Source organism: Vannielia litorea (assembly GCF_019801175.1).
In the GTDB taxonomy this organism is placed as follows: Bacteria; Pseudomonadota; Alphaproteobacteria; order Rhodobacterales; family Rhodobacteraceae; genus Vannielia; species Vannielia litorea_B.
Genome location: NZ_JAHVJR010000001.1, coordinates 1,836,400 through 2,733,059, shown reverse-complemented (window position 1 = coordinate 2,733,059; position 896,660 = coordinate 1,836,400). Strand labels below are relative to the sequence as shown.

Sequence of the window (896,660 nt, the reverse complement as noted above, 5' to 3'; positions counted from 1 at the left end):
GGGCCAACCAGCCCGGGCGCGCCCTGCAACCGGGGCACCAGCGCCTCCTGCACCCGCTTCAGCACAACCGTGACCCCTGCCGTCAACGCCCCCTGCACCAGCGCCGCCCAGAGCGGCGCGGGCATCGCATGGCCGCTGTTGGCATAAAACGCCCATCCCCCCATCAGCGCCGCCCCCGCCGCGCCATGAGCCACCGAGGAGTCCATCAGCCCCATCAGACCGCCGACCAGAAGTAGCGCGTGAGGTGAAAGAAGATCGGCGCGGCAAACACCACCGAATCCATCCGGTCGATGAAGCCGCCATGCCCCGCGATCAGGTGGCCCCAGTCCTTCACCCCCCGGTCCCGCTTGATGGCCGAAAGCACCAGCCCGCCGAAGAACCCCATCGCCGTGACCGCCAGCGCCATCCCCAGCGCCTGCCACGTGCTGAACGGGGTGATCCAGTAGAGCGCCGTGCCAATCAGCGAGGCCGAGATCACGCCGCCCACCAGCCCTTCCCATGTCTTCGAGGGCGATACGGTGGGCGCCACCTTGGTCCGCCCCAGCAGCTTGCCCCATGTGTATTGCAGCACATCCGAGATCTGCACCACGATCACCAGCCATGCGATCAGCAGCACCTCGCGCCCCTCGTAGCCTTCGATCCTGAGCGTCAGCAGCGCGGGCACATGGCTCACGCAGTAAACGCAGATCATCAGCGCCCATTGGGTCTCGGCGATCCGCACAAGGGCGTCCCGCGTGTCGCCCAAAAGCACTGAAACCACTGGCAGCAGCAAGAAGGCGTAGACCGGCACGAAGATCGAGTAGAAGCCATACCATTCGTCCCAGACCAGCCAAAACTGCACCGGAAGCACCACGAAGAAGGCACCGAACAGCGCCCAATGGTCGGCCTCGCGCTTGGTGGTGAGGGTCAGCACCTCGCGCAGCGCCGCAAAGGAGATGAAGCCGAAGAGCACGATCACCCCGGTCTTTCCGGCCAGAAAGGCGAGGCCGAGCAGGGCGGCCATGCCCCACCATGCGTCGATCCGGGCGTTCAGGTTCTCGATCCCGGGGTTGGAGCGGTCGGGCGCGACCTGCTCGCGCAGCACCCGGCCCACCGCCGTGGCCAGCACCAGCACCCCGAGCACGCCGAAGAGCAGCTTGATCAGGTCCACCGCCGCCGCGCTCATCCCCGCACCTCACCGGGGGCCTGCCCCGCCGTGGCCTGCGGCCCGCCCTGCGGGCGCAGCGCCAGCAGTGCCTCGCCCGCGCGGGCCAGAAACTCCTCTCGCGTCTCCCCCGCCCGCACCGCCATCGGCCGGCCAAAACTGACTGTGCAGAGCAGCGGCACCGGCACCAGCTTGCCCTTGGGCAGCACCCGGTTCAGGTTCTCGATCCAGACCGGCACCATCTCCACCTCCGGCCGCTTGGCAGAGATGTTGTAGATCCCCGATTTCAGCGGCAGCAGCGGCACCTCAGGGTCCATGTTGCGCTTGCCTTCAGGGAAGATGATCAGGCTGTCGCCGCCATCCACCGCCTCTAGGATCTTCTCCATCGGGTCCACGTCGCGGCCCTCTTCGCCGCGATAGATCAAAACGGTGTTGAACACGTCGCGCCCGATGAAGCTGCGCCATCCGTTGGTCAGCCAGTAGTCGGCGGCGGCCACCGCGCGGGTGCGGCGGCGCAGGCGCGAGGGCAGGGCCGTCCAGATCAGTACGAAATCCCCGTTCGAGGTGTGATTGGCAAAATAGACCCGTTGCACAGGCACCGGCTCGCTGCCCTCCCAGATGCCGCGCACGGCGGTCACAAGCCACGCGAAGAACACGATCGCATGGCCCATGGTCTTGGCGGCAAAGGCGCGGGCGGCTGTCTTGAGGCGCATCATGCGGCGAGGTTAACCCTTTGCCCCGCCTTCGGGAATGGCCTGTGACAGCAGAACGATGAACTCCGAGCTGTCGCCCGAAAGCCCCTTGCCGCGTGACACGCGCTTGCCCTTAAGCGCAAACCCAGCCGCCACCAGCAGCCCCTCCAGTTCCGCTTCGCCGTAATAGGTGTAGAACCGCCCGATGCTGTCTGGCCCCTCGCCCTCGCCCAGCTTCATCCCCAGATGCAGCCAGCCGCCCGGCACCAGCGCCCGGTGCAGCCGCGCCAGATGGCCGGGGAAGGCATCCCGCGGCGCGTGCAGCAGCGAGAAATTGGCCCAGACGCCCGCATAGCAGGCCTCGCCCTCCACCTCTTCGAACAGCGCCTGCCGCGCCGCCACACCCGGGATCGCGCCTGCCCGCGCGACCATCTCCGCCGAGCCGTCCACCGCCTCCACCACAAAGCCCTGTTCCGCCATCACGGCGGCAGAGGCGCCGGGGCCGCAGCCAAGGTCCAGCACCCGCGCGCCAGCGGGCAGATGCGCCATGAAGGCCTGCAAATCGCGCCGTTCCTTCACTGCGGCACTCATCGCCACGTAATCCTCCACCCGCGCGTCATAGACGGCGAGGGTGTCTTCCGGCCTCATGCCCGCTCGAAGGCGAGCCGCAGGCCGAGCGCGGCGAAGCTGGCTGCAAAGGCCCGCCGCAGCCATGCCATCGCCCGCTCGCTCGCCAGCACCCGCGCCCGCATCGTGCCCGCCAGCAGCGCATAGCCGGCGAAGACGGCAAAGGTCATGGCCACGAAGGCGAGGCCGAGGCCCACGAGCTGCGCCGTGGCATCCGCGCCGGGGGTGATGAACTGCGGCAGGAAGGCCACGAAGAAGATCGGAATCTTCGGGTTCAGGATGTTCAGCGTGATACCCCGCCGCACGATCCTGAGCGCCGCGCCCGGCGTTTCGGCCTTCACATCGAGCGTGCCTTTGCCGCGCAGCGTGCCCCATGCCATCCAGAGCAGATAGGCCACGCCCGCCCATTTGATCGCCTGAAACAGCAGCGCCGAGGTGTGCAGCACCGCCGCCAGCCCGGCCATCGCGGCGGCAAGGTGGACCACGGTCGCCAGCGTGCAGCCCACCACCGCAAGGCCACCCGCCCGCCAGCCGCCGCCCAGCGTCATCGACAGCGTGTAAACCACGCCGATCCCCGGAGCGAGGCACACCAGAAAGGTGGTCACGAGAAAGGCTATACTCATGCGGTCAGTTCCTTTTCTTCTTCTCCGCCAGCCGGTCGGCATCGCGGTTCACCCGGCGAAAGTCGCGGATCGGCACGGCAGCGCGGATGGCATCGTAAACGGGTTTCATCCGGGCGGCATCCGCCGGGCTGACGAAGGGCGGCAGGGTCACGCCCTCCGCATTCACGCCCCAAACCCAGCCGGCCCGGGCCTCGCCGTAACTATCGGGTGGCGGGAGGGCGCGCGGCGGGCGCTGGTCAAACCCGGCCAGGGCGACGGCGGCCTCGATCGCATCCAGCTTGGCCGAGTCGGTCCGGCCCATGCGCGTCACGCAGTCCTCGTCCTCCGCCGCGCCCCGGCAGGCGACCAGCATGGCCGAGCCATCGACGAAGAACTCAACGTAAAAGCCCCGGAAGCCCGGGGTGCCGGTCGGTCCAGTCTCGTGGAAATAGCTCGCCACCATGGCAGGCGACTCGGCCCGCGCAGCGGCGGGCGCGAGCATCAGCAGGCAGAGCAGGAGCACACGAAAGAGGGCCATGCTTAACCCTGCCTCAGCCCGCTGTGTCTGAAAAGAAAATTCCCTACTGCCCGGCCTTCTTGTCGGCCTCGGCGTTCACCGCCTTGCGGGCATCTTCGGGCAGCTCTGCGTCGAGCGCGGCAAGCAGCGCCTCGACCCGCGCGGCATCTTCCCGGGCGGGCAGGGCGATGGCATCGTAAGTCGCGCCGCCCAGCACCACCTCGCCCCATGCCAGCCCGCCGCCGATGGGCGGCTCCGGGTCTTTCTGCGCAGGCTTCTCCGCCAGCCCCGAGGCGCGGGCCGCCGCCGCAATCCGCTCTGCCGCGCCGGGCCGCATCTCCGCCTCTAGGCTCACGCAGCCCTCCTCGCCATAGCCCCGGCAGGCGGTGAGCCGCACCTGCCCCTCATGGCTGAACGCGGCGCGAAATTCCTCGCGGTAGGGCGGGGGCAGGCTGCCGTTGTCATAGCCATAGGTGGCAAACACGGCGCCCTGCGGCCCCTCCGGCTCGGCCGATACGCAGGCCGCGGTGGCGCAAAAGGCCAGCAAGAGCGTGACATGTCTCATGCGGCGCAGATTGGCGGCACAATCCGGCGCTGTCACATGAAAACTCGCAATGGGATTCGGCGCGTGCCGAAAATCCGCCTCAGGCCGGCTCGCGCAGCACCCGTGGCACCTTGAACTCGACCCGCTCCTGCGCGGTCTCGACCAGTTCCACCGTCACGTCGTAGCGGTCGCGGAAGGCGTCGATCACCTCTTCGATCAGCACCTCCGGCGCGCTCGCCCCCGCGGTCACGCCCACGGTGCCGATCTGCCCCAGCGCCCGCCAGTCGATATCCGCCGCCCGCTGCACCAGCTGCGCATAGGAGCAGCCCGCGCGCGAGGCGACCTCGACCAGCCGCTTGGAGTTCGACGAATTCGGCGCACCCACCACCAGCAGCGCATCCACGCGCGGGGCAATCGCCTTCACCGCCTCCTGCCGGTTGGTGGTGGCGTAGCAGATGTCTTCCTTGTGCGGCCCCACGATGGCCGGAAACCGCGCCTTCAGCGCCGCCACGATCTCGGCGGTGTCATCGACCGAAAGCGTCGTTTGGGTCACAAAGGCCAGCTTCTCCGGGTCGCGAACCTGCAAGCCCGCCACATCCTCCGGCACTTCGACCAGCAGCACCTCGCCCTCTGGCAGCTGACCCATGGTGCCCACGGTCTCTGGGTGGCCGGCATGGCCGATCATCACCATCTGCAGCCCGTTCACCGCGTGCCGCTCGGCCTCGATATGCACCTTGCTCACCAGCGGGCAGGTGGCATCCACATAGACCATCTCGCGCTTGGCCGCCTCGGCGGGCACCGCCTTGGGCACCCCGTGGGCCGAAAAGATCACCGGCCGGTCGTCCGGGCACTCCTCCAGCTCCTCCACGAACACCGCACCCTTCTCGCGCAGCCCGTCCACCACGTATTTATTGTGAACGATCTCGTGCCGCACGAATACCGGCGCACCCCATTTCTCCAGCGCCATTTCGACGATCTTGATCGCCCGGTCGACACCGGCGCAAAACCCGCGCGGGGCGGCGAGGAGGAGGGTGAGGGGAGGTTTGCTCATGGCCTGAGAGGTAGTGCCTCAGGCCGCCCGCGTAAAGCGCGGGGCGTTGACGCAGGCGTGAGCACAAGGGGTCTTGCCTTCCCCCTGCTGGAAGCTGGCAGACCGCCCTTCAAAGAGGAGACCCCCGCCATGAAGACCCCGCTCATCGCCCTTGCCGCCGCAGCCGCCGCCACCGGCCTCTGGCTGGCATGGCCCGGACAGGCCGAAACCACCGCCGACCTGCTGCCCTACAAAGACCCGGAGGCCCTCGCGCTGGGCGAGACGCTCTATGCCGAGAACTGCGCCGCCTGCCACGGCGCTGCGCTGCAAGGGCAGGTGGCCAACTGGCGCGACCGCGACGCGGATGGCCTCATGCCCGCCCCGCCGCATGACGAGACCGGCCACACATGGCACCACCCCGATGCCATGCTCTTCGCCATCACCAAATACGGCACCGAGGCCGTGGTGGGGCAGGGCTACCAGAGCAACATGGGCGGCTTCGAGGGCGTGCTGACTGACGCAGAGATCCTCGCCACCCTCGCCTTCATCAAAAGCACATGGCCCGCCGAGATCATCGAAGCGCACAACGGCATGAACGCCCAATACGAGGCCACCCGAAACTGAAAAGGCCCGCCATTCCCGGCGGGCCTTTCAAATTCCGTGGGGTGAGCCATCGGCACACCGTCCCGATCAATCGCGGGCCGAAAGCTCCTCGGCGCCCGCAGGCTCGGGGCGCGGCTCGCGCGGCGGGCGGCCGATCACTTCCTTCAGCTCGTCCAGCTCGATGAAGTTGTCGGCCTGACGGCGCAGCTCATCGGCAATCATCGGCGGCTGCGAGCGAATGGTCGAAACCACCGAAACCCGCACGCCCTGCCGTTGCAGGCTTTCCACCAGCGGGCGGAAGTCACCATCGCCGGAGAACAGCACAACGTGGTCCACATGCGGGGCCAGCTCCATCGCATCGACCGTCAGCTCGATGTCCATGTTGCCCTTCACCTTCCGGCGGCCCTGGCTGTCGACGTATTCCTTCGCGGGCTTGGTGACCATCGAGAAGCCGTTGTAGTGCAGCCAGTCCACCAGCGGGCGGATCGGCGAGTACTCGTCGTTCTCCAGCAGCGCAGTGTAGTAGAAGGCCCGCAGCAGCTTGCCCCGGCGCATGAACTCCTGACGGAGCAGCTTGTAGTCGATATCGAAGCCCAAGGCCTTTGCGGCCGCGTATAAATTCGATCCGTCAATGAACAGAGCGAGGCGCTCATCACGGTAGAACATCAAATACCCTTTCTGTATATGGCTCCGGAGCTCCCCGCGCGGTGGTGGTGGTCGGTAGGGAGTGAGTGGTCTTGCCCCGAGAGCGTGGCGGAAAATAGTGTAAAAAAGTTGGGTCGCAACCCTCCAAACGTCATATCATGGTTACAAAAGCACTCATTGCCGTCGGGTCAAACGCGGCGTCACAAGCCGGTTTCTCAAATGTAACGGTCTTGTCGGCGATTTCCGCCGTAAACACCGATTCGTTAACCATCTTGGCAAAAAGCCGCCTCTTTGAGACCCCTGCGTACCCAAAAGGCGCCGGGCCTGACTTTGTGAACGCGGCGATTGTGGCCCAAACCACACTCTCGCCCGAAGCGGTTCTGGCCCGTCTCCATGAGGTCGAGGCTGCCTTCGGCCGGGCGCGGGCCGAGCGCTGGGGGCCGCGCACGCTGGATCTGGACCTGATCGGCTGGGGCGATGCCGTCCGGCCTGACCGCCCAACATGGCGCCGCTGGGCGCGGCTTTCGCCCGTCAGCGCGGCGCGGGAGACGCCGGGCGAGCTGATCCTGCCCCATCCCCGGCTGGCCGAGCGCGCCTTCGTTCTCGTTCCGCTGGCCGAGGTGGCCCCCGATTGGGCGCATCCCGTCACCGGCCTCACGGTGGCCCAAATGGCCGCCGCCCTGCCCGCAGCGGAGCGTGCAGCGGTCAAACCCCTGTCATAGTGCCGCAAGGGCCAGCAAAACCGGGGCCGGACCCCTTGCCAACCTGCCCACCCCCCGTTACATAGCGGCCTTCACCGCCCAACCCTCCCTGCAGGAGACATCCATGGCCCGCGTCACCGTTGAAGATTGCGTCGATAAAGTCCCCAACCGCTTCGAGCTTGTCATGCTCGCCGCGCACCGGGCCCGCGAGATCGCCTCGGGCGGGGCGCTCACCGTCGACCGCGACAACGACAAGAACCCGGTCGTCTCCCTCCGCGAGATCGCCGAGGAGACCCAGCAGGCCGAGGATCTGCGCGAGCGCATGATCGAGAGCTACCAGACCCAGATCGAGGTCGACGAGCCCGAAGATGATGCAATGGCCCTGCTGATGGGCGCCGAGCAGGACAAGCCGGCAGATGACGACATGTCCGAAGAAAAGCTCCTCCGCGCCCTGATGGAAGCCCAGGAACAGAAGTAAACGCGAGCAAAGGGCGGCAGGCATGGACTCCGACGGTCTCGTCGCCCTCGTTTCTTCCTACAACCCCAACTGCAATGCCAAGCGGATCGCCGAGGCCTTTGCCTTCGGCGAGCACATGCACGAGGGGCAGCTTCGCCAGTCCGGCGAGCCCTACTTTACCCACCCCGTCGCCGTGGCCGAGCTTCTGGCCCGCCAGCAACTCGACGATGACACTGTCATCACCGCCCTGCTGCACGACACGGTGGAGGATACCAAGGCCAGCTATACCGATGTCTCCGAGCGCTTCGGGCGCGAGGTGGCCGAGCTGGTCGATGGCGTCACCAAACTGACGAACCTCCAGCTTTCGTCCTCCGAGACCAAGCAGGCCGAGAACTTCCGCAAGCTGATCATGGCGGTCAGCCGCGACCCCCGCGTGCTGCTGGTCAAACTGGCCGACCGTCTGCACAACATGCGGACCATCAAGTTCCAGCGCCCCGAGAAACAGGCCCAGAAGGCCCGCGAAACGATGGATATCTTCGCGCCGCTGGCGGGCCGCATGGGTATGCAGTGGATGCGCGAGGAGCTTGAGGACCTGTCCTTCAAGGTGCTCAACCCCGAGGCCCGCAACTCCATCATCCGCCGCTTCATCCTGCTTCAGCGCGAGAGCGGCGACGTGATCGACAGCATCACCCGCGACATCCAGAAGGTGCTGAAGAAATCCGCCATCAAGGGCGAGGTCTATGGCCGCGCCAAAAAGCCGTTCTCGGTCTGGCGCAAGATGCAGGAAAAGCAAAAGAGCTTCTCCCGTCTGGCAGATATCTACGGCTTCCGCGTGATCGTCGGCTCCGAGGAGGATTGCTACCGCGTGCTCGGCGCCATCCACTCGCGCTGGTCGGCGGTGCCGGGGCGGTTCAAGGACTATATCTCCAACCCCAAGAACAACGGCTACCGCTCGATTCACACCACCGTGGCCGGGCGCGACGGCAAGCAGGTCGAGGTGCAGATCCGCACCCGCCAGATGCACGAGGTCGCCGAGGCCGGGGTGGCCGCGCATTGGAGCTACCGCGACGGCGTGCGCGCCGAAAACCCCTTCGCCGTCGATCCCGCCCACTGGATCAGGGCGCTCACCGAGCGGCTCGACGAAGAGGACCACGACGAGTTTCTCGAGCACGTGAAGCTCGAGATGTATCAGGATCAGGTCTTCTGCTTCACCCCCAAGGGCGAGGTCATCAAGCTCCCGCGCGGCGCCACGCCGATCGACTATGCCTACGGCATCCACACCCGCATCGGCGACAGCTGCGTCGGCGCCAAGATCGACGGGCTGCGCGTGCCGCTCTGGACCCGCCTGAAGAACGGCCAGCAGGTCGAGATCATCACCGCCGAGGGCCAGCGGCCCCAGCCCACATGGCTCGATATCGTGGTCACGGGCCGGGCAAAGTCGGCCATCCGTCGCAGCCTGCGCGAGGAAGACCGCGAGCGCTTCATCAAGCTGGGCCGCGAGCTGGCCCGCGTGGCCTTCGAGCATGTCGGCAAGCGCGCAACCGAGAAGGCCCTGACCACCGCCGCGCGCACCCTTGGCCTTCCGGCCCATGAAGAGCTTCTGGCCCGCCTCGGATCGGCGGAGCTGACCGCCCGCGACGTGGTGAGCGCGCTCTACCCTGACCTTGCCGAAGCCCATCGCGGCGAGGTGGTCGACGAGGCCCGCTCGGTCGTCGGCCTGCCCGAAGGGCAGATCTCGACCCGCGCGCAATGCTGCCAGCCGGTGCCCGGCGAGCGGATCGTCGGCATCACCTATCGCGGCAAGGGCGTAATGGTCCACGCCATCGACTGCCCGGTTCTGGTCGAGTTCGAGGACGAGCCCGACCGCTGGGTTGATCTGCACTGGCACTCCGGCCAGCACGGCGCGGTCAACACCGTGACCGTCGAGATCACCATCTCCAACGACGCAGGCGTGCTCGGGCGCATCTGCACCCTGATCGGCGAGCAGAAGGCCAATATCTCGGATCTGCACTTCATCGACCGGAAACAGGATTTTTATCGTCTCTTGATAGATGTGGACTTGCGCGATGTGGAGCATCTGCACATGGTCCAGACCGCGCTCGAGGCCGACAGCGACGTGGCCGAGATCGCCCGGGTGAAGAACACGGACCGCAAACCATGAACCAGCGGCCCCCGGAGAGGGGCCGCAGAGCAGGGGAAGAGGCTTGGTTTTCAGGCGCAGGGACAGACGAAGCTGGGCACGGATCGTGCTCGAGTTCTTCTACCCGCGCGGCGGTTGGTATCGGGCGGCGCAATACGTCCGCCACCGGCTGCGGCGGCTGCCCGACTCACCCAACCGCATCGCCCGCGGCATCTGGGCGGGGGTCTTCGTCAGCTTCACACCGTTCTACGGGCTGCACTTCCTTACCGCCTTCCTCGTCGGCAAGGTGATGCGCGGGAACATCCTCGCGGCCCTCCTCGGCACCTTCTTCGGCAATCCCATCACCTTCCCGATCATCGCCGCGCTCTCGCTGCGGCTCGGCCACGGCATGCTCGGCACCCGCCCCGTTTTCGGGCGCGGCCCCAACCCCGATGACAGCCACGGGCTGATGAAGGCGTTCTCCGGGGCGATGTCGGACCTCTGGCACAACTTCCTGTCGATCTTCACTCCCGAAACGGCCCACTGGGGCAAGCTGGCGGGGTTCATGGATGATGTCTTCCTGCCCTATCTCGTCGGCGGCCTGATCCCCGGCGTGATCGCCGCCACGATCTGCTACTACGTCTCCGTGCCGATCCTGACCGCCTACCAGCAGCGCCGCAAAGGCCAGCTGAAAGCCAAGCTGCAGGAGATCGCCGCCAAGCGGAAGAAGCAGGAGAGCGAGGTCGCGGGCGAGTAACTTGCCGCACTGGCTCTGGGGAGAAACGTCCTCCCAACGCGAGCCGGGCCGCGCCGTCCCGCGGGGTGGCGCATGCAACGGAGGTCCGGGGCACTTTATGGTGCAGTGGTCATCTGACCTCTGAGGGGAGAGATTGCCTCACCCAAGCGCCGCCCCGTCCCGCCAAAGGCGGGCCATCATTCGACGGCGCACCTCCGGTGCGACGGGCGGGACGGCGCTGCCCGGCGCCTGCGGCGCGCATCGGGCAGGGTCACTCCCCAACCGCCCTTCCAACCCGGCCAAACCCGCCCTAAGGTCCGCCACAACAGAGGGCCCGCTAATGACCGACCAACTCCGCCTCGGCGTCAACATCGACCACGTCGCCACCGTCCGCAACGCGCGCGGCTCGGCCTATCCCGACCCGCTCCGCGCCGCCAAGCTGGCCGAGGAGGCGGGGGCCGATGGCATCACCGCCCACCTGCGCGAAGACCGCCGCCACATCTCCGACGCCGACATCGAGGCACTGATGGAGGCGCTCACCGTGCCGCTCAACTTCGAGATGGCCGCCACTGCCGAGATGCAGGCCATCGCCCTGCGCCACAAGCCCCACGCCGTCTGCATCGTGCCCGAAAAGCGCGAGGAGCGCACAACCGAGGGCGGGCTCGAGGTCGCCCGTGAAGAGAACAAGCTGGCCCATTTTATCGCCCCGCTCGCCGAGGCTGGCTGCCGCGTGTCGATCTTCATCGCCGCCGACCAACGCCAGATCGAGGCCGCCCACCGCATCGGCGCGGCGGTCGTCGAGCTGCACACCGGCGCCTATTGCGACGCCCACGCCGAGGGCCGCTTCGACGAGCGCGATGCCGAGCTGGAGCGCCTGCGCAAGATGTCCACCTTCGCCCATTCCCTCGGGCTGGAGGTCCACGCCGGCCACGGCCTCACCTACGACACCGTCCAGCCCATCGCCGCCTTCCCCGAAGTGCGCGAGCTGAACATCGGCCACTTCATCATCGGCGAAGCCATCTTCCGCGGCCTCACCCCCGCGATCCACGAAATGCGCCGCTTGATGGACGAGGCCCGCAGCTAGAAAAATTTTAACGAAAATTTTTCCGGCCCGAAAATTCTTCGAGAAGAATTTTCACCCCTCAGTCTCACCCGTCGGCGCCCCCCAGCCCCTCGGCCTTCACCGCTCCCTTTATCCACCGCCGGAACAGCCGCGCGGGGTTTGAAAGGCTCCGCCCCTCCGCGTGCAGCAGCCAATAGGCGTGCTCGGTGTCATGCCAGCGCGGCACCGGCGCCACCACCTGCCCGCGCGCCAGCGGGTCATGCGCCAGCACCTCGAAGGCCAAGAACACCCCTTGCCCGGCCATCGCCGCGTCAAAGCACAGAGAAGCTTCCGAAAATTCCGGCCCACCCCCCAGCGTCACCTCCGCACCCTCCGGCCCGAGCCATGCGTCCCAGCCGAACATCGCGCTGGTGTCGCGGATAATCGGCAGGCGGGCAAAATCCTCCGGCCCCGCTACCCGCGCCGCCAGTTCCGCCGAGCACACAGGCACGATCCGCTGGCCGAAGAGCCGCTCGCAGCTCACGCCGCTGTAGCCGCCCGGCCCGATCCGCACCGCAATGTCGATGTCCGAGGCAGCAAAGTCGATCAGCCCGGGCGTCGAGTCGATCCGCACCTGAATGTCCGGATGCGCGCGGGTGAAGTCGCTCAGCCGCCAGATCAGGAACCGCGCGGCAAAGATCGGCGCAACCGAGACCGTCAGCACATGCGACCGGTCCCGCCGCGCGGCCTCTGCGGCGCGGGTCAGCCGGGCGAAGCCTTCGCGCAGGTTGGCAAACACCTCCTCCGTCCCCTCCAGCGGCACCATCCCGCCCGGCCGCCGCTCGAACAGCCCGCGCCGCAGCGCCGCCTCCGCCCGCGCCACCTGCTGGCTCACCGCACCGGGGGAAACTCCAAGCTCCGCCCCCGCCCGTGAGAGCGAGCCCAGCCGCGCCACCGCCTCGGCGGCGCGCAGCGCATTGAGCGGAATGTCGTTCAGGTCAGCCATATAGCAAATCTAAATACATATGCAGATCAGGCGCAATATGCAGGCGTCCTGCACGGGGCTAATTTCATCATAGCTAAAAGGAGCCACCCCATGTTCCGCCTCATTCGCACTCTCTTCACACCGCACCCCACGCTCAACCCCACAGACCCGCTCGCCCATCCCGCCCTCCGCCGGATGACCCCGCGCGAGCTGGCCGACCTTCCCCTGCCGCGCCCCGCCCGCTAGTCTGCGCCTCACCAAACGCAGATGGCCGGAGAGGAAAGCTATGCGGATCAGCCTGTTGCGCTACGCGGGCATTTACATCGCCACGGCCCTCGGCCTCGCCCTGCTCACATGGGTGCTCGCCAGCTTCGCCGGGGTGCGCCTGCCCACCGGCCTCTCCACCGCCCTGCCGCCGATGCTCGCGGCGCTGCTTGAAGGGCAGGCCTTCGCGCGTGAAACCCGCGAACCGCTCCTCAATGACGAGGCCTGGTCTGCCGCCTTTCGGATGACCCTCGTGGTGGCAGTCATCAATGCCGTCATCCTCGGCGGCGTGCTGCTCTTCACGCCCGAGCTGACCGACCCCGAGGTGCTCACCATCGTGGGTGTCGTCTTCCTCGTCCTTCTGGTCGTGGTCCTGCTGGTCAACCGCATCTTCCTCGGCATGGGCGCCAGGAGTCAGCTGAAGGCGCTGGAGTCCCGCAAGTGATCCGCGCCGCGCTCACCCTTCTGGCCCTCACCCTCCCCGCCGCCGCGCAGGAGGTCTCCGACTGCGGAGACTTCCGCACCGATGCCCGCAACATTCCCGAGCCGTGGGAGGCCAGCACCCGCAGCTTCGCCAATGGCGACGTGCGGCTCGTGCTGCTCGACACCATCGAACCCGCCGCCGCGCCCTATCACCTGATGATCCTCTCGCCACCCTACGACGAGGTCGGCGGCCGCCAGTGCAAAGTGCTCTCCCGTGAGAACCAATCCGGCTGGGCGGGGATGCAGTTTGACCAGCTCGAAGCAGGATACGATCCGGCCCTCGGCCTCACCTTTACCCTGCCCGCCATGATCTGGCTGCCCGAGAAGAATTTCGTCAATTCCACCGTGCTCACGATCACCCTCAACCAGTCCACCGGCGACATCACCGTCAGCCAACAACTCGGCAACGAGTGATCCGCCGATGATCCTGGGTATCGGCACCGATCTGGCCAACATCGAACGCATCGCCGCCACGCTGGAGCGCTTCGGTGACCGCTTCCGCAATCGCGTCTTCACGCCGGTCGAGCAGGCCAAGGCCGAGCGTCGCGCCGATACGCCGGGCACCTACGCCAAACGCTGGGCCGCCAAGGAGGCGTGTTCCAAGGCGCTGGGCACCGGCCTGCGCATGGGCATCGCCTGGAAGGATATGTCGGTGCGCAACCTGCACACCGGTCAGCCGGTGATGGAGGTCACAGGCTGGGCCGCCGAGCGGCTGGCGTCGATGACCCCGCCGGGCCACGAGGCGGTGATCCACGTCACCCTGACCGACGATCACCCCTGGGCGCAGGCCTTCGTGGTGATCGAGGCCCTGCCGCGCCGCGCGGAGGGGTAAGCGCCGTTAACGCGGCTCCGCTATGTCATCCGACATGCGCATGGAATGTGCATCGGATGTGCATCAGTTGTGCATGGCCCTGTGGCAACGGTTAACCCTGCCGTTAACCCCAATGCACGGTGCCGTCAGCCCGCCTTGACTCCCCCCTGCGCGCCCGCCATGTAGCTGCCGAGCGCAGAGACAGGCGAGGGAGCCGCATGGCCGAAAAATCCAAAGCCGGCGAGAGCTTTATGGAAACGATCAAGACCATCTTCTGGGCCCTGATCATCGCCGGCGTCTTCCGCACCCTGTTCTTCCAGCCGTTCTGGATTCCCACTGGCTCGATGAAAGACACGCTGCTGATCGGCGATTTCCTCTTCGTGAACAAAATGGCCTACGGCTATTCGCGCCATTCCTGCCCCTTCTCCGCCTGCCCGGTCTCGGGCCGGATCTGGGGCAGCGAGCCCGAGCGCGGCGATGTGGTGGTGTTCCGCCATCCCGTCACCGGGGCCGATTTCGTCAAGCGTCTGGTGGGTATGCCCGGCGACCGGATTCAGGTCACCAAGGGCCAGCTCACCGTCAACGGTACCCCCTACAAGCAGGAAGACGGCGGCCTTTTCACCGAGATCAAAGAGCCGCAGGGCAGCCAGGGCACCGAGCCCGCCTGCTCCAACGCCCCGGTAGGGCAGGGCGGCACCTGCGAAAAGCAGCGCCTGATCGAGACCGACCTGAACGGCAAGAGCTACGGCACCCTCGACGTAAACTACTTCCCGAACCGCCATCAGGATGAAACCAACGTCTACAACGTCCCGGAAGGCCACTATTTCTTCATGGGCGACAACCGCGACAACAGCCAGGACAGCCGCGTATCGCAGCAGATCGGTGGCGTCGGCTATGTGCCCTACGAAAACCTCATCGGCCGCGTCGACCGGGTGATGTTCTCCTCCGCCGGGCGCTCGCTCTTCTACTTCTGGACATGGCGCAGCGACCGCTTCTTCCACAAGGTCGACTGATCCGGTGCGCCGGGTTTTCTACTGGCTTTTCATCGGGGTAGGCGTTGCCATCGTGCTGGGCCTCCCCGCTTTCGCGCTGGCCCTGCGGCTGATCTGGGCGCCCTTCTACATCCCCGCCGGCTCGATGAAGCCTACCCTGCTGGTGGGCGACTATTTCTTCGTGAACGAGCGCCTCCCGCGCCCCGTCGAGCGCGGCGATGTGGTGGTGTTCCGCCACCCCGTCACAGGGGCCGATTTCGTCAAACGGGTCATCGCGCTGGAGGGCGACACCATCGCCATGCAGGGCGGCGTGCCGGTGCTCAATGGCGCGCCGCTGGCGCAGGAGCCTGTGGGTGATTTCGAGGAGGTCATGGAAGGGCAGGGGCCGCGCCGCAACCGCCCGCGCTGCGCCAATGGACCGGTGGGCGAGGGGGCGATCTGCCTCAAACCCCTGCTGCGAGAGAGCTTCCCCTCCGGCCGCAGCCACCACGTGCTCAACCTCTCCGATGGCGGCCCGATGGATACCACGCCCGAGGTCACCGTGCCGCCCGGCCATATGTTCGTGATGGGCGACAACCGCGACAACAGCCTCGACAGCCGCGTGCCCCAGCCGCAGGGCGGCCTCGGTTTCGTTCCGCTCGAGAGCGTCCGCGGCCATGCCGACAGGGTGATCTTTTCAGCCGCCGGGTCGTGGCTTTATGATTTTCGTAACTGGCGCGGCGATAGATACGGGAAAGTGATCGAATGAAGCTCTCGGCAGATGTTCAGGCCTTCGCCGCCCGGCTCGGCCACGCGTTCACCGATCCGGCGCTGCTGATCCGGGCGCTCACCCACCCCTCCTTCACCACCACGGGGCAGGAGAACAACCAGCGCCTCGAGTTTCTGGGCGACCGCGTGCTCGGCCTCGTGATCGCCGAGGCGTTGATGGAGGCAGACCCGCACGCGCCCGAGGGCCAGCTTTCGCCCCGGTTTCACGTGCTGGTCAACAAGGAGACCTGCGCCGAGGTCGCCCGCGAGATCGCGCTGGGCGATGTGCTCAAGCTGGGCCGCTCCGAGATGCAGTCGGGCGGGCGCCGCAAGGAGGCGCTGCTGGGCGATGCGATGGAGGCGGTGATCGCCGCCGTCTATCGCGATGCCGGTTTCGATGCCGCCCGCGCGGTGATCCGCAAGCACTGGTTGGGCCGGGTAAAGTCGGTCGAGGCCGATGCCAAGGATGCCAAGACGGCGCTTCAGGAATGGGCGCAGGCGCGCGGCTTGCCGCCGCCCAGCTACGAGCTGCGCAAGCAGGAGGGGGATGGCCACGAGTTCATCTTCCACATGGCCGCCGTGCTGGCCAACGGCAAGGAGGCCGTCGGCAAGGCCCGCCGCAAAAAGCTGGCCGAGCATGAGGCCGCCCGGGCGCTGCTGACCCGGCTGGAGGGCTGATGCGCCTCACCTGCCTCAACGCCTGGGGCGGGCGCATGCACGCCGAACTCGCAGACTGGCTCGCCCAGAACGACCAGGATATCCTTTGTATTCAGGAGGTTGTCCATGTTCCAAACACCCCCGCGCCCTGGCTCGATTACCGCGACGATGGCCGCAACCTGCCGCAGCGGGCCGATATGCTGGCCGATCTGGCCGAGGCCCTGCCGGGGCATGATGTCACCTTCTGCCCCGCCGCCCGTGGCCCGCTCTGGCATGGGCAAACTCAGGTCTGGTCGCACTGGGGCCTCGCCACCTGCACCCGGCGCGGCCTGCCCGTCACCCATCAGGCGCAGGGCTTCGTCCACGGAGCGTTCGGCGCCGAGGGCTTCGGCCCCCACCCCCGCTCGCGCACCGGTCACGCACTGCGCCTCTGGCGGCCCGAGGGCGCTGTCGTCATCGCCCATATGCACGGGCTGCGCGACCCAGAGGCCGGCAAGGCCGACACACCCGCCCGCGCCGCCCAGGCCGAGCGGCTGGCTGGGCTTGTCGAGAGCATCCGCCAGCCCGGCGACGAGGTGATTATCTGCGGCGATTTCAACGTGCTACCCGGCAGCGAGACCCTGCGCATCCTTTCCCGCCTCGCCCCCCGCGAGCTGGTCACCGAGGGCGGCCACCCCGGCACCCGCAACAGCCTCTACCCCAAACCCGGGCGCTACGCCGATTACATGATGGTCAGCGAAACCCTCGCCTTCACCAGCTTCGACGTGCTGCACCAGCCAGAGGTTTCCGACCACTGCCCGCTGCTGCTGACACTGCCCTAGCCCTCGGCCCGCGCGATCACCCCGAGGCAGGCGGTGAGCAGCCGTGACAGGGTGAGCGCCCCCAGCCCGTCCACATCCATCTCCGGCACGTATTCCACCAGGTCCATCGCCACGATCCGCCCCCGCGCGGCCACGCCCTCCACGAGGTCCAGCACCTGATAATAGCTGAGGCCTCCGGGCGAGCGCCCGATGACGCCGGGCACGATCGACGGGTCCAGCGCATCGGCATCGAGGCAGATCACCACCGCCGCCCCTTCGGGGATGCCCGCCAGCGCCGCCCCCACCCCCTCGGCGTGGAACTGCCGCGCCGGGATGATCTGCGCGCCCCAGTCCAGCGCATCGGCAAGGTCGTCCGGGTGGCCCGAGCCCACGCCCCGCGCGCCGACCTGGATGATCCGCTCCACATGGGCCATCTCCGAGGCCCGCCGCATGGTGGACGACAGCCCCATCCGCTCGCCCATATGCTCCTGCCGCCAGTCGATATGGGCATCGATCTGCAGCACCGTCACTGGCTGCCCCAGCGCTCCAAGCGCCTCCAACATCGGGATCGGAATCGAATCGTCGCCTCCCAGCACCACCGGCACCGCCCCCGCCGCCAGCACCTTGCCCGTCGCCTCGCGGATCGCGTTGCGGTTGGCGGCAAGGTCGCTCTCGCTCCAATCCAGATCGCCGCAATCCACCGCCGCCCGCGTGCCGGGCGGAAAGGTCGGGCCACCAAGGTCAAAGTTCATCCGGTCGATGTTCGCCGCGAGCTGCCCCGAGGCCCGCCGCAGCGCCGCGGGCGCGCCTTGGCAATAGGCCCCGACCGAGCCGTAAGGCGTGGCGCAGGGCGCCCCGAACAGCGCCGCCGAGGCCCCTTGCGGGCTGAAATCGGGGCAGGGGTCGAGGCCAAGAAAGGTCTTGGTGTCCGGCGCACCGAAGAGGGCGCCAAGATCGGGCGATTGCGGCATGGGGAGGGCTCCGTCTGAGGCTTTGCGCAACCCTGCGGCGGGTCGCCCCGGCCCGCAAGGCCCGCGCAGGCTTTTGCTGGCGAAACCCGCGCAAATCCTCTATTCCCGGCGCGTTCAACCAACAAGGCCAAGCCCCATGACCACACGCGCCGGTTTCGTCGCCCTCATCGGAGAGCCCAACGCGGGCAAATCGACGCTCACCAACCGCATGGTCGGCGCCAAGGTGAGCATCGTCACCCACAAGGTTCAGACGACTCGCGCCCGCATCCGCGGCGTGGCGATCGAGGGCGAGAGCCAGATCGTCTTCGTCGATACCCCCGGTCTCTTCCGCCCCCGCCGCCGGCTCGACCGGGCGATGGTGGCGGCAGCCTGGGGCGGGGCGGCCGATGCCGATATCGTCGTGCTGCTGGTCGAGGCCCATCGCGGGCTGACCGAGGGCGTGCAGGCGATCCTCGACGCGCTGAAGGAGCGCGCGGTCGAGGGGCAAAAGGTGGCGCTGGCGATCAACAAGATCGACCGGGTCAAGTCAGAGGTGCTGCTGGAGCTGACCGCCAAGCTGAACGAGGCTTACGCCTTTGCCGAGACCTTCATGATCTCCGCCGAAAAGGGCCACGGCGTGGACGACCTGCGCAAATGGCTCGCCAGCGAGCTGCCCGAGGGCCCCTGGCTCTACCCCGAAGATCAGATCGCCGACCTCCCCCTGCGCATGATCGCCGCCGAGATGACCCGCGAAAAGCTCACCCTGCGGCTCCACCAGGAGCTGCCCTACCAGCTCACCGTCGAGACCGAGGCCTGGGAAAACCGCAAGGACGGCTCCGCCAAGATCGACCAGATCGTCTACGTCATGCGCGACGGCCACAAGGGCATCGTGCTGGGCAACCGGGGCGAGACGATCAAGGCCATCGGCAAGGCCGCACGCGAAGAGCTGGAGGAGTTCCTCGGCCACAAGGTCCACCTCTTCCTGCAAGTGAAGGTCCGCCCGAACTGGCTGGAGGAGAGCGAGCGGTATGACGAGATGGGCCTTGATTTCAAGGACGGTAACGCTTGACTCGCCTGACCAGCGGCTTCTGGGTGCAGGCCTACCTCACCCGCCTGCGGCTGGCCGACATCCCCGCTTTCGTCGTCGCCAAGGGCGATGAGACGGCGGGCAACATCCTCATCAAGCAAAGCCCGCTCGACGGCACCGCACGGGCCTTCCAGCGCATTATGGCGATGGACGGCTCCCGCCCGTGGGATGTGCTGGCCGAAGGGCCGGAGGCCGAGGTGGATGCCGCCCTGCGCGATCAGCGCCGGTTTGACCCGGACCTTTGGGTGATCGAGGTCGAAGACCGCGAAGGCCGCCATCTGCTGGATGAGGAAGGGCTGGGCTGATGGAGTGGCGCGAGGAGGGCGTGCTGCTCACATCCCGCCCCCACGGCGAGAACGCTGCCATCATCGAGGTCTTCACCGAGGGGCGCGGTCGCCATGCCGGCGTCGTCCGCGGCGGCACGGGGCGGCGCATGGCCCCCATCCTGCAACCCGGCGCCCAGCTTGACCTCTCGTGGCGCGCCCGGCTGGAGGATCATCTCGGCGCCTTCACCGTCGAGCCGATCCGCGCCCGCGCGGCGGGGGTGCTGGGCGACCGCCGGGCACTTGCGGGTCTCGGCTCCGTCACCGCGCTGCTGTCCTTCGTCCTGCCCGAACGCGCCGCCTATCCGCGCCTCTACGCCCGCAGCCTCACCGTGCTGGACCTGATCGAGGAAGGCTCCGAGCACTGGCCGCTGGCCTACCTGCGCTGGGAGCTGGCGCTGCTCGACGAAATGGGTTTCGGCCTTGATCTCACCTGCTGCGCCGCCACCGGAGCCACCGAGGGTCTGGTTTACGTTTCGCCCAAAACCGGGCGCGCTGTCAGCGCTGAAGGGGCAGGGGAGTGGGCACCCAAGCTCCTGCCGCTGCCGCCCTGCCTCATGGGCGAGCCGCCAGAAAGCCCCGGAGAGCTTGCGCAGGGGTTTGAAACCACTGGCTATTTTCTGGATCATCAGCTGCGCACTTCGCTGGGCGAAAAGCCCCTGCCCGCCGCGCGGGGGCGGTTGGTTCGGGTGCTGGCGAAGCCTTAGGGATCGCGCCGAAACACCATCTCCCGCCCGTCTTCGTTGGACAGGATCAGCACCGGCCCGTTGGCCTCGGCCAATGTCATCGCGCCCAAAGCCTCAAAGAACTCCGCCTCGCCGTTCATGTGCAGGCAGGCCATCTTGGTCGCCATGATCGGCCCCGGCTTGAACCACGGGTAGGGCGCGGTCTGCTCCGCCGAGTAGCCGTTGCAGGGCGCCCGGCCAGAGATCCGGCCTTCCTCCCCCAACTCCAGCGTCGCGCCCCACTGAAAGGCCACGCCGTCGATCTCTTCGAGCTGGTAGGTGCCCTCGGCATAGCCCGTCAGGGTTTCATCCGCGCAGGCGGCGACCATTGGGGGGAGGGCGAGCAGGGTGGCGAGGGCAAGCGTTTTCATGGCTCACACATAGGTCGCCCGTCCCGCGCCGCCAAGCTGCCACGTTGCTGCCATGCTGCACCGGCAATCTGTAGCCCATGTTGCAAAGAGCCAGCCTCTTCATGGCCGTCGTCGCCATCGCCGCCCTGTCCTACTCGGGCGTTTCGGGGTTGGCACGGCATGACGGGGCAGTGCCCGGTGCCGTGCTGACCGGCCCGAGCCAGGCCGAGCTGGCGCGGGCGCATCCGCAGGCCTGGGAGATGCACCAGGCCTACGACGAATTCCACAACGGGCCGGACTGGTACGGCGCCTTCGCGGTGGGCGGGCAGGAAGCCTTCGGCGCCGTCTCGGGCTATGCCGATGCCGCGCTGGCCGAGGCTGACGCGCTTGCCCTCTGCGCCGATTGGGCTGCCGACTGCCGGGTGGTCGCCACCATCACCCCCGCCGAGCCGCAAGTGGCCGGGCTCTCCGGGCCGCAAGCGCGCGAGCTTGCCACTCTGCGGAGCAGTAGGGAGGGCGGGCGTGCGCTTGCGGTGGATGCACGGGGCCACTGGGGCAGCGCATGGGGTTATCCAAACCGCCATGACGCCGGACAAGCCGCAATGGCCGATTGCATCGCGGCCCAACAGACGCCCCGCGATGACACCGCCTGCCGCGTCGTCTGGACGCTCCGCTAGGGCGCGCCCTCAGGCGAGCAGCCGCCGCGCGATCACCTGCGCCTGAATCTCGGCGGCACCTTCGAAGATATTCAGGATCCGCGCATCGCAGAGCACCCGGCTGATGCTGTACTCCAGCGCAAACCCGTTGCCACCGTGAATTTGCAGCCCGTTGTCCGCCGCCGCCCATGCAACCCGGGCGCCGAGCAGCTTGGCCATCCCGGCCTCGAGATCACAGCGCACGCCATGGTCCTTCTCCCAAGCGGAAAAGTAGGTGAGCTGCCGGGCGATCATGATCTCTACCGCCATCATGGCCAGCTTGCTGGCCACGCGCGGAAACTCGATCAGGCTCCTGCCAAACTGCTTGCGGTCCTGCGCATAGCGCATCGCGATATCCAGCGCTGATTGCGCCACACCAATCGCGCGCGCCGCTGTCTGGATGCGCGCGCTCTCGAAGGTCTCCATCAACTGCTTGAAGCCCTTGCCCTCTTCGCCGCCCAGAAGGTTCTCTTCCTTCACCTCGAAGCCGTCGAAGCCCAGCTCGTATTCCTTCATGCCGCGATAGCCCAGCACCTCGATCTCCCCGCCGGTCATGCCGGGCGTGGGGAAGGGGGCCTCATCGGTGCCCGGCGTCTTCTCGGCCAGAAACATCGACAAGCCCTTGTAATCGCTCGTCGAAGGATCGGTCCGTGCCAGCAGGGTCATCACATGGGTCCGGGCGGCATGGGTGATCCACGTCTTGTTGCCGGTCACCTTGTAGGTATCGCCCTCCTTCACCGCGCGGGTGCGCAGGGAGCCGAGGTCGGAGCCGGTGTTCGGCTCGGTAAAGACGGCGGTCGGCAGAATCTCACCGCTGGCGATCCGGGGCAGCCAGCTTTCCTTCTGCTCATCGGTGCCGCCGCAAAGGATCAGTTCGGCGGCGATCTCGGAGCGGGTGCCAAGGCTGCCCACACCGATATACCCGCGTGAAAGCTCCTCGGAGACCACCACCATCGAGGCTTTGGACAGGCCAAGGCCGCCGAGGTTTTCGGGGATGGTCAGGCCAAAGACCCCCATCTCCGCCAGCTCCTCGATCACCTCCATCGGGATCAGCTCGTCCTTCAGGTGCCACTCATGGGCGTGCGGCTCGACCCGGTCCACCGAGAACCGGCGAAACTGCTCGCGGATCATCTCCAACTCGTCATCGAGCCCGCTGGCGCCCACGGTGATCTCGGCCGAACGCTCCTGCATCAGTTCCACCAGCCGCATCCGCGCCGCCTGGCTGTTGCCCCGCGCGATCAACTGGCGCACCGCATCGGTGATCAGCGCCTCGGTGCTCTCCAGCCCAAGGTCGGCGGGCCGTACGATCTCGCCTTGGCTCATCGGGATGCCCCCGGACATCTGCGCGAGGTATTCGCCAAAGGCGATCTGGTGCAGCAGCTTCTCCACCTCGCCAAATTTGCCTTCGCCTTCCAGCTTCTCGGCCCAGGCCTGCATCTGCTTGAGCGCCTGCACGTAAGTGGCAAACCATGCCAGCCCGTGGGTGGCGGTCTGGTTGGCGTCCACCGCCCCGCCAGAGACCCGGCCCTCTACCGCCAACTCGGCCTTCAACCCGGCTTTCGCCGCCTCCAGCAGCGCCTGCGCAGGGGCCACGGCGGCACCTGTGAGGTTGAGCAGATCGGGGAGAATGATGGCTTGGGCGGTCATGTCCTGTCCGTCATGGGGCATGGATTCGGTCCTCGTTGTCGTGCCCGGTCGGCATAATCCCTTCGCAGGTGCAGCGCAACTTAATTTCGCGAGAATAGACTTTGGTGCATAAAAATGTCGCGGTCGATTCCTGCTGCGGCAGCGGGAGCGGCGCGATATGAGGCAGTATGAGCTTTCTGCCCGATCTTCTGACCCCCGGCCTCATCGCCTTTGCGCTGGGTGTGACCCTGCTGGCGGGCGTGGTGAAGGGGGCAGTGGGCTTTGCCATGCCGCTGATCATGATCTCCGGCATGGGCATCCTGCTCGATCCAAAGCTGGTCATCGCGGGCATCATCCTGCCCATCGTGCTCACCAACCTGCTTCAGGTCGCCCGCTGCGGTTGGGCCGAGGCCAAGGCCGCGCTGCGCGATTACAAAGTCTATATCCTCATCGTCTGCGTCCTCATCCTGCTGTCGGCCCAGCTTGTCACGGTCATCTCGACCGGGGTGATGTATCTGGTCCTCGGCATCCCGGTGACCCTGCTCTGCGCAATCCAGCTGCTTGGGTTGAAGCTTGTGATTCCCGAGGCGCGCCGCCTGGTGGCCTCTGTGGTGGCGGGCATCCTCTCCGGCCTGCTCGGCGGGCTGGCAGGCACTTGGGGGCCAACCACGGTGCTCTATCTCGTGGCGATTGAAACGCCCAAAGCCCGGCAGATCGTGGTGCAGGGGGTTATCTATGGTCTCGGCTCGATCATGCTGCTGGCGGGCCACCTGAAGAGCGGCGTGATGAACAGCGAGACCGTCTGGTTCTCGGCCCTGCTGCTCCTGCCGGCGCTTGCGGGCATGTGGATCGGCTTCCAGATCCAGGACAGGATCGATCAGGCCACCTTCCGCAAGGCCACCCTCGCCGTGCTGCTCATCGCCGGCCTCAACCTGATCCGCCGGGGCCTCATCGGCTAAGGGCCGGGGACACTATCGCTCAGTCGAACTTCGCCGAAGGCGCCAGCACCGTAGCCTCGCCCTTCAGCACAACCTTCCCGTCCACCAGACAGCGGGTATCAAGCTGCACCCGGCGCTTGCGGTGGTCAATCTCCAGCACCTCCACCTCGGCCAGCACCATGTCACCGGGCCGCACCGGGGCCATGAACTTGAGCGTCTGCCCAAGGTAAACCGTGCCGTGGCCGGGCAGCTGCTCTCCGATTACCGCAGAGATCAGCCCGGCAGTCAGCATCCCGTGGGCAATGCGCCCCTCGAAGATGGTGTCCTGCGCATAGGCGTCATCCAGATGCACCGGGTTCCGGTCGGTGGAGACCTCGGCGAACATCTCGATATCCCGGTCGGTCACCTGCTTGCGCAGGCTGCGGATCATGCCGATCTCGATATCTTCGATGCAGATCGTCCCGCGGGGCATGTTGTCGAGCATCTCGGTCTCCTCCGTCATGGGGCGGGTATAGCGCCACCGCTGCATTGCGGCAATATGTCGAAGAAAGATAATTCCGCAAATGACACTTATGTCGCAATTATCGTGCGAGCACGATTGTCACTCGCCCGCCTCGCGGATCTCGTCCGAGCGGTCGCCCATCAGGTAGCGCGGCCCCGCGCCCCGCGTCGCCGCCTTGTCTTCCTTGTTGTAAAGCCTGCATTTTTCGAGGCTGAGACAGCCGCAACCGATGCAGCCGTCGAGATCGTCGCGCATCTTCTTCAGGGTCTGGATGCGCTGGTCGAGCGTGTCGCGGAACTGCTCCGAGATCTCCCGCCAATCCTTCGCTGTGGGAGTTCGCCCCTCCGGCAGCCCGGCCATCAGCGCCTTGATCTGGGGCAGGGTGTAACCGAACTGCTGTGCAATGCGGATAAAGCTGACCCGCCTGATGTCGGCTCGCCGAAACCGTCTCTGGCCCGAGGGCGCCCGCATCGGCGCGATCAGCCCCTCCGCCTCGTAGTAGCGCAGCGCACTCACCGCCAGCCCGGCCCGCTCGGCGAATTGCCCGATGGAGAGCACATCATTCGCCCTGAGTTTCGCGCTGCGATCGGCCATATCAGAAAACCCTTGAGCTAAAGTTAGCTTTAGCAATTACACAGGTGCCATCGCAGCTCAAGGAGATTCGCCAATGTCCGCCCAACTCGAACACGTCAACGTCACCGTTTCAGATCTCGACCGCGCCATTGCGCTGCTCGATGATCTCTTCGACTGGAAGCTCCGCTGGCGCGGCGCCTCGATCTACGGCGGCGAAACCGCCCATGTCGGCGGAGCCGAGAGCTACCTCGCGCTCTACCGCCACCACGATCAGGAGGCGGCCAAGCAATCCACCTATCATGTGACCGGCGGGCTCAACCATGTCGGCGTGGTCGTCGACGATCTCGACGCGGTGGAACAGCGGGTCAAGGACTACGGCCTCAAACCCCGCTCCCACGCTGACTACGAGCCGGGCCGCCGGTTCTACTTCGAGGATTGGGACGGGGTGGAATATGAGGTGATCTCTTACGCGTGAACCAAATCTTTACGCTCCGCGCCTAGACAGGCTGCAACGGTTCGCACCTTTCCCCCGAGGTCCATTCGAGCCGCAGCGGCGCGGGGTTTCCCTCCTCCCGCGCCCCCTCAAGTAGGGTGGGTGAAACCCACCGCCGTGCACACCGCATCACGCGCTCCCCAAGGCACGGGCCCCTAACGGTCGGCAGAACCCACCCTACAAAAGGCCCCCGCGCAGCGGGGCCTGCGTGCGCCCGCAGAGCAGGTGCAGCCCACCACCGCTGCCACAAGCCAAGCCCCCCGTTGACGCAGCACGCCCCCCTCCGCCATCCTCTACTCATGGCCAATGCCACCCAACCCACCGAGACCGACCCGCGCGCCTTCTGCGACACCGTCGCCCACCCCGGTCGCCGCGAGGATGCCCTGCGTCTGCTCGATCTCTTCGCTCAGACCACCGGCTACGCCCCGCGCATGTGGGGGCCGACCATCGTGGGCTTCGGCCAGTATCACTACACCTACGCCTCGGGCCGCACTGGCGACTGGCTCGCCACCGGCTTCTCGCCCCGCAAGGCCAACATGGTCGTCTACATCATGCCGGGCTACACTGACTTTTCGCACATCCTCGCCCGCCTCGGGCCGCACAAGATCGGCAAGTCCTGCCTCTACCTTGGCCGCCTCGGCAAGATCGACGAGGCTGTTCTGGCCGAGCTGATCCGCGCCGGGCTGGACGATCTCGCCACCCGCTGGCCCGTCTCCGCCTGACGCCGCGCCGCCGCTGAACTTGCCCCGCGCCCGCGCCCCGTGTAAATCGCGGCCCTGACGCCCGAGGATATCCCATGACCACCACCCGTTTTGCCCCGTCCCCCACCGGCTACCTGCATGTCGGCAACCTGCGCACCGCGCTGTTCAACTGGCTGATCGCCCGCAAGTCCGGCGGCACCTTCATCCTCCGTCTGGATGATACCGACCCGGAGCGCTCCAAGCCCGAGTTCGCCGACGCCATCCAGCAAGATCTCGAGTGGCTGGGCCTCACGTGGGACCGGGTCGAAACCCAATCCTCCCGGCTGGACCGCTACGAAGCCGCCGCCGACAAGCTCCGCGAGATCGGTCGCTTCTACGAGTGCTTCGAGACCCCCACCGAGTTGGACCTCAAGCGCAAGAAGCAGCTCAACATGGGCAAGCCGCCGGTCTATGACCGCGCCGCGCTGGAGCTGACCGAGGCGCAAAAGCAGTCCTACCGTGACGAAGGCCGCACCGGCCACTGGCGCTTCAAGCTCGACCACGCGCGCATCGAGTGGAATGACGGCATCCTAGGCGACATTTCCATCGACGCCGCCTCCGTCTCCGACCCGGTCTTGATCCGCGGCGACGGGCAGGTGCTCTACACGCTGGCTTCCGTGGTCGACGACACCGAGATGGGCATCACCAACGTGGTGCGCGGTTCCGACCACGTCACCAACACTGCGACCCAGATCCAGATCATCGAGGCGCTCGGCGGCACCGTGCCATCGTTCGCGCACCACTCGCTGCTCACCGGCCCGCAGGGCGAGGCGCTCTCCAAGCGGCTCGGCACGCTGGCCCTGCGCGATCTTCGCGAGCGCGGCGTCGAGCCGATGGCGCTGCTGTCGCTCATGGCCCGTCTCGGCTCCGCCGACCCGGTCGAGCTGCGCGCCACCCATGACGAGCTGATCGAAGGCTTCGACCTCACCAAGTTCGGCTCCGCCCCCACCAAGTTCGACGTGGAAGATCTCTTCCCGCTCACCCACCGCCACCTCGCCGCCCAGCCGCTCTCTGCCGTGGCGGGTGAGATCGAGGCGCTGGGCGTGCCCGCCGATCAGGCCGAGCGCTTCTGGGCCGTGGCCCGCGAGAACATCACCGTGAAGGCCGATCTTCAGGACTGGTGGAAGCTCTTCTCCGAGGGCGCGACCCCGCTGGTCGCCGAGGAAGACGCCGATTTCGTGCGCGAGGCTTTCGCCATGCTCGGCGAGCCGCCCTACACCGACACCACATGGAGCGAGTGGACTTCTGCCGTGAAAGAGGCCACCGGCCGCAAGGGCAAGGGCCTCTTCATGCCGCTCCGCAAGGCGGTGACGGGCCGCGAGCGCGGCCCCGAGATGGCCGACGTGATGCCGCTGCTGGCCCGCAAGCCGGGCTGATCAAAGAAGCCTGCACGGAATCAAGCCGAAGGCGCCGTGCAGCGCCGACCCGCCCCCCGGGGCGGCGCTTTGGTGAGGTTGGGGCTGACCACGAAACTTGAGCTACCACGGCACGATTAAGTGCCACGCACAGCCGTTGCGGGCGCCACCCCGCGGGCCGGCGCTGCAAGGCGCGCGCCGTTCCTCATGGCAACCTTCGCCCCCGTCGCGCGTTCCTCCCTCAACCGGCGCATCCCGCGCCCCGAGGAACCTCGACATGGCCACCAAGACCCTGCCCGAAGTCGCCGAGCTGATGGCGAAAATCGATTTCTGCATGATGGAAACCCTGGCCGAAGACGGCCGCATCGCCGCCCGTCCGATGAGCTCGAACGGTGACGTGGAGTATCGCGGCGAGAGCTGGTTCTACAGCCTCGACGATACCCGCAAGACCCGCCACATCCGCGCCGATCCCCGCGTCGGCCTCGCCTTTCAGGGCTCTGGCGGTGTGCTCGGTCTGGTCGGCAAGCCGGGCGCGATGGTCCACGTCCAAGGCCGCGCCACGCTCACCAGTGACCGCGCCGCGCTGCAAGAACACTGGGTGCCCGACCTCGAATACTGGTTCAAAGACGGTATCGACACGCCCGGCCTGCTGCTCATCCGGGTCGACGCCGAGCACATCCACTACTGGGATGGCGAAGAGAACGGCGTCGTCACGCCCTGACGGGGGCCGCGACCTTCTCCACGCCCAACCGCCGCAGCCCCGCATCCACAAAGTCGCGCTCCTGCGCGCTCACCTCGGTTGCCCGCGGGTAGATCGGCGCGGCCCGGTCATCCACCACCACCGGCGGCCAGCCCGCCGTCGTCTCGAAGAACCGCAGCGCCCCCGCTTCGCCGAACACATCGGCAAAGCCCTGCACCACCGTATCGACGTAGCTCAGCAGCACCGGGTGGGCCGCATCCGCCGCCATATGCTCGGGCGCAACGGCATACACCTCCACCCTGACCTCCCCGGCCTCATGCTCGCAATGCGCCGATACCTCGTGCCGCCCATAGGCCCGCTCGCGCACATCCAGCGCCGCCCAGTCGCCGCCCGGCACATGGGCCACCAACCCCTCCAGCACCGAGCCGTCCCACGGCTCCGCGCTCAAAAAGGCCACATCCCGCAGCACCGTGCTCTTCCAGACCCGCCGCCAACCCCGCAGCCGTGCGGGAAAAGACGGCGCATGAATATGCGTGGCGCGGTTCACAAGGCTTCCATAGCCGAAAAAATAGGCGTCGCTCATGCTGCGCAACCTGTCGGTCTCAAGCCATCTTGTCCAGCCGCCCGCGCCGCGCTAACCATGCACCACCCCGTCCGAGGAGAATCCGGCCTCGCGCCGGTGCCGAAGGAGCAACCGCCCCGGTAAACTCTCAGGCCCAAGGACCGGACGGAGAAAAGGACTCTGGAGAGTGGCCGCAAGGCCCGCCGAAGGGATAGCGATCTCAGGCGAAAGGACAGAGGGGGCACCGAAACGCACGGCGGGCGCCGTGCCGGGCTGTGTCTTGAAGGGGGCAACATTGACGGATCTGAAACGCACACCGCTCTACGCGCTGAACGAGGAGTTGGGCGGCAAGATGGTGCCCTTCGCCGGCTGGGAGATGCCGGTGCAATTCGCCCCCGGCGTGATGAAGGAGCACCTCCACACTCGCGCCGCCTGCGGGCTGTTCGACGTGAGCCATATGGGGCAGGTCATCCTGCGCGGGGCAGGGGCCGCCGAGGCGCTGGAGGCCCTCGTGCCGGTCGATATCGCCGGCCTCAAACCCGGCCGCCAGCGCTATGCGCTCTTCACCAACGACGCGGGCGGCATCCTCGATGACCTGATGGTGGCCAACTACGGCGACCGTCTGCTGCTGGTGGTCAACGCCGCCAACGCCGAGGCCGACATCGCCCACATGCGGCGCGCCGGGCTCGAGATCGAGCCGCTGGAAGACCGCGCCCTTCTCGCCGTGCAAGGCCCCGCCGCCGAGGCTGTGCTGGAGGCCGCCACCGGCGCCGTGCCTGCCCGCTTCATGGATGTGGCCGAGGTCGAAACCTCCTATGGCGATCTCTGGATCTCCCGCTCCGGCTACACCGGCGAGGATGGCTTCGAGGTCTCCGTGCCCGCCTCCCAGGCCGAGGCCTTCGCCCGCAAGCTGCTCGCCCACGAGGCCTGCGAGCCCATCGGCCTCGGCGCGCGCGATTCGCTCCGGCTCGAAACCGGGCTGCCGCTCCACGGCCATGACATCGACGAGGGCACTACCCCCGCCGAGGCCGCGCTCACCTTCGCGCTCTCCAAGGCCCGCCGCCCCGGCGGTGCCCGCGCGGGCGGCTATCCGGGGGCCGAGATCATCGCGGCCCAGCTCGAGACCGGCCCCGAGCGCCTCCGCACCGGCCTCCTGCCTGAAGGCCGCGCCCCAATGCGCGAGGGAGTCCAGCTCTTCGCCTCCGAAGAGGCCACCGAGCCGGCAGGCGCCATCACCTCCGGCGCCTTCGCCCCCAGCCTCCAGCGCCCCGTCGCGATGGGCTACCTGCCCACCGAGCTGGCAAAACCCGGCACGCAGATCACCGCAGAGCTGCGCGGCAAGCGCATGCCCCTTGCCTGCGCGCCCATGCCCTTCCAACCTTCCACCTACAAACGCTGACCAACAGGACCACGCCCATGAAATTCACTGAAGACCACGAATGGCTCCGCCCCGAAGATGACCTCATCGTCGTCGGCATCACCGAACACGCTTCGACCCAGCTGGGCGACGTTGTGTTCGTCGAACTGCCCGAGCTTGAAACCCAGGTCGCCAAGGGCGACGAGGTGGTGGTGATCGAGAGCGTCAAAGCCGCCTCCGATATCGTCGCCCCGCTCGACGGCGAGATCGTGGCCGTCAACGACGCCCTCACCGACAACCCCGCACTGGTGAACGAAGACCCGATGGGCGAGGCCTGGTTCTTCAAGATCAAGCCCGCCGACATGGCCGAGTATGACGCCTACATGGATGAAGACGCCTATCAGGATCTGATCTCCTGACGCGCCGGACCGGGGGCGGCCCTTCGGCCCTCCCGGTCCGCACCGCAGATGCCTAGCGGGCGCACGCGCGCCCGATGAGCTGCCCCTTGACCCGAACGCCGAGGCCAACATGCCCTTCACCCCCACCGCCTACGATCCCTACGACTTCGCCAACCGGCGCCACATCGGCCCCTCGCCCGAGGAGATGGCCGAGATGCTGGAGGTGCTGGGCGTGTCCTCCCTCGATGAGCTGATCGACCAGACCGTGCCAAAGCGCCTGCGCCAGTCCGACCCGCTGCCGTGGGAGCCGATGACCGAGGGCGACCTGCTGGTGAAGATGCGCAAGATCGCCGCCAAGAACCGGGTGATGACCAACCTCATCGGGCAAGGCTACTACGGCACCATCACGCCCCCGGCGATCCAGCGGAACATCCTCGAAAACCCCGCGTGGTACACCGCCTACACCCCCTACCAGCCCGAAATCGCCCAAGGCCGTCTCGAGGCGCTGCTGAACTTCCAGACCATGGTGACCGACCTCACCGGGCTGGAGGTCGCCAACGCCTCCCTGCTGGATGAGGGCACCGCAGCGGCGGAAGCGATGGTGATGGCCCAGCGGGTCGCCAAGTCCAAGGCCACCGCCTTCTTCGTCGATGAAAACTGCCACCCGCAAACCATCGCCGTGGTGCAGACCCGCGCCAAACCGCTCGATATCGAGGTGGTGGTCGGCGCGCCCGATGATCTGAAGCCCGCCGAAGTCTTCGGCGCGCTCTTCCAATACCCCGGCACCACCGGGGGCCTGCGCGACTTCTCGCCCGAATGCGCCGCCCTGACCGAGGCCAAGGCCGTCTCCGTCATCGCCACCGACCTGCTCGCCCTGACGCTCCTCAAGGCCCCCGGCGAGATGGGAGCCGACATTGCCGTCGGCTCCGCCCAACGCTTCGGCGTGCCGCTCGGCTACGGCGGCCCCCACGCTGCCTTCATGTCCTGCAAGGACGGCTTCAAGCGCCAGATGCCCGGCCGGATCGTCGGCGTCTCGGTCGACAGCCGCGGCAACAAGGCCTACCGCCTCAGCCTGCAAACCCGCGAGCAGCACATCCGCCGCGAGAAGGCCACCTCCAACGTCTGCACGGCGCAAGCCCTGCTCGCCGTCATGGCCAGCTTCTATGCCGTGTTCCACGGCCCCAAAGGCCTGCGCGCCATCGCCGAGCGCGTCCACCTCGGCTGCGCCGAGCTCGCCTCTGGCCTCCGCGAGGCTGGCTTCACCGTCACGCCCGAAAACCCCTTCGACACCATCACCGTCGAGGCCGGCCCGCTGCAGGGCGCCATCCTGCGCGCCGCCGAGACCGAGGGCATCAACCTGCGCAAGCTGCCCGAGGGCCGCATCGGCATCAGCGCCGATGAAACCGTCACCCCCGAGATCATCGAGGGTGTCTGGCGCGCCTTCGGCATCAGCGAAACCGCCAAGGGCGGCACCCCCGCGCTGCCCGAAGAGCTGCTGCGCACCTCCGATTACCTCACCCACCCCATCTTCCAGATGAACCGGGCCGAGGCCGAGATGATGCGCTACATGCGCCGCCTCGCCGACCGTGACCTCGCGCTCGACCGCGCGATGATCCCCCTCGGCTCCTGCACCATGAAGCTCAATGCGGCGGTCGAGATGGACCCGATCAGCTGGCCCGCCTTCGCCGCCATGCACCCCTTCGCCCCCAAGGAACAGGCGGCAGGCTACACCGAGATGCTGGAGTCGCTCTCCGACCGCCTCTGCCAGATCACCGGCTACGACGCCATGTCGCTCCAGCCCAACTCCGGCGCGCAGGGCGAATACGCGGGCCTCCTGACCATCGCCGCCTACCACGAGGCCAATGGCGAAGACCGCGACATTTGCCTCATCCCCACCTCCGCCCACGGCACCAACCCCGCCTCCGCCCAGATGGCGGGGATGAAGGTGGTGGTGGTGAAATCCGCCGAGAACGGCGACATCGACCTCGAGGATTTCACCGCCAAGGCCGAGGCCGCCGGTGACAAGCTCGCGGCGGTGATGATCACCTATCCCTCCACCCACGGCGTCTTCGAGGACACCGTGCGCGAGGTCTGCGACATCACCCACAAACACGGCGGGCAGGTCTATCTCGATGGGGCCAACCTCAACGCGATGGTCGGCCTCGTGAAGCCCGGCGAGATCGGCTCCGATGTCTCGCACCTGAACCTGCACAAGACCTTCTGCATCCCCCACGGCGGCGGCGGTCCCGGCATGGGCCCCATCGGCGTCAAATCGCACCTCGCGCCCTACCTGCCCGGCCACCCCGAAACCGGCGGCCAGACCGGCCCGGTCTCCGCCGCCCCCTTCGGCTCCGCCTCGATTCTCCCCATCAGCTACGCCTACTGCCTGCTGATGGGCGGCGCGGGGCTGACCCAGGCCACCAAGGTCGCCATCCTCTCGGCCAACTACATCGCCGCCCGCCTGAACGGCGCCTACGATGTGCTCTTCAAAGGCCGCAACAATCGCGTCGCCCACGAATGCATCCTCGACACCCGCCCCTTCGCCGACGCCGGGGTGACGGTCGATGACATCGCCAAACGGCTGATGGATTGCGGCTTCCACGCCCCCACCATGAGCTGGCCCGTCGCGGGCACCCTGATGGTGGAGCCGACCGAGTCGGAGACCAAGGCCGAGCTCGACCGCTTCATCACCGCCATGCTCGCCATCCGTGACGAGATCGCGGCGGTTGAGGCCGGCGATATGCCCGCCGATGACAACCCGCTCAAGCACGCGCCCCACACGGTGAACGACCTCGTCGCCGAGTGGGAGCGCCCCTATCCGCGCGAGCAGGGCTGCTTCCCGCCGGGCAGCTTCCGGGTCGATAAGTACTGGCCCCCCGTGGGCCGGGTCGACAACGTGGCCGGCGACCGCAACCTGATCTGCACCTGCCCGCCGGTCGAAAGCTATGCCGAAGCTGCCGAGTAGGCCGGGGTTCTTCCCGGCTTCGCGTCCATCAATCAGCATCGTCCTCGGGTCCGCCCGAGGACGACAACCCGCAAACCGGCCCACCGTACGCTGCATTAGTTAACGCCGCCCCGCCCATACGTGCGTATGCATGGAATGTGCATCGGTTGTGCATCACTTGTGCATCGCCCCTCCGCCACGGTTAACGCCCCTTTCTGACCCCACCGTGCGCCGCTCTTGAACCGCTCCGCGCGGCACATATATTCGACATACAGAATGTGTTTTGAGGCCCCTGAAATGCCTGCCACCCACACCCTTGTCTGCCCGTCCTGCACCGCCGGAAACCGCCTTCCGGCGAGCAAGCTTTCTGCCGGTCCCAAATGTGGCAGCTGCGGCGCGCGGCTGGCCGCGGTCAAGCCCTTCGCGCTGGACCCGGCGGGCCTGAAAAAGGCCGTGAAAACAGATACATTGCCCCTGCTGGTCGATTTCTGGGCGCCCTGGTGCGGCCCCTGCCGGATGATGGCCCCGGAGTTCGAGAAGGCGGCACAGGCACTCGCGGGCAGCGCCCGTCTGGCCAAGGTGAACACGCAGGATTTCCCCGAGACCTCAGGCGCCTACGCCATCCGCGGCATCCCCGCGCTGATCCTCTTTTCCGGCGGTCGCGAGGTCGCCCGTCTCGCCGGTGCCCGCCCCGCCGCCGACATCATCGCCTTCGCCCGCCAGCACGCCCCGGCTTGACACGCCGGGCGGCATATCCCAAATACCGCGCCAGTGGGGCCGTAGCTCAGTTGGGAGAGCGCGTCGTTCGCAATGACGAGGTCGTCGGTTCGATCCCGATCGGCTCCACCAAAACTCTCCGATACCCTTAAAACCTTAGCGCAGCGGCGCATTGATGCCGCATTCTCGCCCGCTCTTCATCGCGGTTGCGGGCCATACCCGGTGGCAACGCAGAACCAGCCATCGGAGCCGATTGCATGAAGAGTCCCGCCAAGATCGCAGCCCTCGCCGTTACCGCCGCACTCGCCTTCTCCGGCAGCGCCTCGGCCTTCGGCAAGGCCAAGTCCAACCCGCGCCCCCCGGCAGGCTATCAGGGCCAGTGGTACACCACCCCCGCGGGCTGCTCCTATTCTAAGGCGCAGGCCCCCGGCGAGCCGGTCCATTGGTATCTCATTATCAACCCCCATCACATCGGCCAGCCCCGGGCCAAAAAAGGGTGTCCCACCCGCCTTTAAGCTGCGCGCGAGAAGTTCGAGGGGAGGCCGGGCCGGTGTGGCAGCACCGTTGCCCGGCCGATTTTTTCGTTGCGCGGCAGTGTGTTGCACCGGGTCTAGAAGGTAATCTCGCAGTCCGCGTCGGCAAAGGCATTCATCGTCGCAACCGCCCTTCCGCCGCCCTCCAGCTCGTCATAGCTGATCCACCCGATCCGATAGCGCTGCTTCCCGCGCAGGAAGACCGAGAAGAGCACCATCTCCGAGGGTCCGAGGTATTCATGCTCGAAAAGCACCGAGAGCTTGAAGCCCTCGTCATGGGCGCGCAGCCCATGCAAACGCCCCTCCACCTCGCCAATCGTTAGCCCGATCACAGCGCCCTGATCGGACCACGCCAGCGTGGTCCGCTCTACGTATCCCGTGGCAGAGGTGACGTTGCGCACACAGGTGCCCGCTGTTGGCAAATCTGCGGCAGCCATGCCCGGAAAGGTAGCGACCGCGCAGAGCGCCAAAGCCGCGGCGCGAGTCACGTCCAATCCATCCCGTACAGCCGGTGCAGGGCGATCCGCTCGACCTGGTAGCAGGCCTCCGCCATCTCCTCGCCCTTGCTGTTATTCATTCGTTCATGGAATTTGCGGATGATGCCCGCCTTGTCGTGGTCTTTCACCGCGATGATGAAGGGAAAGCCGTTCTTTGCCACGTAGCGCTCGTTGAGGTCGGTCAGCTCGCGGCGTTCTTCGTCGGTCAGCGCGGTCAGGCCCGCGCCCTGCTGTTCGGCGTTGGAATGATCGGTCAGCCGGTCAGCCTTGGTGATCGCATCGCCGAGGTCGGGGTGCGCGCGCAGCACGCCGAGGCGCTCGTCCTCGCTGGCGCGGCGGAAGACCCGGGCCATCGCGTTGTGAATACCCTCCGGCGTGTCATGCGCCGGGCCGAGTTCCAGCTTGTGGGCGCGTTCCGCAACCCATTGAGAATGCTCGAAGATCGAGCCGAAACGGTTGGTGAAGGTGGTCAGGTCCATCTGGCTCGGGCGGGCCGACATCTTTTTGGGCGGGTGGGCCATCGTCCAGTGCCGGGCAATGTCGATCCGGCGGGCAAACCACACGCCCTCCTTGGCCATCGCATGGTCGATGAAACGTTTCAGCGCCATCAGCCGCCCGGGACGGCCCGCGAGGCGGCAATGCAGGCCGATGTTCATCATCTTCGGCGCCCCCGCCGCGCCCTCGGCATAGAGCACATCGAAAGTGTCCTTCAGATAGCGCTCGAACTGCTCGCCATCACCAAAGCCCGAGGCGGTGGTGAAGCGCATGTCATTGGCCTCGAGCGTGTAGGGGATGATCAGCTGGTCCTTGCCGGAGATATGCACCCAATAGGGCAGATCGTCGGCGTAACTGTCTGACAAATAGGCAAAACCGCCCAGTTCGGTCGCGATCTGCACGGTGTTCTCCGAGCAGCGGCCTACATAGAGCCCACGCGGCCTCGCGCCCACCACCTCGCGGTGCAAGGCAATCGCCTTTTCGAGGTGCTCCTTCTCCTCGGCTTCGTAGAAGTCCTTGTAATCAATCCACTTGTAGCCGTGGCTGGCAATCTCCCACCGGGCTTCCCGCATGGCGGCCACCTGATCGGGCGAGCGGGCCAGCGCAGTGGCAACACCGTAAACGGTGAGCGGAATCTTCATTGCGGTGAACAGCCGGTGCAGCCGCCAGAAGCCCGCACGGGCGCCGTACTCATACATCGATTCGATGTTCCAGTGCCGCTGGTTCGGCCATGGCACCGCGCCGATCACGTCGCTCAAGAAGGCCTCCGAGGCCTCGTCGCCATGCAGGATGTTGTTCTCGCCGCCTTCCTCGTAGTTAAGCACGAACTGCACCGCGACCTTGGCGCCGTTCGGCCATGCTGCGTTGGGCGGGCGGGGGCCATAGCCTCGCATGTCGCGGTCGTAACGGTCCATCTGGCTCTCCAATCCTTTTCCGGCCCAATCGCGCGGCCTCTCCGCCCAAGTTTTTACCCCTGCCCGGGGAATGGCAAGCACCTGCCGCCACGGCGGCTGCGCGGGGCATTGAGAATTGCGCGTCATGGCATAGAGTTGACCCAAACAGGGGACAGATCATGCTCGACGAAACCGAAAAGCGGCCACTGGTGGATGTCAGCCACCTGCGCGTGGAGTTCGATACCAACGACGGTCTCGTTGTGGGGGTGGAGGATGTGTCCTTCCACATCGATCCCGGCGAGACCCTTTGTGTCGTGGGCGAGAGCGGCTCGGGCAAGTCGATCTCTTCGCTGTCACTGATGCGGCTGGTGGAGTTCGGCGGCGGGCGCATCGCCAATGGTGCGCTCAAGTTCCGCCGCGAGAACGGCAAGGCGCTCGATGTCTCCGAGGCCGATAACAAGCTGATGCGCGACATCCGCGGCAACGAGATCGCGATGATCTTTCAGGAGCCGATGAGCGCGCTGAACCCGGTGTTCACCATCGAGCGGCAGCTCTCCGAGGGGTTGCGGGTGCACAAGAACCTCAGCAAGAAGGCCGCGGCCGCCGAGGCGCTGGAGCTGCTTAAGCGCGTGCGCATCCCCGAGCCGGAGCGGCGGCTCAAGCAGTACCCGCACGAGCTTTCAGGCGGCATGCGCCAGCGCGTGGTGATCGCCATGGCGCTGGCCTGCAAGCCGCGCCTTCTCATCGCCGACGAGCCCACCACGGCGCTCGATGTGACCATTCAGGCTGAGATCCTCGCCCTGATCGACCGGCTCAAGCGCGAGACCGGCACCGCCGTGCTCTTCATCACCCACGACATGGCCGTGGTGGCGCAGGTGGCGGATCGCGTCGTTGTCATGCTCAAGGGCAACAAGGTCGAGGAGGGGCCGGTCGAGCAGATCTTCGAGGCGCCCCAGCATCCCTACACGCAAGCCCTGCTCTCTGCCGTGCCCAAGCTAGGCGAGATGGAGGGCAAGAGCGAGCCGGAGCCGCTCAAGATCATGGGCCGCGAGATCGAGGCGCACCCGGTCGTGCCCGCCTCCGAGCGCAAGGTTTTGCTCGATGTGCAGCACCTCACCACCCGCTTCCCGGTCAAGGGCGGGCTGCTGCGCCGCACGCAGGCCAATGTGCATGCGGTGGAGGATGTCTCCTTCAGCCTCAAGACCTCTGAGACCCTCTCGCTCGTCGGCGAATCCGGCTGCGGCAAGTCCACCTGCGGGCGCTCGATCCTGCGGCTGGTGGAGCCGCAATCCGGGTCCGTCACCCTCGGCGGCAAGGATGTGCTGGCGATGAACCCGCGCGAGCTGCGCCGGGCGCGGGCCGATATGCAGATGGTCTTTCAGGACCCATTCGCTTCGCTCAACCCGCAGATGCGGCTGATGGATCAGGTCGCAGAGCCGATCCTAAACTACAACCTCGCCACAGGCTCCGAGGTGCAGGACCGTGTGGCCGCGCTCTTCGACCGGGTGGAACTGCCCCGCAGCTTCCTGCGCCGCTATCCGCACGAGATGTCCGGCGGTCAGCGCCAGCGCGTCGCCATCGCCCGCGCCCTCGCGCTCAATCCCAAGCTCATCATCGCCGACGAGGCCGTCTCTGCGCTCGATGTGAGCATTCAGGCGCAGGTGCTGAACCTGCTGATCGAGCTTCAGGCCGAGCTGGGCATCTCGCTCCTGTTCATCAGCCACGACATGGCTGTTGTGGAGCGGGTGAGCCATCAGGTCGGGGTCATGTATCTGGGCCGGATCGTCGAGATCGGTCCGCGTGCGGCGATCTTCGAAGACCCGCAGCACCCCTACACCCGCGACCTGATGAAGGCCGTGCCGGTCGCCGATCCGCGCCAGCGCAAGAGCGAGCGGGACCTCAACTTCAAGCCCATCCCCTCGCCGGTCTTCCCGGTCGGGCATGAGCCTGCACCCTCCGTTTACGATGAAGTAGCACCTGGGCATTACGTTCTGAAACCGCTGGACTGAGGCCAATGCCGGGGCGGCTCTTTCTGACCCGTCCGGGCGCCGAAGTGGCCGAGGCCTTCGGCAGTGACTGGCCGGAAGGGCAGGGGCCGAGGGCCAACATCGCTCCGGGGCAGCAGGTGGTGGTCTGGGATGGCGCGGCGCTGCGGCTGATGCGTTGGGGGATGATCCCGGTGGGCCGGGTCAACGCGCGCGGCCGCCCGGTGATGGAAACGATTGTTAACGCCCGCTCGGAGACGGTCTTCGCCAAATCCGCCTTCGAGAACACCCGGCGCGGCGTGGTGCCCTGCGACGGCTGGTACGAGTGGACAGGCAAGGCCCGCCGCAAGCAGCCGTGGCGGATTGCCCCGAAAGACGGCAGTCTGCTGGGCTTCGCGGCGATCTGGGATGTCTGGACGGCGCCAAACGGGGCCGAGCTGGCGCAGGTCGCCACCGTCACCTGCGCGCCCAACGGCGATGTGGCGCCGATCCATCACCGCATGGGGGTGATCCTTGCGCCCCACGAATGGCCGCTCTGGTGCGGCGGCAACACTTCCGAGGCCCAGGCCCTCTGCCATCCGTGGCCCGACGGTCGGCTGGAGGTCGCCCATGCCGAGGGGGTCGACTGGTCCGGTGCCTGATTCGGGCTAGGTCCTATCCCTTGCAACAAAGGGAGAGAGCCATGTCTGTCGCACGTGTCACCGAGATCATTTCGTCGTCCCCCACCTCCTTCGACGACGCCACCGAAAGGGGCATCGCCCGCGCATCGGAGACCCTAAAAAACGTACAGGGCGCATGGGTGAAGGACATGAAAGTCACCGTCGATGGCGGCAAGATCTCGGAATACCGGGTCGGCCTGATGGTGACCTTCGTGCTCGACGACTGACCTTTACGAGACCGCAGGAGCCTTCGGGCGCTGGATGAACCGGGGCCGTGCTGGCTTCTTGCCGCGGATCTCGTCGACCGCCTTGAAGCACTCCTCGAGCGCGTGCTCCAGCGTCTGCCAATCCTGCTTGGATTTGTCGAGTTTCACCACTCGCGTCTGTCCGTTGCCGGAGATGATGCAAATCTCGGTCTCGCCGAACTTGGCGAAATGCACCTTGATGTCGATCTTGGGCGGGTTCGCGTCATGGGCGCGGATCTTCTTGGCCAGATCCTGCGAACCCTTGTCGCCATAGCCGCTTTCGCCCAGTTTGGCCTCCGCCTGCCGAAAGGCCTGAACGGCGGCGGAGTGGTCATACATCGTCACCTCATCGCCCCAACGGGCCATGCCATCGGTGATGAACATGCCGAACATGATGCCATCGCCCGAAACGGCGATCGAGAACCCTCCTTGGGTGGTCATTGTGCAATTCCTTGTGCTTCCAAAATGAATGCACGGAGCTTAGCAGCGTGGGCACGGTGACCAAAGAAAAAAGGGCGCCACGGGGGCGCCCTTCCGGATTTGTCATCTGGCCGGTGGCTCAGATCAGGGTCAGGTTGGTCGCGCTCTGGCGGCCGTCACGGCCGGATTCGAGGTCGAAGGAAACCTTCTGATCGTCTTTCAGGCCGGTCAGGCCAGCACGCTCGACGGCGGAGATGTGCACGAACACGTCCTTGCCGCCCTCGTCGGGTGCGATGAAGCCGAAGCCTTTGGTGGGGTTGAACCATTTCACGGTGCCGTTGGGCATCTGTCTTCTCCAATGGGTGCCGCCCACGGTGTTGCGGCGGCCTGGCCAGAGCGTCTAGATCGAGACTGGCCGGTAAGGGAGACAGTGGGTCGAGTAGAAGGTAGCGGGAGTGCGTTTAGCTGCAGACCCGTGAGAACTCAAGAAAATTCGCCGTGATCGCCGGGCTGGGCGTGCGGGCCGTGAGGCGCTAGTCTCGGGCCGTGCAGCAGGGAGAGACCAATGGATTTGCTGGTTCCGATCACCACCGATGGCATCGCCCCCGAGGAGGACGCCCCGGTGCCTGACCGGGTGATTTCCGGCGCCCCCCGGTTCCGCACGTGGAACGTCGAGGAGCGCGATGGGCTTTACGCTGGGGTATGGGAAGCCACGCCCGGCAAGTGGATGATTTCGTATGAGGAATGGGAGTATTGTCGCATCCTCTCGGGACGTTCGGTCCTAAGCGAGGAAGGCGGCGAGGCCGTGGAGGTCGGACCCGGCGACAGCTTCCTCCTGCGCCCGGGCTTCAAAGGCACCTGGGAAGTGCTCGAAACCACGCGCAAGGACTACGTCATTCGCCTGTGAGGGGCAGGCCCACCCACCCCTCACCGGGCGTCGGCGCTGCTCAGAACACGTCGAGCAGGTACAGGATGATGATGATGGGGATCGGAATACCGATCGCCCACGCAAGAATGCCTTTCATGGCGATGTCTCCGTGAAGTGCTGGTTGAAGGGAGAACGCCGGGAAGCCACCGCCGGTTCCGCCGGCATGGTTACCGCCCGTTAACCCGCTGGCGATAGGCTAATCACGAGAAAAATCGTTCCGTAGCATCTTCGACGCGGTGGAGGCTTGAATAGGGAAATCACGCAAGAGCTCCGACCTTAGTTTCTCTCCTTTCTCGATAAGGTATGGAAATCGAGCCGCCGCCGCGCCTAGTTGGTCGACTGGGAAGCGAAGCGCCACACCAGTGCCATCGAAAGGCACTTTCCTGTGGTATTGCTTTCCGTTTGACAGCGTTAGGCAGTCATTATTGGATATGATGCGAAACTCACCGAAGTCTCCGAACAGGTTGCTTAATAGGTAGAGTCCAAACCCGGAGTTTCCCCAATAGTAATCCTGACTGCTTCGCTCTGAGCGTGAAACGCCGGTAACACCTGGAAATAGTGAAAGCTTAATTGCAGCAAGATTATTGGATGCGTTTATATACTCATTGTCCCACAAGGTTTCCGCAATCCCGATTCCGTCATCAAGCGATACAATTTCGGCTTCCCCCCGAGTTGGCCAGTACTGGCCCAAGAATGTGCAGTTTTTCCCACGGCTATGTTCGAAAGAGTTCCTGACTATTTCTCGGATCGAGAATTTCACCACGTCGAAAACATCACCGGTATCGGCCTGCATTAGCACTTTCGCCATTGAAGCGGCTAATTCGTCAATTTTTTCGGCAACGGGGCGATCGCCCGCTTGGCGTCTGACATCATCAATGCTCCATTGCATTATGGGAAAGTAGCTTGACGAACCGTATGCCTCCCCAACGCGGCGGCCGATTTCCTGTCCGATAAGGTCAAAGAAACCGACATGCGATGCATAGCCAAGGAATTGATTGCCGCCCCTTTCGGGCAGAATAGTTTTGATATCGACACCACTGTGTCTGAGCTTGTTCAGCCTGGCGCTTAGGTAGAGAAGTGGGAAGGGTTCCGCAAACTTGCACCATCTAAAGTCGAGCTCAATCTTCTCAAAGTGGTCAATTAGTGGACCAAGGGAACTTTCAATGATTTGCAGACTTCTGATTTGCGCAGGTAATCTGACCCTCTTGATTTTCAAATCTCACCTCACGAACTTCTTGTACTTCACCCGCTTCGGCTCCAGCGCGTCCGGACCCAGCCTGCGCGCCTTGTCTTCCTCATAGGCTTCGAAGTTGCCCTCGAACCATTCCACATGGGCCTCGCCCTCGAAGGCCAAAATGTGGGTGCAGAGGCGGTCGAGGAAGAAGCGGTCGTGGGAAATGATCACGGCGCAGCCGGCGAAGTCTTCCAGCGCGTCTTCCAGCGCCCGCAGGGTTTCCACGTCGAGGTCGTTGGTCGGTTCGTCGAGCAGCAGCACGTTGCCGCCGCTTTTCAGCAGCTTCGCCATGTGGACCCGGTTGCGCTCACCGCCTGAGAGCAGGCCGACCTTCTTCTGCTGGTCGCCGCCCTTGAAGTTGAAGGCCGAGCAATAGGCGCGGGAGTTCATGCTCGCGTCGCCCAGTTCGATCACCTCGGCCCCGCCTGAGATTTCCTCCCAGACGGTCTTGCCTGCATCCAGCGCATCGCGCGACTGGTCGACGTAGCTCAGCTTCACCGTGTCGCCATATTCCACGCTGCCCTCATCGGGCTGTTCCTGCCCGGTCAGCATGCGGAAGAGGGTGGACTTACCGGCGCCGTTCGGGCCGATCACGCCGACGATGCCACCCGGCGGCAGGGCAAATTCGAGGTCCTCGATCAGCAGCTTGTCGCCATAGGCCTTTTGCAGCCCGTCGACCTCGATCACCTTGCTGCCAAGGCGCGGGCCGTTGGGGATGACGATCTGGGCGCGGCTGATCTTCTCGCGCTCGGACTGCGCGGCGAGGTCTTCGTAGGCGTTGATCCGGGCCTTCTGCTTGGCCTGCCGGGCCTTGGCGCCGGCGCGGATCCACTCGAGTTCGCGCTCCAGCGTCTTCTGGCGCGACTTGTCCTCGCGGGCTTCCTGCTCCAGCCGTTTGGCCTTTTGCTCAAGCCAGGCCGAGTAGTTGCCCTCGTATGGGATGCCCCGGCCTCGGTCGAGTTCAAGGATCCAGCCGGTGATGTCATCAAGGAAGTAACGGTCGTGGGTGACGATCAGGATCGTGCCCTTGTAGTCGATCAGGTGCTGCTGGAGCCAGGCGATGGTTTCGGCGTCGAGGTGGTTGGTCGGCTCATCAAGCAGCAGCATGTCGGGCGCTTCGAGCAGCAGCTTGCAGAGCGCCACGCGGCGGCGCTCACCGCCCGAGAGGTTCTCGGGCATCGCCTCGTCGGGCGGGCAGCGCAGGGCCTCCATCGCCACGTCGATCTGGCTGTCGAGGTCCCAGAGGTTGTTGCTGTCGATCTCGTCCTGAAGCTTCGCCATCTCGTCGGCAGTCTCGTCGGAGTAGTTCATGGCGAGTTCGTTGTAGCGGTCGAGAATGGCCTTCTTCTCGGCCACGCCGTCCATCACGTTCTCGCGGACCGTGCGGCTCTCGTCGAGCTGCGGCTCCTGCGGCAGGTAGCCCACCTTGGCGCCGTCGGCGGCCCAAGCCTCGCCGGTGAAATCCTTGTCGATCCCGGCCATGATCCGCATCAGCGTGGACTTACCTGCGCCGTTGACGCCGACAACGCCGATCTTCACGCCCGGAAGGAACGAGAGGCGGATGTTCTCGAAGCATTTCTTGCCGCCCGGATAGGTCTTGGAGACGCCGTCCATGTGGTAGACGTATTGATAGCTGGCCATGGAATCCTCCGCGAAACTGGTGTTGCGGCACAGATAGGGGAGGCGGCGGCAAAGGGCAATCGGGCGGAAAGGTGCCACGTGCGGCAAATATATGCGCCGCGCATATTGCTTCGACTCACCCGGCCCGCTACCAAGCGCGCACCGAAACCTATCGGACCAAGGAGCGACCGATGATGAACCGATCCGCATATCTCGCAGGGGTAGCCCCCTTCTAGCGGTTCGTTCAGTGCATCATCGCATGACCCGAAGGCCGCTTTCCGACGCGGCCTTTTTCATGCGCTCCCAACTATCGTTCATGTCATCTGTCTGTCTCGGTGAGCGGCTTTCCTGACCAAAGGAGAGCAACGCAATGACCTTGAGTTTTGCAACATTTCTGACCGGGCCGGTGCAGGCCTGGAGCCGCCTGAACCTGAGCCTCTGGCGCGGCAAGCCCAATCTGCCAAGCGCAGATGCTGCCGAGGTGCCGGACTATCTCAGGCGCGATCTCGGGCTGTTGCCACCAGAGGCACCTCCATATCCGGCACCCGACAGGGTGACCTTTCTCTGATGCCAAGGCCCCGTCCCGCCCTGCGTGGGGCGGGGTGCTTCTCAGGCTGCCGGGTCGAGCGGCTGCGACAGCCAGACCTCCAGCGTGCCGTCTTTCACAAAGGCGCCAAGCCGGGTGAAGTCGCGCACGTAGATCGGGGTGTCTGGGTGCAGGCCGTGGATGGTTTGTGCAAGTTCGATGGCGGCCTGCCGGTCATCCGCCTTGAAGTAGCGCACCTCGTTGGTGGTAGGCCCCTTGTCGACCAACTCGCCACCCTTGTCCGCGCCCTGCACGTTCCAGTCGAGGTCAAGGAGTGCCGAGGCGAGGCCGGTGGCTGTGCCACGGTCGATCGGAGTGGAGAACTGCAAGAACACGTGGCCTGCGTGATCGGTGGCCACCGGTGTCACACCCTCCTGCGCCTGCCACAGCCGTTCCGGCCCGGCGATAGGGGCAAGCACCGGTGCGGCGCTGCCGATGCGCAAGTCATTGTCGGTGTTGCGCAGGTTCTCGATGCAGGTCTCCGGCAACTCGAAGAGAATGCGCAGGTAGCAGGGCGTTGGCGGCAGCGACGGCGGCACCCGGAAGACCGAGCCCACCAGCCCCAGCACGAACATGCCGAAGCCCGCAACGAGAATCCACGAGAGCACCGTGGTCATCCGGTTGTTGCGGGCGATGAAGGCCAGCAGCGTCACCACACAGGCAAAGGCCAGCACATAGGTCGCGGCGAGGCGGAGGTCTTCGAGGTTGCTGCCCCAACTGATGAGAATGGCCGCTGCGGCCATAACGCCGAGCCCGGCCGAGATGAGCTTTGCGGCATTGGGGTTGATCTTGAGGGTCTGCGAGAAGGCGTCAATCGGGTTCATGGTCGAGCTCCCGGGGTGAAATGGCGAGGGGTCAATGCACGCAAGGGTAGCATGAGTCGCCACCTGCTTGCCGTTACGGCAGCGTGATTAGCGCGGGAAATGTGGGGGTATCTGGCCCTAAGAGAGCCAGCCAAAGCCCAAAGCGGCGGCGATGAAGGCCAATAGGCCGAAGACGCCGACCAGCATGAGCCGGTCGAGATTGGCTGCTGGCGGAAGCGGTCCGATGCGTTTTGCCGCGATCACCATCCCGCGGGCCTTGTCGGGCTGCGAGGCATAGCCCATCGCGGTGAAGAAGGCCTGCGAGGATTTGTTATCGGGCCAGATCATCGCCAGCGCCGCTGAAAACCCCTGCCGCTCCGCCTCGGCCTCAGCGGCGGTCACCAGCGCACGGCCCACCCCATAGCCCCGGTCTCCCGCCCGCACCGAGATATCCGAGATATGCGCCGCCGGGCCGCCAGTGACGTTGGGCATCGGGTGCATCGCGATGTGGCCGGCAAAGTGCCCGCCGAGTTCCGCGACCAGCACGGTGAAGGGCGGGGCTTCGGCCTCTGGGTCGGTCAGATGCGCGGTGATCTGCGCGTCCCAAGGCTCGTCCGCGTAGCCTTCGATCATTGCGAAGTGTTCGGCATGGGTGGCCCGGTGGAGCGCCGCAATGGCCAGAGCATCCTCTGCCGTGGCGGGCCGCGTGGTGACCGTGCTCACAGCACCTTCTCGAAGAAGTGGTCGGGGTATGGGTCGTCGTTGAACCGGTCGATCTCGGCCCATCCGGCGTTGCGATACATCGCGACAGCCTCGGGCAGGGCGGAGTTGGTATCGAGCCGGAGCACCGTCATGTTCAGGAGGCGGGCGTAGGCTTCGAGTGCGTCCATCAGCCGGGTTGCCAGACGAAGGCCGCGAGCGGCGGGGGCGACCCAGAGGCGCTTCACCTCGCCAAAGGCCTGCCCGCCCTTCAGCCCCACGCAGCCCACCGGCAACCCGTCGGAGCGGGCCACGAAGAAGCTGCCGATCGGCGCACGCATGGAGTCCGCATCTGGGTCTCTTGAAAGGTTCACATCGAACCCGGTGTCAAAGCGGCGGCCGAGTTCGGCGTAGTATTCTTCAAGGCAATACCGGCTGTCTTCGGCCTGCGGGTCCTCCACCATGATCTCGATCCGGTGCTGCCCGAGGGCCGAGGCCACGAGGTCCATCGCGTCGAGCAGGGCGCGGGGGCGGGGGTGGTGCGCCAACAGCCCCGCGGCGCGGTCGTCGGAGAGTTGCTCATAGGCTGCGAACTCGGTTTGCCCCTGCGCTGTCAGCCGGGCCAGCCGTTTGCGCCCGTCGTCCGGATGCGGCCCGACCTCGATCAGCCCTTCACCCTCGAGCCCGCGCAGCAGCCGTGAGAGCAGCCCACTGTCGAGCCCCAGAAAGTCGCGAATACCGCCCACCTCCCGTCCGGCCTCGCCAGCCTGCCCGATGGCGTTGAGCACACGTGCGGCACCCAGCGGGCGGCCCCGGCCAAGAAAGCTGTCGTCCAGCGCGCCGGTCTCGGTGGTGACGGCGCGGTTGAAGCGGCGGATGCGGGCGATATCGGTCAACATGATCGCTGACTTAGGTCAGGCAAATTTCCCGGTCAAGCCGGAAAACGCCCGATCTCCATTGACTTGGCCCTGCGGCACCGCGCAACAAGCCCCGGATGAGATGGGATATTCCATATGCGGCGCCAGGGCAGGCGGTGGGGCTTCTGGGCGGCAGCTTCGACCCGGCGCATGAGGGCCACGTGCACGTGACCCGCGAGGCGCTGAAGCGCTTCGGGCTGGATGCCGTCTGGTGGCTCGTGAGCCCGGGCAACCCGCTCAAGGCGCGTGGCCCCGCGCCGCTGGAGAGCCGGATCGCCGAGGCACAGGCGCTGGTGCGCCATCCGCTCGTGACAGTCAGCGGTATCGAGGCCCGCCTCGGCACGCGCTACACCGCCGAAACCCTCGCCGGGTTGCAGCGGCTGTACCCGCGCGTGCGGTTCACTTGGCTGATGGGTGCCGACAATCTGGCCCAGTTTCACCGCTGGGACCGCTGGCAGGATATCATGGCCACCGTCCCCGTGGGGGTCATTGCGCGGCCCGGCCAGCGGCTCACTGCCCGGATGTCGAAGACGGCGCAGCGCTTTGCCGCCTACCGCCTGCCCGCCGCCGCCTCGCACCTGCTCCCCCATGCCGCGCCGCCCGCATGGTGCTTCATCAACATCCCGATGAGCCATCAGTCCTCCACCGCCATCCGCGCCGCCCGCGCCTCTGCCGGGGCGGCTGCAAAGAAGTGATTACGCCACAGCGCACGGAGGCTTGAGCCCCGGCGCGGCATTTGCTTTTGTCGCCGCCATGAGTGCTGCCCCCACCCTCTCCCGCCGTTTCGTTCTGGCCGGTCTGCTGACCTCCGCCGCCTCCTGTTCGCTTGCCGAGGCGCCCGAGCGCTCGCTCCGGCCCGTCTCCAAGCCCTCCGGCTCGAACGGACAGGCGCGGCATTCCACCGCCGCCGAGGCGCTGATCGAGGCCGCCAAGCTCGATGGCAAGGTGGGCTATGTGGTGGCAGACGCCCGCACCGGGCAGGTGCTGGAGGCGCACAACCCGCTGCTGCCCCTGCCGCCCGCCTCTACCGCCAAGGCGATCACCGCGCTCTACGCGATGGAGCGGCTCGGACCCGGCTTCCGCTTTGCCACCGATGTCATTGCCACCGGCCCGGTCTCAAACGGGGTGGTGCAGGGCGATATCGTGCTGGCCGGCTCCGGCGATCCGACGCTCGACACCAACCGCCTCGCTGACCTTGCCGCGCGGATGCGGCAGGCGGGCGTGACCGGCGCCACCGGGCGGCTCCGCATTTACGACGGGGCGCTGCCCCACCTGCGCACCATCGACCCCGAGCAGCCCGACCACGTGGGCTACTCGCCCGGCATCTCCGGGCTGAACCTCAATTTCAACCGCGTCCACTTCGAGTGGAAGCGCGCGGGCAGCGGCTATTCGGTGGCCATGGATGCCCGCTCCGACAAGTATCGCCCCACGGTGCGCTCTGCCCGGATGGAAGTCGCCAACCGCAGCCTGCCGGTTTACACCTACGAGCAACGCGGCGGGGTGGACCGCTGGACTGTCGCCAACCGCGCGCTGGGCAAGGGCGGCTCCCGATGGCTGCCGGTGCGCAACCCCGGCGCCTATGCGGGCGAGGTGTTTCAGGCGCTTGCCGCCGCGCAAGGGGTTCGGCTGGAGCTTGGCGACCCGGTTTCGCGCCGTCCGGGTGGCGATGTGCTGGCCCGCGTGCTCTCCGACGAACTTTCGACCGTGATGCGCGACATGCTGAAATTCTCCACCAATATCACCGCCGAGGTGGTGGGCATGGCCGCCTCCGCACGGGGCGGGAACATGCCGCGCAGCCTGCGCGATTCGGCAGGCGACATGAGCCGCTGGCTCTCGGCTCGCACGGGCAGCCGCAAGGCGCGGTTCGTCGACCACTCGGGCCTTGGCGATGCCTCCGAGATCTCCTGCCGTGAGATGGTCGACGCGCTCACGACCCTCGCGCCAAAGCTGGCCCTGCGCCCGATGCTCAAGCCGATCCCGATGCGCAATGCCTCCGGAAACGTGCTCGACGGCCACCCGCTTGAGATCGTCGCCAAAACCGGCACCCTCAACTTCGTCTCTGCCCTTGCAGGGTTCGTGCGGGCGCCCGATGGCACCGATCTTGCCTTTGCGATGTTCATGGCTGACGAACCGCGCCGTAATCGCCTGAGCAAGGCCGAACGCGAGAGCCCGCAGGGGGCGAGCGCGTGGAACAAGCGCGCCAAGAACCTGCAATTGCGGCTGATCGAGCGCTGGGGCGCGCTTTATTCCGGCTGACCGGCCCGCGGTTAACCTTTCAAAAAGCCTCGTCGCGTAAGGCTGGTGCAAAGGGGTGAGTCCGCTCGCCCACGTTGCAGCGGCGGAGGCCCCATGTCCGAACCCGAAGGTCAAAGGCAGCGTCCCAGCAAGGGCGAGGCGCCATTCGAATTTGACGAGATTTTCTTTTCGCGCACCGATGACCGGGGCGTCATTCAGTCCGGCAACTCGATCTTTCAAAGGGTGTCCGAGTACCCGTGGGACAAGCTGATCGGCGCACCTCACAAGGTGATCCGCCACCCCGACATGCCAAAAGGCTTCTTTCACCTGTTCTGGGAGCGGTTGAAGGCGGAGCGCATGGTCTCCGGCTACGTGAAGAACCGCTCTGCCGACGGGCTGCACTACTGGGTCTATGCGCTGGCCTCGCCGCTGCCGGGGGGAGGGTTCCTGTCAGTCAGGATCAAGCCTTCGGGAGAAACTTTCGACCATGTGGCGAAGGCCTATGCCGAGGCTCTCAAGCTCGAGGCGGAGCAGCAGATTACTCCCGCAGAGAGTGCGGAGTTAATCGTCGCGCGTCTCAAGACTCTGGGCTACTCTGATTACGAGCACTTCATGGCATCAAGCCTCGCCGAGGAACTCGCTGCGCGGGATGTAAAGCTGGGGCGCAAGGCCAGCGAGCGCGGGCTGCGCTTCTCGCAGGTGGCCAAATCGGTGAACGAGGCCATCGCCCATACCAACGCGCTGTGCGAGACCTTCAATGCCATTGAGGCGGTGCCGCACAACATGCGCATCCTCGCCTCCCGGCTGGAGGCTTCGGGCGGACCGATCGCGGCGATCTCGTCCAATTACGGCTCGATGTCGAAGGAGATTTCCGACTGGGTCGACAAGTTCATCCTCGGCGAGGAGAGCGCCTTTGCCACCCTGCGCGATGCTGTCAGCCGCAGCCGCATGCTCAGCGCCACGGCCCGGGTGATGGAGGAGGCGCGGGTGCAGTTCGACGGCGAGACCGGAGAGATGCCCACTGGCCTTGATCGCTCAGCCGAAAAGGCGCTGCTCCATGAGATTTCGCAGATCTACCGTAAATTGGCCGATGACTATCTGCACACCGTCGAGCGCGAGGCGATCGTCTTTGGCCGTGCCGTGGGCGACATGAAGCGCCTGATCGCCGGCCTCTCAACCACCCGGATGATGTGCAAGATCGAGAGCGCCCGCCTGCCGGACCATAACGAGAGCCTCCTTGCGATCATCGACCAGCTCGACAAGTTCCAGTCTGAGCTGGAAGACCGGCTCGACAAGATCGGCTCGATCACCAGCACCGTACTGACCGCCGCGCGCAGCCTCGAAATCGGCGGCACCGAGGCGGTGCAGCTTCCATCCGGCGCGAGGACCGAGGCAGCCTGAAAGCTGAAGGCCTACCCGCCGCAGGCCTTGATGATCAGATGGTGAGGTGCCGCGCCCGAGCGCCGCGTTCGATCGCGGCGCCATGCAGCCGGTCGATGTTAAGCTCGTAGCGCATCTCCTGAAGGAAGGCCAACTCGGCCTCCTGCAGCTTGCCGTCGGAAGCCGCCACATCGCAGGCCAACGCATAGGCGGTTTCATAGAGCCGCGCAGGCAGCCCGTCCCGGATCAGACCGAAGAGCGCATCCAGCCCGTCTTCCGCCTCGAAGAGATCGAAGACGGTGGCCGACACGCCGCGCACCCGGTCGAGGTCATAGTCCGCGAAGACCGGCAGATGATTCACGATCCGCTCGATGGTGAGCAGTTCTGTCGTCCGGATCGCCTCGTCCGAGGCCGAAACCGCGATCATCACCGCCACGAGGCAGTCCTGCGATGTCATCGAGGAGGTATCTTCGCTCACGTCTGGCCTCTTTCGTCTGCTTATCCGCTGCAATGCGCCTGTTTTATTGACCTTGCCGCAACGCCGCAATAGGGAGCGGGCGGCGGGTGGCGCATGGGGCGCGACCCGGACCAGACCTGATACGAGAAAGCACAAACCCATGTCCGACCTGCGGAACATCGCGATGGAAAGCAAAGCCTGGCCCTTCGAGGAGGCACGGGCCGTGCTCAAACGCATCGAGAAGAACCCGCCGGAAAAGGGCTATGTGCTGTTTGAAACCGGCTATGGCCCCTCCGGCCTGCCGCATATCGGCACTTTCGGCGAGGTTCTGCGCACCACCATGATCCGCCGCGCCTTCGAGGTGATCTCGGACATGCCGACCAAGCTCATCTGCTTCTCCGATGACATGGACGGAATGCGCAAGGTGCCCGGCAATGTGCCCAATCAGGACCGCCTGCGCGAGGATCTCCAGCGCCCGCTGACCTCCGTGTACGACCCCTTCGAGACCCACGAGAGCTTCGGCCATCACAACAACGCCATGCTGCGCCGGTTCCTCGATACCTTCGGCTTCGACTACGAGTTCATCAGCGCCACCGAGTTCTATAAGGAAGGCCGGTTCGACGAGGTGCTGAAACGCGCCTGCGAGCGCTATGACGACGTGATGAAGGTCATGCTCAAGAGCCTCCGCGAGGAGCGCCAGCAGACCTATTCGATCTTCCTGCCGATCCACCCCGAGACTGGCCGGGTGCTCTACGTGCCGATGAAGCATGTGGATGCACAGAACCACACCATCACCTTCGACGATGAGGATGGCCGCGAGTGGACCATGCCGGTGACCGGCGGCAACGTGAAGCTGCAGTGGAAGCCCGATTTCGGCGCCCGCTGGGCCGCGCTTGACGTGGACTTCGAGATGTATGGCAAGGATCACAGCACCAACACGCCGATCTACGACCGAATCTGCGAGATCCTCGGCGGCCGCAAGCCCGAGCACTTCACCTACGAGCTGTTCCTCGATGACAAGGGGCAAAAGATCTCCAAGTCGTCGGGCAACGGTATCAGCATCGACGAGTGGCTGACCTACGCCTCCACCGAGAGCCTCAGCTACTTTATGTATCAAAAGCCGAAGACGGCGAAGCGCCTGCACTGGGACGTGATCCCCAAGATGGTGGACGAGTACCACCAGCAGCTCCGCGCCTTCCCCGATCAGGATGCCAAGGCGCAGTTCGCCAACCCGGTCTGGCACATCCACGAGGGCAAGGTGCCCGCGTCGAACATGGTGGTGCCGTTCTCGATGCTGCTGAACCTCGCCAGCGTTTCGGGCGCGACTGACAAGGAGACCCTCTGGGGCTTCATCCGCCGCTATGCGCCGGGCGCCGAGCCTGAAACCCACCCCGACCTCGACGCCGCTGCCGGCTTCGCGGTGAAGTACTTCAAGGACTTCGTCGCCCCCACCCGCCAGTTCCGCGCGCCGACCGAGCCCGAGCGCGAGGCGCTGGAGGAGCTGCGCGACAAGCTGAAGGCTTGGGACGGCGGGCAGGATGCCGAGGGTCTGCAAGGCGTGGTCTACGAGGTCGGCCGCGAGCGGTTCGACCCGATGCGGGACTGGTTCAAGGCGCTCTACCAAGTGCTTCTCGGGGCCGATCAGGGCCCGCGGTTCGGCGGTTTCATCGCGCTCTACGGCGTGGATGAAACCGTGACGCTGATCGACAAAGGCCTCGCCGGCGAACTGGCCTGATTTGCCGAACCCACGCGCTGGGCTACCTTCCTTGAAGTCAAGGGAGGTAGCCTCATGCGTTTCATCGGTCTTTCACTCGCCCTTCTGCTCGCCGCCCCGGTGGCGCAGGCGCAAGAGGCCAGCGCCATCCCCGATGTGATCGGCAGCCAGCTCGAAGCCTTCGAGGCCGATGACTTTGCCCGCGCCTTCACCTTCGCCTCCCCGATGATCCAAGGCATGTTCCGCACTCCCGAGAACTTCGGCGCGATGGTGCGCGAGGGCTACCCGATGGTGCATCGCCCCGGCGCGGTCACCTTTGGCACCCAGCGGACAGAGGGCGGCAGCACCTATCAGACGGTCACTATCCGCGATGCCGAGGGGCGCTATCACGCGCTGGAGTACGAGATGATCCCGGGCGGCGAGGGCGGCTGGCTGATTGATGGCGTCAGCTTCATCCCCGCGCCTGACGTGTCTGCCTGAGTAGCGCACGGCAGGGTTACCAACCCTTTAACCTTCCCCCGTAAACACATCTGCGCACCGGCCACGCGCCGGACCATTCCGCCTATCGACACACAATCGAGACCTGCCTCGCCCGCGCGCGGCGGGTGCCGGGTGGTGGCCGCATGTCTGGAGCGGCCCAGAGCAGACAAAGGGGTTTTGCGATGAACAAGGCAATCACCGACGGAATCGTCTTCATGCCGCCGGCTTTCGCGGGCGGGCTGGACGTGTGGTCCAAGGAAGACGGCACGCCGGGCAGCGCCACATATGACGGCGACCCGAACGCGGCGCTGGTGCCCTCGGATGCCGACTTCGCCGGGTGCCTCGAGCTGATCAAGACCACCGGCACCCAGAAGCTGCGTTACATGGGCGAAACCCCCGTTTTGCCGGGCTGCTACCTGCGGGTCACGGCGCGGGTGAAGGCGGTGGCCGGCAACCTGCCCGCCGTCCGCATCGCCGCATGGGCCGGCGGCGCGGGCAGCGCCCATGTGACCGGGCTCGATGAGGTTGGCCCCTCCGTCAGTCTCACGTCTTACGGCGAGGTGGTCGAGGTCTCCGCCATCATCGGCACCACGGCCCGGACGGGCGTGAACATGCCGTGGACGCCCGAGGTGCTCTACGCCCATGTCGGCCTCGACCTGACCGGCCCAAATGGCGGCACCATCCGGATCGACGACCTGATCGTCGAAGACATCACCTCCGCCTTCCTGCGCGATCTGATGGATTGGGTCGATGTGCGCGATTACGGCGCAATGGGTGATGGGGTGACCGACGATGCCGCCGCCTTCAACGCCGCCGATGATGCCGCGAACGGCCGCTCGGTTCTGGTCCCCGAAGGCACCTACTACCTCGGCAGCACCATCACGATCGACAACCCCATCCGCTTTGTCGGCACCGTCACCATGCCCGACAACAAGCGCCTGTCACTGAAGAAAAATTTCGACCTGCCCACCTATATCTCGGCGTTCGGCGACGAGCTGGTGGCCTTCAAGAAGGCGGTCCAATCGCTGTTCAATTTCAACGATCACGACAGCCTCGATATGGGCGGCCGCAAGGTGGACCTCACCGAGCCGATCGACATTCACGCCGCCATCGACAATCAGGATGCCTTCCTGATCCGCCGTGTCATCCGCAACGGCCAGTTTCAGGCCTCCACCTCGACGGCCTGGGATGACACGGTGGTGACCTCTCAGGCGACCTACAGCACGTCCGACAACAAGACCCTAACTGGCGTGGCCAACGTGGCCAACATCGAGGTCGGCAGCCTCGTGACCGGCGCGGGCGTGGGCCGCGAGGTCTATGTGAAGGCCAAGAACGTCGGCGCCCAGACGGTGACGCTCAACAAGTCGCTCTACGGCGCGGCGGGCACGCAGAACTTCACCTTCACCCGGTTCAAATACATGCTGGATTTCTCCGGCATGGTGAACATGGACAAGTTCGTCTTCTCCGATATCGAGTTCCAGTGCTCCTCCAAGGCCTCCGCGATCATGCTGCCGCAGGACGGTCTGAACTTTGCGATCCGGGATTGCTACATCACCTCACCCAAGGACCGCGGCATTACCTCCATCGGCGGGGCCTGTCAGGGCATGCAGATCGACCGCTGCCAGTTTCTCTCCAAGGAGGGCAGCCAGGATGTGCAGGACCGCACCACCATCGCGGTCAACATCAATGCCAACGATGCCAAGATCCGCGATTGCCGTGCCGTCCGCTTCCTCCACTTCCTCGTGCTCGGCGGCAGCAACTACATCATCCAGTCCAACCACTGGTTTCAGGGCGACAGCGTTAACCAGGGCCTGCGCTCTGCGGGCATCGTCTTCACCAGCGTCCACGTGTCGTCCACCGTCAACTCCAACTACGTCGACAACAGCTTCATCGAGTGGACCAACGAGCATGACGCCACGCCCGATTACACCTCGGGCTACTCTTTCGGCGCGCTCTCGGTGCAGAACAACATCTTCTTCTGCACCAACGCCGCGCCGTGGTTCAGTTTTTTTGTGATCAAACCCTTCGGGGCCGATCACTTCATCCACGGGCTGACCTGCACCGACAACGTGTTCAAAACCGTGAACGGCGCGATCGACCGGGTGGAAAACGTCGATGAAAGCTACGCAGGCTTCGACTATGGCCGCTTCCGCAACATCCAGTTCCACTCCAACACCTTCAACGGCGTGAACCAGATGACCGTGAGCCCGGTGATGCTGCAGTTTGACCAGAACACCGCCGCCAGCACCTGGACGCTGAACTTTGGCGATTATATGCCCTTCGGCGGGCGGGTGCGGAACGTGATGAGCGTCGTGGCCGAAAACTCCATCGACCTCTCCGGCGGCGGCAAGCTCTGGTCCATGCCCTATGTCCGGGTCGAGCGCGGCGCGACCCAGCAGGAGGTCGATCTGGAGTGGGAGAGCGCCTGCACCGGCCGCGTGCATGTGACCGGGCGGGTCGACAACCCGAACTGACCGGCAGGCCGGAGCCCCGCGATGCGCCGCGGGGCTCTAGAGGCCCAGATCGGCAGGCGTGAGTTTGAACGCCTTGCCGAACCCGCCGTTCAGAAAGGCGCCCTGCACCTCCAGCGCGACAAAGCCGAAATCGCCGAAGTCGATGTAAAGCTTTGATTTCGGGTGGCTCTCCAGCCAACGGGCGCGCAGCGCGGCGTGGGTCTCGCTCTCCCGATCCACAAACCGGGCCTTGCATTGCAGCGACAGGCGCGGGTGGGTCAGCGGGTCTCCCCTATCGCCCGGTTCGCCCACCATCAGCGAGCAGGCCGGTTCTGCCCTCAGCGCGCTCGTGTGGGCGGAAAGCGAAGACACCAGCGTCACCGGTCCGCCGCCTGCATCGGTCCCCACCGCGATCCGGCTCACCACCGGCGCCCCACCTTCCAGCACGCCAAGCGCGCCGAACCGCGCCTCATCCAGCAGCCCCCGTGCCATGGCGCGGGCTTCGTCATCGGTGGGGCGGATCGGGTCTGTCATGATTCAGGTCAAGGTGGCTGCGACCCGGACAATCTATCCTGAAACCAGCAGACATGGACAGGAGGACCACCCCATGTATTCCAACATTCTCGTCCCCATCGCCTTCGAGGAAGGGCGCGACAGCAGCGGCGCGCTCGACATCGCCGAGGCCCTGCTCGCGCCCGGCGGCAGCATCACCGCGCTGCACGTGATCGAGGAGGTGCCGAGCTATGCTTCCACCTACGTCGACGAGGCGCTGATGACCGAGGCCCGCAAGAGCGTCGTCGAGGCGCTCGCCGTCAAACTGGGCAGCCATTCCACCGTGACCCCCAAGGTCGTCACCGGCCACTCCGGCCGCACGATCCTCGAGGAGGCCGAGAGCATGGGCGCCGATCTCATCGTCATCGCCTCCCACCGGCCCGGCCTTCAGGATTACTTCCTCGGCTCCACCGCCGCCCGCGTCGTGCGCCACGCCAAGTGCTGCGTTCACGTGATCCGGTGATGTGATCCGGCGCCAAGTTAATCGGCGCCGGGCTTTGTCGCGCCTCCTCCTTGCGCTACCCTCAAACCAGCCAGGGAGGAGGACCCCATGCCAACCATCACCACAGACACCACCCGCCAGACCGTGCTGACCACCTTCGAGGTCACGCCCGGCACCTGCGAAGACGTGCTCGACGCGCTGCGCGATGCCTATGCCAACGTGATCAGCCGCCAGCCCGGCTTCATCGCCGCTGCGCTGCACGTGAATGACGCCCAGACCCGCATCGCCAACTACAGCCAGTGGCAGCGGCGGGAGGACTTTCAGGCCATGCTCCGCACGCCCGAAATGCGCCAGCGCAACCGCGCAATCCACGCCGAGGTAAAGAGCTTTGAGCCAGTGATGATGGAGGTGGCGGCGGTTTTCCCCTGATCGCCCCGCGACCTCTCGCCACGCCTCTTCAAGACCGCTCGGGCACTGCCTACCTGTCCTGTAACGCATCGCGATACAAGGATAATCCAATGGACTGCCCGCACTGCAAAACCCCTCTCTCCATGGCCGACCGCTCCGGCATCGAGATCGATTTCTGCCCCACCTGCCGCGGCGTCTGGCTCGACCGGGGTGAACTCGACAAGATCATCGAGCGCAGCTCAGCCGAAGCCGCCCCCCGCCGCGAAGACCCCCGCCGCGCGCCCTACGAAGACCGCCGGACCCGCGACTGGGACGACGATGATGACGATGACTACCGCCGCTATGGCAAGGACCGGGACGGCAAGTATCACGGCAAGCGCAAGAAGAAGGGCATGGGCGCGATGCTGGGGGATATCTTTGATTTCTAAAGGCTAGCAGAACGGGGCTCGCCAGTGGGTTTGCCCCAATAGCCCTCTACGCCTAACGCTCGAACTGGTCAGGCGACGACGGACAACGGCGTCACGGGCAACTCTAAAAGGGTGGGTCGACGTGGCAGGAAGCAAAGTGGAAGGGCAAGGTTCGCTTCGTTAAGGACGAGATTTAACCTTTCATTTTGATGAAGGTGGGTGTTTCGCCCATCCTATTAAACATTATTTTTCGCAGGCTATGCCGTCACCATCTCTATCCAGTCCATAGACGTCTGGACCAACAACATACACGGGCCCTCTTACATATGCAGGCCCATTGCCCCTTCCGCCGGCGCAGTCGACGTCCGACGCTATGGGAACACAAGCTCCCTGATAACTGGTGTGACAGCCTTGCGCGAAGAGATGAGCCGGTGAAAGCAGGGCGATGGCGAAAATTATTTTGCGAAGCATTTCGACCTACATTAACAAATTATTAATATTCGTTAACGTGGTTGCTCACAGGGACGTGATCAAGTGGCTGGAGAGAACATTTCTGCGCTAGCTACCTCCCCCGCCTCTTAACATTCCCCCCACGCTGCCCCGGCCGTCCGGCGGTGCTACGACCCGAAGCCTTCTTCCCGGCCTCCACCGCAGCCTCCACCGCCGACTGACGCGCCAGCGGGTCCGATGACACCACCAGATCAACCGCCTCCAGCCGCTTCACCTCGTCCCGCAGCCGCGCGGCCTCCTCGAACTCGAGGTTCTCCGCCGCCTTCCGCATCTGCACTCGCAGCGCATCCAGATGGGCTTGCAGGTTCGCGCCGGTCCCGACCGAGTCCACCTTCGCGGTCACCCGGTTCATGTCCACGTCGCCCTTGTAGAGCCCCGCCAGAACGTCCTCGACGTTCTTCTTCACCGTCTCCGGGGTGATCCCGTGTTCCTCGTTGTAGGCCATTTGCTTGGCCCGCCGCCGGTCCGTCTCGCGCATGGCGCGTTCCATCGAGCCCGTCACACGGTCGGCATACATGATCACCCGCCCGTCGGCGTTTCGCGCGGCCCGGCCCACCGTCTGGATCAGCGAGGTCTCCGAGCGCAGGAAACCCTCCTTGTCGGCATCGAGAATGGCCACCAGCCCGCATTCCGGAATATCCAGCCCCTCGCGCAGCAGGTTGATCCCCACAAGCACGTCGAAGGCGCCCAGCCGCAGGTCGCGCAGGATCTCGATGCGTTCGATGGTGTCGATGTCGGAGTGCATGTAGCGCACCTTGATGCCCTGCTCGTGCAGGTATTCCGTGAGGTCCTCCGCCATCCGCTTGGTCAGCGTCGTCACCAGCGTGCGGAAACCCTTGGCCGAGACCTGACGGATCTCGTCCATCACGTCATCCACCTGCGTATCCACCGGTCGGATCTCGATCACCGGGTCCAAGAGCCCCGTGGGCCGGATCACCTGCTCCACGAACACACCGCCCGATTGCTCGATCTCCCAAGCCGCCGGGGTGGCCGAAACGAACACTGATTGAGGCCGCATCGCGTCCCATTCCTCGAACTTCAGGGGGCGGTTGTCCATGCAGCTCGGCAGCCGGAAGCCATGCTCGGCGAGGGTGAACTTGCGCCGGTAGTCGCCTTTGTACATCGCCCCGATCTGCGGCACCGAAACGTGGCTTTCATCCGCGAAAACAATGGCATGGTCGGGGATGAACTCGAAGAGGGTGGGGGGCGGCTCGCCCGGCGCGCGGCCGGTGAGATAGCGCGAATAGTTCTCGATCCCGTTGCAGACGCCGGTGGCCTCCAGCATCTCGATGTCGAAGTTGGTGCGCTGCTCCAGCCGCTGCGCCTCCAGCAGTTTGCCTTCGCCCACCAGCTGGTCCAGCCGTTGGCGCAGCTCCTTCTTGATGGAGTTGACCGCCTGCTGCATCGTCGGCTTCGGCGTCACGTAGTGCGAGTTCGCGTAAATCCGCACCCGATCCATACTGCCCGCCTTCTCCCCGGTCAGCGGGTCGAACTCCACCATCGCCTCAAGCTCCTCGCCGAAGAATGAGAGCCGCCATGCTCGGTCTTCGAGGTGGGCGGGCCATATCTCCAGCGCGTCGCCCCGCACCCGGAAGCTGCCGCGCTGAAAAGCCTGATCGTTGCGGCGGTACTGCTGGGCCACGAGGTCGGCGATCACCTTGCGCTGGTCGTAGTCCTTGCCGACATGCAGGTCCTGCGTCATCGCGCCATAGGTCTCGACCGAGCCGATGCCGTAGATGCAGGACACCGAGGCAACGATGATCACATCGTCGCGCTCCAACAGCGCCCGGGTGGCCGAGTGGCGCATCCGGTCGATCTGCTCGTTGATCTGCGATTCCTTCTCGATATAGGTGTCAGAGCGCGGGACGTAGGCCTCGGGCTGGTAGTAGTCGTAGTAGGAAACGAAATACTCCACCGCGTTGTCCGGGAAGAACCCTTTGAACTCGCCATAGAGCTGGGCCGCCAGCGTCTTGTTCGGCGCGAGGATGATCGCCGGGCGCTGGGTTTCCTCGATCACCTTCGCCATGGTGAAGGTCTTGCCCGTGCCTGTGGCACCCAGCAGCACCTGGTCACGCTCGCCGCCCTTTACCCCCTCCGAAAGCTCCACGATCGCTGTCGGCTGGTCTCCCGCCGGGGCAAACTCCGTGTGCATGACAAAGGCCTTCCCGCCCTCCAGCTTCTCCCGCGTCTTCACGTCGGGGGCAGGGGAGTGCAGGATCGGCGGCTGGCTCTCGGAGCCATCGTTATGGGCATAGGGCATGGGGCGGCGCTCCTTTGCTCCCAATGTGCGTCCTCAGGCCAAAGGTTCAACCCCCGCTCCTGACACCTTCATGTCAGGAGCCTGTCAGGGTGGCTCTCTGGGGCATTTTCCCGGCTTTCTCCTTGCGCGGCACCGGGATTTTCGCCCATATGTCAGGCGCACAGAGCCAGGAGATCCGCCCATGCGCGCCCGCATCTACCAGCCCGCCAAGACGGCCATGCAATCCGGCACCGCCAAGACCAAGGGCTGGGTGCTCGATTATGCCCCCGCCGAGAGCCGTGAGCTTGATCCGCTCATGGGCTGGACCGGCTCGGGCGACACGCAGGCTCAGGTGCGGCTCCGGTTTTCCTCCAAGGAGGAGGCGCTGGACTATGCCAAGGAGCACGGCATCGAGGTGCAGGTGACCGAGCCGCAAAAGCGCAAGCCCAAGATCCGCCCGGGCGGCTACGGCGAAAACTTCGCCACCGCTCGCCGCGAGCCCTGGTCGCACTGAGGCGTCATACCGCGCTGAACCGGCTCCGCGTCCGGTTTGCGAAGCCCACCAGCGAGAGCATCACCGGCACTTCCACCAGCACGCCCACCACCGTGGCGAGTGCCGCGCCCGAGTTCAGCCCGAAGAGCGAGATCGCCACCGCCACCGCCAGCTCGAAAAAGTTGGAGGTGCCAATCAGCGCGCAGGGCGCGGCAATCCGGTGCGGTACCTTCAGCGCGAAGGCGGCGGCATAGGCCACCACAAAGATCCCGTAACTCTGGATCACGATAGGCACCGCGATCAGCGCAATCACCTGCGGCCGCTCGAGGATGGTGCTGCCCTGTAGCGCGAAGAGGATCGCCACGGTGGCGATCAGCCCGATCACCGACCACGGCTTCACCCGCGTCTGAAATCCGGCAATCCGCTCTGGCGTGGCCAACCGCTTGCGGGTGAATACCCCGGCCACCAGCGGCAGCAGCACGAAGAGGAGCACCGAGAGCAGCAGGGTCTCCCACGGTACCTCGATATCGGTTACGCCGAGCAAGAAGGCGACGATGGGGGCAAAGGCGAAGACCATCACCACATCGTTCACGCTGACCTGCAGCAGGGTGTAGTTCTCGTCGCCCCGGGTCAGTTGCGACCACACGAAAACCATCGCCGTGCAGGGCGCCGCGCCCAGCAGGATCAGCCCGGCGGTGTATTGCGCCGCGTCCTCCGGCGCGATCCACGGGGCAAAGGCATGGTCGAAGAACAGCACCGCCAGCAATGCCATCGTGAAGGGCTTGATCAGCCAGTTCACCGCCAGGGTGATCGCCAGCCCCTTGGGCTGCTTCACCGCCGTCTTCAGCGCCGCAGGGTCCACGCCCACCATCATCGGGTAGACCATCGCCCAGATCAGCACGGCCACCACGAGGTTGACCCGCGCCACCTCCGCCGCCGCGACCAATTCCACCAGCCCCGGCAAGGCCGCGCCAAGGGCAATGCCGCCCGCCATGGCCAGCGCGACCCAAAGGGTCAGATACCGCTCGAAAACGCTCATGCCGCCACCGCCTCCGCGTCCAATCGGCCAGAGAGCAGCGCGGCCAGTGCCACCATTGCGGCGGCGGTGCCGAGCACGAGCGCCAGCCCGCCGATCTGGTAGGTCAGCCCCGAGAGCACCGTGCCTAAGAGCCGTCCGCCCGCATTGGCCATGTAGTAGAAGCCCACATCCATCGTCACCCGCTCCGACTTGGTGAAGGCGAGGATCAGGTAGCTGTGGAGCGAGGAGTTGACGGCAAAGATTGCCCCGAACGCCAGCAGCCCGGCCACCAGCGTGCCCGTCAGCCACAGCTGCGGCCCGGGCGCGGCCAGCACCGCGGCGGCCAGCGCGGCGGGCACGAGGGTCAGCGCCCCGGCCCAGCTGCGGGCCGCGCGCACCAGATCCGCCTCATCCCGCGAGGCCGCGCGCAGCAGCCTCGGCGCGGCAGCCTGCACCGCGCCATAGAGGATCACCCAGAGCGCCATGAACGTCCCGATCATGAAGAACGCGGCCCGGTTGCCCGCCTCGGTTCCGTCAGACAGCACGGCATAGAAGTAGATCGGAATGCCGACCACGAACCACACGTCCCGCGCGCCGAACAGGAACACCCGCGCGGCGGAGAGCCAGTTGACGTTGGCCGACTTCGAGAACACCTCCGAGAACTTCGCCCCCTTCCGTCCCGTCGGCAGCCCGCTCGGCATCAGCACCACGATCGCAGCCAAGATCGCCGCCAGAACCACGGCCATCGCCAACACCGCCCCGGTGAAGCCGACAATCGCCAGCAGCGCCGAGCCGAGCAGAAAGCCAAGGCCCTTCACCGCGTTCTTCGAGCCGGTCAGCACCGCCACCCACCTGAAAAGCCCGCCCTTCTCCGCTGGCGCTAGCAGCTTCACGGCGGATTTGGACGACATCTTCGCCAAATCCTTCGCCACCCCGCTCGCCCCCTGCACGCACATCACGAAGGCGACCGAGGCGCCAACCGCCCAGCCCGGATCGAGCAGCGTCAACGCCAGCAGTGCCACCACCTGCAATCCGAGGCCCGCGTACAGCGTGCTCACCAACCCGAAGCGCGCCGCGATCCATCCGGCGGAGAGGTTCGTCACCATCCCGGCGATCTCGTAGAGCACGAACAAATACGCCAGCTGAACCGGTGAAAACCCCAGCGTATGGAAGTGCAGCAGCACCAGCATCCGCAGCGCGCCATCCGTAAGCATGAAGGCCCAATAGGCCGCCGTGACGGCGATATAGGCCGAAAGCCCCTCCGGCTTGCTCACAAGGAGGCTCCCACCATCATCGCCACATCCACCAGCCGGTGCGCATAGCCCATCTCGTTGTCGTACCACGCATAAACCTTCACCTGCGTCCCGTTCACCACCATGGTCGAGGGCGCATCGACGATGCTGGACCTCTGGTCATTGGTGTAATCGGTCGAGACCAGCGGGCGCGTTTCATAGCCCAGAATGCCTTTCAACGGCCCCTCCGATGCGACCCGGAACATCTCGTTGACCTCCTCCACGGTGGTCTCCCGCTCCACCTCGAAGACGCAATCGGTCAGCGAGGCGTTCAGCAGCGGCACCCGAACCGCATGGCCGTTCAACCGGCCCTTCAGTTCGGGGTAGATCAGCGTGATCGCCGTAGCGCTGCCGGTGGTGGTGGGGATCAGCGAGTTCAGCGCCGACCGCGCCCGCCGCAGGTCCTTCGCCGGGCGGTCCACGATGGTTTGCGTGTTGGTCACGTCATGGATCGTGGTGATCGAACCATGCTTGATGCCCAGCCCCTCGTGGATCACCTTCACCACCGGCGCGAGGCAATTGGTGGTGCAGGAGGCGGCGGTGACGATGGAATGCGCCGCCGTGTCATAGCTGCCCTCATTCACCCCCATCACGATATTCGCCGTCGGCCCGTCCTTCACCGGAGCCGAGACCACCACCTTCTTCACACCCGCCGCGAAATAGGGCGCCAGCGCGTCCTCGCTCTTGAACACCCCAGTGCAATCGATCACCACGTCGACCCCCTCCAGCGGCAGCGCGCCGAGGTCGCGCGTGCCGATGAACGGCAGCCGCATACCATCAATCGTCACGCTCTCAGCGTCGCTTTCAAACGCCGCATCCCAGCGCCCATGCACCGTGTCGAACTCCAGCAGGTGGGCATGCATCGCCGCATCGCCCACCGCGTCGTTGATCCAGGCTATCTTTGCGCCCTGCGCCAGCAGCGGCTTCAGGGCGAGCTTTCCGATCCGGCCAAGGCCGTTGAGCGCGTAGGTGGTCATGCCGGGGCCTCCGATTGGGTGCGGCCGATGTCATCCACGGCAGATTGCAGCGCGATCCGGTCCAGCGTTCCGAGCGGCAGGGCGGTGAAGGCGGTGATCCGGTGCTTCAGCGCGCCGTAGGCCTGCTGAAAGGCGAGGCTCTTCTGCGCGTCCGTGCCTTCCACCTTCACCGGGTCTTCCATGCCCCAATGCCCGCTGATCGGCTGGCCCTCCCAGGCCGGGCATTCCTCGTTGGCGGCCTGATTGCAAACGGTGAAAACGAAATCGAGGTGCGGAGCCTCCGCGCCGGTGAATTCGCTCACGTTCTTGGCCCGCAGATGCGAAATGTCATGCCCCTTGTCCTCCAGCAGCCGCACCGCAAAGGGGTTCAGCTCAGAGCTGGGCCGGGTGCCGGCAGAATAGGCGTTGAACCGATCGCCGCCGATAGAACGCAGCAGCGTTTCGGCAAAAACCGAGCGGGCAGAATTTCCGGTGCAGATGAAAAGCACGTTGTAGGTGCGGTCGGTCATGGGAGCATGTCCTTCGGTGAGGAGGTCGGGGAAGATGGCGCAAAGCTCCGGGCGGCCCCGGCAGCAGTCGAGCAACAGGTATTCGAAGGTCTGTCGCACGCCTGCCATGTTGATCGCGTAGAGCAGCGATGTGCCCGCCCGCGTCTGCGAGATGAGGCCCACGGATTGGAGCGCCGAAAGATAGGCGCTGAGCGTGCTGGCCTTCAGCCCCAGCGCCGCCGCGATCTCCCCGGCAGGCAGGCTGTCGGGGTAGCGGCGCATCAACAGCCGGAAGAGCGCCAGCCGCTGCGGGTGGCCCAAGGTGGTTAGACGGTCGGGAATCATTTTTTCCATATTTCACGAATATGCGAAATAGTGGCTGAGGCCAAGTGACACTTCCATGACAGCCCCACCCGCCCCACGTTGACCGGCCCCCGCCGCCGGGCTACCACATCGCGAGCGGTCCCATAGCTCAACTGGATAGAGCAGCTGACTTCTAATCAGCAGGTTCGGGGTTCGAGTCCTCGTGGGATCGCCAGAGCTCAACGATGACCACCAGCGTGCCGATGCAAGTGCCGTAGCAGGCGAGGGCATGCCCGGCGCCCACCGCTCCATCGACACCCCGAAACATGGCAAACCCACGCGGTTAACCAAGCGTCAGGGCGGATAAAGAGCCCAAACGGGCCAAGCTTCTGACATAATCATTAAACAACTTCTGCGTTAGCGGACCCGCATAGATTGTGCGGTCGTCGCGTCGGTCATCTGTCGGATGCTTCTGGCAGGGCCAATGGAAACAAAGGAGCCAAAATTGCAGATCCTCGCAGTCGATGACGACAAAACCTTCCTGCAGCTTCTGCAGTCTGTTCTGGCGGCTGCGGGCTATGACGCGCTGGAAACCGCGCTCTCTGCGCCGGAGGCCAAGGAGCGCATCGATGAGGCCGAGAGCGCCTTCGATTGCGTGCTGCTCGACATCGACATGCCGGGCATCGACGGGATCGAACTCTGCCGCCAGATTCGCGCGGTGGCGGGCTATGAGATCACCCCGATTCTGATGCTGACCGCCAAGCTTGACGACGCTTCCATCGAAGGCGCCTTCGAGGCGGGCGCCACGGATTACGTGACCAAACCGCTGCGGGGGCTGGAGCTTGGCGCCCGAATCCGCACGGCCCGGCTTTTGACGGAGCAAATGCGGATCTCGGTGGGTCTCGAACGGTCGGCAGCCCAGCTTGCCTCCCGCCTTGGCGCCTCCGCCCGCAGGCCGTTGGAAGAGGCCTTCGTGGTGGAGGATGTGCCGACCTGTCTTTCAGAGAAGGACCTCGAGCGGGTTCTGTCGCTCCTGCCGGGCAACCTCTTTGCGATCGAAACCTTTGCGCTGCGGATCGAGGGCATCGAGAGCCTCTATGAAGAGGCCGACGCTGTGAGCTACGACGCCCTGATAAAGGACGTTGTGCAGAGTGTGTCACGCAAGCTTGCGCCGAGCCAGCACTTCATCGCCCACGCCGGAGACGGCGTTTTTGGCTGTGTGGTGGTGGGGCGCGGCCGGCAGGACCTCAACCGCAATCTCTACGAGCCGTTCTTCTGGAACGTCGAAACACCGGCTCTGGGGGATGGTCCCCGCGTGGTGCAGCTTTCGATGACCCGCGTCGGCCGCCCGAAGGTCGAGAGCGGCAAGACTTGTGTCGATACCCTCAGAACGGCCATAGCCACGGCCAGCGAAGACAGGTTGGTGCTGCGGCTGAAGGCGCTGCCCGATCTGTCAAAGCCCCGGCCCGGCCATATCGTGCCCAAACGCCCCCGGCTGGGAGCGCGTCGGCGCCCGCGGCCTGTGGCCAGCCAAGCCTCATAAGAAGAACTCGCCACGCACAAGCGTGGCATCAGAACGCTAGGGCAGGGGGCAAGCGCGCCGAGGCTCAGGCGCTTCTCTGGCTGTCCTTCCACACATCGACGACCTCATTGGCCAGCGACAGCGGGTCAAACGGCTTGGAGATGACCTTTTTCGTGCCCAGCTCCATCAGATGATCCACGTCGTCCGAATGGGTCTTCGCCGTCATGAAGACGACCGGCGTGGCCTCCAGGCCTGACAAGAGCCGGAGCTTCGCAAGCGTTTCCTCGCCGCTCATGTCCGGCATCATCACGTCCAGTAACAGCAGGTCCGGCCGATAACCCTCGGCAACCTCCAGAGCCTCCTCGCCGCTCGCGCATTGCAAAACGTCGAGTCCGCCGACCACCGACAGCGCGATCTGGGTGATCGCCCTGATGTCGTCGTCATCGTCCACGTGCAGAACGCGGGGCTGTTTCAATTCACCTTCAGTCATTCCGGTTGTCAGTGCGCTGTGTGGCACTCCATGTGTTGCGGGCGTGCAACTGAGGGTAGTGGAAAACCGCTATTAACAAAAGCTAGAAAGCTGACTTACCGCGTCAGATTTGCGGCGCTGTGGCATTGCTGACGTTGAACATTGCCGCCTGAGAGCGGTCGCCGTCCAGCTCGAACCGAGGGCCAACCGGCACCGCGTCCATCCCGATTCTCTTCAGCCAGCGTTGAAACACCGCAGGCACGATCCCGATCACGCTGTCCGCGCCCTCATCGCGCGCGGCGGCGGCCATCTTGAGCATCAGCACGCGCTGAACCTCGGCGCGTCGCTCGGCGGGCACGGTATCGAGCAGGAACAGCCGCGTGGCCTCCCAGATCGTGTCGGAGACCGGCGCTTCGGCAAAGAGCGGATCGAGCGGCAAGCCCTGCAACAGGCCGAGCTGCGCGTCTCTGATCATGTAGGAATGAAGCCCGCAGCGGGCTGTGGTGGGCGCGATCCGGATGCCGGCCAGCACCTCGCCGTCCTGATGAACGGCGATCCACCGGGCCTCGGGCGTGTCATACTGGTCAAACTCCATGCCCCGCGTCTCCGAGAGGCGCCAGCCTTTCGAGACGATAAACACCTGCCGCCGGGCCTGAAGGTATTTGACCATCAGGTCCCCATGCAGGTGCATGGTCTCCAAAGACATGGATGTGGCTTTCAGGCCGGTTTGCACCGGGGTTTCCACCGGTTTTGCGGGGGGCACGCGGCGCGGCACCTGCTCTTTGTGTGTGAAGTGTCTTACAACGCCCGGTGTTAACAGTTCCGGAAATACTCGTTCGGCCTTCGCGTGTTGAAAACCGTGTATTCGCCCCATGTTGCGCCAACCCTTGGTAGATTCCCTCGCAAACCAGTCATCTAGCTGGTTGCAAGCTTTTGCCACATTCTCGCCACGTAAGCCGCGTACTCGACTTATGAGTGTGTCGCAAAGGCACCGGTCGCGCGGCGATAGCAGTCTCGCGCAACGGACCCGAAGAGGCGAGTAGGACAAGGGTATGAACCGACTGGTTCCCGAGCTTGGCAAACGATGGAACGTCGTGCGGGCCGAGCAGATGAAGGATTATGCTGAGGTCGGGCGAAAGCTCGTCTGGCAGCGTCAAATGATCTTCGCGGCGGCTCTCGGGCTTGCGGGTTACTACTACAGCATCGCTCTCGCGGTCACGACGGGCATCCTGATCGCCCTGTCTGAAATCTACGACTTCATGGTGTTCCGGCGCGTCCTTGCATGGAACGGGCGCGATGCCGTGGTCGCCAAGAGCCTGCTGAGCCAGCTCTACTTCGGCACCGCGCTGAGCGCTTCGGTCATCGTGTTCTACTCGATCGCCATCGCCCAGGCGCAGGGGCCGGGGGCGCACTTCATGTCGCTGTTCTTCCTGTTCGCAGCGGCCCTCTTCGCGGCAATGAACAACCACCATGTGCTGCCAATCCTCATCCTCCGCCTCGGGCTCTACGCCGCCACCTTCATCTTCATTCCGGTCTACGACATCTGGGTCACCTCTGCGCCGGTCACATCGGAGCTTTGGGCGCAGCTCTTCACCAGCCTCTTCGTGCTCTACTTCGTGATCGACTGCTCCCGGGTCTACCTGTCGTTCTACCGCGGCAGCCTCGATCAGGTGGATGCGCTGACGGTCGAGAACCAGAAGGCGCAGCAGGCCTACAAGGCCAAGAGCGAGTTCATCTCGACCATGAGCCACGAATTGCGCACGCCGCTCACCTCGATCAAGGGCTCCATCGACCTCGCCCATGCAGGCCATCTCGGCCCGATCGGCGATCAGGCCCAGCAGGTCATGGGGATCGCCAAGCGCAATTGCAGCCGCCTGATCGAACTCATCGATGAGATTCTGGATATTCAGAAGATCGAAGCCGGGCGCATGCCCTTCCGGATGAAGCCCTTCGACCTGCGAGAGTTGGTTGAGCAATCGGTCGATTCCAACGGGCCCTATGCCGCCCGTCTTGGGGTGCGGCTCGACTGTAGCCACGACGACAGGCCTGTGCCCGTCGTCGGCGATGCGGCGCGGATCGAGCAGGTTCTGACCAACATAGTGTCCAACGCCGCCAAGTTCAGCCCCGAGGGTAGCACCGTGCATGTCGTGGTGGAGACCGAGGGCGAAATCGCCCGCGTCTCGGTCACCGATCAGGGGCCGGGCCTTACCGACCAAGACCGAGAGCGCGTCTTCGACAAGTTCAGCCAGGTCGATTCGTCCGACACCCGCAAGATCGGCGGCACCGGGCTGGGCATGAACATCTCCAAGCAGATCATGCAGGCTCATGACGGGCGCATAGATTATCAGAACAACCCCGGAAAGGGGGCCACGTTCTACTTTGAGATGAACCTCGACCTGTCCGGCGCAGCCAGCCTCAACGCCGAATCGGGCGAGAGCGCAGAGGTGCCGCAGGCCCCTGCATCTGCCGTTTCCAACCTCGCCGTTTGAGCAAGAAATCCTGTCCCTGAAGGTCCGCGCCAAGCTGACCTAAGGGAAATTGAGAAAAACTTCTCACAACCCAAGCGTGAACCCATTTCTGCCGCAATCCGTTTTTAAGAATCCCTTAAGTAGAAGGAGGGACGGAATGAAAGTCCTCGCAGTTGACGACGATCCAATTTTCAGAGCGGCATTCGAGGCCGTTCTCCGCCACCACGATATCGCCGATCTTGATATGGCCGCTTCCGGGCAGGAGGCACTGCGGCTCGTCAGCACGCAGACCGTTCCGTTCGACTGCATCTTCGTCGATATCCAGATGCCCGAGATGAACGGGATCGAGCTCGCGGGCATCCTGCGGGCGATGGACCCGGAGGGGCGCACCCAGATCGTCATGGTCACCGGCCTGTCGGACCGGCAATACATCGACCAGGCCTTCATGGCCGGCGCGGTCGATTACATCACCAAGCCGCTCGATGCGCTCGAGTTCAAGGCGCGGCTGTCGTCGATCCAGCGGGTTCACGAGAGCCGCCTGCGCGCGAATGCCGTGCAAGAGCAACTCGCCGCCGCTACCAACCTGCAGCACCAGATCGACTATGAAGATGCCCTCACGCCGCCCGACGTGAAGGGCCTGATCTCCTACATGGCGCTCCGCAACTACCTCAAGGCCATCGGCCGTCCGCGTTATGCCCTGAGCCAGCGCATCGGTATTTGCGTCGAGAACGCCGCCAACATCTTCGTGCGCACCAATGATGAAGACTTCCTCGATATCATGGCCGACGTGGGCGAAGTCATCGTCGAGACCCTGAAGTCGCAAAACCTCATGGTCGCCTACGCAGGCAGCGGCGAGTTCATCGCCGTCTCCTCCGCGATCTACCTCGCCTCTCCCGAACAGCTGGAAAGCCAGATCAGCACCGCGCTCGAGGCCTATCAGGAGGCCTACCTGATCGACGCCGTGCCAATCGTCCGTGTCGGCAAGGCGATGCGCGGCTCGATCTTCGCCCGCCGTTCGATTGACGAGGGGATCGACGAGGCCTTGCTCTCTGCGCGCGCCCGGCCGACCATGCACGGGTATTCCAGAGCGAGATCTGCCTGATGGACGGTTTCAGCAACAACGCCTCGCAGCGAGACGAGCCAGCAAAGGCCTTTGCCGCCATGCTGGCCCCTGTGCGCTCCGCCTTCCTTGCCTCCCTTCCCGATCACATCGCCGCCTTCGAAGAGTTCTGCGAGCTTGAGCGCGACGAAGACCGGCTCGAGCTGGCAGGCGGCCTTGCGCGCCGGGCGCACCGCATCTTCGGTGTCGCCGAGACCCTCAGCTTCCCGAAGCTTGGCCGCAGCGCCCTCGACCTCGAAATCAAACTCGGCGCCCGCACCGAAATCGGCGCGCTCGATGGGCTTGTGACCAACTTCGTCTCGGAGATGCGCCAAGCCCTCCACGCCTGACCCCCATTCCTCTCCCCTCCGAGGAAGGATAGCCGGACCGCAAGGCACCGGATGGATGCGGCTGCCCTCGTGGTGGCCGCATTCATCGTTCTCCACGTGACACTTCCACAACGTTCCGGCGGCCCCACAACCAACAGGGGAAGCGGCCATTGACAGATACCGCCGCCTCACCCAGCTTTGCGCGCAAAAAAAGAGCGATGAGGCGAGGAGTTGCGGTGCTAAAACAAGTCGATAGCGCGCCCGAGGGCGATCTGCCTGCGGATGCGAGGCATGATCATGCCCTCCGCCAGTTGTTCTACCTTTCGCTGGACCCTGACCTCGCCTTCTCCAAGAAGGTGTCGGAGCTGCTCGCGCTGGGGTGCGAGGCCCTGCAGCTCCCGCTCGGCATCGTCAGCCGGATCGAAGATGCCAACTACCGGATCGACCACGTCGAGGGCGAAGATTGGGCGCCCGCCGCCGGCACGGAGTTCGATCTGGCAGAGACCTACTGCACGCACACCCTCGCGGCCGATGCCGTGCGCTACTTTCACCACGCCGGTCAGTCTGAAATCGCCGAGCATCCCTGCTACACCTCCTTCGGTCTCGAAAGCTACATCGGCGTACCGCTCCGTGTCGGCCACGAGCGCGTCGGCACGCTCAACTTCTCCGGCCCTGATGCCAGAACGCCCTTTTCCGACAAAGAGAAAGACCTCGTCGACCTCTTCGGCCGCTGGCTCGGGCAGGAATGGCTCAAGGAGAAGCGGACGCAAGAGCTGGCCGAAAAGACGATGGTGCTCAACGCCATCATCGAAACCGTGCCGGACGCGATCATCGCCGTCGATGAAAACCGCCGCCTGACGCTTGTGAACCGCGCAACTGAGGCGACCTTTGGCTTCACCAAGGGCGAAATGATCGGACAGACCACCTCGATGTTCTTCGCCGATCAGGACTCTTTCGACCGGCAGGGCGAGGACATCTACAAGAAGGTCAGAGAGTCAGGCGACGGCCGGATCGAACTGGAGGTGAAGCGCCGGAATGGCGAGTTGTTCCCCGGTGAGCTCTTCATGGCCCCGCTCCGTCAGCCCGGCGGGCAGCGACTTGGGCTTCTGGGTGTTCTGAGAGACATCACCCACCGCAAGGCGCTCGACAAAGCCCGCGCAGAGCTGATCTCGACCGTATCGCACGAATTGCGCCAGCCGATCACCGCAGCCCACGCCGCGGTAAAGCTGCTCAACGCCGAACGGCAAAGGCTCTCTCCCCCGCTTCAGCCGACCCTCGACATCGCCGACCGCAATCTCGATCAGGTCGCCAGCCTCGTGGGCGATCTGCTCGACTTCGAGCGCCTCTCTGCTGGCCGGGTGCCATCAGATATGCGGCCCGTCGATCTGGAGCCTTTGCTTGCCAGCGCCATCGAAGATCTCGGCCCCTTTGCCCGCCAGCACGGTGTCGAGTTGAAGCTCGACGCCGAAGGCCCCGAACCGGGCCAGGTCGTCGGCGACAAGATCCGCCTGCTTCAGGTTCTGACCAACCTCGTCTCCAACGCCGTCAAAGCCTCGGAGGCGGGTGCGTCCGTGGTGCTGGGCACCAGCGCCACACGGCCTGGGTTCTGGGTCAGGGATCATGGCCGGGGCATCCCCGAGGAGCTTCGCCCAAGGCTCTTCGAGCGGTTCTCCCGCGCGCCCGAGAGCTATTCCAACGGCCATTCCGGCACCGGCCTCGGCCTCGGCATCGCCAAGGCCATCGTCGAGAGCCACGGCGCCAGCCTCGACTTCGAGACAGCCACCGGCAAGGGCACGACCTTCCGGGTTCAGTTCTGAGCGCAGTCCGTGCCGCGCCAGCTCGGCGCTACACTGAGGTTCGCCTTGGCCCGCATCCGGCCCTGATACCGATCAGCGCCCGCTATAGCCCCTCGCCCTCCACCGGCGGGCGGGCGCGCAGGGCGCGAACGCGCACGCGTTGGGCCATTTCGATATGGGCACGCATGGCGACCTCGGCCCGGATTCCATCCCGCGCCTGAAGCGCCTCCAGCACCTCTTCATGTTCCTTCACCGCCTCCGTGGCACGGGCAGGCTCGGTGAGCGTGGTCGGGCCGAGGATCATTAGCGACTTGTGCAGCCCGGCAATAGAGCGGGCCAGAAAGCGGTTCTTCGCAGCATCGAGCAGGGCGGCATGGAACTGGCGGTTCAGCACAAAAGCCTCCGGTCCGGGGCCGAGCTTTTGCAACGCGCGGTTCATGTCGATAAGCTCCTCGATCTCTATGTCCGAGGCCGCGCGCGCCGCCAGTCGCGCCGCCGTGCCCTCCAGCACCGTGCGCATCTCGTAAAGCTCCATCACCTCGGCATAGCCCAGCGTGCGGATCGCGGCACCCCGGCGCGGCAGATGGGTCACGATGCCATCGGCCTCCAGCTGCCGGATCGCCTCGCGCACCGGCGTCCGCGAGACCCCCAGCCGCTCGGCAAGCTCGGTCTCGCGCAAGCGGTCGCCGGGGTTCAAACGTCCGGCGCGGACCTCGTCGAGCAGGCGCTGATAGGTGGTTTCGCCCTGCGAGCCAGGCTGCGGAAGATCGTCGGTTTCGTCCATCTCGGCTCCGGTCACAATCGGATTGCGGATAATGTATCCAAGTGTATACAGTCGCACCCAAGGCAGATCAACTGCCCGAATCCGGAGCCTCCGTGACCTTTGCCGCCTTCTCCTCTCCCCTGCGCCAACGACTGCTGACCCTCGGCCTTGCCGCTCTGGGCACGGCGGTGTTCTGGCTGGCCGACCTGCCGCTGCCCTTCCTCTTCGGCCCGATGTCGGCCTGCCTCATCGCGGCCCTGCTGGGCGCACCGCTCAAAGGCTTCGGGCAGGTCTCGGTCGGCGCGCGAACGATTCTTGGCGTGGCGGTCGGCGCCTCGATCACGCCCGCGCTCTTTGCCCAGCTTCCTGCGATGGCGGCCTCGGTCGCGCTGGTCCCGCTCTACATCGCGCTCATCGGCCTGATCGGGGTGCCCTTCTTCCGCCGGGTCTGGGGGTTCGATGCGCCCACCGCCTACTATTCGGCCATGCCGGGCGGCTTGCAGGACATGGTGATCTTCGGCACCGAGGCAGGCGGCAACCCGCGCGCGCTGGCGCTGATCCACGGCACCCGCATCCTGATCATTGTCACGCTGGCGCCCGTCTTCCTCACGCTGGTCTACGGCGCCGGGCTGACCAACCCGATCGGCGCCCCTGCCGCGAGCCTGCCGCTGCAGGAGCTGGGCCTGATGGTGGCAGCGGCCTTCATCGGCTGGAAGGGCGGCGAGCGCATCGGTCTCTTCGGGGCCTCCATCCTCGGCCCCCTGATCGTGACCGCCGCGCTCTCCCTGACCGACCTCATACACACCCGCCCCCCGCGCGAGGCGATCCTCTTCGCGCAGTTCTTCATCGGCTGCGGCATCGGCGTGCAGTTCACCGGCATTACCTTGGCCGAAATCCGAAAGGTCGTGGCCGCAGGCGTGGCCTATGTGATGCTGCTCGCGGTGCTGGCGGCGCTCTTCACCGTGGTCGTCACCGCTTTGGGCCTTGGCCACCCCGTCGAAGCCTTCCTCGCCTTCTCCCCCGGCGGACAGGCCGAGATGACCGTTCTCGCCATCGTCACCGGCGCCGACCTCGGCTTTGTCATCACCCACCACCTCACGCGCATCCTGCTGGTGATCCTCGGCGCGCCCATCGTGGCACGGCTCATTACCAAGCGCCGCCCCGGCACCTGAACCCTGTCAGAACCGCGAGGCCCAGCAGGGGTGGATATCGTCGATGACGAGCGCGTGGCTGTGTGTCCGGTGGCCCTGCAAATGCGGGTGATCGAGCGGCAGGTTGTCGTGGGTGTGCTCCATCGCTTCCGCGCCAGTGTCGCCTGCAGGCCATTGCAGCAGGCAGGCCAGCAGCCCCGCGCCCGCCAGCACCGCGAGCGCGAGCAGCGTGGGCACCGTGCCGAAGGCCGTCATCAGCCAGCCCGCAAGCGGGTAGGTCAGCAGCCAGCAGGCGTGGCTGAGGGCGAATTGCGCGGCAAAAAGGGCAGGGCGGTCCTCGGCATGGGCCGAGCGGCGCAGCAACCGCCCCGAGGGGGTCAGTACGGCGGCATAGCCCAGCCCCACCACCGCCCATGTGGCCAGCAGCACAACCCAGTGCAGCCCTGCGGCCTGAACCAGCGCCGCCAGCCCGATGAGCGCCGCCACCATCGCGACCGCGCCTGCGAGCATCACTGCCCGGTCGGCCAACCGATCAAGCAGGCGAGGCAGCAGCAGCGCCCCCACCATCGACCCCGCGCCGAAGGCGAACATGGTCCATGCCAGCGCGGTCTCGGTCCGCCCCAGCAGCCCGACCACCAGCACCACGGAGTTGACGAGCACCATCGCCCCCGCTGCCGACACCACGAGATTGAGCGCCAGCAGCCCCCGCAGCCGCGGGGTGGCAAGGTAAATCCTGATGCCCCGCGTGGTGCGGTCGTAGATCCCGCGCGGCGCGGCGGGCTTCGGGCTGGGCAACACGACCGAGCCCACCAGCAGCGCCGAGCCGACAAACCCCAGCGCCGTGCCAACAAAGAGCGTGCTCCCCGCCATCACCGCCAGCAGCAGCGCCGCGAGGGTGGGGGAGATGATGTTCTCGAGGTCATAGGCCAACCGCGAGAGCGAGAGCGCCCGGGTGTAGCGCTCTTCCTCGGGCAGCACATCGGGGATGGTGGCCTGAAACGTCGGGGTGAAGGCGGCGGAGGCCGCCTGCAGCACGAAGATCAGCAGGTAGATCTGCCAGACCTCGGTGACGAAGGGCAGCGCCACCGCGCAGGCCGCCCGCACCGCATCGAGGGCCACCAGCAGGCGGCGGCGGTTGACCCGCTCGGCAAAGGCCCCGGCAATCGGGGCAATGCCGACATAGGCCACCATCTTGATCGCAAACACCGCGCCCAGCACCATCGCCGCGCCCTCTCCGGCAAGGTCGAAGGCCAGCAGACCCAGCGCCAGCGTGGCCAGCCCGGTGCCCAGCAGGGCCACTACTTGGGCAAGGAACAGGTGGCGATAGGTCCGGTCGGCAAGAACGCTGAGCATCGTTGGCCTCCTGTGGCGTGATCGGGCTTTCAGCATAGCTGATCCGGATCGCCCGCTCTGCACACAATGATTTTCCTCTCCGTTGCCAAGGAATATTCTACTTTCCACTTTCAGCCCCAAACGCCACGTTTTGCGAAAGGAAAACTTTGCCGGGCGGCCGCCGTGGCCCCCGGGTGTGAAGAGCCATTTCAAGGACGTGACATGACAGTTGAAACCACCGATACGCTGATCGTGGGCGCCGGACAGTCGGGCATCGCGATGAGCGAGCACCTGCGCGATCTGGGCATTCCGCACCTCGTGCTGGAGCGCAACCGGGTCGCCGAGCGCTGGCGGTCGGAGCGGTGGGACTCTCTGGTGGCCAACGGCCCCGCCTGGCATGACCGCTTCCCGAACATGGAATTCAACGATGTCGAGCCCGACAGTTTTCCGGCGAAAGAGCGGATGGCCCGTTACTTCGAAGATTACGCGTCGATGATCGACGCGCCGATCCGCACAGGCGTCGAGGTCAAGCACGTGCGCCGCGCCGAAGGCAAGCCGGGCTACCGGGTCGAAACCTCCCAAGGCGTGATCGAGGCGCAGCGCGTGGTCGCCGCCACCGGCCCCTTCCAGGCCCCAGCCATGCCGCAGATCGTGCCCGAGAGCGCCGGTCTGACCCAGCTCCACTCCTCCGCCTACAAGAACCCCGGCCAACTCCCCGAGGGCGCCGTGCTCGTGGTCGGCGGCGGTGCCTCCGGCTCGCAGATCGCCGAAGAGCTGCACCGCGCAGGCCGCAAGGTCTACCTCTCCATCGGTGAGCACTACCGCCCCCCGCGCAGCTACCGCGCCCGCGACTACTGCTGGTGGCTCGGCGTGCTCGGCAAGTGGGACGAGATCAAGATCGACGCCAAGAAGAAGCACGTCGCCTTCGCCGTCAGCGGCTACGACGGCGGCAAGACCATCGACTTCCGCCGCCTCGGCAATATGGGCATCACCGTCCTCGGCCTGACCCAGACCTACGAGCACGGCAAGCTCACCTTCGCCGACGATCTGGTGCAAAACCTCGCCGAGGGCGACCGCGCCTATCTCGATGTGCTCCGCGAGGCCGATGAATACGTGGCCCGCAACGGCATCGACCTGCCCGAAGAGCCCGAAGCATGGGAGATCCAGCCGGACCCGGACTGTGTGACCAACCCGGTGCTGGAACTCGATGTGCAAGAGGCCGGCATCACCTCGATCCTCTGGGCCACCGGCTTCAAGTTCGATTTCTCATGGCTCGACGTGCCCGGCGCCTTCCGCGATGGCATGCCCTTCCACAAGCGCGGCATCTCCGCCGAGCCGGGCATCTACTTTCTCGGCCTGCCCGAGCTGACCAACCGGGCCTCCTCCTTCATCTACGGCTGCTGGTATGACGCCAAGTATCTCGCCACCCACGTGATGGTGCAGCGCAACTACACGGCCTATGAAAAGGACATGCCGGTGCCGGGCACCCTCGCAGCCCGCCGCGCCGGGTGAAGCCCCGCACAAACCACCCCTTCATGACCGGCGCCGCCCCGCGCCGGTCAACGCATTTCTGACCCACTCCGAAAGGGACGCCATGCCCAAGATCGTCTTTCTCAACGGCCCCAACGCCAACCTCTACGGCCTCGACCCCAGCGGCACCTACGGGTCAGACAGCTTTCCGGTGATCGAGCAGAAGTGCCATGAAAAGGCCAAGGCGCTCGGGCTTGAGTTGGACTTTCTGCAAAGCAACCACGAGGGCCAGCTGATCGACTGGATCCAAGCCGCGCGGCTCGATGCGCAGGGCATCATCATCAATGCCGCCGGGCTGACCTATACCTCCATCGCCATTCTCGACGCGCTCATGGCCTTCGACGGCCCGATCCTCGAATGCCACATGAGCAACATCCACAAGCGCGAGCCCTTCCGGCACCACTCCTACATCTCCAAGGTCGCCACCGGCATCATCGCGGGCCTCGGCGTGCGCGGCTACCTGCTGGCGCTCACCGCCATGAGCGAGATGGTGGGGGAGGGGGCATGAGCCGCGACATCCTCGCCTTTTATTCCGCCGTCGATCCCTTCGAGCCGTGGCGCGATGCGCTGGCGCCCCACCTGCCGGATGTAGAGATCGCTCGCGCCGAAGATGTCACCGAGCCCGAGCGCGTCCGCTACACCCTCGTCTGGAAGCCCCCCGCAGGCTTCTTCGCCCGCTTCCCCAACCTGTCGATGGTCATCAACCTCGGCGCGGGCGTCGATCAACTCGTCGCCCGCGATGACCTGCCGAGCGTGCCCGTCACCCGTCTCTCCGATCCCGAGATGGGCCGGATGATGGCCGGTTTCGTGCTCTTCTCCGTTCTCCGCCACGCCCGCGAGATCCCGCATTTCGAGGTGGCGCAGCGCGAGAGCCGCTGGTCCTACCGCCACCCCAAGCGCGCCGCCGAAACCTGCGTGGCAATCCTCGGGCTGGGCGAACTCGGGCGCCTCGCCGCAGAAGAGGTCGCCCGCCAGGGCTTCGACACCCACGGCTGGGCCACCCGCCCCAAGGACATTCCCGGCGTCACCGCCCACTACGGCCCCGAGGCCCTGCACCCGCTGCTGGCCCGCGCCGATATCGTGGTTTGCATGCTCCCCCTCACGCCCGGCACTCGCGGCATGATCGACGCCGACCTGCTCGCCGCCTTCAAGCCAGGCGCCGCTTTCGTCAACGTCTCTCGCGGCGAAATCGTCGATGAACCGGCGCTGGTTTCGGCGCTCCAAAGCGGCCAGATCGGCAGCGCCACGCTCGATGTCTTCGCCGCCGAGCCGCTGCCTGAAACCAGCCCGCTCTGGCAAATGCCCGGCGTCCTCGTCACCCCGCACCTCGCCTCCGTCGCCATCCCCCAAACCGCCGCCGCCCAGATCGCCGCCAACATCCATGCGATGGCCGAGGGCAGGCCGGTCGAGAACCGGGTGGACCCTGCGCGCGGCTACTGATTTTCGCGCACGGCTGACCAAACTTTGGGCGGCCCGATTTTTCGCTCTCGAAACGCGGCCCTCCTCGGGCCGCGTTTTTCTTTGTTTTACAGGGTTTTATCGCCGGGAACGGAAAAGCCTAAGCAGCGAAAAGGAATATACAAGTTGTTGGAATTCGCGCCGCTCCGCAGCCTTGAGCCATGACCGGACGCCGGGCCAACCCCTTCCTGTCCAGATGCGCCCTGCGCCCGGTCTCCACCATAACCCGCCCCCAAGGCGGACCACGCGCCCAGAGCGCACCAACGGGAGACTACGATGAAACTTCTTTCCTTTGCCCTCGCCACGGCCCTCGCCGCGCTGCCCATGGGCAACGCGATGGCCGAGACGCCGATCAAGATGGCGGTCGAAACCCCGCCGGGCGATCCGCTCAACCTGATGCTCACCACCTTCCGCGACACGCTCACCGAAGGCGGTGGCTTCACCCCCGACTTCTACGAAAGCGGCGCGCTGGGCGACGAGGCCGCGCTGACCGAACTGCTCCGCGCAGGCCAGGTCGACGTGGTGCCGCTCGGCTCCGACGTGGTCGAGCTCGACAGCAAGTTCGCCGTCTTCGACCTGCCCTTCCTCTTCGATGACAAAGCCACAGCCCGCGCCGCGCTTGATGGCGCGCTGGGCGAAAAGCTCGCCGCCTCTCTGCGCGAGACCACCGGCCTCCAGGTGCTGGCCTTCGGCGAGCTGGGCTTCCGCGCCATCTCCAACTCCGTCCGCCCGATCGAAACGCCCGCCGACCTTGCCGGCCTCAAGCTCCGCACCCCCGGCTCGCAGACCCGCATCATGGCCTTCACCGCACTGGGTGCAGCGCCCACCCCGATGCCGCTTGGCGAGGTCTACGTCGCTCTGCGCCAAGGCGTGATCGACGGGCAGGAAAACCCGCTCTCAGTCGTGCAGGAGTTCTCCTTCGACGAGGTGCAGGAGTTCGTCTCGCTCACCAACCACGTCTACACCCCCATCACCCTCGCCATGGCCGGTTCGGCCTGGGATGCGCTCTCCCCCGAGGAGCAGGCTGCCGTGACCGCCGCCGCCAAGGCCGGTGCCGAGGCCACGCGGGTGAAGTCGGATGAAAGCGACGCCTCGCTCGTGGCCGAGTTCGAAGCCGCAGGCATGAAGGTAAACACCCCCGACCTCGCCGCCTTCAAGGAGGCCGCCGCTCCGCTGCGTGCCGAGTTCGCCGCAATTGTCGGCGAAGAGTTCCTCACCGAAGTGGAAGGCAGCCTGAAGTGACCGGTGCAACAGACCTCAAGACCGGGGGCCGCAAGGCCCCCGCGTTCGTGTATGACGGCGACGGATACCGCGCCCGCATCGGCCTGATCTTCATGGCCTCCTCCGTTGTGATGGAAAACGAGATGTGGGCGATGGCACCCGAGGGCGTCTCGGTCCACACCAACCGGATCAAGCTGCCCAAGGTTACGGTCGAGGGCATTCAGGCGATGATGGATGCCCCCGAGCTGGAGCAATCCGCCCGCCTGCTCGCCTCCGCCCCGCTCGATGTGCTCTGCTTCGGCGGCACCTCGGCTTCCTTCCTGCACGGCACCGCCTACGACAAGGCGCTGATCGAGAAGATGAAGGACTGGGCGCCAGGCATCCCCGTCAACACCGCCTCCACCGCCTCGCTCGCGGGGCTCCAGGCCGTTGGCGCCGGGCCGGTCGTTCTGGCCACGCCCTACGTGGATGAAGTCCATGCCCGCGCCATCCGCTTTCTCGAGGAAAACGGCCACAAGGTGCTGGCGAGCGACAACCTGAGGATCAGCGAAGATCAGGCGTTGGCCGAGGTCCCGCTCGAAAAGATCTTCGACATGATCTGCGAGATGGATACGCCCGAGGCCGAGGCCGTCTTCATCAGCTGCACCAACTTCCGCAGTGCAGGCGTGATCGACGCGCTGGAAAAGGAACTGGGCAAGCCGGTTGTCAGCGCTGTGCAGTCCTCCTTCTGGCACGCCCTGCGCCTCGCGGGCATTGAAGATGACTGCCCCGGCTACGGCCAGCTCTTCAAACAGCCCCTGCCGGAGCCGCGTGCATGATCGGCGCGGGTCAACAAACCGATGCGCCGCCTCCCGGCGGCGCTGCGGGCCGCTGGGCCACGCGCGGGCTGGAGGCGCTGGCCGCCACACTGATGGGCGGCATCGCCCTTCTGGTGCTGGCCAACGCGCTCGGCCGCTACCTCTTTGGCAATCCCCTGCCGTGGAGCGAGGAACTGGTCGTCACCGCCATGATTTGGGTCGCCTCCGTGGGCCTGCTGCTTGGCGCGATCCGCGGCTCCCTCATCACCTGTGATGTGCTCGTCGTCCGCCTCCCGCCCCGCGCCTGCCGCCTTCTGGCGGTGGCCTGCGGCGTGATCGGCGCAGGCGCGCTCGGCTTCTTCGCATGGCAGATAAAGGCCTACCTCGGCCTCTTCGGGGGTGACGTGACGCCTATCCTCCGCATGCCCAAGGGCCTAGGCATCTCGGCGCTGATGCTGGCGATGGCAGGCATGGGCGCGCTGCTCTTCTTCCGCGCCGCGCAGCTCCTGGCACGGGGGGCGCGGCCATGATGGGCCTCGCCGCCGCCACCATCCTCACCCTCTGCGGGCTGGCGATTGCGGGCTTCCCGATCATCGTCGCGCTCGCTGCCTCGGTGGTGGTCTTCCTAACCTTTTCCGGCGGCTGGATGCTGGCCATGCCCCAGCAAACCCTCGCTGGCCTCTCCGACCCCATCCTCGTCACCCTCCCGCTCTTCATCCTCGCTGGCGGCATCATGAACGCGGGCGGCATCGCCGACCGGCTCTTCGCCTTCGCAGGCGCCCTGCTGGGCTGGATGCGCGGCGGGCTGGCCCATGTGAACGTCGGCGTCAGTCTGATGTTCGGCGGCATGATCGGCACCTCGGTGGCCGACCTCGCAGGCAGCGGCTCGGTGGTCATCCCCAAGATGAAGCAGGCCGGCTACCCCGGCCCGTTCTCCGCCGCCCTCACCGCCACCTCCTCGGGCATCGGCGTGCTGGTGCCGCCGTCGTCCCCGATGATCCTCTATTCCGCCGTCACCGGCACCTCGCTCGGCGCGATGTTCCTCGCGGGCGCGGTGCCCGGCCTGCTGATGGCGCTGGTGCTCATGCTCACCGTGGGCCTGCTCGCCCGCAAGCACGGCTGGAAGCCCGCGCAAAGCTTCGAGTGGACCGAGCTGATGCGCACCGGCCGGGCCGCGATCCTGCCGATGGGCATGCCCGGGCTGATCCTCGGCGGCCTCGTCTTCGGCCTCTTCACCCCCTCCGAGGCGGGCGCCTTCGCCGTGGCCTACGCGCTCTTCCTGTCGATGGGCATCTATCGCAGCCTCGACCTGCGCGGCCTCTACCGCGTCGCCGTCGATGCCGCCGTGCTCACCGGCGAGGTGCTCATGGTGGTGGGCCTCTCCACCGCGCTCGGCTGGGCGCTCAGCCAGGCCCGCGTGCCGATGGCACTGGCCGAGCTGATGCAGGTAATGTTCCCCTTCGAGAGCGACGTGCTGCAAATCCTCGTGCTGCTGCTGCTCGCCCTCGTCGCTGGCATGGTGCTCGACCCGCTGATCCCCATGATCATGCCGGTCCTGCTGCCCTCACTGCTCACGCTCGATGTCGACCTCGTCCACTTCGGCGTGCTGATGGTGGTGACGGTCGCGATCGGACAGGTAACGCCCCCCGTGGCGCTCGCCCTGCTGGTGGCCGCCCGAATAGGGCAGGAGGAGGTGCTGGCCGTGACCCGCGCCAACATGCCCTTCCTCCTCGCCCTCATCGGCCTCCTGCTGCTGCTGGTCATGGTGCCGCAACTCTCGCTCTGGCTTCCGGGCTTCCTGATGTAACGGTCCTGCCACCACTCACGCAGCCAGAACGCAGGGGCACCCTTCCGGGGGTGCCCCTTCTGCTTACCCCGAGGGCCGGGTTCAGGCCGCTTCTACAGGGCGGAAATCTTGGGCAGACCGCCTTGGCGGCTGCCTAATTATCCATCACGCACATTCGGGCACTCCGCGCCCCGATGCTCCGACTTGCGCCAAACCCCAGTAAATTCAATGCCATGCCGCGCGCCTTCGGAGAAACCTTGCCAGCGCGAAGGATTATTGAAATGTCCCCCGCCGCGCCGGTCTGCAAACTTCTTAGGCATTGGAACAGGCACCACGGAAGGGGGCAGCATGATGGATCGACGAGGGGAGCGGTGCAGGACCGTCGCATCGCTGAGCCGCCCCGAAGCCTCCACCCCCTGACCCAAAGGCGGCCTCGCCGCCGCAGACCGACAACATGGAGACCCACATGAAACATCCTCTCGTCGCCGCCCTGGCGCTCACCGTCATCGGCACTTCCGCCGGGGCCGAAACCCTCACCGTCAGCACATGGGGCGGCTCGTTCCGCGATCTGATCGACGCCACCATCGCCAAGAAGTTCACCGAAGAGACCGGCGTCGAGGTGGAGTATATCACCGGCGGCACCATCGACAGGCTCAACGCCGCCCGGATGAACGCCGACAGCCCCGAGAGCGACGTGACCTTCACCACTTCGCACATCGGCTGGCTCTACCAGAATGCGGAGCTCTTCGAAGAGCTCGACATGAGCAAGATCCCGAACGCCGCCAACCTCGTGGAGCAGGCCAAGATCAGCCCCGGCCACATCGGCGCATGGGCCTATGTCTACACCATCGGCTACCGGCCCGACATGCTGCCCGAAGGCATCGACTTCGACAGCTGGGAGGATCTGTGGTCGCCCGAGCTTGAGGCCTCCATCGCCGCCCCCGATTTCGACCCCTCCCACATCATCGCCGTCTCCGCCATGCTGGCAGGCGCCGATGCCGAGAACTGGGAAGCCGGGCAGGAAAAGCTGATGGCGCTCAAGCCCAACTTCAAGGCCTTCTACACCAACGATGCCAACTCCCAGCAGCTGATCTCCACTGGCGAGACGCCGGTGCAGATCCTGCTCTCGATGAACGCCTACCACATGCAGAACGAGGGCGTTGATATCCAGCTGGCCATCCCCTCCGAGGGCGCGGTTCTGGGTGTCGATACCATGGGTATCACCGCAGGCACCGAGAAGGCCGAGCTGGCCTATCAGTTCATCAACGCGGCCCTCGACCCCGAGGTGCAGGCCGAGATCGCCAAGATCAAGAAGGGCAGCCCGGTCGTGACCGGTGTCGAACTGCCTGCCGAGGTCTCCGAGCTCCCCGGCGTCTTCACCACCGCCGAGCAGTGGGACAGCCAGACGCTGATCATCCCCCACGCCCTGCGCGCCGAGAAGACCGCCGAATGGCGCAAGTGGTTCTCCGAGAACATGATCGCCAACTGATATCCCCCGCCGGGCCGGGGCCCTCACCCCCCGGCCCGGCACCTTGAATGACCTGAAGAGTACCATGACCAAACGACCGTTCCTGGGCTGGTTCGTCACCCCCGCCGGGCTCATCGCCATCGGCATCGCCGCGTCGTTTCTGGCGATCCTGCAATACAGCCTGCGCGCCCATGTGCCGGGCATGCTCGATCCCGGCGGCTTCACCTTCGACAACTTCACCACGCTGCTGAAGCCCGCCTACGGCAAGGCCTTCATCACCACCGTGCTGCTCTGCTTCTGGACGGCGCTCTTTACCCTGCTCATCGGCTACCCGCTGGCCTTCGCCATGCTGCGCACCCGCTCCGGCTGGATGCGCGGGGCGATGCTCATCATCACCCTCACGCCGCTCTTTCTGGGCGAGGTGGTGCGCACCTATTCGTGGATCATCGTGCTCGGCAATCAGGGCTTTCTCAACTCGGCCCTCCTGGGGATCGGGCTGATCGACGAGCCGATCTCCTTCATGTTCACCACAATGGGCGTGGTCATCGCACTGGTGCACTTCACCCTGCCCATCGTCGTGATCATGCTGGCTGCCGCCATCGCCCATATCGACCGCAAGCTGGAGCAGGCCGCTTTCAGCCTCGGGGCAGGGCGCGTCCGGGTGTTTCTGACCGTCACCCTGCCGCTCTCGGTGCCTGGCATCGTCGCCGCCAGTTCCACCGCCTTCGCATGGACCTTTTCAGCCTTCGCCACACCCCAAATGATCGGCGGCGGGCAGGTCGTCACGATCTCTACGCTGGTCTATCAGGTCGGCTTCGCCTCCTTCAACTTTCCACTCGCCGCCTCGCTCTCCCTCGCGGGTCTGCTCTTCACCATCGCGGTGCTGAGCATCTTCAACCTCGGCATGCGCCGGATCGAGCGGCAGGGAGCCCACTGACATGAACCGCACACCCCTCGACCACTTGCTCACATGGTCCGGCCGCATCCTCGTGGCACTGATCCTCGGCTTCGTGCTGCTGCCCTTCGTGGTGGTGCTCATCGCCTCCTTCAACCACTCCAGCATCCTCACCTTTCCGCCGCAGGACTGGTCGCTGCGCTGGTATGCCCATGCCTTCGAGTATGACGACTTTGCAGATGGGGTTAAAAACTCCCTGATCATCGCCGCCTTCGGCTCCACCCTCGCGCTGGTCGCAGGCACCGGCTTTGCCTACGTCCTCAACCGCTACGAATTTCGCGGCAAGGCCACGCTCCACGCGGTGCTTATGTCGTCGCTGGTGATCCCCAACTTCACCATCGGCCTCGGCCTGCTGATCCTCGCGGCCTCGGTCTCGATCCCGCGCAGCATGGGACTGCTGGTCTTCCTGCACATCACCATCGTCCTGCCCTTCGTGGTGCGCTCGGTCTACGTCAGCCTGCAGAACTTCGAGCGCCAGCTTGAGGCCGCGGCCGAAAGCCTCGGTGCCGCGCCGCGCCGGGTGCTCTTCACCGTCACCCTGCCGCTGCTGCTGCCCGGCCTCGCCGCCGGCTGGCTCTTCGCCGCGATCCTCTCGTTCAACGAGTTCACCGCCTCGCTCTTCCTGGTCAACCAGCGCACCCAAACGCTGCCCGTGGCCATGTATAACTACGTGCGCGAATACGCCGACCCCACGCTCGCCGCCGTCTCGGTGATCTACGTTGTCGCCGTCGCCGCCATGCTGATCCTCGCGCACATCTTCTTCCGGCTCGAAAAGGTCTTGAATGTTGATTGATCCCAAGCTGCACCAGCCCGCCGAGGCCGTGCCCGGGCAGCCCCCCGCCCGCCCCGCCGTCAAGATCGACGGCGTGTCCAAAAGCTTCGACGGCACGCTGGCGCTGGAGCCCACATGGCTGAAAATCCGCAAGGGCGAGTTTCTCACCCTGCTCGGCCCCTCCGGCTGCGGCAAGACCACGCTGCTCAACCTCGTCGCGGGCTTTCTGGAGCCCGACAAGGGCGAGCTCTTCATCGACGATGCGCTGGTCACGCAGGTGCCCGTCCACAAGCGCGAGATCGGCATCGTCTTTCAGAACTACGCGCTCTTCCCACACATGAACGTACTGAAGAACGTCGAATACGGGTTGCGCACTCGCGGCGTTCCGGCCGCCGAGGCCCGCGATCGGGCGATGGAAACCCTCCGCCTCGTCAAGCTCGACCAATTCGCCGACCGGCGCCCCAAGCAGCTGTCCGGCGGCCAGCAGCAGCGCGTGGCATTGGCCCGTGCGCTGATAATCCGCCCCAAGGTGCTCCTGCTCGATGAGCCCTTCTCCGCGCTCGACCGTAACCTTCGGGCCGCCATGCAGATCGAGCTGAAGGAAATCCAGCAAAGTCTCGGCGTCACCACCATCTTCGTCACCCACGATCAGGGCGAGGCCCTGAGCATGTCTGACAGGATCGCCGTTATGTCCAAGGGCCGCGTCCGCCAGATCGGCACGCCTGAAGAGATCTACGCCAGCCCGGCAGACCGTTTCGTCGGCACCTTCGTGGGCGATGCCAACCTGCTCACCGGCACCGTCACCGCCCGCGACTCCGGCACCCTCACGCTCGACCTCGCAGGCACCCCCCTGACCCTCCCCCAAAGCGCCGCCCCCGAGGCTGCTGTGGGCGAGACGGTCGAGCTTTTTGCCCGCCCCGAGGCCTGCCAGCTCGTCGCACCCGGCACTCCAGGCGCCGTGCCCGCCACGGTCAGCTTCGCCGTCTATCAGGGCGCCCACGTCGAGTTGCACCTTGCCTGCCCTGCCGCCCCGGACGGGCCGATCATGCTGCGCGTCCCCGTCGCCAATGTGCCAAAGGTCGGCGCGGCTGTCGCCGTGGCCCTGCCCGAAGCCCCCGTCATTTTCACCGGAGAGGCGCAATGAAGGCCATCACCGCATCCCAGCCCGGCGGCCCTGAGGTGCTTGAAGTCACCGACCGCCCGCAGCCGCAACCCGGACCGGGCGAAGTGCTCATCGAAGTCGCCGCCGCCGGGGTGAACCGCCCCGACATCATGCAGCGCTCCGGCGCTCTGCCCGCGCCCCCTGGCGTCACCGACATTCTCGGGCTGGAAGTCTCCGGCACCGTTCTCGCCGTGGGCGAGGGCGTGCAATCCCCCGCCGTGGGCGAGACCGTGATGGCCCTGCTGAACGGCGGCGGCTACGCCGAATGCGCGCTCGCCTCCGCCGACCTCTGCCTCCCCGTCCCCGAGGGCCTCAGCCCCACCGAGGCCGCCGTGCTCCCCGAGGGCCTCTTCACCCTCTGGCACAACCTCTTCGAGCGCGGCCGCCTCGCGCCGGGCGAAACCGTGCTCATCCACGGCGGCTCCAGCGGCATCGGCACGCTGGGCATCCAACTCGCGCTGGCGACCGGCGTGCAGGTCATCACCACCGCCGGCGGGCCTGAAAAATGCGCCCGGCTCGAGGCCATGGGCGCCCGCGCCATCGACTACCGCACAGGCCCCCACGCCGAGGCGGTGCTCGACCTCACCCAAGGCGAGGGCGTCAACGTAGTGCTCGATATCGTCGGCGGCGCGGCGCTGGCCCAGAACCTCGACTGCCTCGCCCCCGAGGGCCGCCACGTGAGCCTTTCGTTCATGGCCGGGCCGCAGGCGCAGGTCGATCTGTCGAAGGTCATGCGCAAGGGCCTCTGGCTCACCTCCTCCACCCTGCGCCCCAAGCCCGCGCACGAAAAGGCCCGCCTCGCCCGCGCCGTCCGCCAGCACCTGCTGCCGCTTCTCGGCCCCGGCAAGGTGGCCCCCTTGCTCTCCCGCAGCTTCCCGCTGACGCAAGCCGCCGAGGCCCACCGCTTCCTCGAAAGCGGCCAGAACTTCGGCAAGATCGCCCTCCAGATCGCGCCCACCGAATAACCCAAGCCCGAACGGACCCAAATGGAACACCACCGCATCCGCCCCTTCAACACGGCCAAAACCTACCCCGAGCAGAAGCTCGACAACGACCTCGCCCAGGGCGTCGTGACCACAGGCGGCAAGATCGTCTGGCTGCGCGGCCAATGCCCGCAAGAGCTGGATACCGCCGTCAACATCCCCAGCCACGACCCGGTGGAGCAGACCCACAAGGTCATGCAGAACATCAAGCAGCTAATCGAAGAGGCAGGCGGCAACATGGAGCACCTCGTAAAGGTGGTGGTCTACATCACCGACGTGCGCCACCGCGAGGCGGTGTACCGGACGATGGGAGAATACATCAAAGGCGTGCATCCCGTGTCCACCGGCCTCGTGGTGCAGGCCTTGGCCCGCCCTGAGTGGCTGGTCGAGATCGACGGCACCGCCGTCATCCCTGACTGAGCGAGGCCCGCATGACCTTCTCCCTCGTTGCCCATTGTGCGCAGACCGGCCAGTTCGGCATGGTCGTCTCGTCCTCCTCCCCCGCCGTGGCCGCCCGCTGCGCCCATGCTCGCGCTGGCGTTGGCGTGGTCGCCTCGCAAAACGTGACCGACCCGCGCCTCGGCGCCCATGCGCTCGATCTTATGGAGCGGGGAGCCACCGCACGTGAGGCGGTCTCGATCCTCGAACGCACCGGTTCGCACATGGAGTACCGGCAGGTGCTCGCCGTCGGGAAATCCGGCCAAAGCGCCGTCTATTCCGGCGAGAACGTGCTGGGCCTCTGGTCCTCCGCGCAGGGCAATGACGTGGCCGCAGCGGGCAACCTGCTGGCCGACAGTGGCGTGCCCGAGGTCATGGTGGGCAACTTCCTCCACAGCACGGGCCACCTCGGCGACCGCCTCATGCAGGCCCTCCGCGCCGGGCTCGACGGCGGCGGCGAGGCCGGGCCGGTCCATTCCGCCGGTCTCCTGCTGGTCGACAAACAGAGCTGGCCGCTGGCCGAGCTGCGCATCGACTGGACCGAGGAGTGCCCGATCACCGCGCTGGAGGCCGCATGGGCCACCTACAAGCCGCAAATGGCCGATTACGTCGCCCGCGCGCTCGACCCCTCCGCCGCCCCCTCCTACGGCGTGCCCGGCGACGAGTGACGCCACGCACCCGGTGCAAACCGGCCATCGCGCTTTGCGCCCGCCCGCGCTAGGCTGGGCGCACCACTCACACACCGCGCCAGAAAGACCCGCCATGCCCCTGCGTTTCACCCTGCGACAGCTCGAATACTTCGTGGCCGTCGGCGAGGCGGGCAGCATCTCGCTGGCCTCCGAAAAGGTGAACGTCTCCGCCCCCTCCATGTCGTCGGCCATCGCCCAGCTTGAAGCGGGCTTCGGCGTGCAGCTCTTCACCCGCCGCCACGCACAAGGCTCGGTGCTGACCGAACCGGGGCAGGCCTTCATGGAGCAGGCGCTGAAAATCCTCGCCGAGGCTGACAAGCTCAACGACCTCGCCCACATCGTCTCCGACACCGTGCGCGGCTCGCTCCGGGTGGGCTGCCTGCGCACCTTCGCGCAAATCCTCATCCCCCAGCTGCGCCGCCAGTTCGAAGACAAATATGCCGATGTCGACTTCACCCAACTGGAGCTGGATCAGGCCGAGATATTCGAAGGCCTTCGCAGCGCCCGGATCGACATCGCGCTCACCTACGATCTTGCCCTCGTGAGCGACATCGCCTTCGAGCCGCTGGTCAAGCTCCCGCCCTACGTGATGCTCCCGCCCGAGCACCCGCTCGCCAGCCGCAGTACGCTGGAGCTGGCCGACCTTGTCGATCACCCGATGGTCCTGCTCGATCTGCCTCACAGCTCCGATTACTTCCTGTCGCTCTTCCGCAGCCTCGGGCGGCGGCCTCAGGTGATCGAGCGGACCCGCGAAATGGCGGTGCAGCGCAGCCTCGTGGCCAACGGCTTCGGCTTCGGGCTGGCCAACATCCGCACGGTGTCCGACACCGCGCCCGACGGCAAGCCGCTGATCTTCCTGCCGCTCTCCGGCAACCCCGAGCCGCTGAACCTCGGCATCGCCACCACCCGCGCGGTGCATGTGTCACGCCGGGTGCAGGCCTTCATCGACCATTGCCACGACCTCGTGGATGCCCGCCGCCTGCCCGGTCTCGTCGTCTGACCTCTGCCGCCGCAGGCCCACTCAATCGCCGCGCCGCCCGCCGATGGCAGGCGCGCGGGCGATCAGCACCGAGCCGGTGATGGCCGCCACCGAGGAGGCCAGCAGCACCGCCAGCTTCACGCTCTCCAACTGCGCGCCCTCGAAGGCCGCCGAGCTGATGAAGATCGACATGGTAAAGCCCACACCGGCCAGAAACCCCGCTCCGATCATCTGCTGCCAGCCGATCTCGGACGACAGCCGCGCAAGGCCCAGCTTCGTGGCGATGAAGACGATGCCAACGATCCCCAGCGGCTTGCCGATCAAAAGCCCCAGCATCACCCCCAACGCCTCGGGCGCCATCGGCGAAAAGCTCGACCCGATGATCAGCAGCCCGGTGTTGAAGAAGGCAAAGAGCGGCAGGATCAGAAAGTTCGACCAGTTCTCCAGCGCGTTCTGCAGGTGAAACCCCGGCTCCCGCAGCCGCTCCACCGCGTTCTGCAGCCGGTGCACCGCAGCATCGCCCAAACCGTCCTCCGCCGTGTCCGCCTCCACGATCGCGGCGGCCTGCGCGGCAATGCCCTCCGGGTCCGCCGGACGGCGCGAGGGGATCGCGGCTGCTGTCAGCACCCCCGCTAGCGTGGCATGCAGCCCCGACTCGTGGACGAAGTACCAGAGCACCACTCCAAGGATCAGGTAGGGCGCCCGGTTATAGACCCGCCCCACCGCCAGCCCGATCATCAGCGCTAGCACAAGCACCGCCACAAGGAATTCCGCCATGTGAAACCCGTGGCCGTAGAACACCGCGATGACGAGGATCGCTCCAAGGTCATCGGCAATCGCCAGTGCCGAGACGAAGACCTTCAGCGAGGTCGGCACCTTGTCGCCCAGCAGCGCCATGATTCCGAGGGTAAAGGCGATGTCCGTCGCCATCGGCACACCCCAGCCATGCGCGGTGTCTTCGCCCCAGTTGATGCCCGCGTAAATCAGCGCCGGCACCACCATCCCGCCCAACGCGCCGAGGATCGGCAGGATCGCCCGGTCCCGCGTGGACAACTCGCCAAAAACGATCTCCCGCTTGATCTCGATCCCGACCAGCAAGAAGAACAGCGCCATCAGCCCGTCGTTTATCCACGCTTCCAGCGACAGCCCAAAGCTGGCGCCGCCAAAGCTCAGGGCAAACTCGGTCTCGCGGAACTCTTCGTACCAGTCGTGCCAGCCGATGTTGGCGATGGTCAGCGCGGCGAGCGTGGCAAGGATCAGCACCAGCCCCGCCGAGGCCGCCCAGTGAAAGAAATCCTCGCTCGCCAGCGCCAGCCGCAGCCCCAGCGGCTTTTCCACCGCCTCGATCAGCGAGTCCTCGTCCCACGCGCCCTCATAAAACCGCCCGTCGATGAAGATCAGCGGCATCATGATGTCGTCCACCGCGCCAAGGCTCTCGCGGTCCTCGTCGATCCGGGCGCGGGTCTCGTCGGCGGCAAAATCGGCCCGAAAGCGCGCCATATCGAGGCCCAGCTTCTCGGCCAGGCGCTCCACCTTGGCGGGGGTAAACTTCGGCGGGCTCTCGAACAGCGCCTGATGCATCTCGATGAACCGGCCCTGCCGATGTGCGGCAATGGCGGCGCGGGCGGCGTGCTCCGATCCGTCCGTATCGTTTTCAGGCTCGATGAATCGCACCGCTGTCGAGGCGTTCTGCGCACCAAACCGCCCCGGCGAGCGCTGCACGATATCGCGGATGCGGCGGGTGTGCGGGCAGGCGTAGTCGACAAACCACACCGTCTTGACCCGCCCGGTGCCCTCGCCCAGCAGAATGTCGCGCTCGGCGTCGAAGGGCTTAGCAAGCGTCGGGGCCATCTGGGTCTCTCCTGCGGTCGCGCGTGTCAGACAGCTTAGGTGGGGCGCGGTGCGGCCATCTCAAGACACCCGCTCAGCTTTGCCGCGCCAGCACCCCCTCGGCCCAGCGGTCGGCGGCGGCGCCAAAGCAGTCATGCACCGAATCCACCGCGATCACGCTGCCCGAGGCCATCCGCCCCAGCACCGCCAGCCCCTCCGCCGGGCGGCCATCGCGGGCAAGTGCGCTGCCATCGGCGGCCACGGCGGCGCCCAGCCCCTCTGCCACCTCGTGCAGCCAGCCTGCATCGCGCAGACCCGCCAGCGCCGGGTCGGTCACCGGGCCGAGGGCAGGGGAGGGCAGCACCGCATCCACCATCGCCTCGGCGGTCAGCTCCGCCGTGTCGCCATCCAGCACCCAGCCCTCCGGCACCAGCCGGATGTCGGGGTCTTCCACCGCCCGCAGGTCCACCACGCCCGCCGCGATCAGTGCCAGAAGTTCCTCGGCAGAGCGCAGCGGTGGCCCGTAAGAGTAGCGCTTCAGCGCATCGTCGAATTTCAGCAGCGCGGCGGCGGTCTCCGGGGCCATCCGCGCAGGGTTGAAGCCTTGCCTGAGCGCGTTCTGCCACTTCCGCCAGAGCTGCCCCAGCGCATAGCCCACATCCGGCGCCCCGCCCCGTGCCATCTCCACATGAGCCTCCAGCGCCTCCACCGCGCCGCGCGTCTCCTGGCTGCCCGGAGCTTCGCGCTCCTGCGCCAGCCAGCCGCGCACCGCGCACTCCTCCACGCCCGCCAACCGCGCCACCGGGGCCTCCAGCGTGGCGCAAACCCGCTCCAGCGCCGCCTCCGACGCCATGCTCACGGCCTCCGCCAACCCGGCCTCGAAGGCCTCCGTCTCCGCCTCCAGCGGCTCAAAACACGCATCCACTTCGGCATTGGCTGGCTTCGGCGCCGGCGCCTGCCCATCCAGCGAGAAGGGTACGATCCGCGCAGGCTCGCGCCCCGAGCGAATGTAAGCGTCGCCCTCAAACCGCCCGCCCTGCCCAAGCGTCAGCAGCCGCAGCACATCGAGAGTCGAGAGGCCAAGCCCGCGCACCCCGACCACCTTGCCCGCCCAGTCGCGGGCGGCCTCTTCCAGCGCCGTTCCGGGGTAAGCAGGCCGCAGCGGCAAGCCGTGCCGCTCTGCATGATCCTGCCAGTCTGCAAGCTGCGGGTCCGGCGCGCTCTCGGCCTGGCCTTGCGTCAGCAGCACCTCGTCAAACGGCCCCTGCGCGTCACCCGCCTCCAGCCACCAGCCATCCTCACGCCGCTCGATCCGCGCCACCTTCTCGCGGTGCATCACCGGACGGAGCCGCGCCTCCAGCACGTCGAACCTTTCTGCAAAGAACCGCCCGAGCGCCGCCCGCGGCGGAAAATCCTCCGGGTCGCCGCCCAGCCACGCGCCAAAGGCCCCGCCGTCGATCCGCACCCCGCGCACTGGCAGGTTCAGCAGGCACAGTGGGCTTTCATCGGGCGAAAAGTTTGGCCCCGCACCGCAGGGCCGCACCGGGTCAAACAACTCCAGCCGCGGGGCATCGGCCCGCTTGGCCAGCGCCTCCGCCGCGCCAAGCCCCCTGGGCCCCATCCCAATGATCGCAATCCGGCTGCCGCCCTTCGTCTCACTCATGGGCGCGACTGTCGGCTATCCCCGCGCCGTGTGGAAGCCCGAAATGAGTTGCCGCAGCCCCAGCGCCGCGCCCGCGTAGATCGCGGCAAAGGTCAGCGGGGCCGACCATGCCAGCACCGAGAAGGCGCTGATCCCTTGTCCCACCGAGCAACCCACCGCAAGCACCGCGCCGGGCCCCATAAGCGCCGCGCCGATCATCTGGCGCTTCAGCTCGCGAGGGTCTTCGCAGGCCTCCCACCGAAAGTGCCCCTTGATCAGCGAGCCGGCAAAGGCGCCGATCAGCACGCCCGCCACCGAGCCCACGCTAAAGCTCAGCGTGTTGCCGCTCGCCGTCATCAGCCAGAAGATCGTGTCCCCCAAAGGCTGCGAAAAGCTGTGTGTGGTGATCCGCTCGCCATCGAACCCGGTGTGCGCCACCCACCACGTCCCGATCCAGCCCGAGAGCACCGCAAGGCCGACCACGATGCCCCAGAGCACATGGCCCGGCGAGCGCAGCATCTCCCGGCTGGCGAGGCCCAGCAGCAAGATCGCCCCGCCGATGGCCAGCGCCACCACCACGGGCGAGAGGCCCGTTGCCCCGCCGAGGCTCTCGGCAAACCCCTGCGGCGCCACCGCCATGTCGTCGACCGGAAAGAGCCAGACACGCGCATGGGCCAGCGGGCCGGACAGCACCGCATAAGCCGAAAGGCCCATCACCAGCACAATGATGAACCCGCGCAAATCGCCGCCGCCCAGGCGCGCCAGCGCTCCGTAACCGCAGTTGCCCGCAATCGCCATGCCGTAGCCAAATAGCAGACCGCCGATGATGCTGCCGAGCGGAGACCAGACGCGGCTGAGATAGAGCGTTTCGGTGGGGTCGAAGCTACCGCCCGCGCGGGCCAGCGCCGCGCCGATGACGGCGGTGCCGATCGCCAGCGCCCACATCCGCAGGCGGCGGCTGTCCCCGGCATAGAGCTGGTCTTCGATCGCGCCCAGTGTGCAGAACCGCCCGATCCGGGCCGCAAGGCCCAGCAGCAGGCCGCCCGCCAGCCCCACGAGGGCGACGGCGTTGGCATCTCCGATCCGGTCAAGAATGGTGTCGAACACCCGGCTCTCCTCCCAAAGGCCCGGACATCCGCAAAGGGCGCGTCAGCCCTCCTTGCAGAACATCTCGTAGACGACTTCCATCATCTTCTTCGGGCGGTCATCCGCGAGGCTGTAGTAAATCGCCTTGCCGTCCCGGCGCGGGGTCACGAGCCCTTCGAGCCGCAGCCGCGAAAGCTGTTGCGACACGGCGGCCTGCCGGGCACTCAGCAGCTCTTCCAGCTCGGTCACCGTCTTCTCGCCCGTGGCGAGGTGGCACAGGATCATCAGGCGACCCTCGTGGCTGATCGCCTTCAGAAAGTTGGCGGCGGCGGTCGCATTGGCCACCATGCGCTCCATGTCCTCGGCGCACATGTTCTTGTCGAACACCGGAAGGTTGGGTTTGTCGTCAAGCATCTCTCGCGTTCCCTCGCCTCTCATCCTTCAGCCCCGGCGCTCGCCGTCAGAGCCACCCCGTTCTGCTCCAGCATCTGCCCCAGTAGCCCCCAGAAAAAGTCCTCGCCCGGATAGCCCTCGATCCGCGCAAGCTCTGCGCCATCGCGGACCAGAACGAAGGTGGGCGTGAAGTGCAGACCACGGGCAAAGTCGATGTCACCGGGCGGCGCGCCAATATCCACACGCTGCAGCGGCGCGGCCTGTCCCTCGGGCGTCTTGCCGTAGATCGGGCCAATCTCCTTGTTCCACCGCGCACACCACGCGCAGCCGGCCTCTTCCACCATGACAAGCACCGTCTCGGCCCGTGCCGCAAGGGGCAGGACCGCGAGGGTGAAGGTCAGGAGGAGAGCCGCAAGCCGCAAGGGCGCCGATCCCGATTGACGTTCCATTCAACAAACATAATATGATAATGGGTCCGAAACAAGGCCCGTCGTCAGTGCGCTGCCCGCGCGCGGATGGCCCAAAATGACAGCCCGTAAAAAGGAGGAGGCGGCCATGCTGCTCGACGTCGGCATCTGGAGCGCCTTCATCGGCGGGCTCATCGTGTTCTTCTCGCCCTGCGTGCTGCCCATCGTGCCCTTCTACCTCAGCTACATGGCCGGGGTCGGCATGTCCGAAATCTCCGCCGATGGCACCCTCGCTCGCGGCGCCCGCCTGCGGCTGATCGCCTCCGCCATTATGTTCTCGCTCGGCATGATGACCGTCTTCGCGATTCTCGGGGCAGGGGCCTTTGCCATTTCCGAACTGTTCAAGACCTACATCGACTACTTCCGCTACGCCGCCGGGGCGCTGGTGCTGATCATGGGCCTGCACTTCCTCGGCCTCTACCGCATCGGCTTCCTCGACCGCACCCTCCAGATCGACGCGGGCGACACCTCCAACATGACCATCTGGTCGAGCTACCTCGTCGGCCTCGCCTTCATGGCCGGGTGGACGCCCTGTGTCGGCGGCGTGCTCACCGGCGTCTTCATGATGGCCTCCACGGGTGAGACCGCATGGCGCGGCCTGCTCATGGTCAACGTCTTCGGCGCGGGCATGGTGCTGCCCTTCATCCTCGCCGCGCTCTTCACCGCGCCCTTCATGCAGTTCGCCGGGGCCTTCCGCAAACACCTCGGCAAGATGGAGAAGGTCATGGGCGCCTTGCTCATCCTCTTCGCCGTCCTAATTCTCACCGGGACCGTCAACGCCATCGCATGGTGGCTGATCGAGAAATTCCCGGCCTTCACCAACTGACCAAGGAGGCACCCATGAAACGCCTGCTCACCTTCCTCGCTGCCGCCCTCATGGCCAGTGCTAGCCATGCCGCCGAACTGGGCGACGACGGGCTGCACATCGAGCCGTGGTTCCGCGACACCTTCAAGGACATGTCCGAGGATCTGGCCGAGGCGGGAGCCGAGGGCAAACGCTTCATGGTCATCATCGAGCAGCGCGGCTGCATCTACTGCACCAAGATGCACGAAGAGGTGTTTTCCGACCCGACGGTGAAACAGCTGATCGAAGAGAACTTCTTCGTCGTCCGCCTGAACATGTTCGGCGACATCGAGGTGACCGACTTCGACGGCGAGGCAATGGCCGAGAAAGACATGGTCAAACGCTGGAACGCGCTCTTCACCCCGACGATTCTCTTCTTCCCCGAAGATGTCGAGGACGGCAAAACCGGATCGCAGGCCGCCGTGGTCACCATGCCCGGTGCCTTTGGCAAATGGACCACCATGAACCTGCTGACCTGGGTGCTGGAAAAGGGCTACGAGGGCGATGAACCCTTTCAAAAATACCACGCCCGCAAGTTCGCCGAGCAGCAGGGCTGAGGCCAATGCTGCGCTGCAACATAATCAATAATTCAGGTAACTGAATTTGTTATTGCGGTGGTGCCCGGTTGTGCGCTACCGTATGCCGACAAAGGTAGCGGGTCCGCAGCGGCCCGGCCACCCAAGGGAGGGATCATGAACAAAACGCTTGGAGCGATCGCCGCCGCAACCGTGCTCGGCACGGCAGCCTGGGCCGAAACCGTCGCCCCCACCGCCGTTGCCTACGATGATTACGGCGCAGTCGAAGCCTCGCTCACCGGCGCGCCCGGTGATGTCGAGAATGGCGCGGTGCTGATGAACAAGGGCGCGGGCAACTGCGTCGCCTGCCACCAGATCGGCGCGCTGCCCGAACTGGCCTTCCAGGGCGAGATCGGCCCGGCGCTCGACGGAGCCGGCAGCCGCTGGACCGAGGCCGAGCTGCGCGGGATCGTGGCGAACGCCAAGAAAACCTTCGAGGGCACCATGATGCCGTCGTTCTACAAGACCGAGGGCTTCATCCGGCTCGGCAACGCCTACACCGGCAAGGCCCATGAGGGCGATGTCGCCCCGCTTCTGACCGCTCAGGATGTCGAGGATGTCGTCGCCTTCCTGATGACCCTGAAAGACGAATAACCCATTGCTCACCGGCCCGATCTGCGGGCCGCCAAGGAGGCTTCAATGACCCTTAGCAGACGAGACACCCTCTTCCTCGGTGCTGGCGCCGCTCTGGCCGCCGCCCTGCCGATGCCCGCCATGGCCGATGCCGTGGCCGATGCGATCTCCGCCTTCACCGGCGGGGCCGACGTGGCCGAAGGCGGCGTCACCATCGACGCACCCGAGATTGCCGAGAACGGCAACACCGTGCCGGTCGGCGTGTCCGCCGAAGGCGCAGAGAGCATCATGGTGCTGGCCACGGGCAACCCCACGCCCGCTGTCGCCACCTTCACCTTCGGTGCGCTCGCCGCGTCGCAGTCCGGCTCCACCCGCATCCGCCTCGCCAAAACGCAAGACGTGATCGCAGTGGCCAAAATAGCAGACGGCAGCTTCAAGCAGGCGTCCGCAACCGTGAAAGTCACCATCGGCGGCTGCGGCGGCTGAGGCAGAGATAGAGGAGACGAAAACAATGGCATCTGGTGTCAAACCCCGCGTCAAAGTCCCCAAGTCGGCCTCTGCCGGCGAGGCGATCACGATCAAGACCCTGATCTCGCACCCCATGGAGAGCGGCCAGCGCAAGGATGGCGACGGCAACCCCATTCCGCGCTCGATCATCAACCACTTCACCTGCACCTTCAACGGCGAGACCGTGATCGACGTGAAGATGGAGCCGGCGATCTCGACCAACCCGTATTTTGAGTTCGAGGCCACCGTGCCCGAGAGCGGGACCTTCGAGTTCACCTGGCAAGATGATGATGGCTCGACCTACACCGAGACCAAGGAAATCACCGTCGGCTGATCCCACGCCGCACACGTTCAGGGAGGGACGCGTGAACAAAGCAAGCAAGAGCGCAAGCTACATCGCACTGGTTGCGGCATCCGCCTTCGCGGTGGCTGCCCACGCCGGGCCGGATGAGGACAGCCTCACCATCAACGGCGAGACCGAGATCGTCACCGAAACCGCCGCGCCCGATCACCTGTCGGACGTGTTCGATACCATCTACTCCGGCTGGCGTTTCCGCACCGACGAGACCCAGTCGCTGGAGATGGACGATTTCGACAACCCCGGCATGCTGACCGTGGATGCCGCGATGGAGGCTTATGCCACCGCCGAGGGCACCGTGGGTGAAAGCTGTCAGGGCTGCCACGAGGGCGTAGAGACTTTCGCAGGCCTCACGCCCACCATGCCGAAGGTCGATGAAGAGACCGGCAAGCTGGTGACGATGGAAGATGCCATCAACGACTGTCGCACCGAGCGCATGGGCGCCGACGCCTGGAAGTGGTCCGGCAACGAGATGCAGGGCATGGTCGCCCTGATCGGCCTGCAATCGCGCGGCATGCCGATGAACGTGGCCATCGACGGGCCCGCCGCCCCCTTCTGGGAGCAGGGCAAGGAGATGTATTACACCCGCTACGGCCAGCTCGAGCTGTCCTGCGCCAACTGCCACGAAGACAACTACGGCAACATGATCCGCGCCGACCATCTCAGCCAAGGGCAGACCAACGGCTTCCCCACCTACCGGCTGAAGCAGGCCAAGCTGATCTCCAAGCACAACCGCTTCCGGGGCTGCATCCGCGACACGCGTGCCGAGACCTTCGCCGAAGGTTCCGACGAGTTCCGCGCGCTGGAGCTTTACGTCGCCTCGCGCGGCAACGGCCTTTCGGTCGAAACCCCGGCAGTTCGCCAGTAAGCTAGGCCCGCGTCGGAGCGATCCGGCGCGGGTTTTCTGTCCCTGACAGATGCACACATGCGCATATAAATACAGGATGAGCTTACAATGATCTCCCGCCGCGATTTCCTTCAGGTCGGCATGGCCGCCTCCGCCCTCCTCGGCACCTCCGGTTTCGGCAACTGGGCGCGTCTGGCCGCGCAGCAGGCGCTCACGCAGGATCAGCTGCTGGAGTTCGAAACCTTCGGAAACGTCTCGCTCATCCACGTCACCGATATCCACGCCCAGCTGAAGCCCGTCTACTTCCGCGAGCCTTCGGTCAACCTCGGCGTGGGCGAGAACAAGGGCGTCGTGCCCCACATTACCGGCGCCGATTTCCGCAAGCTCTACGGCATCGAAGACGGCTCGCCCTCCCACTACGCCCTTTCCTCCGGCGACTTCGCCGCGCTGGCCGCGCAATATGGCCGCGTCGGCGGGCTCGACCGCGTCGCCACCGTCATCAATTCCATCCGCGCCGACCGCCCCGATGCCCTCCTGCTCGATGGCGGCGACACATGGCACGGCTCCTACACCTGCCTGCAAACCCAGGGGCAGGACATGGTCAACGTCATGAACGCGCTCAAGCCCGACGCCATGACCTTCCACTGGGAGTTCACCCTCGGCTCCGACCGGGTGAACGAAATCGTCGAGGGCCTCCCCTTCGCCGCCCTCGGCCAGAACATCTTCGACGCCGAGTGGGATGAACCGGCAGAGCTCTTCCCGCCCTACGAGTTCTTCGAGCGCGGCGGCACAAAGATCGCCGTCATCGGCCAGGCCTTCCCCTACATGCCCATCGCCAACCCGGGTTGGATGTTCCCCGAATACTCCTTCGGCATCCGCGACGAGCACATGGCCGAGATGGTCGAGGAGGTCCGCAGCCAAGGCGCCGAGGTGGTCGTCGTCCTCTCCCACAACGGCTTCGACGTGGACAAGAAGATGGCCTCCGTCGTGCCGGGGATCGACGTGATCCTCTCCGGCCACACCCATGACGCGCTCCCCGAGCCGGTGGTGGTGGGCAACACCATCGTCGTCGCCTCCGGCTCCCACGGCAAGTTCGTCTCCCGCGTGGATCTCGATGTGCGTGACGGCCGGATGATGGGCTACCGCCACAAGCTCATCCCGATTTTTTCCGATGTCATCGCGCCCGACGCTGACATGACCGCCCTCATCGACGAGCAGCGGGCGCCCTACGAGGCCGAAATGTCCGAGGTCATCGGTCAGACCGACACCACCCTCTACCGCCGCGGCAACTTCAACGGCACATGGGACGACCTGATCTGCGACGCCCTCCTGTCGGAGCGCGACGCGCAGATCGCCATGTCCCCCGGTGTCCGCTGGGGCGCCTCGATGATCCCGGGGCAGGACATCACCCGCGAAGACATCTTCAACGTCACCTCCATGACCTACCCTAACGCCTATCGCACTGAAATGACTGGCGAATTCATCAAGGTCATCCTTGAGGACGTGGCCGACAACATATTCAACCCCGACCCCTACTACCAGCAGGGCGGCGACATGGTCCGCATCGGTGGCATGGGCTACCAGATCGATATCAACAAGCCGCAGGGCGAGCGCATCTCAGGCATGACCCTGCTCTCCACCGGCGAGCCCATCGACCCCGCCAAAAACTACACCGTCGCCGGCTGGGCCTCGGTCAACGAAGGCACCGAAGGCCCGCCCATCTGGGACGTGGTCGAAAGCCATATCAAGAAACTCGGCACGGTCACCGCAGGTGACCATGACAACGTGAAAGTGGTGGTCGACTGACCACCACCCACACCCCCGTGAATGAGGAGCACACCCCCATGAGCGACGATCTCAAACTCTCTCGCCGCGCCGTTCTGGCCGGCTCCGCCGCCGCCGCGGCAGGCACGCTGGCCGCGCAGGCCCGCGCCGAAGGTGATCCGCTGATCACCGAGCCGCAGGATTGGGCCATGAGCCTCGGCGAAGGCGTCGATGCCACCCCCTACGGCATGCCGATCGAATATGAGGGTGACGTGATCCGCCGCAACGTGCCCTGGCTCACCGCCGATCCGATCTCCTCGATCAACTTCACGCCCATCCACGCGCTCGACGGCACCATCACGCCTCAGGGCTGTGCCTTCGAGCGCCACCACTCCGGCGCCATCGAGCTGCGCAAGGAGGATTACCGCCTGATGATCAACGGGCTGGATCTTCAGCCACTGGTCTTCACCTATGCCGATCTCGAGCGCTTCCCGCGCGAGAACCACGTCTATTTCTGCGAATGCGCGGCCAACACCGGCATGGAATGGGCCGGCGCCCAGCTGAACGGCGCCCAGTTCACCCACGGCATGATCCACAACATGGAATATACCGGCATCCCGCTCCGCACCCTGCTGAACGAGGCCGGGTATCAAGGCGCCACCGAGGGCCGCTGGGTCTATGTCGAGGGGGCCGATGCCTCCTCCAACGGCCGCTCGATCCCGATGGAAAAGGCGCTCGACGATGTGCTCGTGGCCTTCAAGGCAAACGGCGAGGCTTTGCGTAAAGAGCACGGGTACCCGGTGCGCCTCGTCGTTCCCGGCTGGGAAGGCAACATGTGGGTCAAATGGCTCCGCCGCATCGAGGTGACCGACGCCGCCGTGGAGAGCCGCGAGGAAACCTCCAAATACACCGACACGCTGGCAGACGGCACCTCCCGCAAGTGGACATGGGTGATGGATGCCAAATCGGTCGTCACCTCCCCCAGCCCGCAGGCTCCCATTACCCACGGCCCCGGCCCGCTGGTCATCACCGGCATGGCATGGTCCGGCCACGGGCGGATCACCCGTGTCGACGTGTCCAAGGACGGCGGCAAAACATGGGAGACGGCCCGCCTTGGCCGCACCCAGGGCGACACCAAGGCCCTGACCCGCTTCTACCTCGATACCGAGTGGGACGGCTCCGAGATGCTGCTGCAAAGCCGCGCGATGGATGAAACCGGCTATGTCCAGCCGACCAAGGCCCAGCTGCGCGAAGTGCGCGGCCTCAACTCGGTCTACCACAACAACTGCATCCAGACCTGGCATGTGAACACAGACGGGAGCGCTGAAAATGTCGAAGTTTCTTAATATCTTCGCCCCCGCTCTGGGTGGCACCGCCACCCTGCTCGGCGCGGCCTACATCGCCGCCGACCAGTTCGTGGTCGATGTGCCCGCGCCGCTGCGCGGTCAGGCGATCCCCGCCGCCGAAGCGCAAACCACGCCCGAACCCGTGGCCGAAGAAGCAGCGCAAGCCACCGATGCGGCCCCCGCCGAGGTGGCAGCCGAGCCCACCGAAAGCCAGCCCGAGGCCCCCGCCGAGGCTGCCCCGGTGGTCCTCGCCAAATTCGGCCTCGGCCGCCCCGCCACGGATGATGAAATCGCCGCGTGGGACGTGAAGGTCATGCCTGACGGTCGCGGCCTCCCCGAAGGTTCCGGCTCCGTCGAAGACGGCGAGGCGCTCTTCTCCGAAAACTGCGCCGTCTGCCACGGCGAATTCGCCGAAGGCTCCGGCAACTGGCCCAAGCTCGCGGGCGGCGACGGTACCCTTGCCGACGAAGACCCGCTCAAGACGGTCGGCTCCTACTGGCCCTACCTCTCCACCACCTTCGACTACATCCACCGCTCCATGCCCTTCGGCGCGGCCCAGACCCTCTCGGCAGATGACACCTACGCCATCACGGCCTACATTCTGTATTCGAACTTCATGGTAGACGAGGACTTCGTGCTCACACGGGAGAACTTCCTTGAGGTCGAGATGCCCAACGCCGAGGGCTTCATCGTCGATGACCGCGCCGAAACGGAATATCCGCAATGGCGCGCCGAACCCTGCATGGAAAACTGCAAGGACATCGTCGAAATCACGATGCGCGCCACCGTGCTCGACGTGACCCCCGAGGAGGAGGGCGCAGCCGAAGAGGTGGCACAAGTCACCGAAGCGGCCGCCCCTGCCGACGAGGCGCAGGCCGAAGAGGCAACCGTCGAAACGGTCGCCGCCGAGGAGCCTGCCACCCAAGAGGCCGCCCCCGAGGAGCCCGCCGCCGAAGACACAATGGCCGCCGCCGACCCCGAGTTGATCGCGGCAGGCGAGAAGGTCTTCAAGAAGTGCAAAGCCTGCCATCAGGTCGGCGCAGGCGCCGAAAACAAGACCGGCCCCCAGCTCAACGGCATCATGGGCCGCACCGCCGGCACTGTCGAAGGGTTTAAATACTCCAAGGCCATGAGCGAAGCGGGCGAGGGCGGGCTCGTCTGGAATACTGAAACCCTCGCAGGCTTCCTCGCCAAGCCCAAGGCCTACCTGAAAGGCACCAAAATGTCGTTCAACGGCCTCCGCAAGGAGGATGACATCGCGGCGGTCGAGGCCTACCTCGGGTCCTTCGCCGAATGAGGTCGCTCCGCACCGCTCTCATGCTCACCGCGCTCGGCCTCCTGCCGGGCGCGGGCGCGGCATCGGAGGCGGGCGATGTGGAGCGCGGCGAAAAGGCCTTCGCCAAGTGCAAGGGCTGCCATCAGGTCGGCGCCGAGGCCAAAAACCGCATCGGCCCGGCGCTCAACGGCCTCTTTGGCCGCCGCGCCGGCTCGATAGACGGCTTTCGCTATTCCAAGGCCTTCATCCGCGCGGGCGACAAGGGGCTGGAGTGGCACGCCGATACGCTCGACGCCTTTCTCGAGACCCCAAAGCAGATCGTGCCGGGCACCCGCATGAGCTATCGCGGCGAGGATGACCCGCAGGTGCGCGCCGATCTCATCGCCTACTTGCGCACCTTCTCCGCCTCGCCCGCCAACATCCCCGAGGCCGACCCCACGGCCCAAGGCACCGACCACGATCTCGACCCGGCCACCCTCGCCCTCGTGGGCGACCCCGAATACGGCGAGTATCTCGCCTCCGAATGCACCACCTGCCACCAGGCCACCGGCGGGGATGACGGCATCCCCTCCATCGTGCTCTGGCCCGAGGAGGATTTCGTGGTGGCCATGCACGCCTACAAGCAAAAGAAACGCGAGCACCCGGTGATGAACATGGTCGCCGGGCGCCTCGGCGACGAAGAGATCGCGGCGCTGGCCGCGTATTTTGCGACCCTGGAGGAGTGAACGGGTCGCGCAGAACAGGGAGGACACCAGCATGAAACTGAACCGACGGACATTCCTCGGCACCGCTGCCGCGGGCACCGCCGCGCTCTCCGCACCCATGGTCAAGGCCGCCTCGCATGGCATGCCCCGCGTCGTGGTGATCGGCGGCGGGGCAGGGGGCGCCACCGCCGCCCGCTACATCGCGAAAGACAGCGAAGGCGCCATCGATGTGACCCTCATCGAGCCCACCCGCACCTATTACACCTGCTTCTTCTCCAACCTCTATATCGGCGGCTTCCGCGACCTGCAGAGCATCGCCCACAGCTACGGCACGCTGGCCTCGGAGTATGGCATCAACGTCGTCCACGATTGGGCCACCGGCGTTGACCGGGATGCCAAAACCGTGGCCCTCGCCGGCGGCGGCTCGGTCCCCTACGACAAGCTGGTGATCTCCCCCGGCATCGATTTCATCGATGGTTCGGTCCCCGGCTGGTCGCTGCTGAGCCAGAACAAGATGCCCCACGCCTACAAGGCCGGCTCCCAGTCGGAGCTGCTGAAGGCTCAGATCGAGGCCATGCCCGAGGGCGGCACCTACTGCATGGTCGCCCCGCCCAACCCCTACCGCTGCCCGCCCGGCCCCTACGAGCGCATCTCGATGGTCGCCCACGTGCTGAAGGAGCGGAACCCGACCGCCAAGATCCTCATCGTCGACCCCAAGGAGAAGTTCTCCAAACAGGGCCTCTTCGAGGAAGGCTGGCAAAACCACTACACGGGCATGGTTGAACGCATCGGCCCTGACTTCGGCGGCGACAAGGTCGAGGTGAACCCCGACGAGATGACCGTCAGCATCGACGGCTCGGTCGAAAAGGTCGATGTCTGCAATGTCATCCCTGCCCAGAAGGCCGGCCTCATCGCCGAGGCCGCCGGGCTGACCGATGGCAACTGGGCCCCGGTGAACCCCACCGACATGAGCTCGAAGATGGATGCCGACATCCACGTGCTGGGCGATGCCTCCGCGCAGGGCGATATGCCCAAATCGGGCTTCTCCGCCAACAGCCAGGCCAAGGTGGCCGCCAACGCCATTCGCGGCGCCCTCACCGGCAGCCGGGTCTTCCCCGCGAAGTTCTCCAACACCTGCTGGTCGCTCATCGCCACCGATGACGGCGTGAAGGTCGGGGCCAACTACGAGCCCACAGAGGAAAAGATCGCCTCCACCGACAGCTTCATCAGCCAGACCGGCGAAGATGCTGCCCTTCGCAAGGCCACCTTCGAAGAGAGCATCGGCTGGTACTCCGGCATCACCGCCGACATGTTCGGCTAAGCCACTCCGGCGGGGCGTTTGACACATGTCATGGCGCCCCGCCGCCCTATCTCCATTCTGAAGGCCCACCCACGGAGGAGACCCGCCATGAAACACCTCACCCTCGCCGCCGCCCTGACCCTCGCCACCCCCGCGCTGGCGCAGGATGCCGTGCTGCACGACTTCGAAGGCAGCTTCGATGATGCCACCTTCGCGGTGGAATCCGCCATCGTCGGTCAGGGCCTCGTGATCGACTACACCAGCCACGTCGGTGACATGCTCAACCGCACCGGCGAGGATGTCGGCTCCGATGTGAAGATCTTCGACGCCGCCGATATCTTCATCTTCTGCTCCGCCGTCGTCTCCCGTCAGGTGATGGAAGCGGACCCGATGAACATCCAGCACTGCCCCTATGGCATCTTCGTCACCGAGAAAGAGGGCAAGGTGCAGATTGGCCACCGTGACTACCCGGATGGCCCGATGGACGCCGTCGAGGAACTGCTTCAAGGCATTGTTGCCGAAGCCATCGGCGGCTGACCCGCGCGCCCGCTTGATCCCGGTCAAAGCCCTCCGCGCTGCGGCCTGATACCCCGGTCAAAACCGGAGGCATTGCCCGATGATCTGGCTCTTCGACACCCTCGGTGAGGCCCCCGCCATCGCCCTGCTCGGGCTGGCCGTGGGCCTCCTCTTCGGCGCGGCGGCGCGACGCTCGGCCTTTTGCTTGCGCGCCGCCACGATCGAGGTCGCAACCCTGCGCCCCGGCCCAAAGCTGGCCACATGGCTGATCGTCTTCACCACCGCGCTCGCACTGGTGCAGGGCGGCCTCGCCTTGGGCTGGCTCGACCTGTCAGACGCCCGCCAGTTCGCCCAACCCGGCTCGATCTCGGGTGCGCTGATCGGCGGGTCCATGTTCGGCGCGGGCATGATCCTCGCCCGCGGCTGCGCCTCCCGCCTGCTGGTGCTCTCGGCCACCGGCAACCTGCGCGCCCTCATCACCGGCCTCGTGCTCACCCTCGTGGCCCAGGCCTCGCTCACCGGCATCCTCGGCCCCGCCCGGCTCTGGCTCTTCTCCCTCTGGCAAGTCCCACCCGGCCCGGCCCGAGACCTCGGCGCGCTCGCGGGCCTCACGCCCGCCGCCACCGCTACCCTCTCGCTCGCCGCACTCGCTGCCGCGCTGATCTGGGCGCGCGCCGCCGCCCGCAAAAGCCCCGGTCAAATCCTCGCCTCCGCCCTCGTCGGCGTGGCCGTCGCCGCAGGTTGGTTCGTCACCTACAACGCCAGCCAGATCGCCTTCGAGCCGGTCTCCGTCAGTTCCATCAGCTTCACAGGCCCGGCGACCGACACGCTCATGGGCCTCGTCGGCACACCCTCCCTGCCACTCTCCTTCGGCCTCGGCCTCGTGCCCGGCGTCTTCCTCGGCTCCTTTGCCGCAGCCCTCGCCGCCCGCGAGTTTGCCATCCAGCGCTTCCAGCCCGACACCCCGATGGAGCGCTACCTGATCGGCGGCGCCCTCATGGGCTTCGGCGCCATGCTCGCGGGCGGCTGTGCGGTCGGCGCTGGCGTCTCCGGCGGCTCCGCCCTCAGCTCCACCGCATGGCTCGCCCTCACCGCCATGTGGCTCTCCGCCATGGCCACCCATCGCTTTCTGAGCCGTGCCCCGTCACCCGCCACCGCATAAGACTTGATTCAGATGCGCGCCCCCCCGCCAAACGGAACAGCCCACCCCCAAATACCTTTTCCAATTCGATTAAAATTGTCCCCACCCACCGACTGAGCGCCCGACCCGCCCCATTTTCTTGCTGAAAATATTCCCGGGGGTGTGGGAGCAGCGCCCCCACTCCGACAGATCAGCCAGCGCAAGTCCGAGCATTGCACCCCTACATCGCCACCCAGCGATACCCCTCGCCACCTTTCTCAACCCGGCCCATCCCGCCCGGCAGATGGAACCCCACGATCCCCAAACCGTCCGCCACGATCCGGTCCATCAACGCCACCCGCGTTGCCGCGCCAACCTCCGGGTCCTGGTCAGAGTTCACCTCCCACCCCGGCCGCGCGAAGGCCACGTGGTGGTTGCCGATCGCATCGCCCACCACCATCACAGCCTCGCCACCAGACCGCACCTCGAACCCCATATGCCCCGGCGTGTGCCCCACGCAGGCCACCGCCGCGACGCCGGGCAGCACCTCATCGCCATCGTCGAAAAACGCCACCCGGTCCTCGATCGCCTCCATTCGCCGCTTCGCTCCCACCGCAAAGGCCTGCCGCTCCGCGCCGATGGTGTCGACCGTCTCCGGGTTCCACCAATAGTCCCACTCGCCGCGGCCCATCGCGTAGCGGGCATCCGGAAAGAGCGGCTCATCGAAATCGTCCAGTAGCCCCCAAATGTGATCCGGGTGCGCATGGGTGAAGATCACATCGGTCACATCCTCCGGCGCAACCCCTGCGGCCTCCAGATTGGCGGCCAGCTCCCCGGCCGACGGCATGAAGTCCGGGCCCGCGCCCACGTCGAACAGCACCACCCGGTCGTCCATCCGCAGCAGCGTCACGTTGCAGGGCGGCTCCAGCGCCTCGATCGAAACGCCGAGAGGTGCCACGATCTCCGCTACCTCCGCTTCCGGCAGCCCCGCGAAGGTGAAGGAGCCGGGGAGCATCAGGTTGCCGTCGCTCACCACCGTCATCCGGGCCTCGCCCAGCATCATCTCCGCCATGGCGCGCCTTGGCAGCAGGCCGCCCGCCGCCACGCCCGCCGCCGCTCCGGCCACAAAACTCCGCCGCGTGATCCGCATCTCACTCTCCCATATCCATTTATCTGAATATGACTCGCCCACGCCGCCCCGGCAATGAAAGATGGACGCGCCCGCCCCGCAAGCTACCCTCCGCCCATGCGCCGCGCCCTCCGCCTCACCGCCCTCCTTCTTCTGGCCCTGCCGCTTCTGGCCTGCGCCCTCCACGTCGCCCATTCCGGCTCCGCCCCGGTGCCGCCACGCCCCGAGGGCACCCTCCGCGTCGCCAGCTACAACGTCCACTACATCGTGCTGAACCGCGACGAGGGCGATTGGTCCGTGGCCGACTGGAACCGCCGAAGGGCCCCCATGGCCGAGGCCCTGCGCACCATCGACGCCGACATCATCGCCTTTCAGGAAATGGAGAGCTTCAGCCGCGGCGACGATGGCTCAACCAACCTCGCCCGCGAGTATCTTCTCGCCGAACTCCCCGCCTACCGTGCCGCCGCCGCCGGCCCCTGGCGCAGCTTTCCGGCCACCCAGCCCATCTTCTATCGCGCTTCCCGCCTGACCCCGGTCGACGAAGGCTGGTTCTTCTTCTCAGACACGCCCGACGTGATCTATTCCCGCACCTTCAACGGCTCGTGGCCCGCCTTCGCCTCATGGGCCGAGTTCGCTACGCCCGAGGGCCAGCGCCTGCGCGTCGTCAACGTCCACTTCGAGTACAAAAGCCGCTCCAACCGCCGCCTCTCCGCCGCTCTCGTCCGAGACCGCCTCGCCCCCGTCATCGCGTCCGGAACGCCGGTGATCTTGCTCGGCGACCTCAACGCCATGCACGGCGCCCACACCCTCCGCACGCTCGAAGAGGCCGGCCTCACCTTCGCCCCCACCCGCGGCGCGACCTACCACCTGAACGCCGGCATCAACCTGCTCGGCGCCATCGACCACATCGCCGCCTCCCGCGGCATCACGGTCAGCAAGCCCCTTGTTTTGAGAGAAAAATTCCTCGGCGAATGGCCGTCTGACCATTACCCCGTCTACGCCGACATCAAGCTTTAAGGTGGGCTAAACCCACCTACCCGCGATACCGCGCCACGAAATTCCGCAAGATCTTCTCCGGCTCCGTCACCTCCGCCGCCCGGCACATGGCAATCAGCCCGTCCGCCTCCTCCGGCGCAAAATAGCCCTTGTTCCGATACACCCTGATCCGGGTCTCGAAACCCGCCGCATCCGCCTCGGGGTGGAATTGCGTGGCATAAACATTCTCGCCATACCGCACCATCTGGTTGGGGCAGGGGGCGCTCTCCACCAGCCGCACGCAGCCCTCGGGCAGCACCTCCATCGCCTCCTTGTGGCCGACGAAGGCATCAAACGTGCCGGCCACCCCCTCCAGCAACGGATCGTCCTCCACCACCCGGCAGGCGCTCGTCCCCACCGCCTCGCCGTAGCGCCCCTTGGCCACCACGCCCCCCAGCGCCTTGCCCAAAATCCCGATCCCGTAGCAGCAGCCGAGAAACGGAAAGTCGCGCGCTGCCACCTCGGGCATCAGCCCCAGCACGGCGGCCTCGATCTTCGCTTCCACCGGGCTCTTCTCCTCCGGCGGATCGCTCACGCAGCCCGGCCCGCCGCCGACGATTACGCCCGAATACTCTTCCAGCCGCACATCGCGTAGCTCTTCGCAGTCCAGCCGCACCCGGCGCACCTCGCCCTCCGCCAGTCCGCCCTTGGCGAGAATAGCGGCAAACTCGTCATCGCTGGCCTCGGTCTCGGGCCTCAGTTGCAACACAAGGAACGGCTTCACCGCGGCGCCCCGCCTTCAAATGCATTCGGCGCGTCATAGCGGCACGGCCCATCCTGCATCTCCAGATGCAAGCCTTCGCCCTCCCACGGATGCACCCGCGCCAACTCCTCATCCACCTCGATCCCCAGCCCCGGCCCCTCGGGCGGAATCACATGGCCATCTTCCACCCGGATCGCGCGCTTCACCAAATCGCGGTGAAACGCCGTTTCGATGCACTCCACCATCAGCAAATTCGGGATCGCCACGCCCAACGCGATATTGGCGGCAAACTCCACCGGCCCGGCGTAGAGGTGCGGCGCCACCTGCACGTTGTAGACCTCGGCCATCGCCGCCACCTTCCGCGCCTCGCCGATCCCGCCCACGCGCCCGAGCGCCGGTTGCAAGATCGCCGCAGCTCCGGCCCGCAGCACCGGCGCAAACTCCGCCTTGGTCGTCAGCCGCTCGCCCGTGGCCACCGGCACCGGCTGGCCGCTCGCGACTTTCGCCATCGCGCCCACATTGTCTGGCGGCACCGGCTCCTCGAACCAGAGCGGCCCGGTGTGGGCAATCGCCCGCCCCATTCGCAGCGCGCCTGACACGGAGAACTGCCCGTGGGTGCCAAAAAGCAGGTCTGCCCGGTCGCCCACCGCCGCCCGGATCTGCTCGCAAAAGGCCACCGACCGGCTGATATCGCTCATCGAAGGCTCATGCCCGCCGCGCACCGTGTAAGGCCCCGCCGGATCAAACTTCACCGCCGTCCAGCCCTCCTCGACGCGCTTCACGGCGACCTCGGCCGCCATCTCAGGGCTGTTCCAGAACTCCGGCAGCGGCATCCCCTCTTCGGGGTAAAGATAGGTATAGGCCCTCAGCCGCTCGTTCGTGCGCCCGCCGATCATCGCCCAGACGGGCCGCTCCCGCGCTTTGCCGAGAATATCCCAACAGGCCATCTCCAGCCCGCTGAAAGCGCCCATCACCGTGAGGTCAGGCCGCTGGGTGAAGCCCGCCGAATAGGCCCGCCGGAACATCAGCTCGATGTTCTCCGGGCTCTCCCCCTCCATGTGCCGCGCGAACACATCCGCGATCACCGCCCGCATCGCCTCCGGCCCGACCGAAGCCGAATAAACCTCGCCCCAACCCACGATCCCGCAGGCGGTGGTGAGCTTGACGAGAATCCAGTAGCGCCCGCCCCAGCCGGGGGCAGGGGGCGAGGTGACGATGATATCGAGATCGGCAAGCTTCATGGCGCTACCCTATGCGGCAGCCCGAAGAATTTTAACGAAAATTCTTCGACCCCAAAAAATCTTCGTGAAGATTTTTTCACCCATCAGCACGGTCAGAAAACAATCACGTTCCGCCGCGCGCCGCCGCCCCGCGTATCCGCAATTGCCTCGTTGATCTGCTCCAGCGCCCATGTGCCGCTCACCAGCTCATCCAGCTTCAGCCGACCCTGCCGGTACAGGTCCACCATCCACGGAATATCCCGCTTCAGCACCACCTCGCCCAGCAACGACCCTTCGATCTTCTGCCCCATCGCGGCTACCATCACCGGCTCCCAAGGCGCCGTCTCTCCCAGATGCGGCATACCCACCGCAAACACCCGCCCCCGGCTGCCCGCGTAATTCAGCGCCGTGGCATAAACCGGCGTTGCCCCCACGGTCACAAACACCGCATCCGCCCCCTTGGGCGCGATTTCCCGCAGCTTGCCCCAAGGCGCCTCCTCGCTGGCCAAAATCCCGTCCGTCGCGCCAAACTCGCGGGCAGCTTGGAGCTTCTCCGCGCTCATATCCACAGCCACGATCCGCGCCGCCCCGGCGATCCGGGCGCCCTGCACTGCGTTCAGCCCCACGCCGCCCGCGCCGATCACCACCACCGTCTCGCCGGGCCGCACCTTTGCGGTGTTCACCACCGCGCCGACCCCGGTGATCACCCCGCAGGCCAGCAGACAGGCCGATGTGGCCGGGATGTCCTCTGGCAGCGGTGCCAACTGGCTCTGGTCCACCACCACCCGTTCGGCAAAAGCCCCGGTCGAGAGCCCGTGGTTAATCACCGCCTCCCCCTGCCGGATCGGGCTGCCCGCCTGCCGGTCGTATGCCGTTTCGCAATACACCGGCGCACCGCCCGCGCAGCAGCCGCATTGCCCGCAGGCGCGCAGCATCGTCACCAGCACCCGGTCGCCTTCCGCCAGCCCGCGTACGCCCGGCCCGGCCCTGGCCACCCGCCCCACGGCCTCGTGGCCGTAAACCGCTGGCAGGCCGCCGCCCCATGCGCCCTCGGCAAAGTGGATGTCCGAATGGCAGATCGCGACCGCCTCCAGCACCACCTCCACCTCGCCCTCGCGCGGGGCGACCAGCTCGACCTCCTCGATCGCCAGCGGCGTGCCGAAGGCCCGCGCCACGGCGGCCCTGACGCGGGTCATGCCGCGGCCCTATTCAAAAACCGGATATGCATGGAATGTGCATCGGATGTGCATGAGATGTGCATTGGGCGTGTTTCCAGTTTTCCTGAAGAAATCTTCGTTTTCCGAAGGCATTCAAACATTATTGAATAGCGTCCCCGCCAAGCCGCAGATGCGCCATGATCTGCCCGTGGTCCGAGGCCAGTTTGTTGTAGGGCGCTTCGGGGTGCGAGCCATCGGTCAGATGGTCGTTGAACACGCTGAAATACTCCATGCTCCCGATCGCCCCGCCGAAGTCGGGGTGGAAGTGGCGGGAGAGCAGGATCTGGTCGATGCTCTCGTAAACCCCGCCAAAGGCCGCCGTATAGACCATGTCGCGCAAGCTCTTTCGAACAAACAGTTTTTCGGCGGAATGAAGGCGCATGGAGTCGACGCTTTCGGTGATCTGCGCCGCCTCTTCGACGCTGTAGCGATCACCCTGATGCTCCGCATCATGCCGCCGCATCCACGCGTAATTCTTGAACGGCGCCTCCCCGGTGATGATCTCGCTGCTGACGGCATGTTCCCCGTCGTTCAGATCGCCCATCACGACGACCGGGTTGCCCTTTTTCAACTCCGCCACCACCTCCCGCCGCAGCACCCAGGCCTCAGCCATCCGCCGCAACGCCGACCGCAGCGAGCCCATCGAGCGCCCCACGGCGTCATAGTCCAAGAGGTTGGCTTCCTTGGCAAAGTCCGCGCCCGGCGGGGTGATGAACTCGCCCAGCTTGCTCTTCAGGTGGCAGTTGAACACCGTCACCACATACTCACCCACGGGCACTTTCACCTTTAAAATCGGCCGCGAGGTCCGCTTCAAGGTAAAGCTGCCCGCTCCCTCTCCGCCGAGGTCTCGCAGCGGAATTTCCAGCGGCTTATCAAGCACCTGGATAACTTCCGGCGCGCCCGCAAACCCGTTGCGCGACAGCACAGCAACACCCGGCCGCCGCTCCCCCGGCCCGCCGTCCTGCGCATTCGGCGCAAAGGCCAGCGCCGCATCGCCATAGGGCTCATAGGCCAGCTTCCGAAAGATCGCCTTGCGGTGATAGGGCTTGCCCTTGTCCGGCACCGAAACCGCGTTGGAACCCTCACCCATCCGGTCGGCCTGCGCCACCACGGCCCGCAGCGCCTCCTCCTCGAAAATCTCTTGAAATCCAATGAGATCGGCATTCAGCGAGGCAACCTGATCGGCCAGCCAATTGGCTTTCCACGCGTATTCCTCCGGCGTGTATTTCTCGAAGCGGTAGTATTCCTTCTCCGCCCCGATCAGGTTTTTCACGTTGAAGCTCGCCACCGTCCAATCGGTCATGCCGCACCTCCGTAAGTGCTTATGGCGTCGGCAAAAACGCCCGGGTCCACATTGCCGCCGCTGACCACGACCACAACATCCTCGCCCTCGATGTCACCGCCATGAAACAGCGCCGCCGCCAGCGCCACCGCACCGCCGGGTTCCACCACGATCTTCAGCCGCATGAAGGCCAGCGCCATGGCCCGCAGGGCCTCTTCGTCAGTCGCTGTCATGCCCGGCCCGCAGAGGCGGTGCATGATCGGAAAGGTCAGTTCCCCCGGTTGCGGGGTCACGATCGCATCGCAGATCGAGCCGCTAAGGGTTTCGTTTCGCTGGATAACCCCGGCCGAAAGCGACCGCGCCACATCGTCAAACCGCTCGGGCTCCGCCGTGCGCACCCGAAAGCTCGGCGCGGCCTCTTCCAGCGCCAGCGCGATGCCCGAGGTCAGGCCGCCGCCGCCGCAGCACACAAACACATCGCCGCCGTCCACGCCCACCTCCGCCGTCTGCCGGGCGATCTCAAGCCCCGTGGTGCCTTGCCCGGCAATCACCAGTGGCTCGTCATAGGGCCGGATCAGCGTCAGCCCGCGCTCTTCGGCCAGCCTCGCACCAATCTCCTCGCGACTCTCGCTCGCGCGGTCGTAATGCACCACCTCGGCGCCGTAAGCCCTTGTATTCGCGACCTTGATCGCGGGCGCATCGGCGGGCATCACGATCACCGCCTCGCGCCCGTGTGCCTGTGCCGCTGCCGCGATCCCCTGCGCGTGGTTGCCCGAGGAATAGGCCAGCACGCCGCCCGCGGCCTCCATCGCCGACACCGCCGACCAGCCGCCACGAAACTTGAAGCTGCCGGTCACCTGAAGGCACTCGGCCTTCACCCAGACCCGACGGCCCGCGATCTCGTCTAGAAACGGGGAGTTCAGCAGCGGTGTGACCCGCGCATGGCCTTCGAGCCGCCCTGCGGCGGCCTCTATCATCTCGAAATTCAACGCATTTTCTCCAGCCACCGGTCCAGCGCCTTCAGCGCCTCCGGCTCGTCGAGGAAGGGGATATGTGCCCGACCGGGCACCTCGGCAAAGATCATCTCGGGGATCATCTCGCGCATCTTCCGGGCGGCTTCCGGCGTCAACAGGTCGGAGTTTTCGCCCCGGATCAGCGCCAGCGGCAACCCCTTCAGCTTCTCGAAGAGTGGCCAGGCCTCAGGGATATCACCCTCGAATGCCGCCAGAAACGCCTGACGAAGGGCCGGGTCGTAATTGATTTTTAACCCTTCTGGGGTCTCATCATAGTGTTTCCGCGCCTCCTCGAGCCAGCGCTCGGGTGGCACACCTTCAAAACCCGGCATCGCGCCGGGCAGGGCGGCCGCAAGGTCGGCGTGGGTCTTCGCCGCCGGGTTACGGCCCACGTAGTCAAAAATGCGCTCCAGCCCGTCCCGGCTGAGTGCCGGGCCCACATCGTTGAGGCAAAGGCCCATCACCTTGTCGCGCTGCATTCCCGCCAGCCCCATGCCGATCAGCCCGCCGCGCGACGTTCCGAGGATGGCAACCTGGCTCAGCCCGAGGTGCTCCAACAGCTCCAGCTGGTCCCGCGCCTCGACCGGCACCGTATAGGTCTCCGCGCCCGACCAGCCGGAGCCGCCGCGCCCGCGATAGTCGGGGCAGATCATGCGGCATCCGGTGAGATGCGGCGCGACATAGTCGAAGTCGCTGGCGTTGCGGGTAAGGCCGGCAAGGCAAAGCAGCGGCAGGCCTTCGCCTTCGTCGCGGTAGTGAATGCGGGTGCCGTCCGAGGCGGTGAAGCTGGGCATCAGAGCCTCCCTGCGAGGTCGGGGATGGGGGTAAGGTCGGTGAGTTCGTGGGCCGGGCGCCACGGCAGGCGATCCATCGGCAGGCCCGCGCGGTTGACCCATGCGGTCTGAAAGCCGTAGCCCGCAGCAGCGGCGGCGTCCCAGCCGTTGGAAGAGACGAAGAGCACTTCGGCAGGTTCCACCTTCAGCGTGGTTCCTACCAGATCGTAAACGCGGCGGTCGGGCTTGAAGACCCCAACGTCTTCGACTGAGATCACCGCGTCCAGCACCCCGCCAATTCCGGCAGAGGTGACCGCGCCCATGAGCATCTCGGGCGAGCCATTGGAGAGGATCGCCGTGGCGAAGCCGCCTGCCTTCAATTCGGCAAGCATCTCAGGCACTTCCGCATAGGCCGACAGCTCGAAGTAAAGCGCCATCAGCCGCTCGCGCAGCTCCGGGTCGGCCAGCTTTTGCTCGGCCATGGCATAGTCCAGCGCCTCGCCGGTGACCTGCCAGAAGTCGCAATGCGCCCCGGTGATCGCCCGCAGCCAGCTGTAGCCCAGCTGCTTGCCGCGCCAGGTCTCGGCCAGCGCCTGCCAGCACGCCGCCAGCGCCTCCCGGCCCGGCTCGGCGGCGGCCTCGCGGGCGGCGGCTGAAACATCGAAAAGCGTGCCGTAAGCGTCGAAAACACAGGCCTTGATCGTCATGGAGCCTCCCTTTCCCGCGGCAGACTGGCACAGCCCCGCCCGGGGCGGAAGGGCTTGTGATAGGCTGGGAAGGGATTCGCGCAGACGACAAAGGAGAGGCAGATGTCACTCAATCACGGAAAGGTCTGGTGGAGTGAGTTGATGACCCATGACGCGGCAGCGGCACGGGCGTTTTATGAGCAAACCTGCGGCTGGCGCTTCGAGACAGTTCGCATGTCGGAGGGCGACTATCACGTTGCCCACGTGCACGGCGCTGCGGTGGCCGGGATCATGGATCTCCCGGGCAGTATGGCCGGGGTCCCGCCGCATTGGTTCACCTATCTGGCAGTCGATGACGTGGATGCCAGCGTGGCGGCGATCGGCGATCTGGGCGGTGAGCTGGTGCGCGTGCCCTTCGATGTGCCGGAAGCCGGGCGCATTGCCATCGTCAAGGATCCATCCGGCGCAACCGTGGGGCTGATGACCCCGGTCGAGGCCCGCATCGGCGCGGTGAAGGGCGAGCCGGATGGTGACCCGCCGCTAGAGGACGTACCGCTCTAGCAGCGCCCACCCGCCCCAGAAATGCGCCGCCGTGGTAAAGAGATAGGCCGCCGCGGCCAACCCGCCTTGCGCCTTGGTCATCGGCCGCTGATACCGCGCTTCGTCCTGCCCGGTGAAGAGCGACTGGGAGGAGAGCAGGGCGAAGAAAAAGAGCATGGTCGATTGCAGCCAGAGGGCCGTGGCGGCGAAGGCCGCGCTCATCCCCATCGCCATCACCCGGCCCAGCGGGGGCCAGAAGGTTTGCGCGAGAATCTTCACGCAGCGCCCGCCGTCGAGCGGCCAGAAGGGCAGCAGGTTGAAGAAGTTCAGGGCCCCGGTGACGATGGCAAAGACCCACGCCGCATGGGCGATTTCGGGTGCCCGCCACGTGAAATACTCCGAGACGGCAAAGCCCAGAACCATCGGCGCAATGCAGATTCCCGGCCCCATCAGCGTGATGAAGAAGCTCTCTGCCTGCGTGTCCGGCAAACGGTTTGAGATCGCTACGCCGCCCATCAGCGGCACGAGGCGAAACCGGGCATCACTGTGGCCCGCCACCCGATAGGCCGCGACATGGCCAAACTCATGGACGACGACCGACAGCGTCAGCGCGATGCCATAGAGCGGCCCGAGGAACCATGCGGCGAGGCCAAAGGCGGCAAGGCCCAACATCAGCCCCTGCGTGTCGAGGCTGTGCACCACCAGCCCGCGCGGAGCCACGAGGCCGCCGCGCAGCGAGAACGCGGTGAAGGCGCAGAGCGCGAGGGCAAAGAAGAGCAACGTCATGCGGCAGGCATGGCTCTGAAATCAGGCCTCAATTTGGCGCTGTGTGGGAATTGCCTAGAGGTTCTCGGGCTGCGGCATGGAGAGCACATGAAAGCCCCCATCCACACGCACAATCTCGCCCGTGGTGCAGGCCCCGTAGTCGGAGGCGAGGTAAACGGCGGTGCCGCCCACGGCCTCCAGCGTCGCATTCTCGCGCAGCGGGGCGTTTGCGCCAGTAAAGCGGAAGGTCTTGCGCGCGCCTCCAATCGCCGCCCCGGCGAGGGTCTTCATCGGTCCGGGGGAGATTGCGTTAACCCGGATGCCATCCGGCCCAAGGTCATCGGCGAGGTAGCGCACCGAGCTTTCCAGCGCCGCCTTGGCCACGCCCATCACGTTGTAATAGGGCGTCACGCGGTTGGAGCCTTGGTAGGTGAGGGTCAGAAGGGTGCCGCCGTTCTTCATCAGCGGCGCCGCACGGCGGGCAACGTCGATGAAGGAGAAGCAGGAAATGCTGAGCGAATTCCGGAAGTTATCCCGCGTGGTGTTGATGAACCGCCCGGTCAGCTCGTTCTTGTCGGAGTAGGCGATTGCGTGGACGACAAAGTCCAGCGCGCCCCAGCGGTCGCCGATCAGGCCGAAGGCGGCATCCATGCTCTCGTCGTTCATCACGTCGACATCGAGCAGAAAGTCGGAGCCAAGGCTCTCGGCCAGAGGCTCCACGCGCTTGCCGAAGGCATCGCCCTGGTAGCTGAAGGCCAGTTCCGCGCCCTCAGCGGCCATCGCCTTTGCGATGCCCCAGGCAATGGACCGGTCATTCGCCACGCCCATGATGAGGCCGCGCTTGCCCCGCATCAAATCAGCCATAGTAACTATCCGTGATACTTGCTCAAAATAAGCGACCCGTTGGTGCCGCCGAAGCCGAAGCTGTTGGAGAGCACGGAGTCCAGATCAACATCCAACCGGGTCTCGGTCACGATCTCGCCAGGGTTCAGGCCCGGGTCGAGCTCGGTGACATTGGCCGAAGCCTGAATAAAGCGGTTCTCCATCATCAGGATGGAATAGATGATCTCCAGCACGCCGGTCGCGCCCTGGCTGTGGCCGGCCAGCGATTTGGACGACGAGATCGGCGGCGTGTTGCCCTCGCCAAAGACCCGCCGGATCGCCTCGACCTCGACCACATCGCCCACCGGCGTCGCGGTGCCGTGGGCGTTGATGTAATCCACCTTTCGGTCGCCGATGGTGGAGAGCGCCAGCTTCATCGCCCGCTCGCCGCCCTCGCCGGAGGGGGCGACCATGTCTTCGCCGTCCGAGGTGGCACCGTAGCCGGTGACCTCAGCGTAGATCTTGGCGCCGCGGGCCTTGGCATGCTCAAGTTCCTCAACCACCACCACGCCGCCGCCGCCTGAAATCACAAAGCCGTCGCGGGTGGCGTCATAGGGGCGGGAGGCCAGCTCGGGCGTGTCGTTGTACTTGCTGCTCATCGCGCCCATCGCGTCGAACAGGCAGCTCAGCGTCCAGTCCACCTCTTCACCGCCGCCAGCAAAGACAACGTCCTGCTTGCCCATCTGGATCTGCTCCACCGCGTTGCCCACGCAGTGCAGCGAGGTCGAGCAGGCTGAGGTGATCGAGTAGTTGATGCCCTTGATCCCGAAAGGGGTGGCCAGGCAGGCCGAATTGGTCGAGCTCATGCAGCGGGTGACCATGAAGGGCCCCATCCGCTTGGGCGAACCCTTTTCCTTCACGATCGAATGGGCAGTGAAGAAGTTGGAGGTCGAGGGGCCGCCGGAGCCCATGATGAGGCCAGTGCGGACGTTCGACACGTCGGATTGCTCCAGCCCGCTGTCCTTCACCGCCTGTTCCATCGCGATAAAGTTGTAGGCCGCGCCCGCGCCCATGAAGCGCAGGTTGCGCTTGTCGATGTGCTCGGCAACGTCGATGTCCGGCTTGCCGTGAATGCAGGAGCGGAAGCCGTGCTCCGTGTATTCCGGCGCGGCGGTGATCCCCGACCGCCCGGTTTTAAGGCTCTCAGTCACCTCATCGGCGGTGATCCCGATGGGTGAGACAATTCCGATCCCGGTGATGACGACGCGACGCATGAAACCTCGTGTGTTGCGGGGGCGGTGCCCCGGTTATTCGTCGGAGAACAGCCCGACCTTCATGCCTTCGGCAGTGAAGACGAGCTTTCCATCCGCGAATATCTTGCCGTTGGCGATGCCGAGTTTCAACTTCCGGTCCATGACGCGGGTGAAATCGACGTGATAGACGATCTGGCTGTTCTTGGGGGTGATCATGTCGGTGAACTTCACCTCACCCACGCCAAGCGCACGGCCGCGGCCCAGCATGCCGCGCCAGCCGAGGTTGAAACCGGTAAGCTGCCAGAGGCCATCGAGGCCAAGGCAACCGGGCATCACGGGGTCGCCGGGGAAGTGGCAGGAGAAGAACCAGAGGTCAGGCGTGATGTCGAATTCCGCCACCACATGGCCCTTGCCGTTCTCGCCGCCATCGGCGGAAATCTCGGTGACCCGGTCCATCATCAGCATGGGCGGCTCGGGGAGCTGCGGATTGCCCGGCCCGAAAAGTTCACCCCGGGCGCATTTCAGCAGGCCTTCCTTGTCGAATGTATTCGGATGCTCTGCCATGCGGCTCTGCTCCCCCTTCTGGTGTGCCCTTGGTCGCGCCCCCTCTAGCACCCGCCCGGACGCGGGCGCAATAGCGCCGCGGCGCGACCAGAGCACGCAGTTGCGAACCATTTTCATTTGAATTCAGTGTGGATGCACGGATATAAGGCAAGTCAGGCAGGACGATGGAACCCAACCGGATGAAAACCCAGGCGCAACAGCGCGGCTCGACATGGCTCGAAACAGGTGGCTTGCGGCCTACGCGCCAGCGCCTTGCCTTGGCGACCTTGCTGGTAGGCGACGGTCACAACCGCCACGTCACCGCCGAGAGCCTCTTCGATGCGGCCCGTGCCTCGGGCGAGAAGGTGTCTCTGGCAACCGTCTACAACACGCTCCGCGCTTTCTGCGACGTGGGTCTGATGCAGGAGATCACGGTCGACGGCTCGAAGAGCTACTTCGATACCCGCACCGACGATCACCCGCATTTCTACTGGGAAGACAGCCAGAAGCTGACCGATGCGCCGACCGAGCAGTTGCGCTTGGCCAGCATCCCCGATGCGCCTGAAGGCACCGAAATTGCCAAGGTCGATGTGGTGATCCGCCTCCGCCGGGTGTGATCCCCTAAGCGCGTTCAACACGCCCGCTGCCTTACATCCGCGTCAAAACCACTGCCCCGGCTCCATCAGGCCGAGGTCCAGCAATTGCTGCGAATGCCACTCGAACTTGGTCGAGTTGTGCCATTTGAAGGTGTCGATGTCGTAGCGACTACCGGGGTTGGCCTTGAGTGCCTTGGCGGTGCGGAACGAGCAGATGGTGGCCGTCAGGTTGTGATGCCACGGGCAGGCGTAGGTGTTGTATTCCTCGTCCGAGAAGGTGTGAGTGGGCAGCAATCTCAACCCGGGTTTGGTGCGGAACAGCGCAATCCGGTCGATCCGCCGCCGCTCCCTGTCCACATGTTCCTCGAACCGCCACCGGAGCCCGCCAAAGAAATCCAGCTGGCGCTCCTTGGGGTGGTTGTGGTTGGCCGGATCGGGCCGCGCGAGGGCGTAGTAGCCAGACTTGTCGAGATGCGCCTCCTCGATCGACACCGCATCGGGAAAGCGGTCCAGATCGTCGGCGTAGAGATCGACCACATAGGTCAGCATCGCATCGCGCCGCTCTTCGAGGTGGAAGGCCAGCATTTCGCCAATGGTGCGGTTTTCGCAGAAGGGAAAGAACAGGTATTCGGCGTTGTAACAGTAATAGAGCCACTGGCCGGGCGCGGTTGCATCGATGATCTGGTTCATCGCGAGCGCGAGGGCATCGTCGGCGTGCATGTCATAGGGCACCCGGTGGACGAGGGCTTCCAGCGTTTCGGTCAATTCCAGCATGTCCGGCGCGAGCAGGATGATCTCGCGAAAGCCGATCATCCGGTGATGGCGAATGGTCGTATCGACCTCGCGCAGATCTTCGACGCAAATCACTGCAATCGGGCCCTTCGCGAGCGCCGCCTTGCCCTGTTCGAGGAAGTCACTGAGAGAACTGTATTTCATGCCACCGGCTGCCCATGCCCGTTGTTGTGCCATTTGTGAGTTAACAGCGCCTTGAGCGCAACCGTTGCGAGGGCAGGGGGCATGAGGTAGACACCGCCCGATCTTTCCGGGAAACGCGCGATGACCAAGAAGCTCTATATCAAGACCTATGGCTGTCAGATGAACGTCTATGACAGCGAGCGCATGGCCGAGGCGCTGGAGGGGTATGAGCAGGTGCATAGCCCGGACGGGGCCGACATGATCCTGCTCAACACCTGCCACATCCGCGAGAAGGCGGCGGAAAAGGTCTATTCCGAACTGGGGCGCTACAAGGATCTGAAGGCGGCCAAGCCCGACCTGAAGATCGGCGTGGCGGGCTGCGTGGCGCAGGCCGAGGGCGAGGAGATCATGCGGCGGCAGCCGATGGTCGACCTCGTGGTCGGTCCGCAAAGCTACCACCGCCTGCCGGAGCTGGAGGCAAAAACACGGAGTGGCGAGAAGGCGCTCGACACCGATTTCCCGGAAGAGGACAAGTTCGAGAAGCTCAAGGGCCGCCCCAAGGCGCAGCGCGGGCCGACTGCGTTTTTGACGGTGCAGGAAGGCTGCGACAAGTTCTGCGCCTTCTGCGTGGTGCCCTACACGCGCGGGGCCGAGGTGAGCCGCCCGGTGGCGCGGGTGCTGGCGGAGGCCGAGGAGTTGGTGTCGCGCGGGGTGCGCGAGATCACCCTGCTGGGCCAGAACGTGAACGCCTATCACGGCGAGGATGCCGGCGAGACATGGGGGCTGGCCCGGCTGATCCGGCGACTTGCCGAGATCGACGAGTTGAAGCGCATCCGCTTCACCACCTCGCACCCGAACGACATGGAAGATGACCTGATCGCAGCCCACGGCGATTGCGAAAAACTGATGCCCTACCTGCACTTGCCGGTGCAGTCGGGTTCCGACCGGATCCTCAAGCGGATGAACCGCAAGCATACGGCGGCGAGTTATGTTGAACTCATCGACCGCATTCGCGCAGCGCGGCCCGACCTGCTTCTCTCGGGCGACTTCATTGTCGGCTTTCCCGAGGAGACCGAAGAGGACTTTCAGGCCACGCTCGATCTGATCGAACAGGTGCGCTACGGCGCGGCCTATTCGTTCAAATACTCCTCCCGCCCCGGCACACCGGCGGCGGAACGGGCAGAGGTGGAGGCCGCCGTGGCCGATGAACGGCTCCAGCGGTTGCAGGCGCTGATCACCCGCCAGCAACGCGCGGCGCAGGATGCGATGGTGGGGCGCGAGGTGCATGTGTTGATCGAGAAACCGGGGCGCCTGCCGGGACAGATGGTGGGCAAGTCGGACCACCTGCACGCCGTGCATATCACCGGAGAAAACCTCTCGGTCGGCGACCTCGTGAAAGTGCGCATCACCGATTCTGGCCCCAACTCCCTCGCAGGCGCGCTGCTCTGACCCTGCCAGAATTTCGCCGCAATTGATCGGCGATAGCGCAACAATGGGCGTGCGCGGCGATTTCTGTTGCCTAACGCTTTACAATATAACGGGAATAGCGCTTTGACGGCCCCGGGAAAATGCTAAATTTGCCAACAATAAGGCAGGAGCTTTTGCCGGACCTCTCACCGTGGCTCCGCATTTCAAGAATGGAAAGGACGGATGCTCGTGACCCAGAGATTTCTGAAGCCGTTCCGAACCCTCGCCTGCGGTGCCGTGGCGCTGATGGCGGCGGTCGGGTTATTTGCCAGTGAGGCCGCCGCGCAATCGCGGAAGGCCGGTGAAGATTACATCCCCGGCGTTTGGGTAGACCCGGACGGTTGCGAGCACTGGGTGATGGATGATGGTGCGGAGGGCTACATGACCCCGCACGTCACCCGGCAGGGCATTCCGGTCTGCCGGCGGGGCAATGTCTGCGGCGTGATGAACTCCGACCAGCTCTTTGCGACCGACAGCGCATCGATCTCGGCGTCGGGCAAGAAGCGCCTTGCGGGGTTCTTCCGTTCCTCCAAGGCACGCGCCTACATCATCGCCGGCCACACCGATGCGCGGGCGAGCGACGAGTACAACATGAACCTCAGCTACCGCCGGGCGGCCAGCGTGGCGAAGATCGGCAAGGCGACTGGCGCCAAGATCGTCGACGTGCGCGGCTACGGCGAGCGGATGCCGGTGGCCTCCAACCGCACGGCCGGGGGCATGCAGAAGAACCGCCGCGTCGAAATCATCTGCATCCAGTAACCGGGAGAAGCGCCATGAACATCCTCAAGATCACCGCGCTCCTCGCCGTTGCGGCCGGGATCAGCGCCTGTAGCGAGAAGATCGACAAGACCGTGGATCGCGGGTTCGACAGCAAGGATCTGACCCAGCTGAAAGCCGGTGTCTGGATCGACCCGAATGGCTGCGACCACTGGATCATCGACGACGGGGTGGAGGGCTACCTCAGCCAGCGGCTCGACAAGTTCGGCAAGCCGGTTTGCTCGGGTGCCGGGCCTTCGAGCACCGCCACCGGTGATTTCAAACGAGGCTCCGGCTTCCCCGATCCGATCTGAGTCGCGCCGTTTGGCGATTGCCGCTTTATGCAGCCTGAGGCCGCGAGACACGCTCACGCGGCCTCTTTTCGTGTCAATTGCGTGAAATCTTTGCACAGGCCGCTTGCGCGATGGCCGCGCTCTTGGCAACCTGACCTTGTGAGACACTATATCTAGCGTACTGCTAGCCAGCTTATGGAGAAGCGCTTTTTGGGAATCAGTGCCCTGACCGCCCCGCCAAACCCCAAGGATATTCTGGAAACTCCGCTGGAATTCCCCGACAATATGTTGCTCATCGAGCTTTGCGGTGAGTTTGATCGCAACCTCGCGCAGATCGAGCACGCAGTGGGTGTGCAGATTTTGCGGCGTGGCAATCAGCTGGCCATCATCGGCGAGGCCGGGCCGCGGAGCGAGGCGGCGGTGATCCTTCAGGAGCTTTATGCCAAGCTGGAGGCGGGCCGCCCGATCGAGCCCGGCGATGTGGACGGGGCGATCCGGATGGGCCGCGAGACGGCTGGGGATGCCGCGACCGCGCGTGATGGCGACCAGCTCGAGATGTTCCAGGGCGGCCGGGTGGAGATCAAGACCCGCAAGAAGATCGTGGAGCCGCGCACCGAGGCGCAGAAGGCCTATGTGCGCGCGCTGTTCGAAAATGAGCTGGGCTTCGGGATCGGGCCTGCGGGCACGGGCAAGACCTATCTGGCCGTGGCGGTGGGCGTGAACATGTTCCTCGCGGGCCATGTCGACCGGATCATCCTGAGCCGCCCGGCTGTGGAGGCGGGCGAGAAGCTGGGCTACCTGCCGGGCGACATGAAGGACAAGGTCGACCCCTACATGCAGCCACTCTATGACGCGCTGAACGACTTTCTGCCGGCCAAGCAGGTGCAGAAGCTGATCGAGGAAAAACGCATTGAAATCGCGCCCTTGGCCTTCATGCGGGGGCGGACGTTGGCAAATGCCTTCTGCGTGCTCGATGAGGCGCAGAACGCGACGACCATGCAGATGAAGATGTTCCTGACCCGCCTTGGCGAGGGCAGCCGCATGGTGATTACTGGCGACCGGAGCCAGGTGGACCTGCCGCGCGGCGTGCAGTCGGGGCTGCGTGAGGCGGAGAAACTGCTCGACGGGGTGAAGGGCATTTCCTTCAACTACTTCACCGCCAAGGACGTGGTGCGGCACCCGCTGGTGGCGCGGATCATCGAGGCCTACGACAAGGCCGAGGCGCAGGGGTAGCTTTCAGGTTAACCACTGGTTAACCGCGCGCCTGCGGCGCACATGATTTATTGGTGATTGGGGGCGCTGCCCCCAAACCCCCGGAGATATTTGAAGCAAGAAAATGGAACTGGACGTCGTTCTGGAAGACGACCGCTGGGAGGGGGCGGGATTGCAGGCCATTGTAGAGGCCGCCACGCCCGTGGTGCTGGCCTTTCACAACCTGCCGCCTGACATCGAGCTCACTGTGCTCGGCGCGGATGACGCGCGCATTGCAGAGCTCAACGGCGACTTCCGAGGCAAGCCGCAACCGACCAACGTTTTGAGCTGGCCTGCCGAAGACCTGGCCGCCGACACGCCCGGCGATGACCCGCTTGCCCCTGAGCCCGACCCGGATGGCACTCTGCCGCTTGGCGACATCGCGCTCGCCTTCGAGACCTGTGCCCGGGAAGCGGAGGCGGGCGGGATTGCGCTGCGGGACCATCTGACGCACCTCGTCGTTCACGGGATGATGCATCTTTTGGGTTACGATCACATTAATGATGCAGACGCGGAGCTGATGGAGGCCCGTGAAGCGGAAATACTTGCCAAGTTGGGTGTGAAGAACCCATATGACTGACAGCCCCGGCGATGGGGCGTTTGATGGAAAGGACCGATGGGCGAAAGTTCGGACGGGTCTTCTAGCGCCGCGCAGGGCGCGCTGGAAACCGACAGTAGTGAGGGCAAGGGCCTTTGGGGCCGGCTTGCCGAGGCGATTTTTCCGCAGGATGAGACCGGCGCCGAGGAAGGGGCCGAACCACGCAGGAGTGGCGGGCGCGAGTCCGTCGCGATGCTTGGGCTGGGCAACCTGCACCGGATGCGGGTGGAGGATGTGGCGATTCCCAAGGTGGAGATCGTCGCCGTGCCGCTCGATATCGGCAAGGATGACCTTGTGGCGGTGTTCCGTGACAGCGGGATGAGCCGCTTGCCAGTGTTCGAGGGCACGCTCGACAGCCCGGTCGGCATGGTGCACCTCAAGGACCTTGCGCTGAAATACGGGTTCAACGGCAATGGCTCTGACTTCGACCTCAAGCCGATGTTGCGGCCGTTGCTCTATGCGCCGCCGTCGATGCCGATTGGCGTTCTGCTGCAGAAGATGCAGAGCGACCGGATGCACATGGCGCTGGTGATCGACGAATATGGCGGCACCGACGGGCTTGTGACCATCGAGGACTTGATCGAACAGGTGATCGGCGAGATCGAGGACGAGCACGACATCGAGGAGGGCGACCTCTGGACCGAGGAGAAGCCCGGGCAGTACCTCGCGATGGCGCGCACCCCGCTCGAGGATTTCGAGGAAGAGACCGGCGTGGCGCTGGCCGATGCCGAGGATCTCGAAGAGGTCGATACCTTGGGTGGGCTCGTGTTCATGCTGACGGGGCGGGTGCCGACCCGGGGCGAGGTGGTGCCGCATCCAGGCGGGGCCGAGTTCGAGGTGCTCGATGCCGATCCGCGCCGCGTGAAGCGGCTGCGGGTGCGGCTGCCCGAGGCCAGCGCACGGCAGGACGCAGGTGCCGAGGCCGATTGACCTGACAGAACGGATGGCCGGGTGGCTGGCTGGGCGGTGGTCGAGCTTTGTGCTCTTCGCGCTGCTTGGGGCCTTGGTGGGCACCGGGCAGGCACCGCTGGGCTTTGTCTGGCTCGCGGTGGCGGCCTTTGCGTTGGCCTTTGCGCTCTTCGCCCTCGTGCCGCAGCCCAAGGCGGCGGCGTGGCGCGGCTGGGCGATGGGCGTGGGCTATGTGGCGGCGACGATGTTCTGGATCGTCGAGCCGTTTTTCGTGGACCCGTGGCGGCATGGCTGGATGGCCCCCTTTGCGCTGGCGGCCCATGCGGGTGGCTTCGCGCTGTTTTGGGGGCTGGCCTTTGGCGCGGCGGCGGCACTTGGGCGGGGCCGCTGGCACCGGGCGCTTTGGGCCGCGGTGCTGCTGGCGGCGACCGAGATGCTGCGCGCCCATTTATGGACGGGTTTCCCGTGGGCGCTGCTGGGCCACATCTGGATCGGGCAGCCACAGATGCATCTTGCCGCGCTGGGCGGGCCACATGCGCTGACGCTCTTCACCACGCTGGCTGTGGCCCTGCCAACGGTCTTCGGGCTGCGGCGGGCGGCGCTTGGGGTGATCACCGCCATCGCACTGCTCGCGCTGCCAGTGCCCTACGGCCTCTGGCGGCTTGGGCAGGAGCTGGAGGTGCGCGCGCCTGCGACGGTGCGGTTGGTGCAGCCCAATGCGCCGCAGCACCTGAAATGGCAGCCGGAGATGCGAGAGACCTTCTTCAACCGCGGGCTGGCTTTGTCGGCGGAAGTGCCGGAGGGGCCGCAGCCGGACCTTGTGGTTTGGCCCGAGACCTCGGTGGCCTATTTCCTTGCGCCCGGCAATGGCACGGCGGAAGTGCTGGCCGATGCCGCGCGGGGGGCGATGGTGGTGGTGGGCATTCAGCGGCTGGAGGGGGATGACGCGCGCAATTCGCTGGCCGTTGTGACCCCAGGTGCGGATGTGACTGACATCTACAACAAGTCCCACCTCGTGCCATTCGGTGAATACATGCCCGGTGCAAGCTGGCTTGGGCGATGGGCGCCGAAGGGGCTGGCCGAAGCGGCGTTATCGGGTTTTGTGCCCGGCAACGGGCTTCGGCTGATCGACCTTGGCGAGGGGCTTGGCGAGGTGCTGCCGCTGATTTGCTATGAGGCGATCTTTGCCGAAGAGATCATCGCCGCGCCGCGCCCGGATTGGGTGCTTCACATCACCAACGACGCATGGTTCGGCACCGTCTCCGGCCCCTATCAGCATCTCGCGCAGGCCCGGCTCAGGGCGGTGGAGCAGGGGGTGCCGGTGCTGCGCTCGGCCAACACCGGGGTATCCGCTGTGATTGATGCGCAGGGCCGTGTGCTGGACAGTCTCGCGCTGGGGGAAGCCGGGTTTATCGACGTGGCCCTGCCGCCGAGGCTCGCCGCCGCGCCGCCCTACCGGATCTGGGGCGATTGGGGGGTGATGGGCCTTCTGATCCTGCTTGGCCTGGTGCTGGCCGCCATCCGCCCGCGTGCGGTGCAGGTTGACCCCAAGGACGCAACAGACTAGCCAAGAAGATACCTGCTGCCACAACGGCTTCCTGGCGTGGCGGTGAAAACCCAATGGAGCACTATCCCAAAATGTCTCGTAGCGAATATACCTTCACCTCGGAGTCCGTGTCCGAGGGTCACCCCGACAAGGTCTGTGACCGAATTTCCGATGCCGTGCTGGATGCCTTCCTGTCCGAAGATCCGCAGAGCCGCGTGGCGTGTGAAACCTTTGCCACCACCGACCGCGTGGTGATTGGCGGTGAGGTCCGAGGGCCGGGCAGGGTGATCAAGCGGGTCGAAGAGATCGCGCGGGATTGCGTGCAGGATATCGGCTACGAGCAGGAGGGCTTTCACTGGGCCAACATGAAGGTCGACAGCTATCTTCATGCCCAGTCGGCCGACATTGCCCAAGGCGTGGATGCTGCGGGCAACAAGGATGAGGGCGCGGGCGATCAGGGCATCATGTTCGGCTATGCGGTCGACGAGACCGAAGAGCTCATGCCGGCCCCGATCCACTATGCCCATGCGATCCTGAAGAAGCTGGCCGAGGTGCGGAAGAACGGCACCGAGCCCAAGCTTGGGCCGGACATGAAGAGCCAGCTCAGCCTGCGCTACGAAGGTGGCAAACCGGTGGAGGCGACGTCGCTGGTGCTCTCTACCCAGCACCTCGACCCGAGCCTGTCGTCGGAAGACGTGCGGGGCATCGTGGAGCCCTACATTCGCAGCATCCTGCCTGAGGGTTGGCTGACCGATGCGACCGAATGGTGGATCAACCCGACCGGCAAGTTCGTGATTGGCGGGCCGGATGGTGACGCGGGCCTGACGGGCCGAAAGATCATCGTGGATACCTATGGAGGCGCGGCGCCCCATGGCGGCGGCGCCTTCTCGGGGAAGGACCCGACCAAGGTGGACCGCTCCGCCGCCTATGCGGCCCGCTATCTGGCCAAGAACGTGGTGGCCGCCGGCATGGCCCAGCGCTGCACGCTCCAGCTTTCCTACGCGATCGGGGTCAGCAAGCCGCTCTCGATCTACGTGGATACCCACGGTACCGGCGAAGTGCCTGAGGCGCAGATCGAGAAGGCGGTGGCCAAGGCGATGGACCTCACCCCGCGCGGCATCCGAACCCATCTGGAGATGAACAAGCCGATCTACCAGCGCACCGCGGCCTATGGCCACTTCGGCCGGGCACCGGAAGCGGATGGCGGCTTTTCTTGGGAGAAGACCGATCTGGTGGACGCCCTCAAGGCGGCGGTCTGACTGGTGTGACAAATGGCGGATCGCGGCGCTCAAGAGGGATTGCCGCGGCCCGCACACCCGCTGACTCCTGTGCCCGATAGGTCGCATTCGCCGCAATTTGCCGGGGTCAGGTGAAAATTGGCCGCAAATTAGCCGAACTTTCATGTTTTCCTTTTACCCAGAAGGGTATGGAGGGCTTGGCATGGCGATCAAGTCGGTCGAAGTTTTTTACAATGTGAATCGCATCCCGGGTCTCTACCCCGGCGACTGGGATGCCGCCCTCGACTTTCGCAACGCTGCCATGGAACTCATCGAGAACGCGCTGATCGAGGCGCGGGCGGGCGAATGGGCCGGAGCCGAGATTGGCTCCTGCGCCCGCACCGGCGAGCCGGAGGTGAACTTCGGCTTCGATGTGCAGGATTTCGACATGGCCGAGGAGATCATCCGCAATGCGGTTGCGGGCACGCCCTATGAGGGCATCCGCGAGATCACCCGGCAGGAGGTGGACGAGAGCGAGTTTCACTAAGGGCAGGTGCGGCACAGACATGGCGCACCTTGCCCTGAGGGCTGCGCGGCTCTAAACCGCCGCCCCATGAGCGAGAACCATTCCAGCAAGCACCGCAGCGGCGCCCCGTGGCGCAACTTCTATGGCCGTCTCAAGGGCAAGGGCCTGCGGGCAAGTCAGGAGACCTACCTCGACGAGGATCTGTCCGCGTTGTCGCCGGGCGCGGTGGGTTGGGAGGAGAACCCCGACCGCACGCCGCTGGACCTAGAGGCGCTGTTTCCAGGCAAGGAGGTCTGGCTGGAGGTGGGCTTTGGCGGCGGTGAGCACATGGTGCATCAGGCGGCGCAGAACCCCGGCGTGGGGATCATTGGGGCCGAGCCCTACATCAACGGCGTGGCGATGCTGCTGGGCAAGATCCGCAGGGCGGGGGTGGAGAACCTGCGCGTGCATCCCGGCGACGTGCGCGACCTTTTCGATGTGCTGCCCGAGGGTTCGGTCTCCAAGGCCTTCCTGCTCTACCCCGACCCCTGGCCGAAGAAGCGCCACCACCGCCGCCGCTTCGTGACGCCCGATTACCTTGAGGCGCTGGCCAAAGTGCTGAAGCCGGGGGCGGAGTTTCGGGTGGCGACGGATATTCCGGACTATGTGCGCCAGACGCTGGAGCAGGTTCCGCGGCATGGCTTCGAGTGGCTGGCCGAGGGGCCGGACGACTGGCGCCAGCCGTGGAGTGATTGGATTTCGACCCGCTATGAGCAGAAGGCGCTCCGCGAGGGACGGGTGCCGCATTATCTGACGTTCCGCAGGGTTTAAGCCGCCCCCGAAAGCGGCTATGCGGTTCCGGCAATTCAGAGGAGCCCGCCCATGTCGTCTCACGGCACGCCCACCCCGATGATTTCCCGCAAGGCTGCGCCGCTGAAGGGCGTGGCGGAGGTGCCGGGCGACAAGTCGATCAGCCACCGCTCGCTGATCCTTGGCGCGATGGCCGTGGGGGAGACGAAGATCACCGGGCTGCTCGAGGGCGAGGACGTGCTCGATACGGCCAAGGCGATGCGGGCGCTGGGCGCCGAAGTGGTGCAGCATGGGGCTGGAGACTGGTCGGTGCATGGCGTCGGTGTCGGCGGGTTCGGTGAGCCGGAAGACGTGATCGACTGCGGCAACTCCGGCACCGGGGTGCGGCTGATCATGGGGGCGGTGGCGACCCATCCGTTTGCGGTGACGTTCACTGGCGATGCCTCCCTGCGCTCGCGGCCAATGGGGCGGGTAACGGAGCCGCTTTCGCTCTTCGGAACAGCATCTTACGGTCGCACGGGCGGGCGGTTGCCGCTGATGATGGTGGGGGCCGAAAGCCCGGTGCCGGTGAGCTACACCACGCCTGTTCCCTCGGCGCAGGTGAAATCGGCGGTGCTGCTGGCCGGGTTGAACGCGCCGGGCGTGACGGTGGTGACCGAGAAGGAAGCCACGCGCGACCATACCGAGCGGATGCTGGCCGGGTTCGGGGCCGAGGTGACGGTGGAGGACACGCCGGAGGGGCGGGTTATCTCCTTGACCGGCCAGCCGGAATTGAAGCCGCAGGTGATCGCCGTGCCGCGCGACCCGTCGTCGGCGGCCTTCCCGGTTTGTGCCGCCCTGGTGGTGCCGGGGTCGGACGTTTTGGTGCCGGGGATCGGGCTGAACCCGACGCGGGCGGGGCTCTTCACCACGCTGCGCGAGATGGGCGCAGACCTGACCTATGAGAATGAGCGCGAAGAGGGTGGCGAGCCGGTGGCGGACCTGCGGGCGAAATTCTCGCCCGATATGAAGGGGATAGAGGTGCCGGCGGAGCGGGCGGCCTCGATGATCGACGAATACCCGGTGCTTTCGGTGGTGGCGAGCTTTGCGGAGGGGGTCACGAAGTGCCCCGGCGTGAAGGAGCTGCGGGTGAAGGAATCCGACCGGATCGACGCGATGGCGGTGGGGCTTAGGGCCTGCGGCGTGGAGGTGAACGAGGGCGAAGATTGGTTTGCGGTCAAAGGCTTGGGGCCGGAAGGCGTGCCCGGCGGGGCGCGGGCGGAGGCGCGGCTGGATCACCGGATCGCCATGAGCTTCTTGATCTGCGGAATGGCCGCGCAGAAGCCTGTGGAGGTGGATGACGCGGGGCCGATCGCGACCTCCTTCCCGATCTTCATGGACCTGATGGGCAACCTTGGTGCGAAGCTGGAAAAGGCGAACGCATGAGGCTGACGGGCGGGTGCCTGTGCGGGGCGGTGACCTATGCCTCGGAAGGGCCGTGGCGACCGGTGATCGCCTGCCATTGCAGCCAGTGCCGCAAGACCACGGGGCACTATGTTTCGGCCACCTCTGTGCCGCGCGAAAGCCTTGCAATCATGGGCGAACCGAAGTGGTTCACCTCGTCGGACGATGCCCGGCGCGGGTTTTGCGGCACCTGCGGGAGCCAGCTGTTCTGGGATGGCGCGGGGGCCAATATCTCGATCATGGCGGGCACGCTGGACGGGCCGACGGGGCTGGAGACCAAGGGACATATCTTTTGCGCCGACAAGGGCGATTACTACGAGATTCCGGGCGGTGTGCGGCGGGCGGAGGGCTATGACCCTGACCTGACGACACGGGTGGATTGAGCCGCCGGGAGCGGGCAGGGTAAGCGAAAGGTTAACCGGGCGACCGGTCTGCAACTGCATGAATGAGGGCGCGATGAAAATCACGGTGGCCATCGACGGGCCGGCTGCGGCGGGGAAGGGGACGATCTCGAAGGCCGTCGCCAAGGAGTTTGGCCTCGCGCATCTTGATACCGGCCTGCTCTACCGTGCGGTGGGGGCCAAGGTGCTGGCGGGGGCCGACCCGGTGGAGGCGGCAGAGGCGCTCACCCCCGATGATCTGACCCCCGAAGATGCGCTGCGCACGCCCGAGGTGGCCCAGGCCGCGAGCCGTGTGGCCGCCGACCCGGAAGTGCGGGAGAAGCTGCTGGAATTTCAGCGCAATTTTGCCCGCCGCGAGGGTGGCGCGGTGCTGGACGGGCGCGATATTGGCACGGTGATCTGCCCCGATGCGGAGGTGAAGCTCTTTGTCACCGCCAGCGCCGAGGCCCGTGCGGAACGGCGGTTTCTGGAGCTTCAGGGCAAGGGCCACGCGGTGACGCGGGAGCAGGTTCTGGCCGATGTGAAGGCGCGGGACGAGCGGGATGCGAGCCGGGATGCGGCGCCGATGGTGGCAGCCGCGGATGCGGTGGAGCTGGATACCACGGAGCTGAGCATAGACGAGGCGCTTGACCGGGCGCGTACGGCTATCCGGCTGAAAGTAAACTAGAAAATTCAGGGTTAACGCTGGTGTTGCGTAAATCGGCAGGCGGAAATCCGCCATGCACAACTGATGCACATTCCATGCACATCTTATGCATATGTCAAAAGACGCAGCGCTCGCGGGGTTAACCATGCGAGGGAGTGTCAGTTGACATCCTCGCGCCGGGTGACGCGAAAAAGTTAACCAGACCTGAACAAAGAATATTGCCCCCGAGAGCAGAATCCCTTTTCTGTTCTTGGCCCCCAGAACCGGGTGAGACCGTGAGGAAGAAAGGCAGAAGGACCACACCGGACATGCATCAGTTGCTCTATCGTTCGATCGCAAATGAAGAGGAATTTGGCGATTCCGATCTCGACATTCTCCTCAAGGCGCTGGAGTTCAACGCCGCCAAGGGCATCACGGGTTATCTGTGGCGCGGACGCGGGCAGTTCTTTCAGGCGCTGCATGGGCCGCGTGTCGAGGTGCTGCCGCTGATGGAACGGATCAGCGCCGACCCGCGCCACAGCGAGGTGGAGGTGCTGATCTCGGAAGATGGCGATGCGCCCTCGCCCTTTGCCGAGTGGGCGATGGGCTACGACTACGTGGCCGAGGACGTGCTGGGAATCTCCTTAGAGGAAGACAACAGCCGCCCGATGATCAGCCCGGCGAAGGCGCGGGAGATCTGGGGCAAGATGATCGAGCAGTCGCACAGCGAGGCCGAATGGGGCGGCGCCTCGCCCTACAGCCGCAAGCCGACCGAGAGCATGGACGCGTGGATCAAGCGGCTTTCGGCGGCGCGGGGCCGGTAGGTCCGCAAGGCTAGGGCGCGGCCTCGACGAACCTCAGCACATGGGCGAAGAGGCTCTTGCGGGTCAGCAGGAGCAGGTGCCCGTCATCCGCAAAGCCGATGAGCCGCCCGCCGCCTGCGCGGCGGCGGAGCGTGTCTGTCTGCCGGGTCGAAAATACCGGGTCTTCGAGGCCGACGAAGAAACCGATGCGGGCGTGGCTCAGGTCGGCGCCTTCGGACAACTCCCAGCGGCGCAGGCTGGCGGAATGGGCCCGCACCAGTGCAGGGCTCGGATCGGAGATTTGCGGGGCGTGCTCGGCGGAGAGGGTCTCGATCTGCTCCGAAAAGCCGGGGTCGGCGCGGTTGTTGCGGCCGTAGAGCAGGGTCTTCCAGTATTCGTCCCAGATGGCCTTGCGGGTGAAGCGCTCGGCGCGGGTGGCAGCTGAGATCACGTCGCCCGCGCCGCGCAATATGGTCTCCATCCCGCCCGCGTGCTCGGGCGAGGGTGAGATAGCCGCCACGGTGACGGGGCGGGGCGCGAGCAGGGCCGCGGCCTCCAGCGCAATCGCACCGCCGGCGGAGTAGCCGACGAGGGTGAGGTCCTTGTCGGGGTAGCGGCGGGCGAAGCGGGCGATTTCTTCTGCTGCGCCGGTGATCGAGAGCTGGTGGTCGAGCGGCAGGCCGTCCATCCCCGGAAAGCGGTAGTAGGCGAGGCCGCGGCCGCGCGCGGCCCAATGGTTGGTGGGGGCGAAGATATCGACCGAGGCGAGGGCGCCGGGGATCATCACGGTGAGCCGCGGCGCGGCCTCAATCTGGGCGGATCGGGCCGGGTTGATCGCAAGCGGGCTCTCGCCCTCGGGCAGGGCGGGCGGCGCGGCGCAGGCGGCGAGCAGGAGGAGGGGGGCGAGGAGGGCACGCATGGGCGCGACCTTAGGGCGGCGCGGGGCCGCCGAAAAGCGGTGAAACCCCTTGCCATGCGGCGTTTGAGCGGCTAAACGCCCCTTCGTCAAGCCGCCGTGAGAGCTGCTGGCGGAGAACTCGGGCAGGGTCGGAGCCTTCCGGCCCTGTATTGTTTTTGCCCCTGTTCTTTTCCGGCAGCGCCGAACGGCATCAGACCAACCCCAAGACCGGCGGAGACAACCGCACGGCCAGAAACCACTAGTAAGGATATACACGCCACATGGCTCAGAACGCATCCATGGAGGAATTCGAAGCCCTCCTTTCCGAAAGCTTCGAGATTGACACGCCCGACGAGGGCTCTGTTGTCAAAGGCAAGGTCATCGCCATCGAGGCGGGCCAAGCCATCATCGACGTGGGCTACAAGATGGAAGGCCGCGTTGATCTGAAAGAATTCGCCAACCCCGGTGAAGCCCCCGAGCTGGCCGTCGGTGACGAGGTCGAGGTGTTCCTCGATCGCGTCGAGAACGCCCGCGGCGAGGCTTCGATCTCCCGTGACAAGGCCCGCCGCGAAGAGGCTTGGGACCGTCTGGAGAAGGCTTACGCCGACGAAGAGCGCGTTGAAGGCGCCATCTTTGGCCGCGTGAAGGGTGGCTTTACCGTCGATCTCGGCGGCGCCGTGGCCTTCCTGCCCGGCTCCCAGGTTGACGTGCGCCCCGTGCGCGACGCCGGCCCGCTGATGGGCCTCAAGCAGCCGTTCCAGATTCTGAAGATGGACCGTCGCCGTGGCAACATCGTGGTATCGCGCCGTGCGATCCTCGAAGAGTCCCGCGCCGAGCAGCGCGCCGAGGTGATCGGCAACCTCTCCGAAGGCCAGACGGTCGACGGCGTGGTGAAGAACATCACCGAATACGGTGCCTTCGTGGACCTCGGCGGTGTCGACGGCCTGCTGCACGTGACCGACATGGCATGGCGCCGTGTGAACCACCCCTCCGAGATCCTCTCTATCGGCGAGACGATCAAGGTGCAGGTCATCAAGATCAACAAAGAGACTCACCGCATCAGCCTCGGCATGAAGCAGCTGCAGGACGATCCGTGGGATACCGTGGAAGCCAAGTTCCCGCTGGATTCGGTGCACACCGGCCGCGTGACCAACATCACCGACTACGGTGCGTTCGTCGAGCTGGAGCCGGGCGTCGAGGGCCTTGTTCACGTGTCCGAAATGTCTTGGACCAAGAAGAACGTGCACCCCGGCAAGATCGTCTCCACCTCGCAGGAAGTGGAAGTCATGGTGCTGGAGATCGATAGCGCCAAGCGCCGTGTGTCGCTGGGTCTCAAGCAGACCATGCGCAACCCGTGGGAGGTCTTCTCCGAGACCCATCCCGAGGGCACCGAGGTCGAGGGCGAGGTCAAGAACATCACCGAGTTCGGTCTGTTCATCGGCCTGCCGGGCGACATCGACGGCATGGTTCACCTCTCCGACATCAGCTGGGACGAGCGTGGCGAGGATGCGATCCAGTCGTACCGCAAGGGCGACGTGGTCAAGGCCGTTGTTACCGAGACCGACGTGGACAAGGAGCGCATCTCGCTCTCCATCAAGGCGCTGGGCGGTGACAAGTTCGCCGAGGCCGTTGGTGGCGTGAAGCGTGGCGACATCATCACCGTGGAAGTGACCGCGATCGAGGATGGTGGCGTTGAGGTGGAGTACGAGGGCATGAAGTCCTTCATCCGCCGCTCCGACCTGAGCCGCGACCGTGCCGAGCAGCGCCCCGAGCGCTTTGGCGTGGGCGACAAGGTGGATGTGCGCGTGACCAACGTGGACAGCAAGACCCGCCGTCTGGGCCTGTCGATCAAGGCACGCGAGATCGCCGAGGAGAAGGAAGCCGTGGAGCAGTATGGCTCGTCGGACTCCGGTGCCTCGCTAGGCGACATCCTGGGCGCCGCGCTGAACAAGGACGACTGATCCTTCAGCCGGGCGTAAAGCCCGAAAGATTTGGGGCCTCCGCTGCTGGCGGGGGCCCTTTTTTGTTGGGCCGGTCTTGTGTTGGACCGGGCGCGGGGGCGGCGCTCCCACCCGCCCACCCCGCGCCGCCCCGGCGCAGAATGGCACCGTGATGCCCGGCTTTCGGCCGGTGCACGGGCGGCGGGGGCGGGTTGGAGAATTTTCAGCAAGAAAATGCAAGAGGGTGGCGCCCACCGGGTGGGCAGGCGCCACGGGGTTTTGGTCAGCCCGGGGAGCGCAGGCGGAGGACCGGCTGATCGAAGCGCGGGTCGTGCCGTTCGCCCAGTTCGGTGAAGCCGTAGCGGGCGTAGAAGCGGCGGCCGATCTCGTTTCGCTTGAAAACGTCGAGCTCGAGCGTGCACTTGCGGCGGAGCGCGTCATCCATCAGCGCCCTGCCGTGACCTTGGCCGCGGTGGGCCGGGTCCATGAAGAAGCCGCCGACCTCGGTAGGTGTGCCGGGGATGAGGGCGATGAAGCCGCGTGGCCCGTTGCCATCATCCCAGACATGGGTTTCGGCATTGGGCAGGTAGAGGCTGCGCACCTCTTCTGCGGCCTTGCGGATGAAATCTTCGCCCAGAAAGCCATGCGCGAGGCGGCTGGCTTGGGTGAAGATGCGCACGATGGCGTCGTCGTCGTCGCCGGGAGAGTAGGGTCGTATCAATGGTTTGATCCCGTGATGTTGGGTGTCATGGAGGCACAGGGCCAGCTGCCGCCGCGAGGGCGGGCTGCGCGTGGGCGGGTGCCCGGGGTGGCACCTCAGCGGGGTGCCGGCAGAACCATCAGTGCATCAAATCTCCATTGATGGGGGCTGTGTAGCGGCGCGGCGGGTGTGCGGCAAGGCTTGCGGCTCGGGCAGTTTCATGGCTGGTTGGCGCCATGCTTTTGGCCCGCAACCGAAATTTCCGCCTGCTGTTTTCTGCCACTTCGGTCTCGAATCTCGGAGACGGGGTCTCGGCTCTGGCGGTGCCGTGGCTGGCGACGCTGTTGACCCGCGACCCGCTGCTGATCGCGCTGGTGCCCTTTGCCGGCTCCCTGCCGTGGATGCTGTTTGCGATCCCGGCGGGGGCGGTGGTGGACCGGTCGGACCGGCGGGCGCTGATGGTGCGGGCCGATGTGCTCCGGGTGCTGTTGACGATGGGAATCGTGGCGCTGGCGCTGCGGATGCCCGAGGGCGGCGGAGCCTTGCCGGTGATGGCGCTGGCGGGGCTGGCGTTTTTGCTCGGCAGTGCCGAGGTGGTGCGGGACAACGCCGCGCAGACCTTTTTGCCCGCAGTAGTGGAGCCGGGCGATCTGGAGGCGGCGAACGGACAGCTCTGGAGCGCTGAGCAGGTGGCAGGGCATTTCGTGGGGCCGCCGCTGGCAGGTCTGCTCATTGCCTGGGCTGTGCCTGCGCCGTTTTTGCTCGATGCGGTGACATTCGCGCTGGCCGCCTGGCTGGTTTGGGCGATCTCGGTGCCGCGGCGGGTGGCGCCGACGCGGCGGCGACTATGGGAGGAGTTGGGCGAGGGCTGGCGCTGGCTGCGCGGGCAGGCGCTGCTCTTTCGGCTGGCGGTGATGCTGGGACTGATCAATTTTGTCCACATGGCGTCTCTCACGGTGCTGGTGCTCTTCAGCCAAGAGATTCTCGGACTGTCGGCGGCGGGGCATGGGGTGTTGCTGGCGGTGGGCGCGGGCGGGGCGGTGCTGGGCGGAGTGCTCGGGCCGCGAGTCAGCGCGCGCTTCGGGGCGACGGCCACGGTGCGGCTGGCGCTTTGCCTTATGCCGCTGCCGTTCTTCATGCTGGGGCTTGGCGCCTCGCCGCTGCTGGCCGGCCTGGCGCTGGTGCTGGAGGCGGTGGCCGCGATGCTGTGGAACATCGTCACGGTGAGTTGGCGGCAGCGGATCATTCCCGATGCGCTGCTGGGCCGGGTGAATGCGCTCTACCGGTTCTTTGGCTGGGGCATGATGCCGCTGGGCGCGCTTGCAGGCGGGGCGCTGGTGGCGCTGGCGGAGCCGGGGCTGGGCCGCGAAATGGCGCTGCGGATGCCCTATGTTCTGGGCGGTGCGGGCATGCTGGCGCTGGCGCTCTACGGCATCGCACGGCTGCGATTTTAGCCGCCTCCGATTCGGGCAATGCTGCGTTGCGGCACCTGTGCGCAGGGCATGCTGCGCCGCCAAAGCCTTGGTTTTTCAGGCGGAAAATGGAGCATGGGCGCGTAAAAGACGTGAATTGACGCAATCGCCCCGTTTCGGATGCTGAAAATTGTGCCTATAGTCGGGGCAGAAGCCAGACATGGAATCGTGGCCGAAAAAGCGTCCTTTAGGGGGGAAGCATGATCCGATCGGAATTGATTCAGAAAGTCGCTGACGAGAATCCGCATCTCTATCAGCGTGACGTCGAGCGGATCGTGAACACCATCTTCGAAGAGATCATTGGCGCGATGGCCAGCGGCGACCGTGTGGAGCTTCGGGGCTTCGGGGCGTTCTCGGTCAAGAAACGCGATGCCCGCGTGGGCCGCAATCCGCGCACCGGAGAGGCGGTGGACGTGGAAGAGAAGCATGTGCCCTTCTTCAAGACCGGCAAGCTCTTGCGCGACCGCCTGAACGGCAAGTAATCTGCCCGCATGATCCGTTATCTTCGCTGGGGCTTTCTGGCCCTCCTCGCCATTGTTCTCATCACCCTTGCCCTGGCCAACCGTGAGCCGGTGACGCTGAAGCTGTTGCCCGGCGAACTGGCCGATCTGCTGGGGCTGCCCTACCAGATCACGCTGCCGCTGTTCGTTTCGCTCTTTGCGATGATCGCGCTGGGCATCCTAATCGGCTTCGTCTGGGAGTGGTTCCGCGAGCACAAGCACCGGGCCGAGGCGGCGCGGCAGGCGAAGGAAGCGCGGCGGGCGAAGAAGGAGCTCGACGCGGTGAAGCGGGAGACCGGGCAGGAGCAGGACGAGGTTCTGGCGCTGCTGGACGACCGCAAGGCGGGCTGAGATGGCTGACATCCGGGTAAAGATCTGCGGGCTGAAACGCCCGGAGGACATGGCTGCCGTGGCGGAGGCCGGGGCGGCCTATGTGGGGCTGAACTTTTTTGAGCCGAGTCCGCGTTACGTGAGCCCGGATGAGGCGCGTGATCTGGCGCTGCTGGCGCCTGAGGGGTTGGCGAAGGTCGGCCTCGTGGTGGATGCGGGTGACGCGCTGCTCGACGAGATCGTGGGCGCGGTGCCGCTGGATATCATCCAGCTTCATGGCAAGGAGAGCGCCGAGCGGGTGCAGCAGGTGCGGGACCGTTACGGATTGCCGGTGATGAAGGCGGTGGGCGTGGCCACAGAGGCCGATTTGCCGCTGCTGGACGACTATGGCCGCGTGGCCGACATGCTGCTGGTGGACGCCAAGCCCGCGCCGGGAGACGAGCTGCCGGGCGGGAACGGGCTGCCGTTCGACTGGCGGCTCATTGCCGGGCGACGCTGGCCGGTGCCGTGGATGCTGGCGGGCGGGTTGCATGCAGGCAACGTGGCCGAGGCGGTGGCCCGGACGGGCGCGCGGCAGGTTGATCTCTCTTCTGGCGTGGAGCGTGAGAAGGGGGTGAAGGATGCGGGCCTGATCCGCGCCTTCCTGGAGGCCGTCGCCGGGGTGCCTGCGTGAGCGTGAGCTTCCGCGAGGCGCGGCGCGAGGATGTGCCGGCCGTGGTGGCGATGCTGGCGGATGACATGCTTGGGCAGGGCCGCGAGAAGGCCGATCTTTCGATTTACTATGCCGCGTTCGACGCGATGGCCGCAGAGGGCGGCAACCTCGTGATCGTGGGCGAAGAGGGCGGGGAGGTGGTGGCGACCTATCAGCTCACCGTTATCTCGGGTCTGTCGCTGGCAGCGGCCCGGCGGGCGCAAGTGGAGAGCGTGCGGGTGGCGAGCCGGATGCGCGGGCAGGGCGTGGGGCAACAGATGTTTGCCGATGTCGAGGCGCGCGCGAAGGCGGCGGAGTGCAGCCTTGTGCAGCTCACGATGAACGCGAGCCGGGTGGACAGCCACAGATTTTACGAGGGGCTGGGGTTTGAGGCCAGCCACGTGGGGTTCAAGAAATATCTGTGAGGCGTGTGGTTTGCGGTGTGTCGGGACGAGTCCCGATTTACGCGGGCAGCACTTTCAACACGGCCTGGGTGGTGCGGTCGATGTGGTCTTTCGACAGGCGGATCGCCTCGGGGGCCTGCCGGGCGAGGGTGGCCTCCATGATCGCGGCGTGCTCGGCCTGAAGGTCGCGGGCCGGGTCGGGGTTGGTCAGTGATATCCGGCGGTAGCGCTCGTGCTGGTAGTAGATCAGGCTGCGCAGCCGCTTGAGCCACGGGCTGTCGCAGGCGGCGACGAGGGCCTCGTGGAAGGTGCGGTTCTTGTCTTCCCAGCTGTCGGAACCTTCGGCGGGGTCGGTCTTGCGGCGGGTGTCGGCTTTGCTTAGCGCGTAGTAGGCGGCGACGATCCCGGCCTCCCATGCGTCATCCCCGGCTTCGATGGCACGGTGCAGCGCCTCGCTCTCCAGCTCGCAGCGGACGCGGGATATATCGCGCAGTTCGTCCGCGGAGACGGGTGCGACGGAGAAACCGCGCTGGGGTTCAAACAGCACAAGAAACTCGGAGGTGAGCTTGGAGAGCGCCTCGCGGAGCGGGCTGGCGCCGATGCCGTAGGTTTCGGAGAGCTGGGCGATGCGGAGGCGGGATTCGGGGGCGAGGCGGCCGGAGACGATATCGCCGCGCAGCATGGCATGGGCGCGGTCTGAGAGGGTTTCCTGAGCGATGTTCATCGGGCGGCCTGTGCTTTTGTGCGACGCTAGCAGCGCTGAGTTGAGCGATCAACGATGGAGCCGGGCAACATCGCGCAAAGGCGGATTGTCGATAATTGGCGGCGGCTGGGACGATCAGGCAAGCCGGGCGCCCGGGGCGATGGTGGGCGGCGCGGCGTTGAGCGCGTCGCGGGCGAAGCCGGCGGCGGATTGGTAGCGGGCCATGAATTCGGCGCGCTCGGCGGGCGGAATCACCGCGTCGATCTCGTCGAAATGGCCGCCGCAGCGGTCGTTCACCATGTTCAGCAGGCCGAAGGGGCCGGCGCCGCGGTTGCGCAGGATCACCTCGGAGATGGGGCCGCAGAGCTTGGCGTTATAGGCGGCGAGGGCCTCTGGCGTGACGCCGTGGGCCAACAGTGCCGCGCCGATCTCGCGGGCATCGACCACGGCTTGGCTCGCGCCGTTGGAGCCGGTCGGATACATCGCGTGGGCGGCATCGCCCATCAGCGCCACCGGGCCATCGACCCATGTTTCCACGGGGTCACGGTCGATCATCGGGTTTTCGAAGGCGGTGTCGGCGCCCGAGATCAGGGCGGGCACATCGAGCCAGTCGTAGCGCCAGTCTTCAAAGTGATGGATGAAGTCGGAGATCGGGGCGGGGCGGAACCAGCCGGACTTGCGCGCCTCGGCCTCGTCGAAGGTGACCTCGGCGATCCAGTTGATCAGGGCGAGGCCGGTCTCCGGGTCGGGGTGGGAGATCGGGTAGATCACCATGCGCTGGCGGTGGGTGCCCAGCCCGATGAAAGAGGACCCGGTGCGGATGGGTTTGGCCAGCGTGGTGCCGCGCCACATCAGCGCGCCGCCCCAGTGGATTGGCGGCTGGCCGGGGTGCATTTGCGCGCGCACGGCGGAGTGGATGCCATCGGCGCCGATGAGCAGGGTGCCCTCGGCCTCGGAGGTGGTGTTGTCGGTGTGCTCGACATGGGCAGTCACGCCGCTCTCGGTTTTGCTGTAGCCGGTGATGCGGCTGCCGAGGCGCAGGGCCTCGGGGCCTGCCCGCTCGATCAGCGTATTGGCGAGCAGCATGTGGAGCTGCCCGCGATGGGCGGCGTATTGCGGCCATTTGTACCCGGCATCCAGCCCGCGCGGCTCGGCATAGATTTCCTTGCCGTTCAGCCCGACGAGCGCCCACTCGCGGGCGGGCAGGCCAACGGTATCGAGCTGCTCCGCGCCGATGCCGAGATCGTAGAGCTCGCGCACCGCATTGGGTTGCAGGTTGATGCCCACGCCGAGCGGCTTCAGCTCGCGGGTGCTCTCGAAGACGGTGCAGGGCACGCCGATCTGGTGCAGCGTCAACGCCGTGGCCAGCCCGCCGATGCCGCCGCCTGCGATGAGAACGTGGGGATGTGTCATGCGCGTGGTCTCCTCCCGAGGTCGCGCGGTTTTAGCAGCTGGGCCGGGGTGAGCAAGGCGCGGCGGGCCGGGGTGGCCCGGTGGCGGACTGCTAGAACAGGCTCGCCACCGCGCCGACGATGAGCGGTATGGGCAGCGAGATGGCCAGCCGCAGCGCCATGGTGCGGCCACCCATGAACGGCAGCTCGTAGGCCAGCAGCTTGGTCAGTGAGAAGAGGCTCCACGAGGTGACATAGGTGAGCGCCGCGGCCGGGGTTGCGCCGAGTTTCAGCGCGGCGGCGGCCAGCGCGAAGCTGACGAATGCGCCGCCGGGGGTGACCGGGCCGAGCAGGGTGGCGAGCAACAGGGCAGTGAGGCCCGCGCCAGCGCCGAAGAGGGCGCGGATCTGGTCGGCGGGCATCAGCTCGGCCAGCAGGGCCGCGCCGATCATGGCAGTGAAGAGCCGGGGCAGGGTGAAGGCGGCGAGGTTGGCTGCGCCGCTGAGGGCGGCGCGGCGGCTCGATGGCGTGGCCAGCTTGTGCCAGGTCAGCGCGGCGAGGGCGAAGAGCAGGACGGTGCCGATGAGGATGTTCATGGCCCGGCCCTCCGGCGCCGCAGGGTCAGCGCCCGTGCCGCCAGCCCCACCGCCAGCGGTGCGGGCAGGCAGAGCGCGATGCGAAGGGCGACGAGGTGCCAGTCGAGAAAGGAGAGCTCCCAGATCAGGGTGCGGTTCAGCGACAGCAGCGACCAGCCGGTGACGAAGGCCAGCGTTGCGCCGATGTCGGCCCCGGCGGCAAAGAGCGCGGCGGCGAGCGGAAAGGTCATGCCCGGCCCGCCGGGCAGCAGCGCACCGGCAGCGGAGGCGAGCAGCAGGCCGCGCCATCCGCTCTCCTGCCCGATCAGCGCCGAGACCTTCTCACGCGGGAGCAGCAGCGGGATGGCCGCGGCCACGAAGAGGCCCGCACCGACCTTGGGCAGAAGCACGGCGATGAATCCGAGCGCCCCGAGGGCAGTGGCGAGCGCATGGGCGGCGCCGTATTTGGCGGTGACCAGTGCGGCGGCCAGCAGGGTGACGGCGAGTAGCACGATGAACCCGCCGTCGATGATCTTGCGGCGGGGCGGTGGGCTATCGGTGCTGGTGTGAGGCGCGCTGCTCATTGGCCCCGTTGTCGGCCCTGCCGCGCCGCGCTGCAACCGCTAACCGGGTTTCGCCCGCGCCGAGAGCCGCGCGATCAGCGCCCGTGCCTCGGGCGGCGGGGCGGTTTCGGCGCGGCGATAGTCGCTGCCGTCGGGGTTGCGGGTGAGCAGGCCCATCCCGATCAGCGAGCGCCGCAGGATCGCGGCATCGTCGAAGAGGTGGGCCTTGTTCAGCGCCCCGTTCACCTCGCGCTCGTGCAGGGTGGTCGCGGCGGGCAGGCGGGCCCAGAGCGCCCAAAGGCAAAGCTCCTGCACCGCGCGGCGGGCGGGCCATTGGCGCAGGCGAGCGGCGGCGTCCCATTGGGCGAGGGCGCGCTCCACGCGGGCGTGGTCGGCGGGTGGCTCGGGCAGGGCGTCGAGCCGGGCGCGGGCGGTGTTGGCAGCGATCAGGTGCTGGTAGTTCCGGAAGCCCGACGCGCGGGCCAGCATGTTGAGCAGGCTCTGGTGGCCCGGGGCTGGGGCCAGCTGGCGGGAAAGGGCGCGGGCAAAGGCCGAGAGGTCCGGCACGGTGAGGGGAACGGGGGTTTTGGGCATGACATATCCTCGGGCGCGCCGGGTTGCTGTCGGTGGTCGCCGGCTTCCGACGCGGCGCTGGGGATGTCAGGCACGCGAAGATCAGAGGCTGCTTTCAGCTTGCCCCGGAGGGCACGGCGACGCCTGGGCAACAGCCTGCCCTGACCGAGGGGTAGCGCGGCGCGGCGGCAAAGGCAATCCGCGCGGATTTTAGGCGCCGGTGAACCCTTCCTTAAGGTGGCGGGTGTTACGGGGGCGGAGAATTCATCCAGCCATGGAGACAGAGATGAGAGCCTTCCGCAGATTCGCCGCACCGCTGGCCGCCCTCCTCCTCGCCAGCCCTCTTGCGGCCGCCGACGGGGTCGAGGCCGATGCCGTGACCTTTGCTCAGGTGGCCGCGCTCGAGGGCCCCGCCGCCGCGCTGGGGCAGGGCATGCGGGCCGGGATCACCGCCGCTTTCGAGGAGGCGAACCGAGCGGGCGGCGTGCATGGCCGCAAGGTGATGCTGGACGCCTTCGATGATGGCTACGAGCCGGATCGGTCGGTCGCCCATGTGCTCCATGTGATCGAGGGGCGTGCCCACATCGGCTTCATCGGCCCGGTCGGCACCCCAACGGCGCTGGCGACCCAGCCCGAGGCGACGGCGGCGGGGATGCCCTATGTCGGCCCCTTCACCGGCGCGGGTTTTTTGCGGGCGCCGGAACTGACCAACGTGGTGAACGTGCGGGCCACCTATGGCGCCGAGACCGAGGCCTGGATCGCCCATCTGGTGGACGAGCTGGGCATGAAGAACATCGCGATCCTTTATCAGGATGACGGATTTGGCCGGGTAGGCCTTGATGGCGTGACCGCCGCGCTGGAGAAGCGCGGGATGAGCCTTGCCGCCTCGGGCAAGTACACCCGCAACACGGTGGCGGTGAAGTCGGCGCTGCTCGACATCCGCAAGGCCAAGCCGGATGCGGTGGTGATGGTGGGAGCCTACAAGCCGATTGCCGAGTTCATCCGGCTGTCGAAGACGCTGAAGTTCGAGCCGACCTTCGTGAACATCTCCTTCGTTGGCTCCGAGGCGCTGGCTGGGGAGCTGGGAGATGCGGGCGAAGGGGTGATCATCAGCCAGGTGGTGCCTTTCCCGTGGGATGGCGCGTTGCCCATCGTGGCCGAGTATCAGGCGGCGATGACGGCGATGGACCCGGCGGCGCACCCCGGCTTCGTCACGCTCGAAGGCTACCTGACCGGCCGCGTTGCGCTGCGGGCGCTGGAGGCTGCCGGCCCCGAGCTGACCCGCGAGCGCTTTCTGGCCGCGCTGAACGGCCTTGGCACCTTCGACCTCGGCGGCCTCGCCTTCACCTACGGCGCGGGAGACAACCAAGGGCTCGACACGGTGTTCCTGACCCGGATCACGGCGGACGGCGGCTTTGAAACGGTCGTGAGCGGCGGCGGCTCGTAACGCCGTTGGCATTCATCCGGGCGGGGCGCTGTGCCTCGCCCGCTCCCCATTCCTTGCCCAGCAGCGGAGACACAGCGTGACCCGTATCAACTCCATCTTCGGCAGCATCGCGGCGAAATTCGCGATCATCCTCGTGGCGCTGGGCGCGATGACGACCGCGGCCATCGTGATCGGCTTGCTGGTCTTCGGCGCGCTCTCGGACGGGCTGGAGGCCTTCATCGAAGAGAACCTGCCGGGCATCGAGGCCAGTGTGGATGTGACCGCGCGGACAGGCGAAGTGCAGGGTGCGCTGACCGATGTGCTCTTGGCGCAGGAACCCGAGGCGCTGAAGGCCGCGGGGGTGGAGTTGAGTGATGGCGTGGTGGCGCTGAAGACCGCGGCCCGTACATTGCCGGTCGCCGCGCGAGACGAGATCGAGCCGCTGCTTGCCGAGCTGGATGTCGCCAACGCGGCGATGGTGCGCGCGCTGGAGCGGCGCTTTGCCGAGCAGGCGCGGGTGACTTCGCTGATCACCGCCTTCGTCCGCCTGTCCGATCAGGCCAACGGGGCGTTGGTGAGCATGGCGGACGATGCCTATTTCGAGCTGCAGATCGGCGGCGAGGAAACGGTGGAGACGGTCACCACCACCCTCCGCGGCCTTGTCGAGCGTGAGTTCGCGCAGATGGTCGCGCTGATGGAGGTGCGCGGCGAGATCAACCTGTTGACCGGGTTGACGCTGGTGCTGGCGGATGAGCCGGACATGTTCATCGAGGCAATCCTCGGGGATCTGGCCAGCTCGAGCCTTGGCCAACTCGACGCGGCGCTGGCCAAGCTGCCGCCAGAGGCTGTGGATGCAGAGCAGATGGGCCAGATCCGCGAGGTGGTGGCATTCTTCCGCGAGCGACAGGAACTCAAGGACTACGCTGCCCCGAACTTGAGGCAGGATGTTCTCGGGCGTCGGCAATCGAGCGCGGCGGCGGTGAACAGCGCCATCGATGACATGAGCTTTGCCCTCGCCATCCGCGCGCAGGAAGCGGCCAACGGCAATGAGGCGGCGATCCGTCACCTGATGGATGTGCAGGTCAACCGGATGCGGCTCTCTGGCGAGATCGGCATCGCGATCAAGGCGGTGCTGGCGCAGGCGCTTCTGGGGGTGGCCTCGCAGGATCCGGGCACGGCTGCGGGCGCGCAGGCCACCGTGGATGGCGCGCTGCAGCATCTGGACGACCTGCTCGAAGGGTTCGACCTGCCGGAACAGCTTGTGCCCATTCTTGATGAGATGCATCGGATCGTCTCGCCCGACGACGGCGTTGTGCGCGCCCGCCGCAGTATGCTCGATAGCCAGATCGCCGCCGCGCAGCGCTCGGCGGTGTCCGGCGAGGCCATTGCGCGCATTTCCGAGGCGGCCCGCCTCAATGCGAGCCACGCGGTCACCGAAGTGGTCGGCGGGAGCGAGGCGATTCTGGGCCGAACGGATCGCGCCCGCAGCCAGTTTCAGCAGATCGCGATCGCCGGCCTCGTTCTGCTGCTCATCGCGCCGGTGGTGACATGGGCGCTCATCCTCCGCCCGATGGCGCGGGTCACGGCAGCGACCGAACGGCTCTCCCGCGGCGACCTGTCGCCGGTGGAGGGCTTCGAGCGAACCGGCGGCGAGATCGGCCGGATGGCAGGCGCCTTGAAGGTGTTCCGCGACGGGATGATCGAGCGTGAGGAGATGCAGGCGGCCGAGCGTGAGCGCGAGGCACGTGAACTGGAGCGCCAGCGCAAGGAAGAGACGGAGAAGCAGATCCGCGAGGCGGAGGCCCGCGAGGCCGAGCGCCGCCGCGAGGCGGAGGAACGCGCGCGCGAGGCCGCCGAGGCGGAAGAGCGCGAGAAGATCCGCGCGGCGGCGGAGGAAGAGCGCCAAGCCCGGGCCGCCGAGCAGCAAGAGGTCGTCGACCGCCTTGCCGCTGCCCTCGACCAGCTTGCCGCCGGCGACCTGACCGTGGCGATCGAGACCGAATTCGCAGGCACCTACGAGAGCCTGCGCCAGAATTTCAACGCCGCGGTGGCAACACTTGAAGACCTCATCACCGCGCTGGCCGGCAGCGCGGGCACGGTCCGGACCACCTCGCAGGATATCAGCGCGGCCGCGAAAGACCTGGCCCGCCGGACCGAGAGCAGTGCCGCGACCCTCGAGCAGACCTCTGCTGCGGTGACGGAGCTGAGCGAGAGCGCTGGCTCCACTGCCGAGCGCGCGAAGGAGGCGGACCGGATCATGCAGGTCACCCGCGAGAACGCGGTGACCAGCCAGGGCACGGTGCGCAATGCGGTCGAGACGATGACGGAGGTGGAGGCCTCCTCGGCGGCGATTTCCAAGATCGTCGACCTGATTGACGACATTGCCTTTCAGACCAACCTGCTTGCGCTCAATGCGGGCGTCGAGGCGGCGCGCGCGGGCGAGCAAGGCCGGGGCTTTGCTGTGGTCGCGATGGAAGTTCGCTCGCTGGCCCATCGGTCCTCCGATGCCGCCAAGGAGATCAACGATCTCATCAATTCCACCCGCGACCGGATCACCCGGGGGGTGTCGCAGGTGGGTGAGGCGGGCGATGCGCTGGATGGCATCCTCGAACTGGTCAGCTCGGTTTCGGAGCAGATCACTGCGATTGCAGGGGCGGCCAACGAGCAGTCTTCGGGCGTGCGCGAGATCAGCCTCGCCGTGGCCCAGCTTGACCGGGCCACGCAGGACAACGCGGCGATGTTCGAGCAATCCGCTGCCTCCAGCCAATTGCTGACCGAGGAAGCCAGAACGTTGTTCGACCTCTCGGCGCGGTTCCGCACACGCGACACCGCCGCGCCGGAAGGCGCGGCCACCGAGAGCCACGCGGCCGAAGGCTGCGCCACGGCGCCTGCGGCGCCTCTGCCCCAAGCCGCCGCAGGCGGCGATGAGGAACTCGGCGAAGCCGAGGCACAGGCCGTGCCATTCGCGCGGAGCGCCTAAGCCGTGTGCCCGGAGGGGCGCGAGGCGCGTTTGTGATACGTACGCCGCGCGGACCATTCCGCAAGGCCTCGGCAGAGGCCGCGTTGTCATGAAAGTTTGATCCAAACGTCACAGATCCTTTGTGGCACCCCTGCTAGCTGCCCCCGAAAAAACCGGGGGACCGCTCTGCATGCTCGTCATCGACAAGCTGACCAAGCGCTTTGGCGCAAACACGGCCGTAAGTGCCGCCAGCTTCACCGTGGACCAGCCGATGATGATCGGCATCATTGGCCGGTCGGGCGCGGGCAAGTCGACTCTTCTGCGGATGCTCAACCGGCTGACCGATGCCTCCGAAGGCGCGATCCGTTTCGAGGGGCGCGATGTGCTGGGGCTCAGCGGCGCGGCCCGCCGGGGATGGCAGGCCGACTGCGCGATGATCTTCCAGCAGTTCAACCTCGTGCCGCGGATGGACGTTGTCTCGAACGTGCTGCACGGCACGCTTGGTCGTCGCTCGACGCTGTCCACCTTCTTCAACCTCTACCCGCGCGACGACATCCACCGCGCCATAGACATTCTTGACCGGCTCGGTATCGCCGAGCAGGCGCCAAAGCGCGCCGAGGCGCTGAGCGGCGGGCAACAACAACGCGTGGCCATCGCCCGCGCCCTGATGCAGGACCCCAAGATCATTCTCGCCGACGAGCCCATCGCCTCGCTCGATCCGATGAACGCCCAGGTCGTCATGCAATCGCTGCGCCGCATCCACGAGGAAGACGGTCGCACCGTCATCGCCAACCTCCACACGCTCGATACCGCGCGGCGCTATTGCGACCGGGTGATCGGCATGCGCGACGGGCGGATCGTGTTCGATGGCACACCCGAGCTGCTGACCACCGACATGGCGCGCGAGATCTATGGCGCCGACGAGAGCTTCAGCGAAGAGGCGACCTCGACCGAGATCCGCGACCACGACCCGCAAGCCGCGATGCGCGGGGCGATGACGCCCCCGCCCGTGCGCGCCTGAGTTTCCAACCCGCCCCGGCAAAGCCAAAGGGCACAAAGACCAAACCGGAAAGAGAGAGACAGATGAAACACCTGATTGCTGCCGCCCTGGCCACGACCGCGCTCGCAGGCGCCGCCACCGCCCAGGACATCACCGAGTTCAACATCGGCATCCTTGGCGGCGAAAACGCCCAGGACCGGCTGAACAACCACGAATGCCTGAAGGCCTACACCGAAGAAGCCCTCGGCGTGCCGGTCAAGCTCTTCGCCCCGGCCGATTACAACGGCGTGATGCAGGGCCTGCTCGGCGGCACGCTCGACATGGCCTGGCTCGGCGCCTCCTCCTATGCCGGCGTCTACCTGCAAGACCCGGAGGCCGTGACCCCGGTGCTCGTCAAGATCAACCTCGACGGCTCCTACGGCTACCACTCCATCGGTTTTGCCCGCAAGGACAGCGGCATCACCTCGCTGGCCGACATGCATGGCAAGACCTTTGGCTTTGGCGACCCCAACTCCACCTCGGGCTACCTGATCCCCTCGGTCGAGATCCCCACCGCCGGTGAGGGCATCACCATGGAGAGCGGCGAGTACTTCGGTGAGGTCAAGTTCACCGGCGGCCACGAGCAGACCATCGTTGCTGTGAACAACGGCGACATCGACGCCGGCGTGACCTGGGCCGACGGCCAGGGCGAGTGGGAAGACGGCTTCAACTCCGGTGCACTGCGCAAGGCGGTGGACGCGGGCCTGATCGACATGAACGAGCTGGTCGAGATCTGGCGCTCCAAGCCAATCCCCGAGGGCCCGATCGTGCTGCGCACCGCGCTGCCCGAAGAGGTGAAAGTGAAGATGACCGCGCTGGTCGATGGCCTCTATGACGTGGATCAGGAGTGCACCTACAACATCTCCGCTGGCGAGAGCCTCGGCTTCGACCCGATCGACCATGCCGCCTATGAGTCGATCGTCGCCGCCCGTCAGGCGAAGAGCAACTAAGCGGCCCCGCCGCACCGGCCCCGCCCGACATCCGGGCGGGGTCATCCTTTTCAGGGCATCCCAATGGCAGATATCTCGCAGCATGGCCCCAAGGGGCTGGACGCCACCCGCGCGCATTACCTTGCGCTGGTGCAGAAGCGCCGCCTCTATGGCGGGATCACGTTGGCGATTTTCGGGCTGCTGCTGGTGTCCGGCTTCATGCTGGCCGACGAGCGCAACGCGGGCGGGTTCTGGAACGGGCTGCCCCATATGTTCGACTTTCCGGCGGATGTGGTGGCCGACACGCTGCCGCGCCTGCATCTGCTGCCCGAACACCTGCTGAACTACCTTCCGGCGCTGCTGGAAACCATCAACATCGCCGCCGTCTCCACCCTGCTGGGCGCGGTCGCGGCGATGGTGTTTTCTCTCCTTTCCACGCGTGGCCTTGCCCGCTGGCCTCGCGCAATCCCCCTGTTCCGGCGGATGATGGACATCATGCGGGCGGTGCCGGAGATCGTGATCGCGCTGATGCTGATCTTCGTGCTCGGCGGCGGGCCGGTGCCAGCGATGATCGCGATTGCCTTCCACACCGCCGGGGCGCTGGGCAAGCTGTTCTCGGAGGTGGCGGAGAATGCCGACCTCAAGCCGGTGGAGGGGCTCTCTTCGGTGGGGGCTACGTGGACCCAGCGGATGTGGCTGGGGGTGATCCCGCAGGTGGCGCCCAACTGGCTGAGCTACGGGCTGCTGCGGTTCGAGATCAACATCCGCGCCAGCGCCATCCTCGGCTTCGTCGGGGCGGGGGGCATTGGCTACGAGCTGAAGAACGCGATGAGCTGGGGGCAGGGCAAGTTCGATGAAGCGGCGGCAATCTTCATCCTGCTGTTTCTCACCATCGTCCTGTTCGACCAACTCTCCAGCATGGCCCGCCACAAACTCGCAGGCCCGGGAGCGCACTGATGGACCTTGCCGCACGATACGCCGAGGCCGAGACGGCCATCTCCCGCAAGAAGCTGCTGGCCTTCGCGGTGCCGGGGCTGATCCTGCTTTACTTCATCTACATCTTCTTTGCTTTCGACGTGCCGGGCCTGATCGACCGGGCTCGCCCCGAGAACGCGCAGATCCTTCTGCGGGACACGTGGAGCTACAAGACCCATGTGACCCGCGACAACCGCAATGGCGAGCTGAGCTACGCCGTGGAGGGCGAGCGCAAGGGGGCCTACCCGGAGGGCGAGCGGCCCGATTGGGTGAGCGGCAGCGGCGAGACCACGGTGATCGACCTTGGCCGGGGCCGGGTGGCGACATTTCTGCCCGGCAATGCGGTGGAGCTGGTGATTCCGGGCGAGCGCACCATTGAAGCGCGGCTCGACGGGCGGCGGGTGGTGACAAACCTCAGCGAGCCTTACCCCGATTACGTATCGTCCTCGAACTCCCGGCTTCAGGTGACGCTGCCGGGCGCACGGCTGACATTCACACGGTCGCGCAGCGAGACCTTCCGCTATTTCACCGGATGGGAGCTCTTCTTCTTTACGCTGGACAGCCCCTATCACGGGCACGGCTTGGGCAGGATCTTGTTTGGCGCGCAGATCGACCCGGAGCGGGGCAACCTGGCCGGGGCGTGGCATGACTTCTGGCAGAACCCGATGTGGATGCATTCGGCGGTCGCCTGGGCGATGTTCGAGACCGTGCTGATGGCCTTTCTGGGCACCTTCGGCGCGGCGATCATCTCGCTGCCCATCGCCTTCATGGCAGCCAAGAACTTTGCGCCCTTCGCCGCCGTGCGCTTCGCTTTTCGCCGGGTGTTCGACTTTTTGCGCGGGGTAGACGGGCTGATCTGGACGATCGTGCTGAGCCGCGCCTTCGGGCCGGGGCCGCTGACCGGAAGCCTTGCCATCTTGCTCACCGACACCGGCAGCTTTGGTAAGATGTTCTCGGAGGCGCTGGAGAACGTGGACAAGAAGCAGATCGAAGGGGTGGCCAGCACCGGTGCGGCGCGGCTCCATCGCTATCGCTTTGGGGTGATCCCGCAGGTGGCGCCCGTGCTGTTGAGCCAGGTGCTTTATTATCTGGAGTCCAACACCCGCAGCGCCACGATCATCGGGGCGATCACCGGCGGCGGGATCGGGCTGCTGCTGACGCAGGCGATGATCACCCAGAAGGACTGGGAAGAGGTCACCTACTACATCGTGCTCGTGGTGCTGATGGTGATGCTGATGGACAGCCTCTCGGGCTGGCTCCGGCGGCGGCTGATCAAGGGTGCATGAGGGCGCGGGGCCCCGCGCAAGGGTTTGCCATGAAACTCTCTGAACATGAGCCGGTCATCGAACCGGAGTGCGCTATCGAGGGCTCCACGTTTGGCCGGTTCTGCGAGGTGAAGCGGGGCAGCCGGGTGGCGTGGTCGGCGTTTGGCGATTACGCCTATTGCGACCGGTATTGCGACATCGCCAATGCGAGCGTCGGCAAGTTCTCCAATATCGCGAGCTTCGTGCGGATCGGCGCGACGGATCACCCGCTGGATCGGGCCTCGTTGCACCACTTCATGTATCGCTCGGCGGCACTCTGGGACGATGCCGAGGACGATGCCGCATGGTTTGACGCCCGCCGGGCGCGGCGGACGGTGATCGGGCATGACACGTGGATCGGCCACGGCGCGATGGTGAAGCCCGAGGTGACGGTGGGACACGGCGCGGTGGTCGCGGCGGGGGCGATCGTGACGAAGGATGTTGGCCCCTATGAGATCGTCGCGGGCAACCCAGCGCGGGTGCTGCGGTGGCGCCAGCCGGAGGCGGTGGCTGAGCGGCTCATTGCGCTGGCGTGGTGGGACTGGTCGCATGACGCGATCCGGGCGGCGCTGGAGGATTTTCGCGGGCTGAGTGCCGAGGCGTTCTTGGAGAGGTACGAGTAGCGCATGGCGTGACTGCGCACCCTATGGGGTGTCGTCATGGCTGACCGTCAGCACGACCCGGTCGCCGGCGAACCATGTTTCCCCGTGTTCCACCGGGCGGCCATCGAGATCTCGGTTGAGGCCGGTGGTCTTGAGCAGCGGGTCGCCCTCTCGGACGGCGAGGTGCAGGGCCTGTGTGGCGCTGGCGCGCTCGGCGGTGAGGCGGGTTTCGGCGCGGATATAGTCCGACAGGCCTTCGAGCCGGAGCGCCTCGGTGACGGAACTGGTCTCCTCCAGCCGCGCGGCGAGGCCGGGGAAGCGGGCGGCAGGGAAGGTGGAGGTGAAATGGGCGATGGGGCTGCCGGAGGATAGGGATAGACCCTCGTAGACCACTACCTGCGCGTTCGGGGCGAGGCCGAGCGATGCGGCTTCGGCCTCGGTCGGCGGGCGGGTTTCGACCCGGAGCACGCGCTTTTCAGGCAGGCGGCCAGAGGCGCGGATGTTCTGGTGAAAGCGCACGCGGCGGCCGATGGGATATTCGGTCGGCGGGGCCTCGACGAAGACGCCGGAGCCGCGTCGCGAGCGCACAACCCCGGCCTCGGCCAGAGCGGCCAGCGCGTGGCGCACGGTGTGGCGGTTCACCCCGAAGCGGGCGGCGAGCGCGGCCTCGGTCGGCAGTTTGTCACCGGCGCGGTAGAGGCCCTGAGCGATTTCGCCCTCGAGGGTGGCGGCGATGGATTTCCAGACGGGTGTGCGGGCCATTTGTTACCGAAGTTTCATGAAGGGGCACTGGACGCGGAGGGCGACTCAGGCGTATGATTTGTCTAGTTGTATAGATTCCTAGACAAATCGGCAAGTTGTCTCATGAGCGAAGAGCGCAAGACATGGATGGGCACCCTGGCCACCGCGAAACCGGCGGACCTGAAGGCGGCGGTAGACACGCTGGGCGCGTTGCCCGGTTTCAGCTGGCTGCGCCGCCCGGAGGTGGGCGGGGTGATGGTGCCGGGCCGGATGGGCGGCACGGGCGCGGCCTTCAATCTTGGTGAGATCACCGTCACCCGCTGCGCGCTGAAGCTGGAAAGCGGCGAGGTGGGGCATGCCTATGTGCAGGGCCGCGACAAGGCCCATGCCGAACGGGCGGCGCTTTGCGATGCGCTGATGCAGACGGGGCGGGCGGACGATGTCAGGCGCCTCGTGCTGACCCCGCTGGCCGCGGCCCGGGCAGAGACGCGGCGGGCCCGCGCGGCACGTGCGGCGGCCACGAAGGTGGAGTTCTTCACGATGGTCAGGGGAGAGGACGCATGATTGCGCTCGAGGGCGGCTTTGCGGATGCGCCGGTGGAGGGCAGCCGGGCCTTTCGCGCGGTGCTGGAAGCGATGGCCCGGCCCGGACGGATCGAGGCGGTGACGGGTGCGCAGGCACCGGGCCTCTCGGTGGCCGCCTCGGTGGTGGCGCTCACGCTGATCGACGGAACGACGCCGGTGTTTTTGGCTGAGGATGTGGACAGCCCGGCGCTGCGGCAATGGCTGGCCTTTCATACCGGCGCGCCGGTGGTGGCGCGCGGCGCGGCTATGTTCGCACTCGGCGGCTGGGCGGCGCTAGGGCCTCTCGGGAAATTTGCTCAGGGCACGCCCGAGTACCCCGACCGCTCGGCCACGCTGATCGTGGAAGTGGAGCGGCTGGAGAATGCGGGCGCAAGGCTCACGGGGCCGGGGATCGAGCGGGAGGCGTGGTTGAACCTGCCGGAGGTGGAGCCTTTCGTGGCCAACCGGGCGCAGTTTCCGCTCGGGGTGGACTTCATCTTCTGCGCGGGCGACCGGCTGGCCGGCCTGCCGCGCAGCACGCGGGTGGAGGGCTAGGCGATGTATGTTGCGGTGAAAGGCGGCGAGCGGGCGATTGATGCGGCCCATGAGTGGCTGGCCGAGGAGCGGCGGGGCGATGTGAGCGTGCCCGAGCTGAGCGTGGCGCAGATCCGCGGGCAGATGGCGCTGGCGGTGAACCGGGTGATGGCGGAGGGCTCGCTCTATGACCCCGACCTTGCGGCGCTGGCGATCAAGCAGGCGCGGGGTGACCTGATCGAGGCGATCTTCCTCATTCGCGCCTATCGCACCACGCTGCCGCGCTTCGGCTCGGCGGAGCCGGTGGAGACCGGCGAGATGGCTTGCGACCGGCGGATCAGCGCGACCTTCAAGGATGCGCCGGGCGGGCAGGTGCTGGGGCCGACGTTCGACTATACCCACCGGCTGATCGACTTTGCCCTGGCGGCCGAGGGTGAGCCGCCCGCCGCGCGAGAGGCGCTGGCCGAGGAGGCGCCGATGCCCCGCGTGACCGAGATGCTTGGCCGTGACGGGTTGATCCAGCAGGAGGCGGCGAGCGAAGAGGTCCCACCCGACCTGACCCGCGCGCCGCTGGAGTTTCCGGCCGGGCGGCCGCTGCGACTTCAGGCGCTGACCAGGGGCGACGAGGGCTTCGTGCTGTCGATGGCCTATTCCACCCAGCGCGGCTACGGGCGCAATCACCCCTTCGTGGGAGAGCTGCGCATCGGCGCGGTGCCGGTGGAGATGGAGATCCCCGAGCTGGGGTTCTCGGTGGAGATCGGGGAGGTGGTGCTGACCGAGTGCGAGACGGTGAACCAGTTCACCGGCAGCAAGACCGAGCCGCCGCAGTTCACCCGTGGTTACGGGCTGGTCTTTGGCCAGACCGAGCGCAAGGCGATCTCGATGGCGCTGGTCGACCGGGCGCTGCGCTGGGAGGAGCTGGGGGAGGACAACCTCGGTGCTCCCGCGCAGGATGAGGAGTTCGTCATCGCGCATTCCGACAATATCCAAGCGACGGGCTTTCTGGAGCACATCAAGCTGCCGCATTACGTGGATTTTCAGGCCGAACTTGAGCTGGTGCGGAAGCTGCGAGCAGAGGCGACGGCCGGGCAACAGCAGGAGGCGGCGGAATGAGCCTAGCGGGTCTTCGTCAGGGCAAACCAGAGCACCCCGGCCACGGCGAGGCCGGAGAAAAACCCCATGAGGTAGCTGCCGATATCCATATTGCGGCTCCTTTCAGCAAGGAAAACGCAGGCATGGACGAGAGTGTTCCGGGCGGGGCCTACAACTTCGCCTATCTCGACGAAGAGACCAAGCGGATGATCCGCCGTGCGATCCTGAAGGGCATCGCCATCCCCGGCTACCAGGTGCCCTTTGCTTCCCGCGAGATGCCCATGCCTTACGGCTGGGGCACCGGCGGGGTGCAAGTGAGCGCGGCCTGCCTCACCCCCGACGACAGCTTCAAGGTGATCGACCAAGGCGCCGATGACACGACGAACGCGGTCTCCATCCGCAAGTTCTTCGAGCGGACGGCGGGGGTGGAGACGACCGAGCGCACGGCAGAGGCCACGGTGATCCAGACCCGCCACCGTATCCCCGAGACGCCGCTGACCGAGGGGCAGATCCTCGTGTATCAGGTGCCGATCCCAGAGCCGCTGCGCTTTTTGGAGCCGCGCGAGACCGAGACGCGCCGGATGCATGCGCTGGAGGACTACGGGCTGATGCACGTGAAGCTCTACGAGGACATTGCCCGCCACGGCGAGATCGCCACCGCCTATGCCTACCCGGTGAAGGTGGAGGGCCGTTACGTGATGGACCCGAGCCCAATCCCCAAGTTCGACAACCCGAAGATGGAGATGGCGGCGATTCAGCTTTTTGGCGCGGGCCGCGAGCAGCGGATCTACGCGATCCCGCCCTATACGCAGGTGGTGAGTCTCGACTTCGAGGATCATCCCTTCGTTGCGGGCAAGGCGCCGCACGATTGCGCCCTCTGCGGCGCTTCCGACACATACCTTGACGAGATCATCACAGATGACGCGGGCAGCCGGATGTATGTCTGCTCCGACACCGACCATTGCGCCACCCGGCAGGAGGCAGCCGCATGACTCCGCTCCTCTCAGTTCAGGGAATCCGCAAGACCTACGGCTCCCGCATCGGCTGCACCGATGTCTCTTTCGATCTCTACCCCGGCGAGGTGATGGGGATCGTGGGTGAGAGCGGCTCGGGCAAGTCCACGCTGCTCTCCTGCCTTGCTGGGCATCTGACGCCGGATCAGGGCAGTGTGGTGTTCGACACCCGCGCCGAGGGACCGCGCGATACGGTGACCATGAGCGAGCCGGAGCGGCGGATGCTGGGGCGGACGGATTGGGCCTTTGTGCATCAGAACCCGCGGGACGGGTTGCGCATGAGCGTCAGCGCGGGGGGCAATGTGGGCGAGCGGCTGATGGCGGTGGGGGCGCGGCACTATGGCCAGATCCGCGAGACGGCGACGGACTGGCTGGGCCGGGTCGAGATCACCGAAGACCGGATAGACGACCGCCCACGCGCCTTTTCGGGGGGCATGCAGCAGCGGCTCCAGATCGCCCGCAACCTCGTGACCGGGCCGCGGCTGGTGTTCATGGATGAGCCGACCGGTGGACTGGATGTGAGCGTGCAGGCGCGGCTGCTCGACCTGCTGCGCAGCCTCGTGCGCGAGATGGGGCTTTCGGCGCTCATCGTTACTCATGACCTCGCCGTGGTTCGCCTGCTGGCGCATCGGCTGATGGTGATGAAATTGGGCCGCGTGGTCGAGACCGGGCTGACCGACCAGGTGCTGGACGATCCGCAGCATCCCTATACCCAGCTGCTCGTCAGCTCCGTTTTGCAGGTGTGACATGATCGAACTTCGCGACGTTTCAAAGAGTTTTACCCTGCACAATCAGGGGGGTGCAGTGATCGAGGTGATGCGCGGGGCCTCGCTTAAGGTGGCGCCGGGCGAATGCGTGGCGCTGACCGGCGAGAGCGGGGCGGGCAAGAGCACGCTGATGCGGATGATCTGGGGCAATTACCTTGCCGCCTCGGGTAGCATCATGGTTGGCACAACGGATGTGGCCCGCGCCGAGCCGCGGGAGGTGCTGGCATTGCGGCGGGAGACCCTTGGCTATGTCAGCCAGTTCCTGCGCGTTGTGCCCCGGGTGCCGACCCGCGAGGTGGTGGCCGAACCCCTGTTGGCGCTGGGCCGCAGCAGCGAAGAGGCGCTCGGTCGGGCGGAGGAGTTGCTTGAACGGCTGAACATTCCGCGCACGCTTTGGGGCCTGTCGCCCACCACTTTCTCGGGCGGCGAGCAGCAGCGGGTGAATATCGCCCGCGGCTTCGCCCACGCCTTTCCGGCGCTGCTGCTCGATGAGCCGACCGCCTCGCTCGATGCCACCAACCGCGAGGTCGTTCTGGCGCTGATCGAAGAGGCCAAGGCGCGGGGCGCGGCGATCGTGGGAATCTTCCACGATGAGGAGGCGCGGGGCCGGGTTTGTGACCTGGTGGTCGATGTGACGGGGTTCACCCCGGCGAGGGCGGCATGAGTATTTTTGCCGTCGTCGGCCCCTCGGGCGCGGGGAAGGACACGCTGATGGCGGCGGCCAAGGCAGCGCGGCCGGAGGTTCACCTGACGCGGCGGGTCGTGACCCGCGCGGCCGCCACCGGAGAGGACCATCGCCCGGTGACGGAAGACAGTTTTCGCCAGCTGCGGGCCGACGGGGCCTTTGCGCTCAGCTGGTCGGCGCATGGCCTCTCTTACGGCATCCCACGTGAGGCTGCCGAGCGGGCGGCGCGGGGCGAGACCGTGCTGTTCAACGGATCGCGCGCCATGCTGGGGGCCGCCGCGGCGGCCTTTCCGGGCCTCCGGGTGCTGCATGTGACCGCCTCGGAAGAGGTGCTGCGTGCGCGGCTCACCGCGCGGGGCCGCGAGAGCGCGTCGCAGATCGAAGGACGGCTGGCGCGCGCGAACCTGCCGCTGCCGGAGGGCCTCGACGTGACCACCATCGACAATTCCGGCGCGCTGGAGGAGGCTGTGGCCCAGCTCCTCGCCGCGCTGGACCTCAAGGAGACCACCCCGTGATGGATATGCAAGCCCCTGCGGAGACCGTTCTGACCAATGCCCGGATCGTGCTGGAGGGTGAGGTTGTGCAGGGTGCCGTGCGGATGCAGGGCGGCGAGATCACCGATGTGTCCACCGCGACAGCGATCGGGGAGGATATGGGCGGCGACCTACTGATCCCCGGCCTGATCGAGCTGCACACCGACAACCTCGAGCGCCATATCCAGCCGCGCCCGCAAGTGGACTGGCCGCATGATGCCGCGATCCTCGCCCATGACGGCGAGTTGGCCAGCGTCGGCATCACTACGGTGTTCGACGCGCTGCGGGTTGGCTCGATTCCGGATGCCAAAACCGGATACGGCGAATATGCCCGCAGGCTGGCCAGCGAGCTGATGCAGCTGCGCGGGGCCGGGGCGTTGCGGATCAGCCATTTCCTGCACCTGCGGGCCGAGGTGTGCTCAGCCACGCTGGCCGAAGAGCTCGATGCCTTTGGCCCTGACGACCGGGTCGGCATTGTCAGCCTGATGGATCACACCCCCGGCCAGCGCCAGTTTGCCGATATCGACCAGCTGCGTGCCTATGTGCAGGGCAAGCGCGGGCTTTCGGATGCCGAGTTCGAAGCGCACGTGACCCAGCTCAAGGCGTTACGCGAGACCTATGGCGAGGCGCATGAAGCGGCCACGGTGGCGGCGGCGGGGCGGTTCGGCGCGGTGCTGGCCAGCCATGATGACACCACGGCGGCCCATGTGGCGACCTCGGCGGGCTATGGCATCCGGCTGGCGGAGTTTCCCACCACCGAAGAGGCCGCCCGCGCCTGCCACGCCCATGGCATCGCGGTGATGATGGGCGCACCCAACCTGATCAGGGGCGGCTCGCACTCCGGCAACGTGGCGGCGCAGGCGCTGGCCGAGGCGGACCTGCTCGATATCGTCTCTTCCGACTACGTGCCTTCGGCGCTGCTGACCTCCGCGTTCCGGCTTGCCGCGCTGTGGGATGACCTGCCGCGCGCGGTGGCCACGGTGACCTCCACCCCGGCCCGCGCCACGGGCCTCAGCGACCGGGGGCGGATCGCGCCGGGGCTGAAGGCCGATATGGTGCGAGTGTCGCTGCTCGGCGACACGCCGGTGATCCGCGCAGTCTGGAGCCACGGGCGGCGGGTGGCCTGAGGCGCGGCCTAAGGGGTAATCAGCGGCAGCGAGGTGATCTGGCGGGAGAGGCCGGGCGCGAGCGGGTAGAGTGTGGCCTGAAGCGCGTGGTAGATATCCGGCTTGCCCTTGAACTGGGTCTCGACCGGCTTGCCCTTGGCGTTCAGCGCCGGATACCAGCCGCCGCGCTTGTGGTCGATGAAGTGCTCATGAGCGAAGGTCCAGAGCCTGCGATACCACTCTTCGTAGATCTCCTGCGGGTCGAGCTTGATCAGCGAGGCCAGCACGCCGATGCCCTCCGTCACCGGCCACCAGTAGCGGTCGGTCAGCAATGGGGCGCCGTCGAAATCCACGGTGTAGATCAGCCCGCCGTCGTCGGCCCAGCCATCGGTGAGGGCCTGCTGCGCGAGGTCGTGGGCGACGGAGGGCGCCTCGTTCTCGGGGCGGCCGGAGAGATCCCAGTGTTGGAGCAGGAGGCGGGCGAATTCGAGGCTGTGGCCGGGCGTGGTGCCTGCGGGGCGGAACATCGGGTCGCCATCGTAGCCAAGGTCGACTGACCAGTCGGGGCCATAGTGCTCGGGGATGCGCCAGCCGTAGGCCGGGGCCATCTGGCCGAGGAAGAAGCCGAGGATGCCGCCTGCGCGGTTGAGGTAATCTTCCCAGCCGGTGGCCTCATAGGCGGCTAGGAGGGCCTCGACCCCGTGCATGTTGGCGTTCATGCCGCGGTAGCTGTCGAGCGGGCTCCAGTCCGGGCCGAAATCGGCGCCGAAGAGGCCCGGCTCCTCCTCCCAGAAATGGTCTATCAACACCTGCGAGGCCTGATCGATCAGCGGCTGGCCGCCGGGGTGGCCGATGAGGTGGGCGGAGGAGGCGGCGAGCAGCACGAAGACATGGCCATAGGCCATGCGCCGCCGATCGGAGGGGGCGGAGCCCTCGGCGCCCCAGGCCCAGCCCTCGCCATCGGCATGGCCTTGGGCGAGGTATTGCATGCCGTGATCGACCATGTCGGCCCCGCCCGCGCCGCAGAGCTCGGCCATCGCATAGGTGTGGATCATCCGGGTGGTGCTGTGCAGCTCCTGCAGCTGGCTGCGCAGGGGTTTGCCCTTCCAATCGAGGGTGTGAAAGCCGCCGTCCTTGCGCTTGGCCTTGCGGAAGAACTCGAACTGCTTGAGGGCGTCCGCCGCGAGCCAGTCACGGTGCGCCTCGTTTTCAAGCCAGAAGCCCGGTGCATCGGCGGGGCCAGGGCCGGTGGGGCCGCTTCTTGCGAGGAGCTTGCCGGGGCCTTTCATGACAGCTCGTAGACCGAGATTTCGACCCGGATGGCACGGCGGCCACCGATGCCGATGAAGAGCTGGCGGTTGACCCATGCGTAGCGCGGATCGCCCGTTTCAAGGCGGCAATGGGTGCGCATGTAATACTCCGCCGGGTCGACATCTTCGCCCGCCGCGACGCGGGCCATCACCTCGGGCGGGCCGTGGCGGAGGCCGAAGTTGATGATCTCGATCACCGCGCCGTCATGGGTGCGCATGGCGTAGCGCGTGTCGAGTTCGGCGAGGCCGCTATCGAAGATGGTCTGCCAGTCGGCGCCGAGGTTGAGGACTTCGCCGCAGATACGCTCGCCGGTGACGGTGCCGCCGATGATCGGGATGATCCGGCGCTGCCCGGCGCGGCCCGGACCCATCTCCATGATCGGGTCCAGCTCGACGCGCAGGTCGAAGGCGTGGGTCAGCGGGGGCGGGTCGAAATACATGGGTGCTCCTCGGGCGGTCTCCTCGGAGCGCGACCCTAGCGGGGTGGAACGGGGAGGGGAAGCGGGGCCCTCAGCGGGCGAGCCAGCCGCCGTCGACGTTGATGACCGCGCCGTGCAGGTAGTCCGAGGCGGGCGCGGCGAGGAAGACGGCAGTATCGGCGATATCTTCGGGCTGGCCCCAACGGCCTGCGGGGATGCGCTCCAGAATGGCCTTGTTGCGCTGCGCGTCGGCCCGCAGGGCCTCGGTGTTTGCGGTTTCGATGTACCCCGGCGCGATGGCGTTCACGTTCACGCCCTGCGCCGCCCATTCATTGGCCATGAGCTTGGTCAGCCCTGCCACGCCGTGCTTGGAGGCGGTATAGCTGGGCACCCGGATGCCGCCCTGAAAGCTCAGCAAGGAGGCGATGTTGATGATCTTGGCGGGGCGCTCCTCGGCGAGTGCGGCCTTGGCGAAGGACTGGCAGGTGAAGAAGAGAGCCTTCAGGTTCACGTCGATCACATCATCCCAGTCGGCCTCTGTGAAATCGACCGCATCGGCGCGGCGGATGATGCCGGCGTTGTTGACGAGGATGTCGTAGCCGGCACCGGTGAAGGTGTCGCGGGCCGCCATCGGGTCGGCGAAGTCGAGCAGGAGTTCGTCGCCGCCGCCGATCATTTCCAGCGTCTCACCGCAGCCCCGCCGGCCCGCGCAGGTGACATGGGCGCCCGCGCGGGCCAGACCCAAGGCGATGGCCTGGCCTATGCCGGCGTTTGCCCCGGTGACGAGCGCCTTGCGGCCTTCAAGTGAAAATCGGTTCATCCTGCCCTCCATTGCGGCGCACCATGGCGGCGCGGGCGCGGGATGGCAACGGTAGTTGACAGCGCGGCGGCGGGCAGAAAGTTTCGGCCGGGGAGGGCCGCCATGAAGATCGACGCGCATCAGCATTTCTGGAAGATCGACCGGGGTGATTACGGCTGGATGGACGAGAGCGTGGCCGCGATCCGGCGCGACTACGGCCCCGAGCATCTGGCGCCCTTTGCAGAGGCCTGCGGCGTGGGCGGCACGGTTCTGGTGCAGGCGGCTCCGACGGTGGCGGAGACCGAGTTTTTGCTCGCGATCGCCGAGGAGAGCCCGCTGGTGCAGGGCGTGGTCGGCTGGATCGACCTCGAGGGCGACGTGCCGGGCCAGCTTGCCCGCATCGCCCATCCGGCGCTGAAGAGCCTGCGCCCGATGCTGCAGGATATCGAAGACACGGAGTGGCTGCTGCGGCCCGCCGTGGTCGAGGGGCTGCGCTATGTGGCCCGCGCGGGGCTGCGGTTTGATGCGCTGGTGACACCCCGGCACTTGCCGATGCTGGAGCGCTTCGTGGCCGATGTGCCCGAGCTGCCGGTTGTGATCGACCATTGCGCCAAGCAGGTGTTCGACGGCACCGATCCGGGTGCGGCGTGGCGCGAGGGGATGGCGGCGCTGGCGGCGCATCCGCAGGTGCATTGCAAACTTTCGGGGCTGGCCAATGAGTACGGGCCGGGCTGGGGTGCCGAGACTTTGCGCGAGGTGGCGGGCCATGTGCTGGATGTCTTCGGCCCGGCTCGCGTTATGTGGGGCAGCGACTGGCCGGTGCTGGAGCTGGCAGGCGATTACGAGGGCTGGTTTGCCGCGGCGCAGGTGCTCACGCGGGGGCTTTCTGAGGCCGAGCGGGCCGATGTGTTCGGCGGTACGGCGACACGGTTTTACGGGTTGGATGGATAGGGAGGCGCGCATGCAGCGGATGGGATTTGTGATCGGGATCGCGGCGGAGAATATCCCCGAGTACAAGCGGCTCCACGCCGAGATCTGGCCAGAGGTGGCCGAGCGGATCAAGGCGTCGAACATCACCAAATACTCGATCTTCCTGCGCGAGCCGGAGAACCTGATGTTCGGCTACTGGGAATATGTCGGCGAGGATTTCGAGGCCGATATGAAGGCCATCGCCGCCGATCCGAAGACGCGGGAGTGGTGGGCCGTTTGCGGGCCGATGCAGAGACCGCTGGAGAGCCGGGAGGAGGGCGAGTGGTGGGCCGGGATGGAGCAGGTGTTCTACCTGCCGTAGCTCACCCTGGGCGGTACTCGCGGTTGGCTTCCGGATCTTCGGTGGAATAGCCGAGGTTTTCGAGCTCGTCCCAGACCTCGGCGGGAATATCCCACTCGGCCCAGCCGACGGTTTGCGCCACCCGCTCGGGGCTGGACACGCCGATGACGGTGGAGGCGATGCGGGGGTCGCGGAGCGAGAATTGCAGCGCCACGGCGCCGGGCGGCACCTGATGGCGGGCGCAGACCTCTTCGATGGCGCGGACGGGGGCGAGCGCGTCGTCATCGGCCTTCTGATAGGTGATCTGCGGCATGACAGCCGAGCCCTTGGCCAGCACGCCGCCGGCGTAGGGTGCGGCGTTCAGCACCGTCATGCCAGCCTCATGCGCCCAGGTGAACATCTCGTCGGCCGCGCGGTTGAGCAGGGTGTAGCGGTTGTGGTTGAGGATCACGTCGAAGGGGCGCTCCTTGACCAGCGGAAACATGATGTCGAGCCGGCCCATCGCGAGGCCGACCGCACCGGCGATGCCTTCGTCCTTCAGCTTGAAGAGCTCGTCCAGCGCGCCGCCCTTGCCGCGGATTTCATCGAGGTCGCGGGCGTGCTCGGGGTCGTGCAGGTGCAATACGTCGACCCGGTCGACGCCCAAGGCTGTGAGGCTCTCCTCGATCGACTCGCGGACGCGGGCCGCGTCGAACCGGCCGGTCTCCATGTCACGGTCGAGCTTGGTGGCGAGCACGAAGCCTTGCGGAAGGCCGCCGCGCTCGGCGATCGCTGCGCCGATCCGCTCTTCGGAACGGCCGAAGCCGTAGTTCCGGGAACTGTCGATGAAGTTGCAGGGGCCGTCGAGAATGGCGCGGAGTGTGGCGGCGGCGCGGTCTTCGCTCACCGCGTAGCCGTAGGTATCGGGCATGTCGCCAAGAGCCGAGGTGCCGAAGCAGATGGAGCTGACGGCGGGGCCACTGGGGCCGAGTGTTCTGGTGGTCATCGCATCCTCCCTTGCGCCCGATGGTTCTAGCGCAGGCCGTCCGGCTCGGACAGGGGGCAGGGGCGCATGGTATACCAAAAACTGAAATTTTCACTTTCCTCCTGCTGGCAGAAAGGCTTCTATGAGCCGGCAACCCGCCGTGCCGGACCGGCTCTTGAGGAGGAGACCGCGGCAGCAGAAGGCGGGTGCAACGGGAGGATCACAATGAGCGAAATGGCGCGCGCGCCCATCGTCGAGTTGACGGGAATCGGCAAGTCCTTTCCGGGCGTGCGGGCGCTCAACGAGGTGAAGCTCGACCTTTATCCCGGTGAGGTCGTGGCGCTGATGGGCGAGAACGGCGCGGGCAAATCCACCCTGATGAAGATCATGACCGGCGTGTATCAGCCCGACGAGGGGGAGATCCGCGTCGATGGCGAGCGCGTGACCCTGCCGGGACCGACGGCGGCGCAGGACCTCGGCATCAGCATCATCCATCAGGAGCTTTTCCTGATGAACCATCTGACGGCGGCGCAGAACATCTACATCGGGCGCGAGCCGCGCAAGGGGATGGGGATGTTCGTGGACGAGGCGAAGATGAAGGCGGATGCCGCGAAGATCTTTGCCCGGATGAAGGTGGATATCGACCCCGGGCAGGAGGTGGGCGAGTTGACGGTGGCCCGCCAGCAGTTGGTGGAAATCGCCAAGGCGCTGAGCTTCAACGCCCGCGTGCTGGTGATGGACGAGCCGACCTCGGCGCTGAACGAGCGCGAGGTGGAGCACCTGCACACCATCGTCGATGACCTGAAAGCGCAGGGCGTCGGGATCATCTACATCACCCACAAGATGGCCGAGGTGAAGCGGATCGCCGACCGGATCATGGTGATGCGCGATGGCGAGTACATCGACACGCTGCCAGCCGCCGAGACCTCGCTGGATACGGTGATTCAGATGATGGTGGGCCGCGAGCTGGCCAGCCAGCACCGCGCCGGCGGCGAGGCGCAGGCCGAGGAGGTGCTGCGCGTCGAGGGGCTGAACCGGGGTCGGATGGTGGAGAACGTCAGCTTCTCGCTGCGCAAGGGCGAGATCCTCGGCTTCGCTGGCCTTATGGGCGCGGGGCGGACGGAGGTGGCGCGGGTGATCTTTGGCGCCGATCCGCTGGAGAGCGGCACGATCCATGTGCATGGCGCCCCTCGGCAGATCGACAGCCCGAAGGACGCGGTGGAGAACGGCATTGCCTATCTCTCAGAGGACCGGAAGCAGTTTGGCCTCGTGACCGGCATGACCGTGCGGGACAACATCACCATGCCCTCCTGGAAGCGCTTCATCAAAGGGCGGTTCTTCATGCGGGACGGGGCGATGAACAAGGTGGCCCGCGAATACGTGGCCAAGCTGAAGGTCAAGACGCCGACCATCGATCAGGAGACGAGGCTGCTCTCGGGCGGGAACCAGCAGAAGGTGGTCATCGCCAAATGGCTGCTGCGGGATTGTGACATCCTGATCTTCGACGAGCCGACGCGGGGCATCGACGTGGGCGCCAAGGCTGAGATTTACACGCTGCTGGAGGATCTGGCGGCACAGGGCAAAGCGGTGATCGTGATCTCGTCGGAACTGGAGGAGGTGCTGCGGCTCTCGCAGCGCATTCTGGTGATGTGCGAGGGCCGGATCACCGGTGAGCTGGATGGCCGGACGGCCACGCAGGAAGACATCATGACGCTGGCGACAGTGCGCCATGACGAGGTTGCCTGACAGGGGCGCGATAGGGGACGACGCAGAATGACAGAGGCCGCAACAGCCACACCCTCAGAGCAGGCCCGCAAGGGGCTGATGACCGTTGGCACCCTGCAGAAGGCGGTGGCCTTCGTGGTGCTCGTTCTGCTGCTCGGGTTCTTCTCGATCTTCGCGCCGAACTTCGCGCAGTGGTCGAACATGGTGAACATCATGCAGGCCACGGCAGTGAACGGTGTGCTCGGCGTGGCGGTGACCTTCGTGATCATCACCGGGGGCATCGACCTGTCGGTGGGCACGATGATGACCCTTACGGCGGTTGTTGCGGGCCTGATCCTGACCAACCTCGGCCTGCCGCTGCCGCTGGGCATTGCGGGCGCGGTGCTGTTCGGCGGGTTCATGGGCTCGATCTCGGGCTTTTCGATCGCCAAGCTGAAGATCCCGCCGTTCATCGCCACGCTGGGCATGATGCAGATCGCGCGGGGGCTGGCGCTGGTGTTCTCGGGGGCCAAGCCGATCTACTTCAACGACACACCAAGCTATTATTACATTGCCTCAGAAAGCTCGATTTCGCTGCTGATCCCGGGGCTGGAAATTCCGAACGGCGTGCTGATCATGTTCGGCGTCGCCATCATCTCGTCCATCGTGCTGACCCGCACCATCCTTGGCCGCTACATCTTTTCGCTCGGCTCGAATGAAGAGGCGGCGCGCCTTTCCGGCGTCAACGTCGACCTGTGGAAGATCGTGACCTATGGCGTCAGCGGCATGATCTGCGGCGTGGCTGGGCTGCTGATTTCGTCGCGGCTCAATTCGGCGCAGCCTGCCCTCGGGCTTGGATACGAACTCGATGCCATTGCCGCGGCGGTGATCGGGGGCACCTCGCTCTCGGGCGGGCGCGGCACGGTGCTGGGCACCATCATCGGCGCTTTCATCATGTCTGTCCTGACCAATGGCCTGCGGGTCATGGGGGTGCAGGAAGAATGGAAGATCGTCATCACCGGCGTGATCATCATCGCCGCCGTCTACGTAGATATCATGCTCCGCAAGAAGGGCTGATCCCGGGAGGAAACGGGGCGTCCGGGCGCCCGCATGTTGAAACGGTTATCTGGGAGGAAACCACCATGAAGAAACTGATTGCGGCCCTCAGCGCGGCCACCGTTCTGGCCGGCCCCGCTGCCGCGCAGGACACCTATTTTCCGATCATCGCGAAGGGCTTCAGCCACCAGTTCTGGCAGGCGGTCAAGGCCGGGGCCGATGCCGCCGCCGAGCGCAATGGCGTGAGCATCACCTTCGAGGGGCCGAACACCGAGGCTGAGATCGACAAGCAGACCGACATCCTGAATGCCGCCATCGCCAAGAAGCCGCAGGGCCTCGGCTTTGCCGCGCTCGACAGCCAGGCCCAGGTGCCGGCGCTGCGCAAGGCGGCCGATGCGGGCATTCCGATCGTGGCCTTCGACTCGGGCGTGGAATCCGACCTGCCGCTGACCACCTGCACCACCGACAACCTCGCCGCCGCCGCCGCTGGCGCGGACGGGCTGGCAGAGGCGATTGGCGGTGAGGGCAAGGTGGCCGCGATCATTCACGACCAGACCTCGGCCACCGGCATCGGGCGGCGTGACGGCTTCCTCAACCAGATCGAGGCGGCTTATCCGAATATCGAGATCGTCGATGTGCAGTATGCCAACGACGCGCTGAAGGCGACCGAGACGGCCAAGGCGATGCTGCAGGCCAACCCTGACCTGAAGGGCATCTTTGCCTCCAACGAGGGTGCGGCCATCGGCCTTGCGGTGGCGATCAAGGAGAGCGGCTCCGATATCGTTGGCGTGGGTTTTGACTCCGGCAAGAGCCAGAAGGACGCGATCCTCGACGGCACGCTGCGCGGCTCGATCACCCAGAACCCGGTGGGCATTGGTGAGTGCGTGGTGGACTCGCTGGCAAAGGCGATGAAGGGCGAGGAGCTGCCCGAGGTGATCGACACCGGCTTCTACTGGTACGACAAGGACAACATGGACGACCCGCAGGTCGCCGCCGTGCTTTACGACTGATCGCCGCTCACGGCATCAACGGCCCTCTCCCGCCGCGTGCGGGGGAGGGCTTTTTGTTGCGCATGTGAGGCTCAGGCGGCGTGAAAAATGAAGGACCGCATGGAGACGGAGCCGAGATCGATGGCGTCGGTCATCCATGTCAACTCGTCGCCCGCGCCTGCTGCCCCTGCGATGGTGAGCGCGGGCAGGTAATGGTCGTGGCTCGGGTGGGCCATCTTGAGCAGGCTGCCCAGTTTCTCGCGGTCGGCCAGCGTGGCCATGTCGCGGGCCTCCAGCCGGTCTGCGAAAAGGGTGTCGAACTCTTCGGCAAAGTCGAGCGGTGCGCCGCCGGGGCGCATGGCCCGCAGGTTGTGGACGACGTTGCCGGAGCCGAGGATCAGGACGCCACGGTCGCGCAACTCGGAAAGCAGCGCGCCGATTTCGAGCTGGTCGGAGAGTGGGGCCGTCATGTCTATCGAGACTTGAAACACCGGCACGTCGGCGCCGGGGTAGAGGAATTTCAGCACCGCCCATGAGCCGTGGTCGAGGCCCCAGCTTTCATCGCTTTCGCCGTGGTGGCTGGCCAGCAGGCTGGTGACCTCCCGCGCCAGTTCGGGTGCGCCGGGCGCGGGGTACTGCATGTCGTAGAGCGGTCCGGGGAAGCCGTAAAAATCATGGATCGTCTCGGGCTTGGCCTCGGTCGCGACCAGCGTGGTTCCCTTGCTCATCCAATGGGCCGACACCACGAGGATCGCCTTGGGGCGGGGCAGGGTGCGGCCCAGCTCGCTCCATGCGCGGCTGTAGTCGGTGTCTTCCAGTGCGTTCATCGGGCTGCCGTGGCCGAGGAAGACCACGGGCATCCGGTCGGACCGGGCGAGGCTGTCGCGCAAGCGGCGCAGATCGGTGACAAAGCTCATGGGGCGGCTCCAATGGGTGCAGGCCCAGTATAGGCCCTGTGGCTCATTAGGATAATAGGTTCGGTGAGGCGCAAAAGGGGCGTATCAACACAGCACTATCGGCAAATGTGCACATATGAAATTTCTGCGACGGAGTTGCCGCGGTGCAGCGTTTGATATCCAATATATCCGAATACTCTTCCCCTCAGGTGATTACATGTCCGATCCGAAAGCGGCGCCGCGCCGCCCCTCCACCCTTCTGGCCGCCGCCTTGGCGGCGCTCATCCTCGCGCTCGCCGTAGCCGTTGCCAATGCACAGGGCATGCCGCCCGGCGCAGGCGGGCGCGCGCCGACGGAAGTGGGGGTGATGGAGTTGGAGGAGGCCAATGTGCCCTTTTCGGTGACCCTGCCGGGCCGGGCGGTGGCCAGCGCGCAGACCGAGATCCGCCCGCGCGTGGGCGGCATGGTGGAAGAGATACTCTATGAGCCGGGCCGGCGGGTGGAGGCGGGCACGCCGCTGTTCAGCCTTGAGCCCGACAGCTACGAGGCGGCCTTTGCCGCAGCCGAGGCCGAGCAGGCCAGCGCCGAGGCGGCGCTGAGCACGGCGCGGGCCACGGTGGAGCGCTACGAACGGCTTGAGGGCGTGGGGGCCACGGTGTCGGAGGTGCAGACGGCGCGGGCCAACGTGGCCTCCGCGGAAGCGGCGCTGAAGAGTGCCGAGGCCGCGGTGCAGACCGCCCAGCTCGACCTTGACCGCGCGGTGCTGAAAAGCCCGATTGCGGGCGTGGTGGATGTGGCGGCGGTTTCGGTCGGGGCCATCGTTACGGCCAACCAGACCGATGCGCTCACCACGGTGACCCAGCTCGACCCTGTTTACGTGGACGTGGTCGAGAGCGCTGCCCGGATGACCCGCATCCGCGAGCGGATCGACAGCGGGGCGATGCAACCCGGCGACCGGCTGGAGGCCACGCTGACGCTGGAGAGCGGCACCACCTACGAGGGCATCGGGCGGCTGGTGTCGCCGGGCACGAGCGTCTCGACCACCACCGGCTCGATCGACGTGCGCTTCGAGTTCGACAATGCCGAGCGGATGATCCTGCCCGGCCAGTTCCTGCGGGTGCAGATCGTTGTCGGAACGCAGCGGGCGGTGCTGGTGCCGCAACGGGCGACCACCCGGCAGGCCGATGGCACGCTCACCGTGTTTCTGGCGGTGGACGGCAAGGCGAGCCAGGTGGAGCTGGAAACCTCCGGCACCCATGAGAACGCGTGGGTGGTGACCTCGGGCGTGGAGGCGGGCGATCAGGTGATCCTCGACGGGCTCTCGAACCTTTCGGACGGGGCCGAGATCAGCCCTGTGCCGGTGACCATCAGCGCGACGGGCGTGGTGGAAGATGCGGTGCCCGCCGATGCGGCTGAGGAAGCTCCCGCCGAGCAGGCCGAAGAGGCCGCCTCCGAGGCACAGGCCGAAGGCAACTGATCCATGGCACAATTCTTCATTCACCGCCCGGTCTTTGCCTGGGTGCTCGCCCTCGTCACCATGCTGGCGGGGCTCTTTGCCTTCACCCAACTGCCGGTGTCGCAATACCCCGACATCGCCCCAACCACCGTGCGGGTTTCGGCCAGCTACTCCGGCGCCACCGCCTCGGCGGTTGAAAACTCGGTCACATCGGTGATCGAAGATGCCATGACCGGGCTGGACGGGGTGCTCTACATGGAGAGCACCTCGCGCGAGGGCTCTTCCTCGATCAGCCTTGTCTTCGACGAGAGCGTGGACCCGGTGGATGCGCAGAACAATGTGCAATCCAAGGTCAGCCAGGTTGAGGGCCAGTTGCCCGATACGGTGCAAAGCTCTGGCGTGAGCGTGACACGGTCGACCTCGTCGATCCTGATGGTGGGCGCCATCGTTTCGGAAAACGGCTCCTACTCCACCGTCGAGCTGGGCGATCTGCTCGATACCCGGGTCTCCGGCCCGGTGCAGCGGACGGAGGGCGTGGGCTCGATCAACATCTTCGGCTCGGGCTACGCGCTGCGGGTCTGGCTCGACCCGCTCAGCTTGGCCGAATACCAGCTGACCCCTTCGGATGTGACCACCGCGATCTCGAACCAGAACACCACGGTGTCGGTCGGCTCGCTGGGGGCCGTGCCGGTGGTCGAGGGGCAGCAGTTTACCGCCACGATTACGGCGCAGAGCCAGCTCACCTCGGTCGAGGAGTTCGAGAACATCCTGCTGAAGTCGGAAGAAGGCGGCGGTCAGGTGCGGCTGGGCGACGTGGCGCGCATCGAGATCGGGCAAGAGAGCTACGGCGGTGATGCGCGGTTCAACGGCGAGAACGCCTCTGGCTTCGGGGTAAACCTCGCCACCGGCGCCAACGCGGTGGATACCGCCGAGGCCGTGCGGGAGACACTTGCGGAGTTGGAGGCCTCGCTGCCCGAGGGCGTGCATTTTGAAACCGCCTACGACACCTCGCCCTTTGTCGAGCTTTCGATCGAGAAGGTTTACCACACGCTGGCCGAGGCGATCGGTCTGGTCTTCATCGTGATCCTGCTGTTCCTGCAGAACTGGCGGGCCACGGTGATCCCCATTCTGGCGGTGCCGGTGGTGCTGGCGGGCACCTTCGCGGTGCTGGCCGCGCTGGGCTTTTCGATCAACACGCTGACCATGTTTGCCATGGTGCTGGCCATCGGACTTTTGGTCGATGACGCTATCGTGGTGGTCGAAAACGTCGAGCGGGTGATGGACGAAGACGGGCTGGAGCCGATGCCCGCGACCGAGAAGAGCATGGGCCAGATCACCGGCGCACTCATCGGTATTGCGTTGGTGCTCTCTGCCGTGTTCCTACCGATGGCCTTTTTCGGCGGCTCGACGGGGGTGATCTACCGCCAGTTCTCGGTGACGATCATTTCGGCGATGGTGCTATCGGCCCTCGTGGCGCTGATCCTGACACCGGCGCTCACCGCCTCGCTGCTGCGGCGCGGCCATGGCACCAGCTTCGCCCCGGCGCAGTGGTTCAACCGTGGCTTCGACCGGATGACCAATGGCTATGCGGGCGTGGTGAAGCGGCTGGCAAAGGCGCCGCTGGTGGCGGTGCTGATCCTCGCGGGCATTATCGCGGCGGCGGGGGCCACCTACTCGCGGCTGCCATCGTCCTTCCTGCCGCAAGAGGATCAGGGAGTGATGATGGTCATGGTCAACCTCTCCGAGGGCACCACCACGGCGCAGACGGCGCAGGTGGTGGATGAGATCGAGACCTACCTGCTGACCGAAGAGGCCGAGGCGGTGGACAGCACCTTTGCCTCGCTCGGCTTCGGTTTTGGCGGCTCGGGGCAGAACGTGGCGATGCTCTTCGTGAAGCTGAAGGACTTCGAGGAGCGGAAGGGCGACGACCTTTCTGCCGCCTCGGTGATCGGGCGGGCCACGGCCAAGTTCGGCAACAACCGCGCGGGCCGGGTGATCTTTGTGCAGCCGCCGGCGATTCAGGGGCTGGGAAACACCTCGGGCTTCTCGATGTATCTGGTGGACTATGGCGCCAGCGGCACCGAGGCGCTGATGGCCGCCGCCGAAGAGCTGGAAGCCGTGGCCGGGCAGGATGCGCGCCTGTCCAACGTACGGGCCTCGGGCACCGACAGCGAAGCGGTGCTGCGGCTGGTGATCGACCAGCAGAAGGCAGAGAGCTTCGGCGTGTCGGTGAGTGGGGTGAACAGCATCCTCTCGACCATCTTCAGCGGTCGCTCGGTGAACGACTTCGACAAGGACGGCTCGCTGCGCCCGGTGATCGTGCAGGCCGATGCGCAATACCGGATGCAGCCGGAGAACGTGGAAGACTGGTTTGCCGTCAACGCCTCGGGCGAGATGGTGAGCTTTGCCAGCTTCATCACCACCGAGTGGGTCTCGACCACGCCCTCGCTGGCGCGGATCGATGGCACCTCGGCGATCTCGATCTCGGGGCAGCCCGGCAGCGGGGTCTCGTCCGGCGAGGCGATGGATGCGATTGCTGAACTGGCCGAGGGGCTGGAGGGCGGATACGGCGTGGCCTGGACCGGGCTCAGCTATCAGGAGCAGCAATCGGGCAGCCAGGCGCCGTGGCTCTACGCGCTCTCGGCGCTCGTCGTGTTCCTCTCGCTGGCGGCGCTCTACGAGAGCTGGTCGATTCCCTTTGCCGTGATGCTGGCGGTGCCGGTCGGCCTGGCGGGCGCGCTCGCCTTTGCGCTGATCTTCGGGCAGACGAACGATGTGTATTTCAAGGTCGGCATTCTGACGACCATCGGGCTGGCGGCGAAGAACGCGATCCTGATCGTCGAATTCGCCCGCGATCTGGAGGTGGCAGGGCGCACGGCGGTGCAGGCTGCGATCGAGGCGGCGAAGATGCGGTTGCGCCCAATCCTGATGACTTCGCTGGCCTTCATGCTTGGCGTTCTGCCTCTGGCGATTGCCACCGGGGCCGGGGCCAAGGCGCAGAACGCCATCGGCATCGGAGTGCTGGGCGGGATGACGGCGGCGACTTTCATCGGAATTTTCGTTGTTCCGGCCTTCTACGTGCTGGTCCGCAAGCTCTCTGGTGGCAGGCCCGCGGGGTAGGTTTCGAGGGCTGGACATTTCCGACTTTTATAGTCAGGATTTAGCCCGAATGACGCTTTGGGGGGCTTTGCCGGGCGGTGCCGCGTGGTGCCGATGGTGTGGCTTTTAGGTCAACCCCATGCGCCTGCACGGAAACTCAGGGCAGCCGCCGCGCGTGATGCGCTGCGCGCCCGATAAGGAATAAGCCGATGATCCTTGGCGGACAGGCCATGCGCCGAACCCTTCTAGCCCTGGCCTTGGCCGCTCTTTCAACCGGAGCCGGGATCGGGACGCTACACGCGCAGGACACGGCGCCGGATGTTACCCAAGATGCGCCCGCCGCACCTGCGGCCCCCGAGGCCGCCGATTCGGCACCTGCGGTGAGCGGAGGGGCCGACACGGCGCCGAGTGCCGCGAGCGAAACCCCGCCGGCTATTGGTGGCTCCGATGCCGGAGCGAGTGGTGCTGAGGCGGGCGAAGCCGCCGAGCAGACAGAAGCTGCGGCGCCTGCCGAGGAGGCCACTCCGGCCGCGGCCGAGCCTGCCGAACCCGCAGAGCCGCAGTTGAGCGCTTTGGAGCGCATGACCGACTTTCTTATTCAAGGCGGGCCGGCGATCTGGGCGATTTCGGCGCTTTCGGTGCTGACGCTCGCGCTGATCCTCTGGAAGATCTGGCGCTTCTCTGCCGCCGGGGCGTGGTCTCGCAAGCATTCCTTCCGGGCGGTTGGGATGTGGACGGACGGGCAGCGGGATGACGCGCTCTCCAGCCTTGCGCGGCGGCGCGGGGTGCGCAGCCGGATGACCCGCGCAGCGATGCTGGCGCGGCGCGAGCTGGATGAGGAAAGCGCCCGCGAAGAAGTTTCACGCGTGGCCAAGCGCGAGCTGTCGCGCCTCTCGGGCGGCTTGCGGGCGCTGGAGTTGATTGCCACCATCGCCCCGCTGCTCGGCCTTCTGGGCACGGTGCTCGGCATGATCGACGCCTTCCAGACCTTGCAGGAATCCGGCAACCGGGCCGACCCGGCGATGCTGGCGGGCGGCATCTGGGAGGCGCTGCTGACCACGGCGGCGGGCATGGCGGTGGCGATCCCAGCCTCCATCGCGCTCACATGGTTCGAGTCGATCCGCGACGGCGTGCGCGAGGACATGGAAGACATCGCCGCCCGGCTCTTTGTGGCCGATGCCCCGCCCCAAACCCAACTGGCGCGCGCAGCGGAGTAACGGCGTGACCCTCTTCGACGCGCCCCGAAAGCCCAGACGGCCCAGCCTGACCCCGCTGATCGATGTGGTCTTTCTGCTGCTGGTCTTCTTCATGCTGGCCTCGCGCTTTGGCACCGATGTCATGCTGCCGATGCCCTTGGCGGGCAGCGGCGGGGGCACGGCCTACAGCGGCCCGCCCCGGCTGGTGGACATCACCCCGGAGGCGCTTCGGCTGAACGGGGTGGAGACTGGCGAGGCGGTGCTGGCCGAGGCGCTGGCCGGGCTGGTGGAGCAGAGGGGCGACACGATCATCCTGCGCGGGCGTGACGGCGCCGATCTGCAACGGGTGATCTCGGTGGCCGAGGCGCTGCGCGCGGCGGGCTACACCGGGTTGGTGCTGGTCGAATGATGGATTTCTCGGATCAACCCCGCCGCACCTCGGGCGAATCCGTGGTGCCGATGATCAACGTGGTCTTCCTGCTGCTGATCTTCTTCCTGATGACCTCCAGCCTGACCCCGCCCGAGCCGATCGAGGTGGAGCCGCCGGTGGCGCAGGGCGAGGAGGCGGAGACCGGGGTGGCGACGCTCTACATAGGCGCAGACGGGGCTCTGGCGTTTGAAGACCTGCGCGGGGAGGCCGCGGTGGATGCCTTTGTGGCCGCAGGCGCGGACAAGGCGCAGGTGCGAGCGGATGGCAAGGTTGAGGCCGCCGCGGTGGCCCGAGTGATGGCACAGCTTTCGGCGGCGGGGCTGACCCGTGTCGAGCTGGTGGCGGTGCCGCAATGAGGGCGGATTTTCCGGTTTTCGTCGGCGTTGCCGTGCTGTTGCACATCGCCATTGCCTTTGCGTTGCCAAAGCCGGAGGGCGGCGCGATGACCGGCGGCGAGGGCGGCGAGGATGCCGCCTCGATCACCGCGGCCAGCGCGACCACGGCGGCAATGGTGGAAGAGTGGGAGCGCCCGCCGGAGCTTGAGGAGCCTGTTTCGCAAGCCCAGCCTGAGCCGGTCGAGCCGGAGACGACCCCGCCCGAGATGGCTGCGTTGTCCGAAACCTTGCCGCCTACGGAGGCGCCGCAGCAGGTGCAGCCCGACGCGGCGGAGGCGGCGCCGCAGATGGATACGGAGCCGGTGTTGCAGGAAAGCCCGGTCTCGCCTTCTGTCGAGGTACCGCCCGCAGCTATGGCTCCGGCGCAACTGCCCGCCACTCCGGACCTGCCGCAGGTGGCCGCGTTGCCCGAAACGATGCGCCCGACATTGCCCGAACAGCCGCGTGCCACGCCGCCTGCGCCCGCAGAGGTGCCTGACATCGACACAGCCAATGCCGAGCCGCAGCAACCCAAGACTGCGCCCGATCGCAGCATCCGGCCCCGGAAGATGCCGCAGCGGCCCGAGCCGCCGGTGGCCGAAGCGCCCAAACCAGAGCCGAAGCGCACGGCCCAGCCAGCGCGGAAGCAGGCCACCCAGCAGGCGAGACCGGCGCAGGAGACGGCTCCCGCGCGTGCAGGGGCAAAGTCAGCCGGGTCGGGCGGCTCGTCTCAGGCGGGAATTGCGAAGAATGCGGGGGCGCGGCAGCTATCGGCCAGCCAGAAGCAGAATCTGATGGCGCAATGGGGCGCGCAGATCCGGTCGCGGATCGAACGGCGCAAGCGCTCGCCGGGTGGCCGGGGGCGGGTGGTGATGCGGATCAGCGTTGCCGCCTCGGGGCAGGTGACCGGCGTGGGTATTGTGCGCTCGTCCGGCAATGCCCGGCTCGACAGGGCGGCTCTTCAAGCGGTGCGGAGCGCGGGGCGGATGCCGCGCGCGCCGAAGCAGCTTGGCGGCGGGACCCAGTCGTTCAATCTTCCGATGGATTTCAACTGAGCCCCTGCCGGGTTGGTCGTTTTGGTGGTCAGGCGGCCCGTACCAGTGGCGGGGCAACGCCTTCGACCAGGGCACCGTGGAGCGCGGCAATCGCCGGGTCCAGTGCCTCGCGGTCGAGGATGAATTGCACATCCACATTGCGCGGGCCCTGGCTGGCGCCGATGGCCTCCAGCCCGGCTTCCGCGATGGATTGCAGCCCGCGGGTGAGCACCGAAAGCCCCGAAAGGTCACGCCCGATCACCGAGGCCATCGAGATGGCGCGGGTGCTGATCTCTGCGGACGGATAGAGCTTGGCGAGGTCGTTCTCGACCCGGCGCAGCACCTTCATCGAACTGTCCACGTAGTGGGTGATCGTGTTGGCGTTGGAGACCTTGGAGACAATGCGCACGCCGTGACGGGTGAGCACCTCGAGGATGGCCGCGTCATAGCCCTTCACGCCGACCATATCCTGCTCGAAGACCTCCAGTGCGAAGAGATCGAGACCGGTCACGATTTCCACCGCAGCCGTCTCGGCGGGGCGGTCATCGATCAGCGTGCCGGGATCTTCGGGCTCGAAGGCATTGGTCACCCGCAGCGGCACCTCGGCCTGACGCAGTGTCTTTGCCGCCTTGGGGTGGATCGCCTCCATTCCGAGGTTCGAGAGCTGGTCGGCCACGTCGTAGTTGGTGCGGCCCAGCTTGCGCGCCGCGCCTTCGCCCACCAGCTTGGGGTCGGCAGAGGAGAGGTGGAACTCCTTGTGGATGATCGCCTCGCGGGCGCCGGTGAGGGCGGCCAGCTGCGAGAAGGTCACCTCGGAGTAGCCCCGGTCGAACTCGTTCATCAGCCCTTCGCGGCATTGCGCGTAGCCGGTGACGATGGGCATCTCGCGGCTCATGTCGACGCCCTTGAGCGCGCTGGTGATCCGGTCGCTCAGGTCGAGGCCGCCTTCATCCCGCCAACCTGAAAGGTCGATGAAGCGGGCGTTCACCCCGGCGCGTTGGAGCAGAAGGGTGGTGACATAGGCCGAATGTGCCTCGCCCAGCCCGGCCAGTAGCTCGCGGGTGTGCGCGAGGTTTTCCGACAGGCGGAAGTGGCCGTGGCGGCAGAGACGGCGCAGGTTGAGCAGGCTGGTGCGGGCACCTTGGATGCGGTCATCGACGAAGGCATCGGCCTTCACCCGGTCCTCGCCCTCGTCCAGCACGCGGGCGTTGGCCGCGCGCATCGCGTTGGCCACCGCCGTCAGCCGGGCCTCCCAGCCCTCGCCCTCGGCATCGTCGCCACGGGCATAGGCGGCATAGACACCGGGCGCGCCGGTTTTCTTGTGTTCGAGCAGCAGGTTGGTGATGCCGCCGAAGGCCGAGACCACGAAGACCCGGCCGTAGAGCGCCTCCGCGCCACGCCCACCGAGGATTAGCGTGTCGCGCAGGTCATGAATGCGGTCCATCGAGGTACCGCCGATTTTTTCAACCGTATGGGTCATTTCAGGCCTCCTCGGCCTCCTCCGCAGGGGCATAGGAGCCGTCCTCGCGGTGAACTTCTGTGCCGGTCACGGGCGGGTTGAAGCAGCAAGCCATCACCAGCTCTTCATCGGCCTTCAGCGTGTGCCGGTCGTGCTTGTCGAGCGCATACATGACGCCGGGCTTGATGTGATGGGTCTCGCCGGTGGCCAGATCGGTGATCGAGCCGGTGCCCTGCATGCAATAGACGCTCTCGAAGTGGTTCTTGTACTCGAAGGTGTGCTCCGAGCCCGCTTCGAGGAAGGTGATGTGGAACGAAAAGCCCATCCCGTCCTGCGCCAGCAGCATCCGCACCGAGCTCCATTGCGCGTCGGATACCACGCGGTCGCGCTCGTCTTTGACGATCTCGTTGAAATCTCTGACAATCATCGGGTTACTCCGCTGCAATCTTGGCTTGGCCGTCCAGCACGCCACGGGCGGCGGACAGCAGGATGTCGAAGCCTTTCGAGAAGGTCTCGACAGGCGTTGTGAGGGGGGCGAGCACCTTGACCACCTGATCCTCGTTGCCCGAGGTCTCGATCACGAGGCCCAGCTCGTAAGCGCGGGCGCAGATGGCACCGGCCAGTTCGCCGGAGCCCACATCGACGCCTTGCATCAGGCCACGGCCCTTGAGGGTCGCGCCGGGCACCATGGCGGCGAGGTCTGCCAGACGGTCATGAATCAGCTGCTGCTTCTCGGCCAGCTCCTTGGTGAAGGCTTCACCGGCCCAGAACTTCTCGATCGCCACGCGGGCGGTCACGAAGGCATGGGTGTTGCCGCGGAAGGTGCCGTTGTGCTCGGCGGGGCCGAACACGTCATGCTCGGGGCGCACCAGCACGGCGGCGAAGGGCAGACCGAAGCCCGAGAGGCTCTTGGCCATGGTCACGATGTCCGGCGTCACGCCCATCTCCTCGAAGGAGAAGAAGGTGCCGCAACGGCCGCAGCCGGCCTGAATATCGTCGATGATCAGCAGGGCGCCATGCTTGCGGGCAATCGCCTCGATGTGGCGGACCCACTCGGGGCTGGCGGCATTGAGGCCACCCTCGCCCTGCACGGTCTCAAGGATGATCGCGGCGGGCGCATCGACGCCGCCGGAGGCATCGGAGAGCATCTGCTCGAGTTGTGCGGCGGTGTCCACGCCCTCGCCGAAGTAGCCGTCGAACGGCATGCGGGTCACGCCCGCGAGGTCCATCGCGGCGCCGCCACGGTGGTAGCCGTTGCCGGTGGCTGCCAGCGCGCCGTTGGTCACGCCGTGGAAGCCGTTGGTGAAGGCGATGATGTTGGTGCGGCCGGTGACCTTGCGGGCGATCTTCATCGCCGCTTCAACCGCATTCGCACCGGTCGGGCCGGTGAACATGATGCGGTGATCCATGTCGCGCGGTGCGAGGATGTGGCGCTCGAAGGCCTCGATGAAGCCAGCCTTGGCATCGGTGTGCAGGTCGAGCCCGTGGGCGATGCCATCGGCGGTGATGTGCTCCACCAGCGCGGCCTTCATTTCGGGGTCGTTGTGGCCGTAGTTCAGAGAGGAACAGCCGGCGAGAAAGTCGATCCAGCTGTTGCCGTCGGCGTCGATCAGTTCGGAGCCGCGGCCCTTGGCGAACATCGCGGGCATACCACGGCAGTAGGAACGGGCCGCGCTTTCGCGGCGGGTGAAAATGTCATCGGTCAAGGTCATGTCCTTGGGCATGAGGAATCCTTTCAGGATTGAATCCGGTCTGTGAGGGAGAGGTCGATCAGGCTGCGCGCGCCAGCGCACCGGGGGAGGGCAGGCTGATCGTCACCATATGTTCGGTGTCGTGATGACCGTCGAAATGCGCGTCACGTTCGAAGTGCGGCTCGTCGGTCAGTTCGCCGCCGATGGACCGGGCAAAGCTGCGGAACAGCGCCCAAGAGGCGGCATTGTCTTTGGTGATGGTGGTCTTGAGGTGGTCGGCCTCGTCGCAGGCGTCGCGTTCCAGCAACTCGGCCAGCATCTTCTTGCCGAGGCCCAGCCCGCGGGCCTTGGGGCTCACCGCCACCTGCCAGACGAAGAGTTCGTCTTTCGCCGGGACCATGTGGCCGGAAATCCAGCCCACGATATCGCCCTCCAGTTCGGCCACCACGCATGTATCGCGGAAGTGGTCGGCCTGGATCAGGTTGGCATACATCGAGTTCTCGTCGAGAGGCTTGCAGCTTTTGACAAGCGCCCAGATATCGGCCCCGTCCGTCGCATCGGGTTTGCGCAGGCGGGGCGTCCGAGTTCGGGGTTCGGCGAGATCTCTTGGCATCGGCAGGTGTCCTCATTTGTTTCGTATGGCTAAGTAAGCGGCTTTGAATTGTAATTCAACAAGCGAAGGAAAGTTTCACAAAATCTTCGCGAAACCAGAGAAAAATCCAGATTTATGTGTGAAATATACGCCTATCCAGGGCTCTCTTCGTTTAGCTTGTTGAAGCATCCTGCGCGTAACGCTTTGGGGATTGAAGAGTTTTTTGCTGCCGTGGCACACTTCAGCCATGACAGCCTCGCCCGCAGACCGTGTTGATGACAGCCTGATCGCCCTGCGGCGCATCATCCGGGCGATCTGGCTTTATGATCGGGATCTGGCGCAGGCTGCCGGGGTGACACCGGCGCAGCTCAGGGTTCTTCAGATTCTGCGGGGCAGGCCCGAGGGCAGCGCCACGCCCAAGGCGCTGGCCGACCAGATGGGCGTGGTGCAGGCCACCGTCACCGCGCTGGTCGACAAGTTGCAGGCGACCGGCCATGTCAGCCGCGAGCGCTCGCAGACCGACCGGCGGCAGACCAACGTGGTGATCACCGAGAGCGGGCGGGAGACTGTGCGCGAGGCACCGGACGCGCTTCAGCAGCGGTTCGTGCGATCCTTCGACGAGATGGCCGACTGGGAGCAGGCGCAGCTTGTGGCCTCGCTGGAGCGGGTGGCAGCGATGCTGGACGCCGAAGAGATCGACGCCTCGCCGGTGCTCACCGCCGGGGCCATCGACAGCCCGCAGAAGGCGCGCTGAACCGCCTAGCCGCGGCCCGCCACGCTGGCCTGATAACCTTCCAGTTCCTTGATCAGCGCCATCCCTTCGGGCCGCTCCATCCGCGCGCAGAACTCCTGCCAGACCGCGCCATAGGGCATGTCTTTCAGCTCTTCGGTCAGCATGAAGCGGGTGGAGAAATCGAGCGCGGTTTCGGCCTGCTTCAGCCGGTCCAGTGGCAGCAGCAGTGCCCGGAGCAGGGCCTTTTGCATGTTGCGCGTGCCTATCACCCAAGCCGCCGTGCGACTGATGGTGGCATCGAAGAAATCCAACCCGATATGGGTGCGGCCCAACAGATCGGCGCTGACAAGCTCGTTGGCCATGGCCTGGATATCATCGTTCAACAGGATCACGTGGTCGCTGTCCCAGCGCATCGGGCGCGAGACGTGCAGCAGGATATCGCCCAGCGAGAGAGCGCAGGCCGAGAGCTTGTCGGCGATGTTCTCGGTGGGGTGGAAGTGGCCCATGTCGAGGCAAAGGAGCGTTCGCTTGCGGATCGCGTAGCCGAGGTAGAACTCATGGCTGCCGACGGTGCAGGCCTCGACCCCGATGCCGAAGAGCTTGCTCTCGACCGCGTCCAGCATGTGGGTGGCGTTCAGCGGCTCGGAGAACATGTCATCCAGTGAAGCTTCGAGCCGGGCGCGGGCGGCCATACGGTCGATCGGGGTGTCCTTGTAGCCGTCCGGCACCCAGACGTTGTTGATTGCAGGCGAGCCGAGGGCCTTGCCCATCTCGGCGGCGATCTCGCGACTGCGGCAGCCGTGCTCGACCCAGAAATCGCGGATGCCCTTGTCGGGGTGCGAGAGGGTGAGGTTATCATCTGCCTTTTCGTGGGCAAAGAAGGTGGGGTTGAAATCCAGCCCGATGCCGGCCTCGCGGGCCCAGTCGACCCAAGGGGCGAAGTGGCGAAACTCGATCTGGTCGCGGCCCGGAGTTTCGTCGGTGTCCATGTAGATTGCGTGCAGGTTCAGCCGGTGGCTGCCGGGGATCATGGAATAGGCAAAGTCGAGGTCGGCGCGCAGCTCGGCAGGGGTGCGCGCGCGGCCGGGGTGGTTGCCGGTGGCCTGAATGCCGCCGCCCGAGGTGCCGGACTTGGGCTCGAAGCCGACCACGTCATCACCCTGCCAGCAGTGCATCGAGATCGGGATTGTGGCGAGGCGGCTCAGGGCGGCTTCGGTATCGACGCCCCAATTGGCGAATTGGGCCTTGGCGCTTTCGTAACTCATGCTTCCCTCCTCCTCAGCGCGTGAAGGCCTGAACGTTGCCGGCATCCACGTTGAGGATGTTCCCGGTCGATTTGGCCGAGGTTTCGGCGGCGAAGAAATAGGCGGCTTCGGCAATGTCCTCGGGCAGGACGGAGCGTTTGAGCATGGAGCGGTTGCGATACATCTCCTCCAGCCCCTCCTTGTCGGTGCCATAGGTCGAGGCGCGCTGGTCTAGCCATTCGCCCTCCCAGATCTTGGAGCCGCGCAGCACCGCATCGGGGTTGACCACGTTCACCCGGATGCCCGCCTCGGCGCCTTCGAGCGCAAGGCAGCGGGCGAGGTGGATTTCGGCGGCCTTGGCGGTGCAATAGGCAGAAGCGTTGGGCGAGGCGGCGAGGCCGTTCTTGGAGGCGACGAAGACGATGGCGCCGCCCATCTTTTGCACCCGCATCAGCCGGAAGGCCTCCCGGCTGACGAGGAAGTAGCCGGTGCTGAGGATGTCCATGTTCTTGTTCCACAGCGCCAGCGAGGTCTCCTCGACGGGCGCGGAGGAGGCGATGCCGGCGTTTGATACCAGAATGTCGATGCCGCCGAACTCCACCGCCGCCTCGGCGTAGGCGCGGGCCACGGCGGCCTCGTCGGTGACGTTCATAATGACCGAGCGGACCACGTCGCGCCCGTGGCGCTGGGCGAGTTGCTCCTGTGTGGCCTTCAGCCCGTCTTCGGCGATGTCGGCCAGCACCACGCAGGCGCCCTCGGCGAGGTAACGCGCGGCGGTGGCCGCCCCGATGCCGCCCGCGCCGCCGGTGATCAGCGCGACACGGCCCGCGAGGGATTTGGGCTTGGGCATCCGTTGCAGCTTGGCCTCTTCGAGCAGCCAGTATTCGATATCGAAGGCCTCCTGCTCGGGCAGGCCGGTGTATTCGCTGACCGCTGAGGCGCCGCGCATCACGTTGATTGCGTTGACGTAGAACTCGCCGGAAATGCGGGCGGTGGCCTTGTCCTTGGCGAAGGTGATCATGCCGACGCCGGGAACGAGGTAGACCACGGCGTTGGGGTCGCGCAGGGCCGGGGAGTTGGCGTGTTTGCAGCGCTCGTAATAGGCGGCGTAATCGTCGCGGTAGGCGGCGACCTGAGCGGGCAGACCCTCAAGCACCTCGTCGACGTTGCCCTTGGCGGGGTCGAACTCCACCACCAGCGGGCGGATCTTGGTGCGCAGGAAGTGATCGGGGCAGGAGGTGCCGAGGGCGGCCAGCGGGCGCATGTTCTGGGCGTTGACGAATTCGAGCACGGCGGGCTCGTCGTTGAAATGGCCGACCATGTGCTGGTTGCCGGAAACGAAGCCGCGGATCGCGGGCATAAGCCGGGCGGCAACGGCGCGGCGCTCGGCTTCGCCGAGGCTCTCGTGCAGGGGGCCGCCGAAGGCCGGCACATCGGCCGTGCGCTGGGCCAACCAAGCGGTGGCCTCGTTGATGACCCCGATGGTTTTGTCATAGCAGGTGCGGGCGGTATCGCCCCAAGTGAAGAGGCCGTGGCTTTCAAGCACAACGCCATCGGCCTTGGGGTTTTTGAGGCAGAACTTCTCCAGCCAGAGACCCAATTCGTAGCCCGGGCGCTTCCACGGGAGCCAGCCGATCCTGTCGCCGAAAATCTCTTGGGTCAGCGCCTCGGAGTTTTTGGAGGCGGCGATGGCGATGATCGCGTCGGCGTGGACATGGTCGACATGTTTGCGCGGCACATAGGCGTGCAGCGGTGTGTCGATGGAGGCGGCGCGGGCGTTGAGGTTGAAGGTGCAATGGGGGAGGTAGCCGACCATCTCGTCTTCATGCTCGGGGCCGCGGTAGAGGGCTTTGAGGGCCTCCAGCTTCTCCATGTAGAGCGTGGCGAAGCCGTCGAGCTTCATCGAGCCGATGTCTCCGCCCGAGCCCTTGACCCAGAGCACCTCGACCTCCTTGCCGGTGAGCGGATCGACCTCCATCACCTTGGCGGAAGTGTTGCCGCCCCCATAGTTGGTGACGCGCTTGTCGGAGCCGAGGATATTGGAGCGGTAGAGCAGCAGCTCCGACTCGCTCATGCCGGCGGCATCGGCCTCGTTCCAGCGGTTCTCAAGAAGCTGATTTTCCGAAGTTTTTCCGGCGGTCTTCAACATGGCATCCTCCCGATGGGCGCCCGCAGCCAGCGCCTGTTCCTCGCCGGGAACCTGACGGCGCTGCGGCGGAATGTCAATCTCAAACGATCAAAACCAATCATGCTGCGGCGCAGAATGACTGTTTGTGATCGGTAATGATTGACAATCCCGCCGAATCCGGCAAATCTCGCCGCTCAACGGGAGGTGCCAATGCACGAGAAGGAACGCCACAGGATCATCCTTTCCGCCGTTCAGGACCGGCCGGTCGTGACGGTGGTGGACCTGTGCAACCTGACCGAAGCCTCCGAAGCCACGATTCGCCGTGACATTGCCGCGCTCGATGCGCAAAAGAAGCTGCGCCGGGTGCGGGGCGGGGCGGAGGCGATCACGCCGCCGCAGTTCGTCGGGCTGGCCGGGCGGCCCTTTGCCGTCAGCGAAACCATGCACAGCCACGAGAAGCAGGCGATTGCCCGCGCGGCGGTGGAGCTGTGCGACGACGGCGACTCGATCATCATCAATGGCGGCACCACGACCTTTCAGATGGTGCACCCGCTGGCTTCGCGCCGGTGCCAGGTGTTCACCAACTCCTTCCCGATCGCCGAGCACCTGCTGAAGCATTCCAAGAACACGGTGATGCTCTCGGGTGGCGTGATTTACCGCGAGCAGAACATCATCCTGTCGCCCTTCGACAATGATGTGACGCGCAATTTCTATGCCCGCCGGATGTTCATGGGGGCGCAGGGCCTCGGGCCGCTGGGGCTGATGGAGGCCGACCCGCTGCTGATTCAGGCCGAGCAGAAGCTGATCGGGCAGGCCGACGAGCTGGTGGTGCTGGTCGACAGTTCAAAGTTCGCCAACCGGTCCAGCCTTGTGCTGTGCCCGCTGACCCGGATCGACACGGTGATCACCGACGAGGGGATCCCCGACAAGGCCGCCGCCATGCTCGAGGCGGCAGAGGTGACGCTGATCGTCGCGCAGAGTGGCGCGGCCCAGCAGGAAGAGGCGGGCTGACCCGCCGGAACATGCATCGTGATCTCAGGGAGGAAACCATGATCCGTCGCAACTTTACCAAACTTCTCGCAGGCGCCAGCCTCGCTGTCAGCCTCATGGGCACCAGCGCGATGGCGCAGGACAACATGCGCATCGCGCTGGTGGTCAAGGCGCTCGGGATCGGCTTTTTCGAGGCCGCCGCCAAGGGGGCCGAAGAGGCTGCTGGCGAGCTGGGCAACGTGGAGATCATCTACACCGGCCCGACCGACACCACCGCCGAGGGCCAGATCGAGGTGATCAACGCGCTGATTGCGCAGGGTGTCGATGCCATCGCGATCTCCGCCAACGACCCCGACGCGCTGGTGCCTGCGCTGAAAAAGGCGCAGCAGCGTGGCATCACCGTGATTTCGTGGGATAGCGGCGTGGCCGAAGAGGGCCGCTCTATGCACCTCAACCCCTCGTCCAACCCGCTCATTGGCAATATGATCATTAAGCTGGCTGCCGATCACCTGCCGGACGGCGGGCAGGTGGCCGTGCTCTCGGCCTCTGCCACGGCGACGAACCAGAACATCTGGATCGAAGAGATGAACAAGGTGCTGCCGGACTATCCGGGCATCGAGGTGGTGGGCACCGTCTATGGCGATGACCTTGCCGACAAGTCCTACCGCGAGGCGCAGGGCCTCATGCAGTCTTACCCCGATCTCGACGCGATCATCGCGCCGACCTCCGTGGGGATCGTGGCCGCCGCGCAGGCAGTGCAGGACGCCGGCAAGGCGGGCGAGATCAACGTGACCGGTCTTGGCCTGCCCTCCGAGATGGCCGGGGCCATCGAGAGCGGTGCCTCCAAGTCCTTCGCGATCTGGAACCCGATCGATCTTGGCTACTCGGCCACGATGATCGCCCATGCCCTCGCCTCAGGCGCGGCCACCGCCGAGCCGGGCGCGTCCATCCCGATGGGCCGCATGGGCGAGGTGACGCTGGATGAGACGACCTCGGGCGCGATGGCCGACCCGTTCGTTTATGACAGCTCGAACATCGACGAGTTCAAGTCGATCTTCTGATCGGTAATGCCCCGGCGCGGCTTGGCCTGCGCCGGGGCACAGTTTCCGGCCAGCGGGGCAAGTCCCTGCGCGCCGGACCATTCGCGCAATCGCAAACGGTTAACACGGGCTCCTGCGCGGGCCCCGATGGAGCGGGCATGCTGATGCAATCCCAGGCCGATCAAGCCCAAGCCGATGAGGCAGCTGCCAACGGCAGCCCCGTGCTGGCGCTGGAGGGCATCACCAAGGCCTTTCCGGGCGTGAAAGCGCTCGATGGCGTGTCGCTCCGGCTCTACCCGGGCGAGGTAACGGCGCTGGTGGGCGAGAACGGGGCGGGCAAATCGACCGTGGTGAAGACTCTCACGGGCATCTACCAGCCGGACGGTGGGGCCATTCTGGTGGATGGCGCGCCGGTGCAGTTTCCGACCGCGCAGGATGCGGCCCGCGCCGGGGTGACGGCGATCCATCAGGAGACCGTGCTGTTTGACGAGCTTTCGGTCGCAGAGAACATTTTTTTGGGCCACGCCCCGCGCGGGCGGTTCGGCCTGATCGACTGGCGCAGCATGCAGGCGCGGGCGGGCGAGATCCTGCGCGGTATCGGCGCCGAGATTGACTCGGCCACCCGGCTGCGCGACCTCGGCATCGCCAACAAGCACCTTGTTGCCATCGCCCGCGCGCTCTCTGTCGATGCCCGCGTCGTGATCATGGACGAGCCGACCGCCGCGCTCTCTCACAAGGAGATCGAGGAGCTTTATGAGCTGGTCGAGAAGCTGAAGGCACAGGGCAAGGCCATTTTGTTCATCAGCCACAAGTTCGACGAGATCTTCCGCATCGCGGACCGTTACACCGTGTTCCGCGACGGGCAGTTCATCGGTGACGGGCTGATCTCGGAGATCGACGAGGCGGCGCTGGTCAAGATGATGGTCGGCCGCGATGTGAGCCAGGTCTTCCCCGACCGGCAAAGCGCGCCGGGCGAAGAGGTGCTGCAGGTCGTGGGCTACAGCCATCCGACCGAGTTTGACGAGATCGGCTTTTCACTCAAGCGCGGCGAGATCCTTGGCTTTTACGGGCTGGTTGGTGCCGGGCGCTCGGAGTTCATGCAGGCGCTCTTCGGCATCACCCGGCCCTCCAAGGGGGTGACGAAGATCGAGGGAGAGCTGGCCGTTGTGCGCTCACCCGCCGAGGCGATTGCGCAGGGCATCGTCTATGTGCCGGAGGACCGCGGCAAGCAGGGCGCGATCACCGCCATGCCGATCTTTCAGAACGTCACGCTGCCTTCGCTGGGCCGCACCTCGCGCCGGGGCTTTCTGAAGCTGGCCGAGGAGTTCCGGCTGGCGCGCGAATACACCGAGCGGCTCGACTTGCGGGCCGCTTCGCTGGATACCCCGGTGGGCAGCCTCTCGGGCGGCAACCAGCAGAAGGTGGTGATCGCCAAATGGCTCGCGACCAAGCCGCGGGTGATCATCCTAGACGAGCCGACCAAGGGCATCGACATTGGCTCCAAGGCGGCGGTGCATGAGTTTATGGCCGAACTGGCCGCACAGGGGCTGGCGGTGATCATGGTCAGCTCCGAGATCCCCGAGATCCTAGGGATGTCGGACAGGGTGATCGTGATGCGCGAAGGCCGGATTGCCGCCGAGTTGGAGGGCGACGACCTGACCCCTGAAACCCTTGTCCGCCATGCGGCGGGCATTTGAGAGCGAGGTGGGCGCCATGTTGCAACGCCTGATTTCATCGCGCGAGGCGCTCCTGCTGGGGGCCATCGCGGTGCTGCTGGCGCTGATCGCCACGCGCTTTCCGGGCTTCATCGCGCCGGGCAACCTTGCACATGTGTTCAACGACACTTCGCCGCTGATCCTGCTGGCCATCGGCCAGATGATCGTAATCCTGACCAAGTGCATCGACCTGTCGGTGGCCGCCAATCTTGCGCTGACCGGCATGGTGGTGGCGATGATCAACGTCAGCTTCCCCGGCGTGCCGGTGGCGGTGATCCTCGCCGTGGCGCTGGCGCTGGGCACGCTGATGGGCATGGTCAACGGCCTGTTGGTCTGGAAGCTGCAAATCCCGCCCATCGTGGTGACGCTGGGCACGATGACGATTTTCCGGGGCATCATCTTTTTGATCTCGGACGGCAAATGGGTGAACAGCCACGAGATGAGCGAAGGGTTCAAGGCCTTCCCCCGGGCGGAGCTTCTGGGCCTGCCGATGCTCAGCTGGGTGGCGCTGATGGCTGTCGCGGTCTTTGCCGTGGTGATGACCCGCACGCGCCTTGGCCGCGCCTTCTACGCGGTGGGCGGCAACCCCCATGCGGCGGTCTATACCGGGCTGGACGTGGGCCGCACCCAGTTCTGGGCCTTCACCATCTCGGGCGCTCTCGCCGGGTTCACCGGCTACCTCTGGGTCTCGCGCTACGCGGTGGCCTATGTCGATATCGCCGGGGGCTTCGAGCTCGATGTGGTGGCCGCCTGCGTCATCGGCGGCATCTCCATCGCGGGCGGTGTGGGCACGGTGGGCGGGGCGCTGCTAGGCGCGCTCTTTCTCGGCGTCATCAAGAACGCGCTGCCGGTGGTCGATATCTCGCCGTTCTGGCAGCTTGCCATCTCCGGCGCGGCGATCATCATCGCTGTTGCGGTCAATGCCCGTGCGGCACGGGTGAAGGGGCGGATCATCCTCAAATCGGCGGAGCAGGCGGCATGAGCGAGACGACGACACGGCATATCCCCGACCGCTTGCGCTCGCCGCTGGAGGCGCGGCTGAAAAGCTGGGAGAGCCTGCTGCTGCTGGTGGCGGTGGCGATCTTCATCGCCAACAGCTTTGCCTCCCCATACTTCCTGAACGCGTGGAACCTCTCGGACGCGACCTTCAACTTCACCGAGAAGGCCATGATCGCCTTTGCCATGGCACTGCTCATCATCTCGGGCGAGATAGACCTGAGCGTGGCTGCGATCATCGCGCTGGCCTCCACGGCGATGGGGGCGGCGGTGCAGTTTGGCGTCGGCACGCCGGGGCTGGTGCTGATCGGGCTGGCGACCGGGCTGGCCTGCGGCGCGTTCAATGCGGTGCTCGTCACCCGGCTCGGGTTGCCCTCGATCGTGGTGACGATCGGCACCATGAGCCTGTTCCGGGGGATCAGCTATATCGTGCTGGGCGATCAGGTCTACAAGGGCTACCCGGCCGACTTTGCCTTCTTCGGGCAGGGCTACGTGTTCTGGGTGATTTCCTTCGAGCTGGTGCTCTTTGCCCTGCTCGCGGTGATTTATGGCGTTGTGCTGCACAAGACCAACTTTGGCCGGGCCGTCTATGCCATTGGCAACAACCCCACCGGTGCGCTGTTCTCTGGCATCCGGGTGGCGCGGGTGAAGTTCATCCTCTTCCTGCTCACCGGGCTGATGGCCGGGGTCGCGGCGGTGTGCCTGACCTCGCGGCTCGGCTCCACCCGGCCTTCCATCGCCTTCGGCTGGGAGTTGGAGGTGGTGACGATGGTGGTGCTGGGCGGGGTGAACATCCTCGGCGGATCGGGCAGCATCCCCGGTGTGGTGATCGCCGCCTTCGTCATGGGGCTGGTCACTTTCGGGCTGGGGCTGCTGAACGTGCCGGGCATCGTGATGTCGATCATGATCGGCCTGCTGCTGATCGGGGTGATCGCGCTGCCCCGTCTGTGGGAAAAGTGGCGCCGCCGCGCCGCGCGGGCCTAAGGGGAATGACATGGAGAAATATGCCTTCAGGATGAGGCTCAACCCCGGTTGCCGCGATGAGTACAAGAAGCGGCATGACGAGATCTGGCCCGAGCTGGTGACGCTGCTCAAAGAGGCCGGGGTGAGTGACTACTCGATCCATCTCGATGAGGAAACCGGCCTGCTCTTTGGCGTGCTCTGGCGCACCGACGACCACGGGATGGATGCGCTGCCGGGCCTTGAGATCATGCAGAAGTGGTGGGCGCATATGGCGGACATCATGGAAACGAAGCCAGACAACGAGCCGGTGGCGGTGCCGTTGACGCCCGTCTTCCACATGCCATGACTGCGGGCCACATCGCCGTCATCGACGTTGGCAAGACCAACGCCAAGCTGGCGCTGGTCGATCTGGAGAGCCTTGCCGAGGTGGCGGTGCTGACCCGCCCCAACAGGGTGCTGTCCGGCCCGCCCTGGCCGCATTTCGACGTGGAGGGGCATTGGGCGTTTCTGCTGGAGGGGCTGTCACAGTTTCAGGCCGCGCATGGGGTGGATGCGATCTCGGTCACGACCCACGGGGCATCCGCCGCGCTGATCGGGGAGGGCGGCGTGCTGGCCGCGCCGATCCTCGATTACGAGCATGCCGGGCCGGACGGGCTGGCGGCGGAGTATGACGCGATCCGCCCGGATTTTGCCGAAACCGGCGCGCCCCGGCTCGGGACGGGGCTGAACCTCGGCGCCCAGCTGTTCTGGCAGTTCAGCGAAGATCCGGGGCTGAAAGCGCGGGTGCGTCATATCGTGACCTACCCGCAATACTGGGGCTATCGGCTCACCGGGGTTGCTGCCAGCGATATGACCTCGCTGGGCTGCCATACCGACCTGTGGAACCCCTTTACCGGCGCAACATCGAGCCTTGTGGAGCGGCTTGGCATTGCCGGGCTGCTGGCGCCGACGCGGCAGCCGGGGGAGGTGTTGGGTAAGGTCCTGCCGGAGATCGCGGCGCAGACGGGGCTGGCGGCTGACACACCGGTCTATTGCGGCATCCACGACTCCAACGCTTCGCTCTTGGCGCATCTGCTGGCGCGGGAGGCGCCCTTCAGTGTGGTCTCGACCGGCACATGGGTGATCGCCATGGCCATCGGCGGTGCGCCGGTGGCGCTCGATCCGGCGCGCGACACGCTGGTGAACGTGAACGCCTTCGGCGACCCGGTGCCTTCGGCCCGTTTCATGGGGGGGCGGGAGCATGACCTGCTGATGGAGGGGGCGCAGGTGGAACCTTCCGCTGACGAGTGCGACGCGGTCTTGCGGGAGGCGGTGATGCTGCTGCCCGCGGTGGTGCCGGGCAGCGGGCCGTTTCAGGGGCATGAGGCACAGTGGCTGGGAGGCGAGCTGCCCGCAGGCTCGGGCGCCCGGAGTGCGGCGGTGGGTTTTTACCTCGCCCTTGTCACCGACGCCTGCCTGCGGCTGATCGGGCATCGCGGGCCGATCCATGTGGAGGGGCCCTTTGCCCGCAATGCCTGCTATCTCGACATGCTGGCCGCCGCGAGCGAGGCGGAGGTGCATGCGATGACCAGCGCCACCGGCACCAGCGAGGGCGCGGCCCTGTTGCACCCCGGTGTGGACCGCAGCCTGATCGCGGGGCGGCAGGCGAGCGGCGTTCACCACGGAACGGCGGAGATGGCCCGTTATGCGGAGGTTTGGCGCGGGCGGGTCGGCTGAGGCGTCAGCCCACCCACGTCCATATCTACGCGGTTCCCGCTAGCAGCGTCGCGATCTCCACCGGCTGGCCGGTTTCGGCGCTGCGGGTCGCGGCGACGCCTGTGAGGACCGATAGCGCACCGGCGCGGGAGCCGGCGCGCTGGCCTGCGGGGTCGTCCTTTTCGGGCGTGAAGAGCGCGCGGTGCAGCAGCGGGTCGCCGCCGAAGTGGCCGCCCGGCCCATGCTCCACTACGATCCGCTCCACCGAGCGATCGGTACCGAGCACCAAGATCTCATCTTGCCCGGACGGCGCATCGAAGGCCTGCTTTTCATACATGCGCACCTCGATTCGGCCATGGGTGCCGTTGAAGGCGAGGTGGTAGCCCTCAATGGGCATGGCGGCATTAAGCGAGTAGCTCACCTGCACGCCGTTCTCGTATTCGAGGGTGGCCGACATAGTGTCGTAGATGTCAATATCTTCGCGGAACACGCAGCCATCCCGCACGTAGCCGTCCTCTGCCGAGGGCCCCTCGTAGAGCGCATCGAGGTCGGGATTGGCGCTCATGTCCCAGTAGAACCGGCACTCGGCGGCGTGATCACAGCCCTTGCAGCGAATGCCGCGGAACGGGCCGTTGTGGCCGTAGACGTTGAGCGCGCCTTGGGCGAAGACCCGCTTCGGGTCGCTATCGATCCACCAGTTCAACAAGTCGAAATGGTGGGTCGCCTTGTGGACGAAGAGCGAGCCGGAGTTCTTTTTGTAGGCATGCCAGCGGCGGAAGTAGTCGGCGCCGTGGGAGGTGTCGAGATACCAGTGGAAGTCGCAGGAGGTCACCTTGCCGATACGCCCGGAGGCGAGCAGCTCTCGGATTTTGCGCGAGGTCGGTGCGAACCGGTAGTTGAAGGCCACATCCACCCGGCGGCCGGTGCGAGCCTCGGCCTCGACGATGGCGCGCACGTCTTCAGCGGTGGTGGCCATGGGCTTTTCGGTGACCACGTCGATCCCCGCCTCCAGCGCCTTCACGATGATGCCGGCGTGGGTGTCGTCGCGGGTGCAGACGAGCAGGGTGTGCGGCTTGGTGGCGGAGAGCATCTCATCGAGATCGGTCGAGACCTGCGGCTCCCCTGCCGTGCGCCCGCGCGCCACGGCGAGGCGGGCGGCGTTGAGGTCGGACAGGCCGACGAGTTCGATCTCGTCGGCGCAGGTTGCGGGGGCATCGGTGCCCCAGGTACCGGTGCCGCGATGCCCGGTGCCCACGATGGCGACCCGGCGCTTGTTAGTGGCTGAGATCATGCTACTCCTCCCAAAAGTAACTCGCTGGTTACTATGTATGGTCAATCCGGGGTGTCAACGGATATGCTGCGGCAGGAGGGTTTGGCCATGGATCAAACGGCAAAGCCGAAAAAGCGGGAGTGGAACCGCGAGAAGACCACGCGCGACATTCTGGACAGCGCCCGGGTGGAGTTTGTCGAATACGGGCTGGAGGCGGCGCGGATGGATCGCGTGGCCAAGCGGGCCGGGGCCAACAAGCGGCTGATCTACGAATATGTCGGCTCCAAGACCGAGCTTTATACGGCGGTCCTGCTGGAGGCCTATCAGGATATCCGTGCCGCCGAGCGCAAGCTCGATCTGGGCGCGCTGCCACCCTATGACGCGATGGCCAAGCTCGTTGGCTTCACCTTCGACCACTTCCACGCCAACCCGTGGTTTCTGCGGCTTCTGGCGACCGAGAACATCCAGCGCGCCCGATTCGTGGCCGAGATGCCGGAGCTGAAGGAGATGAACTCTCCGATCATCGGGCAGATCCGGCATGTTCTTGCCGAGGGCGAGGCTGCTGGCGTGTTCCGGGGCGGGGTCGATCCGGTTCAGATGTACATCACCATCGCCGGGCTCAGTTACTTCTTCTTCTCGAATATCCACACACTTTCAGTGGTTTTCGATGCCTCGCTCAACTCCGAGGTCGGCCTCGCCGAGCGCCGTGCTCACGCCGTGGACGTGGCGATGAGCTACCTCAGCTTCAAAACAGTTGCCAGAAAGTAACCAGCGAGTTACCTTTTTTCTGCCGGGGTCTGGGAGGGCCCTCCGGCCGGGCTCGGAGGAGGAGCCTGCTCAAAAGAAATTTGGGAGGAAATCATGACACTGAAGATGGATCGTCGCGGATTCGGCCGCCTGATGGGCGGCGGCGCGTCACTCTGGGCGCTGGCCAGCACCGGTGCTCTGGCACAGGCAAACGGCAGCGTGCGCCTGATCTGGTGGGGCAACCCGGAGCGCGACAAGCGCACCAATGCCGTGGTCGAACTCTACGAGGGCGGCGGCATGGGTGAGGTGGTGCCCGAAACCTACGCATGGGGCGACTACTGGCAGAAGCTGGCCACGCAGGCCGCGGGCAACAGCCTGCCCGACGTGCTCCAGATGGACTATCGCTACATCTTCGAATGGGCGCGGCGCGGCCAGCTTGAGCCGCTTGACGGCTACTTCGGCAACGAGATCGACGTGTCGGACTACGACGAGAACCAGCTCAAGGGTGGCATGGTCGACGGCAAGACCTACGGCATCTCGCTGGGCGCCAACTCGATGACCCACGTCTACAACAAGGCCGTGCTCAGCAACATCGGCTACGAGCTGCCCGACAGCACCACGTGGACAACCGAGGACTTTGTGAACATCGGCAAGGAGCTGAAGGATCAGCTGCCCGATGGCATGGCCTTCTCGGAGAACATGGGCAGCCAGGAGCCACGGCTGCAAACTTGGGTCCGGTCGCGCGGCAAGGATCTTTACACCTCCGAAGGCGAGCTCGGCTTCGATGTGCAGGACGTGATCGACTACTTCGTCTACTGGAAGATGATGCAGGACGAGGGGCTGACCCAGCCTGCCGACGTGCAGGCGCAGGACAGCGGCAAGATGGAAGAGCGGATGCATGTGAACGGCAAGTCGCTGTTCGGCTTCATCCATTCCAACCAGCTTGTCGGCAACCAGCAGCTGATGACCGACGAGGTGGATATCGTGATGATCCCCAACGCAGGCGACAGCCCGGGGCATTACATGAAGCCTTCGATGTTCTTCTCGATGTCGGCCAATGCGGGCGACAAGGCGGCTGCGGCGAAGTTCATCAGCTTCTTCGTCAGCGACGAGGGCGCCAACGACATTCTGCTCATCGAGCGTGGTGTGACCGCCGATGCTTCCATCCGCGAGCGCATCACCCCCGGCCTCACCGAGACCGAGCAGAAGATCATCCGTTTCCTCAACATGGTCGACACCCGCGTGGGTGCGCTGCCGCCCCCGCCGCCGGCCAATGCCGGCGAGATCGACCGCGCCCTGCGGCCGGCCTGGGAGTCGGTGGCGTTCGGCCAGGTCACGCCGGAAGAGGGCGCAACCGCCTGGTATGACGACGCCGCGCGTATCCTGAAGCGGTAAACTCCAGTGACCAGTGTCAGCACCAATCCGGGAGGGCGTTCTGCGCCCTCCACCGAGGGAAGGTTTGCCCGTATCTGGCGCCGCAATGGCGCGGGCTACCTGTTTCTCCTGCCATGGCTCGTGGGTTTCCTCGGGCTGACGCTGGGGCCAACGCTGGCCTCGCTCTACCTGTCGTTCACCGATTACGACCTGCTGACCTCGCCGCGCTGGTCAGGGCTTAAGAACTACGAATACGCCGCCTTCTATGACCGCCGCCTCGGCAAGGCGATCGAGGTGACATTCACCTACGTGCTGTGGTCCGTGCCGCTCAAGCTCACGGTCGCGCTCCTGCTGGCCATGGTGCTCGACCGGTCGGTGCGGGGCGTGGCCTTCTACCGTGCCACCTTCTACCTGCCCTCGCTGCTCGGCGCCTCGGTGGCGATCGCCGTGCTCTGGCGCCAGCTCTTTGGTGCGGACGGGCTGATCAACCAACTGCTGTTCTTCGTCACCGGCATTCAGGGCCCGGCCTGGATCACCCACCCCGACTACGCGCTTTCCACGCTGATCGTGCTGGCGATCTGGCAGTTCGGCTCGCCGATGATCATCTTCCTCGCCGGGCTCCGGCAGGTGCCGCAAGACCTCTACGAGGCCGCCTCGATGGATGGAGCCTCGGGCTGGCGGCAGTTCTGGAAAATCACCCTGCCGCTGCTCGCGCCGGTGATCTTCTTCAACCTCGTGCTCCAGACCATCGAAGCCTTCAAGGCCTTCACCCAGGCCTACATCGTCTCCGGCGGTCTCGGCGGGCCGGTGGACAGCACGATGTTCTACTCGCTTTACCTCTACCTCGAGGCCTTCGCCAACTTCCGCATGGGCTATGCCTCTGCGCTGGCTTGGATCCTGCTGGTGATCATCGCGATCTTTACCGCCATCGCCTTCGGCACCTCGAAATACTGGGTCTATTACGAGGATGAGCAGCGATGAAAGCCTTCAACGAAAGCCGCGCCACAAAGGTCCGTCGCCAAGTGCTCCGGCACTTCGTGCTCGGGTTCGCCTCGATCCTCATGATCTACCCACTGCTGTGGATGGTCATGTCGAGCTTCAAGCCCGACGAGCTGATCTTCTCCGACCCGACGGCCCTGCCCACCAGCTTTGACCTGACGAGCTACTTTCAGGGCTGGTTCACCTTTCGGGAGAGTTTCACCACCTTCTACATGAACTCCTTCATCATCGCCTTCTTCGCGGTGGTAGGTAACCTGATGGCCTGCTCGATGACGGCCTATGCCTTCGCGCGGCTGGAATTCCGGGGCCGGAAGATCTGGTTTGTGCTGATGCTTGGCACGCTGATGCTGCCCTATCACGTGACGCTGGTGCCGCAGTATGTGCTCTTCCTCAAGCTCGGCTGGGTCAACACCTTCCTGCCGCTGATCGTGCCGAAGTTTCTTGCCGTCGATGCCTTCTTCATCTTCCTGATGGTCCAGTTCTTCCGCGGCATCCCGCGCGAGATCGACGAGGCGGCGATCATGGATGGCTGCGGGCCGTGGCGGATCTACTGGAAGATCATGCTGCCGCTCTCCACGCCGGTCATGGCCACCGCCGCGATCTTCTCCTTCATCTGGACCTATGACGACTTCCTCGGCCCGCTGATCTACCTGAACGACATGAGCCAATACACCGTGCCGCTGGCGCTCCGGGCCTTTGTCGACAGTTCCGGCGGCGAGAGCCTCTATGGCGAGCTGTTTGCCATGTCCACACTTTCGCTCGTGCCCGTGTTCATCGTCTTCCTCGCCTTCCAGAGGCTCATCATCCGCGGCGTCGCCCTCGGCGCGCTCAAGAGGTAAATCAATGTCTTCAGAGCCCTTCGACTTTGCCGTTGTCGGCATCAACCACAACCACATCTACGGCCAAGTGGATGCGATGCTGGGAGCCGGCTGCCGGTTGACCAAGTTTTACGCCGTGGAAGACGACCTCGCCGCGATCTTCTCGGGCAAGTATCCGCAGGCCGAGCGGGTGGCCGATGAGCAGCAGATCATGGAGGACGAGGCCGTTTTGCTGGTGGTCGGCGCGGGCATTCCGGTGGACCGGGCGCCGATGGCGCTGCGGGCGATGCGGGCGGGCAAGGACGTGATGATCGACAAGCCCGGCTGCACCACCTTCGCGCAGCTGGACGATCTGCGCCGGGTGCAGGCCGAGACCGGGCGCATCTGCTCGATCCTCTATTCCGAGCACTACCGGCAGAAATCTACCGCCCGCGCGCTGGAGCTTGTGCGGGCCGGGGCGATTGGCCGGGTAATCTCCACCACCGGGCTGGGGCCGCATCAGCTGGGCAACAATCCTCGGCCAGACTGGTTCTGGGACCCGTCCCGCAACGGCTCGATCCTGACCGATATCGCCAGCCACCAGTTCGAGCAGTTCCTCTCGATCACCGGGGCCACCGAGGCGCGGATCTTGCACGCGGTGGAGGACAATTTCGACAACCCGGATCACCCCGACTTCCTCGACTACGGCCATGCCGTCGTGGCCGCCGAGGGGGCCACGGGCTTTATCCGGGTGGACTGGTTCACGCCCAACGGCTCGCCTGTCTGGGGGGACGGACGGCTCTTCATCATGGGCACCGAGGGTGTGATTGAGCTGCGCAAGTACATGGATGTGGAGGGCCGCGCAGGAGATAACCACCTGTTCCTGACCGACGCAAAGGGCACGCACTACATCGACGCCTCCGATACCGAGCTGACCTATGGCGCGAAGCTGCGGGACGATGTGCGCAACCGGACCGATACCGCCATGACGCAGAAGCACTGCTTCCTCGCGATGGAGCTTGCCTTGCAGGCCCATGCGATGGCCGAGCGGGTCGGCGGCAGCCGTCCGGCTGGAGGTGCGGCATGAGCAAGCGTCTGCGCGTCGGCATCGTCGGCTCCGGTATCGGCCGCAGCCATGCCGAAGGATACGGTGAGTTTCCCGACCTCTACGAGGTGGTGGCGCTGGCCGACATCTCGCCCGAGCGACAAAACAAGGTGGCCGACATGTTCGGCATCCCCGAACGCCCGGACAGCATGGAAGCGCTTTACGATCTCGGCCTCGACCTGATCGACATCTGCACGCCCTCGGGCCTGCATTTCGATCAGGCCACGGCGGCGATGGAAGCTGGCTTTGACGTGGTGATCGAAAAGCCCGTCGCCCGCTCGCTGGCGGAATGCGATGCGCTTATCGCCACGGCGGAAAAAACCGGCAAGCGAGCCTGCCCGATCTTCCAGTATCGCTTCGGCCACGGGCTCCAAAAGCTGCATCATCTGGTGGGCAAGGGGCTGGCTGGCCGCCCCTCCGTGGCCACCGCCGAAACTCATTGGTATCGCGGTGAAACCTACTACTCCCGCGCCTCGTGGCGCGGCACGTGGGATGGCGAGACGGGTGGCTGCTTTACCACCCATGCGATCCACATTCACGACATCCTCTGCGAGGTGCTCGGCCCGATCAAATCGGTCAACGCCCGCACCTCGCGCCGGGTGAACGGCAACGAGACCGAGGACATGGGGCTGCTGAGTCTCGAGTTCGAGAGCGGGGCCATGGCCTCTTCGTCGGTCACGCTCGGCTCGCGCGAGGAGATGTCGCGTCTGCGGTTCTGCTTTGATGATCTTGCCGCCGAGAGCGGACGCCGCCCTTATCACCCCGATCACGACCCCTGGACCTTTCCGCATGACGACCCGGAGGCCACGGCGAAGATCGAGGCCGCACTGGAGGATTTCGAGCCTCTGCCCGAGCGGTTCGAAGGCCAATTCTACCGGATGCACGCGGCGCTGACGCAAGGCACCGAGCTGCCCGTCACTCTAGCCGACGCGCGCCGCTCCATCGAGCTGCTCACGGCGGCCTATTGGTCTGCCCGCAGCGGCGAGAGCGTTTCCCTGCCCATCGGGGCAGATCACCCCTTCTATAACGGCTGGCTCGACACGATGAAGAAAGACACCGCACATGGCTGAACTGGAGCTTCAGAACGTCATCAAGGAATTCGGCGGCCTGCGGGTGATCCATGGGATCGACCTGAAGGTGGAAGACGGCGAGTTCGTGGTTTTCGTCGGCCCCTCGGGCTGCGGCAAGTCCACCCTGCTGCGCATGATCGCGGGACTTGAGGAGATTTCGGGCGGCGATGTGTTGATCGATGGCGCCGTGGTCAACGAGATGCCCGCTGCCAAGCGCGAGTTGGCGATGGTGTTCCAGTCCTACGCGCTCTACCCGCATATGTCGGTGCGCAAGAACCTCGCCTTCGGGCTTGAAACCATGAAGGTGCCGAAGGCGGAGATCGAGCAGAAGGTGCAGGAGGCGGCCGACATCCTCCAGATCAACGAGTTGCTCGAGCGCAAGCCCGGCCAGCTCTCGGGCGGGCAGCGCCAGCGGGTCGCGATTGGCCGGGCCATCGTACGCGAGCCGCAGATCTTCCTCTTCGACGAGCCGCTCTCCAACCTCGATGCCGAGCTGCGGATGCAGATGCGCGTCGAGATCAACCGCCTCCACCGCCGCCTCGGGGCGACGATGATCTTCGTGACCCACGATCAGGTCGAGGCGATGACGCTGGCCGACAAGATCGTGGTGCTGCGCAAGGGGCTGATCGAGCAGGTCGGCACGCCGCTGGAGCTTTATAACACGCCTGCCAACGTGTTCGTCGCGGGTTTCCTCGGCAGCCCCCGTATGAACTTTCTGCCCGGCACGATCACCTCGGTCAGCGGCACCAGTGCCACGATCGAGCTGGAAGGCGGGCACAGTCTTACGACTGAAATCCCCAACCCGCCTGCGCAAGGCGAGGTGGTGACGCTCGGCATCCGCCCCGAGAGCCTCGTTCCCGTGCCCGAGGCTGAGGCGGTGCTTTCGGGCGAAGTGCAGATCGCCGAGCAGCTCGGCGGTGAAACCTATGTCTACGTGGCCCTCCCCCACGGCGGCACCGTGACGGTCGAGATCAAGGGCCAGGCCCGCGTCGAGGCCGGGGACAAGCTCTTCCTCGGGTTCGAGGGCGGCAAGTTCCACATCTTCGGTGCCGATGAAAAAGTCATCCGTCACGCCTGAGGGCGGGCGGCAAGAGAGGTTTGAAATGACTGAAAAACGTATCGGCATCATCATGCATGGTGTCACCGGGCGCATGGGCTACAACCAGCACCTCGTCCGCTCCGTGAAGGCGATCATGGAAGATGGCGGCGTGGTGCTGAAGGATGGCACCCGCCTCATGCCCGACCCGATCATCGTGGGCCGCAACGCTACCAAGATCGAGCGGCTGGCGAAGGAGGAGGGCATCGAGCGCTGGTCGGATGATCTGGATGCCTGCTTGGCAAACTCTGATGACACGCTGTTCTTCGACGCGGGCACCACGCAGATGCGGGGCGGGCTGCTGCGCAAGGCGATCGAGGCGGGCAAGGCGGTGTACTGCGAAAAGCCAACCTCGGACGATCTGGGCGAGGCGCTCGCCGTGGCCAAGCTGGCCCGCGAGAAAGGCATCAAGAACGGCGTGGTGCAAGACAAGCTCTTCCTTCCCGGCATCATGAAGCTAAAGGGCCTGATTGATAGCGGCTTTTTCGGGCGCATCCTCTCGGTGCGCGGCGAGTTCGGCTATTGGGTCTTCGAGGGTGACTGGCGCGAGGCGCAGCGGCCCTCGTGGAACTATCGCAAAGACGACGGCGGCGGGATCATCCTCGATATGCTCTGCCACTGGCGCTACGTGCTCGACCATACCTTCGGCGCGGTGAAGAGCGTGAGCTGCCTCGGGGCCACCCATATCCCCGACCGCTGGGATGAGAACGGCGATCACTACACGGCGGATGCCGATGATGCCGCCTATGCCACCTTCGAGTTGGAGGGCGGGATCATCGCGCAGGTCAACTCCTCGTGGTGCACCCGCGTGCAGCGCGACGATCTGGTTACCTTCCATGTCGATGGCACACACGGCTCTGCCGTGGCGGGCCTCACGAGTTGCGTGTCGCAGCACCGGGTCAACACGCCCAAGCCGGTCTGGAACCCCGATGTGCCCAACCCGCTGGATTTCTACAAAAACTGGGACGAGGTGCCGACCACGCAGATCTTCACCAACGGCTTCCGTGCGCAGTGGGAGATGTTCCTGCGGCACGTCGCCGAGGATGCGCCCTGGGAGTTTGACTTGATGGCAGGCGCGCGCGGCGTGCAGCTGGCGCAGCTGGGCTTGCAAAGCTGGGCCGAGCGGCGCTGGCTCGACGTGCCGGATCTGGTGGCCTGAGATGGCGGGCCTCATCCTCCCCGGCCCGGAGGGGCTTGCCCCCTACACCCCCGGCGCGGCGTCCGACTTCGCCGCGCCGGGGGTGCCGATGACCCGCATCGCCTTTGCCGCCGCCCATGTCGTTGCCGACCCGCTGGCCGACGTGGACCCGTGGCTCACCCCGGCCATCGACTGGGAGGCGACGCTGGCCTACCGCCACCACCTTTGGGAGCACGGCTTTGCCGTGGCCGAGGCGATGGACACCGCGCAGCGCGGCATGGGGCTGGGCTGGGAGGAGGCGCAGGAGCTGATCCGCCGCTCGGTGGCCGAGGCCAGGGGCGTGCCGGGGGCATCGGTGTTCTCTGGCGTGGGCACCGATCATCTGGTCCCATCGCCCGAGCTTGGCATCGACGCGATCATCGCCGCCTACCTCGAACAGCTTGCGGCGGTTCAGGGGGCCGGGGGCCGGGTGATCCTGATGGCCAGCCGGGCGCTGGCGGCGGCGGCGCAATCCGCCGAGGATTACGCCCGCGTCTATGCTGCAGTGCTAGCCGAGGCGACCGAGCCCGTCATCATCCACTGGCTGGGGGATATGTTCGACCCGGCCCTCGCAGGCTACTGGGGCTCGGATGATATTCCGACCGCAATGAACACCTGCCTCGCGATCCTCAAGGAGAATGCGGGCAAGATTGACGGCATCAAGATCAGCCTGCTCTCCAAGGAAGCCGAGATCGACATGCGCCGCCGTTTGCCCGACGGGGTGCGGATGTATACCGGCGATGATTTCAACTATGCCGAGCTGATCGAGGGGGACGAGCACGGCTATTCCGACGCGCTCCTTGGTATCTTCGATGCCATCGCCCCGGCGGCCTCTGCGGCGCTCAAGCACCTCGCGGCGGGCAATGCCGACCGCTTCAATGAGATCCTTGCCCCCACCGTTCCGCTCTCGCGCCATATCTTCAAGGCGCCCACGCGGTTTTACAAAACAGGCGTGGTTTTTCTGGCCTGGCTCAACGGCCACCAGAGCCATTTCACCATGGTTGGCGGGCAGGAGAGCACCCGCTCGACGCTGCATCTGGCAGAGCTGTTCCGGCTGGCCGACAAGGCTGGCCTGCTGACCGACCCGGACCGTGCCTCTGCCCGCATGGCGGACCTGATGCGCACGCGCGGGGTGGCCTGATGCCCGATATCTCGCAACTCTCGATCAACACCGCCACCGTGCGGGCGCGCTACAGCCTGCCGGAGATTCTGGAGGCGGTGGCCCGCAACGGCATTCCCGCCGTCTCGCCGTGGCGCGACCAGATTGCCGAGACCGGGCTGGCGGAGACCTCCCGCCAGATCCGCGACCTCGGGCTGAAGGTCTCCGGCGTCTGCCGGGGCGGAATGTTTCCGGCCAGCACGCCAGAGGGCCTCGCCGCCGCGCTTGAAGACAACCGCCGCGCCGTGGATGAGGCAGCCGAGTTGAACGCCGACTGCCTCGTGCTGGTCTGCGGCGGCTTGCCCGAAGGCTCGCGCGACCTTGCCGCCGCCCGGGTGCAGGTGCGCGATGGGATCGCGGCACTGAACGACTATGCCCGCCCCGCCGGGGTGAAGCTCGCCATCGAGCCGCTGCACCCGATGTATTGCGGCGACCGCTCGGTTGTCAGCACGCTCGGGCAAGCGCTCGACCTCTGCGACGAGATCGGCGGCGGCATCGGCGTGGCGGCGGATATCTATCACATCTGGTGGGACCCGGAGCTGGAAGCCCAGATCGCGCGGGCCGGGAAGGACCGCCTCCACGCCTGGCACATCTGCGATTTCAAGCGGGAGACCAAAGACCTGCTGCTTGATCGCGGGATGATGGGCGATGGCTTGGCCGATATCGCCATGGTCCGCGGCTGGGTCGAGGCGCAGGGCTACACAGGCTTCCATGAGGTCGAGATCTTCTCGAAGGACGATTGGTGGACCCGCGACATCGACGAGGTTTTGCAAACCTGCATCGCTAGGCACCGCGAGGTGTGTTGAACCGCCCGCGCCCGCTGTCACGCCCGGCGTGAGCTATTGGGTCTTCTTATAGCAAGGATCGGCCCAAAGTATTTGCGCTATAGGCAAAACCTGTCACAACACCGGCACTCCCGCATGACGAGCAGAGGCCAGCCGCGATGAATTTTCTCGAAGACGACTATCAGGACATCCGCGAAGGCGTGCAGGCGCTCTGTGCGCAGTTCTCGCCCGAGTATCACCGCAAGGTGGACGAGCAGAAGGCCTACCCGGAGGACTTTGTCGAGGCGCTCACCCGGGAGGGCTGGATGGCGGCGCTGATCCCCGAAGAGTATGGCGGCTCCGGCCTCGGGCTGACGGAAGCCTCGGTTATCATGGAAGAAATCAACCGCGCAGGGGGCAACTCGGGCGCCTGCCACGGCCAGATGTACAATATGAACACGCTTGTCAGGCACGGCTCCGAGGAGCAGCGCCAGCGTATCCTGCCCAAGCTGGCCTCGGGCGAGTTGCGGCTGCAAAGCATGGGCGTGACCGAGCCGACCACCGGCACCGACACGACCCAGCTAAAGACCACGGCCGTGAAAAAGGGCGACCGCTACGTGATCAACGGCCAGAAGGTCTGGATCAGCCGTGTTCAACACTCCGACCTGATGATCCTGCTCGCCCGCACCACGCCGCTGGCGGAGGTGAGCAAGAAGTCGGAGGGCATGTCGATCTTTTTGGTCGATATCAAGGAGGCGATGAAGGGCGGCATGGAAGTGAAGCCCATCGCCAATATGGTCAACCACGAGACCAACGAGCTCTTCTTCGACAACCTTGAAATCCCCGAGGAAAACCTGATCGGGGAGGAGGGCAAGGGTTTCAAATATATCCTCACCGGCCTCAATGCCGAGCGCACGCTGATCGCCGCCGAGTGCATTGGTGACGGCTACTGGTTCACCGACAAGGTGACCGCCTATGTGAACGAACGGAAGGTCTTTGGCCGGCCCATCGGCCAGAACCAGGGTGTGCAGTTCCCGATCGCAGAGGCCTTCATCGAGGTCGAGGCGGCCAACCTGATGCGCTGGAAGGCCTGCGCGCTTTATGATGCCGGCAAGCCCTGCGGCGCCGAGGCCAACATGTCCAAGTATCTCGCTGCCAAGGCGAGCTGGGAGGCCGCCAACGCCTGCATCCAGTTTCATGGCGGGTTCGGCTTTGCCAACGAGTATGATGTCGAGCGCAAGTTCCGCGAGACCCGGCTCTACCAAGTGGCGCCGATCTCGACCAACCTGATCCTAAGCTACGTGGCCGAGCATATCCTCGGCATGCCACGCTCGTTCTGACCCTGCCGGGAGCGCCCATGGACATTCGCAACCTGCGTTACTTTCTGGCCATTGCCGAGGCGCCCTCGCTCTCGGTGGCCTCGCAGGTGCTGGGCGTGGCGCAGCCCTCGCTCTCGCAGAATGTGCAGAAGATGGAGGAGGAGCTGGGCGTCAGGCTGCTCGACCGCTCCCCGCGCGGCATCCGGCTGACCGAGGAGGGGCGGGTGCTGCACGCCCACGCCAAGCGCATCTGCGCCGACATGGAGCGCTGCGTGCAGGACTTGCGCGACCTCAGCGAAACGGTGAGCGGCACCGTCTCCTTCGGCATGCCGCCCTCGGCCTCGATGGTCCTCTCCGTTCCGCTGGCCGAGACCATCCGGCTCGAGTATCCCGACATCCGCCTGAAAGTGGTGGAGGCAATCAGCGGCTACCTGACCCCGTGGCTCGATGACGGCACGGTGGATATGGCGCTGATCTACGACATGAAGGATATCGAAAAATACGAGGGAACCCATGTCATCGACGAGGAGCTCTATTTCTACTCCGCGCCCGATGCCTGGCCCTTCAAGCAGCCGCCCGACCAGCCGATCCCCTTCAGCGCGCTGAGCGGGGTCGACATGATCCTGCCGACCAGCGGGCTGCGCAACACCATCCGGCGCTACGAAGAGGCCCATGACGTGGCGCTGAACGTGGTGATCGAGATGGACGCGATGCAGCAGATCATCGAGCTGGTGGCGCGCGGCTCGGGCTATGCGATCTTTGCCCCCGCCGCGACGCAGAAGCAGGTGGAGCGGGGCGAGCTTTTGCAGGTGCCGATCTGCCAGCCGGTGATGACCCGCCCGGTGCAGCTTGTGCACCACCCCGAACGGGTTTCTACCCGCGCCGGACGCACGGTGGAGGAGGTGACCCTGCGGATCATCCGCGAGTTGGTGGCGCGAGGGCTGTGGCAGGGCAGGGTGGTCTGACCGCGCCCATCCGGCCACCGGGCCGATGGCTCAGCTGAACCGCGCCTCGGCCTTCATCGCAAGGTGGCCCTCGGGCGTGCAGGCCCAGGCCTCTGTCAGGCCATCATTCTGGCTCAGGTAGATGCCGAAGTCGGCGGTATCGAACAGCGGGCTGACGGCCCGAAAGCTGAAGCTCTCCATCCGCCCTTCCGATTTGCGGCGGGCGAAATCGGCGAGGAAAGTGGCGGTCAGCGGTCCGTGGAAGACGAGGTCCGGGTAGCCCTCCACCTCGCGGCAATAGGGCCGGTCGTAGTGAATGCGGTGGCCGTTGAAGGTGAGCGCCGAGTAGCGGAAGAGCATGACGATGGAGGGCTGCACCACCTCCTGCTCGGTGAACGCCTCGGGCGCAGGGGCGGGGGCGGGCTTGGGCTGACCGGGCGCGGGATCTTCGCGGTAGACGATATCATGCTCCTCGCGCCAGAGGGTCTCACCGCCCTGAAGGTAGCGGTGCTCGACGGTGACAAAGCAGAGCCTGCCGCTGCGGCCTTCCTTCTGTGCGACCTTCAGGATTTCGGAGCGTTTTTGCACCGCCTCGCCAATCCGCAGATCACCGGGAAACTCGAAGCGCCCGCCCGCCCACATGCGGCGCGGCAGGTCCACCGGGGGCAAAAAGCCGCCCTTCTTGGGGTGGCCGTCGCGCCCGAGCTGGTCCAGCGGGGCGGGCTGGTGAAAGTAGAGCCAGTTCCACAGCGGCGGCAGCACATCGCCGGTCTGGAGCGGCGCGCTGTGGGGCAGGATGCTCTGCATCAGCCGGGCCGGGCGCAGATCGAGCGTGTCTTCCGCCGTCTCGGTGCGGCCAACCCAGCTTTCGAGTGCGGGGGCGGTGTCTGTCATGTAGGGGCGCCTTCCGGTCAGATTGCGGCTGCGTTTTGCCTAGCTGCTCATGCCGGAACGTCATAGTCAAAACCACGAATGGGCAATGATGCGATAGGCGCGGCCAATGCCGGCAATCCTGCGTGGCTATTCCCCCGCCCCGGAGCCTGCTGCAAAGATTGCCCGCGCCCGGTGCTTCAGGCAGAACACGGGCCAGTTTGCCCGTGCCGGGCATGCGGATGGTGACACCAGGGAGACTGACATGACAAAAGATCTCGAGGGCCTGCTGGTCGTCTCCATCGAGCAGGCGGTGGCCGCGCCCTACCTCACGGGCCGTCTGGCCGAGGCAGGGGCGCGTGTGATCAAGATCGAGCGCGAGGAGGGCGATTTTGCCCGCGCCTACGATCATCTGGTGCATGGCGAGAGCGCCTATTTCGTCTGGCTGAACCGGGGCAAGGAATCCATCTGCCTCGATCTGCGGGCGGAGGCCGACAGGGCGGTGCTGGAGGTAATGATCGCCAAGGCGGACGTGTTCGTGCAAAACCTCGCCCCCGGCGCCATCGACCGGCTGGGCTATGCGCCGGAGACCCTGCGTGCGGCCAACCCCCGGCTGATCACCGTGTCGATCTCGGGCTATGGCGACGAGGGGCCCTATGCGAAGTTGAAGGCCTATGACCTGCTGGTGCAGGCCGAGAGCGGCCTTTCTGCCATCACCGGCAACGAGGCGGGATCGGCCCGTGTGGGGGTGTCTGTCTGCGATATTGCCTGCGGGATGACGGCGCATCAGGCGGTGCTGCAGGCACTGATCGGGCGCGGCATCACCGGCAAGGGGCGGCACATCGCGGTGAGCCTCTTCCATGCCCTGACTGACTGGATGAACGTGCCCTATCTGCAATACGCCTATGGCGGGAAAGAGCCCGCGCGGAACGGCCTCAGCCACCCGACGATCGCGCCCTACGGCGCCTTTGCCGGGTCCGATGACAAGCTGGTGCTGCTCTCGATCCAGAACGAGCGCGAATGGGTTAAGTTTTGCGAAGGCGTGCTGGAGCGGCCAGAGATCGCGACCGACCCGAAGTTTTCCAGCAATTCCGCGCGCGTGGCGAACCGGGCAGAGCTGGATGCGCTCATTTGCGAGATCTTTGCCGAGCAGCCGCGCGACGCCCTGTCAGACAAGCTGCACGCGGCGGGCATCGCCAATGGGCGCGTAAGCACGATGGAGGATCTCGCTCGCCATCCGCAAAACCGCTACGTCGAGGTCGAAACGCCTACAGGCCCTGTGCGGCTCTTGTCGCCGGGCGCACTGGCGGACGGGCAGGTGCCGGAGTTCGGGCCGGTGCCCGCGCTGGGCGAGCACACGGCGGCGCTGCGGGCAGAGTTTGGCGAGAGCGCCTGACGGGCGCCTAGCGCAGCCCGTCGCGGGCAAGGGCCACCACGAGGCGACCAACGGCGGCGGTGCGGGCGGCGGCCACGGTGGAAGCGGTCAGCTCACCCTGAATCGGCGCCTCCACGGCAAAGCCACGGGCAACCTCGCGGCCCTGATCCTCAGGTGCCACGTAATACTGCCCGGCCACGCGGAAGGTGCCACGCCGTGTGGCATGAAAATCTTCCACCCGCACGTCGATCCGCGCATCCGCCGGGTCGCGGAAGGGCCAGGGCTCGGGCGCAACGACACGGCCGGTGACAACGCCCAACTCCCGCGCGAGTTGGAGCGTCATGGCGCGGGCCGGTTCATCGGACCAGAGCGCGCCCAGCGGCACCAGCGTGCCGCCTTCTGCGGCGACCATGATCTCTTCGGTGGTGGCATAGGTGGGCATGGTGACCAGCACCACCTCGACGCTGCCATAGCGAATGCCAACACGCTCGCTGGGCGGTGCGGGGGCGACCTGCCCGCCGGGGGCCACGCGGATATCGTCTCCGGAGCAGGCGGTAAGGGCGAGGGCGGCCAGCAGGGCGAGCAAACGGGGCATGGGTCAGCGTCCGATCAGAAGGGAGTTGGGGTTTCGGGCGATCTGGCGGGCCAGCCTTTCGAGCGCCGCCGCGGCGGCCTCGATCTGGCGCAGCGCCGAGGAGAGCTCGCGCCCCGCCTGACCATCGCGCCCGTAGTTATCAACCGCTGCCCCGGCCTGCCCGGCGAGCCGGTTCAGCCGGGCCGACAGCTCGGGCAGCGACTCGCTGGCCTTGGAGACGGACTCGGCCGCGCCCCGGGCAGAGGCCAGCGTGGCATTGGCGTTTTCCACCAGCCCGCCTTCGCGCAGGGTGGCGAGCGTGCTGCGCAGCTCGGTCAGCGTGGCGTTTAGCTCTTCTGGAAGCGCCCGCGTGCTGTCTTGGTCGAGCACTTTCTCGGCGGAGGTGAGCAGCGCCTCGGCGCGGTCGGCGAGGTCCTGCAACGAGAGCTTCTCGGCCTCGCTCAGCACCGCGCTGGCCTGCTTGGCGAGGCCGGGCAGGGTATCGGCAGCAGCGCCCACGGCGGCGATGGTCTCGGTCAGCTGCGCGACCACGGCCTTTTCCTCGACATCGACCACGATGGCGTTGATCCGGTTCGCCGTGTCCTGAAGGCTGGCCGACAGCGCGGCGATCTCGCCCGGAAGCGCGGCGATTTCCTCGGATTCCACCAGCGAGCGGGTGCTTGAGATGGTCTCACGCAGCTCGGCCAGCGTGGCGGCGATCTCGGTCGGAATGGCTTGCGAGTCTTCGCTGGCGACGATCTTGGTGGAGGCATCGAGGAAGGCGATGGCGCTCGACATCACATCCTCCACCGGCAGGTTATCGATCCGTTTCAGCAGGTCCTGCACGGTCGTCGTCACATCGGTCACATTGGGCGCGACGGTCGGGATTTGCGGAAAGGGGTCTGCCGAACGGTCCAGAATGGCCGAGGTCGCCCCCGGCGCGATGAAGAGCTCGACCTGAAGCTCATTGGTCAGCAGCGCCACATTGGCCAGCCGCGCCCGCAGCCCCTCGTTCACCCGGCGCTCGAGAAAGTCGACAAAGGCGGCCTCGTCGTTGCCGTCATCGTTTCCAGTAAAGCCGATCCGCTTGGGCACGAGCCGCAGGGTGGTGAGCAACCGCACCCGGCCATCGCCGAAGCGGGCCTCGTCGGTCACGCCGGTGATGGTCGTCACCTCGCCGATCTGCACGCCGCCCAGCTGAACCGCCGAGCCGATGCGCAGGCCCGGAAGGTTCTGGTCGAAGATCGCCAGAAACTCGATGCCGCCGACCTCGTTGTCGATCAGGAAGCTCTGCCGCGCCTCCTGCTCATCGGCATAGAGCGAAAATTCCCGCCCCTCCTCGATCTGAGCCCCGCCGGAGCCGAGGGTCTCGAAGGTGACACCGCCGGAGATGAGCGAAGCCAGCGAGGAGAAGTCCACCTTCGCCCCGGCGGCCCCGAGCGAAAAGCTGATGCCGGAGACATCCCAGAACCGCGTGGTGGTGGAGACGAGTTGGTCATGCGGCGCAAAGATCACCGCGTCGGCCACAATGGTCTGGCCGTCATCGGCAATGGTCGACTCGCCAAGCTCGCCGACCTTGACCCCCCGGTAGAGGATCGGCGTGGCCGTGGGCGGCAGGCCCGCGGTGGAGCTCAGGGAAATGAGCGTGCCGGTCTGCCCGCCGGTCAAAAGCGGCGCCTTCTCCAGCGCATCGAAGCGGGCGGCTGGCGTGCCTGCCTCGCCATCCCAGTCGCCCTCGATGTAAACGCCCGAGAGCACCGTATCGAGGCCCGAGACCCCTTGCGTGGTCACTACGGGGCGCACCAGCCAGAACTGCGAGTCTGCATCGACGAAGGGCGCGATCTCCTGATCCACCCGGATGCTGACGATGACCTGATCGAGCGCATCGGTGAATCGCACCTCCTCGACCTGCCCCACGGCAATGTCACGGTAGCGCAGCTCGGTTTCGTCGGGGTGCACGCCGGTCGCATTCGGGAAGGCCACCTCGATCAGCGTGCCTTGGTTGGCGTAGTTCTGCCATGCTACCCCGACCGCGATAACCAACGCCAGCACCGGCACCACCCAGACAAGGGAGATACCCCTGCGCCCGCCGCCGGGCTGCACCTTCAACTCGTCGATCGCCTCGCTCATGGCGCACGGCTCCCGGCCCGGGTGGGCAGGTAGTCCCAGATCAGGCGGGGATCGAAGGATTTGGCGGAGAACATGGTAAAGATCACAGACAGCGCAAAGGCGAGGGCAGCTGGCCCCGGTTGGATGGAGGCCACCACCGAGAGCTGCACCAGCGCACTCAGAATGGCAACCACGAAAACGTCGATCATAGACCAACGCCCAATGAACTCAATGACTTCAAACAGGTGCATCCGGCCCACCGGGGTTTGCTGTGAGCGCAGCTTCACCGACAGGCCGAGGTAGGCGATGGCGATGAATTTCACCACCGGAATGAAGACCGAGGCGATCAGCACGATGAGCGCGATGCCAAGGTCGCCGTGCTTTGCAATGTCGATGGCGCCGCCGATGATCGTGCTTTCGGAGCGGCTGGTGAGGGTTTCGGTCACCAGCATCGGGTAGAGGTTGGCGGGGATGTAGCAGGCCACCCCGGCGATCCACCACGCCCAGACCCGCTGCAGGCTCAGCGCATCGCGGGAGGAGAGCCTTGCGCCGCAGCGCCCGCAGGCCTCTGCCATGCCCGGCCAGACCCGGGCGCAAGTGCGGCAGGTCACCAGCCCCTCTTCGCGTGCCGTGGTCATTGCCGTACCCGTCGCGCCGGTTGCCTGCGCGGCTTCTTCTCCGCCTCGTCCAGCGCCGACCAGATCGACCATGTGCAGAGCGACCGATCGACGAGGATCACGAAGGCCGAGAGCGCGATGAACATCCAGAACGCAGGCCCGAAGTTGAGCCGGGCAAGCCCCGCCACCTTCACCAGCGCCACCGCGCAGCCGATCACGAAGATCTCGGTCATCGCCCAAGGCTTCAACTCCTGCGCCACCCGAAAGGCCCAGCGGGCGCCCGTATAGGCCCGGTGCTGGAGCGCGAGCGGCGTGAGCGCATAGGCCAGCAGGAGCGCCCGCAAGAGCGGCACCAGCAGGATCATCGCCACCGAGGTCACGGTCACCACAACCAGCGCCCCGGTGCCGAAGCTGGTGGCCACATCCAGCAGCGACACGCGGTTCACGATCCCGGCGGCGTGGATCTCGAGGAACGGGTGAAAGACGGCAGCCGTGACGAGAATGAGGTTGGCCACGGAGAGCGCCAGTGCCCGGCTGTAGGCCGCCGCCCGCGGTGCGATCAGTACCGTGTGGCACCGCTGGCACACGGCACGCTCGCCCTCGGCGATAGGCTTCGCGCGGTGCAGCAGGTCGCAATTGGGGCAGCCGATCAGATCGGCCCTTGGAACATCACTCGTAACCGTCATGCCGGTGCGGGGCTTTCGTGAGGGTGCAGGCGAGCCTAGCCTCGCCCCGGTGGGGTCACAAGCATTAACCCGGCCCGATCACGCAGGGGTGCATGCGGCGGCAAACCCGGCCCGCCGCATCCGATGGCACGCCAAGCCTCGCCTTGACGCTGCCCGCCGCTTCAACTAGACCGCACACCTGCTGAGCGGGCGTTGTGTAGTGGTAAGACCTTAGCCTTCCAAGCTAATGACGCGGGTTCGATTCCCGCCGCCCGCTCCAGCCGTTTCTCCTGCCATCACCGCCCTACTGACGCCGCGCGAGCAGCCAGCTTTGCCAGCCTTCGAAGCTGCCGCCAAAGGCATTCAGGTCCACCTTGCCGGCCACGCCGGGCACAATACCGGTGCCGGAATACTGCCAGAAGCTCCAACGCTCGTCCGGGTAGCCTTCCGACGGGTGCTTGGTGACCGCACGCAGCCAAAACTCCTGCCCGCGCATCTGGCCGAGGTCGTTGTCCTTGTAGAAATCGGGCGTGGTGTAGATCACCGGGCGGGTGCCGTAGTGGCGGCCGACGATGGCGGTGAAACGCTCGATCTGGTCGCGCACATCGGCGGCGCCGGGGCGGGCCGAGCAGGTGCGGGACTGGTGGTTCCACTCCATATCGAGCACTGGCGGCAGGTCTCCCGCCACGCGGCCCACGTTCTGGATGAACCACGCCGCCTGCTCTTCGGGCGTGCGGCAGAAATAGTAGAAGTGATAGGCCCCCACCGGCACGCCGGCCGCACGGGCGCGGGGCGCGTTGATCGCATAGCCCGGATCAAGGTGATCGCCGCCCTCGGTGGCCTTCAGCCATGCAAAGCGGATGCCCGACTGGCGGGCCGCGAAAAAGTCGATCTCGCCCTGATAACGCGAGGCGTCGATGCCGTGCACCTGGTAGTTGGCCGGGCTGATCGCGCCCCATTCATGGGGCTTCACATCGCCGAAGCCGCGCGGGATGCCCGGCGCCGCACTGGCGCTGACGTGGAGTTGGGTGGCCTTCTCGCCCTCTGCCATCCGCGGCATCGAGGGCGCGGCAGGCCCGTCGAGCTGGGGGTTGCCGCAGCCTGCCAATATCAACGCAAACAGCACCGCCAGCCCCGGGGCGCTCAATTTCACTGTCCGCACGATCAGTCTCCTGCTGTTTTCATGCTTTATGCCTCGCTGGGTTTATACCAAGCCTCGCCCTGCAATGCACATCACGTTTGGGGCCTCGCGCGTCACAATGCCCCTCTTGGCAGGGGTCCGCCTGCCGGGTAAGCCCCTCGGGCGAAGAGGAGACGGCATGGCACGCGCCCCACAGACCAGCACCGACGATCGCCCCGGCTCGCGCCGCGTGGGCGCACTCCGGGCGCTGGGCCCGTTCTTTGCGCCCTACAAGCTTATGGTCGTGGCCGCGCTCTGCGCACTCGTGCTCACCGCGGGCGTCTCGCTGGTGCTGCCGATGGCGGCCCGCCGCGTGGTCGATAACTTCGGCACCTCCGACGTGGCCCTGCTCGACCGGTACTTCTTTGCCGCCATCGGCATCGCGCTGATCTTCGCGCTGGGCACGGCGCTGCGCTACTGGCTGGTCACGCGCCTCGGCGAGCGGGTGGTGGCCGACATCCGCAAAGCGGTGTTCGATCGGATGATCGGCATGTCGCCCGCCTATTACGAAAAGCTGATGACCGGCGAGGTGCTGAGCCGGATCACCACCGACACCACGCTGATCCTCTCGGTGATCGGCTCCTCGGCCAGCTGGTTCCTGCGGAACATCCTGCTCTTCGTCGGCGGGCTGATCCTGATGTTCTTCACCACGCCCAAGCTCTCGCTGATGGTGCTGGGTATCATTCCGGTGGTGATCGTTCCGATCCTCGTTCTGGGCCGCCGCCTCCGCACGCTCTCCCGCGAAAACCAGGATTGGATCGCCGCCTCCTCCGGCAATGCATCCGAGGCGTTGCTGGCGGTGCAGACAGTGCAGGCCTTCACCCATGAGGCGCCCTCCAAGGCGCAGTTTTCCGGTGTCACCGAAAAAAGCTTCGAGAGTGCGAAATCCCGCATCACGGTGCGCGCGGCGATGACGGCGATCATCATCTTCGTGGTCTTCTGCGGTATCCTCGGCGTGCTCTGGATCGGCGCGCGCGACGTGCGCGACGGGGTGATGAGCGCGGGCGAGCTAGTCCAGTTCGTCATCTACGCTGGCATCATGGCCGGGGCCGTGGCGGCGCTTTCCGAAATCTGGGGCGAGCTGCAACGCGCCGCAGGGGCGACCGAGCGGCTGATCGAGCTGCTGGTGGCCGAGGATACGGTGAGAGACCCCGCAGAGCCGCTGGCGCTGGACGGCCGGGCCAAGGGCGCCATCGGCTTTCAGGACGTGGTGTTCCACTATCCCACCCGCCCCGGCGAGGCCGCGCTCTCGGGCGTCAGCTTCGATGTTCAGCCGGGCGAGACCGTGGCCCTCGTCGGCCCTTCCGGTGCAGGCAAGTCCACGATCTTCCAGCTGCTCCTGCGCTTCTACGATCCCGCCTCGGGCGAGATCACGCTGGATGGCACCCGGCTCGATGCCACCACCCGTGAGGCCCTGCGCGCCCAACTTGCGCTGGTGCCGCAAGACCCGGTGATCTTTGCTGCCACCGTGACCGAGAACATCCGTTTCGGCCGCCCTGAAGCGACGCAGGCCGAGGTCGAGGACGCCGCCCGCGCCGCCGCCGCCCATGAGTTCATCACCGAGCTGCCCGAAGGCTACGAGACCTATGTGGGCGAGCGCGGGGCGATGCTGTCGGGCGGGCAAAAGCAGCGCATCGCCATTGCCCGTGCCATCCTGCGTGACGCCCCGGTGCTGCTGCTCGACGAGGCCACCTCGGCGCTTGATGCCGAGAGCGAGCAACTGGTGCAGCAGGCGGTCGAGGCGCTTTCTGCCGAGCGCACCACGCTCATCGTCGCCCACCGGCTGGCCACGGTGAAAAAGGCCGACCGCATCCTCGTGTTCGAAAAGGGCCAGATCGTCGCGACGGGCACGCATGACAGCCTCGTGGCACAGGGCGGCCTCTACGCCCGTTTGGCCCGACTCCAGTTCACCGAGGGGCTGGCGGCGGAGTAGGGCGCAACGCGTTGCGCCACCCTACAACCCCCGCGCGAATCCGCTAGACACAGCCCGCCACATCCCGCATCTTCCGCCCCGATGGTGTCCGGCCCCGAAAGGCCGGCTGAAAAGGGAACGCGGTGCGGGCGAAAAGCCCTAATCCGCGACTGCCCCCGCAACTGTGAGCGGCGAGCGACCCCCGAAATGACCACTGGGCCAACGGCCCGGGAAGGTCGGGGGAAGTGACGACCCGCAAGTCAGGAGACCTGCCATCACCAGCGCGTGGTCCACGCGTTGCAGTCACCTTGAGACCCGGGCGGGGTGCCCTGGGGTGGAGAGACGGGATGAAGCCAACAAGGCCTTTCACATCGCCAGCCGCCACCAGCCCCCGCCTTCTTGCGCGGAGGGCGCGATGCTTCTGGAACGGACGATCATTCAACTCGATATAGGCCCGCTGCCGCCAGACGAGGCGCGGCAGCTTGGCCAACTTGGCTTCATGCAATGGCTGGCGGGGCTGCCCGGCGCGGCGGACTACCCGAGCGCAGCGCGCGCGGCCCACGCCCGGGCAACGCCCTTCGCCGCAGGCTCGCCAGCGCTGGCGGAGTTCTGCGCGCTGCTGACGGCCTCGCTCTGCGGGCCGATTGCCCCGCTGTCGCTGGCGATGCCGGCACAGCGGCGGCGCGGCGGGGCGGCGGCCAAACGCAGCTTGCGAATGCCTCTCTGACATCTTGCGAACCCGGCCGCGCGGCACCCGCGCGGTCAGGCCGAGGACCATTGCAGCGGGCCGCCCAGGCGGACCCGCGAGGCTCGGCGTTCCCAACGATGGTCACGGACGGATCGACAGGAAAGGACTGATCCATGAGTGAGAACCAACTGACAAAACGGCTCGACGAAGGGCCGGTAATCTGCGCCGAAGGCTTCCTCTTCGAGCTGGAGCGGCGGGGCTATCTCAGCGCCGGCGAGTTCGTGCCCGAGGTGGCGCTCGAACATCCCGATGCCCTGCGCGCGTTGCACGTGGATTTCCAGCGCGCGGGCAGCGATATCGTCGAGGCCTTCACCTACAACGGCCACCGCGAAAAGATGCGCGTGATCGGCAAGGAGGATCTGCTTGAGCCGCTGAACAGGGCAGCGCTGCGGATCGCCCGCGAGGTGGCCAACGAGCGGCCCGGCAACCTGATGGCGGGCAACATCTCCAACACCAACATCTGGGCACCGGACGATCCGGCGCGGCAGGCCGAGGTGCGTGCGATGTTCGAGGAGATGGTCGGCTGGGCCGTCGAGGAGGGCGCCGACATGATCATCGGCGAGACCTTCTACTACGCCGGGGAGGCGCTCTGCGCGCTGGATGTCGCCAAGGCCTCCGGCCTGCCGGTGGTGCTGACGCTGGCCCCGATGGCGGGCGAAGAGATGCGCGACGGTCGTGGCATCGTCGAAACCTGTCAGGCGCTGGAGCAGGGCGGGGCCGATGTGGTCGGTCTCAACTGCTTCCGCGGGCCGGAAACGATGATGCCCTGGCTACGGGCCGTGCGGGCGGCGGTGTCGTGCCATGTGGGCGCGCTGCCGATTCCCTATCGGACCACCGAGGCGGAGCCGACCTTCTTCAACCTCAGTGATGACAGCGGCTGCACCTGCCCGGCGCCGCATGGGCGGGCCTTCCCGACCGCGCTCGATCCGATGTTCTGCAACCGCTACGAGGTCGGCGCCTTCGCGCGGCAGGCGCAGGAACTCGGGGTGAACTACCTCGGCGTCTGCTGCGGCGCGAACCCCATGCTGATCCGCGAGGTGGCCGAGGCCGTGGGTCGGGTGACAGAGGCCAGCCGCTTCTCGGAGCGGATGGAGAACCACTTCATGTACGGCAGCAACGCGCGGCTGCCGGAGCACATCAAGGCGCTGGGCGAAACCGCCTGAGCCCCGGCGCCCGGCGGGCAATCCCGCCGGGCGCCTTCACCCCATCGGGCCGGTGGTGCTGTTCAACGCGCCCGGTTCTCGGGCTTGCGCACGGCACTACGGCGCCCCTGCCGCTTCGCAACCCCACGTCACAGCCCCATGCCGCTTGATCCCCGCGCGGCTCTCGCTCACTATCTCCCAACACGTCGCGGAGCCGCCATGAGAGCGGCCCGTGGCCAAGGGGAGGAATGACCATGAGCTTTCAGAGCACTGCGGACCTGCGCGCGATCGAGAACCAGATGACCTGGGAAGAGCGCGGCATGCCGACCACGATCTATGACTTCATCTCGAAGACTAAGGCCAACCACGGCGCCCGTCCTGCCCTGAGCTACCAGATCTTCTCCGATCCCGGCGCCCATGCCGAGACCCTCACCTGGAACGAGCTGCACGCCAAAACGACCCAGGCGGCCAACCTCTTCCGCTCCCTCGGCGTTGGCCCGACCGATACGGTCGCCTACCTGCTGCCCAACGCCAACGAGACCGTCGTGACCCTCCTCGGCGGCGCGGTCGCGGGCATCGTGAACCCGATCAACCCGCTGCTCGAGCCCGACCATATCTCGGCCATCCTGCGCCAGACCGGCGCCAAGGTGCTGGTGACGATGAAGAGCTTCCCCAAGTCCGATGTGGCCCAGAAGGCCGCCGAGGCGGTGAAGCACGCGCCGAACGTCACCCATGTGCTCGAGATCGACCTGCTGCGCTACGTCACCGGCCTGAAGAAGTTCATCATCCCATTCATCCGCCCCAAGACCGAGACCGTCCACCACGCCAAGGTGCTCGACTTCAACGCCGAGCTGGCCAAGCATCCTTCGGATGCCCTCACCTTCGACGACCCCAAGGAAGACCGCGTGGCGGCCTACTTCCACACCGGCGGCACCACCGGCATGCCCAAGGTGGCACAGCACAAGGTCTCGGGGATGGTCTACAACGGCTGGATCGGCCATGAGCTGCTCTTCACCGAGCAGGACAACGTGATCTGCCCGCTCCCGCTCTTCCACGTATTCGCTTGTCACGTGATCTTCATGGCCGCCATCGCCAGCGGCATGCATGTGATCTTCCCCACGCCCGCCGGATACCGTGGCGATGGTGTGTTCGACAATTTCTGGAAGCTGATTGAACGCTGGAAGGTGAGCTTCATCATCACCGTGCCCACCGCGCTCTCGGCGCTGATGCAGCGCCCGGTGAATGCCGATGTGAGCAGCGTCAAAACCGCCTTCTCCGGCTCCTCCCCGCTGCCCGTTGAGCTGTTCAACCGCTTCGAGAAGGCAACCGGGGTCGAGGTGGTCGAGGGCTACGGCCTCACCGAATGTACCTGCCTCGTCGCCTGCAACCCGCCCTCGGGCGAAAAGAAGATCGGCTCCGTGGGCCTGCCCTTCCCCTATACCGAGGTGAAGATCCTGCGTGATGGCCCGGATGGCCCGACCGAATGCAGCACTGACGAGGTGGGCGAGATCTGCGTTTCCTCCCCCGGCGTCTTCCCCGGCTCGACCTACACGGAGGAGGACAAGAACCACAAACTCTTCCACCATGATGTCTATCTCCGCACCGGCGATCTTGGCCGGATCGACGCCGATGGCTACCTCTGGATCACCGGCCGCGCGAAAGACCTGATCATTCGCGGCGGCCACAACATCGACCCGGCGGAAATCGAAGATGCGCTCGCGGGCCACGAGGCGGTGGCCTTCGCAGGCGCCATCGGCCAGCCCGATGCCCACGCGGGCGAACTGCCCTGCGCCTATGTCGAGCTGGTCGCTGGCGCCACCGTAACCGAGCAGGAGCTCATCGACTTCGCCAACGCCCGCATCCACGAGCGCGCAGCCTATCCGAAGTATCTTGAGGTGCTGCCGGAACTGCCCAAGACCGCCGTGGGCAAAGTCTTCAAGCCCGACCTGCGCAAAATGGCGATCACCCGCATCTACAACGAGGCGCTTGAGGGGTGTGGCGCAGAGGTGGCCGAGGTGGTCGAAGACAAGAAGCGCGGCCTCGTCGCCAAGCTTAAAAAGACCTCCGGCACCGATGAGGCCAAGGTGGCCGAGGTGCTCGGCAGCTTTACCCGCCCCTGGGATTGGGCGTGACCCTGACCTTCGACGAGGCCACATTCGGCGCGCTGAACGCCGAGGGTTACGACGAAGGCACACTCCCCGACACGCTGGATGACAGCGTTGAACTGATCTCCTCCGTCGCGGGGCAGGGCAGGGTGCTCGAATTTGCCATCGGCACGGGCCGCGTAGCCCTGCCGCTCGCGGCACGCGGGCATGAGGTGGCGGGCATCGAAGGGTCGCCCGAGATGGTGGAGAAGCTGCGCGCCAAGCCCGGCGGCGCGGCGCTTGAGGTGGTTGTGGGCGACATGGCCGAGGCGCAGGTGCCGGGGCACTTCTCTCACGCCTACCTCGTCTTCAACACGCTCTTCAACCTGACAACGCAGGAGGCACAGGTTCGCCTCTTCGCCAATGCCGCACGACACCTTGAGCCGGGCGGCAGCTTTCTGGTCGAGGCCTTCGTGCCCGACCTTGCCGGGTTTACGGGCGGCCAGCGGGTGTCGACCAAGGCGCTGGGCATGGAGAGCGCAGTCATCGAGGCCGCCAAGTGGGACGCGCTGGAGCAACGGCTCGATATGCAGCGCATCCATTTCAGTGCCGAGGGCACCCGCCTTGTGCCGCTGGTGATGCGGGTGGCTGCCCCGCCGGAGATCGACCTGATGGCACGCCTCGTCGGGCTGGAACTTGAGCACCGCTGGGGTGGCTGGCGGCGTGAGCCCTTCACCGGGGCCAGCTCGATGCACGTCTCCCTCTACCGCAAGCCTGGCTAAGACCCCGCGCGATCCAATTGCGCGCCTTGCGATGCATTCCGTCTATTTTCTGGCGCTCGGTGGCCTCTGCTGCGCTCGCTCTGGCAGGGTCAGATCAAGCTCGATGGCGCCCGGAACGCCCTCCAGCTTGAAACCTGGGGAGAAGGAAAGCCGGGCGCTGGCCTCTCCCGTGAGGTCAAACTGATGACCCCAAAGCGGGCGCTGCGCCATCTCAGCTTCGTTTAGCTGCATGCTTCGGTCGGTCTGGCGCTCCAGCCAGTCGCGGATGTGGGCCTCGAACCCCGCCTCGCGCGGGCCGGGCCAGTCGGCTGCGAGGCGCAGGATGTGCTGGGCGTAACGGGTGGCGACCATCAGGTAGGGCAGCTGGGTGCTGACCCGCCAGTTGCCCGCCGCATCCCCTGCAAGGTCATCCCGCCGCGACAACGAGGTGAGCGAGAAGAACCCCGCCCAGGCCCGGTTCTTGGCGTCCAGCGCCGCAATCAGCCCGGCGCGGGCGAGGTGGCTCTCCTGCCGCTCGTCGATGGCCGCTTCCGTTGGCCCCAGCCCTGCCACCCCGCCGCCTTCCACGCCCCGACAATCCTGCGGCCAGCCCCATTTGGCGACCGACCGGGCGACGTTGGCGGCAATGGCATATTGGCCCGGCACGGGGCAAGGCGGGCGGGGCAGGTCGCCGGGCGGGGCATAGGCAAAGCGCGTGACGCAGAGCCCAAGGTAACGAGCCTCCGGGGCGCGGCGCAGGGCGGTGAAATCCTCGTGTGCGGGCGAGGCAAGCACGGCCTCCGGGTCGCGTATGGCGCTGAGGTCTTGTGGTTCGGCAAGGCCCAGAAGCGCGGGCGCGGCTCCGGCAATCACCGGCATCTGCGCAAGGGAACCAAGGCGGGCGAGGGCGGTGAGGGCCTGCGTGCCCGCATGGTCGAAAGCGACATCCACCAAAAGCAGGGTGATGGGCGGCGCTTGCCGCTCGGCATAGACCCTCGCCCAAGCCGCGTGGCGCAATTCCGCCTCACCGCTCGCCACTTCCGCTTTGGCCACATTCATAACCGCCAGCGCGATATCCTCGCGCGGCGGCATCTCCCGCACCAGCCAATGCAGCCCGCGCCATGCACCCTCAAGGCGCTCCATCTCGGGATGGCCATAAATCTCGCCCAGCTGCGCCGCGATCCGGGCGTCGCACCGCGCGATCATCGCCTCCACCCTCGCCGCCAGCTTCCGACTACGCAGCTCGGGCCAGCGCCGCGCCAGCCTCCCAACCAGCAGCACCGCCCGCTCCACCTCCTCCGGCAACTCCGGCAGCCCGCTCGCGCCTCTCAACCTTCGCCACAGCCCGCGCATCCGCACTCTCCACCCCCGCCCGCAAAGCCTGCGCCAAGCCCCGCCACGCATCAACCCCGCCGCCCAATCGCCGCCTTTCCGGCCCGCGCCCTCCAGTCCGGGTTGACTTTGCCCAGCCAAGGCGGTGTATCGGCCCGAACCGAATTGTCCGACCGGAAGGGACCGAACCATGCATGCCTACCGCAGCCACACCTGCGCCCAGCTGACCAAGGAGAACGTGGGGGAGACCGTGCGTCTCGCCGGGTGGGTGCATCGGGTGCGAGATCACGGCGGCGTCCTCTTCATCGACCTGCGCGACCACTACGGCGTCACCCAGGTGCTCTGCGACCCCGACAGCCCGGTGTTTGCCGAGGTCGAGAAGGTCCGCTCCGAGTGGTGTATCCGCATCGACGGCACGGTGAAGGCGCGCGACGAGAGCCTCGTGAACACCAAGCTGCCGACCGGCGAGATCGAAGTGTATATCCGCGACATGGAGGTGCTGGGCTCGGCGGGCGAGCTGCCGCTGATGGTCTTCGGCGATCAGGATTACCCCGAAGAAACCCGCCTCAAGTACCGCTACCTCGACCTTCGCCGCGAGGCGATGCAGCAGAACATGACCCTGCGCTCCGACGTGGTCGCCTCCGTCCGCCGCCGGATGTGGGACAAGGGCTTCCGCGAGTATCAGACGCCGATCATCACCGCCTCCTCGCCTGAGGGCGCGCGCGACTTCCTCGTGCCCTCCCGCCTGCACCCCGGCAAGTTTTACGCCCTGCCGCAGGCGCCGCAGCTCTTCAAGCAGCTGATCATGGTGTCGGGCTTCGACAAGTACTTTCAGATCGCGCCCTGCTTCCGCGATGAAGACCCGCGCGCCGACCGCTCGCCGACCGACTTCTACCAGCTCGATCTCGAGATGAGCTTCGTCGAGCAGCAAGACGTGTTCGACACCGTCTCCCCGGTGATCGCGGGCGTCTTCGAAGAGTTCGGCGGGGGCCGCAAGGTCGATGCGCCCGAGACCTGGCCGCAGATCCCCTATGCCGAGGCCGCGCTGAAATACGGCACCGACAAGCCCGACCTGCGCAACCCGATCGAGATGCAAGTTGTGTCCGAGCACTTCGCCGGCTCCGGCTTTGCGATCTTCGCCAAGCTGCTGGAGCAGGAGGGCACCGAGATCCGCGCCATCCCCGCCCCCACCGGCGGCTCCCGCAAGTTCTGCGACCGGATGAACGCCTTCGCGCAAAAGGAAGGGCTGCCCGGCATGGGCTACATCTTCTGGCGCGATCAGGGCAACGGCATGGAGGCGGCAGGCCCGCTCGCCAAGAACATCGGCCCTGAGCGCACCGAGGCAATCCGCCAGCAGCTCGGCCTCGACGTGGGCGATGCTGCCTTCTTCCTCGGCGGCAAACCCAAGACCTTCGAAGCCGTCGCGGGCCGTGCCCGCACCGTCATCGGCGACGAGCTGGGCCTGACCGACAAGGAGCGTTTCGCCTTTGCATGGATCGTCGACTTCCCGATCTACGAGAAGGATGACGAGACCGGCGAGATCGACTTCGAGCACAACCCCTTCTCCATGCCGCAAGGCGGGGCCGAGGCGCTGGCGGGCGATCCGCTCGCCGTGAAGGGCTACCAGTACGACCTCGCCTGCAACGGCTACGAACTGGTCTCCGGCGCGATCCGCAATCACAAGCCCGAGGTGATGCTGAAGGCCTTCGAGATCGCCGGCTACGGCGAAGATGAGGTGAAGGCCCGCTTCGGTGGCCTCTACACCGCCTTCCAATACGGCGCCCCGCCCCACGGCGGCTGCGCGGCGGGCATCGACCGGATCGTGATGCTGCTGGCCGACGAGGAAAACCTCCGCGAGGTGGTGATGTTCCCGATGAACCAGCGCGCCGAAGATCTGATGATGGGCGCCCCCTCGCTGCCGACCAACGAGCAGCTCCGCGAGCTCTCGCTGCGGGTGGTGAAAGAGGACTGATCGTGCAGGCGCCGGGGCGGGTCATCCTGATCCACGGCGCCTCCAGTGCGGGCAAATCCACTCTGGCTCGGGCAGTGCAGGCGGCACTGCCCGAGCCGTTCACCCACCTCACCTTCGACCATCTGATCGACAGCGGCGCGTTGCCCAGCGGCCCGGAATGGGCGGCGGTGCGCGGCCAGGCCTTCGACGGTTGGCACCGCGCCGTGGCCGCCTTCGGCGAGTCCGGAGCTGATGTGATCTGGGACCACATCATCGAGAGCCCGGCGTGGCACAGTGATCTGCGCGCACTCTTTTCCGGGCGCGATCTCTTCTTCATCGGGCTTCATTGCGATCTTGCCGAGCTGGAGCGGCGCGAGGCGGCCCGCGGGGACCGACGGCCGGGAGATGCGGCGCGGGATGCCGCCCATGTCCATGCATGCAAGCGCTACGATCTCGACCTGCGGGGCGAGGATGGGGCCGAAGCCAATGCCTCCCGCGTCATTGCAGCCTGGCAGGCGCGGCGGGGGGTGTCGGGCTTCTTCGCCTGACGCCCGGTGAGGCCACATCTCAGACCGTCATAAAACTGTTACGCAGTCCTGCATCCCCGTGCTACGATTCTGCCATGACGCGGGCCATGCTCACCATCGCACTCACCCTCGCGCCCCTCACCGCAACGGCGGGCGGGCCATTGGGCGATGTGTTCTGCGATGACCGCGCCCGCATCGTAGAAAAGCTCGAAAGCCGCTTTGGCGCCACCCTCGCCGGGCGCGGTCTGCGCGGCCCCGATGCCTTCATCGAGTTCTGGGTCACGCAAGCCTCGGGCGATTGGACGATGGTGCAGAACTACACCGACGGCCGGGCCTGCATCGTCGCGATGGGCGAGAACTGGGAGAGCTTCGGCCCCGTCGATCCGGCCTGACGAAAAGCCAGAGGGCCACGCCCGCGATCCTGCCTACTGCGGCTGCCGTAGCCGCAGCACCTCCTCCGCAATGTCATCGGCAAGAGACGCCAGCTCTTCCGGGTCCGAGCCGCGCAGGGTCTCGACCGCGAGGGCGAACATATTTGCCTGAAACCGGCGGGCGAGGCGGCGGCAATCAGCGCTCGCAGGCAACTCACCTGCGGCGCGGGCCTTCTCGAAGAGCGACTGGAAGAGGCTCCGCACCTCGGCGAGGTAATGGCGGGCATCTTCTCCGGCCTCCGACTCTGAGTCGGCCAGTTCGAGCACGGTCTTGACCAAAATGCAGCCGAGCGGGCGGCCCTGCTCCGGGCGGCCGCTGCGGCGGGCATGCTCGGCCAGTGCCTCGAGCGGCGAGGCGGACTCCCGCGCAAGGGTCGCCACCTTGGCCCCAGTGCGATCACGGTAGCGCCGCAAGGTCTCCCGAAAAAGCGCCTCCTTGCTGGTGAAAGCGGCATAGATCGAGCCGGGCTTCATCGAAAGCGCGGCCTCCAGATCCTTCAGAGAGGTCGCGTGAAAGCCCCTGCGCCAGAATAGCGTCAGCGCGGCATCGAGGGCGGTCTCGCGGTCATAGGGAGCGGCACGGGTCATGCGGTGAATATAGGCGCCTTTGCGGCCGGTGTCTCCCTCACGTTTGAGTGATTGCTCAATTTACGCCTTGAGTGATCACTCAAATGCGCCATCTTGCCCCCACGGGCCACCCCGGCCCGCAATGCCAACCAACGGAGCGCCCATGACCACCTTCACCCTGCACGATGAAACCACCGCCCCCGCCGAGAGCCTGCCGCTGATTGAAAAGTCCAAACAGGCCTTTGGCCGCCTGCCGGGCCTGCACAAGGTCATGGCTGAGGCCCCCGCGCTGATGGAGGGCTACCAAGTGCTGCACGGGCTGTTCCAGAACGCCACCAGCTTCGACAAGGATGAGATCACCGTCGTCTGGCAGAGCATCAACGTCGAGCACGCCTGCCACTACTGCGTGCCCGCCCACACCGGGATTGCCAAGATGATGAAGGTCAATGACGCCATCACCGAAGCGCTGCGCAACGAGACCCCGCTGCCCACCGAGCATCTCGAAGCCCTCCGCACCTTCACCCTCGCCATGGTCCGCCAGCGCGGCGAGGTGAGCGACGACCAGCTGCAGACTTTCCTCGACGCAGGCTACACCAAGCGCCACGTGCTCGAGATCGTGCTGGGCATCGCGCAGAAGGTCATGTCGAACTACACCAACCACCTCGCCGACACCCCGGTCGACGAAGTGATGCAGAAGTTCGCTTGGGAGAAGAAGGGCGCCAAGGCGGCCTGAGCCTGCCCGCCCGCGCGGAACCGCGGGGGCCCTGACGGGTTGATCCTGCAAATGGAGGACCGACCCATGAAGAAGCTCTTCAAGTACTGGGCCGTCTGGAAGCTGGCGCAAAAACTCCTGCGCAAGCGCCGCCGCGCCTGAACCACCACGCGCCCCGTGACCGCAAGGTCCGGGGCGTTTTGGCGCAGGCACACGACCGCATTCATGCGTGATCTTGAATGTGTTTGCAGCTATGCTCCGGGCTAACACACCGGAGATCTCCCATGCTGCGCGTCACCCTTGTCCTCGTCACCGCCCTGTGCGCCTTCACCCCGGCGACGGCCCAGATGCACGGGGGAGGCGGGATGCACTGGCATGGGGCCGATGGCACCGGCCACGACATGGCCGCCATGCCCGGACTGCGCGGCGAGGACGCCACCGAGGAGGAGAGCGCCGAACTGGCCACGCTCTTCCGCAACTTCGCCACCCTCTCCCGCGAGGTCGAGCTTCTGCCGGACGGCATCCGCACTGTCACCCGCTCCTCCGACCCGGAGGTGATGGACGCACTGGTGAGCCATGTCGTCGGCATGATCGACCGGGTAGGGCAGGGGCGCGACCCGAAGATCTTCATCCAGTCCCCCACGCTCGATATCTTCTTCGCCCGCCCCGGCGCGATCGCCTCCGATGTCGAGGTGACCGACGCGGGCATCGTGGTCACGCAAACCTCCACCGACCCGGAGGTGGTGGAGGCGCTGCACACCCATGCCGGGGAGGTCAGTCGGATGGCCGACAGCGGCATGCAGGCGGTGCACGAGATGATGATGGAGCGGGCCGGCAACTGAGCCCTCAGCCGCCCTCCGCCTCTGCCAGCCCCTCGACCGAGCGCTTCCGGCCCGGCGAGATCGCCAGCGCGGCGCGGTAGGCCTCGGCAGCCCCTGTGCGGTCACCGGAGAGCAACAGCATGTCGCCCAGCAACTCCCGCGCCGGCAGCACCGCGCCAGGAGTCACTGGTGCCTTGCCTACCGAATCCTCCAGCTCTGCCGCCGCCCGCATTTCCGCCAGCGCCGCCTTGGCCTCGCCCGCCTCCCAAGCCAGCCAGGCCTCAATGGTGCCGCTCTGCGCCTCTGCCAGCGTAACCCAATAGCCCATGCCGCGCTCGTTCAGCGTGGCCGTCCGTGCCGAAATCTCCTCCAGCGCCGCCCGTGCGGCCTCGGTATCGCCCGACCGCGCTGCGCCCAGCCCCTTGGCGAACCAGTGGATTGTGACGGCTTGCGGAAACTTCTCCCAGCCGATCAGCGCCGGCAGTTCGGCGGGCAGGGCAGCCGCCCCGGCCCAATCTCCCTGCTCAAGTGGCACCCGGGCCGGGCTGGCCGCCAGGGCGTAGGCGGTGCCAAAGCTGTCTTCGAGCGCCCCCACCGCCTGAAACTCGGCCAGCAGCACCTCCGCCTCGGCAACCCGGTCCAATTGCAACAGCGCATAGAGGCCGTAGTCCACAGCGTGGGCGTAATGATTTGAAACCACACCGCCATCCAGCGGCTGAGCCAGTGCCGCCGTGCCGGAACGGGCATTCCACGCCACCGACGCCTCCCAATCCCCGAGCCGGGTGAAGATATGGCTGGGCATATGCAGCGCATGGGGCACTTCAGGCGCGATCCGGTCATAGCCCTTGGCAAAGGCGCGGGCCTTTGTGGCCAAGGCCGGGTGATCATAGGCGTGGATCACGTAATGAAAGATCGCCGGATGCAGCGGCGCCTCGGGCAGCCGGGCGGCGAGCCTGTCTCCGGCCTCGGCAAGGCTCTCAGCCGCGCCGGGCCCGGGCGGGGTGAGGGCAATCTGCGCCAGCGCGTCGAAGGCGGCCGCATCGATATCATCGGGAAAGGCCTCGTCGATCTCCCGTTGGGCGCCCGCCCACGCGGCCAGCCGGGCGGGGTAGGGGGTGTCTGCCCCCTCCCAAAAGGCTAGTGCCGCCGCCACATAGGCAGCTTCCCGCGCGTTGCCCGGCGTGAGGGTAGTCAGCCGCGTCGCCGAGGCTGCGCCGCCCTCCATCTCCGCAGGGGTCGGACCACCGGGCCAAACCGGGTGGAAGTAGCTCATCGCCTTGCCCCATTCGGCCATGGCGCAGGCCGGGTCGGCCTCTGCGGCCTCGGAAAATCGTTGCCGGGCCTGCACATACATCATGTGATGCAGCAGTTTCAGGCCTTCGGTGAAGGGCCCCGCCGCTGCCTCGGTGCAGGAAAGCTCAAAACGCACCTCCCCCAGCGTGGTGTCATGCGCGGCAAGCGGCGTGGGGGCGGTAAGAACAGCGCAGCAGGCGAGCGCAAGGGCACGTGTCATCGGTCATCTCCGTGTCGGGAATCATGCCGGTTCAGCCCGGCGTTGACCCTAGGGTAGCGCTGCGTGGGCGCCGCGATATATGCTCCGAATGGCAGAACATTCCTGCGGAAAGCTGAGGGCTGATGGACAAGCTGGCGGCCATGCGGGTCTTCGTGGCCATCGTCGATGGCGGCACGCTGACCGAGGCGGCGCGGCGGCTGGGAAAGTCGCTGCCCAGCGTGGTGCGCTCTCTGGCGCGGCTGGAGGAGTCGCTGGGGCTGCGGCTGCTGGAGCGGTCGACGCGGCAGTCCTACCTCACGCCGGAGGGTCGTTCCTACTACGAGACCTGTTGTCACGTGCTTTCCGAGATCGACACCGCCGAGCAGGACCTTGCCGCGCAGCAGGGCGAACCGGCGGGGGAAGTGCGGATCACCGCGCCGGTGGAGTTTGGCAACCGCTTCGTCTGGCCCTGCCTGCGCGACATCCGCGAGCGGTTTCCGAGCCTCGTGCCGCACGTAACGCTGACCGACGTGCCGCTCGACCTCGTGGAGGGCGGTTACGACCTCGCGGTCCGGATTGGGCCGCAGCCCGACAGCGAGATGCGGGCCACCGTGATCGGGGAGATGCCCACGCGGCACTGCGCCGCCCCTGCCTTTCTCGAAAGGGTCGGCCGGCCAGAAAGACCGGAGGACATGGCCGGGATGCCCGCTGTCTGCGTCGACATTGCCGGGCGCCGGACCGGGCAGTTGTGGCCTTACCTCGACGCGGACGGCAAACGGCGCACGTTCCGGTGCAAGGCGGTGCTCTACGTCAACGAGGTGCGGATGGCGCGGGCGGCCTGCGAGGCGGGGGTGGGGCTGGGCTTTTTCTACCTTTACCAGGTCCATGATGCGATCGCCGACGGGCGCCTGGTGTCGCTCTTCGAGGAACGGCGACCGCCGCCGCAGCCGGTGCGGCTGATCCGCCACGCAGCGCGGGATCGGCCGAAGCGGGTGTCTGCGGCGATCGATGCGCTGGAGGGCGCGCTGCGGCAGGCGCTGAAGGGCCTCGGGGCCTAGCTCCGCGCCCGCTCCCCGCACGGCGGGACAAGCCCCGCCCTACGGGTTCACTCCTCCAACGCGTTCGCCTTTTTCTTCTCGATCAACCCGGCTTCCTTTTCCTTCCGGGCGAGGAACTTCTTGCCGAACCCGCTGATCTCGCGCTCAGAAATCACCTCACGGGCGCGCTCGAAGATCTCCTGTTCCTCTTCTTCGATATGGTGCTCGTAATCGTGCTTCAGCGTCTTGAACCGCGTCAGCCAGCCGGGCGAGCTCATTTCCATCTCGTTCAGCTCCTCCATGATGTCATCCAGCTCCTGATGCTCATGCACGGAATGCCGGGCGTGCTCCTGCCCCCATGTCTTGCCGAGCAGCACGGAGTAGAATGTCTCTTCCTCGGCGGCGGCATGGGCCTTTACGTCGTGATAGAACTCCTCCCACGCGCCGCGGCGGGCCTCGCTGTCGCCCGATGTGTCTTCGAGCGTGGCAAGCAACTCGCGGTGGCGGTCGTGGTCGGTCTTGATGGCTGCGTAGATGTCGGTCATCGGCGTGGCTCCGGACTGGGTTGGAAGGATTTGCCAGAAAACGCCCGGCGCAGGGCGAAGGTTCCCGCCCGCCCGCAGCCCCTCCGCCGCCGCGCAAAAGCGTGACCGCAGGGGGCCTCGCAAGGTGGCCCGCGATCCCCTATCTTTGAAGAAAGGCCCCCGCACCGCCGGCCGTCCCGCGCCGCCCATTGACCCGGAGCACTCCCACGTGAGTTTCACCCCCGAGATCGCCGCCATCCGCTTTGGCTACGGGCTCTCGCCGCACCACCCGGCCCCGGCCAGCCCCGAGGCGATGGTAGAGGCACTGCAGGCCGCTGACAGCATGGCGCGCGCCTTCCCGATTGGCTCGATGGCAGAGACCTACGCCGATTTCCAATACCTGAGCGATCTCAAGAAGGCCGAGCTGGACGGCGACAAAACCGCCAAGAAAAAGTACCGCAACTGGCGCGGCCAGAACCGCCGCGACCACGCCCGGATGCTGCGCCACACCATCGCTCGCGCGCTCGATGCGCCCGACCCGCTGCGCGAGCGCCTCACCCGCTTCTGGGCTGATCATTTCACGGTGCGCGGCAAGGGCGTGTCACAACGGATGGTGCAGCGCTTCGTCGAAGATGCGATCCGCCCGAACATCACCGCGCCGTTTTCCGAGATGCTGAAGGCGGCGGTGACCCACCCGATGATGCTGATCTACCTCGATCAGGACAAAAGCATCGGCCCCGGCTCGCCGGTGGCCGAACGCAACGCCAAAAAGGGCCGCCGGCGCGGGCTGAACGAGAACCTCGCCCGCGAAGTGCTCGAGCTCCACACCCTCGGCGTTGGCGGGGCCTACAGCCAGGCCGATGTCCGGCAACTGGCCGAGCTCATGGCCGGGATGACGCTGAACCTGCGTGAAGGCGTCCGTTTCGAGCCCAAGCGCGGCGAGCCGGGGGCGGAGGAGGTGCTGGGCCAAAGCTACGGCGGCCGCAAACCCAAGCTGGAAGATATCCACGCCGCGCTCGATGCCATCGCGCTGCACCCCGATACCGCGGCGCACCTTGCCCGCAAGCTGGCCGTCCACTTCGTCTCCGACACGCCGCCGCCCGCCCTCGTGGAGGCCCTGCGCCTGCGTTACACCGAGACCGGCGGCAACCTCGGCGCGGTGATCGAAACCCTGCTCTCGCACCCCGAGGCCTGGGGGCCGCTCGCCAAGATCAAACAGCCCTTCGATTTTGTCACCTCGGCTCTCCGCGCGCTCGGGGTGACGGGGTCGCAACTCGCTGCGCTGGACCGCAAGGCCACCCTCCGCATCATCATCCGCCCGATGGGCCTGATGGGTCAGGAGTGGGAGCGCCCCAATGGCCCCGATGGCTGGCCCGAGGATGGCGAGCACTGGCTCACCCCGCAGGGCCTCGCCGTGCGGATCAACTGGGCCATGTCGGCGGGCCGGGTCGACGGGCTCGATCTACCCGACCCCCGCGATCTGGTTGAAACCGCGCTTGGCAGCCAGGCCGGTGAGCGGCTGCTCTTTGCCGCCAAGGCCGCCGAAAGCCGCGCCGAAGGGGTGGGGATCGTCCTCGCCTCCCCCGCCTTCCAACGGAGATGACCCGATGAGCAAGCTCCTGATGACCCGGCGCCGGTTTCTTGCCTCCACGGGCTGCTCCGTGGCCGCCGCGCCGCTGATGACCCCGATGGCCTTCGCCCAGGCTCCGTGGGACACCCGGCTGATCGTGCTCATCCTGCGCGGCGCGATGGACGGGCTCGATGTGGTCCGCCCGGTGGGCGATCCGCATTTCGCCGCCGCCCGGCCCACGCTGGCCGCAGGCGGTGGTCTGCCGCTTGACGGGTTCTTCACCCTCCACCCCGCGCTCGCCCCGCTGCACCCGATCTGGGCCAAGGGCGAGCTGGGCTTTGCCCATGCCACCTCCACCCCCTACCGCGACAAGCGCAGCCATTTCGACGGGCAGGATCTGCTTGAGGCCGGCACCGGCTTCGATGTGAAAACCGGCGCCCTGCGCGACGGCTGGCTCAATCGCATGCTTCAGGCCGTGCCGGGCATCGAAGCCGACACCGCCTACGCCATCGGGCGTGAAGACTTGCTGATGCTCGCCGGGGGCGCCCCAGTCGCCAACTGGTCCCCCGGCACCCGGCTGGAGCTTTCTCCGCAGGCCCGGCGGCTTATCGAATTGGTCTACGAAGAGCACCCGATCTACCAGGCCGCCGTGCTCGAAGCGCTCGACCTTACCGAGCAGATCGCCGCCTCCGAGGCCGCCGCCACCGAGACGGATGAAGATGAAGACATGGCCGCGATGATGGAGGCCAGCTCCGGCAATGCAGCCCATTTGCAAATGGCCGAATTCGCCGCCCAGCGGCTGCGCGGCGACACCCGCATCGCCGCCTTCTCCCTCTCTGGCTGGGATACCCACGGTAATCAGGCCAGCGGGCTGCCCAAGGCGCTGAAGCAATTGGCAGAAACCATCGAACTGCTCCGCGTCGGCCTCGGCCCGCTCTGGGGCAAAACCGGCATTCTGGCGATGACGGAGTTTGGCCGCACCGTGCGCGAGAACGGCTCTCGCGGCACCGATCACGGCACCGGCGGGCTGATGCTCATGGCAGGCGGGGCGCTGCGCGGCGGCAAGGTCTATGGCCGCTGGCCGGGCCTTGAAGAGGCCGCGCTCTACGACCGGCGCGACCTGATGCCCACCGAAGACGTGCGCGCCTATGCGGCCCGCGCGATGGAGGGGCTCTTCGGCCTCTCGGGGACTGTGCTGTCAGAAAGCGTGTTTCCGGGGCTCGACATGTCGCAGGCACCCCGCCTGGTGCTTTGAGGGGAGCGGGCCAGGGCTCAGGCCCCGCTCGCCACCTCGATATCATCGATCTGCTCCACCATGTCGGCGGTCACGTCCTTGGCCCCGGTGGCCACGGTGGCCGCCACGGCGAAGCCCAGCGAGACGATGCCCGCCATCAGCACCACCCAGTCGATGGTGACATTGCCCTCGTCTTCCGACCAAAAGGCGTTTGCGATCCGTTTCATGTGCCGCTCCCAGGCTTTTTTCTCTGCTCAGTGCCTACTCTCTCGGGCAAATGCGGCGCTCGCGTGGAAGGGCCGCGCCATTTTGCGGGTTTTCCTCCTTCCTGCGGAGGGCTAGGAAAATGGCAGAGATGCAAAGGGGTTAATTGATGAGCGACGCGCGAATGCTGGGCGAAGAGCTGACAGGCTGGACCCCGCCGCCCCGGCCCGCCTTCGACGCGCTCGATGGCCAGTGGACCCGGCTCGAGAGGCTCTCCGCCGATACCCACGCCGCCTCGCTCTTCCGCGCCTACTCCGGCCATGACGCGCTGTGGGATTACATGCCCAACGGGCCGTTTTCCTCTGCCACGCAGTACCACCGCTGGGCGCGCGAGGCCGAGGCCAGTGCCGATCCGCTGCACTTCGCGATCCAGAACCGCGAGACTGGCCGATGGGGCGGCACCTGTGCCCTCCTGCGTATCGCGCCCGAGGCCGGATCGGTCGAACTGGGTTACATCGCGCTGGCACCCGAGTTGCAACGCACCCGCACCTCCACCGAGGCCTTCCTGCTGCTGATCGAATGGGCCTTCGAGGCCGGCTATCGCCGCTTCGAGTGGAAGTGCAACGCCCTCAACATGCCCTCCCGACGCGCCGCCCAGCGGCTCGGCCTGTCCTACGAAGGCACTTTCCGGCAGGCTCAGGTGGTGAAGGGGCGCAACCGCGATACCGCATGGTTTGCCGCCATCGACAGTGAATGGCCCGCCCTGCGCGAGGCCTACCGCGCTTGGCTCCGGCCCGAGAACTTCGATGCCGAAGGCCGCCAGAAGGAACGCTTGGGCGACCTCACCTCTCTCGTCCGCGCTGCCTCCGACCCGGCTCTCTGAGCCGCGGAAACGCTGCAATAAACGTAAATCTGTGGTTGGCCCGCTAGGAGCACGGTTCACCCAACGCCGGACGAGCCAAAAGCTCGCCTCTAAGGGCCGGAAGCCCCCCGCCTAGGTCGTATGCACACCGCAGCTCAACCCGCCTATAGCGCGATATTGCCCTCCAGCCGGTTCGCCACCAGCTTCGAGATCACTGCCGCCTCCGGAAAGCCGCGCTGGCCTGCCGCCCGGGCCGTTGCCAGCCCGCGCGCGGCGGCGGCGAGCGGCGCGTCCGAGGCGCATTGCGCGACCGAGCCGAGGAACTGGGCGACGTAGTCCAGCATGTCCGGGTCTTCCTCGCCGGTCGAGAGCACGTCGGCCACATGGGCGAGGTCGTCGCGCAGCGCCAGCGGGTCGGGGGCCACCACGTCAGATGACATCGCTCGCGGCCCGACCGGATGCGCCGCCTCCGGCAGGCGGGTGAGAATCGCCTGCTGAAACTCCGCCAGAGAGGTGATCGGCTTCTGGATGAACCCGTCCGCCCCGGCCTCCAGCGCCTCATCCTCGCTCGCCGGGTCGCCGCTGGTACCAAGCAGCACGGGCACGCGGGTGTCGGAATGGTCCAACTCGGCGATCAGTTCCAGCCCCGAGCCGTCCGGCAGGCCCAGATCCACGATCACCGCCGTCGGGCGATAGACCTGCAAGTGCCGGTGCGCCGAGGCCAGCGTATCGGCCCTTCGGATGCGCGCGCCCGAGCGCAGGCACAGCAGCCGCACCGCCTCCGAGGCAAAGCGGCTGTCCTCCACCACCAGCACGGTAGCGCCCAACAGGGGCCGGTCGCGCGTGGGCTTCTGCGCGGGGATTGCGAACTGCGGAAGATCGTCTGTCATGGAGGCCTCCCTCAAGGCGTTACCCCCCGAGAAGACACCACCTTCCCTAAAACTTCGTAAACGCCCCTGCCGGAATGCGACAAAGGCGCGGCTTGTGCCGCGCTTGGCCGGGCGTCATAAACCGCCCGACACCTGCCTATGGAGGGGAATGACATGATCGGACGGCTCAACCACGTGGCCATCGCAGTGCCCGACCTCGAGGCCGCGTCGGCCCAGTATCGCGGCACGCTCGGCGCCGATGTTGGCGCGCCGCAGGACGAGCCCGATCACGGCGTCACGGTGGTCTTCATCACCCTCCCCAACACCAAGATCGAGCTGCTCTACCCCTTGGGCGAGAACAGCCCGATCGCGGGCTTTCTCGAGAAGAACCCCTCCGGCGGCATCCACCACATCTGCTACGAGGTCGATGATATCCTCGCCGCCCGCGACAAGCTGAAGGCCGAAGGTGCCCGCGTGCTCGGCACGGGCGAGCCCAAGATCGGTGCTCACGGCAAACCGGTGCTCTTCCTGCACCCGAAGGATTTCAACGGCTGCCTCGTGGAGCTGGAGCAGGTCTGATGAGCATTTCCGCCGCCCTCGTCGTGCTCGCCGTGACATGGTTCATGGTGCTCTTCATCGTCCTGCCGGTGCGGCTCGAAACCCAGGGCGACAGGGGCGAAGTGGTGCCCGGCACCCACGCCGGCGCCCCGGCGGACTTCAAGCTGGGCAAGCGGCTGAAGATCACCACGCTCATCGCCCTGCCCGTGGCCGGGGTGATCTGCGCGATCATCATCTCCGGCGTCATCGGGGTCTCCGATTTCGACCTGCTGGAGCGGTTCGGCCCCAAAGGGCCGATCACCGAAGGTCAGTAGCCGCCCCGCGTCAGGCGCCCGGCTCAAGCCGGTGGAACAGGTGCGTAAAGGTCGCCACGCCGAGCAGCGGGATGAACAGGTTGATGAGCGGAAAGCTCAGCGGAATCGCCATCAGCGTGCCCGCAAACCAGATCTTGCCAAAATGCCTGCGCCGCGACTCATTGGCGGCCTGCCGCCCGATCCGCCGCATCGCCACCATCTGGTAATACTCGCGCCCCAGCAGCAGCCCGTTTATGCCCCAGAACAGCAGCGGCACCAGCGGCCCGGCAAAGAGGTAGAGCACCAGCATCAGCACGTTCACCACGATGAGAATGCCGAAAAACCCCAGCGAATCCCGCAGCGCCTCCGAAAACGGAAACCGCGGCACATCGGGCAGGTGCGGGTAGTGCTTGTCTTCCACCGCCGCCGCAACGTCTTCGAGGAAGAGACCGGTGAAGGCAGAGGCCACCGGGACCATCAGGAAGATCGACATCAGCGCCATCAGCGCGATCGAGGCCCATGAGAGCAGGTCGTCGATCCACGTCACCTCCCGCCCGAAGATGGTGAAGCTGTCGGGCGTCACCCAGTCCAGAAACCACAGGAACACGCCGTAAACGCCGAAGAGCAGCAAGATCGTCAGCCCCAGCCCCATCGCCAGGACCCGTAGGAACCGGCCGTCGAACATCTGGTTCACGGCCTTGCCGAAGTCGGAGAAGATCATTCCGAGACCCAGGCGGTGATCTTGGTCAGGTCAGGGCGCGGGCGCTCGGGCGCGGGCACCGTCTCGGTGCCGATGTGGATGAAGCCCGCCACCGTCTCGTGCAGCGCGAGGCCCAGCCCTTTGGTCACGAACTCCCGGTCATGGCTGCCCCAGCCCGAGAGCCAGTTGGCGCCCCAGCCGGAGGCCAGCGCGGCGTTCAGCATAGCAAGGCAGACTGCGCCCGCCGAATAGAGTTGCTCGACAAACGGCACCTTCTCGCTCTCCACCGGTGACGACACCACCGCCACCGCCAGCCCCGGCTGCTTCAGCTGGTTCTGGAACTTCTCCACCTTCTCCGGCTCCAACTCCAGCGCCGCGCCGCGCTCACCGGCCAGCTCCGCCAGCCGCTCCAGCGCCGCGCCCTCCAGCACGATAAACCGCCACGGCTCCAGCTTGCCGTGGTCCGGCGTGCGGGCGGCGGCCTGAAGGATCGGCCCCAGCTCCTCGCGGGTGGGCACCGGCGCGGTCAGCGTCTTCGCGGGGCGCGACCGGCGGGTCAGAAGGAATTCGAGGGCGGCGGGGCTTTTCTGCGTCATGGGGCCTCCTTGGCAGTTGGCCCTTATGTCGGGTGTTTTGCGCGCAGGTTCAATGGGGTGGTGGCTTTGGGCAATGGCCACGGCGTGATATGCTGGGACCATTGCAGCGGGAGGTATTTGAATGACCGGAGTCGCCAGACCCTTGATGGCCGTATTCGCCCTTTTTCTCGGCTTCTGCCTCGCCTCAGCACCGGCAGAGGCGCAGCGCTACCCCAAGGGCATGTCAGAGGGGCGCAACAGCGCCCGCGCCCCGCAAATTCTGGGCGATGGGGTGATCCGCTTCAGTCTCCTGCCCGGCGACTGCCAGGCCCGCAGCTACGGCGACGGGCGCGGCGAGAGCGACTGCGGCAACCGCAATGCCAAATCCTACCTCGCAGCGGGCGACGTCAGAACAGGCAGCTCCATGCTCTATGCCTTCGATGTGCGCGTGGCAGGCGGTCTCACCCATGCCGCCTTCCACAACCCGCGTGCCGTGCCCTTCACCGGCGGGCCCGACAGCCGCCTCGCCGTGGCGATCTGGCAGGGCGAGCTGATCAAGAACCACCTCGTCTGGCTCGATCTGGACCGTACCCGCGGCCTCACCTTCATGGGCCGCCGCTGCGCCGCGCCGGGGCAGCTTGGCAACTGGACCCGTTTCGAACTGCTCGTCAAATGGTCGGCCAAGGGCGACGGGGTGATGCAAGCCCGCTGCAACGAGCGCACCATCTATGCGGTCAAGGGGGCGCCGACCGACCAGAACCCGCATTGCCACGTCGCCAGCCATTGCGAACCGGGCAAGGTCAAGCACCCCAAGCGGATCAATGCGGGCTTCGGGCTGTTCTTCGATGCCGAATTCATCAACGGCAGATCAATCCGCCCGCGACTGCCAGCATCGGGCCTGCACGTCGAAATGCGCAACTTCAAGGTGGCGAAGGCGAGGATCAGGTAACGGCGACAGGTGCCCTAGCAGCCGCGCACCCGCCGCGCTGCGGACCCGCTTCCGCTCGCATCAAGCTCGGCATAGCTCGAGCGGATCAGCCAGCGCGTGAGGCTCCGGGCCATCAGCTCGTGGCCGGTCAGCTGGATCCGGTCGGCCAGAATCTCGGCCTCGAAGCTCGAGTGGCCCATCCAGGCGGCGGTCAGGTCGCGCAGGGAGGCAGATAGATACAGGTCGACATCATGCTTTGGGTCGGTCAGGCACAGGTCCGTCTCCTCGCCGGGCCGTGTCACCAACCAGTAGTTCGCAACACCCTCGGGCGTGTCCTTGAGAATAAACTGGATCACGCTGCGACGGCGCGGCAGTTGCAAGGTGTCGACCTTGCGGCGGATGTTCCACATCAGCATCCGGGCATCGAGCCCCTTGAGCGACACCTCGCAATCCACGTGCCGGTGCGCCCATTCGCCCAAGCCCCGCACCAGCGGCTGCAACTCATCGGCCATCGCGGTGGTCAGATACTCGCCGTGGGCGCCGCTGCCCTCGTGCCGCATCACCAGCCCGTTCGCCTCCATTTCCTTGAGCCGTTTGGAGAGCAGGCCGGGTGACATGCCGGGCACCCCGCGCTGGATCTCCGAAAAGCGGGTGGAGCCGTTCCACATCTCGCAGAGCACCAGCATCGTCCAGCGCGGCTCCAGCAGGCTCGCGGCCATCGCAACGGGGCAGAAGCGGGGATAGGTCTGATCGGTCATCGGCAGCACCTCCTGATGGGCAAGTGTCTCACCCCCGCCCCCGGCGCGTCCACTTCAGACTCTGTAGCGGGTTTGCTTCACGCCGCGAAGTGGAGCGGTGGAGCAGCCTCGTGGCACTTCTTCCTCACCGAAACGGCTGAACCGAAAAGGAGAGAGACATGCCGCTGGTGGATATCGAACTGATCGAAGGTGTTTTCGACGACGGGCAGAAGGCGGAGATGATCGAGAAGGTCACCGACGCGATGGTGGCGATCGAGGGCGAGGCCATGCGCGGCGTCACCTGGGTCCGGGTGAAGGAGGTGAAGAGCGGCCACTGGGGCATCGGCGGCAACCGTCCCAGCGCGGCGGACATCAAGGCGATGGCGCTGGCGGCCGAGTAGCCGCTACAAGCGGGACCGGGGCAGGGGCCGTCGGAGGTGATCCGACGGCCCCTGCCTTTTGCGGCTCACTCCCACCAAGGGTCAATCTCGGCAATGTCGTCATCCGACCAGCCGAAGTGATGGGCAAACTCATGCACCGTGACATGGGCAATCAGCTCGTCGAGGTCTTGTCCCGGCCTGTCGCGCCATTCGGCAAGGATCGGCTGGCGGAAGAGCCATACAGTATCGGGGTAGGGCGAGGGGAAGCTGGCGGTTTTTTCGGGCAGCGGCGTGCCCTCGTAAAGCCCGGTCAGTTCGCGCGGGTCGGTCATGCCAAACTCGGCCATCATCTCCGGCGTAGGCCACTCTGCCACCTGCACCACCACCTCCCGCGCCGCCGCACGCAAGGGCGGCGGAAAGGCCTCTATCGCCTCCCCTGCGACGCGCAGAAAATGAGCGTCATCGCGGCTCACCGCCGCCTCAGGCCCCGGTCACCCGCCAGATCACATCGCCCACGTCATCGGCCATCAGCAGCGATTTGCCGCCCGGTCCGATGCACACGCCCACGGGCCGGCCATAGGCCAGCTTCTCGTCTTCCGAGAGGAACCCCGAGAGAATGTCGCGCGGCGCCTCGGTCTCGCTGGGTTTGCCGTTCTCGAAAGGCACGAAGAGCAGCTTGTAGCCCGAGAGCTTGGAGCGGTTCCACGAGCCATGCTGGCCAATCACCATGCCGTCGCCAAAGCCGGGCAGGGTGCCTTCCGGCATCCAGCACAGGCCCAGCGAGGCGGTATGGCCGCCGAGCGCATAGTCGGGCTTGATCGAGGCGGCGACCTTCGCGGCGTCCTGCGGCACACGGTCATCCACGATGCGGTCCCAGTAGGAGTAGGGCCAGCCGTAAAACCCGCCGTCGACCACCGTGGTCAGGTAATCCGGCGGCGTCTCGTCACCCAGCCCGTCACGCTCGTTGACGACCGTCCAGAGCGCGCCCGTTGTGGGCTCAAAGGCGGTGCCCACGGCATTGCGCAACCCAGCGGCAAAGATCCGTGCCTCCTCGCTGGCCACGTCCAGCTCCCAGATCGCGGCGCGGCCTTCCTCGGTCTCCATCCCCTCGTCAGCGATGTTGGTGAGCGAGCCCACGCCGGCGTAAATCTTGCTGCCATCGGGTGAGACGATCAGGCTCCGCGTCCAATGCCCACCGGGCTTGAATTCCACCAGCCTGCGCGCAGCGGCCTCATCCAGCCGCGTCGTCCCGGGCGGAAAGGGGAAGGCCACGATCCCGTCGGTGTTGCCGAGATAAAAGGTCTCGCCCACCACAGCCATCCCGAAGGGCTGGCGCTGGTTCTCAACGAAAATCTCGCGATGCTCGGCTACCCCGTCGCCATCGGCATCCCGCCAGAGGGTCACGCGGTTGGCGCTCTGGCCCATCGCCTTCACCGCCTTCATCGTGGCATGGGCCGCCGCATCCATGAAATTCTTCGGCGGGGTCTCGATCTGGCTCGACTCGGCCACCAGCACGTCACCTGTCGGCAGCACCTCAATCCAGCGCGGATGGTCCAACCCCTCGGCAAAGGCATTCACCTTCAGCCCCGGCGCGCAGGTCGGCAGCCGCCCGTTCTTCCAGCCCTCGGCGGTGGGCAGCTTCAGGGTCATGATCCCCTGCTTCTTCGCCTCCGGAATCTCCGGTTCCCCGCCCATCGCCTGTGTCGTCGGCGCACCGAAGCGGCGCAGCAGGGCCACCGAGCCCCCAACGATCGACACGAATTTCGCAAGCATGTTCATCCCGGTCTCCTTCGCACGGTCCGCGCCGAGGGATAACGCCCTTCGCCGCCGGGCAACAGCCCCCGCCGTCTTTCCCGCCCCGCACGCTTGCCTTCCCTCCCTTGCGATTGGTAAACAAACCTGACCACGCCGGGAGCCAGCATCATGACCGTCATCACCTGCATCGACGACCTCAAGCGCATCCACAAGCGCCGCGCGCCGAAGATGTTCTACGACTATTGCGAAAGCGGCAGCTGGACCGAGCAGACCTTCCGCGAGAACACTTCCGACTTCGACAAGATCCGCCTGCGCCAGCGCGTGGCCGTCGATATGTCGGGCCGCTCGACCGAGAGCACCATGATCGGCCGCAAGGTGGCCCTGCCCACCGCGCTCGCGCCCGTGGGCATCTGCGGGATGCAGCACGCCGATGGCGAGATCCTCGCGGCCAAGGCGGCCGAAAAGTTCGGCGTGCCCTTCACCCTCTCCACGATGTCGATCTGCTCGATCGAGGATGTGGCCGAGAACACCTCCGCGCCCTTCTGGTTTCAGCTCTACACCCAGAAAGACACCAATTTCACCGACAACCTCGTGCGCCGGGCCAAGGAGGCCAAGTGCGAGGCGCTGGTGATTACGCTCGACCTCCAGATCCTCGGCCAGCGCCACAAGGATCTGAAGAACGGTCTCACCGCCCCGCCCAAGCTCTCGGTGCCGGTTATGTTGGACCTCGCCACCAAGTGGCGCTGGGGCCTGCAGATGCTGCAAACCCAGCGCCGCGAGTTCCGCAACATCGTCGGCCACGCCAAGGGCGTCGAGAACACCCGGAGCCTGCACGACTGGACCGCCGCGAACTTCGACCAGACGCTGGATTGGGACAAGGTGAAGCGCCTGATGGACCAATGGGGCGGCAAGGTGATCCTCAAGGGCATCCTAGATGGCGACGATGCCGAAGAGGCTGCCAAGCTCGGCGCCGACGCTATCGTGGTCAGCAACCATGGCGGCCGGCAGCTTGACGGGGCGCTTTCCTCCATCCGCATGCTGCCCGAGATCGTCGAACGCGTCGGCTCCAAAACCGAGGTCTGGCTCGATAGCGGCATCCGCTCCGGGCAGGATATCCTCAAGGCACTCGCGCTCGGCGCCAAGGGCACGATGATCGGGCGGTCCTACGTCTATGGTCTCGGCGCGATGGGGCAGGCGGGTGTCGAGAAAGCGCTGGAAGTGCTGCAAAAGGAGATGGATATCTCCATGGCCCTTTGCGGCAAGCAGAACCCCGGCCAGTTCGGGCGGGACATGCTGCTCGTGCCCGAGGATTTCGGCGGCCGCTGGCAGGCCTGATCCGCGCTCAGTTTGCCTCTGCCTCGGTGCCCCGCGCCGAGGCGCGCAGCGGGATCAGCAGCAGCGGCGCCACCGCCACCAACAGCCCCACTGCTACAAAGGCCATCCGCAGCCCCGCGGCCTCCGAGATCGCGCCCAGCAAGGGCGGCCCGATGAAGAAGCCGCTGTAGCCGATCACCGCCGCCCGGCTGATCACCGCCGGGCGCAGATCCGCCGGGGAGAGGCGGCCAGCGAGGGCAAAGACCATCGGCGCGATGACCGACACGCCAAGCCCCAGAATTCCGAAGCCCGCGTAGGCCACCAGCGGCGTAGGCGCCATCGCCGCCAGCACCGCGCCTGCCGCCGTCACCAGCGCGGCCAGCGTGGTGATCCGCGCCTCCGACACCCGCGCGGTGGCGAATTGCCCGGCCAGCCGACCCGCGCACATGGTGAAGCCCAGCATCGCAGGGCCAATCGCCCCCTCCGCCGCGCCTCCGCCGAGGGTGCGCTCGATATGAAGCGCCGACCATGCCTCCGTGGCCTGTTCCGCGAGGAAGGCCAGCAGAATGATCATCCCGCCCCAGAGCGCCACCGGCGGCAGGGTCACGCGGGCGGGCCGGGTCTCGCCCTTCACCGGCGGCGGCAACTCCCGTTGCAGGGCAATTGCGCCAAACCCGGCCGAAAGCAGCCCGAGCCCGGCAAAGGTGAGCGCGGGGGCCGTGCCGCCATCGCGCAGCAGCCCGGCCACGAGGGCCGAGGTGCCATAGGCCAGCGAGAAGGTCGCGTGGTTTAGGTTCATCAGCGAGGCGCCCGTCCGGGCCTCGACCGCCGAGAGGCGTGCGTTCATCACCACGTCCAGCAGCCCCGCCGAGCCGCCCGCCAGTACCATCGCGGCGGTGAAGGCCAGCACATTGCCCGCCCACATCGGCGCCTGAAACAGCACCCCGATGATCACGCAGCCCAGCGCCATCGCCGCCCGCCCGAAGCGCGCATCGAATCGCGGAGCCAGCCACATCGCCGAGATCGACCCAACCGCCGCGCCCAGCAGCACGAGGCCCCAAGTGCCGTCATCCGCGCCGATTCCGGCCTTCAACTGCGGCGTATAGGCAGCAAAGGCGCCCCAGAAAATGCCCACCGCGGCGAAGGGCGGCAGGGTCCGGCGGGAGAGGCGGATGGCATGGGTCAGGCTCATGCCGCGATGGGGAGCACGCGCCGCCGCCCAAAGCAATCTCCAAAGTCGTTTGAAAGCCGCTTCAAACGGCCCGGCTACCGATGCCTCCGGGCAGTGCCGCTCCGGCGCAGGACCCAAAGGAAAAGGCCGGAGAGCGGCAGGGCAATGAGCGCGGCGGCCAGTTCCGGCGCGGGCAGGCGGAAGGCGGTGTAAAAGATGGCGGCGCAGTCCAGCGAGGCAAGAAACAGGCCAAAGCAGGCAAGGGCGGCGGCAATACCCCAGATCGCCAGCTCCACTCGCCCCGGCCGCGAGAACCACATGGCGATGGCCCGCACCGCGAAGGGCAGGGCAAAGACCACGAAGAGGGCCACCATCAGGTCGTCCTCTCCGCCCGAGCTCATCAGCTGGTTACAGTAGAACGGCTCGCCCCCCGTCGGGCCGGACACGAATCCAACCGCCCGGCCGGGCCACCAGTAGCCGGTGAAGGTAATCCAGCCGCAGCAGGCGAGATACGCGAGGTTCAGCAGGGCACGCATGGCGCGAGGCTAACCAAGCTGAAACTGGCTTGAAACCCCTTGCCAAACGGCCGATCCCCCTCTAAGGGAGCGCCTTCACGCGGGCATACAGCCTTGGAGGATGTCCGCACCAACTTAGGAGAATTCAAAATGGCTGGACAGATCCCTGATCTTCACGCCGAGGCCCGGACGGGGACAGGCAAGGGCGCCGCTCGTCAAGCACGCCGTGATGGCATGGTGCCCGGTATCGTTTATGGCGGCGGTGCCGACCCGCTGGCGATCAACCTTCCCTTCAACAAGCTGCTCACCCAGCTGCGCGCCGGCCGCTTCATGTCGACGCTCTTCAACATGAAGGTCGAAGGCCAGGAAGACGTGCGCGTGATCTGCCGTTCGGTGCAGCGCGACGTTGTCAAAGACCTGCCGACCCACGTGGACTTCATGCGCCTCAAGCGCACCTCGCGCGTCAACCTCTTCATTCCCGTCGAATTCGAGAACGAAGACGCCGCGCCCGGCCTCAAGAAGGGTGGCGTGCTGAACGCTGTGCGGCCCGAGGTCGAGCTGGTTGTGACCGCCGGTGACATCCCCGAGAAGCTGGTCGTAGACCTCAGCGGTCTGGACATCGGCGACACGGTGACGATCTCGTCGATCACCCTGCCCGAAGGCGCAAAGCCGACCATCGACCGCGACTTCGTGATCGCCAACATCTCCGCCCCGTCCGGCCTGCGCGCCGCTGACGACGAGGACGAAGGTGAAGACGTGGCCGCCGACGAGGTGCCCACCGCTGGTGAAGAGGCCGCCGCAGAGGAGTGATCCTCCCGCGATGACGGAATACGAAAGGGCGCTCCTCGGAGCGCCCTTTTTGCTTGGGATGTCAGGCTTCCATGGCCCGCAGTCCCCATTGGCGAGCCAACAGAGCGGCCCCGCTTGTACGCCTTACCCCGGCAGCGTCACCACCACCGGCTTGCCGCGCGTCGCCACCACCGTGTGCTCATATTGCACAGTCTCCGCCCGGGGGTGGCTCAGTAGTGTCCAACCATCGCCGCCGTCCTCCGCCCAGAGTGCCCCGCGTGAGAGGAACGGCTCCACCGTCATCACCAGCCCATCGGTGATCCTCCGCCGGTCGCGGCTGGGCCATGTGGCAATCTCCTCGGGATATTCATGCAGCGCCCGCCCGGTGCCGTGGCTGGCGAGGTTCTGAACCAGCGTGTAGCCTCCCGCCTCGGCAAACCGCCCCACCGCCTTGCCGATGCCCGCCAATGGCCGCCCGGCCTTCACCTGCGCCACCCCGATCCGGCAGGCCTTTCGACCATCCCGGCAGAGCCGCTCCAGCGAGGGCCGCACCGGCGGCACGGTAAAACTCGCGCCGGTATCGGCGAAGAACCCGCCCTTCGAGGCCGACACGTCGATGTTCACCAGATCGCCCGCACCGATCACCCGGCTGCCGGGGATACCGTGGGCAATCTCCGCGCCCACGCTGATGCAGGTCTCGCCCGGAAAGCCGTACACCGCCTTCGGGGCCGAGACAGCGCCCTCCCGCTCGATCTGCGCCGCGCCGATCGCGTCCAGCTCGGCGGTGGTCATGCCCGGCTCCAGCGCGCGGCCCATGTCGCGCAGCACCTCGGCCACGATCCTGCCGATCTCGCGCAGCCCGTCCAGCTCGTCCTCATGGGTGATCGTCATCTCTCTGGCTCCTTCCGCCGGGGCTGGCGCGGCGGTCCCGCGCGGCGTTAGGGTAGGGCAAAACGGAGCGTTGCCAATGGCCGATGACCTCACCCTGCATGGCTACCACTTCAGCGTCTACATGCGCGCCGCCCGGATGGCGCTGGCGCTGAAGGGCGCGGAATGGGCCGAGGTCGAGGTGAACCCCTTCGACGAAGCGGGCCGCGCGGGGCTGATGGCGCTCAACCCCTTTGGCCGCGTGCCGGTACTGGCGCACGGCAGCTTCACCCTCTACGAAACAGCGGCGATCACCGGCTACGTCGACCGCGCCTTCGCTGGCCCGCCGCTGATGCCCGAGGGCGCGCGCGGCGCGGCGCGGGCAACGCAGGTCATCGGCATCGTCGATGCCTACGCCTATGTGCCGCTGGTCCGGCAGGTCTTTTCCCACGCCGTGTTCCGCCCCGCCGAGGGCCACCAAGGCAGCGCCGAGGTTGTGGCCGAAGGGCTGCGCGTGGCACCCCGCCCGCTGGCGGCGCTGGAGGCCATCGCCGCCGAGGGCATGGTGCTCACTGGCCCGCTCAGCCGTGCCGACTGCCACCTCGTCCCAATGATTGACGCCTTCACCCGGGCCGAGGCCGGGGCGGCGATGCTGGGGCGCTTCCCGGCGCTCTCGGACTGGTGGGCGCGAATGCGCGAGCATCCCGTGGTCACGGCCTCCGACCCGGGCCTGCCGGGCTGACCGGCGGCACTCCGGCCCCGCGAAGGGTAGATTTTCCCGCGCAGGCAAGGCATTGAACGCCGCAAAGGGAGCACAGCATGCAACTCTGGGTCGGCCTCGGCAATCCGGGCGAAAAATACGCAGGCAACCGGCACAACATCGGCTTCATGGCGCTGGACCGGATCGCCTCGGATCATGGCTTCGGCCCGTGGCGGGCGAAGTTTCAGGCCGAGATGAGCGAGGGACGCTTCGGCTCCGAAAAGATCGTGCTGCTGAAGCCCATGACCTTCATGAACCTTTCCGGCCAGTCCGTTGGCGAGGCCATGCGCTTCTTCAAGCTTGAGCCGCCCGATGTGACCGTGTTCCACGACGAGATCGACCTCGCCCCCGGCAAGCTGCGCTGCAAGGCGGGCGGCGGCCACGCGGGCCACAATGGGCTGCGCTCGATCCACGATCACATCGGCCCGCATTATGACCGCGTTCGCATGGGTGTCGGCCACCCCGGCCGCAAGGAGGCGGTGCCGGGCTGGGTGCTGAAAGACTTCGCCAAGCACGACGCCGAGTGGCTCGACGACATGCTGCGCGGCATCTCCGACGGCGCGGGCGAGCTGGCGGCGGGCGATGCCGGGCGTTTCATGAACGCCGTGGCCCGGCGGATGCAGCCCGCCAAGGCGGAGAAGAAGCCGGTGGTGGAGAAGGCCCCTGAGGCGACACCTGAGCCGGAGCCCGATGCGCGCTCGCCCCTCCAACGGCTGGTGGACAAGTTCCGGTAAGCAGTGGGGGCCAGCCCCCACACCGCGTCTTTCAGTGGGGGGCCAGCCCCCCACACCCCCCGGGAATATTTTCAGCAAGAAAATGAACAGGCTCAGTCCAGCCTGAACGTCTTGTCGCGACTTGTGGCGCCTGCGGTGAGGGTCAGGCGGCTCGGGGCGACGCCGAGGGCATGGGCGAGCAGCTTGGTGACCGCGGCATTGGCCTTGCCGCCTTCAGGCGTGGCGGTGGTGGTGATTTTCAGCCGGTCGCCCTCCACGATCACCGCATCGGCCCGCGCATTGGGTGTCACCCGCACCGCGAAGGTGGCGCCGGGGGTGGCGCGCCGGGCGAGCATGCCCTTTTGCATTCGCGGTTTGGCCATGGCACTCAGTGCCACGGGCCGCGACGGAGGGCGATATGGCAACGGGATTTTTCTGGGATGAGCGGTGTTTCTGGCACCACGGCGGCGACTATGCCCTCACGCTGCCGGTCGGCGGCTTCGTGCAGCCCGGCGCGGGCGGCCTGCCCGACGGGCCGGAGACCAAGCGGCGGCTGAAGAACCTTATGAGCGTCTCGGGCCTTGCCGCCGAGCTTGAACTGCGCGGCGCGGCGGAAGCCACGCGGGAGGAGCTCCTGCGCGTCCATCCCGCGGCCTACCTCAATGCCTTCAAGACGATGTCCGATGCGGGCGGCGGCGAGCTTGGCCTGCGCACCCCCTTCGGGCGCGGCGGCTACGAGGTGGCGGCGCTCTCCGCCGGGCTGGCCACTGAAGCGGTTCGCGCCGTCTGCAAGGGCGAGCTGGACAACGCCTACAGCCTCTCCCGCCCGCCCGGCCACCATTGCAAGCCCGACTGGCCTAACGGCTTTTGCCTCATGGCCAACATCGCCATCGCCATCGAGGCCGCGCAGGCCGAGGGGCGGGCGCAGCGCGTGGCCGTGCTCGACTGGGATGTGCACCACGGCAACGGAACCGAGGCCTGCTTCTGGGACCGGGGCGATGTGCTGACCGTCTCGATCCATCAGGAGCGCAACTACCCACTCGATACCGGCAGCGCCACTCATCGGGGCGAGGGCGCAGGGCAGGGGGCCAACCTGAACATTCCTCTGCCGCCCGGCGTGGGCCACGCGGGCTATCTCGCCGCGATCGACAGGCTGGCCCTCCCAGCGATCCGCGCCCATGCCCCCGATCTGATCATCGTGGCCTGCGGCTATGACGCCGGCGCGATGGACCCGCTGGGCCGCATGTTCTGCACCTCCGAGACCTTCCGCAAGATGACCCTGCGGGTGAAGGCGCTGGCCGGGGAGATCTGCGGCGGCAAGCTCGTTCTGGTCCACGAGGGCGGCTATTCGGAGGCGCATGTCCCCTTCCTCGGCCACGCCACGCTGGAGGCGCTCTCCGGTTCGGCCATCCGCGTGCCCGACCCACTGGCCGAAACGCTCGCAAAGCGGCAACCAGGCCCGGAGTTCGATGCCTTCGTCGAAAGCATAATCACCGCACAGGCCGAGGCCGCCGGGCTGTGAGCCGCTGGGCCTTCGCGGCACTCCACCTCGCTGCCGCCCTCCTGCTCACCGCGCTCACCTTCACCGGCGGCGCGGCCTGGCTCGCAGCGCTATTCTTCCGCCGCCGTTGGCTGGCCTTCGCCGCGCTCTACCTCGCGCTCTCCGCCGCCCTTTGGGTCGCCGCGCCGCTCTGGGGCCGCCAGCCCGTACCCTGCTGGGGCGAGCCGCTGCGGGCGAAGGGCCTCTACTGTGCGATGAACCGCACCTATGTTACCCCCGAGCTGGCCGATGTGCTGGAGCGCTTCGCCGCCGACATGGCCCGCGCCCACCCCGGCACCGTCACCCTGATGCTGGATGCGGGCTTCCCCGCCACGGGCCTGCCGCTCCTGCCGCACCTCTCCCATGACGATGGCGAAAAGGCCGACCTCGCCTTCTGTTATCGCAATGCCCAAGGCTACGCCCCGGCCCGCACCCGCTCTCCACTGGGCTACTTCGCCTTCGAGGACGGCCCGACCAGCTGCACCCCCGGCTTCCCCAGCCTCCGCTGGAACCTCTCCCTCCTCCAGCCGCTCTGGCGCGACATGGCGCTCGACAGCCCGCGCCTCACCACAGCTCTCGCCCTGCTCGAGGCGGATCCGCGCGTTGGCAAGGTTTTCGTCGAGCCGCATCTGGCCGCGCGCCACGGCGCAGGCCCCAAGGTGCGCTTTCAGGGCTGCCGCGCCGCCCGGCATGATGATCACATCCACCTCCAGCTCTGAATTCTCTTGCCAGACACCCGCGGCAGGCAAAGAGTGGTGCCATGCTCAAGGCCCAGCCCCCCTTTGCCAGTGAAGATGTCGCCGCCGTTTACGAGGGCTTTCCCGAAGCCGTGCGCGAGGCGCTGCTCAACTTGCGCGCGCTGGTCTTCGAGGTGGCCGAGGCCACGCCGGGGGTGGGGGCGCTGGAGGAATGCCTGAAATGGGGCCAGCCCGCCTATGTCACGGCTGAAACCAAAGCAGGCTCCCCACTGCGGCTGGCGGTCTCAAAACAGGGTAGTCTCGGGGTCTTCGTACATTGCGCGACCCGGATCATCCCCGATTTTCGCGCGCTCTTCCCCGAGGGCTTCCGATTTGACGGCAACCGCGGCGTGCTCTTTGAGGCGGGCGAGGCGCTGCCGACCGACGCGCTGCGAATGCTCATGGCCAGTGCGCTGACCTATCACGCCCGCAAGAAGTTCCAGCCCGCCTGACCGCCGCTCCAACATGCAAAAAGCCCGCGCCATCAGGCGCGGGCCTAAAACTCGCCGCTACGCGCTCAGACCTCAGGCCGAATGCGCGCCCTCCGCAAGGCTCTTCACAAAGGCGGTCACCTCAGCCGCAGGCTTGCCCTCGGCAATCTGCGCCACGATCGCCGAGCCGACCACGGCGCCATCGGCGACCGAGGCGATGCCACGGGCGGTCTCGGGGGTCTTGATCCCGAAGCCCACGATCACCGGCAGATCGGTCTGCGCCTTGATCCGCGCCACCTCGGGGGCCACATCTCCCGCCTGCGCCTCGGCCGATCCGGTGATCCCGGTGATCGACACGTAATAGACAAAGCCGGAGGTGTTCTGCAGCACCTTCGGCAGGCGCTTGTCGTCGGTCGTGGGCGTCGCCAGCCGGATGAAGTTGAGCCCCGCCGCCTGCGCCGGGATGCACAACTCGTCATCCTCCTCCGGCGGCAGATCCACCACGATCAGCCCGTCCACGCCCGCCTCCTTGGCCTCGGCGAGGAAGGTGTCCACGCCCCGGCTGTAGATCGGGTTGTAGTAGCCCATCAGCACGATCGGGGTGGTCGTGTTCTCGGCCCGGAACGCGCGCACCATCTCCAGCGTCCGGTCCATGGTCATCCCGGCCTCCAGCGCGCGCTGGCCGGCCAGCTGGATGGTCGGTCCATCGGCCATCGGGTCGGTGAAGGGCGCGCCCAGCTCGATGATGTCCACCCCCGCGCCCGGCAGGCTCTTCACGATCTCCAGCGAGGTATCGAAATCCGGGTCACCGGCCATGACATAGGCGACAAAGGCCTTTTTGCCCTCGGACTTGAGGCGGGCGAAGGTGTCGTCGATACGGGTCATTGCTGGGCTCCACTTCGTGCTCGGGGTGGTTTGCCGCAAGGCCGCGCGGGTGGCAAGGGCCGATGGCTCATTCGGCCTTCGGCAGCACCGGTGCGGTGCGCTCCAGCGCCAGCTCCGCGTCCGAAAACTTCCACGGCCCGCGCAGCCCCGGCACCCCCTCGGGCGCGATCTGCATGCCGCGTGCCATCACCTGCGGGTCGGCCAGCGCCTCGCCCACATCGTTGATCGGCCCGGCCGGCACCGTGGCCGCTTCGAAGGCCGCCAGCAGCGCCGCCTTCTCCCAGCCCGCCGTAACCGCCTCGATCAGCGGCGTCAGTGCCTCGCGGTTGGTCACCCGGCCCGGATTGGTCGAGAACCTCGGGTCATCGGCCAGCCCGTCCAGCCCAAGGACATCGCAAAACCGGCGGAACTGCCCGTCATTGCCCACCGCGATGATGATATGCCCGTCCTTCACCGGAACCACCTGATAGGGGCCGAGGTTGCGATGCCAAGATCCGGTCCGCTGTGGTGGCACCCCGGTGGCAAGGTAGTTCATCCCCTGGTTCGCCAGCATGGCCACCGCGCAGTCCAGCAGGGACATATCAATATGCTGCCCCCGCCCTGTCCGGTGCCGCTGCTCCACCGCGGCGAGGATACCGATGGTGGAGTAAAGCCCGGTCACGATATCCGTCACCGCCACGCCAAACCGCGTCGGCTCTCCCTCCGGATCGCCGGTGATATCCATCAACCCGCTCATGCCCTGCAAAAGGTAGTCGTATCCCGCCCGCTTGGCATAAGGGCCGTCCTGCCCGAAGCCGGTGACAGAGCAGTAAATCAGCGCCGGGTTCACCTCCGCCAGGCTGGCGTAATCAAGCCCATATTTCGCCAGCCCGCCAACCTTGAAGTTCTCGATCAGAATGTCTGCGCTGCCGACCAACTCGCGCACCCGCGCCTGCCCCTCGGGCGTGCGAAAGTCCACGACCTCGCTCACCTTGCCCCGGTTCGCTGAGTAGAAATAGGCCGCGCTCACGTCGCCGTCCCGCTCCACGAAAGGCGGGCCCCAGCGCCGGGTGTCATCCCCCTCCGGGCTCTCCAGCTTGATCACCTCCGCGCCCAGATCGGCCAGCGCCTGTCCGATCCACGGCCCGGCGAGGATTCGCGCCATCTCGACAACCTTCAGCCCTTCCAGCGGTTTCATCCTGCCTCCCTTGCTTGTTCGCGCCACCCTAGCGCCGCCGCGCTGTTGCGGAAACACTGCGTTTCACACTCAGCTTTTACCTTTCCTCTTTCTGACACGCCGGGGTTGCACGTATTGAGGGCAAAAGCTCTCCAACACGGTCTGAAACGATGAAATCCGCCCTCCGAGTGATCGCTCTTCTCGCCTCCCTTTCCGGTCTCGCTGCGCCGGCCCAGGCTGCCGACCGGGCGCTGCTGGGCTGGGGCCGGCTCTTTACCAACGACGTGCTGGGCGATGGCTACGACCGCTGGCGCACCGGCGCCTACACCCTGAGCATCGCCTATGGCCCCGACTGGGAGGGCGCGGCGCCTGACCGTTTCGGCCAGTTGCTGGAGTTTCGTCTACGCTCCGAGCTGATCGCGCCGCAGAGCCTCACCTCGCCCGCCGCCGACGACCGCCGCTTTGCCGGGGCTCTCACCTTCGGCGTGCACAGCTACTCCAAGATGGGCGCGGCCGACTTCCGCGCCGGGGTCGACCTCACCCTCACCGGCCCCCAGACCGGGCTGGGCGAGCTGCAGAACTCGATCCACAAGACCTTCGGCCTTGAGGAAACCACCGTGCTGGGCGACCAGATCCCCAACAACAGCTATGCCACCGTCTCCGCCGAACTCTCCCGCGAACTGGCCTTCGGCAACGCCCGCCTGCGCCCCTTCGTCGAACTGCAGCACGGCGTTGAGAGCTTTGCCCGCGTCGGTGCCGACGTGACCTTCGGAAGCTATGGCCAAGGCGCGCTGATGGCGCGCGACAGCACCACCGGCCATCGCTATCAGGTGATCCGCTCCAACGCCGTTTCCGGCTTCTCCTTCCTGCTCGGCGGCGACTTCGCCAAGGTCTTCTCCTCGGCCTACCTGCCCGAGGAAGACGGCATCGAGTTGACAGACACCCGCACCCGCATCCGCGCCGGGATGAACTGGCAGGGCGAGAACCGCGGGTTGTTCTACGGCCTGACCTACCTCTCCGAGGAGTTCGAGACTCAGCCCGAGGGCCAGCTGGTCGGCGCGCTGCAACTGCGGCTGTTCTTCTGAGCGCCGCACCTCGGCCCCTCACCGCAGCCGCAAAGAGGGGCCGGCCCGCGCCTATGCGCTACCTTCCTTGCGCGTGACCCCCGCGCCACGCCTTTGACTCCCCTGCACTTTTTTCTTGGTGACGCGCGAGATCGCGTGTTAACGAATCTGCAATAAAAAAGAAAATCGGCAGGCATACAGGCATGAAAACGGGCTTTCTCGGCACGTTTGTCATCCCTTGGTCGCACACGGAAACAGATGGGCACCCCGGCGCAGCCGTGGAAAGCCTGCGTCCGGGCGCGATCTGGCGCTGGAGCGGGGCGCTCACCCGGGTCGATGGACCCGGCGATGTGCTATCGCTCGGCAGTGCGGAGGGCGTGGCAGACCTTCACAAACGTGCGGCACGCAAGGTGCGGCGGATGATCACCGGCAACGGCGAGGCGCTTGCGGTGCTTGCGCGCGGGGCAGATGCCCGCAAGGCGCTGGCGCGGGCCGAGGCCATCGCGCAGGTGGCCGAGGGCGAGGCGCTTCTGGCCCATGCCAGCTTCACCGTGACTGACGGCCAGCAGGCTTGGATGGCGAGCTGGATCGAGACCGTGCCGGGCGCTTCCGGCCTGCTGATGTTCGCAGGCGGCGTGCCGCCCGAGGGCGCCGACCTCTGGGTCAGCCATGTGGCAAGCGCCTCCGATACGCCCCCGAGGCCGGGTGAAACCGCGCAGGGCGGGGTGATCTGCTTCACCGCAGGCACCCGCATCGCCACACCCGAGGGCTACAAACTGGTCGAGGAACTGGGCGAGGGCGACATGGTGCAAACCGCCGATGATGGTGCCCAGCCGGTCATGTGGGCCGGTCAGCGCCGGATGACCGGCGCGCGCCTCTTCGCCATGCCCCACCTGCGCCCCATGCGCATCCGCGCTGGCGTGCTCGGGCCCGACATTCCCGATGGCGACCTGCTGGTCTCGCCAAACCACCGCCTCCTGCTGCGCGGCCCGGCCGCACAGGCGCTCTACAACACCCCCGAGGTGCTGGTCCGCGCGCGCGATCTGTCCGGCCTGCGCGGCATCTCCACCGACCACCACCTGACCGAGGCCACCTACGTGCATATCCTGATGGACCGGCACCAGGTGCTCTTCGCCAACGGGGTCGAGACCGAGAGCTTCCACCCCGCCGAGGCCGATTTCGGAACGCTCGACGCGGGCGACCGGGATCGCCTGCTGGGCGGCCTTCCATGGCTGAAGAAGCGCCCTGACGACTATGGCGCCCCCGCCCGCCGCACCCTCTCCGGGGCTGAGGCGGCAATCCTGCGCCACGACGCGGCACTGGCGGCCTGAGCCCCTGTTGACTCGGGCCTCCGGGCCTGTATAAGCCCGCCATCCACCGGGGTTCGCGCCCCGGTGTTTCAATTGGTGTTGGTGGCCCCCGCAAGGGGATGCCCTGTCGCTCGCAAGAGAGAGGACAACGCCCTTCATAGTTCCCGCCGCAGGGAACGCCTTACAGAAGGAGATCAGACGGTGACCAAACGCACCTCTGCCAAGTACAAGATCGACCGCCGCATGGGCGAAAACATCTGGGGCCGCCCGAAGTCCCCGGTAAACCGCCGCGAATACGGCCCCGGCCAGCACGGCCAGCGCCGCAAGGGCAAGCTCTCCGACTTCGGCCTGCAGCTCCGCGCCAAGCAGAAGCTCAAAGGCTACTACGGCGACCTGACCGAAAAGCAGTTCAAGCGCATCTTCGCCGAAGCCGCCCGTGTGAAAGGCGACACCGGTGAAAACCTCATCGGCCTGCTCGAGCGCCGCCTCGACGCCGTGGTGTATCGCGCCAAGTTCGTGCCGACCATCTTCGCCGCCCGCCAGTTCGTGAACCATGGCCACGTCAAGGTGAACGGCCAGCGCGTCAACATCCCCTCCTACCGCGTGAAAGAGGGTGACGTGATCGAGGTCCGCGACAAGTCCAAGCAGCTCGCCGTTGTGCTCGAGGCCGTCGGCCTCGCCGAGCGTGACGTGCCCGAGTACATCGAGGCCGACCACTCCAAGATGACCGCGACCTTCGTGCGCACCCCCGGCCTGTCGGACGTGCCCTACGCGGTGCAGATGGAACCGAACCTCGTCATCGAATTCTACGCTCAGAACTAAGCCGCAAAGGCACGTTTTTCGAGGGACAGGAAGGGCCGCACCCCAAGGTGCGGCCCTTTTGATTTAGCAAGTCGGGACTTGTCCCGCTCCCCTCTCCGTTCACGGCGCAATCTCCAGCCGCGCAATCAGTCCATCATCCAGTGTGAACCTGTAACGCAGCATCACCTCGCCGCCCGGAAAGCTCCCGGTCACATGGCAGGTGACAATAAGCTGCCCCTCCGCCGCTCCCGGCTCCACGCCCGTCACCGCGCTGCGGTAGTCGTAGGCCGCATGGGCCGCCCGCTTCCACGTGGCAATCGCCTCCCGGCCCTCGTGCGTGGAACCCTCGTCGCGCACCTCTGCGTCCTCGGCAAACCAGCGGGCCGTGTCGCCCCCGGCGTTGTCTTCTTCGATGTACCCCGCAATCGGGGCGGGCAGGGGATGGGTCATTGCATGCTCCTTCGCGGCTCTGCCCCTCAATCTGGAGCCGCCCCTTGGCCATGCCAGCCCGGTGCCCTTGCGATCCTGACGGTAGGTGTCAGCAGCAAAAAGGGCCGCCCTCTCGGGCGGCCCTCCCTGCTCGATCTGTCAGAGCAATCACATGCCGGGGCTGACGGCGAAGCCCGAGAAGCCGCCCATGCCGAGATCGGCGATCATAGTGGCCGCGCCGCTCGACAGGTTGATGGAGTAGAGCCCGGCGCTCTCCGCGCCTTCCATCTGCAGCACGGCATAGGCCATGTCGGTGCCTTCTTCGGGGGAGATGATGTCAAACCCGCCCCAGGCGCTCAGGTCCACGGCCTCGCCGTCGACCATCACCTTGCCCACGGTGCCCAGCGTGCCGTCGTTGTTGGCCAGCGTCACCAGCGAGTCAGTCGCGGCATCCAGCGCGAACTGCGCGGTCGATTCCGCGGTCTCGCCCGAGATCGCGTTGGTGTAGGCGTTGGCAAAGATCATCGGCGTGGTGCCGGCGTTGGCATCACCCTCGCCATAGGCCGCATCGGTGAAGCGCTTCACCGTGTTCGCCTTCGGGTCATTGTCGCCAAAGCCCTCGGGGAAGTACACGAGGTTCGCCCCGTCCGAGCCTACGGCCCGCACAGCGTCGATCGCGTTGTTGAAGTCGAAGGCGACGTAGCCATCGGCGCCGATCATGGCGTTCTCGTCAAAGGCCGCGCCCAGGTCGGTCACTTCGCCGCTCGCCGGGTTCACGGTCACGATCATGCCGTCGGCAAAGCCGAGCAGGTCACCTGTGACCGGGCGGTAGGCAATGGCCCGCAGCGGCTGCGCAAGGTCGAAGGTCTGCACATCGCCCGGAGAAGCAATGTCAGCCATGACAACAAGCGTGCTGCCATCATTGGCAAGGGCGTAGCCCATCTTGCCAGCGTGGCCATCGGCGAAGGCAGGAGCAGCACCAAGGGCAAGGAGGGCTGCGGCGGAGGTCAGAAGGGATTTGGTCATGAAGTCCTCTGTCACTATGAAGCAGGGCGACATTGCCCCGCGTTTGCATCAGAAGACACGAAAGCAGGGCACCCGAAGTTTCAGCCCATCTGCCCGGATCACGCAGCTGTGATCTCACACGCGTCTCAGATGAAACTTCCCCCAGCACCTTGGCCTCGCGCCCCGCATTTGCGATGCAGGGACAGCCAAGAGAAGGAGCCTGCCCATGTCCCACCCCGTTTACGGCCGTATCGACGGCCCCATCGTCATGATCGGCTTCGGCTCCATCGGCAAAGGCACATGGCCGCTGATCGAGCGCCACTTCGAGTATTACGCCGACCAGTTCCTCGTCATCGAGCCCGACGACCGGCAGCACAACTTCCTGCGCCAGCACAAGCTCAACTTCATCGACACGGCGCTGACGCCCGAGAACTACAAGGAGGTGCTCTCCGGCCTCTTCCCAGATGGCAAGGGCTTCTGCGTCAACCTCTCGGTCGATACCTCCTCGCTGGATATCCTCAAGCACTGCCGCGAACTCGGCGTGCTCTACATCGACACCGTGGCCGAGCCTTGGGCGGGCTTCTACTTCGACACGCAAGACAACGCCTCCCGCACCAACTACGCGCTCCGTCAGGCGGTGCGTGACGAGAAAGCCGCCAACCCCGGCGGCCCCACCGCCGTCAACTGCTGCGGCGCCAACCCCGGCATGGTCAGCTGGTTCGTCAAGGAGGCGCTGCTGACGCTGGCCAAGGATACCGGCGCAGATGCCACCCCGCCCACCAACCGCGAAGGCTGGGCCAAGCTGATGCAGTCCCTCGGCGTTCAAGGCGTCCACATCGCCGAGCGTGATACTCAGGCCCGCCGCGTGCCCCGCCCCCGCAACGTCTTCGTCAACACTTGGTCGGTCGAGGGCTTCATCGCCGAGGGCTTCCAGCCCGCCGAGCTGGGTTGGGGCACCCATGAGCCGTGGTTCCCCGAAAACGGCCACCGGCAAGAGACCGGCTGCCAGGCCGCCATCTGGCTCGACCGTCCCGGTGCCATCACCCGCGTCCACACATGGTGCCCCACGCCCGGCCCGCAGTTCGGCTTTCTCGTCACCCACAACGAGGCAATCTCGATCTCCGACTATTACACCGTGGGGCAGGGGGCCGAACCCGAGTATCGCCCGACTTGCCACTATGCCTACCACCCGGCGGATGACGCCGTTTTGAGCCTCCACGAGATGTTCGGCTCCGGCAAACAGCAGACCAAGCACCACATCCTCACCGAGGATGAGATCGTTGAAGGCATCGACGAGCTGGGCGTCCTGCTCTACGGCCACGAGAAAAACGCGCTCTGGTTCGGCTCCCGCCTCTCCAACGAAGAGACACGCGATCTCGCCCCCTACCAGAACGCCACCGGCCTCCAGGTCACCTCCGCCGTACTCGCCGGCATGGTCTGGGCGCTGGAAAACCCCGAGGCTGGCATCGTCGAGGCCGACGAGATGGACCACGCCCGCTGCCTCGAGGTGCAACGCCCCTACCTCGGCCCGGTCGAGGCGCACTACACTGATTGGACCCCCCTGCAGGATCGCTGGGAGCATTTCCCCGAGGACATCGACGAAAGCGTGCCTTGGGCCTTCCGCAACGTGCTCGCGACCTGAAGCCTGACCGTGCCGCGGCGTGCAGCGCCGACCTGCGGGGTGGCGCTCGCGACGGCGATGCGTGGCACTTTATTGTGCCATGGTAGCGCGACCTTTTTGGTCAGTCCCAACTTAGCCAAAGCGCCGCCCCGGGGGCCGGGTCGGCGCTGCACGGCGCCTGCGGCTTGATTCCGTGCGGGTGGCCAGCCCCGCACGATGCGACTGCGACACCCCGCATCTTCCTCCCGCCCGCCTGCGCCGCTACAACCCTTCCGAATTCAAAGCCACGCGAGCCGCCGCCCATGCCCGAGCCGACCCACGACGAGACCCACCCCATCGAACGCCGCTTCGAGGGCGCGCTCTTCGCCGCCCGCTGGCTGATGGCGCCGATGTATCTCGGCCTCGCCATCTGTCTCGCCATGCTCACCTTCATCTTCGCGCGGGAGCTCATCTATTACCTGCCCAAGGTGATGACGATGAGCGCCGACAAGTCGATCCTCGTGGTCCTCTCGCTGATCGACCTCTCGCTCGCCGGAAACCTCCTGCTGATCGTCCTCTTCTCGGGCTACGAGAACTTCGTCTCCAAGCTCGACATCGGCGATCCGGCAGACCGCCCGGCATGGATGGGCACCGTCGATTTCTCCGGCCTGAAGATGAAGCTGATCGGCTCCATCGTGGCCATCTCAGCCATCCACCTGCTGAAACGTTTCATGGAAATCGGCAATGAGGAGGCCGATGCGATCTATGGCGAGCACGAGCTGTTCTGGCTGGTGGTGATCCACCTCACCTTTGTCACCTCCGGCGTGCTCATGGCGCTGATGGATTACCTCACCGCCCGCTCGAAGAAGTCGTAGGCCGGGCTCGTCCCGGCTCGCCTTGCGCCACTTCGAGCGCCGGCCCACCCGCCGCCATCACACCACGCCTCAGGCGAGGATCTGCACCCAGATTCCCAGCGCGAGCGCCGTCAGCGACACGAACCAGCCGTTCCATTTGAAGGCCACAGTCTGCGGGCTGACCCCTGCCAGGCGCGAGATGATCATCACCGAGGCGGTGAAGGGCGAGGTCGGCGCGGTCAGCGTCCAGCCACTGATGAGCGCCATGACCAGCGAGATAGTCGACACTCCAAGTTCCTCCGGCGTCGGCAAAAGCTGGGCGAAGAGCGAGACAAAGAGGATCGGGTTCAGCCCCAGCTGCCCGGCGAGCGGAATGAGCAGGATCGGCAGCACCAGAACCAGCCGTTCAGGCACGCCGCCGAGGTCGAAGCCCGAGCTGGCCAACACCTCCGCCAAGAGCGCCCCCGCCGCCGTCCCGATAAAGCCCGCGGTGCTGAGCAGCACCAACTCGCTGCGGTAGGAGGGCAGGTCGCCAAAGGCAAAATCCCGGCTCCGTTCCGCCAACTCCTTCACTTTGCCGCCCCGCAAGGTCTCGATCAGCACCCATGCGATGGCGATCAGCGGCACCAGCCCCAGCACCGTGCGCGACGGCGGGATATGCCAGATCGCATCCACCGCCAGTGCAGGCACCGCCACCGCCGCCAAGAGCCAGCCCAGCGGCCAGAGCGAGCGGGTATCATGCGCGGCCACCTCGTCGCGCTTCGGCACCACCGTCCCTGCCGGCAGGCTGCCCTTCAGTCGCCGGTCCACCAACCAGCCCACCGTCACGATGATCAGCGACGAGCCGATCCCGGTCAGCACCACCGTCCCCAGCTTCACGCCCGGCACCAGCGCCGTGGTGATCACCGTGGCAAAAGCCAGAGGCGACCAGCAGAGCGACGCCGAGAAGCCGCATTGCGCGCCCTGCAGCATCCGCCTTGCCCGCAGCGTGCGGATCGCCGGGTCCGTCTCCCGCTCCGCCGAGCGCATCGCCATCGTCCCCAGCAGCGAGAGCGCGCCGTAGTTCAGCATCAAGGCAAACACCTGCGTGCCCGAGGCCAGCGCAAGGTAGCGCCGCCCCGGCGGCTGGTTGGCCAGAAAGGCCGCCGCCCGCGCGATCATCGGCGACCGGCCTGCCACATGCTGCAAGCTGGCGAGGGCGCAGAAGAAGGCGATGATAAAACTGCCGCGTTCCAGCGCGGGCCAGAGCACCTCGCCCGGCGCGTCCTCCATCACGAGGCACCATGCAGTGAGGCCCAGCGAGATTGCGAGGAACACCAGCCGTGAGCCGCGCAGCCCGCGCGCCAGCAGGGCTATGGCGATGACGGCAAGCGCGGCGGCCATCGGCACCGTTCCCGCCTCTACGCCCAAGCCGTGGATGAAATTCAGCGCGACGACCGCAAGCAGCAGCACGCCGGTGACAAGCGCCAGCATGGCCCAGCGGTGCGGCGGTTCGGTGGGGGCGGTCTTCATGGCGTGGGGTGTCGTCTCAATGCGGTCTGTCCTCCCGCGCGCCCACTCCTAGAGCCTGCGCGGCGAGGAGGGAAGAGGGGCGGCGCACTATGGGGTAACGGTTTGGCCTATAACGAGCTATGCATTTTTTGCATATGTATGGAGTGTGCATCGGTTGTGCATCGGTTGTGCATGGCCGGACTCGCATGGTTAACGGCCTCAGCCCTTCCGATCTTGCATGTTTCCCCCGGATTGCTATGACGCTGCGACCGGAGGAAGTGATGTCTGCACCCATTCCCCAACCCGGCATTTCAGAGATCGCTCTCTACCAGAGCGGTAAGAGCACCTTCCAAGGTGTTGAAAACCCTCTGAAACTGTCCGCCAACGAAAACCCGTTCGGCTGTTCGCCGCGCGTGGCCGAGGCTATTGCCGCCGAGCTTGGCACCCTGCACCGCTACCCCGGCACCGACCACCAGATGTTGCGCGATGCGATTGCCGAGGCGCATGATCTGCCCGCCGATCAATTGATCTGTGGGGTCGGCTCTGATGAAATCCTCCACCTCGCCGCCCAGGCCTATGCCGGACCGGGGGATGAGGTCGTCTACACAGAGCACGGCTTTTCCGTCTATCCCATCGTTGCCCGCGCCGCCGGTGCCGAGCCTGTCGCGGCCCCCGAGCGGGACCGCGTGGCCGATGTCGATGCCATCCTAAGTGCGTGCAACGAAAAGACAAAAATCGTCTACCTCGCCAACCCCAACAACCCCACCGGCACCATGATCGGCGGCAACGAGGTGGTGCGCCTGGCCGATGGTCTGCCCGAGGGCTGCCTGCTGGTGCTCGACGGCGCCTATGCCGAGTTCGTCGAAGGGTTCGACGGCGGGGCCTCTCTCGCTGCCACCCGCGATAACGTCCTGATGACGCGGACCTTTTCCAAGATCTACGGCCTCGGCGGGCTGCGCGTCGGCTGGGGCTTCGGCTCCCGCGAGATCATTGACACGCTCACCCGCATCCGCGGCCCCTTCAACCTGAGCGCCATGCAGATCGCCGGGGCCGTGGCTGCCCTGCAAGATGCCGAATTCACTGAGAAATCCCGCACCGAAAACACCCGCAACCGCGCACTTTTAGCCCGTGGTCTCGCCGCCCTCGGTATTCCGGCCGATTCCTCGCAAGCCAACTTCATCCTCGCCCGCTTCTCCAGTGCCGAGGAGGCGGATGCTGCCTTCAATCACCTTGGAAATCAGGGGCTTATCGTGCGTCAGGTCGGCGGCTACGGGCTGCCGGAGTGCCTGCGCATCACTGTAGGCACCGAAGACAACTGCCGCGCCGTCCTCGCCGCGCTCCAAACCTTCAAGGCCGCCCGATGATCTACCAACGCGTCGCCCTCATCGGCCTTGGCCTCATCGCCTCTTCCATGGCCCACGCCATCCGCAGGGGCGGCCTCGCAGGCGAGATCATCGGCACCGCCCGATCCGCCGAAACCCGCGAAATCGCTCGCGAAATCGGCCTTTGTGACCGCGTGGTCGATACCGCCACCGAAGCTGTGCAGGGGGCCGATCTGGTCGTGCTCTGCGTGCCCGTCGGGGCGATGGGCGGCGTCGCAGAAGAGATCGCGCCGCACCTCTCCGAGGGCTGCACCATCACCGATGTCGGCTCGGTAAAGAAGGCGGTGATCGATGCGGTGGCCCCGCACCTGCCTGAAAACGTTCACTTCATCCCCGGCCACCCGCTCGCGGGCACCGAGCATTCCGGCCCGCGCTCCGGCTTTGCCGAGCTTTTCGACAACCGCTGGAACATCCTCGTGCCCACGCCGGGCACGCCGCCGGAAGCGACTGAAAAGCTTCGCAAACTCTGGGAGGGCATGGGCGCCAACGTCGAGGAGATGGACCCCGAGCACCATGACCTCGTGCTCGCCGTTACCTCTCACTGCCCCCACCTCATCGCCTACACGATGGTCGGCGTGGCCGACGATCTGCGCCGCGTGACCGACAGCGAGGTGATCAAGTACTCCGCCGCCGGTTTCCGCGATTTCACCCGCATCGCCGCCTCCGACCCGACGATGTGGCGCGATGTGTTCCTGAACAACAAGGAAGCCACGCTGGAGATTCTGGGCCGCTTCACCGAGGAGCTTTTTGCCCTCCAGCGCGCCATCCGAACCGGCGACGGCGAGCAATTGTTCGACTACTTCACTCACACTCGCGCCATCCGCCGCGGCATCATCGAGGCCGGGCAGGATACCGATGCGCCGGACTTCGGGCGCGGGGCGAAGCGTTGATCCGACTCGCCGCAGCCCTTGCCCTGCTGGCCGCTCCGGCCTTGGCAGAAGCGCCGGCGCAAAGCCTCATGCCGTTGCCGCGCCCCTCGGAAGCCACTGAAGAAGCAGCGCAAACCGTCGTTTCCACGCGCGGTGTCATGCCAGCAGGTCCGCTCCGCCCCAAGCCGCGCCCTGAGGCTGAGGCCAGTGCCGAGCCCATTGCCGCAGCGCCCAAGCCCGCACGGCTGCGCCCGGCCACACGCCCCCCGGCGGAGACTGAGCAGCTGACAATTGTTCGCGTCATTCGCGGCCCGCTCGCCCATGCCCAGCTTCAGGCGCAGCCCCGTCCGCCGCACATTGACCGGCTCGTTAAGGAACAGGCAACGCTCAGTGAGGTAAAGTTCGGGCGTAAAGGCTCGGTCTGCGGGATCAACTCGATCAAGGGCCAGTCCGTCAGCAGCTTCGGGCGGCCGGGCAAGGGCTGCGGCATTGCCAACCCGGTGCAGGTCACCTCGGTGCAGGGCATTTCGCTCTCCAGCACCGCCACGATGGATTGCGGCACAGCCAAGGCGCTGGACCGGTGGGTCAAGAAAGGGCTGAAGCCCGCCATCGGCCGCAAGGGCGGCGGGGTGAAGCAGATCAAGGTTGTGGCGCATTATGCCTGCCGCAACCGCAACAACGCCAAGTCCGGGCGGCTCTCGGAGCACGCCAAAGGACGGGCGGTGGATATCGCGGGGGTCACCCTGCGCGATGGCACCTATGTGTCGGTCCTCAAGGGCTGGGGCTCAAAGGCCTGGGCCGCGGCGCTCAAGAAGATGCACAAGGCCGCCTGCGGGCCGTTCGGCACGGTGCTCGGGCCGAATGCGAACGCCTATCACCGCGACCATTTCCACTTCGATACCGCGCGGTATCGCTCGGGGTCTTATTGCCGCTAAGGCGCGGCGATCACTCGAGAATTTCTTCCCGTTTCACGCCCCAAAGCGCAGCTTTCCGGACCCAGCCGCGCTCGCCTCCGGCAATGACCCAGCACCAGTCGAGGTTGCACTCGCTGACCCGTGCCACCACGCCCGCCTCGGCCCGTGCGTTCACCGGCGCCTCGTCATCGGGCTTCATCCGGAGCGCTACCATGTCTTCTTCCACAAGCGCTGTCCGCACGCCCGACAGAAGCGAGTAATGGACCCATCCGCCCGCGCCTTCGCGGTCGCGCACCCGGCGCCAATGGCCGTATTCAGCGGTAACTTCCAAGGGCATGTTCCGGCGGGCAAAAACCCAGTCGACCCGGTGGCTGAGCGACGGCCCGCGCCGCACGTTGCCCTCATCGGCCTTCAGCGAAACGAAGCGGGGCAGGGGCAGGTTCGTCACCGGCCCGCGCTCTTCCGCCGCATGCAGGGCGCTGGCCAGTACTGCGCCAGCCAAGCATCCGATAACGCTGTGAAAAATCGCCCGACTGCCTCGGGAAGCGCCTGCCAGCCGCCCCATGGGGTTCACCACTCGTTGCCTCATCCGGCGCTTGTATCCCGCGCCTTTTCTTGCGCACACTCTATCGCAAGGATGGTCCTTGAGAAGCGGGAGGATGAGAGCCATGGGCGCAGAGCGGCTGAGTGTTGTCGTAACGCGACGGTTGCCCGAGGTGGTCGAAACGCGGATGAGCGAACTCTTCGACGTGCGCCTGCGCGAGGGCGACGCGCCGATGACCCGCGAGGAGCTGGTGGCCGCCATGCAAGACACCGACGTGCTCGTGCCAACCATCACCGACACCATCGACGGCGGCCTTATTGGCCAGGCGGGCGACCGCCTGAAGCTGATCGCCAACTACGGCGCGGGCTTCGACCATATCGATGTGGCTACCGCCCGCCAGCGCGGCATTCTCGTCAGCAACACGCCCGGCGTGGTGACCGATGACACCGCAGATATGACAATGGCGCTGATCATTGGAGTCACACGGAAAATTCCGCAGGGCGCCGCTGTGATGACGGCCGGAAAATGGGAGGGCTGGTCGCCCACCGGCTACCTTGGCGGGCGGATTGCCGGTCGGCGGCTGGGCATCCTCGGCATGGGCCGGATTGGGCAGGCCGTGGCCCGCCGGGCCGCAGCTTTCGGCATGCAGGTGCATTACCATAACCGCCGCAGGCTGCGCCCTGAGGTGGAGGACGAGTTGCAGGCGACCTATTGGGAGAGCCTCGACCAGATGCTCACCCGGATGGATGTGATCTCGGTCAATTGCCCGCACACGCCATCGACGTTTCACCTGCTCTCGGCCCGCCGACTGAAGCTGCTGAAACCGTCCGCAGTGATCGTGAACACCTCCCGCGGTGAGGTGATCGACGAGAATGCTCTGACCCGGATGCTGCGTGCTGGAGAGATCGCAGGCGCAGGCCTCGACGTGTTCGACAAGACCCAGAAACTGAATCCACGCCTTTACGAGCTGCCCAATGTGCTGCTGACCCCGCACATGGGCTCAGCCACCGAGGAGGGGCGAGTGGAGATGGGCGAGAAGGTTCTGATCAACATCAAGACCTTCGCCGATGGCCACCGCCCGCCCGATCAGGTCGTTCCGGCGATGCTCTGAGGTTTCAGCGGTAGATGTGATCCTCGCCGGGGAAGGCGCGGGATTTCACCTCTTCGGCATATTCCCCCACGGCCTTCTCGATGGCCTCGTGCAAGGCGCCGTATTTCTTCACGAATTTCGGCACCCAAGGGTTAAGGCCCAGCATGTCTTCGAGCACGAGGATTTGCCCGTCGCACTCCGCCGAGGCGCCGATGCCGATGGTGGGGATCTCAACTGCCTGCGTGATCTCCCGCGCCAGCGGCTCCACCACGCCTTCGACAACCAGTGCAAAGGCTCCGGCCTCTGACACCGCCTTGGCATCCAAGATGTGCAGCGGCCATGTGTCTTCATCCCGGCCTTGGGTCTTGAACCCGCCCATAACATGCGAGCTTTGCGGGGTCAGGCCGATATGGGCCATCACCGGGATGCCGCGCTCGGTCAAGAACCGTATGGTCTCGGCCATGCGCTTGCCGCCCTCCAGCTTCACCGCGCCGCAGCCGGTTTCTTTCATGATCCGCGCGGCATTACGGAAGGCGACGGCGGGGCTCTCCTCGTAGCTGCCAAAGGGCATGTCCACCACCACTAGTGCGCGCTTGGTGCCCCGCACCACGGCGCGGCCATGCATGATCATCAGGTCGAGCGGCACGCCCACCGTGCTCTCCATCCCGTGCATCACCATACCGAGGCTGTCGCCAACGAGTATGAAGTCCGCATGGTTGTCGACAATGGCGGCCGTGTGGGCGTGGTAGCTGGTGAGCGACACGATCGGCTCGCCCCCCTTGCGGGCGGCGATCTCCGGAACGGTCATGCGACGGATCGGGGCCTGGGTGCTCATCGGCGTGCTCCTTGGGGCGTGATTTCTCTCTGGTCGATCAACAGGATGCCGCCGAATTCGGCGGAGATCATCACGGCGATCGGGCCTGTCGGCTGGCCGGTGACAGGGGCGAGGCTGCGGGCTTCGGTGATGTCGAGCCCGCGCAGCTCGGCGCGTGGTTCGGTGGCAATGACCTTTCGGATCGCCTCGGCCATCTGCTCGACCGTTCCACCCCCGGCCTCAGCGGCATCCAGCGCCCGGCTCAGCACGACGGCGGCGGCGCGGTATTCAGGCGTGAGGCGGGCGTTGCGGGATGACATCGCAACCCCGTCCGGCTCGCGCACAGTCGGCACGGCGACGATCTCCAAAGGAAAGTGCAGGTCGCGCACCATCGTCCGGATGATCTGGAGTTGCTGATAATCTTTCTCGCCAAAACAGGCGAAATCGGGCTGGACGATGTTGAAGAGCTTGGCGACCACGGTGCAGACGCCCCTGAAGTGGCCCGGCCGCACCGCTCCGTGCAGCATGCCTGCGAGCCGCTCCGTCTCCACGATGGTCTCTGCGCCTTCAGGGTAGATATCGGCCACCTGTGGCATCAACACCGCCTGCACCCCAGCTTCGCGCAGCATCGCGAGGTCGCGCTCGGTGTTGCGTGGGTAGGTCTCTAGGTCTTTCGGGTCGCCAAACTGGGTGGGGTTCACGAAGATCGATACCACAACCGCCTCGGCCCGCGCCTGTGCCTCTTCGACAAGCCGCATATGGCCCGCGTGCAGGTATCCCATGGTCGGCACGAGGCCCACCTTGCTCCCCCCTGCGCGCAAGCCCCTGACAACCCGGCGCAGGTCCGGAATGGTGGTGCACACGTCCATGCGGGGCTGGGTAGAGGATGCAGGGGCAAAAGGCAAAAGCACAAAGGTCGCAAGGGGCGGCGAATGTCGCTTTTGGCTGCAAGGTGTCGAAACCCCGTGGCACGGCGCGTGGGATTTGGTGACAGTGGCGCCAAGCAACCTGAGCCCGGAGCGCGTGCCCTCAATGAAGACCCATGTGAAAGCCCTAGTCGTCGGTGGTGGCGCCGTCGGAACCTCCATCGCCTATCACCTTGCCAAGGCGGGCTGGGACGATGTCATGCTCATCGAGCGGGATGAGCTGACCTCGGGTTCAACATGGCATGCGGCGGGGCTGCTGCCGCTTTTCAACATGTCTTACGCCACCACCCACATCCACCAGTACTCGGTCGATTTTTACAAGACGCTGGAAGAAGAGACCGGGCTGAATGCGGGTTTCGCCGTGGTCGGCAACCTGCGCATGGCGCAGACGCAGGAGCGCATGGACGAGTACATGCTCTACGCCTCGACGGCCGAAACCTGTGGCGTGAAGTACGAGTGGCTGACGCCCGAGCAGATCAAGGAGCGCTGGCCGCTGATCGAGACGGGTGATCTGAAAGGCGCGATCTACCACACCGAAGATGGCTACATTAACCCCGCTGACGTGACCCAGGCGATGGCCAAGGGCGCCCGTCAGCGCGGTGTCGAGATCGTGCGGAAGATTCAGGCGGACGCTTTCGATTGGACCGGCACCCACTGGGAGGTCACCTGCACCAAGATGTTGGAAAAGGGTGGCAACCTTGTCGAGAGCGACGAGAAGGTGGTCATCACCGCCGAGCATGTGGTGACCGCCTCGGGCAACCACGCGCAACGCACGGCAAAGATGCTGGGCATCAAGATGCCCGCGATCCCGGTCGAGCACACGTTCATCGTAATGGACAAGGACCCTGAGCTGGTCAAATGGCGCGAGGCGGGCAACCCGGAGCACCCTGTTGTGCGCGATGCCGACAATGAGTCTTACGCCCGCGAGGAGCGGGGCGGCTGGATTCTTGGCATTTACGAGCACGGTGCCCCGGCGCGGTTTGAATATGGCGTGCCGGACAGTTTCCGCGCCGATCTGTTCCCCCTCGATCTCGACCGGATCGCCGATCAATACATGGCCATGGCCGAGCGCGTACCCTCCTGCGCCGAGTCGGGCCTGAAAGACGATTTCAACGGCCCGATCTGCTACACACCCGATGGCAACCCGCTAGTCGGCCCCGCGCCCGGATTGCGCAATATGTGGCTCGCCGAGGGTTTCTCCTTTGGCATCACGGCGGCGGGCGGCACCGGCTATTATCTGGCCCAGATGATGGTGGAGGGCGAGGCCGAGATCGACATGGCGAGCCTCGACCCCAAGCGCTACGGCAGTTGGATGACCACCGAGTATGCGGCGCGCAAGAACGAGGAGTGCTACGAGCACGTCTACATCCTCCACCACCCGGACGAAGAGCGCGAGGCCTGCCGTCCGCTGCGCACTGCCCCGGCCTATGACAGGCAAAAGGCGGCGGGAGCACAGTTTGGCTGCGTGAACGGCTTCGAGCGGCCCAACTACTTTGGACCGCTGGATGCGCCGGACAACTTTGACCACGATGCGCGATCTTTCCGCCGTGGCGGTTGGTGGGAGTATGCCAAGGCTGAGGCCGAGGCGATCCGCAAGGGCGTGGGCCTGATCGACGCCACCGCCTTCACAAAACACCTGCTGCGGGGGCCGGGGGCGACTGCCTTCCTCGACCACTTCACCTGCAACAAGCTGCCCAAGGTGGGGCGGATCAATCTGACCTATGCGCTCACCAGCGCCGGCACCACCCGGACCGAATACACCATCGTCCGGCTTGCCGAGAACGAGTACTACCTTGTCTCCGCAGGCGCATGGACGGCCTATGATGCTGACTTTCTTATGAAATCGGCGGAGGATTTCATGGCTGCGGGCGGTGGCTATGTCGATATCCACGATGTCACCACCCAGTGGGGCGTCTTTGCCATCGCCGGGCCGAAGAGTCGCGATGTGCTGAACGAGGTGGTGAAAGATGCCGATCCGTCCACGGTGCTTTCCAACAAGCGCTTCCCGTGGCTGTCGATGCACAACATCGAGTTGGGCATGTGCCCTGTTCGTGCGATCCGCGTGGCCTATACCGGCGAGCTGGGCTGGGAATTGCATCATCCGATCGAGATGCAGACCTACCTCTACGATCAACTCATGGCGGCAGGCGAGAAGCACGGAATCAAGCTCGTGGGCGCACGGGCGCAAAACTGGCTGCGGCAGGAAAAGAGCTACCGCGCCTTCGGCACCGAGCTCGGCCGCGACGCGACCCCGCTTGAGGCCGGGCTGGACCGCTTCGTGGACCTCTCCAAGGACTTCCACGGCAAGGCTGCGATGGAGGCTAAGGGCATTCGCTCGATGTGCGTGACCGTGCTTGTGGACGGCCCGGAGGATGCCGACCCGTGGGGCCGCGAGGCGCTCTATGACGGTGACACCAAGGTGGGCCGTCTCACCTCGGGCGGCTACTCGGTCGCCTTCGGCAAGAGCATCGGCATGGGCTATGTCTCACCCGAGCTGGCCAAGCCGGGCACCAAGCTGAAGGTGAAGATGCAGGACAAGCTCTGGGATGTCGAAGTGACCGAAGATAGCCCGTACGACCCGACCAACGCGGTGATCCGGATCGACGGGTAACGCACTGGCATCCGTGAAGTTGCACCTACCCGTCGGTCAGGCCGTAGGGTGGGTGCCAACCGGTCCGCCGCTCAATAATCCCGCTCGAAGAAAATCCCGATTCCGGAGTTGCCGTCCGACGAGGTGGAGCCCTTCACGTTCACGTTGGGCCCGATCTGCAGGTTCAGGTTCAGCTCCGTGGTGCCGTCGCTCTCCACCACCACATCCGAGTAGACGTTGTCGCTGATGTACTTGCCCGCGCGGACGGCGGTGTTGCCCTCTTCGCTCTGGCTCACGTCAAGGTCGTCCAGCCCGAATTGATCGCGCAGCCGCCCCATGATGCCATCGCCCCCACGCCCGGCCAGCGTGGCGACGGCACTGGCCAGTTCAAGCGCCTGAAGCGGCGAGAGCGTGGTGAGGTCGCGCCCAAAGATCAGCTGGGCAAGGATCTCGTCCTGCGGCAGGTCGGGCGCGGCGGTGAAGGTGATCTGCGGATCGGAGGGCGAGCCTTCTAGGATAACCGAAATCGTGTAGCCATTCTTCTCGGTGGTCGCCACGAGGCGCAGGTTGGCGTCGAAGCTGCCGGTGAGGCGTGCGGCGCCTTCGGTGAGTTGGAACCGCTGGCTCAAGATGTCGAGGCGCCCGCGCACCAGCTCGAAAGCGCCAATGGGTACGATATTGCTGGTGGTGCCGGTAATCCGCAGCGATCCGCCAAGCTCGGCATCGAGGCCGCGGCCCCGAACGAACACCTGATTGGGTGCGGCGAGGGTAATATCCAATGCCAGCCCGCCGCCGCCTGAGCCGCCGCCGGAGCCATCACCGCCTTCGTTCAGCCCCGCGCGATCCTGCGTGTTGCGCACGGCCGGGGTGGCCCCAACGTGGGTGATGTCTGGGATGTCATGGATCCCGGTCATGCCGCTAGACGGAATGCGAATTTCGGTGCGGCCAAGCTCCAGCCGCCCGGTGATGCCTGCCCCGCCAGAGAGCGGCCCGTCGAGGGTGATCGCGCCGCTGACGGAGGTGTCATATAGCTGGGGGTCGCGGAGCGCGAAGTTGCGGAAGGTGACTGTGAGATCAGCGCTTTGCGGCGCGGAGAGGCCGATGCTGCCCAGCACCGCCACGCCGCCGCCTTGACCGCCGGTTGCGGCGACCTCCACCCGTGCTGAACCGCCGGAGAGGATGACGTTGGCGTTGATGCCTTCCAACGACACCCCGAGTTCAGGCGCAACGGCGCGGGCGCCTGAGGCGCGGATGCTCCCGGTGAGGCTCTCCAACGCGAGCGGGCCATCGAGCCGCAGGTCGATCGTTGCCGGTCCGTTCAGGCGCTGCGGGGCGATGAAGGCGTTTGCCAGACCGAGCGGCGCCTGCCCGGTGATCGCGAGGTTGCCCTGATTGCCGGTGATCGTGCCGTTCACCTGAGCCGTGGTGCCGCCCGGCCCGGTGGCGGAAATATCGAGCCCGGTGGTGCCGCCTTCGCTGGTGATGGTACCGCTTGCTGTTGCCGGGCCCGCAAAGTCCGGCGCGAGGAGGCCGAGGTTGGCAAGGCGCGCATCCAGCGTGATCCGGCTGGGCGTGCCACTTGCCGTCACATCAAGGTTGGGGCCGTCGAAGCGGCCGTTCTCAATGGTGATCTCGCTTTCAGCATTGGCGCGGCTGATCTGGGCTCCATAGCTTGAGATGCCGGCGGTGAGCTTGTCGACCGTGGCATTGCCGATGCCGAGGCCCTGCGCGGTGCCATCGAGCGCGAGGTCGAGCGCGCCTGTCGCCGGGTCGAAGAGCCCGGTCGCGGTGGCTTGGGTTGCCCCGGTGAGGGGAAGGCCCGCGAGAGAGGAAAAACCCGAAAGAGCCGGCGCGTTGACGGTGAGATCATAGGTGATTGGCGCCTTTCCGAGTGGGTCGGAAAGCGTGGTGCGTCCAGTCACTTCGGTTTCATCAAGCGCTACGATCAGGTTGGTCAGTGTGAGACTATCGCCCGTCGCGTAGGTCAAATCGGCCCCGAGCCTGCCCGCGCCGCCAAGCACCGGGTCGAGGCGCGCGTTGCCGATGCCGAGCCCTTGCGTGGTGCCATCGACCCGGACTTGGGCGCTGCCCGCGTCTGGTTGGTAGGTGCCTTTGGCGGTCACATTTGCCGCGCCTGTCAGCGGGATCCCCGCCAGCCCGGCAAAGCGGGTGAGAGCGGGCGTGGTGAGCGAAGTGTCAAAGCTGATTGGGCCTTGGCCAACTGGGGCTGCAAGTGTCGCAGTGCCGGTGAGCGTTGTATCGGCGGACGTGAAGCGGATGTCGGTCAGCTCAAGCGGGCCGTTTGCGGCGAAGTCGAAGGTGGTCTCGAGCTGCGCCGCCTCGCCAATGGCGCGGGCCATATCGGTATCCGCCGCCGTAATCCCTTCGCCGGAAAGCACCAGTTTCCCGTCGGCGCGAGCGAGACCGCCAGCCTCCGTTTGCGCCAGCGTCCCCGACCCTTGGAAGGTAAATGCCTCGGCGCCGTAGCCCTCTGTAGAGAAATCGCGGAAAACCGTGTTCAGCCGCCAGCGGCCCTCTTCGGCGCCGTAGGCTAGGTCGAGCGTGCCGCCGGAGAGTTGCAGGCCGCCACCAACGGGCAGAAGAACAGTTCCGCTGTCATCCGAGAGCTGCGCCGCGATAGAGGCGGTTTGCAGCTCTGTCCCGATGAGTGCGACCCGCCCGCTCAGGCGTGCCGCGCCGCTAGCCTGCTCTTCGGGGAAGAGCGGCGCGAGGCTGGGCAGGTCGGCGGTGAAATTCAGGGCGGAGGCATTGGTGGCCACGGTCCCATCAGCCGTGATCGCCGCCACTTCGGTGCGCGCCTCGGCGCGGCGCAGGTTGATGCCCTCTTCGTTACGCAGCACGCTGACGTTGATACGGCCATCGCCGGCCAGCAGGTTGTCGACAGTGTCCTGACCGATGGCGAGGTCGGTCGTGGTGCCCTCCAGTCCGAGGTCGAAGGCGCCCGACAGCAGGGCCACGGTGCCCTTGATCCCGAGTGCAGCGGCGCCTTGCAGGTCGACCCCGGCGAGCGGGCCGAAGCGGGTGAGATCTTCTGCGGCGAGGCGCAGGTCGAGACCGGTTAGCAGGTTCGTGTCGACGCCATCCAGGGTGGCTTCACCAGTGAGGCCAAAGTCTGCCCCTGCGATGTTCAGGCCCGAAAGCCGGAGCGGCTGGCCCTCGTCGTAGGCGAGCGTGAGCTGCCCGCTGATAGCCTCGCCCATTGCGCGGGCCAGTGCCTCGTCTTCGGGTGTGAGGCCCCGCGCATCGAGGGTTACATTGGCTGCGACTGCGCCGATCTCTTCCGCCTCGCCGGAGGTGATGTTGCCCTGCGCGCCTAAGGTGATGGCCTCGGCGACAAAGCCGGTGGTGCGCAGGCCCGCAGCTTCGGCGTTGGCGGTAAACCCACGGCCGTTGGCTTCGTCGTAGTCGAGCTGGAGCGTGGCGCGGGAGACAGAGGTATCGCCGCCGCCGAACGGCAGAACGACGGGAGCGCCCGCCGGGTCCGCCAAGGCGAGGGAAAGGTCCATCCGGCGGGGCCAGCCTGTGGTGCTAAAGAGAAAATCACCTTCAACTGTGGCCGTCCGCGCGCCGAGCGACAGGCCGGAGAGCGAAAGCTCGCCCTCTGCGTCGCGCGCTACGGTGGCGGCGAGGCTTATGTCTTGCCCGAAGAAATCACGCAGGTCGGGGGCGAATAGGGGGGTCACGTCACCGGACAGATCGACGGAGACTGTAAATGGCGCGTCCGCTTCTTCGCTGGCAGAGAGTGCGATTGTGCCGCCCAGCCGCTCCTCCTCATCGGAGGCCACGGCAAGCCGGAGGGTGAGGTCGCTCACCGGGCCTTCGCCTTGCAGCGTCACGTCGAGGGCGGGTGCGCCGGGGATGTTGAGCTTGCCCGCGGCAATTCCCGCCGGGCCTTCACGCATGGCGAGGTTAACGGCGGCTTCTTCTGTTGCCGGGTCGTAGCGTGCGATGAGGGTAATGTCGCCCTCCTTCCCATCCAGCCGGTCGAGCTGAAGGTCCACATCGACCCCGCCACCGTCTAGGTGCGCGTCACCCGCAAGCCGCATCACCGCATCTTGTCCAAGAAGCGCCGCGCCGATCTCGGCACGGTCCACCGCCAGCTTGGCAATATCTACAGAGACTGGCAGGTCGGGGATCGCGAAGGGCGTGGCCTCCGGGGAAGGCGTGCTTTCAGTGATCGGGCCACGGGGCATGACGATGCGCTCGGCGGAAAACTCCGAGACTTCGAGTCGCCCGCGGAGCAGGGCCGCACGGTTCCAGTCCAGCACCACGCCTTCAACGGTGAGCCAGGTGCCTTGGTCATCGGCGATGGTGATCCGCTCGATTGTGGCGCGGGAGGAGAGGGCGCCTTGAAAACCGTCGATCACAACGGCGCGGCCCGCGTCGGAGAGCACGTCTTGCAGAAGGTTCGTCAGGTAGCCTTTATCGGCTTCTTCCGATGCGGTTTCCTGCGCGAGGGCCGAGAAGGGGGCGAGGAGCAGGAGGAGGATGAGGGCGAAGCGGCGCATATCAGAATGCCTGCCCGATGCCGATGTAGAGCTCGACGCCACCGCCGGTGTCGCCGCCGACGGGTGTGGCCACGTCAAGACGGATCGGGCCAAGGCCGGTTTGATAGCGAATGCCGAGGCCCGCGCCCGCATGGCTCTCGCCCTCCTGACCGGGCCAGCTTTCGGCGCTGACTAGGCCGAAGTCGTAAAAGCCGACGACCTGAATTTTCTCACTCACCTGACCGCGCAGCTCAACCGAGGCCCCAAGGAAGCTGCGACCGCCGATCTCTTCGCCGCCCGGAAGCGTCACCCCGAGCGATTGGTAAGGCTGCCCGCGCACGGTGCCGCCGCCGCCGGAGTAGAAGAGGAAATCGGGCACGGTTTCCGTCACATCGGTGCCGACTACCGAGCCAAGCTGGAGCCGCCCGGCCAGCGTAATGTTTTCGCTCGCGCCAAAGCTGCGGTAGCCGCGTGCATCGGCATAGATGCGGGCACCATTGCCAGAGCCTGAGATGCCAACAAATGGCGTGAAATCGACGTTCAGGAAATAGCCGTTCTTCGCGTCCAGCTCGTTGTCCCGCCGGTCGAGTGTGCCACTGAAGGGGAGGGTCAGCAGAGTGAAATCACGGATGCCGATATCGTCTTCGGTGTGCGAATAAAGCAGCCCGAGCCCGGCCTGAAACTCGTATTCCTCATTCACGATCCGGGTCACGCCGCCTTCGATCTCGAAGCTTTGTGAGAGGTAGAGTGGCTCGTCCTCGTGCTCGATCGCGGCGCGGATGTAGAGATCGGTATCGGCGTTGAAGGTGCCGGGACGTCCGTAGAGGACGCTGAGGCTGTAATCGACGCCATTCTCGTCGCCGAGGCCGATATTCTTGATTTCGCCGTCAAAGCGCAGCCGCTCGGCGCCGCCAAAGAGGTTGCGGTGGAGCCAGAAAGCGGAGAGCGTGGCGCCCTCCAGCGTAGTCAGTTCGGCCCCCACGCCGAGCCGCCGCCGCTGTGCTTCAACCAGTTCGGCATTGATATCCAGCGTGCCGTCCGGGTTGGCCACCAGCTTCTCGCTCAGGGTCACGGAGCGAAAGGCCCCGGTGCGTTGAAGCCGCGTCGAGGCCTTATCGACCTCATCGGGGTGGAAGGTTTCGCCAGTGGGCAGGCCTGCGATCTCGATGATCCGGTCGCTGCGCAAGCGCTCATTTCCTGTGGGGATGAGCCTTCCGAAGCGAAGTTTGCGGCCCGGGTTCAAGCCGACCGAAACATCGAGCCGGCGGGCCGGATGGCTTGCCGTGATACGCTGGCTCGTGGCCTCAGTCTTGGCAAAGCCCAATTCGCGCCAGCGGTCGACCGCGGCTGTGCCGGCCTCCTCGATTACAGGCACCTTGGCAGGTTCGCCTGTGCGAAAGCCCGGCGGCAACTCTGTGCGGGGGGCAAGCGGTGCGATCTCGGCGCGGCCAAAGCGGAAGAGCGGGCCGGGGTCGACCAGCACGTTGATCCTGCCAACCTGTGCGGGCACCGCGAAGGGCGACATCTCGGAGGCTTCGCGGCCATCGAGCCGGATCGAGACGACCGGGCCGTAGTAACCCTCGCCGTAAAGCGCCGCGACGATGCGGCGATAATCCGCCTGTGCAGCGGCAACGAGGCCCTGAGGGTCTGTCTCGCCTTCAACAAGCAGTGATCGGGTGGAGAGAACGGCGATGATCTCTTCGCGGAGATCGTCGTTGCCACCGTTGACGGACAGGCCGATCTTGGTTTGCGCGGCGCCGGGTAGGCTGCTGAAAAGAAAGGAGAAAGCGGTTACGAACAGGCAAATAGACTGACGAATTTTCACGGTGTTGCTGAGCTCCCTCGACTTCGCCAAACCATAGGCAAAAGCCGCGTCGCTGCAACCAAACTCATCGCGATTTGATGCCTTTCCCGCAGCTTGCGCCCCACCTCGGATGACAACGGCCCGCCGCCGCCGACGGTTCCCTACCGCTGGGCGGTTTCCCACGCGGGGTGCATCCACGGCTGGACGTTCTGCGGGGGGAGTGGCGTGCGTCCGAGGATATGGTCTGCGGCTTTCTCACCGACCATGATCGAGGGCGCATTGAGGTTGCCGTTGGTGATGCGCGGAAAGATCGAGCTGTCAGCCAGCCGCAGCCCGTCCACGCCGATCACCCGGCATTCCGGGTCAACCACCGAGCGCGGGTCGTCCACCAGGCCCATCCGCGCGGTGCCGCAGGGGTGATAGGCGCTTTCGGCGTGCTCGCGGATAACCTCGTCGAGCGCCTCGTCGCTCTGCGCTGCATCGCCGGGCTGGATCTCGTGCTTCACGAAGGGCCTGAAGGCCTCCTGACGGAACAGCTCGCGGGTGAGGCGGATACAGCGGCGGAAATCGACCCAATCCTGCTCTTCGCTCATGTAATTGAAGAATATCCGGGGCGCGTCTGCCGGGTTGGCGGATTTCAAGGTGATCTCGCCGCGGGAGGGGGAGCGCATCGGGCCGACATGGGCCTGAAACCCGTGGCCCTCGGGGCTGGCTTGGCCGTCGTAGCGAACAGCGATCGGGAGGAAGTGAAATTGAATGTCGGGGTAGTCTACCCCGGCATCAGAACGGATAAACCCGGCGCTCTCGAACTGGTTGCTCGCGCCCGGACCGCTGCGGGTAAAGAGCCAGCGCGCGCCAACATAGGCTTTGCCGAGCAGGTTCCAGTAGCGATAGAGGCTGACGGGCTGCGCCGAGGCGTATTGCACGTAGAGTTCGAGATGATCCTGAAGGTTCTGGCCCACCCCGGCGCGGTCGGCGACCACTTCGATACCGTGATCGGCCAGATGCGAAGCCGGACCGATGCCGGAGAGCATCAGCAGCTTGGGCGAGTTGATCGAGCTGGCTGCCAGAATGACTTCCGCCTCCGCACGGACCACCTCGACCTTGCCACCGCGCTCCACCTCGACACCTACGGCACGGCCATTCTCGATGACGACACGCCGCGCGAAGGCGCGCACAAGCTCGCAGTTCGGCCCCTTGAGCGCAGGCTTCAGGTAGGCCTTGGCCGCCGACCAGCGCTCGCCGCGCCAGACGGTCATGTCATATGGGCCAAACCCTTCTTGTTGCTCGCCGTTGTAGTCGCCGGTGCGCGGATAGCCTGCTTGCACGCCCGCCTCGACAAAGGCCTTCACCAGCGGGTTCATCCGTGCGCCGCGGGTCACGTGCAACGGGCCGTCGGTGCCGCGCCAGGCCGGATCGCCGCCGTGGCCGCCATCGTGCCAGTGTTCCATCCGCTTGAAGTAGGGTAGCACATCGGCATAGCCCCAGCCCTCGGCGCCTTCATCGCGCCAGTGATCGAAGTCACGGGCATGGCCGCGCACGTAGATCATGCCGTTGATGGAGGACGACCCGCCGATCACCTTGCCGCGCGGCGTGGCCATCCGGCGCCCGCCCAAGTGGGGCTCTGGCTCGGACTGAAAGCCCCAGTCGTAGCGCGACATGTTCATTGGGTAGCTGAGTGCGCCGGGCATGTTGATGAACGGCCCCCAGTCAGAACCGCCGTGCTCGATCACCAGCACCTTGCGGCCGGCTTCCGAGAGCCGCGCCGCCATGGCGCAGCCCGCGCTGCCTGCGCCGACAATGACGTATTCGGCCTGCATCAGAAGGCGGCCTCGACATCGCCCATACGGACGTAGACAGATTTCAGCTGGCTGTAGTGCTCGATGGCCGCCTTGGAGTTCTCCCGCCCGACGCCGGAGGCCTTGACCCCGCCGAAGGGGGCCTCGACCGGGGCGTCATTGTAGGAGTTGATGAAGCAGCTTCCGGCCTTCAGCTGACCTATGACTCGGTGAGCGCGGCTGATGTCGCGGGTAAAAACACCGGCAGAGAGGCCGAAAGCCGTATCATTGGCGCGGGTGATCACTTCTGCCTCGTTCTTGAAGTCGAGGACGGCCATGACCGGGCCAAAGATCTCTTCTCGCGCGATGGTCATCTCGTCTTTCACATCGGCAAAGACGGTGGGGGCGAGGAAGAAGCCTTCCCGGTCCAGCCGCTTGCCGCCCGCAACGAGCCGCGCGCCCTCTGCCACACCCTTCTTGATGTAGCCTTCCACGATCTCCATCTGGCGGGCGCTGACCATCGGGCCGAAGTTGGTCGCCTCGTTCATCGGGTCGCCAATGACCGCGTCTTTCAGCCGTTCGGCGAGACGGGCGAGGAAGGCGCCCTTGATGCCGCGCTGCACAAAGACTCGCGTGCCGTTGGAGCAGACCTGACCGGAGGAATAGAAGTTGCCGTTGATCGCGCCGCTCACCGCGTTGTCGAGATCGGCGTCGTCGAAGACGATGAGGGGGGATTTGCCGCCCAGTTCCATCGTGACGTGCTTCATCTCGCCTGCTGCCGCGGCATAGACCTTGCGGCCGGTGGGCACGGAACCGGTGAGCGAGACCTTGGCGACCCGCGGGTCCGTCACGAGCCGCGAACCCACTTCGCCCATGCCCTGCACCACGTTGAAAAGGCCCGGAGGTGCGCCAGCCTCTGTGAGGATCTCGGCCACTTTGAGGGCGCAGAGCGGCGTCGTTTCAGACGGTTTGAACACCATCGCGTTGCCGCAGGCGAGTGCGGGCGCGCTCTTCCAGCAGGCGATCTGGGTAGGGTAGTTCCACGCACCGATGCCGACGCAAACGCCGAGCGGCTCGCGGATTGTGTAGACCCAATCCTCGCCCAGCTGGATGTGTTCGCCCGTCAGGCTGCCAGCGATGCCACCGAAGTACTCCAGAGCATCGGCACCAGAGGTCGCGTCGGCCACGAGAGTTTCCTGCATGGGCTTGCCGGTGTCGTAGGTTTCGAGCACCGATAGCTCGCGGTTGCGCTCGCGCATGAGCCGCGCTGCATCGGTCAGAATGCGGCCCCGCTCGCGGCCGGTCATCGCGGCCCAAACCTTCTGCGCCTTGGTTGCCGCCGCCAGCGCGGCGTCGATGACGGCGGGCGTGGCGGCGTGGACCTTGGCAATCACCTCACCGGTGGCAGGGTAGATCACCTTGATCACCTCGCCCTTCTTGTCTTCGAGATAGGCGCCGTTCACGTAGTGGCTGGCTTTGGGCTGTGTTTCGTAAGTCATTGATATCTCACTCGCCGCGCGGAAAGCGGGCGTCTTCTTCGACAGTATTCAGATCCATGTGGTTGCGCATGAAGCGCTCGGAGGCCTTCTGGAGCGGCTGGTAATCCCACGGGTAGTATTCGCCGTTGCGGAGCGCCTCGTAGACAACCCAGCGACGGGCTTGAGACCGGCGCACTTCATCGTCGAACCGTTTGAGATCCCAGCGCGCGGCAGCCTCTGCTTTGAGAGCCTCGTAAGCCTCGGTGTGCGCCGGGTCACCTGCGAGGTTGGTCAGCTCGTGCGGGTCGGCCTCAAGGTCGAAGAGCTGATCGGGGTCGAGGGCGCAGAGGTTCAGCTTGTAGCGACCCTTGCGGAGCGAGACGAGCGGCGCGTAGCTGGCCTCGGCGGCGTATTCCATCGCAACCGCGCTTTGCCGCTCTGCGCCTTGGCCGAGGGGCTTGAGGCTTTCGCCCGCCGTCCAGGGCATGACCTCTTCCATGCTCACGCCGGCGAGGTCGCAGAGGGTGGGGCAGATGTCGATGTTGCTGACCGGGGCCTCGACCAGCCCCGGCGCCATCTCGGGCGAGGCGATCATGACCGGAACCCGTGCGGAGCCCTCGTAGAAGTTCATCTTGAACCAGAGGCCGCGCTCTCCGAGCATGTCACCGTGGTCGGAGACAAAAAGGATCGTGGCCTCCTGCCGGGTTGCTTCCAGCACGTCCAGAAGCTCCCCCACTTTCTCGTCGAGGTAGGAGATATTGGCGAAATAGGCACGACGGGAGCGGCGGATATCCTCTTCGGTGATGTCGAAGCTGCGCCAGTCGTTCGCGTCGAAGATCCGTTTTGAGTGCGGGTCCTGCTCCTCGTACTCGAAGGCCCCAACCTCTGGCGCCAGATGCTCGCACTCCTCATACAAATCCCAGAAGCGCTTGCGGGCCACGTAGGGGTCATGCGGATGGGTGAAGCTCACTGTCAGGCACCAAGGGCGCTCGTCATGCCCGCGTGCCAGATCGTAGAGCTTGCGCGTGGCGTGGTAGGCAACCTCGTCGTCATATTCCATCTGGTTGGAAATTTCGGCCACGCCCGCACCGGTCACCGAGCCCATGTTATGATACCACCAGTCGATCCGCTCGCCGGGTTTGCGGTAGTCCGGGGTCCAGCCAAAATCGGCGGGGTAGATATCGGTCGTCAGCCGCTCCTCGAACCCGTGCATCTGGTCCGGTCCGACAAAGTGCATCTTGCCGCTGAGGCAGGTCTGATAGCCCGCGCGGCGCAGGTGGTGGGCATAGGTCGGCAGGTCGGAGGGGAACTCTGCGGCGTTGTCATAGACGCCGGTCACCGACGGAAGCTGGCCGGACATGAAGCTCGCCCGCCCGGGCGCGCACAGCGGCGAGGCGGTGTAACCGTTCCTGAACCGCGTCGACCGCGCCGCCAGCCGCTTGAGATTGGGGGCGTGGAGCCAGTCCGCCGGCCCGTCGGGGAAGAGCGTGCCGTTCAGCTGATCGACCATGATGATGAGAAAATTGGGGCGGCTCATGCCAGGGCTCCGAGTTCATTGGCCAAAGTGGCGAGGGCATGGTCGGTCGCGGTCTGGCCGGTCATGTCATCGGGGTTGGAGGCGTAGCGAAGGTAGAGTCCATCGACGACCGCGCCGATGCGCTCGGCGATCTCGGTGGCCTCCTGTTCCGCCAGCGGGCGCAGGTCATGCACGAGGTTCGAGCGGAGCCGCCTGTGATAGACCGAAAGAAGGCGCCGGGCCTCTTCGTTCCGGCGGGCCAGAACGTAGAAGTTGAGCCATGCCGAGATTACCTCGGCGCGGAAATTGCAGCTTGAGAAGCTGGCCCGCAGAATGCCCTCAAGCCGTTCGCGTGGCCCGTCCGACACCAGCAGGGCACCCCGGACCTCGGCGGCATATACGCTGAGCACATGACGCATGGCCGCGAGGAAAAGCTGGTCCTTGTCGCCGAAGTAATGAAAGGCCAGCGCTGCCGAGACGCCTGCGCGCTTGGCAATCTTGCCAACCGTCACATCGAGCGAGCCATTCGCGCCGATCTCATGTATCGTCGCCTCCACCAACTGGGCTCTGCGTTTGGGTTCCACGCTCATCGCCGACTCCAAAAGTGCTTGCAATACGGGGATAAACGGTCATTGTTTGATTGGTCAATCAACAAAATGAACCTACCACTCCGACGAACAGGGAGACCAACATGAAAACCACCGCAGCCGTTTCCGCGCTTGCCATCTGCGCCGCCTCCGCGGCCTGGGCCCAGTGCGATACCGTCGTCATGTCTGACGTGGGCTGGACCGACATCACCACCACCACGGCCACTGCCAAGCATGTGCTCGAGGGGCTGGGCTACGACGTGGATGTAAAGATCCTCTCGGTGCCCGTGACCTTCGCCTCGCTTGAGAGCGACGACGTGGATGTGTTCTTGGGCAACTGGATGCCGGCGCAGTCCGGCGCCATCGGCCCCTACATCGAGTCGGGCGAGATCGAGGCGATCAACGTGAACCTCGAAGGCACGAAGTACACGCTCGCAGTGCCGACCTACACCTTCGAGAAAGGTCTGCAGAGCTACGCCGATATCGCCAAGTTCGCCGAATCGCTCGACAACAAGATCTACGGCATCGAGCCGGGCAACGAGGGAAACGGCTACCTCGTGTCGCTCATCGAAGAGAACAAGATGGGCCTCGGTGATGCCGAGATGGAAGTGATCGAAAGCTCCGAGCAGGGCATGCTGGCGCAGGTCGATCGCGCCTACAAAGACGAGCAGGATATCGTCTTCCTCGGCTGGGAACCCCACCCGATGAATGCGAACTTCTCGCTCAAGTACCTGCCCGGCGGCGAAGACTTCTTTGGCGGTGAGGGCGTGGTGCACACCGTGACCCGCAAGGGCTACTCCGAAGAGTGCCCGAACCTCGGCAAGCTCTTCGCCAACATGGATTTCACGCTCGAGATGGAAAACGGCATCATGGGCCAGATCCTTGATGATGGTGCCGATCCGGCGGATGCCACCGAAGAGTGGCTGAAGGCGAATGCCGATGTGCTCGACACCTGGCTCGAGGGTGTGACCGCCAAGGATGGCGGTGACGCAAAGGCCGCCGTCAGCGCCGCGCTGGGGCTCTGATCGAAACCGCAAGACCGAACCGCCCGCCATGCCGCGGGCGGTTCTTTTTTGGCCCGAGGAAAAGGCGCCGCGCGAGCGCCGGCCAAGCAGGGACAATGGGGAGAATTGAGCCGTGGAAGACTGGCTGGAAGATTACAAGATACCCGTGGGCAAGGGCGCCAAGGTCGTGTTCGACTGGATCCGCGATCACGGTGAGGTGCTGCTGGACGGCTTTGCCTCGATCATGGAGACGATGATCGACGCCATCTTGTGGATCATGCAGGAGCCTCCTGCGATTCTCGTCATCGCCGCCTTCGTTGCGGCCACATGGTTCCTTCAGAAAAGCTGGAAGATCTGCCTCTTCGTTTTCGTCGGCTTCCTCTTCATTCTCAATCAGGGCTACTGGGATGAAACCACTGAAAGCCTGACGCTGGTGCTCTCGGCCTGCCTCGTCTGTATGGCCATCGGCGTGCCCATCGGCATTGCCTGCGCGCACCGGCCCAAGCTCTACACTTATCTGCGCCCGGTGTTGGACCTCATGCAGACCCTGCCGACCTTCGTTTACCTGATCCCAGCCATCGTGTTCTTCGGCATCGGCATGGTGCCGGGCCTGATCGCCACGGTGATCTTCGTGCTGCCCGCGCCGATCCGGCTGACCTATCTCGGCGTCGCCTCTACCCCGCAGGCGCTGCTGGAGGCAGCACGTGCCTTTGGCGCGACACCCCGGCAGACACTTTGGAAGGTCGAACTCCCCTACGCTTTCCCGCAGATCATGGCGGGCCTGAACCAGACCATCATGCTCTCGCTTTCCATGGTCGTTATCGCCGCCCTCGTGGGGGCCAACGGCCTTGGTGTTCCGGTGATGCGGGCGCTGGGGCAGGTGAACACGGCGCTGGGCTTCGAGAGCGGCTTCGTGATCGTCGTTGTTGCCATCATGCTTGATCGGATGTTGAACGTGGGGGCGCGCAAATGACCACCGCTGTGAAAATCGACAACGTCTCCATTGTGTTCGGCGAACACCCCGAGCGTGCTCTGCCGCTTATGGATGCGGGTCAGGAACGAGGTGAGATTCAGCAGGAGACTGGCCAGGTTCTGGGCGTTCACAATTGCTCGCTGGATGTGAAAGAGGGCGAGATCCTCGTTTTGATGGGGCTCTCCGGCTCGGGGAAATCCACGCTGCTGCGGGCCGTCAATGGGCTCAATCCCGTGGTGCGCGGCGCCGTTCACGTGAATGACGGGCAAAGCATGGTCGACGTGACCAACGCCGACAAACCCACGCTCCGGCGTATTCGCATGCACCACGTCGCGATGGTGTTCCAGCAGTTTGGGCTGCTGCCATGGCGGACGGTGCGCGAAAACGTTGGCCTGGGGTTGGAACTGGCAGGGATGCCCCGTACCGAGGCAAACGCGCGGATCGACACTCAGCTCGACCTCGTCGGGCTGACCGACTGGGCAGAACGCAAGGTGGGCGAGCTCTCGGGCGGGATGCAGCAGCGCGTGGGCCTTGCCCGCGCTTTCGCCACCGAAGCGCCGATCCTGCTGATGGACGAGCCTTTCTCGGCGCTCGACCCGCTCATTCGGACCAAGCTGCAAGACGAACTGCTGGAGCTTCAACAGAGGCTGAAGCGCACCATCATCTTCGTCAGCCACGACCTCGACGAGGCCTTCAAACTCGGCAACCAGATCTCGATCATGGAAGGCGGACGGATCGTACAGACGGGCGCGCCGCAGGACATTTTCCGCGATCCCAAGAACGATTATGTGGCCGAGTTCGTCCAGCACATGAACCCCCTCGGGGTGCTCAGGGCTCGTGATCTGATGCAGCCGGCCACCGGCTCACCTGCCGTTACCATCGACGCCGACAGCCTCGTGCGTGACGGGTTGGAGACGGTGACGGCACAGGCTGAGCCAGTGGGGGTCGTGGAAAACGGCACGCTGGTCGGGCAACTCTCGAAGGACGATATCCTGATGGGGCTGGCCGCGCGTGAGGTCACCCCGGTGAGCTGAACGGCGCGTTAGACTCGCTGGACCTTGAGGCAAAGGTGAGTATTTTCGCCGCGAATGCGGCCCGCTTTCGGGCCGCTACAGCGCCATTCTTCGGGGAAGCCACAATGACCGCCAGCAAACGTATCGTCCTGTCCAGCGACCACGCCGCCATCGAGCTGCGTCAGGCCGTGGCCGCCCATGTGGCCGAGAAGGGCTGGGAGGTGGAGGACATCGGGCCGGTGACGACCGAAAGCACCCACTATCCGCTGCACGGCAAGGCTGCGGCCGAAAAGGTCGCCTCGGGCGACTGCGCACTTGGCATCATTCTTTGTGGTACGGGGCAGGGGATCATGATGGCGGCCAACAAGGTGCCCGGGATCCGCTGTGGTGTGTGCTCCGACACCTTCTCCGCCCGCATGATCCGCCAGCACAACGACGCCAACATCCTCTCGATCGGTGCTCGCGTGGTCGGAGAGGGGCTGGCGTTGGATATCGTCGATGCCTTCCTAGATGCCGAGTTCGAGGGCGGGCGGCATGCGACCCGGGTGAAAATGATCGAGGGCTGAAGCCCGAAAGGCCAGTGCACGCAAACCTACTAAGCACCTGACGGCCTTGATCCATGTCATGGGACGTGGAGCGGAAATTTCTATAGGCTCCTGAAAACGACAGGAGCCCGAGCCGTCAATGCGTCTGACGACACGAACAAATCTTGCCATGCGGGTGCTGATGTTCTGCGCCTGCCACCCCGGAAAATTGCATCGGTCCGCCGATATCGCGCTGGCCTGCAATGTTTCGGTCAACCACCTGATGCAGGTCGTACCGGTGCTGAACCGGCTGGGATACATCCAAGCAACGCGCGGGCGCTCCGGGGGTGTCAGGCTTGCGACCTTGCCTGAGCGTGTCAGCGTGGGCGAAGTGTTCCGCCGCTTCGAAGCGGCTCTGCCCTTTGCCGAGTGTTTCGAAGGAGCAGAAAACACCTGCCCGCTGACGGCCTCATGCCGCCTTCGGCCCGCCCTGTTCAAGGCGCTGGACGCCTTCTATGCGGCGCTGGACACGGTGAACTTGGCAGACCTGATCGACGGCAACACCGGGTTGGAAGAGCTTTTCACCCATACGGCCGCGAGTGCGCCCACGCCGCGCTGCGCACAGGCGCCGCAAGTGGACAGATAGTCTCGAATTTCGGCCTTATAGTAGCCATTAAACACATGGCAACCCCATACAACCGGTGCTAGAAATTCGGTACGGAGCTTCTGCATTGAGTTATGGAATTTGCCGGGGGACATATGGCCGAAGTCACAGCAGAAACGCCCATAGTTGTTGGCATTGCGGCCTCGGCGGGCGGGCTCGAAGCGATGTCTCTGTTCTTGCAGAGCCTCCCCAAGGGGTTGAGTTGCACCTTCGTTTTGGCGCAGCACATGTCGCCCAGCCATGAGAGCATGCTGGTTAAGCTGCTTGGGCGTGAGACCTCTCTGGACGTAAAGGAAATTCGAGAGCCTACCGTGCCGCAAACGGATACAATTTACATTCCGCCGCCGGGCAGTGATGTGGGCTTTCATGACGGCATGCTGGAAGTCCTGAAGCCCACGGGGCACCCGGCCACGCCCAAGCCCTCTGCCGACCGGCTGTTCAAGGCTTTGGCCGAAGGGCTGGGGTCGCGTTGCATGGGGCTGGTGCTTTCCGGCACCGGAAGTGATGGCAGCTATGGGGTGCAGGCGATCCGCGAGGTGGGGGGTATCACGCTCGCGCAGGAGCCGACTTCAGCCAAATACGACTCCATGCCGGTCTATGCCATCCGTACCGGTTGCATTGATCTCGTGCTGACGCCGCAGCAGATCGGTAAGCATCTCGAAGAAATCCTCAGCAAACCCCGTGATCTCGAAGAACTGAAGCGGATGGGCGAAGAGGCAACTAAAAACGCCGACCTCTTTCAGATCCTGCTCGCCCACACGATGGTCGATTTTCGCCAATACAAAGAAAGCACGATCAATCGCAGGGTGCACCGGCGGATGGTGGCCAAGGGCATTGCCACCCGCGCTGAGTACATCGACTTCTGCCGCCGCAGTCAGGAGGAGGTCGAGGCACTCTACAAGGATCTGCTCATTTCGGTGACCCGGTTTTTCAGGGACCGCGAGCAGTTTTCGGTGCTGGGTGACGTGATACGCGATCGAGTCAAGGCCAAACCGGGGGCCAAAATGCGGATCTGGGTGGCCGGCTGTGCCACTGGTGAAGAGGCCTATTCCATAGCTGCGCTTTATGCCGAGGCGGCTGGTGGGCCGGAGGCGCTTGGCAAGGAAACGCTCCAAATCTTTGCGACCGACATCGACGAGCACGCGCTCGCTATCGGCCGAAAGGGCACCTATCCGCGCAGCGCGGCCGATGACATACCATCAGATCTGCTGGCCAAATACTTCGATATCTCCGGCGACAGGCTTACGGTGAACAAGGCGCTGCGCAATTGCGTCATGTTCACCCGGCACAACATCTTTCAGGATGCGCCGTTCATGTCGATCGACTTGGTGAGCATCCGGAACGTCCTGATCTACTTCGACAGCAATCTCCAAGATCGGGTGCTCTCCCGCATCCAATATGCGCTGGCACCCGATGGCCTGCTCTTTCTGGGCACGTCGGAAACCACGGGCGCGATGGATAGCCATTTCGTGCAATACGAAGGCTCAGCCAAGATTTATGCCAAGCGGACCTCACCACCACTGGATGCCGCGAGCATCGGGTCGACCCATGCTATTCGTGCCAGCCGCCGGATCCTCGATCAGCAAAAGCAGCATCCGTCGGATCATCCGGACGACTGGGAGCATTTCCATGCACTGGTAAAGGCCGTGGCGGAGAATGCGGTGCTGGTGAACCATGAGGGCACAGTGCTGAAGGTTTATGGCGATCTCGCGCCGTTCAGCCAGATCACCGATGCAGTGTTCAAAGGTTTTTCTCTTCGGCTGCTGAAGGCCCCGCTCGCAAATGAGAGCACCACCCTCACGTTGGTAGCGCTCAAGAACATGAAAACCCGAACGGGTCAGTGGCATGAGATGGAAGGCCGTGGCTTCAATTACGCGCGCCTCGTGGCCTATCCTCTGCGCACCGGTGACCACGAAGACCCACATGTTCTGGTCACGATCGAAACCGAAATGCGGAGCGCGCCGGAGCCGAATGAGGAAGAGCGCAGCGATTACCTGACCTATGTGGAAAATGAGCTGAGCCGAACACGCGAAGCACTGAACGTGACCATGGAGCAGCTTCAGACTTCGAACGAAGAGCTGCAATCGCTGAACGAGGAATTGCAGAGTTCCAACGAGGAGTTGCAGAGCACGAATGAAGAGCTCGAAACCTCGAACGAGGAGCTTCAATCCACCAACGAAGAGCTGATCACCGTCAACGAAGAACTCATCGTCAACTCGACGGAGCTTCAGCGCACCACGGCAGAGCTTAATGGTATCGTCGACGGGCTGCCGACGACTATGCTCATGCTCGATCAAGGTCTGCTCATTCGACACGCCTCCCGCCGCGCGATAGAGGAGTTTGGGCTGCGGACGCGCGGTCAGTCGATGGGGCATATCTCTCAGGCTGATCTCCCAGATGGCTTCCCCTCACTGGTGGATCTCTGCTCGCAGACCCTTCTCAGCCGCAAGTTCACCTCGCGCCAGTTCGGACGAGATAACCGGCGGTTTTTGCTCACGATCGCGCCGCTCTTCAGCTCAAGCGACGATCTGATCGGCCTCGTTCTGATGGTGACGTCGCTGGAGTCTTCTATCGAGACGACGCTCAACCACACCCTGCGCCGTTTTGGCCAGATCGGGACATGGCAGGTGGCCCTTCCGGAGAAGGAGGTCACCTGGTCCGATGAAACCTTCGCGATACACGGCATGGCACCCGAGGCGGCGGCCTTTCCGCTTGCGCGCGCGCTGGAGTTCTACCAACCCGATGACCGTGCCGCCGTGAAGGCGAAGTTGGACAAGGCGGTCGAGGCACAGGGGAGCTTCGACTTCCGAGCACGGATCATCCGCGCGGATGGTCAGGTGATCGTGGTCGAAAGCGGGGGAACGGTCATCACCGACCGGCTGAACAATGCGGTCATGATCGTCGGAGTGCTGCGGGATTACTCGCGGGTACGGACAGAAGCCGTGCTGCTGCGCCATTACAATGAGATTGCTACCGAAAAAGGGGTCGGAGTGCTCTCATATGATGTGCAGAATGGCGTCTGTTTTTGGAACACGGAGCTATTCAAGCTTTTGAGCCTGAACCAGTCAGATCAGCCAGACATCGAACGGGTTCTGGAAGCGTTCGAAGCAGATTGCCGCGATACTTTGCGTAAGCATCTAGATACGGCCACTTCCAACGGCCAGCCATTTGAATTTGAGGGAAAAATGCGACGCGACGATGGCTCCGAAACGATGTGTCAGGTCTCGGGCCGGGCGTATCGGGACGAGGCAGGAGAAGTCAGCCACGTCGTCGTGACTCTTACGAAGCTCGGTTGACTGCCGCATCCTTACCCGCGTCCACCGCCCGTTAACCATAAGGTAACGATTTCCGGCCGATAATGCCGTGTTCCCGAAAAGGTTGCGACGAGGGCTGCAAGATGTGGATTGGTGCGGATACGGAAGGTGCTGAAAATTCGAGTCAAATTGCGTTGTCGATCTTTCGCGACACAACCACCAACCAGTGGTTCGTAGACCGGGTCGAGTTCAATCTCGGCGCAACCCGCACGAAGACCAGTTTCGCTGTTCCTCAGCCGGTAGAGCAGGCGTTCACCCCCGCTTTTCTGGAACAGTTGAAACTGCACCTGCCCGCATCACATGACCGGGGGCTAATTGCGGATGCCGATGTCCATGTGCCAATCGCCCATCTCTCGCTTGTGGGGATCCGGGTCGCCGCGCAAACCGCCATCGACGGGATTCAAAAGGTCTGGGTCCGGTTCATGAGGGCCTTTGGTTCGGTGCAGGCGCTGCTCTTGCCGCGCCATCGAACGGAGCATGCTGCCGAGAATGCGCTCCACTCGGTGGCGGCGATGGCGCTGCTCGACCTGCTTTTGCCTTGTCTGGACATGCTGCGTTTCGAACTTCCCAAATCCTATGACGATGCCGGGCCGGTTGAACGGGTGCAGGCGCGGCTGGAGACCTTGCAGGAAAAGAGGCACGATCTGGAGTTCTACGTGGGCCTTTTCACCCGGTACCTCGCCCACCGGCCGGGTGTGGGTGAGTACACGGCAGCACAACAGTTGCCCCGAGAAACCCCGGAAGCCTTGAAGGGCCTCGGACTGCCGCTGGCCGCGCCGATACGCTAGTTTTTCAGCCTGCGCTTTCTGGGGGGTGACATCCGCCAGCGCCTGTGGATGCTGGGCCGCGAAATCCTACGGAAAGGCCCTGCCATGAATCGCCACTCGCCGAATTCGCCCGAAGCCCGCGACATCGCCTATCACCTGCACAGCTACACCAATGCCGAGCTGCATCAGGAGGTCGGCCCCACGGTGATCGAACGGGGCGAGGGCGTTCATGTTTTTGACAACCAAGGCAAGCGCTACGTCGAGGCGCTGGCCGGCCTGTGGTCGGTGGCTGTGGGTTTTGGCGAAGTGCGGCTGGTGAAGGCTGCCACCGAGCAGATGCAGAAGCTGCCTTACTACCAGACCTTCGCCCACCGCTCGCACGGCCCCGCGATTGATCTCGCCGAGAAGCTGGTGAGCCTTGCGCCGGTGCCAATGAGCAAGGCCTATTTCACAAACTCCGGCTCTGAGGCCAATGACACTGTGGTCAAGTTTCTCTGGTATCGCTCCAACGCGCTGGGCAAGCCGGAGAAGAAAAAGATCATCTCCCGTCTGCGCGGCTACCACGGCGTTACTGTGGCGTCGGCCTCGATGACGGGCCTGCCATATAACCACAAGAGCTTCGATCTTCCGCTGCCGCAGATCCTCCACACCACTTGCCCGCACTACTGGAAAGAAGGGCAGGACGGCGAGAGCGAAGAGGAGTTCGCCACTCGCTGCGCCGCAGATCTCGACGCGATGATCCAGGCCGAAGGCCCGGATACCATTGCCGCCTTCATCGGGGAGCCGGTGATGGGGGCAGGTGGCGTGGTGGTGCCGCCCAAAGGCTACTGGCAGAAGATCCAAGAGGTGCTGGCCAAGTATGACATCCTGCTGGTCGCTGACGAGGTGATCTGTGGCTTTGGCCGGACAGGCAACCTCTGGGGGAGTCAGACCTTTGATATCAAGCCCGATATCCTCGTGACCTCCAAGCAGATCACCTCCTCCTACTTCCCGCTCTCCGCCGTGCTGCTGAACGAACGCGCCTATGCGCCCATTCAGGACGAGTCGGGGCGGATCGGTACTCTGGGCCACGGTGTCACTGGCGCCGGCCATCCGGTCGGGGCCGCCGTGGCGCTCGAGAACATTGCGATCATTGAAGAGCGCGGGCTGGTCGCCAATGCCGCCAAACAGGGCGAGCCGCTGCGGGCCGGGCTGAAGAAACTGGCTGACGAGTTCGGCCTTGTGGGTGAAATGCGCGGCATCGGACTGATCGCGGCGCTGGAGATGGACCCGGCAAAGGCGAAGGAAGAAAAGCCGGTTGGCGCGCTCGGCACAGCGATGAACGTGGCGCTGATGAACCACGGCGTCATTGCCCGTAACCTTGGTGACACAATCGCCTTCTGCCCGCCGATGATCATCGATGAGGAAGGCGTGGCCGAGATTCTGACGGGCGTTGAAGCTGCGTTGAAAGATGTGAGCACCGAGCACGGCTAACGCCTCAAAGGGCGGTCAGGCGAGCATTGCTTTGGCCGCCCTCAGATCTTCAGTGAATTTCGCCTCGGCGGCAATCCGCGCTGGCTGGTCGGGCAGCCGTAGCAGATAGCTTGGATGGGTCGTCAGCAGAACCGGTGTGCCATCTTTCGTGGCCTCCACCGTCCCCCGCCGGGCGGTGATGTTCTTTGCCGACCCGGTCAGAGCCAGCGCGGCGGTAGCACCCATTGCGAGAAGCAATCGCGGCTTCACCCATTGCCGCTCGAGATCGAGCCACCATGAGCAAATCTCGACCTCCCCGGCGTCAGGGCGCTGGTGTATGCGGCGTTTGCCGCGTGGGGTGAACTTGAAGTGCTTCACCGCATTGGTGACGTAGACCTTCTCCAGCGGAAGACCGGCCTTTGCCGCGCAGGTACCGAAGAGCTGGCCAGCCGGCCCGACGAAGGGCTTGCCCGATAAGTCCTCGGCGTCGCCCGGTTGCTCACCAACCACCATCAGCGGCGCAGTCCAAGGGCCCTCTCCCGCGACAGCCTGAGTGGCGCGGCACCCGATCGGGCAGCGGGTGCAGGCATCGAGATGTTGCTTGAAGGTCTCGAGCGTCACACCCTCCGGCATCGGTGCACGGGTTGCGACGGCCTTAGCGGCGAAGGCGGGCGGGATGGAAGGCATCTTGGCATGCATCTCCGCCGCACGGGCCGGGGCGGTGCGGATCAAATCGGGGATAAGCCGCGCCTCAGGCAGGTTCTTCCAGTATTTCTTGGGCATCTCCGAGCGCATCGCCTCGGGCATCAGGCGCGCGGGGTTAAAGATGTTGGCGTAATAGGTCCGCCACAGCTCATGGCTGGCATCCTCGGGCGGGCGAGCGTCTGCCCGGGTTTCCTCAAACGACAGCTGGCCGGCGATGAAGCGGGCGGTCAGGTCAGGCGTGGCTATCACCCAGTCCATATCTCCGAACCGCTTGGCAAAGAAGGGCGCGGCGGCCTCGGTAATCGGGTTGTCGGGCTCGAACCAAGCGGCAAAGGCCCGGCGGTTTGCGCCGGGTTCGGTGACCTCATTGAAGCGGACAAACGCGTGCATCTTGTGGATGTCGCGGCCCACCTCCTTGCGCTGATGCAGGAGCTTGCGCAGCGCATCATCGGCTCGGTCGCCCCAGCGGATTTCGCCGCGACCGAGGCGGAGGACGAGCGCGTAGGCGCGGGCAAATCGCTCGGGGTCGCGATGGTACAGGCTGCTTTCGATATCGAAGAGCGCCTGCTTGGAGAGCCGGATTTCCACCGGGGCGCCGCGCGGCGCTTTGTCGGATGCAAACAGATCCTGCTCGCTGTCTTGTGTCCAGCGCACATGTTCCGCCCCTATCCCTTCAGCAGCGAGTCTCCTGGCCTCGCTGCGCCAGGCGGCGACCGACCCGATTTTTGGCAGGCGGACGGTGAGCATCAGAAGAGCGAGAGCTGCTCGGGCGGCGGGGCGAAGCGGGCGCGCAGGTTGGCGTCATCGGTTAGTCCACGGGGGGACCAGCCGGGGCAGGTGATGAAGGGCTTCGCGTTCTTCAGGTTGCAGCCGATCTTGAGGAGGTCGTCATAGCGAAGGGTGCGGTGCCGCCGGGCGGCGAGGATGCGTTTTACGCTGGTCGTGCCGAGGCCGGGTGTTCGCAGCAGGGCCTCACGAGAGGCGCGGTTGATGTCGACGGGAAAGGCCTCGCGGTGGTGCAGCGCCCAAGCGAGTTTGGGGTCGATCTCGAGGTCGAGCATGCCGGAGGCGGGGGCGATCTCATCCGCGGCGAAGCCGTAGAACCGCATCAGCCAGTCGGCCTGATAGAGACGGTGCTCGCGTTTCAGGGGCGGGCGGATGAGCGGGAGGGCCTTCGAGGCATCTGGGATGGGGGAGAAGGCGGAGTAGTACACACGGGACAGCTTGTAACTGGCATAGAGCGTGGAGGAGTTGACGAGGATGTCACTGTCTTTCGCCGCATCGGCGCCGACGATCATCTGGGTGCTCTGTCCGGCGGGCGCAAACCGGCCGCGGCGGCCTTTCCAACTTGGCTCTTTCGCGGCCTCCCGGCGGGCACGGACACCTGCCATGGCGGTGCGGATCTGCTGAGCGGATTTCTCAGGTGCGAGCGAGGTCAGGGCCTGCTCGGTGGGCAGCTCGACGTTGATCGAGAGCCGGTCGGCCCATTTGCCTGCCTCGTCGAGAAGTTCGGGCGAGGCATCGGGGATGGTTTTGAGGTGGATGTAACCGCGGAAGTTCTCCTGCTCCCGCAGGGTTCTAGCGATGCGAACCATGTCGGCCATCGTGTCATCGGGTGACTTGATGATGCCGGACGACAGGAAAAGCCCCTCGATGTAGTTGCGGCGGTAGAACTCGACGGTGAGATGCACGACCTCCTCCACCGAGAACCGCGCCCGTTCCACCCGGCTGCTGACCCGGTTTACGCAATAGGCGCAGTCGTAGATGCAGAAGTTCGTCATCAGGATCTTCAGCAGCGAGATGCAACGACCGTCGGGCGCGTAGGCATGGCAGATGCCCGCGCCGCCGGAGGAACCGAGGCCGTTGCCATCCTTGCTGTTGCGCTTCTCCCCGCCTGAGGAGGCGCAGGAGGCGTCGTATTTGGCGGCGTCCGCGAGGATCGCCAGCTTGTCTTGAAGCGTGCGTTTGACCATGATGTTCTGTATATGTTCCTATCCCGGAACATGCCAGTCACAGGGTCGGGAGGGCAATGCAGAAAGACATAGCCGGGGCAGGTGGGCCGCCCGCCCCGGCGGGCAAGATCAGCCTTGGTCGCCCTCGGCCATGACCATCCAGCGGATGCCGAAGCGGTCAGTCAGGGTGCCGAAGAGCGGGGTCCAGAACATTGGCATCAGCGGCATGCGCACTTCGCCGCCTTCGGCGAGGGCCTCGAAAGCCGCGCGGGTTGTGGCCTCGTCGGGGAGGGTTGCGGCCATGGAGCAGCCGGCCATGGGGATGAATTCTCCCATCATGTCGTCGGACCCGTAGACGAGGCTTTCGCCGATTTTCATGCTGCCGTGCATCACCGCGTCGGCGGGGATGTCGGGCATCTGGGCCTTGTCCGCTTCGGGCAGGTTTGCGTAGGTCATCAGGTCCGGGGCGGGGGAGCCGAATACTTTTGCATAGGTTTCAAAGGCTTCGCGGCAGGTGCCTTTGAAGAAGAGATAGGGGGTGGCTTCCATGTCGGGTCTCCTTTGTGAGTTGATATCAACATAAAAGAGCGATCGACGGAGGGTCAACCCTGATGCGATCCCGCGTCAGCCTGTGGGCGGCTCCGCGCCTGTAGGGGTGCACCGCCCGGCGAAATTGGCCAGCTCAACCCCGATGCGCGTGTCGCCGCTCTGAGTGCGCAGATGCGCGAAGAAGGGCGCGTAGGCCTGCGCGTCGCGGCGGGCGTGTTCGCAGAAGTAGCGGTCGATGATGGCGGTGTCACAGAGGCCCGCGCTCTCGCAGAAGCTGACCTGGCTGTAAAAACTGTCGAGCACCAGAAGCGGCTCGCGGATCGGCTCGGCGGCGCCGGTGCGGAACACCGAGGCTTGCAACATGGCTGCATAGTTGCGCGGCGTCATCTGCTGGCCGCGCATCATGGCCACCAGCTCAGGCTGACCGGCCCAGAAATCATAGAGCGACTGCCGCGTGCCGAGCAGCGGGTCTTCGGTATAGGCGTTGATATAGGTGATCGCCCGCTCGCGGTTCTCGGCCTTGGTGGCCTGATCCTGATCGTAGAAGAACTTCGCCATACCGGCCACGGCCACCACGAGGGTGAAGATATGAGCCAGCGTGTCGATATCCATCTCGGGCTTGAAGAACCGGCGGATGCGCGAGCGAGGCGGGGCAGCCTCTTCAGCGGGGTTCGACATTGCAGCGCTCCGGGTAGAAGGCGAGCAGCCCAGCCTCTTGCGGAATCTCCAGCTTGGCGAGGCAGGCAAAATCCTGCGCCGAAAGCGCGACCACCGCATCGGGCGCTTCCGTGCCGTCGAAGAGCGAAATGTCGGGCGTGGAGAACTGCGCGGCATCCGGCGCCGGGGCGGGGCTGCCATTGCCACAGTCGGCCAGCGTGACAAAGGCGGTCTGGCCCTCGGCTGGCGCGTAGGTCTCTGCATTGTCGCGCAGGCAGGTCAGTTGCGGCGCGGTGAGCAGGAAAAAGAAGGTTTCGTCCTGTTGCGCGGCGGCGGGCGCAGCAGCCAGCAGGGCGAGGGCGAGGATCGGGCGAAGCATGTGGACGGTCTTGGCCTTGCTTGGGCTTGTTGGCTGTTTCACCCGTTCTAAGCCGCAGGGCCGTGGGCGCAAGCGGCAAGCGGCCATTGCCCTCCCGCGCGGCCCGCCGTAGAAGGCGGCTCGGACAATCGGAGGCAAGGCAATGGGCTTCAAGACCGGTATCGTGGGGCTGCCCAACGTGGGCAAATCGACGCTCTTCAACGCGCTTACCCGCACGGCGGCGGCGCAGGCGGCGAACTTTCCGTTCTGCACTATCGAGCCCAACGTGGGCGAAGTGGCGGTGCCGGATGACCGGCTGGACAAACTCGCCGCGATTGCGAGCTCCAAGCAAATCATCCCGACGCGGATGACCTTTGTTGATATCGCCGGGCTGGTGAAGGGCGCGAGCAAGGGAGAAGGGCTGGGCAACCAGTTTCTGGCCAACATCCGCGAGTGCGATGCGGTGGCTCATGTGCTGCGCTGCTTTGAGGATGGCGATGTGACCCACGTCGAAGGCCGGGTGGACCCGGTGGCCGATGCCGAGACCATCGAGACCGAGTTGATGCTGGCCGACCTCGAGAGCATCGAGAAGCGCCGCGCCGGTCTGGTGCGCAAGCTCAAGGGCAACGACAAGGAAGCCGCCCTGCAGGATCGCCTGCTCGCCGAGGCTCAGGCGGCGCTGGAAGACGGCAAACCGGCGCGCTCGGTTGAGGTTTCCGACGAAGACGCACGGGCATGGCGGCAGCTTCAGCTGCTCACCACCAAGCCGATCCTCTATGTGTGCAACGTGGCCGAGGATGAGGCGGCCACTGGCAACGCGCATTCCGAGGCGGTGGCGAAGATGGCCGCCGAACAGGGCGCTGCTGCGGTGGTGATCTCTGCGAAGATCGAAGAAGAGATTAGCCAGCTCGATGCCGAAGAGGCCGAGATGTTCCTCGAGGAACTGGGCCTGAAAGAAGCCGGCCTGTCGCGGCTGATCAAGGCGGGTTACGAGCTGCTGCACCTGCAAACCTATTTTACCGTCGGCCCCAAGGAAGCCCGCGCCTGGACGATCCCGGAGGGCACCTCTGCCCCGCGCGCGGCGGGCGTGATCCATGGCGACTTCGAAAAAGGGTTCATCCGGGCCGAAACGATCGCCTACGCTGATTACATAGCCGGAAATGGTGAACAGGGCGCTAAGGAGGCGGGCAAGATGCGCGCCGAGGGCAAAGCCTATGTTGTGCAGGACGGCGACGTGCTGCATTTTCTCCATTCCGGCTGACCGGAGCTGCCTTGGGGCATCACCGCCTCGGGCAGTCACGTGACTGAACCGAAGGACCCTTGTTGATGACCCGTCTCCTCCCGCTGCTCACCGCCGCCGCGCTGCTCTCGGCCTGTTCGACCGATGCCGTCGTGAACACCGCATTCCCGGACCGTGAGCGCTTTGCTTTTCAGAACAGCGAGGGTGAGCGGAGTGTGTATCTCTGCGCCCCGGGGGCGGATGCCAAGGCGCGGGCGGCCAAGGCACATGGGTATACAGAGGCGCGGCTCGGCAAGGTGGCGGACTGGGCGGCGAACCACATCGTCAACGGGACGGCCACCAGCGCCCAGATTTCGCGGCGGATCAACTCCGAGGCGGAAGCGACCGTGGAAGAGACTGAGAAACGCTACAAGTGCCTGTTGATCGACGCAGAGTGATGGCTGCCCTCACCTGCTGACGGGCAGGTGGTGATTTGGGGTTCAAGCCCTCGCGAAACCTCGCCACAGTTGGCGGGAGTTTCAGCGAGGGAGCCCCACCATGCCCAACCCCTTTTTCCAGCCCGTTTCGGGCTTTGAGTTGCCGCGTTTTGCGGGCATTCCGACCTTCATGCGGTTGCCGCACGTTCCGCTGGACGATCCGCGCCTCGCGGAGGTCGAGATCGGGCTGATCGGGGTGCCGTGGGACTCCGGCACCACCAACCGGCCCGGCCCGCGCCACGGGCCGCGTTCGTTGCGGGATGCCTCCACCATGATCCGGGCGGAAAACGGGGCGACGGGCGTGCGGCCCTATGAGCTGGTGAACTGCGCCGATCTGGGGGATGTCGCGCCCAACCCGGCGGATATTGCCGATACGATGGACCGGATAACCTCGTTCTATTCCAAGGTGTTGGACGCCGGGGTGATCCCGCTGACGGCGGGGGGCGACCATCTGACCTCGCTGCCCGTGCTCCGTGCCGTGGCGGCGAATGACCCGGTCGGGATGGTGCATTTTGACAGCCACACCGACCTCTACCACTCCTACTTCGGCGGCACGATGTACACCCACGGCACCCCGTTCCGGCGGGCGGTGGAGGAGGGGCTGCTGGAGCCGGAGCGGGTCGTGCAGATCGGCATTCGCGGCACAGCCTATGACAGCGAGGACAAGGATTTTGCCAAGGCGGTCGGTATCCGCCTGATCCCGATCGAGGAATTCCATGCCCGCGGCGTGGATGACTTGATGGCCGAGGCGCGCGAGATCGTAGGGGAGGGGCCGACCTATGTGAGCTATGATATCGACTTCATCGACCCGGCCTATGCCCCGGGCACCGGCACGCCGGAGGTGGGCGGGCCGAACAGCTATCAGGCGCTTCAGGTTGTACGGGCCCTGCGCGGGCTGAACGTGGTGGCCGCAGATATGGTCGAGGTGTCCCCGCCCTTCGATGTGGGCGGCGCAACGGCCTACCTCGGGATGTCGGTTATGTTCGAATTGCTTTGCGTGATGGCGGAATCCGCGTCTGGCGGGGCCGATGCTTAATTTCCGGAGAAAACCGAACGATTTCAGGCGTTAACCGTAAATCTGCAACATGCACAAGTGATGCACAACTGATGCACATCCCATGCATACGCGATAGTGGTGATCGTGGTTAAGTTAACGCAACGTCCCGCGCAACGGACCGCCTGAGGCCCGCATTCGAACCGCACCGGAGGAGACCGCCCATGCCGATCATTCGTGACCTTGAGGCCCTCACGCCTGCCGTGCTCGAGGTGATGGCCCAGACCCGGGAGCCGCGTCTCAGGGAGATCATGGAAAGCCTCGTGCGGCACCTCCACGGCTTCGTGCGGGAGACCGGGCTGACGGAGGAGGAGTTCCGGGCGGCCACCGCGATCCTCAACACGATGGGCCAGCAGACCACCGACAGCCACAACGAGTTCGTGCTGATGGCCGGGTCGCTCGGCGTGTCGTCCCTCGTCTGCCTTCAGAACAACGGCGACGGCGGGACGACGGAAACGACGCAATCCCTGCTCGGTCCGTTCTGGCGGCTGAATCACCCGGAGACGGAGCAGGGCGCCTCGATCGTGCGCTCCAGCACGCCGGGGCCGGCGATGTTCGTGGAGTTTGCCTTCACCGATGCCGAGGGTGCGCCGGTGGAGGGGCTGGAGGTGGATGTCTGGCATGCCTCGCCGGTCGGGCTCTACGAGAACCAGGACGCCGATCAGGCGCCCTATAATCTGCGCGGCAAGTTCCGCACCGGGACCGATGGCATGGTGCACTTCCGCTCGGTCCGGCCCATCGGCTACCCGATCCCGACCGACACGACCGTGGGCCGGCTGCTGGAGGTGCAGGGCCGCCACCCGATGCGCCCCGCCCATGTGCACGTGCTGGCCTTCAAGGAAGGCTTCAAGACCCTGATCTCACAGATCTACGTGGATGACACCGAGTGGCTGAGCACGGATGTGCAGTTCGGCGTGACCGAGGCGCTGATCGGCAAGCTGGAGCGGCACGAGGGGCCACACCCCGAGGCAGACGGTCCAGGCGAGTGGTTCTCGCTGACCCATCGCTTTGTCTTGCAGAAAGGCGAGGCCCGGCTGCCGGTGCCGCCGATCAAGTAGCGCGATTTCACCCTTGCCCCCCGCAGCCTTGGCCGATAAACCCGCCGGCGGAGACGTGGCCGAGTGGTCGAAGGCGCTCCCCTGCTAAGGGAGTAGGCGGGAAACCGTCTCGAGGGTTCGAATCCCTTCGTCTCCGCCACCAAACTCAACGTAGCTGGCTTGGTTTGTTCACGAAACCCGGACGAGCTCTGGGCCTGGATCCGCTACTCGGATTGAAGCTCTTCTCGCCGAGTGTTCCGGACCGCTGACCTCAGTCTGCACTGGGCACTCGCGCGGGGTGCCGCCTTCCCAACTTCCGGCGTCACAGACCGTGGAGACGCCCGGCTGATCGAAGTCGAAGAGTAGCAGATTACCCAGCGGAAACCTCTGTGTGCGTTGCAAAATGCTCGGAATGAGCGGAAGTCCGCAACTCCGCTGTGGTTACTTTATCACACTACTTGAGCGCGATAATTGTGATGGTGACGGCCCTGTTTTCGGGGGGCGGAGACAGGTAGTGTCTGGTCTGCTGGATAGGGTGTGCAATCTGGGAGGGTATCTTGCCGGTCTCGTTCGGTTGGTTGAAGTCTGCCTGCGTGGCAGCTGGTGTGGTTCTGGGGTCGGTTTCGGGCGCGCTTGCCACGACTTTCACGATGACAGTGCCGGGTGCCGGCATTCCGTTGCCGTCAGTTTACCCCGAGGCGGGCGGTGTCGCCATTGTCATGGTTGGCGTGAACGGCAACATCTATTACCAGTTCTCCGACCCGGACGGGGCCTTTGTGGGGTTCCAGAACAACGGCCAGCCAGCGGCCTTCAGGGGCAATCCGTTCACCATCAACAACCCGATTCCGCTCGATTGCGGCATTCGCTCCTGCACCAATTACTTCGGTGGGTCGATTGCGCAGGTCTACATCCGCTTTTCGGCCTATGACGGCGACACCCAGCCCGGCGGCTTTGACCAGAATGACATCAGTCTCATCCTGAACGGCACCAACGTGGGCAGCTGGTCGGGGCTGACGACCGAGATCACCAACAATGCGGGCACCACGAGCTTTGGCTTTGCCACCGGCTTCGGCAACAACACCTTCAACACCGGCTGGTTCAGCTCGACCAACCAGACCCTGCTGAACAACATCCTCACCAGCGGCCAGACCAGCACGCAGGTGTTCGACCGTGACCCCAACGACAACTATTGGGACTTCACCCGCGGCAACAGCCTTGGCGACGAGGGGCTACGGACCATCGCGCCGGGCTACGAGTTCGAGAAGACGGCGGACAAGACCGAGTTCACCGCCGTGGGCGAGGTGATCACCTATACCTACGAAGTGACCAATATCGGGTCGGTGAACATCAACAACCTCACGGTGACCGACGACAAGATCCCGAATGTCACCTGTGACACCACCACGATCAACCAGACCACCGGCGGCGGGCAAGAAGAGGTGGCCACATGCACTGGCACCTATGTGGTCACGCAGCAGGACTATGATGCGCAGGAGGTGGTGAACATCGCGCGGGCGCAGGGTGACCCTGAATACGGCTCGCTCGGTGCGGTGACCGATACGTGGACGGCCACCGGCCCTGCAACGCTCGCTCCCTCGCTCGATATCGAGAAGTCGGCCAGCGTTGGCAGCTTTTCAACGGTGGGGGAGGTCATCACCTACACCTATGTGGTGACCAACGATGGCGATGCCACGGTCAGCAACATCGCGGTGACCGATGACCGGATCCCCGGCACGATCTGCACCATCGCCAGCCTCGTGCCGCAGGCACCGAACAATACGCAGAGCTGCACCGCGCAATACACGGTGACACAGGCCGATATCGACGCCTTCATCAACAGCGGCACCCAGCTGACCAACGAGGCCGAGGCCGAGGGGCGAGACCCGAATGGTGCCATCGTCACCAGCCCGGTCGATATCGTTTCGCTCAACGGCCCTGCGGCGACGCCGACGCTGACCATCGCCAAATCGGCGCTGCAGGCGAATTTCGATGCGGTCGATGACCTGATCCAGTTCGAGATTGCGATCACCAACACCGGCAACGTCACGTGGCCCGCTGCGCCGACGATCGCCGACGAACTGGTGAGCGATGCGGTGACCTGCCCGGCCGGCCCGGTGGCGCCGGGGGCGTCGATCACCTGCACGGCAGATTACCGGATCCAGCAGGAAGACCTCGATGCCGAGGAGGTGGAGAACATCGCCGAGGCCAGCATCACCGTGGGCGGCGTGACCGAGACGGGGCAAGCCGATGTGACCGTGCCTGCCGTGGTGACCACCGGCCTAGAGATTCTGAAGCGCCAGCCTGCGGGCGACGCGACCACCTTCGACGCGGTCGATGAGGGGCTGAACTACGAATACGTGCTGAGCAACACCGGCAATGTTACCCTGCTGACACCCACCATCACCGACGACAAGGTGAGCGTGAGCTGTGCCGACGCAAGCATCCCGCCCGGCGGGTCGATCACCTGTACCTCGGATGCGCCATACCTTGTGACGCAGGAAGATATCGACGCGGGCGAGGTGACCAACACTGCCTCCGCCGAGGCCGCGACCGCGCAGGGCGCGCCGGTGGAGAGCGACGAGACGAGCCTGACCATCAACGCCGATCAACAGCCTGAGATCACCCTCGCCAAGACCGCCGAGGCGGTGGACCCGGCGGATTACGCTCCGGGCCTGTCGGTGACCTATACCTACGAGATCACCAACTCCGGCAACGTGACCTTCACCGACCCGATCGAGGTGACGGATGACAAGTTCCCCGGCCCGATCGACTGCGGCAGCGCCCCGCTTGCGCCCGGCGCGTCGCGGACCTGTCAGGCGATCTATACCGTCACGCCGGCCGACTTTACCGCCGGCTCGGTGACCAACACCGCCACGGCGAGCGATGGCACGACGACCTCCAACTCCGACACGGCGACCGTGCCGCAGGATGGCACGCCCGGCATCACGCTGGTGAAAACGCCGCAGCCTGGCGCCACCTTCGACGAGACGACCGACAGCATCACCTACGACTTCGAGGTGACGAACACAGGCGAAACGCTCTTCGTGCTCGCGCTGCAGAACTTCTCGATCGACGATCCGAAGATCCCGTCGATCACCTGCCCGGCCGTGCCTGTGCAGCTTGCGCCCGGTGAGTCGATCACCTGTACCGGCACCTACAGCCCGATCACACAGGCCGAGGTGGATGCGGGCGAGGTGGTGAACACAGCGACCGCCAGCATCGACACGCCAGCAGGCCGCCTGACCTCGCCCAGCTCCACCGCCACGGTTGAGGCCGATATCACCCCCGAGATGAGCCTCACCAAGACCGGCCCTGCCAGCTTTGGTGCGGTCGGCAGCACGGTGACTTACACCTTCGAGATCACCAACGAGACGGCGCAGACGATCTCTTCGGCGAGCGTGACCGACCCGAAGATTCCGGGCCTTGTGTGCAGCTTTACCGATATTCCGCCCAATGGCGTGGTCTCCTGCCAGGGCGACTACGTGGTGACGCAGGCCGATCTCGACAGCGGCCAGATCGACAACACCGCCAGCGCCACCGGCCTTGCCCCCACGGGCGAGAGCTTGAGCGCCACGGCGAGCGAGACGGTCATCGCCGACCCGGCGGCGCAGGTGCGCGCCCTTTCGCTGGACAAGACAGCCAACCTCGACCCCTTCGCGGCTGTGGGCGATGTGGTGACCTACAGCTTTGCCGTGACCAACACGGGCACCGTGACCCTAAGCGACATCGTCGTGGACGACACGCTGCTGGGCTACAGCTGCACCATCGCCACCCTTGCCGTGACCGCGACCGACGATACCACCTGCTCGACCACCTACACGATCACGCAGGCCGACATCGACCGGGGCTCGGTGGAGAACACCGCCACTGCGACCATTCCGGGCGAAGCGCCGGTGCCCAGCACCTCCACCATCACTGGCCCCGCACGCAACGCGGCCTTCACCATCGAGAAATCCGCCAGCGATGACACCGAGGTGGCCGAGGGCACGGTGGTGACCTACAGCCACGTGGTCACCAACACCGGCAATGTCACGCTCGAAGATGTGACGCTGACTGACACGCACACCAGCGCCTCGGGCACCACTGGGCTGGCCTTTGTGCCCTCCAACGTCGTCGCCCTGCTGGAGCCGGGCGACAGTGTGACGTTGACCACGAGTTACACCGTCACGCAGGACGATATCGACGCCGGCAATGACCTGACCAACACCGTCAACGGCTCGGCGACCGCACCGGCTGGTGTGACCGACCCCGTTGCCAGTGATGACGAGGTGGTGGACCTCGAAGATGCCGCCCCGGCCTTCAGCGTGGTGAAGACCGAGGATGACGGCAACGGAAGCTACGGCAACCTGCCTGCGACTGAGGTTTTCACCTTCGAAGTGTTCAATGATGGCAACGTGACCCTTTCGGGCCTGACCATCGAAGACAGCCTCGTTCCCGGCGAGCCGGGCTGCGTGTTGCCCGACATCGCGCCGGGCACCAGTGTGAGTCAGTGCCTGAACGGCGACCCGCTGGCGGTGACCTACACGATCACCCAGGGCGACATTGACCGTGGCTCGCTGATCAACACCGTGACGGTGACCGATGGCACGCTGACGGCGACTGACAGCGTGACCCTCTCCGGCCCCTCGCAGGCCCCCGCGATCTCGATGGTGAAGACGCCGACCTCGGGTGCGAACTTTACCGATGTGGGCGACCTGATCACCTATGACTACGTGATCACCAACGAGGGCAACGTGACCCTCACCGGCCCGTTCAGCGTGGCCGATGACAAGACGACCGTAAGCTGCCCGGTCACCCCTGCTTCGGGTGTGACCGTGAGCGCGCCCGGCAACACGCTGACCTGTACTGCCTCCTATGCGGTGACACAGGCGGATCTGGATGCGGGGCAGGTGACCAACCTTGCCACCGCCAATGTGACCCAGTCGGTCACGCCCGGTGGCAGCGTTTCGGTGACGTCGGCGCAGGAAAGCGCGACCGTGCTTGCCGATCAGGGCCCCGAGCTTTCGATCGACAAGCGGATCACGCCGAGTACGCCCAGCACCTTCCGCGACGTGGGCGACGAGGTGAGCTACGACTTCATCGTCACCAACAGCGGCAACGTCACCATCCCCGGCCCGATCACCGTGGATGACGACCAGATCGGAACGGGCCTCGCATGTGCCGCCGGGCCGCTTGCGCCCGGTGCCAGCGTGACCTGCACCCACACTTGGACGGCGGATCAGCCTGCCATCGACGCGGGCCAGATCACCAACACCGCCAGCCCGGTGGCCACCTTCGGCGGCGTGCCGGTGCCTGCGGGCAGTGACAGCGTGACTGCGCTGGCCGTGCAGCAGCCCGAACTGCTGATGGAGAAGACCTTCGTTTCGATCACGAACAACACCTTCACCGTCAACGAGGTGATTACCTACGAGTACCGGGTCGAGAACACCGGGAACACGACCATCACCACCGAGCCGGTGGTGTCGGACAACGTGATCACCAATCCCGCCGACATCAGCCTCACGACTCCGGCGACCTTCCCGGCGGGCGGCCTGCTGCCGGGCGAAGTGCTGGTTTATACCGGCACCTACACGGTGACGGTCAATGATGTGGAGCTTGGCTCGGTTACCAACACCGCCACCGCCAGCAGCGATGGCACCACCTCCAACCCCTCTTCGGTGACGACCCCGGAGGATGTGGACCCGGCGCTGACCATCGAAAAGACCGCGCTTCAGACGACCTTCTCGGCGCTGAACGACCCGATCGAGTACACCTACACTGTCACCAACTCTTCGGAGGGCAACGGCCTCATTCGCCCGGCCATTCCCGAGCCGATCACGGTGGAGGATGACAAGTTTGCCGCCACCATCAGCTGCGCGGCCACCGATCTTGGCGTGCTGGACCCGGACGAGACCACCACCTGCACGGCAACCTACTTCATCACTCAGGAAGACCTGGACGCGGGCGAAGTGACCAACTCCGCCGTGGCAGAGGCCACCTATGGCCCGCCGGGCAACCAGACACAGGTGCTTTCACCTGCCGACAGCGTGACCGTCACCGGCGAGCAGCTGCCCGCCCTGACCACCGCAAAGGCCGTGATCGCAGGCCCGAACCCGGCGGCTGCGGGAGATGAGCTGACCTATCAGATCACCACCGAGAACACCGGCAACCAGACGCTTTCGGGCGTCGAGATCACCGATGCCCGGATTCCGGCGCTGACCTGCACGGTCAATGCTGCGCCTGCCGCGGCGCCGGTGACGCTGGAGGTGGGGCAATCGCTTGTCTGCGAGGGCACCTACACGGTGACGCAGGAGGATATCGACGCGCAGGAGCTGGAAAACACCGCTGATGTCGCCGCCACCAACCCGGAAGGCACCCCGGTGACGGACAGCGCCACCACCACGCACCCGCTGGAGGCCTTTGACCCCGAGGTGACGGTGATCAAGGACCTGCGCGACACCGAACCGGATGCTGCCTTCTCTGCCGTGGGGCAGGAGGTTGTTTACCTCATCACGGTGCAGAACACCGGCAACATCACCCTCGACACCATCGACGTGACCGACAGCCTCGTGCCCGGCACCTGCACTGTTGGCCCGCTGGCGCCCGGTGAGGAGGATGCGACCTGCGAGTTCACCTACACGGTGGTGCAGGCCGACATCGACCGCGGTTTCATCGACAACACCGCCAGCGCCGAGGCCCAGCCCGCCACGCCGGACAGCGACCCGGTGACCGGGGAAGACACGCTCACCGGCGACGGCCCCGAGCAGGAGCCGGAGTTTGCACTGAACAAGGTGGCCGATCTCGCCAGCTTCAGCGCCGTGGGTGAGGTGATTACTTATACCTACACGGTTGCGAACACCGGCAACGTGACGCTGACCGATGCGCCGACCGTCACCGATGACCGGATCGCGACGGTCACCTGTGAGCCTATGCCTGTGGATGGCCTGCTGCCGGGCGAGTTCATCGAGTGCACCGGGACCGATACAGTCACGCAGGATGACCTCGACGCAGGTGATATCACCAACGTGGCTTCGGTCTCCTCGCCACAGGCGCCGTTTGACCCGGCCAACCCCGGCAATGCGGGCGCGACCGAGACGGTGCCTGCGGTGCAGACCCCTGCGGTGACCATCGAGAAGGTGGCCGATGACGCGACCGAGGTGGTCGTGGGGCAAGTGGTGACCTACAACTACACGGTCACCAACACCGGCAACGTCCGCCTGACGGACGTGACCCTGACCGATGCCCACACCAGCGCCAGCGGCACCGCCGCGCTCACCATCGAAAGCGGTGGCGTGATCGCCACGCTGGAGCCGGGTGTGCCGGTGACCCTGACATCGACCTACGAGGTGACGCAGGCCGATATCGACGCGGGCAATGACCTGACCAACACCGTCAGCCTCACCGCCGACAGCCCCGATGGTAGCACGCCCACCGCCAGTGATGACGAGGTGGTCACCGTTGCGCCGGACGTACCGGAGCTGGAGGTGATCAAGCAGGTGCAGGGCACGCCCGGCACCACGCTTGGCAGTACCGTCACCTTCGAGATCACGGTGGAGAATACCGGCAACGTGACCCTGACAGGCCTGACACTGGACGACAGGCTGCGGCGGCAGGATGCGACCGACATCACCCCTGCGCCCACGCCGGTGCTTGCAGCGGGTGACGGCGCAGAGCTGTCTCCCGGCGAGATCTGGACCTACGAGGTCAGCCATGTGCTGACCCAGGAGGATATCGACGCGGGCGGGCTGGTGAACTCGGCCACCGCCACCGGCACCGCGCCGGATGGCGACCCGGTGAGCGACGTGTCCGACAACGGCGCCGGCAACGGCAGCAGCCCCACGCCCTTTGCCATCCCCGAAACGCCAGCGGTGGAAACGCTGAAAGAGGTGACGATCCCGGCGGAAGAGGTCGGCGAGGTGGTGACCTTTACCATCACCGTGGAGAACACCGGGAACGTGACCCTCACCGATGTTGCGGTGACGGATGATGGCCTTACTCGGCTCGACAGCACCCCGCTGACGCTGGCCTCCGGTCCGACCTTTGCAGGTGCCACGCTGGGCTCCGGCCCGGGCACACTTCAGGTGGGCGAGGTGGCGAGCTACACCGCGACCTACGTGCTGACGCAGGACGACATTGACGCGGGCGGCGTGCAGAATGTGGCCACCGGCTCGGCGACCTCGCCGGGCGGGGCAGGGGTGGACGACCCGACAGACACGCCTGCAGTGAACGAGATCGCTCCGGCCCCCGCCATCGACATGAGCAAGGCGCTCGCCGCGGGCGGGCCGACCTTTGATGCCGTGGGCGACGTGTTGGACTACGAGTTCACCGTCGAGAACACCGGCAACATCACCCTGACCGACCAGATCGTGATCGACGACCCGCTCATTACCGATGCGGGTGGCACGATCTCCTGCCCGGTGCCGCCCTATGCACCGGGCGCCGTGGTTGTCTGCACCGGCAGCTATACCGTCACGCAGGACGACATCGACGCGGGCGAGGTGCTCAACAGCGCCACCGCCAGCGCGGGCGATGCCGATCCGGTGACCGATGACGAAACGGTTCCGGCCCAGCAATTGCCTGCCGTGACGGTCGACAAGGTGGCCGAGGAGCTGCCTTCGGAGGAGTTCGTTACCGGGCGCGAGGTGAGTTACACCTACACGGTTGAGAACACCGGCAATGTGACGCTGACCGAGCCGGTCGCCATCTCTGACAACCTGATCCCCGATGTGACCTGTCCGGCGCTGCCCGCAGGCGGGCTTGCCCCCGGCGCGACGCTGGAATGCAACGGCACCTACACGATCACCTCGGAAGATGTGGAACTGGCCAGCACCACCAACCTTGCCACCGCGAGCAGCGGCGGCACGGACTCGCCGCAGGTGTCGGAGACCATTCCGCTCGACGGCACACCGGCGCTGACCATCGTGAAAGACCTCGGCTCCGTCACCGATGCGGGCGGCGCCCCGCGTGCGGGCGACCAGTTTGCCGAGGTGGGCGACCTGATCACCTACAACTTCACCGTGACCAACACCGGCACCGTGGCCTTTGCCAGACCGGTGGATGTGTATGACGACCACTTCCCCGATCCGATTGCCTGTTTCATCCCCGACCCGGCCACCAACCCCGACCTGATCGCGGGTGAAGTGGCCGAGTGTTCGGCGGTTTACGAGGTGACGCAGGAGGATCTCGACGCGGGTGAAGTGTTGAACTCGGCCTATGCGCAAACCGAATACGGCTCGATCCCGACCATCGTGACCAGCCCGCCCGAAACGGAGCTGACCGAGGCGGCGACCGATCCGCAGATCGAGATCCTGAAGGAGGTCGACAGCGCCAGCTACACCCAGCCGGGTGACGTGCTGACCTATACCTTCACGGTCACCAACACCGGCAACCAGACCCTCAGCAGCATCGAAGTGACCGACCCGCTGCTGGCCGATCTGGACTGCAGCTTTGCAAGCCTCGCACCCGGCGCGGCAGAGAGCTGCACCGGCACGCTGACCATCACCCAAGAAGAGATGGACGCGGGGCAGGTGGAAAACGTGGCCTCGGTTGAGGCGATCACACCGCAGGGCGGCGGGGTGGAGGACACCAGCGATCCGGTTGTTTCCACTGCGCCCGCAGTGCCGAGCGAGCTGGTGCTGGTGAAGTCCGCCACGCCCGACCCCTTCGGCGGCGTCGGCAGCTCCATCACCTACGGCTTCGCGCTCACCAACAACGGCCCCTTCACGTTGGAAGACGTTACGGTGACAGACCCGCTGGTGCCGGGCTTCAGCTGCACCGTGGCCAGCATCGCGGTGGGCGAGACCAACAGCTCGAGCTGCACCATGCCCTACACCGTCACGCAGGATGACGTGGATGCAGGCGAGATCACCAACAGCGCCTCGGCCACGGGCACCACGACTACGGGACAGACCTCGGAAGCCGAGGACGAGATCACCACGCCAGGCCCCAATGCGGCCCCGGCGATTGACGTGATCAAGACGGCCATCGTGCCCGCCACCACGGTGGGCTCGGTCGTGACTTACGAACTGGCGGTGGAGAACACTGGCAACGTGACGCTCGATATATCGGGCATCAGTGACGAGATGGAGCGGATCGCGACCGGTCGACCGACCTTCCTGACCACGCCGTTCGTCTATGCCTTTGGCGATGCCGACACCGACGATCTGCTCGATGTGGGCAAGATCTGGGTCTACACGGCGACCTACGAGATCACCCAGACCGATGTGAACGCGGGCGGAGTCTCCAACACCGCCACGGTCACGGCGACCGACCCGAACGGCACGCCGGTCACCGGTGTTTCGGATGACGGGGTGGACGGCAACGGCGACGCAAACCCGACGCTGGTGGAGATCATCGCCGAGCCGGTGCTGGACGTGGTCAAATCCATCTCGCAGGCGGGGGCCGTGGCCGGCGACGAGGTGATCTTCCTTATCGAAGCCTTCAACCGGGGCAACGTGAGCATCCTCAATGCCGTGACGAGTGACGTGCTGACACGGCGTGACGGCACCGACATCAGCGCCGGGGTTTCGGCGCCGGTACGGGTGGGGCCGAATGCCACCGCCCAGACCATCGAACCCGGCCAAAGCTGGCAGTGGGAGGTGAGCTACACGCTGACGCAGGAAGATGTGGACGCAGGCGGTATCTCGAACCTCGCGACGGTTGATGCCGAGGGGCCGCAGGGCGACCCTGTGAGCGATGTCTCGCGCGACGATGATCCGGGCGATGGAAACCCGGCCTTAGACCCGACTGAGCTGGTGATCCAGGCCGCGCCGGGCATCGAGACGGTGAAGACGGTCATCGCCGGTGCGCCAACGGCGGCGGGCGACAGCGTGACCTTTGAAATTGTGGCGACCAACACCGGCAACGTGACCCTCTCGGGCGTGACGCTGGAAGACACGCTGACCAACCTCGACGGCACCGTGCTCACACCGGATAGCATCAGCCCCGCGCTGGATGCGGGTGGCGATATCGGGCCGGATGAGAGCACGAGCTGGCAGGTGGCATATACGCTCACGCAGGAGGATGTGGACGCAGGCGGTATCGAGAACACGGCCACCGCGACGGGCACCAACCCCGGCGGCCTGCCAGTATCGGATGTGTCGGACGATGGCGATGATGGCGATGGCAATGCGCTGAACGATCCGACGCAGGTGATCGTGGCGCCCGACAACACGCTGAACGTTGAAAAGACGGCCTCCACGCCTGAGCGGGTGGCGGGCAGCCTGTTCCGCGTGACCTTCACCATCACGGTCGAGAACGCGGGCAACGTGACACAGGAGAACGTGCAGGTTTCGGACGATCTTGCTGCATGGGTCGTGCCTGCCGAACTTTCGAGCGTGACGGTGCCCGCCGTGTCCGGCTTCGAGGCGGCCAGCCCCAACACCGGGTTCGACGGTTCGGGCGAAACAGCCACGCTGGCCCCCGGAGCGGTGCTGCTGCCCGGCCAGACCGGGACGGTGACCTTTACAGTCGAGTTTGACATTGCGGATGGCAGCCCGGCTCAGGATAACGTGGCAGAGGTCACGACCGATCGTCTGACGGTGCCGGTGACGGCGGCGGCGGGCATCCCGGGGCTGGAAGAGGAGCCGGACCTGCTGGCCGAAAAATCGGTGCTCTCGGCCGGGCCGTTCCGCGCGGGCTCGATCGTGCGCTACGAGGTGACCTTCACCAACAACAACACGACCGGCGAGAGCGGGCTGACGCTGGTGGACCAGCTGCCCGGCGGCATGCGCTACGTGACCGGCAGCGCCACCTTCAACGGGGCAGAGACGCCTGCGCCGGTGGTCAGTGGCCGCACCCTGCGCTGGGACGATATCGACCTCGCCCCCGGTGAAACCGTGACCCTGCGCCTTTCGGCGCTGCTGCTCGAAGGGGCAGGGGAGTTCACCAACCTCGCCTTCGCCTTGGATGACCGGGGCGTGCAGGTTTCCAACACCGCGGAGGCCACGATTGATGTGGCGCCGGAGCCGGTGTTCGATTGCGGCGACGTGATCGGCAAGGTCTTTGATGATCGCAACGGCAACGGCTATCAGGATCCGCCTCCGGGCCGGTCTGCGGCGGTGAGCAATCAGGAGTTTTACGCCAAGGGCAAGTTCCAGATCGCGCCCGAGGTTGTCGAGCAACAACAGAAGGGTGAGCCGGGCATTCCGGGCGTGCGCCTTGTCACGGTGCGCGGCGATATTATCACCACCGACGAGTTCGGCCGTTACCACGTGCCCTGTGCGCTGCTGCCGGCCAAAATCGGCTCCAACTTCACGCTCAAGCTCGATGAGCGCTCGCTGCCGACCGGCTACCGGGTGACCACCGAGAACCCGCGGGTGATGCGGCTGACGGCGGGGATCATGACCGAGCTGAACTTCGGTGCGAAGCTGGGCAAGCTGGTTGAGGTGGACCTGACGGCCAAGGCCTTCGAGCGCGGCACCAACCGGCCCTCGGCGGCGCTGGCGCAGGGCGTGGACGGGCTGGTGAAGCAGATCGGCAAGACCCCAACGGTCCTGCGGGTCACCTACTACCGGGCGGGCGAAAGCCCCGATCTGGCCCGCGCCCGCCTGAGGGCGGTGGAGGCGCTGATCCGCAAGCGCTGGCGCGGCAGCTACAAGCTCCAGATCGAAACGACGATTGCGAGGGTTCAGTGATGTTTGGAACAGTGAGCAAGTTCGGTCTTCGCAGCCTTCTCCTTGGCGCCACCGCGCTCGTGGCCCTGCCGCTGCACGCGCAGGACGGCTCGGGCTTTGCGATCTCCATCGACGGGGCGACGGTGGCGGGCGATCCGGTGATCCAGCGGACGGTTCCGCGGCCTGATGCCCAACTGGCCGAGGCCGATCTGCGCATCCAGTATGACGGGTTCACCGTCACGCCGCGGCTCGACCTCGAGATCGTGGGCGATACGCTGGGCCCGGTAGTGCAGTTGCAGACGGCGCTGAACTACCCGGCCTTCGTGCAGCGCGCCGAGATCCTCGTTTACGACGCCACAACGCGCGGCGCGCCCCGGCTTGCGAGCCGTCAGGCGGTGGCGGTGAACGGCGCGGCTAGCGTGACCGTGCCGGGCGAAGAGGCCTATGCGGTGCTGCGGGTCTATGACGCCAAGGGCCGCTTCAACGAGACCGCGCCGCTGGCCCTGCACACGGCGGACAGCCGGGCGCGGGAGGATGGCGTGGAAGAGGGCACCGACGCCACCGCGCGGCAGGGCTTTCGGGTTTATGGCGGGGCGGTGACCGTCTCGGGCAGCAGCGTGGCGCCGGGCGCGCGGGTGCTGACGCTGGCTGAGACCATCCGCCCCGATGCCTCCGGCACTTTCGTGGTGCAGCGCATCCTGCCGCCGGGCCGCTACCCGGTGCAGGTGGCGGTGCAGGGCGGCGGGCAGAACGTGGATATCGTGCGCGATATCACCGTGCCGCGATCCGAGCAGTTCTACGTGGCGACCGGCGACGTGACATGGGGCTTCAACGAGGTCTCCGGCGAAGAGCGCGAGACCTACACCATCGGGCGTTTTGCGGGCTATCTGAACAGGCGCTACGCCAGCGGTACCGAGCTGACGCTGCAACTCGACACCGGCGAGGGCGATATCGGCGATATCTTCCGCGACCTCGACGAGCGCGACCCGCGCTCGGTGCTGTTGCGGGTGGACCCGGATGACCTGTACCCGACCTATGGTGACGACAGCACGCTGGTGGATGACACGCCGACTTCCGGTAAGTTTTACCTCCGGGTCGAACGCGATAACAGCTACCTGACCTGGGGCGACTTTCAGGCCGATGTGAACGGTGGCTATCTGCGCAACGAGCGCACGCTCTACGGTTTTTACGGCCATTACGAGACCCCGGCGGCCACCAGCCACGGGGAACCGCGCGCGACCGTCGATGTGTACGCGGCCCAGCCCGAACGGATTGCCCAGCGGGACGTGCTGCGCGGAACCGGCGGCTCGGTCTACTTCTTGCGGCGGCAGGATATCGGGATCGGCACCGAGACGGTGACCATCCAGATCCGCGATGCCTCCACCGGGCGGGTGCTGGAGACTCGTCGCCTGATCGCCGGGCAGGACTACCAGATCAACTACATCCAGGGCGTTGTGACGCTGGCTGCGCCGCTTTCGTCTTACGGCAGCGGCAATGGGCTGGTCATCACTGATCCCGGCGGCTCCAACGATGTGAACCTCGTGGTGAACTACGAGTATTCGCCCACCTCCACAGATGTGGACACCTTTGCCTATGGCGGGCGCGTCGAAGGCTGGGTGAGCGACAAGGTGCGCGTTGGCGTGACGGTGATGAGTGAAGACACCGACGATGGCGACCAGCGCGCGGCAGGGGTGGACCTGCTCTGGCGGCACAGCGAGAACACCTTCGTTTCGCTCGACTACGCGATGAGCGAGGGGCCGGGCTTCAGCTCGAACCTCTCTACCGATGGCGGGCTGGTCTTTGACACTTCAGACGGCGCGGGCGGTGAAGGCGAGGCCTTCCGGCTCGACACGCGGGTGGACCTGCAGGATCTCGGCCTCAGCGCCGAGGGGTTCTTTGCGGCCTACTTCGAGCGGCGGACTGCGGGCTTTTCGACCCTCGATTACGATACTACGAGCGATGAAGAGCTGTGGGGCGTGAGCCTCGACATGAAGGCCAGCGACCGGCTCGATCTGGCGTTCTACTACGACAGCTACGAGAACGACGCGGGCGAGCATGACAAGGAGGGCGGGGTTGAGCTGGAATATGCGCTGAGCCAGCGCGTGACCCTTGGCGTGGGCCTCGAGCATCTTGACCGGCGTGACAGCAGCGACGATGGCAACCGCACCGATGCGGCGGTGCGCCTGACCTATGCCACAGGCCCGGAGACCGAGGTTTATGGCTACGTTCAGAAAACCCTTTCGCGCTCGGGCGACCTTTCCCGCAATGACCGCTACGGCGTGGGCGGCACGTTCGAGCTGGGCCGGAACTGGACGCTGGAAGGCGAGATCTCTGACGGCGACCTCGGGCGCGGTGGGCGGCTGCTCTTCCGCCACGAGAAGGGCGAGTACGAGACCACCTATTTCGGCTACGAGCTGGACCCGGATCGTGAGCTGACCGGGGTGGATCTTGATGGCACCGACAACGGGCAATTCGTCTTTGGTGGCACCCGTGAGCTGGGCGACGGGCTGACCGCCTTTGGCGAGAACACCTACGACATGTTCGGCAAACACCGGGCGCTGACCTCGAGCTACGGCGCGCAGTACAAGCACACCGATTACCTGACCTACTCGGGCACGTTCGAATACGGCCAGATCCGCGACACGGTAAACGGCGACTTTGAGCGCCATGCCCTGAGCCTTGGTGTGGCCTATCAGAACGAGCGCACCACCGCCTCGGCGCGGCTGGAGTATCGCAAGGAAGACGGCTCTATCTCCGGCTCGCTACGCGACAGCGAGACCCTGCTCTTCGTGGCCGACGCGCGGCATGAGATCGACGACACGCGGCGGCTCGTGTTCAGCCTCGACGCCTCGACCACCGAGGGCGAAGGGGTGATCGTGGAGAGCGGCGACCTCGTGGACCTGCAGCTTGGCTATGCCTTCCGCCCAGTCGACAACGAGAAGCTGAACATTCTCTTCCGCTACCGCTACCTGCTCGACACCTATGGCGAGCAGCTCGACAACGATGACGAGCCGGGTGCGCTACAGCGGACCCACGTGCTCTCTGCCGAGGCTTCCTATGACCTGAATACCGAGTGGACCCTCGGGGTGAAGGTGGGTGCGCGCTTCAGCGAGACGGCGGCCGATGCCGACAGCGAGTGGGAGCAGAACAACGCAACTCTCGCGGTCGCGAACCTGCGCTATCACTTCGTCCACAACTGGGACGCGCTGTTTGAGGTCCGGGCCATGCACTTCGAGCAGACCGGGACCACGGAGTTCGGCGGGCTCGGGGCTGTTTACCGGCAGATCGGGCCAAACGTGAAGCTCGGGGTGGGCTACAACTTTGGCTCCGTTTCCAGCGACCTGACGGACATCGAGTACGATGAGAGCGGGGCCTTCCTGAACCTCGTGGCGAGTTTTTAGGGGCAGATTGGGCAGGTCGTTTGCGGCGACCAGGACGGAAAATTCGCAGCCGCTTTGGGTGGTAATGAGACCACCTCCATGGCGTCACTGATGCGTCTCGACGCAGGTAACCTCAGGCAGACACCCCGATCCGGGCGTCGGTGACGAGAGCTTTCCATGCGTCCAGAAAGCGTGTTTCCAGTTGTTGCACAGGGCCCGGTGCGGGCTGGGCAGCGGGCGCCTCGTTTGATGCGACTGATGTGATCAACTCGGCCCATGCGGCGGTGGTGCAATCCTGTGCGGTGTGAACGCCGAGGGGTGTATGGTCGGTCAGGCCGTCAACCGCCTGCAACAAGAGGGCGCGGTTTGCGGCGCGGGCTTCGATAGCGACGAGGCCGTATGCCTCCCAGCGGGAGGGCATTGCGACGGCATCGACGGCGGCGAAGGCCTCGCGCGGGTCGGTCGCCAGGCCTTTGAAAACGATGCGCGCATCATCGCCAGCGAGGGCACGCAGCCGGGCTTCCTCCGGGCCTTCGCCGTAGATGTGCAGGGAGAGGTCGGCGCGGCTGACCGAACGAAATGCGGTGATCAGAGTGTCGAACCCCTTCTGCCGGTCGAGCCGCCCGATGGCGCCGAATGTGCGGATGGGACCGGTGCGGGCGGGAAGATCGCGAAAGGCGGAGAGATCGACACAGGACGGGATGACGGAGAGGCGGGCGGAGGCGACGGCGCCGCTGCGGGTGAGCCATGCGCCTTGCGCCTTGCTCACGGCGACGACCCGGTCGAACAGGCGGTAGGCGGTGCGGAGGAGGAGGGCGAAGCGGCCCTTGCGGTTGACGCATTCGGCCACGAAACCTTCGGTGTAGCTGTGCTCTACATGGATGAGCCGGGCGCGGGGGGGCAGCAGCCGGAGCAGGGTCAGCATGGGCAGGGTGCGCCAGCTCACCGCGAGGTGGGAGACGATCATATCTGCCTCGAGACGGCCAAGGCGCAGGCTTCCACGTGGGACGTGGCGGAGCCTGTGATCGGCCTGTTCCGCCAGTTCGGGCGAGGTGACGAGGTAGTCGAGCACGCGCATGACGCCGCCGGCGGTAGCGTCATCGACGAGGTGGAGGATGCGGGGGCGGCTCATCGGGCGAGCTCGGCGCTGAGCGTGGCGGGCTTTCGGCCGGAGCCGGTCAGGCGAAACACGAGGGCCGCCGCGAGGGTGGTGAGGGTCTTGCCCGGCTCTTCGAACAGCGGCAGCCGCGAGTTGGAGAGCGCGGCGCGGATCAGCCTGTGGGCGCGCGCGCCGTCCCGGTCGGAGATGGCCCGGCGGGCGAGATAGCGCAGCTGGTAGGCGCGGGCGGCGCGGGTGTTGACCTCGAAGAAGGCAGGGTTGAGGGGGGCGAGCTTGTCGACCATCCGCTCCCAAGCGGCAAGCTGGCGCTCGGTGTTGGCGGAGAGGCCGCCGGAGTTGACGCGATAGCGGGTGAGCAGCCCCTCGATGCCCTCGAAGCGCCAGGAGGTGGAGAGGGCGATGCGGAGCCAGCATTCGATATCTTCCGACTGGCGGAAGGTTTCGTCGAAATACCATGTCCGGGAGGGTTCCTGCCGGGGGCTGTAGCCGATCTCGTCGAAGACGGCGCGGCGGATCACCGGTGCGGAGCCGTTGCCGATGGGGTTGCGCTTGAAGATCGTGCTGGCGTCGACGCCTTCGAGGCGCGGGCGCTGGGCGGTGCGGAGCGAGCGCGAGGCCTCGTCGATGAGCGCGGAGCCGGAGTAGCTGATGCCGACCTCCGGGCTGGCCGCGAGATGGGCGGCGTGGCGGGCCAGCTTTTCGGGGTGCCAAAGATCGTCGGCGTCGCAGAAGCCGATGATCTCGCCCTTTGCGGCGTGGATGCCGGAGTTGCGGGCCCCGGCGAGGCCGCGGTTGGCTTGGCGGACAATGCGCACACGGGCATCGCGGGTGAAGCGGCGGGCGATCAACGGGGTGCGGTCGGTCGAGCCGTCATCGACGACGATGATCTCGAAGTCGGGATGGGTCTGGACGAGCAGCGCGGTCAGGGTCTCAGCGAGAGTGGCTTCGACGTTAAAGGCGGGGACGATGATTGTGGCAAGGGTCATGGGAGGGCCTTTCTGGCGGGCGATCAAGAGAAGAGGGCGCGGCGCAGGAGGCGCGGCAGGACGGGCGCGAGTGCGGCCCCGGCGAGGGTGAGCGCGCCGCGGCGCGCGGGCGAGAAGAAGCCCGCGGGGCTGTGGCGGAGGCCGGCAAGGGCGTGGCGCAGGGCTTCGCGCGGGTCGCCCCCGAGCCGCAGGGCGCGGCGGGCGAGGTAGCGGGCGTGGACGGCGTGGCTCTCTTCATCCGGTTCAAAGCCGTAGCGGGCGGCGGTTTCGAGCGCGGTGGCGCGGCCTGCGGCCATGGCAACGAGGTTTGTGGAGAGGCCGCCGGTGCTGGTGCGGTAGTAGGTGTGGAGCGCGGGCAGGCCGATGACACGGGCGCCGTCACCCACCAGCCGGATCAGCCATTCGAGGTCTTCGTTGTGGACCATTGCGCTATCGAAGCCGCCTGTGGCAGCGAAGGTCTCGCGCCGGACCGAGAGGTTGGACATTGTGCAGACCGGATTTTCGCCCAGCAGCATCGGGATGGTGAGCGGCCCTTCGGGCACGGTGGAGCGCACGCGGCTGTCGCCCGGCACATGGCGGAAGAATTCGATCTGGCCGTAGACGGCCTCAAGGGTCTCGTCTTCAAAAGCCGCCACGACCTGCGCCAGCTTCTGGGGGTGCCAGAGATCATCGGCGTCGCAGAAGGCAACGAGCGGCGCGGTGGCGTGGCGAAACACGCCGGCGTTGCGGGCCACGCTGGGGCCCTTGCCAAGGTTGGCCACGAGCCGGATGCGCGGATCCTGCCATGCGGCGGAGTGCACGAGGGTCATGGTGCCATCGGCGGAGCCGTCGTCGATGCAGATGGCCTCCCAATCGATGAAGCTCTGGCGCAGCAGGCTTTCGAGCGTAGCGAGGATGGTTGCCTCGGCATTGTAGCAGGGGATGACGATGGAGATGGCGGGCATGGGTCAGACCTTTGCAAAGTTGGGGCGGGCGAAGGCCGCATGGAGGGCGGGAAGCGAGGCCAGCACCATCACCACGGTGGCGGTGAGCGCGTAGCCGGTGGCGACGGGCAGCAGGCCGAACGGGGCGAGGGCGGCGGTGTTGAGCATGAGCGCGGCGGTCATCAGCGCGGTCACGCGGAACTCGGCGCCAGCGCGGCCCTGAGCGCGCATCCAGCCGGCGGCGGCGGCCCAGAGGGTGGTGGGGATGGCGACGAGGCAGAGGATCGACACGATCTGAGGCAGCTCCTCCCAGCCCGCGCCCAGCAGCAGCGGCACGTAGACCGGGGCCAGCAGCGCCTGCGCCAGCACGGCGGGGGTGATGAGGCCGAGGCCCAGCACCATCGCCTGCCGCAGCGCCTGCGCCCGGTCGGTGCTGGTGCAGAGGTGCGGGAAGAGCACGGTGGAGAAGGCGGTGGAGAAAGAGGTGGCGAGGCTGAGGCCCGCGTTGAAGGCCATAAAGTAGAGGCCCAGTGCCTCGGCGCCCATCAGCGTGCCGACGATCAGCTTGTCGGCCTGCATCCTGAGCGCCTTGACCAGCTCCACCCCGAGCACCGCCGCGCCGAAACGAGCGAAGGGCGCGAGCGGAGCCCGGGGGGCGGACGGGTTGGGCGACCACGGGTGGAGGCGGCGCATGGCGACGAGCCAGAAGGGTGCGGTGAGCAGGCGCGGGAGGATCAGCGCCAGTGCCGAGGGCCAGGCCAGTGCCAGTGCCGCCGACATGAAGTTGGCCGCCACGATCTGGCCGCCCGAGATGGCTGCCGTCTGCCGCAGCTTGCCAGCACGCATGGCCAGCGCCGTCTGCACCAGCCCGCCCGGCATGAAGAGGTATTCGCCCGCCAGCAGGAGGATCAGAAGCAGGAGGGTGAGGCCGCCGCCCGCAGCGTAGAGCGCGAAGCCCACCGCCGATTGCAGCAAGAAGAGCCCGAGGCACCAGGCCCAGAAGATGCGGTGGGCGGTTGAGCAGGTGGCCTCCAACTCGTCGTCTCGGGCGGCGATGATGCGCTGGCCGACGCCGTTCTCGGTGAGGGACTTCAGGATGTCCGCCGCCGCGAGAGCCGCCGCCGCCACACCGATCTGCTCGAGATCAAGCGTTCGGGCGACGGCGACGACCACCAACAGCCGCGAGACCTTGGCAGCGACCTCGGACGCCCCGTAGGCGAGGAGGTTCTGCACGATACGAGATGTTCCGTGAGTGGTAAGCATCTGTCTGGTCCCTTGGCGGTTGGTAACCAAGGTTTAGGCCAGCGGTTTGCTGCCGTCTTGCGCGCCCAAGGAGAGGCGAAGGGCGCAACAGTTGTGCATCATATCCCAACGGATAGGGTGCCCGCGCCCGACGCTCCCTCGACCGGGGCGGGGGAAGGACGTAACAATCACTCAACCGCAGGCGACAAGGCGAAAGCAGTGATGGTGCAGGTATTCAAGTCTTCCACGGCGCTGGTTGCCGCGCTGGCAATGAGCGGGTGCGCCGCACTCGACACGCCCGACAACCTCGAACCGGTCGCGCAGGGCGATGCCTATCAGGCGCAGTACCGCCAGCCCGATGTGAGCCGGGATGAAGCGCAGTTCTTGCGGTCGGCCACGATCAACGCCCAGAAGTGCCGCGCCCCGCGTGGTGGTGCGGGCGGCAAGGCGAGTGGCGCAACGGCGGCTGCAGCGCTGCGCGGCGAGCGGCTCACCCGGAACGATCTGGTGGATATCCGCGTCGGCGATGACGAGACCTTCAACGGCGACTACGTCGTCTCGCGCGACGGCACGCTCAAGCTGCCCTTTCTTGCGCCGATCCCGGCGCAGGGGCGGCTGACCTCGCAGGTCGAGGCCGACATTGCCCGCCAGCTCCTCGCCGGAGATTTCTTTGCCGAAACGCCGCGCATCTCGGTGCGGGTGGCCGATTTTGCCTCTGTCACCCTGGGGGTCTCTGGAGCCGTCTTCGAGCCCCGCGCGGTGGAGATCGGAGGCGTGCCGGGTGACCAGGTCGACAGCCGCCGCCAGCAGGCGCTTGGTGCTTCGACCGAGGGGCGCAACCTCTCTGCCGCGCTGCGTGCGGCAGGGGGCGTGCGGCCCGATGCCGATATTTCGGCCGTCGAGGTGCGCCGGGGCGGCACGCTTTACACGCTGGACATGCGCGGCGTGTTCGAGGGGCAGAACGCGGTGGATATCATGCTGCTCACCGGCGACGAGGTGAACGTGCCGAGCCGGGGCTGCTTCCAGGAAGACCTGATGCGCCCCAGCCCGATCAGCCCGCCAGGGATTTCGCTCTTCCTGTCGAACCTCACCCAGCCCGCCACCGGCAACGCGCCTTCGGCGATCGGGCGGGAAACCCGCGAGGTGCCCTATGGCACGCGCTACCTTCAGGCGGTGGTGAACACCAACTGCGTGGGCGGGGCGCGGGCGACCAGCGCCAACCGCTCGTCGGTGCTGTTCTCGCGCAACCCGATCACCAAGGTCTCCGTTGTGATCGAGCGGGATATCGAGAACCTGCTGCGCCGCGCCGACCGGGATGACTACGACCCCTTCCTGCTGCCGGGCGACTCCATCGCCTGCTATGACAGCACGGTGACAAACGTGGGCGAGATCGGGCGTGTGCTGGGGCTGCTCCGGCCCTGAGCCTGTCTACTGCGTCGCAGGGCGGGGGGCTTTGCGGCGCTCGGCCACCAAGGCGGCGCGGGTTTGCGCCCAGACCTGCGGCAGGGCGGCGATGCCCTCCTGCATGGCGGCGACCTCTCCGGCTTTTGCGGCATCCTCGATACCTACCAGAGCAGCCCGCAAAGCAACGGCGCCAAGAGTGGCCGAACTGCCGGCAATCTTGTGGGTCCGCGCGGCGGTGTCTGTGAGATCCGCCTCGGCTGAGGTGCCAAGGAAGGCAATCAGCGCCTCCACCTCGGTGCCGAAGCGGTCGAGCAAGCCGGCCAGCGCCTCCACCCCCAGCGTCTCGCGCAGCTCGTCGAGATAGCTGCCTGCGACGGCAGGGTTTTCGGGCGCGCGCTCGGGCGTGTCGGCGCCTGCGTGATCGGCCAGCACACGGTCGAGCGCGGCTCGGGAGAGCGGCTTTGTTACGATGTCGTCCATCCCGTCGGAGAGAAACGCCTCTTGCTCCTCGGCGACCGCATTGGCGGTGAGGGCGATGATCGGCACCCGGGCGCAGGGGCCGTGGCCCGCGCGGATGGCGCGGGTGGCCTCGCGGCCATCCATCACCGGCATGGAGATATCCATCAGGATCAGGTCAAAAGGCTCGGCCCCGGCCCGCTCTACCGCCTCGCGCCCGTTCGGGGCGTGGGTCACGGTATGGCCTGCAGCCTCCAGCATTTCGCGCGCGACCATGCTGTTGATCTCGTTGTCCTCGACCAGCAGCACCTTGCTGGCCGCGGCCGTGCTGCGCGGCTTGCGGGCCGCGACCTCGGGGTCTGGCGCGGCCACGGGTTCGACCGGCAGGCGGATCAGGAAGCTACTGCCCACGCCTTCCTCGCTCTCGACTTCGATCTCACCACCCAGAGCGGTGATGAAGCGCTTGGCGATGCCGAGGCCGAGGCCGGTGCCGCCGACCTCGCGATCATAGGCGGTGTTGCCGGTCAGGAAATCGTCGAAGATATGTGCCTGCAGGTCCGGGCTCATGCCGATGCCGGTGTCGCTGACGGTGATCTGCACCTCGGGCCCGGCTGCACCTTCCAAACGCTCGGCCTCCACCCTGACCCGCCCGCCGCGGGTGAACTTCACCGCGTTGCCGATCACGTTCATCAACACGTGCTGAAGCCGGTCACGGTCGGCCCTGATCCAGTCGAGCTGCGGGCCGGACCAGCCCCACTCGAGCGTGGTGTCCTGCGCCAGAGCCGCGCCACTCTGGTTGTCGACGATGTCTTGCAACAGGGTGGAGAGGTTCATCGCCACGGGCCGAAGCTGGAGCTTGCCCGCGTCATACTTGGTGATGTCGAGCACGTCGGAGATGTGGCTCATCAGCAGCTTGCCCGAGGTGTCCATGTTCTTGATGTAGCGGGCCTGCCGAGCGTTGAGCGAGGTGTCCTGCAGAAGTTCGAGGTTGCCCAAAAGGCCGTTCAGCGGCGTGCGGATCTCGTGGCTCATGGTGGCGAGGAAGTCGGTTTTGGCCTTCTCGCCTGCCAGCGCCCTGTCGCGGGTCTCAACCAGCTCCTTCTCGGATTGGACCCTGTGCGAGATGTCGCGCAGGAAGGAGATGAAAATCGTGCCCTCGGCGGTCTTGGCGGACTGGATGGCGAACTCGACCGGGAAGACCTCTCCCGATTTGCGCCGTGCTTCCAGCTTGATCCGGCCCTTGCCGACTACCCGTTGCTCGCCGCCATCGCGCATGCGCTGCATGCCTGCGTCATGGGCCGCGCGGTATTGCTTGGGCACGATTAGGTCACCAAGGTTCGCCCCCACGGCCTCTTCGGCGCTGTAGCCGAAGATCTGCTCGGCGGCGGCGTTGAAGTCGAGCACGGCGCCGGACTTGTCGACCACGATCACCCCGTCGAGCGCGGTGGAGGTTACCACGTTCATCCGGCTTGCGCTCTCCAGAACCTCGCAGCGGCGGCGCACGTTCTGGCGGTTGAGGTGGTTGAGGTAGGCAGCGAAGCCTAGGAGGGCCAGCACCAGCACGGAGACGCCCACGGCCAGTTGGGTGAGGGTGACGGCAACGTTGTTGCGGCGCTGGTCGGATTCGACGGCAAAGTAGTTGAGGCCGGAGTTGGCCAGGGCGCGCACGTTGGGGCGCACCTCTGCGGTGCGGGCCAGAAGCTCGGGCGCTGCGGCGGCCAGTTCGGCATCGGGCGCATCGATCAGCGGCACGGTGCGGTCGAGGAAGGTTTTCACGATCCGCAGGTTGCGAGAGAACTCCGGCTCATCGCGCAGCCCGGCATAGATCGAGCTTTGCTCCAGCGTGGTGATCCGGCTGTAGAAGATATCGTACTCGCGCCGCAGTTGCCTGAGCTCATCACCCGGAGGCGTCGGCAGGGCCGCGAGGTGGATCTGGAACTCCAGAAACTCCACCTCGGATTGCGAGAGGGTCCATTGCACGTTGTCGGAGCTGGCGGAGTTGAGCAGCTTCAGGTCCCGCGCGACGTGGACCGAGAGATAGACAAGGGCCGCAACGCAAAAACCCGCCGCGATGGCGGTGGCAAGAAGGCGCGGGCGGCGCCAGCGGCTGAACAGGCCTTCCATGGGCTCTCCTCTCGGGCGGGCGCGGGCCAGTGCTGGCCCGGCGCCCCTTCAGGCTTAGTCGACGACCACGATGCGGTCGAGTTGCCAGATGCTGCGGGAGTAGATCACCTCGGTCCGGTAATCGGCGCTGCTGTCATAGGGATAGACGATCCAGAGCGGCCCCTTGTCGCGCACCGACATTTCGGCGCCGTTCATCCGGTAAGCTACGATCGGGCCACCCTCTACGGCGTCCTCGAACGGGATCTCGACGGCGTAATCGTTGATGGCGGTCGCCCGCAGGGTGCCGCCTTCGATGCCCGCTGCCTCGGCCAGCACCTTCAGCGAGACGCCCTCGAAGGTATTGGTGCCCTCGGTCCAGATGGTGGTGGTTTCGATGGTCTCGGTGCCAAGTGCCTCGAGCATGGCGAGGTCGAACTGGGCGGTGTCGCCGGCGTTGGTGGTGCCGATCTCGCCGGAGAGGGTGAGGATGACCTCGCCTTCGGGCGCGGCCAGATCCTGCGCGGCGAGGGGCATGGTGGTGAGCGCGGCAATCGCCAGCGACTGGATGAGTTTGCGCAGCATGTCGGTTGCTCCTTGGTTTCCTGTGGCACTCTATCTCATGGATGGGCCGGGAGGCCCAAATGGTCAGGCGGATAGGGACCTATCCTTTGGGATAGGTCCGGTTCAGGCGACCTGCCGCAGTTGCGCGCTGCGCTCGGCGAGAAAGCCGCGCAACTCGCCTGCCAGCTCGGGACGGTCGAGCGCGAAGGCGGCGGTGGCCTGGACGAAGCCCTGGATCGAGCCGCAATCGAACCGCTCGCCCTCGAAGGCGTAGCCGTACACACCTGCGCGCGGCAGGTCGGCGTTGATGGCATCGGTGAGCTGCAGCTCGCCGCCTGCGCCCGGGCCGAGGGTTTCGAGCTTTTCGAAGATCGAGGGCTCGAGGATGTAGCGGCCGATCACGGCGCTGGTGGAGGGGGCCACGTCGGCGCGGGGCTTCTCGACCATGCCGCGGGCCACGGAGACCCGGCCATTCTGGCCCGCCACATCGAGCACGCCGTAAGCTGAGACCTTGCTGCGCGGCACGTCCATAGTGGCGACCATATGGCCGCGGGTGCGGGCGTGGGCCTCGACCATCTGTGCCAGCGCGCCGCGGCGGGCGCGGATCACGTCGTCGGGGAGCAGTACAGCGAAGGGTTCGTCGCCCACCAGCTTGCGGGCCAGACGGACAGCGTGGCCAAGGCCGCGCGGGTTGGGCTGGCGCAGAAAGCTGAGCGCGCCTTCGGGCATCCGGGTGCGCTCCAGCGCGGCGAGGGCATCGGCCTTGCCGGCGGCCTCGAGACGTTGCTCCAGCGCGGCGGCGGTGTCGAAGTAATCCTCCAGCGCGCCCTTGCCGGCGGCGCTGACGAAGATGAACTCCTCGATCCCGGCTTCGCGGGCCTCGTCCACCGCGTATTGGATCAGCGGGCGGTCGACCAGCGGCAGCATCTCCTTGGGGATCGACTTGGTGGCGGGCAGGAAGCGGGTGCCCATTCCGGCGACGGGGAAGACGGCTTTGCGAACGTGGGTCATGGCAGGGGTCCTTTCGGTGAGCAGATGAGAGTGGGGTGGGGTAGGGTCAGTAGGCGCCCCGGCCGCCGAGTACGGCGCCGAAGGTGCGGGCGATGAGGGAGATATCGAGCAGCAGGGTGCGCGAGGCGGCGTAGGAGAGATCCATCTCGACCATCTTGTCGAAGCCGATGGAGGCGCGGCCCGAGACCTGCCAGACCCCGGTGAGGCCGGGCTTGACGGCGAGGCGGCCAAGCGCACGGGGCGGGTAGGCGGCCACTTCGGTCGGCAGGGCAGGGCGCGGGCCGACGATGGCCATCTCGCCCTTCAGCACATTGAGGACCTGCGGCAGCTCGTCGATCGAGAAGCGGCGGATGAAGCGGCCGACGCGGGTGATGCGCGGATCGGCCTTGGACTTGAAGCAGACGCCCTCGCGGTCGGAGGTGGCCAGCAGCGCGGCGCGGCGCCCCTCGGCATCCACGCCCATCGAGCGGAACTTCAGCATGGTGAAGGTGCGGCCATTCCGGCCCACGCGGGTTTGGCGGAAGAGCACCGGGCCACGGCTGTCGGCTTTGATGGCAACGGCAGTGGCAGCCAGCACCGGGGCGAGCAGCACCAGTGCGGTTATCGAGAGGGTCACGTCGAGAAACCGGCGTTGAACGGCGGCAAAGCTCTCCGGCCCCCAAGCCTTGAAGGCGGCGTGGGTGAGGAAGCTGAGGTTGCCCGCAAGGTAGCGCTTGGCAAGGCGGCGCGGCTCCTGCGCCAGCCGCCAGATCCATTCGGCTCGTGCCTTGCGCACCCAATGGGGTGCGCGGGTAACGTTGCCTGCGAGAAAGTCGAAGAGCGCGCCGACCGCGAGGGTCAGGTCGGCATTCAGGCGCCAGGCGTGGCGGTGCAGCCAGAGCTCCTGCATCGGCACACCGAGGGCAACGAGCACGATGTCTGCGCCGCTCTCGTTGATGTCATCCACCACGGTGTCGGCATCGGCTGCGCCATCGAAACCATCGCGGGTGCCGGCGACCCGCAGGGCGGGGATGCGGGCTTGGAGTGCGGCGGCGGCGGCACGGGCGGTGCCGGGCTTGCCGCCGAAGAGGTAAACAGATTTGCCCTGCTCGGCGGCCTGTTCCAGCAGCGCCGGCACGAGGTCGGTGCCGTTGAGGTTGGCGGTCAGGCGCTGGCCGGTCATCTTGCCCGCCAGTTCCACCCCGATCCCGTCGGGCAGCAGAACGTCGGCACCGGCCACGGCCTCGCGGTAGGCCCGGTTGCGGCGGCGGATGTTGCAGCAATGCGCGTTCATGAAGAAGGCGCGGCGGCGGCCCGGGGCGAGCAGTGCGGCGATGGTCTGCGCGGGCGTGGCGTCGACCAGGTCGAGGCCGAGCGCGGGCAGATTGGCGGTGGGCAGGGCCGGGGTGACGGCGGTGCAGGGCAGGTCGAACGTGGCGGCTTTCATCGGGCAAATCCTTGTGCTTCAGGAACTTGCCCTCTGATGCCTGCTGACCTTGCCCCGGCTCAACGGAGCGGGAGGAGAGGCGCGCGGCGCGTTGGTTAACCGGTTATTACCAGCGGCGCGGAAACCTATCCGAAGGAGATAGTGGCTGGCCGAATTCTCCGTGCCTTTCGGTTGGCGCGCAGGTTAGATATGGGTGAAAGCGTTCTACCAGTGCGGAAACCCGGGAGCCTCCGATGCGCGTTCTGATTGCCGATGACCATGACCTGCTGCGCGACACCCTCGTGATGTTCCTGCAGAGCCAGGGCGACATCGAAACCGAAACCGCGCCCGACCTGCCCGCGGCCCACAAGCTGATCGAGACGGCCGACACGCCCTTCGACCTCGTGCTGCTCGACCTGAACATGCCGGGGATGAACGGGCTGGACGGGTTGAAGGCGACGATGGCGCTCGGCGCGGGCCAGCGGGTGGCGCTGCTCTCGGGCGAGGCCACCAAGGAGATCGCCGAGAAGGCGCTGGAGGCGGGGGCGGCGGGCTTCGTGCCCAAGACCCTGCCCGCGAAGTCGATGATCAACGCGGTGAAGTTCATGGCGATGGGTGAGCAATATGCCCCCATCGACTTCATGACCGCCGCCGACGAGACCCCGACCCACCCGATGGCCGAAAAGCTGACGCCGCGCGAGTTGCAGGTGCTCAAGGGGCTGACCGAGGGCAAATCCAACAAAGAAATCGCCCGCGACCTCGACATCACCGAGCCGACGATCAAGCTGCACATGAAGACGCTTTATCGGAAGGTGGGGGCTTCCAACCGCACCCAGGCGGCGCTGATGGCCCGGGAGGCGGGGTTGTTTTGAGGGGGCGCGAGCGAACCTAAGAAATTCCGCTGCGAGTTCACGGTGACCGATGTTGCGCATGCGTGAACGTCGATCTTGTTTGTGAAACCACCCACCGGGAAGTGATCAGGTCGCACGATGCCCCATGACAAACTTCACGGGAGCGACGAGCATCCATGCGCCGACCCCAAGCATCGTGCCACCTGCAAGATTTCCGCCCAAGAATGACAGGTTTTCAGAGCCGAAACGACTGACGATCTGGTTCTTGATTGTGACCGCGCACAGGGCAATCAAGCTGAAACAGACAAACCCGTTCAGGTACATGAAGACGCCGAGAACCAGAATTTGAGTGCTCACGTTTCCTAGCTCGACCGCCACGAATTGCGGTAGGAACGACGTTAGCAGGACGATCATTTTCGGATTGCCGAGATTGGTGAGGAGACCCTGGAGATATGCCGCGAAGAGAGGCTCCTCGGACCGCAAGCTCCGGATCTCACTGGTTTCAATGTCAACGGTGCGCGAAGCGAATGAAGCACGCAGCATCTTGAGCCCGATGTAGACGAGATAGAGAGCACCAGCCGCGCGGACAGCCATCCAGACCGCGGGGGAGAGGGTGTTCACGAAATCCATGCCGAACGCGATGGCAGGAACGAAGAAGAGGCCAGCGGAGATAACGCCGAGAATGGCTGCAAAAGCGTGCCGCATTCCCTGAGAGGTCGCGCGAGAGACCACGACAATGCTGTCTGGCCCGGGTGTCAGGAACATGAGCGCATGTATCCCGACCATGACGGCGACAAGGTTCCAATCCATCGAGAATACCTAGCTTAGTTCAGTAGAGTCGGACCAACGGTAGGCTCGCGGCGAATTTGTGTAAACTTGGCATCTGAGAAAGGCGACCTTCGGGGTCCATTAAGAGCGGCAGAAGAGCCGTCACTCCTAACATACGGCGAACCCTGAGGCTTCGCTCCCCCTTAACCTACCCCATCGGATAGCCCAAACGCCCTGATGCCCCTCGCACCTCCCCGCCCGCGCGGAGGCGGGGCAGGGCCACTCCTTCTATGGTCTGCCCTGAAGGAGATGCTCGATGACCCTGCAAGACACGTTTCACACCGCCAAACCCGCCCGCAAGCGCCGCCTGACTGGCAAGCGCATCCTGCTGGGCGGGCGGATCGGCGACCTCGGGCGGTTTCCGCGTTACCTTGCCTTTGCGCTCATGGGCGGGGCGGCGATCTGGGCGCCGATCACGGGCTACCTGCGGACCGCGCCGCTCACCTTCAAGTCCACGGCTTCACTGATCCTGCCCGGCTCGGGCGCCTCGGCTTCGATGAATCTCAACGGGATCGGGCAGGCCTCGTCCTATGCCAACTCCGCCTTCGCCAGCAACGCGGTGAGCCCGACCGAGACCTACAAGCGCCTGATCGGGGCCGACCGGATCGTGGATGCCGCCGCGGGCGCGATGGGGATGACGCGGCGCGAATTCGGCGCGCCGCGGATCAACCTCGTTGACCAGACCAGCCTGATCCACGTGGAGATGGCCGGCGGCAGCCCGGAGACGGCGCAGGCGCGGGGCGATGCGCTGATCGCGGCCTTCTTTGCCGAGATCGACGCGCTCCGGGCCGACGAAATGGCCACGCGCGAGGACAGCGGTTTGGCTGCGATTTCCGAGTATCGGAGCTCGGTGGCCGCCACCCGTGAGGACATCGCCGCGCTGCAGGGCGAAACCGGTCTGATCTCGGCCGACCAGTATGATGCGATGGTGGAAGAGACCCGCCAGCTGCAGAGCCGGGTGCGCGACGTGGAGGCCACGCTGAGCGAGAAGACCCAGAGCGTCGCCGCGCTGGAGGCCACGCTGGGCGTGCCCGCGCGGGCCGCCGCCGCAACGTTGAAGCTCTACGCCGATGCCGAATTTGCCGCGCTCACCGAAGAGGCCGCCACCCACGCCGCGGCGCTGGCAGAGGCACGTTCGGCCTATGGCGAGGGGCACCCGAAGGTGCAGGTGGCCCGTGGGGCGCAGGCCTCGGCGCAGGCCGCCACCCTGGCCCGCGCCGCCGAGGTGACCGGCCTCGATCCCGCCGCGCTTTCTGCGCTCGACCTCGCCCCCGATGGCGCCCGGGCCGAGCTGCTGGCGCAACTGGTGCGGATGGAGGCGGAGCGTGCGGGCGTGGCCCGGCAACACGAGACGCTCTCGGCCCGGCTCGACGCCGAACTGGCCGAGCAGAAGCGGCTGGCCGCCCCCGCTGCCCGGTTGCAGGACCTGCAGCGCGACTTCACCGTGGCCGAGGCGGTCTTTGCCAGCGCCATCGCCAAGACCCAGTCGACCAAGTCCGATGTCTATGCCTCCTACCCGCTGGTGCAGGTGCTGGAGAACCCGTCGCTGCCCGAGAAGCCCTCGTCGCCCAACCGCAAGCTGGCGCTGGCCGCGGGCGTGGCGGCGACGCTGATGATGCTCTTCGGCCTGTTGCTGGGCTGGATGCGCGGCGCCCTGATCGGCCGCCTGCTGTCCCGCCCGGAGCAAACCTCATGACAGGCTTCACCGGCCCCGAGCGGATGGTCTACAAGACGCTGATCTGGACCTGGCCGTTCTATGCGGTGGGTGCGCTCTATGTCGTGGGGCCGGTGCTGGCCTGGCTGCTGGGCGGGCTGGCGGCGCTGGCGCTCTACCTCGGGCCGGCGATGCGCGAAGACCTGCGCCCGACCGGCCCAGTGCCGCCGCTCGTCTGGGCGTGGTTCATCGGCATGGCGGTGATGCTCGTCGCCCTCTGGGCCGGGCACCTCGACTGGGGGCTGGGGCTGAAGCAGACGATCAAGAGCTCGATCGGCTGGGCCAAGGGCTGGGCGCTGCTGGCGCTGTTTCCGCTGGCCGGCGCGGTGTTGCAGATCCGCCGGGAGGTGTTGATCCGCGGGCAATGCGTGGTCGGGCTCTGGACGCTGGCGCTTGCGCCGGTGCTGCTGGCCGCGCCCTACATCGGCCTGCCCGAGCGGATTTTCACCTCGCCGCTCAAGGCCATCGGCGGGCCGGGGCCGGAGTACTTCAGCGTGTTCTTCTTCACTTGGGATCCGGCGAGTTGGACGCCGCGCTGGCAGTTCTATGCCCCATGGTCGCCCTTCGCGGCGCTGCTCGGGGTCATCATGGTGCTCTTCGCACTCGAAGAAAAAGACCGGCGCTGGATGGCGGCGGGCGTGGCAGCGGGGGTGCTGATGATCTTGGCCTCCAAGTCGCGCATGGGGCTGGTGGGGCTGGTGGCCTGCACGGTCGCCCCGCGGATGTTGCCGCTCATTCTGCGCGGCTGGGCCTGGCAGGTAACGGCGGCGCTGACCGCCTCGCTTGCGGTGGTGGGCACGACGCTGGCGACGATGGCGGGTGATGCGGTCTCGGCCTTCAAGGGCGCGCGGGCTGACAGCACGCGGGTGCGCGCGACCCTCCAGCGGATTGCCCGAGAACGCTGGGAGAACGAGGCGCTCTGGTTCGGCCACGGCACGGTGCATCCCGGCTCGCACGCGGTGGAATACATGCCGATCGGCAGCCACCACACGTGGTTCGGGCTGCTCTTCGTAAAGGGGCTGGTGGGGTTCTTCGCGCTGCTGGTGCCGCTCGCATGGCACGTGGGGTTCGCCCTCATCGACGCGGCGCGCCACCCGCGCGGGAGGCTGCCGCTGGGTATCCTGATGACGATGGTGCTGCTCTCGTTCGGCGAGAACATCGAAATCGAAGCCTACATGCTCTGGCCCGGCCTCGTGCTGCTCGGTGTGCACCTGCGCGAAGTTGCCCAGGCTCGCACGGCTTGAGTCTGAACCGCGTTCATTTCTGCAGCACGCGCGGCGCCCCGGACCAACGATGGGGTAAGCCTAAGGCCGGCCGATGGGCTGGAGGTCGCTGAAGGCCTTGCCGGTGGCTTGCTCGTATTCCGCCTCGTCCCAGAAGCCGATCAGGATGCCGGTTTCGGCGGCTTTCTTCTGACGGGCAAGCACCTCGGGGGTGGCGGTGATGCGGGTGTGGTGGCGGGTGGCCCAATCGAGCAGGGCGGCTTCCATCCGGGTGCGGACGGCGGCGTGCTCTGCGGCCTCGGACGCGCCGAGATCGGTGAGCTCCTGCGGGTCGGTCTCGAGATCGAAGAGCACGGGGCGGAAGCCCTCGCAGCGGATGTACTTCCACCGGCCATCGAAGATCATGGTGGTGTGGGCGTGTTCCTGCGGCTGGTCGAGGGTGCGGGCCATGTCGGACCAGTGGTAATCATGCTCCGAGATCGCGTAGCGGCGAGAGAAGCCCTCGGTGCCGTGGAGCAAGGGGGTGAGGTCGCGGCCCTCGATCACATGTGGCTTTGGCTTGCAGCCGAGCGCGTTCATGAAGGTGGGGGCGAGATCGATCATCTCGATCAGTTCATCAGAGACGATGCCGCGCGACGCCTCGGCCTCGGGGCGAGGGTCGGCGATGATAAGCGGCACCTTCACTGCCATCTCGTGGTAGAAATCCTTGTCGCCCATCCAGTGGTCGCCCATGTAATCGCCGTGATCGGAGGTGACGGCGATGATGGTGTTCTCGCTCAGGCCGGTCTCATCCATCCATGCAAAGAGCCGCCCGAGGTTGTCGTCGAGCTGCTTGATGAGGCCCATGTAGGCGGGGATCACCGTTTCGCGGACGTGATCGCGCGAGAAGCTCTTGCAGACCCGCGCCGCGTGGTAGGCGGCGACCAGCGGGTGGTCGGTGGCCTTTTCTGCCTCCGAGCGCACCGGTGGGACGATGTGACTCTCGTCATACATGTCGTGGTAGGGCGCGGGCACGATGTAGGGCCAATGCGGCTTGATGTAGCTGAGGTGGCACATCCACGGGCGTCCATCGGCCTCTGCCTCTTGCATGAAGGCAATCGCGCGGTCGGTCATATAGGCGGTTTCGGAATGCTCCTCGGGCACGTTGGCGGCGAGGCGGGAGTTCTTAAGCAACCACGCCGAGAGCAACTCGCCATCTTCGTCGAGGCCGGAGTTGGCGAAGTCTTCCCAAGGGTTCTCGGAGGAGTAGCCGTGTGCGACAAGGTAGTCGTCATAGGCGGACCAGTTCTGGCGCGGGCTGTCGGGGTGCAGCCCGTCATCTCGCTCGAAGGGCTCGAAGCCGCATTCTCCCCGGCGTACGCCGATCTCGCTCTTCGGGTCGATCCCGAGCCATGCCATGCCCTCGGCGTCGGCGGTCATATGGGTCTTGCCGACCAGAACCGCCCGCGCCCCGGCCTCGCGCAGGTGGTCGCCCAGTGTCGGCTCTCCGATGCGGAGCGGCATGCCGTTCCATGTGGAGCCGTGCGAGCGCACATAGCGCCCGGTGTAGGCCGACATCCGCGAGGGTCCGCAGACCGGGGATTGCACATAGGCATTTGTGAAGCGCACGCCGCGCGCCGCCAGCGCGTCGATATGAGGGGTGTGCAGGTGCGGGTGGCCGTAGCAGCTGAGGTAATCGAACCGGAGCTGGTCGGCCATGATCCAGAGGACGTTGGGGCGTTTGGTCATTGATGCGTCTCTCTCTCCAGCAGCTGGTCCGCCGGGGTATGCAGGAAATCTTCGAGCTTGGTCAGCAGGGTGATGAAGGCGCGGATCTCGTCTTCGGTCATGCTTTCGCGCAGCGCGGCGCGGCGGCGGGCCATGACGGGGGCGGCGACCTCATAGGCGGCGCGGCCCTTGCCCGTGACCTCGACCACGGTTTGCCGCTTGTCGGCCTCGTCGCGGGTCATGGTGACGAAACCCTTGTCGCGCATGTCGGGGAGGGCGCGGCTGAGCAGGGAGTGATCGGCGCGCTGGATCGCGGCAAGATCGCGGATCGTCATCGGCCCGGCCTCGCACAGATCCCAGAGCGTGCGCCACTCGACGATCGAGATGCCGCCACCGCGTTGCAAGAACTGCTGCCCCTGCTTGCGCGAGGCAGCATAGACGGCGGGCAGGCGCGAGAAGACGTTGAGCTCTTCATGCGCACGCCGCTCCCTGATCGCCTCAGGGGACAATTTTCCTCTGTCAGCCATGGTCTCCTCCATCGCCCAGATAGAAGCCGAAAAAATAATACGTGACAAGTCATATAATTTTTGTCACCGTGAGTGCATGCCCCGATCTGCGGGGCGCCCGCCTTTGGAGGAAGGCGAAGAACATGGGAGGACAGACATGATTCGGACGACGATTCTCGGCGGCATGCTGGCGCTGGCGCCGCTGGCCGCATCCGCACAGGCCACGCTCACGGCAGAAACCACCACCCCCGGCTCGACGCCGCATTACATCGACTCGACGCTCGCCGCCGTGCTCGACAGCGCCGGTGTGGCGACGATGCAGATCACCGAAGGGGCCACGCTCACCAACTCGGTGCAGGCCGTGGCCGAAGGGCGGCTCGACATGGCGCCCGCGCCGCTGATCCTGCCCTTCCTGCTGTCGCGCGGGATTGGCCCTTACAGCGGGGTCGGCCCGGAGAAGGGGGCAGAACTGGCCTCGAACATCCGGGTGATCTTCTTCAACGCAGGCTCGGCGCAGTTGCTGGGCTACTACAACAGCAACCCGATCGAAGACATTCGCGATATGTCGGGCAAGCGCATCTGGAACGGCCCGCCGCGCGGCGCGGCGCTCACCTCCGGGCGGGCGATGATACAGTTGCTTTCGGGCGCGAAGGACGGCGAGGACTATGAGGGCGTGCAGACGCCGTGGCCCGATACCGTCTCGACTATCACCGGCGGGTCGGTGGATGCATGGACCATCCCCGAAGGCCTGCCCTCTGGCCGCGAGATCTCACTGGCAGCCGCTGGCGGTATCACCATCCACGATGTGCCCTCCGACCTGCTCGCCAGCGAATTGGGCCAGCAGATCATGGCCGCGCCGGGCCATGCGCCCTATTCGGTGCCGATCGAGGATTTCCGCAAGGCCTATGAGGGCAATGACATCACCGTCGTGGTGGATGATGACAGCTTCGACAGCTTCGCCACCGCCTTCGGCCAGATCGTGCCCGCCACGCTGGACGAGCAACTCGTCTATGACATCACCAAGGCCTATCTCGAAGGCAAGGACCGGTTCATCAACGGCTCGCCGCGCGGACCCTTTGCGATGATGAGCTTCGGCGATATCGACGGTGTCAGCCAAGGTGCTTGCGGGGCCGTGCAGATCAAGATGCACCCCGGCGCGATCCGCGCGTTCGAGGATGCCGGGCACAGCATCGCCGATTGCCTGCGCCCCTGACCCCTTGCGCGTGACCCGCGCAGGACGTGGCCGCAGCGCGCGGCCACGTCAGACCTTCTGAACCCCGAGGGCTCCGAGAGATGACCGAGACGAACGACACATGGCCTCTGGGCCAAAGGATCGCGCTTACCCTCGCGTTCATCCTCGTGGTGGTGGGGATGATCAACACGATGCCCGAGATCGCCGGGCTTCAGGACTTTGCGCGGGAGGTGACGGGGCGGCCGTTTTTCCGGGTGTCGGGCTTTCCGCCCGAGTATTTTTATCCGCCAGTGTTCTTTGTGATGATGCTGATCGTCGCGCTCAACTCCAGCGTCTTCCGGGCGATGAAACGCGATGGCGCGCCGCGCCCGTGGCTGGGGCTGATGCTGGATGCCGGGCTGATCATCGCCGCTTTTCTCGGGGCGCTGGGCTTTCTGGTGGAGATCGACTCGGTCTGCCTGATCGACCAGATCACCGGTGAGCGGGCGCGGCTCATTCAGGAGGCGGCTGAACGGTCCGCCGGGGTTATTCCGGGCATGTCGTTCGAGGCCGAGGTGCCGGCCTGTCAGGCGCGGTTCGGGATCTGGATCATCCCGCTGCTCTTCACCATCATCACCCTGTTCTTCCTCTATAACGTGCGGGTCTGGGGGATGCCGCTGGTGATCGTGGCGAGCGTGGTGGTGGCCTATACGGTGGGCACCGCGCTGATCTGGATCTTCGATCTGTCAGACAACAACTTCCTCCTTACCAAGCTGGGGGCCGATGGCGGCGATGTGCGCGCGGCGGCGATCCAGAAGGCGACGAATGTGTTCATCACGCCCGATGGGTTCATGGGTCGGTTCATGGATATCGTCGTGAACCAGGTCTTTCCTTACGTGATCCTTGGTGCGCTCTTCGGCAGCAGCGCGGGCGGCACATCGCTGATCAAGCTGGCGGTGCGGCTCACCCGGCGGCTGCGCGGCGGGCCGGCGCATGCGGCGATTGTATCATCGGCGATGTTCGGCACCATCACCGGCGGGCCGGTGACCAATGTGCTCTCCACCGGGCGGCTGACGATCCCGATGATGCGGCGCAACGGCTTCTCGCCGCAGTTCGCGGGTGGGGTCGAGGCGGCGGCCTCCTCGGGCGGGCAGATCATGCCGCCGGTGATGGGGGTTGCGGCCTTCGTGCTCGTGGCGCTGACGGCAGTGCCCTACACAAAGGTCATCACCGCGGCCTTCCTGCCGGCGATGGCCTTCTTCTTCTCGATCTTCCTCGCCGTGATGTTCCAGGCCCGGCGCGAAAAGGTGGAGGCGATGCGCGACATCCCCGACGACCTCGTGATGGAGCGGCACGACTGGACCAACCTGATCATCATCTTCCTGCCGATCCTGACGATCCTCTTTCTGCTGCTCGGCAACAAGGACAGCTTCAGCGAGGGTATTCTCGCCAGCATCCTGCCGCGCCCGGTGTTGCAGACCATCGTGAATGCAACAGGTGATGCGGTATCTGCCGGGTGGTGGGCGGTGGCGGTGCTGATCCCTCTGCTCTTTCTTGACCGCGATACCCGGCGCAAACCGAGCCGCGTGCTGACCGCGCTGGGGGAGGGGGGCATCTTGCTTTCGGGGCTGTTCCTACTGCTCTTCGCGGTGTCGATCATCTCGGCCTTCCTCAACGAGAGCGGCCTGACCGGCGAGTTGACGCGCGCGGTGACCTCTTGGCTAGAACGGGCGCAGGTGATCCGGCTCTTCGGGCTGGAGATCGAGATCGTCGGCGGGGTCTACCTTATGCTGGCGCTGTTCTGCGCCATGCTCTGCGCAATCCTGCTCGGCATGGGCATGCCCACCGTGCCCGCCTATGTGAACGTCGCGCTGCTGCTCGGCCCGCTGCTGGCCAACCTCGGCGTCAGCTTCTTCACCGCGCATATGTTCGTCTTCTATTTCGCGGTGGCCTCGGCGATCACGCCGCCGGTGGCGATTGCCGCCTTTGCTGCCGCCTCGATCACCAAGACAGAGCCGATGCGCACGGGCATCGCGGCAGTGCGGGTCGGGATCGTGATGTTCACCATCCCCTTCGTCTTCGCGTGGTATCCCGAGTTGCTGCTGATCGAGGAGGCGGTGACCGTCACCGACCCGAACGGCCAGAAAGCGCTGATCGAGGGCTACACCGGCGTGGTCGACTGGGGCGCGATGAGCCTGCTGGGTCTCCGGCTGGTGTTGGCGCTCTACCTGATCGCCTCCGCGCTGGCCCGCTATGACCGGGGCGCTCTGGCGCGCTGGGAAGTCGCGCTGCGCCTTCTGGTGGCGGTGCTGGTGATGTGGAAGACTTTGCCCGTGATGCTGACGGGCGTGGCGCTGGCGGCGCTGCTGCTGGGCTTCCATGCCGTGCAGGCGCGCCGGGGCGAGGCGCGGGCGCTGACCTGAGAGACACCGCGTGCGGCACCCGGCTCGCCGGGCGGCGCCGCGCTCGCGACAAGTTGCACTGATCGGGTAAAAAGCGCCCCGCATCCCCGTGCGTTCGCCTCCATCTCTGCTAAGGGAGGAGCATGAACCTTGTCCTGATCATCACGATCATCGCCGCGCTCTTCGTGGTCATCGGCGCCGCCGAGCCGCTGGCGGCGCGGCTGCGGCTGCCGTTCAGCGTGATCCTCGCTGTGCTGGGCGTGATGATCGGCGCGGGGGCAATCTTCTTTCTACGCACGGAGCTGACAGATGCGTTGAACCCGGTGGCCGAGGCGATCCTCGCGCTGCCGATCCGGTCGAACATCTTCATCTACGTTTTCCTGCCGACGCTGCTGTTTCAGGCCACGCTGGGCATGAACCTGCGGCGCATGGTGGACGATTGGGTGCCGATCCTCGTGCTGGCCGTGGTGGCGGTGGTCGTCGCCACGCTGAGCGTGGGGTTCGCCCTGTCGTGGGCCAGCTCATTACCGCTCGCGGCTTGCTTGCTGATCGGCGCCATCGTCTCCACCACCGACCCGTCTGCCGTGGTCTCGATCTTCCGCTCGATCTCGGCGCCGCGACGGCTGGCGCGGATCATCGAGGGTGAGAGCCTGCTGAACGACGCCGCTGCCATCGCGCTCTTCGGGTTGTTCATGGGCTTCGTGATGCTGGGCATCCCTGACCCGGAACTGGGCGACGCACTGGCGCAATTTCCCAAATTGATCCTCGGCGGGGCCTTCGTGGGCTGGCTGATGGCGCGCATCGCGGTCTGGGTCATGGCGCTCTTCAGCCGGCATGAACTGGCGCAGATCACCCTTTCGGTCGCGCTACCCTACCTTGCCTACATCGTCGCCGAGCAGAGCATCGGTGCCTCGGGCGTAATCGCCACGGTGGTCGCCGGGATGACGCTGAACCTCACCGCGCCGGGGCGGTTGCCACCGCAGGCCTGGGCCAACATGCGCGAGCTCTGGGGCGTGCTGGCGCATTGGTCGGGCGCGCTGATCTTTATTCTCGCCGCCCTGCTGATCCCGCGCCTCTTGGAGGAGGTGCGGCTGGAAGATGTGCTGCTGGTGGGCGTGGTCATTGTGGCGGCAGTGGCGGCGCGCGCGGCAATCCTTTTTGGGCTTTTGCCACTGCTCACCCGGCTTCGGGTTTCGCCCGCGGTGGACCGGCCCTACCGGGTTGCGATCCTCTGGGGCGGGCTGCGCGGAGCGGTGACGCTGGCGCTGGCGCTGGCGGTGACCGAGAGCTTCCGGGTGCCTGATGGCATCCAGCGGCTGGTTGGCATTCTGGCGACCGGTTTCACGCTCTTCACCCTCATCGTGCAGGGCTCCTCGCTGCGCTGGGTGATCTCGCGGCTGGGGCTCGACCGGCTCACCCCGCTGGACGAGGCGCTCTCACGGCAGGTGGTTGCCGTGGCGTTGCAGACCGTGCGGGAGGATGTGGCCAAAACCACCGAGAACTACGAGCTGAACCGCGACATCGTGCGCGGTGAGGCCAAGCGGTTTGGCGAGCGGCTGGATGCGGCGGTGAAGGCGGCGGAAGACAGCGTGGATATTCTGGACCGCGACCGCGTGGCGCTGGGGCTGATCGCGCTGGCCGGGCACGAACGAGACACCATTCTGCACCGTGTGCGCGAGCGGACGATCTCGGCACGGATGGCCGAACAGGTGCTCTCGAACGCCGACCGGCTGATCGAAGGCGCACGCACGCAGGGCCGCAGCGGATACCAGCGTGCGGCGCGGCGGGCGGTTGCCTACGGACCGGCCTTCCGCGCGGCGGTGTTTCTGCATGGCCGCCTGTCGATGCCATGGCCACTTTCGCAACTGACGGCAGACCGCTTCGAGTTGCTGCTTTCGCAACGGCTCGTGCTGCGCGATCTGGGCGGGTTCATCGACCGGCGGGTGCGCCGCATTCATGGCCGCCGGGTGGCTGAGTTGCTCAACGAGCTTCTGGCGCGGCGGATCGAAGGGGTCGAGACCGCTCTGGAGGGGCTGCAATTGCAGTATCCCGGTTATGCCGAAGAGATGGAGCAACGGTTCATCCGCCGCACGGCACTGCGGCTGGAGGAGCGCGAATATGCCGTCATGCGCGAGGACGGGCTGATCGGGGCCGAGGTGTATACTGCGCTGGTGCAGCAACTCGCCGGGCGCCGCGCCGCCGCAGAGCGCCGCCCCTCGCTCGATATCGCCGCCCGCCGCTCCACTCTGGTGCGCCAGTTTCCGCTCTTCGCGGACCTCGACGATGCGGCGCTCAAACGGCTCGGGCGGGCACTACGAACGCGCTACGTAAACGCTGGCGAGGTGATCGTGCGCAAGGACAGCGCGGCGCGCAGCGTGTTCTTCATCGCTTCGGGTGCGGTGGAGGTCGAGACGGCGGGCCAGAGCTCGCGCCTCGGGCGTGGTGAGATGTTCGGCCATATGGCCCTGATGGCCGAGCGGCGGTTGCGTACAGAGGTGCGGGCCATCGCGCCGACCACGCTGCTGGTGCTGAGCGAAGACAGGTTCGAGGGGCTGATGAACCGCAGTTCCGCCATCCGCGAAGCCGTGCGGGAGAGCAGCGAACAGCAGAGCGCGTGAGCTGTGCTCCTCCTTGGGCTTCGTCTCAAGAGCAGTGAGCCGTGGGCGGGGTATCTCCCCGCCTGAAACCGCACAGGCGTTTACACAAAGAAGGCGGGTCGCCCAAATGAAAACACCCGCCACTGGGAGGCGGGTGTTTCCGATCTGGCCTGGTGGTTGGCTTAGTTCGCCGAGGCCAGTTCCTTGGGCAGGCGGAAGGTCCAGAGGAGGCCGCCTTGGTTGAGGTAGTTCACCTTCTTGGCAACCTCACCGCCCCAGAGCGGCACGGCGCCGCCCCAGCCGGAGATGACCGAGACATACTGCTCGCCATCGGTCTCCCAGGTGATCGGCTGGCCGACGATGCCGGAGCCGGTTTGGAACGACCAAAGCTCTTCGCCGGTCTCGTCGTCAAAGGCGATGAAGCGGCCCTCGGGGGTGCCGGTGAACACGAGGCCACCTGCGGTGGTCATCACGCCGCCCCAGAGAGGCGCGTCGTTCTTGAACTCCCACTTGATCTCGCCGGTGTCGGGGTCAATCGCCTTGAGGGAGCCGATGTGGTCCTCGTAGTTCGGCTTGATGGTGAAGCCGGAGCCGAGGTAGGCCGCGCCCTTCTTGTAGGTGATCGGCTCGTTCCAGATATCCATGCCCCACTCGTTGGAGGGCACGTAGAAGTTGCCGGTCTTCTGGGAGAAGGCCATTGGCATCCAGTTCTTGCCGCCGAGGAAGGACGGGGAGGAGAAGACGACCTCGCCCTTGGCTCCATCCGCCGCCTCCGCAGGATTGCCCGGGCGGTTGGCCTCGTTGAAGATCGGGCGACCGTTCTCGTCGATGCCTTCGGCCCAGGTGATGTCCTTCACGAAGGGCGTGGCAGAAACAAAGGCGCCGTCTTCACGGTTCAGCACGTAGAAGAAGCCGTTGCGGTCCGCTGTCGCATAGCGTTTGTTGCCCTCGCGGTCGGTGTAGGCCACCACCTCGTTCACGCCGTCATAATCCCAGCCCTCGCGCGGCGTGGTCTGGAAGTGCCACTTGATCTCTCCGTTCGACGGGTCGATGGCAATGCGGCTGGCGGCATAGAGGTTGTCGCCCGAACCGTCATTGTTCTGGCCCGCGTCGCGCAGCCAGGAGTTCCACGGGGCCGGGTTGCCCGCGCCGAAGATCAGCGTGTCGGTCTCGATGTCATACGAGCCGCCAAGCCAAGTTGCGCCGCCGCCGGTCTTCCACATGTCGCCGGGCCAGCTCGCATTCAGCTCGCCGGTCATGGTGCTCTCTTCACCGTTCAGCGTGCCCATGTGGCCCTCGATGGTGGGGCGGGTCCAGATCAGGTCGCCGTTCTCGGCGTCATAGGCGTAGACGGTGCCGACGATGCCGAACTCGCCGCCGGAGTTGCCGACGATGACCTTGCCGTCGACGATCAGCGGGGCGGCGGTGTAGCTGTAGCCGGCCTTGTAGTCTTCAATCTTCTTGTTCCAGACCACGTCACCCGTCTTGAGGTTCAACGCCACGAGGCGCGCGTCGAGCGTGCCGAAATAGATGTTTTCGCCGTAGATCGCGCCGCCCCGGTTGATCACGTCGCAGCAGGGCAGGATGCCCTCGGGCAGGCGGGCGTCATACTGCCAGACCTCGGAGCCGGTCTTGAGGTCGATTGCGTAGAGCCGCGAGTAGGAGCCGGTGATATACATCATCCCGTCATGCACCAGCGGCTGGGTCTCTTGCCCACGCTGCTTTTCTCCGCCGAGCGAGAAGGCCCAGGCGGGTTGCAGGTTTTTCACGTTTTCCTTGTTCAGCGTCTCCAGCGGGGAGTAGCGCTGAAGGTGCCGCCCCATGCCGTTGGTGAGCACGTCGCCGGTGCTGGCCTGGTCATTGGCGAGGTCTTCTTCGGTCACCTGCGCGGTGGCGCTCCCTGCGCCAGCCAGCAGGCCGACGACGGCTGCCGTCATCAAAAACTTGTTCATGGATGTCCTCCCTGTCGCGATCTTCACGAGCCACCAGCCCGCCTCCTGCGGGTGGGTGCTGCGGCGAGTATTCTCCAACCGGGGGGCACCGGATATTGCACAATGGTCGTATTAAGGGTGAGATTTGTATAACTATTACAGCATATTAAACCGCATCGCGCAGGCTGCGCGGCAGGGTCTTGGCTGGTGCTGTGACGCGGCTCAGAAGAGCGGCGCGTTTTTCCATTCGTCGGCGTCGGGCGTGACGGTGCGCGGGTCGTAATCGCCCTGCTGCAACTGGCGTGCCACCTTGAGCCCGGCCTCGGCGGCCTCATCCACAAGCGCGCGGCCACGAGCCTCGTCGCGGGCAACGCCGTGACCCCGGATCAGGTCGAGCCCATAGTTGAACTGGCCCACCGGGTCGCCGGCCTCTGCGGCCTTCCTGTCCCACTCGGCGGCGGTATCGGGGTTTTCCGGTGCGCCAAGGCCATTGTTGTCGAGCTGGCTCATCCAGGTCATCGCGCCGGTATATCCGGCGGCGGCGCAATTCTCGAAGAGCTTGCGGGCAGAGGTATGATCCCCGGACTTGGTGAGGGCATAGCCCATCGAGCAGAGCACCATGCCGGTCTCGCCCTCGTCGGCGCGGTCGAGAAAACGCTGCCAGGTCATCTCATCGGGGTTCAGCGTGCCGTGCTCTTCATCGGCCAGAACAGGGCTGGCGGCGAGCAGGGCGGCGGCGAGCAATAGCTGTTTCATGGCGGCAGGATACCTTGGACACATTGCACGCGTCACTAGCGCTATGGTCGTAGAGCCGCGCCCCAGGGGTAGCGGCCCACCTTGATCGACTTGATCGGCTCGCGGGAGGCGACGTCGATCACCGTCACGTCGCCGGAAACGCCGTTGGTGGTGAAGAGCTGCGATTTGTCGGGCGAGAAGTCCATGTGCCAGACCCGGCGGCCGACGAGGATGTATTCTTCGACCTCATAGCTCTCCATGTTCACCACGGCCACGTGGTTGGCCGGGCCGAGGGCCACGAAGGCGTGGGTATCGCCCTCGGCAAACTCGAAGCCTACGGGTTGCACCTTGTCGGGGTGGACGCCCTTGATCTCGAAGTCGATCTTGGCCTTCTCCGCCTTGCTCTCAACGTCGAAGATGCTGACCGTGCCGCCGATCTCGGCGCTCACCCATAGCTCGGCGCCATCCTCAGTGAACTCGGCATGGCGAGGGCGGCTATCAACCAGCGTGTTGGCCACGATCTCGCGGGTCTCTGTATCGATCCAATGGGCCATGTTGGTGGTTTCGGAGGTGGTGATTGCAAGCGCCCCATCGGGCGAGACGGCCATGCCCTCGGGCTCGATGCCCACGTTGATCTGGGCTACGACCTTGCGGCTCTCCACGTCGACGACCGTGGTGATCGCGTCATCCTCGTTGGCGATGTAGAGGTGCTTGTTGTCGGGGTGCAGCACGAACTGCTCGGGGTCTTCGCCCGAAGGCAGATCATGCAGGATCTCGCCGGTTTCAGGGTCCATAACCTGCACCGAGTCGCTGTCGGAGGCGCAAATGTAGACCACCGAGTAATCGTGGCTGAAGGTGATCCCGCGGGGGCGCTCGCCGGTGGGGATGGTGCGGGTGACCTCGAGAGTTTCGATGTCGATGACGCTGATGGTGTCATCCTTCTCGTTTGTGACCCAGATCTCGGCGGCATTGGCCGCGAAGGGGAGCAGCGAGAGTGCGAGAGCGTGGCGCAACATGGGTTAACCTCCGAAAGCGGCGCAGGCGGACTCGGGGGCGTCGATCCCCAGCGTGTCCAACTCGTTGACTTGATGCAGGAAGCCCTCCAGCGGCGCGGTGGCCACGAGGGCGCGGGCATGGGCGAGGGCGATGGGCTGGCGCAGCTGGCCGTTCCACGGGCGGAACGACATGGGCCGCCCTTTGAAGCCTGCCAGCTCGAAGCTGTCGCCCAGCACATAGGCGCGAATCGCCGCCGGATCGGTCGTGCTGGTGCGGGTAACAGCCTCGCCCAGAGTGCGGATCGCGGCCCAGGCTGCGTAATCCTCGGGTGCCATCGGGCGGCCTGCAGCCTCGGTAAAGCGCGATTGCAGCTGTGCCGCGCCCCATTGCTCGATCACCGGCGCCCATGCGACTGGAACAAGCCCTTCGGAGCCGGTGACGGGGCGGGGGAGCCATGTGTTGAACTCGACGTAACGGCCAAAATCATGGGTTTCATCGGCGACCAGCAGCGCGTCATAGTCGCCCAGCTCTTGGGTGAAGAGCGGCACCTCGGCGGAGGCGTTGCGGCGCATGTCGGCATAGAAGGCCCAGCTCTTCTCGGCGCCGATCTCCAGCCCGAACTTGGTGGCGGAGGCCCGCAGCGCGGCGGCGAAGGCGGTATCCTCGGGGCGGGGGCCCTCGATCATGGCAATTTCGGCCCAGCGGCGCATGGCGAAGAACTGCATCAGCGCGTCGCTGCGCATGGATAGCGAGGCGGCGGTGTGCAGCAGGTTGGCGCGGCAGCCCTCGCTGCGCAGGGCATCGTCTTCTGCCGTGGCGTTGAACAGGAGCGCGGCTTGCGCCTCTGGCAGGTCGGCGATGGCGGTGAGTGCGTCAGCTGGTGCATCGATGACGAGGTAGGGCGAGGCGACCAGCGCCGCGCGGGCGGCGTCCAACGGGCTTTCACCCTCGGGCACCGAGACGGTCTCCAGCGCGTATGTCTGCCCGAGGAAACTGCCGGTGGTGGCGTTGTCGGCGAGCCCCAATTCAGCCCCTGCGCGGCCAAGGTCTTCGGGCCGGGCTTCGAGGTTGGAGAGCGTCGGGGGTTCGGGTGTTTCGACCCGCAGATAGGTGACCTTGACCGAGAGCGTATCCGCCTCGGTCGCGGTTGCAGCCGTGGCCCAGAGCCCGGCGACGAGAGCCAGAAATGCGCGCATGATGTCCTCCCGGCTTAAACGCTAGCGAGGTTGTGCAGCGCCCGATGTAGGACATTGGTCGCAAAATCCGGGCGTCTTGAACCAAAGTCCAATACCGCGGCGCGGCAGGCTGGGTCACAACCTCTGGCAGCGAACAGGGAGGAACACATGTCTGTCAGATCGAGCCTCGCCACGGCCCTTGCCGTCATCTTCACCGCCGGCACTGCGCTGGCCCACGGCGACGTGGCCCCGCAGCCGATGAACACCGATGCCCTGCCCGACGTGGGCGAGGAGTGGTTGATCGAAAACCCTTATCGCGCGGACAAGGTGGGCGAAGAGGCCTGGGCCAAGGCGGTCGAGATCGGCGCGTCGGGCTACAACCAGAACTGCGCCCGCTGCCACGGGCTCGAGGTGGTTTCGGGCGGGCTTGCGCCCGACCTGCGGTTCCTTGAGGCGGAAGAATACGGCGACGAGTGGTATGCCGAGCGTTACCGCGTGGGCTACACCCAGAACGGCACAACCAAGATGCCCGCCTTCGACGAGGTGCTGGGCCAGAAGGCGGGATGGGCGATCCGCACTTACATCGAGACCCGGCCCGACGACGAGGCGATGGCCGAGGTTGGCGATGAATTGAAGGGCATCCGCGACCAGCTCGCAGGTTGGGCAGAGGGCGGCGAAGGCGCCGACGGGGCGGCCGTGCAGGCGCGCCTTGCCGAGATCGCCGCCGGGATCGAAACGCTCTCCGGCGCGCCCGTGGCCGACAGCGTGGCCTACCGCGCGGCCAACATTCTCGCGGCCGACCCCGAGGCCTATGCCCAGGCGGCCGAGGTGCTGACCATCGGCCTTTCGGCCGCGCACTGACCATGATGCGACGGCCCGTCGCCCTCATCGCACTCCTTGCCGGGCTGGCCCTTGGCGTCGTTGCCACGCCAGCCCGCGCTCAGGACCCTTGCGCCGATTACGTCCCGCAGCCCAAGCCGCAGAATGCGGGCCGCGACATCGTGGGGCAGGATCTCGATACCATCATCGACCGCGGGTTCATGACCTTTGCGGTCTATGAGGACTATCCACCCTACAGCTGGAAGGAAGCGGGCAAGCCGCGCGGGGTCGACATCGAGATTGCCCGGCTCATCGCCGACGAGATCGGCGTGGAGGCACAGTTCAACTTTGTCGCCGCGGGTGAGAACCTCGAGGCCGATCTTCGCAACAACATCTGGAAGGGCGCGATCATCGGCGGGCAGATCGCCAACGTGATGATGCGGGTGCCCTACGACAGCGGGTTCAAGTGCCGGGTCGAGCAGGTGGTGTTCACCGGCCAATACGCGGGCGAAAGCGTGGCGATTGCCTACTCCGAAGAGTTCTACCCCGATAGCGCGCCTGTGCCGGCCTACTTTCGCTTCGATCTGGTGGGGGTGGAGAACGATTCGATCTCCGATTTCTACCTCACCAGCTTTGGTGGCGGGCAGATGGCGCCGAACGTGCGCCGCTACCCAACAACCGGCGCGGCCATGGCGGCGTTGGCGGCGGGCGAGGTGCCTGCCGTGATGGGGCCGCTGGCGGAGCTGGAATATGCCCGCGCCGAGGGCGTGGCGATTCATCAGCCGCCGCTGGCAGGCTTTGCCGTGAGCCGATGGACGCTCGGGGTCGGAGTGCATTTTGCCTACCGCCCGCTCTCCTATACCGTGGATGACGCGATCTTTGCGGGTCTGGAAGACGGCCGGATTGCCGCGATCTACGCCCAATACGGGCTGACCCATTCCCCGCCTGAACGGTAGGCGCTGAGTTCCCCAACCGGCCTCTCCCTGCCGGACGACTGCCCCCGCCTCTCCTCCCCGGCGGGGGCTTTTTTTGTCAGAGCGTCGTGAGGTTGCCTGCGGCGTCCACGAGGGTCACGCGGCGCAGGCCCGGCAGGCGGCGGATCATGCTGCGAATGTCATCGGCAGGAGCGAGGCAGAAGGCGGTTGAGGCCCCATCGGCCAGCGCGGCAGAGTTTGCCTCAACCGAGACCGTGGACCAGATCGGGTGGCCCCCCTTGGGGTGCAGAATATGGCCCGCAGCCCCAAGCTGCATGGCGCTTGGGCTTGAGGTGGCAATGGCGCCGTCGGTCAAGGTGCGGGTGCCGAGGTGGCCGTGGGCCGGGTCCGTGAGCCCGATCGTCCAGTGGCCGCCGTGGCCTGCATATTCACCGATGTTCACCAGCACCTCGCCAAAGCCGCGTTTGCGCAGGGCCTCGGCCACGAGGTCCGTGGCATAGCCCTGTGCGATGCCGTTGAAGGTGAGCGCCTGACCGGTCGCAAGCCGCACCCGGGCGCCGCTGCGCTGCACGCGGGTCCAGCCGATAGCGGCCCGGTCTGTTTCCCGCCCCTCGAAAAGTGACCGCCAGAGAGGTTGGACGGTAGGGTCGAAAAGGCCGTGGGTCGCCGCGTGGAGCTGATCTGTCAGCTCCATAAGCGCTGTGAATCGCGGCGATACGCTCAGGCTGCCCTCTCGGTTGAGGCGGGAGAGTTCGGAGGCCGGATCAGACAGGCTGAAGCTGGCCTCGACGGCTCTCAGCACCCGCTCGATCTCGGCAAAGGCGGCGCGGGTCGCCCTCGCCCCCCCATGCAGCACGATCTCCGCCTCGGCGCCCAAGGCGCGCCCACGCCAGCGCTGCGGTGCGGCCTGCGCGGCCAGCGGCAGGGCGGCAAAGCAGGCGGTGATAGAGAGGAACCTGCGCCGCTTCATTCTGCAGGAACTTCGCTGATGGGGCGTGCCCGTCGCCCGCCTCGGGATTTCAGCACAAGCGGCACGCATTGGGCCGGGTCGTCATGGATCGTCACGCAGTCGAGGCACTGAAAGCATTCGGAATACTGCACCGTGCCCGATTTCTCGATGGCCCCGTATTTGCAGCGCACCTTGCAAAGCTGACAGGGGCTGCCGCATTCGACGCGGCGCGGAATCCAATCCTGCACCCGCAGAGCGCCCGCCAGCGCGAAGAAGGCACCGAGCGGGCAGAGATAGCGGCAGAAGCCCTTGAAGAGCACCATCGAGAGCACGAGCAAGAAGACGGCGTAGGCCACGTAGGGCCAGGCGCGGATGAAGTAGGTGGTGATTGCGGTTTTGAACGGCTCGACTTCGGCGGCGGTGTCAATCGCGTGCGGGGCGAAAAAAACCAGTGCCACCAACCCGGCGAGCACCCCGTATTTGAGGTTCTTCAACGCGCGGTCGAGCCGGGCGGAGGGCTCGATCTGCGGCAGGCGCAGCAGCTTGCCGAGGTGGTGGGCGAATTCCTGCAACGCACCGAAGGGGCAGAGCCAGCCGCAAAACAACCCCCGGCCCCATGCGAAGAGGCCCAGCAGTGCCACCGCCCAGACCAACAGCGAGAAGGGGTCGTATAGGAGAAAGGTAAGGCTGCCGCCCTCCCACCCGGCGCGGATCACGCCCAGAACGGTCACGATGGAGAGCTGCCCTTGGCCCCACCAGCCGATGAAGCCGGTGACGAAGGCAAGGATGGCCAGCCGCAGCGGCGTGAACCAGCGCAGCCCGGCCATGCGGTTCATCCCGAAGGCCAGCGCCGCGATGAGCGCGGTGAGAAAGCCCGCCAGCACCACGAGGTCGCCCGCGCGGGCGTTCAGGGCTTCGCGCCACGGCGGCAGGGGCTGGGGCACCTCGGGTTTGATGAAGAACCGAGCGTCGGTGACGTGGGGCACATCGAGGGTGACAGAGCCGACCTCTGGCCGGAACACGCCATGCTCGCGCGTGGCTTTCACGTGCAGCTCCCACTCGCGGCTCGGGTCAAACCCAAGCCGCCGGTCGGTGCGCAGAATCATCATCGCGCCGTCATGCAGCGCATCAGGAAGGTCCGGGTTGAGGCCGACGAACAGGTCACTGTCGCGCAGGGCCACCGGCAGCCCGCCCTGGCTGGCGGAGAGCCAGTCGGGCGAGGTGTTGCGGACGAAGTCTTCAGAGACCAGCCCGTGGCGCGCGGTCTCTATCAAGAGGATCGGCTCGTCATTGCCGGAGATCTCGGTGAAGCGGGCGAGATCGGCCAGCGTGCTCTCATCCAGCAGCGCGCGGGCAATGGCGGGTGGGCCGATGTCGACCACCCAGAGGTCGAGATAGGGCGCATCGGGCGCGGCCTGCGCCTCGGGGTCGTCATTGGCCCAGAGCGTGCCGTCGAACGCGGCGTCGATCTCGCGGTTGAGCACCACGCGCCGGGTGGCAAGGCCCTGTGCCACCAGCTCCTCCCATGTGAGCGCCTCGTCATGCGCCGGGTCGGGGTAAGCGGGCGGGCCTGCGGAGATGCCCTGCATCATCTCGCGGGCCACCTGATTGACGGCGGCGAGGATGCTCTCATGGGCGATCCGTACGCTGGCCGTGGCCTTGGTCACCCCGTCGAGATAGACAAGCGCGCTGCCCTCATCCGCCGCGCCATAAGGCGTGCCGACGACGAGAATGTCTGAGATGGAATGGCCGCGGTATTGCTCGAAGAACTTGCGAAAGGGCGCTTCGCCAAGGCCGGAAACAAAGATCGGCTCATTGTGCGACAGCAGGCGCACGTCGAGGTAGCGGCCATCGAGATCGAGGGTGACCAGCACATTGATGACCGCGCCGGAGAAGCCGGGCAGGGGGGCCATCGGCCCGGTCTCGAACACATAGCCCGCCTGCGCGCCGCCGGAGTTCAGCAGGCTCCAAACGCCCTTGTCGTTCAGCGGCTCGCCAAGCGACATCGGCGGCACGATCAGCGGTGCAATCTCCTCGCGCCCAAGCGGCTCGGCCTGGGCGGAGACAAGCGAGACCAGCAGCGCAAACGCCGCCCCCACGAAAACGCGAAAGCCGGTAAGTCCTCCCATGCCGAAAATCTAGGCGGCAGGCCGGGCCGCAGGATATGCGACCTTGGTCTGACGGAGCCTAAGGCGCGGCCAAAACGGCAACGCCCGCACAAAGGCAACGGCCTGCGCGGCGGCTTGATCGAAACGGGGGGGAATGGTGGAGCCTAGGGCCACCAAACTAACTTCCACATCGATCTCTATGTTTCTGCGAAAATACATAAAAACAGCATGTTGCGATTGAATCGGGTGGTGTGACATTCTACGGGGCTCCATAAGTGCCTACTTGCTGCCCCTAAAAATTAGGGGCACATTAGGGGCAGGGCGCCCGTTTGCCGGGCGCGGTCTCTGGGTTTCGAAGGTATCAGACATGACCAACGCACTGCATCGGCTGACGGCACAGCAAGTAAAGAACGCGGCACCGGGAACAGGGCTTAGCGACGGCGGGGGGCTGTCCCTGCGGACCACAGATGGTGGGCATAAGCGGTGGGTTTTTCGCTACAAGATGAAAGGCCAAACTCAGCGCGAAATGGGTTTAGGAAGCTACCCAGGTACGACCCTGGCGCAGGCCCGAGAAAAGGCATCCGCGGCGCGAGAGCTAAAGGCCCAGGGCATCGACCCCATCGCGGATGGAGAGCGCCGCGCGTTAGAGGCCCGTGAGGAATCCAAGGCGGCGGCAGGGCGTGTATCCTTTGGAACTTATGCGGACGAGAAATTCCTGCCCTGGAAGACTCGCAACTTCACCAATGCAAAGCACATTTACCAATGGGAGAGGACCTTTCGACACCACGCCAGCCCGTTGCGAGACAAGCAGCTATCCGACATCACACGGGCGGAAGTACTAGATGTACTGCTGCCGATCTGGGACGAGCAGCACGAAACCGCCAAGCGTACGAGGGGGCGAATAGAGGCCTTGTTCGATCACGCCATTCAGACTGGCGCCTATGGGCGCGATAACCCGGCAAGGGCCGCGTTGTTCAGCGCAACCCTTTCCGCGCCGCGCAAGCTGACCAAAGGCCATCTTCCCGCAATGCCTTGGCGAGACGTGCCGGTGTTCGTAGAGAGATTGCGACACCGTCCTGCGCTCAGTGCGCTGGCGTTGGAGTTCCTTATCCTGACCGCGGCCCGGTCTGGAGAGGTCCGCGAGGCGACATGGAGCGAGATTGATTGGAGCCTAGGGCTCTGGACCGTCCCGGCAGGGCGGCAGAAAACGCGCCGTGACACCAAGCGTCGCGACCACGTCGTGCCCCTTACGAAGCGGACGATATCGATCCTCAAGGAGGTGCAACCTCTCCGCGATAGTGCCGTGCCGGGATGTGACTTCATCTTCCCCGGCTCAGGGGGACGCCCTCTTAGTGATATGGCATTTCGGGCGCTGATGAACCGCATGGATGTCACTGGCTGCGTGCCTCATGGTTTCCGAAGCAGCTTTCGAGATTGGGCTGGGTCAGCGACGGAGTTTCCCCGAGAGCTTGCCGAGGAAGCCTTGGCCCATGCTTTAGGCGATGTTGAGAGCGCCTACCGCCGAGAACAATCGGTTGAGCGACGTCGGAAGATGATGGAGGCATGGGAAGCATTCCTGGACGGGGCTGCCCACGTACGGGGGGCGTCCAACATTGTTCTGATTCGTCCGATGCCCGCGAGTTAGCTCTTCGGCTGAGGCATTTTTGACACACCAGTTTGACAGGTCCGTCAGAACCTCTGACGGGGCTGTCAAACAAAACGAGGGTCATTGCTTCCGACCGTAGATTCTTTGCCGTAACTAAGCACATGATCTCTGTAAGAAAAACTCGATATCTGAGGGGCTGCGCCAGATAAGCTCCTGATTTTCCCTTATCTTTGCATTGTTCTCTATGACGTTCTCTCCGAGTCTTGCGTCAGCACTCAAGGCCCAACACAGGAGATTGCGGACATGGTTTACGGAGCATCGGATCGACTTCTGACTCGGCGAGATGTCAGCAGCATGGTCGGTTTCGCCCAATCGACGATCTACAAGAAAATGGCAGCAGGGGAGTTCCCTAGGCCCATCAAGGTCAAGTCGGCCGCTCGATGGAGCGAGCGCGATGTCGCGGCTTGGATTGAAGAGCAAAAGGCTCTGAGTGAGCAGGCAGCGGCGTAGTCAACCCGCCGAAAACAGAAGAAGGCCAACCTTCGGCAAAAGGCTGACCTTCTGAACTACAACCCTGAAAGGGAATTATCATGCTCAAGAACGATAGCGCTCAGGGGGCGTCTGCGCAACCTGACAACAAAGCCAATGACTCCAACGCGTGGGCTGAAATCGCGGCCTTGGCCGCTCAAGACGGGTTGATCTCTCCGGAAGCGGCTGGGGTCATTATCAACCACTGCGAAGATGGCGGCGGCGAGACCAGCAGTACGGCCGGGCTCGTCAATGGCGCCCTTTCGGAAGGGGCTGCAGGGCGTCGCGCTTTGGAATGGCTGGATAGGCTGTTTGCACCCGACGATGTCGTGGAACTGCAAGCCATTCATCCGGATGGGCGTGGGGCTATGTCCTATTGTGGAAGGCTGAGCGACGCAGCCCAACGACGCGATTTGCTGTCGTTTATCAACGCCACCAACGGTCGGTACAACATCTACTTCGGAGTGAGTCCTCGCTCTTCGAACATGGCCGGAATGGATCGAGCCGCGAGCAATGTGGACGTGGCAGCGCGACACCTCTTGGCTCTCGATTTCGATAACCACGTCGCCCCCGACGTGGACCCGGACTGGGCGCGGACGCGGGAAGCTTTGATGGCCGTGGGTCCTGTGGCGGCCGTGAGCACCGGAAATGGCATCCACGTCCACTTCGCCTTCGAGCGCATCGAGGGCGCGGACGCGGTAGCTGCTGCGACTGGTGAGATCAAAGAGGCAATGGCACGGCTGGGGGCGGATGACACTGCCGACGCTCGGCGTATTATGCGCCTGCCTTTTTCTGTAAATTTGCCTAATGCCGCAAAGCGGAAACGAGGTCGTTTGCCGACCCTTGCGAGGGCGGTGGAGTTGAGTGTCGCCGCCGGGGGCCCGCGCCCACTGCCCGACCTGTGTACGGCCATGGCAATTGTTGGGGCGATGCTTGAGTTGCCAGGCCGCGGCAGCGTCAAGAACTCGCCTGAATCTGCAGCCGCTAGCGGTTGCCAAAACCCGCCAGGTCCAGCGCCCAGCGCGGCAGCGCTGCGCATCATGGCCGACGAACTGCCGAATAATGCCGGCGGCCCTTTCGATGATCGGGCTGAGTGGGTGCGCATCTGCCATGCATTCGCAGGGGCCGCACGTGAGGCTGGCTTGGATGCCGCAGGGCGGGACTGTTTCATTCACTGGTCGGACAAGTGGGGCGCTGATCCCGATGACGCTGGGCGCCTCTATGATAGTTGCGGAAATGCTCACGCTGGATGGGGAACGCTCATGCGGGAGCTTATTAAGCACAGTACCGCGGATGGAGTAGCACGTGTCAAAGCGGAGATCGCGCGGTCGGCCTTTGCAGCGCAGTTGACGAATGAGGAGCAAGCTCAAGTCATTTCGCTGGACGCCTGGCGTGTAATGTGCGCTGGCAATGGCACTGGCGCAACCGCCGAGTCCGCACCTAGCCCTGGGGCCCAAAGGGCCCTGGCGCAGGCGGTGGCAGGCGCATCCCTCGTTCCGGTGCCGACCTTTATCCCCGGCGCAATCCCGCCGCGTGAATGGCTCTTGGGCGCACATCTCTACCGCAACAACATTTCTCTTCTGGTCGGCCCGGGGGGCGCTGGCAAATCAGCGATCGCCATGCTTGACGCTGTGGCGCTGGCGACGGGAAAGACCCTGATGCCGGGGAGTGAGCCACACAAGCCTTTGACCGTGCTCTACTATAATGGGGAGGACAACACGGATGAGCAAAGGCGGCGCTTGGCTGGGGCTCTGAGCGCACACGGCATCACGCACAGTAACCTGGGTGGAAGGCTCATTCTGGCATCGCACTCTGATTTTCCGCTGCGGTTCGGTGGTACGGGTAGTGGCGGAGCGCAGATTGCACCGGGCATCGAGGATGCTCTTGTCGGGCTGATTAACCGCCACGATATTGACGTCCTGATGCTGGACCCGCTCGGTGCACTTCACGGCTTTAGCGAGAACTCCAACGAAGAAATGAATCTGCTGATGGGCGCGTTGCGGAACGTCGCACACAGGACGCGCTGTGCCATTTACATTGTCCATCACGCCAGCAAAGCGGCGGGAATTGACATGAAAGGAGCGGGTGCTTCCGCGTCTCGGGGTGCGTCCGCGATCGTTGACGCGGCGCGCAATGTCAGACAAACGGCTCGTATGAGCCGCGATGATGCCAAAGCATTGCGGTGCGAACACATCATCCCAGAGGACGAACGCTACCGCTACGTCCGCATCGACAACGGCAAGAGCAACCTTGCGCCCGCGGCGAAGACGGGGTGGGTCGTTTTGGAAAGCGTCAAGCTGGGGAATGGGTCTTCCGAGTACCCTTTGGGCGATACTGTGCAGGGCGCCAAGCCATGGACGCCGCCCGGGCCGGTAGTCGGGACCGCCAGTGACTTGCATCGTGTGCAGTGTGCTATCAGTAGCGCCCCTAGCAAGCCCCGGGCAGACCATCGGTCTGATGTCTGGGTCGGCTACGTAGTTGCGGACGTGCTCGGTCTGGACTGCGGACGTGGCGTGAAAGCGACGGACCGGACGCCACAGCAGGACGCCGCGCGCAGGGATGTCTCGGATATGGTCTCTGGGTGGCTGGCTGATGGTGGGCTCATCGAAGTGCGCGAACGGGATGCTCGGGCAGGGCGCGAAGTTTCCTGCATCGCCTTGGGCACGCCCGCGTTCATGCACGGCGGTCATGAGGAAGCAGCCTGAGGGCTGTGTCGGTATCAGAGCGACCGATCCACAGTCTCCACAGTCCCACTGCTGAAGACCGTGGATACCGCACGGAAAATGGGCAACCGGTGTGTGTGGTGGGCCCTCAAAAGGGCCACCACCTCAGTGGTTTCACCTTAGGCCGCGCAACTGTGTGTGGAAGTCATCGCCCCTGCTTGGCGAACGAAAGAAAGATTTTGTCCTCAACTGTGAAGACCTAACTGAAAAGGGAGTCGCTCAGTATGCCTCAAGCCCGTTTTGCACCGCACCAAAAAGGCATTCTCAAGTGGTGCGACCGCCACGCCGATTGGTTCAAAAAGAACCCCAACTGCCAGTTTCGTCTGGCCCAGATCAGCATCCAACAGATCAAGAATCTCGTCGGCTCCGAAGGTGTATTCGCGGGCTGTGCGAGCGCTCTCGATGGCGCGGCGCATTTGCACGAATCCGGACAGGGTCTTTTTGTGGAACCCGACTTCCCGTCTACGCGCAAACCTGGCCCTCGCTCCATCCAATGCGTTGTGCGCCGCGCCGATCCCGCAATGGGGCGCCCCCTGCCCGAGATTTTCTTGCTGGATGGGAGTGGTCCCCTTAGCCGGGTATCTTGGTTCGGACACAACGAAGCACTTTGCGCCGCAATTTGGAGGAATGCAGAGGGAATGAGGGCGATGGGCCTGCGCGCGCGATGGCGCCCTGCTGAGATCGCCTAAGATGGTATCAGGCACGGCCCGCTTGCCCAGCCACTTCTAAGTGCTTCAACGTTCCGTAGCGAAATCCCGATTTGCCTGTCACGTATGTCAGATTAGATCCCGCTGCTCTGCTGTGTCACCAGATACTGAGTTGGCGGCCCTCGCCGCGCAAAGTGTTTGGTTAGGTTGGCTTATTCACCTAGCCGCGCGATTTCAGCGAAGCGCTAACGGGATCATAGACGTACTGCTTTATTGTCCCATCCTTGATGCGCTCGACTGCTTCATCAATCGCGGCGAAAGGTACGAGAAACCATTCTCGGGGTGAAATTGGCCGGCCAAACCTGTCCAAGACCTCAATGTCTAGTCGCGCTGGCTCGAAGATACGATGAATGAGGTTCTCCAGCTTCGTCCTGTTGATGTTGTAAAGCTCATAAGTCGCCACGATCTCGATATTGGCCATCAAAAATGTCGGCTGCAGATGCGCGCCAGCGGTACGCTTCTCGACACTCATGTTCGTCACGCCGATCTTGTGAACGAGTTGGCGGTTTTCAGCGACAAGGGGATGATCGGACTTGCTGCGTAGTACGTAGATCGTGCCGCTCGCCTCATCCCCGTCGATAGTCTGATCAGAAAACAACGGTCCGGCAGACGGTTCAGTAATTCTTCGCCCAGCGTCGTCCTTATTCAAGGCGCGTTGGAGTGACCGCATGAGCATGTTGCTCTCGGTGCCGTTGTCGAAAATCACGCGCAGACGGGCATCCGTGCGTCCCTGGTCGGTGATCGTCGTTTCCCCCTTTTCGGCGACATAAGCTTTCTGACCGCCGACGATGAAGAAGCGCCCCTTCTCGATCTCGGCTTTCATCTCGAAGGGCCGTGTATCGCGAAGGCCGCTATCGAGTTCCTTTTGCACCTTCTCGAAGAGCGGCTTGAAGGATTTGAAGTCCTCGCATTTGTCGCGGCTGGCCACCTCTTCAGCGGCCTTCTTTTCTGCTGTCGATCGGACATGTTTCAGCTCTGTGATCGCTGGTGCTTCGAGCTCGATTCCAAGCTCTGCCAGGAGCGCATCATCATCAAGCTCTTCCGCATCCACGATGGCCGCCTGTGCTGCACCACTGAGAAGCCCTGTGTCGTCCAAGGGCTCGACCAGCTCACGGCACTCTTCAAGCTCGCGGATGCGGTCTAGCCGAACCGCATAGAGCCGCTCGAAGATGTCGCGGTCTTCGCCGTGCTGCGGTGTGCGTCCATGTTCCTCGGCGAAACGCTGAATCTCTTTGAAGCCTGCGATGATACGTTCTTCGCGCGGCGTGCGCGTGACTGCCTTCTTGGCTTCGATCTCAACGCCAAGCTCGGCCAGGAGCGCATCGTCCTCTTCGGTGAATTCTCTAGCCATTGGCGGCCTCTTGCTTCATGCGGGCCAAGAACGCGACACCTTCGGCCATCTTCTTCTCCCAGGCATCGGGAGATGTTATGGACGGCAACCGTCCCCGCTCCTGCTTGAACTTCACGGCACGCCGCGCCAGGTCGCGTGCCTCTTCTGGCGTGAGCTGTACCTTCTTCGCCGAAATTACCGCCGCCACTTGCTTTAGGCTTTCCTCGTTCATGGTCTTTCCGAGGATCTTGTAGGCTGCCCCAAACGGGTTGATGCGGTCGATCAAGTCGATGTCGAGATCGCGAACATCCATCGCAAACTTGCGCACACCGTCGATCAGCGCCGTATTGCCGCTCACCTGCGTGTCGTCGGCAGAGGTCGCAAGAGCTGCTTCCTTCGCCTTCTGCGTCAGATTCAATGCGGCAATAGCGTGCTGGCGCACGGCTTCCTGGTCCTCAGCGTCGAGCTCGGGGAATTTCGCGCCGACGATCTTACCCATGCGCACTTGGGTAAGCTCTTCGGGCACAAGCTCTTCATCAAAAAGCCCACGCTCGATCGCCGTCTTATCCTGGACAAAGGCAGTGATGACCTCGTTCAAGTCCTCCTGGCAGACACGTTCGGCCTCCTTGCTTTTGGGCATCGCCAGTCCCTTGATCTCGATCTGGAATTGTCCGCTTTCCTCACTGAAACCGATGTTTTCCTGGTCGGGATCATAGCCGCCTTCTCCGTAGTCGAAGCCTTCGACCGGCCCGCTCTTCGGGGTCTTCGGTGTGAAGTTGAAGCGTGGGGCAAGAACCTGCTCCATGAGCAAGCTTGCGGCGATCGCCTTCAGCGTATCGTTCACCGCCTCAGTGACGGCGGCCTCACTGGCATCAGGCTCAGCGATCAAATTGGTGAAACGGGCGCGCGTCTTACCTTCGGCATCGCGGGTCGCACGGCCGATGATCTGAACGATTTCGGTCAGACTCGCGCGGTAGCCGACTGTGAGCGCGTGCTCGCACCAAATCCAGTCGAAGCCCTCTTTGGCCATACCAAGAGCGATGATGATGTCCACATGATCGCGGTTGTTCTTATTGGCGGGGTCTTTGAGCGCACCTGAAACCTTGTCACGCTTCACCGCTTCATCATCGACCAGATCGGCAATTCTCAGAACCTTTCCCTCGGGCGTCTTCACAAGCTGGAACCCCGTGGCAGGATCGGTGCCCTGCCAGTCGCCCAAGGCGTCGATGATGTGCTCGACTTCGCGGTGCTTGTCCTTCGTGCTCTCCCGCGAATTCACGTTCGGGATGTGGACGATCGTCTTCTCGTTCGGATCGAGCACCGCCAAGATGTCGTCTGCATATGAGCCTGAGTAGAAGAAATAGCCGATATCGAGCTGCTTCAAGTATTTGTAGCCATTCAACTGCTCGTAGTAGGTGTAGGTGATCGTGTCGAACTTCGCCTCGTTCTCGGGCACTAGGATCGGTACCGCATCGCCCCGGAAATAGCTGCCAGTCATCGCCACGACATGCACGCGGCCGCGGGCGATGAACTCGTTGAGCTGCGAACCAAGGATGCTGTCCTCGCTGGCCGAAACATGGTGGAATTCGTCCACGGCGATCAGCCGATCATCGAACGCCTCGATCCCGAGCTTCTCTACGGCAAAGCGGAAGGTTGCGTGGGTGCAGACCAGCACACGTTCGCCGCTGTCAAGAAACGCTTCCACCGATTTTACTTTGCCGCCATCCGTGCCGGGCGAATTGCAGAGGTTCCACCTTGGCGCGACGGCCCAATCTGACCAGAAGCCAAACTTGCTCAGCGGCTCATCGTTGAAGCTCGATCCAATCGACTTCTCCGGCACCACCACGATCGCTTGCTTGAGCCCTTGATTGTGCAGCTTGTCGAGCGCGATGAACATGAGCGCGCGGCTCTTGCCCGAGGCGGGCGGCGACTTGATCAGCAGATACTGCTCGCCGCGCTTCTCATACGCGCGCTCCTGCATCGCCCGCATGCCAAGCTCGTTCGACTTGGTCGAACCTCCGGTCTGTGCATAGGTGACGGAAACAGCGGGAACATTATTGATCGTCATCAACCGAACTTTCTTCTTCAAATTTCAGGGCAGCCGCGCGGCCTATCTGCCAAGCTGCTCCTACGTCATCTTCACTAGCAAGGTAGAACTCACCGCCAAGCCATGTGGCGTGCTGAGCCAAGTATTGCTTCATAGCATTCTCGCCCGACACGGCCGCCGAGAAGCCGCTGTAGGGGTCATGTCCATCTTTTCGGGTCGTCCTAAGAACCTGCCAACAAAACGTGCCCCTAGGCATCGCCTTCTGTAGGGTCTGGCGGCGCATGTCAGGGCTGACCGATAGTCCGATCTTGATGATCGACGATCCCTCTACGGATTGCCCCAAATAGGCTGTGGTGTCACCCCTCAGGCGCAGGACGTAGAGCTCGCGGGGGAGATGGCTTGTTCCCTCGGGGACGAAGTAGCCGCCGCTGCTGGCCGGTCCTGCGGGGACCATACCAAGGCCCGGATGCTGCGGTGCTGAAGCCTCGTCGCCCGATGCGCCCTTGGAAAAGACGGGAACCTCAACCCAAGGGATGCTGCGCAAGGTGTCAATCTTGGCCGGGTCCGTGATGACCTCCCCCATGGCTGAAACATGCCGCGCGGTTTTGGATAGTTCCGGGAACAGGTCCATCGCGCGCGGTCGGTACTCGGGAAGGTAGCTGAATGCGCGGACCGCTCTCAGTGAGTGCCGCCACTTGGTCGCATCGCGGCCGTGGTGGATCGGGTGGGTGAACTCGTCCCGGTCGCCCATTTCATGGCTCATCAGATAGAACCCGGCAATCCTACCCTTCAGGTCCGGGTCGATGTAGGTCTGATTACTGGTGACGTAACAGACACAGATGAATGGGTCGGTTAGCTCCTTCATCAGGTTTGTACGGCGTGTTGCCCCGTTAAGGCCGGACCAGCCCACAGTGCCCCAAGTTTCGGGGGTCCAGCCCCAGAAGGAGGTGAAGAGGACAGAAGTGGCATCGGTCCAGAAGTCAGCCACATCGGCGCGGCCACGCGCGACGGCTTCGAAATGCGCCTCAAAGGCTCGGACGCTGCCGTAGGTTTCGACCACTCGGGTCTGCACCTTGCGCAGCATGTGCTGGCCGCGCTCGGGCCAGTGGTGATAGGTGAACATGCCGGTGTAGCCGCCAAAGACGCGCTGGCCGATATCCCCGATGACCTTGGCATCACCGCCGGGGCTGTAGGGGCGGTCGTTCATGCCGCCCCCTTCTTGGTCAACTTCGTATAAAGCTCGAAGAGCTTTTCGAGGCGTTCGGTGTCGTTGCGGAAGCGGCGGCCGATGTAGATGCGCTCAAGGGTTTCGTCGTTGCGATCATGAGCGGCGCGCAGGTCGGCAGGCATCTTCTCGGGGTCGTAGAGATCGGCGATGGTCGCGGGGAAATGCGCCTCGCGCGCCAAAAGGACGTCCTCGGCGCAACGGGTCAGGTCTTCCTTGTTCTTCTCAGTCAGTTGCGGGACGGGGAAGGTGTTCCATCCAAGAGTGTTCGAATAGCGGAAATCGGTCTTTAGCTTCCCGCATACAGTTGCAACCCAGACGAGGTGCAGTTTTGAGGCGATCAGCGCCATGTTCCAGAGCGGGGCATCGTAGAGGGCGAAGGCTTGGTTAGTGGTTCCTGTACGCCCCGGCAGCAAGTTTGTCGGCAAATACTCGCGTGCCTCCGATGAGACTTGGGGCGCTAAGATTGTGGATGAGTGAGCTAAGTTTCTGTCTCGATATTGATGCGGTCGGTTGGCCAGAGCATTGTAGCTTGGGTCTTTACTCGTGAGACGTGTTTCTCTCACACGGTCTATTCTACGCGAGATTTCGGGGATTCCCCGTGCACTCTTGAGATCGTTATCGTCTATCCATAGGCAATACCGCTTCAAACCTTTGATAAACTCCTGAGCACCATACAAGGGGATCACAAGTCTCTCTGCTTCAGGATACTCACCGATCAGGTCGTCTTTTTCTCTTTGGTTTAGTGATAGGTGATTTCCGTCTCCAGGAAGGTTGCCATAATTCATGCGGGAAATATCAGCTATCGGTCTACCTCTGGTTGTCACGACGACAGAAGAGCCGGGGAGCAGGTAGGGGTTTATCTCATCCACCTTGCGGACCATTTCGCCATCAAAAATCTTCTTCTCTCGGTTGGTCTTTCCAACACCGATGATGACTACGGTAACACCCGCGTTATGTGCAGCGTTGTTTGCCCACTTGAATGACCGGTGGGCAAACGTGATTTCCAACCCCTTCGAGAAAAGATGTGGCCAGTAGATGGGAATCTGAGTTCCCTGGCTCACAGAGTTCGTCGTTACATAAGCAAATTCGCCACCTTGGAGCAGGATGAAATCCGATGCTTTTTCGAGCCAACCGAAAACATAATCCAAAGATGCCGCCGATTTTATCTTTGATCCCAGAACGGCTCTTAGTTCAGCTTTCTGCTCCTTGTCTTGGTTTCGGCGCCCGATATACGGCGGGTTCCCACAGATGTAGGTCTCTCCGCCTTCGTTCTCGAAGTCGATCTGCGCCTGGTCGAGCGGCGACATGAACAAGTCATCGGCATGGTGCTTCACCCCCGTCCCGGTGGGCGGGCAGATGCTCAGCCAGTCGAGCCGCAGCGCGTTGCCGCAAGTGATCCAGTTCATGGCATCGAGGGGCAGAAACTCGGCAAGCGCCTCCTTCTGACCGCGATGCAGCACGTCGCACTGATACTCGGCAATGATTAGCGCCAAGCGTGCGATTTCGGCTGGGAAGTCGCGCAACTCGATCCCGCGAAAATTGGTCAGAGGGATGTCGGTGCGCCGGTCAGCCTCGCCGCGCCGCGTGTTGATCTCGGCCTCGATCGCGCGCATCTCCTTGTAGGCGATCACCAGGAAGTTGCCCGATCCACACGCAGGATCGAAGACCCTGATCTTGGCCATGCGGTTCCGCAGGTTCAGAAGCTTGCGGGAGTTATCCCCGGCTTCTTCCAGTTTCTCGCGCAGGTCATCGAGGAAGAGCGGGTTAAGCACCTTCAGAATGTTGGGCACAGAGGTGTAGTGCATCCCCAAAGCGCCGCGTTCCTCGTCATCCGCGACGGCCTGGATCATCGAGCCGAAGATGTCGGGGTTGATCTTGGTCCAATCGAGATTGCCGATGTGAAGGAGGTAGGAGCGGGCGATCTTCGAGAAGCGCGGCACGTCCGTGCTGCCCGAGAAGAGACCGCCGTTCACATAGGGGAACACATCTGCCCAACGTGGCAGCTTGGCCGATGTACGTTGAGGGATCGGCGTGTTCATGGCGCGGAAGAGCTCGGAAATCACCTCGTGGGTGTTGGAACTGTCCTGGGCGCTCATTTGCGTGACGGTTGCCGTGAACAGGTCTTCGCCGTTCAGGATCGACGTATCCTCGGCAAAAAACAGGAAGATCAGCCGCGCCATGAAGTGGTTCATGTCATGACGGCGATCGGCCGTGCCCCAATCCGGGTTGTCCTGGAGCAACGTGACGTAGAGGCGGTTAAGGCGGCCGGTGGCCTTGATATCGAAAGCGCTTTCGCGAATTTGCTTGACAGTGCTGATCCCTGCCAGAGGCAGGAAGAAGCCGAAGTGATCGGGGAAGTCGGCAAAGGGGCACGCGATCGTCTCACCTGACGCGAGGTCCTCGGCCTCAAGGGTCGCACCATCGGTGGCGAGGATGAACTTCGCCTTGGCCTTTGCGGTCGCAGGGCTTTGCCGGAGTTCAGCAAGGGTCTCAGCAACTGTTCCTGGATCACAGGACTTTAGGTGGATGTTGTTTGCCTGAAGGACGCCGCCGATGTCAGACTTGTTCGATGAACCAGAGCGGAGCCGCTTGATCGTGGTCGCCTTGTTGCCGAACGCTTCCAAGAACGCGAATGCGAACTCCTCTGCATCGAACGGTTTCTCGGCCAATGCGGAAATTGCTTCTTCGATCTCGACAGCGTTCACTGCTCTACGACTCCCTTTTTGAACTCCACACTAGCAACAGTGGTTGTGGTGTGCATCATCGGCACCTGCAAGTAGCGGCGAAATCAAGATGGGCGCGGCCTATCCTCAAGCATCTTAGTTAAGAGGTTCTGGAGGCAGCACGGCGTTGCGTAGGAGGTGCGTCGCCCCTCGTGTCGTCTGTCCATCTCGTCAAAAAGTTCAGAAGACGCTCGCTTTTTTCGTCATGCTCATAGACACAAACGCTCTCCCTCCGGGTGAGCCCCAGGGGTAGAGGGCGGCACGAAGCGATTGAGTGGCAGGGCATAACGAATCGATCACGTGGCTCGGTGCGACCTGAAACGCGGCCATCGAGGGTCAAGCTAGGCTTCTAGCCGCCTTGCCGAAGCTCGACGAGCTGAAAGCACCGCGTTTGCCGCCTCAAGTTGTTCGTTCACAGTCTGCTCGTCAGGATAGAAGGACCATGATTCTAGGGCTGTGTGCAGGATACGGTCCGAATCCCCGCTCGGGCCTAGGCAGCGAGCCAGAATTAGGGGCAGGTTAGGGGCGCGGCGCGCCGATGGGTAAAAAATCTATACGTATCAAGGGGGAATGGTGGAGCCTAGGGGAGTCGAACCCCTGACCTCTTGCATGCCATGCAAGCGCTCTCCCAACTGAGCTAAGGCCCCGGTGAGGCGGACGTTTAGGGAATCGCGGCGGGGGGTTCAAGCGAAATTTTCGCTGCCCGCCGCCTTTTCCTGTCCGGCCTCAGTTGTCTTCGTCGTCAGAGGCAACGTCGGCGATGTCGTCGAGCGAAACATCGTCGTCATCGTCATCTTCCAGCACGTCGTCGCCGAGATCGACATCGCTGTCATCATCATCGTCGTCGAGCACATCGATATCCGCGTCTTCTTCTTCGGCCTCGACCGACTTGGGATCGGGCTTGTCGCCTTTCAGCGCCGAACGGGCCTTGTTGCCGGTGTCCAGCTCAACGATCTCGCCGGTGTAGGGGCTTACGATCGGGTCTTTGCCGAGGTCGTAAAACCGCTTGCCGGTGGTCGGGCAGACGCGCTTGACGCCCCATTCTTCCTTAGGCATCGAAATCCTCACATGCTTTAGGGTTCGAGCGGGGCCAATGCCATGCCGGGACAGGGCTGTAAAGGGGGTATCGGCCTTTCTTGCCGGGGCGCGGCGGGATAGGCTGGGGCGAGGATAACGAGGGCAGGGCGATGGGGGTCATCACACTACCGGGAGAGCCGGAGGTCGAGGTCACGCTGCGCCGCTCGGCGCGGGCGCGGCGGCTGTCGCTCCGGGTGTCGGGGGTGGATGGCCGGGTGACGCTGACCATGCCGCGTTTCGCGCCCGAGCGGGAGGCCCGCAGCTTTGCAGCCGAGAAGGCGGGCTGGATCCGCGACAGGCTGGCCGAGCAGGCGCCCTACACCTTGGCCGTGGTGGGCGCGATTGTTCCGGTGGAGGGCGTCCCGCGGCAGATCGAGCGGGCGCCGGTGCGGCGGATTACCCTTGCAGGTCAGGCGCTTCAGGTGCCTGAGGAAGCCGCGCGCGTGCCCGCCCGGCTGGGCGCCTTTCTACGGGAGATGGCCCGTGAGCGGCTCTCCGAGGCCTCCGCCCGCCATGCCGGCGCCATCGGGCGGCCCTTTGGGAAGATCACTTTGCGTGACACCCGCTCGCGCTGGGGCTCGTGCAGCCACGAGGGCAACCTGATGTATTCATGGCGGCTCATCCTCGCGCCGCCGGAGGTGCTGGATTACGTCGCGGCCCATGAGGTCGCCCACCTCGCGCATATGGATCACTCCGCCCGTTTCTGGGCCGCCTGCGGGCGGCTTTGCCCCGGGTATGAGGCGCCGCGCCAGTGGTTGCGGCGGGAGGGGGCGGCGCTTCATCGCTACGGGTTCAAGGGGTGATCACTTCGCCGTTGACGGGCGGCAGATTCGTGATCACGCTTGGCTCATGCTGATCCAACCGCCCCCTGCCGATGCCGCCCCGCCCAGCCGCGAGGCTCCCACGCCCTCCGGTGCGGCCACCGCCGCCCATGACCGCGTGTACCGCGCCCTGCGCACCCGCATCATGCATGGCGAGCTCTTGCCCGGTCATGCGCTGACCCTGCGCGGCGTGGGCAAGGAATACGGCGTGTCGATGACACCTGCGCGCGAGGCCGTGCGTCGGCTGGCGGCAGAAGGGGCGCTGACCCTGTCGGCTTCTGGCCGGGTGTCGACCCCGGTGCTCTCGAACGAGCGGATAGAAGAACTGGCCGCCATTCGCGCGCTCTTGGAGCCGGAACTGGCCAGCCGTGCCCTGCCGCGGGCGCATATCGCGCTGATCGAGCGGCTGGAGGCGGTGAATGCAACGATCGCCGAGGTCACCGCGCGGGGCGATGCGGCGGGCTATATTCGGGCGAATCTGGAGTTTCACCGCACGCTCTACCTGCGGGCGCAGGCCCCGGCGATGCTGGCGCTGGCGGAGACCGTGTGGCTCCAGCTCGGCCCGACGATGCGGCTGCTTTACGACCGGCTGCGCCGCAACGAGGTGCCGCGGCACCACAGGCTGATCGTCGCCGCGCTGAAGGCGGGCGACGAGCCTGGGCTGCGGCTTGCGGTGCGGTCGGATGTGACCGGCGGCCTGCGGATGCTGGCGAGCTGAGGCGCCTCAGAGGCTCCGCAACATCCCCTGCATCTCCAGCGCAGAAATCCCCAGCGTGGCAGCGAGGCGGGCCAGGAAGCCCTTTTCTGACTGCGTGATGGTGCCGTCAGACACGGTGACCATCAGCGCGCCGCGCATCAGGGTCTCTTTCTGGTGAGCGTTCAGCCCGGCCCCGAAGGCGCGGAACTCTTCGTCCGACACCTTGGTGCCTGCCATCCCGATCAGCCGTTCGATCTGGTCGGCGGGGTAGGCGGCGCCGGTGAGCTTTTGGCTGGCGAAGGCGATGAGCTTCACCTCTTCGGGATCCACTACGCCATCGGCCTTGGCGGCGTGGCACATCACATCGAGGACGCGCTGGGCAAAGCCGGTGGCGCCGGTCATCGCATTGCGGCGACGGCGGCGGCGCATACCAGCGAAAAGCTTGATCAGGCCGAACAGCGCAAAGGTCGCCCCAATCCCGGCAGTGCCGGCAAAGCCGGTGACCAGTTGTGGGATCTGCATCTTGGGTTCAACAGGCAGACTCGGCGGCACGTCACCGGCGCGCAGCATCGCTTGCATGCGTTCGGGCGAAATCGGGATGTACTGCTGCCCGGTGCAATTGTCGTAGGACAGCGCGTAGCCTTCCATCGACCGCCACAGGCCGATCCCGAAGAAATGGGATTTGGTGGACAGGTGACAGAGCGCCATCTGGCCGCCTGCACCGTTCCCGGTGCGGGTGAGGGCGACAAAATGGAGTTGCTCGCTCTCCATGATGGCACCGCCACCCCGGCGGGCCTCGGCCTCGTGACTCATGGCTGTCAGCGCCAACAGGGCAGCAGCCGCGATGGTTCCGAACTTGCGCATCGGCATGTCCTCTCGCTTTTTACTCAACAATCGGGGCTCTCCGGCCCGTTCCTTGCGAAAAGCGTTAACAGTCGAATACGGCGAGGCTTGGGCATAAGTCGCGCACGAAAAAGGCCGCGGACAACCTGCCCACGGCCCTCAACTTACGCCTCAGTTCTTAATTAGGCGTGAATGGCCCCGTCGCCGCAGGCCAGCGCGCTCTCGCGCACCGCTTCGGAGAAGGTCGGGTGGGCGTGGCAGGTGCGGGCGACATCCTCGGCAGAGGCGCCGAACTCCATGGCCACGCAGATCTCGTGGATCAGCTCACCCGCCGCCGGGCCGATGATGTGGCAGCCAAGGATCCGGTCGGTCTCCTTGTCGGCCAGCATCTTCACGAAGCCCTCGGCCTGGTGGACCGATTTGGCCCGCGCGTTGCCCATGAAGGGGAACTTGCCGACCTTGTAGGCCTTGCCCTTCTCCTTCAGAGTTTCCTCGGTTTCTCCGACACTTGCGACCTCGGGGGCGGTGTAGATCACGCCCGGAATGAGGCCATAGTTGATGTGCGGCTTCTGGCCCGCGAGCATCTCGGCCAGCGCAGTGCCCTCGTCTTCGGCCTTATGGGCGAGCATCGGGCCGGGGATGGCATCGCCGATGGCGTAGACGCCCTTCACGGCGGTCTGGAAGTGGTCGTCGACCTCGACCTGCCCGCGCTTGGTGAGCTTCACGCCGAGGCTCTCCAGCCCGAGGCCTTCGACATAGGGCTTGCGACCGGTGGCGACCAGAACGGTATCGGCCTTCAGCTCGTGGGCCGAGTCATCCTTGCGGAGCTTGTAATGGACGGTGGCCTTGCCGCCCTTGGCTTCCACCTTGTTCACTGCGGCGCCCATGACGAACTGAAGGCCCTGTTTCTTCAGGATTTTCTGGAAGTTCTTGGCGACCTCGGCATCGGCACCGGGGGTGATCGCATCGAGGAACTCGACCACGGTGACCTTGCTCCCGAGCCGGGCATAGACAGAGCCAAGCTCCAGCCCGATCACGCCGCCACCGACGACGACCATCTCGCCGGGCACCTTGCCCAGCTCCAGCGCGCCAGTGGAGGTGACGACGACCTTCTCGTCGATCTCGACTTCGGCACCCGGAATGCTCGCCGGTTCGGAGCCGGTGGCGATGATGATGTGCTTGGCCTCGTGGGTCTCGTCACCCACCTTCACCTTGCCCGCCTCGGGGATCGAGCCCCAGCCCTTCAGCCAGTCGATCTTGTTCTTCTTGAAGAGAAATTCGATGCCGCCGGTGTTCTGGTCCACGGTCTTTTGCTTGTAGGCCTTCATCTGCGGCCAGTCGACGGAGGGGCTTTTGCCCTTGAGGCCCATCTCGGCGAAATTGTGCTCTGCCTCGTGCAGCAGGTGCGAGGCGTGCAGCAGCGCCTTGGAGGGGATGCAGCCGACGTTGAGGCAGGTGCCGCCCAGCGTCTCGCGGCCCTCGACCACGGCGGTCTTCAGGCCCAGCTGGGCGCAGCGGATGGCGCAGACGTAGCCGCCGGGGCCAGCGCCGATGATGATCACGTCATAAGAGGACATGGGCTCTCCTTTACCAAGATGCGGGGCATGCAGAACTGATGCACAATCCATGCACATCCCATGCACATGTCATCTGACATATGCGGTTTTCGGGTGAATTCGTTAATGCGCCGCCCGCTCATGACAGGCCGCCTTCGGGCAGCGGTGTGCCCTGATGAAATCGGGCCTGCCAGCCTTCGGGCGTCTCGGCCCAGAGGGTGGAGCGGCTGGCCCATTGGACCTCGTCCGGGTAGCGGGTTTCGGAGGTGTAGGTCACGAGGGTGACGCCGGGCGCGATGGCCTGGCTCTCCAGCCCGTGCAAGCGGTGCTCGGAGGGGCGGCCCTCGGAGGTATCGGTCAGCAGCTCTTCACGGGTATACTTCCGGCCGGAGCGCGACAGCTCGAAGAACTCGGGCGCCAGCAGCCGCTCGATGGCAGCGCGGTCATAGGCGGAGGCGGCGGCCCAGATGGCGTTTTCGAGCGCGGCGAAATCGGTCATTCCGGCACCCCGCTGAAGGCGCCCTTGCGGTAGAGGTGCCACGCGAACCAGGCCAGCGCGAGGGCGAGCACCAGCTCCAGCGCGGCGACGATCCAGACCAGCGGGGTGATGAGCCATTGCGGCTCGATACCATCTGCCACGCTCGGGGTCCGGCGGATGAGCAGGAAAGAAAAGCCGCAGAGTGCCCAGATCAGCAGCACCGAAATGGGCCTGCGGGCGGGCAGGGTGCGGGAGAGGGCGAGCAGGAGCAGGGCGGGGATGAAGGCGATGACCGCGAAGATCAGCAGCCACGGCTGAAACCCGGCCCAGCCGAAGGTGCCGAGCGCCAGAACGCCGAAGATGGAGAGCGCGCCCAGCGTGAACCCGGCAGACCGCAGCCCGCTCGCCGTTTCGGGCGAGAAGGCGATGGTTTCGGCGCGGGTGAGCAGGGTCATGCGAGTGCTCCGGGTGGCGGGTTGTCATCCACCCTACGTCTGGTTGCAGGGTGGGTGAAACCTACCAATCACAGGTCCATCAACAGCCGGCGCGGGTCTTCGAGCGCTTCCTTGACCCGCACCAGGAAGGTCACGGCGCCTTTGCCGTCGACGATGCGGTGGTCGTAGCTGAGGGCCAGATACATCATCGGGCGGATCTTGATCTCGCCGCCGACAACCATCGGGCGGTCCTGAATTTTGTGCATGCCGAGGATGCCCGACTGCGGGGGGTTCAGGATGGGTGAAGACATCAGCGAGCCGTAGACGCCGCCGTTGGAGATGGTGAAGGTGCCGCCCTGCATCTCGGCCATCGAGAGCTTGCCGTCGCGGGCGCGGGCGCCCTTTTCGGCGATGGCCTTCTCGATGTCGGCAAAGCTCATCGCGTCGGCGTCACGGATCACCGGCACCACGAGGCCCTGCGGCGTGCCTGCGGCGATGCCCATGTGGACGAAGTTCTTGTAGACGATGTCGGTGCCGTCGATCTCGGCGTTGACCTCGGGAACCTCCTTCAGCGCGTGCACGCAGGCCTTGGTGAAGAACGACATGAAGCCGAGCTTCACGCCGTGCTTCTTGAGGAAGAGATCCTTGTACTCGTTCCGCAGCGCCATCACCTCGGTCATGTCCACCTCGTTGTAGGTGGTCAGGATCGCGGCGGTGTTTTGCGCGTCTTTCAGGCGGCGGGCGATGGTCTGACGCAGGCGCGTCATCTTCACGCGCTCCTCGCGGGCCTCGTCCTCGGCGGCCACGGGGCCACGGGGCGGGGCGGAGGGGGCAGAGGTGGAGGACGAAGAGGCCGAGACACCGGCCTGAACGGCCTTCATCACGTCTTCCTTCATGATCCGGCCATCCTTGCCGGTGCCCTTCACGTCGGACTCCGAGAGGCCCTTCTCGGCCATCATCTTGTTGGCGGAAGGCGCGTTTTCGATGTCGGCGCCCTTGGCCGCGGTGGCGGCTGCGGGGGCCTTGGGCGCGGCGGTTGCCTCGCCGCCCTCGGCGGGCTTGGAGACGGAGGCACCGGAGGAGCCACCCATCACCGCGAGCTTGCCGCCCGCTTCGACGGTGGCGCCCTCTTCGGCGAGGATCTCGGTGATCGTGCCGGCGGCGGGGGCGGGCACCTCGACGGAGACCTTGTCGGTCTCCAGTTCACAGAGCATCTCGTCGGCCTCGACGGTGTCGCCGACCTTCTTGAACCATGTGGCCACGGTGGCCTCGGTCACGCTTTCGCCCAAGGTGGGGACCATCACGTCGACGCTTTCGCCGCCGCCCGAGCTTTCGGCGGGGGCTTCATCGGCTTTCGGCTCTTCGGCCTTGCTCTCTTCTTTCGCCGGGGCCGCAGCCTCGCCGCCTTCGGAGATGGTGGCCAGCAGGGCGTCGACGCCGACGGTTTCGCCCTCGGCGGCAACGATCTCGCCCATCACGCCAGCGGCGGGCGAGGGGACCTCGACGGTGACCTTGTCGGTCTCCAGCTCGCAGAGCATTTCATCGGCGGCAACCGCATCGCCCGGTTTCTTGAACCAGGTTGCGACGGTGGCCTCGGTGACGCTTTCGCCCAGGGTGGGCACGCGGACTTCGGTGCTCATTGATCAGTTTCCTTCGATTCCGAGCGCCTCGTTCACGAGCGCTTCCTGTTGTGCCTTGTGCTGCGAGGCGAGACCGGTGGCAGGGGAGGCCGAGGTTGCCCGGCCTGCGTAGATGGGGCGGCCGAACTTGGCGTCGATCCGGCCCAGCACCCATTCGATGTTGGGTTCGATGTAGCTCCAGGCGCCCTGGTTCTTGGGCTCTTCCTGACACCAGACCATCTCTGCGCCCTTGAACCGCTCCAGCTCCTTCACGAGGGAGATGGCGGGGAAGGGGTAGAACTGCTCGACACGCAGCAGGTAGACATCGTCGATGCCGGCTGCGTCGCGGGCCTCCAGCAGGTCGTAGTAAACCTTGCCCGAGCACATCACCACGCGCTTGATCTTGTCGTCGGGCGCGAGCTGGGTGTCGGAGTTGCCGTGCTCGGCGTCGTCCCACAGAACCCGGTGGAAGCTCGACCCGGTGGTGAACTCTTCCATCCGGCTCACCGCCATCTTGTGGCGCAGCAGCGACTTGGGCGTCATCATGATGAGCGGCTTGCGGAAGCTGCGGTGGATCTGGCGGCGCAGGATGTGGAAGTAGTTGGCCGGGGTCGTGCAGTTGGCGACGATCCAGTTGTCTTGCCCGCACATCTGCAGGAAGCGCTCGAGCCGGGCGGAGGAGTGCTCCGGCCCTTGGCCCTCGTAGCCATGCGGCAGCAGGCAGACGAGGCCCGACATCCTCAGCCACTTGCTTTCGCCCGACGAGACGAACTGGTCGAACATGATCTGCGCGCCGTTGGCGAAGTCACCGAACTGGGCTTCCCAGAGGGTGAGCGCGTTGGGCTCGGCGAGGCTGTAGCCATATTCGAAACCCAGCACCGCATACTCAGAGAGCATCGAGTCGATGACCTCGTATTGCGCCTGCCCGGAGCGGATGTGGTTGAGCGGGTAGTAGCGCTCCTCCGTCTCCTGATTGACGAAGCCGGAGTGTCGTTGCGAGAAGGTGCCGCGCGTGCTGTCTTGCCCGGCAAGGCGAACCGGGTAGCCCTCGGTGAGCAGCGAGCCGAAGGCCAGTGCCTCGCCTGTGGCCCAGTCGATGCCCTCGCCCTTTTCGACCATGTCGGCCTTGGCGCCCAGCATCCGCTGCACCGTTTTGTGCAGGGCGTAGCCTTCGGGCGCGGTGGTCAGCGCCTTGCCGACATCGCGGAAGGTCTCTTCGGCAATCGCCGTCTCGCCGCGCTGGTACTCTTCGCCGCGACGGTCGAGGTGCGACCAGCGGCCATCGAGCCAGTCGGCCTTGTTGGGCTTGTAGTTCTTCCCGGCTTCGAACTCGTCATTCAGGTAGCTCTGGAAGGCCGCCTTCATGTCTTCGATCTCGCCTTCGGGGATCAGCCCGTCCTTCACCAGCCGCTCGGTGTAGAGGCTCAGGGTGGTCTTATGGCCCTTGATCCGCTTGTACATGATCGGGTTGGTGAACATCGGCTCATCGCCCTCGTTATGGCCGAAGCGGCGATAACAGAAGATGTCGAGCACCACGTCCTTGTGGAACTTCTGGCGGAACTCGGTGGCCACCTTGGCGGCATGCACCACGGCCTCGGGGTCGTCGCCGTTCACGTGGAAGATCGGCGCTTCGACCATCAGGGCGATGTCGGTGGGGTAGGGGGACGAGCGCGAGAAGTGCGGCGCGGTGGTGAATCCGATCTGGTTGTTCACCACGATATGGATGGTGCCGCCGGTGCGGTGGCCGCGCAGGCCCGACAGGCCAAAGCACTCGGCCACAACGCCCTGACCGGCAAAGGCCGCATCGCCGTGCAGCAAGATCGGCAGAACCTGCGTGCGCTCCTTGTCGCCCAGCTGGTCCTGCTTGGCGCGGGCTTTGCCCAGCACCACGGGGTTGACCGCTTCGAGGTGCGAGGGGTTGGCGGTGAGGCTGAGGTGGACGGTGTTGCCATCGAACTCACGGTCGGAGGAGGCGCCGAGGTGATATTTCACGTCGCCGGAGCCATCCACATCCTCGGGCTTGAAGCTGCCGCCCTGGAACTCGTTGAAGATCGCGCGGTAGGGCTTGGCCATCACGTTGGCCAGCACCGATAGGCGGCCCCGGTGGGGCATGCCGACGACGATCTCCTTCACGCCGAGATTGCCCCCGCGCTTGATGATCTGCTCCATCGCGGGCACGAGGCTTTCGCCGCCATCAAGGCCAAAGCGCTTGGTGCCCATGTATTTGACATGGAGGAACTTCTCGAAGCCCTCGGCCTCGACCAACTTGTTCAGGATCGCCTTGCGGCCCTCGCGGGTGAAGGCGATTTCCTTGCCCAGCCCTTCGATGCGCTCCTTCAGCCAGGAGGCCTCCTCGGGGTTGGAGATGTGCATATATTGCAGCGCGAAGGTGCCGCAGTAGGTGCGGCGGACGATGTCGATGATCTGGCGCAGCGAGGCGAACTTCAGGCCCAGTACCTGATCGATGAAGATCGGGCGGTCCATGTCGGCATCGGTGAAGCCATAGCTCTTGGGGTCCAGCTCGGGGTGGGGCGTCTGGTCCTGCATGCCCAGCGGGTCGAGATCGGCCACGAGGTGGCCGCGGATCCGGTAGGCGCGGATGAGCATGAGCGCGCGGATGCTGTCGAGTACGGCGGTCTTGATCGCCTCTTCACTCACCGGCGCGGCGCTGGCCCCGGCGGCGTCCTTGATCTTCTTGGCGGCGCCCTTGCCCTCGGGCGTGGCCTCGGCGGGCCACTCGCCAGTGAGCGCGGCGGTCAGGTCATCGCCCGGCATGGGCGGCCAGTCATTGCGGGCCCAGCTCGGCCCCTTGGCCTCGGCCTTCACATCGGTTTCGCCATCGCCCAACTGCCGGAAGAACTCGGCCCAAGCGCCATCGACCGAGTTCGGGTCGTCGGCGTATTTGGCGTAGAGCTGTTCGAGATAGGCCGCGTTGTGCCCCTGCATGAAGCTGGAGGCGTGGAAGAGGTCGTTGGGGCTTTGGTCGGTCATGATGCCACCTGATGTGTTGAAGGCCACGGGCGGAATCCCCCGCCCGCGGCCAGTGTCGCGCGATATGTGCCGGGCTTAGCCAATCGCCTTCAGCACGGCTTCGCCCAGCGTTGCGGGGCTGTCGGCCACCACGATGCCAGCGGAGCGCATGGCTTCGATCTTGCTCTCGGCGTCGCCCTTGCCGCCGGCCACGATGGCGCCGGCATGGCCCATGCGGCGGCCCGGAGGGGCGGTGCGGCCGGCGATGAAACCGGCGACCGGCTTCCAGCGGCCCTTCTTCTTCTGTTCGGCGAGGAACTCGGCGGCCTCTTCTTCGGCGGAGCCGCCGATTTCGCCGATCATGATGATCGACTGGGTCTCGTCGTCGTCGAGGAACATGTCGAGCACGTCGATATGCTCGGTGCCCTTGATCGGGTCGCCGCCGATGCCGACAGCGGTGGACTGGCCGAGGCCCGCATCCGCCGTCTGCTTCACGGCCTCATAGGTCAGGGTGCCGGAGCGGGACACAACACCAACGCTGCCGCGCTTGTGGATGTGGCCGGGCATGATGCCGATCTTGCAGGCGTCAGGGGTGATGACACCGGGGCAGTTGGGGCCGATGAGGCGCGAGGAGGAGCCCTCCAGCGCGCGCTTCACGCTCATCATGTCGAGCACCGGGATGCCCTCGGTGATGCACACGATCAGCTCCATCTCGGCGTCGATCGCCTCGAGGATCGAGTCGGCGGCGAAGGGGGGCGGCACGTAGATGACCGAGGCGTTGGCGCCGGTCACATGCTTGGCCTCATGCACCGAGTTGAAGACCGGCAGATCGAGGTGGGTCTGACCACCCTTTCCGGGGGTCACGCCGCCGACCATCTTGGTGCCGTAGGCGATTGCCTGCTCGGAGTGAAACGTGCCCTGCGAGCCGGTGAGGCCCTGGCAGATCACCTTGGTGTTTTCGTCGACAAGAATGGCCATCGGTGTTTTCCTTGCTTCTTTGTCACTGCGCCGCGCGGGGCGCTCGGGTGTTGCGTGTGCTGCTCATTGCGGGATCACCGCATAGGCATTCAGACGAAAGACGCCGGGCCCCATCGAGCCCTGCATCATGGCCTCGGGCGGCTCCATCGCGCCGAGGAGGGTATATTCGCGCCGGTCATTGAGGTGGCCTTTGGGCATCATCGCAAAATGGCCGACCGGCGGCATTTGCTCCATGACCTTGCCGCCCGACATGGTGATGCCCTCGCCCTTGGGTGCGAGGTCGAGGAAGGCGGCTTCGACCGGGTCGACCGGCTCCTGCCCGGCAATGCCGCCGACCTGCTGCACCATGCATTCCCGCATCTCGGTGCCTTCGCCATAGCGGTAGCCGCCGATCACCAGAAAATCGCCCTCGCCGGTGGCGAACGTCACCCAGGAGCCGTCCTCGGTTGCGGCAAAGACCTGCTCGCCGCCCGGGCCGGGCACCTTGGCCACTTCCCGGAGCGCCGCCTCGCCCTGCATCGCCGGGCGGCAGTATGCGTCGAACAGGTCGAAGGCACGGGGCACGTCGATCTGCGCGGCAGCCGGGGTGGCGGTGAGGAGGAGGAGGGCGAGGGTGCGCATGGCTCAGTTCCTCACCGGGAAGGTGAAGCGCACGTCATTGTCGGTGGTACCGACGCAGACAGGGTCCTGCCCGCCGGAGGTGAGGCCGATGCTCATGCCATCGCCGCGATCCCACCCGGCGCAGCCCTCGATCTCGGTGGGCGTGGCCGGGATGCCGGCAACCTCGAGAAAGTTCTCGAGGAGCAGCGTGGCATCGGCGGAGGGCTGGTTGGTATGGGCGACCGAACAGATTGCCCCGTGCATGTAGAGCGAGATGTAGATCTGAGAGGTCGGATGGCTGATCTCGGCCATTCCCATCTCGGGATCGGAGAACACCTCCCAGCCGCGCGGTGCGAAATAGGCGGTGGTGACATCCTTGTCGCCATTGCCCATCACGCAAGCCGCCCAGGCCCCCATCTGCGCCTCCACCCCTGCGGGGTTGGAGAGCTGCATCGTCATCTTCTGAAGCGCGATGACATCCTGCGCCGCCGCCGGAGTGGCAGCGAGGCAGGCGAGGAGGGGGAGGGCGGCGCGCATCAGGCTCAGCCCTTCACCGCTTTCACGATTTTCTCGGCGCCGTCGGAGAGGTCGTCGGCAGCGATCACATTGAGGCCGGAGGTATTGATGATCTCCTTGCCCTTTTCCACGTTGGTGCCCTCGAGGCGGACCACCAGCGGCACTTGCAGGCCGACTTCCTTGACCGCGGCCACCACGCCCTCTGCGATCACGTCGCAGCGCATGATCCCGCCGAAGATGTTGACGAGGATGCCTTTGACGTTCGGGTCAGAGGTGATGATCTTGAATGCCTCGGTGACCTTCTCCTTGGTCGCGCCGCCGCCCACGTCGAGGAAGTTGGCAGGCTCGGCGCCGTAGAGCTTGATGATGTCCATCGTGGCCATCGCGAGGCCCGCGCCGTTGACCATGCAGCCGATCTCGCCGTCGAGGGCGATGTAGTTGAGGTCGAATTTGGAGGCGGCGAGTTCCTTGGGGTCTTCCTCGGTCTCGTCGCGCAGCTCGGCGATGTCGGGATGGCGGTAGATCGCGTTGCCGTCGAAGCCGAGCTTGGCGTCGAGCACCTTCAGCTCGCCGTTGGGCATCAGGATCAGCGGGTTGATCTCCAGCATCTCCATGTCCTTCTCCATGAAGGCCTTGTAGAGAATGCCCATCAGCTTGACGCATTGCTTGACGGCGGCGCCCTCCAGCCCGAGGGCGAAGGCAACGCGGCGGCCGTGGTAAGGCTGGTAGCCGGTGGCCGGATCGACGGTGAAACTGAGGATCTTCTCAGGGGTCGATGCGGCGACCTCTTCGATGTCCATCCCGCCCTCGGTAGAGCAGACGAAGCTCACGCGGCTGGTGGCACGATCGACCAGCAGCGCGAGGTAGAACTCGGAGGTGATGTCGGAGCCGTCTTCGATGTAGATGCGGTTCACCTGTTTGCCGGCGGGGCCGGTCTGGTGGGTGACGAGGGTCTTGCCCAGCATCTTCTTGGCTTCTTCTGCGGCCTCTTCGACCGACTTGGCGAGGCGGACGCCGCCCTTTTCGCCGGCGGCGGCTTCCTTGAAGGAGCCTTTTCCGCGGCCACCTGCGTGGATCTGTGCCTTAACCACCCAGAGCGGGCCGTCGAGTTCGCCGGCGGCGGTCTTGGCCTCATCGGCCTTCAGCACGGCCCGGCCATCGGAGACCGGGGCGCCGTAGGAGCGAAGAAGGGCCTTCGCCTGATACTCATGGATGTTCATGAAGCTGTTCCTCAAGCTGCGGTTCGATCCCGTCCTTGGCACAGCAGACGCGCCGCGCAAACAAAAATCACCTTCAAATGCGGGGGTTGGGTATGATTAATGCGATTTGTGATCACAGCTAAGAATTGTGTGATCACAAGTTAACGGGGTGCTAACGCTTTCAGGAGAATCACCGCCCGGACCGCGTGGCAGGGCTGGCAAGACTCGGGCCTCCGCGCTAATCATGGCGCCATGAACGAGACCACCGATCAGGGCGAAGAGCCCGCCGAAGCGCCGCAGCTGGACCCAAAACCCCAGGCCAAACCCGAGCCGACGTGGGCCGTTGTGGCCACCGTGCGCGAGCCCACCGAGCTGGTGCTGGCCTTCGTCGCTCACCACCTCGAGTTGGGCGCCCGGAAGATCTTTATCTACCTCGACGATCCCGACGACCCGGTGCGCCCGATGCTCAAGCAGACGGGCCGGGTGAAGGCGATCAGATGTAATGATGCCTATTGGAATCGGGTGAACGGAGAGCGTGGACGGCCGGAGAACCAGAATGCCCGGCAGGCGATCAATGCCACCCAGGCCTACCGCCAAGCCAAGGTCGATTACCTGCTGCACCTCGATGCCGACGAGTTCCTGCACATGGCGCGCCCCTTCGGTGAAGAGGTCGCGCGGCTGGAGGAAGAGGACGTGTGGCTGCGCATTCCGGCGGTCGAGCGGTGCTGGCTTGCGGGCGACCGTTCTGAGCACATCTTCTCTGGCGTGTTCCGTCACCCGATCAAACAGGCCCCGCGGATCGCCCGCCGTATCTATGGTGACAAGGTCGCGCCCTTCCTCGCCAACGGGCTCGCGGGCTCGTCGCACGGCAAGCCGCTGGTGCGGACCGGGCACAAGGTGCAGGTGCAGGTCCATGCCGCCAAACTGCCGGGGAAGAACAACGGCTGGGCCCCGCACAAGAAGGCCACCGGCCTGCATGTGCTGCATTTCGACGGGCTAACGCCGCTGCATTGGGCGGCCAAGACCCTGCGCTATGCCGAGCAGGGCGACGAGGCGATCGGCAACCTGCTGCATGATGAGCGCGCGCTGCAGGTGCGCCACGTGCGGGACAACATCACCAACATGCCCGACCTGCTGCGCTTCTTCCGGATGATCACCGGGCTCACCCCTGATCAGGCGCGAGCGCTCACCGAGCATGGGCGCCTTAGCGCGATGAAGATCGACCCGGAAGCGGCGATGCGCCGGGCCTTTCCGGATTTCGATGCCGATTTTTCGTTCAGGGCTTTCGACCTGAAGCTGGGGGCTGAAAACGCCAAGCGGCTTATGCAGAAGATTGCGGCCAACAAAGCGGCCTGACGATCAGTCGGCATGTAGAAACGCAAAGGGCCCCGCAAATCGCGGGGCCCTTCTTCAATCTTGTAACTCGGATCAGGTGAGCGAGTTGTCGATGCCCTTACAGGCCTCCACGAGGCCCTTCACGGCGTCGACCGATTTGTCGAACATCTGCTGCTCGTCTTTGGTGAGCTTGATGTCGACCACCTTCTCGATGCCGCCAGCGCCGATCACGGTGGGCACGCCCACGTACATGTCTTTCACGCCGATCTCGCCGTCGCAGTAGGCGGCGCAGGGCAGAACGCGCTTTTGGTCTTTCAGATAGGCCTCGGCCATCTCGATGGCGGAGGTGGCGGGCGCGTAATAGGCCGAGCCGGTCTTCAGCAGGCCGACGATCTCGGCGCCGCCGTCACGGGTGCGCTGGATGATCGCGTCGAGCTTTTCCTGCGTGGTCCAGCCCATCTCCACGAGGTCGGGCAGCGGGATGCCGGCGACGGTGGAGTAGCGAGTGGAGGGGACCATGGTGTCGCCGTGGCCGCCGAGCACGAAGGCAGTGACATCTTTCATCGACACGCCGAACTCGAGGCTCAGGAAGTGGCGGAAGCGGGCCGAGTCGAGCACGCCGGCCATGCCGCAGACCTTGTTGGTCGGCAGGCCCGAGAACTTCTGCAGCGCCCAGACCATCGCGTCGAGCGGGTTGGTGATGCAGATGACGAAGGCGTCGGGGGCGTGCTGGGCAATGCCCTCGCCCACGGACTTCATCACTTTGAGGTTGATGCCGAGCAGGTCGTCACGGCTCATGCCGGGCTTGCGCGGCACACCGGCGGTGACGATGCACACGTCGGCGCCAGCGATGGCGGCGTAGTCGGTGGTGCCGGAAAGCGCGGCGTCGAACCCCTCGGAGGGGCCGGATTCGGCGATGTCGAGGGCTTTGCCCTGCGGCACACCGTCGGCGATGTCAAAGAGGACAACGTCCCCGAGTTCTTTCATTGCGGCAAGGTGGGCGAGCGTGCCGCCGATCTGTCCCGAGCCGATAAGTGCGATCTTCGGTCTGGCCATTATGGGTGTCCCTCATTGGTGACATGAAATCTCGCCACGCCTAGCCAATGGCTTGAGGGCGTGCAAGGCTGCATTGCAGCGAAGATGCCGCACCTGCACAGGCGTCGGGGGAGGAAAGGGCAGAAGATGCAAGGAGTTGGCGCCCGTGTGGCCTGATCCATGGGTGATGGCCGTGGCGGTGCCTGCGGTGATTTTCGCAGGCGTCTCAAAGGGCGGTTTCGGCTCGGGTGCGGCCTTTGCGGCAGCGCCGATTCTCGCCCTCGCGATCGATCCGCGCCTCGCCGTTGGGCTGATGCTGCCGCTCCTGATGCTGATCGATGTCTTTACGCTGGGGAGCTTCTGGAAGCAGTGGCACACCCCCTCCGCGCTGGCGCTGTGCCTCGGGTCACTGCCGGGGATCGGTCTGGCGATCTGGCTCTTTCAGGTGGCCGATGCCGATACCTTCCGGCTGCTCATCGGCGCCATCGCGATAGCATTCGTGCTCTACCAATTCGCCCGCGGGCGCGGCTGGCTGCGCATCCCCGACAGGCCTTACGATCCTGTAACGGGTGGGGTCGCGGGGGCGGTTGCCGGGTTTACCAGCTTCCTCAGCCACGCGGGCGGGCCGCCGGTGGCGGTGTTTCTGCTGGCGCAGGGCATGGGCAAAACGACGTATCAGGCGACGAGCGTCATCGTCTTCTGGGCGATCAATCTGCTGAAGTTCATCCCCTATGCCGCGCTGGGCATCTTTACTCGCGAGACTCTGGTGCTCGACCTCTGGCTCGCGCCCGCCGCGATCTTGGGGGCGTGGCTTGGGGTGAAGGCGCATCACATGGTGCCAGAAAGGCTGTTTTTCGGCCTTACCTACCTGCTGCTGCTCGCCACCGGTTCCAAGCTCATTTGGGATGCGCTGACCTGAGGCAGCGCACCCGCGCGCTCAGGCGTCTTTCTCACCGGTCGGGATCAGGGCCTCTTCGACCAGCTCGAAGGCTTTGCCGGAGGCGACGAGGCAAGTGATGCCGTTGGGCATGGTTACCGTCACTGTCCATGTGCCGCTCTCGAGGTTGGCGAAGGTCTCAACCACCTGATTGTTGGCGCCCAGCCCGATCGCCTGACGGCTCTCGCCATAGCCATCGGCGAGGCGTGCCACGACCTTTTCACGGTTGGCGCAATTGCGGTTCTGGGCCTCGGCCCCGGTGGCTGCGAGGCAGGCAAAGCCCGCAGCGAAGAAGAGAAGTTCTTTCATGGTCCAAACCCTTTTTGACAGCGTGGCCCCATGTCAGGCGTGCCCGGCTTTGCCGGAGGCATGGGTGGCGCATTCGGCGCCGGTCATTCAAGGTCGGACTGATTATTGCCGCTGAAACCTGGCAGCCCTGCCAGCAACGACCCTCCAGCCGCCCGACTCACAAGACAGATGCTGCGCCGGGATTGGTGAGCATCCCGTTAACGCTCCTGAACGCTCCGGTAACGCTCATCGGGCAAGACCGAAAATTGCGCCAAAATGCCGGTTTGCAGAAATGATCTTGCGCGGCGGCGCAGCATTTGTTCTTTCTGCACCTGCAACCGACCGGAGAGAATCAATGCCCGCCACGCGCCCCTATCGCTCGCTGCTCTATATTCCCGGCTCCAAGCCGCGTGCCTTGGAGAAGGCAGCCACGCTGCCCTGCGACGCGATCATCTTCGACCTCGAAGATGCGGTGACGGCGGAGGCCAAGGACGAGGCCCGCGCGCTGCTGGCCGAAACGCTGCCCGGCGCCGACTATGGCCCGCGCGCCCGGATTGTGCGCGTGAACGGCGCCGACACGCAATGGGGGGCCGCAGACCTTGAAGCCATGTGCAAGGTCGCGCCGGATGCGATTTTGCTGCCCAAGGTGGGCCATGCCGATGAGATCGCCGCCGTGAAAGCGCAGCTCGATGCGGCGGGCGCCACGGCCACTAAGATCTGGGCGATGATGGAAACCCCGGCAGGCATCTTCAACGCACTCTCCATCGCGCAGGCCCCGGGCATGGGCGGCTTCGTGATGGGCACCAACGATCTGGCCAAGGAGCTGAACTGCCGCAGCCGCGCTGACCGGCTGCCGATGATGTTCGCTCTCCAGCAATGCCTGATGGCTGCCCGCGCCGCCGGGATCGTGGCGATTGACGGGGTGTATAATGCCTTCAAGGACGACGAGGGGCTGAAGGCCGAATGTGAGCAGGGCCGCGACCTTGGCTTTGACGGCAAGACCCTGATCCACCCTTCGCAGTTGGAGATCACCAACGCTGCCTTCGCGCCCTCCGGCAGCGAGATCGACCTTGCCCGCCGCCAGATCGCGGCCTTCGAGGAGGTCGAGGCGAGCGGGCAGGGGGTGGCCGTGGTCGATGGGCGGATCGTAGAGAATCTCCACATCGAGACCGCCCGCGCTACGCTGGCCAAGGCAGAGGCCATTGCGGCGATGGCCGAATGAAGGCAAAGTGAACTCGACGGTTCACTTTGAGAGGATACCCCGATGGCACTCCCGCTCACCCTTCTGATCGCTGGCCTCGCGCTGTGGTGGCTCGCCCACCTCTTCAAGCGGATTGCGCCCGAACGGCGTGCCGCGATGGGCAATGGCGGGCGCGGGGCGGTGGCGCTGGCGCTGCTGGCCGCCGTCATCCTGATGATCTTCGGCATCCGCATGGCCGATGCCGCGCCCGACATCTGGTATCCGCCCTACTGGCTGCAGCACCTCAACAACCTGCTTGTGTTGATCGCGCTCTACTTCACCTCGCCCGGCCCGTCGAAAGGCGCGCTCTTCTACAAGATGCGCCACCCGATGCTCACCGGCTTCGCGCTCTGGGCTTTCGCGCACCTGTTGGTCAACGGCGACCTGGCCACGATGATCCTGTTTGGCGGCCTGCTGGTCTGGGCACTGGTCGAAATGGCCGTGATCAACCGCTCCGAGCCGGAGTGGACCCCGCCGCCGAAAGGCTCCATCGCCAAGGATGCGATGTTCCTTGCCATCTCGGTGCTTCTCCTCGGCCTCATCGGCTGGATCCACGGCCTGCTGGGCTACCCTGTGTTTGGATAACCTCATGAAACTTTACCGCTTTCTCACCGAAGACGACACATCGGCCTTCTGCCACAAGGTCACCGATGCGCTGAACAAGGGCTGGTCGCTGCACGGCGACCCGCAATACTCGTTCGACGCCTCCAACGGGGTAATGCGCTGCGGGCAGGCCGTGGTGAAGGAGGTCGAGGGCACCTACACGCCCGACACCAAGCTGGGGGCGCACTGATGGGCGGGGGCGCGAAACAAGGGAAGACCAACGCGGGCCGGTTCTTTGAAGACTACAAGCTGGGCGAGGTGATCCGCCACGCCGTGCCGCGCACCGTTGCCGAGGGCGAGCGGGCGCTTTACCACGCGCTCTACCCGGCACGCCATGCGCTGCATTCGTCTGACGTGTTCGCGGGCGACTGCGGGCTGGAAGGCTCGCCGCTGGACGACCTCATCACCTTTCACGTGGTCTTCGGTAAAACGGTGCCGGACATCTCGCTGAACGCGGTCGCCAACCTTGGCTATGCCTTGGGCCGCTGGCTGAAGCCGGTTTATCCTGGGGATACGCTCTCGAGCGAGTCCGAGGTGATCGGGCTGAAGCAAAACTCCAACGGCAAGTCCGGCGTGGTCTATGTGCGGACCACCGGGCGCGACCAGACCGGGGAGCCCGTGCTGCAATACGTGCGCTGGGTCATGGTGCGGAAGGGGGATTTAGACGCCCCGGCGCCTGAAACCACGGTCCCCGAACTGGCCGAGGTGGTGGCGCCGGAGGATCTTGTGATCCCCGAGGGGCTCACCTTTGCCGACTACGATTTCACCGCCGCAGGCGAGCCGCACCGCTGGGGCGATTATGCCAAGGGGGAGGTGATCGACCACGTCGATGGTTCGACCATCGAAGAGGCCGAGCACATGCTGGCCACCCGGCTCTGGCAGAACACCGCCAAGGTGCATTTCGATGCCACCTTCCGCGAGGATGGCAAGCGGCTGATCTACGGCGGCCATGTGATATCGCTGGCGCGGGCGCTGTCGTTCAACGGGCTGGCCAATGCGCAGATGCTGGTGGCGATCAACGGCGGCGCGCATGCAAACCCCTGCTTTGCCGGAGACACCGTGCGCGCCTGGACAGAGGTGCTGGATACCGCGCCGCTGACCGAGGATATCGGCGCCCTACGGCTGCGGCTGGTGGCGGTGAAAGGGGGCGAAAGCCTTGCCGGTGACCTGAAGGGCGATGACGGAAAATACCTGCCCCACGTGCTGCTCGACCTCGACTATTGGGCGCTCATTCCGCGGTGAGTCCGGTGTTTCTGCACCCGGCAACGGAGTGACCCGAACGGGCCGCATTTTGTGATCACGACTTTAAAAGCTGTGATCACAACGCTCGAAAAACTGGCTGTTAGCGCCTGAACTGCGGCGCTTTATCATCGGTTTAACCCGTGACTCGGCCCGTGAAAAATGCAAATGGAGAGGCGCAGCACCCCCGTGCGGGCCTCCCGCGCGGCACGCCACCCCATCCGCGCCGCGCCCCGGCTCCACCGCCCGGCGACCGCGCCCAACAGGAGAGCGTTCATGGCAAATATGAACCGGGACCGCCCGCTTTCGCCCTTCATGATCGGCCCGTACTACCGGCCCCAGATCACCTCGATCTCCTCGATCATGGTCCGCATCACCGGCATCGCCTCCTTCGGCACTGCCTTTCTGGTGGTGTGGTGGCTGCTGGCGGCGGCCTTCTCGGAGCCGGCCTTCAATTGGATCAATTGGCTGATGACCAGCTTCATCGGCGATATCATCATGTTCCTCGCCAGCTGGGCCATCTGGTACCACATGCTGGGCCGCCTGCGGCATGTGATCTGGGACTTCGGCTACTGCCTCGATGTGCCGACCTCCGAAAAGATGGGCTGGGGCATGTTCATCGGCGCCACGGTTCTGGCGCTCTTCACGGCCATCATGGTGTAAGGGAGAGACCGGATGAAATACGTAACCGACCGCAAGCGCGCCACAGGCCTCGGCTCCGGCTCCGAAGGCACCCACCACCACTGGAAGATGATGGTCAGCTCGCTGAGCCTCGTCGTGCTGGTGCCGCTCTTCGTCTTTGTCTTCGGCTCCGCGCTAGGCCGCAGCTACGCCGATGTGCAGAGCTTCATCGCCAACCCCTTCGTGGCGCTCTCGCTTGGCATCGCCCTGACGGTGGGCCTGCTGCATATCAAGATGGAGATCGACGAGGCGGTGGAAGACTACGTGCACGGCCTCACTGGCAAGCTCACGCTGATCGCCGTCGGCGCCGCCACATGGGTGCTGATTGCCGCCGGGCTGCTCGCCCTGCTGAAGCTGGCGCTCTGAGGGGCGCCGCCCGCTAGACCTGACGGAAGGCCACTCGCATCGCCGGCCTTCGCCACGACCAAAGAGACGCGAAAGCGCCCCAGCCAACCGCAAGGGACGGAACAAGAGAATGGCAGCTTACGAATACGAGACGCACACCTATGACGTTGTGGTTGTCGGCGCCGGGGGCTCCGGCCTGCGGGCCACGCTCGGGATGGCCGAGCAGGGGCTCAAGACCGCCTGTGTGACCAAGGTGTTCCCGACCCGCTCGCATACCGTGGCGGCGCAGGGCGGCATTGCGGCCAGCCTGGGCAACATGCAGGTCGATGGCGCCGACATGAACGACCACTGGCAGTGGCACCTCTACGACACCGTGAAGGGCTCCGACTGGCTGGGTGACACCGACGCGATGGAATATCTCGCCCGCGAGGCGCCCAAGGCGGTGTATGAGCTGGAGCATTACGGCGTGCCGTTCTCGCGCACCGAAGAGGGCAAGATCTACCAGCGCCCCTTCGGCGGCCACACCACCATGTTCGGCGAGGGCCCGCCCGTGCAGCGCACCTGCGCCGCCGCCGACCGGACCGGCCACGCCATTCTGCACACGCTCTACGGCCAGTCGCTGAAGAACAACGCCGAGTTCTACATCGAGTACTTTGCCATCGACCTGATCATGGGCGAAGACGGCGCCTGCCAGGGCGTGGTCTGCTGGAAGCTCGATGACGGCACGATTCACGTCTTCCGCGCCAAGATGGTGGTGCTGGCCACCGGCGGCTACGGCCGTGCCTACTTTTCGGCCACCTCCGCCCACACCTGCACCGGCGACGGCGGCGGCATGGCGGCCCGCGCGGGCCTGCCGCTGCAAGACATGGAGTTCGTCCAGTTCCACCCCACCGGCATTTACGGCTCGGGCTGCCTGATCACCGAAGGCGCGCGCGGCGAGGGTGGCTACCTGACCAACTCCGAGGGCGAGCGCTTCATGGAGCGCTATGCGCCGACCTACAAGGATCTGGCCTCGCGCGACGTGGTTTCGCGCTGCATGACGATGGAAATCCGCGAAGGGCGCGGTGTGGGCAAGGACAAGGATCACATCTTCCTCCACCTCAACCACCTGCCGCCCGAAACCCTGGCCGAGCGCCTGCCGGGCATCTCTGAGAGCGCGCGCATCTTCGCAGGCGTCGATCTGACCAAAGAGCCGATCCCGGTTCTGCCGACCGTGCACTACAACATGGGCGGCATCCCGACGAACTACTGGGGCGAGGTGCTGAAGCCCACCGCTGACGATCCCGATGCCATCGCGCCCGGCCTGATGGCTGTGGGCGAGGCGGGCTGCGCCAGCGTTCACGGGGCCAACCGCCTCGGTTCCAACAGCCTGATCGACCTCGTGGTCTTTGGCCGCGCCGCCGCGATCCGTGCCGCCGAGGTGGTGGACCCGAAATCGGCCAACCCCGATCTCAACAAGGCCTCCGTCGATGCCGCGCTGGACCGCTTCGACAAGCTGCGCAACGCCAGCGGTACGGTCGCCACCGCAGAGCTGCGCGACGAGATGCAGCGCACGATGCAGGCCGACGCAGCGGTGTTCCGCACCGACAAGACGCTGGCCGAGGGCGTGGAGAAGATGAAGGCCGTGGCCGCCAAGATGGACGACATCAAGGTGACCGACCGCAGCCTGGTCTGGAACTCCGACCTGATGGAAACGCTGGAGCTGACCAACCTCATGCCCAACGCGCTGGCCACCATCGTCGGCGCCGAGGCCCGCAAGGAAAGCCGCGGGGCACACGCCCACGAGGATTACCCGGACCGGGACGACAATGAGTGGCGCAAGCACAGCCTCGCCATGGTCGAAGACACCGAGGTCACCCTCAGCTACCGCCCCGTCCACCTCGACCCGCTGACCACCGAAGCGGAAGGCGGCATCGACCTGAAGAAGATCGCTCCCAAGGCGCGGGTGTATTGAGGCCCTAGCTGGTCGCCGCGATATCGGCGGCCAGATCATCCCACAGTTCGGCGAGGCGTTGCTTGTTGTCGTCCGCCACTGCGGCGAGTCGGGAGGAAAGGGCAGTGCGCGCGGCGGGGTCGGCGGCAAGTTCCTCGATCCGGGCGAGGAAAGCGGGCTCATCATCGGACAAGACGTGATCTGGGCAGCCGAACTCACCAAGTAGTTCCTGATACTTGTGCGACCAACTCACGGCGAAGGAGGGTACGGCAGCGGAAAGACCGTTGACCAGCCCATGAAAGCGCCCGGTCACGACCAGCTCTGCGCTTCCGACCAGGGCCTTTATGTCCCGCGCATCGTCCAGGCAGACGATCTCCAGCCCGGCGATCTCTGCGAGCTGCTCGGAAATTTTCCGATCCGCCTGTGGTTCGTGCAGGACGATGATTGGCGGAAGTCGGTTGGTTTTGAGGATCTTGGCTGCCTCCGCATAGAGCGACAGCAGCCCAGCCTCGTCGATCCCTGCACCGATGGATTTTCGGTTGAGCACCAACGCAGAGAAAGGTTGCTCGGGCATTGCGACTGGCCGGGCGGAGACATCGAGCGAAAACGTGATATCGGGGAAGCGGGGCAGGGCGCGCCCCACGCCGAGGGCTTCGAGATGGGCAAGCGACTCTGCATCCCGGGCCGAGATGCGCCGTGCGTCCGTGACGATTCTCAGCATCTCGTTGCGCAGCTTCGTATCCTCGAAGGGGCCAAAGGCCTGGGGCAGCATGTAGAGCGGCAGCCCGGCGCGCAGATAGGCACCGGCGCGGTTGCGGGCCTTCTGCACGCCCCAGTGATCACCGTAGGCGTAGCCAGAAATGTCGATCACATGGGTCACGCCGGGGAGTTGACCGTTGTCTTTTGCCCCGCCATGGAAGGCCGCGAACAGGCGCGCGGCAATCTGGCGGGTCCGCCGCGCGGTAATCGGCTCGATCCCCATGGAACGTCGGTGCGCGTCCGGGCCTTGCGCGCGGGAGCAGAAGCGCGCACCGGGCAGGCGGGAACCGAGTTGGGTGACGACCGTATGCGCCATCAGTTCGGCCCCCTTGTTGGGCAGCCAAACCCCGGCGATCTCGATCAGCGGTTCAGTCGACGACACTCAGCACCTCCGAAACCTCTCTCTTGGCGGAATAGGCGACCATGCTGTCTGCCTTGGGGTGGCCGATGCCCACAAGCATCACCGGCACCTGATGCGGCGCGAGGCCGAGAATCTCGCGCAGGGCCTGATGGTTCTCGGGGATGTCGGGCCAGTTGATCGGAACCGAGCCGAGGCCTTGAGCGGTGAAGCCCAGCATCAGTTGCATTGCTGCCAGCGCGGCGTCGATATGGATCAAGTGGCGGTCGCGCGGCTCGGCATACATCGACAGGTCCCCAACCACGGCAATCAGGGCGGGCAACTGATCTCCGAAACCAGCGGTGCCGAGAGGCAGCGCGGCGATCCGGTCGATCATCGGGCGCGTAGTGGCGCAATAGAAGCGGTAGGGCTGGCGATTACAGGCGCTGGGGGCTTGTAGCGCGGCGGCGGTGGCGGCCTCGATTTGCGCCATCTCGACGGGACGATCCTCGAACCAACGCTGAGAGCGGCGCCCCCGGCAGAGGGCGAGAAAGGCGGCGTAATCCGCCTGTGCCGCGCCTGCCTGGCTGGCATAGGTGGCGAGTTCATCTACCGTATATGGAGCGAACGGCGCGGAGGTTGACCCCAGCGCTGGCAGGTCAAGGAACGCTTTGCGCGCTGCCGCGATGGTTTCATCCGAGCCGCTGGTGACGGCGAAGTAGCGGGTAAGCACATCATGCGCCCAACGGAGTTCCGCCTGCTCAGCGGACTGGCCGGTGGCAAGGCGGGCATAGAGCGCGACCGTCTCGCCGATGAAGGCGGTGCCGAAGATATCGCGCCGCTCGGGCATGCAAAGGCCCTTCTCCAACCGGTGAATATTGCGGCGCAGAAGCGGGGAGGTGGCGGAAAAAGCCGTCTTGTGAGCAGCGAACGCGGCGAGGCCTTCGAGCGTTGCGCGCTGCTCCGCCCGCAGCGCAGCGGAGAGCTTCTTCTGCAATCGTCGCCGTACTTTTGGCCCGCGACCTCCGAAGAGACCCATAACAAACCCTCGCATTCAACGTCTGAGGCACCGCCTCGGGAGCATGCCGATTTGCGGACCGAACTTCAAACCCGTGCCCGATGAACGGCGGAAAGCCCCGCCGTCACCCGACACCGGTGCTATTTGCCCAGATTCGGAAAAAATGCCAGAGATTTCAATTGCACCCATGGGGGGAGCGCTTTATTTCCAAGGCCAGCATGACCCAGTTTCCAACCATAGCGGGTTGAGCCATTGCCCCGCCTGATGTGCTTTGCGACCCACCACAAATCCGGCACGGTCTGGATGCGGCGGACGATTCAGGCCATGGGGCGGGCTTTTGGGCTGGATTGGCACGGGATCTGGCGTGACGAGGCGATGTGGAAGGTGCCCGACGAGGGCCGCGTCTTCCTCGTCAACTGGGCGGGCTACTTTCCATCCGACTTGTGGAAGCGCGATGATGTGGCCTTTGTCCATGTGATCCGCGATCCGCGCGATATCCTGCTTTCGGGCTGCGTCTATCACCATTTTGCGGCGGAGCAGGGTGAGCGCTGGCTGCATGTGCCGCGCACCGATCTTGGCGGCAAGACCTACCAGCAGCATCTGAATGCGCTGGAGGGGGACGAGGCCAAGCTGCTCTTCGAGATGGGCGGCAAGCACCGGGAGACGGTGGAGGAGATGCGCGCCTGGCCCTGGGGCGATGACCGGGCATTCGAGCTGAAGTACGAAGACTTGATGGTCGATACCGACTGTGCGCTCTTCGGCGCGGCGCTGGCCCATCTGGGCCTCGAAGGCGAAGAGCTGGAGGCGGCCAAGCGGATGTTCTGGGAGCAATCGCTCTTCGGCGGCATGGCCAAGATCGACGATCGTCCGCGCCACCTGATGGGCCATGTGGCGAGCGAAGGGGCGCTCAAGCGATGGGAAACCGAGTTGCCGCTGGAGGTGGCGGAGGTTTACGCTGAGCGCCATGGCGCGGATCTCGTGGCGCTGGGCTACGAGCCGGACGAGACGAGCTGGCTGGCGCGGCTAAAGCCCGCCGAGCCCCGCGCGGGCCGGGCCGGGGCAACATCTAGGGGGAAGGGCTGAATCATGGGCACGAGGATCATCACAACGCTCAAATCGGGTGCGAAGGCCGGGGCCGTCACTGCCACGCTGCTCGCCCTGCTGGCAGGCTGCGCCGAGCGCGGCGCGATCAGCGGCGAAATCCCGTTTCCCGAAGGCTATGCGCTGATGCCCGGCGACCGTGAGCGCTGGGCGGCCATGAGCGACGATCAGCGCCGCCGTGCGCTGGCTTTCATCTCCACCGGATCGACGATCCAGAGCTCGCTGGCGCCCGAATGATATATCGCCTTACCCCCCTCCTGCTGCTGCTCGCCGCCTGCGACGTAAACCCTGCAGATGTAGTCGCCCGTCAGGCGGCCAAGAGCGTGGTGCGCCCGATCGTGCAGGAAAAGCTGCCCGGCGTGCCGCCCGATCTGGTGACCGAATGCCTGATCGACAACATGTCGGCGGGCGAAATCTCGACCATCGCGCAGGAGGCCGCCACCGGCATCTCGCCCCGCTCGACCGAAATCGTTGTGGCCACCGCCCAACGCCCCAAAGCCATCGAATGCATCACGCGGGAAGGTCTCCCGCTGATATTGAACGGATAGGAGCCTGACCCATGGTTCAACTGACCCTGCCCAAGAATTCCCGCATCGTGACCGGCAAGACCTGGCCGAAGCCCGAAGGGGCGACCAATGTGCGGAAATTCCAGATCTACCGCTACGATCCTGACAGCGGCAAGAACCCCTCGGTCGATACCTATTTCATCGATATGGACGCCTGCGGCCCGATGGTTCTGGACGCGCTGATCAAGATCAAGAACGAGATCGACCCCACGCTCACCTTCCGCCGGTCCTGCCGCGAGGGGATTTGCGGCTCCTGCGCGATGAACATCGACGGCATCAACACGCTGGCCTGCATCTACGGGATGGACGAGATCAAGGGCGACGTGAAGATCTACCCGCTGCCCCATATGCCTGTGGTCAAGGATCTGATCCCTGACCTGACGCACTTCTACGCCCAGCACGCCAGCATCATGCCTTGGCTCGAGACCAAGACCCAGCGGCCCGAGAAGGAGTGGAAGCAGTCCATCGAAGACCGCAAGAAGCTCGATGGCCTCTATGAATGCGTGATGTGCGCCTCCTGCTCCACCGCCTGCCCGAGCTACTGGTGGAACTCCGATCGCTACCTCGGCCCGGCCGCGCTGCTCCACGCCTACCGCTGGATCATCGACAGCCGCGACGAGGCCACCGGCGAGCGGCTGGACGACCTTGAAGACCCCTTCAAGCTCTACCGCTGCCACACCATCATGAACTGCGCCAAGACCTGCCCCAAGGGCCTGAACCCGGCCAAGGCGATTGCGCATATCAAGAGCATGATGGTCGAACGGGTCGTCTGACCGCGTGATTTTTTGGCTCATTGCCAGCGCGGCCGTGATCTGGCTCGCCGGGGCGGCGGGCTGGCTCTGGGTCTGCGCTGGCTTGCGCGGGGATGGCCCGCGCGGGCGGGCAGGGCGCTTTGCGGTTCAGCTCTCCGGCCTTGCCCTGCTGGCCGGAACCCTCAGTGGCAGCCCCTTCATCGCGCTGGCCGGTGCCGCCTTTCCGCCCACGGCGCCGCTTCTGCTCACCCGTATCCTGTCTGCGCCCGCGCTTGCCACGGCGCTACTGCCTTGGGTGCTGGGCGCCATGCTGGGGGCGGGATTGGTGGCTAGGGTGGTTTTGCGTCGTCGGGGCGCGCAGCCTGTGTGGTCGCTCGGCATCGCCTTCGCGGCTGGCGCCGTTGCCATGATCGTTTCGGGCGAGGTCATCAGCCGCAACGCGATGTGCAAGGAGGCCGCTGCCCACGGCGTATCGACCGTGGCGCGCAACAGCTTTGCGTGGAGCCTGCGCCACCCGCGCCGCGCGTTCAATGTCGAGGTGCATGGCATGATCCGACCGGAGGCAGGCACCGGGATATGGAGCTACACCCGCATGGCCTGGGACCCGCTGCCTGAAACCATAGCCCGCAATATCGACCCGCCGTCCCGCAGCCTCTCCTGCCGTTGAGAGTGCAGCGACCGGGCGGCTCTATCCGCGCTTGTCTTGCTTTGGCGTGTAAAACACCAACCGCCCGTCCGGCTCTTTCTCGCTGCGGGCATAGTTCTCGCTGCGACCGTTGGTGATGGCTGCCTTCAGCATCCGCCAAAAGCCTCCGGCGCTCCGGGTTGCGCCCTCGACGATCTCATCATTCAGCGCCGCATTGTGAGCCATCGAGCTTTCGACTAACTCTTTCAGGCGTGGCGCGGGGGCGGGCGGGGGCGGCGGCACGATCCGCATGGCCTCGTCATCGCCATCGCACAGCCGGATCGGGGCGAGGGTGATCCAAGGGTCGTTTTGCAGCCCGGCGGCCTCAACGAACTCCGGCGTCATCAGCAGATGCATCGGCAGGCGGTCCGTCCAGACAATGCCGGCGGCGCCGAAAGCCCGCGTATCGGCAAACTGCTCGACCCCGTGGCCACTGGTCATCTGCCCGTCCTTCAGGCCATAGGGGCCGCTCCAGAAGCGGAAGGGCCTGCCATTCACATCGGTCTTGTCTTCGCAGATGTAGCCGCTCGCGAACATCGCCAGCGGCTCGGCCGGTGACAGGAACTGCGCCAGAAAGTAGGGCGCCTCGCGCTTGCCATCCGCGATGCGCATGGTCACCGGCAGAAACGCGACCTCGCCCTCGGCCCCCAGTCGCTCGATTGTTTCGCGGACCCGGGCGCTCACCAGCAGCCCATCGGGCGGGGCTTGCCAGAGAGATGGAAAGGGTTCGACCCAATCGCGCATGATGAAATCGGGCATGATGTGCCCGGCCTGCAGCCTCGGGACCGGCTGGGCCATCTCTTCGGTACTGCGGCCCTGCATGAAGGCAATTCTGGCGTCAGTGCGCCGCTTGCGCTCTGCCCGCCGCGCCTCGCCCTCGGGGCCTTTCAACTGTGCGGGCATATCACCCGGCTCGTATTTGCCCGGCGGTTTGGCCTTGCTGTAGGTGTATAATAACCTGCCCGGGATCAAGGAGCCCGGTATCCGCTCTGTCATGGCTCCCCTCCGGGTCATGCCGCCTGCCGAAGGGTAGGAGAGCAGATCAATGTGGCAGACAGTGGGCGCTGCGCCGCCTTACTGGCGCATCGCCTCCTCGCGAGAGAATGGCTGACGGCCCCGGAACTCGGCAGGCACCAGTGCATCCACCGCATCGCCCGCCGCCTTCCAGCGCCAGCCGCGCCAGTCGTGGGTGAAGATGAAATCTTCACGCTCGATCTCGGTGGTAGTGGCCTTCAGCTTCTTCAGCACGCCGGGATGGGTGGGCGAGGCCACCGCGATGGTAAAGGCCACCTGACAGTTGAAGGCGTTCTCGGTGAGCCGTTTGCAGGCGCCGCGAAAGTCGCTGTAGGTCACGCAGATCTCTACCTCGGGGAACTTCCGCAGGTTCGAGCGGAAGCCGGAAGGGCAATCATTTGTGGGGTATTGTTTGTTCAACGCGTTGAGAAAACCGCGTTTGAGATCGTTTCCAACCGGCTCGGGGCTGATCAGCCGCGCGGTCGCGTAGGCCTGTATTATCTCCGCCTCTGGTGCGACGGGCGGTGCCTCAGCAGGCCCGTGCAAAAAAATTGCGGTGAGGACGGAACCAAGTGCGGGCAGAAGCATTGTACCTCCGTTGACTGCCATTCGGGTGTTGGGTCTTGCGTGCTCAAGCCCACCCTAAACTGCGGTCTTCTTCTCTGTCATCCCCCTGTTACCTTTAAATTCCGTTACTGCCCGCAGATTGCGCGGCATCTGGCGGCTCTGCCCTTTCGCTGGGCGCGGCACATCGCTTAGACTGGGCGAGAGCAGTCACAATTCCCTGAGAAGCAGATGAGCACACCCGCATCCGGCGGCCCCGCCGCGCCCGATTACGCCGATGACGCACGGTCGGTGGCGCCTGTCATCTGCTACCCGAACGAGACGCTGCCGCAGGCCGATCTGCCGCTCTACTCGCGCGCCCGCGCGGCAGCCCGCAAGACGGGCGAGGAGATTGTGCCGCCGCGCGAGGGCCGGTGCATCCCGGTGCGGGCGGGGCAGTTCTTGCGCATTTCCTGCCCGGAAGGCCCGCAGGTGGGCGACCTGAACCTGTGGAACCTCGCCGACCTCTCAGAGCGGTTCTACTCCGGCAAGACCCGCGCTTTGCACGGCACGCACCTGACCGTTGGCAGCCGCATGTGGTCGAGCTTTCCGCATCTGCGCCCGATGGCGACCGTCACCGCAGACAGCTTGGCGTGGTACGGGGTGGATGGCTTCGGCGGGCGAGTGCATGACGTGATCGGCACCCGCTGCGACCCCTACACCCACCACCAGCTCTCCGCGCAGGACTATCACCATTGCTGCCACTCCAACCTCACCCGCGCCCTCTCGGGTTGGACGGGGCAGGGGGCCGAGGTGGCCGAACCGCTGGTGCATGATGTGCTCAATGTCTTCATGTGCACCGGCTTCACCGCCGACACCGGCCAGTATTTCATGAAGGCCACGCCCGCGCGGCAGGGCGACTACATCGAGCTTTTTGCCGAGATCGACCTGCTGGCCGGCCTCTCCGCCTGCCCGGGCGGTGACTGCGGGGCCGAGCACAGCTCGGATGCGGCGCAGTGCCACCCGCTGCTCTGCGAGGTTTTCGCGCCGCCGAATGCTGCGTTGGAAGGGTGGGAGAGCCCGCCGGTCAATGGCTATTCCGGCGGGCACGGGCTGTAAGGCGGGGCCAGCCCCGCCGAACCGTTAGCAGTAGCGCTCAACGCCGATGGTCTGGGCATCGGAGTAGCGGTCGCCGTGGGCAAAGCCGGCGGGCAGGATACGCTCGATCTCGGCGTAATCCTCTGCGGTCAGTTCCATATCGGCAGCATCCACCCATTCCTGCAAATGCGCCCCGGTCCGCGTGCCGGGGATCGGGATCAGGTGATCGCCCTTGCCCAGCACCCAGGCCATTGCCAGTTTCGAGGTCGGCACGCCGCGGCCCTTGGCATAGGCGCGGAAGCGCTCCAGCGCCTGCTGGTTGTAGGCGTGGTTGGGCGCCTGCCAGCGCGGGTTCGCCTTGCGGAAATCGGCATCGGCCATCTTGGCCGGGTCGGGCGGCGTGTCACTCAACTCGCCGCGGGCCAGCGGGCTGAAAGGCACGAAGGCGACGCCCAGCTCGGCGCAGGTCTGGATCACGCCCAACTCAGGCTGGCGCGACCAGATCGAATACTCGTTCTGCACCGCCATCACCGGCTTCACCGCATGGGCGCGGCGGATGGTCGAGGGCGCAACCTCGGAAAGCCCGTAGCCTCCGATCAGCCCCTCCTCCATGAACTTGGCCATTGTCTCCGCCAGTTCCTCCACGGGTCGCGCCTGCTCGCGCCGGTGAGCGTAGAACAGGCCAACAGAGTCCACACCCAGCCGCTTCAGGCTCTGCTCCAGCTCGCTGCGGAGGTGGCCCTCATCGTTGCGGTAGTGGCGCTCGGGCTTGGGCACGATCGAGGCCTTGGTGGCGATGACCGGTTTGGCATCGGTGCCTTTCAGCCATTCGCCAATCGCATTCTCCGACCGGCCCATACCGTAAATATTGGCGGTGTCCAGAAAATCGATGCCCGCAGTCCACGCGGTATCGAGGCAGGCCACCGAAGTCTCAAGATCGGTATCGCCGAAAAAACCGGCAAATGACATGCAGCCCAATCCGATGGCAGATACCTCGGGACCATCGGCCCCCAATTTACGTTTCTTCATGTGTGTGAGTCCTCTTATTCGGAAAATGCCGCTTCGAGCGCGATTTCGACCATGTCGCCAAAACTCTTTTCGCGCTGATCGCTGGGAAGCGCCTCATGGGTTTTCAGATGATCCGAAACGGTGAGCACGGCGAGTGCCCGGCAGCCATAGCGGGCGGCGAGGGTGTAAAGCTCGGCCGCCTCCATTTCGACGGCCAGAATACCGTGCCGTTCCATTTGCTCGTTAAGGTCTGGCCGCTCGTCATAGAAAACGTCGGAAGAATAGATTCCTCCGACGTGAGTTTTGACCGCTCGGCGCGCCGCCGCACTGGCCGCCGCCGAGATCAGGGACCAGTCGGCGCAGGGGGCAAAGTTCAATTCGCGGAAGATGCCGCGCGACGGGGTCGAAAGCGTGCTTGCGGTCATGGCCAGCACCACATCGCGCACCGCCACGGCCTCTTGCATCGCGCCGCAGGAGCCGATGCGGATGAGCGTTTTGGCGCCGTAATCGCGGATCAGTTCGTTTACGTAGATCGACAGCGAGGGCATGCCCATGCCGCTGCCCTGGATCGTCACCGGAAGGCCGCGCCACGTGCCGGTGAAGCCCAGCATGCCACGTACCTCGTTGACGAGCTTGGGATTTTCAAGAAAGGTCTCCGCCGCCCATCGGGCGCGGTAGGGGTCGCCGGGGAGCAGGACCGTTTCCGCGATCTCTCCCTTTTCGGCGCCGATATGCACGGTCATGCGCTGTCCCTCTGTCTGTTGCCGGGCGGCTCTTTCGGCCGCCCCGCATCAGAAGATGGCTCAGATCGCGAAATCCTCAAGCGACTTTCCGGCAGTGAGGCCGGACTTGATCCATGCCGGCTGACGCCCGCGGCCAGTCCATGTCTGGCTTGCGTCTTCGGGATTGGCGTATTTCGGCGCGCCCTTCGGGCCACCGGCCTTCTTGCCGCCACGACGCCCGCGTTTGGGCGTGCCACCGGTCAATTCATCGAGGGTGAAACCGTGGGCTTTGGCCGCTTTCTCGGCAGCCTCCATTGCGGCTTTCTTGTCTTCGACCGCGAGTTTCTCCAAAGCCTTTTCGATGTCGACCTTGAGCTTTTCGAGCTCTTTGCGGCTCATGCCCTTGAGACTGATGGCCATCTGAATTCCTTCTTTTCGGTTCCATTTGTGAGTGGGCGCACGACAACATATGCGTTCAGCAAATAAAAACGCCGCTGCGCGCGAGCGGAACATATTTGAGTTCGTTGCAGATGAAAAGATATTGAATCCCCGGGCGGGATGCCCGGAGATTTGGCGTTTTAGATCAAATTTTAGTGGCTCAGGCCGCCGCTTCGCGCGGTTCGGCAAGGGCCACGATATCCATCATGATCCGGTTCAGTTCAAAGTCCTTCGGCGTGTAAACCGAAGAAACTCCCATGTCTTTCAAAGACTTGGCATCTTCGTCCGGAATTATCCCTCCGACGATGAGCGGAATGTGCGAAAGCCCTTCCTCGCGCATTCTTTCCAGCGTTTCGGTAATGAGCGGTAAATGGCTACCCGAGAGAATGGAAAGGCCGATGACATGGGCCTCCTGCTCCTTTGCGGCGGTCACGATCTCTTCCGGCGTCAGACGGATTCCCTCATAGGCGATATCCATGCCGCAATCGCGGGCGCGGCAGGCGATCTGCTCGGCGCCGTTGGAGTGGCCGTCGAGCCCGGGCTTGCCGACGAGAAACTTCAGCCGGCGGCCAAGGCGGTCGGAGACCAGATCAACCGCTTCGCGGATCTCGTCGAGCCCTTCGGTGCGGTTGGAGGGGGCGCGGGCCACGCCGGTGGGGCCGCGGTATTCGCCAAAGACGGCCCGCATCGCGCCCGCCCATTCGCCCGTGGTCGCGCCTGCCTTGGCCGCGGCAATCGACGGCTCCATCACGTTGGCGCCGCTCCGGGCCGCCTCGCGCAGCGCGTCCAGCGCCTTGGCTACGGCCTCGGCATCGCGCTCCGCTCGCCACGCCTTGAGCCGCGCGATCTGGTCGGCCTCGACGGCCGGATCGACCGTCATGATGCCGCCATCCTCGCCCATGAGTGGCGAAGGCTCGCCCTCGGCCCAGCGGTTCACGCCAACCACGACCGTCTCGCCGGTTTCGACCCGGCCCAGCCGCTCGGCGTTGCTCTCCACCAGCCGCGATTTCATGTAGTCGATCGCCGCAATTGCGCCGCCCATGCCGTCGAGCTGTGCCAACTCTGCGCGGGCGCCCTCTTTCAGCGCCTCTACCTTGGCGTCGACGGCCGGGTTGCCATCGAAGAGGTCGCCGTATTCCAGCAGGTCGGTCTCATAGGCCATGATCTGCTGCATCCGGAGCGACCATTGCTGATCCCAGGGCCGGGGCAGGCCAAGCGCCTCGTTCCATGCCGGAAGCTGCACGGCGCGGGCACGGGCTTTCTTGGAAAGTGTCACGGCCAGCATCTCGATGAGGATCCGGTAAACGTTGTTCTCCGGCTGCTGCTCCGTCAGGCCCAGCGAGTTCACCTGAACGCCGTAACGGAAGCGCCGCATCTTCGGGTCTTCCACCCCGTAGCGCTCGCGGCAGATCTCATCCCAGAGGTCGACGAAGGCGCGCATCTTGCACATCTCGGTCACGAACCGAATGCCCGCGTTCACGAAAAAGCTGATCCGCCCCACAAGCACCGGAAAATCCTCTTCCGGCACCTTGCCCTTCAGCGCATCGAGCACCGCAATCGCCGTAGCCAGCGCAAAGGCCAGCTCCTGCTCCGGCGTCGCCCCTGCCTCCTGCAGGTGGTAGGAGCACACGTTCATCGGGTTCCACTTGGGCACGTTGGTGTAGCAGTAGGCCGCCACGTCGGTGATTAGCTTGAGGCTAGGGCCCGGCGGGCACACGTAGGTGCCACGGCTTAGGTATTCCTTGATGATGTCGTTCTGCACCGTCCCCTGAAGCGCCGAAACATCCGCCCCCTGCTCCTCGGCCACGGCGATGTAGAGCGCCAGCAGCCAGGGCGCGGTGGCGTTGATCGTCATCGAGGTGTTCATCTGCTCGAGCGGGATATCTGCAAAGAGCGCGCGCATGTCGCCCAAGTGTGCCACCGGCACGCCGACCTTGCCCACCTCGCCCCGCGCGCGCGGATCGTCACTGTCATATCCCGTCTGCGTGGGCAGGTCGAAGGCCACCGAAAGGCCGGTTTGCCCCTTGGCGAGGTTGGCGCGGTAGAGCGCGTTGGAGGCCTCGGCCGTCGAGTGTCCGGCATAGGTCCGGAACAGCCACGGGCGGTCTTTCTGCGGCGAGTCTTTCTGCGGGTGCGACATGGTTCGGCTCCGATGAATCGGGTGAGCAAGATTATTCCGTTCTGGAGCTTATGCGCGAAAGATTATGCCAATGTCAATTCGCTGCATTGCGGCGAGGGCGGGGATTGCGCTTGTGCCGCGCAATGCTACAGGTTTCTGCGCCCCGTGATATGAATATGGGAGGGAAAGGGAGTGCCTGAGCTTATGTATGGCCTAAATTCGGGGCTGATCGCCCTCGTGCTTTTGTTGTCGATGATCGCCGCCATGTTTGGCGGGCGGGCCATGGCCGGGCGCCGCGCGCGCCGCACCTCGGAAGAGGGCAAGTCGCAAACCCTTGCTGTGCAGGGCTCGCTGCTCGCCATCCTCGGCCTGCTGCTGGGCTTCACATTCTCGCTCGCCCTGGGCCGTTTTGACAGCCGCAGTCAGGCGGTGGTGGATGAGGCCAATGCCATCGGCACCGCGTGGCTGCGCACCGACCTGATGCCCGAAGGCCCGCGCGAGGAGGCTCGCGCGCTGCTAGTCAAATACGCCGAGTTCCGCGCCAAGGCGGGGGAGGTGCCCGCGCATCAGGATGCTCGCCGCGCCGGGATGGTGGCCACGGCGCAAAAGACCTTTGACCAGCTCTGGGCGCTCTCCGCCGAGACCGCCCGCGAGCAGGGCGGCCCGGCGATGGTGGCCTTCACCAATTCCCTCAATGACATGATCGACCAGCTCTCGGCCCGCGATGCCGCGATCAACCGCCATGTGCCCGAGCCGGTGCTGCTGCTGCTTTACGGCACCTTCATTTTGCTGGGTTGGGTGCTGGGGCTCTCGGCCGCGCAAACCGGGGTGCAGCCGGTGCCAGCGGTCTATGCCATGCTGCTGCTGATCGTTGGCCTCGTCTTCGTGATCATCGACCTTGATCGCCCAAGGCGCGGGATTATCGAGGTCAATCAGGAGCCGATCCGGGCGTTGGCCAACCAGCTGGCAGAGGCGGGCTGAGCCGATGGGCAGCCAGGTCACGCTCCCGCTCTGGCTTTTCCTCCTGATCCTCACCTTCGCGGCGGTCACCTTTGCCTCGCACTTCCTGTTCCCGTCCGTCCGCTGGTTCTTCCGGCGGCGGCTGGAGAAGGCGGTGGCGCGGCTGAACAGGCGCCTCACCCGGCCCATCGAGCCGTTCAAACTGGCCCGGCGGCGCGACACCATCCAGCGTGTGCTCTACGCACCCGAGGTGCTCGCTGCCGTCACCGAACACGCCAGAACCGAGGGCGTGCCGGAGGAGGTCGCCTTCGAGCAGGCCCGTCGCTACGCCCGCGAGATCGTGCCCGGCTTCTCGGCCTTCGCATATTTCGGCTTCGCGATCCGCGCCGCCAAATGGCTGGCCACCTCGCTCTTCCGCGTGCGCCTCGCCCGGCTGGACGAGGCAAAGCTGGCGGCGATCCCCGAGGAAGCGACTGTGGTCTTCGTGATGAACCACCGCAGCAACATGGATTACGTGTTGGTCACCTACCTCGTCGCGCAGCGCACCACGCTCTCTTACGCGGTGGGCGAGTGGGCGCGGGTCTGGCCGCTGCGCACGCTGATCCGGGCGATGGGGGCCTACTTCATCCGCCGCAAGTCGCGCGGTGAACTCTACCGCACCGTGCTGGCCACCTATGTCACCGTTGCCACCCGCGCCCGGGTCACGCAGGCGATGTTCCCCGAGGGGCGGCTCTCTCTCACCGGGGCGGCGGGCGAGCCCAAGCTGGGGCTGCTCGCCTATATCACCGAGGCGGCGGAAGACGGGACCGAGGTGGTCTTCGTGCCGACCGCGCTCAACTACGACCGGGTGCTGGAAGACCGGGTGCTCATCGGCGCGCAGGGTGGCGGTGGCTTTCCGGCGCGGATCCGCGTGGTGTTCCGCTGGCTGGCGCGGCGGTTGATCCTGCGGGTCCGGGGGCTGACCCATCATCTCGGCTACGCGGCGGTGAGCTTTGGCGACCCGCTCTCGCTGGCGAGCTTTCCCGGCGACACCGAGGCGCTGGGGCAGGAACTGATGGCGCGAATCGAGGCGGTGATGCCGGTGCTTCCGGTGCCTCTGCTCGCCGCCATGCTGCTGGAGGCCGAGGGGCCGCTGGACCGCGCCACGCTGGAGCGCCGGTGGAACGCGCGGCTCAGGGCGCTCGAAGGGGCAGGGGTGGTGCTGCATGTGCCGCGCGGCAATCCGGCCTATGCGTTGGAGAACGCCCTGCGCATCCTGCGCGACCGCAACCTGCTGGCGGAGGGGCCGGAGGGCATTGCTGCCGCGCCCCATGAAACCGCGATTCTCCGGTTCTACGCGGCGTCGATCACGCCGCAACTGGCGCAATTGGGCGATGCCGCACCTGCAACCTCGCCCCACCCGCGCCTGCTGCCTGCCGATGATGCAGCTGCGAAGGTGCCTGCCTCGATTTCCGCCGAAACTGAATCGGGCGAGACATAAAATTACAAATTGGACCTCAGTCGTATTGCAATATTGCGCGCGCATCCGTAGAACGCCCTGAGACCGTGGCGCGATTCTGCGCCGCAGAACGACTTGAGGAGAGACGCCGATGGCCCTGGATACGACCGACGCCCCGCAGGCCCCCTACGAGGCCGAAGAGAAAGACCTCTACGAACTCGGCGAAATGCCCCCGCTCGGCTACGTGCCGCCGAAAATGTACGCCTGGGCGATCCGCCGCGAGCGTCACGGCGAGCCGGAGGTGTCGTTCAAGCAGGAGGTTCTGCCGACATGGGAGATCGACAGCCACGAGGTGCTGGTTCTCGTCATGGCCGCAGGGGTCAACTACAATGGCGTCTGGGCCGGTCTCGGCAAGCCGATCAGCCCGTTTGACGTGCACGGTCAGGACTTTCACATCGCCGGCTCCGACGCCTCGGGCATTGTCTGGAAGGTCGGCGACAAGGTGAAGCGCTGGAAGGTCGGCGACGAGGTGGTGATCCACTGCAATCAGGACGACGGCGACGACGAGGAGTGCAACGGCGGCGACCCGATGTTCTCCCCCACCCAGCGGATCTGGGGCTACGAGACCGGGGATGGCTCCTTTGCCCAGTTCACCCGCGTGCAGGCGCAGCAGCTCATGCCGCGCCCCAAGCACCTGACGTGGGAGGAGAGCGCCTGCTACACCCTCACGCTGGCCACCGCCTACCGGATGCTCTTCGGCCACGAGCCGCATGATCTGAAGCCGGGCCAGAACGTGCTGGTCTGGGGCGCCTCCGGCGGACTCGGCTCCTACGCGATCCAGCTTGCCAACACGGCGGGCGCCAACGCGATTGGCGTGATCTCGGATGAGAGCAAGCGCCAGTTCGTGCTCGATCAGGGCGCCAAGGGCGTGATCAACCGCAAAGACTTCAACTGCTGGGGCCAGCTGCCCACGGTGAACAGCCCCGAGTACAACGAGTGGCTCAAGGAGGCCCGCAAGTTCGGCAAGGCGATCTGGGAGATCACCGGCAAGGGCGTCAACGTGGATATGGTCTTCGAGCACCCGGGCGAGGCGACCTTCCCTGTCTCGACGCTGGTGGTGAAGAAGGGCGGCATGGTTGTGATCTGCGCCGGGACCTCCGGCTTCAACACCACCTTCGACGTGCGCTACATGTGGATGCACCAGAAGCGCCTGCAGGGCTCGCACTTCGCCCACCTCAAGCAGGCCTCGGCGGCCAACGCGCTGATGTGCGAGCGCCGGCTCGATCCCTGCATGTCCGAGGTCTTCCCGTGGGATGAGATCCCGGCGGCCCACACCAAGATGCTCCGCAATGAGCACAAGCCTGGCAACATGGCGGTGCTGGTGCAGGCCCCCAAGACCGGCCTGCGCACGCTTGAAGACGTGCTCGAAGCCGGGCGCGGAATGGCCTGAGAAAAGCCCTGAAATCCCGCCGCGCGGCGCATTGCCGTGCGGCGGACATGCACCCATAGGTTGCAGGAATCCACCGCGCCGCCGCGCAGAAATGCGGGCGGCGTTGGCATTTCTGCACTGCAAAACTCGTGAACAAGTCAACAATACCTGTCCCAAAAGACAGGTCTCCCCATTTCGGGGGACTGCACTTTCGCGAATTTCGCGCCTGATCGGCACATGCTAGGGTTGTGTTAATACATCGTTAACCTTTAGGATTGAGGCTGCCAATGAAACACGAGTGGGTTCTCGACGTTCTGATCGACCTGCACAACTACGCAAGTCGCAACAGTCTGACCGCGCTGGAGGGAAAGCTGTTGGAGACGATCGACGTAGCGCGCCATGAGGCGTGCGGGGGCACCCCTTCGTACAGGGGAGACGCTTCGGCGGACGGCGATGGCAGCTGCATTGGAGCAATTCATCGAAGGCTTGCAGCAGGCGAGCACGCTTGACGACTTGCAGTCGAAAGTGTTCGAGCTGCGCGATCTCTACGAGGTCGAGCATGTCGTCTATCACTCGGTCAATGCGAGTGGCGGGCAATATGCGGCGCTGACCTACGGCGATGCCTGGGTCGACCGCTATATCACGGAAGGGTATGAGCGGATCGATCCGGTGGTCATGGGCTGCTTTCAGCGCTTCCACCCGGTCGACTGGCGCCGCCTTGACTGGTCCGGCAAGGTCACCCGCGATTTCATGGACGAGGCCAAGGATGCCGGCGTCGGCAACCAGGGCTACACCGTGCCAATTCGCGGCCCCTCGGGACAGTTTGCCATGTTCACCGTCTCTCACGGCGTGACTGACGAGAAATGGACCCGCTTCACGGAGGTCCACACCCGCGATCTCATCCTCTCCGCCCATTACCTCAACCAGAAGGCTCTGGAGATCGAGAGCGGTGGAACCACCAAGGCCCCGGGCCGGGCGCTCTCGCCCCGGGAGCGGGATGCGCTCACCATGCTGGCGCTGGGCTACAGCCGGGCGCAGGCGGCCGAAAGCCTCGAGATTTCGGAGCATACGCTGCGGGTCTATATCGAGGGTGCGCGTTACAAGCTGGGCGCGATGAACACCACCCATGCGGTTGCGCTGGCGCTGGCGCAGGGGCGACTCGTTTTCTGATCACCTGCTGCATGCGGGCAAAAGGTTAATGCAATTCTAGCGTGTAGGTCATTATTTCTTAACAACCTTAACGATAACTTCATACCCTTCCCTCCATTCAAGCAACGAGAATGGAGGGAGTACCCATGTTGCGCTTCATTTATGGCGAAGATCTTTCGGAGTTTCCGAAACTGCGTGACACGATGTTCCGCGACCGCGCGCGGCAGTTTTCCGAGCGGCTGGGCTGGGAGGTCACGGTGGATGCGGCGGGAGAGGAGCGCGACCAGTACGACGCGATGAACCCGATCTACGTGATCTGGCAAAAGGCCTGCGGCAGCCACGGCGGCTCGATGCGCTTTTTGCCCACCACCGCGCCCTGCATGGTCAACGATCACTTCACCCATCTGACGGAGGGCGTGACGATCAGCCACCCACTGATCTGGGAATGCACCCGCTTCTGCCTCGCGCCAGACGCCGAGCCGCGCGTGGCCGCAGCGCTGATGCTGGGTGGGGCCGAACTGGGGCAGGGCTTTCACCTCACCGATGCGGTGGGCGTGTTCGATGCCCGCATGGTGCGCATTTACGGCCGGCTCGGCTGGGCGCCTACGGTGCTGGGCACCGCCGGGGAGGGGCGCGATGCCATCTCGGTCGGCCTTTGGGAGATGTCCGAGGCGACCCGCCAGCGCATGGCCCGCAAGGCCGGGCTGAGCCCCACGCTCTCCCGCCACTGGTTCGATAGGGCCTTCGGCACGGCCTCGTCTCTGCCGCAGGCGGTTTCGGCCTGACGGCCCCGGCCAGCAGCCGTCGCCCGAGCCTCTCACACCCCTGCTTTCGGCCTAGCGGCCAAGGGGCGGACAGCCTAATGTCCGCCCCATGAGCCTCCCCGCACTGACCTTCTCCGATGACCAGGCCCAGGCCTGGGACACGCTCTCCGAAGTGCTGCAAAAGCACGGCGTCGATCTGGACAACGAGACGACGACGCCGATGACCGAGGGCAAGGGCTCCGTCACCGCCGTCATGGGCAAGGCCGGCTCGGGCAAGACCCTGCTTCTGGCCCGACTGGCCGATGCGCTGGCCGAGGCCGGGGTCGAGGTGATCTCGGGTGATTGGGAGGGCAAGCCGCGCAAGGACCGCCGCACGCTGGCCATCCTCGCCCCCACCAACAAGGCCGCCTCCGTGCTCCGCAATCGCGGCGTTGCGGCAACCACGATCCACCGCATTCTTTACACCCCGGTTTACGACCCCGAGTACGAGCGCATCGCCGAATGGCTGGCCGGGCAGGGCGACCGCCCAGAGCCGCCCGAAGGCATCACCGAGGCCGCGCTCGACCGCGCGTTCTCGGTCTTCGAGGCCACCAAATCCGTGCCCGCCGCGCTGGCCTCCGCCGGGCTGCGCGGCAGCGATTTCATCACTGGCTGGAAGCGCCGCGAAGAGCCGCTGGATATCGGCTTCATCGACGAGTCCTCCATGCTCTCCGACGACCAGTTCGAAGACCTGCGCGAGATATTTCAGGCCCTCGTCCTTTTCGGCGACCCGGCCCAGCTAGCGCCGGTCAAACAGTCCGGCAACATGGTGTTCGACAAGCTGCCCGCCCCCCGCAAGCTGGAGCTGCACCGCATCCACCGGCAGGCCGATGACAACCCGATCCTCGACCTCGCCCACGCGCTGGCCGACCCGGAGCTCAACTTCCAGAGCTTCGAGCGCATGGTCGAAGAAAAGGCCCGCGCCGATGATCGGGTGGTGGTCTCGGAGCGGGTCGAGGCCGCGCTCATGGCCCGCTCGCCGGTCCTGGTCTGGCGCAACAACACCCGCATCCGGCTCATCCACGCCTTCCGCGCCGCCTACCACGCCCCGCCTGACGCCCTGCTGCCTGGCGAGCCGCTGATCTGCGACGGCATCGAACTGCCGATGAAGCACCGCAAGAAGCGGCTCGACCTTGAGGCGCGGGGGCTGATCAAGGGCGCGCAGGTGGTCTACCTCGGGCCGGGCAAGAAGCCGGGCTTCTCCAAGCTCCACGTCATCGGCGCCGAGCAGCCGCAGGTTTCTGCCGCCTCGATCGTGAAAATCGAACTGCCCGATGAGGAAGAGCCCTTCATCCCCTACGCCGCCCGCATGGGTGCCACCTTCCTGCATGGCGCGGCGGTGACGATCCACAAGGCCCAAGGCTCGCAATGGCCCACCGTGCAGGTCTTCGCCCCCGATCTCTTCGTCGCCGCACGGATGGGCCGTGAGGAGGCAGGCCAGCCGCTCTGGAAGCGCCTTGCCTATGTGGCCATCACCCGCGCCGAGGAGCGGCTGCTGTGGTGCACCCGCAATCGCCTTGCCCGCCCAACCGAACCGCTCACCACCGCCGATCTCGAAGCCCCCGTCGCCCCGCTCACGCTGGAGGCCGAACAGCCCGACTAGGCGCCACTCCGCTCCTCATTGGTCCTGCAAATATCCCCGCCAGGGGCCTCAAATCTCTTCTGGCGGTTCAGTAGCCCGCACCGCGATCTACCAGTCCCACAAGCGCCTCGCCTGCTTCAGCCCGCAGGATATTCGCAGCCACCGCTTGGCTTGCACTCCACGGCCGGGTTTCCGAGGCGGTATGGGCGGTGACCGTCACCTTGGGATGTGCCCAGAAGGCATGCCCCTCCGGCAGCGGCTCCTGCCGGAACACGTCGAGCGTGGCATGGGCAAGCTGCCCGGAGTCCAGCGCCGCGAGCAAGGCCGCGTCGTCGACCAGCGGCCCCCGCCCGGGGTTGATCACAAAACCGCCCTCCGGCATCGCCGCGAAGGCGCGCGCATCCATCACATTCTCCGTCGCAGGCGTGTCGGGCAGCAGCAGCACCACGATCTCGGCCCCCTCGACCGCCGCCAGCAGCCCGTCCTCGCCCGAGAAACTCTCAACCCCGGCAACCTCCTTCGCACTCCGCGACCAGCCCCTGACCCTGAAATTCAGGGCCACCAGCGCCTCGGCGCAGGCCATGCCCAAGGCGCCCAGCCCGAGCACCGTCACCACCCGGTCGCGCGCCAGCGGCGGGATGACGAACTTCCAGTCGTTTTCGGGGTTCACGATATGCCGGTCGAGTCCGAGATGGTGCCGCAGCACTTGGCCCGTGACCCATTCCACCATGCCCTCCGTCAACGAGGTGTCGACCATCCGCGCCAGCGGCATTTGCAGCGTCTCGTTGCCGACGACACTCTCCACCCCGGCCCAGAGGCTCAGCGCGGCCTTGGCTTTGACGAAGGGCGCAAAATCCTCAACCGGCCCGTTTGGGGCAAAAACGATGTAGTCCACGTCCTCCGCCGCCACCTCGCCGGGCTGAAACACCCGCGCGTCAATCCCGGCCTCGGCGAGGGCACGGGGCAGGGGGGCTTCATATTTCTTCCAGAAGTTCGGGCGGGCGGAGAAGAGGATGTTCAGGGTCATGTGGCGGACCCTATCCGCCCCGTCCGCCGAGGCCAACACATGCAATGCGGCGGCGCAGCCGGCGAAGAGCTACCGCCGTCCGCGTGGTCGGTGGATATGTGCGCTCTGCACCAGCCCGAAGGCCCCGAGCAGCACGATCATCGCCGAGCCGCCGTAGCTCACCAGCGGCAGTGGCACGCCCACCACCGGTGCGAGGCCCATCACCATGCTCATGTTCACCGCGAAGAACAAAAAGAAGGTGCCTGCGATCCCGAGGATCAGCAGCGAGCTAAAGCGGTCGCGGTTTTTCAGGGCCGAGACGATGCAGAAGGCGAGGATCAGCACGTAGAGCACCAGCAGAGAGACGCCCCCGACAAAGCCGAACTCCTCGGCCAGCGTGGTGAAGATGAAGTCGGTGTGCTTCTCAGGCAGAAAGTTCAGGCGCGACTGTGTGCCCTCCATCAGCCCGCGCCCCGTCCATCCGCCCGAGCCGAGGGCGATCTTTGATTGGGTGATGTGATAGCCCGCGCCCAGCGGGTCTGACTCCGGATCGAGGAAGGTGTCGATCCGGCGATACTGATAGTCTTTCAAAAGCTGCCACGTGGTTCCGCGTGAGGCCACAACCGCCGTCACCAGCCCGGCCCCGCTGGCGATCACCGCGCCGAAGTAGAGCCAGTGGACGCCTGCGCAAAACATCACCATCGCCCCGCCGACCACCAGCAGGAGCGCGGTGCCGAGGTCGGGCTGTTTCAACACCAGCGCGGTGGGCACGAGGATGATGATCACCGGCAGGATCACCCACAGCGGGCGCGAGGTCTTGCCCACGTCGAGCCAGTCGTAATAGGCGGCCAGCAGCATCACGAGGGTGATCTTGGCCACCTCCGAGGGCTGCAGCCGCATGAAACCGAGGTCGATCCAGCGCTGCGCGCCCATGCCGACATCGCCGAAGAGCTCCACGAAAACGAGTAGCAGCAGCGAGCCGAGATAGGCCAGCAGCGCCATGTTGCGCCAGAAGTAGATCGGCACCATCGCCACGATGAACATCATCACCAGCCCGAGGGCAAAGCGCTTCATCTGCGGCTCGGCCCAGGGGCTGAGCGAGCCGCCCGCCACCGAGAACAGCATCAGAAAGCCTACCGAGCAGACGGCGAGCAGCAGGACCACCAGCGCCCAGTTGACGTAGAGCACCTTGCTCAGGCCGGTCGGCACCGTCTCGCGGTTGTACTCGAGATAGCTCATGCCGCGCTCATGCCCTGTCACTCGCGTCCTGCCGCAAATCTTCGCGCAGCTTCAGATCCTTGCGGATCTGCTCCACCTCCCAGCGCGACGAGCTGGGATAGGCCTCCATCGGGGGCAGCCCGCCATAGAGCGCCTGAAGCATCACGTCCCGCGCGATGGGCGCAGCCACGGCAGAGCCGCCGCCGCCGTGTTCGACGACGACCGAAACGGCATACTTGGGGTTGTCATAGGGGGCGAAGGCCACAAACAGCGCATGGTCCCGCTGCTCCCACGGCACATCCTGGTTGCGGACCACGACCGAGCGGACCTGGCTGGTGCCGGTCTTGCCGGCCATGGTCATGCCCTCGGCCACGATCCGACTGCTCCGCGCGGTGCCACGGCTGGAGTTCACCACGTTGTACATGCCCTTGCGCACCTGTTGCAGCGCGGTCGGAGAGATATCGAGCGGCTCCAGCCCCTTCACCGGGGTCTCGCGGCCATCGACCGATTTCACCAGCCGTGGCTCGATCTGGGTGCCGCTGGCCAGCCGGGCCGCCATGACGACAAGTTGCAGCGGCGAGGCGAGTACAAAGCCCTGACCGATCGAGGCGTTCAGGCTGTCGCCCACCACCCATTCCTGCTCATAGCGCTCGGCCTTCCACGCCTTGGTGGGCGCGATCCCTTCGGCCACGGCGCTCATCGGGATGTCGTGCCGCACGCCGATCCCGAGCTTCTTGGCCATGGCCGAGATGTTCTCGATCCCCGCCTTCAACGCCAGCTCGTAGTAGTACACGTCGCAGCTTTGCTGGAGCGAGCCGTCGAGGTCCACCCAGCCGTGGCCCGAGCGCTTCCAGCAGTGAAAGCGGCGGCCCGAGACTTCCTTGTGGCCCGGGCAGTAAAAGGTCTCGCCCGCCGTCACTACGCCCGCTTCCATCGCCGCCAGTGCGGTGACCATCTTGAAGGTCGAGCCCGGCGGGTAGAGGCCCTGCGCCGCCTTGTTGGCCAGCGGGCGGTGGTCATTCTCGGTCAGGTCGCGGTAGTCGGCCACCGAGATGCCGCGGACGAAGAGATTGGGGTCGAAGGACGGCGCGGAGCCGATGGCCAGCAGGTCGCCATTGGTGACATCCATCACCATCGCCGCCGCGCTCTCGGTGCCAAGCCGGGCCTGCACGTAGTTCTGGAGCTGGCTGTCCACCGTCAGCTGCAAATCGGTGCCGGAGATGCCCTGCTGCCGGTCCAACTCGCGCATCACCCGCCCGCTGGCATTCACCTCGATGCGCCGGTTGCCCGCCTTGCCCCGCAGCGGCTCCTCCCATTTGGATTCAACACCCACCTTGCCGATCTGGAACTGCGGCAGCCGCAACAGCGGGTCCGGGTCTTCGATCTTGCTCAGGTCGTAGTCGCTGACCCGGCCGACGTAGCCGATGACATGGGCGAAATCCTCCAGCATCGGGTAGTGGCGCGAGAGGCCGACCTCGGGGGAGATGCCGGGCAGGGCCGGGGTGTTCACCGCCACTTCCGAGAGCTGCTCCCAGCTCAGCCGGTCGGCGATGGTGTATTCGAGGAAGGGCGAGGCGCGGCGCATCTCTTCCAGCGCCTTCTCGGCCTCTTCATCGGTCAGCGGGATGATCTTGCGCAGCCGGGCCAGCGTGTTCTCCAGATCGCCCGCATCCTCGGGCACGATCACCACGCGGTAGATTTGCTCGTTCACCGCGATCGGCCGGCCATTGCGGTCGAAGATCAGCCCGCGCTCCGGCGGGATCAGTGAAAACTTGATCCGGTTTTCCTCGGCCAGTAGGCGAAACTCGTCGGCCTGATCGACCTGCATGTAGCGCATCCGCCCGGCGAGCAGGGCCGCAAAGCCGCCCATCAGCCCGCCCATCACGAGGCCGCGCCGCGTGATCTTGCGAACGCTCTCCTCGGTATCCTTCGGCGCGCGCCTCACAGCCGGTGCCCCAGCGCATCCACCTCACCGGGTGCGGCCTTGCGCAGCCCGAAGAGCATGTGAGAGGCGGCGACGACCAGCGGATAGGTGACGATGGTGATGCCGATCTGAAGCACCGCCACGCCCAGCGGCGGGCGCGGCACCATGAAGAGCGCCAGCAATGCCATGTTGGCCACCATCAGCCCGACCATGACCACCGCCGCCATGCCCCACTCCAGCGGAAAGGGCAGCTCGCGCGACAGCGCCTGACGCGCGCGCAGAAACTCGCAGCCCAGCAGCACCAGCAGGGTCCACAGGCCCGGCGGGCGGTGAAAGATCAGGTCCGCGAGCAGGAAGACAGCCACGATCAGCGCAGGCGGCACGAAGGCGGGGCGCCGGAGCACCCATGCGAAGGTCAGCGCCAGCATCAGGTCAGGCCCCGGCAGGCCGCCCGCCGTGGTGTCGAGCGGCAAGAGCCGGAAGAAGGCGAAGAGCGCGCAAAGCGCGGCGAAGGCGGCGCGATAGCCCCAGATCCGCGTGGTGACCGGATCAACCATCCGTGCCTCCCTCGGCCTGGCTCAGCTCTTCGGGGTGAGGGATCGGGTCGGGCACCGGGGTCAGGATCAGCCCGCCGGGATCGGCGATCACCTCGGCCTCGTGGCTGCGCAGCACGCGCAAAAAGTCGAGCCGCTCGTAATCGGCGCTGAGCCGCACGCGGAGCCGCCCATCGCGGCCCTCCACCAGTTGGCCCACCACCAGCCCCGCCGGAAACACCCCGCCATCGCCCGAGCTGACCACCCGGTCGCCGGGGCGCACGGTGTCGCGGTCCTCGATGAACTCAAGCGGCGGGGCGGCGCGGTTGTCGCCCACCAGCATCGCGTGCTGGCCCGAGGGTTGCACGGTCACGGGGATGCGGCTGGCCGCATCGGTCAGCAGGATCACCCGGCTGGTCTGCTCACCCACACCGGCGATCCGCCCCACGAGGCCAAGGCCATCCATCACCGCCCAGCCATCGCGGATGCCATCGCGGCGGCCCACGTTCAGCAGCACGGATTGGCGAAAGGGAGAGCCGCTATCAGCGATGACAACGCCGGAAACCGAGGTGAGCCGCGGGTCGAGCCGCAGGTTGTTCAGCGCCAGCAATTTGGCGTTCTGCTGCTCCAGCTGAACGGCGGCCTCTTTCCAGGCCTTCATCTGCTGAAGCTCGCGCCGAAGCTCCTGATTTTGCTCGTAAAGCCGGTTATAGCTCTGGAAGCTGTCGGCCATGTTGCCGACCTTCGTGGCGGGCACACTCGCCCACTCGAAACTGGGCACCACCGCGTCGATCAGGTTGGAGCGAAACCGCTCGACACGCGGGCTGTCGATCCGCCAAAGCAGGAACAGCCCGAGGCAGAGCACCACGAGCACCGCGATCAGGATACGCCTGACCGGGCTGACATAGTCGATGTTCGTGTCTCTCTTCGCCAAGCGGGCAGCCTTTCCGCATGGGCGGCGCCCCCCGGCCGCCTCAGCTGTCGTAGTCTATCACATGCCTGAGCTGTTTTTCATATTCCAGCGCCTTGCCGGTGCCCAGGGCCACACAATTCAGTGACTCGTCGGCCACCGAGATGGCAAGGCCGGTCTGCTCGCGCAGGGCGAGGTCCAGCTCTCCCAGCAGCGCGCCGCCGCCGGTGAGCATCACGCCCCGGTCGACGATGTCGGCGGCCAGATCGGGCGGGGTGGCCTCGAGCGCGGTCATCACCGCCTCGCAAATCTGCTGCACCGGCTCGCTCAGCGCTTCGGAGACCTGTGCCTGGTTGATCTCGGTTTCCTTCGGCACCCCGTTCAGCAGGTCACGGCCCCGGATCTGCATCGAGGCGCCGCGCCCGTCATCGGGCATCCGCGCCGTGCCGATCGAAGTTTTCACCCGCTCGGCGGTGCTGTCACCGATCAGGATGTTGTGCTGGCGGCGCAGGTAGCTGACGATCGCCTCATCCATCCGGTCGCCGCCCACGCGCACCGAGCGCGCATAAACGATATCGCCCAGCGAGAGGACGGCCACCTCGGTGGTGCCGCCGCCGATATCCACCACCATGTTGCCGGTGGGGTCGGTGATCGGCATGCCCGCGCCGATGGCCGCTGCGATGGGCTCGGCAATCAGGCCCGCGCGGCGTGCGCCCGCGCTCAGCACCGACTGGCGAATGGCGCGCTTCTCCACCGGCGTCGCGCCATGGGGCACGCAGACGATGATCTTGGGTTTGGTGAAGGTGGTGCGCTTGTGGACCTTGCGGATGAAGTGCTTGATCATCTCTTCGGCGGTGTCGAAGTCTGCGATCACCCCCTCGCGCATCGGCCGGATCGCCTCGATGCTGCCGGGCGTCCGGCCCAGCATCAGCTTGGCATCCTCGCCCACGGCCAGCACCTCCTTGCGCCCGCCCTTGGTGTGATAGGCCACCACGGAGGGCTCGTTCAGGATCACCCCGCGGCCCTTCACATAGACGAGCGTGTTGGCGGTGCCGAGGTCGATCGCCATGTCCGACGAAAAGAGACCGCTCAGAAAAGCCATTTCTACCTTACCCCTGCCCTCTGCCAAAGCACCTTCGGGGCACGACTCAGCCGCCCCCTCGGAACTTTCGGCTTATAGGGGCAGGGCGGGAGGCGGGACAAGGGGGGCAGGGGCCGCTCACGGCAAGTTGCCGCCGGGCGCGCTGCTCAGCAGCACGTTGCATCGCGGTGCGGGGCCTCTTCGCAGTGGCGCCGGATGGCGCTACTGTGCAGGCATGGCGGAGGCAAAACCAAAAGAGCAGGATCTCTACGCGCCGGTCAAATCGCTCCTCGAGGCTCAGGGCTACGAGGTGAAGGGCGAGGTGGGCGCGGCCGATCTCGTGGCGTGCCGGGATGGCGCGGAGCCGGTGGTGGTGGAGCTGAAGCTGGCGTTTTCGCTGGCGCTGATCCACCAGGGCATCGCCCGCCAGGCGCTCACCGATGCCGTCTATCTCGCCGTTCCGCGCGGGCAGGGCCGCCGCTGGCTGAGCGCGATGAAGAGCCACAAGACCCTCTGCCGCCGCCTCGGCCTCGGCCTGATCTACGTCCGCCTCACGGACGGCCACACCCAGATCGCCCTCGACCCGGCCCCCTACCAGCCGCGCAAATCCGCCCCCCGCAAGAGCCGCCTCCTGCGAGAGTTCGCCCGCCGCGAGGGCGACCCCAACGTGGGCGGCGCGGCCCGCTCCTCCGCCATCGTCACCGCCTATCGGCAGGATTGCATCCGGCTCGCGAGCCACCTCGCCGAACACGGCCCCTGCAAGGGCGCGGTGGTGGCCAAGGCGACCGGCGTGGAAAAGGCCACACGGATGATGGCCGACGACCATTACGGCTGGTTTGAACGGGTGGAGAAGGGGGTTTACGGGCTCACCCCCAACGGCGCGAAGGCGTTGGAGCCGTGATCCGCTTCGCCCTTCTTTCGCTGGCCCTCGCCATGCCGCTGCGGGCAGAGCCGATGCTCTCAATCGACATTACCGAGGCTGCAGGCGAAGACTTCGGCGCCGCCATGGCCGTGGCACTGGAGGCCGGGGCTCAGGCGACCTCGCTCTCGCTTTACTGGGACGATCTCGAGCCCGACGGCCCGGGCTATGCGCCCGCCTTTGACTGGCCGGCCATCGCCAACACTGTCTACCCGAAGCAGGGGCTCTCGCTCACACTGACCTTCTCGGTGATCGACACGCTGACCGACCGTCGCCGGGCCGATCTGAAGGGGCTTGCATGGGACGATCCGCGGGTAACAACGGCCTTCACCGCGCACCTTGCCGAGGTGCTGGGCCGACTGGGTAATACAGACCTGCGCGCCATCGCCATCGGCAACGAAGTCGATGGGCTTTGCAGACGCCGACTGAGATCGCCGCCTTCGCCCGCTTTCTCGCGGCCGCGCGCTCCGAACTGGCGCGGCTGCGGCCCGGTGTGCCGGTGGGCACTAAGCTTACGTTTGCCGCCCTCACTCGCCAAGCCGAGCGCTGGCAGCCGGTGCTTGCCGAAAGCTCGGCGCTCATGGTCACCTACTACCCCCTCGACGCGGGCTTTGCGGCGCGCGGCCCCGATGTTGTCGCCGGCGATCTCGCAAAGCTGGAGATCGTGGCGCAGGATCTGCCGATCTATCTGCTGGAGACCGGCTACCCCAGCGCGGGCTGCAGGGCGACCGAGGCAGATCAGGCGGCATTTCTGCGCAACCTTCTGGCCGCAAGCACTGCCACCCCGGGGATCGCGCTGGTCTCGCTGACATGGCTTTCCGACATGGCACCCGAAGAGGCCGTGTCACTGGCCAGATACTACGGCCTCACGGATCCCTGCTTCACCGCCTACCTCGGCTCTATCGGGCTGCGCCGCGCCGATGGCCGCGCCAAGCCCGCGCTCGAATTCCTGCTGGAGCGATAGAAATGGGGGCGCCCCGGCTCCACGCCGCGCGCCCCCCGAATTCTCGCACGAAAATTCGTTGCCCCGGGCTCAGCCCGCATCCTTGTAGCTGACCTCGCGAGTATCTTTCCCGCCGAGCTTTTCCTTGCGGACCCGCAGGCGGTTCAGCGCCGTAACGTAGGCCTTGGCGGAGGCCACGACCGTGTCGGTATCCGCCGCCTCGCCGGTGGCCAGCACGCCGTCTTCCTCCATCCGAACGGTCACCGTGGCCTGCGCGTCGGTGCCTTCGGTCACGGCGTGCACCTGGTAGAGCTGCAGCCGGGCGTTGTGCGGGTAGATCGCTTTCACCGCGTTGAAGGCCGCATCCACCGGGCCGTCGCCCTGCGCGGTCGCCTGCTGGTCCTCGCCCGCCACGGTCAGGGTGATATCGGCCGATTGCGGCGCTTGCGTGCCGCAGACCACGCGAAGGAACTTCACCTTCAGGTATTCATCCGCCGGATCGGTGCTGGCATCGCGCATCAGCGCCACCAGATCGTCGTCGAAGACCTCTTTCTTGCGGTCGGCCAGCTCCTTGAAGCGCACGAACACGTCTTTCAGCTGGTTGTCGCCCATCTCGTAGCCCAGCTCGGCCAGCTTGGAGCGCAGGGCCGCGCGGCCCGAGTGCTTGCCCATCACCAGATTGGTGGCGCTGAGACCCACGTCTTCGGGGCGCATGATCTCGAAGTTCTCGGGGTTCTTCAGCATCCCGTCCTGATGGATCCCGGACTCGTGGGCAAAAGCGTTCTTGCCGACGATGGCCTTGTTGGGCTGCACCGCGAAGCCGCTGACGGTCGCGACGCGGCGGGAGATATGCATGATCTTGGTGGTGTCGACGCCGGTGGTGAAGGGCATGATGTCATGGCGCGTCTTCACCGCCATCACCACCTCTTCGAGCGCGGTGTTGCCCGCGCGCTCGCCGAGGCCGTTGATGGTGCATTCCACCTGCCGCGCGCCCGCCTCGACGGCGGCGAGGCTGTTGGCCGTCGCCATGCCCAGATCGTTGTGGCAGTGCGTGGCAAACACCACATCGCCCGCCCCGGGGATCTCGGCAATCAGCCGCCGGATCAGCTCGGCGCTCTCGCGCGGGGCGGTGTAACCGACGGTGTCGGGGATGTTGATGGTGGTCGCGCCCGCCTTGATGGCGATCTCGATCACCCGGCAGAGGTAGTCGAACTCGGTGCGGGTCGCGTCCATCGGCGACCATTGCACGTTGTCGCAGAGGTTGCGGGCGTGGGTCACCGTCTCGTGGATGCGGTCGGCCATCTCGTCCTGCGTCAGGTTCGGGATCTGCCGGTGCAGCGGCGAGGTGCCGATGAAGGTGTGAATGCGCGGGGATTTGGCGTGTTTCACCGCCTCCCAGCAGCGGTCGATATCCTTGAAGTTGGCGCGGGCGAGGCCACAGATCGTGGCGTTCTGCGCGGCGCGGGCAATCTCGCTGACGGCGGCAAAATCGCCCTCGGAGGCAATCGGGAAACCCGCTTCGATGATATCCACGCCCATCTCGTCGAGCAGGCTGGCAATCTCCAGCTTCTCGGCATGGCTCATGGTCGCGCCGGGCGATTGCTCGCCATCGCGCAGGGTGGTGTCAAAGATCAATACGCGGTTTGCGTCGGTCATCGGAAAATCTCTCTGGCTTGCTGTACTTTTGCTCTTGGGTGCTCTGGCGCGTCTATACCTCTGAGCGGTCGCGCCGGAAAGGCACGCTCAGAGGCAGGTAAGCAGAAGAAGCAGGCCGGCGAGCGGCAGGGCAACAACAGCAGCGAGGGGGAGCCGGGTGGCTTCCTCCTGGCGGGCGATGGCGATGGCCCGGGGCTGGTTGTGGCGCTCTTGCGTCATGGGGGCGAGCATACGCAGGGAATCGGAAAAGGAAAGTGAAGATTTGCGACTTGGTTGAAGCAGGCGCCGCGCCGCGCTTGATCGGGCCGGGGGCGGCCTGCTAGGACCGTCTTGAAAGGACGCGCAATGAGCCCGTTTGCATCAGAACGAGATCGCCGGATCACCGCCCGAGGAGGGCGCGTGGACTGCTGACGCGTACCCTCATGGCACCGGCCCCGATGGCCGGTCGTCCGGGCGGCACCACATGGTGACCGCCCTTTTTCATGCCCGACGAAAGGAGACCAGAGCTGTGCCCGACCAGCCGTTCGAAGAGCCCGACGATACCGAGGAGGCCGGCCCTGCCGCGTCTCCTTGCTCATCCACACCCATACGACGCCGGCGTTCCGTTGCCGCTCATCGACCTGCTGTCGGTGGGGCGGCCGCGCTTTGATTTAAGTAATTGATAAAAAATAATAAATTGAAAAATCTGGCGCCTCTCGGTAAACCTCTCTCATTCAGCAAGGGGCGTTCGTCTAGTGGTCAGGACACCCGTCTTTCGAACGGACAACGCGGGTTCGATTCCCGCACGCTCTGCCAGCTGGATCGCGGCCGCGTAGCTCAACGGGAGAGCACCGGATTGTCTATCCGGGTGTTGCGGGTTCGAATCCCGTCGCGGCCGCCATGCTACCCCTCGGGCGGCGCAACCAACGGCTTCAGCCCCGCTGGATAGAGCGCCGGGCCGGACCCATCCAGCGCATCGAAGTCAAACCAGCGGACGGTGAAGGGCAGGCCATTGTCCTCCCGCACCTCTGCCGACTCGGCCTCCAGAAGCGGGCAGGGCGGCAGGGTGATGGGCGCGGCAAAGACCACCTCATGCCCCGGTTCGCCCTCGTGGCTGTAGATGTTCTCCAGCACCACCGGCGGGCCGCTCACCGTTACCTCCAGCCCAAACTCCTCGGCCCATTCGCGCCGCAGCGCGTCTTCCCAGCTTTCGCCAAACTCCACGCCGCCGCCGGGCGGGCGCACGCCCTTCAGCCGTCCAGCATCGTTGCGCACCTCAGCCGCCAGCATTTGGCGCCCGCGCCAGGCGAGGCCGATGGCCAGAACTCGGATGCGGGGGAGGGGGCGCCAGCGGGTCATGGCCCGGTCCTACCATGCGGCGCCACCGGGGGCGAGGACGCCTCGACGGGCGGCGGAGCTACCCCGCGATCACGTTCCTCTCCGGCCCGTAAGGAAAGCCGGTGATGTTCTCCGCCCCGTCCTCGGTAATCACCAGAATATCGTGCTCGCGATACCCGCCCGCACCCGGCATCCCCTCCGGCACCGTCAGCATCGGCTCCATCGAGATCACCATGCCCGGCTCCAGCACCGTGTCGATATCCTCCCGCAGCTCCAGCCCCGCCTCGCGCCCGTAGTAGTGGCTGAGCACGCCGAAGGAGTGGCCGTAACCGAAGCTGCGATACTTCAGCTGGTCGCGCTCGGCGAAGAAGGCGTTGAGCGCCGCCGTCACCGTGCCGCAGCGCGCGCCCGGCTTCAGCAGCGCCATCCCCAGCTCATGGGCTTCCACATTGGCCTTCCAATAGCCCAGCGAGGCGTCATTCACCTCGCCCAGAAACAGCGTGCGTTCCAGCGCGGTGTAATAGCCCGAGATCATCGGAAAGGTGTTGAGGCTCAGGATGTCGCCCCGCTCCAGTCGCCGCGCCGTCACCGGGTTGTGCGCCCCGTCCGTGTTCAGCCCCGACTGGAACCAGACCCAAGTGTCGCGATATTCCGCATCCGGAAAGGCCCGCGCGATCTCGGCCTCCATCGCATCGCGCCCGGCCATTGCCACGTCGATCTCGCGCACGCCCTCGGCAATCGCCGCGCGGATCGCCTCGCCGCCGAGGTCCGCCACACGCGCACCCTCGCGGATCAGGGCGATCTCCGCCGCACTCTTGATCATTCGCAGCTGCATCACCGGCACCGAGATATCCACTGAGACAGGCGCCAGATAGCTTTCCATCGCTTCGCGCTGCTGCACCGTCATGTGGTCGCCCTCGAAGCCCAGCACGCGGCCCGTGCCCGCCACATAGGCCACCGCCCGCCAGAAGTTGTCGCGCGCCCAGTCGGTGTAGGTCAGCGCATCGCCGTGGCAGCGCCGCCAGGGCTGGCCCGCGTCGATGCCCGCGCTGATCACGGTGGAGCTTTCTGCCGTCACCACCAGCCCGTAGGGTCGCCCAAAGCTGCAGTAGAGAAACCCCGAGTAGTAGGCGATGCCCGCCATCGAGGTGAAGAGCGCCACCTCGATGCCCTGCTCGGCCATCACCCCGCGCAGCTTGGCGAGCCGCGCGTCATACTCGGCGGCCGGGAAGGGCAGGGGCGCCTTTTCGCCGTTCTCGAAGCGGTAGAATGCGGGACGATCTGTCATCTCGGGACCTTTCCGGGCCCTTCGCGGGCCCATCCGTAAAGGAATGGTCCCGGCGTTCAGGACAGGAAGGCCACGTGGCGGGGTGACGCCATCACCCCGGGCCTGTGCCGACTATGCCACGCCCTCCGGCCCGCGCAAGCCCGCTGCGGCACCTGCCGCCCATGCCGCAACGCCACTTCCCCCCGCCGGATCAATCCCCTAGCGTCCCCTCATGGCCCGCTACCTCGCCTCTCGGCTGATCTCTCTCGCCCTCTCGCTCGTCGCAGCCAGCGTGGTGATCTTCTTCATGCTCGAGGTCATCCCCGGCGATCCGGCGGCCTTCATGCTCGGCCTCAACGCCCAGCCCGAAACCGTGGCGGCGCTGCGCACCGAGCTGGGCCTCGATGGCACCACACCCGAGCGCTACCTGCGCTGGATCACCGGGCTGGTTCAGGGCGACATGGGGGTATCCTACACCTACCGCGTGCCGGTGGAGGGCCTCATTGCCGACCGTCTGGCCGTCTCGGCCCCGCTTGCCGCCTATGCGCTGGTGCTCTCCACCCTGCTGGCCATCCCGGTCGGGCTGGTGGCCGCCGCCTTCCGAGGCCGCGCGGCGGATTACGGCATCATGGGGCTGACGCAACTGGGCATCGCCGTGCCCAACTTCTGGTTCGGCATGCTGCTGGTGCTCGCCTTCGCCATCACCATCCCGCTCTTTCCCGCCGGCGGCTTTCCGGGGTGGGAGGCTGGCCTCTGGCCCGGCCTCAAGGCGCTGACCCTCCCCGCTGTCGCCCTGGCCCTGCCGCAGGCCTCCATCCTCGCCCGCGTCATGCGCTCGGCGCTGATCGAGGTGCTCGGGCAGGATTTCATCCGCACCGCCCGCGCCAAGGGCCTCACCCGCGCTCAGGCCCTCACCCGGCACGCGCTGCGCAACGCGCTGGTGCCGGTGCTGACCATTCTCGGCCTGCAATTCTCCTTCCTTCTGGCGGGCGCGATCATCATCGAAAACGTCTTCTACCTCCCCGGCCTCGGGCGGCTGATCTTTCAGGCCATCACCCAGCGCGACCTGATCGTGGTGGAAAGCGCGGTGATGCTGCTGGTCTTCGCGGTGATTTGCGTGACCTTCCTGACCGACATCGCCTACGGCCTGGCGGACCCAAGGCTGAGGAGGCGGCGGTAATGGAACACCTGCCAACGCGAGCCACGCAAGCCATGCAGCGCCTGCCCGGGCGGCGGGCTGGCGCTGCACGGCGCCTTACGGCGCGCACCGTGCGGGCTCTCGCCATCACCGGGCTCACCCCATGAAACTCCCCGCCCAACTCCTCATCGGTGCCACCCTCACCGCCTTCTTCGCCGCCGCCGCGCTCCTCTCCCTCGTCTGGACGCCCCACTCCGTCCTCGACCTCGCGATCTCCAACAAGCTCGCGGCCCCCTCCGCCACCCACCTCCTCGGCACCGATCACCTCGGGCGCGACCTCACCTCCATGCTCATGGCCGGCGCACGCACCTCCATCGCCGTCGCCCTCGTCGCCGTCTCCATCGGCCTCTGTATCGGCGTCCCCCTCGGCCTCACCGCCGCCGCCTCCCGAGGCTCGCTGCTCGACGAGGTCATCATGCGCGCCAACGACCTCACTTTCGCCTTCCCCTCCCTCGTCATCGCCATCCTGATCACCGCCACCTTCGGCCCCTCCGCGTTCAACGCCATCCTCGCCATCGGCATCTTCAACATTCCGGTCTTCGCCCGCGTCGCCCGTGGCGCGGCGCTCGGCGTCTGGCAGCGCGAGTTCATCCTCGCCGCCCGCGTGGCGGGCAAATCCCGCACCCGGATCAGCGCCGAGCACATCCTGCCCAACATCGCTAGCCTGCTCATCGTGCAGGCCACCATCCAGTTCTCCCTCGGCATCCTCGCCGAGGCCGGCCTCTCCTACGTCGGCCTCGGGGCGCAACCGCCCACGCCCTCTTGGGGCCGGATGCTCGCCGACGCGCAAACCTTCTTTTACGGCACCCCGCGCCTTGCCATGGCGCCCGCCTTCTGCATCACCGCCATGGTCCTCGGCCTGAACCTCATGGGCGATGGGCTGCGTGACATGCTCGACCCCCGCCTGCGCAGGGCCGTGCAATGATCGACCTTCGCAGCCTCTGCCTCGCCATCCACGGCAAGCCCATCCTGCGCGAGGTGTCCTTCTCTCTGCCTGAGGGCCGCATCCTCGGCCTCGTCGGCGAGTCCGGTTCCGGCAAGAGCATGACCGCCCTCTCGATCATGGGCCTGCTCCCGCACGGGTCTGAAACCACCGGAGCCGCCTGCCTCGACGGGGAAGACCTGACGAAGGCCCCCGAACGCCGCCTCTGCACCATCCGCGGCAACGAGATCGGCATGATCTTTCAGGAGCCGATGACCGCACTCAACCCGATGCAGACCATCGGCGCCCAGGTGGCCGAAACCCTCCGCATCCACGGCGCCGCCTCCCGCTTCGAGGCCGCGCAGATCGCCCGCGAAAAGCTCGACCGCGTCGGCCTCTCGGCCATCCCCGCCACCCGCTACCCGCACGAACTCTCCGGCGGCCAGCGCCAACGGGTCTGCATCGCCATGGCCATCGCGCTCCGCCCCCGCCTGCTGATCGCCGACGAGCCCACCACGGCGCTCGACGTCACCACCCAGGCCCAGATCCTCGACCTCCTGCGCAGCCTCGTCCGCGAGGAGGGCATGGCGCTCCTGCTCATCACCCACGACCTCGCCGTGGTCGCCGACATGGCCGATGAGATCGCGGTGATGAAAGAGGGCAGGGTGGTCGAGCACGGCCCCACCGCGCAGATCCTGCGCAACCGCACGCACCCCTACACGCAGGCGCTCTTCGAAGCCTCCGGCCACCAGCCCGACCGCGCCGCCACCCGCGTCGAGGAAACCCCGCTTCTCAGCGTCCAGAACGCCATCCGCGACTACCCCACCCGCAAGGGCCCTTTCCGCGCAGTGAACAAGGTCAGCTTCACCCTGCGCCAAGGCGAGTCCCTCGGCCTCGTCGGCGAGTCCGGCTGCGGCAAGTCCACCCTCACGCGCGCCATCCTCGGCCTCGACCCGCTGCAAGGCGGCGCAATCGCGCTCGACGGCCAGCCCGTCACGCCACAGATGGGCTTCGATCTCCGGCGCCGCCTGCAAGTGGTGTTTCAAGACCCCTACGGCAGCTTCAACCCGCGCCACCGTGTCTCCCGCCTCGTCTCCGAACCCTTCCACCTCACCGGCACCCCGCCTGACCTGCGCGCCCGCATCTCCGAAGCCCTGCTCGCCGTAGGCCTCCACCCCGACGACGCCCACAAATACCCGCACCAGTTCTCCGGCGGTCAACGCCAACGCATCGCCATCGCCCGGGCCCTGATCACCCACCCCGAGCTGATCGTGCTCGACGAGGCCGTCTCCGCGCTCGACGTCCAGGTCCGCGCCCGCATCCTCGACCTTTTGGCCCGCCTTCAAGCCGAGCGCCGCCTCAGCTACCTCTTCATCAGCCACGACCTTTCCGTGGTCCGCAACGTGACCGACCGGGTGCTGGTGATGAAGGCGGGCGAGATCGTGGAGCAGGGCCCGACCGAACAGGTCTTCACCCAACCGAAGCATCCCTACACACGCGCCCTCATCGCCGCCGCGCCCGTGCTCGCCGCATAGGGTGGGCAATCTGCCCACCGCGCCAGCCCCCCGAGCGTAGCGACGCCACCGAAAGCCCTTCCCTCCTCCGGCCGCCCCGGTTGCTGTAACTTGACCCTACAGGTCAGCGTGGCACGTGCACGGAATCAAGCCGCAGGCGCCGTGCAGCGCCGACCCGCCCCCCGGGGCGGCGCTTCGGTGAGGCAAGCGCATACCTCGCAGGTCGAGCTAACACGGCACCATAAAGTGCACCGCACTACTGTTGCAGGCGCCACCCCGCGGGTCGGCGCTGCACGGCTCCCGAACGCACTTCCAAACCCCGCGCCGCCGCCCTAACCTCCCCTCGGGAGGCACCACCATGACAGACATCACCGCAGGCTGGTTCGACCCGTCCGAGTACCTCATCGGCGGCCACTGGCACGACGCCCCCGCCACGCTCCCCATCGAAGACCCGTCCACCGGCCAGGAGATCGGCGCCATTGCCCGCTGCAGTGCCCGCGAGGTTTCCGGTGCCGTCGCCGCCGCGCAAACCGCGCTCGATGGCGAATGGGGCAGCCTCACCGCCGCCGAGCGCGGCCGCATCCTCCTCCGTCTCTCCCGCCTGATCGAAGAGCGCACCGAGGCCCTCGCCGTCCTCGAATCCCGCGATGTCGGCAAGCCGCTCACCCAGGCCCGCGCCGACGCCCGCGCGCTCGCCCGCTACATGGAATTCTACGGCGGCGCGGCCGACAAGATCACCGGCCAGACCATCCCCTATCTCGACGGCTACACCGTCTACACCCTGCGCGAGCCGCACGGGGTGACCGGCCACATCATCCCTTGGAACTACCCGATGCAGATCATCGGCCGCTCGGTCGGTGCCGCGCTGGCGATGGGCAACGCCTGCGTGCTGAAACCGGCGGAAGAGGCCTGCCTCACCGCGCTCGCCTTCGCCCGCCTCGCGCAGGAGGCCGGCCTGCCCTCCGGCGCCCTCAACGTCATCCCCGGCCTGGGCGAAGAGGCCGGTGCCGCGCTCTCCGCGCATCCCGGAGTGCGTCACCTCAGCTTCACCGGCTCCGCAGGCGTCGGCACCCTGATCCAGCAGGCGGCGGCCACCAATATCGTGCCCGTCACCCTCGAACTCGGCGGCAAATCCCCCCAGCTCGTCTTCGCCGATGCCGACCTCGACGCCGCCTTGCCGTTCCTGCTCTCCGCCGGGCTGCAGAACGCCGGGCAAACCTGCTCCGCCTCCTCCCGCATCCTCGTCGAGCGTCCGCTCTGGGAGGAGACGATGGCCCGCATGGCCGAGGCCTATGCCAAGCTCAAGGCCGCCCCCGCGCTGGAAGATGCCAACCTCGGCCCGCTCATCTCCGCTCGGCAAAAGCAGATCGTGCAGGGCTACCTCTCGCGCGATGAGGGGCTGCAACTACTGGCCGAGGGCACCGTTTCCGATAGCGCCCCGAAAAACGGCCACTACGTCGCCCCCCGCCTCTACGCCACGACGGACCCACACCACATCCTCGCGCAGGAGGAGGTCTTCGGCCCGGTGCAGGTGATGATCCCCTTCGACAGCGAAGAGGAGGCCATCGCCATCGCCAACGGCACCGGCTACGGCCTTGTCGCCTCGGTCTGGTCCGCCAGTGGCGCCCGCCAGATGCGCCTCGCCAAACGCCTCCGCGCAGGCCAGGTCTTCCTCAACAACTACGGGGCAGGGGGCGGGGTCGAGCTGCCATTCGGCGGCGTCGGCCGATCGGGCCACGGGCGCGAAAAGGGCTTCGAGGCCCTGTACGGATTCTCAACTCTCAAGACGGTGGCCGCCAAGCATGACTGACATTTTCCCGAACCGCTTCGCAGGCCGCAAAGCCATCATCACCGGCGGTGCCTCCGGCATCGGGCTCGCCGCCGCGCTGCGGATGCAGGCAGAAGGGGCCACCGTCACCGTCTGGGACGTGAACGAAGCCGCCCTCGCCGCCGCCGAGGCGGAGGGCCTGACCCCCGGCTTGGTCGATGTAACCAACCCGGAAGGCACCGAAGCCGCCATGCAGGCCGCCGCCACGGCGATGGGCGGCCTCGACATCCTCGTCTGTTCCGCCGGCATCACCGGCCCCAACGTGCCCACCTGGGAGTACCCGCTGGACGATTGGCACGCCGTCACCAACCTCAACTTCCACGGCGTCTTCTACTGCAACCGTGTAGCCGCCCCTTTGATGAAGGCGGCAGGCTATGGCCGCATCGTCAACATCGCCTCCGTCGCGGGCAAGGAGGGCAATCCGAATGCCCCCGCCTATTCCGCCACCAAGGCCGCCGTCATCGGCCTCACCAAATCGCTCGGCAAGGAGCTGGCCGACACGGCGGTGACGGTCAACTGCATCGCTCCCGCCGCCGTCGAGTCCCCCATTTTCGACCAGATGACGCCCGAGTTCATCGCCTTCATGAAGTCCAAGATCCCGATGGGCCGCTTCGGGACGACCGATGAGATCGCCGCCATGATTTGCTGGCTCGCCTCGCCCGAGGCCAGCTTCACCACCGGTGCCTGCTTCGACCAGTCCGGCGGGCGTGCGACGTTCTGAGTCGCCACCGGCAGAAACCCTCCGTTCACGCGCAGCCCGTAGACTGACGGCATCCCAGCCCGCCAGCCGCCACGGGAGCGCGCTCATGTCTGCCCGCCGAAGAGAAGACCTGCTGAACGCCTTGCTGCTTTCCGCCCTGATCAGCCTCGTCTTCTCGGGCCTGTTCTCCGCGCTCGACCTCGGCCTCACCCCGGGCTGGCCCGCCGCATGGGCGCGCGACTTCGCCTTCGGCTGGCCCATCGGCACCGCCCTGAGCCTCTTCCTCGGCCCCCCGATCCGCCGCCTCTCCGCCTGGCTCACGCAGGCACAGTCCGGACCGCACTAACCAAGCATCAAGGTTAACGCGCCCCCCAGTTCATTTTCTTGCTCCAAATATCCCGGGGGTGTGGGGGCAGCGCCCCCACTCCAACATCAGCCACTCGCGCAGCCGCGCGCCCCTTGCACCCCGCCGCCCCATGCCGTCTCATCCCCCTGACCACGAGGGAGGACAGACCATGAGACTCACCGGCAAACGCGCCATCGTCACCGGCGGCGGCTCGGGCTTCGGCGCGGGCATTGCAGCCAAGTTCGCCGCAGAGGGCGCCGAGGTGCTGGTGACCGACATCAACGCCGAGGCCGCCGCCGACATCGCCGCAGAAATCGGCGGGCGCGCCCTCGCGATGGATGTCGCCAGCCTCGCCGATTGGGAGGCCTGCGTGGCCGAGGCCGGCCCTGTCGATATCCTCGTCAACAACGCCGGCGTCACCCACCTTCCGGCTCCGATGGAAGAAGTCTCGGAGGAGGATTTCGACCGCGTCGCCGCGATCAACATGAAGTCCATCTACCTCTCCGCCCGCACCGTCATCGCCGGGATGAAGGCGCGCGGCTCCGGTGCGGTGCTCAACATCGCCTCCACCGCCGGCCTCTCCCCGCGCCCCAAGCTCAACTGGTACAACGCCTCCAAGGGTTGGGTCATCACCGCCACCAAGGCGATGGCCGTCGAGCTGGCCCCTGCAGGCGTCCGCGTCAACGCCCTCTGTCCGGTGGCCGGTGAAACCCCACTGCTCGCCAGCTTCATGGGGGAAGACACCCCCGAGATGCGCGCCAAGTTCCTTTCCACCATCCCGCTCGGGCGTTTTTCCACCCCCGAAGACCTCGGCGCAGCCGCCGCCTTCCTCTGCTCCGACGAGGCGGGCATGATCACCGGCACCGCGCTGGAGGTCGATGGCGGGCGCTGCATCTGAGCCTGCCCGCCCCTTGGTGAGCGCACGCACGCCGCTTGCCCGCCCCGCGCCCGCAACGCTAGTCTCACTGCCATGATCGGCCGCCTCATCGCCCGCCTGCTCGGCCTCGCCCCCCGCACGGAGGCCCGCCGTGCCGCGCCGCTGCCGCCCGAGACCCGCCGCGTCCACCTCTTCTCCGGCACCCTCGGCAGCGAGGCGGAGGCGATGGGCTATGTGATGCCGCCGATGGAGGGCCCGGTCGCCGATGCCCCCGCGCCCCTCACCGTGGACCTGCCCGAAGCCTTCCTCGACCCGGCCCACGTGTACATGGGTTACGGCAGCGGGGCGGAGCCGCTGCTGGAGCGCTTCTTTGCCGACGAAATGCTGCTCGACGTGCGCCACATCACCGCCGGGGCCGATACCGTGGTGGTGATCGACGAGGCGGCGATGGGCGGCTTCCCCTTCGTGCTGCAGGATACCCCCCGGCTCACCTACCACGGCCCCTTCGAGCTGCCCGCGCCCGCCGCCCGGTGAGCGCCCTTGCGCCACGGCCTCCGATCGGGGACATATTTGCCAAGCAAGTGAAGGGGCGGCGATGAAACCGGGACCACGCAATCTGATCACCGATGTCGCCGGGCTGCGGGTCGGCAATGCCACCAACGCGCAGGTAAAGTCCGGCGTCACGGCCCTGATCGGCGATGAGCCTTTCACCGCCGCCGTCCACGTCATGGGCGGCGCCCCCGGCACCCGCGAAACCGACCTGCTTGCCCCCGACAAGCTGGTGCAGAAGGTCGATGCGCTGGTGCTCTCCGGCGGCTCCGCCTTTGGCCTCGATGCCGCCTCCGGCGTCGCCGACGGGCTGCGCGCGCAGGGCCGGGGCTACCAAGTGGGCGAGGCCCGCGTGCCCATCGTCCCCGGCGCGATCCTCTTCGACCTGCTGAACGGCGGCGACAAGGGCTGGAAGGACAACCCGTACAAGCCTCTGGGCCGCATGGCGCTGGAGGCGGCGGGCACCAGCTTCAAGCTCGGCTCGGTGGGCTGCGGCACCGGGGCGACCACCGCCACGCTAAAGGGCGGGCTCGGCTCGGCGTCTCTTGTGCTCGAAAGCGGCATCACCGTGGGGGCCATCGTCGGCGTCAACGCCGTGGGTTCTGCGGTAGAGGGCAGTGGCCCGCAGTTCTGGGCAGGCGCATGGGAGATGGAGGGTGAGTTCGGAGGCCTCGGCGGCCCGAAGATGACCGACGCAGGCTTCGAGCCAAGCCTCGAAAAGCTCGCAGGCGAGGCCACCACCATCGCCATCGTCGCCACCGACGCCGCGCTCGACCCCGCCCAGTGTCAGCGCATGGCCGTCGCCGCGCATGATGGCATGGCGCGCGCGCTGGTGCCCTCGCACACGCCCTTCGACGGCGATCTGGTATTTGGTGCGGCGACTGGCGCCAAGCCGCTGAAAGACCCGGACTGGGACGCGCTGCGCATCGGCCATGCCGCTGCCACCTGCCTCGCCCGCGCCATCGCCCGCGGCGTCTACCACGCCACGCCCGCCAAGGGAGACACCCTGCCCACGTGGCAGGACCGTTTCGCCTAAGCCGGTGCTCGTCCCGATCTGGCAGACCTTTTGCCTACCGCTCCAGCCGCTGCCGGGCCACGGCCTCGTGGGCCTCGGCCTTCACCTGCTCGGCAAGGGCCTGCTCGACGAAATCCAGATGCGCCTCCACCGCCGCCCGCGCCGCGCCCGGATCGCGGGCCAGCACGGCGGCGGCAATCTCGCGGTGCTGCGCCAGCAACCGCTCCCGCGTCGGCTGGTTCCGGAACATGATCTGCCGGTTGTAGAACACGCCCTCGCGCAGCAGCCCAAACATCGCCCGCATCATGTGCAGCAGCACCACGTTATGCGCGGCCTCGAGGATCGCCATGTGAAAGCCCGCGTCCAGCTCCGCCTCCTCCTCGGGGGTGGAGCGGCGGCCATGCGCCTCTTCCATCGCGGCAAGCGCGGCGGCGATCACCGCGTGGTCACCCTCGGTGCCGCGCACGGCGGCCCGCTCGGCGGCCTGCCCCTCAAGGTCACGGCGAAAGCCGATGTAATCGGCCACCGCCTCACGATGCCCGGCAAAGAGCTTCACCAGCGCGGGCGGAAAGACCGAGCGTAGCCCCTCGGCCACGAACACGCCCGCGCCTGCGCGGGCTTCCAGCAGCCCCTTTTCCTGCAATGCGCCCAAGGCCTCGCGCAGCGAGGGGCGCGACACGCCCATGCGCTCGGCCAGCTCGCGCTCGGCCGGCAGCCGCTCGCCGGGGCGCAACACGCCCCGCAGGATCAGCAGCTCGATCTGCTCCACCACCGCCTCACTCAGGCGTGCGGCATTGACAGGCTGGAACGGCATGAAAAAGCCCCCCGGAATTGGTCAAGTGATTTGACCACGTTCCGGGGGGAGGGGGCAAGGTGCCCCCGCCACAGGCAGGGCGGGGGCCTAGACGGAGCGGGGCAGGGACAGGCCCCGATCCGAAAACGGGTTACGTGTTCGGGATGATGATGATCTCGACACGACGGTTGGCGGCGCGGCCGCTCTCGGTCTGGTTGGTGGCCACCGGCTGGCTCTCGCCACGGCCGATTGCCTGCACCCGGCCGGAAGACACGCCCCCGTTCACCAGCACACCGCGCACGGCGAGCGCGCGGCGCTCCGAGAGGTCTTGGTTGTAGGCGGCGGCGCCGGTGCTGTCGGTATGGCCGACCACCTGCACGGTGGTGTTCGGGTAATCGTTCAGCGAGCGGGCGAGTGTATAAAGGTCGTCCTGCAGCGTCGAGGTCAGCGCGGTGCTGTCGACGGCAAAGAGGATGTCCTGCGGCATGGTCACGATCAGCCGGTCACCGGTGTTGACCACCTTGATGCGGCCGTCGAGGTTCTGGTCCAGCTCGCGGGCCTGCTTGTCGAGGTTGGCGCCAATCGCACCACCCACGCCAGCGCCCACGGCGGCACCCAGCACGGCGCCGCGGCGGCGGCTTTCTTCGTCATCGCCAAGTGCCACACCGGCCAGCGCACCCACGGCTGCGCCGGCAAGCGCGCCATTCTGGGTCTTCGGGCCAACGCCTTCGCACCCGGCGAGGAACGTGGCGGCAGCGGCGGAAATAATGAGGGAATTGCGGATCATCTCTGATTGAGTCCTTGTTTTACGTGTTGGTCCCCATGGACGTTGAGGGCTTAACGCTCTCTTGCCCGCTTCGTTCCTTTAAAATGTGACATAGCCAACTGGAATCTGCGTGATCAGGGAGTGATCAGCGGAAAGATGCCTGCAATCGGGGTGCAATGTTTCAGTGGGCAGTGCCTTTGTCACAGGGCGTGAAGGCCCTGTGTTTCAAAGCGTATTTGGCCCTCGCACGACTCAGCCCGCCGCCCGCCCCTCGCTGCGCGCCGCCTCCCAGGCCAGCATCGCCCGCTTCACCGGCAGCCCCCAATGGTAGCCGCCCAGCCCGCCCGATTTGCGCATCGCCCGGTGGCAGGGGATCAAAAAGCTCACCGGATTGCGGCCAACCGCCGTGCCCACCGCCCGCACCGCCTTGGGCGCGCCGATCGCCTTGGCGATCTCGGAGTAGGTGGTCACATGACCCGAGGGCACCTGCATCAGCGCCTCCCAGACCTTGATCTGAAACGGCGCGCCAATGAGGAACAGCGGCGTCTCTTCCACCCGCCCCTCGGCGCCGAAGGCACTCAGCACCCAAGGCCGCAGCGCCGTCGGGTCATCGACGAAGTCCGCCTCCGGCCAGCGGCTGCGCAGGTCGTCCATCGCCGCCTCCGGCCCCATCTCGGCGGCCAGCGCAATGCCGCAGAGGCCCTTCTCGGTGCCCATCACCAGAGCCGGGCCAAACGGGCTCTCGAACCAGCCCCAGCGGATCTCCAGCCCCGCGCCACCCTTGGCATAATCGCCCGGGCTCATCGCCTCCCACCGCAGAAACAGGTCATGCAGCCGCCCCGAGCCCGAAAGGCCCACCGAGTCCGCTGCCTCCAGCGTGGTGAAGCGCTCGCGCAGCAGCGCCTTGGCATGGCCCAGCGTGAGATATTGCTGATACCGCTTCGGGCTGACCCCGACCCACTGGCTGAACATCCGCTGAAAATGCGCGGTGCTCATCCGCATCTTGCTCGCAAGCGCGTCGAGCGTCAGGTTGCCCTCCGCCCCGTCGATCACATCGAGCGCGCGGCGCATCACCTGGTAATGGTAGCTGTCTTCCATCTGTCTCACGGTCGTTCTGACGGGGGCGTTCATCGGCGTGTCTCCTTCGAGGATAGAGATAGAAGCCGCCGACGCACAGAGCGACCCGGAAGATGCGCTTTGACGGCGCGGTCCGCAAACCCGCAGGGCGCACCGTTGCGCTTGCCCAATCCGCCCCCGCAGGGCAAAACAGCCCCCATGCCCGCGCCCAAGATGACATACCACCAGATCTCCGAATGCTTCGCCCGCTTCCGCGAGGCCGAGGCCGAGCCCAAGGGCGAGCTGGAGCATGTCAACGCCTACACCCTCGTCGTCGCCGTTGCCCTTTCGGCCCAGGCCACCGATGCAGGCGTGAACAAGGCCACCCGCGCCCTCTTCGCCATCGCCGACACGCCGCAAAAGATGCTCGACCTCGGGCTTGAAGGGCTCACCGAGCACATCAAGACCATCGGCCTCTTCCGCCAGAAGGCGAAGAACGTGATGAAGCTGAGCCAGATCCTTGTCGACGACTACCACGGCGTCGTGCCGTCCTCCCGCGAGGCGCTCACCTCGCTCCCCGGCGTGGGCCGGAAAACCGCCAACGTTGTGCTGAACATGTGGTTCAAACACCCCGCGCAGGCGGTCGACACCCATATCTTCCGCGTCGGCAACCGCTCCGGCATCGCGCCCGGCAAGGATGTGGACGCCGTCGAACGCGCCATCGAAGACCGCATCCAGGCCGAATACCAGCAGCACGCCCACCATTGGCTCATCCTGCATGGCCGCTACACCTGCAAAGCCCGCAAGCCGATGTGCCCCAACTGCATCATCCGCGACATCTGCCTTTACGAGGAGAAGACCCTGTGACCACCCAGTATGACGTTGTCGGCATCGGCAATGCGATCGTCGATGTGATCTCCCACGGCGATGATAGCTTTCTCGACAACATGGGCATCGAGAAGGGCATCATGCAGCTCGTCGAGCGCAAGCGGGCCGAGGTGCTCTACGCCGCGATGACCGACCGCGTGCAAACGCCGGGCGGCTCCGTGGCCAACACGCTGGCTGGCATCGGCACGCTGGGTCTGGCCACCGCCTTTGTCGGCCGGGTGAAGGACGACGCACTGGGCCGGTTCTACGCCGAGAAGATGGAGCTTGAGGGCACCACCTTCCCCAACCCCCCGGTCGAGGATGCGAGCCAGCCCCCCACCTCCCGCTCGATGATCTTCGTCTCCCCAGACGGCGAGCGCTCGATGAACACCTACCTCGGCTGCGGCGCCGAGTTCGGCGAGGACGACGTGGATGTGAGCGTGATGGAGAACACCCGCTACCTCTTCCTCGAGGGCTACCTCTTCGACAAGGACAAGGGCAAACGCGCCTTCATGGCCGCCGCCAACGCCTGCCACCACGCGGGCGGCAAGGCGGGCATCACCCTCTCCGATCCCTTCTGCGTCGACCGCCACCGCGACAGCTTCCGCGAGCTGATCGAGAACGACATGGATTTCACCATCGGCAACGAGGCCGAATGGAAATCACTCTACCAGACCGACAGCCTTGAAACCGCGCTTGATGAGGCCGCTGCGATCTGCCCCGTGGTGGTCTGCACCCGCTCCGGCGACCCGGTGATCCTGATCCGCGACGGCGAGCGGGTAGAGGTGCCGGTGGAGCGTGTCACACCGGTAGACGCGACCGGGGCCGGCGACCAGTTCGCCGCCGGCTTCCTCTACGGCCTCGCCACCAATCAGACGCTTGAGATGTCCGGCCGCATGGGCGTGACCGCGGCAGCCGAGGTCATCCGCCACATCGGCCCACGCCCCAAACGCCCGCTGCGCGAGGTCTTCCACGAGGCAGGCCTGCTCTGATAACCGGACGCGCACCAAAAGAGATTCAGGGCCTCCGGCGGGGATATTGTCCGGACCAATGAGGAGCAGGACGCTGCGCCCCTTCGGGCGGCTGGCCCTGCCGAAGCGTGATCATGGTTCCACGTCAGACCCGCTGACCCCGCCCGGTCAGCGCTCAGAGGAAGCGGGTGCCACGTGGCGCGGCACCCGCCCCTGACGGAGCCATGCTCTCATCGGTCCACGGTCATCGCCGTCCCCGGCTGTACCGTACCGTCACTGTGCAACAGCATGGTTAATAAAGCCCTACCGGCCCCTCATTGGTCCTGAGAAAATCCTCGGGGGGTTCAAGGGGGGCAGACAGCCCCCCTTGCCTCTATGGCTGTCCCGACGCCCGGTTCAATCCCCAAGCTTCGCATGAACCTCTTCAAGGTCGATCTCGCCCACCGGCATCTTGTTCGACGGGTCTTCGAAATTGTATTTGAACAGGTGGAAGTCGCGCTTGTAGATCTCGTAGACGAGATGCATCGACAGGTCGTCGAAGTAATCCTCCACCGGATGCGCCCGCTTCGGCCCGTGGCCCTCGCTCTCGTTGAAGCGGGGGATGTCATCCAGCTTCACCTCATGCGGTACGTCGATCGCGTCCAGCACCGATTGCATGCCCTCGTTGAACTTCTCGGTCCAGAAGATGTTGTCGTAGCTGCCGCCGTTCACGATGAAGGTGCTGATGTGCCCGCTCATCGCGCTCCAGTGAATGTCGGGGTCCATCGGGCGGCGCCAGCGGATGGTATCGCGGGCAAAGAGCAGAAATCGGCGGAAGCTCTTGATCTGGTCGAACTCGAAGCCGCTCTCCGGGTCGCCCACCTCGATCCCGTATTTCTGGATCAGCATCGGCACCAGCTTGCCCCGGTAGCGCTTTCCGTTGCGCTGGATGCCGCAGATCTTGTCGAAGAAGCTCGAGAGAATCCGCGTGTAGGGATTGCGCACGCAGGTGAAGGCATAGCTCTGGTGCGCCGTCACATTGGCTTCGATCAGCGGCTGGCTCTCGTCCTGCGCCCATTTGTGCAGGCCAGCCGTGCTGTCATGAATGTCGCCGTCAAAGAACTTGCCGTGATCGGAGTAGAACATGATCTGCCCGATGGTCGAGCAGGCGCATTTCGGCACCACCCGATACACCACGCTTTCACTCTCGGTCATCCACGTGCCGGGAAAGCCCATAATTTACTGCCTCCGAAAACCCATATGGCCGCGAGTTGTCCTCCCGGCATCATTGGAGCGGAAAAATACAAGGAAACCCTGTCTTTTCAACGGTTGGTTACGATACTAACCGTAAACAACCACCCAACAAACGGGCAGAGTGTTTACGTAGTGGCCAGAATTGCCTTCATCCTCCTGTGTCACAAGGACCCGGACGCCATCATCGCCCAGGCCGAGAGCCTGACGGCGGTCGGTGATTATATTGCGATTCACTTCGATGCACGGGCCAAGGCGGAGCATTTCAGCCGCATCCGCGAGGCGCTGAAAGACAATCCCAACGTCGTCTTCGCCCGCAAGCGGATCAAATGCGGCTGGGGCGAGTGGAGCCTCGTGCAGGCCACGCTCAACGCCGTTGAGTCGGCGGTTGAGGCCTTTCCGCGTGCCACCCACTTCTACATGCTCTCCGGCGATTGCCAGGCGATCAAATCGGCCGAATACGCCCATGAGTTCCTCGACCGCGACGATTGCGACTACATCGAGAGCTTCGATTACTTCAACTCCGACTGGATCAAGACCGGGATGAAGGAGGAGCGGCTGATCTACCGCCATTTCCTCAACGAGCGAAAGAACAAGTGGCTCTTCTACAAGAGCCTCGAGGTGCAGCGCGCCCTCGGCCTCACCCGCAACGTGCCGGGCGATCTGCAGATGATGATCGGCTCGCAATGGTGGTGCCTGCGCCGCCGCACGGTCGAATGGGTGCTCGATTTCACCCGGACCCGTCGCGACGTGATGCGCTTCTTCCGCACCACCTGGATCCCCGATGAGACCTTCTTCCAGACCATCGTGCGCCACCTCGTCCCCGAGAACGAAATCCGCTGCCGCACCCTGACCTTCCTGATGTTCACCGACTACGGCATGCCGGTGACCTTCTATAACGACCACTACGACCTGCTGCTCAGCCAGGACTTTCTCTTCGCCCGCAAGATCAGCCCCGAGGCCGCCGAGCTGAAAAAACGCCTCGGCATGCTCTACGCCGCCGAGGGCCGGCAATTCCAGATCTCCAACGAGGGGCGGCGACTGTTCCACTTCCTCACCGGGCGCGGCCGCATCGGCCGCCGCTTCGCGCCGCGTTTCTGGGAGACCGAGGCCAGCCTCGGCCGGGGCCGCGAGCTGATGATCGTCATCTGCAAAAAGTGGCACGTCGCCAAGCGCCTCTGTGAGCGCATCCGGGCGACCACCAACATCCCGGTGATCGAATACCTCTTCAACGAGGAGGAGGCCGATCTGCCCGATCTCGGCGGCATCCAGACCACGCTCGAAAAGCGCACGCGCCATCGTCGGGCGCTCATGCGGATGCTTTTCGATTACCATGACACAGACCGTCTGGTGATCTGCCTCGATCCGTCCAACATCGACCTGATGCAGGATTTTCACGCCGACAAGTCGGCCACCAAGCTGCTCGATCTCGAATGCGAGTTCACCGACGAGTATCTGCTCGGCCACGCCCGCCGGGTCGGCCTTGCCGGGGATCAGACCCCGCAAGACACGCTGGAGCGGCTGCTGCCAACAATCCGTTACGACATCACCTTCGAGAAGGACCGCATCCGCGACGCGGGCTTCGAACATCTCGACCGCATCCGCGAGGGCGCGAGCGTCGACGAGAACGTGCCGCCTCTCGCCCGCTTTCTCGATATCCCGATCGACGCGGCGTGGGAGATCGCCTCCACGCCCCATCTGTTTACCGACTGAGGAGGCCCCAATGGGCTACAGCTACGACCCCGAGAATATCTTCGCCAAGATCCTGCGCGGCGAAATCCCGAACCAGACCGTGCTGGAAACCGAGCACACCCTCGCGTTTCGCGATATCCAGCCGCAGGCCCCGGTGCATGTGCTGGTCATCCCCAAGGGGCCTTACGTAAGCTACGACCACTTCGCGCAGGAGGCCTCCGAGGCCGAGATCGTCGACTTCACCCGCGCCGTCGGCAAGGTCTGCGAAATGGAAGGCGTCGAGGCCCACGGGCCGGGCTGCCGATTCATCTCCAATGCCGGCAATCATGGCGTGCAAGAGGTGCCGCATCTCCACGTTCACGTGCTGGGTGGCCGCCCGCTGGGCCGGATGCTGAACCCCGCGTGACACGGGACAGGGTGGGCAACCTGCCCACCAACCGCCCGTGCCCTACCGCGCCAACACCTCGAGCGCCGCGCCAATCACATCCCGCGCCGCGGCCCACTGCTCCGGCCCCGAGCGCGCATAGGCGTCCAGCCCCGGCGCCGCGTTGACCTCAAGCACCACCGGCCCCTCGGCCCCGCCGATCACATCGATCCCGGCCCACCGCAGCCCCAGCGCCTCCGCCGCCCGCACCGCCAGCGCCTCGGCCTCCGCGCCCGGACCGCCTGCGCGCAGCGCGGCCCCGGCCGAAAGGTTGCCTGGCCCGTCGCCTTTGGCCATCCGCTCGTAGGCCAGTACCGCGCGGCCCTCCAGCACCATCACCCGAAACTCGCGGCCCGGCACGTGATCCTGCAAGATCACATGGCGCCCGGTTTCCCTCAGCGGCGCAATCGCATCCTCCAGCGCGGCAAGGTCGGTGACCCGCTGCACGCCCTCGCCGCCATGGCCGTCATTCGGCTTCACCCAGAGCGGCACGCCGCATTCCTGCCGCGCCCAGGCCAGCCCTGGCGCGGCATCGCGGCCCGCCAGCATCACCACATGCTCCGGCACCGGCACGCCTGCATAACCCAGCACCTTCGCCGCATAATCCTTGTCGCCCGCCAGCCGCGCCGCCGCATCGCCATTGAGCCCCAACGCCGCGCCATGCACCGCGTGCGCCCGCCCGCCCGCGTCGATGAAAAACCCGAACCGCCCAAGCTGCGGCTCCGCCACCACCCGGCCCCCCAGCGCCTCCGCCGCCTCGGCCATCAGCCGCAGAAACGGCCGCATCCCCTCATGCGGCGCCACCATCCACCGTGCATGCTCCACGCCGCTGCCCACTTGCACGGCCTCCCCATCCTGCTATTTTCGCCCGCAATTCTGACCCGCCCCAGCGCCCCCCGCAAGGAGACAGCCATGTCGATCGCCCCGCCCGAAACCGAAGTGGTCTCCGCCTGGCGCGTCTCCTGTGACGGCGGCGAGGGCGCCCTCGGCCACCCCCGCGTCTGGCTCTCTCTGAGCCATGAGACCGGCGAGGTCGAATGCGGCTATTGCGACAAGAAATTCATCCACGAGAGCTTCGCCGCCAAGGCTGGCTGACCGCGCCGCCCTTCAAACTCTGAAACCCCGTGCGTACATGGCACCCTGCACGGAATCAAGCCGAAGGCGCCGTGCAGCGCCGACCCGCCCCCCGGGGCGGCGCTTCGGTGAAGTCAGCGCCTACTTCAATCGTCAAGCTACCACGGTACGATAAAGTGCCACCCACCGCCGTTTCGAGCGCCACCCCGCGGGTCGGCGCTGCACGGCGCTCACCGCGTCATGATGATGCAGGTCGTCGAGCCTGTCGCATAAACCCGCCCGTCCTCGGCCCCCACGATCTCGCCCCGTGCCACGCCGGTCGAGCGGCCTGAGTGCTGCACCTCGCCCACCGCCAGCACCTCCAGCCCCACCGGGATCGGGCGGGTGATGTTCACCTTGTATTCCAGCGTGGTGTACCAGCTGCCCTGCGGCACCTTGGTCATCACCGCGCAGGCCATGCAGCTGTCCAGCAGGGTGCCGTACCAGCCGCCGTGGGTGCCGCCCATCGGGTTGGCATGGGCAAACTTCGGCGCACCCCGGAACACCACGCGCCCGTCCTCGACCTCGTCCAGCCAATAATCCATCACGCCCGAGATCGGCGGCCCCGCAATCTCGCCGCTCAATATCCCCTGCATGAAGGCCAGCCCCGACATCGAGAGCAACTCGTCAAAACTCGCCAGCTCCTCCGGCCCAGCTGCAATTTTCCGCGTCATGCGAACACCTCCCTGTAGCGCTCCCTCAGCGCCGCCTTCTGCACCTTGCCCATCGTGTTGCGCGGCAGCGCCTCGACCAGATCGAAGTGCCTGGGGTGCTTGAACCGTGCCAGCTTCTCTCCCAGCGCCGCCTGCACCGCGCCAAGGTCCAACTCCGCGCCCGGTTCCGCCACGATCACCGCCACCGGGCTCTCACCAAAATCGCCATGCGGCGCGCCCACCACCGCGCTCTCCAGCACGCCGGGGCAATCGTCGATCACAGCCTCCACTTCCTTGGGGTAGATGTTGTATCCGCCTGAAATGATGAGGTCTTTCCCGCGTCCGACGATGCTCACATACCCCCGCGCGTCGATCACCCCCATGTCCCCGGTGATGAACCAGCCATCGGGGCGCAACTCGGCGGCGGTCTTTTCCGGCATCTGCCAGTAGCCGCCAAACACGTTCTCCCCGCGCACCTCGATCATCCCCACCTCGCCATCGGGCAGGGCGCGGCCGTCGCCGTCACATACCTTCAGCTCCACCCCCGGCAGCGGCAGCCCCACGGTGCCCGCCACCCGCTCGCCCTCATATGGGTTCGAGGTCAGCATGTTGGTCTCGGTCATCCCGTAACGCTCCAGAATCCGCTGGCCCGTGCGCGCCTCGAACTGCCTGTGCGTCTCCTCCAGCATCGGTGCGGAGCCGGAGATGAAGAGCCGCATATGCCCGGCCACCTCGCGGCCAAACCGCGCCTCCTCCAGCAACCGGGTGTAAAACGTCGGCACCCCCATCATGCTCGTCGCCTTCGGCAGCGCTTCCAGCACCGCCTCCACCTCGAACTTTGGCAGCCAGATCATCCGCGCGCCTGCCAACAGCGCCACATTGGTCGCCACGAACAGCCCGTGGGTGTGAAAGATCGGCAGCGCGTGCAGCAGCACATCGTCGCCGGTGAACTGCCAGTATTCCACCAGCACCCTTGCATTGCTCAGAAGGTTCCGGTGGCTGATCATCGCTCCCTTGGAGCGCCCGGTCGTGCCGCTGGTGTAGAGAAACGCCGCCAGATCGTCCGGCCCCCGCTCCACCGGCACAAAACCCGGCGTGCAGCCCTCCGCCAGCGTCGCAAAGCTCCCCGCGCCCCCCGGCCCGAGGCTCTCCACCCGCGCAAACTGTTCCAGCGCGGCCAGCGCCTCCCGATCCGCCGGGTCGCACAAGAATAGCCGCGCCCCCGAGTTCTCGACAAAATATTCCAGCTCCGCCGCCGGATACCCGGTATTCAGCGGCAGAAACACGAGGCCCGCCGCAATGCAGCCGCCGATCAGCGCCAGCATCTCCGGGCTCTTCTCCAGCTGCATCGCCACCCGGTCGCCCGGCTCCAGCCCAAGGCTCACCAGCGCGTTCGCATGGCGCCCCACGGCCTCGGCAAACTCGGCATACCCCAGCAAAACGGACCCGTCCGGCCGCAGCAAAAAGCCGCCCTCACGCCCCGCACAGGGCGCGATCAGCGCGTCATACAGCACGTTCATCCGGCGGTGACCTCGCCCAGCCCGCTCAGCGCCCGGATCTCGGCCACGACGGCCTCTAGCCCTTCGCCATGCCGCATCGCACAAAAGAAAAACGGCCGCCCCGCGCGCATCCGCGTGGCATCGCGCTCCATCACCTCCAGCGAGGCGCCCACATGGGGCGCAAGGTCGGTCTTGTTGATCACGAGGATGTCCGACTTGGTGATCGCCGGACCGCCCTTGCGCGGTATCTCCTCGCCCGCCGCCACGTCGATCACGTAGATCGTCAGATCTGCCAGCTCCGGCGAGAAGGTGGCCGACAAGTTGTCGCCCCCGCTCTCGATCAGCACAACTTCCACGTCCGGATGGCGCTGGACCATCTCCGAGACGGCAGCAAGGTTGATCGAGGCATCTTCGCGGATCGCGGTATGCGGGCAGCCCCCGGTCTCCACCCCGATGATCCGGTCGGCGGGCAGGATCTGCGCCCGCACCAGCGCGTCCGCATCCTCGCGGGTGTAGATGTCATTGGTGATCACCCCCACCGAATGGTTGGGGCTCAAAGCCTTCGCCAGCGCCCCCGTCAGCGTGGTCTTGCCCGCGCCCACGGGCCCCCCGATCCCGATCCGCAAAGGCCCGTTCAACGGCGTCATGTCAAAGCTCCATATGTCAGAATGAGAAACCCCGCGCCGAGCGCGAGGCAAAGCGGGCCATAGGCCCTCCGGTCCAGCGTCGCAAAAGGCTCCTCCGGCACGATCTGCCGCCACGCGGGCAAGTAGCTCGCCGCGCCCCGGCCCAGAAACACCAACGTCATCACCGCCAGCCCCGCCGTCTTCAGACCGCTTGGCGCGAACCACGGCCAGGCGGCGGCAAAGAGCAGCGCCACCACCACCAGCGCAGAGGGCACCGCCCCCGGCATCCGCTCGATCCCCCGCGCGCCCACAACCGCCCGCGCCAAGGCCCGCTCCTCGGCGAGCGGAAACCACCACCCCAGTGCCCAGAGCAGGTGCAGCGCGGCCAGCACGATCAGCACGGCAGAAAGAACAAGCGAAAGCCCAATCATCGGCCCATCCATCCCACGCCCCCCCGGCACGCGCAAGATCGCGCCAGCGCCACACCCGCTGCATTTTCTTGCTGCAAATAATCAATCCCGCGGGTGCCGCCCGCGCCTCCGTGCGATGCAGGCAGATCCGCCTGCCGCGCGCCCTCAGCTCCGGAACACCCGGGAATAGAGCGCCTCGTGCCGCATCGCCGCCACGTCCCCGGCAAAGCTCGCCGTCCCCAGCCTGTCCAGCCCGCCTGCAATCGCCGCCCGCGCCACCGCCTCGCAGCGCTCCGTCAGCCGCGCCAGTATCGCCTGCGCCTCGGTCTGGCCCAGCGGCACGGCGCGGGTCGCCACCGCCACGAGGTTGCCGATGAAGGCCTGCAAATACATCGTGGCGGTCAGTTCCAGCGGCAACCCATGCAGCCCCGCCGCGCGGCCCACGGCCACCGGGTAGGCCATTGCCTCCACCTCGCGCTCGGGCCAGAGCGCCGTGACCGTCCGGGCAAAGGCCGTGCCCTGTTCCACCGTTTCCGCCAGCCGTTCCGCCGAGGGGGCCAGCGCGCGGGCCAGCGCGTCGACCTCCGCCAGCGCATCGCCCTCCGCGCCATGGGCCGCTGCCAGCAGGGCCGCATCGGCCCGGCCCGCGCCGTCCTCCAGCACGCCCGCCAGCCAGTCCTCCACGCTCTCCCGCGTCACCCGGCCCTCAACCAGCGCCGCCTCCAGCCCGTGCGACCATGCGAAAGCACCGACCGGAAAGCCGGGCGATAACCATTGCGCCAGCCGCAGCACCGCCTCTGTGGCGGTGGCCTCAGTGGTCATGCGTGTGCCCATGGCCATGATCGTGCCCATGCCCGTGCTCATGGCTATGCCCGTGGTCGTGCCCGTGAGAATGCCCGTGCCCATGCCCCTCAGGCCCATGCTGCGCCCCGTGGTCATGGCCGTGGGTCCGCCCCTCGCCATAGGCGCCGCCCTCCGGTGTGAAAGGCTCCTCGACCTCCGCCACCTGCGCGCCCAAGCGGGCCAGCATATCCGCCATCACGTGATCGCGCTGGATCAGCAGCCGCGCCTCCTCCACCTGGCAAGGCGTGTGCCGGTTGCCGATGTGCCACGCCAGCCGCACGAGGCCTTCTCCCCGCACCTCCAGCAACGGCTCCACCGCCGCCTCCACCGCCAGCAAGCCGCCGCCCGAGAGCACCAGCGCATCGCCCGCATCGAGCGAGGTCGTCCGGGCCAGATCCACCAGCACCCGCGCGCCGCTCTCCGTCACCAGCACCTTGCGCCGCAGGAACCGCGCGTCATAGCTCAACCGCACCCGGTCTCCCGCGCCCTCGGCCCTGCCGCGCCGCACCTCCTGTGCCGTCTCCATCTGCTCGCTCATTCCACTGCCTCTATGTTCACGTAATCGTACCGGTCCACCCGGTCGTCCTCATGCCAGGCCAGCGCGTAGCTGAAGCCGAGCGCGGGGATGTAATTGCGCTCTTCCCGCGCCACCAATTCCCCGTCTTCGTAGATCCGCTGCTCCACCGGCAGCATCTCCAGCGTGCAGTCGCCAATGGTGGCCTCGCCCGGTTCGCCAAAGCGGATGCCCAGCATCTCTGCCACCGGATCGCCGCCGTAGGTCGCCACGATCCGCAGGCCCCAGCCGTGGCCTGGTGCGGGCTCCGGCGTGCCTTCGGGCCTGGTCGGAAAGGCAAAGGTCGCGCGGCTGCCCGGCACCAGCGCGCCGCCCTCCATTTCGATCGACTCCAGCAGGTAGACCCCGCGCGCGTAGGAGAACCGCGTCTGCTCGGCTCCGCCCACCGTGAGCACACTCTCGACCGTCGCAGCACCAGTGCGACGAAACACTTCGCTGTCGCCATTCGCCAGCTCCAGCCGCACCCCGCCTGCCATATCCGCCGCCACCGGGCAGGCCGTGCCCGCCGTGCCCGCCAGCACGCCCGCCGCGCAAAGCACCACTGCGCCCCGGCCGCTCATCGCACCGCCTCCACGCTGACGTAGGTATAAACCTCCTCGATCTCGCCATCGGCATAGAGGGCCAGGTAGGAATGCCCGAACTCCGGCAGGTAATGCAGCACCTCCCGGCTCACCTCCTCGCCCGCCGCGTTCTGGCGGGTGGTGATCGGGATCACCTCGTAGGAACAGCTTCCATAGGTCCATGTGACCGGCTGGCCAAAGCTGTAGGTCCAGACCTGCTCCTTGGTCTCCGCGCCGGTCACGGTCACCTCGGCGGCAACGTCCAGCCCCGGCGCCGGGGCGGGCAGGGGGGAGATGTCATAGCTGTAGCGGTCCGGCGCCCCCTCTGGCACGCCGTTCACGAGGTTGACGATCTCGGTCACATAGACCCCATGCGCCAGCCGCACCACGTTCAGGTAGCCGTCGCTGCCGTAGGTCGAAACCACCTCGCCCGGCGCCTCGCCCCGTTTGATGACCTCGACATTCCCCGTCGCCTCGGAAAACCGCACGCCTTTGTCCATATCGGCGCCCACCGGGCAATCGGCGGCAAGGGCAGGGGTGGCGGCCAGCGCGGCAAGCACCGCGATGGCGCGCGTGTGGGGCAGGGTGAGGGGCAAGGTCTGGTCTCCCGGCAGGCTGTGCTGAGAGCCTAGCGGGATTTGCCTCCGATGGAAGGCCGCGCAGCCTCAGAGGTAGAGCAGGTCGCGGAAAACATGGCGCGGGATCTCGTCGCGCGTCAGCCCCATCGCGGAGAGTTCCTTGTCGGAGAGCGCATTCAGCCGGTTGATCTGATGCATCCGCGAGCGGCTTTCCATATAGGCGTTCAGCCCCATGCCGAGGGTGGCAAAGAAGGCGTCGATCCGGGCGCGGAGCGCGGGCGCAAAGCTGGTGTCTGTGGTCTGGAGTGTCATCGCTGGAAACCTTGTCATTGGGTTGCAGGGTTTCCTCCCATGAGATCAGGCTAGCACAGGCGGGGCAGGGCGGAAGGCCCGGCTTTGCAGGGCAGCCATGTGCTGCGGGCAGAGGAGCGGGCAGCGCTGCGTGTAACGGTCCGTTAACCGAGCCTGCGCCAACATCGCCCCATGAGCCGCGTCGAATCGTTCCCGCCTGTCCTGCCCACCCAGCCCACCGCGCTGGCCGATGCGCTGGGCGCGATCCGGGCGCAGATGGCCGCGCTGAAGACCTGTGAAGAGGCCCTGCGCGCCGCCCTGATCGCCGCCCGCCCCACCGGCCCGGTGGAGGGAGCGGCCTTCACGGTGACGGTGTGCCACAGCACCCGCCGCAGCCTCGACCCCACGCGCCTCCCCGCCTACATCCGCGACGATCCGGCCTTTTGGCGGGAGAGCGTGAGCGTAACTGTGGCTACAACACCAAGGGCGCGTCCGCAGATTGTGGAGGGCGAGGGCGAGGACGACTTCGAGGTCATCGAGCGCTTCTCCTGATCTCGCCAAATTCGCGAGCCCGGCATCGCCGTGCCGCGGGGTGGCGGCAGCAACGCCTGTTCATGGCACTTTATCGTGCAGTGGTCATCTTCCCTTTGATGTCGCGCCCAACCTCACCCAAGCGCCGCCCCGGGGGGCGGGACGGCGCTGCCCGGCGCCTTACGGCGCGCACCGGGCAGAGCATTCCAACTCGCTGCCGCCCTGTCAGCACCGGAGGATGGGCAATCTGCCCACCACGCCGCGCCGCTAGAACATAAAATACCGCTGCGCCATCGGCAGCCGTTCGGCGGGCTCGCAGGTGAGCAACTCGCCATCCGCCCGCACCTCGTAGGTCTCCGGATGCACCTCGATCTTCGGCCGCGCGTCGTTCAGCTTCAGCGCCGATTTCCCGATCCCCCGCGTCCCCTTCACCGCCAGCAACTCCTTGGCCAGCCCGAGTTGGCCGCGCAGCCCGCCGGCCACCGCCGCCTCGCTGACGAAGAGCGCCGCCGAGCGTTCCACCGCCCGGCCCATGCTGCCGAACATCGGCCGCGTGTACACCGGCTGCGGCGTCGGGATCGAGGCGTTCGGGTCGCCCATCTGCGCCACCGCGATCATGCCCCCCAGCAGCACCATCTCCGGCTTCACCCCAAAGAACGCCGGGCTCCACAGCACCAAATCGGCCCGCTTGCCCACCTCGATGCTCCCGATCTCATGGCACATCCCATGGGCAATCGCCGGGTTGATCGTGTATTTCGCCACATAGCGCCGGGCGCGGAAGTTGTCGTTGTCCCCGGTCTCCTCGGCGAGCCGCCCGCGCTGCTTCTTCATCTTGTCGGCGGTCTGCCAGGTGCGGATCACCACCTCGCCCACGCGCCCCATCGCCTGACTGTCCGAGGCGATGATCGAAAACGCCCCCATGTCGTGCAGTATGTCCTCCGCCGCGATGGTTTCCCGCCGGATACGCGACTCCGCAAAGGCCACATCCTCGGGGATCGATTTGTCGAGGTGGTGGCACACCATGAGCATATCGAGATGCTCCTCCAGCGTGTTCACCGTAAAGGGCCGGGTCGGGTTGGTGCTGGACGGCAGCACGTTCTCCTCGCCGCAAACCTTGATGATATCCGGCGCATGGCCCCCGCCCGCGCCCTCGGTGTGAAAGGCGTGGATCGTCCGGCCCTTGATCGCGGCCACCGTGTTCTCCACGAAGCCGCTCTCATTCAGCGTGTCGGTGTGGATCATCACCTGCACGTCCATGTCGTCCGCCACGCTCAAACAGCAATCAATCGCCCCCGGCGTCGTGCCCCAATCCTCGTGCAGCTTCAGCGCACAGGCCCCGGCGTTCACCATCTCCACCAGCGCACCGGGCAGCGAGGCATTGCCCTTGCCCGCAAGGCCAATGTTCATCGGCACCCCATCCAGCGCCTGCAACATCCGGCCTATGTGCCACGGCCCCGGCGTGCAGGTGGTCGCCAGCGTGCCATGCGCGGGCCCGGTGCCGCCGCCCAGCATGGTCGTCAGCCCCGAGTGCAAAGCATCGTCAATCTGTTGCGGGCAGATGAAGTGGATATGGCTGTCAAACCCGCCCGCCGTCAGGATCTTGCCCTCCCCCGCAATCGCCTCCGTCCCCGGCCCGACGATGATATCCACTCCCGGCTGGGTATCCGGGTTCCCTGCCTTGCCAATCGCCGCAATCCGCCCGTCCTTCAGCCCGATATCGGCCTTGTAGATCCCGGTATGATCAAGCACGAGCGCGTTGGTAATCACGGTATCCACCGCCCCCTCGGCCCGCGTGGCCTGCGCCTGCCCCATCCCGTCGCGGATCACCTTGCCGCCGCCAAACTTCACCTCCTCGCCATAGGTGGTAAAATCCTTCTCCACCTCGATGATCAGGTCGGTATCCGCCAGCCGCACCTTGTCACCGGTGGTCGGGCCGAACATCGCGGCATAGTCGGAACGGGGGATGCGGGTGGCCATGGCGGCTCCTTTCAGGCGGTCGTCATCAACAAAGCCCACCCGCAACACGTCAATTGACGCGACTCGCGGACAGGCGCAAAATTGACCCTACGGAAACTACGGCGCCATTTGCGCCGCGCGAGGGTCGGGGCCGGCAAACAGGCCCCTTTTTCTGAAGGATGAAAGCAATGCGTTACCCGGTATTGAGCGGGGCGCTGGCGATGGTCTGTACGCAGGCCTTGTCCGAGCCCACAATCGAGCGTGGAACTTACCTGGTTGAAGGCCCGATGGGCTGTGGCAACTGCCACACGCCGCTGGGGGCCGAGGGTTTCGTGGCCGGAGCCGAGCTCTCCGGCAGGCTGGTGGAGCAGAACGAGGCCTTCACCGCCATCGCCCCCAACATCACGCCCGCCGGTCCGTCCGGCACGTGGAGCGATGCCGATCTGGCCCGCGCGATCCGCGAGGGCATCCGCCCCGACGGCTCGCTGATCGGCCCGCCGATGCCGTTCACTTTCTATCGCGGCCTCAGCGATGACGACCTCGCCTCGGTGGTGATGTATCTGCGCAGCGCGCCCCCGGTCGAGAACGACCCCGGCGCCTCCACCTACAACATCCCGCTGCCCCCGGCCTACGGCCCGCCGGTCGAAGCGGTCGCCGCCCCCACGCAGGGCGTGACGGCGGACTACGGCGCTTACCTCGCTGGTCCAGTCGCCCATTGCATGGAGTGCCACACGCCGATGGGCGCCACCGGCCCGATGGTCGAGACCGATCTCGGCCGCGGTGGCTTCCAGTTCTACGGGCCGTGGGGCACCTCGGTCGCCTCCAACCTCACCTCTCACGAGGACGGGCTGGCGGGCTACACCGACGAAGAACTGGCCGCGATGATCACCCAAGGCAAGCGCCCCGACGGCACGCCCATGCTGCCGCCCATGCCCTACGGGTTCCTCGCAAAGATGAGCGCCGACGATCTCGCGGCGATCATCCTCTACCTGCGCAGCCTGCCGCCGCTGCCCGACGCCGGCTGAGGAGGGCACCCGCGCCCTCATGCCGCCCAGACCCCGTGCTTTCGGTGCCAGTCGGCCAGCGAGAGCGCGGGGTATCCGTCATAGCACTCATCCTCCGGCCCCGCGTTCAGCGGCACCCAGTCGGGCTTGTCCGCCAGCATCAGGTGCACGCGGGCCGGGGCAGGGGGCAGGGGGGTGTCGATGGCGCTGGCCATAGGGTGGATCAGCTCGGGCCATGTCGGGTCATAGAGCCACAGCTCCGAGCCGCAGGCCGCGCAGAAGTTCCGCTCGCCCGTGGAAACCTCGCAAACCCCGCCGCGCTCGATTTCGGCCCGATACACCGCCGTCCGGCCCTCGACCTCCATCGTCTCAGCGATGCCACCAAGGTTGACCGCATAGCCACCCCCGCCGCCGGTCTTCCGGCAGATGGTGCAATAGCAGAGCTGGTAGGGCACCGGGGTGTGGCTTTGCAGCGAGAACCGCACGGCGCCACAGCGGCAAGAGCCCTCAAGCGCCATTGGCATCAAACACCTCATCCACCGGCACCTGCATTGCCGTGACCATCCCGTTGGTCATCATCGCCGCCCCGATAACCCGGACCAGCTCGGCGTGCATCTCGGCGCTCATCCCCTTGGCCTTCGCCGCTGCCGTGTGGCTGTGCACGCAATACGAACACCCGTTCGCCGTGCTCACCGCCACGTAGATCATCTCCTTCACCAGCGGGTCGAGCGCCCCCGGTCCCATCAGGACCGAGAGCTTGGCCCATGTCTCCTCCAGCGCGTCCTCGTCATGGCCGAGGGCACGCCAGAAGTTGTTCACATAGTCGGTGCCCCGTGCCTCGCGGATCGCGGCAAAAACCGCCGCCGCCCGGGGCGAAAGCTCATCGTCGGACAAAAGGGGCACCGTCGCCATTCAGACCACCGCCATCACGCGGGCCGGCCCGCCGGTGCCGCCACCATGCTTCGGCGCGCCCACAAAGAGCGTCGCCCCGCTCGCCGGCACCTCATCCAGATTGGCCATGTTCTCGATCCCGTAGCGCCCGGCGGGCAGCCACGAGTAATGCACCGCGAAATCCGCCGAGTTGCCCGGATCGAGCGAGAGCGTATCCACCCCGATGCTCGCCACGCCCATCTCCAGCAGCATGTCCGTCGCCGCCTTGGCAAAGCCCGGAAAGGCGAAGTTCCCCTCGCCGTCATTGCGGAACGACGGATCGCCCATCTTCGCGCCCCAGCCCGAGTTCATCGCCACGCAGGCCCCTTCCGGGATCTCGCCATTGGCCGAAACCCATGCCTCGATATCCTCCGGCTCCACCATCGCGTTCGGCTCCTCGGCGGCCTTGGCCTTGAGGTCGATCACGCAGAGCGGGCACATCAGGCTTTCGGGCGGCAGCATGTCCACCGTGTCGGTGCCTTCCGCAAAGTGGGCCGGCGCGTCGATATGGGTGCCGGAATGCTCGAAGAACGAGACCTTCCAGATCTTGTAGCCATCGGCGGCATAGTCCTTGTCGGAGGCAAACTCGATCCCCGGCAATCCGTCGAAGGTCGGGAACTCGGGGGTGAGCGTATAGGTCAGGTCCACCACCTTGCCGCTCGACTGGGCGAGGGCAGGGCGCGAGGCCATCGCCCCGGCGGCCACCGCGGCCGCCCCCGCGGCGGCACTCCGGGCAAAGAAGGACCGGCGGTTCATCGCCGTCTTGCGGACATTCTCGATCAGGCACGCGTTACACATCTTGGGCACTCCCTTTCTGGTTGGTCCTCCCGTTAACCCTTCACCTCAGCTTCGGCCCCCTCCGAGCCAGCCGCACCACGTTGGAGCGAGTCTTGCGGCGCAGCGGGCGCAGCGCGGCTGCCCCCACGTTACGGCCCTGCATGGCGGCCACCGAGGCCTCCTGCGCGGCCTTGGCAAAGGCCCGCTGCTTCTCGCGCACCATCCGCCCGTTCTCGCCTGCGGCCACGTTCCACGTGCCGGCCATGCCCATCATCCGCATCCAGATCACGGCGCTGGCCTCCATCGTCATGATCGCCATCTGCATTTGCAGCCGCAGCAGGGCACTGGGGTTGAACATCGGGGTCAATCGAGCGCTCCCATGACCTTCTGGTTGAAGCCATAGATCTTCCGCGCGCCGCCAATCGCAATCAGCTGCACCTCGCGGGCCTGACCGGGCTCAAACCGCACGGCGGTGCCTGCGGCGATGTCGAGCCGCATGCCCCGCGCGGCGTCCCGGTCAAAGTCGAGCGCTGCGTTGGTCTCGGCAAAATGGTAGTGGCTGCCCACCTGCACCGGGCGGTCGCCGGTGTTGGCGACCATCAGAGTGATCGCCTCGCGGCCGGCGTTCAGCTCGATATCGCCCTCCGCGGTGATCACCTCACCGGGGGTCATTTGCGGCTCCAGAGGAAGGCCGCGAAGCCCGCCGCCACGATCACCGCCAGCGCGGCCATCAGCGGCAGGGCCGAGTTGGCCTCATGCGGGTGCAGGTGCGCGCCGGAGTGGGCGAGGGCGGGTGTGGCGGTGGCCAGCAGGGCGGCGATGTATTTCATGTCTCGGTCCTTATTAGCGAATGGGGTTGTGTACGGTCACCAGCTTGGTGCCGTCGGGAAAGGTCGCCTCCACCTGCACCTCGTGGATCATCTCGGCGATCCCCTCCATGCATTGCTCCGCGCTCACCACCTGCGCGCCCGCCTCCATCATGTCCGCGACCGAGCGGCCATCGCGGGCGCCCTCCACCACCGCATCGGTGATCAGCGCAATCGCCTCGGGGTGGTTCAGCTTTACGCCGCGGGCCAGCCGCTTGCGGGCCACCTCTGCGGCCATGGCGATGAGGAGCTTGTCCTTTTCGCGGGGGGTGAGTTGCATGGGTTCAGAGCCTCCAGGATCGTGGAAGGGTATTGCCCGAAAGCCGGTCCAGCGCGGGCATGAGGAGCTTGCGCAGGCCAAAACCATCGGGGCCGAGGAATCGGGCCACCATCACATCTTGCGCAATCAGCGAGGCGCCCGCCAGAGCGTCTTGCGGCAGAGCGGCACGGAGCGCATCGCGCTGGTGTTCGGCATCGGGGGCGACATAGACAACCAGCGCCGAGGCACGGCAGCCCGCGCCGGTTGCGGGGCCCGCAAGCCGGGCGCTGATATCGCCCTCCAGCCGCGTGGCATCGGTAAAGAGCCTTTCGCCGCCCCGAAACACCTCGACCCGGTCGCTGAACCAGCCCTCGGTCAGGTGCTCGCCCATCGCCGTGCGGCCAAAGACCAGCGGCTCACAGAGCAGCAGCCTGGCATCCTCCGCCAAGTCTACCCGCAGGCGGCGGCGCAGGGCGCAGGCCTGAAACAGGATCGTCTCCTGCGGCAGCCAGTGTAGGCCGGCCCCCGCGCCCGCGCTCAGCCGGACCGATACCTCGCCAACCTCGCCCGGCTGGGCGCGATAGGCCCGCTCTGCGGCCTGTGTGGTGAGGCTCAGCGCCGCGCCCGGCTCGGCCCCGGCCTCAAGCCGAAACCTGTCGCCCCCGGTGATTCCGCCCGCCGAATTGAGCAGCATTGCCTGCAAGGCGCCCGCGCGTCGGGGGAAGAGCAGCTTCATCGCGCCCGACATCCGCAACTCGCCGATCCGCCCGCCGCCACGGGCATCGGGCCGCGCCGTCACCCGCGCCGCACCAACGGCCCTCGGCTGCTTCGCCCGCGCCGCGCCTATCTCGCCTTCAATGGTAATGGCTGCCCCCACGCATATCTCCTGCCGATGTTTTCACCACGCAGCGTTCCGGCTGACCACAAGTGAGCGGCGATCCTGCCGCCGGGTCAAGTTGCCTGCTGAATTTCTGGGCGGATGCTCGGATTTCTGCCGCGAAATTAATCAATGCGGGGCGGACACCTGTTTTCTGCAATCCCGAAATTGCGCCGGAACCGCGCCGCTCCAAAGCATGTCCCCGCCCGGAGCACGCTGAGACGCACCGCATCGGGTGCGCAAGCCGCCGCCGGTGAGGACATGGCAGCAGCCCCGCGCCAACATCAACAGGAACTTGCTTCGGGGTCTGCTCGCGTGTCGCCCTTGCCGGCCACACACCCCGAACGGAGGGATAAAATGACCGCTTTCAAGAAAACCGCTGCATCCGTGCTCGCGCTCGGCCTCACCGCCGGTGCCGCCTCTGCCCAAGAGGTGAGCTGCCCGATCAAGGTCGGCGTGCTGCACTCGCTCTCGGGCACCATGGCCATTTCCGAAACCACGCTGAAAGAGACGATGGAAATGCTCGTCGCCAGCCAGAACGAGGCCGGTGGCCTGCTCGGCTGCGATCTCGAAGCCGTGGTCGTCGATCCGGCCTCCGACTGGCCGCTCTTCGCCGAAAAGGCCCGTGAGCTGCTGACCGTCCACGAGGTCGATGTGATCTTCGGCAACTGGACATCCGTCAGCCGCAAATCCGTGCTGCCGGTGATCGAAGAGCTGAACGGCCTGCTCTTCTACCCGGTGCAGTACGAGGGCGAAGAATCCTCCAAGAACGTGTTCTACACCGGCGCCGCGCCTAACCAGCAGGCCATCCCGGCCACCGACTACTACCTCGAAGAGCTGGGCGTCGAGAAATTCGCGCTGCTGGGCACCGACTACGTCTATCCCCGCACAACCAACAACATCCTCGAGTCCTACCTGAAGGACAAGGGAATCCCCGCCGAGGATATCTTCGTCAACTACACCCCCTTCGGCCACTCCGACTGGTCCAAGATCGTGTCCGACGTCGTTGCGCTGGGCGCGGACGGCAAGAAGGTGGGCGTGATCTCCACCATCAACGGCGACGCCAACATCGGCTTCTACAAGGAACTGGCCGCTCAGGGCATCTCCGCCGAGGACATCCCCGTCGTGGCCTTCTCCGTGGGGGAAGAAGAGCTCGCCGGTCTCGACACCTCCAACCTCGTCGGCCACCTCGCCGCGTGGAACTACTTCATGTCCGCCGACACCGAGGCCAACGCCGACTTCATCTCCAAGTGGCACGCCTTCATCGGCTCGGAGGACCGCGTGACCAACGACCCGATGGAAGCCCATTACATCGGCTTCAACATGTGGGTGAACGCCGCCACCGAGGCCGGCACCACCGATGTGGACGCCGTGCGCGCGGCGATGTGGGGCCAGGAGTTCCCCAACCTGACCGGCGGCACCGCCGTGATGGGGGTGAACCACCACCTCTCCAAGCCCGTGCTCATCGGTGAAATCCGCGCAGACGGCCAGTTCGACATCATCTCCGAGACCGATCCGGTCCCCGGCGATGCATGGACCGACTTCCTGCCCGAGTCGGCTGTTCTGACCTCGGATTGGAAAGATCTCGAGTGCGGCATGTACAACACCGAGACCTCCACCTGCGTGCAGATCGAAAGCAACTACTGAGCCATCAGGCTCTTCCGGGCGGCGCTGAATTTCGGCGCCGCCCGATACGCCAGCGGAGGGGGCGGCACGCGCTGCCCCCTCCGGCCCAAGGGGACAACGCGCGGTGGGACATTCCAGCATGATCAAGGCCTTGCAGGCTCTGGCGCTCTTCTGCGCCCTCACTCTCTCCGCGCCCGCACTGGCGCAGGACAGCACCCTCGACACCCCCGCCGATGAGGCGACCCAAGCCGCTCCCGCCGAGATGGGCCCGATCCAGACGCTGCTTCAAGAGCACGCCGCCGACCTCGCCAAACCCTCCCGCCGCACCATCCAGCCGGTGATCGACGGGTTGGCAGGCTCCGGGCTGGAGGGCATGCAGCAGGTTCTGCAGGTCTGGGAAGCCCGCGAGATGTATCAGCGCGAAAGCGACGGCTGGTTCTTCAAGGGCGAGAAGGGGCCGGACCGCACGATCATCCTCACCGATTTCGACAGTGGCGAAGCGCTGGAGCCGGTGCCGTCTGGCGAGGTCGATAACCTCAAGCCCAACTCAGGCGTGCGCGGGCTGATCGCCTCTGCCCTTGTCCGCTTCCAACTGCTCGATCCCAACGCCGCCCGGCGGCAGGATGCGCTCACCGCCATCTCCCGCAACCCCGACGCCTCGCACCTCGAGCCGCTCGCCGCCTCCATCGACGAAGAGCCAAGCCCGGCGCTGAAGGCGCAAAAGCAGCGGCTCCTGACCCTGCTCACCATCTCCTTCGGCGCCGATGAAGATGCCCGGATCGCCGCCATCGAGAGCGTCGCAGGTGATCTGAACGTCGACACCCGCGCCACGCTCAATCCGCTGGTCGCCACAACCCTCAAGGCCGCCGAGGGCGAACCCACGGGCAATATCGCCCGCACCCTGCGCCCTGGCTCCGAGGAACTGCCCCGCAACGCCGCCTACGATATGGCCGCCGCCGCAGCCGACTTGCCCGCCCGCATCGAGCCCTCCGACCGCCGCAACGCGCTGCAGGCCAACATCGCCGATGGGGCCGTGGGCGGCGTGCCGCTTTCTGAGCTGAACACCATAGGGGCCCGCGAGCGCGCCTATGCCGCGCTGGTCGAGGCCGGCACCGTCGCCCCCGCGCCCACCGAAGCCGAGATCGACGCCGCGCTCGCCCGCTTCACCTTCTACGAGGAATACGCCGAGCCATCGCCCTTCGTCACCGAGTCCGCCAATGCCGCCCTCCGCTCGATCGACGCCAAGGTCGGCCTGAACACCACGCTCGATCTGGGGCTCGACGCGCTCTCCCTCGCCTCCATTTATTTTCTCGCCGCCATCGGGCTGGCCATCACCTTCGGGGTGATGGGGGTCATCAACATGGCCCACGGCGAGTTCATCATGATGGGCGCCTATACAGGCTACGTCGTTCAACAGATGATCCCCAACCACACGGTCTCGATCATCGTCGCCATCCCGCTGGCCTTCGCGGTGACCTTCGCCGCCGGGGTGGCAATGGAGCGGCTGGTGATCCGCTGGCTCTACAACCGCCCGCTCGAAACCTTGCTCGCCACTTTCGGCATCTCCATCGCCCTGCAACAGCTCGCCAAGAACATCTTTGGCACCCAGGCCCGCCCGCTCACGGCCCCCGGGTGGCTCGACGGGCAGTGGCAGATCAACGAGATCGTCGGCATCTCGATGATCCGCGTGGCCATCTTCGTGCTCGCCATCGTTTTCCTGCTGTTCTTCCTCTTCCTGATGAAGAAGACCCGCCTCGGGCTGGAGACCCGCGCCGTCACCCAAAACCCCCGCATGGCCGCCTCGATGGGCATCAACCCCGGCCGCGTGAACATGCTCACTTTCGGCCTCGGCTCCGGCATCGCCGGCATCGCCGGGGTCGCAATCGGCCTCTACGCCAAGGTCACCTCCGAGCTTGGCGCCGACTACATTGTGCAGAGCTTCATGACCGTGGTCGTGGGCGGCGTCGGCAACATCTGGGGCACGCTGCTCGGTGCGGGCATGATCGGCTCGCTGCAAAAGGGCATCGAATGGCTGAACCCCTCCAACACGCTGGCGGCCCAGACCTACATGATCATTTTCATCATCATCTTCATCCAATTCCGGCCAAGGGGCATCATCGCCCTCAAAGGCCGCGCGGCGGGGGATTGAGCGATGTTTGGTTTGACCCTTCGCACCCCCCGCATCCCGCCGCGCCTCTCGCTGGACCAATCCGGCGGCTGCCAAGCCGAAGATTTTTCACGAAAAATCTTCCCCGCGCCCAAAAGTTTTCAAGAAAACTTTTGCCACCCCAGTCCGAAAAATCTTCGTGAAGATTTTTCCGCCCCGGAGGCGACCGCATGAGCCGCTCCTTCATCGCCCGTAACCCCTCCATCCTCGTCTTCCTCGCCTGCCTCGGCCTCTTCACCGTGGCCGTCACCATCGCCTCCGAAGGCTTCGGCCTCGGCCTGATCTCCACCAGTTTCGTCAAGACCCTCGGCAAGACCCTTTGCCTCTGCCTCGTCGCCGTCGCGATGGACCTGATCTGGGGCTATTGCGGCATCCTCTCGCTCGGCCATTTCGCCTTCTTCGGCCTCGGCGGCTACATGATCGGCATGTGGCTGATGTATGAGCGCACCCGCCTCATCGTCACCGAGAGCATGGCCGCCCAGCAGATCCCGCCCACCCCTCAAGAGGTGATCGACTCCATCGGCACCCAGATTTTCGGCGTGGTCGGCTCCTCCGAATTCCCGCTCATCTGGTCCTTCGCCCACAGCCTCACCCTGCAACTCATCCTCGTCGTCGCCGTGCCGGGCCTGCTCGCCCTCGTCTTCGGTTGGCTCGCCTTCCGCTCCCGCGTCACCGGCGTGTACCTCTCGATCCTCACCCAGGCGATGACCCTCGCCCTCGCGCTCTACCTCTTCCAGAACGACTCCGGCCTGCGCGGCAACAACGGCCTCTCCGGCCTGCAAAACCTGCCCGGCATCACCGCAAGCCAGGATGTCGTCTCCATCTGGTTCCTCTGGGCCTCCGCCCTGGCCCTTGGCCTTGGCTACCTGCTCGCCGCCTTCGTTGTCTCCGGCAAGTTCGGCTCGGTCATCCGCGGCATCCGCGACAACGAGGCCCGCGTCCGCTTCCTCGGCTACTCGGTCGAAACCTACAAGCTCGCCATGTTCACCCTCACCGCCTGCATCGCGGGCATCGCGGGCGCCCTCTACTACCCGCAGGCGGGCATCATCAACCCGGCCGAAATCGCCCCCATCGCCTCCATCTACCTCGCCGTCTGGGTCGCCATCGGCGGGCGCGGCAGGCTCTACGGCGCTGTCATCGGCGCGGCCCTCGTCAGCCTCGTCAGCACCTACTTCACCGGCGGTCAGGCCCCCGACATCCCGCTCGGCTTCTACACCATCAGCTGGGTCGATTGGTGGACGGTCCTGCTCGGCCTCACCTTCGTCCTCGTCACCCTCTTCGCCCCCAAGGGCATCGGCGGCCTCTTCGACCTCGTCACCGCGCGCCTGCCCTCCAACCGCCACGGGGCGGACTACGGCCCTGACGCAGGCGCCAAGCGAGAGGAGGAGGGCCAATGAGCACTCTGCTTGAAGTCAACGGCATCTCCGTCACCTTCGATGGCTACAAGGCCATCCGGAACCTCAGCTTCAACATCGGAGAGGCCGAGCTGCGCGCCATCATCGGCCCCAACGGTGCCGGCAAGACCACCTTCATGGACATCGTCACCGGCAAGACCAAGCCCGACGAGGGCAAGGTGATCTGGGGCGAGATGAGCCGCAACCTCGTGGGGATGAACGAGGCCAGGATCGCCCAGGCCGGCATTGGCCGCAAGTTCCAGAAGCCCACGGTCTTCGAGGATCAATCGGTCCGCGAAAACCTCACCATGGCACTGCAAAACAAGCGCGGCTGGTCCTCCGTCCTGTTCTGGAAACCCTCCAAGGCCGACCAGAACCGCGTGGTCGAACTCGCCGCCGAGATCGGCCTTGCGGACGAGTTGGAGCGCACCTCCGGCGAGCTCTCCCACGGGCAAAAGCAATGGCTCGAAATCGGCATGCTGCTGGCGCAGGAACCCCGCCTCCTGCTGGTCGATGAACCGGCGGCGGGCATGACCCTCGCCGAACGCGAGCACACCACCGACATCCTGAAGGAAGCGGCCAAAACCCGCGCCGTCGTGGTCGTCGAGCACGATATGGAGTTTGTCCGGCGGCTCGAATGTAAGGTGACCGTGCTGCACGAAGGTTCGGTGCTGGCCGAAGGCTCGCTCGACCACGTCACCTCCAACCCCGAAGTCATCGAGGTGTACCTTGGCCGCTGAATCTCCAAAACCCGCCATGCTCACACTCGACGGCCTCACCCTGCACTACGGCCACAGCCAGATCCTGCACGGCATCTCGATGGAGGCCCGGCAGGGCGAAGTCACCTGCGTCATGGGCACCAACGGCGTCGGCAAGACTTCTTTGATGAAGGCGATCTCCGGCACCCACGCCCGCTCCGGCGGCAGCGTCACCTTCGACGGCACCGAGATCGGCAAGCTCCCTGCCCACGAAATGGCCCAACGCGGCCTCGCCTACGTCCCGCAGGGCCGTGACATTTTCCCGCTGCTCACCGTGAAGGAAAACCTCGAAACCGCCTACGCCTGCCTGCCTCGCTCGGAACACGAGATCCCGGGCGAGGTCTTCGAGCTCTTCCCGATCCTCAAGGAGTTCATCGGCCGTCGCGGCGGCGACCTGTCCGGCGGCCAGCAGCAGCAACTCGCCATCGCCCGCGCGATGATGACCAAGCCCAAGCTCCTGTTGCTCGACGAGCCGACCGAGGGCATTCAGCCCAACATCATCCAGCAGATCGGCAAGGTGATCGAATATCTGCGCGACCGGGGCGATATGGCGATCATTCTCGTCGAGCAGTATTTCGAGTTCGCCTACAACCTCGCTGACCGTTTCGTGGTGCTCCGCCGTGGCGAGGTGCGGGCCTCCGGTGCCCGTGGCGAGATCGAGAAGTCGGCGCTCATGGCAGAGGTCAGCGTGTAGGGCGGGACTCGCCCCGCCACACCGCGCCCTTCACCCCGCCTCAGGCGGACTTCGCGTAGCCACCGTTGTATTCTTCGCTCTTCCGGCGCACCTGCGCGTGCTCCACGATCCGCTCCCGCGCGATCCCCCGGAAATCCTCGATCGAGGAATGGCCCATGCGCTCCATGTAGTCGCTCAGGTCGTCCTTCAGCTCCTGAATGAGCTGCACGCCCACGCCGCCGCTGCCTTTCTCTTCCATCGCCGCCGTGCAAACCTGCAGGTTGCCCGCGCCGTGGACGATAAAGTTGAACGCCTCGCGGAAGCCCTTGATCCCGCCGATCCCCGAGATCGACTGATCGGGATAGGCACGCGAAATGTCCGAGACCCGCTGCAACGCCTGATGCAAAATCGCCAGCCCGCCCAGCCCGCCGGAGGTGACGAGCCCGTCGACCTCCACCTCGAACTTCAGCGTCTCCGGGTCCATCAGCGGCAGCGAGGGGAAGGTGTTGCACAGCGAGATCGAGGCCGCGCCCGCCTCATAGGCCGCCCCGGCGGCATCCACGAGGGTCGAGGTCGCGGGCGTCAGCTTGACCCAGACAGGCACATCCACCGCGCTCTTCACCGCCTTCAGGATGGCGCGGATGATGTCCTCGTCATTGGCGATGTTCGCGCCCATGTCCTTGCGGTCCATATGCGGGCAGGAGAGGTTCAGCTCCAGCGCGTCGCAGCCCACATTCACCACGGCTCGCGCCAGCTTGCGCCAGGCTTCCATCTCCTCCTCGTTGCCGCAGCCGGCCATGATTGAGGCAATCACCATGCGGTCGGGGTAGGTGGTCTTGATTTCTTCGAGGTCGGGCAGCCATTGCTCCAGTGGCTGGTCCGAGATCAGCTCCCAGTTCCACGACGAGTGCGAAACGGTGTCGGGCCGCTTCATCCGCGACACATAGGGCTTCTGCTCGCTGGTCCGTTGGTAGATCGTCTTCGGCCCGGCCACGTTTTCCACCGGGTGCAGGCCGATGGTCTTGGTTACCACGCCGCCCCAACCGGCCTCGAAGGCCTTCAGGATTTTCCGTTTGCTCTCCGTCGGCGGGGCCGAGGCCAACACGAAGGGGTTAACGAACTCAAGTCCAGTGAAAGTGGTTGCAAGTGTGTTTGCCACGGCGTCCTCGATCCTCTGTTTCCCCTCCAGCGTCCGCCCGTTGCCCCCGTCCGGTCAATGAAATTCACGCGCGGCCGAGCCCTTGGCAGCAAATTTCTGACCAAATGATCAAAAAATAGTCACAACCGCCGGTTGGTAACGGTCCTTGGCCGGGCTTGCCGCCGCGCTTCCCCAAGCCGCGTCCCTCCGCTAGGGCAGGGGAGGCGCATCGCACGGAGGCTTCATGACACTCGCTCAAACGACCCTCGCCCTCATCGGCACCGGCATGCTGGGCCGCGAAATCGCCCGTGGCCTCATCGCCTCGGGCCACCCGCCCGCGCGCCTGATCCTCGCCAATACCACCGGCGCCGCGCCCGAGGGTCTGCCCTGCCGCACCACCACGCCCGCCGAGGCCGCTGCAGAGGCCGACGCGCTCCTGCTCTGCGTCCCGCCCGCTGCCGCGCCCGGCCTCCGGATCACCACCGCCAAGCCCGTGCTCTCAACCATGGCCGGCATCACCCTTGCCCGCCTCACCGAGTTGACGGGCAGCACCCGCACGATCCGCGCCATGTCCTCCCCCGCCGCCGGCGACCGCCTCGCCTTCTCCCCCTTCACCGCCGCCCCCGGCGCCACGGGGGCCGACAAGGCGCTGGCCTCCGAACTCTTCTCCGCCCTCGGCACCACAGCTGAACTGCCGGGCGAAGCCCAACTCGATGTCTTCACCGCCATCACTGGCCCGGTGCCCGGCTTCGTCGCCTTCTTCGCCGAGGCGGTGCAACGCTACGCCGAGAGCGAGGGCGTCGCGCCTGAAACCGCCCTCGCCGCCACCCGCCAGCTCTTCCTCGCCGCAGGCCGGATGATGGCCACCGGCCCCACGCCCGCCGAGCACGTGCAGGAGATGGTCGATTACGCCGGCACCACCGCCGCCGGGCTCGAGGCCATGCGCGCCTCGCCGCTCGCAGGCCTCATCGCCGAGGGCCTCTCCGCCGCCACCGCCCGCGCGCGAACCATCGGCTGACGCGGGGCAGGGGGCTTTCCAGCCCGCCCCGCCCGGTGCTACCAGAGGCCCACCTCAGGAAAGACCGCCATGACCACCCGCACCTACGCCCGCCCCCCCGGCGGCATGCCGCCCCAGACCGAAAAGCTCTCCTCCTCCGCCGCCTTCACCACCGCCTACGCGGTGATCCCGGCGAGCGTGCAGCGCGAAATCGTCACCTCCTTCCTGCCCGGCTGGCGCGAAACCCGCTTCTGGGTGCTGGCCCGCCCGCTCTCCGGCTTTGCCGAGACCTTCTCGCAATATGTGGCAGAGGTCGCGCCCGGCGGCGGCACCGACCGGGACGAGGGCGAGGAAGGGGTGCAATCGGCGCTCTTTCTCACCCACGGAGCGGCGCGGCTGGATATCGGCGGTGAAACCCACCTGCTGACCCCCGGCAGCTTTGCCTACCTGCCCCCCTCCGCACGCTGGAGCCTCACCGCAGAGGGCGAGGAGGTTGCCGTCTTCCATTGGTTCCGCAAGCGCTACCAGCCCGCGCCGGGCGTGGAGCCGCCCGCCTTCTTCCACCGCAACGACGCCGAGATCGAGCCGGTCCCGATGCCCGCCGAGGGCGGCCTCTGGGGCACCACGCGGTTCATGGACCCGGCCGACATGGCCTTCGATTTCCACGTCACCATCGTCACCCTCGACCCGGGCCTCTGCATTCCCTTCCTTGAAACCCACGTCATGGAGCACGGGCTCTACGTGCTGCAGGGCAAGGGCGCCTACCGGCTCAACACCGATTGGGTCGAGGTCGGTCCGGGAGATTTCATGTGGCTCCGCGCCTTCTGTCCGCAGGCCTGCTACGCGGGCGGGCCGGGGCAGTTCCGTTATCTGCTCTACAAGGACGTGAACCGCCACGCCCCGCTTCCGCACCACCCGTAGGGCGGCGCGCGCGGCTCAGAACACCAAACTCCGATGCACCGCCGCCCCGGCAAAAGCCCCTTGCCCCACGGCCAGCGCGATCGAATGCGGCTGCTTCGCCGTATCCCCGCAGGAGAATACGCCCGCCACGCTGGTCGCGCCCATCGCATCCACCGCCACCATGCCGCCCATCGGCGTCTCTTCCACCGCGCAGCCCAGTGCCTCCGCAATCGGCGAGGCGGGCCAGACCCGGCTCGCGGCAAAGAGCCCGTCGAACTTCAGCGCCCGCCCGTCTGCCAGATGCGCCACCGGCCCGGCCTCCAGCCGCACCAGCGCCGCCTCTTCCACCCGCACGCCCCGTGCCTCCATCGCCGCCGCCTGCTCCGGCGCGGGCAGGAACCCGAAGGGCAAGAACGTCACCTCGCCCCACTCGGTGATCAGCTCCGCCATATGCACCACCAGCTCCGAGCTGCCAATCACGCCAATGTCGCCCTGCTCCAGCTCGTAGCCGTGGCAGTAGGGGCAGTGAAACACCTGCCGCCCCCAAAGCGGCTCCAGCCCCTCGACCTCCGGCAAGTCATCTTTCACGCCCGTGGCCAGAACCAGCCGCCGACCCTCCAGCACCCGGCCCCCGGCCAGCGCCACCCGGAAGCCGTCGATCTGGCCTTCGGCTGCAACCGCCTCGCCCTCGACCCACTCAAGCGTTCCGTATTTCTCCAGCTGCGCCCGCGAGATCTCCAGCAGGCTCGCAGGCGGCGTGCCGTCGCGAGTGAAGAAGCCCTGCGCATGGGCCGCCCGCGCGTTGCGGGGCTGGCCTGCATCCACAATGGCCACTGAGCGCCGCGCCCGCAGAAGCTGGAGCGCAGCAGATTGGCCGGCGGGGCCACCGCCGATCACGATCGCATCGAATGTCATGGGGTTATCCTTTTGCTATCCCGGCCTTCGCGCCGGACCTGTGCGCCGCGAACCGGGCGCTGAATTCCTTAGCCAGATCGGCCAGCGTAACGGCGGCAAACCGCTCCAGCAGCAGCGCCTCGGCGGCGACAAAGGCATCGTCCATCACCGCGTTCACCGCCTGCTCCACAAGGCAGCCCGGCGCCTCGTTCTTGTGCCCAATGGCAAACACCGTCGGCTCCCCCAGCGCCTCGTGCAGCTGCCGCAGGGTGACGCCCTCCAAGGGCACCGCCAGCTCCCAGCCGCCCGCCGCGCCGCGCGTCGCCCGCACCAGACCGGCCTCGCGCAGCAGCCCCATCGTGCGCCGCACCACAACCGGGTTGGTGCACATGCACTTGGCCAGCACCTCAGAGCTCATCGGGCCCGCATGATCGGCCATGTGCAGCAGCGCATGGAGCACCATCGAGAGTCTGCTGTCGCGTTTCATCCGCGCCTCCGCTTAATCGTAACTTTTAATATTACGATTCGCGCACGCCGCGCAATCCCCCATCACACCCCCGTCATACTGGCCCGCACCGGCTTCCTCCCCCGGCCTTGCCCCGCTACGCCATCGCTAAGCCAACCGGAGCCGCCCATGCCCGTCACCTTCACCCGCTTGCCCCAGATCGCCCCCGACCTGCTGCTCGCCCACATGAACGACCCGCGCATCGCCGACCACCTGCCGCTGCTCACCCAGCCGTGGACCCTCGATGACGTGGCCGATTTCGTCGCCGCGAAAGAGGCGACATGGGTGCGCGATGGCCTCGGCCACTGGGCCTTTCTCGACGGCGAGAGCTACATCGGCTGGGGCGGCTTCCAGAAAGAGGGCGACGAGTGGGATTTCGGCCTTGTCCTCACCCCCGCCGCCTTCGGGCAGGGCCTGCGCATCGCCGCGCAGGCGCTCGATCACGCCCGCAACGATCCGCGCATCCCCTTCGTCACCTTCTTGCTCGCCCCCTCCCGCCGCAACCTCTCGGCGCTCCGCCGCTTGGGGGCCGCCCCCGTGGGCGAGGTCACCCACGCCGGCCAGAGCTTCCTCAAGTTCCGGCTCGACACCGCCTGACAGGGCAGGGGTTGCCCCCGGCGTGCGCCCGTCGCAGCCTCCGGCCAAACCTGCCCCCGAGTCGGAGCCCCCCATGACCACCATCGCCATCAACGGCTTCGGCCGGATCGGTCGCACCGTCCTCCGCCAGCTCCTCGCCTCACGGCCCGGCATCACCCTCGCGCTGATCAACGATATCGAGCCGATCGAGACCTGCGCCTACCTCTTCGCCTATGACAGCGTCTTCGGCCCCTGGCCGGGCGAGGTCTCGACCGGCCCCGAGCAGCTCATCGTCAGCGGCAAGCCGATCCGCTTCACCGCCACGCCCGACCTCTCCACGCTCGATCTCTCCGGCGTCGACGTGGTGCTCGAATGCACTGGCCTCGCCGGCAAGCGCTTCGTGGCCGAGCGCGGGCTGGCGGCGGGCGCGCGCTCGGTGCTGGTTTCCGGCCCCTCCGACGAGGCCGATGTCACCGTGGTCATGGGTGCGAACGACGAGGCGCTCTCCGGCCAGCGGATCGTGTCCAATGCCTCCTGCACCACCAACGCCCTCGCGCCACTGCTTCGCGTGCTCGACGAGGCCTTCGGCGTCGAGGCCGGGCAGATGACCACCGTTCATTGCTACACCGGCGCCCAGCCCACGGTGGACGCGCCGCGCAAGGCGCCCGAACGCTCCCGCGCCGCCGCCCTCTCGATGGTGCCCACCACCACCTCCGCCGCCCGGTTGATCGACCGGGTGCTGCCCGGCCTCGCGGGCCGGATTGAGGCGCGCGCGCTCCGCGTGCCCACCGCCTCCGTCTCCGCCATCGACCTCACCGTGAGCACCCGCGAAAGGACCACTGCCGAGGCGGTCAACGCCGCCCTCTCCGACGCCCGTGGCCCGATCATCGGCAGCACCGATCAGCCGCTGGTCTCCTCCGATCTGCGTGCCCGCCCCGAAAGCCTCATCGTCGCCCCGCGCGAAACCTCCGTCGCGGGCGGGCTGACCCGTGTCTTCGGCTGGTATGACAACGAGTGGGGCTTCTCCGCCCGGATGCTCGACATGGCCGAGCGGATGGGCGCCTGAGTGGGGCAGCGGGGCGTCCGCGGCACCGCGCGTGCGGCCCGTTAAGGTTTGTGACTGGGCCAGATCGCGTATGCATCAGTTGTGCATGGGATGTGCATCAGATGTGCATCAGCATTTTTGAAGGTTAATGGGTCGGTTTCTCGCTGATGTGCGCCAAAGCGCAGTCAAACGCCCTCGCCGGGCTCCACCCAAAGCGGCGGATCGAGCGGGTATTCCTCAAGGTTCGCCCCCTCTCCGATCCGGTCCAGAACGGCAAACTGCCCGCGCTCGCCAAGGGGCGCCAGCACCCCGTGCCACGTGTTCCTGAGCAGGTTCACAACCTGCCCGGGATCGCTGACAAAGGCCTGATAATTCACAGGAATCCCGCCCTTATCCTCGGCCACCACCACGATCATCCGCGCCCCCGAAACAGGCATGAACGCCTGGCTCCCCTCCGGGTGACGCTCCACCAGATCCACCCTCAGCGGCCAGTCCCGCGCCTCCGCATCGAAGAGTGAAAGCCCGGCCCGCCCGTCGCCAAAGTCCAGCCGCGCCCGGTCGTGGAACCGCCCGCAGAGGCCAGCATTGATTAACTTGTCCGGCGCCCCCTCCGGCTCGATCACGTCACCAAAGGGCCTAAACCCTTCTGCCGTAAGAGGTTTTGCCGTGATCCGCTCTGCCATCTCACTTCCTTTCGCCAGCCCGATTTAACCGCGCGGGCCGGTCACATTGAAGGGTTATTTCCGCCCGCCCGCCTGCTACTCTGGCCCTGCGCAACCACGAAAGGAAAGCCCATGGCGGGATATCTCACCACCCACGTGCTCGACACCGCCCGCGGCGTCCCCGCAGAGGGCCTCGTGATCATGCTGTTCCGCATCGGAGAGGGCGGCGAACGCGAGGGCATTGCCCAGGCGGTCACCAATGAGGATGGCCGAACGGATGCGCCGATGCTCCCGAAAGAGGCTTTTGAAACGGGCACTTACGAGCTAGTCTTCCATGCCGGCCACTACCTGCGCGCGACCATGCAGGGAGAGGAGGGCACGCTGTTTCTCGATGATGTGCCGATCCGTTTCACCATGTCAGAAGAGAGCCACTACCACGTGCCCCTGCTGCTCTCGCCCTACAGCTATTCGACATATCGCGGCAGTTGACCTCTTGACCTTCCAGTGACTGGAAGCCCTATGTAAGGCACCGGGCGACCCCCGCCCCGGAGCCTCCGCCATGCGCGATACCCCTTATTCCACGGCCCGACTCAGCGTCTCGGGCATGACCTGCGGCAAGTGCAGCGCCCGCGTCGAAGCCGCCCTGCTGGCCGCCCCCGGCGTGCAATCCGCCACCGTTACGCGCCAGCCCGGTGAGGCCGTAACGCATTATGATCCCTCGCAAATAACGCCCGACGCCCTGGCCGCTGTGGTGACCGAGGCGGGCTATCCGGCCACTGTCGATACGGCCCCCGCCGAAGCCGAAGAGCGCAGCGATGAGGCCGCCCCCCTGGCCAATGAGCCAAGCGAAGCAGCCCCCGGGAGCATCACGCTCACCATCGAAAACATGCACTGCGCCTCCTGCGTCGGCACCGTCGAAAAGGCTCTGAGCGCCGTGCCGGGCGTAACCTCCGCCTCCGTCAACCTCGCCACCCGCCGGGCCACGGTTCAGGGGGCTGTGCCGGTGGAACTGCTTGAAAAGGCAAGCAAAGCGGCGGGCTACCCGGCGACCGCGCATCTTCACACCCATGATGTCACCCCCGCCGATACCGGCGAGGAAACCCGCGCCATGGCCCGCCGTACTCTGATCGCGGCACTACTGACTGCGCCGGTCTTCCTGATCGAGATGGGCGGCCACCTCTACCCGCCGCTGCACCACTGGGTCAGTGCCACACTCGGCGTAACCCCTTGGCGCATCGTGCAATTCCTGCTCACCACCGCCGTGCTCGCCTTTCCCGGCCGCCTCTTCTTCACCTCTGGCATCCCCGCCCTGCTGCGCCGCGCGCCCGAGATGAACGCCCTCGTCGCCCTCGGCGCCGGGGCGGCATGGGCCTATTCGACCCTCGCCACCTTCGCCCCCAGCCTGGTGCCAGACGGCGCGAACCACGTTTATTTCGAGGCCGCCGCCGTCATCGTCACCCTCATCCTTCTGGGCCGCACGCTGGAGGCCCGCGCCCGTGGTCAGGCCGGGGCCGCCCTGCGCGGCCTGATGGCGCTCACGCCCGAGACCGCCGCTGTCGAAACGCCGCAAGGCCTTCAGAACAAACCGGTTTCCGAGATTGCTCCGGGCGACGCTCTGCACCTCGCGCCCGGAGGCCGCGTGGCCGTGGATGGCATCGTGACCGAGGGCGAAGGCTGGCTCGACGAGGCGATGGTCACCGGCGAATCCGCCCCTGTCGGCAAGGCGCCGGGCGATGCGCTGACCGGCGGCACGCTCAACGGCACCACCGCCCTCAGCTACCGCGCCACCGCAGTTGGCGCCGACACGGTGCTCTCGCGCATCGCCGCGCAGGTGGAGCGGGCGCAGGCCAGCAAGCTCCCGGTTCAGCGCACCATCGACAAAGTTACGTCAATCTTCGTCCCCGCCGTCCTCATCATCGCCGCGCTCACCGCGGCGGTCTGGCTCGCCGCCACCGGCGATATCTCCCGCGCCCTCGTCGCCGCCGTATCGGTGCTGATCATCGCCTGCCCCTGCGCAATGGGTCTGGCCACGCCGGTCTCGATCCTCGTTGCCACCGGGCGGGCGGCGCAGCTCGGCGTGATCTTCCGTCAGGGCTCGGCGCTGGAGCAGCTCGGGGCCGTTGAAACACTTGCCTTCGACAAGACTGGCACGCTGACCGAGGGCCACCCCGCGCTGACCTCCGTGCTGCCCGACGGGATCCCCCGCGCAGAGGCCCTGCGCCTCGCCGCCTCCGCCGAGGCCCGCTCCGAGCACCCGCTCGCCAAGGCGTTGGTGCAGGCCGCCGAGGCAGCTGGGGTCGCGCTCTCTCCGGCGACGAATGCCACCGCCAAACCCGGCTACGGTCTCACCGCAACGGTGGAGGGCAAGGCCCTGATCCTGGGCGGAAAACGCAGCATGGATGCCGAGGGGATCGCCATCTCACCCACGCTCATCGAGGCGCTGGACGAAGCCGAAACCCGCGCCGAAACCGCGTTTTTTCTCGCCGTCGATGGTGCCGTGGTCGCCCTCTTCACCGTCGCTGACCCAGTGAAGCCCGATGCCGCCCCCGCCCTGAAAGCCCTCAAGGCACGGGGCGTATCCCTCGCGCTCCTCTCGGGCGATGCCCCGCGTGTGGCGCAGGCCGTGGCACGCGATCTGGCCATCGACGCCCCGGAGGGCGGCCTCCTGCCGGCCGACAAGCTCGCCCGCATCGAGGCGCTGAAGGCCGCAGGCCCGGTCGGCTTCGTCGGCGACGGCATCAACGACGCGCCCGCGCTCGCCGCCGCCGATGTCGGCCTCGCCATCGGCACCGGCACCGAGGTCGCCGTGGAGGCCGCCGATGTGGTGCTGCTCTCGGGCCGCCTCACGGGCCTCACCGCTGCGCATGAAATCTCCCGCCGTGCCATGGCCAACATCCGCCAAAACCTTGCATGGGCCTTTGGCTACAACGTGTTGCTGATCCCGGTCGCCGCTGGCGTGCTCGTCCCCTTCGGCGGCCCGCAGCTTTCCCCCATGCTCGGGGCCGGGGCAATGGCGCTCTCGTCCCTCGCCGTCGTCGCCAATGCCTTGCGCCTGAGGAGGGCCGCCGCATGAACATTTCCGAAGCCGCCACCCGCGCCGGCCTGCCGCCCAAGACGATCCGCTACTACGAGGATATCGGCCTGATCACCCCGGACCGGGGCACAAACGGCTACCGCAGCTTCTCGGAGACCCATATCCACAAGCTCCACTTTCTCGCCCGCGCCCGAGGCCTAGGCTTTTCGGTCGAGGATTGCCGGACGCTGCTGGCCCTCTACGAGGATTCAGGCCGCGCCTCTGCGGATGTGAAGGCGGTGGCGCAGGAGCATCTCGCGCAGATCGAGGCCAAGATCGCCGAGCTGACTGCGATGCGTGACACGCTGACAGATCTGGTGCACGCCTGCGCGGGCGATCACCGGCCCGATTGCCCCATTCTCAAAGGGTTGGAGCAGTAAAGGCTCAGTCCGCCGCCGCTTCAGCCAGCCGGTACGGCACTGGAAGCGACGCCACGGCAGCCCGATACCACGCCCGGATCGCCGCCCGTTCCTCCGGCTCCATGTAGCTCACGTTGGCCGGTGGCATCGCCTCACTCACGCCCGATTGCAGGTAGATCTGCCGCGCCGCGCGCAGGATGTCGGGCCGGGTCTCGAGGAACAGGTGCTTGGGCGCGTAGGGCACGCCGTCATAGGCCGTTTCACGGGCATGGCACATCGAGCAGCGACCCAGCACAATGCTCTCCACTACCTCGAAGCCCTCCACTGCGGCTAGCATCTCCTGCCGGGGCGTGAGCGCGGCCTCTCCGGCCTCCTCGTAACTGTCCTGCTCGAAGCCCGCGGTGGAGAGCCACATGATCACCACGAAGAGCCCCGCCGTCACCGCCCATGTCCACCATGGCCAGGGCTTGCCCATGTGCTTGGTGTTGAAGAAATGCCGGATCGTGACCCCCATCAAAAAGACCAGCCCGGCGATGATCCAGCTGTACTCGGTGGCAAAGGCCAGCGGGTAGTGGTTGCTGAGCATCAGGAAGAGCACCGGCAGGGTGAGGTAGTTGTTGTGGGTCGAACGCAGCTTGGCGATCTTGCCGTATTTCGCATCGGGCGTGCGGCCCGCCTTGAGATCGGCCACCACGATGCGCTGGTTCGGCATGATGATGAAGAACACGTTGGCGGTCATGATCGTGGCGGTGAAGGCCCCGAGGTGCAGCATCATCGCCCGCCCGGTGAAGATCTGGGAGTAGCCCCAGCCCATCGCCATTAGCAGGACAAAGAGCAGCACCATCAGCAGGGTAGGGCGCGTGGCCATGCCGCTCTTGCAGAGAAAATCATAGACCAGCCAGCCGATGGTGAGCGAGCCTGCCGAAATCAGGATCGCCTGCCACGGGGCGAGGTCAGCCTTGGCCGCGTCGATCAGGTAAAGCTCCGCGCCGACCCAGTAAACAATGGCCAGCAAAGCCGCGCCGGAGAGCCACGTGGTGTAGCTCTGCCACTTGAACCACACCAGATGGTCGGGCAACTCGCGCGGGGCCACGGTGAACTTCTTCATCTGGTAGAAGCCGCCGCCATGCACCTGCCACTCCTCGCCTGCCACACCCTCGCGCCGGTCGGTCGAGGGGCGCAGACCGAGGTCGAGCGCGATGAAGTAGAAGCTGTCGCCGATCCAGGCGATGGCCGCGATGACATGCAGCCAGCGGACGGCAAAGCCGAGCCAGTCCCAGATGGTGGCCAGATCACTCATGATGCGTTCCGATGTGTCCCTTGTCGGACCCACCGTAACCGACGGGCCGCCCTTGTCCATTGACAAGCGGCCCGCAGACCGGCCTGCCCCTGCCGGGGTGCCGAAAATTCAGGCGGTTTTCAGTAGGGCAGGCCTACGTAATTCTCGGCCAGAACCTTCTGAGCCGCCTCACTGTCGCGCAGAAACTCCATTTCGGCCCGCTGGATGCGCAGATCAAAATCGGTCTGGTCGGGGAAGCGATGCAACTGCGTGGTCATCCACCACGAGAACCGCTCTGCCTTCCAGACCCGCGTGAGGGCGGTCTCGGAGTAACGCTCCAGCCCCTCGGCGTCGGCCTCCTCGTAGAACTGGACGAGCGCGTTGAAGAGGTAGTGGATGTCGGAGGCCGCGGTGTTGAGACCCTTCGCGCCGGTCGGCGGCACGATATGGGCCGCGTCTCCGCACAGGAACAGCCGCCCCCAGCGCATCGGCTCGCACACAAAGCTACGCAGCGGTGCGATGCCTTTCTCGATAGAGGGGCCGGTCACCATTGCCTCGGCATGATGGGCGGGCAGGCGGCGGCGCAGCTCATCCCAGAACCGGTCGTCCGACCAATCCTCGACCTTCTCGGTCATCGGGCACTGCACGAAGTAGCGGCTGAGATTTTCATTCCGCATCGAGCACAGGGCGAAGCCACGCTGCGAGGTGGCATAGATCAGCTCTTCATGGACCGGCGGGGTTTCCGACAGGATGCCGAGCCAGCCGAAGGGGTAGGTCTTTTCGTATTCCCGCCGCTTCTCGGCCGGGATCATCTGCCGCGAGATGCCATGAAACCCGTCGCAACCGGCCACGTAATCGCAGTCGATCCGCTGCGTTTGCCCATCCTTAACGAATGTGACGTAAGGTTTGTCACTGTCGAGATCGTGGGGCATGACTTCGTCGCATTCCGTCAGCACCCGGCCCGGGTCGGCCTCGGCGGCATCGTAGAGATCGCGGGTCACCTCTGTCTGGCCGTAGACGGTGACGGAATGTCCGGTGAGCCCCTTGAAGTCGATCGGGATCTCTTCGCCGTCAAAGGCAATGAGCGTGCCGTCGTGGACATAGCATTCCTTGTCCATCCGCTCGCCCAGCCCGGCCTGCCGCATCAGGCCGACCATGCCGCGCTCGAGGATACCTGCACGGATGCGCGAAAGCACGTAGTCGCGCGAGCGGCGCTCCAGCACCACGCTGGCAATGCCCTTGGTGCGAAGAAGTTGAGAGAGCAGCAGGCCGGAGGGCCCGCCGCCGATGATGGCGACCTGTGTGCGCATGGAATGTCCTCCCTGTTCGGGGCCATTCTGGCGTGAAGCCCGCGCGGCCCGAATGGACGGCCCGCGCGAATACTTGTACATTTCGAACATGACGCAGCAGGCCGGGATAAGCAGCTACAACCTCTTCGGCGAAACGGCCGACCTTGCCGATGTGGTGCATTGCGAGACCATTGCGGCGCGGTCGGTCTTGCACGATTGGCAACTCTCGCCGCATCGCCATGCACGGCTGCATCAGGTTCTGCTGCTGTCCTCCGGGGGCGGCGTCGCACTGGTCGAGGGGCGGGAGCGGGCTCTCGGGCCGGAGGTGGTGGTGAACATGCCCGCCGGTTCGGTGCATGGCTTCCGGTTCGATCCGGGCACGGAGGGGTGGGTGCTGACCCTGCCATCGGAACTGCTCGACCAGATCCTGCGGCCCGCCGAGGGGCTCTGGGCCGAGTTGAAGCACCCGCGTGTGGCGCAGCGTGCCGGGGCGCTGGCCGGGGCAATGCAGGATATTTTCGCAGAATATCAAGGCCGTAGCTTTGCCCGCGCCCAGATGCTTCGGATGCTGGCCGGGCAGGTTTTGGCGCTCGTAGCACGTCATCTCTCCGGGCAGGCACGGGCGGGGCAGGGGGCGGAGCATCCGCTGTTTCGGCGGCTGGAGACGCTGATCGAAGCTCGCTTTACCGAGCGCCTCCCGGTGGCCGAGGTCGCCCGCGCCCTCGCCGTCAGCCCGCAGCACCTGAGCCGGATCACCCGAGAGGCCACCGGGCAGCCAGTGAGCGCCCTCATTGCCGCCCGCAGCCACCGCGAGGCGCGGCGTTTGCTGACCTACACCAACCTGCCCGTGCAGCAGGTGGCCTTCCGGCTGGGCTACGCCGACCCCGCGCATTTTTCGCGGGCGTTCACCCGCGAAGCCGGGGTCAGCCCCCGGGCCTTCAGGGCAGCGATGGAAGCCCCGTAACCCGGGGGCTTCCATGCGATTTCAGAGCTTTAGCGCCAGGGACGGCGAGAGCACGTCGATCCCAAGCGCGCGACCAACGGCGTAGTTTGTCAGCCGGCCGGCGTGGGTGTTCAGCCCGGCCATAAGGTGCTCATCTGCCTCGCAGGCGGCCTTCCAGCCGTTGTTTGCCAGCGCGATGACAAAAGGCAGCGTCGCGTTGCCGAGTGCCAGCGTCGAGGTGCGCGGCACGGCGCCGGGCATGTTGGCCACGCAGTAATGCACGATGCCGTCGACCTCGTAGATCGGGTCTTCATGGGTGGTGGCCTTGGAGGTCTCGAAACAGCCCCCTTGGTCGATCGCCACGTCTACCAGCACCGCGCCGGGCTTCATGCCCGAAAGCTCCGCCCTGCTCACCAGTTTGGGCGCTGCCGCACCGGGGATCAGCACCGCGCCCACCACCATATCGGCCCGCGCGACGAGTTCCGCGGTGGTCGCCGCGCTCGCGTAACGGGTTGAAAACTCGCCGCGAAAGGCATCGTCGAGGTAGCGCAGCCGAGGCAGGGAGCGGTCGAGTACGGTCACATGGGCGCCCATGCCCGCCGCGACCCGCGCCGCCTGCGTGCCGACAACGCCGCCACCGATCACGACCACCTCAGCAGGGCCGACACCCGGCACGCCGCCCATTAGCACTCCGCGCCCGCCATTGGCCTTTTGCAGCGCCCATGCGCCCACCTGCGGCGCGAGCTTGCCGGCGACTTCGCTCATCGGGGCGAGCAGGGGCAGGCCCCCGGCGCGGTCGGTCACGGTTTCATAGGCGATGGCGGTCACGCCGCTCTCCAGCAGGTCCTTGGTTTGATCCGGGTCGGGAGCGAGGTGGAGATAGGTGAAGAGGATCTGGCCCTCGCGCAGCATCTTCCGCTCCGCCGCCTGCGGCTCCTTTACCTTCACTACCATCTCGGCTTCGGCAAAGACCTGCTCCGCACTCTCCGCGATGCGGGCGCCTGCGGCCTCGTAATCCGCATCCGCAAACCCGGCTCCCGCACCTGCGCCGGCTTGTACCAGCACCTCGTGGCCGTGGGTCACGGCCTCCTGAGCGGCCGCAGGGGTCAACCCCACGCGGTATTCCTGTGCCTTGATCTCGCTCGGGCATCCGATCTTCATATTGGTCCTCCCGTTCCTGCGCGAAGTGTCGCACGCGCCGGTCGCAATCGCTTTGACATTTGAGCCGCCCGACGCCAGCCTGACGCCCGTTCTCAAGCGCCGCTGAAGGCTTTGACGGGAGATTTTTGCGTGGAGACGGAAATCGACGAAACCGACCGCCGGATACTCGTCGCCCTGCAGCGCCGGGGACGGATGACCTCGGCAGAACTGGCGGAGGCGGTCAACCTCTCGCCCTCGGCCTGCCATCGCCGGGTGCAGCGGCTGGAGAAAGCCAAGGTGATCCGCGACTATGTGGCGCTGCTTGACGCCCGAAAGCTGGGGCTCGCCACCACCGTCTTCGTCGAGATCCGGCTGGCGGGGCAGACCGACGATATCCTCGATGCCTTCGAAAAGGCCGTGGCCCGCGTACCTGCCGTGCTCGAGTGCCACCTGCTCGGCGGCGCTGCCGACTACCTGCTCAAGGTCGTGGCGGAGGATACCGAGGATTTTGCCCGCATTCACCGACAGTATCTCGCCCGCCTGCCCGGCGTGCAGGGCATGCAATCGAGCTTCGCGTTGCGCACGGTCTTCAAGACCACGGCGCTGCCAACCTGAAGACGCAGCAAGCACCGCCGTTTCGCCAATTCGCCCCGCAGATTTCGCCAACCTGCCCCATTGCCGCCACAGGTTTGTATCACAACCGGCAACAATGAGGGCTAGTGCAAGGGGCGATCGATGGGTGGCCTGAACCGTATATTCGCTGTTCTGGCGTGGCCAATCCTGTTGGCGGGCGTGGGTGCGTTCGGCCTCGGCGGCTGGATTTTGCTGGAAGAAATCAAGACTAGCAGCGCTTTGCGGGCGGTGGCCGAGGCGCCCCAGCCGCAGGCCGTGACCATCGAGGCCTTCGATCCCGCAACTGATATTCATGCCTCTGCCGAGGTGCATGTGATGGGCCAGCTCGACCTGTCCATGCAATACGATCTGCTCGCGCCGGGTGGCCCGGAGGGCGATTACCTCGGCGTGATGATCCCGGTCTATCCCTACGCAGCCGAAAACACCCTCGGCCCCGCGCTCGGCGTGCTGCTCTACGATCAGGGACCGGGCGGGCAGACCATTGGCGAGGTCGAAGTGAACAGCCTTGTCGCACAGATCGACGGGGAAGGCGCGGTTGGGCCCTACATCTCAGTGGGCGGACAGGCGGCCAATGCAGGCCTCTACCGCGCTCTGGTGCTCGATGCTTTTGTCGAGAATGAGCGCTCCATCGCGGACGATTTCCTGACCATCGCGCCGTTCCGGGTCGGGCGGGCGGCAGATCTTGCCGCCGCGCCGGATGTCGAGCAGCCGATGATCCTCGGCATGGGCGGCACAATTGCCGTGCTTCTGGCCATGATCGGCTTTGCCCGTGGGCGTGCCGCCAAGCGCCGTGCTCCTGACCAGCCCGAGGCGCAGGCCCAGGAGGTCGCGGTCGAGGACGATCCTTTTGTTGACCCCTTCGCGGTGGATGCCGCCACCGGGCAGGTGTTCATCCCGTCCTACAGCCCTGAAATGGCCGATGGCTCGACCGGCACGGCCCTGATGCGTGAGGTGCTCGCGCTAGGGCGCCGCGCCGATGAGACCGGCACCTATACAGCCCGCCGCGACGGGATCGACGATTTCGCCGCGCTCGACAGTGGTGGCCTGAAGCGACCCTTGGCTGGGCGGGGCGTGCCGGAAAAGCTCGTCGGTCCGAAGCCGGTGAAAAAGGAGAGCGCTCTGGCTGGCAAGCAGGATCCGACACAGGCCGCTGACATCATGGCTGCAGTTCAGGCCGAGATCGCCTCGCCGCTCAAAGCCAACGCCCATGGCGCAGATGCGGGAGATATCTTTGCCGCGGTGCAGGCTGCCGTGCAGACGCAGCCGGCCAAGACAAAGCCAATGGGCTTCTCCAATGCCGCCGTGGAGGCTGCGCAGAACCCGTTCGGCAAGTAGGCCGGGGCTTAGAAGTCGGGTGAGACTCCGGGCAGCCGCAGGTTGGTGATCAGGTCGCGCAGTTCCTGACGGGCGGCGACGTTGGAGATGTTCAGCCGCTCCACGCCCACATCGCCGAGGTCCAGCAGGGTCAGCCCGCGCGGGAAAAGCTCGCGGAAGATGACCCGCTCGGAGAACCCCGCTGCCGCGCGGAAGCCGATGCGCTTGGAAAGCTTGTCGAGCGCGTCGCCCATCTTTTTCTTGTTGTGCATGGCCTGCGGGCCAAGACGGTTGCGCACCACAAGCCAATCAATCGGCGGCAACCCGGCCTGCGCGCGCACCTGACGGGCAGACCAGACCATCTCGGAATAGACCGAGGGGCCGAGGATCTTGCCGGAGGCCGGGTCGATCCGGGCCAGCAGGTCGAAGTCGACGAAGCTGTCGTTGAGCGGTGTCACGAGGGTGTCGGCCAGCGAGTGGGCAACCTGGCTGAGCCGCGTGTGCGAGCCGGGACAGTCGATCAGGATGTAATCCATATCGCCTTCCAGCCCGGCCACGGCGGCGGAGAGGCGGCGATCATAGATGTTCTCACCCGCTTCGAGGCTTGCCTGGTCGACCTGCGGCAACTCGCGAAAGACCGGCCCGGCGAGGCTGATGCCCTGCGCCTCGGCAAAGGTGCGGCGGTTGTCGAGATAGCGGGCAAAGCTGCGCTGGCGCAGATCGAGGTCGAGTGCGCCGACCTTCCAGCCCATGCGGGCCAGTGCGGTTGAAATGTGCATCGAGGTCGTGGATTTGCCCGACCCGCCCTTTTCATTGCCGACGACGATGATATGCGCCATGGCCCTTGCCCTTCTGACTGCGCCAGCACGCAGCCTCTGCCTCAATCTTGTTTGGCGCGCACCATATATGCCGCCTGCAACCGCGAAAAGCGGGTCGGTGCGTTTTTCGACATTTGTGGCCCGCGGGCAGGGCTGCGCCTATCTTTGCCCATCACGCGATGGTGTTGGCTTTTGCTCTTCCGCCTCTGTATAGTTCGCGCCAGAAGGCCGCCAGAAGAGCGGCCCCTATCGGGCGGCCCCGCACGGGGCGACATTACAAGAGGCGGGAACAGAGGCACATGGGTTCCGAAACAGCTGCTTTGGCGCAGGAGATCGACTTCTCCCTGCTTGCGCTTTTCATGCGCGCTACGCTTACCGTGAAGATCGTGATGATCCTGCTGATCATCGCCTCGTTCTGGTCGTGGAAGATCATCATCGAGAAAATTATGATGTACCGGCTGCGCCGCTCCGAGGCAGGCAGCTTCGACCGGGCGTTCTGGTCGGGCGAGCCGCTCGATGAGCTTTTCGATCAGATCGGCACCGAGCCCAAGGGCGCGAGCCAGAAGATCTTTGCTTCAGGCATGATCGAGTGGCGTCGGTCGCACCGCGAAGATGGCGCGCTGATCGCCGGGGCACAGGCCCGGATAGACCGTTCGATGGATGTGGCCATTGCAAAGGAAACCGACAAACTCAACCAGGGCCTGCCGTTTCTGGCGACCGTCGGCTCCACTGCGCCCTTCGTTGGCCTGTTCGGCACGGTCTGGGGTATCAAGAACGCCTTTGAAGAGATCGCCGTGAGCCGGTCGACCGACCTCGCTGTCGTGGCGCCGGGCATCGCCGAGGCGCTTGTGGCTACCGGTCTCGGCCTGCTGGCGGCTATCCCGGCGGTGATCTTCTACAACAAGCTGTCGTCTGACAGCGACCGCATCGCCGGCAACTACGAGAGCTTCGCCGACGAGTTCGCCACCATCCTCTCGCGCCAGTTGGACAGCTGAGATGGGTGCGGGTGTCATCAACACCGGCGGCGGCAATCGCAAGCGCCGCTCGCGCGGGCGGGGCCGGGCCGCGGCGATGAGCGAGATCAACGTCACGCCCTTTGTCGACGTGATGCTCGTGCTCCTCATTATCTTCATGGTTGCCGCACCTCTGCTGACCGTTGGTGTGCCGATCCAGCTGCCCGAGACGGCGGCGCAGGCGCTGCCCTCCGAGCAGGAGGAGCCGCTGACCATTACGTTGACCGCCGAGGGCGAGACCTTGATCCAGACCACGCCGGTCGATGAGGCCGCGCTGGTGACGCGCCTGCGGGCCATTGCCGCCGAACGCGCGGATGACAAGGTGTTCCTTCGCGCCGATGGCGCCATTCCCTACGAGCGGGTGATGCGGATTATGGGCGCGCTGAACGCCGGCGGCTTCGGCAACATCGGCCTGGTGACCGACACTGGCGGCCCCACGCTCGACGGGTCGGACGGGTAGGGGGCGCTCATGCCCGAGAAACTCGACAAAAGCACCATCATCTCCGGCGGGGCCCACCTTGGGCTGATCGGCTGGGCGTTGATCGGCGGGGTGATCCATTGGGAGTCGCCCGCCGAAACGGTGACCAATGTGTCGATGATTTCGGGCGACGAGTATGCCGCGCTGGTCTCCAATGCGACCGATCCGGCGGCGGCTGGTCCCGAAGTGCCAGAAGCCCCCGAAACACCGGAGCCGCCCGAGACCGAGCCGGAAACCCCCGAGCCGCCTGCACCCGAGACCGAGCCGCAGCCCTCTGAGGCGCCGCCGCCGCGGGCCGCAGAGGTTGCGCCTGACGAAGCCCCGGACACATCGGCGCTGGAGCCGCTTCCCGAGGCCGAAGTGACAGAGACAGCGCCGCCCGCGCCCGAAGCCCCGGTCGCCGCGCCCGACGAGCCCCCCGGTGCCAGCCTCGTGCTAGACAGTTCGCGCCGCCCGAAGGAGCGCCCGGCTCAGCGCGTGGCGCCGACGCCTGCCGTGGCCCCCGAGCCGGATGCAGCCGTGGATACGGAGATGACCGAGGCCGCCGAGCCGACGCCCGCCGAGGAAGAGCCCGCGCAGGAGGCGCAGGAGGATACCGCGCCCGAGGCCGCCAACACCGAGATCGTGACCGAGGCCGAAGAGCCTGCGGGCGGCGAGGTCGTGGCCCTCGCGCCCACCGGCTCGCCCCGGCCTAAGAGCCGCCCGGCACGCCGCGCGCCCGAGGCTGAGCCGGCCCGCGCGGAAACCTCGCAGGATACCTCAGACGCCATTGCCGATGCGGTCGCCGATGCCGTGAGTGAGGGCCAGAGCGCCTCGGAACCTGCCAACACCACGCCATCCCGGAGCGGCCCGCCGATGACGGCTGGCGAGAAGGACGCGCTGCGGGTTGCTGTGCAGCAGTGCTGGAACGTGGGCAGCCTTTCGACAGATGCGCTGCGCGTCACGGTCACCGTGCTGGTGGCGATGAACGAGAACGGCACGCCCGATAATGGCTCCATTCGGATGGTGGGCAGCGACGGCGGATCCGACGATGCAGTGCGTCAGGCCTTCGAGGCGGCGCGCCGTGCGATCATCCGGTGCGGTTCGCGGGGCTTCCCGCTGCCTGCTGAGAAATACGGTGAATGGGCGGAGATCGAGATGGTCTTCAACCCCGAGAAGATGAGGATCAAGTGACACGCCCGGCCATCAATCCGCCATGTCACGGAACTTTGCCCCTCTCGGGGGACTATGCCTATCATTCACCGTGGCAGAAACCTGCCGATATTGAATAACACGAGGCTCCCAGGCTTCATGACAGACGAAATGCGAGGAATGAGAGCGGCATGAAGAAACTTACCCATATCCTTGCGGGCCTCGCGCTCGCCCTCGGCATCAGCCCCGCCATCGCGCAGGACGGCCCGCTCCGGATCGAGATCACCGAAGGGGTGATCGAGCCGCTGCCCTTCGCCATTCCGGTGTTCATCGCCGAGAACGCCGCCGCGCAGGAGTATGCCGCGCAGCTCTCTCAGGTGGTGGCCGCAGACCTCGCGGGAACGGGCCTCTTCCGTCAGATCCCGCGCGATGCCTTCATCTCGAACGTCTCCAACTTCGACGCGCCGGTGCAATATGCCGACTGGAAGGCGATCAACGCGCAGGCGCTCATCACCGGCGCCGTCTCGGTGGCTGAAGGCGGGCGGGTGAACGTGAAGTTCCGCCTGTTCGACGTGTTCTCCGAAGCCCCGCTGGGCGATGGCCTCCAGCTCGGCGGCACCACCACAAGCTGGCGCCGCATTGCCCACAAGGTGGCTGATCAGGTGTACAGCCGGATCACAGGCGAAGGCGGCTACTTTGATAGCCGTGTGGTCTTCGTACATGAGGAAGGGCCCAAGAATGCTCGGCAGAAGCGTCTGGCGGTGATGGATTACGACGGCGCCAATGTGCAGTATCTGACCGGCAGCGCCTCGATCGTACTGGCACCGCGTTTTTCGCCCAACGGCGACCGGGTGATCTACACCAGCTACGAGACCGGCTTCCCAAAGATCTACATCATGGATGTGGGTACCGTGCAGCGCCGAATTCTCGATGACCAGCCTGGTACCATGACCTTCGCCCCGCGTTTCGCGCCCGATGGGCAGACGGTCGTGTTCTCGCTCGAGCGGGGCGGCAACACCGATATCTACCGGCTCACGCCCGGCGGCACAGCGCAGGCGCTGACCAACGCGCCCTCCATCGAGACCGCGCCCAGCTACTCGCCGGATGGCTCGCAGATCGTGTTCGAGAGCGACCGCTCCGGCACGCAGCAGCTCTACAAGATGTCGGCTGGTGGCGGCGAGCCCACGCGGATCAGCTTTGGCGAAGGTCGCTACGGCACGCCGGTCTGGAGCCCCCGTGGCGATCTCATCGCCTTCACCAAGCAGCACCAGGGCCGATTCCACATTGGCGTCATGCGCACGGATGGCTCGGAGGAGCGGCTGCTGACCGCCAGCTTCCTCGATGAAGGCCCGACCTGGAGCCCCAATGGGCGGGTCATCATGTTCACCCGGTCCGGCAGTGGGGCAGGGGGCGAGAGTGCGCTCTATTCCGTCGATATTTCCGGCCGTAACCTCAAGCGGGTGCCCACCCCCGGCGCGGCCTCCGATCCGGCATGGTCGCCGCTTTTGCCCTGACCGGCGAGGGCCGTGCAGGGTAACACATATGTTTCCCAACCCCGGTGCGGGGTGGTATAGACAACGCCAAGGAAAGCGCCCGCAACAGGGCGCACCATGAGAGAGAGGCAGTCGAGATGAAAAAGATCCTCGTGAAGTCCGGGCTGATCGCCCTTGCAGTTGCGGTTTCGGCCTGTACCGATCCGGGCCGGTTCGGCGCAGGTGGCGCGGGCGGCGACGGGACCGTGGGCGCAGATGCTTACGATCCGAACAATGCCGCATCCAACCCCAACTCGCCCGAGTACTTCTCGCAACGCGTAGGTGACCGCGTGCTCTTTGCGGTGGACCAGTCGACCCTGTCGCCCGAAGCGCAGCAGACCCTTACGGCGCAGGCACAGTGGCTGAACACCAATGGCTCCTACTCTGCCATCGTGGAAGGCCACGCCGACGAGCAGGGCACCCGTGAATACAACCTCGCCCTCGGCGCCCGCCGCGCCAATGCGGTGCAGGAATACCTGATTTCGCAGGGCGTGGCCGGATCGCGGCTCAGGACCGTAAGCTACGGCAAGGAGCGCCCGATCGAAGTGTGCTCGACCGAGGCCTGCTACATGAAGAACCGCCGCTCGGTGACGGTGCTCTCCGCAGGCGCGGGGTTCTGATCCGATGATCCGGGGCGCTCTTTTCGCTTCACTCCTTGCGCTGGCTGGCGGCTCCGCCACAGCACAAGACGCTCAGACCCTTGCCGATATCCGGCAGGAGCTGGCGACTGTCTATGTCTCCATGCAGGAACTGAAGCGTGAGCTCTCCACCACGCAGGGTGCCTCTGGCGGCGCAGTGGCGGGCTCCGTGCTCGACCGGGTGAACGCGATCGAGGCCCAGCTTCAGGCGCTCACCTCGCGCACCGAAGACATGCAGAACCGGATTGACCGCGTTGTATCGGACGGCACCAACCGGATCGGCGACCTTGAGTTTCGGGTCTGCGAGATCGAGCCGGGCTGCGACTTTGGCGAGATCGGTGACACCCTGCCGCTTGGCGGCACCGCGCCCAGCACGGGCGGCGGTGGCCAGGCCGCGGTGATCACGCCCGATACCGGCAATGGCGGCACCACCCCCGCCCCCTCCACCGGCCCCGCGATGGCCGTGGCCGAGCAGGCCGATTTCGACCGGGCGAAGGCGGCCCTCGACTCCGGTAGCTTTCAAAGCGCCGTTGACCTCTTTGCGTCCTTTACCCAATCCTACCCGGGTGGCCCGCTGACCGGCGCCGCGCACTTCTGGCGCGGCGAGGCACTCTACGAGTTGTCGAAGGTCCCTGAGGCCGCCCGCGCCTATCTCGAGAGCTACTCTTCCGACCCGCAAGGCCCGATGGCCGCTGACGCGCTCTTCAAGCTGGGCACCTCGCTGGCCGACCTTGGCCAGAACAACGAGGCTTGTACCACTCTGGGCGAAGTGCAGGTGCGCTTCCCGCAGAGCGACGTGGCCTTCGATGCCGGGGCCGCACGGCGCACCATCGGGTGCAGTTGAGCCCCGCCGAGAGGGTTTCTGCCGCTTACTCGCGCCTCTTTGCAGGGTCGCCGCCTGAACGGCTTGGCATTGCGTTATCCGGCGGTGGGGACAGCACCGCACTGCTGGTTCTGACCCGTGATGCCTTGCCGGAGACGCAGCTCTTTGCTGCCACCGTCGACCACCGGCTGCGTGACGGCTCTGCCGCCGAGGCGGCGCAGGTCGGTGCGCTGTGCCGGTCGATAGATGTGCCGCATGAAGTGCTCCCTTGGGAAGGCTGGGCCGGGGAGGGGAACCTTCAGGCCGAGGCCCGTTCCGCCCGTTCGGCGCTTTTGACCGACTGGGCCGAGCGCAACGGGCTGGCGCATGTGGCCCTCGGACACACGCGAGACGATCAGGCCGAAACTGTCCTGCTGCGGCTCGCCCGAGGGTCCGGGGTGGATGGGCTTGCCGCCATGCCCGAGCGGCGGGTCTCGCAGGGCGTGGCGTGGCTGCGGCCCGTGCTCAAGATCGGGCGGCAGGAGTTGCGGGAGGTGCTGGAGGGCCGAGGCATCGACTGGGCCGATGACCCTTCGAATGAGGATGAGCGGTTTGACCGGGTGAAGGCGCGGCGCATGGCCGAGAGCCTCGCAGAACTGGGCCTTACACCTTCCCGCCTGATCCGCACCGCCGAACAGATGGCTATGGCGCGCAATGCCCTGAACGACAGCGCTGCCGACTACCTTGGCCGCGCAATGGTCGAAAAGGGTGACCTCCTCATGCCTAACCCAAACCGCTTTCCGGCGCCGCGCGAAATTCTGCTGAGGGCCTTTGCCCATGCGCTCTGCTGGGTGTCTTCCAGCGTGTACCGCCCTCGCTTCGATGCGCTGACCGCCATGTTGGATGGGCTGGAGCAGGGCAAGGCCGGCACCCTCCACGGGTGCCGGATTTCGAGCGAAGGCACGCTTTGGCGGGTTGCCCGCGAGTATGCCGCCGTGGCCGAAACCGCGACACCACCCGCGGCCCTGTGGGACAAGCGCTGGCAGTTCCACGGCCCGCCCCCGCCCGCAGGCGCCCATGTGGCTGCGCTTGGCGAGGTTGGGCTGGAAGAGTGCGAGGCGTGGCGGGTAAGCGGGCTGCCGCGTTCATCCCTGCTGTCCACCCCCGCGCTGTGGCTCGGGGAGCGCTTGCTTTCGGCCCCACTGGCAGGCCGGCCCGAGGGCTGGACCGCGCGGCTTTGTCACGGGGCGGAACACCTTGTTTCCACCCTCCGCAGCGATTGAACCCGCGACAAAAACCCCTATGTTGTGCGATGAACCGCGCCCGCGCGGCATTCTAGCTTTCCGGGAGGTGTCTGCCTGATGGGCAATGCACGCAATATCGCGTTTTGGGTCGTTCTGTTCGTTTTGATCCTTGCGCTCTTCAACCTCTTCTCCGGCGACAACGCCACCATGTCGTCGCGCAACCTGAGCTACTCCGACTTCGTCGAGGCGGTAGAGAACGGTAGCGTCAGCGAGGCCACGATCGACGGTGAGGAGATGCGCGTCCGCACCACCGATGACACCACCTACACCACGATCATCCCGCCGGGCGTGGACCCGACCGAGGTGTTGATCGCCAATGACGTGGAGGTGAGCGCCAAGGCCCAGCAACAGAATGGCCTGCTGGCCTACATCGGCACGCTCCTGCCCTTCATCATCCTCATCGGCATCTGGATCTTCCTGATGAACCGGATGCAGGGCGGCGGGCGCGGCGGGGCGATGGGCTTCGGCAAGTCCAAGGCCAAGCTGCTGACCGAAAAGCACGGGCGCGTCACCTTCGATGATGTCGCCGGTATCGACGAGGCCAAGGAAGAGCTTGAAGAGATCGTCGAGTTCCTGCGCAACCCGCAGAAGTTTTCGCGCCTCGGCGGCAAGATCCCCAAGGGTGCACTGCTCGTTGGCCCTCCGGGCACGGGTAAAACCCTGCTGGCCCGCGCGATTGCGGGTGAGGCGGGCGTACCCTTCTTCACCATCTCGGGCTCCGACTTCGTGGAGATGTTCGTGGGCGTTGGTGCAAGCCGCGTGCGCGACATGTTCGAACAGGCCAAGAAGAACGCGCCCTGCATCGTGTTCATTGACGAAATCGACGCCGTGGGCCGCTCCCGCGGGGTGGGCTACGGCGGTGGCAACGATGAACGCGAGCAGACGCTGAACCAGCTGCTGGTGGAGATGGACGGCTTCGAGGCGAACGAGGGCATCATCATCGTCGCTGCGACCAACCGCCCAGACGTGCTGGACCCGGCGCTGCTACGCCCCGGCCGCTTCGACCGTCAGGTGCAGGTGCCGAACCCGGACATCAAGGGCCGTGAAAAGATCCTCGGCGTGCACGCTCGCAAGGTGCCGCTCGGCCCCGACGTGGACCTGCGGATCATCGCCCGTGGTACGCCCGGCTTCTCCGGTGCGGACCTCGCCAACCTCGTGAACGAGAGCGCCCTGATGGCCGCCCGCGTGGGCCGGCGCTTCGTGACCATGGAAGACTTTGAGAACGCCAAGGACAAGGTGATGATGGGGGCCGAGCGGCGCTCCATGGTCATGACCGAGGACGAGAAGAAGCTGACTGCCTACCACGAGGCTGGCCACGCCGTTGTGGGCCTTAACGTGCCGCAGCACGACCCGATCCACAAGGCAACGATCATCCCGCGTGGTCGGGCTCTTGGCCTCGTGCTGAGCTTGCCGGAGCGTGACCAGCTTTCGGTGAGCTACACCAAGTACAAGAGCCAGATCGCAATGGCGATGGGTGGGCGCGTGGCTGAAGAGCTGATCTTCGGGCCGGAAAACGTGACCTCCGGCGCGGCCTCCGACATCCAGCAGGTGACGCGGATCGCACGAGCGATGGTCACCCGCTTCGGCTTTGACCCGGAACTTGGCTACGTGGATTACGCCAACGAGCAGCAGAGCTATCTCGGCGGCTACCAAGGCCAGACCAACCATTCCGGCATCACGCAGAAGCTTATCGACGACAAGGTGCGTGATCTCGTCGATGAGGGCTACGAAACCGCCAAGCGGATCCTGACCGAGAAGTCGGAAGATCTGGAGCGGCTGGCGCAGGGCCTGTTGGAGTATGAGACGCTGACAGGCAACGAGATCACCCGCGTAATCGCCGGGGAGCCGCTCAACCGGGGCGATGATGACGACACCGGTGCAGCGCCCGGTGGCGGGCAAAGCGACAAGCCGTCCTTGACGGCCATCCCCAAAACCAAGCCGCGCAAAGGTGGCGGCGGCATGGAACCCGAGCCCTCGGCCTGACCGGGATGAATAGTGATGGAAACGCCGCGCAAATGCGCGGCGTTTCTGCTTTGGAGCCGCGGTAAGCAGGCTGTCTTGATGGTGATCGTTTTCACATAGTATGCATTTGCATACAATGAGGCCCTGCCATGACCGACTGGAACAGCGATCTTTATTCTCGCTTCACCGCGCCCCGTCTGCGCCCGGCGATGGATTTGCTTGCGCAAACCGGGCAATTGCCGGACGGCCCAGTGGTGGACCTTGGGTGCGGTACCGGCGTGATGGGCGAGGCGCTCGCAGCGCGTCATCCCCAGCATCCGCTGATCGGTGTCGACAACTCGCCCGCGATGCTCGCCAAGGCGCGTACTGTTTCTGCCTACGACAGGTTGCTCGAAGAAGACGCCGCTACATGGGTGCCAGACACGCCGCCGGCGCTGATCTTCTCCAATGCAGCGCTGCAATGGCTGCCGGACCACGCATCTCTTTTTCCGCATCTGGTCCGCCTGCTCACATGCGGTGGCCAGCTTGCCGTGCAGATGCCGCTCCAACACAACGCGCCTTCGCACCGGCTCATCCACGATGTCGCGGTCGACCTGTTCCCTGGCCGCTTCGACGCGCCGCGCGAACCGGTCGCAGCGCCCGAGACATACATGCGCTTGCTTGCGCCGTTCGGCGATGCCGATGTGTGGGAAACGACCTACATCCAACGCTTGCCCGCCGCTGCGGATGCGCACCCCGTGAGGCTCTTCACCCAATCCACCTTCATGCGGCCCTACACTAGCGCCATGGATGCTACCGAAGAGGCCCGGTTTCTCGCGGCCTACGATGCCGACCTCGTCACCACCTACCCGCTCGAGGCAGAAGGCACTGTCCTCTTCCCCTTTCGGCGGCTGTTCCTTACGGTCCGCCGCAACAGCTGAAGGAACGCGCAATGGCCGGACTGAAGAAGATCGACGCAACCGCCACGGTGACCTGGCTGGGCTGGGTTGAGAGCCGGGAGGCCACCCTGCGCTCGGAGCCGCTCGGTATCGTGGATGCCACGCTGGAGGGCTTTCCCGGAGAAGATCACGGCGGCGCAACCCGGCCCTCTTGCTCGCGGGTTCTCGCACTCTATCCCGAGCGCGGCACGCCCATTCGGAACACCCGCCAGCTTTCGATCCTCTCTACTGAGGAGTTGGCCGAGATCGCCCAGACGCTTGGTCTGGAAGAGCTTTCGCCGGACCTTCTCGGCGCGTCGCTCATTCTCTCCGGCCTGCCGGACTTTTCCCACATCCCGCCCGGCACCCGGCTTCAGGCGCCCTCGGGGGCCACAATCACCGTCGATCTCGAAAACGGCCCGTGCAACTTTCCGGCCAAGGAAATCGAAGAGACCCACCCCGGACACGGCAAGGGCTTCAAGGCGGCGGCGATGGGAAAGCGTGGCGTCACCGCGTGGATCGAACGCGAGGGCCGGATTACGGTGGGAGACACGCTCACTGTGTTCCTCCCCGACCAGCCCGCCTGGGCGGGCACCTGAGCCACCGGGGTTTCCAATCGTCAACCCCGGTTTCCCGCACCCGGCGTTTCCGCGCCCGAATATGTCGCAATAGGCCCGCTGCCGGGCTGGCGTGAGCGCTACCACCTGAGTAACACCGCGACCGGAGGAGGGAGGCCCCATGAGCGTGAAATCCGACATTGAGATTGCCCGCGAGGCGAAGAAACGCCCCATTCAGGAGATCGGCGCCAAGCTGGGTATTCCGGAGGAGCACCTGCTGCCCTACGGCCATGACAAGGCCAAGGTGGGACAGGCGTTTATCTCGGGCCTGAAGGACCGCGCGAACGGCAAGCTCATCCTTGTGACGGCGATCAACCCGACGCCGGCAGGCGAGGGCAAGACGACCACGACAGTTGGCCTCGGCGACGGGCTGAATGCCATCGGCAAGAAGGCGGCGATCTGCATCCGCGAAGCCTCGCTCGGCCCCTGCTTCGGCATGAAGGGCGGCGCGGCGGGCGGCGGCTATGCACAGGTGGTGCCGATGGAGGAGATGAACCTCCATTTCACCGGCGATTTCCACGCGATCACCAGCGCTCACAACCTGCTGTCGGCGATGATCGACAATCACATCTACTGGGGCAACGAGCTGGGCATCGATGAACGCCGCGTGGTCTGGCGCCGGGTGATGGACATGAACGACCGTGCCCTGCGTGACGTGGTGGTGAGCCTTGGTGGTGTGGCCAACGGCTTCCCGCGGCAAGGCGGGTTCGACATTACCGTAGCCTCCGAGGTCATGGCGATCCTTTGCCTATCGACCGATCTTGCCGACCTTGAACACCGGCTCGGCCGGATCATCGTGGCCTATACCCGCGAGCGTGAGCCGATCACCTGCGCGCAGATTGGGGCAGCCGGGGCGATGACGGTGCTGCTGAAGGATGCGATGCAGCCCAATCTCGTGCAGACGCTCGAGCATAACCCGGCCTTCGTGCATGGCGGCCCCTTTGCCAACATCGCGCATGGGTGCAACTCGGTCATCGCCACCACGACCGCGCTCAAACTGGCCGACTACGTGGTGACCGAGGCGGGCTTCGGCGCCGACCTCGGGGCCGAGAAGTTCATGAACATCAAGTGCCGCAAGGCGGGCCTCGCGCCCGATTGCGTGGTGCTCGTGGCCACGGTGCGAGCGATGAAGATGAACGGCGGCGTCGCCAAGGCCGACCTTGGGGCCGAGAACGTTGCGGCGGTGCAGGCGGGCTGCCCCAACCTCGGGCGGCATATCCAGAACGTGAAGAGCTTCGGCGTGCCGGTGGTGGTGGCGATCAACCACTTTGTCTCTGATACCGACGCCGAGGTGCAGGCGGTGAAGGACTACGTGGCCGAAATGGGCTCGGAGGCGATCCTCTGCAAGCACTGGGCCGAGGGCTCGAAAGGCACCGAAGCGCTGGCGACCCGCGTGGCCGAGATTGCCGACAGCGGCACCTCGCAATTCGCACCGCTCTATGCCGACGAGATGGGCCTTTTCGAAAAGATCGAGACCATCGCGACCCGCATCTACCATGCCGACGAGGTGCTGGCTGACAAGAAGATCCGCGATCAGCTCCGCGCGTGGGAGGCGGCGGGCTTCGGTCATCTGCCGGTCTGCATGGCCAAGACGCAATACAGCTTCTCGACAGATCCCAACCTGCGCGGCGCGCCCACCGGCCATTCGGTGCCAGTGCGCGAGGTGCGCCTCTCTGCCGGAGCCGGGTTTATCGTGGCGATCTGCGGGGAGATCATGACCATGCCGGGCTTGCCGCGTACCCCTGCCGCGCAGAGCATCGGCCTGAATGAGGCGGGCGACGTGGAAGGGCTGTTCTGATGCGCAAGCCGCCTGCCACGATCGGCACCATGGAGGAGATGCGCGCGCAGATCGACGAGATCGATGCCGCGCTGATCACCCTGCTGGCCGAGCGGCAGGCGCATGTGGATTGCGTTCCGGCTCTGAAGCGGGCGGCGGGCATCTCTGCCGCTGCCCCCTCCCGCGCCGAGGCGGTGCTTCAGAACGTCACTGCCAAGGCAGAGGCTGCCGGGTTCGCACCAGACCTCGCCCGCGCCATGTGGCGCGAGATGATCGACTACTACGTTGCCCGCGAGCAAGAGCAGCTTGGCACCGGCGGCGCCGACCGTTAGGCGCTGGCACAGGATACGCACCCAGATGGAGAGCCACATGAGCGCAAAGACGATAGACGGAAAAGCCTTCGCGGCCTCGGTTCGGGAAAAGGTGGCGGGCCATGTGGCGCGGCTCAAGGACGAGCATGGCATCACGCCCGGCCTCGCCGTGGTGCTGGTGGGCGAAGACCCGGCGAGCGAGGTCTACGTGGCGGCCAAGCACCGGCAGACAGTTGAGGTTGGCATGGCCAGCTTCGAGCACAAACTGCCCGCCGATGCTTCCGAAGAGACGCTCTTTGCCCTGATCGACAAACTCAATGCCGATCCGGCGGTGCATGGCATCCTCTGCCAGTTCCCGGTGCCCGAGCAGCTTGACGAGCGCCGCACGGTGGCGAGGATCGACCCGACCAAGGATGTCGACGGGCTTAGCGTGACCAACGCGGGGCTACTGGCGACGGGCGGCAAGGCGCTTGTGAGTTGCACGCCGCTGGGCTGCCTTATGTTGCTGCGCGATCAACTCGGTGATCTCACTGGCAAGGAGGCGGTAGTGATCGGGCGCTCCAATCTCTTTGGCAAACCGATGGGCCAGCTCCTACTGCGCAACAACTGCACTGTGACCATTGCCCACTCCCGCACCAAGGATCTCGCCGAGGTGTGCCGCCGCGCCGATATTCTCATCGCCGCCGTGGGGCGGGCCGAGATGGTGCAGGGTGATTGGGTCAAGCCGGGTGCCACAGTGATCGACGTGGGTATCACGCGCATCCCGCACCCCGACAAACCGGGCAAGACCAAGCTTTTGGGCGATGTGGATTTCGCGGCGGCTTCGGACAACGCAGCGGCGATCACGCCGGTGCCGGGCGGGGTGGGACCGATGACCATCGCCTGTCTGCTGGCGAACACGCTCACCGCCTGCTGCCGGGCGCACGGGTTGCCGGAGCCCGAAGGTCTAACCGCCTGAGCGCAGGCGGATTTCGCGGGCGAGCGCTTGGCGTTCGTCTGCCAATGCGCCCTCGATTGCAAAGGCCTCCTCATTGACTGCGCCCGGGTCCTCCTGCCCGTCGCGCATGGCTTCTTCCAGCCATTGCAGGATGTCGTCCTTGCTGCGCCCGGCGACGATCATCGCGATGACCTGACGCTGGGCGATCAGTCTGCCTTCGGTGGTGCTATCCATCTCGCTTTCCTTTCCTGCCCGGTGTCACGCCGGGATCATCGTGCCTTGCAGCACCGCACAGTGCCGGCGCGTTTCGTTCTCTACTGCAAACACATCGGCCGCCACCACGACCAGCCGCCGCCCGTTTTTGATGACGCGCCCCTCCGCAACCAGCCGCGTGCCGGCGGCGGGGGCGATGAGGTTGATCTTCATCTCGATGGTCAGAACCTCCTTGTCCGCCGGCATGACTGAAAGCGCAGAGTATCCAGCAGCACTGTCAGCCAGCGAAAAGGCAAGGCCTGCGTGGGCGTAGCCATGCTGTTGCAACACGTGGTCCGCAATGGGGGCGGTGAGGGTCACTCGGCCCTCGGCAACGGCAGCCACCTCGGCCCTCAGCGTTGCCATCATGCTTTGCCGGGCGAAACTGCCGCGGATGCGGTCTTCGATACTTGTCATTTGCGGCCCTCCCACGTGCAGGCTGCGGGCAATCGCGGCGGGAGGCAAGGCACTCCGCAGTCAGGGCAGGGGCACGGCGAGGGCGCGCGGCCCGGTGAGCACGGCGATGGCGCGGGCTGCGAAGAGGCGGCGCAGTTCTGGCGTGTCACACCGCAGGCCGCCGGTATAGGTGCCGAAGGCGGGCAGAATGAGTCGCGTGCCATCGTAAACAAAGGCCGGGCGCGAGGTGCCGGAGCGGGGCAGGCGGTGCTTGGGGTGGTAGTGCCCCGAGATCTCGCCCGCGGTGCAGACATCCTCCGCGATGTGACGGAACCGGAGGCCCGCCACGGCGTGTTGCGCCATGTGCTCTCCGCCAAGCTCCACCGGTCCCGGATCGTGGTTGCCCTCGATCCAAATCCAGCGACGACCGGCTTGCATGCCTGCGAGGCGCACCCTGAGACTGTCGGGCAAGGCCAGGGCTGCACCCAAGTCGTCGAAACTGTCGCCAAGGCAAATCACCGTGTCCGGCGCGAGCAGGTCCAGCTCGGCCTCGAGCCTGTCCAGCGTTTCCAGAGTCTCATAGGGCGGCAGAAGCGAGCCGCCCCGCCGGGCCATCCGTTCGGACTTGCCAAGATGCAGGTCAGAGACGCACAGGAGCCGCTCATCGGGCAGCCAAAGCGCTCCGGTAGGGCGCGCCTCGAGACGGCAGCCGGCGAGGGTGAAGGCATGAGCGTTCATGATCCGTTCCTAGGCCGAAATGTCGAATTACTGCAAGCCCCCGCTCGACAGACCGGCCTTGGCCATGAGCGCCTCGGCCTCAGCTTCCGCCAACCTCTCGCGGCCCTTGCCGGCCACCGGAACCTTGCCCACTTCAAGCAAGAGGGGTGCGGCCATGGGTGTGACCCGGTCAAGCACCACATGGTCGATGCGGCCCTCGACGCGGGCGAGCATCTCTTCGACACGTCCGAAATCTACAAGCCCCTTCATCGCCTCTTCGCGGGTGATCCGCATCAGAAGGTGATCGGGGTCATACTTCAGCAGCGTGTCGTAGAGGATGTCGGAGGAGAAGGTCGCCTGACGGCCAGTTTTGCGGTTTTGTGGCAGGTTGCGCTCGATCAGCCCGGCAATGGTGGCCGAGGCACGAAAGGTTCGCTTCATTACCGCGTTCTTCGCTAGCCACCCTTCTAGCACGTCACGCAGCACCTGAGGGGCCAGAAGCGGGGCCGGGTCGTCGACCTGCTCCAGCCCCCAGATCAGTGTGGCGTAGTCGGTGGCGACAAACCCCAGCGGGTCCAGCCCCACCTCCTCCATCCTGCGGGTCACAAGAAGGCCGAGCGTCTGCTGGGCGTTGCGGCCAGCAAAGCCATAGAGGCAGGTGTGGGCGCGACTGTCATGCGGGAAGCTCTCGATCAGAAGCCTGTCGCCACGCGGCAGTTGAGATACATCGCGCTGAAGCGCCAGCCAACGGCGGGTGTCCTCCGGCAGCGCCTGCCAATCGCCGTGGATCAACTCGAGAATCCGCTCGGTCAGCCGGGTTGAGGCCGAGAATTTGGTGCCGCCGAAGACCGCGATCTTCGGTGTCTTGTTGGCCGAACGGCTGACCTGCACCGTCATCTCTTTCAACCCCTCGTACCGCACGATCTCGCCGCCGATCAGAAAGGTATCGCCCTCTGTCAACGAGGCTGCAAAGCCCTCTTCGACTTCGCCGAGGGGTTGGCCACCGCGACCGCGCATGCGCACTTTGAGCAGCTCGGTGTCCTGAATGGTGCCGATGTTCATGCGGATGCGCTGCGCCGTGCGTGGGTCGCGCAGGCCCCAGAGGCCGTCACGCTGCATCAGCTTTTGCCATCGGTCATAGGCCTTGAGCGCGTAGCCGCCGGTGGCGCAAAAATCGAGGCAGTCGTCAAAGGCGGCCCGCGACAGCCCTGCATAGGCGCCGACAGTCTTGACCTCACGGTATAGCTCGGCCTCGTCGAACGGCCCGGCGCAGGCGCGGATCAGGATGTGCTGGCAAAGCACATCGCGCGGGCCGGGGCCGCGCGGCTCGCCATCGAGGTCTTGCTCGGCGGCGGCCTCCAGCGCGGCGCGGCACTCCAGCACCTCGAACCGGTTGGCGGGCACCAGCCGGGCCTTGGAGGGCGCGTTGTAGCGGTGGTTCGCCCGCCCGATCCGCTGGACCAGGCGCTTGACGTTCTTCGGCCCGCCGATCTGGATGATCAGATCCACATCGCCCCAGTCAATGCCCAAATCGAGGGTGCCGGTGCAGACGATCGCGCGCAGGTCACCGGACACCATCGCGGCTTCGACCTTCTGCCGCTGCTCGCGTGCGAGGCTGCCGTGGTGGATCGCGATTGGCAGTCCTTCCTCATTGGCGAGCCAGAGGTTGTGAAAGAAAATCTCTGCCTGCGCGCGGGTGTTGTGAAAGATCAGTGTGGTCCGGTGCTTGCGAACCTCGGCCAGCACCTCGGGGATTGCATGGACCGCGCCGCCCCCGGCCCAGGGCGGAGGGGCTGCGGTTTCAAGCATCGCGATGTCGGGCAGGGGGCCGGGATCGGCGAGGATCACTTTGCAGGGGTCCGGATGGCAGGCCAGTTGTCGGGCCAGCGCAGGCGGGTCTTCGACCGTAGCCGAAAGGCCGACGCGGCGCATGCCGGGGGCGAGTGCCTGAAGGCGGGACAGCGCGAGCATGAGCTGGTCACCGCGCTTGCTCTCGGCCAACGCATGGATCTCATCCACCACCACGCGGCTGAGGCCCGCAAAGATACGCGGCGCATCCTCGTAGGAGATCAGGAGGGCCAATGATTCCGGCGTGGTGAGCAGGATGTGCGGGGGGTCGGCACGCTGGCGCTTTCGAGCGGAGGCCGGTGTGTCGCCGGTGCGATCCTCAATCCGGATCGGAAGGCCCATCTCTTCGACGGGCCGCAAAAGGTTGCGCCGAATGTCAGCGGCAAGGGCCTTGAGCGGTGAGATGTAGAGGGTATGGAGCCCCTGGTGGCTGCCATCCGCCAGTTCCGCCAGCGAGGGCAGGAAGCCGGCAAGGGTCTTGCCGCCGCCCGTCGGGGCGATCAGCAGGCTGGCAGGCTCTTGTGCCCGGTCCAGCATCTCCATCTGATGGGGGTGCGGCTCCCAGCCGTTGCGGGCGAACCAATCGGCGAAGCGTGGCGGAAGCGCGGCCATGCGGCTCTATTTGTCGTCCTTCTGGTTCGCCAGATCTGTCAGCCCTTCGCGCAGCGCGTCGATCTCGGCGGCGATCTTTCCGCTGGGGTCGTCGGGGGCATCAGACCATGACGAGAACCGCTCGATCAGCGGCACGAAGGTGCGCACCTCTTCATCGGTCCAGCTCTTAAGGAAGTGGCCGAGGGTGTAGAATTTGAAAGCCCGGACCGCCTGAACAATCCGGTCGCCATCGTTGGTCACCTCAAGGATGGCGCGGCGGGCATCTTCTTGGCTCACGCCACGGCGCACCAGCTTCTTACGGATCAGTTCGGTGGTCAGGCGCGACGCCCGAGAGGGGTCGATGCCGAGGCGGGTGGCGACGGTTCCCACCGTGGTTTCGCCCTCGTCTTCGTCGCCAAATTCATTGGCAGGGCGCCAGACAGCGATGAGCGCATCAAGTTCGGCGAGTTCCACTTTCAGCCCGAGTTCACGGACGGCGCGCAGACCAAGTTCTCGCTTCGTGAAACGGCGCCGCCAGCGTTGGAGCGTCGCGTCCAGTTCAAGAGCACTTCGGGCCAGATCTTCACTGACTCCGACGTGGTCCAGATCGCGAATAACTTGCTCGTCTCTATCGCCCAAAGTGGCTCCCCCTGTCCGTGTGGTTGACATATATATGCTATCGACACATATATGCAATGAACCCGATAACCAAGGCCTTTCAGGCTTTGGGTGGCAAGGACATACATGTGACTGTTTCAACCGAAAAGCCCTTTGTAGACAATGCACCCAGCGGGCGAGTGGGTTTGGTGCTGGTTGCCGTTGCGGCAACTCTGCTCTTTGCCTCCCTCGGGCAAACCATCGTGACCACGGCGATGCCGATCATGGTGGCAGAGCTCGGCGGGGTGGATCACATCACATGGGTCATCACCGCCTTCTTGCTCGCCTCCACCATCGGCGCACCGGTTAGTGGCAAGCTTGGTGACCTGTTCGGGCGCAAGGTGGTCATCCAAGGCGGCATCCTGGTGTTCGTGCTGGGCTCGGCGATCTGCGGCTTCGCGCAATCGATGGAGATGCTCATCGCCGGGCGTGCGGTGCAGGGCCTCGGCGGCGGCGGTCTTATCGTGGTGTCGATGGCCGTGGTGGCAGATGTGTTGCCGCCCCGGGAACGGGGTAAGGCACAGGGCCTGCTCGGGGCAGTCTTCGGGGTGTCGACCGTCATCGGCCCGCTGATCGGCGGCTTCCTCGTTCAAGCCTTCAGCTGGCACTGGATCTTTTTCGTGAACTTCCCTGTCGGCCTGCTGGCCTTCGTGGTGCTCGGCTTCGCGCTTGAAACGCCGCCGCGCTCCAGCAAGGCGAAGCTCGACTTTCTCGGAGCCGGGTTGCTCGCCACCGTTCTTTCGGTGGCCGTGCTCGGCTCCAACCTTGGCGGGACGGTCCTCCCCTGGGGCAGTGCTGCGTTTCTGGGCCTCGTGGCCTTGGGGCTCGCCGCTGCCGCCGGGTTCGTTCTCGCCGAACAGCGTGCGGAAGAGCCCATTCTCCCTCTGGGGCTCTTCCGCAACAACACCTTCCTCGTGGTGAACACTGTGGGCTTCATGGTGGGCGTGGCGATGTTCGGAACGATCACCTTCATCCCGCTCTACCTGCAGGTTGTGCAGGGCGTGTCGCCCGCCGTGTCGGGGCTGTTCCTGACGCCGATGATGGCCGGGCTGATCGCCTCGTCGACCGGGGCAGGGCAGATCATGGCACGCACCGGCCGTTACAAGATCATGCCAACGCTCTCGACCGCCTTGCTCGCCTTGGCCATGCTCTCGCTCTCGACCCTCTCCGAAGGCTCGCCGCTCTGGCTGGTGGCCGTGTCGATGATCTTCGTTGGCCTTGGCCTTGGCCCGGTGTTCTCCATCGGCGTCGCCGCGATCCAGAACGCGGTGCCCCGCCACATGCTCGGCGTCGGGACCGCCTCAGCCAACATGTTCCGTCTCATTGGCGGATCGGTAGGCACGGCGGCCTTTGGTGCGCTCTTCGGTACCGGTCTGGCGCAGAACCTCGCCGGCACTTTGCCCGAGGGCACGAGCCTGCGCTCGATGAGCGCGACGACCATCGCCACCCTTCCACCAGAGGCGCAGGCGCATGTCCAGCACGGTTTCTCGCTCGCTCTTCACCCGATCTTCTGGATCGGTGCGGCGGTGGCCCTGCTGGCCTGTGTGACATCGATGAGATTGCGGGAACTCCCGCTTGCAGACGCCCGCGGATGACGGGCTGGCGGCGGCGGCAAGAGGAGGCGCCGCCGCTGCCGACAGGTCACTTTAGTGCACGATCGTCTCTTCCTTGACGAACATGTTCGCCCAGGCGCGGTCGATCAGTTCGGGCGTCATCTGGTAGGGGATGCCCTCGAACTCGCAGATGGCTATCATCTGGTCGATCAAGAAGATCGGCTGGTAGTTGGCGTAGATGTTGTCGATCTCCGGATACTTCACCTTCAGCAGGTGGATCAGCGCATCCTGATCGAGCGGCATGCCGCGCTTCTTGGCGACCATCGCGAAGATCTTCAGGTAATCCTCCTGCACCGGCCCGTCGATCTTGATCTTGAAGAAGATCCGGCGCAGCGCCGCCTTATCGAAGATCTCGTTGGGGTGGAAGTTGGTGGAGAAGATCACCAGCGTGTCGAAGGGCACCTCGAACTTCTCGCCCGACTGCAGGGCGAGGATATCCTTGCTCTCTTCCAGCGGAACGATCCAGCGGTTGACCAGTGCCTGCGGCGGCTCAGCCTGACGGCCAAGGTCGTCCACGATGAAGATGCCGCCGGAGGACTTCAGCTGAAGCGGGGCCTGATAGGTGCGGGCGGTGGGGTTGTAGACCAGGTCGAGCATCGAGAGTGAAAGCTCACCACCAGTGATCACGGTCGGGCGCTCGCAGCGCACATAGCGGGTATCGAAGCGGCCCGAGGTGCGGCGCAGGCTGTTGGGGTCGTCGGCCTCTTCCTCGACGGCGGTATGCACGATCGGGTCGAAGACCGTGATCACCTGTCCGGCGTATTCAATGGCGCGGGGGATGAAGATCTTGTCCCCCATCGCATCGCGAATACCGTTCGAGATCGAGGACTTGCCGTTGCCCGGCGGGCCATACATCAGGATCGAACGACCGGCAGAGACCGCCGGGCCGAGGTGGTCAAGCAGGCTGTCGGGCAAGATCAAGTGGCCCATAGCGTCGGTGAGCTGCTGACGAGTGATCTGGATGTTGCGGATCGACTGGCGCTTCACCTGCTCCTGATACACCTCCAGCGGCACCGGCATGGCGCCGTAGTATTCAGACTGGGCCAGCGCATCGAGCGCTCGCGCCTTGCCGGCGTCAGTGAGCTGATAGCCCATCTCACCCGAGCCGCCTGCCGTCATGGAACCCGTCGCCTCGATCAGCTTCTGGCTGCGCGCGAGGTCCACCAGTTCTTGTGTCACCGGGATCGGCAGGCAGATGGCCGGCGAAATTTCGGCCACGGTCTCGACGTTCTTGCGGAAAATGGTTTTCAGCACGATGTCGCGCATCATCACCAGGGGCAATTGCATGTCTTCCAACCGCTTCGGCGCGGGGGGCGCAATCACATTGGCCACTTCCATGTTCATCCGGGTCACCTGCTCGTTTTTTGGCGCACGTCTCAAAATCTCCCCGGGTTTCGCCGCATAACCGCCCAAGGCGTGGACAATACCCGTGGTGAGCAGGACTGTGCCCCGCTATTGTGGCCAAAAAATGGACAAGAGCAGCGATGAAAAAGACAAACGCCGGTAGGTTGTTCGTGGTTTTGTTGGCGGTTCTCGCTGTCGAGGCCGGGCTGGCGATGTGGCGCGGCCAACTGTTGGTCGGCAAGCATGAAGGCGACATGCTGCATCTGCTCGAGATCGTCTTTCGCATGGCTGATGGCGAGTGGCCGCATCTCGATTTTATGACCCCGATCGGCTTCATGGCCTTCGCGCCCATCGCGCTTTTCGTGAAGCTGGGGGCAGGGGTCGGCTCCTCAATCCTTTATGCCCAGGCGCTGATGGGGCTGCTGCTCTTGCCTCTGGCATGGCGCGCAGGGCTGTCGCGGCTCACCGGGTACTGGCCCTACCTCTTTGGCGCGCTGGTCATCGTGCTGGTCACGGCGCTGGTGCACGGAGAGGCTGAGCGCTCGGTCTCGATCTCCATGCATTACAATCGCTGGGCCTGGGCGGCAGCCTTCATCGCAATTCTCATTGCGACCCTCCCTCCGGTCGACGGACACAAAAACCAGACGGCCGATGGCATCGTGGTGGGCCTCGCGCTGGCCTTTCTGGCGCTGTGCAAGGTCACCTATTTCGCCGCCTTCGTGATCCCGGTCGCAGTTGGCCTCTTGGCGCACAAGCAGCACCGCGCATTCATGTTCGCATTGGCCACCGGCCTTACAATCGTGGCAGTCGTAACCGCCTTCGCCGGGCTCGATTTCTGGGCAGCCTACATGCGTGATCTGTTGCGGGTTTCGGCCTCCGAAGTCCGGGCCAACCCCGGCGCGCCCTTTGCAGCGGTCATTGCCGCGCCAGCCTACCTTGGCGGCTCCATCGTGCTGCTGTTCAGCGTCATCCTGCTGCGTCAGGCCAAGAAGATGACCGAGGGCTTGGTGCTGCTGCTCCTGACACCCGGCTTCTTTTATGTGACGTTCCAGAACTTCGGTAACGATCCGCAGTGGCTCCTGTTGCTGGGCATCCTGCTCTTCGCCGCACGCCCAGAGGGCGGGATCACAAATGGCGCAGGGTGGGATATGCGCACGGCTGTGGGCCTCTCAGGCGCCGCGGCTTTCGCCATGATTGTGCCCTCTGCGATCAACCTCGCCTACAGCCCGATCCGCCACCTTGGGCAGGATGCCGCGCAGCATGTGCCGCTGCTGCCGCGCGCCACCCTTCATGCCGATCTGCAAACCGGAACTGTCCGCGCCCTGCGCGCTGACAAGCGGGTGCCAATGGAAGTGCCGGGCAGCGGCTTGGATGTATGGGCAGAGAGGGCCGAACGCGGGTCGGCGGATGTGCTGAACGGCGAGGAGTTGCCGCGTTGCGAGGTGATGCTCGGCCTCTCCGCTCTGTTCGACAGCATGGCGACGAGCCTCGAAGAGAGCGGCCACGCGGGCGAGCGGATTTTCATCGCCGATCTCTTCTCCTCGATCTGGCTGTTCGGCGATTTCGAGCGGCTGGAGAACGGCGCGCCGTGGTACTACGGCGGGCTGCCGGGCTATGATACGGCCGATTACATTCTCGTGCCGCAGTGCTCCATCCACCCCAAGGTGCGCGGCCTTGTGCTGGAGCGGATCGGGCAGCGTGGCGACACGCTGATAGAGGTCAGCCGCACGCCGCTCTATATCCTGCTGGAAAAGGGCTAGATGCCGTATTTGGCAGCCATCGCAAGGTAGGCTGCGAGCGTTCCCCCGAGCGCGAGTCCCATCGGAAAGTCCTTGCGCGTCCAGCTCTCCCAATGGGGCACGATCTTGCGGACGGGGGCGATCGTGCGGACAATGCGATGGGTGACGAAGGCCGCCAACATGATAGCGGCGAAGAGCATCATCACGTTGAATAGGTCACCCAGCGCGATGAACGGGGCCATCGCGGCTGCAAACTTCGCGTCCCCGGCGCCCAGCATCCCCAGCATGTTCATCACGAAGCCGATGGCCAGAACCACGGCGAGGTGGAGCCAGCGCCAAGCGTAGTCGACGAAAGGCAGCAGGATCAGCCCCGCGATGGCGTAGACGATGACGGTCAGCACCACGGCCTTGTTGGGGATCTTCATCCGCGCCATGTCCGACCACGCCACGTACAGGCAGATCGGCGCGGTCAGGATGAAGAACCACAGGCTGGCCGTTGCGGGGGCGAGCATGGATGCGGCCCCGGATCAGTTGGTGACGTTGTTTTCCAGCGCCCTGAGCGACCGCACGGCCTCTTCAAAGTGCTGCGGGTGCGCGTCGATCGCCTCTTGCAGCAGGCCCTTGCCGGTTTCCACATCGCCCTGTTTGACCGCGGCCAGTGCGGCGGTGTGCAAGAGCTGCGCACGCTCGACTTGGGTCATCTGAACCAAGGGTAGCTGATAGTTGCGCTGAGCACCACGGGCGAGCACGAGGTTGTTCTTGGCGGTGAAGAGCTCAGGGTCGTACTGGATGGCCTCGACGAAGAGCTTCTCGGCGCCGCCGTAGTCGCCACGGGAGAGCTTGGAGTAGCCCCAGTTGTTCAGCACGCCGGAGGGCTTGGTGGTGAGGGCGACGGCGGTCTCGTAGAAGCTGTCGGCCTTCTTCCACTCCTTGTTGCTGTCGGCGACCATGGCCTCGAGGCGGTAGCGCTTGTAGGTCTCGTGGGTGGGTGGGATGCCGTCTAGCGTGGTCTCGGCTTCCTTCCAGTCGCCGTTGCGCAGGAGGGCGTCGGCAAAGTCGACCTTGTCGTCGAGCGTGCTGTCCTCGTGCTTCACCACGGCGCGCCATGCGGCGACGGCCTCGGTATTTTTCTTTGCACGGACAAGACTTAGAGCGAGGCCGCGCTTGAGGTCGATCCGCTTGGGATTGTCCTTGCTGGCGCGCTTGAAGTAGTTCACCGCCTCGTTGGGGTCGGCGACGGTTAGCATGATGTCGGAGAGGCCGTTTTCGTCTACGGCGTTCACCGAGGCCATCGCGCGGGAGACCTCGCCATCGGCGGATTTCTGACAGGCCGAGAGGGCCAGGGCACCGGTAAGTGCAAGGGAAATAAGGGATGTCTGGCGCATTTTTCTGCGTCCTTTTACTGCTCTTGCTGCCTCATGGCGTGCTGAGAAGAAGGTATTGCCCGCTGCCCCTGCGCACCAAGTCGAAATTGGTTTGTTGTTCTTGTTCAGAACCATAGCCGGGGATCTTCATGCGATCCATAGCGAGGTTAAGGTTTTTCTTGATCTCGGCGGAATTGCCACTGTCCAGCGCGAAGGCGATTTTGAAGACCCTTTCGGCCTCGCCGTACTCGCGTTTTTCCATGAGGATGACGCCTAAGTTGTTCCAGGCAGGGGGAAATTTCTCATCCTTCTCGATGGCCTTGCGCAGAAGATCCTCGGCCTGGCCCAAGCGGCCGAGCTTGAGATTTGCACTACCGAGCGCGCTCAGGACATCAACCGTCAACCCCTGCTCGGCGCCGGCCCGGTAATAGGCCGAGAGCGCCAACTCATACTCCCCCGCCGACATCAGCCTGTGCCCCACGATCAACCCGTCCGGGTCTTCGTAAGAACGGGCGCCGCTGGCCTTAGTCCCTTGATTCAATTCAGAAAGCCGATCAGACCCGCAAGCGGCCAGCGCCAGCAGGAGAAGGGCCGCGAGGGCCTTGGGGAAGATCGATCTGTAAAACAGGAGACTGCTCGCCCGCGGGTTCTTGTTGCCGCGAAGATGCGCGCGCGCCCCCGCTCTGGCAACCACCAACCCCGCATCTTCCGGCCGTCGGGCGGCGAAAGGGGCAAAAAGGTGACAGGGGCGCCCGGTGGGGCAGGATTTGATGGGAGGTATCATAGCACCCCAGCACAAGTGATGCACAACTGATGCACAACCCATGCATACGCGATGCATACGCACGCTGCGTTAAGGGGTTGGGACGGTGGGGTAGGGGAGGGTTCAGCCAACTAAAGTAGAGGCGCATCGTGGATTGCTTTGGTAGCTTGGGAACGCGACGCCTTTCCAGCAAGACGTGGCGTGACGCGAGTACGGCGTGCCATAGGCAACTGCAAACGCATTGCAGCAAACGATTATACTCAAAGGTCGATCTCTCTGCGCGGCACGGGGCAAGATGAGCCAAACTAGTAGCTAGATAAGGCGACAACTATGTCATACGCTCAGAGAGATATTTGGAGAGACACAAGACGATGTTTGAAAACTTTGATCCTTTAAGCATTTCCGACACAACCTTGCCCGACGAGAGCGTAGTTCTAAAGCGAACAAAACGTAGCATCCACTCGATCCTCCATTCATATGTAGGTTGGTTTGATCCATTCGCAGAGTTGATCCAAAATGCGATGGACGCTGTTGATAAGCGTGGCACTGATGATGGCGAGGCAAAAAGAATAAGAATAATAATTAATGAAGAGAAAAACCAAATTACCGTCTCTGATAATGGTGTCGGTTTAAGTGAAAGCGCATTCTTGAAGTTTTTAGCGCCGCATGAGTCATTTAAAGAGAAGGGTGAGCGCGGAAGCAAGGGTGTGGGTGCGACATTTTTAGCTTATGGTTTTAATTACATCAGAATTGATACGAAAACAAAGCACTTCAACGCTAGCGGCGAGATGGAGGGGGCAAGAAGCTGGCTTCACAACGACAATGCTAGCTCGAATCCGGAAGTTTATCCAACTGGCGATCCGTATATTGACGCGGACTTTCACGAGTTTTCATCTGGCGTGTCTATCACGTTAAAGCTGGACGAGACAACAAAGCCTTCAAGGCTTTCTTGGCCCGGTTTAAAAAATGCTGAGGTTTGGTTCGTTTCTTTGAGTGTGAAGACGGCATTGGGCGCAGTTTCCGAGGCTCCCGACGTGGAGGTGTACATCTGTCACGTTAACCCATCTGGCGTTGTGACAGAGCATGTGGCGAAGAGATGTGAATACTTGCCGCCACACGCTCACGTCCAAAAGGTGGTTGACTACGATAAGGTCGTCAAAACGATTGAGGAAAACGTCAAGAAAAACGGCGCGGCCGCAAAGCTTCCTGTGAAGATCAGAAACCTCGACGCAGTATCCATTAAATGGGATAGCGCTTCGATAATTGAGAAGATTGATGGCCTCGATCCGGACGACGCTCAGTTCTGCAAAGATCATAGTGTTAGCATAATTGCGTCCCTTATGTCGGGAGCAAAAGTTTGGAAGCGGCTGGCAGAAAACAAGTTCAGATATCGACCGACTGCCAAAATATACGAACCCGGAATTCAGTTGGCCGCAGATAATATGCCGCAGGGCGATATGTTGCAGATCCCCTTAGTGCGGTACACAGGCAGGCAGAACCAGGTTCATATAGTAATACACTTCAAAGATTGTGTTGTTGACTTGGGCAGGAAGGGGTTCGACAAGTCTTTTACCGACTTTGCAAAGAAAGTTTCGCGCCTCCTCTTGGAGAAGAATTTTACAAGGATTCGTGACTGCCTTAGAAATGAAGACAACAAGCAAAAGAGCCTAATCAAGGGTGACAAGGTAGACGGATGGAAGAAGGCGCTTGAGCAACATGAAGAAAATTCACCATTGCTTTTGAAGAATCCAAACTTTTTTATTCCCATAAATGAGATATCTATTTCTTCGGAGCCCTCAAGAGAGCAAGATGTTATCGCTCTATTCAATCAGTTGGTTGCTGGTGGTGTGGTAAGAGGTATTAAGGTAGTTGGAACCAATGAGATGAGCACCTACGATGGTGCTTACAGAGTAAGGGTAGGTGCAGACTATGGAAGTCATGTTTTCGACCCAGTCAGCAATCCCTTAGGGATAACCGAGGAGCATTCTTCTGACTACGAGGATGAATATCCTGAAGGCTTCGTTTCAACCAAACTTAAGGTTTTGGAGTACAAATTTACCCTAGATGGCTTGATTTCTGATTTGACTACTGGAGACAAGCAAGCCTCTGATATTGATCTAGTTATCGCTTGGGAAGCAGGTGATGACTATGTTCAGTTGTTTGAGTTGAATTCACTGTTGATCGATGAGGGGTGCTCTGATCGTGAATATCACGGCGTTACGCATACCCTTTCGGATGAGCATGGCAACCATGTTATGGACGTAATTTTGCTTCGCGACCTCATCGGATTCTTGAATGCTCCTGATGAGGAGGGTCGCAGGCAGGAAATGTATGAAATAGGATGATGCAGAAAGTTGGGGACGTGGAATTGCTGACTACTTGTGCAGTTCTTCTGCATCGTAGTTAGAATGCATCTTGTCTAGCCTGTTTGGCTATGCGGTGGATAATGATGTGCGGCGTTAAAGTTCTGCGAAACTGCGCCGCAGCGTGGATGGTTGTACCAACGACCGGTATTGGCTGAAGTCAGCCCACACTCAATGTCCTATGTGCAGACACCTCTACTTTGCCTTGGGAGATAGTGAACCGATTGGTCTCATTTGCTGGGAAAATCAAGGCAATGCCCCAGAGCGCGCGGAAGGGGGCCGTAGCCCCCACTCCTCAGAAGAACGTCGCGTTGCTCAGCGTGTCGTAGATCTGGTAGACCGACGGGCCGATGAGGATGATCATCAGCGGCGGCACGGTGAACATCATGGTGCCGAGCGTCAGCTTGGTGGGCAGGACGTTGGCCTTTTCTTCGGCGCGCATCACCCGCTTGTCGCGCATCTCTTCGGAGAAGACGCGGAGGGCGTCTGCGATCGAGGTGCCGAAGCTGGCGGACTGGATCATCACGGTCACGAAGGAGGCGATGTCGGGCACGCCGCAGCGCTCTGACATGTCCTTGAGGACGTTCGTCTTGTCTTTACCGGCTTTCACCTCGTGGGCGACGATCTCGTATTCCTCGGCGAGCGCGGGGTAGCCCTGCTTGATCTCCTTGGAAACCCGGATGATCGCCTGGTCCATTGACTGGCCGGCCTCGACGCAGACCAGCATCATGTCGAGCGAGTCCGGGAAGCCGTTGGTGATTTCACCCTGGCGCTGTTGCAGGCGGCGGTTCACCCAGTAGCGGGGCAGGTAGTAGCCCGCGAAGCCCGGGATCAGCACCATCATCAGGAGCTGCTGGGTTTCGACCTCGCCATTGGCGGAGCTGATGATGGCGATCAGCAGACCGATCAGCAGCATGCCGATGCCGAGCGAGAACTGTATGAAGTGGTAAATCCGCACCGCGTTCTTGGAGCGGTAGCCGGCCTGCATCATCTTCAGCCGCGCGGCGCTCATCTCTTCGGCCGACTGGGGCTCGAGGAAGGTGGCGAACTTGTCGAGCTTCTCGGCGTTCTTGTTCTTGGTCCGGAGCTTGGCGCCCTTCGGGTCGTCGGCCTTGGCCGCGCGTGCGCCGCCGCCGGTGCCCTTGAGCTTGTCCATCGGATCTGCCGGCTTCTTGAGGAAGGAGGGCAGGGTGAGCAGCACCAGCACGAGGCCGAGGGCGCCGATGGCGTAGAGCGGGCCAAGGTCCCCGAAGGTTGCGATCAGCCAGTCGTTGGCGTTTTGAAGGAGTTCCATGCGGGCGGCCTCAGACTTTGATGTTCACCATGATCTTCATGAAGACCACGTTGACGACGAGGAAGGTGGCGACGACGATACAGGCGGGGATGAAGGCGGCGGTGTCCTTCACGTCATCGTAATAGTCGGGTTTGATCACGTTGATCATGATGATCGCGAGGATCGGGAACATCGACAGGAACATGCCGGACCACTTGGCTTCGGCGGTGATCGCCTTGACCCGGCGGAACAGCTTGAAGCGGGCGCGGATCACCTTGCCGAGGCCTTCGAGGATCTCGGCGAGGTTGCCGCCCGACTGCTGCTGGATGGTGACGGCGACGGCGAGGAAGCGGAGGTCCTGCATGTCCATCCGTTCGGCGAGGTCCTTGAGGGATTCCGACATGTCGCGGCCATAGGCGGCCTCGTCGGCGATGACGCCGAATTCGGAGCCGAGGGGGTCTGGCACTTCCTTGGCGACGATGTTGACCGCGGAGGAGAAGGGGTGGCCGACGCGGAGGGAGCGGACCATCAGTTCGACGGCGTCGGGGAGTTGCTCTTCGACGAGGGTGAGGCGCTTCTTGGCCTTGTTGTTCACCCAGACGTAGACGCCGCCGATGCCCATCGCCAGGGAGACGATGATGCGCACGCCGATGCCGGCGGTGGACGCGACGGAGAGGGCGCCGAAGGCCACGACGGAGAGGCCGAGCATGATGCCGACCAGCGCGCCGGGGGAGAAGGCGATGTTGGCTTTCTGGGCCTTGTCGGCGAGGATCGAGTAGAGCGGGATGCTCTTGGTCGTCATGTGCTGCTTCATCTCCTTGCGGAGCTGTTCGAGCACTTCTTCGCGGTTGCCGCCTTTTTCCATCATGTCGAGGCGGCGGTTGACCTTGCTGTTGAGCGAGATCGACTTGCCGAAGACGACAAGGTAGATGCCTTCGACCATGACCAGTACGGCCACGAATATGAGGCCGTAGATGATTGGTTCTGCTGAAATCTGCATGGCTGCGCTCCCCCTTATTGCGCGGCGATGGGTTCGAAGATGGTGGCGGGCAGGTCGTAGCCCCAGGATTTGAAGCGGTCGGAATAGGCCGAGCGGACGCCGGTGGCGTTGAAGCGGCCGATGATCTTGCCGTCAGAAGCCAGCCCGAGGCGCTCGTAGCGGAAGATCTCCTGCATCGAGATGACCTCGCCTTCCATGCCGGTGATCTCGGTGATGGAGACCATCCGGCGGGAGCCGTCCTGCAGGCGCGAGGCCTGCACGATGAGGTTCACAGCGGAGGCAATCTGCGAGCGCACGGCCTTCAGCGGCATTTCGATACCGGCCATGGCTATCATGTTCTCAAGACGCGACACGCCATCGCGGGCCGAGTTGGCGTGGATCGTGGTCATCGAGCCGTCGTGGCCGGTGTTCATGGCCTGCAGCATGTCGATCACTTCCTCGCCGCGGGTCTCACCCACGATGATGCGGTCAGGGCGCATCCGCAGGGCGTTGCGCAGACAGTCGCGCTGGGTCACGGCGCCCTTGCCCTCGACGTTGGCGGGGCGGCTTTCCATCCGGCCCACGTGGGTCTGCTGGAGCTGAAGTTCCGCCGTGTCCTCGATGGTCAGGATGCGCTCGGAGTTGTCGATGAAGCTCGACAGGGCGTTGAGCGTTGTCGTCTTACCGGAGCCGGTACCGCCGGAGACGATCACGTTGAGGCGGCAGGCAACGGCGGCCTGAAGGTAGGCGGCCATCTCCTCGGTGAAGGCGCCGAACTTCACGAGGTCGTCGACCGCGAGCTTCTCTTTCTTGAATTTACGGATGGAGACGAGGCTGCCATCCACGGCGATCGGCGGGACCATCGCGTTGAAACGCGAGCCGTCCTGCAGACGGGCGTCGACGTAGGGGTTGCTTTCATCGACGCGGCGACCCACCGCCGACACGATCTTGTCGATGATCCGCAGCAGGTGCTTTTCATCCTTGAAGGTGATGTCGGACAGCATGAGCTTGCCCGCGCGTTCGACGAAGATCTGCTTGGGGCCGTTGACGAGAATATCGTTCACGTCATCGTCTTTCAGCAGCGGCTCGAGCGGGCCGAGGCCCGTGACCTCATCGTAGAGATCCTGGTGCAGGGTGGCGCGCTCGTCCTTGTTGAGCACAACGCCCATTGCATCCAGCGTTTCGGCCGAAATGGCGACGATCTCGGATTTCAGGTCGCTCTCGGTCGCGGTTTCGAGCGCGGCGAGGTTGAGGTTGTCAAGCAGCGCCTTGTGCAGCTCCACCTTGATCTCCGAGAGGCGCTCCTTGCGCTTCTTTTCCTTGTCCTCGGGCGTGGCGACCGCGGCCACCTTCACGCCCTTCTGGGGCGTGATCGCGGCGCGCTGGAGCTTGGCCTTGGGGGCAGCAGCGGCGGGAGCCGCCTGCTCGGGAGCGGCGGCTGCGGCAGCGGCGGCGGCCGGGTTGGGCGCGGGTGCCTCGGGTGCGGCCTGTTTCTTGTAGCGCGAGAACATGGGGTGTTTCCTCTACAGGGGTCCGGTCAGACCGCTTCTTCTTCGACCTTCACGAGGTCGAGCAGTGATTTGGCGAGTTTCTGAACATCGCGGCGATACTGGTTTTTCGGGGCGAACTCGCCCAGCGGCTGGCCATGATCGGCGCTGTCGCTGACCTGCTTGGCGCCATTGGCCAGCATCAGCTCGATATCGATGTCGAGCCCTTCGGCCATGCGCTTGACGCGCTGCTTGCCTGAAAGGTCGGTGAACTTGGGCGCGCGGTTGAGTGCGAAGCGCATCTTCTCGAAGGGAAGATCCTCGGACTTGAGCGCCCGGATCATCCGCATGACGTTTTGCGCCGAGCGCATGTCGAGCTCGATGGGTGCGAAGTAGACCTGCGCGGCGTCCAGAACCGTTTCGGTCCAGGTGCAAACGGTGGTGGGCATGTCGATGACCACAAAATCGAAGTTGTAGCGGGCCACCTGCAGGATCGCCGAGATATCCTCGGGGGTCACGATATCCAGCGGCAGCATCTCGGCCGGCGCGGTGAGCACCTGCACCTTGTCCTTGTAGCTCTGAAGCGCGGCGAGCAGGGCGGCACTGTCCATCGAGGCGGTGTCGCTCAGCAACTCGTAGACGGCTTCCTTGCGGTCGAGGTCGAGGAAGGTGGCGGTGGAGCCGAACTGAAAGTCGAAGTCCAGCAGGCAGACGCGGGGGTTGGTGACCTTGTCGAAGGTGGCGAGCTCGTAGGCGAGGTTCACCGCGAATGTGGTGGCACCGGTGCCGCCGGCCATGCCATGGACCGCGAGCACAACGCCGTTGCGGTCGCTGGCGGTGTAGACGGTGGGCACCGAGGCACCGCCGGCCTGTGCGGCAGCAGCCGGCTCGGGCTCGGGCTTGCGCAGTCGCTCGATGGCATCATGCAGCGCGCTCTCGGGAAGCGGGTAGGGCACGAAGTCGTCGGCGCCGTTGTGCAGCAGCTGGTGCAGCACGATCGGGCTGACATCTTCGGCGATCAGGATGACCTTGACATTGCGGTCGCGGGCTTTCTTGATGAGGGCGGTGATCTCGGGCAGGTTGCCCTCGTCTTCACCGTCCAGCGCGATGGCGAAGAACTCGAGTTCTTGCGCCTCGTCTTGGTCGAGGAAGGTATAGGCATCGGCAAAGCCGAGGTCGCCCCAGCTTTCGCCCAGCTCGGTCTCCATGTCTTCGATCAGCAGATCGAAGTTCTGCACGTCACGCGACACGGTGCATGCCGTGATGGGCGCCGGTTCTGGCTGCAAAACTGCGGTCATCGTCATTGCCTCACGTCCTTTTTTAACAACAACACCCGGTGCGTGCTGGTGAAGGGGAGGAGCATGTTTTGCCTGGCATCCGCCCCCTCTGGCCCGGGTGCCTTGCGCGAGTCGGTATACGCGCACTGCTCCCAATGAAGAGTTGATGCCCGCGAAGTTGGGCAAGAATGCGGCTGAAAAACCGAAATTGTTGGGTATCTGGCGGGGGATTAACCTCTTGTAAGGGCGTTGTTTCCTGTGGGCGGGACAATGCTTCGATTTATCCACAGATTCTGTTGCCGGGATGGAAACGAAACCCCTCAAAAGAAGAACGCGCGCCGGGGGTGGCGCGCGTTCTGGGTGGCGATGGGGCCCCTGCCGTGTGAGAGGCAGGGCAGGGGGGCTCCCTTGGCCCGGTGTCAGCGTTCTTCGTCGCTGCCCTGTTCGTCGATGATGACCAGCTCGTGCGGCTCGGTCGCCGAGGTGATCGTCTCGGTGTAGGAGAACAGCGCGTATTTGCCGTCCTGGAACGACGGGCGCTTGCCCATGAAGCCCGACACCTCGGTCACGGTGCGGCGGTTGCGGCGCTCGCGGTCCTGGGTGTGGATCAGCGGCTGGGTCTCGCCGAAGGAGGCGACCGCCTCGAGCCGGGAGCGGGAGATCCCGCGGGACACGAGGTAGTTGACCGCAGCGCGCGCCCGGCGCAGGCCGAGGGCCTTGTTGTAGCCCGCCGAGCCGACGAGGTCGGTGTGGCCATAGACGCGGAAGCGCACGGTGGGGTAGCGGGCGATCCAGCTTGCCTGTTGGTCCAGCGCGGCACGGGCCGAGGCGTCGAGCGCGGCGGAGTTGAAGGCGAAGTTGATCGTGGTCGGCGCCTCGGCGGCGAACTTGCGGCTGAGCTCGATGGCCGCGTTGCGCTGGCCGGTATGAACAAGGTGGTTGTTCATGGTCGAGTTGCCGAAACCACCGATGTCGAGGTCGCTGCCCGCTGCCCTGTCGGCCTGGGGCGTGCACCCGGCCACCGCGATCGCGGTGGAGAGGATGCCGAAGGTGAGTGCCTTTTTCATGGTCTTCACTCCATCACGTAGCCGTAGGAACCGGAGAAGTCCTGCCGGGCCACCTCGCCTGCGCCGCCTTTGGTGGAGGTGCGGGTGGAGGCGCCGTTGGCGGGCATGGCGTCATGGCCGCCGAGGAAGAACTCACGCTCGGTGGGGGGGCGCACACGGTCGGTGGGGAGCGCGAGGGCTTCACCGGTGGTGGGCGTCACGAGGTGGGCGGAGACGATGATCACGAGCTCCGACTGGTTGCGCTGGTAGTCCGACGAGCGGAACAGCGTGCCGAGGATCGGGATGTCGCCGAGCCATGGCACCTTGGAGATGCCGTCGGTGAAGTCGTCCTGCAGCAAGCCGGCGATGGCAAAGCTCTCGCCGTCGCGCATCTCCACGGTGGTCGAGGTCGACCGGGTGCGGAAGCCGTTGACGGTGAAGCCCGCATCGGTGAAGCCGATGGTGGTATCCACGCCCGAAACCTCTGCCGTGAGGCGCAGGTTGATGTTCTTGCCGATCACGCGGGGCGTGAAGTTCAGCAGGATACCGAAGGGCTTGAAGTCCACCGTCACCGAGCCGTTGTCGTTGGCCACGGGCACCGGATACTCGCCACCGGCGAGGAATTCGGCGTTCTGGCCCGACAGTGCGGTGAGGTTGGGCTCGGCCAGCGTGCGGATGAAGCCGCGGGTCTCCAGTGCCTCCAGCAGGATGGCCAGCTCCACGTTGGAGCCGCCGAAGCCGAAGGAGATGGCGCCGGTGCTCTCGCCCGAACGGGTGACGCTGGTCGAAGCGTCGCCGTCGAACAGGTTGCCGAGGTTGTTGCCGTCGATATAGGTGCCGGAGCCGCCGATGGTGCCGAAGTTGCCGCCACCGCCGGACACGCCATTGATGCCCACGGACGCGGAGAGCGACTTGGACACGGAGCGGTTCATCTCGGCAAAGCGGACTTTCAGCATCACCTGCTGCGAGCCACCCACGGTCAGAAGGTTGCTGACCCGCTGCGGCGCATAGCGCTGGGCGAGGTCGAGTGCCCGGTCCACCGCTGCGGCGGAGCTGACGATGCCCGACAGGATCAGGCCGTCGTTTGCGGGGCGCACCTCGATGTGCTCACCGGGGAGCACTTCGCGCAGGCGCTCTTTCAGCTCGGAGATATCCGGCGTGACCTGCACTTCGACGTTGGTGATGAGCGAGCCATCGGGCGCGAGCAGCGTGAGCGTTGTCCGCCCCGGTGCCTTGCCGAGCACGTAGATGGTGCGCTCCGACAGCGTGGAGATATCCGCAATGCCGGGGTTTGCGATGGAAAGCTCCGCGAAAGCCTCGTCGCTCTCGACGACAACGGCCCGGTTCATCGGAACTTTCAGGCTGGACGAAGCGGACCCGGACATGACCCGAAGGGTCTGGGCGGCCGCGCCCTCGATATGGGGAATGAAAGCAGCAAGGCCAAGCAGGCCCGCCGCCATAAGCGTTCTAAGTTTCATGTGACCCTGCCTCTATAGTCACTACTAGGAAATGGGGCCTTGAGGCCCACTTGTGGTGGTCACATCCTGCGGGCAGTCATGTTTTTTTGCAAGAATCAAAGCGTTGCGGCGATTCGTTTATGTAGTTTCATAGCAACAGGACGCTATGTGTAGCGGCACGCGGCGCAAGTTGCCCCTAGGGATAGCGGCAGGCTTCTCCAGAAATCAGGATGACGACCTCGCGCCCGGCTTGGCTGCCGGAGTCAGCCGATTGCCCGGCGTGACTTCTGCCGAAAGTCGTGCCGCCGTGGTTTGGCCCGGCGTGGGTGACACCCAGATCGGCGTAGCGCTCTATGCCGTGCGGCACGTGCTGCTCCTTACCAAACACGGAAGGCCCGGCGCTCGAGAGAGGCCGGGCCTGTTGGCAAGTGAGATCTGCGAGTCGGCTCAGTTGGTGCAGGGGATCGGCTGCTCGACCACCTCGGCGCCCTTGCGGACCTTGGTGGTGCAGACGCGCTGCACTTCGACTTCGCGGACTTCTTTTTCCTGAATGCCCAGAAGGCGCTTCTGGTCGACCTCGACCTCTTCGGCCACGGTCTCGTCTTCAGCGCCGACGAGGGCGAGGGAGAGGCGGCCGGTGCTTTGGGCCTGGGCCAGCGAGGCAACCTGATCGGGCGAGATCGCCACGGTCACGGTGCGGGCGATCGACGGGCTGGTGTGGCCCTCGTCGTAGGTCTGGTCGACGGCGATGAGCTTGATGCTGGTCTCGATGAGCTTGGTCACTTCGCGCCCGCTAATCGAGCCGGTCCAATACACATCGACGCGGTCGCCGGGACGCAGGAAGCCGGACACGCCGGAGGTGCGGTCTACCTTGATGGCGAAGGCGCGCTTGCCCTTGTCGAGCCGCGAGGTGATGCCAGCATCTTCGCCGGGCTCGGTCACCTTGGCTTTCAGCACTGGCTCGAACTTGTTCATCGCGGTGATGACGGTGCGCGGGTCTTTCCCGACGGGGAAGAGATCTTCCATCTCGAGGTAGTGGCCATCGGGGAGGCTGTCTTTTTGCCAGCGGATCGCGACCACGTCTTCCGGGGTAAGACGCTCGCCATAGGCCTTGTCTTTCTTGACCACGATCAGGTTGACCGTGGGTTTTGCCTTTTGCTGCGCGGCGATGAGCGCGTTGCGCTCGGCGGTGGTTTTGGCGAGGTAGCCCTGTGCCATGTAGACGGCGAAACCTGCCAGCGCGACCCCGATGATCAGGACCAGTCCGAAAACCATACGCATGGTATTTCCTTTCTCACTTGCCACGGGTCGGGGGAAAGGCGGAAGAGCCCCACATGCCGCCCGCGAGTCAAACTTGCTCGTGGCATCTTTATCGCCGTCAATTCGGGCAGAAGCGGGGCGTGGCTGCGGCGCCCGGATGAAATGTCGATAAAAAAGAAACGCCGACCCAGGGCCGGCGCTTCATTGTTCAAGTCTGGTTTGCGTCCGCCGTTCTGGCAGGGGCCAGCTCAGTAGCTGGCGATCGTGATGCCGCTGACGTAGTTGCCGAGGCTGGTGGAATGATCCATCGCGCCCTGGCCCACCACGGTGGCCACGGCGATGCCGAGGCCCACGATGGCAGCAGTCAGCACGACCCAGTCGACGGTAACCGCACCGTCTTCGTCACGCACAAACTTGGAAAGCAGGTTTTCCATGTGTCTTCTCCGGTTCGGGCCGGCTCCCCATGCCGACGGTCTTGGTCTTCTACAAATTCACTGTTGCGACCAAATGCGGCGCGAAAGTGGTAAGCGGAAGGTAAGTTGGTGAAATGACGTAGTGTCGTTTCAGGCCGGGGAGCTGCCGTCTGGACAAAGAAAAACCGCGCCTCCGAGGAGACGCGGCTCTTTTGGCGAGACTGCCGCGACTTAGTAGGACGCGATGGTCTGACCGGCCAGGTTGCCGGAGATGGTGCCGGCCAGGGTCTGCACACCGCCCGAGACGGAGGCGAGAACGGCAATGCCGAGGCCCACGATGGCGGCGGTCAGCACAACCCAGTCAACGGTCACAGCACCGTCTTCGTCGTTGCGGAAGTTCTTCACGAGGTTGAACAGTTTCATAGTATATCCCTCCAAGGATTTCGCTCGTTTCCAGTATCAACCAGGGCGGATCATCTCGGGCCGGCCTCTGAAATGGCCCGATCCCCGTCTCGGTATGAAAGCTAATTAGCCCCCGGATTGGGGCATGAATTGGGCGGGGTTCGTACAATTTTGAAGCGCTGCAAAAAATTGGCGAGAAATTATGCAAGATGCTGATTTTAAATGGATAAAAGGTTAACCGTGCCTTCAGGTCATGCAGGTATTCTGACCTGAGTGCGGCAAAATCACCGCTCAGCGGAGCGATTGTCGCAGGCTCACTGGCCAGAGGCCCCGGTTTTTGCGAGGGTCAGGCAAAACGATAACAACGTTTATTGAGCAGGAAAGGCGCGAAACATGCGTCAGATGATGATGGCCGGTCTGGCCGCGGCGGGTATTTGCCTTGCCGGTCAGGCTGTTGCGGAGAGTTCCGGGAGCTACCCGGACTTTACCTTCAAGCGCGTGAAGCCGGGCAAGGGGCTGCCGGGCAAGCGGATTACCGTTCAGATCGATCCAAAGGCGCAGGCTGCTTATATAGCGGCCCTGCCCAAGCCCGCGGTCAAGGCCGAAAAGGCCGAGCCTGCGGTGGCTACGGAAGGCGAGGGCGAGGTGATCACCGCCAGCGTGGACCCTGTGGCCCTGCCGGACGCGCCGACCTACGGCTGGTTCTGGACAGAGATTTCGCCGTCGCTCAGCGCCAAGGGCCCCGGCCGGCTGGATGCGGCGGTGCAGATGCTGACCAACGGGCCGGAGGGCAAGGTTGTGAAGGCGCCGCGGCTGTCGCACCTCAAGAAGATCGCCGACAAGCACGGGCCGGACATCTTGAAAGCGACGATCGGCACCGATGTGTCTCCGGCGCTGGTGCTGGCGGTGATCGGGATCGAGAGTGCGGGCAAGATCGAGGCGGTCAGCTCGGCGGGGGCGCAGGGGCTGATGCAGCTGATGCCCGACACGGCGGCCCGCTTTGGCGTGGATGATGTGAACGACCCGCAGCAGAACATCAAGGGCGGCGTGGCCTACCTGAACTTCCTGATGAAGGAGTTCGACCGTGACCCGATGCTGGTGCTGGCCGGTTACAACGCGGGCGAGGGCGCGGTGAAGAAGAACAGCGGCGTGCCGCCCTATGCCGAGACGCGGGATTATGTGCCCAAGGTGCTCGCCGCCTGGACGGTTGCGCGCGGCCTGTGCCTGACCCCGCCGCAGCTTGTGAGCGATGGGTGCGTCTTCGCAGGGGGCTGACACCGTGGCAGACACCAAACCGCTGGTGCTGGATGTCGACGGCACCTTTCTGAAGACGGACCTGCTGCTCGAGAACTTTTGGGCCGGGCTGGGGCGCGACCCGCTGGCGACGCTGGCGGTGAGCTTTCGGCACCTGCGCCAGCCGGAGAAGCTGAAGGCCGCGCTCACCGGGATCGCGCCGCTGCGCACCGATCTGATGCCGGTGAACCCCGACATCAAGGCACTGGCCGAGAAGTCGGCGGCGCGGGGCAGGGAGGTGGTGCTGGCCTCGGCCTCGCACGACTCGCTGGTGAAACAGGTGGCCGCCGACCACGGCCTCTCGGACCGGGTGTTTGCCTCGACCGGCGAGATCAACCTGAAGGGCGCGGCCAAGGCGGGCGTGCTGGTGGAGGCCTACGGCGAACAGGGCTTTGATTACGCGGGCAATGCGCCGGTGGATGCCAAGGTCTGGGACCACGCGGAAAACGTGATCATGGTGGGCGAGCAACCCTCGGTCGCGGCGCGGCTGGCCGCCAAGGGGCGCAACGTGGTGACCTACGGCGGCGGCTGGCGCTTTGGCGACCTGATCAAGGCGCTGCGCCCACACCAATGGGTGAAGAACGTGCTGCTGTTGCTGCCGCTGGTCGCGGCGCATGAGTTCACATGGGCCGCGCTGCTGCCGGTGCTGGTGGGGATCATCGCCTTCTCCTTCGCGGCCTCCTCCATCTACATTGTCAACGACCTGCTCGATCTGGAGGCGGACCGGCTGCACAAGACCAAGTGCAAGCGCCCCTTTGCTGCCGGGACCGTGCCGATCGGGGTGGGGATGATCATCGCCATCGCTCTGGGGCTGTCTTCGCTGATCCTTGCGGCGGCGCTAAACTGGGCCTTCCTCGGGATCGTCGTGCTCTACATCGCCACCTCGCTGGCCTATTCGCTGAAGCTGAAGCGGATGCGATGGGTGGATATCGTGGTGCTGGCCTCGCTCTACACCATCCGCGTGGTCGCGGGCGCCGCGGCGGGGGAGGTTGCGATCACCAGTGCGATGCTGGTCTTCGTCTTCCCGGTGTTCATCACACTGGGTTGCGTGAAGCGGATCACCGAACTGGCAAAGGCAGAGGATGACGAGCGCCTGCCGGGCAGGGGCTATGGCCGGCCCGACCGGCACGACCTGCTGAACGTGGCGGGTATCGGGGTGTTCGGGGCGCTGCTGATCTTTTTCATCTATACGCTCTCGCCGGAGGCCAAGGCGCTCTACCCCGACCGCTGGCTGCTTTGGGCGGCCATGCCGTTTCTGGCCCATTGGCTGATCCGGATGGTGCGGATCGGGTGGCAGGGCAAGATGGATTACGACCCCATCGTCTTTGCCGCCCGCGACCGCGTGGGGTTGGGGGTGATGCTCTTCACCCTGTCACTAATGTTCTGGGCGGCGAAGCTCTGGCAGGAGTGGTTTGGCGGGTAGGCGCAGTAGCGGTGCGCCATGAATGCGCACCCTACGTGGCTGCGATGAGTGGCTTGGAAGCCCCGAAGGGCGGCAGTCTCAGTTTGGACCGTCAGTGAACTGCACCAGATCCCACAGCGTGCCGTAGAGATCGCGGAAGACGGCGACAGTGCCGTAGGGGGCCTCTTTCGGGTCGCGCTCGAAGCTCACGCCCTTGGCCTTGAGGTCGTTGTAATCGCGCCAGAAATCATCGGTCTGGAGAAACAGGAACACGCGCCCGCCGGCCTGATTGCCGATGAAGGGCTCCTGCTCTGGCTTGCTCGCGCGGGCCAGTAGAATCGATGTTTGCCCGCCGCGCGGACGCACCACGACCCATCGCTTGTCTTGCTCGGGCTGGTAGCTGTCTTCCACCAGCTCGAAGCCGAGGGTCTCGCAGTAGAAGGCGATGGCTTCATCATAGTCGCGGACGACAAGGGCGATGTGGGCGATGCTCTGTTTCATGGCGGCAGGTTAGGCCGGGCGGCCAGCGGGCGCACGCGGAATTCCGCGGCTGCTCGGGGGCGCCGCCCTTGTAATCTGCCCTGTGGGGCTGCTCTATGGCGCACCGGTAGCCGCGGAGGACGCAGGTGACGACGGTTCTTATTCTGGAAGACGATCTCGAGTTCGCGAACCTGTTGAAGATGGGGCTGGTATCGCGCGGGCACGAGGCGGAGATCGTGCGCTCCTCCCATCTGGCCATCGAACGGCTGGAGCAGGGCGGCATCGGGATGGTGCTGGCGGATATCTACATCAAGGAAAGTGGCGCGCCGGTGCCGGACGGGGGGCTGCGGCTCACCGGGATGATCACCAAGGCGCGGCTTTCGGTGCGCCCGCCGGACTGGGCGAAGGTGCCGGTGGTGGTGATCACCGGGGCGTTGCCGCGACCGGGGCAGTCGGAGATCCTCTCGGTGGCCTCGTCGCTGGGGGCCGATGGGGTGCTGGCCAAGCCCTTCACGCCCGACGATCTGCACATGGAAATGCTGAGGCTGCTGCCCGAGATCGACTAGCTGCGCCTCACTCCCCGAGGGCGGCCCGCAGGGCGCGGGAGAGCTCGGCGGGCATGCAGGGTTTGCGCAGGATCGGCAGATCGCTCTCGGCGTCCTCGCCCGAGATGAGCCCGGCATAGCCTGACATCAGGAGCACGGGGCGCTCGGGGTCGCGCGCGAGCAGGCGCTTGGCGAGATCTATCCCGTTCATCTCGCCTGGCATGATCACATCACAAAGCGCGAGGTCGATCGGGGTGCCGCGCTCGACGATCTCAAGGGCTGCGGCGGCGTTGGCCGCAGCTTCGACCCGGTAACCCATGTCTTCGAGCATGATGACCATCGTGGTGCGCAGCTCTTCGTCATCCTCTGCCAGCAGGATGCTCTCGCCCCGTGCTGGCAGGATATTGGGCGGGGGCACCGGCTCTTCGCGGCGATCCTCGGTTGCATCGGCGCGGGGCAGGATCAGGCGGACGGCGGTGCCGTGACCCTCTTCGGAGTAGATCGTCAGGTCGCCGCGGGACTGGCGGGCGAAGCCGTAGGCCATGGCGAGGCCGAGGCCGGTGCCCTCGCCCAGCGGCTTGGTTGTGAAGAAGGGCTCGGTGGCGCGGGTGCGGACCTCTGCCGTCATCCCTGGCCCGTCATCGGTGACCGAAAGCTCGACGTAGCGGTGCGACTCGCCCGTGCCGGGGGTGGCGCCCGCCTGCCTGTCGCCGATGCGGCCTGCGGGCAGGGTGATCGAGCGGGCATGTACGCGCAGGTGGCTGCCCATGCCGGAGGAGAGGATGGCATCGCGGGCGTTGAGGATGATGTTCAACACAGCGTTTTCGAGCTGGCCGAGATCGCAGAGCAGCTTCAGATCGGGCTCCGCCTGCGAAAACTCGATGGTGATCATGGCGGGCAGGGCGGCCTCGGCCAGGGGGCGCAGGCCGGTGAACACGGCCTCGACCCGCTCAGCGCGGGGGGTACCGGGGTGGCGGCTGGCGAAGGAGAGCAGGCGATCGGTCAGTTCGCGGCCGCGCTCCACGGTGCGCAGGGCGCTTTGCAGCAGGACCTGCCCGCGCTCGCTTTCGACCTCGCGCGCGGCAAGGTCGACGGCGTAGAGGATGGTGGCGAGGTGGTTGTTGAAGTCATGCGCGATGCCGCCGGTGAGTTGGCCGAGGGCATCGAGCCGGGCCACGCGCTCGATCCTTTTGCGCTGTTGCTCCTGCTCGCTCACGTCTTCCATCGTCAGCACGTTGCGCAGCCCGAGGCCCGGCAGATCGAGGCGGGCGGCGCTGACGCGCAGCAGCCGGTCAGGCCGGCTGGAGGGGGCGGAGAGGCGCAGGTGGCAGAGGTCCTCGTGCAACCGCCCGCCCGTGTGCGCGGTGGAGAGCGGCGGCTCGGTGCGGCCTGCGGCGGAGGCCTCGGCCCATGTGATCTCGACATGCGCGGGCCAGTCGAAGGGCGTGGGCTGATCGGGGAGGTCCAGCATGTCTGCCGCGGCGGGGTTGGCCAGCGCGATGCGGCCCTCGGCGTCGAAGGCCACCAAACCGCCCGCCACGGCGGAGAAGACCGCGGTGAGCTGGCTCTCGCGTTCGCGGGCGGCGCGGCTCTCGGTGCGGATGGCGAAGAGCAGCCAGCCGCCGATGCAGAGCAGCACGAGGATGGCGAGGGTGTATTGGATGAAGGTGTCGCGGTAGAGCCCCTCGACGCGGGCGTTGATCTGGCGGCTCGTGGTTTCGATGATGGCGGAGAAGGCGCGGGCGCTCGGCTCATCATCCCAGCGCACGGCGGCGTCGATTTGTTCGGCGGGCCGTCCGGCGACATGGCCCGCGCGCACCTGTGGCACGCGGGAGCGGTAGGCCTCGACCATCTCGAGGATCGGGGCGGCTTCGAGCGCAACGCCGCCCGCCGTGGCGGAGGCCTCCAGCTCGGCCAGCAACACCAGAGCCTCGGCGGCGCGAGCCTCGGTGGCGTCGCAATAGGCGGGCTCGGCCCCGCCGCGTATCACGCAGTTCTTGAAGTCGTGGATCAGCCCGGCAAAGCCGACGGTGGCCAGAAGCTCTTGTGCAGTGGTCTCGAAGCGCAGTTCGACCTGCTGAATGGAGGCGATGCGGGCCTGCAGGCTGGTGAGCGAGATGGCGAAGGTGACGATGGTGGCCAGCACGGCCAGCACCCCCGCCAGAAGCATCCCGCCTGCGCTGCGCCGTTTGGGCATATTTGCCGACCATTCCCCGATAGCGGCTGCGGGGCGATGGCCGCGCAACCTGTGCGGGCAGCATCAGGTATTATGCGCGTGAGGTCCATGCCGCGCGTTGGGCGGCCTTTGGGCGGTGGGCTCAGACCGAGAGTTTCTTGAAGATCGGCTCAGGGACGCTGCGGATGATGGCCATGATGTAGCGCCAGAAGAAGGGCGTGTAGAGCACGTTGCGACCCTTGCGGCCTTTCTTGAGCATGTGGGCGGCGACTTGGGCGGGGGAGGCCACGAGGAACATGCCTTCGACATCCCATGTCATCGCCGTATCCACGAACCCTGGCTTCACGGTCATCACGTGCACGCCCGAGCGGCCAAGGCGGTTGCGCAGGCCGGAGAGGTAGGTGGCGATGCCCGATTTGGCGGCGCCGTAGACGTAGTTGCCGATGCGGCCCCGGTCGCCTGCCACAGAGCCGACGCCGATGACGAGGCCCTTGCCCTTGGCTTCGAGCTTGGGCGCCAGCATCTGGAGGAAGCGGGCGGGGCCGGTGAAACTGTCGGTCACCGTGCCGTCGATCAGGGATGGGTCGGCGTCGATAGCCTCTTGCGGGGGCATGGAGCCGACGAAGACGGCGCAATTTATCGGGCCTTCTCCGGCAAGGGTTTCGGCGGCTTCGATGATCGAGGCGAAGGTTGCGGCATCGCGGGCATCGAACCGGGCGGCCTTTGCGCTGGCGGCGCCGCGCAGGGCGAGGTCGGTGGCCTGTGCCTCCAGATCGGCCATGTCGCGGCCTGCAAGCACGAGGTTGGCGCCCTCACCGGCCAGTTGGCGGGCCATGGCGCGGGCCATGGAGGAGGCGGCACCGAGGAGGATCCATGTTTCGGTCATTTGGCGCTCCTGAGGCTCAGGCGTTTGGTCAGGTCGGTCTCGTAATGGTGCTCGGGGTCGCCGGCATTGACGGCCTCGGCCCATTCGGCAAGCTCGGGATACATGCCGGGGATGTCCTCGGCCCGTGCCACGGAGTCCTTGGCGAAGTAGATGCGCCCGCCTGCGGCCTTGGCCTCAGCGATCAGTTCGGAGATCAGCCCGCGGGTGCCGGTGCGGTTGCGGAAATCGACGGCCAGCGTGTAGCCCTCCATCGGGAAGCTGAGGTGCCCGGCGCGGCCCGGACCCATGCGCTTGAGCACCGCCAGCGGGGAGGCGAGGCCGGAGGTGGCGATGGCCTCGAGCATGGAGCGCAAGGTGCCGCGCGCGGTGACGGGCACAACGCATTGGAACTGGTGGAAGCCCTTCTTGCCGTAGAGCTTGTTCCAGTCGTGGATGCGGTCGAGCGGGAAGAAGAAATCGTCGATCGGTTTGACCAGCGTGCGCCCGGCGGCGGGGACGCGGCCATAGTAGAGCTTGTTGAAGAGCCGCACCACGGGGGCGGCGAGCGCCCAGCCGGGGGCGTTGAATGGCACCTTGCGGCCACGCTTGGCAGGGGGCACGAGGCCAGCGCCGGTTTCACCCTCTTCGAGGATACCGCGCCCGAGGGCCTCGCCGGTGGCGGTGGCGTCGATCCAGCCGACGGTGTAGGTGGCTTCGCTTTCGTCGAGCCGGTCGAGGAAGCTCTCAAGGGTCTCGGCCCGGCGCTCGGTGACCATCATCACATCGACCTTGGCGCGCAGCAGCTTGAGCTTGGCGGAGGCAATCGGGCCGGTCTGGCCGAGACCACCCACGGTGGCCTTGAAGAGCGGATCGTCGGGGGTGAGCACCTTGCCGCTCGCCAGCGTGATCTCGGTGACGTGCTGGCCAAAGCTGCCTGCGCCGTGGTGGTTTTTGCCGTGTACGTCCATCGCGATGCAGCCGCCGATGGTGGCGAAGCCGGTGCCGGGCATGACGGCGGGCAGAAAGCCCTTGGGCGCGAGAATGCGGGCGAGGTCGGCGATGGTGGCCCCGGCCTCGACATGGATCACCCCGTCGGCCTCATCGAACAACAGGATCTTGTCGAGCCGGGTCATGGTGATGGCGCGGCCTTCGCTGACCAGCGCGGCATCGCCGTAAGACCGGCAATTGCCGATGGCGGGGGCCTCGGTGGCCAGCGGCGCGAGGGCGGCACTGCGCTCGGGGCGGGCCAGCTCGCCGGTGGCCGATTGGACCCGGCCCCAGCCTGCCCAGCTATGTTTTTTCCAGCTCATGCGACTGCCTTGGATTTTGCCTTGAGAGAGGCCCGCTCGGCGAAGGGAAAGACCAGAAGCCCGAGGCCGATGGCGAACCAGAGAGTTGTGACGCGGATGACCGCGGTGGCGGGCACCGAGACCTCCAGCGGGATTCCGTGCAGCTTGAGCAGCGCGATCATCGCCGCCTCCGCCCCGCCAACGCCACCGGGCGCACCGGTGAGGCCGCCCGCGAGGGTGGAAAACACGAAGATCGCCACGGCGTTGAAGAAGCCGATATCGGCGCCCATCCAGCCCAGCAGCAGGTGGAAGGCATAGCCCTCGGCCACCCAGCCTGCGAGGCCCAGCGTGAGCGAGCCTGCGATCACCGGCGCGGTGGAGAACTCCTTGAGCGAGCGGGCGGCGGAGCGGATGCGGGCAAAGAGCCGGGGCAGCCAGCCGGTGGTGCGGTAGGCCAACGTGACCAGCGCGGTCAGCAGGGCCGGGCGGGTGGCGACGACGGCGGCGACCAGTGCCAGTACGGCGACGGTGAGCGCGCCCTTGATGCCCATCGTGGAGAGCGAAAGCGCGCCCGCGAGGATAAGGCCCATTGCGGCGAGGTCGGAAGCACGGTCGACCAGCACGAGGGGTGCGGAGCGGGTGAAGGGCCAACCCGCCTCACGGCTGATCCAGCGCATCCGCACCAGTTCGCCAACCCGGCCCGGCGTGGCCGTCATCGCGAAGCCGCCGAGGAAGTGGCGGATGTTGGCGCGTAGGCCGAGCGGGATGCCGAGGCGGCAGGCGAAGAGGTGCCAGCGCAGGCCACGGAAGAGGTAGTTGACGAGGCTGAGGGCCAGCAGGGCGGCGAGTTGCAGCACCGAGAGCTGCATGACCTGCTCCCAGCTCTCCTCCCAGCCGCCCGCGAGGGCGAGGCCAAGGAAGCCGAGGGCGAAGAGACCGAGAAGCACGAGCACAAAGTAAAGCTCCCGCCCCACGCGGGGCAGGCCGGGGCGCCGTTTGGTGCCGGGAGATGAGCTGCTCGTCGCCATTGTCATTGCTCGCTCGGGTAGCAACAGATTAGGGCAATAATGTGAAGTTGTTTCCGTTTTCTCAACGGTTAAACGGAAACGGGCCGCCCGGTGTGGGGCGGCCCGATCTGCGGTGCTAAAGCTGCGCGATGGGCGCGCAGTCTATGCGGTTAGACGATGGTGGCCTGAGTGGCGGCGCGCAGCTCTTCTTCGGTCACGCCATCGGCGAGTTCGACGATCTTGAGACCGCCCTCGACCACATCGAGCACGCCGAGGTTGGTGATGATCCGGTCGACCACGCCGGTGCCGGTGAGCGGCAGGGTGCATTCCTTCAGCACCTTGCTGTCGCCGTGCTTGTTGGTGTGGTCCATCACCACGATCACGCGGCCGACGCCGGCGACGAGATCCATCGCGCCGCCCATGCCCTTCACCAGCTTGCCGGGGATCATCCAGTTGGCGAGATCGCCGTTCTCGGCCACTTCCATCGCGCCAAGGATCGCCGCGGCAATCTTGCCGCCGCGGATCATGCCGAAGCTGGTGGCGCTGTCGAAATAGCTGGTGCGGCGCAGCTCGGTGATGGTCTGCTTGCCGGCGTTGATCAGGTCGGGGTCTTCCTCACCCTCGAAGGGGAAGGGGCCCATGCCGAGCATGCCGTTTTCCGATTGCAGGGTGATGTCCTTGTCGCCGACGTAGTTTGCCACGAGCGTCGGGATGCCGATGCCGAGGTTCACATACCAGCCGTCTTCGAGCTCATCCGCCGCGCGGGCGGCCATTTGATTGCGATCCCAAGGCATTATGCGTCCTCCTTCTTGCGCGTAGTGCGCTGCTCGATCCGCTTTTCGTGCTCGCCCTGAATGATGCGATGCACGTAGATGCCGGGCAGGTGGATGTGGTCGGGGTCGAGGCTGCCGGTGGGCACGATCTCTTCGACCTCCATCACGCAGACCTTGCCGCACATGGCCGCCGGCGGGTTGAAGTTGCGGGCGGTCTTGCGGAAGACGCAGTTGCCGGTCTCGTCGGCCTTCCAGGCCTTGACGATTGCGACATCGGCGAAGATGCCCTCTTCAAGGATGTAATCCTTGCCGCCGAAGCTCTTCACTTCCTTGCCCTCGGCGATCACCGTGCCGACGCCGGTGGCGGTGTAGAAGCCGGGGATGCCGCAGCCGCCGGCGCGCATGCGCTCGGCAAGGGTGCCCTGCGGGTTGAACTCAAGCTCCAGCTCGCCGGAGAGATACTGCCGCATGAACTCGGCGTTCTCGCCCACGTAGGAGCTGAGCATCTTCTTGATCTGCTTGGTATCGAGCAGCTTGCCGAGACCAAAACCGTCGACGCCACAGTTGTTGGAGGCGATCGTCAGATCCTTGGTGCCGCTCTCCACGATGGCGTCGATCAGAAGCTCGGGGATGCCGCAGAGGCCGAAACCGCCCGCCGCGATGAACATGCCGTCGAACAGGAGGCCGTCGAGCGCCTCCGCCGCGGAGCCGTAGACTTTTTGCATGGGAACTCCTCTTTGCGCTGGCCCCGTTGTCACGCGGCGCGGGGGAGGAGTCAATGAAATGCTGCGGTGCGGCGGGGGCGGCGCGCCTGCTGCGCTGGGATCAGCCTTGCTGCTCGGCCTCGGAGGCCTCGCCCTGCTTGCGGGCCTCGCGCCGGTCGAACCACTCGAAGACCCAGGCGAGGGTCAACCCGGCAAGGCCCCAGACAAAGACGGCGCCCAGCGTATAGCCCGCGATCTGGGGGCCGCTCATCTCGGCGCCCGCCTGCACGCTGTCCACATAGGCGCCGGCCGCACGGACCAGCCCGTAGGCCACCCCGCAGATTGGCATGACCACCATGGGGTTGATGCAATCGTAGATCTTGCGGAACATCCGGCGCCTCTTCTGCTGTGCAAAACGTGGTTAATCAGCGTTTCAGGCAGGAGAGGCGCGAGATTGCGGTAATCCCGTGGCAGGGGTTACTTTTTGGCGGCTTTCTTCTTCGCCGGGGCTTTCTTGGCGGCGGGCTTCTTGGCCGTTGTTTTCTTGGCCGCCGCCTTTTTGGCGGGGCGCTTCTTGCCCTTGGAGGCGGCCTTCTCGGCGATCAGCTCAACGGCGGCTTCCATGGTAAATTGCTCCGGTTCGGAGCCCTTGGGGAGGGTGGCGTTGATCTTGTCCCACTTCACGTAGGGGCCGTACTTGCCCTCCATGATCGCCACCGGGCCGCCCGCTTCGGGGTGCTCGCCCAGCTCGCGCAGGGTCTTGGCAGCGCCGCGACCGCCGCGCGAGGCGACCTTTTCGGCCAAGAGCTGGACGGCGCGGTTCATCCCTACTTCCCAGACCTCATCGAGGCCCTCGAGGTTGGCGTTGGTGCCGCCCCGGTCGGAGGTGCTTTCGGCGTGCTTCAGATATGGCCCATAGCGCCCGATGTTGGCCCAGACGTTCACGCCATCTTCGGGGTGCGTGCCGATCAGGCGGGGCAGGGAGAGCAGCTTGACGGCGGTGGCCAGCTCCAGCTCTTCAGGCTTCCACTCCTTGGGGACCGACTGGCGCGGGGGCTTCTTGTTGTCTTCCGTCACCTCGCCGCGCTGGACGTAGGGGCCGAAGCGGCCCTTCATGACCCAGATTTTGTCTCCACCGTCCTCGCCCAGCAGCTTGCCCTCGGGCGGGATCGCGCTTTTCTCGGCCTCGGGATCGGGCGGGCCGAAGGGGCGGGTGTAGCGGCATTCGGGGTAGTTCGAGCAGCCGATGAAGGCCCCGCCGGAGCGGGCGGTGCGCATGGAGAGCCGGCCCTTGCCGCAGTTGGGGCAAAGGCGGGGGTCGCCGCCCTCGGGCAGGGGCGGGAAGAGGTGCGGCTCGAGCACCTCGTTGATCTTTTCGAGCACCTCGGTGATGCGCAGCTCGGAGGTCTCTTCGATCGCGGCCTTGAAATCACGCCAGAAACTGGCGAGCACCGAGGTCCACTGAGCATCGCCTGCCGAGATCTCGTCGAGCTCTTCCTCAAGCTTGGCGGTGAACTCGTAGCCCACGTAGCGGCGGAAATAGTTGGTGAGGAACACCGTCACCAAGCGGCCCTTGTCCTCGGGGATGAGGCGGCCCTTGTCCTTGGTCACATACTCCCGGTCCTGAATCGTGGTGACGATCGAGGCGTAGGTGGAGGGGCGGCCGATGCCGAGCTCTTCCATCCGCTTGACCAGCGTGGCCTCGGTGTAGCGGGGCGGGGGCTGGGTGAAATGCTGCTCGGGCGTGACCGACTGCTTGGCGGTGGCATCGCCCTCGGCGACCTGCGGCAGGCGGCGGTCGTCGTCATCGACCACCTCGTCGTCGCGGCCCTCTTCATAGACCTTCAGGAACCCGTCGAAGAGCACCACCTGACCGGTGGCGCGCAGCTCGACCTGCCCGTCCTTGGAGCCGACCGTCACCGTGGTGCGCTCGAACTTCGCGCTGGCCATCTGGGAGGCGAGGGTGCGCTTCCATATCAGGTCGTAGAGCTTGCGCTGGTCGGCCTCGAGATTGAGGCTGTCAGGGTCCGCGCTCATATCCGTGGGGCGGATACATTCGTGGGCTTCCTGCGCGTTCTTGGCCTTGTTCTTGTAGATGCGCGGCTCGCCCGGCACATACTCTTTGCCGAAACGCGCGCCGATGGCATCGCGGGCGGCGGCGACGGCCTCGGGGGCCATGTCTATGCCATCCGTCCGCATGTAGGTGATGTGCCCGGCCTCGTAGAGCCGTTGCGCCGTGCCCATGCAGGCCCGTGCGCCCATGCCGAACTTGCGGGAGGCCTCCTGTTGGAGCGTGGAGGTCATGAAGGGCGGCGAGGGGTTGCGGGTGTTGGGCTTGGCCTCGACCGACTGCACCGAGAGGTCTCGGCTGTTGATCGCCTGAACGGCCAGCTCCGCGGCGGTCTCGTTCTCGATGTCGTAGCGGTCGAGCTTCTTGCCGCCCAGAACGGTGAGCCGGGCCTCGAAGTTCTGGCCACGCGGGGTGGTGAGCATGGCCTTGACCGACCAGTACTCGCGGGCGCGGAAAGCCTCGATCTCCATTTCGCGCTCGACGATGAGGCGCAGGCAGACGGACTGCACGCGGCCAGCGGAACGGGCACCGGGCAGCTTGCGCCAGAGCACGGGGGAGAGGTTGAAGCCGACGAGATAATCGAGCGCGCGGCGGGCGAGGTAAGCCTCGACCAGCTCCATATCAATGTCGCGCGGCTCGGCCATGGCCTTGGTCACGGCATCCTTGGTAATCGCGTTGAAGGTGACGCGTGAAACCGGCGTATCCTTCTTGATCGACTTGCGCTTGGTCAGCGCCTCCTTGAGGTGCCAGCTGATCGCCTCGCCTTCGCGGTCGGGGTCGGTTGCGAGGATGAGGGCGTTGTCGTCCTTCAGGGCGTTGGCGATGGCGGCGACGTGCTTTTTGCTGTCGGAGGCCACCTCCCATTTCATCTCGAACTCATGCTCGGGATCGACCGAGCCATCCTTTGGCGGCAGGTCGCGGACGTGGCCGTAGGAGGCCAGAACGGTATAGTCGGAGCCCAGATATTTGTTGATTGTCTTGGCCTTGGCGGGGGACTCGACAACGACAACTGGCATGGGGCGCCTTTCAGGGCTGGGGGGTGACTCGAATTGGCGCGCAACATGTGGGGGCTGTTGCCGCCTTGTCAATGGAGCCATTCACGCCTCGGTGCCGGGCCTCGCGCGGGCGCGCGTGGGGTAGCCTCCGGGGGTGGCGGATCACGCAGTCTTGACGATGAGGCCGCCGGGCTGGCGGGCGATCCGGCCATCGAGCTCAAGCGAGAGCAGGTTCTCGGAGAGGCGCTGGGCCGGCACCGATAGGTCGCGTGCGAGCTGGTCTTCGGCCATCGGCGAGGGGCCGATGAGGCCTAGGATGCGGGCGTGGAGGCTGGCGGTCTCGGCCTTGGGGCGCTCGGGCGCGCGGGGCAGGTCGGCGGGCTGGGGGGACTCGGGTTGAGTTGGCTGGGCGGCGGGGCCGAGCGCCTCCAGCACGTCATCGGCGCCGCGCACGAGGGTCGCGCCATCGCGAATGAGCATGTTGCAGCCCGAGGCGCGGGCATCGAAGGGGTGGCCGGGCACGGCAAGCACCTCGCGGCCCTGATCCAGCGCCATGCGGGCGGTGATGAGGCTGCCGGAGCGGGCACCTGCCTCGACCACCACCACGGCGCGGGCGAGGCCGGAGATGATGCGGTTGCGCTTGGGAAAATGCCGCGCCTGTGGCTGCAGGCCCGGCGGCTCCTCGGAGAGGATCAGCCCGCCCTCGGCGATCCGGGCCATCAGCGCGGCGTTCTCTTGCGGGTAGGTCACATCAACCCCGCCCGCGACCACGGCGATGGTGCCACTGTCCAGCGCGGCCTTGTGAGCCTCAGCATCGACCCCGCGGGCGAGGCCGGAGGCGATGACATGGCCGGCGCGGCCCAGCTCCCCGGCCAGCCGCCCGGCCATGCGGCGACCGAGGGAGGAGGCGTTGCGCGCGCCGATCACGGCGAGAGTGGGCTTGTTGATAAGAGTGAGGTCGCCCTGCGCCCAGAGCAGGGGCGGGGCATCGGGGAGGTCACGCAGGGCGGTGGGGTACTGCGGCTCGCCCGCGGCAATGAGCCGGGCGCCGTGGCGCTTGCCAGCGGCGAGTTCCTTGGCGGCGAGATCGCGGGGGAAGACATGATACTGGCTCACCCCGGCGGCCGCGGCGACCTGCGGCAGGGCCTCGAGGGCGGCAGCGGCGCTGCCATGCTCGGCCATCAGGCGATAGAATGTCGTGGGGCCCACCCGGCGAGAGCGCAAGAGACGAAGCCACGCCAGCTTATCTTCTTCCGAGGTGGGTGGTGCGAGGGGGGGTGGGGAAGAAAACAAATCCACGCCAACGTCGCTCCGTCTGCTTGCAGGTTCTGTTTTAGGCTTGAGTGGTTAACCGGCTATTAACGAGCCGGGAGATTTTGGGCAGAAATGCGAAATTTTTCTCGCGGCGTAGGGATTCCGCCGATTTATCAATGTAAATCATGCGCTTGGCGGACGTGGCGGGTTTGAAGTCATCCGCCACACCGAAAAACCGGGGCGGCATGCACCCCGGTGCCTTCCGAAACATGGTTAACCGCGCAGGGTCAGGCGCCCGCACCGCCAACGGTCAGGCCACCGATCCGCAGGGTGGGCAGGCCCACGCCGACCGGAACCCATTGGCCCGCCTTGCCGCAGGTGCCGATGCCGGGATCGAGCGCCATGTCATTGCCGATGGCGGTGATGTTCTTCAGCGAGGTCGCGCCGTCGCCGATGAGGGTGGCGCCTTTCACCGGCGCGCCGACCTTGCCGTTCTTCACCCGGTAGGCCTCGGTGCAGGAGAAGACGAACTTGCCGGAGGTGATATCGACCTGCCCGCCGCCGAAGCCGACGGCGTAGAGCCCGTCTTCCAGCCCGGCGAGAATCGAGTCTGGGCTTTCGGTGCCGCCGAGCATGTAGGTGTTGGTCATCCGGGGCATCGGCGGGTGGGCGTGGCTCTGGCGGCGGCCGTTGCCGGTGGCGGGCACGCCCATTAGGCGGGCGTTCTGACGATCCTGCATGTAGCCGACGAGCACGCCATCCTCGATCAGGGAGGTCTTGGACGAGGGCGTGCCTTCGTCATCCACCGAGATCGAGCCGCGGCGGTCGGGGATGGTGCCGTCATCCACCACGGTCACGCCCTTGGCGGCGACCTGCTGGCCCATCAGCCCGGCGAAGGCCGAGGTGCCCTTGCGGTTGAAGTCGCCCTCCAGCCCGTGGCCCACTGCCTCATGCAGCAGGATGCCGGGCCAGCCGGGGCCAAGCACCACATCCATCACCCCGGCGGGCGCTGGCTCGGCGCCGAGGTTCACCAGAGCGATTCGCAGCGCCTCGCGGGCGGCGGGTTGCCACATGGCCGGGTCAATCAGCCCGCCCAGCTCCACCCGGCCCCCGCCGCCGTGGCTGCCGCTCTCGCGGCGGCCGTTCTCCTCGACGATGAGCGACACGTAGATGCGGGTCATGGGCCGGGTGTCGGAGACGGTGGTGCCATCGGGGCGGAGGATCACCACCTCTTGCAGGGCGGCGGAGAGTGAGGCGGAGACCTGAACCACCCGGCTGTCGAGATCGCGGGTGAAGGCATCTATCTCCGCAAGGGTCTCGATCTTGACCGGGAATTCGACTCCCTCGATCGGATCGGCATCGCCGTAGAGCCGCCGGTTGGTGGCTTGCGGGCCGGGGGCGAGCACGCCGCCGCCGTCGCCCACGGCAAGCCGCGCGGTCTCGGCGGCGCGCAGCAGCGCCTTTTCGGAGAGCTCGGTGGAATGGGCGTAACCGGAGGTCTCGCCCTTCACCGCGCGCAGGCCGAATCCCTCGGATGTATCGAAGCTGGCGGTCTTTACCCGGCCATCCTCGAACACGAGGCTCTCGGAGGCGCGGCGCTCCAGAAACAGCTCGCCATCTTCGGCGCCATCGGTGGCCGCACGGAGCGCCCGCAGGGCTGCGCCCTCGTCGAGGCTTGTTTCAAAGGGGCGGAAGCTGCTGGACATTTCATTTCCTCGGTCGATTTTTCCGGCCCGCGCGCCACATTGCCGCGCTGGAACCGCTTGAGAGATCGGATGTAATATGGTTTGAGACGCGCGAAGGAACAACGGGTGGACCGCGAACGCCACCCCGCAGACGCGCTTCAGGACAAGCGAAGGGACGTGCCGATGAAGATTTCCAAGCTCCTTGCCGCCGTGACGACCGGCCTCATGATGGCCTTTCACGGTGTTGCCGCCCACGCCCAGGACGGGATCGAGGGGCTCGAATCCATCGGCAAGCCGCATGAAAAGGGCATTGCCTGGCAGCCCGCCGCCACCGAGCTGGCGCGCGACATTCATTGGCTGGAGGGCATGGTGAACGTGATCATCATCGCCATCTCGCTCTTCGTGGTGGCGCTGCTGGCGATCATCATCCTGCGCTTCAACCAGAAGTCGAACCCGAAGCCTGCCAACTTCACCCACAACACCCCGCTTGAAATCGCATGGACCCTCGGGCCCATCGTGATCCTCGTGTTCATCGGCGCCTTCTCGCTGCCGGTGCTGTTCAAGCAGCAGGAAATCCCTGAGCCGGAACTGACCATCAAGGCCACCGGCTACCAGTGGTACTGGGGCTACGAGTACCCTGAAGAGGGCATTGCCTTCGACAGCCTGATGCTCGCCCGCGACGAGCTGGAAGAGTACGGCTACGCCCCCGACGAGTACCTGCTGGCGACCGACAACGCCGTGGTGATCCCGGTCGATACCGTTGTCGTCGTCCGTGTGACCGGTGCCGACGTGATCCACTCCTGGACCATTCCCGCCTTCGGTGTGAAGCAGGATGCCGTGCCGGGCCGGACTGCCGAGCTGTGGTTCAAGGCCGAGCGCGAAGGTGTGTACTTTGGCCAGTGTTCCGAGCTCTGCGGCAAGGACCACGCCTATATGCCGATCACCGTGAAGGTGGTGAGCCAGGAGGCCTATGCCCAGTGGCTTGAGATGGCCACTGAGGAATTCGCCGGGCGCGCGCCTTCGGTGAAGGTGGCTTCGGCCGACTGAACAGTCTTCCGGGCGGGCCGATGAGGCGCCGCCCGGCCATGTGCTACTGCGCGGGCGATGCGAACAGGACCCGCTAGGGAGGCAGACGATTTGAGCGACGTGAATGCATATGAGCGGACGGAAGAGCCGGGCTTCGGGGACTATGTTGCCCTGTTGAAGCCGCGCGTGATGTCGCTTGTGGTTTTCACCGCGATGGTGGGCCTGCTGGTTGCGCCGGTGCCGGTGCATCCGTTCATCGCCTTCACCTCCATCCTCTTCATCGCCATCGGGGCAGGGGCCTCGGGTGCGCTGAACATGTGGTGGGATGCCGACATCGACGCCGTGATGAGCCGGACGCAGAAGCGCCCGATCCCGGCGGGCAAGGTGCAGCCGGGCGAGGCGCTGGGCCTCGGCGTGGCGCTCTCTGGCCTTTCGGTGATGATGCTCGGCCTTGCGGCCAACCTCGCCGCCGCCGCTCTGCTGGCTTTCACCATCTTCTTCTACGCGGTCATCTACACGATGATCCTCAAGCGCTGGACGCCGCAGAACATCGTGATCGGTGGTGCTGCCGGGGCCTTCCCGCCGATGGTGGGATGGGTGGCGGCCACTGGCTCGGTGAGCCTTGAGGCCGTGCTGATGTTCGGCCTGATCTTCTTCTGGACACCGCCGCACTTCTGGGCGCTCTGCCTGTTCATGAAGTCGGACTATGCCGACGCCAAGGTGCCGATGCTGACCGTGACCCACGGCCATGACGCCGCGCGCCGCCAGATCTTCATCTACACCCTCGTGCTGGCCGCCTCGGCGCTGGCGCTGGGCTTCACCTCGATTGCCGGGCCGGCATACATCGCCACCGCCTTGGTGATGAACGCGCTTTTCGCCAAGGGCGCATGGGCCATTCTTCGGCGGACGACCGAGGCCGCGCAGGCGGATGGCTACAAGGTCGAGAAGAGCTTCTTCAAGCTGTCGCTGATCTACCTGACGCTGCACTTTGGTGCCCTGCTGGCCGATGCCGCGCTGCGGGCGCTCGGCCTGATCGGGGGCGCGGCATGATCCGGGCGGAACATGAGCTGCACCAGCGCCGGCTGGGCCGGAACGTGGGCGTTGCCCTGTCGCTGGTGGCGCTGATCGCCATCGTGCTGGGCCTGACCTTTGTGAAGGTCACCCGCGGCGGCGGCGCGGCGGCGCTCGAAGGCTTCGACCACGCGGTGCGCCCCGGCATGACCACGCCCGAGACCACTGCAGGGGAGGGCAACTGATGGCCGCTCCCGAAAAGCAGAACGCCCGTGTTGCGCTTTATGCGGTGAGCGTTGTCGTCTTCATGGGCGCTATGGCTTGGGTGGCGGTGCCGTTCTACAACTGGTTCTGCAAGGTCACCGGCTACGGCGGCACCACCTCGGTGGCCGAGGGCAGCAGCGACGTGGTGCTCGACCGCGAGATTACTGTGCGCTTCGATGCCAACCTCGACGCCAAGATGGCGTGGGAGTTCAAGCCGGTGCAGCAGAAGATGACGCTGAAGATCGGCGAGACCGGCCTTGCCTTTTACGAAGCCTACAACCCGACCGACCGGCCGATTGCCGGGCAGGCCAGCTACAATGTGGCCCCCTTCGTCGCTGGCGGATATTTTGACAAGATCGACTGCTTCTGCTTCACCGAGCAGGTGCTGCAACCCGGCGAGCGGGTGCAGATGCCGGTGAGCTTTTATGTCGACCCGGAGATCGTGAACGACCGCGATGCCAAGTTCACAAACTCGATCACCCTGAGTTATACCTTCTACGAAATCGACCTGCCGGAAGAGCAGGCGGCCCTGCAAGGCTCCGCTGACGCGGCTGTGGCGCAGAACTAACGAGAGACACTGAAAAGACCGTCCGAGGACCCAAACATGGCCCACGAAAAGAACCACGACTTCCATATTCTCAATCCCTCGATCTGGCCCTTTGCAGGTGCCGTTGCGGCCTTCGTCATGCTGTTTGGCGCGGTGCAATGGATGTCTCCGCAGGTTGAGACCAACCAGCCCTGGATCTTCCTGCTGGGCTTCATCGGCGTGCTCTACGTCATGTTCGCCTGGTGGTCCGAGGTGGTGGACGAGAGCCAGGTCGGCGATCACACCCCCGTGGTGCGGATCGGCCTGCGCTACGGCTTCATCCTCTTCATCATGTCGGAGGTGATGTTCTTCGCCGCATGGTTCTGGAGCTTCTTCAAGCACGCCATGTATCCGATGAATCCCGAGGTGGATCAGGCCCCTGCCGTCGACGGCATCTGGCCGCCCGCCGGGATCGAAACCTTCGACCCGTGGCACCTGCCGCTGATCAACACCCTGATCCTGCTCTGCTCGGGCATGGCCGCCACCTGGGCGCACCACGCGCTGGTGCATGAGAACAACCGCAAGGCCATGGCCGAAGGGCTGATCCTTGCCGTGGTGCTGGGCCTGATCTTCACCGTGCTGCAGGCCTACGAATATAGCCACGCGGCCTTCGGCTTCTCGGGCAACATCTACGGTGCCAACTTCTTCATGGCGACCGGCTTCCACGGCGCGCATGTAATCATCGGCACGATCTTCCTGTTCATCTGCTACCTGCGCCTGCGGGCCGGGCACTTCAGCCAGGAAAAGCACATCGGCTTCGAGGCTGCCGCCTGGTACTGGCACTTCGTGGACGTGGTCTGGCTCTTCCTCTTCGCCGCGGTCTACATCTGGGGCGGCTGAGGCTGGTGCAGAGTCGGGACAGCTCCCGACCTACGAGATACCAACGCGGGCCGGAGACGGCCCGCGTTCGGCTTTGAAGGACACCCCATGCGCTACCTCTTCCCGGCCATCCTCGGCATCTGCGGCATCGCCATTCTGGTGAGCCTCGGCACGTGGCAGTTGCGGCGGCTGGCGTGGAAAGAGGCGATGCTGGCGGAGATCGACGCGCGGATCACCGCCACCCCGGTGGCTGTGCCGGCCGCGCCCGACCCGGAGGCCGACCGCTACCTGCTGGTCGAGGCAGAGGGCGATCTGGGCGGGGAGGGGCTGATGGTGCTGGCGTCGATCAAGCAGGTGGGCGCGATCCACCGGTTCATCACCACGCTGACCACGCTGGAGGGCCGGGTGCTGCTGGTCGATCTCGGTTACCGCAGGATCGTCTCGGCGGATGCCTCGGTGCCTGAGGGGGCCGTGCGGCTCACCGGCAACCTGCACTGGCCCGAAGAGATCGACAGTTACACCCCCGCGCCCGATGGCACCCTTTGGTTTGCCCGCGATGTGCCCGCGATGGCCGAGGCGCTTGGCGCGGAGCCGGTGCTTATCGTCACCCGCGACGTCACCCCCGGCTCAAGCATCACCCCGCTGCCGGTGAGCAGCGCCGGCATCCCCAATGACCACCTTGAATATGCGCTCACGTGGTTCGGGCTGGCGCTGGTGTGGCTGGGGATGACACTCTTCCTCATGTGGCGTATCAAGCGCCGCACCGTCTGAAGGACTTCCCATGCGCTATATCTCCACCCGGGGGCAGGCCCCCGTTCTGAGCTTTGAAGAGGCCATGCTGACCGGCCTCGCCCGTGACGGCGGGCTCTACCTGCCCGAGACCGTGCCCACGATGAGCGAGGCAGAGATCGCGGCGCTGGCCGGGGTGAGCTACGAAGAGGCGGTGGCGCGGGTGATCGCGCCCTTCATCGGCGATGCACTGGGCACGCCGGAGGAGGTGAAGGCGCTGATCGGGCGGGCCTATGCGGGCTTTGGCCACCCGGCGCGGGCGCCGCTGAAGCAACTCGCCGACAACCACTTTCTGCTGGAGCTGTTCCACGGGCCTACGCTGGCGTTCAAGGACTTTGCCATGCAGCTCATCGGCCAGATGTTCCAGACCGTGCTGAAGCGCAACGGCCGCAAGATCACCATCGTCGGTGCCACCTCGGGTGATACAGGTTCGGCGGCGATCGAGGCCTTCGCCGGGCTCGCCAACGTGGATGTGTTCATCCTCTTCCCGCATGGCCGGGTTTCGGAGGTGCAGCGGCGGCAGATGACCACGCCGGAGGCGGCGAATGTTCATGCGCTGGCCGTCGATGGCGATTTTGACGATTGCCAAGGGATGCTGAAGGAGATGTTCGCGGATTTCGACTTCCGCGACGAGGTTGGTCTGGCGGGCGTGAACTCGATCAACTTTGCCCGGGTGCTGGCGCAGATCGTCTACTACTTCACCTCCGCCGTGGCGCTGGGTGCGCCGCACCGGAAGGTCAGCTTTGCCGTGCCCACGGGCAACTTTGGCGACATCTTCGCGGGCTTCCTCGCCAAGCAGATGGGCCTGCCGATCGAGCAGCTGATCGTGGCGACCAACCAGAACGACATTCTGCACCGCTGCCTGACCACGGGCGACTATGCCAAGGCCGGGGTGAAGCCCTCGATCAGCCCGTCGATGGACATCGAGGTCAGTTCAAATTTTGAACGCGCGCTGTGGTTTGCCTATGGCAAGGACGGTGCGGCGGTTTCGGCGCTGATGGACGAGCTGAAAGCCGGCAAGTTCCGCGTGAGCGAGAACGCGATGGGCGCGCTGACGGAGCATTACACCTCTGGCCGGGTCAGCGAAGACGAGACCAAGGCGGAAATTGAACGCATGTTCAAGGAGACCGGCGAGGTGATCTGTCCGCATACCGCCGTAGGCACCCGCGTGGCCCGCGACCACCTTGGCGCGACCCCGGTGGTGACCTTGGCGACGGCGCATCCGGCCAAGTTCCCCGCGGCGGTGGAGGAAGCCTGCGGCGTGCATGCTGCCCTTCCCAACCGCATGGCTGACCTATATGACAGGTCGGAACGGGTGACGCGGGTCGAGAACGACCTTGGCGCCATCGAAGCTCTCATCAGGGAAAGGCGGTCTGCGTGAGCGTGCAAATCGACAGGCTTGGCAATGGAATGCGTATCGTGACCGAGGCGATGCCCGGTCTTGCGAGTGCCTCCGTTGGCCTGTGGATCAACGCAGGCGGGCGCCATGAGCGGGTGGAGCAGAACGGGATTGCCCACTTCCTCGAGCACATGGCCTTCAAGGGCACGGCGCGGCGCTCGGCGCTGCAGATTGCCGAGGAAATCGAGGACGTTGGCGGCTACATCAACGCCTACACCGGCCGTGAGATGACCGCCTATTACGCCCGCGTTCTGGCCGCCGATGTGCCGCTCGCGCTGGATGTGATTGCCGATATCGTGCTGGAACCGGCCTTCGACCTTGGCGAGATCGAGGTGGAGCGCGGGGTTATCCTGCAAGAGATCGGGCAGGCGCTGGACACGCCGGATGACATCATCTTTGACTGGCTTCAGGAGGCCGCCTATCCGGGGCAGGCGATGGGTCGCACCATCCTTGGCCCGCCCGAGCGGATTCAGGCCTTTGGCCGGGGCGATCTGGCGGGCTTCGTGGCCGAGCACTACGGGCCGGAGCATCTGGTGTTGGCTGCGGCTGGCGCGGTGGACCACGACCAGATCGTGAAGCTGGCAGAAAAGGCCTTTGGCCACCTCACCCCGCGCCCGATGCGCAGCGAGGAGCCTGCGCGGTTTGTTGGCGGTGAGACGCGCGAGATCCGCCCGCTGGAGCAGGTGCATTTCGCGATGGGGCTGGAGAGCCCGAATTATCGCGACCCCGATATCTACACCGCACAGATCTACGCCAGCGCGATGGGCGGCGGCATGTCGTCCCGCCTGTTTCAGGAGCTGCGGGAGAAGCGCGGCCTCTGCTACTCGATCTATGCCCAGGCCGGTGCCTACGGCGACACTGGCCTCATGACGATATACGCGGGCACCAGCGGCGAAGATATCGCCGGGCTGTCCGAGGTCGTCATCGACGAGCTGCGCCGGGCGGGGGATGATCTGAGCCATGCCGAGCTGGAGCGCGCCCGCAACCAGCTGAAGGCCGGGCTGCTGATGGGGCTGGAAGGCCCCTCCAGCCGTGCCGAGCGGAATGCGCGGATGGTCACCATCTGGGATCGCGTGCCTGCCACCGCCGAAACGGTCGAGAAGATCGACGCGGTGACCCTCGACGACCTGCGCGGCTTTGCCTCGCGGCTTGCCTCCGAAGCGCCCGCCGCGCTGGCGCTTTATGGCCCCGCCGAGCGCGCGCCCGGCTTGAGCGGGCTGAAGGAGCGGCTGGCGGCCTGATGCGGCTGGGGCGGCGAAAGGTTCGGATCGATACGCCGCGCCTGCTGCTGCGCCCGCCCGCCCATGGCGACTTTCGGGCATGGAGCGACCTGCGCCGGGACAGCCGCGAATTTCTGACACCCTGGGAGCCGACCTGGGCCAACGACCATCTTTCGCGCAAAAGCTTTACAAATCGTGTCTACTGGGCGCAGCGGGCGATTGGCGGCGGCTCTGCGGTGCCGCTCTTCCTGTTCAAGCGCGAGACCGAGGGGCTGCTGGGGGCGATCACGCTCGACAACATTCGTCGCGGCCCGGCGCAGTCGGGCACCCTTGGCTACTGGATTGGCGAGCCGTTCAAGCGGCAGGGGTTCATGAAGGAAGCCATTGAAGCGGTTGTGCATTATGGCTTCACCGGGCTGGACCTGAGCCGCATCGAGGCCGCTTGCCTGCCCGAAAACGCCGCCTCGCGCGGGGCGCTGGAGAAATGCGGCTTCAAATACGAGGGCGTGGCCCAGAGCTACCTGCAGATCAACGGGCGGTGGCGAAATCATGTGCTTTACGCCAATTTGCGCCGCGATCGGCGGGGGCGGACCGAGGCGGGCGCGTAAACTTTTCGTGCAGGGCGGGACGGGGCCGTTTTTTGCGGTAGCGTGAGCGGCAGGAGGCGCCGCCCATGCTCAGACCGTTCACCGCCCTTGCCGGGCTCATCGCATTTGCCAGCACCGCAGCCGCGCAGGACCGGCGGCCATCGCATTGCATCGCTCTGGCCGAGGCGACGCCCGGCATGGCCTATGTGCAAAAGGCCTCGTGGGCCGCGCCGGTGGACGAGGATGCGGTGCGGATCACCTACGTGGATCATTCGGTTTACGTGATCCAGACCGAGGGCGGGCTGGCGGTGGCGACCGATTACAACGGCTACCTCGGGCCGGAGGATCTGGTGCCGGATGTGGCGACGATGAACCACGCGCACAGCTCGCATTGGACACCCAACCCCGACCCGCGCATCCCGAACGTGCTGAAGGGCTGGGGCGATGGCGAGGGACCGGCGGACCATCACCTCGACCTTGGGGAAATGTTGATCCGCAATGTGCCGACCGATATTCGCCAGGGCTTTGGCGGGGTGGAGGAGGATGGCAACTCGATCTTCGTCTTCGAGGTTGCGGGGCTGTGCATTGGCCATCTTGGCCACCTGCATCACGAGCCGAACGCGGAGCAATACGCGGCGCTCGGGCGGCTCGACGTGGTGATGGCGCCGGTGGATGGCGGCATGACGGTGGACATTGCCACCATGCAGAGCATCGTGAGCCGCCTGCGCTCGTCCATCGTGCTGCCGATGCACTGGTTTTCGGGCTACTCGCTGGAGCAGTTTCTGGAGGGCATGGCGGGCGAGTTCGTGATCGACCGGCGCGTTGACAGTTCGTTTACCGTGTCGCTCCGCGATCTGCCGTCACGCCCCACGATCGTGGTGCTGCAGCCTGCGGTGCTCTCTGGCTTCGATTGAATTTTGCGGCGGGCCGTGCGTAATGGCCCTATGCTGAATGATGCGACCCCCGAGATTGTTAACCGTTTTCGCGAAATTCTGCCCCAGGGCGTGGTTCGCGATGTGGAGCAAAGATACCTCGAAGAACCGAGAGACAGGTTAACGGGCCGGGCAGGGGCGGTGATTTGCCCCGGCACAGTGGAGGAGGTCGCGGCTGTCTTGCGGCTGGCCAGCGAGCTGCGCGTGGGCGTGGTGCCCTACGGCGGCGGCACGGGGCTGGTCGGCGGGCAGGTGGCGCCCGACGGGCCGGTGCCGCTGGTGCTGAGCCTCGAGCGGATGAAAGCGGTGCGTGGCATTTGGCCCGAAGAGGGCGTGATGACCGTGGAGGCGGGCGCGATTCTGGCTGATGTTCAAGGCGTTGCGGAAGAGCACGGACGGCTCTTCCCGCTGTCGCTCGCCAGTGAGGGTTCGGCCCGGATTGGCGGGCTTCTGGGCACCAATGCGGGCGGGGTGAACGTGCTGCGCTACGGCAATGCGCGGGAGCTGTGCCTTGGCGTGGAGGCGGTGCTCGCCGATGGGCGGGTGATGCGCGGGCTGAAGCGGCTGCGGAAGGACAACACCGGCTATGACCTGCGCAATCTGCTGATCGGCTCAGAGGGCACGCTGGGGGTGATTACTGCCGCGAGCCTGCGGCTGTTTCCGCGCCCCGAGAGCGTGGCGGTGGCGGTGCTGGAGGTGGAGAGCCCGGCGGCGGCGCTGGGGCTGCTGGGCCGGGCGCAAACCCTTGCAGGGCCTGCACTTTCGGCCTTTGAACTGATCGCGGGGCAGGGGCCGAGGTTTTTGGCCGAACACATGCCGCAGGTGCGCCTGCCCTGGGCCGAAGTGCCGGATTGGTGCGTGCTGATCGAGCTGGGATGCAGTGCGGGGCAGGATGCAAACGGGCTGATGGAAGCCCTGTTTTCAGAGGCTTACGAGGCGGGGCTGGTGCCTGACGGCGTGGTGGCCGCGAGCGAGGGGCAGCGGGCGGAATTGTGGGCGATGCGGGAGAGCCTGCCGGAGGGGAACCGGAAGGTGGGCTCGATCCTGTCGAACGATATTTCGCTGCCGCTGAGCGCGGTGCCGGAGTTCATTGCGCGGGCGGGGGAAGCGATTGGAAAGGCTGGGGATTTCAGGATCAACTGCTTTGGCCACATGGGCGACGGGAACCTGCATTACAACATCTTTCCGGCGGCGGGGAAGCGGCGGGCGGAGTATCCGGCGGGCTGCGGGGATGAGCTGAAAGACGTGATAAATCAGTTTCTTGCGGATTTGGAGGGCTCCTTCAGCGCGGAGCATGGGCTGGGGCGGGCCAAGGTGGGCGACTTGCAGCGCTGGGGTGACCCGGTGCGGATCGAGATGATGCGGAGCATCAAGAAGACCTTGGATCCATTGGGAATTTTGAACCCGGGCGCGATATTCAAATATGAATAGGTGGCCGGGCCGCACCCCGTTAACCACAAATTTCCTCAATACACATTCGATGCACAACTGATGCACATTCCATGCATATTCAGAATTGAATAGCTCGCAGGGGTTAACCGCCCGTGCGCGGGGGCTTGCCAGCCCGCGGGGCTTGGGGTAGCTGCGGCGCCTTTCTGACGGGAGCACGGGCGATGGACAGGCTGGCAATCGACTTTGGCACATCGAACTCGGCGGCGGCGGTCTTTGCCGGCGGCGCGGTGCGGCGGCTGCCGGTGGAGCAGGGCGCGGAGACGCTGCCGACGGCGGTGTTCTTCCCCGAAGGGGGCGGCGCGATGCGGATCGGCAGCGCGGCGGGGGCGGCGCTGATCGGCGGCGAGGAAGGGCGCTACATGCGGGCGCTGAAGAGCGTACTCGGGGTGCCGCTCTTCCACGAGAAGCGGCTGATCGAGGGCAAGCGGCGGACGCTGGCCGATGTGGTCACGGCCTTTCTGGTGCAGGTGCGGGAGCGGTCGGAAGAGTTTACCCGGGCGCGGTTCACCCGGGCGCTCTCGGGGCGGCCTGTGCGGTTTCACGAGGATGCGGAGAAGGATGCGCAGGCCGAGGCGGACCTGCGCGGCTGTTACCTGGCGGCGGGGTTCGAGGAGGTCGAGTTCATGCCCGAGCCGGAGGCGGCGGCGCGGGCGTGTCAGAGCATGGGGCAGGCCGGCGGCGTGGGGCTGATCGTGGATATCGGCGGCGGCACCAGCGACTTCACGGTGTTCCGCTCCGGCGCGGAGGTGGAGATCGTGGCGAGCCACGGCATTCGGCTGGGCGGCACGGATTTTGACCGGGTGGTCTCGGTCGCCGAGGTGATGCCGCTGCTGGGGATGGGGAGCGAGTTGCGCCGGGAGTTCGGCCCCGGGCTGCTGCCGGTGCCGCGCGCGGTGTTCGTGGACTTGGCGACATGGGCGAAGATCCCGTTTCTCTACGCGCCGGACGTGCGGCGTGAGGTGGCGGGCATGGTGAAGCTGGCGGTGGAGCCGGAGCGGCTGGGGCGGCTGGCGCGGGTGCTGGAGGACGAGTTGGGCCATGAGCTGGCCTTCGCGGTGGAGCGCGGGAAGATCGCGGCGAATGACGCGGGCGAGGGGCGGATCGGCATGGGGATGGTCGCGCCGGGGCTGGCGGCGGAGCTGAGCGCGGCGCGGATGGGCGAGGTGCTGGGCGAGGCGCGGGCGGCTTTGGGGGCGGCGGCGCGGGAGGTGCTGGCGCAGGCCGGGGTGGCGCCGGGCGATGTGCGCCGGGTGGTTCTGGTGGGCGGGTCTAGCCTGATGGGGTTTGTCGAGGCGGAGATGCGCGGGGTTTGCGGAGACGCGGAGGTGCTGCGGTCGGAAGCTTTCACGGCGGTGGTGGACGGGCTGGCGATTGCGGCTGGGTAGGTGGGGAGCGGCCTATAGCGTGCCGGTTATGGAAAGTGCTTAGCCCGGTGCGCGCTGTAAGGCGCCGGGCAGCGCCGTCCCGCCCGTCGCACCGAAGGTGCGCCGCATTATGATCGGCACGCCTTTGGCGTGACGGGGCGGCGCTTTTGGTGAGGTTGGGGGTGACCTCGGAGGTAAGATGACTGCTGTGCGATAAAGTGGCACGCACGGCCGTTGTGAGCGCCACCCCACGGGACGGCGCTGACCGGCTTGCGTTAGGGATATGGCGGGGAGCCGGGACAAGTCCCGCCCCGCACCGTCAGTGGCCCTCGTAAGCGGTGAGGGCGTGGACCTCCATGCCGAGGCCTTCGAGGCGTTTGCGGCCGCCGAGGTCGGGGAGGTCGACGATGAAGGCGCAGCCGGTGATGACGCCGCCGAGGCGTTCGACCAGCTTGATCCCGGCCTCCGCCGTGCCGCCGGTGGCGAGCAGGTCATCGACCAGCAGGATGCGCTCGCCCGCCGCGATGGCGTCGTCATGCACCTCCATCACCGCCTCGCCGTATTCCAGCGTGTAGGCCTCGGAGATCACCGTGCCGGGGAGCTTGCCCTTCTTGCGGATCGGCACGAAGCCGGTGCCGAGTTGGTGGGCGATAGCGCCGCCGAGGATGAAGCCGCGGGCCTCGAGACCCACGACCTTGTCGATCGGCGCGCCGGCGTAGGGGTGAAGCATCTGGTCGATGCAGAGCCGCATGCCGCGCGGGTCAGCAAAGAGCGTGGTGACATCGCGGAACATGATCCCCTCATGGGGGAAATCGGCGATGGTGCGGATGTAGTCGGCGACGGATTTCATCGGTGTCAGAACCGCCTACTCGGACGCCGCGCCGCTCTCGTCCTGCTCGTTCAGCGAGTTCTGGAGGATCGCCTCGGTCACCTGAAAGAGCATCGCGTTGGGGTTCTTCTGGCATTCGGCGAGGGTGATCTCGACGATCTTGGTGCCGCCGACTTCCTGCATCTTGTCGAGAAAGGCGGTGGGCTTGTCGATGGAGGCGTGGGACCAATAGCCGAGAATCCAGCCGGCGACCTGGGCCTGATCGGTCACGTTCTGGGTGACGAAGGCGGCGCGGGCGCGCTCGCAGGTCCAGCGGCCGGTGCCCATCATGTAGGCCTCGGAGAGCGCGGGCGCGGTGGTGGCCATGCAGAGGGCGGCGGCGAGGAAGGTGCGGTTCATGGTTGTCTCCCGTGTCGGTCGGCTCATTGGTAGCGGGCGGGGCCGCGGATGAGAAGGGGTCACCAGAGCTGCGGCTTGGAGACCATGAGCCAGAAGACGGCGGTGAGCGCGGCGAATGCGGGCCAGCCGAGGGCGAACCAGATGCGGTAGGCGCGGAGGGCGGAGGCGGGCAGGGGCTGGCCTGTGGCGGCGGCGGTGCGGGCGGCGTTGCGGATGCCGATTTGCAGGTGCACCACGGGCGCCCAGCAGGCGAAGGCCAGCAGGTAGAGGGCGTATGTGGCGAGCAGCCAGGGCTCGGTGAGGCTGTATCCGGCGGCGTGGATCAGGCCGAGGCCGGTGAGCGGCTGGGCGATGCCTGCCGGAGTGGTGAAGAGCCAGTCGGCCAGCACGACGTGGTTTGCCGTGTGGGCCACGGTTTGGGGGTTCTGCGTGCGCATGGCCATGACCATCTGGAAGGCGGTCCCGATCCCGGTGCCGAAGAGCACCGTGGAGGAAAGGATGTGGAGCCATTTGAGGGTTTCGTAGAGGTCCATGCGGTGGTGCCTTGGTTGGCGTTGGAGCGGGGGGCCTGCCCCCCGCACCCCCCGGAGATATTTGAGCCAAGATGAAGGGCGGGGCGAGGCGATTAATCTTGATGCGGGCTTAACGCTCGGTGTCGAGGGCGCGGGTGGTGAGCAGGAGGGCGAGGATGGGCAGGTTCTTCAACAGGGCGCCGTAGGGATCGAGCCAGAGGTGGGGCGCGATTGCGGTGAGGCCTGCGGTGTAGCCAGTGATGAGCAGGGCCTGCGCCCAGAAGGTGAGGCGCGGGCGCCAGTTGCGGAAGACGGCGGCGGCGAGGGCGAGGTCGAGCAGGCCGAAGGCGCGGGCGGCATGGGTGAGGGTGTCTGGCGGCAGGCCGGTGGCGGCGAGGTCGGGCAGGTAGCTGGCGGGCGGGGCGAAGAGGCCGAGCAGGCCGGAGACCAGCCAGAGCAGGCAGAGGGTGAGGCGCAGCACCGGGCGGAGCAGGTAGAGGCGGGCGTGCCAGAGGTCTGCCGGGGTGGGCGGCCTGCGGGCGATGAAGGTGGATGCGCCGGGGAGGGGCGTGGAGGTGGGGGCGAGGACGCCATGTTCGAGTTGTGCCAGCGCGGTGGTGGAGAAGGGGCCGGCGCGCATGGCGTCGCCCAGTCGCCCGAGGAGGCGGGCGAGGGGCATCGGGACGGGGAGCGAGGGCACGGGGCGGAGGCCGAGGTGGGCGCGGGTGGCGGCGGTGAGTTCCTTGAGGGTTAGCGTGTCGGCCCCGCCGGTGGGGATCGGCTGGGGGCCGTTGTCCTCTTCGGTGGCGGCGAGGAGGCGTTGGGCGAGATCCTCGGCGTGGCAGGGGTTGAACCGGTGTTTGCCGCGTCCGAGCACGGGCATCAGGAAGGGGAAGGCGGCGAGGGCGCGGAGGACGGCGGAGCCGCCGTAGGCACCGTCGCCGAGCACGAGGCCGGCGCGGAGGATGGTGAGGCGGTGGCGCCCGTTCTCGGAGGCGAGCTTGGCCGTGAGTTCGCCGGTGCGGCGGGCTTCGGCGAAGGGAGTCTCGGCCTCTATGCCAGTGGCGGAGAGCAGGGTGAGGAAGCCGCCGTGGGGCAGGGCATCGTAGAGCGCGGCGGGGGCGTGCTCGTGGACGGCGGCGAAGGCGGCGGGGGAGCCGGTGAGCAGGCCCGCGCAATTGATAACGCCGTGGGCGGTGCGGGCGAGGTCTTTCCAGGAGGAGGCGCTGTGCCATTTCTCGGCGGTGAGGTCGGCTTGGAATGTTTCGAAGCCGAGGGCCTTCAGGGCTGAGGTGCGGCGGGCGATGCAGGTAACGCGGTACCCTGCCGCGCGGGCGGCATAGGCGACGTGGCGGCCGATGAAGCCATCGGCGCCGAGGAGGAGGATGTGTTTGGGGGCGGTCACGCGCGGCGGAGGGTGGCGGTGGCGGCGGCCATGGCGAGGAGCGCGCCGCCGCCCGCACGAGTGAGCCATGTCAGCACGGCGGGGCGGCGGATGGTGGCGCGGAGGCGGTCGGCGGCGAGCGCGTAGGCCAAGGCATTGAGGGCCGCGAGGGTGACGAAGGTGGCGGTGAGGATTGCGAACTGCGGGAGCAGCGGCTGCGCGGGCATGACGAACTGCGGGACGAAGGCGATGAAGAAGGCGATCGACTTGGGGTTCAGCGCAGTCACGGTGGCGGCGTGGCGGAAGATGGTGGCGGGGCGTGCCGGTTCTGCCTCTGGCCGGTCGAGGCTGGCGGCGGGCGCGCGCAGGAGCTTGAGGCCGAGGTAGGCGAGGTAGATTGCCCCGGCCCATTTGAGCAGGGTGAAGGCCGTGGCGGAGGCGGCGACGAGGGCGCCGAGGCCCGCGAGGGAGGCGCTCATGGCGATCAGGTCGCCTGCGGCGACCCCGGTGGCGCAGGCCAGCGCGGTGCGCCGGCCCTGGCTCAGCGCATAGGAGAGCACCAGCAGCACGGTGGGGCCGGGGATCAGCAGCAGGGCGGTCGAGGCGGCGGCGAAGGCGAGCCAGAGGTCGAGGGGCATGGGCGGGTCTCCTTTTGCGGGGAGGAAGCCACGGGGGGCGGGGCGGGTCAATGGGCGGCATGTGGAGTGATAGGGCGCGGTTAGGGGCAGGCGGGCAGATTGCCCACCCAACGGGTTGCGCCTATTGGGTGCGCAGGGTCAGGTAGAGGCAGGAGGGCGGCTGATGTTCGAGACGGTGACGGCGGTTCTGGATTGGTTCGGGCTTTGCGTCTTTGCGGTGACCGGGGCGCTGGTGGCCTCACGCAAGGAGATGGACGTGGTGGGCTTTGTGCTGCTCGCGGTGGTGACTGGCGTGGGGGGCGGAACGCTGCGTGACCTCGTGCTGGGGCTGGCGCCGGTGTTCTGGGTGGTGCGGCCCGAGGTGCTGCTGGTCTGCGCGGGCGTGGGGGCGCTCGTGTTCTTCGTGGCCCACATCCCGGCCTCGCGCTACCGGGTGCTGCTGTGGTTCGACGCCGTGGGGCTGGCGCTCTTTGCCGTCACCGGCGCGGAGCGGGCGCTGGATGCGGGGGCGGGGCCCTCGGTTGCCGTGGCGATGGGGGTGGCGACGGCCTCCTTCGGCGGCATCCTGCGCGACCTGCTGGGAGGCGAGGAGCCGGTGATCCTGCGGCGGGAAATCTATGTGACGGCGGCCTTTGCGGGCGCCTTGGTGCTGGCAATGGCCGACATGGCCGGGCTGGGCCGGGAGCTGGCGCTGGTGGCGGGCTTTGCGGTGGCGCTGGGCTTGCGGGCGGCGGGCCTCTGGTGGGGCCTGTCGCTGCCGCGCTACCGTGCGCGGCCCGGGCGGGAGGTGTCGGAGATCGAAGGGGGCGACGGGTGCTGATCCAGCTGCTGCTCGGCTCGGCGATCATGGCGGCGACCACGGTGGTCGCGGCGCTGTCGCTCTGGGGGCTGGAGGCATTCTTGGCCCGCATCCACGGCTGGGTGATCCGCCCGCCGCAGGGGCCGCGGCTGGTGGCGGCGGTCGTTGCGGTGATGCTCTGGACGTTGGTGGTGATGACCGCCGCGGTCTGGATCTGGGCGCTGGCGCTCTGGGCCTTGGGGGTCTTCGTGACGCTGGAGGCCTCGGTGTATTTCGCGCTGGTGGCCTTCACCACGCTCGGGTTCGGCGACATCCTCCTGCCGCTGGAGTGGCGGCTGCTGGGCGGGCTGGCGGCGGCGAACGGGCTGCTGGTGTTTGCCCTGCTGGCGGCGATGCTGGTGGAGACCCTGCGGCAGACGCGGCTGCGGCAGCGGGGGGACCGGGGGTAGGCGCAGGGTCGGGCGGGGTGGCAAGGACGGGCCGTGACCTAAAGGACGCGGGCGGCGATGGTTTTCAGCTTTTCGATGAGGGCGGGGTCGCGGGCTTCGGGGGCGGTCATGATGGCGTGTTCGAGGGCGGTGTCGCAGCCGTGTGGGCAGGGCGTGTGCTCGGGGCCGAGGCGGGCGGGGAGGGCGGCGATGGTGTCCTTGGCGCGGGCGGAGTTGCCGTGGAGGGTGGCGATGATTTCGGTGATGTCCACGGTGCCGTGGCCCTCGTGCCAGCTGTCATAGTCGGTGATCATTGCCAGCGAGGCGTAGCAAAGCTCGGCTTCGCGGGCGAGTTTGGCCTCGGGCATGTTGGTCATCCCGATCACGTCGCAGCCCCAGCCGCGATACATCTTCGACTCCGCGACGGAGGAAAATTGCGGTCCTTCCATGGCCAGATAGGTGCCGCGCGGGTGAACCGTGGCCCCAGCGCTGCGGGCGGCCTCGGCAAGATCGGCGCCGAGGTGGGCGCAGGTCGGGTGGGCCATGCTGACATGCGCGACGCAGCCGGAGGAGAAGAAGCTCTTTTCGCGGGCGAAGGTGCGGTCGATGAACTGGTCGACGAGCACGAAATCGCCCGGCGCCATCTCCTCGCGGAAGCTCCCGCAGGCGGAGATACTCACCACATCGGTCACGCCGAGCATCTTGAGCGCGGCGATGTTGGCGCGGTAGGGCACGGTGGAGGGCGTATGCACATGGCCGCGCCCGTGGCGGGGCAGGAAGGCCAGTGGCGCGCCGTCGAGGGTGCCGGTGAAGACCGCGTCCGAGGGTTTGCCCCAGGGCGTATCTAGGTGCTGCCAGCGGGCATCTTCCAGCCCCGCGATGTCGTAAAGCCCCGAGCCGCCGATTATGCCGATCATCCGTTTCATGCCGTATCCCTTTGCGAATGCCCCGATGGAGCCCAATCCGGCGCAACCCTGCAAGCATTTTGGTTAACCCGGCCCTGCGACACCGTGCAGGGGTTTTGCCGCTAGCGCAAACATGCTAGCCGCAGCGCAGCGAACCGCCGAGCCAGCCGGAAGAGACAACATGAGTGACACGCCACGCGCGGGCAAGAGCCCGTATTTCGCCTTTGCCAAGGGGCTGATGGGAGACTTTCGGCAGGGCGACGAGCCGGTGGCCGCGCGGGTCAAGACCGAGGTGCTCTCGGGCCTCACGGTGGCGCTGGCGCTGGTGCCCGAGGCGGTGGCCTTTGCCTTTGTCGCCCATGTGCACCCGTTGGTGGGCCTCTACGCCGCCTTCATCGTGGGCCTGATTACGGCGGTCTTCGGCGGGCGGCCCGGCATGATCTCGGGCGCGACGGGCGCGCTGGCGGTGGTGATGGTGGCGCTGGTGGTGGAGCACGGGGTGGAATACCTCTTCGCCACGGTGATCCTGATGGGGATCTTGCAGATCGCGGCAGGGATCTTTCACCTCGGGCGGTTCATCCGGCTGGTGCCCCATGCGGTAATGCTGGGCTTCGTGAACGGGCTGGCGATTGTTATTTTTCTGGCGCAGCTCGGGCAGTTCAAGGTGCCGGGCGGCGATGGCGAATGGCTCTCGGGCGGGCCGCTGATGCTGATGCTGGGCCTTGTGGCGCTGACCATGCTGATCATCTGGGGCCTGCCGAAGGTGACCAACGTGATCCCGGCGCCGCTGGCGGGCATCGGGATTGTGGCGATCCTCGTGATCGTGTTCAACATCCCCGTCCCGCGGGTGGGCGACATGGCCTCCATCGCCGGCACGCTGCCACCGTTTCATGTGCCGTTTGGCGAGGGCGATGGGCTCTATGGCACGCCGCTGGCGCCGCTGAACCTCGAGACGCTTTACATCATCTTCCCCTATGCGCTGATCCTCGCGGCCATCGGCCTGATCGAGAGCCTGCTGACGCTGAACCTCGTGAACCAGATGACCGACCAGCGCGGCGGCGCCTCGAAAGAGTGCGTGGCGCAGGGTATGGCCAACACGGTGACCGGCTTTTTCGGCGGCATGGGCGGCTGCGCGATGATCGGGCAGTCGATGATCAACGTGAAATCCGGCGGCCGGACCCGGCTGGCGGCGATTGCGGCGGCGCTGTTTTTGCTGTCGTTCATCCTGTTCGCCTCGCCGCTGATCGAGCAGATCCCGCTGGCCGCTCTGGTGGGCGTGATGTTCATGGTGGTGATCGGCACCTTCGCGTGGAACACCTTCCGGATCATGCGGGTGAGCACCAAGTTCGCCAGCTTCGTTACCATCCTCGTGACGGTCGTCACGGTGCTGGAAGACCTCGCGGTGGCGGTGGTCGTCGGCGTGATCGTGTCGGCCCTGCATTACGCGTGGCAGAACGCAAAGCGGATCACCGCGAAGAGCTACACCACTCCGGAAGGCGCAAAGGTGTATCAGGTCGTCGGGCCGCTGTTCTTTGGCTCGGCGGACGGGTTCACCGAGCTGTTCACCCCGAAGGACGACCCGAAGGTGGTGATCGTCGATTTCGCCGAGAGCCGGGTGGCTGACCAGACGGCGCTTTCGGCGATCGAAGGGATGGCGAAGAAGTACCTCGAAGAGGGCAAGGAGCTGCACCTTCGGCACCTCAGCCGGGATTGCCGCAAGCTGCTGAGCCAGACCGGGCTGATCGTGGAGAAGAGCGAGGACGACCCGGAATACCAGGTGGCCGCCAACTACCCGGTGCAGACGGGGCTCTTCGGCGACGCGCATTAGGCTGGCGGGCCGCGCGGGGCCGTGCGAGGCTCCGCGGATGGACCTGATTTCTGACGCTCGCGCGCTCGACGCCGCCGATGCGCTCGCCGAGAGGCGGGCGCGTTACCTGATCCCCGGGGGGGTCATCTACCTTGATGGAAATTCGCTCGGCCCCGCGAGCCATGCGGCGCTGGCTGCGCTCGACGTGGCGGCGCGGGAGGAATGGGCCGAGGGGCTGATCCGCTCGTGGAACGCGGCGGGCTGGTTCGAGATGCCGATGGCGCTGGGCGACAGGATCGGGCGGCTGATCGGGGCGCGTGCGGGCTCGGTGGCCTGCTGCGACACGATTTCGGTGAACCTCTACAAGGTGCTGCACGCCTGTTTGACACTGCGCCCGGACCGGCGGGTGATTTTGGCGGAGGCGACGAGCTTTCCTACTGATCTGTACATCGCGGAAGGGGTCTGCGCGGCGGCGGGGGCGCGGCTGGTGCTGGCCGAGGGGCCGGTGGAGGCGGCTCTTTCTGGCGAGGTTGCCGCCATGTTGGTGAACCAGGTGGATTACCGGACGGGCGCGGTGCGGGATATGAGCGCCTTGAGTGTGCTGGCGCAGGAGGCGGGTGCTCTGGCGGTCTGGGACCTGTCGCATTCCGCCGGGGCGCTGGAAGTGGCGCTGGATCGGGATGGCGCGGATTTTGCCGTGGGCTGCACCTACAAGTACCTGAACGGAGGGCCGGGGGCGCCGGGGTTCGTCTATGCCGCGGAGCGCCACCACGGGCAGATCCGCCAGCCGGTGAGCGGCTGGTGGGGCCACGCCCGACCTTTCGCCTTCGATCCGGGCTATGCGGCGGCGGAAGGGGTGAAGGCCTTTTTGGCCGGCACCCAGCCGGTGCTCTCGATGCGCACGCTGTCAGGCGCGCTGGACGACTGGGACGGGGTGGATATGGCCGGGGTGCGGGCGAAGAGCCGCGCGATGACGGATGCCTTCGTGCGCTGGGTCGAGGCGCTGTGCCCGGGGCTGGAGCTGGGTTCACCGAGGGAGGCGGAGGCGCGGGGCAGCCAGGTGTCGTTCCGCCACCCCAACGGCTACGAGATCATTCAGGCGCTGATCGCGCGGGGTGTGATCGGGGACTTCCGCGCGCCGGACGTGCTGCGCTTTGGCTTCGCGCCGCTGTACCTGAGCTTCGAGGAGGTGGCGCGGGCGGTGCTGGCGCTGCGCGATGTGCTGGAGAGCGGCGAGTGGCGCGAGCCGCGGTTTGCCGAGCGGGGCGCGGTGACGTGAGGATTGGGGCGGGACTTGCCGTGCCTTCTTGGGCGCCAACCTACACAGCGCCTTCCAGTGGGGGGCCAGCCCCCCGTCGCCATTGGGCTCGAACCAATGGCGCCACAACGGCGACCCCCGGAGATATTTTCAGCAAGAAAATGGGCTGATAGTAACGCGCCGTTAACCTTAAAGCGCCATGCTGGGGCCACGGTACAGGCTGGGAAGCCGATGGCCGTGCAAGGAAATGCCCCGCCGTCGCTGGTTCTGAACCGTCCCGGCGGCGGGGTTCGCCACTGGCCGGGCACAGAAGCGGGCATTTGATTTAGATTTTAGCGGTTCGCGTTGGTCGCGCGGCACCGGCCAGCCGGGTAGGTCAGGGTTGTGCGCTGCGATGTAGCTTGCTGCCTTTGGGCCGCGCTGATGTCCCTTTGGTCGCGTTGGCCTAACCTAGTCAGGGAATGGCGCAAGGCGCATCTAGTGTGCCACCACCCTGATAATTTTCTTGCTCCAAATATCTCCCGCCGGAGGCCTCAAATCTTATTTGGCGCTCCGGGAAACCCATCGAGCGGTCAGTCGTCAGGGCGGGTGAGCTCGAAGACGTTCTCCACCACAGCGTAGTCGCGATACCCGAGCCGGGAGAGGGGCTGGAAGGTGGTCACGTCGAACCGGCCGTTCACGAGGCAGTCCTCGCGGATGTGCACGCCTGTCACCTCGCCGATGACCATGTGGTTGTCCTTCCCCTCCAACTGGATGAACTTGATCGCGCGGCATTCGAGGTTGGCGGGCGCGGAGGCCACGCGGGGGCAGACGATGGTGTCGCATTCGGCCTTCTCGATCCCGGCTTTCTCGAATTCGTCGACCTGCGGCAGGTGGGCGGCGGAGGTGGCGTTCATCACGTCGCGGGCCGCCGCCTCGACGATGTTCACGCAGAACACGCCCGTCTCACGGATGTTCATCAGTGAATCCTTGGTGCCGGTGGAGCAGAACATGACCTGCGGCGGCACGTAGGCCACGGCGTTGAAGAAGGAGTAGGGGGCGAGATTGTCGTGGCCCTCCGCCCCGCGCGAGCTGATCCAGCCGATGGGGCGGGGTGAGACAATGGCGTTGAAGGGGTTGTGCGGCAGGCCGTGGCCATCTTCGGGGGTGTAGAACATGCGCTCTCCTTGGGGCGTTTGCGGGAAGGTAGCCCGCATGCTAGGGGGCTGCCAGTGCGGAAAGGCGGGCGGAACGGCGTGCGGAAGAGGCGGCAGGGGTGATCGGATACGGGCTGAGCGAGGAGCGGGCGGAGGACCGTTGGGAGGTGGAAGCCCTCTATGACAGCTGTTTCGCGCCCGGGCGCGAGGCGCTCTCCTCTTACCGGCTGCGCGACGATGTGGCCCCCGTGGCTGGGCTTTGCCTTGTGGCGCGCGACAGTCTGGGCATCGTGGCCGGGGCGATCCGCTACTGGCCCGTGCGCGTGGGCGGCGCCGAGGCGCTGCTGCTCGGGCCGGTCGCCGTGCATGCCACCCGGCAGGGCGAGGGGCTGGGGGCCTGGCTCATCACCGAGAGCCTTGAGCGTTCGTGGGCGCTGGGCTGGACGCGGGTCATGCTGGTGGGCGATGCGCCCTATTACGCGCGTTTCGGCTTCGAAAAGCTGGGCGCCGTGGTGATGCCGCCGCCGACCAACCCCGAGCGGGTGCTGGGCGTGGGCGACTGGGGCGGCGTTGCGGGCGACGTGGAAAAGTGGGCCTGAGCGACGGCGGAAACCTCGGCGCGGCGCGTTGAACCGGCACAGGCAGCCTGAAGGAGCGCGCATGACCCCCGACATCACCGAAGTTCTCGACCGCTACCATGCCCGCCGCGAAGAGGAGCGGGCGGCCCCGGCCGGGCAACTGGCACTGGACGACCGGCTGCTGGCCGTTGGCCCCGAGACCGGGCGGCTGATCAACATTCTGGCCAAGAGCATCGAGGCGCCGGTGATTCTGGAGATCGGCACCTCCTATGGCTACTCCGGCATCTGGTTGGCCGAGGCCGCGCGGGCGGCGGGCGGACGGCTGATTACCATGGAGATCAGCGCCGAAAAATCGGCCTATGCAACGGAGATGTCGGCCAAGGCGGGGCTGGCGGAATATGTGGATTTTCGTGTCGGCGATGCGGTGGAAATGATCGGGGAGATGGCGGAGCGCATCGATTTCGTGCTGCTGGATCTGTGGAAGGATCTCTACATCCCGTGCCTTGAGGCTTTCGTGCCCAAGCTGAACCCCGGCGCCATCGTGGTGGCCGACAATGTGCGGCCCGAGCGGGAGTTGATGGCGCAGTACATCGACGCTGTCCGCGCGGTGCTGGGCATGGCCAGCGTGACCCTGCCGGTGGGCAGCGGGCTGGAGGTGAGCCGGTATCGCTGAGACGGGGGCGGGCTGAAGCGCCCGAGTGCGGGGCTATTCCGGATCGGTGTTGTCGATCAGCCAGGCTTCGACGCGGGCGCGGACCGATTGCTCGCCCTCGGTGCGGGCGGTTTCGATCACCTTGCGCAGCTCGCTCAGGTCGATCCGGCGCAGGAGCGATTTGACCGCGCCGATGGAGGCGGGACGCATGGAGAGCGAGCGCAGCCCGATGGCGGAGAAGCAGGCGGCCTCCAGCGGGCGGCCGGCATCCTCGCCGCAGAAGCTGACCGGGGTGCCGGTGGCATCGCAGCGCATCACGATCCATTCGAGGAAGCTGAGGAACGACACGTTCAGGCAATCGTACCGGTGCCGCACGCGCTCGTTCTCGCGGTCGGCGGCGAAGAAGAACTGCTTGAGGTCGTTGCCGCCGATGGAGATGAAATCGGCCAGCTCGAAGAACTTTTGCGGCGCGTAGGCGAGCGAGGGGGTTTCCAGCATCGCGCCGACCTCGACGCTCTCGGGCAGGGTGTGGCCCAGCCGGTCCTCGCGCTCGAGCTCGCGCATCAGGTGGTCGCGCGCTTCGGTGAACTCCGACAGCTGCGCCACGAAGGGAAACATCACCGACATAGGCCGCCCGCAAGAGGCGCGGATCAGGGCCTGAAGCTGCATGCGCATGACGCCGGCCTTGTCGAGACCCACGCGGATGGCGCGCCAGCCCATGGCCGGGTTGGGCTCGTCCTGCGGCTTCATGTAGGGCAGCACCTTGTCGGAGCCTATATCGAGGGTGCGGAAGGCCACGCGTTTGCCCTGCGCGGCGTCGAGCACGCGGGAATAGAGCGCGGCCAGCTCGCCGCGGCGGGGCACCTGATTGCGGATCAGGAATTGCAGCTCGGTGCGGAAGAGGCCCACGCCCTCGGCGCCGGAGGAGGGCAGGGAGGGCAGATCGGCCATAAGCCCGGCGTTCATGTGGAGCGCGACCGTGGCGCCCGACTTGTCGGTCGCGGGCAGGTCGCGGATGGAGGCATAGCGCTCGACCGCCTTGGCGCGCATCGCGATCTTGTCGCGGAAGGCGTTTTGCACGGTTTCCTCGGGGCGCAGGTGGACGATGCCCTGATCGCCATCGACGAGGATCGGGTCGCCGTTGAGCGCCTCGGTGGTGATGCGGCTGGCGTGAATCACCAAGGGAATGGCCAGCGCGCGGGCCACGATGGCAGCGTGGGAGCCGACCGAGCCCTCCTCGAGCACGATGCCGCGCAGCTTGCGGCCATAGGCCAGCAGCTCGCCCGGCCCGATGTTGCGGGCCACCAGCACCGGGTTGCCGGGCATTTCGGAGCCGTCATCCTGCCCCTGCCCGGTGAGCAGGCGCAGGAGGCGGTTTGAGAGATCGTCGAGATCGTGCAGGCGCTCGCGGAGGTAGGCGTCGGGCACCTGCTCCATCCGGGCACGGGCTGCCGATTGCTCCTTTTCCACCGCTGCCTCGGCGGAGAGGCCGCGGCCGATGTCTTCTTCCATCCGCTTCAACCAGCCCTTGGAGTTGGCGAACATGCGGTAGGCCTCGAGCACCTGACGCTGGTCGCCCTCGCCAAGTGGCGCGGCGGAGAGCATCTCGTCGACCGAGTAGCGCAGCTTGTCGACCGCCTCGCGCAGGCGCTCGACCTCGGCCTCGGCATCGTCGGCGATGGGGTTGGTGACCACCACGCGCGGCTCGTGAAGATAGACGCGGCCCTCGGCGGCCCCCTCCTGCCCGGTGCCGCCGCGGAACAGGACCGGGTGGGTGTGGCGGGCCGACATGCCATCCGCCGAGCTTTGGAACATGCCCAGCTCGGCCATCTCGGCCAGCACCATGGCCACCACTTCGAGGCCATAGACATCATCATCGGAATAGGCGCGGGCCTCTCGGCTTTGCACGACCAGCACGCCGAGGCGCTCGCCGAGCCGCTGGATCGGCACGCCGAGAAAGGCGGAATATCGCTCTTCGCCGGTTTCCGGCATGTAGCGGAAGCCACGCTCGGCAGGCGCGTCGGCGGTGTTGATCGGCGTGGTGCGCAGGGCGACGCGGCCCACGAGGCCCTCGCCAAGGCGCATCCGGGTCTGGTGCACGGCCTCGGGCTTTAGGCCCTCGGTGGCGCAGAGTTCCAGCGTGTCGGCATCGCGGAACAGGTAGATGGAGCACACATCGGTGGCCATTTCGCAGGCGATCAGCGAGGTGATCGCGTCGAGCCGTTCCTGCCCCTCTCCGGCCTCGGAGAGAGTTTCGCGTAGGCGCTTGAGCAGCTTGCGGCTGCCGGGTTGATGCGGTTCTGGCATTCTGCCCCATTCATCGCGGCCCCGTGCGCGGGCCGTTCCGAAGAGAGGGTATAGACCATCGCGCGGGGGTTGCGAAACGGCTTTTGACGCGGCGGTGCGGCGAAACACCGGCGGGCGCGAATGGCGGCGAAGTTGTGCCTTGGCTCACGGCGCGCGCCTGCGGAAGAGGCAGGCTTTGCGCGGAGGCCGCGCGGGGCGCCGATCAGGCGTCGTCGCGCGGCTCGGTGAGCTGGAACAGGATGAGGCCTGCAGGGCAGGCGGCAAAGGCCTCCTGCTGGTGCTCGGGCACCTCGGGGTGGCGCAGGCCGATGGCCAGCCCGGTGTGCGGCCAGTTGGCGGTGGGCCGGGGCGCGAGGGCATGGACGTAGAGGCCCATGGGCGTGAGGTCTTCACCGCTGGTGCAGGTGAGGTGCGAAAAACCGGCAAGCTGCGGGTCGCGGGCCAAGGCGGCGACATCGGGCACCGGGCCGTCTTGCAGCACGATCTCGACGGCGATGAGCGCGTTCCAGCTGTCGGTGTCGCGGTGCATCAGGGTGGCGCGGGCCGCGCCGGGCAGCTCGAAGCCGGTCAGGCGGGTTTGATCCTTGGCGCCGTTCAGCACGCGGGCCTCGGACTGGCTGCGGCTTTCGGCAAGGCTGGCCCATGTGGCGCCAGCGGGCAGATCATCGCTGTGCAGCGCGAGGCCATCGGGGCCGAGGAGTGCGCGGGCGGCGGCGCGGTCATCCAGCGGCTGCGGCTCGGCGGACACCCAGCCGGCCTCTTCGAAACAGGCGGCAAAGCGGGTCGCCAGATCGCCGAAGCCTTCCTTGCGGAGATCGGCGGGGTAGGCGGCACAGGCCTCGGCCATGAGGGTGAGAAGCGGGGCGAAGGCGGCCTCGCCGTTGGCCGCTTCCGGCGCGGGCGCGGGGGCTTCGGGTGCCGCCGCCTCAGGCGTGGCGGCCTCAGCAACCTCTGCCTCGGGCGCGGCCTGATCGGCGGCGCCGAGCCGGCGACCTACGGCGGAGGCGAGCCGACGCCACATCGGCTCAGGCCTTTTCCAGCTCGAACGCATCGTGCAAGGCCTGCACGGCGAGCTCGGTGTACTTGCGGTCGACCAGTACGGAGATCTTGATCTCGGAGGTGGCGATGACCTTGATGTTGATGCCCTCGTCGGAGAGCGTCTTGAACATCTTGGCGGCCACGCCGGACTGCGAGCGCATGCCGATGCCGACCACGGAGATCTTTGCGACATCGGTATCGGCCACGATCTCGCGGAAGTTCAGCCCGCCCTTTTCCTTGATGTCGTTCAGCGCCTTTTCGGCGCGGGCGACCTGGTTGATCGGGCAGGAGAAGGTCATGTCGGTGCGACCCTCTTCGGAGATGTTCTGAACGATCATGTCGACGTTCACGCCCGCCTCGGAGAGCGGGCCGAAGATGGCGGCGGCGATGCCGGGGCGGTCGGCCACGGAAATCAGGGTCATCTTGGCTTCTTCGCGGCTTGCGGCCACGCCGTTCACGGCTTTGCTTTCCACGATATCCTCCTCGGCACAGATCAGTGTGCCCGCTTCATCCGATTGTTCTTCAAAACTCGACAGCACCCGCAGGCGCACGTTGTAGCGCATGGCCAGCTCGACAGAGCGGGTTTGCAGCACCTTTGCCCCGAGCGAGGCCAGTTCGAGCATCTCCTCGAAGGCGATCTTTTCGAGCTTGCGGGCCTTGCCGGTGATGCGCGGGTCGGTGGTGTAGACGCCGTCGACATCGGTGTAGATATCGCAGCGCTCGGCCTCGAAGGCGGCGGCGAAGGCGACGGCGGTGGTATCGGAGCCACCCCGGCCCAGCGTGGTGATGCGGCCATCGGGGCCAATGCCCTGAAAGCCCGCGACCACGGCGACCTTCATGCCTTCGCCGAACTTGGCCATGATGTTATCGGTCGGGATCTCTTCGATCCGGGCGGCGGCATGGGCGTTGGTGGTTTTGAGCGGCACTTGCCAGCCCTGCCAGCTGCGTGCGGGCACATCCATTTCCTGCAAGGTGAGCGCCATCAGGCCCGCCGTCACCTGCTCGCCGGAGCTGACCACGGCGTCATACTCGCGGGCATCGTAGAGCTGCGAGGTTTCCTCGACGAAGCCGACGAGCTTGTTGGTCTCGCCGGACATGGCGGAGACGATGACGATCACGTCGTAGCCTGCGGCAACTTCGCGGCCCACGCGTTTGGCGGCGCGGCGGATGCGGTCGAGGGTGGCGACGGAGGTGCCGCCGAATTTCATCACCAGAAGGGGCATGGTGCAGTCTCTTTCAGTTCCGGCGCGGGATAGGTGACGGAGGGGAAAAGCGCAAGAGCGCTGTGGGGGATGCGGCCCCTGCGCCGCATGATCCACATCAAGGCGGTGCGGGCAGGGAGCGGGCAGGTTGGGGGCGGAAAAAACAGGAGAGAGTGATGTCGCAGAACACCCCGCATGAACTGGCTGAGGAGTTTCCGGGCAAGGAGGCCGAACTTTCGGCGTTGAAACAGACGGATGCGCATTTTGCCCGGATGGTGGACCGCTACCACGAGCTGAACCGCGCGATCCACCGGGCGGAGACCAACGTGGAGCCGACAGATGACTTTCACATGCTGGAGATGCGCAAGGAGCGGATGCATCTGAAGGATCAGGTGGCCGCGGCGCTGAACGCCCCGGCCTGAGCGCGGCTCAGCCGGTGTCGATCTCGTAGGGCAGGAGGCCGCGGGCGTTGTGATTGACGTTCAGGCGGCGCTCCAGCGGCGGGACCGAGCGCTGGTGGCAGCCCTGCCGTTCGCAGATACGGCAGGAGATGCCGATGGGCTCGAAGGCGGCGGGTTGGGTGGTATCCAGCCCGTCGGCATAGACGAGGTCTGGCGCATGGGCGACTTCGCAGCCAAGGGCGATGGCGTAGCGCCGGATCGGCGCGGTGAAGCTGCCGCCGGGCTTTGACACATCGCAGGCGAGGCTGATGTAGCGGATGCCATCGGGGGTTTCGGCCAGCTGGCGCAGGAAGCGGCCGGGCGTTTCGAAGGCGCGATGGACGTTCCAGAGCGGGCATGCGCCGCCGAAACGGGCAAATTGCAGCCGGGTGGCGGAGTGCCGCTTGGTGATGGTGCCTGCCTGATCGACCCGCACGAAGAAGAACGGAATCCCCTTGGCGCCGGGCCGCTGGAGGGTGGAGAGCCGGTGCGCCACCTGCTCGATGGAGGCGCCGAAGCGGTCGGCCAAGCGCTCGAGGTCATGCCGGGTGTCGCGGGCGGCCTCGAGGAAGGCGCGGTAGGGCAAAAGGGCGGCCCCGGCGAAGTAATTGGCCAGCCCGATCTTGGCGATGGCGCGGGCCTCCTCGGTTTGGAACCGGGCAAGGTCCAGCGTGGCCTCCAGCAGGTCGTTCTGCGTGATAAGTGCAAGCTGGTGGAAGATCTGGAAACGCCGGGTCGCCGCTGAGGCGCGGGCGGGCAGGGTGAGCCTGCGGGCCTCCGGATCGAACCGGCGCAGGGCGGTTTCATCGGTGAGCGAGAGCGTTACGCCCGCCTTTTCAAGTTGCCGCAGAGCAGTGTCGGGGTCGCTTGCGTCGCCCGCGAAGCGTTCGGCGGCGCGGTCGATGGCGTCGAGGTAGTTGTCGCAATAGTGAAAGAAGTCGCGGACCTCTTCCCAGGGCGAAATCGGCGCGGGGCCGCCTGTGCCCATGGCCTCATCGAGCAGCGCCAGCCGCTCCTGCCCCTGCCGGTGGGCGCGGTGCAACTCGAGGAAGGCGCGGGCGAGGGCGGGGGCATTGGAGGCGGTGAGGCGGAGGTCGGCGAGCGGGGGCGTGTCGGTGAAGACCGGGTCGGCGAAGGCTTCGCGCATGTCTGTCACCAGCCGCTCGGTGTCGCCTGATGAAAGTTCGGTCACGTCCTGCCCGAACTCCTGTGCCAGTGCCAGCACCACCCGGGCCGAGACCGGGCGGTTGTTGTTTTCCATCTGGTTGAGATAGGGCAGCGAGACCCCCAGCTTGCCGGCGAAGGCCTTCTGGGTGAGGTTCAGCCGCGTGCGGATTTCCCGCAGCTTGGCGCCGGCGTAGAGCTTTTGCGTGGGCATGGTGGCTGCATTTTGCAGATTCGCATCGCCCGCGCCAGTGTTTGCAAATCAGGTGAGCGCGTCGGGCGTGCCTTGGAGCTGACGCTCGCGCATCAGCACCACGAGAATGGACACAAGGCTGGCGACGGCGGTGCCGACCATGACGATGAGCAGCGGCAGCGGCGTGGAGCCCTCGGTGAGCAGGGCGGCGGCCAGTGCGGAGAGGGCCGCGCCCCCGGCGATCTGGATGGCGCCGCCGAGGCCCGAGGCGGAGCCGGCCAGATCGGGCCGGACCGAGACGAGACCGGCCGCGCTGTTGGGCATCACCAGCCCGTTGCCCAGCCCCACGAAGGTGAAAAAGGCGAAGAACAGGAAGGGGTTGCTCAGGCCCGCAAGGTAGGCGGCGAGGTGGATCGAGATGCCGACAACGGTCAGCACACAGCCCCAGAGGATCATCCGGTTGATGCCGAATCGGGTGGAGAACCGGCCCGAGAAGGCATTGCCGAAGAGGTAGCCCACGGCAGGGAAGCCGAAGTAGAAACCCATCGTCGAGGGCGGCAGGCCGAAGTATTCGGTCGCCAGAAAGGGAGCCCCGCCGAGGTAGGCGAAGAAGGCGCCGGAAGCGAAGGCGGCGGCCAGCGCGTAGCCCCAGAAACGGTAGGAGGTGAGCAGCGCCGGATAGCCGCGAAACTGCTCGGAGAAGCGCGCCTTGCGGGTGTGCAGGGTCTCGCCCAGATCGGTCAGAACGAGGCCGAGGAGCACGACGCCGAAGCCGAACATCAGCCAGAAGTTGGCCTGCCAGCCGAACCACTCATCGAGCTTGCCACCGATGGCCGGGGCGATCATCGGCACGAGGCTCATGCCCATCGTGACGTAGCCGATCATCGAGGCGGCCTGATTCATTGGCACTACGTCGCGCACGATCGCCCGGCTCAGCACCATGCCCGCCGCAACCACGGCCTGGCACATGCGGAAGAACAGGAAGCTCTCGACCGTGGGCGCATAGATGCAGCCCAGCGTGGCCAGAAGGAAGAGCACGATGGCGCTCAGCAGCACCACGCGGCGCCCGAACCAGTCGGACAGGGGGCCGACGAAGATTTGCAGCACCGCATTGATGGCGAGGAACAGCGAAACGGCGAGGCCGATGACCCGATATTCGGTGTTGAAGTGCGCGGCCATCGCGGGCAGCGATGGCAGGAACACGTTCATGGTGAGCGCCGTCATCGAGGCGACGAGCACCAGCGTCAGAACATGGGGCGGGGTGGATCGGTCGGCGAAGCGGACCTTGCTTCCGTAACTCATTGCGCGGAGTTAGGCGGGGCGGTGTCTTTTGTCTACAGAGTGCGCCGAAAAAATATGCTCGAAGCATAAAATATTCATCTTTGCAGTTAGCAGATTGCGAGTTGCCAATAGTTTGCAAATTTTCCGAATTTCACTTTGGTTCGCACTCGTGAGACCCTATAGCAAAGCAAATTCAGCGGGGAGATGGCCATGAAGGACATTCTGGAGCAACTCGAGGAGCGCCGGGCCGAGGCGCGGTCCGGGGGCGGGCAGCGGCGGATCGAGGCGCAGCACGCGAAGGGCAAGCTGACGGCGCGGGAGCGGATCGAGCTGCTGCTGGATGAGGGCTCGTTCGAAGAGTTCGACATGTTCGTGGCCCACCGCTGCACCGATTTCGGCATGCAGGAGCAACGCCCGGCGGGCGACGGGGTGGTGACCGGCTGGGGCACGATCAACGGCCGGATGGTCTATGTGTTCTCTCAGGATTTCACTGTGTTCGGCGGCTCGCTCAGTGAGACCCACGCCCAGAAAATCTGCAAGATCATGGACATGGCGGTGCAGAACGGCGCGCCGGTGATCGGGCTGAACGACTCGGGCGGCGCGCGGATTCAGGAGGGCGTGGCCAGCCTTGCGGGCTATGCCGAGGTGTTCCAGCGCAACATCATGGCCTCGGGCGTGGTGCCGCAGATCAGCGTGATCATGGGCCCCTGCGCGGGTGGCGCAGTCTACTCGCCCGCGATGACCGACTTCATCTTCATGGTGAAGGAGAGCAGCTACATGTTCGTCACCGGCCCGGACGTGGTGAAAACCGTGACGAATGAGCAGGTTACGGCGGAAGAGCTGGGCGGGGCCTCGACCCATACGAAAAAGTCCAGCGTGGCCGATGGCGCCTTCGAGAATGACGTTGAGGCGATGACCGAGGTGCGGCGGTTGGTGGACTTTCTGCCGCTGAACAACCGCGAGAAGCCGCCGGTGCGGCCGTTCTTCGATGATGTGGCGCGGGTTGAGAAGAGCCTCGACACGCTGGTGCCGGAAAATGCCAACACCCCCTACGACATGAAAGAGCTGATCCTGAAGGTCGCGGACGAGGGGGATTTCTACGAGATTCAGGAAGACTACGCGAAGAACATCATCACCGGGTTCATCCGCCTTGAAGGGCAGTCGGTGGGGGTGGTGGCGAACCAGCCGATGGTGCTGGCCGGGTGCCTCGACATTGACTCGAGCCGCAAGGCGGCGCGCTTCGTAAGGTTCTGTGATGCCTTCGAAATTCCGATCCTGACGCTGGTGGATGTGCCGGGCTTTCTGCCGGGCACCAGCCAGGAATATGGCGGGGTGATCAAGCATGGCGCGAAGCTGCTCTTTGCCTATGGCGAGGCGACGGTGCCGAAGGTGACGGTGATCACCCGCAAGGCCTACGGCGGGGCTTATGACGTGATGGCCTCCAAGCATTTGCGCGGGGATTTCAACTACGCGTGGCCGACCGCCGAGATCGCGGTGATGGGGGCCAAGGGTGCGACCGAGATTCTGTATCGCAGCGAGCTGGGCGACCCCGAAAAGATCGCGGCGCGGACGAAGGATTACGAGGATCGCTTTGCCAACCCCTTCGTGGCTGCCGAGAAGGGATTCATCGACGAGGTGATTCAGCCGCGCTCCACCCGCAAGCGGGTGGCCCGTGCTTTTGCCTCGCTGCGGAACAAGAAACTCAGCAACCCTTGGAAGAAGCACGACAACATTCCGCTATGAGCGGAAAGTCGCTTGACGCCTGTCCTAGGGTAAGAGGGATAGCCAGAATGAAAATTTCGTGGCAGAAACAGCGGGCTGTCCGCCGCCACTCGGAGGATAAGCCAGCGAGATCTGGCCGTTTCGCTCGCCTCATGCAGGCGCACGGCCTCATGCCGAACGTCCGCGTTCGGCTGCTCCGCGCCGGGGAGGGGAGGCCCTGGCGCGGAGTTGCTTTTTCAGCCCTGATCTTTGCCGCCCAGCCGGCCCTTGCCGCCCCTGATTTGCCTGAGGGTTGGGCCGCATTTCACGATGCAATCGTCGAGGTGCACGCGGGTGCCGCCGAGGGTGCCGAAGAGCGCTGGCTGGTGATGCGTTACCTTGCGCCGGAGATCGCCCGCGAGGGCGGATCGCTGGGCTACGAGGATGTGGCCATGGAGATGGACGCGCTGTGCAACGGTCAGGCGCTCGCCACGGCCAAGGCGCATGAATCACCCATCGACCAAATCATCATTGCGCTAATGGACCGGGTGGTCGAACGGGGCCAGCCGGACCCGGCGGCCACGCAGTTTATTGCCTCCTATGTCGTCACAGAGGCCGGGTGCGAGTGGCAATGATGCGTGAAAAAGCCAATAAAACAAGGCGCTTCTCCGGGGTCGCTCAGGGGTTTGATGCAATCCCGCCACAGCGGATTCATGTGCGCGGATGGGCCTGTTTTTCCATAAGTAATTGCATTAACCTCACGCTTGGCCAGACCTATTTGGCTGTGAACTCGAATGAGGGACCTGGGGAGTGTCACTGCTTTCTGCGCACCTCACAGATTATTAGGAGACAGAGATGTCGAAGAGCATCAAAACCCTTCTCGCCATCAGCCTCGTTGCCTTCGTGGCTGCCTGCGCTCAGCAGGACGAAGTTGTTGTGGAAGAAGTCGTGGTCGAAGAGCCGACCTACTCGAAGTACTGATTCTACACCGGGGCAGGCCTTCGGGCCTGCCTCGACCCTTCGCCCTCTCATCCGGGAGATGGGCGCATGATCAAGCATCGCGGTTTTCCAGGCCGCCTTCCCGGAACCGATTTCCAATTCACCATCCGACGACCCGCCAAGGTTGGCGCGACGCCTTTGAAGGCCCGCGAACGATTCGCCGATCGCAGACCTGCTGACCGGCGGGCTGATTCGGGATTCATGGCGGCGCTCTGGGAGCAGTTCGGAGATGAGCCCTTCGAGCGCGGCAATCTCGATGCCGGACGGCTGAGCTGGCTCTTTGGCCGCGAGGTGCTGCCCGCAGAAGACCCGTTTGACCCCGAAAGCTACGAGGCGCTGCTTGTCATCGACGAGGCCGCCGCGCGCCGGGCCTTCCCCGAAGCCTTCGAAGAGGAGGGGTGGGCATGATTCTGCCGAGGGTTGTAGGGGGAAATGGGCAGGAACTGGCTCAAAACTGCCGCTGGGTCAGCCCGCGCTTGTTTGAACAGGCTGCGGCTGCAAATGTCAGCCAAGGACCGGCGTTCTCCAGCAAGCTTGCGTCGGCCTTAATAAGTCAAAACCGTTACCCTTCCCCTTCTACGTGGTCTGGCCCCTTGTGGGTCAGACCACACCCTTTTTTGCGCCGGCGGGAGCCCGCCCGTGACGCAGCGGTGAAGATGTCAGATGACGAATTTGGCTTCACGGACTCCGAGAATTGCGATAAAACTCTGCCCATAAACGATAAAACTCGAGGCAGTACATCATGCAAAAACTTCTCTGGGCCGCCGCCCTTCCTTTCGTGTTCGCCCTTTCCGGGTGCCTTGAAAACGACGTGCAACGTGCCGCTGTCGGCGCCGGTATCGGTGCCGTTGCCGCCAGCGCGACCGACAACGACCCGCTCATCGGCGCGGCCGTTGGTGCCGGCGTCGGCGCCCTCTCGGACGATATCGCGGACGCTTTCTAAGCCCTGCGCCAACAAGCAAAATTCCGCCGGGCCATGGAACCGGCCCGGCGGGCTTTCTGTTTCTCTCTCAGACACTGAAACGCTCTGCGCCGCACGAGGCCGCGGGGCACAGACCCTGAGAGGCAAAAACTCATGCGTAAGATCATTCTGGGCGCCACCCTTCCTGCCATCCTGCTCGTCGCGGGCTGCGACAACGACATCGAGCGCGCTGCCGTTGGTGCGGGCGTGGGCGCCGTTGCGGCGGAAGCCACGGGCAACAACCCGGTCGTGGGCGCCGCTGTGGGCGCAGGCGTCGGCGCAATTTCCGACGATCTCTGACACGGCAGGCCGGGGCCAGACCGCCCCGGCGCCATCGAGACATCACCCAAGCGTTCTTCGGGCCCGCCGCCTGGAGAGCGCTTTTTGCGTTTCGGGCCCCTGCGGGACCCAAGAAGAAGAGGGACGATAGACATGTTCGAGAAGATCCTGATCGCCAACCGGGGGGAGATTGCCTGCCGTGTGATCAAGACGGCCCGCAAGATGGGGATCAAGACGGTGGCGGTGTATTCGGACGCCGACAAGAATGCTCTGCACGTGGAGATGGCCGATGAGGCGGTGCATATCGGCCCGCCGCCTGCCAACCAGAGCTACATCGTGATCGACAAGATCATGGACGCCATCCACCAGACCGGCGCGCAGGCAGTGCATCCGGGCTACGGCTTCCTCTCGGAGAACCCGAAGTTCGCGCAGGCACTGGCAGCGGAGAATGTTGCCTTCATCGGGCCACCGGTGGGGGCGATCGAGGCGATGGGGGACAAGATCACCTCGAAGAAGATCGCCCAAGAGGCCGATGTGAGCACGGTGCCGGGCTACATGGGGCTGATCGAGGATGCCGATGAGGCGGTGAAGATCAGCACCGAGATCGGCTATCCGGTGATGATCAAGGCCAGCGCGGGCGGCGGCGGCAAGGGCATGCGGATCGCGTGGAACGACGAAGAGGCGCGTGAGGGCTTTCAGAGTTCGAAGAACGAGGCGGCGGCCAGCTTTGGCGATGACCGCATTTTCATCGAGAAGTTCGTGACCCAGCCGCGGCACATCGAAATTCAGGTGCTCTGCGATGGCCATGGCAACGGGATCTACCTTGGCGAGCGGGAGTGCTCGATCCAGCGGCGGAACCAGAAGGTGATTGAAGAGGCGCCTTCGCCGTTCCTCGATGAGGAGACGCGGCGCGCGATGGGCGAGCAGGCTGTCGCGCTGGCGCAGGCGGTGGGCTACACCTCGGCGGGGACGGTGGAGTTCATCGTCGATGGTGACAAGAACTTCTATTTTCTGGAGATGAACACGCGGCTTCAGGTGGAGCATCCGGTGACCGAGCTGATCACCGGGGTGGACCTTGTGGAGCAGATGATCCGCGTCGCCAATGGCGAGCCGCTGAGCATGACGCAGGATGACGTGAAGCTGAACGGCTGGGCGATGGAGAGCCGGCTTTATGCCGAGGACCCCTATCGCAATTTCCTGCCCTCCATCGGCCGGCTGGTGGCCTACAAGCCCCCGGCGGAGGTGGCGGAGGCCACGCGCGCCGTGCGCAACGATACCGGCGTCTACGAGGGCGGCGAGATCAGCATGTATTACGACCCGATGATCGCCAAGCTCTGCACATGGGCGCCCACGCGGGAGCAGGCCATCGAGGAGATGCGGGTGGCGCTGGACAGCTTCGAACTGGAGGGGATCGGCCACAACATCCCCTTCCTCGCGGCGGTGATGGACCACCCAAAGTTTGTGGCCGGTGACATGACGACGGCCTTCATCGCTGAGGAATATCCCGAAGGATTTGAAGGGGTTGAGCTGAGCGGTGCCGACAAGCGGCGGATCGCGGCGGCGGCGGCGGCAATGTACCGGGTGGCCGAAATTCGCCGCAGCCGGGTGAGCGGACGGATGGACAACCACGAGCGCATGGTCGGCTCCGACTGGGTGGTGAGCGTGGGCGGCGAGACGCTGGTGACCGAGATCGCGGCCGACAAGGCGGGCTCCACCGTGGCCTTTTCGGACGGCACGGTGCACCGCGTGGCCTCCGACTGGACGCCGGGCGACAGCCTTGCCCGGGTGGAGATCGACGGAAAGCTCATGGTGTTGAAGGTCGGCAAGGTGACGAGCGGCTTCCGCATCCGGTTCCGGGGTGCGGATGTGGCGGTGAAGGTCTGGACCCCGCGCCAGGCCGAGCTGGCCGCGCTGATGCCCGAGCGGCTGCCGCCCGACACCTCGAAGATGCTGCTTTGCCCGATGCCGGGCCTGATCGTGAAGGTCGATGTGGCCGAGGGCGACGAGGTGCAGGAGGGGCAGGCGCTGTGCACCGTGGAGGCGATGAAGATGGAAAACATCCTGCGCGCCGAGAAGGCGGGCAAGGTCGCCAAGGTCAACGCCGGGCCGGGCGACAACCTTGCGGTGGATGATGTGATCATGGAGTTCGAATGACACCCGGTTTGCGCGCACTTCTGGCCCATGCGGCCGGCTTCGTCTCGGGCCTGTTCATGGCCTGGGCGATCATCAACCTGCTGGGCCGGATGGTACCGCCGGATGGCACCACGGGCGGCGGCATGGCGATTCTGGTCGCGATGGCGGTGATCTCCGGTCTGGCGGGCCTCGTGGCCTGGACGATGATCGTGACCCGGATCATGGGGTTTGTGGCGGGCCGCGACTGGTGGATCCGGGGCATCGGCGCTGTTCTTGGGGTGATGGTGATGGGTGCCGGGCTGATGCTGGCGGGGATCTTCGCCCCCGCAGAGGCGCTCATCCTAATGATCTTCATCCTCTTCGCGCTGGGCGGCTGGGCCACCCACGGTCGGGTGACGGGCGAGGGCTGATGGACTGGCTGGCGAACCTCGATGCGCGGATCTGGCAGGCGGTCATCGCCGGCCTCTTCCTTGGCGCGGGCTGGTTCGTCAACGGGGTGCTGAACCGCCGGGAGGCGGCGGCGCTGCGGCAGGAAAAGCTGCGCGACATGCACCGTGCGCTTTATGCCGAGATCGGCAACAATCTCGCCAACCTCTGGGACGAAGAGCGGATCGAGAGCTACGCCGAGGGGATGCTGGAGCGTATGCGGGAGGACGAGGAGTTTGTGCCGCTGATCCCGCGCGAGCACAACGATACGGTGTTTGACACGCTGCTGCCCGACATCCACGTGCTGCCGCGCCAGACCATTGACCCGATCGTGGCCTATTACAGCCAGCTCAAATCGCTCGCCGCCTTGGTGGACGACATGCGGGGCGCGGCCTTCAAAGGTATGTCACAGCAGCGCCGGGTGGCGATGTATTCGGATTATATCGAGATGAAGAAGCAGGCGCTCAGCTTTGGCAGCTATGCCAATGCGGTGATCGATGCCTTCGGAAAGGGCGGCCGGGAGGCCGCCGAGCGGGTGAAGCTGGAGTTCAATACCCCGGCTGAGGACCCGTCCGCCCGGTTACCGGGATCGGAGTGAAGGGAATGTCGCTGCGTTTGCTCATATCCGCTCCTCTGGTGCCTGAAGCATTTCAGGCTTCTGCCTTACATATAGGGCCTTATGGCGCGTTTCTCAAGCGTTCGCCGCGCGGCCTGCCTGCTCATTTTCGCCGCAGCTCGTCGCGCCGGAGCGGCCATTTGTCGATGCTGCGGGTGATTTCGCGCACATCCCACGGGAAGGGTTTGCGCAGCTTCACCTCGCCGTCCTTGCCGATCAGCACCAGCTGGAAGCCACGGGGCCGGAGCTTGGTGCGCACGGGCGAGAGCGCGGCGGGGTCGGTATCGGTGATGATGATGGCGTCACGCTCCATCAGCGGGCCGGGGCGGGCGGTGAGCAGCTCGAGCTGCTCGGTAAAGCGCGGGTCGGCCGGGGTATCGGCGAAGACCACGATGGGGCGGCGTAGCCAAAGCAGATCATCCAGCGTGACTTCGGAGGCGGCGAGGATTTGCAGCGTGTCGGCATCGCCCGCCACTTCGGCGGCGACGGCCTCGGCAGCCTCTTCGGCGGCGCCTTCGGAAATGACGGTGGTGCCCGTTTCCTGTGCCCAGAGGGGCGAGGCGATGAGCGCCGCGAGGGCGAGGGGGGTGAGCCGCATGAATTCCTCCTGTTGCCAAGGATATAGGCGCGGCAGCGCCGAAAGCGAAGGGGCGGTGCGCCCCGGCCAAAATTGAACCGGACCTGAGAAGGAGGCTCCGATGAGCAAGACCGACGAGTGGAAGGCGATTGCCGAGAAGGAACTGCGGGGCAAGCCGCTGGACAGCCTTGATTGGGAGACGCTGGAGGGCATCCGGGTGAAACCGCTCTACACCGGCGAGGATGTAGAGGGGCTGGGCCATATGGGGAGCATCCCGGGGCAGGCGCCGTTCACCCGCGGGCCGAAGGCGACGATGTATGCGGGCCGACCCTGGACGATCCGGCAGTATGCCGGGTTTTCGACTGCCGAGGAGTCGAACGCCTTTTATCGCAAGGCACTAGCGGCCGGGCAGCAGGGCGTTTCGGTGGCTTTCGATCTGGCGACGCACCGGGGGTATGACAGCGACCACCCGCGCGTGGAAGGCGACGTGGGCAAGGCGGGCGTGGCGATCGACTCGGTGGAGGACATGAAGATCCTATTCGACGGGATTCCGCTGGATGAAGTGTCGGTGTCGATGACGATGAACGGGGCGGTGATTCCGATCCTCGCCAATTTCATCGTGACCGGCGAGGAGCAGGGGCACGACCGGGCGCTGCTTTCGGGGACCATTCAGAACGACATTCTGAAGGAGTTCATGGTGCGGAACACCTATGTGTATCCGCCCGAGCCTTCGATGCGGATCATCTCGGACATCATCGAGTACACCTCGAACGAGATGCCTAAGTTCAACTCGATCTCGATTTCGGGCTACCACATGCAGGAGGCGGGGGCGAACCTTGTGCAGGAGCTGGCCTATACGCTGGCGGACGGGCGTGAATACGTGCGGGCTGCGATTGAAGCGGGCATGGACGTGGACAAGTTTGCCGGGCGGTTGAGCTTCTTCTTCGCCATCGGGATGAACTTTTTCATGGAGATCGCCAAGTTGCGGGCGGCGCGGACCCTGTGGCATCGGATCATGACGGAGTTTGGCGCGAAGAGTGAGCGCAGCAAGATGCTGCGGACCCATTGCCAGACGAGTGGTGTGTCGTTGCAGGAGCAAGACCCTTACAACAACGTGATCCGCACGGCCTATGAGGCGATGAGCGCGGTGCTGGGGGGCACGCAGTCGCTCCATACCAATGCGCTGGACGAGGCGATTGCCCTGCCCACCGAGTTCTCGGCCCGGATCGCGCGGAATACGCAGCTGATCTTGCAGGAAGAAACGCAGGTGACCCGCGTCGTCGACCCGTTGGCGGGCTCCTACTACGTGGAGAGCCTGACGGACGAGCTGATCGAGAAGGCCTGGGCCTTGATCGAGGAGGTCGAGGAGATGGGCGGCATGACCAAGGCGGTGGCGAGCGGCATGCCCAAGCTGCGGATCGAGGAAAGCGCGGCCCGGCGGCAGGCGATGATCGACCGGGGCGAGGAGGTGATTGTTGGGGTCAACAAGTACCGGAAAGACAAGGAAGACCCGATCGACATTCTGGACGTGGACAATGTGAAGGTCCGCGAGAACCAGGTGGCACGGCTGGAGCAGATGCGCGGGAGCCGCGATGCGGCGGCCTGCGATGCCGCGCTGGGCGAGTTGGAGCGGCGGGCGAAGGAGGGCGGCAATCTGCTGGAGGCGGCGGTGGAGGCCGCCCGCGCCCGGGCGAGCGTTGGAGAGATCAGCATGGCGATGGAGAAGGTGTTTGGCCGTCATCGGGCCGAGGTAAAGACTTTGGCGGGCGTTTACGGCGCGGCCTATGACGGCGACGAGGGCTTTGCGGCGATCCAGAAATCGGTGGAGGATTTCGCCGAGGAAGAGGGCCGCCGCCCGCGGATGCTGGTGGTGAAGATGGGCCAGGACGGACACGACCGGGGCGCCAAGGTAATTGCCACCGCCTTTGCCGATATCGGCTTTGACGTGGATGTGGGGCCGCTGTTTCAGACGCCCGAGGAAGCCGCGCAGGATGCGGTGGACAACGACGTGCACGTGGTGGGGATTTCGAGCCAGGCGGCGGGCCACAAGACGCTGGCGCCCAAGCTGGTGGCGGCGCTGAAAGAGGCCGGGGCGGAGGATATCATCGTGATCTGCGGCGGGGTGATCCCGCAGCAGGACTATGATTTTCTGTACAAGTCCGGGGTGAAGGCGATTTTCGGGCCGGGCACGAATATTCCGAGCGCGGCGCAGGATGTGCTGAAACTCATCCGCGAGGCGCGGGGCTGACCGGGCCGGGGGCGTCGCACACCTGAAACGTTGTAGCGCGAGCTGCAGTGTTGTGGTGGAGTATTTTCAGCAAGAAAATTCAGCGGGTTGTGCTTTGGCGCGGCTCGTGCGTTTGTTGCGGGCATGATTGAATTTGACCATATCGCCGTGCTTTGCACGCGGCTCGAGGACGGGGTGGCCTATGTCGAGGAGGCGCTCGGTGTGCCTTTGGCGGCGGGGGGCAAGCACGAGGCCTTTGGCACCCACAATGCGCTGCTGGCGCTGGGGGGCGAGGAATATCTGGAGGTGATCGCTGTGGACCCGGAGGGCGCCGATCCGGGGCGGCCACGGTGGTTTGACCTCGATCGCTTTCAGGGCCAGCCGCGGATTGCGCGCTGGGTCTGCCGGGTGGATGACCTTGCGGCCAAGGTGGCCGAGCGCCCCGGTGTTGGGGTGCCGATGGCCCTGCAGCGGGGGGAGTATCGCTGGGCGATGGCGGTGCCGGAGACGGGCATCTTGCCGATGAACAACATGCATCCGGCGCTGATCGAGTGGCAGGGGCCGCACCCAGCACCGCGGCTGCCTGATGAGGGCGTGCGGCTGGCGGAGCTTCTGGTGGGCCATGAGGAGGCGCGCGGGCTGAAGGATCTTGGGCTGGACGACCCGCGCCTGCGGTTCATCCGGGGGCCGACGCGGATGGCGGCGCGGTTCGACACGCCGGACGGGCCGAAGTGGCTGAGGTAAGGCGGGCTCAGGCCAACGATGCAGAGGCGATCTGCGGGCTGATCAACTGGGTGATCCGCGACACCATCGTGACCTTCAACAGCATCGAGAAGACGCCCGAAGAGATCTCGGGGGCGATCGAGGCCGGGCAGCCGTTTTGGGTCGCCGAAGTGGAGGGGCGGGTGCTGGGCTATGTCAGCTACGGGCCGTTCCGGAACGGGGTGGGCTACGCCCACACCAAGGAGCATTCGATCGTGGTGCGCCCCGAGGCGGCGGGGCAGGGCGTGGGGCGTGCGCTGATGGCGACGCTCTGTGCTCATGCGCGGGAGGCCAGCGTACATTCGCTCTTTGCCGGGGTCAGCGGGGAGAACGCGGCTGGCGTGAAATTTCATGCCGCATTGGGCTTTGCCGAGGTGGCGCGGCTGCCCGAGGTGGGCCGCAAGTTCGACCGGTGGCATGACCTTGTGCTGATGCAGAAATTCTTGTGACCCCAGCGCCTTGCGCAGGTAAGGTGCCCCCATGTCGATCTGGTCACGCATAGGGGACGCGCTTTCGGCTCTCGCTGCTGGCGAGGGGCTTTCGGCGGTGTTCGACAAGCTGCGCACGGCGCCGGAACGGACGGTGGGCTTTACCATCGCGGTCATCGCGCTGGGGGCCAAGATGGCCAAGGCGGACGGGCAGGTGACGCGCGACGAGGTCACGGCGTTTCGTGAGGTCTTTACCATTCCGCCCGCCGAGGAGGCCAATGCGGCGCGGGTGTTCAACCTCGCGCGGCAGGATGTGGCGGGCTTCGAGGACTATGCCGCGCGGATTGCTCGGATGTTCGACGAGGGCCACGGCGCGCTGACGGACCTGCTGGAGGGGCTGTTCCATATCGCGATGGCGGATGGGGAGTATCACCCGAAGGAAGATGACTTTCTGGCTCGGGTGGCGGCAATCTTCCGGGTCGATGACCGGGAGTTTCGCTCGCTGCGCGCCCGCTTTGTGCCCGATGCCGAGCCGGACCCATACGCGGTACTCGGCGTTGCGCCCGATGCGCCGCTGGAAGAGGTGCGGGCGGCATGGAAGCGGCAGGTGCGCGAGAGCCACCCGGATGTGATGATGGCGCGCGGCGTGCCGGAAGAGGCAGTGCGGATGGCCGAGAAGAGGCTGATCGCGGTGAACCGGGCCTGGGAGGAGATCAACGGGTCGTGAGGCTGGCCACCTACAATGTGGAGTGGTTCAACGCCCTTTTCGACGAGGTGGGCGCGCCGCTGGCGGACAATGAATGGTCCGCCAGGTGGAACGTGACGCGGGCGGCGCAGCTGGAGGCACTGGGCATCGTCTTCACGGCGCTGGACGCCGATGCGGTGCTGATCGTGGAGGCGCCGGACTGGAAGGCACCGCGCCGCACCGAAACCGCGCTGGAAGGCTTTGCAGCGCTCTTCGGGCTGCGGGCGCGCAAGGCGCTGATCGGCTTTCCGAACGACACCCAGCAGGAGTTGGCGCTGCTTTATGACCCCGACAGGGTTGAGGCGCGGCATGTGCCGGTGGGGGAGGCCACGGGCAAGAAGGGCAGCGAGGAGGCGCCGCGGTTTGACGGGGTGTTCCGGATCGACCTCGATATCGACGCCCGGGAAGACCTTGTGCGCTTCTCCAAGCCGCCGCTGGAGGCGGAGTTGCGGCTTGCGGGGTTTGACGAGGTGGTGCGGCTCATCGGCGTGCATATCAAGAGCAAGGCCCCGCATGGCGCGCGCTCGGCGGCGGATGCGACCCGCATTTCCATCGCCAACCGGCGCAAACAGTTGGCGCAGTCGATCTGGCTGCGCCGGAGGGTGGAGCAGCACTTGGCGGCGGGCGAGGCACTGGTGGTGGCGGGCGATTTCAACGATGGCCCCGGCTTGGATGAGTACGAGGCGCTCTTTGGTCGCTCGGGCATGGAGATCGTGCTGGGGGCAGATCAACCCGAGACGATGCGGCTGGTGGACCCTCATGCGCGGCAGGCGTTGGCGGGCGGGTTGATGCAGGCGAAGGACACCACGGCGCGGTTTTATCTGCGCGAGGAGAAGCGCTACCTCAGCGCGCTGCTCGACTACCTCATGCTCTCGCCCGGGCTGGCGGCCCATGCGCAGGACTGGCGGATCTGGCATCCCTTTGACGACTCGCAGATTTATGCCCTGCCGGAGTTGCGGGAGGCGCTGCTGACGGCCTCCGATCACTTCCCTGTCAGCGTCGATCTCGACCCGAACCTTTGAAACGCGGCGCGCGAGCGCTTATGTTGGGGCCATGAAACACCTTGCTGCCATGGCCCTTGCGGCCTCTCTCACCCTGGGCCCGGCGCTTGCGCAGGAGGCCGACCCCGAAGCCCGTGGCGACATGGGCGAGGGCATGAACCTTGTGGAAGAGGGGATGATGCTCTTCTTCCGCGGACTGGCCGAAGAGATGGAGCCTGCGCTGAAGGATATGGCGCGGGATATGGAGCCTGCACTGCGCGATCTGGCCGAAACGCTGGGGCCGCAGATGGCGGCGCTGGCGGAGATGATCGGCGAGTTCGACGATTACCATCCGCCGGAGCGGCTTGAGAACGGCGACATCATCATCCGCAGGAAGACCCCGAAAGAGATGGAGCGGGCACCCGAGCCTTTGGTGCCGGAGTTCGACCCGGAGGGCGAGATCGAACTTTGAGTCGTGCTGGTGGGTAGATTGCCCACCCTACAGGCGTGTCGTGAGGGCCGGATCGTTGGCCTTGTAGACGATGCCCTTGTACTCGGGTCGGTCGTAGGCGGTTTCGTTGGTGACGTGGCCGTCGTAGCCGCCGACCTTGGTCAGCCGAGCGCCATCCTCCCAGATCATCATCAGGCCGTGCTCTTCCTCCCAGACGCAATTGGCTGACATGACCACATAGACGTGGTCGGGGTGGCGCGGGTCGATCACCAGATGGACGGTGCCGGGGGTGACGTGCTGCCAGATTTCCTCGGGCGTGGCGGGCACGCCCATCTCCTCGTCGAGCCACTCCTCGCCGCCCACGTCCTGATGAAAATCGCGGTAGTAGTTGTAGACGTGCAGGCTGTCGGCCAGACGGTCGGCCGGGGTGAGGCGGGCGAAGGCGGCGAGGGCCTGCGCGGCCTGCTCGGGGGAGGGCTCTTGATGGTGGTCGATATAGATATCGCGGTCGACCACGACGCCGTCGAAGTAGGGAACCGCGAGCGGCTCCGAGACGATCTCAATCCCCGGCAAGGCGCACCTCGATCTCGCAACCTAGCTCACTGGCGAGCGATTTGAACCGTGCCTCGGCCACCTCGCCGTAGAGCACGGCGGCGGCGCGGGGCAGGATCAGCTTGAGCTCCTTTTTCTTCGGGCGATATTCCACCCGGCACATGGCTTCGGGGATGTTGCCGGAGAACATCGCGCCGAAGCGCATAGCCTTGCCGAGCACCACTGCCATCTGCCTGTCCTTGTCGGAGAGCAGCTCGACCATCGGTTCGAGGTGCGAGCCGGGGGCGGCGTTGCGGTAGCGGTGCAGCAGGGCGAGGCCGACGAAGACGCGGCCCTGATGGTCGATCCCGCCGAGGTTGGAGCGGGTGGCGTTATCGAAACAGACCTCGCCGCGATAGTCGGGATGGGCGCGCCATGACACATCGTGCAGCAGGCAAGCGGCCTTGATCAGGCGCTGCTTGTCGGGCCGGACGCTGCGGAAGAGCGGCAGGACGAAATCGTAGAGCGTGCGCCCGAAGCCCGGCACGCGGGCGTTTTGCGCCTCGTCGAAACGGGCGGCCTCGATCAGCGGGTCGCGGGCGCGGATCAGGTCGGACATCTGCTCGTAGAGCATGCCCTCGCGGATGCCGTAGGCCGAAATCCAGACCTCCTTGGTGCCGAATTTCTTCATCAGGCGGCGGAGCACCTCGCCCGCCACCGGCACCAGCGCGATCCGGGCGGAGGAAAGCCCGGCCTGAGCGCGGACCTCCTCGAGATCGCGGCCGCGCAGCCAATCGAGCGTTTTACGCAGCTGGGCCGGGGTGGCGTGATAGTCGTGCAGCACGTGGAGCGGGTAGCCCCGGCGCAGGATGTCGAGCTTGGCGATGGCCCGCCATGAGCCGCCGACGAGGTAGAGCCGCTTGTGGGGCGGCAGCTTGTCGGCCAGCCGGTCCAGCACCTTGTCGATCTCGGCGCGGCGGGCCTTGCGGCCCCCGGGAATGGTCTTGAGCCGCAGGGGACCGAGAGACGTGGAAGCGCGCTCGCCCACGCCGCCATCTTCGAGCAGGGCCAGCTCCATCGAGGAGCCGCCGATATCGCAGGAAAGGCCGGTGGCGCCGGGCCAGCCGACGAGCACACCCTGGGCGGAGAGACGGGCTTCCTCCTCGCCGTCGACAACATAGACCTTGAGGCCTGTGGTGGCCTCGATGTCGGCACAAAAGTCCGGCCCGTCATCGGCATTGCGTACGGCGGCGGTGGCGGTGGCGGTGAGGGGCGGGATGCCCATGCCCTCGGCCAGAGCGTGAAAGCGGCGGATCGCGGCAAGCGCCCGGACACGGCCCTCGGGGTTGAGCCGCCCGGTTTCGCCCATGCCGGCGCCGAGGCCGCACATCACCTTTTCATTGAAGAAATACGCCGGGCTGCGCGCCGCGCCGTCGAAGATCACCATCCGGACGGAGTTGGAGCCGATGTCGATCACCCCCACGCGGGAGAGCGCCTGGGCATCGGGGTGGTCGAAGATCGGGCGTCCGAAAGGGCCCCAGCCCCGCTGCTGCTCGCCTGATCCGTCCATGTCATCTCTCCGGGCGGTTATCGTATGTCCGTGATAGAGGGCGGGCGCCGGAAAGGTCAATCTTTCGAGTGGGTCAGTTCCGGCACATCGCTGGCCCCCGCCGAGCCGCGGCCCGAGAGCGAGGGGTTCTCCATGAAGAAGCGGTGGCAGTTGAACGGCTCGGCGCCCTTGGAGAGCGGCGGGCGGTAAAAGCTGCCATCGGGGCGCATGACCCAGCTTTGTGCGGTGTCGGCCATGTTGGCGGCCATCACCTGCTCGGTGATCTGCGCCTTCACCGTGGGGTTGGTGCATTCGACCAGTGTTTCGACCCGGCGGACGAGGTTGCGGCCCATCCAGTCGGCCGAGGAGATGAACACGCGCGCCTTCTTGGAGGGCAGTCCGTGGCCGTTGCCGAAACAGACGATGCGGCTGTGCTCGAGGTAGCGCCCGACGATGGATTTGACCCGGATGTTCTCCGACAGGCCCTTGATGCCGGGGCGCACGCCGCAGATGCCGCGGATGACGAGGCTGATCTTTACCCCGGCCTGGCTGGCGGCATAAAGCGCGTCGATCACATCGGCGTCGATCAGTGAGTTCATCTTTGCCCAGATCTCGGCGGGCTTGCCGGCGCGGGCATGTTCGACCTCGGCGGCGATCATCTCGATCAGGCGCTTTTTCAGCGAGATCGGCGAGATCGCAAGGTTCTCCAGTTCGCCGGGCTGGGCATAGCCGGAAAGGTAGTTGAAGACCTTTCCCGCGTCGCGGCCGAGCGCCTTGTCGCAGGTGAAAAGGCTGAGGTCGGTGTAAATCCGGGCGGTGATCGGGTGGTAGTTGCCGGTGCCGAAGTGGGTGTAGGTCACCAGCTCGTTGCCCTCGCGGCGGACCACCGTGCTGATTTTTGCGTGGGTCTTGTAGTGCATGAAGCCGTAGACCACATGCGCCCCGGCCCGCTCCAGCCGCCGGGACTGGCGGATGTTGGCGGCCTCGTCGAAGCGCGCCTTCAGCTCGACCAGCGCGGTGACCGACTTGCCGTCTTCCGCCGCCTCGCAGAGCGCCTCGACGATGGGGGAATTCTTTGAAGTGCGGTAGAGCGTTTGCTTGATGGCGACCACATCGGGGTCGCGGGCGGCCTGCTGCAGAAAGCGCACCACCATGTCGAAGGTCTCGTAGGGGTGGTGCAGCAGCATGTCCTTCTGCCGGATGGCGGAGAACATGTCGCCCTCATGGTCCTGCACCCGCTCCGGCACACGCGGCGTGAAGGAGGGCCAGAGCAGATCGGGGCGGGCGTCGATCACCAGTTCCTTGAGGTCGGCCACGCCGAGGATGCCGTTGGTCTCGATCACCTCGTCTTCGTCGACCTCAAGTTCGCGCATGATCAGCGCTTTCAGGGCTTTGGGCGCGCCAGCGGACATGTTGAGGCGGACAACCTCGCCGCGCCGCCGCCGCTTCAGGGCGGTTTCGAACTCGCGCACGAGATCCTCGGCCTCTTCCTCAAGTTCAAGGTCGCTGTCGCGCAGGACGCGGAAGGTGCAGGAGCCCTTTTCACGGTAGCCCGGAAAGAGCGAGCCGATGTGCAGGCGCAGCAGCACTTCGAGCGGCAGGAAGCGGTGGGTGCCCTCCTCGGCGGGCAGGGCGATGAAGCGGTCGACCTGATGCGGTATCGGCAGGATGGCATCGAGCTTGCGGCCCGAGTGCTCGCTCTCGAGCTGGAGCGCGAGGCAGAAGCCGGTGTTGGCGATAAAGGGGAAGGGGTGCGCCGGGTCGATGGCCAGCGGCGAGAGCACCGGGAAGACCTGGCTGAGGAAATACTCTGACAGAAAGCCGTGGTCGGCCTTGGTGAGGTGCTTGGCGTCGAGCAGGAAGATATCGTTGCTCGCCAGTTCCTCGCGCAGCGCGGCCCAGCTCTCTTGCTGGCGGGCCATCAGGCGGCGGGCGTCAGCGTTGATGAGCACCAGCTGCTCGGCGGGGCTGAGCCCATCGGCGGCGGGGGTGGTGTTGCCCGCATTGGCCAGCTCGCGCAGGCCGGCGACGCGCACGGTGTAGAACTCGTCGAGGTTGGTCGCCGAAATCGAGACGAAGCGGATGCGCTCGAGCAGCGGCACCTTGGGGTTTTCGGCCTCTTCCAGCACCCGCCAGTTGAAGCCGAGCCAGCTCAGCTCGCGATTGAAGAAACGGGTCGGCCCGGCGATGTCGACATCGTCGAGCGCGATCGGGTCGGGGTAGGCGGCGGAGAGGAAATCGGATTGAGTCATGGCAGGGGTCTAGGAGGCAAAGGTCACGGTAGTGTGACGCTTTAGCCCTTATGTGCCTGATTTTCCGGCCTCATCCAAGACCTCGCGGGCAAGTTTGCGGGTCAGCTTCCCGCCCTTGGCGAGTTGGTGCCGGTCGAGCGCGGCCACGGTGCGGCGGGCGGCGGCGGCGGAGCGCTCCATGTGGACGAGCAGGTAGCTCAGTAGCTTGGGCGTGGGCGCGAGCTGGCGGTCGTCGAAGAGCTTGACGAGGAGCGCGGTGAGCAGGGCGTCATCGGGCTCGGCGAGGCGGGCGCGGGGTGTGGCAGAGAGCCGGGTGGCGAGGTCGGGCAGGGCGGGTGCGGGCAGGGGCTCGCGCGCGGTGAGAAGGAGCCGGGCGTTCGCTGCGGTGGCGCGGTTGAGCAGGTGGAACAGCGGCTCCTCGCGCTCGCGGCTGCCCATCAGGCTGTGGATGTCTTCCAGCAGCAGCGTGGCGCCGGGCGCGGGCGGGGCGAGGCTGGCGAGGCTGCCCGCCTCCAGGGCGGTGGCCCCGGTATCGGCGGCCCAAATGGCGGCGAGGTGGCTCTTGCCCGCGCCTTCCGGCCCCGTCAGCAGCAGCCGCCCGCCGGGCCAGCGCGCGCTGTCATCGATCTGAGCGACGGCCTCGGCGTTGGCGGGCGACACGAAGAAGGCATCGCGCCCGGTGGCTTCGATCACCGGGAGGTCTATTGGGATCTGGCGGGGCATGGGGTGCCTCTTTGGGCTACTCTTGCGGGGGCTCGTCGGCGTGGGAGACCGCCGCTGTGGCGGGAGGTGCCTCTTCGGTGCCGCGATAGAGGCGGCCCTCCTTGTACTGCCGGGTGGCCCAGCGGGCAATGACCCCGAGCGAGGCGGCCACGGGCACGGCGACGAGCATGCCGGTGAAGCCGAAGAGCGCGCCGAAGGCCGAGAGGGCGAAGATGAGCCAGACCGGGTGCAGCCCGACCGATTGGCCGACGAGGTTGGGGGTGAGCACGTTGCCCTCAAGGAACTGACCGACAAAGAAGATCACCGCGACGGCACCGATCCACCACCATTCGCCCCAGAACTGAAAGAAGGCGAGCCCGATCGCCAGCGCCCCGCCGACCAATGCGCCGACGTAGGGGATGAAGGTCAGCGCGCCCGCCACAGCCCCGACGACGAGGCCGAAGTTGAGGCCCACCGCCATGAGCGCCACGGCGTAGAAGATGCCCAGCACGAGGCAGACGGTGCCTTGCCCGCGGATGAAGGCGGCGAGGGTCTTGTCGATCTCATGGGCGAGGTGGCGGATGGTGGGGGCGTGGTCGCGCGGCAGCAGGTCATCGACTTTGGCAACCATGCGGTCCCAGTCGAGCAGCAGGTAGAAGGCGACGATGGGCACCAGCACCAGCAGCACCAGCACGTTGACGAGGCCGGAGACCGAGCTGACGAGGGAGCTTACCAACTCGCCGCCGCGGGACTGGATGGTTTCACCCAGCGTGGAGAGCGACTTGGAGACGGTGCTTTCACCGTCCATCAGGTCGGGGAAGCGGGCGGTGAGAAAGTTGCGCAGGTCGGAGAAGATCTGCGGGGCGGCCTTGAAGAGCGCGACCGACTGCTCAACGAGGGTGGGCACGATCAGCAGGGCGCCGAGGATGAAGATCAGCAGGGCGACCAGCGAGATGACGATGACCGCGGCGATGCGGTGCAGGCCCATCCGCTCCAGCCGGTCGGCGACCGGGTCGAGGCAGTAGGCGACGGCGCCGCCCAGCACGAAGGGCAGGATCACATCGCCCAGCAGGTAGAGCACGCCGAAGAAGACCACGGCGGCGAGGCCCCAGTATTTGGCCTGATCTCTGACCGGAAGTGCCATTTTGCCCCTTCATTCGCTCGCGCGCCCATATTGCCCGTGAGGCGGCGGGGTGCAAGGGCGAGAGGGGTGGGAGGCCGGCGGGTGTGGGCCGTAGCGGTAGGGAGGGGAGATGCTCGCCGGGGCGTTATGGGTCCGCAAGCAGGGGCTTCGGCATTGCCGGGTGTCAGCTGGCTGCGCGGAGGCGGGGCATCACCGGATGGGCCTCGGGCGCGTCTTGCGCAGGCTCCAAAGCCCCGCCGAGGCTGAAGCCTTTCATCAGCGCGTTCAATTCATCGGCGCTTCCGGCCAGAACGGCGTTGGCGGCGGTGGTCTCCTCGAACATGCCGGCATTCTGCTGGGTCACGCGCTCGAGGTCGGAGACGGCGGTGTTGACCTCGCTGAGGCCACGGGACTGGTCGGAGGTGGCATCGGCGATGGAGCGGAGCCGCTCGACGATGCCGGTGACCGAGGATTGGATGCCCTCCAGCGCGGTGCCGGTGTTCTTGACCAGAGCCGCGCCGCCGGAAATTTCTTCGACCGAGTTGGAGATCAGGCTGTTGATTTCGCGCGCGGCCTCGGAGCTGCGCTGTGCGAGGGCGCGGACCTCGGAGGCCACCACGGCAAAGCCACGGCCTGCCTCGCCCGCGCGAGCGGCCTCGACGCCTGCGTTCAGGGCGAGGAGGTTGGTCTGGAAAGCGATGTCATCGATGACGCTGGTGATCTTGAAGATCTCGCGCGAGCTGCCCTCGATCCGGTTCATCGCGTCCACCGCCTCGGCCATGATGCCTGTGCCATCGGAGGCTTCGCCCGAGGTGGCCTCGGCCTGCTTGCGAGCATCACGGGATTCGGAAGCGACAATCTCGATGGTTCGGGTCAGTTCCTTCAGCGTGGCGGCAATCTGGGCCAGCGTGGCGGCCTGTTTCTCTGTGCGGGTCGACAGATCGGTGGCGGAAGACGACAGCTCGCGGGATTGCTCGTTGATCGAGGCGGCTTGAAGGATCACCGCGTTCATCGCGGTGCAGAGCCGCTCGCCCGCGCCGTTGAAGTGATGCGCGAGGTCGGCAAAGTCCTCGCCCAGTTCTTCCGTCACCCGCACGGAGAGGTCGCCCTCGGCCAGCATGGCGAGTTTCTGGCGGAACACGTCGAGCAGGCGGGCGAGCGCCTCGTGCCGCTCGGCGGCAGCGGCGGCCTCCCGGGCCTCGGCCTCAGCGGCCTCGGCAGAACGCTTCTCGACTTCCTGCAAGGCGGTTTCGGCCTCTGCACGAGCCTTGGCAGCTGCCTTGGACTGGTCTTCGGCGCGGCCACGCGCCTCGGTCGCGCGCTTGGCCTCTTCGCGGGCCATCGCACTGCTTTCTTCGGCCTTTGCGGTGGCCACGAGGCTCTCTTGCGCCTTGTCGGAGGCCTCGCGCGAGAGCGAGATGCGGTTGAGGATACTCAGGGTCAGCACGGCGGTTTCGGCCACGACGATGATGGCATGAAACACGGTGCGGCCGATGTTGAAGACCAGATCGGAGGAGGGGTAGACCAGCGCGGGCAGGGCGAAGGTGAGCGTGAGGTGGTGTACGGCGATGGTGCCCGCGGCCACCAGCAGCGGCACGATATCGGCCAGCGCCACCAACATGGCCAGCACGGCGAAGTAAGCCATGTGACTGTCGATCTGCATCGGGTGGCCGGCGAGCGCGGCGTTGAGCGCGATGGTGATGCCGGTGAGCGCCTGTGCCACGACGATGCGGGCCACGCGCGGCGAAAAGCGCGGTGCGGCGAGACCGAGCAGGGCGAAGGCGCCGCCAGCGAGACCCATCACCATGATGTTGCCGCCCATCGCCCATTCCGCCGCGACGGCGAGCAGCCAGATCACCGGGGTGATGCGCGAGAGCAGCCTGACCGCGTTGGCGCGGGCCTGTTCGAGGGCGTGGTCCACGCTGGGGTCGATCGCGTGTTCGGCGGTGAGCAGGAGAGGCTTGGCGTCAGGCATCAGAGACTCCACAGAGGGCGGCAAGGGCGCCGCCGCCGAGCACGGCCCAGGCACCCTCGGTGTGGACCTCTTGCGCGGCGGCGGGGGAGGGGAAGCGGGCGAGCACGGCGAAAGGCGCGCGGCGGGGGCCAAGCGGGCGGCCACCCGCGCGGGCCAGCAGTGCATCAGCATCGGCCCAAGGCGGAACGATCACCAGCGCGGGTCCGTCGCCCGGCGGCGCGGCGAGCACCATGGCCAGCGGCGTGACCGCGAGGCTGGCCAGAAAGGCCAGCGGAAGGGTGATTTTGCCGAGCAAGGCTGCCCCCGGACGGTTAGCGTTGGTTTCGTCTTACCCATCGCCGGTTTCCGGCTCCTTAACGCCGCCGGATTTTTGCCGCGGTACAGGAAGCTGCTGTGAATAAGCCGTGATTGCCCGCGTGCGCGCGTTGCCTGACGCAGGGGTAAGGCGCATGCATGAAAGAGCACGCAAGCAAGGTTTGCCCCCCGATGACCCAGTATCTCAAGCTCTCTGCCCTGACCGCGCCGCGCCCCTCCCCTGCGCCGGAGTCAGCCCCCGCGCAGGAGCGCCCCCGTGCCGAGCCTGCGCCCCACCGCGCCCCCGAGGCCACCGGGGCCGGGCAAGCAGCAGAAGGCCAGCGCACCCCGAAGTCCGAAATCTTGTGAGCCCGCCCGCGATGGGCTAGAGCCTCGGGGCAACGCACATTGCCCCAGAGGACCCCAAATGCGCCTGAGCCGCTACTTCCTGCCTGTTCTCAAGGAAACCCCTGCCGACGCGCAGATCGCCTCGCACCGCTACATGCTGCGCGCGGGCATGATCCGTCAGCAGGCCGCCGGGATCTACTCGTGGCTGCCGCTGGGCTTCAAGGTGCTCAAGCGGATCGAGCAGATCGTGCATGAGGAGCAGCAGCGGGCCGGGCACATTCCGATGCTGATGCCCACCATCCAGCCCGCCGATCTGTGGCGCGAGAGCGGCCGTTACGACGCCTATGGCCCGGAGATGCTGCGCATCCGCGACCGGCACGACCGGGACATGCTCTTTGGCCCGACCAACGAGGAGATGATCACCGACATCTTCCGCGCCCATGTGGCCAGCTACAAGAGCCTGCCGCTAACGCTCTACCACATCCAGTGGAAGTTCCGCGACGAGATCCGCCCGCGCTTTGGGGTGATGCGGGGCCGCGAGTTCTACATGAAGGACGGCTACAACTTCGACCTCACCAAGGAAGACGCGCTGCACGCCTACAACCGCCACATGGTGAGCTACCTGCGCACCTACGAGCGGATGGGGCTGACGGCGATCCCGATGCGGGCCGATAGCGGGCCGATCGGCGGGGATGACACCCACGAGTTCCTCGTGCTGGCGCCGACGGGCGAGAGCGACGTGTTCTACGATGCCGGCGTGACCGAGCTGAAGCTGGGCGACCGCGAGATCGACTATGACGACCGCGAGCAGGTGAAGGGCGTCTGCGACGAGTTCACCTCGCTGTACGCCCGCACCGACGAGACCCACGACGAGGCGCTTTACGGCGCGATCCCCGAGGATCGGCGCCGCGCGGGCAAGGGCATCGAGGTGGGGCAGATCTTCTACTTCGGGACCAAGTATTCCGAGCCGATGGGCGCGAACGTGCAGGGGCCGGACGGGGCCAAGGTGCCGGTGCACATGGGCTCGCATGGAATCGGCGTGAGCCGCCTTGTGGGCGCGATCATCGAGGCGTCGCACGACGACAACGGGATCATCTGGCCCGAGGGGGTGACGCCTTTCCACGTGGGCATCGTCAACATGCGGGCGGGCGACGAGGCCTGTGATGCGACGAGCACGGCGCTCTATGGCACGCTGAAGACGCTGGGGCTGGACCCGTTGCTGGATGACACCGACGAGCGGGCGGGGGCAAAGTTTGCCACGATGGACCTGATCGGCCTGCCGTGGCGGATTACCGTGGGGCCGCGGGGGCTGAAGAACGGCGTGGTCGAGCTGACCTCGCGCCGCACCGGCGAGAGCGAGGAACTTAGCCCCGAGGCCGCCGTGCAGAAGCTGGCGGGGCTCTACGAGGGCCACCTCTGAGGCGCGCGCCATGATCCCGCCCGCAGGGCTTGCGGAACATCTGGCCCTGCTGAAGGGCCGGGTGGAGCGAGAGGGCGGCATGGCCGCGCTGCGGGCTTGGCTCGACGGCTGGAACGCGCAGCGGCTCCACGGCGGGACGCGCGGCGAAGATGCGGCGTTTTTCAACAACTTCACGCGGTTCCTGCGGGAGAGATACCCGAAGGCCGGGCTGAGCCCTTGGCCGGTGGCGCTTGTCGAGATCGCGGGCGGCGACCGGGAGGCCGTGGCGCTGTTCTTCGAGCTGTTCGAGGCGTTCGAGGACGGCAAGGCAGCGCGGGCGCGGCTGCTGGAGAAGGGTAGGCACGGGCCGGCGCAGAACCGCGCCGCTCGGCCCGAGCCGAAGCCGCGCCCCCTGCCGCCGGGCGCCGATCCTTTCGCGCCACCGCCGGGGCACGCGCTGACGGAGCTGATCAAGGGCTTCGCCTCCGGCAAGCTGGACCGGCCGGGTGACGGCACGCTGGTGGCGCTGAAGGTCTGGCTGGACGGCTGGGCGGGCGAGGACCGGCGGCGCAAGGCGGCGATCTCTGAGCTGGCGGGCTTCATGGCGGCACTGGGCGGGCAGAAGAGGCAAAAGGACTGGACCAAGATGATGCTGCCGCTGAACGGGCCTGTGACGGACCGTTACGTGGCCCTTGCGTCGGTGTGCGAAAAACTGGACCGGCGGCGGCGCGAGGTGGCTGACAAGTTCAGCCCGGTGCTGGGGGCGCCGGTGATCCCCGATGGGCCGGAGCCGGGCTTTCCGGCCTTGCCGATGTTGCGGAATAGCACACCGCTGGTGGAGTGCTTCGAGACCTGGGCGACCACGCCCGCCACACGGCCCTGCGATGGCGACTTGGGGCGGATCAGGGGCTGGCTGCTGCACTGGGTCGAGGCCAACCAGCCGGAGGGTGAGGATGCCGCCGTGGCGCGCTATCTGCACCAGTGGCTGGGCTATCAGGCCAAGCTTACGCATGTGCCGCACTGGGAGGCCCGGCTGGCGGTGCTGGCGCGCCCGCAAGAAGACCTCTGGTCGGCTCTGGCCCGCGCCGTGGCCGCGTTGGCGCATCGCTATCATCAGGTGAATACGAGCCAGAACCCCGAGTTCACTCACCCGGTGATCCCCGAGACCGACGCGCAGCGTGCGGGCTGCGTGGACCTGCGACAAGACGCCTTTGCCGAATGGGCCAAAGCCCCTGATCCGGGCGACCGTTAGCGCTTGACCCCCGCACCCCTCCGCAGCATTTTGCGCGCCAAACCGAGCAGGAGGCCCAGACGTGGCCAAGACAGCAGGCAGAACGGCCCCGTTCTCGAAATACGAGTGGATGATCGCATGGCGCTACCTGCGCTCGCAGCGGTCTGACGGCGGCGTTTCGATCCTGAGCTGGATCGCGCTGGGGGGCATCACACTCTCGGTCTTTGCGCTGATCGTGGTGATGGCGGTGCGCTCGGGCTTCCGGACCGACTTTGTGGACACCATCATCGGTGCCAATGCCCATACCTCGGTGCGCTCGGCGGTTTACGTGGACGAGAACGGCGCGACCTCGCGGCAGATCGTGGACTATGACGACTGGGCGGCGCGGCTGGCGGAGGTGCCGGGCGTGACTTCAGTGGCACCGCTGGTGAAGGGGCAGGTGCTGGCCAATCTGCGGGCGGCCAATGCGGGGGTCGAGGTTTATGGCATCCGCGCCGAAGACCTCGCCAAGCTGCCCCGCATCGCGGAGCCCGAGCAGAAGGAGGGCGATATTGCCCGCTTCGAGGAGGGCATCGCTATCGGCTGGGGCGTGGCGCAGGAGCTGGGCGCTGTGGTGGGCGACCGTATACGCATCATCAACCCCAACGGGGTGCGCGGGCCGATGGGGGTGACGCCACGGGTGAATGCCTATGAGGTGGTCTACGTCTTCCAGGCCGGGCGGTGGGATATCGACCGCACGCGGGTGTATCTGCCGTTTGCGGAGGCGCAGAGCTTCTTCAACTTCGACGGCGCCGCGAGCGAGATCGAGGTCATGGTCGAAGACCCGGAAAACATTGAGCAATGGGACGTGCCGCTGCTGCAGGCCGCCGGAGACAAGGCGGTGATGTGGAGCTGGAAGGATGCGTGGGGCAACTTCCTGCGGGCGCTGGTGATCGAAGACATCATGATGATCATCATCATGTCGATCCTTGTTCTGATCGCCGCGCTGAACATCATCTCGGGCCTGATCATGCTGGTGAAGAACAAGGGCCGCGACATTGGCATCCTGCGCACGATGGGGCTGACGCGGGGCGCGATCCTGCGGGTGTTCTTCCTCTGCGGGGCGCTGATCGGAACGGTGGCGACGGCGCTGGGCACGCTGCTCGGGTGCCTCTTTGCGGTGAACGTGAACAACATCGTCAGCTTCATCAACTGGCTCAGCGGAGCCGAGGTGTGGGATGCCTCGATCCGGGGCATCTACCGGGTGCCGAGCGAGCTTCAGACCGGCGATGTGCTTTTTGCCGTGGCGCTGGCGCTGGCGCTCTCATGGGGGGCGACGATCATCCCCGCGCGCCGGGCGGCGCGGCTCGATCCGGTGGAGGCGCTGCGTTATGAGTGAAGTCTTGGGGCTGAGCGGGATCGAGAAGATCTACAACGCCGGAAAGCCGAACGAGATCAACGTGCTGCGCGGGGCCTCGCTGGAGATGAGCGCAGGCGAGGTGGTGGCGCTGGTCGCACCCTCCGGCTCGGGAAAATCCACCCTGCTGCACATCGCCGGGCTGCTGGACACGCCCACCGCCGGGACCGTGCGGCTGCTGGGGGATGACATGGGATCGCTCGGGGACGGGCGGCGCACCGAGGCGCGGCGGGCGCAGGTGGGGTTTATATATCAATTCCACCACCTTCTGCCGGAGTTCACCGCGCTGGAGAACATCGTGCTGCCGCAGCTTGCGAATGCGGTGGAGCGCGGCGACGCCGAGGCGCGGGCGCTGGAACTGCTGGGCACGGTGGGGCTGGACGCACGCGCCAGCCACCGCCCGGCAGAGCTTTCGGGCGGGGAGCAACAGCGGGTCGCCTTTTGCCGGGCGCTGGCCAACGGGCCGGCGCTGCTGCTGGCCGACGAGCCGACCGGCAACCTTGACCCCGGCACCTCTGATACCGTGTTCCAGGCCCTTGTCACGCTGGTCCGCGAGACCGGGCTGGCAGCGCTGATCGCGACCCACAACCTCGACCTCGCCGCGCGGATGGACAGGACGGTGCGGCTGGAAAACGGGCTTCTGGTCTAACCAGCGTTTCCACCTGCGAAACCGGCTGTTTCCCGCAGGCGGGCACGTTAGGGCAACTTTCGCCGCAATCCTCTGTTAACCATTGGCCAATGGATTGGGCACTCATTCTCTCTATGCCGCTCATGCTCTTGCTGGGCTTCATTGGCGACGCTGCTAGCCGCGATGAAGACGATGACGAGGCGCTGGGCGAGGGCAACCTCCAGAATGCGGAGGAAGACGCCGCCGTGGCTGCGCGGGCGGCCTATGGCGAGGATATGCTGGCGCTGATGGCCGAAGACGCCGAACAGGCGGAGCGTGCGGAGCCGGTGGCCGAAGAGGAGCCCGAGGCTGAGGGTGAGCCTGACGTTGAGCAGGGGCCGGAAGCTGTTGAAACGGCGGTGAAACCTGCCGCCGTTCCCGTGGGCGAGAGCGCCGAATCGGAGTCCGCCGAGGTGGCAGAAGAAGAGGCCGAAGCGCAGGCGGCGGAAGAGGCGCTGGCGGAGGCCGAAGACGAGGGCTCCGAAGATCTCAGCGGGTTCGACGTGGAAGAGGATGTGCTGGTGTTCGAAGCGCCCGGCGCCTCGGAGGCGGAGCCGGAGTTCGAGGCCTCGGACGAGGGGCTCACCGTGCGCATGGCGGGGCAGGAGGCCTTTCTGCCCGGCGTGACCGAGCTGCCCGAAGGCGCGGTTGTTGGCGTCGAACCGGCTACCCCTTCAACGTAAGCACGACCCCCAGAGCCATCAGAGCGATCCCGCCCGCGCGGACGAGGGTGAGCCCGTGTTGAGCTGCGCCGAAAAGGCCGAAGTGGTCGATCACGGCGAAGGAGATCATCTGCCCCAGCAGCACGAAGATCACCGCGTTGCCGACCCCGAAATAGGGCGCGACCCAAGTGATAGACAGCACGTAGAAGGCGACGAAGAGGCCGGCAAGAAACCCCTCTCGAGGGGCCGTGGCAAAGCGGGCCAGCGGCGCGGGGCCGGTGACGAGGGCGGTCACGAGCGCGGCGCAGAAGGCCACGATGAAGAGCACTACCGCCGCGGAGGCGGGCGAGCCGAGATGCCGGCCGAGGGAGGCATTGAGCGCCGCGAGGATCGGAATGCCGATGCCCGCAAGGAGCATCACGGCGGCAGAGGTGGCGTAGCCCATCGGTCTCACTCCATGTTCATCGCGGCGAAGCTAGGCGGTGGGCGCGACGGGGGCAAGGTGAGGGCGCTCGCGCAGAGTATGGCCAAAAAGGTGAAAGAACCCTTTACGGCGCCGCACCGTGGGGGCCGTCAGGAGCAAATCCCTTTGGTTTCAGCCCCTTCCCAGGGCAAGACCACCGCGCCGACGGGGCGGGAAAGCTCCAGCGGGGCCGGGTCCATCACCTGTTTGAGCAGGTCGCGGAGCCGGGCGGTGCGGCTGCCTTCGGGGTCGAGCGTGCGGCAGCAGACGAACTCTTCGACAAGGCTGGCCTGCTGCTCGTAGGGGTAATCCAGAAACTGCGGATTGCTTGACGGATCAAACAGATAGGGGTCGCTGTTGCCCCTGTGCTCGGCGGCGGCCTTTAGCGGGTGATAGCCGGTGAGCTTGCGGTTTTGCCACTGCCAGACATGGGTGATCTCATGGGCGATGAACATGGCGGCGGGCAGGTTCAGCTCGTCGGGCCAGCCCTCGAGATATTCTTCCAAGTACCAGTCAGGGTTGAGATAAATCCGGTTGAACAGCACGAGGCCAGCGGTGCGGGACTTGAAACTGCGGGCTGTGCTGGGGGGCAGGATCAGCTCGCGGCAGGTGGTGCGGGGGCGGGTGAGATAGGTGCGCTCGATCGCGCCGACGCTGCTCCATGTGGTGAGGCGCACGCGTGAGAGGTCGGCGCCATCGCCATGAATTTCCTGCAAAAACCCCTTCTCCGCCTCGGTCAGCGGGCGGCCGCAGGAACTGGCGAGAAGGACGAAACAGAGAGCAATCAGAAGGCGCATCGGGGCGAGTTTAAAAAATTTCCGGGGGGCGGCAAGCGGTGGTTAACCACGATTGAGAGAGGGGGCACATCTGATGCACAACCCATGCACATCCCATGCATACGCGCGCTGGCTTTACCGCTTGGTATGACCGCACCGCGCGCCCCGGGTTGACAGCGCGAGCCCGCATTTGACGGGGATCAAGGCGCCGCCCCTCCCGTGCCCGCAGACTGGGCACAGGACAAAAGGGAGGCATGATCATGAAGGCTGTTCTGACAGGCGCGGCGCTGCTCATGGCGGCGGGGGCCGCCACGGCGCAGGAAGTGCACGAGGGGCGGCTGCTCTATGAGCGGCACTGCGCCACCTGCCACGGGCTGGATGCCGACGGGCAGGGGCCGATGGCACCGGCACTGGTGCTGCAACCGGTGGACCTGACGGAACTGGCGCTGACCAACAGCGGGGTGTTTCCGGTGGCGCGGGTGGTGATGCGGATCGACGGGCGCGACCCGCTGGTGAGCCACGGCTCGCCGATGCCGGTCTACGCCGAGTTGTTCGCGGGCGACGACACGGCGGTAAAGGCCGAGACCGGCCAGCCGATCATGACGACGCGGGCGATTGCGGACCTGCTTGAGTACCTGAGAACGCTACAGAAATAGCGATTTGCGGCGGGATTTCCTTTCATGACGGGCATTGTCATCAACTGGCGGTTGTTTTGTCCGGCGGCGGTCCCGATCTGTTGAACAGGCCCGGAGTTTTGGGCCGTGCCAAACAGATACGATTGAAAGGAATTGAGATGAAAAAGCCTCTGATTATTGCCGCCGCGACCCTCTCCCTTCTGGCCGGCGGCGCCTATGCCAAGCCGAAGCCCGATATCTGGAGCACCGGCAAGGACCGCTGGCACGCAGCGGTGAAAGACAAGGAATGCGGCGGGACGTGCTGGAAGTACGAGGGCACCTACCCGACGAGGAAACAGGCCCGTGCGGCGGCCAAACGCGCGATCGAGGAGCGCAAGGCCAATGGGGTCTGGGGCGATGGCCGCACCGATGGCGGGCTTTGCGGGCAGCCGGGCGTGGAGTGCTGAGAACGGCCTGAAACGGTGGGCTGATTGCCTAGCTGGCGGCGGGGATTTCCCCGCCGTTTTGCGCTGCGGCGGAGGGGCGCCTACGTCTTTGTTTAAAGGAACTTCGGGCCGTAGGGCGGCGTTGAGGGGGCAGAAACCGAAAGGAGGTTTGCTATGAACTGGGATATCATTCAAGGCAACTGGAAAGAGTGGAAAGGTTCGGCCCGTGAGAAGTGGGGCGAGCTGACCGACAACGAACTGCAAGAAGCCAAGGGCGAGCGCGAACAGCTCGTGGGCCTCGTGCAGCAGAAATACGGCTACGCCCGTGAAGAGGCCGAAAAGCAGGTCGACGACTGGCGTGCCGGGCTGAAGGCTGCGTAAGCGGTTTTGAGCTTTGAGTATGGGCCCCCTGCGTGCGAGCGCGGGGGGCTTTTTTGTGGGGTGGTGGTGGGCTCAGGAGCGGTGGGGGAGCTGCAGGTTTTGACTGACCCCCGCCCGGTGCGCGCCGCAAGGCGCCGGGCAGCGCCGACCCGCCCCCCGGGGCGGCGCTTCATCTGGGCCTCGCTGACCTCCTAGTTAGGTTAAATGCTGCACCATAATGCGCGCCCACGTCCCTGTGGGCTGCCCCCCCAAGGTGTCAGCGTGCTCGGGTTGGGTTACGCGGTGGATCGGGATCAAAATCGGGAACGGCGCAAGATCGATATCGTTAGTTCATTTGTTTCCAAAGCGCCCGGGTAGTGGCGAATTTAGCGGATCATATCGACGTCGGTGAGAGATTCCGTACGCGCGTTTTTTGTTATCCTACGGACCTATCAATAAAGAGGACCGCTACCAAAAGAAGAATCGCTAGTAGAAATAGAAGTTGCTGAATTATCAGTGTGTTCGGCGCCATTTTATTATCCCATAGAGAAACGAACGTCGTCTCTGATTTTCGAGTAGAGCAATGATCGCGCTTTTCACAAGTCTCAACTAAGTTGGTGATGGCTCCGAAGTGAAGTATTCCCGCGACAATCGATAGTAACAGAAAGATATACAGAAATACTAAGGCCGTAAAGACACGCCAATCGGCCTCATTAGCAAGTATCGTATTAGACAATGCTGAGATGCCGACAAGCAGTGCACTGCACAGCGTTATAAGTTGCTTGGATATCTCAAGTGCGACTTCGAAACGCTTCATCAGGGTGCTGGCTTACAGAATGGATAAATGCAGTTTGTAGAAGTTCTAATGAATTCGCCAACTAAGGCTTCATCAAGACTCTTAGTAACTCGATTCTCAACGAGTGGAGCGAGGTTCCTAAGAAGGTCCTCCGTCCGATTCGCGGCAGCATTTACATCACTATCACGATTAGACTCGGCCTGATAGCGAGCGTATATGTGCGCTATCGCTCTGTTTACAAAAACCGCACGCGCCTCATTGGTTAAGGAAACACCGAAAGCACGGGCCGCTCGGTCAAGCGATTCACGCAAGATCACGCGATGCTGGTTTTCGCTTGCCAATTAGTCACCTCATTGAAGCTCAATAAAGATATTTTACAATGCGAAGCTAGCTGCCGTTTGATCAAGTGTCTAGCCTACACATCCAACTCCTCAACGAACCGCGCATTCTCCTGGATATACTGGAACCGCAATTCCGGCTTCTTGCCCATCAGGCGTTCCACAAGGTCGCCGGTTTCGCCCGGATCGTCCTCGTCGATGGTCACGCGGATCAGTTGCCGCGATTTCGGGTCCATCGTGGTTTCTTTGAGGTCTTTGGCGTCCATTTCGCCGAGGCCCTTGAAGCGGGACACGTCGATCTTGCCTTTTCCGCCGATGCCCTTTTCGAGCCATTCGTCGCGTTCGGCCTCGTCGAGGCAGTAGACGCGCTTGGCGCCTTGGGTCAGGCGGAAGAGGGGCGGGCAGGCGAGGTAGAGGTGGCCGGCGTCGATCATCGGGCGCATCTGGGTGAAGAAGAAGGTCATCAGCAGGGAGGCAATGTGGGCGCCGTCCACGTCGGCGTCGGTCATGATGATGATCTTGTCGTAGCGCAGGTCGTCGATGTTGAAGCGGGTGCCGAGGCCGACGCCGAGGGCCTGGCTCAGGTCGTTGATCTCGGCGTTGGAGGTGAGCTTGGAGGAGGCGGCGCCGAGCACGTTCAGCACCTTGCCGCGCAGGGGCAGCAGGGCCTGATTGACCCGGTTGCGGGCCATCTTGGCGGAGCCGCCGGCCGAGTCACCCTCGACGATGAAGAGCTCGGTGCCGTCGCGGCTGTTGGACGAGCAATCGACCAGCTTGCCGGGCAAGCGAAGCTTTTTGGTCGCCGTCTTGCGGGCGGTTTCCTTCTCCTGTCGACGGCGCAGGCGTTCTTCGGCGCGGAGCACGAGGAAATCGAGGATCGCGCCGGCGGATTTGGTGTTGGAGGCGAGCCAGTTGTCGAAATGGTCGCGCACCGAGTTCTCGACCATCCGCTGGGCTTCGGTGGTGGCGAGGCGGTCCTTGGTTTGGCCGACGAATTCGGGCTCGCGGATGAAGCAGCTCACCAGCGCTCCGGCCCCGGTGGTGAGGTCTTCGCGGGTGATGGTGGCGGCCTTCTTGTTGCTCACCAGCTCGCCGTAGGCCTTGATTCCCTTGAGGATCGCGGCCCAGAACCCGGCCTCGTGGGTGCCGCCCTCGGGCGTGGGCACGGTGTTACAGTAGGACTGGATGAAGCCGTCGCGCGAGGGGGTCCAGTTGATCGCCCATTCGACCTTGCCGGGGGCATTGAACTTTTCAAACGAGACGGTCCCGGCGAAGGGGCTTTCGGCGTAGGTGGAGGCCTCGCCGAGGGTTTCGGAGAGGTAATCGGCCAGCCCGCCGGGGAAGTGGAACTTGGCCTCCATCGGCATGTCGCCGTCGGGGATGGCGGACTTCCAGCGGATCTCGACGCCGGAGAAAAGGTAGGCCTTGGAGCGGGCCATCTTGAACAGGCGGTGCGGCTTGAGCTTGAGCGAGCCGAAGATCTCGGCGTCGGGATGGAAGGTGACGGTGGTGCCGCGACGGTTGGGGGCGGCGCCGATCTTCTCCAGCTTGGTCTGGGGCACGCCGCGGGAGAACTCCATAGCGTAGAGCTCGCGGTTTTGCGCCACTTCCACGCGGAGGTGATCGGAGAGGGCGTTGACCACGGAGGAGCCGACGCCGTGGAGGCCGCCCGAGGTTTCATAGTTGTCGCCCGAGAACTTGCCGCCCGCGTTGAGGGTGCAGAAGATGATCTCGAGCGCGGATTTGGACGGGTCTTTCGGGTGGGCGCCGATCGGGATGCCGCGGCCGTTGTCGCGCACCGAGACATGGCCGTTTTCGTGCATCTCGACCTCGATCCATGTGGCGTGGCCTGCGACGGCCTCGTCCATCGAGTTGTCGATGATCTCGGCGACCATGTGGTGCAGCGCCCGGTCGTCCTTGCCGCCGATATACATGCCGGGGCGGAGGCGGACGTGCTCCATGTCTTCGAGCACCTGGATGGAGGCGGCGTCGTAGGTGGAGGTTTCTTTTCCGCTGAGGAGATCGTCGGCCATGTCGTGCTGCTCTTTATCGGGCTTTTGGTTGGCGGCGATTGTAGCGGATGGGGCGGGGCGGGGAAAGCGGATGTGGGCCGTTGGGGTGGCGGGCGGATTGCCCGGCCTAGGGGCGGGTGCAGGTGAGCAGCCAGCTGTTGGTGTAGTGGTTGCCTTGGGCCGTGAGCGTGACGTTGAATTTGCCTTCGCGGTCGATCTCATCGGCCGGGCGGGGCGGCAGGACGAGGAGGTCGACACTGGCGCGGTCCTCGCGTTGGGCGATGGTGTCGAGCAGGTCACGCCGGGTGACGGCGTAGGTGGCGGTGTAGCCCTCGAAATCCGCCGAGCGCATGGTGAGGGTCACGCTGTTGCGCTGCGGGGTCAGCTCGTAGGTCTTGCGCAGGTTGGCCTCGATGAAGGCGGTGTCGTCCTGCGAGAAGGTGGTGAAGGCCTCGACGGTGCAGGCGTAGGTGTCGGCGAGGGCCGGGGCGGCGGTGAGGATGAGGGCGGCGGTGAGGAGGCGCATGTCGGGTCCGTTCAGGGGGTGGCCTAGGCGCGGGCATTCTCGCGGAGCCAGCGGGCGAGGTCGATATCGTCGAGCTTGCGTTGGGCGAGGGCGATGATCTTGTCGCCGGCTTCCTGCGCGTTCCAGTCGAGGGTTATGCCATTTGCTTCAAGGCAGAAGTTCATCGCATCGAAGGCGGTGCGCTTGTTGGCATCGTTGAAGCAGTGGCCGCAGGCGATGGCCTGTGCATAGGCGGCGGCCAGATCGAAGACATCTTCGATCATGCCGTAGATCAGCCGATTGGCGACACGGGCGAGGGCGCCGTCGAGCGACTTGTCGACGGCGCGGCCCTGGAGTTCGCCGGGGTTCAGTGCGGCGTCGTGCAGGGCCTCCACCAGCTCTGCGGAGAGCAGGACAAAGTTCATTTATCTTTCAGGTAATCGAGCACCGGCTGGACCCGCTCACGGGAGCTTTCGAGATAGGTCTGAAGCTCATCCATCGTGGCCACGCGCGGCTCCTCTTCGGGGGTCGCGGCCTCGGGAACGAGGTAGCCGACGACGCGGGAGTTTTTCATGATGGCGACGGGTTTGCCATTGGCGCGGTCCAGCACCTTCTGCGGCTCGCGCAGTTCGGTCATGGTGCAGCTTTGGCTGGCGAAGATGCGGTTCATCGGGGTGCGCTCCTGAATGTGCATTCGAATGTACATTCTATTGCGCGAAATTTCAAGCGTTCAGAGCGCGTGGGTCGGGACACGTTCCGACCTACGGGCTGACGAGCCAGTGCCAGACGGGGGCGAGGCGCTCGAAGGCTTCTGTGGCGATGTCATCGATGGGGCGGGGATCGTCTGGGTCGAGATCGAGCCAGGCGGAGAAGCCTTTGTGGCGGAGCAGGGCGGCGCGGGGGTGGTCTGCCGGGTAGGGGGCGGGCACGCGCTTCAACTCGGGCTCGCGGAGGCGGAAGGGGGCGATCAGACGCTCCAGTTCTTCGCCCGAGGGGCCGGCGACGGCGGCGCGCCAGCGGTCGAGTTGCGGTTTGGAGAAGCCGAACTGGCCTGCCCCGGTGACCAGCGTGCCGGGGTCGATACCGAGGAAGAAGGCGGGGGTGTCACGGTCGCCGCTTTCGGACCAGAGCATGTGGAGGTGCGCCTTGTAGGGTGTCTTGTCCTTGGAAAAGCGGGTGTCGCGGTTCTGGCGGAAGATCTTGGGGCGCATCTCGTGGCCCGTCAGCGCGGTGAGGCGGGCGGCGAGAGCCTCGACCAGCGCCTTGCCGGGCTGGGCAACCGTCTGCTCGTATTCGGGCTTATGCGCCATGAACCAGTCGCGGCTGTTGTTGGCGGCCAGCCGGGTGAAGAAGGCGCGGGCATCGGGCAGCAGAGTGGTGAACATCGCGGGGCTCCTTTGGGCCTGATGGTTGGGGCGCGGAGCGGGGCCGTCAAGCCGGGCGGGTGCCTCTGCTGACAGGCCGCCGGTTTGAGCGGTGTCAAAGCGGGGCGGCGGCGGGCGGGATAAAATGGGCGCGGGGAACAGAGAAGGAGTTTGCCGATGCCCGAGGATACTGCTGCCATACCGTCCAGCCTTGCCAAAGATGCCGCGCCGCTGCCCAGCCCGCAGCCGGACAGTCTGCGTCAGGCGTTCGAGCGGGGGGACTACCCCTATGACACGCGGCTGAGCCGCCGGAGTTACGAGGCGCAGAAGGCGCAGCTTCAGGCGGAGCTCTTGAAGGTGCAGAAGTGGGTGGCGGAGACCGGCCAGAAGATCGTGGTGCTCTTCGAGGGGCGCGATGCGGCCGGGAAGGGCGGGACGATCAAGCGGTTCATGGAGCATTTGAACCCGCGGGAGGCACGGGTGGTGGCGCTGAACAAGCCCTCGGAAAAGGAAAAGGGCGAGTGGTTCTTTCAGCGCTATATCGAGCATCTGCCGACGGCGGGAGAAATGGTTTTCTACGACCGCTCCTGGTACAATCGGGCGGGTGTGGAGCGGGTGATGGGGTTTTGCAGCCCCAATGAATACCTCGAGTTCATGCGCCAGACACCGGAGCTGGAGCGGATGTTGGTGCGCTCAGGGATACGCCTCTTCAAATACTGGTTTTCGGTGACGCAGGAGGAGCAGCAGGCGCGGTTTGCCAGCCGCGAGACTGACCCGCTGAAGCGCTGGAAGCTGTCGCCCATCGACAAGGCGAGCCTTGATATGTGGGACGACTACACCGAGGCGAAGGAGGCGATGTTCTTTTACACCGACACCGCCGATGCGCCTTGGACCATCGTGAAGAGCGCCGACAAGAAGCGGGCGCGGATTGCCTGCATGCGGCACTTTCTGGCGATCCTTGATTATCCGGGGCGCGACAGATCGGTGGTGAAGGGGCCGGATCCAAAGCTGGTGAGCGCGGGGGCGCATGTGGTGCATGGGGCCGATCACATCTTGGGTGCGGCGTTGCATCCGGATTTGCGACGGGGCGGGTGAGGGCCGGAGGATTTTGGCGCTGACCATGCGGGAGTCGCGACGGGTGCTGACCTACGGTGGGTCACGTTTCGCTCAGGCCATTCGTGGCCGCTTGAGGCGGCTTTGGGGCCGCTGTAGGGTCGCCGCCATGAAACACTGGCTGACAGCATTGGCACTAGCGGTGCCCGGCGCGCTCGGGGCGCATCCGCATGTTTTTGTCGAGACCGGCTTTGAGGTGATCTTCAACGATGCCGGACTGATCGAGGCCGTGCGCGTGAACTGGCGCTATGACGAGCTGACCTCGCTCTACGTGACCGAGGAGCGCGGGGTAGACAGCGATTACGACGGCCAGGCCACCGAGGCCGAGTTGGAGGCGCTGCAGGGGTTCGACATGAACTGGCCCGAGGGCTTCAAGGGCGACACCTATCTGACCGTCGACGGCGTGGCGGTGGCGCTTGGCCCACCTGAGGAGATCGGCGCGGGGTTCGAGGGCGGCATGGTCTCTTCCAGCCATCTGCGGCGGCTTGCGGAGCCGGTGGACCCGGCCAAGGTGGTGGTGCTCTCGCCCTACGACGAGACCTATTACAGCGCCTATGAGGTGACCTCGGAGACGGTGCTGACCGGCCGCGAGGGCTGCCGCGCGGAGCTATGGGTGCCCGATTACGATGCTGCCGCCGAGCAGTTGCAGGCGGCGCTGGATGAGCTTCAGGGCACAGCGCAGGCGCAGGGCATGGACGAGGCGGAGTTTCCGCCGGTGGGCGACATGTTTGCGCAGGAGGTCCGGGTCGCGTGCGACGCTGGATCGTAGGCGCGGCGGTTCTGCTTGCCGTGGTGCTGGCGGGGCTTTGGGCGAGCGGCGCGGTGGAGGTGCTGGGGCGCTGGGCGGCTGCGGCGCAAAAGGAATTTCAGGGCAGCATGGCCGGGGCGATCCGGGCGCTGAAGGCGGGCCAGCCGGCGGCGATCTGGGGGCTGATCGGGCTGTGCTTTGCTTATGGCGTGTTGCATGCCGCCGGGCCGGGGCATGGCAAGGTGCTGATCGGCGGCTACGGGCTGGGGCGGCGGGTGCCGCTGGTGAAGCTTTCGGTCCTGGCGCTGCTGTCATCGCTGGCGCAGGCCGCGGCGGCTGTGCTGCTGGTTTACGGCGCGATTGCGCTGCTGGGCTGGGGCGGAGACCGGGTCGAGGGGCTGACCGAGGAGGTGCTGGCCCCGGCAAGCTACGGGGCGATTGCGCTTATCGGGCTCTGGCTGGCGTGGCGCGGTCTGCGCGGGTTGATGCGGCGGGCGCAGGGCGATGGGGACGGGCATCACCATGGCCATGAGCATCACCATCATCACGAGCATGACCACGGCCATGCGCATCAACACACGCATCACGACAATGATCACCACGATCACAGCAGTTCGGGCGCGGTTTGCGAGACCTGCGGCCATGCCCACGGGCCGACGCTGGAGCAGGTGGAGCAGGCAGGGAGCCTGCGGGACATGCTGCTGCTCATCGCGGGCATTGCGATCCGGCCCTGCACGGGGGCGCTGTTTTTGCTCGTCATCACATGGCGGCTCGGGCTGGCTGGCGCAGGGGTGGCCGGGGCCTTTGCGATGGGGTTGGGCACGGCGCTGGTGACGATTGCGGTGGCCATCATGGCCGTGACCCTGCGTGAAGGCACATGGTCGGCGCTGGAGGGGCGCGGCGGCGCGCTCCGGGTCGCCGGGCCGGTGCTGGAGCTGGTGGCCGGCGCAGTAGTGGTGCTGGTTGCCGGACAGTTGTTGCTGCGGGCGCTTTGAGGGGCGCGCTGGGCGGGACTTGTCCCCCCGTCCGGGTCCAAGAGGCCGAGCCGATGAGGCCTGCCTGCCGAGCGTAGCGAGGCTACCAGAGACCCACCCGAGCGCAGCGAAGCCGCCGAAACTCTGCTGACAGCATGGGTCTTGCCCCGGCGGCAGCAAAGCCCTAGCAGGGGCCATGCGCGATCAGATGACATATGCGGGGCACGCCAAGGCGATTCTGCTCCTCGGGCTGCCGCTCGTCGGCGGGCATCTGGCGCAGATGGCGATCCAGATCACCGACACGCTGATGATGGGCTGGTATTCGATCCCCGGGCTGGCCGCGATGGTGCTTGCGGGCACCTTCTGGATCGTGGCCTTCATCTTCTCCATCGGCTTCAGCCAGGCGGTGCTTCCGCTGGTGGCCGAAGCCAGCGAGCGCGGCGAAGAGGGGGTGCAGCGGCTGCGGCGGGTCACCCGCATGGGTTTCTGGCTTTCGGCCTTCGCTTGGGCGGGGTTTCAGCCTGCCTTCTGGTTCTCCGGCCCGATCCTCGTGGCGCTGGGGCAGGACCCGGAGCTTGCCGCGATGGCGGAAGGCTACCTGAAAATCGCGGGCGTGGCGCTGCTGCCGGCGCTGATCACCATGGTGCTGAAGAGCTATCTTTCGGCGCTGGAGCGCACCTCGGTGCTGCTCTGGATCGCCATCGTGGCGGCGGTGGTGAACGTGTTCCTCAACTGGGTGCTGATTTTCGGCAAGCTGGGCGCGCCGGAGCTGGGGCTGATCGGCGCGGCGTGGGCCTCGCTCACCGGCCACGTGCTCTCGGCGCTGCTGCTGGCGCTCTACGCGGTGCGGATCTTCCCCGAGCATGGCATCTTTCACCGGCTCTGGCGGGGCGATGCGGGGGCGCTGGCGCAGGTCTTTTCGCTCGGCTGGCCGATTGGCCTGACGCTGTTGGCCGAGGTCGGTCTCTTTGCCTTTTCGTCGCTGCTGATGGGCTGGATCGGCACCATTGCGCTGGCGGCCCATGGCATCGCGATCCAGATCGCGAGTGCGACCTTCATGGTGCATCTCGGCCTCTCCAATGCGGCCACGATCCGGGCGGGCAAGGCCTTTGGCCGGATGGATGAGGCCGGGCTGCGGCGGGGGGCGACGGTGTCGCTCGCGCTCAGCATCGCCTGGGCGGTGGTGACTCTGGCGGCCTATCTCGCCTTCCCGGCCTTCCTGATGGGCCTCTTCGTGGACCCGGCGGAACCGGCGCGGGATGCGATCCTTGCGACCGGTGTGGGGCTGCTGGCGATGGCGGCGCTGTTCCAGCTCTTCGACGGGGCGCAGGTGACGGCGATGGGGCTGCTGCGCGGGGTGCAGGACATGCGGGTGCCGATGTGGATCGCCGCCGTCTCCTACTGGGGCATCGGCGCGCCGCTGGCCTGGGCGCTGGGCTTTCCGGCGGGCTGGGGCGGCATGGGCGTGTGGTTCGGCCTCGCGATGGGGCTGGCAGCGGCGGGCGTGCTGCTGCTCTGGCGGTTCTGGGGCCGTTCGGTGAAGATCGGCGCACTGCGGCCGGAGGCCATGGCGACCGCCTGAGGCGGGCGGTTTTGCCTACGGCGCAGGGCGCGGCTGCGGCCCCCTTCCGCCCCTCGGCCAGTGGTGCTAGGCAGGTGCCGCAACGGCAGAGTGGAGGCCCCGATGAGTGACAACGCACCCAAGGACCATTTGGGCAGCCTGTTGCGGCGCCTGCCGGGGCGGATCTTTGCCGTGATCGACGGGGCGCATTTTGACGACCTGCCGGGCCGGATTCGCGATGTGGGGCTGGAGGCGCTGCCGCTTTTTACCGACGAGATCGACCTGCCCGCGCTGGGCCGGGGGCCGCATCTGGTGGCCTGTCCGAACCTCTTTGCGGTTGAGCAGGTGACGGATGTCTGCGCGGGCGTTCCGGCGGTGGTCTGGTGGGACTGGCCGGATCAGGGCGAGAAGACGGCGGGCAACATCTTTGCCCATCTGCGGCGGTTGAACCTTGTGGAGATCCCCGCCAACCGGGCCGAGCCGATCGTGGGCCGCAGGCAGGTGGGCGCGGTGGACAGGGGCGCAGGCTGGGAGACGGTGCTCTTCCGCCACGGCGACCCCAACGTGATGTCACTGCTGTTGCCGGTGCTGGATGACAGCCAGCGCGGGCAGCTCTTTGGCGCGGCGCTTTCGGTGGCGATGCAGCCACCGGGGGGCGAGGTGACGCATACGAAGAACCCCAGCCACAACGCGCCGCCGGAGTTTGGCCGCCTGCGGCTGTCGTCGGAGCAATATGACGAGCTGGCCGGGCAGCATGGCCGCGGGCTGCGCCGCCGTGCTGTGCTGGAGCTGGGGCCGGAGATGCCGGGGCGGAGCACCGAGGAGAAGGTGGCGCGGATCGAGGATGCCTACGACCGGGCCGAGAGCTTTGGCTGCATGACCCTCGACCAGATCTGGGAGTTCATCCATCTCGACAAGCGCTGGGGCGCGCGGTTCGAGCAGGCGAAGGGGCACGAGAAGGTGCTGGAAGCCTTGAAGATGGCCGATGCCAGCGCCGAGGAACGGCTCTGGCGAGCGGAGATGGAGCTTGGCTTCGCCAAGTAGGGCGGGCGGGTCATTGCCTTTTTGAACGGAATCCGGAAGTGGCGGTAGCGGCCCGGCCTATGGTTGCTTTGGCGGCCGGGCTGGGGCATAGACGCGGCAACGGTCCGGCGTTCGGGCCGATGGAGCTTTGATGCCAGAGATTGCATGAGGTCGCCGCCCCGCGTGGGTGGCAGCTGAGAGACAGGACGGGCCCCGGGAGGGCCTGAGCCTTCTTCCATGCAATCCAGAGACTTCAATGAACATTTCGAGAGACGAACAGCGGGCGCTGCATGTGCTGGCCCGTGGAGGCCTGATCCGCCATGAGCGCGGCGCGGGCGGCAAGGTGCTGGCGGTGACCTGCTTCACCCATGACGGCTTGGTGCTGGAGAGCTGCGACTTGCAGCTCTTTGCCCGGCTGCGCAAGCGCGGGCTGATCCAGAGCCGGGGCGGTGCGCCCTACCGGATTTCGCTGAAAGGGCGGAGGGCGGTGCGGGCGCAACCCGACAATGCCGCGTGACGCGCCGGGCGGACCGGCCCCATAAAACGCAAACCGGGCGGCAGGCTGGTGCCTGTCGCCCGGCGATATCTCGGGGCCGTTGGGCGGCGCTCAGGAGAGCAGCTCGTCCTCGGTGATGACCTCGTCGGTCGGCAGAACCTCCACGCCGTTGGCGTCGAGTTCGGGCTCCGGCTCGGCCTCGGGGGCGGGCTGCACGCAGGCGGCGAGGGTCAGGGCCAGAAGGAGGGGCAGCGTCTTGCGGATCATGGGTGTCCCTTTCAAAGTGATTAACGATGCATGGCGGCAGATTGGCAGGAAAGCCGGGGGCAGGCAACAGGCCTGCCTCGGCGCGGGGCCGTTCAGCCCTGCTCGCGGGCCCGCATCAGCCGATCGGCCTTTTTGCGCACCAGAACCGAGCGCAGATCGTGCATGGCCAGCAGCAGCGCGTCGGTCACCTCTTCGAGCTGGTCGTCCTCGGCCTTGGACTGCACCCATTGGGTGGTGATGTTGAGGTAGTCGACCGCGCGGTGAATATCGTCGATGTCGCGGCGGGCCAGAAGGGCGGTGCGCTCGGTCATCCACTCTGTGATGGCGGCGATGTCCTCTTCGGTGAGCTTGTGGTCACCGTGGGGTTTGACCTCGCCGTTCTTGATGTTGATCACGGCGATCTGGTCCATCTCGATCCGGCGCTGGCGGTTCTCGGTATCGACCCGGAAGGCCATTGCCCCGTTTTCCCGCACCCGGAAGTAATAGTCCGGCAAATCGCCTGCCATCGGCCTCTGTCCTCGTTCGTTTGCAGATGGATAGCAGGCGGGACGGGGCGGCGCTAGGTGGGGGCGCTGGGTGGGATCGGCGGAGGCACGATGTGGCTGCGGGGGGGAGGATGAATTCGCTGCGGTTGCGCGAATGGCGGCTCTGCGGACAAAGCTGTCGTTGGTTTCTTCGACAAATACCGGGGAGTTAGGTACACGTGTCGGCGACGATGCCGGCAAAGGAACTAGCGACCCATGCCAATGCCGTGGACATATCGGCACGCCTCCAAAGAATGGAGCGCTTTCCTTGATGACGTGAAAGAGCGCATGTCTCTCGATCCAGACAACATGGCTTACACGGCGGTCGATGCGGTCTTTCAGGTGTTCCGGCGTCGTCTGACTGCTCAGGAGGGTTTGAACTTCGCAAGTATCTTGCCCAGCGTGCTTCGCGCGATCTTTCTTCAAAATTGGGATGTTACGGAGCCTCGCGCGGCGTTTGGCGACCGAGAGACGCTACTCTCGGAAGTCAAGCAGGTGCGGGTGAACCACAACCTAACGCCGGACAATGCGATTGAGGCGACGGCATGGGCGGTTCGGCGCTGCACCAACGGAAGAGACTTCGAGCGCGTTTTGGCCAAACTCCCGGCTGAAGCGCGCGCCTTCTGGCATGTCGACGTTGCCGATCCTGCCGAGCTGGAGCAACGGATCATTTAGCGGATTTGCACCACTCGAAAGGTTTGGGCTCATAGCCGCCCTTAGCCGCGCCCTTTTCGAACGCCAGCCAAGGGCCGGAAACTTACCTGCTTCCCGAAGCCCAGGTCACCCTCCTTCAAATGAAAAGGCCCGGCGTTTTGGGCCGGGCCTTTTGGTCTGGTGGTGGGCAGGTTGCCCACCTTTCGTTTGCCTGCCCTACTTCAGCCCGGCGCAGAAAGCCTGGATGCGGGTGCAGGCCTCTTTCAGGTTCTCGTCGGAGGTGGCGTAGCTGACGCGGAAGTTGGGCGAGAGGCCGAAGGCCGCGCCGAAGACGGCGGCGACGCCTTTTTCTTCGAGCAGGGCGGTGCAGAAGTCTTCATCGTTGGAGATGAGCTTGCCGCCCTCGGAGGTCTTGCCGATGCAGCCAGCGACATCGGGGTAGACGTAGAAGGCGCCTTCCGGCGTGGCGCAGGTGATCCCTTCGGCCTCGTTCAGCATGGCGACCACGAGATCACGCCGCCGCTTGAACGTCTCGTTGTTGGGCGCGATGAAATCCTGGCTGCCGTTCAGCGCCTCGACGGCGGCCCATTGCGAGACGGAGCAGGGGTTCGACGTGCTCTGCGACTGGATCTTGCGCATCGCCGCGATCAGCTCCTTGGGGCCGGCGGCGTAGCCGATGCGCCAGCCGGTCATGGCATAGGCCTTGGAGACGCCGTTCACCGTGAGGGTGCGCTCGTAGAGCTGCGGCTCGACCTGCGCCGGGGTGCAAAACTCGAACCCATCGTAGACGAGGTGCTCATACATGTCGTCGGTCATCACCCAGACGTGGGGGTGGCGCAGCAGCACGTCAGTCAGCGCCTTCAGCTCGTCCCAGGTGTAGCCCGCGCCGGTGGGGTTGGAGGGGGAGTTGAAGATGAACCACTTGGTCTTGGGCGTGATCGCGGCTTCGAGCTGCTCGGGCGTCAGCTTGTAATTGGTCTGGGCCTGAGCCTCGGCGACCACGGGGGTGCCGCCTGCGAGCAGGGTCATGTCGGGGTAGGACACCCAGTAGGGCGCGGGAATCACCACCTCGTCGCCGGGGTTCAGCGTGGCCATCAGGGCGTTGTAGAGGATCTGCTTGCCGCCGGTGCCGACAGAGACCTGCGCGGGCTCGTAGGACAGCCCGTTGTCGCGCTTCAGCTTGGCGCAGATTGCCGCTTTCAGCTCGGGAATGCCGTCTACGGCTGTATATTTGGTCTTGCCCTCTGTTATAGCCTTGATGCCCGCCTGCTTGATGTTGTCGGGCGTATCGAAATCGGGCTCGCCTGCGCCGAGGCCGATCACATCCTTGCCCGCGGCCTTGAGCTCGGCGGCGAGGTTGGAGACGGCGATAGTGGGCGAGGGCTTCACGCGCGAGAGCGTGTCGGAGAGGAAGGCCATGATGGGCTCCGGTCTGAGTTCGGACGGGGCCGAGTAGTAGGCCCGCAAAGATGAGCGTTCAAGCGCCAATCCGGCGCGGAGAGGATTTGAGATGGAGAGCGAGAGCGGCAGCTGGTTCGATGCCGAGACAGCCACCTTTGGTGACAGGGTTGCAGGCGCGCGCGAGGCGCTGGGCTGGAGCCAGAAGCAACTGGCCGAGCGGCTGGGGGTCAAGACCAAGACGGTGAAGCATTGGGAGGCCGATGCCAGCGAGCCGCGGGCGAACAAGCTGCAGATGCTGGCCGGGATGCTGGGCGTGTCGATGCGCTGGCTGCTTTCGGGCGAGGGCCCGGGGATCGATGCGCCGTTGCCGGAGGGCGTGGTGCCTGCCGCTGCCCCGGCCGAACTGGCCGGGCTGCTGGCCGAGATCCGCGCGGTGCGCGGCGAGATGGTGTTGCAGGCCGAGCGGCTTGAGCGGCTGGAGACGCGGCTGCAATCGGCGCTGGAGGCGACCGAGTGAGCGCGGGCGGGACCGAGCCGCGCGAGGTGCGGCTGAAACGGCTGAAGATCCGCGCATGGCGGCGGGGGATCAAGGAGATGGACCTGCTGCTTGGCGGCTTTGCCGACAGCCGGATGGCGGAGCTGAGCGAGGCCGAGCTGGATGCTTTCGAGGCGCTGATGGAGGAGGCCGATCAGGACCTGCTGCGCTGGGTCACCGGGCTGGAGCCCGCGCCCGAGGCGCATCTGCCGATGCTGCGCCGGGTGGCGCCGGAGGCCCGGCTATAGGCGGCGGCTGCGGCGGAGTTGCGCGAGGATCGGGGCGGAACTGGCGATGATCTGCGGAAAAATTGTCAGGACTTAACGAGTTCTAAGGGTTTCGAACGGTAAGGGGGTGCCAGACAAGAACTGGCGGAGGTGCCGATGAGCATCCATTCCCCCGTCGCCCCCAGCCTGAGGCAGGGTTTCATGGGCGGCTATCTCGAGACGCTGGCGCTGGTGGAGCGGCTTCACCGACTGCTGCTCGACGTGATCAAGGACGAGTTCGAGCGCGTGGGCGTGCTGGAGATCAATGCGGTGCAGGCGCTGCTGCTGTTCAACGTCGGCGACAACGAGGTGACCGCGGGCGAGCTGAAGACGCGCGGCTACTATCAGGGCTCGAACGTGAGCTACAATCTGAAGAAGCTGGTGGAACTGGGCTACATGCACCACCAGCGCTGCGAGATCGACCGCCGCTCCGTGCGAGTGCGCTTGACCGAGCGGGGCCGCCACATTCGAACGCTGGTGGCAGAGCTGTTCGAGCGCCATGCCGAGGGGCTGCAAACCAGCGGCGCGATCGACATGGACGGGCTGGAGGTGATCACCGCCGCCCTGCGCCGGATGGAGCGCTACTGGGGCGATCAGATCAGGTATATTTACTAGGCGAGCGGCGGGCCGTCCCCGTGCAGAGCCGGTTGGGTAGAGGGCTGCTCCCATGGTGGGGGCGGCCTTTTGTGGTTTTGGGGGGCGGTGTGTGTGGGGTTGCGGAGTGCTGAGAGGTCGGGGTGGCTAGATTGAGGGTTCGGCAGGCGGCGGAGCGCGGCCCGGTGCAAAGCGGAGCGAGGCACCCAGTGGAAGGCGCATCCGAGCGGAGTGAAGCGCCCCGCCGAATGTGCGCCCGAGCTCCACGAGGCTAACAGTATCGCTCCCGAGCGGAGTGAGGCCACCGCGGAATGCGCCGAGCGCAGCGAGGGGCACATGGGTGCGTGTGCCTGGCGGAGGTTGGTTCAGGGGTTGGCGGCGAGGCGGGTGGGGCCGGGCAGGGCGGTCATCGGGGCGCCTTCGAGCTCCTTCAAGAGCTTGCGGGCCATCGCCTCGGCGTAGCTCTCGAAGTTTTCCGCGGTCATCACGAAGGCCGCGGGACCGTGGATCACCTGCGCCTTGTAATAGGCGGAGAGTTCGGCGAGCGAGGGGTCGGCGTGGTCGGCCGGTTCGCCGCCGATGGTCAGCCCGTTCACCACGATGCCGGCGAGTGGCGCGGTGCCGCGCACATCCTGCGGGCGGGGGCCGGTGTTGTTTTTGCCATCGCCGGAAAGGTCGATGGTGCGCTTGGGGCAGGCCGGGGCGCGGGCGATGAGGCTGGCGCCGTAGAGCATCGCCGCGCCGATGGCGGTGGTGTGGGGCGCGGGCTGGCGGGGCATCTCGCGGAGCCGACCGGTCACGCTGGCGAGCGCTTCGGGCGAGGTGATCGCGATCCAGTCGATCAGCAACCGCTGGAAGCTCTCGTCGGACCATTCATAGACCGCGAGCAGCACCGGGCGCTCGGTGCCGGTGAGCAGGGCGGTTGTGACTTCGGGGTCGGAGAGCGCATCGGCCAGACCATCGAGCTGGAGACGGTATTCGCGCTGGTCGACCGAGCCGGAGACATCGAGACCGAGCGCGAGGGATTGACGGCAGGCGTCCTGCGCGGCGGCCGTGGTGGCCCAGAGGGTCAGCGGCAGCGTGAGCAGCAGATGGCGGAGCGGGGGTTTCCCACCCCCGCACCCCCGTGGAGATATTTGGGCCAAGATGAAGGGCAAGAGGCGCTTGGGCGTCATCGGGCGGCGAGCCATGTGCGGGCGGCGTCCGTCAGGCGGAAGTGGCCTTGCATGGGGTGGTCGAAGAGCATGTGCTCGGTGCGGGTGCCTGCGCCGATGTTATGGGTGACGAGCGGTGTGCCGTCCGGCGCGGTGCTTTCGGCGATGATGACTATGTGGGGAAGGGCGGTGCCAGTGAGGCGGAAGCTGACGATATCGCCCGGCTCGAAGGCAACCGGGTCGGAGGAGAGCGGCAGGGCGGCGCCGGCGCGGGTGAAGAGGGTTTCGAGGTTGGGCACGCGGCGGTGATCGATATTGCGGTCGGTGGTGCGCAGGCCCCAGAGCGGGGGATAGGCGGCGAAATTGCGCTTCATGTCGGCATTGGTGGCGGCCTGAAGGTCGATGCCCCATGCGTCGCGCAGGGCGCGGATGACCACATCGGTGCAGACACCGCGCTCCCGCGGCAGGTCGCCGCCGGGGAACTCGAGGCCGACGTAGGCGGGATCGTAAATCACGGTGACGCCGACTTGGGCCTCGGCGGCGGCGGCGAGATCGCGGCCCGGATTGGCGGTGGCGGGGCTGGTGAGCGCAAGCAGCAGGGCGAGCGCCCGGATCATGCGCGCAGCTCCTCCCCGGCGTGGGGCAGGTCGCGGCGCGGCGGGCGCTGGGCCTCGCGGTAGAGGAAGTCGCGCATCACGAGGGTGACGGTGACGAAGGCGACGAAGAGCAGCAGGTACCATGACCCCATCTTGGAAAAGCTGACCATCTGCGTCCAGTGCTGTCCGGGGTAGGCCCAGGTGCCGGTGACGGTGCCGATGTTTTCGGCCACCCAGACCATGAGCGCCACGAGGAAGGCGGTGAGCGGCAGGGGCATCCAGAGCGGGCGGGTGCCGACGTAAAACCAGACGCGGGTGCGGGCGTAGAGGATCAGCGTGGCGGCGAAGAGGGCGAGGCGGATGTCGGGCAGGAAGTGGTGGGCAAAGAAGTTGACGTAGATGGCGCAGGCCAGCAGGACCGTCATCCAGAACGGCGGGTAGGGGGCGAAGCGCATCTCGAAGATCCGCGCGACGCGGGCGATGTAGCTGCCGATGGAGGCATACATGAAGCCGGAGAACATGGGCACGCCCATGATCTTGAGCACGCCCGCCTCGGGGTAGGACCAGCTGCCCGCCTGAACCTTGAAGAATTCCATCGCCGTGCCGGTGAGGTGGAAGAGCGCGATGACCTTGGCCTCCTCCCATGTTTCGAGCCGGGCCCAAAGGAAGAGTACCTGCGTGGAGAGCGCGAAGAGCACGAGGAAATCGTAGCGGGCGAGCGCCCATGTGGGCTGCCAGACGGCCTTGGTGGCGAGGATGGCGACCAGCAGCAGCCCGCCGAAGAGCGCGGCCCAGCCCTGTTTGAGTGTAAACATGACCAGATCTGCCAGCCAGCCGGGCAGGCGGCGGCGGGCCCAGTCGCCCATGCCGCGCTCGAGCCGGCGGGTGCCGCCGTCGAGGTGGCGCGGAGGTGCGGGCGGGCGCGACATCAGAAGGTGGATTTCAGCCCGAAGGTGATGCCGAGGGTTTCGGTCGAGTAGAGATCGACGCTGCTGTTGTTCTGCTCGAAGCTCACGCCGACCTCGGGGGCGAAGCCGTAGTAGTCGGCCTCTGAGAAGAAGAAGGTCAGGCCCAGTTTGGCGCGATTGTCGCGGCGGTCTGTGCTGAAGAGGGCGGCCTCGTAATCGCGGTATTCGTAGCTTGCGGAGAGTGTGGTGTCTGCGGTGAACACCGGCTTGGCCAGCCGGTAGGCGGCGAAGAGCTTTTGCGAGCTGTGGGCGGTCAGCGCGCTGTCGGAGTCGACCTCTTTGGCGGAGGCGATGACGGTTAGCTGCCCGGTTTCGAAGCGGCGGGAGAGGCCCAGTTGAAGCTCGGAGGAGGTGAGCGAGTTCAGCGGGTTGTCGATCCGGTCCTGCCACTCGCCGAGCACGGCGACCCAGCCGGAAGTGCGGGGCGCGAGGCGGAAGCTCTGGCCGAGGCGGGCACGGGCGAAGGTGAGCAACGGGTCGCCGCCATACCAGCTCTTGCCGATGGCGAATTCGGCATCGAAGAGGCCGAAGCCGGGGCCCTTGGCCCCCTGCGGGCGCTTTTTGGGCGCGCGGGTCAGGCCGAAGGTAAGCTCGGCGGAGGTGTAGGCGTAGTCGGCGGCGTCGGCCATCGGGGCCTGTTCCTTGGCCTCGCCGGAGAGCCAGTAGCGCTTGGCCTCGATGCCGCCGCCGAAGCGGAGGATGGTGCGGGGGCCGGAGCGGATGCGGTACTCGGTGGAGGCGCCGAGCGACAGCTGGGTGCCGGAGAGCGCCTGCGCATCGCCCGAAAGCTGAAAGCCGAGGCCTCCGATCTCGATCCGGTCGGTGGCCGCGCCGTTGTTGATGTTGGACGAGGGCGTGAGCGACAGGCTCAGCTTGCTGCGCCAAGGATTGCGGCCACGGACATAGGCAAAATCGCGGCGGGCGGCGGTGCGGGCGGCATCGCTGGGCGCATATTCGGCGGCACGGCGCAGCCAGAACTGGGCGCGGGTGCGCTTGTCATCGGAGGCCAGCGCCTGGGCCATGGCAACAGAGGCGTGATAGCGCTCTTTGTCGTCGCCAGCGGCCTCCCAAGCCTGCCGGGCATAGGACTGCGCCTCGGAATAGCGGCCAAGGGCACGGGCGGCGCGGCTGGCTGTGGTGGCGGCGGCGACATCGTTTGGGTCTGCCACCAGCAGGGCGCGGGCGATATCCAGCCCGTAGGCCGGCTGGCCCGCAATCACGGCACGTGCCGCGATCTGCCGGGCCTCGGCGGGCTCGACGGTGACGGGTTGCGAGGCGGCAGGGCCTGCGATCAGCAGGAGCGCGAGACAGATGCGCCCGAGCGCGAGGCCGAGACCACGGGCGGGGCCCATGGCTTACGGATCCGTGGCGATGAAGACGCCGGTTTCCTGCGCGTTGAAACCATCGACGGTATCATCGTCGAGACCGGTTTGCGTGAAGCCGCCGGCATCGCTCTGACCTTCCCGTGCCGGGCCGGTGATGACGATCAGGCCGACGATCTCCTCGGAGTTGGGCCCGGCGAAGGCGCCCTCCCACGTGCCGCTCTCGAAGACATCACCGGCGTTGCTGCCGGTACGGTCGAGCGAGGAGGCGGCGCCGTCGAAGATGAAGCCGTCTTCATCGGAGTAGGCGGTGGCGAGGCTGATGGCGGGCAGGGTGCCGAGGAAGGCGCCATTGATGTCGTAGACGTTGCGCACGCCGATTGCGCCTTCGATCGCGCCGGTGGTCTCGAAGTCGAGGAAGTCGACCTCGATGGTGGCGTCGGCGGTGGTGAAGCTCACGTCATTCTCGCCGCCGCCGAAAGTCGAGACCCGCACGCCAGCGTAGCCGCCTTCGTAAACGGCCTCGCCCTGACGGGCGATGTCGGGCGCGGACACGCCGCTGCGGGTGTATTGCGCGCCGCCCCAGCCGAAGCCGTTGTAATCGCCCGTGCCGACCGCGCTGGCGGTGGTGTAGGCGCCTGCGCCGTAGACTGCGAAATATTTGCGCTGGTTGGTCTCGGCGCTGGCATCGCCGCTTTCATACTGCGCGAAGGGGGCGCCGGTGGCCTCCACCGCGGCGAGGCCCATATAGGTGTAGCGCTCTGCGCCGGTGCCTTCGGGGCCGTCAAAGGGCAGGTCGTCGATGGTGAGCGTGTTGTCGCCATTCAGGGTGACGCCGGTGAGGTCGCCCGCGACGCGGCGGGTGGTGGTGCCGGTCGTGACCGCGCTATCATTGGCGGGGCTGCCGCTGTCGGTGCCGGTTTCGTTGCCGGGCCCGCCGGTGACGGGGTTTCCTTCGCCGCCTCCACCGCAGGCCGAAAGAAGGGCGAGGAGGGCAATGGCGGACAGGCTGGAGCGCATGGCGAACTCGTTCTTATTTGTGACTGCTCTTCGTTTGGCCTTAATTTCCGTGTGGCGGGGGCAGGTGTCAACGATTTGTGAACGAAATCGGGCGGGAAAGGGGTGAGCGTTGCCGATCCACCCGTTCGGGCCGGATTTTACAAGATGAAGGGCGCGCTTTTCGCAGGGCCGCGATATGTGGTAGGGCAAATGCGCAGCAGAAAACGGGGGAATCGGTGAGGCAGTATCTGGACGCCCTGAGGGAAGTGCTGGAGCGGGGCGAGGTTTCGACCGACCGCACGGGCACGGGCACGGTCAGCGCCTTCGGGCTTCAGGCGCGGTATGACCTCAGCAAGAGCTTTCCGCTGGTGACGACGAAGAAGCTGCATCTGCGGTCGATCATCCATGAGCTGCTGTGGTTTCTCTCGGGCGATACCAACATCCGGTATCTGAAAGAGAACGGCGTGAGCATTTGGGACGAGTGGGCCGATGAGAACGGTGATCTCGGGCCGGTCTATGGGCGGCAATGGCGGGACTTTCCGCAGCTTGTGCCGACGGATGCGGTGGCGAACGGGCAGCGGCTTTACGAGCGCCGCTCGGTGGACCAGATCGCGACGCTGGTAGAGCGGATCAAGGCCACGCCCGACAGCCGCCGCCTGATCGTGAGCGCGTGGAACCCCGGCGAGGTGGACGAGATGGCGCTGCCGCCTTGCCATACGCTCTGGCAGGTGCGGGTGCTGGGCGGGAAGCTGCATTTGCAGCTTTACCAGCGGTCGGCGGACATGTTCCTTGGCGTGCCGTTCAACATTGCCAGCTACGCGCTGCTCGCGGTGATGCTGGCCCACGTGACGGGCTATGAGCCGGGTGAGTTCGTGCATTCGATTGGCGATGCGCACATTTACTCCAACCATATGGAGCAGGTGCAGGAGCAGCTTTCGCGCGAGCCACGGGAGCTGCCGAGGCTGCGGCTGGCGCGGGATGTGGAGAGCCTCTTTGACTTCCGGTTCGAGGATTTCGTGATCGAGGGGTATGACCCTGCGCCCGCGATCAAGGCACCGGTGGCAGTGTAATGCTGAGCCTGATCGTTGCACGCGACCGGAATGGCGCGATCGGCAAGGATGGAGACATCCCTTGGCGGGCGCCGGAGGACCTGAAGTTCTTCAAGCGCGAAACGCTGGGCGGCGCGGTGATCATGGGGCGCAAGACTTGGGAGAGCCTGCCGTTCAAACCTCTGCCGGATCGACTGAACCTTGTGGTCTCGTCGCGCACCGATCTGGGCGTGCATAGCTTTCACCAACCGGGCCATGCGCTGAACTATGCCCATGACGCCGGGCACCGGCGGGTCTATGGCATTGGCGGTGAAGGGATTTTCAGTGCTTTCATGGGGCAGGCCGACAGGCTGCTGATCACCGAGGTGGAGCTTGAGATCGAGGGAGCCGATGCCTTCATGCCCGCGTTCGACGAGGCCGACTGGCGGCTGGCGGGCGAGCAGGTGCTGCGCGAAAGTGAGCCGCGCTGCGTGCTGCGGGAGTGGCTGCGGCGGTAGGACCATGGTGGGGGCGGCGGGCAGATTGCCGACCCTACGGTGGGGCGCTAGGCTCGCGGACATGAAACGGGTTTTTCTGGCAGTTCTGATGATGCTCGGCGCGGTGACGGCGCGGGCGGAGAGCGTGACAGTGTTTGCCGCCGCATCGCTGAAGGGCGCGCTGGACGAGGTCGTGGCAGGCTGGAGCGGGGAGGCGCGGGTCTCTTATGCAGGGTCTTCGGCGCTGGCGCGGCAGATCGCTGCGGGGGCACCGGCGGATGTGTTTATCTCGGCCAACCCGGAGTGGGTCGACTGGCTGGAAGCCGAGGGCGTGGCGCTTGAACGGGCGGACTTGCTGAGCAACGCGTTGGTGCTGGTGGCCGGGGCCGATGACCTGCGCGTGGGGCTGGAGGCACTGGAGGGCGACGACCGGGTGGCGATGGCGCTGGTGGAGGCGGTGCCTGCGGGGATTTACGGCAAGACGGCGCTTGAGCGCCTCACTCTCTGGGACAGCGTGGCGCCGCGGGTGGTACAGGCCGACAACGTGCGCGCGGCGCTGGCGCTGGTGGCGCTGGGCGAGGCGCCGCTGGGGATCGTTTATGCGACGGATGCGCTGGCCGAGCCGGGGGTGCGGGTCGTGGCGGAGTTTCCGGCGGAGAGTCATCCGCCGATCATCTACCCGGTGGCAGCACTGAGCGAAGCGGGCGGGCCGTTGATGGCCTATCTGCAATCGCCCGAGGCGGCGGAGATCTTTGCCCGCCACGGCTTTGGGCTGCCCGAGTGAGCTGGCTCGGGCCGGAGGAATGGGCGGCGGTAGCGCTTTCGCTGAAGGTGGCCTTCTGGGCGACGCTGTTCGCCCTGCCGCCGGGCATCTTCGTGGCCGTGGCGCTGGCACGCTGGCGGTTTCCGGGGCGGGAGATCGTGAATGGGCTGGTGCATTTGCCGCTGGTGCTGCCGCCGGTCGTGACGGGCTATCTGCTCTTGATGACCTTTGGCACGAGGGGCTGGCTGGGCGGGGCGCTGGCCGAGATCGGCCTAGTCTTTGCCTTTCGTTGGACGGGCGCGGCGCTGGCGGCCGGGATCATGGGGTTCCCGCTGCTGGTGCGGGCGATCCGGCTCTCGGTGGAGGCGGTGGACCCGAAGCTGGAGCAGGCGGCGGCGACGCTGGGGGCCTCGCGGGCATGGGTGTTTTGCACCGTGACGCTGCCGCTGATCTTGCCCGGCGTGATCGCGGGCGGGGTGCTGGCTTTCGCCAAGGCGATGGGGGAGTTCGGCGCGACGATCACCTTTGTTTCCAACATCCCCGGAGAAACCCAGACGCTGCCGCTGGCGGTGCATAACTTCATGCAGGTGCCGGGCGCGGAGGCCTCGGCCTGGCGGCTGGTGGTGGTGGCGCTGGTCGTGGCGTTGGGGGCCTTGCTGCTGAGCGAATGGCTCTCGCGCCGGGTTGCCGCACGGGTGGCGGGCCGATGACGCTGGATGTGGCACTGGTGATGAAGCTGGGGGGATTCACCCTTGATGTGGCCTTCGCCGCGCCTGCCGGGATCACCGTGCTCTATGGCCGCTCGGGCGCAGGAAAATCGAGCATCATCAATGCGGTGGCGGGGTTGGCGAAGCCCGATGCGGGGCGGATCACGGTGGAGGGCGAGGTGTTGTTCGACAGCCGCGTCGGGGTGAACCTGCCTGCCCACAAACGCCGGATGGGCTGCATCTTTCAGGATGCGCGGCTGTTTCCGCATCTGACGGTGGCGCAAAACCTGCGCTACGGGCGCTGGTTCTCGAAGCGCGGGCCGGAGGAGGCGCGGGTGGTGGAGATGCTGGGCATCGGGCCGCTGCTGGACCGCCGCCCCGGGGCGCTCTCGGGCGGTGAGCGGCAGCGGGTTGCGATTGGCCGGGCACTTATGGCCGGGCCGCGGATGCTGCTGGCCGATGAGCCGCTGGCGGCGCTGGACGAAGCGCGGAAGGCAGAGATATTGCCCTATTTCGAGCGGCTTGGCGCGGAGATGGGGGTGCCGGTGCTCTACGTGTCGCATGCCCCCGCAGAGGTGGCCCGGCTGGCGACGACGGTGGTGGCGCTGGCGGAGGGCAAGGTGGTGCGGCAAGGCCCGGCGGCGGATGTGCTGGGCGACCCGCAAGTCACTCCGCTCGGCCCGAGGGCGGCAGGCTCGGTGCTGGAGGCGCGGGTGCTGGCGCATCACAAGGACGGGTTGAGCGAGCTGGAAGCGGGCGGGTTGCGGCTGCATCTGCCGGTGGTGAGCCACCCGGTGGGCGCGGTGCTGCGGGTGCATATCGAGGCGGCCGATGTGATGCTGGCGAACGAGGCGCCGCGCGGCATTTCGGCGCTCAACGTCTGGCCCGCGCGGGTGACGGAAGTGCGGATGGGCACCGGCCCCGGAGCAATTGCCCGCTTGGAGGCGGGCGGGCAGGTGCTTCTGGCGCGGGTCACGCGGCGCTCGGCAGAGGCGATGGCACTTGGCCCGGGGCGCGATGTGTTTGCGGTTTTGAAGGCGGTTTCGGTCGCGCCGGAAAGCGTGGCTTAAGCACCGATCCGGGGTATTCGCGACAATCTGTTTCTGATCTGGAAATTGTTTTGACGCGGAATTGCGATAACACTGTAACGGAATTGGGTTCTCAGGCCCGCCTGGCTGCCGCGAATGGGCTTTGGGGGCTTTGGCCAAGGAGAAGGTATCATGCGCAAGAGTGTTTCGATAACGGCAATCGGGCTGCTGCTGGGCGCGGGGGCCGCGCTGGCAGAGGGCAAGGCGGATGCGCCGAAGATCTATGCCTATCCGGGCGAGAACTTTTGCCCCGAGGGGCTTCAGCCGGTGACGCTCGACGGGGTGATCAGCTGTGGCACGCCGAACCAGACGGTCAGCTACGGAGCGATGAAGGCCACGCCGGGACGACGCGCCAACTAGCCGGGCCGTTCTGCGCAGGCAGTCGGAAAAGCAGAGAAAAAGAGAGAGGCCGACGGCAAGACCGGCGGCCTTTTGTTTTAGAGGGTCGGGGCTTGGCGGATTGCTCGGCCCCTGATGCGCCGGTCAGAGCAGCTTGAGGTCGCCCGCGCTTTCGCGGCCATCGCGGCCGGGGATCATCTCGTAGCTGATCTTCTGGTTGTCGGCGAGGCCGGTGAGGCCCGCGCGCTCCACGGCGGAGATATGGACGAAAATGTCCTTTCCGCCATCGTCGGGTGCAATGAACCCGTAACCCTTAGTCGTATTGAACCATTTCACGGTGCCGGTGGGCATTCCGTTTCTCCCTCTTTGTTTTCGGCCCCTGATCTGCGGGGCACATGCAGTCCGGTCTTCAATCTTCCGGTCCGCATCTGAGGCAGTATCGGTCGTGAAGTCTCCGTGGGTATGAGGATTGTTTCGAGTTGTAAAAAACGCAAGACAAAGCCGGGCGAGGAATCGGATTCTCGGCGGTCTTGGCGAAAAAAGGGGCGGAAGCGATGAAAATTTACGGGTTAAAGACGTGTGATACCTGCCGAAAAGCGGTGAAAGCGAGCGGTGGGGTGCTGGTGGACGTGCGCGAAAATCCGCTTACGCAGGGGCAATTGGAGCAGTTTCATGCGGCCTTCGGGGAGGCGCTGGTGAACCGGAAATCCACCACATGGCGCGGATTGTCGGAGCAGGAGCGCGCGTCTGCACCGCTGGATTTGCTGGCGGCCCATCCGACGCTGATGAAGCGTCCGGTGATCGAAAAGAACGGGCGGCTCTGGCTGGGCTGGGGCGCGGATGTGCAGGCCGAGGTGCTGGGCTAGGCGCTCAGGCCGGGGCGGCGGAGGGGCCGCAATAGGCCATGAGCGCGCGGTCTACCGAGATTGGCCCGGCGCCGCGCAGCACCAGAACGCCGAGGGCGAAGACCCAGAAGGCGCGTTGATCGAGCAGGAGGGCGTTTGATGGCGCGTCGAACCATGCGCCGATGTCATCGCCGGTGACGCCATGGCCATAAACATCGACCACGCTCTGCACGAAGACGAAGCCGATCATCGCCAGCGAGGCGAGGCGGGTGAAGAGGCCGATGACGATGGCGATGGGGAGGATCACCTCGGCCCATGTGCCGGCGAGGGTGACGGCCCAGTGGAAGATGCCGAGCTGGCTCACATCGTAGCTGACGGCCTCCATCGCCTTGGGAAAGATGGTGACGTAGGCGCCCGCGTCGGGGCGGAAAAGGCCGAGGATCCCCTCACCGAACTTCGCGAGGCCGGAGTTGAGGTAATAGACCAGCAGCACGCCCGCAAAGACGAGACGGGCAAGGGTGGGGATGAGCCACGGTGCGGCGGCCTCCAGCTGGGTCGCGATGGCATCGTAGAGGCTGAGGAGGCGGGTCATGGCTGGGGCTCCGTAAGCGCACCGCCGGTGATCAGGGCGGTGAGGGTTTCGGTGATGTCGAAGCCGTCTGGCGTGGCCTCTTCAAGCGTTTCGCCAGCGGCAAGACCGGCGAGGAAGGCGGGGGCCTGCGGTTGCAGGACGGTGAGCTGCGGGTCGTAGCCGGGGCGGGTGACGAGGACGGATTGGGCCTGCGGCGCGGGCTTGGACCCCTCGCCCCGGGTGAAGCGCCAGATCGCGTGGATCGGATAGGGTGATTGCACGAGGCGGACGCTGGGGGCGAGGGCGAAGCGGCTGTCAGTTGTAATGGTAGCCGGGTCGATAGGTGTGCTGTCGGCGGCGTGGTAGCTCTCGCGCAGGGCCTGCTCCAGCCGGGCCACATCGGGCAGGTAGGGCAGGTGGGCGACTGGGGGGAAGGATTCCAGGAAGGCGGGGAGGGTGGTGCCCCATGTGGCGATGCGCGGATCGCGGGGCGGGTGCTGGCGCACGTATTGCCCGGCGAGGGCGGTGAAAAACTCTTCGCCGACAATAGCCTGGCAGACCGGGAAGGCCTCGGCCAGCGCCTCGGAGAGCGAGACGACCACGTTGTTGCGGTAGACATCGAAGCGCTTGCCAGCCGGGCGGCCCTTTGGGTCGACCAGCCCCTCGGGGGCCGGGGTGGCCGGGTCGAGCAGGGCAGTATGGAAGGCGGACTGGCTCATGCTGCGACTGGCTCGAGAATGGCGGCGGCGCGGGCGGCCTCGGCCTCCAGCTCGGCATAGGGGGGGATGTTGGCATCCCACTCGATGAGCGTGGGGCGGGGGCCGGATCGGCGGATGGTTTCGCGGTAGAGCTGCCAGACCGGGTCGACGACCTCGGCATCGTGGCTGTCGATCAGGAGGCGGTCGCCGTGTTCATCGCTCTGCTCGTCATGGCCGCCGAGGTGGATCTCGTGGACGGCGGAGAGCGGGAAATGTTCGATATAGTCAAGCGGCTCGCGCTGCTGGTTGGTAGAGGCGACGTAGACGTTGTTGACATCCAGGAGCAATCCGCACCCGGTGCGGCGGGCGATCTCGGCGAGAAAGTCGGTTTCCTCCATCTCGGATTCCGCGAAGGCGAGGTAGGTGGAGGGGTTCTCGAGCATCATGGCGCGGCCGATGGCGGCTTGGAGCGCGTCGATGTGGTCGCAGACGCGGGAGAGGGTGGCCTCGGTGTAGGGCAGCGGCAGCAGATCGTTCAAAAAGGCGCCCTCGTGGGTGGACCATGCGAGGTGCTCGGAGAAGGAGGCGGGCTGGAGCCAGTCGCAGAGGTGCTTGAGGCGAGCCAGATGATCGGGGTCAAGCGGTGCCTCGCCGCCGATGGAGAGGCCTACACCGTGAACGGAGATGGGGAAGCGCTCTGAGAGGTGACGAAGCTGGGCCAGCGGGCGGCCGCCATCGCCCATGTAATTCTCGGCGTGGATTTCGAGCCATGAGACGCAGCCGGGCGCGCTCACCAACTCATTGAAATGCTGGGCTTTGTAGCCAACGCCCACCCCGGCGGGGAGGCGAAAATCGGAAATGCGGGACATGTCGCTCTCCGGTGCAGGAAGGGGTGCGCCCGGCCCCGCAGGGAGCCGGGCGCGAAGGTTTTAGGAGGCGGGCAGGTCGCGGTCGAGCTCTTCGAGCGAGCCCATGCGCGCGGTGCCGTCGGCCATTTCGGGCAGCTCGATGTCGGCGCAGGTGCCAGCGGCCACGAGGGTCCAGGCGTTGCCCTGATAGTCAACGGTCGAGGTGCCCTTGCAGGTGGTGCCGGGGCCGGCGGCGCAGTCATTTTCACCGGCCAGCGACACGCCGAAGCACTTTTCCTGGCTCTGGGCCGAGGCAGTGGTGGCGGCGGTCATGGCAGCGGCGACGGAAGCAGCCACGGCGAGGGTCTTGACGGTCTTGGACATGGGTATCCCCTTGGGTTGGTTGGTTTTTCAAGGTTTGTCTTGGCCCCCGGGTCATCCGTCCGGGGATGTCAAAAATCTATGTCCGGGGGGTGATCACGCGCCATTGACAGGCCTGTGAACACACGCGCCCGTTATGATTGCAGCCGGTTTTTGCGGTGCAGAAAATTTGCTGAAAATTGGCAAGCCACTGAAAAGCAGGGGTTTTGCCCGTGAGGTGGTTGCTCTGTTTTGTAACATTTTCCCCCACGAAGCCGTGAGTTGGCGACACATGGTTACAAAATGAAAGCGCCGCCCGGCGGGGTGCGGGGCGGCGCTCACGTGGGTGTCAGGGATGTTACCGCAGATCGGGCGGCGTGGCCTCGGCGGCGAGGGTTGCCACGATCTCGTCGAGCGATTGCACGGCGGTCTGTTTCTCGCCGAGACGGCGGACGGAGACGGTGCGCTCCTCGACCTCGCGGCCGCCGCAGGCGAGGATGACCGGCACCTTGCCGACCGAGTGCTCACGGACCTTGTAGTTGATTTTCTCGTTGCGGGTGTCAGCCTCGGCGCGGATGCCCTTGGCTTGCAGCGCGGCTACCACCTCGTTCACGTAGGCATCGGCCTCGGAGGTGATGGAGGCGACCACCACCTGACGGGGCGCGAGCCAGAACGGCAGCTTGCCCTCCCAGTTCTCAATCAGGATGCCGACGAAGCGCTCGAAGCTGCCCAGCGTGGCGCGGTGCAGCATGAAGGGGCGGTGCTTTTCGCCGTCCTGCCCGATGTAGGTGGCGCCGAGGCGCTCGGGCAGGTTGGGATCGACCTGGAAGGTGCCGCATTGCCAGACCCGGCCGATGGCGTCGGTCAGATAGAAGTCGAGCTTGGGGCCGTAGAAGGCGCCGTCGCCCGGCTCGAGCGTATAATCGCGGCCCACGGCCTTGATGGCGTTTTCGAGGGCGTTCTCGACGTAATCCCACGATTCCTCGCTGCCCACGCGCTTTTCAGGGCGGGTGGCGAACTTGATCTCGAACTCGGGGAAGCCGAGCTCTTCGTAGATGTTGGCGAGGAAGTCGATGAAGCGGGCGCATTCTTCCTGGATCTGCTCTTCGGTGCAGAAGATATGCGCGTCGTCTTGGGTAAAGCCGCGCACGCGCATGATGCCGTGGAGCGCGCCGGAGGGCTCGAAGCGCGAGCAGGAACCAAATTCGGCAAGGCGCAGGGGCAGGTCGCGGTAGGACTTGAGGCCCTGGTTGAACACCTGCACGTGGCAGGGGCAGTTCATCGGCTTGAGCGCGTTGATCCGGGTCTGGCTGTGGTCCTTGGCCTTGGTGGCGTCGTCGTTCTCGCCATCGCGGGACTCGTCCACCTCCACGAGGAACATGTGGTGCTGGTACTTCTCCCAGTGGCCTGAGGCCTCCCAGAGCTTGCGGTCGACCACCTGCGGCGTGTTGATCTCGCGGTAGCCGCCAGCGCGCTGCTTGCGGCGCATGTAGTCTTGCAGGGCGGTGTAGATCGTCCAGCCGTTGGGGTGCCAGAAGACTTGGCCGGGGGCCTCCTCCTGCATGTGGAAGAGATCCATCTCGCGCCCCAAGCGGCGGTGATCGCGCTTTTCGGCCTCTTCAAGGAAGGTGAGGTGGGCCTTGAGGTCTTCGCGATTTTTGAAGGCGACGCCGTAGATGCGCTGGAGCATCGGGCGGCTGGAGTCGCCGCGCCAGTAGGCCCCGGCGACCTTCATCAGTTTGAAGGCGTCGGCGGGGAGTTGGCCGGTGTGTTGCAGGTGCGGGCCGCGGCAAAGATCCTGCCAGTCGCCGTGCCAATACATGCGGATCGGCTGGCCATCGTCGGGGATCATGCCGACCAGCTCGACCTTGTAGTTCTCGCCGGTGTTTTCGTAATGCGCGATGGCATCGGCGCGGGACCAGACCTCTGTGCGGACGGCGTCGCGGGTGTTGATGATCTGCTTCATCTTGGCCTCGATGGCGCCGAGATCCTCGGGCGTGAAGGGCTCTTCACGGTCGAAGTCGTAGTACCAGCCGTTCTCGATCACCGGGCCGATGGTGACCTTGGTGTCGGGCCAGAGCTCCTGCACGGCGCGGGCCATGACATGGGCGAAGTCGTGGCGGATCAGCTCCAGCGCGGGCGCATCCTCCTTCATGGTGTTGATGGCGATCTGGGCATCGGCCTCGATCGGCCAGGCGAGATCGTGGTGCTTGCCGTCGACCATCGCGGATATGGCGGATTTGGCGAGCGATTTGGAGATGGATGCAGCGACCTCGGCGGGGGTGATCCCGGCCTCGTAGTCGCGCGAATTGCCATCGGGCAAGGTGAGGGAAATCTGGGCCATATCGGCTCTCCTCGTCAGTTTGGCGCCCACGGAACGCCCGGTTGCGGGTTATGGTGTGATCGCTCTTTGGCGGGTCGGGCGGGCGGTGTCAACCGTAGCGCGGGTGGCGGCGGCTGGAATGGGTATTTTCAGCAAGAAAGTGAACCGGGCGGGGGCTGGGGCGTATATGTTGCATGACTGTTGCAGACCGGGCGTTCGAGACGCTGACCGATGAGAGCCGCGCCGAGGCGGAGGATATTACCGAGGCCGCGCGGGAGGCGGAGGCGGGGAATTTTTTGCGGCACGGGGCTGCGCTTTCTCTGAGCAAGTTGGCGGACGGGCTGATTGACCCCAAGCTGGTGCTGTCGTGGCTGATGGGGGCGCTGGGCGCTCCGGCGGCTCTGACGGGCCTGCTGGTGCCGGTGCGGGAGGCCGGGGCATTGGTGCCGCAGCTGTTTACCGCGGCCCGTATCCGGGGGATGGGGCGGCGCAAGTGGGCTTGGGCAGCGGGGGCTGCCGGGCAAGGCTTGGCAGCACTGGTGATCCTGGGGGCGGCGTTGTTGCTGGAGGGCTGGGCCGCTGGCGTGGTGATCGTTGCAGCACTGGCGGTGCTGGCGGTGGCGCGCTCGGTTTGTTCGGTGAGCTTCAAGGACGTGCTGGGCAAGTCGGTGGACAAGCCGCGCCGGGGGACGGTGACGGGGCTTGCGGCCTCCGTTGCCTCGGCCGGGGTGCTGCTGTTTGCGGGCGTGCTGATGCTCGGGCTGCTTGAAAGATTTCAACTTGTGGCAGGCGCGATTGCGCTGGCAGGGGCGGCTTGGCTGGGTGCGGCTTTCATTTTTTCGACAATTGCCGAGGAAGACCGGCCCGGCGACGCCGAGGGCGAGGCGACCGGCTTGGGGCAGCTGTCGTTGCTCTGGGAGGATGCGGATTTGCGGCGCTTCGTGGTGGCGCGGGTGCTGCTTTTGCCTACCGCGCTGGCGCCGCCCTACCTCGTGATGCTGGCAGGCGAAGCGGGTGACGACCGCTGGGGCGCCTTGGGGGCGATGCTGGCTGCCTCGGCGCTGGCGGGGCTGGTCTCTGGCTGGGTCTGGGGGCGCTTGTCGGACCGGTCCTCACGGCTGGTGCTGGCTATCTCGGGTGCGGTGGCGGCGGGCTTTCTGGGCCTCGGCGTGGCGCTCGGCTGGGGTGGCGCGATGGGCACGGCATGGGCCGCGCCGCTGGTGCTCTTTGGCCTGATGGTAAGCTATCGCGGCGTGCGGGTGGGGCGCTCGACCTACCTTGTGAACCTCGCCCCGGAGGAGAGCCGGGCGAGCTACACCGCGGTGGCCAACACCACGGTTGGCGTGGCGCTGCTGGGCGGCGGGCTCTTTGGCCTGCTGGCCTCGGCAGCGGGGCCGGGCGTGGTGCTGGCGGTGTTCGCAGGTGTGGCGCTTGGCGGGGCGGCGTTGGCCTTTGCGATGAAAGAGGTGTGAGGGCCGTTCAGCCCTCAGTCCCATTCCTCCAAGGCACCGCCGTCGCGCAGAATGTCGATCAGCGGTTTGAGCTCGGCCTCGAACTTGCGCCATGCGCCGACCGAGGAGGAGTAAATCGGCTGGCGGACCTGATAGGCCGAGAGGGTGCGCACGGTGCGGGCGTTTTCATAGAACCGCAGGCAGGCTTCTTCCCACTCAAGGCCGCAATAGTCAATCAGGGCGCGGGCGCCGGCCTCCGGGTCGCCGATGAGGTCTTCGTAGCGGACTTCAAGGAAGGCCTCGGGTGCGGCCTCGCGCCAGAATTCCATGCCCTTGAGGAAGGCGAGGTAGTTGTGGGCCAGTTCCTTGAGGTCGGTGGTGTAGCGGTGGGTGCCGTCGGCGAAGCGGTTCTTGTAGATCGATAGGCAGTTGTCGCGCGGATCTCGGCGGACGACGATGAAGCGGCTGCCGGGGCAGAGCTGGGGCGCGAAACCCAGATCGGCGTTGGCGAGCACGGCCTTGTCGGTCAACACGCTGGCTTCGGGGGCGAGGGTGCGGGCCCGCTGGGCAATTTCACCCGCGGTGGCGCGCAGCTCGGAGGCGGTCAGGCCGCGTTCTTCGACAACTGCGAGGCGCTGGCGGTCGGAGAGTGCGCCGTTGAGCAGGCCGATTTCGCCGCCGGGGGTCACGGTGCTGTGGCTGGAGACGATCTGCTCGACCAGCGTGGTGCCGGAGCGGGGCATGCCGGAGATGAAGATGAGCCGGGGGGCATCGGTGGCGTCGACTGGTGCGGTGTCGGGGCGCCATGTGAGGCGGGCGCGTTCGTTTAGGCCTTGCACGAGGCGGTCGCGCGGCGGGAAACGCTCGGCCAGAGTGTCATTGCCGATGCGCAGCAGCTCGAAGGCTTCCGCCGGGCGGCCCTGATCTTCAGCGGCTTTTGCGAGGGCGAAGGCGAGATCGGCGCGCGTGCCGGGCACCTCGGTGCCTTCCTCATAGGCGGCGCGGATCTGCGGCAGGATCGGATCATCCTCCAGCAGCTTGCGACCGGCGGAATAGTTGCGGGCAAGGCGCCCGTCGATAGTGCCGCTCTCGCAGGCCTGTGCGAAATACTTGGCCGAGAGGTCGAAATCACCGGAGTGATGGGCGATCCATGCAAGGCCGGAGAGTCCCGGGCCGAAGTTGGGGCGGGCGGCGAGGGCGCGCTCGTAGAAGGCGCGGGCGCTGTCTGTCTGCTCCAGTTCGTTGAGGATATTGCCCATCAGTGCGAGGTGCGGTGGCGGGGCGGAGGGCCGCTCGGCCCAGGAGGCGAAGGTGGCGCGGGCATCTTCGAAACGCCGGAGGGCGAAGAGGCAGCGGGAGAGGGCGAAGGCGGCCTCCGGGTCGTCCGGCAGCTCGGCGTGGGCTTTTTCGAGCAGCGGCAGGGCGGAGTTGGCGTGGTCTCTGTCGGTGTAGTTCATGCCGAGGAACTTGGCGACGAGAGGGCTGTCGGCCATGAGCTCGCGGGCGCGTTCCAGCAGAGGGGTGGCCTCGTCGAAGCGGCGGCGGGACTGGAGCAGCTGGCCGAGTTGCAGGTGCGCTTCGGCGTAGCTGTCATCGAGGCGGATGGCCTCGCGATAGGCGGTTTCGGCCTCGTCGAGCTGGGCCAGCGCCGCGCGGGAGGCTCCGAGCACGGCGAGGATGGGCGCGACGCCGGGATGGCGGCGGTGGAGGGCCTCGGCGGCTTCGGCAGCCTCGGCGGCCTGGCCGGACTGGAAGAGGCGCACCGCCTCCTGAAAGGCGGCGGGATCGGCGCTGCCGAGATTGGCCTCGCCAGAGCGGTTGCCGGTGCGGGCCTTCATCTCGAGTTCGCGGAAGACCTGCGGGGTCAGAGGCGCGGTTTCGGCGGATTTGAGCAGCTTGTCGACGCCGCGAGAGTCGCCCGCGGCGATCAGCGCGTCGAGCAGAAGGCGCCAGACCATCGGCTCGGTGGGCTTGAGCTCCTGTGCGCGGCGCAGGTGCTTGAGGGCCTTCTTAGGCGCGCGGCGCTGCATCTCGAGCCGGCCGAGGTGGAAGTGAACCTCGGGGAGGCGCTCGTTGAGGCGGAGGATCTTGGCAAAGAGCGCCTGCGCCACATCGAGCTGGCCGGAGGACTGCGCCCGCTGGGCCTGCTGGAACAGGGTTTTGATTTCGGGCGATACCTGGGCCATGCGCTTATCCGATCTCTGCGAGGCGGGCGAGCGCCTCTTTCAGCTTGGCTTCTTCTTCCTGCCGTTCGGCGAGGTTGGCCTCGGCCTCCTCGACCACTTCGGGCGGGGCGTTTTCGGCGAACTTGGGGTTCTTCAGGCGGCCTTGGAGCCCGCCAATCTCCTTGGCGAGTTTGCCCAGGGTCTTCTCCAGCCGGGCTTTCTCTTCGTCGATGTCGATAAGGTCGGCGACGGGGAGGCCGAAGGTGCCGCCGGAGACGGGAATCGTGATGGCGCCCTTGGGCATCTCGTCGGCCTTGGTGAGGCTTTCGACGCGGGCGAGGCGCTTGATGAGGGCCTCGCCTGCCGCGTAGGCGGCCTCGCCCTCGGGGGTGAGGGAGACTTGGATGAGCGGGACGTGGAGGCCTGCGGGGACGTGCATTTGGGCACGGGCGGAGCGGATCGCCTCGATCAGGGAGATGACCCAGTTGACCTCGGTATCCGCCGCCGGGTCGATCAGCTCGGGGCCGTATTCGGGCCATTCGGCGTGCATCACGAAACCGTCGTGGCCCTTCTCGGTCCAGAGCTCCTCGGTGATGAAGGGCATGATCGGGTGCAGCAGGATCAGGACCTGATCAAGCGCCCAGGACATGGTTTCGCGGGTTTCGCGTGCCGCGTCGGTGTCGAAGAGCGGCTTGGAGAACTCGATGTACCAGTCGCAGAAGGTGCCCCAGGTGAAGCTGTAGAGCGCCTGCGCGGCATCATTGAAGCGGTAGTTTTGCATCGCTTCGTCAACGGCTTGGCGGGTCTTGGCGAGCTCGCCGATGATCCAGCGGTTGACGGTGGAGGTGGGCTTCGGGGTGGCCTTGGGCCGGGCCTCAAAAACGCCGTTCATCTCGGCGAAACGGGCGGCGTTCCAGAGTTTGGTGCCGAAGTTTCGGTAGCCTGCGATGCGCTGGGTGTCGAGCTTGAGCACGCCGCCGAGGGCGGCCATGGCGGCGGAGGAGAAGCGCAGGGCGTCGGCGCCGTATTCGTCGATGATCTCCAGCGGGTCGATCACGTTGCCCACGGACTTGGACATCTTCTTGCCCTTGGCGTCGCGGACGAGGCCGTGGAGGTAGACCTCTGTGAAGGGGACTTGGCCGACGACCGCGAGCTGCATCATCATCATCCGGGCGACCCAGAAGAAGAGGATGTCCTGCCCGGTGACGAGGGTGGAGGTGGGGAAGTATTTGGCCAACTCCGGGGTCTGCTCGGGCCAGCCGAGGGTGCCGATGGGCCAGAGGCCGGAGGAGAACCATGTGTCGAGCACGTCGGGGTCGCGCCAGACGGGGTAGGTCAGGTCGGTCGGGTCTTGGCTGACGTTATACTGCGCGAGCGAGGCGGCGAGCACGTCGATCGCCTCGGCGCGGGAGGCGACCTCGGTGATGCGGGCGTGGTTGATCGGGGTGGGGGTGTCGGCCAGCTCGTTCTTGAACTTGTGGGTGACGGTCTCAAAGGCGGCGGCGCAGTGGTGGACGGTGCCGGCGTGGACCATGCCCTCGCCCAGCAGGCGGGCCAGCTCGACGTGGTCGAGCGCGCCATCGTTCTCATCATCCTTGAAGTCAGGAGCGGAGAGGTCGAGGCCATACCACACCGGGATCTGATGGCCCCACCAGAGTTGGCGGGATATGCACCAGGGTTCGATGTTGTCGAGCCAGTGGTAGTAGGTTTTTTCGCCGCTTTCGGGAAGGATTTTGACCTCGCCGGATCGGACGGCATCCAGCGCGGGGCCGACGATCTTTTCGGCATCGACGAACCACTGGTCTGTGAGCATGGGCTCGATGACGACCTTGGAGCGGTCTCCGAAGGGCTGCATGATCGGCTTGTCCTCGACGTAGGGCATCATGCCGCCGTCGAAGCAGGTTTCGCCCTCGTCATCCGGCGGAGCGGGGACCATGACGGCGAGGCCCTCGTCGGTGATCTGGGCGACGACCTTCTTGCGGGCTTCGAAACGGTCGAGGCCGCGCAGGTCGTCGGGCACGAGGTTGAGGGTGTCGACCTCGGCTTCGGTGAACTCCGCGCCATTGGCGATTTGCTGGGCGCGGGCAGCGCAGCTGGCGTAATCCTCGCCGTCGTCGCGCAGGTTCGCCTTGGTGTCCATCAGGCGGTAAAGCGGGATGTTGTTGCGGGTGGCAACGCCGTAGTCGTTGAAGTCGTGGGCGCCGGTGATCTTGACCGCGCCCGAGCCGAAGGTTGGGTCCGGGTATTCATCGGTGATGATCGGGATCAGCCGGCGGTGCTCCTTGGGGCCGACCGGGATTTCGCAGAGTTTTCCGATAATTGGGGCGTAGCGTTCATCCGATGGGTGAACGGCGACGGCACCGTCGCCGAGCATGGTCTCGGGCCGGGTGGTGGCGATGGAGATGTAGTCGCGGGTCTCGCGGAGGGTGACGTTTCCGTCCTCGTCCTTCTCGACGTATTCGTAGGTTTCGCCGCCCGCCAGCGGGTATTTGAAGTGCCACATGTGGCCCGGCGTCTCGATGTTTTCGACCTCGAGATCGGAGATGGCGGTCTCGAAATGCGGGTCCCAGTTGACGAGGCGTTTGCCGCGGTAGATCAGGCCTTTTTCGTACATGTCGACGAAGACCTTGATGACGGCGTCGTGGAAGTTGGGCGCGCCGCTCTCGGCATCGGGGTCGCCCGCCGCGCCGCCCATGGTGAAGGCCTCGCGGGACCAGTCACAGGAGGCGCCGAGGCGCTTGAGCTGGCCGATGATGGTGCCGCGCGAGGCGACCTTTTGCTGCCAGACCCGCTCAAGAAACTTCTCGCGGCCCATCTCGACACGGGTCGGCTCGCCTTTGGCGGCCATCTCGCGCTCGGTGACCATCTGCGTGGCGATGCCCGCGTGGTCGGTGCCGGGCTGCCAGAGCGTGTCGAACCCGCGCATCCGGTGCCAGCGGATGAGGATATCCTGCAACGTATTGTTGAAGGCGTGGCCCATGTGGAGCGAGCCGGTCACGTTGGGCGGCGGGATCATGATGGAATAGGTCTCGGGGCGACGCGCGGCCACACCGGCGGCGAAGGCGCCTGCCTTCTCCCATGCCGCGTAGATGCGGCCTTCGGCTTCGCTTGCGTCGAACGTCTTTTCCATCGCCATTGTGGCTCTCCGGCTCGTCTTGCTGTTGGGGCGAGGGGATACCCGTTCGGGCGGGCGAGGGAAAGCCCGTGCTGGCTCTGGACAGTGGGGCGCAGAGGGCTAGTGTCTCACGGGCCAGCCAAGAGGGAGCACGCCGCATGAATGCGTTCGGAAAAAGCCAATCGTTGAAACGGGTCGAGGATGTGCGGTTTCTGACCGGGCACGGGAACTATCTGGAAGACTCGGTGCCCGAAGGCGCGCTGCATGCTTACTTTCTGCGCAGCCCGGTGGGCCACGCCAAGCTGACCGCCCTGGGGCTGGACGATGCGCGTGCAATGCCCGGCGTGAAGCTGGTGGCGGGTGCAGCGGAGATGAAGGCGGACGGGGTGGACCTGCTGCTGGAAGGTGCGCGGGTAGACAACGTGGACGGCTCCAAGGGGGCCGATGCAAAGCGCCCGGTGCTGGTGGAAGAGCGGATGCGCTTTGTGGGCGATCCGATTGCCGTGGTGGTGGCCGAGACGCTGGAGCAGGCCAAGGATGCCGCCGAGGCGATCGAGCTGGATTTCGACGAGCTGCCCGCCCACATGGAGCTGGCCCCAGGCGGCGAGGCGCTGCACCCGGAAGCGCCGGACAACATGGCTTATCACTGGGCGCAGGGCGACGCGGAGGCGACCGAGGCGGCGCTGGAAGGCTCGAAGCACCGGGTGAAGCTCGAGGTTGTCGACAACCGGGTGATGATCGTTTCGATGGAGCCGCGCGGGGCTTGGGCCGAGTGGGGCGATGGCCGCATTCACCTGTGTTTCAGCGGGCAGGGGGTTTGGGCCCAGAAGGCCTCGCTGGCGCGCCACCTCGGGCTCGACGAGGAGAACGTGCGGGTGACGCACCCCGATGTGGGCGGCGGCTTTGGCCTGAAGGGGCAGGAGTTTCCCGAGCATTGCGTGGTGGCATGGGCGGCGCGGAAGCTGGACCACCCGGTGCGCTGGATGAGCGAGCGCGGCGAGGGGTTGCAGAGCGATCACGGCGGCCGCGATCTGGTGAGCGTGGCGGAGCTTGGGTTTGACGAGAACCACAAGATCACCGCCTACAAATGCGAGAACCGCTCGAACATGGGGGCCTACAACTCGGGCTTCGGGCAATACATCCAGTCGTTCCTCTTTGCCCGGGTCTTCCCCGGCACCTACCAGATCCAGACCGCCTATCTGGACTGCAAGGGCTACTATACCAACACCGCGCAGATGGACGCTTACCGGGGCGCCGGGCGGCCAGAGGCGATCTTCGTGCTGGAGCGGATGATGGACGAGGCGGCGCGGCAGCTGGGCGTCAGCCCGTGGGAGCTGCGGCGCAAGAACTTCATCCCCGGTGACCAGTTTCCCTACAAGACCTTCAGCGGCGAGCTTTACGACGTGGGCGATTTCCACGCGGTGCTGGCCGATGTGGAGAAGGCCGCCGACCTTGAGGGCTACAAGGCCCGCAAGGCGCAGAGCGAGGCCAAGGGGCTGCTGCGGGGCTACGGGCTGGCCTATTACATCGAGTCCATTCTGGGTGACCCGACCGAGGGTGCGACCGTGGAATTTGCCGAGGACGGCATGGTGGACCTGATGGTGGGCACCCAGTCGAACGGGCAGGGGCATGAGACGGTCTATGCCGCCTTCCTCGAAGAGCGCAGCGGCATCCCGGTGGAGAAGATCCGGGTGGTGCAGGGCGACAGTGACCGGATCGCCACGGGCGGCGGCACGGGCGGCTCGCGCTCGGTGACGAACCAGACCAATGCCACCATCGCCGCCGTCAACGTGATGGTCGAGGCCTTCGCGCCCTTCGTGGCCGAGGAGTTGGGCGTGGATGAGGTGGAGTTCGAGGACGGCAGCTTTGGCGCGCCGGGCTCCAACCGCCGGCCCACGATGATCGACGCCGCCGAGATGGCCCGCGAGAAAGGCCGCGATGACCTGCTGCGGCATGAGGGTCGCGCCAAGCTGGATGGCCGCAGCTATCCGAACGGCGGGCATTTCTGCGAGGTCGAAGTGGACCCGGAGACCGGCCATGTGCAGCTTGTCCGCTACCTTGTGGTCGATGACTTCGGCAACCTCGTGAACCCGACGCTGGCCATGGGCCAGGTGCATGGCGGCGTGGCGCAGGGCGTGGGGCAGATCCTGATGGAGAACGCGGTGTATGACGAGGACGGCCAGCTGCTGACCGGCTCGTTCATGGACTACGCCATGCCGCGCGCCATCGACCTGCCGTTCTACGGCTTCGACGCGCACCCGGTGCCTTCGATCCAGAATCCGCTGGGCATGAAAGGCTGCGGTGAGGCCGGGACGGTGGGCGCGATGGCCGCCGTGACCAACGCGGTGATCGACGCGCTCTGGGACAAGGGTGTGCGCAATGCGCAGGTGCCCTTCACCCCGCAGCGGGTCTGGGCGCTGTTGAAAGAGGCGGAAGGTGACGCTTCGTGAGCTGATTGGCTCCTTCTGGCCGGGACGGCGTGAACGAAACACGCCGCGCCCGACCACGCGGGAGCCAGTGTGCCATGTGGTGGTGCTCGATGGCACCATGTCGAGCCTGCGGAACAAGCACGAGACCAACGCGGGCCTGACCTTCAAGCTGCTCAGGCGGGCGGCGCGGGGCGGGCGGCTCTCGGTGCATTACGAGCCGGGCATCCAGTGGCGCGACTGGAAGAGCACGGGCGATGTGGTGGCGGGCCGGGGAATCAATCGGCAGATCCAGCGGGCCTATGGCTTTCTGGCCAGCCGCTACCGGCCCGGCGACCGGATATACCTGATCGGCTATTCGCGCGGGGCCTATGCGGTGCGCAGCCTTGCGGGCTGTATCGACACCGTGGGCCTGCTGAAGCGCGACAATGCCACTGTGCGGGGCATCCGGCAGGTTTGGCGGCACTATCGCGCGGGCGGTGGCAGCGAGGCGGCGCTGCGCTTCCGGCTGGCCTATTGCCACAATGACGTGCGGATCGAGGCGGTGGGCTGCTGGGACACTGTGAAGAGCCTTGGCGTGCGGCTGCCGGTGCTCTGGCGGTTCACCAACGATGCGCATGCCTTTCACAACCACAACCTTGGCGCGGTGGTGAAGAACGGCTTTCACGCGTTGGCGCTGGACGAGACGCGGCAGGCCTACGCCCCGGTGATGTGGCAGAGCCGGGAGGGCTGGCCGGGGGAGCGGCTGGAGCAGGTGTGGTTCAGGGGCAGCCACGGCGACGTGGGCGGGCATATCACGCCCTTTCTCAAGGCGCGGCCGCTGGCCAATATCTCGCTGGTGTGGATGCTGGGGCGGCTGGCGGATTGCGGGCTGCCGCTGCCCGAGGGCTGGGCAGCGGAATTTCCGCAGGATGTGAACGCCCCCTCGATCGGGCGGTTCATGGGCTGGGGTAAGCTGTTTCTCTCCCGCCGGTCGCGGGTGATCATGGAAGACCCGAGCGAATCCTACCACCCCACGGCCCGCCCCGATGCGCCGCTGATGGCCGCGCCCGGCTCGGGCGGGCCGGGGCCGTCGGTGGAAAAGCGCAAGGAAAAGAGGGCGGAATCGCAGGAACTGCCCCCAAGCCCGCCTGACGAGGCTTGACGCCTCCCGGCTTTGCCCCTAAACGCACGAAACGAAATTCGGGGCGCCCCCGGCAAAGGGTGGCGCCTCTCTCATTTGAGCACGAGGATGAAACCATGTCTCGCGTCTGCGAACTGACCGGCAAAGGCCCGATGACTGGCAACAACGTCAGCCACGCCAACAACAAAACCCGCCGTCGCTTTCTGCCCAACCTGCAGGATGTGACGCTGATCTCCGACACGCTGGGCCGCCCCTTCAAGCTGAAGGTGTCGAACCACGCCCTGCGCACCGTGGATCACCGCGGCGGTCTGGATGCCTTCCTTGCCAAGGCGAAGGCCGACGATCTCTCGGCCAAGGCCCTGAAGATCAAGAAAGATATCGAGAAGGCCCAGGCTGCCGCCTGATCCTTTGCGAATGCAGATCTTGCGCCCCGCCGGTGGAAACGCCGCGCGGGGTTGCTTTGTTTTTGCCAGCAGGGTGCGGGCGCTTCAAATTGGCACCTTGCGGCAGCCGGGCGCGTGGCTAGGCTGCGCGCGATGATGGTGAGGCGTGTCATATCCGGGTTGATGCTGGCGGTTCTGCTGCTGGCAGGGCAGGCGCTTGCGGTGGCGCGGGGCGAAGCTCCGGCGGCCATGCAGATGGTGCTCTGCACCGGATTCGGCACACAGGTGGTGCATGTGGACGCCGAGGGCAACCCGGTGAGCGCCCCGCATCTGTGCCCCGACGGGCTCACAGCGATGGTGGAAGCCCATGTGCCGCCCCCGGCGGTGGTGCCTGTGGCGCGTGCGCTGGGGCCGGTGGAGCCTGCTGCGGCCCCTGTGGCCGTGGCTCGGCTGGCGCGGGCCGTGTTCGAGGCGCGGGGGCCGCCGCTGGCTTGAGTTTCTCCCAAGACACAAACTCAAGACAGGACACAGACAGATGAACCTCAAAGCCATGACCCTTGCCGCCCTCGTGGTGGCCTCGCCCGCTTTCGCTGAAATCAAGATCGTCGACGCTTATGCCCGCGCCGCCAGCCCCTCGGCCAAGTCGGGCGCGGCTTTCATGGAGATCATAAACACTGGCGCCGAGGATGACCGGTTGATTGCTGCCGCCTCGGAGGTTGCCGCGCGGGTGGAGTTGCACACCCACAAGGACATGGGCGACGGCGTGATGAAGATGATGGAGGTCGAGGAGGGTTTTGCCGTGCCCGCCGGGGGCCATCACATGCTGGCACGGGGCGGCGACCACGTGATGATGATGGGGCTGACCGGCCCGCTGGAGCAGGGCGCCACGGTGACGGTGACGCTCACCTTCGAGCAGGCCGGGGAGATGGTGGTGGAGATCCCGGTGGACAATGAGCGGATGCCCGGGGCGATGGACCACGGCGAGATGGACCATTCAGGCCACGGGAACTGAGGCCGCTCAGCCCTCGATCACCGACATGATCTCCGAAAGCGGCTTTTTGATCTTGGCCGCTTTCGGCACCGTCGCATCCTCGGCCGGGTGGCCTACGGCGAGGATCATCACCGGCTTCTCCGAAGCGGGCCGCCCCAGCAGATCGTTGAGGAATTTCATCGGGTTGGGCGTGTGCGTGAGCGCGACCAGCCCGGCGTGATGCAGTGCGGCGATTAGAAAGCCGGTGGCGATGCCGACGCTCTCGGGGACGTAGTAGTTTTTGTAGCGGGTGCCGTCATCGAACTCGCCCCAACGCTGGGCGAAGATGACAATGAGCCAGGGCGCGATATCGAGATGCGGCTTGGCAGCATCGGTGCCCATCGGCTCGAGCGCCTTCAGCCATTCATCGCCGCCGCCACCCGCGTAGAAGGCCTCTTCTTCCTTCTCCGCCGCCGCCCGGATGGCGGCCTTGGCCTTGGGGCCGGAGATGGCTGCAAAGTGCCAGGGCTGGTGGTTGGCGCCGGAAGGCGCGCGGCCTGCGGCGGCCACGGCGGCCTCGATCACCGCGCGATCCACCGGGCGGTCTGAGAACTCGCGTACGGTATGGCGCTTTTCCATCGTGGCCAGAAAGGCGCGGACGGCGGCGAGGTTCTCGGCGTCACTCAGTTCGGCGCGGTCAGGCAGGGGAATGGGCTCGAAATCGAGCTTGTCTTTGGAAAACATGTCTGGGGGCCTCCTTGGCGCGGAGTTTGCGGCGAGAGTGAGGGCGGGACAAGCCCCGCCTTACAGGAGGCCGTCGACCCAGGCGGGCACCAGTTCGGTGGCGGGGCCGTGGCGGGACTCGGTGAAGAGCGGGGTGATCTCGGAGGGCTCGAGGTTGAGTTCCAGCGCCTCGGCCCCGGCGGCGCGGGCGAGGCGGACGAAGCCCGCCGCCGGGTAGACCGCGCCGGAGGTGCCGATGGAGACGAAGAGATCGGTTCTCTGGAGGATCTCGCCGATGCGCTCCATATGATAAGGCACCTCACCGAACCAGACGACATCGGGCCGGGTGGCGGGCTGGCGGCACTCGGGGCATGGATCATGCAGTGCCATGGCGGGCGGGGCGGGCCAGCGCGCGCCGCAGGCGGCACAGAGCGCGGTGTGATGCGCCCCGTGCATGTGGATCACCTCCGCACCGCCCTTTTCATGCAGGTTATCGACGTTCTGGGTGATGATATGCACCGTGCCGGGATAGGACTTTTGCAACCTTCCGAGCGCGTGATGCGCGGCGTTTGGCTTGGCTTTTCTCACTTTTTCCCGGCGCATGTTGTAGAAATCGAGCACCAGCTCGGGATTGCGGGCGAAAGCCTCGGGGGTGGCGACATCCTCGATATCATACTGCGCCCAGATGCCGCCCGGATCGCGAAACGTGGCGATGCCGCTCTCGGCAGAGATGCCCGCGCCGGTGAGGATGGTGATGGTCTCGATGGTCATTCGCGCTCCGCTGCATTACCGATGGGCAGCATGACCCATCGCGTGATCTTTGTCTGCCTCGGCGACATCTGCCGCTCGCCCACCGCCCATGGCATCTTTGAGGAGAAGGCGCGGGAGGCGGGGCTCGACGTGCATGTGGAAGGCGCGGGCACCGGGGCGTGGCATGTGGGCGAGCCGCCCGACCGGCGGATGCAGGCGGCGGCGAAGGCGGCGGGCTACGACCTGAGCCACCTGCGCGCGCAGCAGTTCGAGGCCGCAAACTTTGGCCGGTTCGATGCGATCTACGCGATGGACCGGCAGAACCTTGCGGATATCGAGGCGCTCCGGCCTGCGGGCAGCACCACGCCTGTCACGCTGTTCTTGAGCCACGGGCCGAGCACGCGCGAAGAGGTGCCCGATCCCCATTTCGAGGGCGGCTTCGACGCTGTGGTGGATATGGTGGCCGAGACCTGCGACGCGCTGGTCGCCGGCCTCAAACGCTGATCAGGAGCAGGACGCGGCGGCGCTGGAGCCGAACTTCTTCCACTTCCGCCAGAAGATCTCGTTGTCGCTCCGGTCGGACTGCCGGGTATCCTGCGCCAACTGCGGGTTCTTGAAGAACTTCGCGCCCTTCTTTTGCTCGGAGCGGGTGAGCTCGAAATCGGCCACCCGCTGGATGCAGGAGCAGAGCGAGCGGGATGCGCCGCGGTCGGATTTGTTGCAGGCGCGTTCGAGCACCTTGGCCTGGGCCGGGGTGGCGGTGAAGGTGGCGGCGGGCAGCGCCATGGCCGCACAAAGAATCATCGTGGAAACGGTTTTCATCTGCTCTTGCCTCGTTCTCTCACATGGTCATGCCGGGCCGCATGTGCCTGATGTCTCTCCGGCTGCACGGGCGCGTGATGGGCAAAGGATGGCCCGAAAACGGTTAAAATTCAATTGGGCATGTCTTGTGGCATGGCCCGCGGCGGGGCCAATAGATTGTGCGCGGCGTGGAAACAGTGGGCGCAAACCCGCGTGAGGCGGTGTGAGGCGCACGCCTGTGACGGTCGGTGGGTGGACGGGGTGGCGCCGAGGCGCGGAGCATTGGTTGGCGTGAGGTCAGGCGCTGGGTCCGGCCCGCCGGGGCGGCGGTGTGGGCCAGAGCGGCCAAAGCCCCGTTCACAAGGGCGCACCCACCCTTGCGGCGCCGCTTGACGGGGGGCTGAAACCCCAGCATATGAGCCGGATGACCGACCTGAAACACATCCGCAACTTCTCCATCGTCGCCCATATCGACCACGGGAAATCCACGCTTGCCGACCGGCTGATCCAGTCGACCGGGACAGTGCAGGACCGCGACATGAAGGAGCAGCTTCTGGACTCGATGGATATCGAGCGGGAGCGGGGCATCACAATCAAGGCGCAGACCGTGCGGATCGATTACGAGGCCGAGGACGGGGAGCGCTACGTGCTCAACCTGATCGACACGCCCGGCCACGTGGACTTTGCCTATGAGGTCTCGCGGAGCATGCGCGCCGTGGAGGGCTCGCTGCTGGTGGTGGACTCCACGCAAGGGGTCGAGGCGCAGACGCTCGCCAACGTCTACCAAGCGATCGACGCGGACCACGAGATTGTGCCGGTGCTGAACAAGATCGACCTGCCGGCCTCGGATTGCGACCGGGTGGCTGAGCAGATCGAGGATGTGATCGGGATCGATGCCTCGGGCGCGATCCGGGTCAGCGCCAAGACGGGCGTGGGCATCAAGGAGACGCTGGAGGCCATCGTGAAGGTGCTGCCCGCGCCGCAGGGCGAGCGGGAGGCGCCGCTGAAGGCGATGCTGGTGGACTCGTGGTACGATGCCTACCTCGGCGTGATCGTGCTGGTGCGGATCAAGGACGGCGTGCTGAAGAAGGGCGACCGGATCAAGATGATGAGCACCGGGGCGGTCTACCCGGTGGAGCGGCTGGGGGTGTTCAAACCCGCACTGCTGCCGGTGGACACGCTGGGGCCGGGGGAGATCGGGTTTTTCACCGGGTCGATCAAGCAGGTGCGCGACACCCGGGTGGGTGACACGATCACCACCGAGAAGAAGGGCACCGACAAGCCGCTGCCGGGCTTCAAACCCTCTGTGCCGGTGGTGTTCTGCGGGCTGTTCCCGGTGGACTCGGCGGAGTTCGAAGACCTGCGGGATGCGATCGAGAAGCTGGCGCTGAACGATGCCTCCTTCAGCTACGAGATGGAGACGAGCGCCGCGCTGGGCTTCGGTTTCCGCTGCGGGTTCCTCGGGCTGCTGCACCTCGAAGTGATCCGCGACCGGATCGAGCGGGAATATGACATCGAGCTGATCACCACCGCGCCGAGCGTGGTGTATCACCTCTACATGAAAGACGGGGAGATGCGGGAGCTGCACAACCCCGCTGACATGCCCGACCTGACCCATGTGGACCACGTGGAGGAGCCGCGGATCAAGGCGACGATCCTCGTGCCGGATGACTATCTTGGCGACGTGCTGAAGCTCTGCCAGGAGCGGCGCGGCATCCAGATGGACCTGACCTATGTGGGTGGCCGGGCGATGGTGGTTTACGACCTGCCGCTGAACGAAGTGGTCTTCGACTTCTACGACCGGCTGAAGAGCATCACCAAGGGCTATGCCTCCTTCGACTACCAGATGACGGGCTACCGGCAGGACAACCTTGTGAAGATGTCGGTGCTGGTGAACGACGAGCCGGTGGACGCGCTGAGCATGATGGTCCACCGCGACCGGGCCGAGCAGCGGGGCCGGGCGATGTGCGAGAAGCTGAAAGAGCTGATCCCCCGCCACATGTTCAAGATCCCGATCCAGGCGGCCATCGGCGGCAAGGTGATCGCCCGGGAGACGTTGAGCGCCCTGCGGAAGGACGTGACGGCGAAGTGCTACGGCGGCGATGCCACTCGGAAAAAGAAGCTGCTGGAGAAGCAGAAGGCGGGTAAGAAGAAGATGCGCCAGTTCGGGAAGGTGGACATCCCGCAGGAGGCGTTTATTAGCGCTTTGAAAATGGACAGCTGAAGGCTGGCCATTTTTTAGAGCGGGTGGGCGGAAGCGGTTTTCGTAGAAAACTGCGTGCCCACGCCGTAGATCATTGCGCAGGTGACAGCCAATCTCCCCTGCACTAACCTCCCCACATGCCGACGGTCTTTCGCCACGAGGGGTTCCGCTTCTTCTTCTATTCCAACGAGGGAGACCCGCGTGAGCCGGTGCACATCCACGTGATGAAGGATCGGTCGGAAGCGAAGTTCTGGGTTGAGCCTGTGGTTCGGCTGGAGCGCGCAGTAGGGTTCGATGCCCGCACGCTGCGCCGTTTGGCCGGGATCGTGGGTGAGAACCGGGAAAGGATCACGGAGGCATGGCATGAGCATTTCGGCGGTTGACGTGCGATTTGACGACGACGCAATGTGGGTGGGGCTTCAGGACGGGCGCACCATTGGGGTGCCATTGGCCTGGTTTCCCCGGTTGCTTGGGGCCAGTGCGGAGGAGCGTGCGGCGGTGAAGATTTCGCCGTTCGGGCTGCACTGGGAGGGGCTCGACGAGGATATCTCTGTGGCCGGGTTGCTGGCGAAGGATGCGCCGGGGGTGGCGGCGGAGTAATTGGCGGCAACTATTCTTGCAGTAAGTCTTCATTCGGCTCTGCTTGTGTTAAGATTAAGTCTCCTGAGATAATCCTCATGTCGAGACCAGTAAGAATACGAAGCAGCCTGTCGGCATCGTTTACCATGGAAAGTACATCTTTCCTCTCAACCAACCTGGTTTCCGGTTCGTAAACAGTTTTCTTGTTTAATTTCCGCTTGTGCACATAGTGAATGCGAAGTTTCTTTTCGTCTTCCAACCATTGGAATGCACCATGTGCTGCCATGTGCCTATAGATTTGGTTATCTTGAAACCACCGAGTAATGTCCTTCAAGCCAACGTAATCATCTTTGGGGAGCGATGTCGCCGCTTTTCCAAGAGTTTTAATTAGATCGCCTAGTTTCAGTTTTCTCAGTTCAAAAAAACGCGGGGTAAACCCCTCATCTTCCGGTTTCAGATGCTCTAATGAGCAGATCAACGAACATGCGGTTAGCTCAATGTGCGCACACGTTTGCAGATAGACGCCGAGTTCATAAACAAACTGCTCTGGCAACTCTGACGAAATAGTTAACTTACTGACGGCCATTCCCGCTCAAAACGCGTTCTGCACAGCGTCCGCCGTGTTCGTAACGTCTCTCCCGACTCCCTTTACGGTTTCGCAGGCCGAGAGGAGGGTGAGGACAACAAGGGCGAGGGTGGTGCGTTTCATGGGGCTGCTCCGGGGCGTTGGGTTTTTCAGGACGGTAGCACTCTCTGATCGGCGTGGGAATCCGGGGGGTGCGAGATTGGCGGGTGTGTGCCGGGGGTAAGGGGTTGGCTTTGCGGGCGGATTTGGCGCGAGTCACAGGTTATTCACAAGTCATTCCAGAGGTTTATCCCCAAGAAATTCCGCATCGGACCTAAATTTGCCTTGCCCGACTCAGGCCTGAAGTGTGACGGTTTTGTTAACGCAAGGGGTCGCAAGACCCGGAGCGGGGCGCGAGGGCCTTCGGGGCTGGAGCGGCCGAGGCGACGGGGCGCCCGAGCGGGCCATCCAAGGCCGGGTCGTGTTGAGAGCACCGGGTTCGCAAGAGCCGCCACTGGCCGAAACGGCAAAGTCTCATAGAGGCGGCGCCGGGAAGGCGGGGGCAAGCCAGCGCGTTGGCCGGGCAGGGCGCAAGCCGTGACCGGAGGGGGGACGGCCCGCGAGGGTTGATCCCGCTCATGCAGGGGCCGCGAGGCTGGTTGCATGCGAACAGAAAGGCCGCGAGGCCGGCCTGTTCAGGAAGGCGCTGCGTCGGGGGGAGACCTCTGCCGCGGCGCCTTCTGCGTTTTGGGGCTGGCCGGCGCGCGGGCCGGGCGGAACCGGGGCGGGCGCCGGGGCGTTTTCATGGCGACCCAGCAAAGGAGCCTGCGAGATGCCCAGCCGTGCCAAAGTGATCCTCTATGCCCTTGCCGCGATGGCGGTGGCGGGCGCGCTGTTCTTGCTGTTCACCGGGCTTGCGTGGCTGGCGGCGATCGTCTTCGTGCTGGCCCTGCTGGTTTTGCTGGGGGTCTGGCTGCCCGGACGGCGGAAGGAGAGCCGCGAGGTCCGCGAGATCTGAGCCGTTAGGGCTTTGTTAACCCTCTGCGGCGCAGGCTGGGGCCATGCGCCGGTTGGTTATCGTCTCCCTCGCCCTGACGGGCTGCAACACCGTGAAGGAAGACTTGGGCGGCTATTCGGCCCGCAAGGCCTCGGCAATGGGATACACCTTCAACGTTTTCGCGGATGACCCGGAGTTTCAGGTGGTGCGCACCAACTTCGGGCGGCCGAACAGCCTTACCTATCCGGCTGCCGTGGCGATGGCGGTGAAACAGGTGACGGGCTGCGAGGTGGCGCTTGGCTCGCTCAGCGGCGACTACAACCTGACCAAGGGCAAGATGACCTGCCCCTAGGTTGACGTATATCAAGGTTTGAATGTGTCGCCCGTGGCAGGGTGGCACCGGGGCGTGCGCTGCAATGGAGGCTGGCGATGATCCGGCTCGCTTTGGTTTTGTATTCGCTCATCGGCACCACGCTTGCGGGCAGCTTTGTGGTGGCCGCGCTTGTAACGGGGCATGACACGCTCTGGCCGATCCTCGTGGCGGCTGCTGCGGGGGCTGTGGTGGCAGTGCCAGTCTCGCTCTTGGTCGCGCGGCAGATCGCCGGTTAGGCGCTGAGATAGGCCTCGACCGTCGCCTCGAACTCGCGCGGCTTGTCGGCGTGGAGCCAGTGGCCCGCGCCGGGGATCTTGGCGAAGCGGGCATTGGGGAAGCGGGCTTTGATCTCGGGCCGGGCCTCGGGGGTGACATAGTCGCTCTCGGCGCCGGTCAGAAAGAGCGTGGGGCCGGTGTGTTCGCCGGTGGGCGAGGGCCAGCCGACGATGCCGGGCATGTCGCGCTCCAGCGTGTCGAGGTTGAAGCGCCATGCGGGCGGGTCGGCCTTGAGATCGAGCGATTGCAGCAGGAAGGCGCGGGTGCCGGGCTCATCGACAAGGGCGGCGAGGCGCTTGTCGGCCTCGGAGCGGGAGGACAGATCGGTGAGGTCGAGCGCGCGCATGGCGTCGATCAGGTGCGCTTGGGTGTGGGCGTAGGCGACGGGGGCGATGTCGGCCACGATCAGGCGGCGGATCAGTTCGGGGCGGGAGAGGGCCAGCATCATCGAGGCCTTGCCGCCCATCGAGTGGCCGAGCAGGTCCATCGGCGCGCCCTCGTGCTCGATCACCTCGGCGAGGTCGGCGGCGAGGTCGGCGTAGCTGTGGCTGTCCGCCCAGGGCGACTGGCCGTGGTTGCGCATGTCGACGGTCACCACCCGGCGGGCGCCGGAGAGGCGCTTGGCGATGACGTTCCAGTTGCGCGCCGAGCCGAAGAGGCCGTGGGCGATGAGGAGGGCGGGGGCGCCGGGGGCGCCGTCGTATTGGGTCGTGGCCAGCATGGCATGGAGGTAGCGCGGGTGGCGCGGCGGCTCAAGCGGGGTTTTCTGTGCCGATGGGCGGGGATAGAAGCGGGGCATGGAACATCCGGTGAAACAGGTGGCGGACGGGTTGGCGGTGATGATGGCCGAGCGGCTGGGCATCCGCCGGGGCGAGACGCTGGCGGAGAAGCTGCGCAAGGGCGGGCGGCTGCTGCCGAGGAAGGTGCGCCGAGAGGCCGCCTATATCGCCGACACGGAGGCCCGGATGGAGGTGCCGAAGTTCGCCTTTCAGTATGATGCGGCGCGGATCGCGAAGGCGGAGAAGTCGGTGCGGCGCTTTCTGGAGACGGTCGATCCGGCCGACCGGCGCAAGGGTGTTGTGCTGGGCATCCTCGGGTGGCTGGCGTTCAACTTCCTGCTGATCAGCGGGCTGGTGATCTGGTGGCTTTGGGAGAGCGGGCGGCTCTGAGGGCCGGGTGGGCCAGATTGCCAACCCTACACATGGGCCGCCGCCTGCCCTAAGTATCTGCTGTAACGGAGAAAGGGGCAGGTGTGGTTGTTTCAACCATCGTGGATGGGGTGACGCGGGGCGTCGAGACCGTGGGCCATGTGGTCACCGGGGGCTTTCTGGAGCCGCGCATCCGGCTGGGCGTGACCGGGTTAAGCCGGGCGGGCAAGACGGTGTTCATCACCTCGCTGGTGGCCAACCTGATGGACCGGGCGCGGATGGGCGGGCTGCGGGCGGCGGCGGAGGGGGCGATTCAGACGGCCTATCTGCAGCCCCAGCCCGACGACACGGTGCCGCGCTTTGCCTATGAGGACCACCTTGCCGCGATGGTCGGCCCCGAGCCGCACTGGCCCGAGAGCACGCGGGCGGTGAGCGAGCTGCGGCTGAGCCTGAAGGTGCAGCCGGGCGGCTTGCTGGGCGGGTTGCGCGGGCCGCAGGTGGTGCATCTCGATATCGTGGATTACCCCGGCGAGTGGCTGCTGGACCTTGGCTTACTCGACATGAGCTACGACGATTGGGCCGCGCAGGCGCTAGAGAAGGCACGGGCGCGGACGGAGGGCGCGGCGTTTGTTGCGGCGCTTGAGGCTGTGGACGGGGCGGGCAAGCTGGAGGAGCCGGAAGCCAAGCAGCTCTCGGAGGCCTTTGCGGACTATCTGAAGGCCGCGCGGGAGGCGGGGTATTCAGACTGCACGCCGGGGCGGTTCCTGCTGCCGGGGGAGCTGGAGGGCTCGCCGGCGCTGACCTTCGCGCCGCTGCCTGCTGGCGAGGCGCCGCGCGGCTCGCTGCGGCGGGAACTGGCCCGGCGGTTCGAGGCCTACAAGCGGGCGGTGGTGAAGCCGTTCTTCCGCGACCATTTTGCCGAGATCGACCGGCAGGTGGTGCTGGTGGATGTGCTGGGCGCCATTCATGCGGGGCCGAAGGCGCTGGAAGATCTGCGGCAGGCAATGGCCGATATTCTGGGCGCGTTCAAGCCAGGTCGGAACGGTTGGCTCACCCGGCTGCTGGGCGGGCACAGGGTGGAGAAGATCCTCTTTGCGGCGACCAAGGCGGACCATCTGCACCACAAACAGCACGGCAGCCTGACGGCGATCACAGAGGCGCTGGTGCGCGAGGCCAAGGACCGGGCGGATTTTGCCGGGGCCAAGACGCAGGCGATGAGCATTGCCGCGTTGCGGGCCACAACGGAGGAGACGCGCAGCCATGAGGGCCGCGAGATTGACCTTGTGCGTGGCACGCTGATGGAGACGGGCAAGAAGGCGGCGATGTACCCCGGTGCTTTGCCAGCGGACCCGGGGCGGCTGCTGGGCGCGGCGCGGGGCGGACGCGAGGCGTGGCTCGACGGCGATTACGCGGTGATGAAGTTCGCGCCGGCGGAGGTGTCTCTCGCGCCGGGCGAGGGGCCGCCGCATATCCGGCTGGACCGGGCGGCGGAATTCCTGATCGGAGACAGGTTGCGATGAGCGAGAAATCGGGGCCGCTGGTCTTTGAGGTAGAGGATGATGCGCCGGGGCCCGACAAGGCCCCGCCGGTGCCGGAGGTGGCGCAGGGGCCTGCGGCGATGCAGCGGCTCGCGGTGCGCTCCGCGCGGCCCGGCAGCCGGATTGCGCGGCTGTTCTGGGCCGGGCTCGCGGGCGTGGTCAGCCTCGTGGTCTCGGTTGCGGCATGGGACTTTGTGATGCGCCTGCTGGAGCGCAGCCCGGTGCTGGGCTGGGTGGCGACGGTGCTGATTGCCGTGACGCTGCTGGCGCTGGCGGTGATGGCGCTGCGCGAGTTGGCGGCCTTTGCCCGGTTGGCGCGGCTCGACGGGCTCCAGAAGGCGGCCGCCGGGGCGCTGGTGAGCGGCGATCTGGGCGCTGCACGGGGCGTGGTGGACCGTCTGGAGCGGCTCTATGCCACGCGGGATGACACGCGCTGGGGCCGGGAGCGGCTGGCGGAGCGGCGGGGTGATGCCTTTGACGCCGATGCGCTGCTTTCCCTTGCCGAGCGCGAATTGCTGGTGCCGCTCGACGCCGCGGCGCAGGCCGAGGTGGAGGCGGCGGCGCGGCAGGTGGCCACGGTGACGGCGGTGGTGCCGCTGGCGCTGGCCGATGTGTTCACCGCGCTGACCTCCAACATGCGGATGATACGGCGGATCGCCGAGGTCTATGGCGGGCGAGCGGGCGTGCTCGGCAGCTGGCGGCTGACGCGGACGGTGCTGGCGCATCTGGTCGCCACGGGCGCTGTGGCGGTGGGGGATGACCTGATCGGCTCGGTTGCAGGCGGCGGGGTGCTGAGCAAGCTCTCGCGCCGGTTCGGCGAAGGGGTGATCAATGGCGCGCTGACCGCACGAGTTGGCGTGGCCGCGATGGAGGTCTGCCGCCCGCTGCCCTTTGGCGAGGGCAGACGGCCCAGCGTGACGGGGCTGGTGAGCCGTGCGCTCACGGGGCTTTTTGGCCGGAGTGAGGCGGGGCGAGAGGACGGGTAGCGCCGGTTTGCCGGCGCTTCCCTGTGAGGTTTCAGGGCGTTACTGTTTCCGGACCGGGGATAATGGGGGCGGATTGTGGAAGTTGTGGTTGCGTTTTTGACGCTCTGCGTCATTGGCCTGCTGGTCTGGCTGGTGGCCGTCCAAATGGGCTTGGGGCGGATGCGGCGCAGCCTTGACCGGGCTTTGCGGGAGATCGAAGGGCTGAAGCGGGGCGCAGAAGCGCAGCGGCCCGCAGCCGAGGCGGCGGCGCCCCCGCCAGAGGAGCGCAAGACGGCGCGGGAGTTGATGGACCCGGCGGCGACGCCTGCAAGAGCAGAGCCGGAGCCGGAAGAGGCGGCGCCCGCGCGGCGCAAGCTGCCGTGGGAAGAGGGCTATGACCCAGCGGTAGACGGGCCCGCCCCGGAGGCGGGGCCGGTTGTGCCGCGCGGTGGCGGCAAGTTGGTGGCGTGGTTGCAGGCCAACTGGTTTTACGCCGTCTCCGCCCTTAGCCTCGCCCTCGCTGGGCTGTTCCTTGTGCAATACGGGATCGAGCAGGGCTACCTGACGCCGGTGATGCGGGTGGCCGCGGCGCTGGCGCTGGGCGCGGCGCTGATCGGGGGGGGCGAATGGATCCGCCGCAGGCAGAGCGCGGGGGATGCCACCGCCTATTTGCCGGACACGTTCAGCGCAGCGGGGATTGTCTCGCTCTATGGTGCGGTGCTGGCGGCGCGGTCACTCTACGACCTGATCGGCGCAGGCACCGCGATGTCGGGGCTGTTGGCCGTGTCGGTGGGGGCGATGCTGCTGGGCTGGCTGAATGGACCGGTGCTGGCGGCTTTCGGGCTGATCGGCGCGGGGGCGGCGCCGTTCCTCGTGGGGGGCGAGGCCGAAGGCGCAACGCTGTTTTACGTTTACTACGGATTGCTCGGCGTGGCGGGGCTGGCGATTGATGCGTGGCGCCAGTGGCGCTGGGTCTCGGTGCTGGCGCTGGGGGTGGCCGGGCTTGGCGGGTTAGCGGTGTTTGCGGGATCGGGCGAGATGCCGGGCTTTGCCGTGCTGCTCACGGTGCTGGTGCTGGCGGCGATGGCCTTTCCGCGCCGCGAGATCGGGCCGACCCATGCGGGCGGTGCGCCGCTGCGCTGGCTGCTCGACAAGGGCGCAGGGCGGGGCGGATACGAGGTGCTCATCGCGTGGGGCGCGATGGCCACGGCGAGCGTTGTGTTGCTGGTTCTGCCCCGCGATGGCGCAGCCGAGTTTTTGCTGATCGAGGGTCTCTATACGGTGCTGATCCTCGCTGTCGCCCTCTGGGCGTGGCAGGCGAAGGCGCTGAGCGAGCTGGTGCTGTTTCCGGCGCTGGGCTTTCTGGCGGTGATCCCGCTGGAGAGCGTGATGGGCGCGGTGCTGATGCGCGAGACGGTGCAGGTGGATGCCACCGGCGACCCGCTGCCCGCCCTGCCGCTGGAGGCGAGCCTCGTGCTGGTATTGGCGGCTCACGGCGCGGTGGCGGCGGCGTGGCGCAGCCTTGTGGACGGCCGCGAGGGCGTGGGCCGGGCGGCGCTGTTCTGGGGCATCTTCGCGGCGCTCTTCGCGCCCTTGGTGCCGCTGGGGCTGGAGCTGTTCTGGCTGTCGCCGCGTGTGCCGGGCACCTTTGGCTGGGCGGGGCATGTGCTGGGGCTGGCGGCGCTGATGGTGGCGATTGCGGTGCGCTTTGCGCGGGCCGACGGCGGCCCGGCGCGGCGCACAGCCTGGGCGGTGCTCTCGGCGGCCTCGCTGATCGCTTTGGCGCTTTTCGTGCTGCTGACCAAGGAGGCGCTGACTGTGGCGCTGGCGGTGCTGCTAGTGATGGCCGCCTGGCTCGACCGGCGGTTCCGCCTGCGGGAGATGCAGGTGTTCATCGCGCTCGGGGTGATCGTGCTGGGCTGGCGCGTGGTGATCGACCCGGGGCTCTTTTGGTCGGTCGAGGCAAGCTGGGGCGCCTTCCTGCTCGGCTTCGGCGCGGCGCTCGGCGGGATGGCGGCGGCGTGGCGGATCATGCCGGAGGCGCAGCGCACGCTGGGCCGGGCCTTTCTGGAGAGCGGGCTGCTGATGATCGGCGGCATCTTCGTGACCGCCACGATCTGGCGGTTCATCGACGAGCGTGTGGGCACGGATGAGCTGGCGAGCCATTGGACGATGGGGCTGACCGCGATGGTCTGGCTGCTCTGTGCTGCCGCGCAGGTGTACCGGATGCGGCTGGGTGGCTGGCTGAAGTGGCTGCGCGTGGTGCTGGCGGCGGGATATACGGTGGTGTCCGGGTTCTTCCTGCTCATCGGGCTGACCCTCTCGAACCCGTTCCTCTCGGCCGGGGGCTTCTCGCTGCCCGATACCACGGTGCACGGGCCACTGGTGTTTGACACGCTGGCGGTGGCCTACCTCGGCCCGGCGGTGGTGTTTGCCCTGCTCGCCCGGATCGGCGGGCGCTGGTGGCGCCGCGGCGGGTTGAGCGCAGCGGTGGGGCTTGCAGGGTTCTGGGTGTTTCTGGAGATCCGTCGATTCTGGCAGCCGGGTGGGATGTGGTACGGCAACGGCTGGTTTGATGGCGAGCTCTATACCTACACGGTTGTGCTGATTGCTTTGGGCGCAGTCCTGCTGTGGCAGGCGATTGCCAAGGGATCGACCGTGCTGCGGCGGGCGGCGCTGGTGGTGATTGGGCTGGCGGTGGTGAAGGTGTTCCTGATCGATGCGCGGGGGCTGACGGGGCTGTTCCGGGTGTTCTCCTTCCTCGCGCTCGGCCTGTCGCTGGCGGCGCTGGCCTGGCTCAACCGCTGGGCGGCACAGGAGGCGGCGGAGCGGGCTGCGGGCGAAGATGGCGCGGCAGAGGGTGCAGAAGAGGACAGGCCGCCGGAGTGAGGATCCTGCGGGCGGCAGGGCAACGCCGCCCTACGTGCTGGACCTTGCCCGCAGCCCTGCCTATAAGCCTCCCCATGATGTTCTCGGGCCTCGCCATCATTCGAATTAGCGGCCCGGCGCTCTGACAGATGAGCCGCCGGGACAAGGCGCATGGCCTGCCGCGCCGCCCCTCACCGAACACCCGAAAAGACCACGCCAAGGACGCCCCCCATGTGCGCCGACACGCCTGACTACAAAGACACCCTGAATCTCCCCCAAACCGAATTTCCGATGCGCGCGGGCCTGCCCAAGCGCGAGCCGGGCTGGCTGGCCCGCTGGGAGGAGATCGGGGTTTATGATCGCCTGCGCGAAAAGGAGGGTCGCGAGCCCTTCACGCTGCACGATGGGCCTCCTTACGCCAACGGCCACCTGCACATCGGCCACGGGCTAAACAAGATCCTGAAGGACATGGTGGTGCGCTCGCAGCAGATGATGGGCCGCGATGCGCGCTACATCCCCGGCTGGGACTGCCACGGGTTGCCGATCGAGTGGAAGATCGAGGAACAATATCGCCAGAAGGGCCGCGACAAGGACGAGGTTCCGATCGTAGAGTTGCGGCAGGAGTGCCGCGCGTTCGCCGAGAAGTGGGTGGATATCCAGCGCGAAGAGTTCAAGCGGCTGGGCGTGACGGGCAATTGGCCCGAGCCCTACCTGACGATGGATTTCCACGCCGAAGCGACGATTGCCGCCGAGTTCCAGAAGTTTCTGATGAACGGGGCGCTCTACCAAGGCTCGAAGCCGGTGATGTGGTCGCCGGTCGAGAAGACGGCGCTGGCCGAGGCGGAGGTGGAATACCATGACCACCAGAGCCACACGATCTGGGTGAAGTTCCGGATCGGCGGGTTCTCGGGCACGCCGGAATTGATCGAGCATTTCGCGGCAGAGGGCCACGAGGGGCAGGATGCGGTGATGGCGGCGGTGAACGCCATGGCCGAAGATTTTGCCGAGACCTCGGTGATCATCTGGACGACGACGCCCTGGACCATCCCGCAGAACCGGGCGGTCTGCTTCAGCCCCGAGATAAGTTATGGCCTCTATCGCGTGACCGGCGCGGCGGAGGATAACTGGGCGCGGGTGGGCGACAAGTACTTGCTGGCAGACGATCTGGCCGAAGCGGTGATGGCGCAGGCGCGGGTGGAAAGCTACGAGCGCCTGCGGGGCGCTGCCGCGGCTGAGCTGGGCGCGATGAAAACCGTGCATCCGCTCTACAAGCTGGAGGGCGCCGAGGGCGAATGGGACTATGACGTGCCGATGCTGCCGGGCGATCATGTGACCGCCGAGGCCGGCACCGGCTTTGTGCATACCGCCCCGAGCCATGGTGACGACGACTACCAGATCGGCCGCCAGTATGGCCTGCCGATGACCTACAACGTGCTGGAGGATGGCTCCTTCCGCGCTGATCTGCCGTTTTTTGGCGGTGAGGTCATCATCAAGCCTAACGGCAAGGAAGGCGGGGCCAACAAAGCGGTGATCGACAAGCTCGCGGAGGCGCGCATGCTGATCGCGCGTGGGCGGATCACCCACAGCTACCCGCATAGCTGGCGCTCCAAGGCGCCGCTGATCTACCGAAACACGCCGCAGTGGTTTGCCGCCATCGACAAGGATTTGGGCGACGGGCAGGACAGCCTTGGCACCACGATCCGCCAGCGCGCGCTGACCGCCATCGATCAGGTGAAGTGGACCCCGCAGAGCGGGCGCAACCGTCTGTATTCCATGATGGAATCGCGTCCTGACTGGGTGCTTTCGCGCCAGCGGGCCTGGGGCGTGCCGCTGACCTGCTTCGTGAAGAAGGGCGCGATGCCCGATGACGAGGGCTTCTTGCTGCGCGATGCGGCGGTGAATGCGCGGATCATCGAGGCCTTCGAAGCCGAGGGCGCGGATGCGTGGTATGCGGAAGGGGCCAAGGAGCGGTTCCTTGGCAATGATTACAACGCCGAGGACTACGATCAGATCTTCGATGTGCTCGACGTGTGGTTCGACTCTGGCTCGACCCATGCCTTCGTTCTGCGCGACCGTGAGGATGGCTCGCCCGATGGGGTGGCCGACCTGTACCTTGAGGGCACCGACCAGCATCGCGGCTGGTTCCACTCGTCGCTGCTGCAATCGGTCGGCACCCGCGGCGTTGCCCCCTATCGAGGCGTGCTGACCCACGGGTTCACGCTGGACGAGAAGGGCAACAAGATGTCGAAGTCGCTCGGCAACACCATCGTCCCCGAGGAGGTGGTGAAGCAGTACGGCGCCGACATTCTGCGGCTCTGGGTGGCGCAGACCGATTACACCGCCGACCAGCGGATCGGGCCGGAGATCCTGAAAGGGGTGGCCGACAGCTACCGCCGCCTGCGCAACACCATGCGCTTCCTGCTGGGCAATCTGGCGGGCTATGAGGCGGCGGAGGCCGTGGAGCCTGCCGATATGCCCGAGCTGGAGCGCTGGGTGCTGCACCGGCTGGCGGAGCTCGATGAGGTCGTGCGCAAGGGCTACAATGCCTACGACTTCCAGGGCGTGTTCCAGGCGGTGTTCAATTTTGCCACGGTGGAGCTTTCGAGCTTCTACTTCGACGTCCGTAAGGATGCGCTTTATTGCGATGGCGACTCGGCCCGCCGTCGGGCGGCGCGGACGGTGCTGGATATTCTCTTCCACCGGCTGACCACATGGCTTGCGCCAGTGCTTGTCTTCACGATGGAGGAGGTCTGGCTGGAACGGTTCGGCGGCGAGGGCTCCTCGGTGCATCTGGTCGATATTCCCGAGACCCCGGTTGGCTGGCGCGACGAGGCGCTGGCGGAAAAGTGGGCCGGCGTGCGGCGCGCGCGGCGCGTGGTGACGGCGGCGCTCGAGGTGCAGCGGCGCGAGAAGGTCATCGGCGCCTCGCTGGAGGCCGCGCCAGTGGTGCATGTGGAGGATGCAGGTGTGCTGGAGTCGCTGAAGTCGGTCGCCTTCGACGATATCTGCATCACCTCCGCCGTGTCGCTCTCGGGCGATCCGGCGCCCTCCGAGGCTTTCCGGATGCCGGAAGTGGAAGGCGTGGGCGTGGTCTTCGAAAAGGCCGAGGGTGCGAAGTGCCAGCGGTGCTGGAAGATCCTGCCGGACGTGGGCACGCATGGGCATGAAGCCGTCTGCGGGCGGTGTGACGAGGCGCTGGGGTAATTGGCCACCCTCGCGCTCTCCACCCCGGTCGGCCGCATAGTGCTGACTGAGGCGGGCGGCGCGATCACGCGCATTAAGTGGAGCGATGAGGCGGCGGGCGAAGGCTCGCCGCTTTTGCGTGAGGCGGAGCGGCAGATCGGGGAATACTTTGCTGGGGAGCGGGAGGATTTTGACTTGCCGCTGCGGGTGGAGGGCTCTGCGGTGGTGAAGCTGGTCTGCTCTGAGATGCGGAAGATCCCGTTCGGGGAGACCACAACCTACGGCGCGATCTCTAAGAAACTCGGCTTTTCGGCGCAATCCATTGGCGGGGCCTGCGGGGCGAACCCGATTCCGTTGATCATTCCCTGCCATCGGGTGCTGGGGGCATCCTCGCTGGGTGGATTCTCGGGCGGCACGGGGGTGGAGACCAAGGTGGCCTTGCTCCGGCACGAGGGCGCGGCTGGGCTGCTGATTTAGCGGCGCAGCAGCCGCAGGTCGATCAGGGCGGCGACGGTTGCGGCAAGGGCGGCGATGCAGAGCGTCCATTTGGAGATCAGCTCCATCGCGCCTTCGATCTGAACGGCGTGGAGCACGGTGGCGAGTACGACCAGCGCCGCCAGCGCGTTATGCGCCCAACGCCAGCGGCGCGGGGGCAGCTTGCGGCGCAGGGCCACCAGAAGGGCGGTGGCGGCGATGCCCCAGAGCGAGATGAAGCCCCAGACCGAGAAGGGGGTGGGGGAGCGCAGCAATAGGGCATCGAGGGTGTCGGGCGGGCTGGTGACCCAGAGGCCCGCGACGTGAAGCGCGGTGAGGGTCACGAGGGCGATGCCCGCGCGGCGGTGCCAGAGGCGCCCCTTGGGGCCACGCAGGCCGGGCAGGTAGCCGGCGGCGAGGAGCGGTTGCGCCAGCAGGAGGCAGAGCGCGAAGATGCCCGCGAAGCCGCCGGTGATATAGGCGAAGCCACGATAGGCGAGCCATGGGCTTGCGGTGGCGAGTGCCACCGGCACAGCGATGAGCGCCACGAGGGCAGCCCAGATCAAGGCGGGGAGCAAGCTCAGGCGAGGACGAAGTCGGCCCGCACGGAGGTATCGCGGGGGCTTGGCATGACGGGGCGGAGGAACACGGTTTCGAACTCGCCGTCGTCGTAGGCCAGGTGCGCGTGCGGCTGGCCGAAGTTGGGCACGATCTGCTCCATCTCCAGAGCGAAAGAGCCATCGGCGCGAGTCAGCACGGAGCCGTGGTTGCGCGGCTCGCGCTCGCCGCCGAGCGTGGTGGCGGCCCAGATCTGGATGCGGCGGCCTTCGAGCGGGCGGCCATCGGCAGCGCGCAGCACCTTGCCGTGGACGGTGAAGCCGGAGCCGAGCCGCTCGACCAGCGGTGCGCCCGGGCGGTAATTGTTTGCCCCGCCACGCATGGAGCTTGTGGGCGCGAGAGAGGCGGCGCGGGCGGTGGCGGGCAGGCTCAGTGCCACGGCGGCGGCGCTGGCGGTGACGAGGAAGTGGCGGCGGGGCATGAGCATCGGGCGTCTCCCGGGTTGGGTCACGGTTCACGTAAGGGTAGCGCATTCGCCCGCGCCGATCAGCCCGGTGCACGGCACAATCCCGTGAGGCTCAGCGCTCGGGGATGACCTGCTGGATGATGCCAGCCAGCGCGAGCCAGAGCGTGGTGGCCCCCAGCGACCACGAGAGCCACGGCTGCTGCTCGAAGCTTTGCCACGCCGCGATCACCGCCAGCGCGACCCAGATCACCGAAACCGGCAGGGTGAAGCTGCGCCAGCGCTTGGTGCGCGTGGGGTGGACAAACTTGAGCGGCAGGAACATGGCGGCGGCCAGCACGATGCAGGTGACCACGGTAATCCAAGGCGCGGGCTGCATGGCCATCAGAACCAGAACCGCAAGGTTCCAGCAGCCGGGAAAGCCGCGAAAGCTCTTGTCGGTTAGCTTCATCCGTGTGTCGGAGAAGTAGAGCACCGAGGAAAAACAGATGCCCAGCGCGCAGAGAGCGGCCCATGGGTTGGGCAGCAGGCCGGAGCCGTAGAGCGCGAAGGCGGGGATGAAGACGTAGGTCAGGAAGTCGATGATCAGGTCGAGCAGGGCGCCGTCGATGATCGGGGCGTGGTTGGTCACGTCGTATTTGCGGGCCAGCGGGCCATCTATGCCGTCAACGGCGAAGGCGGCGAGCAGCCAGAGGAACATCACCGGCCAGTCGCCCTGCACGGCGGCCAGCATCGCGAGCATCGCGAGCGCCGCCCCCGTGGCGGTAAAGAGGTGGACCCCGTAGGCCTTGAACCGATCCGACATGGGCCGAAGGGTTACCGGGCCGAAGGCGGCGCGGCAATCGAAATTCCCGCCCGGCGGGAAATGTCAGGTGCGGCGCGGCTTGCGGGTAACCCGGGCGGTCAGGCGCGCTTGCGACCCTGCGGATGGGCGCGGTCGTAGACATCCATCAGACGGGCGGTATCGACCGCCGTATAGGCCTGCGTGGTGGAGAGCGAAGCATGGCCCAGCAGTTCCTGAATGGTCCGCAGGTCGCCGCCCGCTTCCAGTAGGTGGGTGGCAAAGCTGTGTCGCAAGGCGTGTGGGGTGCAGGTGGCGGGGAGGCCAAGCTGCATGCGGGCAGCCTCCGTTACCTTGGCCACGGCGCGGCGGGAGAGCGGCTTGCCCCGGATGGAGCGAAAGAGCGGCTCGGCGGGGCCGAGCCGGTGCGGGCAATCACGGCGGTAGTCTTCCACCGCGTCGCGGGCGACGGGCAGCACTGGCACGATCCGCTCCTTACCGCCCTTGCCGGTGATCCGCAGCACATCGGCCAGCGGGGCATCGGCGCCGCTGAGGGCCAGAGCCTCGGAGATCCGCAGGCCGCAGCCGTAGAGCAGGGTGACCACGGCGACATCGCGGGTGGCGACCCATGGCTCCGGGTGCTGGAGCGAGACGGTCTCGATCAGATCGCGCGCCGCGCCGCGCCCGACGGGGCGGGGCAGTTTGCGCTGGTACTTGGGCGCGCGGACGGAGAGCGGGGCGGACATCTCAAAGCCCTCGCGCTCAGCGACCCAGCCGAGGAAGTTTTTCACCGCGGAGAGCATCCGGGCCAGCGACCTTGCGCTGACGCCGCCCGCCCGCTCATGCGCCATCCATGCCCTCATGTCGGGCAGGGTGAGCTTGGCGAGGCGGGCCTTGCCGATGCCCTCGCCGAAGTGTTGTGGCAGAAAACCTAGGAAGCCGGACACGTCGCGGCGGTAGGCTTCGAGGGTGTTTTCGGCGCGACCGTCCAGCGCCCGAAGCTGCGCAAGCCACAGCTCCAGCGCCTCGGTCAGCGCCGGAGAGGGGGCAATCATCCCAGAAAACGCCGCATCTGGCGCTCGAACACCCCGGCGAAGAAGCCGAGCAGGTCAGTGCCCTGCGAGGGGCGGAACTGGTGCGGATCCTCGGCGCCCATGACCAGTAGGCCGGGCAAGCGGCCCTCGCCGAAGTCGAGCTTCAGGCAGGCTTCGGAGTGGATGTTGGGGGCGGCCTCGCCGTAGATCACCGAGAATTGCGGCCGGGTCTGGCGCAGGGTGACCGGGCGCACCGGTTTGTCGCGGCCCATGGTGAGGTAGTCGTTCACGAATCCCGGAGGGGCCACGTGCAGCACGTCGCCCAGCTTTTTCACTGCCGGGTCTTCGCACTCCTGCACGCTCTCCAGCACGAGGCGGAGGCAATCGACGCGCAGGGTGTGGGCCACTTCGCTGCCGAGGTTGCGCAGGAAATCCTCGAAATCGGTCGGCTCCAGCATGGAGAGCACCGCCCGGTGCACTTGGTTGGTGCCGGCGAGGTTTTCATAGGCTGCGGCGATCACGGAGCGGTGGGTGTCTTCGAGCCGGTCGAGCCGAGCCTCGAGCCGCTCCATCGCGATGCCGCGCAGGTCGACGATGTTGCCGCCGAGCGACTTCTCGTTGGCCGCGATCAGCGCATGCATGATGTCGCGATCCTCGAGGATCATGTCAGGTTCGGAAATGATCATGGACCGCAGCCCGATCAGCTGCTCCGCCGCTTCACTCATATCTGCCTCTTTGTCCGACATGGGTCGGTTATAGCCCACGCGTGGTTTTTGGTTGAGCCGATTGTTTCAAACCGGGCCACACGCGGGCAAGGGTTTTGTCGGGGTCAGGCCCGGGCGGGGGAGGAAGGTGGCGGTTGAGTCACAGGGGCGTACGCTGCGGTCTGGGGGGCTCATTTGTCGAGCAGGTGCCGATACAAAGCCAAGTCGATGGCGTGATGCTTCGATATAAACGCCTTCAATTCAGGTGCTTGAAAGACCTCTTTGTCAAAGTGGTAGCCACTCACATTTTTGCGGCTATGCGGCTCATAGGTTAGACCCGAAATTGCCTTAACGAAGTCAGGCAATGTCTCTTCGGTCGCTACTTGCCGGTATGCCGCTAGGCGGTTCCTGAAATCTTCGGGCTCCGTGGTCGTTGGAAGAGCTCCGAACACAAGCCTCGCCTGTTGATTTAGGAACAGACCGGGGAACCGAGACAGCTGTTGTGCAACTTCTGTCGGGTTGCTGTTGTCGGCGTTACGGATCGACTTCGAAATCTCTTTGATGCGCGGTGGATGGCTCTTATAGAAATCACCACCCCTGTGATGGATTTCGATAAGCCAATTGTAGTGAGACATCAGCTGTTTGAGTGGGTCTCTCAGGAGGGTGAAAAACTCCACGTGCCGAAAAGTGTTGTTACAGATCAACGCGCGCATCCGGCGGAATGGAACGTGTCCTGATACCCATTCTAGTTTCGCCAGCTTATCTCGCGCAGTCTCAGGCTGGTTGGCCCATGCTTCGATATGGGACTCGCCTTTTCGTTCAGACCGCTGAAGGTAGTCGTTTATCGTGGAGCCTGCGGTCTTCGGAACATGAACGAAAGCGCAGATCGGGCTTGTTCGGGTTGTCATGTCTTGTTGCTCCTTGGACTCGGTTTGAACACATGCGCCAAGCAGGTTGTGGAACAATGGGTGGTGAATTTCGACTACGGGCGTACTAGTGCGGTGAGCGGCCTTCTTTCTTGCCGTGGCGTTTGTAGTGCGCCAACGGGTTGCGGCCAGCTTTGCGTATTCCCTCGTTTCTCAACAAATAAGTGAATGGCTCGAAGTAGGTGCCATCATCGAGAACCATACTGCGCGGAAGTTCGAATTTCGCCATGATTGACCGGATCTCGGCCTTGGTCTCCGCCCATTCATCACCATGTTTGGCCCGGTCGGTTGCGTCTGCGAAGAAAACGGACGCCATCCGTGTCGCAGCGAGAATCTCGTGCTGAAGGTCTCCTGAAAGCAACCGATCGAACTCCATTACCTTGGCTAAAGACAGGCCTTTGTTTTCGACGTTCTTAAAGCGAGACGCTGTCAGGTTCTCTGAGAAGGGGTGACCTGTGGCAAAGACCCCCAGTTGCTTTCTCCAAGCCTCTTCACGGCTCACAAGGTCTTCAAACGGAACGAACAGAACGTTCGCATTATCAAAATGCGCAGCGCATCCGATAAAGTAGTTCAGATAGCGCTGCACGAGGCCCGAGAAGTTCTTTCTGATTGCTTCTTCGGGGTTCAAACCTGGCTCCATTCGCTTTGAAATGGAGGCCATGACAGCGCGCGGGTCACGATGAATAATGACAGCAGACTTGATCTTGCGGTATCGATGCATGCAGGCCCCAATTTCGCGCATGTAGCGAGGGGTCTTGTCGAAGAACCGGCCGGTGAAGTCCGGGAATGCAGCGTTACAGATGGTTTGATAGAAATGGTCAAAGTCACCCTGACACGCTTTTGTTCTGGTTTCTTCCGAAATCCGCCATCCGCGGCGCAGCATCTGGTAATAGCGCTTCTGAAGTGGGAATTCAGAAGGCTGATCCGCCAGCAACACGCCGCATTCGAAGCCGGATTCGAAACCATTGGCGCGGAAGATCTCTGACAGCAGCGTGGTGCCGCCGCGCTCATAGCCACCGATGATCAGATCGACTTTACTCACTACAGTTCTCCTGGGGCGCTACAGGGCGGTTGGGCGCTGACGCTAGATGTAGCCCTTCATGAAGGCGACGCGTTTCCAACCGGTCAGGGTGTCGCCACCGAAGGGGCGGCTGGTCAGGATGTGCGTGTATTCATCGGCTTCCACCGGCTGGAGCAGATGAGCGATCCGAAGCGTGTCGTAGACATTCTGGGTGCCGCGATAAATCGCGTCGAGCTTTATGATCGGCAGGCCGAGGTGGATCAGCGGGGCGGGGCTTTGGTGGATGTGGCCACCCTGCATGAAGATATCGCCGAGCACTGAGTGGATGGCGTCGTCGAGCACGGTGTCATCCACCTTCTCGTCGGCATGCAGATGCTTGGCCACGAAACCGCGCAGGGTTGCGCTGTCATTCACCGGATACATACGTGCGAGTTCATCCAGCGTGCTGTCGACCCGGAGTTGGAGGTCTTTGCGGTCGTCCATGTCAGCGGCGGAGATCAGGTAACGCCCTTGCAGGAAGTCGATCACCTTGCGGGCGCTGAAACGCGGCCAGACGATGATGTCGCAGGTGCGCCCGTTCTTGATGGTGAAGTCAACGAAATCGGGATCATGGCGCAGGGCGTTCAGGAATCGGCTGGTGTCATACAGGGCCTTGAACTGATCGGGCGCGGACGCGCAGCGCTTCAGGGTCTTCGTAAGCCCCATCTCGCCGCGTTTGATGACATAGGGGCGCAGGTCGGTTTGTTTGTAGTGGTTCCAGTAAGTGCGGAAGGACGGGTTGCGCAGAACACTGCCGCTCATTGCGATGCAGAAGGAGCCGAGGTGATGCTCCATGAAGAAGTTCTCGGTCGAACCGAGAACCTCGATCTCGCTGCCCATCATATCCGACAGGAACTTTGACATCCGCTCTTCGGAGAAGAAGATGCTGTCGTTGATGAGCAAGAGTCGTGGGCAATCGTTGTGCCAGCCACGCTGGAAGAGGTGAAGGAAACCGGTGCGGTAGCTGCCGAAATCACGGCCGAAGTTCGGGCGCTCGATGTAGCAGTCGATCAGGCCCTCGACCTCTGCAGGATCTGTCAGTTTGAGCGTATTGACCGCGAGGATGTAGAGACCCTCGTTGCGCGCCGCTTTGAGAAGGCGAATGACGTCAGGCCGGAGCGTCCCCTTTTCGTAGAGCGCCAACAGCATGATACGGCGGCCATCGTAGGGGGATTCATTGTGAACGACCGGCTTTTGGCCGCGGGTCTTCCAACGCTGGCGCTCCGACAGGAGCCAGACGATCATTATGGCGAAGGGGCCGATCAGGAGAGATTTGATGTATCCGACGATACCCTGAAAAAACGACTTCATTCGCGGTCACTCACAGCTCTTAAGCCGGCGCAGGAGGCACGCCGAATTGGAGACAGGCCCCTAAACCATCGGTTGAGGGTTGTGAAGGGATCAGGAATTTAACGGCGGGACACCGCCGTCAGACGATCTTAATGCCCGCCTTCGCAGCGTCCTTCACGAATTGGTCGAGGCCCTTCTCGGTCAGCACGTGATTGGCCATCTGCTTGATCACGCCGGGAGGGGCGGTGGCGACGTCGGCGCCGATCAGGGCGGCGTCTTTCATGTGGTTCACGGAGCGGATCGAGGCGGCGAGGATCTCGGTGGAGAAGGCGTAGTTGTCGTAAATCGTGCGGATGTCGCCGATCAGGTCCATGCCGTCGAGGTTGAGGTCATCGAGCCGCCCGATGAAGGGGGAGATGAAGGTGGCGCCGGCCTTGGCGGCGAGCAGGGCCTGGTTGGCGGAGAAACAGAGCGTGACGTTCACCATTGTGCCTTGGCTGGAAAGCGCCTTGCAGGTCTTGAGGCCGGCCCATGTGAGCGGCACCTTCACCGCGATGTTGGGGGCGATGCCCGCGAGCTTCTTGCCCTCTTCCAGCATTGCATCGGCTTCGGTGGCCACCACCTCGGCGGAAACCGGCCCGTCGACCATGTCGCAGATCTCCTTGGTGACCTCGAGGATGTCGCGGCCCGACTTCAGGATCAGGGAGGGGTTGGTGGTGACTCCGTCGACCATGCCAAGGTCGTTCAGCTCGGCGATGGCGTCGATCTCGGCGGTATCTACGAAGAATTTCATGTGCGGCCTCCTCGGGCGGACTTGCGGTTGCGCCTCTCATACCGCAGGACAGGGGGCACTGAAACCCGGATATTGGGGAGAATGTGAGCGCTAACGGCCATTTTGCGGCGGGCGAGCCAGTTGCGGTTCTGACCACCCAGCCTCTGGGCGGCACGCTGGACTATGCCGCGCCGGAGGGCGGGGTGGCGGAGGGCGCCTTTGTTGTGGTGCCACTGGGGCCGCGCCGGGTGATGGGCGTGGTCTGGGGGCCGGGCGAGGGCGGATTCGACCGGGCCAAGCTGCGCCGCGTGGGCGAGGTGCTGGATGTTGCGCCGATGGGCGCGGGGATGCGCGAGTTTCTGGAGCGGGCCGGGGCCTACACGCTGACCGACATGCACCAGATGCTGCGGATGGCGACCCGCGCGCCGGGGCTGGCGACGCCGCCGGGCATGCGCAAGGTCTATCGCCCCGGTGGCGGCGCGGTTGACCGGATGACGCCCGCGCGGGAGCGGGTGCTCGGCGTGCTTGAAGAGCATGGCGGGCTGAGTTTCACGCTTGGCGAGCTGGCGGAGATCGCAGGCGTTTCGACCGGGGTGGTGAAGGGGCTGGTGAAGCTTGGCGCGGTGAGCGAGGAGCTAGCGCCGCGCGATGTGCCCTATCCCGCGCTCGACCCCGACTACGGCGGCAAGGCACTGAATGACGAGCAGGCGGAAGCGGCGGGGGCGTTGCGGCGCGGGGTGGCGTCGCGTGAGTATGGCACGACGCTGCTGAAGGGCGTGACCGGCTCGGGCAAGACCGAGGTGTATCTGGAGGCGGTGGCGGAGTGCCTCGCGCAGGGGCGGCAGGCGCTGGTGCTGCTGCCCGAGATCGCGCTGACGCAGGAGTTTCTTGGCCGGGTCGAGGCGCGCTTTGGCGCCAAGCCCGCCGAATGGCACCACGGGGTGACGGTCACCGAGCGGCGGCGCTGCTGGAAGATGGCGGGCGAGGGTGGGGCCTCACTGGTGGTTGGCGCGCGCTCGGCGCTGTTTCTGCCGTTTCGTGAGTTGGGGCTGATCGTGATCGATGAGGAGCATGACGGCTCCTACAAGCAGGAAGACGGCGTAACCTACAGCGCCCGCGATATGGGGGTGCTGCGGGCTTCCATCGAGGGCGCGCAGGTGGTGCTGGCCTCGGCCACGCCGTCGCTGGAGAGCTGGGCCAACGCGGAGGCGGGAAAGTACGCGCGGGTCGAGCTGACATCGCGCTTCGGGGCCGCCGTGCTGCCCGAGATGCGGGCCATCGACATGCGGGTCGAGGGGCTGCCGGCGACGCGGTGGGTGTCTCCCTCCCTGCAGGGGCTGGTGCGCGACCGGATGGAGAAGGGGGAGCAGGCGCTGCTCTTTCTCAACCGGCGGGGCTACGCACCGGTGACGATCTGCCGGGCCTGCGGGCATCAGGTGGCCTGCCCGGATTGCGACGCGCGAATGGTGGAGCACCGCTTTCTAAAGCGGCTGATGTGCCACCAGTGCGGCCATACCGAGCCTGTGCCCGAGGCCTGCCCGAGCTGCGAGGCGGAGGGAAAGCTTGCACCGGTGGGGCCGGGGGTGGAGCGGCTGGCCGAGGAGGTGAAGGAGCTGTTTCCGGAGGCGCGGGTGGCGGTGCTGTCGTCCGACCTGTTCGGGAGCGCTAGGGCACTGAAGGCGGCGGTGGAGGGCATTGCCGGCGGGGCGGCGGACATTGTTATCGGCACGCAGATGGTGGCAAAGGGCCACAACTTTCCGCTGCTGACGCTGGTGGGGGTGATCGACGCCGATCTGGGCTTGCAGGGGAGTGACCTGCGGGCCGCGGAGAAGACCTTTCAACTGATGCGGCAGGTTGCCGGGCGCGCCGGGCGGGCCGAGGCGCCGGGGCTGGCGGTGCTGCAGAGCTACCAACCGGAGCATCCGGTGATCCGGGCGATTCTGTCGGGGGACGAAGAGGCCTTCTGGCGGGCCGAGGCGGAAGAGCGCAAGGCGGCGGGCGTGCCGCCCTATGGGCGGCTGGTGGGGATCGTTCTGTCGTCGCCTGAGCTGGAAGATGTGAACAGCCTCGGCTCGGCGATGGCGCGGCGGGCGGAGCCGCTCAGGGCGATTGGTGCCCAAGTGTTCGGTCCCGCGCCCGCGCCGATTGCACGAATTCGCGGGCGGCACCGCGTGCGGCTGCTGATCAAGGCTGAGAAGGCCGCGCCGGTGCAGGCGGCCGTGACCACTTGGCTGGCGCAGTTCGACTGGCCAAACCGAGTGCGGGTGCAGGTGGATGTGGACCCGCTAAGCTTTTTTTGAACTAGGCTCAGACCCGAAAGGCGAAGTGGCCGCAGGCAATCAGATTGGCCGACCACAGAACGATGTAGTTTTGGCCAAAGAGCAGCACGCGGAGCACTTTGGGGCGGTGGCCGGAAATGATGAGCCCGGCGGCGATGAGCCATGCGGCCAAGTAGATCGCGAAGGCAATGACCGCCGACGCGTCAAACCCCAACACGAAAACCACCGGCATCGGGAAAATCGCGATGCTGGTGTAGGGCGTCAGGCAGGTCCGGAAAAAGCATAGCGCGAAGCGGCCGGGGCCGGGCAGGAAGATGGAACGCAGCGAGCCGAAGCGGGCCTGCCAGAGTGCCACGGCTGTTCCGAGACCGAAGGCGAGAGATAAGCCAGCGATCACACCGAGGCCGAAGGGCAAGGGCTCGGTCGAGCGACCATTGTCGGCGAGCGGAAGGAGGAGCCAGCCGTCCTTCACGTTCAGCCACAGGGCCCAATACATCATCGGCACGAAAAAAGCCGCGCCCCAGATCAGGGCGCGGCTGGTTGTCGGATGGGTGTTGACGCGAACCGTCAAGCCGAGAGCTGCTCCATCACCTCGTCGGAAACCTCGAAGTTGGCGGTGACGCGCTGGATGTCGTCGTCATCCTCCAGCACCTCGATGAGGCGCATCAGCTTTTGCATGCCCTCGAGGTCCAGCTCGGTGGTGGTGGTGGGGCGCCAGACCAGCTTGGCGGTCTCGCTCTCGCCCAGTTCGGCCTCGAGCGCGGTAGACACCTCGTTGAGATCGGTGTCGGCGCAGAGGATGGTGTGGCCCTCCTCGGTGCTCTCCACATCCTCGGCGCCTGCTTCGATGGCGGCCATCATCACCGTGTCCTCGTCGCCCACGGAGGCGGGGTAGGTGATTTCGCCCTTGCGGTCGAACATGAAGCCGACAGAGCCGGTCTCGCCGAGGTTGCCGCCGTGCTTGCCGAAAGTGGAGCGCACGGTAGAGGCGGTGCGGTTGAGGTTGTCGGTCATCGCCTCGACGATCACCGCCACGCCGCCGGGGCCGTAGCCCTCGTAGCGGATTTCTTTGTAGTCATCGCCGCCTGCGGCCTGGGACTTGTCAATCGCGCGCTGGATCACGTCCTTCGGCACCGATTGCGACTTGGCCTCTTTCACCGCGAGGCGCAGGCGCGGGTTGTTGTCGGGGTCGGGGTCGCCCATCTTGGCCGCCACGGTGATTTCCTTGGCGAGCTTGGAGAAGAGCTTGGAGCGAGCCGCATCCTGCCGCCCTTTGCGGTGCTGGATGTTCGCCCATTTTGAGTGGCCGGCCATGGGGGCCTCCGTTGCGTGCTGGTTGGCTGATCTGGCGGGCTATATAGGGCAGAGGCGGGGCCGGGGGCAAGGTGCGTGGCGGGTTTCCTTCCGGCAGCGCGGGGGCCATGATCGGCCGAATGAATTTTCAGGGGGCGGGCCCAGGTGACGGGTGATCAGGTAACACTCTTCGTGCTTTTCGGGGCAGTCTTCGGGCTGCTGCTTTGGGGACGGTTTCGCTATGACCTCGTGGCCTTTGCGGCACTCATGGCCGGGGTCGTGCTGGGCGTTGTGCCCTCGGACCGGGCCTTCGAGGGCTTTGGCCACCCGGCGACGCTGGTGGTGGCGTTGGTGCTGGTTGTGTCGGCCGGTCTCGTGAACTCGGGCGCGGTGCTGCTGATCACCCGAACTCTGGTCTCCTCGGCTCGGGGGCTGGGCGGCCATATCGCGCTGATGGGCGGCGTGGGCGGTGTGCTCAGCGCCTTCATGAACAACGTCGCGGCGCTGGCGCTTCTGATGCCGGTGGACATTCAGACCGCGCGGAAGGCGGGGCGTTCGCCGGGGCTGAGCCTGATGCCGCTCAGTTTTGCCACCATTCTCGGCGGCATGGCCACGCTCATTGGCACGCCGCCCAACATCATCATCGCCTCGGTGCGGGGCGATGCGCTGGGCGAGCCGTTCAGGATGTTCGACTTCGCCCCCGTGGGCGGGCTGACGGCGCTGGCGGGGCTGGCCTTTGTAGCGCTCGGCGGCTGGCGGCTGATCCCTTCGACCGGGGACGGGGCGGGCGCGGTCTCGGAGAGCGAGGTGAAGAATTACATTGCCGAGCTGACGGTGCCGGAGGGCTCCAAGTTCGTGGGCCAGAGGGTGCGCGATGTCGAGGAGTTGGCGGCCAAGGCCGACGTGGGCGTGCTGGGGCTGGTGCGCGGGGGCAAGCGGCTCTACGGCGCGCAGCGGCTGACAAAGATCGAAGCTGAGGATGCGCTGGTGCTGGAGGCGGTGCCGGATGCGCTGGACGAGTTCCGGGCCTCGCACGCGCTGGTTTTTTCTGACGAGAAGCGCCGGGAGCTTCTGGCCGAGGCTGGCGCCGGGCTGGGGCTGATCGAGGTGGTGGTGCCGGAGGATTCGCGCATTGCCGGGCGCTCGGCGCATGGGATCGGGCTGAGCTGGCGGCAGCGGACGATCCTCATGGGGATCTCGCGGCAGGGCAAGCGGATCACCAGCCAGGTGCGCAAGGAGATCGTGAAGCCGGGCGACATCTTGCTGCTGCTTGCGCCCAACGACCGGACGGCGGAGGTGACCGCGTGGATCGGCGCCTTGCCGTTGGCCGACCGGGGCCTTGCGGTGACACAGGACAGCAAGACTTGGCTCGCAATCGGGCTGTTCGCCGCCGCGGTGGCGGCGGCGTCCTTCGGGCTGCTTTACCTGCCGGTGGCACTGGGGATCGTTGTGGTGGGCTACGTGCTGACCAAGATCCTCAGCCTGAGCGAGCTCTATGATCACATTGAGTGGCCGGTGGTCGTGCTGTTGGGGTCGATGATTCCGCTGGGTGCGGCGCTGGAGGAATCGGGCGGCACCGAGCTGATCGCGGGCGGGCTGGTGGGGCTGACGGAAGGATGGCCGGCCTGGGCGATTTTGACGATCCTGATGGTCGTCACGATGACGCTCTCGGACGTGCTGAACAACACGGCGACGGCGATTGTGGCCGCCCCGATCGGGATACAGATGGCGAACTCGCTGGGCGTTTCGGCGGACCCGTTCCTGATGGCGGTGGCGGTGGCGGCCTCCTCGGCCTTTCTCACCCCCATCGGACACAAGAACAACACGCTGATCCTCGGGCCGGGGGGCTATTCGTTCGGCGACTACTGGCGCATGGGGCTGCCGCTGGAGATCCTCGTGGTGGCGGTGTCGATCCCGCTCATTCTGGTGTTCTGGCCGTTGTGATGGGGCGAGCGTGATGGCGCGCGCGGGTGGAAAATTCTTCACGAAGAATTTTCGGGCAGGGAAGAATTTTCGTTAAAATTCTTCCGGAGCGGGCTGCACGAGATGGGCGCGGGCGGCGGCGCGGACCGAGGCTGTGAGGTCCGCCAGCGCCGGCGCGGCGAGGCGGGAGACCAGCCAATAGAGCGGGCGGTCCACGGTAAGGCCGGGTTTCATATCGACCAGTGAGCCATCGGCGAGGTGCGGTGCGGCCAGCGGGGCGGGGTTGAGGCCCCAGCCGAGGCCCGCGCGGGCGGCATCTATGAAGGCCGAGGTGGCGGGCAGGGTGTGATGGGGCGGAGAGGGGTGCGCTCCGGTCGCGGCATGCATCCAGTGGCTTTGCAGCCGGTCCTTGGCGGAGAAACTCAGGCAGGGCGCGCGGGCGAGGCCCTCTGCCGTTGGTCCCTGCGGGAAGTGGCGGGCGGCGAAACCCGGGGCGCAGGTGGCGTGGTAGCGCAGGGCGCCCAGTGCATGCACGTCGCACCCCTGCACCGGCCCGGGGTGGGCGGAAATGGCGGCCAGCACTTCGCCTCGGCGGAGCCAGTCGGCGGAGTGATCCTCGTCATCCACAACAAGATCGAAGCTGATCCCCTCCACCCCGGCCATGGCTTCGATGAACCATGTGGCAAGGCTGTCGGCGTTGACGGCGAGGCGCAGGGTGGCAGGCGCAGAGGGCTGCCCGAGGTCTGCGGCCAAAGCACGGGCGAGAAGGCCCATCTCTTCGGCATGGCGATAGAGGCGGGCGCCGGTATCGGTGGCCTCGCAGGGCGTTGTTCGGCGGATCAGTGGCGTGCCCATCTGCTCTTCCAGCTTCCGGATGCGCTGGGAGATGGCGGGCGGCGTGACGTTTAGCTGCGCGGCGGCACCCTCGAAACTGCCTGTGCGGAGCACGGCATGGAGGGCGAGGAGGGCAGGATCGGTGAACATAAGCTATGCTTAATCCGGATCAGTTAAATTCACTAGGCTTATTCGGCGCGGTCCCATAGCACGCCCTGACACCGGAAGGAGGCGGACAGATGTGGGATGCGGCGATTGCGGGGTTCTCCCTGAGCCTTGGGCTGATTCTGGCAATCGGGGCGCAGAACGCCTTTGTGCTCAGGCAGGGGCTGAAGCGGGCCTATGTGTTCGAGGTTGCGCTGACCTGCGCGCTCTCGGACGCGGTCTTGATCAGCCTTGGGGTGGCGGGGTTCGCCACGTTGGCCGATGTAATGCCGTCGCTATTGCCGTGGTTCCGCTGGGGCGGCGCGGCGTTTTTGGTGGCTTACGGGGCGCGGAGCTTTTGGGCGGCGTGGCGTGGGGGCGAGGCGTTGGAGAGTGCGGGCAACGGCGGGCAGACGCGGCTTGCTGCATTGGCGACCTGCCTTGCGCTCACATGGCTCAACCCGCATGTCTACCTCGACACGCTGGCGCTGCTTGGCTCGATCTCGACCCGTTATGAGCCGCATGAGCTGGCCTTCGGGGCGGGGGCGGCCATCGCCTCTTTCACCTTCTTTTTCACGCTGGCCTATGGCGCCCGGCTGCTCGCCCCGATCTTTGCCCGGCCCACTGCGTGGCGGGTGCTGGATGTGGGCATCGGGGTAGTGATGTGGGTGATCGCGGCGGGGCTGATCATGGGAGCGTGACGCGGAGGCATCCCGGTTGACCTTGTCGCATGACTCCCGCACATAGTTCACATGGCAACGGTTTCTCCCGAAACAACTGCACCCAACCGCCCCGTTGCGGGCGTGCTCTGGATGGTCGTGACCGGCGTGCTCTTTGTCGCGGTTACGGCCTCGGTGAAGCTGACCGGCGGGCGGGTGCCGGCGCCTCAGGCGGCCTTTTTGCGCTACGCGCTGGGGCTCATCTTTATCCTACCGATGATCCCGGCGATCCGGGCCGACCGGCTCGGCATACGGGAGTTGAAGATCTTCGCTGGCCGCGGCGCGGCGCATACCGTGGGGGTCATGCTCTGGTTCTACGGGATGAGCACGATCACCATCGCGGAGGTGACGGCGCTCAACTACATGTCGCCGGTCTACGTGACGCTGGGCGCAGTGATCTTCTTGGGGGAGAAGATGGCGCTGCGGCGGATCCTCGCGGTGGTGGCGGCCCTTATCGGGGCGATCATAATCCTGCGCCCGGGCTTCAGGGAGCTGCAGGCAGGGCATTGGGCCATGGTTGGCGCGGCGCTGTGCCTTGCGGCGAGCTATATCGTGGCCAAGCAGATCTCGGACCGGGTGAGCGCGGCGACGCTGGTGGCGATGCTTTCGGTGACGGTATCGATCGGGCTCGTTCCCTTTGCATGGGCGGTCTGGGTACCGGTGAGCTGGCACGACCTCGGCATTCTCTTTCTGACGGCGGCCTTTGCCACAGGGGCGCATTACACCATGGGCGTCGCGTTCAAATGTGCACCGGTGACGGTGACCCAGCCGGTGACCTTCTTGCAGCTGATCTGGGCGGTGGCGCTCGGCTACTTCATGTTCGACGAGGGGCTCGACACTTGGGTGATCCTCGGCGGCACGGTGATCATCGCGGCGATCAGCTTCATCACGTGGCGCGAGGCGGTGGTGAGCCGCCGGAAGGTGACGCCGGTTTCGGGTGAAACGAAGTTCTGAGAGGGCGGGCTGCCTGCGCCTTAGAAGGCGTGGGGGCGGCCATCCCACGTGAGGAATTGCCCGGTGGTGGCAGGCGAAAGCTCGGCGATGCGCGCTGCAAGGCCCTCTGCGGCCTCATCTACGGTGATCTCGGCGGCGCTGCCGCCCATATCGGTCTGGACCCAGCCGGGGTGATAGATGCCCACGGCGATGCCCTCCGGCTTCAGGTCGGTCGCGAGGTTGCGCCCGAGGTTCAGCAGCGCGGCCTTGGAGGCGCGGTAGATGTAGCTGCCGCCGGGTGCGCGGGTGTCGGATGCCATTTGCGAGGAGATGAGGGCGATGCGCGGGGCCTGCGCCTTGCGCAGGTTGGGGAGCAGTGCCTGCACCGCGAGGAAGGCGGCGGTGACGTTGACGGTAAAGCTCTCGGCCCACATCTTGGGCGGGTAGCCGCCCTCAAGGCTCTGCCCCTTGTCGGGATAGATGCCGGCGTTGCAGACGAGGTGCTCGATGGGCGCGCCCTCAAGTCCGGCAGCGAAAGCAGTGATGGAGGCCGGATCGGCCATTTCGACGGTCGCCCATGTGACGCCGGTCAGGTCGGGAGGCGTGCTGCGGCAAGTGCCGAGCACCGGGCCTTCAGTGGCCAGTCGTTCGGCGAGGGAGCGACCAATGCCGCGGCTTGCGCCGGTGATCACCGCGTGAAAGCCCGCCATCTCAGTTGGTCTTGCGCGGGGAGGCGAAGGGCAGGGGCATGACTGGGATGCCATCTTCGAGCAGGGCCTTGGCATCCTTCAGCCGGGCCTCTCCGTGGACGGAGCGATGCGGCTCGTCGCCATCGTGAATGGCGCGGGCCACGCGGGCAAACTCGCCGCCGACATATTCGCTCTCGCGCTCAACCTTGGCGCGGAGGTCTGCCAAAGCCTTTTCCTGCGGCGTCGAAGCGGTGCTGAGGGGACGCGCTGGCACGGAGGGTGTGGAACCCGCTGCAGATTTGGTGGGGACGGTGGCCGCCTTGCCGAGACGCGGGGCCATCACCGATTTCTCGACCTCAGCGCCACCGCAGACTGCGCAACTCAGATGGCCCGCGCGGGCGAGAGCATCATAGGCATCGGCGTCGGCAAACCAGCTCTCGAACCGGTGGCCTTCGCGGCATTGCAGCGCATACTTTATCATTGCCTGCTACCTAGCCCTGGCCACATGAAAATTCAATTACCGGTGTCGGAGGTGTGACGCGGTGTGGGCGGGCGGAAACCGGCGAGAATGGCCCGCAATTCAGGCTCTTCGACCTTGCTGGCGGCCTTGTGGACGGAGAACCACTTGCGCTTGCGTTGCTTGCGCTCGGGGAAGCTGTCATGCAGCTCGCTCACCTCGACCGGGAAGACCGCCACGAGGCAGGGCAGCCCTTTGCGCGGGCCGGAGACCTTGGTGTAGCTGTAAACGCCGAGGCAGCGCGGATGGGCCTTGCCCTTGGCCCCGGCCTCCTCCCACGCCTCTTGGGCTGCGGCCTGCGCGCCCGAACGGCCATCCATCGGCCAGCCCTTTGGGATGATCCAGCGTTTGCGCCGCCGGGAGGTGATCAGCAGCACCTCGACGTCGCCCTGGACCACCCGGTAACAGAGTGCGGCGAACTGGGTGCGCAGCGCACGCTTGGAACGTCCGGCAAGACGGACGGGCACGTGGATCGGCTTGGGATGGCTGATGCGCTTGTTCACGGGGCGGTTGGTCACAAATGGCTCGGCGGGGTCTCTCTGCTGCGATGCTAACATGAGAGGGGCAAGTGACCAGCCGCGCAACCGGGAAATTCACGGAGGCGTCACGGGTTGGGGTGCTAAATGCCGGCATTCGAAGCGATGCGGGCGACAAGTGGCGCGAGATCGGCCTTGCGCGCGTCGGCGGTCTGGCGGGCGATCTCGGCCATGCGAGCCTGCGCCTCGGGGGTGAGCTCTGCGAGCGCATGGGCGAGGGCGGCGGCATCGGAAACCTCGAGCGCGCCACCTGCAGCGTCGAGCGCGGCGAAGGCCTCCGCCTGATTGAAGGAGGAGGGGCCGTGCAGCAGGGCACAGCCGAAGTGGGCGGGCTCCCAAGGGGTGTGGCCGCCTTTCTCCACCAGCGAGCCGCCGGTGAAGCATAGGCCGGAGAGCGCATACCACAGACCCATCTCACTCATCGTATCAGCGAGGAAGACCGGCGCGGTTCCGGGGGCCTCGCCTGCGGAGCGCGTCGCAAAGGGCAGCCCGGCCTTGGCAACCAGCGCGGCAACTTCCGGCCCGCGCTGGGCGTGGCGGGGGGCGAGGATGAGCCGGAGGGCGGGGCGGCTTTGGCGGGCCTTGGTGAAGGCGGCGAGCACTTGCTCTTCTTCGCCCGGGTGGGTCGAAGCCGCGAGCAGGGTGTTTTCACGTTCGAAGGCGGGCGCAAGGGCGGCGAGCTGTGCTGGGTCCGCAGTGGGGGGCGGACTGGAAGCCTTGAGGGCGAGGGGCGCGGCGCGGGCCGCATCGGGCAGGCCGAGGGCGGTGAAACGTGCGGCGCTCTCCTCGTCCTGCGCCGAGAGGCTGGTGATGGAAGCAAGCACCTCTTGGGCGACGACCGGGAGGCGGCCCCAGTGCCCGGCGGAGCGGGCGGAGAGCCGAGCAGAGACGACGATAACCGGGATGCCCCGGGCTTTCAGCGCGGTGAGGCGGTTGGGCCAGAGTTCGTTTTCGATCACCACAAGGGCGCGGGGTGCGTGGGTGGCGAGGAAGCGCCGCAGGGGGCGGCGCAGATCTACCGGGGCGAGGCGGGCGGTCACGCGGGGCAGTGCCCATGCGGTGACCATATCGCGCCCTGTGGTGGTGTTGGCGGTGACTGTGAGCGAGAGGCCCGGGTGGGCTGCCAGCAGCGCGTCCACCAGGCCGCGTGCGGCGGCGAGTTCGCCATTTGAGGCGCCGTGCAGCCAGAGGCGCGGGCCGGGCAGAGGTGGCTCATCGGTGGTGGCGAGGCGCTGGCGCAGGTCTTCCGCGGTCTCACGCCCGCGCAGCAGCCGCAGCGCAAAGAGCGCGGCGAGCACCGGGGCGGCGAGCGAGACGAGAAGGCGATAAAGCAGCAAGAGGGGCCCCTTGGCCGGTTGCGTTGGCGGAGCGTTACCCGCCGGGGCGCGGGGTGGCAAGCTGTGGGTCAGGGCCGGGTGAAGAGCGCGGCGCTGCCGAGCCCGCCTGCCGCAGCGATGGTGGCGAGGCCGGTTGAGGGGCCGCCTGGCGCGGTGAGCGCGTGGAATAGGCGACAGGCGAGGATCGCGCCGGAGGCTCCGATCGGATGACCGCGCGCGAGGGCGCCGCCCTGCGGGTTGGTGCGGGGTTCGCGCAGGCCGGTGGCGTTGAGGGTGGCGATGGCTTGGGCTGCGAAGGCTTCCATCAGCTCGAAGTGGTCGATCTGCTCGGGGGTGAGGTTGGCCTCGGTGAGCACGGCTTGGATGGCGGCCACCGGGGCGAGGCCGGGCTGGGAGGGGTCGCCGCCCAGCATGGCGGAGGGGCCGATGTGGACGAAGGGCAGGCCGAGAGATTGCGCACGTGCCTCGGTGGTGACGAGCAGGAGGGCGGCGGCATCGGCCTCGGGCGCGGTGTTGGCGGCGGTGATATTGCCGGAGAGGGGTTTGGCGCGGGCCAGAAGGCGCGCCGAGAGGGTACGGGCGTAGGGATCGGCTGCCAGCTCGGCGAGTGGGGCGATCTCGGGCAGTGGCGGGGCGGCGAGGGCCTTGCAGTGGGAGTCTGCGGCGTAGGCATCCTGCGCGGCGCGGGCGATGGCGAGGGCGTCGGCGGCCTCCGGCATGTCCGGGTCGCGGGCCGGGTCGGGGGAGAAGCGGGGGCGCAGGTAGGGTTGAGGCGGGCCGCCGTCCGGGTCGGTTGCCATGCGGAGAGGGCGGCGGGAGAAGCTTTCGGCCCCGCCTGCCAGAACATTGGTGGCACGGCCGCTCTCGATGAGGGCGGCGGCGAGGAGAACGGCATCCAGCCCGCCGGTGCATTGCCGGTCGATTGTGAGGCCGCCGACGCGCTCGGGAAGGCCAGCGGCGAGGGCGGCGATGCGGGCGGGGTTGCCGCCTGCGCCGAGACCATTGGCGAGGATCAGCTCGTCGATGTCATCGGGAGCGAGGCCTGCATCCGACAGGCAGGCGCGGGCGGCGTGGGCGGCGAGTTCCGGCGCGTCGATCCGGGCCAGCGCGCCGCCGCGCGGGGCAACGGGGGTGCGCCGGGCGGCGATGAGGACGGCGCGGGGCATCAGGGGGTGGCCTCTTTGCTATGCTCATCTGCCAGAAGCACCTCAATTGCAGCGAGGTCGGTCTTGCCGGAGGGGCGGCGGGGCCAGGCCTCTGTGGCGATGCGGGTCATGCTGCGGGGGCGGGCGAGGGGCGGCAAGGCGGTTAGGGCGGAGGGCTCGAGCTGCGAGGTGCCAGCGTATGCGGCGGCGAGGCGGGTGCCGCGGGCCCTGTCAGGCCGGGGGAGCACGGCGGCCTCGGTGACGCCGGGCAGGGCGAGGAGCGCGGCCTCGACCTCTTCAAGTTGCACGGTCTGCTCGGCGATCCGCACGGCGCGGTCGGCCCGGCCCGCGAGGTGGAGTGTGCCATCAGCGAGCCACCCGCGCTCGCCTACGGTGGTGAAGCCACGGGCGTCGCGGTGGGGGTCGGGTCCTGTGGCATAAGCCTCGAAGAGATAGGGGCTGCGGAGCCAGACCTCGCCGGTGCCATCGACGTCCGGATTGCGGATTTCAATCTCGACGCCGGGGTAGGGCGCGCCATCGAGCGTGATGAAACTGGTCTCGGCGGCGCCGTAGAAGCTGTGGATCTGCGCCGAGGGGAAGAGCCTGCGGGCGTGGGCCTCGGTTGCGGCATCGAGCGCACCGCCGCCGATGAGCAGGCGGGTGACGCCGGGCGCGGGCGGGCCGAAGAGCAGGCGGATCTGCGACGGCGTGGCCCAGAGCAGGGTGATGGCGCGCCTTGCGATGGCCTGTTGCTGGCGGTCGGGGCGCAGGCCGTGGAGCAGGTGTGCTTCGCCGCCCACATGGAGCGCCTCGAGCGCGCCGTAGAGGGTGAGGGAGTGAGCGAGGCTGCCGAGGGTGGCGGCGCGGGTTTGCGCCCCGAGGGACCATGCGGCACGATTGACCTCGAAGCTGGCGATCCAGCTTGCCTGCGTGCGGCGGATGTGCCGGGGCGCGCCGGTGGTGCCGCCGGTGAGGGTCTCAAATGCGGGCGCGGCCTGCGTGGGGCCGAGGTGGAGTGCGGGCGGGTCGAGGCGGAAGGTGGCGCGTGGTGCGGCGTCGAGGGCGGCGGCGAGCAGTTCTGGCTCGCTTGCAGGGGCGGTTACCGGGCCGAGCGGTTGGGGTCCGTCAGGGCCAAAGAGGCGTGCGGTAGCGGCGGCGGTGAAATGGGCGCTCATGGCGCACGGTGCAGCAGGGGGCGCAGGACCGGGCGGAGCAGCATCGTCAGCGCGAAGAAGGCGGCGGCGGTGCAGACGATTGTGGGGCCGGTCGGGCTATCCCACTGATAGGACAGGCGTAAACCGCCCAAGGATGAGGCCACACCGATCACTGCGGCGATGGCGGCCATCACCTCCGGCGTTCGGGCCAGCGGGCGGGCGGCGGCGGTGGGCAGGATCAGCAGTGCGGTGATCAGCAGCGCCCCCACGACCTTGATCGCCACGGCCACGGTGAGGGCGAGGGCGAAGACCATCACGAGGTTTTCCCGCCGTGGGTCGACGCCAGAGGCTCGGGCGAGGTCGGGGGATATGACCGAGACAAGCAAGGCTTGCCAGCGCCAGATCAGCACCGCGATGACCAGCACGGCCCCGCCCCAGATAAGGCCGAGGTCGCTGCGGGAGACCGCGAGGATATCGCCAAAGAGATAGGCCTCCAGATCAAGCCGCGCGCCGCCGGGAATAAGCGACACCGCAAGGAGGCCGGAGGCGAGGGCGGCATGGGCGAGCACGCCCAGCAGGGTATCGGAGGCGAGGCGTCGGCCTGAGAGTCCGCCGACGGCGAGGCCCATCGCGAGCGCGGCGACGCCGACACCGACCGGGATCGCGATGCCGAAGCCGAGCGACAGCGCCACGCCGAGCAGGGCGGCATGGGCCGTGGCATCGCCGAAATAGGCCATCCGCCGCCAGACGACGAAACAGCCAAGAAGCGCGGACACAAGCGCCACGCCGACACCGGCGAAGGCGGCGCGAATGAGGAAATCGTCAAACATCGTGGCTCGGGGGGGCTTCGGGTGAGTTGGTCATGGCGCCGACCTCAATGCGCATGGTCGTGGTGGTGATCGTGGGCATGATCATGCGCGTGATCGTGCTCGTGCCGATAGAGCGCCAGAGCGCCGCCGGTGCCATCGCCGAAGAGGGCGCGATACTCGGAGGAGTTGCGAACCACTTCGGGGGAGCCTTCGCAGCAGATGTGGCCGTTGAGGCAGATCACCTTGTCGGAAGCGCTCATGACCACGTGCAGCTCATGACTGACCATCACCACGCCGCAGCCGATGCTGTCACGCACGTGTTCGATCTGCTTGTAGAAGGCGGCCTGACCGGGCTGGTCGAGGCCTTGGGTCGGCTCGTCGAGCAAGAGGATCTGCGGCTCGGCCAGAAGGGCGCGGGCGAGCAGGACGCGCTGCAGCTGGCCACCGGAAAGGTCGGCCAGCTGGCGGTGCTCCAATGCGGCGACCTCTGCATAGCTGAGGGCGCGGCTACGGGCATCAGCGCTCACGCGGCGGGGCAGGGACAGAAAGCGCGCCACGGTCATCGGCAGGGCCGGGTCGAGCGTGAGCTTCTGTGGCACGTAGCCGATCCGCAGGCCGGGCGCGCGGCTGATGCTGCCGGAGGCCGGGGGGATGTCGCCGATCAGGGCTTTCAGAAAGCTGGTTTTGCCGGAGCCGTTGGGGCCGACGATGGTGGTGATCTCGCCCGGCTCGAAATTGGCCGATACGCCCGAGAGCACCACTTGGCCGTCGCGTTTGAGGGAGAGGTCGCGGGCCTCGATGAGGGCGCTCATGCCCCGGCCCCGGACTGGCATTGGGGGCAGAGGCCTCGGGCCTCCACGACAGCGTCCTCGACGGTGAAACCGGCATCCTGGGCGTCCGCGCCGAGGGGGGCTTTGTCGGCCAGAGCCTCGGCCACGCGGCCGCAATCGCGGCAGATCAGGAAGGCGGCGCCGTGGCCTTCGGCGGCATCGGGGTGGGAACAGGCGACATAGGCGTTGAGCCGTTCGATGCGATGGGCAAAGCCTTGTTCGGTCAAGAAATTCAGCGCGCGATAGGCCACCGGCGGCTTGTCTCCCAAGCCCTCGGCGGCGAGGCGCTCCAGCAGGTCATAGGCGCCGAGGGCCTTGTGGCTTTCCAGCAGGATCTCCAGCGCGCGGCGGCGCAGCGGGGTGAGGCGCGCGCCACGTTCAGCACAGGCGGCCTCGGCGGCGGCGAGCGCCGTGGAGACGCAGGCGTGATGGTCGTGCGGCGCGAAGCCGGTGGGGTCGGACATATGCGGGCCGTTACGTTATAACAGAGTGCTACCTAGCCCCGATGGCGCTCTGCATCAAGCCTCAGTGTCGAGCCAGATGGTGATTGGGCCGTCGTTCACGAGGCCGACCTTCATATCGGCCGCGAATTGCCCGCGCTGCGTGCGGATGCCGAGATCGGCGAGAGTAGCCGCAAAATGCTCGTAGAGCGCTCGGCCCGTGTCAGGCGCGGCGGCGGTGGAAAAGCCGGGGCGGTTGCCGCGGCGGGTGTCGGCGGCGAGGGTGAACTGGCTCACCACGAGGGCGCTGCCGCCGGTGTCGGCCACCGAGCGGTTCATCTTGCCGTCATCGTCCTGAAAGATGCGCAGTTTGGAGACGCGGGCGGCGAGCTTTTCGGCCTCGGCCTCGGTGTCGCCCTGCATGGCGCAGACCAGCACCAGAAGGCCCGGCCCGATCTCGGAGATTCGGTTGCCATCAACGGTGACGGTGGCCTCCAGCACCCGTTGCAGCAGGGCTCTCACGCCAGCTCCCCCGCCCAAGGCGGGTTGGCTCCGGCGCGCTGCACGGTCACGGCGGCGGCCTTCACGCCGAGGCGAAGCGCGTCGATCACCACCTCTTTGGGCAGGCCCTCGGAAACGGCCCTCTTGGAGAGGGCGCCGGCCCTGTCCAGCCCGGCCAGAACGCCCGCATTGAAGGTGTCGCCCGCGCCAACGGTATCGACCACCTCGACACGCTCGGCGAGCACGGTGTGGGCACCGGAGGCGAGATAGGCGGTCACGCCCTTCGCGCCTTCAGTCACGCAGATCATCTTTGGCCCCTTGGCCAGCAGTTCCTCGGCATGGGCGGCGGGGTCGGCATCGCCGAACATCCAGCGCAGGTCTTCATCCGACAGTTTGAGAATGTCGGTATGGGCCAGCATTGCCTCTGTGCGGGCGCGGTATTCGGCCTCATCGGGGATGAAATCGGGGCGGACGTTCACATCCATCATGATGAGCTTGGACTTGGAGTGGCGCTTCATGAGGGAGAAGTAGGTATCGCAGCAGGGTTTCACAGCGAGGGAAATTCCGCCGAAGAACAAGGCCTTGGCGGCGCGGGGCAGGGCGGGCAGGTCTTTCACCCGGATCATCCGGCCTGCGCTGCCCTCATCGAAGAAGGCATATTCGGCCTGGCCATCGGTGAGGCGGACGAAGGCCAGCGTGGTGGGGCGGCCGGAGCGGATCAGCAGATCGGGCGAAACCTTGGAGGCCTCGAGCCCGGCGACCAGTTGTTCGCCGAACATGTCGGTGGAGACGCCCGAGACGAGCCCGGCCTGCGAGCCGAGGCGGCCGAGCGCGATGGCGGTGTTGAAGACAGACCCGCCGCAGACCGGCAGGAACATGGCCTCCCCGCCCGTGCCTTCACGCGGGAGCATGTCGATCAGGGCTTCGCCTGCGCAGATGATCATGGGGTCCCCTCCGGTGCGCCGTTACCGCTAACAATGCCTTGTTTGCATCGGCTCTAGCCGAAAGGAGGGGCCGGGCGCAAGGGGACAGGGGCGCGGCGCGGCGAGTCCCGGCCTAAGGCAGTTCCAGGCTCAACTCGCGGCGGAGAAGATCCCGGGTGGCGGCCTCGAAGGCCTCCGGCCAGGAGAGGCCGAGTGCTATGTGGAGCGACCGGGCGCGGGGGAGGAAGGCACCGGCGAGGGCAGTGTAGGCGGCCAGCAGCTCCGCGCGGTCCGGGCCGGGGTAGGGCAGGGCGGTGAGTTGGGCCATGTCCTGAGTCGGCAGAAGGCGGGACAGGTGGAGGATGCCGCCCTTCTCGGGTTCGGGAACCTCTTCGAGCATCAGGTCCACCAGCATGTCACGCAGCAGTCCCGCGCCCTTGACCAGCAGCACCCATTCCTTCCGGCCCATGCCCACGTGGAGCAGGCCAAGCACGCGGAGGAACTCCCGCGTCAGCGCGGAGACGCGCTGGGGCGAGGGCGTGGCGAGCGGTTGGGGCGGGGCCAGCATGGCGTGCAGGCCATCCGGGTCGTGCAGTGGCAGGAGCGTGTTGGATGCGCGGGCCAGAAGGTGTTCGCGCGCGGGCAGGGAGAGGTCGATGCGCCGCCATTGGGGGGTGATGGCATTCACGAGCCGAACGTCGAAGCGCACCTGCCAGAGCACCGGTTCGAGGCTGCCGGGGAGGCCACCGCGCAGGGCCTCTGTCAGCAGCTTCTCGTCGCCGGGCCGGGCCACGGCGACAAGGTCGATGTCGGAGTAGGCATCCGCCGTACCGCGCCCGTGGCTGCCGCCAAGAAACAGCGACTCCAGCCCGTCCGACGCCGAGAGGATTTCGGTCAGGGTGCGGATCAGCGGTGCGTCCGGATGGGTCAACCAAGTCATGCGAGGGATTTAAGCAGCCCGCGTGGCCAAGTCATCCGGCAGAGCTGCAAAAGCGCTTTGTTATCAATCCACAGGCCTCGGCACCACTCACTGGCTTATCGCCACGGCATAGCCCACCGCGCCGGCGACGATCAGGCCCAGCACCACGGCGAAGGCGATCTTCCAGGCCGACCAGGGCCGTTCGCCCTGCACCTTGCCGGACTGTCCGTTGACCACGAAACGGTAGCTCTTGCCCTTGTACTTGTAGGCCGCGAGCCAGACCGGCAGCAGGACGTGCTTGAAGGTGATGTCGCTCATGTCGGTCGAGAGGGTCGCGATCTTTTGCTGGTCGCCTCCGATGTCGAAGCGCACGTCACGGCGGATCTGCGCCTCCATCACGCCCTTGGCCTCCTCGAAGCCCTCGGCCAGCTCCACCTGATAGCCCTCGGCGCGGAACCCGGCGAGGAAGTGCGGGGCATAGGGCTCGAGGCCGGTGAGGTTCCACGGCTCAAGACCGTCGGTGTATTTCTTCGGCAGGCTGCGGGAGGCCAGCACGAGCACGTCGTCGAACCAGCGGGCAACGCGGCCCTTCACCGGGGTCCATGCGATCTTGCGGACACGGCGCTGCTCGGGTTTGCCATCGCGCATCACCGTCTGGGTCTCGTAATAGTAAACCCCGCGCATGCCGGTGTAGCGGCTCTTGGTGTCGGCGTCGTAGGTCCAGTAGGGCACGTAGATGCCCTGCATCTTGCGACCCTTACGGGCGTATTCCTGCAAGCCGCCGGGCGCGAACCAGAGCTTGCCGAGCCATTCGTTCATCGCATCGCGCGCCTGTCCCTCCTTGAGGGCGAAGGGCACGAGGCCCTTGGGCTTGATGTGACGATGGGTGCCGGTGTCGGTCACGATGGGCGTGGCGCAGAAGGGGCACTCGGTGGCGTGGTCGTTCTCGTTGAACTCCACCTGCGCGCCGCAGCTGGTGCATTGGATGACGCGGGTTTCTTCCATCTCCGCCTCGGGCAATTGTGCCTGGAGCGCGGCCTCGTAATCCAGCTCTTCGATAGGGGAGGTGGTGACCTCGTTTTCGACAACCGCCTCTTCGCGATGGCCGCAATGGTTGCACTGGAGCGCGCCCGAGGTCGGATCGAACCGCATGTCGGCCCCGCAGGCGGGGCAGGGGAAGCGATGCTCTTCGGTGGCGGAGGAATCGATATCGGTCATGGAAATCGCGCTTGGGTTGGAATGGGTTGGCCGCAGGTTAGGGGAAGGCGCGGAGCGGTGCTAGGGGGCTAAGGGCGGCGCAGGCCCATCCGGGCGAGCAACCCGTCTTTCAGGATGAACTGGTGATAGAGCGCGGCGGCGGTGTGGGCGGCGGCGGTGAGGAGCAGCAGGGTTTTCAGAAGCTCATGCAGGTCTGCCGCCTCCTCCCAGCGCAGGTAGAAGGCAAAGCCGCCAGACCACGGCGTGGCGATGGCCAAGGCGTAGAGCGCCCAATGGGTGAGTTCGGCCAAGCGCTGTTGCCATGCCGGATCATCCACTGGCGGAGGTGGCGCGCCGCGCAGGAGCCGCAGGGCGAGGCGGACGAGCATGAGGAAGAAAACTGTCAGGCCGAGGACGCCGTGGAGTGGCAGGGGTGCATCGGCAGGCAGGACCTCCCAATCGTCCATCTGATCAGAGAGCAGGAAGGCGCCGATGATCAGGATGACCACCAGCCAATGGAGGATGATCTGGAGGCGGGAATAGGCGTTGGGGCGGGGCATGGGCCGATCCTGAAAGCAACTCTGCCGCGCCCGGGGAGCGCGGCAGAGTGTGTGTCGTCAGTGTCTCATGGGTTCGAAGGCCGGTCTCACACCCCCGGCGGCGGGGGCGGGGGGAGGATGGTGAAGAGCTGGGCGAGTTCAGGGATGTCGCCCGCCTTGAGCCAACCGTCCTGCCCGGCGGTCCAGACCATGCTATCGCGGGTCAGGCCGCCTTCGTGGACCATCCGGCCCATGCGGGCCTTGGAGAAGGGGCCATCGGTCGCACCGTTGGCGGCGACGTGCCAGAGCTTCTCGGCCGGGGGCGGGGGGGGCGGGGGCGGCGCGGCGTGATGTGCGGGCGCGTAGCCGGGCTGGCCGCCCGGCTGGTGCGTGGCATGGCCAGCGGGTGCGCCCCACGGGCCGGGCTGCGGCTGCTGGCCGTAGCCTTGCGGGTTCATCGCCTGACCCATCTGGTTGGCCATCGCCATGCCCATGCCCATGCCGATCCCTGCGCCCATGCCATTGCCACCCGCGCCGGGGTTGGCAGCGGCCGCGCTCATGGCCTCGGCGGCGGCGAACTGGGTGTATTTGCCGAGGTCGCCAACCACGCCCATGGAGGTGCGCTTGTCGAGTACCTCTTCCACGGCGGGGGGTAGGGATATGTTCTCGATATAGAGCTCGGGGATGATCATGCCGTATTCGGAGAGTGTCTTGCTGACCTCGGTGGAGATGATCTTGCCCATGTCGGCGGTGTTGGCCGCCATGTCGAGCACCGGGATGCCGGAGCCGGCCATCACGCGGGAGGCTTCCTGCACGATGATGTTGCGGATCTGGAAGGTGATCTCATCGGAGGTGAACTCACCATCGGTGCCGACGATCTCCTGCATGAAGAGGGCCGGGTCGGAGACCTTCACCGAATAGGTGCCGAAGGCGCGGATGCGGGTCGGCCCGAACTCGGGGTCGCGCAGCATCACCGGATTCTTGGTGCCCCACTTGTTGTCATTGAACCGGATGGTGTTGACGAAATAGATCTCGCTCTTGAACGGCGACTGGAACCCGTGATCCCAGTGCTGGAGCTTGGTCATGATCGGCATGTTGTTGGTCTCCAGCATGTACATGCCGGGAGAGAACACATCGGCCAGTTGGCCCTCGTGGATGAAGACGGCGGCCTGCCCCTCGCGGACGGTCAGCTTGGCGCCATACTTGATCTCGTGGCCATAGCGCTCGAAGCGCCAGACCATCGTGTCGCGGGTGTCGTCGGTCCAATGGATGACGTCGATGAATTCGCCGGAAAGAAAATCGAGAATGCCCATGGCGGCCTCCTTAAGTGAATGCGGGGACTATAGCCGCTGAGGGCGGCCAGAAAAGCGTGTTTGCCGGGATGTCGGGGGCGGGCGCGGTCACACTCGGCCTCCGAGAATTTCGCCGACGATTTGCTTGACGATGGGCTTGGCCTCCAGCGCGGTCATGCCGGGGCGCAGCCTGCCATCGTAGAGGATGCGGAGGAGTTGCTCGTCGTGAGTGGTGAGCAGGCCGAACTCCTCGTCATCGTTGAAGATGGAGGGCCGGGCCTCGGGACTGTCGTTGGCCAGGCCAAGGCCCTGGGCCAGCTCTTCGTGGATGCAGGAAAGGCGAAGCAGGTCGGGGTGCTCGGCGCGGATGATCGCCACCGCGCGGGTGTAGACGGAGCTGTTGCCGGTGGTGGTGGCGAAGACGAGGCACAGCGTGTCGCGCGGCAGGGTCTCGATGGTGCGGATGGCTGCATTGTCGATGCCGGGCACGAGGCGGCGCAACTCGGGGCCGATGGCGGCGCGCTCATCTTCGTTCAGCATCAGAACGGTGAAGTTGCCGTTGCCGGTGCCCATGCTCATCGGGTGGCCGGTGGCGCGGGAGAGGCGGCGGACGAAGGCAGCAACATTGGTGCGGTCCTTGGCGCGCTGGGATTCCGGCACCGTCTCGCCGAAGCGCAGGCCGAAGCGGATAGGCTGTTCCCAGCGGCGGAGGTTCGACTCCGACTGCTGAGCCACCAGCGTTCCGCCGCGCGAGACGTACTCGTCGAAAAGCGCGATGCGGACGAAATTCTCGGTCAGCTGCCGGTCGGAATAGGGGGTATCGGGGCCACCACCGTCCCGGCGCAGCAGGCCGCGCGCCAACAGGTCCGATTGCACACGGGCGTAGTGGCGCGCCGCCGCACGGCTGGCCTCGGACGGGTCCTTGGGGCGCGGAGCCAGCTCATCCGGCGTTGCAACCGGATCAGGCTCTGACTGGGGCGCGGGAAGTTCTTCGCAGCCCGCGAGAATGAGAGCGGCAATCAGCATCGCCGCTCTCGGAAGCATGGTCTCCAGGCGCAATTCGCGGCCCCTTCTTCAGCTGCCCGAAACGGCAGTACCGGCTGTGTCGCCCAGCCCGGTCTTGCGGGCCTTGGCGGCGGCGAGCGTGTTTTTAAGCTCACTTTCCATCTTGTGCAGCTCTTCCTCGGCCTCGGCGCGCTTGCGCTTGCCTTCATCAGCGATCTGGAGGCTCTCCTCGATGGTGGCGACCAGTTCGGCGTTGGCGGTTTTCACCGCCTCAATGTCGAATACGCCGCGCTCCATCTCGGTGCGGATCTTGGCGTTGGTCTCGCGCAGGTTCTTGGCGTTCTGGGTCAGGAGCTCGTTGGTCAGATCATTCGCGGAGCGGACGGCCTCGGCGGCCTCGGCGGAGCGCTGGATCGTGACCGCCTGCGCCAGCTGGGTCTCCCAGAGCGGCACGGTGTTGACGAGGGTGGAGTTGATCTTGGTGACGAGGCTCTTGTCGTTCTCCTGCACCAGCCGGATAGAGGGCAGCGACTGCATGGTGACCTGGCGGGTCAGCTTGAGGTCATGCACGCGGCGCTCGAGGTCATCGCGGGCGGCACGCAGGTCGCGCAGTTCCTGCGCCTTCATCACGCCCTGCTCTTCAGGGGCGGCCTGCACCTCGGCCTCTTTGGCGGGGATGGTGGTGGCATCCAGCTCGGCGATCTTGGCCTCACCGGCGGCGATATAGAGGGCCAGCTCGTCGTAGAAGCTGAGGGTCTTTTCGTAGAGCACGTCGAGCGACTTGATGTCTTTCAGCAGCTTGTGCTCGTGGCCTTCGAGCTCGGCGGTGATCTTGTCGATCTGGTCCTGCACGTCCTCGAAGCGGGAGAGGAAGTTGGCGAAGGGTGCGGCGCGGCCGAGCAGCTTTTCCCAGAAGGAGCGCTTGCGGCGCACGTCCAGCTCGGAAACCGAGAAACCGCGGATGGTGGTGACCATCTTGCGCAGCCCGTCGCCCGCCGGGCCGACATCCTTGTTCTTCACATCGGCCAGCATGGCCTGCGAGATGGTCTGCAGTTCCGACTGTGCGGCGGAGCCGAAGTTGACGATGGAGCCGGTGTCGCTCATGTCGAGCTCGCCCATGCGCTTGGTGATCTCGGCGGAGAGGGCCGGGTCGGCCTCGGCGAGGGGCACGACGGCATTGGCCTCGACCGGCTCGGGCAGAACCACGGCGTTGACCTCTTCCACCTGTGCCAGCGTTTCCTTGGCCTTGGCGTGAACTTCCTGTTCCATAGTCCCTTGTTTCTCCTTTGTACGCGGGCTCAGACGGCCCCTTCGCGCTGCAAACGGTCGCGCAGCACTTCGATTTCGATGTCGAGGTCGGTTTTGTCGTCGAGCAGCAGCTTTTCGGTGCGCTGGGCGTAGTTGCTCTCCATCTCGTCGAGGAGGGCGATGTAATCTTCCTTGGCCTTGGGGTCGTGCCCACGGCTGTAGATATCGGCGAACTTCACCGTCGCGTCGCGGGCGCCCTGAAGGTAGACGCCCATGAACTTGCGGGCGGCGGTCAGGTCGCGCGGGTCTTCTTCGACGGTGCGGAACATTGTGCGGGCGGTATCGGAGAAGCGCGCCACCCGGTCGGCAACGCCCCGGTCGCCCGCGCGTTTCACCGCGTCGGCCATGGCGGAAAGATGCGCCTCGGCGGCTTCGACAGCGCGCGCCACGCGATCTTGCTGGCGCACGTCGATACCCTCCATCCCCTTGTCCGACATCGGATCGAGCCCGAAGGCAAAGCTGTGGAGGCCCGCGCCGAGCACGGCGAAGATGATGGCTTCAAGAACTCCGTGGCCTGCGAGGCCGACAAGGCCGAGGCCCGCGCCGGTGAGCACAGAGCCGAAGATCTTGCGCGGCACGGCGGGGCGGCGGGCGACCTTGCGCGCCTCCCAGGCTTCCTGCGCCTTCAGGCCCTCGCGGGTCAGCCACGCGGCCGTCAGCAGCACGCCCACAGCGACGAGGTAGAGCGCTAGGCCCGTGGCGTCGGAAGTGAAGGCGTGCCAGAGAAAGATCAGCGGGACGACGAACATGAGGTTGGAGCGCATGCCCGCCCGTGCCCGGGTCGCCCCGGCGAATTTGGGCGCGAGGCTGGCGGCTTTGGGGGCCTCGGGCGCGGCCCGTACCCCGTCTTCGCCGGCCTTGGAGCCATCGGGGCTGAACTTTCCACCGTAGCGCTGGGCCATCAGGCGCCCCCGCCGGTGAAAGCGGCATACAGCATCAGCGCCAGAAGCAGCGCATAACTCAGTTTTTGCAAACCGTCTGACGACATCGCTCTCCCACCCGCGCCGTCCTGGCGCATGTCTTTGCTTATAAGCGATGGATTTTCTGCGGGCCAGCATGGATCGGCCGGTTTTGGCTGCCGTTGCGGAAAGCCTTAGCGGCGACGGCGCGTTGGCTTTTTCTTTGGCTCGGGTGCGGGTTTGAAGTCCGGATCGAGGCCAAGCTGGTCACGGACGATGCGGGATTTGATCTCTTGCACCGCGCCTGCCTTCAGCTCACCCAGCCGGAACGGGCCGTAAGAGACGCGCAGGAGCCGGTTGACGGTGAGGCCCACGGCCTCCATCGCGCGGCGGATCTCGCGGTTCTTACCCTCGCGCAGCGATACGGTGGCCCAGGCATTGGCGCCCTGCTGCCGGTCGAGCGTGATGGTCATCGGCTGGTACTTCACGCCTTCGACGGTGAGACCCTTACGGAGCGGCTCGAAATCCTTGTCTTCCGGCGTGCCGTGCAGGCGCACCCGGTATTTGCGCACCCAGCCGGTGGAGGGCAGCTCGAGCCGTCGCTTGATCTCGCCGTCATTGGTGAGCAGCAGCAGGCCTTCGGAGTTGAGGTCGAGCCGCCCGACGCTCATTACCCGGGGCATGTCCTCTGGCAGGTTTGCGAAGACCGTGTCGCGCCCCTTTTCGTCACGCTCGGTGGTCACGAGCCCCGCGGGCTTGTGGTAGAGCCAGAGGCGCGGTGGTTCGGGGGCGGCGAGTGGCTTGCCGTCGACCGTGATCGCATCGGCTTCGGTCACGTTGAGCGCAGGGCTGGTGATCGGCTTGCCATTCACCGTCACGCGGCCTGCCTCGACGATCTTCTCGGCCTCGCGGCGCGAGGCGAGGCCCGCGCGGGCGAGCACCTTGGCGATGCGGTCGCCGGGGGGAGTCTTGTCTGCCATGGGTCCGCTCTAGCTCTGCGCGAAGGGCTTGCCAAGGGCGCGGGTGCGGGGCAGGGGAAGGGGATGAGCTTTACGAGCCATATGGAAGACGCGCTGGCAGAGGCGCGGGCCGCCGCCGCGCGGGGCGAGGTGCCGGTGGGCGCGGTGCTGGTTGCGCCGGGCGGCGAGGTGGTGGCGCGGGCTGGCAACCGGACTCGCGAGATGAACGACCCTTCCGCGCATGCCGAGATGCTGGTGATCCGTGCCGCCTGTGCGGATGCGGGCAGCGAGCGGCTGCCCGGCCATGTGCTCTACGTCACGCTGGAGCCCTGTGCCATGTGCGCTGCGGTGATCGCCGCTGCCCGGATCGCCCGCGTTGTGTACGGAGCGGCGGACCCCAAAAGCGGTGGGGTCGATCATGGGCCCCGTGTCTTCTCCCATGCTCAGGCGCATCATGCGCCTGAGGTGCTGGGTGGCATTGCGGAGGAGGAGGCCGCCGCTCTGCTAAAGGAGTTCTTCGCGCAACGCAGATAGCCTGTGGCGAAGGGCGCGCAGCGGTATCCCGGTCTGGCGCGCCATGTGTCCGGTCAGTTGAGGGCGGCCAGAAGCGCCCCGTTGCCCATGCCCGGAACCTGCTTGCTACCGAGGACCACATACTTGCTTTGCGCGTGTAGCATCAGGGCGATGGAGTGGAACACGCCCCCTGAGGTGACCAGTGCCATGATATGGGGCGCTCCCCCGATTGCACCGAGCGGCATATTCACAGCGGCGGCGGCGCAGAGGTTGCCCAGCTCCATCGGGGTCCATGCGGCGGCGGGGTTGAAGCCATCGGCGTTGGCGGTCATCGCCCCGCGCGCGGTGGTTTTGACGAGGGTGTTGGTCGGCCCGTTGGGCGGCTCGGACTCGACGGTGCCCACATGGCCGACCCACTGATCCCCTGTGGCATCCGTCCATGTGACAATGAGGCAGCCGCTCATGAACCCGGTAAGCACGTCATTGTGGCCCCGATGGCAGCGCGCGGTCGCGCCGGGGCGGTAATCCAGCCATTTATGGTGGATGTTCATCCGGCTGGTGAGGCCGATCGCGGAAGGCGGCGTGTGGTTGAAGGCGGCATCCCATGCACCCGGATCGGCGGCGAGCCCATCGTAGATCAACGGGGAGGAGTGGCGAATGCGGTGGTGAATTTGCCCATCACGGGCGGCATCGACGTTGGTCGGCTTGTGCCAGTCAAGGCAAATGCCTTTGCGAAAGTACTGTTCTATCATGGTTTTTCTCAGATGTGGTGGGGAACTGAAATGAGTTCGCGAGTCGCAATGAATGCCGCGACCGTGCCACGCCTGAGGCCCTCCGGCTAGAAATTTCTGCAACCGGAGGGCGAAAATTTAACGCATGGTAAACCCGCACCCTGAGCAGTGCGCCTGATCAGAGTTCGACCGTCTCCAACACGCCCGGCTCCAGAACGTCCACACCTTTCAGCCCCTTCTTCAGCGCCTCAGCATCCTGCGCGAGTGCCGGGAAGGTCTTGTAGTGGGAGGGGATGACGATCTCGAAATCGAAGTAGCGTTTGGAGGCCCATGCGGCCTGCTCCATGTCCATCGTGTAGAAGCCACCGCAGGAGAGGATGCCGATATCGGGCTCGAAATAGGCGCCGATCCACTCCATGTCGGCCATGATCCCGGTATCGCCCGAGAAATACACGCATTTGCTGTCACCCTTGAGCACATAGCCCACCTCGGTGCCGGCCGCGCCGCCATTGTAGGAGGTGGAGTGGGAGGCGGGCACCATCGTGACCTGCACTCCGCCAAGGTCGACCGTGCCGCCCTTGTTGAAGCCGGTGGCCTCGACGCCTTCGAGCTGTCCGGCCAGTTCGACCATGGTGAAAACGGGCAGACCGCGGTCCTTAGCCATCTCCGGCACACCGGCGATGTGGTCGTCATGGCCGTGGGTCAGCAACACGTGGGTCGCGCCCTCCAACGCTTCGTCTTTCCGGTCTTCGGGGAAGGCGGGGTTGCCGTCGAGCCAGGGGTCGATCAGGATCACTGCCTGCTCTGCTTCAAGCCGCCAGCTGCCGTGTCCGAGCCAAGTGAGTTTCATGGGGAGCCTCCGAATTTGCTGTTGCGGTGAACCTAGGGTGCGGTTGCAGGAGCGTCCACCGCTTGCAGCCCATTGGCGCTGGCGATAAACGGGCGAACGACAGCCGATAGGAGCCTCGCCATGTCGATCGACACCGAAACCGCGCGCCGTGTGGCGCATCTGGCCCGGATCGCCGTGCCGGAAGAGGAGCTGCCCGCGCTTGCAGGCGAGTTCAACGCGATCCTCGGGTTCATCGAGCAACTCTCCGAAGTGGATGTGGAGGGCGTGGAGCCGATGGTGTCGGTCACGCCGATGCGGCTGAAGCGGCGCGAGGATGTGGTGACGGATGGCAGCCAGCCGCAGGCCGTGCTGGCCAACGCGCCCGACGCCCGCGAGGGGTTCTTTGCCGTGCCGAAGGTGGTTGAGTGATGTCCGATCTGACCAAACTGACGATTGCCGGTGCCCGCGATGCGCTGCGCAAGGGAGAAACCACCTCTGTCGAGATCACCGAGGCCTGCCTTTCGGCCATCGAGGGGGCGGGGGCGCTGAATGCCTTCGTTCTCCACACGCCAGAGATCGCGCTGGAGCAGGCCAAGGCCGCCGATGCGCGGATCAAGGCTGGCGATGCGCCGGCGATGTGCGGCATTCCGCTGGGTATCAAGGACTTGTTCTGCACCAAGGGCGTAAACTCGCAGGCGGCTTCGGCCATCCTTGGTGGCTTCAAGCCCGAGTATGAGAGCACCGTCACCAGCCAGCTCTTCGACGCGGGCGCTGTGATGCTGGGCAAGCTGAACATGGACGAGTTCGCCATGGGGTCGAGCAACGAGACCTCTACATACGGTAACGCGGTGAACCCCTGGCGGCGCGGCAATGACGATGCGGCGCTGACGCCCGGCGGCTCCTCGGGCGGCTCCGCCTCTGCTGTTGCGGCTGACCTCTGCCTTGCCGCCACCGGCACCGATACCGGCGGCTCGATCCGCCAGCCTGCCGCCTTCACCGGCATCACCGGCCTGAAACCCACCTACGGACGGGTCAGCCGCTGGGGCATCATCGCCTTCGCCTCCTCGCTCGATCAGGCCGGGCCGATGACCAAGGATGTGCGCGACTGCGCGATCATGCTTCAGGCCATGGCCGGGCATGACCCGAAGGACAGCACCTCTGCCGAGCTGGCGGTGCCGGATTTCGAGGCCATGTTGACTGGCGACATCAAGGGCAAGGTGATCGGGATTCCGAAGGAATACCGGATGAAGGGCATGCCTGAAGAGATCGAGGCGCTCTGGGCCGAAGGCGTGGAGATGCTGAAGGCCGCGGGCGCCGAGATCCGCGACATCTCGTTGCCGCACACCAAGTATGCGCTGCCCGCCTACTATGTGATCGCGCCCGCCGAGGCCTCCTCCAACCTCGCCCGCTACGACGGCGTTCGCTTCGGCCACCGGGCCAAGCTGGCGCAGGGTGACGGCATCGTGGAGATGTACGAGAAGACCCGCGCCGAGGGCTTTGGCGCCGAGGTGAAGCGCCGGGTGATGGTGGGGACCTATGTGCTCTCCGCCGGGTACTACGACGCCTATTACAACCGCGCCCGCAAGGTGCGTGCCCTGATCAAGCGCGACTTCGACGAGGTTTTTGCCGCGGGTGTGGATGCGATCCTGACCCCAGCCACCCCATCCGCCGCCTTCGGGCTGGGCGAGATGGCCGAGGCCGATCCGGTGCAGATGTATCTCAACGATGTGTTCACCGTGACCGTCAACCTCGCGGGTCTGCCCGGCATTGCCGTGCCCACCGGCACCAGTGCCAACGGTCTGCCGCTGGGGCTCCAACTCATCGGGCGGCCGTGGGAAGAGGGCGACCTGATGAACACCGCCTATGCGCTGGAGCAGGCGGCGGGGTTTGTGGCCAAACCGGGCAAATGGTGGTAAACCCCCGGCCCAAGGCAAAACAAAGAGCAGAGAGTTTTCCCATGCGAGCATGGCTTCCTTCGTGTCTGAGCCTGTGTGCGGTTCTGGCCCTTACGGCCTGTGGCACCGCGATCCCCGACAGCGGTTCAGGCGTCGGCTTTGGCGACTACGAGAGCTACGATGCACAGCGGCAGCGTGATGCCGCTCTGGCGACCTCGCAACGGCAGACCGTGCAGCCGCCCGCTGGCCCAGTGGCCTCGGCCGATAGCTACCCCTCCGCCGATGCGCCCTCTGCCACCGGCGCCCCAACGGCTGCCGAAATCGACGCAGCGCTCGGGCGCACACCCGCCTCCACCGGCGGCGTGATCACGCCAGCAGCCCCGGCCCCCGCGCCGGTGCGCAGCGGCACGGTGCCTGCGAGCGGCGGCAACAACGGGTCAATCTCGGATGAGCAGTCTTTCGAAGCGGTCTCCTCCCGCGAGTCGATCCAGAGCGATGCGCAGCGGATCGCCCAGCAGCGCGCCCAGTTCGAGCAGGCGCCCGTAACGGCGCTGCCCGACCGCCCGCAAGACACCGGTCCGAACCTTGCCGAATACGCGCTCTCGACCACCAATCAGCCGGGCCAACAGATCTATCGCCGTGGTTTCACCAGCCAGCGGAAGTATGACCGGGCCTGCTCAAGCCAGCCCTCGGCCGCGGTCGCGCAGCAGGCCTTCCTTGCCGCTGGCGGGCCGCAGAAAGACCGGCTCGGGATGGATCCCGATGGCGACGGTTTTGCTTGTGGCTGGGATCCGCGCCCCTTCCGCGCGGCCAAGGGCTGAGGCTGGCCACGAATTTTCATCGAAAATTCGGAGTCTTGGTGTGAAGGTCCAGAGTTACCCCACCCCCAACCAAGGCGAGCGGCGTGACGGGGCGCAGCCTGATATCGTGTTGCTGCACTACACGGCGATGCCAGACACCGCGACCGTGCTGAAACGTCTCGCCAACCCCGAGGCGGAGGTTTCGGCGCATTATGTGGTGAGCCCGGAGGGAGAGGTGTGGCAGATGGTCGATGAGGCCATGCGCGCATGGCACGCGGGCGTCGGGCGCTGGGGGGCCTGTGATGATGTGAACTCCCGCTCGATCGGCATCGAGATCGTCAACGCCGCCAAGGAGCCCTTCGCCGCGCCGCAGATGCGGAGCGTGGAGGCGCTGGTGGCCCGGATCATGGAGCGCTGGCATGTGCCGCCCGAGCGGGTGCTGGGCCACTCCGACATTGCGCCGGGCCGCAAGATCGATCCCGGCCCGCGATTCGATTGGCGGCGGCTGGCGCTACAGGGGCTGGCGGTTTGGAGCGAGGCGGTCGGTCAAAGTGCGGACTGGGACCGCTTCATGCAGGATGCGCGGGTGTTCGGCTACACCGCCGAAGTGGAGCGGGAGGTTCTGCTTCAGGCGTTTCGCGACCGGTTCCGCCCCGGCGTGACGGGCGAGCTGGACGGCGTGGACTGCGCTCGAATGGTCGACCTTGCGGCACAGTATCCAGTGGATCCGGGTGCCGCGCTGGCGTGAGTTGCGGGTAGTGAAGGTCCCGACCTGCGCTTGACCGGCCCCGCCAACTCGCCTATCCGGGCCTTCGCGCGGATGGCCGGGTGGCTGCGGGGACAACCCCGAGGAAAGTCCGGACTCCACGAAGCAACGGTGCCGGGTAACGCCCGGGCGGGGCAACCCGACGGATAGCGCCACAGAGAACAGACCGCTTGGCCCAGCCAAGTAAGGGTGAAACGGTGGGGTAAGAGCCCACCGCGGGGCTGGCAACAGCACCGGCATGGCAAGCCCCACCGGGAGCAATGCCAAATAGGAGCCTCACATGGGCCGCTTCGGCCTCGGGGCTCGGGTTGGCAGCTAGAGGGGGCGCGGCAACGCGCGCCCGAGATGAATGGCCACCCCGCCCGAAAGGGCGGACAGAATCCGGCTTACAGGCCATCCGCGCGATTATTTTTGCCGATCCCGCTCAGGGGCGGTTGACTCAGGGATTGGCGCGGGTAAAAGGCGGGCTCCAAGGTACACATGCGGAGCGCCCCCGTGCGCGCTCCCCCCGCAAGAGGACAAGACAGATGGCCAAACCGACCACCATCAAGATCCGGCTGAACTCCACCGCCGACACTGGCCACTTCTATGTGACCAAGAAGAACGCTCGCACCATGACCGAGAAGATGGTCGTACGCAAATACGACCCGGTCGCGCGGAAGCACGTGGAGTACAAGGAAGGCAAGATCAAGTAAGCCCTTCTACCCACGGAAAGCTCAGAAAACCGCACGACGCCCCAAGGCTCGCGCGGTTTTTCTTTTTCAGACAGCCAGCACCCCGCGAGCCTCCTCCCCAACAGGTCCCAAGGAGGCCATGCCATGCAGACCCACATCAGAGACACGCCCGGGCACATCCCTCGCCCCGCTCTGCCGCCCTTCACCATCCGCCCCGCCCGCATGGGCGATGTGGCCCCGGTGGGCAAGCTGCTGGCCACCTCCTACGCCACTCTGCTGGCACCGGATTACCCCGCCGAGGCCTTGGCGCAGGCGCTTCCCTACATCACCCGTCCGCGCTCTTCGCTGCTGTCCTGCGGCACCTACTACCTTGCCGACACCGGAGACGGTCTGCTGGCGGCAGGCGGCTGGACGTATCACGCCCCCAGTGGCGGGGCGACGGGGCCACGCGAGGTGGGGCATATCCGACATGTCGCCACCGCGCCCCACGCGACGCGGCACGGGGTGGGGCGGGCGCTGCTGGAGCACGCCCTCTTCGAGGCGCAACTCGCCGGAGTTCGGCGCATGATGTGCTACTCGACCGTCACAGCTGAGCCGTTCTACGCCGCGGTGGGCTTTGTCCCTCAGGCGGAGATCACCGTGACTCTTGCGCCCGGTCTCGAGTTTCCTGCGGTGCAGATGTGTAGCGATTTGTGATCTGTGCCGCACTTGCGAAGTGTCGCGCCGCGGCGCAGAATTGCAGGTATGGAACGGGTGATGATCGTAGGAGGGCCCGGTTCGGGCAAATCCACCCTGGCGCGGGCGCTGGGGGCGGTCACCGGTTTGCCCGTGTTCCACATGGACCACATCCACTATGCGCCGGGTTGGGTGCCGCGCGAGGCGGAGGTGAAGGATTGGATGACCCAGGAGGTTCACCGCAAGGCGCGGTGGATTTTCGAGGGTGGCCACTCGCGGACCTATGAGCAGCGGATGGCGCGGGCCGACCTGATGATCTGGCTGGATTTTCCGGTTGGGCTAAGACTCTTCCGGGTGATCCGTCGGCAACTGCGATACTTGGGGAAGACACGCCCGGACCTGCCCGAAGGCTGCGTGGAGCGGCTGGACAAGGGGGCGCTCGACTTCTTCATCTGGATATGGCGCACGCGCAAGGTCTCACGCGCCCGGATCGCCGAACTTGTGGCGGAGCCGCCGGAGCATCTCGGGGTGGTCCGTTTGGCATCACGTCAGGATGTTGCGGCATTCTTGGCGTTAGTTGAAGCGGGCGAATGGCGGCGGCAGGCCTTGCCGGGGCAGGTCCGCTCCGCTCCGCGCCCGGCTGCTGCCCCTGGCGCAGCCTGAGCCTGACAACGAAAAAGGGCCGCCCCGATGGGCGGCCCTTTGACTGTTGGTCTGTCAGCCTTGCGGCTTATTCACGCCCGCCCATCAGCGAGAGCAGGAACATGAACATGTTGATGAAGTCCAGGTAGAGGCTCAGTGCGCCCATGACGGCGGCCTTGCCGAGCCATTCCTGATCCCCATGCGCCGCGTGGGCGATATAGGTGTTCTTGATGTTCTGGGTGTCGTAGGCGGTGAGGCCCGCGAAGATCAGTACGCCGAGGATCGAGATGGCGAACATCATGCCCGGGCTTTGCAGCCAGATGTTGATGATCGAAGCCACCAGGATGCCGATGACACCCATGATCAGGAAGCTGCCCCAGCCCGAGATGTCCTTCTTGGTGGTGTAGCCCCAGAGGGACAGACCGGCGAAGGCGATCGCGGTGACAAGGAAGGTCTGGGCGATCGAGAAGTCGGTGTAAGCGGCGAAGATCCAGCTGATCGACAGGCCCATCACGGCGGAGAAGCCGTAGAAGAAGAGCTGTGCCGCGGCAGCCGACATGCGGTTAACCATGGCGCCGAAGGCGAAGATCAGGATCAGCGGGGCGAACATGACGACCCAGCGCAGCGGTGTGGCGAATATCTGCATCACCAGCGCGTCGTTGGTGCCGATAGCCCATGCCACGGCCGCGGTCAGCAGCAGGCCCACCGACATCGTGCCATAAACCTTGCTCATATGGGCCCGGAGGCCCTCGTCGATCTGCGCCGTACGGACGCCTGCGCCCATCGTGCGGATCGGTCCAGTCTCTGCCATTCATGCCTCCATTTGCACAAAGTTTGGGTCAGCACGCCCGGCGGACGCACTGCTTGGTGTCAAATATCGGCACAGTCGGCCTTGATTTCAAGTGGTTCTGGCGGGGAAACATGCTGTTTCGACCCAAAGATTTCGAGAGCGGCGCACTCGGGGGGAAGCGCCGCTCTCATGGGTTGGCGGGATTAGGACCGCCAGCCCGGGGGAACGTCCCACAGACGACGCGCCGCCTCGGTGCGGGCTTCGTCAGGTGTAATGCCGATATCCTTCAGCAATTCGGCGTCGAGCCGGGCAAGTGCGCGGCGTTGGCGGCGCAGGGCGAGAAGGTTCAGGGCGCGGGTCATCAGGCTGCCGCGGATGGCGGCGGGGTGGTGTCCGGACAGGGCGCCGGAGGAGAGGGTGGAGGCGGGGAAGCTCATCGGTCCGATCCTTTGCTATCTGTGAACGTTGCGATCTGTTTGATCAGGATGATTGATATATGGCGGATGACATGGCATATTGAAAACGAATGTTTGTGACGCCAGCCATCACGGAGCTTGATGATGCCACGCAATCTGGACCTGACCGCCCTACGCAGCTTCGTGACAGTCGCCGATTGTGCCGGCGTCACCCGCGCGGCAGTCCAACTCAACATCACGCAATCGGCTGTCTCGATGCAGTTGAAGCGGTTGGAAGAGTCGCTGGACCAGAAGCTGTTGGATCGCTCGCAGCGGCAGATCGCACTTACCCCGGCCGGCGAGCAACTGCTCAGCTATGCCCGGCGGATGCTGACGTTGAATGATGAGGCGATCACGCGGCTGACGGCGGAGGAGTTCGAGGGCCAGATCGTGCTTGGCGTGCCTCATGATATCGTTCTGGGCTACATCCCCCGGATGCTCCAGCGCTTCGCCGCCGAATTTCCGCGCGTGCGGGTGCATCTGGTGTCGTCTTTCACTCGCAGCCTCAAGGAGGATTTTGCCAAGGGCGAGTGCGACATGATCGTGACCACCGAGGATGGTATGGATGAGGGCGGCGAGACCCTTCGTGAAGTGCCGCTGGTCTGGGTGGGCGCGCCCGGTGGCTGTGCATGGCGGCGGCGACCGCTGCCGCTAGCCTTCGAAGAGAAGTGCTTCTTCAAGCCCATCGTACAGCGCGCGCTCGACGAGGCGGGCCTGCCCTGGACGATGCAGGTCAGCTCCAACTCATCTCGCACGGTGGAGGCAACGGTGAATGCCGATCTCGCCGTGCATGCGATGCTGGAGGGGATGCACCCGCCCACTACGGAGCCGATCTGCCACGGCGGTGCGCTGCCTGAGCTGCGCTCGTTCCGGATCAACCTCTACGGCGCGTCGAACCTGAAAAACCCAGCGCAAGAGGCGCTGGCTGAGTTGCTGCGGCGGTCCTACGCGGGGCGTTTGCCGAGCACCGGCATGGGGTCGGTGCCCGTCGGGGATAGCGGCGTGATCGGAGAGGCCCTTAGCGCTGTGGTTCAACAACAACCTTACCGGTCGAGCGCCGCGTCCTGATCAGGTCCATCGCTTCATCGATCTGGTCGAGGGGCAGGCGATGGGAGACATGGGGGTCGAGGCCGCCGGTTTCCCAGAGTTTCATGAGTTCGCCAAGAGAGCCAGTGAGCACCTCGGGCGCAAAGCCCATGTAGCCGCCCCAGTACAGCCCCATCACGGTGAGGTTCTTCACCAGCAGGTGGTTGGCCTTGATCTGCGGCACCTTGCCGCCCGCGAAGCCGATGGCCAATAGCCGCGCCTCTGGGCGCGCGGCGCGGAAGCACTCGGTGAATAGCGGGTCTCCCACTGTGTCATAGAGCACATCGAGGCCGCCGAGGGCCTTTAATTGACCGCGGATATCTTCACTCTGCGCGTCGATCAGGTGGGTCGCCCCGGCCTTCGCGGCAACCTCCAGCTTGTCGGCGCCCCGCGCAATGGCCACGACCTCTGCGCCAAGCTTTGCCCCGAGTTCTACCGCGGTCAGCCCCACGCCGCCCGCCGCGCCGGTGACAACAAGGCGCTCCCCTTTTGCCAGCCGTGCGCGATGCACGAGCGAAAGGTGAGAGGTGCCATAAGCCACGAGGAAGGCCGCCGCGATGTGAAACGGCATGGTCTCGGGCAGCTTGAGGCAACGCGAAGCAGGAAAGCAGCCTTCTTCTGCGAGCCCGCCGCGGCCTCCAAACACGCCGATGCGGTCGCCGACAGCCAGTTCTTCGACTCCCTGGCCCAGAGCCGTCACGGCGCCAGCCAACTCGATCCCAAGGGTAAAGGGGGCAGGGGGGGTATCCTGATAGGTGCCTTCGACCATCAGCAGATCGGCGAAGTTGAGCCCGCAGGCCGCGATCTGAACGGCCACCTCGCCCGGTGCCGGTTCAGGCGACGGAACATCGGTGAGTGCAGGTCGTTCTCCCGTTGCGGTGACGCGGTAGGCCTTCATGAATTCTCCCTCCGTTTGCGCACCTGAACTAGGGCGTGCGCCAAAGTTGCGCAATCCTGTGGACGGTTCGCATTATGCAATTGCAATTTGCAATGGTAGATCGTGGGCCTCAAATGCAACCCATAATTGTATCTCATTTCCGCCTTAAACTTGCCGTGGAACGATGACTGTGGCATGGTTTTCCGCAGGGAGTCGTTGGATAACCCCCTGAATTTGCATTCGATCAAATTTTTTTACGAACTAAAGTAGAGAATACCCCACCTCCTGAGCCGTTTGGCACGGAAGTTGCTACATAAGTAAGAAAGAAGAGCCTTAAGGAGACTTTAATGAAACATCCGGTCGACATACATGTTGGCAAGCGCGTTCGGCACCGTCGGTGGATGGTCGGCATGACGCAGCAACAACTGGCCGAGAAGGTCGGGATCAAATTTCAGCAGATCCAGAAATACGAGACCGGCATGAACCGCGTCAGCGCATCGCGTCTTTGGGACATTTCCCATGCGTTGGATGTGCCGATCTCCTTTTTCTTCGAAGGTCTGAGCGAAGACCTGCCCCAGGTCGCCAAGACCGAGGTGAGCGAGGGCGAGAGCGTGCCGGGAGACATCCTCGGCGACCGCGAAGCGCTCGAACTGGTGCGCAGCTACTACGCGATCCCGGAAAGCCAGCGTCGCCGGCTGTTCGACCTGGCCCGCGTGCTGAGTGACGTGAACTGACCCGCTTGTAATCGTACAATCGTGTTTTTCAGGAGAGCGCCCCGCTTTGGGGCGCTTTTCTCGTTGGGGCGCCTGCGCTAAGGCTCAGGCAGGGGGTGCCTTATGAGACGAGAAGACCTGACAGCAGAAGATGCGGCGGCACTCCGGGCCTGCGGCGCCGCGATGGCGGAGGCTGCGCGAGCGGCGATCCTGCCGTATTTCCGCACGCCGCTGACGGCAGAGAACAAGGACGGCCAAGGCGGCTTTGACCCGGTCACATTGGCCGACCGGGCGGCAGAAGAGGCCATGCGTGCCGTTCTGGCCGAGCTGCGCCCGCAAGATGCCGTTCTTGGTGAGGAGTTCGGCCGACAGGCGGGTGAGAGCGGGCTGACCTGGGTGCTCGACCCGATCGATGGCACCCGCGCCTTTATCTCCGGCACGGCAAGCTGGGGCGTGCTCATCGCCTTGCAGGACACGCGCGGCCCGTTCTACGGCATCATCGACCAGCCCTATACAGCGGAGCGGTTCGAGGGCGGATTGGGCGCTGTGAAGTTGGCCCATCCCTACGGCGAGGCCCCTTTGAGGGTGCGCGAGGGCCGTTCGCTGGCGGAGGCGACGCTCTTCACAACCTTTCCCGAGGTCGGCACAGAGGCTGAGGCGGCGGCGTTTCAAAGGGTGGCGCGCAAGGTGCAGCTCACCCGCTATGGGTTGGATTGCTACGCCTACGCCCTGCTTGCCCTTGGGCAGCTCGACCTCGTTATCGAGGCGGGGCTGCAAAGTTACGACATCGCCGCGCCGATTGCGGTGATCGAGGCGGCGGGCGGTATCGTGACGGATTGGGAGGGCGGCCCGGTGCACGAGGGGGGCAGGGCGCTCGCTGCCGCCACGCCCGAACTGCACCGCGCGGCAATGGCGCTGCTGGCGGAGCAGGGCGCATGACCCACCGGCTCATCCGGGGCGGCCACGTGCTTTGCATGGACGATACCGGGACCGAGGGTGAGCTGGACGTGCGCTTGCGCGGCGGTGTGATCGATGAGATCGGCCCCAACCTCGCGCCCGGCGATGCAGACGTGGTCAACGCCGAGGGCTGCCTTGTGACCCCCGGCCTGGTGAACACGCATCACCACATGTTTCAGAGCCTCACCCGCGCCGTTCCCGCCGGGCAGGATGCCCTGCTATTCGGCTGGCTTCAGGCGCTCTACCCGATCTGGGGCCGGATGACGCCGGATGATATCCGCCTCTCTGCTCAGCTGGCCTGCGCAGAACTGGCGCTATCGGGCTGTTCGATGAGTTCAGATCATCTCTATCTCTTCCCGAACGGGGCGCGGCTGGAGGACAGCATCGAAGGGGCCTCGAAAGTCGGCATCCGCTTTCTGGCCACCCGCGGGTCGATGAGCATAGGCGAGAGCAAGGGCGGGCTGCCGCCCGACGCGCTGGTGGAGGATGAGGCGGCCATCTTGGCGGATAGCGAACGGGTGGTGCAGGCCTTCCACGACCCCTCTGATGCGGCGATGGTACAAGTCGGCCTCGCGCCGTGTTCTCCGTTTTCGGTGAGCCGGGAGTTGATGCGCGACGCGGCGCTGTTGGCCCGCGAAAAGGGGGTGCGGCTGCACACCCATCTGGCTGAGAACGAGGAAGACATCGCCTATTCGGAGGCCAACTTTGGTTGCCGTCCGGGGCAATATTCCGAGGAGCTGGGCTGGGTCGGCGAGGATGTGTGGCATGCCCATTGCGTGAAGCTGGACGCGGGCGAGATCAACCTGTTCGCCCATACCAAGACCGGCGTGGCCCATTGCCCTTGTTCCAATTGCCGCCTCGGCTCGGGCATCGCGCCGGTGCGAGCGATGCGGGATGCCGGCGTGCCAGTGGGGCTGGGCGTGGATGGCTCCGCCTCGAATGACGCAGGCAATCTGGTGGCCGAAGCGCGTATGGCCTTGCTCGTGGCCCGCGTTCGAGACGGGGCGGATGCAATGCCAGCCCGCGGGGCGCTGCGCATCGCCACGCGCGGTGGGGCGGAGGTGCTCGGTCGGGGCAGCCATCTGGGCCAGATCCGCTCCGGCTTTCGCGCCGATCTTGCGATCTGGGACATGAGCACCATCGAGTCCGCTGGAAACTGGGATCGGGCGGCGCTGCTTCTGGCCGGCCCAAAGCGGGTGCGTGACCTCTTCGTGGAGGGGCGCGTGGTGGTGCAAGGCGGCGAACTGGTGCAGGCCGATGCACGCGCCATCGCAGCACAGGCCTCAAAGGCGACCGCCCGCCTGATGCGGGCGGAGTGACCCAGAGCGGTTGACCGCCCTTCGGCCTTGCCCTCAGATGGGCGCAGCTCAGGAGACCACGCCATGAAACGTTTAGCGACCGCTCTTGCCGTTCTGATCCTTGCGGGGACGGCGAACGCCAAGGTGCCAGATCGTGCCTCTTCGCCCGCGCCGCTTCTGGTGGCAAGTGATCTGACCGCAGAGTTCGGCGCGGCGCTCAACGCCTATCGCGCCTCCAAGGGCCGTGCGCCGCTGGTCGCTGCGCCGGGTTTGGTGAAGGCCGCGGCGGATCACGCCAACGACATGGCGCGCAAGGGCTATTTCTCGCACAAGGGGCGGGATGGCAGCTCTTCGCGGAGCCGGATGAAGCGGCGCGGTTGCTCGGGCACGACGGCGGAGAATATCGCCGGCGGTTACCCTTCAGTCAGCGCTCTGATGAAGGGCTGGCGCGGCTCCAAGGCGCACGACAAGAACATGCTTTTGCGCGATGTCAGGTTTTTTGGCATCGGCAAGGCGGGCGACAAGTGGGTGCTCAACCTCGCTTCCAATTGCTGACCCGCCCGGTCAGCGGCGGCTGACTCCGTTGACCCAAACGGCCTTCACCGCCCGGTCATCCCCCATCATCATTGTCGGAAAGAGCGCCTCCCAGATGTCGCGGGCGCGGGCGGCACGTTGGGCAATGGCCGGGGTCGAGGCAAGATCAAGCGCGATGATGTCTGCGGCCGATCCGGGCGCGAGCGTGCCCACCTCGGCCTCCATTCTCAGCGCCTTGGCGGAGCCGGTGGTGGCGAGCCAGAGCAGGTGGGCGGGGTGCAGCACCGCGCCGTTGAGCTGGCTGATCTCATAGGCCGCGCCCATCGTTCGCAGCATCGAAAAGGAAGAGCCGCCCCCGGTGTCGGTGGCCAGCCCAACCTCCACACCGCCCGCAACCAACCCGGCGGCATCGAAGACGCCGGAGCCGATGAAGGTGTTGGAGGTCGGGCAATGCACCACCGCCGAGCCGCTCTCCGCCAGCCGTGCCCGCTCGCGGTCTGTCAGGTGGATGGCGTGGCCAAAGAGCGCGCCGGGGCCGATTAGCCGGTGCTTCTCGTAGGTGGCGAGGTAATCCTCGGCATCGGGGCAGAGCTCCTTCACCCAAGCGATTTCCTCGACCTGTTCGGAGAGATGGGTCTGCATGGCACAGTCCGGGTGCTCGGCCCAGAGGGCGCCCATCGCCTCAAGCTGGGCCTCGGTGGAGGTGGGGGTGAACCGAGGCGTGATGGCGTAGCGTGCGCGGCCCTGCTTGTGCCAGCGTTGCAGCAGCGCCTTGCTCTCGTCATAAGCGCGCTCGGGGGTGTCTTTCAGCGCATCGGGGGCGTTGCGGTCCATCGCCACCTTGCCGCCCACCACTGCCATGCCGCGCGCCTGGGCGGCCTGAAAGAAGGCCGTCACGCTTTCGGGGTGCGAGGTGCAGAAGCTGGCAATGGTGGTGGTGCCGTTGGCAATCGCGAGGTCGAGGTAGCGCCCCGCGATGGTAGCCGCATAGAGCGCATCGCCAAAGCGGCTCTCTTCCGGAAAGGTGTAGCCCTCGAGCCAGTCGATCAGCCGTTTGCCCCATGAGGCGATGATGCCGGTCTGGGGATAGTGGGCATGGGCATCGACGAAGCCGGGCAGGAGCAGGGCCGCGCCATAGTCCACCCGTCGGGCGGAGGCGTGGCTCTCGATCAGCCGGGCGGCCGGGCCGATCTCGGTAATCCGACCGCCGCGCAGGACGATGCCGCCGCGGCTCAGGTGGCGGGCGGAGTCCTCGGGCGGGCTCGAGAAAGGGTCAGCGGTAAAATCAAGGATCTGCCCGAGCAGGAGGGTCTCGGCAGCCGCACCGGAGGCGGCGTCGGGGGAGGCGGGAGCAGACATGCGACAAGCGTAAGCGCCGCCCGCGCCTTGGTAAATGCGTGAAATGACAGCGGGCAGTGCCGCAAGGGCGAATTCACGCGGGGCGCGGCAATCGCCCCGCTGCGCCTTGCGCCTTTTCGCACGTGCAATATGTTGGCCGCGACGCCTAGAAGGAGGCCCGCCGATGAGCCGAGAGCCGATCACCGACGCCGAGGAGGACGAGCGCCCCGAGCCTCTCCCCGAGGAGCGCGAAGAGCAGGAATACGGCCTGCAAACGCCCTTCGTGCAGGCGGTGCTGGAGGCGACCTTCAACGATGACACCGGCACGCTCTCGGAGCTGCTAGACCCTCTCCATGCCGCCGACATCGCCGACCTTCTGGAACAGATCGGGGAGGGTCCGCGGCGCGAACTGATCCTGCTGTGGGGCGAGAACGTCGATGGCGAGATCCTCTCGGAACTTGACGAAACCATCCGCGAAGAGGTGATCGGCGCTCTCTCGCCCGAGGCGCTGACAGAGGCGGTGCGGGAGCTCGACTCCGATGATGTGGTCGACCTCGTGGAAGACCTCGAGGAAGAGCAGCAGGAAGCAATTCTGGAGGCGCTGCCTGCCGCCGACCGGATCGCGGTGGAAGAGGCGCTCTCATGGCCCGAGGAATCTGCCGGCCGCCTGATGCAGCGCGAGGTGGTGCGCGCGCCGGAGCATTGGGACGTGGGCCAGATGATCGATTTCATGCGGGCCGAGGGGCAGGAGCTGCCCGAGCAGTTCTACCACGTCATCCTGATCGACCCGAAGATGCACCCGGTGGGCTATGTCGCACTGGGCCGCATCCTTGCCAGCCCGCGTTCAACCCTGCTGAGTGATATCACCGAAGACAGCTTTCGCACCGTGCCGGTGGATCAGGACGAGGGCGAGGTGGCCTATGCCTTCAACCAGTATCACCTGATCTCGGTGCCTGTGGTCGACCATTCCGACCGGCTCGTGGGGGTGATCACAATCGACGACGCCATGTCGGTGCTCGACCTCGAGGCCGAGGAAGACCTGCTGCGCCTTGCTGGTGTGGGCGATGAAAGCCGGGTGACGGACTCGGTGTGGGAGACCACAAAGCTGCGCTTTCCGTGGCTGGCAGTGAACCTCGTGACCGCGATCCTCGCCTCACTGGTGATCGACCAGTTCGAGGCGGTCATCGCGCAATTGGTGGCGCTGGCGGTGCTCATGCCCATCGTCGCCTCGATGGGCGGCAATGCGGGCACGCAATCGCTCACCGTGGCGGTGCGGGCCATCGCCACCAAGGACCTTACCGGCTCAAACGTCTGGCGTGTGATCCGGCGGGAGGCGGCGGTGGGCCTCGTCAACGGGCTCGCCTTTGCGGTGCTGATGGGGCTTGTGGGCTGGTTCTGGTTCGACACCGCCATGCTCGGCGCGGTGCTGGCGCTGGCGATGATCATCAACCTGCTGGTGGCCGGGCTTGCGGGCATCCTCGTGCCGGTGCTGCTCGACAAGTTCGATATCGACCCTGCGCTGGCCTCCGGCGCCTTCGTGACCACGGTGACCGATGTGGTGGGCTTCTTCGCCTTCCTCGGTCTGGCGGCGGTGATGCTGCTGTGAGCCTCGCGGAAGAGAAAAAGGCCGCCCGGGCGGCTGCCCTCGCGCGGAGGGCCGAGGCCCATGTGCAGTGGTCCGGTCATGCGGCGGGGCATCTGTCGGAGATATTGGCAGGCTATCGCGGCGTGCCGCTCGCGGGCTACATGGCGATGCGCGACGAGATCGACCCACTGCCCGCGCTGGAAGAGGCCGCCGCACATGGGCCGGTGGGGCTGCCCACCATCACCGCGCCCGCAACGCCGCTGGTGTTCCGGCTCTGGGAGCCGGGGGCAGAGATGGTCGCGGCGCGGTTTGGCACCTCGGAGCCGACCGGGGAGGTGATGCGGCCTGAGATTCTCGTGGTTCCGTTGGTCTCCTTCACCCGCGCGGGTGCGCGGCTGGGCTACGGCGGTGGGTTCTACGACCGGACGCTCGAACTGCTCCGCCGCGACGGCCCGGTGCTTGCCATCGGCTTTGCCTACTCTGCCCAAGAAGCGGAGTTTTTGCCGCAAGAACCGACAGATGCGCCGCTTGACATGATCGTGACCGAAGCCGGTGTGCTGACTTTCTGACCTTGCCGCTCATCGGGTTGACCCTGCTTCGCCGCATCCCCAAGTAACGGCTTAACAACAGTCGGAGCCCTCCCAGAATATGACTTTCCGTGAGCGCCTCGGCGCCTTCCTCGACCGCGGCGACGTTCAAAGTGCCATAACCGGGGTGATTGTGCTCAACGCCATCGTACTCGGCCTTGAAACCTCGCCCGAAGTGATGAGCCGTGTGGGCAGCCTCGTTGTCATCATCGACACGATCTGCCTTGCGATCTTCGTCGTCGAAATCGCAGCGCGGCTCTGCGCGCGGGGGTGGTCGTTTTTCCGCGGTGGATGGAACCTGTTCGATCTGGCGGTGGTGGCGGTAGCGCTGGTGCCGTCGGGCCACGGTTTCTCGGTACTGCGCGCCCTGCGGGTGCTCCGGGTGCTGCGGGTGATCTCTGTCGCGCCACGGCTGCGTCGCGTGGTGGAGGCCTTTCTGACCGCATTGCCGGGCATGGCCAGCGTGTTCCTGCTGATGGCGCTGCTGTTCTATGTGGGCGCGGTCATTGCCACCACGCTCTTCGGCGCCGCCTTCCCCGACTGGTTCGGCGACATGGGCACCTCGGCCTACACGCTGTTTCAGATCATGACGCTAGAAAGCTGGTCGATGGGCATCGTCCGTCCGGTGATGGAGGTCTATCCTTGGGCCTGGGCCTTCTTCGTGCCCTTTATCATGGTCACCACCTTCGCTGTGGTGAACCTGATCGTTGGCCTCGTCGTCAACTCCATGCAGACCGCCCATGAAGAGGAGAGCGTGGCCGCAACCGATGCCTACCGCGAGACGGTTTTGGCCCGCCTCGAGGCGATCGAAAAACGGCTGGCGGAGCGCAACTAAAGAGCCTCCGCGCCTGCCGGCAATGCACCGCATCTTGCCCTGTGACCCGATGCAGCTTAGGGCTTTCTCATGCGTATACTCTTTCTTGGCGATGTAATGGGGCGCGCGGGCCGGACGGCGGTGGCCGAGCGGCTCCCGGGCCTGCGCGAGGCGTGGCGGCTCGATTTTGTGGTGGTCAACGGCGAGAACGCGACCTCGGGGGCCGGTCTCTCGGGTGCGCATGCCAAGGCGCTGCTGGAGGCCGGGACCGATGTGATCACCCTCGGCGACCATGCCTTCGACCAGAAAGACATGCTCAGTTTCATAGGCTCGGAGCCACGGGTGCTGCGGCCGATCAACTTTGCCAAGGACGCGCCGGGCAAGGGCTTCCGGGTCTATGACGCGCCGGGCGGGCGCAAGGTGCTGGTGGCGCAGGTGCTGGGGCAGGTCTTCATGAAGCGCTGCTTTGACGATCCGTTCTCGGCGATCGAGCCGGTGCTGAAGTCGCACGTGCCCGGCGGGCTGGTGCAGGCCTCGCTGATCGACATGCATTGCGAGGCCACCTCGGAGAAAATGGGGATGGGCCATTTTTGCGATGGCCGCGCGAGCGTGGTGGTCGGCACCCACACCCATGTCCCAACGGGCGATGCCCAGCTGCTACCGAAAGGCACGGCATTTCAGGCCGATGCGGGCATGTGCGGCGATTACAACTCGGTCATCGGGATGGAGCCCGACGAGCCGATGCGCCGGTTCGTGACGGGCATGGCGAAGGGGCGGTTTCAGCCCGCGATGGGAGAGGCCACGCTCTGTGGCCTCTACGTGGAGACCGACGACCGCACCGGAAAGGCAAAGCGCGTGGTGCAGGTTCGGCAGGGCGGGCGGCTGGAGCAGTCGGGGCCGTAGGCCGAGCTTTCTGCAAATTGAGACGGGTTTACGTAAGGGCATCTGTCGCGTTAGGGTGGAGGTCCACCATTTTCAGAACTTCTCGATTAGGACTGCATCATGACACATGATCCCCTTGTAATGTCGGGGCATGCGAATGCCGATGGCACCGGCCCGATGGGCATTCTCTCCCCCGAACAGATGGAAGAGTGGATCGCCGGCAAGCTCGACATGGGCGCCAGCGAGCGCAAGTCGCGCGGCTCAAACATCAAGAGCGTTGTTGCGGCCTTCATGGATGGTGCCGGCAAGGCAACCAGCGGCCCCAACAAGCATGTGCCTCACGGCAAGTTCCAAGAGCCGAACCGCTCGCACACCAGCAAGTATCGTGGCCACGATGTCTACCACACCTCATCGGGTAAGATCGGCAAGTCGAACGGGATCACCATCTTCTACGTCAACCCGCAGGGGCATGACGGCAAGATCATCGGGATCGGCAATCACATCAATTCAACCACCTACGAGATCGAGTGGCATGTGCGGGATTGGCATGTTGGCCGGACGGTGTCGCTCGGCTGAGCAGGCCGGTCAGAACAGCCGCTCGCCCTGTTCGTCGATCATCTGGCAGGCCTTGCGCAGGCTGGCCTCCACCGCGTCGGTCTCATCGGCGATGACATCGGCGCGGATCATGTGGTGGCTTTGGCCATCCTTCTCGATCATCGCGCCAATCCGAAAGCCGCCGGGCGCCTTCTCGGGGCAAGGCGTGATGGAAAAGCCCTTGTGATCGACCGGCTCGGGGCCGGCGGGCTGGCTCTTGCCGCCGAAGAGTTTTGAAAAGAGAGACATGGGCTAACCCTCCATCTGGTCGAGATAATGGGTAACGCAATCCTGCACCCGGCGAAAGCGGTCGCCGCCGAGGTGGGTGCCGCCAAACCAGCGGGTGACGATCACCAGATGGTTCTCGAGCCCGGCGCGCTCCAGCATCCGCACGATCACCATGCCCGCGCCCGCCTCGCCGTCATCGCCCTTCAGCGGGCCGTCCGGCAAAAGGAGCGCCCATGTGTTGTGGGTCGCCTTGGCGAATTTCTTGTTGCGCTTCAGCTCTTTCAGAAGGGCCTGAACATCAGCCTTGGAGTCTGCCGGGCCGCCGGAGACGGCGTATTTCGACCCCCGGTCGGTAAGGACGTTCTCGCAAACGGTCAGACCCACGCGCTCAGAGCGTGCCCTTGGTCGAGGGGATCGCATCAGCCTTGCGCGGGTCGGCCTCCAGCGCATCCCGCAGGGCCCGCGCCGCTGCCTTGAAGGCGGCCTCGGCGATGTGGTGGCTGTTGAAGCCGTGCAGCGCATCGACGTGCAGCGTGATCCCGCCGTGGGTCGCGAAGGCCTGAAAGAACTCGCGCACCAGTTCATTATCGAAGGTGCCGATCTTCTGGGTGGGGAAGTCGACGTTCCACACAAGGAAGGGGCGGCCCGAAAGATCGAGTGCGGCCCGAACGAGCGCATCGTCCATCGGCAGCAGGCACGCGCCATAACGGGTGATGCCGCGCTTGTCGCCCATCGCTTCGGTCAGCGCTTTGCCCAGCGTGATGCCTACGTCCTCGACGGTGTGGTGATCGTCGATGTGCAGGTCGCCTTTGGCCGAGACCTTAAGGTCGATCAGGGCGTGGCGGGCCAGTTGATCAAGCATGTGGTCGAAGAAACCGACGCCAGTGGCGTTGTCGTAGCTGCCGGTTCCGTCGAGGTCGATCTCGACGGTGATCGCGGTTTCCGCGGTTTCACGGGTGACGCTGGCTGTGCGCATTGGGGCCTCCGGAACGGGTCTGAGGCGGTATAGGCGCGGGGGCGGCGCGGGGAAAGAGGTGCTGGCTCGGAGGAACGCGGGCTGTGGCGCGCCTGCGCCAGCCGGTTGCGTCCCTCCGTTTTTGTTCGCGCGTCAGCGCTCGTCCGATGGGGTTTTGTCGTCGTCCAGCGTGGGGAGCGGCGCGATCACCGTTTTCGCGCTCGCCTGAGGCGGTGCGGGCGGCGGTGGCGGTGCGGGAGGCTCAGGCGGCGGTGGCGCCGGTGCGATCTCTGCCGGGGCAGGCTCCGGCACCTCGATCTGCGGTGGCGCGGATTCTGGCTCAGGCTCAGGTGCTGGCTCTGGGGGCGTTTCGGGCGCGGCCTCGGCAGCCGGTTGCGGCGGCGCGGGGGCTGCCGCGGGCGCGGGGGCTGCGGCCCAAGGATCGGCGATTTCAGCCGGGGTCGCGGAGGCTTCCGGATCGTCAGCCAAGGCTTGCGGGGCCTGTGTGACCTCGTCACGCGGAACCGCAGCGGGTTCGGGCGGCTCGGGAGCGGCGGGTTCCTCCGCCACTTCTGGCTCTGGCGGGGCGCTCCAAGGGTCGGCAATAGCCGCCGGGGTGGCGCGCGTTTCGGGGTTCTCGGCAAGCGCCTGCGGCGTGGTGGTCACGCTGTCCGCTTCGGTGAGCGGGGGGAGTTCGGCCACAGGGGCCGGTTCCGGCTCGGCTTCGGCCTCGGGCGCAGGAGGAATCTCTGGCGGTGCGCTTGGCGGGATTTCCTGCGGCGGTGTCGGTTGAGGAACCTCCGGCGGCGGGGGAGGCGGTGCTTCTTGCGGCGGGTTTTCCGGGGTCTCAGGCGGTGTCGGCGGATGCGCCGGTTGCGGCGTGGGCTCCGGCACGGGTTCGGGGGCCGGCTCTGGCGTGGGTGCAGGCTCGGGTTTGGGCGTTGGCTCAGGGTCCGGCTCCAGCGCGGGCGCAGGCTCGGGTTGGGGCGCCGCCGCAGGAGCCACAGGCGCGTCCGGTGTTGGAGTTGGCTCGGGCGTTGGCGCAGGGGCTGTGGGTACTGCCTCTGCCTTGGCTTCAGGCGCAACCTCTGCGGCGGGTCGTGGCGTGGGCTTCGGGGGAACGAACCCGCTGGGCATGAGCTCTGCGGGCGGGGTGAAGGCCGAGGCTCCGGCCTGTTCTTCGGCGGCGGTTCCTGCAACTGCGGCCGTGGTCGCAGCCGCTGCGACAGGTGCGGCGGCGCTGGAGGGGGCGGATGGCCTTGGCGCGGGGGCCGCTCCGGCTGCAGCGGGCATCTCGCCGCCGATCACGGTTTTCTGCGCCGTGGCCGTGGTGCGATCAGCCCCGCCGGGGAGCGAGGCGGCCTCTTGACCGAGTGCGGCAAAGGCGGGCGCATCGGCATCCAGCCGGGTCTCCCAATCGGGGTTCGGCCGCTGGCCGCGGGTGGCGCCGATGTAGATTTGCAGCAAGCAGCCGTTGGTGAAGGCGTCGATCAATCCGGCCTTGGTGCCCCACGCAAAGAAGCCGCTGATGATCACAACCAGAAGGCCCGCGCCGGGTGCGACGAGGATGACCGGCACGAACAGGATGAGCCAGCCAACGAACGCCAGCAGGCTGTAGGCCCAGCCGAGCCCCTGCAACGTCAGCGCATTGCCGACCACGGGCTTGCCGTTCTGCGCCAGCAGCACCAGCCCCTCGCGGGCGGCGGCAAAGGGGTTCACCGCGCGTTTGCGCATCCCGTGGGCCAGCACCATCTCGTCCACCGGGCGCTCGGAAAGCCAGAGGTAGGGCTGGTTCATGCCAACGCCCTTGCCCTCGGGCTTCATCCTGAACAACTCCCTCAGGGGTAGCAGCGGGTTGATTGCGGGCAGGGTTTTCTCGATCTGGCCGCGCAGTTCCCAGAGGCGGTTCATGTCGCCGTACCGCTCGGCGACGATCGCCATACCAGCCTTGATCTGGCTGCCTTCCGGCAGGCGACGGCCTTCGAGGATCTCGGCCATCAGCGCCATGTGCGGCGCGCGGATGTACCAACAGAGGTGTTTGCGCAAAAACCACATGCCCACGCCCATGCCGCCGCAAAGCATGAGGATGAAGAGGAGCGGCATGGTCCGTGCGAGAGCGATCACGGTGCCAAAGCTGGCCCCGCCCTGCATGGCGCTCCGGGTGATCGCCACACCGATGATGTGCCCGATCCAGGCCAGCAGCGCGTAACAGGCTGCGATCCCGAGGAAGACCCCGAGGCGATATCCGGTAAAGGCGGCGGTTTGCTTCAGCAGTCCCCAGGCAAGGGAGGACTTGAAATTCCACATCTGTCAAATTCCCTCAGGCGCAATCAATGCTTAGAGCCTAGCGAAATTCGGCCACGCTTCAACCAATAGTGATGGGCGTGAGGAGGCTCGCTGTGCGCCGGAATGTTGCGGCGTGGGCTTTGCATGCGGGCGCGGAGGGACTAGCTGAAAGAGGCACTGAACGGAGCCGCAAGTCATGCCCAGAAATCGCTACTACACGGGCCCGGCCCGCAGCAACTTTGACGGGCTGCGGTTTTTCTCGCCCGGCCAGCCCATGCCGGATCGGGGCTTTGGTGACCTGTGGAAGTGGCATCGCAATGGCGAGCGGGCAAAGTGGCCACGGCATGTGGATGTGACCCCTTCCACACCGCCGGCTCGAAGTGACGCGCCCCGGCTAACGATGGTGGGCCACGCGAGCGTGCTTATTCAGGTGGCGGGGCTGAATATTCTGACAGATCCGGTCTGGTCAGACCGTGCCAGCCCGGTGCGCTTTGCCGGGCCGAAGCGGGTCACCGCGCCCGGGGTGCGGTTTGACGACCTGCCGAAGATCGACGCGGTGCTGCTCAGTCACAACCATTATGACCACCTCGATCTGGCCACGCTTCGCCGCCTTCATGCGGCGCACGCCCCGCTGATGATCATGCCGCTGGGCACCGATGCGACCGTGCGGCGGGCTTTGCGCGGGGCGCGAGTGGCGGTGGCGGATTGGCACGAGTCCGTTGCTCTGGGAGAGGGGGCGCATGTGACGCTGACGCCCGCCAACCACTGGTCGTCCCGCGGGCTGCGCGACAGGCGGATGGCGCTTTGGTCGGGCCACTGGATCGACACACCGAATGGTTCGATCTGGTTTGCAGGGGATACCGGATACGGCGACGGCGCGATCTTTCATGACATCCGCGCCCGCCACGGTGCGCCCGATGTTGCGCTCATCCCGATCGGGGCCTACGCGCCGCGCTGGTTCATGGCCAACCAGCATGTCGGACCGGAGGAGGCGGTGCAGATTTTCAAGGATGTCGGCGCGCGGCAGGCGCTGGGGATTCACTGGGGCACCTTCCAGCTGACCGACGAGCCGCGCGAAGAACCAGTGGAGCTCTTGGCCCGCGCTCTCGAGGCAGAGGGGATTGATCCCGCCCGCTTTCGCGCCTTCGCGCCGGGTGACATGCACGCAAGCGCCTAGGGCGCAAACTGCGCCAGTCTCACGATCTGATCTGTGAAGGAAACTCTCTGGAGCGGGCGATGAGATTCGAACTCACGACCCTAACCTTGGCAAGGTTATGCTCTACCCCTGAGCTACGCCCGCGTCCGTTGAGTAGCGGTGAGATAACGGCGGGGCCGGGCGGGTTCAAGGGAAAAATTCGCCCGTTCGGCAAAATTTTTCCGGGCTCAGAAAAGCGCGTGAAACAGAAGGCCGAGGCCCATGAGCAGAAGGGCCGAGAAGGTCAGCACCATGCCGGACACGCGCAGGGGCACGCTCATCCGCGGGCCGAGTAGGGCGCGGGCATGAAGGAGGCGGCCTGCCACGAGGGCGATGCCAAGGAGATGCAGGGCCAGAGCCGGCGCGCCTTGCCCCTCCGAGAGCGCGAGCAGCAGGATGCCCATTGGCGCATATTCGGCGCAATTACCCTGAGCGCGGGTCAACGCACGCATGCGTTTGTCGTCGCCATCGCCGAGCGAGATGCCCTTGCTGCGGCGGCGCACGGTGACAGCATAGCTCAGGCCAACAAAGAACAGGGCGAGCAGCCCGGCGTAGATAGATGTGACGGCGAACATGGACCCTCCGCTTGCAATTGCCGCATCTGACATCAGAGCGGGGCGGGCTTCAACGCCGTTTCTAAAGGCGGCTTCAGGCGTGGTTCAGCGCGGCGTCATGGGCGAAGAGGATATCGTAGCTGGATTGGCGCCACCCCGGCACCGGGCCGAGGTTAAACAGGTAGTCGCCATCTGAGCGCTGGTCCCTGCTGTCGGTCACCATCGGGCCGTTTCCGTTGAGGCGCTCGCTGCTTTCGAAGGTCATGCCGTCGATCACCAGCCAGACATGGCCGACCTCTTCGACCACCAGCCTGTCGCCGTCTCGCGCGTAGCTGCCATCGGCGTTGCGGGCATACTCGGTGCCGCGAAAGCCGATGCGCAGGTGCTGGTCTTCGCGTAACTGCCGCGTGGCGATTTCCTCAGTTGGAACGGGCTCATAGCCAAGTGCCTCGAGTTGTGTGCGCTGGCTCATGGTGCCGCCGCTCAGGGAAAGGTGGCCGTTGCTGGCGTGGTGGAGCACCCAGCGGGTGAAGCCCGAGCAATCGATCGCGCCGGCACTCTCGCGGGCGCGGGCAGGGGGGATACCAAGGCCGAGTTTTGCGCCGAGCCGATAGGTTCGGCCGGACCAGAGCAAGGCGGAGAGTGCGTCTGCGAGCCGGTGAGCCTCGAACTGGATCTGCATGATGCCTTCTCCCCGGTGCTACTGATCGGGAAAACATAGCATATCTTGCGGCAAAACGCACCGCCGGGGGCATTGGCCCGGCGGTGGCGAAGGTGGCGCGCCTTTACTCCAACTCGACCAGCAGATCCTTGGCGTCGATCTGGTCGCCGGGGGCGATGTGGATGGCCTTGACCGTCGCATCGCGCTCGGCGTGGAGGCCGGTCTCCATCTTCATCGCCTCGATGGTCAGTAGCAGGTCGCCCGCACTGACCTTCTGGCCCGCGGTCACGCCAACGGAGGCCACGGAGCCGGGCATGGGGGCGCCGATGTGGTTTTCGTTGCCGAGTTCCGCCTTGGGGCGGGCCTGCACCGCCGCCGTCACCCGGCGGTCGGGAATGCGCACCGTGCGGGGCTGGCCGTTGAGCTCGAAGAACACGCGGGCGATGCCCTCTTCGTTGGTCTCACCCTGGGCCGACATGCGGATTTCGAGCGTCTTGCCCGGGTCGATCTCAACGCTGATCTCGTCGCCCGGCTCCATGCCATAGAAGAACGTATCGGTCGGCAGGGTGCGGACGGGACCGTATTCCTCATGCCGTGCGGCATAGTCGGAAAAGACCTTGGGATACATCAGGTAGCCGTTGAGATCCTCGTCATCCAGATCGAAGCCCAGCTTCTCGGAGGCCTCCTTGCGGGTGGCTTCCAGATCAATCGGCTTCATCGATTTACCAGCCCGCTCGGTAAGGGGCTTCTCGCCTTTCAGCACTTTCTTTTGAATGGCCTCGGGCCAGCCGCCAGGGGGCAGGCCGAGGTTGCCTTTCATCATGTCGATCACCGAGTCAGGGAAGGCGACCTCGCGCTTGGGATCTTCGACATCGGAGCGGGTAAGCCCTTGGGACACCATCATAAGCGCCATGTCGCCCACCACCTTGGAAGAGGGAGTAACCTTCACGATATCGCCGAACATCTGGTTCACGTCGGCATACATCTGAGCGACCTCGTGCCAACGCTCCTCCAGCCCCATCGAGCGGGCCTGCGCCTTGAGGTTGGTGAACTGGCCGCCGGGCATCTCGTGCAGGTAGACCTCTGAGGCGGGCGCCTGCAGGCCGCTCTCGAAGGCGGCGTAATGGGCACGCACGCTCTCCCAGTAGTCGGAGATCTCGCGGATCGCGCCGATGTCGAGCCCGGTGTCACGGTCGGTGTATTGCAGGGCCTCCACGACGGTGCCGAGGGTGGCTTGAGAGGTGTTGCCGGAGAGCGCATCCATCGCGCAATCCACCGCATCCACGCCCGCCTCGGCGGCGGCGAGGATGGTGCCGCAGGCGATGCCGGCGGTGTCGTGGGTGTGGAAGTGGATCGGGATGTCGACCGCATCCTTCAGCGCCGGGATCAGCACCTTGGCGGCGGCGGGTTTGAGCAGCCCGGCCATGTCCTTGAGGCCGAGCACATGCGCCCCGGCCTTCTCCAATTCTTTCGCCATATCAACGTAGTACTTCACGTCATACTTGGCGCGCTCCGGGTCCAGCACGTTGCCGGTGTAGCAGACGGTGCCCTCGATGATCTTGCCGCTCTCGCCAACGGCATCCATCGCGACGCGCATGTTCTCAACCCAGTTGAGCGAGTCGAAGACGCGAAACACATCGACACCGGACTGGGCGGCCTGCTTCACGAAGCTCTCCACCACGTTGTCGGGGTAGTTGGTGTAGCCCACGCCGTTGGAGGCGCGCAGGAGCATCTGCGTCATGATGTTGGGCATGGCGGCGCGAATGTCGCGCAGGCGCTGCCAGGGGCATTCCTGCAGGAAGCGATAGGCCACGTCGAAGGTGGCGCCGCCCCAGCACTCCACGGAGAAGAGCTGCGGCAGGTTGGCGGCATAGGCCGGGGCGACGCGGATCATGTCGATCGAGCGCATGCGGGTGGCGAGCAACGACTGGTGGCCGTCGCGCATGGTGGTGTCAGTGATGAGGAGCTGTTTCTGCGCCTTCATCCAATCGGCCACCGCCTTAGGGCCCTTCTCCTGCAGGATGTTCAGCGTGCCCGCCGCCGGGGCCTTCACCCGGCTGGCGGGCGCCTTGGGTGGCTTGGCTTCTGCGGGCCTCGGGCGACCTGCCGTCTCCGGGTGGCCGTTCACGGTGATGTCGGCGATGTAGCGCAGGATCTTGGTGGCGCGGTCACGGCGGCGTTTGAAATCAAAGAGTTCCGGCGTCTCGTCGATGAACTTGGTGTGGTAGGTGTTGCCGGTGAAGGTGGGGTGCTTCAGCAGGTTCTCGACGAAGGCGATGTTGGTGGAAACGCCGCGGATGCGGAACTCGCGCAGGGCGCGATCCATCCGGGCGATGGCGGCTTCGGGGGTGGGCGCCCAGGCGGTGACTTTGGTGAGCAGGGAGTCGTAGTAGCGGGTAATGACCCCGCCGGCGTAGGCGGTGCCGCCATCGAGCCGGATGCCCATGCCGGTGGCGGAGCGGTAGGCGGTGAGGCGGCCATAGTCGGGGATGAAGTTGTTGAGCGGGTCTTCGGTGGTCACGCGGCACTGCAGCGCGTGGCCGTTGAGCCGCACGTCGTATTGCGATGCGGTGCCGGTGGCCTCGATCAGCGATTTGCCTTCGGCGATCTTGATCTGGGCCTGCACGATGTCGATGCCCGTCACTTCCTCGGTGACCGTATGCTCGACCTGCACGCGCGGGTTCACCTCGATGAAGTAGAACTTGCCGGTCTCCATGTCCATCAGGAACTCGACCGTGCCCGCGCACTCATAATTCACATGCTCGCAGATCTTCTTGCCGAGATTGCAGAGATCTTCGCGCTGGGCCTCGGAGAGGTAGGGAGCGGGGGCCCGCTCGACCACTTTCTGGTTGCGGCGCTGCACCGAACAGTCGCGCTCCCAAAGGTGGTAGATGTTGCCCATGCTGTCGCCGAGAATCTGCACCTCGACGTGGCGGGCGCGGGTGATCATCTTTTCCAGATAGCCTTCGCCGTTACCGAAGGCGGCCTCGGCCTCGCGGCGGCCTTCGAGAATTTTTTCCTTCAGTTCCGAAGGCTTGTTGATCGGGCGCATGCCCCGGCCGCCGCCGCCCCAGCTGGCCTTCAGCATCAGCGGATAACCGATTTCCTCGGCTTCCTTGGCGATGGCTTCCATGTCGTCGCCCAGCACCTCAGTCGCCGGAATAACCGGCACACCGGCCTCGATGGCGACCTTGCGGGCGCTGGCCTTGTCACCCAGCTTGCGCATGGTTTCAGCCTTGGGGCCGATGAACTTGATGCCGTTTTCCTCGCAGGCATCGACGAATTGGGGGTTCTCGGAGAGCAGCCCGTAGCCCGGGTGAATCGCGTCGGCGCCGCTCATCTTGGCGACGCGGATCATCTCTTCGATGGAGAGATAAGCGGCCACGGGACCGAGGCCTTCGCCGATGCGATAGGCCTCATCGGCCTTGAAACGATGGAGGCCGAGCTTGTCTTCTTCGGCGTAGACGGCGACCGTCTTTTTGCCCAGCTCGTTGGCCGCCCGCATGATCCGGATGGCGATTTCGCCCCGGTTCGCGATCAGGATCTTGTTGAATTCGGCCATGGTTCTCCCCGTTCTTCTGCATTGCAGCAGGGATGATTGTTACGGAGATTTCACAGAAGTGAAAGGGGGGATGCTGCAATGCAGAAGCTGCAGATTTGCCAGAGCGGGTTTGCGGCGGAACGCAAGGTGAACACGCTCTTTCCCTCAGGGGCGCAACGCGATATGGTTTTGCGCATGAGCAGTATCGAGCCAGATCGGCCCCTGAGCCTGTCACAGCAGGCAGTGGCCGCCCGACCCGCGCCCTATCTTGACGGGCTGAACCCGGCGCAACGCGAGGCTGTCGAGCAGCTCGACGGCCCGGTGCTTATGCTCGCCGGGGCCGGCACGGGCAAGACCAAGGCGCTGACCACGCGGATCGCGCACCTGCTGCTGACGCAGCGGGCGCGACCAAACGAAATTCTCGCGGTGACCTTCACCAACAAGGCCGCCCGCGAAATGAAGGACCGCGTGGCGGGCCTGATGGGGCAGGCGGTGGAAGGAATGCCGTGGCTTGGCACCTTTCACGCGATCTGCGTGAAGCTTTTGCGCCGCCATGCCGAACTAGTGGGGCTCAAGAGCAACTTCACCATCCTTGATACCGATGATCAGTTAAGGCTTCTTAAACAGCTCGTCGCGGCGGCCAATATCGATGACAAGCGCTGGCCCGCGCGGATGCTCGCGGGGATCATCGACCAATGGAAGAACAAGGCGCTGACGCCCGACAAGGTGCCGACCTCGGAGGCCGGGGCTTACGACCACAAGGGTGTGGCGATCTACCGGGAATACCAGGCGCGGCTCAAGACGCTGAACGCCGTGGATTTCGGCGATCTGCTGCTGCACATGGTCACGATTTTCCAGACCCACGAGGACGTGCTGGCGCAGTATCAGCGCTGGTTCAAATACATCCTCGTGGACGAGTACCAGGATACCAACGTGGCGCAGTATCTGTGGCTGCGGCTGCTGGCGCAGGGGCACAAGAACATCTGCTGCGTGGGCGACGACGACCAGTCGATCTATGGTTGGCGGGGCGCCGAGGTGGGCAATATCCTGCGGTTTGAAAAGGATTTTCCGGGCGCGCATGTGGTGCGGCTGGAGCAGAACTACCGCTCGACGCCGCATATTCTGGGCGCGGCGGCCGGGGTGATTGCCGCCAACAAGGGGCGGCTCGGCAAGGAGCTTTGGACCGAGGCCGAGGAGGGCGAGAAGGTGCGCCTCATCGGCCATTGGGACGGCGAGGAAGAGGCCCGCTGGATCGGTGACGAGCTTGAGGCGATGGGCGGCGGCACTCGGGGGATGCGGCCTGTCGGCTTGAATGAATGTGCAATTCTGGTGCGGGCCTCGCACCAGATGCGGGCGTTTGAAGACCGTTTTTTGACCATCGGCTTGCCCTACAAGGTGATCGGTGGGCCAAGGTTTTATGAGCGGATGGAGATCCGCGATGCGATGGCCTACTTCCGTGTGGCTGTCTCGCCCGATGATGACCTGGCGTTCGAGCGGATCGTCAATGTGCCCAAGCGGGGGCTGGGCGAGAAGGCGATCCAGAAGATGCAGCGGGCGGCGCGGGCGAACGGGGTTTCGCTGTTCGAGGGCGCGCGGATTCTGGTGGCATCGGGCGAGCTGACGGGCAAGGCCAAGGGGCAGCTTGGGGCGCTCTTGGAGGGCTTTGGGCGGTGGCACGGCGGGGCGCTGGATGACGGCGATCACATCGAGCTGGCCGAGCAGATTTTGGAGGAATCCGGCTACACCGACATGTGGCAGAACGACAAGACGCCTGAGGCGCCGGGGCGGCTGGAGAACCTGAAGGAACTGGTGAAGGCACTGGAATCCTTTGAGAATTTGCAGGGTTTTCTGGAGCACGTCGCGCTCATCATGGACAATGAGAGCGAGGAGGACGGGCCGAAGGTGTCTATCATGACGCTGCATGCGGCGAAGGGGCTGGAGTTTCCGGCGGTGTTCCTTCCGGGTTGGGAGGACGGGCTGTTTCCGAGCCAGCGGAGCATGGATGAGAGCGGGGTAAAGGGGCTCGAGGAGGAACGGCGGCTGGCCTATGTGGGGATCACCCGGGCCGAGGAGCTTTGCACCATTTCCTTTGCCGGAAACCGGCGGATCTATGGCCAGTGGCAGAGCGCCTTGCCGAGCCGGTTTATCGACGAGTTGCCGGGCGAGCATGTGGAGGTTCTGACGCCTCCGGGGCTCTATGGCGGGGGCTATGGCGCGGCCGCCGGGGCCGGGATGGGCGGCACGGGCGGAGGCGAAATTCGCTCGACATTACATGAGGATGCGGCCCGCGCGGATGGCTACAACTCGCCTGGCTGGAAGCGCTTGCAGGCGCGGGCGCAGGTGCGGGGGGTGAGCCAGCCGAAGGAGAGCCGGAACATGGTGATCGACGCCGAGGCGGTCTCGTCGCACTCGGTCGGTGAGCGGGTGTTCCACCAGAAATTCGGCTATGGCGCGATCACCGGGATCGAGGGCGACAAGCTTGAAATCGCTTTTGAAAAAGCGGGTGTGAAGAAGGTCGTGGCCAAGTTCGTGGTGCCGGCGGCGAGCGCGGCGGATGACATCCCGTTCTGACCGTTCGGTGGGGTTACAAAAGGCCGTTAACCCTGCGCCGGACCCGATGCACAAGTGATGCACAACCGATGCACATTCCATGCATACGCACGTGTGGGCGGGGCCACGTTAACTAATGCAGCGTACGGTGGCGGGTCGGGTCCGGTTGCGCGTTGAGCGGAGATGAGTCGGGAAGGGTCCCGACCTACAGTTCGTCGCGCCAATCATGTTTGGGGGAGAAACCGACCAGCCGTTTGGCCTTCTCGTTGGTGTAGAAGGTCTCGTGCGCGCCCATCTCGCGCTTCTGCTCTACGCCTTGGTAGAAGCAGTCGATCAGCTCCTGCGTGGGGGCGGAGACGGAGTGAGTGTCATTCGCGACGTTGAAGACCTCGTAGCCGAGGCCGTCGGTCTTCAGGCAGCAGTCGACCATATGGCCGAGATCGCGGGCGTCGATATAGGCGAAGATGTTGCGGCGGCGCTTTTCGGGGGCGTCGATGAAGCTGGGGAACATCGTGGCGTATTCATGCGGCTCGATCACGTTGTTGATGCGCAGGCCGTAGATGTCGGCCCCGGAGCGCCGCTGGAAGCTGCGGGCGGTGGCCTCGTTCACGACTTTCGACATGGCGTAGCTGTCTTCGGGTTCCGTGGGGTGGGCCTCGTCGACCGGGATATACTCGGGCTTGCGCTCGCCATCGGCAAAGCAGACGCCATAGGTGGTTTCGGAACTGGCGAAGATCACCTTGCGGACCCCGGCTTTGAGCGCGGTGTCGATGACGTTGTAGGTGCCCAGCGTGTTGACGCGGAAGCACTCGGCATCGCCGGTGACCATGATCCGGGGGACGGCGGCGAAATGCACCACGGCGTCGAAGGACGGGACGCCGGTGCCGGGCTCCAGCTCGTCGAAATCGGCATAGGCCTGCATGGCATCGTGCATGGCGCCGAGATCGGTGATGTCGGCGATGCGGTTGAAGACGCCCTCCACATCAGACGGGGTTTGATCGACGTTCAGAACCCGGTGGCCTTGCTCGATCAGGTAGCGGGTGGCGTGACGGCCGGCCTTGCCGGAGCCGCCGGTGAAGAGAATGCGCATGGGGGCCTCCTTGGTTGGGGCGACCATGTAGGGCGGAGGCGGAAATGAAAAGCGGCGATGCTCGGGAGGAGGTGAGCATCGCCGCCGATATCAGATCGCCCAGGGAGGAGGACGGGCGCCTGAATTCTGGATCCCGACCCGAAGGAAGGGTGGGGCGGCTGCCTCGGGAGGAGGTGAGGCGCCGCCCCTATGCTTCCGGCTGCCCAGGGAGGAGGACGGGCGGGCCGAAACCGAATTGGGTGGCGACATGCCCGGGAGGAGGTGGGCTGCCGCCGGATCCCGGAGGCCCAGGGAGGAGGAGAGGGCGCTCCGAAACCGAACTTGGGTGGCGGCGACCTCGGGAGGAGGTGAGGTCGCCGCCAATCTCGGGTGGCCCAGGGAGGAGGACGGGCCGTCCGAAACCGAATTGGGTGGCGACATGCCCGGGAGGAGGTGGGCTGCCGCCGGATCCCGAGGGCCCAGGGAGGAGGAGAGGGCGCCTCGAAACCGTATTGGGTGGTGATGAACCCGGGAGGAGGTGGGCCATCACCGGATCTCGAAGGCCCAGGGAGGAGGAGAGGGCGCTCCGAAACCGTAACTGGGGCGGTGACCTCGGGAGGAGGTGAGATCACCGCCGATCTCGGGCGCCCAGGGAGGAGGTCGGGCGGACCGAAACCGAATTGGGTGCGGCCTGCCCGGGAGGAGGTGGGCTGCCGCTGGTCTCACGGCCCAGGGAGGAGGAGAGGGCTCGGAGACCGAAACTTTGGGTGGCGGCGATGCTCGGGAGGAGGTGAGCATCGCCGCCTTGTCACAGAACGCCCAGGGAGGAGGACGGACGTTCTGATCTCTATATCTCGCTCCGGTTAACCGGAGGTTTGCGGCGGCGACACCGGGAGGAGGGTGGTGTCGCCGCCAGAACGGAAAGCCCAGGGAGGAGGAGAGGGCTCTCCGCTATCTTGGGTCAGGCGCCGTAGGCGGCCTGGTAGGCAACCGACCGGAGGTTGGAGGGCGCGATGCCGAGGTCGGCAAGATCGCGGCTGGTCAGGGCCTGAAGTTCACGGAGCGTCTGACGGTAGACGCGGCGCTTGGCAGCGGCCTCGCGACGGGCTTCGATGAAAGCCTCGATGCGGCCAAGGATACCGGTGTGCGCGGTGTTATGAGCGGTTGCGTAAGCCATGGTGGCTGGTCCTTAAGTAGTCGTACCTGTGAGCGGGCTCGTTCTGTGCCCTGTTGCTTGAGACCAAATTAGGGTTTTGCTGCACCTGCGAAAAGGGCTTTTGCTGCAACGCGGCTATGCACGGAGTGAATAGGTGAATTTGGTGGAGTTTCAGCGCGTTAAGGCTAAATTTTGGGCGGTAAAGAAAATGACGCGGCGTCACTTTGGGGGTCGCCGGAAAATGTGAAAGGGGCGAGATGCCTGTAGAAAAAGGCGAAATCCAAACCGCTTTGACAAAGGTGGGACTTGCGGACGGCGGCGATCTTGTATCTCGCGACATGATTCGCGCGTTGCAGACTGGCGACAGTGGCGAGGTGAAGTTTGTCATCGAAGCGCCGGATGCAGCCGCAGCATCGCGGATGGAGCCGATTCTCGAGGCTGCAAAAGCGGCGGTTCTGGCGGTAGAGGGAGTCACCTCTGTTTCAGCCCTGCTTACGGCGCATAGCAACGCGCCTTCGGCCCCGCGGCAGGTGCCTGCGCCGGGCGGTCAGCAGCCGCCGAGCCTGAAAGTGGGGCGCCATCCCACGCCGCAGGCCGGCCCTCAGGCGGTGCCGGGCGTGAAGCGGATCATTGCGGTGGGCTCGGGCAAGGGCGGCGTGGGCAAGAGCACGGTGTCGGCCAACCTCGCCGTGGCGCTGGCCCGGCAGGGCCGGAAGGTGGGCCTGCTGGATGCCGATATATACGGCCCCTCCCAGCCCCGGATGATGGGCAATGCCAAGCGGCCCGCGAGCCCCGATGGCGAGAAGATCCTGCCGCTCACGGCGCATGGGGTTACCTTCATGTCGATCGGGTTGATGCTGGAGGAGGGTCAGGCGGTGATCTGGCGCGGGCCGATGCTGATGGGCGCGCTCCAGCAGATGATGACCCAGGTGGAATGGGGCGAGCTGGATGTGCTTATTGTCGATCTGCCGCCGGGCACGGGAGACGTGCAGCTTACGCTCTGCCAGCGCTACCCGATCACGGGGGCCGTTGTGGTGAGCACGCCGCAGGATGTGGCGCTGATCGATGCGCGCAAGGCGATCGACATGTTCGGCAAGCTGAAGACCCCGGTGCTGGGGCTGATCGAGAACATGACTACTTATATATGTCCGAATTGCGGGCATGAGGCGCATCTGTTCGGCCACGGCGGCGTGGCGGCGGAGGCGACGAGCCTTGGCGTGCCACTGCTGGCGCAACTGCCGCTGGAACTGGAGACCCGGCTGGGCGGTGACAGCGGTGTGCCGGTGGCCGCAGGCGAGGGCGCTGCGGCCGAGGCATACGCGGCGTTGGCGCGGGGGCTGGTGGAAGGCGGCATGGGGTGAATGCCTGAAGGGCTGTGCCCGGGGGTGAGGGGGAATTGCGGCGGGCGGCTTTTGGGCCGCCCGTTTTGTTTTGTGCAGTGTCCTTTGGTCGGGCGGGTGCGTTGCGGGTCCGAGAATGGCGCGCGATGGGAAATGGCCCCACCCGTGGGACGGCATGGCACGAGGCATGGGACTTTATGGGACTGACTCGCTTTTACGCCGGAATCGCGACGAATCGCGGGGGCGTGATGGGGCGGATTCCGAGGTTTGGGGCGTGAATTGGCGGTGGTCTTGGGGGCTTTGAGGGGCTAATTGGGGCTGCGCGGGAAGTTTTTTTGGGAAATTGGGGGACTTTTCTGCGTCCCCGCGGAATACCAGATTTAGTGCCGCTCTCCCATTTCCTCACCATAAATTCCGTGAATTGGCTGAAATTCCTGTGATCGGGTGGAACCGGCGGGGCATTACTGGTGCCGAATTCCGGAGTGAGGGGGCAAAGTGGTATTGCCTCCCATGATTTCCCATGCCATACCTAATGGCAGATGAAGACGGGAACACAAAGCGACGCAAGATCGCAAACTCCCAAAGTCAGGCAGACTTCATACAGGCACCCGCTTTCATCGAACGAAGAGATCCGGCGCGCGAGCGAGCAGACATCCCCCCCAGGTGGCGCGCGCAGCCGGACACCCAGAAATGGGACGAGGGCGGCGGATTGGGCACATGGCAGCAGCTCAATCCGCCGTTTTCATTTTGGGGCCGATTTTCGGGCCGACGGGCCCGCGGGACAGTGAAGGAGCGACAGCTTGGGTCGCAGGTTCAGAGGCGAGAGCCACCACAAGGTGGACACGAAGGGCAGGGTGAGTATCCCCGCCCTGTTTCGCCATGTTCTGGCCGCTGAAGACCCCGATTGCTCCGAGGGCGACAGCCCCAACCTCGTGATCGTTTACGGCGACCATCGCCAGGATCACCTCAAGTGCTACACCGTCAACGCGATCAACGACATCGACGACCGGATCGCCCGGATGCCGCGCGGCACCAAGCAGCGGCGCTATCTGGAGCGGCTCTACTCGGGGATGTCGCTGCCGACGCAGGTTGACGACACCGGGCGGCTGGTGCTGCCTGCCAAGCTCCGCGAGAAGATCGGGCTCGACAAAGAAGCCTTCTTTATCGCCACCGGCGACAGCTTTCAGATCTGGAAGCCGGAGACCTATGACGACGTGCATGGCGTCGATGATGAAGAGTGGCTTGACGAGATGGGCGAGGACTTCGACCCGCTGGAGCTGCTCGACAGCGTTCAGGAAGAGGGTTGAGCGATGGCGGCGGCCGAAAGCCTTTCGCCAGATCAGCCCGCCGGGCCGCCCCACGTTCCTGTTCTCATTGATCCGTTGATCGCAGGGGCCGCGCCGGTGCTTGGCCATTGGGTGGATGGCACCTTTGGCGCGGGCGGCTACACACGGCGGTTGCTGGATGCCGGCGCCGAACGGGTGACCGGGATCGACCGTGACCCGAGCGCCATCGAGGGTGCCGAGCCGATGATCGCCGAATATGACGGGCGACTGGATGTGCTGCGTGGCCAGTTTTCGCAGATGGGCGAGTTGATCGAGGGGCCGGTGGAGGGCGTTGTGCTCGATCTGGGCGTCTCGTCGATGCAACTCGATCAGGCGGAGCGGGGCTTTTCCTTCATGAAGGACGGGCCGCTCGATATGCGGATGGCCAGCGAGGGGCCGAGCGCCGCCGATCTGGTGAACGAGGGCGACGAGGGCCATCTGGCCGATATCATTCATTTTTACGGCGAAGAACGGGCGGCGCGGAGGATTGCGCGGGCGATCGTGAAGGCGCGGCCGTTCACCCGGACGCTGGAGTTGGCGGAGGTGGTTTCGAACTGCCTGCCGCGCCCGAAGCCGGGGCAGGTGCATCCGGCGACGCGCACGTTTCAAGGGCTCCGGATCGCGGTGAATGACGAATTCGGCGAGCTGATCGCGGGGCTGGAGGCGGCCGAGGGGCTGCTGGGCGAGGGCGGCGTGCTGGCGGTGGTGACCTTTCATTCGCTCGAGGATCGGGTGGTGAAGCGCTACCTTGCGGCCCGCTCCGGCGCGGCCCCGCGTGGCAACCGCTATGCGCCCGAAGTCGAGGAGGCGCCCGCGCCGTTTGAGCAGATCACGCGCAAGGCCGTGGGGCCGAGCGACGAGGAAGTGGCGGCCAACCCGCGCGCCCGTTCGGCCAAGCTGCGCATGGCGCGGCGCACGGCCGAGTTGGGCGGCGCGGTGGACCGGGCACAGATGGGCCTGCCGGGCCCGAAACATTGGTGGAAAGGGTAAGGGGCGATGCGAGGCTTCTTCTATGTCATCTCGGCGCTGGCGGTGATGGGGCTGGCCTTTTGGGCCTATCACGAGAACTACCAGACCCAGAAAGCCCAGAAGGATATGGCCAAGCTGCGCGGCGAGATCCGCACGCTTTACGACACCCGCGCCATGCTGCGGGCGGAGTGGGCCTATCTGAACCGGCCCGAGCGGCTGACAGAGCTGGCGGAGCTGAACTTTACTCGCCTTGGCCTGCTGCCCTTTGGCGCCGAGCAATTCGGCCGGGTGGACCAGGTGGGCTTTCCGGCAGAGGAGCTGCCGCCGATCACCGACCCGGTGGAGATCAGCGGCACACTAGAAGATGGTGAGAACGAGGAGCAACAGCCATGACCCGCACGCCCCTGCGCCCGCTGGCCCGTGTGATTGCCGCCCGTCAGAGCGGGCAGAACCCAGATTGCATCGAGCGCGAGAACCTGCGCCTGCGGCATGAGGCGCAGCGCGACAAGCTGCGGTTTCGCGCCGAGGGGCGGCTGTTTGTGCTGGGCGTCTGCTTCTTTTGTGCCTTCGTGGTGATCGGTGCCCGGATGGGGCACCTTGCCGCTTCGGTGCCCGCCGAGCCGACCAGCGGCGGCGTGGCCGAGCTGATCAGCGCCAGCCGGGCCGACATTGTCGACCGGCAGGGGCGGGTGCTGGCGACCAACCTCTCGACCCACAGTCTTTATGCCCAGCCGCCGCTGATGGTGGAAAAGGAGCGCGCCGCCGAGGAGCTGGCGAAGATCTTCCCCGATCTGGACGTGGAGAAGCTGAAGCGGCAGTTCACCGGCAAGCGCAAGTTTGTCTGGGTGAAAAAGAAGATCAGCCCCGAGCAGATGCAGGCGGTGCATGACATCGGCGAGCCGGGCCTGCTGTTTGGCCCGCGCGAGATGCGGCTTTATCCCAACGGCAAGCTGGCCGCGCATATCCTGGGCGGCGCGAGCTTTGGCCGCGAGGGAGTGCATAGTGCCGAGGTGGTCGGCGTGGCGGGCGTTGAAAAGCAGTTCGACGAGTTGCTGCGCGATCCGGCCCGCGCCGGCAAACCGCTGGAGCTGACGCTCGACCTCACCGTGCAGGCGGTGACAGAAGAGGTGCTTTATGGCGGCATGAAGCTGATGAACGCCAAGGGCGCCAGCGCGGTGCTGATGGAGGCCCATAGCGGCGAGATCATCGCGATGGCGAGCCTGCCGGACTTTGACCCCAACAACCGCCCGCGCCCGCTGACCAGCGGCGACCAGAGCGACAGCCCGCTGTTCAACCGGTCGGTGCAGGGGGTCTACGAGCTGGGCTCTACCTTCAAGATCTTTGCCGCCGCGCAGGCGATGGAGTTGGGGCTGGTGAACCCGGAGACGGTGATCAACACCAAGGGGCCGCTGACGTGGGGCCGCCACCGCATTCGGGATTTTCACAACTACGGCAACGAGTTGAGCGTCACCAAGATCATCGTGAAGAGCTCGAACATCGGCACCGCGCGGCTGGCGATGGACATTGGCGCCAAGCGGCAGCGCGAGTTTCTCGACAGCCTCGGCTTTTTGGAGCCGACCCCGGTGGAGATGGTGGAGGCGCCCACGGGCAAGCCGCTGCTGCCGCCGAATTGGTCGGAGATTTCGACCATGACCATCAGCTATGGCCACGGCCTCTCGGCCAGCCCGCTGCATCTGGCGACCGGTTATGCCTCGCTGCTCAACGGCGGCACGCGGGTTTATCCGACACTGGTGAAGCAGAGCGCCCCCAAGGCCGGCCCGCGTGTGGTGAGCGAGCGCACCTCCGAGCGCAGCCGGGTGATGCTGCGCAAGGTGGTGACCGAGGGCACCGCGAGCTTTGGCGAAGTGGAGGGCTATGCGGTGGGCGGCAAGACCGGGACCGCCGACAAGCCCAAGCCGCGCGGCGGCTATTATAAAGACAAGGTGATCGCGACCTTCGCCACGGTCTTCCCGGCGCATGACCCGAAATACGTGCTGGTCGTCAGCCTCGACGAGCCGGTGGAGCTGACCGGCCCCACGCCGCGCCGCACGGCGGGCTGGACGGCGGTGCCGGTGACGGCAGAGATGATCCGCCGCGTCGCGCCACTTCTGGGCCTGCGCCCAAGCGTTGAACCGGGGGTCGAAGCTGCGATAGTAAGGGCCTCGAACTAAGCCAGCGAGAAGGGGCAGCCGGCGATGAGCGACAGGGCAAAAGTAAGATCGCTGGCAGAGCTCGGGCTGACCGCCCAGCATGGCGCCGAGGCGCGGGTGACCGGGCTGGCCGTGGACAGCCGCGATGTGCAGGAGGGCGCGCTCTTTGCCGCCCTGCCGGGGAGCCGGGTGCATGGCGCGGAGTTCGTGGGCTATGCGCTGCGCATGGGCGCGAAGGCGGTGCTGACCGATGCCGAGGGCGCGCAGCTAGCCGCTGCGGAATTGGCGAAGTTCGACGTGGCGCTGGTGGTCACCGAAGACCCGAGGGGCGCGCTGGCGATGGCCGCGGCGCTGTGGTTCGGCGCCCAGCCCGATGTGATGGTGGCGGTGACCGGCACCAACGGCAAAACCTCGGTGGCGAGCTTTACCCGGCAGATCTGGATGGCGATGGGGCTGAGCGCGGTGAACCTTGGCACCACCGGCGTGGAGGGCGCATGGGAGTATCCGCTGAAGCACACCACGCCCGAGCCGATCACCCTGCACCGGGCGCTGGCGCTCTCGGTGGAGGAGGGCGTGACCCATGCCGCGATGGAAGCCAGCTCGCACGGGCTGGAGCAGCGGCGGCTGGATGGCGTGCGGCTGGCGGCGGCGGGGTTCACCAACTTCAGCCAGGATCATCTGGATTATCACGCGACCTTCGAGGCCTATTTTGACGCCAAGGCGCGGCTCTTCGACCGGGTGCTGGGCGAGGATGCGCCGGCGGTGATCAACATGGAAGACCCGCGCGGCCCGGAAATGGCCGACCGCGCCGAGGCGGCGGGCCATGCGGTGCTGCGGGTGGGGCATGACGAGGATTACGAGCTGGCGATCGTCGGCCAGCGGTTTGATGCCACGGGGCAGGACTTGCGGTTCTTGCACGAGGGCACGCCGCGGCAGGTGCGGCTGGGGCTGATCGGGGGCTTTCAGGCCGAGAACGTGATGGTGGCGGCGGGCCTCTGCATTGCCAGCGGCTCGGACCCGGTGGAGGTGTTCAACGCGCTGCCGCAGCTTACGACCGTGCGGGGGCGGATGCAGCTTGCCGCGACCCGCGACAATGGCGCGGCGGTCTTCGTTGACTATGCCCACACGCCCGATGCCTTGGAGACCGCGCTGAAGGCGCTGCGACCCCATGTGATGGGCAAGCTGGTGGTGGTTTACGGCGCGGGCGGCGACCGCGACACCGGCAAGCGCCCGCTGATGGGCGAGGCGGCGCGCGAGCATGCCGATGTTCGATTTGTGACAGACGACAACCCAAGATCCGAGGATCCGGCCAGCATTCGTGCAGCAATTCTGCAAGCCGACCCGGAGGCCACCGAGGTGGGCGACCGGGCCGAGGCGATCCTGCGGGGGGTCGATGCGCTGGGGCCGGGGGATGCGCTGCTCATTGCGGGCAAGGGGCATGAGACCGGGCAGATTGTGGGGGACGATGTGTTCCCGTTTGATGACGTCGAGCAGGCCTCTGTGGCCGTGGCCGCCCTCGACGGGCAGATGACATGAGCGCCTTGTGGACGGCGGCGGATGCCGCAGCGGCCACCGGCGGCGAGGCGAGAGGCGATTGGGAAGCCAGGGGCCTTTCAATCGACAGCCGGAGCATCTCGCCGGGCGAGCTGTTCATTGCCTTGAAGGATGTGCGCGACGGGCATGACTTTGTCGCTGATGCGCTGGCCAAGGGCGCCTGCGCGGCGCTCGTCACCCACGTGCCCGAGGGCTGCGAAGACGCGCCGCTGCTGATCGTGGCAGATGTGCTGGAAGGATTGGAGGCGCTTGGCCGGGCGGGGCGGGCACGGAGCCGGGCGAAAGTGGCCGGAGTGACCGGCTCGGTTGGCAAGACCTCGACCAAGGAGATGCTCCGCTCGATCCTGAGCCGTCAGGGCAAGGTGCATGCCGCCGAAAAGAGCTTCAACAACCACTGGGGCGTGCCGTTGACGCTGGCGCGGATGCCGGTGGACACCGATTTTGCCGTGATCGAGATCGGCATGAGCAACCCCGGCGAAATCGCCCCGCTGGCACGGATGGCGCGGCCCGATGTGGCGATGATCACCACGGTGGCCCCGGCGCATATGGCGGCCTTCGGCTCGCTGGAGGGGATCGCGCGGGAGAAGGCCAGCATCTTCGAGGGGCTGGAGCCGGGCGGCGTGGCGGTGATCAATGGCGACCTTGGCACCACGCCGATCCTGCGCGCGGCGGCGGAGGCGGCGGGGGCGAAGATCGTCACCTTCGGGCAAAGCGGCGAGTTTGGCCTCGGCAAGGTGGTGCTGAGCGAAGGGCAGACGGTGGCGGAGGCTCGGCTGGGCGACCAGCCTGCGATGTTCAAGCTGACCACGCCCGGCACCCATTTTGCGATGAACGCGCTCGGCGCGCTGGCGGTGGCGCAGGCGCTGGGGGCCGACACCGGGCTTGCCACCGCGGACCTGACCAAATGGACCCCCTATGAGGGGCGCGGCGCGCGGGAGGAGATCACCACCGATCCGGCGCGGGCGGGGGGCTTTTTGACCCTCTTCGACGACAGCTACAACGCCAACCCGGCCTCGATGGCGGCCTCGCTGGAGATGCTTGCCACCACCGAGCCGCGCGATGGCATCGGGCGGGTGCGCAAGGGCCGCCGCATCGCCGTGATTGGCGACATGCTCGAACTGGGCAAGGGCGAGAAGGACCTGCACGCGGCGCTTGCGGGGCTGGAGGCGATGGAGCAGATCCACACGGTTCACACCGTCGGCCCGCTCGCTCAGGCGCTGCATGATGCGCTGCCCGAAGATCAGCGCGGACACCACGCGCCGGATGGTGCTGCGATGGCCAAGGAGGTCTCGCGGCTGGTGGATGCGGGCGATGTGGTGCTGGTCAAGGCGTCGCTCGGCACCGGGCTGGCCCGCGTTGTTGACGCGATACGGAAAATGGGCCAAGTCGGCCCGAATTAACAACGAACGAGAGGGGCAGGGGCATGCTCTATTGGCTGGCAGAGCTTGGCGACGGGGGTGGGGCGTTCAACCTGTTCCGCTACATCACCTTCCGGGCCGGGGCTGCGTTTTTTACCGCTCTGGTCTTCGGGTTCCTCTTTGGGCGGCCGCTGATCAACATGCTGCGCAAGCGGCAGAAGGGCGGGCAGCCCATTCGGGATGACGGCCCCGAGAGCCACATGCTGACCAAGGCGGGCACGCCCACGATGGGCGGCCTCTTGATCCTCTCGGCGCTGACGCTTTCGACCCTGCTCTGTGCGCGGCTCGACAACCCCTATGTCTGGATCGTGCTGCTGGTGACGATCTCCTTTGGCCTCATCGGCTTTGCCGACGACTATGCGAAGGTGAGCAAACAGAACACCAAGGGCGTTTCGGGCAAGGTGCGCTTTGGCCTTGGCCTGCTGATCGCCGCGGCGGCGGGGACGGCGGCGGCGTGGTTTCATCCGGCGGAGCTGACCGGGCAGCTGGCGCTGCCGGTGTTCAAGGATGTGCTGCTGAACCTCGGCATCTTCTTTGTGCCGTTCTCGATGATCGTGATCGTCGGCGCAGCCAATGCGGTGAACCTGACAGACGGGCTCGACGGGCTGGCTATCATGCCGGTGATGATCGCGGCGGGCACGCTGGGGGTGATCGCCTATGCGGTGGGGCGGGTCGACTTTACTGAATATCTCGACGTGCATTACGTGCCCGGCTCGGGCGAGTTGCTGATCTTCTGCGCCGGGCTGATCGGCGGGGGGCTTGGCTTTTTGTGGTACAACGCGCCGCCGGCGGCGGTGTTCATGGGCGACACCGGATCGCTCGCGCTGGGCGGCGCGCTGGGGGCGATTGCGGTGGTGACCAAGCACGAGATCGTGCTGGCGATCGTGGGCGGCATCTTTGTGGCCGAGGCGCTCTCGGTGATCATTCAGGTGCTCTACTTCAAGCGGACCGGCAAGCGGGTGTTCCTGATGGCGCCGGTACACCACCACTTCGAGAAGCGCGGCTGGGCCGAGCCGCAGATCGTGATCCGGTTCTGGATCATCTCGCTGATCCTCGCGCTGATCGGTCTGGCGACGCTGAAAATCCGGTGAGCGGTGACGGGATCATCCGGCGGGCGCTCGTGACGGGCGGCAACCGGGGGATCGGCTATGCCATCGCCGAGGGGCTGATTGCCCGCGGCCATGAGGTGGTGATCGGCTGCCGGGACGAGGCGGAGGGAGAGGCGGCGGCGGACAGGCTTGGCGCGGACCTCTTCGTGATGGACCTGCGGGAGCCGGATGACATGCTCTCGCTGCTGCATGGCGAGCCCTTCGACATTCTGGTGAACAACGCAGGCGTGTTTCCGCAGGGCTCGCTCTTCGAGAACCCCGAGGGGCTGTTCGAGTCGCTGCAGGTGATGGTGGAGGCGCCGTTCCTGCTGATGCGGGCCCTGGTGCCGGGCATGGCGCTGCGGGGCTGGGGGCGGATCGTGAACCTTTCGTCAGGCTATGGCAGCTTTGCGCAGGGGATGCAGGGGCCGAACGGCTACGGGGTGGCCAAGGCGGCGCTGAACGCGCTGACCTGCGCCCTGCCGCGCGACCTGCCGGACTGCGTGAAGGTGAACGCGATGGACCCGGGTTGGGTGCGCACGCGGATGGGCGGGCCGCAGGCGACGACATCGCCCGAGGAGGCCGCCGAGACGGCGATCTGGCTGGCGACGCTCAGCGAGGACGGGCCGACGGGCGGGTTCTTTAGGCGGAAGCTGCCGATCGAGTGGTGAGGGGCGGGGTGGCGGCGCTCCCGCCAACGAGGTCCGCGAAGCGGGCACCGGCCGGCAGCATGTCGCGCCAGCGACGTGCGAGAGGCACACACCCCGCGCCGCCACCCCGCCCGAGTTGCGCCGTTGCGCGCCTGATCGGATGGTGCGCGGGTGGTGCGGTTGGGGTGAGATATTTTCAGCAAGAAAATGCAGCGGGCCGGGCGCGATTGCGGGCGGGTGCGCTTGGATGTAGGCAGGAGCGAAGGCTTTTGGAGGCGGTGCGATGATCCCTGTGCGCGGGTTTGATGGAGCCACGGTGGCGGTGCTGGGGCTGGGGCGGTCTGGCCTGACGGCGGCACGGGCATTGGCCGCGGGCGGCGCTGAGGTGATCGGCTGGGACGATGGCGAGAGCGGGCGGGCGGCGGCGGAGGCCGAAGGGATCGCGCTGCGCGACCTGTCGAAGCCCGGTGCCTTCGAGGGCGTGGCCTGCCTTGTGACCTCGCCCGGCATTCCGCACCTTTACCCCGCGCCACATGCCGCGATTGCCGCGGCGATGGCGGAGGGGGTGCCGGTGGACAATGACATCGGGCTGTTCTTCCGGTCGTTCGCCACCGGGGAGTGGGACCGGTTCGACGTGGCGCCGAAGGTGGTGGCGGTGACTGGCTCGAACGGGAAGAGCACGACCTCGGCGCTGATCCATCACATTCTCACCGAGGCGGGGCGCGAGGCGCAACTGGCGGGCAATATCGGGCGCGGGGTGCTGGATATCGAGCCTGCGGGCGATGGCGGTGTGGTGGTGCTGGAGCTGTCGAGCTACCAGACCGATCTGGCGCGGGCGCTGACGCCGGATGTGGCGGTGTTCACCAATCTGAGCCCCGATCACCTTGACCGGCACGGCGGCTATGGCGGCTACTTCGCGGCGAAGCGGCGGCTCTTTGCGGAGGGCGGGCCGGACCGGGCGGTGATTGGCGTGGACGAGCCGGAGGGGCGCTACCTTGCCGGGCAGATGGCCGAGGGGCCGGGAGATGACCGGGTGATCCGGGTCAGCAGCGGGCAGAAGCTGGCAGGCGCGGGCTGGACGGTGTTTGCACGCAAGGGGTTTTTGGCGGAGTGGCGCAAGGGGCGGCAGGTGGCCTCGGTCGATCTGCGGGATATTCCGGGGCTGCCGGGGGCGCACAACCACCAGAACGCCTGCGCGGCCTATGCGGCTTGCAGGACGCTGGGGCTGGGGCCGAAGGAAATTGAACGCGCGTTCAGGAGCTTTGCCGGGCTGCCGCACCGCTCGCAGCGGATCGCCGAGGCGGGGGGCGTGGTTTACGTCAACGACAGCAAGGCGACGAATGTGGACAGCGCGGCCAAGGCGCTGGCGGCTTTTTCGGGCATACGTTGGATCTGCGGCGGGCTGGAGAAGGAAGGCGGGCTGGAGGGGCTGCACGCGGGGCTGGCCAATGTGGTGAAGGCCTATGTGATCGGGCGCGAGGCCGAGGGCTTTGCCATGCGGCTCGGGTCCGGCGTGGAGGCCGAGGTCTGCGGCACGATGGAGCGGGCCGTGGCGCGGGCGGTGGAAGAGGCGCAGCCGGGCGAGGTTGTGCTGCTGGCACCGGCTGCGGCGAGCTTTGACCAATACGACAGCTTCGAGAAGCGCGGCGAGGATTTTGCCGCGCGGGTGAAGGCGGCGCTGGGGTAGGGATTTCCGCCACAGGATGGCTTGACCTTTGCCGGAGAATGGCGGGTGCAGACTGGCGAAAACAGGCCGGTTGGCGTGCCGATGCGGCCCGAAAGGGCGGTCTTTGCCCCGGTGCCAATTCATGCAAATCGCATACAACATCTTGGGGTTGCTGGATTTTTCAACCCAAGGGTGATCCGCTCGGCGATCGGCCATTTTCCGCTTTGTTTTTTCGAATCATTCTGTATATCTGGCAGGCAGAGTGGTGAGTTACGCCTGATCAACAAGATATTGGGCAGTTTTCTATAAAACGCACCGGCGCAAAAAGATGCCGGGCTGATAAATGGCGGTTACGATGCAGGCGATCAATTTTGTGGTCCGCGATCTCGCGGGCAACGTTTCCAATGGCAGTTTTGGTGAGGATGGGGTCGGCACGCGGTTGAACGTGGGCAACGGGCAGCAGGTTTCGCTGCATCTCACCTCGGCGGATATCTCGTCCTACACGCGCGACGGCGATGATCTGGTGATCGCGCTCGCCGATGGCTCGGCGATCCGGCTGGCGGGCTACTTTGACGGCGAGAACGCGCTGTATCTCTCCAAGGGCGGCGAGCTGGTGGCGGTGGAGCTGAGCCAGGGTGCCGATGACGAGATGTATGCGCTGTATCAGCGCGAGGCGACCTGGGGCAAATGGAGCCCGAGCGACGAGCTGATCCATTACGACGAGCCGGAGGTCATGGCCGCCCAGTTTGACACCGGCCTCTTTGGCATCGGTGGTATGGGCGGCGGGATCGTGCCCGGCCTGATCGGCGTGGGCGGTGTTATCACCGGCGTTGGTGGCGGTGACGGCGGCGGCGGGGGCGGTGGCCCGGTGTATGATGTGACCGTCGATCCAGGCGACTGGGTGCTCGGCGGCGACGATGACCCGGAGCCGGGCTTCCCGGTGACCGGCACCGGCGTGCCGGGCGAGGATGTGACGGTGACGGCGGGCGATGTGACCCAAGTCGTGACCGTGGGCGAGGATGGCGGCTGGGAGGTGATCTTCACCGGCGACACGCTGCCCGAGGATGGCAGCTACGTGGTGGAGGTGGTCACCACCGATCAGGGCGGCGACGAGGTTGTGCTGACCGGCCCGGATGTGCTGATCGACACCGTGCCCCCGGATGTGAGTTTTACCTCCGGCGTTCAATCGACCGGGGATGCCTTCAACGGCGAGGACCATGCCGAGGGCGTGGTGGTGACCGGCACCTCTGAGCCGGGCGCGGTGCTTGTTGTGACGGTGGGCGGCGTGGCCACCGAGATCACCGTGGGCGAGAGCGGCACCTGGGAGGTCACCTTTGGCCCCGATGCCGCCCCCGAGGGGGAATACGAGGCCGATATCAGCGTTTACGCGGTGGATGCGGTAGGCAACTCCGCGACCTATGGCGATGTGCTGGTGGTCGATACCCTTGGCGCGGTGGCCTTCGATGACCTCAACTTTGGCGGGGATTACACGATCAACGGCGCGGAGGCGGGCCAGAGCATCAGCTTTACCGGCACGACGCAGCCGGGGTCGAGCGTGGTTGTCAGCTTCGGCGGGCAGGACTACCCGGCCACAGTGGCCGGGGATGGCAGCTGGAGCGTGAGTTTTGCCCCCGGCACGTTCAGCGGAGAATACGAGGCGGTTCTGACCGCCACGGCGACCGATGGATATGGCAATGTGACGACTGCCAGCGGGAGCTGGACGGTGGACACGGTGACCCATGTGACCCTCGATCCGGGCTATGCGGGCGCTGATGGGGTGATAAACGCGAGCGACCGCGATGGTGGCCTGACGCTGACCGGCACGACCCAGCCGGGCAACGCGGTAGAGGTGCAGATCGGTCAGGCGGTATATGCCGCGACGGTGGGTGCCAATGGCGCGTGGAGCCTTGCGCTGACGCCTGCGCAGATTGCCGAGGGGGACTATACCTCTGCCATCACCGTGACGGCCACGGACGCGGCAGGCAACACGGCGACGGCGGGCGGCAGCCTCGTGGTGGACACGCTGGGCTTTGTCGAATTTTCCGGCGCGCCGGTGACAGCGGATGACATCGTGAATGCGCTCGAGTCCGGTCAGCCGATCTCGATGAGCGGCACCACGCTGCCGGGCTCGGCGGTGACGATCGGCATGAACGGGCAGAATTACAACGCCGTGGTGGATGTCGCGGGCGGATGGGTGGTGACCTTTCCGCCGCAGGCCTTCCCTGCCGGTGAATACGAGATGAACGTGAGCGCCACGGCGGTTTCGGCCAATGGCAACACCTCGAGCGCGGCGACCACCGTGGAGGTGGATACGCAGGGCTGGGTGGCGATCTCGGGCGCGCCGGTGACGGCGGATGATGTTGTGAACGAAGCGGAGGCCGGAACGGGCATCACGCTGACGGGCACCACCGAGCCGGGATCGACGGTGCTGGTGCAGATGGGCGGCTTTGCCGTTCCCGCCGTGGTGGCTGCTGATGGCAGCTGGTCCGCGACCTTCAGCGGCGGGCAGATCGTGCCGGGCACCTATGATGCGCCGGTGACGGTGACCGCGACCGACCGGGCGGGCAACAGCTCGACCGCGACGGATGTGGTGCGGATCGACACCCAGACGGCGGTGAGCGTGAACACGCAGGTCGAGGGTGACGGGATCATCAACGCCGAAGAGGCGCTGAACGGCTTTGTCCTGACCGGGACCGGAGAGCCGGGGGCCGTGGTTCAGGTGACATTCGCGGGGGTGACCCGCCCGGCAATGGTGGCGGGCGATGGCAACTGGCAGGTCACCTTCCAGCCCGGCGACATCCCGGCGGGGGAGACGGTGGCGAGCGTTTCTGTCACCGCGACCGACATGGCGGGCAATCAGGCGCTGGCGACGGGCAGCATCGAGGTGGACCGGATCACCAGCCTCACGCTGGACGGGCCGATTGCGGTTGATGACATCGTGAACGCGGTCGAATACGGCACCGGCATCCAGCTTTCGGGCACGGTGGAGCCGGGCAGCACGGTGGCGGTGTCGCTGGCGGGCGTGACCCATCAGGCGGTGGTTCTGGCGGATGGAACGTGGTTCACCAGCTTCGCGCCCGGCGAGGTGCCCGATGGCGATTACGCCGCGCAGATCACCGCTGTGGCGACCGATCCGGCGGGCAACCGCGCAGCGATCAACGACGCGGTGCAGATCGACACCTACGTGGAGCCGCTGACCATCGGCACGGTGGCGGGTGACGACACGGTCAACGCGGCGGAGCAGGCGCAGGGCGTGACCTTCACCGGTACGGTCGAGGCGGGCTCCAGCGTGATCGTCAGCTTCGAGGGCACCACCCATGCGGCGACGGTCGATGCGGCGGGCAACTGGACGGTGGCCTTTGCCACGGGCGAGATCCCGGCAGGCGAGTACGAGAGCATGGCCACGGTGGTCGCCACGGATGCGGCGGGCAACACCCGGACCGAGAGCACCACGGTTGCAGTGGATACCGAGAACCCGGATGCGCCGGTGATCCTGAGCTTCAGTCAGGGCGGGACCGGGGTGCGTGACATTGGCACCGCGATCAATGACGACATCACCGAGGTTCAGCGGATCGATGCCAATGGCAACGTGAGCACCGTTTCCTACGATCTGGAGATCGATGAGGAATGGGGCGAGCTGATCTTTGACTTCAACGAGGCGATCCCGACCGGTTCGCACCTTGTCGTCACCTCGACCGATGCGGCGGGCAACCACGCGGGCACGCTCTTTGTGATGGAAGAACCGGGCAACTCGGTGGTGAACCTCACCAACCCCGGCCTCGGGCAGTTCGACATTCAGGCGGTAGACCTCCAGTTCGCCTCGGAGGCCGAGCTGACGATCACCCCGGAGCAACTGGCGGGGCTGTCGAGCTTTACCAATGAGCTGACCATCCATGGCGGCAATGACGACATCATCCACGCCAGCGGCGCCACGGCGACGGGGGAGACGCGGGTGATCGAGGGTGAGAGCTACGATGTGTACACGCTGGGCGAGGGCACGCTTGTCATCGACCACGACATTCAGGTGAACCCGGCGCTGGTGTGATCCCGCTGGCGGATCGGGAGCGGTTTCCGGGACGGCGCACGGCAGAGGCGCCGCCCGGGCAGAGGCAGGGACAGGAGGCGTGATGCGCCCCGCGATGAGCAGACTAGGGCTATCGGGTGCCGTTCTGGCGCTGCTTTCGGGCTGCCTTGGGGGCGGGGAAGCTTCGCGTGCGGCGCGGGACCCGGCGGCCCCCGCGCTTGGGCAGGCGGAGGCCTCTGAGAGCGTGGTGATCGCCGATCTGCTGCGCCGCCGCTCGGTGATTGCGCCGGGGTCGGCCTATGCGCAGGTGGCGGATGCCGTGCTCGCGGCCAATGCCCGCGCCGCCGAGGCCGAGCTGCGGGCAGCCAAGCTGCGGGCCGTGGCCGCCGAAAAGAACTGGCTGCCCAGCATCGGGCCGAGCGTGTCACTCTCGTCGCTGGGCGATCTGGTGACCTCCATCATCGTCGATCAGGTGATCTGGCAGGGCGGCCGGAAGAAGGCCGAGCGCGCCTTTGCCGCCGCCGATGTTGAGCATGCCGCGGTGGTGCTGGCCGAGGATACCAACGCCCGCGTGCTTACCGCGCTCACGCTGCATATCACTGCCGAGCAGGGCCGGGCCGAGGCCGCCGTGGCCGCCTCGGGGCTGGAGAAGATGAAGCACTTCGAATGGGTGATGGAGCAGCGGGTGAGTGGCGGGGTCTCTGACCTTTCGGAGCTGTCGGTCATGCGCCAGAAGCGGGCCGAGGTGAGCGCCGCGATGCAGGCGGGGGACGAGACGGCGGCCACGGCGCTGGCGGAGCTGAATGCGATGTCGGCCCGCCCGCTGGAGGGCCTGCGTGGGCTGGGCGAGGCGCGGGTGCCAGGCGGCGCGGAGAAGACGTTGGGGGTGCTGAAGGCCGAGGCCGACAAGACCCGGCTCATTGCGCAGGCAAAAATCGAGCGGGCGGGCTACCTGCCCGGTGTTTCGGCGCAGGCGAATGTAGGCGATGGCGGCGGCGATCCGGTGCTGACCGTGGGCGCGGAGAACGGGCTGGGCTTTGGCACGCCCGCGCGGCTGAGGGCAATTAAGGCTGCCGAGGAGGGCGCGGAGGCGAAGCTGGGGCAGGCCCGCGAGGAGAGCGCCCGTAAGCTCGCCGCGCTGCGCCAGCAGCTTGCGGCGACGGAGCGACAGGCTGCCGAGCAGGCTGGGCTCGCGGCGCAGGCCCGGCGCAACTACGAGCTTTACCAGCGGCAGTATGACGGCGGGCAGCGCAAGGTGCTCGACGTGGTGGGCGTGTTCGAGACATGGATGGATGCCGAGACCAAGCGCGTGGGCCTGACCCACAAGGCCGCGTTGACGAAACTGAAGATCGCCGCGGAGCTTGGCCTCCTGGTGGACGGGAGCCGCATATGACCGCGCCGCGCACCTCGCTGAAGTTGAAGATGAGCCGGGCTGGCATTCGCGGTGTTGTGGGCGGCAGGCAAGGCGCCGCGCCGGCGGAGGCCGTGGCCGCGCCGGTTGCAGAGCTGGAGGCTGCGCCGCGCGGCAATTCGGAGCGGCTGAAGGCGCGCGCCGATCTGGCGGCGACCTATGCGGGGCTGCTGGGCAAGGAGCTGCTGGGCCGCGACATTGCCGAGGATATCGCCCGGAGCGGCGGGGCGGAGCGGCCGGTGACGGTGGAGGCGCTGGCGGGCGCCTTGAGCCAGGCCGGGATGCTCGCGGCGATCCGCCGGGAGGCCGAGCCGAGCCCGGCGACATGGCCCGCCATCGCCCAGATGAAGCGCGGCCAGTTGGTGCTGGTGCTCTCGCAGCAGGGCGAAGAGCTGACGGTTTATGACGAGACCGGGGCCGATAACCGGGTAGTGGTGCCACTGACCGAGTTTGCCCCGCACTATGCGGGCCGGGTGCTGAAGGCCGAGGTGACGCTGGCCGAGGTGGCCGCGGCGCATGAGACCGGGGCGAAGAAGCCCCATTGGTTCTGGGGCGAGTTCCCGCGATTCCGCCGCTACATTGCCGAGATTGCGATTGGCTCACTGGTGGCCAACCTGCTGGCGGTCTCGGTCGCGCTGTTTTCGCTTCAGGTCTACGACCGGGTGATCCCGCATCAGAGCATGGCGACGCTCTGGGTGCTGGCGCTTGGTGCCGGGCTGGCGATCTTGCTGGAAGGGCTGCTCAAGGTGGCGCGGTCGCGGCTGATGGATGGCGGCGGGCGGACGATCGAGCTGAGCGTGCAGCGGCTGTTGATGAGCCGGGTGGTGGGGATGCGCTCGGACAAGCGGGCGCAAAGCCCCTCGGAGCTGTTTGCCACGATGCGGGAGTTCGGCTCGGTGCGGGAGTTCTTTACCGCCGGGACCATCGGGACGCTGACGGACCTGCCGTTCATCGGCCTGTTCCTGTTGCTGGTTGCTGCCATCGCGGGGCCGGTGGTGTGGGTGCTGATCATCGGCGGCGCGCTGATGGTGCTGCCCGGCTGGTTTATGCAGCGGCGGATGATGCAGCTCACGCAGGAGACGCAGGGCGCCAACGTGAAGGCGGGCCGGGTGCTGCATGAGGCGGTGTACGAGCTGGACACGATCAAGGCGCAGCGCGGCGAAGAGCGGCTGATGCGCGCGTGGGACGAGTTGAATGCGCTGTCTTCGCTGAAGTCCTCCGAGCAGCGCCGCCTTGCTGCCGCGCTCACCTTCTGGAGCCAAGGGGTGCAGCAGGCGACCTATGTGGCCGCCGTGGTGATGGGCACCTTCCTCGTGTTCGCGGGCGAGTTCACCGTGGGCACGATCATCGCCGTGGGCATCCTGACGAGCCGCACGCTGGCACCGCTGAGCCAGTTGGCGGCGACCCTGTCGCGCTGGTCGAACGTGCGCCACGCGCTGGCGGGCCTCGACGGGGTGGCCGAGGCGCCGCAGGATGTGGCCGAGGGCCGGAAATATCTGCGCCGCGAGCACCTGAAGGGGAGCTACACGCTGCTTGGCACGCGCTTTGCCTATGACGAAGACGCCGCGCCCGTGCTCGACATCTCGGCGCTTCAGGTGCGGGCCGGGGAGACGCTCGCGGTGCTGGGCTCGAACGGTTCGGGCAAATCGACGCTGATGAAGCTGCTGACCGGGCTCTACGCGCCGACCGAGGGTCGGGTGATGCTGGATGGCACCGACATTGGCCAGATCGCCCCCGCCGACCTGCGGCGCGGCATCGGCTACCTTGCGCAGGACGTGCGGCTGGTGGCGGGCACGCTGCGTGACAACCTCAACATGCACCTGCTGGAGCGCGATGACGACCGGCTGCTGGCGGCGCTCGATTTTGCCGGGCTGGGGCAGTTCGTGCGCAGCCACCCGAAGGGGCTGGACCTCGACATTCGCGATGGTGGTGAGGGGCTGAGCGTGGGCCAGCGGCAAGGTGTGGGATGGGCGCGGCTGTGGTTGCAGGACCCGGGTGTGCTGCTGCTCGACGAGCCGACCGCCGCCTTCGATCAGGCGCTTGAGGCGCAACTGGTCGCGCGTCTTGGCGCATGGCTGCAGGGCCGGACGGCGGTGATTGCCACCCACCGGCTGCCGATCCTGAGCCTGTCGTCGCGGATCGTGGTGCTGGGGCAGGGCCGGATCGCGGTGGATGGCGGCAAGGATGAGGTGCTGGCGCATCTGAAGAAGAGCGGCGCGGCGAAGAAGCTGCCGCTGGGCGGTGCGGCGTGAGCAGCTGGAGCGCGCCCGGACCATCTCAGCCAACGGGGTTTGATGCCCAGCTCGACACCCGGCTGGCTGGACCCTCAAGGCTAATCTGGACGGTTGGGCTGGCGCTGGTGGTGTTTCTGCTCTGGGCGGGTTTTGCCAAGGTCGATGAGATCGTGCGCGCGCCTGCCGAGCTGGTGAGCGCCTCGCGGCCGCAGATCATTCAGAACCTCGAAGGCGGGATACTGGCGGAGCTGATGGTGCGGGAGGGCGACGAGGTGGCGCCGGGCGATGTGCTGGCGCGGCTTCAGGGCACCGGGTTTCAGACAAATGTGGACGATATCCGCGAGAAGATCACCGCGCTGGAGATCCGCCGGCTGCGGCTGGAGGCGGAGATGGAGGGGCTGAGCGACTTTGCGGTGCCCGAAGCGCTGGCAGAGCGCAGCCCGGAGATCGTGGCCTCGGAGCGGGCGCTTCTGGCCGCCCGGCAGGGCGACGATGCCGCCCGTGCTGAGGGCGCGCGCAAGGTGGCCGAGCAGGCCGAGCGCGAGAACGAGCTGATGGAGAACATGCTGGCGCAGAAAGTGGTGGCGCTGATCGAGGTGACGCGCACCCGCAAAGCCGCCTCGGACGCGCGGGCGCGCCATGACGAGGTGGTGAGCACCGCAGCGCTGCGCCGGGCGGATGAATATGCCGAGACGCTGAAGGAGCTGGCGGGCCTGCGCCAGCAGATGAAAGTAAGCGCCGATCAGCTGGCCCGCACCGAGATCAGCTCGCCGATGAAAGGTGTGGTGAACAAGATCAGCGTCAGCACCATCGGCGGCGTGGTGCGGCCCGGTGAAGAGATCTTGCAGATCGTGCCGCTGGGCGATGCGCTCTTCGTGGAGGCCCGGGTGAAGCCGCGCGACATTGCCACTGTGCGGCCCGGCCAGCCTGCGACGATCAAACTCTCGGCCTATGATTACACGATTTATGGCTCGATGAAGGGGGAGGTCTCCTTCGTCAGCGCCGATACCTTCAAGGACGAGCGCCGCCCGGATCGGGAGGCGCACTACAAGGTGGTGCTGAAGATTGACGAGAGCGCCCGCACGGCGCGGCAGGAACGGATCGAGATGCGACCGGGCCTAGTGGCGGATGTGGAGTTGCACACCGGCGAGAAGACGGTGCTGAGCTACCTGACCAAGCCGCTGAACAAGGCGGGCGAGGCGTTTCACGAGCCGTAGGGAGGGCCGGGAGGATGCAAGAGGAGCCGGCCACGTCCATGAACGGCAGGTTCGATCCGGTGACGTTTGATCAGATGAAGGGTCGGGTCGGATCGATCTTGCTTCTGTGGTCGCGGATCGAGCGGGCGGTGGATGCCGATATCGAAGCGCTGGGGGGCGCGGCCCACAGGCCGGGCGAAGGGTTTGCGCAGAGGCTGGCGGCCTGGGAGCGCCTGCTGGAAGAGGCGGATGCCGGGCGGCGGTTCGAGACGGATTTCCGTACGGAGGTTCTGGCGCGGATCAGGGCGGTACAGGACATCAGGAACCGGCTGTGCCACGGGCTGTTGGGGGTAACGGCCGATCCGAGTGGGCATTATGGCGATGCAGAGCTGTGCACCGAGTTGAACGGCGAGGTGCGGGCCTATGGCCGCGATGCGCTGGATCGGTGCCTCACGGTGATGGCGCATCTCGATCGTGCGATCGGTGCGGTCGGTAGTGTGGCACGGGAACCCGATGACGCGCGCGCGTCTGCTCTCGTGGCCGCGACGCGCGGCAATCATATGCCGGAGTGGGATGGGTAACGCGGCTGGAGCGGTTCAGGCCAGCGCTGCCTCCCAAGCCTCCAGCGTGCCTTCGGGGGGCGTTTCCTCTTCGGAGAAGGCCATATCTTCGCTGCCGAAATGCGCCACGAGGCCGATGAGGCCTTCGGCGAGCAGGCGGGCGGCGAGGGGGCCGAGGCGGCCGGCGGCGCCCAGCAGGGCCTTTTCGCGCCAGAGATAGAACCAGAGCGGCGTGCGCTTGTGCAGATCGTGCTCCACCAGCACGGCGCCGGCCTCGCCGCGGCAGAGGTCGGCCCGCTCCAGCCGGGGCATGAGCGGGAATTGCCCGGCGCGGGCGGCGTCGGACTGGCGCAGGGCGGTGAGCACGCCTTGAGCGGTGGGGATGTTGAACCAGTAGGAAAGCGCGAGGTGGCGCGAGGAGGGCTGGCGGAAGGGCGCGGCGGAGAGCAGGGCGACGCCGAACTCCAGCGGCAGCACCGGGCCGCCGGGCACGGAGGCCAGCAGCGGGGCGCGGGCGGCGCGCACGGCCTCGAGCAGCGGGACATCGCAGAGCAGCGGGAGGAGCCGGTGCAGCAGGAGCCAGTGCATCGCGCCTGCCGGATCGGGCAGGGGGGCCAGCGCGTCGGCCAGCCGTGCGGCGGGCGGGGGCAGCAGCGGGTCGGGCCGGGGGGCGAAGAGATGCGCCTGGGCGAGGTAATGGGCCATAGGCTCGCGGTCGAGCGGGACCAGCCCCTCGCTGGCGAAGACCGGCTCGACAATGCGGGACCGCTCGGTGGTGACGAAGCAGAGTAGGGCCTGCGCGGCCAGCGGCACGAGGGCCAGCACCTCGGTCAGCGGGCCGGAGGAGGCCATCTCCTCGGCATCCATCGCATCACCCAGACGGGTCAGCAATTGGTTGAGGCCGAGCCGCTCTTCACTGGCCGCATCGGGAAAGAAATAGCCCGGATGCAATGCGCCTTCGGGAGGGGGGACCTCTTCGGGCCGTGGCCCGAACTCGCCGTTCGCCAGACAAATCCTCAAATCCAGTTTCCTTCACCTGACCCTGTGCAAATCGACAGGGCCTGCCAACCACTCAAACTTCACTACCGATGCACCGCCACACCGCTCGATTGCGGTGGCAGGGCACGGGCGCCCAGCCGCGCCTGATGCTCTGCCTCATTGGCCGCGGGCCAGAGTGCCGGGCCGGGTGGGGCCAGCCCGAGGTAGCCGTCGGCCAAGAACCGGGTGTATTGCGGCGCGGCGACGGAGCTGCCGTTCATCGGCATCCGGCTGCCCGAGGCGGCGCCGGCGCCCAGCACGCCTTGCATTACCAGCGAGCGGTCGCCCTCTGCGGAGGCATCGGGGCGGCGCATGTGGGGCGCGGCGGAGGCGCCGTAGAGCGCGGCGGCGCGTTCGGGTGCCAGACCGATGCGCTCGTAACCCGGTGCGCCGGGGGCATCGCCGGCCGGGGGAAAGCCGGAGGAGAGGTGAGGCGCGCGGGTCACGGTGGGGCCGACCACGGTGCTGCGCCGCCCGGTGGCGATGCCATTCAGGCTGCCGGAGCGGAGCACAACGGAAGCGCCGTTGTCATAGTCTGCGGGGCCGGTCATGGCATCCCAGCGGGGGTAGGCGGGATCGTCGAAGTAGCTTTGCCGCCCCGGCCTGCGGTAGCCCAGCGGCGCGTCATCGCGCTGGATCCACGCCTCAATGCGTTGCTCGTCGGTGATGCGCGCGCGCAGCTCCACCGTCCAGAGGCCGGAGGGCGCGGGCCGCCGGCCCACGGAGGGCGGCATGCAGGAGGGGGCCAGCGCGATGAGCACGCGCTTCTTGCGGGCCACGCCGTCGAGCGCCTCTTGCCCCTTTTGCCGGTCGAGCGAGATGCGCCCGATGACGGCGGCGGGGTTGCCTGCCGGGTGGATCACCACGGCCTGACTGGCCGAGAGGCCGGTGACGCGGGTGGCGGTGCCGCCGGGGGGCGTGAGCCAGAGCTCTACCCCGGCGGCGGTGCGGGGCATCCAGAGTTCGAGGAAGTTGGAGCTTTCATCCCCCGGTTGCACGCGCCACGGCAGGGTGAGCACGGTCTTGACCGAGGGGCCGGCCGGATCGCCCGGCTTTTCCGCGTGGCCACGCGCGGCGAGGCGGTTGCCGGAGGGCAGCACGACCTCCACCTCGGCCCGGCCGGGCTTGGTGGGGAACTGGCGCGCCAGCCGTTCGAGGTGGGCCTGCACCAGCGTGTCGATTGCCCGCTCCAGAAAGTGCAGCCCGTTGTGCGGCCCGCCGGAGAGCGAATAGGAGAAGTTGATCACCACGGGGATCGGGAAGCCCTCGGCCAGCGACATCAGCCAGGCCCGGTCGAGGATATGCGCGGCACCGGCGAGTACGAAGGGCGACATGAAGGCGCCGGAGGTGTTCATCGTGACGGTGGCGGGCAGTTGCACGGTGAGCAGGCGCAGGTGATCGGGGCCATCCCCCGCTGCCAGCGAGGCCACGTGAGTGCCGTGAGAGAGGCGGTGGGCCACGGTGTTGACGCCCGCGCGGGCGTAGTCGGCCAGCCCTAGCGCGTGGAGCTGGTCGATCTCGGGCTTGGGGGCGAGGGCAAGCTGGGCGTCGATCTCGGCCTTGGTCAGCTCGCGCCCGAAGGGGACGGTGGTGCTGCCTGAGGGCGCGGCGGCGTCTTGCACCCATGCAAAATCGACCCGCGTGCCGGTGCTGCCCCGGAAGGCGCTGTGGAGCGGATTGATGCCATCGTCGATCACCCCGACGATGGTGGTTGTCGCCTCGGGCAAGTCTTGGGCGGTGTATTCCATTGTGCGCGTGGCGCCGGTGGGCAAGGAGATCTTGCGCAACGGCGCGCGGAAATGGAGCGTGTCGCGCGAGCCGGGCTGGGCCTGATCCTCGGCCTCTTCCGCCTCTGCCGCGGCCAGTTCGGCCCGTTCATCGGGCGGGGGCGCATCGGCCAGACGTTTCTCGCCGCCCTCGGCAGGGGCCAGCTTGCTGAAGCGGTTCTGTGCCGGGTCGAAGGGCGCGATGGACTGGAAGGTGGCCTGTGCGCTCTCTACCCCGCCGTCGATGTTGACCGAGCGGGTCAACAGCACAACGTCGGTTTCGCCCTCCACGCGGAAGGGCTCGGGCAGATCCTCGATGTCGCCCGCCTGCATGGTGTCGACGGTGAACATGTAGCGGAAGTCGTGGGGATCATCCCGGTCTTCGGTTGCGGTCAGGTCGAAGTCGAGCGCGTATCGCAGCGACCATGCCGAATAGGGATCGAACATGGCGGTGACGCGTTCCGGGTCGTCCTCGGGGGTGAAGCTGATCGTGGTCATTGGCGAGGCCTTCTGAAGCGGGGGAGGACAGGAGCGGGCGGGCCGGTGTCAGGCCCATTCCTCCCGTGCCTTCTCCCAAAGCCATGCGAAGAGCGGGGCATTGGTGACGCCGCCGACTGCCGCGGAGCGGGTGATGAACGTGCCGAAATCGGAGGGTTCATCGGCGGTGAAGTCATAGACGCTGGAGAGGTGATAATCGGTCGTGGCCCCGGCGCCGCGGCCGTCGAACTCGGTTTGCTTCACAACGGCATCATCCGCCCCGGCCCGCTGGGCGAGGTAATCGGCCAGCGCCAGCCCGAGGGCGGCCCCGGCGATGCTGTCGACCGGGAAGTGGACGCCCGCGACGGTGCGGTTGACGGCGATGCGGGCGGCGGTGGCCAGCAGCAGCTCGGTTTGCTTGGGGGTTTGCGCCTTGCCCTTCATCAGGTGGAAGAGGATGCGCGCGACGGCGTGGTTTTCGGTCGCGTGGCCGGAGGGCAGGGCGCCGTGGCCCGGCGTCTGGATCAGCGGCATCATCTGGCCCGAGTAGCGATCGGGGCGCAGGCAGGCGAGGCGGTGCTTGACCTGAAGCACCACGTTGGAGGCGATGGCCTGACAGAGCGCGATGAGCTCAAGCGTGTATTTGTGCAGCCCCTGACGCAGCCCGAGGATGGGGGCGAAATACTCGGTCGGGTAGCCGACCTGCCCGAGGATCTCGCCCGCACGGTCGGCCCGCAGATCGGCGTAGTTATGCACGATCTCGGTTTGCGCCAGAAAGTCCGCCGGTGAGGGGCGGGTCAGCTTGACCAGCCGTTCGTAGCCGGTTGTGGGCGGATTGTCGGCATCGCCGCCGGTGGTGGTGAGGTGGAAGACCGAGGCGCTCTCGCCCGAGCCGATCACCCCCAGAGAGCCCATCAGCTCGCCCGCGATCATGATGATCCGCTCGGTTGCGCCCCATTCCTTGAGGGTGTCGAGCGAGTTGGCGGGCATCGGCGCGGGCGGGTTGGCGAGCGCCTCGTAGGGGCCGATGATGCCATCGCGAGAGGTGAGGATGGAGATCGACAGCCCGCCGCCGCTCACCCCCGTCACCCCGGTGACGCCTGTCACGCCCGTGACCCCGGTGACGCCAGCCACCCCGGTTACGCCTGTCACACCGGTCACACCCGTGACGCCGGTTACTCCCGTGACCCCTGTCACGCCCGTTGAAATAGACATTGCACCCTCTCCGTTAAAACATTTTTCAATTTGGTATTCCGGCTTCGCGCATGGCTTGGGCCCAGACGCGCCCGATTTCGAATTCGGCGGCCGGGTGGTCGCGCATGTAGCCGCGGATGTTGAACCCCGGGTCGGCGCGCAGCAGCGTTTCGGCGGACTCGCGGGCCTCTTCGATGCGGTCGAGGTGGTAGAGCGCGACGATGCGGGCCCGCAGGGTCGAGACGTGGCGGCGGTTGGCGCGGATCGAGCGGTCAGCCAGCTCGAGTGCGCCCTGATAATCGCCGCCCGAGAGCTTGGCCGCCGCGCCGAGCGCGTCGAAGAAATAGCCGTGCGGGTCGAGCGGTGAGAGGGCGCGGGCGCGGTCGGTGAAGGTGATCGCGCGGGCGCCGTCATCGGTGAAGGCGTGGAGCGTGCCCTTCAGCAGCCAGGCCATGGCGTTGTTCGGGTCGATCTCGATGGCCTCGTCATAGCGGCGCATGGCCACGTCGTGCCGCCGCAGGAGGTTGTTGTTGACCAGCCCGTCCATGGTGAGGGCAAAGGAGTTGTCGGGTTGGATATCGAGCGCCCGCGCGGTGTATTCGCGCGCGGTGGCGGTGTCTTCATCGAGCCGCGAGGACCAGCCCTGCACCACCGAGAGGCAGTGCCATTTGCCCATCCAGCCGTGCAGCATGGCGCTGTCGGGCACGCGCTCGATCACCTCTTCGAGGTAGGTCTGGGACTTGGCGAAGCTTTGCACCGAGAGGCGGTGCATGAGGGTGATGGCGCTCATCAGCAGAGCGTGGCTGTCGACATCGGGCAGCGGGGCGGTGGCGGCGAGGTCGAGCGAGGTATCCATCACCGCGCGGCCGATCTCGCCTGCGAGGCCGCCGACCAGATCATCGCCGCCGCGCAGGAAGTCCGCCAGCGAGCTGGACATCTCGCGGGTCCAGCTGATGCGGCCTGTCTTGATGTCGATGAAGTCCGCGTTGAGCATGATGTGGTCGCCCTGGGTGCGGTAGTTGCCCGCGACCACGTAGTCGGCATCGAGTTTTTCGCGGATCTCCTCCAGCGCCACCGAGCGGGCATCTAGCGTGCGGCACGACAGGTGGGAGATCACATCGAGCATGTGGCTGCGGGAGAGCGAGCGCGAGATCTCCTCGGAGATCATGTCACCCAGCTGCACGGGCCCCTGATAGCCGCGGGCGGTGGCGAAGGGCAGGATGGCGATGGAGGGTTGCAGGTGAAGACCGCGATTGAGGATCTCCTGCGCGACCCGGCCGGGCCGTGTGCGGGCGACGGCGGAGAGCATGGTGCGGTTGCTCTTGCGCTGGGTCTGAATCCACTCCTCGAAGCCATCTTCGGAAATCTCGGTGCCTTCGAGAAAGTCGCCATCCTCCAGCGTGCCGGTGATGCGGATGCGCTCAAGGTGCAGCCGGACCTCGGAGTTGTTGACCTCGAAGAGGTCGACGAAATCCTCGCCGAAGAGGTTGCGCAGGTCGGTCAGGGCGCGGCGCAACGAGGCGCGGCCGTGCTCGTGGCCGGAGCGGCCCCAGAGCATGTCTTGCAGCCAGGCGCGGGTGCGTGTGCCTTCGGGCGCGGTGGCCAGCATGGCCAGCATGGCGCGGATCTTGGTGGAGCGGACGCGGATTTCGTCGCCATCTTCCCAGGAGAGGGCGAACACCCCGAAGAGGCGGATGCAGATGACCCGGACCTCGTCAGTTTGTGGCTCCTTCTGCGCCTGAGTCATGAAACTCCCCCATGGCAATGACCCCACGTTAACCGGCTTTCCAAATTGGGGAAGCCCGCTTCACGCTTTATTCACGTTAGCCGAAAGCGGGTGCCAGAGCGAGGTTTTGCGCCTTGCCTCTGGCGCTCGGGGGCGGCTTGGGGAAAGGTGCGCGCATGATGGATGAAAGCGAGAGTGCGCATGCCGCGCGGGCGGCGATGCGGGGCGAGGCGGAACTGATCTTCCGCGCGGGGATTGCGGCGGCCGATCCGGGCGCGGCAGTGGCGCGGGCGCTGGAGGCGGAGGGCTGGCAGGGCCGGTTCGTGATTGCAGTGGGCAAGGCGGCCCCCGCGATGATGCGCGCCGCGCTGGAGCGGGTTGGCCCGGTGGAGGCGGCGCTGGTCGTGACCAACCCGGAAAACGCGGTGGAGGTGCCGGGGGCGGAGGTGATGATCGCCGCCCATCCGGTGCCTGACGCGGGCGGCCTCGCGGCAGGCGAGGCGGTGCTCGATATGCTGGCGCGCGCGGGCGAGGGCGAGCGGGTGCTGGCGCTGGTTTCGGGCGGCGGCTCGGCGCTGCTGCCTGCGCCGGTGGAAGGCCTGAGCCTTGCCGACAAGGCGGCGGTGAACGCCGCGCTGCTCGCCTCGGGCGCGGATATTCACCAGATGAACCTCGTGCGCCAGCAACTCTCACGGCTGAAAGGCGGCGGCTTCTTGCGGGCGGCGGCGCCGGCGGAGGTGCGGGCGCTGGTGCTCTCGGATGTGCTGGGCGATGACCTCTCGACCATCGCCTCGGGCCTCACCGCGCCGCCGAGTGGCAGCCGCGAAGAGGCCGCCGAGATGTGCCGCAGCCTCGGGATCTGGGAGCGCCTGCCGGAGCCGGCCCGGCGGCATCTGGAACGACAGGCCGATGAGCCGCCCGCGCTGCCGGCGGCGCAGAACGAGATCATCGGCTCCAACGGCGTCAGCGTGATGGCGATGGAACGCGCCGCGCCGGGGGCACGGGTGGTGCTGGAGCCGTTGGAAGGCGATGTGGAAGAGGCTGCCCGCGCGGTGATTGCGGCGGGCGAGATGGGGCCGGGGATCACGCTGTTCGGCGGCGAGACCACGGTGAAGCTCTGTGCCGACCCCGGCATGGGCGGGCGCAACCAGCAACTGGCGCTGAAAGTGGCGGAGCTGGCCGATTGGCCGGGCGAGTGGGTGTTCCTGTCCGGCGGGACCGACGGACGGGATGGCCCGACGGACGCCGCGGGGGGCATGGTGGATCACGGCACGCGGGCGCGGCTGGCGGCGGCGGGCAAGAGCGCGAGTGACTACCTTGCGCGCAACGATGCCTACCACGGCCTCAAGCTGACGGGCGATCTGCTGATGACGGGCGGGACCGGCACCAACGTGGCCGATCTACAGGTGCTCATCCGGCGCGAGCCGGGCAAAACCAGCTTCTGACGCCGCAGGGTGGGTTACTCGCCCTCGTGGCCTTCAGGGCCGGTGTCGATCATCCAGCCGCCGGGGCCAGCAACGCTGTCGGGCAGGAAGTGCGACACGGTGTAGAGAATCTCGCGCAGCAGGACGCAGACGAGAAAGGCGGAGATCACCTGTCCAACGGTGATGGTGGTCAGAAATTCCATTTCGGGTTCCCCTGATGACGTGAAGGTAAACTCCGGGTCAATTGGGGCAGAAACGAGACAATCGCGCGACAGCGGGTGGGCATTTTCACCCTGACGGCGAGTTGACGTTGGGTCATGCTGTGTGGGGTGGCGCCGAACGGGGCTTCGGGGTGCCGCGCGCGGGGCGTGGGGTGCCATCCCGGCCCCCTGAGATGAGGGCCGGGATGGGGTGTGCCGGTCAGGCGAGCTGGTAGTCGAACGCTTCGTCTTTCACGTCGACGGTGACGGATTTCAGCTCTTCGCCGCCCACGGCCTTGGTCAGGATCGCGCGGGATAGGTCGGGCAGGATGGTTTGGGTGATGATGTTGTCGATCATCCGGCCGCCCGAGTCCGGGTCGTTGCACTGGCTGACGATGTGGTCGATCACAGCATCGGTGTAGGTCATGGTGGCGCCGTGGTTGGCGCGCACGCGCTTCACGATGGAGCCGATCTTCAGCTTGGTGATCATCGCCAGCACATCCTTGCCGAGCGGGTAGTAGGGGATCGTGACGATCCGGCCCAGCAGCGCGGGGGGGAAGACCTCGAGCAGGGAAGGCTTGAGGGCATCGGCCAGCGCCTCGGCATCGGGACGGGCCTCGCCCTGCTGGCACATATCCATGATGACATCGGTGCCCGCGTTGGAGGTGAGCAGGATCAGGCAGTTCTTGAAGTCGATCGAGCGGCCCGAGCCATCCTCCATATGGCCCTTGTCGAAGACCTGGAAGAAGAGTTCATGCACGTCGGGGTGGGCCTTTTCGACCTCGTCGAGCAGCACCACGGAGTAAGGCTTGCGGCGCACCGCCTCGGTCAGCCTGCCGCCCTCGCCGTAGCCGACGTAGCCCGGAGGCGCGCCCTTGAGCAGGGCGACGGTGTGGGCCTCCTGATACTCCGACATGGCGATGGTGATGATGTTCTGCTCGCCGCCGTAGATCGCCTCGGCCAGCGCCAGCGCGGTCTCTGTCTTACCCACGCCGGAGGGACCGGCGAGCATGAAGACACCGATGGGCTTGCCCGGGTTGTCGAGCTTGGCGGTGGAGGTCTCGATGCGCTTGGCGATCATCTCCAGACCGTGATCCTGCCCGCAGACGCGCTCCTTGAGGCGGTCGGCGAGGGTGAGGATGGCCTGCACCTCGTCGGCCACCATGCGGCCCACGGGGATGCCTGTCCAATCGCCGACCACGGAGGCGACGGCCTGATAATCGACGTGGGAGTAGATCATCCGGTCGTCGGCATCGCGGGCATCGAGCTCGGCCACCTTGGCCGCAAGGGCCTCGCGCAGCTTGGCGGCGTCATCCCCGGTCGCGGGGGCGGCGTGCTCGGGCGCGATCTCGACCGGCTCGGCGGGTGCGGCCTCTTCGGGGGCATCACCCTCGGCCTCGGCGGCCTCATCGGCGGCGTCCTGCGCGGCGTGGGCCTCTTCGGGGGTGGGGGGCACCTCGCCGGGTTTGTCGACCGGGAGCTCGGCGGAGCCTTCGCCCGTGAGCTGGGCGCGCAGCTCCAGCACCTCCTGCACGATGGCCTTTTCGTCCTCGTACATCTTTTCGGCGGCGGCGAGATCGGCCTTGGCCTTCTCGATCTCTTCCAGCACCTCGGCTTTGCGCTCTTCGGCGGTCTCGCCCAGCTCGGACTGGCGCTCCTTGCCGAGAAGCTCGGCCTCGAACTTGGCGATGGTCGCCTTGAGGTCGGCCACGCGGGCGGGGGTGGTGGACTGGCTGATGGCTACGCGGGCGGAGGCGGTATCGAGCAGGCTCACGGCCTTGTCGGGCAGTTGCCGCGCCGGGATGTAGCGGGCCGAAAGCTGCACAGCGGCGACGATGGCCTCGTCGGAGATGCGCACCTTGTGGTGATTTTCCATCGGCGACATGATCCCGCGCAGCATGTAGCAGGCGCGCTCGATGTCGGGTTCGTCCACCGTGATCGGCTGGAAGCGGCGGGTGAGCGCCGGGTCTTTCTCGAAATACTTCTGGTATTCCATCCAGGTGGTCGCGCCGATGGTGCGGAGCGTGCCGCGGGCGAGGGCGGGCTTCATCAGGTTGGCGGCATCGCCGGTGCCTGCCGCGCCGCCTGCGCCGATCAGCGTGTGGGTCTCGTCGATGAAGAGGATGATGGGGGTGGCGGAGCCCTGCACCTCGTCGATCAGCTGCCGGAGCCGTTGCTCGAACTCGCCTTTCATGGATGCGCCGGCTTGCATCAGGCCCATGTCGAGGCTCATCAGGCGGTTGCCCTGAAGCTGCGGCGGCACGTCACCGGAGGCGAGGCGCTGGGCGAAGCCCTCGACCACGGCGGTTTTGCCCACCCCGGCCTCGCCGGTGAGGATCGGGTTGTTCTGGCGGCGGCGCATCAGCACATCGATGATGTTGCGGATCTCGTCGTCTCGGCCCACGATCGGGTCCATCTTGCCGGAGGAGGCCTGCGCGGTGAGGTCGACGCAGTAGCGATCCAGGGCGGTGGTGCCGGTGGAGCCGCCTTCGGCCCCGCCACCGCCGCCACCGGTGGAGGACAGGCCGGAGCCGTCCATCGGGCGCTGGTCATCTTCTTCCGACAGGGCCCAGACGCCGCGGGCGTCATTCACCATCGTCTCGACGTTCAGCCCGCCGAGGGTGGGGGAGCATTCCTTGAGGGCGCGGAGCAGTTCCTTGCTCTTGAGGGTGGCCACCAGAAGGTGGCCGGTGCGGATTTGCGGCTCGGCGAAGAGCAGGGTGCCGTAGTGCCAGCCGCGATCCAGCAGGTCGATCACGCCCTCGGCGAAGCCGGGCATCTCGGTGACGTTCTTGCGATACTCGTCGATCTTTTTCTGCAGCTCGCCCAGCACCTTGGAGCGGTCGATGCCGTAGTTTTCGAGCGAAACCGAGATGTCGCTCTTCTGGTTGGCGACCATGTGGTAGAACCAATGGGCCACCTCGACGTTGCGGTTGCCCTCGGAACGCGCGTGGCGGTGGGCTTTCATGAAGGCGTCGTAGCCGGTGCGGTTGAGCTTGCCGGCGACTGTTTCGAGGCTCACGTCTGACATTTTTTCCGTCCCTGTCTTAAATGCTTGTCTTGTTACTCGGTTTGAATGCTGCCGATCACAGCCTGATGAAGGCTGAACCGGGCGTCTGAAACATAATCGTCCGCACTGGTGCCCTTGTCGTCGGCCTTCAGCGGCGTCCAGGTGGTGTAGCCCAGCCGCCCCTTGGTGCCGAGCTGCGCCTTGGGGCACAGCGGGCGGGGCAGGGCGAGTTCGACATCGAAATCTATCTGCTCGCCCAGGTAGAACCTTACCATATCGGCGAGCCGTTCAAACATGTCTCCGCCGGGCAGGAAGCTCTCGTAACTGTCGAGCGCCTCGGTACGGATTTCGATCACCGCCTTGTCGTTGATCGAATAGACCCGGCGACCGGCGTAGGTGTTGCGCCCGAGGTCGGCGCCCTGCTGGCCGATGCGCGAGAGGTCGCTTTCCTCGAACTCCAGCCAGATGCCCTCGCGCTCGCGGATCTTCACGTCGACGCCGAGCACGCCCTCCAGCACCTGCTGGAGCCGCTTGGCCGATTTGACCCGGCTCGCCATGACCCCGGCGAAGGGCAGCTTGGCGATGTCTGGCACGCGATCACGATCGCGGTAGGGCGCGGTGCCGATGCCGATCATGGAGCCGACATAGGCGGCGAAGCGATCTTCCTCCGGGCGGTCGAACTGGGCGATGGGGCGGGCATCGGCCCATGTGCGGTGGAAGAGCTGGAGGAAGCGGGTGGCGAAGATGTCGGCGAAGCGGACGAAGGCATCATCGCCCGCCTCCTGCCAGCGCATCGCCTCGACGGTGGTGAGGATCGGCAGCGGCCCCTGCGGGCCGAAGAAACCGAGGAACTTGGTCCGCAGGCGTGGGACTTCGCCCTCGCGGACCTCGAAGGCCTTCACGTTGGAGGCGGGGAAATCGAGGAAGGGGTCTTGCCCGACATCGACGATTTCCTGCGCCAGAACCTGACTGCGGCCGATGCGGGGCTTGTCGGGATACATCCGCTCCAGCTCGCGCAGGAGGGCGTGGATGTTGAAGCGGTAGGGCTCGGCCTCGAGCATGTCGCGCCGGGTGCGGGCCTCTTCCAGCGGCAGGGGCGCCTCGTCGCCAGCGGCGTCGTCTTTCGCCTTGGCGCTCACAGCAGCGGCCCGGTGCCGGAGCGGGGCGGAAAGCGCATCACCTCGCCGCGGCTGTCAGAGACGAGCACGGTCTCGGTGAAGCTGTTCATATGGGCGTAATCGGCGAAGAACCGGTCGAGCACGGCGCCGAGCAGCATGATGCCGGTGCCCTCGAAGGCGCGCTCGTCGAACCGCAGGGTGACCTCGGTGCCGCGGGCGGCGTGGTAGCCATCTTCGCGGCGGAGCGAGCGGGTGATCGGGCGGGAGCCGATGCCGGTGATGCCACGGATCTGCCGCTCGGTGACGGAGTCGCCGATGTCGGAGAACAGGCCGAGAAGCTCGCGCAGGCCCCCTGCCGGATCTTCGGCATGGCGGTCCTTGAGGCCGAGCTGGTTGAAGCTCAGCAGGTTCACCAGCCGCCACATGACCTCGCCGTGGTGGCCGATGCGCGGATCGTTGTGATCGAGATCGGCGATGGAGGCGCGGGGCGGGGTGGGGCCGGAGATGCAGGCCAGCGGCACGTTCACATCGTCGGTCAGCCGGAAGTCGACCTGGCTTTGGCCGATGGGCAGCTGCTGGACGAGATGCCGGTTGGAGCAGAGCGCGATGACCTGAAGCCGCTGCACGCGCTCCTCGTCATCCAGCCCGGCGGGCTCGTAGATGCTGAGGTAGGTCTCGGTGCCGACGTAATCGCCGCCAAAGCCGAAGCGCCGCTCTTTTTCTGTCAGGCGACGGGGCTTGCGGGTGTGGTTGTAATAGAGCGCATCAGCCGGGCGCACCTCGCCATCGGGCTGGGAGTAAAGCCGGTTGACCTCGACCTTTTTGCGCATGCCGGGATAGTGGGCGTAGACCTCCTTGATGCGCTGGACCTCGTAGTTCACCGAGGGGCTGGAATCCGGCACCACGAGATACTCGTTGAACTTGGGGTCGGGGCGCACGCGGGAGCAGCGCTCCTCGAAGAGGTTCACGGCGGGCGCGGAGTAGAGGCGGAAATTGTCGGGCTCAATGAGTGCCGCCAGCTTGGGCTGGCTCTTGGAGAACTCGATGAGCACGTCGAACATGGGGGCGGGGATGCGGGCCAGCAGGCGCTTGAGACCGCGCATCCGGAAGCCGAGGAATTTTTGCGGCAAAATCCAGTATTCGCGCAGGTGCGAGAAGCCCTCGAAGATCTTGTCTTCCTCGGGGAAGAGCCGCTCGTCCTCGCGGAAGCCGACCTGCTCCAGAAAGCCGGGCGGGCAGGGCAGGAACACCGGGTCACCGGAACGGTCGAGGTAGCGCAGGGTGATGCGGCAGGTGTCTGCGAAGAGCTGCTCGTAGAGGGCGACCATATCGGCGCGGGGGCCGTTGAGATAGACCGGCAGCTCGTTGCAGAGCACCTCGTTGACCAGCGCGGGCTTGTCGCCCTTCTTGGGGGGCAGCTCGGGGTCACGCTCGGAGTTGTCGGTGCGGCGCACGAGGCGGAGGCGCAGGCCAGCCGCTGTCTGGCGCATCACGTCGATGCCGAGCGCCTGCATCGGGCCGGGCGACGGCATGTAGGTGGCGGTATCCAGCTCCAGTGGCCAGAGCGTGAGCGGGGCCGAGAGGCGGAAACGGGCGGAGACGCGCTGCTCGCGCTCGACATAGGTGGCATCGAGATAGGAGCCGGCCTTGAAGCCCTCTCCCTTGATCAGATCCTTCTCGGAGAAGTCCGGCTTGGCCTGCACGATCATCGCCGAGGGGGTGGGCGCGAGGTAGTCGGGCATCAGCTGTTCGAGCAGGGCGTTGGTGAAGGTCTCGAACTCGCCCTGAATTGCCAGCTGCACCCGCGCGGCCATGAAGGCGGTGCCCTCGAACAGCCCGGCGAGGCCGGGATCGAGCTTGTCTTCGGTCAGCCCGCCAAGGCGCTCGGCGATGCCCGGATACTCCTCGGCAAACTCCTTGGAACGCTCGTAGAGCACGGCGAGTTCGCGGTTGTAGGCATTGAGAAATTCGCGGTTCATCCGGCGCCTTCGATATTGGAGAATTTCATCTTGCCGGAGCCTACGTCGATCTCGGCGACGAATTCGAGCGGAATATCCACCGGCTTGCAGGCCATTTCGGCGTTGATATCGAACATCAGCTTCTGGTTCACGTCGTCGAATTCCTCGCGCAATTGCACATCCATGCTTTCGGGCACGAAACGCGGCTCGTGGTTGAGCAGGGCGCGGGCGAGTTGCTGGGGCACGCGCTGCACGCGGATGTCTTCGGAGGTGAGGTTGGAGAGGTCGACGACGCCGTAGTTGAGGATCGACTTCTGTACGTAGTCGAGATCATCCACATCCATGACGGCATCGAGGTTGATGGTGTTGGCGAGCTGCACGAGATCGAGCTCGAGGTTGCGCTTGAGCTGCGCCTCGTTGGCGCCGCGGCGACGCACGGCGGCGCGGTCTGTCAGCACGCGCTGACCATCCTGGTAGGTGGTGCCGTCGATCTTGGCATCGCGCGCCCGATGGGCCTCGCGGAAGGCATACATGATCGGGATCTGGAGCTGCTGCTTGGAGTCGCGTGCCATGGGCGCCAGGGGTCCTTGCCAGAGTGCTGAAATCGGCTCGCCCGGAAAACCGGCCCGGACGCAGCGTCAACGATAGCGGGCAGGGGGCGGGCCGTGAAGGGGGAAGGGGGCGGAGAAATTTGTGAAAAGCGTGTGAGACCTGTGAAATCGCGGGCGGTGAATGAGGCGCAAGATGGCGGGCCAAGTGCTTGAATGCAAGGGGTTTCGCGCCGAGCGCGCCGCCCACGGCGCGACCGGGAAAAGCGAAAGGGGCGCATCGCTGCGCCCCTTTGCAAACTTTCCGAGCGGGCCCGCAGGCCCGGCCTGGCGTGAGGATCAGGCCTCGGCGCCGGTGGCCACGTTGTAGCCGGCGGTGGTGGTGCCGGTCTCGGTGCCATCCTCGGCCTGGATTTTGTACTCGCAGTTGATCTGACGGTAGTTCAGCGAGAAGCTCTCGGTCATCTGGTCGTTGCCGCCGCCGGCACCGCCGAAGCTCTGCGACGTTACGATGGCGTCGGTCAGCTTGATGGTGAAGTAGGGCATCGGCTTGCCGCCGGTGGCCTTGGTGGCGTGCACGTCAACCGTGGCGTAGTGCTGGCCGAGGCACAGCTTCTTCATCAGGTCGGTGGAGCACTTGTCGGTCAGCTTGGTGGCCATCAGGTCACCCATGGACACTTTGCCCGAGCCGCCGCCGCGACCGGTGTGCATGGTGCCGGACTGCGAACCGGAGAAGGACATGGAGAGCAGGTCGATCCAGCCTTCGTAGCCTTCGACCACGCATTCGCCGTCAACACCATCGAGTTTCATGTAAAGAGCGGTAGCCATTAGTTGATCTCCTTGTGGTTACCTAGTGGAAGCAAATAACTTGCCGTTTTTGAAATAAAGACCGGTAATGCTCGGTCCTTACTGAGATGGGAAGCAGGGCCTCCCGTTGCAAGGTTCCCCAACACATTTTTTTTACGAAATCGTGAGGGAACCGAACGGGCCCTGCAAAAACAGGGCCCGAAACGCTTGAGAGTGGATCAGCCGCCGGAGGGCAGGCGCGAGACGAGGCTCATGCCGATGTCCATGCCTTCCATCTGGAAGTGCGGACGGAGGAAGAACTTGCCCATGTAATACCCAGGGTTCTCCTCGTCGGGGACGATCTTGATCTCGGCGCCAGCGAGCGGGCGCTTGGCCTTGGCGGTCTCGGAAGAGTTCTTGGGGTCGCCGTCGATATACTGGGCGATCCAGTTCTTCAGGTCGCGCTCGAGCACGGCCTCTTCCTTGGTGGAGCCGATCTGGTCGCGCACGATGCACTTGAGGTAGTGCGAGAAGCGCGACACCGCGAAGATGTAGGGCAGGCGGGAGCTGAGGTTGTCAGCCGCCGTGGCCTCGGGATCGACGAAGCTCTTGGGCTTGTAGAGCGACTGGGCGCCGATGAAGGCGGCCTTGTCGGTGTTCTTGCGGTGCACCAGAGAGATGATCCCGGCCTTGGAGAGCTCGCCCTCGCGGCGGTCGGAGATGGCGATCTCGGTGGGGCACTTCTGATCGGTGGAGCCGTCGCCGGTGTCGAAGGTGTGGGTCGGCAGGTTGATCACTTCACCGCCCGACTGCACGCCGCGGATGCGGACGGTCCAGCCATACTCCTTGTGGGCCCGGGCGATGTTGGCCGCCATCGCGTAGGAGGCATTCATCCAGGCGAACTTCTTGCCCTCGTGGCCGTCGGTCTCTTCTTCGAAGTTGAAGGCCTCGACCGGCAGGCTGTTCTGGCCGTAGGGCTCGCGGGCCATGACGCGCGGGGCGGTCAGGGCCACGTAACGGGAGTTTTCGCTCTCGCGCAACGACTTCCATGCGGCATAGTCCGGGGTCTCGAAGATCGAGCCCAGATCGGCCGGCTTGTTGAGGTCGTTCCAGGTGTCCATGTTCAGCAGGCCGGGGTCGGCTGCCGAGATGAAGGGCGCCATGGAGGCGGCGGCGATCTTGCCGAGGTCACGCAGCAGGCGCACGTCGGCGGCGGAGTGATCGAAGTAGTAGTCGCCGATCAGCGCGCCGTAGGGCTGGCCGCCCAGTTGGCCGAACTCGTGCTCGTAGATCTGCTTGAACAGCGGGCTCTGGTCCCACTTGGCGCCGGGGAAGGAGCGAAGCTCGCGCTCGAGTTCCTTCTTGGAGACGTTCAGCACCTTGATCTTCATGGTCGCGTCGGGCTCGGAGTTCATCACCATGTGATGCAGCCCGCGCCATGCGCTTTCGATCTGCTGGTAGCCTTCGTGGTGAATGATCTCGTTGACCTGCGTGGTCAGCTTGGCGTCGAGCGCCGCAATCATCTCGTCGACGGTGTCGAGGATGTCTTCCTTGATCACGGTGCTGTCGGCCAGCGCCGTTTTCACGAGGGTGGACACCGCGTTTTCCACCTCGGTGGCGGCGGTGTCGGAGCGGGGTTTGAAGTTTTGCTTCAGCGCGGCGGAGAAGGCATCGAGTTCATTGACTTCACCACCTGCGGCGCCGGCTTCCTTTTGGGCTTCGGTTGCCATGTGTCTGGTCCCTGTCTTTGGTCTGGTGCCGGGCGGGCGACCCTTGCCTGGTCGCGACCGCCCGTAAGGTTACGGGGCGGGGCGGGGGGCTCAGGCCTCCTCGCCACCTTCCTCGTTGTCATCGTTGATGTCGGCGCGCTTCTCGGCGAGCAACTTCATCAGGTCGGGATCATCGAGCAGCTTGCGGAGCTGGTCCTGCGCGCCGGACTTGCCGTTCATGTAGCGCTGGAGGTTGGCCAGCTCGTCGCGGGCATCCAGCAGCTTCTTGAGGGCGGGCACCTGCTTGGCGATTTCGCCGGGGTCGAGGTCGGCCATCTTCTTGAAGTTGAGCGACACGCCCAGCTTCTCGCCGTCCTCTTCACCGAGCTTGTTGTCGACGTTGAAAGACACGCCGGGGGCGACGGCCTCCATGTAGTCGTCGAAGTTTTCGGTATCGACCTGAGTGAACTTGCGCTCGGCCATCGGGTCTTTCTCGACTTCGGAGGCGTTGCCGGAGAGGTCGGCCATGACGCCCATCACGAAGGGCAGCTCGACGTTCTTTTCGCTGTCGTACGGGTCTTCGTAGGCGATCTGAACCCGGGGCGGGCGGTTGCGTTTGATGAATCGGGTTGCTGAATCAGCCATGTGAAAATCTCCCTAATACTTAAGCAATTGAAGCCACGTGGCCCCTGCTTTGTCAAATGTTTTGCCCCCGCGGAAGGGGGGTGGCTGACCGTGCGTCAGCCGGGTTGGTCCATGTGTTGGAACAGGTCACTGAGTATCGACGAAAAATCCCGGTTGAGGTAGGTTTTCGCCTTGAAGAGCAGCACCGGGACCGGGCTGGAGGGCTCGGTCTGGCGAAAGAAGTTTTCGACCGCGGAGATCAGCGCGGCGGCCTGCTCGCGGTTCTCGCAGACGACGGGTTCGGCGGGGCCGGTATCGATCGGCACAGTGCCTGCGGGCATCTCGTATGAGGCGAGTTGGGACAGCTTGCCGAAGTCGAGCATGAAGCCCTCCTTCGAGCCGAAATCGACGATCGCGTTGTTCGACATGCCGGGCAGCAGGGTTTGCAGCGCCTCGGTCAGCGGCTTGCCGAAGAGGTCCTGGGCCTGACGAATCAGGAGCAGGGCAGGGGCGGAGGGCTCGACGGAGGCGAAGTAGGCCTCGATCGCCTCCAGCGCGGCCTTGGCGGTGGCGTGATTGGGCACCGGGCCGACCATGACCGGCGGGCCGGACGACACGCGGGCGCCGGCACCGGAGACGGCCACGGGCGCGCCGCCCTCCTCGCCACCGGCCATCTCGCCCTCGGCGCCTTCTTCGGCTCCGGCGGCATCATCGGCACCGGTGCCGGCAAGATCGGGGCGGGCCTCGTTGAAGAGCTGGAGCATCTCGCGCAGCACTTCTTCGAGATTGTCGAACTGGGGCGCGAAGGCACCGCTGTCGGCCACCATGCAGGCGCTCTTCATCGCGGCGCAGGCGGCCTGCGCGCCGGTCAGCGCGGCATAGATCTTGTCGACCTCGCCAGCGTTGTCGGCGCTTTGCAGGGCGGTCATGATCGCGCCTGCATCGGCGGCGGCCTTCTCGGTGCCGCGGGGCTCCTTGGCGCCGGTCGCGAGCTGGTAGTCGCGGAAGGCGAAGCGGCCCGCGCGGCGGTCTTCCAGCAGGGGCGCGTGCTCCAGCGGCATGACCACCTGGCCCATCTCGTTGAGCAGTTCGATCGCGTTGCGGCGCTCGGTGGCGTCACCCTCGTCGATCTTGGGGTTCACATCGGCCCAGTAGCGCTCCAGCAGGCCTTGCATGGCCTGAACGCAGTCGGAAAATCCGACGATGCGCCCGGAGAGGATCTGGAACTGGGCCTGAAGCGACAGCAGGCGGAGGCAGCGGGTGCGCTCCAGCAGCTTGTCCATCGCTGCGACTTCTTTCTTGATGTCGATGTTCTTGCGGTCGAAGACCTCGCCCGTCTCTGCGCTGACGATGTAGCGCATGGGCACCTTGTCGATCGCCTCGAAGTAATACTCGATGTAATCGTCGTCGTCTTCGAGCAGCAGGTCGGGGCCGCAGGGCTGATCTTCGGAAATCGGCTCGAAGAGGTTGTCGTAGCGCATCTGTGTTCCCGTGGGACTTCCCGTTGAGTGGGCCTTAAATCGGGGTGCCCTCGTGGGGAACCCTGCATCGTTCGGCGGCGATACTGACCCGATAAGACCCGGAGGTCACTCAAAAAATTTCGGCACGCGGCCGGTTAAACGAAATTTTCACCATAAAGAAACGCCGCCCCGGTGGCGGGACGGCGCTGAACTGTGACGCTGCGGCATGGCCCGCGCGATGACGGCCCGCGCTTTTACTGAAGATCGATCCGCAATTCGACGCGGCGGTTCTCCGGGTCCATCGGGTCGTCGGTCCGGGGCGTGGTCTCGCCGAAGCCCATGGCCGAGAGCCGCTCTTCGGTCACGCCGAGGCTCACGAGGTAGGCCTGCACTGCGGCCGCACGGTCCTCGGAGAGGTTGCCGTTGTACTTTTCGGTGCCGCGCGCGTCGGTGTGACCCTCGATCATAAAGCGGGCCTTCTTGAGGCGCTCGTCCTCGAAGGCCTGAGCCACCACGGCGAGGGTCTCTTTCGCCTGGTCGGTCAGCTCGGCGCTGTCGAGTTCGAAGTTGATCATCATGTCCATGCCCTTGGGCTTGGGCGGGGCACATTCTTCGGCGGTGCCGATGCAGATGCCGCGGTTCAGGCCCAGGTCGGCGCTGTCGACGAGAAAGTTCGCGACATCGTCGGCGGAGTAGGGTGTGGAGGACTGGGCGCCCGCAGCAAGCGCGGAGGCTGCCACCAGAGCAGAAGAGAGGAGCAGGTTGCGCATTGAAATCACCGTTTGTGTCAAAATCCGTAGCGTCAACCTATGAATTCAGGGCCATTTTGTCAAGGAAAGGCCCTGAATTTAACGGTTTTGTCACGTTCGCCGGAGCAGCCTGAAACGCCGCTCGCGAGAGCCCGAAGTCACTGATTTTCGGTCTGTTCCATCACGTCGTCATAGCTCTCGGAGAAGTAGGCGAGGAACACGTCGAGCATGCCGTTGTCGTAGGGGTGCGTCTTGGCATCCCAGCGCTCGACGTAGATCTGCCATGCGCGGGCATCCTTGGATGAGAAGCGCCCGGCATCGACCTTGTCCTCGACAGACTCGGGGCTCATGTCTTCCAGCAGCCGCGCCAGCGCGGGCTGGAGCGCGGCGTGGACGGCGTATTGGTGCATCTTGATGTCGTTGAAGCTCTTCTGCACCGTTTCGGAGCCGCGCATGTAGCCCTGACGGCCCGCGCCGAACATGACCTCAAGCTGCTCCTCGGCGGAGGGCATGAACTTCAGCGGGTTGTTGGCATCGGCGCCGATCATCGTGCGGGAGCCGGATTTGAGGCTCTGCTTGGTGGCGGCGCGGGCCTTCAGCAGGCCGCCCAGTTCACCGACCATGATCCGCAGGGCGCGGCCGATCTCATGGGCCACGGCGCCCGGATCGGGGCCTTCGAAAGCCTTGGGGTTGATCCCGGCACCATCGGCGATGGCTGCAAGAAGGCCGGAGGCGTCGCCGACCGACCCGGCCTTGGGCGGCGGGGCGGAGGGGGCCTGCACCGGTGGGGCGGCAAAGGCCTCGGCGGCGGGCGCGGTGGGGCTCACCGGCGGCGCGGCGGCCGGTTGCGGCGGCGGCGGTGTGGGCTGCGGCGGTTGGGATTGCTGCGGCGGGGCAGGCTGCGGTTGCGGCGGCTGCGAAGGCGCGGCGGAAGGGCCGGGGCCAAAGGGCGAACCGGTGGTTTCGGGCGGTTGCTGCTGCGGCGGCGGCGCGGAGGGCGCATCGGCTGAAGGGCCGGGGCCGAAGGGCGAACCGGTGGTTTCAGCCTGTGGCGGCTCGGGCGCTTGCGGCGGCGGTGGGGCCGCGCCGAACGGTGAGGCGCTCTCTTCGGCGCTGGGTTGCGGCGGAGGCGGGCTTTGCGGCGGCGCGGAGGGCGCGGGCGCGGCCCCGAAGGGCGAGGCGCTGCCGCCACCTGCGGCGGGGGGCGGGGGCGTGCCGGTTTCGCTGCCGCCGAAATCGGGCAGGTCGATGTGCTGGTCGCCGAAGTCGGGCAGGCGCTCGGCCCCTGACCGGGAAGTAAAGTCGCCCTGGCTAGGCGGGGCGGCACTGCCGCCGACAGACCAGATGTCACCGCCGCCGCCACCGCCGGAGGGCGGCGTATCAAAGCCCGAGGGGCCGGGCTGCGCGGGGGGCGGGGTCTGATAGGCGGGGGCCGCGGCCTCTTGCGCGGCGGCGACCTGCGCCACCACGAGGTAGTGGCCGATCTGGAGCTTGTCGCCCGATTGCAGCTGGTAGGGGCTCTTCACCCGCATCGAGGCGCCGTTCACGAAGGTGCCGTTGGTCGATACGTCATAGAGCCAGTAGGCGCCGTTCTCGTAGCGGATTTCGGCATGGCAGGACGACACGAAGCGGTTGGGGTCGGGCAGGGTCCAGTCCATCGCCGGGTCGCGCCCGATCTCGAACCCGCCCTGGGTCGTCGAAAACTCGATCGGCCCGCCATCGGGGAGCGAGGGGAAATTGTCGATGCGAAGGGTAAGGGTCATGATCGGCGCCGCTCGGAATGTGCCCCCTGCGGGAGGCTTGAAATCTATGGTCCCACTAGAGTTACGGCGCAGGTGGGGTTGATGCAAGCCCGCAGGCCCGGAGCGGGCCGGGTGCGCGGCATTTGAGAAACGGAGGTGCAATGCGCAGAGCGCCTTTGGGATCAATCGTTTGCGTGGGGAGGTTCAGGTAACGGGTGAAGCGGGATGGCGCAGCTGTGAAGGAGGCGGCGGGCCCGTCCCGGGGCGCGTGGGCGCGCTGCCCGGCCGGTGGCGTGCCGCCGCCTCCAGGGCCGCCTTGACCGGGCATCTCCAGCCTGCCCGGTCTGCGGCAGGTCTCCCTCGAACCGGGGCGCGCCGGCTGCATGGTGGCGGTCTTGGGTGCCGCCTGAGGCCGGCCTGCCGCGCGGTGGCGGCAAGCTCGGGTCACGCCCATCAACTCGTATGATGCCAGCCTGAGCGGCTGGCGCACTGATGCCATGGCGGGCCGCGCCGCAGCGCCGCCTGCGTGTCAGCCCTCTTCGGTGAGCAGGAGTGCCATGCGCACGAAGCGCTGCAGATGCTCGCCACGGGTCGCAATATCGAACCGGGCAAGGGCGGAGAGCAGCCCGGCGTTCACCGCGCGGGCCGTCAGGAAGGGGGGAGGCGGCACCGGCGGCACTTCGGGCCCAGCCATCGAGCCGGAGGACCAGCCCGCGCCGAGGGCGACCCAGACGCCGGGCGATTTGACCTTGGCCTCCATCGCCGCATCGAGCGCCTTGTAGCGCTTGTCTTCATCGGGGTCGCCGACCCATGTGGCGGCCAGCGCCAGCATGTCGAGATCGGCCTGCTCCAGCTTGTCTTCGATCTTCTTGAGGCATTCATGCCCCCACCACACGGCAAACCGGCGGGGCAGGACATAGGCGCAATAGGTCAAGGCCTCTTCGGGCGTGTCGCCCTCGGCCAGCGCACCGATGAAATCAACCGAGGAATGACCATTGGGACGTGCAGTCACGTCCTCTTCGATCTCGGGGATCGCGTCATACAGCTCCTGTGCCACCTCGAAACGCAGGTTTTTGCGTTTCGGGGTGTCGGTGGTGCCGGCAATGACCGTCTTTTGAGAGGAGTCCCCCACGTGCCGAATCCTTCCGGTCCTTAGTTGATCTTAACCAGTGCGGCCTGAATCGTCATCAGTCCGCCTGCCTTGTGGGTCGCGATTGCGCCGCCGTTGGTGGTCAGGTTGGCCGAAGCGTTCACGTCGATCATTGGCGCGCTGAGCTTGATCGACGCCGGATCGATGGTGATCGACGAGGCGCCGACGGTCAGCTTGATCTTGGTCAGCGAGTTGATCTCGATGTCCTGCTGGCCGTTGATCGTGGTCTTCTTGAAGATCTCGACGCCCCAATTGCCCATGATGTTGAGGCTGTCGTCCTTGTCGATGTTGGTTTCGCGCTCGCCGTTGACCGTGCGGTTCTCGTCTCCCTTGATCAGGTAGGTGTTGTCCTTGTCGATCGTGTGGGTTTCTTCGCCGTGGACGGTGCGGGTTTCGTTGCCGCCGATGGTGGTGGTGCGGTTGACATCGACCTCGCGGCGCTCGTCGTTGAGCACCTTGGTTTCCATGTCGTACTGCGCGTGCTGGCGGAAGAGCTCGTCGCCCTTGGTGTCGTTGAACACCAGTTCGTTGTAGCCGCCGCCGCCTAGCGTGGAGTTGGACTTGATGCCGTTCCAATTCTTGTCGCCGGGCTGCTCGTAGGGCGGGGAGTTGTCGCCATTGTAGACGCAGCCGGTGACCACGGGCTTGTTGGGGTCGCCCTCGAGGAACTCGACGATCACCTCCATCCCGATGCGCGGGATGAAGAGCGTGCCCCATCCGGCCCCGGCCCAGGGCTGGGCGACGCGGATGCGCATGGAAGATTTCTCGTCATTATTGCCGAGGCGATCCCAGTGGAACTGGACGACGATGCGGCCGAACTCATCCACGTCGATCTCTTCGCCGCTCGCGCCTGTGACGGTGGCCGTTTGCGGCCCGGTCATCCGGGTTTCGGGGGTCTTGCGCTCGGGCACATAGGGCACTGCGGAGGGCGCGAATTCGTAGTTGCCGACGAAGACATGCTCGCCGCCGCCCCCGCCGCCGCCGGAGCGGTAGCCGCCGGTGGAGAAGCTGTGCATGGCGCGGGTGCAGATAAACTCCTCGCCCAGCAGGCTCTCGTCCTGATGCTCGCCGCCGAGGGTAAAGCGCATGCCCGAGGTCAGGCTGATGCAGTCGCCCGTGGCGGTGTGGTGCTTATCGCGGGCGCGGTATTGTTCGGACCGGACGCGGGCATAGGTCGAGCCCTGCCCGCCATCGAGGTAGACGCCGGGATATTCATAGCTTTCCAGCTTGCCGTATTCATGCACGGCGTCGCCTTCCTGCTCGCCCTTCATGTTGGCGCTGACGGTCTTGAAGTTGTAATCGGTCAGGGCGACCTTGCCGGTGGTGAGCCGCCGGTGCGGGGTCCACTCCCAGAAGTGCTCTTCGTCATACACATGTTGCCCTTCATGGGGCATGTACTTGCGCTCGTTGGGGGCCAGCTGCTTGAAGCCATCCACGCTGTCGGTGATGACCATCTTGTGCGAGCCCTGCTCGTGCGTGAAGAAGTAGTTGACGCCGTAGCGCTCCATCAGCCGGCAGAGGAAGTGGAAGTCGCTCTCGTTGTACTGAACGATGTACTCTTGGTTGATCTGGCCGAGCTCACCGCTCAGTTGCACATCCAACCCGCCTGCGGCGTCGTGGCCGAAGTCGGAGCAGACCTCGTTGATGATGTCTTCGAAGGTCTTTTCCTGGTAGATCTTGTTGTTCCGGCGCTTCGACATGACCCAGAACCAGGGCCGCAGGGTGAAGCGGTAGGCATTGCCGGTGTCGCCTTCGCCGGCCCAGCCGCACTCGGTCACGATGCCGTCGAAATACTTCTTCGCGCCATAGAGGTCTTCGAGCTCGACGGTCATATGAGTGCCGAGCAGATCGTCTAGGTTGACGGCGATCTTGCTGTCGTCGGTGACGGCCTCGACGTGATACTCGAAGCATTCATTGACGGCGTCCATTCCGTCGAACCGGACCAGGCTGAGAGTGTCGAAGGCGAGTGCCGTGTGCAGCTTTCCGAGGCGCTGACTCTGACTATTACTTGCGGTGCTCATCTCGGGGGCTTCCCAGTTTGAATTTTGCGGCGCGACCCACGAAAATACCGGTCGGCTGCCAGAAGGAATAATTGAAATAACGTGATCTCAATGTAGGCAGCGGTACGGGCCCGCGCAAGAGGTTGTGATGAATCCCTAGCGATGCGGCAGGCCTGCGAGGGGTGCCTGGGCTGCGCCGTTCGGGAAAACGCGCTGAAAATGGCTCATCGACGCCCGAAATCGACAAATTGAGGGGAATTTGTTGCGGCGGGGCAACAAAGCAGCGGGGGCATGCCCCAGCGGAAGGTCCCAAGGTGTTGTGGTTAAGATTCACCGTTGTCGCATCACCGGGTGGTGAGTAGTGTCTCGGGCAAGTGCGCGGAGTCTCGCCGAGGTGGGCGGTGAATCGCGCCGAGAATTTGAAGGCGAGAGGACATATTCCCATGCGCAGCGTTTTCCGCACCCAGAGCCCTGAGGCCGCGACTGCAATTACGGCAGGTCGGTCTGTACGCGAACGGCAGGCCACGGCGCCAAGGGCGCGGTCGCTGTTTCTTGCATCTACAGCGATTGCCACGGCAGTTGCGCTCGGTTTCGCGGGGCAAGGGGTGCTGGCGCAGTCCAATTTCTACTGGGACGGTGACACCAGCACGGCTGACGCGGACGGCGGAGACGGAAACTGGCGCAACGACGGCGGTCTTGGCGTGTTCGGCAACTGGGATGATGCGCCGACTGGCGGAGGCAATACGACTTTTGATGCGGGCGGTAATGCATTCTTCGGGGCGACGGCCGGCAACGTTACCGTTGTCAACGGCGGTGTCATTGCGGGTGACATCACCTTCGAAGTTGACGGCTACGTGGTCGACGGTGATCCGATTACCTTGGATGACGGGGCTGCGGATGACGATGCGGTGACGATTACCGTTGTCACGGGGACTGCTACCATCGACTCCGATATCGGCGTCAGCGACGCCGACCTTGCCCTGACAACGGCCGGTGCCGGTAATCTGGATCTTGGCGGCACCAATACGATCAATACGATTGACGTGACCGGCTCCGGTACCGTGACCATCGCGTCCGGCGGTTCGCTCACTACCGCAGGCACTGCGGCTGATGATGTGGATGTGCAAAGTGGTGCGGCGCTCGACAACCAGGGCACCATCACCTCGGATGTCACCGTGGCCAGCGGCGGCTCCTTCACTTCCAGCGGTCTGGTCACTGGCGATATCGTCAGTGATGGCAGCGCCAACCTTTCTGGCACCGGCGGCACCGGGGTAGGTGGCGTCGATGGCAGCGTGACCAACCAAGGCACCGGCACGCTCGACATCGCGGGCGCGCTGCAGATCACCGGCGACCTTGAGCAGGACAGCGCCAACGCCATCGACATCGACAACGCGACGCAGGTGGGCACGCTCACGGTGACCTCGGGCACGGTGGATGCCAGCGCGGCGACCCTGACCATCGACACCTCGGCTGATGTGACCGGCACGCTCTCGACCTCGGGCACCGGCGCAATTGACGTGGCCTCGGGTGGCACCACGACCGTCAACAACGGCGGTACGTTGACCCTCGGCGGCTCGGGCACCTCTGCACTTGGCGGCGTGACCAGCGATGGCGCCGTGAGCCAGACCGGCTCGGGCACCACCTCCGCCGAGAGCTTCTCGAACACGGCCGCTGGGACGATCACCGTTACCGATGGCACGTTGAGCACGGCCTCGGTGGCCAACTCCAACTCCGGCGAATGGCTGAACGTCTCGGGCGGCGGCACTTTTGCCTCGACCGCGGATATCGCCAATGCGGGCGAAATCGTTGTGAATGGCGGCCAGGTTGCCGTGAATGCTGGGGCAGGCACCATCCTCAATGTCGGCACGCTGACCCTTGCGGGCGTCAGCGAAGCAAGTGGCGGTGCGACAGGTGAACTCGCCGCGGTGAACGGCAATGTCACCAACAGCACAGGCGGGACCATCACCCTCACCGGGGCGGCGGAGATCACCGGCACGCTCACGCAGAACGGCGGCAACGCGATTGCTGTCGATTCCAATCTGACCGTCGGCGCGCTCGACATGGACGCAGGCACGGTGAACATCACCAATGGTGCCACCCTGACCTCCACCGGCCAAGTGACGGCGGCAACCGGCACAACCATAGACATCGCGTCCGGCGCGACCTTGGCCACCGATGTGAACGTCTACATCTTCCAAGGCAACTTGCTGAACGACGGCACCATTGATGGCGACGTCATAATGGGCGGCGGCCCCGGCGGCGCTGTTCTCACCTCGACCGGGCTGATCGACGGCACCGTGACGGTGAGTGGTGGGACCACGACCACGATCTCCGGCACTTCGGCGACCACCACCGGGATCACCGGCGACTTGGTGCTGAACACTGGCGCTGGCTTCGCGATGGGTGGCGACCTCGAGGTTGGCGGCTTGACCAATGTGCAAAATGGCGGCTTCACCACGGCGGGTGACCTCACCACGGAGACGTTGGTCATCGGCGGTGGCGGTGGGGCGCCTACAGTCACCGTTTCCGCAGGTGACACGCTGACGGCCACTGACGGCGGGGCAACGGCGATTACCGTGAACTCCGGCCTGCTCGACAACCAGGGCGAGGTGGCAGGCAATGTCACGGTCAATGCGAACGGCGACCTGACCTCGACCGGCCTCGTGACCGGCAACATCGCCAGCACCGGCGACATCGATCTTGAGGGCACCGGTGTGGATGGCGCAGGCGGCGGTGCAGGCATCGACGGCAACGTCAGCGCGACCGGAGGCACTGTAGATGTGACCGGCGCTCTCGAAGTCACCGGCACCTTCGACGTTTCGGGCGCGACGACGACGCTTGCGGGCGATGTCACGTCGGGTGGCACGTTGACGCTTGGCGCCATCGAGAACACCACGGGTGGCACCGTTAGCCTGACCTCCTCGTCGGACCTCGGCACCGCAATCGATGGGTCCGTGGTGCTTGATGGTGCGATCACGCAGGGTGCGGGCGAGACCTTCGAGATCAACGCAACCAACGTGACGATCGGAACCAACTTTGATCAGACCAATGACAGCGGCAGCCTCGTCTTTAACGTCGATCAGCTGACGACCCAGCAGGATCTGACGACCGCGAGTGTGGACTATGACCTCGTGGCCGATGGTGCGACCGTGACCATCGAAGGCGGCACGCCACCGCTCAGCGCGGGCGATCACTCCATCAGCGCGATCAACGGCGGCGCAGTGACCGTGAATGACGAGATCATCGATGTCGCGTCGATCTCTATCACCGAGAACAGCGTTCTGACCGCCAATGCGGATATCACAATCGACACCAATGGTGGAGGCACCGGTGACCTCAGCACCTCGGGCGCGGGCTCCCTGATCATCGCCGATGGCGTGACCGTGACTGCCGAGACCATCAACACCGCCGGCACCGGCGGCGTCAGTGTTGGTGTGGGCTCCAGCCTCGTTGGTGGCGGCAACACCATCAACAACGACACCACGGTGAACATCGCGGCGGGCGGTGACGTGACCGACCTGACCGGAGACATCAACAACGACAGTGTCGCTGGTGCGCCGACCGGCATCTACAATCTCGACGGTGCAGGCTCCACGCTGGAGGCCACCGCCGGGAGCATCAACAACCTCAACGAGGGCGAGATCAACATCAACTCGGCTGGCACCGTCGTGACGGCGGGCACCAACCTGAACCTTCAGGACGATTCCGTCTTTACCGTGGGCGCAACCTTTGACGTGACTGTCTCGGTTGGCGGGACCATCGAGATGAGTGGCAACGCACTGCTCGACAATGATGGCACCTTCGACGCCACCGGCGAAACGATCAACGTGACCGGCAATGCAGCGATAGACAACTCGTCCATTATGACGGCAGCCACCATCAACAACGGAGGCAGCCTCACCAACTCGGGCACGCTGACAGCCGCCGTGACCAACACCGGAACCGGCACCAACGGGCTGACCAACACCGGCACCATCGTGGGCGCGGTCGACAACCAGGGCGATGCCGATCTCGAAAACCAGATCAACGGGACCCTGACCAACACGGGCGCGGTCACCCTGACCGGCGCGCTGGACGTGGCTGGTACCTTCACCAACAACACCGGCGGGTCGGTCGATTTCGGCACGAACTCGGCCACCATGACCGTGGACGACGCGGTGGTGAACGGCGATCTCACCATTCAGTCCGGCGGCACGCTTGTCTCCGAGGCGAACGTGGATGTGAACGGCGCCACGCTGACCAACCAGGGCACCCTGACCGCCACCGCAGGCACCGGCGACCTCAACATCGACGCAACCGGCGTCTACAATGCCGACGGCGGCCAGACCAACGTGAACACCGTGACCGTCGCGGGCAGCGGCGCGGTGACCAACACCGGCGATTTCAACGTCGGTGGCAACGTCAGCAACGCGGGCTCCATCACCTCGTCCTCCGGCACCTTCGACGCGGTGAACCTGACCGGCACCACCGCCACCAGCGAGTTGATCAACTCCGGCACCTCGCTGATGACCTTTACAGGCAACGCCAACAACAACGCGGGCGACATCACCAACTCCAGCTCTGGCGATCTGAACATTCAGGCCGGTATCATTAACAACACCGGCGATATCCTGAACAGCGGGTCGGGGGACTTCCTCACCACCGGCCTGAGCGTGAACTCCGGCACCGTCACGAACTCCGGCAGCGGTGACATCACCGTCTCCGGGTTCATGGACGCCAACTCCGGCACCATCACCAACAGCGGCGCGGGCAACATCACCACGAATGGCACGTCGGGCAACTCCGGAACCATCATCAACACCGCGACGGCGACCGGTGGGATGACCTTTGGCGATTTCTTCACCAACTCGGGAACCCTGACCAACGCGTCCACGACAGTCGGGGCCGACGTGAGCCTCGGCCCCATCGACGCCAACTCCGGGACCATCGAGAACACCGGCGCGGCAGATATCCTTGGTACCACGGCGACCGGCATGGAAGGCACGCTCACCAACTCCGGTTCGGGCAATTTCACCCTCACCGGCGCGGTCAATCTCGACGATGATGGCATCATCAACCAGACCGGCAGCGGCACCTTCACGGCGCTCTCGGTTACCAACGATGGTGCGACATCGGATGTGAACGTCTCCGACGGTACGCTTTCAACCGGAACATTCACCAACAACAGCGCCGGCGCTACGGTTGATGTGACCGGCACCGGCCTGCTCGACGTGACAGCGGGCGACTTTACCAACACAGCAGGCACCGTGACCATCGACGGGGGCGGCGAGATCCAGACCTCGGGCAACTTCGTCAATTCCGCGAACGGCGATCTGGTGATTTCCAATGGCGGTACGCTCGACACCACGGCGCTCTCCAACCTTGGTGATGTGGACGCGGGCGATGGCACCATCGACGGCGCGGTGGAGCAGGATGGCGGCACCTTCGATGTGACCGGCACGCTCACCGTGACCGGCACGGGCACCTACACTCAGACCGGCGGCACGCTGAACACGACTGGCGGGACGCTGGACGTAGACAATGCGGTGGCGCTGAACGGTGGCGCCGTGACCAACGCCGGCGCCCTCATCGGCGACACCGTCACAATCGACGGCGCGAGCGTGACCAACGGCGGCACGCTGGACTCCGAAAGCGCACAGGTGGCGCTGGTCTCCGGTTCGCTCACCAGCACCGGCACCATCGAAGGCGGCGTGGACGTGGCAGCGGGCGCAACGCTCGACAGCTCCGGCCAGATCAACGGCACCGTGGACAACGCCAGCACGCTCACTTCGCTCTCTGGCGACATCGACGGCAACCTGAACAACGAGGCGGGCGGCCAGATCACGCTCGACGGCGCGCTCGACGTGACCGGCACCTTCGACCAGCAGATCGGGGCAGGGGACGTGACCTTCGCGGGCAACAGCCTGACCGCGGGCGATGTGGACCTGAACGAGGACATCTCGGTGGATGCGGGCGGCACGCTCTCCTCCGACACCGATGTGACGCTGGTGGATGCCACGGCCACGGTGGACAGCGGCTCGACGTTGGATGCCACGGGCGATCTGAACATCGATGCCACCTCGGAGGTCGACAACAACGACGGCACGGTGACGGCGGGATCGCTGACCAACACGGGCGGCACGGTCAACACCGATGGCACCTTCACGGTCACCAATGACGTGACGAACAGCGGTGATATCAATGTCGAAGGCGGCGCCTTCGCGGCCACCAACATGAATGGCAACACCGGCACGTTCACCACCAGCGGCACGGCGAACGCCACTTTCAGTGGCAACCTGAACACCAACTCCAACACCATCGAGAATGTCGGAACCGGCACCATCTCGGCGGTGAATGCCAATGGCAACTCCGGCACGATCGAGAACACCTCGACCGGCACGATCAGCCTGAGTGGTTCGGTGAACAACAACTCCGGCACCATCAGCAACTCGGGTGGCGGGCTGTTCACGGCGACGACGGCCAACAACAACAGCAACATCATCGAGAATACCGGCGGCAGCACCATGACCCTGAGCGGGTCGGTGAACGGCAACTCCGGCACCATCACCAACGCCGACAACAGCGCGTTTTCGGCCACCTCGGCCACTGGCAACACCGGCACGATCGAGAACACCGGCTCCGGCACGATGGACTTTAGCGGCGCGGTGACCAATACCGGCGGCTCGCTCGAGCAGACCGGCTCCGGCACGATGACGGCGGCTTCGGTGACCAACAATGGCGCCGGTTCTACCGTGACGGTGACCGATGGCCTGCTCGACGTGGCCGGTGCCGTGACCAACACCAACGGCGCGATCGACGTGGCGGCCGGGGCGGAACTGGAGGCGGCCAGCCTCTCGAATGCCGCGGGCCAGACGGTCACCTCCACTGGTCTGCTGGATATCGACACCATCACCAACGAGGGCACGCTCAATGCCGAGGGCACCGGCGCGACCGCTGGCATCGACGGCGAGGTGATCAACCAGAATGGCGGTACCTTCAATGTGACCGCCTCGCTTGAAGTCTCGGGCGATGTCACCAACACCGATGGTGCGACCATCGTCATGTCGGGCGATCTCGACGTTGGCGGCGACTTCATCCAGGACGACACCGGCGGTGATGGCGGCGCGGTGACCTTCGGCGGCTTTGAGCTGTCGGCTGTCAATGCCACCATCAACACCGATTTCACCGTCGACAACGGGACGCTGACCGCGAGCGATGCGCTGACGAACGAGAGCGGCGAGACGCTGACCGTCACCGCCACAGGCGTGGTCAACACCGATACCGCCACCATCGACGGCGCGCTCGACAACTCGGGGGATTTCAATGCCACCGGCGATGTGACCATCGCGGAAGTGTCGACCAACCAAGTCGGCGGCACGCTGGATGCGGGCAACCTGACCCTGGATGGTAACTTCACCAACGCGGGCACCGTGGGCGCCGACAGCAACGTGGGCATCGTGACGAACAACGCCACGCTGACCAACGCCGGCACTGGCGTCATCAACGCCACGAGCCTTGTTAACAACGACACGGTCGACAACTCGGGCGCCATCAACGCGGCGGTGACCAACGAAGGCACCTTCAACTCTGAAGCCGGAAGCTCGATCGGCGGCGACTTCGGCAACAACGGCACCTTCAACGTCAATGGTGCCAGCACCATGACCGGCACGTTCACCAACGATGGCGACTTCCTCGATGGCGGGGCTGCGAACCTTGCCATTACCGGCGGGTTCACGAACAACGCCAACATCACGCTGGATCAGGGCGGTGGTTTCTCGACGACCGCCGGCACCACGAACAGCGGCACCATCACGGTACTCGGCGCTTCGGGCGGTGTAATCGGCGGCAACGTCAGCAGCTCGGGCAACATCGACCTGTCGAATGGCACCACGGCCGACAGCCTCTCGATCGGGGGCAACCTCGCCTTCTCCGGCGGCACGCTCTCGTTCTCGGGTGTCGATGGTGGCGGTGTGCCGGTGCAGGAAGCGATCACCGTGGGTGGCGCGGTTTCGGGTAACGTGGCGCTGAGCTTCGAAGATGTGGCCTTTACCGGCAACTTCACCAACCCGACCGACTACGTGCTGATCAATGCCTCCTCTTCGGGCGCCGATCTGAGCTTCGATGACTCGCTGATCACCGTGAACGGGGCGACCGCCTACTTTGCGGTCTATGACCCGGGCTCGGGTGACGCCTATGTGCTCTCCGACGTGAGCGCCGGTATCGGTGCGGTCGCGGGCAACATCGGCCTCGTGCAGTCGCTGATCAGCACCATCGTCAACCGCCCGTCCTCGCCCTTCGTCTCGGGCCTGGCCTATGAGGATGACGACAACTGCGGCACCGGCGCATGGGCGCGGATGACCGGGGGCTCCGCTACTGGCACCGCGCGCACCAACAACGGTGTGTCGAACTTGCCCTCGACGGTGGAGGCCAACTTTGCCGGTCTGACGCTGGGCATGGACTACGGCTGCTTCGACGTATCGGACAGCCCGTTCGACATCGCCGGCGGTGTGATCCTCGGGTACAACGAGGGTGATACTTCGCAGGATGTGTTCAACATCGACTACACCACCGGCACACCGACGCCGACCACGCTGCTCTCGACCACGAAAACGGACTTCACCCAGAGCTACGTGGGCGCCTACCTGGCCTTCGCCAAGGATGCCTACACCGCTGACGTGCAGCTCCGCAGCGAGCAGACCAAGTTCACCTTCAACAACCCGGTCCTCGTGCTCGAGGCGGATGGGGTGACCCCGGCGGCGGGCTTCTTCGACGAGGAAGTGGACAGCAAGTCGACCACGCTTTCGGCATCGCTGAGCTACTCCTACCCGCTCTCCGACAGCCTGACGCTGGTGCCCACCGGCGGCTTCGGGATCACCAAGAGCTCGACCGATGACGTGATCCTGCGCGACCCGGCCGACCAGACGACCGAAGTGGGCCGGATGGTGTTTGAAGACCACACCACCTCGATCGGCTTTGTCGGCGCCACGCTGGCCCGCACGGTCATCGGGGAGGCGGGCGACAGCGCGTGGAACCAGTTCGTCACCGCGACCTACTACAAGGACTTCTCCGATCCGCTGCAGGCGACCTACGTCACCTCGACCTCCAGCCTGCCGATCGAGACCGAGCCGCTCGGCGACTTCGGCGAGGTTTCGGTTGGTCTGAGCTACATCAAAATCCTCGATGGTCAGGTGGGCGCCGCCAAGCAACTCAACGCCTCGGCGCGGATCGACGGGCGGTTCTCGGAAGACGTGGAAGCGGTGAGCCTCACCGCGCAGATCCGGCTCCAGTTCTGACCCGGTTTGCACCCGCCTTCGGGTGGGCGTGAACCCAACGTGACAATTGGCGGGGTGCCCTTGCGGCACCCCGCTTCTTTCTGGCAAGGTGCCGGGGCATTGCCCGGGAGGTTTTGCCGGGCCTGTCAGTTATTTGTGCCTTTCAGGTTAGGACCGATCCTGCCAGTATATTGCGAAACGACCATTGGAATGCGCTGCGAGCCCTGAATGAGCTGGTTTTCTAAAGTTGCATGGAAAGAGGGGCTCTTCCTTCAGCCTCACCACTTCCAACAAAGCGACCGCTATTTTGAGAAATTGCTGGAGGCCCGCACCCGGCTGGCTTCGCCTTACCCCTGGGGCTTTTCCCAGATAGAGATTGATCGGGACGTGGCCCAGCAGATGAAGTTCGGCCTGCGGTCGGCGACCGGCATCTTTCCCGACGGCACCCCCTTCGACATGCCCGGCACTAGCCAGCTGCCGCCGCCGATCGACATTCCGGAAGGCTCGGAAGGGCAGAGCGTTTGGCTGACGCTGCCGATGGTGCAGGTGAACGGCCGCGAGGTGGGCACCGAGGATGAGGCCAGCCGCTCGGCGCGCTACAAGCTCTCGGCAGAGACGGTGGCAGACAGCACCGCCTCTATGCGGCTGGAGCAGGATATCGAAGTGGCGCATCCGCGCGTCGAGTTCGACGTGCGCAAGACCGAGAAGCCGGGCTACAACTGCCTGCGCCTCGCCCGTGTGGTCGAAGTGCGCGACAAGACCGTGATTTTCGACGAAAAATTCGCGCCGCCGGTGCTGACCATCCATGCACATCCGGTAGTGGCGGGCTGGATCGAGCGCGTGGTGGGCTGGGTCGAGACCAAGCTGGAGAGCCTTGCGCGCTACGCCTCGGACCCATCCTCGGGCGGGGGGCTTCAGGCGACCGATTACTTCATGCTGCTGGTGCTGAACCGCGAGATCGGGTTGCTGCGGCACTACCGGAACAGCAAGTACATCCACCCCGAGGAGCTGTATCAGCTGTTCCTGCGGCTGGTGGGCGAGCTCTGGACCTTCGACGAGAAGCGCCTTGCCATCGAGTACCCGCCTTACGACCAAGACAATCTCGAAGAGATCTTCGAGCCGATCACCCGCGATATCCAGCGATTGCTGAGCCGCGATGTGGGGCGCGCCGTGCGTCTCAACGTGGAAGAGCTGCGCCCCGGTTCGGGCAGCTTCATGGCCAAGGTCACCGACCGGAACCTGTTCCGCGATGCCTCCTTCGTGCTCGAAGTGGCGGCCGACAAGCCGCTCACCCAGATCCAGCAGCAGTTCCCCGCGCTCTGCAAGGTTGGACCGAACACCCAGATGAATGCTATCGTGAACAACAACCTGCCGGGTCTGGAGCTGGTGCACATGCCCACGCCGCCCCGGCAGATCCGCGCCGTCACGAGCCACGTCTACTTCAACATCGATAAGAACAACCCGATGTGGCGCGAATTCTCGACGGCCCCGGCCATCGGCCTGCACTTTGCCGGTGACTGGCCCGATCTCAAGCTGGAGATCTGGGGCATTCAGGAGAACAGGTAGATGAGCGACGAGAAGGACTCTGGCAAGACCGTGATCCGCCCGATGCCGGGCGGCGCTTTCGGTGGCCAGAAGACCACCGGACCGGGCTCGCAGAAAACCGTGATCGGCGGCTCCATGCCCGCGCAGGGCGGATGGGGCGGCGCACCGGCCTCGCCCCCGCCGGGGCAGGGCGGTGGCTTTGGCGGACAGGACAGTGGCTTTGGCGGCGGCAATGACGGCGGTGCGGGTGGCGGCGATGTCTGGGGCGGCGGCGGTGGCGGCGCAGGCCCGAGCCAAGGCGGCGGTGGCGGGTTTGGCCCGCCTCCGGGGCAGGGCGGCGGATTTGGCGGCCCGAACGATCACCAGAACGCCGGCCAGTGGATGGGCGCCAAGCCGCAGCAGGAGGGGTTCTTCCCCGAGATGCGGAAGGATGAGCCGGTTCAGCGCGCCCCGGTGAAGAAGATCAGCCTCGATGCGGCGCTCTCTGCCAAGACCTCCGGCATGTCGGCCGATGCCAACCCGATCGTGGCCTCGGCGGCCTCGCTGCTGGTGCTCTTCGGGCGGCTGCGCTCTCAGGTCGTGGACATGCACGCCGTGCCGCTGATGCAGCACGTGACCGAAGAGATCGAGGCCTTCGAGGAGAAGATGCTCGAGCATGGCGTCGACCAGACGGATGCGCTGATTGCCAAATACTGCGTTTGCGGCACCGCCGACGATATCGTGCAGAACCTGCCCGGCACCGACCGGGGCGTGTGGCTGCAATATTCGATGTCGGCGCGGTTCTTCAACAAGCGGACGGCGGGTGTTGGGTTCTTTCAGGAGGTCGACAAGGCGCTCCAGAACCCGATCCACAAGTATCACCTGCTGGAGCTGATGCTGATCTGCATGCAGCTGGGCTTCGAGGGCCAGTATCGCGCCATGCAGGGTGGCGATGTGAAGCTCGCCCAGATCAAGCGCGGCGTCTACGAGGCGCTGCGGCGGGTGAAGTCGCGCGGTGATGACGATATCTCGCCGCGGTGGAAGGGGATCGAGCTGGCGGCACGGCGCAGCTTTACCAAGGTGCCGGTCTGGGCCTATGCGATCCTTGCCTCGGCCATCCTCGCGGGCGGTTACTTCGGGATGCGGCTCATGCTCACCTCGGAGGGCTACGAGCTGACCGAGAACATGCGCAACCTGCACCCGCGCGAGATGATCGAGCTGGTGCGCCGTGACCGGGTTGTCACCCCGCCGCCGCTGCCCCCCGCGCCGCCGGACACCAGCCAGTTCGACCGGCTGAAGGAAGCCTTCGCGGGCAACGATGCGATCACGGTGGAGATCAAGGGCGACTTCATCATCGTCAAGCTCGACAACTCGATCCTGTTCGACTCCGGCAAGGCGGATGTGAAGGAAGACTTCGTTCCGCTGGGCGAGGAGATCGCGCAGGTGCTGGAAGACGAGCCGGGGCCGATCCGCTTTATTGGCCACACCGACAGCGACAAGCTCTCGGGCCGTGGCAAGTACAAGAACAATTTTGAACTGTCGGTTGCCCGCGCCAAGAGCGTGGCGGGTGTCATCACGCCGCTTCTGTCGAACGGCGATCGCGTCGAGGTCGATGGGCGCGGCGAGGATGAGCCGATTGCCTCCAATGACACGTCGGAGGGCAAGGCCCTGAACCGGCGGGTGGAGATCATGATTCAGCGCGAAGAGACGCTGGACCAACAGATTTGAGCGCGGGCGGCCCGGCCGCACGGCGCATCGGCGAGGGACGCCGGTTGAAATTCAAGCGCCCCCGGGGCGGAAGGAACGCGAGATGAAACGCTGGATCATCGGAACGCTGGTCGTCCTCTCTCTCATCCTGTGGTTCGTGGTGGTCTGGTTCGCCCTGCCGCTGGTCGGCTTTGGCGAGGCGACCCCGTTCGAGCCGGTCTGGGTGCGGGTGCTGATGATCGCCGTGGTCTGGCTCACGGTGGGCACGGTTTACCTGATCAAGTTCATCCGCCGCCGCCGTGCGGCCAAGAAGCTCGAAGAGGCCTTGACCGAGCAGGAGGTCACCGGCGACGGCGAGGTGCTTGGCGAGAAGATGACCGAGGCGATGGAGGTGCTCAAGAAGTCGAGCGGCTCCAAGTCGTTCCTCTACGATCTGCCGTGGTACATCATCATCGGCCCGCCCGGTTCGGGCAAGACGACGGCGCTGCTGAATTCGGGCGTGAAGTTTCCGCTCGCCGAGAAGGGCGAGGGCGCGGTGGCCGGCGTGGGCGGCACGCGCTATTGCGACTGGTGGTTCAGCGAAGAGGCGGTGCTGATCGACACCGCAGGCCGCTACACCACGCAGGACAGCGATGCAGAGGCCGATGGCAAGAGCTGGGCCAGCTTTCTGCAACTGCTCAAGGCGACCCGCGCCAACCAGCCGATCAACGGCGTGATGCTGGCGATCTCGCTGCAAGAGCTGATGACCGCGAGCCCGGGCGAGATCGAGACCCACGCCGAGATCATCCGCACCCGTCTCAATGAGATCAACGAGGAGCTGCGCGTCGATTTCCCGGTCTACGTGATGTTCACCAAGGCCGACCTGATCAGCGGCTTCATGGAGTTCTTCGGCTCCTTCAGCCAGTCGCGCCGCCAGAAGGTGTGGGGCCATACCTTCCAGACCGAAAGCAAGAAGGAGCAGACGGTCGAGCGGTTTGACGACGAGTACAAGGCGCTGGTGAACCGGCTCTCCGAGGAGGTCACGGACCGCCTTCAGGAAGAGCCTGACGGGATCAACCGGATCGCGATCTTCTCCTTCCCCGGTCAGGTGGCCATGCTGCGTGAGCGGCTGGGCGACTTCATGCGCGGGGTCTTTGGCCACACCCGCTACAAGGTGGCGGCCAACCTGCGTGGCTTCTACTTTACCTCGGGCACGCAGGAGGGCACCCCGATCGACCAGGTGCTGGGTGCGATGCAACGCAACTTCGGCGGCATGGCGCACGGCCAGATGTCTGGCAAGGCGAAGAGCTTCTTCCTGCACGACCTGCTGAAGAAGGTGATCTTTGCCGAGGCGGGGTGGGTCAGCACCGACAAGAGGGCGGTGCGCCGTGCCGCGATCTGGCGGTACTCGACGATCACGCTGATTGTGCTGGCGACCCTCGGGATGCTCGGCCTCTGGGGCCTGAGTTTTTACCAGAACCGCCAGCTGATCGATACGGCGGAGGCCGCGATCTCGGATTACGAGCTGGCGGCGCAGGACGAGATCAACACCGGGCGGGTGGAGGATATCGACCTGCTGCAGGTGCTGCCGCACCTCGAGATGCTGCGCAACATGCCGATGGGCTATGCCGACACCGCGACAGACACGCCGCTCAGCGAGCGCTTCGGCCTCAGTCAGCGCGGCTCTGTCCGCTCGGCGGCCAGCGTCACCTACCGGCAGGCGCTGGAGCGGATGTTCCGCTCGCGGCTGATCTTGCAACTGGAGCAGCAGCTTGAAGACTTCATCCGAACCGGCGAGGTGTTGGCGGTTTACAAGACGCTGAAGGTCTACAAGCTGCTGGGCAACCTCGCGCCGCAGAGCGATGACGAACTCATCATCGGCTACTTCCGCGACGACTGGCGCCGCAACACCTATGCCGGCACCAACCCCGAGACCCGCGCGGCACTGGAGTCGCACCTGTTGGCCATGCTGGAGCTGGACGCTGCGCAACAGCCCAGTTTCGAGCTGAACGGTGCGCTCATCGATCAGGGCGAGCGGCTGCTGGCACGGATGAACGTGGAAGATCAGGCCTACAGCCTCATCCTCGCCACCGCCGAGTTTGCCGGGATCGAGCCGTTCTCGATTGCCAACCGGGCCGGGCGCGATGCCGATTTGGTGCTGGAAGGGGTCAATGGCGAGGCGCTGGACGAGCTGGTGATCTCGCCGCTCTTCACCTACGCGGGCTTCCACGAGTTCTTCCTGCCGCAACTCAGCCAGATCGCCGACAACCTCACCAAGGACCAGTGGGTGATGGGTGAGTATGCCGCCGAGGCGCAGATCGAAGATCAGATCAAGGGCCTCGGTCCGGTGCTGCTGAAGCGCTACACGAACGACTGGATCGCCGAGTGGGACCGCGTGCTGGCCTCGGTCAAGCTGCGCCCGATGAGCGCCGACAAGCCTTCATACCAGGCCCTGGCGGCGGCCTCGGCGCCGCGCACCTCGCCGATCCTGCTGCTCACCACCGAGATCATGGAGGAGACCAGCCTCACCGCCGAATACAACAAGGGCGCAGACGAGCCGCCCGCGGGCATGGACGGTGCCGCCGATGCGGCGCAGGACGTGGCCGGGGACTTCGGCTCGCGGGCTGCGGCGGTTTTCGTCAACCGCCAGTCCGGCCTTGCGCGCATCGGTCTTGACGTAGTGTTCCGCAAAAGCCAGGAGCGGGCAGGGACCACCGGCGGTGGCGGTGGCGGGCAGGTGCGCCTGCCGGGTGCCGAGATCGAAGCTTACTATGCCGATTGGCACGACCTGATGGTCGGTGATCCGCCACAGCGCCGGATCGACTTTTTGATCCAGACGCTGGGCGATATGCAGCGCACGCTTATCACCGCCGTGGACTTCCCCGAGGTGGCCGACCGCGAGATGCCCGCCAAGCTGGGCGCGCTGAAGCAGGCCAGTTCGCGGTTGCCCAAGCCGATGGAGCGGATGATCCAGGAAGCGGTGGACGACTTCGAGGGCGATCAGGCGAACACTTCCGTGGCGCGGCTCAACGAGTTGCTGAACCAGCAGGTCACCCAGGTTTGCCAGGCGGTGATCGACAGCAAGTTCCCCTTCTCCAAGGCCTCGGCCCGCGATGTTGGCCTCGTGGACTTTGCCAAGCTCTTCGCGCCGCAGGGGGTGATGGACAGGTTCTTCCTCGAGAACCTCAGCCAATACGCCAACATCAACGGCACCAGCTGGACATGGAAAGACAGCGGCCCGCTGGCCGGCAAGCTCTCGACCTCGACGCTCAAGCAGTTCGAGCGGGCAGCGGCGATCCGCGATGCCTTCTTCCCGACCGGCGGGGGCATTCCGCAGATCGACATGGAAATCGTGCCGACCTCGCTGCATGGCGCGGTGGAGACGGCGCAGCTCACGATCAACGGGCAAGTGGTGCTGACCCGGCGCAAGGGCAACACGCCCGCAAACGTGAGCTGGCCCGGCAGCCTCTCAGGCAGCAACGTGGAGCTGGTCTTCACGCCCGAGATGCGCGGCCGCAAGTCGAACATGAGCGAGGGCGGGAGTTGGGCTTTTGTGAAGTTCCTCAACGCTGGCCGGCCCAAGGTTTCGGGCAATGTGATCGCGGTGCGCTACACCATCGACGGGCGGCACATCGCCTACAAGATGACGCTGGCGACCGATGTGAACCCCTTCTTCATGTCCGAACTCACCGAGTTCAAATGCCCGACCGGGCTCTGACGGGAGGCACCTGAGCACAGCATGCCTCTCGGTCTTTTCGGAAAACTGCCCGCCAAGGGCGACTTCATCACCCGGGCCATGCCGCCCGAGGTGCTGAGTTTCTGGGAAGGCTGGCTCGAGAAGGTCATGAGCGGGGCCAAGCACCATCTGGCGGGCGAATGGGGGCAGGTCTATGAGGCCAGCCCGGTCTGGCGGTTCTGGATTGGCCCCGGTGTCTTTGGCCATGCGATGGCGGGCGCGCTCACGGCTTCGGTCGACAGGGTGGGGCGGCAGTTTCCCCTGACGTTGGTGCTCTCGGGGATGGGGCCGCAGCATCCGGTGCCGCCGCTCTCGGACCCGATGGAAGACTGGTACGGCATGCTGGAGCGCGCGCTTCTGGCGGCCAAGTCGGCGCATTTCGATGGCGATGTGGACGGGTTTCTGGCCGCGCTGCCGGAGCCGAACGCCGCGCCCTGTGCCTTGGGCGAGGACCGGCGGAATGCCTTCTTTGCCTATGGTGAGCACGGGCTGGGACAGATGCTGGCCGACGTGCGCGACCACGATCACCAGCTTGCTGCCTTCGAGCGGAGCTATTGGTGGACGGGGGGCAACGACTATGTCGGCCCCGGAATGATCGCGCTGGACGGGATGCCCGATGCGGCGGGCTTCATGGCGATGTTGCGCGGCTTCGGGCCGCCCGCGCGGGTGCAGCAGCCTGCCGCCCCGCCGCGCCCGGCTGCAGGGGCCGTTGCTGCCAGCGCAGGGGCTGGGGCTGCTGCCGCCCGCCCGCGCGAGACCACTGTGCCGCCGCGCGACTTGATCGGCGATGCCGAAGAGGCCGAAGCCGCCGCCGCATGGGGCGCGGAGGCCTCCCGCGAGGAGTTGGCATGGGCTACGCCCTCGGACGCGGTGGATGATGCCAGTTGGACTGATGCGATCACCGGTGACGAGGCAGAAAGCCCGTTTGATGCGCCGCGCGAGGATTGGGACTTTCCGGATGCGGGTTCGGCCAAGGATACGCCGCCCGAGCCTGAGCCAGAGGTTGCGCCCGAGCCGGAGCCGGAACCCGAGCCGGAGGAAGACCTCTTCGATGCTGGTCCTGAGCCTTATGGCATCGGAGGCAGCGCGGCAGAGGGCGATATTTACGCCAGCCTGAGTGAGCCGGACGAAGAGGCAGAAGAAGCCGAGGTTGCCGTCGAGGCAGAGTCCGAAGAAACGCCGACCATGCCGCCGTCGCTGCGCGGTGGCGCGGCAGAAGAGGCGCCGGAGGCTGAGAGCGAGGCCGAGGCGGATGCGCCCGCGGAGGCGCCCGGGGCTGGGGCTGTTGTGGATGTGTCGATGGTGGTCGACGAGGATTTTGAGATTCCCGGCGACGAGGAAGAGGCCGCGGAAGCACCTGCTGAGCGCGGCCCGGTGATCGACGTGTCGATGGTTGCCGAGGACGATTACGAGATCGAGGATGATCCCGCCCCGGACGGTGAGCCGGAGGAGGCCGCCGAGCCGGTATCGGACGACGCGCAGGCCACCGAGGAGGCCCCGGAGGAGGCCGAGCCGGTGCTGGAGGCGCATGCGGAGGAGGCCGGCGGAGACGGGCCCGCCGCAGAGGAGGATCTGCCGGAAGGGGAGGACAGCCCCTTTGGCGGACCGCCGGAAGACGGGGAAGACGGTGGTTTGGGGCAAAAGAAATCGGGCCTCAGGGGGTTCTTCTCCCTGCGCGGGCGCGGGAAGGATTGACCCTTGACCGCCCGTAACAGAAACTTGGCAAACGCCGCTACACGCGAGGGCCCCGGGGACAGGGCGTTGACGCTATGAATGCAAAGCAGTTCAGGTTCGAGACCGGGGAGATCAGCCATACCGGCTATGCCCGCGACCACAACGAGGACAACCTCTACACGTTTCCCGATGGGGGCATGTGGGTTGTGGCCGACGGAATGGGCGGGCACCACGGCGGCGATTTTGCCTCGGGTGCGATCGTTCAGCACCTCGCAACCGTGGGCCGCGCAACCTCTGCCCCCGACCTTCAGGCCCGCTTCGTGGAGCGGATCACCCGCGCCAACGGCCAGATCCAGCAACACGCGATGAGCCAGGGCGCGACCATCGGCTCGACCGTGGTGTCGCTGCTGGTGTTCGAACAGCATTTTGCCTGCGTCTGGTCGGGGGACAGCCGGGTTTACCTCATTCGCGACGGTCAGCTGACCCAGCTGAGCCGCGATCACACCGAGGCCAACGAGTTGCTGGACCGGGGCGCGATCACCCCCGAGGAGGCGGCCAACTGGCCGCGCAAGAACGTCATCACCCGCGCGATCGGCGTGCATCCCGATGTGCATCTGGATCACAAATACGGCACGCTCAGAAACCGCGACACCTTCATCCTGTGCTCCGACGGGCTGACCGCCCATGTGGAAGATCATGAAATCCTTGAAATTGCACGAAAGCATCAGCCGCAGAAAGCCTGTGACATGCTGCTCGACCTGACCTTGCAACGCGGCGCGACCGACAATACCACCGTTGTCGTGGTCCGTGCCTTTGACAAGACCGAGGTCACACCGATGACGGCGATCTTCGATCTGCCGCAAGAAGGGATCTAAGGCCCAATGGCCAGCGACGAGCAGGAAAACTCGAAGCCTGACAGTCAGAAGACTGTCATCAGCACGGCGGCTCCCACCGGCGTGGCGATTGGCACGCAGATCATGGGCACCTTCGAGATCACCGAGCACATTGCCACCGGCGGCATGGGCGAGGTGTATCGGGGCTTCAACATTCACACCGAGGAGCCGGTGGCGATCAAGATCGTGCTCGCCGCCCTCGCGCATGACGAGAAGATCCTGAGCCTCTTCCAGAAAGAGGCCACGGTGCTGGGCCGCCTGCACCATGATGCCATCGTCCGCTACATGCTCTTCACCGTCGATCCGGGCATCCAGCGTGCCTGTCTGGTGATGGAATTCGTCGAGGGCCGCTCCCTCGCCGATTACTACGCCGAAGAGGGCAAGATGCCCGTCGAGGACGTGAAGACGATGATGCGCCGGGTCGCCTCGGGCCTGCAGAAGGCGCATGACCTCGGCGTGGTCCACCGCGACCTCAGCCCCGACAACGTTGTCATTCAGGACGGGCTGATCAGCCATACCAAGATCATCGACTTCGGCATCGCCAAGTCGGCCAACTTCGGTGGCGGCACGCTGCTGGGCGGGCAGTTTGCGGGCAAGTACGGCTACGTCAGCCCCGAGCAGCTGGGCCGCTTCAAGGGCGTGATCGAGGGCACCTCAGACATCTACTCGCTGGCCCTTGTGGCTGCAGCCGCCTGCCGCGGCGAGCCGATCGACATGGGCGATAGCCCGGCCGAGGCGGTGGAGCGGCGGATGGATGTGCCGGACCTCTCGGGCGTGCATGACGAGCTGCGCCCGCTGCTGGAGATGATGCTCTCGCCCGATCCGGCCAACCGGCCGGAGAGCATGGCGAAGGTGCTGGAGTACATCGACAACCCCGCCGCGCTGGCCGGGGGCGCCGCACCTTTGGGCGCGGTTCCGGGGCCGGGTGGCTCGGTGCCGCCGCAACAATCGGTGCCGCCGCAATATTCGCAGCCGCCGCAGAGCATTCCGCCACAGCAGAGCATGCCGCCGGGCGGTGGCCCGACGGTGATTTCGCAGCCGCCGCAATACGCCTTTACCACCCCGCCGCAACAGAGCATGCCACCGCAAAGCATGCCGCCGCAGGACGTGAACACCGACAGTCCCTTCCCGGGATCGGTGCCGCCGCAGCGCACCGGCGTGGGCACCACTCTGCCGCCCGCCTCCACCGTGCCGCCGCCGCAGCCGGCGGAGAAGAAGGGCAAGGGTGGCCTGATCGCGGCTCTGCTCGCGCTCGTCATCGTTGGCGGCGGGGCAGGGGCCTATTTTGGCGGCTTCATTCCCGGCGTGAACCAAGGCGGGGGCGGGACCGGCACCGAGGGGACGGATGGGACCACCGGGACGGACGGAACAGATGGCACCACGACCACGGCCGGTGGCGATGGCACCACCACAACGGGCTGCGCTGGCACGGTGCGGTTTGACGATAGCGGCAACCCGATCGACGATTGCGACGACGGCACCGATGCGACTGATGGTGGTGACACGACCACCGCAGACGGGGGCGACACCACCCCAACGACCGATGGTGGCGATACGACAACGGCCGACGGGGGTGATACGACGACGACCGCCGATGGCGGCGATACCACCACGGACGGGGGCGACACGACCACCGCCACTGATGGTGGGGATGACACCACCGATGGCGGCGACACCACGACCACGGCGGATGGTGGCGACACCACGACCGATGGCGACACCACGACCGATGGCGGCGATACGACCACCACGGCCGACAACACCACCGACACAGATGGCACGGATACGACCGATGGCGCCAACACCACCGCCCCGCCGGATCAGCTGGCAGGCGGCGAGATCGGCCCCGTCGATGACAGCCTGAGCGCCACTGAAGGCACGGTGATTGCCAGAGAAGAGACCCCGACCACGCCGGGGCAGATCGACTTTGGCACCATCGGGCGAATGATCTCTTGGGTGAACAGCTATTCCACCCCGCTCTGCGTGCATGTCGGCATCCGCTCGGCGGTGCCCGACGAGTTCGAGATCGAAGGCTATGCCACCTCGGTCGACCCGCTCTACGAGCTGCTCACCGCCTTCCGCGAGGAGTTCGACACCGATCCCAAGATCGGCGCGCGGCTGGTGGATGACAGCCAGTGCTCGGTGGTGACCTTCGTGAAGAACATCACCCGCTCCGAGGCCCGACCGCCAGCGCTGAAGCTCGACCGGGACGTGCTGAAGGCGGGCGATCCGATCCGTGGGACCATCGACCTGATCGAAGGCCGCACCATTACGCTCTTCCTGATCGACAGCCGGGGCGGCGCCTATAACCTCACCTCGCGGCTGAAGCCGCAGGAGGATGGCACTGCGACCTTTGCGCTGGCGCTGCGCCCGCAGGGGGCGGATGACCGTGAGATCGTGCCCTACCTGATGCTGGCCATCGCGACCGAGAACAAGATTGGCAGCGCCGATACGCAGGCAGGCACGCCGACCAGCAGCCTGATGCCGATCATCCAGGCAGAGATCCGTCAGCGTGGCACTGCGGAGCAGAATGCCGCTTCGGCTGCCCTTGGATACTTCCGCTTCGACGACGACGCACAATAGGGGCCGCCTGCGCGGCGGCTGTTCAATGGCGCGCCTGCGACGCATTCCATGTTTTGCCGGGCGCTCCGTGGCGGGCTGTGCGCGCCGCCACGAGGCTTGATCTTGCCGGCGCGGGCAGGGAAAAGGGCGGGGCGACGCGGAGGAACATATGGCAAAGCGCATCTACATCCTGAACGGCCCCAACCTGAACCTGCTGGGCAAGCGCCAGCCGGAGATTTACGGCCACGAGACCCTCGATGACGTGACCGAGGCCTGCCGCAAGGTGGCGGGCAAGGTGGAGATCCGCGCCGAGCAGAGCAACTACGAGGGCGGGCTGGTGGAGCTGATCCACGAGGCGCGGCAGGACGGGCTGGGCATTGTGCTTAACGCCGGAGCCTATACCCACACCTCGGTGGCGATCCTCGATGCGCTGAACACCTTTGAGGGGCCGGTGATGGAGGTGCATATCTCCAACGTCCACAAGCGCGAGAGCTTCCGGCACCACAGCTACATCTCGCTGAGGGCCGATGGCATCATCGTGGGCTGCGGCACGCAGGGCTACGAGCTGGCGGTGAGCCGCATCCTGCGGATGACCGGCGAGGGCTGAGGCGGGTGGCTGGAGAGTTCAAGGTCATCCCGGCGGGGGAGGCGGCGCGGCCTGTCATCGCCAACCTGCTCCAGCTCTATCTTTATGACATGGCGCCCTACTTCGGTGCCCGGGTCAATGCGGCGGGGCGCTATGACCATGACATCCTCGAAGAGGCATGGGCGCACCCCTATCTCTTTACGCTGGAGGGCGCTCCTGCGGGCTTTGCCCTGATCACCCGTGAGTGCACCATCCGCGAGCGCGGCCCCTGCTGGTATGTCGCCGAGTTCGGGATCCTGCGGCCCTATCAGGAGCGCGGCCTCGGGCGGCGGGCGTTTCAGGCGCTGCTGGAGGCCAATCCCGGTGAGTGGGAGGTTACGTGGTATGACGGCAACCGCCCTGCCAGCGCCTTCTGGCCACGGGTGATCCCGCAGGCTGGGCGCGAGGAGCACCGGTTGCAAGTGAACGGGATGGATTGGACCTCGGTCGCCTTTAACGTCTGAAGGCTAAACGGCCTCTGACCCGATCCGGAGCGCGAAGCCTGCCGCCTTCAGCGCGGCGGTGATCTCTTCCACATGGCCTGCGTCGCGCGCCTCGATCACCACCTCGAGTTCGGCCTGCTTGAGCGCCACCGATTGCATCATCCGCTGGTGGATCACCTCGACCACATTGGCGCCCGCCTCGCCGATGATGGCGGCGATCTGGGCGAGCTGGCCGGGGCGGTCATCGAGCTTGAAGATCAGCCGGGTGATGCGCCCATCGCGCACGAGGCCGCGCAGGATGAGGGTGGAGAGCATCCGGCTGTCGATGTTGCCACCGCAGACGACGAGGCCGACCTGCTGGCCCTTGAAGCGCTCGGCGTTCTTCTTGATCACAGCGAGGCCCGCACCCGCCGCGCCCTCGGCCACCAGCTTCTCGTGCGAGAGCAGATCGAAGACGGCGTCCTCGATCTCGGCCTCGGTGGCGAGGTCGATCCGGTCGACTGTGCGGCGGATGATCTCGATATTGGCGGGGGAGGGCGCGCGGACGGCGATGCCCTCGGCGAGGGTTGCGCCGAGGGTCTGGCCCGGGTGGCCCTCGACCGCCGCTTTGACCGCGTCGAAGGCCTCGGCCTGCGCGCCCACCACATGGACCTCGGGCTTGAGCGCCTTTGCCGCCGTGGCCATGCCCGCGATCAGCCCGCCGCCGCCCACGGGCACGACGATGGTATCGAGCTGCGGGTTCTGCTCCAGCATTTCGAGCGCCACGGTGCCTTGGCCTGCGGCGACCACAGGGTCATCGAACGGGTGGATGAAGGTCAGCCCGCGCCTGGCGGCCAGATCAAGGGTGAAGGCCACGCTCTCGTCAAACCCGGTGCCGTGGAGCACGACCTCGGCGCCGAAGTCGCCGGTGCGCTTGACCTTGTTGAAGGGCGTGCCCTCGGGCATGACGATGACGGAGGGGATGCCGAGCCGGGTGGCGTGATAGGCCACGCCCTGCGCATGGTTGCCCGCCGAGCAGGCGATGACGCCCGCCGCGCGCTCGGCCTCTGTCAGCGTCAGCAGCTTGGCGAGAGCCCCGCGGGCCTTGAAGGCGTTGGTATGCTGGAGGTTTTCCAGCTTCAGGTAGAGCTCCAGACCCAGCATCATCGAGAGCCGGGCGGCGCGCACCAGCGGGGTGCGCACCGTGTCGGGCGCAATGGCGGCGTGGGTCTGGCGGATGAGGTCGGCGGTCAGGTCCATGGGCTGCGTGTCCTTCCGGGGGTGCGGGAGGGGTGGACCCGGCCTGCGCCAATGTCAACGCATCAGCGGCAGATCAGCGGTGTATTAAGGGCGCATTACCCCGGCAGGCGCACCACCATTTCGATCTCGATCTTCAAGTCTGGCCCTGCCAGCGCAGCCACGCCGATGCCGGTGATCGAGGGAGCCGCGCCCTCAAGCCATGCCAGCACGAGTGGAAAGCTCTCGCCCATTGCCGCGTCATCGAGGCCCACCACGTAGAGCCGCAGCATGGCGATATCGGCGGGGCTGGCGCCAAGGTCGGCCAGCGCGGCGGCGCAGTTGGCCAGCGCCGCCTCGGTCTGAGCTGCGAGGCCTTCCGGGACCGGCGCACCGCCGGGCAGGGCGGCGACCTGGCCGGAGACGAAGGCCATGCGGCCCGGCTCCACCACCGAGATTTGGGAATAGCCCAAAGCGGTGCTGTCGGGCATGGCGGCGGGGTTCAGGCGGGTGATCGGGGCGGGCATGAGGCATCCTTTCGTTGCGTTACCCCAGCATTTGGATAGGGCGCGGCAAAGCGCACGCGGCCTCCTGACAGGGCATGTCAGCAGGCTGTGGGTTCACAGCGCGCGCAACTTTCATGCAAAGGGCGGCGGTGCTGCGCCGCATTTGTGCGTGGGGAACACCTGTGCCGAAAGCACGCAAAATTGCCCAAAATTCTCGCAAATGCCCATTGTAATGCCGCCCGACGCTTGTTTTAGTCTGGGGTCACAGGGAGCGGTTGCCTGGGGAGGCGACCGGAAAAACCAGACAAAGGAGCGGCCTTGCTAGATCAGTCCGCCGATGGCGCCTTCGTAGAGTTCGAACGCGTCCAGAAGAGTTACGACGGCGAAACGCTTGTCGTGAAGGATCTCAACCTTTCGATGCCCAGGGGCGAGTTTCTGACGATGCTCGGCCCGTCAGGCTCGGGCAAGACCACCTGCCTGATGATGCTGGCCGGCTTCGAGACGGCGACCCACGGCGACATCCGCCTCGCGGGCAAGCCGATCAACAACATCCCGCCGCACAAGCGCGGCATCGGCATGGTGTTTCAGAACTACGCGCTGTTTCCGCATATGACGGTGGCCGAGAACCTCTCGTTCCCGCTCGAAGTGCGGGGCATGAGCGCCAGCGAGCGCGAGGGCAAGATCAAGCGCGCGCTCGACATGGTGCAGATGGGGGCCTTTGGCGGCCGCCGTCCGGCGCAGCTTTCGGGCGGTCAGCAGCAGCGTGTGGCCTTGGCCCGCGCGCTGGTGTTCGAGCCGGAGCTGGTGCTGATGGACGAGCCGCTGGGCGCGCTCGACAAGCAACTGCGCGAGCACATGCAGTTCGAGATCACGCGGCTGGCGCATGAGCTGGGGATCACCACGGTTTACGTAACCCACGACCAGACCGAGGCGCTCACCATGTCGGACCGCGTGGCGGTGTTCGACGACGGGCGCATCCAGCAGCTTGCGCCGCCGGACGAGCTTTACGAGGCGCCGCAGAACAGCTTCGTGGCCCAGTTCATCGGTGAGAACAACACGCTCGAGGGCGTGGTTGCCGAGCTGAAGGACGGGATCGCCATGGTCAAGCTCGATGGCTCCGACGCGGTGATCGAGGCCAAGGCGGTGAACGTCGACAAGGTCGGCGACCGCACCCGCGTGTCGATCCGCCCCGAGCGGGTGGAGACCAACCCCGACCGCTTGCAGGACAACGCCCATACACTTCAGGCCGAGGTGCTGGAGTTCATCTACATGGGCGACATCTACCGCACCCGCCTGAAGGTGGCGGGCAACGAGAATTTCGTGGTGAAAACCCGCAACGCGCCTGATGTGGCGCGGATGACACCGGGCCAGACGGTTCAGATCGGCTGGCTCCCCGAGGATTGCCGCGCGCTCGACGCCTGAGCGACGCGGCTCGCGGCCCTGCCTGCCCGGGGTGGGGCGCGGACGATAAAACACGGGCATGACAACAAGGAGTGCATACGCATGACCATGAAGAAAACCATTCTGGCGACGACCGCCCTGACCCTCGTGGCAGGCGGCGTGGCCGCGCAAGACATGGCCGACAGCATGACTGTCGTCTCCTGGGGCGGCGCCTATCAGGCCTCGCAGCAGAAGGCCTACACCGAGCCCTATCTGGCCGCGAATGACGGCGTTTCCGTCACCTGGGATGAAAGCTCCCCCGAGGCCGTGGCCAAGCTGCGCGCCATGAACGAGGCCGGCAACATCACCTGGGATCTCGTCGACGTGGAAGCCGCCGACGCCATCCGCCTGTGCGACGAAGGCCTCGCGATGGAGTATGACCCCGAGGAGCTGGCTGCCTCTCCCGATGGCACCTCTGCCGAGGATGACTTCGGCGATATGCTGGTGAGCGACTGCTTCATCCCCCAGATCGTGTTCTCGACAACCTTCGGCTACCGCACCGACATGGTGCCTGAGGGCGTTGAGCCGCCGACCGGCGCCTGCGACGTGTTCGACCTCGAGAAGTACCCGGGCAAGCGCGCGCTGAACAAGCAGCCGATCGCCAACATGGAGTGGGCGCTGCTCTGCGACGGCGTGGCCTACGATGACGTGTACGACGTGCTCGAAACCGACGAAGGCCAGGCACAGGCCTTTGCCAAGCTCGACACCATCAAGGACGAGACCATCTGGTGGTCGGCTTCCGCCGAACCGATCCAGATGCTGGCTGACGGCGAGGTCTTCATGGGCTCCGCCTACAACGGTCGCCTGTTCTCGGCCATCGTCGAGCAGGACCAGCCGATCGGCATGGCCTGGGATTGGCAGATGTTCGACATCGACGGCTGGGTCGTGCCCGCCGGTCTGCCCGAGGATCGTCTGGCCCGTGTGAAGGACTTCCTGTTCTACGCCACCGACACCCAGCGTCTGGCGGATCAGGCCAAGTACATCTCCTACGGTCCGGCCCGCGCGTCTTCTGCCCCGCTGGTGGGTCAGCACGCCGAGCTCGGCATCGAGATGGCACCCCACATGCCGACCGATCCGAACAACGCGGAGAACACCTTCGTGAACAACTACAGCTGGTGGGCTGACTACCGCGACGATCTGGACGCCAAGTTCCAGGCCTGGCTCGCGCAGTAACACCTGCACCGGGTGGGTCTAGCCCACCCTACAGCATCGGGCGGTCCCTCAGCGGGGCCGCCCCACCAAGAACACTAGGGGGACGACCATGCCCAAGGGCTACATCATCGGCCATATCGTCGTGAACGATCCGGAAGGCTACAAGGCCTACGTCACCGGCGACACGCCCATCCTCAAGGCTCATGGCGCGCGCTTCCTTGTCCGTGGCGGCAAGTCCGAGGCGCCGGAGGGCGATGTGCCCGAGGGCCAGCGCCATGTGGTCTTCGAGTTCGACTCATTCGAGGCCGCCAAGGCCGCCTATGAAGACCCTGCCTATCAGGAGATCTCGCTGATCCGGAAGGCCACCGCCGAGAGCACGATTATCCTCGTTGAAGGGCACACGGATGTCTGATGTGCCCGCCGCAACGCCGCAGGACGAGACCGACGCCGCAGGTCGGCTTGTCGCCGCAGACGGCACCCCGCTGAAGCGCAGCCTCGCGCGCGCCCTGCGCCGCCAGAAGCTGCGCGCGCTTTTGCTGATCGCGCCGCTGCTGCTGTTCATCCTGCTGACCTTCATCGCGCCCATCGCCGACATGCTGTTCCGCTCGGTCGAGAACGACATCGTCAGCCGCACCCTGCCAGAGACGGTGGAGACGCTGGAAGAGTGGGATTATTCAAGCGGCGAGCTGCCCGATGACGCGGCCTACCTCGCGCTCTACCGCGACCTTTCGGTCGCCACCGAATACAAGACACACACCCGCCTCGGCTCCCGCCTGAATTACGAAACCTCGGGCATCTCCTCGCTCTTCCGCAAGACCGGCCGGGGCGTGGAAGACATGGGCGAGCTGTATCAGGACCAGTTCGAGGATCTCGACGCGGCGTGGAAAGAGCCTGAAACATGGGCCCGGCTGATGGCCTCGGAAGAGTGGCTCGCCGCGGAAGACCGCGCGGCCACGCCGCTGGAGCTGCGCGACGGGATCGCCGGGGCGCTGCCCAACACCGCCCGCGCCTATGAGCAGTTCGCGGAGTTCACGCAAAACGAGGATGGCGACGACCCGGCCGAGGAAGACCCCTGGGCCTATGTCTACGCCATGCTCTGGCTCGACCTGACCGGCCCGGTGCAGATGGATGCCTACCAAGGCCCCGACGCGGCCCTGCTGGAAGCCGCCGCCGAGGCGGCACCCGGCTTCGAGAGCCAGACGTGGCGCGCGGGCTTTGCCGACATCGACAACGACTGGGAGGATGTCGAGGTCTGGGGCACGATCAAGGCCTACTCGGGCGAGTTCACCTCGGGCTACTTCCTCAACTCGGTCGACCTGCAACTCACGCCAGAGGGCATCGAGAAGCAGGACGAGAACCAGCGCATCTATCTCAAGCTGTTCTGGCGCACGATCGTCATGTCTCTCGCAATCACCTTCAGCTGCATCCTGCTGGGCTACCCGGTGGCGTGGCTGCTGGCCAACCTGCCGATGCGGGTGAGCAATGTGCTGATGATCCTCGTGTTGCTGCCGTTCTGGACTTCGCTTCTGGTGCGGACCAGCGCGTGGAAGGTGCTGCTGCAACAGCAGGGGGTGATCAACGATATCCTCGTCTGGATCGGGCTCATATCCGATGCCAACCGTTTGGTGATGATCAACAACGTCACCGGCACGATCATCGCGATGACGCATATCCTGCTGCCCTTCATGATCCTGCCGATGTACTCGGTGATGCAGACCATTCCGCCGAGCTACCTGCGTGCGGCAAAATCGCTGGGCGCGACCAACTGGGTGGCCTTCTGGCGGGTCTATTTTCCGCAATCGGTGCCAGGCATCGGGGCGGGGTCGATCCTCGTGTTCATCCTTGCCATCGGCTACTACATCACGCCCGAACTGGTGGGCGGGACCAAGGGGGTCTTTATCTCGAACCGGATCGCCTACCACATCTCGACCTCGCTCAACTGGGGCCTCGCGGCCGCGCTGGGCACGATTCTTCTGGCAGCGGTTCTGCTGCTCTACTGGGCCTATGACAAGATCGTGGGCATCGACAACGTGAAGCTGGGGTAGGGCAGATGGCAGTTCCAACATATGCAACGACGGGCCAGCGGATCTGGTATTACGGCTTCCGGGTGATCTGCGGGCTGATCTTCTTCTTCCTGATCGCTCCGATCCTCGTGATCATTCCGCTGAGCTTCAACGCCGAGGACTTCTTCACCTTCACGCCGGAGATGCTGAGCTTCGATCCCGAGGGATACTCGCTGAAGCACTACCGCGACTTCTTCACCAACTCCGACTGGCAGCAGGCCCTGCGCAACTCGGTGAGCATCGCGCCGGTGGCGACGCTGCTTTCGGTTGGTTTCGGCACGCTGGCGGCCATTGGCCTTTCGTCCGAGCATGTGCCGTTCCGCCGGGCGATCATGGCGATCCTGATTTCGCCGATGATCGTGCCGCTGATCATCTCGGCGGCGGGGATGTACTTCTTCTACTCCCGCGTCGGGCTGCAGGGCACCTACGTTGGCGTCGTGCTGGCGCATGCGGCGCTGGGCATTCCCTTCGTCATCATCACCGTCACGGCCACGCTGGTAGGCTTCGACCGCTCGCTCACGCGGGCGGCGGCCTCGATGGGCGCGGACCCGGTGCGCACCTTCTTCAAGGTGCAGATGCCGCTGATCCTGCCCGGCGTGATCTCCGGTGCGCTCTTTGCCTTCATCACCAGTTTCGACGAGGTGGTGGTGGTGCTCTTCGTGGGCTCCGCAGGGCAGAAGACGCTGCCGTGGCAGATGTTCATCGGGCTGCGCGAGCAGATCTCGCCGACCATCCTTGCCGTGGCCACGCTTCTGGTGGTGATCTCCATCGCCCTGCTGGCAAGTGTCGAGATGCTGCGGCGGCGGAGCGAGCGCCTCAGGGGAATGTCACCCGGCTGAGCTTTCGGACTGGGGGTTTCACACCCCCAGACCCCCGTGGAGATATTTCCGGCAAGAAAATGCACGACGCGTGGGGACAATTTGAATCGAATTGTCCATTTTCTTGCTAAAAGTACCCGAATGAATCTTACGGCAGCAGCGTGAGCCAGCCCCAGGCGGTGAGCATCGTAAGGCCGGTGGCGAAGAGCACCGCAGTGGCGGCCACGCGTTTGGCGCGATCATACATGTTGGCGAAGATATAGGCGTTCACGCCCGGTGCCATTGCGGCGGTGATGGTGGCCGAACGCAGGCCGGGGGTGTCGACCCCGGTGAGATGGGCGAGGCTCCATGTGATGGCCGGGTGCAACCCGAGGGCCAGCAGGCAGACCATCAGCGCCACGCGGATATCGCCCTCGGGGCGGTAGCGGTAGAGCACGCCGCCGAGCGCGAAGAGCGCGGCAGGCAAGCCCGCGCGGGCGATGAGATCGGCCGCGTCCATAATAACAGCCGGCACCGGCAGGCTGGTCACGTTGACGGCGAGACCGGCGAGGATGCCGATGATGAAACCGTTGCGAAACACGTTGCGCGCCACGCGGCCGGGCAGGGCGGAGAGGGGCGCCTCACGGGCGCGGGCGAACTCCATCACTACGATGCCGGCGGTCAGCAGAACGGGGGCGTGCAGGGCGATGATGGCGTAGTTGCCGGTCAGCGCTTCCTCACCATAGGCGCGCTCGGTGATCGGCAGGCCCAGCAGCAGCGAGTTGGAGAAGAGGCAGGCGAAGCCGATCACGACCGAATCTTCCCACTCGCGTTTGAAGATAAACCGCGCCCCCGCGATGCCTGCGGCGAAGCTGACGAAGGCGCCGGCATAAAACGACAGCAACAGCGCCGGTTGGAAGCTCGCCGCCAGATCGAGCCGGGTCATGGCGGCGAAGAGCAGGAGCGGGATCGAGAAGTTCTGGGCGAAGCCCATCAGCAGATCGGTCGCCTCGGGCTTGAAGTTCAGCTTCCAGACCGCGAGGTAGCCGAAGCCGATGACGAGGAAGACCGGAAGTATGACCGAAGTGAGCGCGCTCATGCCGGCAGGCTCAAGACCATGCCGTCATAGGCAGGGGTCACATGGGCTGGGGTCTCGGCCTCGACGGCGGCGTAATCCATGTCGATGTGCATATTGGTGAGCACGGCCTGCCGGGGCGCGGCGCGTTCGATCCACTCCAGCGCTCGGGCGAGGTGCACATGGGAGGGGTGGGGCGCGCGGCGAAGCGCATCGAGCACCCAGATGTCGAGGTCTTGCAGCGCGAGCCAAGCGGCATCGGGGATGTCGGACACGTCCGGCAGGTAGGCCAACCCGCCGATGCGAAAGCCGAGCGCGTCGATCCGGCCATGCTCTACCTCGAAGGGCGAGAGGGTGATCGGCCCGCCTGCGCCATCTACGATGAACGGCCCGTCGATAGCTCGCAGGTCGAGAATGGGCGGATAATCGGAGCCGGGCGGTTGCACGAAGGCATAACCGAAACGAGCGATCAGATCATCGGTGGTGGCGCCATCGGCCCAGACCTTCACCCGGTTGCGCATGTTGTAGACGATCTGGCGCAGGTCATCGAGGCCGTGGGTATGGTCGGCATGAGCATGGGTGAAGGCGACGCCATCGAGCGCGCCGACCTTGGCATCGAGCAGTTGCGCGCGCAGGTCGGGAGAGGTGTCGATCAGCACGCGCGTGGTGCCCTCGGGGCCGTCACGCTCCACCAGCAGGGAGCAGCGGCTGCGGCGGTTGCGGGGCTCGTTCGGGTCGCAATCGCCCCAATTGTCGGGCAAGCGCGGCACGCCGCCCGAAGAGCCGCAGCCGAGGATGGTGAAGCGATAGCTCACGCGGCGACCTTGCTGAAGAGCCGCTCGAAGTTGGCCTCGGTGGCGGCGGCGAACTCTTCATAGCTGAGGCCGAAGACCTCTGCGCCGACCTTGGCGGTATGGGCGGTATAGGCGGGCTCGTTGCGTTTGCCGCGGTGGGGCGGGGGGGCGAGGTAGGGGCTGTCGGTTTCCACCAGCACACGGTCGAGCGGGGCGGCGGCGAAGATATCGCGCAGCTCTTGGCTCTTGGGGAAGGCGGCGATGCCGGACATGGAGAGATAGAAGCCGAGGTCGAGCGCGGCCTTTGCCAGCTCTGCAGAGGAGCTGAAGCAATGCATGACGCAGCTGTAGGGGCCATCCTCGTAGCCCTCGCGCAGGATGGCGGCCATGTCGTCATCGGCGGCGCGGGCGTGGATGATCAGCGGCAGGCCGGTCTCGCGGGCAGCCTCGATGTGGAGGCGAAGCGAGACCTGCTGAACCTCGGCGCTTTCGGCGGTGTAGTGATAATCGAGTCCGGTCTCGCCGATGCCGACGCATTTAGGGTGGGCGGCGGCGGCCTTCAGCTCATCTACGGTGATCAGCGGCTCGCCCTCCACGCTCATCGGGTGGATGCCGAAGGCGTGGAAGACCTGATCGTAAGTCTCGGAAATCGCCTGCACATTCGCCAGCCCGGCCCGCTTGGTGCAAATCGTCACCATCCGGCCCACCCCTGCGGCCTTGGCCCGGTCGATGACCTCGGGCAATTCGCCCTCGAAGTCGGGAAAATCGAGGTGGCAATGGCTGTCGGTGATGATTGGGGGCATTGGGCTCGGGCTTGGGTGGTTTGGCTCAGAGCCGCATGGAGGCGGCGGCGTCCGAGATCTTGAGGCAGATATCCGTGATGAGGGCCGGGGCGTCAAGGTTCACCGCCGCGCCAGCGCGGGCGCGGGCACCGAGCGTGGCGGCCAGTTCGGCCCATGCGCGGGCGCGTGTGGTATCGGGGGCGAGGCGGGCGAGCAGGGCGGCCTCGCCGGGCGCGGCCTCTGGCGCGGGTGGGCCGAGCGCGCCGGTGCGGGCGGTGCGGGCCAGCAGGGTGTCGATCAGGCGCACGGTGAGGCGGAAGCGGTCGGCGGCATCGCGCCCGCCGCATTTGGCCGCCAGCGCGAGCGTGGCGGGGCGGTCGAGCCGGGGCAGGTCGCGGAAGAGCGCGACCAGGGCGGCGTAGAGCGTGAGGCCTTCATCGTCGATGAGTTGCAGCGCGGTGGCGACCGAGCCCTCGGAGAGCGCGGAGAGCGCGGCGCGTTGCACCGGGTCTTCCGGCGGCTCCGCCCCGGCGCCGCGCAGGGCGGCGGTGAGTGAGGCCTCGGAGAGCGGCGCACAGGGCAGGATCTGGCAGCGCGAGCGGATGGTGGGCAGCAGCGAGGCAGGCGCGTGGGAGATGAGCAGGAGAACGGTGTTTTCGGGCGGCTCCTCGAGCACCTTCAGCACTGCGTTGGCGGCGGAGGCGTTCATCTCGTCGACGGAGTCGATAAGCACCACGCGCCGGGCCTTCTCGGCGGCGGAATAGGCGAAGAAACGCTTCAGCTCGCGTGTGCTCTCCACGTCGATCACGGTCTTGAACCGGGCGGGGGCGGGCTTTTCCACCCATTTGCGGCGGAGCAGCATGAGGTTGCCCTCGGAGCCTGCGGTGATACGGCGGGCAACCGGGTGGTTTGGGTCGACCGCTAGGGTCTCTGGCTTGTCCGGCTCCCCGAAGAGACCGCCACCGTCATCGAGAGGCTGCGAAATCAAGAAGCGGGCGATGCGCCAAGCGAGAGTCGCCTTGCCGATGCCGCGCGGCCCGGTAATGAGCCAGGCGTGGGGAAGGCGGCCGGAGTTGAAGGCGGCGAGAAAGCGGGCCTCGGCCTCTTCCTGCCCATAGAGGGTTTCGGTGTGGCGCGGGTGCGGGTAGTCGCCGAGGCGGTCGGCCTCGGGTAGCTCTTCGGCCACGCCAAGGGGCGCGGCGCTCATCGCATATGCTCCCGGACGGCGGTGATGACATCGGCAGTGATCGCCTCGGCGGGGCGGCCCGCGTCGATCAGGCGGCAGCGGGCGGGGTTGGCCTCGGCCAGCGCGAGGAACCCGGCACGGAGCTTCTGCTGAAAGGCGAGGCCCTCCTCCTCGAAGCGGTCCTCGCCTGAGGCGCGGGCGAGGCCACGGGCCAGCGCCACCTCCGGGTCCATGTCGAGAATGAGGGTGAGATCCGGCTCGCGCCCGATGGCGAGGGCGTGCAGCGCGTCGACGAACTCCCGTAGCTCGCCCCGTGCGGCGCCCTGGTAGACGCGGGTTGAATCGGCGAAACGGTCGGAGATCACCACCTTGCCCGCGGCGAGGGCGGGGGTGATGACGCGCTCCAGATGGTCGCGCCGCGCGGCGGTGAAGAGCAGCGTTTCTGTCTCGCCAGACCAGCGGTCCGGCGCGCCTTCCACAAGTAGGCGGCGGATCTCCTCGGCCCCTGCGGAGCCGCCGGGTTCGCGGGTGAGCACCACCTCGCGGCCCTCGCTCTCGGCCCACGCGCCAAGCGCCCGCGCCTGGGTGGATTTCCCGGCGCCGTCAATCCCTTCGAGGGTGATGAAAAACCCGTGAGGCTGCGTCATGCGCGGACGTTATACCGAGGCTCTGGCAGGCGCAAACTGCTCGCCAGAGGAGATTTGAGGCCTCCGGCGGGAGATGTTTGGAGTAAGAAAATGGGCCGGGCGATGCGTGCTGCATTTTCTTGCTGAAAATACGCCAGCGCCCGGCCTCAAACCGCGCAGCAGGCGCGCTGGAAAGCGTTGACTGCGGAACGGGAGGCGGGACGCGTCCCGCCGCCTCGAGGCGCGCTATTCTATTGCGGCGCGGCCTGCCCCGCGAACTGCTTCATCAGCACGCCAGCCGCCGTTTTGATCCGGGGCAGGAACCCGCCTTTGGGGATGTCGCGCTCAGCCACCAGCGGCACGGTGATCGCCTCCATATCGGGCAGGGTCACGGTGAGGCTGGCGACCTCGTCGCCTGCCGCCACAGGCGCGCGCAGCGGGCCTTCGTAGCTGACTTCGGCTTCCAGCCGGTCCTGCGCCAGCGCGGGCATGAGCACGTCGAGATCATTGGCCAGCACGAGGCCCACGCGCGGCTCCGCGCCCATCCAGACAGGTGCTTCGGCGATACGGGTGCCCTCATCGGCCACGGTCTTCTGAACGAACTGGCGGAAGGCCCAGTTGACGATATTGATCGCCTCCTGCTTGCGGGCATCCTCGGAAGGCAGGCCGGTGATGACGAAGACGATCCGGCGGTTGCCCTGCTTGGCCGACCCCACGAGGCCATAGCCCGCTTCGGTGGTGTGGCCGGTCTTCAAACCGTCCGCCCCGATTCCGAGCTTCAGCAGCGGGTTGCGGTTGTTGTGATTGGTCGGCACCCGCCCGTCGAACTCAAACTTCTCCATGCCGAAGTAGCCGTAATATTCGGGGAACTCGCGGATCAGCCGCAGTGCCAGAATGCCGAGGTCGTGCATCGACATGCGCTGCCCCGGGTTGGGCCAACCGCTGGCGTTGGCGAAGGTGGAATTTTCCATGCCCAGATCGCGGGCACGCTCGTTCATCAGCCGGGCAAACCCGTCTTCGGTGCCGGCCAGCCCTTCGGCCACCACGACGCAGGCGTCATTGCCCGATTGCACCACGATCCCCTGGATGAGTTGTTCGACAGAGGGCCTGTCAGTGGTGTTCAGGAACATCGACGAGCCGCCCATGTTCTTGGCGCGCTCGCTGACAGTGAACGTGGTGTCCAGCGTTACCCGCCCGTCGCGGAGGGCCTCGAAGAGCATGTTCAGCGTCATCAGTTTTGACATGCTGGCCGGGGGCAGGGCGGTGTCGGCGTTTTTCGACAGCAGGATCGTGCCGGTCGTTTCGTCGACCACCCAGGCCGAGGTGGCGCGGGTCTCGAAGGCGGCGGCGGCGGTGGTTGCGGCGGCGATCACCGCGGCGGCGATCAGGGTTGCGAGGCCGTGGAGGCGAAGCATGGGGGCGGATGTCCTTTCCTGTCCGGCCCCGGCGTGAGGGTGCCGGGGGTGGTGCAGGGCGGGAGTGGCTGTTTTGGCTGAGTCCCGCCTCAGTTCGTCACAAAATACGCATCCTGGAAGCCCATCGCCTTAACTTTTTCGAGAAGCACCGCGCGATCGGCGGCACTATGCGCAGGGCCGATCACAACGCGCCAGAAGGTCTTTCCAGCGGACTGCTGCTCGTAGACGGTGGGCACCACACCGGACTTGCGCATGTTGGCAGCGGTGCGGTTGGCGTTTTCCTCGACCGAGAAAATCCCGATCTGAACGTAGTTCTTGCCGCCCGAGGGCTTGGGGCCTGCGGCCTTGGGCGCCGCTGCGGTCGCGGCGGCTGCCGTGGGCGCCAGCGGGGCGGCGGAAATCTCTGGTGTGGCCACGCCGGCGGGCGCCGTGGGGGGGGCCGCATCGGGGGCGGCAGCGATGGTCGCATCGGCCTTGGCGCGCTGCGATTTCTTGCCCTTCAGGCGCTGCCAGAAGCCCTTCTTGGCCTTTTCCGGCTGGGGTGTCGGGGCGGCTGCCGTCTCGATGGCCGCATCGGCCCCAGCGGTTCCGGTGCCTTCGGCGGCGGCAATAGCAGCCTCAGCGGCGGCCAGCGGCGCATCGAGCGACTTCTGCTGGATCGCTTCGGGCTCGGCGATGGTTTCGGCGTCGACTGCGGCGGCGGCAGGGGCCGCAGCGGCAGGAGCCTGCTCGGGCACTTCCTCGCGCACAAGCGCGACGACGCTCAGCTTGGTCGGGGCACCGGGCAGCACGCCCAGCGCATTGGCCGCATCGGAAGAGACCTGGAGCTTCGGCCCCGGGTTGTCACGCTCGCGCTTGAAGAGGGCGCCGATCACGAACTTGCCGTTGGACTGGTTGCGGATGATCACCCGTTCGGGCTCTTTCACATCCGGATGGGCGATCCAGACACCGCCCAGCGAGGGGCGGCCATCCCAGAGACCGTCTTCGTTCTTGGAAAAGACCTCGGGCGCCTCGACATCGCGCTCCACCAGCTTCGTCGCCGCCGGACGGCTCGCCGCAGCGGAGACCTCCGCGCCATCGGCCTTTTTGGCACCGAGTTTCAGCCCCGTGCCATCCTCACAAGCCGCGAGTGCCAGAACCGACACGGAAATCACGCCTACATGAAGGAGTTTGCCCTTGCCCATGCTTCGCCCCTTTGTCCGCCGAGTGGTCGGGTCTTTGCCCGCCATCGCGTTTTTTGCCGCCGGTTTGCCCGGCTGAACTGCTCTCGAACGTCACAATACATAGGTGAAGGGCGCATGGAAACCCGGGATATCGGAGCCAAGCAAAAATTGGCGTGAGGGGTGTTGCCTTTTCCCCCACGGCGGGGTTTTACCAGCATCAGACCCCGCCGGAGGAGTGGCAGAGTGGTCGAATGCACCGGTCTTGAAAACCGGCGTGCGTGAAAGCGTACCGTGGGTTCGAATCCCACCTCCTCCGCCATTTATTTTGGCTAATCGATTGATTCTCATATATAATAATGTGGGCCCCCACATATGGCCCCACATTGAGCCCCACATTTGCGATGCTGAGTGAAAGGCCAACAAATGGCTTGTCAGGTCGCCTCAGGTCGTTGCATGCTGAAGCCATAGGTGAGGGCTACCTGATAAGCCCGTAGTACAATCGCAATTCATAGGCGCAGGATGTTGTCTTGATTGCCCTCAAAGAAGGGGATCAAGCATGTCCAATGCTGACTCAGATAGTCCAAGACAGTTCGACCTTTTTTCCGATGAACGCGATGCAACTTGCGTTGCCGCAGCCGTGTCGAGTGACATGGCGGCGAAGCAGCAGCCTTCCGTTGCCGTCGTTTCTCCGGATCACGCGCCCGGTGGAAACTACCTGTCGGTCAAGGAAGTTGCAGCTTACTTCGGCGTGTCTCCCGCCACGATCTGGCGATGGTGTAAAAAAGGTGATCTACCGGAGCCTATCCGCTTTTCACAGAGAGTCACCCGCTGGGCTCGCGTGGATCTGGAGCAGTTCGAGGCGCGCCGTCGGGCTCAGGGTGCAAGATGAGCCGCTCGTACAAGAAGGTTCGTCCAATGAGGCATCGAGTTTACTCAGTGCCTCAGGTCAAGGATCTCTATGATGTTTGCCGTACCACCGTCTCGAATTGGGTTCGCGATGGATTGTGCCCATCTCCGGGTGAAGGGCCGCAGTTGTTTCGCGGAGAGGAACTGAGCCGGTTCCATGAGGTTCGTCGGTCCAGAAGTCATCAATCACTTCGGCACGGACAATTCAAATGTTTCACCTGCAAGGCGATTGTCTTTCCGCACGTTGGTTCCCTGGAATTTCTAGCTGATGCGATGGCTCGACCGAAGGTCTTCGCCGCGTGTCCGGACTGCGGAGCGCGAACCTCAAAGCTTCTAAGTGAGACGGAGTGCGACAAGCTCCAGAAAGCTGCCCAAAACAACACCAGCTTGAAAGCCATAGACGAAGATGTACTTGGCTCTCAGGCTGGTGTTGGAAAAATTTGCACAAAGAGGGACGAAAATACTGTGGGCGCCGTGTGCTCCTGCAACGATCGAGTGGTATTTGAGTGGCAGCAATATGCTGGCCGTTATGACGACAAAACCATTGCGGCGCACCTCGTTTCCATCAGGGAGTTCGAAGCGTCGGTCGGGGGGAAACCCTTTGAGATGCTTCTGCAACGGGATGTCGCTGCTTATCGCGAGGACCTGTTGTTGCGACTGGACGAGAACGGCGACCAGGCGCTGTCGGTATCAACAGTCAGGCATCGAGCCTCCCATGTCCGGGCATTCCTCGACTGGTTAAGGAGCCAAAACGGCTTTCGGCGACTTGGTTCAAATTTGCCGGGTTACCTAGAACTGCCGCGGCGGCTCTCCGCCAAAGCACTACCAAAGGTGCGAGACTACCCAGACATAAAGGCAGCTGCCGAAATGATCGACGGCATGAGGTCCGTTAGCCTGCGCGAAAAGCGTGACCAAGCAATCGTTGACATGGCCTTCCTGTCAGGATTCCGTGCAACTGCGTTGATTAATCTCCGTTTGAAACATGTTTATATAGAGGAAGGGACCGTCATCCACGATGGGAGGAGCCTAAAGGGCAAGAACGGAAAGAATTTCGTTGCCAGCTTCTTTCCGCGCACCGAGTATTTTGAAGGAGTTGTGTGTACCTGGATTAAGTTGATCAAGAATCTGGGTCTTGGGAGCAACGATGCCTTATTTCCAGATTATCGGAGGCTGTGTCATAAATTGAGCAGCCACCAGAACATTCAACCTATGACCAGTACAGGTGCGGTCACTCGGGCCTTCAGATCTGCAAGCGTTGTCGCGGGCGCCAGCTACAGCCCGCATTGCGCGCGAGATACCTTGGCTGCGCTTGGCGCATCGGTGTGCAAGTCTGCGAGAGAAAGAAAGGCATGGTCATTAAATCTTGGGCATGAGACCGATGTAATCACCGAGCGTTACTATGGAAAGATGAGCGAGGACTGCCGCGCGGAAATCATTACAGAGATAAGAGAGCGGCGAGACCTGATTGATGATGAAAAGGACCTGCTATTGGACCTGTTCTTTAGCCGGCTGCAGCGGGGTTCCCCAGAATATGCCCGTGCTAAGGGCTTGCAGATTTCATTGTTGAGAGCCGAGGATGAAGTAAATGATGTGATTGAAGCGTGATAGAGAGATGTTCCGCAGTACCACAAAGCACCGAGTATGAGCATCAGGGGCCGCGAATCGGCGCGCAAGGCGCCGGACGGATTTTTGCTTACGGTATTTCCTAGCATGATTTTTCATCGTGCTGACGGGAGAGGCAAATTTCGAAACCTTGTTCGTGATCCAATTCTTAGCGACAGCGGCAACTATTCCCAGCTGAAAGATCGCTCCACGAGTGTTCGAGTTATCTATCCGCAAGACGAAGGTTTCCGCTAGATATCAATCCACCCCGGGAGTGTCAGGGATATGCCCGGCACGAAGGACACCAGCATCAGCGCCACGAGTATGGCCAGGTAGAACGGCCAGATCGTCTTCACCGCTTGCTCCATTGGCAGCCGCCCGACCGAGCAGCCCACAAAGAGACAGGCGCCCACCGGCGGCGTGCATAGGCCGAGGCCGAGGTTCATCATCAGGATGATGCCAAACTGCAGGGGGTCCAGCCCGATGCTGTAAGCCACCGGCAGGAAGATAGGCGTGCAGATGAGGATCAGCGCCGCCATATCCATGATCATCCCGAGCACCAGCAGCACCACGTTGATCAGGATCAGGATCAGGATCGGGTTCTCGGTGATCGCGGTGAGCAAGGTCACGGTCTTGTCGGGCACCCGGTAGAAGGTGAGCATGTAGGCAAAGGCCCCGGCACAGGCGATCAGGATCATCACCATCGCGGTGGTTCGGACCGAGCTCTTCACTGCGGTGACGAAGCTCTTCCATGTCAAGCTGCGATAGACCAGCAGGGTTACAACGAAAGCATAGATCGCGCCGAACGCCCCGGACTCGGTGACAGTGAAGATGCCAGAGAGGACACCGCCCACGATAATGACTGCGGTAAACAGGCCGGGCAGGGCGGCGATGAAGCTCAGAAAGAGCGAGGCGAAGCCGGGGAACACCTCGGCCTGATAGCCGCGTCGCACTGCCACGACATAGGCCGCCACTGCGAGGCAGAGGCACATCAGCATTCCGGGTACAACGCCTGCCATGAAAAGCTTAGAGATCGAGATGCCACCGCCCGCCGCAATGGCATAGATGATCATGTTGTGGCTGGGTGGAATGACGATGCCCGCGATCGAGGAGGTGACGGTAACGTTCACCGCATAATCCGCGTCATAGCCCTTTTCCTTCATCACCGGGATCAGGATCGAGCCGAGCGCAGAGATATCGGCCACCGCAGAGCCGGAGATGCCGCCGAAGAGCATCGACGAGAAGACGTTGACGATTCCGAGCCCGCCGCGCACGGCACCCACCGCCGCGGAGGCGAACTTGACCAGCCGCATCGCAATGCCGCCGTGAAACATCAGCTCGCCCGCGAAGATGAAGAAGGGGATCGCCATGAGCGAGAAAACGTTGATCCCGGCGATGATGCGTTGGTAGCCGATCATCAGCGGCAGCCCCTCGAACCAGAAGGCCGCGATGGCGGAGATGCCGAGGGCAAAGGCCACCGGCGCACCAATGGCCACGCAGAGAGCGAACATCCCCAGCAGAACGAAAATTCCCATGTCGACGGGGTCCTATTGAATGAGGTCTTTGCGCCAGTCCTGACCCAATGCGAAGCGGAGCAGGTGGCCGAAGGTGAAGAGCACGATGAGGCCGCCGCCGATTGTGAGCGGGAGCGAGCGGAGTCCCTCAGGCATCTGGATAAGAGGGATCATTGAGCCCCACTTGAAGAGCGTCAGCTTCGCTCCGTAAAAGGCCATCAACGCGCCGAAGCCCAGAAGCAGCAGGTCGGCCAGTACAACCAGCGCATTGCGGATCCACATGGGCACTGCGGTGCGCAACGCCATGACAGAGAGATGGGAGTTCTCGTGCACGCCCACTGCGCTGCCCAGGAAAGCGATCACCATGATGAGCAGGAGCGCAACCTGCTCGACCCAGGTTGGCGTGGCATTGAGCACATAGCGCCCGAAGACGAGCCAGCCGAAAATCACCGTGAGCACAACCAGCGAAACGCCTGTGATGATCCGGCAGAGGCTGGCTACTAGGTCAAGGCTACGATTGAACCAGCCAAGCCATGTCGGGGTGTCGCGATGCATTGACGGAATCATGGGCAGCCCTTGAAAGAGTGCGCCCGCCCCTGTCGAGGGGCGGGCTTGGAGTATCAGGTCAGCTCAATCGGTCGCCTGGATCAGCTCGACCAGCGGTCGCAGGTCAGGATTGGCGCTGAGGTAGGCGTCGTAAACTGGCGCCATTGCCTCTTGGAACGGCGCTTTGTCGGCAATCTCGTTCATCGTCACACCTGCAGACACCACCTTGTCGCGGCTCGCGGCCTCACGCTCGCTCCAAAGCTGGCGCTGCAGTACGGCCGACTCCTGCGCGGCCTTCTTCAATGCGGTCTTCTGCTCATCGGACAGCCCGTTGAACACGTCGGCGTTGATGCAGACGCACTCGGGGATGATCAGGTGTTGGCTCAGTGAGTAGAAGCCCGCGACCTCGAAATGCCCGGTTGACTCGTAGGACGGCCAGTTGTTCTCGGCCCCGTCAACCACGCCCGTCTTTAGCGCTTGGTAGACCTCTCCAAAGGCCATCGGAGAGGGGTTTCCTCCCAGCTCGGAGATCATGCCCGAGTAGAGATCGTTGTTCATCACCCGGACCTTCATGCCCTGAAGATCCGCCGGGGCGTTGATTGCCTTGTCGGCATTATAAAACGAACGGGCGCCAGCATCATACCAGGCCAGCGGCACCAGCCCCTTGGCCGTCATGCCTTCGGCAATCTTCTGGCCAGCTTCACCGTCAAGCACGCGGAACATGTGATCCACGTCCTTGAAGATGAAGGGCAATGAAACCACGTTGGCCTCAGGCGCGATCGGGCCGATCGGGCCGAGATTGAAGTTGCCGATCTCCAGGCCACCGAGTCGCACCTGCTCAATGGCGTCCGGTTGGTCGCCCAATGTTCCGCCGTGGAACATCTGAAGCGTGATCTCTCCACCGGTCTTATCGGACACGAGCTCCGCGAGCTTGTCCATCGCGACAGTGTTCGGATAGCCCTCAGGATGGATGTTCCAGCCCCGCCATTCAGCCGATGAGGCCGCGCCAGCGAGTACCGTCAGGGCGGTTGCCGCCCCGATGAAAGTTGTACTGATGTGTTTGTTCATTAATTTTCCTCCCAGTCTTTGGTTGCCTGCCCTTTTCAGCCATGCTGTGAAGCTTTTCGGCGGGGGCAGTGGTCCAATTTGCCTTGCTCCGTGCTGCTCTCGAGCCGCACGCAATCTCCTCCTCAGGCAATCCACGGCTAATACATTAACCGAGTCAACGGACTTGTTTCATCTTCCGGCAAGGATCTACCGCTCCCCTCCGCCGGAAGAGGGGGTGATGCGGGTGCGTCGAATGCAAACCCCGCATTCGAATCCAATACTAGTATCCCAGATTCTGTCAATCAAAAGCTGCGTCTTGCCTCAATCTTCCATCGTCCCGGTCCTCCAATGTCCTTGCCTGAGGCGAAGGTGAAAGGGGGCAAACTTGATGAGTTCTTCCGCCAGCACGAGTGCGAAAACCACCGTCACGGAGGCATCAAGCCACAGCACCGCCGCGGCAGTGGCGGGGACGCGAAAGAGCCACTGCGACCAGACGAAGATATGCATGACATAAAGTGTTTCGCCGCCCGCTCGGAGGGTATTGCCGCAAATCGCGTTGGAGCCCTTGGGAAAGGGGAGGAAAATGAGGATGGGTAGAAAACTCAGCAAGGTGGCACGGGTGTCGGGATGCAGGTCGGGATAGATCCACGGGCTGGCGAGACAGATGCCGGCGTAGATCGCCGCAACGAGGCTGGAGGCGAGGAAGGACGTTCGCCACACCGACAGGAGAAACCTGTCAAGCACCTCTCCCGGTGTGCTTCTGCCCAGCATCTGTCCAACATAGATCCCGGTGGCTTGCGCCCAGCACATGCCGAACGTGCCTACCACCTGCACCCAGGGCATGATGATCGTCATCGCAGCAAAGTCGTTCACCGGAAGCCGGGCGTAGAGCAACCCGCAGACGCTGATTGCAATGGTCGCGCTGCCGAAAGTGGCAGCAATCGGAAGCGAGAAGATGAAGTGGCGGCGCAAGCTGGCGGTGTAGGTGCCGTTGCGCCACCCGATGACCCTCAACAGGGTCCGGTCGCGCGATAGCAAGAGTCCAGCCAAGAAACCAACCTGAATTACTGAGGCAACGGCGCTGCCAATCGCGGCGCCGGTGACGCCGAGGGCCGGTGCGCCAAGGTGGCCATGGATCAGCACGACGCTTACCGCAATGTTCACTGGCACAGCCATCATGTAGCTCAGTGCTGGAAGCCGGGTTTCGCCGCAGCCGTTGAAATAACCGGTGAGGCAGTGGCCGAGCGCCTCTGCGAGGATGACTACGGCGAAAATGCTCAGGTAGGCCCGTGCCCCATAAGCGATGTCGGCATTGTGGGCCAACCCGTCGATCAGCGGTCCGGCGAAAAGCGCAAGCAGCGCAAGGCCCGTTGTAACGACGCCAAAGTTAACGGTCAGACCCGACAGCAGCGCGGACTTCAGGAAAGCCCGATCACCCGACCCAAACGCCTGCGCGATCCTGATCTGAGTGGCATTGGAAAAGGCTACGATCAATCCGATCAACAGCCCGGCGATGGAAGCCGAAAGGCCGAGCACCGCCACAGCGCCTTCACCCAGTGACGATACAAGCCAACCGTCAATCACGACGATCCCGTGCAGCATGATGGACTTCAGGGTCAGTGGCCATGCGAGGTGAAAGACGGACCGGGTTGTGGGCACTGCGGGGGGCTGGGCTTGGGTGCGCATGACAAACTCTTGTCCGGCAGTGCCGGAGTGCCGCGCGGGGCGGCGGATGAGGGTAGGGGGGAGCTTCGGAGCGGCAGAGTGCCGCGCCGGTCAGCTGCCGTCGGGGTCGAAGTAGTGGCCGTTGGTCGCCTCTATCGAGGCAATCGTGGCATCCAGCCGCGACAGGTGCAGCTTGCCCGCCGCCACTGCACTCTCAGCGTCCCCGGCCAAGATGGCCTCCGCGATGGCCTCGTGGTCTTCGAGGAGTTGAGGCATCCGGTCTTCCTTGGAGAGCCCAAGGGTGCAGAGCCGGTCCACCTTGGCTTTCTCCATCGAGATGACCTCGAAGGCGAAGCCTGCGTCGGCGATCTCGCAGAGCGCCTGGTGAAACTCGTAGTCGAGTTCCCCGAACTTCTGATAGTCGCCCTTCTCTATGGCTGTACGCTGGCGCTTCAGGCAGGCGTCCAGAAGCTTCCGTGCTGCCGGGCTGGCGTTTGCCGACGCGCGGCGAAGCACCTCGTATTCGACGGCCGCGCGGACGAACCGAGACTTCTCGATTTCTCGCGAAGAGAAGCGCTTTACCTCGGTAGCCCGCTGCGGGCGGATCAGCAGCAGGTCCAAGTTGGCAAGTCTAGTGAAAGCATCTCGAACCGGCTGACGAGATACACCGAATTGGGCCGCGATCTCCGCCTCGGAAATCCGGTCGCCGGGGCGCAGCCGAAGCGAACTGATCTCATCGAAGAGATGGTCGAAAATCTCGTCGACCGTGGTGCGCCGATCGGTTGCCAAGTTGTTGCGCATGCCTCGCTGCCCCCTTTGCGTGATGGATTTATAGTCGCTCAATCCGAACTCGCCAATCGGCGACTGCTGTGCGCTCTCCTCCATAGTGCCCATGTCCCGTGCCTTTCAATTGCGGCGGTGCCTCTTGGCGCGCCAGATTCGCTGTCTTTCTGACCGGCTGGCGGTGTCAGAGCTGCAGGCCGCGAAGTAAGTCGCGACTAGTATTGCAGAATTAAGACTAGTATACCAGAAAAATTACTAGTATACCAGATTGCAAGATTGGTCGAATCGCAGCTTTGCAGCGCCCCGTGGGGCGGACGGTTCGAGAGGAGGCGCGCGGGGACCGCGCAACCGGAGGAGAGCACATGTCGGGAGTTCGGCTAGACCGCATCGTTAAGGCGTATGGCGCCGTGCAGGTGGTGCATGGCATCGACCTTGAGGTGCAGGAAAAGGAATTCGTCGTACTTGTCGGTCCCTCGGGTTGCGGCAAGTCCACAACCCTGCGGATGATCGCCGGGCTGGAAGAGATCAGCGACGGCGACCTCACCATCGACGGTCGCCATGTGAACCGCGTGGCCCCCAAGGATCGCGATGTGGCGATGGTGTTCCAGAACTACGCGCTCTACCCGCATCTCAACGTGGCCGACAACATCGCCTTCGGCCTGCGCATCCGGAAGGAAAAGAAGGAGGCCATCGCGGCTTCGGTGGAGGAGGTGGGCCAGATCCTCGGCCTCACGCCCTACCTTGAGCGCCGCCCGGCCGACCTCTCTGGTGGCCAGCGCCAGCGCGTCGCCATGGGCCGCGCCATCGTGCGTCGCCCCAAGGTCTTTCTCTTTGACGAGCCACTCTCCAACCTCGACGCCAAGCTGCGCACCCAGATGCGGGCCGAGATCAAGCGGCTGCACAAGCGCCTCGGCGCTACCTCGATCTACGTGACCCACGACCAGGTCGAGGCGATGACGCTCGCCGACCGCATCGTGGTCATGCACGACGGCCGTATAGAGCAGATCGGCACACCGATGGAGCTGTTCCTGAACCCGGCCAATACCTTCGTTGCGGGCTTTCTCGGATCGCCGCCGATGAACATGGTCAAGGCCACCGTGGTGGCGGGCGACAGCGGCCCGGTGGCCGAGTTCGATGGTCAGCAGGTACCGCTTCAGCCGTTGCCCGCGCTCCAGAACGCGGTTGGAAACGAGGTGATCCTCGGCATCCGGCCCGAGTTCGTGAAGGTCGCGGAGGCCGGCGCGCCGGGGTCCATCGCGATCGAGGTCGATCTCGTTGAAACCCTCGGCTCCGAGGCGCTGGTGCACGCCAGCCTGCAGGGCGACCCCTTCGTGATCCGCACCGACACGGTGGGGCAGATGGGCATTCTCGACGGCATCGGCGGTTTCACCATCGCGCCGCACCTGGTGCGTGTGTTCGATGCCGAGAGCGGCGAAGCGTTGCCCGGTCAGGTACTGGAGCAATGAGCAACGACCCGAATTTTATCACCGCTGCCGGGCCCGCTACCGAAGAGCTGGTCTTCGATGCCACCGAGGCGCAGCGCCGCCGCAAGCCCAGCCGGATGGTGCGGGTGGGTGACCACCTGAAGCGCGAGTGGCAGCTCTACCTGATGCTGATCCCCACGATCGTTTGGCTGCTCGTCTTTCTCTACAAGCCGATGTACGGCCTCCAGATTGCCTTCAAGGATTACTCGATCTTTCGCGGAATCGCGGATAGCCCCTGGATCGGGCTGGAGCATTTTCAAACACTGTTCAACAATGACCAGTTCCTGCGCGCCCTGCGCAACACCGTCATCATCAGCTTCTACGGCCTGATCTTCGGCTTCCCCATGCCGATTATCCTGGCGCTGATGTTCAACGAGATCCTCAAGCAGACGTTCAAGAAGACGGCGCAAACCATCGTCTACCTGCCGCACTTCATCTCCTCGGTGATCATCGCGGGGATCGTCATAACAGCGTTCTCGCCCTCGGCGGGCATCGTCAACACCATGCTCGGCTGGTTCGGTATCGAGCCGATCTATTTCCTGACCAAGCCCGAGTGGTTCCGCCCGATCTTCGTCGGCACCGGCATCTGGCAGGAGGCGGGCTTCCAGTCGATCGTCTACCTCGCGGCCATCGCGGGCGTATCGCCCACGCTCTACGAGAGCGCCGTGGTCGACGGCGCGAGCCGCTGGCAGATGATGTGGAAGATCACCATCCCGTCGATCATGCCCACCATCATCATCATGCTCATCATCCGCATCGGCAACATGCTCGAGGTGAGCTTCGAGATGATCATCCTGCTCTACCAGCCGGCCACCTACGAGACCGCCGACGTGGTGAACACCTTCATCTACCGACAGGGCATCCAAGGCGGGCAATACGATCTCGCCGCCGCAGCCGGCCTGTTCAATGCCGTGGTCGCCTTCGTTCTGGTGATGACCGCCAACACAATCTCCAAGCGCTACTCGCGCACGTCGCTCTGGTGAGGGGGAAAGAGCCATGACCAACATGAATCTCTACTCCCGCGGCGACAAGCTCTTCGTGATCGTCAACATGGTGCTGATCGCGCTGTTCACGATCTCCACGCTATACCCGTTCATCTACATCGCCTCGCTGTCGCTCTCGACTGGCTTCGAAGCGCGGGCGGGCAACGTGGTGCTGACACCGGTAGGGTTCACCATCGAAGCCTACAAACAGGTGCTCTCCGAGCCACTGTTCTGGTCGTCCTACGCCAACACCTTCATTTACACCATCGGCGGCACACTGATGAGCCTCGCGTTCATTATACCGGGCGCGTATGCCCTGTCGCGGCCACAGCTCTACGGACGGCGTTTCTGGAACCTGATGGTTGCCTTCACCATGTGGTTCAACGCTGGCCTTATCCCGTTCTTTCTGAACATGCGCGACCTTGGGCTGCTTGATAGCTACTTCGGCATCATAATCGGCTTCGCCGTCAACGGCTTCAACATCATCCTGCTGCGCAACTTCTTCGAGGGCATCCCGCAGTCGTTCGAAGAGGCAGCCCGGATGGATGGCGCCAACGAGTTCCAAGTGCTGTGGAAGGTGTTTGTTCCACTTGCGAAGCCCGCCATCGCCACTGTTGCGCTGTTCTGCATCGTCTCGCGCTGGAACGGCTTCTTCTGGGCCATGGTGCTGCTGCAGGACGAGAGCAAGATCCCGCTCCAGGTCTACTTGCGCAAGGTCATCGTCGAGCTTTCAGACGACGAAGAGTTTGCCAACACGCTACTCACTTCGGCCTATTCATTCGAGACAGTGAGCGCGGCCATCATCGTGTGCTCGATCATCCCGATCCTGCTTATCTACCCCTTCCTCCAGAAATACTTCAGCAAGGGCATCCTGCTGGGCGGAGTGAAGGAATGACCAAACCCTCAAACACCATTTTCGCAAACGGGAGGAAAACCATGCGGACCTTCACTATGGCGGCTGCCATCCTTGGAACCACGGCCATGACGGCACCAGCCTTCGCCGAGAGCCATCTGCCGATTGTCGATGAGCCATTGGAACTGACGATTCACATGCACTGGGCGCGTGCACAGGGCTACGGACCCGGCGGGGACACCTCCAAGATTTATCCCGTTGAGGAGGTTGCGCGGGAAAAGACCAACGTTCACCTGATCGACAAGACTTCCGGTCGCAACACCGCCGATAACTCCGAGGCGATGAACCTGCTTCTGGCCACCGGCGAACTGCCCGACATCGTTGGCGGGGCCAACATCCGGCAGCCGGTGAATGAATATGGCCCTCAAGGGGCTTTCGTGGCGTTGAACGATTTGGTCGAGGAGCACGCCCCGAACATCAAGGCGTGGTTCGAAGATCACCCTGACATCTGGAGCGCCATTCAAGCCTACGACGGCAACGTCTACTACATCCCGTATCTGCCCGACGGTAAATATGCACGGGCTTGGTTCGTACGGCAGGACTGGCTCGACGCGCTGGGCCTCGAGCAACCCGACAACGTCGAGGAGCTTTACGACGTTCTAGTGGCCTTCCGTGATCAGGACCCCAACGGCAACGGCCAAAAAGACGAGATCCCCTTCTTCGCTCGTGACTGGGAGGAACTGATCCGCCTCGTCACGCTATGGGATGCGCGTTCGACTGGCGCCGATGTCTATCACCAGTTCTACCTCAAGGATGGCCAAGTCGCGCACCCCTACGCGCAGGAGGCTTATCGTGATGCGATTGCCAACTTGGCCAAGTGGTACGAAGAGGGCCTGATCGACCCCGAGGTCTTCACTCGCGGATCCTCCGCCCGTGACTACCTGCTGGGCGAGAACCTTGGCGGCATGACCCACGACTGGTTCGCTTCCACATCCGGCTACAACGTTGCGCTTGCAGACAAGGTCGAAGGCTTCAACTTCATCCCCTTCTTGCCGCCGAAATCGGCTGCCGGAGTTCGGATGGAAGAGAACCGACGCATTCCCATGAAGCCAGATGGCTGGGCAATCAGTTACTCCAATGAGCACCCAGTCGAAACCATCAAGTACTTCGACTTCTGGTTCTCTGAAGAGGGTGCGTTGCTGGCCAATTTCGGTGTTGAGGGCAAGACCTGGGACATGGTCGATGGCCAGCCGATCTACAAGCCTGAAGTTCTCGAGTCGGGTCAGCCGGTGAATAGCCAGATGTATCTTGAAGGTGCGCAGGTCTATCGCGGCTATCCGCAGGACTATCGCTACGAATGGCAGTGGACCCGTGACTCGGCGCGTGAGGGCATTGAACTCTACGACACCGAAGATTTGCTCGTCGAACAGTTCCTTGGCGTCTCCTTCAACAAGGAGGAACAGGAAGTTTACGACAAGTACTATCCTTCGATCCAGACTTACATGCTGGAGCGTCAGCAGGCGTGGATCCTCGGGTCCGGCGATATCAAGGCCGACTGGGATGCCTATGTGGAAACCCTTAACAACATGGGCCTTCAGGAAGTTCTCGACGTGATGAATCAGGCTTACGCACGCCAGTACGGCTGATCCTCCCCTCAGCCCGGCGGGTGCGATCTCCCAAGTTTCGCGCCCGCCACCACACCCATTTCGCCAGACAGAAAGACCAGCGATGCCCGCTACGACGATCTCTGAACTCGATGAACCAAAGGCCGGCCGGTTGACGATCCAGTATGCGCCAGAAGCTCAGAGCGAGATTGTAGAGAACCCGCCGCGTTTCACCTGGCTGCCGGTGATCGAAGACGAAGCCACTTACGTGCTGCGTGTTTCGCGGGATCCTAAATTTTCTGCTGAGGCGACGCTAACCTTCGCCAAAGTGCCGCTTAACTTCTTCACCCCCAACGCTGTCTTGGAGCCCGGCACCTGGCACTGGTGCTACGCCGTCTGTGACCCCGTCACCGGCGAGCCCACCACCAGCTGGAGTACCGTACGCAGCTTCAATGTGGGGCAGGGACTGCCCGAAAGTCCGCTGCCGTCTCGAGGGGACCGACTGAAGGGCGCCACCACCGCCCACCCCCGACTCTGGCTCACCCCCGACCGGCTTAAGGACTTCCGCAAGGCTGTCCAGGCCGACCCGGACCACTGCACCTGGGCTACCTTCTACGAAAAATCAGTACTACCATGGATGGACCGGGAGGTGATGACCGAGCCCGCCGGCTACCCCGGTCATCAGCGCACCGCGCCGGTCTGGCGGCAAACATACATCGACTTGCAGGAACTGCTCTATGCCGTGCGCCACCTTGCCATCGGCGGCCAGGTGACTGGCGATGCGGCTATGCTGGAGCGCGCCAAGGCGTGGCTGCTGGAAGCCGCAAGCTGGGACCCGATGGGTGTGACTTCGCGTGCCTATACTGACGAATGGGCCTATCGCGTTACGAACGCTCTGGCCTGGGGCTACGACTGGCTGCATGACCAAATGACCGAGGAGGAGCGCGCCAAGGTGCGCGCGGCGCTGTTGGAGCGCACCCGCGACATCGCCGAGCACGCGATCATCAACGCCAAGATCCACCTTTTTCCCTACGACAGCCACGCAGTTCGCTCCGTCTCGCTCACACTTATCCCCGCCTGCATCGCACTGCTGGGCGATGACGATGCCGATGACGCGCGCGAGTGGTTGCACTACTGCATCGAGTTTCTCGCGGGGGTCTACTCACCCTGGGGCGATGCCGACGGCGGCTGGGCCGAGGGCACGAACTACTGGATGATGGGCATGGCCTATCTCATCGAGGCCGCCAACCGCCTCAAGAGCTTCGCCGGAATCGACCTCTACCAACGCCCGTTTTTCCGCAACACCGGCGACTTCCCGCTGTTTTGCAAAGCTCCGAACACCCGCCGTGCCACCTTTGGCGATGACAGCACACAGGGCGATCTGCCCTGCATCAAGACCGGCATCAACCTTCGGCAGTATGCGGGCATCACCGGCAATGGCGCCTACCAGTGGTACCACGAGGAGCTGGCCCGCCTGAACCCGGGCACCGAGGGCGCATTCTACAACTGGGGCTGGTGGGACACCAACTTCGACGAGCTGACCTACCTGACCGATTATCCACAGATCGAAGCGACCGCGCCCGAGAGTGGCTTCCGCCACTTCCGCGGCATCGGCTGGGTCGGCATCCAGCACGCGATGGCCGACCCCGACGAACATATCCAGTTCGTGTTCAAGTCCTCCCGCTTCGGCTCGATCAGTCACAGCCATGGCGACCAGAACGCCTTCTGCATGGCAGCCTACGGCGAGGATCTGGCGATCCAGTCGGGGTACTATGTGGCCTTCGGTTCCACGATGCACCGCGAGTGGCGGCGTCAGACCCGGTCAAAGAACGCCATCCTGGTCAATGGCAAGGGCCAGTATGCCGAGAAGGACAAGGCCAAGGCTATGGCCGCGACCGGCCGGATCATTGCCGCCGAGCAGCGCGAGGATCACATCTACATCAAGGGCGACGCCACAGCGGCCTATCAGAGCCTCTCGCCTGAGGTGACCCTTGCCGAACGTGAGGTCTACTTCGTCCGCAACAGCTATTTCGTGATCGTCGACAAGGTGGATGCCTCAGAGCCTGTTACGGTGGATTTCCTGCTCCATGCCAACGGTGAGTATGAGCTGGGAAAGACCAGCTTCCGCTACACCGGAGCACGTGCTGGATTCTACGGCCAGGTCGTCTGGTCAGAGGCAGGCAAGCCGCAGCTGACACAGGAAACCGGTTTTCCGGGCGTGGACCCGGCCGATTACGAGGGCCTTCCGGTCAGCACCTGCCTGCACGCCGAGTACCCCGCCGCGACCCGGCACCGCATCGCCACTCTGCTGGTGCCCTATCGGCTGAGCGAGCCCAAACGGATCTTCAATTTCCTCGACGACCAGGGCTATGACGCCGACCTCTATTTCACCGACACAGAAGAGAACACCTTCAAAGTGGTGATGAAGAAGCTCGCCAATACCTGACCATGGAGACCACGCCGATGACAGTGAAAAATCACTTTCCTGCTGCAGAGGGCGAGACAGTGCCCGCTGGCGAGGGGCTGACCCGCAGGGTAGGGGCCTGGGCTCAGAATGCGATGATCGTGGAGGTGCATTTCGAGGAGGGCGCTAGCTTTCCGCCGCACAATCACCCGCATGAGCAGATCACTTATGTGATCTCTGGAAAGTTCGAGTTCACCGTCGGCGGCACCGTCTACACGGTTGGCCCGGGCGACTCGCTCTACAAGCAGCCCGACATTGTCCACAGCGCTCGCTGCTTGGAGGGAGGCACGCTGCTGGATGTCTTCACGCCACATCGTGAAGATTTCCTCTGAATCCGAAAAAATCAAATAAATCCAAGGGAGTGCACAGCATGTCCAAACCTGTCATTGGCTTCATCGGCCTCGGCCTCATGGGCGGCAACATGGTCGAGAACCTGCAAAAACGCGGCTACGAGCTGGTCGTGATGGACCTCAACAAGGACGCCGTGAAAACGGTGATCGATCGCGGCAATGCCCGCGAGGCCGCAACGCCGCGCGAATTGGCCAAGGGTGTCGACATCGTCATGCTTTGCCTCACCACTTCCGACGTGGTCGAGAAGGTGATGTACGGTGACGACGGTATCATAGCCGGGATCAAGGAGGGCGCGGTGGTGATCGACTTCGGCACCTCTATCCCGGCCTCCACCCGCCGCATCGGCGCCGACCTCGCCTCCATGGGCGCCGGCATGATCGACGCGCCGTTGGGTCGCACACCTGCTCACGCCAAAGACGGGCTGCTCAACATCATGGCTGCCGGAGACCGCGAGACCTTTGACAAGGTCAAGCCGGTGCTCGACGACCAAGGCGAGAACGTCTTCTACCTCGGTGCGCTGGGCGCGGGGCATACCACCAAGCTCATCAACAATTTTATGGGCATGACCACCGTCTGCACGATGAGCCAGGCTTTCGCCGTGGCCGAGCGGGCAGGCGTCGACCGGGCGCAGCTCTACGAGATCATGTCCACCGGCCCCTCTAACTCGCCCTTCATGGCCTTCTGCAAAAACTACGCGGTCGACGGTGTGAGCGACCTAGGATTCTCGATCAACAACGCCAACAAGGATCTGGGGTACTTCCTCGAGATGGCCGAAGACCTCGGCACCCGCGCAGAGATCGCCGAAGGTACCTCGCACGCGCTGGAGGCTGCAGTGGTCGCCGGGCTCGGCGAGGGCAACGTGCCCGAGATCTACGACTACTTCCTGAAGCTCGACCGCGCGTAGGACAGGGCCTCTCTTCCCCCTACCGTCCGGATCAGAAGGAGCCATCATGGCCAACCCCGCCCCCGCCGAAAGCATCGCGCTCGACCCTGCTACTCTGGACCGACTGCGCGGCGCCAGCACCGCCACAGTGGCGACACTCCTCTACATGCGTGGCTACCTGAACGCCTATATCCAGAGTGCCATGCCGCTGGCACCCGGCAAGCCCACCATGGTCGGCCCCGCCTTCACCCTGCGCTACATCCCCGCGCGCCCAGACACCGACCCGATCGAAGCGTTCCGCGAGCGCGATCACCCGCAGCGTGTGGCAGTCGAAGAGTGCCCCGAGGGCGCCGTGCTGGTGATGGACTGCAGAGGCGATGCCTCCGCGGCTTCGGCCGGGTCAATCCTTCTGACCCGGCTCGAGATGCGCGGCTGCGCTGGCGTTGTTACCGATGGCGGTGTGCGGGATGCGGAGGGTGCGGCGGCGCTCTCTATGCCGGTCTACGCGGGCAAGCCATCGGCGCCCACCAACCTCACCAAGCACCATGCGGTCGATATCGGCTTGCCCATCGCTTGCGGCGAGGTGGCGGTCTACCCCGGTGACATCCTGCTGGGCGATGGCGATGGGGTCATGGTGATCCCCCGTCACCTGGCCGACGAGATCGCGGCGGAGGCCCTGCCGATGGAAGTGTTCGAGAGCTTTGTGCTGGAGCAAGTCCGCGCGGGCCAGCCGATCATCGGGCTCTATCCGCCCACCGATGCGGCGGTACAGGAGCGTTACAAGGAGCGGCAAGGCAGCCGGTCCAGCTGACAACCCGCAAGGACACCACATGCCAAGCCGCTCATTACGCTCTTATTTCCTGTGGCCCGTCGTCGTGACGGTGCTGGGCCTCGTGCTTTCGGCCTGGCTTGGCTGGCGTGTGACGGGCACGCTGGGCGGTCTGCTAAATTTCCTCGTCCTCGGTGCCATCCTCGCTGCGCTGGAAATTGCGCTGTCGTTCGACAACGCAGTGGTTAATGCAAACCGTCTTTCCACCATGTCCGAGGTCTGGCGGCGACGGTTTCTAACATGGGGCATCCTGATTGCCGTTTTTGGCATGCGCATCGTCTTCCCGCTCGCAGTCGTCTGCACCGCGGCCTGGATCGGGCCGATGGAGGCGCTTGATCTCGCCATCAACCGCCCAGACGACTATGCCCACATCATCGAAGAGGCACATCTGTCGATCTCGGCCTTTGGCGGCACCTTCCTGATGATGGTTGCGCTTACCTACTTCATCGACGAGGGCAAGGATGTGCACTGGGTGCAGTGGCTCGAACGTCGCCTTGCCGATTACGGCGCGATCCGTGGTTTCGAAACTGCGTTGGTCCTGCTGGTGGTGGTCGGCTTCGCCTTCGTCCTGCCTGCTGGGGTGAAAGCCGATTTCGTGTTCGGCGCGCTCTTCGGCCTTCTGGTCTTCTCGGCTGTCGACGTCGTGGGGCACATACTCGACAGCGAGCAGGGCGACACAGCCAAGCTCGCGGCGCAGGGTGGGATCGGGGCCTTTCTCTACCTCGAAGTGCTCGACGCGAGCTTCTCCTTTGATGGCGTCATCGGTGCCTTCGCTCTGACGACCAACCTCTTTCTCATAGCCATCGGTCTTGGCATCGGCGCGATGTACGTGCGCTCCTTCACGATCATGATCGTCGAAAAGAAGACACTCGCCCAATTCCGGTACCTGGAGCACGGCGCGTTCTACTCCGTCTTCTTCCTGTCTCTCGCGCTCTTCGCCCAATCCGTCCTGCATGTGCCGGAGCCGGTTACGGGTCTTCTTGGTGTTGTCCTCATCGGCTTGGCGCTGCTGAGTTCACAGCGATACAAGAAGGCTCAGGGAGGACCGTCATGACCGCGCCTGAAAGAGCCAAACCCCGATGATCGGCCGTGGCAGGGCGCTTGCCCGCGTCTACGCACTGGAGGATTTCGAGCCATTGGCGCGCCGCCATCTGCCGAGGCCGATCTTCGGATATGTCGCGGGTGCCGCGGAAACCAACGCCTCTCTGGCCGATAATCGGGCTGCCTTTGCCGAAATCGGCCTGTTGCCTCGTGTGGGGGTAGACGTGTCTGGCCGCAGCCTCTCGACCCGCGTCATGGGTTTGGACTACGACCTGCCGTTCGGCATTGCGCCCATGGGCGTATCAGCCCTCACCGCCTACCGGGGCGACCTTGTGCTCGCCCGCGCCGCGCCCGGCGCGCGCATTCCCATGATCGTCAGCGCAGCCTCGCTGATCCCGCTGGAGGAAATCACGGCAGAGGCCCCTGACGTCTGGTATCAGGCTTACTTCCCACAGCACCTCAGCGATATCTCGGCGCTCCTCGATAGGGTTGCCCGCGCCGGGGTCGAAACCCTCGTCGTCACCCTCGACAGTGCCGTGGTGCCCAGCCGCGAGAACAACCTGCGCTCAGGCTACCGGACGCCAATCCGCCCCAACTCTGCGTTGCTCTGGCAGGGCATCACGCACCCGCGCTGGGCACTCGGCACCTTCCTGCGCACCTACATCCAGAACGGTCCGCCCCACTTCGAGAACGCCACTGCCACGCGCGGTGCCCCGTTGCTCTCCCGTCAAGCCGTGCGCGATTTCTCGGGCCGTGAGTTTCTTAGCTGGGAACTGCTCGCCGAGGTCCGCAAGCTCTGGAAAGGTCGCTTGGTTCTGAAGGGCATCCTCCACCCCGATGACGTGGCCCGTGCTAAGGCGCTCGGGGCACAGGGCGTGATCCTCTCCAACCACGGCGGCCGCCAGCTCGACGGCGCGGTGGCACCGCTCCGCGTGCTCGGTGCGGCACTGGAGCGGGCGGGCGACATGGCGGTGATGATCGACGGTGGCATCCTGCGCGGCACTGATATCCTGAAGGCGATGGCGCTGGGCGCCGCCTTTACCTTCCTTGGCCGCCCGATGAACTACGCCGCCGCTGTGGCGGGCGAGGCGGGGGTGGCCCACACGATTGAGCTGATGCGCACCCAACTCAGAGCCGACCTCGGGATGCTGGGCGTGCTGCGGCTGGAAGACCTCAGCCCTTCGCTGATCCATACGGACGGCTTCAGGGCGATCCTCTAGCCAGTCAGCGCTTGCCACTCCATCCGGACATCCGGCGTCTGCTCCTCGTTGCCCGCCCCATCCGTCAACTCGACCTCCGCGAAGCCGTGGCGGGCGTAGAAGGCGCGCGCCATGGTGTTGCCCTGAAAGGCCCAGAGCTGGAGGAAAGGCGAAGCGGCCCTCGCTTTCTGCAAGAGCGCCGTTCCGATCCCCTGACGCCAGTGTGACGGCGCGATGTAGAGATGGTCAATCCAGTCCCCATCGATTGCGATGAAACCCACCGCCGTCTCGCCGTCACAGGCCACCCAAACTTCCTGCGCCGAGATAACCCGGTCGCGCAGATAACGCTGCAGCCCTTCCAGCGTATGCAGCACCGGCAGCCAGGGCATTGCCTCCGTCCGGGCGCAGCGGTGGATCCGCGCGAGGGCAGGCGCATCCTCTCGGCTTGCGCGGCGCAGCTTCATTGCGCGGGATCCCCCTCTGCTGGCTCTACTCCGAGGAACCCGCCCGACTGGCGGTTCCACAGCTTGGCATAAAGCCTGCCCGCCGCCAGCAGCTCGGCATGGCTGCCGTTCTCCACGATGCGGCCATCCTCTACCACCACGATCCTGTCCATCTCCGCGATGGTCGAAAGCCGATGGGCAATGGCGATCACGGTCTTGCCGCGCATCACGCGGGTCAGCGCTTCCTGAATCTCGGCCTCCACCTCGCTGTCCAGCGCGCTGGTCGCCTCGTCGAGAATGAGGATCGGCGCGTCCTTCAGGATCACGCGCGCCAGCGCAATCCGCTGCCGCTGCCCGCCCGAAAGCTTGACGCCGCGCTCGCCGACGTTGGTGTCATAGCCCTGCCGCCCCTTGCTGTCCTGCAATTCACAGATGAACTCATGGGCGCGGGCCTCGCGGGCAGCGGCCTCGATCTGCTCCTGGGGCACGTCCGACTGGCCAAGTGCGATGTTGTCGCGCACCGAGCGGTTCAGCAGCGCGGCCTGCTGGCTGACCATGCCGATGGCGCGGCGCAGGCTCTCGAGGTCCACCCCGGCAACGTCTTGCCCGTCAATCAGAATGCGCCCGCCCTCGGGTTCGTAGAACCGCAGGATCAGGTTGACGAGAGTGGATTTGCCCGCCCCGGAAGGTCCGACAAGGCCCACCCGCTCGCCCGGCGCGATCCTCAGATCAATGCCCATCAGCCCGCCGCGCTCCTTGCCGTAGTGGTGCCGCGCACCCTCCACCACAATCTCGCCCGCGCTTACATTCAGCTCCGGCGCATCTTTCACCGGCGGGATCACCAGAGGCTGAGCGATCGTGCGCAATGCTTCGCGGATCGAGCCGACCTGCTCGAAAATACGCCAGATCGCCTCAAGCACCCATTCCGCCATTGTGGTGATCCGCAGTGACAGCGCTACAGCGGCGCTGACCAGCCCGATGGTCGCGCCACCCTGCGCCCATAGCCAGATCCCGTAGCCGACGATCCCGGCCATGATGACCCCTTCGAGCCAGACCGTGACGGTACGCAGCGCCAGCCCGATCTGGCGGGCGTGAAACAGGGTTTCGCGGGTGTCTTCCAGGGAGGCGAGGTAATCGGCCTCCATTTCGTGGCGCCGCGCGAAAAGACTGACCGTGTCGAAGTTGGAAAACGTATCCACCACCTTGCCGAGCAGCGCGGACTTGGAGGCCATGAAGATCTCCATCGCGCGCACCATGCGCGGCACGATCAGCGCCATCAGCCCGATGTAGAGCGCCAGCCAGACGAAGAGCGGAATGGCCAGCCGGATGTCGGTGCTGGCCATCAGCGTGACCACCCCAACCATGTAGACAAGCCCGAAGGCCACGGCGTTGAGCGACTGATAGAGCGTGTCGGAGGCGTAGTTGCCCATCAGCACGATACGCGAGGCGGTACGCCCGGCAAGGTCTTCCTGAAACCAACCCACCGATTGCCGAGAAATATGGTCGTAGGCACGCCAGCGAAAGAGGTTGGCGATGTTGCAGGAAAATCCGATGTCATTCACCGCGAAGCGGGCAAATTGCGCAAGCGGACGCAGGGCGATGATCATCACGGCGGCAAAGATCAGGCTGGCGTTGTGCTCCGCCCAGATCTCGGCCGGCGCGGTTTCGGCCAGCATGTCGATCAATCGCCCGGCATAGCCGATCAGCCAAACCTCGATGGTGGCGGTGAGCGCGGTGACGATCAGGCTGAGAACCAGCACAAGCCGCAACGGGCGCAGATGCGAGCGCAGGTAGGGCCAGACGCTGCCCGCCGGTGCCTCCCGCGACCCGTGGACATAGGGGTCGGCAAGGTGGAGCGCGGCCCGGGTGACGCGTTCATAGAGCTTCAGCATTCTCCTCGCCCACCCTCTGTCGCGCGGCTCAGTAGTTCCACATCGTTCCGTCCTCCAACCTCACCACCGGGTGGCTGCCGGGTTTGTACTGGTAGCGAGCGGCTTCTGCTTCATCAAAGTCCACCCCAAGCCCCGGTGCGTCCGACACGTAGACCATGCCATTCTCCAGCCGATGTTCCGAGGGGAAGAGCGCATCGCATTCCTCCGTTCCCAGCACGAGATATTCCTGAATACCGAAGTTCGGCGCCCAGGCGTTGAGATGCGCCTGCGCGGCCATACAGAGCGGCGAGTGGCTTGGTGCGCCGTGAAAGCCGGTTCGCACATGGTGCAGACCGGCCAGATCAACGATCCGCTTCACATGGGTGATCCCGCCGGCATAGGTGACGGCCACGCGGATGAAGTCGATCAGCTCTTCCTCGATCAGCTTGTTGCACTCGAAGATCGAGTTGAACACCTCGCCAATCGCCACCGGCACTGTCGAATGCTGGCGCAAAAGCCGCAGCGCTGCCTGGTCCTCGGCGGGGGTCGGATCTTCCAGCCAGAATAGACCCGCAGGCTCCACGGCCTTGGCAAACTCCGCCGCCTCGCGTGGAGTGAGCCGGTGGTGGACATCATGAAGCAGGTGCAGGTCGGGGCCAAACCGCTCGCGGATCTCCATCAGCGCGCCGGGCATGTAGCGCATGTACTTCCCGGTGTCCCACGTTTCCACCTTCGGGCGGATGCCGGAAAAATCGGTAATGTAATGCTTGCCTTCACCCGGTGCCTCGGGAACCGCGTAGCTCGCCGTGGGCATTCCGGGTATGCCGCATTGCACCCGCACGGCCTTGTAGCCCTGTTCGACGTAGTGCCCGATGCTGTCCACCAGGTCCTCAAGGTCCGATCCAGTCGCATGGGCGTAGCACATCGCCCCCTCCCGGCTCTTGCCACCAAAGAGCTGGTAGAGAGGCAGGTTCGCCAGTTTTCCCTTGATGTCCCAGAGAGCCATATCGATAGCGCCGAAGGCAGCCATCGCCACCGGGCCACGCCGGAAATAGGCGCCCCGATAGAAGAACTGCCAGATGTCCTCGGAGTTGCGCGGGTCCATCCCGATCAGGTTGGGCACGAGGTAGTCTCTCAGGTAGGTGGCAGGCAAGGTCTCGCGGTTGTTCAGCGTGGCATCTCCAAGGCCGTAGATGTCCTGGTCGGTCATGATCTTGAGCGTCACATAGTTCTTGCCCGGTCCCCCGACGAAGACCTTCGCATCAGTGATTTTCATGTGGGTCTCCTCCTCCGGGTCGCGGCTCAGCGTAAACCCGCCACGTTGGTCCAGCCCGCGTTCTCGCGGATGATGTCGATGATTTGCTGATACTCCGCACCTTCACGGAAAGTGGGGTATGGGGGCGCGGGTTCGCCCCGAATGTCGGCGACGAAATCCCTTGCGAGGAGGTGCCAGCACAACTCTGTCTCACCTGACACATCAGGCAGTCCCTCAGCGATCCCATCAGGCAGCGCCTGTTCCTGCCAGTCGCCGTCAGCCCCATGCAGAAAAAGCTCGCGGCTCCCGTAGTGCCCCTTGATGTAGATCGCCCCCTCGGTGCCGTAAAATACGATGTGATCCTCGTGGAAGCGCGGCACCAAGCCGCCGTGCTTGAAGAGCACTGACACCGGCTGCCGGGCCATCGGGCTCTCCAGCCTCGCGAGGACCGTGTAGCTCCACTCCGCGTCGCTCTCACCCCATTGCAGGGTCGGATCGTCTAGATCGCGGGGGATGAAATCGCGCCGGGTGGCGAAATTGTGCACCCCTTCCACAATTGGTGCGCGGCCCAGATCGTCCCTGACCTCGCCCATGACCGAGAGGATCTTCTCACCGACAACGGCGCAGGCAATGGACAGCGTGTGGGTGAAATTGTTGTTGAGCCGACCGCCGCCGTCGGCTCTGCGATGGGACCAACCGAAGGGGATGTTCCGCTCGAGATTGAAATGCGAAATGCACTCGATCTCGGTCGGCTCGCCGATTGCGCCTGCAGCCACCAGCGCCCTAGCGTGCTGGACGCTCGGCGTGTAGCGGTAGCTCGCGGCATAGGCCGTCTTAACGCCCTTCGCCAGCGCGAGATCCCGTAATTCCACGGCGGTTGGCCCGCTCTCGGTCATCGGTTTGTCGCAGAACACGTGGCACCCCGCCTCGATCGCCTGCTGAATCGGCTCGAAGTGCGCGCCGCCCGGCGTGCCGATCGAAACGATGTCGGGCGCGCAAACGGAGAGTGCTTCGGCCCAGTTCGTTCCCGCGTAGACGATACCAAGCCGCTCTGCGACGTCCTCCACGACATGCGGAGTTCTTCCGACCATTCCTACGATCTCAGCGCCTGCGGCGCGAAAGGCTTGAGCATGGCCTTCACCGGCAAACCCGGTTCCGGCAATCAAGACTCGCAAATTTTGGCTCATCACGACTCCAGTTTCGCACGACTAGTATGCTAGTCGGCAAGTAAGTCATGTGCAACCCGCGTATCGTCTTGATTGAATCCCTGCTTCATTGGTTGCGTCAGTTGCGGAACGGTCGACGCCACCACACTGGCAAAACGCGGTCGGCCTCGCGGTCGTTTCTGCTGTTCGCCGCAGCCGCTCGATCAACGCCCCGCCGATCAAACGCCGAGTAGTGCCTTTAACGTACTTGCTGGCAATGAGTGGCTTGAGGGACTTATCCGCACCAATCCTCCTCTCACCCAGATCAAATGCGTTGTCGGGTAGCGCCGGCCCCGTGTCGCACTGAGCCAGCGCTGGTCGGCTATTCATAGGCACCGGCGGAATAGGTGAGCTCGTAGCTGTGGCTATAAAGTTCGAAGACGATGCCGAAGGGGTCTTCGACGTAGACCATCCGGTAGGGCTTTGTTCCCGGGAAGTATTCGCGCACCGGCATACGTTGCCGCCCGCCGGCTTCGACGATGCGCTGCGCCAGACCTTCAATGTCAGGGTCCTGCACCGCGAAGTGAAAGGTGCCATGGCGCCTGTGCTCGAGCTTGTCCTCTGGCGCATAGTTGCCGGGGAACTCGAATATCTCGATACCGATGCCATCGGCGGTCGAGAGGTGTGCAATCCTGAGCGTCCCCCACCCGGGGCCAAAGACGTCCGTGCACATGACGCCGATGGCGCTGTCGTCTTCTACGGCCTCGGAAGGCTCCATCACGACGTAAAAGCCGAGCACGTCTGAGTAGAACTTCACGGCCGCTTCAAGGTCCGGAACGGACAAGCCGATATGGGAAAAGGTGCGTGGCGTCTCGTTCATCTTGTATCTCCATTCGCATTGCGTTGGAGCCGATATGGACTGGGGATGCTGTTTTGTGAAATTATCAATAAAAATAGAAAACCAAACGAAGTGTTATCATCCGATGCTCAACGCCACATGGCTCGAGACCTTCACCACAATCTGCGAGACCGGGCACTTCACCCAAGCTGCAGTGCGCTTGAACATGACCCAACCCGGTGTAAGCCAACATCTCCGGAAGCTCGAACAGCAGGTCGGAATGGCGCTAATCAGTCGACAGGGAAAGAGCTTCATCCTCACACCAGCGGGCGAGGCGGTATTCGAGCTCGGCCTGTCGCGCAGGGAAGAAGAAAAGCGCCTGCGCGACCTCATCGACACGGACGACCGGGACGCGGGGCCGGTCACCATCGCGTGCTCGGGCAGCTTCGCGATGCTGGTCTACCCAAACCTGTTGCCCTGGATGCGTGCCGCGCCCGATCTGAGTGTTCACCTCGAAGCGGCTCCACAAGCCGAGATCCTAGCGGGTTTGCTGGAAGGACGTTTCGACCTGGGCGTGCTTGGGGCGGACCCAAACCATGTGCGGCTCGAGGCTCAGAAACTCGCACGGGAAGAGTTGTGCCTCGTCCTGCCCGCGAATTCGGCCGACACGCCGATGTCCTTCGCGGAACTGGATGCCCGTGGCTTCATCGCGCATCCCGATGGCTATAGCTACGCTGATGACCTGCTGAGGCTGAACTTCTCGGATGATTACCCTGGATCCGACCGGTTGAACGTGCGCGGATCAATCAATCAGATCGGGCAGATCCCTGCGCCCGTTGCCCGTGGTATCGGCTACACACTTCTGCCCCGTAGCGGTATCGAGGCTTTTTCGGACAAGGCGAGCCTTTCAGTCGTCCAACTCCCGAGGCGTAGATGGCACGAACTTTGGTTGGTCATGCGCCGCGGTCGCCGTCTGTCGGCAAGGGTGCAGCATGCTCGCGGGTTGCTCAAGGAAGCCGCTGCTCAACTCCGGTAAGCGCGAGCTCGTTCAGTCGAAATGATAGGCCAACACCACGTTAGGAGACCCCGGGAATTGAGACGTGGACTCGGTGAAACCTTCGCTCGCGCAATCAGCAATGTGTTCCGCTGGAGTCGCGGCAAACCTATGATCCCGGCCAAGATCTCCCTTGTCGGCTCTCGGCCCTTTGCGGACCTTGAGGCTGGGTGAAGACGCCGCGGCGCAGCTTTACCGAAGCGGCCGTTCGTGCGTCGCGCAGAATTTTCCAATGGCCGAGGTCCGATGTGCGGACTTTGCAGACATTCGCTGCATCTCACAACATGGTCCGTTTGGACCGCCTAAACATGTAAATGCCGGGTCTCTACCTGGCGTTTGCCTGAGCTCATGTCATTCCGGAGACGATGGATATCGGAGCTGGTTCCGGGTCTAGCTCACTCCGGATCGGTCGCGGTCGGATTGAGCGGAACGCCATCGGCTGCGGCGAGGTAGCCGAACTCTGAAATCGGGCGCAATTCTCCGTTCTGTTCATCCCATAGAACCGCCGCACGATGATTGCGCACCTCGTGCATCACAGCGTCATAGGTCAGCACCAGATGGGATGAGCGATCCACGGAGCCCGTCACGTGCCACTGGCTGATGACCAAGGAAAATTGACCCAGATGGTCATGGTACGCGGACTGAATGCGCGCATCGGTCATTGTCAGGTCCAAGGGCGCAGCATCGCGCGTCACGGAAAGATGGTGCTCGAGATAGCGCGCCAACGCCGCCGCTAGCTCTTGCGGCAACGGCTGGCTTGGCGGCAGCGCCTCCATATCAGAAAGCTCGGGCGCCGCGATGATCAGGTCTTCCACCGGGAACTGGACCGTCAGCTGTAAAGAGGATCCCTGCTCACGCAACAGTAGGACGCTGCCGGGCAAGGCATGTGCAAGAACAGAAGCTGCACAGCCGACAAGAACCGATAACGCAAGAAGGCCCGACCGCCAGATCACTCCGCCTGCCCGCCGTAGTCGTCGGTCAGATCGCGCCAGACTGAATGCGGGTGGTTCCCCACCTTGTCGGTGGACTTGTTCGATTGAAGCGAGAACTCGATCCAGAGCGACGGCCCATGCACCCGGACGTAATCATCCTCCGCGCTCAGCTGCGGCGTGCCGGAATAGCCGAGATAGGTGTCGGGCAGCTCGGATGTGTATCTCTCCATGTAGGCTGCTGCGTCGGGTTCGGAAATGTCGCCGACATATGTTTCGATCGCGGCCAGAAGCAGGGCTGTCTGATCGGCATCCAGTTCCGCAACGGGCAGACCTTCGAAGCTGTCGGGAATCGCGTCATCGGCCTGTGGCCCGGCGAGGATGTCCCGGTAGGTTCCTTCCAGTTCGGCAACTGCGCGTTGATCCTCCGACAGTGCGCTGAGCAGCGTGGCAAAGGCGTCGCGTTCCTGCGTGAGCGGTTGGTTCACCCGACCGTTCATTTCGAAATAGGGGAAAGGCTCGACGCCCCGGAAGGAAGGGGTGGCCCCTGCAAGCTCCCCGTCGACATAGGTATTGGCAAAGGCCATGTGGTGCCCACCATAGTAGAGCTCCCATACGCCTGTCGACCCGGGCGTGCCGAGGAAAGCGAACTTGGTGTTGTAGGAGGAATAGCCGGCCTTGTAATCGGTGCTGACGGTGTTGATGTAGTCATCGGCGTTCAACGTCTGGACCATCTCGTCCCAGCCTTCGTTGATCTCACCGCTGGTGGCTTCCATCATGATCGCTTTGACCAGCCCGCGCTGTTTTGTGTTCAACTCGCCCAGCAGAACGCCTGGCCGCTTCGGAAAAGCCCCGGCAGGCAGGTTGCTCCAGTATTCCGCCTCGGTGCGGGAATAATCCAATTGCAGTTGCCCGAGGACGTCCTCCGACACGTCGGCCTTCAGCAGATCGATCAAACACAGCATCCGCCCGTAGCCCGGAGTCTCTCCGCACTCGGCGGCGGCGTCGGGGATCGGCACGCTCTCCATCAGGGTGCTGGTGTCGCCCATGCGCGCCTGAAGCGCTTTGCTCAGCGCCTGATCCTCCTCCGACATCGGCGGCGGACCGCCGTCGCCGGGCGGCGGGCTATCGTGACCTTGAGCAAAGACCGGTGAAACCAGAAGAGCGGCCAGCGCAGCGACGCCGACAAGTGCAAAACGATGAGACATTGGCAGTCCATTTGTGGAGTCACTGCATTCAGCCCTCAGTATCGGGGGAAACGAGAATAACATCAAGGTGATGCCCGGCAACCGACCGAACACACCACGAGCTTCCCGATCCGGCTCTGATTGGCATGAAGCGGCAAAAGAGCATCGCCACTCGGGCCATCGAAGCCGCCGTTCGCTCGCGGCGCAGCATACGTCACTCTGGGCTCGAAGCCGCCTTGCAGCGATGCAGCGTCAAGCCCGAGTTCGGCGTGGCCTGGATGCTCGCTTCCTACATGGCAGCTTAAATGTCTCACTCCTGCAGCGAAGGTCAGCTTCCCGCTCTTGTCGGTCGGGCGGGAGAATTCGTGCACTCGACGGCCAACACCTTGCCCCTCGTGCCAATCTCCGCAACTGACGTTTGCTTTGCGAGAGTGGAATAATCTAGAGCCATCCGTACCACGTCTGGAATTGACCCGAGACGACCTACTCCAACAACTAGCGTCCGCTTTGGAAGCTCGCGGCACTCAACTCGTAACTGCAGCCAAAGTCCGCTTGCCGCTCAAAGCACTGACAGATCCTTTCTGCGACAGACGACGTGTCCCACGCTCTTGTTCAATCCTTGTGGTTGAGGTCTGCGTAAAGCCGCTCACCCAGATTTCGTTCAATAGGCATTCGTGTGGGCCGTAGCGATTTGGAGCCACAAACGTTCAAATCGGGAGATCGCAGGCGCATTTCACGGCTTAGTGCGCTCGCCGAATACCCAATCTGCCCAAGACTCCATCATTTCCCGACGTTGCTCCAACAGATCGGTGCGGTGGTAGGCGGCTTCGGTCGCGTTCGAAACAGTGTGAGCCAGGGCACGCTCGGCGAGGTCTCGGGCGTAACCGTTTTCTGATGCCCAGTCGCGGAAACTGGATCGGAAGCCGTGGGTCGTTGCAATCCGGCCAGGAGTGTCACTGGCAACCTTGTGGTCTCTAAGGACTTTCAAGAGCGTCATGCCGCTGAGTGGCCGACCGGCTCTATAAGAGAAAATGTAGCCCTGTTGGCCAGAAAACTCAGCGCGTGCCCTCAGGATGCCGAGTGCTTGGCGGCTCAAGGGAACACGATGTGGTTGCCGAGCTTTCATTCGTTCGGCTGGCAATGACCAGGTTGCCGTTTCGAGATTGATCTCTGACCATGTGGCTTCACGCACCTCCTCCGATCGCGCCGCAGTGAGGATTGTGAATAGCAGGGCCATTCGACCGACCGATGTCTCTGTTTTGTGAAACAAGTCTTCGCATACCTGAGGCATGGAGCGCCAAGGAACTGATGGGTGGTGACGGACTCTGTCCCGTTTGCTTGGCGGCTTCGGGAGCAGGGCAGGGAGCGCTGCGACGGGGTTGGTGCTGGTGTAGCCATGGGCAAGGCACCAGAGCATGACGCGGTCACACCGCTGAGCAACGCGACTGGCGGTCTCGGGTTTGGACAGCCAGATCGGTCTTAGACCTGTGGCGAAATCTGCTGGGGTCAGGCCGTCGACCTTTAGTTTCCCAATGGCAGGAAAAACGTAGGTGCGGAGTGTCGTAATCCACTGAGCGCGATGCTTAGTATTTTTGAAGCCGGGTGCAATCTCTTCATACAAGGTCACGGCGGCCTTTTCGAAAGTGGGTATCTCTCGTTGCGCGGATGCCAGAGTTTGCTCTTCTGCCCTACGATTGATCGGATCGATCCCGCTCGCGATCAGCTCCCTTGCAGCCATCGCAAGCTTGCGAGCTTTTGACAGACCTGTGGCTGGATAGGTACCAAGGCCCATGTCTCTTCTCTTGCCGGTGAAGGGCGAAACAAAGCGCAACTGGAACTTACCGGTCCCGACGGATTTTCCGGGACGAAGGTACAATCCCGGTACACCTCCTACGGCCAATGCCCTTCCCGATGGGGACAACTTTCGTGCCTTGGTGTCAGTTAGCATGGTCCACTCCCAAGGGGCGTCTGGCGTTAGGATAGTAGGAGTTAAGCCCCACATCTAGCCCCACATTCAGTGCGCCATGCTATGACATCACGCGCTACAACCTGCGACACTTTCCGGCGAATAGTATCTGCTTAATAGACGTCTTCTTGGCTCTCATGAGATTTCTTGATGCTCTCTGATACACTTAGATGGCGGACACCTCTTCCGCCACTATCACCGTTTCATGCGAGATTGGCCCCGCTGTAGGCAACAACCCTTGTGGATGGTCTGCGGAAACAGCCCAAGGCGGCCTGACTATGCGAGCGGTGCATTTCGTTTCTGGTAGTCCCTCCGCGGTCAGCCTAAGAGGGGAGGGTGCTACACATCCTCGCCCCATGATCCGCCTTTTCTTCGACTACTATCGCCCGCATATGCGGCTGTTCTGGCTCGACTTCGGCTGTGCCGTTGCCTCGGGCCTGCTGGAGTTGGCTTTTCCGTTGGCCATTGCGGGGTTCATCGACACGCTGCTGCCGCAGGGCGACTGGGCGCTGACCGTGCTGGCGGCGGCAGGGCTTGTGGCGGTTTATGTGATCAACACAGTGCTCATGGCGATCGTCACCTATTGGGGCCACATGCTGGGTATCAATATCGAAACAGAGATGCGGGCGCGTGCGTTCGACCGGCTCACGCGGCTCAGTTGGTCGTGGTTCGACCGGGCCGAGACCGGCAAGCTGGTGGCGCGGGTGACGCGCGACCTCGAAGAGATCGGCGAGGTTGCCCACCACGGGCCGGAAGACCTGTTCATCGCGATCATGACCTTTATCGGGGCCTTCGCGCTGATGCTCTGGCTGCATCCGCAACTGGCGCTCATCACCCTCGTGATCGTGCCGGTCATGGCCTGGCTGCTGGCCCACTACGGCGGGCGGATGACCCGGGCGTGGCAAGCGATCTATGCCCGCGTCGGAGCCTTCAACGTGCGGCTGGAGGAGAGCATCGGCGGCATCCGGGTGGTGCAGGCCTTCACCAACGAGCCGCATGAGCGGGCGCTCTTTGGCGAGGACAACACCCGGTATCGCACCACCAAGCTGGAGGCCTACCGGATCATGGCGGGCGTCACCGCGCTGCATTACATGGGGCTGCGGGTGGTGCAGGTGGTGGTTATGGTCGTGGGCGCGGGCTACGTGTTTCAGGGCAGCCTCAGCACCGGCTCCTACGTGGCCTTCCTGCTGCTGGTCGGCGTGTTCTTTCGCCCGTTGGAGAAGATCGCGGCGGTGCTGGAGCTTTACCCGCGCGGTATCGCGGGCTTTCGCCGCTACCTCGAACTGATGAACACCGCCCCCGAGATCACCGATGCGGAGGACGCACGCGAGGCGCCCGCGCTGACCGGGGCGATCAGCTTTGACAAGGTGAGCTTTGCCTATGACGGCGCGCGCGGCGTGCTGCATGATATCTTCCTCGAGATCGCCCCCGGCGAGCAGGTGGCGCTGGTGGGGCATTCGGGCGCGGGCAAGACGACGCTGGCCGCACTGGTGCCCCGGTTTTACGAACCGAGCGCGGGCGAGATCCGGATTGACGGCATGCCGATCCGCGAGATGACGCTGGCCTCGCTACGGAGCCAGGTCGGACTGGTCAGCCAGGATGTGTTCCTGTTCGGCGGCACGTTGCGCGAGAACATCGCCTATGGTGCGCTGGAGGCCGATGAGGCGGCGATCATGGCGGCGGTGGAGAACGCGCAGCTCGGCGGGCTGGTGCGCGAGCTGCCGGACGGGCTCGACACGATGGTTGGCGAGCGCGGTGTGATGCTTTCGGGCGGGCAGCGGCAGCGGGTGGCGATTGCCCGCGTGTTCCTGAAGAACCCGCCGATCCTGCTGCTGGACGAGGCGACCTCGGCGCTCGACCGCGGCACCGAGCGCGAGGTGCAGGCGGCGCTGACCCGGCTCTCCGAAGGGCGCACCACGCTCACCATCGCCCACCGGCTCAACACCATCCGCCACGCCGACCGCATCATCGTGCTCGATCAGGGCCGGATCGTGGAGATGGGCACCCATGACGAGTTGGTGGACCGGCAGGCGGCCTATCACGCGCTCATCAGCTGAGCGGGCAGGGTGGGGCGCTTGTGGCTGGCCCGCCGCCCGCCCGCGCGGTAGAGGTGAACGGCCAGAGCATCACGCGGACCAGCATGGAAGATCACCCGAACGCCCGAGCAGAGCTGTTTGCCGATGACGCCGACCCGGGGATGGGCGCCAACCGGGTGTGGTTCAACCTGCTGCGCATTCACCGCAGCACCGGCGCTCGCATCGCGCGCGCTCTGCGAGAGATCGGCGTGGGCGACCCTGTGTGGTACGAGATCCTGCTGGAGTTGGAGCGCGCCGGCCCCGAGGGCATGGCGATGGCCGCCTTGGAGCGCAAACTCTTCACGACCCAATATGCACTGTCGCGCCATGCAGCCCGTCTGGAGGAGGAGGGGTGGATCTCGAGCGCATCCGCTCCCGGCCCGGGGCGGGGCAAGGTGTTGCGGTTGACCGAGGCGGGCAAGGGCAAGTACATGGAGATCTGGGCCGTTTACAGCGAAGCCATCGCCGAAGAGATCGGCGCACGGCTCTCGGTCGATGAGGCTTATGAGCTCGCCCGCGTGCTCATCCGGCTCTACGACTGAAGACGCCGCCGATGCGGGGCACCGGCGGCGTCTGGTTTCGGCTGCTGTTCCTGCTCAGAACTTGGCGACGGCTACCAGCGAGATGGTGCGGCCCGGCTCGCGCAGCGGGGTGATCGTGCCGTATTCGCCGCCATAGGTTGCACGGTCGGCATATTGCTCGTCGAAGAGGTTGTTGACCTCGGCGCGGATGGTCAGGTTGGGCAGGCTGGGCGGCACGTATTCGGCCCAGGCATTGACCACAGTGTAGCCGTCGAAGTCGTTCAGGGCCGGATCGTCGAAGTCGTAATCCAGTGCAACATCGAGACCGCCGCCGACCTTCAGGCCATCGACGCGGGTTTCCTGCTCGACTTCGAAAGCCACCAGCGTGCCGAGCGGCGCGCCGTAGTCCTGCGCCGTGAAGCTCTCACCGGACGCGCCGTCGATCTCGACATCGCTGTGCGAGAGCGTCATGCGGGCAAAGCCGGTGCCCCAGCCGTAGGTTACGCCGAGGTTGAAGCCCTTGCTCTTGAAATCGAAGTTGTTGGTGCTGCTGCGGGCATTCTTGATCTCGGTGACGAAGAGCTCACCAGAGAGCGTGAGGTCACCGCGCGTCCAGTCGAAGCCGATTGTGGCGTTGTCGGCCCGGGCGGCTTCCAGCCCGTCGTAGGCCGTGGCGCTCAGCATCCGCCAGTATTCGTAGTTGTCTTCGATCACCAGCCCGCCGAACACCGAGGAGACCCCGCCGCGCAGGGTGAGTTCGTCGGTCGCGGCGAAGGCGAGGGAGGCGTTGCCGGACCAGCCTGAGAAGTCCCCCTCGAAGCCGTTCACGCCGGTAAAGCTCTGGCTGTCATAGCGTGCACCGAAGGACACCTTGAGCCGGTCGGTCGGCTGCAGCCGCGCCTGGGCGAACAGCCCGACGTTCTGGGATTCTTCGGTCTGATCCTCGGCGTAGTTCGGGCTCAGGTAGTTGCCGAAGCGGTCCTGATAGTCGATCCCGGCGGTCACCGTGTTGCCTTCGTTCAGGTGGAAGGTGTTCTGGAAGGTTGCCGAGAAGGTGCCGGAGCGGCCGTTGCTGTCCCACGGGTCGGGCTTCACGATCTCGCTTTCGGAGTAACCGATGTGTACGCGCGGGTCCCACATGCCGGTGGCATCGGGGGTCTCGTAGACGAAGGAGTAGCTCTCGCGCGTGGTATTGTAGAGCGTCAGCGCGTCGTCGACGCCGTTGAAGCCGCCGAAGTTCGCGCGTTCCTGCCGCAGGGAGCTGTCCATCAGGCGCTGGGCCGAGAATTCGAAGCGGTGGCCGTTCTTCTCGTAGGCGACCTTGCCGAGGTAGCTCTCCAGCGCGGCGCGGGTGCCGTAAACGCGGTTGCCGTCGCCGTCCTCATAGTCTTCGCCATCGGCCAGCTTGCCGTAGAGCAGCCATTCGAAGCCGCCTTGCTGACCGGCGAGAGTGAGCGCCGATTGCAGGGTCTGGTCGTTGTCGGAGAAAGACAGGCGGACGTTGCCGCCAAAGCTGTCGCCCGGCTCCAGAATGTCGGTGGCATCCACAGTTTCAAACACGACCGAGCCCGCCAGCGCATAGGGGCCAGCATCGGCGGGCGAGACGGTGGCATCGGCGCGGACCTGCTTGAGCAGGCCGGGGTCGATGGCGTTGGCCGAGACGTGGTGGAAGGCGCGGTTGTTCTGCGCTGTGCCATCGACGGTAACGCCGAGGTTCAGCATATCGACGCCGTTGACAAAGATCTTCTGGGTCAGCGGCAGCGCGCCGCCAACGGAGACCGAGGCGATGCCCGAGAACAGGTCTTTCAGGTCGCCGGTGCGGGCGCGCTCGAGTTCACGGTCGGAGACATACATCGAGGTCGCGCGGTCGGCCTCGTCGCCCAGCTCGTCGCGCTGCTGCACGATGATCGGGTCGAGGGTGAAAACGGGTTGCGCATCCTGCGCGTGGAGTGCCCCGCCCGAGAGCGCGAGCAGCGCAAGAGCGGAGCAGGAGGCAGCGGAGCCGCTGCGGCGGAATGTGAGTGGCATGGGAGTCCCCTGAGTGTCGTCTGTCTTGGCTGGGCTCAGAGGCGTGGCTGGACCTTCCGTAGAGGGCGCGGCATTAATATGCAAGTGCATGTAACCTGTTTTTACAGGGGTATGACGCTTTTGGGCAACCGGGCTTTCAGGCGTCTGGAGCCGTCCAGTAGGCGGCCACCTGATAGCTCTCGCGCGGGGTGGCAGCCTCTGTCAGCCGGGTGCGCAGGGCCACGGCTTCGCTGCGCTCCCCGGCGAAGAACCTAAAGCTCCCGTCGCGCGGCGCTCCGAGCTGCTCGAAGGCCTCAATTGGTGTGAGGCCCTCGCTCCGCAGCACCCATGCAAGCTCGATGCCGGGCGGGTGGGCGAGAGTTTGAACGTCGGCCTCCTCGGGCACAAAAAGCACGGCTTTGCCGCGCGTGTCCTCCGGCATGGCGGCGAGTTGCCGGGCGATGACCGGAACGGCGGTTTCATCTCCCACGAGGCCCATCCAGCGATGCCCCTCGATCAGCTTGCTCCCGCCCGGGCCGGTGACGGCGATGCTGTCGCCTCTGCTGGCGCCACGGGCCCATTCGGTCACGCGGCCGCCCTCGTGGACAAACACATCAAAGGTGATCCGCGCGGCCTCGCCATCTGTCACGATCTTTCGCGTTGTGTAGACCGGGCGGTGCCAAGCCTCGATGCCGCCGGGCCAGCGGGTGACGCCGGCCTCGTCGGTGGCGGGCAGCGCGGCGCCCTCAGGGCCGAAAAGCAGGCGAAAGTGCAGCCCGCCGTCGTTGAAGCGGGCGAGGTCGTCGCCTTCGATCACCACCCGGATGTACGAGGGTGAGAGCTGCTCGGCGGAGACGACCTGCGCCACGCTCAAGTTGGCGGGGCGCTTTCCGGCCACAGCATCCTGCCACGCAGGCGTCTGCCCCATGCTCTTGAGCCGCGCGCTCAAGTGGTCGCGCATGATCTGCAGATCGCCGTCGGACCCGGCCTCGATCCGCAGCAGGGTGCCAGCCCCTTCGCCGCGCAGTTCGATCTGGCCCAGCCGCGCCTGAATGACGAGACTGGTCGCGCTTTCGATGGCGTCGAGGCCATTGGCTTCGGCCACGCTGGAGAAGGCCACGCGCGCCTGTTCGGCGGGCAGGGCGAGGCTGGTGCGCGCTTCGGGCATGGTCGGCTCCTCAGAACGTGTAGTCGAAGCGCACGCCGATCTCCCGGCGCTCGCCAAGCCAGGCCGAGGCGCCTTGGCCGCCTTCGACGTATTCATACTGGTAGAAGCGCTCGTCGAAGAGGTTGGTGGCGTAGCCGGTGAGGCTCATGCCGTTGTCCCATTTGTAGCCCAGCGAGGCGTCGACCACGGTGTAGGCATCGAGCATCGCCGGGTCCGACACGCCGTTCTCGATCCGGCTCATGCGCTCGCCCACGTAGGTCGCCTGCGCGCCACCGAACCAGCCCACATCGCCCTGCCGCCAGTTGAAGCCGAGGGTGATCGTGGTCTCTGGCGCGAGCGGGAAGGGCTTGCCCGAGTAGTCGGTGGTGTTGATCGCGAAGTCCTTGAACTCGGTGTGCAATAGGCCGACCGAGCCGTATAGGTCGAGGTTGTCGGAGGCGGCGTAGGCCAGCTCCAGTTCTGCGCCGTAGCTCACCGACTTGCCGGCGTTAGTTATGTAGTAGCTGGTGCTGTCGCCCGGGGTTTCGAGGATCTCGACCTGCTGGTTGTCCCAATCCTGGTAGAACAGGCTGGCGCCCACGGTCAGGCGGTCATCCATCAGCGTTCCGCGATAGTTCAGCTCGATGTTGTGCGCCTGCTCGGCCTCATACTCGCGCAGGGTGCCCGAGCTGATCTGGTAGGAGGCGCCGCCGGGCCGGTAGCCCTGCTGGTAGATCAGCGAGAGCTGCTGGCGGCTGTCGATCTCCCATGTCAGCCCCAGCTTGGGGATGAACTCGGTGGCCTCGTAGTTGGTGGAGGGCGCCGCCGTGCCGCCGGAGCTGGCCTCCTGCTTCTGGCTGTAGTGGTCGAGCCGCCCGCCTGCGATCACCCGCCAGCCGGGAGCGAACTCGTAGGAGACCTCGCCGAAGAGCGCGGTGTTGGTCACGTCGATGGTGTTTTCGTTCTCGGTGACGGAGCCGAACATCCACGTGTCGCGGAAGGCCTCGGTGCGCTCCTTTGCGGCATAGAGCCCGGCCACCCAGCGCAGACCGCCGTCATCGTAACTAAGGCGGAACTCCTGGCTGAGGATCGTCTGGTCGAACTCGCCATCGACCCAATACATCTCGCCCGGCGTGCCCTCGTTGATCGAGTGGCGCCCGGTGACGGAATGGGTGAGGCCGGTTTGCGCGGTGAAGGTCAGCGCGTTCGAGAACGCGTGCTTCACTTCTAGGCCGAGGTTGTCGACCGTGGTTTCGCGGATTTCCTGATAGGTGATCGCGCCGGGCGAGAGCGGCTCAAGCACGCCCCAGTCATCGCCGCGCATGTCGTCATACTCGATCCCGAGGCCAAACCAGCCGGGGCCGATGATGTTGTTATAGGCCGGTCCGTCGAAGCTGTGGGAGTAGCTCAGGATCACATCGGTTGCGCCGGAGGGGCGCCACAGGAGCTTGCCGCGGAGCGTGTAATAATCATCGGTCTTGAAGTCGTCGGAGCGGTCGTAGCCCTCAAGCGAAGGGTAGCTGATGTCGCTGTCCTTCTTCGACCATTCGGCGCTGACCCGGTAGGCCAACGTGTCGGAGAGCGCATCGCCAAAGGCGACACCGATCTGCTGCTTGTTGTTCTCGCCGTAGGTGAGTTGCACCTTGCCGGAGCGGGCGAATTCCGGGTCTTTCGTGCGCAGGTAGACAGCCCCGGCCAGCGCGTTGCGGCCCGAGAGGGTGGATTGCGGGCCGCGGTAGACCTCCACCTGCTCCACATCGAAGGTGCCCCGAAAGCCGCGGCGGGTGCCTTCGACGGTTTGCTGCACGCCGTCGATGTAAAGCGAGGCCACCGGCGCGCCCGCACCGCCGGGCGTCAGCCCCTCGGAGTTGACGCCGCGAATGGTGAAACCGCTCTCGTTCAGGTCGCCGTCGCCGAAGTTGGGCACACGGTCCATGATATCGCGCCACTGGGCGAGGTTGGTGCGGCTGAGGTCGACCTCAGCCACCACCGAAACACTGGCGGTAGTGCTCTGCGCGTCATCGGTGGAACGGTCGCCGTAAATCTGGATCGGTTCCAGCTCGATCACCTGCTGTGCCGTGGCGTCGGAGGCGGAGATGAGGGCGGAGGAGCCGAGCAGCGCGGCGGCGAGTTTACGAGTGGACATGCGAGCACCTTGATCTGTTCCCGCGTGGCGGGAATCGAGCGGTTGAGTGCTGGCATGGGCTGGCTGCTGGGTAATTCCTTAACAAATTACTCGGAATTGAAAAGCCGGTATCGCGGGGCTGTTGCGCAGATGTGTCACTCGGGCACGGTGCGGCGCGGCAGGCAGAGCGGCGTGCCGGTGTCGGGGTCGGTCAGCACGGTGGCCTCGACGTTGAAGGCGGTGCGGAGCACCTCGGGGGTGACGACCTCGCTGGGCGGACCGGCGGCGATGATCCGCCCGGCCTTCAGGGCGACCATCGTATCGGCATGGCGGGCGGCCTGGCTGAGGTCGTGCAGCACGGCGACCACGGTTGCGCCGTATTCTTTCACCAGCCGTTCCATCAGGCCCAACACCTCGACCTGATGGGCGAGGTCGAGATAGGTGGTGGGCTCGTCGAGCAGCAGGATAGTGCTTTGCTGGGCCAGCACCATGGCGATCCAGGCCCGCTGGCGCTGCCCGCCGGAGAGCCGGTCGACCAGCGAATTGCGCAGGTCGGTGAGCGAGGTCAGCGCCAGCGCCTCCTCCACCGCCTCCTGGTCGCGCGCGCGCCACGGCCCGAGCACGGAGCGGTGCGGGTAGCGCCCCTGCTCCACCAGCTCCTCCACCGTCATTCCTTCTGCCGGGCTCGCGCTTTGCGCCAGCAGCCCGATCTCGCGGGCGAGTGCCCGGGTGGAGCGACGGGCGATGGAAGCACCGTCGAGCACAACCTGCCCGGAGGCGGGGGCGTGCAGCCCGGCCAGCGCGCGCAGCAGTGTAGACTTGCCGCAGCCGTTCGGCCCCACCAGCGCGGTGAAACGGCCCGGCTCGATGGCGAGGTCGAGGCCCTCGATCACGGGGGTTGCGCCGTAGGCGAGGCGGAGGGTGCGGGCGGCGAGGCGGGGGTCAGTCATTGCGGCGTTTCCAGAGGAGGAAGGCGAAGAAGGGCGCGCCGAGCAGCGCGGTGACGAGGCCAACCGGCAGTTGCAGCGGCGGGGCGGTGCGGCGGGCGGCGATGTCGGCGGTGAGCAGCAGGGCCGCGCCAACGAGAGCGGCGGCGGGGATCAGGCGGGCGTGGCGCGGGCCGGTGAGGGCGCGGGCGATGTGGGGCGCGGCGAGGCCGACGAAGGCGACCAGCCCGGCGGCGGCCACGGCGGCGCCGGAGAGCATGGCGCAGGCGAGGATGGCGAGGGCACGGGCGAGGTTGACCGGCTGGCCGCGCGCTCGCGCCACGTCATCGCCCAGCGCGATCAGGTCCAGCTCCCGTGCGGCGGCCCAGGCGAGCAGAGCGGGCGGCAGGGACCAGCCGAGGAGGTGCGGCAGCTTCTCCCAGCGGCTGTCCTGCAGCGAGCCCGCGAGCCAGACCATGGCGCGTTGCACATAGGCCGGTTCCCCGAAGACAGAGATCGCGCTGGCCCCGGCGCCGGCTAGCGCCGAGAGGCCGATGCCCACGAGGATGATCCGCGTGCCGGTGGTGCCCTGCCGCCATGCGAAAGCGTAGATCAGCACGGCCATGGCGAGGGCCCCGCCGAAGGTGAGCCAGGGCAGTGCAGTTTCAGGCAGGCTGCCGACCTGCACGATCACCACCATCGCCGCCAGCGCCGCGCCCGCGTTGACGCCCACGATGCCCGGATCGGCCAGCGCGTTGCGCATCACCGCCTGCGCGATGGTGCCCGCGATGGCCAGTGCCGCGCCGACGAGCAGGGCGGTGACGGCGCGGGGCAGGCGCAACTCGGTGACGATGATGCGGGAAGGGGCGGGCACACCTTCGGCCCCAAAGAGCGCCCCAAGCACCTCGCCCGGCGGCACCGGCTGGTCGCCCAGCGCCAGCGCGGCGACGAAGGCGAGCACGACGAGTGCACAAAGCAGCGCCAATCTCATCTGCGCACCGCCCCGTGGCTGCGGGCGAGCGAGATGAAGAAGGGGGCGCCGATGAGCGCGAGCGTGATGCCTGCAGGCATGTCGACCGAGAGGAGCGCCCGGGGCGCGGTGTCTGCCAGCAGCGTCAGTGCCGCGCCGCCGAGGATCGAGAGCGGCAGGATGCGGCCATATCCGCCGCCCAGCGTGAGCCGCACCATGTGGGGCACCACCAAGCCGACAAATCCCAGCGGCCCGGCGATGGACACGGCAGAACCTGCCAGCCCGACAACGCAACAGGCGGCGATGGCCCGCCAGAGCGCTGGGTTTTGCCCGATGCTGCGGGCCACGTCGCCGCCGAGGCTGAGGGTGGTGAACTGGCGGGCGAAGACGAGCGCCGCCGCGAGGGAGATCGCGGCATAGGGCAGGACGGGGAGCATTTGCGCCAGTTGGCGGCCCTTCAGGCTACCAGCGGTCCAGAACCGCACGGCATCGAGGGTCTGGCTGTCGATCAGCAGGATCGCGGTTGTAAGGGCGCCGAGGAAGGTCGCCACGATGACCCCCGCCAGCACCAGCCGGATTGGCGTGGCCCCGCCGCGCCCGGCGGAGGCCATGGCATAAACCAGCACCGCCGCCGCACCCGCGCCACCGAAGGCGCACCAGATCAGCGCGCCGCTTGCGGTGACGCCAAAGGCCGAAAGCGCCACCACCACCACGAAGGCCGCGCCCGCGTTGACCCCGAGCAACCCCGGCTCGGCCAGCGGGTTGCCGGTGACCGCCTGCATGATCGCCCCTGCCGCACCCAGCGCCGCTCCGGCGGTAAGTGCTGCCACCACCCGCGGCAGCCGCACCTGCCAAAGGATTGCATCGGCCCGCCCCTCGCCCGGCGCAAGCAGCGCCCGCGCGGCCTCTGCCAGCGACAGCCCTGCGGCCCCGGTGGCCAGCGACCAGAGCGCGACGAGAAGGATCAGCAGGACCAGCCCAAGGGAATAGGCGGCGGTGCGCGTCATTCAGACCCGATCACGTAGCGTTCAATATCGTCTAGCACCCCATGGGCCGAGGCGAGGCCCGAAAACTGCATCCAATGCCCGTGATCCACCCGGTGCACGTGGCCGGCCGCCACCGCAGGCAGCATCTGCCAAAGCGGATTCGCAAGCACCTCCTCATGGCGGCCGTCCTTGTCGCTGTCGTTGGTGCCGCCGACGATGTAGAGAAGGACGTCGCCATCCAGTTGGGCAAGCTCTTCCCAGTCTGGCCGCTTCATTGCCTCTGCGGGGTCATCGGTTGTTTCGTATTCCGTCCGCTGCACGCCGGCCTGCCGCATGACGTTGAAGGGCGCATAGCCCCCCGGACTGTCGAGATAGACCTGGAAATCCCAAGACGTGATCCGCACTACGGAGACCTTGGTGGGCGGCACGCGGGCGGCAATGTCCTCGATCCGCGCATCCAGCTCCGCAAGCTGCGCCTCAATCTCGGCCTCCTTGCCGGTCAGCCCTGCCATTAGGCCGTAAAAGGCGCGCCAATCCGTGCTGGTATAGAGTAGTGTCGGGGCGAGCTGTGAGACCATCGGGTAGACCCCGCTGGCCATCGACTCGGAGCCGACGAAGCCCACGATCAGGTCGGGTTGCAGGGCCACCAGCGTCTCGAGGCTGGGCTCGGTGACAAAGCCGAGCGAGGTGATCCCGCCCTCGGTAGCGCGCGCGTTGAGCGCCTCATCACTCATCCGGTCGAGCGGGGCACCGACGATTGGCAGACCCACGTCGAGCCCGATCCCGAGGCCGAAACTGGCATCGAGCACCACCACCCGCTGCGGCGCGGCGGGCAGGCAGAGCGGAGCCTCATATATGCCCGGGTCGTCAATCGCCACGCCCTCGCAGGCCTCGGCGGCCAGCGGCAGGCCAAGAAATGAAAGTGCTAGGGCAGCGCGGATCATCTGGGCACTCCGGTAAGAAATCTGGAATGGCTCGAGACGATCCTCTGGCTCGCCCCATAGACCAAGACCGGGCACCGAGTGTCAATGTCCACCATGAAGCCAGCCGTCGGGCGCCGGGCGTCACCAGACCGTGCTCAGCCACAGAGAATTTGCAGAAAATTCAAAGCGTTCAGCACTGCTCTGCCACAATTCTGACGGTGTAATACCCAAGAGCCGCCCGACATTCGCCAATGCGTCTCCGCGAACGGGCAATGGGTGGGGCGCGCCTTATCCGACGCTGCAAGAGCATGGCTTCAATGAACGCACTGTCACCAATCTCTTCTTCTTCTGCCGTCACCGGCGATGAACTGCCTCCGGGGACGGTGCTCGGCGGCGGCCAGTACACGATCGAGCGGTACCTCAACGGTGGCGGCTTCGGTGTGACCTATCTCAGCCGCGACAGTTTGGGCCGGCCGGTTGTTATCAAGGAGTGCTTTCCCGGCGCCATGTGCTGCCGCCGGGGCGCTTCGGTACGGTTGCGCACGACCTCGAACATCGGCGCTTTCGATCAGGTTCTGGATCTGTTCAAGAAGGAGGCACGGGCCCTTGCCGCGCTGGCGCACCCCAATGTGGTGGGCGTTCACCAGATCTTCGAGGAGAACGGCACCGGCTACATGGCGCTCGATTACGTCGACGGCCCTGACCTGCTGGACCTTTACGAGAAGGACCCGGCCCGGTTCACCCCGGCGGAACTCAATCGCATCCTGCTCTGCCTGCTGGATGCGCTCCGATACGTCCATGACAGCGGCACGCTGCATCGCGACATCTCGCCCGACAACATCCTGATGGGTCCAGATGACGCCCCGATCCTGATTGATTTCGGCTCCGCCCGCGCCGGGGCCGCCCGGACAAGCCGCATCCTCAGCCAGGTTTTCACCGTCAAGGACGGTTACTCGCCGCAGGAGTTCTACCTGACCGACAGCCCGCAGGGCCGCTCCAGCGATCTCTATGCGCTCGCGGCGACCATGTATCACCTCGTCACCGGCGCGCCGCCGCCCCACTCGAACCAACGGCTCGCCCATGTGGCCGAGGGCAAGCCCGACCCCTACGTGCCGCTGCGCGGCAACTGGCCGGGATTTGACGGGCGGTTTCTGGAAGCCATCGACCAGTGCCTGAGTGTTTTCCCGAAGGACCGGATGGACTCGGCTGGCCAATGGGCCGCCTTCCTCGTGGCCGAACGCCGGACGGGCAAGCCCGACACCCGAACGGACGAAGACGCAGGCATCGAACGCCGGATCACTGACTTGGTCGAGGAGACCCGTAAGGCCATCGAGGAGGATCGCCGCAAGGGCGTGGCGCACAAGCAGGTCCGTCCGCGTACCGTGAGGGCGCCCGCGCCGCCGCCCCGTGGTCGCGACCCGAGCTATTGGGCGATCCTCAACGAAGACCCGCAGGAGCTTGCCCGCGAGGCCGCCGCGTGGCGGGCGCGGGAGACGCAGCGCCGGACCGCGCAGGCCGAGGGCGCGGCAATGGGCGAGGCGGAAGGCGTAGGCGCCACGGAGAACGCCACGGAGAACGGCACGGAGGCCGGGCCGGAACCGCACAAAGGGTTCTCACTCGCCGGGCTGCTCGGGCTGCGGCGCGACAAGGGCAGGCCCTGAAGCAACTGGAAATGGAGGCAGAGTTATGAAGTTCATCGGAGACCTGATCCCGAAACGGCGCCCCGTTCATGTGGACGCCCCGATTTCAGCTATTGCGCCGACGGCTGGACCGGATGCGCTGGATGAAGCTGTTGAGGCTTTGGCCGGCGATCCGGACGGGCAGGGCGCGCGCGGCCCGGTGCGGGTTGTGGAGGGCGGGCAGCGCCCGGAGCGCCAGCCCGGTGAGGCGCGGCGCAAGGCCGTGGCTGCCGCGGCGCGGATCGAGGGCATTCCGCGCGAGGCGCCGCCCGAACCTGCTGCGCCCGCGATCTGGGATATCGAAGCGCCGGAAGCCGACCTGCCGCCGCCGCCCACCCCGGATCGCGCGGCGCCCGCGGACCCGGCTGTGGCACCCGAACCGCTCCACCAAGCACCGGCCCCGGTCACGCCGCCGATCGATCCACCCCTGAATCCCCCACGCGATGCCGCCAGTGACAGGGTGCGCACCCGGCTCATCGGCTTTGGCACAGAGCCGCAATCCGATGCCTTCTCCGCCACGGCCGCACGGGCCGAAGATACCCGCTTTCCGATCGGCTGGCTTGTGGTGGTGGAGGGCGCCGGGCGCGGTGCGTCTTTCACCCTCACCTCCGGGCTTTCGACCATCGGGCGCGGCGCCGATCAGGCCATCTGCCTCGACTTCGGCGACACCGCCATATCGCGCGAGTGCCACGCCGCCGTGGCCTATGATGAAGAGGAGCGCCGCGTGCTGGTCGGCCACGGAGGGCGCTCTAACATCGTCCGCCTGAATGGCGAGCCGCTGGTTTCGCGCGAGGAGATGCAGAACGGCGACCTGATCCGCCTCGGCAAGACGACGCTCCGCTTCGTGGCCTTCTGCGGGCCTGACTTCGACTGGGAGCAGGGCGCGGAAGGCGCGGCGGATGAGTAGCCTTCTCATCGACGCCGCCAGCGCCAGCTGGATCGGCACCCGCAGCCGTCAGGAAGATTCGGTGCTTACCAACATCCCGCAGGGGGACGAGCCGGGGCTGATCGTGCTTTCCGACGGCATGGGCGGCCATGCCGATGGTGACATCGCCAGCCGTGCTATCGTGACAGAGGTTCTGGCCGACCTCTTCCTCGCCGCCTGCCGCCCCGATGCCATGCGCGTTCACGGCGCCGATATCCTGCGCCGTGCCGCCGAGGCCGCAAACATCCGGCTCCGCGATCATACCAGCGCGGGCGTCGGGCAGGAGGGCATGGGCGGCACGTTGGTTTCGGGTGTGATTCAGGACGGTAGCCTGCGCTGGCTCTCGGTGGGTGACAGCCCGCTCTACCTGATGCGCGGCGATGCGCTCCAGCGGCTCAATGAAGACCACTCCCTCGCCCCGCAGATCGACCTGATGGTGGCCCAAGGTGAGATCGACGCGGAGAGCGCCAAGACCCATCCGCAGCGCGGCGTGCTTACCTCAGCACTGACCGGCGGGCCGATTGCCAAGGTGGATTGCCCCGACGAGCCGATGGCGCTGCACCCCGGCGATATCGTGCTCTTCGCCAGCGACGGCATGGATGCGCTGGGCCGCACCCGGATCAGTGAGCTCCTGCGCGATCACCGCCACCGCGCGGCCAGCGCCATCGCGGAGCGCCTGATCGAGGCGGTGGAGCGGCACGGCGCACAGGATCAAGATAACGTGTCCGTGGTCGTCGTCGCGGTGCGCCCCCCGCCTTACGAGCGTGTGGAGCGGGTGACCCCCACACATCCCGTCCCGGCCTGGCGCCAGTGGGCCGGGCATGTCTTCGCGGGCCTGCGCCCGAGGGGAACGCAGCCGTGACCATGCAGCCAGACATCCCCGCGCTGGTCGCCGCCCTGCGCGCGCTGAGCGCGGAGCGGTCGTTGCCCCGCCGCAAGGTGCGCCGGGCGGCTCAGATCGCAGATCGCCTCTCGCGGCCCGCCCGCGTGGCCTTTCTCGGCCTGCCTGCCGGACAGCAGGTGGCCCGCGCCAACGCGGTGCTGGGGCAGGGGCTCGTCGACCCGGCCTGGCCGACCTGTCGCCTGATCTACGGCGAAGCGCTCGCGTTCACGGCCAGGCTCTCCGACCGCCGGGTGGTCGCGGGTGAGGGCCTGCCTGACCTCGCAAGCTTTCCCGTGCCGCCCGCGTTTCTGGAAATCGCGGCCCCGATTGATTTGCTGAAAGAACTCACGCTGCTTGTCGTCAGGGCCGGGACGCCTTGGCAGGAGCAACAGGCCGCGCTGCATTGGGCCGCCCGGCAGACGGACATTGCCCTTTGGTGCGCCGCCGAGCCGATGGAGGCGGCGGAATTTGCGATCTGGCAGGCCGCGCCGCAGGCCCTTGCCAACCACAGCTACCTGCTCTCCCCGGGCCGCTGCCACGCCGAGGCGGAGGCGGCGTTCGGAAACACCGTGAGTACGGACGCCCCGGATTGGCCGGACCGTCTGCGCGCCTCCCTCGCCACCCTCACCCGAGAGGCCCGCCAAGAAGACGCGGACATTGGGGCTCTGGTGCTGCGCGACGTCGCGCGCATCATGCCTCGTAAGCGCGAAGAGGGCGTGCTGTGCGTCGCTTCTCAGCCGGAGGCCGCGGCTCCGGACGGGGAACCACCAGCCGTGGAGACAAAGCCGGAAGCAGACCGCGCCCCAGAAGCTTGGAGGCTGGCCTCCAAGCTGCTCCTGACGCTCCGGCGCGGCGCGGCAGAGGTGCTCGACCTTCTGAACCACGATACCTCCGATGACGCTCTTGCCGCTGAAATTCTCGAAAGGGCGGAGCGGCTGCTCTCCGCGCTCAAGGTCCTGCTCACCGATGTGCTCCAGCCCCCGGCGGAGCTGACCGACCTGATGGCAGAAGCCGAGGAGACATTAATTCTTTTGAAATACGAAGGTGGTCTTGATCAGGCGGTGGCGGCCGCGTCGGTTCTGGTGCAGGTCAGGCAGGCGATCGAAACGCATTTGGAGAAGGCAGCATGAGCACAGACAAATCTCCGAACCAAAGCGAAGGCGTCGATACCGATCTGATCAAGGCGCTTGTCGGGCAGGCCAGCCAGCCCGAGCCGAGCCGCAAGCCTGTGCCTAGGCCGCGCACCAAGACCCGGCTGATGACCCCGCCGACGGCCCAAAATTTGCCGCCTCAAGGCGAAGTGGAGAGCAACCCGCCCGCCGCATTCGTCCCGGAGGCCGCAAAGCATGAGGCAGCGCCGCCAGATGCACCCGCGCCGGGTATCGCCCCACCGCCTGCCGAACCCGCACCCGATGCAGGCCTCGCATGGCTCGCCGACATGGCCTGCTCCGAGAGTGCCGAGGCGCGTCGTGCCTCTTTGTTGGCGCGGGCGCTTGAGGGGTTCACCCCGCTGGCTGAAGACCTCGCCAAGCTCGAGGCGGAGGCCCGGCAACTGGCCAAACACGCCAACCCGGAGGTCGCGGGCGAGGCCCGCCGCCTCTTGCTTCGCTTGGCGGAATTCGAGCCCAGCGTGGTGATGATCGGGCAGGTCAAGGCGGGCAAGACCAGCCTCGTGAACGCCATGATCGGCACCCCCGGCCTGCTGCCCGCCGATGTGAACCCGTGGACCTCCGTCGTGACCTCGCTCCACATGATGCCCAAGGGCAAGGAGGGAGCCGAGCGCGCCGCTTTCCGGTTCTTCGACGAGGAGGCTTGGGCCAACCTCCTGCAACGCGGCGGCCGCGTGGGTGAACTCGCCAACCGGGCGGGCGCAAATGCGGAACTGGAGAAGGTTCGCGGCCAGTTGGAGGAGATGCGCGAGCGGTCCCGCCAACGCCTCGGGCGGCGCTTCGAGATGCTCATGGGGCAGAGCCATGACTACGAAGAATACGATCAGGCACTGATCGAGCGCTATGTCTGCCTTGGCGATGACTTCTGGGATCGCACCGACACCTCCCGCCAGCGTGGCCGCTTTGCCGATATCACCCGCTCCGCAGACCTGTGGCTCAACCGGCGTGAACTGCCGATGAGCCTGTGCATCCGCGATACGCCGGGGGTGAACGACACCTTCATGATCCGCGAGCAGATCACGATCGGCGCGATCCGGGGCAGCAAACTCTGCGTGGTCGTACTGTCGGCGATGCAGGCCCTCTCCTCGGTCGACCTCGGTCTAATCCGGTTGATCTCTAACCTGAAGAGCCGCGACATCGTGATTTTCGTCAACCGGATCGACGAGCTGGAAGATCCGGCAACCTCGGTGCCGCAGATCCGCGAGAGCATCGAGGAGACGCTTGCGCGCAGCGAGGTGCCCAAGGGCGTCCGCATCATCTTCGGCAGCGGCCACTGGGCTGGCCATGCCTTCGATGAGGACCTCGGCGGCATCGGTGCGGACAGCGCGAATGCGTTGATGAGCTACGCCGCCGCCACGCCCGGACCAGAGGGCGAAACCGCCGACGCCCTGCTCTGGCGCCTCTCCGGCTTGCCCGAGCTCTACGCTGTTCTGGCCGAGCGGGTGGCCAGCGGTGCAGGCAAGTCGTTTCAGGCCCGGTTCGGCACCAGCCTGAAGAACCTGACCCGCACGATCGACGCCATGAAAACGGCTGCGGACCGTTCAGGCGTCGATCCGATCCCGGGCGTGCCTGCCAACCCGCCCGTCGATGTGACCAAGGATATCGAGAAGCTGGAACACGAAGCCGTCACCAGCCTCACCGCGCAGCTTTGCGATGCCCGCCGCGGCTTCGCTGGCCGGATCGACCGGGCGCGTCACACCTTCATCAGCCGCGCCACCGCCGCACTGCTGGATCATCTGGATCGCCACGGTGAAACCACCGTCTGGTCCTACGATCCTGTCGGGCTGCGCACCCTGCTGCGCTCCGCCTTTCAGGTTCACCTGCGCGACATGCTGAGGATCGGCGAAGACATGTACTACCGCACCGCCTGCGACCTGAGCCGCATTCTCGCCACTGCGCAGGGGCTGGAAGCGGCCGACGACATCGTCGCACCGCCGCCGCTGCCCGAGGCGCCGCCACCGCTGGCCCTCGGCCAGACCATCGCACTTGATCTCAGAGGGTCATGGTGGACCCGATTTTGGCGCCGCAAGCGCGGGTACGAGGCCTATGCCGAGAGCTTCGCGCAGCTCATCGAGGAAGAAACCACCCCGATCATCGAAGGCCTTTGCCGCGATACCGCGGAACGGTTCGAGGGCGACATCCGGGCCACGCTGATAGAGTTCGTGCAAAGTCAGGGCCGGGTTCTGAACAGCCTCTCGCGCGCGGCCTCGGCGCCCGCTGTGCCGACCGGGTCAGACCAATGAACAGCCAGGTCCAACCGCACCGCGTCCGCGCGGACAGCACAGCGCCCAGTGCGAAGCCGCGCATCGCTCTTCTGGGAGAGTTTAGCGCCGGCAAGAGCACACTGGCCAACGTGCTGCTCGGGCAAAATGTCAGCCCGGTGCAGGTCACCGCGACCCAGATGCCCCCGATCTGGTACAGCCACGGGCAACCGGCCTGCACCGGCATCCGCGCCGATGGCAGCGAGGTGCCCATCCCCGGCGCAAACCTGACTTCTGAGGTCTTGGACGGCGTCCGGGCCGTCAGGGTATCGATGGAGACCGAGGTGCTGCAATTTTGCGACCTCATCGACATGCCCGGCACCTCAGACCCCAACCTCTCGATGCCCACATGGGAGGCCATGCTCTCCGTCATCGACGGGGTCATCTGGTGCACGCCCGCCTCCCAGGCCTGGCGACAGTCCGAGGCCGCGCTCTGGGAGGAGGTCGGCGGTGACCTCGCGGACAGTTCCATGCTGCTCGTCACACGGATGGACAAGATCGCAGAGGCGGGAAACCGGGAGCGCATTCTCGACCGGGTGCGGCGTGAGACAGCGGGGAATTTCAGCAACATTCTCGGCATCTCGCTAACAGAGGCGCTACGTGCGGGCCGTGACGATGCCTTGCTGGAAGCCTGCGGCGGCCACGCCGTCGCGCAGAGCCTGATGGAGATGATCCACCGCGCCGAGCGCCGCGCGCCCGTCAAGCACGTCGGGACAGGGGCCAGCCAATGATGCCCGCGGCCCTCTCCGAAGGCATGAGCCTTGCCGATCTGGAGCACCTGCGGCTCCGGCTTTCGGGCTGCGAAATCGCGATGCTCGCCGACATTGCCGCAACCACGGTTTTGGGCGTGAGCTCGGCGCTCGCACACCCCCAGGAGCACTACGACCAGCTCTGCACGCAGGCCCGAACGGCGCTGACCTACGGCGGGCGGCCCCGGCCCTATGCAGTCCTCGCCGGCCCCCTCGGCGTGCGCCTGCATCTGCGCGCACCCGACCACCCGGACGAGGTCTTGTCCCTCGTCCTCCCGCGCCTCGCGGATGTCGACCTGGCGCTGCAACTCGCAGAGGCCGCCCTGACCGGCAGGACGCTTGCCGGAGAAGCCTCAAATGGATCGTGACACCCGCGCCGCGCTGCGATCGGACCTGCTAGATGCCGCCGCGGAGGGCCTTGGTGCCTCCGCGCCCATCGCATTGCCTGACCGCGCGCTGCGACACGCCCGAATCTTCGGGCAGATCCGGGCGACGATCCTGCCCCGGATCCTAGTCATCGAAAGTGAGGGCAATCCGCCGCTGAAACTGGAGGTCGCCAATGGCCGAATTCTTGCGATGGATGCCACAGGGGAGGGGGGGACCCTCGCCCCGTTGTCCTCCGCCGATCTGTCCCAACTGACCTCCGCGCTCGAGAAGATCGCGGAGCAGCCCGGCCCGATTACCCGCCGCTCCTTTCCGATCCCGGACGGACGCCCCACTTTTGCCACCGGCATCGCAGCCTCACAACTCCAGCTCTCTGAGCAGTCGTTCGACTGGCCGGAGAGCGTGGCAGAGTTGTTCGCTACATCGGGGCAGGGGATCGGCCCCAACGATGCGGAGGCGACTGCAGGCATCACGGGCGAAGGCGAAATCCTGATCGTGGGCGCGGATGATCCTGCGGGTTATCCCGAATTCGAGGCCAGTAACTCAGGCCGCAGGGTTCACGGCTGTCTCAAAGGCCACACCCCGGGGCAAGTCGTTGCGGCCTGGGCGCAAGTGCTACGCGCGTGATTGCCTGCACGCACCGCTAAAGCCCCGGTGCCATCCTCACCGGCCCAGCAAAGGCGCCAACTCCGGTCGACGGAAGGCAGGGCCTTTCAGCACCTTGCCATCCTCGCGCAGCACCGGGCGGCCATCCGCCCCGAGCTTCGACATGTTGGAGCTGTGAACCTCCTCCATCGCCGCCTGCTTGATGCCGTGCATCCCGAACTCCAAGAAGGTGCCGTCGAGCACATACTGGATGTCTCAGAGCGCATCGAGCACCTCGGTCATGTCGCCCGCCTCGACGGCGGTCCGCAGCTCGGCGACCTCTTCCTCGAGGATCGCCAGCCGCATCTCTGCCCGCGCCTCCGGGATGCCCGGGGCAGGGGCCACCGGCACATCGAAGGCCTCGTGCCACTCGCGCACGATGGAGAGCGTGTCGCGCCCCATCAGAAGTCCCAGTCCTCGTCCTCTGTCGCCACCGTCTTGCCAATAACGTAGCTTGAGCCGGAGCCCGAGAAGAAGTCGTGGTTCTCGTCCGAGCCGGGCGACAGCGCGGCCATGACCGCCGGGTTCACCCGGCAGGCATCCTCGGGGAAGAGCGCCTCGAAGCCGAGGTTCTGCAACGCCTTGTTGGCGTTGTAGTGCAAGAACGCCTTCACATCTTCGGTCAGCCCCAGCCCGTCGTAGAGCTGCTCGGTGTAGCGGGCCTCTATGTCGTAGAGGTCGAAGAGCAGGGCAAAGGCAAAGTCCTTCAGCTCTGTCCGCTCCGCCTCGGGCAGCCGCTCCATCGCGCGCTGGAACTTGTAGCCGATGTAATAGCCATGGATCGCCTCGTCGCGGATGATGAGGCGGATCAGGTCGGCGGTGTTGGTCAGCCGCGCCCGCGACGACCAGTGCATCGGCAGGTAGAAGCCGGAGTAGAACAGGAAGCTCTCCAGGAACACGCTGGCGATCTTCTTCCGCAGCGGGTTTGAGTCGGCGTCATACTCGTCGAGGATCAGCCGCGACTTGGCCTGCAAGTGCTCGTTCTCCGACGACCAGCGGAAGGCTTCATCAACCTCCGAGGTCTGGCACAGCGTTGAAAAAACAGAAGAATAGCTGCGCGCGTGAACAGCCTCCATGAAGGCGATATTGGTCAGCACGGCCTCTTCATGGGGCGTTTGCGCATCGGGCATAAGCGTCGGCGCCCCCACCGTGTTCTGGATCGTGTCGAGCAGGGTCAGCCCGGTAAACACCCGGATCGTCAGCTGCCGCTCGTCATCGGTGAGCTGCGACCAGCTCTGAATGTCGTTCGAGAGCGGCACCTTCTCGGGAAGCCAGAAGTTGGCGGTGAGCCGGTTCCAGATTTCGAGGTCCTTGTCGTCCTGCAGCCGGTTCCAGTTGATCGCGGCAGGGACGGGGCGGGCGGTGGTGACAGTGTCTTTCATCGGAATGCTCCTTACAGCGTGCAGGACACGCAGCCCTCGACTTCGGTGCCCTCCAGCGCGGCCTGGCGCAGGCGGATGTAGTAGATCGTCTTGATCCCCTTCTTCCAAGCGTAGATCTGGGCGCGGTTGATATCGCGCGTACTTGCCTCGGCGGGGAAGAACAGTGTCAGCGAAAGCCCCTGATCCACATGCTCGGTGGCCGCGGCATAGGTGTCGATAATCGCCTCGGGGCCGATCTCATAGGCGTCGCGGTAGAACTCGAGGTTCTCACCGGTCATGTAGGGCGCGGGGTAGTAGACACGGCCGATCTTGCCCTCCTTGCGGATCTCCACCTTGGCGGTGATCGGGTGGATCGACGAAGTGGCGTAGTTGATGTAGCTGATCGAGCCGGTGGGCGGCACGGCCTGAAGGTTGCGATTGTAGAGCCCGTGCTCCATCACGTCGGCCTTCAGCGCGGCCCAATCCTTCTTGGTGGGCAGGGTGATGCCGAACTTCTTGAACAGCGCCTTCACCTCGGCGCTTTCGGGCCGCCAGGTGCGGCTGACGTATTTGTCAAAAAAGCTGCCATCGGCATAGGCTGACGCTTCGAACCCCTTGAACCAGCTGCCCTTTTCTTGCGCCAACGCGCAGGAGGCGGAGAGCGCATGATAGAGCACGGCGGCAAAATAGACGGAGGTGAACTCCACCCCCTCGGGCGAGCCATAGTGAATGCGCTCGCGGGCGAGGAAGCCGTGCAGGTTCATCTGGCCGAGGCCAATGGCATGGCCCTCGTCATTGCCCTTGCGGATCGAGGGCACGGAGTCGATGGCCGACATCTCGCTCACCGCGTTCAGCGCCCGGATCGCGGTGCCGACCGAGGCACCAAGGTCGCCGCCGTCCATCGCGCGGGCGATGTTCATGCTGCCGAGGTTGCAGGAAATATCGGTGCCCATCTGCGCATAGCTCAGATCGTCATTGAACGCCGAGGGTTCGTTGACCTGAAGGATCTCGGAGCAGAGGTTCGACATGGCGATGCGGCCCGCGATCGGGTTGGCCTTGTTCACCGTGTCCTCGAACATGATGTAGGGATAGCCGCTCTCAAACTGGATCTCGGCCAGCGTTTGGAAGAAGGCGCGGGCGTTGATCTTCTTCTTCCGGATCTTCGGGTTGTCGACCATCTCGTCGTATTTCTCGGTGACAGAAATCTCCGAGAAGGCGCAGCCATAGACCTTTTCAACGTCATGGGGCGAGAAGAGGTACATGTCCTCGTTTTTCTTCGCCAGCTCGAAGGTCACATCGGGGATCACCACGCCAAGGCTCAGCGTCTTGATGCGGATCTTCTCGTCGGCGTTCTCGCGCTTGGTGTCGAGAAAGCGCAAAATATCGGGGTGGTGCGCGTTCAGATACACCGCCCCCGCCCCCTGCCGCGCGCCCAGCTGATTGGCATAGCTGAAGGAATCCTCCAGCAGCTTCATCACCGGGATCACGCCGGAAGACTGGTTCTCGATCCCTTTGATCGGCGCACCGTGCTCGCGGATGTTGGTCAGCATCAGGGCGACGCCGCCGCCACGCTTGCTCAGTTGAAGCGCCGAGTTGATGCCGCGCCCGATGCTCTCCATGTTGTCTTCTAGCCGCAGCAGGAAGCACGAAACGAACTCGCCCCGCGCCTTCTTGCCGGCGTTCAGGAAGGTGGGCGTCGCGGGCTGGAAGCGGCCGGAGAGGATCTCTTCCATCAGCTGCATGGCCAGCGCCTCCTCACCGCGCGCCAGCGCGAGCGCGTTCATCACCACCCGGTCCTCGTAACGCTCGAGGTAACGCTGCCCGTCCCGCGTTTTCAGCGTGTAGGAGGTGTAATACTTGAAGGCGCCGAGGAAGGTCGGAAAGCGGAACTTCTTTCCGTAGGCCGCATCCCAGATCGCCCGCTGGAAGTTCTTGGAGTACTGGTCCAGCACCTGCGGCTCGTAATAGCCCTCGTCCACGAGGTAGCCGAGCTTCTCGTCAAGCGAGTGGAAGAACACCGTGTTCTGGTTGACGTGCTGCAGGAAGTACTGCCGCGCGGCCATCTTGTCGGCCTCGAACTGGATCTTTCCCTCGGCGTCGTAGAGGTTCAGCATCGCGTTCAGCGCGTGGTAGTCGAGGCCCTGCGTCAGGCTGGCGTCAAGCATTGTGTTCCCCAGAATGTGTCGAGCCCGGCGCGGATGCGGGCGATGTCGGTTTCGGTGCCTGCCAGCTCGAAACGGTAGAGCAGCGGCACGTTGCACTTGGCGGCAATCACCCCGCCCGCGCGGGCGAAGGTGGCGCCGAAATTGCGGTTGCCCCCGGCGATCACGCCGCGCAGGAGCGCCCGGTTCTCAGCCCGGTTCAAGAAGGCGATGACCGGCTTGGCCACCGCGCCCCGGCCTTCGCCGTCGGCATAGGTCGGGGTGATGAGCACGAAGGGCGCGGTGACCTGTGGCACCGGTGCCGTCGCGCTCATCGGCAGGCGGGTGGCGGGGAGGTCCAGCTTCTCCACCAGACGGGCGGTGTTGCCCGACCCGCTGGAGAAGTAAACCAGATGCCCCCGCGCCGCGCTCATCGGCTCAGGAGAGCCGGCCGATCATGTCGGGGCGGAACCCGGCCCAGTGGTCGTCACCGGCAACGACGACGGGAGCCTGCCGGTAGCCGAGGCCCTGCACCATCTCCATCGCGGTTTCGTCCTCGGTGAGGTCGATCACGTCAAACGGCAGGCCGCGGGCCTCGAGGGCGCGGGTGGTTGCGGTGCACTGCACGCAGGCGGGTTTGGAATAGACGGTGATGGTCATGTTTTTGTCCCCTTGGGTCTTGCCTGATTTTTTCCGGCGGTGGGGACACGGAGACGGGGCTCTGCCTGATGCCCGCCTGCGCGCCCGGGCCCTCCGCCGCGGTCGTCGTTCATGCTCTGGCAGGTCTCCTGACTTTGCGGCTCGAGCGCCGGTGGTTCGCCTTCCCGGTGTTGATTCACCAGTGGATTTGAACCGCGACTCGCCGCTTACAGTTGCGGGGGCAGTGCCGGATTTACACCGGCTTCCCTCTTCGCCCCCGAGTCTTCCCGGGGGAACCAAAGCTCCACCATATTGGGCGGCAGGGCAGAGGGGTGTCAACATCTAGTGGTGTGCTCAGCGCGATTATTCTGTGGATGAATTTCGGGGCGTGTCTTTTTCACCGCGCGCTGCGTCGCAAACCGTGTATCCCGGCGGCCCCTCTGCGCGTATCACGGAGCTACAGGGTGCGGGCCGACAGGCTCGAGAATTGGGAAGCCGGTGCAACTCCGGCACTGCCCCCGCAACGGTAAAGCCGTGATGGGGCGTGGCAAGGCCACTGGGCGGGAGGAGCCCGGGAAGGTGCCGCGCTTCGGCCCCGCAAGGGCCACGGCCAAGTCCGGAAACCAGCCCTTGTGGAACACGTCGAACCGCGGGTGGCGGTCATGGCGCCTGACGGGTCGGCTCCTCCCCGCCGCGCCTGAAACGGCTCCTGTCTGCCCTCCGCCCCAACGGGCCCGCAGCGCGCGGCCGGAGACCTGAGAGATGAGCCAAGCGATCCACGAGCTGCTTGCCCGGCACCGGCCCGGCCATGCGCTGGAGCAGCCGTTCTATACCGACCCGGGCATCTTCCGCACGGATATGGAGACCATCTTCTACCGCGAGTGGCTCTTCGCGATCCCAGCCTGCGAGCTGGAGAAAACCGGCAGCTACGTGACCCAGCAGATCGGCGCTTACAACGTGGTGCTGGTGCGCGGCGCCGATGGCGAGATCCGGGCCTTCCACAACACCTGCCGTCACCGTGGCTCGGTGCTCTGCAAGCACGAGCGCGGGGTAGGGCCCAAGCTGGTCTGCCCCTACCACCAGTGGACCTACGAGCTCGATGGCCGCCTGCTCTGGGCGCGCGACATGGGGCCGGATTTCGACGCCAGCCAGCATGGGCTGAAGCCAGTCCACTGCCGCAACCTCGCCGGGCTGATCTACATCTGTCTTGCCGAGGAGGCGCCCGATTTCGAGGCCTTCGCCGCCAAGGTCGGCCCCTATCTGGCACCCCACGATCTGGGCAACGCCAAGGTCGCGCACCAGAGCTCGATCATCGAGAACGGCAACTGGAAGCTGGTCTGGGAGAACAACCGCGAATGCTACCACTGCGCGGGCAACCACCCCTCGCTCTGCCGGACCTTCCCCGAAGACCCGGTGATTGGTGGCGTGGCGGCCGATGGCAGCTGTCCGGCCCCCGTCGAGGCGCATTTCGCGCGGCTGGAGGGCATGGGCGCGCCATCGCGTTTCTTCCTTGACCCGCAGGGCACCTACCGTGTTGCGCGGATGCCGCTGCTCGAAGGGGCGGAGAGCTACACGATGGACGGCAAGATCGCCGTAACCAAGCGGCTCGGCCACATCCCGGCGCGGGATGCGGGTACGCTGCTGCTTTTCAGCTACCCCACCACCTGGAACCATTTTCTGAGCGACCACTCCATCACCTTCCGCGTGACCCCGATCTCGCCGATGGAGACCCGTGTCACCACAACATGGCTGGTCCACAAGGACGCGGTCGAAGGCGTGGATTACGACCTCAAGCGCCTTACCGAGGTCTGGACCCACACCAACGACGAAGACCGCGAAGTGGTCGAGAACAACCAGCGTGGCATCAACTCGCCGGTCTATGAGCCGGGGCCCTATTCGGCGGTGCAGGAAGACGGGGTGATCCAGTTCGTCGCGTGGTATTGCGCCACGCTGGCCCGCGCCCTGCCACCGCTGCGCGTGGCGGCGGAGTAGGGCGCATGAACGACCTGACCCCGATCACCGGCCAGAGCATCTGGAAAGACAGCGAGCCGCTCGAATGCGTGGCCGTCATCCCCGAGGTGCCCAACACCGCAAGCTTTGCCTTCCGCGCGCCTTCGGGGGCGATTTTCGACTATCTGCCGGGCCAGTTCATCACCCTTGAGCTGCCCACGCCGCAGGGCTTGGTGCACCGCACCTATACCATTTCCTCCTCGCCCTCCCGGCCCCGGTCGATCTCGGTCACGGTGAAAGCGCAGGAAGGCAGCATCGGCACCCGCTGGATGCTCGATCACCTGAAGCCCGGCATGCAGATCCGCGCTTTCGGCCCGGCGGGGCTGTTCAGCCACATGAACCACCCGGCGAAGAAGTATCTCTTCATCTCAGCGGGCAGCGGCATCACCCCGTCGATGGCGATGACCACCTTCATGTGGGATATCGGCACCGAGCCCGACATCGTCTTCATCAACTGCGCCAAGCGCCCCTCCGAGATCATCTTTCGCGAGCGGCTGGAGCACATGGCCAGCCGGGTGCCGGGCATCGTGCTGAAATGGGTGGTCGAAGAGGCCGACCGCTATCGCCCGTGGACCGGCTATCAGGGGCAGGTGAACCAGCTCATGCTCGGCCTGATGGCGCCCGACTATCTCGACCGCGAGGTGTTCTGCTGCGGCCCGGAGCCCTTCATGACTGCCGTGCGCGAGGCGCTCCAGGGCATGGGCTACGAAATGGAGCGCTACCATCAGGAGAGCTTCAAAGCCCCGGTGGAGACGGTGGAGGACATCCCCGAGCATGACGATGTCGTTCCCGAGGCGGCGGAAACGGCAGAGGTGACCTTCGGCCTCTCCGGTGTGAGCCGCACCTGCCGCGAGACAGATACCGTGCTCGCCGTGGCGCGGGCGGCAGGGCTGGGCATCCCCTCGGGCTGCACCTTCGGCCTTTGCGGCACCTGCAAGATCCGCAAGACCGCTGGCGAGGTGCATATGGTCCATAACGGCGGCATCTCGGATGACGACATCGCCGAGGGCTACATCCTCGCCTGTTGCTCGCACCCCATAGGCGCGGTGGAAGTGGAGGTCTGAGCCGGCGCAATCCTGCGCGGCGCCTTTGGCCCTAGCGGCCCTCGGCCGCCGCGCTACCCGCCAGCATCCCGCCTTCGTCCAGCAACTTGGGCAGGATCGTCTTCCAGGTTTCCACCATGGTCCTGAAATAGGCCGGATCGTCCTTCAGCACGGTCTGCACGCCCATGCCGCGCACGAGGCAGACGGTCATGTTGAGCGCCACGAGGGTCGGCTCCCGGTCGCCCGGCGCGCGCAGTTCGAAGGCTTCCCAAATGCTGTCGAGCGCGGAATGGAAGTCCTTCACCACGGGTATCATCCCGGCGCGCAACTCCGGGTCGGTCCGAGCCTCGTTGATGAACTCCAGCGACAGGTAGAACACCCGGCCCGAGAACATCTGCCAAAGGAACTCGACGAAGTCGCCAAGGCTCACCTCGCCCTTGTGCACCTGCGAGGCCACCTCGCGGATTTCCGCCGTGGCCTCCCGCAGCAGCTCTTCCATCGCGGTGACGATGATCGACGAGCGTGAGGGAAAATGGTGCAGCATCGCCCCGCGCGAGACCCCGGCGCGCTGGGCGAAGTCATTGGTCGAGGCAGAGTTGTAACCCTTGTCGAGGATCGCATCGAGCGTGGCGTCGATCAGCTTTCTGCGGGTCGCGATGCTGCGGGCCTGGGCCGGTTTCTCGCCCTGTCTCGCTGCCGCTTCTCGTCTCGCCATACATCCCTCCTCGGATCGGGCACACACCTAACATCAATACGCAAGCGACGGGAGCCAGAGCGTCAGGATCGGGAAGGCGATGAGGATCACCAGCGTTAGAAGGTCCATCGCCAGAAACCACGTGATGCCCCGGAAGATCTCGGGCAGAGTCACGCGGTTATTCAAGGCCCCGTTGATCATGTACACGTTCAATCCGATCGGCGGTGTGATGAGCCCGATCTCCAGCAGCTTGATCACGATGATGCCGAACCATACCGGGTGAATGCCCGCCTCGTTCACCAGCGGCACGAGGATCGGCAGGGTCAGCAGCAGCAGGCCGATGCTGTCGATCAACATGCCGAGCACGAGGAAGATCACGGTGACGGCAAAGAGGATCCACCACGTCTCGGTGCTCACCGAGAGGATGGCGTCAGCAAAGGCGCGCGGAAAGCCCGAGAGCGCGAGGAAGCGCGTAAAGAACAGCGAGCCGATCAGGATGATGAAGATCGAACCGGTCGAGACCACGGCCTGCGAGACCGCCTCGAACAGCGCCTTGCGCGTGAGCTTGCGGCGGACGATGGCGATGATCAGCGCAAAGAAGGCCCCGAGCGCACCCGCCTCGGTGGGGGAGAAGACCCCGCTGAAGATACCTCCCAGCACCACGAGGATGAGCGTGGGCAGCGGCCAGACATCGCGGAAGGCCTCGCGGCGTTCCTCCGGGGTGGGGTCGAAGACCACGGTGCTCGCAAGGCTCGGCTTCAGCTTCACCCGGATCATGATCATGCCCATGTAGATCAGCGCCGAGAGCAGCCCGGGGATGAACCCGGCCATGAAGAGCTGGCCAACGGAGACCTGCGCATAGACCCCGTAGAGGATCAGCAGCACCGAGGGCGGAATGAGCGAGCCGAGCGTGCCGGAGGCCGCGATGGTGCCGGTGGCAAGGCCCCGGTCGTAGCCATTGTCGAGCATCTCCGGCACCGCCATGCGCGACATGGCGGAGGCGGTGGCGACGGAGGAGCCGGAGGCGGCGGCGAAGAAGGCGCAGGCGCCCACGGAGGTGATCGCCAAGCCGCCCGGCAGCCGGGCGAGGTAGAGGCGCAGCGCGAGGAAGAGGCCGCGCGTCATGTCGGTCGAGGAGCAGATGAACCCCATCAGCAGGAACATCGGCGCCGCCGAAAGCTCCCATTGGCCGACGTAGTCGAAGGGCGTGGCGGAGATCATGCCCCAGGCCACGTTCATGTTGAACATCACCCCGATCCCGACGATCGAGACAAGCCCGAGAGCAATGCCGATGGGCACGCGGATGGCGATGAGAACGAGGGCGGCGACAACGCCGGCCACGCCGATTTCGAGATTGGTCATAGGGTCGCCTCCGGGGGCGCGCAGGTGGGGCGCATCAAAGCGCCTGCCGCCGGGTGATGGATTTCAGAAGGTTCGACAGCACCGCAAGCAGCGCCCCGGCAAAGCCGATGGGCAGCGCCCAGCGGGCGGGCCAGATGTAGAAACGGAAGTTGCTCATCGCCTCTTCGGCGCGGCTTGTCGCCTTGATCGCATCGGTCAGCGATTGCCAGAACAGCATGCCGAAGAAGGCAAGCCCCATGAGGCAGGCGAGAATGTAGAGCCCCAGTTGCACCGGCGCGGGCATCATCTGGGCAAAGAGATCAACGCGGATGTTTTCCTGCTTCATCTCGACATAGCCGAAGGCCAGAAAGACCAGCGCGACCATGTAGTAGAACGAGACCCACTCCAGCGTGCCGACGATCTGGCCGTTGACGAAGTACCGAACGCCCACGTCGAGGGTGATATGGGCCATCATCAGCAGCATGACCACGCAGGCGGCGGTGACGGTGCCGATGTTGAGCCAGCGGATGATGCTGTGGAGGAGGGTCATTGCGTCGTCCTGATTGGCAGCCGGGCCCGGCGTGGTGCCGGGCCCGGTGCGCAGTGCTTACTCGGTGCCGTAGGTGGCCGGGTCGATCTTGGAGAAGATCTCTTCCATGGCAAGAGCGGTGAGCGCATCTTCGTCGGTGGTGTCCACGTCGGCCAGCAGGTCGGTCCACTTCTGCATGGTGGCCTGGAAGTCGCCGATCAGCGCCTCGGGGTCGGCCACGCCAAAGTCGGCACCGGCTTTCTCGACGGCGGCGGCGGTGGTGCGGTCACGGAACTCGGCCACGTGATCGGCCAGGTCCTGCTCGGGCTCATAGACGTTGCCGCCAGCAGCCTTGGAGGCCTCGAGGCCAGCGTCGACCTTGGAGCCGTAGGCAATGACGATGCGGGCCATCGAACGGGCGGAGGCTTCCATCAGCACGACGCGCTGCTCGGCGGTCAGGCCAGCCCAGAAGTCTGGGTTATAGCCCCACTGCGGGCCGGAATAGTACATGCCGGTCGAGAGCAGGGTGGTGTGCTCGGCGACTTCCATCAGCGAGCGGTCCACAAGGTCGCTGGCGGCGTTGGTGGCGCAGTCGAGGGTGCCGCGCTCGAGGCCGGTGTACATCTCGGAGGAGGGCACGTTGACCGGGATGCCGCCGGCATCTTCCACCCAGACCGAGACGGCGGAGCCGGCGGTGCGGATGCGCTTGCCCTTCATCTCTTCGAGGTTGCGCACCGGGCTGGAGCACATCAGCACATAGGCGGGCGTGGCATAGGCGCCAAGGTAGACGAGGCCCTTGTCCTTCCACTCGGCCAGCTGCACCTCGTTGTTCATCGAAAAGTCGGTGACGGCGAAGATCGCGGCAACCGGGTCGGAGTAGGCAAAGCCCAGCTCCTGCACGGCATTGGAGACCGGCAGATCGGAGGGCGTGTAGATGGCGGCATGGTGGGCCACCTGCACCACGTTGTCCTGAATGCCCTGAAGCGCGGCGCGCGGGGCCAGCAGCACGGTGCCGGTGTAGACTTCGGGCACGAGGTCGCCGCCCGAAAGCTCCTGCACGAGCTCGGCCCAGCGGACGTAGCCTTCGCCCGACATCGGCACGGCGCCGTCATAGAAGCTGTTGGCGATGAAGTTGGTTTCTGCCGTGGCCGCGCCGGTCATCATCATGCCGGCGAGGGCGGTGCAGGTCAGGAATTTTTTCATGGGTCTGGTCCCTGTTGGTTGAGTGGTTGGGTGCCCGCGCTCTTGCCGGGCGGGTCGGTCGGGTTGAATTTCAGATTTTGCCGCTCTCATGTGCCTCGGCCATTTCCTTCAGCGAGTTGAAGCGGAAGGTTGTCTCGGCCAGATCGCCCGGGTCCATCGTGGCCCCGAAGCCTTCTTTTGCGTGCCGCCGGTAGATCCATGCGTTGTCGAGCCCCTTGGCGCGGCCCGGCACGTGATCGTGGAACATGCTCTCGGCGGTGTGCAGCAGCTGTGCCTTCTCCACGCCCAGTGTGCCGATCCCGCGCAGCAGGTAGTCGAAGTTGCGCTGGTTGGGCTTGTAGCTGCCGATGTCCTCGGCGGTGTAGATCGCATCCCATGCGATCCCCAGCTTCTTCGCGGCGCCGTCAAAGCTGCGGTTGTCGACGTTGGAGAGCACGATCATCTTGTAGTGCTGCTTGAGATAGGCCAGTGCATCGGCGCTGTCCTCGAAGGCGGGCCAATCGGGCACCGATGCGCCGTAGCGCTCGCATTCGTCCCAATCCACCGATAGCCCCAGCTCCTCGGCGCAGCGGCGGTAGACCGTGGCCAGCAGGTCCGAGTAGCGCTTGGCCGGCGTCTGGGCCTGCGTGGCGCTCTCGTTGCGGGCGTGCATCTCCAGCACAGCGTTCTCACTCATCTCGGCGTCGAGCCGGTCGGTGAGCGGGCGCAGCCCGGCCCGCATCCCGGCCTCCCAGTCGATCAGCGTGCCGTAGACGTCGAAGCTGAGGGCGGTGTAGTCGCGCAAGCTGGCCATCAGAGCGACGCGGCCTGCTTGACCGCCTCCCCAGCTTTGAGAATGAGCGGCATATGAGCTCCCTGATGTGTCAGCAGGTCAAGATTTTCGAGCGGGTTGCCCTCGACGGCGATGATATCGGCATGGGCACCCGGCGCGATGGTGCCGATCTCGCCTTCCATCCGTAGCACCTTGGCGGCATCCACAGTGGCCGAGCGGATCACGGCATCGGCGGGCAGGTATCGGCCGCGCAGGGGGAACTCGCCCGACTGCTCGGTCTGCATCCCGCCGAGCAGGTCTGAGCCGTAGCCCATCAGCACGCCCGCCTCGTGGAACTTCTCAAGCCGCTCCAACCCGGCCTCGCGCACGTCCGAGATCTTGGCCACCGATTCCGCCGGCAGCCCGAACTCCGCGCCTTTGCGGTGCAGCAGGTCGTAGGTGATGTTGGTCGGCACCACCGGAATGCCCTCGCGGGCGATCCGGGCGATGGTGTCGTCGCCAATCAGGTTGCCGTGCTCGATGCACTCGAACCCGCAATCCAGCGCCCGCACGATGGCCTCGTCGGAGTAGAGGTGCCCGGTCGCATAGGTGCCGAAGCCCTTGGCAATCTCCACCGCCGCCTTCAATTCCTCGACCGAGAACACGAGGTAGCCCACCGGGTCGGAGGGCGATGACACACCGCCATCGGCCATGACCTTCACGAATTGCGCGCCGTTCTTGATCTCTTCACGGGCGGCGCGTTGCACCTCGGGGATGCCGTCACAGATCCGGCCCATCGCGCCGAGGCTCGAGGCATACCAGCTCACGTCACGGTTGCTGTAGGGGCCGCGATAATCGGTGTGGCCGCCCGATTGCGACAGCGCCTTGCCGCAGATCACCAGCCGCGGGCCGAGGAAGGCACCCTCATCCACCGCTTGCTGCAAGCCGCGATCGGCGCCGCCAAGGTCGCGCACCGTGGTGAAGCCGCGCATGATCATGTCGCGCATCAGCAGGCTGGAGCGGGCGGCCACGAGGGAGGAGGGCAGGGCGGCGTTAAGGCCGAGGTTCGCCGTGGTGGCGATCACATGCACGTGGCAGTCGACGAGGCCGGGCATCACCGTTAGCCCCTCCATGTCGAGCACCTCATCGGTGTCGGCGGTCACGCCGGGGCCGACATCGCGGATCTTGCCGTCTTCGATCACGATGCCCATCGGATCGGTGGGCTCGGGCGCGGTGCCGTCCACGATACGGGCGTTCTTCAGCAGCTTCAGGGTCATTTGAGGTCTTTCATTCGGTCTTGAGGGCGGGTCAGGCGGCAGCCTGGGCGTTGTGCCAGCGGTCGAGGTAGGCCAGCACGCTGTCCAGATCGACGACATCAACGTAACGGCGGCCAAGGTCGCGCAGGTTGTCGCGGTGCGGCTGCTCTTCGATATCGCCCACGCAATCCTCCGGCACGAGGGTCCGGTACCGGTGCGAGAAACTGTCGATCGAGCTGGCCCGGATGCAGCCGCTGGTGTTGCAGCCGGTGACGATCACGGTGTCGACCCGCTCCTTGGCGAAGTAATCGGCCACATCGGTGTTGAAAAAGATCGAAGGCCCTTTCTTGCAGACCTTCAGGTCATACTCGGGGTCGTAGATGCGCGGGTCCAGTTCGGCGCTGGGGTGGTCATGCAGGAAGGTCTCGCGCACGGCGGTGATCTTCCAGTAGGGCATCTCGCGCTCGTTCATGTAGGCGGTGTTGCAGGTGGCCACCGGCACGCCCATCGCGCGGGCGGCTTTCAGCAGCTTGGCGGTGTTTTCCAGCGCCCGCATCACCAGCGGCGCACCGCCCAGAGGGTATTGCGCCTCGGTGAATCCCTTCTGAAAATCCACCACCACGATGCCCGGCTTGGCCCCGAGCCCAACTGAGATTTCGCCGTAACTGCGTTGCTTGTAATCGTCGGTATCGGCCATCGCGCATCTCCCTGAGTCGTTTGACACACAGGGTGGGGCTGGAAAAAACAATCAGTCAAGACTGTTTTTTACTTTTTGGCTGGAGCACCGCGCACGGCTTCTCAGCCTGCCTATTTCCAAGGCAGGCAGAGCGCACCACTGGCGCGCCTTCCGTCAGTTGAAAATCAGGCTCCGCGCCATCCCGCCCACAGGGGCACGGCGCGTGCCTCAGCTCTCGCTGTCTTCGCCCAGCTTCAGCAGCGCGCGCGACAGGGTCTCCACCGTGAACGGCTTGGCGACCACCGGGGCAGGGGGGAACTCGGCCAAGGTATCGGCCTGTCCGCCGTAGCCGCTGGCCAGCACAAAGGGCACCCCACGCTCCGAGAGGAAACGGGCCACCGGCAGGCTCGTCTCCTTGCCGAGGTTCACATCGAGCACGGCGACCGAGATCGTGTTGGCCTCCGCCACCCGCAGCGCCTCCGCCACGGTCGAGGCGGTATGCACCGCTTTCAGCCCCATCCCTGTGAGGATGTCGGAGGCATCCATCGCGATGATCAGGTTGTCTTCCACCACAAGGCCCACGCCGGTTAGGTCGGGCTTGCCCGCAATCGCCGGGGCCTCCGGCTCCACGGCGTCCGCCGCCTCTGAGGGCAGGGCGGTCACAAACCGTTCGGGGATCAGAAAGCTCGCCCGGAATCCGCCGGAGCGAAACTCGATCTCGGCCTTGCCCTCAAGGTCGAAGGGCACGGAGCGTTCGATCAGCGTCGTGCCAAAGCCGCGCCGCTCGGGCGGGCGCACCGGCGGGCCACCCGCCTCCTGCCACGTGAGGCGAAAGAACCCGTCAGCTTGGTGCTCTACCGCCAGCTCAACCTGCCCGGTCGAGTTGGAGAGCGCCCCGTATTTCACCGAGTTCGTCACCAGCTCATGCGAGACCAGCGCGATGGTCGAGAAAGCCTCGGGCGAAAGCTGGATCTCCGGGCCGGAGAGCCGCACCCTGTCTTCCTGTCCGGCCACATAGGCCTTCAGCTCGGTGTCGATGATCTGGCGGAAGTCCACCGCGCGCCACTCGGTCTGGGTAAGCTGATCATGCGCCACGGCCAGCGCATGGATGCGCCCGTCGATGGCCTTGGAGAATTCCTCCACCGAAACCGCGTTCTCACGCGATTTGCTCACCAGCGAGCGGATCAGCCCCAGCACGTTGCGCACCCGGTGGTTCAACTCGGCGATGAGCAGCTCCTGCTGGTCCTGCGCCCGCTTGCGCTCGGCGTTCACCTCGTCCGAGAGCTTCAGCACCACCTCCAGCAGCGTGACCCGGATCGCATCGGCGGCCCGCACCGAGGTCGGCGACCACGGCTCCGAGCGGTTGCCCACGTCTTCCTTCCAGATCTCGAAACTCTTGCGCGGGGTCAGCCGGGCGCCGAAGCTGCCCACTTCAACCGGCTTGTGCGGGTTGCCCGCCCATTTCACCTGCCGCGCCGCCTCGGTTCGGAAGAGCACGAGGTAGTCGCGCGGCGTGCGGGAGACCGGGATCGCCAGAATACCGGCGCAGCGGTCGGTGATATCGGCAATCGAGGGCAGGCGCGCCACCAGATGATCGGTGGCATAAACGCGCGAGGCAGCGGCGGTGTTCAGGAACCGCGCAATCGTCTTGAACTCCTCTTCCGAGGGCGCCGTGCCCTGGCTCACGTAGGTGCCTTCGGAATAGAGCGCCACGCCATCGCAACGGATCACGGTGCTGATCTCGCGGGCCACGTCGCGAAAGCCTTCCACAAGGTCCGTGCTGGCGCCGAGGCCCATCATCAGCCTGTCATGCAGCTTCTGTGCGCGGTCGGCGGTTTCGGCCACCGCGCGGGCCTCACGCCGTTCGATCTCGTAGGAGTAGAATTGCGCCAGCAGCTCAATCGCGGTGCGGCGCTCGTAATCGATGTAAAGCGGCGCGCGGTGATGACAGGCAAAGAGCCCCCAGAGCTCGCCCCGGATGATGATGGACACCGACATCGAGGCCCGCACCTTCATGTTGCGCAGGTATTCAAGGTGGATCGGCGAGACCGCGCGGGTCACGGCGAGGGAAAGGTCCAGCGGCTCGCCCTCGGGGCCGGTCTGCGGCTCGATGGGTGAGACGGTATCATCCACATCGGCGATCAGCCGCAGATGGTTGCGCTTGTAAAGCGCCCGCGCTTGCCGCGGAATGTCGGAGGAGGGGAAGTGCAGGCCAAGGTAGGTTTCGCTGTCGGCCTCGTCCTTGGCCTCGGCGATCACGGTGCCGTCGCCCTCCGGCCCGAACTGATACACCATCACCCGGTCAAACCCTGCCAGCTCCCGCAGCTGCTTGGCGGCCACTTCCGAGACGCTCTGCAAATCCTTCTCTTCGGCCACCCGGCGCATCATTGGCGTAACGATAGCCAACTCGTCGTGCTCAACACCGCGCGACTTGGCCTCGAATTCGAGGATGAAGCTGAGGTGCGACTGGTGGGCCGACACGTCAAACAGCCGCCCGTCGCCGAACACGTCAAAGCCGAACATGCGCACCACGGCATCGTCGTGAGAGGCCGTGCTCAGCTTGCGGCGCAACCGCTCGAGGCTCGCCTCGGGCAGAAACTGGCCCAGCGGCACGCCCGCCATCTCCTCCCACGGCAGCCCCAGCACCTCGGTCGCATTGCGCGACACATGCTGCACGATCCAATCCGCCGAAATCGCGATCAGCGCCCCGAAAGATTGCACATTCCCCAGAATGTGGATCGGCTCCCGGTCGCAGTTGGTCAGGTCAACCGGTGTATCGGTAGAAACGAAGGGATCTTTCATACAGTCGGGGCCTGTGGGGTCTGCGTCGTCGCGGGGTGAGGTGCGGCCTCTGGCCGCGGGGGCAGGTGGCGCTCGGCCTCCTGCTGAAAAATCGCAAAAGCGCGGGTCGCATCGGAGAGGATACGCGCACGCGCCTCGGCATCGGGGCTTGTCTGCCCCATGCGCTGGGCAAAGGCCTTCCAAGCGGCAATGTCGGGCTCGATGGCCAGCAGGCCCCGGCGCTCTTCCGGCGGCACGCCGTTGCGCAGCACGGTCAGGCCAAGCTGCGAGCCAAGGGTGATATAGGCCACCGCATCCGCCGCTATCGGGTCGTCGCCCGCGCCATCCGTCTCGGCCTCGTCGCCCTCGTCCAGCGCGTCGACCGTCCGGCGCAGCGTGGCCGTGGCCTCTGCCGCCTCCCAGCCACAGGCCGCGCCAATTCGGCGAAACCCCGCGCGTTGCACGCGGTCGAACACCGCCCTGTCGGCGCTGTCATGCAAATTGAGGGTCGATAGCATGCCATCCAGCCGCTCATGGGCCGGGCCAGTCACTTGCCGGAGTTCATGCCGGAGAGAGAGCGCCACGGTCTCAGCGCGCTGAAAAGTCATCGTCATCCACTACTTGTCCCGTCAGCACGGCAGGGCGCACCCATGTGATCACGCAATAAAACATCCCCGGACGCCTCCGGTTCCGTAAAAAGTTAACTTGCAGATAAATTATTCTCAAATTCCGAAAAACCACAAAGGGCGCAGACCTCAGCCAAGGTCCGCGCCCTTCGATGTTTCGGCGTCAGAGAGCCTCTGCGGGCGTCAGCCCCGGGTCACCTGCGGCTCTTGCGAGTAGTCCACGCCGCCGTTTTCCGAGGCCGGGTACAGCACGACCTTGGCGTTCATCGGCGTCCGGCGGTAGAGGTGCACGATCTGGTTGTTCACCAGCCGTGCGCAGCCGTTCGAGACTCGTTTGCCAATGGTGCGCGGGTCGTTGGTGCCGTGGATGCGCAGGAAGGTATCGCCGATCTGCGGCTTGAAGAGGTAGATCGCGCGGGCGCCAAGCGGATTGTTCGGGCCGCCGGGCATGCCGTCTTCGTATTTCTTGTAGGAGGCGGGGTCGCGCTCGATCATCTCGGGCGTCGGCGTCCACGCCGGCCACTGCTTGCGCGCGCCGACAAAGAACTCACCGGGCTCGTAAAGGCCGGGGCGGCCAATACCGCAGGTATACTGGATCGCGCGGCCCCCGCCGAGGGTGAGGAACAGCGCAAAGCGGCTCGGGCTCACGTGAATCTCCTGCGGCGGCAGCTCCTTGGAGACATTCACGTAATGCGGCAGCAGATGAACGGGCAGGCCGTAGGGCTTGAGGGTTTCGTCATAGGCGAGGGCAGGGGCCCCCGCCACAAAGGTACCACCAAGCAGCGCAGCACTGCCGGTGAGGAAGTTTCTTCTCTTCATGTCACTCGAACCTTAGGCGTAAATTTTCGGGGAAGATGCCCAAAACAGCCCAAAAACCCAAGCCCTTTGTGCGTTTTTTCACGCAGAGGTCATTCCGCTGCTGCGTATTTGCGCCTCAACGTGAGCTTCGAGACCTTGCCTGTCGCCGTCAGAGGCAGTTCCTCGACAAAGAGCACCTCGTCGGGCAATTGCCAGCTGGCAAAGTGCGGCGCGAGCAACTCGCGCAGCGCCTCGGGGTCCGGGGCATCGCCCTTCGGCACCACCACCAGCATCGGTCTCTCGCCCCATTTTTCATGTGGCACGGCGATGGCGGCGCAATTGGTCACCTGCGGGTGCCCCATCACCACGTTCTCCATGTCGATCGAGCTGATCCACTCGCCGCCCGATTTGATCAGGTCTTTCGTCCGGTCGGTGATCGAGAGTGTGCCATCGGGGGTGATCCGGGCAATGTCTCCGGTGCCAAACCAGCCTTCTGCGTCAATCGCCTCGGCGCTGGCCTCGGCGTTGTTGAAGTATCCCGCCGCAATCGTGTTGCCCCGCACAAAGAGCTCGCCCGTCGCCTTGCCGTCCTGCGGCTGCTCGGTGCCGTCCTCATCGACGATCTTCATGTCAATCCCGAAGGCCCGGCGCCCCTGTTTCTGCTTCACGTCCAGCTGTTCGGCGAGGGGCTTGTCGCGCATCGCAGGCGAGAGGTTTCCAACCGTGCCTATCGGGCTCATCTCGGTCATGCCCCATGCATGGCACACGTCCACGCCGCGGGTCTCGAAACCCTCGATCATCGCCCGCGGCGCCGCCGAGCCGCCCACCACGAGGTGGCCGAACCCCTCCGGTAGCCGCCCCTGCGCCTCGATCTCCTTTTGCAGCCCGAGCCAGACGGTCGGCACACCCCAGGCCGAGAACACCTGCTCCCCGTCCATCAGCTTGAAGAGCGAGGCCCCATCCAGCCCCGGCCCCGGCATGATGAGCGAAGCACCGGTGAGCGGGGCCGAATAGGGCAGGCCCCATGCGTTCACGTGAAAGAGCGGCACCACGGGCAGAATCCGGCTGCCCTCCTGCAGCACCTTCGGAAGGCTGATCGCGGTGCAGAGCGCGTGCAGCACGGTGGAGCGGTGCGAGTAGAGCGTGCCCTTTGGGTTGCCGGTGGTGCCCGAGGTGTAGCAGAGCGCGGCGGCGGTGGTCTCATCGAACTCCGGCCAGTCAAACCGTTCCGGCTGGCCCTTCAGCAGCGCCTCGTAGTTCAGGCACTCCACCTTGCTCTCGGGCTGCTTGTCTTCATCCACCATCGCCACGTAGCGCAGGCTCTCGGGGAAATGCGGCGCCAGCCCCTCAATGATCGGCAGGAAGGTGGTGTCAAAGAACAGCAGGCTGTCGCCCGCGTGGTTCACAATATAGCCCATCTGCTCGGCCGAAAGGCGCGGGTTGATCGTGTGGCAGACCGCCCCGATCCCGCTGATCGCGTAGTAGAGTTCGAAATGCCGGTAGCCGTTCCACGCCAGCGTCGCCACCCGGTCGCCGGGCTTGATGCCGAGCGCGCGCAGGGCATGGGCGAGCCGCGCCACGCGAGCGGCGGTTTCGGGGTAACTCTGGCGGTGAATGTCGCCTTCGGTCCTGGCCGAGACGATCCCCTCACCGGGGTAGACCTGCGCCGCATGGGTCAAAATATCCGCAATCCGCAGCGGACGGTGCATCATCAGGCCTTCCATGGCCGCTCCTCCCTTTATCGCGGCCTCCCCGCCGCGTTTGATCTCAGCCTAGGCGTGGAAACCCGGCGCCTGCAACACCTGCCATGGTGGCGGCGCCAGCGCGCCCGCTCACCCCATCGCCGACCATCCGCCATCCACGATAATCGTCTGCCCCGTCATCCAGGCCCCCGCAGGCGCCGCCAGCATCACCGCAATCCCGGCAATGTCTTCCGGCTCCCCCAGCCGCTTGAGCGCATAGCTCTCCGCCACCCGCTTGGCCCGCTCCGGGTCTTCATAAAGCGCGCGTGCAAAATCGGTCTTCACCACCGCGGGCGCGATCCCGTTCACCCGGATGTTGTCGGCCCCGTAAGCCACGGCGAGGTTGCGCACGATCTGCGTGTCGGCGGCCTTGGTCACCGCGTAGATCCCCAGATGCTCCGAGCCCTTGAAGGCCGCAATCGACGACACGATCACAATCGCCCCGCCGCCCTTCGCCTGCATCCCCGGCACCACGCCTTTGGCCAGCCGCATGTTGGCCCGGATGTTCACCGCGATGGTCTTGTCAAAGGCATCATCCGGCGTGTCCAGAAACGGCCCCATGTAGGGGTTTACCGCCGCGTTGCAGACCAAAATATCCACCGACCCCAGCCTCTCCTCCGTCTCCGCCAAGAGCCGCACTATCGCAGCATCATCCGAGACGTTGCAGGCAATCGGCACCGCCGCCTCCCCGATTTCTTCCGCCACCGCCGCACAGGCCTCTGCCTTGCGCGACGAGATCACCACGCGCGCCCCCCGCGCCACCAAAGCCTCCGCAATCGCCCGGCCAATGCCGCGCGTCGAGCCGGTGACAAGCGCCACCTTTCCCGTAAGATCAAACAGATCGCCCATCCTGCGCCTCCCTTGCTGCCAGCAGAGGCGGGCAGGGCGGGCTTGTCAAGCATGTGCGGAATTGTATTCTGCATTGCGAAACGGGTGCGCGGGGAGGCGCCCCACCGGAGGACAGCATGGACGCGGCAAGGCTTTTCGACCTCACCGGCAAGGTGGCGCTGGTTACCGGCGGCTCGTCGGGCATTGGCGAAATGGCCGCCGAAGGGCTGGTCCGCGCCGGGGCCCGCGTGCTGCTCGCCTCCCGCCGGGGCGATGCTTGCGAGGCCGTTGCCGCACGGCTGAACGCGCTGGGCGCATCCGGCTCGGCAGAGGGTTTCGCGGGCGATGTGAGCTCCGCCGAGGGCGTCGATGCGCTCGCCGGCGCCACCCGCGCCCGCACCGACACCCTGCACATCCTCTTCAACAACGCTGGCCGCAGTTGGGGCGCCCCGCTGGACGATTTCCCCCATGCCGCGTGGGATAAGGTGATGAGCCTCAACGTCGCCGGCCTTTTCGAACTCACCCGCACCCTGCTGCCGCTCCTCCGCGCCGCCGCGACTGACGAAGACCCTGCCCGCGTCGTCAACACCGGCTCGGTCATGGGCGAGGTGCCGATGGGCGACGATGCCTATTCCTACGCCGCCTCCAAGGCCGCCGTGCACCACCTGACGAAGATCCTCGCCAAGGAGCTCGCCGCCGACCGCATCACCGTCAACGCCCTCGCCCCCGGCCCCTTCGTCTCCAAGATGACCGCCTTCGCCACCGGCGACACCGACATGCGCGCCCGCGTCGGCGCCCAGGTCCCGCTCGGCCGCGTCGGCAAGCCCGAGGACATCGCCGCCGCGCTGCTCTACCTCTGCGGCCCCGGCGGCGGCTACATCACCGGCGCCATCCTCCCCGTCTCCGGCGGCATCAACGTGCAAACCGGCCCCGACATCTTCGCCGAGGGCAAGCCGTGACGCTGGACGAGCTGAAATCCCGCACCGGCGAGGAGCTGGGCGTCAGCCGCTGGTTCACCATCGACCAGCCGATGATCGACGCCTTCGCCGCCCTCACCGAGGATCACCAGTTCATCCACACCGATCCTGCCCGCGCCGCGCAAACCCCTTTCGGCTCCACCATCGCCCACGGCTTCCTCACCCTCTCCTTCCTCTCCGCCATGGCCTATGACGCCCAGCCAAAGCTGGACGGTCAGGCGATGGGCATCAACTACGGCTTCGACCGCATCCGCTTTCTCTCGCCTGTCCCCGCTGGCGCCCGCATCCGCGCCCGCTTCACCCTCGCCGCGCTGACCGAGAAGCGCCCGGGCGATGTGATGATCACGTGGGAGGTGACGATGGAGGCCGAAGGCACGGCCAAACCCGTGGTGGTCGCCCGCTGGCTCAACAAGAAATATCTGGAGGCCGCATGATCCGCTTCGACGGGCAGGTTGCAATCGTCACCGGCGGGGCCGCCGGGCTGGGCCGGTCACACGCGCTCGGGCTCGCGGCACGGGGCGCAAGAGTGCTGGTCGCCGACATGGCCGAAGGGGCAGGGGTGGTCTCCGAGATCGAGGCCGCAGGCGGCACCGCGCTTGCCACCCGCACCGATGTGTCCGACGAGGCCAGCGTGGCCGAGATGGTCGCCGCCGCCATGAGCGCCTGGGGCCATGTCGACATCCTCGTCAACAACGCGGGCCTGCTGCGTGACAAGTCCTTCGCCAAGATGGAGATATCCGACTGGCGCCGCGTGATCGACGTTCACCTCACCGGCTCCGCCCTCTGCACCCACGCCCTCTGGCCGCACTTCCGCGAGCGGCAATACGGCCGCGTCGTCTTCACCACCTCCGGCTCCGGGCTGTACGGCAACTTCGGGCAGGCCAACTATGCCGCGGCCAAGGCCGGGATGGTCGGGCTGATGAACACGCTCCACCTTGAAGGCGCGCGCTACGGCATCCGAGTCAACTGCCTCGCCCCCACGGCGGCCACGGCGATGACCGATGGCCTGCTGCCCGAGGATGCCGCCGCCTTGCTGACGCCCGAGAGCATCACCCCCGGCCTCCTCTGGCTGGTCTCGCCCGATGCCCCCTCCCGCACCATCCTCGCCGCAGGCGGTGGGGTCTTCTCGGTCGCGCAGCTCACTGAAACCCTCGGCCTCAACCTCGCAGGCGGCGAGATCACGCCCGAGGCGGTGGCCGAAGGCGCAGCTCTGCTGACCGACCCAGACGGCGCCGAAGACCTGCCAGACGCCTTCTCCCAAACCCGCCGTTTCGCCGCGCAGGCCGCCGAGGCGCGCGGGCTGCCGCTCGACTGGAAGGTCTGAAACCATGCGTGAAGCCCTCATCGTCTCCACCGCCCGCACGCCCATTGGCAAGGCCTACCGGGGCGCCTTCAACGCCACCACGCCGCAGGCGCTGGCGGGCCATGCGATCAGCCACGCCGTCTCCCGCGCCGCTGTCGATCCCGGCGAGGTCGGTGACGTGGTGCTCGGCGCCGCCCTCCAGCAGGGGTTCCAAGGCGGCAACATCGCCCGCCAATGCGCCCTCCGCGCCGGCCTGCCTGAGACCGTGGCGGGCATGTCGCTCGACCGGCAATGCGCTTCCGGCCTCATGGCCATCGCCATTGCCGCCAAGCAGGTCATCCACGACGGGATGCCCATGGCCATCGGCGCAGGCGTCGAGTCCATCTCCCTCGTGCAAACCCCCGCCATGCGCCGCGACCCGGATCCCTGGCTGCGCGAGCACGTCCCTTCGATCTACATGACCATGTTGGAAACGGCTGAAAACGTGGCTGCCCGCTACGGCATCTCCCGCGAGGCGCAAGACGAATACGCGACCCAAAGCCAGGCCCGCACGGCGGCGGCCCAAGAGGCAGGGGCCTTCGACGACGAGATCGTGCCGCTTCCCTCTGTAATGAAGGTGAAAGACCGCGAAACCGGCGAAGTCTCCGACCGTTCCGTGACGCTGGAGAAGGACGAGGGCAACCGCCCCGGCACTACGGCTGAAAGCCTCGCGGGCCTCACCCCGGTGTTCGAAAAAGGTATATCGCTGGATAAAGGTCGCTTCATAACCGCCGGAAATGCCTCACAACTGTCAGACGGCGCATCTGCCACAATGTTGATGGAAGGCAAGGAGGCCGAGCGCCGAGGCCTCACACCGCTGGGCCGCTACGTGGGCATGGCCGTCGCCGGATGCGCCCCCGACGAGATGGGCATCGGCCCCGTCTTCGCCGTGCCCAAACTGCTCGAAACCCACGGCCTTACCGTGGACGACATCGACCTCTGGGAGCTGAACGAGGCCTTCGCCTGCCAAGTGATCTACAGCCGCGACCGGCTTGGCATCCCCGACGCGCGCCTCAACGTGAACGGCGGCGCCATCTCCATTGGCCACCCCTACGGCATGTCGGGCGCCCGTATGGTCGGCCACGCGCTGATCGAGGGCAAACGGCGCGGCGCAAGATACATCGTCACCACCATGTGCGTGGGCGGCGGAATGGGGGCCGCGGGCCTCTTTGAAGTTCTCTGAAGGGAGAGAGATATGGACCTCGGGATGACCCCCCGGATCAAGGAACTGGCCGCCAAGGTGCGCCAGATGGTGGACGAAGAGATCGAGCCGCTCGACCACGAGTTCGAGGCCGAAGTGGGCAAGCACCCCTCGGGCGACCGCTTTCAACTCACTGACCGCCAGATCGAGATTCTCGACACCCTCAAGGCCAGCGCCCGCGCCAAGGGTCTGTGGAATTTCTGGCTCACCGACAGCGAAAAGGGGCAGGGGCTCACCACCGTTGAATACGCCTATCTCGCCGAAGAGATGGGCAAGGTTGGCCTCGCTGCCGAGGTCTTCAACTGTGGCGCCCCCGACACCGGCAACATGGAGGTTTTCGAGCGCTACGGCTCCGAGGCGCACAAGGAGCGCTGGCTCAAACCCCTGCTCAACGGCGAGATCCGCTCCGCCTATGTGATGACCGAACCGGGCGTCGCCTCCTCCGACGCCACCAACATCGCGCTCGAGGCCAAGCCCGATGGCGATGACTGGGTCCTCAATGGCGAGAAATACTGGATCAGCGGCGCAGGCGACCCGCGCTGCGCTGTCTACATCATCATGGCCCAGACCGACCCGGAGGCCGACAAGCACGCGCGGCACTCCATGTTCGTCCTGCCCGCCGACAGCCCCGGCATCGAAATCCTCCGCCCCATGCACGTCTTCGGCCACGATGATGCGCCCCACGGCCACATGCACATCCGGTTCACCAACGTGAAGGTGAAAGGCGAAGACCTGATCCTCGGTCGGGGCCGTGGCTTCGAGGTCGCCCAAGGCCGCCTCGGGCCGGGCCGTATTCACCATTGCATGCGCGCTATCGGCCAGGCCGAGAAGGCGCTGGAGCTCTTCTGCAAACGCGCCATGACTCGCGAGGCCTTCAAGAAAAAGCTGGTCGACCTCGGCGCCAACTACGACATCATCGCCAACTGCCGCATGGAGATTGAGCAAGCGCGCCTGCTCTGCCTCAAGGCGGCCTGGATGATGGACACGCAAGGCACCCGCGCCGCTCAGCCGTGGATCAGCCAGATCAAGGTCGTCGCCCCATTGATGGCGCTCAAGGTCGTCGACGAGGCCATGCAGGTCCACGGCGGCTCCGGCATCAGCCAAGACACCCCGCTCGCCGCGATGTGGACGAAAATCCGCACCCTGCGCTTTGCCGATGGGCCCGACGCGGTGCACCGCCGCCAGGTCGCCCGCGCCGAGTTGCGGAAATACTCCAACGAGAAGATCTAGTGGCCGAACTCCTCCTCATCCGCCACGCACAGGCCTCTTTCGGGGCGGCGGATTATGACGTGTTGTCAGACCTCGGCCATGCGCAGAGCCGCGCGCTGGGCGAGGCTCTCGCCCGTCAGGGCGTGCGGCCCGTGGCCGTCTACCGTGGCGCCATGCGGCGGCATCGCGAGACGCTGGAGGGCATCGCCGCCACCCTCGACCTGCCCGAGGCCACCGTCCAAGATGGCCTCAACGAATTCGACAGCAAGGCGTTGCTCGCGGCCTTCGGCGGCGGCGTCCCGTCAGACCGCAAGGCCCATTTCCGCCGCCTCCGCGAGGCCGTCATCGCATGGCAGGCAGGCGAGATCACCGAACCAGAGAGCTTTGAGGCCTTCACCGCCCGCGTGATGTCGGCTCAGGCGCAAATGGCCACCCACGACGGCCCCGTTCTCTGCGTCTCCTCCGGCGGCGCCATCTGCCGCATGCTCGCCGCCGCCGTCGATGCCCCCGCCCGCACCATGATCGACCTGCAACTCCAGATGAAAAACTGCGCCGTCTCCCGCATCCTCTGCACCGGCAGCGCCACCTTCCTCACCGGCTTCAACGAAACGCCCCATATCGACGCGGAGGCAGCCCACATGCTGACCTTCTCATGACCGACGCACAAACCCTTGATACCGCGGCCGTTTCCGTCTGGATCGAGGCCAACGCACCCGGCCACACCGGCCCCGTCACAGCGCAAAAATTCCCCACCGGCCAGTCCAACCCGACCTTCCGCCTGACCACCCCGCAAGGCCCGCTCGTCCTGCGCCGCAAGCCTCCCGGCAAGCTCCTCAAATCCGCCCACGCGGTGGACCGTGAATACCGCGTCCAATCCGCCCTCGCGGCCACCGCCGTGCCCGTCGCCCAGATGATCGCCTATTGCGACGACCCCGCGGTCATCGGCTCCGAGTTCTACCTGATGGAGCACGTGCAGGGCCGCCACTTCAACGAGCCACACCTGCCCGAGCTCTCCCACTCCGAGCGCGGCCCGATGTTTGACGAGATGAACCGCGTCCTCGCCGCCATCCACAACGTCGACCTCGCCGCCACCGGCCTCGAGGACTTCGGACGCGCCGGCAACTACTACCGCCGCCAGATCGACCGCTGGACCACCCAATACCGCGCCTCCGAGACCGAAACGATCGAGGCGATGGACGCGCTCATCACATGGCTCGACACCCACGTGCCCGATGATGACGGCCAGATCTGCCTCACTCACGGCGACTACCGGCTCGACAACATGCTCTTCACCCCGGACGCCCCCCGGATCACCGCCGTGCTCGATTGGGAGCTCTCAACCCTCGGCCACCCCTACGCCGATCTCGCACAGGTCATCATGCAATGGCAGCGCCCGCCGGGGCCGGAGGGCAGGGGGCTTGCCGGGCTCGACCGTGCCGTCCACGGCTTGCCCGAGGATCAGGCCTTCATCGATGCCTACTGCGCCCGCCGCAACATTCCCGGCATCCCCGACTTCGGCTTCTACCTCGCCTTCGCCAACTTCCGCATGGCGGGCATCCTGCAAGGCGTGAAAAAGCGCGCGCTCGATGGCAATGCCTCCAACCCGGAAAAGGGCCTCCAACTGGGCCGCCTCGTGCCAGGGCTGGCGCAGGCCGGGCTGGAGGCCGCCGGTGGGTAGCCGCCCCGCCAGCCGCGTGGTGCTCATCACCGGCGCCGCCTCGGGCTTCGGCGCCGGGGCCGCGCGGGGCTTTGCCGCCGAGGGCGCCCGGCTCGTGCTCTGCGATATCGACGAGCGCGGCCTCGATCAGGCGGCCGACAGCCTGCGCGAAAGCGGGGCAGAGGTGCTTGCCCGTCCCGTCGATGTCACCGACGAGGCGGCGCAGGCTGGGCTGGTGGCCTCCGCCCTCAAGCACTTCGGCCAGCTCGACGTGGCCATCAACAACGCCGGTCTCGGCCAGCCCTTCACCCCGCTCGCCCGCACCGAGGCTGCCGATTTCGACCGTATCCTTGCCGTGAATGCACGAGGCGTCTTTCTGGGGATGAAGCACCAGATCCCGCCGATGCAGGCGGCAGGCAGCGGCGTGATCCTCAACATCGCCTCCGCCGCCGGGCTCACCGGGGCGGGGCATCTCGCTGCCTACGCCGCCGCCAAACACGCCGTTGTCGGCCTCACCCGCGCCGCCGCGGATGAGCTCGCGCGCCACAACATCCGGGTCAACGCGCTCTGCCCGGCCTTCGCCGAAACGCCGCTCTTTGCCGAGATGGCCGACCGCTTCGCCTGCCGGATCGACACCGACGGCGCAGAGGCCCGCAACCGCATCACCGCCCGCGTGCCCATGGGCCGTGTGGCCACAGTCGACGAGGTCGTGCAGGCCATGCTCTGGACCTGCGCGCCCTCCAACAGTTTCATGACCGGGCAGGCCCTCGCCATTGATGGCGGGCTGACGGCGATCTAGGGGAGCCACGGTGGACGCGAGCGAAGACCTTGAAACCGGCCTTGAGGCCGATGACCGCAACTTCATCACTGCGCTGGCGCGCGGGCTGGAGGTGCTGCGCTGTTTCCGCCCCGCCGAAACCGAGCTGACCAATCAGGAAATCGCGGCGCGTACCGGCCTGCCCAAGGCCACCATCTCGCGCCTCACCTACACGCTCCGGCGGCTCGATTACCTCGTGCATTCCGAGCGCAACGGCACCTATCGGCTTGGGCCGGGGGTTTTGGCGCTGGGCTACGGTGTGCTCGCGGGGATGGAAACCTCCGAGCGGGCCCGCCCCGAGATGCGCGCCCTTTGCGAAGGCCCCAACCCCCATGTGACCGCCGCCTTTGCCGAGCGGCACCGGCTTCAGGCCGTCTATGTCGGCGTGCAGCGCTCACAGCAGGCGGTGTCGCTCACCATGAACGTCGGTGCCCGCCTGCCGCTCTTCCACTCCGCCATCGGCCGCGCGATCCTCGCCGCCATGACCGAGGAGCAGCACGCGCACATCCTCGATCTGGCCAAGCGCGAACGCCCCGATGATGTGCCCCGCTACCGCGAAAGCCTCGCCAAGGCGGTCGAGGACTACGCCACGCTCGGCTACACCACCGGCTATGGCGACTGGCGCCCCGAGATCAACGGCATCGCGGTGCCCGTGGTCTCGCTGAACGGGGATCGTATCTTTGCCATGAACGTCGGCGGCCCGGCCTTCCTCGTCTCGCCCGACGAACTGCGCGAGGCCTATGCCGAGCGCCTTCTGGCCGCCGCCGAGGCCCTAAGCCGCCGGGCCTCCGCATGAGTTGGCCGCCCGCCCCGCCGATCCCGCCCGAACTGCTTGAGCTGCCCTATCCATTCCAGAGCCTCATGGGCTTCGAGATTACCGGCTGGGGCGAGGGGTGTTCCCGCGTGGAGCTGGCTCCGCTGGACGCGGTCGAAAACCGCCACGGTATCCCCCACGGCGGCGCGATCTCGGTGCTGCTCGATACCGCGATGGGCTACGCGGGCAGCTACACCGGCGACGCGGGCGAGAAGCGCATGGCCATGACCCTGTCGATGACCGTCAACTTTCAGGGGCAGGCGCAGGGCACGCGGCTCATTTCCGAGGGCCGCAAAACCGGGGGAGGGCGCAAGACTTTCTTCGCCGAGGCCCGGCTTTGCGACGAGCACGGCAATCTCGTCGCCACCGCCACCGGCGTCTTCCGCTACCGCACGCCTCAGGCGTAAGTCGCTGCCACCCGCGCGGTGTGAAAATCGGCATCACCGAGCTGCGCATCGAGCATCACCAACCGCTTGGCGTAGTGGCTTAGCGGATACTCCCACGTCATCCCGATCCCGCCGTGCAGCTGGATGCTCTCCTCGCTCACCTTTCGCGCCACGCGCCCCACGAGGCTCTTGGCCATGGCAACCGAGCGCCAGTCCATCCGGTCTGCGGCAGCAATGGTGATCGAGCGGGCCTGCTCGATCGCCGTCTTCATCTCCACCATGCGGTGCTGAAGCGCCTGAAACTTCCCGATCTCGCGACCAAACTGCTTGCGGCTCTTCAGGTAGTCGAGCGTGGTGGCATAGCACCAGTCCATCGCCCCCACCGCCTCGGCACAGAGCGCAAGACGGCCCCGGTCTAGTGCTTGTTCAATGGCTGGCCCGGCGTCGGGGAGGAGACACCGGGCCGCCGTGCCGTCGAGCATCAGCTCAGCAGCACCACCGCCGTCGATCATCCCCCAAGGGGTCACGGCAGCATCCTCGGCCTTTACCTCGTAGAGTGCCAGCTTGCCCTCCCGCCGGGCGCTGACCAGAAAATGGGTGGCAGCATTGCCGCCATAGACCGCGGTCTTGCGCCCGGTGAGCGTATCGCCGCCCTCGGTCGCGCCCGCCTCGGCATCCCACGGCGCCTCCGGCTCATCCAAGGCCAGCGCATAGATCGCCTCGCCGCTCAGGAGCGGTTCAAGCTCTTCTCCCGCCTCCGCCAGCAGCGGCGCGGCCATCGCGGCGCCGAGCAGTGGCTCGGGGCAAAGTGCGGCGCCCAATTGTTCGAAAACTGCTAGCAGGTCAAACCCACCGCCTCCCATGCCGCCAGCATCCTCGCTGACGAAGGCATAGAGAATTCCCAGCTCTGCCAAGGCCTTCCAGCCCTCAATGTCATGGAATGGCGCATCATAGGCCATTGAGGTCCGATGTTCGATTCCGTAAAGGTCCCCGAGCAGCTTGCTGAGGCTGTCGGCCAGCATCCGGCGGTCGTCTGTCATCTCGAAGTTCATGTCAGAGCTCCAGCATGGCCTTGGTCAGGATGTTCTTCTGGATCTCATTGGACCCGCCGAAGATGCTGATCTTGCGGTTGTTGAAATAGCTCGCCGCCGCGCCCTCATCCTCGGGCGCAAGCACCGCCGCGTTGCCGCCCGGTGCTTCCCCCGGCATCACCGCCGCCGCCGGCCCCAGCGCGCGCCGGTACAGGTCGTTCAGCGCCTGCCGCACCTCAGTCCCCCGGATCTTCAGCATCGAGGTTTCCACCCCGGGGTGGCCCACCCGCTGGGCCTCCGCCAGCATTCGAAGGTTGAAGATCTTCATCGCCTCCAGATCCATCTCCACTTCGGCAAGCCGGGCGGCAAAGAGCGGATCATCGATCAGCCGCTTTCCCCCGCGCATCGTCCGCGCAGCCAGCGCCTTCACCCGCTCGAACGCGGCGATGGAAAAGCCCACGCCCGCAATCCCGGTGCGCTCATGGGTCAGCAGGTATTTCGCCACCGTCCAGCCGTCATTCTCCTTCCAGACAAGGTTTTCCGCCGGCACCCGGACATCGGTGAAGAACACCTCGTTCACCTCATGCCCGCCCTCGATCAACCGGATCGGCCGCACCTCGATGCCCGGTGTCTTCATGTCGATAAGCAGGAACGATATCCCCTCCTGCGGCTTTCCCGAACCGTCGGTCCGCACAAGGCAGAAAATCCAATCGGCGTGCTGGCCCAGCGTCGTCCAAGTCTTCTGACCATTGACGACATATTCATCCCCCTCGCGCACCGCTTTCGTCTTGAGCGAGGCCAGGTCAGAGCCCGCCCCCGGCTCCGAATAGCCCTGGCACCACCAATCCGTCCCGTCCAAAATCCGTGGCAGGTAATGCGCCTTCTGTTCGTCACTCCCAAACTTGATCAGCACCGGCCCGAGCATCTGCAGCCCAAAGGGCAAAATCCGCGGCGCATAGGCCCGCGCCGCCTCCTCATCGAAGATATGCCGCTCCACCGGCCCCCATCCCGGCCCGCCATGCTCTTCCGGCCAGGTCTGCCCCAACCAGCCGCGCGATTGCAAAATCGCGTGCCAGCGCTCGGTATCCTCTTTGCTGACCTCGCCCCCCGCCTTCACCCGCGCGGCGATATCGTCGGGCAGCTCATCGGCCAAAAACTGGCGCACCTCGGCCTGAAAGGCCTGCTCTTGCGGGGAGTAGGAAAGGTCCATCTGCTACCTCAGTTCATCTCGGCAAATGTCGTGCCCTCGGCGGCCATTTTCCGCAGCAGGTCAGGCACTTGCCAGTAATAGGGGTCTTCCTTGGCGTAACGCTCGATTCGGGCCACAAGCTCGCCCGCGCCGATCACATCCGCCGTATGCATCGGCCCGCCCCGGTGGCGCGGAAAGCCGTAGCCGAAGAGGAATACCGCATCGATATCGATAGGCCGGAGCGCAATGCCGTCCTCCAGCACACGGGTCGCCTCGGCGATCATCGCCGTGATGAACCGCGCCTGAATCGCCTCTTTCGAGAACTCCCGCGCTGTCACCCCGGCCTTCTCACGCTCTTCGGCGACGATCTCCGCCACCTCCGGCGCGGGCTCCGGCTGCCCCTCGCCGTACACGTAAAACCCGCGCCCGGTCTTGCGCCCGAAGTTCCCGGCCTCGCAAATCCTGTCCGCCACCGCCACGTAGCGCTCCTCGGCAGGCCGGGTCGGGGCCAGCCGCTTGCGGTTTGCCCAGCCAATGTCCAGCCCCGCCAAGTCGCTCACCGCGAAGGGGCCCATCGCAAAGCCGAAGTCCTCGATAGCCGCATCCACCTCATGCGGCGCCGCGCCGTCGAGCACCAGATAGTCGGCGACCTTCTTGTAATGGCTCAGGATTCTGTTGCCGATGAACCCGTCGCACACGCCCGCGCGCACGCCGACCTTGCGCAGCTTCTTGGCCAGCGCAAACCCCGTCGCCACCACCTCCGGCGCGGTCTTCGCGGCCACGACGACCTCCAAGAGCCGCATGATGTGCGCCGGTGAAAAGAAGTGCAGCCCGATCACATCCTCGGGCCGCGAAGTGCAGGCGGCAATCTCATTCACATCCAGATAAGAAGTGTTCGAGGCCAGCACCGCCCCCGGCTTGCAGATCGCATCCAGCCGCCCGAAGACATCGCGCTTCACGCCCATGTCTTCGAAGACCGCCTCGATCACCACGTCGCAATCGGCAAAATCCTCCAGCGCGGTCGAAGGCTTGAACCGCTCCAGCGCCGCATCCCGCTTGGCCTCGCTCATCTTGCCGCGCTTCACCGCGCCAGCAAGGTTCTTGCCCACAGTGTCGCGCCCGCGCCCCAGCGCCTCCTCGTCGCGCTCGTTCATCCGCACGGTCAGCCCGGCGTTCAGGCAAGCCGTGGCGATGCCCGAGCCCATCGTGCCACCACCGATCACGCCGACCACGCTCACCTCGCGCGGGTCCGCCCCAGCCTCGGGGATCTTCTCCACCGCGCGTTCGGCAAAGAAGGCGTGGATCAGCCCGGCGCGCTGCGGGCTTTCGATGCAGGCCTGAAACTTCTCGCGCTCCAGCGCCAGCCCGGCCTCCAGCGGCCCGGTGCAGGCCTCCACCGCCTCCACCGCGCGATGGGGCGCAAACAGATGCGCCGCTTTCGTCGCCAGCTTTGCCTTCGTCGCCTCGACCGCCTCCGCGTCCGGCGTTACCTCGATCTCGCCGGTCTTGCGGCAGGGCAGGGTGCCCACCCGCGCTTCCTCGGCCATCGCCAACGCCACATCACGCGGCTCGCCTTCCGCGACCCGGTCCACCAGCCCGCAGCTCAGAGCATCCTCATGCCCGATCCGCTCGCCGGTTGTGATGATCGAGAGCGCCGCGCCAATCCCCATCAGCCGTGGCCCCCTCTGCGTGCCGCCCGCGCCGGGGATCACCCCCAGCGTCACCTCCGGAAAGCCCACCTTCACGCCCGGGATCGCCACGCGGGCATGGCAGCCGATTGCCACCTCCAGCCCGCCGCCAAAGCAGGAGCCGTGCAGCACGGCGACCACCGGCTTGGGGCAGGCTTCGATCCGGTTGCACACGTCGGTCAAGATCGGCTCCATCCGCGGCTTGCCGAATTCCCGAATGTCGGCCCCGGCAATGAACGCCCGGCCCTTGCCGTAGATCGCCACTGCCTCCACGCCATCGTCCGCTTCCACCGCCTCCACGGCTTTCCAAAGCCCCTCACGCACCGCATGGCCCGCCGCGTTCACCGGCGGATTGTCGATCACGATCAGCGCCAGCGGCCCCTCGCGCTCGATGGAAATCACATCATTGATTTGCATGGCCTGCCTCCGAAATTTCTGCCCGCGCCGCACGCTGCCCTGCGAGCGCAGCGGCGGCAAGGGGCAGGGCGGCCAAAGCCAGCCCGATCAGCGCAGTTGCCCCGTAGCCCAGCCCGGTCTCCTCGGTGTGGGGGATCGCAAAGGCGATGCCTCCCGCACAGAGCGCGACCCGCAGCGGGATCGACAGGCCCCCGCGCAGCGGCCCCAAAAAGCTCACGTAGCCCTGCAGCCCGAAGCTCAGCAGCGCCACGCCGGTCAGCGCCGAGGCCAGCGCCACGGCAACCTCCCACGGCGGGGCCTCGCCGATCAGCGCCGGGTTCAGCACAAAGAAGAACGGCGCCACGTATATCACCCCGCCCAGCCGCATCGCCTCCAGCCCGGTTTTCATCGCCGACGCGCCCGACATGGTGGCAGCAGCAAAGGCCCCCAGCGCCACGGGCGGCGTGATGTAGCTGACCATGCCCCAGTAGAGGATGAAGAGATGCACCGCGAGCTGGTTCAGCCCGCCCTGTTCCAGCGCCGGGGCGAGCACCACGGCGAGAAAGATGTAACAGGCCGTCACCGTCATCCCCATCCCGAAGATGAAGGAGGTCACCGCGCCCATCATCAGCAGCACCAGCGTGTTGTCGCCCGCGATGAAGACCAGTTCGTTCACCAGCGTCCCGGCCAGCCCCGTGGCCGAGAACGCGCCCACGATCAGGCCCACGCCGAGCAGGATCGCCGTCAATTCCGCCAGCCCCGCGCCCACGCCCACGATCATCTGACCAAGGCCCTTCAGAGAAAGCCGGTTGCCGGGCAGCAGCTGGTTCACCACCAGCAGCAGGGCGGTGGCGTAGAAGGGGGCCGAAGTCTCGCGACGCAGCACCACCAGCATGAAGATCAGCAGCGCGAAGACGCTGACATAGAGCCAGCCTTCCTTCAGCACCGTCCGCAGGCGCGGCAGCTCGGCGCGCGGAATACCCTTGAGCCCGCGCCGGGCCGAGTAGGCATCGATCTGGGCGAAGAGCCCGAAGTAGAACAGCAGCGAGGGGATCGCGGCGGCAATGGCGATTTCTACATAGGGCCGCGAAAGAAACGAGGCCATCACAAAGGCCGTCGCCCCCATGATCGGCGGCATCAGCACCCCGCCGGTCGAGGCGCAAGCCTCGGTCGCCGCCGCCGTCTCCTTCGAGAACCCCGTGCGCTTCATCGCCGGAATGCTCACGGCCCCCGTGGTCAGCACGTTCGAGATCACCGAGCCCGACATGCTTCCCATGAATCCGCTGGCGAAGATCGAAACCTTCGCCGCCCCGCCCCGGAACCCGCCGACCAGCCCGAGCGCCAGATCGTTAAAGAACTGCCCGCCGCCCGTACGCTGCAGCACCGCCCCGAACAGGATAAACCCGATCACCACGCCGCCAAAGGCCTTCATCGGAATGCCGAAGGAGCTTTCGGACGAGTAGATGTGGTAGCTCACCGCCTCCGAAAACGTGCTCTGAAAGCCCGAGAACGGGTCCGGCACGTGGGAGGCGAAGGTGGGATACATGGCAAAGACCAGCACGATGCAAAACAGCACCAGCCCGCCCGCCCGGCGGGTGCCTTCCAGCACCAGTGCCATGAAGCCATAACTCACCCAGATCGCCGCCTCCGGCGCGGCGTACTCCCAGCCTTCCGACAGGTTGCGCTGCGCCGTGGCTGCAAGATAGCCGGTGCAGGCAAGCGCCGCCGCCGCCAGCAGCCAGTCGATCAGCCCCGGCGTGTCCCCCCGCAGCCCCCGCATCGGGAACACGAGGAAGGCCACCGCCAAAAACAGCCCGCCCAGCAGATAAAGGTAGCGCCCCTCGATCAGCACCAGCCCGCCGATCTGCAGGTTGAAGAGCTGATGGATCACCATCAGCACCCCCAACGCGGTGGCCACGCCAATGGCCCAGCGGGCCGCCACATCGCCCCGCTTCTGGCCAGCGGCGGGGGCGGCATCCGGGTCGGCAATCGTCCCGGTCGTCTCTTTGGCTGTCATTGCGGCCTCGTCCTGCTCCGAAGGTCAGCCGGGCCGCGCCTCGCATGGGCGCGCCCCGGCCAATCAGCTTTGGTCCGTCTCAAAGGATCAGAAGACCACCTCGAAGCCACCGGCCGCGAGAGCCTCACGGCGCTTCTCGGCCCAGGCCTCTTCCCAGTTTTCCGGGGCTTCGGCCTTCAGCTCTTCCCAAGCGGCGGCAAGGGCCTGCTGGCGGGCGATCAGGTTGTCATTGTGGGCCTGCGCCTCGTCGCTCCAAAGCCCGGCTTCCGTATAGTACCGGATCGCGCCGTCATGGTAGGGGGCGACCCACTGCATGTCCTGCTTGTCGAGCGCCCAGCCGTTGATGCCGGGCGCCTTGCCCTCGAAGCTGGGGTAGAGGTCCACCATCGCCTTGGTCATGGCATAGGCCAACCCTTCATCGGTGGCATCGGTGCCGACCAGCACGGGGTAGGCATAGCCCGCGCCCGCGTAGCCATCTGTGCCGTCGATTGTGGCGCCCACGCTGGCCACGTTGGGCACGAAGAAGGGCGCAACCGCCTGCATCGCAGCCACAGCATCGGCCTTCTCAGGGTCCACCGGGGGCCAGAACAACCCACGCGGGCTGCTGGCGGCCTCATAGGCCATGCCGGAGTTGGTCGAGGCAAAGGCCGCATCGACCTGCCCCTCGATCAGCCCCTTCCAGCTCGCGCCGAAACCGCCGAACTCCACGACTTCCACGTCGTCCCAGGTCAGTCCGCCATAGGCGAGATAGGCCTCAGTGTTCACGTTCAGCGCAGGCGCGCCCACGATATAGGCCACGCGCTTGCCCTTGAGGTCCGAGAACTCCTCGATCCCGAGGTCACCGGCGACTCCAACGCCAAGGTTGATCGCGCCGCCATTGTTGGCCGCGATCACCCGGATCGGCTGCGGCCCCCAGTTCTCTGCACCAAAGTCAAAGGCACCTTCCTGCGCCATGAAGCTGCCGCCCACACCGGTGGCGCTGAACTCCACCCGGCCCTGCCGCAGCGGCTCGGTCCGGCTCACATCGTTCTTGCCGGGCAGAACCCGCAGGTTGATCCCATAGGTGTCTTGCAGCGCCGCGCCGATGGCGACGGCCTGGTTGTAGCCCGCCGAGCCGGTGTCATAGGCCGTCCAGCTCATCTGCTTGGGCAGCGAAGTCTCCTGCGCCGCCAGCGGCGCGGCCAGCAGCACCGCACCCGCAATCAGTCCGATCGTGTGTTTCATGTAGTCCTCCCAAATGGCGCGGGAGACCCCGGTTTGCCCGGTGGCTCCTCCTCCCGCTGTCGTCGCTCCCGTCCGGCGCTTGGTGCGCTCTGCGGAATTGCGTTTCGCAAATGGAGCATCTATCACGATGTGGCGTCGGTCAAGACGCTTACGGTCTTCGGAAAAGCCGGAGGGTCGGATATCGCTGTCGTGGCCGCTCGGAGGAAGCGGTCGCGCAAGGGCGATGCCGCCTCATGCCGAAGGCGAGTCAGGGGAGGAGAGACAAGATGGTGCGAGCCGCCGATCTTTTGGTGGAGTGCCTCGTGGCCCATGGGGCTGACAGGCTTTTCTGTGTGCCGGGCGAGAGTTACCTCGCGCTGCTCGATGCGCTGCACGGGCAGAACGCGGTCGATCTGGTGGTCTGCCGGCACGAGGGCGGGGCAGGCATGGCCGCCGTGGCCGATGCCAAGCTGACCGGCAAGCCCGGCCTTCTGGCCTGCTCCCGCGGCCCCGGCGCGATGAACGCTGCCATCGCCCTCCATCTGGCCGAGCAGGATGCCGTGCCACTGGTGGTTCTGGTGGGGCAGGTGGCCCGCCACGAGCGCGGCCGCGGCGCATTTCAGGAGATGGATTACGCCCGCGTCTTCGGCAGTTTCGCCAAGCATGTGGAGGAGGTCACAGACGCCTTCCGCCTGCCCGAGGCCCTTGCCCGCGCATGGGCTGCGGCCCTCTCCGGCACCCCCGGCCCTGCGGTTCTGGCCCTGCCCGAAGACATGCTGACCGATGATGTCACCGCCGCCGTCATCCCGCCCACTCCGGTGCCCGCGCCCGGCCCGTCCGAAGATCACATCGCCCGCGCCGCCTCGCTGCTGGCCGCCGCCCAGCGCCCGCTGGTTCTCGCAGGCGGCGGATTCGCGCCGGTCGAGAGCCGCGCTGCGCTGAAGGCACTGGCCGAAGGGCAGGGGATCCCGGTCGCGACCACCTTCAAGCATCAGGAGGTCTTCGACAATTTCTCGCCGCTCTACGCCGGCAACCTCGGCTTCAAGGTGCCGCCCTCGCTGTGGAAGACCCTTGCAGAGGCCGACCTGATCCTCGCCCTCGGCACCCGCCTCGGCGACGTGCCGACCCAAGGCTACCAGATCCCCGCCGCGCCGGAGCCGACCCAACCGCTGATTCACGTCTGGCCCGATCCGGCGGTGCTGACCCGCCTCTACCGCGCCAACCTTGCCGTGCCCTCCGAGGCCCCCGCCTTCGCGCAGGCGCTGGCAGATGCCGCCCCCAAGGCGCCTGATCGCTCGGCCTGGGCCGCCCGCTGCAACGCCGCCGCGCTGGCGCTTCGGCCCGCGCCCCAACCCCGTGACGACGGGCTCGATTTTGGCACCGTCGCCGCCGAACTGGCCAAACAGGCACCCCAAGATGCCATCGTCACCACCGATTCGGGCAATTTCTCCGGCTGGGTCCACCAATACTGGCCGTGGGACGGCTCGCAGCTTGCCGTCGGCGCGGTCGGCGGGGCAATGGGCCTCGGCATCCCCGGTGCCGTCGCTGCCTCGCTGCGCTTCCCGGGCCGATGCGTCCTTGGCTTCGCCGGTGACGGCGGCGCCATGATGACCGGCGCCGAGCTCGCCGTTGCGCTTTCCAAGGGCGCGGCCCCCAAGATCGTCATCGCCGACAACGGCACCTATGGCACCATCCGCCTGCATCAGGAGCGCGACTTTCCCGAGCGCATCTCCGGCACCGACCTCGCCAACCCCGACTTCGCCGCATGGGGTGCCAGCTTCGGGGCAGGGGCCTTCGCCCTCGGGCCGGGCGACGATATCCCGCAAACCGTGGCCGACTTCCTCGCCCACAAGGGCGCGGCAGTGCTGGCGGTCAAAACCTCCGCCGAGGCGATCTCGGCCTATGTCACCGTCAGCCAACTCCGAGCGCGCAGCAAAGCGCAGAGCAAAAGCTGATGGCCCCCTTCACCCGCCACCTCTCCAGCTGGCCCAAGGGCGTGCCGCTGCACCTCGAAATCCCCGCCCGCTCGATGGCCGAAAACCTCGCGCTCTCCGCGCGGGCCACGCCTGACGCCCCCGCAATCCGCTACTACGGGCGCGAGATCACCTATGGCAAACTCGCCGCCGAGGTGGAGGCCCTCGCCGGATGGCTGCAAGCCAACGGCACACAAAAGGGCGACCGGGTGCTGCTCTACATGCAGAACTCCCCCCAGTTCATCGCGGGCTACTACGCCATCCTCCGCGCCGATGCCGTGGTCGTGCCGGTCAACCCGATGAACCGCGCCGCCGAACTCGCCTACCTCTGCGAAGACACCGGCGCCCGCACCGCCCTCACCGGGCAGGAGCTCCTCTCCCACCTCGTCGAAACCCCTCTCACCCACATCCTCTCCGCCGCCTACGCCGAACACACCGACCCGGCCTTCCCCTTCACGCTCCCCGAGCCGCTAGACGCCCAACCTGCGCCAAGCACTGACCCCCGCGTCACCCCATGGTCCACCGCCATCGCGGCACAGCACACCCCCGGCCCGATCACCGCCCAGCCAGACGACCTCGCCCTCATTCCCTACAGCTCCGGCACCACCGGCCAGCCCAAGGGCTGCATGCACTCGCACCGCACCGTGATGAGCACCTGCGTCGGCAACACCGTCTGGAACCCCACGCGCGGCAACGGCACGACCCTCGCCAGCCTGCCGCTCTACCACGTCACCGGCATGCAAAACTCGATGAATGCCCCCATCCTCAAGGGCGAGCCGATCATCCTGATGACCCGGTGGGACAGGGCGCTCGCGGCCTACCTCATCAACCGTTACAAGGTCGCCCGATGGCGTTCGATCACCACCATGGCCATCGACCTCGTCAACGACCCTGATCTCGACAGCTATGATCTGACTTCTCTCGAAGTCATCGGCGGCGGCGGCGCCTCCATGCCCGAGGCGGTCGCGGCCAAGCTGAAAGACCTCACCGGCCTCGACTACATCGAAGGCTACGGCATGACTGAAACGATGGCGCCGTCGCACATCAACCCGCTCGACGCCCCCCGCCGCCAATGCCTCGGCATCCCCATCTTCGACGTCGACTCCCGCGTGATCGACCCCGACACAGGCACTGAACTCGGGCCCAATGAACCCGGCGAAATCATCATGCACGGCCCGCAAAACTTCCTCGGTTACTGGAACCGCCCCGAGGAAACAGAAGCCGCCCATATCGAGATCGACGGCAAACGCTTCGTCCGCTCCGGCGACATCGGCCGCTATGACGAAAGCGGCTTCTTCTACATCGTCGACAGAGTAAAGCGCATGGTCTCCGTCTCGGGCCTCAAGGTCTGGCCGACCGAGGTGGAAGGCCTCATGCACGCCCACCCCAAAATCACCGAATGCTGCATCATCGGCCGCCCCGACCCCCGCACCGGCGAGCGTGTCCGCGCCTACATCGTGCCCAAGGGCGAGGTGACGGAGGCCGAAATCACCCAATGGTGCCGCTCCAACATGGCCGCCTACAAGGTGCCCAAGGAGATCGTCTTCACCGACGCCCTCCCGCGCTCCCCCTCCGGCAAGGTGCAATGGCGCGAACTGATGGAAGAGGCTGCACAGGAGAGCGCTTAATCCCGCTCCACCCGGTCAAACGCCAGCGTCATGCTCTCCAACGCAAACCCGGCCTCAGCAGCCTCCGGCGCGGCCCGAAATCTCGAAACCCACGCGCCGTAGAGCCGCCAGCACGCCGCCTCTGAGCCGTCCGCCGCCAACAGCCCCAGTTCCACATCCTTCCGCTCGACGGTGCCGTCCACCGATGCCCGGCACCAGCCCGCCACCGCATCGCCTGCCATCCCGCGCGTCAACGTCACCGGGCGTAATCTCATCCCGCCCGGCAGGTGCCGCACCGGCCCGCCGCCGTCTCGGTAGGCCACCGTCTCCACCTCCGCCCCCAACCCGCTGGCCTCGGTGAACCCGGCCACCTCCTCTCCGGCGATCCGAAGCACAAAGTTGAACCGCCGGTACGGGCCCGCACTCATCCGCCTACCACCTTCTCGATCCGCAGCATCACGAACTCCGCGGGCTTATGCGCCGCCACCCCGATCAGGCACACAAGCCGCCCGTTGTCGAGGTCATCCTGCGTCATCGTGGTCCGGTCGCAGGTGACGAAATAGGCCTCAACCTCTGTTGTCCCCATCAGCCCGGCCTCCCGCCAGAGCCCCTTCAGAAACGCCCCCACATCCCGCCGCACCGCCTGCCAGAGCGGCTCGTCATTCGGCTCGAAAACCACCCACTCCAGCCCGCGGTTCAGGCTCTGCTCGATGAAGATCATCAGCCGCCGGATCGGCACGTATCTGTAATCGCTGGCGGGGTCGCCCAGCGTCCGCGCGCCCCAAACCATGATCCCGTCGGCCATCACCCGCAGCAGGTTCACCCCCTCCGGGTTCAGCAAATCCTGCTCCGCATCGCGGAACACGTGGGTCAGCCCGAAAACGCCCCGCACCGCCACCCCTGCCGGCGCCTTCCAGACGCCGCGCGTGGCATCGGTCGCGGCATAGATCCCGCAGATATGCCCCGAAGGCGGAACAGCCAGCCGCTCGCCCGTTACCGCGTCCTCCGTCTCGACCCAAGGCGCATAAATTGCCGCCAGCCCGCTCGGCACCTGCGGCGGCAACAGCCCGCCATCGGCGACCCCTGTGCGCATCGCCCTCACATCGCCGCTGTCCGCCATGTCGAGCACCGCAAACCTGTCGCCCCGCGCCGCGCAATGCTCCACCAGCGCCGCATGGCTCTGCGGGTCGCAAAACCCCGGCGCGGCGACGAGGTTCACATCCTTCAGCGCCTCCAATGGGGCGAGGGTGGTCGCGTCCAGCGCCTCGGTGTCATCGGCCACCCGCAGCACCCAAAGCCGCGCGCCGCCGTTGTCAAAGTACCCCCGCACCGCCGTCGCCAGCGTGCAGGTCCGGTCGCCGGGCAGGCTGGCGAGGTAGAGCGCTTCGAAGGCCACATAGCTGATGCAGAACTGCGGCTCCCCCACCGGCCCGTCACTCTCTTCCACCAGCCCCACCAGCGCCGTGGTCGCGGTGCTCACCCCCTCGATCGGGCGGGGCCCGCTGCCCAACTCCTCCACGTAGACTCCGGGCGCGCGATACTCTGGCATGAGGGCTTTCCCTGGCGGCAACTTCCCCGTCATCATGCGCCCAGAGATCCCACCCGGCAAGCCTGCCGACTCGGGTCACACCCCGCAGGGCAGGTGAGAAGGGCGATCTAAACGACTGAAACAGAATGGAAAACCAGAAACTTCACACCGCCGTGACAAACCCCATTGCCAAAAATAATAAAGTAATACTTAATCGATTCCACGAACGAGAAACGTTCCATGGGAGGAAATCATGAACGTCAAAGCCACGCTCCTTGCGAGCGCCATCACCCTTGCGCCCTTCGCCGCCATGGCCGCCGATCTGACCATCGGCTTCAGCCAGATCGGCTCCGAGTCCGGCTGGCGCGCCGCCGAGACCACGGTGACCAAGCAGGAAGCCGAAAAGCGCGGGATCGACCTCAAGTTTGCCGATGCGCAGCAGAAGCAGGAAAACCAGATCAAGGCGATCCGCAGCTTCATTGCGCAGGGTGTCGATGCCATCCTGCTCGCCCCCGTCGTCGCCACCGGCTGGGATGAAGTGCTCGAAGAGGCCGCCGACGCCGAGATCCCCGTCGTCCTTCTCGACCGCACGGTCGATGCATCCGATGATCTCTACCTCACCGCCGTCACCTCCGACCTCGTCCACGAGGGCCGGGTCGCTGGCCAGTGGCTGGCCGACGAGATGGCCGGCGAGCCCTGCCGCATCGTCGAGCTGCAAGGCACCACCGGCTCCTCGCCCGCGATCGACCGCAAGAAGGGCTTCGAAGAGGGCATCGCAGGCGCCGAGGGCCTCGAGATCGTCCGCTCCCAGACCGGCGACTTCACCCGATCTCAGGGCAAGGTCGTGATGGAGAGCTTCCTCAAGGCCGAGGGCGGCGAGAACATCTGCGCCCTTTATGCCCATAACGACGACATGGCCGTTGGCGCGATCCAGGCGATCAAGGAAGCGGGCCTCAACCCCGGCACCGACATCAAGATCGTCGCCATCGACGCCGTGCCCGACGCCCACCTCGCCATCGCCAACGGCGAGATGAACGCCACCATCGAACTCACGCCCAACATGGCCGGCCCTGCGCTCGACGCGCTGGAGGCCTATCTGGCCGATGGCACCGCGCCCGAAAAGTGGATCCAGACCGAGAGCAAGCTCTACACCGCCGCCGACGACAATCAGGCGGTCTACGAAGAGAAAAAGGGCCTCGGCTACTGACCTCCTCCTCCGGGCCGGCCCCCACGCGCCGGCCCGTTCTCTCCCCGCCCGCCCGTGCTAGGGTGCGGCGGGGAGGCACATCCATGAGACACAGGCGCAAGATGCAAGACCAGCCCCCGCTGCTCCACGCCAGCGGCATCTCCAAGTTCTTCCCCGGCGCCGTCGCGCTGGATGAGGTCGAGCTCAAGCTCTATCCCGGCGAGGTCCACGCGCTGCTGGGCGAGAACGGCGCGGGCAAATCCACCCTCATCAAATGCCTCACCGGCGCCTACCGCCGCGATGGCGGGGTGATCCGGCTGGCGGGGGAGGAGGTGGACCCGAAGTCCACCGCCGACGCGCAGGGCCTCGGCATCGGCACCGTCTATCAGGAGGTCAACCTCCTGCCCAATCTCACCGTGGCCGAAAACCTTTACATGGGCCGCCAGCCCACCCGGCTCGGCCTCGTGAACCGCCGCGCCATGAACCGCGCCGCCGCCGAGGTGCTCGAAGGCTACGGCCTCCACATCGACCCGGGCGAGCCGCTCACCAGCTTCTCCGTCGCCGTGCAGCAGGTCGTCGCCATCGCCCGCGCCGTGGCGCTCTCCGGCAAGGTGCTCATCCTCGACGAACCCACCGCCTCGCTCGACCGCGACGAGGTGGAGCTGCTCTTCGGGGTGATCCGTCAGTTGAAGGAACGCGGGCTGGCGATTGTTTTCATTACCCATTTCCTCGATCAGGTCTTCGAGGTCTCCGACCGCGCCACCGTGCTCCGCAATGGCCGTGTGGTGGGCGAGCGCCTGCTGGCCGAGGTCTCCCAGCACGACATCATCACCCTCATGCTCGGCCGCCAGCTCGAGGCCCGCGTGGCCGAAAAGAAGGGCGGCAAACCGGGCGAGCTTCTCCTGCAGGTGAACGACCTCGCCAAGCGTGGAATGATCGAACCCTTCTCGCTGAACCTCCACCGGGGCGAGGTCGTCGGCCTCGCCGGGCTGCTCGGCTCGGGCCGCACCGAAACCGCCAACCTGCTCTTTGGCGCGGTGCAGGCCGATCAGGGCAAGCTCCTGCTCGAAGGCCGCGAAACCCGCATCACCAATCCCCGTGAGGCCATCGCCCACCGCTTCGCCCTCTGCCCAGAAGATCGCAAGACAGATGGCATCGTCGGCGACCTCTCGGTGCGCGATAACATCATCCTCGCCCTTCAGGCCCGTCAGGGCTGGATGCGCCCAATCCCCCGCGCCAAGGTGAACGAGATCGCCGAGCATTACGTCAAGGCGCTCGATATCCGCCTCGCAAGCCTCGACATGCCCATCCGCCTGCTCTCCGGCGGCAACCAGCAAAAGGCGCTGCTCGCCCGCTGGCTGGCGACCGAACCCGAATTCCTCATCCTCGACGAGCCCACACGTGGCATCGACGTGGGCGCCCATGCCGAGATCATCGCCCTCATCGAGCGCCTGCGCGAGAACGGCATGGCCCTCCTCGTCGCCTCCTCCGAACTGGAAGAACTCGTCGCCTATTCCACCCGCGTCGTGGTGCTGCGCGACCGGCGGCAGGTGCGCGAGCTGACCGGCGACGAGATCACCGCTGACAATATCGTCCATGCCATCGCCGACGAGCAGAAGGGGGCCGCCTGACATGGCCACAACCACGCCCTCGCTGCTCAAACGCATCACCCCGCAACTCATCATCCTCGCCGTCGTCCTCGGCCTCAACCTGCTGGTCTTCCCCGACTTTTTCGACGTGTCCTTCCGCAACGGCCGGATCTTCGGCAACCTGGTCGACGTCTTCAACCGCGGCGCCCCCGTGGCGCTGCTCTGCATCGGGATGACCCTGGTGATCGCCACCAAGGGCATCGACCTCTCGGTTGGCGCCGTCATGGCCATCGCGGGCGCCACCGCCGCGTCACTCGTCACCGACGGCCACGGCTGGGGCACCGCACTCATCGGCGCACTGGCCACCGGCGCCCTCTGCGGCGCATGGAACGGCGTGCTCGTCGCCGTCCTGCGCATCCAACCCATCGTCGCCACGCTGGTTCTGATGGTCGCGGGCAGGGGGATCGCCCAGCTCATCACCGAAGGCACGATCCTGACCTTCAACAACGAGGGCCTGATCCGCCTCGGCGCAGGCACCGTGCTAGGCATCCCGACGCCCATCGTCATCTGGCTCGCCCTCGGAACGCTGGCCACGCTGGCCGTCCGCCGCACCGCGCTCGGCATGCTCATCGAGGCCATCGGCGTCAACGAGGCCTCCTCGCGCCTCGCGGGCATCAACTCCCGCGTCCTGCTGATCTGCGTCTACCTCGCCTCCGGCCTCTGCGCCGCGCTGGCGGGCGTCATCGTCGCAGCAGACATCAAGGGCGCCGATGCCAACAACGCAGGCCTCTGGCTTGAGCTCGATGCCATCCTCGCCGTGGTCATCGGCGGCAACTCCCTGCTCGGCGGGCGCTTCTCCATCGTCGCCTCGCTGATCGGCGCGCTGATCATCCAGTCGGTCAACTCGGTGATCCTGCTCTCCGGCATGCCGCCCGAGTTCAACCTCGTCATCAAGGCCATCCTGATCCTCGCGATCCTCGTGATCCAGTCGCCCAAGATCGGCCATCTGATCTACATGCTCCGCGCCTCCGGCCCCGAGAGCCTGCCCGAGCGCGCGCGCCCCTCCGCGGCCCCCAAGGAGGACACCCCATGATCCGCTCCACTCACCTGCCGCTGATGGTCACGCTGGCCACCTTCGTGCTGGCCTACGCCCTCTGCGCCTCGCAATACCCGGCCATGCTCTCCACCCGCGTCGTCGCCAACCTGCTGACCGACAACGCCTTTCTCGGCATCGTCGCCGTCGGCATGACCTTCGTGATCCTCTCCGGCGGCATCGACCTCTCGGTCGGCTCCGTCATCGCCTTCACCGGCGTCTTCCTCGCCGTCATCCTGCGCGACACCTCGATCCACCCTCTTGCCGCCTTCGCCCTCGTGCTGGCCCTCACCACCGGCTTCGGCGCGGCGATGGGGGCCACCATCCACTACCTCGAGATGCCGCCTTTCATCGTCACCCTCGCAGGCATGTTCCTCGCCCGCGGCGCGGCCTACGTGCTCAGCACCGATAGCGTGCCGATCACCCATGAGTTCTACGACACCCTGCAGGATATCTACTACAAGGCCCCCGGCGGCGGCCGCTTCCGGCTCATCGGCGGGCTGATGCTGCTCACCTTCATCGCGGGCGCGCTCATCGCCCACCGCACCCGCTTCGGGCAGAACGTTTATGCCCTCGGCGGCGGGGCGCAGACCGCCCGCCTGATGGGCGTCCCGCTCGCCTCCACCACCGTGGGCATCTACGCCATCTCAGGCGGCCTCGCGGGCCTCGCAGGCATCGTCTTCTCGCTCTACACCTCCGCCGGCTACTCCCTCGCCACCGTAGGCGTGGAACTCGATGCCATCGCCGCCGTCGTCATCGGCGGCACGCTCCTCTCCGGCGGTTACGGCTTTGTCGCAGGCACCTTCTTCGGCATCCTCATCATGGGCCTGATCCAGACCTACATCGTCTTTGACGGGACACTCTCGAGTTGGTGGACTAAGATCGTCATCGGCGCGCTGCTCTTCGCATTCATCCTGCTTCAGAAAGGCCTCACTTGGGCGACGACCACCCGACGAAAAAGAGCGACTGGCTCCGCACAGCCATCATGACCATTGTCGCCTCGGGCTCGCCCTCCGCGCGGGCCTCGAACCACACGCATTTCGTGGTGGACCAGATGGGGCGTGCCATCGTCGCCGGAGAGTACCCGCCCGACACGATGATCCCGCTCGATCCGGACCTCTGCGAGATGTTCGACGTGTCGCGCACGGTGGTCCGCGAGGCCAAGAAGACCCTCGCCGCCAAGGGACTCATCGCCTCCAAGGCCAAGGTCGGCACCCATGTCCGCCCCTCCGACGAATGGAACATGTTCGATGAGGACGTGCTGCGCTGGCACACCTCGGTCAAATCGCCGGGCCGGTTCTACGACGAGCTCTTCGAGATCCGCCTCATCTTCGAGCCCGCTGCCGCCGCCTCCGCCGCCCGGCGCGCCAATGAGCTGGCCGACAAGGCCGCCTGCGACAAGCTCTTCGCCCTCTGTGACAGTCTCGCAGATGCCCGCAGCCGCGCCGACTTCGCCGTGGCCGACTACGAGTTCCACCACCACGTCCTCAAACTCTCCGGCAACCGCTTCCTGCAATCGCTCGGCGATATGGTGCAAACCGCGCTCTATTCGCTGTTCCTGATCGAGGCGAACGAGAAGTTCCAAGAGGTGAAGGCCGAGGTGGCCGCCAACCACCGCGATATCGCCCGCGCCATCGCCTCCGGTCTGCCCGACGCCGCCCATTCCGCCATGCTGAAGGTCATCACCGAGGGCCACGACCGCACCCGCGCCACCGCCTGACTACCGACGCTTCACCACCAACTCGTCATATCCCGAGGCAGGGCAGGGCGCGCGTTCAAACCGCAGCCCGTCGAGTGCCACCACCACGATCTCCGCCGTGGTGAACACCTCCGCGCCCTCCGCCATCAGGTGCCCGCCGCACACCCGGCCCGCTGCATCCGAGACCGCCATGTGCAAATGCTGCTTACCCGCATCCAGCGTGCCCACCAGCGAGACGATCTCCAGCGGCCCCTCATAGCCCGTCGCCTCCTCCGCACCCGCATGGCGCAGCCGGACGGCCCGCAGGCTGCCAACACAGCTCACCATCGCCATCGCTTCCGCGCCACTGGCCTCGAAGAGCCGTCGCAGCCCAGCCACAAGGTCATTCCCTGGCTTCAGCCGCGCCGAAATGAACCGCCCGTCGCTTTCCATCCGCGCCTCCATTCCGCTCACCCGAGCTTCGCGGATCGGAGCGGATCACACCAGCGAAACCCGCGCCTCCTTCGCCGCGCTTTCCGCAATCGCATGGATAACCCGCTCGATCTCCAGCGCCTCGGCAAAATCGGGCCATGCCCTTTGCCGCCCTTCGATGCTCTCCACCAGTTCGGCGGCCTCCAGCACCTTCAGGTCGTTGAAGCCCAGCTGATGCCCCGGCGCCGGGCAGAAGGCGGCATAGGGCGGGTGTTGCGGTCCGGTGAGGATCGTCTTGAAGCCCTGTTCGGCCTTCTCCCCCGCGTTCACGTAGATCCGCATCTCGTTCATCCGCTCCTGCTCGAAGGTGATCTGCCCCTCAGTCCCATGAATCTCCAGATCGATCCGGTTCTTCCGGCCCCACGCGCTGCGGCTGGTGGTGATCATCCCCCGCGCGCCGCCCTCGAGCCGGATCAGCGCCGTAGCCACGTCCTCGTTCTCCACCGGCGCGCGCCCTCCGCCCTCCACGGGCCGCGTTTCGTGGATGATCTGGGTCTCCGCCAGCACGCTCTCGATCGGGCCAACAAGCTGCATGATCATCGAAACCAGATGGCAGCCCATGTCCCCCAGCGCGCCCAGCCCGGCCTCCGAAAGCTTGGCCCGCCAGGTCCACGGCAGCGCGCCATCGGCCTGATAGTCCTCGTCGTAAAAACCCCGCACATGCACCACCCGGCCAATCCGCCCCTCGGCGATGAGCTTGGCAGCATGGTGCAGCGCCGGGTTGCGAACGTAGTTGTAGCCCACCAGCGTCACCTTTCCGCTGGCCTTGGCCGCCGCCACCATCGCCTCGGCCTCCTCCAGCGTCAGCGCCATCGGCTTCTCGCACCACACGTGCTTGCCCGCCTCCAGCGCGGCAATCGCCATCGGCGCGTGCAGCCCGTTGGGCGTGGTGATTGACACAACGTCCACCGCCGGGTCTTCTATCAGCGCGCGCCAGTCGTCGCCCGCGCGGGCAAAGCCCCAATCGGCGGCGAGTTTCTCGGCCTTGGCCAGCGGCATCTCGCAGAGGTGCGCCAGCGCAATCTCGCTGTCGCCTCCCATCACCGCTCGCGCCCCGCGCCACGCCAGCGCATGGGCCTTGCCCATGAACCCCGTGCCGATCAGCCCCACTCCGATGCGTGCCATGAAAAACCCTCCCGTTTTGCCATGTGCTAGCCTCCCGCGTGGCTTCGGGCCAAGAGAAAGCAGGGCGGGGGCAAAAAATCCCATCATTCCGCGTCAAAACCGGCGCCCGCGCCTGATAGAAAACCATCATGCCGACGGCTTCCTCCAACCCAGAGCAACTGAAAGCCCGCCCAAATCGCATACGCACGGGGGCATTTGCGGCACTTTCCTGCCCCACGGTCCCACCTTTCCGGCAGCTTGGCGGCTTACGGCAGCACGCCCAGCCAAGGCAGACTCGGCCCACTCTCACACCGTTTCAACACTCTCGCGCTCAATGCCATGCACCGCCCCGACACGCTCTGACACGCCAATTGGCATGATGAAAAACCATCATCCTCCTGCGGGTTTCGGCGTGAAGCGGCGCAAAGCTTTCATGAATGATATGAAAACCACCAAACAGCCCCGGCACACGTTGACGCGGGCCGCCCGGCTCCGGCATTCAGCCAGCAACACCTCTGGGTGGCACAGGGAGGAAGCCAGTGAAACCGTGCATCACAGCAGCCGGGTGGGTCATCGCATGACCGCCGCAAAACCGCTCGACGTTATCACCATCGGCCGCAGCTCGGTGGACCTTTACGGCGCCCAGATCGGCGGGCGGCTGGAAGACATGCGCAGCTTCGAAAAGTACATCGGCGGCTCGCCCACCAACATCGCCGCAGGCACCGCCCGGCTCGGCCTCAAGTCGGCTCTGATCACCCGCGTGGGCGACGAGCACATGGGCCGGTTCATCCGCGAGCAGCTCAAGGCCGAGGGGGTGGATACCCGCGGCGTCGCCACCGACCCCGAGCGCCTCACCGCCCTCGTGCTCCTCGGCATCCGCGATCAGGAGCGCTTTCCGCTCATCTTCGTCCGCGAGAACTGCGCCGACATGGCCCTTTCCGAAGATGATATCGACCCTGCCTTCATCGCCGAGGCCCGCTGCGTCACCGCCACCGGCACCCACCTCAGCCACCCGCAGGTCGAGGCCGCCACCCTCAAGGCGCTAAAGCTCGCCCGAGAGAATGGCGCACAAACCGCGCTGGATATCGACTATCGCCCCAACCTCTGGGGCCTCGCCGGCCACGGGGCAGGGGAGGAGCGCTTCATCGAAAGCGCTGCCGTCACCGCCAAGCTGCAATCCACTCTCCACCTCTTCGACCTGATCGTCGGTACCGAGGAAGAGTTCCATATCGCCGGCGGCAGCACCGACACGCTGGAGGCCCTCCGCGCCGTCCGCGCCGTCTCCTCTGCCACTCTCGTCTGCAAACGCGGCCCGATGGGTGCCGTCGCCTTCACCGGCGAGATCCCCGGCTCACTCGACGAGGGCGAGAGTGGCCCCGGCTTCCCGATCGAGGTGTTCAACGTCCTCGGCGCGGGCGATGGCTTCATGTCCGGCCTGCTGCGCGGCTGGCTCAAAGGCGAGGATTGGCCCACCGCGCTCACCTATGCCAACGCCTGCGGCGCCTTCGCCGTCTCCCGCCACGGC

At 65.8% G+C, this 896,660-nt stretch carries 854 protein-coding genes, 9 tRNA genes, 1 other RNA gene, 2 pseudogenes and 5 riboswitches (2 of these 871 only partly in view); of the genes and pseudogenes, 468 read left to right on the top strand and 398 right to left on the bottom strand.

The window, feature by feature from the left end:
* From KUV38_RS13420 to ispH, 8 genes are all read right to left on the bottom strand, one after another.
* On the bottom strand, positions 1–215 hold the 5' portion of the coding sequence (locus tag KUV38_RS13420) for a hypothetical protein (RefSeq protein WP_222470531.1). It extends 154 nt beyond the left edge of the window; only the first 215 of its 369 coding nucleotides appear in the window; the start codon lies at positions 213–215; the stop codon falls past the left edge of the window.
* The gene (locus tag KUV38_RS13415; RefSeq protein ID WP_222470530.1) at positions 215–1,165 is read right to left on the bottom strand and encodes a phosphatidate cytidylyltransferase; all 951 of its coding nucleotides are present in this window, start codon (positions 1,163–1,165) and stop codon (positions 215–217) included. Before KUV38_RS13415 ends, KUV38_RS13420 begins: the two co-directional genes overlap by 1 nt.
* The gene (locus KUV38_RS13410) at positions 1,162–1,860 is read right to left on the bottom strand and encodes a lysophospholipid acyltransferase family protein (RefSeq protein WP_315898626.1); all 699 of its coding nucleotides are present in this window, start codon (positions 1,858–1,860) and stop codon (positions 1,162–1,164) included. Before KUV38_RS13410 ends, KUV38_RS13415 begins: the two co-directional genes overlap by 4 nt.
* Positions 1,861–1,869: 9 nt before the next feature.
* The gene (locus tag KUV38_RS13405) at positions 1,870–2,484 is read right to left on the bottom strand and encodes a class I SAM-dependent methyltransferase (protein WP_222470529.1); all 615 of its coding nucleotides are present in this window, start codon (positions 2,482–2,484) and stop codon (positions 1,870–1,872) included.
* Positions 2,481–3,086 (bottom strand): LysE family translocator, encoded by a 606-nt coding sequence (locus KUV38_RS13400; RefSeq protein ID WP_222470528.1) that lies wholly within the window; start codon positions 3,084–3,086, stop codon positions 2,481–2,483. The genes KUV38_RS13405 and KUV38_RS13400 overlap by 4 nt, the downstream gene beginning before the upstream one ends.
* Before the next feature lie 4 nt (positions 3,087–3,090).
* Positions 3,091–3,603 carry a hypothetical protein gene (locus KUV38_RS13395; protein WP_222470527.1) on the bottom strand — a complete coding sequence of 171 codons (513 nt, stop codon included), beginning with the start codon at positions 3,601–3,603 and terminating at the stop codon, positions 3,091–3,093.
* A gap of 43 nt (positions 3,604–3,646) precedes the next feature.
* A complete protein-coding gene (locus KUV38_RS13390; protein ID WP_222470526.1) occupies positions 3,647–4,147 on the bottom strand; it encodes a hypothetical protein in 501 nt (166 codons plus the stop codon).
* Between the two features lie 79 nt (positions 4,148–4,226).
* Positions 4,227–5,177 carry a 4-hydroxy-3-methylbut-2-enyl diphosphate reductase gene (gene ispH / locus KUV38_RS13385; protein ID WP_222470525.1) on the bottom strand — a complete coding sequence of 317 codons (951 nt, stop codon included), beginning with the start codon at positions 5,175–5,177 and terminating at the stop codon, positions 4,227–4,229.
* Between the two features lie 129 nt (positions 5,178–5,306).
* Between ispH and KUV38_RS13380 the strand changes: the two genes are divergently transcribed.
* Positions 5,307–5,780, top strand: coding sequence for a c-type cytochrome (locus tag KUV38_RS13380; RefSeq protein ID WP_222470524.1), 474 nt, complete (start codon positions 5,307–5,309; stop codon positions 5,778–5,780).
* Positions 5,781–5,846: 66 nt separating this feature from the next.
* Here KUV38_RS13380 and KUV38_RS13375 read toward each other — a convergent pair whose 3' ends face one another.
* Positions 5,847–6,425, bottom strand: coding sequence for an NYN domain-containing protein (locus tag KUV38_RS13375; RefSeq protein WP_222470523.1), 579 nt, complete (start codon positions 6,423–6,425; stop codon positions 5,847–5,849).
* Positions 6,426–6,562: 137 nt separating this feature from the next.
* On the opposite strand from KUV38_RS13375, the gene folK reads away from it, so the two are divergent.
* The 5 genes from folK to KUV38_RS13350 all read left to right on the top strand — a co-directional run bounded on the left by folK (position 6,563) and on the right by KUV38_RS13350 (position 11,501).
* Positions 6,563–7,126: a 2-amino-4-hydroxy-6-hydroxymethyldihydropteridine diphosphokinase gene (gene folK, locus KUV38_RS13370; RefSeq protein ID WP_222470522.1), complete on the top strand. Its 564-nt coding sequence runs from the start codon at positions 6,563–6,565 to the stop codon at positions 7,124–7,126.
* 103 nt (positions 7,127–7,229) lie between these two features.
* A complete protein-coding gene (gene rpoZ / locus KUV38_RS13365) occupies positions 7,230–7,583 on the top strand; it encodes a DNA-directed RNA polymerase subunit omega (RefSeq protein ID WP_222470521.1) in 354 nt (117 codons plus the stop codon).
* Between the two features lie 22 nt (positions 7,584–7,605).
* Entirely contained in the window at positions 7,606–9,723 is a 2,118-nt protein-coding gene (locus tag KUV38_RS13360; RefSeq protein WP_222470520.1) for a RelA/SpoT family protein, read from the top strand.
* 85 nt (positions 9,724–9,808) lie between these two features.
* A complete protein-coding gene (locus KUV38_RS13355) occupies positions 9,809–10,438 on the top strand; it encodes a DUF2062 domain-containing protein (RefSeq protein WP_315898625.1) in 630 nt (209 codons plus the stop codon).
* Positions 10,439–10,757: 319 nt separating this feature from the next.
* Entirely contained in the window at positions 10,758–11,501 is a 744-nt protein-coding gene (locus KUV38_RS13350) for a pyridoxine 5'-phosphate synthase (protein WP_222470518.1), read from the top strand.
* Between the two features lie 64 nt (positions 11,502–11,565).
* On the opposite strand, the gene KUV38_RS13345 is transcribed toward KUV38_RS13350, so the two are convergent.
* Positions 11,566–12,465: a LysR substrate-binding domain-containing protein gene (locus KUV38_RS13345; protein WP_222470517.1), complete on the bottom strand. Its 900-nt coding sequence runs from the start codon at positions 12,463–12,465 to the stop codon at positions 11,566–11,568.
* A 90-nt stretch (positions 12,466–12,555) separates the two neighbouring features.
* Between KUV38_RS13345 and KUV38_RS20935 the strand changes: the two genes are divergently transcribed.
* The 8 genes from KUV38_RS20935 to KUV38_RS13310 all read left to right on the top strand — a co-directional run bounded on the left by KUV38_RS20935 (position 12,556) and on the right by KUV38_RS13310 (position 17,219).
* Positions 12,556–12,690: a hypothetical protein gene (locus KUV38_RS20935; protein ID WP_261385222.1), complete on the top strand. Its 135-nt coding sequence runs from the start codon at positions 12,556–12,558 to the stop codon at positions 12,688–12,690.
* Positions 12,691–12,730: 40 nt separating this feature from the next.
* Positions 12,731–13,153, top strand: coding sequence for an ABZJ_00895 family protein (locus KUV38_RS13340; protein WP_222470516.1), 423 nt, complete (start codon positions 12,731–12,733; stop codon positions 13,151–13,153).
* The gene (locus tag KUV38_RS13335; RefSeq protein ID WP_222470515.1) at positions 13,150–13,605 is read left to right on the top strand and encodes a hypothetical protein; all 456 of its coding nucleotides are present in this window, start codon (positions 13,150–13,152) and stop codon (positions 13,603–13,605) included. The genes KUV38_RS13340 and KUV38_RS13335 overlap by 4 nt, the downstream gene beginning before the upstream one ends.
* 7 nt (positions 13,606–13,612) lie before the next feature.
* Positions 13,613–14,023 (top strand): holo-ACP synthase, encoded by a 411-nt coding sequence (acpS, locus tag KUV38_RS13330; RefSeq protein WP_222470514.1) that lies wholly within the window; start codon positions 13,613–13,615, stop codon positions 14,021–14,023.
* 197 nt (positions 14,024–14,220) lie between these two features.
* On the top strand, positions 14,221–15,015 hold the full coding sequence (gene lepB / locus KUV38_RS13325) for a signal peptidase I (protein WP_222470513.1): 795 nt from the start codon (positions 14,221–14,223) through the stop codon (positions 15,013–15,015).
* Between the two features lie 4 nt (positions 15,016–15,019).
* Positions 15,020–15,742: a signal peptidase I gene (gene lepB / locus KUV38_RS13320; protein WP_222470512.1), complete on the top strand. Its 723-nt coding sequence runs from the start codon at positions 15,020–15,022 to the stop codon at positions 15,740–15,742.
* On the top strand, positions 15,739–16,419 hold the full coding sequence (gene rnc, locus KUV38_RS13315) for a ribonuclease III (protein ID WP_222470511.1): 681 nt from the start codon (positions 15,739–15,741) through the stop codon (positions 16,417–16,419). The genes lepB (KUV38_RS13320) and rnc overlap by 4 nt, the downstream gene beginning before the upstream one ends.
* Positions 16,419–17,219 (top strand): endonuclease/exonuclease/phosphatase family protein, encoded by an 801-nt coding sequence (locus tag KUV38_RS13310; protein WP_222470510.1) that lies wholly within the window; start codon positions 16,419–16,421, stop codon positions 17,217–17,219. Before rnc ends, KUV38_RS13310 begins: the two co-directional genes overlap by 1 nt.
* Here KUV38_RS13310 and KUV38_RS13305 read toward each other — a convergent pair.
* Positions 17,216–18,169 (bottom strand): arginase family protein, encoded by a 954-nt coding sequence (locus KUV38_RS13305; protein ID WP_222470509.1) that lies wholly within the window; start codon positions 18,167–18,169, stop codon positions 17,216–17,218. The genes KUV38_RS13310 and KUV38_RS13305 overlap by 4 nt on opposite strands.
* Before the next feature lie 136 nt (positions 18,170–18,305).
* Between KUV38_RS13305 and era the strand changes: the two genes are divergently transcribed.
* The 3 genes from era to recO are packed head-to-tail and all read left to right on the top strand — an operon-like array spanning position 18,306 to position 20,265.
* Positions 18,306–19,217, top strand: coding sequence for a GTPase Era (gene era / locus KUV38_RS13300; RefSeq protein WP_222470508.1), 912 nt, complete (start codon positions 18,306–18,308; stop codon positions 19,215–19,217).
* A complete protein-coding gene (locus KUV38_RS13295; RefSeq protein ID WP_222470507.1) occupies positions 19,214–19,540 on the top strand; it encodes a DUF1491 family protein in 327 nt (108 codons plus the stop codon). The genes era and KUV38_RS13295 overlap by 4 nt, the downstream gene beginning before the upstream one ends.
* On the top strand, positions 19,540–20,265 hold the full coding sequence (gene recO / locus KUV38_RS13290) for a DNA repair protein RecO (protein ID WP_222470506.1): 726 nt from the start codon (positions 19,540–19,542) through the stop codon (positions 20,263–20,265). Before KUV38_RS13295 ends, recO begins: the two co-directional genes overlap by 1 nt.
* On the opposite strand, the gene KUV38_RS13285 is transcribed toward recO, so the two are convergent.
* Positions 20,262–20,654, bottom strand: a complete 393-nt coding sequence (locus KUV38_RS13285; RefSeq protein ID WP_222470505.1) for an META domain-containing protein — start codon at positions 20,652–20,654, stop codon at positions 20,262–20,264. The two genes, recO and KUV38_RS13285, sit on opposite strands and share 4 nt — an antisense overlap.
* Before the next feature lie 77 nt (positions 20,655–20,731).
* Here KUV38_RS13285 and KUV38_RS13280 point away from each other — a divergent pair, with 77 nt between their 5' ends.
* Positions 20,732–21,310, top strand: coding sequence for a hypothetical protein (locus tag KUV38_RS13280; RefSeq protein WP_222470504.1), 579 nt, complete (start codon positions 20,732–20,734; stop codon positions 21,308–21,310).
* Positions 21,311–21,319: 9 nt separating this feature from the next.
* Here KUV38_RS13280 and KUV38_RS13275 read toward each other — a convergent pair whose 3' ends face one another.
* Positions 21,320–22,996: an acyl-CoA dehydrogenase family protein gene (locus tag KUV38_RS13275; protein ID WP_222470503.1), complete on the bottom strand. Its 1,677-nt coding sequence runs from the start codon at positions 22,994–22,996 to the stop codon at positions 21,320–21,322.
* A gap of 146 nt (positions 22,997–23,142) precedes the next feature.
* Between KUV38_RS13275 and KUV38_RS13270 the strand changes: the two genes are divergently transcribed.
* Entirely contained in the window at positions 23,143–23,913 is a 771-nt protein-coding gene (locus KUV38_RS13270) for a sulfite exporter TauE/SafE family protein (RefSeq protein ID WP_222470502.1), read from the top strand.
* A gap of 19 nt (positions 23,914–23,932) precedes the next feature.
* Here the strand turns inward: KUV38_RS13270 and KUV38_RS13265 are convergent, their stop codons facing one another.
* Together KUV38_RS13265 and soxR are read right to left on the bottom strand one after the other, a co-directional pair.
* The gene (locus KUV38_RS13265) at positions 23,933–24,376 is read right to left on the bottom strand and encodes a MaoC family dehydratase (RefSeq protein WP_222471077.1); all 444 of its coding nucleotides are present in this window, start codon (positions 24,374–24,376) and stop codon (positions 23,933–23,935) included.
* Positions 24,377–24,493: 117 nt separating this feature from the next.
* A complete protein-coding gene (soxR, locus tag KUV38_RS13260) occupies positions 24,494–24,988 on the bottom strand; it encodes a redox-sensitive transcriptional activator SoxR (protein ID WP_222470501.1) in 495 nt (164 codons plus the stop codon).
* A 73-nt stretch (positions 24,989–25,061) separates the two neighbouring features.
* Here soxR and KUV38_RS13255 point away from each other — a divergent pair, with 73 nt between their 5' ends.
* The 4 genes from KUV38_RS13255 (at position 25,062) to KUV38_RS13240 (ending at position 28,276) form a co-directional block, all read left to right on the top strand.
* Positions 25,062–25,442 carry a VOC family protein gene (locus KUV38_RS13255; protein WP_222470500.1) on the top strand — a complete coding sequence of 127 codons (381 nt, stop codon included), beginning with the start codon at positions 25,062–25,064 and terminating at the stop codon, positions 25,440–25,442.
* Positions 25,443–25,759: 317 nt separating this feature from the next.
* Entirely contained in the window at positions 25,760–26,182 is a 423-nt protein-coding gene (locus tag KUV38_RS13250; protein ID WP_222470499.1) for a DUF1801 domain-containing protein, read from the top strand.
* A 74-nt stretch (positions 26,183–26,256) separates the two neighbouring features.
* Positions 26,257–27,576 carry a glutamate--tRNA ligase gene (gene gltX, locus KUV38_RS13245; protein WP_222470498.1) on the top strand — a complete coding sequence of 440 codons (1,320 nt, stop codon included), beginning with the start codon at positions 26,257–26,259 and terminating at the stop codon, positions 27,574–27,576.
* Positions 27,577–27,832: 256 nt separating this feature from the next.
* Positions 27,833–28,276, top strand: a complete 444-nt coding sequence (locus KUV38_RS13240; protein WP_222470497.1) for a pyridoxamine 5'-phosphate oxidase family protein — start codon at positions 27,833–27,835, stop codon at positions 28,274–28,276.
* Here the strand turns inward: KUV38_RS13240 and KUV38_RS13235 are convergent.
* Positions 28,266–28,838, bottom strand: coding sequence for a gamma-glutamylcyclotransferase family protein (locus KUV38_RS13235; protein ID WP_222470496.1), 573 nt, complete (start codon positions 28,836–28,838; stop codon positions 28,266–28,268). The genes KUV38_RS13240 and KUV38_RS13235 overlap by 11 nt on opposite strands.
* Positions 28,839–28,900: 62 nt before the next feature.
* Positions 28,901–28,991, top strand: a riboswitch (glycine riboswitch).
* A gap of 121 nt (positions 28,992–29,112) precedes the next feature.
* Here KUV38_RS13235 and gcvT point away from each other — a divergent pair.
* The 6 genes from gcvT (at position 29,113) to KUV38_RS13205 (ending at position 34,748) form a co-directional block, all read left to right on the top strand.
* Positions 29,113–30,216 (top strand): glycine cleavage system aminomethyltransferase GcvT, encoded by a 1,104-nt coding sequence (gcvT, locus tag KUV38_RS13230; protein WP_222470495.1) that lies wholly within the window; start codon positions 29,113–29,115, stop codon positions 30,214–30,216.
* A gap of 17 nt (positions 30,217–30,233) precedes the next feature.
* Positions 30,234–30,593, top strand: a complete 360-nt coding sequence (gene gcvH, locus KUV38_RS13225) for a glycine cleavage system protein GcvH (RefSeq protein ID WP_222470494.1) — start codon at positions 30,234–30,236, stop codon at positions 30,591–30,593.
* Positions 30,594–30,702: 109 nt separating this feature from the next.
* Positions 30,703–33,537, top strand: coding sequence for an aminomethyl-transferring glycine dehydrogenase (gene gcvP / locus KUV38_RS13220; RefSeq protein WP_222470493.1), 2,835 nt, complete (start codon positions 30,703–30,705; stop codon positions 33,535–33,537).
* 276 nt (positions 33,538–33,813) lie between these two features.
* Positions 33,814–34,254: a thioredoxin domain-containing protein gene (locus tag KUV38_RS13215; RefSeq protein ID WP_222470492.1), complete on the top strand. Its 441-nt coding sequence runs from the start codon at positions 33,814–33,816 to the stop codon at positions 34,252–34,254.
* 35 nt (positions 34,255–34,289) lie between these two features.
* Positions 34,290–34,365 (top strand) — tRNA-Ala (locus tag KUV38_RS13210).
* A gap of 125 nt (positions 34,366–34,490) precedes the next feature.
* Positions 34,491–34,748, top strand: coding sequence for a hypothetical protein (locus KUV38_RS13205; protein WP_222470491.1), 258 nt, complete (start codon positions 34,491–34,493; stop codon positions 34,746–34,748).
* Positions 34,749–34,843: 95 nt separating this feature from the next.
* Here the strand turns inward: KUV38_RS13205 and KUV38_RS13200 are convergent, their stop codons facing one another.
* Both KUV38_RS13200 and puuE read right to left on the bottom strand, forming a co-directional pair.
* Complete coding sequence (locus tag KUV38_RS13200) at positions 34,844–35,203, bottom strand: hypothetical protein (protein ID WP_222470490.1); 360 nt, start codon at positions 35,201–35,203, stop codon at positions 34,844–34,846.
* 47 nt (positions 35,204–35,250) lie between these two features.
* Positions 35,251–36,672, bottom strand: a complete 1,422-nt coding sequence (gene puuE, locus KUV38_RS13195; protein WP_222470489.1) for an allantoinase PuuE — start codon at positions 36,670–36,672, stop codon at positions 35,251–35,253.
* A gap of 158 nt (positions 36,673–36,830) precedes the next feature.
* Here puuE and KUV38_RS13190 point away from each other — a divergent pair, with 158 nt between their 5' ends.
* From KUV38_RS13190 to KUV38_RS13180, 3 genes are read left to right on the top strand one after another with little or no spacing between them, the layout of a single operon-like run.
* On the top strand, positions 36,831–38,660 hold the full coding sequence (locus tag KUV38_RS13190; RefSeq protein WP_222470488.1) for an ABC transporter ATP-binding protein: 1,830 nt from the start codon (positions 36,831–36,833) through the stop codon (positions 38,658–38,660).
* 5 nt (positions 38,661–38,665) lie between these two features.
* A complete protein-coding gene (locus KUV38_RS13185) occupies positions 38,666–39,277 on the top strand; it encodes an SOS response-associated peptidase (RefSeq protein WP_222470487.1) in 612 nt (203 codons plus the stop codon).
* Between the two features lie 41 nt (positions 39,278–39,318).
* On the top strand, positions 39,319–39,522 hold the full coding sequence (locus tag KUV38_RS13180) for a dodecin family protein (RefSeq protein WP_222470486.1): 204 nt from the start codon (positions 39,319–39,321) through the stop codon (positions 39,520–39,522).
* A 3-nt stretch (positions 39,523–39,525) separates the two neighbouring features.
* On the opposite strand, the gene KUV38_RS13175 is transcribed toward KUV38_RS13180, so the two are convergent.
* Positions 39,526–39,981: a hypothetical protein gene (locus KUV38_RS13175; protein ID WP_222470485.1), complete on the bottom strand. Its 456-nt coding sequence runs from the start codon at positions 39,979–39,981 to the stop codon at positions 39,526–39,528.
* A 118-nt stretch (positions 39,982–40,099) separates the two neighbouring features.
* Positions 40,100–40,306 carry a cold-shock protein gene (locus KUV38_RS13170; protein WP_222470484.1) on the bottom strand — a complete coding sequence of 69 codons (207 nt, stop codon included), beginning with the start codon at positions 40,304–40,306 and terminating at the stop codon, positions 40,100–40,102.
* Between the two features lie 219 nt (positions 40,307–40,525).
* On the opposite strand from KUV38_RS13170, the gene KUV38_RS13165 reads away from it, so the two are divergent.
* Positions 40,526–40,867 carry a cupin domain-containing protein gene (locus KUV38_RS13165; RefSeq protein WP_222470483.1) on the top strand — a complete coding sequence of 114 codons (342 nt, stop codon included), beginning with the start codon at positions 40,526–40,528 and terminating at the stop codon, positions 40,865–40,867.
* Positions 40,868–41,084: 217 nt separating this feature from the next.
* Here KUV38_RS13165 and KUV38_RS13160 read toward each other — a convergent pair whose 3' ends face one another.
* On the bottom strand, positions 41,085–42,104 hold the full coding sequence (locus KUV38_RS13160; protein ID WP_222470482.1) for a hypothetical protein: 1,020 nt from the start codon (positions 42,102–42,104) through the stop codon (positions 41,085–41,087).
* 3 nt (positions 42,105–42,107) lie between these two features.
* Positions 42,108–43,763, bottom strand: coding sequence for an energy-dependent translational throttle protein EttA (gene ettA, locus KUV38_RS13155; protein WP_222470481.1), 1,656 nt, complete (start codon positions 43,761–43,763; stop codon positions 42,108–42,110).
* A gap of 349 nt (positions 43,764–44,112) precedes the next feature.
* On the opposite strand from ettA, the gene KUV38_RS13150 reads away from it, so the two are divergent.
* A complete protein-coding gene (locus KUV38_RS13150) occupies positions 44,113–44,310 on the top strand; it encodes a hypothetical protein (RefSeq protein ID WP_222470480.1) in 198 nt (65 codons plus the stop codon).
* 41 nt (positions 44,311–44,351) lie between these two features.
* Here the strand turns inward: KUV38_RS13150 and KUV38_RS13145 are convergent, their stop codons facing one another.
* The 3 genes from KUV38_RS13145 to KUV38_RS13135 form a co-directional block, all read right to left on the bottom strand.
* Entirely contained in the window at positions 44,352–45,152 is an 801-nt protein-coding gene (locus KUV38_RS13145; protein WP_222470479.1) for a hypothetical protein, read from the bottom strand.
* A 117-nt stretch (positions 45,153–45,269) separates the two neighbouring features.
* Entirely contained in the window at positions 45,270–45,854 is a 585-nt protein-coding gene (locus KUV38_RS13140; protein WP_222470478.1) for a GNAT family N-acetyltransferase, read from the bottom strand.
* Positions 45,851–46,729, bottom strand: coding sequence for a helix-turn-helix domain-containing GNAT family N-acetyltransferase (locus KUV38_RS13135; RefSeq protein WP_261385221.1), 879 nt, complete (start codon positions 46,727–46,729; stop codon positions 45,851–45,853). Before KUV38_RS13135 ends, KUV38_RS13140 begins: the two co-directional genes overlap by 4 nt.
* Before the next feature lie 95 nt (positions 46,730–46,824).
* Here KUV38_RS13135 and KUV38_RS13130 point away from each other — a divergent pair, with 95 nt between their 5' ends.
* The 3 genes from KUV38_RS13130 to KUV38_RS13120 all read left to right on the top strand — a co-directional run bounded on the left by KUV38_RS13130 (position 46,825) and on the right by KUV38_RS13120 (position 50,383).
* Entirely contained in the window at positions 46,825–47,442 is a 618-nt protein-coding gene (locus KUV38_RS13130) for a nicotinate-nucleotide adenylyltransferase (protein WP_222470477.1), read from the top strand.
* A gap of 58 nt (positions 47,443–47,500) precedes the next feature.
* Positions 47,501–49,003, top strand: coding sequence for a D-alanyl-D-alanine carboxypeptidase/D-alanyl-D-alanine-endopeptidase (gene dacB / locus KUV38_RS13125; protein ID WP_222470476.1), 1,503 nt, complete (start codon positions 47,501–47,503; stop codon positions 49,001–49,003).
* A 93-nt stretch (positions 49,004–49,096) separates the two neighbouring features.
* Complete coding sequence (locus tag KUV38_RS13120; protein WP_222470475.1) at positions 49,097–50,383, top strand: PAS domain-containing protein; 1,287 nt, start codon at positions 49,097–49,099, stop codon at positions 50,381–50,383.
* Positions 50,384–50,417: 34 nt separating this feature from the next.
* On the opposite strand, the gene KUV38_RS13115 is transcribed toward KUV38_RS13120, so the two are convergent.
* Positions 50,418–50,819, bottom strand: coding sequence for a tellurite resistance TerB family protein (locus tag KUV38_RS13115; RefSeq protein ID WP_222471075.1), 402 nt, complete (start codon positions 50,817–50,819; stop codon positions 50,418–50,420).
* Between the two features lie 160 nt (positions 50,820–50,979).
* On the opposite strand from KUV38_RS13115, the gene KUV38_RS13110 reads away from it, so the two are divergent.
* From KUV38_RS13110 to KUV38_RS13100, 3 genes are all read left to right on the top strand, one after another.
* Complete coding sequence (locus KUV38_RS13110) at positions 50,980–52,554, top strand: lysine--tRNA ligase (protein WP_222470474.1); 1,575 nt, start codon at positions 50,980–50,982, stop codon at positions 52,552–52,554.
* Between the two features lie 54 nt (positions 52,555–52,608).
* The gene (locus tag KUV38_RS13105) at positions 52,609–53,013 is read left to right on the top strand and encodes a DUF4864 domain-containing protein (protein WP_222470473.1); all 405 of its coding nucleotides are present in this window, start codon (positions 52,609–52,611) and stop codon (positions 53,011–53,013) included.
* Positions 53,014–53,195: 182 nt separating this feature from the next.
* The gene (locus tag KUV38_RS13100) at positions 53,196–55,487 is read left to right on the top strand and encodes a glycosyl hydrolase family 28-related protein (RefSeq protein ID WP_222470472.1); all 2,292 of its coding nucleotides are present in this window, start codon (positions 53,196–53,198) and stop codon (positions 55,485–55,487) included.
* Positions 55,488–55,523: 36 nt separating this feature from the next.
* On the opposite strand, the gene KUV38_RS13095 is transcribed toward KUV38_RS13100, so the two are convergent.
* Positions 55,524–56,000: a HugZ family protein gene (locus KUV38_RS13095; protein ID WP_222470471.1), complete on the bottom strand. Its 477-nt coding sequence runs from the start codon at positions 55,998–56,000 to the stop codon at positions 55,524–55,526.
* A 73-nt stretch (positions 56,001–56,073) separates the two neighbouring features.
* On the opposite strand from KUV38_RS13095, the gene KUV38_RS13090 reads away from it, so the two are divergent.
* The 3 genes from KUV38_RS13090 to KUV38_RS13080 all read left to right on the top strand — a co-directional run bounded on the left by KUV38_RS13090 (position 56,074) and on the right by KUV38_RS13080 (position 57,296).
* Positions 56,074–56,481 (top strand): universal stress protein, encoded by a 408-nt coding sequence (locus KUV38_RS13090; protein ID WP_222470470.1) that lies wholly within the window; start codon positions 56,074–56,076, stop codon positions 56,479–56,481.
* 87 nt (positions 56,482–56,568) lie between these two features.
* Positions 56,569–56,889: an antibiotic biosynthesis monooxygenase family protein gene (locus KUV38_RS13085; RefSeq protein ID WP_222470469.1), complete on the top strand. Its 321-nt coding sequence runs from the start codon at positions 56,569–56,571 to the stop codon at positions 56,887–56,889.
* An 89-nt stretch (positions 56,890–56,978) separates the two neighbouring features.
* Positions 56,979–57,296: a zf-TFIIB domain-containing protein gene (locus tag KUV38_RS13080; protein WP_222470468.1), complete on the top strand. Its 318-nt coding sequence runs from the start codon at positions 56,979–56,981 to the stop codon at positions 57,294–57,296.
* A gap of 222 nt (positions 57,297–57,518) precedes the next feature.
* Here the strand turns inward: KUV38_RS13080 and KUV38_RS13075 are convergent, their stop codons facing one another.
* Both KUV38_RS13075 and uvrB read right to left on the bottom strand, forming a co-directional pair.
* Positions 57,519–57,746, bottom strand: coding sequence for an excalibur calcium-binding domain-containing protein (locus KUV38_RS13075; protein WP_222470467.1), 228 nt, complete (start codon positions 57,744–57,746; stop codon positions 57,519–57,521).
* 91 nt (positions 57,747–57,837) lie between these two features.
* Complete coding sequence (gene uvrB / locus KUV38_RS13070; RefSeq protein WP_222470466.1) at positions 57,838–60,045, bottom strand: excinuclease ABC subunit UvrB; 2,208 nt, start codon at positions 60,043–60,045, stop codon at positions 57,838–57,840.
* 181 nt (positions 60,046–60,226) lie between these two features.
* Here uvrB and KUV38_RS13065 point away from each other — a divergent pair, with 181 nt between their 5' ends.
* Complete coding sequence (locus tag KUV38_RS13065; RefSeq protein ID WP_222470465.1) at positions 60,227–60,538, top strand: ETC complex I subunit; 312 nt, start codon at positions 60,227–60,229, stop codon at positions 60,536–60,538.
* A gap of 4 nt (positions 60,539–60,542) precedes the next feature.
* On the opposite strand, the gene arsB is transcribed toward KUV38_RS13065, so the two are convergent.
* The 4 genes from arsB to KUV38_RS13045 are packed head-to-tail and all read right to left on the bottom strand — an operon-like array spanning position 60,543 to position 64,646.
* A complete protein-coding gene (gene arsB, locus KUV38_RS13060; RefSeq protein WP_222470464.1) occupies positions 60,543–61,556 on the bottom strand; it encodes an ACR3 family arsenite efflux transporter in 1,014 nt (337 codons plus the stop codon).
* The gene (arsJ, locus tag KUV38_RS13055; protein ID WP_410001041.1) at positions 61,553–62,749 is read right to left on the bottom strand and encodes an organoarsenical effux MFS transporter ArsJ; all 1,197 of its coding nucleotides are present in this window, start codon (positions 62,747–62,749) and stop codon (positions 61,553–61,555) included. Before arsJ ends, arsB begins: the two co-directional genes overlap by 4 nt.
* 56 nt (positions 62,750–62,805) lie before the next feature.
* On the bottom strand, positions 62,806–63,804 hold the full coding sequence (locus KUV38_RS13050) for an ArsJ-associated glyceraldehyde-3-phosphate dehydrogenase (protein WP_222470462.1): 999 nt from the start codon (positions 63,802–63,804) through the stop codon (positions 62,806–62,808).
* Complete coding sequence (locus tag KUV38_RS13045) at positions 63,801–64,646, bottom strand: helix-turn-helix domain-containing protein (RefSeq protein ID WP_222470461.1); 846 nt, start codon at positions 64,644–64,646, stop codon at positions 63,801–63,803. The genes KUV38_RS13050 and KUV38_RS13045 overlap by 4 nt, the downstream gene beginning before the upstream one ends.
* 107 nt (positions 64,647–64,753) lie before the next feature.
* On the opposite strand from KUV38_RS13045, the gene KUV38_RS13040 reads away from it, so the two are divergent.
* Positions 64,754–64,830: transfer RNA gene (locus KUV38_RS13040), tRNA-Arg, on the top strand.
* A 270-nt stretch (positions 64,831–65,100) separates the two neighbouring features.
* On the top strand, positions 65,101–66,138 hold the full coding sequence (locus KUV38_RS13035; protein WP_222470460.1) for a PleD family two-component system response regulator: 1,038 nt from the start codon (positions 65,101–65,103) through the stop codon (positions 66,136–66,138).
* Between the two features lie 64 nt (positions 66,139–66,202).
* Here KUV38_RS13035 and KUV38_RS13030 read toward each other — a convergent pair whose 3' ends face one another.
* Both KUV38_RS13030 and KUV38_RS13025 read right to left on the bottom strand, forming a co-directional pair.
* Positions 66,203–66,568 carry a response regulator gene (locus tag KUV38_RS13030; RefSeq protein ID WP_315898624.1) on the bottom strand — a complete coding sequence of 122 codons (366 nt, stop codon included), beginning with the start codon at positions 66,566–66,568 and terminating at the stop codon, positions 66,203–66,205.
* Between the two features lie 142 nt (positions 66,569–66,710).
* On the bottom strand, positions 66,711–67,292 hold the full coding sequence (locus KUV38_RS13025) for an acyl-homoserine-lactone synthase (protein ID WP_222470458.1): 582 nt from the start codon (positions 67,290–67,292) through the stop codon (positions 66,711–66,713).
* Between the two features lie 346 nt (positions 67,293–67,638).
* Here KUV38_RS13025 and KUV38_RS13020 point away from each other — a divergent pair, with 346 nt between their 5' ends.
* From KUV38_RS13020 to KUV38_RS13005, 4 genes are all read left to right on the top strand, one after another.
* Positions 67,639–69,075: a sensor histidine kinase gene (locus tag KUV38_RS13020; RefSeq protein WP_261385220.1), complete on the top strand. Its 1,437-nt coding sequence runs from the start codon at positions 67,639–67,641 to the stop codon at positions 69,073–69,075.
* 136 nt (positions 69,076–69,211) lie between these two features.
* A complete protein-coding gene (locus KUV38_RS13015) occupies positions 69,212–70,156 on the top strand; it encodes a two-component system response regulator (RefSeq protein ID WP_222470457.1) in 945 nt (314 codons plus the stop codon).
* A complete protein-coding gene (locus KUV38_RS13010; protein WP_222470456.1) occupies positions 70,156–70,503 on the top strand; it encodes an Hpt domain-containing protein in 348 nt (115 codons plus the stop codon). Before KUV38_RS13015 ends, KUV38_RS13010 begins: the two co-directional genes overlap by 1 nt.
* A gap of 215 nt (positions 70,504–70,718) precedes the next feature.
* Positions 70,719–72,299, top strand: a complete 1,581-nt coding sequence (locus tag KUV38_RS13005; protein WP_222470455.1) for an ATP-binding protein — start codon at positions 70,719–70,721, stop codon at positions 72,297–72,299.
* A gap of 82 nt (positions 72,300–72,381) precedes the next feature.
* On the opposite strand, the gene KUV38_RS13000 is transcribed toward KUV38_RS13005, so the two are convergent.
* Positions 72,382–73,062, bottom strand: coding sequence for a GntR family transcriptional regulator (locus KUV38_RS13000; RefSeq protein ID WP_222470454.1), 681 nt, complete (start codon positions 73,060–73,062; stop codon positions 72,382–72,384).
* Positions 73,063–73,154: 92 nt separating this feature from the next.
* Between KUV38_RS13000 and KUV38_RS12995 the strand changes: the two genes are divergently transcribed.
* A complete protein-coding gene (locus KUV38_RS12995; protein ID WP_222471073.1) occupies positions 73,155–74,213 on the top strand; it encodes an AbrB family transcriptional regulator in 1,059 nt (352 codons plus the stop codon).
* A 6-nt stretch (positions 74,214–74,219) separates the two neighbouring features.
* Here KUV38_RS12995 and KUV38_RS12990 read toward each other — a convergent pair whose 3' ends face one another.
* Positions 74,220–75,545 (bottom strand): MFS transporter, encoded by a 1,326-nt coding sequence (locus tag KUV38_RS12990; protein WP_222470453.1) that lies wholly within the window; start codon positions 75,543–75,545, stop codon positions 74,220–74,222.
* Between the two features lie 201 nt (positions 75,546–75,746).
* Between KUV38_RS12990 and KUV38_RS12985 the strand changes: the two genes are divergently transcribed.
* The 15 genes from KUV38_RS12985 (at position 75,747) to KUV38_RS12915 (ending at position 89,783) form a co-directional block, all read left to right on the top strand.
* A complete protein-coding gene (locus KUV38_RS12985; protein WP_222470452.1) occupies positions 75,747–77,036 on the top strand; it encodes a flavin-containing monooxygenase in 1,290 nt (429 codons plus the stop codon).
* An 82-nt stretch (positions 77,037–77,118) separates the two neighbouring features.
* Positions 77,119–77,562: a type II 3-dehydroquinate dehydratase gene (locus tag KUV38_RS12980; protein ID WP_222470451.1), complete on the top strand. Its 444-nt coding sequence runs from the start codon at positions 77,119–77,121 to the stop codon at positions 77,560–77,562.
* The gene (locus tag KUV38_RS12975) at positions 77,559–78,494 is read left to right on the top strand and encodes a 2-hydroxyacid dehydrogenase (RefSeq protein WP_222470450.1); all 936 of its coding nucleotides are present in this window, start codon (positions 77,559–77,561) and stop codon (positions 78,492–78,494) included. Before KUV38_RS12980 ends, KUV38_RS12975 begins: the two co-directional genes overlap by 4 nt.
* A gap of 294 nt (positions 78,495–78,788) precedes the next feature.
* Complete coding sequence (locus KUV38_RS12970; protein ID WP_222470449.1) at positions 78,789–79,754, top strand: TRAP transporter substrate-binding protein; 966 nt, start codon at positions 78,789–78,791, stop codon at positions 79,752–79,754.
* Complete coding sequence (locus KUV38_RS12965; protein WP_222470448.1) at positions 79,751–80,551, top strand: hypothetical protein; 801 nt, start codon at positions 79,751–79,753, stop codon at positions 80,549–80,551. Before KUV38_RS12970 ends, KUV38_RS12965 begins: the two co-directional genes overlap by 4 nt.
* Positions 80,548–81,060 (top strand): TRAP transporter small permease, encoded by a 513-nt coding sequence (locus KUV38_RS12960; RefSeq protein ID WP_222470447.1) that lies wholly within the window; start codon positions 80,548–80,550, stop codon positions 81,058–81,060. Before KUV38_RS12965 ends, KUV38_RS12960 begins: the two co-directional genes overlap by 4 nt.
* Entirely contained in the window at positions 81,057–82,337 is a 1,281-nt protein-coding gene (locus tag KUV38_RS12955; protein ID WP_222470446.1) for a TRAP transporter large permease, read from the top strand. The genes KUV38_RS12960 and KUV38_RS12955 overlap by 4 nt, the downstream gene beginning before the upstream one ends.
* Positions 82,338–82,782: 445 nt before the next feature.
* Positions 82,783–83,805 (top strand): PotD/PotF family extracellular solute-binding protein, encoded by a 1,023-nt coding sequence (locus KUV38_RS12950; protein WP_222470445.1) that lies wholly within the window; start codon positions 82,783–82,785, stop codon positions 83,803–83,805.
* Between the two features lie 64 nt (positions 83,806–83,869).
* Positions 83,870–84,721, top strand: coding sequence for an ABC transporter permease (locus KUV38_RS12945; protein ID WP_222470444.1), 852 nt, complete (start codon positions 83,870–83,872; stop codon positions 84,719–84,721).
* Between the two features lies 1 nt (position 84,722).
* Positions 84,723–85,532, top strand: coding sequence for an ABC transporter permease (locus KUV38_RS12940; protein WP_222470443.1), 810 nt, complete (start codon positions 84,723–84,725; stop codon positions 85,530–85,532).
* Entirely contained in the window at positions 85,522–86,655 is a 1,134-nt protein-coding gene (locus KUV38_RS12935) for an ABC transporter ATP-binding protein (protein ID WP_222470442.1), read from the top strand. The genes KUV38_RS12940 and KUV38_RS12935 overlap by 11 nt, the downstream gene beginning before the upstream one ends.
* Positions 86,652–87,638 carry an NAD(P)H-quinone oxidoreductase gene (locus tag KUV38_RS12930; RefSeq protein WP_222470441.1) on the top strand — a complete coding sequence of 329 codons (987 nt, stop codon included), beginning with the start codon at positions 86,652–86,654 and terminating at the stop codon, positions 87,636–87,638. Before KUV38_RS12935 ends, KUV38_RS12930 begins: the two co-directional genes overlap by 4 nt.
* Before the next feature lie 21 nt (positions 87,639–87,659).
* Positions 87,660–88,076 carry a RidA family protein gene (locus tag KUV38_RS12925; RefSeq protein WP_222470440.1) on the top strand — a complete coding sequence of 139 codons (417 nt, stop codon included), beginning with the start codon at positions 87,660–87,662 and terminating at the stop codon, positions 88,074–88,076.
* Positions 88,077–88,087: 11 nt separating this feature from the next.
* Entirely contained in the window at positions 88,088–88,762 is a 675-nt protein-coding gene (locus tag KUV38_RS12920) for a DUF1028 domain-containing protein (RefSeq protein WP_222470439.1), read from the top strand.
* Positions 88,763–88,856: 94 nt separating this feature from the next.
* Positions 88,857–89,783 (top strand): LysR family transcriptional regulator, encoded by a 927-nt coding sequence (locus tag KUV38_RS12915; protein WP_222470438.1) that lies wholly within the window; start codon positions 88,857–88,859, stop codon positions 89,781–89,783.
* 21 nt (positions 89,784–89,804) lie between these two features.
* Here KUV38_RS12915 and nhaA read toward each other — a convergent pair whose 3' ends face one another.
* The 5 genes from nhaA to KUV38_RS12890 form a co-directional block, all read right to left on the bottom strand.
* Entirely contained in the window at positions 89,805–91,613 is a 1,809-nt protein-coding gene (nhaA, locus tag KUV38_RS12910) for a Na+/H+ antiporter NhaA (protein ID WP_222470437.1), read from the bottom strand.
* Between the two features lie 73 nt (positions 91,614–91,686).
* The gene (locus tag KUV38_RS12905) at positions 91,687–93,255 is read right to left on the bottom strand and encodes an FAD/NAD(P)-binding protein (protein ID WP_222470436.1); all 1,569 of its coding nucleotides are present in this window, start codon (positions 93,253–93,255) and stop codon (positions 91,687–91,689) included.
* 15 nt (positions 93,256–93,270) lie between these two features.
* Complete coding sequence (locus tag KUV38_RS12900; protein WP_222471072.1) at positions 93,271–94,329, bottom strand: YeeE/YedE family protein; 1,059 nt, start codon at positions 94,327–94,329, stop codon at positions 93,271–93,273.
* Between the two features lie 54 nt (positions 94,330–94,383).
* A complete protein-coding gene (locus KUV38_RS12895) occupies positions 94,384–94,734 on the bottom strand; it encodes an ArsR/SmtB family transcription factor (RefSeq protein ID WP_222470435.1) in 351 nt (116 codons plus the stop codon).
* Positions 94,735–94,754: 20 nt separating this feature from the next.
* On the bottom strand, positions 94,755–95,162 hold the full coding sequence (locus tag KUV38_RS12890; protein ID WP_222470434.1) for a hypothetical protein: 408 nt from the start codon (positions 95,160–95,162) through the stop codon (positions 94,755–94,757).
* A gap of 76 nt (positions 95,163–95,238) precedes the next feature.
* On the opposite strand from KUV38_RS12890, the gene KUV38_RS12885 reads away from it, so the two are divergent.
* From KUV38_RS12885 to KUV38_RS12825, 13 genes are all read left to right on the top strand, one after another.
* Positions 95,239–96,006 (top strand): cytochrome c biogenesis CcdA family protein, encoded by a 768-nt coding sequence (locus KUV38_RS12885; protein ID WP_261385218.1) that lies wholly within the window; start codon positions 95,239–95,241, stop codon positions 96,004–96,006.
* Between the two features lie 14 nt (positions 96,007–96,020).
* On the top strand, positions 96,021–96,581 hold the full coding sequence (locus KUV38_RS12880; RefSeq protein ID WP_222470433.1) for a thioredoxin family protein: 561 nt from the start codon (positions 96,021–96,023) through the stop codon (positions 96,579–96,581).
* A gap of 135 nt (positions 96,582–96,716) precedes the next feature.
* The gene (gene soxX, locus KUV38_RS12875) at positions 96,717–97,193 is read left to right on the top strand and encodes a sulfur oxidation c-type cytochrome SoxX (RefSeq protein WP_222470432.1); all 477 of its coding nucleotides are present in this window, start codon (positions 96,717–96,719) and stop codon (positions 97,191–97,193) included.
* A gap of 45 nt (positions 97,194–97,238) precedes the next feature.
* Positions 97,239–97,658, top strand: a complete 420-nt coding sequence (soxY, locus tag KUV38_RS12870; protein ID WP_222470431.1) for a thiosulfate oxidation carrier protein SoxY — start codon at positions 97,239–97,241, stop codon at positions 97,656–97,658.
* A gap of 25 nt (positions 97,659–97,683) precedes the next feature.
* Positions 97,684–98,013 (top strand): thiosulfate oxidation carrier complex protein SoxZ, encoded by a 330-nt coding sequence (gene soxZ / locus KUV38_RS12865; protein ID WP_222470430.1) that lies wholly within the window; start codon positions 97,684–97,686, stop codon positions 98,011–98,013.
* A 31-nt stretch (positions 98,014–98,044) separates the two neighbouring features.
* Complete coding sequence (soxA, locus tag KUV38_RS12860) at positions 98,045–98,905, top strand: sulfur oxidation c-type cytochrome SoxA (protein WP_315898623.1); 861 nt, start codon at positions 98,045–98,047, stop codon at positions 98,903–98,905.
* An 87-nt stretch (positions 98,906–98,992) separates the two neighbouring features.
* Positions 98,993–100,690 (top strand): thiosulfohydrolase SoxB, encoded by a 1,698-nt coding sequence (gene soxB, locus KUV38_RS12855; protein WP_222470428.1) that lies wholly within the window; start codon positions 98,993–98,995, stop codon positions 100,688–100,690.
* 38 nt (positions 100,691–100,728) lie between these two features.
* A complete protein-coding gene (gene soxC, locus KUV38_RS12850; RefSeq protein WP_222470427.1) occupies positions 100,729–101,994 on the top strand; it encodes a sulfite dehydrogenase in 1,266 nt (421 codons plus the stop codon).
* A complete protein-coding gene (locus KUV38_RS12845) occupies positions 101,978–103,291 on the top strand; it encodes a c-type cytochrome (protein ID WP_222470426.1) in 1,314 nt (437 codons plus the stop codon). The genes soxC and KUV38_RS12845 overlap by 17 nt, the downstream gene beginning before the upstream one ends.
* The gene (locus tag KUV38_RS12840; RefSeq protein WP_222470425.1) at positions 103,288–103,995 is read left to right on the top strand and encodes a c-type cytochrome; all 708 of its coding nucleotides are present in this window, start codon (positions 103,288–103,290) and stop codon (positions 103,993–103,995) included. Before KUV38_RS12845 ends, KUV38_RS12840 begins: the two co-directional genes overlap by 4 nt.
* Positions 103,996–104,026: 31 nt before the next feature.
* Positions 104,027–105,295, top strand: coding sequence for an NAD(P)/FAD-dependent oxidoreductase (locus KUV38_RS12835; RefSeq protein ID WP_222470424.1), 1,269 nt, complete (start codon positions 104,027–104,029; stop codon positions 105,293–105,295).
* 87 nt (positions 105,296–105,382) lie between these two features.
* Complete coding sequence (locus tag KUV38_RS12830) at positions 105,383–105,811, top strand: DUF302 domain-containing protein (protein WP_222470423.1); 429 nt, start codon at positions 105,383–105,385, stop codon at positions 105,809–105,811.
* A gap of 79 nt (positions 105,812–105,890) precedes the next feature.
* Positions 105,891–106,952: a YeeE/YedE family protein gene (locus tag KUV38_RS12825; protein WP_222470422.1), complete on the top strand. Its 1,062-nt coding sequence runs from the start codon at positions 105,891–105,893 to the stop codon at positions 106,950–106,952.
* Between the two features lie 199 nt (positions 106,953–107,151).
* On the opposite strand, the gene KUV38_RS12820 is transcribed toward KUV38_RS12825, so the two are convergent.
* Positions 107,152–108,060, bottom strand: a complete 909-nt coding sequence (locus tag KUV38_RS12820) for an MBL fold metallo-hydrolase (RefSeq protein WP_222470421.1) — start codon at positions 108,058–108,060, stop codon at positions 107,152–107,154.
* Between the two features lie 96 nt (positions 108,061–108,156).
* Here KUV38_RS12820 and KUV38_RS12815 point away from each other — a divergent pair, with 96 nt between their 5' ends.
* Positions 108,157–109,056 (top strand): endonuclease/exonuclease/phosphatase family protein, encoded by a 900-nt coding sequence (locus tag KUV38_RS12815; protein WP_222470420.1) that lies wholly within the window; start codon positions 108,157–108,159, stop codon positions 109,054–109,056.
* Between the two features lie 16 nt (positions 109,057–109,072).
* Here KUV38_RS12815 and KUV38_RS12810 read toward each other — a convergent pair whose 3' ends face one another.
* The 7 genes from KUV38_RS12810 to KUV38_RS12780 form a co-directional block, all read right to left on the bottom strand.
* The gene (locus KUV38_RS12810; protein WP_222470419.1) at positions 109,073–109,798 is read right to left on the bottom strand and encodes a glutamine amidotransferase; all 726 of its coding nucleotides are present in this window, start codon (positions 109,796–109,798) and stop codon (positions 109,073–109,075) included.
* Positions 109,795–111,018 (bottom strand): mandelate racemase/muconate lactonizing enzyme family protein, encoded by a 1,224-nt coding sequence (locus KUV38_RS12805; protein ID WP_222470418.1) that lies wholly within the window; start codon positions 111,016–111,018, stop codon positions 109,795–109,797. Before KUV38_RS12805 ends, KUV38_RS12810 begins: the two co-directional genes overlap by 4 nt.
* A gap of 92 nt (positions 111,019–111,110) precedes the next feature.
* Complete coding sequence (locus KUV38_RS12800) at positions 111,111–112,193, bottom strand: zinc-binding dehydrogenase (protein WP_222470417.1); 1,083 nt, start codon at positions 112,191–112,193, stop codon at positions 111,111–111,113.
* 121 nt (positions 112,194–112,314) lie between these two features.
* A complete protein-coding gene (locus tag KUV38_RS12795; protein ID WP_222470416.1) occupies positions 112,315–113,517 on the bottom strand; it encodes an endonuclease/exonuclease/phosphatase family protein in 1,203 nt (400 codons plus the stop codon).
* Positions 113,514–114,473 carry a threonine/serine dehydratase gene (locus tag KUV38_RS12790; protein WP_222471069.1) on the bottom strand — a complete coding sequence of 320 codons (960 nt, stop codon included), beginning with the start codon at positions 114,471–114,473 and terminating at the stop codon, positions 113,514–113,516. The genes KUV38_RS12795 and KUV38_RS12790 overlap by 4 nt, the downstream gene beginning before the upstream one ends.
* Before the next feature lie 8 nt (positions 114,474–114,481).
* On the bottom strand, positions 114,482–115,303 hold the full coding sequence (locus tag KUV38_RS12785; protein WP_410001030.1) for an alpha/beta fold hydrolase: 822 nt from the start codon (positions 115,301–115,303) through the stop codon (positions 114,482–114,484).
* Complete coding sequence (locus KUV38_RS12780) at positions 115,303–115,989, bottom strand: haloacid dehalogenase type II (RefSeq protein WP_222470415.1); 687 nt, start codon at positions 115,987–115,989, stop codon at positions 115,303–115,305. The genes KUV38_RS12785 and KUV38_RS12780 overlap by 1 nt, the downstream gene beginning before the upstream one ends.
* 102 nt (positions 115,990–116,091) lie before the next feature.
* On the opposite strand from KUV38_RS12780, the gene KUV38_RS12775 reads away from it, so the two are divergent.
* Complete coding sequence (locus tag KUV38_RS12775; protein WP_222470414.1) at positions 116,092–116,529, top strand: VOC family protein; 438 nt, start codon at positions 116,092–116,094, stop codon at positions 116,527–116,529.
* Here the strand turns inward: KUV38_RS12775 and KUV38_RS12770 are convergent.
* From KUV38_RS12770 to fabA, 4 genes are read right to left on the bottom strand one after another with little or no spacing between them, the layout of a single operon-like run.
* Positions 116,509–117,294 carry a metalloprotease gene (locus KUV38_RS12770; protein ID WP_222470413.1) on the bottom strand — a complete coding sequence of 262 codons (786 nt, stop codon included), beginning with the start codon at positions 117,292–117,294 and terminating at the stop codon, positions 116,509–116,511. The two genes, KUV38_RS12775 and KUV38_RS12770, sit on opposite strands and share 21 nt — an antisense overlap.
* 54 nt (positions 117,295–117,348) lie before the next feature.
* The gene (locus KUV38_RS12765) at positions 117,349–118,137 is read right to left on the bottom strand and encodes an enoyl-ACP reductase (RefSeq protein ID WP_222470412.1); all 789 of its coding nucleotides are present in this window, start codon (positions 118,135–118,137) and stop codon (positions 117,349–117,351) included.
* Positions 118,138–118,142: 5 nt separating this feature from the next.
* Positions 118,143–119,369, bottom strand: coding sequence for a beta-ketoacyl-ACP synthase I (gene fabB / locus KUV38_RS12760; RefSeq protein ID WP_222470411.1), 1,227 nt, complete (start codon positions 119,367–119,369; stop codon positions 118,143–118,145).
* 33 nt (positions 119,370–119,402) lie between these two features.
* Positions 119,403–119,912 (bottom strand): bifunctional 3-hydroxydecanoyl-ACP dehydratase/trans-2-decenoyl-ACP isomerase, encoded by a 510-nt coding sequence (gene fabA, locus KUV38_RS12755; protein WP_222470410.1) that lies wholly within the window; start codon positions 119,910–119,912, stop codon positions 119,403–119,405.
* Between the two features lie 179 nt (positions 119,913–120,091).
* Here fabA and irr point away from each other — a divergent pair, with 179 nt between their 5' ends.
* The gene (irr, locus tag KUV38_RS12750; RefSeq protein WP_222470409.1) at positions 120,092–120,508 is read left to right on the top strand and encodes a Fur family transcriptional regulator Irr; all 417 of its coding nucleotides are present in this window, start codon (positions 120,092–120,094) and stop codon (positions 120,506–120,508) included.
* A 42-nt stretch (positions 120,509–120,550) separates the two neighbouring features.
* On the opposite strand, the gene KUV38_RS12745 is transcribed toward irr, so the two are convergent.
* Positions 120,551–121,423: a glycosyltransferase family 2 protein gene (locus tag KUV38_RS12745; protein WP_222470408.1), complete on the bottom strand. Its 873-nt coding sequence runs from the start codon at positions 121,421–121,423 to the stop codon at positions 120,551–120,553.
* A gap of 120 nt (positions 121,424–121,543) precedes the next feature.
* Here KUV38_RS12745 and miaB point away from each other — a divergent pair, with 120 nt between their 5' ends.
* From miaB to KUV38_RS12675, 14 genes are all read left to right on the top strand, one after another.
* A complete protein-coding gene (miaB, locus tag KUV38_RS12740) occupies positions 121,544–122,851 on the top strand; it encodes a tRNA (N6-isopentenyl adenosine(37)-C2)-methylthiotransferase MiaB (protein ID WP_222470407.1) in 1,308 nt (435 codons plus the stop codon).
* Positions 122,852–123,115: 264 nt separating this feature from the next.
* On the top strand, positions 123,116–123,628 hold the full coding sequence (locus KUV38_RS12735) for an OmpA family protein (RefSeq protein WP_261385366.1): 513 nt from the start codon (positions 123,116–123,118) through the stop codon (positions 123,626–123,628).
* A 14-nt stretch (positions 123,629–123,642) separates the two neighbouring features.
* Positions 123,643–123,939, top strand: a complete 297-nt coding sequence (locus KUV38_RS12730) for a hypothetical protein (RefSeq protein ID WP_222470405.1) — start codon at positions 123,643–123,645, stop codon at positions 123,937–123,939.
* A 189-nt stretch (positions 123,940–124,128) separates the two neighbouring features.
* Positions 124,129–125,151, top strand: a complete 1,023-nt coding sequence (locus KUV38_RS12725) for a PhoH family protein (RefSeq protein WP_261384775.1) — start codon at positions 124,129–124,131, stop codon at positions 125,149–125,151.
* A gap of 103 nt (positions 125,152–125,254) precedes the next feature.
* Positions 125,255–125,749, top strand: a complete 495-nt coding sequence (gene ybeY / locus KUV38_RS12720) for an rRNA maturation RNase YbeY (RefSeq protein WP_222470403.1) — start codon at positions 125,255–125,257, stop codon at positions 125,747–125,749.
* 36 nt (positions 125,750–125,785) lie between these two features.
* Entirely contained in the window at positions 125,786–126,697 is a 912-nt protein-coding gene (locus KUV38_RS12715) for a transporter associated domain-containing protein (protein ID WP_222470402.1), read from the top strand.
* A gap of 13 nt (positions 126,698–126,710) precedes the next feature.
* Positions 126,711–128,243: an apolipoprotein N-acyltransferase gene (gene lnt / locus KUV38_RS12710; RefSeq protein WP_222470401.1), complete on the top strand. Its 1,533-nt coding sequence runs from the start codon at positions 126,711–126,713 to the stop codon at positions 128,241–128,243.
* 12 nt (positions 128,244–128,255) lie between these two features.
* Positions 128,256–128,304: riboswitch (SAM-SAH riboswitch) on the top strand.
* A 10-nt stretch (positions 128,305–128,314) separates the two neighbouring features.
* Complete coding sequence (gene metK / locus KUV38_RS12705; protein ID WP_222470400.1) at positions 128,315–129,481, top strand: methionine adenosyltransferase; 1,167 nt, start codon at positions 128,315–128,317, stop codon at positions 129,479–129,481.
* 181 nt (positions 129,482–129,662) lie between these two features.
* On the top strand, positions 129,663–129,986 hold the full coding sequence (locus KUV38_RS12700) for a hypothetical protein (protein WP_222470399.1): 324 nt from the start codon (positions 129,663–129,665) through the stop codon (positions 129,984–129,986).
* A gap of 66 nt (positions 129,987–130,052) precedes the next feature.
* Positions 130,053–130,775 (top strand): tRNA (guanosine(46)-N7)-methyltransferase TrmB, encoded by a 723-nt coding sequence (trmB, locus tag KUV38_RS12695; RefSeq protein WP_222470398.1) that lies wholly within the window; start codon positions 130,053–130,055, stop codon positions 130,773–130,775.
* Between the two features lie 51 nt (positions 130,776–130,826).
* Positions 130,827–132,179, top strand: coding sequence for a 3-phosphoshikimate 1-carboxyvinyltransferase (gene aroA, locus KUV38_RS12690; RefSeq protein WP_222470397.1), 1,353 nt, complete (start codon positions 130,827–130,829; stop codon positions 132,177–132,179).
* Positions 132,176–132,580, top strand: a complete 405-nt coding sequence (locus KUV38_RS12685; protein ID WP_222470396.1) for a GFA family protein — start codon at positions 132,176–132,178, stop codon at positions 132,578–132,580. The genes aroA and KUV38_RS12685 overlap by 4 nt, the downstream gene beginning before the upstream one ends.
* Before the next feature lie 73 nt (positions 132,581–132,653).
* The gene (cmk, locus tag KUV38_RS12680) at positions 132,654–133,265 is read left to right on the top strand and encodes a (d)CMP kinase (RefSeq protein ID WP_222470395.1); all 612 of its coding nucleotides are present in this window, start codon (positions 132,654–132,656) and stop codon (positions 133,263–133,265) included.
* 287 nt (positions 133,266–133,552) lie between these two features.
* The gene (locus tag KUV38_RS12675) at positions 133,553–134,047 is read left to right on the top strand and encodes a BLUF domain-containing protein (RefSeq protein WP_222470394.1); all 495 of its coding nucleotides are present in this window, start codon (positions 133,553–133,555) and stop codon (positions 134,045–134,047) included.
* Positions 134,048–134,057: 10 nt separating this feature from the next.
* Here the strand turns inward: KUV38_RS12675 and KUV38_RS12670 are convergent, their stop codons facing one another.
* Positions 134,058–134,945 carry an alpha/beta fold hydrolase gene (locus KUV38_RS12670; RefSeq protein ID WP_222470393.1) on the bottom strand — a complete coding sequence of 296 codons (888 nt, stop codon included), beginning with the start codon at positions 134,943–134,945 and terminating at the stop codon, positions 134,058–134,060.
* Positions 134,946–135,205: 260 nt separating this feature from the next.
* Between KUV38_RS12670 and rpsA the strand changes: the two genes are divergently transcribed.
* Entirely contained in the window at positions 135,206–136,885 is a 1,680-nt protein-coding gene (rpsA, locus tag KUV38_RS12665) for a 30S ribosomal protein S1 (protein ID WP_222470392.1), read from the top strand.
* Between the two features lie 262 nt (positions 136,886–137,147).
* Here rpsA and KUV38_RS12660 read toward each other — a convergent pair whose 3' ends face one another.
* Positions 137,148–137,585: a GNAT family N-acetyltransferase gene (locus KUV38_RS12660; protein WP_222470391.1), complete on the bottom strand. Its 438-nt coding sequence runs from the start codon at positions 137,583–137,585 to the stop codon at positions 137,148–137,150.
* 215 nt (positions 137,586–137,800) lie between these two features.
* Here KUV38_RS12660 and KUV38_RS12655 point away from each other — a divergent pair, with 215 nt between their 5' ends.
* The 5 genes from KUV38_RS12655 (at position 137,801) to KUV38_RS12635 (ending at position 140,982) form a co-directional block, all read left to right on the top strand.
* A complete protein-coding gene (locus tag KUV38_RS12655; protein WP_222470390.1) occupies positions 137,801–139,018 on the top strand; it encodes an MFS transporter in 1,218 nt (405 codons plus the stop codon).
* Between the two features lie 218 nt (positions 139,019–139,236).
* Entirely contained in the window at positions 139,237–139,518 is a 282-nt protein-coding gene (gene ihfB, locus KUV38_RS12650) for an integration host factor subunit beta (protein WP_222470389.1), read from the top strand.
* 9 nt (positions 139,519–139,527) lie between these two features.
* Positions 139,528–139,887: a LapA family protein gene (locus KUV38_RS12645; protein ID WP_261384517.1), complete on the top strand. Its 360-nt coding sequence runs from the start codon at positions 139,528–139,530 to the stop codon at positions 139,885–139,887.
* 1 nt (position 139,888) lies between these two features.
* On the top strand, positions 139,889–140,539 hold the full coding sequence (locus KUV38_RS12640; protein WP_222470388.1) for a phosphoribosylanthranilate isomerase: 651 nt from the start codon (positions 139,889–139,891) through the stop codon (positions 140,537–140,539).
* A 50-nt stretch (positions 140,540–140,589) separates the two neighbouring features.
* Positions 140,590–140,982 (top strand): GNAT family N-acetyltransferase, encoded by a 393-nt coding sequence (locus KUV38_RS12635; RefSeq protein ID WP_222471067.1) that lies wholly within the window; start codon positions 140,590–140,592, stop codon positions 140,980–140,982.
* Positions 140,983–141,019: 37 nt separating this feature from the next.
* Here KUV38_RS12635 and KUV38_RS12630 read toward each other — a convergent pair whose 3' ends face one another.
* The 5 genes from KUV38_RS12630 to KUV38_RS12610 form a co-directional block, all read right to left on the bottom strand.
* On the bottom strand, positions 141,020–141,685 hold the full coding sequence (locus KUV38_RS12630) for a GntR family transcriptional regulator (RefSeq protein WP_222470387.1): 666 nt from the start codon (positions 141,683–141,685) through the stop codon (positions 141,020–141,022).
* A 114-nt stretch (positions 141,686–141,799) separates the two neighbouring features.
* Positions 141,800–143,077 (bottom strand): flavin-dependent oxidoreductase, encoded by a 1,278-nt coding sequence (locus tag KUV38_RS12625; RefSeq protein ID WP_222470386.1) that lies wholly within the window; start codon positions 143,075–143,077, stop codon positions 141,800–141,802.
* A gap of 91 nt (positions 143,078–143,168) precedes the next feature.
* Positions 143,169–143,651, bottom strand: a complete 483-nt coding sequence (locus tag KUV38_RS12620) for a hypothetical protein (RefSeq protein WP_222470385.1) — start codon at positions 143,649–143,651, stop codon at positions 143,169–143,171.
* A complete protein-coding gene (locus KUV38_RS12615; protein WP_222470384.1) occupies positions 143,648–144,214 on the bottom strand; it encodes a hypothetical protein in 567 nt (188 codons plus the stop codon). The genes KUV38_RS12620 and KUV38_RS12615 overlap by 4 nt, the downstream gene beginning before the upstream one ends.
* A 39-nt stretch (positions 144,215–144,253) precedes the next feature.
* Entirely contained in the window at positions 144,254–144,787 is a 534-nt protein-coding gene (locus KUV38_RS12610; protein ID WP_222470383.1) for a DUF2087 domain-containing protein, read from the bottom strand.
* Between the two features lie 265 nt (positions 144,788–145,052).
* On the opposite strand from KUV38_RS12610, the gene KUV38_RS12605 reads away from it, so the two are divergent.
* The 7 genes from KUV38_RS12605 to KUV38_RS12575 all read left to right on the top strand — a co-directional run bounded on the left by KUV38_RS12605 (position 145,053) and on the right by KUV38_RS12575 (position 154,021).
* A complete protein-coding gene (locus tag KUV38_RS12605; protein WP_222470382.1) occupies positions 145,053–146,213 on the top strand; it encodes an ABC transporter substrate-binding protein in 1,161 nt (386 codons plus the stop codon).
* A gap of 76 nt (positions 146,214–146,289) precedes the next feature.
* On the top strand, positions 146,290–149,172 hold the full coding sequence (locus KUV38_RS21100; protein WP_222470381.1) for a methyl-accepting chemotaxis protein: 2,883 nt from the start codon (positions 146,290–146,292) through the stop codon (positions 149,170–149,172).
* Between the two features lie 169 nt (positions 149,173–149,341).
* Positions 149,342–150,172: a phosphonate ABC transporter ATP-binding protein gene (phnC, locus tag KUV38_RS12595; protein ID WP_222470380.1), complete on the top strand. Its 831-nt coding sequence runs from the start codon at positions 149,342–149,344 to the stop codon at positions 150,170–150,172.
* Positions 150,173–150,234: 62 nt separating this feature from the next.
* Complete coding sequence (gene phnD / locus KUV38_RS12590) at positions 150,235–151,140, top strand: phosphonate ABC transporter substrate-binding protein (RefSeq protein WP_222470379.1); 906 nt, start codon at positions 150,235–150,237, stop codon at positions 151,138–151,140.
* A gap of 63 nt (positions 151,141–151,203) precedes the next feature.
* Positions 151,204–152,076: a phosphonate ABC transporter, permease protein PhnE gene (phnE, locus tag KUV38_RS12585; protein ID WP_222470378.1), complete on the top strand. Its 873-nt coding sequence runs from the start codon at positions 151,204–151,206 to the stop codon at positions 152,074–152,076.
* Positions 152,076–153,380 (top strand): phosphonate ABC transporter, permease protein PhnE, encoded by a 1,305-nt coding sequence (phnE, locus tag KUV38_RS12580; protein ID WP_222470377.1) that lies wholly within the window; start codon positions 152,076–152,078, stop codon positions 153,378–153,380. Before phnE (KUV38_RS12585) ends, phnE (KUV38_RS12580) begins: the two co-directional genes overlap by 1 nt.
* A 29-nt stretch (positions 153,381–153,409) precedes the next feature.
* On the top strand, positions 153,410–154,021 hold the full coding sequence (locus KUV38_RS12575) for a chloramphenicol acetyltransferase (RefSeq protein WP_222470376.1): 612 nt from the start codon (positions 153,410–153,412) through the stop codon (positions 154,019–154,021).
* 21 nt (positions 154,022–154,042) lie between these two features.
* Here KUV38_RS12575 and phnF read toward each other — a convergent pair whose 3' ends face one another.
* Positions 154,043–154,762 (bottom strand): phosphonate metabolism transcriptional regulator PhnF, encoded by a 720-nt coding sequence (gene phnF / locus KUV38_RS12570; RefSeq protein ID WP_222470375.1) that lies wholly within the window; start codon positions 154,760–154,762, stop codon positions 154,043–154,045.
* Positions 154,763–154,864: 102 nt separating this feature from the next.
* On the opposite strand from phnF, the gene phnG reads away from it, so the two are divergent.
* The 8 genes from phnG to KUV38_RS12530 all read left to right on the top strand — a co-directional run bounded on the left by phnG (position 154,865) and on the right by KUV38_RS12530 (position 161,055).
* Positions 154,865–155,305: a phosphonate C-P lyase system protein PhnG gene (gene phnG, locus KUV38_RS12565; RefSeq protein ID WP_222470374.1), complete on the top strand. Its 441-nt coding sequence runs from the start codon at positions 154,865–154,867 to the stop codon at positions 155,303–155,305.
* Complete coding sequence (gene phnH, locus KUV38_RS12560) at positions 155,302–155,859, top strand: phosphonate C-P lyase system protein PhnH (protein WP_222470373.1); 558 nt, start codon at positions 155,302–155,304, stop codon at positions 155,857–155,859. Before phnG ends, phnH begins: the two co-directional genes overlap by 4 nt.
* 3 nt (positions 155,860–155,862) lie before the next feature.
* Entirely contained in the window at positions 155,863–156,951 is a 1,089-nt protein-coding gene (locus KUV38_RS12555; protein WP_222470372.1) for a carbon-phosphorus lyase complex subunit PhnI, read from the top strand.
* Positions 156,952–157,073: 122 nt separating this feature from the next.
* A complete protein-coding gene (locus KUV38_RS12550) occupies positions 157,074–157,922 on the top strand; it encodes an alpha-D-ribose 1-methylphosphonate 5-phosphate C-P-lyase PhnJ (RefSeq protein WP_222470371.1) in 849 nt (282 codons plus the stop codon).
* The gene (gene phnK / locus KUV38_RS12545) at positions 157,919–158,689 is read left to right on the top strand and encodes a phosphonate C-P lyase system protein PhnK (protein ID WP_222470370.1); all 771 of its coding nucleotides are present in this window, start codon (positions 157,919–157,921) and stop codon (positions 158,687–158,689) included. Before KUV38_RS12550 ends, phnK begins: the two co-directional genes overlap by 4 nt.
* A gap of 1 nt (position 158,690) precedes the next feature.
* Complete coding sequence (phnL, locus tag KUV38_RS12540; protein ID WP_222470369.1) at positions 158,691–159,374, top strand: phosphonate C-P lyase system protein PhnL; 684 nt, start codon at positions 158,691–158,693, stop codon at positions 159,372–159,374.
* Positions 159,371–159,910, top strand: a complete 540-nt coding sequence (gene phnN, locus KUV38_RS12535; protein WP_222470368.1) for a phosphonate metabolism protein/1,5-bisphosphokinase (PRPP-forming) PhnN — start codon at positions 159,371–159,373, stop codon at positions 159,908–159,910. Before phnL ends, phnN begins: the two co-directional genes overlap by 4 nt.
* The gene (locus tag KUV38_RS12530; RefSeq protein ID WP_261385217.1) at positions 159,910–161,055 is read left to right on the top strand and encodes an alpha-D-ribose 1-methylphosphonate 5-triphosphate diphosphatase; all 1,146 of its coding nucleotides are present in this window, start codon (positions 159,910–159,912) and stop codon (positions 161,053–161,055) included. The genes phnN and KUV38_RS12530 overlap by 1 nt, the downstream gene beginning before the upstream one ends.
* 8 nt (positions 161,056–161,063) lie before the next feature.
* On the opposite strand, the gene KUV38_RS12525 is transcribed toward KUV38_RS12530, so the two are convergent.
* The 3 genes from KUV38_RS12525 to kduD all read right to left on the bottom strand — a co-directional run bounded on the left by KUV38_RS12525 (position 161,064) and on the right by kduD (position 163,583).
* Entirely contained in the window at positions 161,064–162,323 is a 1,260-nt protein-coding gene (locus KUV38_RS12525) for an AGE family epimerase/isomerase (RefSeq protein WP_222470367.1), read from the bottom strand.
* Positions 162,320–162,784: a DUF3237 domain-containing protein gene (locus KUV38_RS12520; RefSeq protein ID WP_222470366.1), complete on the bottom strand. Its 465-nt coding sequence runs from the start codon at positions 162,782–162,784 to the stop codon at positions 162,320–162,322. The genes KUV38_RS12525 and KUV38_RS12520 overlap by 4 nt, the downstream gene beginning before the upstream one ends.
* A 70-nt stretch (positions 162,785–162,854) precedes the next feature.
* Positions 162,855–163,583 (bottom strand): 2-dehydro-3-deoxy-D-gluconate 5-dehydrogenase KduD, encoded by a 729-nt coding sequence (gene kduD / locus KUV38_RS12515; protein ID WP_222470365.1) that lies wholly within the window; start codon positions 163,581–163,583, stop codon positions 162,855–162,857.
* Positions 163,584–163,685: 102 nt separating this feature from the next.
* Between kduD and KUV38_RS12510 the strand changes: the two genes are divergently transcribed.
* A complete protein-coding gene (locus KUV38_RS12510) occupies positions 163,686–164,513 on the top strand; it encodes an amidohydrolase family protein (protein WP_222470364.1) in 828 nt (275 codons plus the stop codon).
* Positions 164,514–164,523: 10 nt separating this feature from the next.
* Positions 164,524–164,853, top strand: coding sequence for an L-rhamnose mutarotase (locus KUV38_RS12505; RefSeq protein ID WP_222470363.1), 330 nt, complete (start codon positions 164,524–164,526; stop codon positions 164,851–164,853).
* A 1-nt stretch (position 164,854) separates the two neighbouring features.
* Here the strand turns inward: KUV38_RS12505 and KUV38_RS12500 are convergent, their stop codons facing one another.
* Positions 164,855–165,817 (bottom strand): aldo/keto reductase, encoded by a 963-nt coding sequence (locus tag KUV38_RS12500; protein WP_222470362.1) that lies wholly within the window; start codon positions 165,815–165,817, stop codon positions 164,855–164,857.
* 204 nt (positions 165,818–166,021) lie between these two features.
* Between KUV38_RS12500 and KUV38_RS12495 the strand changes: the two genes are divergently transcribed.
* The 3 genes from KUV38_RS12495 to KUV38_RS12485 all read left to right on the top strand — a co-directional run bounded on the left by KUV38_RS12495 (position 166,022) and on the right by KUV38_RS12485 (position 169,566).
* The gene (locus KUV38_RS12495) at positions 166,022–167,542 is read left to right on the top strand and encodes a sugar ABC transporter ATP-binding protein (protein WP_261385216.1); all 1,521 of its coding nucleotides are present in this window, start codon (positions 166,022–166,024) and stop codon (positions 167,540–167,542) included.
* Positions 167,543–167,569: 27 nt separating this feature from the next.
* Complete coding sequence (locus KUV38_RS12490; RefSeq protein WP_222470361.1) at positions 167,570–168,577, top strand: ABC transporter permease; 1,008 nt, start codon at positions 167,570–167,572, stop codon at positions 168,575–168,577.
* Between the two features lie 65 nt (positions 168,578–168,642).
* The gene (locus KUV38_RS12485; RefSeq protein ID WP_222470360.1) at positions 168,643–169,566 is read left to right on the top strand and encodes an ABC transporter substrate-binding protein; all 924 of its coding nucleotides are present in this window, start codon (positions 168,643–168,645) and stop codon (positions 169,564–169,566) included.
* A gap of 71 nt (positions 169,567–169,637) precedes the next feature.
* Here KUV38_RS12485 and ygiD read toward each other — a convergent pair whose 3' ends face one another.
* Positions 169,638–170,462 (bottom strand): 4,5-DOPA dioxygenase extradiol, encoded by an 825-nt coding sequence (gene ygiD / locus KUV38_RS12480; protein WP_222470359.1) that lies wholly within the window; start codon positions 170,460–170,462, stop codon positions 169,638–169,640.
* Between the two features lie 196 nt (positions 170,463–170,658).
* Between ygiD and KUV38_RS12475 the strand changes: the two genes are divergently transcribed.
* The 6 genes from KUV38_RS12475 (at position 170,659) to KUV38_RS12450 (ending at position 178,051) form a co-directional block, all read left to right on the top strand.
* Positions 170,659–171,918, top strand: coding sequence for an efflux RND transporter periplasmic adaptor subunit (locus tag KUV38_RS12475; protein ID WP_222470358.1), 1,260 nt, complete (start codon positions 170,659–170,661; stop codon positions 171,916–171,918).
* 3 nt (positions 171,919–171,921) lie between these two features.
* Positions 171,922–175,017 (top strand): efflux RND transporter permease subunit, encoded by a 3,096-nt coding sequence (locus KUV38_RS12470; RefSeq protein WP_222470357.1) that lies wholly within the window; start codon positions 171,922–171,924, stop codon positions 175,015–175,017.
* Between the two features lie 188 nt (positions 175,018–175,205).
* Positions 175,206–176,213 (top strand): MotA/TolQ/ExbB proton channel family protein, encoded by a 1,008-nt coding sequence (locus KUV38_RS20925; protein WP_261385215.1) that lies wholly within the window; start codon positions 175,206–175,208, stop codon positions 176,211–176,213.
* A gap of 4 nt (positions 176,214–176,217) precedes the next feature.
* Positions 176,218–176,601 carry a biopolymer transporter ExbD gene (locus tag KUV38_RS12460; protein ID WP_315898465.1) on the top strand — a complete coding sequence of 128 codons (384 nt, stop codon included), beginning with the start codon at positions 176,218–176,220 and terminating at the stop codon, positions 176,599–176,601.
* Positions 176,598–176,978: a biopolymer transporter ExbD gene (locus tag KUV38_RS12455; RefSeq protein WP_315898622.1), complete on the top strand. Its 381-nt coding sequence runs from the start codon at positions 176,598–176,600 to the stop codon at positions 176,976–176,978. Before KUV38_RS12460 ends, KUV38_RS12455 begins: the two co-directional genes overlap by 4 nt.
* Positions 176,975–178,051: an energy transducer TonB gene (locus KUV38_RS12450; RefSeq protein ID WP_222470355.1), complete on the top strand. Its 1,077-nt coding sequence runs from the start codon at positions 176,975–176,977 to the stop codon at positions 178,049–178,051. The genes KUV38_RS12455 and KUV38_RS12450 overlap by 4 nt, the downstream gene beginning before the upstream one ends.
* 28 nt (positions 178,052–178,079) lie before the next feature.
* Here the strand turns inward: KUV38_RS12450 and KUV38_RS12445 are convergent, their stop codons facing one another.
* From KUV38_RS12445 to ectA, 4 genes are read right to left on the bottom strand one after another with little or no spacing between them, the layout of a single operon-like run.
* Positions 178,080–179,510 carry an aspartate kinase gene (locus tag KUV38_RS12445; RefSeq protein ID WP_222470354.1) on the bottom strand — a complete coding sequence of 477 codons (1,431 nt, stop codon included), beginning with the start codon at positions 179,508–179,510 and terminating at the stop codon, positions 178,080–178,082.
* Between the two features lies 1 nt (position 179,511).
* Positions 179,512–179,916, bottom strand: a complete 405-nt coding sequence (locus KUV38_RS12440) for an ectoine synthase (protein WP_222470353.1) — start codon at positions 179,914–179,916, stop codon at positions 179,512–179,514.
* A gap of 4 nt (positions 179,917–179,920) precedes the next feature.
* The gene (ectB, locus tag KUV38_RS12435) at positions 179,921–181,213 is read right to left on the bottom strand and encodes a diaminobutyrate--2-oxoglutarate transaminase (protein ID WP_222470352.1); all 1,293 of its coding nucleotides are present in this window, start codon (positions 181,211–181,213) and stop codon (positions 179,921–179,923) included.
* Between the two features lie 46 nt (positions 181,214–181,259).
* Positions 181,260–181,793 (bottom strand): diaminobutyrate acetyltransferase, encoded by a 534-nt coding sequence (gene ectA / locus KUV38_RS12430; protein WP_222470351.1) that lies wholly within the window; start codon positions 181,791–181,793, stop codon positions 181,260–181,262.
* 226 nt (positions 181,794–182,019) lie between these two features.
* Between ectA and KUV38_RS12425 the strand changes: the two genes are divergently transcribed.
* Positions 182,020–182,526: a MarR family winged helix-turn-helix transcriptional regulator gene (locus KUV38_RS12425; RefSeq protein WP_222470350.1), complete on the top strand. Its 507-nt coding sequence runs from the start codon at positions 182,020–182,022 to the stop codon at positions 182,524–182,526.
* Between the two features lie 5 nt (positions 182,527–182,531).
* Here the strand turns inward: KUV38_RS12425 and KUV38_RS12420 are convergent, their stop codons facing one another.
* On the bottom strand, positions 182,532–183,770 hold the full coding sequence (locus tag KUV38_RS12420) for an L-rhamnose isomerase (RefSeq protein WP_222470349.1): 1,239 nt from the start codon (positions 183,768–183,770) through the stop codon (positions 182,532–182,534).
* Between the two features lie 13 nt (positions 183,771–183,783).
* The gene (locus tag KUV38_RS12415; RefSeq protein ID WP_222470348.1) at positions 183,784–185,898 is read right to left on the bottom strand and encodes a bifunctional rhamnulose-1-phosphate aldolase/short-chain dehydrogenase; all 2,115 of its coding nucleotides are present in this window, start codon (positions 185,896–185,898) and stop codon (positions 183,784–183,786) included.
* A gap of 189 nt (positions 185,899–186,087) precedes the next feature.
* Between KUV38_RS12415 and KUV38_RS12410 the strand changes: the two genes are divergently transcribed.
* The 7 genes from KUV38_RS12410 (at position 186,088) to KUV38_RS12380 (ending at position 193,297) form a co-directional block, all read left to right on the top strand.
* Positions 186,088–186,888: a DeoR/GlpR family DNA-binding transcription regulator gene (locus tag KUV38_RS12410; protein ID WP_222470347.1), complete on the top strand. Its 801-nt coding sequence runs from the start codon at positions 186,088–186,090 to the stop codon at positions 186,886–186,888.
* 38 nt (positions 186,889–186,926) lie between these two features.
* Positions 186,927–187,928 (top strand): rhamnose ABC transporter substrate-binding protein, encoded by a 1,002-nt coding sequence (rhaS, locus tag KUV38_RS12405; protein WP_222470346.1) that lies wholly within the window; start codon positions 186,927–186,929, stop codon positions 187,926–187,928.
* A 137-nt stretch (positions 187,929–188,065) separates the two neighbouring features.
* On the top strand, positions 188,066–189,604 hold the full coding sequence (locus KUV38_RS12400; protein WP_222470345.1) for a sugar ABC transporter ATP-binding protein: 1,539 nt from the start codon (positions 188,066–188,068) through the stop codon (positions 189,602–189,604).
* A gap of 16 nt (positions 189,605–189,620) precedes the next feature.
* Complete coding sequence (locus KUV38_RS12395; protein ID WP_222470344.1) at positions 189,621–190,604, top strand: ABC transporter permease; 984 nt, start codon at positions 189,621–189,623, stop codon at positions 190,602–190,604.
* Complete coding sequence (locus KUV38_RS12390) at positions 190,601–191,602, top strand: ABC transporter permease (RefSeq protein ID WP_222470343.1); 1,002 nt, start codon at positions 190,601–190,603, stop codon at positions 191,600–191,602. Before KUV38_RS12395 ends, KUV38_RS12390 begins: the two co-directional genes overlap by 4 nt.
* A 10-nt stretch (positions 191,603–191,612) precedes the next feature.
* Positions 191,613–191,927, top strand: coding sequence for an L-rhamnose mutarotase (rhaM, locus tag KUV38_RS12385; RefSeq protein ID WP_222470342.1), 315 nt, complete (start codon positions 191,613–191,615; stop codon positions 191,925–191,927).
* The gene (locus KUV38_RS12380) at positions 191,924–193,297 is read left to right on the top strand and encodes an FGGY-family carbohydrate kinase (RefSeq protein WP_222470341.1); all 1,374 of its coding nucleotides are present in this window, start codon (positions 191,924–191,926) and stop codon (positions 193,295–193,297) included. Before rhaM ends, KUV38_RS12380 begins: the two co-directional genes overlap by 4 nt.
* 25 nt (positions 193,298–193,322) lie before the next feature.
* Here the strand turns inward: KUV38_RS12380 and KUV38_RS12375 are convergent, their stop codons facing one another.
* Positions 193,323–194,567, bottom strand: coding sequence for a Gfo/Idh/MocA family oxidoreductase (locus tag KUV38_RS12375; protein WP_222470340.1), 1,245 nt, complete (start codon positions 194,565–194,567; stop codon positions 193,323–193,325).
* Positions 194,568–194,654: 87 nt separating this feature from the next.
* On the opposite strand from KUV38_RS12375, the gene KUV38_RS12370 reads away from it, so the two are divergent.
* The 12 genes from KUV38_RS12370 (at position 194,655) to KUV38_RS12315 (ending at position 207,118) form a co-directional block, all read left to right on the top strand.
* Complete coding sequence (locus KUV38_RS12370) at positions 194,655–195,314, top strand: TetR/AcrR family transcriptional regulator (protein WP_222470339.1); 660 nt, start codon at positions 194,655–194,657, stop codon at positions 195,312–195,314.
* Between the two features lie 93 nt (positions 195,315–195,407).
* Entirely contained in the window at positions 195,408–196,688 is a 1,281-nt protein-coding gene (locus tag KUV38_RS12365; protein WP_222470338.1) for an ABC transporter substrate-binding protein, read from the top strand.
* Between the two features lie 6 nt (positions 196,689–196,694).
* Positions 196,695–197,648 (top strand): sugar ABC transporter permease, encoded by a 954-nt coding sequence (locus KUV38_RS12360; protein ID WP_315898467.1) that lies wholly within the window; start codon positions 196,695–196,697, stop codon positions 197,646–197,648.
* Positions 197,645–198,505 (top strand): carbohydrate ABC transporter permease, encoded by an 861-nt coding sequence (locus tag KUV38_RS12355; RefSeq protein ID WP_222470337.1) that lies wholly within the window; start codon positions 197,645–197,647, stop codon positions 198,503–198,505. The genes KUV38_RS12360 and KUV38_RS12355 overlap by 4 nt, the downstream gene beginning before the upstream one ends.
* A 4-nt stretch (positions 198,506–198,509) precedes the next feature.
* Complete coding sequence (locus tag KUV38_RS12350; RefSeq protein WP_222470336.1) at positions 198,510–199,550, top strand: Gfo/Idh/MocA family protein; 1,041 nt, start codon at positions 198,510–198,512, stop codon at positions 199,548–199,550.
* Entirely contained in the window at positions 199,547–200,638 is a 1,092-nt protein-coding gene (locus KUV38_RS12345; RefSeq protein WP_222470335.1) for a Gfo/Idh/MocA family protein, read from the top strand. The genes KUV38_RS12350 and KUV38_RS12345 overlap by 4 nt, the downstream gene beginning before the upstream one ends.
* The gene (locus KUV38_RS12340; protein ID WP_222470334.1) at positions 200,631–201,716 is read left to right on the top strand and encodes an ABC transporter ATP-binding protein; all 1,086 of its coding nucleotides are present in this window, start codon (positions 200,631–200,633) and stop codon (positions 201,714–201,716) included. The genes KUV38_RS12345 and KUV38_RS12340 overlap by 8 nt, the downstream gene beginning before the upstream one ends.
* Positions 201,717–201,741: 25 nt before the next feature.
* Positions 201,742–202,893, top strand: coding sequence for a Gfo/Idh/MocA family protein (locus tag KUV38_RS12335; protein WP_222470333.1), 1,152 nt, complete (start codon positions 201,742–201,744; stop codon positions 202,891–202,893).
* A gap of 1 nt (position 202,894) precedes the next feature.
* Entirely contained in the window at positions 202,895–204,052 is a 1,158-nt protein-coding gene (locus KUV38_RS12330) for a dihydrodipicolinate synthase family protein (protein WP_222470332.1), read from the top strand.
* On the top strand, positions 204,052–204,876 hold the full coding sequence (locus KUV38_RS12325; protein ID WP_222470331.1) for a sugar phosphate isomerase/epimerase family protein: 825 nt from the start codon (positions 204,052–204,054) through the stop codon (positions 204,874–204,876). The genes KUV38_RS12330 and KUV38_RS12325 overlap by 1 nt, the downstream gene beginning before the upstream one ends.
* A 137-nt stretch (positions 204,877–205,013) precedes the next feature.
* Positions 205,014–206,174: an acyl-CoA dehydrogenase family protein gene (locus KUV38_RS12320; protein WP_222470330.1), complete on the top strand. Its 1,161-nt coding sequence runs from the start codon at positions 205,014–205,016 to the stop codon at positions 206,172–206,174.
* Between the two features lie 17 nt (positions 206,175–206,191).
* On the top strand, positions 206,192–207,118 hold the full coding sequence (locus KUV38_RS12315; RefSeq protein ID WP_222470329.1) for a LysR family transcriptional regulator: 927 nt from the start codon (positions 206,192–206,194) through the stop codon (positions 207,116–207,118).
* A gap of 30 nt (positions 207,119–207,148) precedes the next feature.
* Here the strand turns inward: KUV38_RS12315 and KUV38_RS12310 are convergent, their stop codons facing one another.
* Positions 207,149–207,991 carry a MaoC family dehydratase N-terminal domain-containing protein gene (locus tag KUV38_RS12310; protein ID WP_222470328.1) on the bottom strand — a complete coding sequence of 281 codons (843 nt, stop codon included), beginning with the start codon at positions 207,989–207,991 and terminating at the stop codon, positions 207,149–207,151.
* Between the two features lie 241 nt (positions 207,992–208,232).
* On the opposite strand from KUV38_RS12310, the gene KUV38_RS12305 reads away from it, so the two are divergent.
* Complete coding sequence (locus tag KUV38_RS12305) at positions 208,233–209,363, top strand: CaiB/BaiF CoA transferase family protein (protein WP_222470327.1); 1,131 nt, start codon at positions 208,233–208,235, stop codon at positions 209,361–209,363.
* A 7-nt stretch (positions 209,364–209,370) separates the two neighbouring features.
* On the opposite strand, the gene KUV38_RS12300 is transcribed toward KUV38_RS12305, so the two are convergent.
* From KUV38_RS12300 to KUV38_RS12285, 4 genes are read right to left on the bottom strand one after another with little or no spacing between them, the layout of a single operon-like run.
* Positions 209,371–209,937 (bottom strand): membrane integrity-associated transporter subunit PqiC, encoded by a 567-nt coding sequence (locus tag KUV38_RS12300; RefSeq protein WP_222470326.1) that lies wholly within the window; start codon positions 209,935–209,937, stop codon positions 209,371–209,373.
* Positions 209,938–209,940: 3 nt separating this feature from the next.
* Positions 209,941–212,046 carry an intermembrane transport protein PqiB gene (locus tag KUV38_RS12295; RefSeq protein ID WP_222470325.1) on the bottom strand — a complete coding sequence of 702 codons (2,106 nt, stop codon included), beginning with the start codon at positions 212,044–212,046 and terminating at the stop codon, positions 209,941–209,943.
* Entirely contained in the window at positions 212,043–212,663 is a 621-nt protein-coding gene (locus KUV38_RS12290) for a paraquat-inducible protein A (protein ID WP_222470324.1), read from the bottom strand. Before KUV38_RS12290 ends, KUV38_RS12295 begins: the two co-directional genes overlap by 4 nt.
* On the bottom strand, positions 212,660–213,328 hold the full coding sequence (locus KUV38_RS12285; RefSeq protein ID WP_222470323.1) for a paraquat-inducible protein A: 669 nt from the start codon (positions 213,326–213,328) through the stop codon (positions 212,660–212,662). The genes KUV38_RS12290 and KUV38_RS12285 overlap by 4 nt, the downstream gene beginning before the upstream one ends.
* A 185-nt stretch (positions 213,329–213,513) precedes the next feature.
* Between KUV38_RS12285 and KUV38_RS12280 the strand changes: the two genes are divergently transcribed.
* Positions 213,514–213,587: transfer RNA gene (locus KUV38_RS12280), tRNA-Gly, on the top strand.
* A 24-nt stretch (positions 213,588–213,611) separates the two neighbouring features.
* Here the strand turns inward: KUV38_RS12280 and KUV38_RS12275 are convergent.
* Positions 213,612–214,460, bottom strand: a complete 849-nt coding sequence (locus tag KUV38_RS12275; RefSeq protein ID WP_315898621.1) for a GH25 family lysozyme — start codon at positions 214,458–214,460, stop codon at positions 213,612–213,614.
* Between the two features lie 166 nt (positions 214,461–214,626).
* Here KUV38_RS12275 and KUV38_RS12270 point away from each other — a divergent pair, with 166 nt between their 5' ends.
* The 5 genes from KUV38_RS12270 to KUV38_RS12250 all read left to right on the top strand — a co-directional run bounded on the left by KUV38_RS12270 (position 214,627) and on the right by KUV38_RS12250 (position 221,155).
* Entirely contained in the window at positions 214,627–216,420 is a 1,794-nt protein-coding gene (locus tag KUV38_RS12270) for an ABC transporter transmembrane domain-containing protein (RefSeq protein WP_222470322.1), read from the top strand.
* A 65-nt stretch (positions 216,421–216,485) separates the two neighbouring features.
* Positions 216,486–216,691: riboswitch (cobalamin riboswitch) on the top strand.
* Between the two features lie 123 nt (positions 216,692–216,814).
* Positions 216,815–217,126: a hypothetical protein gene (locus tag KUV38_RS12265; RefSeq protein WP_222470321.1), complete on the top strand. Its 312-nt coding sequence runs from the start codon at positions 216,815–216,817 to the stop codon at positions 217,124–217,126.
* 134 nt (positions 217,127–217,260) lie between these two features.
* On the top strand, positions 217,261–218,310 hold the full coding sequence (locus KUV38_RS12260; RefSeq protein WP_222470320.1) for a homocysteine S-methyltransferase family protein: 1,050 nt from the start codon (positions 217,261–217,263) through the stop codon (positions 218,308–218,310).
* 233 nt (positions 218,311–218,543) lie between these two features.
* Positions 218,544–220,421, top strand: coding sequence for an acyl-CoA synthetase (locus KUV38_RS12255; RefSeq protein ID WP_222470319.1), 1,878 nt, complete (start codon positions 218,544–218,546; stop codon positions 220,419–220,421).
* Positions 220,418–221,155 carry a class I SAM-dependent methyltransferase gene (locus tag KUV38_RS12250; RefSeq protein WP_315898620.1) on the top strand — a complete coding sequence of 246 codons (738 nt, stop codon included), beginning with the start codon at positions 220,418–220,420 and terminating at the stop codon, positions 221,153–221,155. The genes KUV38_RS12255 and KUV38_RS12250 overlap by 4 nt, the downstream gene beginning before the upstream one ends.
* 42 nt (positions 221,156–221,197) lie before the next feature.
* Here the strand turns inward: KUV38_RS12250 and KUV38_RS12245 are convergent, their stop codons facing one another.
* Complete coding sequence (locus KUV38_RS12245) at positions 221,198–222,487, bottom strand: type VI secretion system contractile sheath domain-containing protein (RefSeq protein ID WP_222470318.1); 1,290 nt, start codon at positions 222,485–222,487, stop codon at positions 221,198–221,200.
* 169 nt (positions 222,488–222,656) lie between these two features.
* Here KUV38_RS12245 and aspS point away from each other — a divergent pair, with 169 nt between their 5' ends.
* The 3 genes from aspS to KUV38_RS12230 all read left to right on the top strand — a co-directional run bounded on the left by aspS (position 222,657) and on the right by KUV38_RS12230 (position 225,336).
* On the top strand, positions 222,657–224,438 hold the full coding sequence (gene aspS, locus KUV38_RS12240) for an aspartate--tRNA ligase (RefSeq protein WP_222470317.1): 1,782 nt from the start codon (positions 222,657–222,659) through the stop codon (positions 224,436–224,438).
* 2 nt (positions 224,439–224,440) lie between these two features.
* Positions 224,441–224,965 carry a chloramphenicol phosphotransferase CPT family protein gene (locus KUV38_RS12235; protein ID WP_222470316.1) on the top strand — a complete coding sequence of 175 codons (525 nt, stop codon included), beginning with the start codon at positions 224,441–224,443 and terminating at the stop codon, positions 224,963–224,965.
* Positions 224,966–225,051: 86 nt separating this feature from the next.
* On the top strand, positions 225,052–225,336 hold the full coding sequence (locus KUV38_RS12230) for a hypothetical protein (protein WP_222470315.1): 285 nt from the start codon (positions 225,052–225,054) through the stop codon (positions 225,334–225,336).
* A gap of 33 nt (positions 225,337–225,369) precedes the next feature.
* Here the strand turns inward: KUV38_RS12230 and KUV38_RS12225 are convergent, their stop codons facing one another.
* Positions 225,370–225,963, bottom strand: coding sequence for a TetR/AcrR family transcriptional regulator (locus KUV38_RS12225; RefSeq protein WP_222470314.1), 594 nt, complete (start codon positions 225,961–225,963; stop codon positions 225,370–225,372).
* A gap of 142 nt (positions 225,964–226,105) precedes the next feature.
* Between KUV38_RS12225 and KUV38_RS12220 the strand changes: the two genes are divergently transcribed.
* Both KUV38_RS12220 and KUV38_RS12215 read left to right on the top strand, forming a co-directional pair.
* Positions 226,106–226,675 carry a carboxymuconolactone decarboxylase family protein gene (locus KUV38_RS12220; RefSeq protein ID WP_222470313.1) on the top strand — a complete coding sequence of 190 codons (570 nt, stop codon included), beginning with the start codon at positions 226,106–226,108 and terminating at the stop codon, positions 226,673–226,675.
* 263 nt (positions 226,676–226,938) lie between these two features.
* Positions 226,939–227,496 (top strand): hypothetical protein, encoded by a 558-nt coding sequence (locus tag KUV38_RS12215; protein WP_261385214.1) that lies wholly within the window; start codon positions 226,939–226,941, stop codon positions 227,494–227,496.
* Positions 227,497–227,500: 4 nt separating this feature from the next.
* Here KUV38_RS12215 and KUV38_RS12210 read toward each other — a convergent pair whose 3' ends face one another.
* Complete coding sequence (locus tag KUV38_RS12210; protein ID WP_222470312.1) at positions 227,501–228,988, bottom strand: hypothetical protein; 1,488 nt, start codon at positions 228,986–228,988, stop codon at positions 227,501–227,503.
* 122 nt (positions 228,989–229,110) lie between these two features.
* Between KUV38_RS12210 and KUV38_RS12205 the strand changes: the two genes are divergently transcribed.
* Positions 229,111–230,025 (top strand): LysR family transcriptional regulator, encoded by a 915-nt coding sequence (locus tag KUV38_RS12205; RefSeq protein WP_222470311.1) that lies wholly within the window; start codon positions 229,111–229,113, stop codon positions 230,023–230,025.
* A gap of 47 nt (positions 230,026–230,072) precedes the next feature.
* Here KUV38_RS12205 and KUV38_RS12200 read toward each other — a convergent pair whose 3' ends face one another.
* Complete coding sequence (locus KUV38_RS12200) at positions 230,073–230,549, bottom strand: hemerythrin domain-containing protein (RefSeq protein ID WP_222470310.1); 477 nt, start codon at positions 230,547–230,549, stop codon at positions 230,073–230,075.
* Positions 230,550–230,757: 208 nt separating this feature from the next.
* Between KUV38_RS12200 and KUV38_RS12195 the strand changes: the two genes are divergently transcribed.
* Positions 230,758–232,131, top strand: a complete 1,374-nt coding sequence (locus KUV38_RS12195) for a DUF1800 family protein (RefSeq protein WP_222470309.1) — start codon at positions 230,758–230,760, stop codon at positions 232,129–232,131.
* A 4-nt stretch (positions 232,132–232,135) separates the two neighbouring features.
* Complete coding sequence (locus KUV38_RS12190) at positions 232,136–233,353, top strand: DUF1501 domain-containing protein (protein ID WP_261385212.1); 1,218 nt, start codon at positions 232,136–232,138, stop codon at positions 233,351–233,353.
* A gap of 17 nt (positions 233,354–233,370) precedes the next feature.
* Here the strand turns inward: KUV38_RS12190 and KUV38_RS12185 are convergent, their stop codons facing one another.
* Entirely contained in the window at positions 233,371–233,559 is a 189-nt protein-coding gene (locus KUV38_RS12185; RefSeq protein ID WP_222470308.1) for a hypothetical protein, read from the bottom strand.
* Positions 233,560–233,705: 146 nt separating this feature from the next.
* Here KUV38_RS12185 and KUV38_RS12180 point away from each other — a divergent pair, with 146 nt between their 5' ends.
* Positions 233,706–234,419: a GNAT family N-acetyltransferase gene (locus KUV38_RS12180; protein ID WP_222470307.1), complete on the top strand. Its 714-nt coding sequence runs from the start codon at positions 233,706–233,708 to the stop codon at positions 234,417–234,419.
* Between the two features lie 143 nt (positions 234,420–234,562).
* Here the strand turns inward: KUV38_RS12180 and KUV38_RS12175 are convergent, their stop codons facing one another.
* Positions 234,563–235,288, bottom strand: a complete 726-nt coding sequence (locus tag KUV38_RS12175; protein ID WP_222470306.1) for a response regulator — start codon at positions 235,286–235,288, stop codon at positions 234,563–234,565.
* 153 nt (positions 235,289–235,441) lie between these two features.
* Between KUV38_RS12175 and mce the strand changes: the two genes are divergently transcribed.
* Positions 235,442–235,846, top strand: coding sequence for a methylmalonyl-CoA epimerase (gene mce, locus KUV38_RS12170; RefSeq protein ID WP_222470305.1), 405 nt, complete (start codon positions 235,442–235,444; stop codon positions 235,844–235,846).
* Positions 235,846–236,139 (top strand): DUF1467 family protein, encoded by a 294-nt coding sequence (locus KUV38_RS12165; protein ID WP_222470304.1) that lies wholly within the window; start codon positions 235,846–235,848, stop codon positions 236,137–236,139. The genes mce and KUV38_RS12165 overlap by 1 nt, the downstream gene beginning before the upstream one ends.
* 10 nt (positions 236,140–236,149) lie before the next feature.
* Here the strand turns inward: KUV38_RS12165 and KUV38_RS12160 are convergent, their stop codons facing one another.
* Both KUV38_RS12160 and KUV38_RS12155 read right to left on the bottom strand, forming a co-directional pair.
* On the bottom strand, positions 236,150–236,839 hold the full coding sequence (locus KUV38_RS12160; RefSeq protein WP_222470303.1) for an EI24 domain-containing protein: 690 nt from the start codon (positions 236,837–236,839) through the stop codon (positions 236,150–236,152).
* Entirely contained in the window at positions 236,836–237,414 is a 579-nt protein-coding gene (locus tag KUV38_RS12155; protein WP_222470302.1) for a nitroreductase, read from the bottom strand. The genes KUV38_RS12160 and KUV38_RS12155 overlap by 4 nt, the downstream gene beginning before the upstream one ends.
* A 121-nt stretch (positions 237,415–237,535) precedes the next feature.
* Between KUV38_RS12155 and KUV38_RS12150 the strand changes: the two genes are divergently transcribed.
* The gene (locus KUV38_RS12150) at positions 237,536–238,342 is read left to right on the top strand and encodes a polysaccharide lyase (RefSeq protein ID WP_222470301.1); all 807 of its coding nucleotides are present in this window, start codon (positions 237,536–237,538) and stop codon (positions 238,340–238,342) included.
* A gap of 14 nt (positions 238,343–238,356) precedes the next feature.
* Here KUV38_RS12150 and KUV38_RS12145 read toward each other — a convergent pair whose 3' ends face one another.
* Positions 238,357–239,079, bottom strand: a complete 723-nt coding sequence (locus KUV38_RS12145; protein WP_222470300.1) for a winged helix-turn-helix transcriptional regulator — start codon at positions 239,077–239,079, stop codon at positions 238,357–238,359.
* A 158-nt stretch (positions 239,080–239,237) separates the two neighbouring features.
* On the opposite strand from KUV38_RS12145, the gene KUV38_RS12140 reads away from it, so the two are divergent.
* On the top strand, positions 239,238–239,459 hold the full coding sequence (locus tag KUV38_RS12140) for a tautomerase family protein (protein ID WP_222470299.1): 222 nt from the start codon (positions 239,238–239,240) through the stop codon (positions 239,457–239,459).
* A 65-nt stretch (positions 239,460–239,524) separates the two neighbouring features.
* Here the strand turns inward: KUV38_RS12140 and KUV38_RS12135 are convergent, their stop codons facing one another.
* A complete protein-coding gene (locus tag KUV38_RS12135; protein ID WP_222470298.1) occupies positions 239,525–239,911 on the bottom strand; it encodes a metallopeptidase family protein in 387 nt (128 codons plus the stop codon).
* Positions 239,912–239,918: 7 nt separating this feature from the next.
* The gene (locus tag KUV38_RS12130; protein ID WP_222470297.1) at positions 239,919–241,217 is read right to left on the bottom strand and encodes a PQQ-dependent sugar dehydrogenase; all 1,299 of its coding nucleotides are present in this window, start codon (positions 241,215–241,217) and stop codon (positions 239,919–239,921) included.
* 144 nt (positions 241,218–241,361) lie between these two features.
* On the opposite strand from KUV38_RS12130, the gene KUV38_RS12125 reads away from it, so the two are divergent.
* Positions 241,362–242,528: an alpha-hydroxy acid oxidase gene (locus tag KUV38_RS12125; protein WP_222470296.1), complete on the top strand. Its 1,167-nt coding sequence runs from the start codon at positions 241,362–241,364 to the stop codon at positions 242,526–242,528.
* 7 nt (positions 242,529–242,535) lie between these two features.
* Here the strand turns inward: KUV38_RS12125 and KUV38_RS12120 are convergent, their stop codons facing one another.
* Together KUV38_RS12120 and KUV38_RS12115 are read right to left on the bottom strand one after the other, a co-directional pair.
* Positions 242,536–243,699: an MFS transporter gene (locus KUV38_RS12120; RefSeq protein WP_222470295.1), complete on the bottom strand. Its 1,164-nt coding sequence runs from the start codon at positions 243,697–243,699 to the stop codon at positions 242,536–242,538.
* 74 nt (positions 243,700–243,773) lie between these two features.
* Positions 243,774–244,214: a hypothetical protein gene (locus KUV38_RS12115; protein ID WP_222470294.1), complete on the bottom strand. Its 441-nt coding sequence runs from the start codon at positions 244,212–244,214 to the stop codon at positions 243,774–243,776.
* Between the two features lie 129 nt (positions 244,215–244,343).
* Here KUV38_RS12115 and KUV38_RS12110 point away from each other — a divergent pair, with 129 nt between their 5' ends.
* Positions 244,344–245,003: a 50S ribosomal protein L25/general stress protein Ctc gene (locus KUV38_RS12110; protein WP_222470293.1), complete on the top strand. Its 660-nt coding sequence runs from the start codon at positions 244,344–244,346 to the stop codon at positions 245,001–245,003.
* 123 nt (positions 245,004–245,126) lie between these two features.
* Here the strand turns inward: KUV38_RS12110 and map are convergent, their stop codons facing one another.
* Positions 245,127–245,873 carry a type I methionyl aminopeptidase gene (gene map / locus KUV38_RS12105; RefSeq protein ID WP_222470292.1) on the bottom strand — a complete coding sequence of 249 codons (747 nt, stop codon included), beginning with the start codon at positions 245,871–245,873 and terminating at the stop codon, positions 245,127–245,129.
* 76 nt (positions 245,874–245,949) lie between these two features.
* On the opposite strand from map, the gene KUV38_RS12100 reads away from it, so the two are divergent.
* Together KUV38_RS12100 and pth are read left to right on the top strand one after the other, a co-directional pair.
* Entirely contained in the window at positions 245,950–246,591 is a 642-nt protein-coding gene (locus KUV38_RS12100) for a glutathione S-transferase family protein (protein ID WP_222470291.1), read from the top strand.
* A 77-nt stretch (positions 246,592–246,668) separates the two neighbouring features.
* A complete protein-coding gene (gene pth, locus KUV38_RS12095; RefSeq protein WP_222470290.1) occupies positions 246,669–247,343 on the top strand; it encodes an aminoacyl-tRNA hydrolase in 675 nt (224 codons plus the stop codon).
* 92 nt (positions 247,344–247,435) lie between these two features.
* Here pth and KUV38_RS12090 read toward each other — a convergent pair whose 3' ends face one another.
* Positions 247,436–247,705 (bottom strand): DUF167 domain-containing protein, encoded by a 270-nt coding sequence (locus tag KUV38_RS12090; RefSeq protein ID WP_222470289.1) that lies wholly within the window; start codon positions 247,703–247,705, stop codon positions 247,436–247,438.
* Positions 247,706–247,740: 35 nt separating this feature from the next.
* Here KUV38_RS12090 and KUV38_RS12085 point away from each other — a divergent pair, with 35 nt between their 5' ends.
* Genes KUV38_RS12085 through KUV38_RS12075 form a run of 3 tightly spaced genes read left to right on the top strand, consistent with a single transcriptional unit; the run spans position 247,741 to position 250,051 of the window.
* The gene (locus tag KUV38_RS12085; protein WP_222470288.1) at positions 247,741–248,844 is read left to right on the top strand and encodes a class II histone deacetylase; all 1,104 of its coding nucleotides are present in this window, start codon (positions 247,741–247,743) and stop codon (positions 248,842–248,844) included.
* Positions 248,841–249,581 (top strand): hypothetical protein, encoded by a 741-nt coding sequence (locus KUV38_RS12080; protein ID WP_222470287.1) that lies wholly within the window; start codon positions 248,841–248,843, stop codon positions 249,579–249,581. Before KUV38_RS12085 ends, KUV38_RS12080 begins: the two co-directional genes overlap by 4 nt.
* Positions 249,582–249,622: 41 nt before the next feature.
* Complete coding sequence (locus KUV38_RS12075; protein WP_222470286.1) at positions 249,623–250,051, top strand: DUF1801 domain-containing protein; 429 nt, start codon at positions 249,623–249,625, stop codon at positions 250,049–250,051.
* A 72-nt stretch (positions 250,052–250,123) separates the two neighbouring features.
* Here the strand turns inward: KUV38_RS12075 and trpA are convergent, their stop codons facing one another.
* Complete coding sequence (trpA, locus tag KUV38_RS12070) at positions 250,124–250,915, bottom strand: tryptophan synthase subunit alpha (RefSeq protein WP_222470285.1); 792 nt, start codon at positions 250,913–250,915, stop codon at positions 250,124–250,126.
* Between the two features lie 67 nt (positions 250,916–250,982).
* Positions 250,983–252,092: a CaiB/BaiF CoA transferase family protein gene (locus KUV38_RS12065; RefSeq protein WP_222470284.1), complete on the bottom strand. Its 1,110-nt coding sequence runs from the start codon at positions 252,090–252,092 to the stop codon at positions 250,983–250,985.
* A 149-nt stretch (positions 252,093–252,241) separates the two neighbouring features.
* Between KUV38_RS12065 and KUV38_RS12060 the strand changes: the two genes are divergently transcribed.
* The 3 genes from KUV38_RS12060 to rpsD all read left to right on the top strand — a co-directional run bounded on the left by KUV38_RS12060 (position 252,242) and on the right by rpsD (position 255,267).
* Entirely contained in the window at positions 252,242–253,156 is a 915-nt protein-coding gene (locus KUV38_RS12060) for a lipid A-modifier LpxR family protein (RefSeq protein ID WP_222470283.1), read from the top strand.
* Between the two features lie 182 nt (positions 253,157–253,338).
* A complete protein-coding gene (locus KUV38_RS12055; RefSeq protein ID WP_222470282.1) occupies positions 253,339–254,466 on the top strand; it encodes a Hint domain-containing protein in 1,128 nt (375 codons plus the stop codon).
* Positions 254,467–254,646: 180 nt separating this feature from the next.
* Positions 254,647–255,267, top strand: coding sequence for a 30S ribosomal protein S4 (rpsD, locus tag KUV38_RS12050; protein ID WP_222470281.1), 621 nt, complete (start codon positions 254,647–254,649; stop codon positions 255,265–255,267).
* Positions 255,268–255,366: 99 nt separating this feature from the next.
* Here the strand turns inward: rpsD and KUV38_RS12045 are convergent, their stop codons facing one another.
* Together KUV38_RS12045 and KUV38_RS12040 are read right to left on the bottom strand one after the other, a co-directional pair.
* Positions 255,367–255,696 carry a nuclear transport factor 2 family protein gene (locus KUV38_RS12045; RefSeq protein WP_222470280.1) on the bottom strand — a complete coding sequence of 110 codons (330 nt, stop codon included), beginning with the start codon at positions 255,694–255,696 and terminating at the stop codon, positions 255,367–255,369.
* Positions 255,697–255,843: 147 nt separating this feature from the next.
* Positions 255,844–256,701, bottom strand: a complete 858-nt coding sequence (locus KUV38_RS12040) for a DUF4394 domain-containing protein (RefSeq protein WP_222470279.1) — start codon at positions 256,699–256,701, stop codon at positions 255,844–255,846.
* 205 nt (positions 256,702–256,906) lie between these two features.
* Between KUV38_RS12040 and KUV38_RS12035 the strand changes: the two genes are divergently transcribed.
* Entirely contained in the window at positions 256,907–258,322 is a 1,416-nt protein-coding gene (locus KUV38_RS12035) for a homospermidine synthase (RefSeq protein WP_410001029.1), read from the top strand.
* A gap of 314 nt (positions 258,323–258,636) precedes the next feature.
* On the top strand, positions 258,637–259,155 hold the full coding sequence (locus KUV38_RS12030) for a TIGR00645 family protein (RefSeq protein ID WP_410001040.1): 519 nt from the start codon (positions 258,637–258,639) through the stop codon (positions 259,153–259,155).
* Positions 259,156–259,224: 69 nt separating this feature from the next.
* Here KUV38_RS12030 and KUV38_RS12025 read toward each other — a convergent pair whose 3' ends face one another.
* Positions 259,225–260,646: a hypothetical protein gene (locus KUV38_RS12025; RefSeq protein WP_222470277.1), complete on the bottom strand. Its 1,422-nt coding sequence runs from the start codon at positions 260,644–260,646 to the stop codon at positions 259,225–259,227.
* 260 nt (positions 260,647–260,906) lie between these two features.
* Here KUV38_RS12025 and hisC point away from each other — a divergent pair, with 260 nt between their 5' ends.
* The 3 genes from hisC to KUV38_RS12010 are packed head-to-tail and all read left to right on the top strand — an operon-like array spanning position 260,907 to position 263,811.
* Complete coding sequence (gene hisC, locus KUV38_RS12020) at positions 260,907–261,989, top strand: histidinol-phosphate transaminase (protein ID WP_222470276.1); 1,083 nt, start codon at positions 260,907–260,909, stop codon at positions 261,987–261,989.
* A complete protein-coding gene (locus KUV38_RS12015; RefSeq protein WP_222470275.1) occupies positions 261,986–262,897 on the top strand; it encodes a prephenate/arogenate dehydrogenase family protein in 912 nt (303 codons plus the stop codon). Before hisC ends, KUV38_RS12015 begins: the two co-directional genes overlap by 4 nt.
* Complete coding sequence (locus KUV38_RS12010; RefSeq protein ID WP_261385211.1) at positions 262,894–263,811, top strand: extensin family protein; 918 nt, start codon at positions 262,894–262,896, stop codon at positions 263,809–263,811. Before KUV38_RS12015 ends, KUV38_RS12010 begins: the two co-directional genes overlap by 4 nt.
* Positions 263,812–263,821: 10 nt before the next feature.
* Here the strand turns inward: KUV38_RS12010 and KUV38_RS12005 are convergent, their stop codons facing one another.
* Positions 263,822–264,355, bottom strand: coding sequence for an SH3 domain-containing protein (locus tag KUV38_RS12005; protein WP_222471055.1), 534 nt, complete (start codon positions 264,353–264,355; stop codon positions 263,822–263,824).
* A gap of 103 nt (positions 264,356–264,458) precedes the next feature.
* Between KUV38_RS12005 and KUV38_RS12000 the strand changes: the two genes are divergently transcribed.
* Positions 264,459–265,445 carry a 2-hydroxyacid dehydrogenase gene (locus KUV38_RS12000; protein ID WP_222470274.1) on the top strand — a complete coding sequence of 329 codons (987 nt, stop codon included), beginning with the start codon at positions 264,459–264,461 and terminating at the stop codon, positions 265,443–265,445.
* A 4-nt stretch (positions 265,446–265,449) separates the two neighbouring features.
* Here the strand turns inward: KUV38_RS12000 and panB are convergent, their stop codons facing one another.
* Together panB and panC are read right to left on the bottom strand one after the other, a co-directional pair.
* The gene (panB, locus tag KUV38_RS11995; RefSeq protein WP_222470273.1) at positions 265,450–266,259 is read right to left on the bottom strand and encodes a 3-methyl-2-oxobutanoate hydroxymethyltransferase; all 810 of its coding nucleotides are present in this window, start codon (positions 266,257–266,259) and stop codon (positions 265,450–265,452) included.
* A complete protein-coding gene (gene panC / locus KUV38_RS11990; protein WP_222470272.1) occupies positions 266,256–267,107 on the bottom strand; it encodes a pantoate--beta-alanine ligase in 852 nt (283 codons plus the stop codon). The genes panB and panC overlap by 4 nt, the downstream gene beginning before the upstream one ends.
* A 163-nt stretch (positions 267,108–267,270) precedes the next feature.
* On the opposite strand from panC, the gene KUV38_RS11985 reads away from it, so the two are divergent.
* The gene (locus KUV38_RS11985) at positions 267,271–269,775 is read left to right on the top strand and encodes an FAD-dependent oxidoreductase (protein ID WP_222470271.1); all 2,505 of its coding nucleotides are present in this window, start codon (positions 267,271–267,273) and stop codon (positions 269,773–269,775) included.
* Positions 269,776–269,846: 71 nt separating this feature from the next.
* On the opposite strand, the gene KUV38_RS11980 is transcribed toward KUV38_RS11985, so the two are convergent.
* From KUV38_RS11980 to betI, 6 genes are all read right to left on the bottom strand, one after another.
* On the bottom strand, positions 269,847–274,283 hold the full coding sequence (locus KUV38_RS11980) for a translocation/assembly module TamB domain-containing protein (protein ID WP_222470270.1): 4,437 nt from the start codon (positions 274,281–274,283) through the stop codon (positions 269,847–269,849).
* Between the two features lies 1 nt (position 274,284).
* Positions 274,285–276,087 carry an autotransporter assembly complex protein TamA gene (locus tag KUV38_RS11975; RefSeq protein WP_222470269.1) on the bottom strand — a complete coding sequence of 601 codons (1,803 nt, stop codon included), beginning with the start codon at positions 276,085–276,087 and terminating at the stop codon, positions 274,285–274,287.
* Positions 276,088–276,227: 140 nt separating this feature from the next.
* Positions 276,228–277,886, bottom strand: a complete 1,659-nt coding sequence (gene betA / locus KUV38_RS11970; protein ID WP_222470268.1) for a choline dehydrogenase — start codon at positions 277,884–277,886, stop codon at positions 276,228–276,230.
* On the bottom strand, positions 277,886–279,343 hold the full coding sequence (gene betB / locus KUV38_RS11965) for a betaine-aldehyde dehydrogenase (protein ID WP_222470267.1): 1,458 nt from the start codon (positions 279,341–279,343) through the stop codon (positions 277,886–277,888). Before betB ends, betA begins: the two co-directional genes overlap by 1 nt.
* A 7-nt stretch (positions 279,344–279,350) precedes the next feature.
* Positions 279,351–280,859, bottom strand: a complete 1,509-nt coding sequence (gene betC / locus KUV38_RS11960; RefSeq protein WP_222470266.1) for a choline-sulfatase — start codon at positions 280,857–280,859, stop codon at positions 279,351–279,353.
* The gene (gene betI / locus KUV38_RS11955) at positions 280,856–281,428 is read right to left on the bottom strand and encodes a choline-responsive transcriptional repressor BetI (RefSeq protein ID WP_222470265.1); all 573 of its coding nucleotides are present in this window, start codon (positions 281,426–281,428) and stop codon (positions 280,856–280,858) included. Before betI ends, betC begins: the two co-directional genes overlap by 4 nt.
* Before the next feature lie 101 nt (positions 281,429–281,529).
* Between betI and choX the strand changes: the two genes are divergently transcribed.
* From choX to KUV38_RS11915, 8 genes are all read left to right on the top strand, one after another.
* Positions 281,530–282,450: a choline ABC transporter substrate-binding protein gene (gene choX, locus KUV38_RS11950; protein ID WP_222470264.1), complete on the top strand. Its 921-nt coding sequence runs from the start codon at positions 281,530–281,532 to the stop codon at positions 282,448–282,450.
* 112 nt (positions 282,451–282,562) lie between these two features.
* Positions 282,563–283,402 carry a choline ABC transporter permease subunit gene (choW, locus tag KUV38_RS11945; protein ID WP_222470263.1) on the top strand — a complete coding sequence of 280 codons (840 nt, stop codon included), beginning with the start codon at positions 282,563–282,565 and terminating at the stop codon, positions 283,400–283,402.
* The gene (gene choV / locus KUV38_RS11940; RefSeq protein WP_222470262.1) at positions 283,399–284,436 is read left to right on the top strand and encodes a choline ABC transporter ATP-binding protein; all 1,038 of its coding nucleotides are present in this window, start codon (positions 283,399–283,401) and stop codon (positions 284,434–284,436) included. Before choW ends, choV begins: the two co-directional genes overlap by 4 nt.
* Before the next feature lie 104 nt (positions 284,437–284,540).
* Complete coding sequence (rpiB, locus tag KUV38_RS11935) at positions 284,541–284,981, top strand: ribose 5-phosphate isomerase B (protein ID WP_222470261.1); 441 nt, start codon at positions 284,541–284,543, stop codon at positions 284,979–284,981.
* Between the two features lie 118 nt (positions 284,982–285,099).
* Positions 285,100–285,585 carry an RrF2 family transcriptional regulator gene (locus KUV38_RS11930; protein ID WP_222470260.1) on the top strand — a complete coding sequence of 162 codons (486 nt, stop codon included), beginning with the start codon at positions 285,100–285,102 and terminating at the stop codon, positions 285,583–285,585.
* A 113-nt stretch (positions 285,586–285,698) separates the two neighbouring features.
* On the top strand, positions 285,699–288,899 hold the full coding sequence (locus KUV38_RS11925) for a CheR family methyltransferase (RefSeq protein WP_222470259.1): 3,201 nt from the start codon (positions 285,699–285,701) through the stop codon (positions 288,897–288,899).
* 101 nt (positions 288,900–289,000) lie between these two features.
* Complete coding sequence (locus KUV38_RS11920; protein ID WP_222470258.1) at positions 289,001–289,705, top strand: hypothetical protein; 705 nt, start codon at positions 289,001–289,003, stop codon at positions 289,703–289,705.
* An 84-nt stretch (positions 289,706–289,789) separates the two neighbouring features.
* On the top strand, positions 289,790–291,157 hold the full coding sequence (locus tag KUV38_RS11915; protein WP_261385209.1) for an aspartate aminotransferase family protein: 1,368 nt from the start codon (positions 289,790–289,792) through the stop codon (positions 291,155–291,157).
* Positions 291,158–291,172: 15 nt separating this feature from the next.
* Here KUV38_RS11915 and KUV38_RS11910 read toward each other — a convergent pair whose 3' ends face one another.
* From KUV38_RS11910 to KUV38_RS11890, 5 genes are all read right to left on the bottom strand, one after another.
* Complete coding sequence (locus KUV38_RS11910; RefSeq protein WP_222470256.1) at positions 291,173–292,588, bottom strand: UdgX family uracil-DNA binding protein; 1,416 nt, start codon at positions 292,586–292,588, stop codon at positions 291,173–291,175.
* A complete protein-coding gene (locus tag KUV38_RS11905) occupies positions 292,588–293,814 on the bottom strand; it encodes a putative DNA modification/repair radical SAM protein (protein WP_222470255.1) in 1,227 nt (408 codons plus the stop codon). Before KUV38_RS11905 ends, KUV38_RS11910 begins: the two co-directional genes overlap by 1 nt.
* A 108-nt stretch (positions 293,815–293,922) precedes the next feature.
* Complete coding sequence (locus KUV38_RS11900) at positions 293,923–294,342, bottom strand: VOC family protein (RefSeq protein WP_222470254.1); 420 nt, start codon at positions 294,340–294,342, stop codon at positions 293,923–293,925.
* A gap of 75 nt (positions 294,343–294,417) precedes the next feature.
* Positions 294,418–295,020, bottom strand: coding sequence for a hypothetical protein (locus tag KUV38_RS11895; RefSeq protein ID WP_222470253.1), 603 nt, complete (start codon positions 295,018–295,020; stop codon positions 294,418–294,420).
* A complete protein-coding gene (locus KUV38_RS11890) occupies positions 295,004–295,420 on the bottom strand; it encodes a hypothetical protein (RefSeq protein WP_222470252.1) in 417 nt (138 codons plus the stop codon). The genes KUV38_RS11895 and KUV38_RS11890 overlap by 17 nt, the downstream gene beginning before the upstream one ends.
* 100 nt (positions 295,421–295,520) lie before the next feature.
* Between KUV38_RS11890 and ychF the strand changes: the two genes are divergently transcribed.
* The 7 genes from ychF to KUV38_RS11855 all read left to right on the top strand — a co-directional run bounded on the left by ychF (position 295,521) and on the right by KUV38_RS11855 (position 315,158).
* A complete protein-coding gene (gene ychF / locus KUV38_RS11885; RefSeq protein ID WP_222470251.1) occupies positions 295,521–296,618 on the top strand; it encodes a redox-regulated ATPase YchF in 1,098 nt (365 codons plus the stop codon).
* A gap of 65 nt (positions 296,619–296,683) precedes the next feature.
* Positions 296,684–297,034, top strand: a complete 351-nt coding sequence (locus KUV38_RS11880) for a hypothetical protein (protein WP_222470250.1) — start codon at positions 296,684–296,686, stop codon at positions 297,032–297,034.
* 100 nt (positions 297,035–297,134) lie between these two features.
* The gene (gene speB / locus KUV38_RS11875) at positions 297,135–298,109 is read left to right on the top strand and encodes an agmatinase (protein ID WP_222470249.1); all 975 of its coding nucleotides are present in this window, start codon (positions 297,135–297,137) and stop codon (positions 298,107–298,109) included.
* Between the two features lie 182 nt (positions 298,110–298,291).
* Complete coding sequence (locus KUV38_RS11870) at positions 298,292–299,185, top strand: dioxygenase (protein WP_222470248.1); 894 nt, start codon at positions 298,292–298,294, stop codon at positions 299,183–299,185.
* 49 nt (positions 299,186–299,234) lie between these two features.
* Positions 299,235–299,324 (top strand) — tRNA-Ser (locus KUV38_RS11865).
* Between the two features lie 490 nt (positions 299,325–299,814).
* On the top strand, positions 299,815–311,778 hold the full coding sequence (locus KUV38_RS11860; protein WP_222470247.1) for a DUF11 domain-containing protein: 11,964 nt from the start codon (positions 299,815–299,817) through the stop codon (positions 311,776–311,778).
* Positions 311,778–315,158: a porin gene (locus KUV38_RS11855; protein WP_222470246.1), complete on the top strand. Its 3,381-nt coding sequence runs from the start codon at positions 311,778–311,780 to the stop codon at positions 315,156–315,158. Before KUV38_RS11860 ends, KUV38_RS11855 begins: the two co-directional genes overlap by 1 nt.
* Positions 315,159–315,270: 112 nt before the next feature.
* Here KUV38_RS11855 and KUV38_RS11850 read toward each other — a convergent pair whose 3' ends face one another.
* The 4 genes from KUV38_RS11850 to KUV38_RS11835 are packed head-to-tail and all read right to left on the bottom strand — an operon-like array spanning position 315,271 to position 319,429.
* Positions 315,271–316,269, bottom strand: coding sequence for a glycosyltransferase (locus KUV38_RS11850; protein WP_222470245.1), 999 nt, complete (start codon positions 316,267–316,269; stop codon positions 315,271–315,273).
* Complete coding sequence (locus KUV38_RS11845) at positions 316,266–317,243, bottom strand: glycosyltransferase family 2 protein (RefSeq protein WP_222470244.1); 978 nt, start codon at positions 317,241–317,243, stop codon at positions 316,266–316,268. The genes KUV38_RS11850 and KUV38_RS11845 overlap by 4 nt, the downstream gene beginning before the upstream one ends.
* Before the next feature lie 23 nt (positions 317,244–317,266).
* Entirely contained in the window at positions 317,267–318,187 is a 921-nt protein-coding gene (locus tag KUV38_RS11840; RefSeq protein ID WP_222470243.1) for a glycosyltransferase family 2 protein, read from the bottom strand.
* Between the two features lie 3 nt (positions 318,188–318,190).
* Complete coding sequence (locus KUV38_RS11835) at positions 318,191–319,429, bottom strand: oligosaccharide flippase family protein (protein WP_222470242.1); 1,239 nt, start codon at positions 319,427–319,429, stop codon at positions 318,191–318,193.
* A 201-nt stretch (positions 319,430–319,630) separates the two neighbouring features.
* Here KUV38_RS11835 and KUV38_RS11830 point away from each other — a divergent pair, with 201 nt between their 5' ends.
* Complete coding sequence (locus tag KUV38_RS11830) at positions 319,631–320,830, top strand: polysaccharide biosynthesis/export family protein (RefSeq protein WP_222470241.1); 1,200 nt, start codon at positions 319,631–319,633, stop codon at positions 320,828–320,830.
* Positions 320,831–320,836: 6 nt separating this feature from the next.
* Here the strand turns inward: KUV38_RS11830 and KUV38_RS11825 are convergent, their stop codons facing one another.
* From KUV38_RS11825 to KUV38_RS11810, 4 genes are all read right to left on the bottom strand, one after another.
* Positions 320,837–323,392, bottom strand: coding sequence for an ATP-binding protein (locus KUV38_RS11825; RefSeq protein WP_222470240.1), 2,556 nt, complete (start codon positions 323,390–323,392; stop codon positions 320,837–320,839).
* A 54-nt stretch (positions 323,393–323,446) separates the two neighbouring features.
* Positions 323,447–323,953, bottom strand: coding sequence for a molybdopterin-dependent oxidoreductase (locus KUV38_RS11820; protein ID WP_222470239.1), 507 nt, complete (start codon positions 323,951–323,953; stop codon positions 323,447–323,449).
* Positions 323,954–324,055: 102 nt separating this feature from the next.
* Positions 324,056–324,943, bottom strand: coding sequence for a UTP--glucose-1-phosphate uridylyltransferase (locus tag KUV38_RS11815; RefSeq protein ID WP_222470238.1), 888 nt, complete (start codon positions 324,941–324,943; stop codon positions 324,056–324,058).
* 46 nt (positions 324,944–324,989) lie between these two features.
* On the bottom strand, positions 324,990–326,369 hold the full coding sequence (locus tag KUV38_RS11810) for a WecB/TagA/CpsF family glycosyltransferase (RefSeq protein ID WP_222470237.1): 1,380 nt from the start codon (positions 326,367–326,369) through the stop codon (positions 324,990–324,992).
* Positions 326,370–326,602: 233 nt separating this feature from the next.
* Here KUV38_RS11810 and KUV38_RS11805 point away from each other — a divergent pair, with 233 nt between their 5' ends.
* Complete coding sequence (locus KUV38_RS11805; protein WP_222470236.1) at positions 326,603–327,220, top strand: response regulator transcription factor; 618 nt, start codon at positions 326,603–326,605, stop codon at positions 327,218–327,220.
* Positions 327,221–327,325: 105 nt separating this feature from the next.
* Here the strand turns inward: KUV38_RS11805 and KUV38_RS11800 are convergent, their stop codons facing one another.
* Positions 327,326–328,009 (bottom strand): LysE family translocator, encoded by a 684-nt coding sequence (locus KUV38_RS11800; protein ID WP_222470235.1) that lies wholly within the window; start codon positions 328,007–328,009, stop codon positions 327,326–327,328.
* Between the two features lie 274 nt (positions 328,010–328,283).
* Here KUV38_RS11800 and KUV38_RS11795 point away from each other — a divergent pair, with 274 nt between their 5' ends.
* Entirely contained in the window at positions 328,284–329,723 is a 1,440-nt protein-coding gene (locus KUV38_RS11795) for a hypothetical protein (RefSeq protein WP_222470234.1), read from the top strand.
* Positions 329,720–330,985, top strand: a complete 1,266-nt coding sequence (locus tag KUV38_RS11790; RefSeq protein WP_222470233.1) for an O-antigen ligase domain-containing protein — start codon at positions 329,720–329,722, stop codon at positions 330,983–330,985. The genes KUV38_RS11795 and KUV38_RS11790 overlap by 4 nt, the downstream gene beginning before the upstream one ends.
* A 60-nt stretch (positions 330,986–331,045) precedes the next feature.
* Here KUV38_RS11790 and KUV38_RS11785 read toward each other — a convergent pair whose 3' ends face one another.
* Positions 331,046–332,692, bottom strand: a complete 1,647-nt coding sequence (locus KUV38_RS11785) for a sulfatase-like hydrolase/transferase (protein ID WP_222470232.1) — start codon at positions 332,690–332,692, stop codon at positions 331,046–331,048.
* Positions 332,689–333,198, bottom strand: coding sequence for a MarR family winged helix-turn-helix transcriptional regulator (locus KUV38_RS11780; RefSeq protein ID WP_222470231.1), 510 nt, complete (start codon positions 333,196–333,198; stop codon positions 332,689–332,691). Before KUV38_RS11780 ends, KUV38_RS11785 begins: the two co-directional genes overlap by 4 nt.
* Before the next feature lie 136 nt (positions 333,199–333,334).
* On the opposite strand from KUV38_RS11780, the gene KUV38_RS11775 reads away from it, so the two are divergent.
* The 3 genes from KUV38_RS11775 to KUV38_RS11765 all read left to right on the top strand — a co-directional run bounded on the left by KUV38_RS11775 (position 333,335) and on the right by KUV38_RS11765 (position 339,368).
* On the top strand, positions 333,335–334,390 hold the full coding sequence (locus KUV38_RS11775; protein WP_222470230.1) for a TAXI family TRAP transporter solute-binding subunit: 1,056 nt from the start codon (positions 333,335–333,337) through the stop codon (positions 334,388–334,390).
* An 80-nt stretch (positions 334,391–334,470) separates the two neighbouring features.
* Positions 334,471–336,771: a TRAP transporter permease gene (locus KUV38_RS11770; RefSeq protein WP_222470229.1), complete on the top strand. Its 2,301-nt coding sequence runs from the start codon at positions 334,471–334,473 to the stop codon at positions 336,769–336,771.
* Positions 336,772–336,893: 122 nt separating this feature from the next.
* Complete coding sequence (locus KUV38_RS11765) at positions 336,894–339,368, top strand: cation:proton antiporter (RefSeq protein ID WP_222470228.1); 2,475 nt, start codon at positions 336,894–336,896, stop codon at positions 339,366–339,368.
* Positions 339,369–339,529: 161 nt separating this feature from the next.
* Here the strand turns inward: KUV38_RS11765 and KUV38_RS11760 are convergent, their stop codons facing one another.
* The 4 genes from KUV38_RS11760 to KUV38_RS11745 form a co-directional block, all read right to left on the bottom strand.
* The gene (locus KUV38_RS11760; protein ID WP_222470227.1) at positions 339,530–341,299 is read right to left on the bottom strand and encodes a PQQ-dependent methanol/ethanol family dehydrogenase; all 1,770 of its coding nucleotides are present in this window, start codon (positions 341,297–341,299) and stop codon (positions 339,530–339,532) included.
* Positions 341,300–341,500: 201 nt separating this feature from the next.
* Positions 341,501–342,034: a tetratricopeptide repeat protein gene (locus KUV38_RS11755; RefSeq protein ID WP_222470226.1), complete on the bottom strand. Its 534-nt coding sequence runs from the start codon at positions 342,032–342,034 to the stop codon at positions 341,501–341,503.
* Positions 342,035–342,075: 41 nt separating this feature from the next.
* Positions 342,076–343,029, bottom strand: coding sequence for a YVTN family beta-propeller repeat protein (locus tag KUV38_RS11750; RefSeq protein ID WP_222470225.1), 954 nt, complete (start codon positions 343,027–343,029; stop codon positions 342,076–342,078).
* 3 nt (positions 343,030–343,032) lie between these two features.
* On the bottom strand, positions 343,033–344,205 hold the full coding sequence (locus KUV38_RS11745) for an ABC transporter substrate-binding protein (protein ID WP_222470224.1): 1,173 nt from the start codon (positions 344,203–344,205) through the stop codon (positions 343,033–343,035).
* Between the two features lie 147 nt (positions 344,206–344,352).
* Here KUV38_RS11745 and pedF point away from each other — a divergent pair, with 147 nt between their 5' ends.
* Together pedF and KUV38_RS11735 are read left to right on the top strand one after the other, a co-directional pair.
* A complete protein-coding gene (gene pedF, locus KUV38_RS11740; RefSeq protein WP_222470223.1) occupies positions 344,353–345,045 on the top strand; it encodes a cytochrome c-550 PedF in 693 nt (230 codons plus the stop codon).
* Between the two features lie 5 nt (positions 345,046–345,050).
* A complete protein-coding gene (locus KUV38_RS11735) occupies positions 345,051–345,959 on the top strand; it encodes a substrate-binding periplasmic protein (RefSeq protein WP_222471054.1) in 909 nt (302 codons plus the stop codon).
* Positions 345,960–346,035: 76 nt separating this feature from the next.
* On the opposite strand, the gene KUV38_RS11730 is transcribed toward KUV38_RS11735, so the two are convergent.
* Positions 346,036–346,908 carry an FAD:protein FMN transferase gene (locus KUV38_RS11730; protein WP_222470222.1) on the bottom strand — a complete coding sequence of 291 codons (873 nt, stop codon included), beginning with the start codon at positions 346,906–346,908 and terminating at the stop codon, positions 346,036–346,038.
* The gene (locus KUV38_RS11725) at positions 346,905–349,016 is read right to left on the bottom strand and encodes a 4Fe-4S binding protein (protein ID WP_222470221.1); all 2,112 of its coding nucleotides are present in this window, start codon (positions 349,014–349,016) and stop codon (positions 346,905–346,907) included. The genes KUV38_RS11730 and KUV38_RS11725 overlap by 4 nt, the downstream gene beginning before the upstream one ends.
* A 346-nt stretch (positions 349,017–349,362) precedes the next feature.
* Here KUV38_RS11725 and KUV38_RS11720 point away from each other — a divergent pair, with 346 nt between their 5' ends.
* The 3 genes from KUV38_RS11720 to KUV38_RS11710 all read left to right on the top strand — a co-directional run bounded on the left by KUV38_RS11720 (position 349,363) and on the right by KUV38_RS11710 (position 353,834).
* Positions 349,363–350,640 carry a tyrosine-type recombinase/integrase gene (locus KUV38_RS11720; RefSeq protein ID WP_222470220.1) on the top strand — a complete coding sequence of 426 codons (1,278 nt, stop codon included), beginning with the start codon at positions 349,363–349,365 and terminating at the stop codon, positions 350,638–350,640.
* A gap of 264 nt (positions 350,641–350,904) precedes the next feature.
* Entirely contained in the window at positions 350,905–351,111 is a 207-nt protein-coding gene (locus KUV38_RS11715) for a helix-turn-helix transcriptional regulator (protein WP_222470219.1), read from the top strand.
* 80 nt (positions 351,112–351,191) lie between these two features.
* Positions 351,192–353,834, top strand: coding sequence for an AAA family ATPase (locus KUV38_RS11710; protein ID WP_222470218.1), 2,643 nt, complete (start codon positions 351,192–351,194; stop codon positions 353,832–353,834).
* Between the two features lie 203 nt (positions 353,835–354,037).
* On the opposite strand, the gene KUV38_RS11705 is transcribed toward KUV38_RS11710, so the two are convergent.
* The 7 genes from KUV38_RS11705 to KUV38_RS11675 form a co-directional block, all read right to left on the bottom strand.
* On the bottom strand, positions 354,038–354,268 hold the full coding sequence (locus tag KUV38_RS11705; RefSeq protein ID WP_222470217.1) for a hypothetical protein: 231 nt from the start codon (positions 354,266–354,268) through the stop codon (positions 354,038–354,040).
* A 451-nt stretch (positions 354,269–354,719) separates the two neighbouring features.
* Positions 354,720–355,910: a GIY-YIG nuclease family protein gene (locus KUV38_RS11700; RefSeq protein WP_222470216.1), complete on the bottom strand. Its 1,191-nt coding sequence runs from the start codon at positions 355,908–355,910 to the stop codon at positions 354,720–354,722.
* Positions 355,903–357,957 (bottom strand): DEAD/DEAH box helicase, encoded by a 2,055-nt coding sequence (locus tag KUV38_RS11695; RefSeq protein WP_222470215.1) that lies wholly within the window; start codon positions 357,955–357,957, stop codon positions 355,903–355,905. Before KUV38_RS11695 ends, KUV38_RS11700 begins: the two co-directional genes overlap by 8 nt.
* Positions 357,944–359,143, bottom strand: coding sequence for a hypothetical protein (locus KUV38_RS11690; protein WP_222470214.1), 1,200 nt, complete (start codon positions 359,141–359,143; stop codon positions 357,944–357,946). Before KUV38_RS11690 ends, KUV38_RS11695 begins: the two co-directional genes overlap by 14 nt.
* The gene (locus KUV38_RS11685; protein ID WP_222470213.1) at positions 359,140–361,869 is read right to left on the bottom strand and encodes a class I SAM-dependent DNA methyltransferase; all 2,730 of its coding nucleotides are present in this window, start codon (positions 361,867–361,869) and stop codon (positions 359,140–359,142) included. The genes KUV38_RS11690 and KUV38_RS11685 overlap by 4 nt, the downstream gene beginning before the upstream one ends.
* Positions 361,870–362,458: 589 nt before the next feature.
* Positions 362,459–362,534 (bottom strand) — tRNA-Ala (locus KUV38_RS11680).
* 79 nt (positions 362,535–362,613) lie between these two features.
* On the bottom strand, positions 362,614–362,943 hold the full coding sequence (locus KUV38_RS11675; RefSeq protein ID WP_222470212.1) for a TIGR02300 family protein: 330 nt from the start codon (positions 362,941–362,943) through the stop codon (positions 362,614–362,616).
* A gap of 131 nt (positions 362,944–363,074) precedes the next feature.
* On the opposite strand from KUV38_RS11675, the gene KUV38_RS11670 reads away from it, so the two are divergent.
* Both KUV38_RS11670 and KUV38_RS11665 read left to right on the top strand, forming a co-directional pair.
* Positions 363,075–363,767: a M48 family metallopeptidase gene (locus KUV38_RS11670; RefSeq protein ID WP_222470211.1), complete on the top strand. Its 693-nt coding sequence runs from the start codon at positions 363,075–363,077 to the stop codon at positions 363,765–363,767.
* Between the two features lie 46 nt (positions 363,768–363,813).
* A complete protein-coding gene (locus KUV38_RS11665; protein ID WP_222470210.1) occupies positions 363,814–364,503 on the top strand; it encodes a GntR family transcriptional regulator in 690 nt (229 codons plus the stop codon).
* A gap of 6 nt (positions 364,504–364,509) precedes the next feature.
* Here KUV38_RS11665 and KUV38_RS11660 read toward each other — a convergent pair whose 3' ends face one another.
* The 10 genes from KUV38_RS11660 to sucC form a co-directional block, all read right to left on the bottom strand.
* Positions 364,510–365,346: a TerB family tellurite resistance protein gene (locus KUV38_RS11660; protein WP_222470209.1), complete on the bottom strand. Its 837-nt coding sequence runs from the start codon at positions 365,344–365,346 to the stop codon at positions 364,510–364,512.
* 161 nt (positions 365,347–365,507) lie between these two features.
* Positions 365,508–366,902, bottom strand: coding sequence for a dihydrolipoyl dehydrogenase (lpdA, locus tag KUV38_RS11655; RefSeq protein ID WP_222470208.1), 1,395 nt, complete (start codon positions 366,900–366,902; stop codon positions 365,508–365,510).
* A 118-nt stretch (positions 366,903–367,020) separates the two neighbouring features.
* Positions 367,021–367,380, bottom strand: coding sequence for a DUF4440 domain-containing protein (locus KUV38_RS11650; RefSeq protein WP_222470207.1), 360 nt, complete (start codon positions 367,378–367,380; stop codon positions 367,021–367,023).
* A complete protein-coding gene (locus KUV38_RS11645; RefSeq protein WP_222470206.1) occupies positions 367,377–367,814 on the bottom strand; it encodes a hypothetical protein in 438 nt (145 codons plus the stop codon). The genes KUV38_RS11650 and KUV38_RS11645 overlap by 4 nt, the downstream gene beginning before the upstream one ends.
* A 68-nt stretch (positions 367,815–367,882) precedes the next feature.
* Positions 367,883–369,433 (bottom strand): 2-oxoglutarate dehydrogenase complex dihydrolipoyllysine-residue succinyltransferase, encoded by a 1,551-nt coding sequence (gene odhB, locus KUV38_RS11640; RefSeq protein ID WP_222470205.1) that lies wholly within the window; start codon positions 369,431–369,433, stop codon positions 367,883–367,885.
* A 3-nt stretch (positions 369,434–369,436) separates the two neighbouring features.
* Positions 369,437–372,403 (bottom strand): 2-oxoglutarate dehydrogenase E1 component, encoded by a 2,967-nt coding sequence (locus KUV38_RS11635; RefSeq protein ID WP_222470204.1) that lies wholly within the window; start codon positions 372,401–372,403, stop codon positions 369,437–369,439.
* A 75-nt stretch (positions 372,404–372,478) separates the two neighbouring features.
* The gene (sucD, locus tag KUV38_RS11630) at positions 372,479–373,360 is read right to left on the bottom strand and encodes a succinate--CoA ligase subunit alpha (protein WP_222470203.1); all 882 of its coding nucleotides are present in this window, start codon (positions 373,358–373,360) and stop codon (positions 372,479–372,481) included.
* Positions 373,361–373,423: 63 nt separating this feature from the next.
* On the bottom strand, positions 373,424–373,981 hold the full coding sequence (locus KUV38_RS11625) for a hypothetical protein (protein WP_222470202.1): 558 nt from the start codon (positions 373,979–373,981) through the stop codon (positions 373,424–373,426).
* A gap of 3 nt (positions 373,982–373,984) precedes the next feature.
* Complete coding sequence (locus KUV38_RS11620; protein WP_222470201.1) at positions 373,985–374,497, bottom strand: hypothetical protein; 513 nt, start codon at positions 374,495–374,497, stop codon at positions 373,985–373,987.
* Positions 374,498–374,502: 5 nt separating this feature from the next.
* On the bottom strand, positions 374,503–375,696 hold the full coding sequence (gene sucC / locus KUV38_RS11615; RefSeq protein ID WP_222470200.1) for an ADP-forming succinate--CoA ligase subunit beta: 1,194 nt from the start codon (positions 375,694–375,696) through the stop codon (positions 374,503–374,505).
* 231 nt (positions 375,697–375,927) lie between these two features.
* Here sucC and KUV38_RS11610 point away from each other — a divergent pair, with 231 nt between their 5' ends.
* Positions 375,928–377,031: a glycosyltransferase family 2 protein gene (locus KUV38_RS11610; RefSeq protein WP_222470199.1), complete on the top strand. Its 1,104-nt coding sequence runs from the start codon at positions 375,928–375,930 to the stop codon at positions 377,029–377,031.
* Between the two features lie 72 nt (positions 377,032–377,103).
* Here the strand turns inward: KUV38_RS11610 and mdh are convergent, their stop codons facing one another.
* The gene (mdh, locus tag KUV38_RS11605) at positions 377,104–378,066 is read right to left on the bottom strand and encodes a malate dehydrogenase (RefSeq protein ID WP_222470198.1); all 963 of its coding nucleotides are present in this window, start codon (positions 378,064–378,066) and stop codon (positions 377,104–377,106) included.
* Positions 378,067–378,232: 166 nt separating this feature from the next.
* Here mdh and KUV38_RS11600 point away from each other — a divergent pair, with 166 nt between their 5' ends.
* Entirely contained in the window at positions 378,233–378,964 is a 732-nt protein-coding gene (locus KUV38_RS11600) for a sulfite exporter TauE/SafE family protein (protein ID WP_222471053.1), read from the top strand.
* Positions 378,965–378,982: 18 nt separating this feature from the next.
* Here the strand turns inward: KUV38_RS11600 and KUV38_RS11595 are convergent, their stop codons facing one another.
* Positions 378,983–379,291: a hypothetical protein gene (locus KUV38_RS11595; RefSeq protein ID WP_222470197.1), complete on the bottom strand. Its 309-nt coding sequence runs from the start codon at positions 379,289–379,291 to the stop codon at positions 378,983–378,985.
* A 334-nt stretch (positions 379,292–379,625) separates the two neighbouring features.
* Between KUV38_RS11595 and KUV38_RS11590 the strand changes: the two genes are divergently transcribed.
* The 7 genes from KUV38_RS11590 (at position 379,626) to sdhA (ending at position 385,332) form a co-directional block, all read left to right on the top strand.
* Positions 379,626–380,492, top strand: coding sequence for an HpcH/HpaI aldolase/citrate lyase family protein (locus KUV38_RS11590; protein WP_222470196.1), 867 nt, complete (start codon positions 379,626–379,628; stop codon positions 380,490–380,492).
* A gap of 42 nt (positions 380,493–380,534) precedes the next feature.
* Entirely contained in the window at positions 380,535–381,095 is a 561-nt protein-coding gene (locus tag KUV38_RS11585) for an NnrU family protein (protein ID WP_222470195.1), read from the top strand.
* Positions 381,096–381,099: 4 nt separating this feature from the next.
* Complete coding sequence (locus KUV38_RS11580) at positions 381,100–381,303, top strand: DUF1737 domain-containing protein (protein ID WP_222470194.1); 204 nt, start codon at positions 381,100–381,102, stop codon at positions 381,301–381,303.
* Positions 381,303–382,355, top strand: coding sequence for a MaoC family dehydratase (locus KUV38_RS11575; protein WP_222470193.1), 1,053 nt, complete (start codon positions 381,303–381,305; stop codon positions 382,353–382,355). Before KUV38_RS11580 ends, KUV38_RS11575 begins: the two co-directional genes overlap by 1 nt.
* A 273-nt stretch (positions 382,356–382,628) precedes the next feature.
* Entirely contained in the window at positions 382,629–383,015 is a 387-nt protein-coding gene (gene sdhC / locus KUV38_RS11570; protein WP_222470192.1) for a succinate dehydrogenase, cytochrome b556 subunit, read from the top strand.
* Positions 383,016–383,027: 12 nt separating this feature from the next.
* Positions 383,028–383,399, top strand: coding sequence for a succinate dehydrogenase, hydrophobic membrane anchor protein (gene sdhD, locus KUV38_RS11565; RefSeq protein ID WP_222470191.1), 372 nt, complete (start codon positions 383,028–383,030; stop codon positions 383,397–383,399).
* A 109-nt stretch (positions 383,400–383,508) separates the two neighbouring features.
* Complete coding sequence (gene sdhA, locus KUV38_RS11560; protein ID WP_222470190.1) at positions 383,509–385,332, top strand: succinate dehydrogenase flavoprotein subunit; 1,824 nt, start codon at positions 383,509–383,511, stop codon at positions 385,330–385,332.
* A gap of 4 nt (positions 385,333–385,336) precedes the next feature.
* Here sdhA and KUV38_RS11555 read toward each other — a convergent pair whose 3' ends face one another.
* Positions 385,337–386,452: a polysaccharide pyruvyl transferase family protein gene (locus tag KUV38_RS11555; RefSeq protein ID WP_222470189.1), complete on the bottom strand. Its 1,116-nt coding sequence runs from the start codon at positions 386,450–386,452 to the stop codon at positions 385,337–385,339.
* Entirely contained in the window at positions 386,439–387,404 is a 966-nt protein-coding gene (locus KUV38_RS11550; protein WP_222470188.1) for a nitroreductase family protein, read from the bottom strand. The genes KUV38_RS11555 and KUV38_RS11550 overlap by 14 nt, the downstream gene beginning before the upstream one ends.
* 285 nt (positions 387,405–387,689) lie before the next feature.
* Between KUV38_RS11550 and KUV38_RS11545 the strand changes: the two genes are divergently transcribed.
* The 5 genes from KUV38_RS11545 to KUV38_RS11525 are packed head-to-tail and all read left to right on the top strand — an operon-like array spanning position 387,690 to position 390,511.
* Positions 387,690–388,508: a hypothetical protein gene (locus tag KUV38_RS11545; RefSeq protein ID WP_222470187.1), complete on the top strand. Its 819-nt coding sequence runs from the start codon at positions 387,690–387,692 to the stop codon at positions 388,506–388,508.
* 3 nt (positions 388,509–388,511) lie between these two features.
* Positions 388,512–388,763: a hypothetical protein gene (locus KUV38_RS11540; protein WP_222470186.1), complete on the top strand. Its 252-nt coding sequence runs from the start codon at positions 388,512–388,514 to the stop codon at positions 388,761–388,763.
* On the top strand, positions 388,760–389,074 hold the full coding sequence (locus tag KUV38_RS11535; protein WP_222470185.1) for a succinate dehydrogenase: 315 nt from the start codon (positions 388,760–388,762) through the stop codon (positions 389,072–389,074). Before KUV38_RS11540 ends, KUV38_RS11535 begins: the two co-directional genes overlap by 4 nt.
* A gap of 11 nt (positions 389,075–389,085) precedes the next feature.
* Positions 389,086–389,865 carry a succinate dehydrogenase iron-sulfur subunit gene (locus tag KUV38_RS11530; RefSeq protein WP_222470184.1) on the top strand — a complete coding sequence of 260 codons (780 nt, stop codon included), beginning with the start codon at positions 389,086–389,088 and terminating at the stop codon, positions 389,863–389,865.
* A 4-nt stretch (positions 389,866–389,869) separates the two neighbouring features.
* The gene (locus tag KUV38_RS11525) at positions 389,870–390,511 is read left to right on the top strand and encodes a hypothetical protein (protein ID WP_222470183.1); all 642 of its coding nucleotides are present in this window, start codon (positions 389,870–389,872) and stop codon (positions 390,509–390,511) included.
* A 21-nt stretch (positions 390,512–390,532) separates the two neighbouring features.
* Here KUV38_RS11525 and KUV38_RS11520 read toward each other — a convergent pair whose 3' ends face one another.
* Both KUV38_RS11520 and KUV38_RS11515 read right to left on the bottom strand, forming a co-directional pair.
* Positions 390,533–391,525 (bottom strand): imm11 family protein, encoded by a 993-nt coding sequence (locus KUV38_RS11520; RefSeq protein ID WP_222470182.1) that lies wholly within the window; start codon positions 391,523–391,525, stop codon positions 390,533–390,535.
* Between the two features lie 78 nt (positions 391,526–391,603).
* Positions 391,604–392,131 (bottom strand): hypothetical protein, encoded by a 528-nt coding sequence (locus tag KUV38_RS11515; protein ID WP_222470181.1) that lies wholly within the window; start codon positions 392,129–392,131, stop codon positions 391,604–391,606.
* Positions 392,132–392,338: 207 nt separating this feature from the next.
* On the opposite strand from KUV38_RS11515, the gene KUV38_RS11510 reads away from it, so the two are divergent.
* Positions 392,339–393,205 carry an urea carboxylase-associated family protein gene (locus KUV38_RS11510; protein ID WP_222470180.1) on the top strand — a complete coding sequence of 289 codons (867 nt, stop codon included), beginning with the start codon at positions 392,339–392,341 and terminating at the stop codon, positions 393,203–393,205.
* A 24-nt stretch (positions 393,206–393,229) separates the two neighbouring features.
* On the opposite strand, the gene KUV38_RS11505 is transcribed toward KUV38_RS11510, so the two are convergent.
* The 4 genes from KUV38_RS11505 to KUV38_RS11490 form a co-directional block, all read right to left on the bottom strand.
* On the bottom strand, positions 393,230–394,213 hold the full coding sequence (locus tag KUV38_RS11505) for an aldo/keto reductase (protein ID WP_222470179.1): 984 nt from the start codon (positions 394,211–394,213) through the stop codon (positions 393,230–393,232).
* A gap of 14 nt (positions 394,214–394,227) precedes the next feature.
* A complete protein-coding gene (deoD, locus tag KUV38_RS11500) occupies positions 394,228–394,935 on the bottom strand; it encodes a purine-nucleoside phosphorylase (protein WP_222470178.1) in 708 nt (235 codons plus the stop codon).
* A gap of 60 nt (positions 394,936–394,995) precedes the next feature.
* Positions 394,996–395,334 (bottom strand): H-NS family nucleoid-associated regulatory protein, encoded by a 339-nt coding sequence (locus tag KUV38_RS11495; protein ID WP_222470177.1) that lies wholly within the window; start codon positions 395,332–395,334, stop codon positions 394,996–394,998.
* A 178-nt stretch (positions 395,335–395,512) separates the two neighbouring features.
* A complete protein-coding gene (locus KUV38_RS11490; protein ID WP_222470176.1) occupies positions 395,513–397,492 on the bottom strand; it encodes a protein meaA in 1,980 nt (659 codons plus the stop codon).
* A 171-nt stretch (positions 397,493–397,663) separates the two neighbouring features.
* Between KUV38_RS11490 and KUV38_RS11485 the strand changes: the two genes are divergently transcribed.
* From KUV38_RS11485 to KUV38_RS11460, 6 genes are all read left to right on the top strand, one after another.
* A complete protein-coding gene (locus KUV38_RS11485) occupies positions 397,664–398,452 on the top strand; it encodes a hypothetical protein (RefSeq protein ID WP_222470175.1) in 789 nt (262 codons plus the stop codon).
* Between the two features lie 4 nt (positions 398,453–398,456).
* Positions 398,457–399,911 carry a 1-acyl-sn-glycerol-3-phosphate acyltransferase gene (locus KUV38_RS11480; RefSeq protein ID WP_222470174.1) on the top strand — a complete coding sequence of 485 codons (1,455 nt, stop codon included), beginning with the start codon at positions 398,457–398,459 and terminating at the stop codon, positions 399,909–399,911.
* A 109-nt stretch (positions 399,912–400,020) separates the two neighbouring features.
* Complete coding sequence (gene ccrA / locus KUV38_RS11475) at positions 400,021–401,319, top strand: crotonyl-CoA carboxylase/reductase (RefSeq protein ID WP_222470173.1); 1,299 nt, start codon at positions 400,021–400,023, stop codon at positions 401,317–401,319.
* Positions 401,320–401,751: 432 nt separating this feature from the next.
* On the top strand, positions 401,752–402,468 hold the full coding sequence (locus KUV38_RS11470) for a helix-turn-helix transcriptional regulator (protein ID WP_222470172.1): 717 nt from the start codon (positions 401,752–401,754) through the stop codon (positions 402,466–402,468).
* Positions 402,469–402,593: 125 nt separating this feature from the next.
* A complete protein-coding gene (locus tag KUV38_RS11465; protein WP_222470171.1) occupies positions 402,594–403,232 on the top strand; it encodes an acyl-homoserine-lactone synthase in 639 nt (212 codons plus the stop codon).
* A gap of 88 nt (positions 403,233–403,320) precedes the next feature.
* Positions 403,321–404,853 carry an AAA family ATPase gene (locus KUV38_RS11460; RefSeq protein WP_222470170.1) on the top strand — a complete coding sequence of 511 codons (1,533 nt, stop codon included), beginning with the start codon at positions 403,321–403,323 and terminating at the stop codon, positions 404,851–404,853.
* A gap of 67 nt (positions 404,854–404,920) precedes the next feature.
* Here KUV38_RS11460 and KUV38_RS11455 read toward each other — a convergent pair whose 3' ends face one another.
* The 6 genes from KUV38_RS11455 to KUV38_RS11430 form a co-directional block, all read right to left on the bottom strand.
* On the bottom strand, positions 404,921–405,859 hold the full coding sequence (locus KUV38_RS11455; protein WP_222470169.1) for a 2-hydroxyacid dehydrogenase: 939 nt from the start codon (positions 405,857–405,859) through the stop codon (positions 404,921–404,923).
* Between the two features lie 69 nt (positions 405,860–405,928).
* Positions 405,929–407,077: a rod shape-determining protein RodA gene (gene rodA / locus KUV38_RS11450; RefSeq protein ID WP_222470168.1), complete on the bottom strand. Its 1,149-nt coding sequence runs from the start codon at positions 407,075–407,077 to the stop codon at positions 405,929–405,931.
* A gap of 7 nt (positions 407,078–407,084) precedes the next feature.
* Positions 407,085–409,001 carry a penicillin-binding protein 2 gene (mrdA, locus tag KUV38_RS11445; protein ID WP_222470167.1) on the bottom strand — a complete coding sequence of 639 codons (1,917 nt, stop codon included), beginning with the start codon at positions 408,999–409,001 and terminating at the stop codon, positions 407,085–407,087.
* Positions 408,998–409,537, bottom strand: a complete 540-nt coding sequence (locus KUV38_RS11440; protein ID WP_222470166.1) for a rod shape-determining protein MreD — start codon at positions 409,535–409,537, stop codon at positions 408,998–409,000. The genes mrdA and KUV38_RS11440 overlap by 4 nt, the downstream gene beginning before the upstream one ends.
* Entirely contained in the window at positions 409,530–410,447 is a 918-nt protein-coding gene (gene mreC, locus KUV38_RS11435) for a rod shape-determining protein MreC (protein ID WP_222470165.1), read from the bottom strand. Before mreC ends, KUV38_RS11440 begins: the two co-directional genes overlap by 8 nt.
* Before the next feature lie 40 nt (positions 410,448–410,487).
* On the bottom strand, positions 410,488–411,525 hold the full coding sequence (locus tag KUV38_RS11430; protein ID WP_222470164.1) for a rod shape-determining protein: 1,038 nt from the start codon (positions 411,523–411,525) through the stop codon (positions 410,488–410,490).
* A 214-nt stretch (positions 411,526–411,739) separates the two neighbouring features.
* On the opposite strand from KUV38_RS11430, the gene KUV38_RS11425 reads away from it, so the two are divergent.
* Positions 411,740–412,405, top strand: a complete 666-nt coding sequence (locus KUV38_RS11425; RefSeq protein ID WP_222470163.1) for a DUF2161 domain-containing phosphodiesterase — start codon at positions 411,740–411,742, stop codon at positions 412,403–412,405.
* A gap of 430 nt (positions 412,406–412,835) precedes the next feature.
* Positions 412,836–413,387: a hypothetical protein gene (locus tag KUV38_RS11420; RefSeq protein ID WP_222470162.1), complete on the top strand. Its 552-nt coding sequence runs from the start codon at positions 412,836–412,838 to the stop codon at positions 413,385–413,387.
* A 69-nt stretch (positions 413,388–413,456) separates the two neighbouring features.
* On the opposite strand, the gene KUV38_RS11415 is transcribed toward KUV38_RS11420, so the two are convergent.
* Both KUV38_RS11415 and KUV38_RS20920 read right to left on the bottom strand, forming a co-directional pair.
* Positions 413,457–415,022, bottom strand: a complete 1,566-nt coding sequence (locus KUV38_RS11415) for a 2-isopropylmalate synthase (protein ID WP_222470161.1) — start codon at positions 415,020–415,022, stop codon at positions 413,457–413,459.
* Positions 415,023–415,109: 87 nt separating this feature from the next.
* The gene (locus KUV38_RS20920; RefSeq protein ID WP_261384527.1) at positions 415,110–415,241 is read right to left on the bottom strand and encodes a hypothetical protein; all 132 of its coding nucleotides are present in this window, start codon (positions 415,239–415,241) and stop codon (positions 415,110–415,112) included.
* Between the two features lie 501 nt (positions 415,242–415,742).
* Here KUV38_RS20920 and KUV38_RS11410 point away from each other — a divergent pair.
* Together KUV38_RS11410 and KUV38_RS11405 are read left to right on the top strand one after the other, a co-directional pair.
* Positions 415,743–415,817, top strand: a tRNA-Glu gene (locus KUV38_RS11410).
* A 10-nt stretch (positions 415,818–415,827) separates the two neighbouring features.
* Positions 415,828–415,902: transfer RNA gene (locus KUV38_RS11405), tRNA-Asp, on the top strand.
* A gap of 2 nt (positions 415,903–415,904) precedes the next feature.
* Here the strand turns inward: KUV38_RS11405 and KUV38_RS11400 are convergent.
* Both KUV38_RS11400 and KUV38_RS11395 read right to left on the bottom strand, forming a co-directional pair.
* A complete protein-coding gene (locus KUV38_RS11400; protein ID WP_222470160.1) occupies positions 415,905–416,360 on the bottom strand; it encodes an NUDIX hydrolase in 456 nt (151 codons plus the stop codon).
* Between the two features lie 58 nt (positions 416,361–416,418).
* A complete protein-coding gene (locus KUV38_RS11395; protein WP_222470159.1) occupies positions 416,419–417,627 on the bottom strand; it encodes an aminopeptidase P family protein in 1,209 nt (402 codons plus the stop codon).
* Positions 417,628–417,838: 211 nt separating this feature from the next.
* Here KUV38_RS11395 and KUV38_RS11390 point away from each other — a divergent pair, with 211 nt between their 5' ends.
* From KUV38_RS11390 to KUV38_RS11350, 9 genes are all read left to right on the top strand, one after another.
* On the top strand, positions 417,839–418,786 hold the full coding sequence (locus tag KUV38_RS11390) for an ABC transporter permease (RefSeq protein ID WP_222470158.1): 948 nt from the start codon (positions 417,839–417,841) through the stop codon (positions 418,784–418,786).
* Positions 418,787–418,907: 121 nt separating this feature from the next.
* A complete protein-coding gene (locus KUV38_RS11385) occupies positions 418,908–419,729 on the top strand; it encodes an ABC transporter permease (protein ID WP_222470157.1) in 822 nt (273 codons plus the stop codon).
* Positions 419,726–421,261 (top strand): ABC transporter ATP-binding protein, encoded by a 1,536-nt coding sequence (locus KUV38_RS11380; protein WP_222470156.1) that lies wholly within the window; start codon positions 419,726–419,728, stop codon positions 421,259–421,261. The genes KUV38_RS11385 and KUV38_RS11380 overlap by 4 nt, the downstream gene beginning before the upstream one ends.
* A 337-nt stretch (positions 421,262–421,598) precedes the next feature.
* Positions 421,599–423,050, top strand: coding sequence for an aldehyde dehydrogenase family protein (locus tag KUV38_RS11375; protein WP_222470155.1), 1,452 nt, complete (start codon positions 421,599–421,601; stop codon positions 423,048–423,050).
* A complete protein-coding gene (locus KUV38_RS11370; protein WP_222470154.1) occupies positions 423,043–423,789 on the top strand; it encodes an SDR family NAD(P)-dependent oxidoreductase in 747 nt (248 codons plus the stop codon). Before KUV38_RS11375 ends, KUV38_RS11370 begins: the two co-directional genes overlap by 8 nt.
* 85 nt (positions 423,790–423,874) lie before the next feature.
* Entirely contained in the window at positions 423,875–424,114 is a 240-nt protein-coding gene (locus tag KUV38_RS11365) for a DUF2798 domain-containing protein (RefSeq protein WP_222470153.1), read from the top strand.
* A 169-nt stretch (positions 424,115–424,283) separates the two neighbouring features.
* Positions 424,284–425,012 carry a glucose 1-dehydrogenase gene (locus KUV38_RS11360; RefSeq protein ID WP_222470152.1) on the top strand — a complete coding sequence of 243 codons (729 nt, stop codon included), beginning with the start codon at positions 424,284–424,286 and terminating at the stop codon, positions 425,010–425,012.
* 72 nt (positions 425,013–425,084) lie between these two features.
* The gene (locus tag KUV38_RS11355; RefSeq protein WP_222470151.1) at positions 425,085–425,525 is read left to right on the top strand and encodes a hypothetical protein; all 441 of its coding nucleotides are present in this window, start codon (positions 425,085–425,087) and stop codon (positions 425,523–425,525) included.
* A gap of 61 nt (positions 425,526–425,586) precedes the next feature.
* Positions 425,587–426,576 carry a P1 family peptidase gene (locus KUV38_RS11350; RefSeq protein WP_222470150.1) on the top strand — a complete coding sequence of 330 codons (990 nt, stop codon included), beginning with the start codon at positions 425,587–425,589 and terminating at the stop codon, positions 426,574–426,576.
* A 34-nt stretch (positions 426,577–426,610) separates the two neighbouring features.
* Here the strand turns inward: KUV38_RS11350 and KUV38_RS11345 are convergent, their stop codons facing one another.
* The 3 genes from KUV38_RS11345 to KUV38_RS11335 form a co-directional block, all read right to left on the bottom strand.
* Positions 426,611–427,369, bottom strand: a complete 759-nt coding sequence (locus KUV38_RS11345) for a FadR/GntR family transcriptional regulator (RefSeq protein ID WP_222470149.1) — start codon at positions 427,367–427,369, stop codon at positions 426,611–426,613.
* Between the two features lie 130 nt (positions 427,370–427,499).
* Entirely contained in the window at positions 427,500–428,135 is a 636-nt protein-coding gene (locus KUV38_RS21095) for an OmpA family protein (protein WP_222470148.1), read from the bottom strand.
* A 231-nt stretch (positions 428,136–428,366) separates the two neighbouring features.
* Entirely contained in the window at positions 428,367–429,245 is an 879-nt protein-coding gene (locus tag KUV38_RS11335) for a bifunctional helix-turn-helix domain-containing protein/methylated-DNA--[protein]-cysteine S-methyltransferase (RefSeq protein ID WP_261385208.1), read from the bottom strand.
* Positions 429,246–429,389: 144 nt separating this feature from the next.
* Here KUV38_RS11335 and nth point away from each other — a divergent pair, with 144 nt between their 5' ends.
* Together nth and KUV38_RS11325 are read left to right on the top strand one after the other, a co-directional pair.
* A complete protein-coding gene (gene nth, locus KUV38_RS11330) occupies positions 429,390–430,037 on the top strand; it encodes an endonuclease III (protein ID WP_222470147.1) in 648 nt (215 codons plus the stop codon).
* Positions 430,034–431,029: an adenosine kinase gene (locus tag KUV38_RS11325; RefSeq protein WP_315898619.1), complete on the top strand. Its 996-nt coding sequence runs from the start codon at positions 430,034–430,036 to the stop codon at positions 431,027–431,029. Before nth ends, KUV38_RS11325 begins: the two co-directional genes overlap by 4 nt.
* 375 nt (positions 431,030–431,404) lie before the next feature.
* Here the strand turns inward: KUV38_RS11325 and KUV38_RS11320 are convergent, their stop codons facing one another.
* A complete protein-coding gene (locus KUV38_RS11320; RefSeq protein ID WP_222470146.1) occupies positions 431,405–432,223 on the bottom strand; it encodes a sulfotransferase family protein in 819 nt (272 codons plus the stop codon).
* A 150-nt stretch (positions 432,224–432,373) separates the two neighbouring features.
* Here KUV38_RS11320 and KUV38_RS11315 point away from each other — a divergent pair, with 150 nt between their 5' ends.
* A complete protein-coding gene (locus tag KUV38_RS11315) occupies positions 432,374–433,951 on the top strand; it encodes a DUF5928 domain-containing protein (protein ID WP_222470145.1) in 1,578 nt (525 codons plus the stop codon).
* A 10-nt stretch (positions 433,952–433,961) separates the two neighbouring features.
* Positions 433,962–434,336, top strand: coding sequence for an HIT domain-containing protein (locus tag KUV38_RS11310; RefSeq protein WP_222470144.1), 375 nt, complete (start codon positions 433,962–433,964; stop codon positions 434,334–434,336).
* 42 nt (positions 434,337–434,378) lie between these two features.
* Here the strand turns inward: KUV38_RS11310 and KUV38_RS11305 are convergent, their stop codons facing one another.
* Positions 434,379–435,179 (bottom strand): RimK family alpha-L-glutamate ligase, encoded by an 801-nt coding sequence (locus tag KUV38_RS11305; RefSeq protein WP_222470143.1) that lies wholly within the window; start codon positions 435,177–435,179, stop codon positions 434,379–434,381.
* Between the two features lie 87 nt (positions 435,180–435,266).
* Here KUV38_RS11305 and KUV38_RS11300 point away from each other — a divergent pair, with 87 nt between their 5' ends.
* Complete coding sequence (locus tag KUV38_RS11300) at positions 435,267–435,449, top strand: zinc-finger domain-containing protein (RefSeq protein ID WP_222470142.1); 183 nt, start codon at positions 435,267–435,269, stop codon at positions 435,447–435,449.
* Positions 435,450–435,658: 209 nt separating this feature from the next.
* Here the strand turns inward: KUV38_RS11300 and KUV38_RS11295 are convergent, their stop codons facing one another.
* The 9 genes from KUV38_RS11295 to KUV38_RS11255 all read right to left on the bottom strand — a co-directional run bounded on the left by KUV38_RS11295 (position 435,659) and on the right by KUV38_RS11255 (position 441,522).
* On the bottom strand, positions 435,659–436,141 hold the full coding sequence (locus KUV38_RS11295; protein ID WP_222470141.1) for a PaaI family thioesterase: 483 nt from the start codon (positions 436,139–436,141) through the stop codon (positions 435,659–435,661).
* Positions 436,138–437,640 (bottom strand): malonate--CoA ligase, encoded by a 1,503-nt coding sequence (locus tag KUV38_RS11290; protein WP_222470140.1) that lies wholly within the window; start codon positions 437,638–437,640, stop codon positions 436,138–436,140. The genes KUV38_RS11295 and KUV38_RS11290 overlap by 4 nt, the downstream gene beginning before the upstream one ends.
* Positions 437,637–438,266 (bottom strand): urease accessory protein UreG, encoded by a 630-nt coding sequence (gene ureG, locus KUV38_RS11285; protein WP_222470139.1) that lies wholly within the window; start codon positions 438,264–438,266, stop codon positions 437,637–437,639. The genes KUV38_RS11290 and ureG overlap by 4 nt, the downstream gene beginning before the upstream one ends.
* Positions 438,263–438,676 carry a DUF3995 domain-containing protein gene (locus KUV38_RS11280; RefSeq protein WP_222470138.1) on the bottom strand — a complete coding sequence of 138 codons (414 nt, stop codon included), beginning with the start codon at positions 438,674–438,676 and terminating at the stop codon, positions 438,263–438,265. The genes ureG and KUV38_RS11280 overlap by 4 nt, the downstream gene beginning before the upstream one ends.
* A gap of 144 nt (positions 438,677–438,820) precedes the next feature.
* The gene (locus tag KUV38_RS11275; RefSeq protein WP_261385207.1) at positions 438,821–439,519 is read right to left on the bottom strand and encodes an urease accessory protein UreF; all 699 of its coding nucleotides are present in this window, start codon (positions 439,517–439,519) and stop codon (positions 438,821–438,823) included.
* Positions 439,467–440,036, bottom strand: coding sequence for an urease accessory protein UreE (locus KUV38_RS11270; protein ID WP_222470137.1), 570 nt, complete (start codon positions 440,034–440,036; stop codon positions 439,467–439,469). The genes KUV38_RS11275 and KUV38_RS11270 overlap by 53 nt, the downstream gene beginning before the upstream one ends.
* Positions 440,033–440,632, bottom strand: a complete 600-nt coding sequence (locus KUV38_RS11265; RefSeq protein ID WP_222470136.1) for a hypothetical protein — start codon at positions 440,630–440,632, stop codon at positions 440,033–440,035. The genes KUV38_RS11270 and KUV38_RS11265 overlap by 4 nt, the downstream gene beginning before the upstream one ends.
* The gene (locus KUV38_RS11260) at positions 440,629–441,228 is read right to left on the bottom strand and encodes a hypothetical protein (protein ID WP_222470135.1); all 600 of its coding nucleotides are present in this window, start codon (positions 441,226–441,228) and stop codon (positions 440,629–440,631) included. Before KUV38_RS11260 ends, KUV38_RS11265 begins: the two co-directional genes overlap by 4 nt.
* 69 nt (positions 441,229–441,297) lie before the next feature.
* The gene (locus KUV38_RS11255; RefSeq protein ID WP_222470134.1) at positions 441,298–441,522 is read right to left on the bottom strand and encodes a hypothetical protein; all 225 of its coding nucleotides are present in this window, start codon (positions 441,520–441,522) and stop codon (positions 441,298–441,300) included.
* Between the two features lie 171 nt (positions 441,523–441,693).
* Between KUV38_RS11255 and KUV38_RS11250 the strand changes: the two genes are divergently transcribed.
* On the top strand, positions 441,694–442,053 hold the full coding sequence (locus KUV38_RS11250; RefSeq protein ID WP_222470133.1) for a hypothetical protein: 360 nt from the start codon (positions 441,694–441,696) through the stop codon (positions 442,051–442,053).
* Positions 442,054–442,299: 246 nt separating this feature from the next.
* On the opposite strand, the gene ureC is transcribed toward KUV38_RS11250, so the two are convergent.
* Entirely contained in the window at positions 442,300–444,009 is a 1,710-nt protein-coding gene (gene ureC, locus KUV38_RS11245) for an urease subunit alpha (protein ID WP_222470132.1), read from the bottom strand.
* 167 nt (positions 444,010–444,176) lie between these two features.
* Here ureC and KUV38_RS11240 point away from each other — a divergent pair, with 167 nt between their 5' ends.
* The gene (locus KUV38_RS11240) at positions 444,177–445,013 is read left to right on the top strand and encodes a c-type cytochrome (RefSeq protein ID WP_222470131.1); all 837 of its coding nucleotides are present in this window, start codon (positions 444,177–444,179) and stop codon (positions 445,011–445,013) included.
* Positions 445,014–445,030: 17 nt separating this feature from the next.
* Here KUV38_RS11240 and KUV38_RS11235 read toward each other — a convergent pair whose 3' ends face one another.
* From KUV38_RS11235 to KUV38_RS11200, 8 genes are read right to left on the bottom strand one after another with little or no spacing between them, the layout of a single operon-like run.
* A complete protein-coding gene (locus KUV38_RS11235; protein ID WP_222470130.1) occupies positions 445,031–445,516 on the bottom strand; it encodes a GFA family protein in 486 nt (161 codons plus the stop codon).
* Positions 445,500–445,904 carry a carboxymuconolactone decarboxylase family protein gene (locus KUV38_RS11230; protein WP_222470129.1) on the bottom strand — a complete coding sequence of 135 codons (405 nt, stop codon included), beginning with the start codon at positions 445,902–445,904 and terminating at the stop codon, positions 445,500–445,502. The genes KUV38_RS11235 and KUV38_RS11230 overlap by 17 nt, the downstream gene beginning before the upstream one ends.
* A complete protein-coding gene (locus KUV38_RS11225; protein ID WP_222470128.1) occupies positions 445,905–446,720 on the bottom strand; it encodes a cyclase family protein in 816 nt (271 codons plus the stop codon).
* 40 nt (positions 446,721–446,760) lie between these two features.
* Entirely contained in the window at positions 446,761–447,057 is a 297-nt protein-coding gene (locus KUV38_RS11220) for an antifreeze protein (protein ID WP_222470127.1), read from the bottom strand.
* 5 nt (positions 447,058–447,062) lie between these two features.
* On the bottom strand, positions 447,063–447,371 hold the full coding sequence (locus KUV38_RS11215) for an urease subunit beta (protein WP_222470126.1): 309 nt from the start codon (positions 447,369–447,371) through the stop codon (positions 447,063–447,065).
* Positions 447,368–447,529, bottom strand: a complete 162-nt coding sequence (locus KUV38_RS11210; protein ID WP_222470125.1) for a hypothetical protein — start codon at positions 447,527–447,529, stop codon at positions 447,368–447,370. Before KUV38_RS11210 ends, KUV38_RS11215 begins: the two co-directional genes overlap by 4 nt.
* A 13-nt stretch (positions 447,530–447,542) precedes the next feature.
* A complete protein-coding gene (locus tag KUV38_RS11205) occupies positions 447,543–447,845 on the bottom strand; it encodes an urease subunit gamma (RefSeq protein ID WP_222470124.1) in 303 nt (100 codons plus the stop codon).
* Positions 447,846–447,849: 4 nt separating this feature from the next.
* A complete protein-coding gene (locus KUV38_RS11200; protein ID WP_315898618.1) occupies positions 447,850–448,701 on the bottom strand; it encodes an urease accessory protein UreD in 852 nt (283 codons plus the stop codon).
* A 357-nt stretch (positions 448,702–449,058) separates the two neighbouring features.
* Here KUV38_RS11200 and urtA point away from each other — a divergent pair, with 357 nt between their 5' ends.
* The 6 genes from urtA to urtE all read left to right on the top strand — a co-directional run bounded on the left by urtA (position 449,059) and on the right by urtE (position 455,340).
* The gene (urtA, locus tag KUV38_RS11195; protein WP_222470123.1) at positions 449,059–450,348 is read left to right on the top strand and encodes an urea ABC transporter substrate-binding protein; all 1,290 of its coding nucleotides are present in this window, start codon (positions 449,059–449,061) and stop codon (positions 450,346–450,348) included.
* Positions 450,349–450,466: 118 nt separating this feature from the next.
* Complete coding sequence (urtB, locus tag KUV38_RS11190; RefSeq protein WP_222470122.1) at positions 450,467–452,476, top strand: urea ABC transporter permease subunit UrtB; 2,010 nt, start codon at positions 450,467–450,469, stop codon at positions 452,474–452,476.
* A 3-nt stretch (positions 452,477–452,479) separates the two neighbouring features.
* The gene (locus KUV38_RS11185) at positions 452,480–452,668 is read left to right on the top strand and encodes a hypothetical protein (protein ID WP_222470121.1); all 189 of its coding nucleotides are present in this window, start codon (positions 452,480–452,482) and stop codon (positions 452,666–452,668) included.
* Positions 452,665–453,891 carry an urea ABC transporter permease subunit UrtC gene (urtC, locus tag KUV38_RS11180; protein WP_222470120.1) on the top strand — a complete coding sequence of 409 codons (1,227 nt, stop codon included), beginning with the start codon at positions 452,665–452,667 and terminating at the stop codon, positions 453,889–453,891. The genes KUV38_RS11185 and urtC overlap by 4 nt, the downstream gene beginning before the upstream one ends.
* On the top strand, positions 453,888–454,628 hold the full coding sequence (gene urtD, locus KUV38_RS11175) for an urea ABC transporter ATP-binding protein UrtD (protein ID WP_213545114.1): 741 nt from the start codon (positions 453,888–453,890) through the stop codon (positions 454,626–454,628). The genes urtC and urtD overlap by 4 nt, the downstream gene beginning before the upstream one ends.
* A gap of 16 nt (positions 454,629–454,644) precedes the next feature.
* Positions 454,645–455,340, top strand: a complete 696-nt coding sequence (urtE, locus tag KUV38_RS11170; RefSeq protein WP_222470119.1) for an urea ABC transporter ATP-binding subunit UrtE — start codon at positions 454,645–454,647, stop codon at positions 455,338–455,340.
* 40 nt (positions 455,341–455,380) lie between these two features.
* On the opposite strand, the gene KUV38_RS11165 is transcribed toward urtE, so the two are convergent.
* Positions 455,381–456,478, bottom strand: a complete 1,098-nt coding sequence (locus KUV38_RS11165) for a tRNA-dihydrouridine synthase (protein WP_222470118.1) — start codon at positions 456,476–456,478, stop codon at positions 455,381–455,383.
* Positions 456,479–456,701: 223 nt separating this feature from the next.
* Between KUV38_RS11165 and KUV38_RS11160 the strand changes: the two genes are divergently transcribed.
* On the top strand, positions 456,702–457,475 hold the full coding sequence (locus tag KUV38_RS11160) for a pyrroline-5-carboxylate reductase family protein (RefSeq protein ID WP_222470117.1): 774 nt from the start codon (positions 456,702–456,704) through the stop codon (positions 457,473–457,475).
* Between the two features lie 69 nt (positions 457,476–457,544).
* Positions 457,545–458,375: a bifunctional allantoicase/(S)-ureidoglycine aminohydrolase gene (locus KUV38_RS11155; RefSeq protein ID WP_222470116.1), complete on the top strand. Its 831-nt coding sequence runs from the start codon at positions 457,545–457,547 to the stop codon at positions 458,373–458,375.
* A 15-nt stretch (positions 458,376–458,390) separates the two neighbouring features.
* Here KUV38_RS11155 and KUV38_RS11150 read toward each other — a convergent pair whose 3' ends face one another.
* On the bottom strand, positions 458,391–459,269 hold the full coding sequence (locus tag KUV38_RS11150) for an NAD(P)/FAD-dependent oxidoreductase (protein ID WP_222470115.1): 879 nt from the start codon (positions 459,267–459,269) through the stop codon (positions 458,391–458,393).
* A gap of 4 nt (positions 459,270–459,273) precedes the next feature.
* Positions 459,274–459,735 (bottom strand): RrF2 family transcriptional regulator, encoded by a 462-nt coding sequence (locus KUV38_RS11145; RefSeq protein ID WP_222470114.1) that lies wholly within the window; start codon positions 459,733–459,735, stop codon positions 459,274–459,276.
* Positions 459,736–459,882: 147 nt separating this feature from the next.
* Here KUV38_RS11145 and KUV38_RS11140 point away from each other — a divergent pair, with 147 nt between their 5' ends.
* Both KUV38_RS11140 and KUV38_RS11135 read left to right on the top strand, forming a co-directional pair.
* Positions 459,883–460,350: a GNAT family N-acetyltransferase gene (locus KUV38_RS11140; RefSeq protein WP_222470113.1), complete on the top strand. Its 468-nt coding sequence runs from the start codon at positions 459,883–459,885 to the stop codon at positions 460,348–460,350.
* A gap of 73 nt (positions 460,351–460,423) precedes the next feature.
* On the top strand, positions 460,424–461,395 hold the full coding sequence (locus KUV38_RS11135; protein ID WP_222470112.1) for a type I glyceraldehyde-3-phosphate dehydrogenase: 972 nt from the start codon (positions 460,424–460,426) through the stop codon (positions 461,393–461,395).
* Positions 461,396–461,559: 164 nt separating this feature from the next.
* Here KUV38_RS11135 and KUV38_RS11130 read toward each other — a convergent pair whose 3' ends face one another.
* Positions 461,560–462,057, bottom strand: a complete 498-nt coding sequence (locus KUV38_RS11130) for an ureidoglycolate lyase (protein WP_222470111.1) — start codon at positions 462,055–462,057, stop codon at positions 461,560–461,562.
* Between the two features lie 111 nt (positions 462,058–462,168).
* Here KUV38_RS11130 and uraH point away from each other — a divergent pair, with 111 nt between their 5' ends.
* The 3 genes from uraH to cueR all read left to right on the top strand — a co-directional run bounded on the left by uraH (position 462,169) and on the right by cueR (position 465,489).
* Positions 462,169–462,525, top strand: coding sequence for a hydroxyisourate hydrolase (gene uraH, locus KUV38_RS11125; RefSeq protein WP_222470110.1), 357 nt, complete (start codon positions 462,169–462,171; stop codon positions 462,523–462,525).
* Positions 462,526–462,595: 70 nt separating this feature from the next.
* On the top strand, positions 462,596–465,109 hold the full coding sequence (locus KUV38_RS11120; RefSeq protein ID WP_222470109.1) for a heavy metal translocating P-type ATPase: 2,514 nt from the start codon (positions 462,596–462,598) through the stop codon (positions 465,107–465,109).
* Entirely contained in the window at positions 465,106–465,489 is a 384-nt protein-coding gene (gene cueR, locus KUV38_RS11115) for a Cu(I)-responsive transcriptional regulator (RefSeq protein ID WP_222470108.1), read from the top strand. Before KUV38_RS11120 ends, cueR begins: the two co-directional genes overlap by 4 nt.
* 4 nt (positions 465,490–465,493) lie before the next feature.
* Here cueR and KUV38_RS11110 read toward each other — a convergent pair whose 3' ends face one another.
* Complete coding sequence (locus KUV38_RS11110) at positions 465,494–466,768, bottom strand: urate hydroxylase PuuD (RefSeq protein ID WP_222470107.1); 1,275 nt, start codon at positions 466,766–466,768, stop codon at positions 465,494–465,496.
* Between the two features lie 119 nt (positions 466,769–466,887).
* Positions 466,888–468,057 (bottom strand): 4-hydroxybenzoate 3-monooxygenase, encoded by a 1,170-nt coding sequence (gene pobA / locus KUV38_RS11105; RefSeq protein ID WP_222470106.1) that lies wholly within the window; start codon positions 468,055–468,057, stop codon positions 466,888–466,890.
* 88 nt (positions 468,058–468,145) lie between these two features.
* Here pobA and KUV38_RS11100 point away from each other — a divergent pair, with 88 nt between their 5' ends.
* Positions 468,146–469,000 carry a helix-turn-helix domain-containing protein gene (locus tag KUV38_RS11100; protein ID WP_261385206.1) on the top strand — a complete coding sequence of 285 codons (855 nt, stop codon included), beginning with the start codon at positions 468,146–468,148 and terminating at the stop codon, positions 468,998–469,000.
* 21 nt (positions 469,001–469,021) lie between these two features.
* On the opposite strand, the gene ald is transcribed toward KUV38_RS11100, so the two are convergent.
* Entirely contained in the window at positions 469,022–470,140 is a 1,119-nt protein-coding gene (ald, locus tag KUV38_RS11095) for an alanine dehydrogenase (protein WP_222470104.1), read from the bottom strand.
* A 129-nt stretch (positions 470,141–470,269) separates the two neighbouring features.
* Between ald and KUV38_RS11090 the strand changes: the two genes are divergently transcribed.
* A complete protein-coding gene (locus tag KUV38_RS11090) occupies positions 470,270–470,734 on the top strand; it encodes an Lrp/AsnC family transcriptional regulator (protein ID WP_222470103.1) in 465 nt (154 codons plus the stop codon).
* Positions 470,735–470,854: 120 nt separating this feature from the next.
* A complete protein-coding gene (locus tag KUV38_RS11085; protein WP_222470102.1) occupies positions 470,855–472,087 on the top strand; it encodes a hypothetical protein in 1,233 nt (410 codons plus the stop codon).
* Between the two features lie 8 nt (positions 472,088–472,095).
* Here KUV38_RS11085 and KUV38_RS11080 read toward each other — a convergent pair.
* Positions 472,096–472,983, bottom strand: a pseudogene (locus KUV38_RS11080) (division plane positioning ATPase MipZ); the annotation flags it as partial.
* A 200-nt stretch (positions 472,984–473,183) separates the two neighbouring features.
* On the opposite strand from KUV38_RS11080, the gene tolQ reads away from it, so the two are divergent.
* The 13 genes from tolQ to folD all read left to right on the top strand — a co-directional run bounded on the left by tolQ (position 473,184) and on the right by folD (position 486,324).
* Positions 473,184–473,879, top strand: a complete 696-nt coding sequence (tolQ, locus tag KUV38_RS11075) for a protein TolQ (RefSeq protein WP_222470101.1) — start codon at positions 473,184–473,186, stop codon at positions 473,877–473,879.
* Position 473,880: 1 nt separating this feature from the next.
* Positions 473,881–474,357, top strand: a complete 477-nt coding sequence (tolR, locus tag KUV38_RS11070; RefSeq protein WP_222470100.1) for a protein TolR — start codon at positions 473,881–473,883, stop codon at positions 474,355–474,357.
* Positions 474,358–474,366: 9 nt separating this feature from the next.
* Positions 474,367–475,548: a hypothetical protein gene (locus tag KUV38_RS11065; protein ID WP_222470099.1), complete on the top strand. Its 1,182-nt coding sequence runs from the start codon at positions 474,367–474,369 to the stop codon at positions 475,546–475,548.
* Positions 475,549–475,697: 149 nt separating this feature from the next.
* Positions 475,698–477,020, top strand: a complete 1,323-nt coding sequence (gene tolB, locus KUV38_RS11060; protein WP_222470098.1) for a Tol-Pal system beta propeller repeat protein TolB — start codon at positions 475,698–475,700, stop codon at positions 477,018–477,020.
* 116 nt (positions 477,021–477,136) lie between these two features.
* Positions 477,137–477,658, top strand: a complete 522-nt coding sequence (gene pal / locus KUV38_RS11055; protein WP_222470097.1) for a peptidoglycan-associated lipoprotein Pal — start codon at positions 477,137–477,139, stop codon at positions 477,656–477,658.
* A 7-nt stretch (positions 477,659–477,665) separates the two neighbouring features.
* On the top strand, positions 477,666–478,520 hold the full coding sequence (gene ybgF, locus KUV38_RS11050) for a tol-pal system protein YbgF (RefSeq protein WP_410001039.1): 855 nt from the start codon (positions 477,666–477,668) through the stop codon (positions 478,518–478,520).
* A complete protein-coding gene (gene tilS / locus KUV38_RS11045; protein ID WP_410001028.1) occupies positions 478,511–479,761 on the top strand; it encodes a tRNA lysidine(34) synthetase TilS in 1,251 nt (416 codons plus the stop codon). The genes ybgF and tilS overlap by 10 nt, the downstream gene beginning before the upstream one ends.
* Positions 479,762–479,839: 78 nt before the next feature.
* Positions 479,840–481,765: an ATP-dependent zinc metalloprotease FtsH gene (gene ftsH / locus KUV38_RS11040; RefSeq protein ID WP_222470095.1), complete on the top strand. Its 1,926-nt coding sequence runs from the start codon at positions 479,840–479,842 to the stop codon at positions 481,763–481,765.
* 128 nt (positions 481,766–481,893) lie between these two features.
* Positions 481,894–482,664 (top strand): methyltransferase domain-containing protein, encoded by a 771-nt coding sequence (locus KUV38_RS11035; RefSeq protein ID WP_222470094.1) that lies wholly within the window; start codon positions 481,894–481,896, stop codon positions 482,662–482,664.
* A gap of 11 nt (positions 482,665–482,675) precedes the next feature.
* Entirely contained in the window at positions 482,676–483,260 is a 585-nt protein-coding gene (locus KUV38_RS11030) for an MOSC domain-containing protein (RefSeq protein WP_222470093.1), read from the top strand.
* Positions 483,261–483,399: 139 nt separating this feature from the next.
* Positions 483,400–485,076 (top strand): formate--tetrahydrofolate ligase, encoded by a 1,677-nt coding sequence (locus tag KUV38_RS11025; RefSeq protein WP_222470092.1) that lies wholly within the window; start codon positions 483,400–483,402, stop codon positions 485,074–485,076.
* Positions 485,076–485,387 (top strand): chorismate mutase, encoded by a 312-nt coding sequence (locus tag KUV38_RS11020; RefSeq protein WP_261385205.1) that lies wholly within the window; start codon positions 485,076–485,078, stop codon positions 485,385–485,387. Before KUV38_RS11025 ends, KUV38_RS11020 begins: the two co-directional genes overlap by 1 nt.
* A 37-nt stretch (positions 485,388–485,424) precedes the next feature.
* Positions 485,425–486,324, top strand: coding sequence for a bifunctional methylenetetrahydrofolate dehydrogenase/methenyltetrahydrofolate cyclohydrolase FolD (gene folD, locus KUV38_RS11015; RefSeq protein WP_222470091.1), 900 nt, complete (start codon positions 485,425–485,427; stop codon positions 486,322–486,324).
* On the opposite strand, the gene KUV38_RS11010 is transcribed toward folD, so the two are convergent.
* Genes KUV38_RS11010 through KUV38_RS10990 form a run of 5 tightly spaced genes read right to left on the bottom strand, consistent with a single transcriptional unit; the run spans position 486,313 to position 490,746 of the window.
* Positions 486,313–486,537, bottom strand: a complete 225-nt coding sequence (locus KUV38_RS11010; RefSeq protein WP_222470090.1) for a hypothetical protein — start codon at positions 486,535–486,537, stop codon at positions 486,313–486,315. The two genes, folD and KUV38_RS11010, sit on opposite strands and share 12 nt — an antisense overlap.
* Before the next feature lie 24 nt (positions 486,538–486,561).
* Complete coding sequence (locus tag KUV38_RS11005) at positions 486,562–486,972, bottom strand: PaaI family thioesterase (protein ID WP_222470089.1); 411 nt, start codon at positions 486,970–486,972, stop codon at positions 486,562–486,564.
* 60 nt (positions 486,973–487,032) lie between these two features.
* Entirely contained in the window at positions 487,033–487,689 is a 657-nt protein-coding gene (pdeM, locus tag KUV38_RS11000; RefSeq protein ID WP_222470088.1) for a ligase-associated DNA damage response endonuclease PdeM, read from the bottom strand.
* Positions 487,690–487,716: 27 nt separating this feature from the next.
* Complete coding sequence (locus tag KUV38_RS10995; protein WP_222470087.1) at positions 487,717–490,128, bottom strand: ligase-associated DNA damage response DEXH box helicase; 2,412 nt, start codon at positions 490,126–490,128, stop codon at positions 487,717–487,719.
* A 6-nt stretch (positions 490,129–490,134) separates the two neighbouring features.
* On the bottom strand, positions 490,135–490,746 hold the full coding sequence (locus tag KUV38_RS10990; protein WP_261384533.1) for a MarR family winged helix-turn-helix transcriptional regulator: 612 nt from the start codon (positions 490,744–490,746) through the stop codon (positions 490,135–490,137).
* A gap of 56 nt (positions 490,747–490,802) precedes the next feature.
* On the opposite strand from KUV38_RS10990, the gene KUV38_RS10985 reads away from it, so the two are divergent.
* Positions 490,803–492,359 carry an MDR family MFS transporter gene (locus tag KUV38_RS10985; RefSeq protein ID WP_222470085.1) on the top strand — a complete coding sequence of 519 codons (1,557 nt, stop codon included), beginning with the start codon at positions 490,803–490,805 and terminating at the stop codon, positions 492,357–492,359.
* Between the two features lie 51 nt (positions 492,360–492,410).
* On the opposite strand, the gene KUV38_RS10980 is transcribed toward KUV38_RS10985, so the two are convergent.
* The gene (locus KUV38_RS10980) at positions 492,411–493,721 is read right to left on the bottom strand and encodes an ATPase (RefSeq protein ID WP_222470084.1); all 1,311 of its coding nucleotides are present in this window, start codon (positions 493,719–493,721) and stop codon (positions 492,411–492,413) included.
* Between the two features lie 140 nt (positions 493,722–493,861).
* On the opposite strand from KUV38_RS10980, the gene KUV38_RS10975 reads away from it, so the two are divergent.
* A complete protein-coding gene (locus KUV38_RS10975; protein ID WP_222470083.1) occupies positions 493,862–495,481 on the top strand; it encodes a hypothetical protein in 1,620 nt (539 codons plus the stop codon).
* On the opposite strand, the gene KUV38_RS10970 is transcribed toward KUV38_RS10975, so the two are convergent.
* The 3 genes from KUV38_RS10970 to KUV38_RS10960 are packed head-to-tail and all read right to left on the bottom strand — an operon-like array spanning position 495,478 to position 497,518.
* Positions 495,478–495,972: a prepilin peptidase gene (locus KUV38_RS10970; protein ID WP_222470082.1), complete on the bottom strand. Its 495-nt coding sequence runs from the start codon at positions 495,970–495,972 to the stop codon at positions 495,478–495,480. The genes KUV38_RS10975 and KUV38_RS10970 overlap by 4 nt on opposite strands.
* A gap of 15 nt (positions 495,973–495,987) precedes the next feature.
* Positions 495,988–496,845 (bottom strand): tetratricopeptide repeat protein, encoded by an 858-nt coding sequence (locus KUV38_RS10965; RefSeq protein WP_222470081.1) that lies wholly within the window; start codon positions 496,843–496,845, stop codon positions 495,988–495,990.
* Between the two features lie 31 nt (positions 496,846–496,876).
* Positions 496,877–497,518 (bottom strand): tetratricopeptide repeat protein, encoded by a 642-nt coding sequence (locus KUV38_RS10960; RefSeq protein ID WP_410001027.1) that lies wholly within the window; start codon positions 497,516–497,518, stop codon positions 496,877–496,879.
* Positions 497,519–497,958: 440 nt separating this feature from the next.
* Between KUV38_RS10960 and KUV38_RS10955 the strand changes: the two genes are divergently transcribed.
* A complete protein-coding gene (locus KUV38_RS10955; RefSeq protein ID WP_261384534.1) occupies positions 497,959–499,932 on the top strand; it encodes an ATP-binding protein in 1,974 nt (657 codons plus the stop codon).
* A 313-nt stretch (positions 499,933–500,245) separates the two neighbouring features.
* Here the strand turns inward: KUV38_RS10955 and KUV38_RS10950 are convergent, their stop codons facing one another.
* From KUV38_RS10950 to KUV38_RS10905, 10 genes are all read right to left on the bottom strand, one after another.
* Positions 500,246–501,244 (bottom strand): type II secretion system F family protein, encoded by a 999-nt coding sequence (locus KUV38_RS10950; protein WP_222470078.1) that lies wholly within the window; start codon positions 501,242–501,244, stop codon positions 500,246–500,248.
* 10 nt (positions 501,245–501,254) lie between these two features.
* Positions 501,255–502,223: a type II secretion system F family protein gene (locus tag KUV38_RS10945; RefSeq protein ID WP_222470077.1), complete on the bottom strand. Its 969-nt coding sequence runs from the start codon at positions 502,221–502,223 to the stop codon at positions 501,255–501,257.
* Positions 502,224–502,237: 14 nt separating this feature from the next.
* A complete protein-coding gene (locus KUV38_RS10940; RefSeq protein ID WP_222470076.1) occupies positions 502,238–503,713 on the bottom strand; it encodes a CpaF family protein in 1,476 nt (491 codons plus the stop codon).
* Between the two features lie 26 nt (positions 503,714–503,739).
* Positions 503,740–504,993, bottom strand: a complete 1,254-nt coding sequence (locus tag KUV38_RS10935; protein ID WP_222470075.1) for a CpaE family protein — start codon at positions 504,991–504,993, stop codon at positions 503,740–503,742.
* 392 nt (positions 504,994–505,385) lie between these two features.
* Positions 505,386–506,033, bottom strand: a complete 648-nt coding sequence (locus KUV38_RS10930) for an OmpA family protein (RefSeq protein ID WP_222470074.1) — start codon at positions 506,031–506,033, stop codon at positions 505,386–505,388.
* A gap of 5 nt (positions 506,034–506,038) precedes the next feature.
* Positions 506,039–507,490: a type II and III secretion system protein family protein gene (locus tag KUV38_RS10925; RefSeq protein WP_222470073.1), complete on the bottom strand. Its 1,452-nt coding sequence runs from the start codon at positions 507,488–507,490 to the stop codon at positions 506,039–506,041.
* A gap of 175 nt (positions 507,491–507,665) precedes the next feature.
* Positions 507,666–507,836: a hypothetical protein gene (locus KUV38_RS10920; protein ID WP_222470072.1), complete on the bottom strand. Its 171-nt coding sequence runs from the start codon at positions 507,834–507,836 to the stop codon at positions 507,666–507,668.
* 80 nt (positions 507,837–507,916) lie between these two features.
* Complete coding sequence (gene cpaB / locus KUV38_RS10915) at positions 507,917–508,750, bottom strand: Flp pilus assembly protein CpaB (RefSeq protein ID WP_222470071.1); 834 nt, start codon at positions 508,748–508,750, stop codon at positions 507,917–507,919.
* 227 nt (positions 508,751–508,977) lie between these two features.
* Complete coding sequence (locus tag KUV38_RS10910; protein WP_222470070.1) at positions 508,978–509,163, bottom strand: Flp family type IVb pilin; 186 nt, start codon at positions 509,161–509,163, stop codon at positions 508,978–508,980.
* 210 nt (positions 509,164–509,373) lie between these two features.
* The gene (locus tag KUV38_RS10905) at positions 509,374–509,565 is read right to left on the bottom strand and encodes a Flp family type IVb pilin (protein ID WP_222470069.1); all 192 of its coding nucleotides are present in this window, start codon (positions 509,563–509,565) and stop codon (positions 509,374–509,376) included.
* 372 nt (positions 509,566–509,937) lie between these two features.
* Here KUV38_RS10905 and KUV38_RS10900 point away from each other — a divergent pair, with 372 nt between their 5' ends.
* On the top strand, positions 509,938–510,819 hold the full coding sequence (locus tag KUV38_RS10900; RefSeq protein ID WP_261385204.1) for a lytic transglycosylase domain-containing protein: 882 nt from the start codon (positions 509,938–509,940) through the stop codon (positions 510,817–510,819).
* A gap of 4 nt (positions 510,820–510,823) precedes the next feature.
* Positions 510,824–512,260 (top strand): UbiA family prenyltransferase, encoded by a 1,437-nt coding sequence (locus tag KUV38_RS10895; RefSeq protein WP_315898617.1) that lies wholly within the window; start codon positions 510,824–510,826, stop codon positions 512,258–512,260.
* Positions 512,261–512,338: 78 nt separating this feature from the next.
* Here the strand turns inward: KUV38_RS10895 and KUV38_RS10890 are convergent, their stop codons facing one another.
* Positions 512,339–512,740 (bottom strand): VOC family protein, encoded by a 402-nt coding sequence (locus KUV38_RS10890; RefSeq protein ID WP_222470067.1) that lies wholly within the window; start codon positions 512,738–512,740, stop codon positions 512,339–512,341.
* A gap of 125 nt (positions 512,741–512,865) precedes the next feature.
* Between KUV38_RS10890 and KUV38_RS10885 the strand changes: the two genes are divergently transcribed.
* Positions 512,866–513,285, top strand: a complete 420-nt coding sequence (locus tag KUV38_RS10885) for a response regulator (protein ID WP_222470066.1) — start codon at positions 512,866–512,868, stop codon at positions 513,283–513,285.
* Positions 513,286–513,292: 7 nt separating this feature from the next.
* Here the strand turns inward: KUV38_RS10885 and KUV38_RS10880 are convergent, their stop codons facing one another.
* The 10 genes from KUV38_RS10880 to tldD form a co-directional block, all read right to left on the bottom strand.
* Complete coding sequence (locus tag KUV38_RS10880; protein ID WP_222470065.1) at positions 513,293–515,461, bottom strand: PAS domain-containing sensor histidine kinase; 2,169 nt, start codon at positions 515,459–515,461, stop codon at positions 513,293–513,295.
* A gap of 121 nt (positions 515,462–515,582) precedes the next feature.
* Positions 515,583–516,326 carry an SDR family NAD(P)-dependent oxidoreductase gene (locus tag KUV38_RS10875; protein WP_222470064.1) on the bottom strand — a complete coding sequence of 248 codons (744 nt, stop codon included), beginning with the start codon at positions 516,324–516,326 and terminating at the stop codon, positions 515,583–515,585.
* The gene (locus tag KUV38_RS10870; RefSeq protein ID WP_222470063.1) at positions 516,323–517,615 is read right to left on the bottom strand and encodes an FAD-binding oxidoreductase; all 1,293 of its coding nucleotides are present in this window, start codon (positions 517,613–517,615) and stop codon (positions 516,323–516,325) included. Before KUV38_RS10870 ends, KUV38_RS10875 begins: the two co-directional genes overlap by 4 nt.
* On the bottom strand, positions 517,612–518,622 hold the full coding sequence (locus KUV38_RS10865) for a YbhN family protein (RefSeq protein ID WP_261385203.1): 1,011 nt from the start codon (positions 518,620–518,622) through the stop codon (positions 517,612–517,614). The genes KUV38_RS10870 and KUV38_RS10865 overlap by 4 nt, the downstream gene beginning before the upstream one ends.
* Before the next feature lie 149 nt (positions 518,623–518,771).
* On the bottom strand, positions 518,772–519,395 hold the full coding sequence (locus KUV38_RS10860; protein ID WP_222470061.1) for a 3-oxoacid CoA-transferase subunit B: 624 nt from the start codon (positions 519,393–519,395) through the stop codon (positions 518,772–518,774).
* Positions 519,395–520,099: a CoA transferase subunit A gene (locus KUV38_RS10855; RefSeq protein WP_222470060.1), complete on the bottom strand. Its 705-nt coding sequence runs from the start codon at positions 520,097–520,099 to the stop codon at positions 519,395–519,397. The genes KUV38_RS10860 and KUV38_RS10855 overlap by 1 nt, the downstream gene beginning before the upstream one ends.
* Before the next feature lie 100 nt (positions 520,100–520,199).
* Entirely contained in the window at positions 520,200–520,469 is a 270-nt protein-coding gene (locus tag KUV38_RS10850) for a hypothetical protein (RefSeq protein ID WP_222470059.1), read from the bottom strand.
* 86 nt (positions 520,470–520,555) lie between these two features.
* Positions 520,556–523,165 carry a type I DNA topoisomerase gene (gene topA / locus KUV38_RS10845; RefSeq protein ID WP_222470058.1) on the bottom strand — a complete coding sequence of 870 codons (2,610 nt, stop codon included), beginning with the start codon at positions 523,163–523,165 and terminating at the stop codon, positions 520,556–520,558.
* 141 nt (positions 523,166–523,306) lie between these two features.
* Positions 523,307–524,386: a DNA-processing protein DprA gene (dprA, locus tag KUV38_RS10840; RefSeq protein ID WP_410001038.1), complete on the bottom strand. Its 1,080-nt coding sequence runs from the start codon at positions 524,384–524,386 to the stop codon at positions 523,307–523,309.
* Positions 524,387–524,685: 299 nt separating this feature from the next.
* Positions 524,686–526,104, bottom strand: a complete 1,419-nt coding sequence (gene tldD, locus KUV38_RS10835; protein WP_222470056.1) for a metalloprotease TldD — start codon at positions 526,102–526,104, stop codon at positions 524,686–524,688.
* A 162-nt stretch (positions 526,105–526,266) separates the two neighbouring features.
* Between tldD and coxB the strand changes: the two genes are divergently transcribed.
* The 12 genes from coxB (at position 526,267) to KUV38_RS10775 (ending at position 537,553) form a co-directional block, all read left to right on the top strand.
* Entirely contained in the window at positions 526,267–527,130 is an 864-nt protein-coding gene (gene coxB / locus KUV38_RS10830) for a cytochrome c oxidase subunit II (protein WP_222471044.1), read from the top strand.
* Positions 527,131–527,220: 90 nt separating this feature from the next.
* A complete protein-coding gene (gene cyoE, locus KUV38_RS10825) occupies positions 527,221–528,159 on the top strand; it encodes a heme o synthase (RefSeq protein WP_261385202.1) in 939 nt (312 codons plus the stop codon).
* On the top strand, positions 528,156–528,365 hold the full coding sequence (locus tag KUV38_RS10820; protein ID WP_222470054.1) for a hypothetical protein: 210 nt from the start codon (positions 528,156–528,158) through the stop codon (positions 528,363–528,365). Before cyoE ends, KUV38_RS10820 begins: the two co-directional genes overlap by 4 nt.
* A complete protein-coding gene (locus KUV38_RS10815; RefSeq protein ID WP_222470053.1) occupies positions 528,365–528,952 on the top strand; it encodes a cytochrome c oxidase assembly protein in 588 nt (195 codons plus the stop codon). The genes KUV38_RS10820 and KUV38_RS10815 overlap by 1 nt, the downstream gene beginning before the upstream one ends.
* A 36-nt stretch (positions 528,953–528,988) precedes the next feature.
* Positions 528,989–529,810 carry a cytochrome c oxidase subunit 3 gene (locus KUV38_RS10810; protein ID WP_222470052.1) on the top strand — a complete coding sequence of 274 codons (822 nt, stop codon included), beginning with the start codon at positions 528,989–528,991 and terminating at the stop codon, positions 529,808–529,810.
* 87 nt (positions 529,811–529,897) lie between these two features.
* A complete protein-coding gene (locus KUV38_RS10805; RefSeq protein WP_222470051.1) occupies positions 529,898–530,560 on the top strand; it encodes an SURF1 family protein in 663 nt (220 codons plus the stop codon).
* Between the two features lie 10 nt (positions 530,561–530,570).
* On the top strand, positions 530,571–531,959 hold the full coding sequence (gene thrC, locus KUV38_RS10800) for a threonine synthase (RefSeq protein ID WP_222470050.1): 1,389 nt from the start codon (positions 530,571–530,573) through the stop codon (positions 531,957–531,959).
* 29 nt (positions 531,960–531,988) lie between these two features.
* A complete protein-coding gene (locus tag KUV38_RS10795) occupies positions 531,989–533,218 on the top strand; it encodes a M16 family metallopeptidase (RefSeq protein ID WP_261385349.1) in 1,230 nt (409 codons plus the stop codon).
* Complete coding sequence (locus KUV38_RS10790) at positions 533,218–533,805, top strand: GNAT family N-acetyltransferase (RefSeq protein ID WP_222470048.1); 588 nt, start codon at positions 533,218–533,220, stop codon at positions 533,803–533,805. The genes KUV38_RS10795 and KUV38_RS10790 overlap by 1 nt, the downstream gene beginning before the upstream one ends.
* Positions 533,806–533,870: 65 nt before the next feature.
* Positions 533,871–534,698, top strand: coding sequence for an MBL fold metallo-hydrolase (locus KUV38_RS10785; RefSeq protein WP_222470047.1), 828 nt, complete (start codon positions 533,871–533,873; stop codon positions 534,696–534,698).
* A 30-nt stretch (positions 534,699–534,728) separates the two neighbouring features.
* The gene (locus tag KUV38_RS10780; protein WP_222470046.1) at positions 534,729–536,147 is read left to right on the top strand and encodes an FAD-binding oxidoreductase; all 1,419 of its coding nucleotides are present in this window, start codon (positions 534,729–534,731) and stop codon (positions 536,145–536,147) included.
* 182 nt (positions 536,148–536,329) lie between these two features.
* Positions 536,330–537,553 carry an Hsp70 family protein gene (locus KUV38_RS10775; protein ID WP_222470045.1) on the top strand — a complete coding sequence of 408 codons (1,224 nt, stop codon included), beginning with the start codon at positions 536,330–536,332 and terminating at the stop codon, positions 537,551–537,553.
* 298 nt (positions 537,554–537,851) lie between these two features.
* Here KUV38_RS10775 and KUV38_RS10770 read toward each other — a convergent pair whose 3' ends face one another.
* The 5 genes from KUV38_RS10770 to KUV38_RS10750 all read right to left on the bottom strand — a co-directional run bounded on the left by KUV38_RS10770 (position 537,852) and on the right by KUV38_RS10750 (position 541,294).
* The gene (locus tag KUV38_RS10770) at positions 537,852–538,382 is read right to left on the bottom strand and encodes an adenine phosphoribosyltransferase (protein WP_222470044.1); all 531 of its coding nucleotides are present in this window, start codon (positions 538,380–538,382) and stop codon (positions 537,852–537,854) included.
* A gap of 15 nt (positions 538,383–538,397) precedes the next feature.
* Complete coding sequence (locus KUV38_RS10765) at positions 538,398–538,760, bottom strand: HdeA/HdeB family chaperone (protein WP_222470043.1); 363 nt, start codon at positions 538,758–538,760, stop codon at positions 538,398–538,400.
* Positions 538,761–538,819: 59 nt separating this feature from the next.
* A complete protein-coding gene (locus tag KUV38_RS10760; RefSeq protein ID WP_222470042.1) occupies positions 538,820–539,293 on the bottom strand; it encodes a DUF2269 family protein in 474 nt (157 codons plus the stop codon).
* A gap of 109 nt (positions 539,294–539,402) precedes the next feature.
* A complete protein-coding gene (locus KUV38_RS10755) occupies positions 539,403–540,677 on the bottom strand; it encodes an SDR family oxidoreductase (RefSeq protein WP_222470041.1) in 1,275 nt (424 codons plus the stop codon).
* The gene (locus KUV38_RS10750; RefSeq protein ID WP_222470040.1) at positions 540,674–541,294 is read right to left on the bottom strand and encodes a LysE family translocator; all 621 of its coding nucleotides are present in this window, start codon (positions 541,292–541,294) and stop codon (positions 540,674–540,676) included. The genes KUV38_RS10755 and KUV38_RS10750 overlap by 4 nt, the downstream gene beginning before the upstream one ends.
* Before the next feature lie 163 nt (positions 541,295–541,457).
* Between KUV38_RS10750 and KUV38_RS10745 the strand changes: the two genes are divergently transcribed.
* Together KUV38_RS10745 and KUV38_RS10740 are read left to right on the top strand one after the other, a co-directional pair.
* The gene (locus KUV38_RS10745) at positions 541,458–542,114 is read left to right on the top strand and encodes a trimeric intracellular cation channel family protein (RefSeq protein WP_222470039.1); all 657 of its coding nucleotides are present in this window, start codon (positions 541,458–541,460) and stop codon (positions 542,112–542,114) included.
* On the top strand, positions 542,108–542,542 hold the full coding sequence (locus KUV38_RS10740) for an ion channel (RefSeq protein ID WP_222470038.1): 435 nt from the start codon (positions 542,108–542,110) through the stop codon (positions 542,540–542,542). Before KUV38_RS10745 ends, KUV38_RS10740 begins: the two co-directional genes overlap by 7 nt.
* Positions 542,543–542,580: 38 nt before the next feature.
* On the opposite strand, the gene KUV38_RS10735 is transcribed toward KUV38_RS10740, so the two are convergent.
* On the bottom strand, positions 542,581–543,447 hold the full coding sequence (locus KUV38_RS10735; protein WP_222470037.1) for an S-methyl-5'-thioadenosine phosphorylase: 867 nt from the start codon (positions 543,445–543,447) through the stop codon (positions 542,581–542,583).
* A 217-nt stretch (positions 543,448–543,664) separates the two neighbouring features.
* On the opposite strand from KUV38_RS10735, the gene KUV38_RS10730 reads away from it, so the two are divergent.
* Both KUV38_RS10730 and kynU read left to right on the top strand, forming a co-directional pair.
* Entirely contained in the window at positions 543,665–545,254 is a 1,590-nt protein-coding gene (locus KUV38_RS10730; RefSeq protein WP_222471043.1) for a SulP family inorganic anion transporter, read from the top strand.
* A gap of 37 nt (positions 545,255–545,291) precedes the next feature.
* Positions 545,292–546,512 (top strand): kynureninase, encoded by a 1,221-nt coding sequence (gene kynU / locus KUV38_RS10725; protein WP_222470036.1) that lies wholly within the window; start codon positions 545,292–545,294, stop codon positions 546,510–546,512.
* A 551-nt stretch (positions 546,513–547,063) separates the two neighbouring features.
* Here kynU and KUV38_RS10720 read toward each other — a convergent pair.
* Positions 547,064–547,648 (bottom strand): flavin reductase family protein, encoded by a 585-nt coding sequence (locus KUV38_RS10720; protein ID WP_222470035.1) that lies wholly within the window; start codon positions 547,646–547,648, stop codon positions 547,064–547,066.
* 98 nt (positions 547,649–547,746) lie between these two features.
* Here KUV38_RS10720 and KUV38_RS10715 point away from each other — a divergent pair, with 98 nt between their 5' ends.
* Positions 547,747–548,226 (top strand): N-acetyltransferase, encoded by a 480-nt coding sequence (locus tag KUV38_RS10715; RefSeq protein ID WP_315898615.1) that lies wholly within the window; start codon positions 547,747–547,749, stop codon positions 548,224–548,226.
* Between the two features lie 61 nt (positions 548,227–548,287).
* Positions 548,288–548,878, top strand: a complete 591-nt coding sequence (locus tag KUV38_RS10710; protein WP_222470034.1) for an O-methyltransferase — start codon at positions 548,288–548,290, stop codon at positions 548,876–548,878.
* Between the two features lie 33 nt (positions 548,879–548,911).
* Here KUV38_RS10710 and ptsP read toward each other — a convergent pair whose 3' ends face one another.
* From ptsP to KUV38_RS10695, 3 genes are all read right to left on the bottom strand, one after another.
* The gene (gene ptsP / locus KUV38_RS10705; protein WP_222470033.1) at positions 548,912–551,164 is read right to left on the bottom strand and encodes a phosphoenolpyruvate--protein phosphotransferase; all 2,253 of its coding nucleotides are present in this window, start codon (positions 551,162–551,164) and stop codon (positions 548,912–548,914) included.
* A 202-nt stretch (positions 551,165–551,366) separates the two neighbouring features.
* Positions 551,367–552,185, bottom strand: coding sequence for a hypothetical protein (locus KUV38_RS10700; protein WP_222470032.1), 819 nt, complete (start codon positions 552,183–552,185; stop codon positions 551,367–551,369).
* A 4-nt stretch (positions 552,186–552,189) separates the two neighbouring features.
* Positions 552,190–553,425, bottom strand: a complete 1,236-nt coding sequence (locus KUV38_RS10695) for an aspartate kinase (RefSeq protein WP_222470031.1) — start codon at positions 553,423–553,425, stop codon at positions 552,190–552,192.
* Between the two features lie 155 nt (positions 553,426–553,580).
* On the opposite strand from KUV38_RS10695, the gene KUV38_RS10690 reads away from it, so the two are divergent.
* Positions 553,581–553,826: a YdcH family protein gene (locus tag KUV38_RS10690; protein WP_222470030.1), complete on the top strand. Its 246-nt coding sequence runs from the start codon at positions 553,581–553,583 to the stop codon at positions 553,824–553,826.
* 7 nt (positions 553,827–553,833) lie between these two features.
* Here KUV38_RS10690 and KUV38_RS10685 read toward each other — a convergent pair whose 3' ends face one another.
* Positions 553,834–555,222, bottom strand: coding sequence for a short-chain fatty acyl-CoA regulator family protein (locus KUV38_RS10685; protein ID WP_222470029.1), 1,389 nt, complete (start codon positions 555,220–555,222; stop codon positions 553,834–553,836).
* 48 nt (positions 555,223–555,270) lie between these two features.
* Complete coding sequence (locus KUV38_RS10680) at positions 555,271–556,503, bottom strand: multidrug effflux MFS transporter (protein ID WP_222470028.1); 1,233 nt, start codon at positions 556,501–556,503, stop codon at positions 555,271–555,273.
* A gap of 189 nt (positions 556,504–556,692) precedes the next feature.
* Here KUV38_RS10680 and KUV38_RS10675 point away from each other — a divergent pair, with 189 nt between their 5' ends.
* The 9 genes from KUV38_RS10675 (at position 556,693) to KUV38_RS10640 (ending at position 563,579) form a co-directional block, all read left to right on the top strand.
* The gene (locus KUV38_RS10675; RefSeq protein WP_222470027.1) at positions 556,693–558,225 is read left to right on the top strand and encodes an acyl-CoA carboxylase subunit beta; all 1,533 of its coding nucleotides are present in this window, start codon (positions 556,693–556,695) and stop codon (positions 558,223–558,225) included.
* Between the two features lie 260 nt (positions 558,226–558,485).
* Positions 558,486–558,818, top strand: a complete 333-nt coding sequence (locus KUV38_RS21160; RefSeq protein ID WP_222470026.1) for a DUF6497 family protein — start codon at positions 558,486–558,488, stop codon at positions 558,816–558,818.
* Positions 558,819–559,038: 220 nt separating this feature from the next.
* A complete protein-coding gene (locus KUV38_RS20905) occupies positions 559,039–559,164 on the top strand; it encodes a hypothetical protein (RefSeq protein ID WP_256377575.1) in 126 nt (41 codons plus the stop codon).
* Between the two features lie 66 nt (positions 559,165–559,230).
* Positions 559,231–559,590 (top strand): hypothetical protein, encoded by a 360-nt coding sequence (locus tag KUV38_RS10665; RefSeq protein WP_222470025.1) that lies wholly within the window; start codon positions 559,231–559,233, stop codon positions 559,588–559,590.
* Between the two features lie 334 nt (positions 559,591–559,924).
* On the top strand, positions 559,925–560,125 hold the full coding sequence (locus KUV38_RS10660; RefSeq protein ID WP_222470024.1) for a YMGG-like glycine zipper-containing protein: 201 nt from the start codon (positions 559,925–559,927) through the stop codon (positions 560,123–560,125).
* Between the two features lie 132 nt (positions 560,126–560,257).
* A complete protein-coding gene (locus KUV38_RS10655; protein WP_222471109.1) occupies positions 560,258–560,443 on the top strand; it encodes a YMGG-like glycine zipper-containing protein in 186 nt (61 codons plus the stop codon).
* A 132-nt stretch (positions 560,444–560,575) separates the two neighbouring features.
* A complete protein-coding gene (locus tag KUV38_RS10650) occupies positions 560,576–562,576 on the top strand; it encodes an acetyl/propionyl/methylcrotonyl-CoA carboxylase subunit alpha (RefSeq protein ID WP_222470023.1) in 2,001 nt (666 codons plus the stop codon).
* Entirely contained in the window at positions 562,573–562,965 is a 393-nt protein-coding gene (locus KUV38_RS10645; RefSeq protein WP_222470022.1) for a hypothetical protein, read from the top strand. Before KUV38_RS10650 ends, KUV38_RS10645 begins: the two co-directional genes overlap by 4 nt.
* Positions 562,965–563,579 carry a hypothetical protein gene (locus KUV38_RS10640; protein WP_222470021.1) on the top strand — a complete coding sequence of 205 codons (615 nt, stop codon included), beginning with the start codon at positions 562,965–562,967 and terminating at the stop codon, positions 563,577–563,579. Before KUV38_RS10645 ends, KUV38_RS10640 begins: the two co-directional genes overlap by 1 nt.
* 121 nt (positions 563,580–563,700) lie before the next feature.
* Here the strand turns inward: KUV38_RS10640 and KUV38_RS10635 are convergent, their stop codons facing one another.
* Complete coding sequence (locus KUV38_RS10635; RefSeq protein WP_222470020.1) at positions 563,701–564,195, bottom strand: DUF4174 domain-containing protein; 495 nt, start codon at positions 564,193–564,195, stop codon at positions 563,701–563,703.
* 100 nt (positions 564,196–564,295) lie between these two features.
* On the opposite strand from KUV38_RS10635, the gene scpA reads away from it, so the two are divergent.
* The 6 genes from scpA (at position 564,296) to KUV38_RS10605 (ending at position 569,788) form a co-directional block, all read left to right on the top strand.
* Positions 564,296–566,422, top strand: a complete 2,127-nt coding sequence (gene scpA / locus KUV38_RS10630) for a methylmalonyl-CoA mutase (RefSeq protein ID WP_222470019.1) — start codon at positions 564,296–564,298, stop codon at positions 566,420–566,422.
* A gap of 123 nt (positions 566,423–566,545) precedes the next feature.
* Entirely contained in the window at positions 566,546–567,145 is a 600-nt protein-coding gene (locus KUV38_RS10625; protein WP_222470018.1) for a VOC family protein, read from the top strand.
* Positions 567,133–567,612, top strand: coding sequence for a GNAT family N-acetyltransferase (locus KUV38_RS10620; RefSeq protein ID WP_222470017.1), 480 nt, complete (start codon positions 567,133–567,135; stop codon positions 567,610–567,612). Before KUV38_RS10625 ends, KUV38_RS10620 begins: the two co-directional genes overlap by 13 nt.
* Positions 567,613–567,643: 31 nt before the next feature.
* Complete coding sequence (locus KUV38_RS10615; RefSeq protein ID WP_222470016.1) at positions 567,644–568,318, top strand: molecular chaperone DjiA; 675 nt, start codon at positions 567,644–567,646, stop codon at positions 568,316–568,318.
* Positions 568,315–569,358: an endonuclease/exonuclease/phosphatase family protein gene (locus tag KUV38_RS10610; protein WP_222470015.1), complete on the top strand. Its 1,044-nt coding sequence runs from the start codon at positions 568,315–568,317 to the stop codon at positions 569,356–569,358. The genes KUV38_RS10615 and KUV38_RS10610 overlap by 4 nt, the downstream gene beginning before the upstream one ends.
* Positions 569,359–569,389: 31 nt before the next feature.
* On the top strand, positions 569,390–569,788 hold the full coding sequence (locus KUV38_RS10605; RefSeq protein ID WP_222470014.1) for a hypothetical protein: 399 nt from the start codon (positions 569,390–569,392) through the stop codon (positions 569,786–569,788).
* Between the two features lie 27 nt (positions 569,789–569,815).
* On the opposite strand, the gene KUV38_RS10600 is transcribed toward KUV38_RS10605, so the two are convergent.
* From KUV38_RS10600 to KUV38_RS10570, 7 genes are all read right to left on the bottom strand, one after another.
* A complete protein-coding gene (locus tag KUV38_RS10600; RefSeq protein WP_222470013.1) occupies positions 569,816–570,340 on the bottom strand; it encodes a DUF6985 domain-containing protein in 525 nt (174 codons plus the stop codon).
* Entirely contained in the window at positions 570,327–571,868 is a 1,542-nt protein-coding gene (locus KUV38_RS10595) for a Ppx/GppA family phosphatase (protein ID WP_222470012.1), read from the bottom strand. The genes KUV38_RS10600 and KUV38_RS10595 overlap by 14 nt, the downstream gene beginning before the upstream one ends.
* Positions 571,869–571,924: 56 nt before the next feature.
* Positions 571,925–574,099, bottom strand: a complete 2,175-nt coding sequence (locus KUV38_RS10590) for an RNA degradosome polyphosphate kinase (protein WP_222470011.1) — start codon at positions 574,097–574,099, stop codon at positions 571,925–571,927.
* A 48-nt stretch (positions 574,100–574,147) separates the two neighbouring features.
* Entirely contained in the window at positions 574,148–574,822 is a 675-nt protein-coding gene (locus KUV38_RS10585; protein WP_222470010.1) for a chromosomal replication initiator DnaA, read from the bottom strand.
* Between the two features lie 16 nt (positions 574,823–574,838).
* Positions 574,839–575,945, bottom strand: coding sequence for an AI-2E family transporter (locus tag KUV38_RS10580; RefSeq protein WP_222470009.1), 1,107 nt, complete (start codon positions 575,943–575,945; stop codon positions 574,839–574,841).
* Between the two features lie 163 nt (positions 575,946–576,108).
* A complete protein-coding gene (locus tag KUV38_RS10575) occupies positions 576,109–577,899 on the bottom strand; it encodes a methyl-accepting chemotaxis protein (protein WP_222470008.1) in 1,791 nt (596 codons plus the stop codon).
* The gene (locus KUV38_RS10570) at positions 577,892–578,194 is read right to left on the bottom strand and encodes a hypothetical protein (RefSeq protein WP_222470007.1); all 303 of its coding nucleotides are present in this window, start codon (positions 578,192–578,194) and stop codon (positions 577,892–577,894) included. Before KUV38_RS10570 ends, KUV38_RS10575 begins: the two co-directional genes overlap by 8 nt.
* 191 nt (positions 578,195–578,385) lie before the next feature.
* Between KUV38_RS10570 and KUV38_RS10565 the strand changes: the two genes are divergently transcribed.
* From KUV38_RS10565 to KUV38_RS10540, 6 genes are all read left to right on the top strand, one after another.
* Positions 578,386–578,562 (top strand): hypothetical protein, encoded by a 177-nt coding sequence (locus KUV38_RS10565; protein WP_222470006.1) that lies wholly within the window; start codon positions 578,386–578,388, stop codon positions 578,560–578,562.
* Between the two features lie 58 nt (positions 578,563–578,620).
* Positions 578,621–579,961, top strand: a complete 1,341-nt coding sequence (gene proS / locus KUV38_RS10560) for a proline--tRNA ligase (RefSeq protein WP_222470005.1) — start codon at positions 578,621–578,623, stop codon at positions 579,959–579,961.
* Positions 579,962–579,971: 10 nt separating this feature from the next.
* Complete coding sequence (locus tag KUV38_RS10555) at positions 579,972–581,192, top strand: hypothetical protein (protein ID WP_222470004.1); 1,221 nt, start codon at positions 579,972–579,974, stop codon at positions 581,190–581,192.
* Positions 581,193–581,301: 109 nt separating this feature from the next.
* Positions 581,302–582,549: an ABC transporter permease gene (locus tag KUV38_RS10550; RefSeq protein ID WP_222471041.1), complete on the top strand. Its 1,248-nt coding sequence runs from the start codon at positions 581,302–581,304 to the stop codon at positions 582,547–582,549.
* A complete protein-coding gene (locus tag KUV38_RS10545) occupies positions 582,542–583,216 on the top strand; it encodes an ABC transporter ATP-binding protein (protein WP_222470003.1) in 675 nt (224 codons plus the stop codon). The genes KUV38_RS10550 and KUV38_RS10545 overlap by 8 nt, the downstream gene beginning before the upstream one ends.
* Positions 583,217–583,305: 89 nt before the next feature.
* On the top strand, positions 583,306–583,917 hold the full coding sequence (locus KUV38_RS10540; RefSeq protein WP_222470002.1) for a hypothetical protein: 612 nt from the start codon (positions 583,306–583,308) through the stop codon (positions 583,915–583,917).
* On the opposite strand, the gene KUV38_RS10535 is transcribed toward KUV38_RS10540, so the two are convergent.
* Both KUV38_RS10535 and KUV38_RS10530 read right to left on the bottom strand, forming a co-directional pair.
* The gene (locus KUV38_RS10535; protein ID WP_222470001.1) at positions 583,901–584,341 is read right to left on the bottom strand and encodes a DMT family transporter; all 441 of its coding nucleotides are present in this window, start codon (positions 584,339–584,341) and stop codon (positions 583,901–583,903) included. The genes KUV38_RS10540 and KUV38_RS10535 overlap by 17 nt on opposite strands.
* A 128-nt stretch (positions 584,342–584,469) precedes the next feature.
* Positions 584,470–585,156 carry a hypothetical protein gene (locus KUV38_RS10530; RefSeq protein WP_222470000.1) on the bottom strand — a complete coding sequence of 229 codons (687 nt, stop codon included), beginning with the start codon at positions 585,154–585,156 and terminating at the stop codon, positions 584,470–584,472.
* A gap of 239 nt (positions 585,157–585,395) precedes the next feature.
* Here KUV38_RS10530 and KUV38_RS10525 point away from each other — a divergent pair, with 239 nt between their 5' ends.
* The 3 genes from KUV38_RS10525 (at position 585,396) to KUV38_RS10515 (ending at position 586,576) form a co-directional block, all read left to right on the top strand.
* Complete coding sequence (locus tag KUV38_RS10525; protein ID WP_222469999.1) at positions 585,396–585,791, top strand: c-type cytochrome; 396 nt, start codon at positions 585,396–585,398, stop codon at positions 585,789–585,791.
* 137 nt (positions 585,792–585,928) lie between these two features.
* Entirely contained in the window at positions 585,929–586,216 is a 288-nt protein-coding gene (locus tag KUV38_RS10520) for a hypothetical protein (protein WP_222469998.1), read from the top strand.
* A 153-nt stretch (positions 586,217–586,369) separates the two neighbouring features.
* Positions 586,370–586,576, top strand: coding sequence for a CsbD family protein (locus tag KUV38_RS10515; protein WP_222469997.1), 207 nt, complete (start codon positions 586,370–586,372; stop codon positions 586,574–586,576).
* Between the two features lie 1,190 nt (positions 586,577–587,766).
* On the opposite strand, the gene parE is transcribed toward KUV38_RS10515, so the two are convergent.
* The 5 genes from parE to KUV38_RS10490 form a co-directional block, all read right to left on the bottom strand.
* Positions 587,767–589,722 (bottom strand): DNA topoisomerase IV subunit B, encoded by a 1,956-nt coding sequence (gene parE / locus KUV38_RS10510; RefSeq protein ID WP_222469996.1) that lies wholly within the window; start codon positions 589,720–589,722, stop codon positions 587,767–587,769.
* Between the two features lie 106 nt (positions 589,723–589,828).
* Positions 589,829–590,227, bottom strand: coding sequence for a hypothetical protein (locus tag KUV38_RS10505; RefSeq protein WP_222469995.1), 399 nt, complete (start codon positions 590,225–590,227; stop codon positions 589,829–589,831).
* A gap of 23 nt (positions 590,228–590,250) precedes the next feature.
* A complete protein-coding gene (locus KUV38_RS10500) occupies positions 590,251–590,631 on the bottom strand; it encodes a type II toxin-antitoxin system death-on-curing family toxin (protein WP_222469994.1) in 381 nt (126 codons plus the stop codon).
* On the bottom strand, positions 590,628–590,900 hold the full coding sequence (locus KUV38_RS10495) for a hypothetical protein (RefSeq protein ID WP_261385500.1): 273 nt from the start codon (positions 590,898–590,900) through the stop codon (positions 590,628–590,630). The genes KUV38_RS10500 and KUV38_RS10495 overlap by 4 nt, the downstream gene beginning before the upstream one ends.
* A gap of 67 nt (positions 590,901–590,967) precedes the next feature.
* Positions 590,968–591,591, bottom strand: coding sequence for a DUF2461 domain-containing protein (locus tag KUV38_RS10490; RefSeq protein WP_222469993.1), 624 nt, complete (start codon positions 591,589–591,591; stop codon positions 590,968–590,970).
* Positions 591,592–591,747: 156 nt separating this feature from the next.
* On the opposite strand from KUV38_RS10490, the gene ppk2 reads away from it, so the two are divergent.
* From ppk2 to KUV38_RS10460, 6 genes are all read left to right on the top strand, one after another.
* Positions 591,748–592,665: a polyphosphate kinase 2 gene (ppk2, locus tag KUV38_RS10485; RefSeq protein ID WP_222469992.1), complete on the top strand. Its 918-nt coding sequence runs from the start codon at positions 591,748–591,750 to the stop codon at positions 592,663–592,665.
* 127 nt (positions 592,666–592,792) lie between these two features.
* The gene (locus tag KUV38_RS10480; RefSeq protein ID WP_222469991.1) at positions 592,793–593,452 is read left to right on the top strand and encodes a DUF1007 family protein; all 660 of its coding nucleotides are present in this window, start codon (positions 592,793–592,795) and stop codon (positions 593,450–593,452) included.
* Positions 593,434–594,426, top strand: coding sequence for a nickel/cobalt transporter (locus tag KUV38_RS10475; RefSeq protein ID WP_222469990.1), 993 nt, complete (start codon positions 593,434–593,436; stop codon positions 594,424–594,426). The genes KUV38_RS10480 and KUV38_RS10475 overlap by 19 nt, the downstream gene beginning before the upstream one ends.
* A 175-nt stretch (positions 594,427–594,601) precedes the next feature.
* On the top strand, positions 594,602–595,987 hold the full coding sequence (locus tag KUV38_RS10470) for an MATE family efflux transporter (protein ID WP_222469989.1): 1,386 nt from the start codon (positions 594,602–594,604) through the stop codon (positions 595,985–595,987).
* A 102-nt stretch (positions 595,988–596,089) separates the two neighbouring features.
* Positions 596,090–597,010: a DUF4123 domain-containing protein gene (locus KUV38_RS10465; RefSeq protein WP_222469988.1), complete on the top strand. Its 921-nt coding sequence runs from the start codon at positions 596,090–596,092 to the stop codon at positions 597,008–597,010.
* A gap of 235 nt (positions 597,011–597,245) precedes the next feature.
* On the top strand, positions 597,246–597,506 hold the full coding sequence (locus KUV38_RS10460) for a YjhX family toxin (RefSeq protein ID WP_222469987.1): 261 nt from the start codon (positions 597,246–597,248) through the stop codon (positions 597,504–597,506).
* Positions 597,507–597,596: 90 nt separating this feature from the next.
* On the opposite strand, the gene KUV38_RS10455 is transcribed toward KUV38_RS10460, so the two are convergent.
* Complete coding sequence (locus tag KUV38_RS10455) at positions 597,597–597,752, bottom strand: hypothetical protein (RefSeq protein WP_222469986.1); 156 nt, start codon at positions 597,750–597,752, stop codon at positions 597,597–597,599.
* 92 nt (positions 597,753–597,844) lie between these two features.
* A complete protein-coding gene (locus KUV38_RS10450; protein WP_222469985.1) occupies positions 597,845–598,258 on the bottom strand; it encodes a hypothetical protein in 414 nt (137 codons plus the stop codon).
* A 234-nt stretch (positions 598,259–598,492) separates the two neighbouring features.
* Between KUV38_RS10450 and KUV38_RS10445 the strand changes: the two genes are divergently transcribed.
* Positions 598,493–598,951, top strand: a complete 459-nt coding sequence (locus tag KUV38_RS10445) for a DUF2267 domain-containing protein (protein ID WP_222469984.1) — start codon at positions 598,493–598,495, stop codon at positions 598,949–598,951.
* Positions 598,952–599,146: 195 nt separating this feature from the next.
* On the opposite strand, the gene KUV38_RS10440 is transcribed toward KUV38_RS10445, so the two are convergent.
* A complete protein-coding gene (locus KUV38_RS10440; protein ID WP_222469983.1) occupies positions 599,147–600,349 on the bottom strand; it encodes a pyridoxal phosphate-dependent aminotransferase in 1,203 nt (400 codons plus the stop codon).
* 91 nt (positions 600,350–600,440) lie between these two features.
* Between KUV38_RS10440 and KUV38_RS10435 the strand changes: the two genes are divergently transcribed.
* The 3 genes from KUV38_RS10435 to KUV38_RS10425 all read left to right on the top strand — a co-directional run bounded on the left by KUV38_RS10435 (position 600,441) and on the right by KUV38_RS10425 (position 601,747).
* The gene (locus KUV38_RS10435; protein WP_222469982.1) at positions 600,441–600,848 is read left to right on the top strand and encodes a multiprotein-bridging factor 1 family protein; all 408 of its coding nucleotides are present in this window, start codon (positions 600,441–600,443) and stop codon (positions 600,846–600,848) included.
* Complete coding sequence (locus tag KUV38_RS10430; RefSeq protein ID WP_315898614.1) at positions 600,845–601,114, top strand: succinate dehydrogenase assembly factor 2; 270 nt, start codon at positions 600,845–600,847, stop codon at positions 601,112–601,114. Before KUV38_RS10435 ends, KUV38_RS10430 begins: the two co-directional genes overlap by 4 nt.
* Positions 601,115–601,249: 135 nt before the next feature.
* A complete protein-coding gene (locus KUV38_RS10425; protein WP_222469981.1) occupies positions 601,250–601,747 on the top strand; it encodes a MarR family winged helix-turn-helix transcriptional regulator in 498 nt (165 codons plus the stop codon).
* 344 nt (positions 601,748–602,091) lie between these two features.
* On the opposite strand, the gene KUV38_RS10420 is transcribed toward KUV38_RS10425, so the two are convergent.
* Genes KUV38_RS10420 through KUV38_RS10400 form a run of 5 tightly spaced genes read right to left on the bottom strand, consistent with a single transcriptional unit; the run spans position 602,092 to position 606,786 of the window.
* On the bottom strand, positions 602,092–602,901 hold the full coding sequence (locus KUV38_RS10420; protein WP_222469980.1) for a DUF1194 domain-containing protein: 810 nt from the start codon (positions 602,899–602,901) through the stop codon (positions 602,092–602,094).
* The gene (locus KUV38_RS10415) at positions 602,898–603,497 is read right to left on the bottom strand and encodes a DUF1287 domain-containing protein (RefSeq protein WP_222469979.1); all 600 of its coding nucleotides are present in this window, start codon (positions 603,495–603,497) and stop codon (positions 602,898–602,900) included. The genes KUV38_RS10420 and KUV38_RS10415 overlap by 4 nt, the downstream gene beginning before the upstream one ends.
* A complete protein-coding gene (locus KUV38_RS10410; protein WP_315898613.1) occupies positions 603,494–604,405 on the bottom strand; it encodes a DUF817 domain-containing protein in 912 nt (303 codons plus the stop codon). Before KUV38_RS10410 ends, KUV38_RS10415 begins: the two co-directional genes overlap by 4 nt.
* Positions 604,405–605,796 carry a surface lipoprotein assembly modifier gene (locus KUV38_RS10405; RefSeq protein ID WP_222469978.1) on the bottom strand — a complete coding sequence of 464 codons (1,392 nt, stop codon included), beginning with the start codon at positions 605,794–605,796 and terminating at the stop codon, positions 604,405–604,407. Before KUV38_RS10405 ends, KUV38_RS10410 begins: the two co-directional genes overlap by 1 nt.
* 3 nt (positions 605,797–605,799) lie before the next feature.
* Positions 605,800–606,786, bottom strand: a complete 987-nt coding sequence (locus KUV38_RS10400) for a hypothetical protein (protein ID WP_222469977.1) — start codon at positions 606,784–606,786, stop codon at positions 605,800–605,802.
* Positions 606,787–607,001: 215 nt separating this feature from the next.
* Between KUV38_RS10400 and KUV38_RS10395 the strand changes: the two genes are divergently transcribed.
* The 6 genes from KUV38_RS10395 to KUV38_RS10370 all read left to right on the top strand — a co-directional run bounded on the left by KUV38_RS10395 (position 607,002) and on the right by KUV38_RS10370 (position 611,208).
* Positions 607,002–607,835, top strand: coding sequence for a thymidylate synthase (locus tag KUV38_RS10395; protein ID WP_222469976.1), 834 nt, complete (start codon positions 607,002–607,004; stop codon positions 607,833–607,835).
* Entirely contained in the window at positions 607,835–608,311 is a 477-nt protein-coding gene (locus tag KUV38_RS10390) for a dihydrofolate reductase (RefSeq protein WP_222469975.1), read from the top strand. Before KUV38_RS10395 ends, KUV38_RS10390 begins: the two co-directional genes overlap by 1 nt.
* A 61-nt stretch (positions 608,312–608,372) precedes the next feature.
* Complete coding sequence (modA, locus tag KUV38_RS10385; protein ID WP_222469974.1) at positions 608,373–609,074, top strand: molybdate ABC transporter substrate-binding protein; 702 nt, start codon at positions 608,373–608,375, stop codon at positions 609,072–609,074.
* Positions 609,071–609,763 carry a molybdate ABC transporter permease subunit gene (modB, locus tag KUV38_RS10380; RefSeq protein ID WP_222469973.1) on the top strand — a complete coding sequence of 231 codons (693 nt, stop codon included), beginning with the start codon at positions 609,071–609,073 and terminating at the stop codon, positions 609,761–609,763. Before modA ends, modB begins: the two co-directional genes overlap by 4 nt.
* Positions 609,760–610,830, top strand: coding sequence for a molybdenum ABC transporter ATP-binding protein (modC, locus tag KUV38_RS10375; protein ID WP_222471037.1), 1,071 nt, complete (start codon positions 609,760–609,762; stop codon positions 610,828–610,830). Before modB ends, modC begins: the two co-directional genes overlap by 4 nt.
* A 150-nt stretch (positions 610,831–610,980) precedes the next feature.
* Entirely contained in the window at positions 610,981–611,208 is a 228-nt protein-coding gene (locus KUV38_RS10370) for a hypothetical protein (protein WP_222469972.1), read from the top strand.
* Positions 611,209–611,331: 123 nt separating this feature from the next.
* On the opposite strand, the gene KUV38_RS10365 is transcribed toward KUV38_RS10370, so the two are convergent.
* Entirely contained in the window at positions 611,332–611,538 is a 207-nt protein-coding gene (locus tag KUV38_RS10365) for a cold-shock protein (RefSeq protein ID WP_074254814.1), read from the bottom strand.
* A 203-nt stretch (positions 611,539–611,741) separates the two neighbouring features.
* Between KUV38_RS10365 and KUV38_RS10360 the strand changes: the two genes are divergently transcribed.
* A complete protein-coding gene (locus KUV38_RS10360; RefSeq protein ID WP_222469971.1) occupies positions 611,742–612,053 on the top strand; it encodes an arsenate reductase family protein in 312 nt (103 codons plus the stop codon).
* Positions 612,054–612,057: 4 nt separating this feature from the next.
* Here the strand turns inward: KUV38_RS10360 and KUV38_RS10355 are convergent, their stop codons facing one another.
* The 5 genes from KUV38_RS10355 to thrS form a co-directional block, all read right to left on the bottom strand.
* Complete coding sequence (locus KUV38_RS10355; protein WP_222469970.1) at positions 612,058–612,624, bottom strand: DoxX family protein; 567 nt, start codon at positions 612,622–612,624, stop codon at positions 612,058–612,060.
* Positions 612,621–613,322 carry a DUF2063 domain-containing protein gene (locus tag KUV38_RS10350; RefSeq protein WP_222469969.1) on the bottom strand — a complete coding sequence of 234 codons (702 nt, stop codon included), beginning with the start codon at positions 613,320–613,322 and terminating at the stop codon, positions 612,621–612,623. Before KUV38_RS10350 ends, KUV38_RS10355 begins: the two co-directional genes overlap by 4 nt.
* Positions 613,319–614,170 (bottom strand): DUF692 domain-containing protein, encoded by an 852-nt coding sequence (locus tag KUV38_RS10345; protein ID WP_222469968.1) that lies wholly within the window; start codon positions 614,168–614,170, stop codon positions 613,319–613,321. Before KUV38_RS10345 ends, KUV38_RS10350 begins: the two co-directional genes overlap by 4 nt.
* 60 nt (positions 614,171–614,230) lie before the next feature.
* Complete coding sequence (locus KUV38_RS10340; RefSeq protein WP_222469967.1) at positions 614,231–614,533, bottom strand: DUF2282 domain-containing protein; 303 nt, start codon at positions 614,531–614,533, stop codon at positions 614,231–614,233.
* Between the two features lie 334 nt (positions 614,534–614,867).
* Positions 614,868–616,853, bottom strand: coding sequence for a threonine--tRNA ligase (gene thrS / locus KUV38_RS10335; protein ID WP_222469966.1), 1,986 nt, complete (start codon positions 616,851–616,853; stop codon positions 614,868–614,870).
* 173 nt (positions 616,854–617,026) lie between these two features.
* Between thrS and KUV38_RS10330 the strand changes: the two genes are divergently transcribed.
* On the top strand, positions 617,027–618,304 hold the full coding sequence (locus KUV38_RS10330) for an MFS transporter (RefSeq protein ID WP_222469965.1): 1,278 nt from the start codon (positions 617,027–617,029) through the stop codon (positions 618,302–618,304).
* A 14-nt stretch (positions 618,305–618,318) separates the two neighbouring features.
* Here KUV38_RS10330 and KUV38_RS10325 read toward each other — a convergent pair whose 3' ends face one another.
* Positions 618,319–620,469: a tetratricopeptide repeat-containing sulfotransferase family protein gene (locus KUV38_RS10325; protein WP_222469964.1), complete on the bottom strand. Its 2,151-nt coding sequence runs from the start codon at positions 620,467–620,469 to the stop codon at positions 618,319–618,321.
* Between the two features lie 4 nt (positions 620,470–620,473).
* Positions 620,474–623,584: a valine--tRNA ligase gene (locus KUV38_RS10320; protein ID WP_222469963.1), complete on the bottom strand. Its 3,111-nt coding sequence runs from the start codon at positions 623,582–623,584 to the stop codon at positions 620,474–620,476.
* A 137-nt stretch (positions 623,585–623,721) separates the two neighbouring features.
* On the opposite strand from KUV38_RS10320, the gene KUV38_RS10315 reads away from it, so the two are divergent.
* The 5 genes from KUV38_RS10315 (at position 623,722) to KUV38_RS10295 (ending at position 628,507) form a co-directional block, all read left to right on the top strand.
* Entirely contained in the window at positions 623,722–626,013 is a 2,292-nt protein-coding gene (locus tag KUV38_RS10315) for a xanthine dehydrogenase family protein molybdopterin-binding subunit (RefSeq protein WP_222469962.1), read from the top strand.
* Positions 626,000–627,133, top strand: a complete 1,134-nt coding sequence (locus KUV38_RS10310) for a T6SS phospholipase effector Tle1-like catalytic domain-containing protein (RefSeq protein ID WP_222469961.1) — start codon at positions 626,000–626,002, stop codon at positions 627,131–627,133. The genes KUV38_RS10315 and KUV38_RS10310 overlap by 14 nt, the downstream gene beginning before the upstream one ends.
* Before the next feature lie 95 nt (positions 627,134–627,228).
* Positions 627,229–627,516: a 50S ribosomal protein L28 gene (gene rpmB, locus KUV38_RS10305; protein WP_222469960.1), complete on the top strand. Its 288-nt coding sequence runs from the start codon at positions 627,229–627,231 to the stop codon at positions 627,514–627,516.
* Between the two features lie 132 nt (positions 627,517–627,648).
* A complete protein-coding gene (locus KUV38_RS10300) occupies positions 627,649–627,990 on the top strand; it encodes a hypothetical protein (RefSeq protein WP_222469959.1) in 342 nt (113 codons plus the stop codon).
* 40 nt (positions 627,991–628,030) lie between these two features.
* Positions 628,031–628,507 (top strand): copper chaperone PCu(A)C, encoded by a 477-nt coding sequence (locus KUV38_RS10295; RefSeq protein WP_222469958.1) that lies wholly within the window; start codon positions 628,031–628,033, stop codon positions 628,505–628,507.
* A 6-nt stretch (positions 628,508–628,513) separates the two neighbouring features.
* Here the strand turns inward: KUV38_RS10295 and KUV38_RS10290 are convergent, their stop codons facing one another.
* On the bottom strand, positions 628,514–629,209 hold the full coding sequence (locus tag KUV38_RS10290; protein ID WP_222469957.1) for a nitroreductase family protein: 696 nt from the start codon (positions 629,207–629,209) through the stop codon (positions 628,514–628,516).
* Between the two features lie 60 nt (positions 629,210–629,269).
* Positions 629,270–629,953: an NAD-dependent deacylase gene (locus KUV38_RS10285; protein WP_222471036.1), complete on the bottom strand. Its 684-nt coding sequence runs from the start codon at positions 629,951–629,953 to the stop codon at positions 629,270–629,272.
* Between the two features lie 36 nt (positions 629,954–629,989).
* On the opposite strand from KUV38_RS10285, the gene KUV38_RS10280 reads away from it, so the two are divergent.
* On the top strand, positions 629,990–630,442 hold the full coding sequence (locus KUV38_RS10280; protein ID WP_222469956.1) for a low molecular weight protein-tyrosine-phosphatase: 453 nt from the start codon (positions 629,990–629,992) through the stop codon (positions 630,440–630,442).
* Here KUV38_RS10280 and KUV38_RS10275 read toward each other — a convergent pair whose 3' ends face one another.
* Positions 630,443–630,760, bottom strand: a complete 318-nt coding sequence (locus KUV38_RS10275; RefSeq protein ID WP_222469955.1) for a hypothetical protein — start codon at positions 630,758–630,760, stop codon at positions 630,443–630,445.
* A 403-nt stretch (positions 630,761–631,163) separates the two neighbouring features.
* Here KUV38_RS10275 and lepA point away from each other — a divergent pair, with 403 nt between their 5' ends.
* The 3 genes from lepA (at position 631,164) to KUV38_RS10260 (ending at position 633,542) form a co-directional block, all read left to right on the top strand.
* Entirely contained in the window at positions 631,164–632,963 is a 1,800-nt protein-coding gene (gene lepA / locus KUV38_RS10270) for a translation elongation factor 4 (RefSeq protein WP_222469954.1), read from the top strand.
* A gap of 116 nt (positions 632,964–633,079) precedes the next feature.
* Positions 633,080–633,325, top strand: a complete 246-nt coding sequence (locus KUV38_RS10265; RefSeq protein WP_222469953.1) for a DUF4160 domain-containing protein — start codon at positions 633,080–633,082, stop codon at positions 633,323–633,325.
* A complete protein-coding gene (locus KUV38_RS10260) occupies positions 633,306–633,542 on the top strand; it encodes a DUF2442 domain-containing protein (RefSeq protein ID WP_222469952.1) in 237 nt (78 codons plus the stop codon). Before KUV38_RS10265 ends, KUV38_RS10260 begins: the two co-directional genes overlap by 20 nt.
* Positions 633,543–633,552: 10 nt before the next feature.
* On the opposite strand, the gene KUV38_RS10255 is transcribed toward KUV38_RS10260, so the two are convergent.
* The gene (locus KUV38_RS10255; protein WP_222469951.1) at positions 633,553–634,107 is read right to left on the bottom strand and encodes a hypothetical protein; all 555 of its coding nucleotides are present in this window, start codon (positions 634,105–634,107) and stop codon (positions 633,553–633,555) included.
* 811 nt (positions 634,108–634,918) lie between these two features.
* Here KUV38_RS10255 and KUV38_RS10250 point away from each other — a divergent pair.
* The 3 genes from KUV38_RS10250 to KUV38_RS10240 all read left to right on the top strand — a co-directional run bounded on the left by KUV38_RS10250 (position 634,919) and on the right by KUV38_RS10240 (position 635,692).
* On the top strand, positions 634,919–635,104 hold the full coding sequence (locus KUV38_RS10250; RefSeq protein ID WP_222469950.1) for a hypothetical protein: 186 nt from the start codon (positions 634,919–634,921) through the stop codon (positions 635,102–635,104).
* Between the two features lie 43 nt (positions 635,105–635,147).
* Complete coding sequence (locus tag KUV38_RS10245) at positions 635,148–635,435, top strand: hypothetical protein (protein ID WP_222469949.1); 288 nt, start codon at positions 635,148–635,150, stop codon at positions 635,433–635,435.
* Between the two features lie 77 nt (positions 635,436–635,512).
* Entirely contained in the window at positions 635,513–635,692 is a 180-nt protein-coding gene (locus tag KUV38_RS10240) for a CTP synthetase (RefSeq protein WP_222469948.1), read from the top strand.
* On the opposite strand, the gene KUV38_RS10235 is transcribed toward KUV38_RS10240, so the two are convergent.
* On the bottom strand, positions 635,689–636,453 hold the full coding sequence (locus tag KUV38_RS10235; RefSeq protein WP_222469947.1) for an alpha/beta fold hydrolase: 765 nt from the start codon (positions 636,451–636,453) through the stop codon (positions 635,689–635,691). The genes KUV38_RS10240 and KUV38_RS10235 overlap by 4 nt on opposite strands.
* Before the next feature lie 76 nt (positions 636,454–636,529).
* On the opposite strand from KUV38_RS10235, the gene KUV38_RS10230 reads away from it, so the two are divergent.
* From KUV38_RS10230 to KUV38_RS10205, 6 genes are all read left to right on the top strand, one after another.
* Positions 636,530–636,901 (top strand): hypothetical protein, encoded by a 372-nt coding sequence (locus KUV38_RS10230; protein ID WP_222469946.1) that lies wholly within the window; start codon positions 636,530–636,532, stop codon positions 636,899–636,901.
* 83 nt (positions 636,902–636,984) lie between these two features.
* The gene (locus tag KUV38_RS10225; RefSeq protein WP_222469945.1) at positions 636,985–638,400 is read left to right on the top strand and encodes a YcjX family protein; all 1,416 of its coding nucleotides are present in this window, start codon (positions 636,985–636,987) and stop codon (positions 638,398–638,400) included.
* A complete protein-coding gene (locus KUV38_RS10220) occupies positions 638,397–639,404 on the top strand; it encodes a YcjF family protein (protein WP_222469944.1) in 1,008 nt (335 codons plus the stop codon). Before KUV38_RS10225 ends, KUV38_RS10220 begins: the two co-directional genes overlap by 4 nt.
* A 75-nt stretch (positions 639,405–639,479) precedes the next feature.
* Positions 639,480–642,272, top strand: a complete 2,793-nt coding sequence (locus KUV38_RS10215) for a DUF2339 domain-containing protein (RefSeq protein ID WP_222469943.1) — start codon at positions 639,480–639,482, stop codon at positions 642,270–642,272.
* 210 nt (positions 642,273–642,482) lie between these two features.
* Entirely contained in the window at positions 642,483–645,455 is a 2,973-nt protein-coding gene (gene ileS / locus KUV38_RS10210) for an isoleucine--tRNA ligase (protein ID WP_222469942.1), read from the top strand.
* Positions 645,456–645,911: a methylated-DNA--[protein]-cysteine S-methyltransferase gene (locus KUV38_RS10205; protein WP_222469941.1), complete on the top strand. Its 456-nt coding sequence runs from the start codon at positions 645,456–645,458 to the stop codon at positions 645,909–645,911.
* Here KUV38_RS10205 and KUV38_RS10200 read toward each other — a convergent pair.
* The 9 genes from KUV38_RS10200 to fsa form a co-directional block, all read right to left on the bottom strand.
* Positions 645,908–646,474, bottom strand: coding sequence for a ferric reductase-like transmembrane domain-containing protein (locus KUV38_RS10200; RefSeq protein WP_261385196.1), 567 nt, complete (start codon positions 646,472–646,474; stop codon positions 645,908–645,910). The genes KUV38_RS10205 and KUV38_RS10200 overlap by 4 nt on opposite strands.
* Positions 646,475–646,488: 14 nt before the next feature.
* Complete coding sequence (locus tag KUV38_RS10195; protein WP_410001037.1) at positions 646,489–646,947, bottom strand: twin-arginine translocation pathway signal; 459 nt, start codon at positions 646,945–646,947, stop codon at positions 646,489–646,491.
* 97 nt (positions 646,948–647,044) lie between these two features.
* Positions 647,045–647,734, bottom strand: coding sequence for a CDP-alcohol phosphatidyltransferase family protein (locus KUV38_RS10190; protein WP_222469939.1), 690 nt, complete (start codon positions 647,732–647,734; stop codon positions 647,045–647,047).
* A gap of 98 nt (positions 647,735–647,832) precedes the next feature.
* Entirely contained in the window at positions 647,833–648,765 is a 933-nt protein-coding gene (locus KUV38_RS10185; RefSeq protein WP_222469938.1) for a tyrosine recombinase XerC, read from the bottom strand.
* A complete protein-coding gene (locus KUV38_RS10180) occupies positions 648,762–649,469 on the bottom strand; it encodes a DUF484 family protein (protein ID WP_222471034.1) in 708 nt (235 codons plus the stop codon). Before KUV38_RS10180 ends, KUV38_RS10185 begins: the two co-directional genes overlap by 4 nt.
* Positions 649,470–649,639: 170 nt before the next feature.
* Positions 649,640–650,356: a hypothetical protein gene (locus KUV38_RS10175; protein ID WP_222469937.1), complete on the bottom strand. Its 717-nt coding sequence runs from the start codon at positions 650,354–650,356 to the stop codon at positions 649,640–649,642.
* An 85-nt stretch (positions 650,357–650,441) separates the two neighbouring features.
* Positions 650,442–651,416, bottom strand: coding sequence for a sulfotransferase (locus tag KUV38_RS10170; protein ID WP_222469936.1), 975 nt, complete (start codon positions 651,414–651,416; stop codon positions 650,442–650,444).
* Between the two features lie 42 nt (positions 651,417–651,458).
* A complete protein-coding gene (locus tag KUV38_RS10165) occupies positions 651,459–652,745 on the bottom strand; it encodes a rhamnan synthesis F family protein (protein ID WP_222469935.1) in 1,287 nt (428 codons plus the stop codon).
* A gap of 118 nt (positions 652,746–652,863) precedes the next feature.
* On the bottom strand, positions 652,864–653,517 hold the full coding sequence (fsa, locus tag KUV38_RS10160) for a fructose-6-phosphate aldolase (protein ID WP_222469934.1): 654 nt from the start codon (positions 653,515–653,517) through the stop codon (positions 652,864–652,866).
* A gap of 83 nt (positions 653,518–653,600) precedes the next feature.
* Between fsa and KUV38_RS10155 the strand changes: the two genes are divergently transcribed.
* Positions 653,601–655,796: a primosomal protein N' gene (locus KUV38_RS10155; protein WP_222469933.1), complete on the top strand. Its 2,196-nt coding sequence runs from the start codon at positions 653,601–653,603 to the stop codon at positions 655,794–655,796.
* A 7-nt stretch (positions 655,797–655,803) separates the two neighbouring features.
* Here the strand turns inward: KUV38_RS10155 and KUV38_RS10150 are convergent, their stop codons facing one another.
* A complete protein-coding gene (locus tag KUV38_RS10150) occupies positions 655,804–656,346 on the bottom strand; it encodes a hypothetical protein (RefSeq protein WP_222469932.1) in 543 nt (180 codons plus the stop codon).
* Complete coding sequence (locus KUV38_RS10145; protein WP_222469931.1) at positions 656,343–657,089, bottom strand: YebC/PmpR family DNA-binding transcriptional regulator; 747 nt, start codon at positions 657,087–657,089, stop codon at positions 656,343–656,345. The genes KUV38_RS10150 and KUV38_RS10145 overlap by 4 nt, the downstream gene beginning before the upstream one ends.
* Positions 657,090–657,233: 144 nt before the next feature.
* On the opposite strand from KUV38_RS10145, the gene KUV38_RS10140 reads away from it, so the two are divergent.
* A complete protein-coding gene (locus KUV38_RS10140) occupies positions 657,234–659,012 on the top strand; it encodes an SLC13 family permease (RefSeq protein WP_222469930.1) in 1,779 nt (592 codons plus the stop codon).
* 72 nt (positions 659,013–659,084) lie between these two features.
* Here the strand turns inward: KUV38_RS10140 and KUV38_RS10135 are convergent, their stop codons facing one another.
* The gene (locus tag KUV38_RS10135; protein ID WP_222469929.1) at positions 659,085–659,975 is read right to left on the bottom strand and encodes a LysR family transcriptional regulator ArgP; all 891 of its coding nucleotides are present in this window, start codon (positions 659,973–659,975) and stop codon (positions 659,085–659,087) included.
* Positions 659,976–660,064: 89 nt separating this feature from the next.
* Between KUV38_RS10135 and KUV38_RS10130 the strand changes: the two genes are divergently transcribed.
* Entirely contained in the window at positions 660,065–660,670 is a 606-nt protein-coding gene (locus KUV38_RS10130) for a LysE/ArgO family amino acid transporter (RefSeq protein WP_222469928.1), read from the top strand.
* 51 nt (positions 660,671–660,721) lie between these two features.
* A complete protein-coding gene (locus tag KUV38_RS10125) occupies positions 660,722–661,642 on the top strand; it encodes a DMT family transporter (protein WP_222469927.1) in 921 nt (306 codons plus the stop codon).
* 20 nt (positions 661,643–661,662) lie between these two features.
* On the opposite strand, the gene KUV38_RS10120 is transcribed toward KUV38_RS10125, so the two are convergent.
* The 19 genes from KUV38_RS10120 to KUV38_RS10030 form a co-directional block, all read right to left on the bottom strand.
* Positions 661,663–662,331, bottom strand: a complete 669-nt coding sequence (locus tag KUV38_RS10120; RefSeq protein ID WP_222469926.1) for an SDR family oxidoreductase — start codon at positions 662,329–662,331, stop codon at positions 661,663–661,665.
* Position 662,332: 1 nt separating this feature from the next.
* On the bottom strand, positions 662,333–662,791 hold the full coding sequence (locus KUV38_RS10115; protein ID WP_222469925.1) for a DUF1178 family protein: 459 nt from the start codon (positions 662,789–662,791) through the stop codon (positions 662,333–662,335).
* Positions 662,792–662,823: 32 nt separating this feature from the next.
* Positions 662,824–663,345, bottom strand: a complete 522-nt coding sequence (locus KUV38_RS10110; protein WP_315898612.1) for an NUDIX hydrolase — start codon at positions 663,343–663,345, stop codon at positions 662,824–662,826.
* A gap of 101 nt (positions 663,346–663,446) precedes the next feature.
* Positions 663,447–664,700 (bottom strand): 3-deoxy-D-manno-octulosonic acid transferase, encoded by a 1,254-nt coding sequence (locus KUV38_RS10105; RefSeq protein WP_222469923.1) that lies wholly within the window; start codon positions 664,698–664,700, stop codon positions 663,447–663,449.
* 68 nt (positions 664,701–664,768) lie between these two features.
* Complete coding sequence (locus KUV38_RS10100; protein WP_222469922.1) at positions 664,769–665,866, bottom strand: thiolase family protein; 1,098 nt, start codon at positions 665,864–665,866, stop codon at positions 664,769–664,771.
* Positions 665,866–667,020 (bottom strand): AMP-binding protein, encoded by a 1,155-nt coding sequence (locus tag KUV38_RS10095; RefSeq protein ID WP_222469921.1) that lies wholly within the window; start codon positions 667,018–667,020, stop codon positions 665,866–665,868. The genes KUV38_RS10100 and KUV38_RS10095 overlap by 1 nt, the downstream gene beginning before the upstream one ends.
* The gene (locus tag KUV38_RS10090; protein ID WP_222469920.1) at positions 667,017–667,829 is read right to left on the bottom strand and encodes a metal ABC transporter permease; all 813 of its coding nucleotides are present in this window, start codon (positions 667,827–667,829) and stop codon (positions 667,017–667,019) included. Before KUV38_RS10090 ends, KUV38_RS10095 begins: the two co-directional genes overlap by 4 nt.
* A gap of 44 nt (positions 667,830–667,873) precedes the next feature.
* Entirely contained in the window at positions 667,874–668,620 is a 747-nt protein-coding gene (locus tag KUV38_RS10085; protein WP_222469919.1) for a metal ABC transporter ATP-binding protein, read from the bottom strand.
* Entirely contained in the window at positions 668,617–669,102 is a 486-nt protein-coding gene (locus KUV38_RS10080) for a transcriptional repressor (protein ID WP_222469918.1), read from the bottom strand. The genes KUV38_RS10085 and KUV38_RS10080 overlap by 4 nt, the downstream gene beginning before the upstream one ends.
* A 54-nt stretch (positions 669,103–669,156) precedes the next feature.
* On the bottom strand, positions 669,157–669,600 hold the full coding sequence (dtd, locus tag KUV38_RS10075; protein WP_222469917.1) for a D-aminoacyl-tRNA deacylase: 444 nt from the start codon (positions 669,598–669,600) through the stop codon (positions 669,157–669,159).
* Positions 669,597–670,523 (bottom strand): carbohydrate kinase family protein, encoded by a 927-nt coding sequence (locus KUV38_RS10070; RefSeq protein WP_222469916.1) that lies wholly within the window; start codon positions 670,521–670,523, stop codon positions 669,597–669,599. Before KUV38_RS10070 ends, dtd begins: the two co-directional genes overlap by 4 nt.
* A gap of 112 nt (positions 670,524–670,635) precedes the next feature.
* A complete protein-coding gene (locus KUV38_RS10065) occupies positions 670,636–671,442 on the bottom strand; it encodes a nucleotidyltransferase domain-containing protein (RefSeq protein ID WP_222469915.1) in 807 nt (268 codons plus the stop codon).
* A gap of 87 nt (positions 671,443–671,529) precedes the next feature.
* A complete protein-coding gene (locus KUV38_RS10060; RefSeq protein ID WP_222469914.1) occupies positions 671,530–672,639 on the bottom strand; it encodes a TFIIB-type zinc finger domain-containing protein in 1,110 nt (369 codons plus the stop codon).
* Between the two features lie 68 nt (positions 672,640–672,707).
* A complete protein-coding gene (locus KUV38_RS10055; RefSeq protein WP_222469913.1) occupies positions 672,708–673,178 on the bottom strand; it encodes a cytochrome b in 471 nt (156 codons plus the stop codon).
* An 86-nt stretch (positions 673,179–673,264) separates the two neighbouring features.
* Positions 673,265–674,470, bottom strand: coding sequence for an SPFH domain-containing protein (locus KUV38_RS10050; protein ID WP_222469912.1), 1,206 nt, complete (start codon positions 674,468–674,470; stop codon positions 673,265–673,267).
* Between the two features lie 87 nt (positions 674,471–674,557).
* Positions 674,558–675,493 carry a DUF2927 domain-containing protein gene (locus KUV38_RS10045; RefSeq protein WP_261385195.1) on the bottom strand — a complete coding sequence of 312 codons (936 nt, stop codon included), beginning with the start codon at positions 675,491–675,493 and terminating at the stop codon, positions 674,558–674,560.
* Positions 675,494–675,523: 30 nt separating this feature from the next.
* Positions 675,524–676,723, bottom strand: a complete 1,200-nt coding sequence (locus KUV38_RS10040; protein ID WP_222469911.1) for a toxic anion resistance protein — start codon at positions 676,721–676,723, stop codon at positions 675,524–675,526.
* 29 nt (positions 676,724–676,752) lie between these two features.
* On the bottom strand, positions 676,753–677,664 hold the full coding sequence (locus tag KUV38_RS10035) for a 5-bromo-4-chloroindolyl phosphate hydrolysis family protein (RefSeq protein WP_222469910.1): 912 nt from the start codon (positions 677,662–677,664) through the stop codon (positions 676,753–676,755).
* A 191-nt stretch (positions 677,665–677,855) separates the two neighbouring features.
* Positions 677,856–678,641: a pseudouridine synthase gene (locus tag KUV38_RS10030; protein WP_222469909.1), complete on the bottom strand. Its 786-nt coding sequence runs from the start codon at positions 678,639–678,641 to the stop codon at positions 677,856–677,858.
* A 63-nt stretch (positions 678,642–678,704) separates the two neighbouring features.
* Here KUV38_RS10030 and KUV38_RS10025 point away from each other — a divergent pair, with 63 nt between their 5' ends.
* Positions 678,705–679,154: a nucleoside deaminase gene (locus KUV38_RS10025; protein ID WP_222469908.1), complete on the top strand. Its 450-nt coding sequence runs from the start codon at positions 678,705–678,707 to the stop codon at positions 679,152–679,154.
* A 53-nt stretch (positions 679,155–679,207) separates the two neighbouring features.
* Here the strand turns inward: KUV38_RS10025 and KUV38_RS10020 are convergent, their stop codons facing one another.
* Positions 679,208–679,885: a hypothetical protein gene (locus KUV38_RS10020; RefSeq protein ID WP_222469907.1), complete on the bottom strand. Its 678-nt coding sequence runs from the start codon at positions 679,883–679,885 to the stop codon at positions 679,208–679,210.
* A gap of 157 nt (positions 679,886–680,042) precedes the next feature.
* Positions 680,043–680,714, bottom strand: a complete 672-nt coding sequence (locus tag KUV38_RS10015; protein WP_222469906.1) for a metal-dependent hydrolase — start codon at positions 680,712–680,714, stop codon at positions 680,043–680,045.
* 120 nt (positions 680,715–680,834) lie between these two features.
* Here KUV38_RS10015 and gatC point away from each other — a divergent pair, with 120 nt between their 5' ends.
* The 8 genes from gatC to KUV38_RS09975 all read left to right on the top strand — a co-directional run bounded on the left by gatC (position 680,835) and on the right by KUV38_RS09975 (position 686,166).
* Complete coding sequence (gene gatC, locus KUV38_RS10010) at positions 680,835–681,122, top strand: Asp-tRNA(Asn)/Glu-tRNA(Gln) amidotransferase subunit GatC (RefSeq protein WP_222469905.1); 288 nt, start codon at positions 680,835–680,837, stop codon at positions 681,120–681,122.
* Positions 681,122–682,609 (top strand): Asp-tRNA(Asn)/Glu-tRNA(Gln) amidotransferase subunit GatA, encoded by a 1,488-nt coding sequence (gene gatA, locus KUV38_RS10005; RefSeq protein WP_222469904.1) that lies wholly within the window; start codon positions 681,122–681,124, stop codon positions 682,607–682,609. Before gatC ends, gatA begins: the two co-directional genes overlap by 1 nt.
* A gap of 41 nt (positions 682,610–682,650) precedes the next feature.
* Positions 682,651–683,409, top strand: coding sequence for a hypothetical protein (locus tag KUV38_RS10000; protein ID WP_222469903.1), 759 nt, complete (start codon positions 682,651–682,653; stop codon positions 683,407–683,409).
* Between the two features lie 40 nt (positions 683,410–683,449).
* A complete protein-coding gene (locus KUV38_RS09995; protein ID WP_315898611.1) occupies positions 683,450–684,136 on the top strand; it encodes an N-acetylmuramoyl-L-alanine amidase in 687 nt (228 codons plus the stop codon).
* Between the two features lie 68 nt (positions 684,137–684,204).
* An RNA gene (rnpB, locus tag KUV38_RS09990) (RNase P RNA component class A) lies at positions 684,205–684,559 on the top strand.
* A 122-nt stretch (positions 684,560–684,681) separates the two neighbouring features.
* Positions 684,682–684,849, top strand: coding sequence for a 50S ribosomal protein L33 (rpmG, locus tag KUV38_RS09985; RefSeq protein WP_012179442.1), 168 nt, complete (start codon positions 684,682–684,684; stop codon positions 684,847–684,849).
* A gap of 123 nt (positions 684,850–684,972) precedes the next feature.
* Entirely contained in the window at positions 684,973–685,524 is a 552-nt protein-coding gene (locus KUV38_RS09980) for a GNAT family N-acetyltransferase (protein WP_261385194.1), read from the top strand.
* Positions 685,525–685,572: 48 nt separating this feature from the next.
* The gene (locus KUV38_RS09975; RefSeq protein ID WP_222469901.1) at positions 685,573–686,166 is read left to right on the top strand and encodes an AAA family ATPase; all 594 of its coding nucleotides are present in this window, start codon (positions 685,573–685,575) and stop codon (positions 686,164–686,166) included.
* Between the two features lie 67 nt (positions 686,167–686,233).
* Here KUV38_RS09975 and KUV38_RS09970 read toward each other — a convergent pair whose 3' ends face one another.
* On the bottom strand, positions 686,234–686,956 hold the full coding sequence (locus tag KUV38_RS09970; protein WP_222469900.1) for a Bax inhibitor-1 family protein: 723 nt from the start codon (positions 686,954–686,956) through the stop codon (positions 686,234–686,236).
* 182 nt (positions 686,957–687,138) lie between these two features.
* A complete protein-coding gene (locus KUV38_RS09965) occupies positions 687,139–687,372 on the bottom strand; it encodes a DUF1127 domain-containing protein (protein ID WP_222469899.1) in 234 nt (77 codons plus the stop codon).
* Between the two features lie 123 nt (positions 687,373–687,495).
* Between KUV38_RS09965 and KUV38_RS09960 the strand changes: the two genes are divergently transcribed.
* Positions 687,496–688,458, top strand: a complete 963-nt coding sequence (locus KUV38_RS09960) for a LysR family transcriptional regulator (RefSeq protein WP_222469898.1) — start codon at positions 687,496–687,498, stop codon at positions 688,456–688,458.
* Here KUV38_RS09960 and KUV38_RS09955 read toward each other — a convergent pair.
* Positions 688,409–689,374, bottom strand: coding sequence for an NADPH:quinone oxidoreductase family protein (locus KUV38_RS09955; RefSeq protein WP_222469897.1), 966 nt, complete (start codon positions 689,372–689,374; stop codon positions 688,409–688,411). The two genes, KUV38_RS09960 and KUV38_RS09955, sit on opposite strands and share 50 nt — an antisense overlap.
* Positions 689,375–689,700: 326 nt before the next feature.
* On the opposite strand from KUV38_RS09955, the gene KUV38_RS09950 reads away from it, so the two are divergent.
* The 4 genes from KUV38_RS09950 (at position 689,701) to KUV38_RS09935 (ending at position 692,876) form a co-directional block, all read left to right on the top strand.
* A complete protein-coding gene (locus KUV38_RS09950) occupies positions 689,701–690,087 on the top strand; it encodes a helix-turn-helix domain-containing protein (protein ID WP_222469896.1) in 387 nt (128 codons plus the stop codon).
* A gap of 102 nt (positions 690,088–690,189) precedes the next feature.
* Positions 690,190–691,005: an inositol monophosphatase family protein gene (locus tag KUV38_RS09945; RefSeq protein ID WP_261385193.1), complete on the top strand. Its 816-nt coding sequence runs from the start codon at positions 690,190–690,192 to the stop codon at positions 691,003–691,005.
* Positions 691,002–692,342, top strand: a complete 1,341-nt coding sequence (locus tag KUV38_RS09940; protein ID WP_222469895.1) for an 8-oxoguanine deaminase — start codon at positions 691,002–691,004, stop codon at positions 692,340–692,342. Before KUV38_RS09945 ends, KUV38_RS09940 begins: the two co-directional genes overlap by 4 nt.
* 63 nt (positions 692,343–692,405) lie before the next feature.
* Positions 692,406–692,876, top strand: coding sequence for a CAP domain-containing protein (locus KUV38_RS09935; protein ID WP_222469894.1), 471 nt, complete (start codon positions 692,406–692,408; stop codon positions 692,874–692,876).
* 9 nt (positions 692,877–692,885) lie between these two features.
* Here KUV38_RS09935 and guaD read toward each other — a convergent pair whose 3' ends face one another.
* A complete protein-coding gene (gene guaD, locus KUV38_RS09930) occupies positions 692,886–694,214 on the bottom strand; it encodes a guanine deaminase (protein WP_222469893.1) in 1,329 nt (442 codons plus the stop codon).
* A 163-nt stretch (positions 694,215–694,377) separates the two neighbouring features.
* Between guaD and mgtE the strand changes: the two genes are divergently transcribed.
* The 5 genes from mgtE (at position 694,378) to KUV38_RS09905 (ending at position 698,637) form a co-directional block, all read left to right on the top strand.
* Positions 694,378–695,799, top strand: coding sequence for a magnesium transporter (gene mgtE / locus KUV38_RS09925; protein WP_222469892.1), 1,422 nt, complete (start codon positions 694,378–694,380; stop codon positions 695,797–695,799).
* Positions 695,796–696,347, top strand: a complete 552-nt coding sequence (locus KUV38_RS09920; protein ID WP_222469891.1) for a 5-formyltetrahydrofolate cyclo-ligase — start codon at positions 695,796–695,798, stop codon at positions 696,345–696,347. Before mgtE ends, KUV38_RS09920 begins: the two co-directional genes overlap by 4 nt.
* A gap of 79 nt (positions 696,348–696,426) precedes the next feature.
* Entirely contained in the window at positions 696,427–697,200 is a 774-nt protein-coding gene (locus KUV38_RS09915; protein WP_222469890.1) for an ion transporter, read from the top strand.
* Between the two features lie 69 nt (positions 697,201–697,269).
* Positions 697,270–698,082, top strand: coding sequence for a YmdB family metallophosphoesterase (locus tag KUV38_RS09910; RefSeq protein WP_222469889.1), 813 nt, complete (start codon positions 697,270–697,272; stop codon positions 698,080–698,082).
* 99 nt (positions 698,083–698,181) lie between these two features.
* Positions 698,182–698,637: a hypothetical protein gene (locus KUV38_RS09905; protein ID WP_222469888.1), complete on the top strand. Its 456-nt coding sequence runs from the start codon at positions 698,182–698,184 to the stop codon at positions 698,635–698,637.
* A gap of 9 nt (positions 698,638–698,646) precedes the next feature.
* Here KUV38_RS09905 and KUV38_RS09900 read toward each other — a convergent pair whose 3' ends face one another.
* The 4 genes from KUV38_RS09900 to KUV38_RS09885 form a co-directional block, all read right to left on the bottom strand.
* Positions 698,647–698,904 (bottom strand): HlyU family transcriptional regulator, encoded by a 258-nt coding sequence (locus KUV38_RS09900; RefSeq protein WP_222469887.1) that lies wholly within the window; start codon positions 698,902–698,904, stop codon positions 698,647–698,649.
* Positions 698,905–698,907: 3 nt separating this feature from the next.
* Positions 698,908–699,261, bottom strand: a complete 354-nt coding sequence (locus KUV38_RS09895) for a YigZ family protein (RefSeq protein ID WP_261385336.1) — start codon at positions 699,259–699,261, stop codon at positions 698,908–698,910.
* A 10-nt stretch (positions 699,262–699,271) separates the two neighbouring features.
* Positions 699,272–699,859 (bottom strand): imidazoleglycerol-phosphate dehydratase HisB, encoded by a 588-nt coding sequence (gene hisB, locus KUV38_RS09890; protein WP_222469885.1) that lies wholly within the window; start codon positions 699,857–699,859, stop codon positions 699,272–699,274.
* A gap of 132 nt (positions 699,860–699,991) precedes the next feature.
* Positions 699,992–702,145: a hypothetical protein gene (locus KUV38_RS09885; RefSeq protein WP_222469884.1), complete on the bottom strand. Its 2,154-nt coding sequence runs from the start codon at positions 702,143–702,145 to the stop codon at positions 699,992–699,994.
* A 175-nt stretch (positions 702,146–702,320) separates the two neighbouring features.
* On the opposite strand from KUV38_RS09885, the gene KUV38_RS09880 reads away from it, so the two are divergent.
* The gene (locus KUV38_RS09880; protein WP_222469883.1) at positions 702,321–703,301 is read left to right on the top strand and encodes an MBL fold metallo-hydrolase; all 981 of its coding nucleotides are present in this window, start codon (positions 702,321–702,323) and stop codon (positions 703,299–703,301) included.
* A gap of 48 nt (positions 703,302–703,349) precedes the next feature.
* Here KUV38_RS09880 and KUV38_RS09875 read toward each other — a convergent pair.
* From KUV38_RS09875 to KUV38_RS09860, 4 genes are all read right to left on the bottom strand, one after another.
* Positions 703,350–703,424, bottom strand: a tRNA-Gly gene (locus tag KUV38_RS09875).
* An 83-nt stretch (positions 703,425–703,507) separates the two neighbouring features.
* Positions 703,508–703,894 carry an MAPEG family protein gene (locus KUV38_RS09870; RefSeq protein WP_222469882.1) on the bottom strand — a complete coding sequence of 129 codons (387 nt, stop codon included), beginning with the start codon at positions 703,892–703,894 and terminating at the stop codon, positions 703,508–703,510.
* 73 nt (positions 703,895–703,967) lie between these two features.
* Entirely contained in the window at positions 703,968–704,555 is a 588-nt protein-coding gene (locus tag KUV38_RS09865; protein ID WP_222469881.1) for a hypothetical protein, read from the bottom strand.
* 103 nt (positions 704,556–704,658) lie between these two features.
* Positions 704,659–708,096 carry a pyruvate carboxylase gene (locus KUV38_RS09860; protein ID WP_222469880.1) on the bottom strand — a complete coding sequence of 1,146 codons (3,438 nt, stop codon included), beginning with the start codon at positions 708,094–708,096 and terminating at the stop codon, positions 704,659–704,661.
* A 174-nt stretch (positions 708,097–708,270) separates the two neighbouring features.
* Here KUV38_RS09860 and KUV38_RS09855 point away from each other — a divergent pair, with 174 nt between their 5' ends.
* Positions 708,271–710,646 carry an ATP-dependent helicase gene (locus KUV38_RS09855; protein ID WP_222469879.1) on the top strand — a complete coding sequence of 792 codons (2,376 nt, stop codon included), beginning with the start codon at positions 708,271–708,273 and terminating at the stop codon, positions 710,644–710,646.
* A gap of 184 nt (positions 710,647–710,830) precedes the next feature.
* On the opposite strand, the gene KUV38_RS09850 is transcribed toward KUV38_RS09855, so the two are convergent.
* Both KUV38_RS09850 and KUV38_RS09845 read right to left on the bottom strand, forming a co-directional pair.
* Complete coding sequence (locus KUV38_RS09850) at positions 710,831–711,715, bottom strand: NAD-dependent epimerase/dehydratase family protein (RefSeq protein ID WP_222469878.1); 885 nt, start codon at positions 711,713–711,715, stop codon at positions 710,831–710,833.
* Between the two features lie 940 nt (positions 711,716–712,655).
* Positions 712,656–712,871 (bottom strand): DUF1127 domain-containing protein, encoded by a 216-nt coding sequence (locus KUV38_RS09845; protein ID WP_222469877.1) that lies wholly within the window; start codon positions 712,869–712,871, stop codon positions 712,656–712,658.
* Positions 712,872–713,107: 236 nt separating this feature from the next.
* On the opposite strand from KUV38_RS09845, the gene KUV38_RS09840 reads away from it, so the two are divergent.
* The 15 genes from KUV38_RS09840 (at position 713,108) to KUV38_RS09770 (ending at position 734,456) form a co-directional block, all read left to right on the top strand.
* Positions 713,108–714,211 carry an Mrp/NBP35 family ATP-binding protein gene (locus tag KUV38_RS09840; RefSeq protein WP_222469876.1) on the top strand — a complete coding sequence of 368 codons (1,104 nt, stop codon included), beginning with the start codon at positions 713,108–713,110 and terminating at the stop codon, positions 714,209–714,211.
* Between the two features lie 779 nt (positions 714,212–714,990).
* Complete coding sequence (gene mraZ, locus KUV38_RS09835) at positions 714,991–715,497, top strand: division/cell wall cluster transcriptional repressor MraZ (RefSeq protein ID WP_222469875.1); 507 nt, start codon at positions 714,991–714,993, stop codon at positions 715,495–715,497.
* Positions 715,498–715,500: 3 nt separating this feature from the next.
* Positions 715,501–716,505, top strand: coding sequence for a 16S rRNA (cytosine(1402)-N(4))-methyltransferase RsmH (gene rsmH, locus KUV38_RS09830; protein ID WP_222469874.1), 1,005 nt, complete (start codon positions 715,501–715,503; stop codon positions 716,503–716,505).
* Positions 716,506–716,511: 6 nt separating this feature from the next.
* Positions 716,512–716,877 carry a cell division protein FtsL gene (locus KUV38_RS09825; RefSeq protein ID WP_222469873.1) on the top strand — a complete coding sequence of 122 codons (366 nt, stop codon included), beginning with the start codon at positions 716,512–716,514 and terminating at the stop codon, positions 716,875–716,877.
* Positions 716,874–718,655, top strand: a complete 1,782-nt coding sequence (locus KUV38_RS09820) for a peptidoglycan D,D-transpeptidase FtsI family protein (protein ID WP_222469872.1) — start codon at positions 716,874–716,876, stop codon at positions 718,653–718,655. Before KUV38_RS09825 ends, KUV38_RS09820 begins: the two co-directional genes overlap by 4 nt.
* A gap of 24 nt (positions 718,656–718,679) precedes the next feature.
* Positions 718,680–720,170, top strand: a complete 1,491-nt coding sequence (locus tag KUV38_RS09815; RefSeq protein ID WP_222469871.1) for a UDP-N-acetylmuramoyl-L-alanyl-D-glutamate--2,6-diaminopimelate ligase — start codon at positions 718,680–718,682, stop codon at positions 720,168–720,170.
* Positions 720,167–721,588: a UDP-N-acetylmuramoyl-tripeptide--D-alanyl-D-alanine ligase gene (gene murF, locus KUV38_RS09810; protein WP_222469870.1), complete on the top strand. Its 1,422-nt coding sequence runs from the start codon at positions 720,167–720,169 to the stop codon at positions 721,586–721,588. The genes KUV38_RS09815 and murF overlap by 4 nt, the downstream gene beginning before the upstream one ends.
* Positions 721,589–721,611: 23 nt before the next feature.
* Positions 721,612–722,697 (top strand): phospho-N-acetylmuramoyl-pentapeptide-transferase, encoded by a 1,086-nt coding sequence (mraY, locus tag KUV38_RS09805; RefSeq protein WP_222469869.1) that lies wholly within the window; start codon positions 721,612–721,614, stop codon positions 722,695–722,697.
* Positions 722,694–723,365 carry an SDR family NAD(P)-dependent oxidoreductase gene (locus tag KUV38_RS09800; RefSeq protein WP_222469868.1) on the top strand — a complete coding sequence of 224 codons (672 nt, stop codon included), beginning with the start codon at positions 722,694–722,696 and terminating at the stop codon, positions 723,363–723,365. Before mraY ends, KUV38_RS09800 begins: the two co-directional genes overlap by 4 nt.
* Positions 723,366–723,627: 262 nt before the next feature.
* Positions 723,628–725,031, top strand: coding sequence for a UDP-N-acetylmuramoyl-L-alanine--D-glutamate ligase (gene murD, locus KUV38_RS09795; RefSeq protein ID WP_222469867.1), 1,404 nt, complete (start codon positions 723,628–723,630; stop codon positions 725,029–725,031).
* A 334-nt stretch (positions 725,032–725,365) separates the two neighbouring features.
* Positions 725,366–729,055, top strand: a complete 3,690-nt coding sequence (locus tag KUV38_RS09790) for an Ig-like domain-containing protein (RefSeq protein ID WP_222469866.1) — start codon at positions 725,366–725,368, stop codon at positions 729,053–729,055.
* An 82-nt stretch (positions 729,056–729,137) separates the two neighbouring features.
* A complete protein-coding gene (locus KUV38_RS09785) occupies positions 729,138–730,427 on the top strand; it encodes a TolC family protein (protein WP_222469865.1) in 1,290 nt (429 codons plus the stop codon).
* A complete protein-coding gene (locus tag KUV38_RS09780; protein WP_261385192.1) occupies positions 730,424–732,697 on the top strand; it encodes an ATP-binding cassette domain-containing protein in 2,274 nt (757 codons plus the stop codon). Before KUV38_RS09785 ends, KUV38_RS09780 begins: the two co-directional genes overlap by 4 nt.
* Entirely contained in the window at positions 732,694–733,896 is a 1,203-nt protein-coding gene (locus KUV38_RS09775; RefSeq protein WP_222469864.1) for an HlyD family efflux transporter periplasmic adaptor subunit, read from the top strand. The genes KUV38_RS09780 and KUV38_RS09775 overlap by 4 nt, the downstream gene beginning before the upstream one ends.
* 38 nt (positions 733,897–733,934) lie before the next feature.
* A complete protein-coding gene (locus tag KUV38_RS09770) occupies positions 733,935–734,456 on the top strand; it encodes a hypothetical protein (RefSeq protein WP_222469863.1) in 522 nt (173 codons plus the stop codon).
* A gap of 15 nt (positions 734,457–734,471) precedes the next feature.
* Here KUV38_RS09770 and KUV38_RS09765 read toward each other — a convergent pair whose 3' ends face one another.
* The 4 genes from KUV38_RS09765 to KUV38_RS09750 form a co-directional block, all read right to left on the bottom strand.
* A complete protein-coding gene (locus tag KUV38_RS09765) occupies positions 734,472–735,455 on the bottom strand; it encodes a hypothetical protein (protein ID WP_222469862.1) in 984 nt (327 codons plus the stop codon).
* A gap of 62 nt (positions 735,456–735,517) precedes the next feature.
* A complete protein-coding gene (locus KUV38_RS09760; protein WP_222469861.1) occupies positions 735,518–737,737 on the bottom strand; it encodes a S8 family serine peptidase in 2,220 nt (739 codons plus the stop codon).
* 48 nt (positions 737,738–737,785) lie between these two features.
* Entirely contained in the window at positions 737,786–738,931 is a 1,146-nt protein-coding gene (locus KUV38_RS09755; protein WP_222469860.1) for a phosphatase PAP2 family protein, read from the bottom strand.
* A 25-nt stretch (positions 738,932–738,956) separates the two neighbouring features.
* Positions 738,957–740,657, bottom strand: coding sequence for a FlgO family outer membrane protein (locus KUV38_RS09750; RefSeq protein WP_222469859.1), 1,701 nt, complete (start codon positions 740,655–740,657; stop codon positions 738,957–738,959).
* Between the two features lie 155 nt (positions 740,658–740,812).
* On the opposite strand from KUV38_RS09750, the gene KUV38_RS09745 reads away from it, so the two are divergent.
* Positions 740,813–742,081: a glycerate kinase gene (locus tag KUV38_RS09745; RefSeq protein ID WP_315898610.1), complete on the top strand. Its 1,269-nt coding sequence runs from the start codon at positions 740,813–740,815 to the stop codon at positions 742,079–742,081.
* 14 nt (positions 742,082–742,095) lie between these two features.
* Here KUV38_RS09745 and KUV38_RS09740 read toward each other — a convergent pair whose 3' ends face one another.
* The 13 genes from KUV38_RS09740 to KUV38_RS09680 all read right to left on the bottom strand — a co-directional run bounded on the left by KUV38_RS09740 (position 742,096) and on the right by KUV38_RS09680 (position 759,135).
* Complete coding sequence (locus KUV38_RS09740; RefSeq protein ID WP_222469858.1) at positions 742,096–742,263, bottom strand: hypothetical protein; 168 nt, start codon at positions 742,261–742,263, stop codon at positions 742,096–742,098.
* 217 nt (positions 742,264–742,480) lie between these two features.
* Entirely contained in the window at positions 742,481–745,291 is a 2,811-nt protein-coding gene (gene tssH / locus KUV38_RS09735) for a type VI secretion system ATPase TssH (RefSeq protein ID WP_222469857.1), read from the bottom strand.
* 32 nt (positions 745,292–745,323) lie between these two features.
* A complete protein-coding gene (gene tssG, locus KUV38_RS09730) occupies positions 745,324–746,409 on the bottom strand; it encodes a type VI secretion system baseplate subunit TssG (RefSeq protein ID WP_222469856.1) in 1,086 nt (361 codons plus the stop codon).
* Positions 746,406–748,367, bottom strand: coding sequence for a type VI secretion system baseplate subunit TssF (tssF, locus tag KUV38_RS09725; protein ID WP_222469855.1), 1,962 nt, complete (start codon positions 748,365–748,367; stop codon positions 746,406–746,408). The genes tssG and tssF overlap by 4 nt, the downstream gene beginning before the upstream one ends.
* The gene (locus tag KUV38_RS09720; RefSeq protein ID WP_222469854.1) at positions 748,364–748,918 is read right to left on the bottom strand and encodes a type VI secretion system baseplate subunit TssE; all 555 of its coding nucleotides are present in this window, start codon (positions 748,916–748,918) and stop codon (positions 748,364–748,366) included. The genes tssF and KUV38_RS09720 overlap by 4 nt, the downstream gene beginning before the upstream one ends.
* 315 nt (positions 748,919–749,233) lie before the next feature.
* Positions 749,234–749,722 (bottom strand): Hcp family type VI secretion system effector, encoded by a 489-nt coding sequence (locus KUV38_RS09715; RefSeq protein WP_222469853.1) that lies wholly within the window; start codon positions 749,720–749,722, stop codon positions 749,234–749,236.
* Positions 749,723–749,919: 197 nt separating this feature from the next.
* Complete coding sequence (gene tssC, locus KUV38_RS09710; protein ID WP_222469852.1) at positions 749,920–751,410, bottom strand: type VI secretion system contractile sheath large subunit; 1,491 nt, start codon at positions 751,408–751,410, stop codon at positions 749,920–749,922.
* A 90-nt stretch (positions 751,411–751,500) separates the two neighbouring features.
* Complete coding sequence (gene tssB / locus KUV38_RS09705) at positions 751,501–752,034, bottom strand: type VI secretion system contractile sheath small subunit (RefSeq protein ID WP_222469851.1); 534 nt, start codon at positions 752,032–752,034, stop codon at positions 751,501–751,503.
* 95 nt (positions 752,035–752,129) lie between these two features.
* Complete coding sequence (locus KUV38_RS09700) at positions 752,130–753,494, bottom strand: ImpA family type VI secretion system protein (RefSeq protein ID WP_222469850.1); 1,365 nt, start codon at positions 753,492–753,494, stop codon at positions 752,130–752,132.
* A 233-nt stretch (positions 753,495–753,727) separates the two neighbouring features.
* A complete protein-coding gene (locus KUV38_RS09695) occupies positions 753,728–754,243 on the bottom strand; it encodes an OmpA family protein (RefSeq protein ID WP_222469849.1) in 516 nt (171 codons plus the stop codon).
* A gap of 137 nt (positions 754,244–754,380) precedes the next feature.
* Positions 754,381–755,985 (bottom strand): type VI secretion system-associated FHA domain protein TagH, encoded by a 1,605-nt coding sequence (gene tagH / locus KUV38_RS09690; protein ID WP_222469848.1) that lies wholly within the window; start codon positions 755,983–755,985, stop codon positions 754,381–754,383.
* A gap of 508 nt (positions 755,986–756,493) precedes the next feature.
* Entirely contained in the window at positions 756,494–757,096 is a 603-nt protein-coding gene (locus tag KUV38_RS09685) for a DUF6931 family protein (protein WP_222469847.1), read from the bottom strand.
* Between the two features lie 20 nt (positions 757,097–757,116).
* Positions 757,117–759,135 carry a type VI secretion system Vgr family protein gene (locus KUV38_RS09680; protein ID WP_222469846.1) on the bottom strand — a complete coding sequence of 673 codons (2,019 nt, stop codon included), beginning with the start codon at positions 759,133–759,135 and terminating at the stop codon, positions 757,117–757,119.
* A 422-nt stretch (positions 759,136–759,557) separates the two neighbouring features.
* On the opposite strand from KUV38_RS09680, the gene KUV38_RS09675 reads away from it, so the two are divergent.
* From KUV38_RS09675 to KUV38_RS09635, 9 genes are all read left to right on the top strand, one after another.
* Positions 759,558–768,386, top strand: coding sequence for a hypothetical protein (locus KUV38_RS09675; RefSeq protein ID WP_222469845.1), 8,829 nt, complete (start codon positions 759,558–759,560; stop codon positions 768,384–768,386).
* Positions 768,387–768,593: 207 nt separating this feature from the next.
* Positions 768,594–769,931, top strand: coding sequence for a type VI secretion system baseplate subunit TssK (gene tssK, locus KUV38_RS09670; RefSeq protein WP_222469844.1), 1,338 nt, complete (start codon positions 768,594–768,596; stop codon positions 769,929–769,931).
* The gene (gene icmH, locus KUV38_RS09665) at positions 769,932–771,617 is read left to right on the top strand and encodes a type IVB secretion system protein IcmH/DotU (protein ID WP_222469843.1); all 1,686 of its coding nucleotides are present in this window, start codon (positions 769,932–769,934) and stop codon (positions 771,615–771,617) included. It abuts the gene before it with no gap.
* A gap of 82 nt (positions 771,618–771,699) precedes the next feature.
* Positions 771,700–775,293 (top strand): type VI secretion system membrane subunit TssM, encoded by a 3,594-nt coding sequence (tssM, locus tag KUV38_RS09660; protein ID WP_222469842.1) that lies wholly within the window; start codon positions 771,700–771,702, stop codon positions 775,291–775,293.
* A 21-nt stretch (positions 775,294–775,314) separates the two neighbouring features.
* Entirely contained in the window at positions 775,315–777,006 is a 1,692-nt protein-coding gene (gene tagF / locus KUV38_RS09655; protein WP_222469841.1) for a type VI secretion system-associated protein TagF, read from the top strand.
* A gap of 74 nt (positions 777,007–777,080) precedes the next feature.
* Positions 777,081–777,860, top strand: a complete 780-nt coding sequence (locus tag KUV38_RS09650) for a PP2C family protein-serine/threonine phosphatase (protein ID WP_222469840.1) — start codon at positions 777,081–777,083, stop codon at positions 777,858–777,860.
* A 6-nt stretch (positions 777,861–777,866) separates the two neighbouring features.
* On the top strand, positions 777,867–780,461 hold the full coding sequence (locus tag KUV38_RS09645) for a protein kinase domain-containing protein (protein ID WP_222469839.1): 2,595 nt from the start codon (positions 777,867–777,869) through the stop codon (positions 780,459–780,461).
* A gap of 148 nt (positions 780,462–780,609) precedes the next feature.
* On the top strand, positions 780,610–781,047 hold the full coding sequence (gene aroQ, locus KUV38_RS09640) for a type II 3-dehydroquinate dehydratase (RefSeq protein WP_222469838.1): 438 nt from the start codon (positions 780,610–780,612) through the stop codon (positions 781,045–781,047).
* Positions 781,048–781,052: 5 nt separating this feature from the next.
* Positions 781,053–781,529, top strand: a complete 477-nt coding sequence (locus tag KUV38_RS09635; protein ID WP_222469837.1) for a GNAT family N-acetyltransferase — start codon at positions 781,053–781,055, stop codon at positions 781,527–781,529.
* A 3-nt stretch (positions 781,530–781,532) separates the two neighbouring features.
* Here KUV38_RS09635 and KUV38_RS09630 read toward each other — a convergent pair whose 3' ends face one another.
* Both KUV38_RS09630 and KUV38_RS09625 read right to left on the bottom strand, forming a co-directional pair.
* Complete coding sequence (locus tag KUV38_RS09630; RefSeq protein ID WP_222469836.1) at positions 781,533–782,747, bottom strand: threonine ammonia-lyase; 1,215 nt, start codon at positions 782,745–782,747, stop codon at positions 781,533–781,535.
* A gap of 95 nt (positions 782,748–782,842) precedes the next feature.
* Positions 782,843–783,250, bottom strand: a complete 408-nt coding sequence (locus tag KUV38_RS09625) for a RidA family protein (protein WP_222469835.1) — start codon at positions 783,248–783,250, stop codon at positions 782,843–782,845.
* Positions 783,251–783,547: 297 nt separating this feature from the next.
* Here KUV38_RS09625 and KUV38_RS09620 point away from each other — a divergent pair, with 297 nt between their 5' ends.
* From KUV38_RS09620 to KUV38_RS09600, 5 genes and pseudogenes are all read left to right on the top strand, one after another.
* A complete protein-coding gene (locus KUV38_RS09620) occupies positions 783,548–784,651 on the top strand; it encodes an ABC transporter ATP-binding protein (RefSeq protein WP_222469834.1) in 1,104 nt (367 codons plus the stop codon).
* An 81-nt stretch (positions 784,652–784,732) separates the two neighbouring features.
* Positions 784,733–785,842 (top strand): extracellular solute-binding protein, encoded by a 1,110-nt coding sequence (locus KUV38_RS09615; protein WP_222469833.1) that lies wholly within the window; start codon positions 784,733–784,735, stop codon positions 785,840–785,842.
* Between the two features lie 88 nt (positions 785,843–785,930).
* Positions 785,931–786,233, top strand: a complete 303-nt coding sequence (locus tag KUV38_RS09610) for a DUF1330 domain-containing protein (RefSeq protein ID WP_074256164.1) — start codon at positions 785,931–785,933, stop codon at positions 786,231–786,233.
* Complete coding sequence (locus KUV38_RS09605; RefSeq protein WP_222469832.1) at positions 786,226–787,866, top strand: ABC transporter permease; 1,641 nt, start codon at positions 786,226–786,228, stop codon at positions 787,864–787,866. Before KUV38_RS09610 ends, KUV38_RS09605 begins: the two co-directional genes overlap by 8 nt.
* Before the next feature lie 20 nt (positions 787,867–787,886).
* Positions 787,887–788,723: pseudogene (locus KUV38_RS09600) on the top strand (ABC transporter permease); the annotation flags it as partial.
* Between the two features lie 127 nt (positions 788,724–788,850).
* Here KUV38_RS09600 and KUV38_RS09595 read toward each other — a convergent pair.
* The 7 genes from KUV38_RS09595 to KUV38_RS20895 all read right to left on the bottom strand — a co-directional run bounded on the left by KUV38_RS09595 (position 788,851) and on the right by KUV38_RS20895 (position 795,743).
* Positions 788,851–789,780, bottom strand: coding sequence for an AEC family transporter (locus tag KUV38_RS09595; protein WP_222469830.1), 930 nt, complete (start codon positions 789,778–789,780; stop codon positions 788,851–788,853).
* Entirely contained in the window at positions 789,777–790,571 is a 795-nt protein-coding gene (locus KUV38_RS09590; protein ID WP_222469829.1) for an MBL fold metallo-hydrolase, read from the bottom strand. Before KUV38_RS09590 ends, KUV38_RS09595 begins: the two co-directional genes overlap by 4 nt.
* A complete protein-coding gene (locus KUV38_RS09585; RefSeq protein ID WP_222469828.1) occupies positions 790,568–791,353 on the bottom strand; it encodes a TatD family hydrolase in 786 nt (261 codons plus the stop codon). The genes KUV38_RS09590 and KUV38_RS09585 overlap by 4 nt, the downstream gene beginning before the upstream one ends.
* Before the next feature lie 25 nt (positions 791,354–791,378).
* On the bottom strand, positions 791,379–792,539 hold the full coding sequence (locus tag KUV38_RS09580) for a DNA polymerase III subunit delta' (protein ID WP_222469827.1): 1,161 nt from the start codon (positions 792,537–792,539) through the stop codon (positions 791,379–791,381).
* Positions 792,536–793,165 carry a dTMP kinase gene (gene tmk / locus KUV38_RS09575; RefSeq protein ID WP_222469826.1) on the bottom strand — a complete coding sequence of 210 codons (630 nt, stop codon included), beginning with the start codon at positions 793,163–793,165 and terminating at the stop codon, positions 792,536–792,538. Before tmk ends, KUV38_RS09580 begins: the two co-directional genes overlap by 4 nt.
* A gap of 230 nt (positions 793,166–793,395) precedes the next feature.
* The gene (locus KUV38_RS09570; protein WP_222469825.1) at positions 793,396–794,559 is read right to left on the bottom strand and encodes a D-alanyl-D-alanine carboxypeptidase family protein; all 1,164 of its coding nucleotides are present in this window, start codon (positions 794,557–794,559) and stop codon (positions 793,396–793,398) included.
* An 89-nt stretch (positions 794,560–794,648) separates the two neighbouring features.
* Complete coding sequence (locus KUV38_RS20895) at positions 794,649–795,743, bottom strand: SPOR domain-containing protein (RefSeq protein ID WP_261385191.1); 1,095 nt, start codon at positions 795,741–795,743, stop codon at positions 794,649–794,651.
* Between the two features lie 208 nt (positions 795,744–795,951).
* Between KUV38_RS20895 and KUV38_RS09560 the strand changes: the two genes are divergently transcribed.
* The 3 genes from KUV38_RS09560 (at position 795,952) to KUV38_RS09550 (ending at position 798,233) form a co-directional block, all read left to right on the top strand.
* Positions 795,952–796,041: transfer RNA gene (locus KUV38_RS09560), tRNA-Ser, on the top strand.
* Between the two features lie 237 nt (positions 796,042–796,278).
* Positions 796,279–796,611, top strand: coding sequence for a helix-turn-helix transcriptional regulator (locus KUV38_RS09555; protein WP_222469824.1), 333 nt, complete (start codon positions 796,279–796,281; stop codon positions 796,609–796,611).
* Positions 796,608–798,233 carry a hypothetical protein gene (locus KUV38_RS09550; RefSeq protein WP_222469823.1) on the top strand — a complete coding sequence of 542 codons (1,626 nt, stop codon included), beginning with the start codon at positions 796,608–796,610 and terminating at the stop codon, positions 798,231–798,233. The genes KUV38_RS09555 and KUV38_RS09550 overlap by 4 nt, the downstream gene beginning before the upstream one ends.
* Positions 798,234–798,481: 248 nt before the next feature.
* On the opposite strand, the gene KUV38_RS09545 is transcribed toward KUV38_RS09550, so the two are convergent.
* The 5 genes from KUV38_RS09545 to KUV38_RS09525 all read right to left on the bottom strand — a co-directional run bounded on the left by KUV38_RS09545 (position 798,482) and on the right by KUV38_RS09525 (position 803,791).
* Positions 798,482–799,765: a TRAP transporter large permease gene (locus KUV38_RS09545; protein WP_222469822.1), complete on the bottom strand. Its 1,284-nt coding sequence runs from the start codon at positions 799,763–799,765 to the stop codon at positions 798,482–798,484.
* A 12-nt stretch (positions 799,766–799,777) separates the two neighbouring features.
* Complete coding sequence (locus KUV38_RS09540; protein ID WP_222469821.1) at positions 799,778–800,299, bottom strand: TRAP transporter small permease; 522 nt, start codon at positions 800,297–800,299, stop codon at positions 799,778–799,780.
* Between the two features lie 75 nt (positions 800,300–800,374).
* Positions 800,375–801,358, bottom strand: a complete 984-nt coding sequence (locus tag KUV38_RS09535; protein ID WP_222469820.1) for a TRAP transporter substrate-binding protein — start codon at positions 801,356–801,358, stop codon at positions 800,375–800,377.
* 300 nt (positions 801,359–801,658) lie between these two features.
* Positions 801,659–803,023 (bottom strand): MATE family efflux transporter, encoded by a 1,365-nt coding sequence (locus KUV38_RS09530; protein ID WP_261385190.1) that lies wholly within the window; start codon positions 803,021–803,023, stop codon positions 801,659–801,661.
* 90 nt (positions 803,024–803,113) lie between these two features.
* Positions 803,114–803,791 carry a GntR family transcriptional regulator gene (locus KUV38_RS09525; RefSeq protein WP_261385499.1) on the bottom strand — a complete coding sequence of 226 codons (678 nt, stop codon included), beginning with the start codon at positions 803,789–803,791 and terminating at the stop codon, positions 803,114–803,116.
* Positions 803,792–804,147: 356 nt separating this feature from the next.
* Between KUV38_RS09525 and KUV38_RS09520 the strand changes: the two genes are divergently transcribed.
* The 10 genes from KUV38_RS09520 to KUV38_RS09475 all read left to right on the top strand — a co-directional run bounded on the left by KUV38_RS09520 (position 804,148) and on the right by KUV38_RS09475 (position 815,497).
* Positions 804,148–805,251: an ABC transporter ATP-binding protein gene (locus KUV38_RS09520; protein WP_222469817.1), complete on the top strand. Its 1,104-nt coding sequence runs from the start codon at positions 804,148–804,150 to the stop codon at positions 805,249–805,251.
* Positions 805,248–806,252, top strand: a complete 1,005-nt coding sequence (locus tag KUV38_RS09515) for an ABC transporter permease (RefSeq protein WP_222469816.1) — start codon at positions 805,248–805,250, stop codon at positions 806,250–806,252. The genes KUV38_RS09520 and KUV38_RS09515 overlap by 4 nt, the downstream gene beginning before the upstream one ends.
* Positions 806,253–806,265: 13 nt before the next feature.
* The gene (locus KUV38_RS09510; protein ID WP_222469815.1) at positions 806,266–807,147 is read left to right on the top strand and encodes a carbohydrate ABC transporter permease; all 882 of its coding nucleotides are present in this window, start codon (positions 806,266–806,268) and stop codon (positions 807,145–807,147) included.
* The gene (locus KUV38_RS09505; protein WP_261385189.1) at positions 807,144–808,751 is read left to right on the top strand and encodes an extracellular solute-binding protein; all 1,608 of its coding nucleotides are present in this window, start codon (positions 807,144–807,146) and stop codon (positions 808,749–808,751) included. Before KUV38_RS09510 ends, KUV38_RS09505 begins: the two co-directional genes overlap by 4 nt.
* 82 nt (positions 808,752–808,833) lie before the next feature.
* Positions 808,834–811,155, top strand: a complete 2,322-nt coding sequence (locus KUV38_RS09500) for a DUF4962 domain-containing protein (RefSeq protein ID WP_222469814.1) — start codon at positions 808,834–808,836, stop codon at positions 811,153–811,155.
* Between the two features lie 17 nt (positions 811,156–811,172).
* The gene (locus KUV38_RS09495; protein WP_222469813.1) at positions 811,173–811,505 is read left to right on the top strand and encodes a cupin domain-containing protein; all 333 of its coding nucleotides are present in this window, start codon (positions 811,173–811,175) and stop codon (positions 811,503–811,505) included.
* Positions 811,506–811,543: 38 nt separating this feature from the next.
* On the top strand, positions 811,544–812,428 hold the full coding sequence (locus KUV38_RS09490) for an NAD(P)-dependent oxidoreductase (RefSeq protein ID WP_222469812.1): 885 nt from the start codon (positions 811,544–811,546) through the stop codon (positions 812,426–812,428).
* Between the two features lie 46 nt (positions 812,429–812,474).
* The gene (locus KUV38_RS09485) at positions 812,475–813,218 is read left to right on the top strand and encodes a ribonuclease activity regulator RraA (RefSeq protein ID WP_222469811.1); all 744 of its coding nucleotides are present in this window, start codon (positions 812,475–812,477) and stop codon (positions 813,216–813,218) included.
* A gap of 19 nt (positions 813,219–813,237) precedes the next feature.
* Positions 813,238–814,290, top strand: coding sequence for a DUF475 domain-containing protein (locus KUV38_RS09480; RefSeq protein ID WP_222469810.1), 1,053 nt, complete (start codon positions 813,238–813,240; stop codon positions 814,288–814,290).
* A 25-nt stretch (positions 814,291–814,315) separates the two neighbouring features.
* The gene (locus KUV38_RS09475) at positions 814,316–815,497 is read left to right on the top strand and encodes an alpha-hydroxy acid oxidase (protein WP_222469809.1); all 1,182 of its coding nucleotides are present in this window, start codon (positions 814,316–814,318) and stop codon (positions 815,495–815,497) included.
* Here the strand turns inward: KUV38_RS09475 and KUV38_RS09470 are convergent.
* The 5 genes from KUV38_RS09470 to KUV38_RS09450 form a co-directional block, all read right to left on the bottom strand.
* Complete coding sequence (locus KUV38_RS09470; protein ID WP_222469808.1) at positions 815,494–815,940, bottom strand: GNAT family N-acetyltransferase; 447 nt, start codon at positions 815,938–815,940, stop codon at positions 815,494–815,496. The two genes, KUV38_RS09475 and KUV38_RS09470, sit on opposite strands and share 4 nt — an antisense overlap.
* A complete protein-coding gene (locus tag KUV38_RS09465; protein WP_222469807.1) occupies positions 815,937–817,811 on the bottom strand; it encodes an ABC transporter ATP-binding protein in 1,875 nt (624 codons plus the stop codon). The genes KUV38_RS09470 and KUV38_RS09465 overlap by 4 nt, the downstream gene beginning before the upstream one ends.
* Before the next feature lie 28 nt (positions 817,812–817,839).
* The gene (gene manD / locus KUV38_RS09460) at positions 817,840–819,066 is read right to left on the bottom strand and encodes a D-mannonate dehydratase ManD (RefSeq protein WP_222469806.1); all 1,227 of its coding nucleotides are present in this window, start codon (positions 819,064–819,066) and stop codon (positions 817,840–817,842) included.
* Positions 819,067–819,092: 26 nt separating this feature from the next.
* Positions 819,093–820,232 (bottom strand): Gfo/Idh/MocA family protein, encoded by a 1,140-nt coding sequence (locus KUV38_RS09455; protein WP_222469805.1) that lies wholly within the window; start codon positions 820,230–820,232, stop codon positions 819,093–819,095.
* A gap of 340 nt (positions 820,233–820,572) precedes the next feature.
* A complete protein-coding gene (locus KUV38_RS09450) occupies positions 820,573–821,070 on the bottom strand; it encodes a lactoylglutathione lyase family protein (RefSeq protein WP_222469804.1) in 498 nt (165 codons plus the stop codon).
* A gap of 103 nt (positions 821,071–821,173) precedes the next feature.
* Between KUV38_RS09450 and KUV38_RS09445 the strand changes: the two genes are divergently transcribed.
* Entirely contained in the window at positions 821,174–822,064 is an 891-nt protein-coding gene (locus KUV38_RS09445) for a LysR family transcriptional regulator (protein ID WP_222471026.1), read from the top strand.
* 413 nt (positions 822,065–822,477) lie between these two features.
* Here the strand turns inward: KUV38_RS09445 and KUV38_RS09440 are convergent, their stop codons facing one another.
* The 3 genes from KUV38_RS09440 to KUV38_RS09430 form a co-directional block, all read right to left on the bottom strand.
* Positions 822,478–823,035, bottom strand: coding sequence for a hypothetical protein (locus KUV38_RS09440; protein WP_222469803.1), 558 nt, complete (start codon positions 823,033–823,035; stop codon positions 822,478–822,480).
* Positions 823,032–824,219 (bottom strand): DUF3500 domain-containing protein, encoded by a 1,188-nt coding sequence (locus tag KUV38_RS09435; RefSeq protein WP_261385188.1) that lies wholly within the window; start codon positions 824,217–824,219, stop codon positions 823,032–823,034. The genes KUV38_RS09440 and KUV38_RS09435 overlap by 4 nt, the downstream gene beginning before the upstream one ends.
* A gap of 712 nt (positions 824,220–824,931) precedes the next feature.
* Positions 824,932–826,146 carry a tyrosine-type recombinase/integrase gene (locus KUV38_RS09430; RefSeq protein ID WP_222469802.1) on the bottom strand — a complete coding sequence of 405 codons (1,215 nt, stop codon included), beginning with the start codon at positions 826,144–826,146 and terminating at the stop codon, positions 824,932–824,934.
* Positions 826,147–826,520: 374 nt separating this feature from the next.
* Between KUV38_RS09430 and KUV38_RS09425 the strand changes: the two genes are divergently transcribed.
* Both KUV38_RS09425 and KUV38_RS09420 read left to right on the top strand, forming a co-directional pair.
* Entirely contained in the window at positions 826,521–828,221 is a 1,701-nt protein-coding gene (locus KUV38_RS09425; protein WP_222469801.1) for an ABC transporter ATP-binding protein, read from the top strand.
* Positions 828,222–828,304: 83 nt separating this feature from the next.
* Entirely contained in the window at positions 828,305–828,781 is a 477-nt protein-coding gene (locus KUV38_RS09420) for a MarR family winged helix-turn-helix transcriptional regulator (protein WP_315898640.1), read from the top strand.
* Positions 828,782–828,835: 54 nt separating this feature from the next.
* Here the strand turns inward: KUV38_RS09420 and KUV38_RS09415 are convergent, their stop codons facing one another.
* From KUV38_RS09415 to KUV38_RS09385, 7 genes are all read right to left on the bottom strand, one after another.
* Entirely contained in the window at positions 828,836–830,788 is a 1,953-nt protein-coding gene (locus KUV38_RS09415) for a TonB-dependent receptor plug domain-containing protein (protein WP_222469800.1), read from the bottom strand.
* 136 nt (positions 830,789–830,924) lie between these two features.
* Positions 830,925–831,935 carry a siderophore-interacting protein gene (locus KUV38_RS09410; RefSeq protein ID WP_222469799.1) on the bottom strand — a complete coding sequence of 337 codons (1,011 nt, stop codon included), beginning with the start codon at positions 831,933–831,935 and terminating at the stop codon, positions 830,925–830,927.
* A gap of 10 nt (positions 831,936–831,945) precedes the next feature.
* Positions 831,946–834,060: a TonB-dependent receptor gene (locus KUV38_RS09405; RefSeq protein WP_222469798.1), complete on the bottom strand. Its 2,115-nt coding sequence runs from the start codon at positions 834,058–834,060 to the stop codon at positions 831,946–831,948.
* Positions 834,061–834,194: 134 nt separating this feature from the next.
* Positions 834,195–834,989, bottom strand: a complete 795-nt coding sequence (locus tag KUV38_RS09400) for an ABC transporter ATP-binding protein (protein WP_222469797.1) — start codon at positions 834,987–834,989, stop codon at positions 834,195–834,197.
* Entirely contained in the window at positions 834,982–835,956 is a 975-nt protein-coding gene (locus KUV38_RS09395) for a FecCD family ABC transporter permease (protein ID WP_222469796.1), read from the bottom strand. Before KUV38_RS09395 ends, KUV38_RS09400 begins: the two co-directional genes overlap by 8 nt.
* Positions 835,953–836,942 carry a FecCD family ABC transporter permease gene (locus KUV38_RS09390; protein ID WP_222469795.1) on the bottom strand — a complete coding sequence of 330 codons (990 nt, stop codon included), beginning with the start codon at positions 836,940–836,942 and terminating at the stop codon, positions 835,953–835,955. Before KUV38_RS09390 ends, KUV38_RS09395 begins: the two co-directional genes overlap by 4 nt.
* Positions 836,939–837,865 carry an iron-siderophore ABC transporter substrate-binding protein gene (locus tag KUV38_RS09385; protein ID WP_222469794.1) on the bottom strand — a complete coding sequence of 309 codons (927 nt, stop codon included), beginning with the start codon at positions 837,863–837,865 and terminating at the stop codon, positions 836,939–836,941. Before KUV38_RS09385 ends, KUV38_RS09390 begins: the two co-directional genes overlap by 4 nt.
* 296 nt (positions 837,866–838,161) lie before the next feature.
* Between KUV38_RS09385 and KUV38_RS09380 the strand changes: the two genes are divergently transcribed.
* From KUV38_RS09380 to KUV38_RS09345, 8 genes are all read left to right on the top strand, one after another.
* Positions 838,162–839,505, top strand: coding sequence for a serine/threonine-protein kinase (locus tag KUV38_RS09380; protein WP_261385187.1), 1,344 nt, complete (start codon positions 838,162–838,164; stop codon positions 839,503–839,505).
* A 25-nt stretch (positions 839,506–839,530) separates the two neighbouring features.
* Complete coding sequence (locus tag KUV38_RS09375; RefSeq protein WP_222469792.1) at positions 839,531–840,430, top strand: FHA domain-containing protein; 900 nt, start codon at positions 839,531–839,533, stop codon at positions 840,428–840,430.
* Positions 840,423–841,310 carry a PP2C family protein-serine/threonine phosphatase gene (locus tag KUV38_RS09370; RefSeq protein WP_222469791.1) on the top strand — a complete coding sequence of 296 codons (888 nt, stop codon included), beginning with the start codon at positions 840,423–840,425 and terminating at the stop codon, positions 841,308–841,310. Before KUV38_RS09375 ends, KUV38_RS09370 begins: the two co-directional genes overlap by 8 nt.
* A gap of 62 nt (positions 841,311–841,372) precedes the next feature.
* Positions 841,373–842,461, top strand: coding sequence for a hypothetical protein (locus KUV38_RS09365; RefSeq protein WP_222469790.1), 1,089 nt, complete (start codon positions 841,373–841,375; stop codon positions 842,459–842,461).
* On the top strand, positions 842,458–844,743 hold the full coding sequence (locus KUV38_RS09360; RefSeq protein ID WP_222469789.1) for a dynamin family protein: 2,286 nt from the start codon (positions 842,458–842,460) through the stop codon (positions 844,741–844,743). The genes KUV38_RS09365 and KUV38_RS09360 overlap by 4 nt, the downstream gene beginning before the upstream one ends.
* Positions 844,740–845,492 carry a dynamin family protein gene (locus KUV38_RS09355; protein ID WP_222469788.1) on the top strand — a complete coding sequence of 251 codons (753 nt, stop codon included), beginning with the start codon at positions 844,740–844,742 and terminating at the stop codon, positions 845,490–845,492. The genes KUV38_RS09360 and KUV38_RS09355 overlap by 4 nt, the downstream gene beginning before the upstream one ends.
* Positions 845,489–845,878, top strand: a complete 390-nt coding sequence (locus KUV38_RS09350; RefSeq protein WP_222469787.1) for a hypothetical protein — start codon at positions 845,489–845,491, stop codon at positions 845,876–845,878. Before KUV38_RS09355 ends, KUV38_RS09350 begins: the two co-directional genes overlap by 4 nt.
* A complete protein-coding gene (locus tag KUV38_RS09345) occupies positions 845,868–846,521 on the top strand; it encodes a hypothetical protein (protein WP_222469786.1) in 654 nt (217 codons plus the stop codon). The genes KUV38_RS09350 and KUV38_RS09345 overlap by 11 nt, the downstream gene beginning before the upstream one ends.
* Positions 846,522–846,557: 36 nt before the next feature.
* Here the strand turns inward: KUV38_RS09345 and KUV38_RS09340 are convergent, their stop codons facing one another.
* Genes KUV38_RS09340 through nrdH form a run of 6 tightly spaced genes read right to left on the bottom strand, consistent with a single transcriptional unit; the run spans position 846,558 to position 850,701 of the window.
* Entirely contained in the window at positions 846,558–846,713 is a 156-nt protein-coding gene (locus tag KUV38_RS09340) for a hypothetical protein (RefSeq protein ID WP_222469785.1), read from the bottom strand.
* Positions 846,714–846,755: 42 nt separating this feature from the next.
* Positions 846,756–846,941, bottom strand: coding sequence for a nucleoside triphosphate pyrophosphohydrolase family protein (locus KUV38_RS09335; protein WP_222469784.1), 186 nt, complete (start codon positions 846,939–846,941; stop codon positions 846,756–846,758).
* Positions 846,941–847,921, bottom strand: a complete 981-nt coding sequence (nrdF, locus tag KUV38_RS09330) for a class 1b ribonucleoside-diphosphate reductase subunit beta (RefSeq protein ID WP_222469783.1) — start codon at positions 847,919–847,921, stop codon at positions 846,941–846,943. Before nrdF ends, KUV38_RS09335 begins: the two co-directional genes overlap by 1 nt.
* Positions 847,922–847,932: 11 nt before the next feature.
* Entirely contained in the window at positions 847,933–850,065 is a 2,133-nt protein-coding gene (gene nrdE / locus KUV38_RS09325) for a class 1b ribonucleoside-diphosphate reductase subunit alpha (RefSeq protein ID WP_222469782.1), read from the bottom strand.
* Positions 850,047–850,475 (bottom strand): class Ib ribonucleoside-diphosphate reductase assembly flavoprotein NrdI, encoded by a 429-nt coding sequence (nrdI, locus tag KUV38_RS09320; protein WP_222469781.1) that lies wholly within the window; start codon positions 850,473–850,475, stop codon positions 850,047–850,049. Before nrdI ends, nrdE begins: the two co-directional genes overlap by 19 nt.
* A gap of 4 nt (positions 850,476–850,479) precedes the next feature.
* Positions 850,480–850,701: a glutaredoxin-like protein NrdH gene (gene nrdH, locus KUV38_RS09315; RefSeq protein ID WP_222469780.1), complete on the bottom strand. Its 222-nt coding sequence runs from the start codon at positions 850,699–850,701 to the stop codon at positions 850,480–850,482.
* Positions 850,702–850,801: 100 nt separating this feature from the next.
* Positions 850,802–850,996, bottom strand: a riboswitch (cobalamin riboswitch).
* 129 nt (positions 850,997–851,125) lie between these two features.
* Positions 851,126–851,327, top strand: a riboswitch (cobalamin riboswitch).
* Positions 851,328–851,442: 115 nt separating this feature from the next.
* Here nrdH and KUV38_RS09310 point away from each other — a divergent pair.
* Both KUV38_RS09310 and KUV38_RS09305 read left to right on the top strand, forming a co-directional pair.
* Positions 851,443–852,672: an aromatic ring-hydroxylating oxygenase subunit alpha gene (locus KUV38_RS09310; protein WP_222469779.1), complete on the top strand. Its 1,230-nt coding sequence runs from the start codon at positions 851,443–851,445 to the stop codon at positions 852,670–852,672.
* A 5-nt stretch (positions 852,673–852,677) separates the two neighbouring features.
* Positions 852,678–853,754 (top strand): hybrid-cluster NAD(P)-dependent oxidoreductase, encoded by a 1,077-nt coding sequence (locus tag KUV38_RS09305; RefSeq protein WP_222469778.1) that lies wholly within the window; start codon positions 852,678–852,680, stop codon positions 853,752–853,754.
* 31 nt (positions 853,755–853,785) lie between these two features.
* Here the strand turns inward: KUV38_RS09305 and KUV38_RS09300 are convergent, their stop codons facing one another.
* The 12 genes from KUV38_RS09300 to KUV38_RS09245 form a co-directional block, all read right to left on the bottom strand.
* Positions 853,786–854,448, bottom strand: coding sequence for a TetR/AcrR family transcriptional regulator (locus tag KUV38_RS09300; protein WP_222469777.1), 663 nt, complete (start codon positions 854,446–854,448; stop codon positions 853,786–853,788).
* Positions 854,449–854,481: 33 nt separating this feature from the next.
* Entirely contained in the window at positions 854,482–855,789 is a 1,308-nt protein-coding gene (locus KUV38_RS09295; protein ID WP_222469776.1) for a TRAP transporter large permease, read from the bottom strand.
* A 34-nt stretch (positions 855,790–855,823) separates the two neighbouring features.
* Positions 855,824–856,318, bottom strand: coding sequence for a TRAP transporter small permease subunit (locus KUV38_RS09290; protein ID WP_222469775.1), 495 nt, complete (start codon positions 856,316–856,318; stop codon positions 855,824–855,826).
* A 57-nt stretch (positions 856,319–856,375) separates the two neighbouring features.
* Positions 856,376–857,500 (bottom strand): C4-dicarboxylate TRAP transporter substrate-binding protein, encoded by a 1,125-nt coding sequence (locus KUV38_RS09285; protein ID WP_222469774.1) that lies wholly within the window; start codon positions 857,498–857,500, stop codon positions 856,376–856,378.
* Positions 857,501–857,570: 70 nt separating this feature from the next.
* Positions 857,571–858,293, bottom strand: a complete 723-nt coding sequence (locus KUV38_RS09280; protein WP_222469773.1) for a haloacid dehalogenase type II — start codon at positions 858,291–858,293, stop codon at positions 857,571–857,573.
* Positions 858,293–859,528 carry a metal-dependent hydrolase family protein gene (locus tag KUV38_RS09275; protein WP_222469772.1) on the bottom strand — a complete coding sequence of 412 codons (1,236 nt, stop codon included), beginning with the start codon at positions 859,526–859,528 and terminating at the stop codon, positions 858,293–858,295. Before KUV38_RS09275 ends, KUV38_RS09280 begins: the two co-directional genes overlap by 1 nt.
* Positions 859,529–859,559: 31 nt before the next feature.
* Positions 859,560–860,204, bottom strand: coding sequence for an isochorismatase family protein (locus KUV38_RS09270; protein WP_222469771.1), 645 nt, complete (start codon positions 860,202–860,204; stop codon positions 859,560–859,562).
* 207 nt (positions 860,205–860,411) lie between these two features.
* Positions 860,412–862,985, bottom strand: a complete 2,574-nt coding sequence (locus KUV38_RS09265; RefSeq protein WP_222469770.1) for an HWE histidine kinase domain-containing protein — start codon at positions 862,983–862,985, stop codon at positions 860,412–860,414.
* Entirely contained in the window at positions 862,982–863,572 is a 591-nt protein-coding gene (locus tag KUV38_RS09260) for a hypothetical protein (RefSeq protein ID WP_222469769.1), read from the bottom strand. The genes KUV38_RS09265 and KUV38_RS09260 overlap by 4 nt, the downstream gene beginning before the upstream one ends.
* A gap of 201 nt (positions 863,573–863,773) precedes the next feature.
* Positions 863,774–864,409 (bottom strand): L,D-transpeptidase, encoded by a 636-nt coding sequence (locus KUV38_RS09255; protein ID WP_222469768.1) that lies wholly within the window; start codon positions 864,407–864,409, stop codon positions 863,774–863,776.
* Between the two features lie 89 nt (positions 864,410–864,498).
* Complete coding sequence (locus KUV38_RS09250; RefSeq protein ID WP_222469767.1) at positions 864,499–866,112, bottom strand: long-chain fatty acid--CoA ligase; 1,614 nt, start codon at positions 866,110–866,112, stop codon at positions 864,499–864,501.
* A gap of 108 nt (positions 866,113–866,220) precedes the next feature.
* The gene (locus KUV38_RS09245; protein WP_222469766.1) at positions 866,221–866,979 is read right to left on the bottom strand and encodes an SDR family NAD(P)-dependent oxidoreductase; all 759 of its coding nucleotides are present in this window, start codon (positions 866,977–866,979) and stop codon (positions 866,221–866,223) included.
* A 116-nt stretch (positions 866,980–867,095) separates the two neighbouring features.
* On the opposite strand from KUV38_RS09245, the gene KUV38_RS09240 reads away from it, so the two are divergent.
* From KUV38_RS09240 to KUV38_RS09195, 10 genes are read left to right on the top strand one after another with little or no spacing between them, the layout of a single operon-like run.
* The gene (locus KUV38_RS09240; RefSeq protein WP_222469765.1) at positions 867,096–867,917 is read left to right on the top strand and encodes an SDR family oxidoreductase; all 822 of its coding nucleotides are present in this window, start codon (positions 867,096–867,098) and stop codon (positions 867,915–867,917) included.
* A complete protein-coding gene (locus tag KUV38_RS09235; RefSeq protein ID WP_222469764.1) occupies positions 867,914–868,369 on the top strand; it encodes a MaoC family dehydratase in 456 nt (151 codons plus the stop codon). Before KUV38_RS09240 ends, KUV38_RS09235 begins: the two co-directional genes overlap by 4 nt.
* The gene (locus tag KUV38_RS09230; protein ID WP_222469763.1) at positions 868,366–869,259 is read left to right on the top strand and encodes an SDR family NAD(P)-dependent oxidoreductase; all 894 of its coding nucleotides are present in this window, start codon (positions 868,366–868,368) and stop codon (positions 869,257–869,259) included. Before KUV38_RS09235 ends, KUV38_RS09230 begins: the two co-directional genes overlap by 4 nt.
* 4 nt (positions 869,260–869,263) lie before the next feature.
* On the top strand, positions 869,264–870,460 hold the full coding sequence (locus KUV38_RS09225) for an acetyl-CoA C-acyltransferase (RefSeq protein WP_222469762.1): 1,197 nt from the start codon (positions 869,264–869,266) through the stop codon (positions 870,458–870,460).
* 12 nt (positions 870,461–870,472) lie between these two features.
* Positions 870,473–871,708, top strand: a complete 1,236-nt coding sequence (locus KUV38_RS09220; RefSeq protein ID WP_222469761.1) for an acyl-CoA dehydrogenase family protein — start codon at positions 870,473–870,475, stop codon at positions 871,706–871,708.
* Entirely contained in the window at positions 871,708–872,343 is a 636-nt protein-coding gene (locus KUV38_RS09215) for a histidine phosphatase family protein (RefSeq protein ID WP_222469760.1), read from the top strand. Before KUV38_RS09220 ends, KUV38_RS09215 begins: the two co-directional genes overlap by 1 nt.
* Positions 872,340–873,365 carry a phosphotransferase family protein gene (locus KUV38_RS09210; RefSeq protein ID WP_222469759.1) on the top strand — a complete coding sequence of 342 codons (1,026 nt, stop codon included), beginning with the start codon at positions 872,340–872,342 and terminating at the stop codon, positions 873,363–873,365. The genes KUV38_RS09215 and KUV38_RS09210 overlap by 4 nt, the downstream gene beginning before the upstream one ends.
* Positions 873,358–874,143: a glucose 1-dehydrogenase gene (locus tag KUV38_RS09205; protein WP_315898609.1), complete on the top strand. Its 786-nt coding sequence runs from the start codon at positions 873,358–873,360 to the stop codon at positions 874,141–874,143. The genes KUV38_RS09210 and KUV38_RS09205 overlap by 8 nt, the downstream gene beginning before the upstream one ends.
* A 10-nt stretch (positions 874,144–874,153) precedes the next feature.
* Entirely contained in the window at positions 874,154–874,957 is an 804-nt protein-coding gene (locus tag KUV38_RS09200) for an IclR family transcriptional regulator (RefSeq protein ID WP_222469757.1), read from the top strand.
* The gene (locus KUV38_RS09195; RefSeq protein WP_222469756.1) at positions 874,954–875,382 is read left to right on the top strand and encodes a PaaI family thioesterase; all 429 of its coding nucleotides are present in this window, start codon (positions 874,954–874,956) and stop codon (positions 875,380–875,382) included. The genes KUV38_RS09200 and KUV38_RS09195 overlap by 4 nt, the downstream gene beginning before the upstream one ends.
* Here the strand turns inward: KUV38_RS09195 and KUV38_RS09190 are convergent.
* The 5 genes from KUV38_RS09190 to KUV38_RS09170 all read right to left on the bottom strand — a co-directional run bounded on the left by KUV38_RS09190 (position 875,373) and on the right by KUV38_RS09170 (position 882,906).
* Positions 875,373–876,413, bottom strand: a complete 1,041-nt coding sequence (locus tag KUV38_RS09190; protein WP_222469755.1) for an acyl-CoA dehydrogenase family protein — start codon at positions 876,411–876,413, stop codon at positions 875,373–875,375. The two genes, KUV38_RS09195 and KUV38_RS09190, sit on opposite strands and share 10 nt — an antisense overlap.
* 1 nt (position 876,414) lies before the next feature.
* Positions 876,415–877,602 (bottom strand): acyl-CoA dehydrogenase family protein, encoded by a 1,188-nt coding sequence (locus KUV38_RS09185; protein WP_222469754.1) that lies wholly within the window; start codon positions 877,600–877,602, stop codon positions 876,415–876,417.
* Between the two features lie 8 nt (positions 877,603–877,610).
* Positions 877,611–879,686, bottom strand: a complete 2,076-nt coding sequence (locus KUV38_RS09180; RefSeq protein WP_222469753.1) for a 3-hydroxyacyl-CoA dehydrogenase NAD-binding domain-containing protein — start codon at positions 879,684–879,686, stop codon at positions 877,611–877,613.
* On the bottom strand, positions 879,673–881,682 hold the full coding sequence (locus tag KUV38_RS09175; RefSeq protein ID WP_222469752.1) for a TRAP transporter permease: 2,010 nt from the start codon (positions 881,680–881,682) through the stop codon (positions 879,673–879,675). Before KUV38_RS09175 ends, KUV38_RS09180 begins: the two co-directional genes overlap by 14 nt.
* 87 nt (positions 881,683–881,769) lie before the next feature.
* Positions 881,770–882,906, bottom strand: coding sequence for a TAXI family TRAP transporter solute-binding subunit (locus KUV38_RS09170; protein WP_222469751.1), 1,137 nt, complete (start codon positions 882,904–882,906; stop codon positions 881,770–881,772).
* A 266-nt stretch (positions 882,907–883,172) separates the two neighbouring features.
* Between KUV38_RS09170 and KUV38_RS09165 the strand changes: the two genes are divergently transcribed.
* Positions 883,173–884,840, top strand: coding sequence for a thiamine pyrophosphate-binding protein (locus tag KUV38_RS09165; protein ID WP_222469750.1), 1,668 nt, complete (start codon positions 883,173–883,175; stop codon positions 884,838–884,840).
* The gene (locus KUV38_RS09160) at positions 884,840–886,486 is read left to right on the top strand and encodes a long-chain-fatty-acid--CoA ligase (protein ID WP_222469749.1); all 1,647 of its coding nucleotides are present in this window, start codon (positions 884,840–884,842) and stop codon (positions 886,484–886,486) included. The genes KUV38_RS09165 and KUV38_RS09160 overlap by 1 nt, the downstream gene beginning before the upstream one ends.
* Here KUV38_RS09160 and KUV38_RS09155 read toward each other — a convergent pair.
* Complete coding sequence (locus KUV38_RS09155; protein WP_222469748.1) at positions 886,483–886,893, bottom strand: phage tail protein; 411 nt, start codon at positions 886,891–886,893, stop codon at positions 886,483–886,485. The two genes, KUV38_RS09160 and KUV38_RS09155, sit on opposite strands and share 4 nt — an antisense overlap.
* Positions 886,890–888,014: a phage tail sheath family protein gene (locus tag KUV38_RS09150; protein WP_222469747.1), complete on the bottom strand. Its 1,125-nt coding sequence runs from the start codon at positions 888,012–888,014 to the stop codon at positions 886,890–886,892. Before KUV38_RS09150 ends, KUV38_RS09155 begins: the two co-directional genes overlap by 4 nt.
* A gap of 232 nt (positions 888,015–888,246) precedes the next feature.
* Here KUV38_RS09150 and ytfQ point away from each other — a divergent pair, with 232 nt between their 5' ends.
* The 5 genes from ytfQ to KUV38_RS09125 all read left to right on the top strand — a co-directional run bounded on the left by ytfQ (position 888,247) and on the right by KUV38_RS09125 (position 893,581).
* Positions 888,247–889,200 carry a galactofuranose ABC transporter, galactofuranose-binding protein YtfQ gene (gene ytfQ / locus KUV38_RS09145; RefSeq protein WP_222469746.1) on the top strand — a complete coding sequence of 318 codons (954 nt, stop codon included), beginning with the start codon at positions 888,247–888,249 and terminating at the stop codon, positions 889,198–889,200.
* A gap of 83 nt (positions 889,201–889,283) precedes the next feature.
* Positions 889,284–890,810, top strand: a complete 1,527-nt coding sequence (locus KUV38_RS09140) for a sugar ABC transporter ATP-binding protein (RefSeq protein ID WP_261385186.1) — start codon at positions 889,284–889,286, stop codon at positions 890,808–890,810.
* Between the two features lies 1 nt (position 890,811).
* Positions 890,812–891,861 (top strand): ABC transporter permease, encoded by a 1,050-nt coding sequence (locus tag KUV38_RS09135; protein WP_222469745.1) that lies wholly within the window; start codon positions 890,812–890,814, stop codon positions 891,859–891,861.
* Complete coding sequence (yjfF, locus tag KUV38_RS09130; RefSeq protein WP_222469744.1) at positions 891,858–892,850, top strand: galactofuranose ABC transporter, permease protein YjfF; 993 nt, start codon at positions 891,858–891,860, stop codon at positions 892,848–892,850. The genes KUV38_RS09135 and yjfF overlap by 4 nt, the downstream gene beginning before the upstream one ends.
* Positions 892,847–893,581 carry a FadR/GntR family transcriptional regulator gene (locus tag KUV38_RS09125; protein WP_222469743.1) on the top strand — a complete coding sequence of 245 codons (735 nt, stop codon included), beginning with the start codon at positions 892,847–892,849 and terminating at the stop codon, positions 893,579–893,581. The genes yjfF and KUV38_RS09125 overlap by 4 nt, the downstream gene beginning before the upstream one ends.
* On the opposite strand, the gene KUV38_RS09120 is transcribed toward KUV38_RS09125, so the two are convergent.
* Together KUV38_RS09120 and KUV38_RS09115 are read right to left on the bottom strand one after the other, a co-directional pair.
* Positions 893,582–893,992, bottom strand: coding sequence for a PPC domain-containing DNA-binding protein (locus KUV38_RS09120; protein ID WP_222469742.1), 411 nt, complete (start codon positions 893,990–893,992; stop codon positions 893,582–893,584). It lies immediately after the preceding gene.
* A 45-nt stretch (positions 893,993–894,037) separates the two neighbouring features.
* Complete coding sequence (locus tag KUV38_RS09115) at positions 894,038–895,156, bottom strand: Gfo/Idh/MocA family protein (protein ID WP_222469741.1); 1,119 nt, start codon at positions 895,154–895,156, stop codon at positions 894,038–894,040.
* Positions 895,157–895,712: 556 nt separating this feature from the next.
* Between KUV38_RS09115 and iolC the strand changes: the two genes are divergently transcribed.
* Positions 895,713–896,660, top strand: the start of a protein-coding gene (gene iolC, locus KUV38_RS09110) for a bifunctional 5-dehydro-2-deoxygluconokinase/5-dehydro-2-deoxyphosphogluconate aldolase (RefSeq protein ID WP_222469740.1). The gene runs 975 nt beyond the window's last position; 948 of the gene's 1,923 nt are visible here — the first part of the coding sequence; the start codon lies at positions 895,713–895,715; its stop codon lies beyond the right edge, outside the window.

Excerpts from the sequence above, each read along its gene's own strand:
- KUV38_RS13415 (WP_222470530.1), bottom strand. The coding sequence starts at position 1,165 with ATGAGCGCGGCGGCGGTGGACCTGATCAAGCTGCTCTTCGGCGTGCTC.
- KUV38_RS13410 (WP_315898626.1), bottom strand. The coding sequence starts at position 1,860 with ATGATGCGCCTCAAGACAGCCGCCCGCGCCTTTGCCGCCAAGACCATG.
- KUV38_RS13405 (WP_222470529.1), bottom strand. The coding sequence starts at position 2,484 with ATGAGGCCGGAAGACACCCTCGCCGTCTATGACGCGCGGGTGGAGGAT.
- KUV38_RS13400 (WP_222470528.1), bottom strand. The coding sequence starts at position 3,086 with ATGAGTATAGCCTTTCTCGTGACCACCTTTCTGGTGTGCCTCGCTCCG.
- KUV38_RS13395 (WP_222470527.1), bottom strand. The coding sequence starts at position 3,603 with ATGGCCCTCTTTCGTGTGCTCCTGCTCTGCCTGCTGATGCTCGCGCCC.
- KUV38_RS13390 (WP_222470526.1), bottom strand. The coding sequence starts at position 4,147 with ATGAGACATGTCACGCTCTTGCTGGCCTTTTGCGCCACCGCGGCCTGC.
- ispH (WP_222470525.1), bottom strand. The coding sequence starts at position 5,177 with ATGAGCAAACCTCCCCTCACCCTCCTCCTCGCCGCCCCGCGCGGGTTT.
- KUV38_RS13380 (WP_222470524.1), top strand. The coding sequence starts at position 5,307 with ATGAAGACCCCGCTCATCGCCCTTGCCGCCGCAGCCGCCGCCACCGGC.
- KUV38_RS13375 (WP_222470523.1), bottom strand. The coding sequence starts at position 6,425 with ATGTTCTACCGTGATGAGCGCCTCGCTCTGTTCATTGACGGATCGAAT.
- folK (WP_222470522.1), top strand. The coding sequence starts at position 6,563 with ATGGTTACAAAAGCACTCATTGCCGTCGGGTCAAACGCGGCGTCACAA.
- rpoZ (WP_222470521.1), top strand. The coding sequence starts at position 7,230 with ATGGCCCGCGTCACCGTTGAAGATTGCGTCGATAAAGTCCCCAACCGC.
- KUV38_RS13360 (WP_222470520.1), top strand. The coding sequence starts at position 7,606 with ATGGACTCCGACGGTCTCGTCGCCCTCGTTTCTTCCTACAACCCCAAC.
- KUV38_RS13350 (WP_222470518.1), top strand. The coding sequence starts at position 10,758 with ATGACCGACCAACTCCGCCTCGGCGTCAACATCGACCACGTCGCCACC.
- KUV38_RS13345 (WP_222470517.1), bottom strand. The coding sequence starts at position 12,465 with ATGGCTGACCTGAACGACATTCCGCTCAATGCGCTGCGCGCCGCCGAG.
- KUV38_RS20935 (WP_261385222.1), top strand. The coding sequence starts at position 12,556 with ATGTTCCGCCTCATTCGCACTCTCTTCACACCGCACCCCACGCTCAAC.
- KUV38_RS13340 (WP_222470516.1), top strand. The coding sequence starts at position 12,731 with ATGCGGATCAGCCTGTTGCGCTACGCGGGCATTTACATCGCCACGGCC.
- acpS (WP_222470514.1), top strand. The coding sequence starts at position 13,613 with ATGATCCTGGGTATCGGCACCGATCTGGCCAACATCGAACGCATCGCC.
- lepB (WP_222470513.1), top strand. The coding sequence starts at position 14,221 with ATGGCCGAAAAATCCAAAGCCGGCGAGAGCTTTATGGAAACGATCAAG.
- rnc (WP_222470511.1), top strand. The coding sequence starts at position 15,739 with ATGAAGCTCTCGGCAGATGTTCAGGCCTTCGCCGCCCGGCTCGGCCAC.
- KUV38_RS13310 (WP_222470510.1), top strand. The coding sequence starts at position 16,419 with ATGCGCCTCACCTGCCTCAACGCCTGGGGCGGGCGCATGCACGCCGAA.
- KUV38_RS13305 (WP_222470509.1), bottom strand. The coding sequence starts at position 18,169 with ATGCCGCAATCGCCCGATCTTGGCGCCCTCTTCGGTGCGCCGGACACC.
- era (WP_222470508.1), top strand. The coding sequence starts at position 18,306 with ATGACCACACGCGCCGGTTTCGTCGCCCTCATCGGAGAGCCCAACGCG.
- recO (WP_222470506.1), top strand. The coding sequence starts at position 19,540 with ATGGAGTGGCGCGAGGAGGGCGTGCTGCTCACATCCCGCCCCCACGGC.
- KUV38_RS13285 (WP_222470505.1), bottom strand. The coding sequence starts at position 20,654 with ATGAAAACGCTTGCCCTCGCCACCCTGCTCGCCCTCCCCCCAATGGTC.
- KUV38_RS13280 (WP_222470504.1), top strand. The coding sequence starts at position 20,732 with ATGTTGCAAAGAGCCAGCCTCTTCATGGCCGTCGTCGCCATCGCCGCC.
- KUV38_RS13275 (WP_222470503.1), bottom strand. The coding sequence starts at position 22,996 with ATGCCCCATGACGGACAGGACATGACCGCCCAAGCCATCATTCTCCCC.
- KUV38_RS13270 (WP_222470502.1), top strand. The coding sequence starts at position 23,143 with ATGAGCTTTCTGCCCGATCTTCTGACCCCCGGCCTCATCGCCTTTGCG.
- KUV38_RS13265 (WP_222471077.1), bottom strand. The coding sequence starts at position 24,376 with ATGCTCGACAACATGCCCCGCGGGACGATCTGCATCGAAGATATCGAG.
- soxR (WP_222470501.1), bottom strand. The coding sequence starts at position 24,988 with ATGGCCGATCGCAGCGCGAAACTCAGGGCGAATGATGTGCTCTCCATC.
- KUV38_RS13255 (WP_222470500.1), top strand. The coding sequence starts at position 25,062 with ATGTCCGCCCAACTCGAACACGTCAACGTCACCGTTTCAGATCTCGAC.
- KUV38_RS13250 (WP_222470499.1), top strand. The coding sequence starts at position 25,760 with ATGGCCAATGCCACCCAACCCACCGAGACCGACCCGCGCGCCTTCTGC.
- gltX (WP_222470498.1), top strand. The coding sequence starts at position 26,257 with ATGACCACCACCCGTTTTGCCCCGTCCCCCACCGGCTACCTGCATGTC.
- KUV38_RS13240 (WP_222470497.1), top strand. The coding sequence starts at position 27,833 with ATGGCCACCAAGACCCTGCCCGAAGTCGCCGAGCTGATGGCGAAAATC.
- KUV38_RS13235 (WP_222470496.1), bottom strand. The coding sequence starts at position 28,838 with ATGAGCGACGCCTATTTTTTCGGCTATGGAAGCCTTGTGAACCGCGCC.
- gcvH (WP_222470494.1), top strand. The coding sequence starts at position 30,234 with ATGAAATTCACTGAAGACCACGAATGGCTCCGCCCCGAAGATGACCTC.
- gcvP (WP_222470493.1), top strand. The coding sequence starts at position 30,703 with ATGCCCTTCACCCCCACCGCCTACGATCCCTACGACTTCGCCAACCGG.
- KUV38_RS13215 (WP_222470492.1), top strand. The coding sequence starts at position 33,814 with ATGCCTGCCACCCACACCCTTGTCTGCCCGTCCTGCACCGCCGGAAAC.
- KUV38_RS13205 (WP_222470491.1), top strand. The coding sequence starts at position 34,491 with ATGAAGAGTCCCGCCAAGATCGCAGCCCTCGCCGTTACCGCCGCACTC.
- KUV38_RS13200 (WP_222470490.1), bottom strand. The coding sequence starts at position 35,203 with ATGGCTGCCGCAGATTTGCCAACAGCGGGCACCTGTGTGCGCAACGTC.
- puuE (WP_222470489.1), bottom strand. The coding sequence starts at position 36,672 with ATGGACCGTTACGACCGCGACATGCGAGGCTATGGCCCCCGCCCGCCC.
- KUV38_RS13190 (WP_222470488.1), top strand. The coding sequence starts at position 36,831 with ATGCTCGACGAAACCGAAAAGCGGCCACTGGTGGATGTCAGCCACCTG.
- KUV38_RS13185 (WP_222470487.1), top strand. The coding sequence starts at position 38,666 with ATGCCGGGGCGGCTCTTTCTGACCCGTCCGGGCGCCGAAGTGGCCGAG.
- KUV38_RS13180 (WP_222470486.1), top strand. The coding sequence starts at position 39,319 with ATGTCTGTCGCACGTGTCACCGAGATCATTTCGTCGTCCCCCACCTCC.
- KUV38_RS13175 (WP_222470485.1), bottom strand. The coding sequence starts at position 39,981 with ATGACCACCCAAGGAGGGTTCTCGATCGCCGTTTCGGGCGATGGCATC.
- KUV38_RS13170 (WP_222470484.1), bottom strand. The coding sequence starts at position 40,306 with ATGCCCAACGGCACCGTGAAATGGTTCAACCCCACCAAAGGCTTCGGC.
- KUV38_RS13165 (WP_222470483.1), top strand. The coding sequence starts at position 40,526 with ATGGATTTGCTGGTTCCGATCACCACCGATGGCATCGCCCCCGAGGAG.
- ettA (WP_222470481.1), bottom strand. The coding sequence starts at position 43,763 with ATGGCCAGCTATCAATACGTCTACCACATGGACGGCGTCTCCAAGACC.
- KUV38_RS13150 (WP_222470480.1), top strand. The coding sequence starts at position 44,113 with ATGACCTTGAGTTTTGCAACATTTCTGACCGGGCCGGTGCAGGCCTGG.
- KUV38_RS13145 (WP_222470479.1), bottom strand. The coding sequence starts at position 45,152 with ATGAACCCGATTGACGCCTTCTCGCAGACCCTCAAGATCAACCCCAAT.
- KUV38_RS13135 (WP_261385221.1), bottom strand. The coding sequence starts at position 46,729 with ATGTTGACCGATATCGCCCGCATCCGCCGCTTCAACCGCGCCGTCACC.
- KUV38_RS13130 (WP_222470477.1), top strand. The coding sequence starts at position 46,825 with ATGAGATGGGATATTCCATATGCGGCGCCAGGGCAGGCGGTGGGGCTT.
- dacB (WP_222470476.1), top strand. The coding sequence starts at position 47,501 with ATGAGTGCTGCCCCCACCCTCTCCCGCCGTTTCGTTCTGGCCGGTCTG.
- KUV38_RS13120 (WP_222470475.1), top strand. The coding sequence starts at position 49,097 with ATGTCCGAACCCGAAGGTCAAAGGCAGCGTCCCAGCAAGGGCGAGGCG.
- KUV38_RS13115 (WP_222471075.1), bottom strand. The coding sequence starts at position 50,819 with ATGACATCGCAGGACTGCCTCGTGGCGGTGATGATCGCGGTTTCGGCC.
- KUV38_RS13110 (WP_222470474.1), top strand. The coding sequence starts at position 50,980 with ATGTCCGACCTGCGGAACATCGCGATGGAAAGCAAAGCCTGGCCCTTC.
- KUV38_RS13105 (WP_222470473.1), top strand. The coding sequence starts at position 52,609 with ATGCGTTTCATCGGTCTTTCACTCGCCCTTCTGCTCGCCGCCCCGGTG.
- KUV38_RS13100 (WP_222470472.1), top strand. The coding sequence starts at position 53,196 with ATGAACAAGGCAATCACCGACGGAATCGTCTTCATGCCGCCGGCTTTC.
- KUV38_RS13095 (WP_222470471.1), bottom strand. The coding sequence starts at position 56,000 with ATGACAGACCCGATCCGCCCCACCGATGACGAAGCCCGCGCCATGGCA.
- KUV38_RS13090 (WP_222470470.1), top strand. The coding sequence starts at position 56,074 with ATGTATTCCAACATTCTCGTCCCCATCGCCTTCGAGGAAGGGCGCGAC.
- KUV38_RS13085 (WP_222470469.1), top strand. The coding sequence starts at position 56,569 with ATGCCAACCATCACCACAGACACCACCCGCCAGACCGTGCTGACCACC.
- KUV38_RS13080 (WP_222470468.1), top strand. The coding sequence starts at position 56,979 with ATGGACTGCCCGCACTGCAAAACCCCTCTCTCCATGGCCGACCGCTCC.
- KUV38_RS13075 (WP_222470467.1), bottom strand. The coding sequence starts at position 57,746 with ATGCTTCGCAAAATAATTTTCGCCATCGCCCTGCTTTCACCGGCTCAT.
- uvrB (WP_222470466.1), bottom strand. The coding sequence starts at position 60,045 with ATGCCCTATGCCCATAACGATGGCTCCGAGAGCCAGCCGCCGATCCTG.
- KUV38_RS13065 (WP_222470465.1), top strand. The coding sequence starts at position 60,227 with ATGCGCGCCCGCATCTACCAGCCCGCCAAGACGGCCATGCAATCCGGC.
- arsB (WP_222470464.1), bottom strand. The coding sequence starts at position 61,556 with ATGAGCGTTTTCGAGCGGTATCTGACCCTTTGGGTCGCGCTGGCCATG.
- arsJ (WP_410001041.1), bottom strand. The coding sequence starts at position 62,749 with ATGCTTACGGATGGCGCGCTGCGGATGCTGGTGCTGCTGCACTTCCAT.
- KUV38_RS13050 (WP_222470462.1), bottom strand. The coding sequence starts at position 63,804 with ATGACCACCTACGCGCTCAACGGCCTTGGCCGGATCGGAAAGCTCGCC.
- KUV38_RS13045 (WP_222470461.1), bottom strand. The coding sequence starts at position 64,646 with ATGGAAAAAATGATTCCCGACCGTCTAACCACCTTGGGCCACCCGCAG.
- KUV38_RS13025 (WP_222470458.1), bottom strand. The coding sequence starts at position 67,292 with ATGTCTTTGGAGACCATGCACCTGCATGGGGACCTGATGGTCAAATAC.
- KUV38_RS13020 (WP_261385220.1), top strand. The coding sequence starts at position 67,639 with ATGAACCGACTGGTTCCCGAGCTTGGCAAACGATGGAACGTCGTGCGG.
- KUV38_RS13015 (WP_222470457.1), top strand. The coding sequence starts at position 69,212 with ATGAAAGTCCTCGCAGTTGACGACGATCCAATTTTCAGAGCGGCATTC.
- KUV38_RS13010 (WP_222470456.1), top strand. The coding sequence starts at position 70,156 with ATGGACGGTTTCAGCAACAACGCCTCGCAGCGAGACGAGCCAGCAAAG.
- KUV38_RS13000 (WP_222470454.1), bottom strand. The coding sequence starts at position 73,062 with ATGGACGAAACCGACGATCTTCCGCAGCCTGGCTCGCAGGGCGAAACC.
- KUV38_RS12990 (WP_222470453.1), bottom strand. The coding sequence starts at position 75,545 with ATGCTCAGCGTTCTTGCCGACCGGACCTATCGCCACCTGTTCCTTGCC.
- KUV38_RS12985 (WP_222470452.1), top strand. The coding sequence starts at position 75,747 with ATGACAGTTGAAACCACCGATACGCTGATCGTGGGCGCCGGACAGTCG.
- KUV38_RS12980 (WP_222470451.1), top strand. The coding sequence starts at position 77,119 with ATGCCCAAGATCGTCTTTCTCAACGGCCCCAACGCCAACCTCTACGGC.
- KUV38_RS12975 (WP_222470450.1), top strand. The coding sequence starts at position 77,559 with ATGAGCCGCGACATCCTCGCCTTTTATTCCGCCGTCGATCCCTTCGAG.
- KUV38_RS12970 (WP_222470449.1), top strand. The coding sequence starts at position 78,789 with ATGAAACTTCTTTCCTTTGCCCTCGCCACGGCCCTCGCCGCGCTGCCC.
- KUV38_RS12960 (WP_222470447.1), top strand. The coding sequence starts at position 80,548 with ATGATCGGCGCGGGTCAACAAACCGATGCGCCGCCTCCCGGCGGCGCT.
- KUV38_RS12955 (WP_222470446.1), top strand. The coding sequence starts at position 81,057 with ATGATGGGCCTCGCCGCCGCCACCATCCTCACCCTCTGCGGGCTGGCG.
- KUV38_RS12950 (WP_222470445.1), top strand. The coding sequence starts at position 82,783 with ATGAAACATCCTCTCGTCGCCGCCCTGGCGCTCACCGTCATCGGCACT.
- KUV38_RS12945 (WP_222470444.1), top strand. The coding sequence starts at position 83,870 with ATGACCAAACGACCGTTCCTGGGCTGGTTCGTCACCCCCGCCGGGCTC.
- KUV38_RS12940 (WP_222470443.1), top strand. The coding sequence starts at position 84,723 with ATGAACCGCACACCCCTCGACCACTTGCTCACATGGTCCGGCCGCATC.
- KUV38_RS12935 (WP_222470442.1), top strand. The coding sequence starts at position 85,522 with ATGTTGATTGATCCCAAGCTGCACCAGCCCGCCGAGGCCGTGCCCGGG.
- KUV38_RS12930 (WP_222470441.1), top strand. The coding sequence starts at position 86,652 with ATGAAGGCCATCACCGCATCCCAGCCCGGCGGCCCTGAGGTGCTTGAA.
- KUV38_RS12925 (WP_222470440.1), top strand. The coding sequence starts at position 87,660 with ATGGAACACCACCGCATCCGCCCCTTCAACACGGCCAAAACCTACCCC.
- KUV38_RS12920 (WP_222470439.1), top strand. The coding sequence starts at position 88,088 with ATGACCTTCTCCCTCGTTGCCCATTGTGCGCAGACCGGCCAGTTCGGC.
- KUV38_RS12915 (WP_222470438.1), top strand. The coding sequence starts at position 88,857 with ATGCCCCTGCGTTTCACCCTGCGACAGCTCGAATACTTCGTGGCCGTC.
- nhaA (WP_222470437.1), bottom strand. The coding sequence starts at position 91,613 with ATGGCCCCGACGCTTGCTAAGCCCTTCGACGCCGAGCGCGACATTCTG.
- KUV38_RS12905 (WP_222470436.1), bottom strand. The coding sequence starts at position 93,255 with ATGAGTGAGACGAAGGGCGGCAGCCGGATTGCGATCATTGGGATGGGG.
- KUV38_RS12895 (WP_222470435.1), bottom strand. The coding sequence starts at position 94,734 with ATGCTTGACGACAAACCCAACCTTCCGGTGTTCGACAAGAACATGTGC.
- KUV38_RS12890 (WP_222470434.1), bottom strand. The coding sequence starts at position 95,162 with ATGGAACGTCAATCGGGATCGGCGCCCTTGCGGCTTGCGGCTCTCCTC.
- KUV38_RS12885 (WP_261385218.1), top strand. The coding sequence starts at position 95,239 with ATGACAGCCCGTAAAAAGGAGGAGGCGGCCATGCTGCTCGACGTCGGC.
- KUV38_RS12880 (WP_222470433.1), top strand. The coding sequence starts at position 96,021 with ATGAAACGCCTGCTCACCTTCCTCGCTGCCGCCCTCATGGCCAGTGCT.
- soxX (WP_222470432.1), top strand. The coding sequence starts at position 96,717 with ATGAACAAAACGCTTGGAGCGATCGCCGCCGCAACCGTGCTCGGCACG.
- soxY (WP_222470431.1), top strand. The coding sequence starts at position 97,239 with ATGACCCTTAGCAGACGAGACACCCTCTTCCTCGGTGCTGGCGCCGCT.
- soxZ (WP_222470430.1), top strand. The coding sequence starts at position 97,684 with ATGGCATCTGGTGTCAAACCCCGCGTCAAAGTCCCCAAGTCGGCCTCT.
- soxB (WP_222470428.1), top strand. The coding sequence starts at position 98,993 with ATGATCTCCCGCCGCGATTTCCTTCAGGTCGGCATGGCCGCCTCCGCC.
- soxC (WP_222470427.1), top strand. The coding sequence starts at position 100,729 with ATGAGCGACGATCTCAAACTCTCTCGCCGCGCCGTTCTGGCCGGCTCC.
- KUV38_RS12845 (WP_222470426.1), top strand. The coding sequence starts at position 101,978 with ATGTCGAAGTTTCTTAATATCTTCGCCCCCGCTCTGGGTGGCACCGCC.
- KUV38_RS12840 (WP_222470425.1), top strand. The coding sequence starts at position 103,288 with ATGAGGTCGCTCCGCACCGCTCTCATGCTCACCGCGCTCGGCCTCCTG.
- KUV38_RS12835 (WP_222470424.1), top strand. The coding sequence starts at position 104,027 with ATGAAACTGAACCGACGGACATTCCTCGGCACCGCTGCCGCGGGCACC.
- KUV38_RS12830 (WP_222470423.1), top strand. The coding sequence starts at position 105,383 with ATGAAACACCTCACCCTCGCCGCCGCCCTGACCCTCGCCACCCCCGCG.
- KUV38_RS12825 (WP_222470422.1), top strand. The coding sequence starts at position 105,891 with ATGATCTGGCTCTTCGACACCCTCGGTGAGGCCCCCGCCATCGCCCTG.
- KUV38_RS12820 (WP_222470421.1), bottom strand. The coding sequence starts at position 108,060 with ATGCGGATCACGCGGCGGAGTTTTGTGGCCGGAGCGGCGGCGGGCGTG.
- KUV38_RS12815 (WP_222470420.1), top strand. The coding sequence starts at position 108,157 with ATGCGCCGCGCCCTCCGCCTCACCGCCCTCCTTCTTCTGGCCCTGCCG.
- KUV38_RS12805 (WP_222470418.1), bottom strand. The coding sequence starts at position 111,018 with ATGAAGCTTGCCGATCTCGATATCATCGTCACCTCGCCCCCTGCCCCC.
- KUV38_RS12800 (WP_222470417.1), bottom strand. The coding sequence starts at position 112,193 with ATGACCCGCGTCAGGGCCGCCGTGGCGCGGGCCTTCGGCACGCCGCTG.
- KUV38_RS12795 (WP_222470416.1), bottom strand. The coding sequence starts at position 113,517 with ATGACCGATTGGACGGTGGCGAGCTTCAACGTGAAAAACCTGATCGGG.
- KUV38_RS12790 (WP_222471069.1), bottom strand. The coding sequence starts at position 114,473 with ATGATAGAGGCCGCCGCAGGGCGGCTCGAAGGCCATGCGCGGGTCACA.
- KUV38_RS12785 (WP_410001030.1), bottom strand. The coding sequence starts at position 115,303 with ATGCCCAGCTTCACCGCCTCGGACGGCACCCGCATTCACTACCGCGAC.
- KUV38_RS12780 (WP_222470415.1), bottom strand. The coding sequence starts at position 115,989 with ATGACGATCAAGGCCTGTGTTTTCGACGCTTACGGCACGCTTTTCGAT.
- KUV38_RS12775 (WP_222470414.1), top strand. The coding sequence starts at position 116,092 with ATGTCACTCAATCACGGAAAGGTCTGGTGGAGTGAGTTGATGACCCAT.
- KUV38_RS12770 (WP_222470413.1), bottom strand. The coding sequence starts at position 117,294 with ATGACGTTGCTCTTCTTTGCCCTCGCGCTCTGCGCCTTCACCGCGTTC.
- KUV38_RS12765 (WP_222470412.1), bottom strand. The coding sequence starts at position 118,137 with ATGGCTGATTTGATGCGGGGCAAGCGCGGCCTCATCATGGGCGTGGCG.
- fabB (WP_222470411.1), bottom strand. The coding sequence starts at position 119,369 with ATGCGTCGCGTCGTCATCACCGGGATCGGAATTGTCTCACCCATCGGG.
- fabA (WP_222470410.1), bottom strand. The coding sequence starts at position 119,912 with ATGGCAGAGCATCCGAATACATTCGACAAGGAAGGCCTGCTGAAATGC.
- irr (WP_222470409.1), top strand. The coding sequence starts at position 120,092 with ATGAAAACCCAGGCGCAACAGCGCGGCTCGACATGGCTCGAAACAGGT.
- KUV38_RS12745 (WP_222470408.1), bottom strand. The coding sequence starts at position 121,423 with ATGAAATACAGTTCTCTCAGTGACTTCCTCGAACAGGGCAAGGCGGCG.
- miaB (WP_222470407.1), top strand. The coding sequence starts at position 121,544 with ATGACCAAGAAGCTCTATATCAAGACCTATGGCTGTCAGATGAACGTC.
- KUV38_RS12735 (WP_261385366.1), top strand. The coding sequence starts at position 123,116 with ATGGCGGCGGTCGGGTTATTTGCCAGTGAGGCCGCCGCGCAATCGCGG.
- KUV38_RS12730 (WP_222470405.1), top strand. The coding sequence starts at position 123,643 with ATGAACATCCTCAAGATCACCGCGCTCCTCGCCGTTGCGGCCGGGATC.
- ybeY (WP_222470403.1), top strand. The coding sequence starts at position 125,255 with ATGGAACTGGACGTCGTTCTGGAAGACGACCGCTGGGAGGGGGCGGGA.
- KUV38_RS12715 (WP_222470402.1), top strand. The coding sequence starts at position 125,786 with ATGGGCGAAAGTTCGGACGGGTCTTCTAGCGCCGCGCAGGGCGCGCTG.
- lnt (WP_222470401.1), top strand. The coding sequence starts at position 126,711 with ATGGCCGGGTGGCTGGCTGGGCGGTGGTCGAGCTTTGTGCTCTTCGCG.
- metK (WP_222470400.1), top strand. The coding sequence starts at position 128,315 with ATGTCTCGTAGCGAATATACCTTCACCTCGGAGTCCGTGTCCGAGGGT.
- KUV38_RS12700 (WP_222470399.1), top strand. The coding sequence starts at position 129,663 with ATGGCGATCAAGTCGGTCGAAGTTTTTTACAATGTGAATCGCATCCCG.
- trmB (WP_222470398.1), top strand. The coding sequence starts at position 130,053 with ATGAGCGAGAACCATTCCAGCAAGCACCGCAGCGGCGCCCCGTGGCGC.
- aroA (WP_222470397.1), top strand. The coding sequence starts at position 130,827 with ATGTCGTCTCACGGCACGCCCACCCCGATGATTTCCCGCAAGGCTGCG.
- KUV38_RS12685 (WP_222470396.1), top strand. The coding sequence starts at position 132,176 with ATGAGGCTGACGGGCGGGTGCCTGTGCGGGGCGGTGACCTATGCCTCG.
- cmk (WP_222470395.1), top strand. The coding sequence starts at position 132,654 with ATGAAAATCACGGTGGCCATCGACGGGCCGGCTGCGGCGGGGAAGGGG.
- KUV38_RS12675 (WP_222470394.1), top strand. The coding sequence starts at position 133,553 with ATGCATCAGTTGCTCTATCGTTCGATCGCAAATGAAGAGGAATTTGGC.
- KUV38_RS12670 (WP_222470393.1), bottom strand. The coding sequence starts at position 134,945 with ATGCGTGCCCTCCTCGCCCCCCTCCTCCTGCTCGCCGCCTGCGCCGCG.
- rpsA (WP_222470392.1), top strand. The coding sequence starts at position 135,206 with ATGGCTCAGAACGCATCCATGGAGGAATTCGAAGCCCTCCTTTCCGAA.
- KUV38_RS12655 (WP_222470390.1), top strand. The coding sequence starts at position 137,801 with ATGCTTTTGGCCCGCAACCGAAATTTCCGCCTGCTGTTTTCTGCCACT.
- ihfB (WP_222470389.1), top strand. The coding sequence starts at position 139,237 with ATGATCCGATCGGAATTGATTCAGAAAGTCGCTGACGAGAATCCGCAT.
- KUV38_RS12645 (WP_261384517.1), top strand. The coding sequence starts at position 139,528 with ATGATCCGTTATCTTCGCTGGGGCTTTCTGGCCCTCCTCGCCATTGTT.
- KUV38_RS12640 (WP_222470388.1), top strand. The coding sequence starts at position 139,889 with ATGGCTGACATCCGGGTAAAGATCTGCGGGCTGAAACGCCCGGAGGAC.
- KUV38_RS12635 (WP_222471067.1), top strand. The coding sequence starts at position 140,590 with ATGCTGGCGGATGACATGCTTGGGCAGGGCCGCGAGAAGGCCGATCTT.
- KUV38_RS12630 (WP_222470387.1), bottom strand. The coding sequence starts at position 141,685 with ATGAACATCGCTCAGGAAACCCTCTCAGACCGCGCCCATGCCATGCTG.
- KUV38_RS12625 (WP_222470386.1), bottom strand. The coding sequence starts at position 143,077 with ATGACACATCCCCACGTTCTCATCGCAGGCGGCGGCATCGGCGGGCTG.
- KUV38_RS12620 (WP_222470385.1), bottom strand. The coding sequence starts at position 143,651 with ATGAACATCCTCATCGGCACCGTCCTGCTCTTCGCCCTCGCCGCGCTG.
- KUV38_RS12615 (WP_222470384.1), bottom strand. The coding sequence starts at position 144,214 with ATGAGCAGCGCGCCTCACACCAGCACCGATAGCCCACCGCCCCGCCGC.
- KUV38_RS12610 (WP_222470383.1), bottom strand. The coding sequence starts at position 144,787 with ATGCCCAAAACCCCCGTTCCCCTCACCGTGCCGGACCTCTCGGCCTTT.
- KUV38_RS12605 (WP_222470382.1), top strand. The coding sequence starts at position 145,053 with ATGAGAGCCTTCCGCAGATTCGCCGCACCGCTGGCCGCCCTCCTCCTC.
- phnC (WP_222470380.1), top strand. The coding sequence starts at position 149,342 with ATGCTCGTCATCGACAAGCTGACCAAGCGCTTTGGCGCAAACACGGCC.
- phnD (WP_222470379.1), top strand. The coding sequence starts at position 150,235 with ATGAAACACCTGATTGCTGCCGCCCTGGCCACGACCGCGCTCGCAGGC.
- phnE (WP_222470378.1), top strand. The coding sequence starts at position 151,204 with ATGGCAGATATCTCGCAGCATGGCCCCAAGGGGCTGGACGCCACCCGC.
- phnE (WP_222470377.1), top strand. The coding sequence starts at position 152,076 with ATGGACCTTGCCGCACGATACGCCGAGGCCGAGACGGCCATCTCCCGC.
- KUV38_RS12575 (WP_222470376.1), top strand. The coding sequence starts at position 153,410 with ATGAAACTCTCTGAACATGAGCCGGTCATCGAACCGGAGTGCGCTATC.
- phnF (WP_222470375.1), bottom strand. The coding sequence starts at position 154,762 with ATGGCCCGCACACCCGTCTGGAAATCCATCGCCGCCACCCTCGAGGGC.
- phnG (WP_222470374.1), top strand. The coding sequence starts at position 154,865 with ATGAGCGAAGAGCGCAAGACATGGATGGGCACCCTGGCCACCGCGAAA.
- phnH (WP_222470373.1), top strand. The coding sequence starts at position 155,302 with ATGATTGCGCTCGAGGGCGGCTTTGCGGATGCGCCGGTGGAGGGCAGC.
- KUV38_RS12555 (WP_222470372.1), top strand. The coding sequence starts at position 155,863 with ATGTATGTTGCGGTGAAAGGCGGCGAGCGGGCGATTGATGCGGCCCAT.
- KUV38_RS12550 (WP_222470371.1), top strand. The coding sequence starts at position 157,074 with ATGGACGAGAGTGTTCCGGGCGGGGCCTACAACTTCGCCTATCTCGAC.
- phnK (WP_222470370.1), top strand. The coding sequence starts at position 157,919 with ATGACTCCGCTCCTCTCAGTTCAGGGAATCCGCAAGACCTACGGCTCC.
- phnL (WP_222470369.1), top strand. The coding sequence starts at position 158,691 with ATGATCGAACTTCGCGACGTTTCAAAGAGTTTTACCCTGCACAATCAG.
- phnN (WP_222470368.1), top strand. The coding sequence starts at position 159,371 with ATGAGTATTTTTGCCGTCGTCGGCCCCTCGGGCGCGGGGAAGGACACG.
- KUV38_RS12530 (WP_261385217.1), top strand. The coding sequence starts at position 159,910 with ATGGATATGCAAGCCCCTGCGGAGACCGTTCTGACCAATGCCCGGATC.
- KUV38_RS12525 (WP_222470367.1), bottom strand. The coding sequence starts at position 162,323 with ATGAAAGGCCCCGGCAAGCTCCTCGCAAGAAGCGGCCCCACCGGCCCT.
- KUV38_RS12520 (WP_222470366.1), bottom strand. The coding sequence starts at position 162,784 with ATGTATTTCGACCCGCCCCCGCTGACCCACGCCTTCGACCTGCGCGTC.
- kduD (WP_222470365.1), bottom strand. The coding sequence starts at position 163,583 with ATGAACCGATTTTCACTTGAAGGCCGCAAGGCGCTCGTCACCGGGGCA.
- KUV38_RS12510 (WP_222470364.1), top strand. The coding sequence starts at position 163,686 with ATGAAGATCGACGCGCATCAGCATTTCTGGAAGATCGACCGGGGTGAT.
- KUV38_RS12505 (WP_222470363.1), top strand. The coding sequence starts at position 164,524 with ATGCAGCGGATGGGATTTGTGATCGGGATCGCGGCGGAGAATATCCCC.
- KUV38_RS12500 (WP_222470362.1), bottom strand. The coding sequence starts at position 165,817 with ATGACCACCAGAACACTCGGCCCCAGTGGCCCCGCCGTCAGCTCCATC.
- KUV38_RS12495 (WP_261385216.1), top strand. The coding sequence starts at position 166,022 with ATGAGCGAAATGGCGCGCGCGCCCATCGTCGAGTTGACGGGAATCGGC.
- KUV38_RS12490 (WP_222470361.1), top strand. The coding sequence starts at position 167,570 with ATGACAGAGGCCGCAACAGCCACACCCTCAGAGCAGGCCCGCAAGGGG.
- KUV38_RS12485 (WP_222470360.1), top strand. The coding sequence starts at position 168,643 with ATGAAGAAACTGATTGCGGCCCTCAGCGCGGCCACCGTTCTGGCCGGC.
- ygiD (WP_222470359.1), bottom strand. The coding sequence starts at position 170,462 with ATGAGCTTTGTCACCGATCTGCGCCGCTTGCGCGACAGCCTCGCCCGG.
- KUV38_RS12475 (WP_222470358.1), top strand. The coding sequence starts at position 170,659 with ATGTCCGATCCGAAAGCGGCGCCGCGCCGCCCCTCCACCCTTCTGGCC.
- KUV38_RS12470 (WP_222470357.1), top strand. The coding sequence starts at position 171,922 with ATGGCACAATTCTTCATTCACCGCCCGGTCTTTGCCTGGGTGCTCGCC.
- KUV38_RS20925 (WP_261385215.1), top strand. The coding sequence starts at position 175,206 with ATGATCCTTGGCGGACAGGCCATGCGCCGAACCCTTCTAGCCCTGGCC.
- KUV38_RS12455 (WP_315898622.1), top strand. The coding sequence starts at position 176,598 with ATGATGGATTTCTCGGATCAACCCCGCCGCACCTCGGGCGAATCCGTG.
- KUV38_RS12450 (WP_222470355.1), top strand. The coding sequence starts at position 176,975 with ATGAGGGCGGATTTTCCGGTTTTCGTCGGCGTTGCCGTGCTGTTGCAC.
- KUV38_RS12445 (WP_222470354.1), bottom strand. The coding sequence starts at position 179,510 with ATGACCCATACGGTTGAAAAAATCGGCGGTACCTCGATGGACCGCATT.
- KUV38_RS12440 (WP_222470353.1), bottom strand. The coding sequence starts at position 179,916 with ATGATTGTCAGAGATTTCAACGAGATCGTCAAAGACGAGCGCGACCGC.
- ectB (WP_222470352.1), bottom strand. The coding sequence starts at position 181,213 with ATGCCCAAGGACATGACCTTGACCGATGACATTTTCACCCGCCGCGAA.
- ectA (WP_222470351.1), bottom strand. The coding sequence starts at position 181,793 with ATGCCAAGAGATCTCGCCGAACCCCGAACTCGGACGCCCCGCCTGCGC.
- KUV38_RS12425 (WP_222470350.1), top strand. The coding sequence starts at position 182,020 with ATGACAGCCTCGCCCGCAGACCGTGTTGATGACAGCCTGATCGCCCTG.
- KUV38_RS12420 (WP_222470349.1), bottom strand. The coding sequence starts at position 183,770 with ATGAGTTACGAAAGCGCCAAGGCCCAATTCGCCAATTGGGGCGTCGAT.
- KUV38_RS12415 (WP_222470348.1), bottom strand. The coding sequence starts at position 185,898 with ATGTTGAAGACCGCCGGAAAAACTTCGGAAAATCAGCTTCTTGAGAAC.
- KUV38_RS12410 (WP_222470347.1), top strand. The coding sequence starts at position 186,088 with ATGCACGAGAAGGAACGCCACAGGATCATCCTTTCCGCCGTTCAGGAC.
- rhaS (WP_222470346.1), top strand. The coding sequence starts at position 186,927 with ATGATCCGTCGCAACTTTACCAAACTTCTCGCAGGCGCCAGCCTCGCT.
- KUV38_RS12400 (WP_222470345.1), top strand. The coding sequence starts at position 188,066 with ATGCTGATGCAATCCCAGGCCGATCAAGCCCAAGCCGATGAGGCAGCT.
- KUV38_RS12395 (WP_222470344.1), top strand. The coding sequence starts at position 189,621 with ATGTTGCAACGCCTGATTTCATCGCGCGAGGCGCTCCTGCTGGGGGCC.
- KUV38_RS12390 (WP_222470343.1), top strand. The coding sequence starts at position 190,601 with ATGAGCGAGACGACGACACGGCATATCCCCGACCGCTTGCGCTCGCCG.
- rhaM (WP_222470342.1), top strand. The coding sequence starts at position 191,613 with ATGGAGAAATATGCCTTCAGGATGAGGCTCAACCCCGGTTGCCGCGAT.
- KUV38_RS12380 (WP_222470341.1), top strand. The coding sequence starts at position 191,924 with ATGACTGCGGGCCACATCGCCGTCATCGACGTTGGCAAGACCAACGCC.
- KUV38_RS12375 (WP_222470340.1), bottom strand. The coding sequence starts at position 194,567 with ATGATCTCAGCCACTAACAAGCGCCGGGTCGCCATCGTGGGCACCGGG.
- KUV38_RS12370 (WP_222470339.1), top strand. The coding sequence starts at position 194,655 with ATGGATCAAACGGCAAAGCCGAAAAAGCGGGAGTGGAACCGCGAGAAG.
- KUV38_RS12365 (WP_222470338.1), top strand. The coding sequence starts at position 195,408 with ATGACACTGAAGATGGATCGTCGCGGATTCGGCCGCCTGATGGGCGGC.
- KUV38_RS12355 (WP_222470337.1), top strand. The coding sequence starts at position 197,645 with ATGAAAGCCTTCAACGAAAGCCGCGCCACAAAGGTCCGTCGCCAAGTG.
- KUV38_RS12350 (WP_222470336.1), top strand. The coding sequence starts at position 198,510 with ATGTCTTCAGAGCCCTTCGACTTTGCCGTTGTCGGCATCAACCACAAC.
- KUV38_RS12345 (WP_222470335.1), top strand. The coding sequence starts at position 199,547 with ATGAGCAAGCGTCTGCGCGTCGGCATCGTCGGCTCCGGTATCGGCCGC.
- KUV38_RS12340 (WP_222470334.1), top strand. The coding sequence starts at position 200,631 with ATGGCTGAACTGGAGCTTCAGAACGTCATCAAGGAATTCGGCGGCCTG.
- KUV38_RS12335 (WP_222470333.1), top strand. The coding sequence starts at position 201,742 with ATGACTGAAAAACGTATCGGCATCATCATGCATGGTGTCACCGGGCGC.
- KUV38_RS12330 (WP_222470332.1), top strand. The coding sequence starts at position 202,895 with ATGGCGGGCCTCATCCTCCCCGGCCCGGAGGGGCTTGCCCCCTACACC.
- KUV38_RS12325 (WP_222470331.1), top strand. The coding sequence starts at position 204,052 with ATGCCCGATATCTCGCAACTCTCGATCAACACCGCCACCGTGCGGGCG.
- KUV38_RS12320 (WP_222470330.1), top strand. The coding sequence starts at position 205,014 with ATGAATTTTCTCGAAGACGACTATCAGGACATCCGCGAAGGCGTGCAG.
- KUV38_RS12315 (WP_222470329.1), top strand. The coding sequence starts at position 206,192 with ATGGACATTCGCAACCTGCGTTACTTTCTGGCCATTGCCGAGGCGCCC.
- KUV38_RS12310 (WP_222470328.1), bottom strand. The coding sequence starts at position 207,991 with ATGACAGACACCGCCCCCGCACTCGAAAGCTGGGTTGGCCGCACCGAG.
- KUV38_RS12305 (WP_222470327.1), top strand. The coding sequence starts at position 208,233 with ATGACAAAAGATCTCGAGGGCCTGCTGGTCGTCTCCATCGAGCAGGCG.
- KUV38_RS12300 (WP_222470326.1), bottom strand. The coding sequence starts at position 209,937 with ATGCCCCGTTTGCTCGCCCTGCTGGCCGCCCTCGCCCTTACCGCCTGC.
- KUV38_RS12295 (WP_222470325.1), bottom strand. The coding sequence starts at position 212,046 with ATGAGCGAGGCGATCGACGAGTTGAAGGTGCAGCCCGGCGGCGGGCGC.
- KUV38_RS12290 (WP_222470324.1), bottom strand. The coding sequence starts at position 212,663 with ATGACCACGGCACGCGAAGAGGGGCTGGTGACCTGCCGCACTTGCGCC.
- KUV38_RS12285 (WP_222470323.1), bottom strand. The coding sequence starts at position 213,328 with ATGACGGTTACGAGTGATGTTCCAAGGGCCGATCTGATCGGCTGCCCC.
- KUV38_RS12270 (WP_222470322.1), top strand. The coding sequence starts at position 214,627 with ATGGCACGCGCCCCACAGACCAGCACCGACGATCGCCCCGGCTCGCGC.
- KUV38_RS12265 (WP_222470321.1), top strand. The coding sequence starts at position 216,815 with ATGCTTCTGGAACGGACGATCATTCAACTCGATATAGGCCCGCTGCCG.
- KUV38_RS12260 (WP_222470320.1), top strand. The coding sequence starts at position 217,261 with ATGAGTGAGAACCAACTGACAAAACGGCTCGACGAAGGGCCGGTAATC.
- KUV38_RS12255 (WP_222470319.1), top strand. The coding sequence starts at position 218,544 with ATGAGCTTTCAGAGCACTGCGGACCTGCGCGCGATCGAGAACCAGATG.
- KUV38_RS12245 (WP_222470318.1), bottom strand. The coding sequence starts at position 222,487 with ATGCGCGGGCTGTGGCGAAGGTTGAGAGGCGCGAGCGGGCTGCCGGAG.
- aspS (WP_222470317.1), top strand. The coding sequence starts at position 222,657 with ATGCATGCCTACCGCAGCCACACCTGCGCCCAGCTGACCAAGGAGAAC.
- KUV38_RS12230 (WP_222470315.1), top strand. The coding sequence starts at position 225,052 with ATGCTCACCATCGCACTCACCCTCGCGCCCCTCACCGCAACGGCGGGC.
- KUV38_RS12225 (WP_222470314.1), bottom strand. The coding sequence starts at position 225,963 with ATGACCCGTGCCGCTCCCTATGACCGCGAGACCGCCCTCGATGCCGCG.
- KUV38_RS12220 (WP_222470313.1), top strand. The coding sequence starts at position 226,106 with ATGACCACCTTCACCCTGCACGATGAAACCACCGCCCCCGCCGAGAGC.
- KUV38_RS12215 (WP_261385214.1), top strand. The coding sequence starts at position 226,939 with ATGCTGCGCGTCACCCTTGTCCTCGTCACCGCCCTGTGCGCCTTCACC.
- KUV38_RS12210 (WP_222470312.1), bottom strand. The coding sequence starts at position 228,988 with ATGACACGTGCCCTTGCGCTCGCCTGCTGCGCTGTTCTTACCGCCCCC.
- KUV38_RS12205 (WP_222470311.1), top strand. The coding sequence starts at position 229,111 with ATGGACAAGCTGGCGGCCATGCGGGTCTTCGTGGCCATCGTCGATGGC.
- KUV38_RS12200 (WP_222470310.1), bottom strand. The coding sequence starts at position 230,549 with ATGACCGACATCTACGCAGCCATCAAGACCGACCACGACCGCCACCGC.
- KUV38_RS12190 (WP_261385212.1), top strand. The coding sequence starts at position 232,136 with ATGAGCAAGCTCCTGATGACCCGGCGCCGGTTTCTTGCCTCCACGGGC.
- KUV38_RS12185 (WP_222470308.1), bottom strand. The coding sequence starts at position 233,559 with ATGAAACGGATCGCAAACGCCTTTTGGTCGGAAGACGAGGGCAATGTC.
- KUV38_RS12180 (WP_222470307.1), top strand. The coding sequence starts at position 233,706 with ATGAGCGACGCGCGAATGCTGGGCGAAGAGCTGACAGGCTGGACCCCG.
- KUV38_RS12175 (WP_222470306.1), bottom strand. The coding sequence starts at position 235,288 with ATGACAGACGATCTTCCGCAGTTCGCAATCCCCGCGCAGAAGCCCACG.
- mce (WP_222470305.1), top strand. The coding sequence starts at position 235,442 with ATGATCGGACGGCTCAACCACGTGGCCATCGCAGTGCCCGACCTCGAG.
- KUV38_RS12165 (WP_222470304.1), top strand. The coding sequence starts at position 235,846 with ATGAGCATTTCCGCCGCCCTCGTCGTGCTCGCCGTGACATGGTTCATG.
- KUV38_RS12160 (WP_222470303.1), bottom strand. The coding sequence starts at position 236,839 with ATGATCTTCTCCGACTTCGGCAAGGCCGTGAACCAGATGTTCGACGGC.
- KUV38_RS12155 (WP_222470302.1), bottom strand. The coding sequence starts at position 237,414 with ATGACGCAGAAAAGCCCCGCCGCCCTCGAATTCCTTCTGACCCGCCGG.
- KUV38_RS12150 (WP_222470301.1), top strand. The coding sequence starts at position 237,536 with ATGACCGGAGTCGCCAGACCCTTGATGGCCGTATTCGCCCTTTTTCTC.
- KUV38_RS12145 (WP_222470300.1), bottom strand. The coding sequence starts at position 239,079 with ATGACCGATCAGACCTATCCCCGCTTCTGCCCCGTTGCGATGGCCGCG.
- KUV38_RS12140 (WP_222470299.1), top strand. The coding sequence starts at position 239,238 with ATGCCGCTGGTGGATATCGAACTGATCGAAGGTGTTTTCGACGACGGG.
- KUV38_RS12130 (WP_222470297.1), bottom strand. The coding sequence starts at position 241,217 with ATGAACATGCTTGCGAAATTCGTGTCGATCGTTGGGGGCTCGGTGGCC.
- KUV38_RS12125 (WP_222470296.1), top strand. The coding sequence starts at position 241,362 with ATGACCGTCATCACCTGCATCGACGACCTCAAGCGCATCCACAAGCGC.
- KUV38_RS12120 (WP_222470295.1), bottom strand. The coding sequence starts at position 243,699 with ATGAGCCTGACCCATGCCATCCGCCTCTCCCGCCGGACCCTGCCGCCC.
- KUV38_RS12115 (WP_222470294.1), bottom strand. The coding sequence starts at position 244,214 with ATGCGTGCCCTGCTGAACCTCGCGTATCTCGCCTGCTGCGGCTGGATT.
- KUV38_RS12110 (WP_222470293.1), top strand. The coding sequence starts at position 244,344 with ATGGCTGGACAGATCCCTGATCTTCACGCCGAGGCCCGGACGGGGACA.
- map (WP_222470292.1), bottom strand. The coding sequence starts at position 245,873 with ATGACGATCACCCATGAGGACGAGCTGGACGGGCTGCGCGAGATCGGC.
- KUV38_RS12100 (WP_222470291.1), top strand. The coding sequence starts at position 245,950 with ATGGCCGATGACCTCACCCTGCATGGCTACCACTTCAGCGTCTACATG.
- pth (WP_222470290.1), top strand. The coding sequence starts at position 246,669 with ATGCAACTCTGGGTCGGCCTCGGCAATCCGGGCGAAAAATACGCAGGC.
- KUV38_RS12090 (WP_222470289.1), bottom strand. The coding sequence starts at position 247,705 with ATGGCCAAACCGCGAATGCAAAAGGGCATGCTCGCCCGGCGCGCCACC.
- KUV38_RS12085 (WP_222470288.1), top strand. The coding sequence starts at position 247,741 with ATGGCAACGGGATTTTTCTGGGATGAGCGGTGTTTCTGGCACCACGGC.
- KUV38_RS12075 (WP_222470286.1), top strand. The coding sequence starts at position 249,623 with ATGCTCAAGGCCCAGCCCCCCTTTGCCAGTGAAGATGTCGCCGCCGTT.
- trpA (WP_222470285.1), bottom strand. The coding sequence starts at position 250,915 with ATGACCCGTATCGACGACACCTTCGCCCGCCTCAAGTCCGAGGGCAAA.
- KUV38_RS12065 (WP_222470284.1), bottom strand. The coding sequence starts at position 252,092 with ATGAAACCGCTGGAAGGGCTGAAGGTTGTCGAGATGGCGCGAATCCTC.
- KUV38_RS12060 (WP_222470283.1), top strand. The coding sequence starts at position 252,242 with ATGAAATCCGCCCTCCGAGTGATCGCTCTTCTCGCCTCCCTTTCCGGT.
- KUV38_RS12055 (WP_222470282.1), top strand. The coding sequence starts at position 253,339 with ATGAAAACGGGCTTTCTCGGCACGTTTGTCATCCCTTGGTCGCACACG.
- KUV38_RS12045 (WP_222470280.1), bottom strand. The coding sequence starts at position 255,696 with ATGACCCATCCCCTGCCCGCCCCGATTGCGGGGTACATCGAAGAAGAC.
- KUV38_RS12040 (WP_222470279.1), bottom strand. The coding sequence starts at position 256,701 with ATGACCAAATCCCTTCTGACCTCCGCCGCAGCCCTCCTTGCCCTTGGT.
- KUV38_RS12035 (WP_410001029.1), top strand. The coding sequence starts at position 256,907 with ATGTCCCACCCCGTTTACGGCCGTATCGACGGCCCCATCGTCATGATC.
- KUV38_RS12025 (WP_222470277.1), bottom strand. The coding sequence starts at position 260,646 with ATGAAGACCGCCCCCACCGAACCGCCGCACCGCTGGGCCATGCTGGCG.
- hisC (WP_222470276.1), top strand. The coding sequence starts at position 260,907 with ATGTCTGCACCCATTCCCCAACCCGGCATTTCAGAGATCGCTCTCTAC.
- KUV38_RS12015 (WP_222470275.1), top strand. The coding sequence starts at position 261,986 with ATGATCTACCAACGCGTCGCCCTCATCGGCCTTGGCCTCATCGCCTCT.
- KUV38_RS12005 (WP_222471055.1), bottom strand. The coding sequence starts at position 264,355 with ATGGGGCGGCTGGCAGGCGCTTCCCGAGGCAGTCGGGCGATTTTTCAC.
- KUV38_RS12000 (WP_222470274.1), top strand. The coding sequence starts at position 264,459 with ATGGGCGCAGAGCGGCTGAGTGTTGTCGTAACGCGACGGTTGCCCGAG.
- panB (WP_222470273.1), bottom strand. The coding sequence starts at position 266,259 with ATGAGCACCCAGGCCCCGATCCGTCGCATGACCGTTCCGGAGATCGCC.
- panC (WP_222470272.1), bottom strand. The coding sequence starts at position 267,107 with ATGGACGTGTGCACCACCATTCCGGACCTGCGCCGGGTTGTCAGGGGC.
- KUV38_RS11985 (WP_222470271.1), top strand. The coding sequence starts at position 267,271 with ATGAAGACCCATGTGAAAGCCCTAGTCGTCGGTGGTGGCGCCGTCGGA.
- KUV38_RS11980 (WP_222470270.1), bottom strand. The coding sequence starts at position 274,283 with ATGCGCCGCTTCGCCCTCATCCTCCTCCTGCTCCTCGCCCCCTTCTCG.
- betA (WP_222470268.1), bottom strand. The coding sequence starts at position 277,886 with ATGCAGGCCGAATACGTCATTGTCGGCGCAGGCAGCGCGGGCTGCGCC.
- betB (WP_222470267.1), bottom strand. The coding sequence starts at position 279,343 with ATGACTTACGAAACACAGCCCAAAGCCAGCCACTACGTGAACGGCGCC.
- betC (WP_222470266.1), bottom strand. The coding sequence starts at position 280,859 with ATGAGCCGCCCCAATTTTCTCATCATCATGGTCGATCAGCTGAACGGC.
- betI (WP_222470265.1), bottom strand. The coding sequence starts at position 281,428 with ATGAGCGTGGAACCCAAACGCAGAGCCCAGTTGGTGGAGGCGACGATA.
- choX (WP_222470264.1), top strand. The coding sequence starts at position 281,530 with ATGAAAACCACCGCAGCCGTTTCCGCGCTTGCCATCTGCGCCGCCTCC.
- choV (WP_222470262.1), top strand. The coding sequence starts at position 283,399 with ATGACCACCGCTGTGAAAATCGACAACGTCTCCATTGTGTTCGGCGAA.
- rpiB (WP_222470261.1), top strand. The coding sequence starts at position 284,541 with ATGACCGCCAGCAAACGTATCGTCCTGTCCAGCGACCACGCCGCCATC.
- KUV38_RS11930 (WP_222470260.1), top strand. The coding sequence starts at position 285,100 with ATGCGTCTGACGACACGAACAAATCTTGCCATGCGGGTGCTGATGTTC.
- KUV38_RS11925 (WP_222470259.1), top strand. The coding sequence starts at position 285,699 with ATGGCCGAAGTCACAGCAGAAACGCCCATAGTTGTTGGCATTGCGGCC.
- KUV38_RS11920 (WP_222470258.1), top strand. The coding sequence starts at position 289,001 with ATGTGGATTGGTGCGGATACGGAAGGTGCTGAAAATTCGAGTCAAATT.
- KUV38_RS11915 (WP_261385209.1), top strand. The coding sequence starts at position 289,790 with ATGAATCGCCACTCGCCGAATTCGCCCGAAGCCCGCGACATCGCCTAT.
- KUV38_RS11910 (WP_222470256.1), bottom strand. The coding sequence starts at position 292,588 with ATGCTCACCGTCCGCCTGCCAAAAATCGGGTCGGTCGCCGCCTGGCGC.
- KUV38_RS11905 (WP_222470255.1), bottom strand. The coding sequence starts at position 293,814 with ATGGTCAAACGCACGCTTCAAGACAAGCTGGCGATCCTCGCGGACGCC.
- KUV38_RS11900 (WP_222470254.1), bottom strand. The coding sequence starts at position 294,342 with ATGGAAGCCACCCCCTATCTCTTCTTCAAAGGCACCTGCCGCGAAGCC.
- KUV38_RS11895 (WP_222470253.1), bottom strand. The coding sequence starts at position 295,020 with ATGTCGAACCCCGCTGAAGAGGCTGCCCCGCCTCGCTCGCGCATCCGC.
- ychF (WP_222470251.1), top strand. The coding sequence starts at position 295,521 with ATGGGCTTCAAGACCGGTATCGTGGGGCTGCCCAACGTGGGCAAATCG.
- KUV38_RS11880 (WP_222470250.1), top strand. The coding sequence starts at position 296,684 with ATGACCCGTCTCCTCCCGCTGCTCACCGCCGCCGCGCTGCTCTCGGCC.
- speB (WP_222470249.1), top strand. The coding sequence starts at position 297,135 with ATGCCCAACCCCTTTTTCCAGCCCGTTTCGGGCTTTGAGTTGCCGCGT.
- KUV38_RS11870 (WP_222470248.1), top strand. The coding sequence starts at position 298,292 with ATGCCGATCATTCGTGACCTTGAGGCCCTCACGCCTGCCGTGCTCGAG.
- KUV38_RS11860 (WP_222470247.1), top strand. The coding sequence starts at position 299,815 with ATGACAGTGCCGGGTGCCGGCATTCCGTTGCCGTCAGTTTACCCCGAG.
- KUV38_RS11855 (WP_222470246.1), top strand. The coding sequence starts at position 311,778 with ATGTTTGGAACAGTGAGCAAGTTCGGTCTTCGCAGCCTTCTCCTTGGC.
- KUV38_RS11850 (WP_222470245.1), bottom strand. The coding sequence starts at position 316,269 with ATGAGCCGCCCCCGCATCCTCCACCTCGTCGATGACGCTACCGCCGGC.
- KUV38_RS11845 (WP_222470244.1), bottom strand. The coding sequence starts at position 317,243 with ATGACCCTTGCCACAATCATCGTCCCCGCCTTTAACGTCGAAGCCACT.
- KUV38_RS11840 (WP_222470243.1), bottom strand. The coding sequence starts at position 318,187 with ATGCCCGCCATCTCCATCGTCATCCCCTGCTACAATGCCGAGGCAACC.
- KUV38_RS11835 (WP_222470242.1), bottom strand. The coding sequence starts at position 319,429 with ATGCTTACCACTCACGGAACATCTCGTATCGTGCAGAACCTCCTCGCC.
- KUV38_RS11830 (WP_222470241.1), top strand. The coding sequence starts at position 319,631 with ATGGTGCAGGTATTCAAGTCTTCCACGGCGCTGGTTGCCGCGCTGGCA.
- KUV38_RS11825 (WP_222470240.1), bottom strand. The coding sequence starts at position 323,392 with ATGGAAGGCCTGTTCAGCCGCTGGCGCCGCCCGCGCCTTCTTGCCACC.
- KUV38_RS11820 (WP_222470239.1), bottom strand. The coding sequence starts at position 323,953 with ATGCTGCGCAAACTCATCCAGTCGCTGGCGATTGCCGCGCTCACCACC.
- KUV38_RS11815 (WP_222470238.1), bottom strand. The coding sequence starts at position 324,943 with ATGACCCACGTTCGCAAAGCCGTCTTCCCCGTCGCCGGAATGGGCACC.
- KUV38_RS11810 (WP_222470237.1), bottom strand. The coding sequence starts at position 326,369 with ATGAAAGCCGCCACGTTCGACCTGCCCTGCACCGCCGTCACCCCGGCC.
- KUV38_RS11805 (WP_222470236.1), top strand. The coding sequence starts at position 326,603 with ATGCGCGTTCTGATTGCCGATGACCATGACCTGCTGCGCGACACCCTC.
- KUV38_RS11800 (WP_222470235.1), bottom strand. The coding sequence starts at position 328,009 with ATGGATTGGAACCTTGTCGCCGTCATGGTCGGGATACATGCGCTCATG.
- KUV38_RS11795 (WP_222470234.1), top strand. The coding sequence starts at position 328,284 with ATGACCCTGCAAGACACGTTTCACACCGCCAAACCCGCCCGCAAGCGC.
- KUV38_RS11790 (WP_222470233.1), top strand. The coding sequence starts at position 329,720 with ATGACAGGCTTCACCGGCCCCGAGCGGATGGTCTACAAGACGCTGATC.
- KUV38_RS11785 (WP_222470232.1), bottom strand. The coding sequence starts at position 332,692 with ATGACCAAACGCCCCAACGTCCTCTGGATCATGGCCGACCAGCTCCGG.
- KUV38_RS11780 (WP_222470231.1), bottom strand. The coding sequence starts at position 333,198 with ATGGCTGACAGAGGAAAATTGTCCCCTGAGGCGATCAGGGAGCGGCGT.
- KUV38_RS11775 (WP_222470230.1), top strand. The coding sequence starts at position 333,335 with ATGATTCGGACGACGATTCTCGGCGGCATGCTGGCGCTGGCGCCGCTG.
- KUV38_RS11770 (WP_222470229.1), top strand. The coding sequence starts at position 334,471 with ATGACCGAGACGAACGACACATGGCCTCTGGGCCAAAGGATCGCGCTT.
- KUV38_RS11765 (WP_222470228.1), top strand. The coding sequence starts at position 336,894 with ATGAACCTTGTCCTGATCATCACGATCATCGCCGCGCTCTTCGTGGTC.
- KUV38_RS11760 (WP_222470227.1), bottom strand. The coding sequence starts at position 341,299 with ATGAACAAGTTTTTGATGACGGCAGCCGTCGTCGGCCTGCTGGCTGGC.
- KUV38_RS11755 (WP_222470226.1), bottom strand. The coding sequence starts at position 342,034 with ATGAAACAGCTATTGCTCGCCGCCGCCCTGCTCGCCGCCAGCCCTGTT.
- KUV38_RS11750 (WP_222470225.1), bottom strand. The coding sequence starts at position 343,029 with ATGTTGCGCCACGCTCTCGCACTCTCGCTGCTCCCCTTCGCGGCCAAT.
- KUV38_RS11745 (WP_222470224.1), bottom strand. The coding sequence starts at position 344,205 with ATGCGCGCATTTCTGGCTCTCGTCGCCGGGCTCTGGGCCACGGCTGCA.
- pedF (WP_222470223.1), top strand. The coding sequence starts at position 344,353 with ATGTCTGTCAGATCGAGCCTCGCCACGGCCCTTGCCGTCATCTTCACC.
- KUV38_RS11735 (WP_222471054.1), top strand. The coding sequence starts at position 345,051 with ATGCGACGGCCCGTCGCCCTCATCGCACTCCTTGCCGGGCTGGCCCTT.
- KUV38_RS11730 (WP_222470222.1), bottom strand. The coding sequence starts at position 346,908 with ATGAAGCGGCGCAGGTTCCTCTCTATCACCGCCTGCTTTGCCGCCCTG.
- KUV38_RS11725 (WP_222470221.1), bottom strand. The coding sequence starts at position 349,016 with ATGGGAGGACTTACCGGCTTTCGCGTTTTCGTGGGGGCGGCGTTTGCG.
- KUV38_RS11720 (WP_222470220.1), top strand. The coding sequence starts at position 349,363 with ATGACCAACGCACTGCATCGGCTGACGGCACAGCAAGTAAAGAACGCG.
- KUV38_RS11715 (WP_222470219.1), top strand. The coding sequence starts at position 350,905 with ATGGTTTACGGAGCATCGGATCGACTTCTGACTCGGCGAGATGTCAGC.
- KUV38_RS11710 (WP_222470218.1), top strand. The coding sequence starts at position 351,192 with ATGCTCAAGAACGATAGCGCTCAGGGGGCGTCTGCGCAACCTGACAAC.
- KUV38_RS11705 (WP_222470217.1), bottom strand. The coding sequence starts at position 354,268 with ATGCGCCGCGCCATCGAGAGCGCTCGCACAGCCCGCGAATACACCTTC.
- KUV38_RS11700 (WP_222470216.1), bottom strand. The coding sequence starts at position 355,910 with ATGGCTAGAGAATTCACCGAAGAGGACGATGCGCTCCTGGCCGAGCTT.
- KUV38_RS11695 (WP_222470215.1), bottom strand. The coding sequence starts at position 357,957 with ATGACGATCAATAATGTTCCCGCTGTTTCCGTCACCTATGCACAGACC.
- KUV38_RS11690 (WP_222470214.1), bottom strand. The coding sequence starts at position 359,143 with ATGAACGACCGCCCCTACAGCCCCGGCGGTGATGCCAAGGTCATCGGG.
- KUV38_RS11675 (WP_222470212.1), bottom strand. The coding sequence starts at position 362,943 with ATGCCTAAGGAAGAATGGGGCGTCAAGCGCGTCTGCCCGACCACCGGC.
- KUV38_RS11670 (WP_222470211.1), top strand. The coding sequence starts at position 363,075 with ATGGGGGTCATCACACTACCGGGAGAGCCGGAGGTCGAGGTCACGCTG.
- KUV38_RS11665 (WP_222470210.1), top strand. The coding sequence starts at position 363,814 with ATGCTGATCCAACCGCCCCCTGCCGATGCCGCCCCGCCCAGCCGCGAG.
- KUV38_RS11660 (WP_222470209.1), bottom strand. The coding sequence starts at position 365,346 with ATGCGCAAGTTCGGAACCATCGCGGCTGCTGCCCTGTTGGCGCTGACA.
- lpdA (WP_222470208.1), bottom strand. The coding sequence starts at position 366,902 with ATGTCCTCTTATGACGTGATCATCATCGGCGCTGGCCCCGGCGGCTAC.
- KUV38_RS11650 (WP_222470207.1), bottom strand. The coding sequence starts at position 367,380 with ATGACCGATTTCGCCGCGCTCGAAAACGCCATCTGGGCCGCCGCCTCC.
- KUV38_RS11645 (WP_222470206.1), bottom strand. The coding sequence starts at position 367,814 with ATGACCCTGCTCACCCGCGCCGAAACCATCGCCTTCTCGCCCGAAACG.
- odhB (WP_222470205.1), bottom strand. The coding sequence starts at position 369,433 with ATGAGCACCGAAGTCCGCGTGCCCACCCTGGGCGAAAGCGTCACCGAG.
- KUV38_RS11635 (WP_222470204.1), bottom strand. The coding sequence starts at position 372,403 with ATGACCGACCAAAGCCCCAACGACCTCTTCCACGCCTCCAGCTTCATG.
- sucD (WP_222470203.1), bottom strand. The coding sequence starts at position 373,360 with ATGGCCATTCTTGTCGACGAAAACACCAAGGTGATCTGCCAGGGCCTC.
- KUV38_RS11625 (WP_222470202.1), bottom strand. The coding sequence starts at position 373,981 with ATGCGCACCCTCGCCCTCCTCCTCCTCACCGCCACCCCGGCTGCCGCG.
- KUV38_RS11620 (WP_222470201.1), bottom strand. The coding sequence starts at position 374,497 with ATGCGCGCCGCCCTCCCCCTCCTCGCCTGCCTCGCTGCCACTCCGGCG.
- sucC (WP_222470200.1), bottom strand. The coding sequence starts at position 375,696 with ATGAACATCCATGAGTATCAGGCGAAGGCCCTTCTTCGCTCCTACGGC.
- KUV38_RS11610 (WP_222470199.1), top strand. The coding sequence starts at position 375,928 with ATGAACGAGACCACCGATCAGGGCGAAGAGCCCGCCGAAGCGCCGCAG.
- mdh (WP_222470198.1), bottom strand. The coding sequence starts at position 378,066 with ATGGCCAGACCGAAGATCGCACTTATCGGCTCGGGACAGATCGGCGGC.
- KUV38_RS11600 (WP_222471053.1), top strand. The coding sequence starts at position 378,233 with ATGGCCGTGGCGGTGCCTGCGGTGATTTTCGCAGGCGTCTCAAAGGGC.
- KUV38_RS11595 (WP_222470197.1), bottom strand. The coding sequence starts at position 379,291 with ATGAAAGAACTTCTCTTCTTCGCTGCGGGCTTTGCCTGCCTCGCAGCC.
- KUV38_RS11590 (WP_222470196.1), top strand. The coding sequence starts at position 379,626 with ATGCCCGCCACGCGCCCCTATCGCTCGCTGCTCTATATTCCCGGCTCC.
- KUV38_RS11585 (WP_222470195.1), top strand. The coding sequence starts at position 380,535 with ATGGCACTCCCGCTCACCCTTCTGATCGCTGGCCTCGCGCTGTGGTGG.
- KUV38_RS11580 (WP_222470194.1), top strand. The coding sequence starts at position 381,100 with ATGAAACTTTACCGCTTTCTCACCGAAGACGACACATCGGCCTTCTGC.
- KUV38_RS11575 (WP_222470193.1), top strand. The coding sequence starts at position 381,303 with ATGGGCGGGGGCGCGAAACAAGGGAAGACCAACGCGGGCCGGTTCTTT.
- sdhC (WP_222470192.1), top strand. The coding sequence starts at position 382,629 with ATGGCAAATATGAACCGGGACCGCCCGCTTTCGCCCTTCATGATCGGC.
- sdhD (WP_222470191.1), top strand. The coding sequence starts at position 383,028 with ATGAAATACGTAACCGACCGCAAGCGCGCCACAGGCCTCGGCTCCGGC.
- sdhA (WP_222470190.1), top strand. The coding sequence starts at position 383,509 with ATGGCAGCTTACGAATACGAGACGCACACCTATGACGTTGTGGTTGTC.
- KUV38_RS11545 (WP_222470187.1), top strand. The coding sequence starts at position 387,690 with ATGTGCTTTGCGACCCACCACAAATCCGGCACGGTCTGGATGCGGCGG.
- KUV38_RS11540 (WP_222470186.1), top strand. The coding sequence starts at position 388,512 with ATGGGCACGAGGATCATCACAACGCTCAAATCGGGTGCGAAGGCCGGG.
- KUV38_RS11535 (WP_222470185.1), top strand. The coding sequence starts at position 388,760 with ATGATATATCGCCTTACCCCCCTCCTGCTGCTGCTCGCCGCCTGCGAC.
- KUV38_RS11530 (WP_222470184.1), top strand. The coding sequence starts at position 389,086 with ATGGTTCAACTGACCCTGCCCAAGAATTCCCGCATCGTGACCGGCAAG.
- KUV38_RS11520 (WP_222470182.1), bottom strand. The coding sequence starts at position 391,525 with ATGACAGAGCGGATACCGGGCTCCTTGATCCCGGGCAGGTTATTATAC.
- KUV38_RS11515 (WP_222470181.1), bottom strand. The coding sequence starts at position 392,131 with ATGCTTCTGCCCGCACTTGGTTCCGTCCTCACCGCAATTTTTTTGCAC.
- KUV38_RS11510 (WP_222470180.1), top strand. The coding sequence starts at position 392,339 with ATGAGCACACCCGCATCCGGCGGCCCCGCCGCGCCCGATTACGCCGAT.
- KUV38_RS11505 (WP_222470179.1), bottom strand. The coding sequence starts at position 394,213 with ATGAAGAAACGTAAATTGGGGGCCGATGGTCCCGAGGTATCTGCCATC.
- deoD (WP_222470178.1), bottom strand. The coding sequence starts at position 394,935 with ATGACCGTGCATATCGGCGCCGAAAAGGGAGAGATCGCGGAAACGGTC.
- KUV38_RS11495 (WP_222470177.1), bottom strand. The coding sequence starts at position 395,334 with ATGGCCATCAGTCTCAAGGGCATGAGCCGCAAAGAGCTCGAAAAGCTC.
- KUV38_RS11490 (WP_222470176.1), bottom strand. The coding sequence starts at position 397,492 with ATGTCGCACCCGCAGAAAGACTCGCCGCAGAAAGACCGCCCGTGGCTG.
- KUV38_RS11480 (WP_222470174.1), top strand. The coding sequence starts at position 398,457 with ATGGGCAGCCAGGTCACGCTCCCGCTCTGGCTTTTCCTCCTGATCCTC.
- ccrA (WP_222470173.1), top strand. The coding sequence starts at position 400,021 with ATGGCCCTGGATACGACCGACGCCCCGCAGGCCCCCTACGAGGCCGAA.
- KUV38_RS11470 (WP_222470172.1), top strand. The coding sequence starts at position 401,752 with ATGGCAGCTGCATTGGAGCAATTCATCGAAGGCTTGCAGCAGGCGAGC.
- KUV38_RS11465 (WP_222470171.1), top strand. The coding sequence starts at position 402,594 with ATGTTGCGCTTCATTTATGGCGAAGATCTTTCGGAGTTTCCGAAACTG.
- KUV38_RS11460 (WP_222470170.1), top strand. The coding sequence starts at position 403,321 with ATGAGCCTCCCCGCACTGACCTTCTCCGATGACCAGGCCCAGGCCTGG.
- KUV38_RS11455 (WP_222470169.1), bottom strand. The coding sequence starts at position 405,859 with ATGACCCTGAACATCCTCTTCTCCGCCCGCCCGAACTTCTGGAAGAAA.
- rodA (WP_222470168.1), bottom strand. The coding sequence starts at position 407,077 with ATGAGCTATCTCGAGTACAACCGCGAGACGGTGCCGACCGGCCTGAGC.
- KUV38_RS11440 (WP_222470166.1), bottom strand. The coding sequence starts at position 409,537 with ATGGTTGATCCGGTCACCACGCGGATCTGGGGCTATCGCGCCGCCTTC.
- KUV38_RS11430 (WP_222470164.1), bottom strand. The coding sequence starts at position 411,525 with ATGGCTTTTCTGAGCGGTCTCTTTTCGTCGGACATGGCGATCGACCTC.
- KUV38_RS11425 (WP_222470163.1), top strand. The coding sequence starts at position 411,740 with ATGGCGGAGGCAAAACCAAAAGAGCAGGATCTCTACGCGCCGGTCAAA.
- KUV38_RS11415 (WP_222470161.1), bottom strand. The coding sequence starts at position 415,022 with ATGACCGACGCAAACCGCGTATTGATCTTTGACACCACCCTGCGCGAT.
- KUV38_RS20920 (WP_261384527.1), bottom strand. The coding sequence starts at position 415,241 with ATGACGCAAGAGCGCCACAACCAGCCCCGGGCCATCGCCATCGCCCGC.
- KUV38_RS11400 (WP_222470160.1), bottom strand. The coding sequence starts at position 416,360 with ATGACCCGCTGGCGCCCCCTCCCCCGCATCCGAGTTCTGGCCATCGGC.
- KUV38_RS11395 (WP_222470159.1), bottom strand. The coding sequence starts at position 417,627 with ATGACAGATCGTCCCGCATTCTACCGCTTCGAGAACGGCGAAAAGGCG.
- KUV38_RS11390 (WP_222470158.1), top strand. The coding sequence starts at position 417,839 with ATGGCCCGCTACCTCGCCTCTCGGCTGATCTCTCTCGCCCTCTCGCTC.
- KUV38_RS11385 (WP_222470157.1), top strand. The coding sequence starts at position 418,908 with ATGAAACTCCCCGCCCAACTCCTCATCGGTGCCACCCTCACCGCCTTC.
- KUV38_RS11380 (WP_222470156.1), top strand. The coding sequence starts at position 419,726 with ATGATCGACCTTCGCAGCCTCTGCCTCGCCATCCACGGCAAGCCCATC.
- KUV38_RS11375 (WP_222470155.1), top strand. The coding sequence starts at position 421,599 with ATGACAGACATCACCGCAGGCTGGTTCGACCCGTCCGAGTACCTCATC.
- KUV38_RS11370 (WP_222470154.1), top strand. The coding sequence starts at position 423,043 with ATGACTGACATTTTCCCGAACCGCTTCGCAGGCCGCAAAGCCATCATC.
- KUV38_RS11365 (WP_222470153.1), top strand. The coding sequence starts at position 423,875 with ATGTCTGCCCGCCGAAGAGAAGACCTGCTGAACGCCTTGCTGCTTTCC.
- KUV38_RS11360 (WP_222470152.1), top strand. The coding sequence starts at position 424,284 with ATGAGACTCACCGGCAAACGCGCCATCGTCACCGGCGGCGGCTCGGGC.
- KUV38_RS11355 (WP_222470151.1), top strand. The coding sequence starts at position 425,085 with ATGATCGGCCGCCTCATCGCCCGCCTGCTCGGCCTCGCCCCCCGCACG.
- KUV38_RS11350 (WP_222470150.1), top strand. The coding sequence starts at position 425,587 with ATGAAACCGGGACCACGCAATCTGATCACCGATGTCGCCGGGCTGCGG.
- KUV38_RS11345 (WP_222470149.1), bottom strand. The coding sequence starts at position 427,369 with ATGCCGTTCCAGCCTGTCAATGCCGCACGCCTGAGTGAGGCGGTGGTG.
- KUV38_RS21095 (WP_222470148.1), bottom strand. The coding sequence starts at position 428,135 with ATGATCCGCAATTCCCTCATTATTTCCGCCGCTGCCGCCACGTTCCTC.
- KUV38_RS11335 (WP_261385208.1), bottom strand. The coding sequence starts at position 429,245 with ATGAACGCCCCCGTCAGAACGACCGTGAGACAGATGGAAGACAGCTAC.
- nth (WP_222470147.1), top strand. The coding sequence starts at position 429,390 with ATGCCCGCGCCCAAGATGACATACCACCAGATCTCCGAATGCTTCGCC.
- KUV38_RS11320 (WP_222470146.1), bottom strand. The coding sequence starts at position 432,223 with ATGGGCTTTCCCGGCACGTGGATGACCGAGAGTGAAAGCGTGGTGTAT.
- KUV38_RS11310 (WP_222470144.1), top strand. The coding sequence starts at position 433,962 with ATGGGCTACAGCTACGACCCCGAGAATATCTTCGCCAAGATCCTGCGC.
- KUV38_RS11300 (WP_222470142.1), top strand. The coding sequence starts at position 435,267 with ATGTCGATCGCCCCGCCCGAAACCGAAGTGGTCTCCGCCTGGCGCGTC.
- KUV38_RS11295 (WP_222470141.1), bottom strand. The coding sequence starts at position 436,141 with ATGACGCGGAAAATTGCAGCTGGGCCGGAGGAGCTGGCGAGTTTTGAC.
- KUV38_RS11290 (WP_222470140.1), bottom strand. The coding sequence starts at position 437,640 with ATGAACGTGCTGTATGACGCGCTGATCGCGCCCTGTGCGGGGCGTGAG.
- ureG (WP_222470139.1), bottom strand. The coding sequence starts at position 438,266 with ATGACGCCGTTGAACGGGCCTTTGCGGATCGGGATCGGGGGGCCCGTG.
- KUV38_RS11280 (WP_222470138.1), bottom strand. The coding sequence starts at position 438,676 with ATGATTGGGCTTTCGCTTGTTCTTTCTGCCGTGCTGATCGTGCTGGCC.
- KUV38_RS11275 (WP_261385207.1), bottom strand. The coding sequence starts at position 439,519 with ATGAGCACGGGCATGGGCACGATCATGGCCATGGGCACACGCATGACC.
- KUV38_RS11270 (WP_222470137.1), bottom strand. The coding sequence starts at position 440,036 with ATGAGCGAGCAGATGGAGACGGCACAGGAGGTGCGGCGCGGCAGGGCC.
- KUV38_RS11265 (WP_222470136.1), bottom strand. The coding sequence starts at position 440,632 with ATGAGCGGCCGGGGCGCAGTGGTGCTTTGCGCGGCGGGCGTGCTGGCG.
- KUV38_RS11255 (WP_222470134.1), bottom strand. The coding sequence starts at position 441,522 with ATGACACTCCAGACCACAGACACCAGCTTTGCGCCCGCGCTCCGCGCC.
- KUV38_RS11250 (WP_222470133.1), top strand. The coding sequence starts at position 441,694 with ATGAGCCGCGTCGAATCGTTCCCGCCTGTCCTGCCCACCCAGCCCACC.
- ureC (WP_222470132.1), bottom strand. The coding sequence starts at position 444,009 with ATGGCCACCCGCATCCCCCGTTCCGACTATGCCGCGATGTTCGGCCCG.
- KUV38_RS11240 (WP_222470131.1), top strand. The coding sequence starts at position 444,177 with ATGCGTTACCCGGTATTGAGCGGGGCGCTGGCGATGGTCTGTACGCAG.
- KUV38_RS11235 (WP_222470130.1), bottom strand. The coding sequence starts at position 445,516 with ATGCCAATGGCGCTTGAGGGCTCTTGCCGCTGTGGCGCCGTGCGGTTC.
- KUV38_RS11230 (WP_222470129.1), bottom strand. The coding sequence starts at position 445,904 with ATGGCGACGGTGCCCCTTTTGTCCGACGATGAGCTTTCGCCCCGGGCG.
- KUV38_RS11225 (WP_222470128.1), bottom strand. The coding sequence starts at position 446,720 with ATGTGTAACGCGTGCCTGATCGAGAATGTCCGCAAGACGGCGATGAAC.
- KUV38_RS11220 (WP_222470127.1), bottom strand. The coding sequence starts at position 447,057 with ATGTTCAACCCCAGTGCCCTGCTGCGGCTGCAAATGCAGATGGCGATC.
- KUV38_RS11215 (WP_222470126.1), bottom strand. The coding sequence starts at position 447,371 with ATGACCCCCGGTGAGGTGATCACCGCGGAGGGCGATATCGAGCTGAAC.
- KUV38_RS11210 (WP_222470125.1), bottom strand. The coding sequence starts at position 447,529 with ATGAAATACATCGCCGCCCTGCTGGCCACCGCCACACCCGCCCTCGCC.
- KUV38_RS11205 (WP_222470124.1), bottom strand. The coding sequence starts at position 447,845 with ATGCAACTCACCCCCCGCGAAAAGGACAAGCTCCTCATCGCCATGGCC.
- urtA (WP_222470123.1), top strand. The coding sequence starts at position 449,059 with ATGACCGCTTTCAAGAAAACCGCTGCATCCGTGCTCGCGCTCGGCCTC.
- urtB (WP_222470122.1), top strand. The coding sequence starts at position 450,467 with ATGATCAAGGCCTTGCAGGCTCTGGCGCTCTTCTGCGCCCTCACTCTC.
- KUV38_RS11185 (WP_222470121.1), top strand. The coding sequence starts at position 452,480 with ATGTTTGGTTTGACCCTTCGCACCCCCCGCATCCCGCCGCGCCTCTCG.
- urtC (WP_222470120.1), top strand. The coding sequence starts at position 452,665 with ATGAGCCGCTCCTTCATCGCCCGTAACCCCTCCATCCTCGTCTTCCTC.
- urtD (WP_213545114.1), top strand. The coding sequence starts at position 453,888 with ATGAGCACTCTGCTTGAAGTCAACGGCATCTCCGTCACCTTCGATGGC.
- urtE (WP_222470119.1), top strand. The coding sequence starts at position 454,645 with ATGCTCACACTCGACGGCCTCACCCTGCACTACGGCCACAGCCAGATC.
- KUV38_RS11160 (WP_222470117.1), top strand. The coding sequence starts at position 456,702 with ATGACACTCGCTCAAACGACCCTCGCCCTCATCGGCACCGGCATGCTG.
- KUV38_RS11155 (WP_222470116.1), top strand. The coding sequence starts at position 457,545 with ATGACCACCCGCACCTACGCCCGCCCCCCCGGCGGCATGCCGCCCCAG.
- KUV38_RS11150 (WP_222470115.1), bottom strand. The coding sequence starts at position 459,269 with ATGACATTCGATGCGATCGTGATCGGCGGTGGCCCCGCCGGCCAATCT.
- KUV38_RS11145 (WP_222470114.1), bottom strand. The coding sequence starts at position 459,735 with ATGAAACGCGACAGCAGACTCTCGATGGTGCTCCATGCGCTGCTGCAC.
- KUV38_RS11140 (WP_222470113.1), top strand. The coding sequence starts at position 459,883 with ATGCCCGTCACCTTCACCCGCTTGCCCCAGATCGCCCCCGACCTGCTG.
- KUV38_RS11135 (WP_222470112.1), top strand. The coding sequence starts at position 460,424 with ATGACCACCATCGCCATCAACGGCTTCGGCCGGATCGGTCGCACCGTC.
- KUV38_RS11130 (WP_222470111.1), bottom strand. The coding sequence starts at position 462,057 with ATGGCAGAGCGGATCACGGCAAAACCTCTTACGGCAGAAGGGTTTAGG.
- uraH (WP_222470110.1), top strand. The coding sequence starts at position 462,169 with ATGGCGGGATATCTCACCACCCACGTGCTCGACACCGCCCGCGGCGTC.
- KUV38_RS11120 (WP_222470109.1), top strand. The coding sequence starts at position 462,596 with ATGCGCGATACCCCTTATTCCACGGCCCGACTCAGCGTCTCGGGCATG.
- cueR (WP_222470108.1), top strand. The coding sequence starts at position 465,106 with ATGAACATTTCCGAAGCCGCCACCCGCGCCGGCCTGCCGCCCAAGACG.
- KUV38_RS11110 (WP_222470107.1), bottom strand. The coding sequence starts at position 466,768 with ATGAGTGATCTGGCCACCATCTGGGACTGGCTCGGCTTTGCCGTCCGC.
- pobA (WP_222470106.1), bottom strand. The coding sequence starts at position 468,057 with ATGCGCACACAGGTCGCCATCATCGGCGGCGGGCCCTCCGGCCTGCTG.
- KUV38_RS11100 (WP_261385206.1), top strand. The coding sequence starts at position 468,146 with ATGACGCAGCAGGCCGGGATAAGCAGCTACAACCTCTTCGGCGAAACG.
- ald (WP_222470104.1), bottom strand. The coding sequence starts at position 470,140 with ATGAAGATCGGATGCCCGAGCGAGATCAAGGCACAGGAATACCGCGTG.
- KUV38_RS11085 (WP_222470102.1), top strand. The coding sequence starts at position 470,855 with ATGGGTGGCCTGAACCGTATATTCGCTGTTCTGGCGTGGCCAATCCTG.
- tolQ (WP_222470101.1), top strand. The coding sequence starts at position 473,184 with ATGGGTTCCGAAACAGCTGCTTTGGCGCAGGAGATCGACTTCTCCCTG.
- tolR (WP_222470100.1), top strand. The coding sequence starts at position 473,881 with ATGGGTGCGGGTGTCATCAACACCGGCGGCGGCAATCGCAAGCGCCGC.
- KUV38_RS11065 (WP_222470099.1), top strand. The coding sequence starts at position 474,367 with ATGCCCGAGAAACTCGACAAAAGCACCATCATCTCCGGCGGGGCCCAC.
- tolB (WP_222470098.1), top strand. The coding sequence starts at position 475,698 with ATGAAGAAACTTACCCATATCCTTGCGGGCCTCGCGCTCGCCCTCGGC.
- pal (WP_222470097.1), top strand. The coding sequence starts at position 477,137 with ATGAAAAAGATCCTCGTGAAGTCCGGGCTGATCGCCCTTGCAGTTGCG.
- ftsH (WP_222470095.1), top strand. The coding sequence starts at position 479,840 with ATGGGCAATGCACGCAATATCGCGTTTTGGGTCGTTCTGTTCGTTTTG.
- KUV38_RS11035 (WP_222470094.1), top strand. The coding sequence starts at position 481,894 with ATGACCGACTGGAACAGCGATCTTTATTCTCGCTTCACCGCGCCCCGT.
- KUV38_RS11030 (WP_222470093.1), top strand. The coding sequence starts at position 482,676 with ATGGCCGGACTGAAGAAGATCGACGCAACCGCCACGGTGACCTGGCTG.
- KUV38_RS11025 (WP_222470092.1), top strand. The coding sequence starts at position 483,400 with ATGAGCGTGAAATCCGACATTGAGATTGCCCGCGAGGCGAAGAAACGC.
- KUV38_RS11020 (WP_261385205.1), top strand. The coding sequence starts at position 485,076 with ATGCGCAAGCCGCCTGCCACGATCGGCACCATGGAGGAGATGCGCGCG.
- folD (WP_222470091.1), top strand. The coding sequence starts at position 485,425 with ATGAGCGCAAAGACGATAGACGGAAAAGCCTTCGCGGCCTCGGTTCGG.
- KUV38_RS11010 (WP_222470090.1), bottom strand. The coding sequence starts at position 486,537 with ATGGATAGCACCACCGAAGGCAGACTGATCGCCCAGCGTCAGGTCATC.
- KUV38_RS11005 (WP_222470089.1), bottom strand. The coding sequence starts at position 486,972 with ATGACAAGTATCGAAGACCGCATCCGCGGCAGTTTCGCCCGGCAAAGC.
- pdeM (WP_222470088.1), bottom strand. The coding sequence starts at position 487,689 with ATGAACGCTCATGCCTTCACCCTCGCCGGCTGCCGTCTCGAGGCGCGC.
- KUV38_RS10995 (WP_222470087.1), bottom strand. The coding sequence starts at position 490,128 with ATGGCCGCGCTTCCGCCACGCTTCGCCGATTGGTTCGCCCGCAACGGC.
- KUV38_RS10985 (WP_222470085.1), top strand. The coding sequence starts at position 490,803 with ATGAACCCGATAACCAAGGCCTTTCAGGCTTTGGGTGGCAAGGACATA.
- KUV38_RS10980 (WP_222470084.1), bottom strand. The coding sequence starts at position 493,721 with ATGAACATGGAAGTGGCCAATGTGATTGCGCCCCCCGCGCCGAAGCGG.
- KUV38_RS10975 (WP_222470083.1), top strand. The coding sequence starts at position 493,862 with ATGAAAAAGACAAACGCCGGTAGGTTGTTCGTGGTTTTGTTGGCGGTT.
- KUV38_RS10970 (WP_222470082.1), bottom strand. The coding sequence starts at position 495,972 with ATGCTCGCCCCCGCAACGGCCAGCCTGTGGTTCTTCATCCTGACCGCG.
- KUV38_RS10965 (WP_222470081.1), bottom strand. The coding sequence starts at position 496,845 with ATGCGCCAGACATCCCTTATTTCCCTTGCACTTACCGGTGCCCTGGCC.
- KUV38_RS10955 (WP_261384534.1), top strand. The coding sequence starts at position 497,959 with ATGTTTGAAAACTTTGATCCTTTAAGCATTTCCGACACAACCTTGCCC.
- KUV38_RS10950 (WP_222470078.1), bottom strand. The coding sequence starts at position 501,244 with ATGGAACTCCTTCAAAACGCCAACGACTGGCTGATCGCAACCTTCGGG.
- KUV38_RS10945 (WP_222470077.1), bottom strand. The coding sequence starts at position 502,223 with ATGCAGATTTCAGCAGAACCAATCATCTACGGCCTCATATTCGTGGCC.
- KUV38_RS10940 (WP_222470076.1), bottom strand. The coding sequence starts at position 503,713 with ATGTTCTCGCGCTACAAGAAACAGGCCGCACCCGAGGCACCCGCGCCC.
- KUV38_RS10935 (WP_222470075.1), bottom strand. The coding sequence starts at position 504,993 with ATGACGATGACCGCAGTTTTGCAGCCAGAACCGGCGCCCATCACGGCA.
- KUV38_RS10930 (WP_222470074.1), bottom strand. The coding sequence starts at position 506,033 with ATGAAAAAGGCACTCACCTTCGGCATCCTCTCCACCGCGATCGCGGTG.
- KUV38_RS10925 (WP_222470073.1), bottom strand. The coding sequence starts at position 507,490 with ATGAAACTTAGAACGCTTATGGCGGCGGGCCTGCTTGGCCTTGCTGCT.
- cpaB (WP_222470071.1), bottom strand. The coding sequence starts at position 508,750 with ATGCGTATGGTTTTCGGACTGGTCCTGATCATCGGGGTCGCGCTGGCA.
- KUV38_RS10910 (WP_222470070.1), bottom strand. The coding sequence starts at position 509,163 with ATGGAAAACCTGCTTTCCAAGTTTGTGCGTGACGAAGACGGTGCGGTT.
- KUV38_RS10905 (WP_222470069.1), bottom strand. The coding sequence starts at position 509,565 with ATGAAACTGTTCAACCTCGTGAAGAACTTCCGCAACGACGAAGACGGT.
- KUV38_RS10900 (WP_261385204.1), top strand. The coding sequence starts at position 509,938 with ATGCGTCAGATGATGATGGCCGGTCTGGCCGCGGCGGGTATTTGCCTT.
- KUV38_RS10890 (WP_222470067.1), bottom strand. The coding sequence starts at position 512,740 with ATGAAACAGAGCATCGCCCACATCGCCCTTGTCGTCCGCGACTATGAT.
- KUV38_RS10880 (WP_222470065.1), bottom strand. The coding sequence starts at position 515,461 with ATGCCCAAACGGCGCAGCGCAGGCGGGATGCTTCTGGCGGGGGTGCTG.
- KUV38_RS10875 (WP_222470064.1), bottom strand. The coding sequence starts at position 516,326 with ATGACCGAAACATGGATCCTCCTCGGTGCCGCCTCCTCCATGGCCCGC.
- KUV38_RS10870 (WP_222470063.1), bottom strand. The coding sequence starts at position 517,615 with ATGAGCTGGAAAAAACATAGCTGGGCAGGCTGGGGCCGGGTCCAATCG.
- KUV38_RS10865 (WP_261385203.1), bottom strand. The coding sequence starts at position 518,622 with ATGGCGACGAGCAGCTCATCTCCCGGCACCAAACGGCGCCCCGGCCTG.
- KUV38_RS10860 (WP_222470061.1), bottom strand. The coding sequence starts at position 519,395 with ATGCCTTGGGATCGCAATCAAATGGCCGCCCGCGCGGCGGATGAGCTC.
- KUV38_RS10855 (WP_222470060.1), bottom strand. The coding sequence starts at position 520,099 with ATGCAAAAAGTCTACGGCTCCGCGGCGGAGGCGCTCGACGGCCTCCTG.
- KUV38_RS10850 (WP_222470059.1), bottom strand. The coding sequence starts at position 520,469 with ATGTTCCGCAAGATCTACGATTGCATCAACCCCATGGTGGTCATGCCA.
- topA (WP_222470058.1), bottom strand. The coding sequence starts at position 523,165 with ATGCCAGTTGTCGTTGTCGAGTCCCCCGCCAAGGCCAAGACAATCAAC.
- tldD (WP_222470056.1), bottom strand. The coding sequence starts at position 526,104 with ATGTCCAGCAGCTTCCGCCCCTTTGAAACAAGCCTCGACGAGGGCGCA.
- coxB (WP_222471044.1), top strand. The coding sequence starts at position 526,267 with ATGAAGATTTCCAAGCTCCTTGCCGCCGTGACGACCGGCCTCATGATG.
- KUV38_RS10820 (WP_222470054.1), top strand. The coding sequence starts at position 528,156 with ATGATCCGGGCGGAACATGAGCTGCACCAGCGCCGGCTGGGCCGGAAC.
- KUV38_RS10815 (WP_222470053.1), top strand. The coding sequence starts at position 528,365 with ATGGCCGCTCCCGAAAAGCAGAACGCCCGTGTTGCGCTTTATGCGGTG.
- KUV38_RS10810 (WP_222470052.1), top strand. The coding sequence starts at position 528,989 with ATGGCCCACGAAAAGAACCACGACTTCCATATTCTCAATCCCTCGATC.
- KUV38_RS10805 (WP_222470051.1), top strand. The coding sequence starts at position 529,898 with ATGCGCTACCTCTTCCCGGCCATCCTCGGCATCTGCGGCATCGCCATT.
- thrC (WP_222470050.1), top strand. The coding sequence starts at position 530,571 with ATGCGCTATATCTCCACCCGGGGGCAGGCCCCCGTTCTGAGCTTTGAA.
- KUV38_RS10795 (WP_261385349.1), top strand. The coding sequence starts at position 531,989 with ATGCGTATCGTGACCGAGGCGATGCCCGGTCTTGCGAGTGCCTCCGTT.
- KUV38_RS10790 (WP_222470048.1), top strand. The coding sequence starts at position 533,218 with ATGCGGCTGGGGCGGCGAAAGGTTCGGATCGATACGCCGCGCCTGCTG.
- KUV38_RS10785 (WP_222470047.1), top strand. The coding sequence starts at position 533,871 with ATGCTCAGACCGTTCACCGCCCTTGCCGGGCTCATCGCATTTGCCAGC.
- KUV38_RS10780 (WP_222470046.1), top strand. The coding sequence starts at position 534,729 with ATGCTGAATGATGCGACCCCCGAGATTGTTAACCGTTTTCGCGAAATT.
- KUV38_RS10775 (WP_222470045.1), top strand. The coding sequence starts at position 536,330 with ATGGACAGGCTGGCAATCGACTTTGGCACATCGAACTCGGCGGCGGCG.
- KUV38_RS10770 (WP_222470044.1), bottom strand. The coding sequence starts at position 538,382 with ATGAAATCCGTCGCCGACTACATCCGCACCATCGCCGATTTCCCCCAT.
- KUV38_RS10765 (WP_222470043.1), bottom strand. The coding sequence starts at position 538,760 with ATGAACCGCACCTTCCTCGCCGCCGCCCTCTGCATGGCCACCACCGCG.
- KUV38_RS10760 (WP_222470042.1), bottom strand. The coding sequence starts at position 539,293 with ATGGACCTCTACGAAACCCTCAAATGGCTCCACATCCTTTCCTCCACG.
- KUV38_RS10750 (WP_222470040.1), bottom strand. The coding sequence starts at position 541,294 with ATGCCCCTCGACCTCTGGCTCGCCTTCGCCGCCGCCTCGACCGCCCTG.
- KUV38_RS10745 (WP_222470039.1), top strand. The coding sequence starts at position 541,458 with ATGTTCGAGACGGTGACGGCGGTTCTGGATTGGTTCGGGCTTTGCGTC.
- KUV38_RS10735 (WP_222470037.1), bottom strand. The coding sequence starts at position 543,447 with ATGAAACGGATGATCGGCATAATCGGCGGCTCGGGGCTTTACGACATC.
- KUV38_RS10730 (WP_222471043.1), top strand. The coding sequence starts at position 543,665 with ATGGGAGACTTTCGGCAGGGCGACGAGCCGGTGGCCGCGCGGGTCAAG.
- kynU (WP_222470036.1), top strand. The coding sequence starts at position 545,292 with ATGGACCTGATTTCTGACGCTCGCGCGCTCGACGCCGCCGATGCGCTC.
- KUV38_RS10720 (WP_222470035.1), bottom strand. The coding sequence starts at position 547,648 with ATGTTCTACACCCCCGAAGATGGCCACGGCCTGCCGCACAACCCCTTC.
- KUV38_RS10710 (WP_222470034.1), top strand. The coding sequence starts at position 548,288 with ATGACCCCCGACATCACCGAAGTTCTCGACCGCTACCATGCCCGCCGC.
- ptsP (WP_222470033.1), bottom strand. The coding sequence starts at position 551,164 with ATGCCAGAACCGCATCAACCCGGCAGCCGCAAGCTGCTCAAGCGCCTA.
- KUV38_RS10700 (WP_222470032.1), bottom strand. The coding sequence starts at position 552,185 with ATGTGGCGTCGGCTCGCCTCCGCCGTAGGTCGCCGGCTCGGCGCCGCC.
- KUV38_RS10695 (WP_222470031.1), bottom strand. The coding sequence starts at position 553,425 with ATGCCCCTTCTGGTGATGAAATTCGGCGGCACCTCCGTCGCCACCCTC.
- KUV38_RS10690 (WP_222470030.1), top strand. The coding sequence starts at position 553,581 with ATGTCGCAGAACACCCCGCATGAACTGGCTGAGGAGTTTCCGGGCAAG.
- KUV38_RS10685 (WP_222470029.1), bottom strand. The coding sequence starts at position 555,222 with ATGCCCACGCAAAAGCTCTACGCCGGCGCCAAGCTGCGGGAAATCCGC.
- KUV38_RS10680 (WP_222470028.1), bottom strand. The coding sequence starts at position 556,503 with ATGAGTTACGGAAGCAAGGTCCGCTTCGCCGACCGATCCACCCCGCCC.
- KUV38_RS10675 (WP_222470027.1), top strand. The coding sequence starts at position 556,693 with ATGAAGGACATTCTGGAGCAACTCGAGGAGCGCCGGGCCGAGGCGCGG.
- KUV38_RS20905 (WP_256377575.1), top strand. The coding sequence starts at position 559,039 with ATGTCGAAGAGCATCAAAACCCTTCTCGCCATCAGCCTCGTTGCCTTC.
- KUV38_RS10665 (WP_222470025.1), top strand. The coding sequence starts at position 559,231 with ATGATCAAGCATCGCGGTTTTCCAGGCCGCCTTCCCGGAACCGATTTC.
- KUV38_RS10660 (WP_222470024.1), top strand. The coding sequence starts at position 559,925 with ATGCAAAAACTTCTCTGGGCCGCCGCCCTTCCTTTCGTGTTCGCCCTT.
- KUV38_RS10655 (WP_222471109.1), top strand. The coding sequence starts at position 560,258 with ATGCGTAAGATCATTCTGGGCGCCACCCTTCCTGCCATCCTGCTCGTC.
- KUV38_RS10650 (WP_222470023.1), top strand. The coding sequence starts at position 560,576 with ATGTTCGAGAAGATCCTGATCGCCAACCGGGGGGAGATTGCCTGCCGT.
- KUV38_RS10645 (WP_222470022.1), top strand. The coding sequence starts at position 562,573 with ATGACACCCGGTTTGCGCGCACTTCTGGCCCATGCGGCCGGCTTCGTC.
- KUV38_RS10640 (WP_222470021.1), top strand. The coding sequence starts at position 562,965 with ATGGACTGGCTGGCGAACCTCGATGCGCGGATCTGGCAGGCGGTCATC.
- KUV38_RS10635 (WP_222470020.1), bottom strand. The coding sequence starts at position 564,195 with ATGCGGCTCACCCCCCTCGCCCTCGCGGCGCTCATCGCCTCGCCCCTC.
- scpA (WP_222470019.1), top strand. The coding sequence starts at position 564,296 with ATGAGCAAGACCGACGAGTGGAAGGCGATTGCCGAGAAGGAACTGCGG.
- KUV38_RS10625 (WP_222470018.1), top strand. The coding sequence starts at position 566,546 with ATGATTGAATTTGACCATATCGCCGTGCTTTGCACGCGGCTCGAGGAC.
- KUV38_RS10615 (WP_222470016.1), top strand. The coding sequence starts at position 567,644 with ATGTCGATCTGGTCACGCATAGGGGACGCGCTTTCGGCTCTCGCTGCT.
- KUV38_RS10605 (WP_222470014.1), top strand. The coding sequence starts at position 569,390 with ATGAAACACCTTGCTGCCATGGCCCTTGCGGCCTCTCTCACCCTGGGC.
- KUV38_RS10595 (WP_222470012.1), bottom strand. The coding sequence starts at position 571,868 with ATGGACGGATCAGGCGAGCAGCAGCGGGGCTGGGGCCCTTTCGGACGC.
- KUV38_RS10590 (WP_222470011.1), bottom strand. The coding sequence starts at position 574,099 with ATGACTCAATCCGATTTCCTCTCCGCCGCCTACCCCGACCCGATCGCG.
- KUV38_RS10585 (WP_222470010.1), bottom strand. The coding sequence starts at position 574,822 with ATGCCCCGCCAGATCCCAATAGACCTCCCGGTGATCGAAGCCACCGGG.
- KUV38_RS10580 (WP_222470009.1), bottom strand. The coding sequence starts at position 575,945 with ATGGCACTTCCGGTCAGAGATCAGGCCAAATACTGGGGCCTCGCCGCC.
- KUV38_RS10575 (WP_222470008.1), bottom strand. The coding sequence starts at position 577,899 with ATGCCTGACGCCAAGCCTCTCCTGCTCACCGCCGAACACGCGATCGAC.
- KUV38_RS10565 (WP_222470006.1), top strand. The coding sequence starts at position 578,386 with ATGACCCAGTATCTCAAGCTCTCTGCCCTGACCGCGCCGCGCCCCTCC.
- proS (WP_222470005.1), top strand. The coding sequence starts at position 578,621 with ATGCGCCTGAGCCGCTACTTCCTGCCTGTTCTCAAGGAAACCCCTGCC.
- KUV38_RS10555 (WP_222470004.1), top strand. The coding sequence starts at position 579,972 with ATGATCCCGCCCGCAGGGCTTGCGGAACATCTGGCCCTGCTGAAGGGC.
- KUV38_RS10550 (WP_222471041.1), top strand. The coding sequence starts at position 581,302 with ATGATCGCATGGCGCTACCTGCGCTCGCAGCGGTCTGACGGCGGCGTT.
- KUV38_RS10545 (WP_222470003.1), top strand. The coding sequence starts at position 582,542 with ATGAGTGAAGTCTTGGGGCTGAGCGGGATCGAGAAGATCTACAACGCC.
- KUV38_RS10540 (WP_222470002.1), top strand. The coding sequence starts at position 583,306 with ATGGATTGGGCACTCATTCTCTCTATGCCGCTCATGCTCTTGCTGGGC.
- KUV38_RS10535 (WP_222470001.1), bottom strand. The coding sequence starts at position 584,341 with ATGGGCTACGCCACCTCTGCCGCCGTGATGCTCCTTGCGGGCATCGGC.
- KUV38_RS10530 (WP_222470000.1), bottom strand. The coding sequence starts at position 585,156 with ATGCGCCTTCTGATTGCTCTCTGTTTCGTCCTTCTCGCCAGTTCCTGC.
- KUV38_RS10525 (WP_222469999.1), top strand. The coding sequence starts at position 585,396 with ATGAAGGCTGTTCTGACAGGCGCGGCGCTGCTCATGGCGGCGGGGGCC.
- KUV38_RS10520 (WP_222469998.1), top strand. The coding sequence starts at position 585,929 with ATGAAAAAGCCTCTGATTATTGCCGCCGCGACCCTCTCCCTTCTGGCC.
- KUV38_RS10515 (WP_222469997.1), top strand. The coding sequence starts at position 586,370 with ATGAACTGGGATATCATTCAAGGCAACTGGAAAGAGTGGAAAGGTTCG.
- parE (WP_222469996.1), bottom strand. The coding sequence starts at position 589,722 with ATGGCCGACGATCTCCTCAGCGGAAAAGAAACCTCCACCTACGACGCC.
- KUV38_RS10505 (WP_222469995.1), bottom strand. The coding sequence starts at position 590,227 with ATGCGCCTCCTCACCGCCGCCCTCATCCTCACCGCCGCCCCGGCCCTC.
- KUV38_RS10500 (WP_222469994.1), bottom strand. The coding sequence starts at position 590,631 with ATGAACTTTGTCCTGCTCTCCGCAGAGCTGGTGGAGGCCCTGCACGAC.
- KUV38_RS10495 (WP_261385500.1), bottom strand. The coding sequence starts at position 590,900 with ATGCACATTCAGGAGCGCACCCCGATGAACCGCATCTTCGCCAGCCAA.
- KUV38_RS10490 (WP_222469993.1), bottom strand. The coding sequence starts at position 591,591 with ATGTTCACCACTCTGCTGCCCGATGCCCGCGCCTTCTTCACCCGGCTG.
- ppk2 (WP_222469992.1), top strand. The coding sequence starts at position 591,748 with ATGCCCGAGGATACTGCTGCCATACCGTCCAGCCTTGCCAAAGATGCC.
- KUV38_RS10480 (WP_222469991.1), top strand. The coding sequence starts at position 592,793 with ATGAAACACTGGCTGACAGCATTGGCACTAGCGGTGCCCGGCGCGCTC.
- KUV38_RS10470 (WP_222469989.1), top strand. The coding sequence starts at position 594,602 with ATGCGCGATCAGATGACATATGCGGGGCACGCCAAGGCGATTCTGCTC.
- KUV38_RS10465 (WP_222469988.1), top strand. The coding sequence starts at position 596,090 with ATGAGTGACAACGCACCCAAGGACCATTTGGGCAGCCTGTTGCGGCGC.
- KUV38_RS10460 (WP_222469987.1), top strand. The coding sequence starts at position 597,246 with ATGAACATTTCGAGAGACGAACAGCGGGCGCTGCATGTGCTGGCCCGT.
- KUV38_RS10455 (WP_222469986.1), bottom strand. The coding sequence starts at position 597,752 with ATGATCCGCAAGACGCTGCCCCTCCTTCTGGCCCTGACCCTCGCCGCC.
- KUV38_RS10450 (WP_222469985.1), bottom strand. The coding sequence starts at position 598,258 with ATGGCAGGCGATTTGCCGGACTATTACTTCCGGGTGCGGGAAAACGGG.
- KUV38_RS10445 (WP_222469984.1), top strand. The coding sequence starts at position 598,493 with ATGCCAATGCCGTGGACATATCGGCACGCCTCCAAAGAATGGAGCGCT.
- KUV38_RS10440 (WP_222469983.1), bottom strand. The coding sequence starts at position 600,349 with ATGGCCTTCCTCTCCGACACGCTCTCGCGCGTGAAGCCCTCGCCCACT.
- KUV38_RS10435 (WP_222469982.1), top strand. The coding sequence starts at position 600,441 with ATGGAGAGCGAGAGCGGCAGCTGGTTCGATGCCGAGACAGCCACCTTT.
- KUV38_RS10425 (WP_222469981.1), top strand. The coding sequence starts at position 601,250 with ATGAGCATCCATTCCCCCGTCGCCCCCAGCCTGAGGCAGGGTTTCATG.
- KUV38_RS10420 (WP_222469980.1), bottom strand. The coding sequence starts at position 602,901 with ATGACGCCCAAGCGCCTCTTGCCCTTCATCTTGGCCCAAATATCTCCA.
- KUV38_RS10415 (WP_222469979.1), bottom strand. The coding sequence starts at position 603,497 with ATGATCCGGGCGCTCGCCCTGCTGCTTGCGCTCACCAGCCCCGCCACC.
- KUV38_RS10410 (WP_315898613.1), bottom strand. The coding sequence starts at position 604,405 with ATGTCGCGCCCGCCCGCACCTCCGCGCCACCTCGACGGCGGCACCCGC.
- KUV38_RS10405 (WP_222469978.1), bottom strand. The coding sequence starts at position 605,796 with ATGGGCCCCGCCCGTGGTCTCGGCCTCGCGCTCGGGCGCATCTGTCTC.
- KUV38_RS10400 (WP_222469977.1), bottom strand. The coding sequence starts at position 606,786 with ATGCGCTCCAGCCTGTCCGCCATTGCCCTCCTCGCCCTTCTTTCGGCC.
- KUV38_RS10390 (WP_222469975.1), top strand. The coding sequence starts at position 607,835 with ATGCTGAGCCTGATCGTTGCACGCGACCGGAATGGCGCGATCGGCAAG.
- modA (WP_222469974.1), top strand. The coding sequence starts at position 608,373 with ATGAAACGGGTTTTTCTGGCAGTTCTGATGATGCTCGGCGCGGTGACG.
- modC (WP_222471037.1), top strand. The coding sequence starts at position 609,760 with ATGACGCTGGATGTGGCACTGGTGATGAAGCTGGGGGGATTCACCCTT.
- KUV38_RS10370 (WP_222469972.1), top strand. The coding sequence starts at position 610,981 with ATGCGCAAGAGTGTTTCGATAACGGCAATCGGGCTGCTGCTGGGCGCG.
- KUV38_RS10365 (WP_074254814.1), bottom strand. The coding sequence starts at position 611,538 with ATGCCCACCGGCACCGTGAAATGGTTCAATACGACTAAGGGTTACGGG.
- KUV38_RS10360 (WP_222469971.1), top strand. The coding sequence starts at position 611,742 with ATGAAAATTTACGGGTTAAAGACGTGTGATACCTGCCGAAAAGCGGTG.
- KUV38_RS10355 (WP_222469970.1), bottom strand. The coding sequence starts at position 612,624 with ATGACCCGCCTCCTCAGCCTCTACGATGCCATCGCGACCCAGCTGGAG.
- KUV38_RS10350 (WP_222469969.1), bottom strand. The coding sequence starts at position 613,322 with ATGAGCCAGTCCGCCTTCCATACTGCCCTGCTCGACCCGGCCACCCCG.
- KUV38_RS10345 (WP_222469968.1), bottom strand. The coding sequence starts at position 614,170 with ATGTCCCGCATTTCCGATTTTCGCCTCCCCGCCGGGGTGGGCGTTGGC.
- KUV38_RS10340 (WP_222469967.1), bottom strand. The coding sequence starts at position 614,533 with ATGTCCAAGACCGTCAAGACCCTCGCCGTGGCTGCTTCCGTCGCCGCT.
- thrS (WP_222469966.1), bottom strand. The coding sequence starts at position 616,853 with ATGGCCCAGATTTCCCTCACCTTGCCCGATGGCAATTCGCGCGACTAC.
- KUV38_RS10330 (WP_222469965.1), top strand. The coding sequence starts at position 617,027 with ATGACTGTTGCAGACCGGGCGTTCGAGACGCTGACCGATGAGAGCCGC.
- KUV38_RS10325 (WP_222469964.1), bottom strand. The coding sequence starts at position 620,469 with ATGGCCCAGGTATCGCCCGAAATCAAAACCCTGTTCCAGCAGGCCCAG.
- KUV38_RS10320 (WP_222469963.1), bottom strand. The coding sequence starts at position 623,584 with ATGGCGATGGAAAAGACGTTCGACGCAAGCGAAGCCGAAGGCCGCATC.
- KUV38_RS10315 (WP_222469962.1), top strand. The coding sequence starts at position 623,722 with ATGAATGCGTTCGGAAAAAGCCAATCGTTGAAACGGGTCGAGGATGTG.
- rpmB (WP_222469960.1), top strand. The coding sequence starts at position 627,229 with ATGTCTCGCGTCTGCGAACTGACCGGCAAAGGCCCGATGACTGGCAAC.
- KUV38_RS10300 (WP_222469959.1), top strand. The coding sequence starts at position 627,649 with ATGATGGTGAGGCGTGTCATATCCGGGTTGATGCTGGCGGTTCTGCTG.
- KUV38_RS10295 (WP_222469958.1), top strand. The coding sequence starts at position 628,031 with ATGAACCTCAAAGCCATGACCCTTGCCGCCCTCGTGGTGGCCTCGCCC.
- KUV38_RS10290 (WP_222469957.1), bottom strand. The coding sequence starts at position 629,209 with ATGTTTTCCAAAGACAAGCTCGATTTCGAGCCCATTCCCCTGCCTGAC.
- KUV38_RS10280 (WP_222469956.1), top strand. The coding sequence starts at position 629,990 with ATGACCCATCGCGTGATCTTTGTCTGCCTCGGCGACATCTGCCGCTCG.
- KUV38_RS10275 (WP_222469955.1), bottom strand. The coding sequence starts at position 630,760 with ATGAAAACCGTTTCCACGATGATTCTTTGTGCGGCCATGGCGCTGCCC.
- lepA (WP_222469954.1), top strand. The coding sequence starts at position 631,164 with ATGACCGACCTGAAACACATCCGCAACTTCTCCATCGTCGCCCATATC.
- KUV38_RS10265 (WP_222469953.1), top strand. The coding sequence starts at position 633,080 with ATGCCGACGGTCTTTCGCCACGAGGGGTTCCGCTTCTTCTTCTATTCC.
- KUV38_RS10260 (WP_222469952.1), top strand. The coding sequence starts at position 633,306 with ATGAGCATTTCGGCGGTTGACGTGCGATTTGACGACGACGCAATGTGG.
- KUV38_RS10255 (WP_222469951.1), bottom strand. The coding sequence starts at position 634,107 with ATGGCCGTCAGTAAGTTAACTATTTCGTCAGAGTTGCCAGAGCAGTTT.
- KUV38_RS10250 (WP_222469950.1), top strand. The coding sequence starts at position 634,919 with ATGCCCAGCCGTGCCAAAGTGATCCTCTATGCCCTTGCCGCGATGGCG.
- KUV38_RS10245 (WP_222469949.1), top strand. The coding sequence starts at position 635,148 with ATGCGCCGGTTGGTTATCGTCTCCCTCGCCCTGACGGGCTGCAACACC.
- KUV38_RS10240 (WP_222469948.1), top strand. The coding sequence starts at position 635,513 with ATGATCCGGCTCGCTTTGGTTTTGTATTCGCTCATCGGCACCACGCTT.
- KUV38_RS10235 (WP_222469947.1), bottom strand. The coding sequence starts at position 636,453 with ATGCTGGCCACGACCCAATACGACGGCGCCCCCGGCGCCCCCGCCCTC.
- KUV38_RS10230 (WP_222469946.1), top strand. The coding sequence starts at position 636,530 with ATGGAACATCCGGTGAAACAGGTGGCGGACGGGTTGGCGGTGATGATG.
- KUV38_RS10220 (WP_222469944.1), top strand. The coding sequence starts at position 638,397 with ATGAGCGAGAAATCGGGGCCGCTGGTCTTTGAGGTAGAGGATGATGCG.
- ileS (WP_222469942.1), top strand. The coding sequence starts at position 642,483 with ATGTGCGCCGACACGCCTGACTACAAAGACACCCTGAATCTCCCCCAA.
- KUV38_RS10195 (WP_410001037.1), bottom strand. The coding sequence starts at position 646,947 with ATGCCCCGCCGCCACTTCCTCGTCACCGCCAGCGCCGCCGCCGTGGCA.
- KUV38_RS10190 (WP_222469939.1), bottom strand. The coding sequence starts at position 647,734 with ATGTCGGATCGGTTCAAGGCCTACGGGGTCCACCTCTTTACCGCCACG.
- KUV38_RS10185 (WP_222469938.1), bottom strand. The coding sequence starts at position 648,765 with ATGATTGCCCCCTCTCCGGCGCTGACCGAGGCGCTGGAGCTGTGGCTT.
- KUV38_RS10180 (WP_222471034.1), bottom strand. The coding sequence starts at position 649,469 with ATGAGTGAAGCGGCGGAGCAGCTGATCGGGCTGCGGTCCATGATCATT.
- KUV38_RS10175 (WP_222469937.1), bottom strand. The coding sequence starts at position 650,356 with ATGACAACCCGAACAAGCCCGATCTGCGCTTTCGTTCATGTTCCGAAG.
- KUV38_RS10165 (WP_222469935.1), bottom strand. The coding sequence starts at position 652,745 with ATGAAGTCGTTTTTTCAGGGTATCGTCGGATACATCAAATCTCTCCTG.
- fsa (WP_222469934.1), bottom strand. The coding sequence starts at position 653,517 with ATGAAATTCTTCGTAGATACCGCCGAGATCGACGCCATCGCCGAGCTG.
- KUV38_RS10145 (WP_222469931.1), bottom strand. The coding sequence starts at position 657,089 with ATGGCCGGCCACTCAAAATGGGCGAACATCCAGCACCGCAAAGGGCGG.
- KUV38_RS10135 (WP_222469929.1), bottom strand. The coding sequence starts at position 659,975 with ATGTTCACCGATCCTGCCCTCCTCGCCCTCCATGCCGTGCTCCGCACA.
- KUV38_RS10130 (WP_222469928.1), top strand. The coding sequence starts at position 660,065 with ATGTGGGATGCGGCGATTGCGGGGTTCTCCCTGAGCCTTGGGCTGATT.
- KUV38_RS10125 (WP_222469927.1), top strand. The coding sequence starts at position 660,722 with ATGGCAACGGTTTCTCCCGAAACAACTGCACCCAACCGCCCCGTTGCG.
- KUV38_RS10120 (WP_222469926.1), bottom strand. The coding sequence starts at position 662,331 with ATGGCGGGCTTTCACGCGGTGATCACCGGCGCAAGCCGCGGCATTGGT.
- KUV38_RS10115 (WP_222469925.1), bottom strand. The coding sequence starts at position 662,791 with ATGATAAAGTATGCGCTGCAATGCCGCGAAGGCCACCGGTTCGAGAGC.
- KUV38_RS10100 (WP_222469922.1), bottom strand. The coding sequence starts at position 665,866 with ATGCCCCGCGCCGTCCTCATCGCCGCCCGGCGCACCCCCGTTGCCCCG.
- KUV38_RS10095 (WP_222469921.1), bottom strand. The coding sequence starts at position 667,020 with ATGAGCGCCCATTTCACCGCCGCCGCTACCGCACGCCTCTTTGGCCCT.
- KUV38_RS10090 (WP_222469920.1), bottom strand. The coding sequence starts at position 667,829 with ATGTTTGACGATTTCCTCATTCGCGCCGCCTTCGCCGGTGTCGGCGTG.
- KUV38_RS10085 (WP_222469919.1), bottom strand. The coding sequence starts at position 668,620 with ATGAGCGCCCTCATCGAGGCCCGCGACCTCTCCCTCAAACGCGACGGC.
- KUV38_RS10080 (WP_222469918.1), bottom strand. The coding sequence starts at position 669,102 with ATGTCCGACCCCACCGGCTTCGCGCCGCACGACCATCACGCCTGCGTC.
- KUV38_RS10070 (WP_222469916.1), bottom strand. The coding sequence starts at position 670,523 with ATGATCATCTGCGCAGGCGAAGCCCTGATCGACATGCTCCCGCGTGAA.
- KUV38_RS10065 (WP_222469915.1), bottom strand. The coding sequence starts at position 671,442 with ATGACTTGGTTGACCCATCCGGACGCACCGCTGATCCGCACCCTGACC.
- KUV38_RS10060 (WP_222469914.1), bottom strand. The coding sequence starts at position 672,639 with ATGACCGATATCGATTCCTCCGCCACCGAAGAGCATCGCTTCCCCTGC.
- KUV38_RS10055 (WP_222469913.1), bottom strand. The coding sequence starts at position 673,178 with ATGCCCCGCCCCAACGCCTATTCCCGCCTCCAGATCATCCTCCATTGG.
- KUV38_RS10050 (WP_222469912.1), bottom strand. The coding sequence starts at position 674,470 with ATGGGCATTCTCGATTTTCTTTCCGGCGAATTCATCGACGTCATCCAT.
- KUV38_RS10045 (WP_261385195.1), bottom strand. The coding sequence starts at position 675,493 with ATGCTTCCGAGAGCGGCGATGCTGATTGCCGCTCTCATTCTCGCGGGC.
- KUV38_RS10040 (WP_222469911.1), bottom strand. The coding sequence starts at position 676,723 with ATGGAACAGGAAGTTCACGCCAAGGCCAAGGAAACGCTGGCACAGGTG.
- KUV38_RS10035 (WP_222469910.1), bottom strand. The coding sequence starts at position 677,664 with ATGGCCCAGCGCTACGGTGGAAAGTTCAGCCCCGATGGCTCCAAGGCC.
- KUV38_RS10030 (WP_222469909.1), bottom strand. The coding sequence starts at position 678,641 with ATGGCAGACAAGACTCCCCCCGGCGACCGCATCGCCAAGGTGCTCGCC.
- KUV38_RS10025 (WP_222469908.1), top strand. The coding sequence starts at position 678,705 with ATGAGCTTTACGAGCCATATGGAAGACGCGCTGGCAGAGGCGCGGGCC.
- KUV38_RS10020 (WP_222469907.1), bottom strand. The coding sequence starts at position 679,885 with ATGATAGAACAGTACTTTCGCAAAGGCATTTGCCTTGACTGGCACAAG.
- KUV38_RS10015 (WP_222469906.1), bottom strand. The coding sequence starts at position 680,714 with ATGAAACTCACTTGGCTCGGACACGGCAGCTGGCGGCTTGAAGCAGAG.
- gatC (WP_222469905.1), top strand. The coding sequence starts at position 680,835 with ATGTCGATCGACACCGAAACCGCGCGCCGTGTGGCGCATCTGGCCCGG.
- gatA (WP_222469904.1), top strand. The coding sequence starts at position 681,122 with ATGTCCGATCTGACCAAACTGACGATTGCCGGTGCCCGCGATGCGCTG.
- KUV38_RS10000 (WP_222469903.1), top strand. The coding sequence starts at position 682,651 with ATGCGAGCATGGCTTCCTTCGTGTCTGAGCCTGTGTGCGGTTCTGGCC.
- rpmG (WP_012179442.1), top strand. The coding sequence starts at position 684,682 with ATGGCCAAACCGACCACCATCAAGATCCGGCTGAACTCCACCGCCGAC.
- KUV38_RS09980 (WP_261385194.1), top strand. The coding sequence starts at position 684,973 with ATGCAGACCCACATCAGAGACACGCCCGGGCACATCCCTCGCCCCGCT.
- KUV38_RS09975 (WP_222469901.1), top strand. The coding sequence starts at position 685,573 with ATGGAACGGGTGATGATCGTAGGAGGGCCCGGTTCGGGCAAATCCACC.
- KUV38_RS09970 (WP_222469900.1), bottom strand. The coding sequence starts at position 686,956 with ATGGCAGAGACTGGACCGATCCGCACGATGGGCGCAGGCGTCCGTACG.
- KUV38_RS09965 (WP_222469899.1), bottom strand. The coding sequence starts at position 687,372 with ATGAGCTTCCCCGCCTCCACCCTCTCCTCCGGCGCCCTGTCCGGACAC.
- KUV38_RS09960 (WP_222469898.1), top strand. The coding sequence starts at position 687,496 with ATGCCACGCAATCTGGACCTGACCGCCCTACGCAGCTTCGTGACAGTC.
- KUV38_RS09955 (WP_222469897.1), bottom strand. The coding sequence starts at position 689,374 with ATGAAGGCCTACCGCGTCACCGCAACGGGAGAACGACCTGCACTCACC.
- KUV38_RS09950 (WP_222469896.1), top strand. The coding sequence starts at position 689,701 with ATGAAACATCCGGTCGACATACATGTTGGCAAGCGCGTTCGGCACCGT.
- KUV38_RS09945 (WP_261385193.1), top strand. The coding sequence starts at position 690,190 with ATGAGACGAGAAGACCTGACAGCAGAAGATGCGGCGGCACTCCGGGCC.
- KUV38_RS09940 (WP_222469895.1), top strand. The coding sequence starts at position 691,002 with ATGACCCACCGGCTCATCCGGGGCGGCCACGTGCTTTGCATGGACGAT.
- KUV38_RS09935 (WP_222469894.1), top strand. The coding sequence starts at position 692,406 with ATGAAACGTTTAGCGACCGCTCTTGCCGTTCTGATCCTTGCGGGGACG.
- guaD (WP_222469893.1), bottom strand. The coding sequence starts at position 694,214 with ATGTCTGCTCCCGCCTCCCCCGACGCCGCCTCCGGTGCGGCTGCCGAG.
- mgtE (WP_222469892.1), top strand. The coding sequence starts at position 694,378 with ATGAGCCGAGAGCCGATCACCGACGCCGAGGAGGACGAGCGCCCCGAG.
- KUV38_RS09915 (WP_222469890.1), top strand. The coding sequence starts at position 696,427 with ATGACTTTCCGTGAGCGCCTCGGCGCCTTCCTCGACCGCGGCGACGTT.
- KUV38_RS09910 (WP_222469889.1), top strand. The coding sequence starts at position 697,270 with ATGCGTATACTCTTTCTTGGCGATGTAATGGGGCGCGCGGGCCGGACG.
- KUV38_RS09905 (WP_222469888.1), top strand. The coding sequence starts at position 698,182 with ATGACACATGATCCCCTTGTAATGTCGGGGCATGCGAATGCCGATGGC.
- KUV38_RS09900 (WP_222469887.1), bottom strand. The coding sequence starts at position 698,904 with ATGTCTCTCTTTTCAAAACTCTTCGGCGGCAAGAGCCAGCCCGCCGGC.
- hisB (WP_222469885.1), bottom strand. The coding sequence starts at position 699,859 with ATGCGCACAGCCAGCGTCACCCGTGAAACCGCGGAAACCGCGATCACC.
- KUV38_RS09885 (WP_222469884.1), bottom strand. The coding sequence starts at position 702,145 with ATGTGGAATTTCAAGTCCTCCCTTGCCTGGGGACTGCTGAAGCAAACC.
- KUV38_RS09880 (WP_222469883.1), top strand. The coding sequence starts at position 702,321 with ATGCCCAGAAATCGCTACTACACGGGCCCGGCCCGCAGCAACTTTGAC.
- KUV38_RS09870 (WP_222469882.1), bottom strand. The coding sequence starts at position 703,894 with ATGTTCGCCGTCACATCTATCTACGCCGGGCTGCTCGCCCTGTTCTTT.
- KUV38_RS09865 (WP_222469881.1), bottom strand. The coding sequence starts at position 704,555 with ATGCAGATCCAGTTCGAGGCTCACCGGCTCGCAGACGCACTCTCCGCC.
- KUV38_RS09860 (WP_222469880.1), bottom strand. The coding sequence starts at position 708,096 with ATGGCCGAATTCAACAAGATCCTGATCGCGAACCGGGGCGAAATCGCC.
- KUV38_RS09855 (WP_222469879.1), top strand. The coding sequence starts at position 708,271 with ATGAGCAGTATCGAGCCAGATCGGCCCCTGAGCCTGTCACAGCAGGCA.
- KUV38_RS09850 (WP_222469878.1), bottom strand. The coding sequence starts at position 711,715 with ATGCGCATTCTCTTCACCGGCGGCTCCGGCAAGGCCGGCCGTCACGCC.
- KUV38_RS09845 (WP_222469877.1), bottom strand. The coding sequence starts at position 712,871 with ATGGCTTACGCAACCGCTCATAACACCGCGCACACCGGTATCCTTGGC.
- KUV38_RS09840 (WP_222469876.1), top strand. The coding sequence starts at position 713,108 with ATGCCTGTAGAAAAAGGCGAAATCCAAACCGCTTTGACAAAGGTGGGA.
- rsmH (WP_222469874.1), top strand. The coding sequence starts at position 715,501 with ATGGCGGCGGCCGAAAGCCTTTCGCCAGATCAGCCCGCCGGGCCGCCC.
- KUV38_RS09825 (WP_222469873.1), top strand. The coding sequence starts at position 716,512 with ATGCGAGGCTTCTTCTATGTCATCTCGGCGCTGGCGGTGATGGGGCTG.
- KUV38_RS09820 (WP_222469872.1), top strand. The coding sequence starts at position 716,874 with ATGACCCGCACGCCCCTGCGCCCGCTGGCCCGTGTGATTGCCGCCCGT.
- KUV38_RS09815 (WP_222469871.1), top strand. The coding sequence starts at position 718,680 with ATGAGCGACAGGGCAAAAGTAAGATCGCTGGCAGAGCTCGGGCTGACC.
- murF (WP_222469870.1), top strand. The coding sequence starts at position 720,167 with ATGAGCGCCTTGTGGACGGCGGCGGATGCCGCAGCGGCCACCGGCGGC.
- mraY (WP_222469869.1), top strand. The coding sequence starts at position 721,612 with ATGCTCTATTGGCTGGCAGAGCTTGGCGACGGGGGTGGGGCGTTCAAC.
- murD (WP_222469867.1), top strand. The coding sequence starts at position 723,628 with ATGATCCCTGTGCGCGGGTTTGATGGAGCCACGGTGGCGGTGCTGGGG.
- KUV38_RS09790 (WP_222469866.1), top strand. The coding sequence starts at position 725,366 with ATGCAGGCGATCAATTTTGTGGTCCGCGATCTCGCGGGCAACGTTTCC.
- KUV38_RS09785 (WP_222469865.1), top strand. The coding sequence starts at position 729,138 with ATGCGCCCCGCGATGAGCAGACTAGGGCTATCGGGTGCCGTTCTGGCG.
- KUV38_RS09780 (WP_261385192.1), top strand. The coding sequence starts at position 730,424 with ATGACCGCGCCGCGCACCTCGCTGAAGTTGAAGATGAGCCGGGCTGGC.
- KUV38_RS09770 (WP_222469863.1), top strand. The coding sequence starts at position 733,935 with ATGAACGGCAGGTTCGATCCGGTGACGTTTGATCAGATGAAGGGTCGG.
- KUV38_RS09760 (WP_222469861.1), bottom strand. The coding sequence starts at position 737,737 with ATGACCACGATCAGCTTCACCCCCGAGGACGACCCGGAACGCGTCACC.
- KUV38_RS09755 (WP_222469860.1), bottom strand. The coding sequence starts at position 738,931 with ATGTCTATTTCAACGGGCGTGACAGGGGTCACGGGAGTAACCGGCGTC.
- KUV38_RS09750 (WP_222469859.1), bottom strand. The coding sequence starts at position 740,657 with ATGACTCAGGCGCAGAAGGAGCCACAAACTGACGAGGTCCGGGTCATC.
- KUV38_RS09745 (WP_315898610.1), top strand. The coding sequence starts at position 740,813 with ATGATGGATGAAAGCGAGAGTGCGCATGCCGCGCGGGCGGCGATGCGG.
- KUV38_RS09740 (WP_222469858.1), bottom strand. The coding sequence starts at position 742,263 with ATGGAATTTCTGACCACCATCACCGTTGGACAGGTGATCTCCGCCTTT.
- tssH (WP_222469857.1), bottom strand. The coding sequence starts at position 745,291 with ATGTCAGACGTGAGCCTCGAAACAGTCGCCGGCAAGCTCAACCGCACC.
- tssF (WP_222469855.1), bottom strand. The coding sequence starts at position 748,367 with ATGAACCGCGAATTTCTCAATGCCTACAACCGCGAACTCGCCGTGCTC.
- KUV38_RS09720 (WP_222469854.1), bottom strand. The coding sequence starts at position 748,918 with ATGGCACGCGACTCCAAGCAGCAGCTCCAGATCCCGATCATGTATGCC.
- KUV38_RS09715 (WP_222469853.1), bottom strand. The coding sequence starts at position 749,722 with ATGGCTACCGCTCTTTACATGAAACTCGATGGTGTTGACGGCGAATGC.
- tssC (WP_222469852.1), bottom strand. The coding sequence starts at position 751,410 with ATGGCAACCGAAGCCCAAAAGGAAGCCGGCGCCGCAGGTGGTGAAGTC.
- tssB (WP_222469851.1), bottom strand. The coding sequence starts at position 752,034 with ATGGCTGATTCAGCAACCCGATTCATCAAACGCAACCGCCCGCCCCGG.
- KUV38_RS09700 (WP_222469850.1), bottom strand. The coding sequence starts at position 753,494 with ATGCGCTACGACAACCTCTTCGAGCCGATTTCCGAAGATCAGCCCTGC.
- KUV38_RS09695 (WP_222469849.1), bottom strand. The coding sequence starts at position 754,243 with ATGCGCAACCTGCTCCTCTCTTCTGCTCTGGTGGCAGCCTCCGCGCTT.
- tagH (WP_222469848.1), bottom strand. The coding sequence starts at position 755,985 with ATGACCCTTACCCTTCGCATCGACAATTTCCCCTCGCTCCCCGATGGC.
- KUV38_RS09680 (WP_222469846.1), bottom strand. The coding sequence starts at position 759,135 with ATGAGCACCGCAAGTAATAGTCAGAGTCAGCGCCTCGGAAAGCTGCAC.
- KUV38_RS09675 (WP_222469845.1), top strand. The coding sequence starts at position 759,558 with ATGCGCAGCGTTTTCCGCACCCAGAGCCCTGAGGCCGCGACTGCAATT.
- tssK (WP_222469844.1), top strand. The coding sequence starts at position 768,594 with ATGAGCTGGTTTTCTAAAGTTGCATGGAAAGAGGGGCTCTTCCTTCAG.
- icmH (WP_222469843.1), top strand. The coding sequence starts at position 769,932 with ATGAGCGACGAGAAGGACTCTGGCAAGACCGTGATCCGCCCGATGCCG.
- tssM (WP_222469842.1), top strand. The coding sequence starts at position 771,700 with ATGAAACGCTGGATCATCGGAACGCTGGTCGTCCTCTCTCTCATCCTG.
- tagF (WP_222469841.1), top strand. The coding sequence starts at position 775,315 with ATGCCTCTCGGTCTTTTCGGAAAACTGCCCGCCAAGGGCGACTTCATC.
- KUV38_RS09650 (WP_222469840.1), top strand. The coding sequence starts at position 777,081 with ATGAATGCAAAGCAGTTCAGGTTCGAGACCGGGGAGATCAGCCATACC.
- KUV38_RS09645 (WP_222469839.1), top strand. The coding sequence starts at position 777,867 with ATGGCCAGCGACGAGCAGGAAAACTCGAAGCCTGACAGTCAGAAGACT.
- aroQ (WP_222469838.1), top strand. The coding sequence starts at position 780,610 with ATGGCAAAGCGCATCTACATCCTGAACGGCCCCAACCTGAACCTGCTG.
- KUV38_RS09630 (WP_222469836.1), bottom strand. The coding sequence starts at position 782,747 with ATGGACCTGACCGCCGACCTCATCCGCCAGACCCACGCCGCCATTGCG.
- KUV38_RS09625 (WP_222469835.1), bottom strand. The coding sequence starts at position 783,250 with ATGCCCGCCCCGATCACCCGCCTGAACCCCGCCGCCATGCCCGACAGC.
- KUV38_RS09615 (WP_222469833.1), top strand. The coding sequence starts at position 784,733 with ATGACCATGAAGAAAACCATTCTGGCGACGACCGCCCTGACCCTCGTG.
- KUV38_RS09610 (WP_074256164.1), top strand. The coding sequence starts at position 785,931 with ATGCCCAAGGGCTACATCATCGGCCATATCGTCGTGAACGATCCGGAA.
- KUV38_RS09605 (WP_222469832.1), top strand. The coding sequence starts at position 786,226 with ATGTCTGATGTGCCCGCCGCAACGCCGCAGGACGAGACCGACGCCGCA.
- KUV38_RS09595 (WP_222469830.1), bottom strand. The coding sequence starts at position 789,780 with ATGAGCGCGCTCACTTCGGTCATACTTCCGGTCTTCCTCGTCATCGGC.
- KUV38_RS09585 (WP_222469828.1), bottom strand. The coding sequence starts at position 791,353 with ATGCCCCCAATCATCACCGACAGCCATTGCCACCTCGATTTTCCCGAC.
- KUV38_RS09580 (WP_222469827.1), bottom strand. The coding sequence starts at position 792,539 with ATGAGCGCCGCGCCCCTTGGCGTGGCCGAAGAGCTACCCGAGGCCGAC.
- tmk (WP_222469826.1), bottom strand. The coding sequence starts at position 793,165 with ATGACGCAGCCTCACGGGTTTTTCATCACCCTCGAAGGGATTGACGGC.
- KUV38_RS09570 (WP_222469825.1), bottom strand. The coding sequence starts at position 794,559 with ATGCTTCGCCTCCACGGCCTCGCAACCCTGATCGCCGCCGCGGTGATC.
- KUV38_RS20895 (WP_261385191.1), bottom strand. The coding sequence starts at position 795,743 with ATGGGCAAGGGCAAACTCCTTCATGTAGGCGTGATTTCCGTGTCGGTT.
- KUV38_RS09555 (WP_222469824.1), top strand. The coding sequence starts at position 796,279 with ATGTCCAATGCTGACTCAGATAGTCCAAGACAGTTCGACCTTTTTTCC.
- KUV38_RS09550 (WP_222469823.1), top strand. The coding sequence starts at position 796,608 with ATGAGCCGCTCGTACAAGAAGGTTCGTCCAATGAGGCATCGAGTTTAC.
- KUV38_RS09545 (WP_222469822.1), bottom strand. The coding sequence starts at position 799,765 with ATGGGAATTTTCGTTCTGCTGGGGATGTTCGCTCTCTGCGTGGCCATT.
- KUV38_RS09540 (WP_222469821.1), bottom strand. The coding sequence starts at position 800,299 with ATGCATCGCGACACCCCGACATGGCTTGGCTGGTTCAATCGTAGCCTT.
- KUV38_RS09535 (WP_222469820.1), bottom strand. The coding sequence starts at position 801,358 with ATGAACAAACACATCAGTACAACTTTCATCGGGGCGGCAACCGCCCTG.
- KUV38_RS09530 (WP_261385190.1), bottom strand. The coding sequence starts at position 803,023 with ATGCGCACCCAAGCCCAGCCCCCCGCAGTGCCCACAACCCGGTCCGTC.
- KUV38_RS09520 (WP_222469817.1), top strand. The coding sequence starts at position 804,148 with ATGTCGGGAGTTCGGCTAGACCGCATCGTTAAGGCGTATGGCGCCGTG.
- KUV38_RS09515 (WP_222469816.1), top strand. The coding sequence starts at position 805,248 with ATGAGCAACGACCCGAATTTTATCACCGCTGCCGGGCCCGCTACCGAA.
- KUV38_RS09510 (WP_222469815.1), top strand. The coding sequence starts at position 806,266 with ATGACCAACATGAATCTCTACTCCCGCGGCGACAAGCTCTTCGTGATC.
- KUV38_RS09505 (WP_261385189.1), top strand. The coding sequence starts at position 807,144 with ATGACCAAACCCTCAAACACCATTTTCGCAAACGGGAGGAAAACCATG.
- KUV38_RS09500 (WP_222469814.1), top strand. The coding sequence starts at position 808,834 with ATGCCCGCTACGACGATCTCTGAACTCGATGAACCAAAGGCCGGCCGG.
- KUV38_RS09495 (WP_222469813.1), top strand. The coding sequence starts at position 811,173 with ATGACAGTGAAAAATCACTTTCCTGCTGCAGAGGGCGAGACAGTGCCC.
- KUV38_RS09490 (WP_222469812.1), top strand. The coding sequence starts at position 811,544 with ATGTCCAAACCTGTCATTGGCTTCATCGGCCTCGGCCTCATGGGCGGC.
- KUV38_RS09485 (WP_222469811.1), top strand. The coding sequence starts at position 812,475 with ATGGCCAACCCCGCCCCCGCCGAAAGCATCGCGCTCGACCCTGCTACT.
- KUV38_RS09480 (WP_222469810.1), top strand. The coding sequence starts at position 813,238 with ATGCCAAGCCGCTCATTACGCTCTTATTTCCTGTGGCCCGTCGTCGTG.
- KUV38_RS09475 (WP_222469809.1), top strand. The coding sequence starts at position 814,316 with ATGATCGGCCGTGGCAGGGCGCTTGCCCGCGTCTACGCACTGGAGGAT.
- KUV38_RS09470 (WP_222469808.1), bottom strand. The coding sequence starts at position 815,940 with ATGAAGCTGCGCCGCGCAAGCCGAGAGGATGCGCCTGCCCTCGCGCGG.
- KUV38_RS09465 (WP_222469807.1), bottom strand. The coding sequence starts at position 817,811 with ATGCTGAAGCTCTATGAACGCGTCACCCGGGCCGCGCTCCACCTTGCC.
- manD (WP_222469806.1), bottom strand. The coding sequence starts at position 819,066 with ATGAAAATCACTGATGCGAAGGTCTTCGTCGGGGGACCGGGCAAGAAC.
- KUV38_RS09455 (WP_222469805.1), bottom strand. The coding sequence starts at position 820,232 with ATGAGCCAAAATTTGCGAGTCTTGATTGCCGGAACCGGGTTTGCCGGT.
- KUV38_RS09450 (WP_222469804.1), bottom strand. The coding sequence starts at position 821,070 with ATGAACGAGACGCCACGCACCTTTTCCCATATCGGCTTGTCCGTTCCG.
- KUV38_RS09445 (WP_222471026.1), top strand. The coding sequence starts at position 821,174 with ATGCTCAACGCCACATGGCTCGAGACCTTCACCACAATCTGCGAGACC.
- KUV38_RS09435 (WP_261385188.1), bottom strand. The coding sequence starts at position 824,219 with ATGTCTCATCGTTTTGCACTTGTCGGCGTCGCTGCGCTGGCCGCTCTT.
- KUV38_RS09430 (WP_222469802.1), bottom strand. The coding sequence starts at position 826,146 with ATGCTAACTGACACCAAGGCACGAAAGTTGTCCCCATCGGGAAGGGCA.
- KUV38_RS09425 (WP_222469801.1), top strand. The coding sequence starts at position 826,521 with ATGATCCGCCTTTTCTTCGACTACTATCGCCCGCATATGCGGCTGTTC.
- KUV38_RS09420 (WP_315898640.1), top strand. The coding sequence starts at position 828,305 with ATGGAAGATCACCCGAACGCCCGAGCAGAGCTGTTTGCCGATGACGCC.
- KUV38_RS09415 (WP_222469800.1), bottom strand. The coding sequence starts at position 830,788 with ATGCCACTCACATTCCGCCGCAGCGGCTCCGCTGCCTCCTGCTCCGCT.
- KUV38_RS09410 (WP_222469799.1), bottom strand. The coding sequence starts at position 831,935 with ATGCCCGAAGCGCGCACCAGCCTCGCCCTGCCCGCCGAACAGGCGCGC.
- KUV38_RS09405 (WP_222469798.1), bottom strand. The coding sequence starts at position 834,060 with ATGTCCACTCGTAAACTCGCCGCCGCGCTGCTCGGCTCCTCCGCCCTC.
- KUV38_RS09400 (WP_222469797.1), bottom strand. The coding sequence starts at position 834,989 with ATGACTGACCCCCGCCTCGCCGCCCGCACCCTCCGCCTCGCCTACGGC.
- KUV38_RS09395 (WP_222469796.1), bottom strand. The coding sequence starts at position 835,956 with ATGAGATTGGCGCTGCTTTGTGCACTCGTCGTGCTCGCCTTCGTCGCC.
- KUV38_RS09390 (WP_222469795.1), bottom strand. The coding sequence starts at position 836,942 with ATGACGCGCACCGCCGCCTATTCCCTTGGGCTGGTCCTGCTGATCCTT.
- KUV38_RS09385 (WP_222469794.1), bottom strand. The coding sequence starts at position 837,865 with ATGATCCGCGCTGCCCTAGCACTTTCATTTCTTGGCCTGCCGCTGGCC.
- KUV38_RS09380 (WP_261385187.1), top strand. The coding sequence starts at position 838,162 with ATGAACGCACTGTCACCAATCTCTTCTTCTTCTGCCGTCACCGGCGAT.
- KUV38_RS09375 (WP_222469792.1), top strand. The coding sequence starts at position 839,531 with ATGAAGTTCATCGGAGACCTGATCCCGAAACGGCGCCCCGTTCATGTG.
- KUV38_RS09370 (WP_222469791.1), top strand. The coding sequence starts at position 840,423 with ATGAGTAGCCTTCTCATCGACGCCGCCAGCGCCAGCTGGATCGGCACC.
- KUV38_RS09360 (WP_222469789.1), top strand. The coding sequence starts at position 842,458 with ATGAGCACAGACAAATCTCCGAACCAAAGCGAAGGCGTCGATACCGAT.
- KUV38_RS09355 (WP_222469788.1), top strand. The coding sequence starts at position 844,740 with ATGAACAGCCAGGTCCAACCGCACCGCGTCCGCGCGGACAGCACAGCG.
- KUV38_RS09350 (WP_222469787.1), top strand. The coding sequence starts at position 845,489 with ATGATGCCCGCGGCCCTCTCCGAAGGCATGAGCCTTGCCGATCTGGAG.
- KUV38_RS09345 (WP_222469786.1), top strand. The coding sequence starts at position 845,868 with ATGGATCGTGACACCCGCGCCGCGCTGCGATCGGACCTGCTAGATGCC.
- KUV38_RS09340 (WP_222469785.1), bottom strand. The coding sequence starts at position 846,713 with ATGCACGGCATCAAGCAGGCGGCGATGGAGGAGGTTCACAGCTCCAAC.
- KUV38_RS09335 (WP_222469784.1), bottom strand. The coding sequence starts at position 846,941 with ATGGGGCGCGACACGCTCTCCATCGTGCGCGAGTGGCACGAGGCCTTC.
- nrdF (WP_222469783.1), bottom strand. The coding sequence starts at position 847,921 with ATGAAAGACACTGTCACCACCGCCCGCCCCGTCCCTGCCGCGATCAAC.
- nrdE (WP_222469782.1), bottom strand. The coding sequence starts at position 850,065 with ATGCTTGACGCCAGCCTGACGCAGGGCCTCGACTACCACGCGCTGAAC.
- nrdI (WP_222469781.1), bottom strand. The coding sequence starts at position 850,475 with ATGAGCGCGGCGCGGGGGCATCTGGTTTACTTCTCCAGCGGGTCGGGC.
- nrdH (WP_222469780.1), bottom strand. The coding sequence starts at position 850,701 with ATGACCATCACCGTCTATTCCAAACCCGCCTGCGTGCAGTGCACCGCA.
- KUV38_RS09310 (WP_222469779.1), top strand. The coding sequence starts at position 851,443 with ATGAGCCAAGCGATCCACGAGCTGCTTGCCCGGCACCGGCCCGGCCAT.
- KUV38_RS09305 (WP_222469778.1), top strand. The coding sequence starts at position 852,678 with ATGAACGACCTGACCCCGATCACCGGCCAGAGCATCTGGAAAGACAGC.
- KUV38_RS09300 (WP_222469777.1), bottom strand. The coding sequence starts at position 854,448 with ATGGCGAGACGAGAAGCGGCAGCGAGACAGGGCGAGAAACCGGCCCAG.
- KUV38_RS09295 (WP_222469776.1), bottom strand. The coding sequence starts at position 855,789 with ATGACCAATCTCGAAATCGGCGTGGCCGGCGTTGTCGCCGCCCTCGTT.
- KUV38_RS09290 (WP_222469775.1), bottom strand. The coding sequence starts at position 856,318 with ATGACCCTCCTCCACAGCATCATCCGCTGGCTCAACATCGGCACCGTC.
- KUV38_RS09285 (WP_222469774.1), bottom strand. The coding sequence starts at position 857,500 with ATGAAAAAATTCCTGACCTGCACCGCCCTCGCCGGCATGATGATGACC.
- KUV38_RS09280 (WP_222469773.1), bottom strand. The coding sequence starts at position 858,293 with ATGGCCAGCTTGCGCGACTACACCGCCCTCAGCTTCGACGTCTACGGC.
- KUV38_RS09275 (WP_222469772.1), bottom strand. The coding sequence starts at position 859,528 with ATGACCCTGAAGCTGCTGAAGAACGCCCGTATCGTGGACGGCACCGCG.
- KUV38_RS09270 (WP_222469771.1), bottom strand. The coding sequence starts at position 860,204 with ATGGCCGATACCGACGATTACAAGCAACGCAGTTACGGCGAAATCTCA.
- KUV38_RS09265 (WP_222469770.1), bottom strand. The coding sequence starts at position 862,985 with ATGAAAGATCCCTTCGTTTCTACCGATACACCGGTTGACCTGACCAAC.
- KUV38_RS09260 (WP_222469769.1), bottom strand. The coding sequence starts at position 863,572 with ATGACTTTTCAGCGCGCTGAGACCGTGGCGCTCTCTCTCCGGCATGAA.
- KUV38_RS09255 (WP_222469768.1), bottom strand. The coding sequence starts at position 864,409 with ATGAAGAGAAGAAACTTCCTCACCGGCAGTGCTGCGCTGCTTGGTGGT.
- KUV38_RS09250 (WP_222469767.1), bottom strand. The coding sequence starts at position 866,112 with ATGGAAGGCCTGATGATGCACCGTCCGCTGCGGATTGCGGATATTTTG.
- KUV38_RS09245 (WP_222469766.1), bottom strand. The coding sequence starts at position 866,979 with ATGGGCGATCTGTTTGATCTTACGGGAAAGGTGGCGCTTGTCACCGGC.
- KUV38_RS09240 (WP_222469765.1), top strand. The coding sequence starts at position 867,096 with ATGGACGCGGCAAGGCTTTTCGACCTCACCGGCAAGGTGGCGCTGGTT.
- KUV38_RS09230 (WP_222469763.1), top strand. The coding sequence starts at position 868,366 with ATGATCCGCTTCGACGGGCAGGTTGCAATCGTCACCGGCGGGGCCGCC.
- KUV38_RS09225 (WP_222469762.1), top strand. The coding sequence starts at position 869,264 with ATGCGTGAAGCCCTCATCGTCTCCACCGCCCGCACGCCCATTGGCAAG.
- KUV38_RS09220 (WP_222469761.1), top strand. The coding sequence starts at position 870,473 with ATGGACCTCGGGATGACCCCCCGGATCAAGGAACTGGCCGCCAAGGTG.
- KUV38_RS09210 (WP_222469759.1), top strand. The coding sequence starts at position 872,340 with ATGACCGACGCACAAACCCTTGATACCGCGGCCGTTTCCGTCTGGATC.
- KUV38_RS09195 (WP_222469756.1), top strand. The coding sequence starts at position 874,954 with ATGAGTTGGCCGCCCGCCCCGCCGATCCCGCCCGAACTGCTTGAGCTG.
- KUV38_RS09190 (WP_222469755.1), bottom strand. The coding sequence starts at position 876,413 with ATGAACTTCGAGATGACAGACGACCGCCGGATGCTGGCCGACAGCCTC.
- KUV38_RS09185 (WP_222469754.1), bottom strand. The coding sequence starts at position 877,602 with ATGGACCTTTCCTACTCCCCGCAAGAGCAGGCCTTTCAGGCCGAGGTG.
- KUV38_RS09180 (WP_222469753.1), bottom strand. The coding sequence starts at position 879,686 with ATGCAAATCAATGATGTGATTTCCATCGAGCGCGAGGGGCCGCTGGCG.
- KUV38_RS09175 (WP_222469752.1), bottom strand. The coding sequence starts at position 881,682 with ATGACAGCCAAAGAGACGACCGGGACGATTGCCGACCCGGATGCCGCC.
- KUV38_RS09170 (WP_222469751.1), bottom strand. The coding sequence starts at position 882,906 with ATGAAACACACGATCGGACTGATTGCGGGTGCGGTGCTGCTGGCCGCG.
- KUV38_RS09165 (WP_222469750.1), top strand. The coding sequence starts at position 883,173 with ATGGTGCGAGCCGCCGATCTTTTGGTGGAGTGCCTCGTGGCCCATGGG.
- KUV38_RS09160 (WP_222469749.1), top strand. The coding sequence starts at position 884,840 with ATGGCCCCCTTCACCCGCCACCTCTCCAGCTGGCCCAAGGGCGTGCCG.
- KUV38_RS09155 (WP_222469748.1), bottom strand. The coding sequence starts at position 886,893 with ATGAGTGCGGGCCCGTACCGGCGGTTCAACTTTGTGCTTCGGATCGCC.
- KUV38_RS09150 (WP_222469747.1), bottom strand. The coding sequence starts at position 888,014 with ATGCCAGAGTATCGCGCGCCCGGAGTCTACGTGGAGGAGTTGGGCAGC.
- ytfQ (WP_222469746.1), top strand. The coding sequence starts at position 888,247 with ATGAACGTCAAAGCCACGCTCCTTGCGAGCGCCATCACCCTTGCGCCC.
- KUV38_RS09140 (WP_261385186.1), top strand. The coding sequence starts at position 889,284 with ATGAGACACAGGCGCAAGATGCAAGACCAGCCCCCGCTGCTCCACGCC.
- KUV38_RS09135 (WP_222469745.1), top strand. The coding sequence starts at position 890,812 with ATGGCCACAACCACGCCCTCGCTGCTCAAACGCATCACCCCGCAACTC.
- yjfF (WP_222469744.1), top strand. The coding sequence starts at position 891,858 with ATGATCCGCTCCACTCACCTGCCGCTGATGGTCACGCTGGCCACCTTC.
- KUV38_RS09125 (WP_222469743.1), top strand. The coding sequence starts at position 892,847 with ATGACCATTGTCGCCTCGGGCTCGCCCTCCGCGCGGGCCTCGAACCAC.
- KUV38_RS09120 (WP_222469742.1), bottom strand. The coding sequence starts at position 893,992 with ATGGAAAGCGACGGGCGGTTCATTTCGGCGCGGCTGAAGCCAGGGAAT.
- KUV38_RS09115 (WP_222469741.1), bottom strand. The coding sequence starts at position 895,156 with ATGGCACGCATCGGAGTGGGGCTGATCGGCACGGGGTTCATGGGCAAG.